Annotated in this window: 914 protein-coding genes, 14 tRNA genes, 2 other RNA genes, 3 pseudogenes and 3 riboswitches (1 of these 936 only partly in view); of the genes and pseudogenes, 528 read left to right on the top strand and 405 right to left on the bottom strand. The window is 53.7% G+C overall.

Going from position 1 to position 922,746, the window contains the following annotated elements; translation table 11 throughout:
• Positions 1-113: 113 nt before the first annotated feature.
• Positions 114-458 carry a rhodanese-like domain-containing protein gene (locus QY332_21035; protein WKZ36098.1) on the top strand — a complete coding sequence of 115 codons (345 nt, stop codon included), beginning with the start codon at positions 114-116 and terminating at the stop codon, positions 456-458.
• 386 nt (positions 459-844) lie between these two features.
• On the top strand, positions 845-2,434 hold the full coding sequence (locus tag QY332_21030) for a DUF4173 domain-containing protein (protein ID WKZ36097.1): 1,590 nt from the start codon (positions 845-847) through the stop codon (positions 2,432-2,434).
• A 200-nt stretch (positions 2,435-2,634) separates the two neighbouring features.
• On the opposite strand, the gene QY332_21025 is transcribed toward QY332_21030, so the two are convergent.
• The 3 genes from QY332_21025 to QY332_21015 form a co-directional block, all read right to left on the bottom strand.
• Positions 2,635-3,513, bottom strand: a complete 879-nt coding sequence (locus tag QY332_21025) for an FRG domain-containing protein (protein ID WKZ36096.1) — start codon at positions 3,511-3,513, stop codon at positions 2,635-2,637.
• A 465-nt stretch (positions 3,514-3,978) separates the two neighbouring features.
• Positions 3,979-4,794 carry an exonuclease domain-containing protein gene (locus tag QY332_21020; protein WKZ36095.1) on the bottom strand — a complete coding sequence of 272 codons (816 nt, stop codon included), beginning with the start codon at positions 4,792-4,794 and terminating at the stop codon, positions 3,979-3,981.
• A 115-nt stretch (positions 4,795-4,909) separates the two neighbouring features.
• The gene (locus QY332_21015; GenBank protein WKZ36094.1) at positions 4,910-5,665 is read right to left on the bottom strand and encodes a hypothetical protein; all 756 of its coding nucleotides are present in this window, start codon (positions 5,663-5,665) and stop codon (positions 4,910-4,912) included.
• A 251-nt stretch (positions 5,666-5,916) separates the two neighbouring features.
• On the opposite strand from QY332_21015, the gene QY332_21010 reads away from it, so the two are divergent.
• Complete coding sequence (locus QY332_21010) at positions 5,917-6,885, top strand: fasciclin domain-containing protein (GenBank protein ID WKZ36093.1); 969 nt, start codon at positions 5,917-5,919, stop codon at positions 6,883-6,885.
• 132 nt (positions 6,886-7,017) lie between these two features.
• On the opposite strand, the gene QY332_21005 is transcribed toward QY332_21010, so the two are convergent.
• Positions 7,018-7,803: an ABC transporter substrate-binding protein gene (locus QY332_21005; protein ID WKZ36092.1), complete on the bottom strand. Its 786-nt coding sequence runs from the start codon at positions 7,801-7,803 to the stop codon at positions 7,018-7,020.
• 480 nt (positions 7,804-8,283) lie between these two features.
• Here QY332_21005 and QY332_21000 point away from each other — a divergent pair, with 480 nt between their 5' ends.
• The gene (locus QY332_21000) at positions 8,284-12,456 is read left to right on the top strand and encodes a DPP IV N-terminal domain-containing protein (GenBank protein WKZ36091.1); all 4,173 of its coding nucleotides are present in this window, start codon (positions 8,284-8,286) and stop codon (positions 12,454-12,456) included.
• A 90-nt stretch (positions 12,457-12,546) separates the two neighbouring features.
• On the opposite strand, the gene QY332_20995 is transcribed toward QY332_21000, so the two are convergent.
• The 4 genes from QY332_20995 to QY332_20980 form a co-directional block, all read right to left on the bottom strand.
• Positions 12,547-12,963 (bottom strand): hypothetical protein, encoded by a 417-nt coding sequence (locus tag QY332_20995; GenBank protein ID WKZ36090.1) that lies wholly within the window; start codon positions 12,961-12,963, stop codon positions 12,547-12,549.
• 177 nt (positions 12,964-13,140) lie between these two features.
• Complete coding sequence (locus tag QY332_20990; protein WKZ36089.1) at positions 13,141-13,422, bottom strand: XRE family transcriptional regulator; 282 nt, start codon at positions 13,420-13,422, stop codon at positions 13,141-13,143.
• A 3-nt stretch (positions 13,423-13,425) separates the two neighbouring features.
• Positions 13,426-13,812 (bottom strand): type II toxin-antitoxin system RelE/ParE family toxin, encoded by a 387-nt coding sequence (locus QY332_20985; GenBank protein WKZ36088.1) that lies wholly within the window; start codon positions 13,810-13,812, stop codon positions 13,426-13,428.
• A gap of 361 nt (positions 13,813-14,173) precedes the next feature.
• Positions 14,174-15,067 (bottom strand): hypothetical protein, encoded by an 894-nt coding sequence (locus QY332_20980; protein WKZ36087.1) that lies wholly within the window; start codon positions 15,065-15,067, stop codon positions 14,174-14,176.
• Positions 15,068-15,275: 208 nt separating this feature from the next.
• Here QY332_20980 and QY332_20975 point away from each other — a divergent pair, with 208 nt between their 5' ends.
• Together QY332_20975 and QY332_20970 are read left to right on the top strand one after the other, a co-directional pair.
• Positions 15,276-15,881: a hypothetical protein gene (locus QY332_20975; protein WKZ36086.1), complete on the top strand. Its 606-nt coding sequence runs from the start codon at positions 15,276-15,278 to the stop codon at positions 15,879-15,881.
• Positions 15,878-16,801, top strand: a complete 924-nt coding sequence (locus tag QY332_20970; protein WKZ36085.1) for a nucleotidyl transferase AbiEii/AbiGii toxin family protein — start codon at positions 15,878-15,880, stop codon at positions 16,799-16,801. The genes QY332_20975 and QY332_20970 overlap by 4 nt, the downstream gene beginning before the upstream one ends.
• 107 nt (positions 16,802-16,908) lie before the next feature.
• Here the strand turns inward: QY332_20970 and QY332_20965 are convergent, their stop codons facing one another.
• Positions 16,909-17,136, bottom strand: coding sequence for a hypothetical protein (locus tag QY332_20965; GenBank protein ID WKZ36084.1), 228 nt, complete (start codon positions 17,134-17,136; stop codon positions 16,909-16,911).
• A gap of 68 nt (positions 17,137-17,204) precedes the next feature.
• The gene (locus QY332_20960; protein ID WKZ36083.1) at positions 17,205-20,393 is read right to left on the bottom strand and encodes a serine hydroxymethyltransferase; all 3,189 of its coding nucleotides are present in this window, start codon (positions 20,391-20,393) and stop codon (positions 17,205-17,207) included.
• 504 nt (positions 20,394-20,897) lie between these two features.
• On the opposite strand from QY332_20960, the gene aroH reads away from it, so the two are divergent.
• The 12 genes from aroH to QY332_20900 all read left to right on the top strand — a co-directional run bounded on the left by aroH (position 20,898) and on the right by QY332_20900 (position 32,202).
• Complete coding sequence (gene aroH / locus QY332_20955) at positions 20,898-21,269, top strand: chorismate mutase (protein ID WKZ36082.1); 372 nt, start codon at positions 20,898-20,900, stop codon at positions 21,267-21,269.
• Positions 21,270-21,344: 75 nt separating this feature from the next.
• Complete coding sequence (aroF, locus tag QY332_20950) at positions 21,345-22,391, top strand: 3-deoxy-7-phosphoheptulonate synthase (protein WKZ36081.1); 1,047 nt, start codon at positions 21,345-21,347, stop codon at positions 22,389-22,391.
• Between the two features lie 2 nt (positions 22,392-22,393).
• A complete protein-coding gene (locus QY332_20945) occupies positions 22,394-23,257 on the top strand; it encodes a prephenate dehydrogenase (protein WKZ36080.1) in 864 nt (287 codons plus the stop codon).
• 29 nt (positions 23,258-23,286) lie between these two features.
• Positions 23,287-24,579: a 3-phosphoshikimate 1-carboxyvinyltransferase gene (gene aroA / locus QY332_20940; protein ID WKZ36079.1), complete on the top strand. Its 1,293-nt coding sequence runs from the start codon at positions 23,287-23,289 to the stop codon at positions 24,577-24,579.
• A 6-nt stretch (positions 24,580-24,585) separates the two neighbouring features.
• Complete coding sequence (gene aroE / locus QY332_20935; GenBank protein WKZ36078.1) at positions 24,586-25,425, top strand: shikimate dehydrogenase; 840 nt, start codon at positions 24,586-24,588, stop codon at positions 25,423-25,425.
• 54 nt (positions 25,426-25,479) lie between these two features.
• The gene (gene aroC / locus QY332_20930; GenBank protein WKZ36077.1) at positions 25,480-26,652 is read left to right on the top strand and encodes a chorismate synthase; all 1,173 of its coding nucleotides are present in this window, start codon (positions 25,480-25,482) and stop codon (positions 26,650-26,652) included.
• A gap of 14 nt (positions 26,653-26,666) precedes the next feature.
• Positions 26,667-28,232 carry a 3-dehydroquinate synthase gene (gene aroB, locus QY332_20925; protein ID WKZ36076.1) on the top strand — a complete coding sequence of 522 codons (1,566 nt, stop codon included), beginning with the start codon at positions 26,667-26,669 and terminating at the stop codon, positions 28,230-28,232.
• The gene (aroQ, locus tag QY332_20920; protein WKZ36075.1) at positions 28,229-28,663 is read left to right on the top strand and encodes a type II 3-dehydroquinate dehydratase; all 435 of its coding nucleotides are present in this window, start codon (positions 28,229-28,231) and stop codon (positions 28,661-28,663) included. The genes aroB and aroQ overlap by 4 nt, the downstream gene beginning before the upstream one ends.
• Positions 28,660-29,460, top strand: a complete 801-nt coding sequence (locus QY332_20915) for an alpha/beta fold hydrolase (protein ID WKZ36074.1) — start codon at positions 28,660-28,662, stop codon at positions 29,458-29,460. Before aroQ ends, QY332_20915 begins: the two co-directional genes overlap by 4 nt.
• Positions 29,461-29,523: 63 nt before the next feature.
• Positions 29,524-30,663, top strand: a complete 1,140-nt coding sequence (locus tag QY332_20910; protein WKZ36073.1) for an MFS transporter — start codon at positions 29,524-29,526, stop codon at positions 30,661-30,663.
• Between the two features lie 12 nt (positions 30,664-30,675).
• Entirely contained in the window at positions 30,676-31,311 is a 636-nt protein-coding gene (locus tag QY332_20905; protein WKZ36072.1) for an MBL fold metallo-hydrolase, read from the top strand.
• On the top strand, positions 31,312-32,202 hold the full coding sequence (locus QY332_20900) for a hypothetical protein (protein WKZ36071.1): 891 nt from the start codon (positions 31,312-31,314) through the stop codon (positions 32,200-32,202). It begins immediately after the preceding gene.
• Between the two features lie 50 nt (positions 32,203-32,252).
• Here QY332_20900 and QY332_20895 read toward each other — a convergent pair whose 3' ends face one another.
• Genes QY332_20895 through QY332_20885 form a run of 3 tightly spaced genes read right to left on the bottom strand, consistent with a single transcriptional unit; the run spans position 32,253 to position 35,665 of the window.
• Positions 32,253-33,431, bottom strand: a complete 1,179-nt coding sequence (locus tag QY332_20895) for a threonine synthase (protein ID WKZ36070.1) — start codon at positions 33,429-33,431, stop codon at positions 32,253-32,255.
• 60 nt (positions 33,432-33,491) lie between these two features.
• The gene (gene rny / locus QY332_20890) at positions 33,492-35,018 is read right to left on the bottom strand and encodes a ribonuclease Y (GenBank protein WKZ36069.1); all 1,527 of its coding nucleotides are present in this window, start codon (positions 35,016-35,018) and stop codon (positions 33,492-33,494) included.
• Positions 35,015-35,665, bottom strand: coding sequence for a RecX family transcriptional regulator (locus QY332_20885; GenBank protein WKZ36068.1), 651 nt, complete (start codon positions 35,663-35,665; stop codon positions 35,015-35,017). Before QY332_20885 ends, rny begins: the two co-directional genes overlap by 4 nt.
• Before the next feature lie 507 nt (positions 35,666-36,172).
• Between QY332_20885 and QY332_20880 the strand changes: the two genes are divergently transcribed.
• From QY332_20880 to QY332_20840, 9 genes are all read left to right on the top strand, one after another.
• Positions 36,173-38,143, top strand: coding sequence for a glycosyltransferase family 39 protein (locus QY332_20880; GenBank protein WKZ36067.1), 1,971 nt, complete (start codon positions 36,173-36,175; stop codon positions 38,141-38,143).
• A 33-nt stretch (positions 38,144-38,176) separates the two neighbouring features.
• Complete coding sequence (locus QY332_20875; protein ID WKZ36066.1) at positions 38,177-38,890, top strand: class I SAM-dependent methyltransferase; 714 nt, start codon at positions 38,177-38,179, stop codon at positions 38,888-38,890.
• A gap of 8 nt (positions 38,891-38,898) precedes the next feature.
• Positions 38,899-39,651, top strand: a complete 753-nt coding sequence (locus QY332_20870) for a glycosyltransferase family 2 protein (protein WKZ36065.1) — start codon at positions 38,899-38,901, stop codon at positions 39,649-39,651.
• Positions 39,641-40,630, top strand: a complete 990-nt coding sequence (locus QY332_20865; GenBank protein ID WKZ36064.1) for an NAD-dependent epimerase/dehydratase family protein — start codon at positions 39,641-39,643, stop codon at positions 40,628-40,630. The genes QY332_20870 and QY332_20865 overlap by 11 nt, the downstream gene beginning before the upstream one ends.
• A complete protein-coding gene (locus QY332_20860) occupies positions 40,627-41,733 on the top strand; it encodes a DegT/DnrJ/EryC1/StrS family aminotransferase (protein WKZ36063.1) in 1,107 nt (368 codons plus the stop codon). Before QY332_20865 ends, QY332_20860 begins: the two co-directional genes overlap by 4 nt.
• A 182-nt stretch (positions 41,734-41,915) precedes the next feature.
• The gene (locus QY332_20855) at positions 41,916-44,207 is read left to right on the top strand and encodes an NADP-dependent malic enzyme (GenBank protein WKZ36062.1); all 2,292 of its coding nucleotides are present in this window, start codon (positions 41,916-41,918) and stop codon (positions 44,205-44,207) included.
• A gap of 111 nt (positions 44,208-44,318) precedes the next feature.
• Positions 44,319-45,539 (top strand): MFS transporter, encoded by a 1,221-nt coding sequence (locus QY332_20850; GenBank protein ID WKZ36061.1) that lies wholly within the window; start codon positions 44,319-44,321, stop codon positions 45,537-45,539.
• A 24-nt stretch (positions 45,540-45,563) separates the two neighbouring features.
• Positions 45,564-47,117, top strand: coding sequence for a hypothetical protein (locus tag QY332_20845; protein ID WKZ36060.1), 1,554 nt, complete (start codon positions 45,564-45,566; stop codon positions 47,115-47,117).
• Positions 47,118-47,125: 8 nt separating this feature from the next.
• Entirely contained in the window at positions 47,126-48,649 is a 1,524-nt protein-coding gene (locus QY332_20840; protein ID WKZ36059.1) for a glycosyltransferase family 39 protein, read from the top strand.
• Between the two features lie 69 nt (positions 48,650-48,718).
• On the opposite strand, the gene QY332_20835 is transcribed toward QY332_20840, so the two are convergent.
• Together QY332_20835 and QY332_20830 are read right to left on the bottom strand one after the other, a co-directional pair.
• Positions 48,719-49,393, bottom strand: a complete 675-nt coding sequence (locus QY332_20835) for a hypothetical protein (protein ID WKZ36058.1) — start codon at positions 49,391-49,393, stop codon at positions 48,719-48,721.
• 62 nt (positions 49,394-49,455) lie between these two features.
• On the bottom strand, positions 49,456-49,728 hold the full coding sequence (locus tag QY332_20830; protein WKZ36057.1) for a zinc ribbon domain-containing protein: 273 nt from the start codon (positions 49,726-49,728) through the stop codon (positions 49,456-49,458).
• Positions 49,729-49,895: 167 nt separating this feature from the next.
• Here QY332_20830 and QY332_20825 point away from each other — a divergent pair.
• From QY332_20825 to QY332_20805, 5 genes and pseudogenes are all read left to right on the top strand, one after another.
• Positions 49,896-50,084 (top strand): annotated as a pseudogene (locus tag QY332_20825) (Rdx family protein).
• Positions 50,085-50,095: 11 nt separating this feature from the next.
• A complete protein-coding gene (trpS, locus tag QY332_20820) occupies positions 50,096-51,082 on the top strand; it encodes a tryptophan--tRNA ligase (GenBank protein WKZ36056.1) in 987 nt (328 codons plus the stop codon).
• Positions 51,083-51,146: 64 nt separating this feature from the next.
• On the top strand, positions 51,147-51,587 hold the full coding sequence (dtd, locus tag QY332_20815; GenBank protein WKZ36055.1) for a D-aminoacyl-tRNA deacylase: 441 nt from the start codon (positions 51,147-51,149) through the stop codon (positions 51,585-51,587).
• Positions 51,584-52,069 (top strand): nitroreductase family deazaflavin-dependent oxidoreductase, encoded by a 486-nt coding sequence (locus QY332_20810; GenBank protein ID WKZ36054.1) that lies wholly within the window; start codon positions 51,584-51,586, stop codon positions 52,067-52,069. The genes dtd and QY332_20810 overlap by 4 nt, the downstream gene beginning before the upstream one ends.
• 169 nt (positions 52,070-52,238) lie before the next feature.
• On the top strand, positions 52,239-52,448 hold the full coding sequence (locus tag QY332_20805; protein ID WKZ36053.1) for a cold-shock protein: 210 nt from the start codon (positions 52,239-52,241) through the stop codon (positions 52,446-52,448).
• A 46-nt stretch (positions 52,449-52,494) separates the two neighbouring features.
• Here the strand turns inward: QY332_20805 and QY332_20800 are convergent, their stop codons facing one another.
• Complete coding sequence (locus tag QY332_20800) at positions 52,495-53,244, bottom strand: hypothetical protein (GenBank protein ID WKZ36052.1); 750 nt, start codon at positions 53,242-53,244, stop codon at positions 52,495-52,497.
• An 11-nt stretch (positions 53,245-53,255) separates the two neighbouring features.
• Here QY332_20800 and QY332_20795 point away from each other — a divergent pair, with 11 nt between their 5' ends.
• Positions 53,256-54,440: a CoA transferase gene (locus QY332_20795; protein ID WKZ36051.1), complete on the top strand. Its 1,185-nt coding sequence runs from the start codon at positions 53,256-53,258 to the stop codon at positions 54,438-54,440.
• Between the two features lie 18 nt (positions 54,441-54,458).
• Entirely contained in the window at positions 54,459-54,971 is a 513-nt protein-coding gene (locus tag QY332_20790; protein ID WKZ36050.1) for a hypothetical protein, read from the top strand.
• Between the two features lie 162 nt (positions 54,972-55,133).
• Here the strand turns inward: QY332_20790 and QY332_20785 are convergent, their stop codons facing one another.
• Positions 55,134-56,444: an FAD-dependent oxidoreductase gene (locus QY332_20785; GenBank protein WKZ36049.1), complete on the bottom strand. Its 1,311-nt coding sequence runs from the start codon at positions 56,442-56,444 to the stop codon at positions 55,134-55,136.
• Between the two features lie 149 nt (positions 56,445-56,593).
• On the opposite strand from QY332_20785, the gene QY332_20780 reads away from it, so the two are divergent.
• The 4 genes from QY332_20780 to acpS are packed head-to-tail and all read left to right on the top strand — an operon-like array spanning position 56,594 to position 60,352.
• Positions 56,594-57,406, top strand: coding sequence for a hypothetical protein (locus QY332_20780; protein ID WKZ36048.1), 813 nt, complete (start codon positions 56,594-56,596; stop codon positions 57,404-57,406).
• Positions 57,407-57,425: 19 nt separating this feature from the next.
• Positions 57,426-58,688 (top strand): pitrilysin family protein, encoded by a 1,263-nt coding sequence (locus tag QY332_20775; GenBank protein WKZ36047.1) that lies wholly within the window; start codon positions 57,426-57,428, stop codon positions 58,686-58,688.
• Positions 58,689-59,975 carry a pitrilysin family protein gene (locus tag QY332_20770; protein ID WKZ36046.1) on the top strand — a complete coding sequence of 429 codons (1,287 nt, stop codon included), beginning with the start codon at positions 58,689-58,691 and terminating at the stop codon, positions 59,973-59,975.
• Positions 59,976-59,986: 11 nt separating this feature from the next.
• Positions 59,987-60,352 (top strand): holo-ACP synthase, encoded by a 366-nt coding sequence (gene acpS, locus QY332_20765; GenBank protein WKZ36045.1) that lies wholly within the window; start codon positions 59,987-59,989, stop codon positions 60,350-60,352.
• 79 nt (positions 60,353-60,431) lie between these two features.
• On the opposite strand, the gene QY332_20760 is transcribed toward acpS, so the two are convergent.
• Positions 60,432-60,668 (bottom strand): hypothetical protein, encoded by a 237-nt coding sequence (locus QY332_20760; GenBank protein ID WKZ36044.1) that lies wholly within the window; start codon positions 60,666-60,668, stop codon positions 60,432-60,434.
• 15 nt (positions 60,669-60,683) lie between these two features.
• Entirely contained in the window at positions 60,684-61,469 is a 786-nt protein-coding gene (locus tag QY332_20755) for a hypothetical protein (protein ID WKZ36043.1), read from the bottom strand.
• 153 nt (positions 61,470-61,622) lie between these two features.
• Between QY332_20755 and QY332_20750 the strand changes: the two genes are divergently transcribed.
• The 19 genes from QY332_20750 to QY332_20660 all read left to right on the top strand — a co-directional run bounded on the left by QY332_20750 (position 61,623) and on the right by QY332_20660 (position 73,610).
• A tRNA-Thr gene (locus QY332_20750) sits at positions 61,623-61,695 on the top strand.
• A 51-nt stretch (positions 61,696-61,746) separates the two neighbouring features.
• Positions 61,747-61,829 (top strand) — tRNA-Tyr (locus QY332_20745).
• Positions 61,830-61,879: 50 nt separating this feature from the next.
• Positions 61,880-61,952 (top strand) — tRNA-Thr (locus QY332_20740).
• A 46-nt stretch (positions 61,953-61,998) separates the two neighbouring features.
• Positions 61,999-63,198 (top strand): elongation factor Tu, encoded by a 1,200-nt coding sequence (gene tuf / locus QY332_20735; protein WKZ36042.1) that lies wholly within the window; start codon positions 61,999-62,001, stop codon positions 63,196-63,198.
• 20 nt (positions 63,199-63,218) lie between these two features.
• Positions 63,219-63,389, top strand: coding sequence for a 50S ribosomal protein L33 (gene rpmG / locus QY332_20730; protein ID WKZ36041.1), 171 nt, complete (start codon positions 63,219-63,221; stop codon positions 63,387-63,389).
• Positions 63,390-63,424: 35 nt separating this feature from the next.
• Positions 63,425-63,497 (top strand) — tRNA-Trp (locus QY332_20725).
• A gap of 69 nt (positions 63,498-63,566) precedes the next feature.
• On the top strand, positions 63,567-63,785 hold the full coding sequence (secE, locus tag QY332_20720) for a preprotein translocase subunit SecE (protein ID WKZ36040.1): 219 nt from the start codon (positions 63,567-63,569) through the stop codon (positions 63,783-63,785).
• A gap of 18 nt (positions 63,786-63,803) precedes the next feature.
• Positions 63,804-64,496: a transcription termination/antitermination protein NusG gene (nusG, locus tag QY332_20715; GenBank protein WKZ36039.1), complete on the top strand. Its 693-nt coding sequence runs from the start codon at positions 63,804-63,806 to the stop codon at positions 64,494-64,496.
• 120 nt (positions 64,497-64,616) lie between these two features.
• Positions 64,617-65,042 carry a 50S ribosomal protein L11 gene (gene rplK / locus QY332_20710; GenBank protein WKZ36038.1) on the top strand — a complete coding sequence of 142 codons (426 nt, stop codon included), beginning with the start codon at positions 64,617-64,619 and terminating at the stop codon, positions 65,040-65,042.
• A gap of 50 nt (positions 65,043-65,092) precedes the next feature.
• Complete coding sequence (rplA, locus tag QY332_20705) at positions 65,093-65,806, top strand: 50S ribosomal protein L1 (protein ID WKZ36037.1); 714 nt, start codon at positions 65,093-65,095, stop codon at positions 65,804-65,806.
• 196 nt (positions 65,807-66,002) lie between these two features.
• Positions 66,003-66,536 carry a 50S ribosomal protein L10 gene (gene rplJ / locus QY332_20700; protein WKZ36036.1) on the top strand — a complete coding sequence of 178 codons (534 nt, stop codon included), beginning with the start codon at positions 66,003-66,005 and terminating at the stop codon, positions 66,534-66,536.
• A gap of 73 nt (positions 66,537-66,609) precedes the next feature.
• Positions 66,610-66,990, top strand: coding sequence for a 50S ribosomal protein L7/L12 (gene rplL, locus QY332_20695; GenBank protein ID WKZ36035.1), 381 nt, complete (start codon positions 66,610-66,612; stop codon positions 66,988-66,990).
• Positions 66,991-67,152: 162 nt separating this feature from the next.
• Positions 67,153-68,799 carry a ThiF family adenylyltransferase gene (locus QY332_20690; protein WKZ36034.1) on the top strand — a complete coding sequence of 549 codons (1,647 nt, stop codon included), beginning with the start codon at positions 67,153-67,155 and terminating at the stop codon, positions 68,797-68,799.
• An 11-nt stretch (positions 68,800-68,810) separates the two neighbouring features.
• Positions 68,811-69,695: a hypothetical protein gene (locus tag QY332_20685; GenBank protein WKZ36033.1), complete on the top strand. Its 885-nt coding sequence runs from the start codon at positions 68,811-68,813 to the stop codon at positions 69,693-69,695.
• 20 nt (positions 69,696-69,715) lie between these two features.
• Entirely contained in the window at positions 69,716-70,564 is an 849-nt protein-coding gene (locus tag QY332_20680) for a ubiquitin-conjugating enzyme E2 (protein WKZ36032.1), read from the top strand.
• A 64-nt stretch (positions 70,565-70,628) separates the two neighbouring features.
• Entirely contained in the window at positions 70,629-70,895 is a 267-nt protein-coding gene (locus QY332_20675; GenBank protein WKZ36031.1) for an EsaB/YukD family protein, read from the top strand.
• Between the two features lie 67 nt (positions 70,896-70,962).
• Complete coding sequence (locus tag QY332_20670; GenBank protein WKZ36030.1) at positions 70,963-71,613, top strand: Mov34/MPN/PAD-1 family protein; 651 nt, start codon at positions 70,963-70,965, stop codon at positions 71,611-71,613.
• Positions 71,614-71,616: 3 nt separating this feature from the next.
• Positions 71,617-72,474, top strand: a complete 858-nt coding sequence (locus QY332_20665) for an FHA domain-containing protein (GenBank protein WKZ36029.1) — start codon at positions 71,617-71,619, stop codon at positions 72,472-72,474.
• 2 nt (positions 72,475-72,476) lie between these two features.
• Positions 72,477-73,610 carry a VWA domain-containing protein gene (locus tag QY332_20660; GenBank protein ID WKZ36028.1) on the top strand — a complete coding sequence of 378 codons (1,134 nt, stop codon included), beginning with the start codon at positions 72,477-72,479 and terminating at the stop codon, positions 73,608-73,610.
• A gap of 160 nt (positions 73,611-73,770) precedes the next feature.
• On the opposite strand, the gene lexA is transcribed toward QY332_20660, so the two are convergent.
• The gene (lexA, locus tag QY332_20655) at positions 73,771-74,448 is read right to left on the bottom strand and encodes a transcriptional repressor LexA (protein WKZ36027.1); all 678 of its coding nucleotides are present in this window, start codon (positions 74,446-74,448) and stop codon (positions 73,771-73,773) included.
• A 117-nt stretch (positions 74,449-74,565) separates the two neighbouring features.
• The gene (gene corA / locus QY332_20650; protein WKZ36026.1) at positions 74,566-75,552 is read right to left on the bottom strand and encodes a magnesium/cobalt transporter CorA; all 987 of its coding nucleotides are present in this window, start codon (positions 75,550-75,552) and stop codon (positions 74,566-74,568) included.
• A gap of 195 nt (positions 75,553-75,747) precedes the next feature.
• Here corA and QY332_20645 point away from each other — a divergent pair, with 195 nt between their 5' ends.
• The 7 genes from QY332_20645 (at position 75,748) to QY332_20615 (ending at position 81,428) form a co-directional block, all read left to right on the top strand.
• Positions 75,748-75,984 carry a hypothetical protein gene (locus QY332_20645; GenBank protein ID WKZ36025.1) on the top strand — a complete coding sequence of 79 codons (237 nt, stop codon included), beginning with the start codon at positions 75,748-75,750 and terminating at the stop codon, positions 75,982-75,984.
• Positions 75,985-76,039: 55 nt separating this feature from the next.
• Complete coding sequence (locus tag QY332_20640; protein WKZ36024.1) at positions 76,040-76,423, top strand: DUF2089 domain-containing protein; 384 nt, start codon at positions 76,040-76,042, stop codon at positions 76,421-76,423.
• A gap of 3 nt (positions 76,424-76,426) precedes the next feature.
• The gene (locus QY332_20635; protein ID WKZ36023.1) at positions 76,427-77,527 is read left to right on the top strand and encodes a hypothetical protein; all 1,101 of its coding nucleotides are present in this window, start codon (positions 76,427-76,429) and stop codon (positions 77,525-77,527) included.
• The gene (locus tag QY332_20630; protein ID WKZ36022.1) at positions 77,527-78,156 is read left to right on the top strand and encodes a hypothetical protein; all 630 of its coding nucleotides are present in this window, start codon (positions 77,527-77,529) and stop codon (positions 78,154-78,156) included. Before QY332_20635 ends, QY332_20630 begins: the two co-directional genes overlap by 1 nt.
• A gap of 2 nt (positions 78,157-78,158) precedes the next feature.
• Positions 78,159-79,421: an MFS transporter gene (locus QY332_20625; protein WKZ36021.1), complete on the top strand. Its 1,263-nt coding sequence runs from the start codon at positions 78,159-78,161 to the stop codon at positions 79,419-79,421.
• A gap of 123 nt (positions 79,422-79,544) precedes the next feature.
• Entirely contained in the window at positions 79,545-79,931 is a 387-nt protein-coding gene (locus QY332_20620; GenBank protein WKZ36020.1) for a hypothetical protein, read from the top strand.
• A gap of 147 nt (positions 79,932-80,078) precedes the next feature.
• Positions 80,079-81,428, top strand: a complete 1,350-nt coding sequence (locus QY332_20615; protein ID WKZ36019.1) for an MFS transporter — start codon at positions 80,079-80,081, stop codon at positions 81,426-81,428.
• Between the two features lie 57 nt (positions 81,429-81,485).
• On the opposite strand, the gene QY332_20610 is transcribed toward QY332_20615, so the two are convergent.
• Entirely contained in the window at positions 81,486-83,627 is a 2,142-nt protein-coding gene (locus QY332_20610; protein ID WKZ36018.1) for a glycosyltransferase family 39 protein, read from the bottom strand.
• Between the two features lie 259 nt (positions 83,628-83,886).
• Here QY332_20610 and QY332_20605 point away from each other — a divergent pair, with 259 nt between their 5' ends.
• The 4 genes from QY332_20605 to QY332_20590 all read left to right on the top strand — a co-directional run bounded on the left by QY332_20605 (position 83,887) and on the right by QY332_20590 (position 87,439).
• Positions 83,887-85,197, top strand: coding sequence for a sensor histidine kinase (locus QY332_20605; protein ID WKZ36017.1), 1,311 nt, complete (start codon positions 83,887-83,889; stop codon positions 85,195-85,197).
• 7 nt (positions 85,198-85,204) lie between these two features.
• On the top strand, positions 85,205-85,837 hold the full coding sequence (locus QY332_20600) for a response regulator transcription factor (GenBank protein WKZ36016.1): 633 nt from the start codon (positions 85,205-85,207) through the stop codon (positions 85,835-85,837).
• 93 nt (positions 85,838-85,930) lie between these two features.
• Positions 85,931-86,830 carry a trypsin-like peptidase domain-containing protein gene (locus tag QY332_20595; GenBank protein WKZ36015.1) on the top strand — a complete coding sequence of 300 codons (900 nt, stop codon included), beginning with the start codon at positions 85,931-85,933 and terminating at the stop codon, positions 86,828-86,830.
• Positions 86,831-87,439, top strand: a complete 609-nt coding sequence (locus tag QY332_20590) for a response regulator transcription factor (GenBank protein ID WKZ36014.1) — start codon at positions 86,831-86,833, stop codon at positions 87,437-87,439.
• A gap of 154 nt (positions 87,440-87,593) precedes the next feature.
• On the opposite strand, the gene QY332_20585 is transcribed toward QY332_20590, so the two are convergent.
• Positions 87,594-87,851: a hypothetical protein gene (locus QY332_20585; GenBank protein WKZ36013.1), complete on the bottom strand. Its 258-nt coding sequence runs from the start codon at positions 87,849-87,851 to the stop codon at positions 87,594-87,596.
• Positions 87,852-88,186: 335 nt separating this feature from the next.
• Here QY332_20585 and QY332_20580 point away from each other — a divergent pair, with 335 nt between their 5' ends.
• From QY332_20580 to QY332_20550, 7 genes are read left to right on the top strand one after another with little or no spacing between them, the layout of a single operon-like run.
• Positions 88,187-88,741, top strand: a complete 555-nt coding sequence (locus tag QY332_20580) for a cytochrome c3 family protein (protein ID WKZ36012.1) — start codon at positions 88,187-88,189, stop codon at positions 88,739-88,741.
• 20 nt (positions 88,742-88,761) lie between these two features.
• A complete protein-coding gene (locus QY332_20575) occupies positions 88,762-90,936 on the top strand; it encodes a molybdopterin-dependent oxidoreductase (GenBank protein WKZ36011.1) in 2,175 nt (724 codons plus the stop codon).
• 2 nt (positions 90,937-90,938) lie between these two features.
• Complete coding sequence (locus QY332_20570) at positions 90,939-91,679, top strand: 4Fe-4S dicluster domain-containing protein (GenBank protein ID WKZ36010.1); 741 nt, start codon at positions 90,939-90,941, stop codon at positions 91,677-91,679.
• Positions 91,680-91,682: 3 nt separating this feature from the next.
• Positions 91,683-93,128: a polysulfide reductase NrfD gene (gene nrfD, locus QY332_20565; protein WKZ36009.1), complete on the top strand. Its 1,446-nt coding sequence runs from the start codon at positions 91,683-91,685 to the stop codon at positions 93,126-93,128.
• Positions 93,129-93,137: 9 nt separating this feature from the next.
• Positions 93,138-93,671, top strand: coding sequence for a DUF3341 domain-containing protein (locus QY332_20560; GenBank protein ID WKZ36008.1), 534 nt, complete (start codon positions 93,138-93,140; stop codon positions 93,669-93,671).
• Positions 93,668-94,183, top strand: coding sequence for a cytochrome c (locus QY332_20555; protein WKZ36007.1), 516 nt, complete (start codon positions 93,668-93,670; stop codon positions 94,181-94,183). The genes QY332_20560 and QY332_20555 overlap by 4 nt, the downstream gene beginning before the upstream one ends.
• A 12-nt stretch (positions 94,184-94,195) precedes the next feature.
• On the top strand, positions 94,196-94,864 hold the full coding sequence (locus QY332_20550; protein WKZ36006.1) for a hypothetical protein: 669 nt from the start codon (positions 94,196-94,198) through the stop codon (positions 94,862-94,864).
• A 117-nt stretch (positions 94,865-94,981) separates the two neighbouring features.
• Here the strand turns inward: QY332_20550 and QY332_20545 are convergent.
• The 14 genes from QY332_20545 to QY332_20480 form a co-directional block, all read right to left on the bottom strand.
• Positions 94,982-95,071 (bottom strand) — tRNA-Ser (locus tag QY332_20545).
• 61 nt (positions 95,072-95,132) lie between these two features.
• On the bottom strand, positions 95,133-97,025 hold the full coding sequence (locus tag QY332_20540; GenBank protein ID WKZ36005.1) for a hypothetical protein: 1,893 nt from the start codon (positions 97,023-97,025) through the stop codon (positions 95,133-95,135).
• A 662-nt stretch (positions 97,026-97,687) separates the two neighbouring features.
• Complete coding sequence (locus tag QY332_20535) at positions 97,688-98,782, bottom strand: hypothetical protein (protein WKZ36004.1); 1,095 nt, start codon at positions 98,780-98,782, stop codon at positions 97,688-97,690.
• 165 nt (positions 98,783-98,947) lie between these two features.
• Positions 98,948-100,567, bottom strand: a complete 1,620-nt coding sequence (locus QY332_20530) for a hypothetical protein (GenBank protein WKZ36003.1) — start codon at positions 100,565-100,567, stop codon at positions 98,948-98,950.
• Between the two features lie 50 nt (positions 100,568-100,617).
• Positions 100,618-100,782, bottom strand: coding sequence for a hypothetical protein (locus QY332_20525; GenBank protein WKZ36002.1), 165 nt, complete (start codon positions 100,780-100,782; stop codon positions 100,618-100,620).
• A gap of 12 nt (positions 100,783-100,794) precedes the next feature.
• Complete coding sequence (gene ccsA / locus QY332_20520) at positions 100,795-101,493, bottom strand: cytochrome c biogenesis protein CcsA (GenBank protein ID WKZ36001.1); 699 nt, start codon at positions 101,491-101,493, stop codon at positions 100,795-100,797.
• Positions 101,494-101,665: 172 nt separating this feature from the next.
• Complete coding sequence (locus QY332_20515; GenBank protein ID WKZ36000.1) at positions 101,666-102,385, bottom strand: heme exporter protein CcmB; 720 nt, start codon at positions 102,383-102,385, stop codon at positions 101,666-101,668.
• Positions 102,386-102,388: 3 nt separating this feature from the next.
• The gene (gene ccmA, locus QY332_20510) at positions 102,389-103,087 is read right to left on the bottom strand and encodes a heme ABC exporter ATP-binding protein CcmA (protein WKZ35999.1); all 699 of its coding nucleotides are present in this window, start codon (positions 103,085-103,087) and stop codon (positions 102,389-102,391) included.
• A complete protein-coding gene (locus tag QY332_20505; GenBank protein WKZ35998.1) occupies positions 103,087-104,970 on the bottom strand; it encodes a cytochrome c in 1,884 nt (627 codons plus the stop codon). The genes ccmA and QY332_20505 overlap by 1 nt, the downstream gene beginning before the upstream one ends.
• Positions 104,971-105,023: 53 nt before the next feature.
• A complete protein-coding gene (locus QY332_20500) occupies positions 105,024-105,536 on the bottom strand; it encodes a zinc ribbon domain-containing protein (GenBank protein WKZ35997.1) in 513 nt (170 codons plus the stop codon).
• Between the two features lie 9 nt (positions 105,537-105,545).
• A complete protein-coding gene (locus tag QY332_20495; GenBank protein WKZ35996.1) occupies positions 105,546-106,112 on the bottom strand; it encodes a TlpA disulfide reductase family protein in 567 nt (188 codons plus the stop codon).
• 78 nt (positions 106,113-106,190) lie between these two features.
• Positions 106,191-106,676, bottom strand: a complete 486-nt coding sequence (locus QY332_20490) for a cytochrome c-type biogenesis protein CcmH (GenBank protein WKZ35995.1) — start codon at positions 106,674-106,676, stop codon at positions 106,191-106,193.
• Between the two features lie 43 nt (positions 106,677-106,719).
• Positions 106,720-108,789, bottom strand: coding sequence for a heme lyase CcmF/NrfE family subunit (locus QY332_20485; protein WKZ35994.1), 2,070 nt, complete (start codon positions 108,787-108,789; stop codon positions 106,720-106,722).
• A 106-nt stretch (positions 108,790-108,895) separates the two neighbouring features.
• Positions 108,896-109,372, bottom strand: a complete 477-nt coding sequence (locus tag QY332_20480) for a cytochrome c maturation protein CcmE (GenBank protein WKZ35993.1) — start codon at positions 109,370-109,372, stop codon at positions 108,896-108,898.
• Between the two features lie 189 nt (positions 109,373-109,561).
• On the opposite strand from QY332_20480, the gene QY332_20475 reads away from it, so the two are divergent.
• Both QY332_20475 and QY332_20470 read left to right on the top strand, forming a co-directional pair.
• Positions 109,562-110,926 carry a peptidase MA family metallohydrolase gene (locus QY332_20475; GenBank protein WKZ35992.1) on the top strand — a complete coding sequence of 455 codons (1,365 nt, stop codon included), beginning with the start codon at positions 109,562-109,564 and terminating at the stop codon, positions 110,924-110,926.
• On the top strand, positions 110,919-112,523 hold the full coding sequence (locus tag QY332_20470; GenBank protein ID WKZ35991.1) for a peptide ABC transporter substrate-binding protein: 1,605 nt from the start codon (positions 110,919-110,921) through the stop codon (positions 112,521-112,523). The genes QY332_20475 and QY332_20470 overlap by 8 nt, the downstream gene beginning before the upstream one ends.
• 93 nt (positions 112,524-112,616) lie before the next feature.
• Here the strand turns inward: QY332_20470 and QY332_20465 are convergent, their stop codons facing one another.
• Positions 112,617-113,531: a LysM domain-containing protein gene (locus QY332_20465; protein ID WKZ35990.1), complete on the bottom strand. Its 915-nt coding sequence runs from the start codon at positions 113,529-113,531 to the stop codon at positions 112,617-112,619.
• 76 nt (positions 113,532-113,607) lie between these two features.
• On the opposite strand from QY332_20465, the gene QY332_20460 reads away from it, so the two are divergent.
• The gene (locus tag QY332_20460) at positions 113,608-114,783 is read left to right on the top strand and encodes a transposase (protein WKZ35989.1); all 1,176 of its coding nucleotides are present in this window, start codon (positions 113,608-113,610) and stop codon (positions 114,781-114,783) included.
• Positions 114,784-114,851: 68 nt separating this feature from the next.
• A complete protein-coding gene (locus tag QY332_20455; protein ID WKZ35988.1) occupies positions 114,852-115,838 on the top strand; it encodes an aldo/keto reductase in 987 nt (328 codons plus the stop codon).
• A 38-nt stretch (positions 115,839-115,876) separates the two neighbouring features.
• Here the strand turns inward: QY332_20455 and QY332_20450 are convergent, their stop codons facing one another.
• The 5 genes from QY332_20450 to QY332_20430 form a co-directional block, all read right to left on the bottom strand.
• On the bottom strand, positions 115,877-117,286 hold the full coding sequence (locus QY332_20450; protein WKZ35987.1) for an FAD-dependent thymidylate synthase: 1,410 nt from the start codon (positions 117,284-117,286) through the stop codon (positions 115,877-115,879).
• Between the two features lie 7 nt (positions 117,287-117,293).
• Positions 117,294-117,638 carry a histidine triad nucleotide-binding protein gene (locus QY332_20445; protein WKZ35986.1) on the bottom strand — a complete coding sequence of 115 codons (345 nt, stop codon included), beginning with the start codon at positions 117,636-117,638 and terminating at the stop codon, positions 117,294-117,296.
• A gap of 21 nt (positions 117,639-117,659) precedes the next feature.
• Positions 117,660-118,799 (bottom strand): hypothetical protein, encoded by a 1,140-nt coding sequence (locus QY332_20440; GenBank protein ID WKZ35985.1) that lies wholly within the window; start codon positions 118,797-118,799, stop codon positions 117,660-117,662.
• A 94-nt stretch (positions 118,800-118,893) separates the two neighbouring features.
• Entirely contained in the window at positions 118,894-120,042 is a 1,149-nt protein-coding gene (locus QY332_20435; GenBank protein ID WKZ35984.1) for a polysaccharide deacetylase family protein, read from the bottom strand.
• Between the two features lie 55 nt (positions 120,043-120,097).
• Positions 120,098-121,183 carry an inositol-3-phosphate synthase gene (locus tag QY332_20430; protein ID WKZ35983.1) on the bottom strand — a complete coding sequence of 362 codons (1,086 nt, stop codon included), beginning with the start codon at positions 121,181-121,183 and terminating at the stop codon, positions 120,098-120,100.
• A gap of 99 nt (positions 121,184-121,282) precedes the next feature.
• Between QY332_20430 and QY332_20425 the strand changes: the two genes are divergently transcribed.
• From QY332_20425 to QY332_20345, 17 genes are all read left to right on the top strand, one after another.
• A complete protein-coding gene (locus QY332_20425; protein WKZ35982.1) occupies positions 121,283-122,536 on the top strand; it encodes a GAF domain-containing sensor histidine kinase in 1,254 nt (417 codons plus the stop codon).
• Between the two features lie 58 nt (positions 122,537-122,594).
• Complete coding sequence (locus QY332_20420) at positions 122,595-123,776, top strand: pyridoxal phosphate-dependent aminotransferase (GenBank protein ID WKZ35981.1); 1,182 nt, start codon at positions 122,595-122,597, stop codon at positions 123,774-123,776.
• Between the two features lie 45 nt (positions 123,777-123,821).
• Positions 123,822-124,634 carry a prephenate dehydratase gene (gene pheA, locus QY332_20415; GenBank protein WKZ35980.1) on the top strand — a complete coding sequence of 271 codons (813 nt, stop codon included), beginning with the start codon at positions 123,822-123,824 and terminating at the stop codon, positions 124,632-124,634.
• 78 nt (positions 124,635-124,712) lie between these two features.
• On the top strand, positions 124,713-125,024 hold the full coding sequence (locus QY332_20410; GenBank protein ID WKZ35979.1) for a metalloregulator ArsR/SmtB family transcription factor: 312 nt from the start codon (positions 124,713-124,715) through the stop codon (positions 125,022-125,024).
• Positions 125,025-125,032: 8 nt separating this feature from the next.
• Positions 125,033-125,524, top strand: a complete 492-nt coding sequence (locus tag QY332_20405) for an SRPBCC family protein (GenBank protein ID WKZ35978.1) — start codon at positions 125,033-125,035, stop codon at positions 125,522-125,524.
• 5 nt (positions 125,525-125,529) lie between these two features.
• Positions 125,530-126,081: a DUF1697 domain-containing protein gene (locus QY332_20400; GenBank protein WKZ35977.1), complete on the top strand. Its 552-nt coding sequence runs from the start codon at positions 125,530-125,532 to the stop codon at positions 126,079-126,081.
• 3 nt (positions 126,082-126,084) lie between these two features.
• A complete protein-coding gene (locus tag QY332_20395) occupies positions 126,085-126,465 on the top strand; it encodes a DUF1801 domain-containing protein (GenBank protein WKZ35976.1) in 381 nt (126 codons plus the stop codon).
• Positions 126,466-126,481: 16 nt separating this feature from the next.
• Entirely contained in the window at positions 126,482-126,946 is a 465-nt protein-coding gene (locus QY332_20390; protein ID WKZ35975.1) for a VOC family protein, read from the top strand.
• Positions 126,943-127,536 (top strand): dihydrofolate reductase family protein, encoded by a 594-nt coding sequence (locus QY332_20385; protein ID WKZ35974.1) that lies wholly within the window; start codon positions 126,943-126,945, stop codon positions 127,534-127,536. Before QY332_20390 ends, QY332_20385 begins: the two co-directional genes overlap by 4 nt.
• Before the next feature lie 177 nt (positions 127,537-127,713).
• Positions 127,714-128,163 (top strand): DUF1801 domain-containing protein, encoded by a 450-nt coding sequence (locus QY332_20380; GenBank protein WKZ35973.1) that lies wholly within the window; start codon positions 127,714-127,716, stop codon positions 128,161-128,163.
• A gap of 111 nt (positions 128,164-128,274) precedes the next feature.
• Entirely contained in the window at positions 128,275-130,524 is a 2,250-nt protein-coding gene (locus tag QY332_20375; protein ID WKZ35972.1) for an excinuclease ABC subunit UvrA, read from the top strand.
• Positions 130,525-130,662: 138 nt separating this feature from the next.
• Positions 130,663-132,039, top strand: coding sequence for an FAD-binding oxidoreductase (locus QY332_20370; protein ID WKZ35971.1), 1,377 nt, complete (start codon positions 130,663-130,665; stop codon positions 132,037-132,039).
• Positions 132,040-132,050: 11 nt separating this feature from the next.
• Entirely contained in the window at positions 132,051-132,611 is a 561-nt protein-coding gene (locus QY332_20365) for a dihydrofolate reductase family protein (protein ID WKZ35970.1), read from the top strand.
• 182 nt (positions 132,612-132,793) lie between these two features.
• Complete coding sequence (locus tag QY332_20360) at positions 132,794-134,119, top strand: MFS transporter (protein WKZ35969.1); 1,326 nt, start codon at positions 132,794-132,796, stop codon at positions 134,117-134,119.
• 9 nt (positions 134,120-134,128) lie between these two features.
• Positions 134,129-134,722 carry a DUF1801 domain-containing protein gene (locus QY332_20355; protein WKZ35968.1) on the top strand — a complete coding sequence of 198 codons (594 nt, stop codon included), beginning with the start codon at positions 134,129-134,131 and terminating at the stop codon, positions 134,720-134,722.
• Positions 134,723-134,783: 61 nt separating this feature from the next.
• A complete protein-coding gene (locus tag QY332_20350; GenBank protein WKZ35967.1) occupies positions 134,784-135,143 on the top strand; it encodes a DUF2200 domain-containing protein in 360 nt (119 codons plus the stop codon).
• A 68-nt stretch (positions 135,144-135,211) separates the two neighbouring features.
• Entirely contained in the window at positions 135,212-136,081 is an 870-nt protein-coding gene (locus QY332_20345; GenBank protein ID WKZ35966.1) for a 5'-3' exonuclease H3TH domain-containing protein, read from the top strand.
• Positions 136,082-136,085: 4 nt separating this feature from the next.
• Here QY332_20345 and QY332_20340 read toward each other — a convergent pair whose 3' ends face one another.
• Positions 136,086-136,523: a GNAT family N-acetyltransferase gene (locus QY332_20340; GenBank protein WKZ35965.1), complete on the bottom strand. Its 438-nt coding sequence runs from the start codon at positions 136,521-136,523 to the stop codon at positions 136,086-136,088.
• A 9-nt stretch (positions 136,524-136,532) separates the two neighbouring features.
• Positions 136,533-137,084, bottom strand: coding sequence for a homoserine O-succinyltransferase (locus QY332_20335; GenBank protein ID WKZ38480.1), 552 nt, complete (start codon positions 137,082-137,084; stop codon positions 136,533-136,535).
• A 66-nt stretch (positions 137,085-137,150) separates the two neighbouring features.
• Between QY332_20335 and QY332_20330 the strand changes: the two genes are divergently transcribed.
• Positions 137,151-137,630 carry a winged helix-turn-helix domain-containing protein gene (locus tag QY332_20330; GenBank protein WKZ35964.1) on the top strand — a complete coding sequence of 160 codons (480 nt, stop codon included), beginning with the start codon at positions 137,151-137,153 and terminating at the stop codon, positions 137,628-137,630.
• Positions 137,631-137,655: 25 nt separating this feature from the next.
• Positions 137,656-138,144 (top strand): transposase, encoded by a 489-nt coding sequence (locus tag QY332_20325; GenBank protein WKZ35963.1) that lies wholly within the window; start codon positions 137,656-137,658, stop codon positions 138,142-138,144.
• Here QY332_20325 and QY332_20320 read toward each other — a convergent pair.
• The 4 genes from QY332_20320 to QY332_20305 form a co-directional block, all read right to left on the bottom strand.
• Positions 138,132-138,545, bottom strand: a complete 414-nt coding sequence (locus QY332_20320) for a homoserine O-succinyltransferase (protein ID WKZ35962.1) — start codon at positions 138,543-138,545, stop codon at positions 138,132-138,134. The two genes, QY332_20325 and QY332_20320, sit on opposite strands and share 13 nt — an antisense overlap.
• Positions 138,546-138,618: 73 nt before the next feature.
• On the bottom strand, positions 138,619-139,902 hold the full coding sequence (locus QY332_20315) for an O-acetylhomoserine aminocarboxypropyltransferase/cysteine synthase (GenBank protein WKZ35961.1): 1,284 nt from the start codon (positions 139,900-139,902) through the stop codon (positions 138,619-138,621).
• 101 nt (positions 139,903-140,003) lie between these two features.
• A riboswitch (SAM riboswitch) is annotated at positions 140,004-140,119 on the bottom strand.
• 75 nt (positions 140,120-140,194) lie between these two features.
• Complete coding sequence (asd, locus tag QY332_20310; protein WKZ35960.1) at positions 140,195-141,256, bottom strand: aspartate-semialdehyde dehydrogenase; 1,062 nt, start codon at positions 141,254-141,256, stop codon at positions 140,195-140,197.
• Between the two features lie 81 nt (positions 141,257-141,337).
• A complete protein-coding gene (locus tag QY332_20305; GenBank protein ID WKZ35959.1) occupies positions 141,338-142,756 on the bottom strand; it encodes an aspartate kinase in 1,419 nt (472 codons plus the stop codon).
• A 575-nt stretch (positions 142,757-143,331) separates the two neighbouring features.
• Here QY332_20305 and ilvD point away from each other — a divergent pair.
• The 20 genes from ilvD to QY332_20205 all read left to right on the top strand — a co-directional run bounded on the left by ilvD (position 143,332) and on the right by QY332_20205 (position 162,949).
• Positions 143,332-144,999 (top strand): dihydroxy-acid dehydratase, encoded by a 1,668-nt coding sequence (gene ilvD, locus QY332_20300; protein WKZ35958.1) that lies wholly within the window; start codon positions 143,332-143,334, stop codon positions 144,997-144,999.
• Positions 145,000-145,075: 76 nt separating this feature from the next.
• Entirely contained in the window at positions 145,076-146,773 is a 1,698-nt protein-coding gene (gene ilvB / locus QY332_20295; protein WKZ35957.1) for a biosynthetic-type acetolactate synthase large subunit, read from the top strand.
• A gap of 65 nt (positions 146,774-146,838) precedes the next feature.
• Positions 146,839-147,396: an acetolactate synthase small subunit gene (ilvN, locus tag QY332_20290; protein ID WKZ35956.1), complete on the top strand. Its 558-nt coding sequence runs from the start codon at positions 146,839-146,841 to the stop codon at positions 147,394-147,396.
• 128 nt (positions 147,397-147,524) lie between these two features.
• Complete coding sequence (gene ilvC / locus QY332_20285) at positions 147,525-148,577, top strand: ketol-acid reductoisomerase (GenBank protein WKZ35955.1); 1,053 nt, start codon at positions 147,525-147,527, stop codon at positions 148,575-148,577.
• Positions 148,578-148,707: 130 nt separating this feature from the next.
• Complete coding sequence (locus QY332_20280) at positions 148,708-150,372, top strand: 2-isopropylmalate synthase (protein WKZ35954.1); 1,665 nt, start codon at positions 148,708-148,710, stop codon at positions 150,370-150,372.
• Between the two features lie 56 nt (positions 150,373-150,428).
• The gene (locus QY332_20275; protein WKZ35953.1) at positions 150,429-150,593 is read left to right on the top strand and encodes a hypothetical protein; all 165 of its coding nucleotides are present in this window, start codon (positions 150,429-150,431) and stop codon (positions 150,591-150,593) included.
• 85 nt (positions 150,594-150,678) lie between these two features.
• Positions 150,679-152,088, top strand: a complete 1,410-nt coding sequence (gene leuC / locus QY332_20270; GenBank protein ID WKZ35952.1) for a 3-isopropylmalate dehydratase large subunit — start codon at positions 150,679-150,681, stop codon at positions 152,086-152,088.
• Between the two features lie 77 nt (positions 152,089-152,165).
• On the top strand, positions 152,166-152,747 hold the full coding sequence (gene leuD / locus QY332_20265) for a 3-isopropylmalate dehydratase small subunit (GenBank protein WKZ35951.1): 582 nt from the start codon (positions 152,166-152,168) through the stop codon (positions 152,745-152,747).
• A 15-nt stretch (positions 152,748-152,762) separates the two neighbouring features.
• Positions 152,763-154,325 (top strand): citramalate synthase, encoded by a 1,563-nt coding sequence (cimA, locus tag QY332_20260; protein ID WKZ35950.1) that lies wholly within the window; start codon positions 152,763-152,765, stop codon positions 154,323-154,325.
• 81 nt (positions 154,326-154,406) lie between these two features.
• On the top strand, positions 154,407-155,465 hold the full coding sequence (gene leuB, locus QY332_20255) for a 3-isopropylmalate dehydrogenase (protein ID WKZ35949.1): 1,059 nt from the start codon (positions 154,407-154,409) through the stop codon (positions 155,463-155,465).
• An 18-nt stretch (positions 155,466-155,483) separates the two neighbouring features.
• Positions 155,484-156,398 carry a branched-chain amino acid transaminase gene (locus QY332_20250; GenBank protein ID WKZ35948.1) on the top strand — a complete coding sequence of 305 codons (915 nt, stop codon included), beginning with the start codon at positions 155,484-155,486 and terminating at the stop codon, positions 156,396-156,398.
• Between the two features lie 231 nt (positions 156,399-156,629).
• A complete protein-coding gene (rpsB, locus tag QY332_20245; GenBank protein WKZ35947.1) occupies positions 156,630-157,601 on the top strand; it encodes a 30S ribosomal protein S2 in 972 nt (323 codons plus the stop codon).
• Positions 157,601-158,248 (top strand): translation elongation factor Ts, encoded by a 648-nt coding sequence (gene tsf / locus QY332_20240; protein ID WKZ38479.1) that lies wholly within the window; start codon positions 157,601-157,603, stop codon positions 158,246-158,248. The genes rpsB and tsf overlap by 1 nt, the downstream gene beginning before the upstream one ends.
• 70 nt (positions 158,249-158,318) lie before the next feature.
• Complete coding sequence (pyrH, locus tag QY332_20235; protein WKZ35946.1) at positions 158,319-159,035, top strand: UMP kinase; 717 nt, start codon at positions 158,319-158,321, stop codon at positions 159,033-159,035.
• Positions 159,036-159,226: 191 nt separating this feature from the next.
• Positions 159,227-159,796 carry a ribosome recycling factor gene (frr, locus tag QY332_20230; GenBank protein ID WKZ35945.1) on the top strand — a complete coding sequence of 190 codons (570 nt, stop codon included), beginning with the start codon at positions 159,227-159,229 and terminating at the stop codon, positions 159,794-159,796.
• A gap of 51 nt (positions 159,797-159,847) precedes the next feature.
• The gene (locus tag QY332_20225; protein WKZ35944.1) at positions 159,848-160,594 is read left to right on the top strand and encodes an isoprenyl transferase; all 747 of its coding nucleotides are present in this window, start codon (positions 159,848-159,850) and stop codon (positions 160,592-160,594) included.
• Entirely contained in the window at positions 160,587-161,399 is an 813-nt protein-coding gene (locus QY332_20220; protein WKZ35943.1) for a phosphatidate cytidylyltransferase, read from the top strand. Before QY332_20225 ends, QY332_20220 begins: the two co-directional genes overlap by 8 nt.
• 13 nt (positions 161,400-161,412) lie before the next feature.
• On the top strand, positions 161,413-162,405 hold the full coding sequence (gene glpX / locus QY332_20215) for a class II fructose-bisphosphatase (protein WKZ35942.1): 993 nt from the start codon (positions 161,413-161,415) through the stop codon (positions 162,403-162,405).
• Positions 162,406-162,441: 36 nt separating this feature from the next.
• Positions 162,442-162,514 (top strand) — tRNA-Asn (locus QY332_20210).
• A 123-nt stretch (positions 162,515-162,637) separates the two neighbouring features.
• Positions 162,638-162,949 (top strand): PH domain-containing protein, encoded by a 312-nt coding sequence (locus tag QY332_20205; protein ID WKZ35941.1) that lies wholly within the window; start codon positions 162,638-162,640, stop codon positions 162,947-162,949.
• 178 nt (positions 162,950-163,127) lie between these two features.
• Here the strand turns inward: QY332_20205 and QY332_20200 are convergent, their stop codons facing one another.
• The 5 genes from QY332_20200 to QY332_20180 all read right to left on the bottom strand — a co-directional run bounded on the left by QY332_20200 (position 163,128) and on the right by QY332_20180 (position 167,368).
• Positions 163,128-164,450, bottom strand: a complete 1,323-nt coding sequence (locus QY332_20200; GenBank protein ID WKZ35940.1) for a sulfatase — start codon at positions 164,448-164,450, stop codon at positions 163,128-163,130.
• A gap of 76 nt (positions 164,451-164,526) precedes the next feature.
• Positions 164,527-165,282, bottom strand: a complete 756-nt coding sequence (locus QY332_20195) for a hypothetical protein (protein ID WKZ35939.1) — start codon at positions 165,280-165,282, stop codon at positions 164,527-164,529.
• Positions 165,283-165,855: a hypothetical protein gene (locus QY332_20190; GenBank protein ID WKZ35938.1), complete on the bottom strand. Its 573-nt coding sequence runs from the start codon at positions 165,853-165,855 to the stop codon at positions 165,283-165,285.
• Positions 165,812-166,615 carry a DNA methyltransferase gene (locus QY332_20185; GenBank protein WKZ35937.1) on the bottom strand — a complete coding sequence of 268 codons (804 nt, stop codon included), beginning with the start codon at positions 166,613-166,615 and terminating at the stop codon, positions 165,812-165,814. Before QY332_20185 ends, QY332_20190 begins: the two co-directional genes overlap by 44 nt.
• A gap of 18 nt (positions 166,616-166,633) precedes the next feature.
• A complete protein-coding gene (locus QY332_20180) occupies positions 166,634-167,368 on the bottom strand; it encodes a thioredoxin domain-containing protein (protein ID WKZ35936.1) in 735 nt (244 codons plus the stop codon).
• Between the two features lie 153 nt (positions 167,369-167,521).
• Here QY332_20180 and QY332_20175 point away from each other — a divergent pair, with 153 nt between their 5' ends.
• The 4 genes from QY332_20175 to QY332_20160 are packed head-to-tail and all read left to right on the top strand — an operon-like array spanning position 167,522 to position 171,690.
• Entirely contained in the window at positions 167,522-169,387 is a 1,866-nt protein-coding gene (locus tag QY332_20175) for a VanW family protein (GenBank protein WKZ35935.1), read from the top strand.
• Between the two features lie 54 nt (positions 169,388-169,441).
• On the top strand, positions 169,442-169,660 hold the full coding sequence (locus QY332_20170; protein ID WKZ35934.1) for a hypothetical protein: 219 nt from the start codon (positions 169,442-169,444) through the stop codon (positions 169,658-169,660).
• Position 169,661: 1 nt separating this feature from the next.
• The gene (locus tag QY332_20165; protein ID WKZ35933.1) at positions 169,662-170,225 is read left to right on the top strand and encodes a HEAT repeat domain-containing protein; all 564 of its coding nucleotides are present in this window, start codon (positions 169,662-169,664) and stop codon (positions 170,223-170,225) included.
• Positions 170,226-170,238: 13 nt separating this feature from the next.
• The gene (locus tag QY332_20160) at positions 170,239-171,690 is read left to right on the top strand and encodes an LCP family protein (protein ID WKZ35932.1); all 1,452 of its coding nucleotides are present in this window, start codon (positions 170,239-170,241) and stop codon (positions 171,688-171,690) included.
• A gap of 54 nt (positions 171,691-171,744) precedes the next feature.
• On the opposite strand, the gene QY332_20155 is transcribed toward QY332_20160, so the two are convergent.
• Both QY332_20155 and QY332_20150 read right to left on the bottom strand, forming a co-directional pair.
• Positions 171,745-172,182 (bottom strand): DUF4870 domain-containing protein, encoded by a 438-nt coding sequence (locus QY332_20155; protein WKZ35931.1) that lies wholly within the window; start codon positions 172,180-172,182, stop codon positions 171,745-171,747.
• An 86-nt stretch (positions 172,183-172,268) separates the two neighbouring features.
• Positions 172,269-172,580 (bottom strand): DUF4870 domain-containing protein, encoded by a 312-nt coding sequence (locus tag QY332_20150; GenBank protein ID WKZ35930.1) that lies wholly within the window; start codon positions 172,578-172,580, stop codon positions 172,269-172,271.
• 122 nt (positions 172,581-172,702) lie between these two features.
• Here QY332_20150 and fmt point away from each other — a divergent pair, with 122 nt between their 5' ends.
• From fmt to QY332_20085, 13 genes are all read left to right on the top strand, one after another.
• Positions 172,703-173,614 carry a methionyl-tRNA formyltransferase gene (gene fmt, locus QY332_20145; GenBank protein ID WKZ35929.1) on the top strand — a complete coding sequence of 304 codons (912 nt, stop codon included), beginning with the start codon at positions 172,703-172,705 and terminating at the stop codon, positions 173,612-173,614.
• Positions 173,615-173,739: 125 nt separating this feature from the next.
• A complete protein-coding gene (gene katG, locus QY332_20140; GenBank protein ID WKZ35928.1) occupies positions 173,740-176,007 on the top strand; it encodes a catalase/peroxidase HPI in 2,268 nt (755 codons plus the stop codon).
• A 282-nt stretch (positions 176,008-176,289) separates the two neighbouring features.
• On the top strand, positions 176,290-177,063 hold the full coding sequence (locus tag QY332_20135; GenBank protein ID WKZ35927.1) for an aquaporin: 774 nt from the start codon (positions 176,290-176,292) through the stop codon (positions 177,061-177,063).
• 74 nt (positions 177,064-177,137) lie between these two features.
• Positions 177,138-178,643 carry a glycerol kinase GlpK gene (gene glpK, locus QY332_20130; protein ID WKZ35926.1) on the top strand — a complete coding sequence of 502 codons (1,506 nt, stop codon included), beginning with the start codon at positions 177,138-177,140 and terminating at the stop codon, positions 178,641-178,643.
• Between the two features lie 53 nt (positions 178,644-178,696).
• Complete coding sequence (locus QY332_20125) at positions 178,697-180,391, top strand: glycerol-3-phosphate dehydrogenase/oxidase (protein WKZ35925.1); 1,695 nt, start codon at positions 178,697-178,699, stop codon at positions 180,389-180,391.
• A gap of 17 nt (positions 180,392-180,408) precedes the next feature.
• Positions 180,409-181,329, top strand: a complete 921-nt coding sequence (locus tag QY332_20120) for a glycosyltransferase family 2 protein (GenBank protein WKZ35924.1) — start codon at positions 180,409-180,411, stop codon at positions 181,327-181,329.
• The gene (locus QY332_20115; GenBank protein WKZ35923.1) at positions 181,326-182,018 is read left to right on the top strand and encodes a WbqC family protein; all 693 of its coding nucleotides are present in this window, start codon (positions 181,326-181,328) and stop codon (positions 182,016-182,018) included. The genes QY332_20120 and QY332_20115 overlap by 4 nt, the downstream gene beginning before the upstream one ends.
• 10 nt (positions 182,019-182,028) lie before the next feature.
• Complete coding sequence (locus QY332_20110; protein WKZ35922.1) at positions 182,029-182,652, top strand: class I SAM-dependent methyltransferase; 624 nt, start codon at positions 182,029-182,031, stop codon at positions 182,650-182,652.
• Positions 182,649-183,797: a dTDP-4-amino-4,6-dideoxygalactose transaminase gene (rffA, locus tag QY332_20105; GenBank protein WKZ35921.1), complete on the top strand. Its 1,149-nt coding sequence runs from the start codon at positions 182,649-182,651 to the stop codon at positions 183,795-183,797. The genes QY332_20110 and rffA overlap by 4 nt, the downstream gene beginning before the upstream one ends.
• A gap of 65 nt (positions 183,798-183,862) precedes the next feature.
• A complete protein-coding gene (locus tag QY332_20100) occupies positions 183,863-184,816 on the top strand; it encodes a glycosyltransferase family 2 protein (GenBank protein ID WKZ35920.1) in 954 nt (317 codons plus the stop codon).
• Positions 184,806-185,447 carry a histidine phosphatase family protein gene (locus QY332_20095; GenBank protein WKZ35919.1) on the top strand — a complete coding sequence of 214 codons (642 nt, stop codon included), beginning with the start codon at positions 184,806-184,808 and terminating at the stop codon, positions 185,445-185,447. Before QY332_20100 ends, QY332_20095 begins: the two co-directional genes overlap by 11 nt.
• Positions 185,448-185,459: 12 nt before the next feature.
• A complete protein-coding gene (locus tag QY332_20090; GenBank protein WKZ35918.1) occupies positions 185,460-186,542 on the top strand; it encodes a 2-dehydropantoate 2-reductase in 1,083 nt (360 codons plus the stop codon).
• Positions 186,543-186,594: 52 nt separating this feature from the next.
• On the top strand, positions 186,595-188,289 hold the full coding sequence (locus QY332_20085) for a nucleoside kinase (protein WKZ35917.1): 1,695 nt from the start codon (positions 186,595-186,597) through the stop codon (positions 188,287-188,289).
• A gap of 42 nt (positions 188,290-188,331) precedes the next feature.
• Here QY332_20085 and mgrA read toward each other — a convergent pair whose 3' ends face one another.
• From mgrA to QY332_20030, 11 genes are all read right to left on the bottom strand, one after another.
• Positions 188,332-189,321, bottom strand: coding sequence for an L-glyceraldehyde 3-phosphate reductase (gene mgrA / locus QY332_20080; GenBank protein WKZ35916.1), 990 nt, complete (start codon positions 189,319-189,321; stop codon positions 188,332-188,334).
• A 62-nt stretch (positions 189,322-189,383) separates the two neighbouring features.
• Positions 189,384-190,409, bottom strand: coding sequence for an aldehyde reductase (locus QY332_20075; GenBank protein WKZ35915.1), 1,026 nt, complete (start codon positions 190,407-190,409; stop codon positions 189,384-189,386).
• Between the two features lie 20 nt (positions 190,410-190,429).
• The gene (locus QY332_20070) at positions 190,430-191,218 is read right to left on the bottom strand and encodes a DUF92 domain-containing protein (protein ID WKZ35914.1); all 789 of its coding nucleotides are present in this window, start codon (positions 191,216-191,218) and stop codon (positions 190,430-190,432) included.
• Positions 191,219-191,263: 45 nt separating this feature from the next.
• Entirely contained in the window at positions 191,264-192,172 is a 909-nt protein-coding gene (locus QY332_20065) for a PH domain-containing protein (protein WKZ35913.1), read from the bottom strand.
• On the bottom strand, positions 192,169-192,639 hold the full coding sequence (locus tag QY332_20060) for a hypothetical protein (GenBank protein WKZ35912.1): 471 nt from the start codon (positions 192,637-192,639) through the stop codon (positions 192,169-192,171). The genes QY332_20065 and QY332_20060 overlap by 4 nt, the downstream gene beginning before the upstream one ends.
• 39 nt (positions 192,640-192,678) lie before the next feature.
• Positions 192,679-193,878, bottom strand: coding sequence for a YbaK/EbsC family protein (locus QY332_20055; protein ID WKZ35911.1), 1,200 nt, complete (start codon positions 193,876-193,878; stop codon positions 192,679-192,681).
• A 51-nt stretch (positions 193,879-193,929) separates the two neighbouring features.
• Positions 193,930-194,451 (bottom strand): polymer-forming cytoskeletal protein, encoded by a 522-nt coding sequence (locus QY332_20050; protein WKZ35910.1) that lies wholly within the window; start codon positions 194,449-194,451, stop codon positions 193,930-193,932.
• A gap of 80 nt (positions 194,452-194,531) precedes the next feature.
• Positions 194,532-195,329, bottom strand: a complete 798-nt coding sequence (locus tag QY332_20045; GenBank protein ID WKZ35909.1) for an enoyl-ACP reductase — start codon at positions 195,327-195,329, stop codon at positions 194,532-194,534.
• Between the two features lie 22 nt (positions 195,330-195,351).
• Positions 195,352-195,945, bottom strand: coding sequence for a DNA-3-methyladenine glycosylase (locus QY332_20040; GenBank protein ID WKZ35908.1), 594 nt, complete (start codon positions 195,943-195,945; stop codon positions 195,352-195,354).
• A 71-nt stretch (positions 195,946-196,016) separates the two neighbouring features.
• Positions 196,017-196,940 (bottom strand): NAD-dependent epimerase/dehydratase family protein, encoded by a 924-nt coding sequence (locus tag QY332_20035; GenBank protein WKZ35907.1) that lies wholly within the window; start codon positions 196,938-196,940, stop codon positions 196,017-196,019.
• 27 nt (positions 196,941-196,967) lie between these two features.
• On the bottom strand, positions 196,968-198,545 hold the full coding sequence (locus QY332_20030; protein ID WKZ35906.1) for a hypothetical protein: 1,578 nt from the start codon (positions 198,543-198,545) through the stop codon (positions 196,968-196,970).
• A gap of 215 nt (positions 198,546-198,760) precedes the next feature.
• On the opposite strand from QY332_20030, the gene QY332_20025 reads away from it, so the two are divergent.
• Positions 198,761-198,973 (top strand): cold-shock protein, encoded by a 213-nt coding sequence (locus tag QY332_20025; GenBank protein WKZ35905.1) that lies wholly within the window; start codon positions 198,761-198,763, stop codon positions 198,971-198,973.
• Between the two features lie 71 nt (positions 198,974-199,044).
• Here QY332_20025 and QY332_20020 read toward each other — a convergent pair whose 3' ends face one another.
• The 11 genes from QY332_20020 to QY332_19970 all read right to left on the bottom strand — a co-directional run bounded on the left by QY332_20020 (position 199,045) and on the right by QY332_19970 (position 208,906).
• Positions 199,045-199,890, bottom strand: a complete 846-nt coding sequence (locus QY332_20020) for a hypothetical protein (protein WKZ35904.1) — start codon at positions 199,888-199,890, stop codon at positions 199,045-199,047.
• Between the two features lie 11 nt (positions 199,891-199,901).
• Positions 199,902-200,702, bottom strand: a complete 801-nt coding sequence (locus QY332_20015) for a hypothetical protein (protein ID WKZ35903.1) — start codon at positions 200,700-200,702, stop codon at positions 199,902-199,904.
• Between the two features lie 107 nt (positions 200,703-200,809).
• Positions 200,810-202,063, bottom strand: a complete 1,254-nt coding sequence (locus tag QY332_20010; protein WKZ35902.1) for a DEAD/DEAH box helicase — start codon at positions 202,061-202,063, stop codon at positions 200,810-200,812.
• A 203-nt stretch (positions 202,064-202,266) separates the two neighbouring features.
• Positions 202,267-203,151: a DMT family transporter gene (locus QY332_20005; protein WKZ35901.1), complete on the bottom strand. Its 885-nt coding sequence runs from the start codon at positions 203,149-203,151 to the stop codon at positions 202,267-202,269.
• Positions 203,152-203,194: 43 nt separating this feature from the next.
• Positions 203,195-203,794, bottom strand: a complete 600-nt coding sequence (locus tag QY332_20000; GenBank protein WKZ35900.1) for a YiiX/YebB-like N1pC/P60 family cysteine hydrolase — start codon at positions 203,792-203,794, stop codon at positions 203,195-203,197.
• A 36-nt stretch (positions 203,795-203,830) separates the two neighbouring features.
• Positions 203,831-204,877, bottom strand: coding sequence for a glycosyltransferase family 4 protein (locus QY332_19995; protein ID WKZ35899.1), 1,047 nt, complete (start codon positions 204,875-204,877; stop codon positions 203,831-203,833).
• Between the two features lie 65 nt (positions 204,878-204,942).
• Positions 204,943-205,320 (bottom strand): 6-carboxytetrahydropterin synthase, encoded by a 378-nt coding sequence (locus tag QY332_19990; GenBank protein ID WKZ35898.1) that lies wholly within the window; start codon positions 205,318-205,320, stop codon positions 204,943-204,945.
• 9 nt (positions 205,321-205,329) lie between these two features.
• Positions 205,330-206,796 (bottom strand): potassium/proton antiporter, encoded by a 1,467-nt coding sequence (locus QY332_19985; protein ID WKZ35897.1) that lies wholly within the window; start codon positions 206,794-206,796, stop codon positions 205,330-205,332.
• Positions 206,783-207,469 (bottom strand): 2-phosphosulfolactate phosphatase, encoded by a 687-nt coding sequence (locus tag QY332_19980; protein ID WKZ35896.1) that lies wholly within the window; start codon positions 207,467-207,469, stop codon positions 206,783-206,785. Before QY332_19980 ends, QY332_19985 begins: the two co-directional genes overlap by 14 nt.
• On the bottom strand, positions 207,459-208,460 hold the full coding sequence (locus QY332_19975) for a zinc-binding alcohol dehydrogenase (protein ID WKZ35895.1): 1,002 nt from the start codon (positions 208,458-208,460) through the stop codon (positions 207,459-207,461). The genes QY332_19980 and QY332_19975 overlap by 11 nt, the downstream gene beginning before the upstream one ends.
• Before the next feature lie 86 nt (positions 208,461-208,546).
• On the bottom strand, positions 208,547-208,906 hold the full coding sequence (locus QY332_19970) for a PilZ domain-containing protein (protein WKZ35894.1): 360 nt from the start codon (positions 208,904-208,906) through the stop codon (positions 208,547-208,549).
• A 72-nt stretch (positions 208,907-208,978) separates the two neighbouring features.
• Between QY332_19970 and QY332_19965 the strand changes: the two genes are divergently transcribed.
• The 8 genes from QY332_19965 to QY332_19930 all read left to right on the top strand — a co-directional run bounded on the left by QY332_19965 (position 208,979) and on the right by QY332_19930 (position 216,547).
• A complete protein-coding gene (locus QY332_19965; GenBank protein ID WKZ35893.1) occupies positions 208,979-209,704 on the top strand; it encodes a PIG-L family deacetylase in 726 nt (241 codons plus the stop codon).
• 145 nt (positions 209,705-209,849) lie between these two features.
• Entirely contained in the window at positions 209,850-210,320 is a 471-nt protein-coding gene (greA, locus tag QY332_19960; GenBank protein ID WKZ35892.1) for a transcription elongation factor GreA, read from the top strand.
• 129 nt (positions 210,321-210,449) lie between these two features.
• A complete protein-coding gene (lysS, locus tag QY332_19955) occupies positions 210,450-211,967 on the top strand; it encodes a lysine--tRNA ligase (GenBank protein WKZ35891.1) in 1,518 nt (505 codons plus the stop codon).
• Between the two features lie 60 nt (positions 211,968-212,027).
• Entirely contained in the window at positions 212,028-213,362 is a 1,335-nt protein-coding gene (gene kynU, locus QY332_19950) for a kynureninase (GenBank protein WKZ35890.1), read from the top strand.
• Between the two features lie 91 nt (positions 213,363-213,453).
• Complete coding sequence (locus QY332_19945; GenBank protein ID WKZ35889.1) at positions 213,454-213,855, top strand: SIMPL domain-containing protein; 402 nt, start codon at positions 213,454-213,456, stop codon at positions 213,853-213,855.
• Between the two features lie 59 nt (positions 213,856-213,914).
• A complete protein-coding gene (locus QY332_19940) occupies positions 213,915-214,892 on the top strand; it encodes an ATP-binding cassette domain-containing protein (GenBank protein WKZ35888.1) in 978 nt (325 codons plus the stop codon).
• Positions 214,893-214,960: 68 nt separating this feature from the next.
• Positions 214,961-215,758, top strand: coding sequence for an ABC-2 family transporter protein (locus tag QY332_19935; protein WKZ35887.1), 798 nt, complete (start codon positions 214,961-214,963; stop codon positions 215,756-215,758).
• A gap of 3 nt (positions 215,759-215,761) precedes the next feature.
• Positions 215,762-216,547, top strand: coding sequence for an ABC-2 family transporter protein (locus QY332_19930; GenBank protein ID WKZ35886.1), 786 nt, complete (start codon positions 215,762-215,764; stop codon positions 216,545-216,547).
• 56 nt (positions 216,548-216,603) lie between these two features.
• Here QY332_19930 and QY332_19925 read toward each other — a convergent pair whose 3' ends face one another.
• Complete coding sequence (locus QY332_19925; protein WKZ35885.1) at positions 216,604-217,026, bottom strand: META domain-containing protein; 423 nt, start codon at positions 217,024-217,026, stop codon at positions 216,604-216,606.
• Between the two features lie 158 nt (positions 217,027-217,184).
• Positions 217,185-218,021, bottom strand: a complete 837-nt coding sequence (locus tag QY332_19920; GenBank protein ID WKZ35884.1) for a TrmH family RNA methyltransferase — start codon at positions 218,019-218,021, stop codon at positions 217,185-217,187.
• 59 nt (positions 218,022-218,080) lie between these two features.
• Between QY332_19920 and QY332_19915 the strand changes: the two genes are divergently transcribed.
• The 3 genes from QY332_19915 (at position 218,081) to QY332_19905 (ending at position 220,898) form a co-directional block, all read left to right on the top strand.
• Positions 218,081-218,731 (top strand): RluA family pseudouridine synthase, encoded by a 651-nt coding sequence (locus QY332_19915; protein WKZ35883.1) that lies wholly within the window; start codon positions 218,081-218,083, stop codon positions 218,729-218,731.
• Positions 218,732-218,773: 42 nt separating this feature from the next.
• A complete protein-coding gene (locus tag QY332_19910) occupies positions 218,774-219,451 on the top strand; it encodes a response regulator transcription factor (protein ID WKZ35882.1) in 678 nt (225 codons plus the stop codon).
• Between the two features lie 79 nt (positions 219,452-219,530).
• Positions 219,531-220,898, top strand: a complete 1,368-nt coding sequence (locus QY332_19905) for a HAMP domain-containing sensor histidine kinase (protein WKZ35881.1) — start codon at positions 219,531-219,533, stop codon at positions 220,896-220,898.
• A 17-nt stretch (positions 220,899-220,915) separates the two neighbouring features.
• Here the strand turns inward: QY332_19905 and QY332_19900 are convergent, their stop codons facing one another.
• Positions 220,916-221,632 carry a transglycosylase SLT domain-containing protein gene (locus QY332_19900; GenBank protein WKZ35880.1) on the bottom strand — a complete coding sequence of 239 codons (717 nt, stop codon included), beginning with the start codon at positions 221,630-221,632 and terminating at the stop codon, positions 220,916-220,918.
• A 97-nt stretch (positions 221,633-221,729) separates the two neighbouring features.
• Positions 221,730-222,542, bottom strand: coding sequence for a hypothetical protein (locus tag QY332_19895; GenBank protein WKZ35879.1), 813 nt, complete (start codon positions 222,540-222,542; stop codon positions 221,730-221,732).
• A 184-nt stretch (positions 222,543-222,726) separates the two neighbouring features.
• On the opposite strand from QY332_19895, the gene QY332_19890 reads away from it, so the two are divergent.
• Positions 222,727-224,148, top strand: a complete 1,422-nt coding sequence (locus QY332_19890) for an FAD-binding oxidoreductase (GenBank protein WKZ35878.1) — start codon at positions 222,727-222,729, stop codon at positions 224,146-224,148.
• Positions 224,149-224,275: 127 nt separating this feature from the next.
• Here the strand turns inward: QY332_19890 and QY332_19885 are convergent, their stop codons facing one another.
• Together QY332_19885 and QY332_19880 are read right to left on the bottom strand one after the other, a co-directional pair.
• Complete coding sequence (locus QY332_19885; protein ID WKZ35877.1) at positions 224,276-225,187, bottom strand: VWA domain-containing protein; 912 nt, start codon at positions 225,185-225,187, stop codon at positions 224,276-224,278.
• A gap of 50 nt (positions 225,188-225,237) precedes the next feature.
• Positions 225,238-226,338 carry an ATP-binding protein gene (locus QY332_19880; protein ID WKZ35876.1) on the bottom strand — a complete coding sequence of 367 codons (1,101 nt, stop codon included), beginning with the start codon at positions 226,336-226,338 and terminating at the stop codon, positions 225,238-225,240.
• 130 nt (positions 226,339-226,468) lie between these two features.
• Here QY332_19880 and QY332_19875 point away from each other — a divergent pair, with 130 nt between their 5' ends.
• Genes QY332_19875 through QY332_19865 form a run of 3 tightly spaced genes read left to right on the top strand, consistent with a single transcriptional unit; the run spans position 226,469 to position 229,400 of the window.
• Positions 226,469-227,758, top strand: a complete 1,290-nt coding sequence (locus QY332_19875) for a S1 RNA-binding domain-containing protein (GenBank protein ID WKZ35875.1) — start codon at positions 226,469-226,471, stop codon at positions 227,756-227,758.
• Between the two features lie 41 nt (positions 227,759-227,799).
• Positions 227,800-228,888 (top strand): membrane dipeptidase, encoded by a 1,089-nt coding sequence (locus tag QY332_19870; protein WKZ35874.1) that lies wholly within the window; start codon positions 227,800-227,802, stop codon positions 228,886-228,888.
• A gap of 29 nt (positions 228,889-228,917) precedes the next feature.
• The gene (locus QY332_19865) at positions 228,918-229,400 is read left to right on the top strand and encodes a hypothetical protein (GenBank protein WKZ35873.1); all 483 of its coding nucleotides are present in this window, start codon (positions 228,918-228,920) and stop codon (positions 229,398-229,400) included.
• 32 nt (positions 229,401-229,432) lie between these two features.
• Here the strand turns inward: QY332_19865 and QY332_19860 are convergent, their stop codons facing one another.
• Positions 229,433-230,752: a DUF1015 domain-containing protein gene (locus QY332_19860; protein WKZ35872.1), complete on the bottom strand. Its 1,320-nt coding sequence runs from the start codon at positions 230,750-230,752 to the stop codon at positions 229,433-229,435.
• Between the two features lie 42 nt (positions 230,753-230,794).
• The gene (locus tag QY332_19855; GenBank protein ID WKZ35871.1) at positions 230,795-231,700 is read right to left on the bottom strand and encodes a hydroxyacid dehydrogenase; all 906 of its coding nucleotides are present in this window, start codon (positions 231,698-231,700) and stop codon (positions 230,795-230,797) included.
• Between the two features lie 331 nt (positions 231,701-232,031).
• On the opposite strand from QY332_19855, the gene serC reads away from it, so the two are divergent.
• On the top strand, positions 232,032-233,123 hold the full coding sequence (gene serC / locus QY332_19850) for a 3-phosphoserine/phosphohydroxythreonine transaminase (GenBank protein ID WKZ35870.1): 1,092 nt from the start codon (positions 232,032-232,034) through the stop codon (positions 233,121-233,123).
• A 73-nt stretch (positions 233,124-233,196) separates the two neighbouring features.
• Here serC and QY332_19845 read toward each other — a convergent pair whose 3' ends face one another.
• The 3 genes from QY332_19845 to QY332_19835 form a co-directional block, all read right to left on the bottom strand.
• Positions 233,197-233,817, bottom strand: coding sequence for an alpha/beta hydrolase (locus QY332_19845; GenBank protein WKZ35869.1), 621 nt, complete (start codon positions 233,815-233,817; stop codon positions 233,197-233,199).
• 14 nt (positions 233,818-233,831) lie between these two features.
• Positions 233,832-235,310 carry an MDR family MFS transporter gene (locus tag QY332_19840; GenBank protein WKZ35868.1) on the bottom strand — a complete coding sequence of 493 codons (1,479 nt, stop codon included), beginning with the start codon at positions 235,308-235,310 and terminating at the stop codon, positions 233,832-233,834.
• A 721-nt stretch (positions 235,311-236,031) separates the two neighbouring features.
• Positions 236,032-236,613 carry a hypothetical protein gene (locus QY332_19835; protein ID WKZ35867.1) on the bottom strand — a complete coding sequence of 194 codons (582 nt, stop codon included), beginning with the start codon at positions 236,611-236,613 and terminating at the stop codon, positions 236,032-236,034.
• 207 nt (positions 236,614-236,820) lie between these two features.
• Here QY332_19835 and QY332_19830 point away from each other — a divergent pair, with 207 nt between their 5' ends.
• The 7 genes from QY332_19830 (at position 236,821) to QY332_19800 (ending at position 244,314) form a co-directional block, all read left to right on the top strand.
• Entirely contained in the window at positions 236,821-237,198 is a 378-nt protein-coding gene (locus tag QY332_19830; GenBank protein ID WKZ35866.1) for a hypothetical protein, read from the top strand.
• A gap of 12 nt (positions 237,199-237,210) precedes the next feature.
• Positions 237,211-239,073: a hypothetical protein gene (locus tag QY332_19825; GenBank protein ID WKZ35865.1), complete on the top strand. Its 1,863-nt coding sequence runs from the start codon at positions 237,211-237,213 to the stop codon at positions 239,071-239,073.
• Positions 239,070-240,137, top strand: a complete 1,068-nt coding sequence (locus tag QY332_19820) for a M23 family metallopeptidase (protein ID WKZ35864.1) — start codon at positions 239,070-239,072, stop codon at positions 240,135-240,137. Before QY332_19825 ends, QY332_19820 begins: the two co-directional genes overlap by 4 nt.
• 216 nt (positions 240,138-240,353) lie before the next feature.
• Positions 240,354-241,460: a recombinase RecA gene (gene recA / locus QY332_19815; GenBank protein ID WKZ35863.1), complete on the top strand. Its 1,107-nt coding sequence runs from the start codon at positions 240,354-240,356 to the stop codon at positions 241,458-241,460.
• A 33-nt stretch (positions 241,461-241,493) separates the two neighbouring features.
• The gene (locus QY332_19810; protein ID WKZ35862.1) at positions 241,494-242,066 is read left to right on the top strand and encodes an NBR1-Ig-like domain-containing protein; all 573 of its coding nucleotides are present in this window, start codon (positions 241,494-241,496) and stop codon (positions 242,064-242,066) included.
• Between the two features lie 88 nt (positions 242,067-242,154).
• Positions 242,155-242,523 carry a hypothetical protein gene (locus QY332_19805; protein WKZ35861.1) on the top strand — a complete coding sequence of 123 codons (369 nt, stop codon included), beginning with the start codon at positions 242,155-242,157 and terminating at the stop codon, positions 242,521-242,523.
• Positions 242,524-242,535: 12 nt separating this feature from the next.
• Positions 242,536-244,314, top strand: coding sequence for an SLC13 family permease (locus QY332_19800; GenBank protein ID WKZ35860.1), 1,779 nt, complete (start codon positions 242,536-242,538; stop codon positions 244,312-244,314).
• Between the two features lie 67 nt (positions 244,315-244,381).
• Here the strand turns inward: QY332_19800 and QY332_19795 are convergent, their stop codons facing one another.
• Complete coding sequence (locus tag QY332_19795; GenBank protein WKZ35859.1) at positions 244,382-244,873, bottom strand: CoA-binding protein; 492 nt, start codon at positions 244,871-244,873, stop codon at positions 244,382-244,384.
• A 153-nt stretch (positions 244,874-245,026) separates the two neighbouring features.
• Positions 245,027-245,116: riboswitch (cyclic di-GMP riboswitch) on the top strand.
• A 145-nt stretch (positions 245,117-245,261) separates the two neighbouring features.
• Here QY332_19795 and QY332_19790 point away from each other — a divergent pair.
• The 13 genes from QY332_19790 to QY332_19730 all read left to right on the top strand — a co-directional run bounded on the left by QY332_19790 (position 245,262) and on the right by QY332_19730 (position 259,829).
• Complete coding sequence (locus QY332_19790; GenBank protein WKZ35858.1) at positions 245,262-245,723, top strand: hypothetical protein; 462 nt, start codon at positions 245,262-245,264, stop codon at positions 245,721-245,723.
• Positions 245,704-246,183, top strand: a complete 480-nt coding sequence (locus tag QY332_19785; GenBank protein ID WKZ35857.1) for a winged helix-turn-helix domain-containing protein — start codon at positions 245,704-245,706, stop codon at positions 246,181-246,183. The genes QY332_19790 and QY332_19785 overlap by 20 nt, the downstream gene beginning before the upstream one ends.
• Positions 246,184-246,208: 25 nt before the next feature.
• Positions 246,209-246,697: a transposase gene (locus QY332_19780; protein ID WKZ35856.1), complete on the top strand. Its 489-nt coding sequence runs from the start codon at positions 246,209-246,211 to the stop codon at positions 246,695-246,697.
• A 112-nt stretch (positions 246,698-246,809) separates the two neighbouring features.
• A complete protein-coding gene (locus tag QY332_19775; GenBank protein ID WKZ35855.1) occupies positions 246,810-248,642 on the top strand; it encodes a signal peptidase I in 1,833 nt (610 codons plus the stop codon).
• Entirely contained in the window at positions 248,639-249,040 is a 402-nt protein-coding gene (locus QY332_19770) for a hypothetical protein (GenBank protein ID WKZ35854.1), read from the top strand. Before QY332_19775 ends, QY332_19770 begins: the two co-directional genes overlap by 4 nt.
• Before the next feature lie 289 nt (positions 249,041-249,329).
• Complete coding sequence (locus QY332_19765) at positions 249,330-249,812, top strand: Rrf2 family transcriptional regulator (protein ID WKZ35853.1); 483 nt, start codon at positions 249,330-249,332, stop codon at positions 249,810-249,812.
• A gap of 76 nt (positions 249,813-249,888) precedes the next feature.
• Positions 249,889-251,289, top strand: a complete 1,401-nt coding sequence (locus QY332_19760; GenBank protein WKZ35852.1) for a cytochrome ubiquinol oxidase subunit I — start codon at positions 249,889-249,891, stop codon at positions 251,287-251,289.
• A 10-nt stretch (positions 251,290-251,299) separates the two neighbouring features.
• On the top strand, positions 251,300-252,325 hold the full coding sequence (cydB, locus tag QY332_19755; protein WKZ35851.1) for a cytochrome d ubiquinol oxidase subunit II: 1,026 nt from the start codon (positions 251,300-251,302) through the stop codon (positions 252,323-252,325).
• A 172-nt stretch (positions 252,326-252,497) separates the two neighbouring features.
• Positions 252,498-256,040, top strand: coding sequence for a thiol reductant ABC exporter subunit CydD (gene cydD, locus QY332_19750; GenBank protein ID WKZ35850.1), 3,543 nt, complete (start codon positions 252,498-252,500; stop codon positions 256,038-256,040).
• 237 nt (positions 256,041-256,277) lie between these two features.
• Positions 256,278-257,555: a transcription termination factor Rho gene (gene rho, locus QY332_19745; GenBank protein ID WKZ35849.1), complete on the top strand. Its 1,278-nt coding sequence runs from the start codon at positions 256,278-256,280 to the stop codon at positions 257,553-257,555.
• Positions 257,556-257,579: 24 nt separating this feature from the next.
• On the top strand, positions 257,580-258,740 hold the full coding sequence (locus tag QY332_19740) for a peptidoglycan DD-metalloendopeptidase family protein (protein ID WKZ35848.1): 1,161 nt from the start codon (positions 257,580-257,582) through the stop codon (positions 258,738-258,740).
• Between the two features lie 43 nt (positions 258,741-258,783).
• On the top strand, positions 258,784-259,584 hold the full coding sequence (locus QY332_19735; GenBank protein ID WKZ35847.1) for a biotin--[acetyl-CoA-carboxylase] ligase: 801 nt from the start codon (positions 258,784-258,786) through the stop codon (positions 259,582-259,584).
• A gap of 26 nt (positions 259,585-259,610) precedes the next feature.
• Positions 259,611-259,829 carry a hypothetical protein gene (locus QY332_19730; GenBank protein WKZ35846.1) on the top strand — a complete coding sequence of 73 codons (219 nt, stop codon included), beginning with the start codon at positions 259,611-259,613 and terminating at the stop codon, positions 259,827-259,829.
• A gap of 54 nt (positions 259,830-259,883) precedes the next feature.
• Here the strand turns inward: QY332_19730 and gyrA are convergent, their stop codons facing one another.
• Positions 259,884-262,403: a DNA gyrase subunit A gene (gene gyrA / locus QY332_19725; protein WKZ35845.1), complete on the bottom strand. Its 2,520-nt coding sequence runs from the start codon at positions 262,401-262,403 to the stop codon at positions 259,884-259,886.
• Positions 262,404-262,544: 141 nt separating this feature from the next.
• Between gyrA and QY332_19720 the strand changes: the two genes are divergently transcribed.
• Positions 262,545-263,362, top strand: a protein-coding gene (locus QY332_19720) for an IS5 family transposase (protein WKZ35844.1) whose coding sequence is annotated in 2 segments (ribosomal slippage) — positions 262,545-262,926 and positions 262,926-263,362 — 819 coding nt in all. Because the reading frame shifts where the segments join, the coding sequence is not laid out codon by codon here.
• Positions 263,363-263,471: 109 nt separating this feature from the next.
• Here the strand turns inward: QY332_19720 and QY332_19715 are convergent.
• A tRNA-Leu gene (locus tag QY332_19715) sits at positions 263,472-263,558 on the bottom strand.
• Positions 263,559-264,068: 510 nt separating this feature from the next.
• Here QY332_19715 and QY332_19710 point away from each other — a divergent pair.
• The 6 genes from QY332_19710 (at position 264,069) to QY332_19685 (ending at position 272,922) form a co-directional block, all read left to right on the top strand.
• On the top strand, positions 264,069-264,356 hold the full coding sequence (locus QY332_19710) for a hypothetical protein (protein WKZ35843.1): 288 nt from the start codon (positions 264,069-264,071) through the stop codon (positions 264,354-264,356).
• Between the two features lie 295 nt (positions 264,357-264,651).
• Complete coding sequence (locus tag QY332_19705) at positions 264,652-265,422, top strand: electron transfer flavoprotein subunit beta/FixA family protein (protein WKZ35842.1); 771 nt, start codon at positions 264,652-264,654, stop codon at positions 265,420-265,422.
• Positions 265,419-266,432, top strand: a complete 1,014-nt coding sequence (locus tag QY332_19700; GenBank protein WKZ35841.1) for an electron transfer flavoprotein subunit alpha/FixB family protein — start codon at positions 265,419-265,421, stop codon at positions 266,430-266,432. The genes QY332_19705 and QY332_19700 overlap by 4 nt, the downstream gene beginning before the upstream one ends.
• A gap of 267 nt (positions 266,433-266,699) precedes the next feature.
• A complete protein-coding gene (locus QY332_19695) occupies positions 266,700-269,804 on the top strand; it encodes a class F sortase (protein WKZ35840.1) in 3,105 nt (1,034 codons plus the stop codon).
• Positions 269,805-269,915: 111 nt separating this feature from the next.
• The gene (locus QY332_19690; protein WKZ35839.1) at positions 269,916-270,824 is read left to right on the top strand and encodes an SUMF1/EgtB/PvdO family nonheme iron enzyme; all 909 of its coding nucleotides are present in this window, start codon (positions 269,916-269,918) and stop codon (positions 270,822-270,824) included.
• Between the two features lie 112 nt (positions 270,825-270,936).
• Positions 270,937-272,922 (top strand): heterodisulfide reductase-related iron-sulfur binding cluster, encoded by a 1,986-nt coding sequence (locus QY332_19685; protein ID WKZ35838.1) that lies wholly within the window; start codon positions 270,937-270,939, stop codon positions 272,920-272,922.
• 43 nt (positions 272,923-272,965) lie between these two features.
• Here the strand turns inward: QY332_19685 and QY332_19680 are convergent, their stop codons facing one another.
• Positions 272,966-274,096 (bottom strand): PLP-dependent aminotransferase family protein, encoded by a 1,131-nt coding sequence (locus QY332_19680; protein ID WKZ35837.1) that lies wholly within the window; start codon positions 274,094-274,096, stop codon positions 272,966-272,968.
• A 70-nt stretch (positions 274,097-274,166) separates the two neighbouring features.
• Between QY332_19680 and amrB the strand changes: the two genes are divergently transcribed.
• Positions 274,167-274,997, top strand: coding sequence for an AmmeMemoRadiSam system protein B (amrB, locus tag QY332_19675; protein WKZ35836.1), 831 nt, complete (start codon positions 274,167-274,169; stop codon positions 274,995-274,997).
• A 36-nt stretch (positions 274,998-275,033) separates the two neighbouring features.
• Here amrB and QY332_19670 read toward each other — a convergent pair whose 3' ends face one another.
• Entirely contained in the window at positions 275,034-275,471 is a 438-nt protein-coding gene (locus QY332_19670) for a hypothetical protein (GenBank protein WKZ35835.1), read from the bottom strand.
• 41 nt (positions 275,472-275,512) lie between these two features.
• Here QY332_19670 and priA point away from each other — a divergent pair, with 41 nt between their 5' ends.
• A complete protein-coding gene (gene priA / locus QY332_19665) occupies positions 275,513-277,945 on the top strand; it encodes a primosomal protein N' (GenBank protein ID WKZ35834.1) in 2,433 nt (810 codons plus the stop codon).
• A 13-nt stretch (positions 277,946-277,958) separates the two neighbouring features.
• Here priA and QY332_19660 read toward each other — a convergent pair whose 3' ends face one another.
• The gene (locus QY332_19660) at positions 277,959-278,981 is read right to left on the bottom strand and encodes a methyl-accepting chemotaxis protein (GenBank protein ID WKZ35833.1); all 1,023 of its coding nucleotides are present in this window, start codon (positions 278,979-278,981) and stop codon (positions 277,959-277,961) included.
• Between the two features lie 143 nt (positions 278,982-279,124).
• On the opposite strand from QY332_19660, the gene QY332_19655 reads away from it, so the two are divergent.
• The 3 genes from QY332_19655 to QY332_19645 are packed head-to-tail and all read left to right on the top strand — an operon-like array spanning position 279,125 to position 281,275.
• Positions 279,125-280,021, top strand: coding sequence for a hypothetical protein (locus QY332_19655; protein WKZ35832.1), 897 nt, complete (start codon positions 279,125-279,127; stop codon positions 280,019-280,021).
• A 46-nt stretch (positions 280,022-280,067) separates the two neighbouring features.
• Positions 280,068-280,580 carry a phosphoribosyltransferase family protein gene (locus QY332_19650; protein ID WKZ35831.1) on the top strand — a complete coding sequence of 171 codons (513 nt, stop codon included), beginning with the start codon at positions 280,068-280,070 and terminating at the stop codon, positions 280,578-280,580.
• Positions 280,581-280,588: 8 nt separating this feature from the next.
• Complete coding sequence (locus QY332_19645; protein ID WKZ35830.1) at positions 280,589-281,275, top strand: Crp/Fnr family transcriptional regulator; 687 nt, start codon at positions 280,589-280,591, stop codon at positions 281,273-281,275.
• A 44-nt stretch (positions 281,276-281,319) separates the two neighbouring features.
• On the opposite strand, the gene QY332_19640 is transcribed toward QY332_19645, so the two are convergent.
• From QY332_19640 to QY332_19615, 6 genes are all read right to left on the bottom strand, one after another.
• Positions 281,320-281,769: a DUF6174 domain-containing protein gene (locus QY332_19640; protein WKZ35829.1), complete on the bottom strand. Its 450-nt coding sequence runs from the start codon at positions 281,767-281,769 to the stop codon at positions 281,320-281,322.
• A gap of 102 nt (positions 281,770-281,871) precedes the next feature.
• Complete coding sequence (locus QY332_19635) at positions 281,872-283,203, bottom strand: ammonia-forming cytochrome c nitrite reductase subunit c552 (GenBank protein ID WKZ35828.1); 1,332 nt, start codon at positions 283,201-283,203, stop codon at positions 281,872-281,874.
• Between the two features lie 11 nt (positions 283,204-283,214).
• Complete coding sequence (gene nrfH / locus QY332_19630; GenBank protein WKZ35827.1) at positions 283,215-283,700, bottom strand: cytochrome c nitrite reductase small subunit; 486 nt, start codon at positions 283,698-283,700, stop codon at positions 283,215-283,217.
• Positions 283,701-284,009: 309 nt separating this feature from the next.
• Positions 284,010-284,483, bottom strand: coding sequence for a copper chaperone PCu(A)C (locus tag QY332_19625; protein ID WKZ35826.1), 474 nt, complete (start codon positions 284,481-284,483; stop codon positions 284,010-284,012).
• Positions 284,484-284,578: 95 nt separating this feature from the next.
• On the bottom strand, positions 284,579-285,745 hold the full coding sequence (locus QY332_19620; protein WKZ35825.1) for a glycosyltransferase: 1,167 nt from the start codon (positions 285,743-285,745) through the stop codon (positions 284,579-284,581).
• On the bottom strand, positions 285,745-288,306 hold the full coding sequence (locus tag QY332_19615; GenBank protein ID WKZ35824.1) for an SMC family ATPase: 2,562 nt from the start codon (positions 288,304-288,306) through the stop codon (positions 285,745-285,747). Before QY332_19615 ends, QY332_19620 begins: the two co-directional genes overlap by 1 nt.
• 23 nt (positions 288,307-288,329) lie before the next feature.
• Between QY332_19615 and QY332_19610 the strand changes: the two genes are divergently transcribed.
• The 6 genes from QY332_19610 to QY332_19585 all read left to right on the top strand — a co-directional run bounded on the left by QY332_19610 (position 288,330) and on the right by QY332_19585 (position 293,209).
• Positions 288,330-288,776 (top strand): hypothetical protein, encoded by a 447-nt coding sequence (locus tag QY332_19610; GenBank protein ID WKZ35823.1) that lies wholly within the window; start codon positions 288,330-288,332, stop codon positions 288,774-288,776.
• 67 nt (positions 288,777-288,843) lie between these two features.
• Positions 288,844-289,932, top strand: a complete 1,089-nt coding sequence (locus QY332_19605; GenBank protein ID WKZ35822.1) for a hypothetical protein — start codon at positions 288,844-288,846, stop codon at positions 289,930-289,932.
• 2 nt (positions 289,933-289,934) lie between these two features.
• On the top strand, positions 289,935-290,987 hold the full coding sequence (locus QY332_19600) for a hypothetical protein (protein WKZ35821.1): 1,053 nt from the start codon (positions 289,935-289,937) through the stop codon (positions 290,985-290,987).
• Positions 290,984-291,700 carry a Type 1 glutamine amidotransferase-like domain-containing protein gene (locus QY332_19595; GenBank protein ID WKZ35820.1) on the top strand — a complete coding sequence of 239 codons (717 nt, stop codon included), beginning with the start codon at positions 290,984-290,986 and terminating at the stop codon, positions 291,698-291,700. Before QY332_19600 ends, QY332_19595 begins: the two co-directional genes overlap by 4 nt.
• Positions 291,701-291,706: 6 nt before the next feature.
• The gene (locus QY332_19590) at positions 291,707-292,708 is read left to right on the top strand and encodes a M42 family metallopeptidase (protein ID WKZ35819.1); all 1,002 of its coding nucleotides are present in this window, start codon (positions 291,707-291,709) and stop codon (positions 292,706-292,708) included.
• Positions 292,709-292,738: 30 nt separating this feature from the next.
• Positions 292,739-293,209, top strand: a complete 471-nt coding sequence (locus QY332_19585; protein ID WKZ35818.1) for a hypothetical protein — start codon at positions 292,739-292,741, stop codon at positions 293,207-293,209.
• A gap of 40 nt (positions 293,210-293,249) precedes the next feature.
• Here QY332_19585 and QY332_19580 read toward each other — a convergent pair whose 3' ends face one another.
• From QY332_19580 to QY332_19510, 15 genes are all read right to left on the bottom strand, one after another.
• Entirely contained in the window at positions 293,250-293,534 is a 285-nt protein-coding gene (locus tag QY332_19580) for a hypothetical protein (GenBank protein ID WKZ35817.1), read from the bottom strand.
• A 25-nt stretch (positions 293,535-293,559) separates the two neighbouring features.
• Positions 293,560-294,081 carry a DUF456 domain-containing protein gene (locus QY332_19575; GenBank protein ID WKZ35816.1) on the bottom strand — a complete coding sequence of 174 codons (522 nt, stop codon included), beginning with the start codon at positions 294,079-294,081 and terminating at the stop codon, positions 293,560-293,562.
• 92 nt (positions 294,082-294,173) lie between these two features.
• Positions 294,174-295,451, bottom strand: coding sequence for a serine--tRNA ligase (serS, locus tag QY332_19570; GenBank protein WKZ35815.1), 1,278 nt, complete (start codon positions 295,449-295,451; stop codon positions 294,174-294,176).
• A 516-nt stretch (positions 295,452-295,967) separates the two neighbouring features.
• A tRNA-Glu gene (locus QY332_19565) sits at positions 295,968-296,040 on the bottom strand.
• 61 nt (positions 296,041-296,101) lie between these two features.
• The gene (locus QY332_19560) at positions 296,102-296,650 is read right to left on the bottom strand and encodes a hypothetical protein (GenBank protein WKZ35814.1); all 549 of its coding nucleotides are present in this window, start codon (positions 296,648-296,650) and stop codon (positions 296,102-296,104) included.
• 18 nt (positions 296,651-296,668) lie between these two features.
• The gene (locus tag QY332_19555; GenBank protein ID WKZ35813.1) at positions 296,669-296,968 is read right to left on the bottom strand and encodes a YgiT-type zinc finger protein; all 300 of its coding nucleotides are present in this window, start codon (positions 296,966-296,968) and stop codon (positions 296,669-296,671) included.
• 8 nt (positions 296,969-296,976) lie between these two features.
• Complete coding sequence (gene lepB, locus QY332_19550) at positions 296,977-297,564, bottom strand: signal peptidase I (protein WKZ35812.1); 588 nt, start codon at positions 297,562-297,564, stop codon at positions 296,977-296,979.
• A 58-nt stretch (positions 297,565-297,622) separates the two neighbouring features.
• On the bottom strand, positions 297,623-298,342 hold the full coding sequence (locus QY332_19545) for a class I SAM-dependent methyltransferase (GenBank protein ID WKZ35811.1): 720 nt from the start codon (positions 298,340-298,342) through the stop codon (positions 297,623-297,625).
• The gene (locus tag QY332_19540; protein WKZ35810.1) at positions 298,339-298,902 is read right to left on the bottom strand and encodes a protein-tyrosine phosphatase family protein; all 564 of its coding nucleotides are present in this window, start codon (positions 298,900-298,902) and stop codon (positions 298,339-298,341) included. Before QY332_19540 ends, QY332_19545 begins: the two co-directional genes overlap by 4 nt.
• A gap of 14 nt (positions 298,903-298,916) precedes the next feature.
• Positions 298,917-299,954 (bottom strand): hypothetical protein, encoded by a 1,038-nt coding sequence (locus QY332_19535; protein WKZ35809.1) that lies wholly within the window; start codon positions 299,952-299,954, stop codon positions 298,917-298,919.
• Positions 299,955-300,048: 94 nt separating this feature from the next.
• Entirely contained in the window at positions 300,049-301,191 is a 1,143-nt protein-coding gene (locus tag QY332_19530) for a radical SAM protein (GenBank protein WKZ35808.1), read from the bottom strand.
• 9 nt (positions 301,192-301,200) lie between these two features.
• Positions 301,201-302,205: a hypothetical protein gene (locus QY332_19525; protein WKZ35807.1), complete on the bottom strand. Its 1,005-nt coding sequence runs from the start codon at positions 302,203-302,205 to the stop codon at positions 301,201-301,203.
• 33 nt (positions 302,206-302,238) lie between these two features.
• A complete protein-coding gene (locus QY332_19520; protein WKZ35806.1) occupies positions 302,239-303,612 on the bottom strand; it encodes a PqqD family peptide modification chaperone in 1,374 nt (457 codons plus the stop codon).
• A 53-nt stretch (positions 303,613-303,665) separates the two neighbouring features.
• Entirely contained in the window at positions 303,666-305,330 is a 1,665-nt protein-coding gene (locus QY332_19515; GenBank protein WKZ35805.1) for a hypothetical protein, read from the bottom strand.
• 10 nt (positions 305,331-305,340) lie between these two features.
• Positions 305,341-305,739, bottom strand: a complete 399-nt coding sequence (locus tag QY332_19510; GenBank protein WKZ35804.1) for a hypothetical protein — start codon at positions 305,737-305,739, stop codon at positions 305,341-305,343.
• Positions 305,740-305,960: 221 nt separating this feature from the next.
• Between QY332_19510 and QY332_19505 the strand changes: the two genes are divergently transcribed.
• The 10 genes from QY332_19505 (at position 305,961) to QY332_19460 (ending at position 315,483) form a co-directional block, all read left to right on the top strand.
• Positions 305,961-307,628: a methylmalonyl-CoA mutase family protein gene (locus QY332_19505; protein WKZ35803.1), complete on the top strand. Its 1,668-nt coding sequence runs from the start codon at positions 305,961-305,963 to the stop codon at positions 307,626-307,628.
• A gap of 196 nt (positions 307,629-307,824) precedes the next feature.
• A complete protein-coding gene (locus QY332_19500) occupies positions 307,825-308,046 on the top strand; it encodes a DUF2281 domain-containing protein (GenBank protein ID WKZ35802.1) in 222 nt (73 codons plus the stop codon).
• Positions 308,046-308,408, top strand: coding sequence for a type II toxin-antitoxin system VapC family toxin (locus QY332_19495; GenBank protein ID WKZ35801.1), 363 nt, complete (start codon positions 308,046-308,048; stop codon positions 308,406-308,408). The genes QY332_19500 and QY332_19495 overlap by 1 nt, the downstream gene beginning before the upstream one ends.
• 366 nt (positions 308,409-308,774) lie before the next feature.
• Complete coding sequence (locus QY332_19490) at positions 308,775-309,089, top strand: transposase (GenBank protein ID WKZ35800.1); 315 nt, start codon at positions 308,775-308,777, stop codon at positions 309,087-309,089.
• The gene (locus QY332_19485) at positions 309,086-309,946 is read left to right on the top strand and encodes an IS3 family transposase (GenBank protein ID WKZ35799.1); all 861 of its coding nucleotides are present in this window, start codon (positions 309,086-309,088) and stop codon (positions 309,944-309,946) included. Before QY332_19490 ends, QY332_19485 begins: the two co-directional genes overlap by 4 nt.
• A gap of 195 nt (positions 309,947-310,141) precedes the next feature.
• Positions 310,142-311,323 carry a hypothetical protein gene (locus QY332_19480; GenBank protein WKZ35798.1) on the top strand — a complete coding sequence of 394 codons (1,182 nt, stop codon included), beginning with the start codon at positions 310,142-310,144 and terminating at the stop codon, positions 311,321-311,323.
• The gene (locus tag QY332_19475; GenBank protein WKZ35797.1) at positions 311,324-311,818 is read left to right on the top strand and encodes a DUF6521 family protein; all 495 of its coding nucleotides are present in this window, start codon (positions 311,324-311,326) and stop codon (positions 311,816-311,818) included.
• Positions 311,815-313,761, top strand: coding sequence for a DUF3732 domain-containing protein (locus QY332_19470; protein ID WKZ35796.1), 1,947 nt, complete (start codon positions 311,815-311,817; stop codon positions 313,759-313,761). The genes QY332_19475 and QY332_19470 overlap by 4 nt, the downstream gene beginning before the upstream one ends.
• Positions 313,762-313,794: 33 nt before the next feature.
• Positions 313,795-314,634 (top strand): hypothetical protein, encoded by an 840-nt coding sequence (locus QY332_19465; protein WKZ35795.1) that lies wholly within the window; start codon positions 313,795-313,797, stop codon positions 314,632-314,634.
• 30 nt (positions 314,635-314,664) lie between these two features.
• Complete coding sequence (locus QY332_19460) at positions 314,665-315,483, top strand: nucleotide-binding protein (protein WKZ35794.1); 819 nt, start codon at positions 314,665-314,667, stop codon at positions 315,481-315,483.
• Between the two features lie 195 nt (positions 315,484-315,678).
• On the opposite strand, the gene QY332_19455 is transcribed toward QY332_19460, so the two are convergent.
• Entirely contained in the window at positions 315,679-315,876 is a 198-nt protein-coding gene (locus QY332_19455; GenBank protein ID WKZ35793.1) for a hypothetical protein, read from the bottom strand.
• Between the two features lie 317 nt (positions 315,877-316,193).
• Here QY332_19455 and QY332_19450 point away from each other — a divergent pair, with 317 nt between their 5' ends.
• On the top strand, positions 316,194-316,505 hold the full coding sequence (locus QY332_19450; GenBank protein ID WKZ35792.1) for a hypothetical protein: 312 nt from the start codon (positions 316,194-316,196) through the stop codon (positions 316,503-316,505).
• 119 nt (positions 316,506-316,624) lie between these two features.
• On the opposite strand, the gene QY332_19445 is transcribed toward QY332_19450, so the two are convergent.
• From QY332_19445 to QY332_19435, 3 genes are all read right to left on the bottom strand, one after another.
• Entirely contained in the window at positions 316,625-316,984 is a 360-nt protein-coding gene (locus QY332_19445) for a PilZ domain-containing protein (GenBank protein ID WKZ35791.1), read from the bottom strand.
• 66 nt (positions 316,985-317,050) lie between these two features.
• Positions 317,051-317,677: a class I SAM-dependent methyltransferase gene (locus QY332_19440; GenBank protein ID WKZ35790.1), complete on the bottom strand. Its 627-nt coding sequence runs from the start codon at positions 317,675-317,677 to the stop codon at positions 317,051-317,053.
• Positions 317,678-317,690: 13 nt separating this feature from the next.
• On the bottom strand, positions 317,691-318,608 hold the full coding sequence (locus QY332_19435; protein WKZ35789.1) for an EamA family transporter: 918 nt from the start codon (positions 318,606-318,608) through the stop codon (positions 317,691-317,693).
• A gap of 313 nt (positions 318,609-318,921) precedes the next feature.
• Here QY332_19435 and lgt (QY332_19430) point away from each other — a divergent pair, with 313 nt between their 5' ends.
• Positions 318,922-320,013, top strand: coding sequence for a prolipoprotein diacylglyceryl transferase (gene lgt, locus QY332_19430; GenBank protein WKZ35788.1), 1,092 nt, complete (start codon positions 318,922-318,924; stop codon positions 320,011-320,013).
• A 48-nt stretch (positions 320,014-320,061) separates the two neighbouring features.
• Here lgt (QY332_19430) and QY332_19425 read toward each other — a convergent pair whose 3' ends face one another.
• On the bottom strand, positions 320,062-321,249 hold the full coding sequence (locus QY332_19425) for a sulfotransferase (protein ID WKZ35787.1): 1,188 nt from the start codon (positions 321,247-321,249) through the stop codon (positions 320,062-320,064).
• Positions 321,250-321,456: 207 nt separating this feature from the next.
• Between QY332_19425 and QY332_19420 the strand changes: the two genes are divergently transcribed.
• On the top strand, positions 321,457-322,101 hold the full coding sequence (locus tag QY332_19420) for an O-methyltransferase (GenBank protein WKZ35786.1): 645 nt from the start codon (positions 321,457-321,459) through the stop codon (positions 322,099-322,101).
• 32 nt (positions 322,102-322,133) lie between these two features.
• Positions 322,134-323,291: a PatB family C-S lyase gene (locus tag QY332_19415; GenBank protein ID WKZ35785.1), complete on the top strand. Its 1,158-nt coding sequence runs from the start codon at positions 322,134-322,136 to the stop codon at positions 323,289-323,291.
• A 263-nt stretch (positions 323,292-323,554) separates the two neighbouring features.
• Here the strand turns inward: QY332_19415 and QY332_19410 are convergent, their stop codons facing one another.
• Positions 323,555-324,067: a hypothetical protein gene (locus QY332_19410; GenBank protein WKZ35784.1), complete on the bottom strand. Its 513-nt coding sequence runs from the start codon at positions 324,065-324,067 to the stop codon at positions 323,555-323,557.
• A 119-nt stretch (positions 324,068-324,186) separates the two neighbouring features.
• Between QY332_19410 and QY332_19405 the strand changes: the two genes are divergently transcribed.
• From QY332_19405 to QY332_19390, 4 genes are all read left to right on the top strand, one after another.
• The gene (locus tag QY332_19405) at positions 324,187-325,338 is read left to right on the top strand and encodes a thiolase domain-containing protein (GenBank protein WKZ35783.1); all 1,152 of its coding nucleotides are present in this window, start codon (positions 324,187-324,189) and stop codon (positions 325,336-325,338) included.
• Between the two features lie 107 nt (positions 325,339-325,445).
• Positions 325,446-325,838 carry a PilZ domain-containing protein gene (locus QY332_19400; GenBank protein WKZ35782.1) on the top strand — a complete coding sequence of 131 codons (393 nt, stop codon included), beginning with the start codon at positions 325,446-325,448 and terminating at the stop codon, positions 325,836-325,838.
• A gap of 113 nt (positions 325,839-325,951) precedes the next feature.
• On the top strand, positions 325,952-326,620 hold the full coding sequence (locus tag QY332_19395; GenBank protein WKZ35781.1) for a lysophospholipid acyltransferase family protein: 669 nt from the start codon (positions 325,952-325,954) through the stop codon (positions 326,618-326,620).
• A complete protein-coding gene (locus QY332_19390; GenBank protein ID WKZ35780.1) occupies positions 326,617-327,294 on the top strand; it encodes a lysophospholipid acyltransferase family protein in 678 nt (225 codons plus the stop codon). Before QY332_19395 ends, QY332_19390 begins: the two co-directional genes overlap by 4 nt.
• On the opposite strand, the gene QY332_19385 is transcribed toward QY332_19390, so the two are convergent.
• The 5 genes from QY332_19385 to QY332_19365 all read right to left on the bottom strand — a co-directional run bounded on the left by QY332_19385 (position 327,282) and on the right by QY332_19365 (position 334,042).
• Positions 327,282-328,946 carry a SulP family inorganic anion transporter gene (locus tag QY332_19385; protein WKZ35779.1) on the bottom strand — a complete coding sequence of 555 codons (1,665 nt, stop codon included), beginning with the start codon at positions 328,944-328,946 and terminating at the stop codon, positions 327,282-327,284. The genes QY332_19390 and QY332_19385 overlap by 13 nt on opposite strands.
• 116 nt (positions 328,947-329,062) lie before the next feature.
• Complete coding sequence (locus QY332_19380) at positions 329,063-329,440, bottom strand: hypothetical protein (GenBank protein WKZ35778.1); 378 nt, start codon at positions 329,438-329,440, stop codon at positions 329,063-329,065.
• Positions 329,440-330,852 carry a dihydropyrimidinase gene (gene hydA / locus QY332_19375; GenBank protein WKZ35777.1) on the bottom strand — a complete coding sequence of 471 codons (1,413 nt, stop codon included), beginning with the start codon at positions 330,850-330,852 and terminating at the stop codon, positions 329,440-329,442. The genes QY332_19380 and hydA overlap by 1 nt, the downstream gene beginning before the upstream one ends.
• On the bottom strand, positions 330,849-333,095 hold the full coding sequence (locus QY332_19370) for a PQQ-binding-like beta-propeller repeat protein (GenBank protein ID WKZ35776.1): 2,247 nt from the start codon (positions 333,093-333,095) through the stop codon (positions 330,849-330,851). The genes hydA and QY332_19370 overlap by 4 nt, the downstream gene beginning before the upstream one ends.
• Entirely contained in the window at positions 333,092-334,042 is a 951-nt protein-coding gene (locus QY332_19365; GenBank protein WKZ35775.1) for an ABC transporter permease, read from the bottom strand. Before QY332_19365 ends, QY332_19370 begins: the two co-directional genes overlap by 4 nt.
• Before the next feature lie 230 nt (positions 334,043-334,272).
• On the opposite strand from QY332_19365, the gene QY332_19360 reads away from it, so the two are divergent.
• Together QY332_19360 and QY332_19355 are read left to right on the top strand one after the other, a co-directional pair.
• Positions 334,273-335,094, top strand: a complete 822-nt coding sequence (locus QY332_19360) for an IS5 family transposase (protein WKZ35774.1) — start codon at positions 334,273-334,275, stop codon at positions 335,092-335,094.
• A gap of 100 nt (positions 335,095-335,194) precedes the next feature.
• Positions 335,195-336,025, top strand: coding sequence for a LysM peptidoglycan-binding domain-containing protein (locus QY332_19355; GenBank protein ID WKZ35773.1), 831 nt, complete (start codon positions 335,195-335,197; stop codon positions 336,023-336,025).
• Positions 336,026-336,052: 27 nt separating this feature from the next.
• Here the strand turns inward: QY332_19355 and QY332_19350 are convergent, their stop codons facing one another.
• The 5 genes from QY332_19350 to QY332_19330 all read right to left on the bottom strand — a co-directional run bounded on the left by QY332_19350 (position 336,053) and on the right by QY332_19330 (position 338,857).
• Positions 336,053-336,670 (bottom strand): ribonuclease HII, encoded by a 618-nt coding sequence (locus tag QY332_19350; protein ID WKZ35772.1) that lies wholly within the window; start codon positions 336,668-336,670, stop codon positions 336,053-336,055.
• Entirely contained in the window at positions 336,654-337,385 is a 732-nt protein-coding gene (locus tag QY332_19345) for a glycosyltransferase family 2 protein (GenBank protein WKZ35771.1), read from the bottom strand. The genes QY332_19350 and QY332_19345 overlap by 17 nt, the downstream gene beginning before the upstream one ends.
• Before the next feature lie 6 nt (positions 337,386-337,391).
• Complete coding sequence (locus tag QY332_19340; GenBank protein WKZ35770.1) at positions 337,392-338,315, bottom strand: hypothetical protein; 924 nt, start codon at positions 338,313-338,315, stop codon at positions 337,392-337,394.
• Between the two features lie 12 nt (positions 338,316-338,327).
• On the bottom strand, positions 338,328-338,630 hold the full coding sequence (locus QY332_19335; protein ID WKZ35769.1) for a hypothetical protein: 303 nt from the start codon (positions 338,628-338,630) through the stop codon (positions 338,328-338,330).
• A gap of 152 nt (positions 338,631-338,782) precedes the next feature.
• Positions 338,783-338,857, bottom strand: a tRNA-Pro gene (locus QY332_19330).
• 34 nt (positions 338,858-338,891) lie between these two features.
• Between QY332_19330 and QY332_19325 the strand changes: the two genes are divergently transcribed.
• The 4 genes from QY332_19325 to QY332_19310 are packed head-to-tail and all read left to right on the top strand — an operon-like array spanning position 338,892 to position 342,122.
• Complete coding sequence (locus QY332_19325) at positions 338,892-339,788, top strand: alpha/beta hydrolase-fold protein (GenBank protein ID WKZ35768.1); 897 nt, start codon at positions 338,892-338,894, stop codon at positions 339,786-339,788.
• Positions 339,789-339,826: 38 nt separating this feature from the next.
• Positions 339,827-340,804: a UDP-glucose 4-epimerase GalE gene (gene galE / locus QY332_19320; GenBank protein WKZ35767.1), complete on the top strand. Its 978-nt coding sequence runs from the start codon at positions 339,827-339,829 to the stop codon at positions 340,802-340,804.
• Positions 340,801-341,484 (top strand): MBL fold metallo-hydrolase, encoded by a 684-nt coding sequence (locus QY332_19315; protein WKZ35766.1) that lies wholly within the window; start codon positions 340,801-340,803, stop codon positions 341,482-341,484. Before galE ends, QY332_19315 begins: the two co-directional genes overlap by 4 nt.
• Positions 341,481-342,122 carry a site-2 protease family protein gene (locus QY332_19310; GenBank protein WKZ35765.1) on the top strand — a complete coding sequence of 214 codons (642 nt, stop codon included), beginning with the start codon at positions 341,481-341,483 and terminating at the stop codon, positions 342,120-342,122. Before QY332_19315 ends, QY332_19310 begins: the two co-directional genes overlap by 4 nt.
• A gap of 14 nt (positions 342,123-342,136) precedes the next feature.
• On the opposite strand, the gene QY332_19305 is transcribed toward QY332_19310, so the two are convergent.
• Positions 342,137-342,388 (bottom strand): hypothetical protein, encoded by a 252-nt coding sequence (locus QY332_19305; GenBank protein ID WKZ35764.1) that lies wholly within the window; start codon positions 342,386-342,388, stop codon positions 342,137-342,139.
• Between the two features lie 22 nt (positions 342,389-342,410).
• Positions 342,411-343,085 carry a hypothetical protein gene (locus QY332_19300; protein ID WKZ35763.1) on the bottom strand — a complete coding sequence of 225 codons (675 nt, stop codon included), beginning with the start codon at positions 343,083-343,085 and terminating at the stop codon, positions 342,411-342,413.
• 112 nt (positions 343,086-343,197) lie between these two features.
• Here QY332_19300 and QY332_19295 point away from each other — a divergent pair, with 112 nt between their 5' ends.
• From QY332_19295 to QY332_19220, 16 genes are all read left to right on the top strand, one after another.
• Positions 343,198-343,467: a metal-sensitive transcriptional regulator gene (locus QY332_19295; GenBank protein WKZ35762.1), complete on the top strand. Its 270-nt coding sequence runs from the start codon at positions 343,198-343,200 to the stop codon at positions 343,465-343,467.
• Between the two features lie 100 nt (positions 343,468-343,567).
• A complete protein-coding gene (locus tag QY332_19290; protein ID WKZ35761.1) occupies positions 343,568-343,786 on the top strand; it encodes a cation transporter in 219 nt (72 codons plus the stop codon).
• Positions 343,787-343,841: 55 nt separating this feature from the next.
• Entirely contained in the window at positions 343,842-346,316 is a 2,475-nt protein-coding gene (locus tag QY332_19285; GenBank protein ID WKZ35760.1) for a heavy metal translocating P-type ATPase, read from the top strand.
• Positions 346,317-346,333: 17 nt separating this feature from the next.
• Complete coding sequence (locus QY332_19280; protein ID WKZ35759.1) at positions 346,334-346,573, top strand: hypothetical protein; 240 nt, start codon at positions 346,334-346,336, stop codon at positions 346,571-346,573.
• A gap of 23 nt (positions 346,574-346,596) precedes the next feature.
• Positions 346,597-347,106, top strand: a complete 510-nt coding sequence (locus tag QY332_19275; GenBank protein ID WKZ35758.1) for a hypothetical protein — start codon at positions 346,597-346,599, stop codon at positions 347,104-347,106.
• A gap of 100 nt (positions 347,107-347,206) precedes the next feature.
• Positions 347,207-348,412 (top strand): sulfite exporter TauE/SafE family protein, encoded by a 1,206-nt coding sequence (locus QY332_19270; GenBank protein WKZ35757.1) that lies wholly within the window; start codon positions 347,207-347,209, stop codon positions 348,410-348,412.
• Positions 348,413-348,414: 2 nt separating this feature from the next.
• Complete coding sequence (locus QY332_19265; GenBank protein WKZ35756.1) at positions 348,415-348,627, top strand: cation transporter; 213 nt, start codon at positions 348,415-348,417, stop codon at positions 348,625-348,627.
• Positions 348,628-348,676: 49 nt separating this feature from the next.
• Positions 348,677-349,060, top strand: a complete 384-nt coding sequence (locus QY332_19260) for a DUF2203 domain-containing protein (GenBank protein ID WKZ35755.1) — start codon at positions 348,677-348,679, stop codon at positions 349,058-349,060.
• Positions 349,061-349,120: 60 nt separating this feature from the next.
• On the top strand, positions 349,121-349,954 hold the full coding sequence (locus tag QY332_19255) for a serine/threonine-protein kinase (GenBank protein WKZ35754.1): 834 nt from the start codon (positions 349,121-349,123) through the stop codon (positions 349,952-349,954).
• A gap of 89 nt (positions 349,955-350,043) precedes the next feature.
• Positions 350,044-350,943, top strand: coding sequence for an EamA family transporter RarD (gene rarD, locus QY332_19250; protein ID WKZ35753.1), 900 nt, complete (start codon positions 350,044-350,046; stop codon positions 350,941-350,943).
• Positions 350,943-351,953, top strand: coding sequence for an NAD-dependent epimerase/dehydratase family protein (locus QY332_19245; protein WKZ35752.1), 1,011 nt, complete (start codon positions 350,943-350,945; stop codon positions 351,951-351,953). The genes rarD and QY332_19245 overlap by 1 nt, the downstream gene beginning before the upstream one ends.
• 39 nt (positions 351,954-351,992) lie before the next feature.
• Complete coding sequence (locus QY332_19240) at positions 351,993-353,192, top strand: 6-phosphofructokinase (protein ID WKZ35751.1); 1,200 nt, start codon at positions 351,993-351,995, stop codon at positions 353,190-353,192.
• A gap of 138 nt (positions 353,193-353,330) precedes the next feature.
• The gene (locus QY332_19235) at positions 353,331-354,362 is read left to right on the top strand and encodes a prenyltransferase (protein ID WKZ35750.1); all 1,032 of its coding nucleotides are present in this window, start codon (positions 353,331-353,333) and stop codon (positions 354,360-354,362) included.
• Positions 354,363-354,445: 83 nt separating this feature from the next.
• A complete protein-coding gene (locus tag QY332_19230) occupies positions 354,446-354,766 on the top strand; it encodes a nucleotidyltransferase domain-containing protein (protein WKZ35749.1) in 321 nt (106 codons plus the stop codon).
• A gap of 138 nt (positions 354,767-354,904) precedes the next feature.
• Entirely contained in the window at positions 354,905-355,144 is a 240-nt protein-coding gene (locus tag QY332_19225; protein WKZ35748.1) for a hypothetical protein, read from the top strand.
• Between the two features lie 160 nt (positions 355,145-355,304).
• Positions 355,305-356,555 carry an NAD(P)/FAD-dependent oxidoreductase gene (locus QY332_19220; GenBank protein WKZ35747.1) on the top strand — a complete coding sequence of 417 codons (1,251 nt, stop codon included), beginning with the start codon at positions 355,305-355,307 and terminating at the stop codon, positions 356,553-356,555.
• A gap of 61 nt (positions 356,556-356,616) precedes the next feature.
• Here the strand turns inward: QY332_19220 and QY332_19215 are convergent, their stop codons facing one another.
• Positions 356,617-357,090, bottom strand: a complete 474-nt coding sequence (locus tag QY332_19215; protein ID WKZ35746.1) for a DUF3592 domain-containing protein — start codon at positions 357,088-357,090, stop codon at positions 356,617-356,619.
• An 87-nt stretch (positions 357,091-357,177) separates the two neighbouring features.
• On the opposite strand from QY332_19215, the gene QY332_19210 reads away from it, so the two are divergent.
• Positions 357,178-357,459, top strand: a complete 282-nt coding sequence (locus QY332_19210; protein WKZ35745.1) for a hypothetical protein — start codon at positions 357,178-357,180, stop codon at positions 357,457-357,459.
• Positions 357,460-357,514: 55 nt separating this feature from the next.
• Here the strand turns inward: QY332_19210 and QY332_19205 are convergent, their stop codons facing one another.
• The 13 genes from QY332_19205 to lpdA all read right to left on the bottom strand — a co-directional run bounded on the left by QY332_19205 (position 357,515) and on the right by lpdA (position 368,964).
• Entirely contained in the window at positions 357,515-358,600 is a 1,086-nt protein-coding gene (locus QY332_19205; protein ID WKZ35744.1) for a hypothetical protein, read from the bottom strand.
• Between the two features lie 76 nt (positions 358,601-358,676).
• On the bottom strand, positions 358,677-359,066 hold the full coding sequence (locus tag QY332_19200; protein WKZ35743.1) for a nitroreductase family deazaflavin-dependent oxidoreductase: 390 nt from the start codon (positions 359,064-359,066) through the stop codon (positions 358,677-358,679).
• A gap of 8 nt (positions 359,067-359,074) precedes the next feature.
• The gene (locus QY332_19195) at positions 359,075-359,653 is read right to left on the bottom strand and encodes a hypothetical protein (protein ID WKZ35742.1); all 579 of its coding nucleotides are present in this window, start codon (positions 359,651-359,653) and stop codon (positions 359,075-359,077) included.
• A gap of 148 nt (positions 359,654-359,801) precedes the next feature.
• Positions 359,802-360,725, bottom strand: a complete 924-nt coding sequence (locus QY332_19190; GenBank protein WKZ35741.1) for a calcium/sodium antiporter — start codon at positions 360,723-360,725, stop codon at positions 359,802-359,804.
• Complete coding sequence (mnhG, locus tag QY332_19185; GenBank protein ID WKZ35740.1) at positions 360,722-361,123, bottom strand: monovalent cation/H(+) antiporter subunit G; 402 nt, start codon at positions 361,121-361,123, stop codon at positions 360,722-360,724. Before mnhG ends, QY332_19190 begins: the two co-directional genes overlap by 4 nt.
• A gap of 4 nt (positions 361,124-361,127) precedes the next feature.
• On the bottom strand, positions 361,128-361,400 hold the full coding sequence (locus QY332_19180; GenBank protein WKZ35739.1) for a monovalent cation/H+ antiporter complex subunit F: 273 nt from the start codon (positions 361,398-361,400) through the stop codon (positions 361,128-361,130).
• Between the two features lie 7 nt (positions 361,401-361,407).
• The gene (locus QY332_19175) at positions 361,408-361,896 is read right to left on the bottom strand and encodes a Na+/H+ antiporter subunit E (GenBank protein ID WKZ35738.1); all 489 of its coding nucleotides are present in this window, start codon (positions 361,894-361,896) and stop codon (positions 361,408-361,410) included.
• On the bottom strand, positions 361,893-363,410 hold the full coding sequence (locus QY332_19170) for a Na+/H+ antiporter subunit D (GenBank protein ID WKZ35737.1): 1,518 nt from the start codon (positions 363,408-363,410) through the stop codon (positions 361,893-361,895). Before QY332_19170 ends, QY332_19175 begins: the two co-directional genes overlap by 4 nt.
• A complete protein-coding gene (locus tag QY332_19165; GenBank protein ID WKZ35736.1) occupies positions 363,407-363,754 on the bottom strand; it encodes a Na+/H+ antiporter subunit C in 348 nt (115 codons plus the stop codon). Before QY332_19165 ends, QY332_19170 begins: the two co-directional genes overlap by 4 nt.
• 1 nt (position 363,755) lies before the next feature.
• Positions 363,756-364,178: a Na+/H+ antiporter subunit B gene (locus tag QY332_19160; protein WKZ35735.1), complete on the bottom strand. Its 423-nt coding sequence runs from the start codon at positions 364,176-364,178 to the stop codon at positions 363,756-363,758.
• Positions 364,175-366,463 (bottom strand): putative monovalent cation/H+ antiporter subunit A, encoded by a 2,289-nt coding sequence (locus QY332_19155; protein ID WKZ35734.1) that lies wholly within the window; start codon positions 366,461-366,463, stop codon positions 364,175-364,177. The genes QY332_19160 and QY332_19155 overlap by 4 nt, the downstream gene beginning before the upstream one ends.
• Before the next feature lie 126 nt (positions 366,464-366,589).
• Positions 366,590-367,420: an MBL fold metallo-hydrolase gene (locus QY332_19150; GenBank protein ID WKZ35733.1), complete on the bottom strand. Its 831-nt coding sequence runs from the start codon at positions 367,418-367,420 to the stop codon at positions 366,590-366,592.
• A gap of 143 nt (positions 367,421-367,563) precedes the next feature.
• A complete protein-coding gene (lpdA, locus tag QY332_19145; protein WKZ35732.1) occupies positions 367,564-368,964 on the bottom strand; it encodes a dihydrolipoyl dehydrogenase in 1,401 nt (466 codons plus the stop codon).
• 121 nt (positions 368,965-369,085) lie between these two features.
• Here lpdA and QY332_19140 point away from each other — a divergent pair, with 121 nt between their 5' ends.
• Positions 369,086-369,880: a hypothetical protein gene (locus tag QY332_19140; GenBank protein ID WKZ35731.1), complete on the top strand. Its 795-nt coding sequence runs from the start codon at positions 369,086-369,088 to the stop codon at positions 369,878-369,880.
• Positions 369,881-369,889: 9 nt separating this feature from the next.
• Positions 369,890-370,792: a hypothetical protein gene (locus QY332_19135; protein WKZ35730.1), complete on the top strand. Its 903-nt coding sequence runs from the start codon at positions 369,890-369,892 to the stop codon at positions 370,790-370,792.
• On the opposite strand, the gene QY332_19130 is transcribed toward QY332_19135, so the two are convergent.
• A complete protein-coding gene (locus QY332_19130) occupies positions 370,787-371,449 on the bottom strand; it encodes a dienelactone hydrolase family protein (GenBank protein WKZ35729.1) in 663 nt (220 codons plus the stop codon). The two genes, QY332_19135 and QY332_19130, sit on opposite strands and share 6 nt — an antisense overlap.
• A 159-nt stretch (positions 371,450-371,608) precedes the next feature.
• On the opposite strand from QY332_19130, the gene QY332_19125 reads away from it, so the two are divergent.
• From QY332_19125 to trpA, 8 genes are all read left to right on the top strand, one after another.
• Positions 371,609-371,950, top strand: a complete 342-nt coding sequence (locus tag QY332_19125) for an STAS domain-containing protein (protein WKZ35728.1) — start codon at positions 371,609-371,611, stop codon at positions 371,948-371,950.
• Positions 371,951-372,979: 1,029 nt separating this feature from the next.
• Entirely contained in the window at positions 372,980-374,440 is a 1,461-nt protein-coding gene (gene trpE / locus QY332_19120) for an anthranilate synthase component I (GenBank protein WKZ35727.1), read from the top strand.
• A gap of 127 nt (positions 374,441-374,567) precedes the next feature.
• A complete protein-coding gene (gene trpS, locus QY332_19115) occupies positions 374,568-375,617 on the top strand; it encodes a tryptophan--tRNA ligase (protein ID WKZ35726.1) in 1,050 nt (349 codons plus the stop codon).
• 158 nt (positions 375,618-375,775) lie between these two features.
• The gene (gene trpD, locus QY332_19110; GenBank protein ID WKZ35725.1) at positions 375,776-377,395 is read left to right on the top strand and encodes an anthranilate phosphoribosyltransferase; all 1,620 of its coding nucleotides are present in this window, start codon (positions 375,776-375,778) and stop codon (positions 377,393-377,395) included.
• Between the two features lie 28 nt (positions 377,396-377,423).
• The gene (gene trpC, locus QY332_19105) at positions 377,424-378,290 is read left to right on the top strand and encodes an indole-3-glycerol phosphate synthase TrpC (protein ID WKZ35724.1); all 867 of its coding nucleotides are present in this window, start codon (positions 377,424-377,426) and stop codon (positions 378,288-378,290) included.
• A gap of 13 nt (positions 378,291-378,303) precedes the next feature.
• Entirely contained in the window at positions 378,304-378,933 is a 630-nt protein-coding gene (locus QY332_19100; protein WKZ35723.1) for a phosphoribosylanthranilate isomerase, read from the top strand.
• Between the two features lie 34 nt (positions 378,934-378,967).
• Positions 378,968-380,164: a tryptophan synthase subunit beta gene (trpB, locus tag QY332_19095; protein WKZ35722.1), complete on the top strand. Its 1,197-nt coding sequence runs from the start codon at positions 378,968-378,970 to the stop codon at positions 380,162-380,164.
• Between the two features lie 105 nt (positions 380,165-380,269).
• Positions 380,270-381,049, top strand: a complete 780-nt coding sequence (gene trpA, locus QY332_19090) for a tryptophan synthase subunit alpha (protein ID WKZ35721.1) — start codon at positions 380,270-380,272, stop codon at positions 381,047-381,049.
• A gap of 3 nt (positions 381,050-381,052) precedes the next feature.
• On the opposite strand, the gene QY332_19085 is transcribed toward trpA, so the two are convergent.
• The 5 genes from QY332_19085 to QY332_19065 form a co-directional block, all read right to left on the bottom strand.
• Positions 381,053-382,105, bottom strand: a complete 1,053-nt coding sequence (locus QY332_19085; protein ID WKZ35720.1) for a saccharopine dehydrogenase NADP-binding domain-containing protein — start codon at positions 382,103-382,105, stop codon at positions 381,053-381,055.
• Positions 382,102-382,941, bottom strand: coding sequence for a lipoate--protein ligase family protein (locus tag QY332_19080; protein ID WKZ35719.1), 840 nt, complete (start codon positions 382,939-382,941; stop codon positions 382,102-382,104). Before QY332_19080 ends, QY332_19085 begins: the two co-directional genes overlap by 4 nt.
• A gap of 59 nt (positions 382,942-383,000) precedes the next feature.
• Entirely contained in the window at positions 383,001-383,912 is a 912-nt protein-coding gene (locus QY332_19075; GenBank protein ID WKZ35718.1) for a dihydrodipicolinate synthase family protein, read from the bottom strand.
• A gap of 2 nt (positions 383,913-383,914) precedes the next feature.
• On the bottom strand, positions 383,915-384,769 hold the full coding sequence (locus QY332_19070) for a hypothetical protein (protein ID WKZ35717.1): 855 nt from the start codon (positions 384,767-384,769) through the stop codon (positions 383,915-383,917).
• Between the two features lie 94 nt (positions 384,770-384,863).
• Positions 384,864-385,484 carry a metallophosphoesterase gene (locus QY332_19065; GenBank protein ID WKZ35716.1) on the bottom strand — a complete coding sequence of 207 codons (621 nt, stop codon included), beginning with the start codon at positions 385,482-385,484 and terminating at the stop codon, positions 384,864-384,866.
• 209 nt (positions 385,485-385,693) lie between these two features.
• Here QY332_19065 and QY332_19060 point away from each other — a divergent pair, with 209 nt between their 5' ends.
• From QY332_19060 to QY332_18910, 31 genes are all read left to right on the top strand, one after another.
• Positions 385,694-387,499, top strand: coding sequence for a serine/threonine-protein kinase (locus tag QY332_19060; protein ID WKZ35715.1), 1,806 nt, complete (start codon positions 385,694-385,696; stop codon positions 387,497-387,499).
• Between the two features lie 11 nt (positions 387,500-387,510).
• Complete coding sequence (locus QY332_19055) at positions 387,511-388,449, top strand: protein phosphatase 2C domain-containing protein (protein WKZ35714.1); 939 nt, start codon at positions 387,511-387,513, stop codon at positions 388,447-388,449.
• Positions 388,450-388,451: 2 nt separating this feature from the next.
• A complete protein-coding gene (locus tag QY332_19050; protein ID WKZ35713.1) occupies positions 388,452-389,936 on the top strand; it encodes a DnaJ domain-containing protein in 1,485 nt (494 codons plus the stop codon).
• Positions 389,933-390,439, top strand: coding sequence for an FHA domain-containing protein (locus QY332_19045; GenBank protein WKZ35712.1), 507 nt, complete (start codon positions 389,933-389,935; stop codon positions 390,437-390,439). The genes QY332_19050 and QY332_19045 overlap by 4 nt, the downstream gene beginning before the upstream one ends.
• A gap of 15 nt (positions 390,440-390,454) precedes the next feature.
• Entirely contained in the window at positions 390,455-390,697 is a 243-nt protein-coding gene (locus QY332_19040) for a hypothetical protein (GenBank protein ID WKZ35711.1), read from the top strand.
• A 1-nt stretch (position 390,698) separates the two neighbouring features.
• Entirely contained in the window at positions 390,699-391,418 is a 720-nt protein-coding gene (locus QY332_19035; protein ID WKZ35710.1) for a response regulator transcription factor, read from the top strand.
• Positions 391,419-391,641: 223 nt separating this feature from the next.
• Positions 391,642-392,085, top strand: coding sequence for an Hsp20/alpha crystallin family protein (locus QY332_19030; protein ID WKZ35709.1), 444 nt, complete (start codon positions 391,642-391,644; stop codon positions 392,083-392,085).
• 80 nt (positions 392,086-392,165) lie between these two features.
• Positions 392,166-393,413, top strand: coding sequence for a Zn-dependent hydrolase (locus QY332_19025; GenBank protein WKZ35708.1), 1,248 nt, complete (start codon positions 392,166-392,168; stop codon positions 393,411-393,413).
• A gap of 79 nt (positions 393,414-393,492) precedes the next feature.
• A complete protein-coding gene (gene add / locus QY332_19020; GenBank protein ID WKZ35707.1) occupies positions 393,493-394,515 on the top strand; it encodes an adenosine deaminase in 1,023 nt (340 codons plus the stop codon).
• A 138-nt stretch (positions 394,516-394,653) separates the two neighbouring features.
• Positions 394,654-394,824 carry a 50S ribosomal protein L34 gene (rpmH, locus tag QY332_19015; GenBank protein ID WKZ35706.1) on the top strand — a complete coding sequence of 57 codons (171 nt, stop codon included), beginning with the start codon at positions 394,654-394,656 and terminating at the stop codon, positions 394,822-394,824.
• Between the two features lie 41 nt (positions 394,825-394,865).
• A complete protein-coding gene (gene rnpA, locus QY332_19010; GenBank protein ID WKZ35705.1) occupies positions 394,866-395,216 on the top strand; it encodes a ribonuclease P protein component in 351 nt (116 codons plus the stop codon).
• Positions 395,206-395,502 (top strand): membrane protein insertion efficiency factor YidD, encoded by a 297-nt coding sequence (gene yidD, locus QY332_19005; GenBank protein WKZ35704.1) that lies wholly within the window; start codon positions 395,206-395,208, stop codon positions 395,500-395,502. The genes rnpA and yidD overlap by 11 nt, the downstream gene beginning before the upstream one ends.
• A 54-nt stretch (positions 395,503-395,556) precedes the next feature.
• On the top strand, positions 395,557-396,630 hold the full coding sequence (locus QY332_19000; GenBank protein ID WKZ35703.1) for a PQQ-binding-like beta-propeller repeat protein: 1,074 nt from the start codon (positions 395,557-395,559) through the stop codon (positions 396,628-396,630).
• A gap of 12 nt (positions 396,631-396,642) precedes the next feature.
• Positions 396,643-397,413 carry a YidC/Oxa1 family membrane protein insertase gene (locus QY332_18995; GenBank protein WKZ35702.1) on the top strand — a complete coding sequence of 257 codons (771 nt, stop codon included), beginning with the start codon at positions 396,643-396,645 and terminating at the stop codon, positions 397,411-397,413.
• A 9-nt stretch (positions 397,414-397,422) separates the two neighbouring features.
• Positions 397,423-398,229, top strand: coding sequence for an RNA-binding cell elongation regulator Jag/EloR (gene jag, locus QY332_18990; protein WKZ35701.1), 807 nt, complete (start codon positions 397,423-397,425; stop codon positions 398,227-398,229).
• Between the two features lie 98 nt (positions 398,230-398,327).
• Positions 398,328-399,179 carry a PfkB family carbohydrate kinase gene (locus QY332_18985; protein ID WKZ35700.1) on the top strand — a complete coding sequence of 284 codons (852 nt, stop codon included), beginning with the start codon at positions 398,328-398,330 and terminating at the stop codon, positions 399,177-399,179.
• The gene (locus tag QY332_18980) at positions 399,176-399,958 is read left to right on the top strand and encodes a ParA family protein (GenBank protein WKZ35699.1); all 783 of its coding nucleotides are present in this window, start codon (positions 399,176-399,178) and stop codon (positions 399,956-399,958) included. Before QY332_18985 ends, QY332_18980 begins: the two co-directional genes overlap by 4 nt.
• A gap of 25 nt (positions 399,959-399,983) precedes the next feature.
• Positions 399,984-400,835 carry a ParB/RepB/Spo0J family partition protein gene (locus tag QY332_18975; protein WKZ35698.1) on the top strand — a complete coding sequence of 284 codons (852 nt, stop codon included), beginning with the start codon at positions 399,984-399,986 and terminating at the stop codon, positions 400,833-400,835.
• On the top strand, positions 400,832-402,412 hold the full coding sequence (locus QY332_18970) for an amidohydrolase (protein WKZ35697.1): 1,581 nt from the start codon (positions 400,832-400,834) through the stop codon (positions 402,410-402,412). The genes QY332_18975 and QY332_18970 overlap by 4 nt, the downstream gene beginning before the upstream one ends.
• Before the next feature lie 19 nt (positions 402,413-402,431).
• Positions 402,432-403,454: an ATP-binding protein gene (locus QY332_18965; GenBank protein WKZ35696.1), complete on the top strand. Its 1,023-nt coding sequence runs from the start codon at positions 402,432-402,434 to the stop codon at positions 403,452-403,454.
• Positions 403,455-403,457: 3 nt separating this feature from the next.
• A complete protein-coding gene (locus QY332_18960) occupies positions 403,458-404,645 on the top strand; it encodes a HAMP domain-containing sensor histidine kinase (protein ID WKZ35695.1) in 1,188 nt (395 codons plus the stop codon).
• Positions 404,646-404,679: 34 nt separating this feature from the next.
• The gene (locus tag QY332_18955) at positions 404,680-405,375 is read left to right on the top strand and encodes a response regulator transcription factor (protein ID WKZ35694.1); all 696 of its coding nucleotides are present in this window, start codon (positions 404,680-404,682) and stop codon (positions 405,373-405,375) included.
• Positions 405,376-405,411: 36 nt separating this feature from the next.
• Positions 405,412-406,563 carry a response regulator gene (locus QY332_18950; protein ID WKZ35693.1) on the top strand — a complete coding sequence of 384 codons (1,152 nt, stop codon included), beginning with the start codon at positions 405,412-405,414 and terminating at the stop codon, positions 406,561-406,563.
• Positions 406,564-406,597: 34 nt separating this feature from the next.
• Positions 406,598-406,897, top strand: a complete 300-nt coding sequence (locus tag QY332_18945) for a hypothetical protein (GenBank protein ID WKZ35692.1) — start codon at positions 406,598-406,600, stop codon at positions 406,895-406,897.
• Positions 406,894-408,213, top strand: a complete 1,320-nt coding sequence (locus QY332_18940; GenBank protein WKZ35691.1) for a CpaF family protein — start codon at positions 406,894-406,896, stop codon at positions 408,211-408,213. Before QY332_18945 ends, QY332_18940 begins: the two co-directional genes overlap by 4 nt.
• A 45-nt stretch (positions 408,214-408,258) precedes the next feature.
• Positions 408,259-408,933, top strand: a complete 675-nt coding sequence (locus QY332_18935; GenBank protein ID WKZ35690.1) for a helix-turn-helix transcriptional regulator — start codon at positions 408,259-408,261, stop codon at positions 408,931-408,933.
• Positions 408,934-408,968: 35 nt separating this feature from the next.
• Positions 408,969-409,490, top strand: coding sequence for a hypothetical protein (locus QY332_18930; protein WKZ35689.1), 522 nt, complete (start codon positions 408,969-408,971; stop codon positions 409,488-409,490).
• Complete coding sequence (locus tag QY332_18925; protein ID WKZ35688.1) at positions 409,487-410,350, top strand: GNAT family N-acetyltransferase; 864 nt, start codon at positions 409,487-409,489, stop codon at positions 410,348-410,350. Before QY332_18930 ends, QY332_18925 begins: the two co-directional genes overlap by 4 nt.
• A complete protein-coding gene (locus tag QY332_18920; protein ID WKZ35687.1) occupies positions 410,347-410,607 on the top strand; it encodes a hypothetical protein in 261 nt (86 codons plus the stop codon). Before QY332_18925 ends, QY332_18920 begins: the two co-directional genes overlap by 4 nt.
• A 1-nt stretch (position 410,608) precedes the next feature.
• The gene (locus tag QY332_18915) at positions 410,609-411,448 is read left to right on the top strand and encodes a lysophospholipase (GenBank protein ID WKZ35686.1); all 840 of its coding nucleotides are present in this window, start codon (positions 410,609-410,611) and stop codon (positions 411,446-411,448) included.
• An 86-nt stretch (positions 411,449-411,534) separates the two neighbouring features.
• On the top strand, positions 411,535-412,281 hold the full coding sequence (locus tag QY332_18910) for a thioredoxin domain-containing protein (GenBank protein ID WKZ35685.1): 747 nt from the start codon (positions 411,535-411,537) through the stop codon (positions 412,279-412,281).
• 72 nt (positions 412,282-412,353) lie between these two features.
• On the opposite strand, the gene QY332_18905 is transcribed toward QY332_18910, so the two are convergent.
• Entirely contained in the window at positions 412,354-413,022 is a 669-nt protein-coding gene (locus QY332_18905; protein WKZ35684.1) for a response regulator transcription factor, read from the bottom strand.
• A 17-nt stretch (positions 413,023-413,039) separates the two neighbouring features.
• Positions 413,040-416,747, bottom strand: a complete 3,708-nt coding sequence (locus QY332_18900; GenBank protein ID WKZ35683.1) for a two-component regulator propeller domain-containing protein — start codon at positions 416,745-416,747, stop codon at positions 413,040-413,042.
• A gap of 389 nt (positions 416,748-417,136) precedes the next feature.
• Here QY332_18900 and QY332_18895 point away from each other — a divergent pair, with 389 nt between their 5' ends.
• The 7 genes from QY332_18895 (at position 417,137) to QY332_18865 (ending at position 425,099) form a co-directional block, all read left to right on the top strand.
• Complete coding sequence (locus QY332_18895; GenBank protein WKZ35682.1) at positions 417,137-419,698, top strand: ABC transporter substrate-binding protein; 2,562 nt, start codon at positions 417,137-417,139, stop codon at positions 419,696-419,698.
• Positions 419,699-419,760: 62 nt separating this feature from the next.
• Complete coding sequence (locus QY332_18890; GenBank protein ID WKZ35681.1) at positions 419,761-420,891, top strand: ABC transporter permease; 1,131 nt, start codon at positions 419,761-419,763, stop codon at positions 420,889-420,891.
• Complete coding sequence (locus tag QY332_18885) at positions 420,888-422,231, top strand: ABC transporter permease (protein WKZ35680.1); 1,344 nt, start codon at positions 420,888-420,890, stop codon at positions 422,229-422,231. The genes QY332_18890 and QY332_18885 overlap by 4 nt, the downstream gene beginning before the upstream one ends.
• The gene (locus QY332_18880; GenBank protein ID WKZ35679.1) at positions 422,231-423,190 is read left to right on the top strand and encodes an ABC transporter ATP-binding protein; all 960 of its coding nucleotides are present in this window, start codon (positions 422,231-422,233) and stop codon (positions 423,188-423,190) included. The genes QY332_18885 and QY332_18880 overlap by 1 nt, the downstream gene beginning before the upstream one ends.
• 51 nt (positions 423,191-423,241) lie before the next feature.
• Positions 423,242-423,820, top strand: coding sequence for a DinB family protein (locus QY332_18875; protein ID WKZ35678.1), 579 nt, complete (start codon positions 423,242-423,244; stop codon positions 423,818-423,820).
• Between the two features lie 59 nt (positions 423,821-423,879).
• The gene (locus QY332_18870) at positions 423,880-424,914 is read left to right on the top strand and encodes an ABC transporter ATP-binding protein (GenBank protein WKZ35677.1); all 1,035 of its coding nucleotides are present in this window, start codon (positions 423,880-423,882) and stop codon (positions 424,912-424,914) included.
• Complete coding sequence (locus tag QY332_18865; protein ID WKZ35676.1) at positions 424,911-425,099, top strand: hypothetical protein; 189 nt, start codon at positions 424,911-424,913, stop codon at positions 425,097-425,099. Before QY332_18870 ends, QY332_18865 begins: the two co-directional genes overlap by 4 nt.
• Positions 425,100-425,131: 32 nt before the next feature.
• Here the strand turns inward: QY332_18865 and QY332_18860 are convergent, their stop codons facing one another.
• From QY332_18860 to QY332_18830, 7 genes are all read right to left on the bottom strand, one after another.
• Complete coding sequence (locus tag QY332_18860) at positions 425,132-426,160, bottom strand: COX15/CtaA family protein (protein WKZ35675.1); 1,029 nt, start codon at positions 426,158-426,160, stop codon at positions 425,132-425,134.
• Between the two features lie 156 nt (positions 426,161-426,316).
• Complete coding sequence (locus QY332_18855) at positions 426,317-428,623, bottom strand: tetratricopeptide repeat protein (GenBank protein ID WKZ35674.1); 2,307 nt, start codon at positions 428,621-428,623, stop codon at positions 426,317-426,319.
• A 175-nt stretch (positions 428,624-428,798) separates the two neighbouring features.
• Positions 428,799-431,594 (bottom strand): DNA polymerase I, encoded by a 2,796-nt coding sequence (polA, locus tag QY332_18850; protein WKZ35673.1) that lies wholly within the window; start codon positions 431,592-431,594, stop codon positions 428,799-428,801.
• Between the two features lie 72 nt (positions 431,595-431,666).
• Entirely contained in the window at positions 431,667-433,307 is a 1,641-nt protein-coding gene (locus tag QY332_18845) for a transposase (protein WKZ35672.1), read from the bottom strand.
• 51 nt (positions 433,308-433,358) lie between these two features.
• Entirely contained in the window at positions 433,359-433,919 is a 561-nt protein-coding gene (locus tag QY332_18840; GenBank protein ID WKZ35671.1) for a hypothetical protein, read from the bottom strand.
• A gap of 176 nt (positions 433,920-434,095) precedes the next feature.
• Positions 434,096-434,929, bottom strand: coding sequence for a hypothetical protein (locus QY332_18835; GenBank protein ID WKZ35670.1), 834 nt, complete (start codon positions 434,927-434,929; stop codon positions 434,096-434,098).
• Between the two features lie 90 nt (positions 434,930-435,019).
• Positions 435,020-436,486, bottom strand: a complete 1,467-nt coding sequence (locus QY332_18830; GenBank protein WKZ35669.1) for a pyridoxal-phosphate dependent enzyme — start codon at positions 436,484-436,486, stop codon at positions 435,020-435,022.
• 120 nt (positions 436,487-436,606) lie between these two features.
• Between QY332_18830 and QY332_18825 the strand changes: the two genes are divergently transcribed.
• Positions 436,607-437,044 carry a hypothetical protein gene (locus QY332_18825; protein WKZ35668.1) on the top strand — a complete coding sequence of 146 codons (438 nt, stop codon included), beginning with the start codon at positions 436,607-436,609 and terminating at the stop codon, positions 437,042-437,044.
• 48 nt (positions 437,045-437,092) lie between these two features.
• Here the strand turns inward: QY332_18825 and QY332_18820 are convergent, their stop codons facing one another.
• From QY332_18820 to QY332_18795, 6 genes are all read right to left on the bottom strand, one after another.
• Positions 437,093-438,226, bottom strand: coding sequence for a sodium ion-translocating decarboxylase subunit beta (locus QY332_18820; protein WKZ35667.1), 1,134 nt, complete (start codon positions 438,224-438,226; stop codon positions 437,093-437,095).
• On the bottom strand, positions 438,217-438,678 hold the full coding sequence (locus tag QY332_18815) for a biotin/lipoyl-containing protein (GenBank protein WKZ35666.1): 462 nt from the start codon (positions 438,676-438,678) through the stop codon (positions 438,217-438,219). The genes QY332_18820 and QY332_18815 overlap by 10 nt, the downstream gene beginning before the upstream one ends.
• Before the next feature lie 69 nt (positions 438,679-438,747).
• Complete coding sequence (locus QY332_18810) at positions 438,748-439,113, bottom strand: OadG family protein (GenBank protein WKZ35665.1); 366 nt, start codon at positions 439,111-439,113, stop codon at positions 438,748-438,750.
• On the bottom strand, positions 439,110-440,663 hold the full coding sequence (locus tag QY332_18805) for an acyl-CoA carboxylase subunit beta (protein ID WKZ35664.1): 1,554 nt from the start codon (positions 440,661-440,663) through the stop codon (positions 439,110-439,112). The genes QY332_18810 and QY332_18805 overlap by 4 nt, the downstream gene beginning before the upstream one ends.
• A gap of 267 nt (positions 440,664-440,930) precedes the next feature.
• The gene (locus tag QY332_18800; protein ID WKZ35663.1) at positions 440,931-441,395 is read right to left on the bottom strand and encodes a hypothetical protein; all 465 of its coding nucleotides are present in this window, start codon (positions 441,393-441,395) and stop codon (positions 440,931-440,933) included.
• 31 nt (positions 441,396-441,426) lie between these two features.
• Positions 441,427-442,698 (bottom strand): MFS transporter, encoded by a 1,272-nt coding sequence (locus tag QY332_18795; protein WKZ35662.1) that lies wholly within the window; start codon positions 442,696-442,698, stop codon positions 441,427-441,429.
• A gap of 102 nt (positions 442,699-442,800) precedes the next feature.
• Between QY332_18795 and QY332_18790 the strand changes: the two genes are divergently transcribed.
• The 6 genes from QY332_18790 (at position 442,801) to QY332_18765 (ending at position 448,387) form a co-directional block, all read left to right on the top strand.
• Entirely contained in the window at positions 442,801-443,412 is a 612-nt protein-coding gene (locus QY332_18790; protein WKZ35661.1) for a TetR/AcrR family transcriptional regulator, read from the top strand.
• 67 nt (positions 443,413-443,479) lie between these two features.
• Entirely contained in the window at positions 443,480-444,607 is a 1,128-nt protein-coding gene (locus QY332_18785) for an ABC transporter permease (GenBank protein WKZ35660.1), read from the top strand.
• Positions 444,608-444,678: 71 nt separating this feature from the next.
• Positions 444,679-445,983: an efflux RND transporter periplasmic adaptor subunit gene (locus tag QY332_18780; GenBank protein WKZ35659.1), complete on the top strand. Its 1,305-nt coding sequence runs from the start codon at positions 444,679-444,681 to the stop codon at positions 445,981-445,983.
• 41 nt (positions 445,984-446,024) lie between these two features.
• Complete coding sequence (locus tag QY332_18775; GenBank protein WKZ35658.1) at positions 446,025-446,435, top strand: four helix bundle protein; 411 nt, start codon at positions 446,025-446,027, stop codon at positions 446,433-446,435.
• Entirely contained in the window at positions 446,425-447,489 is a 1,065-nt protein-coding gene (locus tag QY332_18770) for an ABC transporter ATP-binding protein (GenBank protein WKZ35657.1), read from the top strand. Before QY332_18775 ends, QY332_18770 begins: the two co-directional genes overlap by 11 nt.
• Positions 447,482-448,387, top strand: a complete 906-nt coding sequence (locus QY332_18765; GenBank protein ID WKZ35656.1) for an ABC transporter ATP-binding protein — start codon at positions 447,482-447,484, stop codon at positions 448,385-448,387. The genes QY332_18770 and QY332_18765 overlap by 8 nt, the downstream gene beginning before the upstream one ends.
• Before the next feature lie 30 nt (positions 448,388-448,417).
• Here QY332_18765 and QY332_18760 read toward each other — a convergent pair whose 3' ends face one another.
• The 8 genes from QY332_18760 to dinB all read right to left on the bottom strand — a co-directional run bounded on the left by QY332_18760 (position 448,418) and on the right by dinB (position 454,188).
• Complete coding sequence (locus QY332_18760) at positions 448,418-448,609, bottom strand: PspC domain-containing protein (protein ID WKZ35655.1); 192 nt, start codon at positions 448,607-448,609, stop codon at positions 448,418-448,420.
• Between the two features lie 57 nt (positions 448,610-448,666).
• Positions 448,667-449,422 carry a hypothetical protein gene (locus QY332_18755; protein ID WKZ35654.1) on the bottom strand — a complete coding sequence of 252 codons (756 nt, stop codon included), beginning with the start codon at positions 449,420-449,422 and terminating at the stop codon, positions 448,667-448,669.
• Entirely contained in the window at positions 449,422-449,781 is a 360-nt protein-coding gene (locus QY332_18750) for a hypothetical protein (GenBank protein ID WKZ35653.1), read from the bottom strand. The genes QY332_18755 and QY332_18750 overlap by 1 nt, the downstream gene beginning before the upstream one ends.
• A 59-nt stretch (positions 449,782-449,840) precedes the next feature.
• Positions 449,841-450,488, bottom strand: coding sequence for a GyrI-like domain-containing protein (locus tag QY332_18745; GenBank protein WKZ35652.1), 648 nt, complete (start codon positions 450,486-450,488; stop codon positions 449,841-449,843).
• A 32-nt stretch (positions 450,489-450,520) separates the two neighbouring features.
• Positions 450,521-451,015 carry a ClbS/DfsB family four-helix bundle protein gene (locus QY332_18740; protein ID WKZ35651.1) on the bottom strand — a complete coding sequence of 165 codons (495 nt, stop codon included), beginning with the start codon at positions 451,013-451,015 and terminating at the stop codon, positions 450,521-450,523.
• 10 nt (positions 451,016-451,025) lie between these two features.
• Positions 451,026-451,997, bottom strand: a complete 972-nt coding sequence (locus QY332_18735) for a hypothetical protein (protein WKZ35650.1) — start codon at positions 451,995-451,997, stop codon at positions 451,026-451,028.
• On the bottom strand, positions 451,994-452,950 hold the full coding sequence (locus QY332_18730) for a YafY family protein (protein WKZ35649.1): 957 nt from the start codon (positions 452,948-452,950) through the stop codon (positions 451,994-451,996). The genes QY332_18735 and QY332_18730 overlap by 4 nt, the downstream gene beginning before the upstream one ends.
• 74 nt (positions 452,951-453,024) lie before the next feature.
• The gene (gene dinB, locus QY332_18725; GenBank protein ID WKZ35648.1) at positions 453,025-454,188 is read right to left on the bottom strand and encodes a DNA polymerase IV; all 1,164 of its coding nucleotides are present in this window, start codon (positions 454,186-454,188) and stop codon (positions 453,025-453,027) included.
• A 193-nt stretch (positions 454,189-454,381) separates the two neighbouring features.
• Between dinB and QY332_18720 the strand changes: the two genes are divergently transcribed.
• Positions 454,382-456,892 carry an NBR1-Ig-like domain-containing protein gene (locus QY332_18720; protein ID WKZ35647.1) on the top strand — a complete coding sequence of 837 codons (2,511 nt, stop codon included), beginning with the start codon at positions 454,382-454,384 and terminating at the stop codon, positions 456,890-456,892.
• 87 nt (positions 456,893-456,979) lie between these two features.
• Positions 456,980-458,833 carry a hypothetical protein gene (locus QY332_18715; protein WKZ35646.1) on the top strand — a complete coding sequence of 618 codons (1,854 nt, stop codon included), beginning with the start codon at positions 456,980-456,982 and terminating at the stop codon, positions 458,831-458,833.
• A 264-nt stretch (positions 458,834-459,097) separates the two neighbouring features.
• Here the strand turns inward: QY332_18715 and QY332_18710 are convergent, their stop codons facing one another.
• The 8 genes from QY332_18710 to QY332_18675 form a co-directional block, all read right to left on the bottom strand.
• A complete protein-coding gene (locus QY332_18710) occupies positions 459,098-460,084 on the bottom strand; it encodes a class I SAM-dependent methyltransferase (GenBank protein WKZ35645.1) in 987 nt (328 codons plus the stop codon).
• Positions 460,081-460,299 (bottom strand): hypothetical protein, encoded by a 219-nt coding sequence (locus tag QY332_18705; protein WKZ35644.1) that lies wholly within the window; start codon positions 460,297-460,299, stop codon positions 460,081-460,083. The genes QY332_18710 and QY332_18705 overlap by 4 nt, the downstream gene beginning before the upstream one ends.
• Positions 460,300-460,302: 3 nt before the next feature.
• The gene (locus QY332_18700; GenBank protein WKZ35643.1) at positions 460,303-460,485 is read right to left on the bottom strand and encodes a hypothetical protein; all 183 of its coding nucleotides are present in this window, start codon (positions 460,483-460,485) and stop codon (positions 460,303-460,305) included.
• A gap of 87 nt (positions 460,486-460,572) precedes the next feature.
• Positions 460,573-461,736, bottom strand: a complete 1,164-nt coding sequence (locus QY332_18695) for a LysM peptidoglycan-binding domain-containing protein (protein WKZ35642.1) — start codon at positions 461,734-461,736, stop codon at positions 460,573-460,575.
• Positions 461,737-461,778: 42 nt separating this feature from the next.
• The gene (locus tag QY332_18690) at positions 461,779-463,071 is read right to left on the bottom strand and encodes a hemolysin family protein (protein ID WKZ35641.1); all 1,293 of its coding nucleotides are present in this window, start codon (positions 463,069-463,071) and stop codon (positions 461,779-461,781) included.
• A gap of 195 nt (positions 463,072-463,266) precedes the next feature.
• Positions 463,267-463,413, bottom strand: coding sequence for a hypothetical protein (locus tag QY332_18685; protein ID WKZ35640.1), 147 nt, complete (start codon positions 463,411-463,413; stop codon positions 463,267-463,269).
• A 2-nt stretch (positions 463,414-463,415) separates the two neighbouring features.
• Positions 463,416-464,474 carry a selenide, water dikinase SelD gene (gene selD / locus QY332_18680; GenBank protein ID WKZ35639.1) on the bottom strand — a complete coding sequence of 353 codons (1,059 nt, stop codon included), beginning with the start codon at positions 464,472-464,474 and terminating at the stop codon, positions 463,416-463,418.
• 61 nt (positions 464,475-464,535) lie between these two features.
• Positions 464,536-465,546 carry a prohibitin family protein gene (locus QY332_18675; protein WKZ35638.1) on the bottom strand — a complete coding sequence of 337 codons (1,011 nt, stop codon included), beginning with the start codon at positions 465,544-465,546 and terminating at the stop codon, positions 464,536-464,538.
• 70 nt (positions 465,547-465,616) lie between these two features.
• Between QY332_18675 and QY332_18670 the strand changes: the two genes are divergently transcribed.
• Complete coding sequence (locus tag QY332_18670; GenBank protein WKZ35637.1) at positions 465,617-466,288, top strand: hypothetical protein; 672 nt, start codon at positions 465,617-465,619, stop codon at positions 466,286-466,288.
• Between the two features lie 24 nt (positions 466,289-466,312).
• On the opposite strand, the gene QY332_18665 is transcribed toward QY332_18670, so the two are convergent.
• From QY332_18665 to QY332_18655, 3 genes are all read right to left on the bottom strand, one after another.
• The gene (locus QY332_18665) at positions 466,313-467,254 is read right to left on the bottom strand and encodes a hypothetical protein (GenBank protein ID WKZ35636.1); all 942 of its coding nucleotides are present in this window, start codon (positions 467,252-467,254) and stop codon (positions 466,313-466,315) included.
• A gap of 96 nt (positions 467,255-467,350) precedes the next feature.
• Entirely contained in the window at positions 467,351-468,454 is a 1,104-nt protein-coding gene (gene wecB / locus QY332_18660) for a UDP-N-acetylglucosamine 2-epimerase (non-hydrolyzing) (protein ID WKZ35635.1), read from the bottom strand.
• A 30-nt stretch (positions 468,455-468,484) separates the two neighbouring features.
• The gene (locus QY332_18655; GenBank protein ID WKZ35634.1) at positions 468,485-469,789 is read right to left on the bottom strand and encodes a nucleotide sugar dehydrogenase; all 1,305 of its coding nucleotides are present in this window, start codon (positions 469,787-469,789) and stop codon (positions 468,485-468,487) included.
• Positions 469,790-469,924: 135 nt separating this feature from the next.
• Between QY332_18655 and QY332_18650 the strand changes: the two genes are divergently transcribed.
• The 9 genes from QY332_18650 (at position 469,925) to QY332_18610 (ending at position 477,774) form a co-directional block, all read left to right on the top strand.
• Positions 469,925-470,524 (top strand): NfeD family protein, encoded by a 600-nt coding sequence (locus QY332_18650; protein ID WKZ35633.1) that lies wholly within the window; start codon positions 469,925-469,927, stop codon positions 470,522-470,524.
• 18 nt (positions 470,525-470,542) lie between these two features.
• Positions 470,543-471,448: an SPFH domain-containing protein gene (locus QY332_18645; protein ID WKZ35632.1), complete on the top strand. Its 906-nt coding sequence runs from the start codon at positions 470,543-470,545 to the stop codon at positions 471,446-471,448.
• Between the two features lie 63 nt (positions 471,449-471,511).
• A complete protein-coding gene (locus tag QY332_18640) occupies positions 471,512-471,934 on the top strand; it encodes a GNAT family N-acetyltransferase (GenBank protein WKZ35631.1) in 423 nt (140 codons plus the stop codon).
• Positions 471,935-471,970: 36 nt separating this feature from the next.
• Positions 471,971-473,107, top strand: coding sequence for a ribonuclease D (locus tag QY332_18635; protein WKZ35630.1), 1,137 nt, complete (start codon positions 471,971-471,973; stop codon positions 473,105-473,107).
• Positions 473,097-474,491, top strand: a complete 1,395-nt coding sequence (locus QY332_18630; protein ID WKZ35629.1) for an MBL fold metallo-hydrolase — start codon at positions 473,097-473,099, stop codon at positions 474,489-474,491. The genes QY332_18635 and QY332_18630 overlap by 11 nt, the downstream gene beginning before the upstream one ends.
• A 37-nt stretch (positions 474,492-474,528) precedes the next feature.
• Positions 474,529-474,615 (top strand) — tRNA-Ser (locus QY332_18625).
• Between the two features lie 151 nt (positions 474,616-474,766).
• Positions 474,767-475,618, top strand: coding sequence for a nitrilase-related carbon-nitrogen hydrolase (locus tag QY332_18620; GenBank protein WKZ35628.1), 852 nt, complete (start codon positions 474,767-474,769; stop codon positions 475,616-475,618).
• Positions 475,611-476,438: an NAD+ synthase gene (locus QY332_18615; protein WKZ35627.1), complete on the top strand. Its 828-nt coding sequence runs from the start codon at positions 475,611-475,613 to the stop codon at positions 476,436-476,438. The genes QY332_18620 and QY332_18615 overlap by 8 nt, the downstream gene beginning before the upstream one ends.
• 79 nt (positions 476,439-476,517) lie before the next feature.
• Positions 476,518-477,774, top strand: coding sequence for an MFS transporter (locus QY332_18610; GenBank protein WKZ35626.1), 1,257 nt, complete (start codon positions 476,518-476,520; stop codon positions 477,772-477,774).
• Between the two features lie 42 nt (positions 477,775-477,816).
• Here the strand turns inward: QY332_18610 and QY332_18605 are convergent, their stop codons facing one another.
• The 9 genes from QY332_18605 to QY332_18565 form a co-directional block, all read right to left on the bottom strand.
• Positions 477,817-478,722 carry a hypothetical protein gene (locus QY332_18605; protein ID WKZ35625.1) on the bottom strand — a complete coding sequence of 302 codons (906 nt, stop codon included), beginning with the start codon at positions 478,720-478,722 and terminating at the stop codon, positions 477,817-477,819.
• A 7-nt stretch (positions 478,723-478,729) separates the two neighbouring features.
• Positions 478,730-479,626, bottom strand: coding sequence for a 1-acyl-sn-glycerol-3-phosphate acyltransferase (locus tag QY332_18600; GenBank protein ID WKZ35624.1), 897 nt, complete (start codon positions 479,624-479,626; stop codon positions 478,730-478,732).
• A complete protein-coding gene (locus tag QY332_18595) occupies positions 479,623-479,928 on the bottom strand; it encodes an ATP-dependent Clp protease adaptor ClpS (protein ID WKZ35623.1) in 306 nt (101 codons plus the stop codon). Before QY332_18595 ends, QY332_18600 begins: the two co-directional genes overlap by 4 nt.
• Before the next feature lie 40 nt (positions 479,929-479,968).
• Entirely contained in the window at positions 479,969-480,784 is an 816-nt protein-coding gene (locus tag QY332_18590) for an aldo/keto reductase (GenBank protein WKZ35622.1), read from the bottom strand.
• Between the two features lie 126 nt (positions 480,785-480,910).
• Positions 480,911-481,471, bottom strand: coding sequence for a 2-oxoacid:acceptor oxidoreductase family protein (locus QY332_18585; GenBank protein WKZ35621.1), 561 nt, complete (start codon positions 481,469-481,471; stop codon positions 480,911-480,913).
• 93 nt (positions 481,472-481,564) lie between these two features.
• Positions 481,565-482,335, bottom strand: coding sequence for a thiamine pyrophosphate-dependent enzyme (locus tag QY332_18580; protein ID WKZ35620.1), 771 nt, complete (start codon positions 482,333-482,335; stop codon positions 481,565-481,567).
• Between the two features lie 7 nt (positions 482,336-482,342).
• Positions 482,343-483,455: a 3-methyl-2-oxobutanoate dehydrogenase subunit VorB gene (gene vorB, locus QY332_18575; protein WKZ35619.1), complete on the bottom strand. Its 1,113-nt coding sequence runs from the start codon at positions 483,453-483,455 to the stop codon at positions 482,343-482,345.
• A gap of 70 nt (positions 483,456-483,525) precedes the next feature.
• The gene (locus QY332_18570) at positions 483,526-483,774 is read right to left on the bottom strand and encodes a 4Fe-4S dicluster domain-containing protein (GenBank protein WKZ35618.1); all 249 of its coding nucleotides are present in this window, start codon (positions 483,772-483,774) and stop codon (positions 483,526-483,528) included.
• A 230-nt stretch (positions 483,775-484,004) separates the two neighbouring features.
• Positions 484,005-484,814 (bottom strand): CPBP family intramembrane metalloprotease, encoded by an 810-nt coding sequence (locus tag QY332_18565; protein ID WKZ35617.1) that lies wholly within the window; start codon positions 484,812-484,814, stop codon positions 484,005-484,007.
• Positions 484,815-485,217: 403 nt separating this feature from the next.
• Here QY332_18565 and QY332_18560 point away from each other — a divergent pair, with 403 nt between their 5' ends.
• The 5 genes from QY332_18560 (at position 485,218) to QY332_18540 (ending at position 491,346) form a co-directional block, all read left to right on the top strand.
• Positions 485,218-487,374: a response regulator gene (locus QY332_18560; protein ID WKZ38478.1), complete on the top strand. Its 2,157-nt coding sequence runs from the start codon at positions 485,218-485,220 to the stop codon at positions 487,372-487,374.
• 161 nt (positions 487,375-487,535) lie between these two features.
• The gene (locus tag QY332_18555) at positions 487,536-488,747 is read left to right on the top strand and encodes an acetyl-CoA C-acetyltransferase (GenBank protein ID WKZ35616.1); all 1,212 of its coding nucleotides are present in this window, start codon (positions 487,536-487,538) and stop codon (positions 488,745-488,747) included.
• Positions 488,748-488,759: 12 nt separating this feature from the next.
• Complete coding sequence (locus QY332_18550) at positions 488,760-489,959, top strand: hypothetical protein (protein ID WKZ35615.1); 1,200 nt, start codon at positions 488,760-488,762, stop codon at positions 489,957-489,959.
• Positions 489,938-490,855 carry a Gmad2 immunoglobulin-like domain-containing protein gene (locus QY332_18545; GenBank protein ID WKZ35614.1) on the top strand — a complete coding sequence of 306 codons (918 nt, stop codon included), beginning with the start codon at positions 489,938-489,940 and terminating at the stop codon, positions 490,853-490,855. The genes QY332_18550 and QY332_18545 overlap by 22 nt, the downstream gene beginning before the upstream one ends.
• 83 nt (positions 490,856-490,938) lie before the next feature.
• Complete coding sequence (locus QY332_18540) at positions 490,939-491,346, top strand: CBS domain-containing protein (GenBank protein ID WKZ35613.1); 408 nt, start codon at positions 490,939-490,941, stop codon at positions 491,344-491,346.
• Positions 491,347-491,395: 49 nt separating this feature from the next.
• Here the strand turns inward: QY332_18540 and QY332_18535 are convergent, their stop codons facing one another.
• Together QY332_18535 and QY332_18530 are read right to left on the bottom strand one after the other, a co-directional pair.
• A complete protein-coding gene (locus QY332_18535) occupies positions 491,396-491,827 on the bottom strand; it encodes a SufE family protein (GenBank protein WKZ35612.1) in 432 nt (143 codons plus the stop codon).
• Positions 491,828-491,874: 47 nt separating this feature from the next.
• Positions 491,875-492,714, bottom strand: coding sequence for a sulfurtransferase (locus tag QY332_18530; GenBank protein ID WKZ35611.1), 840 nt, complete (start codon positions 492,712-492,714; stop codon positions 491,875-491,877).
• A gap of 321 nt (positions 492,715-493,035) precedes the next feature.
• On the opposite strand from QY332_18530, the gene QY332_18525 reads away from it, so the two are divergent.
• Both QY332_18525 and QY332_18520 read left to right on the top strand, forming a co-directional pair.
• The gene (locus tag QY332_18525) at positions 493,036-493,659 is read left to right on the top strand and encodes a ribonuclease H family protein (GenBank protein WKZ35610.1); all 624 of its coding nucleotides are present in this window, start codon (positions 493,036-493,038) and stop codon (positions 493,657-493,659) included.
• On the top strand, positions 493,660-494,229 hold the full coding sequence (locus QY332_18520) for a cysteine hydrolase family protein (GenBank protein WKZ35609.1): 570 nt from the start codon (positions 493,660-493,662) through the stop codon (positions 494,227-494,229).
• A gap of 68 nt (positions 494,230-494,297) precedes the next feature.
• Here the strand turns inward: QY332_18520 and QY332_18515 are convergent, their stop codons facing one another.
• Entirely contained in the window at positions 494,298-495,245 is a 948-nt protein-coding gene (locus QY332_18515; GenBank protein ID WKZ35608.1) for a GNAT family N-acetyltransferase, read from the bottom strand.
• Between the two features lie 63 nt (positions 495,246-495,308).
• Between QY332_18515 and QY332_18510 the strand changes: the two genes are divergently transcribed.
• Complete coding sequence (locus QY332_18510; protein ID WKZ35607.1) at positions 495,309-496,436, top strand: M48 family metallopeptidase; 1,128 nt, start codon at positions 495,309-495,311, stop codon at positions 496,434-496,436.
• Positions 496,437-496,472: 36 nt separating this feature from the next.
• Here the strand turns inward: QY332_18510 and QY332_18505 are convergent, their stop codons facing one another.
• The 6 genes from QY332_18505 to pepF all read right to left on the bottom strand — a co-directional run bounded on the left by QY332_18505 (position 496,473) and on the right by pepF (position 502,400).
• Positions 496,473-497,333 carry a DegV family protein gene (locus tag QY332_18505; GenBank protein ID WKZ35606.1) on the bottom strand — a complete coding sequence of 287 codons (861 nt, stop codon included), beginning with the start codon at positions 497,331-497,333 and terminating at the stop codon, positions 496,473-496,475.
• 13 nt (positions 497,334-497,346) lie between these two features.
• The gene (locus QY332_18500) at positions 497,347-498,318 is read right to left on the bottom strand and encodes an SDR family oxidoreductase (GenBank protein ID WKZ35605.1); all 972 of its coding nucleotides are present in this window, start codon (positions 498,316-498,318) and stop codon (positions 497,347-497,349) included.
• 3 nt (positions 498,319-498,321) lie between these two features.
• On the bottom strand, positions 498,322-498,915 hold the full coding sequence (locus QY332_18495; GenBank protein WKZ35604.1) for a TetR/AcrR family transcriptional regulator: 594 nt from the start codon (positions 498,913-498,915) through the stop codon (positions 498,322-498,324).
• A gap of 175 nt (positions 498,916-499,090) precedes the next feature.
• Positions 499,091-499,882 (bottom strand): arsenite methyltransferase, encoded by a 792-nt coding sequence (arsM, locus tag QY332_18490; GenBank protein WKZ35603.1) that lies wholly within the window; start codon positions 499,880-499,882, stop codon positions 499,091-499,093.
• Positions 499,883-500,186: 304 nt separating this feature from the next.
• A complete protein-coding gene (locus QY332_18485) occupies positions 500,187-500,498 on the bottom strand; it encodes a metalloregulator ArsR/SmtB family transcription factor (protein WKZ35602.1) in 312 nt (103 codons plus the stop codon).
• Positions 500,499-500,591: 93 nt separating this feature from the next.
• Complete coding sequence (gene pepF / locus QY332_18480; protein WKZ35601.1) at positions 500,592-502,400, bottom strand: oligoendopeptidase F; 1,809 nt, start codon at positions 502,398-502,400, stop codon at positions 500,592-500,594.
• 370 nt (positions 502,401-502,770) lie between these two features.
• On the opposite strand from pepF, the gene QY332_18475 reads away from it, so the two are divergent.
• Positions 502,771-503,169, top strand: a complete 399-nt coding sequence (locus QY332_18475) for an HU family DNA-binding protein (protein ID WKZ35600.1) — start codon at positions 502,771-502,773, stop codon at positions 503,167-503,169.
• A gap of 209 nt (positions 503,170-503,378) precedes the next feature.
• Here QY332_18475 and QY332_18470 read toward each other — a convergent pair whose 3' ends face one another.
• From QY332_18470 to QY332_18360, 23 genes are all read right to left on the bottom strand, one after another.
• Positions 503,379-503,594 (bottom strand): DUF4926 domain-containing protein, encoded by a 216-nt coding sequence (locus QY332_18470; GenBank protein WKZ35599.1) that lies wholly within the window; start codon positions 503,592-503,594, stop codon positions 503,379-503,381.
• A 9-nt stretch (positions 503,595-503,603) separates the two neighbouring features.
• Entirely contained in the window at positions 503,604-503,936 is a 333-nt protein-coding gene (locus tag QY332_18465) for a hypothetical protein (protein WKZ35598.1), read from the bottom strand.
• 70 nt (positions 503,937-504,006) lie between these two features.
• The gene (glmS, locus tag QY332_18460) at positions 504,007-505,794 is read right to left on the bottom strand and encodes a glutamine--fructose-6-phosphate transaminase (isomerizing) (protein ID WKZ35597.1); all 1,788 of its coding nucleotides are present in this window, start codon (positions 505,792-505,794) and stop codon (positions 504,007-504,009) included.
• 50 nt (positions 505,795-505,844) lie between these two features.
• On the bottom strand, positions 505,845-506,270 hold the full coding sequence (locus tag QY332_18455; GenBank protein WKZ35596.1) for a VOC family protein: 426 nt from the start codon (positions 506,268-506,270) through the stop codon (positions 505,845-505,847).
• 70 nt (positions 506,271-506,340) lie between these two features.
• Positions 506,341-506,772 carry a hypothetical protein gene (locus QY332_18450; protein ID WKZ35595.1) on the bottom strand — a complete coding sequence of 144 codons (432 nt, stop codon included), beginning with the start codon at positions 506,770-506,772 and terminating at the stop codon, positions 506,341-506,343.
• Positions 506,773-506,836: 64 nt separating this feature from the next.
• A complete protein-coding gene (locus QY332_18445; GenBank protein WKZ35594.1) occupies positions 506,837-508,027 on the bottom strand; it encodes a DUF1786 family protein in 1,191 nt (396 codons plus the stop codon).
• An 81-nt stretch (positions 508,028-508,108) separates the two neighbouring features.
• Complete coding sequence (locus QY332_18440; GenBank protein ID WKZ35593.1) at positions 508,109-508,984, bottom strand: VIT1/CCC1 transporter family protein; 876 nt, start codon at positions 508,982-508,984, stop codon at positions 508,109-508,111.
• Positions 508,985-509,162: 178 nt separating this feature from the next.
• Positions 509,163-509,978, bottom strand: coding sequence for a class I SAM-dependent methyltransferase (locus tag QY332_18435; GenBank protein ID WKZ35592.1), 816 nt, complete (start codon positions 509,976-509,978; stop codon positions 509,163-509,165).
• Between the two features lie 118 nt (positions 509,979-510,096).
• Positions 510,097-510,897, bottom strand: coding sequence for a hypothetical protein (locus QY332_18430; protein WKZ35591.1), 801 nt, complete (start codon positions 510,895-510,897; stop codon positions 510,097-510,099).
• 109 nt (positions 510,898-511,006) lie between these two features.
• The gene (gcvPB, locus tag QY332_18425; protein ID WKZ35590.1) at positions 511,007-512,494 is read right to left on the bottom strand and encodes an aminomethyl-transferring glycine dehydrogenase subunit GcvPB; all 1,488 of its coding nucleotides are present in this window, start codon (positions 512,492-512,494) and stop codon (positions 511,007-511,009) included.
• A gap of 2 nt (positions 512,495-512,496) precedes the next feature.
• Positions 512,497-513,843, bottom strand: a complete 1,347-nt coding sequence (gene gcvPA / locus QY332_18420; protein ID WKZ35589.1) for an aminomethyl-transferring glycine dehydrogenase subunit GcvPA — start codon at positions 513,841-513,843, stop codon at positions 512,497-512,499.
• Positions 513,844-513,968: 125 nt separating this feature from the next.
• The gene (gene gcvH / locus QY332_18415) at positions 513,969-514,346 is read right to left on the bottom strand and encodes a glycine cleavage system protein GcvH (protein ID WKZ35588.1); all 378 of its coding nucleotides are present in this window, start codon (positions 514,344-514,346) and stop codon (positions 513,969-513,971) included.
• 184 nt (positions 514,347-514,530) lie between these two features.
• A riboswitch (glycine riboswitch) is annotated at positions 514,531-514,629 on the bottom strand.
• 82 nt (positions 514,630-514,711) lie between these two features.
• On the bottom strand, positions 514,712-515,185 hold the full coding sequence (locus QY332_18410; GenBank protein ID WKZ35587.1) for an isoprenylcysteine carboxylmethyltransferase family protein: 474 nt from the start codon (positions 515,183-515,185) through the stop codon (positions 514,712-514,714).
• Between the two features lie 8 nt (positions 515,186-515,193).
• Positions 515,194-516,402: a dihydrolipoamide acetyltransferase family protein gene (locus tag QY332_18405; GenBank protein WKZ35586.1), complete on the bottom strand. Its 1,209-nt coding sequence runs from the start codon at positions 516,400-516,402 to the stop codon at positions 515,194-515,196.
• A 47-nt stretch (positions 516,403-516,449) separates the two neighbouring features.
• The gene (locus QY332_18400; protein ID WKZ35585.1) at positions 516,450-516,860 is read right to left on the bottom strand and encodes a GxxExxY protein; all 411 of its coding nucleotides are present in this window, start codon (positions 516,858-516,860) and stop codon (positions 516,450-516,452) included.
• A gap of 24 nt (positions 516,861-516,884) precedes the next feature.
• Entirely contained in the window at positions 516,885-519,299 is a 2,415-nt protein-coding gene (locus QY332_18395) for a transketolase C-terminal domain-containing protein (protein ID WKZ35584.1), read from the bottom strand.
• 193 nt (positions 519,300-519,492) lie between these two features.
• On the bottom strand, positions 519,493-520,161 hold the full coding sequence (locus QY332_18390) for a hypothetical protein (protein ID WKZ35583.1): 669 nt from the start codon (positions 520,159-520,161) through the stop codon (positions 519,493-519,495).
• Positions 520,162-520,325: 164 nt separating this feature from the next.
• Positions 520,326-520,820, bottom strand: a complete 495-nt coding sequence (locus tag QY332_18385) for a hypothetical protein (GenBank protein ID WKZ35582.1) — start codon at positions 520,818-520,820, stop codon at positions 520,326-520,328.
• 63 nt (positions 520,821-520,883) lie between these two features.
• Positions 520,884-521,780: a hypothetical protein gene (locus QY332_18380; protein ID WKZ35581.1), complete on the bottom strand. Its 897-nt coding sequence runs from the start codon at positions 521,778-521,780 to the stop codon at positions 520,884-520,886.
• Positions 521,777-522,136: a hypothetical protein gene (locus QY332_18375; protein ID WKZ35580.1), complete on the bottom strand. Its 360-nt coding sequence runs from the start codon at positions 522,134-522,136 to the stop codon at positions 521,777-521,779. The genes QY332_18380 and QY332_18375 overlap by 4 nt, the downstream gene beginning before the upstream one ends.
• Positions 522,137-522,203: 67 nt before the next feature.
• Positions 522,204-522,302, bottom strand: an RNA gene (ffs, locus tag QY332_18370) — signal recognition particle sRNA small type.
• 61 nt (positions 522,303-522,363) lie between these two features.
• Positions 522,364-523,746 (bottom strand): PAS domain S-box protein, encoded by a 1,383-nt coding sequence (locus QY332_18365; protein ID WKZ35579.1) that lies wholly within the window; start codon positions 523,744-523,746, stop codon positions 522,364-522,366.
• Positions 523,747-523,766: 20 nt separating this feature from the next.
• The gene (locus QY332_18360; GenBank protein WKZ35578.1) at positions 523,767-524,210 is read right to left on the bottom strand and encodes a response regulator; all 444 of its coding nucleotides are present in this window, start codon (positions 524,208-524,210) and stop codon (positions 523,767-523,769) included.
• Between the two features lie 174 nt (positions 524,211-524,384).
• On the opposite strand from QY332_18360, the gene QY332_18355 reads away from it, so the two are divergent.
• The 3 genes from QY332_18355 (at position 524,385) to QY332_18345 (ending at position 528,481) form a co-directional block, all read left to right on the top strand.
• Positions 524,385-524,720, top strand: a complete 336-nt coding sequence (locus QY332_18355) for an STAS domain-containing protein (protein WKZ35577.1) — start codon at positions 524,385-524,387, stop codon at positions 524,718-524,720.
• Positions 524,721-524,798: 78 nt separating this feature from the next.
• Positions 524,799-525,209, top strand: coding sequence for an ATP-binding protein (locus tag QY332_18350; protein WKZ35576.1), 411 nt, complete (start codon positions 524,799-524,801; stop codon positions 525,207-525,209).
• Between the two features lie 5 nt (positions 525,210-525,214).
• Positions 525,215-528,481: a GAF domain-containing protein gene (locus QY332_18345; GenBank protein WKZ35575.1), complete on the top strand. Its 3,267-nt coding sequence runs from the start codon at positions 525,215-525,217 to the stop codon at positions 528,479-528,481.
• Positions 528,482-528,487: 6 nt separating this feature from the next.
• Here QY332_18345 and fabL read toward each other — a convergent pair whose 3' ends face one another.
• Positions 528,488-529,267, bottom strand: coding sequence for an enoyl-[acyl-carrier-protein] reductase FabL (gene fabL, locus QY332_18340; protein WKZ35574.1), 780 nt, complete (start codon positions 529,265-529,267; stop codon positions 528,488-528,490).
• Positions 529,268-529,346: 79 nt separating this feature from the next.
• Between fabL and QY332_18335 the strand changes: the two genes are divergently transcribed.
• Genes QY332_18335 through QY332_18315 form a run of 5 tightly spaced genes read left to right on the top strand, consistent with a single transcriptional unit; the run spans position 529,347 to position 533,517 of the window.
• Positions 529,347-530,210 (top strand): DUF4129 domain-containing protein, encoded by an 864-nt coding sequence (locus tag QY332_18335; protein WKZ35573.1) that lies wholly within the window; start codon positions 529,347-529,349, stop codon positions 530,208-530,210.
• A complete protein-coding gene (locus tag QY332_18330; protein WKZ35572.1) occupies positions 530,192-530,782 on the top strand; it encodes a hypothetical protein in 591 nt (196 codons plus the stop codon). Before QY332_18335 ends, QY332_18330 begins: the two co-directional genes overlap by 19 nt.
• Positions 530,772-531,734, top strand: coding sequence for a MoxR family ATPase (locus QY332_18325; protein WKZ35571.1), 963 nt, complete (start codon positions 530,772-530,774; stop codon positions 531,732-531,734). The genes QY332_18330 and QY332_18325 overlap by 11 nt, the downstream gene beginning before the upstream one ends.
• Complete coding sequence (locus QY332_18320) at positions 531,734-533,026, top strand: DUF58 domain-containing protein (GenBank protein ID WKZ35570.1); 1,293 nt, start codon at positions 531,734-531,736, stop codon at positions 533,024-533,026. Before QY332_18325 ends, QY332_18320 begins: the two co-directional genes overlap by 1 nt.
• Positions 533,023-533,517, top strand: a complete 495-nt coding sequence (locus QY332_18315) for a hypothetical protein (protein ID WKZ35569.1) — start codon at positions 533,023-533,025, stop codon at positions 533,515-533,517. Before QY332_18320 ends, QY332_18315 begins: the two co-directional genes overlap by 4 nt.
• Before the next feature lie 96 nt (positions 533,518-533,613).
• Here the strand turns inward: QY332_18315 and QY332_18310 are convergent, their stop codons facing one another.
• Positions 533,614-534,120, bottom strand: coding sequence for a DUF309 domain-containing protein (locus QY332_18310; protein ID WKZ35568.1), 507 nt, complete (start codon positions 534,118-534,120; stop codon positions 533,614-533,616).
• 266 nt (positions 534,121-534,386) lie between these two features.
• Here QY332_18310 and QY332_18305 point away from each other — a divergent pair, with 266 nt between their 5' ends.
• The 4 genes from QY332_18305 to mltG are packed head-to-tail and all read left to right on the top strand — an operon-like array spanning position 534,387 to position 538,611.
• Entirely contained in the window at positions 534,387-535,541 is a 1,155-nt protein-coding gene (locus QY332_18305; GenBank protein WKZ35567.1) for a cysteine desulfurase family protein, read from the top strand.
• 31 nt (positions 535,542-535,572) lie between these two features.
• Positions 535,573-537,057 carry a baseplate J/gp47 family protein gene (locus QY332_18300; protein ID WKZ35566.1) on the top strand — a complete coding sequence of 495 codons (1,485 nt, stop codon included), beginning with the start codon at positions 535,573-535,575 and terminating at the stop codon, positions 537,055-537,057.
• 20 nt (positions 537,058-537,077) lie between these two features.
• Positions 537,078-537,491: a Holliday junction resolvase RuvX gene (gene ruvX, locus QY332_18295; GenBank protein ID WKZ35565.1), complete on the top strand. Its 414-nt coding sequence runs from the start codon at positions 537,078-537,080 to the stop codon at positions 537,489-537,491.
• A 7-nt stretch (positions 537,492-537,498) separates the two neighbouring features.
• A complete protein-coding gene (gene mltG, locus QY332_18290; protein WKZ35564.1) occupies positions 537,499-538,611 on the top strand; it encodes an endolytic transglycosylase MltG in 1,113 nt (370 codons plus the stop codon).
• 5 nt (positions 538,612-538,616) lie between these two features.
• On the opposite strand, the gene QY332_18285 is transcribed toward mltG, so the two are convergent.
• From QY332_18285 to QY332_18210, 16 genes are all read right to left on the bottom strand, one after another.
• The gene (locus QY332_18285) at positions 538,617-539,726 is read right to left on the bottom strand and encodes a hypothetical protein (GenBank protein WKZ35563.1); all 1,110 of its coding nucleotides are present in this window, start codon (positions 539,724-539,726) and stop codon (positions 538,617-538,619) included.
• 58 nt (positions 539,727-539,784) lie between these two features.
• Positions 539,785-540,789: a hypothetical protein gene (locus QY332_18280; GenBank protein ID WKZ35562.1), complete on the bottom strand. Its 1,005-nt coding sequence runs from the start codon at positions 540,787-540,789 to the stop codon at positions 539,785-539,787.
• A 114-nt stretch (positions 540,790-540,903) separates the two neighbouring features.
• Complete coding sequence (locus tag QY332_18275) at positions 540,904-542,883, bottom strand: amidohydrolase family protein (GenBank protein ID WKZ35561.1); 1,980 nt, start codon at positions 542,881-542,883, stop codon at positions 540,904-540,906.
• A gap of 90 nt (positions 542,884-542,973) precedes the next feature.
• The gene (locus QY332_18270) at positions 542,974-543,948 is read right to left on the bottom strand and encodes a M14 family metallopeptidase (GenBank protein WKZ35560.1); all 975 of its coding nucleotides are present in this window, start codon (positions 543,946-543,948) and stop codon (positions 542,974-542,976) included.
• Positions 543,948-545,075: a molybdopterin-binding protein gene (locus QY332_18265; protein WKZ35559.1), complete on the bottom strand. Its 1,128-nt coding sequence runs from the start codon at positions 545,073-545,075 to the stop codon at positions 543,948-543,950. Before QY332_18265 ends, QY332_18270 begins: the two co-directional genes overlap by 1 nt.
• Before the next feature lie 117 nt (positions 545,076-545,192).
• Positions 545,193-546,347 carry an FAD-dependent oxidoreductase gene (locus tag QY332_18260; protein ID WKZ35558.1) on the bottom strand — a complete coding sequence of 385 codons (1,155 nt, stop codon included), beginning with the start codon at positions 546,345-546,347 and terminating at the stop codon, positions 545,193-545,195.
• Positions 546,348-546,365: 18 nt separating this feature from the next.
• On the bottom strand, positions 546,366-547,355 hold the full coding sequence (locus QY332_18255; GenBank protein ID WKZ35557.1) for a hypothetical protein: 990 nt from the start codon (positions 547,353-547,355) through the stop codon (positions 546,366-546,368).
• Positions 547,356-547,507: 152 nt separating this feature from the next.
• Positions 547,508-548,221: an ABC transporter ATP-binding protein gene (locus QY332_18250; GenBank protein WKZ35556.1), complete on the bottom strand. Its 714-nt coding sequence runs from the start codon at positions 548,219-548,221 to the stop codon at positions 547,508-547,510.
• 16 nt (positions 548,222-548,237) lie between these two features.
• Positions 548,238-549,062, bottom strand: a complete 825-nt coding sequence (locus tag QY332_18245) for an ABC transporter ATP-binding protein (GenBank protein WKZ35555.1) — start codon at positions 549,060-549,062, stop codon at positions 548,238-548,240.
• 6 nt (positions 549,063-549,068) lie between these two features.
• Positions 549,069-550,805 (bottom strand): hypothetical protein, encoded by a 1,737-nt coding sequence (locus QY332_18240; protein WKZ35554.1) that lies wholly within the window; start codon positions 550,803-550,805, stop codon positions 549,069-549,071.
• Positions 550,806-550,818: 13 nt separating this feature from the next.
• A complete protein-coding gene (locus QY332_18235; protein ID WKZ35553.1) occupies positions 550,819-551,886 on the bottom strand; it encodes a branched-chain amino acid ABC transporter permease in 1,068 nt (355 codons plus the stop codon).
• 84 nt (positions 551,887-551,970) lie between these two features.
• Entirely contained in the window at positions 551,971-553,257 is a 1,287-nt protein-coding gene (locus QY332_18230) for a branched-chain amino acid ABC transporter substrate-binding protein (GenBank protein ID WKZ35552.1), read from the bottom strand.
• A gap of 283 nt (positions 553,258-553,540) precedes the next feature.
• Positions 553,541-554,032 carry a cyclic nucleotide-binding domain-containing protein gene (locus tag QY332_18225; GenBank protein WKZ35551.1) on the bottom strand — a complete coding sequence of 164 codons (492 nt, stop codon included), beginning with the start codon at positions 554,030-554,032 and terminating at the stop codon, positions 553,541-553,543.
• A 58-nt stretch (positions 554,033-554,090) separates the two neighbouring features.
• The gene (locus tag QY332_18220) at positions 554,091-555,494 is read right to left on the bottom strand and encodes a peptidoglycan DD-metalloendopeptidase family protein (GenBank protein ID WKZ35550.1); all 1,404 of its coding nucleotides are present in this window, start codon (positions 555,492-555,494) and stop codon (positions 554,091-554,093) included.
• Positions 555,487-555,858, bottom strand: a complete 372-nt coding sequence (locus tag QY332_18215; GenBank protein ID WKZ35549.1) for a DUF192 domain-containing protein — start codon at positions 555,856-555,858, stop codon at positions 555,487-555,489. Before QY332_18215 ends, QY332_18220 begins: the two co-directional genes overlap by 8 nt.
• A 56-nt stretch (positions 555,859-555,914) precedes the next feature.
• Positions 555,915-556,310: a response regulator gene (locus QY332_18210; GenBank protein ID WKZ35548.1), complete on the bottom strand. Its 396-nt coding sequence runs from the start codon at positions 556,308-556,310 to the stop codon at positions 555,915-555,917.
• Positions 556,311-556,364: 54 nt separating this feature from the next.
• Here QY332_18210 and QY332_18205 point away from each other — a divergent pair, with 54 nt between their 5' ends.
• On the top strand, positions 556,365-557,126 hold the full coding sequence (locus tag QY332_18205) for an exodeoxyribonuclease III (protein WKZ35547.1): 762 nt from the start codon (positions 556,365-556,367) through the stop codon (positions 557,124-557,126).
• Positions 557,127-557,136: 10 nt separating this feature from the next.
• Here QY332_18205 and QY332_18200 read toward each other — a convergent pair whose 3' ends face one another.
• Positions 557,137-558,066, bottom strand: coding sequence for a cation diffusion facilitator family transporter (locus QY332_18200; protein WKZ35546.1), 930 nt, complete (start codon positions 558,064-558,066; stop codon positions 557,137-557,139).
• A gap of 217 nt (positions 558,067-558,283) precedes the next feature.
• Between QY332_18200 and ftsH the strand changes: the two genes are divergently transcribed.
• The gene (gene ftsH / locus QY332_18195) at positions 558,284-560,143 is read left to right on the top strand and encodes an ATP-dependent zinc metalloprotease FtsH (GenBank protein WKZ35545.1); all 1,860 of its coding nucleotides are present in this window, start codon (positions 558,284-558,286) and stop codon (positions 560,141-560,143) included.
• 119 nt (positions 560,144-560,262) lie between these two features.
• Here ftsH and QY332_18190 read toward each other — a convergent pair whose 3' ends face one another.
• The 3 genes from QY332_18190 to QY332_18180 form a co-directional block, all read right to left on the bottom strand.
• Complete coding sequence (locus QY332_18190; protein WKZ35544.1) at positions 560,263-561,969, bottom strand: long-chain fatty acid--CoA ligase; 1,707 nt, start codon at positions 561,967-561,969, stop codon at positions 560,263-560,265.
• An 88-nt stretch (positions 561,970-562,057) separates the two neighbouring features.
• Positions 562,058-562,981, bottom strand: coding sequence for a tRNA (adenosine(37)-N6)-dimethylallyltransferase MiaA (gene miaA / locus QY332_18185; protein ID WKZ35543.1), 924 nt, complete (start codon positions 562,979-562,981; stop codon positions 562,058-562,060).
• Entirely contained in the window at positions 562,982-563,401 is a 420-nt protein-coding gene (locus tag QY332_18180) for a DUF3592 domain-containing protein (protein ID WKZ35542.1), read from the bottom strand. It lies immediately after the preceding gene.
• 108 nt (positions 563,402-563,509) lie between these two features.
• Here QY332_18180 and QY332_18175 point away from each other — a divergent pair, with 108 nt between their 5' ends.
• Positions 563,510-564,358 (top strand): hypothetical protein, encoded by an 849-nt coding sequence (locus QY332_18175; GenBank protein WKZ35541.1) that lies wholly within the window; start codon positions 563,510-563,512, stop codon positions 564,356-564,358.
• A 40-nt stretch (positions 564,359-564,398) separates the two neighbouring features.
• Here the strand turns inward: QY332_18175 and QY332_18170 are convergent, their stop codons facing one another.
• The gene (locus tag QY332_18170; protein ID WKZ35540.1) at positions 564,399-565,349 is read right to left on the bottom strand and encodes an aldo/keto reductase; all 951 of its coding nucleotides are present in this window, start codon (positions 565,347-565,349) and stop codon (positions 564,399-564,401) included.
• A 161-nt stretch (positions 565,350-565,510) separates the two neighbouring features.
• Here QY332_18170 and rnc point away from each other — a divergent pair, with 161 nt between their 5' ends.
• The 11 genes from rnc to QY332_18115 all read left to right on the top strand — a co-directional run bounded on the left by rnc (position 565,511) and on the right by QY332_18115 (position 578,061).
• A complete protein-coding gene (gene rnc / locus QY332_18165) occupies positions 565,511-566,218 on the top strand; it encodes a ribonuclease III (protein WKZ35539.1) in 708 nt (235 codons plus the stop codon).
• Between the two features lie 17 nt (positions 566,219-566,235).
• Positions 566,236-569,841, top strand: coding sequence for a chromosome segregation protein SMC (gene smc / locus QY332_18160; protein ID WKZ35538.1), 3,606 nt, complete (start codon positions 566,236-566,238; stop codon positions 569,839-569,841).
• Positions 569,842-569,927: 86 nt separating this feature from the next.
• Positions 569,928-573,200, top strand: coding sequence for a hypothetical protein (locus QY332_18155; protein WKZ35537.1), 3,273 nt, complete (start codon positions 569,928-569,930; stop codon positions 573,198-573,200).
• A 26-nt stretch (positions 573,201-573,226) separates the two neighbouring features.
• Positions 573,227-573,691 (top strand): hypothetical protein, encoded by a 465-nt coding sequence (locus QY332_18150; GenBank protein WKZ35536.1) that lies wholly within the window; start codon positions 573,227-573,229, stop codon positions 573,689-573,691.
• 93 nt (positions 573,692-573,784) lie between these two features.
• A complete protein-coding gene (locus QY332_18145) occupies positions 573,785-574,129 on the top strand; it encodes a hypothetical protein (GenBank protein ID WKZ35535.1) in 345 nt (114 codons plus the stop codon).
• A 59-nt stretch (positions 574,130-574,188) separates the two neighbouring features.
• Positions 574,189-574,482, top strand: coding sequence for a hypothetical protein (locus QY332_18140; GenBank protein WKZ35534.1), 294 nt, complete (start codon positions 574,189-574,191; stop codon positions 574,480-574,482).
• 140 nt (positions 574,483-574,622) lie between these two features.
• On the top strand, positions 574,623-575,633 hold the full coding sequence (locus QY332_18135; GenBank protein WKZ35533.1) for a hypothetical protein: 1,011 nt from the start codon (positions 574,623-574,625) through the stop codon (positions 575,631-575,633).
• A 51-nt stretch (positions 575,634-575,684) separates the two neighbouring features.
• On the top strand, positions 575,685-576,164 hold the full coding sequence (locus QY332_18130) for a winged helix-turn-helix domain-containing protein (GenBank protein ID WKZ35532.1): 480 nt from the start codon (positions 575,685-575,687) through the stop codon (positions 576,162-576,164).
• A gap of 25 nt (positions 576,165-576,189) precedes the next feature.
• On the top strand, positions 576,190-576,678 hold the full coding sequence (locus QY332_18125; protein WKZ35531.1) for a transposase: 489 nt from the start codon (positions 576,190-576,192) through the stop codon (positions 576,676-576,678).
• Positions 576,679-576,781: 103 nt separating this feature from the next.
• Positions 576,782-577,363, top strand: a complete 582-nt coding sequence (locus tag QY332_18120; protein WKZ35530.1) for a hypothetical protein — start codon at positions 576,782-576,784, stop codon at positions 577,361-577,363.
• Between the two features lie 233 nt (positions 577,364-577,596).
• Positions 577,597-578,061 (top strand): hypothetical protein, encoded by a 465-nt coding sequence (locus QY332_18115; protein WKZ35529.1) that lies wholly within the window; start codon positions 577,597-577,599, stop codon positions 578,059-578,061.
• Between the two features lie 87 nt (positions 578,062-578,148).
• Here the strand turns inward: QY332_18115 and QY332_18110 are convergent, their stop codons facing one another.
• The 8 genes and pseudogenes from QY332_18110 to QY332_18075 all read right to left on the bottom strand — a co-directional run bounded on the left by QY332_18110 (position 578,149) and on the right by QY332_18075 (position 585,409).
• Positions 578,149-578,451: a hypothetical protein gene (locus tag QY332_18110; GenBank protein WKZ35528.1), complete on the bottom strand. Its 303-nt coding sequence runs from the start codon at positions 578,449-578,451 to the stop codon at positions 578,149-578,151.
• Between the two features lie 143 nt (positions 578,452-578,594).
• Positions 578,595-579,020 carry a hypothetical protein gene (locus tag QY332_18105; protein ID WKZ35527.1) on the bottom strand — a complete coding sequence of 142 codons (426 nt, stop codon included), beginning with the start codon at positions 579,018-579,020 and terminating at the stop codon, positions 578,595-578,597.
• Between the two features lie 241 nt (positions 579,021-579,261).
• A complete protein-coding gene (locus tag QY332_18100) occupies positions 579,262-580,707 on the bottom strand; it encodes a protein kinase (GenBank protein ID WKZ35526.1) in 1,446 nt (481 codons plus the stop codon).
• 760 nt (positions 580,708-581,467) lie between these two features.
• Positions 581,468-582,895, bottom strand: coding sequence for a peptidylprolyl isomerase (locus QY332_18095; GenBank protein WKZ35525.1), 1,428 nt, complete (start codon positions 582,893-582,895; stop codon positions 581,468-581,470).
• 158 nt (positions 582,896-583,053) lie between these two features.
• Positions 583,054-583,290, bottom strand: a pseudogene (rpsR, locus tag QY332_18090) (30S ribosomal protein S18).
• Positions 583,291-583,413: 123 nt separating this feature from the next.
• Positions 583,414-583,833, bottom strand: a complete 420-nt coding sequence (locus QY332_18085) for a single-stranded DNA-binding protein (GenBank protein ID WKZ35524.1) — start codon at positions 583,831-583,833, stop codon at positions 583,414-583,416.
• 42 nt (positions 583,834-583,875) lie between these two features.
• Positions 583,876-584,160, bottom strand: coding sequence for a 30S ribosomal protein S6 (gene rpsF / locus QY332_18080; GenBank protein WKZ35523.1), 285 nt, complete (start codon positions 584,158-584,160; stop codon positions 583,876-583,878).
• A 184-nt stretch (positions 584,161-584,344) separates the two neighbouring features.
• Positions 584,345-585,409, bottom strand: coding sequence for a CehA/McbA family metallohydrolase (locus QY332_18075; protein WKZ35522.1), 1,065 nt, complete (start codon positions 585,407-585,409; stop codon positions 584,345-584,347).
• A gap of 172 nt (positions 585,410-585,581) precedes the next feature.
• Between QY332_18075 and secG the strand changes: the two genes are divergently transcribed.
• The 8 genes from secG (at position 585,582) to QY332_18035 (ending at position 595,593) form a co-directional block, all read left to right on the top strand.
• Positions 585,582-585,806, top strand: a complete 225-nt coding sequence (gene secG, locus QY332_18070; protein WKZ35521.1) for a preprotein translocase subunit SecG — start codon at positions 585,582-585,584, stop codon at positions 585,804-585,806.
• Between the two features lie 79 nt (positions 585,807-585,885).
• The gene (locus QY332_18065) at positions 585,886-587,574 is read left to right on the top strand and encodes a peptide ABC transporter substrate-binding protein (protein WKZ35520.1); all 1,689 of its coding nucleotides are present in this window, start codon (positions 585,886-585,888) and stop codon (positions 587,572-587,574) included.
• Between the two features lie 26 nt (positions 587,575-587,600).
• On the top strand, positions 587,601-588,686 hold the full coding sequence (locus QY332_18060; GenBank protein ID WKZ35519.1) for a dipeptidase: 1,086 nt from the start codon (positions 587,601-587,603) through the stop codon (positions 588,684-588,686).
• 341 nt (positions 588,687-589,027) lie between these two features.
• Positions 589,028-589,915 carry a DUF1385 domain-containing protein gene (locus QY332_18055; GenBank protein WKZ35518.1) on the top strand — a complete coding sequence of 296 codons (888 nt, stop codon included), beginning with the start codon at positions 589,028-589,030 and terminating at the stop codon, positions 589,913-589,915.
• A gap of 85 nt (positions 589,916-590,000) precedes the next feature.
• Positions 590,001-590,879: a phosphodiester glycosidase family protein gene (locus tag QY332_18050; GenBank protein WKZ35517.1), complete on the top strand. Its 879-nt coding sequence runs from the start codon at positions 590,001-590,003 to the stop codon at positions 590,877-590,879.
• A gap of 337 nt (positions 590,880-591,216) precedes the next feature.
• Positions 591,217-592,473: a carboxypeptidase regulatory-like domain-containing protein gene (locus QY332_18045; GenBank protein ID WKZ35516.1), complete on the top strand. Its 1,257-nt coding sequence runs from the start codon at positions 591,217-591,219 to the stop codon at positions 592,471-592,473.
• Between the two features lie 68 nt (positions 592,474-592,541).
• Entirely contained in the window at positions 592,542-593,201 is a 660-nt protein-coding gene (locus QY332_18040) for a cohesin domain-containing protein (protein ID WKZ35515.1), read from the top strand.
• A gap of 58 nt (positions 593,202-593,259) precedes the next feature.
• Positions 593,260-595,593 (top strand): peptidoglycan DD-metalloendopeptidase family protein, encoded by a 2,334-nt coding sequence (locus tag QY332_18035; GenBank protein ID WKZ35514.1) that lies wholly within the window; start codon positions 593,260-593,262, stop codon positions 595,591-595,593.
• Between the two features lie 100 nt (positions 595,594-595,693).
• Here the strand turns inward: QY332_18035 and QY332_18030 are convergent, their stop codons facing one another.
• On the bottom strand, positions 595,694-596,515 hold the full coding sequence (locus QY332_18030) for a PD-(D/E)XK nuclease family protein (protein ID WKZ35513.1): 822 nt from the start codon (positions 596,513-596,515) through the stop codon (positions 595,694-595,696).
• A gap of 138 nt (positions 596,516-596,653) precedes the next feature.
• On the opposite strand from QY332_18030, the gene QY332_18025 reads away from it, so the two are divergent.
• From QY332_18025 to QY332_18005, 5 genes are all read left to right on the top strand, one after another.
• Positions 596,654-597,736, top strand: coding sequence for an NYN domain-containing protein (locus QY332_18025; protein WKZ35512.1), 1,083 nt, complete (start codon positions 596,654-596,656; stop codon positions 597,734-597,736).
• A gap of 168 nt (positions 597,737-597,904) precedes the next feature.
• Positions 597,905-599,539, top strand: a complete 1,635-nt coding sequence (locus QY332_18020; protein WKZ35511.1) for an ABC-F family ATP-binding cassette domain-containing protein — start codon at positions 597,905-597,907, stop codon at positions 599,537-599,539.
• A gap of 245 nt (positions 599,540-599,784) precedes the next feature.
• Positions 599,785-600,213 (top strand): hypothetical protein, encoded by a 429-nt coding sequence (locus QY332_18015; GenBank protein WKZ35510.1) that lies wholly within the window; start codon positions 599,785-599,787, stop codon positions 600,211-600,213.
• A 35-nt stretch (positions 600,214-600,248) separates the two neighbouring features.
• On the top strand, positions 600,249-600,485 hold the full coding sequence (locus QY332_18010; protein WKZ35509.1) for a hypothetical protein: 237 nt from the start codon (positions 600,249-600,251) through the stop codon (positions 600,483-600,485).
• 156 nt (positions 600,486-600,641) lie between these two features.
• Positions 600,642-601,250, top strand: coding sequence for a hypothetical protein (locus tag QY332_18005; protein WKZ35508.1), 609 nt, complete (start codon positions 600,642-600,644; stop codon positions 601,248-601,250).
• Between the two features lie 123 nt (positions 601,251-601,373).
• On the opposite strand, the gene QY332_18000 is transcribed toward QY332_18005, so the two are convergent.
• From QY332_18000 to QY332_17980, 5 genes are all read right to left on the bottom strand, one after another.
• Positions 601,374-602,570 carry an ABC transporter permease gene (locus QY332_18000; protein WKZ35507.1) on the bottom strand — a complete coding sequence of 399 codons (1,197 nt, stop codon included), beginning with the start codon at positions 602,568-602,570 and terminating at the stop codon, positions 601,374-601,376.
• A gap of 105 nt (positions 602,571-602,675) precedes the next feature.
• The gene (locus tag QY332_17995; protein WKZ35506.1) at positions 602,676-603,932 is read right to left on the bottom strand and encodes an ABC transporter permease; all 1,257 of its coding nucleotides are present in this window, start codon (positions 603,930-603,932) and stop codon (positions 602,676-602,678) included.
• Between the two features lie 61 nt (positions 603,933-603,993).
• The gene (locus tag QY332_17990; protein WKZ35505.1) at positions 603,994-604,938 is read right to left on the bottom strand and encodes an ATP-binding cassette domain-containing protein; all 945 of its coding nucleotides are present in this window, start codon (positions 604,936-604,938) and stop codon (positions 603,994-603,996) included.
• Positions 604,939-604,998: 60 nt separating this feature from the next.
• On the bottom strand, positions 604,999-606,075 hold the full coding sequence (locus QY332_17985) for a P1 family peptidase (protein ID WKZ35504.1): 1,077 nt from the start codon (positions 606,073-606,075) through the stop codon (positions 604,999-605,001).
• Positions 606,072-606,953, bottom strand: coding sequence for a hypothetical protein (locus tag QY332_17980; GenBank protein ID WKZ35503.1), 882 nt, complete (start codon positions 606,951-606,953; stop codon positions 606,072-606,074). Before QY332_17980 ends, QY332_17985 begins: the two co-directional genes overlap by 4 nt.
• Before the next feature lie 138 nt (positions 606,954-607,091).
• Here QY332_17980 and QY332_17975 point away from each other — a divergent pair, with 138 nt between their 5' ends.
• Positions 607,092-607,580: a peptidylprolyl isomerase gene (locus QY332_17975; GenBank protein WKZ35502.1), complete on the top strand. Its 489-nt coding sequence runs from the start codon at positions 607,092-607,094 to the stop codon at positions 607,578-607,580.
• A 64-nt stretch (positions 607,581-607,644) separates the two neighbouring features.
• Here the strand turns inward: QY332_17975 and QY332_17970 are convergent, their stop codons facing one another.
• The 3 genes from QY332_17970 to obgE are packed head-to-tail and all read right to left on the bottom strand — an operon-like array spanning position 607,645 to position 609,924.
• Positions 607,645-608,238: a DedA family protein gene (locus QY332_17970; protein WKZ35501.1), complete on the bottom strand. Its 594-nt coding sequence runs from the start codon at positions 608,236-608,238 to the stop codon at positions 607,645-607,647.
• A gap of 9 nt (positions 608,239-608,247) precedes the next feature.
• A complete protein-coding gene (locus QY332_17965; GenBank protein ID WKZ35500.1) occupies positions 608,248-608,655 on the bottom strand; it encodes a hypothetical protein in 408 nt (135 codons plus the stop codon).
• Positions 608,656-608,658: 3 nt separating this feature from the next.
• Positions 608,659-609,924 carry a GTPase ObgE gene (obgE, locus tag QY332_17960; protein WKZ35499.1) on the bottom strand — a complete coding sequence of 422 codons (1,266 nt, stop codon included), beginning with the start codon at positions 609,922-609,924 and terminating at the stop codon, positions 608,659-608,661.
• A gap of 167 nt (positions 609,925-610,091) precedes the next feature.
• On the opposite strand from obgE, the gene QY332_17955 reads away from it, so the two are divergent.
• From QY332_17955 to QY332_17945, 3 genes are read left to right on the top strand one after another with little or no spacing between them, the layout of a single operon-like run.
• Positions 610,092-610,463: an FHA domain-containing protein gene (locus tag QY332_17955; GenBank protein WKZ35498.1), complete on the top strand. Its 372-nt coding sequence runs from the start codon at positions 610,092-610,094 to the stop codon at positions 610,461-610,463.
• 8 nt (positions 610,464-610,471) lie between these two features.
• Positions 610,472-611,614, top strand: a complete 1,143-nt coding sequence (locus QY332_17950; GenBank protein WKZ35497.1) for a hybrid sensor histidine kinase/response regulator — start codon at positions 610,472-610,474, stop codon at positions 611,612-611,614.
• Positions 611,607-613,541 carry a PAS domain-containing sensor histidine kinase gene (locus tag QY332_17945; GenBank protein ID WKZ35496.1) on the top strand — a complete coding sequence of 645 codons (1,935 nt, stop codon included), beginning with the start codon at positions 611,607-611,609 and terminating at the stop codon, positions 613,539-613,541. Before QY332_17950 ends, QY332_17945 begins: the two co-directional genes overlap by 8 nt.
• Before the next feature lie 36 nt (positions 613,542-613,577).
• Here QY332_17945 and QY332_17940 read toward each other — a convergent pair whose 3' ends face one another.
• Positions 613,578-614,144, bottom strand: a complete 567-nt coding sequence (locus QY332_17940; protein WKZ35495.1) for a biotin transporter BioY — start codon at positions 614,142-614,144, stop codon at positions 613,578-613,580.
• Positions 614,145-614,224: 80 nt separating this feature from the next.
• On the opposite strand from QY332_17940, the gene QY332_17935 reads away from it, so the two are divergent.
• Complete coding sequence (locus QY332_17935; protein ID WKZ35494.1) at positions 614,225-614,656, top strand: secondary thiamine-phosphate synthase enzyme YjbQ; 432 nt, start codon at positions 614,225-614,227, stop codon at positions 614,654-614,656.
• A gap of 4 nt (positions 614,657-614,660) precedes the next feature.
• Here the strand turns inward: QY332_17935 and QY332_17930 are convergent, their stop codons facing one another.
• The 8 genes and pseudogenes from QY332_17930 to uvrA all read right to left on the bottom strand — a co-directional run bounded on the left by QY332_17930 (position 614,661) and on the right by uvrA (position 625,147).
• Positions 614,661-615,515 (bottom strand): hypothetical protein, encoded by an 855-nt coding sequence (locus tag QY332_17930; GenBank protein WKZ35493.1) that lies wholly within the window; start codon positions 615,513-615,515, stop codon positions 614,661-614,663.
• Positions 615,516-615,592: 77 nt separating this feature from the next.
• The gene (locus QY332_17925; GenBank protein WKZ35492.1) at positions 615,593-616,915 is read right to left on the bottom strand and encodes a cyclic 2,3-diphosphoglycerate synthase; all 1,323 of its coding nucleotides are present in this window, start codon (positions 616,913-616,915) and stop codon (positions 615,593-615,595) included.
• A gap of 143 nt (positions 616,916-617,058) precedes the next feature.
• Positions 617,059-618,327 carry an arginine deiminase family protein gene (locus tag QY332_17920; GenBank protein WKZ35491.1) on the bottom strand — a complete coding sequence of 423 codons (1,269 nt, stop codon included), beginning with the start codon at positions 618,325-618,327 and terminating at the stop codon, positions 617,059-617,061.
• Between the two features lie 78 nt (positions 618,328-618,405).
• The gene (gene argS / locus QY332_17915) at positions 618,406-620,208 is read right to left on the bottom strand and encodes an arginine--tRNA ligase (GenBank protein ID WKZ35490.1); all 1,803 of its coding nucleotides are present in this window, start codon (positions 620,206-620,208) and stop codon (positions 618,406-618,408) included.
• 34 nt (positions 620,209-620,242) lie between these two features.
• Positions 620,243-620,796, bottom strand: a pseudogene (locus tag QY332_17910) (hypothetical protein).
• A gap of 50 nt (positions 620,797-620,846) precedes the next feature.
• Positions 620,847-621,206 carry a 30S ribosomal protein S20 gene (rpsT, locus tag QY332_17905; GenBank protein ID WKZ35489.1) on the bottom strand — a complete coding sequence of 120 codons (360 nt, stop codon included), beginning with the start codon at positions 621,204-621,206 and terminating at the stop codon, positions 620,847-620,849.
• Positions 621,207-621,335: 129 nt separating this feature from the next.
• Positions 621,336-622,115 (bottom strand): LysM peptidoglycan-binding domain-containing protein, encoded by a 780-nt coding sequence (locus QY332_17900; GenBank protein ID WKZ35488.1) that lies wholly within the window; start codon positions 622,113-622,115, stop codon positions 621,336-621,338.
• A 143-nt stretch (positions 622,116-622,258) separates the two neighbouring features.
• The gene (gene uvrA / locus QY332_17895) at positions 622,259-625,147 is read right to left on the bottom strand and encodes an excinuclease ABC subunit UvrA (GenBank protein ID WKZ35487.1); all 2,889 of its coding nucleotides are present in this window, start codon (positions 625,145-625,147) and stop codon (positions 622,259-622,261) included.
• A 215-nt stretch (positions 625,148-625,362) separates the two neighbouring features.
• Between uvrA and QY332_17890 the strand changes: the two genes are divergently transcribed.
• From QY332_17890 to QY332_17880, 3 genes are read left to right on the top strand one after another with little or no spacing between them, the layout of a single operon-like run.
• Positions 625,363-625,935: a sigma-70 family RNA polymerase sigma factor gene (locus QY332_17890; GenBank protein ID WKZ35486.1), complete on the top strand. Its 573-nt coding sequence runs from the start codon at positions 625,363-625,365 to the stop codon at positions 625,933-625,935.
• Between the two features lie 3 nt (positions 625,936-625,938).
• Entirely contained in the window at positions 625,939-626,781 is an 843-nt protein-coding gene (locus QY332_17885; GenBank protein ID WKZ35485.1) for a DegV family protein, read from the top strand.
• A 19-nt stretch (positions 626,782-626,800) separates the two neighbouring features.
• Positions 626,801-627,076, top strand: a complete 276-nt coding sequence (locus QY332_17880) for a hypothetical protein (GenBank protein WKZ35484.1) — start codon at positions 626,801-626,803, stop codon at positions 627,074-627,076.
• 20 nt (positions 627,077-627,096) lie between these two features.
• Here QY332_17880 and QY332_17875 read toward each other — a convergent pair whose 3' ends face one another.
• Together QY332_17875 and QY332_17870 are read right to left on the bottom strand one after the other, a co-directional pair.
• On the bottom strand, positions 627,097-627,450 hold the full coding sequence (locus tag QY332_17875) for a hypothetical protein (GenBank protein ID WKZ35483.1): 354 nt from the start codon (positions 627,448-627,450) through the stop codon (positions 627,097-627,099).
• 81 nt (positions 627,451-627,531) lie between these two features.
• Positions 627,532-628,215, bottom strand: coding sequence for a glycosyltransferase family 2 protein (locus QY332_17870; protein WKZ35482.1), 684 nt, complete (start codon positions 628,213-628,215; stop codon positions 627,532-627,534).
• A gap of 76 nt (positions 628,216-628,291) precedes the next feature.
• Here QY332_17870 and QY332_17865 point away from each other — a divergent pair, with 76 nt between their 5' ends.
• From QY332_17865 to QY332_17835, 7 genes are all read left to right on the top strand, one after another.
• A complete protein-coding gene (locus QY332_17865) occupies positions 628,292-629,623 on the top strand; it encodes an AAA family ATPase (GenBank protein WKZ35481.1) in 1,332 nt (443 codons plus the stop codon).
• Between the two features lie 35 nt (positions 629,624-629,658).
• A complete protein-coding gene (locus QY332_17860; protein WKZ35480.1) occupies positions 629,659-630,411 on the top strand; it encodes a glycerophosphodiester phosphodiesterase family protein in 753 nt (250 codons plus the stop codon).
• A gap of 118 nt (positions 630,412-630,529) precedes the next feature.
• Positions 630,530-633,262: a glycoside hydrolase family 3 N-terminal domain-containing protein gene (locus QY332_17855; protein ID WKZ35479.1), complete on the top strand. Its 2,733-nt coding sequence runs from the start codon at positions 630,530-630,532 to the stop codon at positions 633,260-633,262.
• 76 nt (positions 633,263-633,338) lie between these two features.
• On the top strand, positions 633,339-634,355 hold the full coding sequence (locus tag QY332_17850) for an ATP-dependent Clp protease proteolytic subunit (protein WKZ35478.1): 1,017 nt from the start codon (positions 633,339-633,341) through the stop codon (positions 634,353-634,355).
• A 175-nt stretch (positions 634,356-634,530) separates the two neighbouring features.
• Complete coding sequence (locus QY332_17845) at positions 634,531-635,130, top strand: peroxiredoxin-like family protein (protein WKZ35477.1); 600 nt, start codon at positions 634,531-634,533, stop codon at positions 635,128-635,130.
• A 3-nt stretch (positions 635,131-635,133) separates the two neighbouring features.
• A complete protein-coding gene (locus QY332_17840) occupies positions 635,134-636,294 on the top strand; it encodes an ABC transporter permease (GenBank protein ID WKZ35476.1) in 1,161 nt (386 codons plus the stop codon).
• A 4-nt stretch (positions 636,295-636,298) separates the two neighbouring features.
• Positions 636,299-637,027, top strand: a complete 729-nt coding sequence (locus QY332_17835; GenBank protein ID WKZ35475.1) for an ABC transporter ATP-binding protein — start codon at positions 636,299-636,301, stop codon at positions 637,025-637,027.
• A gap of 29 nt (positions 637,028-637,056) precedes the next feature.
• Here QY332_17835 and QY332_17830 read toward each other — a convergent pair whose 3' ends face one another.
• The 4 genes from QY332_17830 to QY332_17815 form a co-directional block, all read right to left on the bottom strand.
• Positions 637,057-641,181 (bottom strand): adenylate/guanylate cyclase domain-containing protein, encoded by a 4,125-nt coding sequence (locus QY332_17830; protein WKZ35474.1) that lies wholly within the window; start codon positions 641,179-641,181, stop codon positions 637,057-637,059.
• A 134-nt stretch (positions 641,182-641,315) separates the two neighbouring features.
• Positions 641,316-642,656: a glutamine synthetase family protein gene (locus QY332_17825; protein WKZ35473.1), complete on the bottom strand. Its 1,341-nt coding sequence runs from the start codon at positions 642,654-642,656 to the stop codon at positions 641,316-641,318.
• Between the two features lie 58 nt (positions 642,657-642,714).
• Positions 642,715-643,638: an EamA family transporter gene (locus QY332_17820; protein WKZ35472.1), complete on the bottom strand. Its 924-nt coding sequence runs from the start codon at positions 643,636-643,638 to the stop codon at positions 642,715-642,717.
• Between the two features lie 54 nt (positions 643,639-643,692).
• Positions 643,693-644,529, bottom strand: coding sequence for a methylated-DNA--[protein]-cysteine S-methyltransferase (locus QY332_17815; protein ID WKZ35471.1), 837 nt, complete (start codon positions 644,527-644,529; stop codon positions 643,693-643,695).
• 700 nt (positions 644,530-645,229) lie between these two features.
• Between QY332_17815 and QY332_17810 the strand changes: the two genes are divergently transcribed.
• Positions 645,230-646,660, top strand: a complete 1,431-nt coding sequence (locus QY332_17810) for a flavin monoamine oxidase family protein (GenBank protein ID WKZ35470.1) — start codon at positions 645,230-645,232, stop codon at positions 646,658-646,660.
• Between the two features lie 42 nt (positions 646,661-646,702).
• Here the strand turns inward: QY332_17810 and ssrS are convergent.
• Positions 646,703-646,877, bottom strand: a non-coding RNA gene (ssrS, locus tag QY332_17805) — 6S RNA.
• 204 nt (positions 646,878-647,081) lie between these two features.
• Positions 647,082-648,425, bottom strand: a complete 1,344-nt coding sequence (gene asnS, locus QY332_17800; protein ID WKZ35469.1) for an asparagine--tRNA ligase — start codon at positions 648,423-648,425, stop codon at positions 647,082-647,084.
• Between the two features lie 104 nt (positions 648,426-648,529).
• Between asnS and QY332_17795 the strand changes: the two genes are divergently transcribed.
• A complete protein-coding gene (locus QY332_17795; GenBank protein WKZ35468.1) occupies positions 648,530-649,093 on the top strand; it encodes a hypothetical protein in 564 nt (187 codons plus the stop codon).
• Between the two features lie 298 nt (positions 649,094-649,391).
• Here QY332_17795 and gatB read toward each other — a convergent pair whose 3' ends face one another.
• The gene (gene gatB, locus QY332_17790; GenBank protein WKZ35467.1) at positions 649,392-650,849 is read right to left on the bottom strand and encodes an Asp-tRNA(Asn)/Glu-tRNA(Gln) amidotransferase subunit GatB; all 1,458 of its coding nucleotides are present in this window, start codon (positions 650,847-650,849) and stop codon (positions 649,392-649,394) included.
• Positions 650,850-650,871: 22 nt separating this feature from the next.
• The gene (locus tag QY332_17785; protein WKZ35466.1) at positions 650,872-651,534 is read right to left on the bottom strand and encodes a hypothetical protein; all 663 of its coding nucleotides are present in this window, start codon (positions 651,532-651,534) and stop codon (positions 650,872-650,874) included.
• A 57-nt stretch (positions 651,535-651,591) separates the two neighbouring features.
• Between QY332_17785 and QY332_17780 the strand changes: the two genes are divergently transcribed.
• Complete coding sequence (locus tag QY332_17780) at positions 651,592-652,086, top strand: DinB family protein (protein WKZ35465.1); 495 nt, start codon at positions 651,592-651,594, stop codon at positions 652,084-652,086.
• Positions 652,087-652,095: 9 nt separating this feature from the next.
• Here the strand turns inward: QY332_17780 and QY332_17775 are convergent, their stop codons facing one another.
• From QY332_17775 to QY332_17750, 6 genes are all read right to left on the bottom strand, one after another.
• Complete coding sequence (locus QY332_17775) at positions 652,096-652,965, bottom strand: DMT family transporter (protein ID WKZ35464.1); 870 nt, start codon at positions 652,963-652,965, stop codon at positions 652,096-652,098.
• A complete protein-coding gene (gatA, locus tag QY332_17770; protein ID WKZ35463.1) occupies positions 652,962-654,422 on the bottom strand; it encodes an Asp-tRNA(Asn)/Glu-tRNA(Gln) amidotransferase subunit GatA in 1,461 nt (486 codons plus the stop codon). Before gatA ends, QY332_17775 begins: the two co-directional genes overlap by 4 nt.
• Positions 654,423-654,507: 85 nt before the next feature.
• Positions 654,508-654,807, bottom strand: a complete 300-nt coding sequence (gene gatC, locus QY332_17765) for an Asp-tRNA(Asn)/Glu-tRNA(Gln) amidotransferase subunit GatC (protein ID WKZ35462.1) — start codon at positions 654,805-654,807, stop codon at positions 654,508-654,510.
• 188 nt (positions 654,808-654,995) lie between these two features.
• Positions 654,996-656,759 carry an aspartate--tRNA ligase gene (gene aspS, locus QY332_17760; protein ID WKZ35461.1) on the bottom strand — a complete coding sequence of 588 codons (1,764 nt, stop codon included), beginning with the start codon at positions 656,757-656,759 and terminating at the stop codon, positions 654,996-654,998.
• Positions 656,760-657,063: 304 nt separating this feature from the next.
• Positions 657,064-657,729 carry a TIGR01906 family membrane protein gene (locus tag QY332_17755; GenBank protein WKZ35460.1) on the bottom strand — a complete coding sequence of 222 codons (666 nt, stop codon included), beginning with the start codon at positions 657,727-657,729 and terminating at the stop codon, positions 657,064-657,066.
• 134 nt (positions 657,730-657,863) lie between these two features.
• Positions 657,864-659,417 carry a fused MFS/spermidine synthase gene (locus tag QY332_17750; protein WKZ35459.1) on the bottom strand — a complete coding sequence of 518 codons (1,554 nt, stop codon included), beginning with the start codon at positions 659,415-659,417 and terminating at the stop codon, positions 657,864-657,866.
• Positions 659,418-659,499: 82 nt separating this feature from the next.
• On the opposite strand from QY332_17750, the gene QY332_17745 reads away from it, so the two are divergent.
• Together QY332_17745 and QY332_17740 are read left to right on the top strand one after the other, a co-directional pair.
• Positions 659,500-660,117 carry an FMN-binding negative transcriptional regulator gene (locus tag QY332_17745; protein ID WKZ35458.1) on the top strand — a complete coding sequence of 206 codons (618 nt, stop codon included), beginning with the start codon at positions 659,500-659,502 and terminating at the stop codon, positions 660,115-660,117.
• Between the two features lie 104 nt (positions 660,118-660,221).
• Positions 660,222-660,434 (top strand): cold-shock protein, encoded by a 213-nt coding sequence (locus QY332_17740; protein WKZ35457.1) that lies wholly within the window; start codon positions 660,222-660,224, stop codon positions 660,432-660,434.
• A 53-nt stretch (positions 660,435-660,487) separates the two neighbouring features.
• Here QY332_17740 and QY332_17735 read toward each other — a convergent pair whose 3' ends face one another.
• Positions 660,488-661,603, bottom strand: coding sequence for a hypothetical protein (locus tag QY332_17735; GenBank protein ID WKZ35456.1), 1,116 nt, complete (start codon positions 661,601-661,603; stop codon positions 660,488-660,490).
• Positions 661,604-661,859: 256 nt separating this feature from the next.
• Between QY332_17735 and atpA the strand changes: the two genes are divergently transcribed.
• From atpA to QY332_17710, 5 genes are read left to right on the top strand one after another with little or no spacing between them, the layout of a single operon-like run.
• The gene (gene atpA / locus QY332_17730; protein WKZ35455.1) at positions 661,860-663,518 is read left to right on the top strand and encodes a F0F1 ATP synthase subunit alpha; all 1,659 of its coding nucleotides are present in this window, start codon (positions 661,860-661,862) and stop codon (positions 663,516-663,518) included.
• Between the two features lie 29 nt (positions 663,519-663,547).
• Positions 663,548-664,441, top strand: coding sequence for an ATP synthase F1 subunit gamma (gene atpG / locus QY332_17725; protein ID WKZ35454.1), 894 nt, complete (start codon positions 663,548-663,550; stop codon positions 664,439-664,441).
• Between the two features lie 12 nt (positions 664,442-664,453).
• Complete coding sequence (atpD, locus tag QY332_17720) at positions 664,454-665,854, top strand: F0F1 ATP synthase subunit beta (GenBank protein WKZ35453.1); 1,401 nt, start codon at positions 664,454-664,456, stop codon at positions 665,852-665,854.
• A gap of 49 nt (positions 665,855-665,903) precedes the next feature.
• A complete protein-coding gene (gene atpC / locus QY332_17715; GenBank protein WKZ35452.1) occupies positions 665,904-666,347 on the top strand; it encodes an ATP synthase F1 subunit epsilon in 444 nt (147 codons plus the stop codon).
• 6 nt (positions 666,348-666,353) lie between these two features.
• Positions 666,354-667,361: a rod shape-determining protein gene (locus QY332_17710; protein ID WKZ35451.1), complete on the top strand. Its 1,008-nt coding sequence runs from the start codon at positions 666,354-666,356 to the stop codon at positions 667,359-667,361.
• An 83-nt stretch (positions 667,362-667,444) separates the two neighbouring features.
• On the opposite strand, the gene QY332_17705 is transcribed toward QY332_17710, so the two are convergent.
• The 10 genes from QY332_17705 to QY332_17660 all read right to left on the bottom strand — a co-directional run bounded on the left by QY332_17705 (position 667,445) and on the right by QY332_17660 (position 677,458).
• A complete protein-coding gene (locus tag QY332_17705) occupies positions 667,445-667,999 on the bottom strand; it encodes a GNAT family protein (GenBank protein ID WKZ35450.1) in 555 nt (184 codons plus the stop codon).
• Between the two features lie 141 nt (positions 668,000-668,140).
• Positions 668,141-668,758 (bottom strand): redox-sensing transcriptional repressor Rex, encoded by a 618-nt coding sequence (locus QY332_17700; GenBank protein ID WKZ35449.1) that lies wholly within the window; start codon positions 668,756-668,758, stop codon positions 668,141-668,143.
• A 138-nt stretch (positions 668,759-668,896) separates the two neighbouring features.
• The gene (locus QY332_17695; GenBank protein ID WKZ35448.1) at positions 668,897-670,774 is read right to left on the bottom strand and encodes an adenylate/guanylate cyclase domain-containing protein; all 1,878 of its coding nucleotides are present in this window, start codon (positions 670,772-670,774) and stop codon (positions 668,897-668,899) included.
• A complete protein-coding gene (locus QY332_17690) occupies positions 670,774-671,961 on the bottom strand; it encodes a FecR family protein (protein WKZ35447.1) in 1,188 nt (395 codons plus the stop codon). The genes QY332_17695 and QY332_17690 overlap by 1 nt, the downstream gene beginning before the upstream one ends.
• An 82-nt stretch (positions 671,962-672,043) precedes the next feature.
• Positions 672,044-673,117, bottom strand: coding sequence for an SH3 domain-containing protein (locus tag QY332_17685; GenBank protein WKZ35446.1), 1,074 nt, complete (start codon positions 673,115-673,117; stop codon positions 672,044-672,046).
• Positions 673,118-673,200: 83 nt separating this feature from the next.
• Positions 673,201-673,272: transfer RNA gene (locus tag QY332_17680), tRNA-Arg, on the bottom strand.
• A 79-nt stretch (positions 673,273-673,351) separates the two neighbouring features.
• Positions 673,352-674,320: a PrsW family intramembrane metalloprotease gene (locus tag QY332_17675; GenBank protein WKZ35445.1), complete on the bottom strand. Its 969-nt coding sequence runs from the start codon at positions 674,318-674,320 to the stop codon at positions 673,352-673,354.
• A 46-nt stretch (positions 674,321-674,366) separates the two neighbouring features.
• Entirely contained in the window at positions 674,367-675,011 is a 645-nt protein-coding gene (locus QY332_17670) for a TIGR03936 family radical SAM-associated protein (protein ID WKZ35444.1), read from the bottom strand.
• 2 nt (positions 675,012-675,013) lie between these two features.
• Positions 675,014-675,535 (bottom strand): hypothetical protein, encoded by a 522-nt coding sequence (locus QY332_17665; GenBank protein WKZ35443.1) that lies wholly within the window; start codon positions 675,533-675,535, stop codon positions 675,014-675,016.
• A 6-nt stretch (positions 675,536-675,541) separates the two neighbouring features.
• Complete coding sequence (locus QY332_17660) at positions 675,542-677,458, bottom strand: TIGR03960 family B12-binding radical SAM protein (GenBank protein ID WKZ35442.1); 1,917 nt, start codon at positions 677,456-677,458, stop codon at positions 675,542-675,544.
• 172 nt (positions 677,459-677,630) lie between these two features.
• Between QY332_17660 and QY332_17655 the strand changes: the two genes are divergently transcribed.
• Entirely contained in the window at positions 677,631-678,281 is a 651-nt protein-coding gene (locus QY332_17655; protein WKZ35441.1) for a hypothetical protein, read from the top strand.
• A 93-nt stretch (positions 678,282-678,374) separates the two neighbouring features.
• Here the strand turns inward: QY332_17655 and QY332_17650 are convergent, their stop codons facing one another.
• From QY332_17650 to QY332_17615, 8 genes are all read right to left on the bottom strand, one after another.
• On the bottom strand, positions 678,375-678,902 hold the full coding sequence (locus tag QY332_17650) for an NUDIX domain-containing protein (protein ID WKZ35440.1): 528 nt from the start codon (positions 678,900-678,902) through the stop codon (positions 678,375-678,377).
• Between the two features lie 84 nt (positions 678,903-678,986).
• Complete coding sequence (locus tag QY332_17645) at positions 678,987-679,745, bottom strand: HAD-IA family hydrolase (GenBank protein WKZ35439.1); 759 nt, start codon at positions 679,743-679,745, stop codon at positions 678,987-678,989.
• Positions 679,746-679,818: 73 nt separating this feature from the next.
• A complete protein-coding gene (locus QY332_17640) occupies positions 679,819-680,925 on the bottom strand; it encodes a histidinol-phosphate transaminase (protein ID WKZ35438.1) in 1,107 nt (368 codons plus the stop codon).
• Between the two features lie 30 nt (positions 680,926-680,955).
• Positions 680,956-681,831, bottom strand: coding sequence for a class II fructose-bisphosphate aldolase (locus QY332_17635; protein WKZ35437.1), 876 nt, complete (start codon positions 681,829-681,831; stop codon positions 680,956-680,958).
• A 43-nt stretch (positions 681,832-681,874) separates the two neighbouring features.
• Positions 681,875-682,813, bottom strand: coding sequence for a choline/ethanolamine kinase family protein (locus QY332_17630; protein WKZ35436.1), 939 nt, complete (start codon positions 682,811-682,813; stop codon positions 681,875-681,877).
• A 60-nt stretch (positions 682,814-682,873) separates the two neighbouring features.
• Positions 682,874-685,306, bottom strand: a complete 2,433-nt coding sequence (locus QY332_17625) for an FAD-dependent oxidoreductase (GenBank protein WKZ35435.1) — start codon at positions 685,304-685,306, stop codon at positions 682,874-682,876.
• 59 nt (positions 685,307-685,365) lie between these two features.
• The gene (locus QY332_17620; protein ID WKZ35434.1) at positions 685,366-686,175 is read right to left on the bottom strand and encodes a CBS domain-containing protein; all 810 of its coding nucleotides are present in this window, start codon (positions 686,173-686,175) and stop codon (positions 685,366-685,368) included.
• Positions 686,176-686,184: 9 nt separating this feature from the next.
• A complete protein-coding gene (locus QY332_17615; GenBank protein WKZ35433.1) occupies positions 686,185-686,973 on the bottom strand; it encodes a hypothetical protein in 789 nt (262 codons plus the stop codon).
• 159 nt (positions 686,974-687,132) lie between these two features.
• On the opposite strand from QY332_17615, the gene QY332_17610 reads away from it, so the two are divergent.
• The 14 genes from QY332_17610 (at position 687,133) to QY332_17545 (ending at position 703,539) form a co-directional block, all read left to right on the top strand.
• The gene (locus QY332_17610; protein ID WKZ35432.1) at positions 687,133-687,927 is read left to right on the top strand and encodes a DeoR/GlpR family DNA-binding transcription regulator; all 795 of its coding nucleotides are present in this window, start codon (positions 687,133-687,135) and stop codon (positions 687,925-687,927) included.
• A gap of 39 nt (positions 687,928-687,966) precedes the next feature.
• A complete protein-coding gene (locus QY332_17605) occupies positions 687,967-688,962 on the top strand; it encodes a hypothetical protein (GenBank protein WKZ35431.1) in 996 nt (331 codons plus the stop codon).
• Positions 688,963-689,066: 104 nt separating this feature from the next.
• On the top strand, positions 689,067-690,695 hold the full coding sequence (locus QY332_17600) for an APC family permease (GenBank protein ID WKZ35430.1): 1,629 nt from the start codon (positions 689,067-689,069) through the stop codon (positions 690,693-690,695).
• Positions 690,696-690,785: 90 nt separating this feature from the next.
• Positions 690,786-691,679, top strand: coding sequence for a choline/ethanolamine kinase family protein (locus QY332_17595; protein ID WKZ35429.1), 894 nt, complete (start codon positions 690,786-690,788; stop codon positions 691,677-691,679).
• Positions 691,680-691,747: 68 nt separating this feature from the next.
• Positions 691,748-694,177 carry an FAD-dependent oxidoreductase gene (locus tag QY332_17590; GenBank protein ID WKZ35428.1) on the top strand — a complete coding sequence of 810 codons (2,430 nt, stop codon included), beginning with the start codon at positions 691,748-691,750 and terminating at the stop codon, positions 694,175-694,177.
• Positions 694,178-694,273: 96 nt separating this feature from the next.
• Entirely contained in the window at positions 694,274-695,368 is a 1,095-nt protein-coding gene (locus QY332_17585; protein WKZ35427.1) for a carbohydrate kinase family protein, read from the top strand.
• A 22-nt stretch (positions 695,369-695,390) separates the two neighbouring features.
• Positions 695,391-696,827: a trimethylamine methyltransferase family protein gene (locus tag QY332_17580; GenBank protein WKZ35426.1), complete on the top strand. Its 1,437-nt coding sequence runs from the start codon at positions 695,391-695,393 to the stop codon at positions 696,825-696,827.
• Positions 696,828-696,853: 26 nt separating this feature from the next.
• Positions 696,854-697,474: a DUF47 family protein gene (locus QY332_17575; protein ID WKZ35425.1), complete on the top strand. Its 621-nt coding sequence runs from the start codon at positions 696,854-696,856 to the stop codon at positions 697,472-697,474.
• Position 697,475: 1 nt separating this feature from the next.
• Positions 697,476-698,477 carry an inorganic phosphate transporter gene (locus tag QY332_17570; protein ID WKZ35424.1) on the top strand — a complete coding sequence of 334 codons (1,002 nt, stop codon included), beginning with the start codon at positions 697,476-697,478 and terminating at the stop codon, positions 698,475-698,477.
• Positions 698,478-698,644: 167 nt separating this feature from the next.
• Positions 698,645-699,802 carry an extracellular solute-binding protein gene (locus tag QY332_17565; GenBank protein WKZ35423.1) on the top strand — a complete coding sequence of 386 codons (1,158 nt, stop codon included), beginning with the start codon at positions 698,645-698,647 and terminating at the stop codon, positions 699,800-699,802.
• Between the two features lie 82 nt (positions 699,803-699,884).
• Positions 699,885-700,769: an ABC transporter permease subunit gene (locus tag QY332_17560; GenBank protein ID WKZ35422.1), complete on the top strand. Its 885-nt coding sequence runs from the start codon at positions 699,885-699,887 to the stop codon at positions 700,767-700,769.
• On the top strand, positions 700,766-701,596 hold the full coding sequence (locus QY332_17555; protein ID WKZ35421.1) for an ABC transporter permease subunit: 831 nt from the start codon (positions 700,766-700,768) through the stop codon (positions 701,594-701,596). Before QY332_17560 ends, QY332_17555 begins: the two co-directional genes overlap by 4 nt.
• Before the next feature lie 20 nt (positions 701,597-701,616).
• Positions 701,617-702,678: an ABC transporter ATP-binding protein gene (locus QY332_17550; GenBank protein ID WKZ35420.1), complete on the top strand. Its 1,062-nt coding sequence runs from the start codon at positions 701,617-701,619 to the stop codon at positions 702,676-702,678.
• A 45-nt stretch (positions 702,679-702,723) separates the two neighbouring features.
• Positions 702,724-703,539, top strand: coding sequence for an alkaline phosphatase family protein (locus QY332_17545; protein WKZ35419.1), 816 nt, complete (start codon positions 702,724-702,726; stop codon positions 703,537-703,539).
• On the opposite strand, the gene QY332_17540 is transcribed toward QY332_17545, so the two are convergent.
• The 26 genes from QY332_17540 to QY332_17415 all read right to left on the bottom strand — a co-directional run bounded on the left by QY332_17540 (position 703,525) and on the right by QY332_17415 (position 727,284).
• Positions 703,525-704,049, bottom strand: coding sequence for a type 1 glutamine amidotransferase domain-containing protein (locus tag QY332_17540; protein WKZ35418.1), 525 nt, complete (start codon positions 704,047-704,049; stop codon positions 703,525-703,527). The two genes, QY332_17545 and QY332_17540, sit on opposite strands and share 15 nt — an antisense overlap.
• An 11-nt stretch (positions 704,050-704,060) precedes the next feature.
• Positions 704,061-704,480 carry a secondary thiamine-phosphate synthase enzyme YjbQ gene (locus QY332_17535; protein WKZ35417.1) on the bottom strand — a complete coding sequence of 140 codons (420 nt, stop codon included), beginning with the start codon at positions 704,478-704,480 and terminating at the stop codon, positions 704,061-704,063.
• Positions 704,481-704,493: 13 nt separating this feature from the next.
• Positions 704,494-704,742: a DUF4342 domain-containing protein gene (locus QY332_17530; protein WKZ35416.1), complete on the bottom strand. Its 249-nt coding sequence runs from the start codon at positions 704,740-704,742 to the stop codon at positions 704,494-704,496.
• Between the two features lie 10 nt (positions 704,743-704,752).
• Positions 704,753-705,325: a pyridoxamine 5'-phosphate oxidase family protein gene (locus QY332_17525; protein ID WKZ35415.1), complete on the bottom strand. Its 573-nt coding sequence runs from the start codon at positions 705,323-705,325 to the stop codon at positions 704,753-704,755.
• A gap of 10 nt (positions 705,326-705,335) precedes the next feature.
• Positions 705,336-705,914, bottom strand: a complete 579-nt coding sequence (locus tag QY332_17520) for a hypothetical protein (GenBank protein WKZ35414.1) — start codon at positions 705,912-705,914, stop codon at positions 705,336-705,338.
• Between the two features lie 50 nt (positions 705,915-705,964).
• Positions 705,965-707,248, bottom strand: a complete 1,284-nt coding sequence (locus tag QY332_17515) for an aminopeptidase (GenBank protein WKZ35413.1) — start codon at positions 707,246-707,248, stop codon at positions 705,965-705,967.
• A gap of 7 nt (positions 707,249-707,255) precedes the next feature.
• Positions 707,256-707,513, bottom strand: coding sequence for a hypothetical protein (locus tag QY332_17510; protein WKZ35412.1), 258 nt, complete (start codon positions 707,511-707,513; stop codon positions 707,256-707,258).
• 610 nt (positions 707,514-708,123) lie between these two features.
• The gene (locus QY332_17505) at positions 708,124-708,357 is read right to left on the bottom strand and encodes a hypothetical protein (protein ID WKZ35411.1); all 234 of its coding nucleotides are present in this window, start codon (positions 708,355-708,357) and stop codon (positions 708,124-708,126) included.
• 352 nt (positions 708,358-708,709) lie between these two features.
• Complete coding sequence (locus QY332_17500) at positions 708,710-708,931, bottom strand: hypothetical protein (protein WKZ35410.1); 222 nt, start codon at positions 708,929-708,931, stop codon at positions 708,710-708,712.
• 2 nt (positions 708,932-708,933) lie between these two features.
• Positions 708,934-709,170, bottom strand: coding sequence for a hypothetical protein (locus QY332_17495; GenBank protein WKZ35409.1), 237 nt, complete (start codon positions 709,168-709,170; stop codon positions 708,934-708,936).
• A 57-nt stretch (positions 709,171-709,227) separates the two neighbouring features.
• The gene (locus tag QY332_17490) at positions 709,228-710,040 is read right to left on the bottom strand and encodes a class I SAM-dependent methyltransferase (GenBank protein WKZ35408.1); all 813 of its coding nucleotides are present in this window, start codon (positions 710,038-710,040) and stop codon (positions 709,228-709,230) included.
• A 163-nt stretch (positions 710,041-710,203) separates the two neighbouring features.
• Positions 710,204-710,656: a PIN domain-containing protein gene (locus tag QY332_17485; GenBank protein WKZ35407.1), complete on the bottom strand. Its 453-nt coding sequence runs from the start codon at positions 710,654-710,656 to the stop codon at positions 710,204-710,206.
• Positions 710,632-710,886 (bottom strand): AbrB/MazE/SpoVT family DNA-binding domain-containing protein, encoded by a 255-nt coding sequence (locus QY332_17480; protein ID WKZ35406.1) that lies wholly within the window; start codon positions 710,884-710,886, stop codon positions 710,632-710,634. The genes QY332_17485 and QY332_17480 overlap by 25 nt, the downstream gene beginning before the upstream one ends.
• 147 nt (positions 710,887-711,033) lie before the next feature.
• Positions 711,034-711,615 carry a hypothetical protein gene (locus QY332_17475; protein WKZ35405.1) on the bottom strand — a complete coding sequence of 194 codons (582 nt, stop codon included), beginning with the start codon at positions 711,613-711,615 and terminating at the stop codon, positions 711,034-711,036.
• Between the two features lie 37 nt (positions 711,616-711,652).
• Positions 711,653-712,470 (bottom strand): IS5 family transposase gene (locus QY332_17470; protein WKZ35404.1). Its coding sequence is split into 2 segments (ribosomal slippage): positions 711,653-712,089 and positions 712,089-712,470, totalling 819 coding nucleotides; the frame shifts between segments, so codons are not numbered across the junction.
• A gap of 18 nt (positions 712,471-712,488) precedes the next feature.
• On the bottom strand, positions 712,489-712,917 hold the full coding sequence (locus tag QY332_17465; GenBank protein WKZ35403.1) for a hypothetical protein: 429 nt from the start codon (positions 712,915-712,917) through the stop codon (positions 712,489-712,491).
• Positions 712,918-712,958: 41 nt separating this feature from the next.
• Complete coding sequence (locus QY332_17460; protein ID WKZ35402.1) at positions 712,959-715,298, bottom strand: ATP-dependent helicase; 2,340 nt, start codon at positions 715,296-715,298, stop codon at positions 712,959-712,961.
• Between the two features lie 343 nt (positions 715,299-715,641).
• A complete protein-coding gene (tnpA, locus tag QY332_17455; GenBank protein ID WKZ35401.1) occupies positions 715,642-716,052 on the bottom strand; it encodes an IS200/IS605 family transposase in 411 nt (136 codons plus the stop codon).
• A 150-nt stretch (positions 716,053-716,202) separates the two neighbouring features.
• Positions 716,203-716,427 carry a hypothetical protein gene (locus QY332_17450; GenBank protein ID WKZ35400.1) on the bottom strand — a complete coding sequence of 75 codons (225 nt, stop codon included), beginning with the start codon at positions 716,425-716,427 and terminating at the stop codon, positions 716,203-716,205.
• Between the two features lie 7 nt (positions 716,428-716,434).
• Positions 716,435-718,222, bottom strand: coding sequence for a copper-containing nitrite reductase (nirK, locus tag QY332_17445; protein WKZ35399.1), 1,788 nt, complete (start codon positions 718,220-718,222; stop codon positions 716,435-716,437).
• Positions 718,223-718,429: 207 nt separating this feature from the next.
• Positions 718,430-719,131 carry a Crp/Fnr family transcriptional regulator gene (locus QY332_17440; GenBank protein ID WKZ35398.1) on the bottom strand — a complete coding sequence of 234 codons (702 nt, stop codon included), beginning with the start codon at positions 719,129-719,131 and terminating at the stop codon, positions 718,430-718,432.
• A 77-nt stretch (positions 719,132-719,208) separates the two neighbouring features.
• Positions 719,209-721,545 (bottom strand): fused MFS/spermidine synthase, encoded by a 2,337-nt coding sequence (locus QY332_17435; GenBank protein WKZ35397.1) that lies wholly within the window; start codon positions 721,543-721,545, stop codon positions 719,209-719,211.
• Between the two features lie 21 nt (positions 721,546-721,566).
• Positions 721,567-723,264 carry an NAD-binding protein gene (locus QY332_17430; GenBank protein ID WKZ35396.1) on the bottom strand — a complete coding sequence of 566 codons (1,698 nt, stop codon included), beginning with the start codon at positions 723,262-723,264 and terminating at the stop codon, positions 721,567-721,569.
• On the bottom strand, positions 723,261-724,436 hold the full coding sequence (locus tag QY332_17425; GenBank protein WKZ35395.1) for a glycosyltransferase 87 family protein: 1,176 nt from the start codon (positions 724,434-724,436) through the stop codon (positions 723,261-723,263). Before QY332_17425 ends, QY332_17430 begins: the two co-directional genes overlap by 4 nt.
• The gene (locus QY332_17420; protein ID WKZ35394.1) at positions 724,436-726,475 is read right to left on the bottom strand and encodes a hypothetical protein; all 2,040 of its coding nucleotides are present in this window, start codon (positions 726,473-726,475) and stop codon (positions 724,436-724,438) included. The genes QY332_17425 and QY332_17420 overlap by 1 nt, the downstream gene beginning before the upstream one ends.
• Positions 726,476-726,612: 137 nt before the next feature.
• Positions 726,613-727,284, bottom strand: a complete 672-nt coding sequence (locus QY332_17415; protein ID WKZ35393.1) for a dienelactone hydrolase family protein — start codon at positions 727,282-727,284, stop codon at positions 726,613-726,615.
• 143 nt (positions 727,285-727,427) lie between these two features.
• Here QY332_17415 and QY332_17410 point away from each other — a divergent pair, with 143 nt between their 5' ends.
• The 8 genes from QY332_17410 (at position 727,428) to QY332_17375 (ending at position 733,232) form a co-directional block, all read left to right on the top strand.
• Positions 727,428-727,868, top strand: a complete 441-nt coding sequence (locus QY332_17410) for a hypothetical protein (GenBank protein ID WKZ35392.1) — start codon at positions 727,428-727,430, stop codon at positions 727,866-727,868.
• A gap of 224 nt (positions 727,869-728,092) precedes the next feature.
• Complete coding sequence (rplU, locus tag QY332_17405; GenBank protein WKZ35391.1) at positions 728,093-728,641, top strand: 50S ribosomal protein L21; 549 nt, start codon at positions 728,093-728,095, stop codon at positions 728,639-728,641.
• 12 nt (positions 728,642-728,653) lie between these two features.
• Positions 728,654-728,914, top strand: coding sequence for a 50S ribosomal protein L27 (gene rpmA / locus QY332_17400; protein WKZ35390.1), 261 nt, complete (start codon positions 728,654-728,656; stop codon positions 728,912-728,914).
• 1 nt (position 728,915) lies between these two features.
• On the top strand, positions 728,916-729,452 hold the full coding sequence (rpmE, locus tag QY332_17395) for a 50S ribosomal protein L31 (GenBank protein ID WKZ35389.1): 537 nt from the start codon (positions 728,916-728,918) through the stop codon (positions 729,450-729,452).
• A 151-nt stretch (positions 729,453-729,603) separates the two neighbouring features.
• Positions 729,604-730,176, top strand: a complete 573-nt coding sequence (locus QY332_17390; GenBank protein ID WKZ35388.1) for a thymidine kinase — start codon at positions 729,604-729,606, stop codon at positions 730,174-730,176.
• Positions 730,177-730,208: 32 nt separating this feature from the next.
• Positions 730,209-730,766 (top strand): hypoxanthine phosphoribosyltransferase, encoded by a 558-nt coding sequence (gene hpt, locus QY332_17385; GenBank protein WKZ35387.1) that lies wholly within the window; start codon positions 730,209-730,211, stop codon positions 730,764-730,766.
• Between the two features lie 23 nt (positions 730,767-730,789).
• Positions 730,790-732,481 (top strand): HD domain-containing protein, encoded by a 1,692-nt coding sequence (locus tag QY332_17380; GenBank protein ID WKZ35386.1) that lies wholly within the window; start codon positions 730,790-730,792, stop codon positions 732,479-732,481.
• Entirely contained in the window at positions 732,462-733,232 is a 771-nt protein-coding gene (locus tag QY332_17375; protein ID WKZ35385.1) for an alpha/beta hydrolase, read from the top strand. Before QY332_17380 ends, QY332_17375 begins: the two co-directional genes overlap by 20 nt.
• 57 nt (positions 733,233-733,289) lie before the next feature.
• Here QY332_17375 and QY332_17370 read toward each other — a convergent pair whose 3' ends face one another.
• Positions 733,290-733,730, bottom strand: a complete 441-nt coding sequence (locus QY332_17370; protein WKZ35384.1) for a response regulator — start codon at positions 733,728-733,730, stop codon at positions 733,290-733,292.
• A 299-nt stretch (positions 733,731-734,029) separates the two neighbouring features.
• Between QY332_17370 and ppdK the strand changes: the two genes are divergently transcribed.
• The 3 genes from ppdK to QY332_17355 all read left to right on the top strand — a co-directional run bounded on the left by ppdK (position 734,030) and on the right by QY332_17355 (position 739,276).
• The gene (gene ppdK / locus QY332_17365; GenBank protein ID WKZ35383.1) at positions 734,030-736,855 is read left to right on the top strand and encodes a pyruvate, phosphate dikinase; all 2,826 of its coding nucleotides are present in this window, start codon (positions 734,030-734,032) and stop codon (positions 736,853-736,855) included.
• 104 nt (positions 736,856-736,959) lie between these two features.
• Entirely contained in the window at positions 736,960-738,000 is a 1,041-nt protein-coding gene (locus QY332_17360) for a hypothetical protein (protein ID WKZ35382.1), read from the top strand.
• A gap of 199 nt (positions 738,001-738,199) precedes the next feature.
• The gene (locus QY332_17355; protein WKZ35381.1) at positions 738,200-739,276 is read left to right on the top strand and encodes a hypothetical protein; all 1,077 of its coding nucleotides are present in this window, start codon (positions 738,200-738,202) and stop codon (positions 739,274-739,276) included.
• A 3-nt stretch (positions 739,277-739,279) separates the two neighbouring features.
• Here QY332_17355 and hemW read toward each other — a convergent pair whose 3' ends face one another.
• The gene (hemW, locus tag QY332_17350; GenBank protein WKZ35380.1) at positions 739,280-740,503 is read right to left on the bottom strand and encodes a radical SAM family heme chaperone HemW; all 1,224 of its coding nucleotides are present in this window, start codon (positions 740,501-740,503) and stop codon (positions 739,280-739,282) included.
• 387 nt (positions 740,504-740,890) lie between these two features.
• Between hemW and speD the strand changes: the two genes are divergently transcribed.
• From speD to QY332_17330, 4 genes are all read left to right on the top strand, one after another.
• On the top strand, positions 740,891-741,274 hold the full coding sequence (gene speD / locus QY332_17345) for an adenosylmethionine decarboxylase (protein ID WKZ35379.1): 384 nt from the start codon (positions 740,891-740,893) through the stop codon (positions 741,272-741,274).
• Between the two features lie 9 nt (positions 741,275-741,283).
• Positions 741,284-742,114 carry a polyamine aminopropyltransferase gene (gene speE, locus QY332_17340; protein WKZ35378.1) on the top strand — a complete coding sequence of 277 codons (831 nt, stop codon included), beginning with the start codon at positions 741,284-741,286 and terminating at the stop codon, positions 742,112-742,114.
• 171 nt (positions 742,115-742,285) lie between these two features.
• Positions 742,286-745,207 (top strand): hypothetical protein, encoded by a 2,922-nt coding sequence (locus QY332_17335; GenBank protein ID WKZ35377.1) that lies wholly within the window; start codon positions 742,286-742,288, stop codon positions 745,205-745,207.
• A gap of 43 nt (positions 745,208-745,250) precedes the next feature.
• Entirely contained in the window at positions 745,251-748,493 is a 3,243-nt protein-coding gene (locus tag QY332_17330) for a right-handed parallel beta-helix repeat-containing protein (GenBank protein WKZ35376.1), read from the top strand.
• Here the strand turns inward: QY332_17330 and QY332_17325 are convergent.
• The 4 genes from QY332_17325 to pdhA form a co-directional block, all read right to left on the bottom strand.
• The gene (locus tag QY332_17325; protein WKZ35375.1) at positions 748,441-749,268 is read right to left on the bottom strand and encodes an MBL fold metallo-hydrolase; all 828 of its coding nucleotides are present in this window, start codon (positions 749,266-749,268) and stop codon (positions 748,441-748,443) included. The genes QY332_17330 and QY332_17325 overlap by 53 nt on opposite strands.
• A 15-nt stretch (positions 749,269-749,283) precedes the next feature.
• Positions 749,284-750,549: a dihydrolipoamide acetyltransferase family protein gene (locus tag QY332_17320; GenBank protein ID WKZ35374.1), complete on the bottom strand. Its 1,266-nt coding sequence runs from the start codon at positions 750,547-750,549 to the stop codon at positions 749,284-749,286.
• The gene (locus QY332_17315) at positions 750,549-751,523 is read right to left on the bottom strand and encodes an alpha-ketoacid dehydrogenase subunit beta (protein ID WKZ35373.1); all 975 of its coding nucleotides are present in this window, start codon (positions 751,521-751,523) and stop codon (positions 750,549-750,551) included. Before QY332_17315 ends, QY332_17320 begins: the two co-directional genes overlap by 1 nt.
• 76 nt (positions 751,524-751,599) lie before the next feature.
• On the bottom strand, positions 751,600-752,559 hold the full coding sequence (pdhA, locus tag QY332_17310) for a pyruvate dehydrogenase (acetyl-transferring) E1 component subunit alpha (GenBank protein ID WKZ35372.1): 960 nt from the start codon (positions 752,557-752,559) through the stop codon (positions 751,600-751,602).
• Between the two features lie 651 nt (positions 752,560-753,210).
• On the opposite strand from pdhA, the gene QY332_17305 reads away from it, so the two are divergent.
• Positions 753,211-753,387, top strand: a complete 177-nt coding sequence (locus QY332_17305) for a hypothetical protein (GenBank protein WKZ35371.1) — start codon at positions 753,211-753,213, stop codon at positions 753,385-753,387.
• A 75-nt stretch (positions 753,388-753,462) separates the two neighbouring features.
• Here QY332_17305 and QY332_17300 read toward each other — a convergent pair whose 3' ends face one another.
• The gene (locus QY332_17300; GenBank protein WKZ35370.1) at positions 753,463-754,158 is read right to left on the bottom strand and encodes an SH3 domain-containing protein; all 696 of its coding nucleotides are present in this window, start codon (positions 754,156-754,158) and stop codon (positions 753,463-753,465) included.
• A gap of 89 nt (positions 754,159-754,247) precedes the next feature.
• Here QY332_17300 and QY332_17295 point away from each other — a divergent pair, with 89 nt between their 5' ends.
• Positions 754,248-755,387 carry a HEAT repeat domain-containing protein gene (locus QY332_17295; protein ID WKZ35369.1) on the top strand — a complete coding sequence of 380 codons (1,140 nt, stop codon included), beginning with the start codon at positions 754,248-754,250 and terminating at the stop codon, positions 755,385-755,387.
• Between the two features lie 8 nt (positions 755,388-755,395).
• Here the strand turns inward: QY332_17295 and QY332_17290 are convergent, their stop codons facing one another.
• The 4 genes from QY332_17290 to QY332_17275 are packed head-to-tail and all read right to left on the bottom strand — an operon-like array spanning position 755,396 to position 757,373.
• Positions 755,396-756,313 carry an alkaline phosphatase family protein gene (locus QY332_17290; protein ID WKZ35368.1) on the bottom strand — a complete coding sequence of 306 codons (918 nt, stop codon included), beginning with the start codon at positions 756,311-756,313 and terminating at the stop codon, positions 755,396-755,398.
• Entirely contained in the window at positions 756,310-756,876 is a 567-nt protein-coding gene (locus QY332_17285; protein WKZ35367.1) for a class I SAM-dependent methyltransferase, read from the bottom strand. Before QY332_17285 ends, QY332_17290 begins: the two co-directional genes overlap by 4 nt.
• Positions 756,873-757,106, bottom strand: a complete 234-nt coding sequence (locus QY332_17280) for a thioredoxin family protein (GenBank protein WKZ35366.1) — start codon at positions 757,104-757,106, stop codon at positions 756,873-756,875. The genes QY332_17285 and QY332_17280 overlap by 4 nt, the downstream gene beginning before the upstream one ends.
• Positions 757,107-757,118: 12 nt before the next feature.
• Positions 757,119-757,373, bottom strand: coding sequence for a hypothetical protein (locus tag QY332_17275; protein WKZ35365.1), 255 nt, complete (start codon positions 757,371-757,373; stop codon positions 757,119-757,121).
• Between the two features lie 221 nt (positions 757,374-757,594).
• Here QY332_17275 and fusA (QY332_17270) point away from each other — a divergent pair, with 221 nt between their 5' ends.
• The 8 genes from fusA (QY332_17270) (at position 757,595) to moeB (ending at position 764,412) form a co-directional block, all read left to right on the top strand.
• Entirely contained in the window at positions 757,595-759,676 is a 2,082-nt protein-coding gene (gene fusA, locus QY332_17270) for an elongation factor G (protein ID WKZ35364.1), read from the top strand.
• A gap of 109 nt (positions 759,677-759,785) precedes the next feature.
• Positions 759,786-760,064, top strand: coding sequence for a MoaD/ThiS family protein (locus QY332_17265; GenBank protein WKZ35363.1), 279 nt, complete (start codon positions 759,786-759,788; stop codon positions 760,062-760,064).
• Between the two features lie 246 nt (positions 760,065-760,310).
• Positions 760,311-761,258 (top strand): cysteine synthase family protein, encoded by a 948-nt coding sequence (locus tag QY332_17260; protein WKZ35362.1) that lies wholly within the window; start codon positions 760,311-760,313, stop codon positions 761,256-761,258.
• On the top strand, positions 761,246-761,686 hold the full coding sequence (locus QY332_17255; GenBank protein ID WKZ35361.1) for a M67 family metallopeptidase: 441 nt from the start codon (positions 761,246-761,248) through the stop codon (positions 761,684-761,686). The genes QY332_17260 and QY332_17255 overlap by 13 nt, the downstream gene beginning before the upstream one ends.
• A 122-nt stretch (positions 761,687-761,808) precedes the next feature.
• Positions 761,809-762,303 carry a DUF4395 domain-containing protein gene (locus tag QY332_17250; protein WKZ35360.1) on the top strand — a complete coding sequence of 165 codons (495 nt, stop codon included), beginning with the start codon at positions 761,809-761,811 and terminating at the stop codon, positions 762,301-762,303.
• On the top strand, positions 762,300-762,707 hold the full coding sequence (locus QY332_17245) for a thioredoxin family protein (GenBank protein ID WKZ35359.1): 408 nt from the start codon (positions 762,300-762,302) through the stop codon (positions 762,705-762,707). Before QY332_17250 ends, QY332_17245 begins: the two co-directional genes overlap by 4 nt.
• Before the next feature lie 132 nt (positions 762,708-762,839).
• The gene (locus tag QY332_17240; GenBank protein ID WKZ35358.1) at positions 762,840-763,247 is read left to right on the top strand and encodes a MoaD/ThiS family protein; all 408 of its coding nucleotides are present in this window, start codon (positions 762,840-762,842) and stop codon (positions 763,245-763,247) included.
• A 10-nt stretch (positions 763,248-763,257) separates the two neighbouring features.
• Complete coding sequence (gene moeB, locus QY332_17235; GenBank protein WKZ35357.1) at positions 763,258-764,412, top strand: molybdopterin-synthase adenylyltransferase MoeB; 1,155 nt, start codon at positions 763,258-763,260, stop codon at positions 764,410-764,412.
• Between the two features lie 110 nt (positions 764,413-764,522).
• Here moeB and QY332_17230 read toward each other — a convergent pair whose 3' ends face one another.
• The 3 genes from QY332_17230 to QY332_17220 are packed head-to-tail and all read right to left on the bottom strand — an operon-like array spanning position 764,523 to position 765,297.
• Positions 764,523-764,924, bottom strand: a complete 402-nt coding sequence (locus QY332_17230; protein ID WKZ35356.1) for a type II toxin-antitoxin system VapC family toxin — start codon at positions 764,922-764,924, stop codon at positions 764,523-764,525.
• Positions 764,921-765,163 carry an Arc family DNA-binding protein gene (locus QY332_17225; protein ID WKZ35355.1) on the bottom strand — a complete coding sequence of 81 codons (243 nt, stop codon included), beginning with the start codon at positions 765,161-765,163 and terminating at the stop codon, positions 764,921-764,923. Before QY332_17225 ends, QY332_17230 begins: the two co-directional genes overlap by 4 nt.
• A complete protein-coding gene (locus QY332_17220; GenBank protein WKZ35354.1) occupies positions 765,145-765,297 on the bottom strand; it encodes a hypothetical protein in 153 nt (50 codons plus the stop codon). Before QY332_17220 ends, QY332_17225 begins: the two co-directional genes overlap by 19 nt.
• A gap of 21 nt (positions 765,298-765,318) precedes the next feature.
• On the opposite strand from QY332_17220, the gene QY332_17215 reads away from it, so the two are divergent.
• From QY332_17215 to ltaE, 9 genes are all read left to right on the top strand, one after another.
• Positions 765,319-766,881, top strand: coding sequence for an SUMF1/EgtB/PvdO family nonheme iron enzyme (locus tag QY332_17215; GenBank protein WKZ35353.1), 1,563 nt, complete (start codon positions 765,319-765,321; stop codon positions 766,879-766,881).
• A gap of 348 nt (positions 766,882-767,229) precedes the next feature.
• Complete coding sequence (locus tag QY332_17210; GenBank protein WKZ35352.1) at positions 767,230-768,642, top strand: pyridoxal-phosphate dependent enzyme; 1,413 nt, start codon at positions 767,230-767,232, stop codon at positions 768,640-768,642.
• A 132-nt stretch (positions 768,643-768,774) separates the two neighbouring features.
• The gene (locus QY332_17205; GenBank protein ID WKZ35351.1) at positions 768,775-769,182 is read left to right on the top strand and encodes a DUF1761 domain-containing protein; all 408 of its coding nucleotides are present in this window, start codon (positions 768,775-768,777) and stop codon (positions 769,180-769,182) included.
• A 50-nt stretch (positions 769,183-769,232) separates the two neighbouring features.
• Positions 769,233-770,050 (top strand): IS5 family transposase gene (locus tag QY332_17200; GenBank protein ID WKZ35350.1). Its coding sequence is split into 2 segments (ribosomal slippage): positions 769,233-769,614 and positions 769,614-770,050, totalling 819 coding nucleotides; the frame shifts between segments, so codons are not numbered across the junction.
• A 213-nt stretch (positions 770,051-770,263) separates the two neighbouring features.
• The gene (locus tag QY332_17195) at positions 770,264-770,707 is read left to right on the top strand and encodes a GNAT family N-acetyltransferase (GenBank protein ID WKZ35349.1); all 444 of its coding nucleotides are present in this window, start codon (positions 770,264-770,266) and stop codon (positions 770,705-770,707) included.
• Positions 770,704-771,879 carry an alanine racemase gene (alr, locus tag QY332_17190; protein ID WKZ35348.1) on the top strand — a complete coding sequence of 392 codons (1,176 nt, stop codon included), beginning with the start codon at positions 770,704-770,706 and terminating at the stop codon, positions 771,877-771,879. The genes QY332_17195 and alr overlap by 4 nt, the downstream gene beginning before the upstream one ends.
• Before the next feature lie 54 nt (positions 771,880-771,933).
• Positions 771,934-772,461: a signal peptidase II gene (gene lspA / locus QY332_17185; GenBank protein WKZ35347.1), complete on the top strand. Its 528-nt coding sequence runs from the start codon at positions 771,934-771,936 to the stop codon at positions 772,459-772,461.
• A gap of 2 nt (positions 772,462-772,463) precedes the next feature.
• The gene (locus QY332_17180; GenBank protein WKZ35346.1) at positions 772,464-773,390 is read left to right on the top strand and encodes an RluA family pseudouridine synthase; all 927 of its coding nucleotides are present in this window, start codon (positions 772,464-772,466) and stop codon (positions 773,388-773,390) included.
• On the top strand, positions 773,383-774,429 hold the full coding sequence (ltaE, locus tag QY332_17175) for a low-specificity L-threonine aldolase (GenBank protein ID WKZ35345.1): 1,047 nt from the start codon (positions 773,383-773,385) through the stop codon (positions 774,427-774,429). Before QY332_17180 ends, ltaE begins: the two co-directional genes overlap by 8 nt.
• 4 nt (positions 774,430-774,433) lie before the next feature.
• On the opposite strand, the gene QY332_17170 is transcribed toward ltaE, so the two are convergent.
• Positions 774,434-775,984, bottom strand: a complete 1,551-nt coding sequence (locus tag QY332_17170) for a diguanylate cyclase (protein ID WKZ35344.1) — start codon at positions 775,982-775,984, stop codon at positions 774,434-774,436.
• A gap of 446 nt (positions 775,985-776,430) precedes the next feature.
• Between QY332_17170 and QY332_17165 the strand changes: the two genes are divergently transcribed.
• From QY332_17165 to QY332_17115, 11 genes are all read left to right on the top strand, one after another.
• Positions 776,431-777,267 carry a purine-nucleoside phosphorylase gene (locus QY332_17165; GenBank protein WKZ35343.1) on the top strand — a complete coding sequence of 279 codons (837 nt, stop codon included), beginning with the start codon at positions 776,431-776,433 and terminating at the stop codon, positions 777,265-777,267.
• A gap of 11 nt (positions 777,268-777,278) precedes the next feature.
• A complete protein-coding gene (locus tag QY332_17160) occupies positions 777,279-777,959 on the top strand; it encodes a hypothetical protein (protein ID WKZ35342.1) in 681 nt (226 codons plus the stop codon).
• Between the two features lie 19 nt (positions 777,960-777,978).
• Positions 777,979-778,518, top strand: a complete 540-nt coding sequence (locus QY332_17155; protein WKZ35341.1) for a GNAT family N-acetyltransferase — start codon at positions 777,979-777,981, stop codon at positions 778,516-778,518.
• 49 nt (positions 778,519-778,567) lie between these two features.
• Positions 778,568-780,478, top strand: a complete 1,911-nt coding sequence (locus QY332_17150; GenBank protein ID WKZ35340.1) for a hypothetical protein — start codon at positions 778,568-778,570, stop codon at positions 780,476-780,478.
• A gap of 31 nt (positions 780,479-780,509) precedes the next feature.
• Positions 780,510-781,478 carry a S1 RNA-binding domain-containing protein gene (locus QY332_17145; protein WKZ35339.1) on the top strand — a complete coding sequence of 323 codons (969 nt, stop codon included), beginning with the start codon at positions 780,510-780,512 and terminating at the stop codon, positions 781,476-781,478.
• A 5-nt stretch (positions 781,479-781,483) separates the two neighbouring features.
• On the top strand, positions 781,484-783,688 hold the full coding sequence (locus tag QY332_17140) for a DNA translocase FtsK (GenBank protein ID WKZ35338.1): 2,205 nt from the start codon (positions 781,484-781,486) through the stop codon (positions 783,686-783,688).
• A gap of 38 nt (positions 783,689-783,726) precedes the next feature.
• Entirely contained in the window at positions 783,727-784,359 is a 633-nt protein-coding gene (locus QY332_17135; protein ID WKZ35337.1) for a CDP-alcohol phosphatidyltransferase family protein, read from the top strand.
• Positions 784,360-784,364: 5 nt separating this feature from the next.
• A complete protein-coding gene (lgt, locus tag QY332_17130; GenBank protein WKZ35336.1) occupies positions 784,365-785,165 on the top strand; it encodes a prolipoprotein diacylglyceryl transferase in 801 nt (266 codons plus the stop codon).
• Positions 785,166-785,240: 75 nt separating this feature from the next.
• Positions 785,241-786,176, top strand: a complete 936-nt coding sequence (locus QY332_17125; GenBank protein WKZ35335.1) for an ABC transporter ATP-binding protein — start codon at positions 785,241-785,243, stop codon at positions 786,174-786,176.
• On the top strand, positions 786,166-787,596 hold the full coding sequence (locus tag QY332_17120) for a stage II sporulation protein M (GenBank protein ID WKZ35334.1): 1,431 nt from the start codon (positions 786,166-786,168) through the stop codon (positions 787,594-787,596). The genes QY332_17125 and QY332_17120 overlap by 11 nt, the downstream gene beginning before the upstream one ends.
• A gap of 52 nt (positions 787,597-787,648) precedes the next feature.
• A complete protein-coding gene (locus tag QY332_17115; GenBank protein WKZ35333.1) occupies positions 787,649-788,410 on the top strand; it encodes an MBL fold metallo-hydrolase in 762 nt (253 codons plus the stop codon).
• A gap of 62 nt (positions 788,411-788,472) precedes the next feature.
• Here the strand turns inward: QY332_17115 and QY332_17110 are convergent, their stop codons facing one another.
• Positions 788,473-788,976: an HNH endonuclease gene (locus QY332_17110; GenBank protein WKZ35332.1), complete on the bottom strand. Its 504-nt coding sequence runs from the start codon at positions 788,974-788,976 to the stop codon at positions 788,473-788,475.
• An 88-nt stretch (positions 788,977-789,064) separates the two neighbouring features.
• On the opposite strand from QY332_17110, the gene QY332_17105 reads away from it, so the two are divergent.
• The 3 genes from QY332_17105 (at position 789,065) to tyrS (ending at position 792,050) form a co-directional block, all read left to right on the top strand.
• Positions 789,065-789,958, top strand: a complete 894-nt coding sequence (locus tag QY332_17105) for a TIGR01777 family oxidoreductase (GenBank protein ID WKZ35331.1) — start codon at positions 789,065-789,067, stop codon at positions 789,956-789,958.
• Between the two features lie 22 nt (positions 789,959-789,980).
• Positions 789,981-790,652: a hypothetical protein gene (locus tag QY332_17100; protein ID WKZ35330.1), complete on the top strand. Its 672-nt coding sequence runs from the start codon at positions 789,981-789,983 to the stop codon at positions 790,650-790,652.
• Positions 790,653-790,838: 186 nt separating this feature from the next.
• Complete coding sequence (gene tyrS, locus QY332_17095) at positions 790,839-792,050, top strand: tyrosine--tRNA ligase (GenBank protein WKZ35329.1); 1,212 nt, start codon at positions 790,839-790,841, stop codon at positions 792,048-792,050.
• A 26-nt stretch (positions 792,051-792,076) separates the two neighbouring features.
• Here tyrS and QY332_17090 read toward each other — a convergent pair whose 3' ends face one another.
• From QY332_17090 to QY332_17075, 4 genes are all read right to left on the bottom strand, one after another.
• Complete coding sequence (locus tag QY332_17090; protein ID WKZ35328.1) at positions 792,077-796,966, bottom strand: PAS domain S-box protein; 4,890 nt, start codon at positions 796,964-796,966, stop codon at positions 792,077-792,079.
• A gap of 144 nt (positions 796,967-797,110) precedes the next feature.
• A tRNA-Cys gene (locus QY332_17085) sits at positions 797,111-797,181 on the bottom strand.
• A gap of 63 nt (positions 797,182-797,244) precedes the next feature.
• A tRNA-Gly gene (locus QY332_17080) sits at positions 797,245-797,316 on the bottom strand.
• A gap of 29 nt (positions 797,317-797,345) precedes the next feature.
• Positions 797,346-797,418 (bottom strand) — tRNA-Phe (locus QY332_17075).
• 207 nt (positions 797,419-797,625) lie between these two features.
• On the opposite strand from QY332_17075, the gene QY332_17070 reads away from it, so the two are divergent.
• The 40 genes from QY332_17070 to QY332_16875 all read left to right on the top strand — a co-directional run bounded on the left by QY332_17070 (position 797,626) and on the right by QY332_16875 (position 825,444).
• Positions 797,626-801,525, top strand: a complete 3,900-nt coding sequence (locus tag QY332_17070) for a DNA-directed RNA polymerase subunit beta (GenBank protein WKZ35327.1) — start codon at positions 797,626-797,628, stop codon at positions 801,523-801,525.
• A 190-nt stretch (positions 801,526-801,715) separates the two neighbouring features.
• Complete coding sequence (gene rpsL / locus QY332_17065; protein ID WKZ35326.1) at positions 801,716-802,132, top strand: 30S ribosomal protein S12; 417 nt, start codon at positions 801,716-801,718, stop codon at positions 802,130-802,132.
• Between the two features lie 22 nt (positions 802,133-802,154).
• Entirely contained in the window at positions 802,155-802,622 is a 468-nt protein-coding gene (rpsG, locus tag QY332_17060; GenBank protein ID WKZ35325.1) for a 30S ribosomal protein S7, read from the top strand.
• 41 nt (positions 802,623-802,663) lie between these two features.
• Positions 802,664-804,736, top strand: coding sequence for an elongation factor G (fusA, locus tag QY332_17055; protein WKZ35324.1), 2,073 nt, complete (start codon positions 802,664-802,666; stop codon positions 804,734-804,736).
• Positions 804,737-804,767: 31 nt separating this feature from the next.
• On the top strand, positions 804,768-805,967 hold the full coding sequence (gene tuf / locus QY332_17050) for an elongation factor Tu (GenBank protein ID WKZ35323.1): 1,200 nt from the start codon (positions 804,768-804,770) through the stop codon (positions 805,965-805,967).
• A gap of 11 nt (positions 805,968-805,978) precedes the next feature.
• Complete coding sequence (gene rpsJ / locus QY332_17045; protein WKZ38477.1) at positions 805,979-806,287, top strand: 30S ribosomal protein S10; 309 nt, start codon at positions 805,979-805,981, stop codon at positions 806,285-806,287.
• A gap of 177 nt (positions 806,288-806,464) precedes the next feature.
• Positions 806,465-807,097, top strand: a complete 633-nt coding sequence (gene rplC / locus QY332_17040) for a 50S ribosomal protein L3 (GenBank protein ID WKZ35322.1) — start codon at positions 806,465-806,467, stop codon at positions 807,095-807,097.
• A gap of 29 nt (positions 807,098-807,126) precedes the next feature.
• Positions 807,127-807,756 carry a 50S ribosomal protein L4 gene (gene rplD / locus QY332_17035; GenBank protein ID WKZ35321.1) on the top strand — a complete coding sequence of 210 codons (630 nt, stop codon included), beginning with the start codon at positions 807,127-807,129 and terminating at the stop codon, positions 807,754-807,756.
• Between the two features lie 9 nt (positions 807,757-807,765).
• Positions 807,766-808,071, top strand: coding sequence for a 50S ribosomal protein L23 (rplW, locus tag QY332_17030; GenBank protein ID WKZ35320.1), 306 nt, complete (start codon positions 807,766-807,768; stop codon positions 808,069-808,071).
• Positions 808,071-808,907 carry a 50S ribosomal protein L2 gene (rplB, locus tag QY332_17025; protein WKZ35319.1) on the top strand — a complete coding sequence of 279 codons (837 nt, stop codon included), beginning with the start codon at positions 808,071-808,073 and terminating at the stop codon, positions 808,905-808,907. The genes rplW and rplB overlap by 1 nt, the downstream gene beginning before the upstream one ends.
• A gap of 17 nt (positions 808,908-808,924) precedes the next feature.
• The gene (gene rpsS, locus QY332_17020; protein ID WKZ35318.1) at positions 808,925-809,197 is read left to right on the top strand and encodes a 30S ribosomal protein S19; all 273 of its coding nucleotides are present in this window, start codon (positions 808,925-808,927) and stop codon (positions 809,195-809,197) included.
• 11 nt (positions 809,198-809,208) lie between these two features.
• On the top strand, positions 809,209-809,550 hold the full coding sequence (gene rplV, locus QY332_17015; GenBank protein ID WKZ35317.1) for a 50S ribosomal protein L22: 342 nt from the start codon (positions 809,209-809,211) through the stop codon (positions 809,548-809,550).
• A gap of 10 nt (positions 809,551-809,560) precedes the next feature.
• Entirely contained in the window at positions 809,561-810,310 is a 750-nt protein-coding gene (gene rpsC / locus QY332_17010; GenBank protein WKZ35316.1) for a 30S ribosomal protein S3, read from the top strand.
• Positions 810,311-810,342: 32 nt separating this feature from the next.
• Positions 810,343-810,762, top strand: a complete 420-nt coding sequence (rplP, locus tag QY332_17005; GenBank protein WKZ35315.1) for a 50S ribosomal protein L16 — start codon at positions 810,343-810,345, stop codon at positions 810,760-810,762.
• Position 810,763: 1 nt separating this feature from the next.
• Positions 810,764-810,979, top strand: a complete 216-nt coding sequence (gene rpmC / locus QY332_17000; GenBank protein WKZ35314.1) for a 50S ribosomal protein L29 — start codon at positions 810,764-810,766, stop codon at positions 810,977-810,979.
• On the top strand, positions 810,979-811,251 hold the full coding sequence (gene rpsQ, locus QY332_16995) for a 30S ribosomal protein S17 (GenBank protein WKZ35313.1): 273 nt from the start codon (positions 810,979-810,981) through the stop codon (positions 811,249-811,251). The genes rpmC and rpsQ overlap by 1 nt, the downstream gene beginning before the upstream one ends.
• Positions 811,252-811,255: 4 nt before the next feature.
• Positions 811,256-811,627, top strand: coding sequence for a 50S ribosomal protein L14 (gene rplN, locus QY332_16990; protein ID WKZ35312.1), 372 nt, complete (start codon positions 811,256-811,258; stop codon positions 811,625-811,627).
• 9 nt (positions 811,628-811,636) lie between these two features.
• Positions 811,637-811,969 carry a 50S ribosomal protein L24 gene (gene rplX / locus QY332_16985; GenBank protein WKZ35311.1) on the top strand — a complete coding sequence of 111 codons (333 nt, stop codon included), beginning with the start codon at positions 811,637-811,639 and terminating at the stop codon, positions 811,967-811,969.
• 18 nt (positions 811,970-811,987) lie between these two features.
• Positions 811,988-812,539 carry a 50S ribosomal protein L5 gene (rplE, locus tag QY332_16980; protein ID WKZ35310.1) on the top strand — a complete coding sequence of 184 codons (552 nt, stop codon included), beginning with the start codon at positions 811,988-811,990 and terminating at the stop codon, positions 812,537-812,539.
• Between the two features lie 3 nt (positions 812,540-812,542).
• Positions 812,543-812,725: a type Z 30S ribosomal protein S14 gene (locus tag QY332_16975; protein ID WKZ35309.1), complete on the top strand. Its 183-nt coding sequence runs from the start codon at positions 812,543-812,545 to the stop codon at positions 812,723-812,725.
• Positions 812,726-812,744: 19 nt separating this feature from the next.
• Complete coding sequence (gene rpsH, locus QY332_16970; GenBank protein WKZ35308.1) at positions 812,745-813,158, top strand: 30S ribosomal protein S8; 414 nt, start codon at positions 812,745-812,747, stop codon at positions 813,156-813,158.
• A gap of 10 nt (positions 813,159-813,168) precedes the next feature.
• On the top strand, positions 813,169-813,717 hold the full coding sequence (rplF, locus tag QY332_16965) for a 50S ribosomal protein L6 (protein WKZ35307.1): 549 nt from the start codon (positions 813,169-813,171) through the stop codon (positions 813,715-813,717).
• Positions 813,718-813,720: 3 nt separating this feature from the next.
• Complete coding sequence (rplR, locus tag QY332_16960) at positions 813,721-814,089, top strand: 50S ribosomal protein L18 (protein WKZ35306.1); 369 nt, start codon at positions 813,721-813,723, stop codon at positions 814,087-814,089.
• Between the two features lie 44 nt (positions 814,090-814,133).
• Positions 814,134-814,682 carry a 30S ribosomal protein S5 gene (rpsE, locus tag QY332_16955; protein WKZ35305.1) on the top strand — a complete coding sequence of 183 codons (549 nt, stop codon included), beginning with the start codon at positions 814,134-814,136 and terminating at the stop codon, positions 814,680-814,682.
• The gene (gene rpmD / locus QY332_16950) at positions 814,675-814,872 is read left to right on the top strand and encodes a 50S ribosomal protein L30 (protein WKZ35304.1); all 198 of its coding nucleotides are present in this window, start codon (positions 814,675-814,677) and stop codon (positions 814,870-814,872) included. The genes rpsE and rpmD overlap by 8 nt, the downstream gene beginning before the upstream one ends.
• A 14-nt stretch (positions 814,873-814,886) precedes the next feature.
• Positions 814,887-815,342: a 50S ribosomal protein L15 gene (gene rplO / locus QY332_16945; GenBank protein ID WKZ35303.1), complete on the top strand. Its 456-nt coding sequence runs from the start codon at positions 814,887-814,889 to the stop codon at positions 815,340-815,342.
• 22 nt (positions 815,343-815,364) lie between these two features.
• Positions 815,365-816,747 carry a preprotein translocase subunit SecY gene (gene secY, locus QY332_16940; GenBank protein ID WKZ35302.1) on the top strand — a complete coding sequence of 461 codons (1,383 nt, stop codon included), beginning with the start codon at positions 815,365-815,367 and terminating at the stop codon, positions 816,745-816,747.
• Between the two features lie 5 nt (positions 816,748-816,752).
• A complete protein-coding gene (locus tag QY332_16935; GenBank protein WKZ35301.1) occupies positions 816,753-817,406 on the top strand; it encodes an adenylate kinase in 654 nt (217 codons plus the stop codon).
• A 59-nt stretch (positions 817,407-817,465) separates the two neighbouring features.
• Positions 817,466-818,236, top strand: a complete 771-nt coding sequence (gene map / locus QY332_16930; GenBank protein ID WKZ35300.1) for a type I methionyl aminopeptidase — start codon at positions 817,466-817,468, stop codon at positions 818,234-818,236.
• A gap of 99 nt (positions 818,237-818,335) precedes the next feature.
• Positions 818,336-818,449 carry a 50S ribosomal protein L36 gene (rpmJ, locus tag QY332_16925; protein WKZ35299.1) on the top strand — a complete coding sequence of 38 codons (114 nt, stop codon included), beginning with the start codon at positions 818,336-818,338 and terminating at the stop codon, positions 818,447-818,449.
• Between the two features lie 11 nt (positions 818,450-818,460).
• Complete coding sequence (gene rpsM / locus QY332_16920) at positions 818,461-818,847, top strand: 30S ribosomal protein S13 (GenBank protein ID WKZ35298.1); 387 nt, start codon at positions 818,461-818,463, stop codon at positions 818,845-818,847.
• 26 nt (positions 818,848-818,873) lie between these two features.
• On the top strand, positions 818,874-819,278 hold the full coding sequence (gene rpsK / locus QY332_16915) for a 30S ribosomal protein S11 (protein WKZ35297.1): 405 nt from the start codon (positions 818,874-818,876) through the stop codon (positions 819,276-819,278).
• Positions 819,279-819,297: 19 nt separating this feature from the next.
• Entirely contained in the window at positions 819,298-819,957 is a 660-nt protein-coding gene (rpsD, locus tag QY332_16910; protein ID WKZ35296.1) for a 30S ribosomal protein S4, read from the top strand.
• A gap of 76 nt (positions 819,958-820,033) precedes the next feature.
• The gene (locus tag QY332_16905; protein WKZ35295.1) at positions 820,034-821,005 is read left to right on the top strand and encodes a DNA-directed RNA polymerase subunit alpha; all 972 of its coding nucleotides are present in this window, start codon (positions 820,034-820,036) and stop codon (positions 821,003-821,005) included.
• A 3-nt stretch (positions 821,006-821,008) separates the two neighbouring features.
• Positions 821,009-821,386, top strand: a complete 378-nt coding sequence (gene rplQ / locus QY332_16900) for a 50S ribosomal protein L17 (GenBank protein ID WKZ35294.1) — start codon at positions 821,009-821,011, stop codon at positions 821,384-821,386.
• Between the two features lie 95 nt (positions 821,387-821,481).
• On the top strand, positions 821,482-822,225 hold the full coding sequence (gene truA, locus QY332_16895; protein ID WKZ35293.1) for a tRNA pseudouridine(38-40) synthase TruA: 744 nt from the start codon (positions 821,482-821,484) through the stop codon (positions 822,223-822,225).
• 29 nt (positions 822,226-822,254) lie between these two features.
• Entirely contained in the window at positions 822,255-822,698 is a 444-nt protein-coding gene (rplM, locus tag QY332_16890) for a 50S ribosomal protein L13 (GenBank protein ID WKZ35292.1), read from the top strand.
• 14 nt (positions 822,699-822,712) lie between these two features.
• Positions 822,713-823,105, top strand: coding sequence for a 30S ribosomal protein S9 (gene rpsI / locus QY332_16885; GenBank protein WKZ35291.1), 393 nt, complete (start codon positions 822,713-822,715; stop codon positions 823,103-823,105).
• A gap of 85 nt (positions 823,106-823,190) precedes the next feature.
• Entirely contained in the window at positions 823,191-824,276 is a 1,086-nt protein-coding gene (gene mazG, locus QY332_16880) for a nucleoside triphosphate pyrophosphohydrolase (GenBank protein ID WKZ35290.1), read from the top strand.
• Between the two features lie 139 nt (positions 824,277-824,415).
• Positions 824,416-825,444 carry a prenyltransferase gene (locus tag QY332_16875; protein ID WKZ35289.1) on the top strand — a complete coding sequence of 343 codons (1,029 nt, stop codon included), beginning with the start codon at positions 824,416-824,418 and terminating at the stop codon, positions 825,442-825,444.
• Here the strand turns inward: QY332_16875 and QY332_16870 are convergent.
• Both QY332_16870 and QY332_16865 read right to left on the bottom strand, forming a co-directional pair.
• Positions 825,441-826,163, bottom strand: a complete 723-nt coding sequence (locus tag QY332_16870; GenBank protein ID WKZ35288.1) for a hypothetical protein — start codon at positions 826,161-826,163, stop codon at positions 825,441-825,443. The two genes, QY332_16875 and QY332_16870, sit on opposite strands and share 4 nt — an antisense overlap.
• Positions 826,160-827,047, bottom strand: a complete 888-nt coding sequence (locus QY332_16865; GenBank protein WKZ35287.1) for a DMT family transporter — start codon at positions 827,045-827,047, stop codon at positions 826,160-826,162. The genes QY332_16870 and QY332_16865 overlap by 4 nt, the downstream gene beginning before the upstream one ends.
• A gap of 57 nt (positions 827,048-827,104) precedes the next feature.
• On the opposite strand from QY332_16865, the gene QY332_16860 reads away from it, so the two are divergent.
• Genes QY332_16860 through mutY form a run of 4 tightly spaced genes read left to right on the top strand, consistent with a single transcriptional unit; the run spans position 827,105 to position 831,520 of the window.
• Positions 827,105-827,755: an MBL fold metallo-hydrolase gene (locus QY332_16860; protein WKZ35286.1), complete on the top strand. Its 651-nt coding sequence runs from the start codon at positions 827,105-827,107 to the stop codon at positions 827,753-827,755.
• A gap of 17 nt (positions 827,756-827,772) precedes the next feature.
• Entirely contained in the window at positions 827,773-828,075 is a 303-nt protein-coding gene (locus QY332_16855) for a hypothetical protein (protein ID WKZ35285.1), read from the top strand.
• Positions 828,056-830,488 carry a glycosyltransferase family 39 protein gene (locus tag QY332_16850; GenBank protein ID WKZ35284.1) on the top strand — a complete coding sequence of 811 codons (2,433 nt, stop codon included), beginning with the start codon at positions 828,056-828,058 and terminating at the stop codon, positions 830,486-830,488. Before QY332_16855 ends, QY332_16850 begins: the two co-directional genes overlap by 20 nt.
• Positions 830,489-831,520, top strand: coding sequence for an A/G-specific adenine glycosylase (gene mutY, locus QY332_16845; protein ID WKZ35283.1), 1,032 nt, complete (start codon positions 830,489-830,491; stop codon positions 831,518-831,520). It abuts the gene before it with no gap.
• 24 nt (positions 831,521-831,544) lie between these two features.
• Here the strand turns inward: mutY and QY332_16840 are convergent, their stop codons facing one another.
• Positions 831,545-833,188 carry a ribonuclease J gene (locus QY332_16840; protein ID WKZ35282.1) on the bottom strand — a complete coding sequence of 548 codons (1,644 nt, stop codon included), beginning with the start codon at positions 833,186-833,188 and terminating at the stop codon, positions 831,545-831,547.
• Positions 833,189-833,501: 313 nt separating this feature from the next.
• Between QY332_16840 and QY332_16835 the strand changes: the two genes are divergently transcribed.
• The 17 genes from QY332_16835 (at position 833,502) to QY332_16755 (ending at position 853,541) form a co-directional block, all read left to right on the top strand.
• Positions 833,502-835,973: an alpha/beta fold hydrolase gene (locus QY332_16835; protein WKZ35281.1), complete on the top strand. Its 2,472-nt coding sequence runs from the start codon at positions 833,502-833,504 to the stop codon at positions 835,971-835,973.
• Positions 835,974-835,991: 18 nt separating this feature from the next.
• Positions 835,992-837,251 (top strand): glycosyltransferase, encoded by a 1,260-nt coding sequence (locus tag QY332_16830; GenBank protein ID WKZ35280.1) that lies wholly within the window; start codon positions 835,992-835,994, stop codon positions 837,249-837,251.
• A gap of 347 nt (positions 837,252-837,598) precedes the next feature.
• Positions 837,599-838,645: a cytochrome c peroxidase gene (locus QY332_16825; protein ID WKZ35279.1), complete on the top strand. Its 1,047-nt coding sequence runs from the start codon at positions 837,599-837,601 to the stop codon at positions 838,643-838,645.
• 228 nt (positions 838,646-838,873) lie between these two features.
• Positions 838,874-839,731 (top strand): alpha/beta hydrolase, encoded by an 858-nt coding sequence (locus QY332_16820; protein ID WKZ35278.1) that lies wholly within the window; start codon positions 838,874-838,876, stop codon positions 839,729-839,731.
• A gap of 311 nt (positions 839,732-840,042) precedes the next feature.
• On the top strand, positions 840,043-840,492 hold the full coding sequence (gene nrdR, locus QY332_16815) for a transcriptional regulator NrdR (GenBank protein WKZ35277.1): 450 nt from the start codon (positions 840,043-840,045) through the stop codon (positions 840,490-840,492).
• 158 nt (positions 840,493-840,650) lie between these two features.
• Complete coding sequence (locus QY332_16810; GenBank protein WKZ35276.1) at positions 840,651-844,358, top strand: LAGLIDADG family homing endonuclease; 3,708 nt, start codon at positions 840,651-840,653, stop codon at positions 844,356-844,358.
• Positions 844,359-844,416: 58 nt separating this feature from the next.
• Entirely contained in the window at positions 844,417-845,025 is a 609-nt protein-coding gene (locus tag QY332_16805) for a hypothetical protein (GenBank protein ID WKZ35275.1), read from the top strand.
• Positions 845,026-845,105: 80 nt separating this feature from the next.
• The gene (locus tag QY332_16800) at positions 845,106-845,243 is read left to right on the top strand and encodes a hypothetical protein (GenBank protein ID WKZ35274.1); all 138 of its coding nucleotides are present in this window, start codon (positions 845,106-845,108) and stop codon (positions 845,241-845,243) included.
• Between the two features lie 86 nt (positions 845,244-845,329).
• A complete protein-coding gene (locus QY332_16795) occupies positions 845,330-847,897 on the top strand; it encodes a hypothetical protein (GenBank protein ID WKZ35273.1) in 2,568 nt (855 codons plus the stop codon).
• Positions 847,898-847,919: 22 nt separating this feature from the next.
• Positions 847,920-848,897 (top strand): hypothetical protein, encoded by a 978-nt coding sequence (locus tag QY332_16790; GenBank protein ID WKZ35272.1) that lies wholly within the window; start codon positions 847,920-847,922, stop codon positions 848,895-848,897.
• 10 nt (positions 848,898-848,907) lie between these two features.
• A complete protein-coding gene (locus QY332_16785) occupies positions 848,908-850,092 on the top strand; it encodes a hypothetical protein (protein WKZ35271.1) in 1,185 nt (394 codons plus the stop codon).
• Between the two features lie 20 nt (positions 850,093-850,112).
• Positions 850,113-850,871: a hypothetical protein gene (locus QY332_16780; protein ID WKZ35270.1), complete on the top strand. Its 759-nt coding sequence runs from the start codon at positions 850,113-850,115 to the stop codon at positions 850,869-850,871.
• A 1-nt stretch (position 850,872) separates the two neighbouring features.
• On the top strand, positions 850,873-851,190 hold the full coding sequence (locus tag QY332_16775; protein ID WKZ35269.1) for a hypothetical protein: 318 nt from the start codon (positions 850,873-850,875) through the stop codon (positions 851,188-851,190).
• Between the two features lie 653 nt (positions 851,191-851,843).
• On the top strand, positions 851,844-852,254 hold the full coding sequence (locus QY332_16770; GenBank protein ID WKZ35268.1) for a hypothetical protein: 411 nt from the start codon (positions 851,844-851,846) through the stop codon (positions 852,252-852,254).
• 131 nt (positions 852,255-852,385) lie between these two features.
• Positions 852,386-852,748, top strand: coding sequence for a hypothetical protein (locus QY332_16765; protein WKZ35267.1), 363 nt, complete (start codon positions 852,386-852,388; stop codon positions 852,746-852,748).
• A 76-nt stretch (positions 852,749-852,824) separates the two neighbouring features.
• Positions 852,825-853,241, top strand: a complete 417-nt coding sequence (locus tag QY332_16760; GenBank protein ID WKZ35266.1) for a hypothetical protein — start codon at positions 852,825-852,827, stop codon at positions 853,239-853,241.
• 42 nt (positions 853,242-853,283) lie between these two features.
• On the top strand, positions 853,284-853,541 hold the full coding sequence (locus tag QY332_16755) for a hypothetical protein (GenBank protein ID WKZ35265.1): 258 nt from the start codon (positions 853,284-853,286) through the stop codon (positions 853,539-853,541).
• Positions 853,542-853,561: 20 nt separating this feature from the next.
• On the opposite strand, the gene QY332_16750 is transcribed toward QY332_16755, so the two are convergent.
• Positions 853,562-853,921 carry a response regulator transcription factor gene (locus tag QY332_16750; GenBank protein WKZ35264.1) on the bottom strand — a complete coding sequence of 120 codons (360 nt, stop codon included), beginning with the start codon at positions 853,919-853,921 and terminating at the stop codon, positions 853,562-853,564.
• A 157-nt stretch (positions 853,922-854,078) separates the two neighbouring features.
• Here QY332_16750 and QY332_16745 point away from each other — a divergent pair, with 157 nt between their 5' ends.
• Complete coding sequence (locus QY332_16745) at positions 854,079-854,435, top strand: PilZ domain-containing protein (protein ID WKZ35263.1); 357 nt, start codon at positions 854,079-854,081, stop codon at positions 854,433-854,435.
• 31 nt (positions 854,436-854,466) lie between these two features.
• Here the strand turns inward: QY332_16745 and QY332_16740 are convergent, their stop codons facing one another.
• The 10 genes from QY332_16740 to QY332_16695 all read right to left on the bottom strand — a co-directional run bounded on the left by QY332_16740 (position 854,467) and on the right by QY332_16695 (position 864,181).
• Positions 854,467-854,832 carry a response regulator gene (locus QY332_16740; GenBank protein WKZ35262.1) on the bottom strand — a complete coding sequence of 122 codons (366 nt, stop codon included), beginning with the start codon at positions 854,830-854,832 and terminating at the stop codon, positions 854,467-854,469.
• On the bottom strand, positions 854,825-855,232 hold the full coding sequence (locus QY332_16735; GenBank protein ID WKZ35261.1) for a response regulator: 408 nt from the start codon (positions 855,230-855,232) through the stop codon (positions 854,825-854,827). The genes QY332_16740 and QY332_16735 overlap by 8 nt, the downstream gene beginning before the upstream one ends.
• Complete coding sequence (locus tag QY332_16730) at positions 855,229-857,400, bottom strand: histidine kinase N-terminal 7TM domain-containing protein (GenBank protein ID WKZ35260.1); 2,172 nt, start codon at positions 857,398-857,400, stop codon at positions 855,229-855,231. The genes QY332_16735 and QY332_16730 overlap by 4 nt, the downstream gene beginning before the upstream one ends.
• A gap of 141 nt (positions 857,401-857,541) precedes the next feature.
• Positions 857,542-857,832 (bottom strand): antibiotic biosynthesis monooxygenase, encoded by a 291-nt coding sequence (locus QY332_16725; protein WKZ35259.1) that lies wholly within the window; start codon positions 857,830-857,832, stop codon positions 857,542-857,544.
• A gap of 81 nt (positions 857,833-857,913) precedes the next feature.
• Positions 857,914-859,377: an NAD(P)/FAD-dependent oxidoreductase gene (locus QY332_16720; GenBank protein ID WKZ35258.1), complete on the bottom strand. Its 1,464-nt coding sequence runs from the start codon at positions 859,375-859,377 to the stop codon at positions 857,914-857,916.
• A gap of 5 nt (positions 859,378-859,382) precedes the next feature.
• The gene (locus QY332_16715; protein WKZ35257.1) at positions 859,383-860,759 is read right to left on the bottom strand and encodes a VWA domain-containing protein; all 1,377 of its coding nucleotides are present in this window, start codon (positions 860,757-860,759) and stop codon (positions 859,383-859,385) included.
• A 133-nt stretch (positions 860,760-860,892) separates the two neighbouring features.
• Entirely contained in the window at positions 860,893-861,483 is a 591-nt protein-coding gene (locus QY332_16710; protein WKZ35256.1) for a deoxynucleoside kinase, read from the bottom strand.
• Between the two features lie 34 nt (positions 861,484-861,517).
• Entirely contained in the window at positions 861,518-862,789 is a 1,272-nt protein-coding gene (locus QY332_16705; protein WKZ35255.1) for an amidohydrolase family protein, read from the bottom strand.
• 85 nt (positions 862,790-862,874) lie between these two features.
• Positions 862,875-863,609 (bottom strand): metallophosphoesterase family protein, encoded by a 735-nt coding sequence (locus tag QY332_16700; GenBank protein ID WKZ35254.1) that lies wholly within the window; start codon positions 863,607-863,609, stop codon positions 862,875-862,877.
• 122 nt (positions 863,610-863,731) lie between these two features.
• Positions 863,732-864,181, bottom strand: a complete 450-nt coding sequence (locus QY332_16695; protein WKZ35253.1) for a hypothetical protein — start codon at positions 864,179-864,181, stop codon at positions 863,732-863,734.
• Between the two features lie 147 nt (positions 864,182-864,328).
• Here QY332_16695 and QY332_16690 point away from each other — a divergent pair, with 147 nt between their 5' ends.
• Positions 864,329-864,601 carry a hypothetical protein gene (locus tag QY332_16690; GenBank protein WKZ35252.1) on the top strand — a complete coding sequence of 91 codons (273 nt, stop codon included), beginning with the start codon at positions 864,329-864,331 and terminating at the stop codon, positions 864,599-864,601.
• Between the two features lie 171 nt (positions 864,602-864,772).
• Here the strand turns inward: QY332_16690 and QY332_16685 are convergent, their stop codons facing one another.
• The 19 genes from QY332_16685 to QY332_16595 all read right to left on the bottom strand — a co-directional run bounded on the left by QY332_16685 (position 864,773) and on the right by QY332_16595 (position 881,110).
• Positions 864,773-865,279, bottom strand: coding sequence for a hypothetical protein (locus tag QY332_16685; protein WKZ35251.1), 507 nt, complete (start codon positions 865,277-865,279; stop codon positions 864,773-864,775).
• Positions 865,280-865,425: 146 nt separating this feature from the next.
• Positions 865,426-865,869, bottom strand: coding sequence for a hypothetical protein (locus QY332_16680; GenBank protein ID WKZ35250.1), 444 nt, complete (start codon positions 865,867-865,869; stop codon positions 865,426-865,428).
• A gap of 1 nt (position 865,870) precedes the next feature.
• Positions 865,871-866,461 (bottom strand): hypothetical protein, encoded by a 591-nt coding sequence (locus QY332_16675; protein WKZ35249.1) that lies wholly within the window; start codon positions 866,459-866,461, stop codon positions 865,871-865,873.
• Positions 866,462-866,580: 119 nt separating this feature from the next.
• The gene (locus QY332_16670; protein WKZ35248.1) at positions 866,581-867,219 is read right to left on the bottom strand and encodes a corrinoid protein; all 639 of its coding nucleotides are present in this window, start codon (positions 867,217-867,219) and stop codon (positions 866,581-866,583) included.
• Complete coding sequence (locus QY332_16665; protein ID WKZ35247.1) at positions 867,204-867,878, bottom strand: transaldolase family protein; 675 nt, start codon at positions 867,876-867,878, stop codon at positions 867,204-867,206. The genes QY332_16670 and QY332_16665 overlap by 16 nt, the downstream gene beginning before the upstream one ends.
• Before the next feature lies 1 nt (position 867,879).
• Positions 867,880-869,604 carry a phosphoenolpyruvate--protein phosphotransferase gene (ptsP, locus tag QY332_16660; GenBank protein WKZ35246.1) on the bottom strand — a complete coding sequence of 575 codons (1,725 nt, stop codon included), beginning with the start codon at positions 869,602-869,604 and terminating at the stop codon, positions 867,880-867,882.
• Positions 869,605-869,629: 25 nt separating this feature from the next.
• Complete coding sequence (locus QY332_16655; GenBank protein WKZ35245.1) at positions 869,630-869,905, bottom strand: HPr family phosphocarrier protein; 276 nt, start codon at positions 869,903-869,905, stop codon at positions 869,630-869,632.
• Positions 869,906-869,971: 66 nt separating this feature from the next.
• On the bottom strand, positions 869,972-871,330 hold the full coding sequence (locus tag QY332_16650; GenBank protein WKZ35244.1) for a 2-oxo acid dehydrogenase subunit E2: 1,359 nt from the start codon (positions 871,328-871,330) through the stop codon (positions 869,972-869,974).
• Position 871,331: 1 nt separating this feature from the next.
• Entirely contained in the window at positions 871,332-872,318 is a 987-nt protein-coding gene (locus QY332_16645; GenBank protein ID WKZ35243.1) for an alpha-ketoacid dehydrogenase subunit beta, read from the bottom strand.
• A complete protein-coding gene (locus QY332_16640; GenBank protein ID WKZ35242.1) occupies positions 872,296-873,348 on the bottom strand; it encodes a thiamine pyrophosphate-dependent dehydrogenase E1 component subunit alpha in 1,053 nt (350 codons plus the stop codon). The genes QY332_16645 and QY332_16640 overlap by 23 nt, the downstream gene beginning before the upstream one ends.
• Before the next feature lie 12 nt (positions 873,349-873,360).
• A complete protein-coding gene (locus tag QY332_16635) occupies positions 873,361-874,329 on the bottom strand; it encodes a sugar-binding transcriptional regulator (protein WKZ35241.1) in 969 nt (322 codons plus the stop codon).
• 20 nt (positions 874,330-874,349) lie between these two features.
• Positions 874,350-875,495, bottom strand: coding sequence for a cysteine desulfurase family protein (locus tag QY332_16630; GenBank protein ID WKZ35240.1), 1,146 nt, complete (start codon positions 875,493-875,495; stop codon positions 874,350-874,352).
• Between the two features lie 39 nt (positions 875,496-875,534).
• Positions 875,535-875,837 carry a hypothetical protein gene (locus QY332_16625; protein ID WKZ35239.1) on the bottom strand — a complete coding sequence of 101 codons (303 nt, stop codon included), beginning with the start codon at positions 875,835-875,837 and terminating at the stop codon, positions 875,535-875,537.
• Between the two features lie 87 nt (positions 875,838-875,924).
• Positions 875,925-877,211, bottom strand: a complete 1,287-nt coding sequence (locus QY332_16620) for a PTS transporter subunit IIC (protein WKZ35238.1) — start codon at positions 877,209-877,211, stop codon at positions 875,925-875,927.
• Between the two features lie 47 nt (positions 877,212-877,258).
• Positions 877,259-877,558 carry a hypothetical protein gene (locus tag QY332_16615; GenBank protein ID WKZ35237.1) on the bottom strand — a complete coding sequence of 100 codons (300 nt, stop codon included), beginning with the start codon at positions 877,556-877,558 and terminating at the stop codon, positions 877,259-877,261.
• A 108-nt stretch (positions 877,559-877,666) separates the two neighbouring features.
• On the bottom strand, positions 877,667-878,128 hold the full coding sequence (locus QY332_16610) for a PTS sugar transporter subunit IIA (GenBank protein ID WKZ35236.1): 462 nt from the start codon (positions 878,126-878,128) through the stop codon (positions 877,667-877,669).
• A gap of 10 nt (positions 878,129-878,138) precedes the next feature.
• Positions 878,139-878,792, bottom strand: a complete 654-nt coding sequence (locus tag QY332_16605; GenBank protein ID WKZ35235.1) for a class II aldolase/adducin family protein — start codon at positions 878,790-878,792, stop codon at positions 878,139-878,141.
• Positions 878,789-879,946, bottom strand: a complete 1,158-nt coding sequence (locus QY332_16600) for a uroporphyrinogen decarboxylase family protein (GenBank protein ID WKZ35234.1) — start codon at positions 879,944-879,946, stop codon at positions 878,789-878,791. The genes QY332_16605 and QY332_16600 overlap by 4 nt, the downstream gene beginning before the upstream one ends.
• A gap of 123 nt (positions 879,947-880,069) precedes the next feature.
• Positions 880,070-881,110 carry an alcohol dehydrogenase catalytic domain-containing protein gene (locus tag QY332_16595; GenBank protein WKZ35233.1) on the bottom strand — a complete coding sequence of 347 codons (1,041 nt, stop codon included), beginning with the start codon at positions 881,108-881,110 and terminating at the stop codon, positions 880,070-880,072.
• A gap of 93 nt (positions 881,111-881,203) precedes the next feature.
• Here QY332_16595 and QY332_16590 point away from each other — a divergent pair, with 93 nt between their 5' ends.
• Positions 881,204-881,857 carry an orotidine 5'-phosphate decarboxylase / HUMPS family protein gene (locus tag QY332_16590; protein WKZ35232.1) on the top strand — a complete coding sequence of 218 codons (654 nt, stop codon included), beginning with the start codon at positions 881,204-881,206 and terminating at the stop codon, positions 881,855-881,857.
• A complete protein-coding gene (locus QY332_16585; GenBank protein WKZ35231.1) occupies positions 881,838-882,527 on the top strand; it encodes a ribulose-phosphate 3-epimerase in 690 nt (229 codons plus the stop codon). Before QY332_16590 ends, QY332_16585 begins: the two co-directional genes overlap by 20 nt.
• On the opposite strand, the gene QY332_16580 is transcribed toward QY332_16585, so the two are convergent.
• The 4 genes from QY332_16580 to QY332_16565 all read right to left on the bottom strand — a co-directional run bounded on the left by QY332_16580 (position 882,493) and on the right by QY332_16565 (position 885,795).
• On the bottom strand, positions 882,493-883,314 hold the full coding sequence (locus tag QY332_16580; protein ID WKZ35230.1) for a DUF4097 family beta strand repeat-containing protein: 822 nt from the start codon (positions 883,312-883,314) through the stop codon (positions 882,493-882,495). The genes QY332_16585 and QY332_16580 overlap by 35 nt on opposite strands.
• A gap of 157 nt (positions 883,315-883,471) precedes the next feature.
• On the bottom strand, positions 883,472-884,278 hold the full coding sequence (locus tag QY332_16575; GenBank protein ID WKZ35229.1) for an AAA family ATPase: 807 nt from the start codon (positions 884,276-884,278) through the stop codon (positions 883,472-883,474).
• Complete coding sequence (locus QY332_16570; protein WKZ35228.1) at positions 884,275-885,066, bottom strand: AAA family ATPase; 792 nt, start codon at positions 885,064-885,066, stop codon at positions 884,275-884,277. The genes QY332_16575 and QY332_16570 overlap by 4 nt, the downstream gene beginning before the upstream one ends.
• A 75-nt stretch (positions 885,067-885,141) precedes the next feature.
• The gene (locus QY332_16565; protein ID WKZ35227.1) at positions 885,142-885,795 is read right to left on the bottom strand and encodes a DUF3786 domain-containing protein; all 654 of its coding nucleotides are present in this window, start codon (positions 885,793-885,795) and stop codon (positions 885,142-885,144) included.
• A gap of 194 nt (positions 885,796-885,989) precedes the next feature.
• On the opposite strand from QY332_16565, the gene QY332_16560 reads away from it, so the two are divergent.
• The 16 genes from QY332_16560 to QY332_16485 all read left to right on the top strand — a co-directional run bounded on the left by QY332_16560 (position 885,990) and on the right by QY332_16485 (position 902,367).
• A complete protein-coding gene (locus tag QY332_16560; protein WKZ35226.1) occupies positions 885,990-886,391 on the top strand; it encodes a heavy-metal-associated domain-containing protein in 402 nt (133 codons plus the stop codon).
• Positions 886,384-888,402: an anaerobic carbon-monoxide dehydrogenase catalytic subunit gene (gene cooS / locus QY332_16555; protein ID WKZ35225.1), complete on the top strand. Its 2,019-nt coding sequence runs from the start codon at positions 886,384-886,386 to the stop codon at positions 888,400-888,402. Before QY332_16560 ends, cooS begins: the two co-directional genes overlap by 8 nt.
• Before the next feature lie 9 nt (positions 888,403-888,411).
• Positions 888,412-890,694 (top strand): acetyl-CoA decarbonylase/synthase complex subunit alpha/beta, encoded by a 2,283-nt coding sequence (gene acsB, locus QY332_16550; GenBank protein WKZ35224.1) that lies wholly within the window; start codon positions 888,412-888,414, stop codon positions 890,692-890,694.
• Between the two features lie 27 nt (positions 890,695-890,721).
• On the top strand, positions 890,722-890,898 hold the full coding sequence (locus QY332_16545; GenBank protein ID WKZ35223.1) for a hypothetical protein: 177 nt from the start codon (positions 890,722-890,724) through the stop codon (positions 890,896-890,898).
• Between the two features lie 17 nt (positions 890,899-890,915).
• The gene (gene bfr / locus QY332_16540) at positions 890,916-891,392 is read left to right on the top strand and encodes a bacterioferritin (GenBank protein WKZ35222.1); all 477 of its coding nucleotides are present in this window, start codon (positions 890,916-890,918) and stop codon (positions 891,390-891,392) included.
• A gap of 56 nt (positions 891,393-891,448) precedes the next feature.
• Entirely contained in the window at positions 891,449-891,946 is a 498-nt protein-coding gene (locus QY332_16535; protein WKZ35221.1) for a CBS domain-containing protein, read from the top strand.
• Complete coding sequence (locus QY332_16530) at positions 891,947-892,327, top strand: nitroreductase family deazaflavin-dependent oxidoreductase (protein ID WKZ35220.1); 381 nt, start codon at positions 891,947-891,949, stop codon at positions 892,325-892,327.
• Between the two features lie 34 nt (positions 892,328-892,361).
• Positions 892,362-893,309 (top strand): acetyl-CoA decarbonylase/synthase complex subunit delta, encoded by a 948-nt coding sequence (locus tag QY332_16525; protein WKZ35219.1) that lies wholly within the window; start codon positions 892,362-892,364, stop codon positions 893,307-893,309.
• A gap of 9 nt (positions 893,310-893,318) precedes the next feature.
• Positions 893,319-894,638, top strand: a complete 1,320-nt coding sequence (gene acsC / locus QY332_16520) for an acetyl-CoA decarbonylase/synthase complex subunit gamma (GenBank protein ID WKZ35218.1) — start codon at positions 893,319-893,321, stop codon at positions 894,636-894,638.
• Positions 894,639-894,693: 55 nt separating this feature from the next.
• Positions 894,694-896,628: an ASKHA domain-containing protein gene (locus QY332_16515; protein WKZ35217.1), complete on the top strand. Its 1,935-nt coding sequence runs from the start codon at positions 894,694-894,696 to the stop codon at positions 896,626-896,628.
• A 41-nt stretch (positions 896,629-896,669) separates the two neighbouring features.
• Positions 896,670-897,236: a GNAT family N-acetyltransferase gene (locus tag QY332_16510; protein WKZ35216.1), complete on the top strand. Its 567-nt coding sequence runs from the start codon at positions 896,670-896,672 to the stop codon at positions 897,234-897,236.
• Between the two features lie 34 nt (positions 897,237-897,270).
• Entirely contained in the window at positions 897,271-898,194 is a 924-nt protein-coding gene (locus QY332_16505; GenBank protein WKZ35215.1) for a dihydropteroate synthase, read from the top strand.
• Between the two features lie 66 nt (positions 898,195-898,260).
• Complete coding sequence (locus tag QY332_16500) at positions 898,261-899,754, top strand: methylenetetrahydrofolate reductase C-terminal domain-containing protein (GenBank protein WKZ35214.1); 1,494 nt, start codon at positions 898,261-898,263, stop codon at positions 899,752-899,754.
• 6 nt (positions 899,755-899,760) lie between these two features.
• Positions 899,761-900,039 (top strand): hypothetical protein, encoded by a 279-nt coding sequence (locus QY332_16495; GenBank protein ID WKZ35213.1) that lies wholly within the window; start codon positions 899,761-899,763, stop codon positions 900,037-900,039.
• 16 nt (positions 900,040-900,055) lie between these two features.
• A complete protein-coding gene (locus tag QY332_16490; GenBank protein WKZ35212.1) occupies positions 900,056-901,444 on the top strand; it encodes an NADP-dependent malic enzyme in 1,389 nt (462 codons plus the stop codon).
• Between the two features lie 17 nt (positions 901,445-901,461).
• A complete protein-coding gene (locus tag QY332_16485) occupies positions 901,462-902,367 on the top strand; it encodes an FAD-dependent oxidoreductase (GenBank protein ID WKZ35211.1) in 906 nt (301 codons plus the stop codon).
• Between the two features lie 429 nt (positions 902,368-902,796).
• Here QY332_16485 and QY332_16480 read toward each other — a convergent pair whose 3' ends face one another.
• The 5 genes from QY332_16480 to QY332_16460 all read right to left on the bottom strand — a co-directional run bounded on the left by QY332_16480 (position 902,797) and on the right by QY332_16460 (position 904,627).
• On the bottom strand, positions 902,797-903,240 hold the full coding sequence (locus QY332_16480; GenBank protein WKZ35210.1) for a hypothetical protein: 444 nt from the start codon (positions 903,238-903,240) through the stop codon (positions 902,797-902,799).
• 65 nt (positions 903,241-903,305) lie between these two features.
• Complete coding sequence (locus QY332_16475) at positions 903,306-903,833, bottom strand: cytochrome b/b6 domain-containing protein (protein WKZ35209.1); 528 nt, start codon at positions 903,831-903,833, stop codon at positions 903,306-903,308.
• Positions 903,833-904,153 carry a cupin domain-containing protein gene (locus QY332_16470; GenBank protein ID WKZ35208.1) on the bottom strand — a complete coding sequence of 107 codons (321 nt, stop codon included), beginning with the start codon at positions 904,151-904,153 and terminating at the stop codon, positions 903,833-903,835. Before QY332_16470 ends, QY332_16475 begins: the two co-directional genes overlap by 1 nt.
• An 81-nt stretch (positions 904,154-904,234) precedes the next feature.
• Entirely contained in the window at positions 904,235-904,420 is a 186-nt protein-coding gene (locus QY332_16465; GenBank protein ID WKZ35207.1) for a hypothetical protein, read from the bottom strand.
• 42 nt (positions 904,421-904,462) lie between these two features.
• Entirely contained in the window at positions 904,463-904,627 is a 165-nt protein-coding gene (locus QY332_16460) for a hypothetical protein (protein ID WKZ35206.1), read from the bottom strand.
• Between the two features lie 516 nt (positions 904,628-905,143).
• Here QY332_16460 and QY332_16455 point away from each other — a divergent pair.
• Genes QY332_16455 through QY332_16440 form a run of 4 tightly spaced genes read left to right on the top strand, consistent with a single transcriptional unit; the run spans position 905,144 to position 909,099 of the window.
• Positions 905,144-906,568: an efflux RND transporter periplasmic adaptor subunit gene (locus QY332_16455; protein ID WKZ35205.1), complete on the top strand. Its 1,425-nt coding sequence runs from the start codon at positions 905,144-905,146 to the stop codon at positions 906,566-906,568.
• Positions 906,565-907,275 carry an ABC transporter ATP-binding protein gene (locus tag QY332_16450; protein WKZ35204.1) on the top strand — a complete coding sequence of 237 codons (711 nt, stop codon included), beginning with the start codon at positions 906,565-906,567 and terminating at the stop codon, positions 907,273-907,275. The genes QY332_16455 and QY332_16450 overlap by 4 nt, the downstream gene beginning before the upstream one ends.
• Positions 907,272-908,486 carry an ABC transporter permease gene (locus tag QY332_16445; GenBank protein WKZ35203.1) on the top strand — a complete coding sequence of 405 codons (1,215 nt, stop codon included), beginning with the start codon at positions 907,272-907,274 and terminating at the stop codon, positions 908,484-908,486. Before QY332_16450 ends, QY332_16445 begins: the two co-directional genes overlap by 4 nt.
• Positions 908,487-908,508: 22 nt before the next feature.
• The gene (locus QY332_16440) at positions 908,509-909,099 is read left to right on the top strand and encodes a hypothetical protein (protein WKZ35202.1); all 591 of its coding nucleotides are present in this window, start codon (positions 908,509-908,511) and stop codon (positions 909,097-909,099) included.
• Between the two features lie 94 nt (positions 909,100-909,193).
• On the opposite strand, the gene QY332_16435 is transcribed toward QY332_16440, so the two are convergent.
• Positions 909,194-910,339, bottom strand: a complete 1,146-nt coding sequence (locus QY332_16435) for an ATP-binding protein (protein WKZ35201.1) — start codon at positions 910,337-910,339, stop codon at positions 909,194-909,196.
• Entirely contained in the window at positions 910,336-911,019 is a 684-nt protein-coding gene (locus QY332_16430; GenBank protein ID WKZ35200.1) for a response regulator transcription factor, read from the bottom strand. The genes QY332_16435 and QY332_16430 overlap by 4 nt, the downstream gene beginning before the upstream one ends.
• 208 nt (positions 911,020-911,227) lie before the next feature.
• Here QY332_16430 and QY332_16425 point away from each other — a divergent pair, with 208 nt between their 5' ends.
• Positions 911,228-911,731, top strand: a complete 504-nt coding sequence (locus QY332_16425; GenBank protein ID WKZ35199.1) for a FixH family protein — start codon at positions 911,228-911,230, stop codon at positions 911,729-911,731.
• A gap of 59 nt (positions 911,732-911,790) precedes the next feature.
• Positions 911,791-913,023 (top strand): cytochrome c peroxidase, encoded by a 1,233-nt coding sequence (locus QY332_16420; GenBank protein WKZ35198.1) that lies wholly within the window; start codon positions 911,791-911,793, stop codon positions 913,021-913,023.
• A 291-nt stretch (positions 913,024-913,314) separates the two neighbouring features.
• On the opposite strand, the gene QY332_16415 is transcribed toward QY332_16420, so the two are convergent.
• Positions 913,315-914,520 (bottom strand): DUF3179 domain-containing protein, encoded by a 1,206-nt coding sequence (locus tag QY332_16415; GenBank protein ID WKZ35197.1) that lies wholly within the window; start codon positions 914,518-914,520, stop codon positions 913,315-913,317.
• Between the two features lie 100 nt (positions 914,521-914,620).
• Here QY332_16415 and QY332_16410 point away from each other — a divergent pair, with 100 nt between their 5' ends.
• Positions 914,621-915,853, top strand: coding sequence for an FAD-dependent oxidoreductase (locus tag QY332_16410; GenBank protein WKZ35196.1), 1,233 nt, complete (start codon positions 914,621-914,623; stop codon positions 915,851-915,853).
• Positions 915,854-915,888: 35 nt separating this feature from the next.
• Here the strand turns inward: QY332_16410 and QY332_16405 are convergent, their stop codons facing one another.
• On the bottom strand, positions 915,889-916,719 hold the full coding sequence (locus tag QY332_16405) for an HD domain-containing protein (protein WKZ35195.1): 831 nt from the start codon (positions 916,717-916,719) through the stop codon (positions 915,889-915,891).
• 110 nt (positions 916,720-916,829) lie between these two features.
• On the opposite strand from QY332_16405, the gene QY332_16400 reads away from it, so the two are divergent.
• From QY332_16400 to QY332_16375, 6 genes are all read left to right on the top strand, one after another.
• Positions 916,830-917,549, top strand: coding sequence for a TVP38/TMEM64 family protein (locus QY332_16400; protein WKZ35194.1), 720 nt, complete (start codon positions 916,830-916,832; stop codon positions 917,547-917,549).
• A gap of 151 nt (positions 917,550-917,700) precedes the next feature.
• A complete protein-coding gene (locus QY332_16395) occupies positions 917,701-919,119 on the top strand; it encodes an NAD(P)/FAD-dependent oxidoreductase (GenBank protein WKZ35193.1) in 1,419 nt (472 codons plus the stop codon).
• 82 nt (positions 919,120-919,201) lie between these two features.
• Entirely contained in the window at positions 919,202-920,446 is a 1,245-nt protein-coding gene (locus tag QY332_16390; protein ID WKZ35192.1) for an ABC transporter substrate-binding protein, read from the top strand.
• A 107-nt stretch (positions 920,447-920,553) separates the two neighbouring features.
• The gene (locus QY332_16385) at positions 920,554-921,135 is read left to right on the top strand and encodes a DM13 domain-containing protein (protein ID WKZ35191.1); all 582 of its coding nucleotides are present in this window, start codon (positions 920,554-920,556) and stop codon (positions 921,133-921,135) included.
• Between the two features lie 30 nt (positions 921,136-921,165).
• Complete coding sequence (locus QY332_16380) at positions 921,166-922,014, top strand: ABC transporter permease subunit (GenBank protein WKZ35190.1); 849 nt, start codon at positions 921,166-921,168, stop codon at positions 922,012-922,014.
• On the top strand, positions 922,014-922,746 hold the 5' portion of the coding sequence (locus QY332_16375; GenBank protein ID WKZ35189.1) for an ABC transporter permease. It continues 56 nt past the right edge of the window; 733 of the gene's 789 nt are visible here — the first part of the coding sequence; the start codon lies at positions 922,014-922,016; its stop codon lies beyond the right edge, outside the window. The genes QY332_16380 and QY332_16375 overlap by 1 nt, the downstream gene beginning before the upstream one ends.

The raw sequence follows: 922,746 nt of genomic DNA, 5'->3' as shown, positions 1-922,746 counted from the left end.
GCGAAGCCCACGAAGACCGCGAAGAAACCCACCTGAAGGATCAAAGAAGAATCAAAAAACCTTTGTGAACTTCGCCCCTTCGCGGTGAAAGAATTCATCACTCGGAGCCCATTATGTTCCCCGAAATCACCGTCACCGAACTATCCGAAAAACTCAAATCCCAAGAGAAATTCGTCCTGTTGGACGTGCGCGAACTGTCCGAGTTGGAATTTGCAAAAATCGAAGACAGCAGGCTGAAGGTCACGCCTGTGAGCCGCCTCGCAAGCGAAGGCGCGGAGGCACTGCCCGAGTCGGTCAGGTCACAGGATGTTCCCGTCTATGTCCTCTGCCATCACGGAAACCGAAGTATGCAGGTGACTGCATGGCTGGCACAGCAGGGCTATAAAAACACCCTCAACGTGCGCGGGGGCATCGCCGAATACGCGCGCAGTGTTGATTCCTCGGTTGGTTTGTATTAATTGCCGCAGGGCACAGCAGCGCTGTGCCCCTACATTTTTAAATCCAGAATGCCGCCCTTGCGGACGGCATTCGTGGGGCGCTGTGGCTCCTTCTTACTTCTTGAGGAGGGATGCCACAGCGCTGGGTTTAATGCTACTATCCATGTTAGACATCACCTCCTCCTTTCATAAGGATTGCGGTTCGATTTGTTTGCCCCCAGTACTGCGATGACGGGAGTATGTCACAGAACATTTCGGATGTCAATAGCCCGAATTCAGTTCTCACAAATTTGTAATATTCCCAGCCTGAAATTTTCTGATACCTTTTGAGAGGCTCCGCAAGTCCCGCGGGACTATCCTTTCGAAAATTCCCATTCCCCCTTTGCGGGAAAATTCAGGAGATGTATATGAAAAGCAACCCAAATAAACTCTGGATCCTTGTGATCGCGCTCGGCTGGCTCTTTGACTTCCTTTTTTGGAAGAAAGCCCCCGGCGTCAATTTTGTCGTCTTTTGGACGGCCTGCCTGATCGCGGCATTCTACCTCCTGCTGAGCGATGGGCTGCGCCCGCAGCGTGCCAGCCTGATCCTGCTTCCGCTCTTCGGCTTTTTCGCTGCTGTGACCTTCATCCGCGCCGAGCCGATGACCACCTTCTTCGCCTATACCTTCACCCTGCTGACGTTGACCCTCTTGGCCGTCACCTACCTCGGCGGACGCTGGATTCAATACGCTCTTTCAGATTATTTTATGAAGTTCCTTGCATTGATGGGAAGCCTGATCGCGCGCCCGATCACCTTTTCGGCCGATGCCCGAAAAAAACAGGCAGACACAGGCGTGCAAACCTCGAAATATAACCTCTGGCCCCTCGTGCGCGGCATCGTCATCGCCCTGCCGGTCGTGGCGATCTTTGCCGCCCTGCTTGCCTCGGCGGACGTGGTCTTCGGCCAGCGGCTGGACGATTTCATCGAGATGTTCAAACTCGAAGACCTGCCCGAATACATCTTCCGCCTGATCTACATCCTCCTCATCGGTTATGCGCTCGCAGGGATCGTCCTGCATGCCGCTTCCGAGTCGAAGGATGAAAGGCTGATCGGCGAGGAAAAACCCATGGTTCCCCCCTTCCTTGGTTTCACTGAATCGAGCATTGTGCTGGGAAGCGTGGTCCTGCTGTTTACCATTTTTGTGGTCATCCAGTTCCAATACTTCTTCGGCGGGAATGCCAACATCACCATCGAAGGCTATACCTACGCCGAGTACGCCCGCCGCGGATTTGGCGAACTGGTCACGGTGGCGTTCTTCGCTTTGCTGATGCTGCTTACCCTGAGCGGGGTCACCAAACGCGAGACCGAACTACAGCGAAAAATATATTCAGGCTTGGGTATCGCGCTCGTCGCCCTTCTGTTGGTCATGCTCGTTTCGGCGTACCAGCGTCTCGTCCTGTATGAAGCGGCGTATGGCTTCTCGCGCCTGCGCACCTACACCCACGTCTTCCTCGTCTGGATCGGCCTGCTGCTCATCGCCACCATCGTTTTGGAGATCCTGCGCAAGGAGCGCGCCTTCGCCTTTGCCATGCTGATCGCTTCCTTTGGGTTTGCCGTCTCGCTTCCCATCCTGAATGTGGATACCTTTATCGTGAAGCAGAACATCCAGCGTGAGATCAATGGACAAGCCGCAGAAGACCTGGACTCGCAGTATTTCATCGAACTGTCCGATGATGCCGTCCCCACTCTTGTCGATTCGCTTCGCTCCCCGACCCTGCCGGATTCCGTCGATGAGAAGGTGGGCGCGGCTCTGGCATGTATCCGCCACCAGCGCGGAGGGGACGAAGGCGGGCGGACCTGGCAATCCTTCCACTTCGCCCGCCTCCATGCGGATAACGCGCTGGCTTCCGTCAAGGATGAACTCGATGCATACGAGATCGTGGACAGGGACTGGCCTGTCAAGGCCATCGCCCCCTCCGGCGAAGAGTATTTCTGCTCGCGTTACTATCTCGATTAATGTCGTTGCGAGCCCACGAAGTGGGCGAAGCAATCTCCAACGAACAAGGAGATTGCTTCGTCATCGCCGGCGCACAGCCGTATGAGGTGTTCAAGTGGGCGTTGGGGGAGATATTGAAGGAAAAGTAACTGACTTGAAACAATATAGACAACCGTTTGCTTTTCGTTGATCTAAATTCGGAATATGTTTATTACATACAACTACCACCATAGGCTGTTTATATCATTGGCATCAATATTATCGTGGCCTGGAAATTTACGAGCACGATTTTCAATAGCCATTTTATTTAATAATGCGTTTCTATATCTTTCAAAGAACAAACTTTCCAGCAGGCTTTCTTCCGTTCCAAACAAAGAGTAAGGATTTATATTATAAGTTTGCAGAGCGCAAAATGCATTCAAACGTTCACTCGCAGGAAGAATAAATTTTGTAACAAACGGAATGCGGTGTTCGTCTTTCACGCCTCCCTCTTCATGATCAGAAAAATAAATCCTTTCGTTTTCCTCTTTAAGGCAAATTGTATAAACACCTTGTTGAAGTTCGTGTCTTTTATTGTTTCGAGGTGATTTGTCTATAAGGGAAACATAGGGACACTGATCAACTCGCACCCCAGCATCAGACATGCTTATTGAATACATGTATACTGCTACTTTCTCTGCAGAACTTGATGCATCTCTAAACGCAAAATATGCAGCTACAAAAGGTGATCTCGTCCAGTCAAGTAATGGAGATGGAAACCCAAAGTGTCTCAGGTACGTCATGTAAAAAAAGGTCTGCTCATCTATTTTGTGATGGTCGGTGAGGTTTTTTTGGAAATCTTCATAATCTGGCAATTCCCACCTTTGATTTATGAAGGTTTCAATTTGTGTTTGAATACTCTCAATTAATCTAAAATAATTTTCGGCTTGCATATTTCCCCCAACCATTCTTTCCAATGTAGTTCTTAAGTGCCATTTGGCGTCAGGTTGTCCTCTGAAAATAGTGTATCTAGGCGTATCGTAGTCTCTATCCTCAATTATTGTATGTCTTACAGCACGTTCAAATTCATCCCAATGATTAAGTTCTCTTATTTCTAGCATTGGTTATTCTCCGATTATTTTATTAATTAAGCAAAGTAATTAACAAAGAAATTGTGCGAGTCAGACCCTTTGATACCTTATCCACCATGGCTTAAGGCATTATAAAACAAAAATGCCCTAGATTGCTTCGCGTCTTTTGCGCTAGTGGTCTGTTGGATAAATACTACAACGAATTGAAAATCATGCACCCGCTCATGGCGTTAAAACCGGGCTTGATATCATGCCTAAGGAACCAATGGCGCGTTTCGAATTTATTGCAAAACTTAGACAACAAACCACTAGAAATGGAACTATTCCTTCCCATCCTCCACCTTAAACTCAACAACTCGATCCAGCCGAAACGTCCGCTCGGCTTCGTGAGTGTATAAAATGTCATTGCGAGGAGGGCTCTTGTTCTTTTCGACGAAGCAATCCCTGTTATGGGGAGACTGCTTCGGCTAAAAACAAGTACGCCTCGCAGCGACATTACTCCTTCCCCTCTTCCACTGCAAACTCAACAACCCGATCCAGCCGGAAGGTCCGCTCGGCGTTGCGGGTGTGGCAGTAGGCTTGCAGGTAAATGTAATCTGCCAGGCCGACCACGTCCCTGGGGGTGATCCAACGTTCGGAGGTCTCGCCGTCCTTGTCCATATATTTGATGAACAGGCGCTTTCCGCTGTGGATGGCTTCGCTCAATTCGGTGGGCAGGTACACGCCTTCGGGGGGCCAGGCGGGCGAGTTGTAAATGCCGATGAAATCATCCAGTGACTTGTCGATGGACTTGAGCGAATCGGTCATGGCGAAGAACAGGTTCTTCATCGTCAACGCATCCGCGAGGGCCTGCGAACCGCTCACGTTGGCCGCCACGCTGAAATCCTGCGCGAGATGTTTCAGGCTGTACGACGGCAGTTCATAGAACTGGCGCGACATCAACAATGTGTCGATCAAATTCGGGAATTCGATGGTCCGATGCAGTTTGCGGTATTCGTTATCGAGGAATTGGATGTCGAACCTGGCATTGTGGCAGACGACCACCGCATCTTCGAACGACGCGTCGAGCCGGCCGGTGACCTCCCTGAACTTCGGCGCCGCTGACAGTTTTGACTCATCCAGTCCATTGACGTGCGCTGCCGAGGGCGAAAGAGTCCGCTCGGGGTTGATGAGCAGGTCCAGGGTCCCTTTGATGCGCTTGCCTTCGGTCAGCACGACGGCGACCTGGCAGATGCGGTCCCCGAACCAGGGGGAAAGTCCCGTGGTTTCGATATCCAAAAAAGCGAAGCGGGCATTGGAGATGTTAAACATAATCGGCGCACCTTTTGAGTGCGCCAATCTTACCATTTTAAAATTATGGAGTCAGGGAGCTACGTGCCCCGAAGGGGTATGCTCCCGATATGCCAGCGAACTGGCTGACTCCAAATTATGCCCGTCTGCGTTGGATGATGCTGTAGACTGCCAGCCCAAGCGCGACGACGGCCGCAACCCAGGCGCTGTTTGCGACCAGCGGCTCGGCGGCTTGTTTCAGGGCGATGCCGATGAACGACCAGACGAATACAGAGGTGTACGCCGAGTCGCGGCGGGTGAGGGTCATCAACAGCCCGACCACGCTGGCGACGGCCAGCATGATGACCGCCCAGACCTGCGGCGCGATGCCGAAGCCGTCCCAGTTGATGGAATAGAGATAGGAAGTGACGTTGGCAATGGTGGCGACGCTGACCCAGCCGAGGTAGATGCTGAAGGGGATGTCCACGCTCCATTTTTCGGCATTGCCCACAGGCGTAAGACCGACGTTCAAACGCAGGTAACTGACGATGAGTGCCGCCAGCAGGGCGAGCATGACGACCACGCTCAAGCCGAAGGCATTGTAATGCCAGCAAAACAGCCATGCGGCGTTGAAGACGCCGCTCAGGGCAAAGGCATAACCCAACTTGCGCAGGCGCGGACTTTCCTTTTGTGCGGGGGAATACTGAAAGAAGGCGAAGGCGAGCCAGCCAATGTAGATGATGCCCCAAATGGCGAAGACATAGCCCGCAGGGACGAAGTACACGAGGAAGCGGTCCGAGATCTCGCCCGTGTTCTGTCCGTTGAGCGGCAGGGTGCTGGCAAGGATGTTGACGGCAAGCGCGAGCAAGACCGAAAGAGCATTGGCGAGTTGACGTACTGAATCTTTTGACATGAGATCCTCCAATTTGAAATATGTACCGCACGGACAAGTCCATCATACAGCTTCTTACTGTCAATTGCCATTGGCAAAAAATATTGAGATGTTGTGAATGGGAAGGTAAAAGATCTGAATTTGCCAAAAACTAAGCGTTTTATGAGAACCTAGTCCTGAACATTGACAACCTTTGCAAAACCTTTATAATATCGAAATAACCTGTACAAAACATGAACAGGAATTAGACCAAGGAAATAGGAGAAACAAACATGAAACGCACTTCAATCTTTTTATCGGTGGTTATGATCGCTGCCTTCGCGCTCGCCGCGTGCGGTCCGCAAGCCACCCCCGCCCCCACGGCGGTCCCCCCGACCCCGGTGCCTCCCACAGAAGCCCCGGTGCCTCTGGGTGATATTGTTGACATCGCAGTTGCGGACGGTCGCTTCACGACCCTCGCCGCCGCTCTCGGTGCCGCTGAGTTGGTTGACACGCTCAAAGGCGAAGGTCCCTTCACTGTTTTCGCCCCGACCGATGACGCCTTTGCTGCTCTTCCGGAAGGCACCGTCGAAAGCCTGCTCCTGCCCGAGAACAAGCAAGCCCTGACCGACATCCTGCTTTACCATGTCGTCTCCGGCAAGGTCATGGCTGCGGATGTGACCGCCCTCACCAGCGCCACCACGGTGCTCGGCAAAGATGTTGCCATCAAGGTTGACATGGGCAATGTGTACATCAACGAAGCCAAGGTCATCATTACCGACATCGAGGCCTCCAACGGCGTGATCCATGTCATCGACGCGGTCATCCTGCCCTCCGATGAGGAAGCACAGACCATCGTGGACATCGCCGTCGCTGACGAACGCTTCAGCACCCTCGTGGCTGCCCTGACCGCCGCGGAACTGGTCGAAACCCTGAGCGGAGAAGGTCCCTTCACGGTCTTCGCCCCCACCAATGACGCCTTTGCCGCCCTGCCCGCAGGCACGCTTGACAGCCTGCTGCTGCCCGAGAACAAGCAAGCCCTGACCGACATCCTGCTCTACCATGTGGTGTCCGGTAAGGTCATGGCTGCGGATGTGGTCGGTCTGACCGCCGCGCCCACCGTGCTCGGCAAGGACATCACCATCACCGTCCGTGACGGCAAGGTCTTCCTGAACGACACCGTTGAAGTCATCATCACCGATATCGAAGCCTCCAACGGTGTGATCCATGTGATTGACGCGGTTCTGCTCCCGCCTCAATAAAAGCATCTTCTTCTCCATAGTATGTGCAAGTAGAAAGGACGGGCGCCATGCCCGTCCTTTCGATTCCATGTCAGCGCAGGATGAAATTCCCCTCCTGCGTATTTTCGACTTATATACGCACGGCCTGCCGTGTTAGCGCCAGGTGAAGGTCAGATCGCTGTTGGGTTTGTCCCCCCAATAGTTTGGGTTGGGACTGAGGGTTAATCCTGCATCCGTCCAGGAGGAAACCGTGTAGGGTCCACTGGAGATGATGGTGCTTTCCTGCCCGCCATAGTTGCCGGATGCCAGGGCATCCGTATTAAGAATGGCAAAGGCGGGGTCCGCCAGATAGGTGAGCATCTCCGGCACAGGGCGGTTGAGATGGATCAATACCGTATTGATGTCGACCTTCTGAATGCCGTCGACGGTGGATTTGGCGCGGTTTTCAGAATCCCTCTCGCCGTTGAACCCGAGGAAAATGCGTCCCCAGGCGGCATACTCCCCGCTTCCGCGCAGGGGGCTATTTGGGTCGAACCAGCGGTAGAAATTATCCACCACCACATCCGGGGTGATGGGTGTGCCGTCACTAAATACGGCGTTCGAACGCAGCGTAAAGATGTAGTCCAGCTGATCGTCGGAAACCACCCACGATTGTGCGATTCCAGGTTGCGGATTACCGTTTGCGTCCAAATGCAGGAGGCCTTCATATAGGTATTGGGATACCATTAATGAATCAGCATCCTGTGTCAGGGCGGGATCGAGGTTGATGTTTGCGCTGATGGCGGCGGGCGACCCTGACTGGGCGGGGGATGTACCAGCGGTTGTTACATCCGATGGCGGCGTGTCTGTGGCGTCGCTCTTTGGCTGGCAGCCGGTCAGTACGATCATAACGACCAGTAAAAAGGCGATCAAGCGGCGGGGGGAAGGCTGGGTTTTCATAATTTTTGTAAGACTCCTTATCGTCATGGGATAAACTGTTCCGTATTCTAGCGCATATTATTTAATTAGGGAACCGAATGGAACCATTCATTAATATCAATCCAGGCAAAATAATACCATTGCCGGTCTGATCGGAGAAGAGGCGATCGGAAACCGGGCGGGGAATTCTCCCTCCCTAAAATCCAATAAGCTGCCTCGACCCTTTTTTGTCCGGGCGGGCGACTAAGACTATGGATTTATAAAAGGACCAATTGTACTTTGCTTCACATAAAACGGCTAACGTGAAACCCATTAATATAATAAACAGGATGACAGCAGGTGACAATCGCCGTTCTTTTCGATATAATAAAAGGATGCATCCTCCATGCCGGCTTGCGGGTTGAGCCGTTGACGAAGCAGGGGGTTATCCCGTTCACCGAAATAGCGGCATTGGTTTTTATTTTTTAGTTTATTTAATACTTACAGTAAAGCAGAGGCCATATGAGAGAGAGAAAGTATTCCATCATCTTGAAGTTCATATCAGTAGCCGTCATATTATCGCTCATCCTGGCGGCATGCGCTCCCGCTGATTTCCTTTCCGGAACCGGCGGCGGTGAAGGCGGTGAGGAGCCGCCACCTCCAGAAGATCCGCCTCCTCCAGAAGATCCGCCGCCTGCGGAAGATCCGCCGCCTCCGCCACCTGCGGAAGATCCGCCGACTGCAGAGGGCGGTGATGGTGGAAACCCAACCGCCACATATACTCCTTCTCCCACCGTGGAAGCCCCTGTGGAACCTGCGGCGGGCGGAGACGTTCCAACGGAGACCCCGACAGCCACAGTGGATCCCGCACTCCCGATTGTGGATACTCCCACACCGACGGAGACGGTTGATCCCAGTCTCCCTGTGGTCGATACCCCCACGCCGACTGAGACAGTCACTTCCACTCCAACCGAAACGAGCACCCCCACCCCAGAGGCCGCCGCAGCCTTGTCGTTGGTTAACGAGCCTTATATCGGTTTGGGTGTGCAATGTAATAATAATCTTTCCGCCACGTTTACCATTACCAATGCCGGCGGTGACTTAAGCGGCGGCAGTTATTCGGTCGAAGAGCCCGGACAGCCGACGCAAAATTTCTCGCTGGACCTGGCTGCAGGCCAGAAGATCTCCTTCGTCACTGCAGGGAATGCCACGGTCAAAGTCAATTACACGACCTCCACGCTCGAGCAGGTGAATCTTTCCGCCACCGGGACGTGCCTGCCGTTACCGTCACTCACACCCACCCGCACACCCACCCCTTCACGGACACCGACAGTGACCCGCACGCCCACGCTGACCCGCACCCCAACTGCCACGCGGACACCCACGAACACCATTACCCCGGGTCCGTCACCGACACAGACGGAGACGCGCACACCAACTGCCACGCGGACGCCGACGAACACGAATACTCCCGGTCCATCACCGACACGGACTCCGACCAATACACGCACTCCCACCCGCACGCCTACTCCTTCGCGGACTCCCACGAACACAAATACCCCCGGTCCATCACCAACGGTGACGCCTTCCCGCACACCCACTGTCACACGGACACCCACGATAACAAGGACACCTTCCTTAACGCCAACGATCACGTTGACACCAACGATCACGTTGACGCCAACGGCGAGTCTGACGCCAACCTTCACCCCGCTCCCTGTGGATGGGCAATTGGATCTGTCCGTGTTCTGCAACCCTGACCTAAGCGCCACGTTTGTGATCAGCAATATCTCCGGTGCTGTCAGTAACGGTTCCTACAGCCTGTCGGTACCGGCTCAGAGCGGCCCGATCAATTTGGGGCCGGGTCAGTCCCAGTCAATCAATGGCGCCGGTTATGCGACCATGACAGTTACCTATTCGACATCCTTCCTGTCCTCTGTGACGTTGAAGGCGGACGGCAATTGTCTTGCGCGACCAACGAGCACGCCGACCTTCACACCGACCAGCACAGCCACGCCGACTTTCACACCGACCATGACGGTGACCCCGACGATTGTCTGGGATAAATCCAGCCTGAATATCACCGGAGTGTGTTCGGCGCAGGGCAAGGCGACCTTCACGGTGACCAACACCGGGGAGGCCGGCGGCGGCGACATGAAGACCGCAGTCAACTGGTATATGTATGTCGACGGTGTCCTGACGGAAACCGGCACGCTGCAGTTGAACGGTGGACAGAGCCAGACCTTTGAGTTTGGACCGTATTCAGGCCAGAAGGTCATGATGCAGGTGGATCCTCCTCCGGGCCACCCCGGCAACCCGCAGATCCGCGCGGACGTGACCTGTTCGGTGCCGACGGCCACCTTTACACGCACCCCAACGGCGACCGCCACACGCACTCCAACGCCGAGCAACACACCAACCAATACGCCGACGGTGACGCCGAGCAATACACCAACCAACACGCCGACAAATACGCCGACCAACACGCCCACGGCGACACCGAGCAATACGCCCACCAATACACCGACCAATACCCCGACGGTGACACCGAGCAACACGCCAACCAACACGCCAACCAATACGCCAAATCCGCCGGCCTTGACGGCCTCCGGCGTATGCACCGGCATAAATACCGGCCTTGCGACCTTCGTCATTTCGAATAGCGGCGGCGATATGCCGGGTGCGTATACCTATGAGATCAGGGACGATACCAACACCTTGGTCGACAGCGGTTCGTTCCAGCTGGCTTCCGGTCAAAGCAAATCCATCAATGTCAGCGGTTCGTCCAGTTCGTTTACGCTCTCCAGCCCGAATGACGCCAGCCTGACCGCCCAGGCGGACATGACCCCCTGTACCATTCCTCCTCCTCCGCCCCCGGTTCTGGCTGTGACCAGCGCCTGTACCGCCAATGTGAGCGAGGCAACCTTTGTCATCACCAATACCGGCGGTGATATGCAGAGCGCATATGCCTATGAGATCAAGGATGATGCCAATAGCGTGGTTACCAGCGGCAGCTTCCAACTGGCGGCGGGTCAAAGTATGAATATTTTAATCAGCGGTTCGTCCAGTAATTACACGTTCACCAGCGTGGATGACGCCAGCCTGACCACCCAGGCGGACATGACGACCTGTGTCCAACCGCCGCCCCCGCCGGCGCTGGCCGCAACGGGTGTATGTACCTCCTCCAATGCAGGTGAAGCCAGCTTTGTGATCACCAACAACGGCGGTGACATGCCCGCGGCCTATACCTATGAGATCAAGGATGCCAACGGCACTGTTGTGGATACCGCCACCTTCCAGTTGAGCGCGGGTCAGAGCATCACCCTCAAGGTGAACGGTTCCTCCAGCTCGTATTCGCTCTCCAGCCCGGATGACGCGGCCTTGAACGCTCAGGCGGATATGAGCGCCTGTGTGCCGCCCCCGCCCCCGCCCGCACTGACGGCAACCGGGTTGTGCATCATGGACACAGTTGCGTCAAGGTTCACGATCACCAACAACGGCGGCGGCATGCCCGTGGCGTATATCTATGTCATCACGGATGATAATGGCAACGTGGTGCAGAGCGCCACCTTCCAACTCGGCGCGGGCCAGAGTACGACCATCAACATCAACGGAAGCTACACGGGCCTGATCCTGTCCATTACCGACGACAAGAACGTGACCGCCCAGGCGGCAAGCGCCTACTGCGATGAGCCCATTCCGCCCATTGGTGCGGCGGCTCCCAGCATCTGTATCGAGTGCCTGGTCTTCCATACCTTCCGCGATGACAACCTCGAGATCTACCGCCTGGACGGCATCGAAGGACAGCCCGGCTTCGTGCTGTACAACCTGTCCAAGCACGAGGCGATCGACAGCCGCCCGAGCCGCGCCCCGAACGACTCGAGCGTGGTCTTCCAAAGCAACCGCGACGGCAACGTGGAACTGTACTATACCGACCTGACCGGCAGTTCTGAACCTGTCCGATTGACGAACACCCAATCGAACAACACCAACCCGATGTACGGTCCGGATGCGCGCACCATCGTCTATCAAAGCGACAGGAACGGTACCAGCGACCTGTTCATCGTCGACCAGAACAGCGGCGAGGAGATCCAGATCACCAGTGACCCGGCCGACGACGTCAACCCGTTCTACTCGCCGGACCTGGAGTGGCTGGTCTTCCAGAGCAACCGCAACAACAAATGGGACCTGTTCATCCTCAACGTGGAAACAGGTAACGAATTCCAGTTGACCGACAGCGCGGCGGATGAGACCTTCCCCAGCTGGTCGCCCAACGGCAAACAGATCGCCTACCTGTCCAACGAGGACGGCGCGACCGACCTGTATGTGGTCGACGTGAACGGCGGGAACCTGAAGCGCATCACCATTGACGGGCGCACGAACAACCCCGTCTGGTCGCCGGAAGGCAACCGCATCGCCTATCAATCCGAACGCAACGGCAACCTGGATGTCTACAGCTACGACCTGCTGACCGACACGGAATACCGGGTGACGGATTACGAAGGCGCCGATTCAGGCCCGACCTGGGACTGCGGCGGCACGAACCTGGCCTTCACCTCCACCCGCGACAACGACCCGAACATCTTCCAGGTGTTCTGGCAGGGCGGCGGCGCCAGCAACATGACCATCGATCCCGCCACGGACAAGTGGTCGCAATGGAGACCCTCCAACGACGTTTCGAGCGCCGGTTACTAAGCCGCTGTTCGAGACCGGAATATGACCATAAGAAAGGACGGGCGTCACGCCCGTCCTTTCGATTCTATTTGGCTGAAGCCTGTTGCGCCTTCAGGCGCGGACTCCCGCCTGCGCAAAATAGCTGCGCACCTTCGCCGCGAACTGGCGGTCGGTCATCTTGTCGGCGGGGAAAATGCCCGAAACCGGCGGACAGGCCTTCTCACGTTCGAGGCGTTTCTTCAATTCCTTCTTCGCCTCGCCGGGACCGAGGATCAGGACCTCGTCCGCGCCGCGCAGGCGGGCAATCAGGCTTTCATAGTACTTGTTGAGATGGCCGTCATATTGCTTGTCGAGCTGGTCGTCCCCTTTTTGATATTGGGCGCTGTACGGCGCGCGGGAACGGGACACCCCGCGCAGGCGGAGATGCTCGAGGCCCGATTCGATTTTGTGCATCACTTCGCCATCTTTGCCCACCGTCAGGATCACCGCCCGTTTGTGGTCAATCCAAATGCCGATCTGCTTCGCCATGGATTCATCCTTTCTGTGTGTGCCACTTTCAGTATACGCCGTTTGCAGGGCGCGCACAAACCGAAACCTGCATTGCGGGATGCTTCACGATCCCCGACGAGCGGGGAGGGAGTGGACTCCCGCAAAAAGACACTCCTCTCCATGATCCGGATAGGGGGATGGATATTCATTTGAGCGTCACGCCAACTGAATCTTTAATTTCTTCCCCAACGCGGACGCGGCGCGTTCGAGCGTGACCAATGTGATCGAGACATTGTCAGGGTCAAGCAGGCGTTCCAATGCGGCGCGGCTGGTCTTCATGCGGCTTGCCATTTCGGTCTTGCTGAGATTTTTCTTTTTCATTTCTTCGGCGATCTGATAGGCAATCACACGCTTGATGGCGACTGCCTGCACTTGTTCGTAAATGCCATCTTCCTTGAGGAAGTCGTCAAAGTCGCTTCCAATATGCTTTTTGTTCATTTCTCAATCCTTCTCTATATTCTTCAGACGGCGATGGGCGGTATCCAAGTCGTCCTGAGGTGTCTTTTGTGATTTCTTGACAAAACCATGCAAGAGAATCATCGTTTTGTCGATCACAGTGAACAGAACTCTGGCAATTCCTGAACTGATATGTGAGCGGACCTCCCACAGTCTGCGTCCCAATTTTCGTATCAATGGCATCCCAAGGGGCCAGCCATACTGGGCTGTCTTGATATCTTCACCGATGGCTTGACGGTCTGCCTTGGGCAATTCCTTCAACCACTCGCGGACAGGTTCTTTGCCTGATTCGCTTTTATAGAATTTTACGTTTAGGATTGGCTCCCGATCCTTGTTTTCATCCACGCGTAGAGTGTACCAAAATTGATACATTTGTCAAGGAGGTGGGGCTGGAAATAAAACCCCTCCACAACCCTTCCTCCGCTTCGCTACGGAATGCTTCGCGATCCCCGACGAGCGGGGAGGGAGCAAATACCCGCTTGAAACCAAGCATGGACTTGAAAGCTCAGACCACAATTTCATTGAAAAGAAACCATGCCCATACCCTCCCCTTTAGGGGAGGGACAAACGGACCCGGCGATCACGGCGCTCATCAGGGAGAGGTCCAACCGCTATGCCGATTATGACTTCAATCAGGGTGAAGAAAATTTCCCAGCTCAAAAATTATCTTAATTAGGGAGGACTCCATATATACCAGCAGGGCTTCGCCATAGAATATTTATTACTCTTTTACTTAAACCAAACTTCTCGGATAATACAATTTCCACTTTTGGGAGTAAGCAGGGCCTTGCATTTCATAATCCAGATAAAAATCGTATTGAATTGGCGCAAAAGCAAGAAATTCTTTAATGGCTTTAGTACCATAGGTACCTGCCCTGTCAATATAAAATCCTATGCTTTGATGGTAAGGGTAAACATAGTTCAGCGAACGAAGTGTTTTGCTTAGTTTGGTAATTGATACATTTGGTTGCGCGATTTTATACGCTCGAAGCACCGAATTTACTCCCCCTGCATATGCAGGCCGCACAGCAATATCTATAAGTGTTCTCTCAAGATTAGTCACCGCCACATCAGCGCCACTTGGCATCTTAATATGAACTACGCCATAGTTACCTGATTGTTTTCCGCTGAGTAGCCAATAGACTTTCCCTTCATGATTTGTCTGAGCCGTAGTAATACGTTGCTTCTTTTTGAAAGCATTGTCTATTCTGCTTTGTTCTAAATTTCCGCCAGCCAGCCTAGCGGATTGCTCATTATTGAAGAATATGCTTTCAGGCTCGTAATCTATAAGCCCATGTAAATGCATCGCAGTTAAATGTGAATAATAACCGTTTGGTCTTAGGGCACTTAATAGCGTGTATTTGTCAATCGAATCCCAGATATAAAGCGTTTCAGTTCTGGGTGTTTGAAATGCTATCTTGTGGAGTCGGCTTTCTTCAACCAGGAACGTCTTGAGGTCATCAATGCCTATGTTACCTTCATAGAACTTGAGATTGATAATATTTTGAAGGATTTTTTTCAGTTCACGATTCACAAGTGGGTAACCATTGACTGATGCTTTTACAATGGCTTCGACCTCTTTTTTATGACTTTCCAGCACAAGTTTCTTGTTTTTTGAAATTGGCATTGATCTAATTCCTTTTCATGTCCTGGTTTTACAGTATATATACTGTAAAACCAGGACATGAATTTGTCAATATATCCAATCTCAGGTTGTATTGCAGTATATATACTGCAATACAACCTCTGTAATAAGGCATTGGGCACAACGAAATTACTGTAGTTCTGTTGAAACTACAGTAATTTCGTTGTAAAATAGTGTATAGGTGCTTACAATGAAAAAAGATAAATTCGAAAAACATATAAAAATTTTCCAAAAAAACCATGGTATTCTACGAGCAATTACAGCAATAAAATTGGGAATACCAAAACATATAATCTACGAGATGCTACATGACGGCGAATTGATACAAGAATCTCGCGGATTGTATCGCTTGGCGCAATCGCAGCCCTTGGGAAACCCTGATCTGGTTCAAGTAGGACTCCAAATACCAAAAGGTGTTATTTTTCTTATATCTGCACTTTTTTTTCATAATTTGACAACTCAAATTCCTGATAAGGTATATGTCGCATTGCCACAATATATAAAGAAACCCAGAATTGATTATCCCCCACTAAAATTCTTTTACCTTTCAGAAAAAACTTTTGGGGCAGGTATAGAAGAGCATACAATCGATGGAGTAATGGTAAAAATATACAGCAAGGAAAAAACGGTTACTGATTGTTTTAAATATCGCCAACAAATAGGTAAAGACATAGCGCTGGAAGCTCTAAAAGATTACATGCGTCAATCTTCTCCAGATATAAATCTTCTGATCGAATACGCAAAAATCAACAGGGTTGAAAAGATTCTACGACCATATATCGAGACGCTATTGTGAAAACATACCCTAAAAATATCCCCGCCTCCATACACGCACGACTTGCCAATGAAGCAAGAAGGTTACGAAAACCTTTTGGCGACATTCTTCAGCATTATGGCATGGAACGTTTTCTTTATCGGCTATTCAGGACCAAATATGCAAACAATTTTATTCTCAAAGGCGGTTTGATATTTACGGTTTGGGAAATACCACTTCGTAGGCCAACAAAAGACATAGATTTCCTGGGGTCTTTCGGTAATCGAAAAGAGACCATGCTTGAGGCAGTGAAAGCTGCAATTGCTGTAGAAGTCCCAGAAGACGGGGTTGAGTTTGACATCAACACAATCATGATTGAAGAGAGACAGGTTGATGCTGACCGTTTTGGCATTCACGCCAGTTTTCTAGGATATTTGGGAAGAGCGGAAATTCCCATGCAAATCGACATTGGTTTTTCTGATGAGATAACCTCCCCGAGTAAAGAAATAAGATATCCGACTCTGTTGAGTAATATGGGCGCACCGATATTAAGAGGATATCCACCTGAGGCAGTTGTGGCCGAAAAATTTCATGCCATGGAACGGTTTTCAGCATCACCTAGTCGGTGGAAGGATTATTATGATGTTTGGTTAATTTCCGAATATTTTGAGCTTGATAGCCAATCTTTACACAAGGCAATAGACACCACATTTAGGAATCGCAACACAAGAATTCCATACAAAAGGCCCACGTCCCTAACAGCCGAATTCGCTTCTATATATAAAGATGGCTGGAAAAGTTTTGTAAGAAAAAACGACCTGGAGTCCAGTGAGGTTGGGGATTTAGCTTTGATGGTTGAGAAGATATGGAAGTTCTTGGAATACCCACTGAAAATATTGGCAATTCAAAGTGGTGAAAAAGATCATCGAAACTGGAAACCTCATGAGGGAAAGTGGAAATAATTATAAATAAATGGGACGGTCTCTCTTTATACCGTCCCATTTCCAATTACTACAACTTCGCATCCCGCCTCACCACTTTCGCCGCCGAGGCGGGATGGTGACAGCCTTTATTCTTCCTTCTTCCGCTCTTCCTGCTGGCGCTGTTTCCGTTTCTCTTCCTGCTCCTGTTCGAGCTGCAGTTGATCCTGTTGGCGCACTTTTTGTTTCTCTTTCTGTTCCTGTTCGAGCTTCAGTTGATCCTGCTGGTGCTGTTTTCGTTTTTCCTCCTGTTCGTGCTCCAGTTTCTGCCGTTCCTGCTGCCGTTTTGCCTGCTCGTCTGCCTGCTGTTGTTGCATGATATTTTCCTTCTAGCTAGAATTCGGGTCACGACCTGCAATTCTAGGTCGTGACCCGAATTGACTGATTACAACTTCGCGAACCTGCTGACCACCTTCGCCGCCGAGGCGGGACGATCCATCACGCCGCCCTGGTGGATCAGGATGGGTGTGTCCAGTTTCGCGTACGCCAAATCCACGTAGGCTTGACCCGTCAGGAAGCGCTCCGAGTCGATCGCGCAGGAAGTCACGAAGCCGATGCGTTCGCCGTTCGCGTTGACCACAGGGTCGCCATTGTGTGCCATGCGCACGCGCTGGTCGTCGAAGCGGAAGCGGATGACCACGCCCTTGCGCTCCTGCTCGCGCGCCACGAAGGCATCCCGACCGATGAACCACGGCTTGTAGGTCTTCACGTACGAACCAAATCCGCCTTCGGCAACGCCCAAGTCCCTGCCGCCGCTGAGGGACGAGTAGTCCAACGCGCTGGCAGTGGATGTATCGAGTCCTGCGGGCAGGGAACCAAGTCCCATCTCGTGACCGTACAACGGAAGTCCCGCTTCGGTTCTCAAAGAGTCACGCGCGCCCAAGCCGATGGGCTTCACGCCGAACGCTTCGCCTGCTTTCATCACCGCCAGCCAAAAGTCCACGGCGCGCTCCGGGTGGACGAACAACTCGAACGCCATCTTCTCGCCTGTGTAGCCCGTGCGTGAGACGATGAGATCAAATCCACCAGCAACGGCATCGCATAACTCGGTTCTCTTCAACTTGGCAACGCGCGCCTTGGCCTTGTCATCCATGCCCATCGCAAACAAAATGTCGCGGCTCTTCGGTCCTTGCAGCGCAATATCAACTCTCATTGCGGAACCAGCTTTCGGGTCCCGTAAGTTGCGGATCTCGGCGTTGTAGCCGTAGGTCCGCGCCCACGGGCGGGCTCCGTCAATGCGCACTGCACCGTCACGCACCGCTTCCAGCCATGTGCGGTCCTTGTCATCGTTCGATGCATTCACCACCACGAGGAAATCATTCCAGCCGCGGCGATACACCAGCGTGTCGTCGATCACGTCCGCTTCGGGCGTGAGGAAATGCGTGTACAAACTTTCACCGGGCAGCAGTCCACCGCAGTCATTGCCGCAAACCGTGTCGAGGAACGAAGCCGCATCCGCGCCGCGTACGTCATACGCGCCCATGTGCGAAACATCGAACAGTCCCGCCGCCTGACGTGTGGCAAGATGCTCTTCAAAAATGGAGGTATACACCACGGGCATTTCCCAGCCTGCAAACGGAACCATGCGTCCGCCCAGATCGCGATGCGTTTGATTCAGCGCCGTTTTCTTCAATTCCCCTTCCACTTCATTCCATACAAAGGAAGGCTTCGCCGCTTCATTGCCTGCGGGAGAGTTGATTCCGATATGGAAAGGTTTCTCCACGCTGACGTTTGGTTTCTGCACCACCAACACACTCGGCTTTACATTTTTCTTCTTCACATCCGAAACAAGGAACGGACCAGGCAAACGCTTGGTACTGAAATCTTTTTCGCCATTCAAGTTGAATGACATGTACCCATCGGAGAGATCGCGCAGCCAGGTGGCAACGATGCCTGTCTTGGCGGCTGGCACTTCAATTTGATAGGTGTTCTGGTCTACGCAGGTCAGCACGACTTTGATCATGCCTCCTGTCCCCTTTAGGGGATGAGGTGTCGTGATCGTCGTCACCGCCGATTTGCCCTTCTTCAACGCGGACATATCGCACGCCGCCGCATAATCCAACACCTGACGAATGCGCCGCCCGCTCAGTTCAAAGACGCCGCTCTTGCTTTTATCGTCGATGTAATAGAAGTGCGGGTATCCGCTCTTCTCCACTTTGAAATCAATGCCCACAGATTCAGAAAGCTTGCGGATCTTCAACCTGGCATCGTTCAACACACCGAAATCCAATTTCGCCCTGCGCTGTTTGCCCTTGCGGACAGTATCCACCGCATGCGGCGCGCACGCCAGCAAAACATCCGCGATGACATCGGCAAGTTGGCGCGATTGCTTCTCGTTGAATCCGCGCTGGGTGAGCCATGGTGTGCCGAGGCGAATGCCTGAAGGAGCCGCCGCGCTCTTATCCCCAGGGATGGTGTTGCGATTGACAACAATGCCGACGATATCGAGAATCCGCGCCGCCTGGTCACCGCTGAGTTTCGTGCCATCTTCTCCGATGACAGAGGAACAATCCACATTCAGCATGTGACAATTCGTGCCGCCGAAGGGCACGCGCAGTCCGCGTTTGACGAACTGATCTGCCATTGCCTGCGCATTCTTGACGGTCTGCGACTGTAATTTTTTGAATTCCTTGGTCTGCGCCAGTTTGAAGGTCAGCGCCAGGCCAGCGAAGACGTTGACATGCGGTCCACCCTGCTCACCGGGGAAGACGGCTTTGTCGAGTTTCCTGGCGATTGCGCCGTCAGTGGTCAGCAATACCGCGCCGCGCGGTCCATTCAACGATTTGTGCGTAGTGGACATAACCACATGCGCATGTCCAATTGGCGAGGGGACAACTCCCGCCGCGACCATGCCGCCGATGTGGGAAATATCCGCGAGCAGGTACGCGCCGACTTCATCAGCGATCTCACGGAATTTCTTCCAATCGGGAACCCATGAATAGGATGAGTAGCCCGCGATAAGCAATTTCGGTTTGGCTTCGTTCGCCAGTTTGCGGATGGCATCGTAGTCAAGTTTTTCGTTCACATCCACCGAGTAATGAACAGCATTGAACCATTTGCCGCTGCGGTTGACGGGTGAGCCGTGCGAGAGATGTCCGCCGTGCAGCAGGTCAAGTCCCATCACTGTGTCACCGATACTGAGCAAGGCTTGATACACGGCATTATTGGCAGGTCCGCCCGAAAGCGCCTGCACGTTGACGTAAATTTGATCGGCAGTAAAACCGTTGGCGGCAAAGGCTTGCGCGGCGCGTCGGCGGGCGAGCGCTTCGACCACGTTGGCATACTCCACGCCCTTGTAGTAGCGCGGGTCACCGTTGCGGCGATAGTTGGCAAGGCTGGCAGGGTAATCGAGGATCTCGTCCTCGCTCATCCAGCGCGTCTCTTCATCGGGGTAGCCTTCGGCGTAGATATTTTGGAAGGCAGACATCAAGGTCTCACGCACAGCCATCGGGGCAGTCGATTCGCTTGGAATCAGGATCAGCTTGCGGTATTGCCTCTCCGCCTCCAGTTGGGTCAGAGCGAAAACGTCGGGGTCGAGTTTGGCGAGGTTTCCGCGGAATAAATAATCAGCCATTATGTTCTCCTTTTGAGAGTTATTTTAATTTGTCAGACCATTTGATTGTAGACCCACAAAAGAAGGGGGTCAAGTGAGAAATAAAACATCCCACGTCCTGATTTTTATGACAATTCTGATGAGATGGAATTGAGGAAGAGGCGCATCTGCACCCGTCTTCGCTTTTTCGCCCGCCATGTTTGAAATAAAGTGTACCGCAGCCTGTTTGTGTGCGGCCGCAGCTCTCAAAATTCCCCCTTGACGCATCCGCCCGTCAGGCATAGAATAGCGCACAATATGCTTAAGTCCGCCCGCTGGTTTGCATTTTATTTTTATTACGGTTTCCGAGGTTCGGCTGCCGTTGGTGGCGCTTAAGTAAACAGGATATAACTCTGTTCACGTAAAAGAGCGAGACCACACGGTCTCGCTCTTTTTATTTATCTTTTGCAGGGGCGACCCGACAAGGTTGTCAAGGATCTTGCTCAATCTGGGTGGGTCGCCCCTGCATCGCAATGAGGAGCAATTATGCCAATCCGTGGAATTCGCGGCGCGACCACTGTCACTGCAGACGAACCAGATTTGATCCTGCACGCCACGCGCGAACTGCTGGAGGAAATCCTGGCAGAGAATGAAAGCATGCAGCCCGAGGACATTGCCAGCGCTGTTTTCACGGTCACCGACGACCTCGCCGCCACCTTTCCCGCGCAGGCGGCGAGACAAATGGGCTGGGGACCCGTCCCCATGCTGTGTGCACGCGAGATTCCCGTGCCCGGCAGTTTGCCGCGCGTCATTCGCGTGCTGGTGCATTGGAACACGGACACCCCGCAGGACGGGATCACCCACGTCTATTTGCGTGAGGCTGTAAAACTGAGGCCCGATCTGGTCTCGGCGCAGTAAAATCAAAGTATGTTGGTCGAGTAGACGCGAGCGTGGCGAGTGTCGTATCGAGACCACTGAAAAGAGGAGAACCGAATGATCATCGTCATGAAACCCAACTACACGCCCCAGCAGCTCGAGACAGTGGTTGCCGCCGTCACAGCGCATGGGCTGACCCCGCACATCACCTACGGGGTGGAGACCGCCATCGTCGCCGCGGTGGGCGAGTTCAATATTTCGTCTCTGGACCCGTTCGAAGTGTTGGAAGGAGTCGAAAGCGTGAAGCGGATATCCCAGCCGTTCAAACTCGGTTCGCGACAGGTACATCCCGAAAATTCCGTCTTCCCCATTGACGGTTTCACCGTTGGCGGGAATGACATTGTCCTCATCGCAGGACCCTGCGCAGTGGAATCCAAAAGCCAGATCCTTGAAACAGCCCACGCCGTGAGAGAGGCGGGCGCGAATGCGCTGCGCGGCGGAGTCTTCAAGCCGCGCACGTCGCCGTATTCCTTCCAGGGACTTGGCGAGCAAGGTCTTGAATTCCTTGCCGAAGCGCGCGAGCAGACGGGCATGCCCATCGTGGTCGAGATCATGTCGCAGATGCAGCTCGATATGATGCTCAACTATGTGGACGTGTTTCAGGTCGGCGCGCGCAACATGCAGAACTTCAACCTTCTGCGCGCGCTGGGTGAAACGCGCAAGACGATCCTGCTCAAGCGCGGCCTGAGTGCCACCATCGAGGAACTGTTGATGTCCGCCGAGTATCTTCTCGCGGGCGGCAACAAGCAGGTCATCCTGTGCGAGCGCGGCATCCGCACCTTTGAAACAACCACGCGCAACACCACCGACATCAACGCCATTCCTGTGTTGAAAAATCTTACGCATCTGCCCGTCATTCTCGATCCGTCGCATTCAACGGGTCATGTGGATTATGTCGCGGCGATCGCGCGCGCCGCCGTCGCCGCAGGCGCGGATGGTCTCATCGTCGAAGTGCATCCCGATCCCGCGCAGGCGGTTTCCGACGGCAAGCAATCGCTCAGGCCTGAAAAATTTGCCGAGATGGTCAAACAGGTCAAAGCCATTGCCGAGATCATGGAACGCCGTGTTGCCCCCGTCAAAAAGCCCGCCGCTGCCGGGTGGTAACCATGCAGGACGGCTTTTCGCTGGAACATTCGACCGTTGGGATCATTGGATTGGGGCTGATGGGCGGCTCGCTTGCCATGAACCTAAAAGGAAAGTGCGCCTGCCTGATCGGATGCGACCCGCAGCCTGCCACGCTCGAACTTGCTCTTTCCAAAGGGATCATTGACCGCGCTGAAAGCGACCCTGCAAATTTCCATACCCAAGTCGATATCTTGATTCTCGCAACACCTGTTCCATCCATCTTGAACTTTCTTGAACAATTGCCGGCCATCATTTCCCATCCCTGCATCCTCATGGACATCGGCTCGACCAAGCGCGTTATTTCTCAAGCCATGTCCGCCCTGCCCGAAAACTTCGACCCCATCGGCGGGCATCCCATCTGCGGAAAAGAAACGCTTGGCTTGGAAAACGCAGATGTGAGTTTGTACCGGAATGCAGCGTTCATCCTCACTCCGCTGGAACGCACCACACAACGCGCAACATCCGCCGTGAAAGAAATCATCTCAACCATCGGCGCAACTCCCATCGAAATGTCCCCCACCGACCATGACCGCATCCTGGCGTCCACAAGTCATTTTCCATTTTTGCTCGCTTCCGCCCTTGCTCATTCCACTTCACATGACTTTTCCCCCTTTATCGGACCAGGTTTCCGCTCCACTACCCGCCTCGCAGGGACCCCATCCCACATGATGCTGGGAATCCTCCAATCCAATCGAGACAATGTTCTGGACGCCATTCAAACCTTCCGCAATTCGCTCGACGAGATCGAATCCGCTTTGCAGGATGAAGAGTACACAGAACTCGAAGTTATTTTGAATCAATCGAGAGACTCTCACACTGCTTTGACCGAGGGCGGTAGACCGTAGCCCTCGTATTCTGCCTTTCGCCTGTTGAAATGAAGATCACCCCCATCCCCCACCCCCTCGACGCAACTATTTGCGTGCCTGGCTCCAAGTCGCTGACCAACCGCGCTTTGTTGATTGCCGCGCTCGCCAATGGGACCACGTGCTTAACCAATGCCTTGTTTTCCGACGACTCACTTTTTTTTGCCAACGCATTGCAAACTTTGGGGTTTGATGTTCAACTCGATGAGGCCAATCATGAAATGGCGGTCATAGGCTTGGGCGGGAAAATCCCTGCCGCCAATGCTGAACTCTTCATCGGTAATGCAGGAACCGCGGCGCGGTTTCTCTCCGCGTTTCTGACGCTCGGAAACGGTGAATATATTTTGGACGGCGAGCCGCGCATGCGCGAACGTCCGATGGGCGATCTGGCTGAGGCGTTGGGGCAGTTGGGTGCAAAATTGGAAACTGTGAACAATTGTCCGCCGGTGAAAATTTCCGCATCGGGTTTGCCAGGCGGTAAAACGAATATTGCGGGGAACATTTCGTCTCAATTTCTGTCCGCTCTATTGATGGTTGCTCCATACGCGCGATCCCCTGTTGAAATCGAACTCGCCACCGACCTCAACTCCAAACCCTATGTGGATATGACCATCGCCGTCATGCGCGATTTCGGTGTGGAAGTGCAGCGTGATGGTTACAAGTCGTTCCGCCTTCCCCTTACGGGTTACGCATCATGCATCACGTATGCCGTCGAATCCGACGCCTCCGCCGCCTCCTACTTTTTCGCCGCCCCTGCCATCTGTGGCGGGACGGTGCGCGTGGAAAATATCTCGCGCAGATCGGTGCAGGGGGATGTTGCTTTCCTTGGTATCCTCGCGAAAATGGGCTGCACGGTGGAAGAGACTGATACCTGTATACTGGTCACTGGTCGCTCCGAACTCCACGGCATTGACGTGGACATGCGCGACATCCCCGACACCGCCCAAACGCTCGCCGCCATCGCCCCCTTTGCTGATTCGCCAACGCGTATTCGCGGCATCGCCTCGGCTCGCGTGAAGGAGACCGACCGCATCCACGCCACCTGCTCCGAACTGGCGCGCCTCGGCGTCCGCGTGGAAGAGGCTGAGGATGGAATGACCATCTATCCCGTAGAAAAGATGCGCCCTGCCGTCATCCAGACCTACAACGATCATCGCATGGCGATGGCGTTCTCCCTCATCGGCTTGCGCTTCGACGGCGTCACCATCGAAAATCCAGCCTGTGTATCCAAAACGTTCCCAAATTTTTTTGAAGTATTGGACACGTTGCGCGGTCCCGCTCCCCATGGGAAAGGGCCGGGGTGAGGTGGCATGCACTTTCAATTTGGACTCGTTGGTTATCCGCTTGAGCATAGTCTTTCGCCAAAAATCCACAATGCAGCATTCAAGGCTTGTGGCTTACAGGGTGGCTATTCCCTGTTCCCCATTCACAAGGATGACAAACACGGATTGAAAGATTTGCTCACCCGAGTCCGTTCCGGCGAAATTCACGGACTCAACGTCACCATCCCCCACAAACAAAACATAATTGAATATATGGATGAACTTACACCCGTCGCCAATGCCATCAGCGCAGTCAATACGATTTATTTGCGTGAAGGCAAACTCGTCGGCGATAACACCGACGCCTCAGGCTTCTTGTCTGATTTGAAGAGGCATATAGGGAATTGGGAATTGGGAGCTGGAAAATCGGTATTGATATTAGGTGCAGGCGGTTCGGCGAGAGCGGTGGTGTATGCATTGGCCGATCATGGTTGGATTATTACCATCACCTCCCGCCGACTCGAACAAGCCCAGGAACTTGCCGCGCAATTTAAGAATGCCAAAACCATCGAACTTAACTTTCAAACCTTCCAACCTTCCAACGTTCAACTCATAGTCAACACCACTCCCGTCGGCATGGCTCCAAATGTAGACCGATCCCCCCTGCCTGGAAATCTGTCATTACCTTCCAATGCATTTGTGTACGATCTTGTTTACAATCCAGGTGAGACCAAACTGGTCCGCGATGCCCGCACACAGGGACTGTCCGCCACCACAGGCTTGGGTATGCTCATCGAACAGGCCGCATTGTCTTTTGAGATTTGGACTGGCTGCATCCCACCGCGTGATGTTTTGTTTGAAGCCGTAAGGGCGACCCGCCCTGATTGATCGAAACCTCGGACGACTGTGAAGGGTCGCCCCTGCTTTATGAATGGAGAACGAATGCTTCGATTTTTAACCGCAGGGGAATCCCACGGACCATCCCTTACCGCCATCCTCGATGGCATCCCCGCGGGACTTTCCCTCACGCCCGAAATCATCAATGAGGAACTTGCCCGCCGTCAGCAAGGCTACGGCTCGGGCGGACGCATGCAGATCGAAAAGGACACCGTGCAAATTCTCGGCGGTGTGATGGGCGGCGAGACTACAGGTGCGCCCATCGCCGTGTTCGTCCAAAACGCCGACCACGTCAAATGGAAGGGTAAGGCCATCGAGCCGATGACCGCCCCGCGCCCGGGTCACGCGGACTTAACCGGCGCGGTCAAATACGGCTACAAGGACCTGCGCCCCGCTCTTGAACGGGCATCCGCCCGCGAGACCGCCATGCGCGTAGCAGTGGGCGCGGTGTGCAAACATTTTCTTGCGCAGTTCGGCATCATCGTTGGCGGATATGTTTCATCCATCGGTGAAATCCAAACGGACTTTGGCGACATGCCCTACGAAGAGCGCATCATCCGCGCCGAAGAATCGGATGTGCGCTGTCCCATCGAAACCTCTGCGCAAAAAATACGCGCTGAAATCGAAAAGACCATCCACGGCAAAAATACCCTCGGCGGCGTGCTTGAAATTGTTGCGCTCAACCTGCCCGTCGGCTTGGGCAGCTTCGTCCAATGGGATCGCCGTCTCGAAGCCAAACTTGCCCATGCCATCATGTCTGTGCAAGCCATCAAAGGCGTGGAGGTTGGTGATGCGTTTGAGAATGCAAAACGCATCGGCACCCAGGCTCACGACCCTATCAACCTTCAACCTTCGACCTTTAACTTGCATCGCGCCACCAACCGCGCTGGCGGAACTGAAGGCGGAGTCAGCAACGGACAGCCGATCATCATCCGTGCTGCGATGAAACCGATCGCCACCACGCTTCTTCCCCAGCCGACGGTTGACCTTGCTGCGGGGACAGAATCTCCCACCAGGTACGAGCGCTCCGACTTCTGCCCCGTCCCGCGCGCCGTTCCCATCCTCGAAGCGATGGTTGCCTTCGTCCTCGCCGATGCCCTGCTCGAAAAACTCGGCGGTGATTCAATGGATGAAATGAAACCGCGTTTTGAAACCCTGCGCAAAGCCACGCTTGAAGACTTGCCAATGGATAACATCCCGCATGTATTTTGGGAATGACATAAAGGAATTTTATGACTCACATCTTCCTCTACGGTCCCCCAGGGACAGGCAAATCCACCATCGGAAAACTACTTGCACAGAGTCTCAAACTGCCCTTTATTGACCTTGACTGCGTCATCGAAACGAACGCGGGTATGTCCATTTCACAGATCATGGAATCACAGGGTGAACCCGCATTTCGTGATATGGAAACAATGGTGCTTAAGGAAACCGTAGGTCACGCTTTCCCCAAAGGGGACGCTGCCAGCGTGACAAATTCACAAGCCAAAGTCATCGCCCTCGGCGGCGGCGCATTGCTCCGTGACGAAAACCGCGCGTTCGCAGGATCCAATGGCAAAATCCTTCTGCTCATGGCGGAACTGCCGACCTTGCTTGAACGCATGAAAATAGAATCGGGAAAACGTCCATTGCTGGCAGGTGATTTGAGGGAAAAACTCACCGCCCTGTTGGAAAAACGCAGCGAACATTACAACTCTTTTCCCCTTAAACTGCACGTCGATGGAAAGACTGCCGAACAAAACGCACACCACGCGCAGGTTGCGCTGGGCAGGTATCACCTTTCCGCGATGGGGGAGTATGACGTCATTGTCGGAGATGTAGGTCGCGCTTTCCCCAAAGGGGACGCTGGTTGCGTGACAACCCTGCAAAACCCCATCATCGTCACCGACGAAAACGTGGCGAAATTCCATCTCGAAAAGATCCAGACCCTCTTCAATGCAAAATCCGTGATCGTACCCGCGGGCGAGGAGCATAAAAATCTCGCAACCGTCTCGCGTTTATGGGACGCTTTTCTCGAAAATGGACTTGACCGCAAAAGCACGGTCATTGCCCTCGGCGGCGGCGTGATCGGTGACATGGTGGGTTTTGCCGCATCCACCTATCTGCGCGGCATTGATTGGATCGCAGTCCCGACCACATTACTTGCGATGGTGGATGCGTCACTGGGCGGAAAGACGGGCTTTGACCTGCCCGAAGGAAAGAACCTCATCGGCTCGTTCCATCCCCCGAAGCTGGTCATTGCAGACCCAAGCCTTTTGCGTACACTGCCAGAACGCGAATTACGCTCAGGCATGGCGGAGGTCGTCAAGCACGGCATCATCTCAGACCCTGACTTGTTTGCCATGTGCAATCGCGGCATGGACTGGGTGAAAGCCAATCTCGAAGAAGTGGTCAAACGCGCGATGGCGGTGAAGATACAGGTCATCGAAGCAGACCCGTATGAGAGGAGCTTCCGCGCGGCGTTGAATTTGGGGCACACCGTGGGGCATGCGGTGGAACTGGTCAGCAAGTTTGAACTTCGGCATGGCGAGGCGATTGCCATCGGCATGGCGGCTGAGGCGAGGTACTCTGCCCGGGCCGGGCTGGCCGCTATGGGGTTGGTCGAGGCGATTGAGTCTACGTTGTCCAGTTTGGGATTGCCCATCCAAATGCCTGCTGACATGCCGCGAGAGGACATCCTCCGCGCGATGCGGGTGGATAAAAAGAAGAATGCGAAGTCCATCCGTTTTGCGCTGCCGATTGAAGTTGGCAAAGTTGAGTTGGTGGATGTACGTGATTTGGAGGATGTGTTGAAATGAAAATACTAATTCTGCACGGACCGAATTTGAATTTGTTGGGCACGCGCGAACCCGAAGTGTACGGCTCGGTGACATTGGATGGCATCAACGAAAAAATGATCACGTTGGGCAAAGAGTTGGGCGTGGAAGTGACCTGCCTGCAATCGAACCACGAAGGCGCGTTGATCGATGCCCTGCACGATGCGCGGACGTGGGCGGCGGGCGTGGTCTTCAACCCGGGCGGGTACACTCACACGTCGGTGGCGCTGCGTGATGCGATCTCGGCGATTCAGATTCCTGTCATCGAAGTGCATCTTTCGAATGTATATGCGCGCGAGGAGTTTCGGCACAAGTCTTTGGTCTCCGCGGTGTGCAAAGGCAAGGTGACGGGCTTTGGCTGGGGTTCGTATGAGTTGGGTTTGCGCGGGCTCGTTGATATAATGAAGGTGTGAACACCCAAATCATTCCTACAACTGAACCTTTTCTTCTTTCCGGCAATCGCACAGGCGTTTTGCTCGTCCACGGCTTTACAGGCGCGCCCAAGGAAATGCGCTGGATGGGGGAGTATCTTAACGAACAGGGATATACCTGTTTGGGGATTCGACTCGCGGGACATGCCACCGACCCCGAGGACATGATCCGCTCGCGCTGGACGGATTGGACGGCTTCAGTGGAGGACGGCTACCACCTGCTGCGCGATTCGACCGACCGCATCTTTCTTGCGGGACTTTCGATGGGCGGCGTGTTGTCGCTGTTGATGTCCACGCGATTGGATGCGGCGGGTGTGATCGCAATGTCCACGCCGTATTCATTGCCGCAGGACCATCATTATCCCGTGTGGCTCATCAAACTGTATAGCGTCCTCGTCAGATACCGCGGAAAGTCCAATGAAGCGCCTGGCGCAACATGGTTCGACAAGGAAGCCTTCAAGAGCCATGTGTCGTATCCTGAAAATCCGATCCGCTCGATTGCGGAGTTGAAACTGCTGACGCTTGAAATGCAGAAGGCGCTGCCGGATGTGCGCAAGCCCGTGTTGCTGATCCACTCGAAGAATGACAACTATGTGCCGCATGAAAATCTCGAGCAAATCTATGCGGCGCTGGTCAATGCTCCAGTGAAGGAAAAAGCATACGTCACCGAATCAGGCCACGTCGTCACGCGCGACGCGGCGCGTCAGCGGGTGTTTGAGTTGGCGCGCGATTTTATAAACCATGTCGCTGCGAGCGCGGAGCGCGAAGCAGCCTCCTAAACTGGGGGATTGCGTCGTCGGGCTTCGCCCTCCGCGCAATGACATAGTTTCCAAAGAGGAACTTTGAATCGAAACCTGTTTTTCATTGCAATTGCCCTTCTGCTGTGGGGGTTCGGCGAAGGGATGTTCTTTAATTTCGTGCCGATTCGTTTGGAGAACGAATTCCTGCTCGATAAACAGCAGATCGGATTCGCGTTGGGCGTGTTCGGATTTTTCATGGCGGTCACGCACATCCCCGGCGGATATTTCGCGGATAGGATTGGCAGACGCCCGTTGCTGGTCGCCGCGTGGATGGTCGGCACCACCGCCACGCTGACAATGGGACTTGCCAACTCCCTGCCGCTCTATCTGGCGGGATTATTTTTGTACGGCGTGACGGCGTTCGTCGCTTCGCCCCTCGGGAGTTATGTCACTGCCGCCCGTGGAAAATGGTCGGTCGGGACGGCGCTTTCGCTCACGACCGCAACCTTCAGCCTCGGCATGGCGCTCGGACCCGTCACCGGCGGCTGGATTGCCGAGCAATACGGCATGGATGTCAGTTACCTCATCGCGTTCGGCATCTTTGTGTTCTCCACCTTGTGCATCCTGTTCATCCGACCTCAGCCGATTGACAGGCACGATCCCGAAACGCCGCCCGCCCGCCTTCGGACGAATAAACGTTTTGTCGGTTTTGTGATGATCTACGCCATTGCGGTCTTTGCCATGTACCTTGCCCAGCCGCTCACCCCGAATTTCTTGAAAGGTGTGCGCGAACTTTCCTTCAGTGAAACGGGTTGGGTGTTTTCAGCAGGCGCGTTGGGAAATTCCCTGCTGGCACTGGTGATCAGCCGCTTCAATCCGCGCAACGGATTTTTGTACGCGCAGGCTCTGGTTGCCTTGTTCGCTGTGTTAATGTGGCAGGGAACAGGCTTGCCGATGTTCATGCTCGGCTTCTTTTTGATGGGCGGTTTCCGCGCCGCGCGCCCGATGGCGATGGCACAGGCGCGCGACCTTGTCCACGACTCGCAGATGGGCATCACTTATGGCACAATGGAGACGGTCAGCGCGATTATTTTCATCATCGCCCCGCCGATTGCGGGCTTTATCTTTGAGCGCGACCCGTTTGTCGTCTATCCAATTGCCATTGGATTGATTGCGGTTTCGATTGTTATCGGTTATTTATTTTCACCACGTAAATCGTCAATCGAAAATCTGAAATCGTAAATCGAGGAAGCCATGCTCGAAATCATCTCCTTCACCCTTGGTCCCGCACAGACCAACGCCTATTTTGTGGCGGACCCGGAAACAAAAGAAGCCGTCGTGATTGACCCGTCCTGGGATGGGCACCTCATTCTGGCGGAGGCGCAAAAACGCGGCTGGCGCATCGGTCACCTGTGGTACACGCACGCGCACTTCGATCACATCGGCGGCGCGGCGGCCATTGCGGACGCGCTCAATCCATTGCCGCATGTGGCACTTCATCCCGATGACCACGTCCTCTGGCGGGCGGGCGGCGGCGGTGCGTCATTTGGGTTGGATATCGATCCCGGTCCCGAACCGACCATTGACTTCGTTCACGGCATGAAGATGAACCTTGGCTCGAACGAATTTGAAGTCCGTTTTACGCCGGGGCATACAAAGGGTCACTGTGTGTTGTATGTGCCAAAGGAAAACATCTGTTTTTGCGGCGATATAATTTTTAACGGCAGTGTCGGGCGCACCGACCTGCCTGGTGGTGATTGGGATACACTGGAGCACAGCATCCGCACGCAGATATACACCCTGCCCGATGAAACAAGATTGCTTTCGGGGCACGGTCCTGAAACGACGGTGGGTCATGAGAAAAAATTCAATCCTTTCGTGAGCGAATAAATGAAACGTGCGGTCAGTGTCAGCCTCGGCAGTTCCAAACGCAATAAAAGCGTGACGGTCAACCTCAACGGCGTCGAAATTCTCGTCGAGCGCATCGGCACGGACGGAGACATCGAAAAGGCCCGCCGGATGTACTTGGATTTGGACGGGAAGGTGGATGCCTTCGGCGTGGGCGGTGTGGACTTATATCTCCGCCTCGATGACAGGGAATATCCGCTTCATGCCGCGCTCAAGCTCGTCTCTGGCGTCCGGCAGACCCCACTGTGTGACGGCCGCGGACTTAAGCACACCCTCGAGCGGCGCGTCTTTGAACTGGCAAAGCCCCAGCTTGGAGATGTCCGCTTTAAGCAGGCGTTCATCCCAGTCGCGGCGGATCGGATCGGTTTGGCGGAAGCAGTTGCGGAGGTCAGCGAAAGAAGCGTGTTCGGGGATCTGATGGTCGCTCTCGGTGTGCCTGTTCCCATTTATGGAATTCGTGCGTTCAAGCGGGTTGCAAGAGTCATGCTGCCGATTGTCAGCCACTTCCCAATGGGCATGATCTTCTACGGCAGTGACGGTGCGGAACATAAGCCCAAGTATACAAAATATTTTGAGGAGTCCGATCTGATTGCGGGCGATTTTCTATTCATGCGCAAATACATGCCGAGGGATCTATCCGCCAAGACGATTGTCACCAATACAACCACGGAGGATAACATCGCCCTGTTGAAAGAACGCGGCGTGAAACGGGTCATCACCACCACGCCGCGCTTTGACGGACGCTCGTTCGGCACGAACATGAATGAAGCCATGCTCACCGCCCATGCAGGCAGGGGACGCAGGTTGAGCGATGCCGAATTGAATGCGTTGATCGATGAACTGGGGATAAGACCGGCGGCGATCGATTTTTGAAGTGTCAATTGGAATCAAAAACGGGATGAACAAGTTCATCCCGTTTTTGTTTACTTCACAACCTGGTCGAGATACTTCAATCCCGAGCCCGTGTTGAAAATAACGATGCGTTCGTCTGGTTTTACCCATTTTTGTCTAACGAGTTCCTCCAGCGCGGCGAGGCAGGCGGCCCCTTCCGGCGCCGCGAAGATGCCTTCCATGGCGGCCAGTTTTTTCTGGGCATGGATGAGCGCTTCGTCGCTGACGGCAATTGCGGTCCCGTTGCTTTCACGGATGTTGGCGAGGATGATGCGGTCGGCGAAGCTTTTCGGCACCCGCAAGCCGGATGCCACGGTCTGCGCGCCCGGCCAAAAGTCACAGAAGGAGGCGCCTGCATGAAATGCCCTGGGAATCGGAGCGCATCCATCCGCCTGCACGGAAACCATGCGTGGACGTTTTGTGTCCGCCAGCCAGCCGAGGGCTTCCATTTCAGCAAATGCTTTCCACATGCCGACCAGGCCGGTACCGCCGCCAGTGGGGTAGAGGATCACGTCGGGCAGTGTCCAATTGAAAGCTTCGGCAAGTTCGTAGCCCATGATCTTTTTGCCTTCGGCGCGGTACGGTTCCTTGAAGGTGGAGACATCGAACCAGCCCTCTTCACGCGCTTTGACACCAGCCATGCCGGCCGCATCGCTGATCAGCCCTTCCACGAGGATCACCTCCGCGCCTGCGATGCGGCTTTCCTGAATGTTCGCGGTGGGCGTGTCATTCGGCATGTAGATCAACGCCCGCAAACCGGCGCGTGCCGCATACGCCGCCATGGCTCCGCCTGCGTTACCTGCGGTGGGGATGATCACTTTTTTTACACCGAGTTCCTTTGCTCTGGAAATTGCGGCGCAAAGTCCGCGCGCCTTGAAGGAGCCGGTGGGATTGCTGCTTTCATCCTTGACCAAAAGGTTTGCAAGCCCAAGTTCCTTCCCGACGCGGGGGATGCTTAATAATGGAGTGTCGCCTTCCCCGAGGGACACGATATTTTCAGGGTTTTGCACGGGAAGCATTTCGTGCCAGCGCCACATTCCTTTCGGGCGCGCATGGATCCCGTCGCGGTCCACTTCCCTGCGGACGGCGTTCAGGTCATAGTTCGAGATCAGTGTGGCCTGGCAGTCCGGGCAAAAGGTATGCACTTCGTTAATGAAAAAATGCTTTCCGCAATTCGAACAGGTCAAGTCGACGAGATAGGATGTTTTCATGATGATTTCCTTCTAAAAAGAAAATCCCCGCAGGCGTTCTTGTCTGCGGGGATTGACATGCTACTTCGCGTATTCCGTTGATCTTGTTTCGCGGATGACCGTCACACGGATCTGACCGGGATATTGCATGGTCTCTTCGATCTTCTTGGCAATATCGCGCGCCAGCCGTGCGGAGGCGAGGTCGTCGATTGCATCCGGCTTGACGAGGATGCGCACTTCGCGTCCCGCCTGGATGGCGAAGGCTTGCTGCACGCCCTCGAAGGACATGGACATTTCCTCCAGCGAGCGGATGCGCTTGATGTACGCTTCCAAATCTTCGCGGCGTGCGCCCGGGCGCGCGCCGGAGATCGCATCCGCCGCTTCAGCGATGACCGCTTCAACGGTTTCCTGGTCCACTTCATGGTGGTGTGAAGCGATGGCATTCACGACAATGGGATTCACACCATAGCGTTTGCAATATTCCGCGCCCAGGCCCGCGTGTGTCCCGTCCTGGTTGTGGTCCATGGCCTTGCCGATATCATGCAGGAAGCCGCCCTGCTTCGAAAGTTCCACGTTTGCACCGAGTTCCGCCGCAAGGATACCGGCAAGTTTGGAGACTTCCACGGCGTGGGCAAGCTGGTTCTGTCCATACGAGGTGCGGAATTTCAGGCGTCCCATCATGCGCAGTACTTCGGGGTGCAGGCCGGTGACGTTGGCGTCGAAGGCGGCTTGTTCGCCGGCTTCGTTGATGATCTTCTCCACGGCTTTGGTTTCGTCCTCCACGATCTTTTCGATGTGGGCGGGATGAATGCGTCCGTCCAGAATTAATTTGGCGAGGGCGCGGCGCCCGATCTCGCGACGGACCGAGTCGAAGCAGGAGACGGTGACGGAATCAGGCGTATCGTCCACGATCACATCCACCCCGGCGGCCTGTTCAAAGGCTTTGATATTGCGCCCGTTGCGCCCGACAATGCGTCCCTTCATTTCCTCGCTGGGCAGGGTGACCACGGCGCGGGTGACTTCCGCCACATGTTCCGATGCCACACGCTGGATCGCATCGGCAATTAACTTGCGGGCGCGCTTCTCGCCTTCCTCCCGCGCTTCCGCCTCGATCTGGCGGATGATGCGTGCCATGTCGCCACGGGCCTCTTTTTCCACAGCGGCAAACAGGTCTTTGCGTGCATCGTCCTGTGTCATTTGCGCGATCTGCTCGAGTTTCTTGACCTGTTCCTCGTGCAGTTTTTCGATCTCGTTAAAGCGTTTATCAACCTGGGACTGACGCTTGTTCAATGTCTGTTCGCGTTGTTCCATTTTGTCAAAGCGGCTGTCAAGTTCAACACGGCGCTTGTCCAAACGGTCGGTTTCGCGGTTCAGTTCGATGCGCCGTTCCTTGATCTCCGCCTCGGCGGCCTGGATGATCTTGGTCGCGTTGTCGCGCGCACCGCTTTCGATCATGCGCGCCTGCGTATTTGCGGCTTTTAGAATATCGTCAGCCTTTTCCTGTTTTCCCTTGGCAGCGCGGTCGGCTTGATAACGGTGAAAAAAATATCCGATCAAAACGCCGACGATAAGAGCAAGGATATCTATGGATAGATTTACCGGGTTCATATTGGTTCCTCATCTTCAAAATGTTTTTCTTCCGCGTGCGCCTCGTTCCAGACCTGGGTGACGACCGGCGCAATGACGGAATATGGAAAGCCGCGCCTTGCGAGATACTCGGACAGTTTTTTGCGGAACTCGCCCCATTCCTGACCTTTGAGTCTGCCTGCTCGTTTCCGGGCAGATTCATAGGCGAGGGCATCTTCGTCCACATTCGAAACTGCGGCTTGCACAGTCTCATCGTCGAGCCCTTTTTGACGGAGTTCCATCGTCAATGCACGGCGGCTGCGCGGGCGAAAGGTGCTGCGATTTTCCACCCAGACGCGGGCAAATTGATTGTCATTGGCAAGCCCGCTCTCGCGAAGTTTTTCAAGCGTCTGCCCGATCACATCCTCGGGGATCTCGTGCTTGAGCAGGTTTTGCCGTATTTCCTTTTCTGAACGGGCGCGGTAGCTTAAAAACAGCATGGCCTGCTGGTATGCCCGTTCACGTGCGTCGTCGGCTTGCAGGCTGGCGATCTTCTCATCGCTGAGCATATCGCCGGGCTTCAGCCATGCGGCTGTGATGCGCGCCAGCCCGAAGGCGAACTCCCCATCGAGGTGAATGTTCACCCGATTGCGGTTCTTTTGCGGTTGCATGGCGGTTATCTTTTTCATGTTAAATACACACAGCCGAGACTTCCGTCTAAACGGCCTCGGCTGTGAAAATGTCTGGGTTGGTTGACCAGTTCCGTGTCGCGCAGGAGGCGGGTTGGGGTAGGTCAAAATAGCGCGACGGGTATTATGTCACGTTCGGCACTTTGATGTCAGGTGAAGCCGGATGTTTTCTCAAATTGTTTCCTAAATGAGACTTCACAAAATAACTCCCAAAGTTGGGGGAGGATCGTGCGCGAATTTTCCAGTCAGTTTCAAGCAAAGCCCGCAGGAGCGGCGGAAGTTTTCAATGTTTCCGCAATTATACATGGAATTTTAAGATTTGTTAACATTTGGTTGTATTCCAGAAATGGTGCGGGGTGCGGGTCTGGCGCGGCGGTTATCGAAACTTAATGGCCCCTAAGAATCTGAAGCTTGTGTAAAACAAACTTTATTTTTGAGTATAATCTTAATGTTTCTTAATAAATCAGGCAGAATTTGATTAAGTACGAAGGATGGAATGGAGATATCATGACTGAACACCAACCTGAAGAAGGAGGGGGAGTTGGGAATATCCGGCGGCTTGTTGCGTTTTTTGGTATTTTTCTGCTGCTGGCGAGCCAATTTCTAACTTTTTCAAAGCCAGCTGATGAGAGCGGGGCATTGCCTCCTTATACCTGGCTGGCGCTCATCGGGGTGGTCATTTTGATGTTGAGCCAGGTGATCAGGCCCACACCGTTGTTACAGAGATTATCAGTTCACTTCTATTTTCAAGAGCGGGCCTTTTGGATTTTTACGGCAGTGCTTTTATCGGGTTTGGCTGCGGCGGCAATGGCGTTTTTCATGGTGTATACCCGTGTCAACTATATTCCCATCGTCACCATTTGGCTGTTGAGTGCCGCGTGCTACTTATATGCGTTCTTGAATTCAAATACGGCGATGAATTCCAAAACCAGCCTGGCCTGGTTGAAGGCCAATCGAGCGGAGGTTCTTTCCGTTGTGGCGGTGATGCTCCTTGCGGCTGCAGTCCGTTTTTACAGGCTGGGCGAGATCCCCCGCGTTCTGGATGGTGATGAGGGGAATGTCGGACTTTTCGCGCAAATGACAAGCCACGGGATGCTGAGCAACCCGTTTGCCTTGTGGGAAAATTTTGGCGCCCTGTATCTGCAGCTCATCAATTTAGCCATGAAGCTTTTTGGGGTCAATCCTTTTGGCTTAAGGTTGCTGCCGGCGCTTGGCGGAGTACTGGCTGTCCCGGCTGTTTACCTGCTTGCCCGTTGGATCGGGGGGCGCAGGATCGCCTTGATCACAGCGGTCATCCTGGCGTTTTCACATTCCCACATCCATTTCAGCCGCATTGCGTCCGTTGCCTATATTCAGGACGCCTGGCTGGCGCCCCTGGAATTGTATTTGTTTATCAGCGGCCTTCAGAAGCGCGAATCATGGCGAACCGCACTGGGCGGAATTATTTTGGCAGGGCATTTTTCCGTATATCTGACTTCGCAGGTGATTTTGGGCCTTGTGATCATTTACATGCTGATCGCTTATCTGTTTTACCGGCCATGGTTCAAGCCTCGCATTACCCAGGCAATGGTTTTCCTGGGTGGTTTTCTTATCGTCATTTTGCCATCCGCCATGTACGCCATCAGGCATCCCGAGGAATTTCTGCATAGACTTAATCTAAGCGGGACTTTCCAATCTGGATACCTGGCGGGCATCATGGATACAACAGGGCAAAGTGCTGCTCAAATTCTGCTTGGACGCGTCACCCATGCTTTTCTGTCCCTGATCTATTATCCGGCGCTTGATTTTTATGGTTCACAGGCGCCGATGATGAGCATGATCTCAAGCACCATGTTCCTGGCAGGCCTGGGAATCTCCTTGTGGCGGCTTCGCGATCCGGCCTACCTGCTTTTGAACGGCTACTTTTGGGGTGCCACAGTTTCAATCGGTGTATTTGCAACGCCTCCATCGGCGGATTCCTACCGCATGTTGATGGCGCTGCCCGCCGCAGTCATCATGGCATCCCTGGGGTTGGATCAAATCCTCGACCTGATGGGCCTGGGCTGGAAGAACATGCGTACTGCCTATGCGTTTTCTGTAACCGCCGTCCTCGCAAGCCTGCTTGCGTTTAATTTATGGACCTATTACGCCGAGTTTGCGGGTCAATGTCGTTTTGCAGAAAACCTTGTCGGCCGCTTTGCGTCCTATCTTGGCAGGGAGGTCGCAAGTGTTGATAACGAACAGCGTGTGTATCTGCTGAGCGACGCTGAATATTTCCATGGCAGTCATCCATCGGCGTTTTTCCTGAGCCGCAGCAGGCCTGTCATCAATTTCCCCGAACCGCTGGATGCGTTTAATCCTGTTTCCGGCGAAACCGTTATCGCCCCGCCGAGTCGAATTCCCGACCTTGAAAACTGGGCGGACGCACATCCCGGCGGCCAGCTTCACTATGCATATGATTGTGATACGACCATCCTGTTGTCGTATCGCGTGCCATAATGAGGCCGCTTGGATCCGCGTGAGTATGAAATCATGTATCATGTCGAGGACCGCCATTGGTGGTACCGGGGCATGGCATCCATCACGCGGGCGCTCCTGGATCGCCGGGTATCCCTTCCTCCAAACCCCAAAATTTTGGATGCTGGCTGTGGAACAGGCGCGGCAATGACGACCTATCTGGCGGAGCATGGACAGGTAAGCGGTGTGGATTTGTATCCACAGGCGCTGGAATTTTGTCGTAAACGAAATGCCCGCCGCCTCGCCCGCGCTTCCGTTCTGGACCTGCCGTTTGCCTCCGCTTCATTTGACCTTGTCACCAGCTTTGACGTTCTATACGAGCGGGCTGTTCCCAGCGACATTACTGCCCTGCGCGAATTTTTCCGCATTTTACTCCCCGGCGGATTTGTTCTTCTGCGTTTGCCGGCCTATGACTGGTTGCGCGGCCAGCACGATACACTCGTCCATACCCACCGCCGCTACACAAAAAAACGTGTCAAGGAATTGCTTGAACAAGGCGGTTTTTCCGTGCTGCATCTGTCCTATGCCAATGCGCTGCTCTTTCCTCTGGCTGTGATAAAAAGACTCGGCGAACGGATGTTTCCGGCAAAGGAGGCGCAGTCCGACCTCGCATTGGATGTGGGAATATTCAATGACCTGCTGGTGCGCATTCTTGCATGTGAAGCGCCTTTCGTGGCACACGCCGGATTGCCCTACGGGCTGAGCGTGTTCGCAATCGGCAGAAAATGACTGGTGTAATGGCGAAAGAAAAGGATCAAAAACATATTTCCAGTATCAGTGCCGTTTTCCCGGCCTATAATGACGGGGGCACAATTGCCAGCATGGTTAGCGCGGCATCGATCGCCGCGCGCAAGGTTACAGATGAGTACGAGATCATCGTCGTCAATGACGGGAGTACTGATTACACCGGCTGTGTGCTGGAGGAACTGACCGTGCGTTATCCGGAATTGCGTGTGGTTCAGCATCCATCCAACCAGGGATACGGCGCGGCCTTGCGCACGGGGTTTTCCGCCGCAACAAAGGACTGGGTCTTTTACACCGACGGCGATTCCCAATACAATCCCCTGGAACTGGCTGGATTGGTTAATGCGCTTGAAGATGGTGTGGATGTCGTCAATGGATACAAGCTGACCCGCAATGACTCGTTTATGCGCGCCCTGGTCGGGCGCGCATATCATTATTTTGTACGGTTTCTGTTCGGTATCCGCATTCGCGATGTGGATTGCGATTTTCGCCTGATCCCAAGGCGGATTCTCGGCGAGATCCAATTGAAGAGCGCCAGCGGCGCGATCTGCCTCGAACTGGTCAAGAAAGTGGAGGATGCCGGTTATGTCTTTGCCGAGGTGCCGGTCACTCACTATTCCCGAAAATATGGCGTGTCGCAATTCTTTGTACCCTGGCGCATCGCCCGCACTTTGGTTCAGCTTGCAGAGCTTTACTGGGCACTTGTGATCAAAAAGGAACATCTGCGTAAGCATCATGGATATTGAGTCTGTATTTTCCCGTCAAAACGTGCTGATCAGCGGTGGGCTGGGGTTTATTGGAAGCAACCTTGCGCACAAACTGGTTGAGCTGGGAGCCGTTGTAACCATTGTTGACAACCTTGACCCTGACTCGGGCGCCAATCCTTTCAATGTTGAAAACATAAAGGAGCGTATTCACATTGTTCAGGCGGATATTGGTGATGAAACCCAAGTGAAGCGCGCGGTACAGGGACAGGGGTTTTTATTCAACCTGGCAGGCCAGGTAAGTCACATGGGAAGTATGCAGGATCCGTTCAAGGATTTGAATGTGAATGGCTTTGGGCAGTTACGGCTTTTGGAAGTGTGCAGGCAAATTAACCCTGAAATTAATATTGTCTTTGCGGGCACGCGCCAGGTCTATGGGCGCGCACAATACCTGCCGGTTGACGAGAGCCATTTATTAACCCCGCTTGATAACAACGGCGTCAGCAAGCGTACGGGCGAAATGTATCACATTGTCTATAACCGCGTGCATGGCATGTCAACCTGTGTCCTGCGGATGACGAATGTCTATGGCCCGCGCATGAGGATCAAGGATGATCTCCTGACGTTTATCGGCTCATGGTTCCGCCGGCTTTTGGAGGGCGAAGAGATACAGGTATTCGGCGACGGCAGCCAGATACGCGACCTTAATTACGTGGATGATGTCGTGAACGCCCTGCTCCAGTGCGCTGTCAATCCATCCACGCGTGGAAAAATCTACAACTTGGGCGGTTCACCGATCACTCTGCTTGAGCTTGTCCGCCGCATGGTCCAGATGCATGGCAGCGGGAACTATACACTTATTCCATATCCCGGAAACCGCAAGCGGATTGACATTGGGGATTATCACGGCGATTACAGTCTTATTCAAAATGATGTGGGTTGGAAACCGCAGGTTCCGCTCAATGACGGCATTACAAGGGTGTTGGAGTACTACCGCGCGAACAAGGAACATTATTTATGATCCCTGTCATCGACTTGAAACAACAATATCAATGCATTCGCCCGGAGTTGGATGATGTCTTCGCGCGCATATTTGACCAGGGCTCATTTATTTTGGGGGAGGAAGTCGCGGCATTTGAAACCGAATTTGCCGAATATTGCGGCGTTTCCCGCGCACTGGGGGTTGCCTCTGGAACCGAAGCCTTGCAGCTGGCTTTATTGGCCTGCGGGGTCGGGGCAAATGATGAGGTGATTGCTCCAGCTCATACCGCCGTGGCAACCGTCGCCGCCATAGAAGCGACTGGCGCCCGCCCCGTCCTGGTGGATATAGAACTCTCACGCTTCGGTCTTGACCCTGAGCGGGTTGCCCAAACCCTGACAGCGCGCACGCGCGCGATCATTCCTGTCCATCTTTACGGCTGTCCGGCAGACCTTGAGCCCATTCTGCAGTTGGCGCGCCTCAAAGGCCTGTTTGTTGTGGAAGATTGTTCCCAGGCGCACGGCGCGTTGTACCGTGGACGCAAGGTTGGCTCATGGGGTGATATCGCTGCCTTCAGTTTTTATCCGACCAAGAACCTCGGTGCGTATGGGGACGGCGGGGCGGTGGTTACGGACAATCGGACTTTATATGAAAGGGTCAGGCTCTTGCGGCAGTATGGTTGGAAGGAACGCTACGTCAGCTCGGTCAGGGGGATGAACAGCCGCCTGGATGAATTGCAGGCGGGTATATTACGGGTAAAACTGAGGCATGTAGAGGCGTGGAACAAGCGCCGTCGGGTACTTGCGGCGATTTACTTTGACCGGTTGTCGAATACGGAATTGGTTTTGCCCGTTCCGCCTGTGGATTCGGAGCACGTCTTTCACCAATTTGTCATTCGTCATCCTCGCAGGGATGTATTGAGGAGCGATCTTAAAACACGTGAGATTCACACATTAATTCACTATCCGCTTCCTATTCATCTCCAACCCGCCTATGCCGATCTGGGATATCCCATTGGGAGTTTTCCAAATACAGAACTTGCCTCGCGTGAGGTTTTATCCCTGCCAATGTATCCAGAATTAACGGAAGAACAGGTACACCTGGTTTCCCAGGCAGTTTCCGATTGTATTTCCGAAACAGCATAAAACTCAAATAATAAAACAGCACACAACTTTTGGCCCGCTTGGGGTATGAATATATGGGTTTCCACAGTTATCATCCAAAATTGTGACAAAAGGAACTATTCCATTCGGTCGAGTCGTGCGATAATAAAAAAATGACAGGGTTTGAATAAAATCGAGGCTGTCATCTAATCAATGGAGGCACTATGGCTAAGATCACTCGTGAAGATGCGCTTGAATATCATCGTCTGAAAGGCAAACCCGGCAAGATCTCGATCATGCCGACCAAGCCAATGGACACCCAGCGGGATTTGAGTTTGGCATATTCGCCCGGCGTGGCGGAACCTGTGCTGGAGATCGAAAAAAACCCCGATGACGCCTACGAGTATACGTCCAAGGGAAATTTGGTGGCGGTGGTTTCCAACGGCACGGCAATTTTGGGATTGGGCGACCGCGGCGCGCTGGCAAGCAAACCCGTCATGGAAGGCAAAGGCGTGCTGTTCAAGAAGTTTGCGGATATCGATGTTTTTGACATCGAACTGGATTCCCATGACCCGGATGAGATCATTAAGGTGGTCGCGGCCATCTCGCCCACGTTTGGTGGGATCAATCTCGAAGACATTAAAGCCCCTGAATGTTTTTACATCGAAGAAGAACTAAAGAAGATGCTTAACATTCCCGTCTTCCACGATGATCAGCATGGCACGGCGATCATCTCCTCGGCCGGGCTGGCGAATGCGCTGGAGATCGTCGGCAAGAGGCATGAGGAGATCCGCCTGGTGATTTCAGGTGCGGGCGCTTCGGCGATTTCGTGCGCGGAACTGGCGATCAAGTGGGGCGTGAAGCGTGAGAATATTATGCTGTGCGACAGCAGGGGTGTGGTGTACAAAGGCCGCAAGGAAGGCATGAACAAGTACAAGGAACGCTTCCTGGTAGAGACCGAGGCACGAACCCTGACTGATGCATTGCGCGGCGCGGACGTGTTCTACGGCTTGTCTGTGGCGAATGTGATGACACCGCAGATGGTCAAGTCCATGGCGAAGGACCCGATCATCTTTGCAATGGCGAACCCGGACCCGGAGATTAAGCCCGAACTTGCGAGGGAGGCGCGCAAGGACGTCATCATTGCGACCGGGCGTTCGGATTATGCGAATCAGGTCAATAACGTATTGGGTTTCCCGTTCATATTCCGCGGCGCGCTGGATGTGCGCGCGAAGCAGATCAATGAAGAGATGAAGTTCGCCGCATCCAAGGCGCTGGCAGCGTTGGCAAAGGAGGACGTACCAGATTCCGTCATCCGTGCGTATGGTGGCGAGAGCATCAAGTTTGGACGTGAGTACATCATTCCCAAGCCTCTGGACCCGCGTGTGCTGTTGTGGGAAGCGCCCGCCGTCGCTGAAATGGGGATGAAAACGGGCATGGCGCGCAAGACGATTGACATTGACGAGTACAAGGAACAACTGGCGTACCGTCAGGGCAAGGGCGAGCGGATTCGCTACTTTTTCCAGAACAAGGCGCGTTCGTCGGGCGGCAGGAAGCGCCTGGTCTTTGCCGAGGGCGAGGAGCAGAAGATCATCCGCGCGGCGTATCAAATCCAGGAGGAAGGGATTGCCACTCCCGTGTTGATCGGGCGCGAGAGTGTCGTTACGGAACAACTCAAAACACTCGGGCTGGAGTACAAGCCCGAGGTTATTGATCCCGGCAAGTTCAAGAAACTGGCAGCGTATTCAAAATCCTTCTATGAATTGCGCCAGCGCAAGGGTGTCATGGCGGGCGATGCGCATAAGAAGGTGCTCGACCCGAATGTGCTTGGTCCCATGATGGTGAAGATGGGCGATGCGGATGCGTTTATTTCGGGCCTGACCCATGATTATCCCGAAGTGATCCGTCCCGCATTGCAGATCCACCACACAGCCCCCGGCGCAGCACGCGCGGCGGGCGTGTACATCATGATCGTGGACGACAAGGTGTTCCTCTTCACGGATGCGACTGTCAATATCGATCCAACCAGCGAAGACCTGGCGGAGATCGCCTGCCTCGCGGCGGATTATGCGCTGAAACTGGAAATTGAGCCGCATGTGGCATTCCTTTCGTTCTCCAACTTCGGTTCCACGCCTCATCCCCTCTCGGACAAGGTTCGCAAGGCGGTGGCATTGGTCAAGGAGCGCTGCCCGGACCTGCCCGTAGACGGAGAAATGCAGGCGGATACGGCAGTTATGCCTGAGATCATTGACGAGCGTTATCCGTTCAGTGCGGTGAAGGATGCGAATGTTCTGGTCTTCCCTTCGCTTGAATCTGCGAATATCGCGTATAAACTGCTTTCACGTCTTGGCAATGCGAAGGCAATTGGACCGATCCTGCTTGGCATGGGAGCGCCTGTACATGTCCTGCAAACGGGTGATGATGTGAACGCCATCGTGCAAATTGCGTCTGTGGCTGTGATGGATGCGATGGGACGTGGCGAGAAGGCAGTGGAAAAGAAGGGGAGGAGGAAGTAGGGTGGTTTGGTAGGTTGGCAGGCAGGTGGTGACGACCCTGGGTTTTGGCTCAGGGTCGTTTTTTGTTAAAGTGTATAATTCCTGCTTGATTTCATCCAAAGGATACTGCTTGTGAACAACCTCGAAGCCACTGCCCGAAAAATTACAGGTATTTTGTTTGCGCAACAATCCCTTGCCTCGGCGGGATTTATTGCCGCGGCGACGCTCAACTCCATTGTTGGCAAGGAACTCAGCCAGAACGCAAGCTGGGCGGGTGTGCCGACGGCAGTGTATTTGCTGGCAGGTGCGTTCTCGGCATTGATGTGGGGATACGTTTTTGACGCAATCGGACGGCGTGGCGGCCTGGTAACCGGTCTAGGCATGGGCATGACCGGCTCTGGCGTGACGTTTTATGCGATTGCGATTCACTCCTTCCCGCTGTTTCTGGCAGGCATGGTGTTGATGGGGATTGCAAACGCGGCAGTGCAGTTGGGTCGCTTTGCGGCGGCGGAGGTCAACAAGCCCGAGCATCGGGGACGCGCAATCTCAAACGTGGTCATCGGCGGGACGGTTGGCTCGGTGATCGGTCCGTTCGTGGCGGGACCTGCAGGCGCACTTATCGGTCCGTGGGGCATTGACGAACTGGCCGGCGCATATCTGGTCAGCTTGTTTTTGTTTGCGATTGCGGCAGTGGTTGTGTTTATCGGTCTGCGCCCCGATCCGCGTGAGATCGGCAAGCAGGTGGCGGAGCAATTCCCTCAAACTGTGACAGGCACTGGCAGGGTACGAAACGTGCTTGCGATTCTTCGTCAGCCCGCTGCGCTGGTTGCCGTCACCAGCATGGTATTGGGGCAGATGGTGATGGTGCTGGTCATGGTGATTACGTCATTGCACATGCGTGGACATAACCATGGCCTGCCCGATATTTCGCTGGTAATTTCCTCGCATACGTTTGGCATGTATGCATTTTCGATCATTTCCGGCCGGCTTGCAGATCGTTGGGGACGCGCGGTTGTGATTCTGATCGGTTCTGCAACGCTCGTGGTTTCATGCATTGCAGCCACGATCTCGCCCGATGTCCTGCCCTTGAGCGTTGCCTTGTTTTTGCTTGGGCTGGGTTGGAATTTTTGTTTTGTAGGTGGTTCCACCTTGCTTGCCGATCAACTCTCACCGCTGGAACGCTCACGCACGCAAGGCTTCAATGACCTGCTTGTTGGGCTTGCCTCCGCGTTTGGCAGCCTGGAAAGCGGGTTTATATTTGCCGCACTCGGGTATAACATGATGGCATATCTCAGTGCAGGTGTTGCGCTGGTCCCGCTGGTGGTGGTGGCGGTATGGATGAGCAGAAAATAGAAGGTATATCTGTAGAGTATGGTGATGAAAAAAATACTGGGCATTCACTTTAAATGGTTCTGGCTGTTCTTTGCCTTTGGTGCGGGGTTGACCTTTGCAGTCGGATGGTATATTGAGTTTCACGTCCTGAGCAACGACTATTGGAACATCCTTTACTATGGACGCCGCATGACTCTCTCGGAGCCCGAGTCGCTTTACAATGGGTTTTATCCATTTGGATATCCCTTCCTCGTCGGTCAGATGCCGTTCACGTACGTGTTGCCGCTTTCATACCTTCTCAATGCGCTTCTCGCCGGACTTTTTACCGCCTCTGTTTCGACGCTGATTCTTTCCACCCGTTCCATTCCCGCCACGATCCTTGCGTTCTTTTCCTCCATTGCCGCGCCGTTCGTCTTTCAAAATGCGAATACCCTCAGCCCTGATATTGGCAGCGCCGCTTTCACAGCCTTTGCCGTGTATTTGTTGTGCCGTCAATGGTTTGACGAAGATCAAACTGAACTGGAAGCTCCTCAAGCGGTTATGATCGGCGTTTCGCTCGGTCTATCCTTTCTATGGCGCACCCATGCGGCAGTTTCCTTCCTTGCGATTTTGGCTGGCTGGCTCCTGTTGTTCGGCATTCGCCCTTTTCGTCTGCGCCTTTTCCTGCTCGGTGCGCTGGCGCTTGTGGCTGGAATGCAGGTGGCCGTGAATCTCATCTCAGGTCATGGCGTGTTTGAGACGGCACAGGCATTTAATCTTTACAAATTCTTTTACGGCGTTGATTGGACCCATCCGCCCGGACCCGAAGAGATCGCTGGGTTTTCACTGATTAACACGATTGCTGAAAACCCTGTCCGTGCTTTTGATTTATATAAACCTTTCTTTCTCTATTTCATTTCCCATGCGTGGGCGGCGGTCCTTGCGTACCTGCTCTCTCCAAAGGGACGTTTCGCACATTTTTCATTATTCTCCCTGATTTTCATCGTGTTGTACGCCATCCCAATTTCCTTGAGTGACAGTGCCCGTTCCCCTGTGATTTTGATGAGCATCTATTTGCCTTCTGTCGCGGTGCTGTTGGCAGCGTTTGTTGAACTGGCGCAGAAATATATTGGTGTGAAAAACTGGGTGCAGTGGGTGGTCACAGCCCTGTTTGTTGCAGTCGGATTTCAAACGTTTTATGGCTGGGTCATCTATGATATCGGTTTGATCCGCACAGCTCGCTCTGAATACAGGGTATTCACAACCATTGAATACACCTTGCGCGCCAGCGGCATGACTTCTCCCAATGAAGTGTTTGCAGATCGCTATGATTTTTATACACCCAATACCATGCCCTATCATCCCCGCCAGATAGGCGAGTGGTCTGAAGATTGGTTTTGGGGATTAAGGGATGAATATCCATCCCTGCCCAATGATTCATGGGATGCTTTTGCAAAAGCCTGCAGGGAACAGGGCGTCCGTTTCCTTGTCCTAGGTCCCAATAGTCATTATCGTGGAGATATTTTTCCGCAGATCTATAATGATGGGGTGAATCTTCAGGAGCTTGGTCTTCAATTTATTGGACAGCGAGGAAATATGAGAATATATGGGATTCAATGAGACCCAAAATGAAAAAATATCTCCGCTTTTCCACTGATCAGATCTTGCTCCTCGTTTCAATCGTTGCCACCCTTCCTTTGATTTTCCGAAATGCCATCCTTTATCAATTTCCCATGGGCTATGCCGGTTTGTTCACCCAGATGGGGCAACAAATTGCGGACGCAAACTTCCTATTGCCCATCGAATCTCCTTATTATGGGCCGGGCGGGATACCATTTGCCTATCCGCCTTTTGGTTTATATTTGCTCGCTTTCTTAATCAAGCTTACGGGCAAATACTATTTTTTTCTTCGCTGGCTGCCGCATCTTTTTAGCCTGGTTTCCTGTGTTTTGACATTCTTTTTGTCTCTGAAATTGTTCAAGTCGCCGTTTATTGCGGCATTCACTGCGATTATTGCCGCCACATCATCCGAACTGTATATCGCTCATGCCTGGTCTGCAGGGATTGTCCGTGCTCCCGCTTTTATTTTTACCATCCTGACGATTTACTTTTATTCCAGAAACCTTGAAGATCGTTCTGTGAAGAATATTATCTTGACGGGCTTATTCCTTGGTTTGTCGTTCTTAAGCCATCTGGCTTACGCCCTGTTCTGTTTTGCATGGATTGCTTTCCATTCCTTGGTTAGCCATAATTGGTTGAAGCGCATTGGCGATTCAATCTTGTCTTCGCTGGTTGGATCATTGGTGGCATCTATTTGGATTATCCCTGTTGTATCTCGTCATGGTTGGGACGTGTTTTTTGGCGCTTTTAATTCTCATGGAGGGGAAAATATATCTTCGGTTCTCGTTAATATCAAAGACATCCTGCGATTGCTCCAAATTAACTTTTCTCCAATTTCAACAAGCCCTGTGCTGGTAGTTTTGTTTTTATTCGGCGTTTATTTTCTTCTTAAGCAAAAAATGTACAATTTTATCTTATTCTTCCTGCTGATTACATCAGTGTTTCCTGAAAATGCGCGGTTTGTTTTCTGGCTGGGGTCCTTTTTTGCCGGATGTGGACTTTGGATTTTATCCAACAGGCTGTATGGCTTTATTAGAAGAGGAAACAAAAACCATGGCGATTTCGGAACACTGTTTTTTTCGGTCCCAATCATTGCAACTATTTGGTGGATTGGAATTAATGCAATTTCAAAGCACTCGCCGTTCCTCAATGAATCTGCGCTGGAGCTTGGGGATCGTGCGCAGGAGATTTTTCCAGTCAATACAAAATATCTTGCTTTGCTGGCGCAAGATGAAGCAGAATGGTTGCCGTTTCTGCTTGAACGCGAGCCACTTGTCGCGCAGTGGGGCAGCGAATGGCTGGGTGAATACAGCCGGCAGACGGGTTTAATGTCACTTTTTCAGAGTTGCAGAAAGGAAAAGGACTGGCTTTGTGTGCAAACTACAATGGACCTTGTTGGAGAAATTCCACAATTTATCATTACATATCGTATAGAAAAAAAATTGAACGATCAGATCTTTATCACAGGTCAATGGGTGGATGTCTTTTCAAATAATCGTTACATTGTTTGGCAGGCAGTTCAACCGCCATAATCTAATAAATAAAGGCAACGCAATGACGCGTTGCCTTTATTTCCATTGACCTGATTCAAGCCAGATGGATTACCTGTTACCTTTTGCACCCCTTTTTACGCGGGTGGATTTCAAGCTGCCTCTGACAGGAGCTTTGCGCGTTGTTGTGGGCGGGGTTTTGCCTGTCTGCATCTGTTTGCTGAACATGCCAAATGCCGCATTCAGGGTTTTGGTGGCGGTGGCTTCATCCAAGCCTGTTGATTTGGAAATCTCCATTACCATGCCGCTGTTCTGAAAGATGCTCTGGTCTATTTTCCCGGAGTTCATTTGGTTCAGCATTTCATCGAGATTGAATGAATTCGAATCCCGCCCGGAGCTGGGATGATGGGCAAGCAGTTTGTAGGCAACGTAAGAGACCACCATCATCGCGATTTGAGGCGGGATGTTCATTTTCTTGGCAAGTTTTTCAACATAAGGCTGTAGCAGCATCATGATCGGGTTATTTGCCATTGACGGTTGCGATGTGACGCCTGCCTGATTGCCACCCATGACCATTTCCAGAAAGCCCATCATGCTGCCGAGGCCGCCGGTTTGCTGCTGTTGTGGTTGGTAGGTGGATGGTGCCATGGGCGTATGTGACTGACTCTGCGTTTGCGTGTTCGCCAGCAGATTGCCAATCAGATCAGTCATTGGGTCTGCAGATTGCGGCGAGCTTTCCTGCTGTCGGGAGTTGACAAGGACTTTGAGGATATCTTCCAATGACATGATGCTGTTTTCTCCTGATAACAAAGAAGCGCGACGATACGTCGCGCTTCGGAAAATCTGGTTTATTCCGATTTTTCGCTTGGTGCGGGTTTATTTTCGGTGGATGTACCTTCCTTGGAAGGGCTTTTCTTCGATTTTGATGAATCGCCGGACGGTGATTTGTGGTCCGTGGCATAGAACCCTGATCCCTTGAAGACGATCTTGGTGGGGGTGATGACCTTCTTGAGCGCCTTTTTACGGCATTCGGGACAGGTCTTCAGGGGTGACTCTGTGAACGACTGGTGGCGTTCAAATTGAATTCCACATGCCTCACAACGATAGGTATAAACTGGCATTTTTTCTCCTTGCTTCCTTCCGGAACTACCGTGGCATTATAGCGCGCCTGACAGGGTGTGACAAGCCTTTGGACGCGGCATGTTATAATTTTCTAACATTTTTTCTGGAGGGCTTTATGCTCAAGATCGAGGTTGTTTATTGCGCGGTTTGACATTACACCAGCCGGGCCGTGAGTCTGGTGGATGAATTGCTCAAGGATTTTGAACATGTCATCGAATCGGTGGCGGTGATTCCCTCGGACGGGGGCAAGTTCGAGGTCAGTGTGAACGGGGAGTTGGTCTATTCCAAATTGGAGACAAAGCGCCACGCCGAAGCGGGCGAAATTCTAACCACCATCTCAAAGATGGTTGATTAAGAGGTCAGCGAATGGTGAAAAAGGGAAGAGTATTTTCAGGTGCCCGCCCAACAGGGCGCCAGCATTTGGGGAATTACCTTGGTGCAATCAAGAATTATGTTGCGTTGCAGGATGAGTACGATTGTGTGTACTGCATCGTGGATGTCCACGCCCTGACGACGGTGGAGACCACACAGGATTTGAAATTAAACACCTTTGAAATGGCGTTGGACTGGCTCGCCGCAGGCATCCGCCCAGACGATTCAATTTTGTTCGTACAATCGCATGTTCCTGAAGTGATGGAGCTGCACACCTACCTTTCAATGGTGACCCAGTTCGGCAAATTGACCGATCTGCCGACCTTTAAGGAGAAGGTACGCCAGCAGCCTGAGAATGTGAATTATGGCCTGGTCGGTTATCCTGTGTTGATGACCGCGGATATTGTGCTGTACAAAACGGAGGTGGTTCCCGTCGGTATTGATCAGGCCCCGCACATCGAATTTGCGCGTGAGATCGTGCGTTCCTTCAACTATCGTTACAAGACCAAGGCGTTGATCGAGCCGCAGGTGAAGCATACCGAGGTTTTGAAGGTTGTCGGCATTGATGGTCAGGACAAGATGAGCAAGAGCTTGAACAACCATATTGAACTTGCATCCACGCCCGAAGAGACAGTCAAGCGGGTGCGCGAAATGGTAACGGACCCTGCGCGCCAGAGAAAGACAGACCCCGGCAACCCCGATGTGTGTAACGTGTTCACGATGCATAAAATTTTCTCCCCGCAGGAGGAAGTGGACATGATCAACACCGAATGCCGCCGGGCTGGAATCGGTTGTGTGGATTGCAAACTTCGCTTTGCGAACAATTTGAACAAGCATCTTGAGACGTTCCGTGCCAGACGCGCTGAATTGGAAATCAGGCCGGATTATGTCAAGGATGTGCTCATCAACGGCGGCAAACGCGCCCGCGCCATCGCGCAGAAAACGATGGAAGAAGTCCGCGAGGCGATGCAACTCCCGTAAATTTCCTGTAGGGGCGCTCTCTCCGTGCCTTTGGGCAGGTTAACCCCGCCCCTGCATTTATCTCATGCGCGCATTAATTCAGCGAGTTTCCCAAGCCGGCGTTACCGTAAACGAACAAACCATTTCCAGCATTGGAAAAGGCCTGTTGATTCTATTGGGGGTGGGTCATGGAGATGGGGATGAACAGGCAAAATTCCTTGCCGAGAAGGCGGCGAACCTGCGTATCTTCGAAGATGAACATGGCAAGACGAATCTCTCCGTGCTGGACGTCAAGGGCGAAGCCATTGTCGTTTCACAATTCACGCTTTATGCCGACACCCGCAAGGGACGCCGCCCATCGTTCATTGATGCCGCTTTGCCCGATGTTGCCAAGCCCTTGGTCAATCGTTTCATCGAATTCTTGCGTGGACACGGCGTCCCGACGCAGGCCGGTCAATTTGGCGCGCATATGGAAGTGGAAATACACAATGACGGACCTGTCACCATCTGGCTGGAGAAGGAATGAAACGACCAAATTTCCTTCAGCGGTTTCTGCATCGTTTATTTATGCTGCGTCCTGTTACTGCATTTTTTGCCCCCCGCGCTCATCGCATGGACGGTGTGGTTCTAAAATTGACGAATGGAAAACATACCATCACCGAACTTTTGGGTTGGAATATTGTACAGCTCAAGACCATGGGGGCAAAGACTGGAAAGCCATATACAACCCTGCTCATCGGTATGCTGGATGGCGAAAAGATCGGGTTGATCGCCTCGAATTTTGGGCGCCAGCATAACCCCGCCTGGTATTACAACCTCAGGAACAACCCCGATTGTGAGGTTCAATTCGGTGAACGGTCAGGAAAATACCGGGCGTGTGAAACCGTAGGCGATGAACGCGAAAAATACTGGCGGATGGCGGTCTCTTATTACGAGGGATATGAAAAATACAGGCAACGTGCCGCGCATCGTCGAATACCCGTGCTCGTTTTGGAGCCGGTCAAATAATTGCCAAGATGAGAATTTCATGATAAAGTTGCGCTTGTAGGATGCAAGTACGTTTTCGTTGTGGAAGTATTAAGAAGATCGCTCAAAGCACAACATTTGAGTTGTTCCATTTACCACCCGATGAAAGACATACTGCGTCACCTTATTATCTTTTGCTTAGGAGGCAAAAATGTCTGAACGTGTCATCGGTACGGTAAAATGGTTCAACGGAACCAAGGGCTTTGGTTTCATTGAGCGCGAGGGCGGTCCTGACGTCTTCGTCCACTTCTCCGCCATTCGTGGCGACGGCTTCAAGAACCTGCAAGAGGGTCAAAAGGTGGAATTCACCATCGAACAGGGACCCAAGGGTTTGCAAGCCGCCGACGTAGTGGTTCTTTAATCCGAACCTGGCCGGAAGAGTCCCGTCGCAAGACGGGACTCTTCTTTTATTTAGCCGCATCTTTCGGGATCCATAAGCGGACATCTGTTTCGACAGCCACTGCCCCCGCCTTGAGCATGAACTCCGCATCCATATCCGTCCACACTCCGCCAGCCCCGATGATGGGAATCCCGATCATCGCTGCCGAGCGAACCACGTCCAGTGCGCGCGGGAATAAGGATGGCCCGTACAACCGTCCGCTGATTAATCCTCCATCCGTATCATATAAAGCCCCGCGAGGGGAAGCCAGGCTGATCGCATCTGCGCCATGTTGAACCAAACGCGGACCCAAGGTCAGCACCTGCTCGTGGGGCAATGCAAAGATCAGGGGTATTTCTCCAAGGCACATTTCCAAATTCAATAGAATAATGTCATTTGAAAGCAACGGTGCAAAACCAAGCTGGACTGCCATCACGTTCTCGACCGTCTCAAGATCTCGCACCATGTTCTGTGTCTCTTCAGGGCGGTCTGCCATCAGGTGGACGATGATGGGCAGATCGGCGCGGTTCCACTTTGTGGAATATTTTTTAAGCACGCCCCTTAACCCGGGATTCGGCAGTCCGTTGTTGAGCAGAAATCCGCCGGGGAACTGGATCAGGGCCGGTCGGGCAGCTGGCAGGCGCGGGCGCAGTGAGATCGGATTTGTCACGAACGCGCCGAATGAATCCAAGGCAATGCCGTTGCGTTGGTCAGGTGCGAATCCAAGTGATCCCGCCGCGTTGATCAATGGTTTGCTAAAATATAAGTCGCGTTTCATAAGGAGCTGCTATGCAACCTTTGCAGGGAATTCGAGTGCTGGACTTAAGCCGTGTGCTTGCCGGCCCATATTGTACGCTGGTTCTTGGCGACCTGGGAGCGGATGTGATAAAGGTGGAGCCGCCCGAAGGCGATGAGACGCGCGGCTGGGGACCGCCGTTTGCGGGCGGCGAGAGTGCATATTATTTATGTGTGAACCGTAACAAACGCGGCATGGTGGTGAATTTAAAGACGAAGGATGGGGAAAATCTCCTGCGCGATCTTGCCATGCAAAGCGATGTGCTGGTCGAAAACTTTCGCCCCGGCACCCTGAAAAAATTTAATCTGGATTTCGAGACCATACATGAACTGAACCCGCGTTTGGTCTATTGTTCGATTTCAGGCTTTGGGCAGACAGGTCCCCTGCGCGATAAACCCGGCTATGATTTTATGATCCAGGCAATGGGTGGAATCATGAGCATCACCGGCGAACCTGACGGCGGGCCGATGAAAGTTGGTGTTGCCGTTGCCGATCTGTTTGCGGGCCAGAATGCGGCCATTGCTATTCTGGCCGCGCTGCAGGCGCGGAGCCTAACGGGCGAAGGCCAGCATTTGGATATTTCGTTATTTGACTCACAACTCGGGTGGCTGGCAAATGTGGCGAGCAATTATTTAATTTCTGGAAACCTGCCAAAGCGATATGGGAATGCCCATGCGAACATCGTGCCGTATCAAAGTTTCCGTGCGCATGACGGATGGTTTGTCATTACGGTTGGGAATGATAAACAGTTTGAAGGTTTATGCAGCGCCATCGATAAGCCTGAATTAACCGCCGATCCGCGCTTTTCTACAAACTCTGCAAGAGTTGAAAATCGGGAGGCATTAATTTCCATGCTCATGCCCATCTTTGAAACCAGAACGGTAAACGAGTGGCTGGGGTTGATGGAGGACAAATTCCCCTGTGGCCCCATCAATAATTTTGAACAGGTCTTTTCGATGCCGCATGTCAAAGAGCGGAAGATGGTGGTGGAAATGGAGCATCCCACCATTGGGGTGTTGCCTCTGGTCGGTTCTCCGCTTAAGATGGGACGAACACCTGTCCAGTATCAGCTGCCACCACCGTTGATGGGCGAGCATACTCGTTCAGTATTGAAAGATGTGCTTGGCTATTCTGATGAACAGGTACAAGGATTGCTGGAACGCGAGTGCATCAAATAACGTTATTGGAGTTTAACCATGGATGCCCTGATCTATTCCGCTTCTCCCCTGAAGACCTTTTCCGGGAGTCTGTTTATGATCGTCTTTTCAGTTTTGCTCGGGCTGGTGACTTTAGTGCCTTCGTTTTTTGCCCGCAGGGAACAGCCCATTAAGCGGATCGCAACAGGATGTATTGGGTTCATTTTATTATTGGTTGGGGTCGGCGTATCGGTTTCGGCGTATAACACCTATCACAATGGGGATAAAACCGTGCTTGTGCAGGCTTTGGAGAAGAACGAGATTACAACAAAATGTAACAAAAGCTATTGTACTGACTATGTGGTGGAAACAAGCGATGGTGAGCGGAATTATGTTTTTGGGCTGTCAAAGGAAACCTGGGACAGGATTGAAATCAATGCATGTTATCAATTCACTTATTTCCCCTTGAAGCCTTTGCTGGGTGAATATTTACAGGAAGAGAGCGAATATCCAAGTTTGTACGAGCCCACGGGGGATATCAGGCTTATTGAGCGGGTTCACTGCTCGACCTAGGCTTGCAGATGTGATACATCGTCAACAGCGGAGTCTACTGCTTGCTTTGGGTGACCAAGCCGGCCCGATTCAGGTGCGCATGGACTGCACGGCGCGGTGTCCAGGATTTGAAAGCCGTATAAATAAAAAAATCCCCCTTCCTCATGAAAGGAAGGGGGAAACTTACGCGGTTTCGATGAGACCCATCGCCTGCAGCATCTCTTCGTTGCTCGCGAATTTGAATTCCTCCAATCCGCGCTTTTTGGCCTCCTCTGCCTCAACCACTTCAAGCCGCTTGAGGTCGTCCTTTGTGATGACGGATTTGTGAAGGGATTTCATTTTTTCCACCACCATATCCGCATCGAGGCCGGCAGGCAATTTGGTTTGTAAATATTGCAGGACGGATTTGCCTGCGTTCACGCCGTCCTTGCGGGCATAGCCGACGAGTCCATCACTCGCCTTGCGCGACCAGCCGCCGACGAATACCCCTTCAACGGTAGATTCATAGGATAGACCATCCACAGGGAAGCGCGGGCTCTCGCTCTTAACAAACTCATTCCATTCCACCGGCAGGCCGAAGGCATCGTCCACCCTGTCGCCGATTGCGAAGATGACAGTATCCACGTTAATCAGGCGTTTGGTGCCGGTACCTTTGGCGCTCGTCCTGCCATCCTTCTCGGTCAGGATGTTGTCTTCAACTTCCAGCTTGGTCAACAAGCCGTTCTCACCGTGCATGGCGGTGGGCGAGGCGAGGAAGTCAAAATGGAATTTTGCGTTCTCGATCTTTGGGTCTGCCTTCGTGAGGGAATCTAAAATTTTATGGCGGCCAATTTCAAGGTCCTGATGGATCGCTTCAAGAGCCGGCTTAACACGCTCCATTTCCCTGTCAAATTCATCCAAATCCAGGTAGGAGATCAGGTGCTTCATTTCGTCCTTGGTGAAGTTCACCTCGGCCGGACCGCGACGTACGACGGCGGTCACTTCCTCGGCTTTTTGCACAGAGATAAGATGACGCGCAATATCCACCATCACATTGCCTGCACCAATGATGGCGCAGCGTTTTCCAAAACGGAAATTCTTGCGGCTGAATGGAGGCAGTTTATTGTAGAAATAGACAACGTCCTTGGCGTGATATACGCCCCCCAGTTCCTCGCCCGGCAAACCAAGCGACTTGGTCCCTTGGGCGCCAGCCGTAACAAGCACGGCATCAAAACCGAGCGCGCGTATATCGTCAAGCGTCAGGTCGCCGTTCGTGCCGACAGAGATATTTCCATAGTAATCAATGTTCGCAAGGTCGAGTATTTGTCGGAACTGCCTGCGCAGCCCATCCTTCATTGCATGTTTTTCAGGGTAAATGCCGTATTCTGCGAGACCGCCGGCTTTTATGTCACGATTAAACATCGCCACACGCACATCCTGGTTTGCAAGTTCGCGTGCGCCAAACAGGCCGGCCGGCCCTGCGCCGATCACGGCGACAAAGAATTTATTTTCCACGTTCCAAGAGCCTCCTCGATGTAGACCAAAACTGTCTCATTATATTTGAAAAGTACCCCCATCACAAGACGTTTTATTACCGTAATCATCTTAAAACAAATCTGTTATAACTATGCTAATATTAAGCCTTGTTTCATACAGGAGTCACCATGACCGACGAACCCAGGGACGATCCCGCCAGCAGATTGCGAAAATTACTGGGAAGCACGCCTCCCATCACCCGCCTGCCAAAAAAGAACAGCCATCCTGCATCTTTCCTGCCAAAAATGGACGGAAAAAAAAAGGATGCGCCTCCCGTGCAGGATGTGACGGTTTCGAAAGCCATCCCAAAACTTCCGCCCGCTTCGCAACCTAAACTGAAGCCTGCTGCTTCTGCGAAGACCGGCGACTCCATCTTTGGTCCCCGCTTCTGGACGACTGCAAGCATCATCTCTCTTACCGTCAACGGGATTCTTGTGATTGTCTTGATTGCCCTGCTGATCGGCGTACATAGATACGGCATGACCGCATCCTATTTGCTGGACTTTGGAAATCATTTATTGGGCGGGTTGTACGGGAACTTTGAAAAAATGGACCGCGCGCATATTCAGACGAATATTGAGGTGAATACGACCATCCCCGTGCAGTTTGACCTGGAGCTTAACCAGCAGACGAATGTTGTCCTCAGCCAGGATGTGACGATCAACAATGCGCTCGTCACCGTCAACACCGGCGGATTGAACATCACACGGGCAGCCACCACCATCGTCCTGCCGCAAGGAACCACCCTGCCTGTTTTTCTACGTTTAACCGTCCCGGTGGACACCACCGTCCCGGTTGTTTTGAATGTACCTGTGGATATTCCGTTAAGTCAAACACAACTGCACGAGCCTTTCGCCGGCTTACAGGAAGTCATAAAACCTCTTTATTGCATTGTGAACGGAAATGCGGTTAATTTAGATGGGGAACCGATCTGCAAGTAACAGCGGTTTATGGAGGTACATGTCAAATCCCATCTCGCAAGTCACCCTTAAGAACGGCATGAAGGTCATGCTCAAAGAGATCCACACCGCGCCGATCATATCCTCGTGGATCTGGTACCGTGTTGGCTCGCGTGACGAACCGACCGGTAAAACCGGCATCTCGCATTGGACCGAGCACATGATGTTCAAGGGGACGAAAAAATTTCCCGCAAACATTCTGGATAAAGCCATTTCGCGCGAAGGCGGGCACTGGAATGCGTCCACGTCCCATGACTCAACGCGCTATTATGAAACCATGCCGGCCGGTAAAATTGATCTCGCCCTGCGCCTCGAAGCAGACCGCATGAAGAACAGCATCTTTACTGAAAAAGAAGTCGCCTCCGAGCGAACGGTCATTATTTCCGAGCGGGAAGGCCATGAGAATGAGCCGATGTTCAGGTTGAGCGAGGCCATCCAGAACCATGCATTTCGTGTGCATCCATATCACCATGAGATCATCGGTGATATGGCGGACCTGCTTGCCATCACCCGCGATGACCTGTACGCGCATTACCGCACTTATTATGTCCCCAATAACGCAGTGCTTTCAGTAGCCGGTGATTTTGAAACAAGGCCGCTCTTGAAGCGCATCAGGCAATTATTCGAACGCATCCCCAAAGGACCAAATCCGCCTCGGCTCGCGCGTCCGGAACCGCAGCAAAAGGGGGAGATACGTTTTTCCATTGAGGGTCCCGGTGAGACAACCTTCATTCAACTTGCCTATCATTTTCCCAGCGCCACGGACCCGGACTATTTCCCTCTTCAGGTGCTGGACAGTCTGCTCAATGGGGCGAGCGGCCTTTCCTATAAAACATCCCGTCTCTATCGAGCACTCGTGGACAAAGGCCATGCAGTGGATGTCTCCGGCTGGTCACAAGCCAGCATAGATCCCCACCTTTATCGCATCACGATCACTGGTCATCCCAAACGGAAACCCGAAGATGCATTGGCGGTTCTGGATAAAGAAATCAATACGTTGCAGGATGAACTGGTCTCCAGCGCTGAGATCAGGCGGGCGGTGAAACAGGCACGCGCTGTCTTTGCCTATGGAAGCGAGAATGTTACCCATCAGGCGTTTTGGATGGGATACACCGCCATGTTCTCAACGTATGACTGGTTCACGACCTACTTGGATAAACTTGGCAAGGTCACCCCGCGGGACGTGCAGCGCGTGGCACGTACCTATTTCCAACCCGCCAACCGCGTCATCGGCACATATATTCCGAAAGGTTTGGAGGGGTAATTGGCAAAGCCTACCACAAAACTCATGAGTATATCCCTGCCAAACCCCAGGGATATTTATCGGGCTGTGCTTTCAAACGGCATTACCGTCCTTGCGCGTTCGAACTTTAACAGTCCATCCATCAGCATGGGAGGATACCTGCCCGCCGGCGCGATCTTCGAGCGTGATGAAAAATTGGGGCTTTCAGGTTTTGTTGCATCCGCCCTGATGCGGGGCACACAAATGCGAAGTTTTGATGCGATCTACAACGAGCTTGAATCTGTAGGCGCTGGCATGGGATTCGATTCGGGTGTCCATAACTTAAGCTTTGGCGGACGTTCGCTCGTGGAGGACCTTCCGCTTTTGCTCAAACTGCTTTCCGAATCCCTGCAATCGCCGACCTTTCCGAAGGATGAGATGGAACGCCTGCGTGCGCAATTGCTCACGGGGCTTGCCATCCGCACGCAGGATACGGCGGATATGGCTGAGATGGCATTCGATCAAATGCTGTTTGACGGGCATCCATATGGCAGACCAAGCGAAGGGTTTCCGGAGACGATCCAATCCATTACGCGAAAGGATCTGAAGGATTTCCATCGCCTCCATTTTGGACCGAGGGGCATGGTCATTGCCATTGTGGGTGCCATCCGCCCGAATAGAGCGGTCGAAGCGGTGGAGCATGTCCTCGGCAGCTGGCAGGTTCCAGGTCAGGCGGATGCGCCGATCCTTCCTCCGCACAAGCCTGTTCGCAGAACAGTGAAACGACATTGCAAGCTTGCCGGCAAAGCCCAGTCTGATCTTATTGTTGGCATGTTCGGACCGAGCCGCAAAGATCCGGACTATATGGCCGCATCGTTGGCGAATTCGGTGTTGGGACAGTTTGGCATGATGGGGCGCATCGGCGATGTGGTGCGTGAAAGATCAGGTCTGGCATATTATGCTTATTCATCCCTGAACTCAGGGACCGGTCCTGGGAGTTGGGAGGTGAGCGCGGGTGTGAACCCGTCGAATTTAAAGAGAGCGATTGATTTGATAGAGAAGGAATTGCGCCGTTTCGTAAGGCATGGCGTGACGAAGGATGAACTGGCGGACAATCAGGCGAATTACATTGGGCGCCTGCCACTTTCGTTCGAATCGAACAGCGGTGTGGTTAATGCTATTTTGAATATTCATCGCTACGATCTGGGCATGGATTACTATCAACGTTATGAAGGCATGGTGCGGGGCGTCACGCGCGCAGATGTGGTGGATACTGCCCGGAAGTATATTGATCCTGAACGTTTGGTAATTGCAACGGCGGGACCATAACTATTCGCACGATGAACTTATCCACAGGTGTTGACCTCATTGATATTGACCGCATCCGTGAAGCGATGGAACGTTACGGTGAGAAGTTCCTTGCGCGGGTTTTTACAGAAGCGGAACGACGTGAATGCGGCGGACGTGTTCCCTCGCTTGCAGCGCGGTTTGCGGCGAAGGAGGCAACGGCCAAGGCGTTAGGCTGCGGCATTGGGAATGTCAGCTGGTTGGATATTGAGGTCAGGTCGGACGAAAACAAGGCGCCTTATTTGGTTTTGCATGGGGAGGGGGAGCGGATGGCGATGCAATTGGGGCTGACGAGCTGGTCCCTCAGTTTGAGCCATACGGAAAACCAGGCAATTGCCTTTGTGGTTGCGACTGGATAAAAAAACACCTCCTGCATTGCCAGTTATGCAGGAGGTTCGCAAGGAGATATAGTTATGACGGAGGGATCTATATCTCAACCTACTTCTGATCTTCGACGCCGATCCAAAAGTGGCCGGGCATCACGGGGCGATAGGGGCGGATGATGAGTTTCCCCAACTCGAATTGTTTTTGACCGCTTTCCAACATGCTGGGGTGAATGAGACAAAGGTCTGGAGTGCGCCCGAATTTTTTGTTGTAATGATCGATCGCTTTCTGGATCTTTACACTTAATGTGGTGCGCGGGTCATTATCAAACCATAACATTCCAGTGTGCATGACGTCGTCCTTTCTTTACTCAATGGATGGAGCATAAAAACCAAGCAGTTTATCATTCTCACGCAGGGCGAATTGTTTGCCTGCGAGTAGATGGTCGAGGGTTTGTTCACGGGTTCCGGTCAGCAGATATGCATCGTTTGAATTTTCAATATGGCCGAAAAGGCGCGTGCGGAAGAAATCCAGCCAGTCTTTTAGATCCCGTGCGCGGCTGGCATTCAAGGTGATGAAGGACCATACCCGGCGGCTGGGTCCGCGCAGCAGCAACCAGCGCAGATTTTGTAGGGTTTGTTCCCCCAGCTTGACGATGTCTTCCAGGCCATCGATCAACAGCAGGATGGATTGTTCCCCTCCTTTGTTGTTATGCGCCCAGGTAACGAGCGACTGCAGGAGTTCCTGCGCGTTGTCATCCGGTGTGCAGTAGATGCCGGCATTGTTTTGGTTGCCATGGAATCGCCTCCATTCATCCGGGTGGGGGGTGATGACACCATATTGCACTTCAGACGGGGAATGGGTTAAACCTGCGGCGTGGGCGATGGCTTGCAGGAGTGTTGTCTTGCCGCTGGATTTGTCGCCGCTGATGAGGATGGGGCCTGGGATGGGGTCATACAGGTTGAGCAGGACGGGCAGGCCGTCTTCAGCCAGGCCAAGGAAGAGCGCCTCACGCGGAAGCGGAGACGCGTCAGCGAGGACGGATTTCAGGTTCGGCAGACCCACGACGGGCGCAGGTTGGGGCGCCTGTTCCTCCTGAACAAGTTCAGTCAACGTTTCCATCATCATGGCGAATTGGGTTGATTTATTCATAGGATCTATCCTTATTAGAACAAGTGTTCTAATAATAACGGCATTGGGTTTGGGTGTCAAGAGGCAGTTTTTGCCTTTATATTGAATTCATTGCCGTGCAGTTTGGCTTGACGCTGTGAGTTGTTTTGGTATAATCGCTCTGCTTAATCCCTCGCCGACGTAGCTCAATCGGCAGAGCACCCGCCTTGTAAGCGGGCGGTTACGAGTTCGATTCTCGTCGTCGGCTCAAGGTCGCTGATTGAACAAGTTGGTTGGTGATCAAGTAAAAATTTAACATGGGCAGTTACCCAAGTGGCCAAAGGGGACTGACTGTAAATCAGTTGTCAGAAGACTTCGGAGGTTCGAATCCTTCACTGCCCACCTGTACCGGCGATTTGCTGGTACCCCCGCAAGGGAAAACAGCACGTCAAGCCCTCATAGCTCAGTTGGCAGAGCACACCCTTGGTAAGGGTGAGGTCACGAGTTCAAATCTCGTTGAGGGCTCAGTTGCTGAAAAGCATTCTTGTAACTATTAAAAGGAGATTGGAAAATGGCGAAGGAAAAATTTGACAGGAGCAAACCGCATCTGAACGTGGGGACGATGGGGCACATCGACCATGGGAAGACCACGCTGACGGCGGCGATCACCAAGGTGGCGGGACTGGCCGGGCAGGCGGATTTCAAGGCCTACGACCAGATCGACAATGCGCCGGAGGAAAAAGCGCGCGGGATCACGATCAACATTGCGCACGTGGAATACCAGACGGACAAGCGCCACTATGCGCACGTGGATATGCCGGGTCACCGCGACTACATCAAGAACATGATCACCGGTGCGGCGCAGGTGGACGGTGCCATTCTGGTGGTGGCGGCCCCGGATGGACCGATGCCGCAGACGCGCGAACACGTGTTGCTGGCGCGACAGGTGGAAGTGCCATCGATCGTGGTCTTCCTCAACAAGGTGGACATGATGGACGATCCCGAGCTGCTCGAGCTGGTGGAACTCGAACTGCGTGAACTGCTGACCAACCAGGGTTTTCCCGGCGACACGACCCCGATCGTACGCGGATCGGCGAAGCTGGCGTTGGAAAGCACGAGTACCGACCCGAATGCCCCCGAGTATGCACCGATCAAGGAGTTGCTGCGCGTGGTGGACGAGTACATTCCCGAGCCGAAGCGAGAAACGGACAAGCCGTTCATGATGTCGGTGGAGGATGTCTTCTCGATCAAGGGACGCGGGACAGTGGTGACGGGTCGTATCGACCGTGGTATTATCAAGATCGGAGAGCCGATCGAGATCATCGGTCTGCGCGAGACGAAGAGCACGGTTTGCACGGGGGTGGAAATGTTCCACAAGCAGCTGGATGAAGGCATGGCGGGAGACAACGTTGGATTGCTGCTGCGCGGCATCGAGCGGGAAGATGTGGAGCGCGGCCAGGTGCTGGCCAAACCGAAATCGATCACCCCGCACAAGAAGTTTCTGGCGGAGGTATACGTGTTGAAGAAGGAGGAGGGCGGGCGTCACAAGGCCTTCTTCAGCGGGTATCGACCGCAGTTCTATGTGCGTACGATGGATGTGACGGGCGACATCACGCTGCCGGAAGGTGTGGAGATGGTCATGCCGGGCGACAACGTCAACCTGACGGTGGAGTTGATCGTGCCGGTGGCCCTCGAGCAGGGCTCCAAGTTCGCCATCCGTGAAGGCGGTCTGACCGTCGGTGCGGGTGTCGTTACCAAGATCATCGAGTAAGTAGAAAGTAAGGGTTTAAGATGGCTTCGAAGAAGAAGGATGTCCGCCCGGTCGTTACGCTTCAATGTAATGACTGCAAGGAGCGGAATTACACCACCGAAAAGAATCGCCGCAACGATCCCAATCGGCTGGAGTTCAACAAGTATTGCTCACGTTGCAGGAAACACACCCTGCACCGCGAAACGAAGTAGTTTACAGGGGTGGGGCTTTGCCCTGCCCCCGATTTAGGCCAGTGGCTCAATTGGCAGAGCACTCGTCTCCAAAACGAGCGGTTGTGGGTTCAAGTCCTACCTGGCCTGCCTGAGGCAACGCCGTCCTCGCAAGAGCAGGCGGCGTTTTAGCCGTAAAATGAAAGAAGGAGTATTGCCTTGGCTGAGAAAGCAAAGAGAGTCAAGAAAAGCGAAAACGCCATCCAGCGTTACTTCCGCGAAACCTCCGGGGAACTTCGCAAGGTAAGCTGGCCCACGTGGCCCGAAGCAAAGCGCCTCACAGGGCTTGTGCTTCTGGTGATGGTCATCGTTGGGATTTTCCTCGCCAGCGTGGATTACTTCGCTGGCGAACTGCTGGGTTTGGTGCTCGGTTTCTAAGTTTGAATTGAGGATCTGATGGATTTACCGGAACCGCAAGAGCAGAATGGACAGGAACCGATGGAGGAAAAAGCCGAGGAGCAAACAGCTCCTGCGGATGATTCCGCTTCCAGCCCGGACCCGACGCCTGCTCCTGCCCCCGAGACGCAGATTCCCGCTGATCTGCCTCCGGTTGAGGCAACCGTTGAGGGTCCCGCCTGGTATGTGATTCACTGTTATTCGGGCTACGAGAACAAGGTCCGTCATAACCTTGAACAACGTATTGAAACGATGGGCATGAAGGACAAGATCTTTGACGTGGTGATTCCCACACAGGAGGAGATTGAGGTCAAGGACGGAAAGCGCCGCACCGTGGAACGTCATATTTTCCCGGGTTATGTGCTGGTGAACCTGGCTCTTTCAGAGGAATCCTGGTATGTGGTTCGCAATACCCCCGGCGTGACAGGTTTCGTCGGCATGGGGAACAATCCCACGCCTTTGCGTCCCGAAGAAGTTGCGCAGATCGTTAAACGCATGGAAGCCGAGGCGCCCACGGTGAAGGTCACGTTTAAGGTGGGGGAGCGTGTCCGTATTGTGGATGGGCCATTCAACGACTTTCGCGGCATGGTCTCCGAGATCGATATGGAGCGCACCAAGGTGCGCGTGATGGTAAGTTTTTTCGGGCGCGAAACGCCCGTGGAGCTGGATTTCCTGCAGGTTGAGAAGGCGTAAGGAAGGTGAGGTCGAAGCGGCCTCTAAAATAAATTCGACAGTAGCAGGCTTCCGTTAAGCCTGATGCGGTGGGAGGGTCTCCCAAATGACCCGCTAAAACCACGAAGGAGTCAAGTCAAAATGGCAAAGAAGTTAAAAGCAATCGTTCGTCTTCAGCTCGAGGCCGGCAAGGCAAATCCTGCGCCTCCCGTTGGTCCCGCGCTGGCAAGCCATGGCATCAATATCATGGCGTTCTGCAAGGAATACAATGCCCGTACGTCCAACCGCCCGGGTGAGGTGCTTCCGGCGGAAATCACCATCTACTCCGATGGGTCGTTCACCTTTGTACTTCGCACCCCGCCCGCCGCGGTTCTGCTTCGCAAGGCTGCCAAGGTGGAAAAGGGTTCCGGTGTGCCGAACAAGGAAAAAGTTGGCAAGGTGACCCGCGCCCAGGTAAGGGAAATCGCCGAGTTGAAGATGAAGGACCTGAATGCGATCACGCTCGAAGGCGCGATGAAGCAGGTGGAAGGCACAGCCCGCTCGATGGGCATTACGATCACCGACTAGTTTTGTGGGAGGATGGCTTTTTGCCGTCCGCTTGCACCACGGAGGATAAAATGGCTAAACACGGAAAGAAATATACGGCGGCTGCCGCCAAAGTTGATGTCGACAAGGTGTATTCCGCCCGCGAGGCGGTTGCGCTTGCAAAAGAAACATCCATCACCAAATTCGATGCGACCGTTGAAGTTCATATGCGAACCACGCTTGACTCCCGTCAGGCGGACCAGCAGTTGCGTGATGTGGTCGTGCTCCCTCACGGTCTCGGTAAGACCGTTCGCGTGCTTGTCTTTGCCCAGGGCGAAGGCGCGGCGGCGGCTCGTGCAGGCGGCGCAGATCTTGTTGCCGATGACGATGAGACCTTGAAGAAGATCGAAGGCGGCGCGCTGGATTTCGATGTCGCGATTGCCACGCCCGATGCGATGGGTAAGGTGGGTCGTTTGGGACGTGTGCTTGGTCCGCGCGGGCTGATGCCGAACCCGAAGGCCGGCACGGTGGTTGCCCCGCAGGATATGGAGCGTGCCATCAAGGAAGCCAAGGCCGGGCGTGTGGAATTCCGCCTGGACAAGACCAATAATATTCACGTTTCGATCGGCAAGGTTTCGTTTGATGCCGATAAATTGTACGAGAATTACATGGCTTTGGTGGATGCGGTTAATAAATCCCGCCCGACGGGTGCGAAGGGAAACTTCGTGAAACGCATTACCGTTACCACCACAATGGGGCCCGGCATAAAGGCCGATCCCAACGAACACATGCAAGGAGCCGAGTAACCGATACTCGTTTATCCCTAAAACCACTTCGCCGATGAAGGCGGGTGTCCGTGTGAAACCACGGACTTAATTTCCTGCTCAGGTGGAGACTGACTGCAAAATTCAGCGCCACGCGCTGATTTCCCTCCCGGGAATGCGAAAAGTCTTTGCCTGCGTAAGTGGCAAAGACTTTTATATTGAAAGGAGGTGATACCCTTTGGCAATTTCCAAACAACGCAAGGAGGAGGTCCAGGCTCAGTATGCAGACTGGATCAAGCGCAGCGAAGCCGTGATCCTTGTGGAATATACCGGCGCGACGATGAAATCCATTGATGCAATCCGCGCAAAGATCCGTGATGCGGGCGGTGAATTCCATATCGTGAAGAATACACTTGTCCGCCGCGTGTTTGCGGAGAGCGGCCTGGATGTTCCAGCGGATTATCTTGTGAAGTCCACTGCGATATCGTTCGCATTCACAGATCCGGCTTCCACGGCGAAGGCATTGACCGATGCAACAAAAGGCAATGAGTTCGTCAAGGTGAAAGGCGCTTTGATGGGCGGCAAGACCCTGAATGCCGCACAAGTGAAGGCGCTTTCCGACCTGCCGCCGCTGCCTGTTATGCGCGCAACATTGCTGGGCGTTTTGCAGGCTCCTGCCGGCCAGCTCGTCCGCACGCTTGCAGAACCCGCTCGTGGTCTCGCGGCTGTTATCAAAGCCCGCTCCGAGAGTGCGCAGGCTGCAGCAGCCTAGTTATCAATTTTCAGGCGAGGCCACCTCGCACCAAATATACAAATTTCAATAATATAGCAAGGAGTGCTAAACAATGTCTGACAAGCTCGAAAAACTCGTGGAAGAACTCTCCACCCTTTCCGTCCTCGAAGCGGCTGATCTCGTAAAGAAACTTGAAGAGAAGTGGGGCGTTTCCGCCGCAGCCCCCGTGGCGGTTGCCGCTGTAGGTGGCGCCGGTGCTGCCGCTGAACCTGTTGAAGAGAAGACCGAGTTCGACGTGGTCATCAAAGATCCCGGCGCGAAGAAGATCGACGTTATCAAGGTCATCCGCCAGTTAACCAGCCTCGGTCTCGGCGAAGCGAAGACCCTCGCCGAGACTTCCGGTTCCAAGGTCCTCGCCGCTGTCGGCAAGGATGCAGCGATGGACGCCAAGAAGAAGCTTGAAGAAGCCGGCGCGAACGTCGTCGTCGAGTAATTTCTTTCAAAAATGCAAACAAAAGATGGCTTGTAAGAGCCATCTTTTCATTTTAAGAATAAGGGATTAGTACTGATGTCCTATAGCGGGGCGGTTGACTTTGGCTATACCTCTCGCTATAATCGTACAAATTGGTCTGACCACCATACCACAAGAAGGTTTATGAAAATCGAACGAATTTCCCACAAAACGTTGGCTGAGGCTGTTGCAGGGAAGCTGGTTGCGTCATTAGTAGATGGCAGTCTCAAGCCGGGCACACAACTTCCTCCTGAACGCGAGTTGATTATTAAATTTGGGATCAGCCGTGCAACATTGCGGGAGGCGCTCAAAACGCTGGAGAAGCATAACTTCGTCGAGTCGCGCCCGAATGTCGGCTGGTTTGCCCTTCAGGTTGATCAGTCGAACCTGACTCGGGCCAAGGAAATGGCTGGCAGGAATGGTGAGCAGGCTGACCGCCCGGCGGGAAGCGAGCCGCCGACTGGACCGATTCGCGTGCCGATCGCGCCCGATAAGCCGATTCGTATTCCGAATTTGCAGAAGGATCGTCTGGGTACGTTCGATTTTATTTCGTGGTGGGATCGTGAAAAGGTTCAGAATGCGAAGGTGATGGTGGTTGGCGCAGGAGCGCTTGGGAATGAAGTCATCAAAAACCTTGCATTGATGGGCATCGGCCATATATTCATTGTGGATTTTGACAAGATCGAACTTGCCAACTTAAGTCGTTCGGTGCTTTTCCGCGAAACAGATAGCAATCGCAGCAAGGCGGAGATCGCCGCGGCACGTGCAAAAGCTGTAAATCCGCAGGTGCATATTCAATACCTGAATGGCGACATTACGACAAAAATGGGCTTGGGAGTTTTTCGCCGCATGGATGTGGTGATCGGATGCCTTGATAACCGCGAAGCCAGGCTGGCTGTAAACCGATTCTGCTACTGGGTGAACAAACCCTGGGTGGATGGGGCGATCCAGGAGCTTCTCGGATTGGTGCGCGTCTTTATTCCGGGACAGGGAGCCTGTTACGAATGCACGCTCACTGAGCAGGCACTGAGGGACCTATCGCTTCGTTATTCGTGTCCACTATTGGCACGCCAGAATATTTTACTGGGCAAGGTACCCACAACCCCGACAATTGCCTCGATTATTGGTGCAATGCAATCGCAGGAAGCGTTGAAGCTGATCAACAACATGCCGGTCCAACCCGGAAAAGTAACTCACTTTAACGGCATGGTCAATGAAATGCATACAACGGCATATGTACCGCGTGACGATTGCGAATCACACTGGGCCTATGGCACGATCACGGAACTGCCGGCGCGCGTGGAGCGGACAACGCTCGACGACCTGCTCCGCATCGCCTGTGCAGATCTTGGTCTGAATGCCGTTATTGAGCTGGATCAGGAGCTTGTCACGAAATTTGAATGTTCGAACTGTCATACGGTTGAGGAAGTCTTACGTCCTCTCAGTGAAGTGACTGTGGAGGCAGGCAATTGCCCGACCTGTGGCGTTCTGCGTGAAGCTTCCCTGACACACGTCATCACAGGTGAAGAGACATTCCTTCACCGTACTCTGGCAAGTGTTGGTGTGCCTCCGCTTCATGTGATCCGCGCTCATAATGGAGAAGAATATCGGTTCTACGAATTGACTGGCGATCTGGCGGATGCATTGCATTTCCGTGACTTCGAGTCCACGATAAAAATAGAGGACAAGAAGGGGAACCACATTCGGCTTAAAGACAAATCCCAGATAAAAAACGGAAAAGAACCGTCTGTCCTAAAGATACGTTCAAGCCGTGTGCGGCTTCGTGATTGAACAAGACGTTGATGGAACCTGAAATGTCACTTCACACCACCATGCTGAGTAGCTCCCAATCCTCCTCCCGCCATCCCGGTTTTCTTCGAAAGCTGGCAGGGTGTGTACTGTTCGTGCCGGGAATTGCCGGCTTCATGGCGTTGATCAATGTTTATCAGGTTAATCTTTCGCCATTCTTAATGATGGTCTTTGCGGTCCTTGCCGTAGGTTTGGCGGCAGGCGCCGTACCGCGTGCAAGTTTTTACGAATGGTCGGTATTGATCCGTTTTCTGGTGGCGCTGATTACCCTGCCGTTGGGGCTGTATACGCTCGGCTTTTTTACAAACTGGCAAATGGGAATCGGTCCGTTGGAACCCTGGCTGGATGGTGTGGTCGATCCGTACCAGCTTGCTCAATTGTGCGGCGCGTTTCTTGTTGCGGTGATCGCATTGGAGGCGTGGAGAAAACCTGTTGCAAAATCAGGCAATACGGAATCTCAGCATCCCCGGGGGCGCAGGCAGCCAGACATCCCACCGGTGATGGGATCGGCTGGAATTCCCAGATCCCTGAATACCCTTATTTCGGAAAGTGTGAAATCCCCACCTAAAACAGGATCGTTTTTGAAGTTTATGAAAATCCCCAAATTGCATAGGCGGATGGAATCAGGATCAGGAAATGGAAGACTGGTCCTGCCTCAGACCCCCCGAAATACATATTCCGGTTTAAGGCGCTTGTTCAAACGCAAACCAAGTGTGCACGTTTCGCTTTATGAAGTGCACCGCTGCCCTTTCTGTCTGGAGGAGGTCAGGCACCATGATCCCCGTGGCGTGAAAAAATGTGAGGTCTGCAACACCTTGCATCACGCGGATTGCTGGGAAATTACCGGGGCTTGCCAGGTCCCGCATTTGAATACCTGACGAATGGAGGAGAAATTATCATGCCGGATGTAAACGTTACGATTGTTCTTCCCAGCGGGGGCGCGCGCGCGGCGGAAATCCCCGATGATGTGGCGCTGCACGAATTGATGCCTGAGTTGACATCCTTGTTGGAACTCCCGACAGTTGGACCGGATGGACGCCCAATGGGTTACCGGCTTGACAGCAAGGCGCTGGGACGGGAATTGAAAGAAAACGAGACCTTGGCATCCGCCGGTATTCCGGAAAATGACCGCCTCATGCTTACCGCGGATATTACGGCAGGTGGCGTGGTCTCCGTTGCCGGCAGCCCGCGGATGCGGCGGCTGCGCGCAGATTTTGAGCTTATGCAGGAACTCACCGCACGCAGTGACCTGATCGGCTTCAAGGCTGTGGGAGCCCGTGTAGGGGTTCCCCCGGAGAGATACGTTGTGACTTTTGCCTGCAAGAGCATCATAGGCGTGGATCGTCTGGGCAAACCGAAATACGCAGTCCATCATCAAGTGGAAATTTACCTGCATAATCAATACCCGCAGCGCTGGCCCGGCATGAAATGGCTGACTCCCATCTGGCACCCGAATATCAATCATTTGAATGGAAGTGTATGTATTGACGCCGCCTGGTGGACAGCCAGCCGCTCCTTGGACCGATTGGTGCTTATGCTGGGCGAAATGCTGCAGTGGAAAAATTTCCATGACGATCCGACGAAACCACCATTCCCGTGGGATGCGGAAGCGGCTGGGTGGTCACGTGAGTATCGAATAAAGCATCCAAATGAATTTCCGGTGGATCGCCGCGAGCTATTAAGGCCGGAACGAGTGAAGATCAAGCCGGTTGAGAAGAAAAATAAGCCTGTAATTCGGTTGAAATAGTCATTGCTGCGAGCGCATGAGCCGGTGTCAAAAAATTTACCCAATTAGAGAAAAGGAGAAAACCATGTCTGATATACCTGTTACCCTTGTACTGCCTTCCGGGGGCACCCGCAATGCTGAAGTCCCGGATGATGTGGCTGTGAGGGATTTGCTTCCGGAACTGACCACTTCCCTGGAACTTCCGACGACGGGACCGGATGGACGCCCAATGTCCTATCGGTTGGACAGCAAGGCGCTGGGTCGTGAATTGAAAGAGGATGAAACCCTCTCCCAGGCTGGTATTCCGCAAGACGACCGGTTGATGATGACAGCCGACGTTACTGCGGGGTAGTTCCCGATACGGGTCGCTTCATTACGAATGGAGCGACCCGCCAACTCAATTCTTTAGGTTTATTAAAATGGCTGGGAACGGAATTCGCATCTCACCCCCAGTGAGCACCAGACCAAAAAGGGCTTGCATGCCTCTTATGCGGTCGAAACGCTGGGTATCAATTCATGAGCACGATGAGGCACAACCGCTTGTGAAAGTTTTTCTTTCACAAGCGGCTTACACCCGCATTGCCGTCCATTCAACCAGTGAGTTGGACGATGAAATTGGCGGAGCACTGGTTGGCATGTGGTGCGTTGATCGCGATTCCGGCGAGCAATTTGTCGTGGTGCAGCACATGCTCCCCGCCCGCTATACCCGGCAGGGAAGTGTGTACCTGACCTTTACACAGAACACCATTGTGGATTTTCATGAGCAGATTGAAATGCGTTATGCGAGAAAAAAAATTGTTGGTTGGTATCACACTCACCCGCGCATGGGAATTTTTCTCTCTCATTATGACACCTTTCTGCACAATAATTTCTTTCCAGATCCGTGGCAGGTTGCGTTGGTTGTAGAACCGCATAGTTCTGTTGCCGGTTTTTTTATCCGCCGCGCAGGTGGGGTTCTCGACCCAACCCGTTACTTTGGATTTTATGAATTAAACGGCAATTTGGGACGCAGCATGATGAATTGGCGAAACCTCCGCGGTGGCGGGGATGAAAGTGATGAAGGAGAGTGATTTATGAGCAGGCGAATGCGTACATATTTCTACGCCGTCCTTGGCGCGATCGGCGGACTGGTCGGCTGGCAGGTAAGTGATTATCTTGGACTTTCATTCACAACAAATCTTTATCTGAGCGAAGTGGTGGCGGGTGCGCTGATTGGCTTGGTCATCGGCTTGTTTATCGGGCTCACGGAAGGCTTGTTAACCCGCAATCTTGTTCAGGCGCTCAAGTCTGGCTTGTTCGGTGCTATTCTGGGCACTCTGGCTGGAGGCGTTGGCCTGCCGCTTGGAGAATTCCTTTTTCAGGCAGTTGGCGCAGGACTCACTGGCAGAGTGCTTGGCTGGGCGGTTTTTGGTCTCATGCTCGGATTTGCGGAGGGGGGTGTGGCCAGGAGCCAGGCTTGGAAGGGAATGCTTGGCGGGCTGATCGGCGGTGGTCTTGGCGGTGTCCTCCTTGAAAGCGCGCATAACTGGCTGGAGGATCCCCTCACCGGCAAGGCGGCAGGACTCGTTTTGCTTGGCGCTTCCGTCGGGGCGTTCATTTCACTCATTGTCGTATTGCTTTCCCGAGCCTGGCTGGAAGTCACCTCCGGAAAACTCAAAGGGACAGAATTTATCCTTGACAAATTCATGCGCGCAGGCGGTCCAGCTGTGGCCATCGGAAGTTCCGCGCTTAAATCGGAAATTGCCCTGCCGGATCCTGATATTGCACCTCAACATGCGATGCTCACCGGTGATGGGACGCGTTTCTCCCTGAAGGATATGAGCCTTGCGGGCACGTACGTAAACGGAAAAAAGATCCAGGTTGTCCAGCTTGCCAACGGGCAAAAGATACGCATGGGCAATACCGAGATGATTTACCACGAAAGGAGATAGCCATGCAGACGAAAAAACACCGCCTCCTGCCGTCCCTTGTCCTGCTCATGTCGCTCATGATTTTTTTGCCGGTGACAGTTTTTGCGCAGAGCGACTTGCAGGTCCGAATAACACAGGTGGACAAGTCCAATTTTCCGAACGTAACCGTATACGTTTCAGTGACGGACTCCGCAGGTGAACCGGCCGGTGTGGATCCTGCTGCTATCCAGATTTACGAGAATGGCATATTGATGGAGCCCGCGGATATTCGCGGCGGCGGCGAAGGCCTGGCAGAACCGCTGACGTCGATGCTCGTGATCGATATCTCTGGAAGCATGCAGAAAAATAACAAGCTCGAAGCCGCCAGGGAAGCGGCAAAGACGTACATCACGCAAATGCGCGCCGGCGACCAGGCCGGCCTGATCGCCTTCGATACGCAAACTTATCTTGTTCAACCGGTTACAGCGGATACTGCAATGCTGCTTGATGCCATTGACGGACTCCGTACGGGAAGTGACACCGCCATGTTTAACGCCTTGATTGAGGCGGAAAAAGCCCTGGACGGGATATCCGGTCGCAAGGCGATTATCGTTTTGGCTGATGGCATGGATAACCGCAGCCAATACACAATCGAAAATGTGTTCGAACAGATTGGGCCTAGCGGACTAACGATTTCCGCCATCGGTTTTGGCGACTCGAACCTTTCCTCGCAGGAGGGTCTTGACGAACCGACATTAAAATCCCTGGCTAAAGGATCCGGCGGACTCTATAGCTTTGCGGCTGATTCACAGGCATTGAACGATCTTTATCAACAATATGGACGTACACTGCAAAGCGAATATGCAATTACCTATGTTTCCCCCTCCACTTTGCGCGACGGTATTAATCGCAGTCTGACAGTCTCGCTATCAAGTATGGGGGGTTCGGCGGAAACAAATTACAACCCGGGCGGCGTCCTGCCGGAAGTATCACAGAGTTCTTGGCAGCTGTTTGGCATAATTCTGGGTCTACTGCTTCTCCTCCTGGTGATTCCGATGCTTGTTTCCCGTGGAAAAGAGGTGTTCGCTGGATTTAAAGGCGGGTTTAAGCATAAGGGAAGAATCAGATTGAATCAGCCCGCAACGACAGCGAAGAAACCAAATATCAAGATAAAATAAGTATAAAAAAGACGGAATACTGTAAATAAGTATTCCGTCTTTTTTGATGTACAGTCGCTTCCTTATCCGATCCCCGGAGCTGTTGCCGACGAGTTAATAGCTCCGTCATCCATATTAAATAAATACAACCTGTCGAAGGATACAGGTTGTATTTTAAATTTTAGTTGTAACGGTCGACTTTGCGGATGACCATGACCACTTTGCCTTTTATCTCCAATGCCTCTGTCTTTTTGAGCATGATCGGCTTCATGGTCGGGTTGGCCGGCTGAAGACGGTAGCCGTCCTTTTCCTTGTAATAATACTTCAGGGTGGTTTCGTTGCGGTCTGAAAGCCAGACAGCCACCATTTCGCCATTGCGTGCATCCTGTGTGGGTTTGAGGATGACAATATCGCCGTCATTGATCATGGCGTCGATCATTGATTCGCCCTGCACTTCAAGGGCGAATAGTTCCTTCCCTTTTTCCTTCGCAGGCATAAGCGATGTGGCGATCTCCACCGAGTCCTCCGCATTGAAGAGGTTGAAATCAGTGGATGGGACGGGGATGGGTTCACCTGCAACGATCCGACCGAGAACTGGTACGCGGAGCATGTCCCCGAGCGGGGTGTTGCCGGTCAGCCTCATGCCGCGCGATATTTTTCTATCCCGCTCGATGTGACCTGATTTTTCTAGCTGATCCAGATAGTAATTAACCACAGACGTGGATGAAATACTGCAGTGCTCGCCTATCTCGCGGATTGAAGGGGGGTGCTTGTGTTCGCGTTGATAGGATGCAATAAATTCCAGGATTTTCTGGTGGCGTTCGCCCAAACCCTTGCTTTTTCGAACCATCATCATCATTTTAAGCCTCCTGCCAGATACCTGGCGCGGGTGAGCATTCTTCGCTCATTTGTGCTAGGAATAATACTCGAACGCTTGTTCTGTGTCAAGGCTTAAATTGAGGTTCTGCCGGGCAGTTTATAGCCACGTCCTGCGGCGCATCCAGATATACATGAAGAGGGGGAGACCCAGCATAATTCCCAGGGTGGTGCGGAAGGTTTGTTCGCCTGTCCAGCCGATGAACCGAGCGACCGGCTCGAAAAAATTCATGCCGAAGAAACCGGTGACAAAGGTGATCGGCATGAAGAGGGTGGTGATGATGGTGAGGGTTTTCATTACCTCGTTCATGCGGTTGTTGACCACGGACAGGTAGGTATCCAGCGCACCGCTGACCAGGTCGCGCAGACTTTCGTTCAGATCATGCAGGCGGACGAGGTGGTCGTAAATATCACGGAAGAAGATGCGGTCCTTCGGGTCGATCATGCGGTAGTCGTCCCGTGCAAGCTTGTTGAGGACTTCGCGCTGGGGCAGGATAATCCTTCTCATGGCGAGGAGCAGGCGCTTTAAGGCGAATATCTGCTCCAGCGTGGCAGGATGCGGGCGGTCAAAGACCTGATCCTCGATCAGGTCAATCTGTTCGTCAATCTGCTCAACGAGGGGCATGTACCCCATCACAAGCGAATCCACGATTCGGTACAGCAGGTGATCGGGGCCATCCTGGACATGCCTGATATCCCGTTGACAGGCGGACCAGGTGTCTTCCACAGCGGAGATGACCTTGTCATGGTGGGTAATGACGTAGTTGTGCCCGAGGAAGACATCCAGTTCATCTATTTCAGAATCGAAGACGCCATTTTCCTGTTTGTAATTCATCACATTGAATACCATATAGATGTAATCTCCCCAGTCATCGATCTTGGGAGTGTGGGTCTCCTGCAACGCATCATCAATGGCAAGGGGATGAAAGCCGAAGCCACGCAGGATCGGCTCCGCCTGTTCGGCTGGTTCGCCAATGAAATCCACCCAAAGCACACCTTTTCGATCCCGCAGAAGGCGCGGGAATTCAGAGGGGGAAATGTCGGTGTGAATGGGTTTTCCAGGTGTGTAAAAAAGGGATCGGATCAAAATGACCTCCAAAATGGTGGATTTTACGTAATTTCCGACCGTTGAATTGATTATATTGAACTAGATATTGATATTATTTATTTTATACTTGACAAAATTGAAAAAATGAATATAATTTATTAGAAAAAAGGTAGAATAATTGAGTTTTTGAATTTGGCTGTTGTTTTCCTTCTGATTTGCCAAAGGAGAGGCACCATGAATAATTTTCAAACTGACGACTTGCTGGATATGGCTAAAAAGAAAAACCGGGATGATGTGAATTCGCGGATATCCCTAAAAGCCGGGAAAAACTCATCCAGTGATCGTAACCGCTGGCTGGTTGCCCTTGGAATCTGGATGGTTGTGAAAGGTGAAAGGCTGCAGACTCGTTATGCTACATCCTTGCCAACAAACCAGTTGGAGTTGGGAAACTCCAAAAAAGCGGGAGCCTGAACCTTTCAAACTATAACCCGGAAAGCTGCCACATCATAGGAGAATTAATAAAATAATGCGACCCGCCCCCAACCTTTGTCCGATCTGCCAGTCCGAACTGGAAGTTGCCCGCCTGCATTGTAATTCCTGCGACACTTCCATTGAAGGGCATTTTGCCCTCGGGCAGTTTTCCAATTTATCGCCCGAACAGTTGGAATTTATTTTCACTTTTGTGCGCTGTGAAGGCAAGATCAACCGCATGGAGGTGGAACTTGGTCTGTCGTATCCAACGATACGCAACCGTCTGCATGAGGTGATCCGTGCCATGGGGTATGAACCCGGCAAGGATGAATCCCCTGAGATTGAAGCCGAAAAAAGAAGCAGTACCATTGCCGACCTTGAGGCCGGCAGGATCACTGCGGAACAAGCCATGCGTATTCTGCGTGGCGAGGAGGAGTAACCCATGTCCAAAACCATTTCTGCAGGCCGTACCCCGAAAATCATTCTCGAGTCCATTGGCGGTGACCTTAGCCTCGTTGGCTGGGAGGGGGATGACATTCTCATGAAAGCCGATGATGAAGAGATGCGCACCAGCCAGGACGGCGATCAGGTCACCATCTCCTGTGATGACGATCTTTCCTTGCGCCTGCCAAAGGGTGCGGCTGTCTTCATTAATAACATTGGCGGCGATGCATCCATCCGTGGCGTGATGGGCGAAATTGAATTGAAGGAAATTGGCGGTGATCTTTCGGTCCGTGATGTGAATTCGGTTGCGATCGAATCAATCCGCGCGGATTTCAGCCTGCGCGGCGCAAAAGGCAACCTGTATATCAAAAAGGCGGACAGCGATGTATCCATCCGCGAGGTGGACGGGAACGTCACCCTTGATTCCGTTGCGGACGACCTCGCCCTGCGCGATGTGCGCGGCAATGTCAGCGCGAACGTGGCGGAGGATGTTGTGCTGTACCTCAATCCGCAGGCAGGCAATACTTATTCGGTCACTGCGGGCGACGATATTCTGCTGGTCATGCCGCCGAAGGCAAACGTTACCCTGACCCTCAATGCCGATCAAATCGATGTGGACTGGCAGGGCGTTGAAGCGGATGAGGATGCCACCAGCCGTGTGATCACACTCGGCGACGGTTCCGCTGCCGTCACATTGAAAGCCGGCGGCGACATTCGCGTTTCCAACCGCGCGGATGCTGGTGAATCTGCCGAAGACTTTGGCAACTTTGCAGGCATGGGCATGGATTGGTCCGGCTTTGGCGAGCGGATTTCCCGCCGTGTGGAGCAGGCAACCGAACGTGCCCAGCGAAAAATCGAGGCGGCCGCACGCCGCATTGAGCAAAAGACCCGCGAAGGAGATCGGCGCTCACGCCGCTTCAAAGGCGGCATGGAGATCGGACGCTGGGGATGGGATTTCTCACCAAAAGGTGTGCCGATGCCGCCCAGGTCTCCCGTTTCTGAAGAGGAACGCCTCGCCATCCTGAAGATGTTGCAGGAAAAGAAGATCACTGCCGATGAAGCGGAGAAATTATTATCCGCCCTTGAAGGAGGCTCGTAATGTCATCGGAAGAACGCAAAAAGATTTTGCAAATGGTTGCTGATGGAAGGATCAGTGCGGAGGAAGCCGCCACATTGATGCGCGTGTTGGATGATGACCCTGCGGAGGCGGATGTTGAAGTTTTGGGTGTAGCATCCGGCATGGGCGGGGAGAGAAGCGATGCCCCGGAGTTCGACGAAGTCCGCCGGCGCGCCGGTCTCTTTTCGGGCGCCTTCCTTTGGATCGGAATCTTTTTTACAGTATTCAGTGCGTGGGGTATGTTTGCGGTACAGCAAAATTCCGGAATGAACTTCTGGTTTTATTGTTTGGGGATGCCGCTGATCCTTGGTATTGTGCTGACTGTTCTCGGCGCAGGAAGCCGCACATCACGCTGGCTGTATGTGAACGTGGATCGTACCCGTTCCAGGGATTCGGATGGACCCCGCAATATTTCGATTGCGCTTCCTCTTCCGCTCGGGCTGGCCGGCTGGTTCCTGAGGAATTTCGGCAGCCGAATCAGCGGACTCAGGAATACCAATGTGGATGAGGTCGTGGAAGCCATCTCGATGGCGAAGAATATTTCTGAACCGTTGATCGTACACGTGGATGATGACGACGACGGGGAAAGAGTACAGGTCTTTATAGGATAAGAATGGAAACTGTTAAAAAGAAACCTTTATTGAGCGGATTGCTCATCCTGTTTTTAGCAGCGATGGTGTTTGCCAATATCGGCGGAAACATGTACGGTCCGCTGATGCCGCTCTACCTTAAAGATTTGGATGCTTCGATCACGCAGATTGGTCTGTTCTTTACGCTTTCACAGATCGTGCCTTTGGCGTTGCAGATCCTGGGCGGTTGGGTCTCCGATACGCTGGGACGCCTGCGTGCGATCGCAATTGGCAGTGTGTTCGGCGTGATCGGATTCATCCCGCTTGTTCTGGCGGATACATGGGAATGGCTTTTACTGGCGGTGGCAATTGGAGCTGTCGCGCGTTCGCTGGTGGGGCCGAGTTTCGACGCTTTCATCGCCGAGCATTCCAGCGAGGAGAATCGCGGCAGGGTATTCGGCATTTCACAGGCCATCTTCATGATCGTTTCTGTGCTGGGTCCGCCCCTGGGCGGCTGGCTGGCTGGTGTGTATGGTTTTAAGTTGATGCTATTGGTGGCGGGTATTTTCTACTTTATTGCCACCGTGATGCGTTTGGGCATGGCACGTGAAGCGGCAAAGAACGCCGCCACAACAACGGAAAAACTGACCTTTGGCGGATTGAAGACGAACATGGCTGCAATGATCGGGCTGGTCTTTTCAGGCGGGCTGCTCACCTGGATGCTGGTAATCGACGGTCTGCGCGATATTTCCTTCCAGTTTTCCGAGAACCTTTTCCCTGTTTATATGCAGGAGATCGGCGGACTTTCGCTCCAGCAGATCGGCTGGGTGATGTCGTTCTTTGGTCTGGCGATGATGCTGAGCACCATCCCCGGCGGGTGGCTTTCCGATAAGGCGGGCGAGCGGGTTGGGATTGCAACGGGCATGATATTTTTATCGAGTTCCCTGTTCCTGTTGGTGAGTATTCCCGCTGGATCCCAATATCAATGGCTGTTTTATGTTGGTTGGGCTATTGCGGGGGTGGGGGCGGGGATTTCCTCCCCTGCCTACCAATCGCTGATCAGCAAGGCTGTCCCGCAGAAGAACCGCGGCATGGCGTTTGGATTGTTCAGCACGAGTCTGGGTTTGATATCCCTGCCTGCCCCGTGGATCGGGGCGCAGATGTGGGCGCGCGTCAACCCGACATTCCCATTTACAGTAACCGCGATAGTCTTATTACTCTCCGTGATACCGATCTGGTTTAAATTCAAAATTCCCAGGTCGGAGGAACCGGTGACGGAGGAGATCGTCCCTGCGGCGGTTGGGTAAGTACGGCCAGGCTTGAAGTCTGACAGGAAGACAAATAATAGAGTTGGCTGGTTGCGCCTGGCATATACACTGGCGCAGGCAAGCCCGCCTACAGAAGAAAACCATCCGAAAGGAGATGACAACATGGCAAATACTGAAGAAAGAATGAAAATCCTGAAATTGATCGAAGAGGGCAAGATCAGTGCGGAGGAGGGCGCAAAATTGCTGTCGGCTTTGAGCGATTCGCGCCGCGGCATTCCCATGCCGCCTCGTCCACCCGGGGCGGGTGGACCGGCACGCTGGCTTCGCATCCGTGTCACGGACACGCGCACGGGACGCTCGAAAGCCTCGGTCCAAATTCCTCTGGCGCTTGTGGACGCCGGCATGAAGATCGGAGCGCATTTTGCCCCGGAAGTGCAGGGTGTGGACATGAGCAACGTGATGGAAGCCCTGCGCATGGGCGTCACCGGCAAGATCATTGATGTGACCGATGAAGAAGACGGCGAACACGTCGAGATTTTCGTAGAATAGATAAAAAGGCGAATATCATATGTTGTTGTATTTCTTTAAACTGCTGCAATAACCTGCTCCCTCGATGTTATTTGGCTGCCATCCGCCTCAGTCCCGGGCTTCTTTTGTGCCTGTTCTTTATATGTAACGTGATATAGGATCATAACCATGCAAGAGCCTTCTACAAAACGTCCCAGCGGTATGTTCGGTTTTACCCTCGTGTGGATCGGTCAGATCGTGTCCGTGCTTGCCAGTGCCATGAGCCAGTTCGGCCTGACCATCTGGATGTTCCAGAAGACCGAGAGCGCCACTGCGCTCGGTCTGATGCAGGTCTTTTTTATTACCCCGTTCCTGCTGATCTCCCCGATTGCCGGCGTGCTGGTGGACCGTCACAACCGCAAAATGATGATGATGGTCAGCGACCTTGTCGCTGGCATCGCCACGATCCTTATCCTCATCTTCCAGTGGCAGGGGATTCTTGAATTCTGGCATCTGTACTTTGCTTCGGTGATCTACGGCCTGGGGATGGCGTTCCAGTGGCCCGCCTATTCTGCGGCGATCACTACCATGGTTCCCAAAGAACAATACGGGCGTGCCAACGGCATGATGTCGTTGGTCGAGGCCGGACCAGGCGTGATTGCCCCCCTGCTTGCCGGCGCATTGCTTCCGTTGATCGGTCTGACCGGCATCCTGCTTTTCGATGTAGTCACATTTTTATTTGCCATCGGCGTGTTGATGTTCGTCCATGTCCCGCAGCCACCCCGTACCGAGGAAGGTGCAAAGGGACAGGGCAGTATCTGGCGGGAAGCTGCCTACGGATTCAAGTACATCTTTGCCCGCCGCAGTCTGCTCGGCTTGCAGTTGATCTTCTTTGCTGGAAACCTTTTCGCCGGCATCGGGTTCACCCTGCTTGCTCCCATGGTCTTATCCCGCACGGGGAATGACAGCCTTATGCTTGGTTCCGTGCAGACGGCTGGCGCGATCGGTGCGGTGATCGGCGGCATTCTAATGAGCACTTGGGGCGGGTTCAAACGCCGTGTGCATGGCGTCCTGCTCGGGTGGATGATCTCCGGGATCGGTATGTCAATTGTCGGTCTAGTCGGAGGCTTGCCCATCTGGATCCTGGGGCTTGTCATTGGCGCCCTGGTCGGGCCATTGGTCAACGCCTCCAATCAAGCCATCTGGCAGGCGAAGGTTGCGCCGGATGTGCAGGGGCGTGTTTTCTCCGCACGTCGTTTGATCGCGTGGTTCACTAACCCCATCTCGCCCATTATTGCCGGCACACTGGCAGACTTTGTCCTTGAGCCGCAGATGCGCACCACCAGCGCGCTTTCTGAAACCTTTGGCTGGCTGGTCGGCACGGGTTCGGGGGCCGGCATGGGATTGATCATCTTCTTCTGCGGTTTGCTCGTTGTGCTTGTTGGCCTGGCTGGGTATTTCATTCCTGCCATTCACAACGCAGAGACTATTTTGCCCGACCACGACGAATTGGCGAAAGTGGAAGCAGTTCCCGCTTGATGGATTTTGACTCGAAGCCGGGCAAGCACTGCCCGGCTTTTTGATTCACTTTTTGTATCAATATGGCATCGGAATTTGGCATCTGCACTCGTACAACGCCATGCCTTGCATGCGCGGACCCTGTCCCTGTACGGCATTTCCGAACCCCGGCACCACCGAGCAAGAGGAGGAAAGCCAATTCGCAATTTCCTGCCTATCTCCACGCTCGCCGCCGTAGAGGATGTAGCGCAGATCGCCGTTCGCAACCATCTCTGCCAGGTCTTGTAAGTCCACCACTTGGTCGCCGCCGGCGAAACCGCCCATGTACAGCACGGGGCGCCCGCTGGCGATCACATAGTCCGCGCCCTGCTGGGAGGAAGGAACCGCCATGAGGTAGTTCACATCCTGCGTGTTGGCTTCCAGAAACGCAAGCAGTTCCGCATCCACGCTGCGGTTATTGCCGCGCATCGGGCTGGCAAGGAAGCCGTCCTGCCCGCCAACATTCTGCCCTTCATACGCAGTCGGTAGGTGGTTGTTCGCCCCAGCCGTGACGGTCAGCACGCTCCAATAGGTTGGGATGACCAGCGCTGCTGTGAGAATGGTGACATACGCCGCCCGCCTCGAAACGGACATGAACAAGATTCCCAACCCAAGCAGGATTCCAGTCCCGAGCATCCACCATGAGAACTCGTTGTATTGTGCGGCGGCGAAGATCTGAAACCCGAAAGTGATCAGCACGGAAACGATCAGCAAAACGATGGATAAATGGTTTCGCGCGCCCCAATTCCATAGCAGTGCAAACCCGATCCCGACCATCCCGCCGAGCGCAGGAGCGAGCATGATGGCATAGTAGGCGTGGAAGATGCCGGAAATCATGCTGAAAAAGGCCACGCAAGTCAACAGCCAGCCGCCCCACAGGATTAGCGCCTTGTGGATGCCGGATTCAATCGGCAATTGGATTCGTGATCCGAACAAGGCAAGCAGAATGCTGATGAGCGCGAAGGGCAGCAGCCAGGACATCTGCTTGGAAAGCGGTGAGGTGAATAAACGCAGTGCTCCCGGTGTTCCCGTTTCCTGGCTAAAAGGTGTGCCGCCATTTGGTCCGTTCGGTACGCCATTGGGTATCCGACCATTCTGCGGAATGGTCCCTTGCGGTGCACAGGCTAGTTCAGTTTGGTTGGGCGGTGTGATGCATGAACCGTCAATCATGTTTCCATTCGGTAGAGAGAATGAACAGGATGCACCTTGTATCTGTGCTTCACAAGCGATGAGGGCAGCGGGGGGCGGTCCCTGTCGCTGGTCTTGACCGGGATTCTGCTCAGTCGGAATCCCGGCATTGGAAGGCTGACCCGGCTGAGGTCCAGATGGAGACGCGTTGTTATCCCGTTGATTGTCGAGGCGTGAGATCCCATTGTGACCGAAGATCAATCCCATCACGGTGTTGTCGTCACTGGAACCAATGTAGGGACGCTTCTCGGCGGGGACCAAATCCACGACGATAGCCCACGAAAGCGAGACAGCGATGAGCAGGATGGTGGCGATGCCGAGGTTGAGAATCTTTTTGAGCCAGCCTTCTTTTGAGCCGAAAAAATAAAGCACATAGAATGCGGGCAGCGGCAGGAAGGCTTGCAGCATTTTGATGTTGAAACCCATACCGACCAGGATCGCGCCAAGCAGCAGCCAGCGCAGTTTGCTTGTTTCTGTAGCGCGAATGAATGCCCATGCCGCCAGCAGGAGCATGAAGACCAGCATGCCATCCATGGTGTTGTTGCGGTTGGTGGCGATGAAGACGGGAGTGACCGCCATGACGAATGCGGCGATGATGCCTGCCAGTTCGCCCATGTGTTTTTTCAACATGCCGTACAGCAGACCGATGCCGAACACGCCCGCAAGGATGTTGGGAAGTGTCACGCTGAAACCGCTCACACCGAGGAAGTAGGCGAAGATGGTTTGTATCCACAACCCCAGCGGGGGCTTATCCACGGTGACCGAGCCGCCCGGTTCGGCGGCAACGAAGAAGAAGTTGCTCCACGATTTGAGCATGGACACTACTGCGGCAGTGTAATATTCGTTGGCGTTGCCAATGGCGTCGATGTTGACCATGTGCAGGATGAACGAGAAGACCATGATGGCGACGACAATAAGCGTGCCAATGGTCATGCCGGGCAGAAGTTTCCTGCCCAGCATGGATGATTGTGCGGGAAGGGTTGCTGTTGTCATCGGGCTGTTCCTTTTTCAATGTGAACGAATCGAATAGATAAATGGCTTGAGCGATAATTGCGCATGCGTGCCAGTCGCCATTATTTACATACGCCTAGTGTACGCTTCCCACTCAAAAACCAGAAGTGAGCCCCGTCACGGCTTTTGATGAAAAGGCATGCATCACACACGAAAACCCATGACTCCTGTCATGGATGGGAACCGCGGGACATGACAGGGGACATGCCTGCTCAAAACCCCTTCGTGATAAGATGCGGGTATGCATCCCAGCGATGACTCCACCCGCATTCTGCGCATTGCCGCCTGGATCTGGCCCGGCTTTCTACTGGGCATGGCACTGATGGATTTCATGCTTTACATGCCGCAAATCCAACGATTGCTTGGCGGGGCCGCATACTTCGACCCCGGTCCACAAAACCAGCCCCTGCTTCCAAATCAAACGCTTCCGCCACGTCCTTTGCTGTTGCCCGTTTATCTTTTTTACCTTGCGAACGGCCTGGTGGCATTGCTCTTTCTTTTACTTGCCCACTGGGATGAGTTCAAAGATAGACTTGCAGGCAATTATTATCTGCTGATGGTGCTCATTATTTCCGCGGCGCCCATCCTCATCAACGTGCTGGTCGTGCCGCGCTTCCCGCAAGGTCCGCTCTCCAATGCGGAGGGGATGGCGCTTCGTCAACTGCCGGTCTTATTCGTTGCGCTCGCGCTGGTGGCGTGGGAATATGAACTTGCACACGTCATCTTTTTCAGTCTCGCCACCACCACACTCGAACTCGGTCTGATCGTTTTCAATACCTTTGAATATCGTAATCTTTTTGTCTTTCTTTTTATCGCCATCATTCGCACGATCAGTTTCATTGCTGTCGGGGTTTTTATCATTGCGTTGGTTACACGTTTGCGAAATCAGCAAGAATCGCTTCGCGAGGCAAATGCAAACCTCACGCACTATGCGTCCACGCTGGAACAGCTTGCCGTGAGCCGCGAGCGCAACCGTCTCGCCCGCGAACTGCATGACACCCTTGCCCATTCGCTCACAGCATTGTCCGTTTCACTCGAAACTGCCAAGGCCTACTTTGACATTGATTCCGAAAAGACCCGTGAATTGATCGACACATCCCTTCACGCCACTCGCAAAGGCGTGGAGGATACCCGCCGCGCCCTGCGGGCACTGCGTTCATCAGATTTGGAAGACTTGGGCCTCCGTCTCGCCATCAAAAAAATGGCCGAATCCACCGCTGCCCGCCTCCTCCTGGACCTGGAACTGGCTTTGCAGGATCCCATGCCTTCGCTCAGCCCGGATGTAGAGCAGACTATCTTCCGCATTGCCCAGGAAGCCATCGAGAACATTGCCAAACATTCACACGCAAAAAAGTTCAGCATCCACTTGTCAAACGACGGGCAGACCACCCTTGTCATTAAGGATGACGGCGCCGGCTTTAATCTGAAATCAAAAGGGCCCACAGGTCACTTTGGGCTGGTCGGTATGCGCGAACGCGCCGATCTCGCCGGCGGACGTTTGAAGATTGAAAGTGAAAAAGACAAAGGGACACGAGTTGTGTTGACGATATAATCCGCCTATGAAAATCATCCTCTGTGACGACCAGGCAGTCATCCGCGATGGATTGGAAATGCTTCTTCAGTTGGAGAACGATTTTCAGGTCGTCGGTTCCGCCCAGGACGGATTTGAAGCGCTCGAGCTCGCCGCCGCAAAACAGCCCGATCTGATCCTGATGGATTTGAAAATGCCGGGCATGAACGGCATCGAAGCCACTCGCGAGATCCGTAAAAAATTTCCCCATATCAAAATTCTCGTCCTCACCACCTACGATGACGATGAATGGGTCTTCGACGCCATCCGCGCCGGGGCATCGGGGTATTTGCTCAAAGACACGCCGCGCCAGAAAATCGTCGAAGCCATTCGTGGCACAATGGAAGGCAAATCCTTCGTCGATCCCGCCGTCGCGGGCAAACTGCTCCATCAAGTTGCCAGCCATCAGACCCAACCCGCATCCACCCTGATGGAGAAACTCACCGGGCGGGAATTGGATGTGCTGCACCTGCTCGCGAAAGGACTGACCAACATCGATATTGCCGCCCAACTGCATCTTTCCGAGGGGACCGTCAGAAACCACGTCAGCGCGATTTTGGATAAATTGGGGGTATCTGACAGGACCCAGGCGGCAGTCCTTGCCATTCAACACGGTTTGTAGCTCCCTGCCCAAACGTCCAGTACCGTTCCATCCCTTTAGGCGATGCATTCCAGCCAGGTACTCGCTACAATACGGTACATAAGGAGTAACCTAATGAGCAAAAACATTTTTACTGAACTTTCAGATGCGATGGCTAACGCCGCAGAGCAAGCAGGCAAATCCACCATGCTGGTGGATGCGCGCCGCCGCATGCCCGCCAGCGGAACTGCCATTGCAGAAGACCTGATCCTGACCGCCGACCATGTGGTGGAACGTGACGAAGACATCAAAATTCTTCTCGGTGACGGGACGGAACTCTCTGCCCGCGTCGCTGGTCGGGACCCTGGAACTGACCTCGCTGTCCTGAAATTGGACTCCGCCTCAGCCACTCCTGCCGACGTTGCAAAGACACCTGCACGCGTGGGACAGTTCGTACTGGCAATCGGACGCCCCTCCAAAGAGGGAATCGAATCCAGTTTTGGCACGGTCAATGCGGTTGGCGGTCCGGTCCGCACCGGGCGCGGCGGGATGCTCGAAAAATACATCAAAACCGACGTGGTCTCCTACCCCGGATTTTCGGGTGGACCGCTGATCAACACCGAGGGACAGGTGTATGGCATCAATACCTCCGGCTTCCGCAGCGGTGGCGCGGTTACCATCCCTGCCGATGTGGCGTGGAAGACAGCTGAAACCCTCGCCAAACACGGCAGGATCAAACGCGGCTACCTCGGCATCCGCAGTCAGACGGTCAACATCCCTGCCGATGTGCAATCGGAATTGAAGCGGGAGCAGGAGACGGGCCTCTTAATTGTTGGTTTGGAAGCGGATAGCCCTGCAGGCAGAGCCGGATTAATCGTTGGCGATATCCTGGTAGGGATTGCCGGGGAAGCCATCGAGCATCATGATGAGTTGTTCACCCGCCTGAGTGGTGACGTGATTGGAAAATCCACAGTCATGGATGTCCTGCGCGGCGGCATATTACAGGTTGTGAGTGTGGTCGTTGGAGAAAGATAATTGATACGGGTTTCCATTGTCTCGCCGAACCATGCTTTGCGGGTTGGCTTGCATGAAATGCTGGCCGGTCAGCCTGGGATCAGCGTGGTGGGCGAGGCGGTGAATCTTGAACGTGTAAATGAAAACGAGACTGATGTGGTGGTGTTTGCCCCGCTCTCTTCTGTTCCGTTGGGGAACGGCAATAAGGGGTACGCGATATTGTTTTTGACAGATGATATAGATTCAGTCCGGTCTTTGTTGAATTCCAAGGCGCGTATCTGGGGTGTGCTTCCTGCGGATGCTACGGAAGATGAACTGTCAGCGGCAGTCCGTGCAGTGGGGGAGGGGCTTTGGGTCGGCGCACCAGGCCTGGTCGAACGGTTGATGCGATTGCTTCGAGCAGGGGAATCTACGGGCAAAGAGTCCCTGATTGAGCCGTTGACTGCGCGGGAGAAGGAAGTCCTGCAATTGATGGCGCAAGGGTTGGCGAATAAGCAGATCGCGCTTGCGCTGGGCATCAGCGAGCATACGGTCAAGTTTCATCTTTCGGCTTTGTATGCCAAGTTGGGGATTTCGAGTCGCACGGAGGCAGTCAAGCGCGGTATCGAACTTGGGTTGATATCATTGTAAAACATGATTAACCCCGAATTTAATATGGTACGCTGATGTACGCTGATTGACGCTGATAAAGACAAACAAATCAGCGTTTTCTGCGTACATCAGCGTCCCTTTTGTTTTTAAAAACGAACTCACCCGCGAAACCTTAATTTCGGGGTGAGTCATGTTATCTTCTACTTTTATGGAACAGGAGCGGAAGGGTGACGATCAGCACGATTACCACGCCCATGAAAAGGATGCCGTCGGTGGAGCCTATCTCCGATACGCCGTCCGCTGGCGGGGTGGGTGTGGTTTGCACGAGGACGGATGTCACTCCGGGGCTTTGCGCTGACACGGCGGGCGGGTTGAAATTGGTGAGCGCCAGCGTAATGAACAGGACGATGGACAAAGGAACAAGGGTCCCGAGAATAGGAGTTGCTTTCATTGTTTTATTAGTATAATTGTAACATGTATCGAAAGTGTATAATTTTGCCCTTATATGTACTTTTCTGCACTTTCGATGTATAATGCGCCGGGTTATTTGCTGGCGGGGTTCAGCGAGTGATGCGATATGGAGAGAGTATGGAAGTCCTCATGAAGGTTTTATTCCCTTTTCTCGTCCTGATTTCGGTCGGGACGGGTTTTGTGTATATGTATTCCGTGATGCGTATATCTTCATTTTTGGAAAGCTGTTTTCGGGTTTTGGAGTAGGTTAATTCAGCCTTTGCCGCCGTGGTATGTACGGCGGCATCGCGCTTAACGTTCATTTCAGGAGCATCCATGATCAAAAGAACCTTTGACTGGCTGATACAGCCTCTCGGCTTGATTGCGGTGGGGATCGCGTTCCTGGCGTTGTTCAGCCTTGCGGCGTATGGTATTTACGAAACCCAGCAGACGCCTGAACAGCCCATTCAATTCCCTCACCGCACGCATGTTGCCTTTGGCATCCAGTGCCTGTACTGCCATCCTGGCGCGGCGCGCGGTCCAGCCGCCGGTATCCCTTCCCAATCCACGTGCTGGGGCTGCCATGAGCAAATTGCAAAAACACAGACAAGCCTGTTACTTAAACCATTGAAGGATGCCGTGGAAAGCGGCACGCCCATCGAATGGGTGCCGGTCGCCATCGTGCCGGATTTCGTCCAGTTCAACCACCGCGCCCACGTTGCGGCGGGCCAGAATTGCGAGAATTGTCACGGCGACATGACCAAGGTGACCATTGCTGAAAACCCCCAGGTCATGAACATGGGCTGGTGTCTGACCTGTCATGTCGAATCCGCGGGAGACGACCATGAAAAACTGATCAAACTTGCCGATTGCGGCACGTGTCATTATTAAACCGGGCGAAAGGAATCATTATGAGCGAACAATTTTCCCGGCGTGATTTTCTGAAACTGGCTGGTTTGGGCGCGGCGACGACTGCGATCCTTACCGGGTGTGGTCCTGCTTCGCGGTACGTTAAACGCGAGCCGTACATGCAGATGCCCGAGTACAACTACAACGGTCAGAGCACATATTACGCCACTACATGCCGCGAATGTGCGGCAGGCTGCGGACTCATCGTCCGCACCATGCAAGGGCGCGCGATCAAGACCGAAGGCAATGCGAACCATCCGCTCAACCTCGGAAAGACCTGCGCGCGCGGACAGGCAACCCTGCACGGTTTGTACAATCCGGACCGTGTCACCGACCCGATCAAGGCAGGCTCTCCCACCCCCATGGGTTGGGACACTGCCATTCAGGTGGTTGCTGACGCCCTCAAGAATAACAATCCCGAGGAGATCGCCTTCCTGATGGGCATGACTCCCGACCATCTATTTGATCTCGTCTCCGACCTGGCGGATGCAACAGGCATGAACGCCCCGATCCGTTTTGGCGCGTTGGGCATGTTCGAATCCCGCGTCACCCTCAGCAAAGCTGCCGAGAATCTTTTTGGCGTAGCCGGCCTGCCCTTCTTTGATGTGGGCGGGGCGCAGGTTGTCTTTTCCTTTGGGGCGAACTTCCTCGAGACCTGGCTCTCACCCGTTTCTTACACGCGCGGATTTGCCGGCCTGCGCGAAGGCGTGACGAAACAACGCGGCAAACTGGTCCAATTTGAAGCGCGGATGTCCGCGACGGGCGGCAAGGCGGACGAATGGATTCCGCTTCGCCCCGGGACCGAGGCGCTGGTTGTCCTTGCCATCGGCAGACTCGCCGCTGAATTAAAAGGCGGATCGATGCCGCGCGCGTTCTCAGGTGTGGATGTGTTGGATGCAGCCTCCAGATCCGGCGTGAAACTTGAAACCCTCGAACACCTTGCCACGATGTTTGCGAATTCAACAGGTGCGCTTGCCATCCCCGGCGGCGCGGCGCTCGGTCAGAGCAATGGACTTGCGGTTGCCGAAGCTGTGCTTGCCCTGAACGCCCTCGTGGATAATTTCGGGCGACCCGGCGGCTTGTATCTCTCAGCGCTGGCTCCCAACGAGACTGACGATCACCGTCCCGCCTCCGCGAAGGAAATGCAGGAATTTGTGCAGAAGATGACGGATGGCAAATTCAAGGTGCTGTTCGTGCATGGCGTCAACCCTTTCTTTGAACTGCCCAACTCCCTTGGTTTTCGCAGTGCGAGTAAAAATGTACCGCTGTTGATCTCTTTCTCCACCTTCCCCGATGAAACGGCACGCGAAGCGAATTACATCTTCCCCGATCATCACGGGCTTGAATCCTGGGGTTACCAGCGTGTAGCCACCGGTGCGGATCAACCTGTGCTTTCGGGCGCTCAGCCTGTGGTTTCGCCCTTCTACAATACCCGCGCCACTGCGGATGTGTTGATCGCCGCCGCGCAACTGGCTGGCGGAAAATTTTCCCAAGCCCTGCCTTTCAAGGATGAGGTTGAATTCCTGCAGGGCAAGGCAGCCTCTTTGATGAACGAGGCAAATGGCTCCTTCTCTGCGCCTGATATTCTCACGTTCATGGCATATTTCCAACAGCATGGCGGCTGGTGGAAAACCTCCGAAGGGCGCGGAATCCCGGATGCAGCAGGTGTGCTTAATCGCAATCTCAGCGGTGATGCGGCAGAGTTTGCCGGCGAAGGCGAGTTCTTCTTTGTCCCGTTCGTCTCACCGACACTGGCGGAGGCGGGCGCTAACAAGCCCTGGCTCCAGGAGCTTCCCGACCCGACCACCACCGTGATGTGGAACACCTGGCTGGAGATGAATCCCAAGACCGCCCGCGACCTGCACATCGAGAACGACGATGTCGTGCGCGTGGTGAGCGCTGCCGGGGCTGTGGAACTGCCCGTGTATCTATACCCAGCCATTCGTCCCGATACCGTGGCGATGCCCTTCGGTCAGGGTCACACTGCCTACGGACGGTATGCCGAGGGGCGGGGCATCAATCCCAATGATTTGCTGGGTCAGCATTTCAATGAAGCGGGCGACCTTGCCTTTGCGGGCATGAAAGTCAGTATCGAAAAGACTGGAAGGAAACAACATCTTTCACGCCTTGAGAGCATGATAGGCGTTTATGGCGAAGGCATGGGAGAGGAGCACTAATTATGGCGACTTTGAGCGATTTGAAGATTTCTGAAGTAAAACTAAGCACGGAGGAATCCGGCAAGTGGGGGATGGTCATCGACCAGGATATTTGCACGGGCTGTCAGGCCTGTGTGGCCGCGTGCGCGATGGAGAATAATCTTTCCTTCGTCGGCGAGGAGGATGCGGGCTACGGACGTTCCATGCACTGGATCCGCATCGAACGTTTCTGGGAGGGTGAATATCCCGAAGTGAAGATGACACCCAACCAGCCGATGATGTGCCAGCAGTGCGGAAGCGCACCCTGTGAACCTGTCTGCCCGGCGTTTGCCACCGTGCACTCACAGGCGGAACAGTTGAACCTGCAGGTGTATAACCGCTGTGTCGGCACGCGTTATTGCGCGAACAACTGCCCGTACCAGGTGCGTTCGTTCAACTGGCGCGACTACGAACGTCCCGAACCGCTGCCGAATCAACTGAACCCGGATGTGACCGTGCGGCGGCGCGGCATCATGGAAAAATGCACCTTCTGCATCCAGCGCATCCACCACGCGCAGGACCAGGCAAAGGCGGAGGGACGCGAAGTGATGGATGGCGAATTCACCACCGCCTGTGCGCAAGCCTGCCCGGCAAACGCCATCACCTTTGGTCGCATGGATGATCCCAAGTCGCTTGTTTCCCAACTGGCGAAGCGACAGGGCGGCGGGAAACATCTTGAAGAACTCGGCACGCTTCCAAACGTGACCTACTTCAAGGGAGAGTAAACCATGGCCTACGCTAAAAAAGAAATGGAAAATGCTCGCGTTGAGCATTCTGCTCACAGTGAAGAGCATTTCCGCGAAAAACATTTGATGCTTGACCCGCTTCCGCGCGGGAAAATGAACGAAATGGTGATGGAGTCCATGCACCATACCACCTGGAAATTCTGGGTGGTGTTTGGGGTACTCTCTGCCGTGACGGTGTATACGCTCTTCTATTCATGGGGTGTCATGATCGCGGAGGGCCTTGGTGTGGCCGGCGTCAATCGCCCGGTTTATTGGGGTATCTTTCTCGTCAACACCGTGTTTTGGATCGGCATCAGCCATGCAGGCACGTTCATCTCAGCGATCTTGCGTGTGTTCAAGGCGGAGTTTCGCCGCCCGTTCACACGTGCCGCAGAATTGATGACCACCTTCGGCCTGGTGCAGGCTGGGTTCAGCATCTTCATGCACATGGGCCGCATTTGGCTTGCCTACTGGCTCATGCCCTATCCGAACCAGCGCATGTTGTGGCCCAACTTCCACTCCCCGCTTTCCTGGGATTTGCTTGCCATCACAACCTACCTGCTTTCCTCCACCATGTACCTCTTCCTGCCGCTCATCCCGGATGTGGCCATGGCGCGCGATCGTTCGACCGGCTGGCGCAAGACCCTCTACAAGGTGCTTGCGCTCGGGTTCCGCGGAACGGAGGGCGAGTGGACCCATCTCCGCAACGCCATGAACATCTTTGCATTTGCCATCATCCCGGTCATGTTCTCGGTACATACCATCGTTTCCTGGGACTTTGCCGTTGCTACGCGGCCCGGCTGGTCATCCACCATCTTCGGTCCCTACTTCGTGATCGGCGCTTTGCACTCCGGCATGGGCGCCGTGGTCGTGGTGCTGGCCATCGTTCGCAGCACGATGAAACACATGAAATATTTCATCCGGGCCGAACATTTCGACGCCATCGGCAAGCTCATGCTCATCATCTCGATGAGCTGGGCATATTTCTTCTTCAATGACTACATGATCCAATGGTACGGCGGCGACAAGTGGACGAAGCAGTTGCTTCACTTCCACGAAGCCGGTCCGCTCGGTTGGATGTGGTTCGCGATGCTGATCCTTAACATTGCAATCCCTTGGGCGATCCTTTGGAACGCGAAATGGCGTTCCATCCCCTGGTTGATCTCCGTCGTCGGCATCGCCATCAATGTGGGCATGTGGTTCGAGCGGTACATCATCATTCCGATCTCGCTTTCCATTAACCGCATGCCCTTCACCTGGCGTATGTACGAGCCCGGCATCGAAATTCCGCTCGGCATCGGTACGCTGACCTTTTTCATCCTGCTTTACATGGCGGCATCCAAACTGATACCGCTCATCCCCGTCTGGGAAGTGCAGGAAGGTCAGATGGCTCACGAACTCAAGAAATTTGGACGCGAGACCGTTGTCACGGTCAGCGAATTGGAATAGGAGGACGCGATGGCTGAATCCAAAGTTGATATTTTGGCGGTCTTTCCGGACCTCGAACCTGCCGCCGACGCCATTGAGCATCTCCGCTCCATGGGCGTCCATGACGAGTGCATGAACGTCATCTCCGGCGTTCCCGTCACCGAAGCCATGCTCGGACGTCCCAATCAATGGACGAACGTGCCGCGCATTGCACTTGGCGGGGCGATCCTTGGGTTTTTGGGCGGGGCGTTCCTGATGTTTGTCTCCCCATACCTGTACCCGTATCCCATTCAAGTCAGTTCGCAGTACCCTGTTCCTGGTCCCCCAACCGTTGTGGTTCTCTTCGAACTGACCATGCTCGGCATGCTGCTTTCCACCTTCCTCGGCGTATTTTTGGACAGCTTCTTTCCCAACTACCGCCCGATGAAATACGTGCCCGAGGTGAGCGACGGGAAGATCGCCATCCTGGTCGAATGTTCGCATGTGGAAGAAAAGAAGGTTACGGATGCCTTGAGAAAATTGGGCGCTGAATCCGTGAGACCTGCGGAGGCCCAACACCTATGAGACTTTTCAAACAACTCGTTTTCGTATTTTTCGCGCTTGGCATCCTTGTCAGCGTATTGATGATCTTCACCTACGATGTGATCAAGATTGACTGGGTCGTCTTCATGGAGATCCAGGATTCGTATGGCACGCAGGAGAAACCATTGCAGGTGCCGGCGCGGTCCATTCCCATCGAGGGTCCCGCCTACGTGCCCGGTGCGGGGGCGCCTGCCAACCCTGTCCCTGCGGATGAAGCCTCCCTCGCGCGTGGTGTGCAACTCTTCGGCATCCATTGTCAGATGTGTCACGGCGAGGCAGGGCAGGGCAATGGTCCGATTGCCGCCTTCCTGGTACAGAAAAAACCCGCCGACCTTTCCGGTGCCCTTGTTCAAGACAAGGACGACGGCACGCTTTTTCTCACGATCAGCAACGGCTTTGGCCTGATGCCGCCCCTGAATGGAAACCTCACGGTTCGCGAACGCTGGGACGTGGTCAATTACATCCGCACGCTCAAAGCGGCGGAAGGACAATAGGGAGTCATCAGAATGAATGATGATGTTAGAAAATATATCTATGGCGCGTTGGTTGTCTTTCTGGTCGGTGTGCTTGTTTGGATCGGCTTTATCTATATCAGCGCCTGCGGCTTTACATTGACTTGCACGCGTGGCGCAATGCCTGTCGAGCGCACCCCCATCCCCACCCTGTTGCCGGCCACGATGCCTGCCATGGAAATGAGCGGCGCCGAAACCATTCCCTTTGACAGTGATGTGTGCCGTGTCGTTGCAGTGGACCTGATCGGAGCATGGGTCGAGGCGGGTTCATCCGAAACAGCTGCATTCCAATTCACCGATGTCAATGGTAAAAATTGCGAATCCAGTTTTGAAGAGGTAAGACCCCTCTTTGTGGAAGCCAATCTCTGGTACTCCGGGTCGCTTTCCTGTGTTTCCTGTCATTCGGTGGATCTGGAGATCTCCCTCGCGCAATTGGACTTGAGCAGTTATGCAGGCATCACATCCGGTTCCCGCCGTGCGGACGCCGAATCCAGGGGAACGGACATTCTCGGCGCTGGAAATTGGGAATCATCCCTGTTATATAAATTTATTGTCACCAGCAATGAGGACATCCCCGGTCATACCGAATCGATCTCCGGGCTTTTGATTTTCGCCGGGAAGCCCGCTCCAGTGGAGGAGGCAACGGCCACCCCATCGCCCTAAAAAGCCATATAGCAAAAAGTCCTGGTCCGGGCGATCAGGTCTTTTTATGCCATATTGAACACGGAAAATTTTCTCTGGTAAAAATAACAACGTCCCTCGGAGAGGGACGTTGCTCTCTGGCGGAGAGGGCGGGATTCGAACCCGCGAACCTTTGTGGGTTACACGCTTTCCAAGCGTGCGCGCTAAGCCAGACTACGCGACCTCTCCAGTTTTCCAACGAGCGGGCGAATTATACCATGTGTTTTTATATGGGCAATGTTTCCTGTTGTCAGGGTGCATCAACTTGGAATAATCTGTAATTGACCAAATTTGGGCTGTCTTCCCAGCGACCGCATAAATTTAACAGACTTCCCGGTTCAGGTAAGAGATCGGTTTTGATGATGACAAGCGCCTCACGGTTTGATCTAAAATCAAGCGTATAAAAGAGAGAGGCTGGGGGGGTAATTGATTTTATCTTTTCGATCAAACGGGAATCTGCAAGGTCATGTGCATTACGTCGAAACGTGCTTATGTGGAAGTTGGGCATCCAATCCATGAAGATGATATTCTCGCGAAGGACATTGATGGAGGTGCCTTCATCAAATTGTACGACGATGTTGTCCATTCCGGACGGACATGTATTTGCCGCAATGATGGGGGATTTCGCTGTTGCCTTTATAATTAAAGGTGCAGCGATCAGGATTGTGACCAGCGCGATGGAAAATGCAGAAGTTGGGAATTCAGCTTGTATGTCCTGCGTGGTTTTGAATGCAAAACGAACACGGAGCTGGTCGCACAAATAGGATACTCCCATTGCGGGGAGCAGACAAAAAAATGGTATGGTCGCTGCGTACAGGCGGACACGGTAAGCATCCGTTGGAGGAACAAATGGGACGGAAGCCAGCACTCCCAGTGCTGTAAAGAGTGCCAGACTAGTATACGGATCCTTGCGATTTTTTAACCACTTGATGATTCCCATTCCACCAAGAAAATACATTCCCCATCTCGCTGCCTCGTTCATAAAATAATTCTCCCCGGCCACGAAGGAATATGCATTGTACCAAGTGCTTGAAAAGAATTGGTTCCAGTAGTGCAAGGCACCTTTCATCAAGAGTGATGGTTCCTGGAAAAACAGTTCAATGGCAAGCCGGTAAATGGTGGGTGTTGCTTCCGCCCCGGGAAGTAAATTCAATTCCGGGTGTGCTTCAAAGATATACGTCCAGGAGTTTCCGCCGGACACCAGGCCGTACAAGGCCCATGAAAAATTTGAAAAAGCAATTCCTCCCGGCCCGGCAAGGGCTTTGATCATGATGTTGTTTAGATAAAACACAACGAGAATCAGGATTGCTCCTGTAATAAAAAAAACTGCGGGGAAGTTTTTCCTTCCCCGAAACGCAAATCCTCCCCAAAGAAGAAGGGCTGGCAGCACAAACATGGCTCCAGGGCGAATATTCAATGCCAGTGCGATCAACATGATCCCAAATAATGCATTCAGTTCCTTCTTGGCGGATATGCCCCGCCAGATCAGCGCAGTCCCCAGCAGACCAATGCTTAAGCCAAGTGACTCAGACATGGTTGTGCCGCTGTGATGGCGAAAATACAAAAAAATCCATAGAAGAAAACAGACAGCTGCCCCGGCTCCGTGTGTTTTCTGTATCTCCCTTGAAGCCAGATAGGATGAAATTCCAGCGACCGCAGTAAGGATGCCAAGCGCAACCATAAGGTTCCGGTCGCTCAGCCATAGTAAAAACGAGAGAAATCCAGGGAAGAAAGGACGCATTCCTGAAAAACTTGAAATGTTCATTCCATGCAGAATGCGTAGTGCGTCAATATAATAATTTGTTGCATCGCTGACAGGAATCAGCCCATTTAAAAGGATGGAGTGGGTCTTCCCGGAAGCCCACAGACCTGCGAGCCCCAATGCGAACAGTGACATGGTGGTTATGAATGCCAGCAATGTGCCAAACCGTCCCGAAATGCGGTAGACCGTATACATAAGTAATGCGGCAAGCGGAATAACGATCCCAAACCCCAATCGTAGTGCCATGCTGACAGGTCTTAATATATTTGGTGAGCGATTCGTCAGGATCAAACTAAAAACAATGATTGATGCTGTCATGCAAATGATCTGCCATGCAAATGGGTGGATTTTGTTGATAAAAGCAGTGATTTTTGTATTCATGGTTACACCGGGGTATTATTTCTTTATTATAAGGTGATTTCTAGCCACGGATAATTCGGAGAAAAGGGAGTGATCAATATCCAAGATATTCCATGTCGTTGCGAGCCCATGAAGTGGATGAAGCAATCCCCAAATTAGAAGGAGATTGTTTACCACTGCGTGGCAGGCGTCGTCGGGCTCCGCCCTCCTTGCAGCGACATTGCATCTTGATTTTGATGTTAGACACTTCCCGGATAAATGTTAGATTTTATCGGCATTAATTTTTTATCCACGAAGTTCACGAAGAATCACGAATTTCTTTTCTTTCTTCGTGAAAATTCGTGTCCTTCGTGGAAGAATCATCTTCTTTCCGATAATGTCTATTAAAGGCCTGGATATTATCGAATAAAATACATTGTAAATCGTACTTCAAGCGCGACCCGCAACAAAAGTCCTGGAGAATGAAAAACAGCTGAACAATCTGTGCTAACCATGGATGCCTTTTTTGCCGCGCAAGTCAACTGCTGGGTGAGGTTTGCTCAGGCACCAGGCGTCCCGCCGGCTGATTTTGAAAATAGAACAATTCCTCCACCTGGAAGGATGCTTTTTCCAGGTGGAGGAAAATATTAATTTAGTAAGAAATTATGGTTGTTTATATTCTCTGCAATGCCTCATATTCCAACTTAAGGAACTGGCGGAATCGGAGTCGGAAATTCAATAATGAATATTGGGAAACAGAAACAAACACCGTTGTTGCAGAATAAGAAGGTGCCGGGCGGACATGAAGTTCCAGGCGGAACAGGAGCACCCTGCTGTTCTTTTTGTGGAACCGGACAAATACCAGCTTCGTTTCCAGTAGGCTGGAAGCCGACCGCCATGCGGCAGGAGTTGTCAATTTCGGCAACCTCCTTGATGGGGTAGAAGAACTCCAGTCCTTTATCCGCCGCGCCTGCCTGTTCGTGGGTGAAGCGGTCATTGATATCGAACAAGGCGGGATCGAGCAGGGAGGTGCCAGCCCACATATTGATCATGAACTTGGCGGGGTTCCCCAGCACTGATTTTTTGACGGCAAACTCAATTGTATTGGGGTCATTTGGCGAAATGCGAACCCAGGCAGTATCCGGATCGTCACCCTGTCCTTGATCGAAGATCAGGGTTTCAAATCCATCCCCTTGCACGGGGTTTTTGTCTGTGAGAGCGGGAAGTTCACCACCGACATCGCGGTTTGCATCCTGATACACTTTGACGCCTGTAACGGTCCATTCGGTGGATTCAGGCTTGTTTGTAAGGATGAACCAATCGCCTTTGCCGTTCACTGTTACATCCAATTCAAGGGCATATTTTTCATTCTGGGAACTGCTTGCCCCCAATTCCTTGAGGGTGAGTTTCCCGTAAACCCAGGTATCGTCCTGATATACCTGTGTGTTTACGATGTCCAGCTGCGAAAAATACACGTCCATTGTGTTTGCATTGAACGGTCGTTCAAAACGATTAAAGGTGAACCGGTCTCCGCCGATGAGCGAATTGTTCTCCAAAACCTTGGAGGAATCAAAGTCACCGGCCTGGCCGCTCTGGCTGGAAGGAAAATCAACGGGGATGACTTCATGCTGAATCGATGGGGCATCCGGGGGGGCGCCACCCCCCTCGTCGCTGATTTCCTGTAGGTCGTCGATTGGGGCTTCGGCCGGGCCTGGTTCCGTCGATGGGATGCCGCAAGCGAGGATGGCTGCGCCCAGTACCATCAGGGATAGCATTGTCTTAATATTTCCATGTTTCATTTTGTATTACTCCTTATTAATAAAATGAAAATTGACATACTGTTATTTTAACCAGATGTATGCAAAATAGTTATGGGAAGAAAGTACCTCCAGTACTAATGGTCGATTAAAGCAGAAAGCCCCAAAGAGAGTTTTGGGGCTTTCTGAAAATATCTGTGAACCGTATTATTGGCTTATATCTTGGACGTAATCCACTGCGCCGGAACAGGCTCCGGTCAGCTGCGGCGACACGCTTTCCCAGGTTAATGGCAAGCCGTTGACCCCCTGGGCAAAGGTGATTGCCTCTGCCAGGCATCCCCCCCCTGCGTTGTAATTGACCAGAGTGAACTTCCACAAGTCTTCATAGGTGGCGGCTTCGCCGGGCGATTCGCCGGTGTAATTATAGATTACCTGCCCTGCCTGTTCGCAATTGGCGAGCAGGGTGTGGGCAAATACGCCGACTGAAAAGTCCGCCTGTGTAAGGTCAAGACCAAGCGGGCATTCCTTGCAGGTGGCGTTGACACTTCCCACCAATGCGCGGCGTAGGGCGGTTTTCGCTTCTTCGTCAAGGTGCATGTATCCCAGGCTGCATACGTGGGAGTCCATGACCAACGGGCAGAACTGATTGAAGAACGAGCGATTCCAAAAGAGGGTGGTGTCCGCACCGTTCTCTGTCAGTTGGCCCAGCCCCACGTCTCCGACTGCCTGATAGATGCCCGGCCAGAACTGGCTCTCGCGCGCGAAAAGATTTTTCAGCAGACGCGCCGGCACGCCTGTTTCTTTTGCAGTCTTGAGAATCAGCTCATCGAACTGGTTTTGCCATGCGTTGACGGCGGGTCTCGCCTTTTCCAGGCCGCATTGATTGACAACATTACCCGCCGCCAGGCCGCCATCCGGACAGGAACTCGCATCCACTGCGCCTTGCAGGATGAGGTTGGCGGCAAGATAGGTATAGGGAATGTCGCTGCTGAGCTCTTCGCTTTGTTTTGGCGTGCTGAGCCATTTTGGCGCGCCGCCCACGGGAGGAAATACTCCCCAAGCGTCGGAGCAGGTGGCAACGGCATGTCCCTGCCATTGTGCGGATAGTACATCCACATACCAGTAGAATTGGTCCGGGTCGCCTTCGTCTGCCAGTTTTACGCGGACTTGCGCTTTATGGACGGGACTGCTGTCTCCGTAACTGGAATATGACCAGAATTCAACTGTGACGCCGTCATCGTCCGTTTCGGGGATTCGGAATTTGCATTTGATATCATCGCACCAGAACGCCTCGCCGTCGTATGTCCCTTCGATGCGGATGATGGATTCGTTTGGAAGAGGCTCAAGTCCGCTGATGACCAGGGTCGGTTTGGTCTCACAGATGTTGGTGCCTGTGCTGAACACCGGTTCGCAGTCCTCGAGCGAAATCCAGGCGCTGGCAGCAGGGAGTTGCATGGCGATCTCTTTTTCTTTTGGCTGACTTTTAGTCAGCCGCGCGTAATATCCGTCGCAGTTTTTTACATCGTGAATATTACAGGCAGGCTGGGTCATCCATTTCTGATAAACCGTTTGCCCGCAGTCTTTATATATTTCCCCCGGTACTGGCATGCCGTCATGGTCAATGATGATGGAGCATACCGGTTTTTTCCCTTTCCAGGTTAATAGCTGCCATTCGTAGACAGTGTAATCCACGGCGATGATGGTAAAGCGGTCCGGGCCGGGCGGCGGATTGGAGGCAGAGGCAGGCGTAACGGCAGGCGTGAACGCCATGTTCGAGATGGCAATCACCAATAGGATGAATCCAAGCGTCCAGCGGCGCCTTTGCATGAGAATCAAAGAGTCCGCCCGGATTATAAGCGGACTCTTTTTCAAACGGGCTATTTCTTTTTCGGCTTTTCAGTTTCCAGTGATTTGAGGATTTCGAGGTCTCGATTGAGGTTCCTGTTTCTCAGGTAAATGCTGAGGACATAGATGCCCATGGTGAGGAAGGAAATGATGTAGCCTGCGATCATGTAGCCTGAGGTGTCGGGGTAGGATTCCATTTTGTTCTCCAATTACATTGATGCTTTGAGTTTGAGTTGTTCGACCTTTTCCTGCAGGCCGCTAATGCGGATGCGGTGCCACATCAGGTCTATGAAGATGATGGTGAAGGCGGCAAAGGAGACGAGCATGGCGGTGACCATGTCCCCACTCATGCTGAAGCCGCCTTGTGCAGCGGCGCTCTCGTTACCGATGACAACCGGATGAATGGTGCGGAAGAGGCGGATGACCATGAAAGTGATGGGGACGCTGATACCGCCCAACAGGGTGTATACCGCGCCAAAGCGGGCACGTTTTTCAGGGTCTTCGATGCCTGCACGCAGCATAAAATAGGCGATGTAGATGAGTTCGGTGATGGCGGCTGTGGTGAGGCGCGGATCCCAGGTCCACCAGGTGTTCCAGGCGGGACGTGCCCAAATGGAGCCGAGCACGATGGTGATGAAGAAGAACATGGTGCTGATTTCCACGGCCGCAACCTCGAAGCGGTCCCAGCGCATGTCCTTGGTAATGAGGTACACGACGCCGGCGATTGCCGCGAGGATAAACCCGAGCATGCCGACCCATGCCGTGCCGACATGGAAGTAGAAGACGCGCTGCACCTGTCCCATGAACAGTTCGGTGGGCGCAAAGATGAGGGCAAAGTAGGTGGCGGTGCCAAGGGCAATAATGGAGATGATATCAAGAATGGTAAGAGCAATTGGTCTGGATTGCATTGGGCGAACTCCTTTGTGATGTACGATTTTAGATTTGCGATCAACCGTTGTCTGATTAAAACGCAGTTGATATAGTGTCTGCTGAGAATGTCGTTTCAGGTTTTGTAGATTTAGAAGGTTTTTATGAAATACGTCCTTTGTCTTTGTTTACTCCCTTGTCAACGGGGTCTGCCTACTCCTCCACTACAAAATCAAAAACCATGAATGAAATGGCGATGAAGACCACGTCATAGACGATGAGCAGGTTGAGCGGAGAGAGGATCTCCTCGAAGGGTGCGCCCATTAATATTCCGCCGCTGGCTTTTACCGAGGCAAGCAGGACGGGAATTGCAACAGGAAAAAGAAGGATGGGGAGCAGTACATCTCTTGTGCGGGTTTGTACGGACATGGCGGAGAGCAGGGTGCCGACAGCGATATACCCGATGGAACCAAGCAGGATCACGCCGAGAAAACTGGGTTGAAAAATGCGGGTTTCGTTGTAAAGCAGGGCATAGAGCGGGAGCACGATTGCCTCGACGATCAACATGAAAGCCAGGTTGCTGATGGCTTTGCCAAAGAAGATGGCAGAGCGGTCGACTGGCGCGAGCAGGAGTCCATCCATACAGCCGCGGTCTTTTTCCACAGCCATCGAGCGGTTCAAGCCGAGTGTGCCGGCGAAGGCAAAGGTCGTCCACAGCACACCAGCAGTGACGGACTGGCGCACTTTAATGTCCAATTCCAGTGCAAAGTTGAAGATGAGAATAACGAGCATGGAAAAGACCAGCATGGCGGACAACAGTTCGCGCGAACGGAATTCCGCGGAAAGGTCTTTTCGTACGATTGCCATGGTGGCTTTGAAGAAGGATGGACGATATTCCATTGCCTGCTTATCGATGATTACGGTTTCCGTCATGGATTAATCCACCAGTGCCTGTTTGTAGAATGCGAGAAGATTCGTGTTTTTTAATTCATTCTGCGTTGCCGAGGCCGCGATCACGCCATGCGAGAGGATATCGAACCTTGTGGCGAGATCTTCAGCACGGACAAGATCATGGGAGGTCATGACGACGGTGCGTCCCTTCGCGGCGACAGAACGCAGGACATCGTCCAGCATTTCAGACGCATCCTGATCGAGACCTGTATAGGGTTCGTCGAATAACATGACCTCGGGGTCGTGGATGACCGCCCTGCCGATGGCAAGGCGCTGCTGCATTCCGCGTGAAAAAGTGCGGACGAGGTCTTTTCGGCGATTTTCCAGCCCGACCATCTCCAAAACTTCCGTGACGCGCATTGCAAAATTCATAATCCCATACATGCGCGCATAGAATTGCAGATTCTCTTCGGCGGTCAGGTCGGGATAGAGCAGGGGCAGATGCGAGACCACACCCAGCTTTGCGCGGACTTGTGCGGATTCGCCCGGAAGGGAGTAGCCTGCCACTGTGACACTTCCCAGGCTTGGGCGCGAGAGCGAAGCGAGAATTCGCAGAAAGGTGGTTTTTCCCGCGCCATTCGGTCCGAGCAATGCCACGAATTCACCCGCTTCAACGGAAAAATCCACACCGCGCAGGATGGCTTTAAGCCCAAAGCGTTTGACGAGTTTTTTTGTTTCGATCATTAAGAGTTTCTCTTCAACGCATCCTTCAAATCCGTACGCCGTTGCTTGTAGGCCTGGTCAGGCAGCTTGCCGGCGCGGTGCAGTTCGTCGAGGGCGATGATGGCGTCCATGATGGATTCGGCATCGTCAAATTCCTGCTCTTGCTCCTCCTCGAATTCCTCCTCTTTTTTGCTGTCACGCCTATACATCCATACGCCGGCGAGGATGAGTGCCACACCGAGTGCGCCGATCCCGATCAACAGGGTCTGGTTCTGGGTGATATTCGGGGCAACAGCGGTCTGGGTTGGTTTGCCGCTGAGTGTGAACTCAATGCTCCCGCCTTTTTCCACCGCGCTGCCATCATAGACATGGAAGTTGGTGTTCTGGATGGGTTGAATGCCGGTATCTGTCAACGTGGAGCCTTTTGCCTCCACGCCTTCGGGCAGGAACAGGGTCAACTTGCTGATGGACAGGAGGGCGGGCTGTGAGATGGTAATCTCTTTTTCCTTGGGAATGGATGCGAACGCGATCAGGCCGTAGGAAACATCACTGGGAGGCATGGCGAAGCCATCGGCTGTGGGTACGAAGGCCGCGCTATCCTGTGTGGCTTCATAGCCAAGTCCGCTTGCGCCTTCTGGAAAGGCAATGAATGGCACGGTTTGTCCGTCGCCTATTTTGACAAGGATGGTTTTATCGCTTATGTTGGAGATGGTATAGACGGCGAAGATCTGCGCCGTGTTTTCACCTGCGAGATCGAAGAAGATTTGCAGCGATTCGATTTTCAATTCGCTGTAATCCTCCGTTGTTGCATACACAACAATGGAGGGCAGGGTCAATTCGGTTGTGCCGGCCGGCACAACGCCGAATTCAGATTGATACTTCAAGCCGTTCAATTCAAGTTCTGCAATGTAGATCTGTCTTTCGACGATTTCACCGATTTCGAAAACATACGTTCCATCCGGACTGACGGTCACTTCAATATTGATGAACTCCTGCGGACCGGCGCTTGGATCGGTTCCGTGGTCAAAACCGCGCAGGGTGACCTTTAACTCGGATGGCAGATCTGCGCCGGTTTGATTGTCAATTACGCCTCTGATTCTGCCTGCGCTTGCCGCTCCCGGTTCTTCACTGGTTGCCCCTGCATCCGCCGCTTCCGGCGTGACTTCAGCCTGTCCGCCAGCCTCAGGCGTTTCCTCCGCTGACGGGGTTGCTTCAGCCGGGACAGGCGTCTCGGTCACAGAAACAGCTGCCAGCGCGGCGGGAGGCGCAAAGGTCAATGTGCGGACGTATGCGGCGAGTTCGGTAAACCCGCCCTCGGTCATTTTGGATTCAAGTGCAGGGAAGTTGGGAGTCCCATCCTGGAGTAATTGTGCGAGTTCCATGTTGGAGAGCGATGCCATCCATTCCTGGTTGCGGAAAATTTCGGTGGGACAATTACCACAAAAAGTCTCGTACAACTCCTTGCCTCTCTGCAAATCCTTTTCCGTAACATGCAATGTGAGCGCATACCCCACAACATCCCAGCGTTCCTGCTCGCTCAAACTGAGGAAGGGCGGCATAAAGCGGTCAATGTTGCCTTGTGTGACGATGGTATACCATTTGACGGGTGAGGCCTTGCTCGCGGTTTCGGGTAATGCAAACGCGGCAACCGTGACGGGAAGTTGCTTGCCCTGTTCGCCGTCGCCAAAGCCCGTATCCCCATGACAGGGCGCGCACTTCTCCGCATAGATGACCGCGCCGTTTTCGATATCCGGTGCACTGGCGGGATAGAGCGCTCCCAGGGTTGGGACGGGCGTGGGCGGCACATAATTGGGTGGGGGGGTGACATCCGCCGCAAGGGTCATATTGCAGGCGGCGAGCAGAATTGCTGTGACCGAAATAATAAATAGGTGGCGTAGTTTCATGAAATTCCTCAATGTCAGCTTTTAGCCGGCAGCCAACCGCTAAAAGCTGATTGCTAACTGCTTAATGCCTTCCCGCAAGACGGGCAGAATTTATCCGTAACCAGCACGGGCTTGCCGCATTTCGGGCAGAATCCGGCAGACCTGGTTTTATGTTCCCTGCGCCGTGAAGCGATCATGGCCTCGAGGTCTTCATCGCTTGGTTCGGCAACTTTTGCCGCTGAGTCCGCGCGTTTTGCGGCGGCGGCTTTCTCGATGCGCGTTTCAGCATCCCTGGCTGAGGATGATACCGGCGCGATCTCATCGAGCTTGCGAAGGATGTCCGCGCCTTTTTGCAGGAGCAGCGCGCGTTGTTCGGGATAATCTTCCGAGGGGATCTTGCCGAGTTTGAAATCGAAATCGAGTTCCTGCAGGGCATTAATGACACGGTCGCGCTCCGCTTTCAATGCAGAGACCTCGTGCGACTCGCTGACCCGCGCGCGCCGCGCGCGGGTTGTGAAGGGCGCATATAAATAGACGCCGACGATCACAAGTACTGCCAGTACCAAAAATAATGAGCCCAATTCCATGTGTCCGCCTTATTGCAATTTTTGTTCGATGATGGATTTTATCTCATTGACCGAAAGGAAGGGTCCAACCTTTACATAATAAAGTACGCCGCTGCGGTCAATAAAGTATGTTTCGGGCACGCCGCGGATACGGAACATTTGCGAGATCTTTGTGCCCATATCGGGTCCGTTGGGATACGAAATTCCAAACTTCCTCAAATACGCGCGCGCCTCGGGTTCGGTATCCACATAATCCACGCCGAGGAACATCACCTGTCCCGTTGGTTCGTAAAACTGCCAGGTTTCCTCCAGTTCGGCGGCTTCCTGTTCGCAGGGCTTGCACCACGAAGCCCAGAAGTTCAACACCACCACCTTGCCTTGAAAGTCGGAAAGTTTTACTTCGCCTCTGCCTTCATATTCGTACCCGCTGAATAACGGCAATGTGAAATCAGGGATTTTATCGCCCGGCTGAACCGTCCCCTGCTGGCGTTTGCTGAGCGTCACCCCCACCAGCACAAGCAAACCCACAATGAATACCCAGATGGCAATCTGCGCCCAGAGCGGCACGCCGCGTTTTTGGGTGTTTGTTTCAGTCATAAAATTCTCCGTAATAAAGTAGAGGGGCCCGCCAGAGTTAATCGGCTTTCATGAAAAACAGACGGGTCGCCCTTACAGCTATTTTCTTTTCTTCAACTCTTCCTCGAAACGGGCGACATAATCGTCTTTTTCAAGCGACGCTTCACGTTCCTCGTCCGTGCCTGCTTCAACGGACTTGGGCTTTGTCCATTCGCGGAAGGAGCTTAAAAGAATGAACGCACCGGCCAAGATCATCACCGGCGGCAGGATGTAGATCAGCCAGTTCAATCCCGTGCGCGGAGGTTCAGCCAGCACACGAGCGCCGTAGTTATCCACGAAATATTGCTTTATTTCCTGTTCTGTCATACCCTCGGACAGCTGCAGGCGGATCAGCTCACGCCATTGACGGCAGGCTTCCGTCGGGCAGACATCCAGCGGTGTATTCTCACAGACCGGGCAATACAATTCCCTGGCGATCGCATTTACTTCGTCATCGGTGGGAAGGTTCTCCTGCGCGAGCACAACGCCGGTGAAGAGCGCGCCTAGAATAAGAACAAGGGGTAAAACGAGAATATTTTTTCTCATGTATATCTCCAGCGAAGTCGAAGGATAAACGACTTTCGGCTTGTTAATCCGCCGCACTCGTTTGCTGGCTGTTCCGGGCCGCATTCCGTCGGGCGGGCTCCTCGGCTGGATCATGGTCGGGCCATGCCGCAAAAATGATGCCAGCAAGGAAGAGCAGGCTTCCGATCCAAAGCCAGTTGACGAGCGGGTTGACGTAGATCTTGAAAGTCGCGCCCATCGTGGATACAGGCTGCCAGTCGAGCAGCAGGATATAGAGGTCATCCCTCAGGGTGGAGCGCTGTCCGGGGATGGTCATGTTTTGCTCGGCATCGTAGTAAAAGTCAATGCGCGGGGCAAGTTGACCGAGATAAATACCGTTTTCGTAAATATCCACGACCGAACGGGTGTAGTTCACGCCTTCGCCGGGGCTATTCCATGAAGCGAGTTCGCGGTAGGTCACGGTGTAATTGGCAATGTTCAACGACTCGCCCTGCCCCAGCGTGCCTTGCGTCTCTTTCTGGAAGAGTTCAATGCCGAGAATGCCAATCGCCATCAATGCCATGCTGATGTGGATGATGTATCCGCCATAGCGGCGGCGATTGCGCCCCATCAGGCTTGTGAGAGCGGTAAAGAAATTCTCCTTTTGCGATTTTTGTCTGGCGCGCGTGCCGCGCCAGAACTCATACAGGGTGGCGGATAAGACCAGCGTTACAAGGAAGAACCCGACCAGGGCATAAATATTCTGCGTGTACGTGAAGGTCAGCAGGATGGTTACGACGGCGGCGAGCGCAAATGATTTCCACAGCGCGCGTCCGAGCGTTTGGATGGTGGAGTGTCCCCATGCGGAGAGCGGTGCGATTGCCATCAGGAAGAGCAGACCGGCAAAGAGCGGACCCGTCGCGCGTTCATAATAAGGCGGACCGACGGTCACTTTTTGACCGGTGAAGAGTTCGGAGATCAGCGGATAGATTACCCCCCAGAAGCAAACCACAAGAATGCCCATGAAAAGCAGGTTATTCAGTAGGAACAACGCCTCGCGCGAAAGCATGGACTTCATCTCTGTTTCGCTTTGCAGCAGGGGCCAGCGCCAGATGAGCAGGGCGACCGAGGTCACCAGTGTGAGTGTCACAAAGCCCATGAAGAACGGACCAATGGGGCTGTTCGCAAACGAATGCACGGAGGAGAGCACGCCTGAGCGCGTCAGGAACGTGCCGAAAATGACCAGTGCATACGTCAGAATGATGAGGATCATATTCCATTGCTTGAGCATGCCGCGCTTTTCCTGAATCATGACGGAATGCAGGAAAGCGGTGCCGGTCAGCCAGGGCATGAAGGACGCGATCTCGACCGGGTCCCAGCCCCAGTAGCCGCCCCAGCCCAGCACGTCGTACGCCCAGCGTCCGCCAAGGACGATGCCAAACGACAGGAACAACCACGCCCACAATGACCAGCGGCGGGTGATGCGCGTCCAGCGGTCATCGGTGCGCCCGGTGACCAGCGCCGCAATCGCAAAAGCGAAGGGGACGACGTAGGCGACAAAACCAAGGTACAGCATGGGGGGATGGATGACCATGCCCGGGTGGCGCAGAAGCGGGTTCAGTCCCTGCCCGTCCTGCGGTGTGAAGACGGTCGCCACCGCGGAGGGGGAGAACATGCTCGGCATCACATTCCCGTTCACCAGCCAGAAGCGGGTAAATGGGTTTTCGTAGAAAACGATCATGCCGAGAAAGAACGCCAGCGTAACGGAGGAGACTACAATGACCCATGGCAGGAACTCGGCGTCGCGGTCCCATTTGCGCAAGGTCACTGCAGAGGTGAACACCGCCAGCAGCCACGACCAAAACAGAAGCGAACCCGCCTGCCCGCCCCACCAGGCGGTTACTTTCAGGTAGGTGGGCATGCTGCGGCTGGTCACTTCGTAGACAAAGGCGACCTCATAGTGGTTGTTTACCAGCAGGTAGATCAAGATTAAGGATGAGAGTGTGATTAGGGGAAAAGTGAGCAGTTGAGCCCGCCGCGCGCTTTCCACGAGGGCTGCGGATTTGTGTGTTACGCCGTACACCGCTGCAACTCCGCTATAGATCGTGACAATAAAACCAACCAGTAAAACGCCATATCCAAATTCTGCAAACATGATTTCTTCCTTATCGTTCCTGTCTCTCTCTTAAGGGAGGAGCACAGGGGGGAGATGGAGTGGGGAAACAAAACCTGACAAGCAAGGAGCCTGTCAGGTTATTTTTTTAACCGTTTTCGGCCTGTTCGGGGACCGCCTCTTCATAGCGGGTGGGACATTTGAGCAGCAGCTCCTCGGCATAGAAAATACCGTCCTCGCCAAGCTTGCCGGTCATAATGGCTTGTGCCTCGTTGCGGAGCAGGTCTGGTTTGACGCCGATATAAACGACGGTCACTCTCTGGCGGGCGGGATCGTTCACCGCCACATACAGGACTTCCGCCAACCCGCCCTGTGCCTCGATTTCCTTGTTGTTGCCAGTGACGTGCGCGATCTCAAAGGTAAGGGTGAGGGTTTGCGGGTCGTATTGGATCGTGTCCCCGATCACAGCGCCTGAAAGACGCAGGCTCTTGCCATATGCCGAATCGCCGTCCTCCTTCAATTCGTCCACGGTCATGAAATATTCTGCGCTTGCCTGTGTGGATGAAGCAATAAGATAAACCACAGCCGCCAGGATAAGCAGCCCGCCCAGAAAAAATTTATTCATCTTCATACGTATTCCTCCAAATTATTAACTGCAAAATCGAACAACCTATGTCCATTTTACATGTTGACATTAAACCACGCTGAGATTTGGATTGGATGGATGTCACCAAAGTTTCCTGACTTTGTCCTAATTACGTGTGACCTCTTTCTTTTGATGATATAGTTGGCAAAATCCACGGAGGAGTTGTTGATGCAGACCAGACCTGCCGCCATTATCTTTTTGTTGGTGGCGATGATTTTCGCCCCCGCGCATGCCGCCGCCGCACCTCGCGCTGATGTGGAAAATGACCGGGTTACACTGGCATTTCCCGAAACTGCCACGTTTTCAGCCACCCTGCACTCGAGTGCGGTCATCACATCCGTTGTTTTGGAATACGGCAACGAGCAGCAGACTTGTGGCGAGGTCATTGCGAAAGCCTACCCTCAATTTACGCCGTCGAACTCCGTCGATGCTGCATGGACGTGGGACATGCGCCAAAGCGGCTCGCTCCCGCCCGGTGCGCAATTATGGTGGCGCTGGCGTTTTACAGATGAAACAGGCGCACAATATACAAGCGAAACACAGTCAGCCGTCTGGCTGGACAATACTCACAACTGGCAGACTCTCACAAGTGGAGACCTGCGCCTGCATTGGTACGGGCTGGACCAATCCTTTGTGCAAACCATGCTCGACGCCGGGCTGGAGAGTCTGCGCCGCAATAAAGAGCAGGCGGGACTCGAAACAAATGACCCGATCAATGTGTATGTGTATCCCAACTATTTCGACATGCGCGATGCCATCCTTTACGAGCCTTCATGGACGGGAGGCCTGGCGTTCTCTGATTTCAGCATTGTCATCATGGGCGTCTCAGGCTCCAATTCCGTCTGGGATAAAAATACGATCATCCACGAAATCACTCATGTGCTGGTCGGTCACTTCACCTTCTCCTGCATCGGCACTGTCCCTGCGTGGTTGAATGAAGGCCTGGCCATGTTCAGCGAAGGCGGCCTGGATGCGAGCATGCAATTCCAGCTGGACCAGGCGATTCGCAATGACTCCCTGCTTTCCGTCCGCTCGTTGAATGGCGGCTTCTCCGAACTCCCCGATAAGGCGAACCTCTCCTACAGTCAATCCTACAGCATTACAAAATTCCTGATCGATTCATACGGTCAGGAGAAGATGACAAAAATGCTTGTCGCCCTGCGTGATGCCAAGCCCGTGGATACGGCACTACTGGAAGTCTACGGATTCAACACCGAGGGATTGGAAGACGCCTGGAGACAGTCGCTCGGAGCCGCACCCCGGCCTGTTTCCGCCCAATCGACATCCCAGCCAACCCCGACCTTTGTCCCCACCTACGTTCCGATCGCAGGCATTCCAATTGCAATAACGCCCACACCGTATGCCATTCCCACCTCCTCTTCCGGTGACACTGAAGCCCAGCCCAGCGGACCGCCCCTTTCATTAACCATTGCGCTGCTATGCTTCTGTTTGCTGATCCTGCTCGTGATTGGCGTGTTCGTGCTGGGGTTGATCGTCCGCAGGGGCAACCCGAAAGGAGGCGAACATGTCTAACTTCAGAAAAACATTCCTGCGCAGCGGTTGGGGATGGCTGTCCGTGCTTGCCGTCCTTTCATCCATTTTGCTGAGCGCGAAACTATTTCAATTCGGAGTCCCGCTCAATCAGGCGCTTGTTTACAGTGGAGGCGAATCCACGAACCTGCGCGAATATGACCCGGCCACCACATACAGTGCGGGCAATAAACTCATCTTCAGCGGACTGGTGTCGCTCGATCCGCGCCTGAACCTGACTCCCGACCTCGCGTCAACATGGGAGGTCAGCGGCGATGGAACAGTCTACACCTTCCATATCCGCGAACATGCCGTTTTCCACAACGGGCGCCCGGTCACTGCTCATGACGTGGTCTATTCATGGGAACGAGCCGCCAGTCCGCAGATTAAGTCTGATACGGTGCTGACGTATCTCGGCGATATCGCCGGGGTGCGGGAGATGGTCACAGGGCAGGCCGACCACATCAGCGGCCTGCAGGTCGTTGACGACAAAACGTTGCAAGTCACGATCGATGCGCCCAAGCCCTACTTTCTTTTGAAGTTGACCTATGCCACCGCGTTTGTCGTGGACAAGGAGAATGTCGAGTCTGGTGAAGAGTGGATTCGCAAACCGAACGGCACAGGACCTTATAAGTTAAAGGAATGGAAATCGTTTGAGTACATCATCTATGAAGCCAATAATGATTTTTATCTCGGTGCGCCTTCCATTCCCTATGTGCTGGTAAAGCTATACGCAGGGGATGGTGTGCGTTTGTATGAGACGGGCGAGATAGATCTGACAAGTGTGGGGTTGTATTCCGCCGAGCGCATTCTTGACCCCGGGGAGCCGCTCAACCGCGACCTTGTTACGGGGATCAATCTGTGTACCGGCTACGTGGTCTTCGATACGGTACAGCCGCCGTTTGACGATGTCAATGTCCGCAGGGCATTCTCCATGGCGTTTGACCGTCAACGATATATCGAGGTCGTCCTGCGCGGGCAGGCTTTGCCAGCCATTGGTCCTTTCCCGCCCGGTTTGCCCGGTTTTCATTATGGTCTGCAGGGTTTGCCTTATGACCCTGAGCAGGCGCGTCAATTGCTTGCCCAATCCAAATATGGCAGTGCGGAGGGATTACCTCCCATTACGTATACGGCAAGCGGCATTGGCAGTTACGTTGGCGGGGATGTTGCCGCACTGGCCGAGATGTGGGAGCAGAACCTGGGGGTTACCCTTCAGGTCGAGAATATCGAATACAATTATTATTATCAGCAGATATTCTCGGGCAATCACGGTCAGATCTTTGGCGGCGGATGGTGTGCTGATTATGCCGATCCCGAAAACTTTGCGGATATTCTGTTCCACAGCGGGTCGGTACAGAATCATGGCGGCTATTCCAACTCCGAACTGGATGCACTCCTCGAAAGCGCGCGCGTTGAACGGGATGTGACCAAACGCATCGCCATGTATCAGCAAGCCGAGCAGCTCATTGTGGATGACGCCCCTGTGCTATTTACAACCCATTCATTTTCGTATCGTCTGATAAAACCTTATGTGAAAGGCTATATATTCACCCCGATTTCAATCCCGATTGAACGATATATGTGGCTGGAGGGAAAGTAGATTTATGTCATTATGAAGAGCGGATCGGCGAAGTAATCTTCCCATTCACCATGAGATTGCTTCGTCATCGTTTCACTCCTCCTCGCAACGACGTTACGGCATTGCCTGAACGAAAAACTTCACCGCTTCGATCGCGGACCCGAGGCTTGCCATCCCGAACTGGAAGTTGGTTATCGTCCCAGGCTGGAGCGCTCCAGCCTCCCAGCGTTTGACCCCGACCACTGTCCCGTTTGTATCGTAGGCCACTGCCGCGACCCAGACCTGGGTTGCGGCGGTTGATTCTGCCGGCAGGTGGATCTGCCCGCTGAGTTGGGCGGTTTTGCCGTCCCATGCAATTTGGGCAATGGTGTGGGTCAAGCTTGCAGGCAGATGGCGTGATGTATTCGATTGCAGCGCGCTCAACAATTGGACCTGCGGTTTGACGTTGGCCGGCGAATTCGGGAAATACACATACACTGGCAGGGATGAATTTGGCGCAATAATGTCCAGGGGCGTAAAGGCGGTCTGGCTGGCTATCGCATTATGGTTTTCGTCCAGCAGTGTGATCTGCGCAGAGACGTTTTCGAGAACACCGTCCGTACTATTTTGGATGAGCGCAAAGCACCAGTTGCCCGAGTCCGCTGTGGGGTGGCAAACTGTCTGGGTGACGGGAGCAGGCACGGGCGTGGGCGTTGAAGCGGCGGCGAGAGGGGAGGCTGGGTCAGGGATGAGGATCGTCTGTCCGATGGAAAGAATGTTCGTCTTGAGGTCCGGGTTCGCCGCTCTGAGAGCATCCTGTGAAATCTTGAATTTTTCAGCGATCTGACTAAGCGTATCGCCTTTTTCAATAATGTAAATGAAAGGTGTGCTGGTGGTGACGGGTGTTTCGACGATGAAAAGCACGTCTGGCGTGAAGGTCGGCACGGAGGTGCTGGTAAGGTATGGTTGAGGTGAAACGTCAATGGGCTGCTCGGCGGCGGAAGCGCAGGCGGCAAGGAGCAGGGCACACAGAAGGCATGTTTTTCGCATGGGATGATTATAATCAGTAGTTCACGAAAAGGCTTGAACGTGGTTAACTTGGCTCCGACCAAGGAAACCCATAACCATGTCCAAGCCCACAATCAAGATTACCCGAACAATTCGTTCCGAGCAAGTGCTGAATGCCTTCATGACGGTGGTTCGCAAGAACCTGCCGCTGGAATTGCGAAACACCCGGATCACTGCCGAAGATATCCTGTATGTGTTGGCATACGCCAATGTGCATCGTTTGAGCATTGAATCGGCTTGTCTGGAGTTGCAGAATGCGCCTTCGGGTAATCGTCTGCGAGAAGTATTAGCCCAGTCGCTGCCAGACCGAGCCGGTTTGCAGAACCGATTGAACCGCATCTTTCATCGGCAACTCCATCCCAGTGTATGGAAGTGCAAACGCGATTTCAATGTGGCGATTGACCTGACCCTGATCCCATATCATGGTCAGCCGTATGAAGACAGAAAGGAGATCGTACGCAGTGCACCCAAGTCTGGGACAACCCATTTTCATGGTTACGCCACGGTTTCGATTGTGCGGGACCATCGGCGCTACGTTGTGGCGTTGCGCTTCATCGAACATGGCGAGGATATGGCCGACATCGTCCGCTGGCTGCTGAAACGCCTGAAAACACTCAAATTTCGCATTCGACGGGTGTTTTTGGACAAAGGTTTCTGCTCCAAGCCGGTTTTCAAGGTTCTGGACCAACACAAGGTCAGTTTCGTAACGCCCATTCCCGTGCGTGGCAAGTCGGGCGGTGTGCGGACTTTGTTTCAAGGTAAATCACGTGTCACCACCTACACCTTTAACAGCCCAAAATATGGCATATATACAGTGCAGGCGGTGGTCGTCCAGCGCTATTCCAAAGGACGCTATGGACGACACAAGAGCAAGTGGTTTGCGTACGCCGTCTCCGGATTGCCCTCTGGCATTTTGCCTGCCCAGGTGTTTGAACTTTATCGTCAACGCTTCGGCATTGAGTCGAGCTACCGACAAATGAACCAGGTGCGCGCTCGAACTTCCACCCGTAATCCTGTCATCCGCTTGCTGCTGGTTGGTTTGGCTTTTGTCTTGTTCAATCTGTACATTGCCTTGCGCCAGAATCTGGCCTCCGCGCTTAAAACACCGTTAGAATCTTTCAATCGCTTCTGGCTTTCTTTGCGCCGTGTCGCTTTCCTGCTCAGTCGTGCCATTGAACGCTTCTGGGGTGCGACTGAGGTCATTCAACATCAATCATGTTTTGTGCTTTCGTGATCTACTGATAATGGAGTCGTACATACAGCAACACACGTATTGCTGTATAAAAATCCTTTGGAGGCACAATGAAATATCGTTATTTGGGCAGGACTGGAATTCAGGTTAGCGAGTTGTCCTTTGGCTCGTGGGTTACTTTTCACAACCAGGCGGATGTGAAACTGGCCGTGAACATGATGTCCGCGGCGTATGATGCGGGGGTGAATTTTTTCGATAACGCTGAAGCATATGCGGGCGGCAAGTCGGAAGAGGTGATGGGGGCCGCGCTCAAAGAGTTGAAATGGCGCCGGGGGGGGTATCTGATTTCGACGAAATTCTATTGGGGTTTGCATGACGGCGTCAATGAGAAGAACACCCTAAATCGCAAACGTCTGATCGAGGGCATCAACGGCTCACTCGAACGTCTGCAACTGGATTATGTGGACATCATCTACTGTCATCGCCCGGATAAGACCACCCCCATTGAGGAGACTGTGTGGGCCATGCACAATATTATTGAGTGGGGCAAAGCCTTGTATTGGGGCACATCTGAATGGGCGGCTTCGGAGATCATCGAAGCCATTCAAATTGCGGAACGCCACCACCTGCACAAACCTGTTGTCGAACAGCCGCAGTACAATATGTTCGAGCGCGGGCGTCTTGAGGGCGATTACGTCCGCTTCTACACGGAATACGGCTATGGTACGACCACATGGAGTCCGCTGGCTTCGGGGTTGCTCTCTGGCAAATATCAAAAGGGAATTCCAAAAGACAGCCGCGCCGCGCTGAAGGGCTATGACTGGCTTGAGTCGCGGATGAAGGATAAGGAACGGCTTGCCAAAGTCGGCGCGCTGGAGCCGATTGCGAAGGAACTCGATGCGACCATGTCGCAACTGGCGCTGGCGTGGTGCTTGAAGAATCCGTTCGTGAACACGGTCATCACCGGCGCGAGCCGCGTGGAGCAGGTCCACGAGAACATGAAGGCTGGCGGGATCGCACAGAAGATCACGCCCGAGATCATGGAGCGAATCGATGAGATTTTCGGGGTGAAGAAGAAGGACGAAGACGACGACTAAGGCCTGTAGGGGCACGGCGCCGCTGTGCCTTTACAAGATTACACCTTTGAGAAATAATTTTCCTCCACACTTTGCCAGGTCTCTTCGCGCAGCTTCATGTATTTCGCCAACAGCGGATGCGCGCGCGAAATATCCTCATAAATTTTCTGCGCCACGCGGCGGATTGAAAAATGCGCGTTGGCCGCACTGCGCAACTGGCAAAAGGCGAACGCCTCGCGCAAATTGAACTGCGCCAGTACGCGGCGGTTGAATCCATTGGGAACGGTGTATTGCGCGACATCTGGATTGAAGGCATGGAGTTTCGCGTACATCTGAATTGCGGCTTCCATCGCCGCCTCATATCTGGACGCGAAGCCTGCCTCCGTTATCAGGAGGGGAGTCGTATATCCGAGCCTTGTCGTCAGGCGTTGCGGAGTCTGCGTCATCATGCGGTGACGTTTGAACTCGGCATATGCGCCCTGATCCATGACGAGGTCGAAGGTGTAGGTGGCGTATTCCAATTCACGCAGAGGGACATCATATTTGCCAAGTTTTCCAAGCAAGGCTTCTGCGAGTCCTTCGCGATCCTTTTTCTTCAATGATTTGACATGAGCAAGCGCATCCGCATATGGCATTTCGTTGAAGCGATATAGGGCGGCAGCGAGGATCCTCTTTTCACCATCTTTGTCGTAATCGATCAAAGAGCACCATTCGCGTTGATGATTGTCCATTGACAGCCGGCGGTTGTTTAATTCGTTGGTGGTTTCGACTACGTATGGAACAGCATCCGCGTATTTTACGAGGGTCGGTGTTTCAGCCCGGGAAACTTCCTTCACACTTTCGCCGATCTGGCGGACTTCTGCGAGCGGGTGGGAGAGCATCTTGCGGATGGTCATTTCGATGACGCGCGCGTTGGCGGTCATGCCGAGGTTGGCATTGGCGGCGGCAGGCAGGATGAAACGGCATCTGTCCACGTATTGGGAGCGGATGCGGCGGTCGTAGGCTTCGTCTGATTCATTTTCGCGGCGCGGGGACCTGCTCAGGATGAGATTTTTGACCGGGTCCAGTGATTCAGCATAGGTCGAGAATAGGAGGCGGGCAGTTTGGATGAATTCGTCGCGGAGAGGATGTCCATCCAATTCAGGTGGAATGGTTAAATCGTCCGTGCCCCATTTCTGGTACCGCGTGGATTTTTCAGTGTACGAGGCAAGGCGGTTGCCTTCGATGACTTCGATTGCGACGCGCGAGACGTTTTCAAACGCGATGTGCAGGACGGCATGTTCGGCAACCGATGCATGCCCATAGCCGACAACCCATTTCTCATGAAATTGTGCGGACTTCTCATCACTGAGTTCCGCGGCAATATCACGAAAGGATTCAGGCGAGCGCGAAGTTCTGGCAAAGGCAACAGCGATGGTTTCCGGGCTGAGCGCGCGTGGGGAGAGCAGGTAAATTTCTCGTTCCGGCATTGGGCATCTATCCCATTGGGTGCTTCATGGGCGCGCCGCCCAATAGGTGAAGGTGGACGTGGTTGACGGTTTGTCCGGCATCTGCGCCGGTATTGATGATCAGGCGGAACCCTCCTTCAGCAATGCCCTCCTGTGCAGCGAGAACTTTTGCAATTGTAAAAAGGTGGCCGATGAGCTGCTCGTCGTCGTTGATGAGCACGTTGGTCGAGTCGATGTGCTTGTTCGGTACGATCAAAATATGTGTGGGGGCGGCGGGGTTGATGTCCCGGAAGGCGGTCGCCTGCGCATCTTTGTAGACATTCGTGCTGGGGATTTCGCCTTTGATGATCCTGCAGAAAATGCAATCGGTCATGGGTAGGTCTCCTGAGATTTGTTAAGGGGTCGGCATTCGCCCATAGTCGGCTTCGCATACGATTCGATAGTATTCGTGTTCCACTTCCTTGTTTGCCTCCGCATATGCCGCGGCTTCCTTGCCGGTGGCCCGCACAACGTCAATTGCGTTAAGTACCTGATTGGGCGTGTAGCTCGGCAGGGTCATCAGTGGGTCGTTGATCCTTCCTTCGGGTGCATGGGACGGGCGCTGGGGGTCAAATTCATCTGCAAGCGGAACCCAGTTGTACATGACGGGTCCGCGCGCGTTCGCGGTGAAACCAAGCCTGTAGCCCAACAGGCGGGCTGCTTCTATGGGACGCAGGCCAAACCCGCCATTGGGCCAGATAATGATCTGGGGTTTCTTTTGGTAGCGTTCAAGAAATGTATTTAAAGGACCCTCCAATTCACGGGCGATGACAGCTTTTGCTGAATCGTCGGATAGTTTTGTATCCGGTAATACGCCCTGAGCCTGGTGATCCACCCAGCCTTGACGTTCAAGCGCGATATTTTCCAGCCATAGTTCTTCTGGTGTGTTGGGTTCGCTCACCCAGCCGTTGATAATCGTCCAGCCCCAGTTTTCATAATACCCGCCGAAGTATTTCTCAAAATATTCCGTGTCATAATTTCCGTTTTGGATGATCACCACTGAGCGTGCGGGGATTTTTATGTTGCGTTCCATGAAGGCGATGAGTTGTTTTGTGGCGACCGTTTCAAACCCCTGTGCCTTGAGGTGATCCATGATCTTGATTAGATCAATGATGTTCACACCATCGGGCGATTCGCCGGTGCCTTTGTTGATCTTGTTGATGATCATGACCATCACCACTGTGCCGGGCCCGGCATTCAGTGGATTCCATTTGTTGCGCAGGTAGCGGCAGGTATCCTGTGCGTACGTGCGAGGGACATCCAATGGGTTGAGCAGGGGTGTTTGAAATGGTTCCGGGAGTGCGGGCGGTGTGATGACTTCAGTTTCCAGGGGTTGCGCGAGGGCGGCATCTGTCGATGGGTCAATGGTCGTTTGTGTTGTTTCGGATGCGATTGTCGAGGGCAATATCTCACACGAGACCAGGATGATAACGATCAATACGATCACCGTGAATCGTTGAACTACTAGTTTAAAGGGATATGTCTGTTTATTCATGGGATATACATTGTAAACGAATTTTAGACGGTCAAAACGCAGGGCGTGAAAGTTTCAAATTGCCCCGCCTGATGAATATTATCTTTAATTTGTCCTACGGCGTGGACGGGATCGCCCCATACGTGGGCGCACAGACGATATCGTAATATTCCAGTTCAATGGCTTTGTTCTGTTCGGCATATTGAGCAGCTTCCTGCCCAATCGCACGGACAGCGTCAATATTCCCGCGCGCATCCGTGCTCCAGTAGCGGGGCAGGGTCATGAGCGGGTTGCCCGCCGGGACTTCGGGAATGGCGGATGGATTGGAGTCATTAAATGCATCCGCCTGCGGAACCCAGTTATACATGACCGGCCCGCGCGGGTTGACTGTGAAGCCGAGTTTATAGCCCAGTTGTGTGCCGATTTCCACGGCGCGCGCTGAGAATCCGCCGCCCGGCCAGATATAGCCGAGGGGCGTCTTGTTCATGTATTTTTGCAGGGAGTTGATTGCCCCGCCCATTTCACCGTTGATGAAATCGTCCGTGGAACCGTCGCTAATGGGGATGTTGTGAATGTAGCCGTGTGCCTGGTAATCCACCCAGCCTTCGGCGGAGAGAGAAGCGTTCTCAGCCCACAGGTCAACGCGTTCATCAATGCCTATATAGCCGTTGATGACAGGCCAGGCCCACTGGTCATAATACGGGCGGAAGTGGTCGTTGAAATACGAAGCAAAGTGACGGTCATCCACGATCAACAGGACGGAGCGCTGAGGGATCTTCGCATTGTTGTACATGAAATCTGCCATTTCCTGCATGGTGATGGCTTGAAAGCCCATGTCATGCAGGTCATTCATGAGTTTCTTGTGTTCGGTTACGGTGATGGCGTTCCCCGTCGCTTCCCCTTTGTTAATGCCGTGGAACATGATGACCATCACCACCGTCCCCGGGGCGGCGTTGTTCGGGTCCCATTTGTTCTGCAGATACTGGCAGGTATCCGCCGCGTATGTGCGGGGGATGTCGTGCGATTTCAGCACGGATGTTTGATATGTCCCAGGTAATGTCGGCGGCGTGCGTGGAATAGGTGCGGTTGGTATTGGTGTTTCGGTTGGAACGGAAGTTTCAGTCGGAACATTGATCTGCGCGAAGGCTGTTTCAATTGCCACGGTAAGGGCAATATTTTGATCCACGGAGTTGGGTGCGGGTTGGCAACCTGCCAATAGCAGGGCAGGCAGGATGAGGTTAAGAAGGAAGCGGGGCGTGGTCATGTGCGGAATTGTACCAAAAGCTCGACGGGGGCCAAGCCCCCGTCGAAGTGTTTGTTTATTCGTCTGATTTCCCTGAAATAAAGTCTTCCACTTTTTGGTGTGCGATCTCGTCCTTGAATTGCCTGGGAGGGGTCTTGAAGAAATATGAGGAGGGACCAATAATGGGGCCCGCGAGTTCGCGGTCAAGCGCGATCTTGGCACAGCGCACGGCGTCGATGATCACGCCTGCCGAATTGGGGCTGTCCCACACTTCGAGTTTGAGTTCGAGGTTGAGAGGTACGTTGCCGAAGGTCGTGCCTTCCATGCGGATGTAACACCACTTGCGGTCGGTCAGCCATGGCACATGGTCGCTCGGACCGACATGCACATTGTCCGGATCGATCTGGTATGGGATCATGCTGGTGACGGCGTTGGTTTTGGAGATCTTCTTGCTTTCGAGGCGTTCGCGCTCGAGCATGTTCAGGAAATCGGTATTCCCGCCGAAGTTGAGTTGATAGGTGCGGTCGATCTTGACGCCTCGATCCACGAACAGGCTGGTGAGGACACGATGAACAATTGTCGCCCCGACCTGGCTCTTGATGTCGTCCCCGAGGATGGGCAGACCAGCATCTTCAAAGCGCCTGCCCCAATATTCCGAAGAAGCAATAAAGACGGGAATGCCGTTGACGAAGGCACAGCCCGCTTCGAGGATCTGCTCCACGTACCATTTGGTCGCCATCTCGGAACCGACCGGCAGGTAGTTGATGACCACATCCGTATGGGTTTCACGGAGCAGTTTGACGATGTTTGCGGTGGGGCCGGGCGCCTTTTGGATGATCCCGCTCAGGTATTTGCCCAAGCCGTCATGGGTCATGCCGCGCACCACTGGCGCGTTCAGGTGCGGTACATCCGCAAATTTGTAGGTGTTGTTGGGTTCGGCAAATATGGCTTCCGAAAGGTCTTTTCCGACCTTGGATGCGTTGACGTCAATGGCAAGCGTGAATTCAATGTCCTTTACATGATAATCGCCCAATTGCGTGTGCATGATGCCGGGAATGCTCTCATCCTTTTTTGCATTTTTATAGAACTGCACACCCTGCACCAGGGAGGAAGCGCAATTCCCCACGCCAATAATGGCGACCCGTACCTTTTTGTTAGCCATGAAAATCTCTCCTTGATTTTTGATTACAATTCCTTGCGTCTTTTTGCGGACCAGCTTTTCAGATATACTCTTGAAGTATAATCTTACTGAAGGTTAAATATGGCAATTGATCAGGCAAAAACGCTAGCCCGTCTTTTTGAAATCACCCGCACACTCGGGGCCATGGTGGAGCTTGAGACGTATTTACAGTCGATTCTCTCCGCAGCCGCCGAGCTGACCGGGAGCGAAAGTTCGTCCCTGCTGGAATATGACGAAGTCTCGCAGGAATTTTCATTTAAGTTCGTACCGTGGTTCCATCGTGACGCAATTCGTTTCACCAAGGTCCCGTTGAATGGGAGTGTCGCGGGATGGGTATTCCAGCACGTGAAGCCGCTTGCCATTGACGATGTGGCCAAAGATGACCGTCATTACAACAAGATAGACGACCTGGCCGGGTTTAAAACCCGTTCGATTCTGGGCGTTCCGCTTCTTGTGCATGGAAGCCCCGTCGGCGTACTCGAGGTATTCAACAAGAAGGATAATTATAGCGGGGAAGATACCCTTGTCCTTGAGGCCCTCGCGTCTCTTGCGGCAATTGCCATGCAAAATACCATGCTGGAAAATAACGTTTATTCATCGCAGGATGAAGCCCGTGAACTGGACCGGTTAAAAAACGAGTTCATCGCCATTACATCCCACGAACTCCGTACGCCCCTGGGGCTGATTCTTGGGCATTCCACCTTCCTGAAGGAATTGATCGGCGATGACCATGCGGAACAGGTGGATGCCATCATCCGCAACGCATCCCGGCTAAAAGAGATCATCGAAAGCCTTGCCAGCGTCGATAATTACGAGACCGGTGGCGCGCTTGTCCGTTCGCGCAAGGTGGCTGTTTCGCGGATCATTGAAGATGTTTCCGCCTCCTTTCATGAAATGGTGCAGAGCAAGGGCATTGCCCTGGAGATTAAAAATGAACAAGGTCATGACCTGTGGGTGGATATAGACGGGAGCAAGATTGCAATTGTACTGAGTAATCTCCTGAAGAATGCGATTACGTTTACCAATGAAGGCGGGCATGTTGTCATTCGCGGTGAACAACGACCTGATTTTGTTGAGGTCGCAGTGGAAGATGACGGTGTTGGCATCCCTGCCAAGGATTTGCCGCATGTGTTTGACCGTTTCTATCAGGTTGAATCCCACCTTACGCGCAGGCATGGCGGTATGGGGTTGGGCTTATCCGTTGCAAAGGTGATGATCGAAATGCACGGCGGGCGCATCTGGGCGGAAAGCAAGGAGGGCGCCGGGAGTAAGTTTGTATTTCTTTTGCCGGTTGATAAACAAGGCACCCAACCCCTCCGTCCATTTCCCGAATAAATTCTCATCCCGTCAAGGCAGTTGACGGGATTTTTATTTTCTTGATACACTCACGCCCATGTTAAATCTCAACGTGCAATTCGAACTCATTCGCCAGTCCGCAACCGTGGCCATGACAGACCGCATCCTTGTGCTCAAAGCTAGTGGAAGGAATATTATCGGCTTGCAAGTGGGTGATCCTGATTTTGAGACACCTCCCGCCGTTGTGGATGCGGCCCTCAATGCCATGCAATCGGGGCTGACACACTACGGTCCCTCGCGTGGCTTCCCGGACCTGCGAACTGCTGTTTCAAAAAAATTGCGTCGTGACGAAGGCGTCACCTATAATCCTGACACCGAAATTCTGATCACGCATGGCGGCATTCATGCTTATTATCTTGCCATGCAATCCATCCTTTCACCGGGCGATGATGTTTTGATTCCCGACCCCTCCTGGGCGACTCATTCCAACATGGTGATCATGCTGCGCGGAAATGTGATTCGCGTCCCTGCCCCCGCCGAAAATGGGTTCATCCCCCATTTCGATTCTTGGCTGAAGGCATTGACTCCCAAAACGCGCGTCATCGTCTTGAATTATCCCTCCAACCCGACAGGCGCATTCCCTTCGCGTGAGTATCTGCAAAACCTGCAAGACTTCGCCGCCAAACACAATTTGTGGATCGTCAGTGACGAGGTGTACGGAAGTTTATATTATCAAGAGAAACCAACCTCTGCAGGCGCGCTCGAAGGCGCAAAGGGCAGGACTATCCTAGTTAACAGCCTTTCCAAATCCTATGCCATGACCGGCTGGCGGGTGGGATTTCTCGCCGCGCCGCAACGGGTGATCGAACATGCCTTGAAAGCGGGGCAGAACTCCATTACCTGTGTGGCTCCCTTTATTCAAAAAGCCGCCGCCTTCGCATTAACTGACCCTTCTATCCAAGATGTCACTGCTGGGATGCGCTCTGCCTATGCCCGCCGTCGCGAACTTGTTCTACGCGTAGCCAGAGTGCTGGAGAGTGGGAAGGTTCTAATCATTCCACCGCAAGGTGCGTTTTATTTCTTCCTTGACTTGCGTGCATTGAACAAGTCCTCTGCGGAGATGTGCGAACGGATCTTGGAAGAGGAAGGCGTGGGACTCGTCCCCGGTTCGGCGTTTGGCGAGCAAGGTGAAGGTTTTATCCGCATGGCGATCGCCGCCTCCGATGAAGATGTGGAAGCAGGTTTCAGGAAAATTGTGGCGTGGGCGGAGAGACAGTAGGGGCGGAGTCATCCCGCTCTGTATTGCGAAAACAGTGGAGCTAAAATGAAAGTAGCATTCCAAGGTGAACCCGGTGCGTACAGTGAGCAGGCGGTCTTCAATTATTATGGGGAGGTGGAAACCCTCCCGTGCGAGTCGTTTGATGTGATGTTTGATTCGGTCGTATCGGGCAAAAGCGATTTTGCCTTGGCTCCCATTGAAAATTCGCTCGCTGGGAGCATTCATCAAAACTATGACTTGCTCTTGCGACATGACCTGCATATCGTCGGCGAATATCTTTTGCGCGTGCGCCATTGTCTGATCACCATGCCCGGCGTGAAAAAGGAAGATATTAAAAAAGCGATCAGTCATCCGCAGGCATTGGGACAATGTACGGCATACCTGAGAAATTTGGGTGTCAAGCCTGAAACTGTCTATGATACGGCGGGGAGTGTGAAGATTCTGAAAGAGTTGGGGGCAAAAGATACAGCGGCGATTGCGTCGAAGCGGGCGGCGGAACTGTATGGAATGCAAATTCTGGAGGAAGGTATTGAAGATAACGCGGAAAACTATACTCGTTTTCTCGCTGTGGGACGAGAATCAGTTGTCCCTAAGGGGGAAGCGAAGACATCCATTGTGTTCACGTTGAAGAATATGCCGGGCGCGTTGTTCAAGGCATTGAGCGTGTTTGCCCTCCGTGATATTGATCTCACAAGGATCGAATCGCGCCCGCTGCAGGGCAAACCGTGGGAATATCTCTTTTATATTGATTTTGTCGGTTCGACAAACGATGAAGTTCCAAAACGCGCACTCGGCCAGTTGGGGGAGTATGCGTTGATGCTGCGCGTGCTGGGTTCGTATCCCAGATGTCGCGGATAAATTCAGTCTTGACAAAATAGAAATTGCGTTCTAAAATCGTACGATAATTGGTAACCGAATGGTTACGCGTAGGAGATCATGAGACGAGACGTATTTCAAGCCATTGCTGACCCGAACCGCCGCGCGATCCTTGCGTTGCTGGCAAATCAAAAATTGACGTTGAATGGTATAGCCGAGAATTTTCGCATCAGCCGACCTGCAGTTTCAAGACACATCAGGATTTTGGAGGAATGTGGATTGGTGGTTGTCATCCCGCAGGGACGCGAACGTTATTGCGAAGCCCGTTTCGACAGGTTGAGCGAAGTGTCTGACTGGGTTGAAAAATATCGTCAAATGTGGGAAGCGCGGTTTGACCGTTTGGATGAAGTTTTATTGGAAATGCAAAAATAGGAGGAAAAATGTCAGCCAAAAATAAAACAAGTATCGTTGCTGAACCCGGCAAACAGGAACTCTTTATCACCCGCGAATTTGATGCGCCGCGAGAACTGGTGTTCAAGGCGCACACTGACCCCGCCCTCTTTGCACAGTGGATCGGTCCGCGCGGCCTGACCACTACTCTTGACACCTTCGAACCCGTCAGCGGTGGCAGGTACCGGTTTGTCCAAAAGGATACCGATGGAAATGAATACGGTTTCAATGGAACCTTCCATGAGATTTCGCTGGAGCGAATGATTCAAACCTTCGAATTTGAAGGTTTGCCCGAACGCGGACATGTTTCTATGGATTGCATGACTCTGGATGAATTGCCAGGAAACCGAACAAGGATCACGGTTCAATCCATCTTTCGGTCTGTTTCTGACCGCGACGGTATGATCCAGTCTGGAATGGAGCGCGGAGTGACTGAAGGCTATGAGCGACTTGAAGAGATCCTTGCGGGATCGGGAAGATAAAGGCAATGGCAGTGACTCAATATCTCGCCTTGCTGCGCGGAATCAACGTCGGCGGAAAGAACATCATCAAGATGGCAGACTTGAAGGCTTGTTTCGAGTCTTTGGGATTTTCTGATGTGGTTACCTACATCCAAAGCGGGAATGTGTTGTTCAAGTCTGCTGAAAAGGACAAGGCGAAGTTGACGAACCTCATCGAAATGGAACTCCCCAAACGCTTCAACTATGCCGCCCGTCTGGTGACTGTGACTCACAAGGAACTCAAAAAGACCGTGGATACCGCGCCGCGCGGGTTTGGCAGCGAACTTGAAAGATACCGTTACGACGTGATCTTTCTGAAAGAGCCGCTCACTCCGAAAGAGGCGATGAAAAATGTCAGCACGAAGGAAGGTGTGGATGCTGCACATATGGGTGAGCATGTCCTGTACTTCTCGCGTCTTGTTAGCAGGGCATCGCAAAGCCATTTGACGAAAATCATTTCACTGCCTGTGTATCAATCCATGACCATCCGCAATTGGAATACGACGACCAAATTGCTGGCTTTGATGGAAAAGGAATAATTTATGAAAAACCAAAAATCTGGCTTCACTTCCATTGATGAGTACATTGCTGCTTGTCCGCCGCAGTCACAGGAGCGTTTGCAAACGATACGGGCGACGATCAATAAACTTGTCCCCGAAGCGAAGGAACGAATCAGTTATCAGATCGCGGCGTTTGAGTTGAATGGGAAGAACATCATCCATTTTGCGGGGTGGAAAAAGCATGTGTCGCTGTACCCGGTTCCGGCGGGGGATGAAGCGTTCGAGGAAGAAGTATCCAATTATGTGGACGGCAAAGGCACGGTCAAATTTCCGCTCGATGAACCGATGCCGATGAGACTCGTCACGAAGATCATCAAGTTGCATGTGGCGCAAAATTTGAAAATGATGAAATCCAAAAAGTAAAAGGAGAATTTTAGAAATGAAAAAGATCACCCCATTTTTGTGGTTCGATACGCAGGCGGAAGAGGCGATGAATTTTTATGTCTCGCTCTTCAAGAATTCAAAGGTGAACAGCGTTTCACATGGACCCGATGGCAAGGCGTTCACCGTGTCGTTCGAATTGAACGGGCAGGAATTCATGGGCTTGAATGCGGGTCCGCGATTCAAATTCAATGAATCGATCTCGATGTTCGTCAACTGCGAAAATCAGGCGGAGGTGGATCATTTTTGGAACGCGCTCGTTGCCGATGGGGGAGAAGAGTCGATGTGCGGCTGGTGTAAGGATAAATATGGTTTATGGTGGCAGATCATTCCGCAGCAGTTGGGTGAGTTGATGGGCGACCCCAACCCCGCGAAGGCACAGAGCGTCACACAGGCGATGCTTCAGATGAAGAAAATCATCGTGGCAGATTTACAGAAGGCGTATGATGGAGTCCAATCATGAGAAAAATTATTGTGCTTGAACACATCTCCCTTGATGGTGTCATACAAGCCCCAGGGGGACCAGACGAAGATACCAGTGGCGGCTTCGCACATGGCGGATGGATGGCGCCCTATTCCGACGCGATTCTTGGAACAGCTTTGAGAGGGCAGATGAACCTGCCGTTCGACCTTTTGGTGGGGCGCAAAACCTTTGAAATTTGGGAGCCGTACTGGCCGAAACATGCGGACGTATGGCCTGGCGTCAACACGGCGACCAAGTACGTTGCCTCGAATACCAGAACTTCGAGCGAATGGCAGCCGTCTGTGTTTTTAGATGGAGATATTGCAGAAAAAGTCGCCAAAATCAAGGGACAGCAAGGTCCCGATCTGCATGTTTGGGGGAGCAGTAATCTTATTCAGACGCTTATCAAGCATGATTTGGTCGATGTGTTCTGGCTGATGATCTATCCGATAACATTAGGCAGTGGAAAACGGTTGTTTGCCGATGGCGCGACTCCCGCGGCGTTCAAGGTGACGGAAAGCACAGTCACCTCGAAAGGCGTCATCGTCGTGAATTACGAGCGTGCAGGTGCAATCACAACCGGAAGTTGACGGCCGACCCCGACCCTGAGAAATTCAAACGGGTGATGGATGCCATGTTCAAGATGCAAAAAATCATTGTATCTGACCTGCAAAAGGCGTATGATGGGAAATAATTCGGACAAAAAATGTCTTGACCGATTAGAAAATACGTTCTAAAATATAAAACTCACCTGTGAGGAGGTTTCTATGAGCCCAAAGAAGGATACGCAGAAGTCCGCGGGATTCACGGACGAAGAAAAAGCCGCGATGAAGGCACGCGCCAAAGAACTGAAGGCGGAAGCGCGCGCAAGCAAAGACAGGGCGGCTGGAGAAAGCACCGTACTTGCGGCAATCGCTGCGATGCCAGCGCCAGAGCGAACAATGGCGAAGAGGCTGCATGAGATCGTCACAGCCGCCGCGCCGAGTCTCATGCCGAAGACCTGGTATGGCATGCCCGCCTATGCCGACGCGGATGGCAAGGTCATTTGCTTCTTTCAGGCGGCGAGCAAGTTCGGGGTGCGCTACGCAACCTTCGGCTTCCAGCCCGATGCGAAACTTGACGATGGTAATATGTGGGCGGCATCCTTTGCATTGGTAAAGTTGACCGCCGCCGAGGAAAACAGAATCATTGCGCTCGTGAAGAAAGCGGTGAGTTGAGTGTAATCTCGCCCTGACCGCTTGGAATAAATAGTTCATCCTGGGTGGGTAGAACCTGGCTTTTACCCACCCTTTGCGTTAATGTTCGGCAAAGAGTATAGAGGAGAGACAATGCCACAGGAATACATCGAAATTCACCGCGCGCGTGAAAACAATTTGAAGAACGTCTCGCTGCGCATCCCCAAACGCAAGATCACCATTTTTACGGGCGTATCTGGCTCGGGCAAATCGTCCATTGTGTTCGATACGATCGCGACCGAATCACAGCGACTGCTCAACGAAAATTTCAGCATGTTCGTGCGTAATTTCCTGCCGAAGTATTCCCAACCTGAAGCGGATTCCATCGAGAACTTGAGCATGTCCATTGTTGTGGATCAGAAGCGGATGGGCGGCGGTTCACACTCGACCGTGGGCACGGTCACCGACATCAACACGATTCTACGCCTGATGTTTTCCCGCATCGGTCAACCGCATGTGGGTCCCTCCAATGTCTTCGGTTTCAACGACCCGAAAGGGATGTGCCCGAACTGCAATGGACTTGGGCGCAAGTTAGACGTGGACTTGGATAAGTTTTTGGATGCCTCCAAATCTTTGAACGAAGGCGCAATTTTATTTCCAGATTATGCCGTCGAAGGCTGGTACTGGAGTCAACTCATCAGCACGGGCATGTTCGACCCTGATAAGAAGTTGTCCAAATATTCGAAAAAGGAAATGGACGATCTCTTACACAGTGGACCGATAAAAATCAAGACAAAAGTTGGGGCAAAAGATTTCAACATGACCTTCGAGGGCATTGTTACCCGCTTTACAAACAAATACATCAAAGGTGACCTGAAGACCAAGTCCGAGCGGACTCAAAAGATGGTGGAACCTTTCATGACAATGGGCCCCTGCACCCTGTGTCACGGAGCACGTTTGAGTCAGGAAGTCTTGAAGTGCAAGATCAATGGCTACAACATCGGTGACCTGACGAGTATGGAAATCCCAGTCTTGATCGAGACGTTGAAGAAGTTCAAAGAACCCGCTGCCGAGCCATTGGTCAAAGCGATCCTTGAACGATTGCAGAACCTTGTGGATATTGGCTTGGAATATCTCAGCCTCAGCCGTGAAACGGATACGCTTTCAGGCGGCGAGTCGCAGCGCGTGAAGGTGGTCAAACACCTTGGCAGCAGTCTCACCGATGTCATCTACATCTTCGACGAGCCAAGCGTGGGTTTGCATCCGCGCGATGTGCATCGCATGAACGAGTTGCTGCAAAAATTACGTGACAAAGGCAACACCGTCATCGTTGTGGAGCATGACCCCGATGTCATCAAAGTGGCGGATCATATCGTGGATGTGGGTCCGCATGCGGGTCCGCAGGGTGGCGAGATCGTCTACGAAGGAAGTTATGCCAATTTGCTCAAGTCCAACACGTTGACGGGCAGGCACATGCAGCAATCCGTCCCGTTGAAAGAGTCGTTTCGCGTGTCAACGGGCAAATTGCCGATCAAAAACGCGAAGGTCAACAACTTGAAGAACGTCAGTGTGAGCATCCCCACAGGAGTGTTCACCGTAGTGACGGGCGTGGCGGGTTCTGGCAAGAGTTCGCTCATCAATGATGTTTTTCAATACCAACATCCCGATGCGATTATGATCGACCAATCTGCTGTGGGGGTCAACAGCCGTTCCAACCCCGCCACATACACGGGCATTCTGGACGATGTCCGCAAGGCGTTTGCGTCGGCAAACAAGGTTCAGGCTTCGCTGTTCAGCTTCAACTCGAAGGGCGCTTGTGAAAACTGTCAGGGACTCGGCGTGATCTACACCGATCTGGCATTCCTCAATGAAGCCAAAACTCCCTGCGAAATTTGCGGCGGCAAACGTTTCAAAGATGAAGTGCTGGCATACAAACTCAACGGCAAATCCATCAGCGATGTGCTGGCGCTGAACGTGGGGCAGGCGCTTGAATTTTTTGAGATCAAAGAAGTTGTCAAAAAATTACAAGCCATGAGCGATGTAGGCTTGGATTATCTCGGGCTCGGCCAGCCCTTGAGCACGCTTTCAGGCGGCGAATGTCAGCGCATCAAACTCGCCAGCGAGTTGCATAAAAAGGGCAGCATCTACATCATGGATGAACCGACCACAGGCTTGCACATGTCCGATATTGGACATCTCATGGAAGTCATCAACCGTCTCGTGGACACAGGCAATACCGTTGTGGTCATCGAGCACAATCTGCACGTCATCAAGAACGCTGATTGGATCATCGACATGGGTCCCGAAGGCGGCAGCAAAGGCGGGCAGATCATGTTCGAAGGCACGCCCAAGGAGTTATTGAAAGCAAAGCAATCTCTTACAAGTGCATATCTAAAGAATTAAAAACTCACTTTACACGATTTCATCGTAGGGCTACCCGTCATGGTAGACCTAATAGCTAATTGAGAAGAAAGGGTCGCCCCTGCTGTGTAACACCAATTTAAAAGTAGTTCGACCTTTAGAGAATTTGGAGACTTTAACATGAAGACACAAAAAATACTTCCCCCCTCTGTTTCAGAATTGAGAGCTTTGTTCAATGGCAGAGTCATCGCCCCAGACGACCCCCGCTATGAATCCGCGCGGAAGGTTGTCTCGGGAAATATTGACCGTCGCCCGTCGGCGATCATCCGTGTGGCAGATGCGGGCGATGTCTCGCGCCTTGTCTCGTTGGCGCGTGAGCATGACTTCGAGTTGGCCATTCGCAGCGGCGGTCACAGCGGCGCGGGTCACAGCACAACGGAAGGCGGCATCGTGCTTGATCTTTCTGCGATGAAAGACTTGCAGATCGATCTCGAAGAACGAACTGCCTGGGCAGAGACTGGTTTGACCGCTGGCGAATTTACAGCCGCAGTCGGCGCACATGGGCTCGCTACTGGTTTTGGCGATACCGGCTCGGTCGGTCTTGGCGGCCTCACACTTGGTGGCGGCGTTGGTTTTCTCGTCCGCAAATATGGGCTGACGATTGACTCCCTGCTCGCTGCCGAAGTCGTCACCGCAGATGGTCAACTCCTTTATGTGGACGATAAATCGCACCCCGATCTCTTCTGGGCGATTCGCGGCGGAGGCGGCAACTTCGGCGTTGTCACACGCTTCAAATTCCAATTGCATGAAGTGGATATGGTCCTTGGCGGGATGCTCTTCCTGCCTGCCACAGCGGACACGATCGCTTCTTTCATGGTTGAAGCTGATTCTGCACCCGAGCAGTTATCCACCATTTTGAATGTGATGACCGCCCCGCCGATGCTCTTCCTGCCTGAAGAGGTGCATGGCACGCCAATCATCATGGCAATGATGGTTTATGCGGGCGATCCTGCTGAAGGTGAAAATGTGGTTGCTCCCTTCCGCGCACTTGCCACACCGTACGCCGATATGCTGCGCCCGATGCACTACCCTGAGATGTACCCGCCCGAGGAGGGGGAGTACCATCCCATTGCGGCAGCGCGGACGATGTTCCTTGACCACGTCACCCGCTCCGATGCGGAGTTGATCTTGGAGCGCTTGCAGCGTTCGACTGGCTCCATGGCGGTGACCCAGCTTCGGGTAATGGGAGGCGCGATGGCGCGTGTCCCATCCGATGCGACAGCGTTCGCCCATCGTCGATCCAAGATCATGGCGAATCTTGCCGCGTTGTATGAAAATCTTGAAAAGAAGGAAATCCATGAAGAATGGGTGACCGAATTCTTTTCCTCGTTGCAGCAAAGCGACAAGGGCATGTATGTGAATTTTGTCGGCGATGAGGGCGAGGTGCATGTCCGCGCGGCATACCCGAATGGGACGTGGGAGCGGCTGACTGAGATCAAGAAGAAGTACGATCCGACCAATCTATTCAGATTGAATCAGAACATTCCTCCCAAATAGGATTCTTTGATATGAGTAAAGTTATTTTAGGTACAACCATATCGCTTGACGGCTTCATCAACGACCGCAACGGCAGCGTGAACCCTCTTTACACCGACCTCGTGGGTTGGCTCGAAACTGATCTGGGCATAGAATCCATTCAAAACACGGGCGCCGTGGTGATGGGACGCAATTCATTCGCGATGGCAGAAGACCCCGATTGGTTTGCGGGGAATTATGAGTACCAAGTGCCGATCTTTGTCCTTACCCATCACGCCCCAAAGAAGCACCCAAAAGAGACGAAGCAATTGACCTTCACGTTCGTGACAGACGGTTTGGAAAGCGCAATTCATCAGGCAAAAGCAGTCGCAGGAAATAAAGACGTCAACATCATCGGTGCGGCGAGCACGGCGCAGCAATGCCTGAGAGCCGGTTTCGCCGATGAACTCCATGTGGATATCATGCCCATCCTGCTTGGCGGTGGGCTGCGCTTCTTTGAACATCTTGACGAGAGCCAGACTCACTTGGAACGAATCAAAGTGGTGGAATTGCCCGGCGGTAGGACGCATCTCTGTTTCCGTTTTGTTCGATGAATCATCTAAAGGAATGTTTTAGTAATAGATTCTTTACCATCAAATACGAGGAAAATCCGTCATTGCGAGGGCGCTCTTGGTTTTGCCCGAAGCAATCTCAAATTGTGAGGGGATTGCTTCGCCGCCAAAGGCAAAAGCGGCGGCTCGCAATGACGGGTGTACAGAATAAATAAGGATAATCTGTGAAAACTTTTTATCAAGTTTTAGCGAATACTGTTTTAGCCAACGTCACGAATATGACGGTTTGGTTTGCGATGATATTTTTTATTTACCTTGAAACCAGATCCGTCACTGCCACCTCGATTGTTTCAGGAATTTATCTTGTAATGACGGCTGGCTTGGGTATTTGGTTTGGCAGTTTGGTCGACCATAACAAGAAAAAGAATGCCATGATTCTTTCGGGCGTGATTTCTTTACTCATTTATATAGCTGGTTTTGTGCTTTATGTAAGCACGCCTGCCGAAGAATGGAAAAATCCAACCAGCGTTACGTTGTGGATTCTTAATGTACTCCTTTTAGTTGGTGTGATTGCGGGGAATATCCGCTCGATTGCAGTGCCAACCTTGGTGACGATTTTGATTCCCGAAGATGAGCGTGCCAAAGCCAATGGGCTCACTGGTACCGCTTTTGGTATCGCATTCCTGATCTGTTCTGCCATCAGTGGTTTGTTGGTTGGCGCGGGCGGCATGTATTATGTTTTGATTCTTGGAATCGCGATGATGCTTCTTTCAATTCTTCATATCTGGTTTGTAGAGATTCCAGAAAAAGAGATCGTGCATCTTGAACATCAACCCAAAGTGGATTTGCGCGGCACCTTTGCCGTGGTCGCGGCGATTCCCGGTTTAATGGCGTTGATCCTTTTCTCCACCATTAACAACTTTTTGGGCGGCACATTCATGGGTCTTATGGATGCGTATGGTCTATCGCTTGTTTCTGTAGAAGCCTGGGGGCTGCTCTTTGCGGTGATCAGCTGCGGTTTTATCATTGGCGGGTTGTTTATCGCTAAATATGGTTTGGGCAAAAATCCGCTGGTGGCGATGTTCGCCGCCAACATCATTATATGGATCATCTCGGCGGTCTTTACGATTCAACCGTCCATCAGCTTGCTTGCGGTGGGCATGTTAATTTACATCAGTGTTGTACCGTTTATCGAAGCCGCGGAGCAGACGATTCTTCAAAGAGTTGTCCCGCAAGAAAGACAGGGACGGGTATTCGGTTTCGCTCAAAGCGTGGAGCAATCCGCCGCGCCTTTGACGACGTTTTTGATTGGTCCCATTGCTGAGACCTTTTTCATCCCGTTTATGACCACTGGTGCAGGCGTTGGCTTGATCGGTGCTTGGTTTGGCACAGGTGCAGATCGAGGCATTGCTTTGGTGTTCACGGTTACGGGTATTATTGGTTTAGTCCTAACAGTAATTGCCATGAATACAAAATATTATCAATTGCTGTCCAATAGATATATGGACGATGTGCCTGCTGAGAGCTTGCCGGAAGGCGAGTTGGCGTAAGGAGTATGTATGCCGAATTCTAATTTCCCCAAAATCGGCGCGCCAGCCACCCGCGCCTTGGAAGCGGCGGGATATACGAATCTGAAGCAATTGACCAAAGTCACTGAAGCGGAACTTGCTCAGTTGCATGGGATGGGACCGAAAGCACTTGGCATTCTATGTGAAGCGTTGCAGGCGGAAGGCTTATCGTTCAAACAGGGCAAGGCAGGGGAGAAGTTGAGAAAGAAAGGCTCGCCTGTCAGTCGCACTGATCAGGTGGAGGAATTTCTGCGGGAACTGGGTCACCCGCTCAAAGCGGAGGTGGAAGCGGTGCGTACCATCATCAAGAGTGTTAATAAAGACATCAATGAAGAGATCAAGTGGAAGGCGCCATCCTTCAATTATAAAGGCGAGTATTTGGTGACGTTTAATTTATGGGAGACGAAACGGATATTTTTGGTGTTTCATAATCCGTTGATCCCGCAGGTCAAAAGTAAAATTCTCGAAGGGGATTACAAAGATAGGCGCAAGGCTTATTTTGCGGATATGCAAGATATAAGGGCAAAAAAGCCTCTTCTGGAAAAAGCCTTGAAAGACTTGATCAAGTTGATCGAGTTGGGATAGGCGCGGCGTTTTGATTCAGACGTTGATCGCCAACGACTTAAAATTACGAGGAGTTTTAGTAATGAAAGATAACCCTAATCATCGGCTATTTGGAATGAAATTTGCAGATGTATATCCGTTATATGTTAAAAAAGCGGAACGCAAAAACCGCACGAAAGCGGAAGTTGACCAAATTATCTTTTGGCTGACGGGCTATGACCATGCAGGGCTTCAACAGCAAATTAATAAAGGGAATAGTTTTGAAACCTTTTTTGACCAAGCGCCAGCCTTTAATCCAAATAGTGCGCTGATCAAGGGGGTGGTGTGTGGTGTTCGTGTGGAAGAGATCGGAAATCTGCTGATGAAAAAAATTCGCTATTTAGATAAACTGATCGACGAACTCGCAAAAGGAAAAGCGATGGAGAAGATTTTTCGGCAGTAAGTCGTTCGACCATGAAGAACCGCTGTTTTGTATTGTCTCACCCTGAAAGAGAGTTATAAGGAGTTTGAATGAAGATCCATTTGGTTGACGGTACCTATGAATTATTCCGTGCCCATTTTGGCGCGCCGCCTAAAAAACCCACAAGTGGACAGGAAGTCGGCGCCACTCTTGGATTGCTGCGCAGTATGCTCTTGCTCCTCTCTGACCCCGAAGTGACGCATGTCGCGGTTGCCTTTGACCATGTCATCGAGTCGTTTCGCAACAAGATGTATGCAGGCTACAAATCAAGCGCAGGCGTTGACCCTGTCATCTTGAATCAATTTCCACTGGCGGAAAAGGCAGTATCCGCTTTAGGTCTGGTGGTCTGGCCCATGGTCAAGTTTGAAGCGGACGATGCGATTGCGACAGCGGTTGCGAAGTTCAAAAAGGTCAAATCGGTGGAACAGATCGTCATCTGTTCGGTGGATAAGGATTTGACTCAAATGGTGGACGGCGACCGTGTCATCTGTTGGGACAGACGCCGCGAGATTCTATTGAATGAAAAAGGCGTGACTGAAAAATTTGGTGTGGCTCCAGAGTCCATTCCCGATTTTCTGGCGCTCGTGGGTGACTCTGCCGATGGCTACCCCGGCATTCAAGGCTGGGGTGAGAAGTCCACGGCGACGGTGTTGGCGAAGTACAGGCATATCGAAAATATTCCGAATGACCCAACCAAACTTGGTTTGAGTGTGGGGCGTGCCACGACCTTACTTGAGAATCTGCAGAAGAATTACAAGGATGCCTTGCTGTTTAGAGAGTTGTCCACATTGCGAATGGATATGCCTTTGAAGGAAACATTGGCAGATTTGAAATGGCAGGGAGCAACTCCGCGTTTGAAGAGGGTTTGTAAAGAGTTGGGCAGTGAAAGTATTTTGGAACGTGTCAAGAAGTGGGAGTAGCGGGTTAATCAAGTTTGAATTTTGAAATTTTCGCGCCTTCGTCGTGAATAATGAATCCATTTTTCTCCAACACGCGCTTTGAGGCGACGTTGTGATTTACCACTTCCGCATACAGTGGGCGGATTTTGACTTGTTCTAGAAATTCTATCACCGCCGCGCTGGCGATTCCCCTGCGCCAAAATTCCCTGCCAATCCAATAACCGACTCGCTGCTCGTACTTTCCCTCTTTCCAGCAAAGGATGTGACCCGCAACCTTCTCTTTATAGATAATGGTTCGCGCGGTCAAACTTTTATTTTTCAATATCCCTTCCCAGTGGCGCATGAACTCGCCCCGATCTTTTGATGGGTAGGCGGACATGGCAGCCGCTTCTGGGTCAAGTTGCTGTTGAAAAAGGATGGACAAATCCGCTTCGGTGACGGGACGCAGGGTGATTTTTGCCAAGGGTATTCTCTATTGGGGAATCTTGTTCACGTCATACGGCGTGACTTGATAGACATAATAATTCAACCAGTTGGAATATAACAGGTTCGCATGTCCACGCCAGCGGACAGTGGGTTCTCGTTGTGGGTCATCGTCGGGATAGTAATTCTTGGGGACGTGGATGGGCAACCCTTTATTAACGTCACGGTCATATTCGGCTTTGAGGGTGAGCGGATCATATTCCGAATGACCCATGATGAAGAGGTTACGTCCATCTTTCGACCCGACGATGTACACGCCCGCGTCATCGGATTCGGCAAGGATCTGTAACTCAGGGCGCTTCTCAATGTCTGCGCGGCGGATCTCGGTATGACGGGAGTGGGGAGCGAGAAAAATGTCGTCGAAACCGCGCAGCAGGCTTGGGGCGCTGCCCTGAGCGTGTCGAAGGGTCCGATTGAGAATGCGGTGCTCGAAGACGCCGAACATTTTGTGGGGCAGGTCATATTTTGGGATTTCGTAGCGGTGGTAAAGTCCCGCCTGCGCTCCCCAGCAAATGTGAAAGGTGGATTCGACATTATTCAGGTTTACTTAGATTGATTTACAATAGTCGGTATGACATGGAAACCATCATACCTAACCCGAGAACAAATGGAAGAAAGACGGCTTGAAGGTGGACGGCTGTTGAAAGCTGGAAAAATGTCAAAAGCCGAAATCTCAAGACACCTCGGAGTAAGCCGGGCCACGGTCGGCCAATGGGCCAGAATCATAGAAACAAAAGGTATGCGCGGACTCCAAAAAAGAAAAGCGGCTGGTAGCGAGCCGAAGTTGAGTAATCCACAAAAGCAAAGCTTAAAGAGGAAGCTGGAACGAGGGGCTTTGGCGAATGGATATCCAACTGATCGCTGGACATTGGACCGTGTCCAAAAATTGATCAAAAGAGAATTTGATGTCACTTATCATCCGAATTACCTCAATCGATTGTTGCGCAAACTAGGTTTCAGTCCACAAAAGCCAATGCCACAGGCTATTGAACAGGAAAAAGAGTTAGTGGAAGCTTGGTTGCTAGGAGATTGGCCAAGGATAAAAAAAGTCACATCGTCTCAAAGCAAAAATCGTATTTTGGGATGAATTTGGGTTCTCCTTTCAAGAAATATTGGCTACGACGTGGGCTCGGACTGGCAAGAGACCCGTTTTTCGACGGGTAACCAAAGATCGTCGAGCGCTATCGACAGCCGTAGCGCTGACACTTACAGGCAAGATCTACAAGAAATGTTTTGAAGGTTCGATAAAAAGCGATAACTTGATTGAGGCACTTGAACACCTCCGTAGGCAGGTACCTGGAAAAATCATCTTGATCTGGGATCGAGCCCGTATTCATCTTAGCAAGCTCACCAAAGCTTATCTCTGCCAGCATCCTGAGATCATGATTGAAGAGTTACCTGCTTACGCTCCACAGCTCAATCCGGAAGAGTATTGTCACGGAAATGTTAAACAACATCTCAGAAATGCTCGTCCAACTTCTAAAGAGGAGATTCGCTCAATGCTTGATCGTGGTTTTGCTCGCTTGCGTCGTCGACCAGACTTACTTCTTGGCTTCTTTCATGCCGCCGGTCTTTCTGTTAGGCAACTTCAGTTAACCTGAATAGTCTCTGCCCAATCAAAGATTTGAGTGAGCTCATTCCAATAATCGACTTCTTCGAATGGCATCTGCTCGACGGGCGCGCCCGTGACGATCAGCCCATCGAATTTTTCATGTTTCACATCTTCATAGGTGAGATAGTGATTGAGCAGATGGTCCGCATTAGTATTTTTTGATTCGTGCGTGGCGGTGTGCAGCAGCGTGACCTCGACCTGAAGCGCCGAGTTGGAGAGTAGACGTAAAAGCTGGGTCTCGGTGGTGATCTTGGTTGGCATCAGATTCAGAATCGAAACGCGTAGAGGGCGAATATCTTGATGAAGCGCACGATCTTCATCCATGATGAAGATATTCTCGCGTTCAAGTGTCGCGCGGGCGGGCAGGGTGGCGGGGATTTTTACAGGCATAATGTATTTTCCAACATCGGTAGTTGGGTAGCCTGAGGCTATAGCCGAATGTGTATCGAAACCAGCGGAGTATTTATGATAGCGCCTGGTCGATATCCCAAAGAATATCTTCGATATCTTCAAGACCTATGGAGAGACGAATAAAATCAGGACTGACACCTGCAGCTTTCTGTTCCTCATCCGAAAGCTGGGAGTGTGTGGTGCTGGCGGGATGAATGGCGAGCGACTTGGCATCGCCGAAGTTGGCGACATGGCTGAACAGCCTCAGGCTGTTAATGAACTTTGCGCCCGCTTCGCGTCCGCCTTGGACGCCGAAGCCGATGACTGCGCTTGGACCTTTGGGGACATATTTCTTTGCGCGTTCGTGATCGGGATGATCGGACAAACCTGCATACTTCACCCAACTGACTTTGGGATGGTCTGCCAAAAATTCTGCCACGGCTTGCGCGTTCTGCACGTGACGGTCCATGCGCAGGGACAAAGTTTCGAGTCCCTGAATGAACAGCCATGAATTGAATGGCGATTGACTGGTGCCAAGGTCGCGCAAAATGCCAGCGCGCGCCTTCGAAATCAACGCCAGTGGACCAAAATCTTCTGAATAAACAACATCATGATACGAAGGGTCAGGTGTGTTGAAATTCTTGTGGCGTTTGCTGCCAGCCCATTTGAACTTGCCGCCGTCCACGATCGCACCGCCGATTGAAGTGCCATGTCCGCCGATGTATTTCGATGTGGAGTGGGTGATGATATGCGCTCCCCATTCGAACGGACGGCATAAATACGGTGTGGCAGCCGTGTTGTCGATCATCAAAGGAATTCCAAACTCATCCGCAATTTTCGCCACTTCTTCGATGGGGAAAATACTACCAAAGGGATTGGCGATGGTTTCACCAAAAAACAGTTTTGTATTGGGTTGAATTGCCTTGCGGAAATTTTCAGGGTCGGACGGGTCAACCAACGTCACGCTGATTCCCAAACGTGGAAAGGTGTACTTGAATTGACTGACCGTCCCGCCATATAACGTGGACGAAGATACGATGTGATCGCCCGCTTCGCAAATGGCAAGAATGGCGGTCGTCTGCGCGGCGTGACCCGAACTCACTTCCAATGCCGCGATGCCGCCTTCGAGATCAGCAATACGTTTCTCAACAATGTTCGAGGTCGGGTTGCCGATGCGTGTGTAAATGTTGCCCGCTTCCTGCAGCGCGAACAAACGCGCGGCGCGGTCTGTGCTTTGCAGATCATACGCCGTGGTCTGATAGATCGGCGCGGCGCGGCTGCCCGTCGTCGCTTCGGGGTCATAACCCGAATGCAATTGACGCGTTGAAAAACCGAATTGTCGTTCTTGTGTAGCCATGTGAGTCTCCTCTTGAATATGATGTATCCGCCCGTCAGAAGAGATTGATAAAAAAACAAACCTCTTCTGAAAGTACAAGAAGAGGTACATACGATACCGTCCTCTCATCTTCCAGTGCTTGAATGACATTGCCATTCACTGTCGGAGTTGGCACCATAACTTTCGTTTGGTTGCCGAGACGTCAAAGGGCCGTTCCCTCGGTCTCTCTGGATAAGAGCGAATATTTAATTTCGTGGTTTATATCATAGTGATTTGTTTATTGTCAAGTAGGGGCGAGGCCTCCTCGCCCAGATCATAATAGTCCTTCATTCAACAACAACTCTGCATTATAGATGGATGCACCCGCCGCACCGCGGATCGTATTGTGCGAAAGCACCACAAACTTAAGATCAAGAATGGGATCACGCCGCACACGACCGACGACTGTCATCATGCCTTTGCCTGCCATTCGGTCAAGTCTTGGCTGGGGACGATCCGCTTCATCTCTGACCTCGATCACTGGTCGCGGCGACGAAGGCAGTTCCCTCGCTGACGGCGCCGCCGCATAATCGCGTAATGCTTGAATAGCCATTTCCGGCTCTACGGATTTGTCTAACTGCACGCTCGCACACACGGTATGACCATCAATGACAGCCACCCGATTTGTATGTGCGCTGAACGCAATATCTGCCATGTCGATCTTGCCTTCATAGAATTTCCCGAGCATCTTGCGCGGCTCCCATTCCACTTTTTCTTCTTCGCCGCCATTGCCCACATTTGGGATGATGTTATCCATGATGTCGAGTGATGGCACGCCAGGGTAACCGGCACCAGAAAGCGCCTGTAACGAAACCATGAAAACTTTTTTCACGCCGAAGGCTTCATCCAGGGCTTTGAGCGCGATCGTCAGACCTGTGCTCGTGCAGTTCGGGTTGGTGACAATGCATCCGCTCCAGCCTTTGTTCTTGCGCTGTTGCTTCACCAGTTGAATATGCTCTGCATTGATCTCAGGCAATAACAACGGCACATCCTCACCTCTGCGATAGGATGATGCGTTTGAACAAACTGCTGCACCTGCTTTTGCAAATGCAGGTTCTAGTTCATTTGCAATTTCGGTATGCAACGCCGAAAAGACGATTTTCGCCTGGACCGCATCCGTGCTGGCAGGGACGATGACCATGTCGCGCGCATAATCGGGCATGGGCGTATCCAACACCCAACGTGTTGCCTGTGAATATTTTTGTCCAGCCGAACGGTCCGACGCGGCGAGCGCCACCACCTTGAACCATGGATGATTGTCGAGCAAAGAAATAAATCTTTGACCAACAGAACCTGTCGCGCCGAGCACGGCAACGGAAATTTGAGATTGGGACATGATAATTTCTCCTTTGATTTATACATCGGTGGTTGAGTGGCCCCGAATGTTCTTTGAGGGGCATATCGAAACCGGCGTTTTTTATTGGATAATCAATTCATGCAGTGCTTTCACTGCATTCTCCGTATCTACCGCCTCGACGACGAGGGAAATAGAAACTTCTGAAGACCCTTGCGCGATGGCGAGAACGTTCACACCGTCATCCCCAAGTTTGCTAAAGACCCTGCCTGAAACGCCGGGCGTGTGCCGCATCCCTGCACCGACAACGGTGATGATTGAAACGTCCTCCGTTGCCCAAACGCGGTCAATATCATCGTCTTCGATTTCGCGGGAAAAGGATTTTTCGAGGGCAGATAAAACTGTGAGAGTAAGTTCGGATGGCACGGCAAAACAAATGGACTGTTCGGAAGAAGCCTGCGTGATTAGCGGAACGCTCGTCCCTGTGGATGCTACTGCCCCAAAGGCGCGCGCCGCCACGCCGGGGACGCCCAACATACCGCGCCCCTCAATGGTGATCAGCCTTTGCTTGCGGATGGCAGTCACAGCTTTGATGACCTTGCCATTCACTTTGCCATTGTTTTTGATGGTGGCGGTCAACCGTGTGCCGGGATGGCTGGGATTGAACGTGTTGCAAATCCGCAGGCCAATGCCCGCATCCAACACGGGTCGGATGGTTTTTGGATGCAGGACCTTTGCACCGTAATAGGCCAGTTCCGCGATTTCGTTGTAGCTGATTTCTGGAAGAGTTTGCGCTTCCTTCACAATGCGCGGATCGGTGGTCATCACGCCGTCCACATCGGTCCAGATCCACACATCATCCGCAGGGAGGACTGCGCCGATGATGGCGGCGGAGTAGTCACTGCCGCCGCGCCCGAGCGTGGTAATTGTGCCTTCAGGCGTTGCGCCGATAAAGCCAGTGATAATGGGAATAATGCCAGCATCCATCAATGGATGCAAAATCTCACGCGTTTTTTTGGTCGTGGCTTTGAAGTCCGGATGGGCGTTCTGATAATTTGCATTGGTGACGATGAACTCCGTCGACTCAACCGCTTTGGCGTGGATGTCTGCATCATTCACAACAGCCCCCAATAAACGGATGCTCATCCGTTCTCCGAGTGACACTACCGCATCCATCGCGCGCGGACTGGCTTCGCCAAGCACGGCGATGGCTTTGCACAGATCTACAAGGGATTGGATGAGCGTGTTGATCCCGGCTTTTGTTGCTTCGCACAGTTTCTCATCCCTGATGAGCGTCTCGGCGGCGGTGAAGTGTTTCTCTCTCAGTGTGGATTCGGCCTCTGAAAGCGAATCAACCTTCCCGTGCGAAGCGGAAGCGGCCGAGTCCAATAGCAGGTTCGTCACGCCGGACATGGCAGACGTCACCACGACGATGCGATCCCAATCCTTTTTCGCTTCCCGAATGATCTGCATGGTGGATTGCATCGCATCGGTTGAACCGACAGATGTTCCTCCGAATTTCATCACAAGCGTTTTTTGCATGGCATTCTCCTGTGAGGTGATAAATAAAAACGCCCCGCGTTTCCGTGAGGCGTTGTGTGTTTTGAGATAGCCGTTATTTCGGTTACTTCATTCCAAGCACAATTTCCTCACGGAGAGCCGGGAGGTATTCATGGTCATGGTGAAGTGAGCCGAGTTCAAGCTACTGTTCATATTGGGCGCTATTCTATGGCAGGGAGGAGGATGTGTCAAGTATTCCGACGTATTGGATTTGGGTTTTGTAATTGGAGATTGGTGTTCAATTTTCCTGTACGTGCTTGGGATTCCCCGGATCTGCCTGCATCCAGCCCCTTGACGGATTTATGATTCCGCCTATAATCGGGCGGAAACTACAGCCCATGAATCCATTGTTGTTTGCCCTCTCCCTTATTATTGTCGTCCTTGCGGTCCTTATTATTAAGGATCTAGTTTCGGTTAGGATGGCAATGGTGAGAGTGAGAAAATAATCACACCTTCGCAAGTGCAAAGAGCCGCCCTGACCACGGGCGGCTCTTTTTATTTTGACCTCACCCCCACATCCTCTCCCAAAAGGAGGGGGGAGTCAAAGGAAAAGAGTTATGCGATCAGATACAGTCAAGAAGGGTTTTGATAAAGCGCCGCACCGCGCGTTGTTGCGCGCCACGGGCTTGCAGGACGACGATTTCAACAAGCCGTTCGTTGCCATCGTCAATTCATATGTGGATGTGGTTCCCGGGCATGTGCATTTGCAGGAGTTCGGCAAACTGGTGAAGGATGCCGTCCGTGCGGCGGGCGGCGTGCCGTTCGAGTTCAACACCATCGGCGTGGATGACGGCATCGCGATGGGTCACGCGGGAATGAAGTACTCGCTTCCCTCTCGTGAACTAATTGCTGACTGCGTCGAGACCATGATCGAAGCTCATCGATTCGACGCGATGGTCTGCATTCCGAACTGCGACAAGATCGTGCCTGGCATGCTGCTGGCTGCCATGCGCGTGAACGTGCCGACTATCTTTGTCTCTGGCGGCGCGATGAAAGCGGGGATGACTCCCGATGGCGAGACGATCGATTTGATCTCCGTTTTTGAGGGTGTTGGTGCATTCTCGGCGGGGAAGATCGATGAGGAGCGATTATCCATTTTGGAAAAATTTGCCTGCCCATCCTGCGGCTCGTGCTCCGGGATGTTTACCGCGAACTCAATGAACTGTCTTATGGAAGTTCTCGGTCTGGCTCTACCCTATAACGGTTCTGCCTTGGCGAAGACGCCCGAGCGTGAGGATTTGGCGCGTAGGGCTGCGGCGCAGATCATGACCTTGATCGAGCGTGATATCAAGCCGCGTGACATCGTCACTGCGGATGCCATTGACGATGCGTTTGCGCTGGATATGGCGATGGGCGGTTCGACGAATACCGTGCTGCACACATTGGCCTTGGCGAATGAAGCCGGCGTGGACTATCCGCTGGAGCGCATCAATGCTGTTGCAGACAAGGTGCCGCATATCTGCAAGGTAAGTCCGGCGGGTAAATGGCACATGGAAGATGTGCACCGCGCGGGCGGAATCCCTGCAATATTGAACGAAGTCCAACGAGGGACGGGGATGTTGCATCTTGACCGCATCACGGTCACTGGCAAGATCTTGGGGGAATCAATTCAAGGCTGCGATATCAAAGATGAAGAAGTAATCCGACGTTATGATAACGCTCATTCCAAGCGCGGAGGCTTATCCATTCTGTTTGGCAATCTTGCGCCAAATGGTGCGGTTGTTAAAGTCGGAGGGGTGAGCGAGGCGATGATGAAGTTCGAGGGGCCTGCTGTCATTTTTGAGTCACAAGATGAGGCAATGGCGGGGATTTTGGCTGGCAAGGTCAAAGCCGGTGATTGTGTTGTGGTTCGTTACGAAGGACCGAAAGGTGGACCTGGGATGCAGGAGATGTTATCACCCACGTCCGTGATCATGGGACAGGGGCTCGGCGATAAGGTCGCGCTCATTACAGATGGTCGTTTCAGCGGCGGGACGCGGGGTGCGTGCATCGGTCATGTCTCACCTGAGGCGGCGGCGGGTGGTCCGATTGCGGCGCTCAAAGCCGGGGATCTAGTCCAGATTGATTTGGCGGCACGCAAACTCGACGTTAAGTTGAGCGAGGCGGAGATCCAGAGTCGGCTTAAGGCGCTGCCTCCGTTCGAGTCCAAGGTCACATCGAAGTGGTTGAAGCGGTATTCGTATTTTGTCACCAGCGCGGATACAGGCGCGGTTCTTCAATCGTAGGTCACGCTTTGAGCGTGACAGGTTTAGTAAATTTTGTTCGTCACGTTGCAAACGTGACCTACATCAAGGAGCGAGAATGAAATTAAAAGGTGCAGAGATTATTTGGGAATGCCTGACGCGCGAAGGGGTGGAGGTGGTGTTCGGCTACCCTGGCGGTGCGAATATGCCGATCTATGACGCGATGTTGAATTATCCCGTGCATCATGTGTTGGTACGGCACGAGCAGGGGGGGGCACACATGGCGGATGGATATGCGCGCGTTTCGGGAAAAGTGGGAGTGGCAATGGCAACCTCCGGACCCGGCGCAACGAATTTGGTGACGGGTATTGCAACGGCAATGATGGATTCAGTCCCTGTTGTCTTTATTACTGGACAGGTTGCGGCACATTTGATCGGCGGCGATGCGTTTCAGGAGACCGATGTTACAGGCATTACCCTGCCGATTACGAAACATAATTATCTTGTGACGCGCGCTGACCAGATTGCGGAAACGATCTGTGAGGCGTTTTATATCGCGCGCAGTGGACGACCCGGCCCCGTGTTGGTCGACATTTGCAAGAACGCACAGGTGGAGTCGTGTGAATTTGTTTACCCGGAAGAAGTGAAACTGCCCGGCTACCAGCCTGTGACGCGGTCGCCGCGCAATTTGCTGGAGGATGCTGTTGCGTTGATACAGAAGGCGAAGAAGCCCGTCATTCTATGTGGACATGGCGTGTTGATGTCGGAGGCCGAAGAAGAGTTGATGCAATTTGCTGTGAAGACTCAAACGCCTGTGACCAGCACGTTGCTGGGCTTGGGCGCGTTTCCCGCGTCGCATCCGTTGAGTCTGGGAATGATGGGGATGCACGGCGAAGCGTATGCGAACATGGCGATCCAAAATTCCGATCTGATCCTTGCCTTCGGGATGCGCTTCGATGACCGGGTGACCGGTACATTGAAAACGTACGCGCCGAAGGCAAAGAAAATCCATATCGAAATCGACCCGTCTGAAGTGCATAAAAATGTGTTTGTGGACGTTCCTCTGGTCGGCGATGTGAAAACGGTCGTGAGTGATCTGATTCCCCTGGTGGATGAATACGACCATGATGAATGGCTGGAGGAAATCAATAATTGGAAGAACGAAGCCGATTCCCGCTCGATCATGAATTGGGAAGATGACGGCAAGTTGTACGTGGCACATCTGATCGGTGATATTTGGAAAGCGACAGGTGGCGGTGCGATCGTGACGACGGATGTAGGTCAGCACCAGATGTGGACGGCGCAATATTATCAACTGGATAAGCCGAACCGCTGGATTACTTCGGGCGGCGCGGGGACAATGGGTTTTGGTCTCCCATCAGCCATCGGCGCGTGGTTTGCAGCGAAAGATCAGGAGATATGGGCAATTGCCGGTGATGGCGGATTCCAAATGACCGCTGCCGAGTTGACCACTGCCGTTCAGGAAGGCGCGAATGTGAAAGTCGCCATCATGAATAACAACTTCCTCGGCATGGTGCGTCAATGGCAGGAGTTCTTCTTCGAGAAGCGCTATTCCGCAGTTAATATGCTCACGCCTGATTTTGTCAAACTGGCAGAGGCGCATGGAGTCCCTGCACGGCTTGTAACCAAACGTGAAGAAGTGGGTGAAGCCATCGAATGGGCGCGCAAGACCAGGGGGCCTGTTGTACTGGAGTTCCGTGTGGAACAAGAAGATGCCGTGTATCCAATGGTTCCCGCCGGTTCGGCATTGCATGAAATGATAAGAAGACCAGTCAAACAGGCTGCACAAAAATAAACTCTTTTCTCTTTTCGTTTGAGACACAACGAAAGATGAAAGGCGAAAGACGGATAGGAGTACAAATGAATTACACCTTTATCGCATTAGTAGAAAATAAACCCGGCGTGTTGAACCGCGTGGCATCGCTATTTCGCCGCCGCAATTTCAATATCGAGTCTCTCGCCGTCGGGCGGACGGATAACCCCGATGTGTCGCGTATGACCATCGTGGTGAGTTGCCCGAATGGGGATGTGGATGCACACCGCATCGAAGCGAACCTGTATAAGCTGGTCAACGTGATTGACGTGCAGGACGTCACGCATCAGCCTTCGGTGACCCGTGACCTGGCTCTGATCAAGGTCAAGGTCGCACCCGAACGCCGCGCCGAAGTCAATGGGCTGGCTGAGATCTTCCGTGCCCGCATCGTGGACGTGGCTCCTGATTCGGTCATTGTCGAGATCACCGGCACGGAGGACAAGATAGAAGGCATGATGGAACTGCTCCGTCCGATCGGCATCGTGGAGATGGTGCGCACGGGACAGGTCGCAATGACGCGCGGCGTTAACGATGGCGTGCGCCGTATGCCTGGCATGAGCGATCGTCATTATGAGGACGTGTCCGTCGCGGCGATGGTGCCGTAGAGTGAGTCTGTCATTGCGAGGGCGACAGCCCGAAGAAATCTTGAATTTAATCATCAATACTTTCATTGTAGGTGCGTTGAGATTGCTTGGCTCGGCTCGCAATGACATAAAAAGGAGAATTTGAAATCATGGCAAAGATAAATTTTGGCGGTGTGGAAGAAGAAGTTGTTACACGTGATGAATTTCCACTGGAGAAAGCGCGGGAAGTTCTCAAGGATGAAGTGGTGGCGGTGTTGGGCTACGGCGTGCAGGGACCCGCACAGGCGATGAACATGCGCGACAACGGCATCAAGGTCATCGTTGGTCAGCGTGCAGGGACGAAAAATTGGGATAAGGCTGTGGAGGACGGCTGGGTCCCAGGTGAGACGTTGTTCTCAGTGGAGGAAGCCGCGGAGAAGGGGACTGTTATTCAATATTTATTGTCTGATGCGGGTCAGCGTTCACTGTGGTCAAAGATCGTGGAATGTTTGAACGAAGGCGACATGCTCTACTTCTCGCACGGATTTTCCGTCACCTTCAAGGATGATACGGGCGTGATCCCGCCTCCGCACGTGGACGTGGCGCTTGTCGCGCCGAAGGGATCTGGACGAAGTGTCCGCTTGAATTATCTCGACGGTTCAGGCATCAATGCCAGTTTCGCCGTCCACCAGGATGCGACGGGGAAGGCGAAAGACCGCACGATCGCGTTGGGAATTGCCATTGGCGCGGGCTATTTATTCCCCACCACATTCGAAAAGGAAGTGTATTCCGACCTGACGGGCGAACGCGGCATCCTCATGGGCGCGCTGGCGGGTGTGATGGAAGCACAGTACAACGAACTTCGCAAGCATGGACATTCTCCATCCGAGGCGTTCAATGAAACGGTGGAGGAACTTACACAGTCGTTGATCCGGTTGGTGGGACAGAACGGCATGGACTGGATGTACGCCAACTGTTCCACCACCGCCCAGCGCGGCGCGCTCGATTGGAAGGACAAGTTCCGTGATGCGGTTGCGCCCGTATTCACTGATTTGTATCAAAGCGTGGTTTCAGGCAACGAAGCGCGCATCACGCTCGAAGCCAACAGCCAGCCCGATTACCGTGCAAAACTCGAAGTGGAACTCGCCGCCGTCCGCGATTCGGAGATGTGGCGCGCAGGCGCAGCGGTGCGGTCGTTGAGACCTGAGAATTGGAAGAAGTGATAATCGGTGATTGAGCGCAAGCCGTCGAAACCACCAGTTTGAGTCAAAGTTTAAGTTTTCATGTAAGTGTTGGTTTCGATACGCCCCGACGAACACGGGGCTACTCAACCAACGGTGAAAAGAGGTTTAGATGACAAACACCAATTACGTCAAGATATTCGACACAACATTACGCGATGGTGAGCAATCTCCGGGCGCGACGATGACCTCAGCCGAGAAATTGGAAGTGGCGCATAATCTGGCGCGGCTTGGCGTGGACATCATCGAAGCAGGATTCCCCGCAGCGTCTCCCGACGATCTGGAAGCCGTCCGCAGAATCGCGCTTGAAGTGGGCAACCCAGCCGTCCCCGCCGCCCTGAGCGTGTCGAAGGGTGAGCATGAGGCGAAGATTCCCGTCATCGCAGGGCTGGCGCGGGCGAACAAATCCGATATTGACAAGGCGTGGCAAGCCGTCCAGGGTGCGAAGAAGCCGCGCATTCACACCTTCCTTGCCACGTCGCCGATCCACATGCAGCACAAGTTGAAGATGGATCCCGAAGAGGTGGTGCAGCGCGTGAGCGAGATGGTGGCGTATGCGAAGTCACTGTGTGACGATGTGGAGTTCAGCCCCGAAGATGCGGGACGCTCCGACCCTGAATTTTTGTATGTTGTGTTGGGCGAGGCGATCAAAGCCGGTGCGACCACGTTGAACATTCCCGACACGGTCGGCTACACCACGCCCGATGAATTTTATGCGCTCATCAAAGGCATCATCGAGAACACGCCGGGGATGCACGCAGGCATCACGGTCTCGGTGCATTGCCATGATGACCTGGGCATGGCGACTGCAAATTCGCTTGCAGGTATCCGCGCAGGCGCACGCCAGGCGGAAGTGACGATTAACGGGATCGGTGAGCGCGCTGGGAATACTTCGCTGGAGGAGGTGGTGATGACGTTGAAGACGCGTCATCCTGTCTTTGGGCTTGATACTGGAATTGACACTCGTCAACTCTCGCGCATTTCCAAACTGGTCAGCAATTACACAGGCATTGTCGTCCAGCCGAATAAGGCCATTGTCGGGTCGAACGCGTTCGCGCATGAAGCGGGCATCCATCAGGACGGCATGTTGAAACACCAAACCACCTACGAGATCATGCGTCCCGAAGATGTGGGCGTTAATCAGACGAATCTCGTGCTGGGCAAACACTCGGGACGCCACGCCCTGCGCAACCGGCTCGCGGAAATGGGACACTCGCTCGATGAGGTCGAGCTCGATAAAGCCTTTGCGCGTTTCAAGGAGCTGGCAGACCGCAAGAAGGTCATCACCGATCTCGACCTCGAAGCCCTGATCGCGGACGAGTTCTACAAACCGCGCGATGTGTACCTGTTGAACGGCTTGCAGGTAACCTGCGGGACAATGGGCATGCCGACCGCCACCGTCCGTTTGCGCGGGCCCGACAGCGTCGTCCACACGCACGCGGCGATGGGCACGGGTCCTGTGGACGCGACATACAAGGCGATCAACGCTATTGTCAATGTGCCGTGTACACTGCTGGAATTCAACATCCACGCCATCACCGAAGGCATTGACGCGCTCGGTGAAGTGACCGTGCGCATTCAGGGGAAGAACGGTCACACCACGATGGACGCGCAGGCCGAAGTTGAATATCCGCGCGTCTATGGCGGTCATGGCGCGGATACGGACATCATCGTCGCCAGTGCCAAGGCGTACATCAATGCGCTGAACAAGCTCATCATCGCACAGACGGAAACACATGAGCGTGTGGTGAATGATTTTGGTGTGATGCTTGGATAGTATATCGTTGCGAGGCGCCGCTCCTCGCAATGACATGTTGAATAGGAGAAATTGCCATGAACACACAAGAAGAACGCGACGTCGTTGAGACGCACTGGTTTGACCCGTTCCCCGAACCACAGACCATTCCAGCTGGCTGGGACTTGAGCACGCTTCTCTCCAACCCGCAACCTGCTTCTGCCTCTGAATCTGATGCCTCCCCGGAAAATTCTTCCTGCTAGCCTGCCGCCCTTTGCGGATTACGCATCACACATCACGTATTGCGTAATCTGTAATTCGTAAAAACCAAGCCGAGAATATAACTATATGCCAAAGACACTCTTTCAAAAGATTTGGGACACGCATGTCGTCACCGAACAGGAAAGTGCGCCTGCTGTTCTTTACATTGACCTGCATCTCGTCCATGAAGTGACCTCCCCGCAAGCCTTCACGGGCCTGCGCCAGCGCGGGTTGAAGGTCCGCCGCCCCAATAAAACGCTGGCGACGATGGATCATTCCATTCCCACCACGCCCATTGACGTTCCGATTGCCGATGCAATGGCTGCGGCACAGATCAAACAGATGGAAACCAACGCCGCTGAATTCGGCATCACCCTGCACGGCATGGAGAGTCCGCATCGTGGCATCGTCCACGTCATCGGACCGGAACTCGGGCGCACCCAACCCGGCATGACCATCGTCTGTGGTGACAGTCACACCGCCACACACGGCGCGTTTGGAGCTTTAGCCTTTGGCATCGGCACGTCCGAAGTGGAGCATGTACTCGCGACTCAATGTTTGCTTCAAAAGAAACCCAGGACTTATGAAGTCCGCGTGGATGGCAGGCTCGGTTACGGCGTTTCTGCCAAGGACATCATCCTCGCGCTCATTGCCCGTATCGGCGTTGGTGGGGGAACGGGTCATGTCTTCGAATACACCGGCGAAGCGATCCGCGCGCTGACGATGGAACAGCGCATGACCATCTGCAATATGTCCATTGAAGGCGGCGCGCGCGCAGGCATGATTGCTCCTGATGACAACACCTTTGAATACCTGCACGGACGCGAGTTCGTTCCGCAGGGCGAAGCATGGGATAAAGCCGTCGCCAAGTGGCACACACTTCCCTCCGATGAAGGCGCAACCTACGACAAGTCCATCACGCTCAACGCCGCCGACCTCGAACCGATGATCACGTACGGCACGAATCCCGGCATGGGCATGAGAATCACAGACCGCATTCCCACCGTTGACGCTTTTACCGAAGCCTCACAGAAAGCCGCCTTCGAAAAAGCCATGACCTACATGGGGTTGCAGCCTGGTCAATCCCTGCTCGGTCAAAAAGTGGATGTCGTTTTTATCGGTTCCTGCACCAACTCACGTATCTCCGACCTTCGCCTCGCGGCCGGAATGTTGAAAGGACGCAAGATTGCCCATGGTACGCGAGTGATGGTCGTTCCCGGCTCGCAGGATGTCAAGAAGCAAGCCGAACAGGAAGGTCTCGACAAAGTCTTCAAGGAAGCCGGAGCCGAATGGCGCGAAGCGGGCTGCTCGATGTGTATCGCGATGAATGGCGATCAACTTCAGCCCGGTCAATACGCCGTCTCCACCAGCAACCGCAACTTCGAAGGCCGTCAGGGCAAAGGCGGTCGCACCTTCCTCGCCAGCCCAGTCACTGCCGCAGCCACCGCGCTGAACGGCGTTGTCACCGACCCGCGCACGGTGCTCGATACTCGATAATTCGATACTCGAAGATCTATTATCAAATATCGTTTTCATCGACCTGAAACCTGATACTTGAGACTTGGAACCTAATCATGGCTCAATTCACCTCCCTAACCTCCCGCGCAATTCCACTCCCTGTCAACGACATCGACACGGATCAGATCATCCCTGCGCAGTTCCTCAAAGTCACCGACAAGAACGGTCTCGCCGATGCTCTCTTCTTCAACTGGCGTTATACCGATGATGGATCTCCCAACCAGGATTTCATCATCAACAAACCTGAATCAGCGGGCTGTCAAATTCTCCTCGCGGGCGACAACTTTGGGTGCGGGTCGAGCCGCGAACACGCGCCCTGGGCGCTCACCGCGTACGGCTTCCGCGCCGTCATTTCCACCTCCTTTGCGGATATCTTCCGCAACAACTCGTTGAAGAACGGATTGATTCCCATCATCGTGAACGACGCGACTCACAAGATGCTCTTTGACCTCGTGGAGGAGACGCCTCGTGCCGAGCTGACAGTTGATCTTGCGACCCAGACCTTGTCCCACCCTGGGGGCTCTGTGAACTTCCCGATAGATCCATTCAACAAAGCATGTTTGTTGAATGGCGTGGATGAACTCGGCTATATCATGGGCTTTGAAAAAGAGATAGCGGCGTTTGAAGAAAGGATGTAAGCAAAAGGTATCAACATGGATTTACCCCTTATCCAAATCTACGACACCACCCTGCGCGACGGCACACAATCCGAAGGCTTCAACCTTTCAGCAAATGACAAGGTCCGCATTGCGCAAAAGCTGGATGAACTCGGCGTCGCGTTCATCGAAGGTGGCTGGCCCGGCTCCAACCCTAAAGATGTGGAGTTTTTTGAACACGCCCGTGATATAGAATGGAAGCACGCGCTCATCGCCGCATTCGGTTCCACCTGCCGCGTCAAAGGCGGACCTGAAGACGATGCCAATATCAAAGCCCTGCTCGATTCGCAAACACCTGTCTGCACCCTCTTTGGCAAGACATGGACATTGCACGTCACCGACGTTCTGCTCACCACAAACGATGATAACCTGCGCATCATCGAACAATCGGTGGCATACCTCAAAGCCAATGGAAAGCGCGTCATCTACGATGCCGAACACTTCTTCGATGGTTGCAAAGCGGATGCATCCTATGCGCTCGAAACTTTGCGCGCTGCGATTCGCGGCGGCGCGGAAACGGTTGTCTTGTGCGATACCAATGGCGGGACGCTCCCCTGGGAGGTGGAAAAGATCCTCCGTGAGTTGAAGCCTTTATTAAATCATCCGTTCGGTATTCACACGCATAATGATTCGGAGTGTGCGGTTGTTAACTCACTGATCGGCGTGCGCGAAGGCGCAATTCAAGTGCAGGGGACGATCAACGGGGTGGGGGAGCGCTGCGGGAATGCCAATCTCATTTCCATCATGGCGGATCTCGAACTCAAAATGGGATATCCGTGTCTGCCCAAGGGAAATATTCAATACCTGTACGATTTATCCCATTTTGTGGCGGAGGTGGCAAACGTCGCGCCGGATGAACATCTGCCTTTCGTGGGTAAATCCGCATTTGCGCACAAAGGCGGTGTGCATGTGGCGGCGATGCGCCGCTCATCACGGTCCTATCAACACGTGGAGCCTGAACTCGTCGGCAACAAGATGCGCGTGGTCGTCTCCGATCTTTCCGGTCGTGGGAACCTGCTCAGCAAAGCGGAGGAACACGGCGTGGAAGTGGATGGCAATGAGGTCATGCCAGTCTTGAATGAGATAAAGGAGCTTGAGGCACGCGGATTCTCGTTCGAGGCGGCGGAGGCATCTGTGACAATGATGCTGAAGCGGCAGGAATACGGCTACAAGCCTCCCTTCGAACTCGTGGACTTTTTTGTTAATGTTGAGCATCGGCAGGGACGCGGCATTTTTGCCGAAGCCACGGTCAAAGTGCGTGTGCAGGGTGAATTGTTGCACACCGCTGCGGAAGGCAATGGTCCCGTCAACGCGCTGGACAACGCATTGCGCAAAGCCCTGCTGGGATACTACCCTCAACTTGCGAACTTTCATTTGTCTGATTACAAAGTCCGCATATTGGACTCTGATCATGGCACGGAAGCCATCACCCGCGTATTGATCGACACACGCAACAACTTATCCCGCTGGAGCACCGTTGGCGCAAGCACGAATATCATCGAAGCCTCCTGGCGCGCACTGGCTGATTCGGTGGAATATGGGTTGATGATGGCACATTAATTAAATTGTAGGCGGGGTTTCCCCGCCCAAGATTTTATAAGAACGGGGCGAGATGACCTCGCCCCTACGGAATGGAAATATATGAATTTCAAAATCACCCTCCTGCCCGGTGACGGAATCGGGCCCGAAGTCGTGCATGAAGCCGTGCGTGTGCTGGATGTTATTGCCAGCAAATATGGTCACACCTTTGATTTTCAAGAGCGCCTGATGGGCGGATGCTCCATTGACAAACATGGTTCGTCGCTCACGGACGAAACTCTTGCGGACTGCCGGGCCTCCGATGCAGTTCTGCTAGGCGCGGTGGGCGGTCCGAAATGGGATGACCCGAACGCCAAAGACCGCCCTGAACGCGGTTTGCTTGCCTTGCGAAAAGGACTTGGTGTATTTGCCAATTTACGTCCCGTCAAAGTACACCCTGCGTTGATGGATGCATCCCCGCTCAAACCAGAGAGACTCAAGGATGTGGATATCCTTGTCATCCGCGAATTAACGGGCGGATTGTATTTTGGCCAGCCCAAAATGCGCGAGATAAGGGACGGACACGAACACGCAGTGGATACGCTCGAATATTACGATTACGAAGTGAGGCGTGTTGTTGCATTGGCGTTCAACCTTGCAAAAGGAAGAAGGAAAAAAGTAACATCCGTTGATAAGGCCAATGTGTTGGAATCGTCTCGGATGTGGCGGCAGATTGCGACTCAAATCGAAAAAGAGAATCCAGACATCCAGCTCGAGCACATGCTCGTGGATACCGCCTCAATGAAACTGATCACTGCTCCAGCCTCGATGGATGTGGTCGTCACCGAGAATATGTTCGGTGATATTCTCACGGACGAAGCGTCCGTGCTGGCAGGATCGATGGGGATGCTGCCGTCTGCCAGTTTGGGTGAATCAGGTGTCGGGTTGTTCGAACCGATCCACGGATCTGCGCCAGACATCGCAGGCAGGGGCATTGCAAATCCGATTGGCACCATCCTTTCAGCGGGATTGATGCTGCGTCATTCATTTAAGTTAGAATCCGAAGCTTGTGCAGTTGAGCATGCAGTGGATAAAGTCATTGCGAGCGGCGCACGAACGGCAGACATCGGCGGTACGTTAACGACCCGCCAGATGACGGATGAAATCATCAAAAAATTATAAGGAGAATGAGTTATGGGTATGGAGTCGAAGTTTATCTGGTCGGACGGAAAACTGGTGGAGTTCGAGAAAGCCACTGTTCATATGTTGACTGCGGCACTGCATTATGGTGCGGCGGTCTTTGAGGGAATCCGCGCATATAAGACGGACAAGGGCTCCGCGGTTTTTCGTCTGCAGGAACATTCGGAACGCTTGCTCAAATCAGCCGGGATTTTTGGTTTCCGCGATCTTCCATATACTGCGGATGAAGTCACCAAGGCAATCAAGGAGACTGTGAACGCGAATGGGTTCGAGGAATGTTATATCCGCCCGCTGTTGTACTTGACGGGTGGTGCATGGAATTTGAACGTGGATGCGGGCAAACCCGCCCTGATGATCGCCGTCTGGGAATGGTCGAATTATCTCGGGGAGGAGGCGCTGGCGAAGGGAATCCGCGCGAACATTTCATCGTTCACGCGCCATCATCCGAATGTAATGATGACCAAGGCGAAGATCGCGGGTAATTACGTCAATAGCATACTTGCCAAGACCGAGTCCGTGCGGCTGGGATTTGAGGAAGCCATCATGCTCGACCCCCAGGGATACATTGCCGAGTGCACGGGTGAAAATCTGTTCATTGTTAAACGCGGCAAGATATTCACCCCGTCCACCGCGCCGGTTTTGGAGGGAATTACACGTCATTCCATTCATACGATCGCAAAGGATTTAGGCTACACTGTGGGTGAGATCCCCATTTCGCGCGACCAGTTGTACAATGCTGATGAGGTCTTTGTGTGTGGTACGGCGGCAGAGGTGATCGGCTTGAGCGAAATCGACTTCCGCAAGATCGGTGATGGCAAATCAGGCAGAATTACGCGCGAAATCCAGAACGTGTATCACGATGCCATTCGCGGCAAGGTGGCAAGGTACGCGGCGTGGTGCGATTACGTGGGATGAGCAGGACACTGCTGACCGCAGGCGCAGTCAGCAGTGTTTTTATTTCGCATCAAAAATTGTGTTATAATCCCGCCGCTTTGAATCCTTTGACAATGTTCAGGATAAAGGCATATTTTGCCTGGGACGGGCAACAAGCGTCCCTGAGCGGGTTCGCATCCCCGCTAAACTCATCCCGTTCCGCGCCATTCATTGAACTGCGCGCTGGAGAACGGAAAAGGTTAAGGAGTAAGAATGGCTGTCATTTCTATGAAAGCCCTGCTTGAGAGCGGCGTCCACTTTGGACACCGCACAAACAAGTGGGACCCCCGTATGAAACCGTATATCTTCACTGAGCGTAACGGTATTCATATTATTGACCTGCAACAGACCGTGAAACTGTTGAACCAGGGGTATACCATGATCCGCGATGCGGTTGCAAACGGCGGGACTGTGCTGTTTGTCGGCACCAAACGCCAGGCACAGGAAACTGTGGCGGAGGAAGCCGCCCGCTGTGGAATGCCCTATGTTACCGAGCGCTGGATGGGCGGCATGCTCACGAACTGGGCTACGATGTACAAGCGCATCCAGGAACTGGAACGCCTCGAAAAAGTGCGTGATACAGACGAGATCAATCGCCTGACCAAGAAGGAAGGCTTATTGGTCGAGCGCGATATCCTCCGCTTGCAGACTCGTTTGTCCGGTGCCCGCACCATGAAGCGCCGCCCCGACCTGCTTTTTATTATAGACGTGGGACGTGAAGAAGCGGCCGTCCGTGAAGCGAACCTGCTCAAGATCCCGATTGTCGCTTTGGTGGATACGAACTGCAATCCCCAGAATGTTGATTATGTGATCCCTTCCAATGATGACGCCATCCGTGCCATCAAACTCCTGGTTGCCAAAATGGCGGATGCCGTGCTGGAAGGCAAAGCCATGCGCAAGGAAGATGAACCGGAACAGCCCGAAGAGGTTAAAGCGGACGGCAAGTCGAAATCCCGCCCGTCCCGCAAGCCTGTTGTTGAAACGGAACAGGATGATATGGGAGATGAAGTGTTGCTCGGGGAAGCCACACTCGCGAAGCTGAATGCCACCCGTCCGGTGGATGATGCTGCGACTGCGGATGCTCCTGTTGAAAAGGCTGACGTTCCCGCCGAAACGGCGGTGGAGGAAAAAACGCTAGATGAAGCAAAAACAAAAGATGATTCCGCTGAAATAAAAGCAGGGTAATTAATGAGAACTGGAAAGCCGGATACAAGGATTGTGAAATGCAAATAACAACTGAGATGATCAAGCAGCTGCGAGCCGCAACCAATGCCCCCATGTTGGATTGCCGCAAGGCTTTGCAGGAGGCGGATGGAGATTACCAGAAGGCTGTGGATTGGCTGCGCGAAAAAGGCATGGCAACTGCCGCCAAGCGCGCGGACCGTGACGCCTCCAACGGCGTGGTGGAACTGTATTCCCACGGCGGCGGACGTGTGGGTGTGATGGTTGAGATTAACTGCGAGACGGATTTTGTCGCCCGCGCTGAACAATTCCGGACCCTGGCGCACGAAATTGCATTGCAGATCGCCGCCAGCGCTCCGAAATATATAACAGCGGAAGAAATCCCTGCGGCGGAGCTAGAGCATGAGGCGGATATCGCCCGTGCGCGCGCCAGGGATGAAGGCAAGCCCGATAAGGTTCTTGCAAAGATCGTGGAAGGCCGCGTTGAAAAATATAAGGATGAAGTCTGCCTGATGCGGCAGTCCTACATCCGGGATGAGTCGCTGACCATTGAAAAACTCATTTTGCAGAACGTAGCTGCCATCGGCGAAAATGTGATTATTCGCCGCTTCCAGCGCTGGGAGTTGGGCGAAAGCACGAGTCAGGAATAAGTATTAAAAAGCCAGCCTTCGGGTTGGCTTTTTTCTAAAATGGTCAGATCAAGGAATGTTGGAGGTATGAATGGCTGAATTGAAATATAAAAGGATCCTGCTCAAGTTAAGCGGGGAGGCGCTGGGCGGCGCGTCAGGTTTTGGCATTGACGTGGATGAAGCCGAGTCAATAGCCAGCCGCATTAAGGAAGTCCGCGAGATGGGCGTGGATGTGGCTGTGGTCATCGGCGCGGGCAACCTGTGGCGCGGTAAGCAGGGTTTGGAGCGCGGCATGGATCGTTCCACTGCGGATTACATGGGCATGCTTGCCACCGTCATGAATGCAATGGTGTTGATGGATGCGCTTGAACGGCAGGGAGTTTTTACGCGCGTTATGTCTGCCATTGAGATGCGCGCCATTGCCGAGCCGTACATCCGCCGGCGTGCCATCCGCCACCTTGAAAAGGGACGTGTGGTCATCTTTGGCGCAGGGACGGGCAACCCGTTCTTCTCCACAGATACGGCCGCTGCCTTGCGCGCCACGGAAATAGATGCGCAAGTCGTCATCAAAGCCACCAAGGTGGACGGTGTCTATGATGACGACCCGAAGAAGAACACGAATGCAAAAAAGTTCGACAAACTGAGTTATATCGAAGTCCTCAACCGCCGTCTGGAGGTGATGGACAGCACCGCCATAACCCTCTGCATGGAAAATAACCTTCCGATCCTTGTGCTTAACCTGTGGGACAAAAAAGCCCTGGTCGGGGCTTTGCGTGGCGAACATGTGGGAACCCTGGTTGCATCCTAATTCGCCGTGCTAGGTTTTTCCTGAAATAGGAGACCGCCACTTTTATTGCCAGATCAGGGTGACTGCTTTTTCTGTTCATGCATTGAGGGACTCTCAAGTTTTGGCATAAACTCTCATATTTTTGCATTCCCATAGCCTAAATTCTCGTTTTAAGGTATCCTTGCATTGTTATCATTTTCAGGAGGAAGATCGTGAGCACCGACGAAATTAAAGACCTGTTGAAAGATGCTGAAACCCGCATGAAAGGTGCAATCCAAGTCCTTGCCGACGACCTCGCCGGCATCCGCACCGGGCGCGCCAGCCCTGCATTGATCGAAAAGCTGCCCGTCGAATACTATGGCACGTCAACACCCTTGATGCAGCTTGCGACCATCAGCGTTCCTGAACCGCGCTCTTTGATGGTCAAACCTTTTGATGCTTCGTCCATTAAGGATATCGAAAAGGCGATTCGTGCCTCGAATATCGGCCTGAATCCCAATTCTGACGGAAAGATCATTCACCTGAACCTGCCTCCGCTCGATGAAGAGCGCCGCCGCGAACTGGTCAAACACATGAACCACCGTCTTGAAGAAGCGCGGATCGCAGTACGCAACATCCGCCGCGACCTGCATAACGACCTACGTGACTACGAAAAGGAAAAACTCATCACCGAGGATGACCTTAAGCGCGGCGAGGATGATCTGCAAAAACTGACCGATAAATTTGTGGAAGAGGTTGCCAGGCTTGGCCAGCATAAAGAAAAAGAAATCATGGAAGTCTAATTTGGAACGATTTTCGATGCCGGAGCCGGCATCGAAATGAGCGTTTAACATATGGCTGAAACCCCCTTGAATGTTCCTCTTGAAAAAGTTCCTCAACATGTTGCCATGATCATGGATGGCAATGGACGTTGGGCGCTTCAACGTGGCTTGCCGCGTCTGGCAGGACACAAGGCAGGGACGGAGAACCTGCGCCGCGTCATCCGCTCCACGGTTGAGTTTGGCGTCAAGTATCTGACGATCTATGCGTTTTCCACCGAAAACTGGGGGCGTCCGCCTGAGGAGGTGCAGGGGTTGATGCTCATCCTTCAGAATGTCATTGACCGTGAATTAAATGAGCTTCACAAGGAAGGCGTACAGCTGCGTCATATAGGACGACTGGAACGACTTGATCCCGGCATCCAGAAAAAAGTCTTACATGCCATTGAACTGACAAAGAACAATGACCGCCTTGTCTTGAATGTGGCGTTCAATTATGGTGGACGGGATGAGATCGTCTGCGCGATCCAGAAGATTATCAAGGACGGCATTCCTGCCGATGAAGTGACCGACGACATGGTGAACAAATATTTGTTCACAGCCGGTGTGCCAGACCCCGACCTCATCATCCGCACGTCGGGCGAATTACGTGTGAGTAATTTTCTCATCTGGCAAGCCGCCTACTCGGAATGGTATATCACCCCCACCTTCTGGCCTGATTTTGACAAGGAAGAATATCGCCGCGCACTGGAGACATTTGCCCACCGCGACAGGCGTTATGGAAAGGTATCCTCGGGAGAATTACAGGAATCCAATGCGTAGAAGACTTATCACTGCTCTTGGATTGGCTTTGATTGGAATGCCCGCCATACTGCTTGGCGGCATCTTTTATTTTCTATTAATGGGCACCTTCATCATTGGTGCGGCATGGGAATTTGTGCATCTGTTCCGCGCGGCGAGCGTTGAGCCGCACATGCACATCACAGTCGGCGGCGTGGCTTTGATTCTGATGGCCCGCATGTTTTTTCCGCAATATGCCATGCCCCTTTTTGCGGGGGCCATCCTGATTGCGCTGACATATCATCTTTACGCCTATGAGCGCGGGCGGGACCAGGCCGCGCTTGATTTTGGTATCACCCTGACAGGGCTGGCTTATCTCGGCTGGATCGGCGCGTATCTTCTTGACTTGCGCAACCTTCCCAATGGCGGCTGGTGGTTTATGCTGGTGATGTTCTGTGTTTGGTCGGGAGACTCGGGTGCATACTCGATTGGCAGGGCATACGGAAAACATAAAATGGCGCCGCGCCTCAGCCCCAGGAAAAGCTGGGAGGGCTATGCGGCGAGTGTCTTCACGGGGGCGATTACCGGCGGTTTTTATGTATATGTATTTACCACGTTTGGAAGCCTGGCGAGCGACATTGCCATCTGGCAGGGTGCGATGATGGGGTTATTGCTCGGAGCCTTGCCGCCGCTGGGCGATCTCGGGGAAAGCATGATTAAACGCCAGTCGGGCATCAAGGATTCGAGTGACATCATCCCCGGTCACGGCGGCTTCTTTGACCGTATTGATTCATGGTTATGGGGCGCGGTCATCGGGTACTACTTTCTTGTTTGGTTCATTCTATAAGGTAGGAGACATCATGGATGTTCTTGGCGCAACCCCCACACGCAACCTCGCGCTTGAACTTGCGCGTGTCACCGAAGCCGCGGCGATGATGGCGGGTCGCTTTATGGGTCGAAGCGATAAGGAAGGAGCGGATCAGGCTGCGGTCAATGCGATGCGTTTAATCCTCAGTACAGTGGATATGAACGGGGTCATTGTCATTGGGGAAGGGGAAAAGGATAAGGCTCCGATGTTGTTCAACGGCGAGATCGTGGGCAACGGTTCAAAACCGGACGTGGATGTTGCCGTAGACCCTATTGACGGGACACGCCCCCTGGCATTTGGCCGCTCGAATTCGCTGGCGATGGTTGCGGTTGCCCCGCGCGGGACAATGTTCGACCCGGGTCCTTTTGTTTATATGAACAAGATCGCAGTGGGACCGGAGGCGAAAGGGAAGATCGATATTGAAAAATCCATCACTGAAAACATGAAGGCAATTGCAAAGGCAAAAGGCAAGGCGATTGAAGATTTGACCACCATCATCCTGGACCGTCCGCGTCATGTGGACATGATCGCTGAGATCCGCAGGGCGGGCGCTCGCATCCGCCAGATCCCGGATGGCGATGTGGCGGCGGCTTTGATGACTGCGAGTTCTGATTCAGGCGTGGATGTCCTGTTCGGCGTCGGCGGTACGCCCGAGGGTGTCATCACGGCTTGCGCCCTGCGCGCCATGGGCGGCGAGATTCAGGGCAAGTTATATGCGCGTGATGAGGACGAATTGCGCCGTGGCCGCGATGCAGGTTTTGACTTCGACAAGGTGCTGACCATGAACGACCTGGTTTCTTCCGAAGATGTGTTCTTCGCAACCACCGGCATCACGGACGGCGAACTGCTCAAGGGTGTGCGCTATTACGGTGACCACATCACCACCGATACACTCGTGGTGCGCGGCTTGACCGGCACTGTCCGCCAGATCACCGCCACACACACGACGGATAAACTGGAGAACCTGAGCGCGATAAGGTATTGACATCCCCTGCGCTTATACATATAATGTCGTTCGCTTTCCTTGCTAGCTCAATTGGCAGAGCGAGCGGCTGTTAACCGCTAGGTTCTAGGTTCAAGTCCTAGGCAAGGAGCTATGTACGAAACGAATTTGCCCTCAGCTTTTTGGTTGGGGGCAAATTCGTTTCGTAAAACAAAAGCTATGTATAATATGCCGATATATACAAGTAGAACGGCAATTCGAAAGGATAGAATCAATGCAATCTTTCAAACCCGCCATACGCTGGTGGTCTGTGGTGAACCCGCGCATCATTGCTCATTTTTCGGAAACATTGGACGTGTATGAGGATCGACTGATGTATCGAAAGGGGATTCTGGGCAAGAACGAGGTCATCATTCCCTTTTCGCGGATCACCAACTATGCCGCCGACCAGAACCTCTTTGACCGTATTTTTGGGATCGGCAATTTCAGGATCGAAACCGCTGGTTCGGTTGCCCCGGAACTTGAGCTGATAGGATATTCCTACAAGCTCAGGGATATTCTGATTCACTCGCTTAAAGCCGATTAATCAAATACCAGCATCAATAATGTCCTTGAAAAAATCAAAGGCTTATTGCTTTTACATCTGTGCCATCTATGCAATTTGTGGATTTACCTCTCGGGCCATGGAATCTCAATGAGACCCGCATGGCTGTGCTTCTCCTGGTTGTACCTGCACCTGCGCGAGGTCATTCATATCTGCATCTCTATCTGGTGAGTTCCAGGAGTAATTTGCGGTGTTCCTCAACGATGTCATGATATTGGGGATCGTTAACGATGTTTTGTAACTGATAAGGATCTTTTTCCAGGTCGTAGAATTCGGAAATATCGCCGAGTGTTTCTGCGTATACATAATTGCCGGTATGGACAGCACTGTAAATGCCCCGCGGGGGCCAGCCTTCGATTAGTACCCCCTCCCGCCAATTGCCGTTACCTGAGAGAAGTTTTAAAATGGACATGCCATCCATGTCCTTTGGAATGGGGATTCCTGCAATGTCTAGCGATGTGGGGGCAATGTCTATATTGGCAACGACATGTTGTCGGTCAATGTAGGGTCTAGGCACAAGCGAAGGATAGCGAAGTGCGAATGGGACTCGATTGGTTTCATCATAAATGGTGCTTTTTGAAAACAACCTATGCTCTCCCCAATGGATGCCATTGTCTGAGATGAAAATAATAACGGTATTATCGAGCATATTTAGTTCAGCAAGTTCTGTCATAATGCTGCCAATGGTACGGTCTAGCGATACAAGCGTGCGGATTTGATTCAAACGGAAATCATCAATCATTTTAATGATATCCGGGTGTAATGGCCCATCTCTTAACATCCATTCAGGTTTGTCTGCAATATCAGGTTCATCGAAGCTTGGAGGGCGGTGGGGAGGTAGGTCTGCGAAAGTATTTAAGTCTTCATCAGCAGGTGTGGCGGGATTATGAGGGGCATTGGGTGTGTAAATAAGAATAAAAGGCTTATTTTTCTTTTCTGCTTTTCGAAGAAAGTCGATCACATAATTCCCTAAAGAATATGTGACATACTCTCCTTGATGACGTATCCATTCCCCGTTTACATTCAGGCGTGGATTGTAGTATCTTGTTTCTCCAAATTGGAATGAAATCCAGTAATCATATTCTGGGCGCGGCTCTCCCTTCCACGAATTGAGGTATTTTCCGACTAACCCAGTGTAATATCCGTTTTTCTTCATTAGTTCGATAAAGGTTGGATACTCCAATTCCGCGTTGTTATTTGTGACGCCATGTTTGTGGGCGTACATTCCGGTGAATATGCTTGCCCGGCTTGGGCAGCAGAGTGGGGTTGTGACAAAACCATGCTGGAAGGTTACCCCCTGATCGAAGATGGCGGCCTGTGTTTGTGGCATGAACTCCATGGTATCGTACCGCTGGTCGTCTGTAACAATGATCAGTATGTTCGGGCGCCCATCTTTTTGGAAATGCGTTACGCATCCACTGAGGGTCAATAGAAACGTTGCGATGAGAAATGTCCACAAGCGGACGGATGTTTTTACTCTCATTGATTGAATTCCTTCATATGTTTGGTTTTGTGCTGCAATGGCTTAAATTATATCCTGACCACAATGTTGTTGGGGGTTACCTCTCAGGCCACGGAATCTCAGCGGGACCGGCGTAGCCGTGCTTTTCCTGAATGTACACGCGCCCGCGGGAGGGTTCATCACAGCCGACTTCGTCCATGAATGAGATAAAGGCGAGTCTCGAGCCGAGAGTATCGAAGACAATCTGCCCGTCTTTGCAATACCAGACTTCGACAATGTAGGGGAACATATATTCATTTTCATATTTGCCCGGGCTGACGATGATCTCGATCCACGATACAATGACTTTGTCTCCTTCGCGGGTGGATTTGAGGACGGTAGTCGGTCCGTAATAGGGTGAGACGGGGATTTTATATCCATCGGGGTAGACGGAGCGGAGTTGTTTCATGTCGCCCGACGCCTCCACGAATTGCGAGTTTACCCAGCAATCCTGCTGACCGTTTTCCACCAATACCCAATGGTTCCCTTTCGCCTGCCCGATAATGGTGATGGGCGTCCCCTTGTTGAACGAGAAAAGATACAGGTAGTTTGCGCCCGGTCCATAGCGGCAAACGAGTTTGTCCGCAGTCACCGTGGCTTTCAGTTCGTCTACGATCGGGATGGGCGTGCTGGTTTGGGTGGGCAGGGGTGTGGATGTTTCGGTTGGCGGTGCAAGCGTTGGGGATGCGGTTTCCGATGCGGGGATAAATCTCTCGGTCACAGCAACAGGCTCAGAGTTCGGAGGGGAGGCGTTGAGACTGCAGGAGGTCAGGAGAAATATTAAAGTCAATAATGTCGGTGATTTTTTCATCATCTATCTTTTCCATTCCATAAAAATGACCGGCTCAATGTCGCGGACGGGGAGCAGGGTGAGTTTGTCCTTGCGCCCGCTGCGGGTGTATATCTTGTAGAGTGCCTCTTTCGCGGACCTGACCTTTGCTACCAGGTTCACTTTTTGATTCACCACCCCGAGAAGGTCGAGCCGTTTGACGAAGACGAAGGATGTTCCTTTTTCGAGCGCAATCAAATCCGCCCTGCCAAACAGCCAGCCGATTTCGCCGCGCACGTTGCGGAGCTCGACCCAGATGAAGTCGGCTTGTGAGTTGTCGTCGTTCCGCTTGATGCGCTTTTCGCTTTTGACTTCGACCTTATAGGGTTGACCCTCTTTTTCGATCCGGAAGTCCCAATGTTCGTCGATGTTCTGCTCTTTTGTGGCAGCGGAGATCTTCCAGCCGCGCGCCTTCGCCATCTCTGTGAAGGCCACTTCGGCGTTCTCACCCAACTCAAGCGAATCTTTTTTATCGAAGCGATTTCTAAAATTGACGGTTGGCATAATGGATGGATTATTTTTTTCCAGCTTTTGGAAGTTCAAGTTTCGATGCGGCATGGTCAAGCACGCGCTTGCGTGCAAGTTCGCAGTATTTTTTATCCACGTCAATACCGATGCCTTTTCGGTTGCTGGACACCGCCGCGATCACGGTTGTGCCGCTTCCGCAAAATGGATCGAGCACCACATCATCCACATAGCTGAATAGTTTCAAGCATCTGCGCGGCAATTCGATGGGGAACGGTGCGGGATGCCCGATCTTCTTTTTGCTCTCGCCGTTGAACGTCCACAAGCCGTTCGTCCATGCCATGAAGTCGTCGCGTTCGACATCCGAGATCTTGCTTCCGCTGGTCTTCTTCCAGTTCTTTTTGTACAAGACCACGATCAATTCCACGGGCGCGATCACATACGGCGCAGAGGCGCTTTTCCACGAACCCCATGCTGTTCGGCGTGAAATATTGCCTTCATTCCAAACGATGGTGGAGTGATATTGAAAGCCGATTTCCTTCGCTAGCGTTGTCAGATCTGCGCCGACGCTTTGCTGTCCGCCCTTGTTCTTGTCGAGCGGGATGTTTAGACAGAATCGCCCGTCATCCTTCAGCCAGTCGAGACAGCGTGTCATCCATTTTTTGCTGAACTCCAGATACTCCGCGTATGTGACATCGTCCTTGTGGGAGTTGTATTGGATGTCCACGTTGTAGGGCGGCGATGTGACGATCAAATCCACGCTGGAATCGTCCACATGTGGCGTAGTCAATACATCCCCTTGAATGAGCGTGAACTTGTCGTTTTGGAAAAATATCTTGGATGATTTCATCATGGCGATTATAGCGCATGGCTATAAACTTGGCTTTTGCCTCAACGCCTCTTCAATGTATTCCTTCAGGATTTGAAACGGCTGTGCGCCTTCGACTTTGAACCCGTTGATGAAGAACGTCGGCGTGGCGCGGACCCCCGCCGCCTGCGCCTGCGCCGCATCCTGTTCCACCGTCTTTTTGTGTTTCCCCTCGCTTAGGCAGGCTTCGAACTCCTGCAAATTCAAATTGAGCGCCCCGGCATACTTCACAAGTTTATCCTGTGTGTAATCGCCCACGTTCTCGCCTGTCCAATTGACAAACAGCGTGTCATGATATTCCCAGAAGTTTCCCTGGTCGCCCGCGCAGTATGCCCCCTCCGATGCCCACGCGGATTCCGGTCCTAGAAACGCGCCCATGGACCGATATTCGAAATACACCCTGCCTGTGTTCACGTATTCCTCGATCAACTGAGGCTCAGTCTCCCTCCAAAATTTCAGGCAGTATGGACACTGAAAATCGCCGTACTCTATGATGTGGACCGGCGCGTTCGGGTCGCCCATGGTATTGCTTTGTGTCATCGTGCGCGGAATTTCCTCCGCAACCCGAACGCTCGCTGGAACAAACTGCCTGATGTAATCTCCGCCGAAAAGGACAAGTGCACCGCTGAAGATGCCGGCGCATATCAATACCGAGCATCCGCCGGCGGCAAGCCATATCCTCCAATGCGGTTTTGACCTTTCCTGCGCGGGTTCATCTGGAATCTGTTCTTCGATCATTTTGCTCCTCTGGGATTTTCAGATTGTACCGTGAAAAGATGGGATGCTTCCTATGTATTATGGCTTGTACATCCGCGTTCCTAATCTAAAACTTATATAAACACTGCAAATGCGGGGGATTTTTTCGTTATAATCATTCGCATGGATACACTCATGTCTCGCCGTAATCTGATGAATCATATCCTTGCCGCGTTCATTGCAGGATTTGTACTGTTCATTGCCATTGTCCTTTTTTGGATGATCGGATATCAACTGGTTTACGCGGGACGTATTTTCCCCGGCGTCTCCGTCGCGGGCGTGGACCTCTCCGGTCTCTCACCAAACGCCGCCGCGTTGAAATTGAATCAGACCCTGTCCTATCCCATCACCGGGAAGGTATTATTCCGCGACGCAGAAAAAGTGTGGGTCGCCTCTCCCGTGGAACTGGGCATGGTCTTCGACCCTACAGCAAGCGCCCTTGCCGCCTATGGGCATGGACGTAAGGGCGGGCTGTTCGCCGCCCTTGCAAACCAGATCCGCGCGCGCGGACTTGGCTCTGACGTTTCTCCTGTTGTCATATTTGACCAGCGTGTGGCGTACACCTATCTGCAAAATATTGCAGCGCAGGTGGATCAGTCCGTTGTGGAGGCAAGTCTTCGCGTGGAGGGAACGAACGTGGTTTCAGAGCCTGGTCGCCTGGGTCGTTCGTTAAATCTGGACGCCACCTTGATCTATCTCGGCTCCCAATTGCAGTCCTTCCGCGACGGGGAAGTGCCTCTCGTCATTCGGGAGACTTCGCCAAAACTGCTGGATGTCTCTTCGCAGGCGGATGCGGCGCGCCGTATCCTCAGCCGGCCGCTGACGATCACCGTGCCGAATTATCGCCAGGGTGATCCCGGTCCATGGACCTTTGACATCCCCGTCGTTGCGAACATGCTCGCGGTGGAAGTCCTGGATCATGGCGGGTCGGTGGAAATGCAAGTCGGGCTGAGTCCCGTTGCCTTGCGCAGCTCGTTGAATGACTTGAAGGTTTTGGTGGATCGCAAACCCGAAAATGCGCGCTTCGTTTTCAATGATGAAACGGGTCAGATCGAACCGATAGATGTATCTGCCATTGGCCGCGTGATGGATGTGGAAGCCAGCATCCTTGCGATCAATGATTCGTTATTGCGCGGTGAACATGCCGTTGTGTTGAGCGTTGCCGAGCAACAGCCTGCCGTTGCTGATACAGCCACCGGCACAGAATTGGGCATCACCCAGTTGGTGTCGGAACAGACGACGTATTTCTACGGTTCCAGTGCCGCGCGTATTCAAAACATCGAAGCCGCCGCAAGCCAGTTCCATGGCGTACTGATCGCCCCTGGCCAGGTCTTTTCCATGGCGACCATTCTCAGCGATATCAGCCTCGAGAACGGGTTTGCAGAAGCGCTCATCATTTACGGCGGGCGTACCATCAAGGGCGTTGGCGGTGGTGTCTGCCAGGTCAGCACCACGCTCTTTCGTACGGTGTTCTTTGGCGGGTACCCGGTCATCGAACGTTATTCGCATGCCTACCGCGTATCCTATTACGAGATGGACCGCAGCGGCGCAACGGATACCCGGCTGGCGGGTTTGGATGCCGCCGTCTTCTTCCCGCTTGTGGATTTCAAATTCCAGAACGACACCCCCTACTGGCTCTTGATGGAAACCTATGTTAATGCTGCCGCACGCACCATCACGTGGAAGTTTTATTCCACCTCCGATGGACGCAGTGTGACCTGGGAGACAAGCGGTCCCACCAACGTTGTCCCGGCGCCTTCGCCGGTCTTCGAGGAAAACCCCGAATTGAAAGTGAACCAGATCTCGCAGGTGGATTACGCCGCGCAGGGCGCGGATGTGACCGTCAACCGCAGCGTTTGGCGTGGTGGACAGGTCTATTTCTCGGATAAATTCTTCACCCACTACGAACCCTGGCGTGCAGTCTGTCAGTATGGTGCTGGAACCGAGGAACCTGAAAGGTTGGCCAAAAAGAACAAGATTTGCCTCTCTCCAAATACCTGAATTAATCACGGTATTTCCGCATGGTACAATCCCTGCCTGAAAAAGGAGAACTACATGGTCAGTTCAGAACTACTTGAAATATTGCGTTGTCCGCATTGCGTGCGTGAAAAAGACGGCATGTTGGTATTGCACAAGGACACGTGGCTTATCTGCCAGGATTGCGGACGCAAATACCCAATCGTGGATGACATCCCCGTCATGCTGATTGACGAAGGGGATAAGTGGATCGGCACCGCACAGGACGCGCTCCCCATCCCCCCGCCTGCCAGATAAAATGGAAGACCTTCTCGCTGAATTGACCAGTGGGGATGACGAACGCGCTGAAAATTCCATTCCCGCGCTCACAGCCCTGGGGTTGGCGGCGCTTCCCGCCCTGCTGGATTTAACTCGCGCAGAAGAAGCAGATACCCGCTGGTGGGGGGTGCGTGCCCTTGCCGCCTCGCCTCACGCACGGACCGTTGACCTGCTTCCGCTCTTGAGCGACTCATCCCCTGAGGTGCGTGCCGCCACTACCCTCGCCTTGTGCAGTCATCCGCATGCAGATGCGGTGGAGGCGTTGACCCGCTCCCTTACAGATGATGATCCGCTTACGGCGGGGCTGGCAGGCAATGCCCTCGTGAAAATTGGAAGCCCCTCGGTGTCGAGCCTGCTCGAGCTCATGAACGAGGCGCCGACAGGCATCCGCATTCTGGCGTTGCGTGCATTGTGCGAGATCGGTGATCATCGTGCCATCCCAGTGATGATGAAATGTATGGGCGAAGAGTCCGCCGTGCTGCAGTACTGGGCACAGGAAGGCTTGGAACGGCTTGGGCTGAATATGGTATATATTAAGCCCTGAGGTTTTTGAAAAAATGAATAGACTTGAAATCCTGAAAAACATAAAAATTGGAAAGCCCACTATAAAACAAATGATCTTCTGGGGGGTGACTGCGGTGTTAGGTATTACTGCGTTCATCTTTATAAAGGGGCTTGCCACTTGTTGGAACCTGACCGACCTGCCGGGCATACCCCCTGCCAGTTGCGGGGAGGTTTCAGGCGGTTCCGGGTTTGCGGTGGATGAACAGGGCACGCCGGTTGCCGACCTTCCGCCTGCGCCGATTGCCCCTGGTGCTGACTTGCCTCCCGCGTGGGATGGCGCCAGCCGCATCAACATCCTTTTTATTGGTCTTGATGCCCGTGATCTGGAGGAAAATAACGGTCCGCCCCGAACCGACTCCATGATCCTGTTTACCGTGGACCCCATTAGTAAGACGGCGGGTATGCTTTCCATCCCGCGCGATATGTGGGTAAACATCCCCGGGTTTGGCTACAGCCGCATCAACACGGCCTATCCCAGTGGAGAGGGCGCCCTCCTGCCTGGCGGCGGCCCCGGGCTTGCCATGAAGACGGTTTCCCAATTTATTGGCGTGCCCGTGGATTATTACGTGCAGGTGGATTTCAATGTATTTGTAATCATGGTTGATGAGCTTGTCTCCATAGGTGGATGTCTTGATGTCCACCCCACTGAAACAATGGTCCTGGACCCCATTGGTCCTGGATTGGATAAAGTGCGCCTGACCGCCGGGAATCGTCAATTGTGCGAAGGGTGGAAGGTGCTGGCGTACGCCCGCCACCGCAAAACATCCGGCGGTGATGCAGATCGTGCCCGCCGACAGCAGGAAGTGATTCTCGCCCTGCAAAAAATAATTTTTGAACCGCACAACTTCCCTGAATTCATTCGGCGTTCTACCACCCTGTATAAACGGCTGGGCAGCGGGATAAAGACCAACATGTCGTTCGATGACGCCATCGAACTGGCTGTGTTGGGCAGGGATGTTTCCAGGGAAAATATCAAGACAGGGGTGATCGACCCTCAACAGGGCATGGCAACTTTTGATAATACGATTCTTGGCGGGGAGGATGCCAGCGTTCTAAAACCCATTACAGACAAGATCCGCATCCTGCGCGATGAGATATTCACCTCGGGCGGCGCGCTCAGCCCAATTGCGCAGGGTGATCCTGCAACCCTGATGCGCGAGGAGGAAGCGCGCGTGCGCATCCTGGACGGCACCTATTCGGGTCTGGATCAACGCGCTGGTGCGCTCTTCCAAACCTATGGCATGAACATCACCGAAGTGGCCGGATCTCCGGAAGGCTACAGCCAGACGATTGTGATCGTGTATGGTCCAAAACTGTATACGATTAAATGGCTGCAAAGCACCTTCGGGATTTCAGACAGGCAGATTCGTTTCAGCCCCGATCCGAGTGCAACAGTGGATATTGAAATACGGCTTGGCACGGACATTTCGGGAAGTATTCCGTAACCCCATTTCAAAATTTTAAAAATCATCCCCTTCATAAGAAGGGGATGATTTTCATTAACCGGTCAATGTGCTCCTCACCCAGTCGCCGACAAGCCAGTATTTGAAATCCTGTCCCTGGCTGGCTTGGATGCCGCCGTACACTCCGTATCCCAAAGCCACCAGGGGCATGGCGCTGATGATGCAGGCAAAAGGAATGCACAGCAGGCCGATCAGCACTGCGCTCAACGTGCCGGTGATCGCCCATGCAACGCCGGTTAGGATGCCCCCGCCAACCCACCAGATGAGCTGGAAGATCAATCCCTGCAGGGATTGATACGCCACATACCGCGAACGGTCCTTATAGATCATGTAAACTGCCAGCGGCACAACGGGCCCCAGAAAACCTGAGACCAAATTCACCAGCACGCCCAGATGAGCGATCATCGCCCATTGACGTTCTTCCTCGGGGCTGAGAGGGGCGGGAGGGGTTGCAGGTATTTGTTCGTTCATCATTTTCTCCTTTTATGATGGGACGAGTTTATCATGGAAACAAAAAGGACTCGCAGAATTTCTGCGAGTCCTTTTTGTAGGCGGATGGGTTATGCCCAGCCCTGGTTGCGAATGAAATCGCTGATCATCGGGATGCGCACATCCTGACCCTGATATGCCTGATAAGCCCAGTAGAGTATGACAAGGAACAGCACGGCGCCAAAGCCGCAGGTTACCGTTGAAATGATGGAAAGCACGACCGTGGCGACCAGGGACTGAACCGCATTGAATTTTACGTACGGCCGGCTCTTCTTGTCTTCCATGAACAATACAATGAGAGCGATCAGGGGGATCAAATAACCGAGCGCAGCCCACAGCTTGTCATCACTGCTGATTTCAGGATTCATTGATTCTTGAGACATATTTTATTCCTCCGAATAAGTTGGGTTTGGATTTACAGTATTTTACAACCTTTCAAGTCAAAACGCAAATCAAAACCTTCGTACTTTAGTACCATGCCTTGGCAGTGTGTTAAAATTTGCACATGTCCATCAAAGTTGCTTTCATGGGCTCGCCCGATTTCGCACTGCCGGCCCTGCGCCTGCTTGCACAGAACTATGATGTGGTTGGCGTCGTCACCCAGCCGGACCGCGCCTCCGGGCGCGGCCGTGAACACAAAGCACCACCTGTGAAAACCCTTGCCCTGGAATTGAACCTTCCCGTTATCCAGCCCGAAAAACTACGCGAGCCCGAAGCCCTGAAACGACTTCAGTCATGGAACCCTGATCTCATCGTTGTTGCGGCATTTGGTCAAATCTTGAAGAAGACCATCCTCGATCTTCCGAAATATGGATGCGTCAACGTCCATGCTTCGCTCCTGCCGCGCTGGCGCGGCGCGGCGCCCATCAATGCCGCCCTCCTCGCCGGAGATGAAGAGACGGGTGTGACCATCATGAAAATGGATGTGGGCTTGGATACAGGACCCATGCTGGCAAAGCGATCCATCCGCCTCATGCCTGACCATACGGCTGGTTCGGTCACCCAAACATTATCCACGCTGGGAGCGGATTTGCTGATCGAAACACTGCCCGATTATTTATCCGGCAAAATTCAGCCTGTGCCTCAGCCCGAAGAAGCCGCAACCTATGCGCCTCTGTTGAAAAAGGAGGACGGCAGGCTCGATTTCACACGTCCCGTTAACGATTTGGAGCGAAGAGTCCGTGCAATGAACCCGTGGCCGGGGGCGTTCCTGGATTTTGATGGGACGATTCTCAAGGTCCATCGCGTGCATGTGGAAGCGGGGCATGAATCAGCGGGGAAGAAGTTGGTTGTTCAGGATCAGCCTGCGGTCGGGGCAGGAGGCGGGATTCTCATCCTGGATGAAGTGCAGCCGGCTGGGAAGAAGTCCATGAGCGGAAAGTCGTTTTTGGCGGGCGCGAGAACTTGGGCCGAATGACCATCCAAATAATGACGAATGCAACGTTACATATTCATGGCTGGGTATATGATTAAAATGATGTTGTGCTTTTTTGCGTAGTGATTTATCACTGCCTTTACTTATATATCATAAGGAGAATAAAAATGAGCGAAGAAAGCAAGTGCCCGATCACAGGCAAAGCTGGCAGCACGACTGCCAGCCGGGGAACATCCAACCGCGAATGGTGGCCTAATCAACTGAACCTGAATATTTTGCACCAGCACGCACCCGCTTCCAACCCGATGGATGCTGATTTCAATTACGCCAAGGAATTCAAGAAGCTCGACCTGGCGGCGGTCAAGAAAGACTTAGCCGACCTGATGACCAATTCGCAGGAATGGTGGCCCGCCGACTGGGGTCACTACGGCGGACTGATGATCCGTATGGCCTGGCACAGCGCCGGCACCTACCGCACAGCCGATGGACGCGGCGGTGGCGGCACCGGCAGTCAGCGTTTTGCGCCGCTGAACAGCTGGCCCGACAACGTCAACCTCGACAAGGCGCGCCGTCTGCTCTGGCCCATCAAACGCAAATACGGCAACAAACTCTCTTGGGCTGACCTGATGATTCTGGCGGGCAATGTGGCGCTCGAAAGCATGGGCTTCAAGACCTTCGGTTTTGGCGGGGGACGCGCCGACATCTGGCAGCCTGAGGAAGATGTCTATTGGGGTAGTGAAGACAAATGGCTGGGCGGCGACATTCGCTACGCCCACGGTTCCGAGGGCGTCGAAAAAGAGGGCGCGGTGCTCGTGTCCGACGACACGGCGGATGGGAAGATGCATGGGCGCAACCTGGAGAACCCGCTGGCCGCAGTGCAGATGGGCTTGATCTATGTCAACCCCGAAGGCCCGGATGGCAACCCCGACCCGGTCGCTTCGGGCATTGATGTGCGTGAGACTTTCGCCCGCATGGCGATGAACGATGAAGAAACCGTCGCGCTCGTCGCTGGTGGACACACTTTCGGCAAGGCGCACGGCGCCGGCGACCCGAAACTGGTCGGACGCGAACCCGAAGCTGCCCCGCTCGAAGAAATGGGCTTGGGCTGGAAGAACAGCCTCGGCAGCGGCGTGGGCGTCCACACCACATCCAGCGGCATCGAAGGTGCCTGGAAACCCAACCCCACCCAGTGGGACATGGGCTACTTCGACGTGCTCTTTGGCTATGAATGGGAATTGGTCAAAAGCCCGGCAGGCGCGCAGCAGTGGACTCCCAAAAACTGCAAGCCCGAGCACATGATTCCCGACGCGCACGACCCGTCGAAGAAACATCCGCCGATGATGACCACGGCTGACCTGTCGCTGCGCTTTGACCCGATCTACGAACCGATCTCGCGCCGCTTCCACCAGAATCCCGAAGCGTTTGCCGATGCCTTCGCCCGCGCCTGGTTCAAACTGACCCATCGCGACATGGGACCCAAAGTCCGCTACCTTGGGGCGGAAGTGCCAACCGAAGATTTGATCTGGCAGGATCCGCTCCCCGTTGTGGATCATCCGCTGGTGACGAAGAAGGATATTTCGACTCTCAAAGCCAAAATTCTGGATGCGGGTCTTTCTACGCCTGAGCTTGTTTCTACAGCCTGGGCTTCTGCCTCCACCTTCCGCGGCTCGGACAAGCGCGGCGGCGCCAATGGCGCGCGCATCCGCCTGGCTCCGCAGAAGGACTGGGACGTGAATCAGCCTGCCCAATTGGCAAAGGTTCTTTCCGCACTCGAAGGCATTCAGCAGGAATTCAACAGCGCCCAGAAGAAGGGCAAGAAAATTTCGCTGGCAGACCTGATCGTGCTGGGCGGCTGCGCGGCGGTCGAAGCTGCGGCGAAGGCGGCTGGCTACGAAGTGGAAGTTCCCTTCACCCCGGGCCGCGCCGACGCCACGCAAGACCAGACCGACGCCGAATCCTTCGCCGTGCTCGAACCCGAAGCGGACGGCTTCCGCAACTACCAGAAGACGACCTACACCGTATCCGCTGAAGAAATGCTGGTGGACAAGGCGCAACTGCTGACCCTCAGCGCGCCCGAAATGACCGTGCTGGTCGGCGGTCTGCGTGTGCTCGGCGCAAACGTCGGCGGGACACAGCATGGCGTGTTCACCAAACAGGCTGGCAAGCTGACCAACGATTTCTTCGTCAACCTGACCGACATGGGCGTTGTCTGGCACCCCACTTCGGAAGCCGCCGACATCTTCAACGCCCACGACCGCAAGACTGGCGAAGTCAAGTGGACTGGAACGCGCGTGGACCTCGTATTCGGCTCGAACTCGCAGTTGCGCGCCTTGGCCGAGGTCTATGCTCAGGACGATGCGAAGGAAAAGTTCGTGCGCGACTTCGTGGCGGCGTGGAACAAAGTCATGAACCTCGACCGCTTTGACCTCACTTAAGCAAGTGAAGGAACGGGTGATTACGCCAGAATAGCATGAGGCATTACAAACAAGCAGCTATCTGATAAAAATAGATAGCCGCTTGTTTCGTTAGACTTTATCGGCAATGGCATTCGTTTCGATCTTATCCGCAGAGGGTGCAGATTTTTGTCGGTTTTTCTCTTGAAAATTTCAAATCTGCATCATCGGTGAAATCTGCGTATCAAATTAGGAATTTATGCATCGTATCGTATCGAGAGTTAGAGGGTTATATTCTGTATCAAATTACATCCTGGAGTGGTCATGTTTAATTCAAAAACGTTTCTGGTCGAATTCATCGGCACCTTCGCGATCGTGTTCATTGGTGCTGGCGCGGCTGTGGTTGGCGCTGGGATTGTGGGTGTTGCCCTTGCGTGCGGCTTTACGCTGGCGGTCTTTACCTATTCTTATGGACATATTTCCGGCGCACACCTCAACCCGGCGGTGACGTTCGGGTTGGCGCTAAACGGCACGGTCAAGTGGTTACAGACGGTTGTCTATTGGGTGGCGCAATTTGCAGGCGCGGCGGCTGCGGCGGCTTTGCTACATTATGCGGTAACCCCGGTGGGCGGTTCACTCAACCCCGCAGCGACCGTTGGCGTGCTGACGGAATCCCAGCCCATCTGGGCAATGGTGATCGAGATCGTTCTTACATTCTTCCTTGTAAATACAATTTTACAGACAGCTGTGGCGGGCAGGGGCGGGGATATGGCAGGATGGGCAATTGGTACGACGTTCGCCTTCTCGATCCTTGCGGGCAGTGCGCTGACGGGTGCATCGCTCAACCCTGCGCGGACGTTTGGTCCCGCCATTTTTGCCGGGCCGAATTTGGCAAATGTGTACACCTATGTCATTTATTTGTTCGGTCCGTTGATCGGCGCAACTCTGGCAGTGATGGCGTTCAATTTCTTCAATGGGATGGATGAAGAAGATGAAGTGGAACACCCCGCGTCCGCTGTGGAGAAGGTTCCCGTGAAGGCGGTCCGCAAACCCATTGCGCGCAAGACGACGAAAGCTGTGAAAACAGCCAGAAAGTGACCCGCAACGACGAAAGTCATGTCCCCGTCTGCAGACGGGGACTTTTTGTTTTACAATTAACCTGTGAGGTGAAGATGTCCAACTATGTTGCTGCAATTGACCAGGGTACGACCAGCACGCGTTTTATTATTTTCGATCATGGCGGGAATATCGTTGCTGTTGAGCAGAAGGAACATCAGCAGATGTACCCGAAACCAGGCTGGGTGGAGCATGATCCATTGGAGATTTGGGAGCGTACCCAGGAGGTAATGCGCGGTGCCCTGCAGAAGGCAAGTGATCGGTATGGGGTCACCCATGAACAGATCACAGCAATCGGTGTGACGAACCAACGTGAGACGACAGTGGTGTGGGATAAGAAGACGGGCAAGCCTGTTTACAATGCCATTGTCTGGCAGGATACACGAACAGATGTAATTTGCGCCAAACTTGCAAAGCAGGGTGGACAGAACAGGTTTAGAAGAAAGACCGGGCTGCCTCTGGCCACTTATTTTTCAGGCCCCAAGATCAAATGGATTTTGGATAATGTCAAAGGTGCGCAGGCAAAAGCGAAAAAGGGGGATCTGCTGTTTGGCAATATTGATGCATGGCTGATTTGGAATCTGACAGGCGAGCATGTCACCGATGTCACCAACGCCTCCCGTACGATGCTGATGAATCTCAAGACGCTGGATTGGGATCCCGGGATTTTGAAGGTGATGGGCATCCCGCGCGCGATGTTGCCAAGCATAAAATCATCTTCCGAGGTGTATGGTTCCGTAAAGGAGGCGGGTCAATCTCCCCTGCGGGGCATCCTCGTCGCGGGCGATCTTGGGGACCAGCAGGCGGCATTGTTTGGTCAGACCTGTTTCAAAGCGGGCGAAGCGAAGAATACATACGGCACAGGCTGTTTTATGTTAATGAACACAGGCGAGAAACCTGTGCGAAGCAGGGCAGGCCTGTTGACCACCCTCGGATACAAAATCGGGAGCAGGAAGGCCGTGTATGCGTTGGAGGGGTCCATTGCGATTACGGGCGCATTGATTCAGTGGCTGAGGGACAATCTGGGGCTGATCCAATCGTCAGCGGAGGTGGAGGCGCTGGCAAAGTCAGTCGAAGATAACGGCGGGATATATTTTGTCCCGGCATTTTCCGGCCTGTATGCGCCGTATTGGAAATCTGACGCGCGCGGTGTGATCGTTGGGATGACGCGCTACGTCAACAAGGGGCATATCGCGCGGGCGGCGCTGGAGGCAACTGCGTATCAGACCCGCGAAGTATTGGATGCCATGGAAAAGGATTCCGGTGTGCGGCTCCGCTCATTAAAGGTGGATGGCGGCATGGTCTTCAACGAATTGCTGATGCAGTTCCAGTCTGATATTTTAAATGTGCCTGTAGTGCGCCCGCAGGTTGCTGAAACAACCGCACTCGGCGCGGCATACGCGGCGGGGCTGGCAGTTGGTTTTTGGGAAAACCTTGACGAGTTAAAAGCCAACTGGGGGCGTGATAAGGAATGGATGCCGGACATGAATGCGAAAGCCCGCAAGTCGCTTTATGCGGGCTGGAAGAAGGCGGTCAGGCGTACGTTCGATTGGGTTGACTAAAGGTGTGAAACATGAAACGGGCGTAAAATAAATGCGGCTTTGTGAAAGGGCTGATGATGAACCGTAACGAGATTTTCAATTCGATAAAAAACAACTCTGATATTTCTGTTCTGATTGTTGGTGCGGGAATTAATGGCATCGGCACATTCCGTGACCTGGCGCTCAATGGCGTGGATGTGCTGATGATTGACCGCGCCGATTTTTGTTCGGGCGCGAGCGCGGCCTCCTCGCATATGGCTCATGGGGGAATCCGCTATTTGGAGAATGGCGAGTTCCGCTTGGTGCGTGAAGCGGTGCAGGAACGCAATCGAATGATCCGGAATGCACCGCATATGGTCAGTCCGCTGCCGACGACGATCCCGGTCTTCAAGTATTTTTCCGGCATTCTCAATGCGCCGCTCAAGTTTTTTGGCTTGCTGGATAAACCCTCCGAACGCGGTTCCATCATTATTAAACTTGGTTTGATCATGTACGATGCCTATACGGGGAAAAACCGCACGGTTCCGCGCCATCGGTTTTTGTCGCGCGCCTCTTCGCTGAAATTATGGAATAAACTCCATCCACGGGTGGTTAATACCGCCACCTATTACGACGGCTTGATCTCGAACCCTGAACGGCTTGCACTTGAAATTTTACTGGATGCCGAAGTGGACAATCCTAATGCGCGTGCTTTGAATTACGTGAGCATGGTCAAGGGTGAGAAGGATGCGGTCATTCTGCGCGATGAGTTGAGCGATGAAACCTATGAAGTGCGGCCGAAGCTGGTCATCAACGCCGCGGGTCCATGGATCGATTTTGCCAATCACAATCTGGGTTTGTCCACGCGGTATATTGGTGGCACGAAAGGCTCGCATCTTGTTTTGGATCATCCTGAACTGCGCGTTGCGATCGGTGATAATGAATTTTTCTTTGAAAACAGGGATGGGCGCATTGTACTCATCTTCCCGTTATATGACCGTGTGCTGGTCGGCACATCGGATATCAAGATCGAGAATCCTGATGAGGCACGCTGTACGGATGAAGAGGTGGATTATTTCATCGGCATGATCGAGCGCGTGTTCCCGTCCATCAAAGTGACGCGGGAACAGGTTGTGTTCCGCTTTACCGGCGTGCGTCCATTGCCCAGTAGCGGTGCAAAGACCACGGGGCAGGTCAGTCGCGACCATCATATCGAAGTGTTGAGCGGGGATTGGACAGATTTGGACTTCCCCGTTTACTCTCTCGTGGGCGGCAAGTGGACGTCCTTCCGTGCCTTTGCCGAGCAGGTGACGGATAAGACACTGGCGTACCTTGGACAAACGCGTCAAAAGGATACGCGCGATCTTCCCATCGGCGGCGGGCGTGGGTATCCGCAAGGCGAGGAAGAGCGCAGGAAGCATATTGAAGGTCTTGCTGCATGGACCGGCTTGAGCAGGGATCGCCTCGAAGTATTGTTCGACCGTTATGGCACACGCACGGAAGCGGTCGCGAGCTTTATCAAACGGGCGATGGATGTGCCGCTCAAATCCCTGCCGGATTACACCCGGCGGGAGATCATGTTCCTTGCACAGTATGAAAAAGCCGTACACCTCGATGACATTTTCCTGCGGCGTACCATGCTTGCGATGCTGGGCCAGTTGACAAAGGAATCCGTGGATGAACTTGCGGATGGTATGGGCGAATCCCTTGGGTGGAGCAGGGAACAGAAAAATGCCGAGGTGGCGCGCGCGCGTCGTTTGCTGGCTGACAGGCACGGGGTCCAATTGTGAGGCAGGTATAATTTCCCATGCCAAATATTTCAGTCGTTATCCCGGTATATGGCGGCAGTCAGACCATTCCAGTGCTCGTTGAGCGTTTGGGAAGGACTTTGCCAGAGATCGCAGATTCATATGAAGTCCTGCTTGTCAATGACGGCAGCCCCGATAAAAGCTGGGCGGTCATTGAGAAACTTGTAAAGGAACATGCCTGGGTGCGGGGTGTCAACTTGATGCGCAATTATGGTCAGCATAATGCGACTTTGTGTGGCGTGCGCACAGCCCGCTATGAGATTGCCGTAACGATGGATCAGGATTTACAGCATCCACCCGAGGAAATCGCGGCATTGCTTGCAGAATTGAATGAGGGGTTTGATGTTGTGTATGGTGCGCCTCGCAAACTGCCGCAAGGCTTTCTGCGAAATTTATTGACGGCGAACATCAAGCGTTTGCTTGCGCGTGTAATGGGCGTGCCCTCGGTGCGTAATATTTCCGCGTTTCGCATGTTTCGCACAAAATTGAGGGATTCATTTGCGAATTTCCAAAGCCCTTCGATGACCCTGGATGTCCTGCTTTCATGGGGAACGATACGGTTCACGTCCATCTATGTGGATATCCCCCCGGCGGAAACTTCAAATTATGACTTTTTTGCGCTGGTTCGTGCGACAATGCTTATCCTGACGGGGTATAGCACGTTGCCGTTGCGCCTGGCAAGCTGGGTCGGTTTTATCATGACCGTGTTTGGTGTTGGTGTTTTTATCTACGTATTGGGGGTCTATTTTATTCACGGGAGTTTGCCGGGCTTCCCGTTCCTGGCCTCGATCATTTCGCTTTTCAGCGGTGCACAGTTGTTTACCCTGGGTATCTTTGGCGAATACCTGGCGCGGATTTTCGACCGCAGCATGGACAGACCGCCGTATGTCGTTGATACATTCATAGGAAGCGGGCAATGAATGTTGTCATCCTGCAGCCTTCCTATATTCCCTGGCGCGGCTATTTCGATCAGATTCGCCGCGCCGACCTTTTTATTTTTTATGATGATGTTCAATATGATAAACATGGCTGGCGCAACCGTAACCAGATCAAAACGGCTCAAGGTAAACAATGGCTGACCATTCCAGTACACAGCAAGGGCGTGACAGACGGAACGCCGATCAAGGATGTGCGGATTGACTGGTCAAAGCCCTGGGCGAAGAATCATCTTAAGGCATTGACCTTTGCCTATGTCAAGACACCCCGTTTCGCATCCTACGTCCCCTGGCTCGAATCTGTCTTCGAGCGCCGCGATGAACATCTGGCTGATTTCACCATCTGGCTGACGATTGAAATTGCACGCTTGATCGGGTTCTCCCATACACGCTTTATGCGTTCTTCTGAAATCTCAGGGGTTGACGGCCAAAAAACAAACCGCTTGATACAGATATTGAAACAGGTGGGAGCCACGCACTATATCAGCGGGCCCTCCGCGCGTGATTATGTCGAAAAGCCAAAATTTGACGAGGCGGGCATTACCCTCGAATTTATGGAATATAATTACCCGGATTATCCCCAGCTCCATCCGCCTTTCGACCCCTACGTTACAATCCTTGATTTGCTGTTCATGGTGGGAAATGAAGCCGGGCGCTATATGAATCCGCTTTGAAAAGGAAACGATGTCCAAGTCTTTTGAATTGAACAAGGTTAAAAGTTATTTTACAGAAAAATTGAAATTGCACGGTGCAACCCACCGCGGCGTGGACTATAATTCGACCGAATCCCAGGAAGCCCGTTTCCAGCAACTGATCAAAGTAATCGATCCGAGCGTTCAATACTCCCTGTTGGATTACGGGAGCGGTTATGGCGGGATGTATGATTATTTGCTGGGACTGGGTCATGATCTGCATTATGTCGGCTACGATATCGCAGAGTCAATGATATCAAAAGGACGCAGCCTGCATCCCGACAACCCACATTGTATGTTCACGAGCAGGATCGAGGAAGTCCCTGTGCTGGACTACGCTGTTGTGAGCGGTACTTTCAACATGAAACTGGATGCCAGCCCTGATGCCTGGACGCAAATTGTCATCGAATCCCTTGGGCAAATGAATATACATTCGGCGAAAGGCATGGCCTTTAATATGCTTACCAAATATTCCGATGCGGATAGAATGCGTCCGGATCTGTATTATGCTGATCCATGCTTCTTTTTTGACCATTGCAAACGCAATTTCTCACGCAATGTGGCGTTGCTTCACGATTACGATTTGTACGATTTCACCATCATAATCCGCAAATGAAAACACCCGACATCCGCGTAGATTTCAATCGTCCTGTTCCTGTGGGGAATGAACTTGAATATATCCGGCAGGCTGTTGCCGCTGGTCACTTATCCGGTGATGGACCGTTCTCCAAAAAATGCCACGCTTTTCTGGAGAACGAGCTGGGTGTCAGGAAGGCGTTACTCACCACTTCATGTACGCACGCATTGGAGATGTCCGCCATCCTGCTGGATATTCAACCCGGCGATGAAGTCATCATTCCAGACTTTACTTTTGTTTCGACCGTGAATGCCTTTGTGCTGAGGGGCGCGACTCCGCTCTTTCTGGACGTCCGGCCTGATACCCTGAATTTGGATGAATCCAAACTGGAGGATGCCATTACCCCTCGGACGAAGGCAATCGTTCCTGTGCATTATGCAGGCGTCGGTTGTGAAATGGATTCGATTATGGAGATCGCAGCCCGCCGCAATCTCCATGTGGTGGAAGACAATGCGCACGGCTTGTTCGGAAAATACAAGGGGAAATACCTTGGCACATTTGGTTCGATGACAACGCAATCTTTTCATGAAACGAAAAATTTTTCATGCGGAGAGGGCGGCGCATTATTGATCAATGATTCGGAACTGGCGGATCGTGCCGAGATCATCCGTGAAAAGGGGACGAATCGCTCGCGCTTCTTCCGCGGACAGGTCGACAAATACACCTGGGTGGACATCGGTTCCTCCTACCTTCCTTCCGACATGCTTGCCGCGTTCTTGTTGGCCCAGTTTGAAGAACGCGAGCGTATCCAATCCCACCGCAAGCACGTGTGGGACATGTATCATGCGGGGCTGAAAGAGTGGGCCAACTTGCATGATGTTCGCCTGCCGATCATCCCTGAAGGATGCGAACAGGCGTATCACATGTTTTATTTGCTGATGCCCAGCCTTGACGTGCGCCAGAAGTTCATCGCGTATTTGCGCGAGCGCGGAATTTACAGTGTTTTCCATTATCTTCCGCTTCATCTCTCTGATATGGGACAGTCCTTTGGCGGAAAAACGGGGGATTGTCCTGTGACGGAAAGAATCTCGGATCAATTGGTGCGCCTGCCTTTTCACAATGCTTTGACTGGAAGCGAACAGGAACTGGTGATGGAACTAATTCTGGAGTTCAGGTTCGAGTGATGGCCCTGCGTGTTGGGGCAATCAGGCAGGAGGTCCGATTGAGAAGCGCGTGGTAGAATCTTCATATGCCAAAGAAAAAGATGGATGTGGATATTGTCATCCCCGTCTTTAATGAAGCCGAAGCAATTGAACGAACCTATGCGGATATTCGCCGCGTGGTAGCGTCCCTCCCATACAGGTTTCGATTCATTTATGTGGACGACGGCTCAAACGATGGGACGGTGGATACACTCCGAAAAATAGCGGACAAAGACCCGCGCGTTTCCCTGCTCCAACTCAGCCGCAACTTCGGGCATCAAGCCGCGCTGACCGCCGGCATGGACGCGTCACGCGGCGATGTGATGATTTCCATGGACGGGGATGGGCAGCACCCGCCGGAGATGATCCCCCAAATGATACGCCTCATCCGGCAGGGTTTTGACATCGTGCAGGCGCAACGCATGGAGGACGACGGCTCGCTTTCGTTCAAAAAAATTACATCCAATCTATTTTACTGGCTGATCAATAAAATCAGCGGCACGCAGGTCCTGCAAGGCGCGGCGGACTTCCGCGCGCTTTCGCGTAATGCACTGGACGGACTGCGCTCGATGAAGGAGTATCACCGCTTCCTGCGCGGCATGATCTCATGGATGGGATATAACAGCGTCATCCTCCCCTACCACGAGCCTGCCCGCGTGGCGGGAAAATCGAAATATTCCATCGGCAAAATGATCCGCCTTGCATCGGATGCGATCTTTTCATTTTCACTTGCGCCTTTGTATATTGGATTAAGTACGGGCTTGATGTTCTTTGTACTCGCTGTCACGCAGCTGGTGTATGTGTTGACATTGTGGCTCACCGGCCACACGGAACGGGTGGTTGCGGGCTGGAGTTCTTTAATGGGGGTGCTTTTGATTGCCAGTGGAATTATCATGATCCTGCTGGGATTTATCGGTGTTTATGTTGGCTATATTTTTCAGGAAGTCAAACGCCGCCCAGTGTACTTGTTGAAGGGGAAGATAGCGGACGATGGAGAGTAAATCGAGGTCATTTCATATTACCCTGCTGCGTCACGGAGAATCGGTCGGGAATGCGGAAGCCCGCTGGCAGGGGCAGGCGGATTTTCCGCTGACGGAAAAGGGGCGCGCGCAGGCGCAGGCCCTGGCGGAGCGTTGGAAAAGGGAGAACCTGAAATTCGACCACCTGATTTCCAGTCCGCTCCTGCGTACGAAGGAGACGGCGGAGGTCATTGCCTCTGCGCTGGACCTGAAAATCGAGTTTGAGCCTTTATGGCTGGAACGTGACAACGGCGAGTTTGCCGGGCTTACCGCCCATGAAGTCCGCCAGAATTTTTCACATCCGGAATTCATCACGCCGTATGATCCCGTCGGTTTTGATGGGGAGGGTGACTGGGAATTGTTCCTGCGTGCGGGACAGGCATTGCACAATCTGTTGAAGCGCGAGCCCGCCAGGTATTTGATCGTCTCACACGGCGGATTGTTGAACCAGGTCATGCATGCGGTTGTGGGAGTCGCTCCGCAAGCCAATAACACGGGCACACGTTTCCGTTTTGGGAATACCGCATTTGCACAGCTGATCTATTCCCCGCATCAACATCGCTGGGCAATTGACAAACTCAATGACCACATTCACTGGCAGGATGCGGACTAATATCGGAGTCTCATGGTACAACCTCGTTCTCAATCTTCCGGTCTGAAATGCCTCTTCTTTGGTGCGGGCGCCATAGGGACCTACGTTGGCGGGTCACTGGCGCTGGCCGGGAACCAGGTCGTCTTCGTGGAACAGCCAAAGATGGTGACCGAATTGCGCGCGAAAGGTATGCGGTTGGATCTGACGGTTGATGAAAGGCGAAAGACGAAGGATGCCTATATCGTTCCGCCGCGCTCCTTTGTGATCGAGCCTTCACTTGAAGGAGCCTTGCAATTCGGTCCGTTCGATGCCGCAATTTTCGCTTTGAAATCCTTCGATACCGCCTCCGCGCTGGAAGGGTTGAAGCCCTTTGCGGAAAAACTTCCGCCAATCCTGTGCCTGTCCAATGGCGTGGACAATGAACCGATCATCGCGCAAACCCTTGGCACGGACAAGGTCATCTACGGCACAGTCACAACCGCCATCGGCCGCCGTGGACCCGGTGACATCGTTCTTGAAAAATTGCGCGGTGTAGGCGTCGCGGCAGGGCAGCCGCTGTCGGAAAAACTCGTGGCCGCCTTGAATGCCGCATATCTCAAATGCCGCCTGTATCCCGAAGCGCACAGCATGAAATGGTCGAAGATGCTCACCAATCTCATTGCCAATCCCACCTCGGCGATCCTGGATCTGACCGCGGCACAGGTTTTTGCGAATAAGGATTTGTACAAACTTGAAATTGACATGCTCCGCGAATGCCTCGCGGTGATGAAGGCGATGAACCTCGAAGTGGTGGATTTGCCCGGCACGCCCGTTGCGGCATTGGCATTTGCCACAAAATTACCTCTCTGGCTTTCGAAGCCCCTGCTCTCCCGCGCCGCGGGCAGTGGACGAGGCGCAAAAATGCCCTCCTTTCATATTGACCTGTATTCCGGGCGCGGTAAAAGCGAGGTGGAATACCTGCATGGCGCCGTTGTGCGTGAGGGCAAGACCCACGGGATCCCCACCCCGGTCAATGCAGCGCTCACAAACACCCTGCTGGCGCTGACGAACGGGGAAATTCCGCTGGACGAATTCGCCGGCAAGCCGGAAAAACTATTGTCAAAGTTAAAAAGTTGAAAGGATCAGGCTGGAAGGCCGCAGGAAAAATCACCTTCCAACCTTCCAACTCATGTCCATTAAAATCACAAAGCCCAATCCGAATATCGAAGTTCATTTGCCGGACGGCAGGACGCTGAGCGGCCCTCGCGGCACGCCGGTGGGGGCATTCCTTGCGCAGGTGAGGGACGATTTTTCCGCGCCGATCGTCGCCGCGATCATCAACAACCAGATCCATGAACTGACCTACCCGGTCCATTTTGAATCCCATTGCCTGCCCGTCACCATGGATACCGCCGACGGCGCGCGCATCTACCGCCGCTCGCTGGTCTTTTTGCTTGAAATGGTCTTTGCCCAGCTTTTCCCCGCCGGAAGGCTGAACATCGACCATTCTGTTTCCTCCGGCGGATATTACTGCGAAGTGACAAACCGCGAACCGCTCTCGCAAAACGAGATCGATTCCATCAAGGCGCAAATGCAGAAACTGATCCGCGAGGATCACCCTTTCATGCGTAGGGAAGTACCCATTCGGGAGGCGGTCGAATATTTTGAACAGCGCGGATATGAAGACAAACTGCGCCTGCTCAAACACCGCAGCAAGGACTATCTCACGCTGTACAGCCTGAACGGTCAGATGGATTACATGCACGGCTACATGGTCCCGTCCACCGCCTATTTGAAATGGTTCGACCTGAAAATGATCAACGGCGGCTTCACCATCCAGTTCCCGCGCCGCCATGCGCCCACGCAGCTCGAACCGATAGACGATTATCCGAAACTGTTGAAAACATTCCGCCAATACGGCGACTGGCTGAAAACCCTCAATATCGACAACGTCGGCGCGCTCAATGACGCCATCGAAGCGGGCCGCGCAGATGAGATCGTGCTGGTCTCGGAGGCGCTGCACGAACAATATGTCGCCGATATTGCCCAGCAGATCGTGCAGAAACAGGCCCGCATCATTTTGATCGCGGGCCCCTCCTCATCGGGCAAGACCACCTCCTCGCGCCGTCTTGCGATCCAGCTGCTGGCACGCGGCATCTCGCCCTATCCGCTCGAATTGGATAATTACTTCATCGACCGTGATGAAAGCCCGCTGGATGAAAACGGCGAACTCGATTTCGAAACGATCGATGCGCTGGATCTCGCGCGGCTCACGCAGGATATGGAAAAACTTCTCAGCGGGGAAAAGGTTCAATTGCCGCGATTCAACTTCAAGGAAGGACGAAGCGAAGCGGGCGATATCATCCAATTGACGCATGGACAGCCGATTATCCTCGAAGGCATCCATGGGATGAACCCGCGCCTCATCCCGGACCGTTGGGCTGATTCGGCCTTTCGGGTGTATGTCTCCGCCCTGACCCAGCTCAACCTCGACCGCCACAACCGTGTTTCGACGACCGACACGCGCCTCATCCGCCGCATTGTGCGCGACGCGCGCGAGCGCGGATACTCGGCGCAGGCCACGATCTCGCGCTGGGAATCGGTGCGGCGCGGCGAGAAGCGGCATATCTTCCCCTACCAGGAGAACGCGGACGTGATGTTCAACTCTGCATTGGTGTTCGAACTTGCGGCGCTCAAGCCGCTGGCCGAGCCGCTTCTGCGCCAGGTTCCGCACACCGTGGCGGAGCACATCGAAGCGCGCCGTCTGCTGGCATTCCTCGAATGGTTCCTGCCCCTGGATGCGGGCCTTGTGCCCGCCAATTCCATCGTGCGCGAATTTTTAGGCGGTTCGAGCTTGAAGGATTTCAAGATCTGGAGGGGATAATAAAAGCAAGACATCCGAGGGTTTTCCCGGATGTCATTTTGTTTACTTCAAAATATTTTCGATCTCTCCTAATTCTTCTTCTAAGAATTTCGAGTTATTTAGCATCCCCACCGCATCTTCGATCTGGCTGACCCTGCTCGCCCCGATCAGCACGGAGGTCATCGTCTCGTGGCGCAGAACCCAAGCCAGCGCCATTTGCGCGAGGGATTGTCCGCGCGTTTTTGCCAGCTCATTCAATTTTTGTGCCTTTCCAATTTTGTCAGCGGTGATCTGGTCGGGCTTAAGAAAGCCATGCGCCTTGGACGCTCGTGAACCTTCGGGAATGCCGCCGAGATATTTATCGGTCAGCAAGCCCTGCTCCAGCGGCGAAAAGGCAATACAGCCGATACCCTCCTCTTTCAGCGTACCCAGCAAGCCATCCTCCACCCAGCGGTTGAACATGCTGTATACAGGCTGGTGGATCAAACAAGGCGTGCCGAGTGATTTCAATATCGTTGAAGCCTCGCGGGTCCTATCGGCGGGGTAATTCGAGATGCCCGCGTACAACGCCCGCCCGCTGCGGACGATGAAATCCAGCGCCTGCATGGTCTCTTCGAGCGGGGTTTCGGGGTCGGGGCGGTGATGGTAGAAGATGTCCACGTACTCCAGGCCCATGCGCTCGAGGCTTTGGTCGAGGCTGGAGACCAGGTACTTGCGCGAACCCCAATCGCCGTAGGGACCGTCCCACATGGTGTAGCCCGCTTTCGATGAGATGAGTAGTTCATCGCGGCAGCTTCGCAGATCCTTCGCCAGAATCCGGCCGAAGGTTTCCTCCGCCGATCCCGGCGGCGGACCGTAATTGTTGGCAAGGTCAAAATGTGTGATGCCGAGGTCGAAGGCGCGCAGGACCATGTCGCGGCTGTTGGAGAAGGTGTCCACGCCGCCGAAGTTATGCCACAAGCCAAGCGAAACGACAGGCAGTTTCAGTCCGCTGCGCCCGCAGCGGCGGTATTGCATGGATTGATAACGGGTGTCGGAGGGTAAATAATTCATGATTTCTCCAATCATTGAACGGGAGATTGCCGCGCCGCCAAAAGCGCGGCTCGCAATGACATCTATGCAAAGCCCTGCTCGATCAAACTTTTTGCCATGGAAATAATGGCTTCCTCCTTCGGGCGCGGTGTCCACTTGAGGATGCGCCTGGCTTTTTCGTTCGAGAGCTCATAATCCCAATCCAAACCGCTGACGACCAGCGCGATCTTTTTATCGAACAGGGCAAGCACGCGGACGAGAAAATTTGGAAAGACGATGCGCGGAATTTTTTTATACTCCGCATTTGCAAACCCTCTGCGCAAAATATCCGCGATATCCTTGTACCACATCGTGGCGGCGGGACAGGCAAAGCGCTGTCCCGCCGCTTCAGGCGTCTGCATGGCAAGGATGATCGCGGAGGCCACATCGCGCACATCCACAATTCCCATTTTCAAGCGTGCCACGCCGGGTACTTCGCCGCGCATGAACACGCGGATCATCTCCGCGGAGGTGGGCAGGTTCTTGTTTGGGATGGGTCCAAGGATCAACGGGGGGTTTATGACAGCCAATTCCATTTTTTCTGTATTTTCCGCGCCGTTGATAAACTCCCAGGCGGCACGTTCGGCCAGCGTTTTACTTTTTGCGTATGCGCCTACCTTGTCAGGATTTGTCCAATCTGCTTCTGTAAACGTTTTATTCTCACCCTCATGTCCTGATGAAATTGCCGCATTGGACGAAACCTGCACCACGCGTCTGACCTTCGCCTTGTGCGCGGCGCGCAGCACTCGCAGCGTCCCCTGCACGGCGGGGATGATGAGTTCGTCTTCGTGTTTTGGTTCAAATAACGGAAACGGAGACGCGACATGCAAAACATGTCCAACGTTTTTCATCGCTTCATCCCAGCCTGCATCCTGCCTCAAGTCTGCGGGCGTGAACTCCAGCCGGTCATTTGCCTGTACGTACTTTGAGATCGTCCCGCGGACTTCCGACTCTTTGGACAAAGACCGAATCGTTCCGCGGACGTTATAGCCCTGCTCGAGCAGTTGGAGGATGGTGTGAATGGCGACGAATCCGCTGGCGCCGGTGACGAGGATGGGGGAGGCTGGCATGAAATACCTTTCGGGTCAGTCTACATTAAGGTGAATAGCATTGCTACACTGACCCCAAATGCGCCGCATGCAAAGTTGACCCAGTCATTGTCCAGCCACTTCCAGCCGCGCAGGTGAACAGTCTCCGTGCCGCAGGCATGGATGGGATGTTTCTCGGTCTCTTTTTTATCGGTGGGGCAGTAGTACATGGCTTGGATGGTTCCGCCGAGGAGCGAGTCGAAAAGGGAGCCGCCCAACCCTGAGAAAGTAATAAGCAGGAACAATGACCATGTATCCGTTAAGAAAGAAGCGAGGAATGCAATTAACGCGGAGCCTGCCAAGGCGGCGAGAGTACCCATTAAGGAGATCCCGCCCGAGGTGCCTTTTTCCACAGCCTTCTTCAAGTTGGTGATCATGCGCGGGGGATTTGGATCCAACACGCCGAGTTCAGTCGCCCAGGTGTCGGCGTTGACGGCGGCGAGGGCAGCGGCAAACCCGACCCAGGGGATGATTGATTCGGGAAAAAAGAAATGAAGCACGGCAAAGAAGGTTGCGATGCCGCCGTTGCCGAGAACCTGGCCTGCGTCGCGTTCGTGTCCTTTTGAAAATTTTTCATCGAGACCCTGTTTGCGTTTTTTGAATGCGCGGCTCAATGCGGATGATGTAATGAAGAATGTGAGCAGGAGGATTGCCCAGTCCCAGCCGCCAATGCCGAAGATGACCGTGCCGGTGAATGCGGCCGCCAGCGCTCCGCTCATGGTTAGACTGCGGGCTTTGTAGGCGAGGATGGAAATGAGGATGGCGAGGAGAAAACCGAGGGACAGCTGCATGTTGGGTTTGAAAGTTGAAAGGTTGGAAGGTGTTTAACTTTGGAACTACACCGGCGTGGTGATGATGAATAGAACCGCCAGCAAAAACAGCAGGCTGCTGAACGTGCCCGAACCCCAGACGATGAACGAAAGCACGCGCTCGCGTTCCCAGCGGTAGAAGTACAAGCCCGCGATCCACCCAGTGACGGCGAGCAGAAGGCTTGCCACCGGGAAGATGATGAGCTGCGAGGACGGCACGGTTTCGAGTTCGCTTCCAATAAACTGCGGACCGAGTGCAACGCGCGGCGCAGCCGGGATGATAAGGCTTGCCCAGATGAACAGACCTAAATTCAGGAATAAGGCCGTGAGCCACAGATAACGCGCAAGTCCGCTGCGCCATGCCTGGGTGACGACAAAGGACGGGTACACGGATTTCGCTTCGACGGGAGTCAGGCTTCCCAGCTCGGTTGCGCGTGCAAAGGTCTGTGCGAGCGCGGCGGGGTCTTCGGGGGAAATGACAAAAATACGTTTGGCCGTTGCGATCAGCAGAAGCTTTTTCGCATCGGATGCGAGGAATTCCACCGTGCCGAGATCGGGGTGACGGCGCGTGCCCAGCAATCCACCGGGCAGTGGCAGCGACGGCAGGGTAAGCGGGTGGGTCAGGTCTTCAACAGAGCGCATCCATTCGATGTCTGAAAGCGGGATGTTTTCCACGCGCAGGCCCCAGTTGATGGCAAGGCTGTCGCGGTCCATGTAATAGCCGGCACGCCAGAGGGAGTAGGCGCGGTACCCAAAGAAGGGGATCGGCACAAAGGAAGCCAGCGAAACCAAAAGCGATATCAGGAATATGGGACCCACCTCCGCGTTCGAGAGATTCACGAATCCGGTCACGGCGATGACCGTCAGCACCAGGATGATGAGGCTATGAATGATCAAGCCGCGCTGCTTGGGTGGGGGGAAGTGTCCGGGGTTCATGGGGTAGAGGGTTTCCAAATACACATCCTTGATGAATGCGATGTGCGTTTTTTTTCATGTGCCGGCAGTGTCACCGGCTGGCCTGCCTTCAAGCTGCGGGCGTAGGTGTTTTTCTTGACACGGTTCCTGTATTGGCAGGTTTGGCCGTTGACATTGTACTCGTAATGAAGGATGCGGTCTTCCCGCTGTTTGCCTGAGGCGATGATTTCGATCTCGGTGATATGGCCTGTGGTCTCCATCCCATTGACGATGGTGGAGACGATCAGGTGGCATCGCCAGTGGAACGCCAGCAGCCCGATCGGTGTGAGGACCAGGGCGAGGACCAAAAGAAAAGAAGTGGCCTTTCCTTCAAATGCAGTGTCAATAAAATAGAATACCCATCCCGCAAAGATCATCACAAAGAAGTTCTGTCCAAGGTAGTCGGTGGAGATGATCTGAAACAGCGTTGGCGTTGTATCTTTGCTCATTTCGTTAATAACGATTGAGACGGTTGCTAAGGAAGATCCTTACAGGAGTTCCGATATGGATTTCAGGTTCAGGATTTTCTCCAACGGCAGGGCGCTTCCGCCCGCCGCTGTGCGGAGTTTCAATTCTATCAGTCCGTCCTTTAGCCCCTTTTCCCCAACCGTGATCCGCAGCGGACAGCCGATCAAATCCGCGTCGTTGAATTTGACCCCTGCGCGTTCGTCGCGTTCATCGAACAGGGCGGAAATTCCCGCATTCTGCAGGGCAATATAGATCTCCTCCGCTTTTTCCAACGTGTTGACCGTCTTGCCCGTCAGGTGCATCAGGTACACGTCGAAGGGCGAAGCGGAAAGGGGCAGGCTCAAGCCCTTGTCATCGTGATGCGTCTCCGCGAGGGCAAGCAGAATGTTTTCGAAATCCACCCCCCCGCCGCCAGCCAGGTTGATGGCAGGCAGGATGGAAAGTGGTTTGCCGCATTTCACGCACTTGTCGCCTTCCTGCGCCTGCACCAGATCCGCAACGATCCCGGCTGTGTAATCGCGTCCGTGGTTTGTGTTTTTGAGGTGGTATTCCGCCTCGTTTGCACCTGCGACGAGGTTGGGCGAGTGCGGGATGAGAGTATCCACAACGATCAGTATATCTTTCAACCCGATTGGGGATGCGAAGCCCGCCTCCGCGCCCGACCTTCGAATTGATACTTCATCCGCAAGTTTTACATCCCCGACGGCCTTGCGCAGCTTCGCCTCGCTCAGGGTCATATCTCCGCGCACCACAACGAAGACGAATTTGTTGTCAGCCGCGCGGGTATACATCAATGCCTTGGCGGTTTTCTCTTTTGGGATATCCAGAAAATTCGCAAGCGCTTCGATGGTATGACAATCGGGAGTCAGCACCTTTTCGAGTGGAAGTTCACCTTCCTTTGAAAAGGGAGTCTTTTTGAATTGGGCAAGTTCGAGTCGTTCGGTGTATTTGCAGGAATCGCAATGAGCGATTTGCATGTTCCCGCTGGAGAGCGGAAAGTAGATGTCGGTTTCATTGTACATGACCGGCAGGGAAAGGTGAAAGAGGAAGGCCGGGTCGATGGAAAGTTCCCGCACTTTTGCAAGGGCCTGTTCGCCAAGCGGCAGGAGTTCGTTTTCGCGGGTCAAATATCCCGCGCGGACAAGCCAGCCGAAGCCTGCAGTCCGCGCATTGTTGGGGAATTCACGCTGGGTTTGAATTTTCAGGTCTGTATATTTCATGGGAAATAATATCGTAGGGACACAGCGGCGCTGTGTCCCTACGAAGGGCATTCAGGATTCGGCTTTCTTCTTCCGCACAACCTTCGTCTTCTTGACTGTTGGGGCAGGCTCAGGCACCTGGATCGGCACCTGCGCAATGGACTCTGCCTGGGCGGCTTCCGAAGGCGTGGATTCAGGAGCCGGCTCGAGGTCCAGCTCGACCGTTTCCTCCATACGGATCTGTCCGCGCAGGAAGGCGCCTTCCTCGGTCACAAAGGCGGTGGTGACCACGTCACCCCATACGCGCCCGGAAGCGCGGATTTCCAGTTTTTGGGTGGTGATGTTGCCGCGCACCGCGCCGGCGACGATGACGGCATTGGCGCGCACGTTCTGGCAGGTGACGCGCCCGGTCTCGCCGACGACCAACATCCCGCGCAGGGCGATCTCACCCTCGAACGCACCTTCGATGCGGACACCGCCCGAGCCGTTAATACTGCCGTGCCAGATGACACCTGAGCCAAGCACCGAGGTGATGCGTTCCACGGCCTGGACGGGCTGCGGGGAATCCGTGGGAGTTGCGCTGCGTTTGAACATGTTGGGTCAATTTTACCTTAAAAGAAAAGGACGCTGATTTTGTAAACCAACGCCCTTCATTTCTCACTTTTCGTTCCAATTTACCCGGATTTTTCTTCCTTCCCGCTCATCTGCACACCGACGGTATTGAAGCCCGAGTCCACATACAGTACTTCGCCTGTGATGCGCCTGGAAAGGTCGGAGGCAAGGAATACGGCCGAGTTGCCCACATCCTCAATCGTCACGTTCTCGCGCATGGGGGACATGTCTGCAAAGTGCTTGTACATGTCACGAAAGCCGCCCACGCCGGCCGCGGCCAGCGTGCGGATCGGTCCTGCCGAGATGGCGTTTACGCGAATCTTCCGTGGCCCCAGGTCATACGCCAGATATCTTGTGGATGATTCCAACGCGGCTTTTGCCACACCCATCACGTTGTAATGCGGCGCGACCTTCACCGAGCCGTAATAGGTCAGGCACATCACCGAAGCATTGGGGTTCAGGATCGGCAAAAACGCATTCGTCAAAGCGATAAAGGAAAACACGCTGATATCCATCGCGGTCTTGAATCCCTCGCGGCTGGTTTCGTGATAGGGTTTGCTCAATTCGTCGCGTCCTGCGAAGGCGATCGAATGCACCAAAACATCGATCTTCCCAAAATGTTTGGCGGCTTTTTCCGCCACCGACGCTATCTGGTCATCCCTGGTCACGTCACATTCTTCGACCCATTTGCAGTCCACCTGCGCGGCGAGCGGCTTCACACGCTTTTCAAGCATCTCGCCCGCGTAACTGATTCCCAGATTTGCACCTTCGCGTTTAAACGCCTGCGTGATTCCCCACGCGATCGAACGTTCGTTTGCCAGACCAAAAATTAAAGCATTCTTGCCATCAAGTAAACCCATCGTTCCTCCAAGTTGTATTTCGTCATTGCGAGCCACGAAGCGGTGAAGCAATGACATGGTCTTTGACCAAAAAACGCCACGGCTTGGACAGCCACGGCTCTGGCGTATTGTTTAAACCCACGCGTGTGTCAATCGTCACGCTTGAATCCGGCGTGAAAATTCCCGTCTCGATTCTTAACAGGGAGGTTGGTTCTGTCAGATCGACATTATTCTCGTTTTTAGTGATCCCCATGGCCTGTGTCAGTTTGCCCGGTCCGAACGTATCCCGCCCCTGACGGCGTTCCGCCATTACGTCAATTCCTTCCACCGGTTGTATCGCACGGATCAGCACTGCTGCAGGGAAACCCTCACGCTCCGTGACCGCGTTCAGCATCCAATGATGCCCGTACGTGAAATAGATGTAGGCGTGCCCGGGCAGGCCATACATGGGGGCGGTGCGCCTGGTCAAGCCCGCTTTTGCATGGCAGGCGAGGTCTTCTTCGCCGATGTAGGCCTCGGTTTCGGTGATTAATCCCGTCAATTTTACGTTATCCAAAATCCGCACCAGCCGCGCACCGATCAGTTCGCGGGCGACGGTCAACGTGGGGCGGTTGTAGAAGGAGCGGGGTAAAGTCATTATCGTTGGCAAGTGGAAAGGTTGGAACATTCAATTTGTGAACTTGAAAACCTTCCAACTTTCAAATGTTTTCATTTGAATCTGGGATCCCGCTGAAGGGTCAATCTCAATCCTTCTTCGAGCTTAATTGAAGGCGTAAACCGCAGTTTTTCCTTTGCAAGATTCGGATCCGCCCTCATGTGGGAGACACCGCCGGAGGTCTGGGAATTGTAGACCACGTTGGCTTTACTGCCCGTCACTTCCAACACGATACGGATTAAATCCTTGATGGATGTCTCCACTCCCGAGCCGACATTGATGACCAAACCGTTCACGTTGGGTGCCGTGGACGCCGCCACCATTGCGCTGACCACGTCATCCACATAGACGTAATCGCGGGTCTGGGCTCCATCTCCGTGAGCGACCAGTGTCCCGCCGCGCAGGGACTGGCGAAGGTAATGCGGGACTACGGGCGGATGGGATGGCGGCAGGTGTTGACCGGGTCCATAGGCGTTGAAGATGCGCAGGCTGACGGTTTCAATATTCCACAAATTGCCGATCGTACGGACGTAATACTCCGCCGAAAGTTTGGAGACGGCATAGGGGGAGCGCGGATTTGGTGTGGCAGATTCTATCAGTGTAGAGTCGCCCAGGTCGCCGTATACAGCTCCGGACGAGGCCAGAACGACGCGTTTGACTCCCACGTCACGCATGGCTTCCATCAGGGCAACCGTCCCGCCGACGTTGACATCGTTATAGTCCCGCGGATACAAAATGGATTCCTGCACCGAAACGCGGGCCGCAAGGTGATAGACCACATCCACATCCTGGAGCAGAGTCCACAGTTTGGGGCGGTCGCTGACATCCCCGCGCGTAAAGTGGACATCCGGCGCGAGCACCTTGGGGTCGCCGGTGGAGAGGTCGTCCAGTCCGCGGACTTGATGTCCCTCGCGGGCGAGGTGGTTGGCAAGAGAAGAGCCGAGGAATCCCGCGGCTCCGGTGATCAGAAAGTTCATGGTGTGATTATACTGCCTGAAAGGAGGTCATTCGCGCGAGCGGACATAATAGATGCTTCCGCTTTCACTCTGGTGGATCAATTCCAAATGCGCGAATTGTCCGAGCTCCTGCGGGGAAAGGTAATGCTTGAATTCATTGGGTTCGAACCAGATGATATACCCGGGTTTATCGTGGGGCCAGCCTTTATCCGTATTGTTGATGAATGGCAGGAGGGAGACCGGGTTGCGGGTATAAAACCAGGCGGCATCCACATAATTGCTGTAGATCAACGCGTGCGGGTGATCCTTTGCCAGTTTGATCATTTCAGCAACGACGGGTGTATCACGGAATTCACTGGAATTATAGTAGTTGTAGTTGCTGGGCTCCCCGATCTCGAGGGATCTTTGCAAATATTTTCCCATGCCAAGCAAAGGATATATTGACAACAGGGTAAAGATGGCGACCAGTGCAACTTCCGCCCGTCGGGTGGATAATTTCAAGTGCGGCAGGATGAGAGTGTCAACTGTGATCAGAAAAAGCACTGCGGCCGGCACAAGCATAATAGTGTAATAACGGTCGGAGGTCAGATCGAGGTGGTCTTTTGTGACGATGGTCAATGCAACGGCAGTGAAATATACCGCGCCGTGGAGCAGGGTTGGATACGTGGACGGCTCGATGGATTTTTGCAGCCAGGCGCGCCAATTTTCCTTTTTGTTTATCAGGAAAAGGATGAATAGTAGAATTCCCAAGGGTATCCACGGGCGTGTCAGAATCGGCATGAGCAGGGGATGATAAGGCACAAACCAGTGCAGCATCTTGGTCAGTGCGAGCATGATGTTTTTTACCACATCCGTCGCTGGGCTGCCCGTGCCGAATAATGTCCCGTAGGTCATGATATTGCGCAGGATCAGCCACCAGCCGATGGGAAGCGCGGAGAGGAATCCCAGCACAAAACTGTCACGCAGGAGGATACGGTGGGACTTCCGATTCTCGGTGAAGATCACGATCACCGCAGTGACCGCCAGCGCCATGCCGATGTAACGTTGCATGGGGGCAAGTGCGCTGAAAACGACCATCCATGCGAAGGCGCGGGTTGACCTTGTTTTGATGTATGGATGGATGGCCAGCAGAAAGCCGAGGGTCAACGTCAGGTACAGTGGGTCGGAACTGATGGTGGCGTGGATGCGCAGGGACGAGAGTGCGGTCAGCACAAAAAGACTGGCAAGGCTGGCATACAACAATTTTTTCTGAAAGATGCGGAAGAAGATCAGCCCGCTCATGAAAAGGTTCAGCCCGATCAGGAAGACGTTCAAATACCAGCCGGCGACGAATACATCCCAGCCTGTCGACAGGCTGAGACCTGCCAGGGTCATGGAATACAGCGGAGGCCAGGAAAGAAGCGGCGCGCCGAGGTGATTGACGAATCCCCTTCCATCCAGCAGGCTTTGCGCCACCGCCAGATATTTAACCGAATCGGATGCAACGCCCGCGCCATACTTGGAGGTGGTCACTCCCGCAGTGACCCATGCCATCAGGACAAGGACGGAGAGGAACATCCAATATGCGCGGGGACCGGCAAGAGAAGAGCCGGGGTCTCCCGCGGCTCGAATGGTCGAGAAGTTCATAGACCGAATATTATAATCTTAATTTTGATGCCCATTTTTGATTGACGCCCCTACTTTGGTGTGTTATAGTGACTGCCAGATAGGAAAACGGTACGTTACGTTGGTTTGAAGAACATCAACAGCTTACAGTTTGACTGTAGGCTGTTTTGTTTTGCCCTCCGATGGAACAAACAGATTTACCTACAAACTTTTTTCACTTGCCAAAGGAGGCAAAAATGTCTGATCGTATAACTGGTACAGTCAAGTGGTTCAATGGTGACAAGGGCTTCGGCTTCATCGAGCGCGAAGGCGGCGCGGACGTGTTCGTCCATTTCTCCGCCATTCAGGGTGACGGTTTCCGTAACCTGCAAGAAGGCCAGAAGGTCGAATTCACCGTCGAAAAGGGACCGAAGGGTCCACAAGCCACGAACGTAACTGTTCTGAGCTAGTCAACGAAAAAAGGAGCCCGACGCGAAAGCGTCGGGCTCCTTTTTTGATTTAAGTCTTAAATGGTCAGGAGTCAAATCGCATTCTTTGATCTTGCCTGTCTGTAAAGTCCGACAGCCACGAACAGGTAAAATGCGGCATACAATACGTTGATCGTAGCACTGCCAAAATTCGTACCCCCCGCCGGGTTTACCTCAAAGGTACCCTGCCAGACGGCCCATGTATAAAGCAGGTCTGATACGGCTGCGCAAAAAAAGCCCAGTGCGACCAGCCCCCAGGAACGGAACAGTGTGCCGTCGATCAATACCATCAGCAGGACCGCCGCAAGAAAGCCGACAATCAGATCGCCGATCGGATACAGCAGGTTGACGGTCTTTTCGAAGACCCTGGTGGTATCCGCGTCGGTATAGATGGGCAGGAGGATCATCCAGACTGCAAGGCCGAAAAGCCCCAAATACACCGCCAGACTGGCGATCTGCCAGCCTTTATTTGGGATGACCCCCAGCATGTAATATCGCAGGCCCAGGGCGAAAATCAGCGGGAAATACCCCAGGATCCAGAAGACATCCGCCATCGAGGGATAGGGCAGGGAGTTTCCTCCCCAAAGCTGGTCTGAAGACCAGATGATCTCACCCAACGCCCATAGAATCAATCCCGTTGCGATATATCCCCAGACCAGGCTTAATTTTTCGCCTCGCTCGTGTGCGCGCCACAGATGGGTGGCAAGGAAGGCTGCATAGATGGCAGCGCCGGCAACGATCAGGTCATAGATGACAAGGGCCCATAAGGGTCCGAGCAAACGGGATATCCCGGGAACATGGATCAACAGGACGATGACCGCCAGGCTGATCGCAAGGATGGCCGGCTGAAAAGGCCGATGCCTTGGGGGAATATCAACGTTGTGTTTTTGTGACATCATTTCACCTCGTTTTATTCGTCCGAAAATATCCGCAGGTCCATTTGCGAGATCAGCTCGAGCGTCCCATGCCCAATAAACTTATCGATCAGCAGCATTTCCCGTTTGACGATGCCCTTTCCGATCACATTCACCGCATAGTCCACGGCGGCACGCAACAGGCTGCGGTAGCCTTGAATATCGATATTCCTATTCGTGAATTTCAGATATCCGTTTTCCATATGGATCGGAAGAGCCATCGAATGTGCCGTATTATTGGCAACTTTTTCGAAGGCCGCTCTCGAAGCCGTACCTCCAATGCGGGCGAGCATGACTTGAAGCGCATTGAACTGGGCAACCAGATAGGATTGGGTGAAGGTCCTTGGCTCCAATGCGTTCCGCGGATTCATCTCCATTTCGACGTATGCTTTTATCACGTCCGAATGCGAGGTAATTCGTATCGCCTCATCCGGGACCGTGTTGCTCTGTGAGCCGGACTTGAGGACGAGGTCCACCCCCATGAAATCCCCGCCTTCGTCGAGGGCGGCAACCAAGGTGCTGTCATACCGGATCACATCACCCGCCCTGAAATGACGGGTGACCAGAAGATCCTCGACGATCAGTTTTTTCCTGATGGCCTCGAGCAGCTGTCTGGCAGCCGCGGCATCCATCATAAAAATTGCGTTTAAAGGCACGCCGGAGAGGATGCCGGCAGCCATATCTCCCATGCTGCGTGCAAACAGGTGATCGGAGAAAATCACATCACCGCTCGAATTGGAGAATACAAAAGATAATACAGGGTCTGGCTGGGTTTGTGAAGCGGGGTTTTGATCCATGGAGTCCATCGTGTGCAGGTCCTGTCGTGCAATATATCATAAAAATACCGGCTGGATCGCCCGGTTTTTATAATGAACAGGACAGGCAATCAGCCTGTCCTGCGAACTTACTTCTTCCTCGGCGCGAGCCTGTTCCTGCCATAACTCTTTGGGGTGTGGGCGGGCTTGGGCGGGCGGCGGGAGTCCTCGCGGGGGGCGCCTCTGCCTCGTCCGCCGGAAGCAAACCTCGGCGGGGCGGGACGCGTGTAATCGAAGTCTGCGAGTGTCTCGCGTTTGATCGGTCCTCCCATGATGCGTTCGAGAATTCGGATGATGTCATTATCTTCGGGCGTGACCAATGTGAACGCATCGCCGGTACGTTCGGCGCGGCCCGTCCTGCCGATGCGGTGGATGTAGGCGTCGGCCGTGTCCGGCATGTCGTAGTTGATAACGTGCGAAATGCTTTCGATATCCAACCCGCGCGCGGCGATGTCGGTGGCGACCATGATGGGATGCGTGCGGTCCTTGAAACCTTTGAGCGCGGCCTGGCGCTGACCCTGCGAACGGTCGCCGTGCAGACTGGTCACTTTGAAGCCCGCGCGTAAAATTTGCTGCGAAACTTTTTGCGCGCGATATTTTGTGCGCGTGAAGATCAACACCGAATTAGTGGATGTGCGTTTGAGCAGTTCGATCAGCAGTGCGGATTTCAAATGCGGCGATACGGGATACAGCGCGTGCGACACCGTGTATGCGGGGCGGCTGATTCCCATCGCGATCTTCTGCGGTTCCTTCAGGGCCTGCTTTGCAAGCAGTTCCACATCGGCGGGGAAGGTGGCGGAGAACAACATCGTCTGCCGTTTCTCCGGCACGGCTTTCACAATGCGGCGCACGTCGGGCAGAAAACCCATGTCGAACATCCTGTCGGCTTCATCGAGAACAAGGATCTCGATATTCGCCATCTTCGCATGTCCCTGCTGGATGAGGTCGAGCAGACGGCCCGGGCAGGCGACGAGGATTTCAACCCCGTTGCGCAACGCCTGGATTTGGGGATTCGCTCCGACTCCGCCGTAAATGGTTGCGCTGCGGATCTTTGTCCCCGCGGATAGAGTCTTCACCACGTCATTAATCTGCTCGGCGAGTTCGCGCGTCGGCGTAACGATGAGCGCACGCGCGACATTGCGTTGACCGGAGAGCAATTTATTTAAGATGGGCAGGACGAAGGCGGCAGTCTTGCCTGTCCCGGTCTGTGCCGTGCCGATGATATCCCGTCCGCGCAGGGCGGCGGGCATGGCGGCTTCCTGAATGGGCGTGGCCGTTTCATAGCCTGCCTTTTTGATCCCCTGCATCAGGCGGGGATCGAGTTGAAATTGATTGAAGTCCATAGATTCCTTATTCGTTTAAAACCACGAGGGATCCTAGGTATACTAGGGGGGTGTGGGATAGCGTCGCACCTCATTTGATGAGAAAGATCAACCTCATCAACAAGAATCCGCCCGTAGGGTGCGACGCAGGATTCGCGTGAAATAGCGGGTAGGCGCTACAAATTTATTATATCCCTGATATGGCTGGGGGGTAAGGCGAGTTTTCACGCGCTCGGAATTGCTTGACCATCAGGGTTTCGCAATTCGGACCGCGTCAGGATCACGACTGCCGTCAGGATCAATCCGCCGCCAAGCAGGACGATGGGCAGCAGAGTTTCTCCGAACAGCCACCCGGCGAGCAGGACGGTGACGACGGGTTCCAGTGTGGAGAGCATGGCTGCATTGGTCGGACCGATGCGCTCCAGACCTGCGAGGAAGGTGACGACAGGGATGATGGTGGCAATCACGGTGATTCCCAAAATGGCGGACCAGCCATCGTTGCTGGCAGGGAAGGTTGCGCCATTGATGAGTGTCAGTACTCCATACACCGCGCCCGCCGAGGCAAAGATCACCATGGAGGATTGCACCGCCGAGACATGCTTCATCACATTTGTGCCGACGATGATGTAGATGGAGTAGATCATCGCGGCGGCGAGGGCGAGCAGGATGCCGGTGATCTGCCCGCCACCAGGACCCACAGTGAACAATGTCCCTGCAAATGCAATGACCAGCGCGATGATCTTCACGCGGGTCAATTTTTCATGCAGGAAGATGGCGGAAAGAATTGCAACGAAGATGGGATAAAGATAGAGCAGAAGCGCAACCAGTCCAGCCGAGGCATGCTGGATGGCGGTCAGATATGAAAACGATTGCCCGACATACCCCAGGGCACCCATGCCGACGAGCTGTGCGAGAATCCGTCCGCGTGGGAAAGGCTCTCTGCGCAGGAGCAGGATCACGGTCATGAATGCGGCGGAGAATCCGAAGCGCAGAAAGAGGACGGTGAAGATGTCCATGCCGTCTGCGTAGGCGAACCTGCCGAAGATGGCGAGCGTCCCGAACGAGGCGGCGGAGATGGCGATGAACAGGATGCCGGTGAGTCGTCTCATAACGGGCGAATATATCACAATAAAAAATCCCCCCGCAGGGGAATTATGCCGGTGCCGCAATAAGTTGTACGAGGCTTTGTCTGTGTGAGAAGCCCTCCCAGATCTCCTGCGGATAAATGATGTAGTTCGTGCCTGGCAAGTGCTCCATGGCGAGACCTGTGTTGAGGTTGATGCCAACGCTTTGATAGGCCTTGTAGGCAAGCTGGCTGCAATAGAACGCATCCTCTCTTTCGGCGTTCAAGAAGTTGAGGTTATACGGCTTGCCGATCTGCGCGAGCGCATATGTTGCGATTGCTGTGCGCATGTGGATCTCTTCGTCATTCGAAATTCCCAATGCGTCCAGCGGAGAAGCGACGCCGTAAAAAGTATCGAACAAAAGTCCGCGCTGGCGCGCCATGAGTTCCGTGTTCCAATGCCCGTTCGGCATATCGAATGCGATCACGCCGCGCGCGCCCGCCTCCACACAGCGGCCATCGGGACCAATGTAAATTGCCACATGGTCAACGTCGCCCGGCACGAGCCGTCCGACCAGCCGCCAGAATTCTCCGGGCAGAATATCGGGCTTGCCGTTCATCGTGCAAATAAGATCGCCTGTTTGCACAGGCATGCCATTGATCTGATACGTGTGAATCATCGTATCCATTATACGGAAAACCCCCCCTACCGTTTCAGTCATTCATCACAAAAACGAACGCAGAAATTCACGGATCTGTCCTGCCGTCTGATCCCATTTTGGTTGACCTAGATAACGGTTCCGCGCCGCGAGACTTAACTGGATGAGAAGGTCGCGCCTCTCATTCATAATCTGGAGCTTGCCTGCCAACGAGTGAGCATCCCCCGGCTGGATGAGGAATCCAGTCGCCCCGTCCTCGATGATCTCTCCCGCCGCGCCGGCCGTCGTGCCGATGGCGGGCAGGCCAAACCCCATCCCTTCGAGGTAGACGATCCCAAAGCCTTCATAACTAGATGGGACGACGAGGACATGGGCGTTGCGCAGCTTTTCGATGAGGGGTTGGTTGCTGAGCACCCGATGAAAATGGACGATGGACGATAGATCCCTGGCTGTGACAAAATCCTGCATTTGTTTGGCATAGGCCGGATCCATATTGAGGGAGCCGACAATATCAACCTGAACAGTTGCCGGTTGATCGCTGACCGCTTTCAAAAGTGTGTGGAGTCCCTTTCGCTTGATTATGTTGCCCAGAAACAAAATCCGCAGTTCTGTTGTTTTACTTCTTTCCTCTATTTCCTCTTCCGAAATCGCTTCTCCAAACCTATCGGTAGGCGGGTACGCCACCAAGGACGGTTTTCCCCGATCCATTAATCCATTAACCATGCCCTTCGTCGTCTGTGAGTTGAAGATGAACCCATCGACGCTTTGCAGGTATTTTTTCTCAAGGATGCGATAAAGCGCATTCTTCCATTTTGGGCGGAGTTCGGAGCAGCGCAGGTGATGGACAAGGCTGACGATGGGGCAGGGATGCGGTCTGCGATTGGCGGCAATGAGCGAGGGGTGGTTGAGTTCGTCTTGAATCAGGATATCTAAATTGGAGGGAAGTTTGAATGTGAAATTATCGGTCAAATGCGCGGCGTAATTCCGCCAGGGGAGCGAGATGATCTCCACGGTGTCGCCCTGGGATCGGAGATACTCCACCAGCCTGCGGTCATACATGTACCCGCCGCTGAGCGTGTCGAGCGAGCCGTAGATAAGGAAGCCCAGTTTCATAGTTACCTGGTTTTGTAGTGGCGTAGTTTGATGGACTTCAACTGCCTGACTATAAAACTATCCAACTATCGAACTACCCGATACGCCGCCCATGCATGTTCATGCTCCCACAGCACCACTTTCAAACAAGTGGTATGTTCCGCTTTGATTCTTTCATTCAGCATGGTTGCCAAAATTCGCGCGAAATGTTCGATGGAGGGGTTCAACCCGGCGAACTCGGGCTTTTCATTGAGCATTTGCTCCTTGTAGTAGCCGACCACTTCATCGAGATGCTTTTCCACATCCACGATGTCCACAAGGTAGCCGTGCTGGTCGAGGTTTCTTCCTTCGAGTTGCAGTTCCAAAATGTAACGATGCGAGTTGGGGAAGTTTTCAGGTCCCCAGTCCCCGCCGATCAAAAAGTGACGGGCGATGAATTCCCGCCGGACTCCGAGTGTGTACATGATGCACCTCTACCTTGAGATTTTTAAATTCAATTGATGTTCCACCGATGCGAATGTTTCCTTATCCGCCAGTACGATCAACGTGTCGCCTGCATACAGGGTAACCCCGCCGCTGGGCATGATGAACTCATGCGCGCGCGCGATCAGGATGATAAGGAATTCTTGTGGGAGATACAACTCTACAATAGTCCTGCCATCAGCAGGCGAGCCTGCCGGGATGGCGAGTTCTTTTAACTCGCTCTTGAATCCGCTGATGGGGGTGAACTCTATTGGGTAGATCGGCTTTTTTACCACGGGCACATCCACGCCCAGCCATTTGGCAACGTACGGTATCGAAGCGCCCTGTACCATGGATGATGTCAGCACAACAAAGAAAATAATATTAAATATAATCTCTGCCTGCTCAAGTCCTGCAATGAGCGGATAGGTGGCAAGGATGATCGGTACCGCTCCACGAAGTCCCACCCAGGAGATGAAGAGCTTTTCCTTGAAGGTGTAGCTGGTTGGCAAAAGGGTGAGGAAGATACTGATCGGACGGGCGAGAAAGATCAGGGAGGCGGCGACCAGTAGTCCCGTAGTGATGACCGGAGGGATTTCCGATGGAAAGACCAACAGTCCGAGTGTCAGAAACATTGTGATCTGCATCAACCATGCCACACCGTCATGAAAGCGGATGACGCTGCGGCGATGCAAAAAGTCCTGATGTCCCGCGACAATCCCTGCAAGATAGACCGCGAGAAACCCGTTCCCATATAACAAATTCGTGGCGCCGTATGCAAGAAACACGATCGAAAGAGTTAAGACGGGATATAGACCATCGAAGCCGAGTTGAATGCGGTTGGCGAGAAAGACCAGGAGTTTGCCAAAGAAAAACCCGCATAGAACGCCGACGGCCATTTGTAAAACGAACACGCCGAACAGATCCGTGACCTGCAAGTTGGGTTGGGTTAACAACTGGATCATGCCAACCGTCAGGAAGACCGCCATCGGATCGTTGCTGCCTGATTCAAGTTCAAGCAGCGGGCGCAATCTGCCTTTCAACCCCAAACTTTTGGAACGCAAAATCGAAAAAACCGCCGCCGCATCGGTGGATGAAACGATCGCGCCGAGCAACAATCCCTGATAAAGAGTGAAGCCCAACAGGTATTGCGCTGTAATCCCCACGATCAGCGCTGTAATCAAAACCCCAAGGGTGGAAAGCACAACCCCGTGCTTCACCACAAAGCGCACGTCCTTCCATTCGGTATCCAGCCCGCCTGCAAAAAGAATGAGGTTCAACGCGACAATGCCGATGAATTGCGTCAGCGATGGGTCGTCGAAATAAATCCCGCCGAGTCCATCCGAACCAGCCAGCATCCCGATGGCCAAAAACAACAGAAGCGCAGGGATGCCCGAACGGTCGGACACCTTGCTAATCAACACACTGATGAGCAAAAGACCCGCGGCGATGATCAGGATCATCTCAAACGACATCATTTTCCTTCACCGCCTGCATGATGAGATGGCCATTTTCGCGTCGAATCGGCATGGCAAAATAAAAGGCATTGATGCGTGAGCAATAATCCAGATCGGATTTGGGAAATTGCGGATGGTCAGGCATGTGCTGCAACGCGTCTCGTGAGGCATATACCCGCTGGGTGAAGCTCTGCGCCTCTGTTTCCTGACCTGTGAACTGCTTCTCCAAAAATTCGGCACATGCCACATCCTCATCATTTCCCATCCCGCCTGTGATGACAAAGGTGATCTCCTCAGGTTTTCGTCGCAGGACATAATCCATCGTTGCCTGTGCGACGACAAAACTCGTCGCCAGCATCATCTCTGCGTTGACGCAACGCACAGCACCCTGTGTCCCCGCCCCTGTGCGTTGGACAAGTGTGATGCCCGTCAAGTCATGTTCAAGGATGCGGGTGGGGGAATTGCCGAAGTCGAAGCCTGCGGGCGGAAGCCCGCCCACTTCACCCATGGCTTTTGCGTTCGGAAGTTTGGATGTCAAGTCAAGTGCTTCCTGCACTCCGCTGACAAGGTGAATCTTCTTCGCACCGCGCGAGAAGGCATAGGCGGCAGTGGAGAATGCGCGCAGCACGTCGATGATGAGGACGATGCCTCCTGCGGTATGGCAGGTATCGAGGGTGGAGTAATTATATTTCATACGTAAAAATTACCTGTATCGTCTCCTGTGGACGTTCATCCAGCAGTTGATATGCCTTCCCGGCGTCATTGAGCGAAAAACGATGCGTGATCCACTTCTCAGGCTGGATGCGTTCCAGGGCCCTCCACGCCACGTCGAATCGACGAGACTTGTCCCAGCGCCCGCTCAGTTCTGGTGAGATCGTGCTGACCTGCGAAGCGACCAACCTGATGCGCGAGCGGTGGAATGCGCCGCCGAGGTCGATCTCTGCGCGCTTCTGCCCATACCACGAGCCGATGACGATCCGTCCGCTGAAGGCAGTATGTTCGATGGCATCGTTCAGCGCGGAGGGGGAACCGCTCAATTCAAATGTCAAGTCGTTTGGGTCGCAAGTCGCAAGTCGCAAGTCGGCTGGTGGCATCCTTTTGACTTGTGACCCGAAACCTGTGTCATCCAGCGCATTCATCCGCAGCTCAAATTGATCCACGACCATCAACCTTTCCAGCGGGAACTCGCCCAATAATGAAGCCGTCAGCAAGCCCACCACTCCCTGTCCTAAAACCAAAACGCGTTCCCCTAAAATGGGAGCACCGTCCTGCACGAGATTGACCCCTGTTTCCATGTTGTGAAGGAAACAGGCATTTTCGGGAGATACTTTATCGGGAATAGGGAATAAAGATCCGGTCTTTGCAACAAAATGTGACGTATGCGGCTGGAATGCAAATACCAATCTATTTTTCCATTCTCTATGAATCGACCTGCCAATTTCCATCACTTTCCCCACACACGCATACCCATATGCCAGCGGATACATCAACTCACTGCTGACCGCATCATGCACGTCGGTCAACTGCGGAAACTGACCGCGATAGACCAGCATCTCCGTCCCCGCGCTGATGGCGGAGCAGATGGTTTCCACCAGCACTTCGTCATCTTTCAGTGCAGGCAGAATCGTCTTGCGAACCTCCACTTTTTGAGGCGCGATAAAAAAAAGCGTTTTCGCATTTTGCATGGACGAAGTTTAACATAAAAGTGACAGTCATTTTTCGGCTGTCACCCTGGTTTTGATGGGAGCTGCTTCTGTCCCGGAGTTGGCGGCTACTGCCGCAACTCGCGGTGGAACTCGTAATTATGAATGACGGATTCGATCATCGTCTTTTGCGCCTCGGTCACTTCCTTGAATTCAAAGCCAACATTGTAAAACTGCGGACTCAGATCATGCTCACACCACACCACGCGCGCTGGCAGGGTTAGGCGCCGGGTTTTTACATGGGGCAGTTCGGGCAATTCGATGGCAAGCGTGATATCGGTATTCACCTGCATGGTATCCTCGGAAATCGCCATTGCCCCTTTCAATGTCAAATCCCCAAGATATCCGATTCGGGAACCTCCATACAAGTCATAGACCTGTGTGTAGGCAGCCAGACCCTTGCGTTCCTGTTTGCGCCGTTCCTTCATTACACCTCGTTATCCATAGTGTACACGGACTGATCATTAAAATTCATTGCCTTTTTATGGTAAAACTGCCTGATGCGCTGGATATACATTTCCCCCCATCTCGATGATGCCGTGCTTTCCGCCGGTGGATTGATATACGAGCAGACCCGCGCAGGGGACCAGGTTGAAATCTGGACACTCTTGTGCGGCTCTCCGACAGACCAAGAACTGTCCTCTTTTGCCCAGGTGCTTCATTACAGTTGGGGCATTTCAGACACGGCCGAACTCATCCGCGCGCGCCGCGCCGAGGACTCCCAGGCCTGCAAGCTTGTTGGCGCAACTCCCGTCCACTTTGATTTTCTTGACTGTATTTACCGCCGCGGAAAAAATGGCGAATGGCTGTATGGGGATATCTACGCCGCGGTACATGAGGACGAGGCGGATTTTCCTGCCCGAATCGCAGAAGCCGTATCCACGCGTCTCCAACCGACCGACCAACTGGCCTGCCAGCTTGGGCTGGGTTCACACGTGGACCATGTTCTTGTCCGGCGTGCCGTGGATTTGCTCCAGCGTCCCACGCTGTATTATGCTGATATTCCCTATTTTTTCAAATCACCCGAGACACTCGGTCTGCACACGGCTGGGATGAAGGAAAATGCCTATGCGGTGGGCGAGGCAGGTCTATGGTCCTGGCAGGAGGCGGTTGCTGCATATACATCCCAGATCGAAAGTCTGTTTGATAGTCCAGAGGCGATGCGCGGGCAAATCCAGCAATATTGTTCGGAAAATGGCGGAATCCGTCTCTGGTCTTCTGACTAGACAAATTTCTCATGCTTTTGGGGCTTGAATCTCGTTTTGAATCATGATATAGTAAGCGCACCTTTCCGGCCATGCCACCGGAAATTTTTAATCGCTTGCATCTCTGAATCAGAGATGCAAAATTCTATTAGTGCAGGACAATACTATGCCAACCAATTTCCTTACCAAAGAGGGCTTTCAGAAGCTTCAAGAGGAACTGGATCATCTACGTACGACCAAACGCATGGAGGTGGCCGCAAGGCTGCATGAGGCGATGGAAGGCGGGGAATTGATCGAAAACGCAGAATATGAGGCCGCCAAGAATGAGCAGGCTTTTGTGGAGGGTCGCATTCAGGAACTGGAGCTTTTGCTTGCCACAGCCCAGATTATCGAAGAGAACGGCAAAGGCAAGAAGAGCGATGTCATTCAGGTCGGTTCCAAGGTAACCATCAAAGAAGGCAACTTTGAGGCTGAAACCTTCGCCATCGTGGGCGCGGCGGAAGCCAACCCGCGCGAAGGTAAAATTTCAAACGAGTCGCCGATCGGCAAATCCATTTTGGGTCACAAGGTAGGTGATATCGTGAAAGTGGAAACCCCCGGCGGCACCTACAATGTGAAGATCCTCAAAGTCGGCTAGGAACAGGACGCGCAACCATTCGCCCCGCGTCCAATTTGCATTGGAGGCGGGGCTTTTTTTATTTTGTTACCCTCACCACCCCCATCCCCTACCCTTCCCCCAAGTGGGGGAAGGGAGTTAAGGAAGACCATGGCAGAATACAATTCCCTTGAAAAAATCCGTTTGCAGAAGATCGAAGAACTGCGAGCCGAAGGCATCAACCCATATCCCACTCGCGCCACCCGCACACATACCAGTGTCCAGGCGATTGTGGAATTTGAAACAGGCGAAGCCAGTAATGTCGAAGTAAAAGCCGCGCTGGCGGGGCGTATCCGCTCTATGCGCCCCAAGGGAAAGCTGACTTTCGCGCATATCGAGGATGGTGACGGTAAACTGCAGTTATTCCTGCGTGTGAACGAGCTGGGTGCGGATCGCCTTGAGTTTTTCAACAGGATGTTCGACCTTGGCGATTTCATGGAAGCAACAGGCGTGATGTTCCGCACCAAGGCGGGGGAGGTCTCGCTTCATGTCCACGACTTCAAACTGCTCGCCAAATCCATCACCCCTCTCCCCGCGGACAAGGACGTAACCAAGGAGGACGGCACGGTCGTCCGCTATGCCACGCTGGAAGATCCTGAAATCCGCGCCCGCCAGCGTTATGCGGACCTGGCGGTCAACCCTGATGTGCGTGAGACCTTCCGCAAACGCGCTTCTTTGATCAAATCCCTGCGGACCTTCCTCGATGACCATGGTTTTTTGGAAGTCGAAACACCCATCCTGCAGCCGTTGTACGGCGGCGCGGCGGCGCGTCCGTTCACGACCCATCACAACGAACTCGACCAGGATATGTACCTGCGCATCTCGTTCGAGTTATATCTCAAACGGCTGCTCGTGGGCAATCTGGAAAAGGTCTATGAGATCGGGCGTGACTTTCGCAATGAGGGTGTTTCGTTCAAGCACAACCCCGAGTTCACGCAATTGGAATTCTATTGGGCATACGCGGATTATTTGCAGGTGATGGAACTCACCGAGCAGATGGTCTCGTATGCCGCCGAGCAGGTGACCGGCTCCACCAGGGTCAAATATGGCGAGCATGAACTGGAGTTCAAGCCGCCGTGGAAACGCCTCGAGATGCGGCAGGGCATTCTTGAAACCAGCGGCATCGACATTGCCGAGCACAAAACAGCCGAGGCGTTATTTAAAGCCATTAAGGAGAAACAGCCCAAGGCGGCGCCTGACCCGAAGTCCACGCGCGGCAAGTTGATCGATTTCCTACTGAGCGAGTTCCTCGAACCGACACTCATCCAGCCGACTTTCCTGTTTAACTACCCGCGCGATATTTCACCGCTGGCAAAATCCCTGCCCGGCGACCCGCTCACCGTGGAAAGGTTCGAAGGATACGTGGCGGGATTTGAGTTGTGCAACGCCTTTACCGAGTTGAACGACCCGCTCGACCAGGAACAGCGCTTTCTCGAAATGGGACGCGACTACGAAGCTGATGATGCAGAGAAACATCCGCTGGATGAGGATTACCTGCGCGCCATGCGCTACGGCATGCCGCCCAACGGCGGCTTCGGCATGGGCGTGGATCGCCTGACGATGGTTTTTACGAACAAACATTCCATCCGTGAGGTTTTGTTATTTCCCGCCCTGCGCAAGGAGGAGTAGAATCACTGGCACAGCCTCAAGCTGTGCCAGTTTCATAATTTCTTGAAAAGGAAACACCCGATGCCCTTCTCCGCCTCCCGCGACTTCGCCCTTCAGCTTGATGCCCAAGATAACCTCGCCTCTTTCAAAGAGGCGTTTGTGATACCAGACCCCACCCTGGTCTACTTTGACGGCAATTCGCTCGGCATGATGCCCAAAGCCGCGCAGGAAAAGTCCCGCCAAATTGTGGATGAACAATGGGGCGTAGACCTCATCCGCGGCTGGAACAAAGGCTGGTGGGAAGCTCCCGCCCGCATCGGTGACAAGATCGGCAGAATCATCGGCGCAGCAGCAGGTCAAACTCTTGTCGGCGATACCGTCTCGCTCAATCTTTTCAAACTCGCCACCTCCGCGCTCACGTTTCAGCCAAACAAAACCCGCATCATCACCGACACCTTCAACTTCCCGTCTGATCTTTATATTCTTCAAGGAATTACTAATTTACTTGGTGGTCGAGTAGACGGCAGTGGGTTTCGATACGCAACGAACGCTACTCAACCACCGCCGTCGTATCGAGACCACGAAATCATCCGTATTGGCGCCAGCGACAACGACATCACCCCCGACCTCGCCGCGCTCGAAGCTGCCATCGACGAAAACACCGCGCTCGTCACACTCTCGCATGTCGTCTTCAAAAGCGGCTACATGTACGACATGCGCCGTATCACCGAACTCGCCCATGCCAAAGGCGCGCTCGTGCTCTGGGATCTCAGCCACTCCGTCGGCTCTGTCCCCGTCCACCTCGACGCTTGCAAGGCAGACTTCGCCATCGGCTGCACCTACAAATACCTCAACGGCGGTCCCGGCGCGCCCGCCTTCCTCTACGTCAACAAAGCCATTCAGGAGAAACTCACCTCGCCCATCTGGGGTTGGTGGGGGCAAAAGAATCCCTTCGACTTCGATCTTGACCATCAACCCGCCCCCGGCGCACAACGTTTCATGGTCGGCACACAGCCGATGATCTCCATGCTGATCATGGAAGCCGCCCTCGAACCGACTCTGCAAGCTGGTATGGATGCACTCCGAGAAAAATCCATCCTGATGACGGACTACGCTTCTTTCTTAACCGAAGGCTGGCTCGTCCCCTTCGGCTTTTCGCTCGGCTCCCCAGCGGATTCTGCCATGCGCGGCTCGCACATCTCGATTCGTCATCCCGAAGGCTACCGCATCAACCGCGCCCTGATCGAAGAGATGAACGTCATCCCCGACTTCCGCGCGCCCGATAACATCCGTTTGGGATTTGCGCCGTTGTATATTTCCTTTGCGGATATATGGGAAGGTTTTGATAGAATCAGGCGTGTGATGGAAGAGAAACGTTACGAGAAATATCCAAAACAAAAATTGGCGGTGACGTAAAATATGGAGTCAGGCAGCTTGCTGCCGTTTTCTCGAACAGCGAGCTGTTCGAATCCAAAAAGAAGAAACCTGCAACACAAACCCGACTACCATGAAAATCTCCGCATCCTACAGAGAGGAAATCTTTGCCACACACGCCGACCTGCATGTGACGGTCAAAGGCGCATCCATCCTCAGCGGAGCGGAGGCGATGAAAAAAGCCAAAGAGGTGAACCAACTCGTCGAAGCGCGGGAGCGGATGTTGACGATGGTCATCGAGAAGGCGAAAGCCAAGGCGAAAAAGGCGGCGGCGTCGCTGGGTGTGAAGTTGCTCGGCGTGTATGATTTCATCGAGAATGCGTATGACGAGGAAGCACCGATGCCATATCTCGCGCAGTCGATGCCCAGGGCTCGCGCGGCTGCGGCCCCCGAACCGAGTTTGGGGATGGATGTTCAGCACAACAAGACCATCCATGTGAGTGTGGATGTCTGGTATCGTGTTTCGGCGTTTTAAGCTCTGGAAAATTTGTTCTATTAATGATAAAATCTCTCCTTCGCAAGGAGAGATTTTTTATGTCCCCTACAATTACCGTCCAACAATTGAGCAAGACCTATCAAGTGCCTGAGCGCGAAGGCGGGTTTGGCGCGGCGGTTCGCGGATTTTTCAACCGCAAATACAAGGATGTGAAGGCGGTCCAACAGGTGGATTTCACCATCGAACGCGGCGAGGTCGTCGGCTTTCTCGGTCCGAACGGCGCGGGCAAGACCACCACGCTCAAAATGCTTTCCGGTTTGCTGCATCCAACAGGCGGCAAAGCGGAGGTGCTTGGCTTCACACCGTGGGACCTTAAGCCCGAGTATTTGTGTTCAATGACGCTTGTCATGGGGCAGCGCAACCGCCTTTCGTGGGACATCCCTGCGGCGGATTCGTTTCTGCTGAATCAGGCGATTTACCGCATTCCCGACGACGAATACAAAAAAACCTACAAGGAACTGGACGAATTGCTCGAACTGGAACCGCTAATGAAAAAACCTGTCCGCAATCTTTCCCTGGGCGAGCGGATGAAGTGTGAGATCGCGGCGGGACTCCTGCACCGTCCCCGTGTTTTGTTTTTGGACGAGCCGACCATCGGTCTCGACCTCACGGGGCAGGCGCGCATCCGCGAATTCATCCAGGAATACAACCAACGCACGGGCGCGACCGTCCTGCTCACCAGCCATTACATGGCGGATGTGACCGCGCTGTGCGAGCGCATTATCATCATCCATCACGGTCAGCTTAAATATGACGGCGGCATCAATACGCTTTCGAAGAAGATCGCGCCGTTCAAATTGATCGGCATTGCGCTTGCCGAGGCAGATTCGCATGATCTCTCCTGGTATGGCGAACCCGTTCAACACGAAGAGGACTGGGAGAAGCGCTACATACAGGTCAAGGCGGAGGATGTGACGCGCGTCACTTCCCGACTTTTGGCTGACCTGCCCATCCACGACATCACTATCACCGATCCGCCCATCGAGGATGTCATCAAGCAGGCGTTCAATCAATGATTATCCGTCGTTGCGAGGAGGAGCGGGGCGACGACGAAGCAATCTCCAAATGAGACTGGGAGACCTTTATGTTCCTTATCATTAAACGACTCTGGCATGTGAATTGGGCTGAGCAGTGGCAGTACCGCGCCAACCTCATCATGTATCTGCTGTACTGGCTGGTCTCGCCCATCATCTATCTGGCTGTGTGGACGAGCATTGCAAACGTCAAAGGCGAGGTCAACGGGTTTACCGCCAACGATTTCATCACCTATTACATGCTACTTTTGGTCGTGGACCAGATCACCAGCAACATTGTCATCCATACCTTTGGGTACAAGATCCAGGACGGCTCGCTTTCGGGTGAATTGATCAAGCCCATCCATCCCATGCTGACCAACGCGCTGGTCAATAATGTGGCGTTCAAAATGCTGACCATCATGGGCTTGGTTCCCATCTGGATCATCCTGTTCTTTCTTTACAAACCCGATTTTAGCAGTGCGTCGTTGGCCGGCATCCTGCTGGCCATTCCCGCCATGCTGCTGGCGTTCTTCATCGGGTACCTGCTTTCCGCCGCCATTACCGCGCTCGCTTTTTGGACGACGCGTGTATACTCGATCCACGAGTTTTACTTCGCGCTGATCCTGCTGTTCTCGGGGCAGTTCGTGCCGCTCACGCTCATGCCGCAGGTCATTCAGGATATCGCTCAATATCTCCCGTTCCAACTGCTCATCTATTATCCCATTCAGTTGATCCTCGGCAGGTTATCCATCGAACAGATCATCCACGGCTACGTGATGTCATTCGTCTGGCTGGGTATCGCGCTGCTCTTCTTCAATTGGGTCTGGCGCAATGGCGTGAAGCGCTATTCCGCGGTGGGAGCGTAATCCATGCATACACTAAAACTGCTATCCGCGTTCTTCAAGGTCAATGTGCAAATGGCGCTTGCTTATCGCGCCGATACGGTCGTCAACATCCTGCTCAACCTGATGTGGCTCGGCTGGGAATTGCTCAGCCTGAGCATCATCTTCAGCAATACCGAAACCCTCGGCGGCTGGGGCATCGGCGAACTGATCGCCCTGCTGGGCGTCTTCCGCCTCGTCAACACATTGATGATCGCGCTCGTCTGGCCCAACACCGAAAAATTCAACCAATCCATCCGTGACGGCTCGATGGACTACACCATCCTCCAGCCTGTCAACAGCATGTTCCTCGTCACCTTCTCGCGCATCACAGTCTGGCGGATCTGGGACCTGGTGCTCGCCGTGATCTTGATCGTGGTCGGTATTCACATGGCGGGCGACGTGACCTCCCCGATTCAAATCCTGACCTTTGTTCTGCTCGCCATCACAGGCACGATCATCATCTACAGCCTTTGGATCGTCCTCATTGCGCTCACTTTCTGGTTCACAAAGTTCGACAACAACGTCACCATCCTCCAGGCGTTGATGGATGCGGGGCGTTATCCCGTCACGGTGTATCCCGTCTGGCTGAGAGTGATCGTGACCTTCATCATCCCCATCGCCGTGGCGACGACCATTCCGCTCCAGGCTTTGCGCGGCGAATTGCTCTCAGGGCAGGTTTTTATGTACATCGCCATCAGCATTGCCAGTTTTTGGGTGGCTTCCATCGTCTGGAAGGCGGGGCTGAAACGATACAGCGGAGCTAGCAGTTAAAAAAAACAAAATCCAGAGACATCGTTCTCTGGTTTTTGTTTTCAGTGAAATTCAAGTTACTTGCGGGCAAGCACAACAACCGAGGCGCCGTCTGCCGAGGTGAGCGTCAAAGTGTCGCCGTCGAGTTGGAATGTGACGGGATTCCCGGACAGCGCACCGATCACAGCGCTTTCCTGGTCGGCAACGGCTTCGCAGTACATCATGGTGGAAACGATCGCGTCGAAGGTAACTTCATCGCTGCTGACTTTGTAGTCCGCGCCGAAGCCATTGCAACCTACATTTCCGCCGAATTGACCGTCTTCGCCGAAGGAAATGTTGGTCTCCACTTCGGTGAGGGCGGGGGTTAGACTGGCTGGGTTGCCGTAGGAAACCAGTTCCCATTCGCCGACAATGGATGCGGGACTTGTGCCTCCGCCAGTGCAGGCGGCTAGTAATGCCCCGACAAGGGTTACAACGAAAAGCAGGGTGGTTTTCTTCATATTTTCTCCGTATCGATGTTTACTATTAAAACGAAAATCCTGAGCATTTGTTCCCTGTTCTTATTATTACAGGGCAAAGTCTTTGTGAGAAAACTCCCGCGCCGGGGATGTATGCCCAGATATGGGTACGGCGCAGGGAGCAATCTTGCGCTATGAGGTTATGCAGTACTCCCATCTTGATTGAAACCAATGCGGCAGTAAAGCGTGATCCCCGCCGATGCCGAGACATTAAGCGACTCAACCTTGTTGCTGATGGGGATGCGTGCCTTCAATGTGGCGGCATTCTCGACTTCGGGTGAGCATCCCTCCTTTTCACTGCCGAAGACGATCAGCAGGCGTTCGGGAATGGATGCGATGTCTGACACGGTCTTTTCCGCATCCATGGCGGTGACGAGCAGGGTTTCGTTGTTCGTTTTGCAGTATTCCAAAAAGTCACTGGTCGAGGCTGTGATCATCGGCAGGGAGAAGAGGTAGCCTCTGCTGGCGCGGATCAGGCGGCGGTCGTACAGGTCGATCGGGTCCATGTTGAGCAAAAGGATGCCGCCCACGCCCAGCGCAAGCGATGTGCGCGTGATATTGCCGATGTTGCCTGAAATGCCCAGGTCTTCCAACACAACCACGTCTCTTTTGATGGTTTTCAACGCAGCCAGGCCGACTGGTATCGGTGTTTTTGCAATGGCGAAGGTTCGCGAGATCTTGTCGTTCTCGAAGAGTTTTTTGGTGGTGCGTTTCGCCACCTCATGGACGGTTGCATCTGCGGGTAATCTTTTCCTCAATTCATCCGAGATGACTTCCTCCCCCGCAAAGTACACAGATTCCACTTTCAGGCCCGCTCCGAGCGCCTGGAGGATGTTGTCTTCGTCGTCGATAAGGATCCTGCCCAACTCCTGCCTGCCAGTGCGGGAGAGCAGTTTGCGGATCGGCCCTGCCAGCGGGTGATTCAGCGAGTCGATCAGGTTGGGGTGGCTGGGTTCATTTGTGGGCTGCTGGTTCATGGAAAACATCATACGCCGGTTGGTGATTGGATGTCAAGCTGCTGGTGTACAATGGATGTATGGAAGTTGTTTTTTCGGATGATGCCATCCTTGTCGTCAACAAACCTGCGGGGCTTTCTGTGCTGCCGGAAGGCTGGGACAAGGATGCGTCTCACCTTGTAAAGATACTGGAGGAGCAATATGGAAAGCTCTGGGTTGTACATCGCATCGACAAGACCACGAGCGGGGTTCTGGTCTTTGCATTGACGGCGGATGCACATCGTTCGCTGAATATTCAATTCGAGAAGCATCAGGTGGAGAAGAAATATCACGCCATTATGACCGGTATCCCGAAATGGGATGAGAAAGTGACCAAATTCCCGTTGCGGGTGAACGTGGGGCATAAACATCGCACGATGGTGGACAACAGGAATGGAGTCCGCTCGGAGACGAGATTCAAGATTCTGGAACGCTATCAAGCCGCAGCGTTGGTGGAGGCGATGCCCATGACCGGCAGGACGCATCAGATTCGAGTCCATGCCTATGCGTTGGGGCATCCACTTGTGGGGGATGTCCTGTACAGCGCGCCCGAAACGGATGTGATCTCACGTCCTGCCTTGCACGCCTATTCGCTGGCGTTCACGCATCCTGTGGCGGGCAGGCTGATGCTCTTTCAGGCAGACTATCCTGGTGATTTTCAAAAGGCTGTGAACTCAATAAGAGGCAAATAAGTAAATGGAATTTATGGTATATTTTTGGCAAGGAGCAATGCCATGAACGAGCGAATCCTGATTATCGAAGACGACCAGGCGATCCTGAAACTATTGCAGCGCGGGCTGGCTTATGAAGGCTACACGGTGGATACCGCCACGGATGGGCGCATGGGGTTGATCGCAGCGCGCGACCATACACCTGACCTTGTTGTACTGGATTGGATGTTGCCGGGCATGGATGGCCTGGAAGTCTGCCATCGTTTGCGTCAGGGCGGTTCGATCCCGATATTGATGTTGACCGCGAAGGATACCGTGCAGGATCGCATTCAGGGGCTGGATGCCGGTGCGGATGATTACATGGTCAAGCCGTTTAATCTGGATGAGCTGCTCGCGCGTGTGCGCGCCTTGCTGCGCCGCACCCAACCCGAGCGCATTCCTGTTTTAAAATTCGCGGACCTTTCACTCGATACCGGGTCGCGCCAGGCGGCGCGCGCGAGTCGGGTTGTAGCCTTGACCGCAAAAGAGTATGAATTGCTTGAGTTGTTCCTGCGCCATCCCAAGCAGGTCTTGACGCGTGAAGTCATCTTTGACCGTGTTTGGGGGTATGACTTTGGCGGCGAGAGCAATGTGCTGGAAGTGTACATCCGCTATTTGCGCCAAAAGCTGGAAGCGGAAAATGAGCCGCGCCTGATCCATACGGTGCGCGGGGTTGGGTATGTTCTGCGTGAAAATCCATAGCTGAGAGCGGCAGTTGTTGAACTGCCGCTTTTCTTTTGACTCTCAGGTTGTCTTAAACTCATCCCATTAAACTGCTGTCATGTCCCTGCGCCTGCGCCTGACCCTGCTGTACTCAACGTTCATGGGCGGAATTTTGTTGATCTTTGGCGCGGCAGCCTATGTTCTCGTCAATGTCATTTTGCTCAACCAGGTGGATACCATGCTGGCTGGCGTGGCGCGTGAGATCATGCTGGTTGCCAGGGTCAACACGGTGGGCGAGGTCAGCCTGCTCAGCATGCCTCCGCTGGACATGACCTCCAATGCCTATGTACAGGTTTGGGCAAAGGATGGAACCCTGATTACAGCCTCTCCCAGCATTGGGACATTAAACCAGCCCCTCGATCCCATCGGACTGCGATCTGGCCTGACCATCTATGAAGACTCCTACCTGGACGGAGCGCATCTGCGGGTGTTGAGCGTTCCTCTGATGTCGGGTCAACGGGTCATTGGTACGCTGCAGGTCGGTGCGAGTTTAAGCGTTGTGGATGCGACGCGCAGTAACCTGCTTTCCACCATGGCGGTCATTGCGGTGGTGGCGGTTTTTCTGGCGGCGCTTGGTTCCTGGGCGGTGCTGGGGCGCGCGCTTTCACCCCTCGAGTCCATCACCGAAACGGTGGATCAGATCAACCGTGCTGATGATCTCTCCCGCCGCATCCCATACCGGGAACAGGTGGAGGATGAGATCGGCGACCTGGTGGTTTCGTTCAATCAAACGCTGGAACGCCTGGAATCCCTATTCACTTCCCAACAGCGCTTTCTCGCGGATGTCAGCCACGAATTGCGCACGCCGTTGACCGTCATCAAGGGCAATGTGGATTTGATCCGCCGTATGAAAAAAGCGGATGAGGAATCATTGAACAGCATTGACCAGGAGGCGGGCAGGCTCACACGCCTGGTGGGCGGCTTGCTTATGCTCGCGCAGGCTGAGTCAGGCAAGCTTACCCTCAACTTTGCGCGGGTTGAATTGGACCTTTTATTGACTGAGGTTTTTACTGAAATGCGCGTTCTGGCTGGCAGCAAGGTGCATGTCCATCTCAATGAGATCGACCAGGTGATGGTCAATGGAGACCGTGACCGTTTGAAACAGGTTTTATATAACCTGATCGCGAACGCCATTCAATACACGCCGCCGGACGGGGATGTGTTCCTCAGCCTGTCAAAACTGGGTGATCAGGCGCGCCTCATTGTGCGGGACACGGGGCCGGGCATCCCTGCCGAAGACCTGCCTCACATCTTCGACCGTTTCTACCGCGCGGAAAAAGCACGCACACGCTCAAAGACCAGCGGCTTTGGGCTGGGACTGTCCATTGCGCACTGGATCATCGAACACCATGGCGGACAGATCAAGGTTGAGTCAAAAAATGGGAGAGGTACGACGTTTGTAATTTGGTTGAATGTATTGACGTGAGCCGCTGACGGATTTTTTTACGGCAAGCCCAATCTTTTACTGGCTTCCTTGCATAAACTCACCCCGTATCTAGAATACCAATCATTTAATGCGTTACTTGATTCAAGTCCGCTGGTGGCATCGTTGTAAATTGGCGCGCCAAATTGCACGTATCTCTTCGTTTGGGCAGACCACGTCGATTCGCCGCGCTGAATGATGCTGATGCCGCCGTTATAACCCGCCATTGCAAGGCGGGCATTGCCGTTTGCGGCTTCGAGCGAGCGGACGAGATAGGCCAGACCGCGGGCGGCGTTGGTGTCGGGGTTGTAGGGGTTGTCAGTTGTGCTAAAGTGATATGGCATGACCTGGAACAGTCCCATGGCGCCGGCGCTGGAGATGGCGCGCGGGTTGCCGCAGGATTCGATCTGCATGATGGTGGCGACCAGGTTCGGGTTAAGATTCGAAGTGGCCGCCCATCCGGAGATGGAATCCGCCCAATAGAGCACCTCCACTCTAAAGATGGAGGAAATGCCGGCTGGGATGGGATCGGGCGGAGAATCCATCAGGATCGGTGAATCCAGAGCTGGTGGATTGGCTGGAAGGGGTGTTGTTTTCCAGGCGAAGGATGCCAGCAGGGCGCTGATAAAAATGACGGCCAGCGGGACGAGGGCAAAACCGGACAAACAGCCGCTTCCTTCGTCGTGCAAGGTTGCGGCTGTTTGCCGATATGTTTTTGTGGAGCGAGCGCGGGGCATGTGTATATTCTCTTTCCGGGTCTGGGGGACCCGGGCTCGAAATGAGTTTTTGGTTGTTCAGTGTAGTGTAACGGACCACCCTAACGCGAAGCGATTGCTATGCGTCGTAGCGGCGGTCTCCGTTTTCTGAACTGCGTGCTTCGTAAGAGACGGGGTGATAGGTTGGCTCAGGTGCGATGAATGAAGATTGCGATGAAACCGGCTTGGGTGCAGGCTGGAAGGATGAAGTATTAACCGGGCGGTTGATCTGTGAAGCAGGCCGCAGGATAGGCTCGTTGACGGGCTTGTTCACAGCGCGATGAGCCTGGGTCTGATAGGATGTGCGCGGTTGGGGGGTGCTGTTATACGGACGTTGATACTGGTTTTGAGGGGCATTTGCAGTGGTGAAGATGCGGTCACCGGCGAGGGATATCGTGCCAATGATGAGCACACGTATCAGCCAAACCATGCACGCCACAAAGATCGGCACACTCTGGTTGAGCGTTTGTGAACTTATGGATGCCGTGGCTTGCAGACCGCCATTATTGGCAATCGCAACGGACACGCTCCACCAGACCAGCATGGCGTTAAAACCTGCGGCGAGCAGCCATGCCCCAAAGAGATAGTAGACCTCGGCGGGTTCGTCGCGCCCCTGTTCGGGGGTGAAGATACGCGCGATGCCGGCAAAGTCTATGCCGCAGAATGCAATGGCGAGGATGCTTGCCCAGCGGAAGCCTGCAAACTCCAGGTTGCCGAGCATATCCAGCAGGGCGTGTCGTGTGGCGCTGAAGTTAAAGATCTCGAATGCCAGCAGGGCGGCGATGATCATCATGCCCCAGGCGGCACCGCGATTGAACTGGCGGTTGTGGACGATGCTGTTCCACAGGTTTCTTAAGCCGGTTCCCAGCGGATTACGACGGTATGTGTTCATTTCGACCTCCTTGTCGAATGATATAGAACTTGTGTTCTAAATGTATGCAGTATTTTAGAATATTTGTTCTAAAATGTCAAGAGGGGAATTTGACACTTTCTTCCATCCCCCGTTACACTTGCAGAAAATCAATGACCTTGCGCCCCTCTGCCTTCCGGGCAGGATGGGGAAAATCGGAGCTCCCATGTTTTTCTCGAACACGCCGCGCCCTGAAAGCCTTAAAGCGGTCGCGGATGTGAATTTGATCCCCTTCTGGCTGGATAACCCCGACAAGCCGGAAAACGCCCCGTCTCTGACAGCTAAAATCCAAACCGACCTTGCCGTCATCGGCGGGGGCTTTACCGGTCTGTGGACGGCTTTGCAGGCCAAGCAAGCCGACCCGGACCGTGATGTCGTCCTGCTCGAAGCGGGGGAAGTGGCGATCGGTGCGAGCGGACGCAACGGCGGGTTCTGTGCCGCATCGCTGACGCATTCTTTTCAGAACGGCAGGAATCGCTGGGAAAAGGAACTTGCCAAACTGATTCAACTCGGCGACCAAAATCTCGACGGTATCGAAGCGACCATCAAAGAGTTCAACATCGAGTGCGATTTCATCCGTTCGGGCGAGATCAATATCGCCAACGAGGAATATCAGATTGAAGAACTGCGCGAGGAAGCCGAAGAGTCCGCGCAGTACGGGTTGCAGATTCGATTTCTCGAACAGAGTGAGGCTCGCAAGCGCATCCATTCCCCTTCATTTCTCGCCGCCATTCATGACCCGTCCATTGCGATGATCGATCCCGCCAAACTTGCGTGGGGTTTGAGGCGGGCATGCCTGAGCCTTGGAGTCCGCTTGTATGAGAGCACGCAGGTTAGGGCGTTGGAAGAGAAGCGTGTCGCGAAGCACGTCCTCCTTAAAACCCCGCGTGGCGAAGTCGAAGCCAAACGGGTTGCGCTTGCAACCAATGCCTTCCCGCCTTTGCTTAAACGGCTATCGTTTTATGTCGTGCCTGTTTACGATTATGTGCTGATGACCGAGCCGCTTTCAAAGTCGCAGCGCGACTCCATCGGCTGGCACGGGCGCGAAGGGCTGAGCGACAACGGCAATCAATTCCATTATTCGCAGATGACGGCGGATGGGCGCATTCTGTGGGGCGGATACGACGCCATCTACTATCGGAATAACGGTGTCGCACCGCACCTCGAAAACCGCCCCGCCTCCTTCGGACTTTTGGCGGAGCACTTCTTCCAGACCTTTCCCCAGCTCGAAGGACTCCGTTTCACGCACGCCTGGGGCGGCGTGATCGATACCTGTTCGCGTTACACAGCCTTTTGGGGCAAAACGTACGGCGGTAACGTTGCGTATGCAATGGGTTACACAGGGTTGGGTGTGGGCGCATCCCGCTTTGGCGCACAAGTGATGCTTGATTTGCTTGATGATAAAAAGACCGAACGCACTGACTTGCAAATGGTGAAAACCAAACCGTTTCTCTTTCCGCCCGAACCCTTCCGTTCGCCAATTATCAACTTCACGCGCTGGTCGCTCGATCAGGCCGACAAAAACGGCGGGCGCAGAAATCTCTGGTTGAAAACTCTGGATGCCTTGGGGCTGGGGTTTGATTCGTAAAAAATATCATTGCGAGCGGCCGTTGGTTGAGTAGGACGAAGTCCGTATCGAAATCAGGCGGCGAAGCAATCCCAACAATAGGATGAGATTGCTGTGGGGCTGGCGCCCCTCGCAATGACATGGTATTTTATTTCTTCGCCGGCTTGGACATCTCATCCACCACCGCATTGTACAAACTTTCCGCCTTCAATTCACTGAGCGAATAGCACGGCGCTTCGAGATGATCCGCCAGTTGCTGGGCGAGACCCTGGTCGAAGGCGGCGTGCTCCATGTTGATGACCACGGAACGCGTCTTTTCGTTCGCGATGAGTTCCGCAAATTTGAAGGATTCCTCCTGCGGCGGCAGGGTGCCAATGGATACATTCCCCGCCCCGTCGGTCAACACGATCAGAAGCGGTTCCACGTCCGGATGGATGTGTTTCTCATGGGTCAGCACATCATGTGCCATGAACAACCCCGCGGAGAGCGGCGTCTTGCCGCCGACGGGGATGTCCATCAAGGCGCGCTGCGCAAGTTGGATGGAATTGGTTGGGGACAAGACCAATGTGGCGCGGTCCTTCTGAAAGACGATGAGCCCGACGCGGTCGCGGCGTTGATAGGCGTCCGTCAGCAGCGAAAGGATCGCGCCCTTCGTGGCATTCATGCGTTCGGCAACCGCCATGGACCACGAAGCATCCACAAGGAAAAGGACAAGGTTTGCCACGCGCTTTATGCGGACCTTGCGTTGTAAATCACCTTTCTTGATCGAAAAGGCTAATTTTTTTCTTTCTTCGGTTCGTTGTTTTTGGAAAGGGGCCGCCGCGCGAAAGGTGGCATCGAAGGCGATGTCTGTGAGGTTTTCGCCCGCGGGGCGCGCTTTGATATAGCGGCCATGCTTGCGCTCGGTTTTGGTCAGTGACCGCCTGCCGGCCTTTTTTCTGGTCAATTTATCGAGCGGGGTATTCAATCTGCGCGGCTGGAAGGTCTCGCCTGCCTTCACTTTTTGTCCGCCGTCCCACCAATTCGCATTGGAACTCGCAAAGACTTCCTGCTGCTGCATGGGCTCGGGATTGCCCTGCTGCGGACCTTCCTCCTGCTCATCTTCGAGTTTTAAGTTTTTTTTTCCTCGGTTTCGCCGTCCTGTTCGCTTTCGGATTCATCATCCGCTTCGCTTGGCATGGACTGACCGGCCAGCTGCTCGATGCGTTCCTGCAATTGTTCGGTGGTCATTTCAGCCTGCTGGAAGGGTGTGCGTTTGATACGGTGTGGCAGCGCCAGTTCGGCGGCGAGAGCGATGTCGTGATCATTGATCTTCGTCCTGCCTTCAAAGGCGGCTTCGGCGCGCGCGGCTTTGAGGATGACGAGGTCGGCGCGGTGGCCGTCCACATTGAGCGAAGCGGTCAATGCGGCGATGGAGAGCAGGTCGCGGCTGGTGTAGGTGACCTGTTCCACGAGTTCACGCGCGCGGGCGATCTTCTTCGAGAGTTCTTCTTCCTTGGGAAGCCAGTGCTTGCGGAAGGCTTCCGCATCCTTTTCAAAGGCGATATTGCGTTCCATGATGGTCATGCGTTCGCGTGCGTCGCGGATGCCGACAATGTCCATCGAGAGGGCGAAGCGGTCCAGCAATTGAGGGCGCAGATCTCCCTCTTCAGGATTCATCGTCCCGACAAGAATGAAGCGCGCCGGATGGGCAAAGGAAATGCCCTCGCGTTCGACCGTGTTTACGCCCATGGCGGCTGAGTCGAGCAGGATGTCCACCACATGGTCGTCGAGCAGGTTGACTTCGTCGATGTAAAGCAGGCCGCGGTTGGCGGAAGCGAGCACGCCCGGCTCGAAATGGCGTTCGCCCTTTTGAATGGCTTTTTCGATATCCAGCGTGCCGACCACGCGGTCTTCGGTGGCGGAGACGGGCAGGTTGATAAAGGGTGTGGTGCGCTCGGCAGTGGGAAGTTTTTTATTGGACGAGGCGCGTTCCTTGCATTCAGTACACCAGGTGGCGGGCTTGTCGGGATCACACCCGAAGCGGCACTCCTGCACGATCTGCACTTTGGGAAGCAACGCGGCTAATGCTCTTGCCGCAGTGGATTTGGCTGTGCCGCGTTCGCCGCGGATCAGTACGCCGCCTATGCGGGTATCAACGGCATTCAGAATAAGAGCGCGTTTCATGCGCTCCTGTCCAACGATGGCAGTGAAGGGAAAAATGGCGGGCATTGATTTACTCCAGCCCGTGATTATAACGCGTGTTTCATCTTAAATCAAAATGCGATATGGCAGGGTTGCCAACTTGACCATTCACTTGTATAATCCAGCTTACATTTCAGTTAATTGGAGTTCACGAGTGATGGATCAAAATGAAGCCCTGAGCGGGGCAGCAGGCGCGCAGGGAGACCAGAATCATCAAACCATGGAGTCACTGCTTGAATCAGAATCCTTAAGTGTTGAATTGCCCCAGACGGGCGAAATCCGCAAGGGTACGATTGCGAGCATTGGCTCTAATCAGATTCTGATCAGCATCGGTGCAAAGTCGGAAGGTGTGGTTGCGGGACGCGAGTTGGAACAACTCACCGAGGAGGAGCGCGCCGAACTTACAGTGGGACAGGAAGTTAATGTTTTTGTGGTTCACCCCGAAGACCAGAATGGCAATGTTGTCCTGTCCTTTAAACGCGCCCAGGAGCAGATGTCCTGGGAAAATGTTGAGAAGATGATCGCCGATGAGACCGTGATCGATACCAAGATCATCGGTTTCAACAAGGGCGGTTTGATCGTTGCCGTCGGCAATTTGCGCGGCTTTGTTCCCTCCTCGCAGATCAGCGCCACGCGCCGTACACAATCCTCGGGCGATACGCCTGAACAACGCTGGCAGAAAATGGTCGGACAGCCGATCTCCGTGCGCATCATCGAGGTGGACCGCGAACGCCGCCGCCTGATCCTTTCTGAACGCGCCGCCAGCAGCGAATCGCGCGCTTCGATGAAAGACCGCGTCATCGGTGAATTGGAAGAGGGCCAGACCTACACCGGGCGCGTCACCAGCCTCGCCGACTTTGGCGCATTCGTCAACGTCAATGGCGCGGACGGTCTCGTGCATCTCTCCGAGCTTTCATGGGACCGCCTCGCGCATCCCAGGGAAATCCTGGAAGTGGGGCAGGATGTGCAGGTCAAGGTGATCAACATTGACCGTGAGAAGAAGCGCATCGGTCTCTCGATCCGTGCGTTGCAGGATGACCCGTGGAAGGACCGCGTGGAAAAATTCAGCGTCGGGCAGCTTGTGGAGGGTGTCATCACCCGCCTGACCAAATTCGGCGCATTTGCCCGTCTCGAAGGCGATATCGAAGGTCTCATCCACATCTCCGAGTTAAGCGAGAACCGCGTCGAACATCCCAAGGAAGTCCTCAAGGAGGGTGACGTCAAAACCCTGCGCGTCATCCGCATCGATACGGACCAGCACCGCATCGGCTTGAGCCTTCGCAAAGTGGACTCGGCCGCCTTTGCCGACAAGGACTTCAAAATGCTCACGCAGGAACTGAACGAGCAGGACGAGAAAGCCCAGCCTGAGGCAGGCCAGGCCGCGGAAAGCCGGCCGGCAGAAAGTCAAGCCGAAGAAAGCCCGGACAACGAAGAAAACAAGGAATAAAACAGAGCGCACCGCAAGGTGCGCTTTTCATAATCCATCCCATGCATCCCATCCTTGTTGACGCCCACGCAGACATTGCCTATAACATGCTGCGGTTCGAACGCGATTATACGCGTCCCGCCGCGGAAACGCGCCGCCTCGAAGCAGGCACGCAAACCGTGCTGGATAACGAAGATACCCTGCTCGGCTGGGATGATTACCAGCGCGGGCGTGTCGCAGTTGTTTTTTCCACGCTCTTTGCAACCCCGCTTCGTTTTCGCAAATCTCAAAACGAAAAATTGGTCTATAAAAATTTTGACGAAGCGCATGACCTGTATCGCGAACAACTGCTGGCGTATCACCGCATGACCGATTCCACTCCACATAAATTCCGCCTCGTCGCCTCCTCCTCCGACCTGAACCTGATTTTGAACCATTGGCAGACTCCCGGCGAAAGCGGACATCCCGTCGGCATGGTCGTCCTCATGGAAGGCGCGGAGGGTGTGCGTCATCCGTCCGAATTGGGGGAGTGGTACGAACTGGGCGTGCGGCTGATCGGTCCCGCCTGGGTGGGGACTCGCTACTGCGGCGGCTGGCGTGAACCCGGTCCGCTCACCGGGGATGGACGCGAATTGCTGGCCGCCATGGCCGATACCAATTTCATCCTCGATCTCAGCCACATGGACGAACGCGCCGCGGTCGAAGCGCTGGATATCTACGAAGGTCCCATCGTTGCCACGCACGCCAATTGCGCGGCGCTCCTACCCAATTCGAACAGCAACCGTCATTTATCAGACCGCATCCTCGAAGGCATCATCGGGCGTGACGGTGCCGTGGGGGTTGTCCCGTTCAACACCTATCTCAAAGTCGGCTGGCTGTCGGGAAAAAATCCCCGCACAGAAGTTCCGCTGGAGTACGTCGCCAATCATATTGACCACATCTGCCAGCTGGCCGGGGATTCGCTGCATGCCGGCATCGGCACGGATTTCGACGGCGGGTTTGGCGTGCAATCCGTGCCGCCCGAGATCGATACGATTGCCGATCTGCAAAATCTGGTATCCTTGTTGCAGGCGCGCGGCTATTCAAAAACGGATATTGAAAACATCTTTAGCGCCAACTGGCTGTCGCGCCTGAAAAAAAAACTGCCTTAAAATCTCGTCGACCTTTTTGGAAAAAACGAATGACCAACAAAAAGCCTCGCCCCGCATCCGCCCCTGTTGAAACCACCTCTCGCGTGGATGATGCGATGACGCCCCGCATCCGTGTCAGCATGGCGGTCACTCTTTTCGGATTGTTCATTTTCACTGTCGGCGCCAAACCCGATCTCTTCGGCTGGGACCGCAGTCCGGTGGTGGGCTTCGTGCAGATCGCGGTCTTTCTCCTTGGGCTTGCCTTTATCTGCCTCGGCGGATATATCGGCTTGCTCACCTTATGGTGGGGACTTGAACGTACGATCACATCGGACATTGGTTCGAGGCTGGTCAGTACCGGTTATGTCTTCGCCGTCTTCGCCGGCCTGGCGGATATCTTTGGGATGGGTTCACACTCCTTTCCACAGGTCCCGTATTTCGGACCGTGGCAGGCAACGGGGGTATTGATCGGTCAGGGCATCATTGCTCTGGGCTTTCTGTTCATGGTCCCATTCCACGCCCCACGCAAATAAAAAAGGGTCGCTCGCGAGGAGCGACCCTTTTTCTATGAGATCTTTCTCCCTTCCATGTAAAACCGCTTCTCATGCGCTTCGCCCAGCGAGAACGTCTTGCGCGGCAGCGCCCCGTCAAGTATCACTGTCTTGAACAGTTCATCCTTGTGCATGCCGGCCAGATAAAAGCCCGCATTGCCGTTCTGCAAAGCCAGCCGTTCCACTACGTCCTCGCCATGCACGTAATCGATCTTCTCCGCGCCGCCGTCTTTCAGGAAGCCGTCGAGGAAGGGTTGGATCGTGCCGACCGCCAGATTGGATGATGGATTCGCGATCTCGACCACGCCGAACTGCTTCCCGCCTCCTACCAGACCGATAGCCTGCTGCTTCTGACCATCGGCATTATCCACCCGCTGGATCATATCCGCTCCGCTGGCGGCAGGGGTGTAACTGAAATTCCTGCCAAAGAACGCCTGCATCCCGGCGAAGATATCCTTCTTTAAGCCGAACAGCACGCGGTGAATTGGCTCGAATTCCAACGCTTCATCGTGGACATTCTCGATCTCCACCAGCGCATAGCGCGAGGGATGATCCGGGCCGACCTGGGATTTGTTCTTCTCCCAAATGGCTTTGGCGGTGGCAAGCGAATGATTGCCGTCGCCCATTGCGAAGAGCAATACGGGCTCATCCTTGCTGACATCATATTTCGCAGCGAAGGTTTCGGGGTTGGCAAGTCCGCGCAGGGCTTCGACGATTCCATGCTCAAATTCGGCATTCACCGCGTACCCAGCCAAGTGACCGCTGTCCAGCATCAGGTCAAAATCGTACAACTTCTCGAAATTTTGTTTTGCCGTCGTCAACGGTTCGATGACGGTGTGGTTCGGGTCGTCGATCAACACCAATATGTGGGGAAATTCCAGCGCCGCACCTTCGCGGATCTTGATGCGGGGAGGCAGGCGGTCCACGATCGTCCCTTCGGTGGCGCGGATCAGGCTGGAGGAGCCTTTGTTGTAGTCATAACGTTCAAGGTCGAGGCAGAGCATCACGCCATTGCGCGTTTTTCCATTGATCGTGCGTTCCACATAGACAAATCCATCGTGCGGTTGAAGGATGCCCTCCTCCAGGTAGCTGCGCATCGCCAGTTGGATGCTTTGAATACGTGCCTCCTCGCCTGGTTTTTCCAGATGCACTTCGGGGAAGGTCAGGTTCAGGGTCGAAGGCGCATCCCCCACGATCTTCTCCACGTCATGCCAGTACTCCGGCTCGGATGTGAACTGGTCACACGCGATGACCGCCCATTTCTTCAGGTCAACACCTGCCTTGGGTAAATACACCTGCGGAATTTGAATACCGATATCGCTGATGATCTTCATAATAAAGTCTCTTCTCCGGTAGGGACACAGCGGCGCTGTGCCCTACTTGCCGTTCTTCGAGAACGCGATCAACTTCTCCGCCACTTCCGCGCCGACGCGGGCCTGGGCTTCCCTGGTGGCTGCGCCGATGTGCGGGGAGGCAATGACGTTATCCAGCCTGGCGAGTTTCCAGTCGGTGGGCGGCTCCTCGGCGAAGACATCCAGCGCCGCGCCGGCGACCTTGCCGCTGGTCAGTGCTTCGTAGAGGGCGTTCTCATCGATGATGCCGCCGCGCGCGCAGTTGACGATGCGGACGCCGTCCTTCATTTTAGCGAATTGTTCTTTACCGATCATGCCCGTGGACTCCTTGGTCTTGGGCAGGTGCAGGCTGATGTAATCGGACTGGGCGAGTAGTTTATCCAACGCCACCAGTTTGATGCCGTCGGCCTCATTGACGTACGGATCGTAGGCAAGCACAGTCATGCCCATGGCGATGGCGCGTTTGGCGGTTTCCCTGCCGATGTTGCCGATGCCGATCAAGCCCAGCGTCTTGCTGCCGATTTCGTCGCCGGTGAAGGCTTTCTTTTCCCATTTTTCAGCTTTCATGGTTTCTGATGCTTTGTAGAGCGAGCGCGCCAGCATGAGCATGTAGCCGATGGCCAGTTCCGCCACGGATGCGGAGTTGGCCAGCGGGGTGTTCATGACCGCAATGCCTTTTGATTTGGCGTATTCGTGGTCGATGGTGTCGAGTCCCGCGCCGCCGCGCACGATGACCTTGAGGTTGGGGCAGGCGTCGATCAGGTCTTTGCGGACATTGGTACGCGAACGCACGACCATGCCGTCGTAGGCGGGGAGGGTGGTCATCAGGTCTTCGGGGGTGATGTCATCGCGGACATCCACGCTGAGACCCGCAGCGCGCATCCGTTCGATATATTCCTTTTCGGTCTTGTCGCAGATCAGTACTTTCATTGAGTTTCTCCTTAAATTGGGGCTGAAATTAATAACAGGAACCCAACCGACGAATCGGCTGAATTCCTGTTTGTGAAGGCAGTTTCAAACACTGGGTCATTCTAACAATGGCAAAAACCTTTGTCAACGATAAGAATCAGGATGGAAACGTGTCATTTGTTCTTGTGAATTTGTCAGACAAATTATATAATACCCAAGCTGGGTATATAATGATTTGGATCGCATTGTCTGATTTGGAATACAATGCAGCCGTGTAGACAACTGTCGTTCGAAGCAGAATCAATTTCAAGTCTCGAAATGAGGCGTAGTTAATCCAAAAATAGGAGTCCCAATGTCTGATGTAAAGCGTGTCTATAATTTCAATCCCGGTCCCGGTGTTTTGCCGTTGGAAGTGTTGCAGGAAGCCCAGGCGGAGTTGCTCGATTTTAAGGGGACGGGCATGTCGGTGATGGAGATCAGCCACCGCTCGAAGGAGTTCGAGACGGTCATCCAGACTGCAGAAGCGGATCTGCGCGAACTGCTCGGCATTCCCGCCAACTATAAGGTGATGTTTTTGCAGGGCGGCGCGACGCTGCAATTTGCGATGCTGCCGATGAACCTGCGCACGGCGGGTGCTTCCGCCGATTACATTGTGACGGGTTCGTGGAGCAAGACGGCGGTGAAGGAAGCCAGGAAACTCGGCGCGGTGCATGTCGCCGCCACCACCGAAGCGGACGGATTCAACGGTTTCCCCGCCTCGCTCGACCTCAAGCCTGATGCCGCGTACTTGCATTTCACGTCCAACGAGACGATTCACGGCGTGGAATATTTCACGGAGCCGACGCCTCCCGCCGGCGTGCCGCTGGTCTGTGACATGTCATCCGATTTCATCAGCCGCCCGATCGATGTTTCCAAGTATGCGTTGATCTACGCAGGCGCGCAGAAGAACGCGGGTCCATCGGGGACGACGGTGGTCATCATCCGCGACGATATGCTGGAGCGCGTGCCCGAGAACCTGCCCGTGATGCTGGATTACAAGACTCTTGCCGCGAGCGGTTCGCTGCATAATACGCCGCCTTCGTTCGCCATCTACATGGTGGGACTGGTCTTCAAGTGGGCGAAGAAGCAAGGCGGTCTCGCCGCCGTTGAGAAGACCAACCGCACCAAGGCGGACCTGGTCTACAAAGCCATTGACGGGAGCGGCGGTTTCTACCGCGGGCATGCCAGGCCCGCAGCGCGTTCGTTGATGAACATCCCCTTCCGTTTGCCGAGCGAGGAGTTGGAAGATGCCTTCGCGAAGCAGGCCAAGAGCGCGGGGCTGATCGGCCTTAAGGGACATCGCTCCGTGGGCGGGATGCGCGCTTCGATCTACAATGCCATGACGGTGGAAGGCACGCAGGCGCTGGTGAAATTCATGAAGGAATTTCAGAAGAAGAACGGGTGAGGGTAGTTTGATGGTTGAATAGTTGATGAGTCAAGTAGTGAAGACCTCCGAATTCAAAATCGGAGGTCTTTATTTATTCTTCATGAAATTGAGCGGGACCTGCAAGCCTCACAATATCTTCGGCAACCATCTTTGAGTTCATGATAAAGGTATGGATCGCAGGGACGGTTTGCACGGGAACACTTGGTAAAAGAGTCTCTTTGACTGCCAGCAGGCCATCATTCGGCTCCTCCCCAAACGGTGAGTAACGCCCGCGCGGACCTGAGATCCCGGCGTATATCTTGGTTGGCACGTCCGGCAACGGTAATGTGTCCATGAATTGTTTGTCGGCAAGGACCTGTCCGATTTCGCCGATCAACAATTTAACCATGCGACGGTGGACAAAGGTACGCGCCGCCTTGCAGACTTGCGCCGGGGGAGCCAGGAAGAAGCAGGCTACCGGTTTGTGAGACAGCCGGGGTACTACGGCGCGTGTCAGCACCGTTCCAAGGGAATGACCGACAATAATAAAGTCGTTTGTTTTGACGCGTTTCTCGATGAAATTTTCGAACCTTTGGACGCAGGTATCCCAGCGTTCAAAGGTGACCGAGTAGCCGAAGAGGTGGGTTCGAATATTCGAGGCGCGCAGCCGTACCGCCAAAATCGACATGGCCAGCGGAGTTCTTCCCATTCCGTGAATAAGGATCGCATCCATATAAAAAGGCGGGTTTAATCCGCGCTGACGGGGGCTGCGGCAGGTTTATCCTTCAGCTCGATGCGCGGGGTGAAGAAGACCGTGACGAACGCCAGCACGGCGGAGATCAACGCGATCACGAACACGAGATGGATGGCGTTCGCCAGCGCGAGGCGCAGGCCTTCGTCGAGGACGGTTTGGATGCCGAACGAAGGTTCGAGGAGTTGCGAGACCAGTTCCGGGTTAAGTCCCGAGGCGTTCAGGTTCGAGGCGAGGCGCATGGTCAAGGCCGCGCCCATCACACTGACTCCGATCGTTCCGCCGATGGAACGGCTGAATTGCATCGTGGAGGTGGCGGTGCCGAGCAGACGCCGCTCCACGGTCGTCTGCACAGCGATCAGGAACGGGGGAATGGAAAAGCCCATGCCGATGCCCATCAATGCAACGAAGACCATCAGCAGGGTGTAACTCGTATGCGCGCCGACCTGCGACATGAGAAATGCGCCGATCACCAACAGGGACGTGCCGACGATGGTCAGCCTGCGATAGCCGACCTTCAATAAAATGCGCGCGCCGATGATGCTCGCCAGCACCCAGCCCATCAACAGCGGCGTGATGGTGATGCCGGCCTGCGTCGCGCTCGTGCCAAGCACCGATTGAACGAACAATGGGATGAACGAAATACTGCCGAACAGCGCCCAGCCCGAAAACACGCCGTGCAGGATGGCGGTCGAGAACAGGCGGTCGCGGCGGAAGAGCGCGATCGGCAGGATCGGGTCGGCTGCGCGGCTTTCCACCCAGGTCAAGGCGGCGAACAAAATGATGGAAACGCCGATCAGGATCAGGCTGGCGGATGAGCCGAACTCCACGCCGGTGAGACCGAGTAACAGCGCGACGACGGATGCGGAGAGCAGCGCCGCCCCGGCATAATCCACCACGGCTCTGCCCTGACGTTGGATCTGGTCTTTCCACCCAAAACCGACCAGCCCCGCGGCGATCAAGCCCGGCACGATGTTGACGTAGAACACCCAGTGCCATGAGAGGTTGTCCACGATAAAACCGCCAAGCAGTGGACCCGCCACGGACGAAACGCCCCACACGCCGGAGAACAATCCCTGCATGCGGGCGCGTTGTTCAAGCGAGAACATCTCGCCAATCAGAATGAACGCCAGCGGCATGATGCCGCCTGCGCCGAGTCCCTGCAGGGCGCGGGCGAGGACGAGCTGCGTCATCGTACCGGCCTGCCCGCACAGGATGGAGCCGGCGAGGAAAAGCACCATCGCAACGAGATATAACTTCCGCCGCCCGTAGACATCGGACAGTTTGCCGTACAGCGGAACGGTGGTGGTCGAAGCCAGCATATACGCGGAGAAGACCCAGGCATACTGTTCCAATCCCCCCAGTTGACCGACGATGGTCGGCATGGCGGTGGCAACGACGGTCGCTTCCATCGAAGCGAGGAACAGGCTGAGCATGATGCCGATGGTGACGAGGATGATGCGGTTGCGTGACATGCGGTCAATCATACACCCGAAATAAAAAGGCCCCCGAAGCGGGGTCTTTTGTGCGGGCAGGCCTGGAGGGGAAACCTTCCAAATGTATCCCTGAAAATATCATGACATGTTTCCAAAGATGTCATGATATTTTTCAAAAGATGTCATGATATGTTTACAAGCCCACTCTTTTGCGTGTAGGCAAACGAATGTGCCTGCAAAGCGAACCCCAATTAAGCCAACAAACCTGCGTGTTAAGCCAACAAACATTGAAATTAAGCCAACAAACTTACGAGTTAAGCCAGGAAACGTTTGCGCGCAGCCGCCCAGCCGTCCGCTCTGCGAGACAGCGTGCATTATCCTGCCGTCTCGCACCGTCGTGCTCGCGGCACGAACGGTGGCGCCCGTCCAGGACGCCTTGGTGGGAGGAACTGCGCTCTGCCTCAATCATTAGCGCCTTAATCAAATCCGAAAACGACTGTAGACTGAGTCCTTCATACAGCAGGCGGTTCCAGAGCCCTTCCTGAACTTCACCTGGGTAAGGATTGGAATCAACAACAATTCTTGTTTCTTTCCCATGTCCTTCAAAATGGAGGGGGACGCCTTTGCTGCGACAAAAAGTTTCAACACAATCAAAATTTACGAAGGACATGACCGCGATACGGCCGAAGAGCATGTCAAGTATATCGCGCGCAGATAGGTGCATCGCAGTGATGGGCACCTATGGAAGCACCAGCGGTGTTCAGATTCTATTCTTCCCCATTGTCGAGCCTGTCTTGTCCAATTTTTTAATCTGTATTTGATGACTCGCCCATAAACCGACATTGGCGGAAAAACTGATTGTAAACCAGGCAATAAATCCCATCCAGAATTCAATGCGTAGAATCCCAGCTTGTTTTGCGCTTTGTTGGGCATAGATATACACAGCCGCGGAAATGGTGATAATGAGCGTGAAAAGTGTTGTCGCTACATGAGCCAGTTTATCTCGATATTGGGCGGAAAAACGTTCCCAAGCCCTTTCACTTTCTGCGGTTTTTGCTTTTGGATCGGAACGAAGAAACGCCCCCATTTTTTTAATGCTCAAATCCTCTGCGCGAATATATAGATCGTAGCCTAATGCCACCCAGGGGATGAGGTATAAAAGCCAGTGAAAATCCACCATGCCAATCTTTAAAGCGCCCAAACCAAAAAGCCCTGTAATGAAGGCGAATTTGCTGGAAGTATATGCGGCGCGTGTTCCTTGCGCCTTTGTTTTTTCATCATGTAATGCCTTGAGAAATTCCAAATGCAATTCTTGCTGAAAACTTTTGTCTTTTGCGCCCATTGCTTGTTCCCTTGGCTGAATGACCAATCATAAGGAGCTGCCAACCAGGCTTTATGCAACACGCTGTATAAAGCCCCGGTACCCATGTACCCGAATTATACCCTTCCACACCAATGAAACTGTACTCTACCTCTCACGGACGCCCTATTTCTTTTGTGGGTACAGCGTGCCCGCAGGGTAAAATACCCTTAAGGGTATAATCCCCGCATGGATTTTTTCTTCCCCGAAGACAATCTAACCCGCGCGGTGCCGGAAGAGACCCGAATCACCTCGCTCAGCGCCGTTCCTTACCCCGATGGCTATCGGGTGCGCGTCAATATCGAAGTCACCCCCTTTCAGAAACGCCCCTACATCGAGGTCGCCCTCCACGATGCGGACGGGGGGGAGGTCGCCTCCACGAACATCGTCGAACCGCTCAGCTGGAAACTCGAATTCACCCTGCACATCCGCGGCGACCTGCGCAATCCCTACACGTTGAATGCGCGCCTGTATTATCCCGAGGACGGACCTTCGGATGAGCCGCGTCAGTTCTCCTTTGATGTGGAACCCGCGCCTGCAGACTCCCCCGCACCTGATCCCAATTAATTGACAGCCTCCATGCCATTGCATTTTTCATCCCGCCGTGCGAAAAGCGTATGCCTCTTAATCGTCATCAGTCTTGTGCTGCTCGGCTGTACCCAGTCTGCGGAGTCTGTCGCCCCGACGCAGCTGTCCGCATTTGAAATACAGGTCGAGGATATGCCCGAGCCCGTCCCGGCCGGCGGCGAGCGTGACCTGATCTTCCTCTCCATCGAAGAGAACGGCTATGCCCATCTTTTCATTTTCCATCCACAGAACCAGCCGCTGACGCGCATCACAACAGGGGAGTGGAACGACATCGCCCCCGCGCTCAGCCCCGACCGAACCAAACTCGCCTTTGCCTCCGACCGTACAGGCTATTGGGATCTGTATGTCATGGATTTGACAAGCGGCGGACTCACGCAGGTGACCAACTCGCCTCAATATGACTCCGCCCCATCCTGGTCGCCCGATGGTCAGTGGCTCGCCTTCGAAACCTACGTCAACGACAACCTCGAGGTCGCGGTGGTCAATGTCACCTCGGGGGAGATCGTCCCGTTGACCCAGCATCCCGCCTCGGACCATTCCCCCGCCTGGGCTCCCGATGGACGCAACGTGGCGTTCATCTCCACCCGCGGCGGTGACAGTGACGCCTGGCTCGCCAACCTCGACCTCGCCGGCGAGGAACGCTATCAAAACCTGAGCAACACTCCCTTTGCCTCCGAAAGTTCCCCCGTCTGGAGCAGGGACGGCTCGCAATTGTTATGGGCGTCCGTTTCACAGACCATCGGCTTCAGCGGTTTGTATCTCTGGGATGCAACCGACCCGGGCCGCGCCGCGCATTGGATCGGCGACGGCATCCTGGGCACGTGGGATGAATCCGCAGGAAGGATCCTTGCCGTAACGAACGTGCCCAACCGGTATTTCATCACCGCTCATGATCTGCAAGGCAATCAATTGCTGGCCCCCACTCCGCTGGGCGGACGGGTGCGCGGCATGACCTGGGGCTTCGCCGCGTTGCCGAATCCCCTGCCGGTTTCATTTACCCAAGCCTCGGCAGTGACAGCCACTCCCTTGTGGTCGCCCGTCATTACCCCGGGACCCGAGATCCCCAACCGTCGCTGGTATGTTGTTCCGATAGAAAATGTGCAGGCTCCGTACCCGCAATTGCATGAACTTGTGGACGAGTCCTTTATTGCATTACGCCGGCGCGTCATTCTTGAAACAGGCTGGGATGCGCTTGCCAGCCTGGAAAACGCCTTTGTCCCGCTCACGACCAGTCTCGAACCCGGCCTGGAGGAGGATTGGCTGTATACAGGGCGCGCCTTTGCAATCAACTCCCTGATGGCAAACGCCGGCTGGATGGTCACCCTGCGCGAAGACATCGGCGCGCAGACCTATTGGCGTGTGTACATCCGCTGTTGGATTCAGGACGGCTCGCTGGGTGAGCCGATCCATAACGCACCGTGGAATTTAAGCGCGCGCTATGAGCTCGATCCACGCACCTATGAGCAGGGCGGAGAATACGCCCCTGTCCCTGCGGGCTATTGGGTGGATATCACCGCGCTCGCCTCAACCTATGACTGGGAACGCCTGCCCTCCCTGCCAAACTGGCGCACCTATTACAACGGCGCGCGTTTCTCCACTTTTGCCCTCTCCAGCGGATTGAGCTGGTACGCCGCCATGCAGGAACTGTACCCTGTGGAAGCGCTCATCACCCCGACCCGCGTGCTGGCTCCCACCCTCACACCGACCAACACTGCGACGTATACCCCAAGCCCGCGTCCCACGCGTACGCCGCGCATCACCTTCACCCCGTCCTCGACGCCAACGCCCACATTTACGCCGTCGCTGACCAGCACCCCATCCTCCACGCCCACCCCGCCGACGATCATTCCATGAATGTCAATCGAACGCTCCCCATCATCTTCCTGCTGATTCTCACCGCCTGCTCGTCCGGGATCAGTGAACCCACACCTCCCATACTGGCTATGGCCGAAGCGGAGGGTCAGCCCGAGGTCCCGTTTGAAGCGCATGTGACTCCTTCGCCGCAGCCGTTCCAGTTCAGCCTGCCCACCCCGGGCGCGGAACCCGTCACGAATTGGCGTCCGCCTCTGTACCCTGTCCCCTGGGCGATCTCTCCCTACGATCATTTCTTCTTCGTCCGTCCCATCGCCGCAGACCAGACCAACTGGCCGGTTGCGGATTATCGGTACGGCGGCGTGTTCTTCGGGCGTACCATCGTGCACACCGGTGTAGACATCCCCTCGCCGGAAGGCACACCCATCATGGCGGCCGGACCGGGCACAGTGGTATGGACGGGTTGGGGGCTGTTCAGGGAAACGCCGGGGGATGAGACCGACCCCTACGGACTGGCGGTTGCCATCCGCCATGATTTTGGATACAACGACCAGCAGCTTTATACGATCTATGCCCACATGAGCGAGATGAACGTGATCGTGGGGCAGCATGTGGAAACGAGGGAGGTCATCGGCTTTGTCGGTTCGACCGGCGCAACCACCGGGCCGCACGTCCATTTTGAAGTGCGCTTCCCGGGTAATTCCTTCTTTTACACGTATAACCCGGAGTTGTGGATCGCTCCGCCGCAGGGCTGGGGCGTGCTGGCTGGGCGCGTGATGGATGCAAAAGGAAATACGCTCAATCAAACGGATGTATCTGTCATCGCGGAACGACCCAAAAGGACGCTTGTAGCCCGCACCTATGGCAACGGCGGCGCGATCAACCCGGACCCGTATTACAACGAAAACCTTGTGCTGGGTGACCTGCCGGCGGGTATTTACAAGATCACGCTGAAGTATGAAGATAAGAACTACCAGACCTGGGTGGAAGTCTTTCCCGGGCAGGTGGCTTTCTTTACCTTCCGGGGCGAAAAGGGATTCAGCACGGAACGTCCGCCTGTCCCGACCCTGGATTTTTTGCCCCCCACCGCCGTACCTCAACCCTGACACTTGACAATCAGAACATCTGTGCTATACTCTCGAACACACGTACACCGAGAGTGACTAAAAGGATGGGCTTTCTTCATAGACCACGAAACCACAAAGGCTCGAAGCCACAAAGGTTTCTTGGTGGCTTTGTGGGTAGCCCACGAATTTAGCCGCTTCCCGTACACCTTGACCCATCGCGGTTAAATTTTAACACCCATACTGGAGAATTGACTCATGGCTAGAAAACGTTCCGCATCCGCAGAAGCTGCACAGACTCAAAACGTGGATAATGCCAGGCAGGCCGTGCTCGACAAGGCTGTCGGCGATATTTTGAAACGCTACGGAGACGGCTCGATCATGCGCCTCGGCGAAGCCCACGGAATGGTGACCGAGGTGATTCCCACCGGTTCGCTCTCCCTCGACATTGCCCTCGGCGTCGGCGGCATTCCGCGCGGGCGCGTCATCGAAATCTACGGGCCTGAGTCTTCCGGCAAAACGACCCTTTGTCAGCACATTGTGGCGGAAGCGCAGAGACTGGGTGGCACCGCTGCATTTATAGACATGGAACATGCGCTTGACCCGTCCTATGCCGCCAAAGTCGGCGTGGATATTGATAACCTGCTTGTCTCCCAGCCGGATACGGGTGAACAGGCGCTCGAGATCGCAGAGACCCTCGTGCGCTCCGGGGCAGTGGATGTCGTTGTGGTTGATTCCGTTGCCGCGCTTGTGCCGCGTTCCGAGATCGAAGGCGATATGGGCGATGCCACCATGGGTGTGCAGGCGCGCCTTATGTCACAGGCGCTCCGCAAATTGAGCGGCGCGATCAACCAGACCAAGACCGCCGTCATCTTCACCAATCAATTGCGCCAGAAGATCGGTGTGATGTTCGGCAACCCCGAAACCACCACAGGCGGCCAGGCGCTCAAGTTCTACGCCTCCGTGCGTCTTGATGTGCGCCGCATCCAGTCCATCAAGGTGGGCGAGGAGGTCATCGGCAACCGCACACGCGTCAAGGTGGTTAAGAACAAGATGGCGCCTCCCTTCCGCACGGCCGAATTTGACATCATGTTCAACGAAGGCATCTCGAAGGCCGGTGATGTCCTCGATCTGGCAACCAAGTTTGAGGTCATAACCAAGCGCGGCGCGTTCTTCTCCTACGGTGACCTGCGTCTCGGTCAGGGGCGCGAGAATGCAAAGGATTTCCTGCGTTCCAATCCCAACATGATGGCGGAGATCGAAGGTGTCATCCGTCAGAAATCGATGGCGGGCGAGATCGTCCTGCCGCTTGATATGGGCGCGGAGGTGGCCGAACCTGCTGGCGGAAATGAAGAAGAAGCGTAAAATAGATGGACACGGAAACGTGTCCATTTTCTTATGAAGACGACCCGCTTCTTCCTTATACCCATCCCTTCGATCAAACTCAGGGCAGGCCTGCTTCTCCTCCCGATCCTTTTCTACACGGCGGCATGCGCGCCTCGATCTACACCCGCGCCTTTCCGCCCGCCGACACAGCCGCCGCCCACGCAACCGCCCGCCACCACCACGCCTGTGCCAGCCTTGTTTACAGCAGCTCCCGCCCCGAGCCTCATCCCAACCCCTACAACAGGACCCTGCACGAACGGCCTTTCTTTTGTGGATGACATTACCATTCAGGACGGCTCATCCTTTTTCGCGGGTGCATCCATTGACAAGCAATGGCTGGTGCAAAACAGCGGAACCTGCAACTGGGATGCATCCTATCGCCTTAAATGGGTGGGCGGCAGCCCACTCGGCGCAGCCGAGGAACAGCCGCTCTTCCCCGCCCGCGCAGGGACGCAAGCCACCATCCGCATAGTGTTCACCGCCCCCGCTGAAACGGGGACGTATGAATCTGCGTGGCAGGCGCTTGATCCCGATGGAAATGTGTTCGGAGATCTGATCTTTATGCAGATCGTTGTATCGCCATAATTCCTGCACGGGGATGAACCCCCCGTGCTATTGTTACGAAGCCGCCCAGACGTTTACGTCAGGGCGGATAAAATTTTTAGGAGCACCCATGCCCGCCCAAACCGAATTCCTCCTCGTCTTTGAATCCCTCAAAGACATTCTCAAGCCTTACGCCGAAAAACTGACCGTCAAAACCGATTCAGGCGATACCTTCTATCTCGACGCCGCCTACAGCGAAAAATGGCAGAAGGAGATCTTCTTCGGCTCGGCGCAGATCAAGAAGAACTATGTTTCTTTCTATCTGATGCCTGTTTACATGTATCCAGACCTGCTGAAAACCATCTCTCCCGAACTCAAGAAACACATGCAGGGAAAATCCTGCTTCAATTTTAAGAAGATCGAAAGACCATTGTTCGAAGAGTTAAGTCAACTCACGAAGCGGGGATTTGAACGATTGATGAAAGAGGAGTATTCCTGATAAGATTGCGCCATGACACTTGATCAATGGACCATCTTCGGAACACTTCTATTAACGCTTGTCCTGTTCATCACCGGGCGCTGGCGCTATGATATGGTCGCCCTGCTGGCGCTGCTCATCGTCACATTGACGGGGTTGATTCCCGTCGGGCAGGCGTTTATCGGGTTCAGCAACCCTGCCATCATCACGGTGGCGGCGGTGCTCGTCCTCAGCCGCGGACTGCAAAACTCGGGCATCGTCGGCATCATCGGCGACTGGCTCGCCCAACTCAAGGGCGGGGTCGTCATCCAGCTCGCCGCGCTGACCAGTTTCGTCGCACTGCTCTCCGCGTTCATGAACAACGTCGGCGCGCTGGCGTTAATGCTTCCCGTTGTGCTTCAGATCGCGCGCAGCAGAAAGATTCCCGCTTCGTACCTGCTCATGCCATTGGCGTTCGCCTCCCTGCTCGGCGGCATGACCACGTTGATCGGCACGCCGCCCAACATCATTGCCTCCTCCTTCCGTGAAAGTACGGGCGCGCCGCCGTTTGGCATGTTCGATTTTTCCCCCGTTGGTGTCGGCGTGGCGGTGGCGGGGATTCTCTTCATCACCTTCTTCGGCTGGCGGCTGATTCCCGTCCGCAAGAGCAAGTCATCCAACGATGGTCTCTTCGATGTCGAAAACTACATCACTGAAGTACGCATCCCCGAAAAATCGCCATTAAGCGGAAAACGTTTGTATGAAGTGACCGAATTTTCCAAAACGCAGGCGCTGGTCATCGGTTTGATCCGTGGAAGTGAACGCCGCATGGAACCGTCGGCGCACACAAAGCTGTTGGAGAACGACATCCTCATCGTCAGCGCCGAGGCGGAGAACATCAAAAAACTGGTTCAAACCACGGGGCTTGACCTCGTCGCCGACAAGAAGATCCAACAGGCGGATTTGGATTCCGACGATGTCACCCTGATCGAAGCGGTGATCATGCCGAACTCGATCATGATCGGCGGCACGCCCCGCACGCTCAACCTGCGCGGCAGTTACGGTGTCAACCTGCTGGCGATTTCGCGCCAGGGCAAACTCATGCGCCAGCGACTGGACAGCGTCCGCTTTCAGAACGGCGACGTCCTGCTTCTGCAAAGCCATGTGGAGACGATCAAGGAAGTGGTGGAACGACTCGGATGCCTGCCGCTCGCCCAACGGGACCTGCGCCTCGCCACCCCAAAGGGACAGATGTTCCTCGCCCTCGGAATTTTCGCCGCCGCATTGATAGCCTCCGCCGCCGGACTCATCCCCGTGCAGGTCGCTTTTACTGCCGCTGTCCTGCTCATGGTCGTGACGCGCATCGTCAACCTGCGCGAAGCATACGAAAGCGTGGACTGGCCCATCATCATCCTGCTTGGCGCGATGATCCCCGTTGGCGCTGCGCTTGAAACAACGGGCGGCGCCCAACTCATCGCGGACGGCATTTTGCGCATCTCCAGCCAATTCCCGCCCGCCTTCGCGCTAGTCGTGTTGCTGGTTGCCACCATGTTCCTCTCGGATTTGGTCAACAACGCCGCGGCGGTCGTGTTGATGGCTCCCATCGCCATCCGCACGGCGCAGGGGTTGGACGCCTCCATCGACCCGTTCCTGATGGCGATCACCATCGGCGCGTCATGCGCCTTCCTCACGCCGATCGGGCACCAGTCCAATACGCTGGTGATGGGACCCGGCGGCTATAAATTCGGTGATTACTGGCGCATGGGGCTGCTTCTGGAAATGATCGTTTTGCTGGTGGCGATTCCCTTGATATTGGTCTTTTGGGCTCCGTGACGTTGAGGGGGCGGCAATAAAAAAATCGGGATGACAGGTCAATGTCATCCCGATTTGCGTTTGGCTCTCAATCGATTTTCATATACCCGAACATGCGCCACAATCCGCGCATCATCTTGTGACCAAAATCCGGTTGCAAGAATTGATTCGGACACGCCCCGGGGATGACGGCAATCCCATTGGCTTTGCACACATCCACCGCCTCCTGTGAGACGCTGGTCATGCTTGCTGCAAGTCCGGGCTTGGTGCCCATCATGCAATGCATCCAGACGTGTTTTACTCCGAGATCCACGCACTGGTTGACGATCTGGTCGGTCACTTTTGGGCTGGCAAGGATGAAGACCGCATCCACTTTTTCGGGGATGGATTTCAGGTCGGCGTAGCAGGCGTCGCCCTGGAAGGATGCGATGCGCGGGTTGACCGCGAACACCTGGTACCCGTTTTCCTTGAATTTTGTGTAGGCCAGGTTGCAGCCTGTGTCACGCTTATCCGAAACGCCGACGACGGCGATCTTCTTCTGCGCAAGAAAGCCCTGAACCATGGTATCGAGTTTTGTCATACGCTTCTCCTTGTGTCGCATTTATTGTATTTGGAATGATTTCACATGCAAGATGACGAATGTCATCACCTTGCATATGCCTTTCACAAGCGGTTGTTGTAACTGTTCTGTAAGGTGATGACTGCGGGGTTCCATGCTATAGTTTGTGCAGACATCCGATAAAGGCAAACCCGGCGAAAGCCGGCGACGCAAAGCCATGGGTCTACCGTCACCGCAAGTGACCATGACTGCCAGGCCGCCGAAGATCATAAATTGATTTTGTGTTTTTTGGTCTGGCTTATCAAAAGTCAGGCTTTTTTTATCAGGATGGCTGATTACTCTTCGAAACATTTTGTTTCACTAGCGCAGCCCCGACATAGATCGGATTTGCAAAACAAGGAGAAAAGCCATGTCAGGCAATTTCAAAGTTTTGTTTGTCCTCTTTGCCGTCCTCGCCATCTCGGTCGCCTCATATGCATTTGCCGCCGCGAACACTGTCCCTGCCACCAAGGCGGGTGATGGCCTGGGCGTGGTCAGTGGTTACACAATTACCAGTGTTGTGTACACGTTGAATGGGACCAATCCATCCACCCTGGATAGCGTCGAATTTGATCTTGGCGCTCCTGCTGCCACCGGTAAAGTAAAAGCCCAGCTTGTAGCCACTACCGGTACTTGGTATGCCTGCACCCAGGTCGGGGTGACTACAGTCTGGACCTGCACCACCACCGGTTTGATTGCTTCATCCATTGACCAGCTGCGTGTGGTCGCCGCCAGCAACTATTCAGGTTTACTTAGATTGATTTACAATAGTCGGTATGACATGGAAACCATCATACCTAACCCGAGAACAAATGGAAGAAAGACGGCTTGAAGGTGGACGGCTGTTGAAAGCTGGAAAAATGTCAAAAGCCGAAATCTCAAGACACCTCGGAGTAAGCCGGGCCACGGTCGGCCAATGGGCCAGAATCATAGAAACAAAAGGTATGCGCGGACTCCAAAAAAGAAAAGCGGCTGGTAGCGAGCCGAAGTTGAGTAATCCACAAAAGCAAAGCTTAAAGAGGAAGCTGGAACGAGGGGCTTTGGCGAATGGATATCCAACTGATCGCTGGACATTGGACCGTGTCCAAAAATTGATCAAAAGAGAATTTGATGTCACTTATCATCCGAATTACCTCAATCGATTGTTGCGCAAACTAGGTTTCAGTCCACAAAAGCCAATGCCACAGGCTATTGAACAGGAAAAAGAGTTAGTGGAAGCTTGGTTGCTAGGAGATTGGCCAAGGATAAAAAAAGTCACATCGTCTCAAAGCAAAAATCGTATTTTGGGATGAATTTGGGTTCTCCTTTCAAGAAATATTGGCTACGACGTGGGCTCGGACTGGCAAGAGACCCGTTTTTCGACGGGTAACCAAAGATCGTCGAGCGCTATCGACAGCCGTAGCGCTGACACTTACAGGCAAGATCTACAAGAAATGTTTTGAAGGTTCGATAAAAAGCGATAACTTGATTGAGGCACTTGAACACCTCCGTAGGCAGGTACCTGGAAAAATCATCTTGATCTGGGATCGAGCCCGTATTCATCTTAGCAAGCTCACCAAAGCTTATCTCTGCCAGCATCCTGAGATCATGATTGAAGAGTTACCTGCTTACGCTCCACAGCTCAATCCGGAAGAGTATTGTCACGGAAATGTTAAACAACATCTCAGAAATGCTCGTCCAACTTCTAAAGAGGAGATTCGCTCAATGCTTGATCGTGGTTTTGCTCGCTTGCGTCGTCGACCAGACTTACTTCTTGGCTTCTTTCATGCCGCCGGTCTTTCTGTTAGGCAACTTCAGTTAACCTGAATAGTTTGCGGGTTTCTTTATAACGTAAAGTGACAGGTCTGCTTGTATGGGCGATCCCGCTTTGAAGGTTGACGGGGGACAACCCGCGAGCAGACCTGTCCTTGGAAATGAAATGAAAGATACCAGCAGCCGTTTCTCCACAATCACTAACTTATCAGCCTTATTATTTACGTTCATCTTCTTCCTTGCGTTCGCACCAACCCAGTTGGGCGGTGCAGTGACCAATGTCATTGTGGACGGCAATAGCATGGAGCCGGACTTTTTTCTCGGCGATCTGGTGCTTGTTCGGGAGGAACCAGCATACCGGGTGGGGGATGCGGTCGTTTATAAAGACCCAAACATGGGCAGCTTTGTCTTTCATCGTATTGCGGATACGGAACTTGACCGCTTTGTACTTAAAGGTGACAATAACCCATGGCTGGATTCCTATCAACCAAAACAGGATGAGATTGTCGGTACATTATGGGTGCATGTTCCAAAATTGGGAAAGGTAATCGAATGGACGCGTGTGCCATTGCATATGTCGCTCATCGTTGCTGTCCTGGGAGGTGTTTTGATGTTTGACATGTTCAAAACGCCGTCTCGTCGCAAAAAGGGAAAAAACATGCCGTTGGGCAGCTTCGGGCGTTCCCCCGAAGTTGTCTTATATGGATTTGGTTTTCTTGTCCTGCTATTCCTTGTATCGGGAATTTATTCCTTCACCCGCCCCCTGAATCAGCCCGCAGAGAATATTCCCTACGAACAGGAAGGGCAGTTTGTTTATTCCGCGACAGGAACGCCCGGTGTGTACGATACCGAGGTGGTGCGCGCGGGGGAGCCCGTCTTCCCAAAGCTGGCTTGTTTCCTAAATGTCGGCTACACCCATAACATCATCAGTGCGGAGCGCTTGCAGGGAATATCGGGCAGTCATAGAATGTATGCTCGCATCATGGACCAACAAAGCGGATGGTTCCGTACAATTCCCCTGATCCCGGATACGGCATTTTCAGGCAACTCGTATTTCACCACGACGACCCTTGATCTGTGCCAGGTTGAATCCTTGGTTAACCTTGTGGAAGAGCAGGCCGGTCTACAACAAACTTCCTACACGTTGGAGATCATCACAGATACGGCTTTTACAGCCAATGTGGATGGGAAGCCGGTCAGCGATTCTTTTTCGCCCGTGCTTATCTTCAAATATAACAAAGTGCACTTTTACCTTGCATCAGATCCATCCCAGGCGGATCCGCTGTATTCATCCAAGCAGGGATTGGTGGGAAGCGCCACCCAGAAGGCGAACACCATTTCACTGTTTGGATTTCTGTTTCCTGTGTGGATGATCCGTTTCATTTCCTTTGTTGGTTTTGGGCTTTCATTGCTGGGCTTGATCGTTGCTGGCATGAACATGTATCGCACTGCCAGCCAGAGTCAGGAGGCGCTGATCCGTTTGAAGTATGGAGCCATACTGGTGGATGTCTATGAGCAGAACATCGCGCCAGCATCCTCGATCATTGACGTCGCATCGATGGACGGCCTTGCCAGACTCGCCGAGCGGCAGGGTACGATGATTCTGCACATGACCCGCAATTTTTTGAACTATTATTTTGTTCAGGGTGAAGGCACAACATATCGGTACGTGATCACCAGCGGCCGGCTCGGTGTCCCTGATGACACCGAGCCGGCAGATTACGAACCTGTGTATGACAGTAAAACGATCGGCAGGGTATCTGTGGCGGCTCTAGCTCCCGAATCCATTTTTAACGAGACGGCGGAAAATGCGGACATGCAGGAAAAAAGGGTGGTTTATGTCTATGTGCCGCAAACGGAGAATACACAGCCCGTCATTAAACGCGAACTTGAAAGTCGTCCCTCCGGGGAGCCGGTTGAGTATGTCATCAGCAATGGTGAACTTGAATTTACACTGCCCGAAATTGAAACGACTGTGTTGGGAAGCATAAAATTATGAGAACAAGATTTATATTTCCGTTCCGCATTCTGTTCTTTGGGATGACTGCGCTGATCATCATAACCTCCATGACGGCGGTTGCCACCACCAACACTGTCCCTGCCACACGCGTTGACAGCGAGTCGCTTTCATACAATATAAATCACATCAAGCCGTCCGCCTGCGCGGGCATCACGGTCACGACCCTCGTCACCGGCTCAGGGACGATCACCGGCACCGAAGGCAACGACCTCATTCTCGGTGGTCCTGGTGCGGACGATATCAATGGCTTGGGCGGAAACGACTGCATCCTCGGGGGTGGGGGAGATGACATCATTAATGGCGGCGACGGAAACGATGTCTGCATCGGCGGTCCTGGAACAGACACATTCACAAATTGCGAGGGGGAGATTCAGTAGCATGCGAATGGGCTTGAATAGGATGGATGAATCGGAGCCACCTGGCTCCGATTTTGTTGTGGTTTTGCCCCGCAAATTGTTTATCCCTTGGATATACGTCATTTGTACTGTCGAATATTAATGGCCAAAGCTTGTAATAAATATCGAACACCTCAACGAAAAATAAAATACAATCATCCTTTAAGAATGTGACATTTGTCACATGAAAAATTCGGGGGAAATTCTTACAATGTCCGTAAACGTTGACTCCTGTGCTCAACATTTTCCCGTCACTTGATTGGACAACCCCATGTTTAGAATTAACCGTCAAACCGATTACGCTGTCCGTGTGATACTGGCGCTTTCCAAAAAACCCAAGGGCACGCGCCTGCCCACCTCCGAGATTGGGCGCGAAATGCTCATCCCCCCGGCGCTGCTCCAGCGCATCGTTGCGGAATTGGCGGCTGGCGGCTTCATCGAAACTCAGGTGGGACGCGACGGCGGCATCTCCCTTGCGCATGATCCAAGCCAGATCACCTTCCTGCAGGTCGTCGAGCAGTTCGAAGGCGAACTCTATCTCTCCGATTGCATCATCAAGCCCGACGAGTGTCCGTTCCAGCGCAAATGTCCCGTCCACTGCCAGTGGATTCGGCTGAAGAATCTCCTGCGCGACGAAATGTCCAGCATCACCTTTCAACAACTGGTGGAGGAGGGGCAACTGATCGCCTCACCCAAACTGACGCCTGATCCTGTTACAAACGGCATTCCCCTCGCCGTAAACATCCCAACATAAAAGGAGAATGAGCATCACAAATCCAACTCTTCAAATTCCCCACCATAATCAATAACATTTTTTGGAGAATACATATATGGATCCCATCACTCTCTCAAGGTGGCAGTTTGGTCTTACCACCGTCTATCACTTCCTCTTCGTCCCGCTCACGTTGGGGCTTTCCTGGTACGTGGCATATTTCCAAACGCGCTTCTACCAGACCAGGGATGAAACCTACCGCAAATCGGCAAAGTTCTGGGGCAAGCTTTTCCTCATCAACTTTGCCATCGGCGTCGTCACCGGCATCGTGCAGGAGTTCCAGTTCGGTATGAACTGGTCGGAATACTCCCGCTACGTTGGCGACATCTTCGGTGCGCCGCTTGCAATTGAAGCCCTGATGGCATTCTTCCTCGAATCAACCTTCCTCGGCGTGTGGATTTTTGGCGAAGGGAAAATTCCCGAGAAGGCCCACCTCGCCTCCATCTGGCTGGTAGTCATCGGATCGAATTTATCCGCGCTGTGGATTTTGCTAGCCAACGGCTGGATGCAGCACCCGGTCGGCTACGTCATCAACGAAGTCAACGGGCGCGCCGAACTGGTGGATTTCTTCGCGCTCATCGCCAATCCCAAAGGCTGGCTGTTCTTCTGGCACACCGTCGCTGCGGGCCTTGCCACCGCCAGTTTCTTCGTCATCGGCATCAGCGCCTATCACATCGCCCGCAAGCAGAACGTGGAACTGTTCAAACGCTCCTTCCTGACCGCCACCATCGTCGGTTTGATCGCCAGCACGCTGGTTTTCTTCGGCGGTCACACCAATGGACAGTTCATGTTCGAGACCCAGCCGATGAAATTCTCCGCCATCGAAGCGCACTGGGAAACTTCCGCGCCCGCCGATTTCTCCATTCTTACCATCGGCGACTTGAGCGGTAAACGTGAAGTGTGGTCGTTCCGCACGAGTCAGATCGGCATCCCCGGAGTCTTAAGCTTCCTGGCGTGTAACAACTTCGATTGTGAGGTCCGAGGCGTGTATGACATCCAGGATGAGTACGCGGCGACCTACGGTCCCGGCGATTACATCCCGTTGATGGTCGTCACCTACTGGACCTTCCGCTTCATGATGACCATCGGTTTAGCGATGATGCTGCTTGCCTTCCTGTTCCTACTTGCCACGCGCGGAAAATACGAGAACGCGAAATGGATGAAGTGGGTGCCATGGGTGATCGTCCTGCCGTATATCGCCAACGCTAGCGGATGGATCCTGACCGAAATGGGGCGCCAGCCGTGGATCGTGCAGGGCTTGCTCAAGGTGCAGGATGCGGTTTCGCCGAACCTGACTACTGTTGACCTGCTGATCTCGTTGATCGGCTATACGGCTGTGTACGGCGTGCTTGCCGCCGCCATGTACTACCTGATGAAAAAATATGCCATTGCCGGACCCGACGCCGCCATGCACGAATCGGTGGATGTTGCCACTACCGCCGTCGGCGCGGACGACTAGGAGAAACGCCATGTCTTACGAATTCCTGCAAACACTCTGGTTCATTTTGATCGCCGTCCTTTGGATCGGGTTCTTCTTCCTAGAAGGTTTCGATTTCGGCGTCGGCATGTTGCTGCCCTTCCTTGGCAAGAAAGATGAGGAACGCCGCGCCATTATCAACACGATCGGGCCAACCTGGGACGGCAACGAAGTCTGGTTGTTGACGGCTGGCGGCGCCATATTCGCGGCATTCCCGCACTGGTACGCCACCATGTTCAGCGGCTTCTATCTTGCGCTCTTCCTATTGCTGGTCGGGTTGATCATTCGCGGTATCTCGTTCGAATACCGCTCGAAGGACTCCAACCCCAAATGGCGTCACACCTTCGATTGGATGATCGCGGTCGGCTCGTTCCTCGCTGCGCTGCTGCTTGGCACTGCTTTTGCAAATCTTGCTCGCGGCGTGCCGATCGATGCGAATATGATGTACACGGGCAACCTGTTCACCCTCCTAAATCCCTATGGCTTGCTCGGCGGTTTGACCATGGTCACGGTCTTCCTGCTCTATGGCGCGACCTTCCTGACCCTCAAGCTCGAAGGCGGCCTGCGCGAACGTGCCCGCGAACTTTCGAAGAAACTATATGTGGTTGCGGCTGTGGTGGTCGTCCTATTGGCAGTCTTCACTTACAGCGCCACTGACATCACCTCCAAGATTGGCATTGACCCGGGCTTCACTCCCATTGCCTCCGTCGTTGCAATCGTGGTTGCCATCTTCTTCATCAACCGCAAGATGGAAGGCTGGGCGTTCATTACCGTTGCGCTTCACATCGTGCTGACACAGGTCGCGTTCTTCACCCTGATGTTCCCGCGCGTGATGATCTCCAGCACCAACCCTGCCTTCTCGCTGACCATCTACAACGCCTCATCCTCGCAATACACACTGACGGTCATGTCCATCGTCGCGCTCATTTTCGTCCCCATCGTGCTTGTCTATCAAGGCTGGTCGTACTACCAGTTCCGCAAGCGCATCAGCACCGATAAGAAGAGCCTCGTATATTAATGTCATTGCGAGCGGCTGGTGGTTGGGTAGGACGAAGTCCGTATCGAAACCCAGCCGCGAAGCAATCTCAAACTTTGAACCAACCAGTTTGAAGGTTGACGAGAGGTATACTTCGCTCAACCTTCAAACTTTTTAACTGGACACCCCGCACCTGACACTTGACACTTTACAAATGCATCATAGACTTTTGACTCTCACCCGCGACTCCCGCCTCGCACTGACCTTAACGATTCTCTCCGGACTTCTGGCTGGATTCCTGACCATCTGGCAGGCTTGGAATCTCGCAACCGTCGTGGACGGGGTTTTTTTACAGAAGTTATCGCTCGAGCAGGTTACAACTCCGCTTCTCTTCATCCTCCTCGCCATCAGCGGGCGGACATTTCTCACCTGGGTCAACGAAGTCGCCGCCAACGCCGTCGCCGTCCGCATCAAAACAGATTTACGTGAACGACTCTTCGCCCACATCCTCAAACTCGGTCCCGCCTACGCCCGCGGACAACGCACAGGCGAACTGACCACTGCGGCTGTCGAAGGCATCGAAGCGCTGGATGCGTATTTCAGCCAGTATCTTCCACAATTAGTTATTACAGCACTTGTTCCTATCTCCATCCTCGTTTTCGTCTTTCCCATTGACCTGCTCACTGGCTTCGTTTTCCTCATCACCGCGCCATTGATTCCGTTCTTCATGATCTTGATCGGCAAGGGCGCGGAGGTGGTTACCAAACGCCAGTATGAAACCTTGCGCCTGCTCAGCGCCCACTTCCTCGACAGCCTGCAAGGATTGACCACGCTCAAACTCTTCGGTCAATCGAAGGGACAGGCGAAGAACATAGCCAAGATCTCCGAACAATACCGCGACAGGACACTGAGCGTCCTGCGCATCACCTTCCTCTCTGCGCTTGCGCTCGAAATGCTCGCCACCATCAGCACCGCCCTCGTCGCCGTTGAGATCGGTTTTCGCCTGCTCTACGGCTTCATGGATTTTCGCCCCGCGCTCTTCCTGCTCGTCCTTGCCCCCGAGTTCTACATGCCTCTGCGCGCCCTCGGAGTGAGATTCCATGCGGGGATGAACGGTACAACGGCGGCAAAAAGAATCTATGAAATACTTGATACCCCGACACCCGATATGAGATACTCGAACGTCGATACTCGAATATCGAATATCGAATCTCCAAATATCGAATTATCGAATATCTCCTTCACCTACCCTAACGAAAACACCCCCGCCCTGCAAAATATCAACCTGAAAATCAAGCAAGGTCAACATATCGCCCTCGTCGGAAAAACAGGCGCGGGCAAATCCACCCTTGTTCAGTTATTGCTCGCCTTCATCCACCCAACCGAAGGGAGCCTTCTGCCTTCCGCCTTCCGCCTTCAGAATGCCATCGCCTGGATTCCACAAAAACCACACCTCTTCCACACCACCCTCGCGGAAAACATCCGCCTCGGCAAAGCGGACGCGATGCACGAAGAAGTTCTCCAAGCCTCTAAAGCCGCGCGCTTGCACGAGTTCATCGAATCGTTGCCCGAAAAATACGAGACCATCGTCGGCGAAAACGGCGCCCGCCTCTCCAGCGGACAAGCCCAACGCCTCGCCCTCGCCCGCGCCTTCCTCAAAGATGCACCCATTCTGATTCTCGACGAACCAACCTCCGCGCTCGACCCAGAAACTGAGTCCCTGCTCGAAGAATCCACCCGTGAGTTGATGCAGGGACGCACCACCATCACCATCGCCCACCGCCTCAACACCATCTTCCAAGCCGATACTATCATCGTCCTCGACGAAGGCAAAATCATCGAACAAGGCACGCATCGCGAACTCATCACAAAGAACGGCATGTATGCGGCTATGGTACAGTCGCAAGTCACAAGTCACAAGTCGCAAGTCAAAACCCAACCATCCGAGACACCCGACCTTCGACCATCGACCTTTGACCAAATCGTCAATCGTCAATCTGAAATCGTAAATCAAAAATCGATCCTTCCCCGCCTGCTCCAATTCCTGCGCGGCAATTGGCATCGGGTCACCCTCTCCGTTTTGATGAGTTCCATCACCATTGGCGCGAGCGTGGCGCTCATGGGCACATCCGCATGGCTCATCTCCACCGCCGCCATCGCCACCTCCGTCGCAGACCTCGGCGTCTCCACCGTCGGCACGCGCTTCTTCGGCATCACCCGCGCCGTCTTCCGCTACCTCGAACGCCTCGTCTCGCACGACGTTACCTTCCGCCTGCTCGCCAAACTCCGCATCTGGTTTTACGAAAAACTCGAGCCCCTCGCCCCCGCCCGCCTGATGAACTTCCGCGCTGGTGACTTGCTTGCCCGCATCATCGGTGATGTGGAAACGCTGGAAAATTTCTACGTCCGCGTCGTTTCACCCCCGTTGACCGCCATCGTCGTTGGGACGTTCACTGCCATCTTTCTCGCTTCCTTCTACCCACTGCTTGCTCCTGTCTTCCTGATCTTTTATCTCAGCCTCGGCTTGTTCCTCCCGATCCTCGCGCAGACGACCAGCCGCACATCCGCCGAACAGACCATCTCCCTGCGCGCCGACTTGCAAACCTGCCTTGTGGACGGCATTCAAGGCATGGCAGACCTGATCGCCTATGGTCGCGCCGACGAACGCCTCAAGCAAATTGCATCGAACGGAAACGACTACGGGGACGCCCAACGCCGCATGGCGCATGTGACAGGCATCCACTCCGCTCTGGGGACTTTGCTCACCAACCTCGGCATATGGGCGGTACTCTTCCTGACCATTCCGCAGATCATCAACGGGAATCTCCCCGGTCCCATGCTTGCCTCATTGACCTTGCTGACTCTTGCTTCCTTTGAAGCCGTCATTCCGCTGCCGCTCGCCGCCCAAATGTGGAATTCCTCCCGCGAAGCGGCAAAACGTCTATTTGAAGTGGTGGATACAGAGCCCGAAATAAAAGACGATATTCGAAATTCGAAACTCGATAACCGACTATCGAATATCGAATTCTCGAACCTCACCTTCAACTACCCCACCCAAACGGCACCCGCTCTGCACAACCTGACTTTTGACCTTAGACCTTCGACGTCAGTTGCCATCGTCGGTCCGAGCGGAGCGGGGAAGAGTACCATTGCCAATCTCCTGCTGCGATTCTGGGAGTACGAAGTCGGAGATATCCGCTTGGGCGGAGAGTCGCTCAAAGCGCTGAATCAGGATGAAGTCAGGGCAAGATGCGGGTACGTCTCCCAGAATACCTATTTCTTCAACACATCCATCTATGAGAATTTGCGTTTCGCCCGCAAAAAGGTCACACGTGAAGAAGTGGAAGTAGCGTGCAAATCCGCACAAATTCATAACTTCATTATGGGTCTGCCAAAAGGTTACGACACGATGATCGGGGAACAAGGCCTGCGTTTGTCAGGCGGAGAACGCCAGCGCCTTGCCATCGCCCGCGCATTGATAAAAGATGCGCCAATTTTGATCCTCGACGAACCTACCGCCAACCTCGACCCGCTGACCGAGAAGCAGGTGCTTGATACTTTATTTGATGTGATGAAACATAAGACATCGCTGCTTATAACGCACCGGTTAATCGGACTTGAAAACGTGGATGATATCCTTGTCATGAACCATGGCAGTATCGTGGAGCGCGGCACACATATCGAACTAAAAAACAGGGATGGGCTGTACCGCCGTTTGTCGGATTTGCAGAATCGTATACTGGACAATGGAATTTGATGATCAAGCGCCTTGCGTCAGGCACACGTGCGTGCTATAATACTGTCAATTCCCCTGATATTTTGTAAATTTGAGTATGTGAGGAATCGCAGGTTAGTCTTTGCCTGCGCAGATAATCTAACGAGAACCTTGAGCGAACTCCCAATTTCACCGACATCATAAGGAAAATCGCCGGCCCGCCGAAGGGGGCTGGTTAGTTTTGCATTCCATCCCAATTCCCCACCAAGAGAACATAACATGAAAATACTTGAACTTGAGAACGAACCGCTGTCGAAACTGCGCGGCATGGCGAAAAGCCTCAATATTCCAAATTACAATCGCATGAAGAAGGAAGCCCTGGCAATGACGATCCGCGAGGCGGAGGCGCAAAAGGAGGGCATTGAACTGCGCGGCGGCATTCTCGAAATCATGAGCGAAGGCATTGGCTTTCTGCGGGCAACGAATTACCGCATCAGTGATCAGGATGTATATGTGTCACAGGCGCAGTTACGAAAATACGACCTGCGCGCCGGCGACCTCGTCATTGGGCAGGTACGCCCGCCCCGCGAAAGCGAAAGACATTTTGGATTGCTTAAAGTGGAATCCATTAATGGGCTGGAACCGGAGCCAGGCTTGCGCAGGGTTGTCTTTGAAAACCTGACCCCCATTTTCCCGGAGGTTCGCTTTGACCTGGAAACAGACCACGATACACTTGCCCCGCGCCTGATTAACCTGATCGCTCCCATTGGACGCGGACAGCGCGGGTTGATCGTTTCTCCTCCCAAGGCGGGTAAGACCACCATTCTCAAACAGATTGCAAATTCCATTTCAACCAAATATCCTGATGTGCATCTAATCATTGCACTCATCGGCGAACGCCCCGAGGAAGTGACGGACATGGACCGTTCTGTGGATGCCGAGGTGGTGGCTTCCACCTTTGATGAACCCGTCACAGCGCACGTCCGCACGGCGGAACTGGCATTAGAGCGCGCTAAGCGATTGGTGGAGATCGGACGCCATGTGGTAATCTTAATGGACTCGATCACCCGCCTCGCCCGCGCCTATAACCTGGTCGTCAACCCCTCAGGGCGCACACTCTCCGGCGGTATGGATCCCTCCGCGTTGTACCCGCCCAAGCGCTTCTTTGGTGCGGCGCGCAACGTCGAGGATGGCGGCTCGCTGACCATCATCGCCACCTGTCTCGTGGATACCGGCTCGCGCCTCGACGACGTGGTGTACGAAGAATTCAAAGGCACCGGCAACATGGAGTTAATTCTCTCCCGTAAATTACAGGAACGCCGCATCTTCCCCGCCGTGGACATCGAACGCTCGTCCACGCGCCGCGAAGACCTGCTTCTTGGTCCCGACCTGTTGCAGCGAGTCTGGCTCATGCGCCGTATGTTCATCCAGATGATCTCGTCGCCTCCGCAGGGTGCCGGCATGGACAATTCCGTGGCGACCGAAGCCATCATCACCCGCATGGAGCGCGCCAAAAACAACATGGAATTTCTTGAGAATCTCACCAAGGATGCATAACGGCAGGTTTGCCTGCATAATAGAATGAAATACGTACCGGAAAAAATTCGATCCATCTTTTCCTTCCTTGCTCAAAAGTTCAAGCGCAAGCCAAAGGAAGTCCCGGCAGTCAATGAACCGCCCACCTCTTCGCGCACGAAAATCAGGGCGGATCGTTTTTCGGTCCTCAGTTGGGTTTTAACCATCATCCTGGTCGTCGGTTTGCTGGGGTCGACACTGTACTATAAAAGCACACTTCCGCCGGCCCAGGCACCTGTCGTGATGGAGCCGACCAGCGAATCAGTCGCCGGTCAGCCTCAGGCGGGTATCCCCCTGGCCGGCCTGGAGGGAGACGGTCTTTCGTCCATCCTGCGCGAACTGCAGTTGAAAACGAACATCCCTGAACGACCACGATATGAATCCATTATTTATCGCGTCTCGCGCGGCGACGCCATGCTGAGGATCGCGGATGAGTTCAAACTCAAAACCGAATCCATTTTGTATGTCAATACCCAGTTGGAGGATAATCCGCATAACCTCAAGCCCGGCATGGAATTGACCATCCCGCCTGTGGATGGTTTGTATTATGAATGGAAGGACGGCGATACCTTTGAATCCGTTGCGGATACATTCGATGTGAGCGCCGAAGATATCATGGACTTCCCCGGCAATGATATAGACCTGACCGATCCAAAGGTGGAGCCGGGCACGCTGGTGATGATTCCCGGGGGCTCACGTGAACTGCGTAACTGGGCGGCAGACCTGCCCACTACCGGCAGAGGGGCAGGGACGGGTACGTCTGAAGTCGGTGGAAATGCCTGCGGAGGCGGACCTGTTGCAAGCGGCTTTGGATGGCCTGCGGATGCGCATTCCATTTCCGGCAATGGCTACGGACCCGGTCACCTTGGCATTGACATCACCGCGGATGTCGGTGCGAATGTGTATGCAGCCGGCACGGGCATTGTCACCATGGCGCAGGGCGGCTGGAATTACGGCTACGGCAATGTGGTGCAGATCGATCACGGCAACGGGTATGTGACCATTTATGCCCACTTAAGCCAGATCAATGTGGGCGTATGCCAGGCTGTGGGGCAGGGTACTGTGATCGGCTATGCTGGCAATACGGGTAATTCATTTGGCGCGCACCTGCACTTCGAAATCCGCGTTGGCGGAACAAATATAAATCCGTACGATATTGTTCAATAAGACAAATCCCAAGGGCTTTCAAGACCCTTGGGATTTTATTTATATGAACCAATACGCCCTCCAAAAAGTACTTTCCAAATCGAACATTGGTGAGCTGCGTTATTTTGATTCGATTGGCTCCACGAACGATGAGGCTCTGGCTTGGGCGGCTGGCGGGGCCAAAGACCTGTCCATTGTGATTGCGGACGAACAGACGCAGGGACGCGGCAGGCTCAACCGAAAGTGGTTCACGCCAAAGGGAAGCGCGCTCGCCTTCAGCATCATCCTGCGCCCATCCGCCTCCCTGCGCCCGCATCTCTCGCGGACGGTTGGGCTGGCAGCGCTTTCCATTGCAGGTGCCTGTCTGACGCATGGTCTTGCCCCGCGCATCAAATGGCCCAACGATATTCTGTTGAACGGCAAAAAGACGGCAGGCATCCTCATTGAAACGGTCTGGTCCGGTGCTGACGTGGATTCGCTTGTCATTGGCGTGGGGGTAAACGTGTATAAACCCTCCGTGCCGCCGCCGGACCTGCTGCACTTCCCTGCAACGAGTCTCGAAGATGAGCTTGGGGGGGAGCCGCCCGCCCGTGAGGAGATTCTGCGTGAAATCTTAAGCGCATTCATTTCCTGGCGCGAACGTATGGACACGAATGAGTTGATCAAAGCCTGGGAGCAGATTCTTGCTTTTCGCGGCGAGCAGGTTCAGGTCCAGGCTGGAGGCGGCAGTGTCCTTGAAGGGGAAGCTCCGATCAGCGGCAGGCTGCTCGGACTTGAAACAGATGGCAGTTTGCGTCTGCGGGACATGCACGACAAATCCGTTATCGTCCGTTTTGGAGATGTCAGCCTGCGCCCGACGGCGTGATATACTTTTGAGAAGTTGAGGTCACCATGTTTGATAATCTCCGTGAAGATGCCGACGCACAACCGTTTTATGCGGAAGAGGAAGTCACTTTCCAGCCCACTGAGGGCATGTCGCCCGGCGGAGGTTCAAGCCGCTTTTTGGGCATGACATCCATCCAGCGCTTTGTGATCGCCGTGCTTTTGTTGTTTGCCGTGTGTGTGATCGGCGCGTTGTGCTTGCTGGTGACCGCTAGGATCGGGTTTTAATTTTATCCGCATGGGTATAAAAAAGAAGGATGAGGTTTTCCTCATCCTTCTTTTTTATACCAACTTCGGCTGTTCTTCCACCTGCACGTTCTCATTCACCTGTGCGCCCGCCTTTTTGAGATCATCCGCCGAGATGCGTGCCATGGAGGCCACCTCATCGCCCGCCTGCGGCTTGATCAGGTGCACGCCTCTGGTTGCGCGCCCTGATTGTTTTACATCCTTCACTTTGAGGCGCAGGGTCACGCCGTTGGCTGTCATCATCGTCAGGTCATCATCTTTTTGCACCACGCGCGCGGCGGCGATCCTGCCGATCTCCTTGATTGCCTTTTGATCAATGGTGGAGATGCCGCCCGTTGCGCGTCCCTTGGAGGTGTATTCGGTCAGCGGGGTTTGTTTCCCAAAGCCCTTGCTGGTGACGACCAGTAAAGCGCCATCCTTTTCGACCACATCCATGCTGGTGACCGAGTCGCCTTTCTTCAGGCGGATACCCACCACCCCTGCGGCCTGACGTCCCATGGCGCGGACTTTCGTTTCATTGAAGCGCAGCGCCTGTCCATTCTCAGTGACGATGATGATGTCATCTTTGCCTGATGTCAGGCGTGCCCAGCCCAGCTGGTCGCCCTCTTCCAGAGACATGGCGATCAAGCCCGAGGGGCGAACGGATGCGAATTCCTCCATGGAAACGCGTTTGATCCTGGCGCGCCCGGTCATCATCATACAAAACGTGTTCGGCGAGAATTCACCCACGGCCATTGCCGCTGTCACCTTTTCACTGGGATCGAGCGACAGCACGTTGACCAGCGGAATGCCTTTCGTGGCACGGTCCGAGTCAGGGATTTGATACACCTTCTCGGAATACACCTTGCCTTTATCCGAGAAGAACAACATCGTGTTCAACGTGCGGGCCGGGATGAGCATGACCACTTCGTCCTCTTCCTTGGTCGTGTGCCCCATCACGCCGCGTCCGCCGCGGCTTTGTGAGCGGAATGCAGACGCGGCAACGCGTTTGATGTATCCGCGCTCGGTAATGCTGATCAGCACGGATTCATCCGCCACCAGGTCTTCATCGTGGATATCCTCCTTTGCCTCGGCGGCAATGCGTGTGCGGCGGTCATCTCCGTATTTTTCGGCCAGTTCGAGCAGGTCTGATTTTATGAGCGCAAGGATCTTCTTTGGATGAGCGAGCAGGTCTTCAAGATGTTCGATCGTTTCACGCACCTGCTTGTGTTCCTGCTCGATCTTCCAGCGTTCCAGTGCGGCCAGGCGGCGCAGCTGCATATCCAAAATCGCCTGCGCCTGCAACTCGCTCAGTTTGAAACGTTTCATCAAGTTGACCTTGGCGACGTCCACGTCCTCCGCCTCGCGGATGGTCTTGATGACCGCATCGATATTGTTCAACGCGATCAAATAGCCGTCCAAAATATGCTGGCGGGCGCGCGCCTTTGCCAGTTCGAAATTGGAGCGGCGAACAATGACCGTCTGGCGATGCTCGATGAAGATCTGCAGCATGCGTTTAAGCGGCAGGGTGCGCGGCTCGCCATCCACAAGCGCAAGCATCTGCACGCCAAAGGTGGATTGCAGCGCCGTATATTTATAAAGCTGGTTCAAAACCTTTTTGGGCTGCGCGCTGCGTTTCAACTCGATGACAATGCTCATGCCGCGCTGGTCGGATTCATCCCGCAGGTCCGAGATTTGATCGATCTTGTCCTCACGGACGAGTTCCGCGATGCGTTCGATCAGTGTGGATTTATTGACCTGATACGGGATTTCCGTGATGTTGATCTGATAACGCCCGGCCTTGGTCTCTTCGATGTGAGCGACACCGCGCATCACGATCCGGCCTCTGCCTGTTCCATAGGCCGAGAGAATTCCCTCCGTCCCGACGATCATGCCGCCGGTGGGGAAATCCGGACCGAGCACGAATTTCATCAAATCGTCAACCGTGACATCCTCGATTTTGTGGTAATTGTCGATCAGGTGATTGATGGCACCGACCAGTTCGCGTAAATTCTGCGGCGGGATGTTGGTGGCCATCCCCACAGCGATGCCGGAAGCGCCGTTCAGCAAAAGGTTTGGCAAACGCGCGGGCAGGACGAGCGGCTCTTCGAGCGATTCATCGAAGTTTGGACCGAAATCCACGGTGTCTTTTTCGAGGTCCGCCAGCAATTCCTCCGCCATTTTTTGCAGGCGTGCCTCGGTGTACCGCATCGCGGCTGGAGCGTCGCCATCCACCGACCCGAAGTTACCCTGACCGTCCACCAGCAGGTAGCGCAGGGAAAAATCCTGTGCCATGCGTGCCATCGATTCATACACGGCCGAGTCTCCGTGCGGGTGGTATTTACCCAGCACTTCACCCACAATACGCGCGGACTTCTTGTAGGACGAGTTCGAGCGGATGCCCAACTCGTGCATGGCGTATAAAATGCGGCGGTGGACGGGTTTCAAGCCGTCGCGGGCATCGGGCAGGGCGCGCGCGACGATCACGCTCATGGCGTAATCCAGGTAGGCGGAACGCATCTGGGCGTCGATATCAACGGATTCGATGTTGCCTGCGATCATGGTTTCTTCAGCCATAGAATTTCCTTAAAAAATGGGAAAACCTCATTAAATGGGCACAAAAAGACACGAAGATGGGAGGAAACTTCGTGTCCGCATTAGATGAAAGAAGCGATATTTTATAGTAGACCTCTTGCATAAGTGTGCCATAATAGGCACATGAACTATAAGACAATCGCACATCTCAAAGGTAGTGACTTCAAACGGCTAACTGGCGTCCAGCGCGAAACCTTCGAGCAGATGCTCACAGTCATTGAGAAAGGGCTGCGAGACTTCGGGAGACCGCCAAAACTGAGCCGAGCCGATCAGTTGTTGATGACCTTGATGTACTGGCGAGAATATCGCACAGAATTTCATATTGCGCAATCCTATGGTGTCAGTGAAGCAACCGTTTGCCGCACCATTCGCAAGGTAGAGGAGGCCTTAGTCCGTTCAAAAAAGTTTCGTTTGCCTGGCAAAAAGGCACTCCAAGCCAGTGACACGGTGTTCGAGGTAGTGCTGGTTGATGTCAGCGAACAGCCAGTGGAACGTCCAAAAAAAGCCAAAAACGGCATTACAGTGGCAAAAAGAAGCGTCACACCCAAAAAGCGCAGGTGATGGCTGATCGAAAAAGTACCCAAATCATAACCACCGCCTTTAGTCATGGAAGCAAACACGACTTCCAACTGTTCAAAGACGATGCCTGTGAGTTCTCTGAACATCTGCGTATTCTGGCAGATGCGGGCTATCAAGGATTGATGGAGTTTCATCAGAACAGTCAAACACCCTTCAAGAAATCCAAATACCATGCTCTGACGAAACGAGAGAAACAGAGCAATCGAAGCTTGGCACGGAAACGGATTGTGATTGAGCATATATTCCGTAAGTTGAAAGTGTTTCGCATTTTGAGCGAGAGGTATCGCAATCGTAGAAAGAGATTTGCTTTGCGCTTCAACCTGATTGCTGCTATTTACAACCTTGAACTCAACTCAATTTGACTTTTGCAAGAGGTCTAGTGTAATTATACCACCCCCCGTCCATTTACTGTGGCGGGTTGCCGAATTTGGCTGGAAAATAAAAGAGACCTGCTTATGCAGGTCCTTTTTGTGGTGCCGAAGGAGGGACTTGAACCCTCATGAGCGTAAGCTCACTACGCCCTGAACGTAGCGCGTCTGCCAATTCCGCCACTTCGGCATGTACTTTTGTTGGCGGGTTGTATTTTATCTCAAATAAGTGGAATGTCAATAAGGAGCAGGGACCCCGCCCGCTGGAACAAAATTAGGCCCCCGCTCGTTAACTCCACAGCCCTTTCGAAATTGTATTGTTCTTCCATTACAGTACTGATAGGGGATGTATCTTTTCGCCGCCAAAAACGTTATATTGTTCATGAAGAAAGGAGTTGCGCCATGTTCGTCCTTGCAGTAGTGGTTACCATGCTATTGCTCGTCCTGGCTGGCTCGGACCTGTTCGTTGCCCAGTACAGCCCGGATGAACTCAGCAACATGGGAGTTCAAGAGCCATGATGGATGCCCCCCATCCCCCCAGCCCGATGCGGAATCCAAGTACGCGCCGGGCTTTTTTTATTTAACCCAGCGGGTATAATTAGAGAAAATCTTCACACAGTGGAGTAAAATGGTGCACAAGGACAGGTCTTTGTGCGGCGAAGCGCCTCTTTCTCATAATCAATTCCGGCACAGGAAAAATATGGCAATCCAACCACTTTTTACACAAATCGAAAAGACGATCCAGCTTGCGGACGGAAATATCGTCCTTGAACATTACAGCGGATTCCCCTTTAACGAATCCAACCTGTATATGCTTGGCGCAAGCGGAGAGTTCCTGTGGAAGGCGGAGAAAACCGACCTGCGGTCCTTATACACACGTATCAAACTGAACGAAGATTTCACGCTTTCCACCTTCACCACCGATGGTTTTTTCTGTGAGATCGACCTGAAGACCGGAAAGATCATCAGCAAGTCAAGTTTCAAATAATGATCCTGACCGAAAACCATCCCTCGGCTTCGTGCTCGTCTTCCTGCTCTTTAGTGTGCTGTTTCTCTCGAATTGAACAGGCTGGAGAACCACAAACGCTGGGAGCTGGAGCAGAGGGTGTTCAGTCTCCTTGGACTTGCTGCGGTCATTGCGGCGGATGTAATGGTTGTAATGGCGTATTTGGGATAAGAATCAAACCACAAAGGGGCACAAAGGAACACGAAGGAAAATCTCCATCTTTCGTGACGCTTTGTGATACTTCGTGGTGAAAAAGAATTTCTACAAGGAGTACAACTTGAAAATCATCGCATGTATCAAGCAGGTCCCCGACTCGGAGGCGAAAGTCAAAGCCGAGGACGGGCAGGTCACGTGGGGGGACGCGCCGCTGGTCATCAACCCGTTCGACGAGTACGCGGTCGAAGGCGCGCTTCAGCAAAAGGAAGCTCTGGGCGGAACGGTCACTGCCTTGTGTGTCGGACCCGAATCCGCGAAGGAGGCGCTCAAACACGCCCTCGCCATGGGCGCGGATGAAGCCATCCTTGTCTCCGACCCCGCGCTCGAAAACATCGACACCGTTGGCGCGGCGAAGGTGCTGGCGGCGGCGATCCAGAAGATTGGCGAAGCGGATATGGTCATGTTTGGCCGGCAGACCCTCGACAATGGCGCGGGTCTCACCCCGGCTCAAACGGCCAGAGTCCTTGGATATCCAATGCTTGGGTGGGTGGGGCAGATCAAGGTCGAGGGTGGAAGCGTGCAAGTCGAACGAGTCCTCGAAGAGGGCAGGCAGATCGTCAAGGCGAACCTCCCGGCCGTCTTGAGTCTGGTCCAAAGCATCGGCGAGCCGCGCTACCCGTCGTTCATGGGTATCCGCAAAGCGTCGAAGGCGACCATCCCTGTGTGGTCATTGAGCGACCTCGGAATTTCCGCGCCTGCGCCTGTCGTCACACGGGCAGAGTTGATGAACCCGCCCATGCAGGAAACCGCCATCGAAATGATCACGGGCGAAACCCCCGCCGAGATCGCCGAAAAACTTGCCGATAAAATCATCGCGGAGAAAGTGCTATGAAAACGTTTGTCTATGTTGACCACTTCAAAGGCGAAGTGCAGCCCTCCTCGTGGGAGGCGCTGGGTCTCGCAAAAAGTTTCGGCACGGCGGTTGCGCTGGTCTTCGGTTCTGGCGTGGATGATGTCGCGAAAGCGGCGCTGGAATTTGGCGCGGATGAAGTCCTCGTCGCGGAGGAGGCCTCGCTGACAGATTACCGCGCTGAGACGTATGCCTCCACCCTTTCCGCGCTCGCTTCATCTCATAACCCTGACTTGATCCTGTTCCCGACAACCGCCCGCACCCGTGAAATGGCTGCGATGGCGGCTGTGGATTTGAATACAGGTGTTTTGACGGATCTCATGGGGCTTGAAGTAAGTGGCGAATCCTTCGTCGCGACTCGTCCCATTTACGAAGGTAAAGTGTTGGAAAAGACCACCTGCTCTGCCAAGCCTGTAATGGCAACCATCCGCGGACGCGCCTTCCCGAAACCGAACCAGGAAGCAGGCAGGAGCGGAACGATCACCAAAGTCGAAGCCAAGGGCGAAGCGAAATCCACCGTGGAAGGTTACTCCGCATCGGAAAGCGCAGTTAACCTCGGCGATGCGGGTGTCATCGTCTCCGGCGGACGCGGCGTCTCGAACAACCCGTCCCTCACCCCGCCCGATGGCATGGATGAAAAACAAGCCGAAGTCTGGCGCGCACAGCAGGGCTTTGCGCTCATCACTGGACTTGCGCAATTGCTCGGCGGCGCTGTCGGCGCATCCCGTGCAGCGGTGGATGGCGGGTACGTCACCTACGCCCACCAGGTTGGTCAGACGGGCAAAGTTGTCGCCCCGGACCTGTACATTGCGGCGGGCATCTCCGGCGCGATCCAGCATCTGGTCGGCATGCGCAATGCCAAGGTGATTGTGGCAATCAATAAAGATGCCGATGCACCCATCTTCAAACAAGCCCGCTACGGCGTGGTCGGTGACCTGTTCCAGATATTGCCTGCGTTGACAGAAGCGATGAAGAAGAAACTTGGCAAGTAAATTGGTAACTGGTAATCAGTAATTGAGACCTTCGAAGTCAAAACGACTTCAAAGGTCTTTTATTTGCCAATTCAACCTTGTGGCATCCATTTTTCAAGGGTAAAATTGAAAAATTAACTTTATTTCTAGGAAACCTTTTGCCCCCACTTTAATAGGTACGCTTCATGCGTGCGCCTGCACACCCAGGTCGAATTCCAAACGACACCAAACCCACAAAAGTGCGGGCGGGTGTCGTTATTTATTGAAACCGCCAGCAGGAGAGTGTTCATGAATGCCCGTTCCAAACCATTTATTAATATTTTCCCCCTTTTGGCTTTGTTAATTTCCCTGGTAGGGGGTGCCATTTCCGTCACGCCCGCCCGCGCAGCGACGTTTACCGTCACCAAGACGGCGGATACCAATGACGGAATCTGTGATGTCGACTGCTCCCTGCGGGAAGCCATCGCCGCCGCCAATGCCGCCGCCGGAGCAGATATCATCACCCTGCCTGCCGGGACATACACGCTGACTCTGGGTGGTGAACTGCTGATCACAAGCGATATCACCATTAACGGCGCGGGGGCGGGGACTACGATCATTGAGGCTAACGCAGCATCTGGTGCAGCCACTTACCGTGTGTTGCACAACAACGGCGGGGTAGTGACGATCAATGGTGTCACAATCCGACATGGAAATTGCGCCGGAAGCTGTAATGGTCTGGTCAGCAACGGCGGCGGCATCTACAATCAAGCCGGAAGCCTGACCCTCGATGCCAGCACGGTCTCCAGAAACCTTGCAACCGTGTGTGGCGGCGGCATCTATAACGCAGCGACCCTGATCATCCAGAACGGAAGTGTTATCGGCGGGGCATACCCAGCCAATGGCGCCGGCAACTGTGGCGGCGGCATCTATAACCACACAGGCGGCTCAACAACGATCAATGCCAGCACAGTCAGCGGCAACTATGCAGGGGCCACAGGCACAGGCGGCGGCGGCATCTATAATGCAAGTACCCTGAACATCGAGAATGGCAGTACGATCGGTGGAGTGGGCGCAGGCAATCAGTCCTTCGCGCCTGGCAGAGGCGGCGGCATCTATAACGCGGCGGGTACAACGACGATCAATTCCAGCACGGTCAGCGCCAACACCACCGGCGTCGAAGGCGGCGGAATCTATAACGTAGCTACTCTGAACATCCAGAATGGCAGTGTCATAGGCGGGGCGGGTGCAGGCAATACGGCAACCAGTAACGGCGGCGGCATCTACAATGGAACCGGCGGTACAGTTACGATTGACGCCAGCACGGTAAGCGCGAATAGAAGTAACACTGTTGCCAGCGGCGGTGGCGGCGGTATTTATAATATAGCTACCCTGACCATACAGAATGGCAGTACGATCGGCGGGGCAGCAGGCAATACCGCCCCCAATGGCGGTGACGGCGGCGGCATCTACAACGGGGTTGGCGGCACAACGACGATTGACTCCAGTACCGTCAGCGCCAACACAGCCAATATCGCAGGCGGCGGCATCTACAACAGTTACAACCTTGCGATAACGAACAGCACCATTGCCTCCAACGGGGGAGTGATCAATGGCGGCGGCATCTACAACCAGGGCACGATCAGCGAGATCACGAACAGCACCATTAGCGGGAACGCGGTATTTTTTAGTGGCGGCGGTATCTACAACTTCGGCACAATCACCAGCATCCGTAACAGCACATTTAGCGGAAATTCGGCACCCTTCGGCGGTGGCGGCATCTACAACTGGACTAGCGGAACAGTGACAGGCATAACCAATACTTTCATCGCAAACAGCCCGGCAGGCAGTAACTGCACAGGAACCATTCCGGCAGGCAGCGGCAATCTGGCTAGTGATGCCACCTGTAACGCGGCATGGGGCACGATCACCCCCGGAACGCATTACAACACCACCCTGGCAGGCAACGGCGGACTGACTCAAACCCACGCTTTGGTCGTCGTCGCGGGCAACCCGGCAATTGACACGGGCGGGGCATGTGGTTTGGCGACCGATCAGCGCGGGGTGACCCGTCCACAAGGCGCCGCCTGCGATATTGGCGCCTACGAAGTGGATGCTCCACCCACCGTGACCGTCGAGCAGGCATCCGGTCAGACCGACCCGACATCTGCCTCCCCCATCAACTTCACCGCCATCTTCAGCGAGCCGATCAACATCGCTTCCTTCACCGACAGCGACATCACCCTTGACGGAACCGCGGGCGCAACCACTGCCGTCATTACGGAGATCGCGCCAAACAATGGCACCACTTTCAACATCACCGTCAGCGGCATGACCGGCTCCGGCACTGTCACAGCTTCCATCGCGGCAAACCTCGTGGAAGATAGCACAGGCAACCTCAACACCGCCAGCACCAGCACGGATAACACCGTCACGTACGATATTGGTTCTCCCACTGTTGTCGCTACAACATTGCAAACCTCCTACACCAACACCGGTCCTTCAAATTTCACCATTACTTTCAGTGAAGATGTCAGCAATGCAGGCGGCGGCGCGGGGGCTGATGATGTTACCAACGTCAACAACTACAAGATCATCAACAAGGGCACGAATGGAACGCTCGATACCGCTTCGTGTGCCTCCGCTCTCGGCGGCGATGACTCACTCATCCTGCCAGCCAGTATTACCTATATCAACCCCACAGCTGTCGTCAATCTTTCGGCTCCATTACCTGTTGGCAGTTACCGTCTCTTCGTGTGTGGCACCACTTCCATCACAGATTTGATTGGCAATCGCCTTAATGACGGATTATCCGACTACACCCTCGACTTCATCGTTACCGCCGGATCATCCTCCGGCGCAACGGAAGAAGAGGAGAATGTCACCGCCTCCTCCCTACCCGCAACTGGATTCTCGCCGAACCGCACCACCTCCCTGCCATCCCAGCCTGCTGATCTCTCTTATGCCAACCTCGGCGATATCTGGCTGGAGATCCCCTCCTTGAATGTGAAATCACCCATCGTCGGCGTGCCGCAAGCGGACGACAACACCTGGGATGTGACCTGGCTGGGCAATGCCACCGGCTGGCTGCACGGCACCGCCTTCCCCACCTGGAAGGGCAACTCCGTCCTCACCGCCCACGTCTACAACGCCAGCGGGCTTGAAGGTCCCTTTGCGGTGTTGAAGTCACTCAGACATGGCGACCAGATCATCGTCCACCTGTTTGGCGGGCAGTATGTGTACGAAGTGCGCGACTCACGCCTGGCGCGTCCCTATTCCACCAGTTATGCCTTCCAGTCCCTGCAGGATCATTCCCACCTGACGTTGATCACCTGCCAGTTCTATAATCCGTTCAACGAAACATACCTCTTCCGCCGCGTCGTCCGCGCCGTGCTGGTGGATGTGAAGTATTGACCAGCACCGTACCATAAAAAAGCCCGCCGGGATATTCAATATCCCGGCGGGCTTTTTGAATCCCGTGTAAAATCAGGCAGGATTATCAAAAAAACGAAGGCAAATTTGGAAATGAAGTTATTCAAGAACAAAAAATTCTATACAGCCCTGTCATTTTTCATTGTTGTATTAATTACCGTCACTTCCATTTGGAATTTAGATGTATTGATTCGTTTCTACAACGTCTACCAAAACGGCACATTGAGCATGGAAAGAATCCGTTTGGATATTGCCTCCTTCAACATCGGGCGTAAATCATCCGTCATCCCGGTGGATGTGAAAACTTCGCAAGCAGATGGGATGGTGCAGGTTCTGGTACCTGAGGGAGAGTTTCTCATGGGCAGGGGGAACGAGAGCAGCGGTGCTGATTCCCCCCAGCACACCGTCCATCTGGATGCGTTTTGGATCGATAAATATGAAGTCAGCAATGCCATGTATCGAACATGCATGCGGGCTGGAGGCTGCATGGGGCTTGTCTCAGACAATGTCTATTACGAAAATTGGATGTATCGGGATCATCCCGTGACCTACGTCACCTGGGAGCAGGCGCAGGTCTATTGTCAATGGGCAGGCAGGCGCCTGCCCACGGAGGCAGAGTGGGAAAAAGCCGCGCGCGGTATAGACGGGCGCTTGTATCCCTGGGGGAACGAGCCGCCGAATCCGCGCCTGGCGAATTTCCGCGAGAGCCTGATTCACGAGGCGGTTTCGGTCCACCGCTATCCGCTGGGGGCAAGCCCGTATGGCGCTCTGAACATGTCCGGTAATGCGCGCGAATGGGTGGCAGACTGGTATGACCCGCACTACTATCTCTCGACCCCTTACAACAATCCGCAGGGGCCCGCAGACGGGCAGGAACGGTCCTTGCGCAGTGGCTCCTACAACGAGGACGGGCGTGAAATTTCAATAACCCGCCGTTACCGTCATCAACCGTATTCCGCCGGGTTAAGCCGCGGGTTCCGCTGCGCGCAGGATGGCAATTAAAAAGCGTGACCTGTTCAAACTTGTGCTAAACTTAACAAATCAAATGGATGTCATTGCGAGGATGGCGCTTTTCATCCGAAGCAATCCCCACATCGCTGAAGTCGGAGGTATCATGCTCACACTTGTTGAAAAAATCCTCTTTGCAATTGCCGTACTCGTTTCACTTTTTTTCACATACCGCGGTATGATGCGCATCGTCGCTCATATCGCCAGCGGGCAGGGGAGTATCACCTGGTCGCTCATCTGGAAACGGATTGGAGAACTCATCGTCAAGGTGGGGCTGTTCCAACCCGTTTTTCGTTTTCGTCTGGGATCCAGCATTCTGCATGCCCTGATCGGCTGGGGTTTTCTTTCATTCCTTTTAATCAACCTCGCGGACCTGATCTACGCCTACACAGGATTTCGCCTGCTGGATGACAGCGGCAGGTTTGGCGACATCTACCGCCTGATTGCGGACGTGGCAAATGTGGCCATTATCCTCGGCATCCTCGCGATGGCATTCCGCCGCTTCCTCCTGCGACCTGCGACTCTGTCCACGCGCGAGACGACACTGCTTCACCCGAAGGCACGCTTTGGAATCCTGCGTGATTCAGCGATCGTTGCCACGTTCATCCTTGTCCACAATGCGGCACGGTTTTTGGGAGAGTCGTTCAATCTGGCGCTGGCGGGTCATACAGACAGCTGGCAGCCAAGCATCTCAGCCGTATCAGGCTTATGGTCAAATGTGGATGCGCAGATTCTAGTTGCGGGGGAACACATTGCGTTCTGGCTGTCCATTGGCGCGGTGGTTGCTTTTCTTCCGTATTTCCCCTATTCAAAACATATCCATTTATTTTTTGCGCCGATCAATTTTGCGTTGAAACCCGAAAGAAAATCCATCGGCGAACTGAGTTACATCAATCTTGAGGACCAGTCCATCGAACAATTCGGCGCGGCGAAAATGAAGGATTTGGGCTGGGAGCAGATCCTGGACAGCTACGCGTGTATCATGTGCTTCCGCTGTCAGGAGGTTTGTCCCGCGTACACCACTGGAAAGCTGTTATCGCCCGCCGCACTGGAAATTAACAAGCGCTATCACTTGAACGATGGCGGCACAACCGATGTCGCCCTGACGGAGTTGATTTCGGATGAAGCCGTTTGGGCATGCACCGCCTGCGGCGCGTGTGTGGACATCTGCCCTGTTGGAAATGAACCCATGCGCGATATTTTGGACATCCGCAGAAATCTATCCATGATGGAAAGCGCGTTCCCCAAACAATTGGAAAGCGCGTTCAAAGGCATGGAACGCAATCAAAATCCGTGGAATGTTTCGCAGGCTGACCGCATGAAGTGGGCGGAAGACATGTCCGTTCCGACGATTGAGCAAAATGCTGAACCGGAGATTTTATGGTGGGTGGGCTGCGCTCCCGCAACCGACTCGCGTGCGCAAAAGACCGCACAGGCCTTTGCGAAGATCCTGAACGCGGCCGGTGTCAATTATGCGGTGCTTGGAAATAACGAAGCCTGCACAGGCGATTCAGCCCGCCGTGCGGGACGTGAAGACATTTTCTTTGGCCTGGCTTCACAGAATGTGGAAATTCTGAATGAAGTCGCACCAAAACGGATCGTGACGACCTGTCCGCATTGTCTGCATACCATCAAGAATGAATATCCCGCCTTCGGTGGGAATTATCAGGTCATCCATCATACCCAACTTATTAATGAATTGGTCGGTGCTGGGAAGATCTCCATGAATTTGGAAGGCGACAATATGAAGGTCACCTTCCATGACCCGTGCTATCTGGGCAGGCATAACAAGGTCACCGATGCGCCGCGTGATTCGTTGAAGTCCGCTGGTGTGGAGACGGTGGAGATGCCGCGCAATGGAGCCAAGTCGTTTTGCTGCGGCGCGGGCGGCGCGCAAATGTGGAAGGAGGAGGAGGAAGGCACGGCGCGCGTGAATATGGCCCGCTTTGATGAAGCCAAATCCACGGGCGCGGATACGGTGGCGGTGGGCTGTCCCTTCTGTTTGACGATGATGACCGATGCCGCAAAAGACAAGGGCAGCGGGATGCAGATCAAGGATGTGGCAGAGATCGTGGCGGAGCGGTTGAAGTAGACGATTTTAGTGATTTGTTTGGGCGGGCAGAGATGCCCGCCTTTTAATTTCCCTCCATGCAATTCTTTAATCGCAAGATGCCTTCGCTGATTTGCTCATCTTCGTAGAACGAAATGCTTAATCGCATATAATCCCGCAGACCATTCCGGCTGGAGAAGCGGATACCGGGGCGCAAACCCATTTGATGGGCTTGCGCCTTTTTTTGGATTTCCTGTGTGTCATTGTTTGGCAGGCGCAGCCAGAAGAAGTATCCGCCGTGCGGTGTGGTGAATTGTGCCTGCGGTACATGTCTTCGCAGGGATTCAGCCATGGTTTTTACACGTTTGCTGAATACTTTCACAAGTTTTGCAATATTTTTTTCAAGTCCGCCGCTTTCGATCACAGTGCGCAGAATGGCAGAAGTGAATGGATTCATTCCGCCGCCGCTGTCCAGCAGGCCGCAGGTGTTGAGCCTGTGCATAATGGCTGGGTGGGTATGCATCCATCCCAGCCGCAGACCGGGCGCAAGGATTTTTGAAAATGAACTTAAGGCGATCACATGTTCCGAGTCAATGTATGCGCCGAAAGGTTTTGGCGGGGCCTGCGTGTAGCAAAGGAATTGATAGACCTCGTCTGCGAAGATCAGGAAATCATGCTTTTGCGCGAGGGATACGATCTGCTCGCGGCGTTCGGGCGGCAGGGTATGTCCGCTGGGGTTTTGAAAGGTGGGGATGATGTAGAAGAATTTTGGCCGGTGTGTTTTCAAGGCGTCGGATAAAGCGTCCATGTCGAGACCCGCCTCATCGGTCCGAATGGAGACGACGTTAAGGTCATGGTCTGCAAAGATGCGCAATGCGAGAAAATAGGTCGGCTCCTCCACTAAGATGGTGTCACCGGGTTTTGTGTAAAGTGTGCAGAGCAGGTCGAGCGCCGCGGAGATGCCCGTGGTGACGAAAAGTCCGTCATGAGAAACAGGAAAGCCGTACCGCGGCGTTAAAAAGTTTGCGAGGGCATCGCGGAAATATCCATCGCCCTGCTCGGCGCCGTATTGCAAAAAGGCATGGTCGTTTTGACCGAGCCGCTCCTGCGCGGCAGTGCGAAGCAATTGCAGGGGGAGGAGTTCAAGTTGAGGGTCGCCGGCGCCCAGGTCAATAAAGCCGGGCGGGATGAGGGTTTGAAAGGTTTGAAGGGTCATGCAGGTCTTATAATCCAAATGGGAGGAAAATTCAATATTTGCACTGATTGTTTAATGCTACAATAGATTCATGAACGTGCTTGACCTCCGTCCCTCTCCCATCGCGGGGACGTGGTACGAAGGCAATCCAAAATCCCTCGCCGCCCGCGTGGATAAGTATCTTGCGGAAGCAAGCGTGCCTGAAATCAAAGGGGAAATCATCGCCGTCATCGCCCCCCACGCAGGTCATACATATTCAGGCGCAGTTGCCGCGTACGCCTTCGCCGCGCTGCGCGGACTCAGCCCCGAACTGGTTGTAATCCTTTCGCCGTTTCATAACTACGCACCGTATCCGCTCATTACCACCAGCCATCAAGCCTATGCCACGCCTCTTGGCAGCATCGAAGTGGATGAATCCGTTCTGGAAGAGCTGCAAAAAAATCTCGACATCCCCATCACCCCCATTCCAAATGACAACGAACATTCACTCGAAATTGAGCTCCCGTTTTTACAGCGCGTTTTCCAAAATGGCTTCAAGCTTTTGCCGGTGATGATCTGCGCACAGGAGCAGGGCGTGGCCCAAAAATTGGGGCTGGCGTTGGCGCACATACTCAAAAACAAAAACTCCGTCATCGTCGCCTCCACCGACCTCTCCCATTTCTACGATCAAGGGACTGCAAATCTCCTGGACCACGAAATGTTGCGGCGTTTTGAGTCATTCGATCCCCCTTCCATCTTCGAAGCCGAACATACAGGCAAAGGCTTCGCCTGCGGACACGCTGCGGTTGCCGCAACACTTTGGGCCACCCAGAGCCTCGGTGCGGATAAAGTCCAAATCCTGCACTACGCCACATCGGGCGACGTTACAAAAGATTATTCGTCCGTGGTGGGGTACGGCGCGGCTGTTGTCATTAAATCATGAGCGCAGGGCTTGTCCCCTGCGCCATGCCTTGTTGGCTCACTTCCTGCTGTCCCACTCATCCACCGCTTCACGGAACACACTCTTTAATTTTTCGGACGGCAGTTCATCGATGGATGTGTACTTGCTGCCGTTCACCCATATTTCCAGTTCATAGCCTTTACCCGTTGCAAGGTCAATCGTAAAATCCTTCAGTGTCGGATCCGCCGCCAATCTGGCTTTTAGAATATCCTCCAGTTGCTCGGCAAACGGGGATGCCAGCCGCTCCCCCTCCTCCTGGTGATACAGCCCCACGCCGCCCTGGCTGGCAGTGGTTGCTTCAACCGTTTCCGGCGGCGGAGTGGAGCGCATCCATTCCGGTTTGTCCTCCGTTTTTTTCGTCAGGTTGACCTGATTGGATTTGATGAACATGAACGCAAGCAGGACCACCGAAATTACGATGACAGCTGCTCCAATGCCGATGATGGTTATAGTCATGGGGGCTCCTTTTTCAACCTTTGTACCATTATAATCATTCCATGTATGCGCGCATCGCTGTTAACGTTTCTGCAATCTCCGGGCTTTTTGATTATTCCATTCCTGCGGAATTTGCCCCGCACATTCAGGCGGGCTGTCTCATTGTTGCGCCGTTTGGGGAGCGGACGGTGCAGGGCATTGTCATCGAATTAACGGATGCCTCCCCCATCCAGAATCCCAAGCCGATAACCGACCTGCTCGATCCTGCCCCTGTTCTGACTCCGCCGCAAATTGCACTTGCCATTCGTATGGCAGAGTCCACGCTGAATCCGCTGGCTGCCATCGTGGGGTTGATGATTCCAACTGGCTTGTCCCAACAAGCAGATATATCCTTCGAATTGCGCATAAAAGATTACGAAGACGAAACATCGAAGATCGCAACACGTCTCGTCAACCTTCTTCGTGATCGCGGCACCCTGCGCGGACGCCAGATCGACTCCCATTTCGCCAAAGTGGACTGGCGCAAGACGGCGAACATTTTGGTAAAGAAAGGCGTGCTGTCCACGAGGAACGTTCTGCCGCCTGCCCGGGTGAGACCCAAGCATATTCGCGTCGCTCAACTGTCGGTTAAGCCCGAAGCGGCTGAAGCGGTGATGGAATCGCTCGGTTCCACGAAACAGACTCTGGCGAGGCGTCAGGCCGCACTGCGATTTCTTATTCAACAGCCGGATGCGATCAACCTGTCATGGATCTATGCCGAAGCAGGCTGTAATCTCGCGGACCTGCAGGAACTCGAAGAGCGCGGTTTGATCCGACTGTTTGAAAACGAGATTTTTCGAGACCCGTTGGGGAAGATCGGGAATCAGGAAAAAAACAATGAGTTGGCGCTCACGCCTGATCAAATCATTGCGCTCCAACAAATTCTGGAACGTGTTTCAACCTTTGACGAAAACCAGGACAAACCCTCGGTCTTTCTTCTTCATGGCGTAACGGGTTCAGGCAAAACGGAAATTTATGTACGCGCTGCGGAGGAGGTTGTCAGGCGCGGCAAACAGGCGATCATTCTGGTCCCTGAAATTGCGCTCACCCCGCAGGCGGTCCGTCGGTTTCTATCGCGTTTCCCCGGGCAGGTTGGATTGGTGCATTCGAAACTTTCGGAAGGCGAACGATACGATACCTGGCGGCGTGCTCGTGACGGGAAATTAAACGTCATCATTGGCGCACGCTCGGCATTGTTTTCACCCCTGCCGAAGATTGGTTTGATCGTTGTGGATGAGTGCCACGATGCTTCGTATTATCAAAGCGAGCCGCCATATTACAGCGCAGTAACCGCCGCGCAGGAGTATGCGCATTTATGCGGCGCAGTCTGTGTGATGGGTTCCGCCACGCCAACCGTGGAACAAAGATACCAGTCGGAAAACAGGAGGATCGAAATACTGGATTTGCCAAAGCGTGTCACTGATTCTGTTCTGCCTCCGGTGCAGGTGGTGGATATGCGCGAGGAATTGAAGAACGGCAATCGCGGAATCTTCTCGCGCAGCCTGGCTGAGTCGCTTGCGGAGACGGTCTCACGCAATGAGCAGGCCATCATCTTCCTCAACCGCCGGGGCACCGCCACGTACATCTTTTGCCGGGGCTGCGGGTATGTGTTGAAGTGTCCCAATTGCGAAACGCCGCTGACCTTGCATTTGGAAAATAAGGAACAGCTGCTTTGCCACCACTGCGGATATTCACGCAAACGACCTGGCAAATGTCCGCAATGCAACAGCGACCAGATCCGCGAGTATGGTTTGGGCAGCGAAAAGGTGGAGGCGGACATCAAATCCATGTTCCCGCAGGTGCGGACGTTACGCTGGGATTGGGATACGACCCGTCAAAAGGGCGCGCATGAGATTATCCTGACGCACTTCGTCAATCACCAGGCGGATGTGCTGGTCGGCACGCAGATGCTTGCGAAGGGACTCGATCTGCCATTGGTGACCCTGGTTGGCATCGTGCTTGCCGATGTAGGGTTAAACCTGCCTGACCCGTTTGCAAGTGAAAAGGTCTTTCAAACACTTACCCAGGTGGCGGGCAGGGCGGGACGCTCCTCGCGCGGCGGCAAGGTCATTTTGCAGACCTTCATGCCCGAGCATTACGCGATCCGATTTGCGGCGGGACACGATGTGAACGGTTTCTATCAACGCGAGTTGGAGTACCGCAAACAATTAGGTTATCCGCCATTCGCAAAACTGGCGCGGCTGGAGTATCGCCATGCGGATAATCTCAAGGCGGAGGCGGACGCCGCCAAACTGGCGGACAGGCTCAAGGTCAGGATCGAAGCGGAGGACCGTCATCAAACAGAATTGATCGGACCCGTGCCGTGCTTTTATGCAAAGCAGAACGGTGAGTATCGCTGGCAGATCGTCCTGCGCGGACCGGATCCTGTTTCGCTGTTGCGTGACATCCGGCCCGGCGATTGGCGGATTGAAATTGATCCAATCAGTTTGTTGTAGGGGCATATCCCGTCTATTCCATGCCTTTGTTTTTTCGCTTGCGCAGGTCTGTGGCGCGTTGTTTTAGATCCTGGAAGAATTCCGTATCCACAATTTCCTTTACATCCTTGCTGCGTTTTTCAATGTCAATTTGAATTTTTAATTCAACGACCTGTTTTTGCAGAGTTTCTTCACGCACGCGGACCTTATCAAGCATGATGTTAAATAACCGCGCAAGTGTGGATACTTCGTCATCCAGCGTATGAGGTTTTATGGCAATGGGGGTGTAGTCCCCATTGGCAACGCGCTGGGAGGTGGCCTGCAAGGCGCTGAGTTCGGACATGGTAGTTCTGGTAATTGCCAGCAGAAGGATGGTGATCACGGCAAAAATACCCATAAAAATGATCAGGAGGTTTGTGGAAAGTTGCTGAAGGTTCTCGACCGCCCAGCCTGCATCCAGAAAAATGGACAAACCGCCCACAACATTGCCGCTTGAATTGAAGAGCGGTGTGGCGGCGGCAAAATAATAGAGATCCAGTTCTTCATCATATTCAAGCTCGGGATAAATATAGGTATCATCCAGCCCGAACCACAGGTCTTCCACATTGTTATCCACCTCGCTGATCAAATCGCCGAGGGGAAAGCTGTCTTCCGGGAATAACGTCGTCCATTGGTCAAGCCCGTACGCGAGTGTCTTTTCGTCCACCACATAATAGGTGTACATTTCAGCGCGGGAGGTATAGTCATGGACGGCATCGAGACAGGCTTGCTGCTCCCAGTAGCGCGGGTCGGTCATGCCTGCAGGCCACCCTGCGGAAGCATCGTACTGTGCGCTTCCTGAAGTCAGTGCTTGCAGCACATCTTCGTCCATACAGGCGGCGACGAAGTCCCTGATGGAAATGATATCCTCCTCCATTACATTGTAGATCGTGGCTCTCAGGTAATTTCGCGCGCCAAAATAACTCAGGATAAAGATGACAATGCCGAGGGTCATCAAGGGGATTAATAATTTATAGCGCAGGCTCAGGTAGGGTTTCGCTCGCGTTGTTGCGGACATGGCAATCTCCTAAAATATAAAATATGCGGGTGATTATACAGTAATAGAGGATGCATACGTTCCATCGCGTCCCTGCAATTCCATTACATCCGAATGCGGGGTTTTTGCTATAATCAGCCTATCTTTTAACAGGAGAGTGAGATATGGAAAGTTTTTCACGCGGCTGGTCCTTCCTAAAACAGGCCTGGAGCATGGCCTTCAAGGACAAGGATTTGCTTAAACCGTCCGTTTATGCATTGATCGTGGGAATGATCATCTCGGTCATCGGGATCATCCCGATCATCCTGACAGCCGTCCTGTTGGGCGATGGTCAAATTGGACAGATCATCATGGGTGTGTTGGGTGCCATCCTGATGTTCATTCAATTCACAGTGACCTATGTTTTCTCGGCCATGACCATCCGTTTGATTTATGGCTATCTCACCACGGGGGATGGCCGCATGGATGAGGCCTGGGTAATCGTGCGCCGCGACTTCTTCGACATCCTTACTCTTGCGGCGGTTTCCACGTTGGTGGGTGTCCTTCGCAATATGACCCAAAACAATAAAAAGAACAATGTCCTTGCCGGCATCCTGCGCAGTGCCATGCGGGCCGTCGAAGCGTTATGGACCGAAGCCGCCCTCCTGGTTCTGCCCGCCATGGTGATCGACGATCTAAATCTCAAGGACGGTCTGGCACGCATTGTGAAGATCACCAGGGAAAACCTTTTGCTGATCGGTATCAGCACGGTGGGCGTGCGCTTTGTCACTGGTTTGATCAGCTTTGTGGTCGTCATGATCGGCCTTGTGCTCGGTCTTGCCGTCGGCGGTGGGATCGCCTATGTGGCCGGGGGCAGCACCGTCATTATAATTGCGGGCATTGCCATTGGGGCATTGATCTTCTTCTCGATCGTGATGCTCTCGAGCCTGTTCAGCTCCTATACCAGAACAGCGTACAGCACCTGCCTTTATATTTGGGCGCGTGACGTGGAAAAAGCCACGGCAGAAGGGAAGTCCGTGCAGGTGGCGGCTCCCGCGCCGCTCGCAGCTGCTCTGGCGTAATAAAAACTTGCCTCGCTGAATTCGTATCTCACAAGGAATTAACGATATGCCGTCTGAACCCCGCCGTGAAGTGGTCTCCTGGGAGGAGGTGGATAAATTAATTGACCACCTGATTCCCCAGCTCCGCCGCGAGTTTACCGCGATGGTGTTGATCACGCGCGGCGGGATCATTCCCGGCGGGCTGCTGGCCGAGGCGATGGACATTACCCACATCCTCACCGCCGCCGTGGACTTTCCCGCGCAGATGCAGAGCCAGGAATCATCGGCTTTCATGGCCTGGCCCCAGTTCATTCAATTCCCTGCAGAGGATAAATTGCGCGGACGCCCCACCCTGATTGTGGACGATGTCTGGGGGTCGGGACGCACGATCACGGCGGTGAAGAACCGCGTCTCTGCGGCAGGCGGTTTCCCGGAGACCTGCGTCCTGCATTTCAACCCGTATCGCAATTTATTTGGAAGTGTCCGCCCTGATTACTATGCGGCGACCACCGATGCGTTCATTGTCTATCCATGGGAGATCGATCGTGGCGCGGACCATGTTTTGCTGGGTGAGATATAATCCCAGACATGAAATCCATGGAAGCGAACCTTGCCCAAAGAGTGAAGGTCCTGCGGGGTAATGAATACTTTGACGATCTTGCGGAAGACATGCTGGGAGATATTGCTGGATACATGCACCTGCGCGAATACCAGCGCGGGGATGTGTTGTTCTGGGAAGGCGACCCTTGCGATGGTCTGTATATTATTGAACAGGGAAGCGCCAAGATATTCCGCCTTTCCCCGCAGGGGCGGCAGTATATTGTCCGTATTTTGCAGGAGGGGGATACGTTTGCGGAGGTCCCTGCATTTGATGAAGGGACGAATCCCGCCAACGTCGAGGCGCTGGAGGCATGCCGTGTCTGGGTGATCAATAGCGGGAAATTACGCGAACTCGTCAAAGCGCACCCTGTATTTGCTCAAAAGGTATTGGTGAACTTCGGCAGGATGCTGCGCGGCATGGTGCGGATGGTGAGCGAAATGGCCTTCTATCAGGTTACCCACCGCCTCGCGCGTTTGATCGCGGAGATGCCTCAGGAACGGTCCGCGCCGTACTGGACGCAGGAACAGCTTGCCGCGAGACTGGGAACGGTACGGGAGGTGGTGGCCCGTTCCATGAAGGAACTGGAACGCAGCGGCGCGATCAAGGTGGAGGACCGGCGCATCCAGATCATGGACAGGGAAATCTTTGACCAGTGGGCACAGCCTTATAATTGATAAGAGCAAGTGACGGACACTTCCGAAAGTGACGTCACTTTGTGCTATTCCAACACCTCAAAACTCGAGATTTGAAACGACAATTCATCGTCAATGGCTTCCTTGATGTAGTCAATGGCGATGTTGGCGGGGAATCCGTACACCGAGTCATACGCCACAATGACGTCATCCGCCTCACCTGAAAGAGCAGTTTCCAGCTTAAGAAAGATGCGGTCAATCGTCGCATAGGATACGTACGTATCGTAGGCGGGATCCGTCGTTTCAATCGGTGTGCCGTCGAAACGGGTTATCGAAACCATCCCGCCGTCCTTTACTTCGATGATGAGGGGCATGTCCTGCGCGAACGGGCAGAAACAGCCGATAAAGAGGGTGTAACGATAGTGGGTGATATCGGCGTCATCCCATTTCTTGAGGCTTTGATCGTATTCCGACCGCGTGGCAGCGGAACAGGCAGCGAGGATAAGTACCAGCATTAATAAAATTATCTTTTTCATTTTTTTCTCTCCTTGTCACCTTTGACGATGTTATCCTGCAAAATGTTCCTGTAATAAAAAAAACTCCCCGCCATTGCTGACGGGGAGTTGGCTGTGTTGTGTCTATTCCGAAGGATAGTATGTGCCGGTGGCAAGCAGGGAGGTATCACCCACGGACTGCGCAGCGAACATCTGTGCCTGCCGCGCAAGGTTTGTAGCTTTCGCGAGCACTTCGAGCGCGTATTCGGGATTGTGGAAGCCGGTGCTGTTCTCAGCGGAGATAAAGTCCCACATGAAATGCGCTTCGCGGTGAAGTGTACGCGCCTGATCAAGCAGGTCCTTGTCTGCACCGGGGTTGGCAGCAGCAAGTTTGATGGCGTTGATCGCGTCGATGATGGCGTCTTCGGTGGCGATCTTGGTGCTGGCGACCTGCTGCTGGATCTGGTTGACGCGGTTCACCACGTACTCGACGTTGGTGTGACATTGTCCGCAGGCTGGCTCCGGGTTGAGCAGGGGGCTTTTGACATCGTGCGTGGAATACTTGCTTGCGCCATCACGGACATAGGGCATGTGACAATCTGAGCAGGAGACACCAGCATTGTAGTGCGTGCTTCCTGCAGTGAAGAATTCATACTCAGGATGCTGGGCCTTGAGCATGGGGGTATCGGTTTCGGGATATGTCCAATCCTTGAATCCTGCCGCTTCGTAATACGTGATCATATCTTCGACTTTTGTGCCTTTATCCCAGGGGAAGGTGAGATATTTTCCGTCACCCTTGAAGTAATACTCGACGTGACAATTCGCGCAGACCACCGTTCGCATCTCCTGACGGGTGAAGGTGCGCCAATCCTTGCCTTGGCGCTGGAGGGCTTCGTCCAGCGCAGGGTTGGTGACGATCAAACGCATTGTCCCTGCTTCATGACAATTGGCACAACCGATCGGCTCGGTAATATGATCGCCAAGTTCCACAAAGGACATGGCATCGTATGCCTCCATGCCGAGACGGTCCCACAGGCCGGGATTGTCGGAGGATTTACAGGAGTAGCATGTGCCCGGGGTGCGGGCGGGATTGCTCACGTCGAGGTTGAGGCGTTTGGTCTCGCGTACATCCTGCAAAGCGTTGGCATGACCGCGGTCATCGTTGTAATCCACGCTGAACGGGTATCCGGCAAACAGGATGACCTGACGCGGGTCACGTTCCAGCCATGAGAACGCCGAAGAACCACCGTATGTCGTATCCAGATTGTTGGTCTTGGTCTTCAGGAAGGTGTCATATTGATTGGGGAAATTCACGCCCCATACCGAAGAATCGGGTTCCATCGCCGCAATCTCCACCAGCGGCTGGATGGCGCGTTCCTGTACAGGATGACTCCGTACATAAGTTAGAACGCCGATCAAAACGGCGGCAAGGACGATCACCAAACCAGCCAGAATGAGAGTGGTGTATTGTTTCATGAACATTCTCCTTATTTGGTCGGATAAAGATGTGAATCTTGATAGGGCGCGCCGGAACCGCCTCGTGCGCCATGCGCGGTATAGCGGTGGCAGTCCCAGCAGTAGCGGTCAAATTCCTGTTCCCCCATTACAATCTCCTCCACCGTGTTTTCATGGCAGTGGATGCAGTTCTCCTGCACGATCTCCTTCGTTTTGTCCTCCGCACGCATTAACTCAGGGATGTTCCCCGTTACAAAGGCATAGGTATCCTTCGCGCCCTGCCGCCCCTTCTCGGCATAATACACAATGAAATTGCTGTGGGGGAGGTGGCAGTCGGTGCATTTTGCCCAGTTGGAATGTCCCCCGTGGTACCAGTTCTCGTACTGCGAATCCATCGCATGGCAGTTCGCACAGGTCTCCGGCGCGCTCCCACCGTAGGCGGCGGCATCGGACACCAGCGCAAAATATCCCAGAGCAAGGACCGCAACCAGGATGGCAATGATGGGAAGTTTGGACATAGGCTGACCTCGCATAAACTTAACGTGCACTTAGTATAAAAGAGTATTCAAATTTTGATTGTAACTTTTATCACAATTTTGGCCGTAAACTGAATCTTTGATAAGCAGAATTTAAACTAATTCTATCTTAATTTGAATGCGAGAAATGGCATCGCTTGGATAAAATCATGTTTCACCATTAACCCTGTCCTGATTCCACAAAAAAGTCATTTCCGACCTTTGAGGGCTACACTAAGGAAATCGAAGCCCCGCCACTGTGGGGAAGCGGCGGGGCGAATGGACAATCCACAGCGCTGGAAGCGCAGATTTTTATGGCATGTTCTGTCCATCCATGCCGGAACCGCCCATATCGGCTGCGTCCCGGATTGGGACCGTCAGGATAACATCCGCGTGATTTCTGAAATGTAGCGTGATCTCGATGCTCTCGCCCGCCGCCAAATCCTGCTTGAGATCGATCAACATGACGTGATAACTGCCCGGTTTTAATTCCAGCATCGCGTTCGATGGGAGTGTTATCGCCTCCTGCCGGGTCATCTGCATCACGCCGTCCGTACTCATCTGGCTTAAATGGATCTCAACCGCTGAAGCGGCATCCGACGAAGCGCCGATCAGTTGATCCGTCTGCCCTGTTTGATTGAACAGCAGCATGTAGGCCGCACTGTTCCCATCCTTCGACCCGGAACGTGCCCAGGTACCACTCACTTCAATGGAAACACTGCCCGGCGCGGCGCACGCGTTCAACAACAGCATCCCCGTCAAGACGAACATCACAATCTTTTTCATTTCTTTTTTCCTTCGTTTTGAATATGTTTGAATGATACAGTTACGTGTACTTATGCATCATTCCACGCAAACAACGAATTCATCAAGGACTTATGTCACAAACTTGAAAGATACTTCCTGCCCCGCCAGGTAACCCCCTGCCCGGATATCACCTTCCATGCGGAAGTCAACATCATGGCGGCAAACACGCCTGCACCCAGCGGGGTTGTCCACGCATACCAGCGGGAGATGCCCATCCCGTGTGCCACGTTTGCCCGCGCATAAATCAACGCGCCCCAAACCAGCAGGGATTGAAAGATAACGCCAATCGCCATCCAGCCGTCTCCGTTGAAATACCAGAAAACTCCAAGAAGAGGCCAGACAGGTAAAAATAGCGCCGCGATCAGGGCGAGCGTTGCGCCGAAGGCTCCCAGCAACAGCATGGATGGATGATCCCGCAAGCCGAGGTAGATATTCTTCGTCCAGCCTTCCCACATCTCCGCGAGGGATGTGTACATGCGCGTGCTGACCACGTGCGAGCCGTCCGCCACGACGAGCCGATAACCGTTCCATTTCACCTGCTCGGAGATGGCTTTATCTTCCACGATCTGGTCTTTGACGCTTTCATGCCCGCCGATGGCATCATAGACCGAACGCTTGATGAAGATGAACTGTCCGTTGGCGATGGCATCACGTCGGGATGGGTCGTTCACTTTACGCGGGGAAAATCCAACGGAGAGCGCGGTCATCACCAGCGGCATGACGACCTTCTCCCAAAACGAGCCGAGGATCTGGCGTGTCATAACCGTGAACATATCTGCTTCTGTTTCCCAAGCCTTTGCCAACACGGACGACAATGCCTGCGGCGCAAGCAAGGTATCCGCGTCCACGAAGCACAGCCACTCGCCGCGGGCGACGGCTGAGGCTTGGTACAAGGCATGGGGTTTGCCCGCCCAGCCTGGGGGTAGGTCCGAGCCGTGGATTGGCATGAGGCGAGAATCGCGGGAAGCAATTTCCTCCAATTGAGCCGGCGTCGCATCCATGGAGCGGTCATCCAGAACAATGACTTCGAGATTTTGATAATCCTGTACCAATGCGGCTTCGACACATCTGCGAATATTTTTTTCTTCATTGCGTGCAGGGATGCAGATGGAGACAAGCGGCGCACGGCTGGGCGGCGTTTTGGGTGTGACGATGATATCAAGATGATACTGGTTGTGCACCCAATGAATGATGACAAGCCCTGCAATAAATAGAAAAGTTGAAATAAAGAGAAAGGCCATTAAATTACCTTGACCGAACTGCCGCGTTCCGTTTTTTCAACCTCGATACGGTTCGGGAAGGCATCCTTGAGTTCTTCGAGATGGGTGATGATAAGGATCTTTGCAAAATCATTTTTGACGGTATTGATGGCTTCGATCAGTCTTTGCCGTCCCTGCACATCCTGCGAGCCGAAGCCTTCGTCGATGACGAGGGTTTGCAGGCGCGCGCCTTTGCGCTGGGCAAGGATTTCAGAGAGCGCGAGGCGGATGGCAAAGTTCACGCGAAATGCCTCGCCGCCTGAGTACATTTCATAATCGCGCGTGCCGGCCGAATCGCTGATCTGGATATCGAGCGTTTCCTTCAAGTCATCACGCTTTTTATCCTTATAGGCCTCCTGCGTGACAAAGCGGATCGACATGTGCCCGTCACTCAAGCGATCGAGCAGGTCATTGGCTTTCTGTTCGATCTGTGGCAACGCCTGTTCGATCAGCAGGGCAGGCACACCGTCCCTGCCGAAGGCGCGCTCAAGCGTCTTGTGGCGAATTATCTTTTGATTGAGTTCCTCGCGCTGGCTTTCGAACTCCGCCCTGCGCACGCTCAGGGTGGCAAGCACCTCCACGCGCTGGCGCGCTGCACCGGCTTCATCGCGGGTGCGGTTTTCATCCTCGCGCAGTGCAAAGAGTTTACCCTCCGCCTCCTGAATATCCGGTGCGCCAGCCTCCGATCGCGCCAGTACCTGGGCGGCATTGTGGTGGGCTTTTTCGTTCTCTTCAACCTCGTCCTGCTTCCTGCCCCTCTCATCTTGGATACGTTTCATTTCCTTTTCGACCTGCTTCATAAGATCGCGGGCTTTATCAAGTTTATGGAAATCCTCCTCCACCGCGCGCAGTTCGAGCACCTGCCTTCGTTTGGCGTCATGCGCGGCGGTGTCATAGCCGAGTTTGGCAAGATCCCGGTCCAGTTTGGCGAGCCCTTTTTGTGTTTCGATTGCATACTTTCCGCTTTCCAACGATTTTGTCGCTTCTGCAAGGCGCTTCCTGCCCGTCTTATCCCAGTCCTTTGCGAGGGCTTGCAGGGTTTGCATGCGTTCGGTTAATTGTGAAATGCTGTTTGAAAACCGTACGCGCTCGTTTTCCAAATCGGTGAACTGCATAATCCGCAATTCGCAATTTGCAATTTGCTTTTCAGTGCCTTCAATTTCCTTTTTGTTGGCACGGAAGCGGTCGCCTTTTTCCCTGCCGCTTTCTTCAAGCTGCTTCAAAGTGGATTTGCGATGTTCCCTGCTCAATGGCTGACCGCACAGGGGGCAATCCGCGCCTTCGGCAGTTTTCAAAGTGTCAATACGCTCCTTGAGTTCATCCATCTCCCTGCGCAGTGACTCGTTTTCAACTTTCAAGGCCGCGTTCTTTTCACGCGCACTGTTCCTTTTATTCTCCAGGTCAATGCGTTCTTTGATCCTGCCCTCTGCTTCGTCAAGCAGCGCACGTGATTTCTCGATCTCATTTTTCAAATCATCAATGGCGGATTTCTGCCCGCCAACCGCCTGCTCTTCGCTTAATAAAGAGCGCCTTTCCTCCTCCAGCCTTGCCTTTTCCGCTGCAATTTTCTCGAGCAAGGGGGCGCGGTCCTTTTCATGTTCGCGGAATTGAGCGGCGGTTTTATCCCACTCTTCCAGGTCCGCCCGTGCTTTTTGCCAGGTTTTGTATGCCCCTTCGATCTCCTTTGCCCGCGCCACCAGATCCGCGTACCCGGCGCGTTCGGTTTCTTTTTCGGCGAGGCGGCTCTCCAAAGTGGATAAGTCCTTGCGCGACCTTTCAAGCGAAGCGGATAGGGCCATCGCAAATTTTCGCTGTTCATCAAGCAGCGCTGCATTCTTTTTGATGTTTTCCAAAGCGGATTCCTGCGCTTCCCTCGCCGCCGATAGGTGCTTCAATGCGCTTTCAAGTTCCGCCAGCCGATTCCTTCTCACATCCTCCTCCGAGAGTTCCGCATCGATTTCCGCCGTGCGCCCGTCAATGGAGTTGATTTCATCCTCGAGCGCCTTGCGTTTGTCTGCGGTGCGCTCCTTGTAGGTGTCCCAGATCTCCAATCCCAGAATGGTGCTCAACACACTTTTGCGTTCACTGGCTTTCTTTTGCGTGAACTCATCCGCCTTGCCCTGTAGAAAGAAGGAGGCGTTGATGAAAGTATCGTAATCGAGGCGTAAGGTTTGTTCAATACGCGCCTGTGTATCCCGGGTGGTCTTTTCAGTTAATGGGTTCCAGGTATTTTCATTCTTCACCTGAAATTCGAGCACTGTGGACTTTCCGCGCGGCAGTGTCCTCTGTACGCGATAAATATTGCCTTCGTACTTGAAAGTCAAAGCCACCTCAGCCGCTTTGACATCCTGATTCAGATTGATCACATCCATGCTCCTGCCGCGTGCTTCGCCGAACAATACCCACGTGATCGAATCCAGCAGGGACGATTTGCCCGCGCCGTTCTGGCCTGAGATGCAGGCCAGTTCAAATGAATCGAAGTCCAGGTCAATCGGGTCGCGGTAGGATAAGAAGCCTGAAATGTGGAGATGAAGGGGAATCATATGTGTGGCGTTTCCTAAGGTTAATGATGGATTATAATCGAAGCGTTATGCTGGATTCGGAGACACCCCGCGCACGCCGCCGCATGAGAATCCTTGCGGTCATCATCGCCACCATCCCCTGCTATTGCGCGGGATTTATCGCGCTTTCATTTGCCCCGGATACACGTGCAACCCCCACGGCTACCATCACCCAGACGGAAACGCCGACTCCCACGCTTACGGAAACCCCGCTCATTTTCACGGAAACCACCACGCCGACGGCCACTGAAACCCCCACGCCAACTGAAACGGAAACTCCAACCATTACAAACACACCTTTCCAGCCGGCTACGGATACGCCAACATTCACGCTGACACCCTCCCTGACGCCGACTTTCACGCCATCCCTTACCCCCAGCGTCACACTGACCTTCACTCCCACGCTGACTCCTCCCTTTACCGCCTCCCCTTCCATAACCGCCCTGCCCTAGCGGCTGCTCTCGAGAGACCTGCGTGGTTTCTCATCCTGTAGCGCATGAAAAACTTTCAGGTTAGAACATGAGCGATATTCTCCCATTTCTAAAATCAATAATCTCCGTCTCCGGTTTATCTGGATATGAAACCCCGGTTGCCGACCTGATCGAAAAGAAGTGGTCTCCGCTGGTGGATGAACTCACGCGAAGCAGACTCGGTTCGATTCATGGACTGAGAAAGGGGTCGCCAAAGAAAAACATTCACTCTGCTGACAAGTCCCCGCGCCCGTCCGTGCTTATTGCGACGCACATGGATGCGATCGGTTTAATGGTCTCGCGTATTGTGGACGGATTCCTATATGTCACAGCCATCGGCGCCGTGGATTCGCGCGTCCTGCCCGGCACGCCTGTTCTTGTCCATGCTTCGGGGAGCAGGGAGGATCTATATGGTGTGGTCGTCATGCCGCCTGCCAACCTCCTGCCCGATGGCGAGGGGCAGGGCGCGATGCCCCTGAAATACCTTATGGTGGATACGGGACTCACTCCCAGCCAGGTTTCGAAGCGGGTCAGGGTTGGGGACAGAGTCGCCTTTAACACAGAACCAGTTGAAATGTCTGCTGGATGCGTCAGCGGTCACACGCTGGATAACCGCGCATCCGTCGCTGCGCTGACGATCTGTCTTGAGGAATTGCAGGCCAAGTCGCATATCTGGGATGTATGGGCGCTGGCATCCGTCCAGGAGGAGGTCACGCTTGGCGGCGCACAAACATCCGCGTTTCAAATCAGACCCACCATTGCCGTTGCAGTGGACATGACCTTTGGCAAGGGGACGGGGTCGAGCGGGTATCAAACATTTGCGATTGGCAAGGGTGTGACACTGGGCATCAGCCCGATCATCCACCCGTTCCTATATCGGCGTTTTAAAGAAGTGGCCGAACGAATTGAAATACCCATGGCGGATGATTTGATGCCCGAGTATTCATCCACGGATGCGGACGCAATGCAGTTGGTTGCCGAAGGCATCCCGACGATGGTGATGGGCATTCCGCAGCGCTACATGCACACTCCCGTGGAGCTGGTGGCGATCAAGGACATTCAACGCGCAGGGCGCCTGCTGGCGGAATTTGTCGCTTCGCTCGAAGCGGATTTTATTGAAAAGATCGTTTGGGAATAACCATGTTATCCATTGGCAAACCACAGATCAACCTGCTTGAAAAATTATGCAATGCCATGGCCGTTTCCGGGGAGGAAGGGGAAGTGCGGCGGATTGTATTGGAGGAAGTGAAGCCGCACGCGGATGAAGTAAAGGTGGATGCGCTCGGAAGTGTGTTGGTGCGAAAAAAAGGTGCAGGTAAAAAACCCTTGCGCGTTTTGCTGGATGCCCACATGGACGAGGTTGGTTTCATGATCGTGGCGGATGACGGTGAAGGCTTCTTCCAGTTTGAAACCGTCGGCGGCATTGACCCGCGTCATTTGGCCGGCAAGCAGGTCATTGTCGGGAAGGACCATGTCGTCGGTGTGATCGGCGCGAAACCCATTCACATGACCACTGCGGAAGAGCGCGCAAGCGCCATTGAAGTGGACGCGATGCGCATTGACCTGGGTCCCGAGGGAAAAGCAAGCGTGGGCGACCGTGCCACCTTTGCAACAAAGTTCAGGATTTCGGGGCCATCCATCCTGTCCAAATCCATTGATGACCGCATTGGCGTGGCGATTCTGATCGAGCTGCTGAAGAATGCTCCGGGGAATATTGAATTATGCATGTCCTTCAGCGTGCAGGAGGAGATTGGATTACGCGGCGCAAAAGTGGCGGGATATTATTTCGACCCCGATCTTGCCATTGCGGTTGATTCGACCCCTTCACGCGACCTGCCGGATTTCGAAGGCAGGGAAAACTATACCTACAATACAAAGCTTGGGCTGGGCCCGGCCATTTACATGGCGAACTCATCCACCATTGACGATCCGCGGCTTGTCAAATTCCTTGAAGCCACAGCGCTTAAAAATAAAATTCCATATCAATTCCGTCAGCCGGGCGGGGGCGGGACAAACGCGGGCGCAATTCAACAATCCCGCGCAGGCGTGCCGGTCGTCTCGGTTTCCGTGCCGCACCGCTACACCCATTCGCCCATCAGTGTATCGCGCCTGGAGGATTGGAAGAATACGTTGAATTTATTGCACACGGCCTTGAAGAATATGACGCCGGATCTGTTAAAAAGAAAAACATGAACGGATTGATCGCTTTAGTAGGATCCGGTGAATATTTACCCGTGATGAATGACGTGGATGGTCACCTGCTTGCAAACAGCGGGGCGGATGGACGCAGGCCGCGCGTGGTCTGTCTGCCGACCGCGGCGGGGCGCGAAGGTGATGCAAGTATCACCCGCTGGTCCAACATGGGTGTGGATCATTTCACCCGCCTCGGCGCGGACGTTCGGGCTGTTCCTGTCATCGATGCAGAATCCGCCAACGATGCGGAGCATGCTGCGGCGGTGGAGGAGGCGGATGTCGTCTATTTTTCGGGCGGCGATCCTGCCTATCTCCATCAAACCATGCAGGATAGCCTGGTGTGGCGATCCGCGCAAAAAGTGTGGGGGCGCGGCGGCGTGTATGCGGGCTGTTCGGCAGGCGCAATGATCCTGGCCAGGGAAATCCCTGATTTTCGCGCGCTGGGCCTGCGTTCCATACCCGTTTTCGGGATCATGCCGGTTGCAATCATCATCCCGCATTTTGACGCATTTCCGGTGCTATGGAAACCGCTCCTGTTCGCCTTGCGCAAACGACTGCAGGTCGGTGAGGCGCTGCTGGGGATTGACGAAGACACTGCGGTGGTTGGAACGCTTGGCGGCGGATGGACCGTGATTGGAAAATCGAAGGCGCATCTATTTACAAAAGACGGCGATACAAGTTATGTTGCCGGCGAAATTTTTTCATTAGGATGATATTCAATGAAGCAATTGCTCAAAACGCTTGCTGAAACATTTGGCCCCTCGGGCTATGAAGATGAAATCCGTAAGGTGGTGATGAAGGAGGTTAAGCCGCTTGCCGATGAAGTGCGCGTGGATGCGCTGGGTAATTTGATCGTGCGCAGGAAACCTGTGAAGAATTCCAAAAATCCGAAGCGGATCATGCTTGCTGCGCACATGGACGAGATCGGTGTCATTGCCAGTCATATTGACCGGAAAGGATTTGTGCGTTTTACCAGCGTGGGCGGGACATTCGGCAGGTACACACTCGGTGCACGTGTCCGCTTTATGAATGGAGTGACGGGCGTGGTTGGGTATGACCGTCTTGAAAAGGCAGACAATGCCGTGCCGATCAATAAAATGTATATCGATGTGGGTGCAACCAAAAAGGAGGATTGCCCCATCAAGGTCGGTGACTTTGCCGCCTTTGAAAGATCGTACATGGAAATGGGGGACCGCCTGGTCGCCAAATCGATGGATGACCGCACAGGTGTGGCGGTATTGATTGAGACGCTGCGCCGAATTGTATCCACACCGAACGACCTGTATTTTGTCTTTACCACGCAGGAGGAGGTCGGTGTGCGCGGTGCAGGCGCGGCAGCGTATGGCATTGATCCCGAGATCGGAATTGCGGTCGATGTGACCGCCACAGGTGACACGCCCGCCTCCCTCAAGGTGGCGATGGAGCTTGGCAGGGGTCCCTGCGTGAAATTCCGCGACCCTGGCATGTTGTCCGACCCGCGCGTTGTGGATTGGATGATAACCACAGCGGAGAAAGCGAGGATCCCCTACCAGCGCGAGGTACTGTTGGTCGGCAGCACCGATGCGCGCGAGATTCAAATTTCCCGCGCAGGCGTGATTACCGGCGCACTATCAATCCCATGCCGCTACGTTCACTCGGCTTCTGAGATGGTGGATTACAATGATCTGAAGAATTCGGTGAAACTTCTTACAGCCATGCTGGGCAAGGCTGTTCCTTTTTAATTGACCGTAAAGATTTACGAAGGAGTAACCATGGGAGATTACAACCGTGCCACCATGGAAATAACCCTCCAAGGGATGTCGCCCGAAATGAAAGCGGCAGCTGACAAGCACATCGAGCAATATGAGCTTGGGTCAATCCTGGACGATGCAATCATGTGCGTGGAAGCCGCTTCGGTGAAGATCAAAAAGGGAGTATTTGCGGGGCCGGGTGCAAAAACCGTGAACATGGTGCTCATCCTTACCCAGCGCTGGCTGGTACAGATCATCAAATCGGACAACGAGCCTGCATTGGCCCGCTCGGCTCAATTGACGGATATCACTGTGGAAGATTATGAGAATAGCCAGTTTTACTCGATGATCCCCGATACGGGCGTTAACGTCTCGGGCAGGTTTACGGATGCACCCGAAAACTCCATGTCATTTATTGGGTTGGGGAAGGATGCGGCGGGAGAGAGGTTCAAATCCGCGCTGATCGAGGCGGCGCGGAATGTAAAGAAATGATAAAAAACGGAAGTCGTTTGACCGACTTCCGTTTTTTATCCTACTTCTTCGCCTCTTCCCCATCCCCTTCCTTCTTTGTGGAAAAAGCCATGAGCAAAGCCGCGCCCGCGCCGAGGGCGAACATACCCATCGAGCCTGCGCTCGAATAATTTGTCAGCCCGACGAGCAGGCCGAAGAAACCGACCGCCAGTGCGATCTGCACCTGCCAGGCGGCTTTTTTGTAGGCATCCATGGTGAAGCGCCCCACGCCGAATCCCAGCAGGGCAAAGCCCAGCGCGCGGACCACAAAACCGATCACGGAAAGAACTTCAGTAAAGGTACCCATTTTCATCTCCTGTTTGTCGTTATATTTACAGCCATGCCCAAAGCATCCAGAGCACGGTCATGATAACACCGATTCCCATTCTAGCTGCAATGGCCCAGCCCCAGCCCGTCATCCACGCCCGCGTATTGGCAAGCGCGGCCGGCCTGTCCCTTAAACGCCGCCACTCTGCAAGGAACAACCCGGCCGGCGCGGCCACCATCCCGCCCAGCGGGGTGAAGATGATGCTGACGATGATGCCGGCCGCGAAGGCCCACAGGATCGAACTCCAGGGCACATCCTTGTCGCGCACATGCTTGGCAATGATGATGTTGTCTATGATGTTGCCGCCGATCATTAACAGGGTGATGACCGTGAAAAGCACCCAGTCGACCCAGGTCATTTTGTCGTTTGCCGCCTGCACAACCGCATAGACCAGCGTCCCGAGCCACATGATGGTCAGACCGGGGAAGATCGGGATCAACAAACCGGCCAGGCCCGCCAATAACACGAACAGGGTCAGTGCTTCCAAAGCCACCTGCCCCAAAAACTCCCAAGAAATGGGATCCATTGTTATCAGATCTCCTTGTTTAAATACGACATCGGAAGCAAGTATAACTCCCGATATCATGTACGGATAAGAATCCCGAAAGTTTTACAGGGTCAGGGTTTGATAACCTCGATGCCGCCCATCCACGGGCGCAGGATTTCGGGAACGATGATCGAACCGTCGGCCTGCTGATAGTTTTCCATCACAGCGATAAGCGTGCGCGGCAGACCCAGACCTGAGCCGTTCAGGGTGTGCAGGAATTTTACCCTGCCGCCGTCCGCGGGACGATATTTGATATTCGCGCGGCGTGCCTGAAAATCGGTGACGTTGGAAACGGACGAAACCTCAAGCCACTCGTCACAACCGGGTGCCCAGAGTTCAAGGTCGTAGGTCATTGCAGCGCCGAAGCCGAGATCGCCGCTGCAAAGCTGCTTGACGCGATAGGGAATGCCAAGCACGGCGCAGGTTTCCTCCGCATCCTTCAGCATCTTTTGGTGCATGGCTTCCGAATCTTCGGGCCTGCAATAAATATACATTTCTACTTTGTCGAATTGATGTCCGCGTTTGATGCCGCGCACATCGCGTCCCGCGCTCATCTTTTCACGGCGGAAACAGGGCGTGTAGGCCGTATACAGTTTCGGCAGTGCGGCTTCTTCGATGATCTCGTCCATATGCAAACCCGTCAGCGGGATTTCCGCCGTCGGCACAAAATACAGGTCCTCTTCGTGGTCCTTGTATAGATTATCCGCAAACTTGGGCAATTGACCCGCGCCATATACAGCCGCCGTCTTCACCATGAACGGCAGATATTCCTCCTGATAGCCCTGTCCCTGGCTGGTATGCAGGTCGAGCATCCATGCGATCAAGGCGCGCTGCAGACGTGCGCCTGCTCCCTGCAAGACGTAAAAGCGGGAGCCGGTCAATTTTGAGCCGCGTTCAAAATCAATGATGCCAAGAGCAGGCCCGAGGTCCCAGTGAGGAAGCGGGGTGAAATCGAATTTGCGTGGTTCGCCGATCGTGCGCAATACCACGTTTTCGTCTTCACTTTTTCCGTATGGAGTCCGTTTGTCGGGAATATTTGGCAGCGTGGATGTCAGCCCGTTCAGTTCGGATTCGACTTCCGCGACCTGGCTGTCCAACTCTGCAATTTTGTCGCCGACGACGCGCATCGCCTCGATCTTCGCCCCGCGGGCTGCCGCCTCTTTCATTTGCCCGATCTCCCTTGAGACGGCGTTCCGTTCGGCTTTGAGCGTCTCCACCTGACCGAGCAGGGTACGTCGTTTTTCGTCCAACTGCAGGATCGAATCCACAGGGGAGGCGTCCATCTGGCGGTCTTTCAGCGCCTTGCGGACAACCTCAGGTGTCTCACGAATTAAATTGATATCCAGCATATTGCACCTCCGTGTGCAGGGATAAAAATACGCCCCGGTCCATTTGCAGGACGAAGGGGCGTTTCGTGGTGCCACCTGCTTTTACCCCCAGCGCTCCTTCGGAGCACCTGCCTCATGTTCGCGAAAATGGGGCAGGCCGGGCGGGGGCCTCGGAGTGTACTGTAACGGGTACTGCCCGATTCTCTTATGGCATGTGCCTGTGCGAGAATGACCTTGTCCTTGATGCCGCACGCGCTGTAAGGACGAACGAAGGGGATTTCATCATCTGGCTGATCGTCTCGCACTGGCCGACGACTCTCTGAACAGGTGCATGAGTACTTGTCTTCGCGCGGGTCTACTTATGTGCGATTATACGCAACATGGTTATTATGTCAATGTTATCTTATGAAAGAAGAAAGAGCCACCCATTGATGACTCTTTTTGCCTGGTGCCCCCACGGAGATTCGAATAGCATCCCCTTGTGGGGACTCTGGTTTTAAAAAATATAAAGAGCCACCTATCGTGACTTCTTTTTTGTGCCCCCACGGAGATTCGAACTCCGGTTTTATCCTTGAAAGGGATGCGTCCTGGTCCTCTAGACGATGGGGGCTCTATTTTTAGAGCGGGCGAATTCTATCATCCCCTCCCATGTCAGTCAAGCGATTTACCTGTTAATTTTCTGGTTTTAAGCGCTGGTTCAGCAATGCCATCAGGTCAACCCTCCTGCGGTTGACCAGAATGCCGGCACTTTCGACGCGCAGGTTTGGGATGAGGATGGCCGTCAGTTTGGCATTGAACAACGGGATAAAATCACGCGAGCCGTCCGTCATCAATGCGGTGAAGTCAAAGCGCCCCGGCAGTTCCATGGTGCCTTCCACTTCGAAGATCTGCGTGGCGATTCGCACAGGGTATTCCACGATGTTTGCATACCCGCCGCGCACCAGGGCGTGGGGTCCGAGGTCCTCGCGGCGCGCCATGCAGACTGCGTGCATCTGCCTCTTCATCATCTGCACAAGTTCAAAATGGTCGACAAGTTTTGTGGGCATATGCAGGCGCGCCGTGCGCGCATCGTTCACGTCCACAGTGGAGTGCGTGGGGTCATTTAACATCCCCATGGCGCCCTGGCTGGTGACCATGATCTTGCCAACCACACGATAGCCGGAGGTTAAAATATCGGCTGGAAGGAAGCGGTGGGTGCGCGGGGATGAATCGAGGGACACGTGTGGAATCCTGTTCGATTAAGAGTCAAGCAGGGGCCGGCTTGCCCCGCTGTGGGGTCTGGGGGGAGGCGGCCTGCGACGCTGGTTCGTGGTCGGTTTGCCGGCGTTCGGGTCCAGGATCATGTTCAGCCACTGGACCGCTTTTTCGTCATATTCGCGCCTGCCGCACAGGTCACAGATCCAGGCGGGGAAGTGCGGCACCGTGATCAACTCCTCACCGAGCCAGGTGAAGTATGTGATGCGGCGCGGCAGCATTACGCCTGCATGACATTCATTGCATGGGATGTCGGATGGGTTTAAGTGTTCCATATTGCTCATATAAATTCCTAATGCGAGGCAAGCGCTTCCGTATGTTCGAGCAGACTCCACATGGGCGGAGGCCAGTAGATCAATACCGCCTTGCCGACCATGTTTTCGCGGGGCAGAAATCCCCAATCCTTCGAGTCGTTCGAGTTGTTGCGATTATCGCCCAAAACAAAAAGAGTACCTTCCTCAACCGTCCATTGACCGGAGTACAAGGGCGCCTGCGCGATGTACGCTTCGTTGAGCATTTGCCCGTTCACGAACACCTGGTTATTTTCCACCAGCACGCGGTCACCGGGCAGGCCGATCACGCGTTTGATCAACTCCTCGCTCGGGTTCAATGGAAAGTGGAACACAATAATATCACCGCGTTCCACCTCGCCGAAACGATAGCTCATTTTATTTACCAGCACGAACTCGCCATCTTCCAGCGTGGGGCGCATGCTAAACCCGTCCACGCGGACACGGGCAGAGACCAGGTTGATGCCTACAAATAGAACAACAGCCAAAACAAGCGTTTCGATAATATCCAGCACAAACCGCCCCCAGTTCGTTTTTTCCTCTGTAGCTTCACCTTTTTCAATTCCAGCTTCCTGTTCCAACGTTTCCAAACGGCCTCCAAATCACTGTGTAAAATTATACTTCCATTTCTTCGAAGTTCGCCGGCAATTAACTCCTGCCCCACGCAAAAAAAGTGGGGACGTGCAGCACGCGTTCGCCGCTCTTGCGGGCCTGTTCATCCAATCTCTTCATTCTTTGGATTTCCCCGCCCGGGACGGAATCAGCCAGATCAGCTTCGATCACCGCCCATTCATTTTCCCACTCCGCGGCGGAACGCTTCTCATCCGCGCTTTGAATGGGTCCTGTTTCAATTAACCTGATTCCCGCCCGATGAAAGGTCTCTGCGAGCCGTGCGCCGAAGGCCGGGTCCGCTCCCTGCCGTATCAATGACTCGGCCTGCCACCTGCCGAGCGGCTTGAGTGCGGCGGGTTCGTCCACGCGCCGGCTGTAATCGGGTTCTGCCAGGGCCAACACGGTCTTCCCAACCCGCGCCATTTCGCGCAGAACCTGCAATGGATCGTTCACCCAAAGCAGGAGGAAGTGGCAATAGACGATGTCGAAGGAGCGGCCTGGGTATGGCAGGGAGTGCGCGTCGCCGTGTGTCAGCAAGGCCGCCGGGGCGTGGATTCTGCATTCAGCGAGCGAGGCAGGTTCAATGTCCAGACCGTGAAGCGGAGCGGAGGAATGGATCCCGCGCAGGATTGCGCCGGTGCCGCATCCCACTTCGAGTACACGGTTCGCGTTTGAAAGCCCCGCCTTTTCAAAGAGATAGGCACACAGGTCCTGCGTCCATGCAGCTTGCTGGAGGTAACGCGCGTGCCAGTTCATCCTTCGCAATAACGGGATTTGTGGACGGAGGGTGGCTCCTCCCACCAGTTGCGGACGAAATCGAATTGCGCTGGAGTTTCAGGGGAGGTCATATGAAAATAACCTGGCGGGCGTGTGCTGAACAATTCGGCCACGCGTGAAAGGGCTTCATCCGCCTGATGGCCGTGCCGAATTAGATAGCATGCCACCGTGATCCCCGTGCGCCCAATTCCACCCCAGCAGTGTACATAAACGGGGCTGTCATAATGGATCGCATCGTCAATCAGATTGAGAATATCCGTCATCGTTTTCGATGAGGGAATGCCGTGATCACGGATGGCGAAGCGATGATAGGAGAATTTGAGATCGTGGATGCGCGCCTGTTCCTTCAGGATGGGTTCGTAGGGGACGAGTTCATGCGGATGGGTCAGGTCAATGAAGGTGCGGATGCCTGCTTCGAGAAAAGATTCGATGCGGCGGCGCGCGGTTTCAGGATCCTGGCTTCCGGGATATTCTCCCGCGAGGAAACGATTTTCTTCAACCCAGTAGGATTCGGGAATGGGCAGGTTCGTTGTCGGCATTCTATTGCGGTCAATTATTGCGGAAAGGATGCGCACATATTGTTCAGGATGGTTGCACGCAAGGCAACGAGTTCAGGGTATTGATGGAAAAACAGGATTTTCTCCTCGGCAATGGTATCGCCGGCAGGTTTGGGGCTGAAGACAAAGAAGGTAAAGGCTTCCGCGATGTCCTCCTCAGGGTTGGTGGCTGCGTAGCTGGTGACAAAGCGGTCTTCGTACCGGCTGTAGAACTCATCCACTAATTCGGTGCGGGAATCCTCATCCTCTTCGAGGTTGATCGGATCCCATTCTTCGCGGAGTTCATCCCAGAATTCATAATAAAAATCGTCAATGTAGGAATCTGCATTTGCACAACCTTCACCGGGGAAGTAGTCCGGGCATGCGGATACTTCTTTAAGGTAAATATTGTTGTCATCCGGGTTGTTGAATACAGCCAGGCTGGGCGTGACCTGATCAGGTCCGAGAGTGAGCAGATGGGCAAATTCGTGTACGAGGGTATAGGTCAGTTCATGGTAGTCGGCCGTGTCGGCAATATCCACGTGCAGAACCCACAGGCTGGGGTCGTAGGTAGTTTGGGATACCGAGGCTAATGTGCCGCCCTGTCCATCGGTGGTGATGGCGTATTCGGCGATGCTTACACGCTGTTCCATGGGGATAAGAGCCAGGAAATATTCCCAGAGTTGTTGATGGGTTTCGGCATCCTCCTGCGCGTCCTGCAGATCGGCGGGGACGTCTTCATATACGGGTTCGAAGATCTCCTCACCTTCCACGGTATAGATGACAATAACCAGTTCTTCATCCCGCAGGTCTTCGACACCCTCACCGCCTGAAACAGCGAGCTCGATGATCTGGCCTGTAATGACGGGGCAGGAAGCCTGCTGCATGGCCCCTTCAGAAGACGGTTCTATATTGATGGCATCTTCGGGATCTTCAGCCTCGATGCTTTCGTAGTATTCGGCTTCGGGAAATTCATCCTCAAAAAATATGTCACATCCCGCTGTTATTACTGCGAGAACAAGACTTGCAAGTATTATTCTTAAGATCGGTTTCATTCGGCATCCTTGTTAAATTTTTCGGCAAGGATACCATAGAGTTGTTGGCTGAAAGGCGGGCGCCGGTCGGTTGTAGACGGGGTGTAAACTCAGCCTACCCGTTTCTCGAAATCTCCTCCCAGCCATCTCTCAGGAAGTTGCCGAGGATCTTGTCCGCTTCCCCCTGCGCGGGGAGGACGTCGCCGTCGGGTTCGATGTACATCCACGTTTTGCCGGCGCCTGCGGGAACTTCGTCGTCCACGGTTTCGAGGGTGATGGGGTTGGCGGCGGAATACGGCACGGGCAGGTCCCAGCGGAGGGTGAGCCCCAGTCTTTGGGCGGCGCCTTGTAATTCGAGCAGTTCATCCACCAGGCTGTTTTCCGCGGCGCTGAGGGAGATGTTTTCCACGCCGAGGCCGGAAAGCTTTTCCAGAATGGCCTCGGCCTGTTTTAGGTTCCCTTTCTCGATGGTGAGATGGACGGTGATGAAAATATCCTGCGGGACGATGGTCTCGACGGCTTTCCATGAAAGCGGTTCGTCGGGTTGCAGGACGAGCAGGATGTGGTCGAGCCCGGTTTGCAGGAGCGTTTCGAGGTATTCCTTTTCGGCAAGTTTCAAGCCATCGGTCAATAAGCCGCAGACCTGTCCATTCTTTTCGGCGTGCGCGATGAGCTGCGGCAGGTCTGCACGCAGGGTCGCTTCGCCGCCGGTGAAGATGAGGTGCGGGATGCCCGCCTGCCAGGCTTTGTCTATGATGGCCTGCCATTCAGCGGTGGTCAATTCACGGTCCACGCGTTTGACGGGGGCGTGCTTGGTATGATCCCCTTCGGGCAGGCGGTAGGTGAGGGCGCAGTCCAGCCGCAGCGTGGAATCCGCTGTGTGGGGCTGGGCCCGCTCAAAGTCCAGGTAGGAGGCGGGGTCCAGGTCAGGAGTGGAGATCAGAGTGTGAATCTGTTCCGCAAAATTGGTGAAGTCTATGAGGGCCTCCTTCCATTTGATGTTATAGCGGGAGGCAACCTCTTTGGCGGCGTCTTCGGGCGGCGTGCCTTTGATGAAGTGAAAGGCATATTCGGCGGCGGTGGGATTGAGCTGCAGGACGGTGGAGGCATTGAGGATGAGAATGCCGGAGCCGTCGTGCCGCAGGCGCAGGTGCAGGCGGTAGGGTTTTTCATCTTCAAGAGCCTGCATGTGATGCGTGCCGGCCGGCAGCGGCGTGACCTTTGCAAACCGGTTGGTGATGCGTTGGAGCATGTTCATGTGATTCTCCTATTGGCTGAGCCAGCCCATATCGGCAAGGAAAAGATAGAGATAGCCAAACAGCATGATCATATACATTGCCATTTCGACACGTCCCCAAATTCTTTCGAGGGAGAGCGAAAAATTATCCTTGATGGTGCCAACAATGCCTTCCAGATTGTCGAGCTTGCTGCGCAGGTTATCCTTCCAGTCCTTGAGATACAGTTCGCTTTGGATGGCTTCATATAATTTTGCCGAGTACCAATCACCGATGAGCAGCAGGTTCTGTTCGACACGCTCGAAGTCGATCATCACTTCCAGTTTGTGCTCGGCGATCTTGCGGACGACGCTGGTTGTCAGGCGCGGGCGTCCTTTATCCTTGAAAAACGTCTCGCTGATCGAGTCGAGCATGGCTTCGATGGACTGGTCCAACATGCGGTAGCGCAGGAGTTGGTAATTGCCAATTTTCAGCAGGGCGATATCCGAGTCGTAATCATCGTTGGGCGCGATGATGACTGCGCCCTCCCAGTCCACCACGGTCATATCGCCGGCGGAATATTGTGTGCGCGAGACCAGGATATCGGTGATCTCGGCCGGGTCGAGCGTTTCGCGCTGCGAGCGGATGAACTTGGCAAGCGCAGCAGCGTTCTTCCCGACCCATTTTTCGGGTGCAGGTTTCACCCTGGACGCCAGCAGGATGGTGTAGTCTTCGAACAGTCCGCTGGCACGGATCGATTCGGGCACATATTTGCTCTGCAGCGCGGCCTGGATTTTCATCCGCAACTGCAGGACGGACGATGCGAACGGGTCGTCCAGGTCGAAGCGGCATTCGATCATCTGCGCGCACCTGTCGTACCGTTGCCGGCTGACGGCCACCGCATAGCCTTCGATGACCACCGTTTCCTCGCCGAGGCTGACGAGGTCGATATCAACGGGCTGGAAGTAAGGCGCATCCTTTGAGACTTTGAGCTGTTCGGGCGCGGGCGCCCTGCCTTCGTCTGAATCAGGGAACGCGATCAGGTAGCAGATTTGCATAAGATGATTCCTAAAGCACGGATTGGGTATGCTTTAGTGTAGCACAGGTAGATTGACTCCAAAACTTTCGCGGTGATTCTCGAATTGCAATGGACAGCCTCCGCCGCATTCCACAACGACGGGGCAGGTCTCGCATTTGAAGGGCAGATTCTGCCGCTCGCGCAATTGCACGGACAGTTTGTGATCCCAGATGGTATCCCATGAATCCGTGAGGAAGTTGCCAAGCGGGTGATAGTAGGACTGGCACGGCAGGACATTGCCGTTCGATTCGATGCACATGCTGTAAAGCGCGGCAGTACAGCCCTTGACACCGAGGTTGTGGGCGGTCGGGTCGAACTCGCAGTATTGGGTCGGTGTGTACCAGATGAGTTTCTGTCCGCGCGCGGCGGTCTTTTGCGTGGCAATATCGAGGATGGGCTGCAACTCGCTCTCACGAAGACCCGTCCCGACGGTCAAGCCCTGCCCGGAGTAGATCAACGCGTTCAAGCCGATGGTCGGCACGCCGAGGTCCGCCAGAAAATCGAGCGTGGCGGGGATGGTGTGGACATTCGTCCGCAGCATGGTGGTGTTGGTCATCACATACAGCTTTGAGGCAAGCACATTCTTCAAGCCTGCAACGGTCTGCTTGAAGGCGCCTTTGGCGCGCATCATTTCATCGTGGATTTGTTCATCGCAGGATTCAACCGTGATCTGCACATGGTCGAGTCCCGCCCCCACGAGGCGGTCCACATAGTTCATATCCATCAGGCGGCGCGCATTGGTGTTGAGACCCGTGATCTGCCCGTTGGATTCCGCGTGTTTGATGAGTTCGGGCAGGTCGTTTCGCAACGTGGCCTCGCCGCCGGTGAAGACGATGTGCGGCACACCCAGCCCCCAGAGTTTGTCGAGGATGCGTTTCCATGAATCCGTATCCAGTTCGGGGAAGTCCCGTTCGCGGGCGTTGTAACAGTGGGCGCAGTCGTTGTTACAGCGGTAGGTGAGCGCCAGGTCCATGCGGTAGGGCGCGGAGGGACGCGCGCTGAATGGCATGTTCATCTCCAATTCGAGGTCGTGGATGGCGCAGGCGCCGTCGGGACGGAGTAACTCGGAGAGCTGAAAGCGGAAGGCGGAGAGATCTTCGCCCGCCTGCGATTTTGAAACCCGGAAGGTTTTCGTCAGCGCGGAAACGATATCCTGCTCCTGTTTTTCCTCCAGGATCAGCCATGCCATGAATGCCGCTGTGGGATTCAAGTGCATGACACTGCTGGCATTGACGATGAGCGTGCCTGTGCCGTCCGCGTCGAGCCGCAAATGGATGCGGGATTTTTCGTCCGCAGTTTCGCGGGTGTAGTGGTAAAGGCCCGACGCCGGGCCGAAGACCTTGGATGTTGGCTGAAAGATGTTTTTTACCGAGTCAAGTAGCGCCATGCTTCACCTCTAATCGTAAATCTAAAATCATCAATCCTAAATCGTCAATCGAATTACCGTCCTCCACCCGCGCAGGCACAGGCACAGCCCGCACAGGCGCACGCGCAGGCACAGGAGCGTCCGCCGCCCCCGCCGCTTCGTCCACTGCGGGAGGCGGATGGCTTGGGAGGCGGATTCGTGGTTTTCGTGACGCCCTCCGTAAAGGTGTTGATATTACCGACCACTTTTTGCGAGAAAGTCTGCACGCCGGTCACCATTTGCGCGGCAAAGTCTGCGCCGGGCAGGGCGTTGCCTTTCGAAGCGGGAGCAGCCAAAGGTTTGGCAGAGGCGGGCGCGGACGCAGCGGGACGATAGGCCGGGTTATACCCTCCCCACCAGCGCGGAAGAATGACGGGTCCGGTGAAGGTGCGCCGCGTGCGATCATCGTACTCCTTGTCGAGCATCGTCCATTCAAGGGCTTCGTCGAATTTCCGGCTTTTTACTTCGGGTGTATTCTCCGCCTCGACCAGCGCCCAGGCTTTTTCCGTAATGGACTTGTAGTAATCCACCGTTTCCTTGCGGCTGAACCCGCGCATTTTTTCAGCCACGGATTTGACCAGCCCCACCGTCATCTCCTGCAATCTTTTTTGGCGTTTCCTTGCCTCGGTTTCCTTGAATGCCTTGATAAATTCAAATTCATACTCGTGAAGTTTTTCAGGGAGCGGCTCCACAGCCTCCACCTTGAGCGGATCGCGGGTGACGACCTGCGCGGCGTTCTTCTTGAGCAGGCCGAACAGGATCATGGTCATCACCTTGTCGAGCGGCTGTTCGAGCAGGATGGCGGCTTCGACGGCGGTCAGGCCGCGTTTGATGCCGTGGCCTTCGATGGCGATGCGCGGCGGCAGGTATTGCATTTTGCGCCGGCGGTCAGCAATTGCGGTCAGGATGGGAGCGCCGCCGAACATGAACGCAAAGAAACCACAGCACAGAAACGGGGTCAGGTTCTCAAGGATGGAAGCGAATAACCCGCCAAAGTCGAACGCCGGGGCGGTGACAATGGCGGTCTCGGGGATGTAGGTTTTCGGGAAGGATGCGCCGAACTTGTACTGCGTCGACCCGCTGGCGGAGGGATTGCGCCACGTGTAGGTGATGCGCCCTTCGCTATCGAATCCCGTTTGCGGTTCGCTGGGGAAACCGGACGGCGCTCCGTGCCAGCGCGGCTCTTCGGGCTGGACGCCGGGCGGCAGGTGGTAGATCACACTCAGGTCTGTCACGCCGACAACATATTGCGAGCCGAACCAGGTCGGCGAGAAGACCGCGGAGGCGTAGGCATCATCGTTGTCATCGGGGTATACCACGCGTTCGATGCGCCCGATATATACATGCACCATGCCCGTCTGCCCGGGCTGGATGGATTGCGAACCCAGCTCCACCGCCACGCCTGTGCCCGACCCTTGATAATCCGTGGATACGGAGACCGGGGCTCCGTTCACATCCGCTGTGATGGAACTGTAGTTGTAATTGGAGTTCGGCAGGCCCACATCCACAAAATCGATGGGATGCGCGCCGGGCCGGTTGGTGAATGTGAACTGATAATCCAGCGACAGCGAGCCGTCGGCGTTCCAATAGACGTTCACCACCTCCTTATCGAGGCTGAACGAATAGCTTTGCGCCAGAACGGGAAGCGCAAAACCCGCCGCCAGCAAAAGCGCAAGAAGAATGGCAATATATTTTTTCATGGGACCTCTTTCACCATTTCGGTTCTTCCGTCAGCTGATAGACCGTGCCGCAGAACGGACATTCCACCGTTGGCGCGCCCGCGATCATTTTGACGTTATCCGCCTTCAGCGCACCCCCGCAGGAACGGCATTTCAACTGCTCGACCTTTGTCTGACCGGGCAGGTCGATCTTGTAGGTGACGTCCCCGCCTCCACCCTCCTGACGTTTGGTCGCCGTGGCGATAAGCCAGATTCCCCCTCCGAGAAAGAGCGCGCCCACAAAAGCGAAGCCGATCCCAAAGGTCAACCAGGATGTGCTGCCCTGTGAGGAGGTGGAGCCGATCACGCTCAGGATCCCGTATCCAAACAGACAAACGCCGATGAGCAGCAGAATGCCTGCGCCGATATAGAGTAAGGTTTTGTTTCCCATGGCTGATGAGTCTCCTCGTTAAATTATACGAAAAGTGTAGCATTTTCATTTCATTTTCACATGTGACTTTTGTCTATTAATCATCCTGTTTTTATCCAATTCCCGAAACACATGGAAGGCTATATACTTGCAGGCAGGTTCGTACAAGCGGCACATGTCGGCGCACGGAGTGCTGGAATTCCAAAGGTTGACGATTTCTCACGGTCCAAAAGGAACTGAACATGACCATTCAAGAACAATACAAAAAGTGGCAGGAAAATACGCTCAAGAAATCATTGGATAAGTTCAAGGAGAGGCGGGAGCGCTTCGAGACCAGCGCGGGGATCGAGGTCCCGCGGGTGGCGCTGCCCGGGCGGGAGGACCCCGCTCCTGCGGATGAAATCTATTTGGAAAAACTTGGTTTTCCGGGCGAGTATCCCTTCACGCGCGGAGTCCAGCCGACGATGTACCGCTCGCGCTTCTGGACGATGCGGCAGTATGCGGGCTTTTCCACGGCGGAAGAATCGAACAAGCGCTACCGCTATTTGCTGGGGCAGGGCCAGACGGGGCTGTCGGTCGCGTTCGACCTGCCAACTCAAATCGGGTACGATGCGGACGATCCGATCGCGCAGGGAGAGGTCGGCAAGGTGGGCGTGTCGATCTCGTCCATCAGGGACATGGAGCAGTTGTTCGACCAAATCCCGTTGGACAAGGTTTCCACATCCATGACGATCAACGCGCCTGCAGGTGTGCTGCTGGCGATGTACATTGCGGTGGCGAAGCGCCAGGGTGCGGATATGCGCGGACTGCGCGGGACTATCCAGAACGATATTCTCAAGGAATACGTGGCGCGCGGGACGTACATCTTCCCGCCCGCGCCTTCGATGCGGCTCATCACCGATATCTTCTCGTTCTGCGCGAAGGACGTGCCGTATTGGAATACGATCTCGATCTCGGGCTATCACATCCGTGAGGCGGGTTCGACCTCGGTGCAGGAGGTGGCCTTCACACTGGCGAACGGCATCGCGTATGTGGATGCCGCACTGAAGGCCGGCTTGAACGTGGACGATTTCGCGGGGCAGTTGTCGTTCTTCTTCAACGCGCACAATAACTTCCTTGAGGAAGTGGCCAAGTTCCGCGCAGCGCGCAGGTTGTGGGCAAGGATCATGCGCGAACGTTTCAAGGCGGGGAAACCGTCCTCGTGGCAGCTGCGTTTCCACACGCAGACGGCAGGCTCGACGCTCACCGCGCAGCAGCCTGAGAATAACGTGGTGCGCGTGACCGTGCAGGCTCTTTCCGCGGTGCTCGGCGGGACGCAGAGTTTGCACACCAACTCGATGGATGAAGCGCTCTGGCTTCCGACGGAGAAAGCGGTACGGATCGCATTGCGCACCCAGCAGATCCTTGCGCATGAGTCGGGCGCGGCGGATTCGGTCGATCCGCTGGCGGGTTCGTATCTGATCGAATATCTCACGGACGAGATCGAAAAAGGCGCGCAGGAGTACATCGCTAAAATTGACGAAATGGGCGGGGCAATGACCGCCATCGAGCGCGGATTCATGCAAAATGAAATCCAGAATGCCGCCTACGCCGCCCAGCAAGCCATCGAACGGAAGGAACAGATCGTGGTGGGCGTCAATCAATTCGCTGTGGATGAAGAAATGACGCTGGAACGCCTGAAGGTGGACCCAGCCATCGAAACAGGGCAGCGGGAACGTCTCGCCGCCTTGCGCGCCGGCAGGGACGCGGCAAAGGTCTCGGTGTTATTGAGCCAATTGGAAAACCTGGCACGTGGAACCTCGAACCTGATACCCCTATTCATCGAGTGCGTGGAGAATGACATCACGCTTGGAGAGATCTGCAATACCTTACGCGGAGTATGGGGAGAATATGTGGCGCAGGGGTTTTGAGCCCCTCCCTGCCTCCCCCAAATACAATATGAACACTTTTTATGCGACCAGAATTAAACTGTCGTATTTGGGGGACAGCGTGCCCTTTGGGTAGATGTCCGCTAGGACAGAGGGGGCGGGCGGTGGGGCGACGCGAAGCGTGTGGCGGAGGGTTTTTGAAATTAGATTTATAATTGGGTGAGATTTGGAGGCTGTCATGACCCTTTTAGAACAAATTGAAAAGCAATTAACGGCCCTGCCCCCTGAAAAACAGAGCGAGGTGCTGGATTTCATTGCATTCCTGCAACAGCGGGTGAACGCTTCGCAACCTGTAAAGCGACGTTCACTCAAAAAACATGCCGCTTTCGGCTCGTGGAAGAACCGCAAGATTGATGCTGTCAAGTATCAGCAAAGTCTGCGGGCCGAATGGGGAATTTGATGATCGCGGTCTTTGACACGAACATCGTAATTGATGCGCTCAACGGAGTTGCAAAAGCAGACGAAGAGTATGGTCGTTACGAACGCGTACTTGTCAGCCGCATTACATGGATGGAAGTATTGGTCGGTGCAGAAGGCGACGTCTCTGAAATTCGTGATTTTCTTGAATCGCATTTTGAGATCATTCCACTTGATGCCGCAGTGGCGGAAACTGCCATCCAATTGCGCCGTGAACATCACCTTCGCCTGCCCGATGCGATCATTTGGGCGACTGCGAAGGTGAATGAAGCAGTGCTGGTCACTCGGAATACCAAAGATTTCAATCCTGATTGGGACGGAATTCATTTGCCCTATACCTTGTAATCAATTGACAATCACCTTTGCGAAGCACTCCCAAAGCGGAGCGTAGGGCGCGAAGGGACTGTCGATTTGTTTGTGGGGAGAACCTGATACCCCTTTTCATCGAGTGCGTGGAGAATGACGTCACGCTTGGGGAGATTTGTAATACGCTGAGGGGGGTCTGGGGTGACGCGAAGCGTGTTGCGCAGGGGTTTTGACCCCCTCCCTGCCTTTGCGAAGCATACCTTTAGGTACCCCCAAATACGACAGAAAGCGCATTTATAATGATTCAGAGTTTATATTGTCGTATTTGGGGGACTGATCTTGTCCTAAAAAAGTGGACACAAAAAATGTCTGGATCCAGTAGACTTGGAAAACAGGAGCAGGATCATGGACGAAAAGAAAACAAGGTATCGGAAGTACACCGAAGAGTTCAAATTAGAGGCTCTGGAACTTTTGAAGAGCAGCGGAAAGAGTGCCGGGCAAATTGAACGCGATTTGGGGATCACGCCCGGACTGCTGGTGAAATGGCGCGATCGATACCAAGTGATATCCCAAGGGACAAACCCAATGCACTTGGAAGTTAGTGACTTTGAAGCTGCCAAGCGTGAGATCAAACGCTTGCAACGACGGTTGGCAGAAGTGGAAGAAGAGCGCGAGATCCTAAAAAAAACAATCAACATTTTCTCCCGGGAAAACCAATGAGATACAAATTCATTCGGGAGCATTGCCAGGAGTATAGCGTCAAGCGGATGTGCCAGGTATTGGGTGTGACGCGAAGTGGGTACTATGCCTGGCAGCCAGAAGCAGTCGGTCCGCGAGAGGTGGAGAATCGGATTCTGGTGGAGCAGATCCGGGCAGAATACAAACTGAGTCGCGAGACCTATGGCAGTCCGCGCATCCAGGCGGGTCTACAACGCAGAGGGTTCGCCTGTGGACGACATCGAGTCGCACGTTTGATGCGGAGAGAAGGAATTCGCCCTCAAAAACGAAGGCGCTGGCGTCCCATAACTACGCAGCGCCAGCCAGGTGTGATCCCAGCACCGAATTATCTGAACCAGGATTTTTCTGCCAGCGCGGCAAACCAGAAATGGGTGAGCGATTTCACCTACATTGATACCGCGGAAGGTTGGTTATATTTAGCAGTGGTTCTGGATTTGTTTTCACGAAAAGTAGTAGGCTGGGCGATGGCTGCACAAATGGATGCAACCCTTGTCGAGGCAGCCCTGGACATGGCTTTACAAGGACGACAACCGCAGGCAAGCCTGTTACATCATTCCGATCAAGGCAGTCAATATACCAGTGCCGCTTATCAAAGCAGTTTAGCAGATGCACATATTCAGGCGAGTATGTGCCGAGTTGGAAATTGTTATGACAATGCGGTGGCAGAAAGTTTCTTTGCTACCCTCAAGGTGGAGTGTGTGACCTCTCAATTTGCAACGCAAGCAGTAGCTCGAACAACGATTTTTGAATACATTGAGGTTTGGTACAATCGCCAACGCTTGCACTCTTCACTTGGCTACCTCAGCCCGGTTGAGTTTGAGCAACAATCTGGACTTTAATTGTGTCTATTAAACCGGGGCAAGATCAGACAGCGTGCCCTTTGGGTAGGTGTCCGCCAGGACAGAGGGGGCGGGCGGTGGGGGCAGGCGACGCGAAGCGTGTGGCGGAGGAGTTTTAGGGGAAAGAACTAGAATCTGTTGACTAGATAATATTAATCTTGTATATTGGTAACAGTCTTTTGGGTTCTGCTTATTATGACTACGCCTTCATCTTTTTCCGCAGCTGAATCCCTAACTGGATATTTATATCAAGTTAGATATGCCTTATTGGACGCATTAAGAAGAGTCAAGGATGATATTCGCTTCACAGTGTCTATAGAGACTTTGGATGATATTGTATTTGAAACAGAGGGACAACCCATAGAATTGTTGCAAGCAAAGCATCATAGTAAACCAGCGAATTTGACTGACACTTCAAATGACTTGTGGAAAACTATAAGAATTTGGGTTGACCAATACAAAACAAATTTAGGATTCAGATTTTATCTAGTAACAACAGCAAAAGTTGCCAATGGTTCTGCGGCATATTATTTACAAGCCAATCAGAATAGAGATGTGTCTAAGGCAATTTCGCGCCTAGATGCTATATCTCAATCATCAACCAACAAAGGAAATCTGGCTGGATATGATGCCTACCGTTCTTTAAACTCTGAGGAAAAAGAAGATTTAATAGATCGTGTAACTGTCCTAGATGCGACGCCTACGATTTTGGATTTAGAAAAAGAGTTGCGCCGAGAAGTTTTTCATGCCGTCGATATAAAGTATCTTGATTCATTCATAATACGACTGGAAGGTTGGTGGTATCGACGAGCTTTACAGCATCTAAATAGGGATAATCAAAAACCTATTTTGGCTGAAGAGATTATTGCCGAAGAAGCGAATCTTCGAGAGCAATTCAAACAAGACAACTTAGTAGTAGACGAGGATATTCTGTCTGCCACAATTGACGAAAGCGGTTATCAAGATCGCCTTTTTGTACAACAACTCAAGTTAATCGATCTTAAAGATAAGAGAATATTTATTGCTATCAGAGATTATTTTCGTGCATTCGAACAGCGTTCGAGATGGGTCAGAGAAGAATTGTTGCAAGTTGGGGAGTTGGATAAATATGAGGCTCGCTTGATGGAGGATTGGGAAATTCGTTTTGAGCAATTACGCGATCAAATAGGCGATCAGACAGCAGAAAACGAAAAACGTCGTCTTGCACAAGAACTATATTCTTGGATTGAAACAGGCAATCTTCAACAGGTGCGTCCTCAGGTAAACGAACCATCAATGGCCAGAGGTTCTTACCATATACTTTCGGACAATCAGGTTGTTGGATGGCATCCAGAGTTTAAGCAAAGGCTAATTCAATTAATAGGCGTGGGTGGATAAATGAGATCATGGCCAACTCGTTCAAAAGAAGCGGCATATTTATTCAATCCAGCTTTTTGTTGTGCCGTATTAAGTGCAACAGTGAGTAATTATTCTCAACAAGACAATCTTGGAATGCCATTTCCTTTCGCTTTTATTGTCTTACCAGTAATACTTCATAAGCAAACGAGAAATACCTTACCTTACAATACTCGTACTTCTCTAGCTGCCTGGCTGGAAGAAAAGCCTTATGCGCGAATTCAATTTTATGAGCGCGCAATCTCTCTTAAATCCTTTGTTCGTGAGGCTATTCTATTTGGGATCGTTAATGATTGGTTACTTATCGAATCTGGCCGATTAAAAAGCAAATTGGTAGATTCGAAATTCAAGAATTTTCTCCAGCAGATGGACGGAGAAGCAAGAGAATGTGTTTTGCGCGCTAGACTTGTAGGCAAATGGTTTGCAGTTGCTGGCTCTGCCGAAACAGTATTGTCATTATGGGAGGTAAATCCATGAGCTTTCAAATACTGAATATTGTTCTGTACAGCAATAAGGGTGAAAAACGGGTTCTTAATTTGAAACCTGGTGAGTTAAATATCATTACCGGCGATTCAAAAACTGGTAAAACCGCACTAATAGAAATTATAGATTATTGTCTCGGGAGTTCCGAATGCAATATTCCTGAAGGGATTATTCGCCGAACAGTTTCTTGGGCAGGATTGCGCTTACAAGTTCGGGATGGTGAAGTTTTTGTTGCGAGAAAGTTGCCATCTCGTGGTGAAAGCAAATCGTCCCCTATAGTCTATTACGATGTCAAAAAAACAATTGACATTCCTGATCATTCTATTCTGCGACAAACAACGAACACTGAAACTTTAGAGTTATTGCTTTCTAAACATGCAGGAATTGGGGAAAATATTCACGAACCCATGGTAGGGCAAACACGTTTAGCACTTTCAGCAAACATCCGACATGCATTGTTTTTTACCTTTCAACAACAAAGCGAAGTTATTAGCAATAAATATTTGTTCCATAAACAAAGCGATCCATATATTCCTCAAGCAATAAAGGATACATTGCCATACTTTTTGGGATCTGTAGATGAAGAATATGTCAAGAAATTGGATCACCTACGACGAATGAAAGCAAGCTTGCGAACATTAGAACACAAATTGTCAGAATTTGAATCTATAAAGGGAATAGGTGTTACAAAAGCTCATACCTTGTTGTCAGAGGCACAAGATTTAGGAATTTATTCTGCCGAAAAACTTCCAGAAGCTTGGGAAGAATGCGTTTTGAGTTTGCAGGAAGTTCAGAGAAGACCTGTAAAACCAGAAGAAGAGATAACTTCCGAAGATCAGGCATTTGAAAATCTTCAAAAGGAGCGCCTGGAATTAATTGAGGAACTCAAGAAAACTAAAGGCCAATTAGACTCGGCTAAATCACTTGATACAGATAGACGTGGTTATTCAGGTGAAGCTCAAGAACAACTTGCCCGATTAAAAAGTTTGAATCTTTTCGAATCGATTGATTCGTATGACCGAATTTGCCCAATATGTCAAACGCCTTTAAATAGCGATCACGTACCTTCGTATGACGATTTGAGAACCTCGGTGAATCAATTGGAAAATCAAGTTAGAGGTGTATCTGAGCCTTCCGCAAAAATGCAACAGGCAATAAGGGCGCTTGATGAAAAAATTGACAGTCTGAAAAATAAATTATCTGCGAATAGAGAATCTTTGGAGGCCATTCAAGCGTCCAACCAAAAATTGCAAGAGGTTCGCGATAGAGGTGCGCGCAGAGCCTATATTCTGGGAAGAATTGGGCTTTACCTAGAAAGCTTACCTCAACTTGAGAATACAAGTAATTTACATATCGAAATTCAACAATTGCATGAAAAAATAAAGTTGCTTGAAGAAGAAATTAGTGAAGAAACCATTCAGGATAAAACTTCGTCAATTTTATCTATCATAAGTCAAGATATGAGTGTTTGGGCAAGAGAATTAAGGCTCGAACATTCCGAATACCCATTGAGACTTGACCTAAAGAAGCTGCAATTAGTTGCTGATACCTTAGATGGACCAGTTTCCATGGACAAGATGGGTAGTGGGGAAAATTGGGTTGGATACCATCTCATAGCTCATTTTGCACTACACAAGTGGTTTACAACCAAAAACCGTCCTGCTCCAAGATTTCTTTTCGTCGACCAACCTTCACAAGTATACTTCTCACCCGATAAAGGATTAGATTGGCAATCTGGTGACGTGAGAGATGAAGATCGTGAAGCCGTTGGACGTATGTTTTATTTAGCATATACTGTTGCTAAAGAATTAAGTCCTAAAATGCAAATAATAATTACCGATCATGCTGATATAAATGAGAAATGGTTCCAAGACTCTGTAATTGAAAGATGGCGTACAGGCGAAAAACTTGTCCCCCTTGAGTGGGATAATAAATAAAACCTAAGATGTTCATTCTGAAAGCGAGGGATTATGCGTGCATTAATTAGAGCAGACCTACAACCGTCGGACCATTTTTCGTTTTTATGGAAAGAAAGAGAAGAATATGATTCTCAAGTAATCCAAATGTTTTTGGACATGGGCTATGCGCCTATAAAGGTAGGACAAGAAGCTCTTTTAAATCACCCTTTTGTAAATGAAATATTGGAGGATATGCCTCCAGATATCAAAGAACAAGAAACTGAACACCTGATATTGATAGGATATGTAGGTGAAGGACAATCTCATTTTATTGTGACAGGTGTAAATCCGACCGAAATCCATATACGAATTAAAGGTCGGCTTTTTGGTAGATTGCGAAGAGCTTGTACTGACTTAATAAAAAATGCCCGAAAACTAAAGGATAAACGACAAATTAGGATTCTCGGCGGTAGGCTACGAATTGCAAAATCAAAAGCTGCTGAGAAAGACATTATTTCATCAGCTCCGTACATTGAAATAAGGCGTACTGTTGAAGTTATGGAACCTAAGCGTGATCACCCAACGATGCTTGGCGAAATCATTGATTCGGCATCTGTAGAAGGCCTGCGCCAGAGTAAATATGATATTGTCATAATTCTATTCACATTACTTGGCTCTATAGGTTTATTTTTCGGTTCCCCATATCTTGCTCCCGTATTGCATGATTTCTTGAATTGGCTAGGAGTATCGGGATATGACACTAAATATATACAAGAGGCTTTAGAGAGAACTTATTCCGCTTTTCTAGTAAGTTTCTTTATTGCTGGTTTAGGGGTGTTGACAAGAATATTTGATTTGCGCCAGTCGAAACCAATTAAATGGGATATGGATCTTGAATCTAAACGCGATTAACAATATAGAATAAATCAAAAGGTAACAACAATGTCAGAAAATAACTCCACTTATGCTTCTCCGTTATCTCCAATAAAAGGAATGGAATTACTTCGGCGTCAATATAAAAAGGGAAAAACTTTACTTTCTAGGCGCCCTATTCGCGAAGATGAGTATAAGGCTTGGGAAAAAGCAACACAGAATGTGCTTGTGCGAGTATTCGGTGTAGATTCTGTAAATGTGAATACGGTAATGGATATTGGTAGACACGATATTTTCCCGCCAAGTACAACTGAGCGGTATTGGGAAGAACATAGATATTCTAGTCTTGACAGGAAATTGGTTGCTGTTGATAGTCTTATTGAACTTTTACAAACAGAACAAGATGCGAAATCCAGCACAGATAAAAGAAATTCTTTGCACGATAATACTGTCTTTCTTGTACATGGTCATAGCGACGGCGTAAAAGAAGGTGTTGCAAGATATTTAGAGCGACTCAATTTAAAAGTAATAATTCTTCATGAACAACCTAATGAAGGTAGAACAATAATTGAAAAATTTGTTGACTACTCTAATGTTGGTTTTGCAATTGTTCTTCTGACAGGTGATGATAGGGGCGGAAAACTCGATCTGCCATATGAAAAACAAGTACTTCGAGCAAGACAAAATGTAATCTTGGAGCTTGGTTACTTTCTTGGTAAGTTGGGCAGGAAGCAGGTATGTGCTTTATATCAGCCCGGTGTTGAAATACCATCAGATTATCAAGGTGTTCTATTTTTGATATTAGATGATGCAAGTGCATGGAAACTTCAGTTAGCGAGGGAGTTAAAAGCAGCAGGTTTGCCAGTCAATATGAATAAGGCTGTTTAATTGTAGCGGCAGGAATGGCTGGGAGTGAGGGTGAATGCCCCCTCCTGCCTACCACTTCGCTACGCTTCGGGTACGATGTCCCCCAAATGCGATATGAACACTTTTTATGCGACCAGAATTAAACTGTCGCATTTGGGGCAGATGTCCGCCAGGACAGAGGGGGCGGGCTATAATGCAATCATGCCAGTTAAGAGATCAAACCCCAAAACCATGCATCGCGCAGGCGAATTGCGCCGAGAGCCTGCACCCGCGGAAAGAAAACTTTGGGCCGTTTTGCGGGGAAACAAACTCAACGGCGTAAGCTTTCGCAGACAGCACGCCATCGGCAACCATATTGTCGATTTCGTCTCGATCAAAAGGAAACTCATCATCGAGCTGGATGGCAGTCAGCATTTGGAACAAACCGAATACGATGCAGAACGAACCCGATATTGAGATTCGCAGGGGTATAAAGTACTTCGGTTTTGGAATAACCAGGTCATGAACGAAATGGATGGGGTTATCAGAGTCATTGAGTTCGCTCTCACACCGGAAAGGTAGCGATACTTCCCAACCAAGAACGAAACCAGCCCGGCGGCTTGCCCGCATCCTCCGCGTGCTATAATCGAACCAAATACATCAGGATGGTACAGGCATAGTACAGGAACAGTACAGGAATAGTACAGAAAATACGGCCGGTCCGTAGTGGGCCGCCGCAGGAGGAGCGAAGCATGCCAAAGGTTGTACTCAACCCGCTCGTGCGGAGCATCCGGGGCAGGCTGGGGGAGGTGGTCTTTCGCCTCACCCATACTGGCGGACTGATCGCCGCCAAACTCCCCGATATGTCAAAGGTGAAGTGGAGCAGGGCGCAGAAGGAGCACCGTCAGCGCTTCAAACGGGCGGTGGCATACGCCAAAGCCGCCATGGCAGACCCGCACGCGCGCGCCGTCTACGAAAAGATGGCGGCAAAAAAACATAAACGTCCCTTCGATACCGCGGTCTCGGATTATTTCAAGGGGAATGATCTGCTAACCAAACGATGAGAGCGGATGCGTCTGTCGTCAGGTTTTGGGAAAGACGCCGTCCCTGATTTGCATCTCAAGCACAAACGAAACCAACTTCGGAGGCTTGCCCGCATCCTCCGACTGGTATTGTGTCCGTGTTATTCGGGCCGTTTCCTGCTGAATTTATATCTTGCAACGAGCGCTTCGATGACCTGCCGGTTCTGTTCCGTCATCTCCAGGAACTCGAACCCGCTATGGAAGGTAGTGCCTCCCGCCTCCTGCCTGCTCCATGCCACATGGACGGGCAGGGCCAGCCGTCCGCCGGGCACCTCGGCGGCGCCGGGAAATTCGATCTCGAGGGTGGTATCCCGTCCTGTTTCCACCGCTTTTTCGCCCACGACCATCGCGCCCTGCAGGGTGAGGTCGCCGAGAAACCCCAAAAGGACGCGGCCCTTTTGTTCGTATACGGCTGTGAAGGTCATGGCTTTTACGCGTTCGGTCTTGCGCTGGTTCGTCATGAGTGCCTCCTGTTCCCGTGCATAGTGTAACGGACACCCGCAATAAAATCAAACAACGGGGTCGTCTCAGCCCTTTACAAAAATGAAAGAGGCGAGCCTCGGCGGCTTGCCCGCGTCTTCCGCGTGCCAGTATTCGTCCAATTTCACCAGCGTCAAGCCGTGGCGTTGCGCGGCGTGGATGAACTCCGAGATGTGGTGGACGAAGACACCCACTTCCACAACGTCCGCGCCGCGTTCGAAACGCGCTTTGCTGCCGCCGTATTGTTTGAAGGGATGCAGTTCGTTGATGAGAATTTTTCCGCCGGGGGTTAACGTCCGCGTGGCTTCGGAGAAAATGTGGGACAGGTCTGCGATATGCTCCAGCACGAGATTGCAGGTGATCAAATCATAGGCGGCATCGTCACAGCGCCAGCGTTGGGTCAGGACCGCAATTTCGAAGCGGACATTATCCGACTTCACTTTCTCTTTGGCTTTCTGGATCATCCCCTTTGAAAAATCGAAGGCATGCACCCGCTCCCCGATCTCGGCGAGGAAGACTGTGTTCTTGCCCGTGCCGCATCCCAACTCAAGGATGGATTGGAAACGCTGGCCCGCCAGAGTCGCGCGGGTCACCTGCGCATCGAGGTCGCGCGTGAGGTTTTGGTTCGAATCGTAGATGCCCGACCATTCATCGTAGGCATTTTGAATGTTCATATCGCTGTTTATATCAGGATTTTGGCGAAGAAGCCCCGGACAACGCCCCGATCCATACGCCAAGCAGGGTCAACATGCCGCCGAGGATGAAAGCGGCGTTCACAGTTTCATCCGCCAGCAGTCCCGCCACGATCACGGTCACAAAGGGCATCAACACAAATGAAAACGAAGCCGCGGATGCCGTCCAGCGCCTGATAACAAAGAGGAACAGGTAGAACATGATCACGGAACCGAACACGATCAAGTAGATGGCTGCGATCCACGTGACGGTCTGGGTCGGTAAACTCCAGGGCTCGCCCGCAAACAGGGACAGGATGACCAGGGTTATCGAGCCGACGGTCATCGCCAGCGCATTGGTGATAAACGGATCACTGCGGGGAATCATTTTAATGACCACCGTGGATTCGGCAACGCACGCGACACCCACGACGATTCCCAGCACTGGGAGGATGGGCAGGTCTCCGCCCGGCTGTTCGAAGAAGGCATACGCGATGCCTGCCATGGCAAGGATCCCGCCGATCAGTCCGCGCCAGCGAAACGGCTCGATCCGATGCAGGAAGGCAAAAAAGAAGGTCATCAGAGGGGCAAGCGCGATGAAGACCGACGTCAGGCTGGCAGGAATGCTCTGCAAGCCCCAATAGAGGAACGCATAACTTGCGCCGATGCTCAGGAAGCCATACAGGAGTACCCCAAGCAGGGAACGCCCATCGGGGAATGGACTTTTGCGATACCAGACGATGATCCAGAAAATGATCGCTGCCGCCATAAAACGGCTTGCCGCGCCCCAAAACGGCGGCAATTCCATCACCGTAAAGCGGACCGCAACAAAGTTCGAACCTGCAAACAGTACGGCGAATCCATACGCCAGCAGGGTCAGTTTGTCGGGGCTGGGAATACCCAATCCGTGCCGGTCGGCGTTTCTGCTGTTCATCTTTAAATCCTTTCTCTACCATTAAAATAAAAACCGCGTCATCTCATATGTTGTAACACAATCCGGCTGGTTTCGATTTTATGTGAAAACAGCGTACGCCTCGGTTGAGATGCCGGTATGAAAAAATGCCTGGAACTATTCGAGGCGTTTTCGATCTTCGTAAGAGTAATTTTCCATTCGTTTTAAGCGTCTTGGATGTCCATGCCTGCCAGTGTAATGCCGCAGGTACGATCTGTCATCCTGCAGGCGGATTAAATTCGAACGCCCTTTGGATGATATAATCACCAAAACTTTTACTCAGAGGTAATGCATAATGGATCCTGTAATTTTTTCATTCAAATTGTTCGAGTGGCAGGTCACTCTGCGCTGGTACGGCGTGCTGGTGATGCTTGGCGCGGTCGTGGGCGCCCTGTGGGCGGAAAGGGAGATCCGGCGGCGCGGCGAGAACGGCGAATCGATCTGGGACGCAATGATCTGGGTCCTGCCCGCCGGTATTCTCGGCGCGCGCCTGTGGTACGTGGTGAACAACATCCTGGGTGGCAGCACGTATTATCTGGATAACCCCGCAAAAATCCTGAACATCCCCGAAGGCGGCCTGCATTTCTTTGGCGGTTTGCTCTTTGGCGTGCTCGCGCTCGCGGTCTTCTTAAAGCGAAACGGCAAGGATATGTGGCTCTTCCTCGATGCGCTTGCCCCCGCCACCCTGCTGGGTCAGGCCATCGCCCGCCCTGCGAATTTCATCAATCAGGAATTGTATGGCCCGCCGACCGGGCTGATGTGGGGGATTCCCATTGAGGCAAGCCACCGCCTCGCTCAATTCCCCGCCAGCCTGTTCCCGGTCGAGACGACCCGCTTCCACCCGACCTTTGCCTACGAGATGATCCTGAACCTGCTGATCGTCCTGTTCCTGTGGTGGCTTTCGCGCAGTTATCTCCAGCAGTTGAAACCGGGCGCGATTTTCAGCGCCTGGCTGCTGCTGGCAGGGCTTTCGCGCACCTTCATTGAATTTTTCCGCCCGGACCAGCCGCGCATCGGCAATTCATTTGTCAGTTACACGATGCTCGTCTCGTTCTTGATGGCGGTCGTCGGCGCGATCATGCTCCTGGCGCGTTATGGGAAGATCCAGCTTGCGATTGCGGAGGGATGGGAGCGGGAGTATCAGATCAAAAAGGCGGTGAAGACGCCCCGTCCCCGCCAGAAGGTATATGCGGAAGACGTATCTGATATGGATAATTCACGGGTGATTTCCGCACCTGTAAAAAAGAAAAAGACGGTTGCAAAGGCTAAAGCAACTGCAACGAAAGCGGCGCTGAAAGCTCCTGCGAAGAAACCAAGCGCAAAGAAGCCAGCCGCTAGAAAACCCGCTGAAAAGAAGACGACTACAAAACGAAAAACGAACAAGTAGAGAATCAAAAGAGAGCGCCGCGAAGGCGCTCTCTTTTTGGTTTTCCTTTTACATATCCAGTTCGATGCGCTTTACAGGCACCAGGTCCTCGCGGGTTTCGAATTCGAAGCGCTTGAAAATGTCCGCATACAGGCCCACGATCTGTTCGCGGGTGAAGCCCATCTCCTCCAGCGAATAGGTATGGTCGCTTTTGAAGGTGAGCGTTTCCTTGACGGCCTGGTCGATGATGACCGGCAGCCCGGGTTGATCGGGGTAGCCGAACTGCTCGTAGAACTTGCGGATGACCTGTTCCGGGCGCTGGATCAGATCGTCATAGTTCAGGATCAGGTTGCGGGGCGAGGGATGCGCATCCAGGTATTGGAGCGGATGACGGTACCAGTGCTGGGTCATGTCCAGGATCTCGTCGATGTAAAAGTATCCAGCGCCGGGGTCGGTGAATTGACGGCGTGCATAGTTGATCCATGAAATGGTGGAGGGCAGCATGTCCAGCGGGTTGCGCGCCAGGTAGATGATGCGCGCGTCGGGAAAGAATTCCGCCAGTGTTTCGATCTTCGCGCTGAAGGCCGGGTTCTTGGCCACAAAATATTTTTTGCCGGTTGCATACATGTGCCGCTGCAATATGGACTTGTAAAAGGTCATGATGCGTTTTTTATGCGCGGGGGCAAGCGCCTCATCGAAGTGCTGGTAATTCGGCATCTCGTCCATGAACGGGAAGAGGAAGGTGACGAAATACCCGTCCCAGATATGCAGGTGGATGTTTTCATCCTCCTCCGGCTGGAAGAACGAAATGGGGTGGATCTTTATCTTGCCGAGCGTGGCGCGGTCGAAGGCATACAGCATGCGGTGCAGGATGCCGTTGAAATATTTTTTATCGAGCCGCGAAACGAATTGGGTGATCTTCTTTTGCGTGACGGAGGGCGTCAGGTAGATATCCCAGGTCGTCAGGCTGGTGAAGGTCTCCGAATCGCGCGAGAGCAGGCGGTGCAGAAAGGTGGAACCGCTGCGCAGGTTGCCGAGGATGAACAACGGTTTTTCGATGGATTGATCTTTATATGCGGGGAAGAAAATGTCATCCAGCCAGAAACAAAACCAGTGGACGAGCATTCCGAGCGGCCAGACCGTATAGAAGAGGAGCAGGAAGAACAGGCGTTTTCTTGTAAGTGTTGCGGTGGTATTTTTTGAGTTGAAGAACGAACGGTAAAATGTGCGCCAGAATAGATGGAAATTATATTTCATTCAGGGCGGGATCCTTGAAGTGTGATGCTTGCTATCGGCTATTCTATCAGCAAACAGGAATTTCAGATTAACGATTTTCACGGGAATCTGGACGAGGAAACCGCCTCGTTCCACCCCAGGGCCTGATGCGGTTTTCTGCTGGTGTTTCCTGCGCCCGGGGGAGTACAATTCCACCCGCATATTTATCCGGATTTCATTGGAGATGCCATGAGCAACGATCTATTGACCTACGCAGCAACCCAGGATTATCTTGCCGCCCTCGTCCCGCCGCGGGAGGAGGAATTGCAAAAGATGGAGGCATTCGCGGCTGAGAATGATTTTCCCATCATCGGCCCCGTCTGCGGATATTACTGTTACCAGCTGGCGCGCATGCTTCAGGCCAAGTCCGTTTTTGAATTGGGCTCGGGGTATGGGTATTCCACGGCCTGGTTTGCCAGGGCGCTGCGGGAAAATGGGGGAGGAGTGGTGCATCATACCGTCTGGGATGAGAAACTGTCTGAAAAGGCGCGCAGGCATCTGGTCGAATTGGGAAGCGCCGACCTGGTCCAGTTCCACATCTCCGAAGCAGTGGAGGCGCTCAGGCGCACGGACGGTCCGTTCGACATCATCTTCAACGATATCGACAAGCAGGCCTATCCCGCATCCCTGCCGGTGATCAAGGGGAAATTGCGCAGCGGCGGGTTATTGATCATTGACAACATGCTCTGGCATGGACGCATCTTCGATAAAACGGACCTTTCTCCCGCGACGAAGGGCGTGCATGAATTTACAAAGCAGATCGCATCCGACCCCGATTGGATCGTTTCGCTTGCGCCGATCCGCGATGGAATGATCGTCGCGTATAAAAAATAATTTCCGTCATTGCAACGACATGAAGAGGATACATGGCCAGTTTCAACGTACTTCCCGACCGACGCAGGAATATCAACCTCACAAAATGGACGTTTGTCCCCAGGGATGTCCTGCCCATGTGGGTGGCGGATATGGATTTTCCCGCGCCCAAACTGATTTTGGAGGCCTTGCGCAAGCGGCTGGATCACGGCGTGCTGGGATACGAGATCCCCGGCAGGGTGCTGCAGGAGAGGGTCTCCGCGCGCATGGAGCATTTGTATGACTGGAAGGTAAAACCGGAGTCGGTGTTGACGGTCCCCGGCGTGGTCAGCGGCTTTAGCGTTGCGGCGCGCGCGTTCTGCACGCCGAAAAAAGGACTGGCCATCCAAACGCCGGTGTATAACGCGTTCCATGACGTGAAGAAGGATGTCGGCATTCCGCAGGTGGACATCCCGCTGGTGAAGAATGTGAAGGGAAACGTCATTTCGTATGAAATTGACTGGGATGCATTCGAGAAAAAAGTAAGGAAAGCGCGGATGTTCCTGCTGTGCAATCCGCATAATCCGCTGGGGATCATCTTCTCCCGCAGGGAATTGACCCGCATGGCGGAGATCTGCATCAGGCACAAGGTGCTGATCGTTTCCGATGAGATCCATGCCGAGTTATTGCTTAGCAATAACAAATTCACACCGATGGCAAAACTCTCGCGTGAGATCGAGAAGCACGTCATCACATTGATCGCGCCGTCCAAGACCTTCAATGTGCCCGGGCTGTTCTGCGCATTTGCCGTCATCCCAAACAGGGAATTGCGCGAGCCCTTTGAAAAGGAAATGAACCGCCTGCGCCTGCACGTTGCCAGCCCGGGACTGCATGCCGCGCACACCGCGTATTCGGGCAGGTGTGACAGTTGGCTTGATCAACTGCTCGGTTATCTCACGTCCAACCGCGATTTTCTCGTGGACTATGTCACCAAACACATGCCGGACGTCCGCACGACGATTCCGGACGCGACCTACCTCGGCTGGCTGGATTTCACACAGGCGGGCATCCAGGGTTCCCCGTTCGATTTCTTTCACAAAAATGCGAAAGTATATTTAAGCGATGGGAAGATCTTCGGCAGGGAAGGCGAAGGTCACCTGCGGATCAATTTCGGCACCTCGCGCGTGGTTTTGAAGGACGGGCTGGAACGGATGCGCAGGGCGCTAGCTTAACAAAAAGACGGATGGGAGTTTACCCATCCGTCAGGTAGTTATATCGGGAAGGAGCGAATTGCAGCCTTCGTTTCGTTTGGAGAACGTCTGTTGCTAAAGCTGGGCTTCAGCCAGTCTGGGGCTCTTCGGCCCTCCCGTCATGAGGTCTTCAGGTGGTATCTCTATTGCAGCCTCCTTTCTTATTCCTGACATCATCATACAACAAAAAAAAATTGATTACATTAAAAATTCCTGTTAGTTTTGCAAATAAGCGTATAGATTAATCATCTTCGTGTAACCCAATACTTGATCTCTTTATGGATCGGATAAAGCGGCAGCCAGTTTGCGCCATAGCCCTTTCCCGCGAATTGCATCATTAATGCGCGGGCGCGGCGTAGGTTGTTCCGCTCCATGTTAAGCGGCAGGGATAACAGTTCCTCCAAAACCGCATGCAATGGTTTCCCCGTCAATCTCTTATACAAATTGAATTCAACCAGCCACGCCTCCAACTCGCCATAAATGGACAGGGCGGTGAACGGTCCCTGCTGTAAATGACGGACTTCATGCACGAACAATGTCCACGCGCGCGGATTTTCCAATGCCGTTTCCCGTGTGTAATGGCGCGAGTTCAAATAAAAATTGCGGGCCAAGGTCCAGAATGCGCCGACGCTTTTCCTTGCGCGGGTGATGCCCACCCTGGTTTTATGCGCGCGGACATAGTCCACCGCCTGCCTCCCCTCGGGGGATGACTGCGCCACTTTCTCAAAATATTTTTCAAGCCATTCTGAATTCTGCATGATACTTTCAACTCCATGCAAGCATAGCAAGAAAAGCACGAACGTGCAACGGTTTTATCCCTCCAATTTATATGATAGTTCCTGATAGCGGGATGCGGTAGAATTTAGCCGAGGTATTTATGCGACAGGTTGCCATTCTTGGAATTGGCCAGACAAAGGTGGATGAGCATTGGAATCAGTCCCTGCGCGAGATCGGCGGGCAGGCCGCCTTTGCCGCCCTGCAGGATGCGGGCCTGGAGAAGGTGGATGCGCTCTTTGTCGGCAACATGCTTTCCTCCATGGTCAGCGGGCAGAATCAGCTGGGGACCTTTTTTGCCGATTGGATCGGGCTGTGGAAACAGGAGGCGGTTAAGATCGAAGCGGCATGTGGATCCGGAGCCGCCGCGTTTCGTTCCGCGCTGATGGCGGTTGCTTCCGGCGACGTAGAGTCAGCGCTGGTAGTGGGTGTCGAAAAGATGACGGACAAGCCGGGGCGCGATGTCACCGCCGCACTGGCCACCGCCGCCGACGCGGATTACGAGGTGGAGCAGGGGATTTCGTTCGTGGGAATCAATGCGCTGGTCATGCGCAGATACCTGCATGAGTTCGGCTGGAAACACGAGGACTTCGCGCCGTTTTCGATCAATGCCCATGCCAACGCCATGCATAATCCGTTTGCGCGTCTGCATGAAAAGATCACGGTCGAAACGTTCGAGCGATCTTCGATGGTGGCAACCCCGATCAACCTGCTGGATGCATCCCCGACAGGCGACGGCGCGGCGGCGGCCATCATCGTCCCTGCCGAGAAAGTGGCGCGCAGGCCGAAAATCGTCGTTGCGGCTTCGGCGGCTGCGACGGATACGATCGGCGTCCACTCCCGCAGGGATCCGCTCTTTTTGCAGGCGGCATATTTATCCTCCAAACACGCGTATGACATGGCGGGGGTTACTCCCGAAGCGATCGACTTTTTTGAGTTGCATGATGCCTTCTCGATCATGGCGGTGCTTTCCCTGGAGGCAAGCGGATTTGTGGAAAGAGGCAAAGGCGTACGGCTTGGTCTCGATAACGAGATCAGCCCGCAGGGCAGAGTGCCCGTCTGTACAAGGGGCGGATTAAAAGCCCGCGGCCACCCGGTCGGTGCGACGGGCATGTATCAGATCGTGGAGGTCGTCCAGCAGCTGCGGGGGGAGTGCGGGGAAACGCAGGTGGATGATGCAAAGATCGGCATGGCACAAAATATTGGCGGCTCGGGTGCAACGATCCTGACCCATATTTTGAGAAAATGGGATTGATCAAATCCGCTGATTTTCCCCTGAAAATCACATAAAAACCTTGCACAAAGCCGGCTCCTGCTATATACTGAACACACCTTGCATTTTTGTTAGGAAAGGATGTTCCCATGGCAAACGAGCGGCGAAAACTGTCACGGAAGAATTTTTCCTATTACATGCGGGTGCTCAATGAAGTAACCGGTACACTGGTCGGGCAGCTTTCGGATATCAGCACGGGTGGGTTTAAGGTGGAGAGCAGTCAGCCTATCCCGCTGGGTACCAATTTTAAACTCCGCATTGATCATACAGGCGAAATATCGAATAAAAGCCACCTGACCTTCACTGCCCGCGCAAGGTGGTGCCAGGTCGATCCGTATGACCCAACCATCTATAATGTTGGTTTTCAATTGATCAACATGACTCCCGCCGATTATGATATTTTCGTCAAAATGTTCAACACCTATGGGATGCAGAGACAACCGCATCATAAAAGCAACACCGATTACTTGTGGGGAAAATGAGCGAGCTGCAGACGATCCGCACCCTGTTCGATGGAGCAGGGTGTTCTTATTATTCAACCTGGGTTCACCATGAAAAGGCAGGGTATGGATGTAAAACCGTGTAAAATTAAAACATGAAAAAATTCCTGCGCTGGCTCATCCATGCGGTTCTAAAGTTGATCACAAAAATAGAGGTAAGCGGTTATGAAAACCTGCCCGAAAAAGGCGGGTTTGTTATTGCCACGAACCACCTCGGTTTTCTGGATGCGCCGATGGCGTATTACGGATTGGATAACTGGAACCTGTTCATCCCTGTTGCTGAGAAGTGGCAGGAGAATCCGCTGCTCAAGTGGCTGGGAAAACACCTCAACTTCATTTTCGTTGACCGCTTCAATGCAGACTTGAAATCCATGCGCGAGATGATAAAACGCATGGAGCAGGGTCAGACCCTTGTGATTGCACCCGAGGGTACGCGTGCCCGCGATGAAAAAATGGCGCAGGGCAAACCCGGCGTGGCCTATCTGGCATCCAAAATGGGCTGGCAGATCGTGCCTGTGGCGATCTCCGGCACTGAAGACCGCATTTTCAAGGGAAATCTCAAGCGCCTTAGACGCACTCATATCAAATTGACCGCCGGGAAAACGTTCATCCTTCCGCCTTTTCCAAAGGAAAACCGCGACGAAGCTTTACAGCAATACACAGACGAGATCATGTGCCGTATTGCGGCGATGCTGCCTGAACACAATCGCGGATTTTACGCCGGGCATCCGCGCTTGAAGGAAATCCTTGCAGAGAAAGCATGAGCGCATCGGTCCGCTTTTTTGCGCGAAGAATCCTGCCGCTCTTCGCAGATATCGAAGTGCACGGCGATGTCAGTAAACTGCCCAAAGGCGGATACATGCTGGCATCGAATCATCTCGGCCGCCTGGATTCGCTGGTGGTGTATTACGTCATTGATAACGATGATCTCATCCATCCTCTGACTGACAAGTATAAAAAACATTTCCTTGCGCGGATCATCGCCCGCTGGCTGCGGGTGACGTGGCTGACACGCGGGCAGGCCGATATGAATGCCATGCGTGAGTTCATTGCGCGTTTGAAGAATGGCGGCGTGATGGTCATTGCACCCGAAGGCACACGCTCGAAAACAGCGCGCCTGCTTAAGGCGGAGCCCGGTGCGATTTACATTGCAAGTACGGCAAAGGTGGGCATCATTCCCGTCGCGTTGACCGGCACGGAGGATGCCGATGTGGTCGCACGTTTGAAGAAATTTCAGAAATTAAAGATCACCATCACGGCCGGGGATGAACTGTACCACCCGCCCGACATTAAATCCGTCAAAGGCGCGAAACGGGATGCACTGTTGCAGTCTGCGATGGATGAGGTGATGTGCCGTATAGCGGCGATGCTGCCGGAGAAATATCGCGGATACTATGGGGACTTTCCACGAACAAAGGAATTGCTTCAAAAAAGCTGATTGCAGAATTGACATCCCCGCTTCTCCGCTTCGACGATGGCCTGATCGCTGGACCAGAAATAGTTTTCCTCCCCGACGGTTTGCACGAGTCCGCCGCGCTTCATCATCTTATATGCATTGTCATGGACGCCTGCAAACATCAATGTGCCGCCTTGTTTGTGGAGTTTCTCATGCAAACGGTGGATGGCTTCGATGCCCGCCGTGTCAATCAGCGATACGCCGCGCATGGATAGGATCAGCGCGTGGGTATCTTTAAGGTTTGAGAATGCCTCGTTGAACGGACCCGTCGCCGCAAAGAAGAGCGGACCCGTGAGAAATGCAACTTTCACATGCTGACATGTGCCCGTGGTTTCGATTCCCTTTTGCTTGAGCCGTTCCGTATCCACCTCCTGCACGTTGATGTCAATGCTGGCGATCTTGTTGAGGAAGACCGCGCCAGCAAGGAAGGAACCGATCAGGATGGCCTGCGTCAGGTCAAGCACGATGGTGGCGAGCATGGTGATGATGAAGGCGATCATGTCGGTTTTGAAGCGTTTGCCAAAGATGAACTTGATCGCGTCCCACTCGTTCATGCGCACGGCGGTGACCATCAGCACGCCCGCCAATGCCGCCAATGGGATTCGTCCCATTAATGGCGCCAGCAAAACCATGGACAACAGCATTCCAACCGCATGGACGATGCTCACGAGGCGAGTCTGCCCGCCCGATTTGATTCCCACACTCGAACGGGCGATGGCGGCGGTGGCAGGCACTCCGCCGAAGAAGGGGATGACCATGTTGCCGATGCCTTGTGCAATGAGCTCCTGATTGGCCTGCATGCGAATGCCCGTCATGTTCGAGCCGACCGCGCCGGCCAATAACGATTCCACGGCGCCCAGTGCGGTGATGGTCAGGACGGGGGCAATGAAATCGGAGAGATTATTCCGTGGTATGTTGGCGAGGCTCAGTCGATCTTCCAAAAGCAGAGTTTGGGGGATGGCTCCGATGGCTGGGGCAGACCAGTTCAAGGTCCACGAAAGAAGCGTGGCAAGGATAAGTCCGAGCAGGGAGGCGGGGAATTTCGCACTCCATTTCTTCGGCATGAAGATCATTGTCCCGATCACAACCAGTCCGAGAGTCAATGTCTGGGGTTCGGGGGTAAATCTGCCGTTGAAATATCCCAAAAATTTTTGCGCGGCGGTTTCGACGGCGGGAGTCTTGATGCCGAGGAAGTTATCGATCTGGCCGATGAAGATGATGAGGGCGATGCCCGATGTGAAGCCACTGATGACGGGGGCGGGGATGAAGGCGATGAAGCGGCCGAGACGCATGATGCCGATGAACAGAAGCAGGGCGCCTGAAAACAAACCTGCGACCCAGATGCCTTCAAGGCCGTAACGTTGGACAAGTACGATCAACACCGCGGACATAGCGCCCGTGGGTCCGCTGATCTGGAACGGCGCGCCGGTGAGGGCGCCCATGATAAATCCCGCAAGGATGGCAGTGACCAACCCCGCCGCGGCGGACGCGCCGGAAGCGACCCCGAAGGCAAGCGCCAGCGGCAATGCAACTGCAGCGACGGTGAGACCTGCCAGCAGATCCTGCTGGCATTTGGCAGGTGAATAGTTTACGAACTCGTCCTTGTACAGGTGAGTCAGGGAACGCCTTGGCATATTAGGTTCTCCGAAAATAATAGATATTCCCAAAGGCTCGGTGCTCCCCCAAGGCGTCCTTTGGTTAGATCGGGTGGAATTTTATCATTATTAATGCTTATTGGGACAAATTCCGGCTATAAGATCATCTCAAACGTCCCATCCAAGTGCAGATAGAAAGCTTCCACATTTAATTGTGGGAACAGGCCTTTGATCTTGGTGCGGGCGTCGATCAGATCGCGCTTGTGACGTTTGTACGTTCCGTCGCGACCGTAGGCGCGGCAATCTTCGTGGTTGATCAGGCACACTGTCTCAATGGTGTGGATTTTTACCGCAAACGAGACATATTTCAGGACCATCTCGTAGTCGTGTACGCCGCCTGCCAGCGAGATGATATCGAAATTATCATAACCGAAGCGCACCGTGATCCATGGTTGCAGGAACTTTTGCAGGCGATAGTCCATGCAGTGAACTACAAGCGTGTCACAATGAATGATGGGTTTTTTCTTGGGCATTACAAGATCTCCCCTTCGCCGCGTTTCAGGAATTGCCCTTCGCCGCGTTTGCCTTTCCATTCGCCGCCATCCACGATCAATTTTCCGCGCAGAAAAACTTTTTCGGGGTAACCCGTCAACTCCCAGCCTTCATACAAACTGTAGTCTGTACGTTGATGCGACATCGCCGTGCCATAGGTCACTTTTTTCTGCGGATCCCAAATCACAATGTCCGCGTCCGCGCCGGGCAGCAATGAGCCCTTGCGCGGATATAGCCCAAAGATCCTTGCGGGATTTGTACTGGTCAGTGCAACAAACTGGTTCATGCTGATCCTGCCGCCGCCCACGCCCTGGGTCCATAGGATGGGCAGGCGGTCTTGAATGCCGGGCAGGCCGTTTGGGATTTTGGTGAAATCATTTTTGCCAAGTTCCTTGCCGGGGATGGCAATCTGTTCGCCTTCATACATGATCGGCTTTGTGCCGTCAAAGAAAAAGGGACAGTGGTCCGTACCGACGGTTTGCAGGATGCCCTCGTGCAGACCGTCCCACAGCCGTGCATTGTCCTGTTCCGTTCGCATAGGCGGGGAGCAGATCCACTTTGCGGCATCCGGCCGGCGCAAATGATCCATGGTGAAGAACAAATATTGCGGACAGGTCTCGCCCATTACTCGGACGCCGCGTTCACGCGCGTACTGGAGCATGTCCACTTCACCGCCCATGTTCATGTGGACGATGTACACCGCCGCATCCGCCCCGGCCGCCATGCCTGCCACCCGCAAGGTGGCGTCTACGGCGCCCCAGCCGGGTCTGGTCAATGCGTGCCATTCCGGGGAGGTATGTCCCGCCGCAAGGGCCTGTTCGACAAGCGTTTCGATGACATCTCCGTTCTCGCAATGCGCCATCACCAGCATGCCGTTGTCCCTGGCGATTTGCAAGGCTCTGAAGATGCTGCCATCGTCAATGCGCAGCCGTCCATTATAGGCGGTGAAGACTTTGAGCGTTTGGATCCCCATTTTCATCAGGGATGGTATGTCTTTTGCGATCCGGTCATTGAAGCGGGTCAGGTTCATGTGGAAGGAATAATCGATGGCGGCTTTTTCCGACTTCTTCATCCACACGTCCATGGAATGCTCAAAGCCTTTCTCTTCAAGGACGACAAAGTCCATCACGGTGGTCGTTCCGCCGAATGCGGCAGCCTTGTGACCGCTGTAATGGTCGTCGGAGGAGACCGTGTCGAACATGGGCAGATCCAAATGGACATGCGGGTCCACGCCGCCGGGCAGGATCAGCTTGTTGAGCGCGTCTATCACATGGTCGGGATCAACTTCCAGATTGAGTCCGTTGCGGACAATGGTTTCGTCCTCGATCAAGATGTCTGATTGGATTGTATCTGCTGCGGTGACGAGTGTTCCGTTTTTTATCAGGGTTTTCATGGCATTCCTTCTTGATTTGTTCCAAAGGCATGGATACCGTCTGCCTTGATTGCGATGTAAATGCGGCCGGGGACAAGCACGCCGCCAATGGCTGGTGTGTGGCTGTCAATGCCTATTGTCCATGTTGGGGCTTCGGCGCCGGGGGGTATGCGGATACAAAGGACCTTGACATCTATTGAACCGCATAGGTAGGCTTCCTCTTTTTCACCCATGGCGATGAATTTTCCGTTGGGGTAGGAGAAACGGTAATTCCCGATGACGCGTTTTTGAATATCGATCCAAACCATGCGGGAGTCTGTCCAGGAAGTGGAGTAGAACATCCAATGCAGTTTGTTTGGGGTGACGCCCTGCTCGAAGGGTGTATATAAAACCGAGGCGCCGTGATTCCAGGTATACCCGGGGTCGGTGATGATGTCCCTGCCGTCCAGACGCCAGCCCATGATCTCGTGGCCGAGTCGATAATAGTTTTGTCCATCGGCACCGCTGAAATAGGTTGGGTCTGAAAATAGATATTGATCTGGTGAACCGATGGGAATTTCAATGTGCCTGCCCGTCTGTGCTTGAATGACGGTGTTTTTGAGAAAGAGCATGGTTTGGTCGAGGCTGAGGCGTGGAGGTTCTTCCAGGTAGGCGTCTGCAGCGAAGGCCTTCCAGAGAATTTCACCTTGCGGATTGAGCGCATAGACGTCTTCCACAACGGTGAAATAAATATTACCATTTGCATCGACGATCGGGCCTGAGGTGGCAATGCGTCCAGCGGTTACTTGTTTACGCCAGAGTATCGTCCCATCCGCGGCAAGCGCGGTCATACCGCCTTTCATATCCGAAATGAAAATATACCCGTTCGCATCCAGTGCGGGTGTCCCGATGGGTATTTCCTCCAGTTGGGTTTGCCATAGGACCTTTCCATGCGGGTCAACAGCAATAGCATGTTTTTCCAACCCTGTGATGATGAGGGTGCCATCGCTAGTCACAGCGGGTTTCCCCGATGGTCCACCGGGGATGGAGATCTTCCAAAGAAATTGAGGCTCCGTGTCAATACTGGCGGCGACATGGAATGTGCCGAATGGATCGCCCCTTTCACCTGCCCATAAATGTCCACCGGGGACCTCGAACTGTATTGCTTTGGTAGTGACCGGGGGAATGTAAACTGTCCTGTAAATGATCCATCCGCCGGCAATGAAAGAGAACAGTCCGCCGATAACCCAAATGCGGCGGTGATTTTCCTCCATCCAGATCGCTGTGGGGCGGAATATTCGTTCCTCCAACCATTCTTCGGTGGCCGGGGTCAGGAATCCGGAGCGGCTGACGCTGCGCATGTTTTCCTGACTCATTTGTCTGCGCAGGCCCTCACCGAGCAGGTTGAAGCCAAGCACGCCGATGCAGATGATACTCCCGACAATCAGTAGTATGGTCGGGTCTGTAATTTTTACCAGGGAGGAGGCGAGCATCTGCCCCAACTCGGGCAGGCTTTCGACATTCACTGTCACGAAATCCAATATCTCGATCCAGATTCCACCGCCGATGTAATATCCGAGAAAACCCAGTTCCGCCGAGACGAGCAACGTGGCGCTGATCTCAAACGCCAGGAGGATCCAAAGCATGGACATGATCTGGCCCAGAACGTGGATGTATAGGATGCGGGGGTTGGATGCCCCAAGCGCGCGTGCCGCTTCGACGAAGGTTTGGTGTTTGATCGCACGCGTCTGTTCGCTGACCATCCGGGCTGATTCTGCCCAACCTGTTAATCCCAATCCGATGATGAATGCAGACAGGCCCTTATCAATGCCGACCATGTAAATGCCAAAGATGGCAGCGATCAATACCGGTATGGATAGGGCAGTGGAAAGCAGGGATTCCAAAATGCGTCCTTTGCGGCCTTCCAGCCAACCTGTTGCCATGCCAAGGATAATCCCAAGCAGCAGGCGTACACCTGCCACCGTCAGCACCATTATAAATGTTGGGCGCACGCCCCATAGGATGCGGCTTAACAGGTCCCGCCCGAAGCGGTCCGTGCCGAGCGGGTAACCTTCCACTTGAAACATTTTATACGGCGGTGTGCGGATTTTCCCATCCACGGCCAAGGAGTAGTTTTCCTGCATCGGGTCTTGTGGTGCGATGCTTGGACCGAAGATGGCCATGAAAGTGATCAGAGCGACCAGTATCGCGCCAATAATCAAATACCAATTGCGTTTCCTCGCCTGTTTTTGCTGCTGGGCGGATGATTTTGATGATATGTTCATTGGGATGGCAACGCTTCCGATTCCACGCGCAGGCGCGGATCCATGATTCGGGAGATGGATGTGGCAAGCAGGTCAATGAACAGGAATAGCGCAACCAGTACGGTCAGCAATGCAGCAATCAGTGGTGGTGATAATATGTCCTGCGAACGTGCCCCGATACTTAATGTGGATGCGATCAGACGACCTATGCCCGGCCAGTTAAACAACCTTTCAATGATGATCAGCTCTGCGATCATCATTCGCAGGGACGCGGCGATTGTCAGCAAAATTGGGGCGAGAACACTGCGGAATGCGAATTTGCTTTTAAGTGTTTTGAACGAATGTCCGAAACTTAAGGATGCGGTGATGTAAGGTTTTTCCATTTCCTCAGAGAGCAGGCTCCCGGTCACCTGCGCGATCTTCGCAGCCGGTTGGATTGTCAACGCAAGAACCGGGAGGATCAGATGGGCATCCCAGCCAAAGCCCTGGAATGGGATGATCGTCGTTCCTCCGGGGATGGCGTAGAGGAGTATCAATAGAAGGAAAGTGATCAAAAGCATGGCGATATAAAAACTTGGCAATGCCAGACCAATGGTGGATAAAAATGTAAGCCAGGTGGATACACCAACGCGGTTACGGCGGACCGCCAGCCTGCCAAGCATGATGCCAATGACAATGCTAAGAGCAAGCGCTATTCCGATTAACCCTAGGCTTGCGATTCCCACACGGGAAATCGCGGTGAGCACTCCTTCGCCTGTAAAAGTAGTGCCAAAATTTCCCTGTACCGTGCCTTTTAGATAATTTAGATATTCAGGCAATACAGGCGGCACTTCCAGATTTCCGCGCGAATATGGATTGTTCGTTAAGACAACAGGAGCGTTTAAAAAGGCAAACAGATACCCGAAAAGATTTGCAAACAATAAAATAAAGGGAAACAAAACCAGACGGCGTGTCAGAAAACGCAGCATTTAAGTCTCCTTTGGATGGAGATGGTTAAGCATTGGCTTCCTTGTCAAATTCATTCTGCTCTTATTTTATACCAGAATAAAAGCCAATTGATATTCTCTATCCATGCCTTGTGCTCCATCCATTGTGTTTTCACTTAGACCCTATCCGTAAATAGGGTTGGACATTAACAAAAAGACACTCCTGATGCAGAATTGCAGGTACTACCCAAACAACCTGCAAGGAGTGTCGCATGAGTTATACCACGCTGTGGGAAGTTCCCGATGGATTGTGGGAACGGATCGAACGAGTTTTGCCACGTGAAAAGAAGCAAGGCAGCATTGGGCGTCCAGCCTTGCCCAATCGGCAAGTCGTGAATGGTATCCTGTTCGTATTGCGGAGCGGTTGCCAGTGGAAAGGCCTGAAAAAGGAATGGTTTGGAGCCAGCAGCAGTTTGCATAAGCGCTTTCAAGAGTGGAGCGAGACTGGTTTGTGGAAGAAGATTTATCGTTTGGCGGTGATGTATTACCAAAAGAAGCGACGGATCCGATGGAAATGGCAAGCGGTCGACAGCAAAATGGTGCCTGCTCCGTTAGGCGGTGACCTGACGGGACCCAACCCTACGGATCGAACGAAATCTGGCTCAAAAAGGCATATCTGGGTGGACCAGCGCGGTGCGCCGCTTTCCATTCAGATCACGGCGGCCAACACGCACGATGTGACCGAGATCCTCCACTTACTCAATCAACCGATTGTGCGGAGGCCAAAAACCAAATACAAGGTTCAGCACTTGTGTGCCGATAAAGCCTACGATTCAGAAGAAGTACGAACAAAACTACGCAAGCGAAAGATTACACCGCATATTCGCAAACGTGAGTATGGCTCAAATCCGCCTCCACCGCCTTTAGAATCTGAGAAGCATCCTGCCAGACGTTGGGTGGTGGAACGCACTCTTTCTTGGCAAAACGATTTCCGCTCATTGCGCATACGGTGGGCCAAGAAATCGAGTAATTGGTTGGCCCTGATCTATTTTGCTTGCACCTTGATCCTCTGGAGAATGTGCTCCCATGACTAATTTACGGATAGGCTCTTATATACATTAAAATCTTTTCACCCCATTGGCCGGCAATGCCAGGTTCCAAATCGAATCTGATATAATTTTACGGATGAAATCAATGCGTTTTCTAGTTCTCACTGCTCTGGCCAGCCTGCTTCTGTTTGGATTGTGGCTGCCGGTACATGCCGCGCCGTCGGGTCAGCAACCCGCTCCCACGCCAACCCCGGGCGCAGACGGGCGCATCATTTACATTGTCCAGCCCGGCGATGGTTGTTTTCGTGTTGCGGCGCTGCATAACATCAGTGTGGAACAACTCCGCCAGTTGAATTCCAGACTGGATGGGAATTGCACGCTTGTGGTGGGGCAGGAATTGTTGATCGGAATTGTCTCTCTGGAAGGGACGCCGACCCTGGATGTTCTGCCCACGCCCGGAGAGCCGACGGTCACCCCCACGCCGTTATCCGGCACGACGGAGGTGTGTGTTTTGCTCTTTGACGATATCAACGGCAATGCCCTTCGCGAGGAGACGGAACCGGCTGTGGCGGGCGGCGCGGTGAGCGTGACCGAAACGAATGGAAAGTATTCCGCCTCCCAGAATACGCTTATCCCGGCCGATCCTGAGGCATATCAGGGAATTTGCTTTACCAACATCCCCGAAGGGAATTACAACATAACAGTCGGTATTCCCGATAATTACAACCCGACCATGGAATTGAGTTATGCGCTGGATGTGAACGCCGGTGACCGTGCTTTTGTGGATTTTGGAATTCAATCCAGAGATGTGGTCGTTGATCCGGGTGCATCGCCTGGCAGCGGCGGGGGCACATCTCCAGTTCTTGGTATTTTGGGCGCCTTGTTCCTGCTGGGCGGCGCGGCCTTGGGATATTACGCCTGGCGCTCTGGAAAGCCGGAAAGCAAACTTTCCGGCGGCGGCTTCCTGCGGAAGTAAACGAAGTAGAGCAGGATCAATCCTGCTCTACTTTTTTAATTTAAAGGTTTTACGGTGGAGGGGGGAGTAACCGAGCCGCTCGATTCTCCCGATGTGTAACCGGGTACCGTATCCTTTGTGACGGGAGAATCCGTATTCGGGGTATTGTGTATCCAGTTCACACATCAATTTATCACGCGCGGTCTTTGCAAGGATGGATGCGCTGGCAATGCTCAGCGAGCACTGGTCTCCTTTGACGAGCGCGGTTTGCGCAAGACCGAGTTCGGGCAGTTCGAGACGAAAATCTGTCAGCAAAAAGTGTGGAACGGGGGAGAGCAATTCCAGTGTGCGGCTCGCGGCGAGACGTGTCGCTGGGACGATGCCGAGCAGGTCAATTTCCTCGGCGGATGCGAATCCGACACCCCACGCGAGGGCGGTCTCTTTGATGCGCGGGATAAGCTGGAGGCGTTTGCGGGGAGTCAACTGTTTGGAATCACGTACGCCGCTCAAGGTTTTGGAAAGAAGCGCCTTCCTTGGGGGCAGGATGACCGCACCTACGCATACCGGCCCAGCCAGCGCGCCGCGTCCTGCTTCATCCAATCCTGCTATATATTTATATGCCGGCCAGAGCGCCTGTTCGTGGAAGAGGTCAGGGGTTGAGATCATACCTGCCGCGGATCGCGTTGAGATGGATGCGGAAGATGTCGCTGATCATGCGCAGGGCGTCGCGCACGGCGTTGACTTTGCTGTCTGAATAGAAATACCATTGGATTGGGATTTCTTTGATGCGTTTTTTTTTTCGGCGGGCGAGATAAAGGAGTTCGATGTCGAAAGACCAGCCTGTCAGTGTTTGTTGACGGAAAACATCATCGGCTGTTTCGGCATGGAAACATTTGAATCCACATTGGGTATCGTTCATGCCCGGCAGGATGGATGCTTGAATGATCAGGTTGATGGCGCGCCCGCCTATGTGGCGGTAGGATGGTTCGTTATAGCGGATCGCGCCGGGAGCTTCGCGCGAGGCGATGGCAATATCAAAATCTTTGAGTGCGGGGGGGATGAATTTTTGAAGTTCCTCGATGGGCATGGAAAGATCGGCGTCGCAGATAAAACGATATTCACCGTGTGCCGCCAGCATGCCGCGCCGCACCGCGTTGCCTTTTCCGCGCCGTTCTTCGCAGATGACGATCAGGTGGGGATGGCTTTGGGCGTATTCCTGCACAATTTCCAGCGTGTGGTCTGAACTGCCGTTCTCGACGACAATGACTTCATAGGAATAGGTTTGGTTTTCAAGGAATGCAAAAACCTGCTCCAATGTACGAGGCAGGCGGCTCTCTTCATTATGAGCCGGTATAACAATGGACAGGAATGGTATTGTCAATTTAAGTTAGAGGTTCAGATAAAGGATGCCAAGCCCCATAAAGATGCAGCATTGAATGACAAGCATGACTGCCAGCAGGGTGATTTGGGTATTGGTCATGCCGAGGAATTTCTTTTTTGCGGGGGCGGCAGTGGCTCGGCGGTGCAATGGACGGGCCGGGTTCGGCTCGCGTAAATTTTGCGGAACATCCTGTGCATTGTCCCCTTGCTCAAAGGCAGGGCCGAGATCGTTGGGATCGAGGGCTTTGGACGGATCGGAAGCGTTGAAAATGGCCTGCGCGCGTGAGACGGGATTTTCCCCGCTTTGCGGTGGGGCGATGTTGGTCTCCTCGTGCGGACGCGGGTCAATGATGCGATCGGCAAGGTCGATGATCATATCCGTGCGCATGACCGCACGAGCCTGCAGAAGCGAACCTGCAAATTGTTTGATTGCGTCACTTCGTACCACGCGCGCGATCGGCCGCAGGGATTCGATCTGCGCACCTGGGTCGCTTGCGATCAGCACAGGCTCCACGGGAATGGGGGTGTTGATCTTTTTTATATCCAGGTACTTTTGGAAGGCGCGCGTCAGTTTCGCAACCAGGTCCACGAGGTTTCTTTTGGCCGGCACGGAAATTCCATTGCTGGTGATCGTGTTCCATTGATCGCCCTTTGCCTCGAAATGACCTTTTGCCTGTGTTACAAAGATCACCGAAATACTGCCGGAACCGATCAAAATGAGCGGGATCACGATCTCGCTGTTTGGCAGGGTAAAGTTGCGGATCAGCACAAAACTTTTTTCAAGCGAGCGATGTAACTGCGCGATCACCATTTTTTGGGCTTCCAGCTCGGGGTACCAGTTAAAGCCATAGGTCAGGGTCCCCTGAATACGGGCGATAATACTGATCTGGCCGTTTTCATCCTGCAATGGGGTCTTGTCAATTATTTTCATGATCGTTTCACCTTAAAAAACCGGCACATTCTCCAGTTCATCACAGGTGGCGTTTTCACGCGTGGCGAGCAGGCCGCCTTTGTTTTCCTGAACCAGCATGACTGGTTTCCCGAGCGTGAATGTGCTGGCAAGTAATTTTTCACGCGCACCGGTCACGAACTGGCCGCCTTTTTGTACACACTCCAGCAGCGTTTTGCGGTCCAATAGGACAAGGTCTGAAAATGTGGCGCCGCGCCGTTCATACGCGCGCACCATGGTGATCTGCCCGTTTTTATATCGTACCGCTTCGATGACACCGTCAATCCTTTTTGCCATATCTATCCTCGTGATAATTTTAACACACACGGCTTAAATTGCAGAGACACCAGCCAGAGAGAAAAACTCCGTGAATGGTGTCCCTGTGTATTGTTGATGTGAGATGGTTTGCATTGCCCCCAAGAGGGGAAACCTGCCTCTCGGTAATCCTGTCGGGGCGATAGGATTCGAACCTACGACCTCTTGCTCCCAAAGCAAGCGCGCTAGCCGGACTGCGCCACGCCCCGATACCATCCAAGCCTGCCGAGTATAATGCGAAGGATGAACACCCGTCAAGCAATTCTCGTTATTGCCTTTTCCACGCTTCTTCCTGTACTTTCAGCCTGCTTCTCCTCAAATGAAATGATCCCAACCCAGACAGTCACCTCACCCCCACCGACTATGACAGTCACATATACTCCAAGCCCTGTTCCGCCGACATCTACACCCACCCCGTTGACCTGTCTCACCCAGCCCGGCACAATTGAACAGGATGCGATCGCCTACACAAATCCGCCGCAGGAATTTCTTGTCTATCTGCCCCCTTGCTATTCCGAGTTGACAGATCAACGCTTTCCCGTCCTTTATCTGCTGCATGGGCAAACCTATACCCAGGACCAGTGGGTGCGGCTGGGCGTACCGCGGGTTGCAGACCAGCTTGTCCACTCCGGCGAGACCGTCCCTTTCATCATTGTCTTCCCCGATGATCAGTATTGGTATGCCCAGCCGGGTGCAGGTTTTGGAGACCGCGTTATCCTTGACATCATCCCGCACATGGATGGGAACTACCGCACACTCGCAGACCGTGAACACCGCTCACTCGGGGGCCTCTCGCGCGGCGGCGGCTGGGTCATCCGGCTTGGCTTTCAATACCCCGATCTATTTGGTTCGCTGGGCTTACATTCCCCCGCCATTTTCAAGGAGAATGCCCCGGCTGTGGAGAAAAAGATAAGAACCATTCCAGAAGAGGACCGTCCGCGTTTGTGGCTGGATGTCGGCGATGCGGACAGTGAACTGACGAGCATCCTTTTGTTTGAAGAGATGCTGGCGCGCAATAATTACATCCATGAATATCATTTTTATGCAGGGGACCATTCCGAAATCTATTGGGGCGCGCATGTGGATGAATATCTGCGCTGGTATGCGCAGGCCTGGCGGGATGAACCGGCAGGGCAATAAGATATAATCGTGCGGATACATATGTTTTAGGAGAATGAATGAATATTTTTGTCACAGGCGGCGCGGGTTATATTGGCTCTGCCACCGCCGCCGCGTTGATCAATGCAGGACATGCCGTTACAGTATATGATTCGCTGGTTACCGGGCATCGTGCCGCAGTGCCGGCGGAGGCGGGCTTCATTCATGCCTCCCTGGATGACAGCCATGCACTTGCCGAAGCGCTGACCTTAAAAAAGCATGATGCCGTTATGCATTTTGCGGCATTCATCGAGGCCGGTGAGAGCATGAAGGATCCCGGCAAATACTTTCGCAATAACTTTGCCAATTCCCTGCAATTGATGGAAATTGCCGCGCAGGCGGGTGTAAAAAGGTTCGTCTTCTCATCCACTGCGGCGGTATATCGATCCAGTGACGAGCCGCTCACCGAGCAGTCTCCGCTCGGACCGTCCAATGTCTATGGTCACACCAAGCTGATGACTGAACAGGCGCTGGAATGGTATCGCAGGATTCACGGTTTGCATGTCGCCGCATTGAGATATTTCAATGCCTGCGGTGCATTACCCGGACGCGGCGAGGCGCATCAACCCGAATCACATCTGATCCCGCGTGTTTTGCAGATCGCATTGGGACAGTCTGACTCCGCGACCATTTACGGCACGGACTATCCCACGCCGGATGGGACCTGCATCCGCGATTACATTCATATTGCTGATCTGGTCTCTGCACATATTCTGGCATTGGATGCGCTTGAGAAACGCGATATGTTGGTCTACAATGTGGGCAGCGGAAACGGCTTCTCCGTCCGCGAGGTGATTGAGACGGCACGCAAAGTGACAGGCCATGCAATTCCGGCGGTTGAATCCCCGCGGCGCCCCGGAGACTCCGCCCGTCTGGTCGCCTCTCCCCAAAGAATCATTAACGAATTGGGCTGGAAGCCCATCCATACCAACATGCAGGAAATCCTCTCCAGCGCATGGGAGTGGCACAGGTCTCATCCATATGGATATAAACAATGAAATTCACCTTTCACCGAATCCCCGTTGGCATTGATAATTGTTTCATCCTGTGCGGCGAGCGCACCATTTTCATTGACGGCGGCGCATGGGGCGGATTGTCCTCTTTCAAAAGTGGTTTGGAGAGATTAAATGTCGATCCAACTGAAATTGAACTTATCCTGCTCACGCACGGGCACTGGGATCACATCACCTGCCTGGGCGATATCCAGAAAATGACCGGGGCGAAAGTCGCTGTTCATGGCCGGGACCAGTTCATGGTCGAGACAGGCGAACCGCCTTTCCCGGATGGGGTCAATGCCTGGGGCAGGTTCATGTCCTGGTCTGCGAAAAAAACATTGCGCCGAAAGCTTCCAAAAGTAAAAGTGGATGTCGTGATTGGTGATAACGGAATGTCCTTGAAGGAATATGGAATTCCCGGCAAGGTCATTTACACGCCCGGGCATTCAATGGGGCATGTCAGCATCATCCTTGACTCGGGCGATGCCTTTGTTGGCGATATGGCCATGAACGACTGGTATTTGCGGCGTACGCCGGGGTTGCCCGTACTTGCAGATGATATTAACATGGTTGTCGAAAGCTGGAGGAAAATCCTGCCAATGGGCATCAAGCGTGTATATCCTGCGCACGGCATGGACTTCCCTGTTGCGATCATGAAAAGCGAAATCGAGAAGTTCAAATGACGTTTTTGATTGTCATCATCGGCTGGGTGTTCTCGCTTTGCCTGCATGAATTTTCACATGCCATCGTTGCCTATCATGGCGGCGACTACACGGTTAAAGACAAGGGTTATCTCACCTTCAACCCGCTTAAATATACCCACCCCGTATTCTCATTGCTTTTGCCCATGCTGTTTTTGTTGATGGGCGGAATCGGGTTACCCGGCGGCGCAGTTTATATTGAACGATGGAGATTGCGAAGCAGGCAGTGGGAGACGGCCGTCTCCCTCGCCGGACCTTTCTCGAATGCGCTTCTTGCCTTGATCATCGGTTCGATCCTGCAACTGACACCGGTTGCCACTACGAGCTTTGGTCCCGCCGTTGCCTTCCTTGGTTTTTTGCAGATCTCGGCAGTTGTGTTGAACTTGATCCCGCTCCCGCCGTTCGACGGCTTCGGCGCGCTTGAACCATATCTGCCGATGGACATTCGGGTGAAACTTGCCGAGACACGCGGCATGTTGTCGTGGGTGGTGATCATCCTGCTATGGCAGGTTCCGTTCATCGGCAATGCATTTTGGGGATTTGTCGGTCTGCTGGCACAGCTTGCCGGAGTTCCGCTACAGCTTGCGGGAATAGGGTTTTCCCAGTTCAAGTTCTGGTAAACCGGGCATTTTTCTTATAAACCAAGTTTTACTTCAAGAGCGTCGACTGCATTCTTGGCTTCAGCCAGCCCCGTGTTGAATAACTCGCGATAGATTTTGACGGCCTCGATCTTATTGCCTTTTTTGAGCAATTCTTCGACCTTGAGGGTTGCCATTCTGGGGTTTTCGATGTAATCAACCCCGAGTTTTTTATACAGGAATTCGATGCGGTCTTCCAATTCCGCTATGTGGACGCGGAGCCGGGTGATCTCTTCCTCTGCCGACATATTATTCCTCCTTCTTTAAGAATTATTTTCCGCAGGTAAAGCGGGCTAACGCCTCGTCAAAAAGCGGACGGGCGTTTTCGGTGCCCGGCGTGTAGACCTTCCACGCAAAGACGCGATCACCGCAGACCCAGGCGCCTGCCCCGCCATGAGGCAGGACAGGTGTGGCAGCGGACGTAAGTTTAATGTACATAACATTCATGTTGCGGACGAGCATGACGTCCATCGTGCCGTCGCGGGTGTCAATCTGCGGGTCAATGATGGTATCGAGCAGGAATTTCGGGTCGGAAGCGCCGGGCGCGGTCTGCCACATGACTTGAATGAAGAGGTTGGCATTGAAGGCGGCGAGCAGGCCCTGACTGTAGGTGCTCGGCGCGGCGGGGTTTTGCTGGGCGCTCACGTCGAAGAATGCCATCTCAACGGGATGCCCGATGCAGAATTGATACTCGCAGAACAGGCCTGCGAGACTGAATGGCGTGGGGGAGGGATACGGTGTTGACAGGGGAGGCGCGGTGGGGCTGGGGATTGCCGCCAACGTTGCAGCGACCGCCTGTTTGACTTGTGTATTTTCGTCGGGGGTGGTGGTTCGGGCGCAACCTGCCAGGAGAGACAAGAGCAGGCTCAGCATCAGACAAAGAGGCGTGCGTTTTTTCATCCCAAGATTATAAACGGAAACGATGTCATCCAAATCCGATGACATTTGTCCGCTTGACGGTCGAAGGATGGATGGTTTATATTTGGAGCATCATCCCCACCCCCCCGGGGGGGGTAAGGATTTCGAGGAGCGCCGTATCTGGAAGGAAGAGGTCAACATGGAAAATGAAAATGCCATCCGCAGATTGAAGACGGTGGAAGGTCATCTGCGCGGCGTCATCCGCATGGTGGAGGAGGACGCGTACTGCATTGATGTCATCCGCCAGATACAGGCGATCGAAGCGGCGCTCAACAAGGTCAGTTCGCGCATTTTGGAAGATCATTTGAATTCGTGTGTCATCACGGCCATTCAGGGCAATGACAAAAAGGAACGCGAGCGTGTGCTGAAGGAAATTACGGAAGTGTTCGAGATGTCTACGAAAGTTTGATAGTTTGATAGTTTCGTAGTTTGGTAGTTCGATGGTCGAGTCGCCGAAGGCATATCGAGACCATTTCTAAACTCACATACAACCCAAGGAGAATTAAATTATGACCACAGTGACTTATACCGTTCCCGCGATTTCCTGCGGCCATTGCACCCACACCATCGAGACCGAAGTGGGTGAGTTGCAGGGCGTCCAGTCCGTGAAGGCGGATGAGGCGACCAAGAAAGTGGAGATCACCTTCGATGCTCCCGCAAGCGAAGAGACGATCAAAGCCCTGCTGGCTGAAATCAATTACCCCGCCGAAGGTTTGATTACTTTGTAGATAATGAGGCCTGACAGGTTTCAGTAACCTGTCAGGCCTTTTGCAAGGACATGAAATGACCGACACAAAACAACTCACTCTCCCCATCACAGGCATGACCTGCGCCAACTGCGTCGCCACGGTGGAACGTAATTTGAAGAAACTGGACGGCGTGCAAAGCGCGGTAGTGAATCTTTCCTCCGAACGCGCCACCGTGGATTTCGACTCCGCGAAACTCGGTCTGACCGAAGTGATTGCCCGTGTCAATCGTGCAGGCTACGGCGTCGCCACGGGTGAAGCGGATCTTGTCATCAAGCGTTTATCCGATGACAACGATGCCCGCCGCCTGGAAAAATCGCTCACAAAACTCGAAGGTGTGTTGGAAGCGCAAGTCAATTTCACCACGGAAAAGGCGCGCGTCAAATATATTCCAACCATTGTTACACAGGCAGAATTACGCCGTGCCGTATCCACTGCGGGATTTGAAGCAATGGAACTCGGCGGCGAAGCGGAAGATGCCGAAGCCAAGGCGCGCGAACATGAGATCAACGAACAATGGCGTTTACTCATCATTGGGTTGATCTTTACTGTTCCGCTGTTTGTGCTCTCCATGAGCAAGGACTTTAGTCTGTTGCCCGATTTTGTTTACTCCAACACCACCATGGCAGGCATGCGTGACACCCAGCCGTGGTTCGGCTGGCTGATGCTGGCACTGGCGTTGCCTGTGCAATTCTATGTGGGCTGGCAATATTACATCGGAGCGTTCAAGGCCATCCGCAACAAATCCGCAAACATGGACGTGCTGATCGCAATGGGTACATCCGCCGCATTTTTCTACTCCCTGCCGATCACGTTCGGCTGGCTGATGGGACACGTCTATTATGAGACGGCGGCGGTGATCATCACGCTCATCAAACTTGGAAAATACCTGGAGGCGCGCGCCAAGGGACGCACTTCAGAAGCGATCAAAAAACTGATGGGACTCCGCGCCAAGACCGCCCGCATCATCCGCGACGGGGAAGAGGCGGAGGTCCCAGTGGACGATGTGCGCGTCGGGGATATTGTCCTCGTCAAGCCGGGCGAAAAGATTCCCGTGGATGGCGTGGTCGTCGAAGGACGCAGCGCCATTGACGAATCCATGCTGACGGGTGAATCCCTGCCTGTCGAGAAGAAACCCGGTGACCCTGTCATCGGTGCGACGTTGAACAAGCTCGGTATGTTGAAGTTCGAAGCCACCAGGGTCGGACGTGAAACTGCACTGGCTCAGATCATCAAATTGGTTGAAGATGCGCAGGGCAGCAAGGCTCCCATCCAAAAGATGGCGGATCAGGTCTCTTCGGTCTTCGTGCCCATCGTGATTGTCATTGCCGCGCTGACCTTTGCTGGCTGGTATTTCTTCGGTCCGCCGCTGGCCATCAACGCGGATGTGGACAATTTCACCCGCGCACTAATCAACATGGTCGCTGTACTGGTGATCGCCTGCCCGTGCGCGATGGGGCTTGCCACACCAACTGCCATCATGGTTGGAACGGGCAAAGGCGCAGAGGCGGGTATCCTCTTCCGCAGCAGTGAAGCTTTGGAACGCGCAGGCAAGGTCAATGTGGTAGTTCTGGATAAGACTGGGACGATCACGAAAGGTCAGCCTGCAGTGACGGACATTGTGACCGTGGATGGTGGACGATTGACCGCAGACGAACTTCTCCGCCTTGCCGCATCTGTTGAAAAGGGAAGTGAGCATCCGCTTGGGGAAGCGATCTGGGCGGAAGCGACGACTCGCGGGCTGACATTGGTGGAACCTGCCGGGTTCAAGGCAGAGGCTGGGCATGGCGTGCAGGCTGAGGTTGAGGGAAGAAGCGTCATGGTCGGTAACAAGCGCATGTTCGAGTCGCGTGGCATCCAGTTGGGGAGTCTCGAATCCGAAGTGTTCCGTCTCCAATCCGAAGCGAAGACGGCAATGTTGGTTGCGATCGATGATGTTGCTGCGGGAATTATCGCGGTGGCAGACACCATCAAGGATAGCTCGAAGGACGCGATTGCTGACTTGCATAAGATGGGCTTGCAGGTTGCGATGATCACGGGTGACAACCAGAAAACTGCCGAAGCGATTGCGAAGCAGGTGGGGATCGATGTAGTTTTGGCGGAGGTTTTGCCTGAAGGTAAATCTGCTGAAGTGAAGAAACTTCAATCGTCCACGGTCAATGGTCCATCGTCCATTGTCGCGATGGTCGGTGACGGCGTGAACGATGCGCCCGCGCTCGCGCAAGCGGATGTGGGGTTGGCAATTGGGACTGGAACGGATGTGGCAATGGCTGCCGCGCCTGTGACGTTGATGAGCGGTGACCTGCGCGGCGTTGCTCGTGCGATCAACCTCTCCCGCAAGACGCTGACTACGATCAAGCAGAATCTGTTCTGGGCGTTCATCTATAACGTGATTTTGATCCCTGCTGCAATGCTGGGATATTTGAACCCGATGCTCGCCGCTGGTGCGATGGCGTTCAGCAGCGTCTTTGTGGTGACGAACAGCCTGCGCCTGCGCGGTGTGAAGATTTAGACGATAGACGATGGACGATGGACGATCGTCAACAGCATATGAATACTTTACCTCTTAACTCCGAACAGCAAGAAATAAAATCCGCTTGTGGAGGGGTTTTGCAAAACCCAACACAATATCCGAGTGCCATGTTTAATGGTGAGAGAGTCTACTTTTGTAATACCGCTTGTCTGAATGCCTTCTTGGGCGCGCCGGAAGCCTTCATGGCAGGCGAGATCGAGCATCCTCTTGAGGATGATGAACCCATTAACTCATAATTACAGAATTGGAAACCCATAATATGAAAAAAACATCCCTCCTTCTCGTTACAGCATTGGCATTGCTGATCGCTGCATGCGCCCCGCAAGCTGCCGAAATGCCGAAAGCCGAATTGCCCGCTGGTAAAGCCTGGGCAGACGGCAAGGAAATCTACTTCATCCACACCGAAGCCTCGGACGCGGCTGTTGCAGAAAAATTGACGGACATGATGGCATCACCTGTCATGCTCGTGCCCTCGCTTGCAAATGTCCCTGATGAATCGTTGGCGAACGTGTATGTCTTTACCAACGGCATCGAAGGCATGGGACCCTTTGGTTTTCAGTCCGATGTCTTCGACAACCCGCCTGGCACGGATGGTTATACTCCCCTGCGCCGCCTCAACGTGGTGACATGGACAGACCAAGCCAACGCTCGCGAACTCACCCACGTGGATGATGTCCTCGCTGCCGAAGCCGCTGGCGAAATGACCATCGAACAGCCCGGTGTTGTCATCAACATGCCGTTCGTGGTGTGGAATGGCGGTCAACGCTAAGTTTTGAGTAACAGGGTGCGAGGATATCCCTTGCACCCTGTCCAACTTTCTCACTGCTCGTTAATCATCATTATTTATCATCTGAACTTATTGAGGTCGAATGAACAAGAATACAAAACCTTCCGTTGATCCAGTCATTGTCGTGATGCTCGGTGTGGTGTTCCTTGCCATTGCCGTTGCCATGACCGCCTTTCAATCTGATTCAAATTCCATCAACATCGCTGCTGATTCAGGGCTGGTGAGCCAGTTGGTCGTTGCTTTTGTCACAGGCATCACCACTGGCGGCTTGAGTTGCCTTGCCGTGCAGGGTGGCCTGCTTGCCAGCTCACTCGCGCATCAGATCGAGCAGGATTATGCGTCACAGGTGGGGCAGAAAAAAGGAAGTAAAAAGATCGAAGTCCAGCGCACCAACAGTGCCTTTCCCATTTTCCTTTTTCTCGTTTCAAAATTAGTTACCTACACACTGCTTGGCGCATTGCTCGGCTGGCTGGGTTCGTATCTCACGCTCAGCCCCATCTCGCGCGCGGTGTTGATGATCGCCATCGGCATCTTCATGATCGGCAACGCGCTGCGCATGTTCAATGTGCATCCGATCTTTCGTTATTTTTCCATTGAGCCGCCCAAGTTCATCACGCGCTATATCCGCCGCACAGCAAAAGGGACTGACACCGCCACACCCGTATTTCTCGGTTTCCTGACAGTCTTTATTCCTTGCGGCGTGACGCAAGCCATGATGGCAACCGCACTCGGCACAGGCAGCATCGCCATGGGCGCGGCGCTCATGTTCGCGTTCACGCTCGGCACCAGCCCCGTCTTTTTCATCGTCGCCTATCTGACCACCGAGCTCGGCGCGCGCCTCGAAAAATTCTTCATGCGATTTGTGGCCGTTGCAATTCTGATCCTTGGATTTGTGACCCTCGACAGCGGACTCAACCTGATGGGCTCGCCCTTCTCGCTTCAGAACCTAACGCGAGCCTGGTCCTCCTCCCCGGCAGAATCTGCCCCCGTAGCTGATTCAGGTCAACCCGTGGAAGGAGGCGAGATCTACCTCAACGTCGAAAACAGCGGATATTCTCCCGCCGTCATGACTGCGCCCGCGAATACAGAACTCACGCTCAACCTCGTCACCAACGAGACCTATTCCTGTGCGCGCGATTTTGTCATTCCGAAATTGAATTTTTACATGCTGCTCCCCGCGACGGGTGTGATGCAAACGACCATCCCGCCGCAAAAGGCAGGGACCACGCTGTTCTACACGTGTTCGATGGGCATGTACACGGGGCAGATCGTATTCGAGGAACAATAGCCATGCTCAAGAAAACGTTCAAAATTCCCGATATGACCTGCACCAACTGCGCGATGAAGATCGAGTCGTTGGAAGATGACCTCGACGGCGTGAAAGAGATCAACGCCAGCTATCACAAACTGGAGATGGTCATCGAATACGACAATTCGCGGTTAACTGAAGATCAGATCGTCGCAGCGGTGAAGAAAAAGGGATATACCGCAATATCAGCATGATACAAAGGCGGTGGAAAAACCGCCTTTTTTGTTGGTGTATACTTCCGCCATGCCAAAGTACTATACGCCCCGCGAAGCCAACCAAGCATTGACCGTCGTCCGTCCGCTGGTGGAGGAAATGATGGCGATCGGTGAGAGGATCCGTGCGCACCAGCCGCAGATCTGGTCTGTGGTGCAAAAATCCGCGGGCAATGGCGGGAATCCCGAACTCAGCAAAATGCTCCCCGAATTCGACAGGCTTGATTCTTTGTTGCATCACATGCAGGAGATGGGAATTGAGATCAAGGATCTAACGATTGGCTTGATAGACTTCGTCGCTTTGCGGGATGGCAGGGAAGTGTATCTGTGTTGGAAGTACGGCGAGGAACAGATCCAGTTCTGGCACGAGATCGAAGCGGGCTTTCAAGGCCGTCGGTTGATCGACTGGGAATAATCGTTGTCATATCACCCGAATTGCTCTATACTAGCGCCCATCCCGCATAGTGGTTAAGAGATGATGAGCATATCACAAATTGGACGTTACGAAGTTGAAACTGAATTGACACAGGGCGGCATGGGCGTCATTTTTCTGGCGCGTGATCCATACATCCAGCGTCAGGTGGTGGTTAAAGTATTGATGTACAGCCGTACGCTGGACGAGATCTATCGGGAGTTTTTTCAGCGCGAAGCCGAGGTGATCGCTGCGCTGGAACATCCGTGTATTGTTCCCATCTATGATTTCGGCTGGCATGGCGAACAGCCCTATATCGTCATGCGGTATATGTCCGCGGGGAGTCTGGATGACAGGCTTGCCAAAGGCGAGTTGAAACTCACCGAAATGGCGCACATCCTCAAGCGCATATCCGAGGCGCTGGATGCGGCTCATGCGCAGAATATCATCCACCGCGATGTCAAGCCGTCCAACATTTTGTTCGATTCAACCGACGAAGCCTTCCTTTCCGATTTTGGGATCGCAAAGTCCAAAACGATCACCGATGATGACGGTGAGTGGCTTGTGGGGACGCCCGCATATATGAGTCCCGAGCAGGTGAAGGGCGACCAGGTGGACGGCCGTTCGGATGTATATGCCTTGGGTGTCGTGTTGTACCGCCTGCTGACGGGACAACTCCCTTTTTCAAGTGACTCGACCACCGCCTTGATCAATGCGCATGTGGAGATGCCGATTCCGGACATTCGCAAGGTGAAAGCCAGCATTCCCGCCGTGTGGCAGGAGGTGGTGGCGAAAGCCATGGCAAAGGACCCGCACGAACGGTACGCCACGGCGGGGGATTTTGCCCGCGATGTGAATGAAGTGGTTTCAGGCAAGTGGTATTTACGAAAGTTGTAAGAGCCTGCACAATACACTCAGTAATGACCTTGCCGCTGGACTGGCAGGGTCATTTTTCGACACGCGTACGATAGGTATAAAGGAGCAAAATGAGCAAAGGCATTTGGAGCGGCATTGCCGCGTATTCCATGTGGGGATTCTTCCCCATCTACTGGAAATTGCTGCAACAGGTCCCTGCACTGCAATTGCTGGGGCATCGCATCGGCTGGTCGTTCATCCTGCTGGCCGCCTACATCATGCTTGCAGGTCAGTGGAATGCATTTCGTTCGTCGGCATTCAAGCCAAAGACACTTGGGGTGTACGCGATCGCGGGCATTTTGCTGTCGGTCAACTGGCTGATCTATGTCTGGGGTGTCAACGCGGGCTTTATCATCGAAACAAGCCTGGGATATTTCATCAATCCGTTGTTCAGCGTGCTGTTGGGCGTGGTCTTTTTGCGCGAACGCCTGCGTCCCACACAATGGATTCCCATTGCGCTTGCCGGAGTCGGCGTGATCTATCTCACGGTCACCTATGGGCGCCTGCCCTGGATCGCCCTCTCGCTGGCATTCTCCTTCGGTATTTATGGATTTGTGAAGAAGCTCTCGTCTCTCGGCTCCGTCCATGGCCTGGCTCTCGAAACGGGTATTGTCTTTCCCGTTGCCCTGATCTATCTCGCCTATATCCAATCCAGCGGAGTGGGCTCATTCCTGCACGAGGGGCTGCGGGTGGACCTGCTCCTGATCGGCGCAGGCATCGTAACCACCATCCCGCTGCTTATGTTCGCCTCGGCCGCAAAACAGATTCCTTTAAACATGGTCGGCATCCTGCAATATCTTGCCCCCACCATTCAATTCCTCATCGGCGTTTTCATCTACAAGGAAGTCTTCGATCACACGCGCCTGATCGGTTTCAGCATCATCTGGCTGGCACTCATCATCTTCTGGGTCGAAAATATCAGGGCGCATCGTGCATCCGTGCAGCCCCTCCCCGAACCAGGAGAAGGATAATGAAACTACTTTTCATCGGCGGTACCGGATTGATCAGCTCTGCGTGTTCCGACCTTGCCGTGGAACACCATCACGAGCTTTTCCTTTTGAATCGCTCCGCCTCGGCGAAGTATCCTGCACCGAAGGGTGCGACTGTCCTCCAGGCAGATATCCACGCTGCTTCGACGCATCTCTCCGCGCTCCTGGCGGGTCATCGCTTTGACGCAGTGGTGGACTTCATTGCCTTTTCCCCCCAGGCCATCGAACGGGACCTGTCCCTGTTCCGCGATAAGACCGGCCAGTTCGTGTTCATCTCCTCTGCCAGTGCCTATCAAAAGCCGGTGAAAAATTACCTGATCACCGAAGAGACGCCGCTGGAAAATCCGTTTTGGGAGTATTCGCGGGACAAGATCGCCTGCGAAGACTTGCTGATGAGGGAGTATCGTGAAAACGGATTCCCCGTTACCATCATCCGCCCTTCGCATACCTACGGACCTTCGCAAATCCCGTTCATCTATGGCAGCTGGCTTCATCCATGGACGTTGATCCAGCGCATGAAGCGGGGACAGCCCGTCATTGTCCCCGGGGATGGTACCTCCCTTTGGGTGCTGACCTGGAACGCGGATTTTGCCAAAGGTCTGCTCGGGTTGCTGGGCAATCAAAACGCGACAGGCGAGGCATTCCACATCACGTCCGATGAAGTTCTCAGCTGGGGTCAGATCTATCTCGAAGCGTATCAAGCTCTCGGTCTGGAGCCGAACGTGATCCACATCCCGAGCGATTTTATTGCACGCTTCGATGAACATGCCGTTGGGAGTTTAATTGGCGATAAATCCAACAGCGTGGTGTTCGATAACGGCAAGATCAAACGGTTTGTGCCCGATTATCATTGCGAAGTGAAATGGAACGAAGGCGTGCGCCGCTCGCTGGCCTGGTTTGAAGCACATCCGGAATTCCAGACCATTGACCATGACGCCGTCCAAAAATGGGAGGATATCATCCAGGCCTATCGCAGGGCATTTTCCGCCTGATGGTTGGCGGGTATAATCATCGAAATCAAAGAGGTGACCATGGCAGGCAAAAAGAAAGGCGTTATTGGAATCTTGACCGGGGGCGGCGATGTGCCGGGGTTGAATCCCGCCATCCGCGCAGTGACGATCCGGGCTTTGCGCGAGGGCTACCAGGTGATCGGGCTTCGCCGCGGCTGGGGCGGGCTGGTGGATGTCATCCGCGATAAAAACGCAGACAACAGCAATAATTATCAAATATTGACCGAAGAGATCGTGAACCGCGCCGGGCGTACAGGCGGCACGTTCCTGCACACGTCACGCACCAATCCCAGTTCAATTAAAAAATCCAGCATGCCTGAACATCTTCGCGAAAAATATGTGGATGAGAAGAACGACCTGACTCCCGAGGTGATTAAGAACCTGGATTTTTTGGGCATTGATTATTTGATCCCCATCGGCGGCGACGATACACTGAGTTATGGTGTGCGCATGTTTCGGGAGGGTGTAAAAGTCATCGCCATTCCCAAGACCATGGACAATGACGTGCCCGGCACGGATTATTGCATCGGCTTCAGCACCTGTGTCACCCGCACGATCTCGCTAACCAACAGCCTGCGCACCATCGCGGGGTCGCATGAGCGTTTCATGGTTCTTGAAGTGTTCGGGCGCTATGCGGGTTTCACCGCCATGCTGCCGACCATGGCTGGAGCGGCAAACCGCTGCGTCATACCGGAATATAAATTCAATATCGAGCATCTGACCGAGTTGATGTCGAAGGACCGCGAGGCCAACCCCAGCCGCTATTCGGTATTGTTGATCTCGGAAGGCGCCATGTACCAGGGCGGCGAGATGATATTTGAAGACCGTACCACCGACGCGTATGGACATGCAAAACTGGGCGGTATCGGCGATCTGGTCTCCTCGCAGATCAAGGAAATTTCGCCGAAGTTCAACAAAGGCAAAACGGTGGATGTGATCAATCAAAAACTTGGCTACATGGTGCGCGGCGGCGACCCCGACGCGATCGATTCCATTGTCCCGATGGCGTTTGGAAACCTTGCGCTGGATTTGTTTCTGAAGGGCATTCACGGGCGTCTGGTCGTGCTGAAAAATGGACGCTACGATAATGTGCCGCTCGATGTGGTGACCGCCACAAAGAAGGTCGTGGATGTGCAGCATTTCTACGACACCGACCGCTACCGACCCATCTACGAAAACTTCGAGATGAAGCCGCTCTTCATCATGACCAGCGAGCTGTAGCACTGTCCAGAGAACAGATCCGAAGTGGAATGGATCCGCACCTCCATTCCACTTTTTACTTCCACGAACGCACCCAACTCCGCCCGAAGTGGATAAATTGGATATAATTTATAAAAATCCTCAAGGAGTGTACCAGAAATGAATTTTGCAATGTGGAAAAAGGCGTTGAACGTCATTCCCGAAGTCTCGAAGGATGAATGGGATCGCCTCGATGTGATCTCCAAATGGCTGATCTCCACCCGCGCAGCCGTCCTCATCATGACCTTCATCTCCGCAGCGCTGGCGGGACTGTTCGCGTGGCGCGATGGCGCATTCAGTTTCGTGCCGTGGTTCGCGCTGGTCTTCGGTCTCATCATGGCACATGCCGCCAATAACATCTTCAACGACTACACGGACTTCGTGCGCGGCGTGGACAAGGACAACTACTACCGCACGATGTACGGCGCCCAGCCCGTCGCTTCCGGCCTGATGACCCAGCGCCAGCACCTGACCTATTTTGCGGTGACCGGTTTTCTTGCCGTGATTGCAGGCTTGTATCTCATCTGGCATACCGGGTTTAGTAGTACCACCTGGACCCTGCTCGCGCTCGGCTCATTCTTTGTTCTTTTCTATACCTGGCCCCTCAAGGGACTGGGTCTCGGTGAAGTTGCCGTGTTATTGGTGTGGGGCCCGCTCATGATCGGCGGCGGATATTATGTGCTGGCAGAGCACTGGAACTGGTCGGTTGTGATCGCCAGCCTCCCGTATGTGCTTGGCGTGACCACGGTCATCTTCGGCAAGCATATCGACAAGATCCAGGTGGATAAAGACAAGAAGATCCACACCCTGCCTGTCATGATCGGTGAAAAAGCCGCGCGTTATGCCGTCATCGCCATGATGGTGCTACCGTATCTCTTCACTGTATATTTGATCGCGACAAAATTCTTCACCCCCCTCATGCTGATCGTACTCTTCGCCATCCCTGCCCTGCGGCAGAGCATCCCGCCGCTGACCCAGCCCAAGCCTGATACCCGTCCCGAAGGCTTCCCCGACGGACAGGGCGGCTGGCCGCTCTTCTTCGCACCCATTGCTTTTCGCAATAACCGTTCCTTTGGCTCGCTCTTTATGCTTGGCATCCTGCTTGACGTTGCCCTGCGCTTGATTCCCTTCACCCAATATTTCTGGCGGTAATATCCACCCAATATGTAGAACCAAGCCTCCCGTAGTCAGAAGCGGGGGGCTTTTCCATTCGTTAATCGGTTTATAATTGCCATATGGCGATAGACACCAAATCCCTGCTGGCAGAACTGAAGTCGGGATTATCCCGCTTGTACGGCGACCGTTTGAAGGCGGTCCTCCTGTTCGGCTCGTATGCGCGCGGGGATTACAACCAGAACTCCGACTTGGACGTGATGATCGTATTGGACGATTACCGGCGTGCCTGGGATGAACTTGTCTGTTCGGCGGAACTGGCGAGCGACCTTTCGTTGAAATACAACGTAACCATCAGCCGCACGTTCATGAAGGAAAAGCAGTGGAAGACGGGAGGCCTGCCCGTATTGCATAACATCCGCGCGGAGGGGATTCCCGCATGAAGGAGACCACCCGTCAGTTATTCGCCCGCGCAGTGGACGCGATCGAAGCGGCGGAAATTCTGGCAACCAACGGAAAAATTGATTTTGCCGCTGGACGCGCCTATTACGCCATGTTTTATACTGCCGAAGCCCTGCTGAATGAGAAAGGCTCCCAGTTCGGCAAACAATGGAAATGTCATTGCCGCCTACGGACAGCAATTTGCAAAAACGAGCGAATTGGATCCAAAGTTTCACTGCTGGCTGCTCACGTCGTTCGACCAAAGGCAGATCGGGGATTACGCCTTTGACCCTGATATCGAGATCGGCATTGTGACGACAATGATCCATCAGGCGCAGGAATTCCTGGAAGCCGCGCAGCGGTATCTTGGCGCGGAATAGCCTCCTGCAATCTAAAACGGGAGGCTTTTTTGTTCGGAGGGGCGACCCGTATCTACGGGGTAGTACCAACATCCTATCGTGAAAATATTTACAAATACGACCAATTTGGCTATAATTGTAGTGATAAAATTCACAATTTAATTAATGCAAAGTGGTCACCATGAACACAAAAAACCATCCCCACATCGTCATCATCGGCGCAGGGTTTGCGGGCATCGAAACCGCCCGCGGATTGGCGAACGCCCCCGTGCGCATCACGCTGATCGATAAAAACAATCACCACCTCTTCCAGCCCCTGCTGTATCAGGTTGCGATCGCGGGCTTGCTGCCTTCGCAGATCGCCCAGCCTGTCCGCACCATTTTCCGGGGGCAGAAAAATTTCACCTTCCAAATGGGCGAAGTGACCGGGATTGATTTCACAAAAAAATTCGTCAAACTCTATGGCTCTGCCATCGCCTATGATTACCTCGTCATTTCGGCGGGCGCGCGCACCAATTTCTTCGGCTTCGACGCGCTCGAAAAACACGGCTTGCAGCTCAAAGATCTCGATACCGCTGTAAAGACTCGCAACCACCTGCTGACCATGTTCGAGCATGCGAGTCATGAAGGCGACCCCGAAAAACGCAAAGCCGTGCTCACCTTCGTCATCGTCGGCGGCGGACCGACGGGCGTGGAAACGGCGGGCGCGCTCAGCGAACTCATCATGCATGTCATGCGCAAGGATTATCCCAGCCTGGATCTCAAAGAGGCGCGTGTTATTTTGCTCGAAGCGGGCTCACACCTCATTGGCGCGTATCCCGATGAACTGCGCAATGCCACGCTCAAACTTTTACAGCGCAAACAAGTGGATGTACGCCTGAATACCAAAATGCAGGATTTCAACGGTCAACGCGTGGTGCTGGGCGACGGCTCGCGCATCGAAACACAGACGTTGATCTGGACGGCCGGCGCGAAAGCCGCGGAGATCGTTGACTCAATGGATGTGGAAAAAGCCGCCATGGGACGCGTGCGCGTCACCCCGACCTTGAACCTGCCTCGGTTTCCCGACGCCTTTGTCCTCGGAGACGCCGCTTTCCTGCTCGATGAACATGGTCAACCCCTGCCGATGCTGTCCACCGTCGCCATCCAACAGGGACATGCCACTGCGAAGAACCTGCGCCGCATGGCCTCAGGGAGCGAACCGCTCCCGTTCCATTACAAGGATCCCGGCCTGCTCGCGACGATTGGGCGCAATGCAGCCGTCGCCCGCATCTTCGGCATCTCCTTCAGCGGATTCATCGCCTGGGTCATCTGGGTCTTCCTGCACATCTACCGCATCATCGGTTTCCGCAACCGCATCATTGTGATGTTCAACTGGGCATGGGATTATCTCTTCTACGATAACCAGGTCAGGTTGATCACGAAAGAGTGAATCAAAAATCCCGCAGGATCAAAAACCTGCGGGATTTTTTACAAGGGAGTAATGCGGACGTCTATTGTGGCATGGCGCGCACGAACATTGGGATCACAATGGAGAGCATGAGCATCATAATGGAAGCTGGGCAAAGGATGATGGGCATGAGCCAGAGTTCCCAGAAGGAATTTTCGCGCGCCTTGGCGGGGTTGTTGGGGTTATACAGCAGAGTGGAGACTTCACCGACCTCGTGGGTGGGTGGGCTGGATGAATTGACGCTCTCGTATTCATAGTCGACACCATCCACCGTGTAGCGGAAAACGGGGGAGTAGGTGATGCCTGAATCAGCGGAGCTCGAGGATTCCAGCCGCACCACTGCCGCTTCCACTTTCACGCCGTTGCTGACGAATTGATAACTTGAGTAACCGTACCAAATGCTGACTGCCAATAGAATCACAGCACCGATGGGCAGCAGGGCGAAGGCACATCCTAATTTTTTGCGGGGAGGTTTTGTGATGTTGCCGTCTGGGAAAGCCTGGTCTACTGTTTGCATGGTTCACCTCTAAAGTTTGGATTGGATGGATCGTTGTTTGTGAATTTCAAACGAATTCATTGAGTATAATCTGTAAATGAGGTTTGGATGATCATTCTGTATCGCGAATTAAAAAGTGACGAAGCGGATGCCATCGAAGCGGAGTTCCGCGAGATGGTGCTGGGCTATGACCGCGTCGTCGTAGAGCCTGCACAGGTGCGCAAGATGTTCGGTGATGGACATGCCCTGCCCGTGATTAAGAACAACGAGCGAGTGGTCAGCGGCACGGATATCCAGCCGTATTTAAAAGAGTTGGAAAAAATCATGCACGACTGGCAGTTGTTTCAGGGCGACTATTGTTATGTGGGTGAGGATGGGGAGAGTTGTTGAGTTAAAAAAACAGACCTCCGAGGTTTTTGAGACCTCGGAGGTCTGTTTTTGGCGATTAATACCGCAATACAAGCGCGATGCGCCCGTGATCGCTCAATTGTCCGTTTTGCAGGAAAACGACCTTCCCTTTTTTATTCAACACTTCTTCGATGATCTCGTCCACGGCGTCGTCAATGACATCGGGCGCGGTTGTATCTTCGGTTGGGATGATATTCTTCCCGCTTTCATCGAGGCGGGCGGGGTAGTGGAAATCGTCTTCGACGAGCAGGAGGTCGCCGCGTCCTTCATGGGCGAGCACCCAAACGTCCCCGATGGTCGAGGCGAGTTTCTTCTCACTGGTTGCCTTGTCCAGTTGGGCGAGCGCATCCTTGCGTTTGTCGTCCAAATACGTTTCCAGCAGAGGCGCAACCAGTTTGCCGAGTTCGTGCGGCGATGTCTTGTCATGACTGCCCGTCACCGAGCCGATGACGGAATTCCCGTGAGCGGTCAGTTCGTTGAAGAAGGCAAGGTGGCGGTCCACGCCGACGAGGATGACGGGCAGGTTGTCCTCTGCGAGGACATTCTTCAGCGCGGCATCCACCTTGCGAAGGAATTTTTCAAAATATTCATCGCGGTACGCGGATTTCTGCACACCGAATCCGCCGGGCAGGGGGGCTTCTCCGCCGGGACCTTCATGCACCATCGGAAAGCCTTTTTCCTGAATTTCCTCCAGTGTGTCATTCGTCCCTTCGAACAGACGGGTGGGCTTCTCACTCAGCGCCAGCACCCAATATCTCACGGAATGGTTGAGCGCATAGACCAGATCGCGCGTGGCAAAGGTCTTATCGACTACAACCCTTTCCTTGACCGTGAACGGCAGGATGGATGCACGCGCAAAATCCTGATTGACGAACAGCGCCAGCCCGTCCAGCGTACGGGCGAAGTCGATTCCGCTGGTCAGGTCTTCGAGACGCTTCAACAGCGCCTCGGCCTCCCGTTTGCTGAACTCGCTTAGCAGGCGGTTGGTGGCTTCGCCGATGAGGTTTTTCAACCGCAGGGGATCCTGGCGGTTATCGGGTGAAGTCCTGTGCGTGGGCAGGATGATCGTCAGGCACGGATAGCCTTTGACCTGTTGCAATAAACGGACATCAAGTAGATTCATATGTCTCTCCCTTCAATTTCATAATACCATGGGTTTGAAACAAGGGAGAAAAAAATGTTAAGGTCTAATGGAAGGCTTAATCTTTGACGATGGAAATCAAATCGATCCCCACTGCCAATGCATCCCGCGCCCATTCGCTAAGTTCGTGTCCCTCCTGCCAGCCCTGATATTTGGCCGCCAACATCGGGCGGGCTGTTGACTCTTCCCTGATGTTCCGAACAATACGTGCCGTGCCTGTGAAGTTGTATTGTGCGATCCGCACGGTCACATTTGGGTCCGCGCGCAGATTCTTCACCCAGTCTGATTTTCCCGCGCCGCCGGAGAGCAGGTAGAGCGAATTCCCCTCAACCCCAAACCAGATCTCGATCTCATGCGACCTGCCCGTTTTACGCCCCCTGGTGGTGAGATAGCAGTATTCCTCCTTTGATAGTTTGGAAAGAAGTATTTCAAGGTTTTCATTTTTCATCGATACCTCTAATAATCATACTGGCTGATGTCCAGCACTTCATTGGAGAGGTAATACGTCTGCGCAGGATAGAGCAGGTGTTTGCGCTTCCACGTGGCGTAGACAGTCGTGCATTCGGCGCGTGGCAGGCGTTTGATCAGCGACGAATCGTAGAGCAGAATGGAGCGATTTGTGATCTTTTCGATCACCGTCCAATGATCATGATAGCCCTGCAGGCCGAGGATGATGGAACGCCCGGGTGTGCCGTCCAGGAAATACTGCATGGATTTCCAGAATGTCGTCAGGTCCGGGTTGGGCACGCCACGAAAGGGGATCCGCACGTTCGAGATGCGCCTCTTCCCCACCACTTTTCTTAATATCACCAGCATCTCCCTGTGAATGATCCCGCCGATCAGGAATTTGCTCAACAACTTGCGACGCGAGAGATAATGGATCAGGTCGTCGAACAACTGCTGGGTTTCTTCATCCGACGAACGATTGATGATCCTTTCGGCATTGATGATGCTGTACAGACCGCAAAGCGAATCCAAGCCGCCTTGCTGGAATGGGGGAAGTCCTGAAAATGCCTTTGAGTAGTAATTTGCCATATTAAGTATTCGATGTGATAAAGCGCAAGAGGTGACAGATCAAATGGAAAATGACCGTCACCTCATGGCATGCTGCCGGGGATTTGGAGCTCTCTATTTATTGGCGGTGACGGCAGTCTCCGACGACCTATTTGTATTGAATTTAATCCTACCGCTGGAAATCCACGACCCAGCGGATGATGTTGATCAGGACCAGCAGTCCGCCCTCCCAGCGGGAGATCTTCCAGCCAGTGCGCATCATGATCACCACCAGAATAACCATGCCCGAGAGCATGTACAGGCTTGAGTAGGCGCTCGGGTCAATGCTCATGGGCCTTAAGATCGCAGCCAGCCCCAGCACACCCAGCAGGTTGAAGATGTCACTGCCGATCAGGTTGCCCGCGGAGATGCCATAATGTCCGCGCAGGACGGCGATGAGGGATGTCACCAGTTCAGGTGCGGATGTGCCGGCGGCGACGATGGTCACGCCGATCACCCATTCCGATACGCCGAAAGCACGTGCCAGACTGGAGGCTGATTCGACCAAATAGTGTCCGCTTGTCACGATCAGCGTCAGCCCCGCCAGCAGGCGGGGGATGTCCATCCATTGGAAGTCACCCTCGGGCAGTTCCTCTCCTGCCGGTTCGCGGCTGTAGATCAAATACCCGATATATATAAAGAGGAGCAGAAACAGGACAACTCCCTCCCAGCGTTCCAATGTCAGGTCCCTTAGGAAGAATAACAGCAGGAAGGTAATGCCGATCATCACGATGCCGTCACGATAGACAAGCGAGCGGGTGGTGGTGATGGCGCGCACCAGCGCCACGCCGCCAAGGATAAAACCGAGGTTGAAGATGTTGGATCCAACCACATTCCCGATGGAAATATCACCCTGTCCCTTCAAGGCGGCCCCCACAGTGACGGCGAACTCCGGGGCGGAGGTCCCCATGGCGACCACCGTCAAGCCGATGATTAATTCGGAAACCCCCAGACGCTTGGCGATGCGGGAGGCGGCTTCCACCACCCAGACCGCGCCCCACCATAGCCCCAAAATTGTAGCGATGATGATGATCGAGTCGATGACGTAACTCATTTGGTTCGTTTATCTCCATGTTTTTTTGTTTTAGATTTTTGGAGCTCCGCCTGTGCGGCCAGTTCGTGAGTTTTAGGGTCGTATTGTTCCTTCAAATCGTCGCTCAATGTCCCCTCCCAGAGAGGCGCTTTTGCAATGTACGCTGCACGCCCGATCATATGTGCGGCAACCGGCGCTGTGGCAAAGAGGAAGAGCATGATCGCCAGTGCGCGTGCGCTGATGCTGATGCCAAAATCCGAAAAATGGGTGGCGGCGCCGAGCAGTAAAAAACCCACTCCAAAGGTTGCGGATTTCGTATTCGCGTGCAGGCGCATGTACAGGTCCGGCATACGGTACACCCCCAAAGCCGCCACAAACATGAAAAAGGCGCCGATTAACGTCAGGATTTGCGAAAGCATGTTTCTACCTTCCCTTTTCAAGATAGCGCGCAAATGCCACCGTGCCGAGGAAGGCGATCAACGCCAGCACCATGGCCACATCCAGGAAGAGGGTTTTCCCGGTTTCAATGGCGTATAAAGTCATGAAACCAATGGACAGGGTTGCCATCAGGTCGAGCGCCACAACGCGGTCCAGCGCCATGATGCGGTGGTTTCGGTTGGGGTCTCGGATCATCCTGAGGAAGGCGAGCAGGAAGGCGAGGATCAACAAACCGTATGACACCATGTTCAGGTTCATAGGCAAATCATTCCTTTTCCTTCGAGGACAGGTCCCGAACCCAGCGTTCCATCCCGTTTTTTATTTCGCGCCGTGCGGTGTCTGCGTCTTCCGCATACATGAAGTGTATGTAAAGCACCCGCCTGTCTGATGACACATCCAGGCTGAGGGTACCCGGGGTCAGCGAGATAAGATTTGCAAGTGCTGTGATTTGGGCATCGGTGGTCACATCGAGCGGTACGGAGATGATGCGCGGTTTCATAAGATTCATGTGCGGTGTCAGCACATCATATGCCAGTTTGAAATTGGCGCGAAAGAGTTCCCCAAAAAAGTAGATTGCGAAACGGATCGCCTTCCATACCCTGCCGAAATACGGCGATGGCCCGAGCGCGCGGCGGGCGGTGAAGAGAATGAGATAGCCGATTACAAATCCGACGATTAAATTGACCGGATTAATTTCACCGTTAAGCATTGCCCAGGTCAGCGCCAGGACAATATTCAATAGGGTGTAATTCATTTTACAGCCTCCATGACAGCCTGAATATAGGCGGTGGGATTCATCAATTGCTCACCCGCCCTTAACGCCAGGGCAAATATCGGGGATGCGCCCAGACCCATGATCAGTGTAACCGCTGCCAGCATCGCGATGGAAGCGATGAGAATCGTCCATGTTCCACCGCCGGCAAGTCTGGCAGGTTCGGTGATCTCGTCGCTTTTCGCCAAGGGCTTCCAAAATGCCTCATTCCATATTTTGATCATGGAAAAGAGGGTCAGGATGCTGACGCCGAGCGCGGTCGCAACGATTCCATAGCTCTCCTGTGCAAGGCCGGCCTGTATCAGGCCGAGTTTTGCAAAGAAGCCGGAGAGGGGCGGCAGGCCAGCCAATGCGAGAGATGAGATCAGAAAGAGTGTTGCCAGCACCGGCAGATTTTGATATGCGCCGCCCAGCTTTTTCAGGTCGAAAGTTCCATACAGGTGGTGTAATGCGCCGCTGACAAAAAATAGCGCGGTCTTGGCAATCGAGACGTGGAATGTAAAAAACACAGCCGAAGCCAGCCCCGACACTGTGAATAATCCCAACCCCATCAAGAGATAACCGATCTGGCTGATAATGTGGAAGGAAAGCAGGCGGCGCATGTCGTATTGCGCGACCGCGCCCAGCACGCCGGTAATCATTGTCAGGCCTGCAATGAACAGGATCAGGGTGTGCGTGAAGCCGGTCTCCTGGATGAAGATCAAGGTGAATACGCGGATGATCGCGTACACACCAACCTTGGTTAAGAGTCCGGAGAATAGGGCAGAAACAGCCACCGGCGGGGTGTGATACGAGGCGGGCAGCCAGAAAAACAACGGAAAGATGGCGGCTTTAATCCCAAATGCGACCAGAAACAGGATCGCCAGGGTGGTGATCAACCCCGATTCATCCTTGCTGAGTTCATTCGAAAATTTATCCGCCAGGTCTGCCATGTTCAGGGTGCCAGCCAGACCATATAATAAACCGATGGCGGCAAGGAAGATGGCGGAAGCCACGAGGTTCAACGTGACATATTTGATCGCGCCCTCCAATTGACCGCGTTCACCGCCCAGCGCGAGCAGGACAAAGGACGCCATTAGCATGACCTCGAACCAGACGTACAGGTTGAACAGGTCGCCGGTTAGGAATGCGCCGCACACGCCCATGAGCAGGAAGTGATATAACGGATGGAAGCCATGGGTTTCGTGCGCAGGATCGGTGGTTGCCAGCGAGAAGACTGCCACAGTGAAGCCGATGACCCCCGTCAGCACCAGCATGATGGCGCTGAAAAGATCCGCCACCAGTGTGATGCCGTACGGAGCAGGCCAGCCCCCGATCTGCGTGGCGCGGATGCCGTTCCGTTCCACTTCAACCAACAGCCAGATTGTCGAACCCAGCAGAGCGGCAGAGCCGATCACGCTTAACCAGCGCTGCGCCGTCCGTGATCGATATGTGAGCAGCGCAGTGATGCCCGTAAGCATGGAAATGATGATGGGAAATGGCAGGAGCAGATTCATGTATCGGTGCCCTTCATTTTGTCCAGATCATCCGTCCCAACGGATTTATACGCCCGGTATGAAAGTGCCAGCGCAAACGCCGTAACACCGAAACCGATCACAATGGCTGTCAGGATCAACGCCTGCGGAAGTGGGTCGGCGTAGGGCAGCGCCAGAGCAGTTTCGCCTTCAGAGATGACCGGGGAATTGGCGCGCGTCAATCTTGCAGCGGTAAAGATCAACAGGTTTGCCGCATAGCTGAGCAGGCCCAGCCCGATCAGAAGTTTAACGAGACTGCGGCGAAGCATCATGTAAATTCCAGCAGCGTATAACCCGCCGATGACGATGGCAAGAACGATCTCCATGCTACTCCACCTCTTCCAGCGCGAAGATAATGGTCAGTGTCACTCCCACCACCGCCAGGAACACGCCAGTATCGAAGAGCAGGGGTGTGCCGATTTCGATCTTGACGCCCGGAATGGGCAGATACGTCCACATCCCGCGCAGAAATGGCTGGCCCGCCAGAACGCCGATCAACCCGCTGAGCAGGGCGATCAACAGCCCGACGCCGATCAGCAGGCGCGTGTCAACTCCCAGCACCTCACGAGATTCTCTTGAACTGCAGGCAATCGAAAAAAGCGCGAACGCGGCGGATGCCACGAGACCGGCGATAAAACCACCGCCCGGTTCGTTGTGTCCACGCAGGAAAATAAAGATCGAAAACAGGAGCAGAAGCGGGAAGAGATATCGAACCATCGTGCGCAGGATCAGGGAGTCAGTTTTCATCATTCATGCCCTTTCCCTTTGCGAAGTTTGAGCAGGGCGTATACCCCGATGCCGGCCACCCCCAATACGGTGATCTCTCCCATCGTATCCAGACCGCGGAAATCCACCAGGATCACGTTGACGATATTGCGCCCATGCGCCAACGGCACTGAGTTTTCCACGAAATAGCGGGAGATGGACGGCGAAATCTCAACACTTACCGCAAACAACACCAGGGCTGTCATTAATCCGCCGGCCAGCAGGGCTATGACAGCATCACGCAGCCGCGATGACTTCGGGCTGAGTTTTTGGAATTTTGGCAAATGATAGAAGGCCAGCACAAAGAGAATGACGGTTAAGGATTCGATGGCGAACTGTGTCATTGCCAGGTCCGGCGCGCCGAATAGCAAAAAGATCAGCGCTACACCGTACCCTGCCGCGCCCAACGCCGCAATTGCGCCCAGACGCGATGGCGATACAACAGCCGCCAGCGCTGCCCCAAGAATCAGGAGCGCCAAAGCCAGTTCATAAAAGCGAATATCCAATGTGGCTGCCGGCAGGCGCAGTCCATTCGTGCGAAAGAGCGCATATCCAGCGCCTGCCACTACAGTGGACACAATAATAAGCAGGTAATAACGCAGGTAGCCGCTTTGGAAAAAACGCGTTTGGGACAGGGCCAGGGAATTCATTCCATCGAGCGCGCGTGTATAGAAATATGCAGGACCCCATTTCCATTTTATTTTACTCAATGCACTGCGCAGGGGATCTCTGACAGCAAACAACCCGATGCCCGCAATGACCGTGCCAATGCTCAACAGAAACGCTGGATTGATCCCATGCCACAGCGCCAGTTTGACCTTGACCGCTTCACCTGCGACGCTGGAAACTGCCGAGGAGATCAAGGCACTGCCTACCGCACCGGGGAAGACGCCCGCGAGCAGGCTCAGGCCTGCCAGCAGCACGGGTCCGATCCACATACTGAACGGCGCCTCATGCGGCTTCTTCGGTGTATCCGTCTGTTTTCCAAGGAATGGACCCGCTCCCACAACCCAGGCGACGAATACTGTGAACAATCCCATCCACAGGATCGCAGCCATCAGCCACCAGTTGAATTCGAGACCCACTTCGTAGACAAGTTCCTTTGAGATAAAACCGAATAAAGGCGGTAGGCCCGCCATGGACAAGGCCGTCACTCCCGCCGCTGCTCCGGTAACGGGCATTGCGCGCAACAGTCCGCCGAGTTTGGTCACATCGCGTGTGCCGGTTTCGTGGTCCAAAATGCCGGCAACGAGGAACATTGCACCTTTATATAATGCATGTGCCAGCAGCAGGACCATGGCCGCTTTGAGAGCCAGTGGCGTACCCAGGCCGATCAGCATGGTCAATGTCCCCAGCGCGCTGAGTGTGGAGTAGGCCAGTAATCGTTTCAGGTCGGTTTGCAGGATCGAGAGATACCCACCGACGAGCATGGTGGTCATTCCAATGCCGCCAACGGCGTACATCCATACGTCGCTTCCGCCCAGTACAGGGTTCAAGCGTGCCAGCAAATAGATGCCCGCCTTGACCATGGTTGCGGAATGCAGGTATGCGCTGACCGGGGTCGGCGCCTCCATGGCATTGGGCAGCCAGAAGTGGAAGGGGAATTGCGCGGACTTGGTGAATGCGCCCAGCAAAATTAGAATCAGCGCCGATAAATATAGCGGGCTGGCTTGAACCTCAGTCCCCTGGGAGAGAAGCGCGGAAAGTTCGAATGTGCCGCCTGCCTGTCCCAGCAGTAGGAAGCCGGCCAGCATTGCCAGTCCGCCGCCACCGGTCACCAGCAGGGCTTGCAAAGCAGATGCACGCGCGGTTTCCTTTTCATGCTCGAAGCCGATCAGAATGAAGGAGCTGAAACTTGTTAATTCCCAAAATATGAACAGGAGCAGCAGGTTATCTGAAAGTGCCACACCGAGCATGGCTCCCATGAAGATCAACAGCCAGGCATAGAATCTTCCCAGATTTTTATTTTTCTTTAGATAACTGCCTGCGTAGATGACAACCAGCGTGCCGATGCCGCTGATTAACAGGGCAAATAACAGGCTCAATCCGTCTGCGCGAAACGAGAAACGGGCGCCGAACTCGGAAGCCCAGTCATAAGCAAAGGATTCAGGCCCGTCAGACGCGGTGCGCGGTAACAGGCTTGTGTAGTACACGGTCAGGCTGAATGGGAGCAGCGCGATTAGCCATCCCGCCAGGCTATGTCCTCGACGGAAAAATAACGAGACAGCCAGGGCTGCTCCAAAGACGGAAAGAACGGATAAGGCAATCATTGGTTTCCTGTTTGCGTCCGGATAACATGGATACGGAGAAGGGTCCCTCGGAAAATGACATCATGTAAGATGGGACTTGTATGATGCGGTGTTTTGTCATGAAGCAAATCTGGCGTGCAACTGATCTTACTTTTCGTTCATCCGGCGGTGCAATGCCCGCAGGTTGCGGCGGTGCAGAGTCTCTGCCAGGCCCCCAAGATAAACGCGGCTTTTGCCGCAGTCCTCAATGGTGATCGCTTCCAGATACTCATCCACGTTCTTGCGTTTTCCCGCGGATTTTACGGCTTTTTTGATATTGTTCAAATAGCTCATGTTTTCTTTGACAGCCGCGTCTATTTCGCCGCGCAGGATGATATCGCCGTGTCCCTGGATGATGTTTTCCAGCCCCATGCGCCCGATACGTTTGATCGAGGCGAGCATGTCGTCCGCATCACCGTCCACGATGTAGGGAAGAGGCATAAAGACGTCGCCTGCGAATAACACACGGTCCTCCTCCACCAGCACCGAAATGCCGTCATTGCTGTGACCGAAGGACTGGGAGATGACGAGATTCTTCTTCCCGACTCGCATTGCCATTTCACCGGAAGCAAATGTCAGGTGGGGAGGAACGATCTTTACCTGTCGCAGGTTTGGGTCCTGTTTGCGGGAACTTTCCAAGGAGGGAATGCCGTTTTCCATCAGATATTCACGGCACTTCGCATGACCGATGACGGTTGCGCCGGGAAAGAAACAGTTGCCCCAGGTGTGGTCGGCATGGTAATGGGTATTGATCACATAGCGGACTTGTACCCCCAATTCCTGTTCGATGAATTCCCGCATACCAAGGGTCTCTTCGGGGAGGGCGAGGGTATCAATCACCACTGCCCATTGCGGACCCACAATCACGCCCGCCGTCACCTGGGCATAGACTTCACTTTGGAACCAAAATACATTTTCAGACACTCGTTCGCGGTGCATACTGTACAACCTTCTTATGGATTTATTCTTCCATTGTTAATAGCACACTCCAACTTTAATTTCAAGTTGACTAGACAAATATGGGGAGGAAATTAATAAAACAAAAAAGAACCGCTGTTTTGCATCCGCTCTTTTTTATTTCGCTAGATATGGATTGGACTTCCGCCTGCCCCGTGGGCCGCTTCCATGATCGCCTCGGAAAGCGTGGGGTGGGCGTGGACGTTGCGCGCGATCTCGTGTGCTGTGAGTTCCATCATGCGGGCAAGGGTCAGTTCTGGGAGCAATTCGGTCACTTCGGGACCGATCATATGCGCGCCCAAAATCTCGCCGTATTTTGCATCCACCACGATCTTGACGAAGCCCATGTAATCGCCGAGCCCGAGTGCCTTGCCGTTCGGCTGGAAGGGGAAGCGCCCGACCTTGATCTCATGGCCGCGTTCCTTTGCCTGTGCTTCCGTCAGGCCAAACGACGCGACCTGCGGATAGGAATAGGTCGCGCGCGGCATCATTTCGTAATCGAGTGTGACGGTTTCATGTCCGCCGATGTGTTCGGCGGCGACAATACCCATCGTTGAGCCGACGTGCGCGAGCATGAGTTTGCCTGTCACATCGCCAACCGCCCAAATGCCGGGCACATTGGTCCGCATCTTTTCGTCGATTTCGACAAAGCCGCGCTCGTTGATCTTCACGCCGACTTCTTCGAGGCCCAACCCCTTTGAATTGGGACGGAAACCGATCGCGACCAACGCCTGGGCTGCTTCCAGGACCGTTTCCTTTCCCTCCGCCGACACCTTGACCCGCACACCCGTCTTCGCGGCTTCCACGGATTCGACCTTATGCCCCGTCATAATGGTGATCTTGCGCTTCTTGAATTCCTTTTCAAGTTCCTTCGAAACTTCCTCGTCTTCCAGTGGGACAATACGCGGCAGCATTTCGACGATGGTCACCTCCACACCGTAGGCGCTCCAGATCGTGGAAAATTCCACACCGATCGCGCCGGAGCCAATGACCACGACAGACTTGGGAAGGGTATCCTGAAGGATCGCCTCCCAGTAGGTGACGACCTTTTTGCCGTCCACCTTCCACGCAGGCGGAACCATCGCGCTCGCGCCGGTGGCGACGATGATGTTCTTCGCCTTGAGCTCGGTGACCTTGCCGTCCTGATCGGTCACATTGAGCGTGTCTTTTGCCTTGAACTTCGCCTCGCCCATGAAGACCGCGATATTGTTCTTCTTCATCAGAAAACCAACGCCCTTGGTCAGGCGGTCTGAATTCTGGCGCGAACGTTTGACCGCCACGCTGTAATCCAGTTTTAGATTCTCGAACGAAAAGCCAAAATCCTTGCCGCGTTCGCGCAGGGTATGCGCCACTTCCGCGTTCTTCAGCAGGGACTTGGACGGGATGCAGCCGATATTCAAACAAACGCCGCCCATCCATTGCTTGTCCACGATCGCGACTTTCTGCTTCAGTTGCGCGGCGCGGATCGCGGCAACGTAGCCCGCAGGTCCCGCGCCGATGACAACGACATCAAAATTTTCTGCCATAGTTTAACTCCTGTGACTTGTAATATTCACATATTGTACTACGCATCCATTGCACCACCTTGAAAATTGGCCTTGTTGCGTGCTCCATTTGGTACTCTTCTCTTATGGTATATTTTGCCCTATGAAAAAAACGATAATCGCGCCGGTGATATTATTCTCTATTGGCTTGTTTTTTGTGAGCGTGGCAGTTTTTGCTGAGGCAATTGGTCTGGATAGAAATCCAGGCAATTGGAGCAGGGTACGGATGGCTGTACTGATTATTGGTATCTTCTTGACGATGAGTGCTTTACTATTCTATCGTTATCTTGATCAATTTAATGATTTTTTGTTGTGGCTGGAAAAATACCAAAGTTCAGCTTTTATATTGCGTTTCTTGCGCGAATATGGGTTTATATTTCCAATTATTCCGCTGATCATCGTGATCTACATCTGGTTTGTAAGTTCAGGCACGTGGGTGGAATGGGTCTCGCCGACTCGTTATTATGCTAATCTGGCGAGAGGTTTTCAACTCGGACAATTGCACATTCCAACCCAGCCGGACCCGTTATTGGCTGAACTTATGAACCCGTATGACCCATCTTCTCGGGTAGGGATAGATGTATTGCCCGACATGTCTTATTACAATGGAAGATATTATTTATACTGGGGACCCGTCCCGGCTTTGATCCTTCTTGTTATTGGATCTGTTCATGGCGGCAGGGTGGGCGATTTGCAACTTGTGTTTGGTTTTATGAGCGGAATATTTCTGGCGCAATTTTTCATCCTTGTTTACATTTGGGATCGTTTTTTCTTCGAACATCCAAAATGGATATTGGGTCTCTCAATTTTTTTAACGGGAGTTGTTGGTCCTGTTGCATTTATGCTTAATAATTATAGAGGTGCTAGGATTTATGAGGCGGCCATATCCGGAGGGTAATTCTTTTTCATGGGCGGGCTTTTTATTGTGTTTACACTATTAAGCCGTGAGACCTCAAGGCTGCATCTCTTGCTCGCCGGAACTTTTTTTGCTCTGGCTATTGGTACAAGGTTTCTTCTTCTGATCCCAATCAGCGTAGTGACAGCCATGGTCGGATGTTGGATATTAAGATCTTATGATAATCCGTTTCAAAAAGGACTAAGCCTGCTTTCCTTCGCTTCGCCCTTGTTATTCTGTGCGGCCAGTTTGGGTTGGTATAATTGGGCCCGATTTGGTTCCATCACCGAATTCGGTTTGTATTACCAAATGGCCGGATTTTACATTCAAGAAGTCCATCAAGACTTATTCAAACCGATATATATTATGCAGAATGTATATAATTACCTGCTCAACCCATTTCGATTCGAAGCGCAATTCCCATTCTTTATTGTGGAGAATGGAAGTAACGAAGCGGTATTCCATACTTACCCATTGCCTGAATTGTATACATCCCAGCAGATTACAGGATTGCTCTATACGGCCCCCTTTATTGTTTTTTCCATAATTCCAATGTTGACTCTGTTTTCAACCCGCCTTGAAAAATTCTCCTCGCTTGCGCACACAAACATGGAAGATGGACATTTTTATAGCCGGATATCCATTACTTTAAGTGCTGTGTTCCTATCAGCTTTTGGATTCCTTATGACGTTTTTTTGGGCCGCAATGCGGTATATGGAAGATTTTGTGCCATCTTTAATGATCCTTAGTGTGATCGGCTTTTGGCAGGGGTATCAAATACTGGCAAATAGGCCAGCCCTGCGAAAAAGTTTTATTTTCGTTGGGCTGGCCCTTGCGATCGTGTCGATTGTGGTGAGTAATTTGGTGGCAATATCGATCAATGACCTGCGCTTTTTGTTTGCTGGGAAGCTATAGATTTTTCTTCAGGAACTCAATCGTCCGTTCCCACGCCAGTTGCGCGGCAGCGGGATCATATTCGGGGCGATCATCTTCCATGAACCAATGGGCAACTCCGGGGTAGATGTGAAGCGTGTGATCTACTCCGGCAGTTTTCATCTCCCCGAATTTTTTATGCACCCATTCATTTGACTCCCATTCATCATTATCGCTGTAATGTCCCATCACCTTCGATGTGATCTTGTTGACATCCACATCCTCATTACCATAAAAGAGCACCGTCGCGCCGACCTGATCTGGCGTGGTGGAGGCAATTGTCAACGCCCAGGCTCCGCCCATCGAGAAACCGATCACGCCGATCCTGCCTTTCGTAAGTTTGCGCAGATGATCCTTTGCTGCCATGACAGCGCCGCCAACAAGTTGACCATCGCTTTTTTCCATCAACTCCTTGGCGTCTTCGATGGTCTCGGCAATTTGGCCGTTGCGAAGGTCGGGCGCGAGCGCGGTACATCCCTGTTCTGCGAGGCGGTCGCATGTCTGCTTGAAGAACGGATTCAGCCCCCACCAGGCATGCAGGACCAGAACGCCTGGTCCGCCGCTCGCGGGGGAGGCGAGATAGGCATTGACCTTTTGGCTGTTCACATTCAATTGAATGTCAGATGTTTGAATGGGCATTGGCTTTTCCTTGTCCCAGCTATTTTACTTGAACAAATGTTCTACTGTCAATGACTGTTGCATGGATTTCCCCCCGTCCCAGAACCATAACCTGTTGTTAACAAAGAATTGGGCCGGGTTTAATATAATAGTGTCACTCTCAGATGACAGGTAACAACCATGGACCTTCAATACGGTGAACTGGATAATAACATCCGATTGATCAGATTGACCGGCAGGCTGGATGTCATGGGCGTCAACGAGGTTGACCTCAGGTTTGCAGTCTATTGCTCCGGGCAGAATGTGCGCGTGCTTGTCGACCTGTCGGAGGTGGAGTACCTTGCGTCCATCGGCATCCGCATGCTGACCACGAACGCCAAATCCCTTGCCAGCCGCGGTGGAAAAATGGTCCTCCTCAATCCGACTTCGGATGTGAAAGGTGTTTTGGAAATGACCGGTATCCCCGGCATTATCCCGATCTATGAACAGCTTGAATCCGCCCAGGCGGTTTTGCTGGCATAGTTTCTTTAAGAACATATGAAACGGCCTGGTTGACCTTGCGTGTAGAGTTGTATTGCATCTGAATCAAAATCGGGACGTGATGTCCCGATTTTGATTCAATCCATTGTCTGATGCTATGCAGGACGTTTACCTTTTTTCACTGCCATCCCCAGGACACTGTTCTTGCGAGCCTCCTGTTTTACCCTGCGATTATGTTTTGCCATTCCTGATCTGCGGCGCGGTGAGCGAGTCGTTGAGTTGCTCCTTCCAGCAGGTCGAACGCCTGTTTTTTGTCGAAATCATCCCGGTAAAAAAAACCGCCAGGACGCTTCGTACCTCGATCCGAGGAGACCAGCGCCACATGGTACATTTGACGTATGGGGATCGATTCACGTTCGATCTGCCTATTTTCTTTTCGTCCATGATCCTGCTCCTGTTCTTTCAAGCCCGCTAGATATTGACATTTTTCATGTCTACTGTATCGGGGCAAGCTCAAGTCTTCTACTTTTCTCTGGTCCTATTTTAGGGGAGGTTTATCTCATCTTATGCGACTGAACATTTTTTTTGAATCAAAAAGCTCATAGTCATTTTCCTCTTGACACATCCACCCCTCCGTCATACAATCCCGCCCAACATAAACCAAAAACGCTGACGAGGACGAGTACGTTTCAAAGCGGTTACCAGAGAGCCAGGCAACGTGGTCTAAAGACCATACTTCTGAAAGCAAGGCGAAAGCGCAGAGACCGAATGGACCTCCGAGTTGAGCGGGCGAACATGTAAGGGCGGGGTTTCCCCGACCAAAACCAGTAACCCAATTCGGGCGCTCCCGTTATAGAGCAAGGGTATAATCGCAAATTCGCGACGTACCTGAAAAGAGTGACGCTGGCTTCCCTTCCCTGTTGCATCACAGGGAAGTTTTTGTTAAAGGCAGGCGTTAAACTTGGGTGGCACCACGAGACTCCCCTCTCGTCCCAATGGACAGGAGGGGAGTGCGTTTTAACGTTTCAACGTTCAAACGTTTTCAATAAGTCTGTACCTTTCGGAGAGACTATGTTGCTCGAAACAACAACTACTCAAACAATAATTCGCGAGATTTCCGCAGACCTCGAGACACCCATTAGCGTGTACATGAAACTGCGCGGGGATGGCACGTCATTCCTGCTCGAGTCCGTGGAAGGCGGGGAGCGGATCGCGCGTTACTCGTTTATCGGTGTCCAGCCGCGGGCGCAATATATTTTGCGTGATGGACAGATCGAAATCAAAGATGCTAACGGAACCTGTACGGTTCAATACGACAATGATCCGACCTATTTCTTGCAAGAGGAAATGAGTCGCTTCAACTTCAAGGCGCAAGCTGGTGTGCCGCGTTTCATCGGTGGGTTGGTGGGCTATCTCGGGTACGAGTCGATTCGGTTTTTTGAGCCAACTCTAAAGGTGAAAATGACGCGCGCTTCGTCTACGGCTCCGCTCAGCGCGAGAATACCCGACGGTATTTTCCTCCTCGCCGATACCGTCATCGCCTTCGACCATGCGCGCCGCAGTCTGTCCCTCATTGCGAACATCCTCGGTGATGATGTCGAATCCGCAAATCGCAAACTCGACGAGATCGTGTCGCGCATCCATGCGCCGCTTCCGCCGTCACAGCCGCGTGAAATCAAATCGTCGCAGACGCGCTCCAACATGACGCAGGGGAGTTACGAAGACATGGTGCGCGATGCCAAGGAGCACATTGCGGCGGGCGACATTTTTCAGGTGGTGCTTTCACAGCGCTTCACGCGCGAAACGGGCGTCGGGCCGTTCGACGTCTATCGCGCCGTGCGCCGCCTCAACCCGTCGCCGTACATGTTCTTTTTCGATTTCGGGATGGTGGACGACGAGCCGCTCTTTTTGGTTGGATCGTCGCCTGAGATGTTCGTGCGGCTGGAGGGACGAATCGCCTCGCTCCGACCGATCGCTGGGACGCGCCCCCGAGGAGCCGACTCCACCGCTGACGCCGCTCTCGCGCAAGAACTGCTCGCCGACCCTAAGGAGCGCGCCGAGCATGTGATGTTGGTTGACCTCGGACGCAACGACCTGGGGCGCGTCTGCGAATATGGTACAGTGAAGGTCTCCGACTTCTTCACCGTTGAAAAATATTCACACGTCATGCACATCGTCTCGCATGTGGAAGGAAAACTCAAAGCTGACTTGACCGCATTCGATCTGGTGCGAGCCGCCTTCCCCGCAGGGACAGTCAGCGGCGCGCCGAAAGTGCGCGCCCTCGAAATCATCGCCGACCTTGAAGCCGACCCGCGCGGCGCATACGCAGGCATGGTCGGCTACTTCGGCTTCGACGGCAACATGGACGCCTGCCTCGCCATCCGCACCATGGTTGGGCGCGGGAATACCTTCAGCGTGCAGGCAGGCGCAGGCATCGTCGCGGATTCGAATCCGACGACCGAATTTCAAGAGACCGTCAATAAAGCCTCCGCGATGTTGAAAGCCATTGAGATTGCTGAAACCAATAGTTGACATGTCGTTGCGAGGAGGATGTTCTTCCCGACGAAGCAATCTCCTCGAAACAAGAACATGAATGTTATTGGGAGATTGCTTCGCTTTGCTCGCAACGACATATGAAATGTAACGAAAGGAAAAACCCATGACAACCAAACCCCGCCTCCTCACAGGTGACCGCCCAACGGGACGCCTCCACCTCGGTCACTACGTCGGCTCGCTGGAAAACCGTGTGCGCCTGCAGCATCAATACGAATCCTTCTTCATCATCGCAGACCTGCACACGCTCACCACCAAGCCTGAGCCGCAATATATCAAAGAGATTCCAACCTTCATCCGCGAAACCGTGTTGGACTATCTCGCTGTTGGCATTGACCCCGATGTCAGCACGATCTTTGTCCAATCGGCGATCCCTGAAACCTATCAGTTGAATCTGCTCTTTGAAATGCTCGTTACCGTGCCGCGTCTCGAACGGATGCCCACCCTCAAGGACATGGCGCGCGACGCCAACATTGACTCCATGCCGTTTGGCTTGCTCGGGTATCCCGTCCTTCAAGCTGTGGACATTCTGCTCCCCCGCGCGCAAGTCGTCCCCGTGGGACGTGACAACCAATCCCACGTGGAACTCGCCCGCGAGATGGCGCGCCGCTTCAACAACCTCTACGGCGAAGTTTTCCCTGAGCCTGACGCCATCATCGGCGATGTTCCCCTGCTCATCGGCACAGACGGACAAAGCAAAATGAGCAAGTCACTTGGTAACGCGATTTATCTCTCCGATGACGCCGAGACAGTCAAACAAAAAGTGATGAACATGTACACCGATCCCAAACGCCTGCGCGCCACCGACCCTGGGACAGTTGAAGGCAATCCCGTCTTCATCTACCACGACGCGTTCAACCCATCCAAAGCCGAAGTGGACGATCTCAAGGAACGTTATCGCGTCGGCAAAGTGGGCGACGTGGAAGTCAAACAGAAACTCGCGGTCGCCATCAACAACTTCCTCGAGCCGATCCGCGAGAAGCGCGCCTACTTCCTGTCACATCCGCTGATCCCGAATGACGTGCTTGCCAGTGGCATCAACCGCATGCAAGCCGAAGCCAAAGCCACGATGGAACTCGTCCGCGAACGAACGGGATTGTCCTACTCGCTTGATTTGTTTGTCGATAACGTTGATATTTTTGGAAACGAAGGCTAACTCGATGGTTGAGTAGCGAGCGCTATTTGCGAGCGTATCGAAACCACCACTAGCCAATGCAACTCTTGTTACAAGATTACTCTTGAACATCGTTGGTCTCGATACGGTTCTTCGCCTTCGCTCAGAACCACTCGACCAACGGAGTAAGGATAATTATTATGCTCGTCCTCATAGACAACTACGACTCCTTCACCTACAACCTCGTCCAATACTTCGGCGAACTCGGCGCGGATATCAAGGTCTTCCGCAACGACCAGGTGACGATGAATCAGCTCATCGCGCTCAACCCGAGTCACCTCGTCATCTCGCCAGGACCCGGCGAACCGCTCAAAGACGACGGCATCTCCTCCGACGCCATCAAATACTTCGATGGAAAAATTCCCGTGCTGGGCGTTTGCCTCGGGCATCAAGCCCTCGGAGCAGTCTTCGGCGGCAAAGTGGACCGTGCCCAGCGTCTCATGCACGGCAAAACCTCCAAAGTGACACATAACGGGCAGGGTATCTTTAAGGGTATCCCCTCACCGTTTGAAGCCATGCGCTATCACTCGCTCGTGGTCTATGACCCCATCCCCGCCGAACTCGAAGTGACCGCCGTCACGCCTGAAGAAGAGATCATGGGACTCAAACATCGCGAGCATCATACCTACGGTGTGCAGTTCCATCCCGAATCCATCCTCACCGAACACGGCAAGCAACTTCTCAAGAACTTTCTCGATCTGAACCCTGCTCCCGCCGCGAAAGGAGAACTCTCCATGCTCAAGCCATTCATTGCCAAAACCATCAACCGCACCGACCTCACCGCCGACGAAGCCGAGCAGGCGATGAACATCATCATGACGGGGCAAGCCACGCCCGCGCAGATCGGGGCATATCTCGTTGCCCTCCGCATGAAAGGCGAGACCATCCCTGAGATCACAGGCTCTGTCCGCGCGATGCGAGCCAACGCGGTCAAGGTCAAACTCAACACGGACGAATCCGTGTACGACATCGTTGGCACGGGCGGCGACGGCGCGCACACCTTCAACATCTCCACTGCCGCCGCCTTTGTCCTCGCAGGCACGGGGTGCAAAGTTGCCAAGCACGGCAACCGCGCCGCCTCCTCACAATGCGGCTCTGCCGATGTCCTCTCCGCCCTCGGCGTCAACCTCGACCTCACCGCCGAACAGGTCGCGGGTGCCATCGAACAGGTCGGCATCGGCTTCATGTTCGCACCCAAGTTTCATCCTGCCATGAAACATGCCGTCGGTCCGCGCAAGGAGATCGGTCAGCGCACCATCTTCAACATCCTCGGTCCGCTCACCAACCCTGCGGGCGCGCACATCCAACTCACGGGCGTCTTCGATCCCAAACTCACCGAGCCGCTCGCGCACGTCCTCAACGAACTCGGTTCCAAAGCCGCCCTCGTCATTCACGGCGCGAACGGTCTCGATGAACTCAACACCACGGGCACCAATCGCGTCAGCCATCTCAAGAACGGCGCGGTCGAAACCTACGACCTCCATCCCGCCGATCTCGGTCTCGCACAATCCACCGTTGCCGATCTCCGCGGTGGCACGCCCGACGAATCCGCGGTGATGATGCGTGACCTCCTCTCGAATAAACTCAACGGCGCGCGCCACGACGCGGTCCTCCTCAACGCCGCCGCCGCCCTCGCCGCTGAAACAGGCGATTTCAAATCCGCCCTCGATGAAGCCCAAGCCTCGCTCGAAAGCGGCAACGCCCTCGCCAAACTCAATGCGCTCGTCGAGTTTACACAACAGTTTCAAACAATCTCGTAGGGACACAGCGTTGCTGTGTCCAACTGCCATGACAAATATCCTCGCCCAAATCATCGAACAGAAAAAATTGGAAATTGCGGCGCTCGACGCCCAAGCCTTGAGACTCTCCTCCGAACAGAGCCCAACGTCCCGAGATTTTCTTGCGTCACTGAAGCGCCGCCGCTTCGGACTCCGCCCGAGCCTGATCGCTGAACTCAAGCGCGCCTCTCCCTCCAAAGGGATTCTCGCCCCGCACCTTGACCTCTTCCAAGTGGCAGACATCTATACCCAAAACGGCGCCTCCGCCATCTCTGTCCTCACCGATGAGAAATTCTTCATGGGTAATCTTTCAACTCTGCGAGAACTCCGCGCTCGCAACTTGACACCTGACACCTCGCACGTGACACCTCTTTTACGAAAGGACTTCATCATCCACGAGACTCAAATCTACGAATCCCGCGCCAACGGAGCGGATGCCATCCTCCTCATCGCCGCCGCGTTAACCGATGATACGCTGTTCGCTGATTTACATGCCTGTGCCTTGAGCCTGGGATTGACTGCCCTGGTTGAAGTCCACGACGAGGCTGAAACCGAACGAGCTTTAAAATTGCAAGATGTAAAACTCATCGGCATCAACAACCGCAATCTCGCCACGTTTGAAGTCTCACTTGAAACGACGGAAAAACTCCGCCCGATGATTCCATCTGAGATTGCCGTCGTCGCCGAAAGTGGAATATTCACTTTTAGCGATGTGGAACGATTGGCAAAAGCGAACGTGGATGCAATCCTTGTCGGCGAAGCGTTGGTAACAGCTGAAGATATTCCCGCGAAAGTGAGAGAGCTTAGTAATGTCACCCTGAGCGAAGCGAAGGGTCTCTTCCCCGACGAGCGAGATGCTTCGCTTCGCTCAGCATAACATGGGTGAAGCGATGACCAAAATCAAATTCTGCGGGATTAAAACATTGAACGATGCTCGTGTTGCCATAGACGCTGGTGCGGATTATCTGGGATTCAATTTTTATTCTAAGAGCGTGCGCTTCATTGAGAAGCCAGTGTGTGCTGAAATTACATCCGTTTTGAAGAAGGAACATCCACAAATCAAATTAGTTGGTGTGTTTGTGAATTCATCAGTTGAAGAAGTGAAAAATATCATGGAAACCTGTTCATTGGATTTGGCGCAATTACATGGAGACGAAACACCTGAAATATTGAATGCACTCGATGGCAAAGCGTTCAAGGCGTTTCGTGGAATACCTGAAAGTGTAGATGGTTTTGTCAGGAGTGAGTCGCCTGCATTTTTGCTGGATGCTTCTGTCAAAGGTGTCTATGGCGGAAGCGGAGTCACTGGCGATTGGGATGGCGCGGCGGAGTTGGCGAAGAGGTATCCGCTGCTGCTGGCAGGCGGGTTGACGCCCGAGAATGTCGCGGAGGCGATTGGCAGGGTCAAGCCCTGGGGCGTGGATGTGGCTTCGGGGGTGGAGTCAGCCCCAGGGAAGAAAGATCCGAGCAGGATGAAGGCGTTCGTGCAGGCGGTGCGTGATGGTCAGAGTCAGGCTTGAGTGTAGATAAAGGCTTCAATCCAAAAGAGGAATTATGACGACATTGTTACCAGCAAAATTTGGAAATTACGGCGGACAGTTCGTGCCAGAGACGTTGATGCCCGCGTTGATCGAGTTGGAAGAGGCGTTCGTATCGGCGAGGGGGGATGTCGCGTTTCAACAGGAGTTTAATCAGTTGATGGTGTCGTTCGTGGGGCGACCGACACCGTTGACGTACGCAAAACGGCTGTCGGAAAAATTGGGCGGCGCGCAGATCTATTTGAAGCGTGAAGATTTAGCGCACACGGGCGCGCACAAAATAAATAATGCGTTGGGGCAGGCATTGCTCGTGAAGCGGATGGGGAAGCGGCGCATCGTGGCAGAGACGGGCGCGGGGCAGCATGGAGTCGCGTCGGCAACGGTTGCGGCGTTGCTGGGACTCGAATGTGTGGTGTACATGGGCGTGGTGGATATTGCGCGGCAGGAGCCGAACGTCTTCCGCATGAAGCTGCTCGGCGCGGAAGTGCGACCCGTGGCGTCGGGCACGCAGACGTTGAAGGACGCGATCAACGAAGCGATCCGTGATTGGGTGACGCATGTGCGCGAGACGCATTATCTGCTCGGCTCGGCGCTGGGACCTCATCCATACCCGACGATGGTGCGTGAGTTTCAGTCAGTGATCGGGACGGAAGCGCGTGAACAGATGATGATGGAAGTGGGACGCCTGCCTGATACGGTTATCGCGTGTGTCGGCGGCGGGTCGAACGCGATTGGGGTCTTCAGCGGATTTGTAGATGACACTGACGTGGAGTTGATCGGCGTCGAAGCGGGCGGAAGCGGAATCGAAACGGGCAAACATGCAGCGCGTTTCGGTGATCCCGTGAGAGGACGAATTGGTGTGATTCATGGCACACGGACGTACGTCTTGCAGGATGAAGATGGACAAATTGCGAAGACACATTCGGTCTCGGCGGGGTTGGATTACGCGGCGGTCGGCCCTGAACACGCGCTGATGCGGGATACTGAACGGGCGTTTTATACATCCGCAACGGATGATGAAGCATTGAACGCCTTCCAGACCTTATGCCACACCGAAGGGATCATCCCTGCGCTGGAGTCGTCCCATGCAGTGGCGGAGGTCATCAAGCGCGCACCGAGGATGAGGAAAGACCAGGTGATTTTGGTGAATTTGTCGGGTAGAGGCGATAAGGATTTGAATACGGTGATTAAAGAGTTGGGAGAAAATCTGTAACCACAAAGGACACTAAGGTCACGAAGGTATAAAGCCTTAAGGCTCATTGCCTTTCCCCTTTGTGTGCTTTGTGCCCTTCGTGGTTAAGTTCTTTTCAGAGGTATCATGAACCGAATCGAAAACGCTTTCAAGAACAAACCAATCTTCATGCCCTACTTCCCGTTGGGCTACCCTGACTTGGACACGTCCATTGACGTGATCGAAGCCTTAGCAAACAGCGGTGCGGACTTGATCGAAGTGGGACTGTCCTTCTCCGATCCGCTCGCGGATGGACCTGTGATTCAGCACGCGACACAAATTGCCTTGGAGCAGGGAATCACGGTCAAGAAGTCGCTCGAAGCCGTGAAGGAATTGCGCAAGCGCGGCGTGGACATCCCGTTGATCCTGATGGGTTACTACAACCCCATGCTGGCGTATGGCTTGGAGAAATTCGTCCGTGATGCGGAAGAGGCCGGTGCGGACGGATTCATCATCCCTGATCTGCCGATGGAAGAGTCGGATGAATTCGTAGGGGCGACGCATGCGTCGCCCCTACAATTACCGTTAATTCAAATGCTCGCGCCCACCACGCCTCCCGACCGCATGGAAATGATCGCCCGCAACGCCAAGGGATTTATCTATCTTGTTTCAGTGACAGGTGTGACCGGGGAACGCAAATCCATTTCAGAAGGTTTGGGTGAGTTAATTTCTCGCGTACGGGAACACACATCTGTGCCTGTGTGTGTGGGATTTGGAATCGGCACGCCCGAACAAGCCAGGCAAGTCGGTAAATTGGCGGATGGAGTCATTGTCGGTTCGGCGTGTGTGAAAACGATTGGGGGGAGTGAAAAGCCGATAGAAACAGCGAAACAGTTTGCAGCGGAGTTTCGAGGCGCGTTGCAGTGACGGTTAAAAATCCTCACGCTGGACTCCATCGAATCCCAGAATAAAATCTGCGCCGTAGGCTGTGCTTGGGGTTTGGAATCCCGCCTTATAGTCCGATGCAAGAATCCGCTTCATGATCTCGACCGACGTCAGCGCCGTCAGATAATACGCTTCGGGCGTCCGTAGCTTGGCGCGGACGGTCTGCTTCCCATCCGATACTTCGGCGATGAGCAGGGCAAATCCGTTTTCGTTTTTATATTTCGACGGTCCTGTGGGATTCAACACGCCGATCAGCCATTTGAGAAAATTCTTCATTCGGCGCGTGTACAACAACGGACCGATGACTCGCGTGAGATACAACCCGTCTATCATCGCGTTGGGGAAACCCATGTACGCTGTAATGTTTGGGATGCCCGTGCTGTGATATGCCGTGCTGACGTCGCCCCAGCCAATGGAAACTACACGACTTGCGCCGCGTCCGAAGTCCACGCGCTTCACGTGCCATGCGCCTGGAACTGTCTGGATTCTTCCATCACGGCGAATGCGTCCCTGCCTGTGCATGTTCTCGATGCCAGAGCGCGCCGTCCCACGCGAGACTCCGCTCCCGATGCTTTTGATGTACAAATTCAAATGCGTCGCGTTCGGAAGTTTCCCCGCAACATGCGCGCTCAAACAATCGGACGGCACCACATCGAAGCCGCCGCCCGGCAGCAGCATCACGCCCGCGCGTTTCGCGTCCGAATCCATCTGCGCCAGCGCTTCAAAGCCTTCAATCTCGCCGCTGATATCCACGTAATGTTTTTTGTTTCGAATGCACGCCTCCGCCACCTGACGAAACGTCAACACGAACGGACCCGCGCAATGCAAGACCGCGTCCGTTTCCTGCAGCGCCGCGTCTAACGCGGCGGTGTCATCCAATGAAAACGCGCGGTATTCCAATCCATATCGCTCGGCTTGCGCCCGCACTTTACTTTCATCGCGCCCCGCCAGCAGCAGCCCAAGTCCCTGCTTCACCGCCTGCTCCACGATCAACTCCCCCGTGTACCCATACGAGCCGTACACCAAAACTTTTTTCATAACCGCTCCGTCCATGATGCGTGCGCGTATTTTTCTTTGACCAATTCTTCCGCTCTTTGGATTTCGGATTGGGACATTTCCCCGCGCCCGAACTGGATTCCCAATTCCGCCTCAAACCCGCGGACGAAAGCCTGGGCTGCTGTTTCCCAATCTTTTTCTACACCCAAAACCGACTCAACCGTCGTCGCCCGCGCAAGCAGTCTTTCCTTTGCATCCTCCCGCGCGGATTCGCTATCAAAAACCAGCGCGTCGCAAATGCGGGTCAGGTCGCCCCTCAACGGGAGTGAGCCGTGTTGAAGCACTCCTTCCTTCTTGCGCGCCTGCGCCGAGCCGATGAGTTTCTTTCCATTGACGGTGATCTCGTAAGTCGAAGGCACTTCAAAGCAAACGGGGTTTACCTTGCTCCCGGCGGCGTCCCCGCCGCCGAGGACGGCGGCTTGAGCGACTTGCTCTTTTACCTCAACCTGCAATCCCAACTCGCGCACCGCGAACAGCAGCGCTTGCGACAAACGGTTATATGATTCCAGTACACCGCCTGCCAGCACGGGTTCATCCGCGGAGCCTGTCACCGAGTAGGTCAATTCGTCCGTGTGCAGGATCGCCCGTCCCCCCGTCACGCGGCGCACCACGTCCCAGCCCCGGGATTTGAGCCGCTCCACATCTACATCCCTAAACGGCTGCGCGTAGCCAAGTGAGAGGCACGGCGGCTGCCAGGCATACAATCTCAAAGTCGGTTTCGATTCTCCGCGATGGATATGCTCGAGTATGGCTTCATCCACCGCCATATTCCATGCGCCCGTGGATGGGGGAGTGTGAAGTAAGCGCCAGATTCTCATGGATGAATTTTACCTGATGAAAAAAAGTAGGGACACAGCGTCGCTGTGTCCCTACTGAATTACGAGATTTTTGAAAACTTCTCCGCCGCATCTACCAGCGTTTTCTCGTCCGCATCTTCCAGCGGCGCGCGCACCGACCAGCGCGGAAGTCCGTGTATCTTATGAAGCAGTCCCTTCAAGATAGGGGCGATGGGGGCGTAACTTTCAAGAAAATGCCGCTGTTCGCTGACCTTCGCCTGCGCTTCGGACGGGTCTTCTCCTTCCTGAAACAGATCCCAAACCTTGCGCAGGTTATCCGAGATCAGATTTGCGGGTGCGGTGATCGCGCCTTGTGCGTTGTTCTTCAGCGCATGATGCAAATAAGCGTCCGTGCCGTTCAGGACGAGCAGGTCTTTGCCAAAATGTTGACCAACTGCGGTTGCATAGGATTCATCATGTGATGAATCCTTGATGCCTGCGAATTGATTCGGGAATTTTTCCTTCAATCGTTCAAGCAGTTCCAGCGAAAAGCCGATGCCTGTCATGGGCGGGATATGATAGCCGAGCAGATATTTTCCTTCTGGCACGGCTTTCTCGATCAATTCGCTGAACCATTGGAACAAGCCGTCATCTGTCACTTTGCGGAAGTAATATGGCGGCAGGACGACCGTCCCATCGTAGCCGAGTTGGTAGGCGAGTTTGGTCAATTCGATGGTTTCGGTCAGGCTGGGTGTGCCTGTGCCTGCCAGTAGTTTGAATCCGCGAATTTGCTGGCGCACAACGCGCACGGAGCGCAGGAATATCTCACGTTCCTTGGGCGAGAAGGACGGTCCCTCGCCAGTTGTGCCGAAGAGCAAGGCACCGTGGCAGCCTCTACCAGCGAGGAAATGCAAAAAGGCGAGAACCGACTCAAGGTCGAAGGAAGAGGCGTCTGTTTTTAGTGGAGTTACGGCTGCGGCGTAGACTCCTGCCAGTGGATGAAGGTCAGTCATGGTTACTCGTTTTCTTCGATGAACGTTTTTGCGGCTGTCTCCGGCGGCTGCAGGGGTTGCCCCTGTTCCTTGTATAAATAATGCTGATGGTCCAGGGTCCAAAGATACAGATCGCCCTCCGTTTTGCCGGGAAATTCCTTTAAGATACCGCTCTTGCGGATGATCTCAATGATCGGCAGGTACACCGTATCGTACCAATGTGCGACAGCTTCCTCATCCGAGACGTCACGCTGGAGGTCAAGCCCCATAAAGTAGCCGTGAACGGCAATGTGTTCAAGCATGCGTTCAAAACCATCGGGGATGGTGAGCTTTATATTCGCATGCGGGCGGATCTTATCCAGGGAGGAGCGCTCAAGGAAGTGCACCTTTGTGTGAAGCACCTCAAGGTCTTCGGGTTTGATGTTGGGCGTGATGTTCACGCGGGTGGCGCATTCGCGCACTTCGGCTTCGATGTACAGTTGTCCCTTCTCGCGCGCGACGGATACGCGGTGATGACCATCCACGACAAAATAGACCTCGCCCACTTTGTACAGGACAACGGGCGGCAGGTGGATATCTTCGTAAAAGGCGCGATCCACTTTTTGCCAGCGGCTGGCGAGTTGATCTTCCTTTGGAAGGAAGGCGCGGTCGAATTCGTGATAACGGTTCAGACTCCCTGCGATCTGGTCCACGCGAATGGTTTTTACGCCCCGATAAATGGGACCGCCGATGTGCAGCTTTTCCTTGATCTCGTCGTAGGAGAGCAGGGTGGTGGTGTGTTTGTTTCCCGCAATCACGGAGAAGACCTGGTTGATGAAGGATTTGAAGCGTGCCTTGCTAAAGTCGGCGCGCGTGCGTTCGTTCAATGGGTTTGACATCTTCTTCACTCACTTTTGGAGACAGGCGGCTTGCCGCCGAAACCACGGGAGCATACCACTTCGTGGCACTTAACTCCCTGACTCCATATGGTTTTTAGATTTCCAATATTTTGTAAGGATATACGTTGATAATTCTGGTCTGATTAAACAGGGTTTCCTGATCTTCAAGGTTGTTCCTGTAAAAGTGTGTGTGTCCGTGAAGATGATAACGCGGTTTTGCAATGCGGTTGAGCCAGTTTAGGGCTTTCAATCCCTGATGTGCGAGGTCCGAGTCATCGTGGATGTGGAAGGGCGGTGAGTGGCTGATCAGGATGTCCATGGCGCGGCCGTGTTTAATGCGGTTTATCAGCAGCTGCGGGAGCAGTCGAAAAGCCCGCCGGTAGGCTTCCGATTGTGTGTATTGGTTGACACCATCGGGACGGTAGCGGATGCATCCGCCAAACCCGCCGATCAGGATATTATTGTGGCGGGCGGTTTTCAAGTCCAGGTTGGAGCCGCCCTCGGCTCTTGAGCGTTTATCCATCAGGTCGAATTGCGGGTCATGGTTGCCCGGTATGTAATACATGGGCACATTCAACATGGTGACGATATATTCCAGGTAGGTGTACGGCAGGTCGCCGCAGCCGAGGATGAGTTCTACACCCTGAAAATGTCCGCTGGGGACGAGGGTGTAGATGCGCTCCACAACCTGGTCGCTTACTGCTAGAATCCTCACAATAATGTATTGTGCCGTAGAAATCGGTTCCCCGCAAGCCGTCCCTCAACAAAATTGCAACGCCGGGCAGTTGCAATTCCTGCAACTGCACACTATAATTCATTAATCCGTTTGTGGAGAAGAGGAGCCCCCTTCTGGAAACAAAAAACATCACATCTTCCTTTTCAGGGCCTGGAGATCAATCTTCCCGCCAGCAGTTGCAGGCGGGAGTGACGCTCGTTAACCGTTACAATATTCAGGATGTGATCGGCGTGGGCGGCATGGGGTCGGTTTATCGCGCCCGCGATCTGCACTTTCCCAATGTGGTGAAACTGGTGGCTGTCAAGGAAATGATCAACCTGGCGCCCGACCCGCTTGTGCGCCAGACGATCGTTGAAAATTTTGAGCGCGAGGCGAACATGCTTGCCACGCTCAACCATCCGTCCATCCCGCGGATTTATGATTATTTTACCCATAACGATCATTCGTACCTTGTTCTGGAATTTATCCATGGCAAGGACCTTGAAACTGTAATCAGTGATTCGACTGGTTTTTTGCCGGAAGACCAGGTGATCAGTTGGGCGATCCAGCTTTGTGATGTGCTGGCTTATCTGCATGGGCATAAACCCGACCCGATTATCTTCCGCGATATGAAGCCTTCCAATGTGATGATCAACCATAACGGGGATGTGGTGCTTGTGGATTTTGGCATTGCCAAGAGATTCCAAACCGGACAGAAGGGGACGATGATCGGTACTGAGGGATATTCCCCACCCGAGCAGTATCGCGGGGAAGCCACGCCGATCGCGGATATTTATTCGATGGGCGCAACATTGCATCACACCATTACGCGCCGCGATCCGCGCCTTGAGCCGCCCTTTTCCTTTGCAGAACGTCCTGTGCGGAGGATTAATTCCAATGTTTCCACTGAATTTGAAGCGGTAATCAACACGGCCCTAGAATACAACCCGGCAGACCGTTTCCCCAGCGCTGACGCGATGAAGGATGCGCTGATGGGTGTGGCGCGCAAGACGGGTGCGCTTTCCAAGATCACCTCCGCCCTGCCGGCTGGCACTGGCGGGATTAAACCACTCTGGTCATTTAAATGTGAGGACGAAATCCGCGGCACGCCATTTTTGAATCAGGGCGTTTTATATATCGGCTGTTACGACAATAACCTGTATACCTTGAATGCGGCGGACGGGCAATTCCAATGGAAGTACCCGGCGGAGGGAGGAATCGTTTCCCGCCCGCTGGTTTATGATAATAATGTATTTTTCTGTTCTGAAGACCAGCGTTTGCATGTGGTCAGCGCACGCACCGGCAAAGTGGTGTGGACGTACTTCACGGAAGGGAAAATCTATTCCTCACCGCGAATTGCAGAGGGACACATTTTTTTTGGTTCGGACGACCAGGACCTTCATGCAGTAAACGTCAATACGGGGCGCGCAGTCTGGAAGTTTTCCACGGATGCACCGATCCATTCCACACCGTTGGTTTCAAATGAAATGGTTTATTTTGGCACGGAAGCCGGTTCCTTTTACGCCCTCGATTTCCGCGGTGAACTGAAATGGCGTTTTCAAGCCAAGCGTTCCGTCACGTCCTCCCCGATCGATAAGGGGCAGGCAATTTATTTTACTTCCCTGGATAGCACCCTATATTCATTGGATTTAATGAACGGCTGGGCAATCTGGAAGTACCGCCTTGGAAAAGGTTCCGTTTCGTCCCCGGCGATTGCGGATGATTTCATATTTGTCGGCGCGGCGGATGGGTTTCTTTATTGCGTGAATATACGGACCTCCAAGGAAGTCTGGCGTTTCCGCACCGAGAACCAGGTAAGCAGTTCGCCGGCCGTTTACAAGGATTCAGTGTATTGCGGCTCTGTGGATGGCACTATGTATTGTCTGGAATATCGCACGGGCCGTCTGCGCTGGAAGTTCGAAACACAAAGTGCAATCACCGGTTCCCCGGTGGTGTTTGACGATATTGTTTATTTTGGTTCAACAGACCATCACGTCTATGCTCTGTTCGCCTAAAAGGAGTTCTTGTGGCTGATTTTTTTCGAAAACTATTTGGTGAAAAGAAAGACCCCGAAAAGCACAAACAACCGCAACCGCAAACCCAACAGAAACAGGTGGATTCGGCCACGACTGCTCCTCTTACGGATCAGCAGATTAATTCCATTATCGCCAGTCAGAGTTTGAAATATGAAATGAGGCAGCTTATTGCCGGGGTTGGGCAATCGGTTGGAAAGCAGCGTGATCACAATGAAGACAGCGTACTTGCGCTGACCTCCACGATCTCCGGTAGCGTGGAGAATGTCCCCTTTGGGTTGTATATTGTCGCTGATGGAATGGGCGGACATCAATTTGGCGAAGTGGCGAGCAATGCCGCCATCCGCATTATGGGCGGCAACATCACCAAAAAGTTTCATTCCTACCTATATAAGCTGCCCACCCAGCCTCTTGAAGACTCATTGCAGGAGGTGATCGAAACATCCATTATGGAGGCGCATCAATACGTCCAGCGCGAGGCGCCGGGCAGCGGCACAACGGTCACTGCCGCGCTGGTGTTGGGGCAGCAGGTGACGATCGCGCATGTTGGCGACAGCCGGGCCTATTCCATCTATCCTGATGGAAGGGTTCAGCCGCTTACCCGCGACCATTCGCTGGTCAAACGCCTTGAAGAATTGGGGCACCTCAACAAGGATGAGGTTGATAATTTTCCCCATCGCAATGTCTTGATCCGTGCCCTGGGTCAGGGTGAATCACTCGAAGCCGATATCTTTACCATCCCATTCCCGCAGGGGGGATATCTGATGATATGCAGTGACGGTCTGTGGGGGGTTGTCAACGAAAAGGATATTTTCCGGATTGTGACGGAAGCGCCAAACCTTCACCGTGCCTGCCAGGGCCTGGTCGAAGCGGCCAATGCGGCCGGCGGTCCGGATAACATAACCGTCATTCTCACACAATTGATTGGGTAAAAATGTCATCCAGCAAGCCGGATTATTACGCGATCCTGGGTGTCTTCCGTGATGCATCACAGGAGGAGATTAAGCGTGCCTATTTTGAAGCCGCCCAGCGCCTGCATCCGGATAAAAACGTTGCCGCGGGTGAAACCGAGCTGTTTCTGGAGACACAGCAGGCCTATGAGGTGCTTTCAAATCCCAAGCGGCGCAGTATGTATGATGCGACACTACCCCCCGATGTTGAAGGCAACACGGTCATCAAACATGAGGTTTTTTTCAGCCGCCCGAACCTTGTGAAGCTGGGTGAACCCCAATTGATTTATGTATTGCTGGAAGTCGGCCCTCGCGAGGAAAAAACAACCATCCCATCCCCGCCCTTGAATATTTGCCTTGTCCTGGACCGCTCCACATCCATGCAGGGCGAAAAATTGGATATTGTAAAAGCCACCGCCATCCAATTGTTGCGCAGTCTGCGCCCTGAGGATGTGCTGAGCATGGTTGCGTTTAGCGACCGCGCTGAAGTGATTATCCCCGCCTCGATCAAACTGGATAAAAAGATGCAGGAGGGGCGCATTCAAATGATGCAGGCATCCGGTGCCACGGAGATTTACACCGGGCTGGAGGCGGGACTGAAGGAAATCCGCCGCACCCTGGATCCCTCACGTGTCAACCATGTTATTTTGCTGACCGACGGGCAAACCTATGGAGATGAACAGGCATGCCTCAAGCTGGCCGAGGAGGCCGCCGCTCAAAACGTGGGCATCACCGGCATGGGCATTGGACATGAATGGAACGATATCTTTCTTGATGCACTTGCCAGCAAAACGGGCGGCTCCTCCGCCTACATCTCAAAACCAAAGGATATTGAGCATCTGCTTGTCGAGAAATTTAAAGCCCTGATCAGCACATATGCAGATGAAGTCCTGCTGGAATTCACGGAGCAGGAAAACGTCAAGATAAATTACGCGTTTCGCCTGCAGCCCGAAGGCGGTTCCGTCGAGATTGAAATGCCCATGCATCTGGGCCCGATTTTGCGGGACGCGCCGCTGCAAGTCTTGTTTGAGTTTCTCGTCAGCCCGGGCGCCTTGGGCGACGATGATATTGCGACGTTATTAAGCGGCACATTGAAGACTTCCATTACGGCCCGGCCCACACCGGTTCCGCCGATTCGTTTGCACCTCACCCGTGCGGTGCAGCAAAACCCTTCAGCGGATCCACCGCCGACCCGGATTTTGAGCGCGCTCGCGCGCCTTACCTTGTATCGGATGCAGGAACGCGCACGCGAGGCGGCGGATGCGGGTCAATTTGATACGGCAGTCCGCCATCTAAAAAACCTTGCCACACACCTGTTATCACAGGGGGAACATTCCCTTGCGAAGACGGCCTTGTTCGAAGCCGAGAACCTCGAGAAAATGCATGCCTGGAGCGCGGGTGGCAACAAGGATATAAAATATAGTACACGGGCGCTTTTGTTGAGCGGTGTAAAGGAGAAGGCAGGATGATCGTCTGTTCGAGTTGTAAGCATGCAAACATGGACGGGGCAATGTTTTGTGCCGAGTGCGGGGCTCAATTGGTTGGCAAGGATTCCTTTACCACCCAAACGATTTCCGATGACAAATTCAGGGATAGCAAGGTATCCACAGGAGATCTGTATCAATCGTTCGACGGGGGGGAGGCGTGGGGAAGTCTCCACCTGCTGGATACCGGGCAGGTGCTTCCACTTTCCTCGGGCAACGAATTTACCATTGGGCGCATCAGCGAGGGTCAGCCGATCATGCCTGATATCGACCTTTCACCATATAAAGCCTATGCTGCGGGAGTATCGCGTTTGCATGCGGTTATCAAAAGGGATGGCGCCCGCCTCATTTTCATGGACCTCGGTTCCGCCAACGGCACGTACATCAACGGGAAGAAGCTCTCTCCCAATGTGGAACAGAATCTAAATAATGGAGATATCATTGCGCTTGGAAAGATGAAAATACAAATATTGCTTGAGGATAAATAGGAAAGAGAGCATCATATGGCGTATTCAATTATATTACATATTGCCGGGGAAGGCGCTATTGCCGGAGAGATTGAAGAGCTTCCCAAACCCGCCGATACGAATATCGTGGTCATGAACCCGCGCCAGAGGGACGGCAAGGACCTGCACTATATTGACAATAATGTCGTCAGGGTCATCTGGCCGCTTTCCTCGTTAAGTTTCATTGAGATCCTGGAAAGCGCGGAGGAAGAGAAGATCATCGGTTTCGTAAGGGACTAGCATGCCGGATTCAATGGAACGCCGCCGCATATTGGTTGTGGATGATGAAGAACGCATGGTGCGTTTCATCCGCATGAACCTGGAACATGATGGCTTTCAGGTGAGTGAAGCTTTTAATGGCAAGCAGGCCATTCAAAGGATACGGGACGTTACGCCGGACATCATCCTGTTGGATGTGATGATGCCGGACCTTGATGGGTTTGAGGTTTTGGAGACCATCCGCGAATTCAGCAATGTGCCGGTCATCATGTTGACTGCCAAGGGGGAGGAGGATGATCGTGTGCGCGGACTTGAAAACGGCGCAGACGATTACATTACCAAACCGTTCAGTCCGCGTGAATTGGTCAGCCGTATTAAAGCCGTCCTGCGCCGCACGGAGGGAGCCACCGGTTCCATGCACGGTTTGCTCGAGATCGACAAACGCCTCAAAATTGACTTCGACCGCCGCGAGATCTGGCTGGAAGGCAAACTCGTCAAATTGCGCCCGACGGAATATCGTCTGCTCTTCCACCTTGTGCAAAATGCGGGTTGGGTCGTTTCACACGACCAACTGCTTCAGAAGGTGTGGGGATATGAATACCGGGACGAGCCGCATTACGTGCGCCTTTACATTAACTACCTGCGCCAGAAGCTGGAGAAGGACCCCGCCAACCCGCAGTACATCCTTACCGAGCGCGGCGTGGGCTACCGCTTTGTGGACTTCAAACGCGGCAGGGAATGATCCATGTCCGAACAAAAGCCTGAAAATGAGCCTGCGGCCATCAGAAAATTGATTGCCATTTGCATAATCTGCCTTGGACTGGTGTATGGGATCGTCGCGCTGGTCAAATTTCTAATTACCTGAAATTTTAACGAAACGCAGACAAAACGCTTGTGTCTTTCTAACACAGGCGTTTTAAATTAAGAGCGTAGGTTCAAACCAACCAAATCAAAAGGAGGTAGCTATGTCTAATTTAATTCGTTGGGAACCCGCCCGTGATATGATGACGTTGCGCGAAGCCATGGATCGCCTCTTCGACGACGCCTTCACCCGTCCGCTCAGCCTGGCCGGCAATCCCTGGACAGTGCCGGCGGTGGATATGTACCAGACCGATAATGAGGTCGTGGTGAAAGCCGCCCTGCCCGGCATCAAAGCGGATGAAGTCCAGATCAACATCACCGGCGAAGTACTCACCCTTAAGGGTGAAGTCAGCCAGAAGGAAGAAGTGAAGGAAAAGGCATACCATATCCGCGAACAGCGCTGGGGCGCGTTTGAACGTGCCGTCGCCCTGCCGACCAATGTCGTCGCCGATAAAGCCAAAGCCGATTTCGAGAACGGCATTCTCACCATAACGCTTCCCAAGGCCGAAGAAGCCAAACCCAAGACCATTACCATCAAGACCAAATAACGCGTGATGCACACGAAATTGGAGCCGGGTCCGCCCGGCTCCAATTTTTGTTATATGATTGTGGGGACAGGAGGCTTCCCATGACGCAAACCTATTCAAGTCTTCGCATCAATTCGGACCGTTTGTTTGATTCATTTACCCAGCTGGCATCCATCGGCGCTACAGCAGACGGCGGCGTGCATCGGCCTGCATTGAACGATGCGCATCTTGCGGCACGTGCCTGGTTCCGCGAGCAGATCGAAGCCTGCGGCCTGGAATTTTGCGTGGATGGGGCGGGGAATCATTCCGCTGTCCTTGCAAACGATGTGGAGCATTCTCCCACGTTGCTCATCGGCTCGCACCTGGACTCCGTCCCGAATGGAGGGCGTTACGACGGCGCTCTCGGCGTGACGTCCGCTCTCGAGGTGTTGAGAACCATCCAGGAAAACGGGATCAGGCTCAAGGTCAATTTGGAGGCGATTGACTTTACCGATGAAGAAGGCACGTTGGTCGGTCTGCTTGGGAGCGCAGCGCTGGCGGGTCATCTCAGTCAAAAGGATCTGGATTCCCCGCGTGGCGGACGCGAAAATCTGGTCGCGGGAATGGAACGGGCGGGACTGTCCGATGCCAGCATGTTGAGCGCCGCACGGATGAAAGAGTCGCTGGCGGGATATCTTGAAGTCCATATTGAACAGGGGAAAAGACTCGAACGCGCGGGGATCGATGTGGGCATTGTCACGGCAATTGTTGGAATTTGGTCCCATCGTTTGTCCTTCATCGGCAGGGCGGACCATGCAGGCTCAACCACAATGGAGGATAGGCTCGACGCGTCCCTGAGTGCGAGTGCGTTCACGCTTGCCGCACGCGAACTGGTCATGAGGGACTTTCCGAATTGTGTTGTGAATGTGGGCAATATGGACTTTACGCCCGGCGTATTTAATATTGTGCCGGAACGCGTGGATTTGGCATTGGAATTTCGGTCACCCGATGTGGGGCAATTTAAACGCCTGGATGCTGCATTGCTGGAGCTGGCGCAAAACGAGGCGGAGCATTTTGGCCTGGAATTGAGCATTGAATTTCTCGGCAGGCATTCGCCGAGTTCGATGAGCGCTGCGGTTCAAAATGCATTTGCAGAAGCCTGTGACAGTTTGGAACTGACCCACTTGTCCATGCCGTCCGGCGCGGGACACGACGGGCAGTCGTTTGCGGATTTGTGTCCTGTGGGCATGATCTTCGTTCCATCTGTGGACGGTGCAAGCCACTCGCCGCGCGAATTCACCAAATGGAAGGACTGCATCAACGGCGCGAATGTGCTGTTGCAAACGGTTTTGAGATTAACAAGCGGGTAAAATAAACCACAGACGAACCCGCGTGGACGCGGATTTGATTTACCTGTTTATCTGTGGTCAATAAAATCAGGATGCACCCATGAAAAATTTCGACCCGAAATACAACGACATTCCCAAGACCGAGATCCATTGCCATCTCGAGGGCGCGATCCGCACGCAGACCATCATTGACGTTGCGTGCGAATACAACATTTCCCTGCCCGCCTACGAAGCGGAAGAGCTGGACAAACACGTCAAAGTCCTTGATCAGATGCGCGACCTGCAAGCCGTCCTGGAAGCGTTCGATATTTTTCAACGCAGCATCACCTCCCCCGCCGTCTTCGAGCGGATTGCCTGGGAATTGTTCGAGGACTGTGCCCGGCAGAATATCAAACTATTTGAAGTGCGCTTCTCGCCCGATTGGGCGTTTCATGGACATGGCCTGGATTGGGACGCCTGCCTCGATGGTCTGCTCCGCGCTCAGGAACGGGCGGAAAAGGAATTCGACATGGCAATCGGCATCATTGCCATCACCTCCCGCAGCATGGGTGCGGAGTCGTGCGTCAAAACCGTGGATTGGGCGATCCGCCACCGCAGGCATATCAATGCCGTGGACCTTGCCGACGGCGAAATGCTCTATCCGATGAAGGACTTTGTCAAACCCATCTTGAAGGCGAAGGAGGCCGGCTTGAAGGTGACCATCCACTCCGGCGAGGATACGCCTGCCTCCTATGTGATCGAATCCATCCGCAACTTTCAGCCCGACCGCATTGGACACGGCATACACAGCATTGAGGACGTGCAGGCGGTGGAGTTGATCAAGGAAAGGGGCATCACGCTTGAGGTGAATCCGTGGTCGAATTACCTGACCAATTCCGTCCCGACGATCGAGGCGCATCCGCTCAAGAAGCTGTTCGATCTCGGCGTGCGCGTCACGATAAATTCGGATGATCCCGAAGTCCTTGAGACGAATGTCAATAACGAATACCGCATCGCGCACGAAGTCCTCGGTATGAGCATGGCGGATGTCCACGTTTGCAATCGTTTTGCCTTTCAAGCCTCATTTATCGAGGAGTCCGCCAAACAACGAATTTGGGATACATACTTTAATGCCCGGGCTTGAAACCCTCAAACTGCCCAAAACTCAAATTGACCGATTCGCAACCCTCTTGGTATAATAACACGCTAGTCTACCCCAGAATACCCTGTCCCATTGGGGATTGTGTAATCATCTTTTCAGTAATAAAGGAAGAAAATTAGAATGCCCAAGCGAACATATCAACCCAAGATCCGCCGCCGCGTGCGCGTGCACGGTTTCCGCAAACGCATGTCCACGGCTGATGGCCGCGCAGTGCTCAAGCGCCGCCGCCTCAAGGGCCGTTACAGACTCGCAGTCAAGTCCAACGAACACGTCAAGCGGACTCGTTGGTAGGCCTCCTCGCGTTTTGACGCGGAGACCACGATGAGGTGCGGGTGCAGAGAAAATTCCGACTGTCCCGGTCCGAAGATTTCAAGCGGGTGCGGCGATCAGGCAAGTCCTATGCCCATCCGCTTGTTGTGTTAGTGGCGCAGGCCAGCGAAACAGCAACCCATGTCCGTGTGGGTGTTGCCGCAGGCAAGACGACAGGGACAGCCGTCCACCGCAACCGAGCCAAACGACTTTTACGCGAAGCCATGCGCCCCCTGCTTTCCTCACTCGCCTCCGGCTGGGACCTGATCCTGATCGCCCGACCCGCGCTGGTAACCGCCACCCTGGCAGATACCCGCTCCGCGCTGACGAACCTTCTCCAGCGAGCCAAAATCCTCCCTGCGGATGAATCCTGAAAACCAGTTCCATCTCCATGATTATTCCCATGAACCGCGTCTGCGCGATCTGCCGCGCACGCTGGTTAATTTGCCGCGCATCCCCGTGCTGGCGTTGATCCGTTTATATCAAATGGTGGTTTCGCCGGGCCTGCCTGCAAATACCTGCCGCTTTTACCCGTCCTGTTCCCATTATGGGTATCAGGCGGTCTATAAACACGGTGCCTTGAAAGGCTCGCTCATGGCGGGCTGGCGCGTATTGCGCTGCAACCCCTTCAACCCCGGTGGATACGACCCTGTTCCATAGAAAAATCATCGCCCCATCGAGGGACGATTGCAACGAGTTAGGAGTATTACGAATTTGAAAACAAAACGATTGCTTTTATTTTCCCTGCTGGCCCTTGGCGTCATTCTTCTCAGCGCGTGTAGTGGACAGCCCCTGTCAAACAACTGGCCTGGTCTCGCCGCGGATGCCGAACGCGCATACATCTCCAGCGGTTCCTACATCTACGCAGTGGACGTGACAAATGGACGCGAAGTCTGGCGTTACCCCTCCGATGCGGACAGCAAATTACTATTCTATGCAAACCCTGTCCTTACGCCGGATGGTCAACTTTTGATCGGGAGCGCCGGTTCAGCCCACTCCTTCACAAGCATTGACCCTGAAACGGGCAAAGAGAACTGGACTGAACCTTTTACGAAGTCAATCGGAAAATGGGTGGCTTCGCCGCTTGTCCTCAATGATGTGATCTATGCGCCCAACACGGATGGTTTTCTGTATATCCTTAATATGAGAGGCAGGGAAATTGCGGACCCCATTGAATTGGGCGGCGCATTGTGGTCCACCCCGGCAACCGACGGCACGCTTCTTTATGTCACCTCGCTTGACCATCGCTTCTACGTCGTTGACCCCCTTGGACGCGTTTTGAACGATCCAATTGACCTCGGCGGCGCAGCCCCCGGCAGCCCCGCAATGGGAAATGATGGGGTGTATGTGGGTTCGTTTGCATCCAGGATTGAGTTCATTCAACCCGACGGCAGGCATGAAGTGATTGCCACTGCCAGAAATTGGATCTGGGGAACCCCCGCTCTGGATGGCGAAACCCTGTATTACGCCGACCTGGATGGAATGCTCTATTCGTTTGACCTGACCAGCGGACGCCAGAACTGGGATAACGTTCAGCCGGATGGTCCCATCGTGGCGAGTCTGCTTGTAGTGGGCGACCAGATTTACGTTGCGACTGAATCGGGCTCCTTCTACGCTTTGGACCGCGACGGGAAAATCGTCTGGGAAAAGACACCCGGCGGCAGTATTTATACCACCCCTGTCATTTCAGGTGATTTGATCCTCGTGGCGCCGTATCAGGCTGAGTTTGCCCTTGCCGCTTATGACGCGGATGGCAAACAAGCCTGGACGTTCCAGCCCGGGAAATAAGGAAACCGACTCATGTGGCATACTATTATCATCCAACCCATGACCAATCTTTTGCTGTGGATCTATGACGTACTTGGGCATGGCCCGCATACGTTTGGTCTTGCGATCATATTATTTACCATTGTGATCAAACTGATTACCTGGCCCTTGAACGCCGCGCAGGTGAAGGGTGCGCAGGCCATGCAGGAATTACAGAATGACAAGGAATGGCAGGACATTCAAAAGAAATATGCGAAGGATAAGGAAAAGCTCGCGCAGGAACAAATGCGTATTTACAAGGACCGCGGCATCAATCCCTTCGCATCCTGTCTGCCGACGCTTGTGCAGTTCCCCATCATCATTGGTTTGTACCAGAGCATCACGACCGCGCTTTCAGCGACCCCGCTCGACATGCTCAAACTCGCCCGCACGGTCTATCCATTCCAAAACGTGGAGAACATCATCCCGCTCAACAGCAAATTCCTGTGGATGGATCTGGGACAACCCGAGCCCTACTATATCCTTGCTGTTGTTGTTGCAGTCACCACATGGATTCAGTCCAAACTGACCATGCCCGCTTCGAGCAATCCCAACGATCAGAGCGCCCAGATGACAAAAATGATGAGCATCTACATGCCCCTGTTGCTGGGCTGGTTCGCGCTCACTTTCCCTTCCGGCATTTCCGTCTATTTCATCATCAGCAACGTCTTGGGCGTGGCTCAATATGCGTCCACCGGGCGCGCCAACTGGAGCAATATTTTGCCGGGCGGCGCCAAGCGACAACCACCCTCAAAAAAGAAATAGGCAGGCAACATGAACGAGCGAACCACGCTTGAGATCATCGCCGGGACAGTTGAAGAAGCCCTCGCACAGGGCTTGTCCCAACTCGGGTTGACGGCAGAAGCCGTCTCCATTGAGGTTTTGGATTCGGGCTCAAAAGGATTATTCGGACTCGGCGGCCGTCAGGTTCGCGTGCGCCTGACGGTAAATCCTCCTCCCGGTCAGGAAATGCCCGCTTCAAATGCGGTCCCGCTGCCTGCTCCCGCCAAAAAAACACAGTCAACACCGAAAGAGACAAAACCTCGCCGCGTTGATAAGAAGCCTGCGGACGAGAAACCTGCACCTGCCCCAAAAGTGGAGCACCATGACGACGACCATCTTTTGGAAACCGCCGAACAGGTGGTCTCCAAGTTGATCAATTACCTTGGCATGAAGGCGCAGGTCTCTGCCAATTATGACGAGTCCAGCTCGGATGACCACCGCACCATTCAGGTGGATGTGCGCGGGGATGACCTGACTGCGCTGATTGGACGCCATGCAGAGACCCTCAATGCTTTTCAACATATTGCATCCCTCATGGTTGGGAAGGATACCCAGCAGTGGGTGCAATTGACCATTGACGTGGAGGGCTATCGCGCACGGCGCGAAAAGCAGATCCGTCAACTGGCAAACCGCATGGCAGACCAGGTGACAAAAACGGGGCGCAAAGTGACGATGGAACCGATGACGTCCAGTGAACGCCGTGTGGTGCATATCGAGCTGCGGGGTCATCCCGCGGTGATCACGGAGAGTACAGGCGAAGACCCGTATCGCAAAGTTGTCATTTTACCCAAGGAATAAATTCCAAAAAGACCGCCTTCACGGCGGTCTTTTCTTATATTGCGGCCATCGGGGCGGGGAAATGTTTTGGGCGCAACCCCTACGGTATAATTCGTTTTATGTTGGAACTTGCATCCCTTACGCCTGTGGATTATCTTGCCATCGGTCATGTGGCTGTGGATTTAACACCCGCTGGCAAACAACTTGGCGGGACGGTTTCTTACGCCGCCTTGACAGCGCGCACGCTGGGTCTGCGGGTGGGAATTGTCACCTCAACGGGGCAGGACGCGCCATTGCAACTCATGAATGGGATTCAGATTGTCAATGTCCCAAGCGGGCACAGCACGACTTTCGAGAATATAAAGACTGAAAACGGACGCAGACAAACACTGCATCATCAAGCCGCGCCGATCCTGTTCGAGCATATTCCGCAGGCATGGCGGGGTGCGCCGATCATCCACCTTGCGCCCATTGCGCATGAATTGGATGTTTCCCTGACGGAGCAATTATCTGCTTCCCTGCTGGGAGTTACGCCGCAAGGCTGGATGCGCACCTGGGATGAAAATGGACGGGTGGAGGCTTGTGTGTGGGGAAACAGCGAACAGGTTCTCGGTCGGGCGGGAAGCGTGGTGATGAGCGTGGAGGATGTGAACCGCGACCTCGAGCAGGTCGAGTGGATGGCACACCACACACGCATCCTATGTCTCACGGAAGGGGAGGCAGGCGCAGTCCTGTATTGGAACGGGGACCGCCGCCGTTTCCGCGCGCCTGTTATGGATGAAGTGGATGCGACTGGCGCCGGCGATATTTTCGCGGCGGCATTTTTTGTACGTTTGTCCGCCACGCGTGACCCGTGGGAGGCGGCGCGTTTTGCGACCAACCTTGCAGCGCATTCGGTGACGCGTACGGGATTGAATGGCATCCCCACCCGGCCGGAAATCGAAAGTTGTTTAATGGAGGTTTTGTCTTGACTAAGATCTATACGTTGGTGAATCAAAAGGGCGGTGTGGGCAAGACCACCTCCGCGATCAACCTGGCCGCCTATCTGGCACAGATGGGTCAGCGCGTCCTGGTGGTGGATTTGGATCCGCAAGCCAATGCGACCTCCTGTCTGGGCGTGGATAAACTGGGTGTGCAGGGCGGCACCTATGAGGCCTTGTTCGGCGAGACCAATATTTTTCCGTATGTGTTGTTGAACGAACGCCTGCAATTATCCCTGCTGCCCGCCTCGCCGGCGCTGGCCGGCGCGGAGGTGGAACTGGTGGATGAACTGGCGCGCGAGTCACGTTTGCGAAAGGCGATTTTGACGATTGCCGAGCGCTACGATTATATTCTGGTGGACTGTCCGCCTTCGCTTGGATTATTGACTGTCAATGGCCTGATGGCGGCAATGGACGGCGTGATCGTGCCCGTGCAATGCGAGTATCTTGCGCTGGAAGGGCTCAGCCAGCTGACGCAAACCATCGAGCGCGTACGCTCAGCGCTCTTCCCCGAACTCTATGTACGTGGCGTGGTGTTGACCATGTTCGATAACCGCACAAATCTGTCCACCGATGTGGTCACGGAGGTGAACAGGCATTTTCCCAATCAGGTCTTCAAGAGCATCATTCCGCGCAATGTTCGTCTGGCGGAGGCTCCCTCTTATGGCTTGCCGATCTCCCAGTACGCGCCGACCTCAGTCGGTGCGCTGGCATACGAGGCGCTGGCAAGGGAATTATTGAAAGGCGATGGCAAACGCCCCTCCTCCTGATTTTCGGATGAGGAAAAGGAGAAGTATGGCTCAACGAAAAGGTCTGGGGAAAGGGCTGGATGCGCTCATTCCGGGCGGCAAGCCTGCCCCCACATCTGGAGGCGGAGGTGTACAACAGGTGGCGGTGGATGCCATCAAGATGAATCCGCGCCAGCCGCGCATCAATTTCGAGCAGGATGAATTGAACGAACTGGCTGCGTCGATACGGACGCACGGGGTCATCCAGCCGTTGATCGTTTCGCCGAACGGCGATGGGACCTTTGTCCTGATTGCAGGGGAGCGGCGCTGGCACGCCTCCCAGCGCGCGGGCTTGCGGACGGTTCCCGTTATCACACGGCAGGCGAACAACCAGGAACTGCTGGAGATCGCGCTGATCGAAAACGTCCAACGCGCAGACTTGAACGCGATGGAGGAAGCCGAGGCCTATCGTCAACTGGTGGAGGACTTCGGTCTTTCGCACGAAGCGGTTGCGAAGCGTGTCGGAAAAAGCCGCGTCGCTGTGACAAACACCCTGCGCCTGCTCGGTCTGGCGGATGCCGGCAAACAGGCCCTGGTGGACGGGAAGATCACCGAAGGGCACGCCCGTGCCCTGTTGATGCTTTCCACACAGAAGGCTCAGACAGCTGCATTGCAAACGATCATGAATCTGTCGTTGAATGTCCGTCAGGCGGAGGAACTGGTGCGGAAACTGACAGGCGCCAAGCCCATCAAGGCAAAGAAGCCGCGCCGCAACGCCGATGTCGCGGATGTGGAAAAACGCCTCCAGCGCAGTTTGGGAACCAAGGTTGCGCTCAAACATGGCAAAAAAGGCGGCACGGTGACGATCTACTACTATTCCGATGAAGAACTGGATGCGCTGCTGGATAAATTGATATGAAACTTCTTTTCAATGCCAACATCCACACGCTTGATCCATCCGATCCGCGCGCCAATGCGATTCTCATCGCGGGCGGATGGATTATTGCAATCGGTGACAAAAGCAAACTCGAAAGCATTGCGCATGGCAAAGTGGATAAGCAGGACATGAAAGGGGCGACCATTCTACCAGGGCTGACCGATGCGCACATCCACATCCAGCATTACGCGCTGGGATTGTCCAAAGTGGATTGTGAAACTAAAACAAAGGAAGAATGTCTGTGCCGCGTGGAGGAGCGGGCGAAAAACTCCAAACCCGGCGAGTGGGTGCTCGGTCACGGCTGGAATCAAAATGAATGGGACGGCGTCTTTCCGACAGCCGCTGAACTCGATGCCATTTCCCCAAATAACCCCGTGTATCTCACGGCCAAATCACTCCATGCGGCGTGGGTGAATACGTCCGCGATGAAGTTGGCAAATATCACAAACGACACACCGAATCCAAAAGACGGCGCAATCCAGCGCGATGCGCACGGTCACACCACGGGCATTTTGCTCGAAACCGCCATGGGACTTGTATCCAGTGTCGTGCCGGAATCGAGCATCAGCGAGATTGCCGAGGCGATTGAAAAGGCGCAGCCTGTCCTCTGGCGCATGGGTATCACAGGGATTCACGATTTTGACCGTCGTGAATCCTTTATGGCATTGCAATCCTTGCATGCGGCAGACAAGCTAAAATTGCGCGTGTGCAAGAACATCCCCGTCGAAAGCGTGGGGCAGGCGAACGACCTTGGTCTGCGCACAGGCTTTGGCGATGAGTGGTTGTGGATCGGTTCGGTCAAGGCATTCATGGATGGCGCGCTCGGTCCACGCACGGCGGCGATGTTCCAGCCGTATGAAGGCGAACCGCACAACCGCGGCATCCTCAACATGGACGGCGAGGAACTTTTCGAGCACTGCCGCAAAGCCGCGGATGTCGGCTTGAGCATGACCGTTCATGCCATTGGTGACCGCGCCAATCACGAGGTGTTGAATGCCTTCGAGCAGCTGCGCCGCTACGAAAAGGAAAACGGATTGCCGCATCTGCGTCACCGCATCGAGCATGTGCAGGTCATCCACCCCGACGACGCGCCTCGCCTCGCAAAGCTGAACGTCATTGCATCCATGCAGCCGATCCATGCCACGTCGGACATGTACGCCGCCGACCGCTTCTGGGGCGACCGCGCCAAATTCTCCTACGCCTGGCGCGACCAGTTGAACTTCGGCGCGACCCTTGCCTTTGGGTCGGATGCGCCTGTCGAGTCGCCCAATCCGTTTTTGGGATTGCACGCCGCCGTCACCCGCCAGCGTGCTGACGCTTCGCTCTCCGCCGCAGGTTGGTATCCCGAACAAGCCTTGACGTTGACTGAGGCATTGTCCGCTTTTACGTTGGGCGCTGCTTACACTGCCAATGCAGAGGACCGCCTCGGCAAACTCGCCGAAAATTATCATGCTGACCTGATCGTGCTGGATCAAGACCCCTTCCAAATTGACCCCAAGGGCCTGTTGACTTTAAGTGCAAATGCGACGATGATTAATGGAGAATGGGTCCTGCAATAATGGAGTGATTGGATAGCGCATGGCACAAAACCTTCCAAAACTTACCCCGGAACTGCTGATTCCCCGCCTCGGCGAATACATCGTCCAGAAGGGCTTGATCAGTGATACTGACCTGCAGAAGGCGCTTGCCCTTCAGCAGGAGCAGGTCTCAAAAGGCAGGCAATACCTGCTTGGTCAGGCCTTGATGGATTTGAACATGCTGGACCGGGATACGCTCGATGAGGCGGTCACTGAACAGCTCATCCAACTGCGCTCCGCCTTGCAGGCATCGCACCGCAACCTCGAACAGCGTGTAAAAGACCGCACTGCCGACCTGAATGAGGCGCTCAACAAGCTATCGGAACTCAGCCAGATGAAAGCCAATTTTGTGGCAAACATCTCGCATGAACTGCGTACACCGCTTACCCACATCAAAGGCTACCTTGAACTGCTGGTCACAGAATCACTGGGGAGTATTTCTGATGACCAGCGTCATGCCTTGCAGGTCAGCCAGCGTTCTGCTGCAAAACTTGAAAGCATGATCGAAGATCTGATCATGTTCTCGCTGGCTTCGCGCGGTGAAATGAGCATGAAACTTGATAAAGTGGATATTCACCGTCTGGTCTCGTTGGCCGTAAAATCCGCCTCGAACAAGGCGGATGAACGCGGTGTGATACTCCAGATGGCCGCCGCTGAAAATCTTTCCGCGGTGCAGGCGGACCCGGAGAAGATTGCCTGGGCGCTGAACCAATTGCTTGATAACGCGATCAAGTTCACCCCCTCCGGTGGAAGCGTGATGATCCATCTCCAGGAGGAAGGGGTTAATCTTGTACAGGTTTCCGTCATTGATACGGGCATTGGCTTCCCACAGAGTCGCTTGAAGGAAATTTTCGAGCCTTTCCACCAGTTGGATGGTTCATCCACCCGCCATTTTGGCGGGACGGGGCTTGGGCTTTCGCTTGTCCGCCAGATCATTGAAGCGCACGGCTCATTGTTGGATGTGCAATCGGTGGAGGGAAAGGGCTCCACGTTCAAATTCCCGCTGCTGGCTGTTCGTGATTGAAACATGGATATCTCTACCCTCTCCCTTTTGCATAAGATTTTTCAGGACGTCCAGCAAAAACAGGATTGGAAGACCGCGCTGGATACGTTGTTCATGTCTTTACGCGCCTCTTTTGTTTTCGATAATGTTGCCATTTATCTTGAAGATCCGCGGACGAAAGGGTTGGACGTCGTTTATGCGCGCGCAATGGGACGCGGGAAGCGTGCCGAAGCCGATGCAGCCTGGGGTGAGGGGGCCGCCAGCGAAGTTCTGGTAAACAGGCAGATGGTTATGCATGAGCCTGCGCATGAAACCGATGGTGCAAACCGCATGATGCTCGCCCATTTGCTGGGCATTCCCATGTACATTGGATCAAAATTGAACGGTGCGCTGGTATTCATTCGTTTTGGCGGACCGGAGTTTTCCGAACTGCATATTCAAATTGCGTCCCTGCAGGCATTTTGGTCCGCGGCGCTGATCGAGCGCAGGGATCTGGAGGAGGCGCGTGCGGAGCTGGATTCCGTGCAACGACAAATGCGCCTGCAGGATGATTTTGTCTCCACCATATCTCATGAATTGCGCACTCCGCTCGGTTTTATTAAGGGCTACAGCACCAGCCTCCTGCGGCAGGATACCACCTGGGACGATGCCACCCAGTACGAATTCCTCACCATTATTGATGAAGAAGCGGACCGTTTGACACGCCTGATCGAGGATATGCTCGAGTCGGCGCGTTTGCAGAGCAAGACGCTGCAATTTAAATTCTCTCCCGTCCGCATGGATGCGCTGGTGCGCGATGTGGCAATGCGTGTCAATGCTCACCGCCCCAACGTAAAGATTTCCTATGATATCAAGCCCATTCCGCCGATCCGCGGCGACGGATTTCGCCTCTCACAGGTCTTTGAGAATCTATTCAGCAACGCCATAAAATATGCGCCCAACTCGGATATTCATATTGCGATGCGCGCCAATGGAAAAAAGATCCGCATCAGCTTTGCCGACAACGGGGATGGCATCCCGGAGGATTATCTTCCCTTCCTCTTTGAGCGCTTCTACCGCGTGCCGGGCGAGCGTACGGTGACCGGGACAGGTCTGGGATTATATATTTGCAGGCAAATTATCATGGCACATCATGGTAAGATTTGGGTAGAGTCGGTGTTGGATGAGGGCACAACCTTCTTTATTGAACTGCCCGCAGACTCAACCCTTTGACCGTTCATAATCATGTTGCCTTAAGGAGATCGTTATGGCCAAGCGTATTTTGATCGTGGACGATGAACCTCGTTACCTTCGCCTTTTGGAAGCAAACCTGAAGACGGAAGGGTATGAGGTGGCAACCGCACAGGACGGCATTCAGGCGCTGGAGGTGTTTTCGGCACAGCCCATTGACCTGGTGCTGTTGGATGTGATGATGCCGCGCCTCGATGGTTTTGGGACATGCCAGCGCCTGCGCGAGTTCTCCAATGTGCCGATTGTCATCCTGACGGCCCGCGGCGAGGAACAGGACCGTGTGCGCGGGCTCGACCTGGGTGCAGACGACTATCTGGTAAAGCCGTTCTCCGCCACGGAACTACTGGCTCGTGTGCGGGCTGTGTTGCGCCGTGCCCAGCCTCCCGCTGAAGTCGGTCAGGCACGTTTCTTTACCCATGACGATCTGAAGATTGATTTCGCCCGCGCCGAAGTGTGGCGCGGCGGGGATGCCATTTCACTCTCCGCCACGGAATATCGCCTCTTGCTGCAGTTTGCGCATAATATTGGCAAGATCCTCACCTCGGAGGAATTGCTTACGAGTGTATGGGGCGCAGAGTACAAAAGTGACAAGGAAATTTTGTGGGTGAGCATTGCCCGTCTGAGACAAAAACTGGAGGAGGATGCCCACAACCCCAGACATATCGTCACGCGCTCAGGGTTGGGCTACCTTATGCCGCCGGTTGAAGCGTGACCAGAGCGCATGGTTTGACGTGCGCAGGGATGCACCATGCCTGAAAAGAAAATCCTTATTATCGATGCAGATGTTGCCAGTCGTAACTTCATAGCCCGTAAACTATACGAACAAAAATATGAAGTGATTCAGGCTGGCTCCGGCAAGGAGGGCTTGATTTTCGCCTGGCGTGACCATCCCGACCTTGTGATCGTTGACCCCAATATTACCGATATTAGCGGGGAGGAGATCGCCTCCAAATTGCGGAATGATGCGCGCACATCGCAGACCCCTTTGATTGCCCTGAGCGGCGACTCCCGGGTGACACGCATCAAGTCCTGCCTGGATGCGGGCTTTAATGAATATATAACAAAGTCCGGGCAGGCCGTATCCATTCTTAATGAGACCATCAATCGTCTGCTGGGGTTCACTGATGAAACCATGAAGCAGGGCGGCCTGTTGATTATCTTTCTAAGCGCAAAAGGCGGGACGGGTACTTCATCCATGTGCGCGAATCTTGCCATGAATATTTCTCAATATCAACCGGAGGCGCGCCTGGTTGTTGCAGATTTGGTCCTGCCGATCGGGTCCATTGCGCCAATTGTCGGCTATGCCGGGCCGCAGAATATCGTCACGATCACGGATATGCCTCCTGCGGAAACCACCCCCGCATTTTTCAGCCGCGAACTGCCGGAGATGGGCGTTTGGCGCTTTCATTTGCTGGCTGGTTCACCCGACCCTGAGAGCAGTAATCAACTCAAGGTCGGGCGCATTTGGGATGTGGTCACTGCCCTGAAGGCGTCCTATGATTATGTGTTTGTTGACATTGGGCGCTCGCTTTCCAAGATCACCCTGCCGCTGATCCAGCACGCTGATCTTGTCAGCTTGATCATAAGCACGGATACCAGCACCGTGTCTTTGACAAAGACCCTGTGTATGTATTTGAATAACAAGGGAGTCCGCTCGGATTCGATCTACCCGATCCTGAACCGCGCGGTGGGGCTGGAAGGTTTGAGCAAGACGGACGCCGAGGAGATGATCGGCATAAAGATTATGGCGACAATGCCATACCTTGGCAGTAACTTCGCTTTTGCAAACACCCATCACCAGCCCTTTACATTGAAGTTCCCCAAGGACACCGCCTCGATTGTTTTTCAGGATACGGCGAAGGAAATGGCGGCTCTGGCGCAAAAGATGCGGGCGGAATAACCCTGCAGGTCTTTGAATATATGGGAGTTATGACATGACAATTGAATATGATGAAAAGGGAAAGTTTTATACCAATGTGGTGTCGAAGGTGGCTGTGCATTCGATACTGCAGACAACGACCCACCTTATCAAGGGGCTTGTTCATGTACGGCAGGGGGAGCGGTTTAAGGATGAGTTGGAACATGTCGAGCATTATGTGGCTGTTACGAACGCCAGTGTTTATGACGCGGATGGAAAAGTTATTTTTAGCGGTCCGTTTCTTGCCGTTCAAAGTGGGCAGATCGTATGGATCATGCCTGTGGATGAGGATGGAGACAGGGGAGAGGGTGGATGAACACCCCGGCCGGCGACGCCCCCAAACGACTCACAGGCGAGGACTTAATTCGGCTGAAGAAATACCTTGCCGACAGTTTTTCACGCGCGCTTGAAACGGAGGGTGTCCCGGCGGCGCAGCGCATTACGTTTATACAGCAGAATATTTCCCGGGCATATGAACAGACGAAATTAAAGCTCCCTGAAGACCTGAAAAACGAAATATTTAAACAAGTGCTCGCTGAACTGCTTGGTTATGGACCGATTCAGGAATTACTTGATGACCCTGATGTTTCGGAGATCATGGTGAATGGTCCAAGGAAGGTCTTCATTGAGAAGGATGGAAAACTAACCAAAAGCAATGTCGTTTTTGATGATGATGACCACATCCAGCGCATCATTGACCGGATCATTTTACCGCTTGGCCGCCGTGTGGATGCGGATTCCCCCACAGTGGATGCGCGTTTGCCTGACGGGTCGCGTGTCAATGCGGTTGTCCGTCCCGTTGCAATCGATGGTCCATCCATGACGATCCGTAAATTCCGCAAGGATAAACTGCAGGTGGAGGACTTGATCAACTTTGGTTCCTTTACAAAACAAATGGTTGATTTTTTGGAAGCCTGTGTAAAAGCGCGTTTTAATATTGTTATTTCGGGCGGTACGGGTTCGGGAAAGACGACCCTGTTGAACGTCATGTCCGGCTTTATTCCCGAGAGTGAGCGTATCATTACAATTGAGGATGCCGCTGAGTTGCAACTCCAGCAGGACCATGTCATGCGAATGGAAACAAAAGTTGCCAATGCGGACGGGCTTCACGCCGTGTCCATTCGCGAGCTTGTAAAAAACTCCCTGCGCATGCGTCCGGACCGCATCATTGTGGGGGAGGTGCGCGGTGGCGAAGCACTGGATATGCTGCAAGCCATGAACACCGGCCATGATGGCTCATTGACCACGGTCCATGCAAATACACCGCGCGATGCCATCTCCCGCATCGAAACGCTTGTGCTAATGGCGGGCATGGATCTGCCTCTCAAGGTGGTGCGCCAGCAAATTTCATCAGCGGTGGATGTAATCGTTCAACAAACGCGTTTGAAGGACGGCCAGCGTAAAATAACCGCTGTAACCGAAGTGGCAGGCATGGAAGGGGATATTATCGTCCTGACCGATATATTCAAATTTGTTCCGGCAGGTTTTTCGCCCGACGGACAGGTGTTGGGCGATGTGAATGCCACGGGAATTCGTCCCAACTTCATGCCGCGCCTTGAAGCGGCTGGATTTAAACTCAGTGCCGATGTTTTTGCACCAAAAGCATCCCCCAATCCGTCCACGCGTCGTTGAAACACTCTGCTATAATTCAAGCATTCAACCTTATGACGAGGAAATATGAGTAACGCGCAGATCACAATACGTGAAAAGAAACTTGGTTTGTTGATTCGGGATGCCCGCATGGCGGAACGCCGCAGTATCAAGGAATGTGCCGACGCGATTGGCGTCAAGCCGGGGTTGTTCCGCGCCTACGAGGAGGGACGCCGTTCCCCTTCACTGCCCGAGCTTGAAGCGCTTGTGTTTTTCTTGAAACTTTCCATCGCGCAGTTTTGGGGCAATGAAACGAAATCGGACGCCTCCTCTCCGCTGGAGGCTGCGGATGTGACACGCTTGATCGCTTTGCGCCAGCGTATGATCGGCGCGCTTTTGCGCCAGGAGCGCACCAAGGCGAATACGTCGCTTCGCCAGCTCGCCACGGAGACCGGTATTTCTCAAGCGAAACTAAAGAGCTACGAACTGGGCGAACGCGCCATCTCTGTGCCGGAACTTGAAAGTATTCTTGTTCTGATGGGAAGCCGGATTGAGGATTTCTTCGATCAAAGCGGTCCCATAGGGCAGTGGATGACCAGCCAGCGGGCCATGCAAAAGTTTCTGGAACTGCCCGAGGAAATGCAGGATTTTGTCTGCCAGCCTGTCAACCGTCCCTATCTGGAACTGGCCATGAAACTTAGTGATATGTCCCGCGAAAAATTGCGGTCTGTTGCGGAAGGTCTGCTCGATATTACGTTGTAAACTTCCATGTTTGGAAATCGAATCGGCAAACAATCATGACATCTGAACCGTCCCAACTTGAAGCGCAGGGCAGGCAGGCCTTTGGAAATAATAAATTCGATGAGGCTGCCGAGTACTTCCGTCAGGCGGCGGAGGGCTATACGCTGGGGCGCGCGGGACTAAACGCAGCTGAAATGATGAACAATGTTAGCGTTGCTTTGCTGCAGGCGGGCAAACCACAGAAAGCATTGGATGCCGCACTTGGTACCGATCAAATATTTGAAAACGCAAAAGATATTAAACGCCAGGCAAGGGCCCTTGGAAATCAGGCTGCTGCGCTTGAGGGGCTTAACCGCTTTGATGAAGCCATCGAAAAATATGAACGTTCCGCTGACCTGTTCCGCCAGGCCGGTGAAGGCGACTTGCGCGCCATGGTCATGAAATCGGCCGCCGCCATTAAACTGAAAACGGGCAGGGTGACCGAATCGGCCTTCAAAATGATGGGTTCGCTGGACGCAAAGGAAACACCGGGATTATTTGAGCGTATTTTAAAATTTCTTCTTAAATTTATTAAATGATTAACACCCACCTGCAAGTTCGCCGCGCGGTCGCACAGGATCATCAGCAGATCGCCAACCTAATTTATTATGAAGCCAACAGCCACCGCCATCTCGACTGGCGGTCTGCTCTTGATTGGATCGGTTCGCAGAATTACTGGGTACTGGAAGAAGGTGGGCGCATCACCGCCGCGCTGGCATGCCCGGAAGACCCGCCGGATGTCGCGTGGATACGCCTTTTCGCATACCATCCGCATCTTTCCGGATCGGAAGCCTGGTTCACCTTGTGGGACGTTGCGGCACGCGAGATCCGATACGGCAATCGGCAGGCGCAGGTTGCCGCGATTGTCGTCAAGCAATGGTTTCAAAACATCCTGCTTTCCCATGGTTTTGAACTGAAGCAAAACATCGTTCTATTGCAGTCGGGCAGTGAAAATACTAAGTTATTTTCCCCGCCGCATGGGCTTCGGATACGCCCAATGCGGGATGATGATTTGCCCGAGGTGACCAGCATGGACCTTGCCGCCTTCGGCCGTTTTTGGCACAACACAGTTGACTCACTTCAACGGGCGTATTCGCAGGCCGTATGTGCGACGGTTGCTGAAAGCGATTTGGGCATGGTGGGATACCAGATCAGTACGGGCAGTCTGCTTGGGGCGCACCTCGCCAGGCTTGGGGTCCGGCCGGAGGCGCAGGGGAGGGGAACGGGTACGGCGCTGGTGAGCGATTTGATCGAGCGGCTGGGAATCCATCAAAATGGCAAACTTTCCGTCAATACACAAGGGGATAATTTTGCGTCCTTGTCCCTATATAAAAAATTGGGGTTCGTTCGCACGGGAGAACATTTCCCCGTACTTGTCCACACAAGCCGGATTTCATGACGCAGATCAAGTTTCCATCACGCATCATGCCGGGGTTTGTTGAAACGCTTTCGTTAGAAATTGGCTGTGAAACATTGTCAGTTGTGCTTTCCACAACCCCGGCTCAATCCAACGACGCCCCGATCTGCTTTGTGACGCTTGGGTTGATCCGTGAATGTATATTCCGGGCGGATGGAGAAGAACACGATATTGAAGAACGCACCTGCCGCTCCATGGGTGCGCCGCAATGTGAATTTCAAATTATCATTGGAGGATGAAATGAACCGCTATGAGACGAATTGGAAAGCACGTGATGGGGTGGATATTTTCACGCAAGTATGGGAGCCGACAGTATTACAGCCCAAGGCGGTTGCCTGTCTGGTACATGGACTGGGCGAGCATGGTTCGCGGTATGCTCATGTGGCCGAGGCATTCTTAAAAGCAGGCTTTATCCTGTTTGCCTCAGACCTGCGCGGACATGGGCGCTCGGGTGGCGCGCGCGGGCATATTTCTTCCATTGAAGATTTTATGCAGGATATTGACGTTTTGCTGGGACAGGCACGCACGCGTTACCCAGATTTACCGCTCTTTTTATATGGGCACAGCCTCGGCGGAATTCTGGTCTTGCATTATGGTTTGATCCGCAGGCCGAACCTCAAGGGGGTGGTTGCCACAGGTTCAGGACTGCACACCGCGCTTGAAAACCAGCCGCTGAAAGTTATCATGGCAAAGGTGCTGGGGGCTGTCATGCCCGGTGTTGCCATCCCCAGCGGCTTGAATCCGAATAGCATTTCACGCGATGAAGGTGTGGTGCAGGCCTATATCAACGACCCGCTTGTGCATGATAGGGTCTCCCTTGGATTTGGGAAGATCATGCTCGGCGTGACAAAATGGACCCTTGAGCATGCCGCAGAGTTTCCGCTTCCGCTCCTGCTTTTGCATGGTAAAGGTGATGTGCTTGCCTTCCCCTCCGGAAGTACTGAATTTGCCGAGCCCTTAAAGGAGAAATGCACGCTGGTTTTATGGGAGGATGCCTATCATGAACTCCACAATGAACCGGTACAGACCGATGTGTTCAAAACGATGACACTTTGGATGGATGCGCGTTTGCTCGAATAGATAAGAGCATTTTAACGCTTTAATTGACAAATCCATTTTCACATGGGAAAATCCATGGTTATTAATATTAATATAGAGGAGTTAGCATGAACAGCAATAAAGAAATTAGTAAGCGGCAGGTGCGCCGCGAGCAAATCCGCCGAAAGGAGATGCGTTCACGCTTCTTAAGTATAGGGCTTATTTCAATTGGGGCGCTTTTTCTCGCCTTTTTGTTCATATACCCGAATTTCAAGCCTGTTGGGGAGGTAACCTCTCCGAGGGAGATCGCCCGTACCAATGTGGATTTTAATGCGATTGGAAACCCTGATGCCCCGATCATGATCGAGGAATATTCGGATTTTCAATGTCCTTACTGTCGCGTATTCTTCGAGAACACGGAAGAGGCGTTGACAGCGGGCTATGTTGCTGACGGCACAGTCTACTTTGTCTATAAATCCTTTGGCGACTTTCTTGGCACTGAATCCGGCCGGGCTGCGGAGGCGGCCTATTGTGCAGGTGATCAGGGCAGGTTCTGGGAAATGCACGACACTATTTTTGCAAACCAGACCGGTGAGAATGTCGGCGCTTATACAGATCGCCGCCTGCTTGTCTTTGCTGAAAACATTGAATTGAATATGGAGGAGTTCCGCTCCTGCTTTAATAGCGGCAAGTATAAAGACAGGATCGACCAGGATATGAAGGACGGTGTTCTGGCCGGCATCAAGGCAACCCCCTCCTTCGTGATGACGTATACCGTGGCAGGAGAGACAAGGACCAGGATTATCGAAGGGGCACAGCCGTATAGTGTCTTCCAGCAGGAAATCCAGGCGGCTCTTGCGGAAATGGGTCAATAGGTATTCATGTAATCATAAAAGGACACTGCTTATCACGGCAGTGTCCTTTTATGATTCGTAAAATTTCATCTTCTAATCCTTTCCAGTGTTGTTCCTGTTGACAATGCCCTGTTGCCAGGCATAGACAGCCACTTGCGTACGGTCAGCAAGATGCAGTTTGCTGAGGATATTGCTGACGTGCCCCTTCACTGTGTTTTCACTGATGACAAGCTTTTCAGCGATCTGACTGTTGGTCAGGCCGCTTGCGATCAGTTTCAGCACATCTGTTTCGCGTTCGGTCAGTTCGGTGAATAACGGCTGTTCACTGCCTTCACCGCGAATATTTTGCAAAACGCGCGCGGCCACAAGCGGGTGCAGGGTCACCTCGCCCTGAACGGCGCGGTGCAAGGCCTCCACTAATTTTTCCATTTTCATGTCTTTTAAGATGTATGAGATCGCGCCTGCTTTAAGTGCCGGAAAAATATGGACGTCTTCATGATAGGAAGTAAGCACCACCACTTGTGAGCGCGGGCTGACCTGTTTTACGCGGCGTGTGGTCTCGATACCGTCCATGCCGGGCATGATCAAGTCAAGCAGGACAATATCGGGGATCAGTTCAGCAACCATGCTCAGCGTTTCCTCCCCGGAACATGCCTCCCCCACCACCTGAAAATCTGGAATAGTTTCAAGATAGGAACGGATTCCATTGCGTACCACTTCGTGGTCATCTGCGATCAAGATGCTTGTACGGTGATGTTTCATATACGGGTTCTCCTGCGTTAACCTTTGAGAGGAATTTGTACGATCAAGCGTGTTCCCTGTCCGGGTGCGCTTTGAATTTGAACCGTTCCGCGAATGCTGCTGATCCGCTCGCGCATGGAGCGGAATCCCATGCCTTTTGCTTTTACCTCAATATCAAATCCGTGACCATCATCGGCGATCACCACTTGCAGAGAGTCTGGATTATAAACCAGGGAGATATCCACCTGGCTGGCTTTGCTGTGACGTGAGACATTGGCAAGCCCTTCCTGGACAAAACGATAAACAGCCTGCTCCACGTCGAGCGGAAGTTTGTGTTCATTCTGGACCGTGATCTTGACCGTTGCGTCGTTGCGATTTTCCCACTCGAAGATATATTCCCGCAAGGTGGCAGGCAGTCCCTTTTCCTGCAGGGCAATCGGGTAAATCTCCTGGATGAGAAAGGTCAGTTCCTGTATCACTTCGTAGATAAGCGTCTCAGCTTCGCTTAGATGAGGTTTGACCTCCTCTGGTTTTGTCGTGATGATCCCGTTTGCCGTTCCCAACTGTGCGAGTGCGGCGAATGCTTTTTGTTTGGCACTGTCATGCAGGTCCCGTGCGAGGCGGTTGCGTTCCGCCATCACAGCCAGGTCCTTTGTCTGTTCGAATAGTCCCATGTTTGCAATGGATAGGGAAGCGCGATTGACCAGTGCAGTGAAAAGCCGGACCGAATCCTCGTTCAACTCATTGGGGCTGATGTAGGCGACGTTGAATATCGCCACTACTTTTCCATCCACAACAATGGGGAAGTGGGCAAAGGATTGTATGCCTTCGTTGCGAATTACGGTTTGAACATCACTGCGCAGGGTGCTCACTTTCAGATTTGACACGATCACGGCTGTGCCGGTTTTCATGGCCTGGCCAACTCTCCCCTCGCCATAATCAAAAATGAGGGCTTTCAATGTGTCCGGTTGAAAGCCGCGGCTGACGTGCGGCAATATTTTCTGCCGTTCTTCATTCCAGATAAAGATCACACTCCGGTCTGCCTTGAGCATGGAGATGGATACATCCACAAGCGTTTGGAATACCTGATTTAACGTGATGCTCCTCAGGATTTTCTCGTCCGCCTGGTAGAGGGCCTCTATTTCACTTGTACGTTTTTCCAGATCCGCTGTGCGGTTTTGCACAAGGCCTTCGAGTTGGCGGGTACGGTGTTCAATACTTTTAACCCGCCAGCGATATCCTGCCGCGATGATGGCACCAAACAGCAGCACTGATAAAATACGGAACCACCAGGTTTGCCAAAGCGGCGGGGTGACAGTTATTTTTATGGAAAGCCCCTCTTCATTCCAGATACCATCGCTGTTTGAACCGCGTAGTTTCAATGTATAAACACCGCCGGGAAGATTGGTGTATCGGCTGCTGTGTTTTGTGCCGATATTGTTCCAGCTGTTGTCAAAATTTTCCAGCATATAGGCATATTGGTTCTTGCCGGGCTGGCTGTAGGAAAGTGCGGCAAATTCAAACTCAAATGAATTGTTAGGCCATTGCAACGTAAGCTCTTCCAGGGCTTCCACCCGTACCTTGATGGGGATGGGATCCCCGTTCTGTGTGAGGGATGTCAATACGATGGGCGGGATGTAGGAATCGGTTGAAATGGCAAGCGGGTCGAATATGTTTATTCCATTAATCCCTCCAAAGTACATTTCACCATAGGGCGACAGTGCATACGCATTGGAATTGAACTCGTTGCTTTGCAGTCCGTCGTTGACCGTGTAGTTGCGGAATTCGCCTGTATAAGGATTGAAACGTGACAGTCCATAATTGGTGCTCAGCCATAGATTGTTTTCACGGTCTTCTAGGATCCCGTTAATGACGTTATTGGGAAGGCCGTCCTTCTCGGTGAAAGATGTAAATGAGTCGCTCATAAAATCGTATCGGCTCAATCCGCCGCCTGCTGTGCCGACCCATACGATGCCGTTTTTGCTTTCATAGATGGAGAGGACGGAGTCATTGCTGATGCTTTTGGGGTCGCCGCGGCGGCTTTGATAGCGGGTAAAGGTTTTGGTCTCGATGTTAAAGCGGTTCAAACCGCCATCCATCGTGCCGATCCACAGATTGCCCTGCAGGTCTTCTTCAATGGCGACAACATGTGAGCCGCCCAAACTGTTTGGGTCTTGAGGATTATGCCGATAGTGGGTGAAGGTCTCTGTACGCGGGTTGAATTTACCCATCCCGTCGCTTGACCCAATCCAGAGGTCTCCTCTGCGGTCTTCATAAATGGCATATATTGGCAATCCGGGTGGGCCGGCATTCTCATCGTTTGGAACATAGTGTTGGGCTATTCCCGTAGCGGGATTGAATAAATTTAACGCATTGTCCGTGCCGACCCAAAGTACGCCATGACGATCCACAAGGATGGAATGGATCTGGTCGCTGCTCAGGCTTTCAGGGTTCAGAGGATCGTGGCGGAATTGTTTGAATTCGCCGGATGAGGGGGTAAAGCGGTTGAGGCCACTGTCAAGAGTGCCAATCCACACGGTGCTGTTGGGTTCTGTGAAAATTGCGGAGATCAGGTTTCCGCTTAAACTGGTTGGATTGGACGGGTCGCCGCGATAGTATGCAAATGCATCCTGCCGGCGGTTGTATTTGTTCAAGCCGCCGCCATTCGTGCCTATCCACATCACATTGCCAAAATCTTCAAACACAGACAGGATGAGGTTATTGCTGACACTGTTCGGGTTGGCGGGCTCATGACGATAGTGAATAAATTGATCGAGCAGTGCGTTGTAAACATCCAGTCCATTGTTTGTGGCGACCCATAGAACGCCGTTATGATCCATGTGCAGATGGGTAATGGTATTGCTTGAAATACTTGCAGGGCTGTCGGTGCTCTGCATATACCGGGCAAATGTTTGTGTGGTTGGTTTAAAGCGGTTTAGTCCATTTTGGGTGGCGATCCACAGGTTTCCGTCCAGATCTTCCTCTATAGCCGTTACGTTATTGTCACTCAGGCTGTTTGGGTTTTTACTTGCGATGAATGCCCTGATCGAGTTGGTGTTTTCATCGAACTGATATAAGCCGTTATCACGGATACCGAACCAGAGAAAGCCCGTTGACGCCTGGTAGATGGCGGTGACAGGGTTTCTTAATCCGTCTTCGTTGCCAAGGTAATGGACGAAGTTTTCATTTGCGGGGTCAAAGTGATCGAGGTCTGAGTCTGTGCCAACCCAGAGGGTGTTGGTACTGTCCACGAGGAGGGCATTGATGCGGTTGTTGCTCAGGGAGTTTTTATCGGCGGGGTCATGCTTGAAGATGGTGAACAGGCCCGAGCGCGGGTCGAAGCGATTAAGTCCGCCCTGACGGGTTCCAATCCAGAGGAATCCATCCTGATCCTCCGCGATGGAGGTGATCCAGCGGTTGCTGAGACTGTTGTCATTATCCGTTTCAGGTTTATAGACCTTGAAATTGTATCCGTCATACCGGTTTAAACCGTCTTCTGTACCGACCCACAGGAACCCCTTGCTGTCTTGAAAGATGACATTGACCACACTTTGCGATAGTCCCTGTTCGAGACTGATATGTTCGAAGCGAATGGAGCGGTTGAAATTGGGGGGGGATGATGGTTGGGAAGGGTTGGAGGCGGGGATTGAAGGAGCGGGGGGAGGGTCTTGATGTGATCTGGCCGTGCAGGTGGCAAGCACATATGCAAAGAGAATTAGGAGTAATTTTGGACTCGGCTTTTTCATTTTGGTTAAGTATAGTGTAAGTTGGCCGAACTTTGCCAAATTTGAGTTAAATTTTTACCCCCTCTATGGAGGGGTTTTTTTGTTCTCAATAAACCGTGTGGATGCTGGGAATAGGCTATTCCCGTGGTATTCAAACGTGGGGGGAAAGACACTCACACAGGCGCATGACACTTATACAAAAGATTTGTATGATGCAGCCAATGTTTGCGGAAAAAAAATTCTCCTCCGAAGAAGATGAACCGCATTTGTTTGGTGAGGCGGAATGTCAGGGTTGCAGGCTGGCTTTCCGCCTCCCGCTGTTGAGGCTGGGTAGCAAGGAGGTGACTGCCGCCGGAGCTTAAATACGCTTCTGTTTTTTTGTACCTGATTTCAAAAAAGGAGATAAGAGAATGAAACAAAACAAGCTTTATGTCATTTTAAGTCTGCTCGTAATGGTGAGTATGATCCTGTCGGCGTGTGCGCCGGCCTCCCCCGAAGCGGTGGATGTTGAAACCCCTGCAACCGAAGTCCCAACGGCTGATGCGCCTGCCGCCCCCATGGAAGAACCGATGACAGACCGTACCGGCGCTTGGGTGGATGAAGTCGTCTTCACCGAGGAAAATTCGGCGGAGGCTGCCATTTCGCAGTTGAATGCAGGGCAGTTGGATCTATACGCCTATACGGTTGCCGAAGCGCCTGCGTATGAGACGGTGAAAAACAGCCCGAATCTGGGGACTACCCAGATGGTTGGCTCAAGTAACACCATGATGATGAATCCGGCGGAATTCTCCAGCGGGGAGTTCAATCCTTTCTCGAACCGCAGGATTCGCGAGGCGATGCACTGGTTGATCAACCGCGACTACATTGTGCAGGAAATCTACAAAGGTCTTGCTCGTCCACGCTATACGGTGTTGACCACGGTCTTCCCTGATTATGCGCGCTATGCCGACATCCTGCGCGGACTGGAAGCGAAATATGCATATGACCTCGATAAAGCGCGGGATGCGGTTTCCGTCGAAATGGAAGCGATGGGCGCTGAATTGGTGGATGGCAAATGGTCATATAACGGCAAGCCCATCACCTTGATCTTCGTCATCCGTACGGAGGATAACCGCCGCCCGATCGGCGACTATCTTGCCACCCAGCTGGAGAATATTGGGTTTACAGTGGACCGCCAGTTCAAGACCCGCTCTGAGGCTTCGCCGATCTGGTTCCAGAGCAATCCCGCGGATGGTTTGTGGCATTTATATACCGGCGGCTGGATTTCACCCTCGATTGACCGCGATGAAGGCGATACATTCAGCGCCTATTTTACTTCGGCAGGCACTTCCAGTGCGTTATGGCAGGCGTATAAACCTGTCCCGCGGCTGGAGGAAGTTGCGCTGGCGCTGTTGAACAATGATTTCAAAAACCTTGAGGAACGCCGGGCCCTGTTTGAAGAAGCCCTAACGCTTTCGATGGAGGAAAACTATCAAGCCTGGGTGGTGGATGAAGCCAGCTTTGCTCCATTCGTTGGTGACTTGAGCGTTGCCGCCGACCTCGCCGGTGGGCCGCAAGGTTCGCAGATCTGGGGCCAGACCCTGCGTTTCGCCGGGCAGGAAGGCGGCAACGTCCGTATTGCCCAGCCCGGTATCATGGTGGAGCCGTGGAATCCCATCGCAGGCACCAACTGGATCTATGACTCCTTCCCGCAGCGCGGCACGAGTGACAATGCGGTCGTATCCGATCCGTTCACCGGGCTTGCCCTGCCTCAGCGCCTCGAACGCGCTGAGATAACTGTTCAAGAAGGCCTGCCTGTATTCAAGACGCTTGACTGGGTCACACTGGATACGACGGGCGAGATCGAAGTCCCTGCGGATGCATGGGTGGATTGGGATGCCGCGAATCAGACCTTCATTACAGCGGGTGATAAATTTCCAGACGGGCTCTCCGCCCTCACAAAGACCACCGTGTATTATCCCGGCGGCATGTTCGATGATGTGCAATGGCACGACGGCAGCCAGCTCTCCGCCGCCGATTTCGTGATGAACATGATCATGGTCTTCGACCCGTCCTATACTGAAAGCCCGATCTACGACGAAGCCACCGTTTCCGCGCTGGAGAGTTTCCTCGCATCCTTCCGCGGTGTCCGCATTGTTTCCACCGACCCGCTGGTGATCGAAACCTATAGCGACGCCTACAACATCGATGCCGAGATCATGATCTCGAACAACCAGGTCTATCCCAACCCGACCTGGTGGCCCCAGTATGCGTACGGTGAAGGCGCCTGGCACACGCTTTCGTTGGGCATCCTTGCGGAAACCAACAGGGAACTTGCCTTCACGCCTGACAAAGCGGATGCACTTTCCGTGGAGTGGATGTCCTTCATTAGCGGACCCAGCCTTGAAGTTTTGAAAAAATATCTCGGCCAGGCTTCTGTCGAGATGTTCATTCCGTATGCTGCCACGCTGGGCGATTTCATCTCGGCCGATGAAGCAATGGATCGGTATGAAAACCTTGGCGCGTTCTATGCAGAGCGTGGTCACTTCTGGGTAAACACAGGTCCCTTCATTTTGAGTGGCGTCTTCCCTGTGGAAGGCACACTCAGCCTCAGCCGCAATCCTGATTACGCTGACAATGCGGCCAAGTGGTCCCGCTTCGATGCCGCCAAGATCGCCGTGGCGGAAGTGGATGGTCCCGGACAAGTTGTAGCGGGCAGTGAAGCTGTCTTCGATGCCTTTGTCACTTTTGAGGGCGAACCCTATCCCAATGCCGAGATCAGCGAAGTGAAGTATCTGCTCTTCAACTCGGCTGGCGAACTGGTTGCTTCGGGTGAGGCAGAAGCCATGGGTGAGGGCCAGTTCCAGGTTGCGTTGAATGCGGGCACGACATCCAAACTGGATACCGGCGCGAGCCGTCTCGAGGTGATCGTCGTTCCCTCGGTGGTGAGCATCGCCTCATTCGCCCCGTATGAGTTTGTTGTTACGAAGTAGTTAGTTTGAAAGAAAGGTAGCAGTCACCTGAAAGGGTGGCTGCTACCTGCACAGGAGAAGCCATGACAATCACTGCAGAGACCATCACACCCGTTCAAAAATCAAAGAAATCAAACAGCGCCATTTTGCGGCTGTTGAAATTCACAGGCGTACGATTGTTGTCGCTTGTGGTTACGGTTGTCATTGGGATTTTCCTGACCATCATTATTGCCAACATGGGCGGCTATGTGGATACCATCCGCAAGGCGGAAATTCGCGAGTCTGTGTTCGTACGTGTGAACAGCAATAATATGCTCAACAACCTTTCGGCGGAGGAACGCACGCAACGCATTGATGACATGATCCGTCTTGAAGAAAAACGGCTGGGTTTGGACCAGCCATTCATGGTGCGTACGGTGAAGTACATGTCCAACGCACTGACGTTGAGCCTCGGGCGTGCGCAAAAGATGACCAGTGATAGCGGCTCGCGCACCGTGCGTCTTATCATTCTTGAACGCCTCGCTCCGACCCTGATGCTGTTCGGTGCTTCGAACATCCTGCTCTTTGCTGCCAGCATTTTCGTTGCCCTCAACCTTTCGCGCAAGTATGGCAGCTTTTTGGACCGCATCATTGTTGGACTTGCGCCGACTTCATCTGCGCCGGGCTGGTTCTATGGACTTTTTCTCATCGTGATCTTTGCAGGCATCCTGCGGATGCTGCCTTTCGGCGGCATGGTGGATACACCACCACCGCCAAACCGATTTGATTATTTCCTCAGTTTGTTGAAGCATCTTATCCTGCCAACAGCGGCCATTTCACTCAGTACGTTGTTCTTGAGCGCATACAACTGGCGCACGTTCTTCCTGATCTTTTCCAGTGAGGATTATGTGGAAATGGCAAAAGCCAAGGGATTGACATCCCGCGATATCGAACGGCGGTACATCCTGCGCCCCACGCTTCCCACCATCATCACCAACTTCGCCTTGATCCTCATCTTTTTATGGACGGGTGCGCCCATCCTTGAAACGGTCTTCAACTGGCCCGGGTTGGGGCGCACGCTCTTTCAGGCGGTCGGCTTGTTCGATATCCCCGTCATTGTCGGTTCCACTGTAATTTTTGCCTATATGCTTGCCATCACTGTTTTTATCCTTGATTTTGTCTTTGCCCTGGTTGACCCGCGCGTCAAGATTGGCTCGGAAGGGAGCAGGCAGTGAGCGCCTTTCGAAATTCCATGCGCGACCTTGCGCGATATCCATCCGCCATTGCCGGCATTGTGCTGATTATTTTCTTTGTGGTCGTTTCCATATATGCGATGGTTGCCATTCCATACCCCGAAGCCATCCGCTTGTGGCGCGGCGGCGAAGGCGTCTGGTACATGAATCCCGTTGCCGTGCCGCCCGCATGGACGAATCTGTTTCGCTCTGAAAAACTCCCTGCCACACTTGTATTCGACTCGCAAGCCGATGAGATTACAAAAACGGTCACGGACAAGGGAGATGGTCTGACCGAAAGCGTCATGACCTACACCTTCGATTATCCCTACGATAGTTTCCCGAAGGAACTGGCGTTGTATTTCAAATCCAATTATTTGCAGAAACAGCCGTATGTATCCGTGCTATGGGTCACGCCTGATGGACGCGAACTCCGTGTGACGGATACGACTGTGGGCGCATCCACTGTCTATTACTTCTCGCAAGACTCCAAACTTGAGCGGCGTTTGGGTGGGGAAAAACCTGCGGAGGGACTCTTCCTCCTCTCAGAAAGTGATCTGCGTTCCGCACAGCGCGGTCTCTATGAACTGCGCCTCACTGTCCTGACCTTTGAGCCTGATGCCACCGTGGACGCAGAATTCGTCCTGTATGGGCAGGTGCATGGCTGGGCAGGGACGGATCACCAACGGCGCGACCTATCCATTGCCTTGTTGTGGGGTATGCCCGTTGCGCTGGCGTTCGGTCTGCTTGCCGCCCTGGGTACAACCGTGCTGACGATGATCATCTCTGCTGTCGGCACATGGTTTGGCGGCTGGCTGGATGAACTCATCCAACGGTTGACGGAAGTCAATCTTGTATTGCCCTTCCTGCCGATCCTCATCATGGTGGGCACGTTCTACTCACGGAGTATTTGGGTCATCCTCGGCGTGACCATCCTGCTCAGTATCTTCAGTGCACAGGTCAAATCGTATCGCGCCATCTTTTTACAAGTCAAGGAGGCGCCGTATATCGAGGCAGCTCGTTCGTATGGTGCGAGCCAGTGGCGCATTATTTTCCGCTACTTGATTCCGCGCATCATCCCCGTCCTCATCCCGCAATTGGTGACCATTATCCCGACCTTCGTGTTTCTTGAAGCGTCACTTGCAGTACTGGGACTCGGCGACCCCGTCCTGCCGACCTGGGGAAAGGTGATTGACGATGCCCGCACAAACGGCGCGCTCTTCCGTGGTCAATATTACTGGGTGCTGGAACCCTCCGCTTTGCTCATGCTCACAGGCCTGGCATTTGCCATGCTCGGCTTTTCATTGGATCGCATCTTCAACCCGCGCCTGCGAGGCCTTTAATGAACACACCAATGCAGCTCCTCCACATCGAAAACCTTATCCTGCACTTCCGCACGCAGACGGGAAGTGTGCAAGCCGTGGACGATGTCAATTTTGACCTCGACTTCAACCGCGCTGTGGTCATCCTCGGCGAATCGGGTTGTGGAAAAACGTCCCTTTCAAAGGCATTGCTGCGCCTTCTGCCGCGCAACGTGGAGGAATACTCTGGAAAGATCATGCTTCATGGCACGGATATCATGTCCCTAAACGATGAGGAATACCGCCAAAACGTCCGCTGGATGGGCGTGTCGCTTGTTCCGCAGGCGGCGATGAATGCTTTGAACCCCGTGCTCAAGGTTGGAGATCAAGTAGCAGAACCTGCCATCCTCCATCTTGGAATCAGCCAAGCCGAAGCGCTTGGCTTGGTGTACAAAATGTTCCAGCATGTCGGCGTCCCCGCCGATTTTGTGGGCCGTTATCCCTTTGAATTGAGCGGCGGGATGCGCCAGCGTGTGGCATTAGCAATGGCATTGGTCACATCGCCCAGCCTCATCGTTCTGGATGAGCCGACCTCCGCCCTGGACCTGCTCACGCAGGCAAATATCATGAACGTCCTCAAGCGCATCAAACATGAATTGGGGACATCCTTCATCCTCATCACGCACGACATTGCCACATCCAGCGAACTCGCGGATGAAGTCGCCATCATGTATGCGGGTCAGATCGTGGAGTCGGGTGATGCGAAGGACTTCTTTCCCGCGCCGCTTCATCCCTACTCGCAGATGCTCATGGCAAGCGTCCCGCGCCTGCGCAGTGACTCCGACCCGATGTTCATCACGGGGCAGCCGCCCAGCCTGATGAATCCCCCCACTGGATGCCGTTTCGCAGCGCGCTGTCCCTTCCAATTTGAGAAGTGCGGGGATGCGCCGCCGGTGTTTCAGAAGGGAAAGCGCAGGGTCAAATGCTGGCTGCATGAATAACGCATCTGTTGGCGGCTGCCTGTAGCCTATTTATCAAATAAGGAACACTCCATGTCACCCCAGGCACTCTATGATGTTCTGTATTTGTTCAAGGATATTCATAAGGTTATTTTTGAATTTGCTGAGGAATTGGACGAAACTCAACTGCATTGGAAACCAAGAGGTTATAGCACCTCGATAGGATTTCACCTCTGGCATCTTGCGCGCGAATCGGATTTCCTCAAGGCTATTATTCTCGAACGCACCCCGCAGCTTGGCGGTGACTTTGGCAAACCAAGGGAAATATGGGCAATCGAAAACCTCGCAGAAAGGTGGGGGTTCCCCACTGAATTGAATGCGACGGTTGGCACGGGGCTGAGCGACGAAGTTGCCGCAACCCTGCCCATCCCGCCGAAAGACGAGCTGGTCGATTACCTGAAACGGTCGTATGAAACATTGGAAGCATTTGTGGAATTATTGGATGAACGATATGCCACATTCGATGATGTGGATGAAGATTTGAGAAAGAAGCTGCAGAAAATCCGTTTGAACCTGCTCACCTTTCTTTCACATGACTGCCGCCATCTCGGTATGATGGAATGTTTGCAGGGCTTGCAGACGGGTTTCGGCTCTGCAACAGAGAAACGCTAGACCGCGCTTGCGAAATCACTGGCACGGGGGAAGCGCAACTGAAAAGAGGAGTAAGACGCATGATTACCGACCTGCATGAGGCAAAGCCAATGGCATTAAAAATTCAAGACCCAAGGAATGTTCTGTTATCCATTCGTGATTTGCACGTATGGTATGAATTGCGCCGATTTGGTTTTGGTCATGCGGGCTATGTCAAGGCTGTGGACGGCGTCAGCTTTGAGCTGGTTGAGGGGGAAACCGTGGCAGTCGTCGGTGAGAGCGGATGCGGCAAGTCCAGCCTGATGAAGACGATTCTTGCGCTCAACATCCCCACACACGGTGAACTTATCTTTGAGGGAAAAAATCTTTCCAAACTCAAAGGCAATGCTTTGCGTGATTACCGTTTTGGAATTGGCTATGTTCAACAGGATCCTTATGGCGCGCTCCCGCCGTTCATGACCGTGCAGCAAATTTTGGAAGAACCACTCCTTATCAGCAATGTGAAGGATGGGAATGAAAGGTTTGAGCGAATTCACAAGGCGATGGACGAAGTCAAACTCCATCCTGCCGATGATTTTCTTGCGAAGTTCCCGCACATGCTGAGCGGCGGGCAACAACAGCGCATCGTGATCGCACGCGCGCTGATCCTCGAACCAAAGTTGATTGTGGCGGATGAACCCGTCTCCATGCTGGATGCGTCGGTGCGCGTGGAGATATTGAAACTGCTGCGCGCCTTGCAGGAACAGCACCACCTTTCGGTCATTTATATTACACATGATCTTTCAACTGTGAAATATTTTTCCATGCGTATTTTTGTGATGTATGCAGGCAACCTGGTTGAGAAGGCTGAAACGCGCTGTCTGCTTGAAAACCCTCTGCATCCGTATACCATGGCTTTGATTGCCGCAACGTCCGACCCCGATGCGCGCAATGCCGACACCTTCAAGGATGTTCCACCTGGCGAACCGCCAAGCTTGGTTAACCCGCCTGCAGGCTGTCGTTTCCATCCACGTTGTGCGAAAGCAATTGCAGGATTATGTGACGAAACAGAACCGTTGGATTTTGAACCCGAGCCCGGGCATTTTGTCGCCTGTTGGCTGTATCAACCGAAATGAGATCACCGCGCTTCCTGCTTGTCCTCGGCTTGATCCTGATGCTGTTGGGTTTTTTTCTCCCGCTGCTGATGGTCATGCGCATTTTGCCACTTGGGTTTCTTCTAAGTTTCCTTTCGTGGGCATTCTCTGTTGCAGGTATGTTTCTCGGCGTTGTCGCCGTGGCAACGATGACACGTGCAGGATGAAGTGATTATCGCATTAATACATCATCCCTTTTTTATTTCTCGTCCAATGACCTGAACCTGTGGATGAAATAGACGGCCAGTCCAAGCAGGAGGATGGCATTGGCTTGATGGATCAGCGCGATGACAATATTGACGTATGAGAGGACGGTCCATATGCCGAGCGCGATCTGCAGGGCAACCACGCCAATGAGCCACTTGAGTCCGTTTTGGATATCGGCCGGGTAATTTTGTTTCCTGACGAGGTGATAGACAAACGGTACGAGAATGAGCCCCAGCCAGGCAAGCCAGCGGTGAATAAAAACAATCGTCTGCGGGGTTTCAAACAGGTCAATCCAGGAATTGAAAAGATTGGGTGGGATTAATTTCCCGAACATGAGAGGCCATGAATCTGAAACATGACCCGCTTTGAGTCCGGCCGTCATGCCGCCGTAGGTGATTTGGATGATAAGGGCAGCTGTTGCCCATAATGCCAGTTTGGAGGGCAGGGACCATTTGATTTTTCTTGTTGGATCCTGGAAACCATATTTATGACCGAGAGCAGTCCACAGGGCAATTCCATAGAGCGTAAGCGCGAATAGCAGGTGGGTGGTGAGGCGGAAGTGACTGACAGAGGGACGATCTACCAGTCCGCTGGCGACCATGTACCAGCCCATGAATGCCTGCCCGATGAAGAGCATTCCCATTACAAAGTAGACACCGAATTCCCTGAATGGGATGGTTCTCTTGAAAAGGAAATAGAAAACAGGGACGGCGTAATACAGACCTGCCAGGCGGGCGATGATACGGTGCACCCATTCCATATAGAAGATGAATTGATATTCTTCCAGAGTCATGCCTGTGTTGACCAGTTTGTATTCGGGGGTTTCCTGGTATTTGGCGAATTCGTCCTCCCAGGCTTGTAGTCCGGTGGGTGGAAATATACCGCTGATGGGATTCCACTCCACAATGGACAGTCCGGAGCGGGTGAGGCGGACAAATCCCCCGAAGGTGACGAGAAACGCGACGATGAAAGAGAAGACAAAAAGCCATTTCATCACGGCCATATTTTGGGTTTTCGGCATGTTGTTCTCCAGATTTGAAATCGCTGGGATTATAGCATGTGAGGCGTTTCCCATCTGGAACATTTGTCACAGGCTGAAGGCCGGGAGGAAGGCGCTGCAAGAAAAATGCCCATCGTTGAATTGATGGGCATCCGTTATTTTGTCCATTTTAACTTGTCAGTTTCGCATTTGATCCAGCAGCTGGCGGTATTCCTCGACATTGGGCGGGTTCATCAAAACGATCTGGTTGATGACTTCCATTGCGATTTGTTTGTCTCCGTTTTTCATCAGGGCTTCGCCCAGTGCATCCAGTATGGTAATGGCATCACCGGTGCGGCCTGCGCGGTGATGTTGTGCCGCAAGCGTGCGTTTGAAGATGGGCTGATCGTCGTGTTCGTTTACGAGGTCTTCGAGGAAGATGATGGTCAGGTCATTCTTTTTCTGGCTTTCGAGATGGTTAATATAATTTTCAAGTTCGCTTATGGCTTTGTCGGGCTGTGCCATCCGCAGGTTGAGTTCGATGAGTTGTTTTCGCGTGCCGTCATCATCCGGGTTGAGCGTTCGTATCTGTTCATAGACGCGCAGGGCCTGTTTCCAATCCAGCCGCTGCAGGTCGATATCCGCCATGCGTTGAAGGATGTGAGTGTTCCAATCTCGGCTGGCTTTGCCTTGTTGTATCATGCGCAGGGCGGTGGTGTACGTTTTGCGCGCCATATCGAGTTCGGCGAGGCGGTAGTAGATTCCGGCAAGCTCCAGGTATTCATGAATTGCATCGTCAATTTGTCCGCGTGCCACGAACTGGTCAATCAGGCGGGTGCGCGCGCCGAGATCCATGGGTGAGATCTGGATGATGCGGCGCAATAATTTTGTGGCTTGCACCACCTCGCCCCGCGCGCTGTATGCCTGGGCAACGACGCCAAATTTGGTGATCGCATCTGTTGTGCGCCCCTCCTTGACGAGCAGGTCGCCCATGATTGTGTGGAGTGGCAGGTAAGTGGGCGCGTGCTGAACGGCATCGTAGGCTTCGTCCATGGCGGAACGCAGGTTACCCAAGCGGGCCAGTTGATTGATGCGGTTCATGGATTCGATTACCGAAGAGGACTGCGCCTGCAGGATGACGTCCGCAAGTGGGAAGGGCGTATCACCCTCCTGCTTTGACATTTGTTCACGTGTTTTTTGGAGTTGCTCGCGCCAGTCAGGACGCATGAGCAGGTTGTCGACGTTCCCGCATACTTTCTGCAGGGCGGTTTCATCCTCTTGGTTCTGATACGCTTCAATGATGGGTTCGTATTGCTGGCGGATATCATCAGATTGTTCCTCGGGAACGGTCATGGCATCTGCGAGCTTCAACGCTTCCAAGTATTCCAATGCGGCTTCGTGGAAATTGGATTTTTTTACGAGCATCTGTCCAAGCAGCAGGCGCGTGCCAAGTGCGTAATCGCTGTGTTTGACCGCGTTTTGCAAAAAGCGTTGTGCGCTTTCGATGCGTTCGCCCTTGAAGCGCAAAACACCAAGGTTGAAATACAAGGCAGGATGTTTAAAGCCTGCCTCGGATGCGTGTTCCAGTTCCTCAGCGGCTTGTACGTCCTTGCCCTTGGTTTGCGCGTCAATGGCCTGGCCGAGATGCAGGACGACCTTGGTCTGCTCGGCTTGATACATGGAGAGATTGCCAGTCCCTTTCATGATGGCGGAAAGTCCACGGCGTTCCTGTGCGGCAGGGCTTTCATCGGAGTATTCGAAAAGCAACTCCGCCAGCCGGGTCAATGCCTTTTGGCGCGCCTCAGCAATCGGGTCCAGACCGGAGGCGGCTTTTTCAGGTTCCTGCAATTGCTTCACCTGTGCCATGCGGATGGGCCCCGTCCCGCCTTTGCCTCGTATCGGCTTGGGGAGCAGTTGTCCGGTTTTGAGCAGGGTCAGCGCTTGTTTTACTTCGGGGCTGTTGGGCGAAATGGACTGGGCTTTATCGACCATCTCTTGCGCCCTTTTAGCGTTGCCCGCGCGCTGGAGGACGCTGGCAATGCCGAGATATTCGACCACCGCCTGTTGTTTATGCCCAAGTTTTTCGTGCACCTGGGCGAGGCGTGAATGTGCGACGGCATGTTCGGGGTTCAGGCTTGTAACACGTAACCAGTTCTCAAGCGCCTTTTCAGTGTCGCGTTGCTGTAAAAAGAGGTCGCCAGCGCGGAGTGCCGCATCGATGGCATTTTTCAGGTTGCCGACTCTTTCAGAGAGTTGTGCCACCTTTTCCATCGGGACCGGGTCGTCGGGCGAGATCTTTGCAACGCTCATGTAAATTTGCAGAGCTTCCTCGATATTGCCGGATTGATAGAGGGCAAGCCCAAGGCTGTTGAGCGCCTTTGGGTGCTGCGGGGATGCCTGCAAGGCGCGGCGGTACGCGTTGATGGCCTTGCTCCATTCCTGGTCCCAAGCGGCGGAATGGCCTTCATTCATTGCTTTTTGAAAGACATCATCTTGAGCGGGCATGTGGTTATTTTACTTTCGCTTGCGCAGATTTGAGCTGACAGTTATGCAATTATAACCTTATCCATCGTCCATACAACGCAAGGCGGTCATTTGTCCGCCGACTTTCACAAGCCCAGACAGACTGGTGCAGGCATTGTGCTCGCACAATATGAGCGGATTCATGGTTAGGTTCACTTCACTTCAATACGGACATCTCGCCCCAGTTCGCACCCGCTCTTGCTTCTGTTTCGAGCGGGATGTTCATCGGGTAGGCGTTCGCCATTGTTTCCTGAACAACCTGTGCGGTCTTTTGCAATTCGCTTCCTGGACATTCGAGCACAAGTTCATCATGCACCTGCAAAAGCATTTTCCCCTTCAAGCCGCAGGCTTGAAGAGCAGGCGGAATCTTGATCATGGCGATCTTCATGATATCCGCCGCGGTGCCTTGAATCGGTGCGTTGATGGCTTCGCGTTCCTCGCGGTTCTTCATTTGGACATTGACCTTGCCCTGCAGGGCGGGGAAGTAGCGCCTGCGCCCCAGCAGGGTTTCCACGTAGCCGATCTCGGCGGCCTGCCTTCTCATCCCGTCCAGGTATTTTTTTACGCCGGGAAATTTCCTGAAATAGGCTTTGACAAAATCCTCGGCTTCGGCAAGTGTCAATTCCGTGGAGCGGGTGAGACCGAATGCCGACATGCCGTATATCAGCCCAAAGTTAATGGCTTTTGCATGGCGGCGCATATCCTTGGTCACTTTATCCAGTTCGATGTCGTAGATTGCGGCGGCGGTCGTCGCGTGGATGTCTTCCCCAGCGCGGAAGGCGGCGAGCATGGCGTCGTCCCCAGCCATGTGTGCGACGATGCGCAATTCAATTTGGGAGTAATCCACAGACAGCAAGGCATTGCCTTTGTCGGCGATGAATCCATTTCGCACACGGCGTCCTGTATCCGTGCGGATGGGAATATTCTGTAAATTCGGATTGTTGGATGAAAGCCGTCCCGTCACGGCGCCGATCTGGCTGTAGGAGGTATGCACACGGCCGGTGTTTTTGTCCACGGCATTGGGCAGGGCATCCACGTAGGTTGATTTTAGTTTGGAGAGCTCGCGCTGTTCGAGGATCCATTCCAAAATGGGATGCTTGCCGCGCAGCGCCTCGAGCACATCGGCTGAGGTGGAGTAAAAGCCTGTGGCTGTTTTGCGTCCTTTGTCTGGTGGTTCGAGGCGCAGATGATTGAAGAGAATATCCGAGAGCTGCTGCGGTGAGTTGATGTTGAAGGTTTTGCCGGCCAGTCCGAAAATTTCCTTTTCGATCTCTGCCAGACGCTTCGCCAGGTCCACCGACATGTTGCCGAAAAAATCAGTATCAATTAATGCGCCCGCCATCTCCATGTCTGCCAGCACGGCGGTGAGGGGCATATCTATTTCATCCAGTATCCTTGTGCCGCTCACACGCTCAAGTTCCTTCTGCATGATGGGCATCAGACGCAGGGTGGTCTCTGCATCGGCGGCGGCATAGTTTGCGGCGGTTTCGATTGGCACATCCGCCATGCTGATCTGCTTTTTTCCCTTGCCGATCAAATCTTCAATATGGGTCATTTCTTCGCCCAGACGGAAAGCCGCAAGGTTCTTCAACCCCAAATTGCGCGAAGATGGGTCAACAATGAATTCTGCCAGCATGGTATCGAACGTGATGGGCGTCGTGACCAACCCATACCGTGCGAGCAGGATGTGGTCGTATTTTGCGTTGTGCGCGACCTTTCCGATCCTGACATTCGTCATGGAGGGAGTGAGCGCGGAAATCACCTTTTCAACGGGGAGGTTGCTGCCCGACGTATGCCCGATGGGGATGTAATATCCCTGACCCTCCTTTAACGCCAGAGAAATGCCGACCAGTTCCGCCTGCATCTCTTCCGTGGATGTGGTTTCCGTGTCAAAAGAGATTGCCCCGGCTTTTGCGAGGTCCTTGACAAGGCTGTTTAATTTCTCGTCCGAATCCACAATCACAACCTCGATATTCGATGCCTGGGGTATGGGAACAATTTGCGGCTGGTTCACGAACATGGCCATCTGTCCGCTTTTGGTCTTTGCAGTCTTCGGCGCGGATTCGGTTTCCGTCACACCGCCGCTGATGGCAGGGATCTTGCTCAACAGGGTGCGAAATTCCATCTCCTTGAAGAAGGCCTCCAATTTGGATGGATCGAATGGTTTAACCGCGGCATACTCAAGGTCAAACTTGATATCGAGATTAACTTCGATGCGCGCAAGGTCACGGCTCATGTACGCTGTTTCCCGACTCGCCTCGAATTTTCCCTTCCAGCGGTTTTCCACCTGGTCGAGGCTGGCATAGATCGTGTCCAGTGTTTGGAATTTTTCGAGCAGGGAGATCGCTGTTTTTTCACCCACGCCTTTTATGCCGGGAATATTGTCGGATGTGTCACCCACAATGGCCTTGTAGTCCACGACTTGATCGGGACGCACGCCTAATTTCCTGATGACATCCGCATCGGTGATGTAGGTCTGGTCGTCGCCGGCGAGATAGACGGCTGTGCGCTCATTGACCAACTGGAGCAGGTCCCTGTCACCGGTGATGATCTTTACGCCCAAGCCTTGTCCGGCGGCGATCCTTGCAACGGAGCCGAGCACATCATCGGCTTCATATCCCTCCATTTCCAGGCGCGGGATATTGAAGGCATCCACCATTTCGCGGATGCGTTCGATCTGCACACGCAGGTCATCAGGCATTTTTTCGCGCGTGGCCTTGTATTCCGGGAAGATGTCGTCACGGAAGGTCTTGCCCACGTCAAATGCAACTGCAAGATATTCGGGTTTTTCCTGCTCCATGACGCGCACCAGTTCGCGCGCGAAGCCGTACACTCCCGCGGTTGGTTCACCTTTGGATGTCTGCCAGCGTTGACTGCCTCCGCCTGCGGTCAGCGCAAAATACATACGGTAGGCGAGGGCATGTCCATCAATTAGATAAAGGGTAGGGGGCATTGTTCTCTTCAGGTTGTAATTTGGATTTAAATATAAAAAGCGCAGAGTTTATTATACTCTGCGCTTCATTTTTCAGTTGCGTTTGCGCGGTTGTTGCGGAATGGATTCCTGCCCCTGGCGCAGACGGCTCTGGTGCAGGTAATCGCGCACGAGTTGCGGCGGATGCGGCTGGGTTCCCCCCATAATGAGATAGCCGGGTGCCCAGAAATCGCCGGACGGATTCTCTTTTTTGAACCGCGTAAATTCAGTAAAGATCTTTTCCGATGTTTGCTTGCGCACGATCCGCATCACATAACCGGGCGATGTGTTCGGCTGGACATTCACCACCCATTGCAAATATTCAGGACGCACAGCCAGATATTCCAACCGCCAGCCAAAGGCAATGCAGATGGTTGGAAGCCATTCGCCGACATGATCTGCAACGTCGCCTGTGAGATAGTGGGATGAAAACCTTGGCACAAGCAGGCAGGCATAGGTAAGATGGTACAAACCTGCCGAGGATGGTTCCACAACCAGTTTGCGCGCCACCTCTGTGGATGGATTTTCGCGGGTGACATCGGTTTCGCCCGGTTCAGGTCTGGCGATCGGGGTTTCGGGTCTTTTTTTCGGGCGGGCCGGCGCGGTGACCTCCACTTCGTCAAATGCTGTCTGAGAGGGGGGGCCCAGACTGGGATCTTCCGCCGGGTCCTTCATAACGAATTTATTCAACTGGATCGGGGTGTAGGTCTCGCGGTTGAAGACCGATGCGTTTGAAAGCGGTTCGGAGACGCGTGTCTGGTTTGGGTCAAAATTCTCTTTTTTACGGGGCGGGCTGCCGTCATGCTGAGCGGAGGCAGGTTTGGGATTGGGCGCCGGAATGTTGGTCAGGATGTTCGTAATCGGTGCGATGTCCATGCCATCATCTTCATCCAGATCATCGGGGAGTTCAAAATCATGTCCGGAGGGTACGGCTGTTTTTTGCGATTCAGACCGGTCACTCCCGAAATCATTGACCAGCAGGCTTGCTTGGGAGCGGATGGTGCTGAAGGGAGTTTCTGCGTCAAAAACGAAGGCAAGCACGGTGTCTGCTGTGAGGCGGGTGGCGTACAGCATGTGTTCGGCTTTTGTGCTTTCGAGGCGGATGAAGCGCAGGAGGTCCGAACCTTTTTGTCCGTCCCAGTTGCGGGTGACGGTTTGGGCTACTTCATTTGCCGCATTCTGCGAAAGACCGCCGGCATACGCCCACAGATTGTTCTTGAGGGTAATCAATGCAGCTTGTGCGGATGATTCCAGCGTCAGGCGGGTGAGATGCTGCGCGGCTTTGCTCACGTCGCTGAGCCAGGGCAGGGAGGTGCTGGCGCCGGTGGTTGGGCTGGCTTCGGGTTTGGGTTTGCTAATGGCGGTCATAAATTTCGACATTCTGAAAGGTTTGCGGATCAGGATCCATGGACGCAGTGTATCAAAAAGAGGCGGATTGAGGTTTTCATCAAAAAGGATGATGAGGTTGATGCTTGGCTGGATGGTGCGCAACGCCTCGCCCACTTCGATGACCCGTTCCTCGCCAAGGGAGAAATCAAGCAGGGCAAGAGGAGCGCCGATTTCATCTGCTTTTACTATGGCAGACGCCTTGTTGTTAACAACATGGATTCGGTACAGTTTTGTCTCGTCCAGCGAGCTGCGTATCGATTCTCCGAGGCTGGATGAGGGCGTAACAACGAGGAGATCCGCGGGCATTTGAAGGAAGTTTATCACTTAGTTCAAACAGAATCAAGTGATACTTGATGGTTATTTCTGACCATCCTCCTCCTGCAGGTCTTTGATGCCGAGAAGAGCCATGAGAACGTTGGGGGGGATATCTGCTTCGGGCAGGTCGGTTTTGTAAAGCTGTTCGTTTTCGGCGCGTTCGCGCAGGCTTTTCCAGAGAAGTTGGCGTTCTTCTCCTTCCACCACGAGGTCGTTGAGCGTTTTTGCATTGAGCAGGTACTCGCCGGTCGAGTAAAGGAAGGTCAGCCGTTTCCACTTGTCAGTTTTGATAGTCTCCCTGAGCTTCTCCAGCGCGCCAAGTTGGATTTTGTAGTATTCCTCTTTGGCATGCGGATGGTTTGCTTCATCTTTCAGCAGCTCACCGCGGGTAGTGAGTTCGTGTCCGCGGACTTTGGCGATGAACTCGATCTGCCCGCTTCTTTCTCCGAACGAGGCTGGTTGGTAGAACGCGAGATAGTCCACGGCAACGACTTTGGGCGCGGTGCGAAGCGGGATGCGGTACCAGCCAAGCAGCCGCGCGATTTCGAGGTCGCGGGGGGTGGGCAGGAGGCAGACGAGGATCAAATCCGTTGGCTTGAGCATTTATCTATTATAAAACGAAGTGACAGTCACCTTGGAAAGTGACTGTCACCTCGTAGACCACCTGAAAAGAAGCTGCAAATCAGCAAAATAGCATCCAATCGCTTCATAAATCCTGCGTAGCATATTTATTTCAAGAGGGTAATGTGTTTGTTAGGGCGACTTTAAATTGTGAGTAATCAATATTTAATGATTGCACCCCACAGTGTATTGATTTCGTCCTGGGACAAGAATTTTCCTTCACCCGCAAGGGTATGGGCTTTCTCAAGCAGTGCGCGTGCTGCTTGATCATTCATTGCGCTTTCTATCAGCGCTGAAATAACAGGATTTATCGGCTGCGGAAAATTACTGCGCGTAGACGTTATGATTCTGAGAAAATCAATGACGCCGCCGCTCGAATCATCCGACTTCTGAAGCAGCTGCAGCAGGTATTCCGTTTCTCTGTCAGGGTCCTGCGTCGGATCAGACCCTTTTTGATCGATAATAATAGGCACAACCACCGGACCCTGCGTTCCGTCTTCGAATGTCACAAAATACTCCATCAGAACATAGTGCGCCGGTTTCTCGCCCTGCGGCGTCTGAATCATCATCTGAAACGTATCACGGATGAGACACGATTTATCCAGTGCGCAGGTAATCCGTACAGTGTCTGCTATATCGCTGTTTAATGTATCGTCACGATAGGCCACTTGTGACACCTGGGTAATCCATATCCCCGCTGTTTCCTGCGTCAGAGACGTGGAGTCGATTGCCAGTTGTATCGCAGCCTGCCGCTGCTCCGCAGTATACGTAGGTATATTTTCAAGCTCGGTAATCAGTCCGTGTAATTGTGTCTCCGGTGTAGGTGAGACAGTGTTCGTTGCGGTTGATCTTGGGGTTGGCGTTTGAGGTGGAACAGGCGTTGCAGTGGGTGTGAGGGTGGAAGGTGGTGTTGGGGAGGTATTGGTGCAAGATATCAATTGTAAGGCAACCAAAATAATCAACAAACAGGATGAAGGTATTTTGAGATTCATAATGAATTACTCCCAGACTTCCGAGTTCTTCAAGAAATCGGAAGTCTTATTCAATAATCAAAGGGCGGAGCATCGCTCCGCCCTTACTGTTTAATTCAATCCAACTTCCTTGTTGAACTCGACGATCAACTCGTCAATTTCATCTGCCTGTTTTTGGACGCTGGTCCAGTAATCATGTTCATACCACTGCGCCTGAATTTCTTCGTAGGTTTTGCCCTGCTGTTCGACCCAAGTATAGTATTTCAAGTTATGGACTCTGCGGCGTTCGGGGTAGGTCAGCTCGAGCATATTATCGATGGATTGCCCGTGCAGGTAGCGGGCGAAGTCGGCAGCCGCATCTTTTTCGCTGTATTGACCAAACTCCTCGTGCATTTCGTGCAGGCGCGAGCGATAGAGTTCCATTGAGTCGGTCAGGACGGTGAGCATGATGTCGTTCTCGTCCATTTCGTAGTACTTTGCGGCTTTGATGCAGGAGAGTACGTTCGAGATGCCGGAGAAACCCAGCAAATCAAGTTGACCGACAAGCGCTTCGGGAACGCCCTTTTCAACCAGGTAGGCGCGTCCGTTTTCTTCATTGAACAGGCGCGAGATGTTGACCACGGCGTTGTCGTCAATGGCGGTGACCACGTCGGTATTCTTGGCGTTGTGAACCCAGGGTACGTGCTTATCGCCGATGCCTTCGATGCGATGGGAACCGAAGCCGTTTTCGAGCAGGGTGGGACATTGAAGCGCTTCGCTGGCGACGATCTTGCTTTCGGGGAAGAGCTGCTTCATGTAGTCGCCGCTGGCGATCGTGCCTGCCGAGCCCGTAGCGGATGCCATGCCGCGATAGCGGTCATTCGACCCCATGACCTGTTTCAACACTTCTTCCATCGCATGACCTGTCACTTCGTAATGCCAGAGATAATTGCCGAATTCCTGGAATTGGTCGAAGATCATCAAGTCCTGACCTGAGTTGCGGAGTTCCCAGCACTTGTCAAAAATTTCTTTTACGTTGGATTCGGAGCCAGGGGTCTTGATGGTTTCACCTGCAACTTTTTCCAGCCATTCGAAGCGTTCCTTTGACATGCCCTCGGGCAAAATGGCAATGGATTCACAGGCGAGCAAAGCGGAATCATACGCGCCGCCGCGGCAGTAATTGCCTGTGGAGGGCCAGACGGCTTTTTGAGTGGTCGGGTCGAACTGACCTGTGACCAGTCTCGGCACGAGGCAGGAAAACGCCGCCCCGACTTTGTGCGCCCCGGTCGGGAACCATTTGCCGACGATGGCAATGATGCGGGCTTTGACTCCTGTCAGCGAAGAGGGAAGTTCGAGAAAATTGACTCCGCCAAATGTCCCGCCGGAAGCGATGGGTTGATTCTTCCAGGTGATGCGGAAGAGATTGCGTGGGTGAATATCCCAGAGTCCGATCTTTGTCAATTCCTCCTTGACTTTGGCTGGGATTTTTGAAGGGTCTTTCATTTGGGCATAGGTGGGGATGATGATGTTGCGTTCCTTGGCGCGTTGGATGGCGCGGGCGCGGCGGTCTTTGTGGATGGTCAGGTCAATTGTGGTCATGGAGAACTCCTTTATATTTGTCAGACAACTTGGATTATAGCGCACAAGTTCCCCCACATAAAGATGATATTGGTCATCGTTTTGGGGACTATAATCATATATGCATTAAGGAGAAAATCGATGAGCAAAGCAAAAACGACTGCGTTCTCCGGCTGTTTGATCTGGTTCCTGTTGATCGCGTTGATCGGAAGTTGTGTGATGCCGGTTGCCTTTGTGGCGGGCGGCATCTCTTCCGCCAGTGAGGTTGCGATCAAAACCATGGGAGGGTTTATCTGCCCTGAAGATACAACACCAAAAAGTTATTCGTATCAGTCCACATCAATAGATGAATTTGGCAATTCACAGCCGTCCACCGCCTATGAATTGCACTGCATTGATGCGGGCGGGGAAGTGGTGAAGGAAGACCCCATTGTTTTCGCCTTCGGCTGGATCGGCATTGTGGCGTTGATCGGATTGCTTATCACTGTGATATTGGCGTTCGTGTTTGCCGTTCCAGGCGGGATGCTGGTGACACGTTTGCTGGAAAAGATTCGCCGCCCGAAGTCCATCATTGGTTGATATGAGAGGAAAGATGTTTTAATGGCATCTTTCCTCTTTTTATCCTTCCTATATCCCCATCATCTTGCTGACAACTGAAAGCAAGATTCCGCCCGCAATGACGCTGCCCAGTTGACCTGCGGTATTCGCGCCCATCGCGTGCATGAGGATGAAGTTGTCCGGGTCTTCGTCGTTTGCCATTTTTGCGGCAATCCGTCCCGCCATCGGGAAGGCGGAGATTCCCGCTGCGCCGATCAGCGGATTGATCTTTCCGCCGCTCATCACGGACATTAACTTACCGAAGAGCAGCCCTGCAACCGTATCCAATGCAAAGGCGAACAGACCCAGTACCATGATCTTGCCGGTGTCCAAATTCAGGAAAGATGCCGCGCTCATGGTTGAGCCGATGGCGAGCCCCAGAAACAGCGTGGCGATGTTGATGATCTCATTCTGCGCCGCGTTGCTCAGACGGTCCACCACGCCAGAGACTTTGAGTAAATTCCCAAGCATGAGCATGGAGATCAGCGGCGTGGCTTCGGGGACAAGCAAGCCGACGACAAGCGTTATCACAACGGGGAAGAAGATGAGAGTCCGTTTGGAGATGGGCTTGGGCGTGTACTCCATTTTGATCAGGCGTTCTTTTTTCGTGGTCAGCGCCCGCATCAATGGCGGCTGGATGATCGGAATCAAACTCATGTAGGAATACGCCGCCACCGCAATCGGGGCAAGCAATTCAGGCGCGAGTTTTGAGGCGACAAAAATGGAGGTCGGTCCATCGATCGCGCCGATGACCCCAATGGACGCAGCTTGGTTGAGCGGAAATCCCAATGCAATTGCGAGAATCAACGTGCCGAAGATCCCGAATTGCCCCGCCGCACCGAGCAATACCATTTTGGGCTGTGCCAGCAGCGGCGAGAAATCTATCATCGCGCCGACACCGATAAAGATCAATAACGGGAATAATTCCGTTTTGATGCCTGCGTTGTATAGAACGCCCATCATGCCTTCGGCGGCGGTCATGCCCGCCAGCGGAATATTTGCCAGCAGACATCCGAAGCCGATCGGCAAAAGCAACACGGGCTCGATCTCTTTGAACACCGCGAGATAGATCAATATCAGGGATGCAGTGATCATCACGCCGTTGCCGAGTGTGAAATTCGAGAAACCCTTCAAGAGTTCAGGTAGCAGCGCGCCTACATCCATGACGCCTCACCCAAATCCGCGAACTTGATTAACGCCTGCTTGTGCGCGACGATTTGCCCTTCGCTCACCAGTACATCGCTGACCGTGCCGCTGTACGTCGAGCGGATGCTGTTCTTCATCTTCATCGCTTCGATCACCAGCACCACCTGTCCCGACTCCACTTTCTCGCCAGCCTTCACAAACACATTGACAATGGTTCCAGGCAGGGGAGCGGTCAACGCATTACCGCTCATGGCAAGGTTGGGAGACGGTGCGGCGACGGGTGCAGGATTCGGATTAAAGGATTGACTCTCCGTTGTCCCGCCCGCGTCTTTTCTTGTTTCAACCTGATCCTGTTTCTCCGGCACGACCTCGAACCGCTGCCCATCCACGTGCACGATGACGGGTCTCGCGTTGATGTCTTCGATCTCCACTTCGTAGGTTTGGTTGTTGATGGTGAGTTTTTGTTTCATAAAATTCCTCGGACTGCGGACTTTAGTCCGCCATTATGTATCAGCGGACTGAAGTCCGCACTCCGGAATCTAGCGCCGTTTCATATTCCCTTTTTCCGCCATCTGCCGTGTGCGCATGCCCAATTGCCAGGCGGAGACCAGCGCGGTGGGCGGTTCTGCCAGCGGGTGCACGGAGGTTTGTCCCTGCTCCGCGCGCGCCATCGCCACAGCGAGCAAAGCAACTTGAAGTTTGGAGTCTGCCTGGGTGGTGGAAGCAGGCTCAGGGGAGTCTGAGGCGGATTTTGTGAGCGAAGACGAAGCATCTTCTTCAGGCGATTCTTTCTCCGCAGTGACAGCCGTCAGAATTACCATCGTCAGCCATAGCAAAAGAATCGCGCCAAAGACCAGTCCCATGCCGAGGGCGGTGATTTCAAGGGAAAGGAGGATATTGTTCATACAGGCATATTCCCATGCTTGCGCGGCGGGGCGGGGGCGTATTTGTCGCGCAGTGCCGAAAGCGACGCGATGATCTTCGGGCGCGACTCGCGCGGCTCGATGATGTCATCCACATAGCCCGTGGAGGCGGCGTAATATGGGTTATTGAATTTCTCGCGATATTCGCTGGCAAGTTTCTGGCGTTCTTCGGTGGGGTCGTTTGCAGTTTCAATCTGTTTCTTGAACAAAATATTTGCCGCGCCTTCCGCGCCGAGCACGGCGATCTCCGCGCTGGGCCACGCGTAGGTGACATCGGTGCCGAGATACTTGCTGGACATGACGACATACGCACCGCCATATGCCTTGCGGGTGATGACGCATATCTTCGGCACGGTGGCTTCGGAATACGCGTAGAGCAGTTTCGCGCCGTGGCGGATGATGCCGCCATGTTCCTGAGCGATGCCCGGCAGGAAGCCGGGCGAATCAACGAACGTGACGAGCGGGATGTTGAAACAATCACACATGCGCACGAAGCGCGTCATTTTATCCGCGGCATCGATGTCAATCACACCCGCCATGATGGACGGCTCCTGCGCCACGATACCCACGCTGTGTCCGCCGATGCGCGCCAGCCCGACAATGGCATTCCGTGCCCAATCGGGCTGGATTTCAAGGAAGGAGTCTGTATCCACGATCTTTTGAATGACCTGATGCATGATATACGGCTCATTCGCTTCGAGTGGGACGATGCTGTTAAGGGATTCATCCATGCGGGAAAGGTCATCCGCCGGCTGCACATATGGCGGGTTCTCGACATTATTCGACGGTAAATACGAAAGGAAATGCCGTGCCATATCCAGCGCGGCTTTTTCGCTTGGCACGCTCAAATGTGCCACGCCGCTGACCGAGTTATGCACCACCGCGCCGCCCAATGATTCGGCGTCAATGACTTCACCCGTCACGGCTTTGATGACATCGGGTCCCGTCAGGAACATGAACGATGATTTTTCCACCATGATGACCAGGTCCGTCAGGGCAGGGGAGTATGCCGCGCCGCCCGCGCACGGTCCGAGCATGATGCTGACCTGCGGAACCACGCCCGAATACTGCGCGTTGCGCCTGAAAATTTCCGCATAGCCGCCCATTGAGCGCACGCCTTCCTGAATGCGCGCGCCGCCTGAATCGATCAGCGAAATGAACGGCACACCGTTGCGCACTGCCAGATCCATCACGCGGCAAATCTTGTGCGACTGCATCTCGCTCAATGTGCCGCCGTAAATTGTAAAATCCTGTGAATATAAATAAATCGTCCGCCCGTTGATCTGCCCGTAGCCTGTGATGACCCCGTCGCCGTAAAATTTTTCCTTCAACAATCCAAGTTCATCGCCTTGGTGCGTAATGAATGGTTCAATCTCATTGAACGTGCCCGGGTCGAGCAATAACTCCACCCGCTCCCGCGCCGTCAATTTGCCTTTGGCTTTTTGCTTGGCAATGCGTTCCGCGCCGCCGCCTTCCAACGCCTTGGCGCGCATCTTGCGCAGTTCCAAAATTCTGGGATCTTCTTGTGTCATGTTCTTTCCTCAGGTTTTCGTAAGGGCGACCCTTCATGATTAATCAAGTGACCTAACCGTTATGGGCGGGTCGCCCCTACGATAGGTGATAAATTTCACAATAAGAAGTATATCATCGGATGTCAGACAAGTCAGTGATGGAGGTCATGCCCGAAATAGGACAATCCGCCTCGTGTTTTAACCGATACCTGCTTCCGTTTCAAGAGGCGTTTGACCACGCTGTGAAAAAGATCATTCCGCAAGTTAACCCTGCGGGATGATTAAAACCTACGGCACATACGGCGGCATGGACAGGACTTGATAACTCCCATTTCCATCGCGTTGCACGCCGATCTCGTATTCAGTGATCGGTTCTGGTAACGTCTCGCCGCAACAGCCCGTGAACTCGAACAACCCGCCATCCTTCGTCTTGAACGTGACCGTGAAATCGAAACCGCCCTCTGTTTCAATTGCATTGACGATATCCAGCACCTCCATGCAGACGAGTCCATTCTGCTCACAGCCGCGCTGCCACAGGGAAGCATAGTCCGTGGGGGAGAGGTCGGGATTCCAGCCCGCAAGAACTTCATACTCCCCGCCGTACAACGTAACTGACTCGGAATATTGACCATTCGCCAGCGCCTTGAAGAATGTTCGCATGGCGGTTTCGGCGTTGGCTGTTTCAGGTTCCTGCCCGGCAGGCGAACATGCCGCCAAAATAAGCACAAGTAGAACAAGGAACACCTTTTTCATATTCTATCCTTCCTTAACCCGGTGATACGGTCTATGGTCTGCTGTTCGCGGTTTTCTGTTTTCTTGGGTCTTTCACCAAAAATATAAGAATTCCGATCATCACTCCGGAAAGGATGGTGGAGATCGAAAAGGTTGGGATGAAGCCCGCTGCGTCTACGATAAGGCCGCCGATGATGGGCGCAAAGATGGTGGCAGGCGCGGTCAGTGTTTGCGAAAGACCGATGTAAATGGGGCGTTCTGCTTCGGTGCCGAAGCCGACGGTCATCGCCATGCCGATGGTCCAGATGGAAACGTTGGCAAGACCCGTCAGAATGAAAATGGGGTAGAACCATGTGATCGATGCCGCATTCCATGCAAGGATGGCGCTGAGCATGGCGGCGAATGCGCCGAGGACGAGCATGGCGCGATGACCTATTTTATCCCCAAGCCAGCCCATGCCCGCATTGGCAATGGTCTGCGAGATGGTCAGCGTGGCGGTGAGATAGCCCGCAGTGACCGTGTCCATGTTGAACTGGCGCAGGGCATAAATGATGTAGAACGAGAATCCCATCGTGGCGAACTGTGCAAGGAAGCGTGCGCTCAGGAACCAGTTGAAATTTGAATCTTTCTTTAATATCTTTTTTGAATCCTCCCAGAAGTGAGTTCTCTCTTCAGGGATGATCTTTTCCATATCTTCAGGTTCGCGTGTTAACGCGAGGGCGAACCAGGATACAGTGAAGAAAAAACTTGCGAGAAAGAAGCAGACTGCAAAGTCCCAGGGAGAATCGAGGAAGTCAAGCAAATATCCTGCCGCGACGGCTGAACCGCTCAGGAAGAGATTTGCAAGCGCGGCTTGAAACCCGAAGAATGTGCCGCGCGAGTCGGGCGGGATGATCTTGGAGATCATGGAGGTCCAGGCGTTGGCGGTGAATCCGCCGCCAAGTCCCTGCCACGTCAGTAAAAGGAAGGTCATGACGAGGCCCGCGTTCAAACCGATGAATGGGATCGATAATGCGACGATGGCAAGTCCCAAAAATGGTACGCGCTCGTGGATGGTCATCAGCAGCACGGTGCGTTTGTATTGGCGCAGGCGTGAGACATGGCTGGCGGTGAAAAGCTGCGGCAATTGCCACCCGACCGAGTGAATAGCGGGGACCAGCCCGATCAGCAGGGCGGAGTCGGTCATGGTGGCGACGAAGAGCGGCAGGATGGTACTGAAGGAGGCAAAGCCGAGCGCCGCACCAAAAAGACCGCCATCCGAGAGGTTGGCGGCAACGTTATGTTTCAGGTTTTTACGGACATCTTTTTCAAGGGTGGTGAGCATGGCTTGGATTGTAATCCATCCGTTGTTTTTCCTGCCCCTTGACAAACCATCGCTTTTCAGTAAAATAAAAAACGAACGTTCGTTCATATTTTTGGAGAAGCCATGCCCCAAAAAGAGAAACTAAAAAAAGGCGGAGTAACCCGCCTCGCCATCGAGGATGCCGCCATCGAGTTGTTCATGGAACACGGCTATCATGCCACGTCCATGCGGCAGATCGCGGAGCGGGCGAATCTCGCCTTGGGCGGAATCTACAATCATTTTTCGAGCAAGGAAGAGATCTTCAAAGCCATCATTGTGGATAAACACCCCTACAAGAAAGTTCTGCCGATCATCCTTGAAGCGGATGGGAGCAGTGTGGAGGATTTTCTCGGCAATGCGGTCAGGGTGGTGATGAAGGAACTGGCTTCAGAGCCGTTCTACATCAAGTTGATGTTCATTGAGATCGTGGAATTCAACGGCAAGCATGGTGCGGCGATGTTAAAAGAGATCGCGCCGAAAATCCTGCCTGTGTTTGAAAAACTGGTGAAATCGAGAAAAGACTTGCGTGTGACAAACCCTGCTGTGTTGATGCGTTCCTTCTTCGGCATGATCATGTCCTATTTCATTACGGATATGCTGATCTCGAATTCGGTTGTGAGCAAGATGCTTCCCAAAAATCAAGTGGATGCGTATGTGGATATTTATCTGCATGGCATTTTGAAGGAGTCCGCATGAACAATATTGCTCGAGCCGCTGTCCTCGGCGGCGGGGACGCCGCCATGAGCGCGGATAAGGAGCCTGCATGAACTCACGTCTCGCTTCCATCATCCGCAAGGAATTTATTCAAATATTCCGTGATGTGCGCACGCTGGCGATGATCCTTGTCATCCCCATCATGCAGTTGTTCCTGCTTGGTTATTCCGCCACGAATGACGTGCGCAACATTCCGCTCGCTGTGCTGGACCAAAGCCGCAGCGCCGAATCGCGCGCCTTGCTGGATGCCTACCGCGCGGCGGACTACTTCCGAGTCGCCTATAGGGTGGATTCAGAATCCGAAATAGAAGCCCTCATCATGTCGGGTGAGGCGCGCGCAGCGATGATCATCCCGCCCGACTATGCCCAGCGTCTCAATGACGGCAACGCACAAGTCGCCTTCATCCTCGATGGTTCTGACCCGACCAGCGCATCCACGGCGCTTTCGGCTTCGCAGTTGATCGGACAATCCCATGCCACCAACATCCTCGCGCAGAAATTCGAGCGCAGCGGCATGACCTTGCGCGTCCAGCCGCCTGTGGAAGTCCGCACACGGGTGTGGTTCAACCCCGACCTGATCAGTGCGCACTTCATGATTCCCGGCGTGATCGGCATGATCCTGTATGCCATTGCCGCCATTCTCACTGCCACGTCCGTGGTGCGTGAACGCGAGCGTGGAACGATCGAGCAGCTCATTGTCACACCCATACGTTCGTGGGAATTGATCGTTGGCAAACTTATGCCGTATGTCATCCTCGGTTTCTTTAACACGATCGAAGTTCTGGCAGTGGGGCATTGGTGGTTCGGCATGCCCATTCGCGGCGACCTCGGACTGATTCTTATCTTGTCCGTAGTATTTCTCACCACGGGCTTGGGCATCGGTTTGTTCGCCTCCACCATCGCCAACACCCAGCAGGAAGCCATGCTCACTGTGTGGATGACGCTCCTGCCGAGCATTTTTCTTTCAGGCTTTTTCTTTCCGCTTGAAGCCATGCCCGCATTTCTGCAATGGCTTTCGTACCTCATGCCGTTGCGCTATTACCTCGTCATCATCCGCGCGTTGCTGCTTAAAGGCGTCGGGCTTGAAATGATCCAATTCGACGTCATCGCCATGACACTCTTCGCCATCGGCATCATGACCGCCGCCGCACTGCGCTTTCGTAAGCGTCTCGATTAACCATCACCCCCAACCCCTCTACTACTTTGTGGCACACGACCCAAAGGGAGAGGGGGCAAAAGGAGATTCCCATGAATCACAAACGACCCCCGCTTCCCGCAATTTTCATCCTCGTCCTGATCATCGGTTTCAGCATTTACTTCATTGCCACTCAAACGACCGATGACCAAAACGAAACTCTCACCGCATCAGGCGTCATCGAAGCCGCGCAAGTGGATATTGCCCCCGAACTCGCAGGCAAAGTGACCGAAGTCTTTGTGGAAGAAGGTCAACCCGTGACGAAGAACTCTGCGCTTCTTCGCCTCGACCCAAGCCTGTTGACTGCCCAACGAGCCGTTGCCTCCGCCCACGTGGATTCTGCCAACGCCGCCCTCGCATCTGCCCAAACCAAATATGACCAAACGCTCGAAGCGGCCATTGCCGCGCAGGTCGGGCAGCGTGCCGCAGATTGGCGCGCCTCATCGCCCAGTGAATTTGACCAGCCCAACTGGTATATCGAACAGTCCGTGCAGATAGATGCTGCCCACGCCGAATTGGATTCCGCGCAAACCGAAATTGCTGACGCGCAGAATTATCTCGAAACAGTTCTCAATAGTATGGGCAATGCCGAATTCGTTAAAGCTGAGCAGCGACTCGCTGAAGCCCGCATCGCTTTTCTTGTCGCCAAGGATGTCAAAGCACAAGCGGATGTTGCATCGCAGGCTGGGGGATTGCGTGATGCGGCATCCGATTATTACGATGTCGCCGTGGACGAACTCGAAGATGCACAGGAAGCCTACGACGACCTGCTCGATACTGACGCCGCCGAAGATATCGAATACGCCCGCGGACGAGTCTTCGTCGCCGAGCAGCGCTACGATGCGGCGTATGCCCGTCTGCTTGCCTTGCAAACGGGCGGAAATTCTCCCGCGGTGATCGCCGCCAAAAACGCAGTCGATCAGGCGCAGAAAAATGTCGCACAGGCAGAAGCAAGCCTGGCGTTGATCGATGCGCAGATCGCCAAACTCACGATCAACGCGCCGATGGACGGCGTCGTCCTCACCCGCAAAGTCGAGCCTGGTGAATTCGTCCAGCCTGGCGCAGTTGCCCTCAAACTCGCGGACTTGAATAACCTGACCATCACGGTCTATGTTCCCGAAGACCGCTACGGCGAGATCACTCTCGGACAAACCGCCCAAGTTACTGTGGATTCCTTCCCTAATGTAGTGTTCATCGCCACTGTCATTCACATCTCCGATAAAGCCGAGTTCACCCCGCGCAACGTCCAAACCGTGGAAGGACGCAGCTCGACGGTGTATGCGATCAAGTTAAAAGTGGAAAACGCGGACGGCAAGTTGAAGATCGGCATGCCCGCTGATGTAACGTTCTCACGTTAAAACGTTGGCATGTTTGAACGTCGTTTTGCAAAGGAGAGACTATGCCTACGATTACTCGGTTTGAAGAGATTGAAGCATGGAAGACGGCTCGGGAATTGACCAGAATGATTTATGCGCTTACAGAGCACGGTCGGTTTTCAAAAGATTTTGGTTTGAGAAGCCAGATCCAACGGGCGGCTGTTTCGGTAATGAGCAATATTGCGGAAGGTTTCGAGAGCCGAACACAGGCACAATTCCTTGAGTATCTTGGACGCTCAAAGGCTTCAGCTGGTGAAGTTCGTTGTCAGTTGTACATTGCTCTTGACTTGAAATACTTGACTCAGGAACAATTCACCCATGTGTTTGATCTGGCTGATAAGTCATCTCATCAGATCGCTCGTTTCATGGATTATTTGGAGATGCATCCCCAGTCCCGCCGTGTCCGTGAAGAAGGCTCAGGGTATGAAGTCTAACGTTTTGACGTTTGAACGTTCCAACGTTCAAACGCTTGTCCACGCAGAAAATTTATATAAATCCTTCGGCGACATACACGCCGTGAATGGGGTTTCCCTGCAAATAAGATCAGGCGAGATCTACGGACTCGTCGGCTCGGATGGTGCGGGAAAAACGACGACCATACGATTACTGGTTGGCGCATTGCTGCCGAATCAAGGCGAAATTCAAGTGTGCGGATACGATGTCCGCAAGCAGACGGAACTCGCCCGTTCGCAGATCGGTTACCTTTCACAGCGTTTCTCGATGTACGAAGATTTGAGTGTGCTCGAAAACATCCGCTTCTTCGCCGAAGTGCGCGGACTTTCGCAAACCGAGTGGCTGCCACGCTCGATGGAGATTCTCGAATTCGTCGGTCTCGCCGAGTTTAAAGACCGCCGCGCAGGTCTTTTATCAGGCGGCATGAAACAAAAACTCGGGCTAGCCTCCGCGCTTGTCACTCGTCCGCGCCTGCTTTTGCTCGATGAACCCACCACAGGCGTCGACCCCGTCACCCGCCAGGATTTTTGGCAACTTGTCATCAAACTTGTATCACAACCTCTTCTTCACCGCGAAGGAACGAAGTACACGAAGGATGAAAAGAAAAATCAAGAATCTTCGCGCTCTTCGCCTCTTCGCGGTGAAGAATCGAACGGCGTCTCCGTCCTCATCTCCACCCCCTACATGGATGAAGCCTCGCGCTGTCACCGCGTGGGATTTATGAAATCAGGTCGCATCATCGCCGAAGATACCCCGTCCAACTTGCGCAAACGCCTCAACGGACGTGTACTCGAACTACGCGGAAATCCCATCAACACCCTGCGCCATATCGCGCATCAAGATGAAGATGTCGAAGATGTTGCCGCCTTTGGCGATAAATTGCACCTGCGCGTGAAAGAGAATTCTGAAAAAAATGTCATGGCGCGTTTGCCAAAACTGATTGTAAAACAAAACGCAACTCTCATCGAACTCCGCTCTGTTCCGCCCACTCTCGAAGATGTCTTCATTGACCTCTCGGAGACCAACCATGACTGAACCCGTCATCTCCGTCCAAAACCTCACGCGCAAGTTCGGTGATTTCACCGCTGTCGATCACATCAATTTCGAGGTTCACAAAGGCGAGATCGTCGGTTATCTCGGTCCCAATGGCTCGGGCAAAACCACCACCATCCGCATGTTGCTTGGCTTGCTCAAACCCACCAACGGCAGCGCGAACGTCCTCGGTTACGATGTCTTCAAACAAAGCGAAGACGTCCGTGCGCGCGTGGGCTACATGAGCCAGAAATTTGCAATTTACGATGACCTGACCACACTGGAAAATCTGACATTCTACGGCGGCGTGTATGGGATCACGGACAAAGACCGCATCACCCATACCCTTGAGTTGGTCGGCCTCAAGGGGCATGAATCCACGCTGACACGGGATCTGTCCACAGGCTGGCGGCAGAGACTTTCGCTCGGCATCGCGCTTGTCCATGAGCCGAAATTGCTCTTCCTCGACGAGCCGACCTCAGGTGTTGACCCCACCGCCCGCCGCGCTTTCTGGGACTTGATCTACGAGCTCGCCGAAAACGGCGTGACCATCCTCGTCACCACGCATTACATGGACGAAGCCGAATACTGCGAACGCGTTGGCGTGATGCGCGAAGGCAAATTGCTGGCGATGGATACGCCCACGAATCTAAAACGAACGGTCATCAAAGGAAATGTCTGGGAAGTTTTTGCGCATCCGCTGGAGCAGGGGCTGGAAGTGCTGCACGAAATGGATGGCGTGGAACGCGTCGGGTTGGCGGGTGATCATGTACGAGTCATCAGCCAAAAGGTGGGCAAAGAGGCGTTGCAAAGCCTCTTAAGCAGGAACGAGATTCAGGTTGAAAAAATCGAGAGGGGAGAACCAACGCTGGAGGATGTCTTTTTAGCGCTTGCAAGGTAGGGACACGGCGCGCCGTGTCCCTACGGAAATTTATTGCTCTGGGGTGACAATTGCCATGATGAGATACACCAACAGCATGGCGCCGTTGAAGGTGAAGAATCCCAGCACGAACAACAGACGGACAACTGTGGGGTCAATGTTGAGATAATCGCCTAAGCCTGCGCACACACCTGCGATCATACGGTTGGATTTGCTCCGTGTGAGGGTTTTGTAGTCGGTCATTTTTGCTCCTTTCGTTTTGTCTATTTGCTTTACGCAGGCAGGCGAAAAGAGTTGCAGTTATTCATCCCCGAGCGGCATTTTATAGGGGTACATGGTTTCCAGCGGGAGAATTTGGGTGGAACTTTGCAGGTTCTTGAGATCGGTCTCTTTGACGTTTTCAAGGATGAACAGGATTGCCTTGACGGTATCATCCACGATGCGGTTCATGGTGCTTTCGTTGAGATAGGGATATTTTCTTTCCTCGAACCAGTGGGGATCATATTCGCCGTAGAATTTTCGGATGTAATCATATTGCCGGTACAGGGCATGTTCCTGAACGAACGGCAAATAGGACGGCGGGTTCGGCATTATGTGAACCACCTGCCAGAACAGCCCTTCTTTATGTGCGTGGTTATAGATCTGATCCAACCCGTACCAGTCTTGTTTGATCAATTTCCAGGCTTTTCTAATGTCAACATCGATCATCGCATGGAAAGTGTCGACGGTTGTGTGGTGAATATATTTTGACCACATGATGTCACTAAAGAGATGGATAAAATATCCCAGACGGAAACTGTATTTTGGGATGTCATCTTGTGGATTTAGTTCAGCGAGATATTCACGGTAAAAGTCCAGGTCGCGGATCATCCACTCACCCGCACCTTTATGCAAATAGTGTGTGACTTCCTTGGGCGGGTCGAATTCCGTCCAGGTTTCATTGGGGATGCCAGAATCAGGCGCGAGATTCCCATAGGTGAATGTACCTTTATCCACATTGGAGAAGTGGGGGAGAGGTTTTTCTGCAATGCGCAGGTGACAGATCCAGGTTCCCATTACCTGTGTTTCCTGCCTTCAAAATAATTTGCCCCCGCCGCATAGAGCAGAAATATTCCCAGTAGAATAAAAACAACAGCCTGCAAGCCTAAAAAATTCAAAGTCCATATTCCAAAGCCTGCAAATACGACACCGACCGAGCCGTAAAAAAATGCATTGCGCATATACCCTGAAGCCACACGTTTGGACTGGAACAAATTACGGGCCATCAATTGCTCCAGCGAGCGGACTTCGTTCTCGTGGCGGTTTTTGCACGCCAGCACATCGTCCACGACGGCGGCGCACTCGGAGCATAGTCCGCGCTGGCAATATTTGCACACGCCAACGGCGGGGTGGGCAGGGTGGTAGTAGCAGTTCATAAATACCTCATTTGAATATTCGAAGGCTTGAACGTTCAAACGTTTTAACCTTCCAACCTTTAAATTTCGACAACTGGATGACGTAAAACCGTCTTCATTTTATCAGGCGCCGACTTGCGCGGGTCGCTCATGTAGATTTCGTGGTGTTTTCCGCCAATCGGTCCAACGCTATCTTTCAGTCCATTTTCTGCCATGAATTCCTTCATGCGCTCGAGGGTGGCGGGTTCTGCCGCGTACGGTCCGATGTGCATGGTTTGTACACACAAGCCTTCTTCAAAGTGTTCCAGCCGCGCCTTGTTGAGCATTTCGCTATCGCCCTTCTTCTTGCGGACTTGCTCGCGTGCTTCCTCGAAGATTTCCTGAGTAACGATGTCGGGTTGCAGGATCATCAGCGTGTAAAACCAATTGTCTTTTACCGTGATATCGAAGAAACCGTCTTCCACCCACCACAATCCTTCCAGCGCCATGACGGGGTAATCGATGGCATTGGTCTTGCGCTTCTTGAACATGAACTTGAGCGTGTACGAAATGCTGTACAACGCCTGTGTTGCTTCAGCAAAACCGGGGGATTTTCCCGGCTCGGAGCCTTTTTCGATGGCGCCATCGATCATGGCGAATTGCAGATTTGGAACCTGCACCGTTTCGATCTTCTTCGCAGAGGGTTGATACAAATTCTTGAATTGTTTTTTGAGATCAAGCGTTTTCATTTTGAATTTCTCCATTTCACTTGTTTACCTGTCTACTTCTTCACCTTCTTCCGAATCTCCCCCCGTGCCCAGCGATAATGTGCCGCTGTTGCCGAGTTAAAATACGCCGCCAGCAGGTTGTTCCTCGTCCACGAGTATTGACCGCGGGTGAAGAGTTCCTTTTCGGGAATGGACTCGATGACCTTCATGATCTTCTTGTAGGAAGACTTGAACTCCTTTTGAATCTCCGCCAGCGACCTGTTGCGGTGCTTGAGATAGATGGCGTGGTTGAGTTGCGGCAGTTGTCCCCAGTTGTATTCATCTGAAGGCACGGCTGGAATTTTGCCCTTCGCTCCCGTCTCGTACCATTTCAATACCATCCCTTCCCACTCGATGAGATGCGCCAGCACGTCCTTGGCAGACCAGTCGTCAGCGGCTGTGGATTGGGTCATTTGCTCAGGTGTCAGTGTGGCAAGTAGTTTTTCCAGCGCAGCGCGTTCGGTCTGCGCAGCCTCGATCAGTTGTTGTTTCGTCGTTGCTTTTGGCATGAGGTTCTCCTTAACTTTTAATTCTCTTTTCGATTCGCTCCACGAACAACGTCATTCCTCTCGATGGGACTTTCTTCTGGCTGAAATCCCAGTCCTTCCACGCCGTCCAGATGGATTCGGGTGTGTAGCGACCTTCGCCATCCGCTTTGGCTTCGACGACGCCGAGCAACTCTTTGAAGCGTTTATCCTTCCGCGCCAACTCGAACTGACTCAAAACATCCACCACATGCAAAATGTCGTACCAGAACATCGGCGCTTTCAACTTGCGGAAGTCTGTTCCCATGAAGAACATGTATGGATGGCGTTCCTTGCTGTTTTCCCAAAGCGTGAGCAAAGTCTCCACGCCGATTTTTGCGGAATCGCTTTCCCGCAGTTCTGGCACACGCGAAATTACTTTCAACATTGCCAGCGTCGCAAACGGACAGGGGTCTTCCTTGCGACCAGGTCCGCGGAACTTGCCAAGTTCAGGCGAGGCAGCGCAGGGAAAACCGTTATCGCGGACCAGCCCATCAAGATATTGAACAGCAATCTGCACTCGCTTGTCATCGCCCAATCCCATCTTGACCAGCGCGGAGACCAAAATCGGGGCGTCGCACAACGCCCATGCCCATTCGTCCTTGCCGCTGCCGCCGAAATGTGTGGGGATGCTCATGGTCAATTGGAAAGGTCCCTGCGCGGATTGATGTTCCATCACCTTTTTGGCAATCTGCTTCATAGGCGCATCGCTGAGGTTCAGTCCCAAGTCCGCGATGAACGCCAGTTTGTGAAAAGGCTGGCTGGCAGATTTATGGCTGTTCAACACCGCGCCCGGCCAATCGTTTAACTCCATCAGCAGGGATTGGATTTTCGCATCAGCCATCATCGCCTTGCGTGCGGCGCGGACTTGCGGGTCAGTCTCTGCCTGCCCAAGCAGGTCAACCCGCGTTCGATACTGAATCCACGCGTCGCCTTCCAGCAACCATTCGATGGTTTGTGAGTTCATGATCTGTATTTCCCTACAGTTGCTTCGATCCACTCTGTGACCATTGACCTCAACTCGGCAGGCTCCAATACCTCCACGGCGGGACCATACGCCAGCGTGCTGCTGGCCGCCCATTCCAGCGCGGGTGCGGAAAACGTTACGATCAACGAACCATCCGCCTGCTCTTCGATGCTTTCCCAATACGACTGATTGCCCTTGAAGAGCCATGTCGCGTCGGCATCCACTTTCAGCCTGGCTTTGATCTGCGGCTGTGCTTGCAACTCTTTCTTCAGATGGGCTTGCAGATCGAATTCGGCTGGAACATTGAATGTGGAGTCGGACAAACGGATCTCCAAGATGCGATCCACCCGAAAGGTGCGGACTTCGTCCCGAAGCTGGCAGAATCCGACGACGTACCACCAGCCCCAACGATGGACAAGCGCATACGGGTCGAGTTCGCGCTGGGTGGGCTGGGGAACCTGATTACTCTGGTAGTTGATGCTCACGCTGCGGTGTTCGCGGATGGCGCGGCGCAATTTCTCCAGCGTCGGCGTCAACGCTTTGAGGTCTGAGCGATTCATGCCCGTGGCGAGCAACGAGTTCCGCGCCCAAGCTACCTCGCGGACTTGCTCGTCGGGCAGCAGATTTTCCAATTTTGCCAACGCGCCCCGCGCGGGATCGCGGTACAGATCGCCCCACAATTCCTGCACCAAGCCGGTTCCCAATACCACCGCAACGGCTTCTTCCAGCGTGAAGACCAGCGGCGGCATTTTGTATCCGCGCACGAGCGAGAAGCCGCCGTACGGTCCGCGCTCGGAGTAAAGCGGGATGCCCATCTCGTCCAGCATCTCGAAATAGCGGTGGACGGTTCGCAGCGAGACGCCGAGTTTCTCTGCCAATTCCGAAGCCTTTTGGTTTGGTTGGTTTTGCAGAAGGAAGATAAGCGTGATAAGGCGGGTGGCAGTGTTTGCCATGTGTCACATCCTTGATAAATATAAAGCGGGTATATGTCAAATTATGACATATACCCGCATGGAAAACTACTGCTTTACTCCCCTTTTCGGATGACACTCTTCCCGTACTTTTCCTGTAACTGATCCACAACCTCTTGCAACTTGCGGGATTTTTCGCTTCCTGCGTCCCACAGGCTGAGTTGACGCACCGGGCTTCCGATTCCACCGACGCCGACTCCGATCAGCCGAACGGCTTGATTCTGCGCCCGCACGGTTTTCATCAACCTGACTGCCGTGCGGAAGATCTCATCTTCGTTGTCGGTGGATGTGGGCAGGGTGACTTGCCGTGTCAACGTGGTGAAATCGCTCCAGCGAATCTTTAATTTGACGGTTTTTCCAACAAGGTCGCTCTTTCGTAATTGATGCGCCACATCTCTGGCCTGTTCGCGCAGGGTTTTCTCGAGCGTTTTTTCATCGCGAATATCCACGCTAAAGGTGGTTTCCTGACTCACCGATTTGGTCTCGTATTCCGTCACGATGGGACGGTTGTCGATGCCATTGGCGTGCCGCCACAGGTCGCGTCCGTTTTCGCCGAACAAGCGAATCAATTCTTTTTGGGGCCAGCCGGCGATGTCGCCAATGGTGTGGATGCCAAGTTCGGATAGCCGCGTGGATGTTTTCGGTCCCACACCCCAAAGCATGTCCGCGGGAAGGGGCGCAAGGAATTTGGCTTCGTCACCTGCGGGCACGATGGTTAGACCGAACGGTGGCTCATCCTTCTTTTTGTTCGACTTTTTCCCAACCTCGGTGGCTATCTTTGCCACGAGTTTGTTGGACGCGATGCCGATGGATGAGGGGAGATGCAGCCCGGTTCGGATGGCAGTTTGCAAGTCGAGGGCGAGCCGGGCGGGGGCTTGGGAAATATCCGAGATGTCAAGAAAGGCTTCATCTATGGAAATCTGCTCCACGAGCGGGGTCAGATCCCGCAGTTTTCCCATCACTTTTTCCGAGTACTCACCGTACAATTTGTGCCGCCCCGCTACAATAATAAGATTCCTGCAAAGTAGCAATGCGCGGGACATGGGCATTGCACTGCGGACGCCAAGTGCGCGCGCGGCGTACGAACACGAGGCAACAACGCCGCGTTCGTCGGGCCTGCCTCCCACGGCAAAAGGCTTGCCGCGTAATGCAGGGTTTTGGATTTCTTCCACCGAGCAGTAAAAGGCGTCCAGGTCAAGGTGCAGGATGGTGCGTGGCATGTTTGTAATTATAGTGTAACGGTTTATGAGGCGGGCTTCCAGTGTAATAGGGGAAAAAGACCATGAAATTGACCAACTTGTATATATTGAATATTCCCTCAAGTAAAGATATACTTAGGGTGGCGTATAGCCATATGGAACTTATTTAATTATTTTTACGTCCTTGTTTTGTATTAAGTTGATGGAGGAAGAAATGAAACTTGTATCACGATGTATGTCGGTATTGCTCCTGCTCGCGCTGATGTTCACCCTTGCGCCGGGCGGGACATCCACCGTGAGTGCTGCGACCTGTTACTGGGCGCAGTTCATCGCGGATGTGACGATTCCAGACGGTACCAACTTCGCGCCCGGCACGGCTTTTAAGAAGACTTGGCGCTTGAAGAACATCGGCACCTGCGCATGGAACAGCAACGATGTTTCACTGATCTTTGACAGCGGTGAAAGGATGGGCGCACCCGCTTCCGTTGCCCTGCCGACGATGGTCAACCCGGGCCAGACCGTGGATATTACCGTGGATATGACCGCGCCAAGTTCCGCCGGGCATTATTTTGGATACTATAAATTCAAGAGCAACTCCGGCGGTGTCTTTGGGATTGGCAGCACTGCGAACAGATCCTTCTGGGTCGAGATCAGAGTTTCGTCCTCCTCCGGCACGGGGTATGACTTTACCGCAAACGCCGCATCTGCCTCATGGTCGAGCGGTGCAGGCGCATTGTCCTTCCCCGGAACGGACGGAAGCGCCAGTGGCTTTGTGTTAAAGCAGGATAACCCCAAACTTGAAAGCGGTGTGACATCCGCCCAGGCAGGGTTGTTGTTTGCTCCGAATAATGTAAACAATGGTTATGTTCAGGGCGTCTATCCCGCTTTCCGGGTCCAAAACGGTGACCGCTTTCAGGCGACCATAGGTTGTGAACATGGCGCCACAAATTGTTACGTTGCCTATCGCCTCGATTATCAGATCGGCAGCGGCGCAGTCAGGACCTTCTGGACCTTCCGTGAAAAATACGAAGGCTGGACCTACAATGTCAACCTTAACTTGAATTCCCTTGCAGGGCAGGATGTTAAGTTCATCCTTGTCACTTCTGCATATGGTTCACCGGTCGGGGATCGCGCGTTATGGGTTAATCCCATCATCTCCCGCGCCGGCGCCACGCCCCCAACAGCCATTCCACCGACAGTAACGGGCACACCTCCGACGCCAACCCCGACCAAGTCCATTACCCCATTCCCCGCCGCCTGTGACCGCGCACAGTTCATTGCAGATGTCACTGTGAAGGATGGTACGGCTTTTGCGCCGGGCATCAGTTTCAGCAAGACCTGGCGCTTGAAGAACATCGGCACCTGTACATGGTCGAACTACAGCCTGATCTTCGACAGCGGCGAAAAGATGGGCGGACCCGATTCCGCACTCATCCCGACATCGGTGGCACCCGGTCAAACTGTGGATATCACTATCCAGTTGACTTCACCGACCACGGCGGGAACCTATCGCGGCTACTGGAAACTAAAGAACAACAACGGCATCCCGTTTGGCATTGGTGCCGGCGGCACAAAATCCTTCTGGGTCGAGATCAAAGTTACAGGTACCGGCATCAATCCCGGAACGGCTACGCATACGACCACACCCGGCACACCCGTCACTCCCGCCACGCCCGTTGCAGGCACAAGCTATGACTTTGTTGCAAACGTCTGCGCGGCGACTTGGTTCACTGGCGCGGGCCAGCAGCCATGCCCCGGCACGGAGGGCGACGCGAAAGGTTTCGTACTCATCAGGAATCCATCCAAATTGGAGAACGGGACAAACGACAGTCGTACCGGTCTGCTCACCCATCCGCAGAATATCAACAACGGTTACATCCAAGGCATTTACCCGGTCTATACCGTCAAGGCTGGCGATAAATTCCGCGCCACTGTCAACTGTGAACATAACGCCACCAGCTGTTATGTTGTCTTCCGCCTGGATTACGCATTGGACGGCAGTTCGACCATCCAGACCTTTTGGGCCTTCGTCGAACGGTATGAAGGCCAAGTCTATAATGCCGATATTGACCTCACCCCGCTTGTCGGAAAGAATGTGAAATTTATACTTACCGTGCTGGCTACCGGTTCACCGGTGGGGGATCGCGCTCTCTGGGTGGCACCGATCATCCATAACGCCGGGTCCGTTGCCCCGACAGCAACCCCAACGATGACCGCCACACCCACGGTGACTGCCACACCCACGGTGACACCTACCATCCCTTCTGCAACCTACAAGTTTGATTTTGGCACTGCATCGTCTCCTCTCGCCGCAGGATTCACCCGAATCCATGGGATGTCGGTTTACTCTTCCGGTATCGCTGGATGGGTGGATGCGGCCGGACTCGAATCAAGGGATAGAACTGCTCCAGCAGATGATCTGACTCGCGATTTCGTCACACATGCGTCTGCGGCGCGAACATTCAAGGTGGACCTGCCCAACGGCACCTATTCCGTCAGTGTTACGATGGGCGACAATGACTATGCCCACGATAACATGGTGGTAAAGGCAAACGGCACGACCGTGCTGGCTGATGTGAACAATGCCGCCGGAGGTTTTTCTGTCAGCAACTTTGTTGTGACAGTCACCGCTGGCTCCCTGTCTCTTGAATTTTCGGATGCCGGAGGGGCCGACCCATCCTGGGTTGTAAACGGTCTGACCATAACGACTCCACCCACCCCATAATAGGGATGAGAATAATTCGTTCCCGTTGTCGCATGATGACGGGAACTTTTCATTTCCGCCACCGTTCTCTTCATTATGGAGACTCCTGTGAAAAGAATTTTGATTCTGACCCTCATCATTCTGACCGCCTGTTCATCCGCCCCTTCCTCAACCCAGCCTGCCACCTCTTTTTTTAATCTGACACCTGCTCCGTTCGATCTCAACCTTGATACCACGCCTGATCAGATTCAACGTGCCATGTGGGAGAGCGCATCCCGCTGGTCAACCCTGCAAATGGACGGAAGGGTCACCTGGTATCTGCCGGATGGATCAACACAGGAATTTCAGGAAAAAGTCTGGCTTGACCCGCTCAACAACCGTTATAGAGTTGAATTGAAGGGCGTTGTCAACAGCGCGGATAATTTTTTGAAATTCAGCGACGGCGTGAATATCCACAATGTCAATTTGAATTCAGGGCTGGTTGAAACTTATGCCTATCCCGATTTTGCCCGTGTGGGACAGTACGTCCCTCCGCTTGTGGAGGGCGAGGCATATCCAAACCCGATCTGGGGACAGATCGGCTCGCCGCTTTCCCAGCTCGCCTTTTCATCGGACTTTTCCCAAAACAAGGGCATCTTCACACCGCTTGGCATGGAGTCCGTTTCCGGGCGCGAAGCCCTGATTGTCGAATGGAAGTTCAGCGAAAACAGCACGCCCTCCTGGAGGATGTGGCTGGATGCGCAAACTGCCGTCATTTTGAAATTGCAGGAGTTCGGGAAGGATGGCAGCGGAACATTGGAAGGCGAGCGGGTGGTTGAAAGCATCGCTTTTCATCAGGCAATGGACCCATCCATCTTCACCCTTCCTTCAGATTTGCCGCAGGTTGAGAGTCCGCCCCAGGATGGCTCAGTGCCGGTTGTGACAGAATCAGGTACGACGTCCGAAAAGGAGGCGGGTGAGATCTATTTCTTTTACCAGCCGCGCAAGCAGGGCGAATCCATTCGGCTGGTAAAAGTTTCCGGCGTCTGTGTGTTTGATCCTGCGCAATGCCCGCCGCTTGAAACGATCCCGATTCCCTTCCCGTTCAACTTCACCATCAATGCACTGGCATGGTCGCCGGACGGGAGGTTTGCCGCGTTTTCGTATTCGGATCATCCAAATGGCACGCCGACCAAACTATGGCTGTTCGATGCAGATGCAAGGAATTGGAGGTCGGTTGCAGAATTCCCGTACATTGATCCGCCGTTCTGGTCACCGAATGGCGCGTGGATTGCATTCCGCACGCAGGACGGGTTGGGCGGCGAAGATGTGTATGTGGTGTACCCGGACGGATCGGAATTGAAAAGCATTTCAGCTGACCTGCCCCTTGAGGGACGCCCTTATATCATGGACGGCTGGTATGCGGAACATGTCATCATGCGTTCGGCGCTGCCCGGCAGTTCCGGAAGTATTTATCTTGTACGCGTCGCAAACGGGCAGGCGCGACCCATGTTCGAGACGTTGTTGACGAAGGCGCAATTTGTCGCTTCGCCGGACGCAGGCTTTTTCGCTTATGATGAATTTGACCAAAGCACAAATGTACATTCATTGAAAGTGATGGAACCGGATGGGGCGAACGCGGTCACGATTACGCAATTTACAGGCGGCTCAATTTATCCGTTGATATGGTCGCCGGACGGCAGTTTGCTGGCGTTTAATTATTATGGTCTGACGAATGAACCGACTGCCGAAGTATATGTAATTACCAGAACCGGTGAAAATTTATCTTTGGTGTATAAAGGCACAACGATTGGTCGTTTGTTATTTTCACCGAATGGAAAATATTTGTTAGTAGAAGAAACCACATCTATTTCAGGCGGTCATTTGTTTTTGATAAATTTAGCCACACTGGAACAAAAGATTTTACAAGCGCCGGGTTTATCCACAGATTATGATTGGTACGCACCTTCGTGGAGACCGTGAGAAGGAAAGAAGAAGATGAAAGAAAAGACTCATCAAGCGATGAGTCTTTTCTTACTTACGGTAAATTTAGTTTAAATATTGGGCTTGGCACATAAAAAATTGAACTAGTGGCGGGAAAGGTAAGCAAATAGCAACCTGCTCCCTGCACAACGATTGCACTATCATCGTAATACCAACCTCTGAAATAATTGTACATTCCGCTTGTAATTCTTTGATTCGTTCTTGTGAGATAAATCCCATTAAAGCAGGTCAAACCCTCCCTTATTATTTTCTTTTCACATCTAAAATACCAATCTTCGTTGAATGATTAAATGGGCTTGGGTTTGTAATAGGATTACCAGCTTTTTGATAACCAATGAAATCTTCTGGCACAGGGATTAATTCTCGAATTTTCAAGTAACCGTCTTTGCATAATTCTTCAAGAGTCCGCATGTACTCTTTCCCGCTGACGTATATGCCGTTATTAATTGAAATGAGATAGCCACCATCATTAATCAACGGGCGGACTTTGTTAATCAAGCGCACGCTTTCATTTTCCAAATCCACTTTGCCTTTGGAGGTGGATGAAAAAATTGGAGGGTCTACGATGACGCAGTCAAAAGTTTGTTTGCCTGTTTTGAATCTCGAAATGGCAGGGAAAAAGTCTTGAGCAATAAAATCTTGTTTGTGAACAGGAAAACCATTTAATGAATAAGAATCTTTTGCAAGATTCAAGAATTGACGATTAAGATCTGTTTGAATGACATGGCTCGCACCGCCAGCCAGCGCGGCGACTCCTAAACTGCCCGTGTATGCAAAGGTGTTCAGGACGGATCTATCCTTTAGATTTTCGATGATCCATTTGCGCAGGTTGCGGGTATCGAGATAAAAACTTGCATCACGATTCATAGTCAAGTCAATTGCATACCAGACGTTATGTTCTTTGATTTTTCTATCCGGCATTTCACCGAAGATGAGTTGTCCGCGTTTTTGTTCTTGCGTTTCCCCATTTCTTGTTTTGAGAACGCCTGCGCGTAGCCAAACTAATTTGTCTTTTATATAATTACCAACTTGATTGATAAATTCTTGATTCGGTTCATCACTGTAATCATGAATCAGGAATGTGCTTGCATAAATATCCAATGCAAGTGATGGATAAGCCTCGCTAAATCCGTTGAAGAGACGGAAGGCATTCTCGTGGTGAGAGTCCATCAATGTCAGGCGGGATGCGATGGCCTGGTCCAGCAGTTGGATTGCAGTGGAGGCGGTCATGCCGGTTTTTTGATATTCTTCAGGTTGAACACCGAGATTTGTTTCAGGCCCAGTATGGCCTGCGCCGCCGGGCTCAATTCAACCCAATAGAAACAGCGGTGTTCGGAGTACGGGTCGATTTTAAAGACCGTGCCTTCATGCCAGCCCTCGTGTTCCCCGAACTTGGCATCGAGATAAATTTTGACGCGGTCACCAATCTGAATGTCATCGCCCATGCTTTATGTCCGATTGGTGGACCAGAACAACCCTGTTCCAATCACCGCCGCAACTGCACCGTTGATTGTCCAGTGCGGGTTGGCGGTCATGATACTGCCGGGCAGCAGGTTGACGCCTTGCAGGATCCAGATGCGGTTGAAAAGCACGATCAAGACGACGATGAGCTTTATGATTGTTTGTCGCATGACCTCTCCATTCGGCATTGTTTTGAAAACACCCCGTCAACTTTTTAGACAGGGTGTTGGATGGAAAACTTTCGCCTCGATCTGGACCTAGGGATTGGGTGTGCCTTGAACGGCAACGCCCACCCAGGTGAAGACCCGCTTGTCACTGAAGGCACCGGAGGCGACCCAGATCGGCTGGCCTTGATCATCCACACCGGCCTGACGTACGGGTGTGATCCACCAGCGCATGACGTGCGCCACATTGTCCCTCGGGCGGAAGGAGGTGGGCACAATGTATTTTGTGTCGGTCACATAATCTGTGATGCGGCGGGTTTGGGCGGCAGTGATATCTTCCACTGTGATCTGGTAGGCTTCGGCATCCCGCAGTGCGCCGACGGATGCCCATTGCAGGGTGACGACGTCATTGGCGAGGGTGAAGGCGGCTCCGTCCGCAGGCAGAAGCAGGTTCGGGGCGGGGTAGGGAGGCGGAATCGTCGCCGTGGGGGTGGGTCCGGGGGTGGCGGCACGCATACATAACGGTACGTTCAATCTTTGCCCCAGGAAGACGTTATCGGTTGTGAGGCCGTTGAATTCCTTGATGGCATCCATGGACACGGCGTAGTTTAGGGAAATGCTGGAGAGTGTGTCGTTTTCCTGCACCGTGATTGGGACAGTTTCGCAGGCCTGCCGGGTGGCGTCCACGGGCAGCGGGGTGTTGGTGGCGGGCGGTGGGACCGTGGGTGTGGGATATGGAATCTTGAGCGACTGCCCCTGACTGATTGGGCAGGTGGAGGGCAGGTTGTTCTCGATAATGATGCTCTGGATCGAGATATTAAAGTTAAATGCAATCAGCGAACAGGTCTCGCCGGGACCAACCGTATAGTCAAACGGAGGTTGGAGCGTTGCAGTTGGGATGTCCGTTGCAGGCAGGGTGGCAGTTGCTGACGGGCTTGCCGTGGGAGTTTCAGTGGGTGTGGGTGTGTCGGCAGTATTAAAAGTACCGGGAGGTGCGCTGGCCCGCAGGGAGAAGAAAACACTCACCGCGGCGATAATGATGACAATGGCAAGGATCCCGACCGCCGCCGGCAGGCTCAATGTGATCACCGGCATACGGCTGGCCTGTACGGATTTTTCACTTTTCCTGGCAGCCTTCGGTTGGGGCTGTTCGCTAAATTCCGTCCCGCAAACGAGACAACGCACGGCGTTCTCACTCAGGCGGGTTCCGCAGGTGGGACAGACTTTTGTTTTGCTGGAAGTGGGTTCTGGAGTCATACGGGCGAAGATTATACCATTGAACAACCATGCCTTTTCAACTTACACGGATTGCTGCTTTGGCAGTGCGGTGACCAGTACCTTGTCCACGCGGCGCCCATCCATGTCCATCACTTCGAAACGCAGGTCGTTCCATTCAAAGTGATCGGTGGTTTTGGGGACGCGCCCGAGGGAGGTCATTACGAATCCGCTCAACGTCTCGTATTCGTCCTCGTGCGGAAGGTCGCCGAGGTTGAATATTTCCTTGAATTCGTCCACCTCCAACATGCCGTCCAAAAGCCAGGAACCATCCTGCCGCTGGGTGGCCTGCGGCTCCTGCCCCTCCATCTCGCCGACGATCTCTTCGAGGATGTCGTTGATGGTCAACAGTCCCTGCACGCCGCCGAATTCGTCAATTACCAGCAGGATTTCGGTATTCTTCTCCTTTAGGATTTCCAGTGCGCGCGAAGCCAGCATGGTCTCGGGGATGTACGTGACGGGCTTTGCCAGTTCCTTGAGTTTGATTTCCTTTGCAGATAAGCTGGTTACGAGCAGGTCGCGTGATTTGACAATGCCAATGATTGATTCGAGCGAATCCTGCCGCACAGGAAATCGAGAGTAGGGGCAATTGGCGACCTTTTCCAGGATCTCCTCCTTGGTATCATTGATATCCAGCCAGACGATCTCCGTGCGCGGCGTCATCAATGAATAAACTCGCTGGTCGGCAAGGCTGAACACACCTTCGACCATGTCATGTTCGGATTCTTCAAAAACGCCAGCCTGCGTGCCTTGGTCGATCAGCATTTGCAGCTCCTCCTCCGTAATGGGGGGCTCATCAGACGGGTTCACCCCCATCAGCCGCAGGGCGAAATTTGTCGCATTACTCATCAATTTGATGAACGGGGAAAAAAGGCGCGATATGAAAAGCATCGGACCTGCAACGAGCTGCGCGATTCGCTCCGGGGAATTAATGCCAAGTCGCTTGGGAACCAGTTCGCCAAGCCAGATGGTCAAAATGGTAATGACCACCACAACAATGACCAATGCAATCGAAGTGCTGTATGGTCCAATATAGGGCACTTTGCTAAGGGCTCCTGCCATTGCGGTGGCTATGGTTGCGCCGCCTACCGCTCCGGAAAGCACACCGATCAGGGTGATGCCGATCTGGACGGTGGATAGAAAAATGTTGGGGTCTTCATGCAGTTTCAAAACCGTTGCGGCGGCTTTGTTGCCCTCGCCCGCCTGTTGCTGCAGGCGGGCTTTTCGCGACGCGATCATTGCGGCTTCCGACATCGAAAGAATGCCATTAATCAAAACCAACAGCAAAATAAAAATGACCTCAGTACCTATATTCATGGATTCCTTTTTTCTTAAGGGTTTTCGACCGTTTCTGTTTCGGGTTAAATACCCCCTCGCCGCGCACGGACGCTCGCGGCGAGGGATAACTTGCCAGTTGAAATGGACAGCGTGTGGGGATGCTAGGGTCTGGTTCTAATGAAGGTTCAGGCATGGTGATTCGTGCGAAAAATTCACCCCTATTGTACTCGAAAGTTAAGGTTCTTTTTTGAATTTTTCTTCCAGGTTTTTCAGCCGCCTGTTGACCGCGGCATACCCGCGCGTGACGATCAGCGGGACGAGGATCGCCAGTGCCACCAGCCCGCAGGTGATACCGAGTTCGATGATGCCGATGCGGAACATTTCTAGCCTACCTCGATTCCCTTTCCCTCACGCGCCTCGCCGACCAGCCAGTAAGGCTGGTTCAGTTCTCTTGCGCGGGATTCGAACGCTGATAATTTTTCGTGCACCAGTCCAAACAATAGTCCACCGCTGGTCTGCGGATCGAAGAGGAGCAGTTGGGCGGGTTCATCCAGTTTTTCGTTAAACTTTACATTCTTCTCAAAATATCCCTTGTTATCAAACGCGCCGCCGGGGAAGATGCCCTTTTCAGCATATCCGCGCGCGCCGCTCAGGAAGGGAAGTTTTGAATATTCGATCTGCAATGAAACGCCGGAAGCCTTCGCCATTTCCGCGGCATGACCAAGGAGGCCGAAGCCGGTAATATCCGTGCCGCCCCGCACATCGAACTCACCTGCAACCTGCGATGCAGTCTTGTTCAAACGGGACATCCACCCGATGGCTTCATGGACATGCGCCTCCTCGGCTTTCTCTTGTTTTAAAGCGGTCGTGGTCACACCGCCGCCAAGCGGTTTTGTCAGCACGAGGATGTCACCAACTCTGAGTCCGCCCTTGCTGATCATCCTATGCGGATCGACGAAACCGATCGCCACCAGCCCGTATTTTGGTTCCTTGTCCTTGACCGTATGCCCGCCGGCAATGACCACGCCCGCCTCGTGTGCTTTCTCTGCCCCGCCACGGATTATTTCGCTGGAGATTTCAGGGGGTAAATTATCCGGCAATGCGGCAATGTTCAACGCAAGGAAAGGTTGCCCGCCCATCGCATACACATCCGAGAGACTGTTTGCCGCGGCAATCGCGCCGTATTCATAAGGCGTATCCACAACAGGGGTGAAGAAATCCGTGGTGACCACAAGTGCTTTGTCATCACTTAAACGCCAAACAGCCGCGTCATCCGGGCTGGTCAGACCAACCAGCAGGTCCGGATAGGAGGCGGAGTCAAAGACGCCTTGGATGGGACGCAGAACCTGCGTCAGCGCTTCCGCATCAAGTTTGGATGCTCAACCCGCGCAGGCGGAAAGAGTCGTCAGGCGGATTTCGCGTCCAGTTTGTGGGATCGGCATTCAGTCTCCTGAAATTAGCGTCCCGCAGGCTTGGACTCCCAAGCCTGCGGGACGTTCCAAACTACGGTGAAGTTGTATCCGGCAGGGGCAAAATGAATTGGTTGCCGCTTGGGATGAAGATCGTATTCACCCCCGGCGCGAGCTTCAAGACATATTGATATTCGATCAATGTGGGGGTTAGGGATTGCGCCAGCAAACGATTGGCTTCCGCCTCGGCTTGCGCTTCGATCAAGCGCGCTTCCGCCGCGCCTGACGCTGCGATCACCGCCGCATCCGCCTGGCCCTGTGCGATCTGGCGCGCCTGCTCGGCTTCCTGCTTCTTTGATTCGACCACAAAACGCGCCTGTTCCGCCTGTTGTTCGGCAATCTGCTTCTGTTCCACTGCCGCTGCATATTCATCGCTGAAGCGGATGTTGCGCAGCACGAAATCCCTCAATACCAGGTTGTTGGCAGCGAAGACTTCGCGGAGTCTATCGGTGATGATAATCTGCATTTCAGCACGTTTGGAACTGACGATTTCCTCCACGCCGTATTGCGAAGCCGCATCGCGAATGATACCGCGTGCCTGCGGGCGTACGAGCCCGTCCTGGTACGTGAAGCGCCAGGTACGATACAGGTCAACGGACTTGACAGGGTCGATGGCATAAATGACGGATGCGTCAACGTACACCTGCTGGCCATCCTTGGTGCGCACCTGGATCGAATCCTCTGATATGTAGGCGCCTTCATCTTGGGCAGAAGCCATTGTGTATGTCTGATTCAGGATCGAATACCGCTCGACACGTTCCACAAATGGGATCACCCAGTGGAGGCCGGAGTTCAATGGCTCGGGGCGGATGCCCTTTCCGCCGATGGCTGTCACGACCACGCCCAGCTGGTCCGGCTCGATGAACACCAACCCGGCACCCACCGAAGTCAACAAAATGGCGGCCACCAAAAGCACGACCACCACGGTGCTTAATCCTTTGACGGGCTGGTTGCGGCTGGCGCGGATAAAAATGGCGACGATCACGCCAAACAAACCAATCCATGCAAAGGATGCAATTCCCTGAAGCAAGTTTGAAATGTTCATGGTTCCTCCAATTTTTTCGATGATTATAACCCGCTTGCCCCCGCTACCAAAGCATGTTAACATTTCTCCAATGAGAATTGACAAAGGGCAACTGGATGAGATTTTTTTGGACGGCTCCGCCCGTGTCACCTGCCCGCCCGAGCTGATTCCCGCGCCCGGACAATATTTGCTCGCCCACGCGGACGCTTCGGACTCCCCCTTGGGGGATGTGATTTTCTACAGCGACTCAACCCCGAAGGGATTCCGCTCCGCGCCCCCCTTGCCTTCCTCTTGGCGGCCCGGTGATTCCCTGACCCTGCGCGGTCCGCTGGGGCATGGATTTGCCATCCCCGCGCCTGCGCGGAAAGTTGCCCTGATCGCCTTTGATGATTCTCCCGCACGGTTGCGCGGATTAATACCCATGGCACTTAAACAAAATGCCGAAGTAGTCCTGGTTTGTGAATGCGGTGGGATCGATTTTCCGGAAGTCGTGGAAGTCCAGCCGCTGCAAGCCATGCTGGATATTTATCACTGGGCGGATTACACCGCCATGGACGTGGGGCGGGAGAGCCTGAATCAGTTGAGAGGAAAGTTTGGGAAACCAAATCAATTGTCCGCGCGGGGCGAGGCGCAGGTCCTGGTCCGCGCTCCCATGCCTTGCGGTGCACTCGCAGACTGCGGCGTCTGTGCGTTGACGTTTCATCACGAGTGGAAAATGATTTGCAAGCAGGGACCCGTGTTTTCGATGAAGGACTTCTACTAAAAAACTCCTGAATTTCAGGAGTTTTTAGTACCAGATTCTGAAGGATGTTGTGGTGGTTGCGCCCAGCCCGTTATAGGTGCAGGAGACATCGGCATGGATGAGATGGCCATAAGGCTGGCCGGTAAAGGAGATCGGGATGATGCCGACGCCGTTCGCATTGGTGTTTATGGACATGGCTTCAGTGCGCCTGTCGGGCCAATGTGTGAAGGCAGTGCATCTTGCGTTGCTGACAGGTTGGAGGTTTTGGTCCTGCACAATGATGTATATCAGCTGGTCATCGCTTGCACGGGTGACCGCCTTCCACGCAAATGCACGGACTTGCAGGTTGACGATGGAGGATACCGTGTTGTCCATGGGTTTGACCGCGGGAAGGAGCGCTGGGTCTTCGCCGAACTGGTCGAAATATATCCGCCCAAGATCTGAAACAACGACGCGCTGCCCCTCCGTCCTCCAGGGTTGCCATTCCAGCCGTGTTTTTTCAAAATACTGCACGAGTTTGTTTTCGTGATATTCAAACCCGGAGATCGGATGGCCGAACTGTGTCACGCCGCCATACCGGTCGAAGAATTCAAGAAAGGCAAAACAAACAGCAAAGCCCGTCTCGGCATACGTGCGACACGCAAAGGCATTACTGACATTCACGGGTCCCGTTGAGACGTAGGTCTCCCGCCCCAGCTGGGTAAGTTGCACGCGCTGTCCCTCGGGCAGGTCGCTGTGGAATTCAAAACGGGCGCGTTGGAAATACTGCACGGTTTTTCCCTCCCTGCCGATAAATTCCTCGGTAATGGGATAGCCGTAAATAAACGTCGCATCAGGATTGCTGTTATAAAACTTAAGAAAATCCCCTCCAACAGTATGTCCGGTTTCGCTGAAATACCTCGTATCGTGAATCTGCGCGCGGACAGACGTCCAGCCTGCACTGAAGATACAAAGTATGAGGAATACGGCGGGAATTTTTCTTGCCATATTTTCCCCTTATTATACTCATGATTTTTTATCAGGTAGTTGGAAACATTATTCTGTAACTGGCGGAACTGCGCTCATGAATTCATTCATATTCTGTTACTCATATGCCAGAAGCGCCTCGACGATTTTTTCCGAGGCGTGACCATCACCATAGGGATTGGCCGCTCTGGCCATCTCTGCATACGCTGATTCATCATCCAAAAGCCGCTTCGCCTCCTCGACGATGCGGCTGGTTTCCGTTCCAACCAGTTTGAGTGTCCCCGCTGCGACTCCCTCCGGACGTTCAGTCACATCGCGCAGGACAAGTGTGGGAATGCCGAAAGCAGGCGCCTCCTCCTGAATCCCGCCTGAGTCGGTGAGGATAAGCGCGGCGCGTTTCATCAAATGGACGAGCGGCAAATAATCCAGCGGCGGGAGCAGGGTAATGTGTTTCATGCCTTTAAGCAGTCTGTTGACAGGTTCCTGCACATTCGGGTTCAAATGGACGGGATATACGATCTCCACATTCCCGCGTCTTGCCAGTTCGATCAACGCATGACAAATATCTTCCATAGGCTTGCCGAAGTTTTCGCGGCGGTGGGCAGTAACGAGGATTAGCTTGTTGCTTTTTAGTTTTCCACGTAGCAGTTCAGTGATTTCCTGCGGCTGCGGCTGTTCGCTGACGAATTGCAGCGCGTCAATGACGGTATTGCCCGTCACTTTGATGATGTTTTCATCGATCCCTTCACGCAAAAGGTTTTGTTTGGACCACTCCGTTGGCGCGAAATGCAGGTCTGCCGTAACTCCGGCCACCCGGCGGTTGATCTCCTCGGGGAAGGGCTGCCATTTGTTGTGCGTCCGTAAACCGGCCTCGACATGACCGAATTTGATGCGCTGGAAATAGGCCAGCAGGGAGGTGATGGCAACCGTGGTTGTATCCCCCTGCGCCAGCACCCAGTCGGGTTTGAACTCTGAAAGAACAGGGTCAAGATGGGTGAAGATCGCGGCGCTCAGCTGCGCGAGGGATTGGTCTTCGCGCATCAGGTCCAGGTCGTAATCAGGTTTGATCTCGAATAAATCCACAACCTGGTCGAGCATCTGGCGGTGTTGTGCAGTCACACAGACGACCGATTCCACGCCGGCTGTATGAGCAAGCAGTTTTACAATGGGAGCCATTTTCACGGCTTCCGGGCGTGTGCCAAAGACAGAGAGAATTTTCAATAGTTTTCTCGTAATTCTTTAAGATGCGGGTTACTTCCCTGCCCCCAATTTTAAGAGGTTAAATCCAGCGTCTTGCCACTGGCTTGAGTCCCAGCCGTTGACGGCGTCAATCAGAATTCTGGCTTTTGTTTTCCGTGCGATCTCCTTGGGGTTGAGTTTTGTGAATTCAGTATGTCTTACGAGCAATAGAATTGCATCTGCATCCTTCAAGGCTGATTCAAGCGAATCTGCCATCTGGATGCCCTGCATTTGCGCATCTGGCTTGAAGGGCTCCCAGGCAAGAACCTGCGCGCCCTGTTCTTGAAGGATATGAACCACGTCATTGGCGGGGCTTTCGCGCAGGTCATCCACATCGGGTTTGTACGCCAGGCCGAGCGCGGCAATCCTTTTTCCATTAAGGGAACCAAGTGCGTGTTTGACCGTCTCCGCAACGAAGTGCGGCTGGGAATCGTTTACATGCCTTGCATGATAAATGAGCGGTGTGAGTTCCGGGGCAGCTTCCACGAAGAACCAGGGATCCACACTGATGCAATGCCCGCCGACACCAGGACCGGGGCTGAGGATTTTTACACGTGGATGTAAATTGGCAATCGAGATCGCCTCCCACACGTCCACTCCAAATTTGTCGGCGAGGCGCGAGAATTCATTGGCAATGGCGATGTTGACATCGCGGTAGGTATTCTCCATCAGTTTGACCATTTCCGCGGTGGTCGCGTCGGTTTTGATGATCTGTCCCCTGACGAAGGTCGCGTACAGGTCTTTGCCCGCCTCGGCGGATTCGGGGGTCACGCCGCCGATGACGCGGGCGTTCTCGATGAGTTCGCGCAGGATCTGCCCGGGCAAAACCCGTTCAGGGGAATATGCCAAATGGAAGTCGCGCCCGGCTGCAAGTCCGGAACGAGCGAGAATGGGAGCGACCAGGTCCACAGTGGTGCGCGGAGGGGAAGTCGACTCAAGGACGACCAAATTCCCTCTCTTCAAAAATGGGAGGATCGATTCAGCGGCGGAGATCACTGCGCGCATATCCGCCAGCTTGTAGGTCAGGCCGTTGTATTCACCAAATTTATTATCCTGAAACGGGGTGGGGACGGCAATAATGAAGGCATCTGCCTCTTCGGGCTGAACGGCAGCTTTGAAATTGCCGGTTTGAACGGCTTTTGTTACTGCATCACGCAGGCCCGGCTCGTGGATGTGTATTTTTCCTTGATTGAGGGTCTCAATGACGTGTGGGTTGACATCCACGCCAAGTGTGTGGATGCCATGAGCGGCAAAGGTGGCCGCAGTAGGCAGGCCGATATAGCCGAGGCCGATGACGCAAATTTTTTGAAATTTCACAATGACTCCCAAGGATGGATTTCGCCTGAGTATTATACAACCAGCATTCGTGTTTCCAAAAGGCAACTTTTTACGGTGCTGCACGTATGTCGGGTAAATGCAAGTTTCTTGTTGTATAATGAAGCGGAGGAACAAATGGACTTTTTACTCGATCCAAACGTTGCGTACCTGATTCTGCTGGGCGGCATTCTGCTCGGAATGATGGCACTGGTGACACCGGGGACCGGCTTGTTCGAAATCGGTGCGTTCTTTTGCATTGTGCTGGCGGGGTATGCGGTTGCAAACCTGTCCTTTAACTGGTGGGCAATCCTCATTCTTATCCTGAGCATTGTGCCGTTCATCTATTCCATTCAAAGGCCAAAGCGCGAGCTGTTCCTTGGGTTATCCATCCTGTTGCTGGTGGTCGGCTCCGTCTTCCTTTTTTCTGTGGATGGATGGAGACCGGCGGTCAATCCTTTGCTTGCCCTGGTTGCATCTGGCGCTGTGGCAGGATTTCTGTGGATTGCAGTCCGTAAATCCATGCAAGCTGTCGGCGCGCGTCCCTCCCACGATATGGATATTTTGGTCGGCATGGCCGGTGAAGCCCGAACAAAAGTCCATGCGGAAGGCAGCGTGTATGTGGGCGGAGAGTTATGGTCCGCCAAGAGCGATAAAGCCATCCCGGCTGGGAGCGTGATTCGAGTAATACGCCGCGAGGGGTTTGTGCTTGTTGTTGAAAAGTCGATCAATTCATAATTAACGAAAGGATGAGATATGTTTAATGAAACATTTGGTTTTCTAACCTGCCTGATCGGCGCGATTGTTGTCATTGGTTTTGTCTTCCTTGCCAATGCCATCCGCATCGTACCCGAGTATCAGCGTCTGGTTGTGTTCCGCCTTGGTCGTTGTGTGGGCGCGCGCGGGCCTGGGATCGTGATCCTTATCCCGGTGATTGACCGCGGTGTCAAAGCGGATTTGCGCGAGCAGGTGCGCGAAATCCCACAGCAAACCTCGATCACCATGGACAATGCGCCGATTTCAATTGATTTTCTATGGTACTTTAAGGTTTTGGACCCGGCTCAGTCCGTCCTGCAGGTGGGCAACTTTGAATCTGCCGCCGCGGGTATTGCAGCAACAACCTTGCGCGCTGTGATCGGCGGTATCGCCCTGGATGATGTGCTGTCTCAACGTGAGCACATCAACAACCAGCTTCGCACGCGTTTGGATGAAGTGACGGAGCGCTGGGGTGTGAAGGTAACGAACGTGGAAATCCGCGAGATCGTCCCGCCGCGCGATGTTCAGGATGCGATGAACCGCCAGATGACGGCGGAACGTGTCCGCCGTGCGTTGGTGACCGAATCCATGGGCGACCAGCAGGCGGCCATCAACCGAGCGGAAGGTACCAAGCAGGCTGCGATCCTTTCGGCTCAAGGCGAGCGGGAATCCAACATCCTGCGTGCGGAAGGCGAACGCCAGGCTCAGCTGTTACGTGCCGAGGGTTTTGCCCAGGCGCTTGAAGCGATCTTCAATGCGGCGAAGTCCATTGACCAGAAGACCATGACGCTTCAATATTTTGAAACGCTCAAGTCCATCGGCACAAGCCCGTCCACGAAATACATTTTCCCGATGGAATTCACCAGCATGCTGGATAACTTCCTTGGCAAAGACAGCAAGAAGTAAGGCGTAGTTTTGTAATACAATAGGACTTCCCGTTTTGGGAGGTCCTATTTTTTTATGGAAATTATGAAGGCATCCATCCTCGATCTTAACGCGCTCCGCAAATTGGAAAAGGAAAGCTTCGCCAAGGATGCGTGGCCCCTCTTCGACTTGATCGCTGTTTTGACATTTCCGGACGTGATCCGACTCAAGGCTGTGGAAAATTCTCAAATGGTGGGATTTATCGCAGGAGACCCGCGTCCGCGCGACGGGTGGGGCTGGGTTGCCACCATTGCGGTTGATCCACGCTATCAGCGGCGCGGCATCGGTCGCGCGCTCCTGCATGAATGTGAACGTCAGCTTGGCGTGCCTCGCTCACGCTTGACAGTGCGCCTGTCCAACCAGGCCGCCATCTCCATGTACCAAAAGGAAGGCTACGCAACGGCAGACGTCTGGAAGGCGTATTACAATGACGGAGAAGATGCGTTGGTAATGGAAAAGAATTTATGATTTTTGAAATTGGTATCGGGTATATAATCAGTCAATATGTTTGAAACTCTGCCGCCGCCCGTTTGGGTGAATACAAAGCAATTATTAAAGCACATGGTGGATGATCTTGCTGCGCAGCCCCGCGTGGCAGTGGACACCGAGTCCAATAGCCTGCATGCTTTCCGCGAACAGGTTTGTCTATTACAGTTCTCGTCCGTGAAAACAGATTATCTTCTGGACCCTCTTGTTCTAAAAGATCTGAGTTCACTTGCTCCCATCTTTGCGAACCCAGAGATCGAAAAGGTCTTCCATGCGGCTGAATACGACCTGATCTGTCTGCGGCGTGATTTCGGTTTCTCTTTCGCGAACCTGTTCGATACAATGCAGGCTGCGCGGGTGCTGGGGTATCCTGCTGTTGGCCTGGACAGACTGCTGGGTGATAAATTTGGCATAAAAATGGACAAGCGGCATCAAAAGGCAAACTGGGCGGCACGTCCGTTGACCCGCGAACAGATCCACTATGCAAGTCTCGATACGCATTACCTCTTTGACTTGCGTGACGCGCTCGAACGGGAGTTGCATGAAACGGAACGACTGGAGTTCGCGCTGGAGGATTTCAAGCGTGCCTGTTTACTGGAAGAGCAGAAACAAAAAGCGAATGGCGAATCGTGGGAACGCTTTTCGGGCCGCAAGGACCTTTCCATGCGTGAGTTGACCATCCTCTCCCAGCTGTGCAAATGGAGGGATCAGGAAGCTGAAAATCTGAACCGTCCGCCTTACAAGGTGGTGATGGATGAGGTTCTTGTGGCCCTGGCGAAGAACCCGCCTGAGGAAAAGGTTGATCTTTCCGCAGCCGGGATGAGTGAAAAGCAGATCCGCTTGTGGGGGGGGGCGCTCCTGGTCGCAATCAGACATGGGGTGAACGCTCCGCTTGTTCATCGGAAACCGGCGGAACGCAAGAACGATGCGGTCCTGCGTCGGCTGGAGAAATTGAAGGTGTGGCGAAAAAATATCGGGTTGGAAATGAAGGTCGAGTCCGACATCATTCTTCCCAAACCATATTTGGGACTGCTGTCTGAAAACCCGCCAGGGAATTTGGATGAACTAAGGGTGCTGATGAAGGATACGCCTTCACGTGTGGAAAAATTTGGGTTGCAGATCTTGAAGGTGCTTGGAGTGAAACATGCGAATTAATTTTCATGGCGCGGCGCATACGGTGACGGGGAGCCAGCATTTGCTGGAGATCAATGGAAAAAAACTGCTTTTGGAGTGCGGTTTATATCAGGGCAGGCGCGCGGATACGTATGAGCGAAATTTGAATTTCCGTTACACTCCGCGCGATGTGGATGCGGTAATTCTTTCGCATGCTCATATTGACCATTCGGGGAACCTGCCCAATCTTGTAAAACAGGGATATGAGGGACATATCTTTGCGACCCGTGCAACAGCGGACCTATCGACTTTGATGCTTGCCGATTCCGGCCACATTCAAGAGTCGGATGCAGAATATGTAAACAAGAAACGCGTCAAACGCGGTGAGCCGTCCATCGAGCCTTTGTATACAAAAGAAGATGCTGAAGCCGCTGCCACGATGTTCAAGGGCGTGGATTACGAAGCGGTGTTTGAACCCATTCCCGGTGTGGCTGCGCGTTTTTACGAGGCAGGACACATCCTTGGCTCGGCCAGTGTTTCATTGGAGATCGAAGAAAAAGGCAGGAAGATTCGCTTCTGGTTCTCGGGTGATATTGGCAGATATAAACTGCCGTTGCTCCGTGACCCTGTCTTGCCGCATGAAGCGGATTATATGATCATGGAATGCACATATGGAGATAAACCGCATCGCGACCCTGATGTCGCCTTTGTTGAATTCCGTGATGTTGTCAAATGGACCGTGGAACGCAGCGGCAAGGTGATCGTCCCCGCTTTCTCAGTGGGACGAACCCAGGAGTTGGTTTACAACCTGAACCGCATGATGCACAACGGTGACGTGCCGCGCGTGCCGGTATATGTGGATAGTCCGCTGGCGGTGAATGCGACGGATGTGTTTAAACGTCATTTGGAATGTTTTGATAAAGAAACGGCCAAATTTGTGGCGGAGGCGCGTCATCCTGCGCTGGATTCCAAGATGTTGACATATGTCAGGTCAGTGGATGAGTCGAAAGCCTTGAATGAACGGACCGACCCAATGGTGATCATTTCCGCTTCCGGCATGGCGGAAGCGGGGCGTATCCTCCACCATTTAAAAAACAATATCGAGAATCCCAAAAACACGGTTTGTATTGTCTCCTGGCAGGCGCCGCATACGCTGGGACGCAGACTGGCGGATCGGGAAGAAGAAGTCCGCATCTATGGCGAGACATATAAGCGAAAATGCGACATTGCCACCATTGGCGGGCTTTCCGCGCATGCCGGGCAGGATTTGCTGGTCGATTATGCGCTGGGTGTGAAGGGCAGCGTGAAGCGCATCTTTTTGGTGCATGGCGAAGAACGCCAGGCTCGAACGCTGAAGGATTTGTTAAAAGAGAAGAAAATGGACCAGGTGCATTATCCCGCTTTGCATGAGAGCGTGAATTTATAGGCTTTTTCCGGTTATAATTTTGCCCGCCTTATTATTCGGGGAGGTGCCAGAGTGGTTGAATGGGACAGTCTCGAAAACTGTTGTGGGCTCCGGTCCACCGAGGGTTCGAATCCCTCCCTCCCCGCAGAAGAGTCTGACGTAAATCATCAGGCTCTTTTCTTTTCCACCGTGCGCCCTCATTGAGAGGATGATATTCGAATCCCTCCCTCTCCGCTGCGTAACCCTACAGGTTTTCAAAACCTGTAGGGTCTTTGTTTAGTGGTAAGATTCTTGAGATGAGACTAAAACTTGCCCTCGCGCAGATCAACACCAACCTTGGCGATGTCGAAGCCAACCTTGCGAAACATCTTGAATACATCCGACAGGCAAAAGCCCAAAAAGCTGATCTGCTTGTTTTCCCCGAACTCTCATTAACAGGATATGTCTTGCAGGACCTGGTCGCCTCCGTGGCCCACAAGCCAACGGAGGAAGACCCGCTTTTCAAGCCGCTCCTCGCCGCCTCCCGCGATCTGGACCTGATGGTTGGCTTCGTGGACGAGGACTCCCGTCACCGCTTTTACATCGCCTCCGCCTATCTTTCGGGCGGAAAATTGATTCATGTCCACCACAAGGTCTACCTGCCGACTTATGGACTTTTCGACGAAGGCCGCTTCTTTGCCTGGGGTGACACCGTCCGCGCTTTCGACACGCGCTTCGGACGCGTCGGCATGCTGATCTGTGAAGACTTTTGGCACGCTTCGCCTCCGTACCTGCTCTGGCTGGATGGCGCGGACATTTTGCTCTTCGCCTCTGCCTCGCCCGGGCGCGGACTGAACGACCACGAAAAACTCGAATCCGCGCGCTGGGTGGAGCGGGTCAACAAAGCCTACGCCAGCATGTTCACGTCCTTTGTGGCGCACGCCAACCGCGTCGGCTACGAAGACGGGCTTCACTTCTGGGGCGGCGCGACGATCTTCGACCCAAATGGGGAGGAACTGGCGCATGGTCCCTACAACGAAGAAGCCATCACCTACGCCGAACTGGACTTGAATCAACTCCGCCGCACGCGTACCCGCCTGCCCCTCCTGCGCGATGAGCGGACCGCACTTGTCCAAAAGGAATTGGATAGGATTTTGTCCCGTGGCTGAGATCAACCTCTCCATCAACACCGAACTTGCCCGCAACATTCTCACGGGCTTTATCAAGTCCGAGATTACACGTGTGGGCATGTCCCGCGCGGTGATCGGACTTTCGGGTGGTTTGGATTCTGCACTTTCCTGCGCCCTCACTGTCGAAGCCCTCGGGGCAGAAAATGTCCTTGCCGTGCGGATGCCGTACAAAGCATCCAGCAGGGACTCGCTCGAACATGCCCAAATGCTGATCGATCAGTTTGGCGTGCAAAGCAAGACCATCGAGATCACGGACATGGTCGAGCCGTTGTTCAAACTCGATCCTGAAATGTCGAAAGTCCGCAAGGGCAACGTCATGGCGCGTGAGCGCATGATCGTGTTGTTCGACCAGAGCGAAGTCTTCAAGGGACTGGTGATCGGCACGAGTAATAAAACCGAAATATTGCTTGGCTACAGCACCATCTACGGCGACTCTGCCAGCGCGATGAATCCCATCGGCGATCTGTACAAAACACAGGTTCGTCAACTCTCGCGTGCAATGAACATCCCCGCGCCGATCATTGACAAGCCGCCCTCCGCCGATCTGTGGGAAGATCAGACTGATGAAGGGGAATTGGGTTTCAGCTATGATGAAGCGGATAAACTTCTTTATCTTTTGGTGGACCAGCGTTACAGTCCACAGGAAGCCGTGGAAGCAGGATTTGATGAAGCGTTCGTCACCACCGTCATTACGCGCATCCGCCGCAATCAGTTCAAGCGCATGCTTCCGCCCATCGCCAAGGTCAGCAACCGCACCATCGGGTATGATTTTCTCTATCTCCGCGATTGGGGAACGTAAAACCATCCCGTAGAAAAAATTCAAAGAACAGGAATCAGCCATCCCGTAGTGTGAGGCGTTTGTTTCCATCTGGAAAAGTATGCTGCATATCCCACCGTCCCTGAAACATAAAAAATTCTTCTATCTCTGGCTCGGTCAACTCATCTCCGTCACTGGCGCGCAGATGCAGCTCTGGGCGATCTTTTGGCACATCAACCAGTTGAACCCGAACCCGATCGCGCTCGGCGGGATTGGCGTCGCGCGGATCCTGCCCATCATCATTTTTTCGTTGATCGGCGGCGCGCTCGCGGATTCGGTGGACAGGCGCAAGGTGTTGTTCGTGACGCAGTCCACGGCTGCGCTTCTCGCACTGACCTTGGGCTTGCTGACCCAATTTGGCAGTATCACCATCTGGCACATTTACGTCCTCACTGCCCTGCAAGCAGTGACGCTGGCGTTCGACGCGCCGTCGCGTCAGGCATTGGTTCCCAACCTGCTGCCGAAAAAGGACCTGCCCAACGCGTTCAGCATGACGTTCACGGCGGCGCAGGTCGGCTCGGTGCTGGGACCTGCGCTGAGCGGTGTGGTGATCGCCGCCTTTGGGCAGCAAGCGGTGTACTACATCAATAGCATGTCGTTCGTTGCGGTCATTGCGGCGTTGGTGATGATCGGGAACGTGCCGCAAGCCTTCGCGGAGAAGGCGGCGGGTGTGAGCATCGCAGCCATCCGTGAGGGATTTAAGTTCATCTTCAGCAAGCCGATCATCTTTTCGACCATGCTGTTGGATTTTGTCGCCACGTTCTTTGCGTCGGCGCACACGCTCATGCCCATCATCGCCAGGGAGGTGTTGAACGTGAGCGTGGTGGAATACGGTTATCTCTCCGCCGCGCCTGCCGTGGGGGCGGTGTTGATCGCGCTCGTCATTTCGCAGGTGAAGGAGATCCGCAGCCAGGGACAGATCTTTCTCGGCTCGGTGATCGTCTTTGGGCTGGCAACTGTCATCTTCGGCGCGACACGCTCTTTCATCATTGCGTGGCTGGCGATTGCGGTCACAGGCGCGGCGGACGGGGTCAGCACGATCATCCGCAACACGATTCGACAGTTGCAAACCCCCGATCATGTCCGCGGACGGATGACCAGCGTGAACCAGATCTTCTTCCAGGGTGGACCGCAACTCGGCGAGATCCGCGCTGGCGTTCTCGCGCAGTTGTTTGGTTCGCCGTACGCCATCATCAGCGGCGGGATCGGCTGTATCATTGGCACGATTGCCATCGCCTGGAAATGGCCCCACCTGACCAAATACAACGGCGACGAACCCATGCTGGCTGGCGCACCTGCCTCCGCCCCTGCGGATTAGAATTTTCCACCACAGAGCACACAGAGATCACAGAGAAAAACTCTATGAATCTCTGTGTGCTTTGTGCTCTCCGTGGTGTATCAAAAAATCCAACTGATGCGCGACGTAGGTCAACTCGCCGCGCTCGATTTGCTGATGCCGCTTTTTTAGCCAATCGGCAAAAACGTTTTCGTTCAACTCTGTATTCCCCCTTAACGACTCTTCAAAAAAATGCAGGATGAAATACAAAAAATATGCTTCATCCTGCGGGTATTTTCCATTCGTGCCATGCACCACCCAGTCCGACGCGCCGGCCGCTAGAATCTCCGCACCTGCGGGTTGAACATGTGAAAACAAATATCGCCCGCTTTTACTGCTCCCGCCCGACGGACGCATGTCCATCGTACCGTGATACAGCCGCTCGATGGTTTCATCCAACGCCGCATCGATCGTTGGCTCGAAGGTTGTCATGCCATCGAAGTTCAATGTCAGCCAAGCCAGTCCGTTCGTGAGCGTGAGAAGTTTCTCTAAACTTTCTGGCATCGGCAGTAAATCTAAAAACGCATGCGCGATCAACAAGTCCGCAGGTGTTTTATTTTTTTGAATAAAATCAAAGACGTCTGCCCGCTCCAGGCGGATGCGGATATCGCGAGACGCATCCAAGAGTCGCAGTTGATTCTCCGCGCTTCCTTCCACACTCAAGCCTGCTCCCTCCGCCCATTGCGGAATCCACGCTGATGCATATTCCACGTTCTCCGCCATTTCATCCACCAGCACATATTCCGCCTTGCAGATGACATCCCAACTCGCCAACCGCTTCACCATCGTCCCGATCCCCGCGCCGACTTCGATGATACGAATTGGTGTCTGCGGTAATTGTGCTTTCAATGTGTTGAATACATCTTTATTCAGCGCGCGGTCATCCACGCTTTGTTTGGAGAGCAGGTAACGGGGAAAGGAATATTCCATTTGTCCCTCATTCATAAATCACCGAAACCCCGTCATCATCGCGACTGCTTTGGATCAAGTCTTTCATCCGCCGAATGACAGCTTGATGAATGGCTTGTGTTTCAGTGGAGCCGATCTCTTCAAGTGTGATCGGTTTTGCAAAGCGGACGTGTACTGTGGTCGGCTTTGCGTTGCGCGCCACCATCGCGAGCAATTGCAGGGCGGCGGCGAGTTTCTCACGCTCCATGCGAGTGCGCTTGAGCCACATCAGCGGATGGCGGGCAGTCCTCTCCCAGATGACTCCGCTCACGAGAACAGGGACAATTTTCGTGTCCCGTACGAAGCGCATGAACACCCCGGCGGAATCCGTCCAGTTGTCGAGCGAGTCCAGCGCGCCGTCATATACATCGGGGTCGGGTTCGATCTCACCAGCAGGGAAGGTCAACGCCGCCCGGCCGTTTTTTAGATGTGCCGAAACCTGCCTCACGGCGTTCATGCGTTTGACGGGGTCGTCGTCAATGAAAAAAAGCTGGCTGGTTGTGTTTTTCAATGCGGCCAGAAACGGGCGTTGAATGGCAATGATCTTCAGATCGGGGCGGTTGATGGCGGCGAAGAGACTGATGGTATCTGCCATGCCAGGGTGATTCGAAAGAAACAGCACGGGCCCATTGGCGGGGACATGCTCGCGCCCATGTCTGCGGACATCGCGCACATAATTCGTCCGCATGATTCGGCGCGCGGCTTCCGCCAGATCGCTCTCCCCAACGGAGGCATCGAAGTTCACCATTTGCTTCGCAAACTTGCGCGCAGGACTGGCGAAGATACGTCGCAACATGGACGCTGGCTGGGGATAATCCTGCCAGCCAAAGGAGGAGACAAGGTCATCAAGATTGATTTGCGTCAGCAATTCCAGTTGTGATGTCATTCAGGTTCCATTGTAAACCGCAGGGGATAGCCTTCGATCCGGGCAGTGGAATGTGCATTATCAAGGCGTTTTTCCGCTTCGGGTTTCGGAAGCGTTTGCACATAGGCGGAACCCTTGATGTGCGCGGTCAGCATGATCTCCGCAGCCCTGTTGTTGGCGAGGAAAAAGATGACCTTGAGCACTTCGACCACAAAATCCATCGGTGTCACAACGTCGTTGTGAATGATGACGCGGTAGAGCGGCTCGAGTTGCGTGTCGGCTTCTTCGATGATCTCGATTTCGGGGAGGATTGATAGTTTCATCTTTTATAATACAAAGGGCGCGAAGGGTACAAAGGAAATGTCAAACCGCTGTAAGTTGTTCGATCTCGGTTGAAGTCAGCTCGATTTCCGCTGCTTTGAAATTTTCACGGATGTGCTGCGGATTGGCAGACATGGGAATGGTGATGACACGCGGCTGTGAAATGACCCAGGCCAGCGCGATCTGAAAAACATTTGCGTTATGCGCTTTTGCAATGGCTTCCAGAGTCGTATTCTTTTTCAGGTTGCCTTCATCAATGGGGGAATAGGCGGTAAGAAAAATTTCGTTTTTCCGGCAATAATCCAACATCCCGTTCTTGACATAGGAACGGTCAGATAAACTGTAGGGTACTTGATTGGTGATGATGGGTGTTTCGGAACGTTCCTGCGATTCTTTAAGTTGCTTCAGGCTGAAATTGCTTACACCAAGATGTTTCACCCTGCCATCATGCACCAGTTTATTCAACGCGCGGAACGTCTCTTCGAGTTTCATCCCCGCGGAGGGCCAATGGATGAGATACAGGTCGATATATTCCATATGCAGGCGGCGCAGGCTGTTTTCGCAGGCAGACATCACGGAATCATATTGCAGATGAGACGGGGTGACCTTGGTGGTGATGAACAACGCCTCCCGCCTGACCTGTGACTCGCGTACCGCCCGCCCAAGCAATTCCTCACTGTGACCGTTCGCATACATCTCGGCAGTGTCGAAATGGGTGTAGCCGATCTCCAGTGCGGTGTGCAGGGCGGTCATTGAAACGGAATCTTTGCTTGAGTCGGCGAAAGAGCCGCCGCCAATCTTCCAGGTGCCGAATCCGATCTTGGGCAGGGCAAGATGGGGGAGGGAGTCGTATTTCATATCCTTATTCTATCGCTGATCTGATGAATCATTAAACTGGTTATTAAAAATTGCGGACAATCAATGCGACTCCGTAACAAAAAGCCCGCTTTCGTATAGAAGCGGGCTTTTTGTTACTTTTACTCGCTACGCAGGAACTTTGTCCCACTCTTTCTGCGCGCGCTCATGACCTTTTTTTAGAGCTTCGTAGTTTTTCGGAAGCAAATGTTTGTGACGGGCCGGCAGGTGACCTTCCAGCGCCTTCTCCACGTCTTCGATCTTGATCTCAGGCAACGCAGTGAGCAGTGCCCCGACCGCCACCATGTTCATCAATTTCTTGTCACCGATCTCTTCGGCGATCTCATTGCATGGGACCATGATGACATGGATGTCGTCGCGTTTCGCGGGGCGGTCCACCATGGACTGGTTGACGATGAGCGTGCCGCCCGGGGCGAGCACGGCTTCGTATTTGTCAAATGACGGCAGGTTCAAGGCAACTGCCAGCGGCGGATTCTTGACCAGCGGCGAGCCGATTTCCTGGTCTGCAATGACCACCGTGCAGTTCGCCGTACCGCCGCGCATTTCGGGTCCATAGGATGGAATCCAGGTCACTTCCTTGCCGGTGTCCATGGCCGCGTATGCCAGGACCTGCCCGCCGAAGAGGACGCCCTGTCCGCCAAACCCTGCGATGATGATTTCCTTTTGCATAGTTATTCTCCATGTCGTTGCGAGGAGCGGGGTGACGAAGCAATCATCTTATTGAACGGGAGATTGCTTCGGGCAAACGCCCTCGTAATGACATTACACTTTGATCTGCTTGATCGCTTCGCTGATCTTGTGATCGCCCAGTGGGTACGCGGGGATCATGTGCTCTTCCACGAACTTCAACGAATTGACGGGTGTCATGCCCCAGTTGGTCGGGCAGGTGGAGAGCAGTTCGACCATCGAGAAGCCCAGTCCGCGTACCTGCGTTTCAAACGCCATCCGAATGGCTTTCTTCGCGAGGCGGATGTTCTTTGGGTCATGTAACGAGCGGCGCACACAATAGCCCACGCCTTCGAGCGTGGAAAGCATCTCGGCTACCTTGATCGGATAGCCTTGGGTTTCCACATCGCGTCCACTTTGCGATGACGAGGTCTTCATGCCGGGCAGGGTGGTTGGAGCCATCTGTCCGCCGGTCATACCAAAGTTGGCGTTGTTGATGAAGATCACGGTCAGGTTTTCGCCTCGCGCGGCGGCGTGGACAATTTCGCCCATGCCGATCGAGGCCAGGTCGCCGTCGCCCTGATAGGTAAACACCACGCGGTCGGGCAAAACTCGTTTGATGCCGGTTGCCATCGCCGGCGCGCGTCCGTGCGGTGCTTCGACGAAATCGGTATTGAAATAATTGTAGGCGAACACTGCGCATCCCACCGGTGCAACGCCGATGGTCTTATGGATCAAGCCCATTTCCTCCAGCACCTCCGCCACGAGCCTGTGCGCCACGCCGTGCGTACAGCCCGGGCAATAGTGCGTGGGCATGTCGGTAAATGCTTCGGGTCGTTCGTACACAAGATTGTTTGCAGTCATCATTACCTCATTAAGCCTGGGCGGTCATCCGCGTCAGCCAGGAAACCCTTGGGTCAGAGTGAGTTTGCACAGGTCCAGCCGCGAGGCGTTTGATCTCATCGATGATTTCATCGTGGAACGGGACCACGCCGCCGGGACGTCCATAAAATTCGACGGGCACCCGTCCGCGCACGTTCAGCATGACGTCATCCAGCATCTGTCCCATGTTCATCTCGGTGACAAGGAACGCCTCCGCCTGACCTGTGAGTTGGTCCAGCACTTGATGTGGAAACGGGCTGACGGTGACCGGCCTTAAGAGCCCGACCTTGATGCCCTGTGCACGCGCCTCGCGGACTGCCGAAAGTGCCACGCGTCCTGCCGTGCCAAAGCCGACCACAATATATTTTGCATCTTCAAGGAAATATTCCTTGTAACGTACTTCGTTCGCTTGCACTTCCTGCCAGCGGGTGAGCAGGCGCAGGTTGGTCTTCTCTTCATCCAGTGGATTGAGATAGATCGAAGAGAGGATTCTTCGTTCGCGGTTCATTGCGCCATTTGTTGCCCACTCGAAGTCCTTGCGTTTGACCTCCTGCATGGCAGGCATTATGGCGGGCTCCATCATCTGACCGACAGAGCCGTCGAGAATGACCATGGTGATCATGCGATATTTTTCTGCAAGATCAAAGGACAATGCAGTCAGGTCGATCGCTTCCTGCACAGAGGCGGGTGCAAGCACGATGCGTGGATAATCGCCATGTCCGCCGCCGCGCACGGCCTGATAGTAATCTCCCTGCGAGGGGGCAATATTGCCAAGACCCGGTCCGCCGCGCATGACGTTCACTAAAACGGCGGGGATCTCCGTGCCGGCAATGTAGGACAATCCCTCCATCATCAGGCTCACGCCCGGTGAGGAGGAGGAGGACATCACGCGCACGCCCGTGCATGCCGCGCCATACACCATGTTGATCGCGCCCAATTCAGACTCGGCCTGTACGAAGGCACGGCCGAGTTCCGGCATTCGGCGCGAGAGATATTCGAGCACCTCTGTCTGCGGGGTGATGGGGTAGCCGAAATACGCCTCCAGCCCCGCTCGGACGGCGGCTTCCGCAATGGCTTCATTGCCTTTCCATAATTCTTTTGGCATTCTTTTATCTCCATAATGGGGCAGGGGCACGCCATACTTCTATGTGGCACTTTGTCGTGCCCTGCGGAAATTATGCGGTTGCAGGTACAGGTGCGGCTTTGGTCATTTCACGGTAGACCGTGATCGCTGCATCCGGGCAGACCACGGCACAGATGGCACACCCCGTGCAACCGTCCTTGAACGTGTGCGCGGGGTGGTAGCCCTTCGGGGTGAGACGTGACATATCCAGTTCCATCACGCCCTGCGGACAGGCGCTGAGGCAGAGTTCACATCCTTTGCAGTAGGTGTCGCTGACTTCGATCCAGCCTTTTGCTGCCATTGAGGCTCCTTTTACTTATTCGAGAAGTTTGACATTATTAGGCGAAATTTACCGCCACCCTGATTATGTCTTCTTTATACACGAGCGAATAGTGCCAAGCGTCACATGCAGATGCTTACAAAGGTCATCCCTTTTGGGGCTGGAATCAGCACTGAAAATGTGAGGAAAATTCAAAAAAGTGACGGGTATTTTCATGAAAAGATGACCATCACTTTTTTGCTCGAATGAGGCTAATTTCTTCTTAGCATCCACAAGCCAATCGCCCAGAACAGGGCGATCATAATGACACCATCCGTGTTGGGGGAGAAGATGAATTCCATGCCGGGCTTGAATTTGATGAAACCTTCGAGGATCAAAGGTGCACTGAGGGCATTGGTGATATTGTGTGCGATAAACGAGGGCCAGAGCGAATCGGTTTTGAGGCGCAGTTCCCCAAGCACAAGTGCGGTCGGAAATATCCCAACCAGCCCAAGAACAATGAAACCGGTCATGCCAATGGATGTGTAACTTCCAATAATGTCGCTGCCCAGGAGAAAAATCCAGTAGGGGATGTGCCACACTCCCCAAATCAAACCCGTAAGCATGTGGTTGTTAAAATCGCTCAGGCCGATGGCTTTGAAGCGCGGAGTCAGATATCCGCGCCAGGCGAATTCCTCGCCAATATTTTTGACCAGGGAGGCTGCGATACCGAAGAGAAAGATCGGGAGCAGGTCGGAAAGGGAGCGTTCGGGAATGGATGCTCCGGATAGCAGGGACAGGCTGAAGGTCAGGATGATCGTGACGGGGTAGATCAAAACTGCAAGGGCGTACCATCCCCAATTCCCTTTAAGGTTGAGGCGCAGACCGAAATCCGCCCAGCCGTCTCCGCCAAATCCGCGCAAAAGGAACACCGTGAGCAGGGGTGCGAGAATAAAAATCAGCAGCCCCAGACTTTCCTGCGGGCTTGGGCTGGGGATCTGGGTGTTGAGCCACACCCCGATCCAGCCGCACAGGATGACAACCATGATGAAGATTATCAGATTGCGAATACTATGGTTCATGTTCCTCCGGTTAAATTTGCTGATCGCGGAACATGATAACATATCAGGATGCGCTTTATTACCAATTCGTAAAGATCCCGTCGTTGTTCGTTTTGTGGGTGGTAGAATCGATATGGTTGCATCCGCTGGATTCCAGGATGGATGTGGTAATCATGACCGTCGTCTGCATGCCGGTCATGGCGTTTGGTGTTCTTCTCTTATTTGTAGGCTCTACTGATATGATGGCGTTGCCGGCTTGTCTGGTGTATTTGGGTGGAGAATAGATCCGCTGTAAGGATAACTTTCATTATTGCATTCCCTCTTGTGCGGCAGGCTGAAAGATGGATGATCATCAAAAGGAGTCGGACATGATGCAACCTTATAACATTCTTGTTGTCGAAGACGATGCGTCTATGCAAAAATCATTGTCACGATGTTAAGCCGCTCCGGTTATCAAGTCACCGTAGCGTCCAACGGGCATGAAGCATTGACGCGTATCTCGGAATATTTCCCGGACCTGATCATTTCCGATATTATGATGCCCGATATGGACGGAATCAGCTTGTTGGATAATTTACGCTCCCACGATTCCACCCGTTCGATTCCGCTGATTCTGGTGACGGCAAAAGCAACCACTGCGAACATTATTGAGGGGATGCAGCTTGGGGCGGATGATTATCTGGTGAAACCCTTTGTCATGTCTGAATTGCTTGCACGTGTTCGTTCGAAACTCGAACGGCCGCCTGTCCCAAGCGACCTCCTGCCCCGTGACCGTCAAACGGGTTTACTTACGGAGCGTTTGTTTCAGGATGAACTGGATCGTGAATTTCAGCGCTCAAAACGAAGCGGTGTGGATGGGTGTCTTGTTTATTTGTCGCTGGTGGAGTGGGGCAGCCTCAGGGAAAAGGTCGGACCCCATGCCGAAGTGCAGGTTGCGAAACAACTTGCCAGCCTGCTGACTGTTGATTTGCGTTCGTTGGATCTTGTTGGAAGGAGCGGCGCATCAAATTTTTGCATTCTTTTGCCTGAAACCTCCCCTAAAGCCGCACAAAAACATCTTGAAGCGCTCTCACAACGGATCGTTCGACATGACTTTATCGCGGCTGGTGAACATTTGCGTCTCACGCCTGCCTTTGGTTTCTCCACATTCGCCGATGGACAGACGGTTAAGGAATTGAAGGATCATGCCCTTTCCGCGCTTGAGGTTGCCGCATCCCATATTGATCTTTACCCCAAACGCTATACGCTTGAAATGGCGGAAAAATCAAAAGCAAGACCAGCCGCGCACCAAATCACCTGGCGGAGTCGACTTCGATATTTGCAAAGCCAATTAAATCTACCGTGGCAGATCGCCTTGACCGTCATGATCGGGATGGTCGTCCCCTATTTTATCTATACCTGGTTTGATTCCATCGGATGTGACATCAGCCAGGCCGTCTATATCATTATCGTTGTTTCCCTGTCCCTTACTGCTCTTTTGATCTGGGTCGAAGGTTTTTTATCCTTAAAAAAGACCAATCCTTCTGATGAGCCTAAAATCCCATATCCGCCCGCGAGTGCGATCATTGCGGCGTATTTGCCCAATGAAGCCTTGACGGTCGTTGAGACCGTTGAAGCATTTCTCCGCATTGAGTATCCCGCCGATTTTCAAATCATATTGGCGTATAACACGCCAGCCGATCTGCCCGTCGAATCCACATTGCGGGAGATTGCCCGTCGTGACCCGCGTTTTACTCCGTTGCGGATCCAAAATTCGACTTCAAAGGCACAGAATGTGAACGCTGCACTTGCCGAAGTGCGCGGCGAATTCGTTGGTGTTTTCGACGCGGACCATCATCCCATGCGGGAAAGTTTTACCCGCGCATGGCGCTGGCTGGCTCAGGGATTCGGTGTCGTTCAGGGTCATTGTGTCGTGCGAAATGGTGGCATCAGTCGGATCTCTCAGACCGTTGCGATTGAATTCGAACTCATTTATGGCAGCAGCCATCCCGGCCGCATGAGACTGTATCAGTTTGGAATCTTTGGCGGTTCAAATGGATACTGGCGCACCGATCTTTTGCGGGAGACGCGTATGCGCAGTTTTATGCTTACCGAAGATATCGATTCATCCATCCGGGTCATCGAAAAAGGGGCGCGAATTTTATCCGACCCGCAACTACTTTCCCGCGAGCTGGCGCCCGCCACTCTCTCCGCGCTTTGGAATCAACGCATGCGCTGGGCGCAAGGCTGGCACCAGGTTTCCATCAGGCATTTTTGGAAAGCCATTCGTTCAAGAAGATTTTCACTTCGTCAAAAAATTGGTTTTTTCTGGCTTTTGGCGTGGCGTGAATTTTACCCATGGATTTCCATTCAAATCTTCCCGCTGGTTGCCTATTGGGTCGTGAAATACGGCGGTTTGGATAAACTGGACTGGCTCATTCCCATTTTTGTGCTGACCACGCTCTTTACCTTAAGTGTTGGTCCCGGACAGGCCGTATTTTCATATCTCGTCAGTGTGCCTGAAATAAAAAAGCATAAGAGCTGGTTCTTTTTTTTTACTTTGTTGTCACCTCGCTGGTATATTCCGAATTCAAAAACCTGATCTCAAGGGTGGCGCAGATAAAGGAAATTCTGCATGAACGGGAATGGCGTGTTACGCCGCGTGTAAAATAATACAACGCGGCGGTTGGTTGCGTAGCCGTTTTTCTTTGCGGTGGTAGAATCGCCTTAATCACCGGGCCATATTAAATAAATGGAGTCTTTATGTCCACACCTGTAATCATTGATGCCATCCGAACGCCGATCGGGGCCTTGGGCGGGGTTCTCTCGTCTGTGCGCCCAGATGACATGGCGGCGCATGTCATCAAAACCATTCTCGAACGCAATCAAATTGACCCTGCGCTCATCGAGGAAGTTTTCATGGGATGTGCGAATCAGGCGGGCGAAGATAACCGCGACGTGGCGCGCATGGCTGCCCTGTTGGCGGGTCTGCCCGTGGAGGTGGGGGGCGTCACTGTGAATAGGCTGTGTGCTTCAGGCTTGAACGCTGTCAACATGGCGGCGCGGGCCATCAAGGCAGGGGAGGGAGACGTGTACATCGCAGGCGGAGTCGAATCGATGAGCCGCGCACCCTACTCACTTCCAAAGGCGGAAGCCGGTTTTTCCTTTGGTAATCTCACTGCCTATGACACATCGCTCGGCTGGCGATATCCAAATCCTGCAATGAAGGAAATGTACGGCACAGATTCGATGGGTGAGACTGCTGAGAATATTGCAGCCGAGCGTCCGCACATCACGCGCGGGAAGCAGGATGAATTCGCTGTGCGTAGTCATCAACGCGCCGTCGCCGCAATCGACTCCGGACGTTTTACGCGGGAGATCATGCCCCTTTCCATTCCGCAGAAAAAAGGCGACCCGAAGATCGTGGATACGGACGAACGTCCACGCCGCGATACGACGATGGACAGCCTTTCCAAATTGAGACCCGCCTTCAAAAAGGATGGGGGAACCGTCACCGCTGGTAATTCGTCTGGATTAAATGACGGAGCCGCCGCACTTTTGATGATGAGCGAGGAACGCGCCAAAGCCCTGAACCTCAAACCGCTGGCGAGGATCATCGCATCCGCCTCGGCGGGCGTGCCGCCGCGCGTGATGGGATATGGTCCCATTCCTGCGACGAGGAAGGCACTGAAACGAGCTGGATTGAAGATGGGTGACATCGGCTTGATCGAGATCAACGAAGCCTTTGCCGTGCAGGCATTGTCGGTGATGGAAGATTTGGAACTTGACCCTGAGATTGTCAACGTCAACGGCGGTGCCATCGCCATCGGGCATCCACTCGGCTGTTCGGGCGCGCGTTTGATGACCACGCTCGTGCATGAAATGAATGATCGTGGAAATGTCAAATATGGTGTCGCGACTCTGTGCGTGGGGGTGGGCCAGGGCGAAGCGACAATTATTGAATATACAGGTTAAGTCATGAGCATTATGAATCGAGTTCTTTTTTCCTTGTTGATTGCACTTCTCATCGCCGCCTGTGCGCCCATAGAACAGCTGGTATTGACGGATGCCCATGAGCCTGCCGCAACCCAGACCCTGACAGCTTCTCAAGCCGCGCCGCAATCCATTCCTGCGCCCGAAAATACACCCCTGCCGGATGAGATCAATGCGCCGCTTGTGGACGCGCCATCCATCATCAATATCGAAATGGTGGACGAAATTTATGGCTGGGGCACGACCGAGCAGAACCTTATCCGTACCAATGACGGCGGCGTGACGTGGTACCACGTCACGCCGCCAGGTATGAGTGAGGTTGGTTATTCTGTAACAACCGAATTCCTGGACGTCTCTCACGCATGGGTACAGGCCGTTGACCCGGATCATTATCCGCGCGGCGGTACTTTATACCGAACATCGGACGGCGGCATTACTTGGGAGGCATTTGCCACGCCGTTCAGCGACGGCGATATGGAATTTGTGGATACAAACAACGGCTGGATGATGGCGGGTCTGGGCGTGGGGGCCGGCTCGATGGCTGTCTCCATCTTTCAAACGAACGATGGCGGCGAAACATGGGATCAGGTATATACGAACGACCCTAACCTGAAGGGCGCGGGTGAGACGCTTCCGTTGGGCGGGCTTAAGGGAATGCTCGTGCCGCTCAATATGCAAACTGCCTGGGTCGGCGGCGTAATCTATTCTTCCGGCAGCGTCTACCTGTTCCGCACAGATGACGCGGGGGAAACATGGTTCAAAATAAGCCTGGCTCTTCCGGGCGAAGCGCAGGCAAGCGAACTCTCCATCGAAGAACTGGTATTTGTCTCACCGACACAAGGGTTCCTCGCCATCCGCATGTCGTCTGTAAAAATGCAGACCATCTTTTATGCAACGAACGATGGCGGCGATACCTGGTCGCTTGCCCCCGTGACCCTTCCGGGCGCGGGGAGGCTGGAGATTCTGTCAGCGCAGGAAATCATCTTTTATTCCGACGACCGGTTTTACGTCACAAAGGATGCGGGCAGTACGTTCAGTATCATCCCACCGGACATTGCATTCGGTGAACTCGTCACCGACATGAGTTTCGCGAATTCCTCCACCGGATGGGTTGTGACGACCGATCTGATAAACAACCGCACGCTTTATAAAACAATCGATGGAGGTTTGACGTGGTACCCAATCATCCCTTAAAACTTTTATGGGCCTTGACCCTTGCAACGCTTGCATGTGGAGTCGCTTTCCCCGCTTCGGACCCGCCGACGCCTGCCCCCGTTGAAGCGACGGTTCCTGCGCCGCAGGGACTCACCCTTGAGCAGATCAAGAACGTGCAATATCCCCTGCTTATCCCCGAGGATGGACGCGTGGTGGAAATGCTGGACGGAAAATTTCAACGCGGTGCCGATGCGACCGACATGGATTTTGCCTACATTGCACTGACGCAATTCGTTGCCTTCGGTGATCTCACTGGCGACGGCCTTGAGGATGCCGCCGTGATCTTTTTGGAAAACTATGGCGGCACGGGCAACTTTGGCGTGCTTGCGGTTTATGCCAATGTGGCCGGTGAACCCGTATTTTTACACTCCACTTTGATCGATGACCGTCCAATGATCAACAGCATTGCCGTGGAAAATGACGAAGTGTTCATTGATGCCGTTGTGCATGGCTTTGAAGACGGTGGCTGCTGTCCCACGCTCCCGACCACGCGCCGCTATGCGCTGGTGAAGAATAAACTGCGGCTGGTCAATTTCACGACCGATGCCCCCAACGGTACGCGCCGTATCATTGAAATCACATCCCCCGCAAATGGCACAGAAGCGACAGGCAGTCTGGCGGTGATCGGCTCGGTCAGCATTGCACCGTTCGAGAATAACCTATCCTGGTTTATCTATGATGAAAATGGCAATCAATACGCGGCTGGGCCTGTCATGGTCGCCGCGCCGGATTTCGGTGCGCCCGGTACATTTGACGAAACCATTCCGCTTGCAGGGATTCCCGCCGGTACGATCATTTATCTTGAAATCCAGGATCAAAGCGCCGCGGATGGTTCGCTGCTCGCGCTGGATGTTGTAAAATTATCCGTCAAATAGTATTCCGTCATTGCGAGGAGTGGCGCGCCGTGCAAGGATGAAGCAATCCCATCGCAATGACAAAAGCCCGAGAGGAGAGTTTTATGCCGCACCTGGTCCGTGATTGGATGTCCAGCCCTATTGTCGTCGTTGACCCAGATTCAAGCGTCTCGTATGCCGCCACGCTCATGCGCCGACGCAAGATAAACAGCGTGATCGTAACCATCAGCGTGCAGAAGCGCGAGTACGGGATTGTCACCACCACCGATATTCGCGACAAGATCGTCGCGGTGGAGCGCAACCCTGCCGAGACCACCGTACGCGAGATCATGTCCGGTCCCATCATCACCGGACGTGCCGATTGGACCTTGATGGAATGTTCGAAGATCATGCAAGAGCATAAGTTCCACCACCTGCCGATCACAGATGAAAATGGCACGTTGATCGGCATGATCTCCGCGACGGATATTTTTATGTCAGTGGAAGAACAGGGCTGGGCAGGGGAGAAGTAAGCGGAAAATGAAAGGGAGACAGGCGCCCTGTCTCCCTTCGTTTATGGTCCTATCCGCTCATTGCATTCACTGCCGACTGTTTCATGTGTGCCAGTACGCCGCGAAACCCATTTAGCCGCTGACCGGAGATGGCTTCCTCCAGATTCATCGGTGCATAGAAATCTGCGGGGATGGCGATGATTTCTTCAGGTTTGCAGCCGTTCAGTCCCGCGGCAAGGATTGCGGCGAGTCCGCGCACGGTGGGAGATTGCGGGGGAATGTCAAAGTGGAATAGCATGCTGCCGTCATCCTGCTTTTCAACGAATAGATACACGGGCGTCATGCATTCGGGGATCGGTTCCATTTTGGAACGTTCATCCTTGAACCGTTCGGGCAATTCGGGGAACGACTCGGCGTATCCGATCAGCGTTTCGATCTTTTCTTCGCGGGGCATGTTCGCGAAGTCATCCACGATCTCTTGAAGTTTGGCAGGCAGGGTCATAATTTATATTTGGGTTGGGACACAGCAGCGCTGTGTCCCAACGGTTTTTATTTTTCGATCGGCGCATCCACCAGGTTGCCCCACTCGGTCCACGAACCATCATAGTTCCGGACCTTTTCATATCCCAGCAGATACTTCAACACGAACCACGTCAACGAAGAACGTTCGCCGATGCGGCAATAGGCGATCACATCTCCGTCAGCGTTGACATTTTTCCCTGCGTAGAGCGCACGCAGCTCCTCGGGTGTCTTGAACGTTGCATCCGCTTCGTTGACCGCCTGCGACCAGGGAATGCTGACCGCGCCGGGGATATGTCCGCCGCGTGTCGCACCTTCCTGCGGATAGTTTGGCATGTGGGTCAACTCGCCCGAATATTCCTTCGGCGAGCGGACATCCACCAATGGTTGTTTCGTTTCCAGATGTTTGAAGACGTCATCACGGAAGGCGCGAATCGACTTGTCCGCTTCTTTCGCGCTGTACGTTGTTCGGGCATAGGTGGGCACTTCCTTCACGAGCGGGCGTTTCTCCTGCTCCCATTTGGTGCGTCCGCCGTTCATAATACGGACGTTTTGATGCCCGTAGTATTGGAAGAGCCAGAGCGCGTAGCAGGCAAACCAATTGGACTTGTCACCATAGAAAACGACGGTGGTGTCGTTGGTGATGCCAAGCCTGGAGGCAACTTCTTCGAATTGCTCCTTCGTCAGGAAATCACGGCGCAGTGGATGCTGGAGCGTGCTGAACCAGTCCACCTGCACCGCGCCGGGGATGTGTCCCATTGGGTAGAGCAGCGGGTCTTCGTCCGATTCAATGATGCGGACGTTTGGGTCTTCCAGATGCTGAGCGACCCATTCGGTATCAACAAGGTATTCGGGGCGTGCGTACGACATGGCTAAGGTTTCCTTTTCGCAACAGGATATTTTCAAAATAAAAGACAGTCAACGAAAAACAAAAGGACGGCGAACCATCCTGCGCATGAATACTTCAGCGCGGGGGGCGCACCACTGTCCCAAGTCGTTGACTGCCGGTTTGGCGGATGAATGTCCCGGGCGGTGGTTACGATCCCCGCCGCAGACACAAGCAATGGTTGTTTCGTTTCATATCGAGTTTGCGTATTTTACGTGAATACATGTTTTTGTCAAGACAAAAACCATCACAGGCTGGAAAAACGGAGGCGAATATGGAAATATGATTTGATGTAAAATTGACGCATGCCAAAGCAGAAATATTATGTGGTATGGAAGGGACGCAAAACAGGCATCTTCACATCATGGGCGGAGTGTGAAAAACAGGTGAAGGGATTTGTCGGCGCGCAGTACAAGGCCTTTGGGAGCGCAGCCGAAGCGGAAACCGCCTACCTTGCGAACTACGACAACTACAAGGGCAGGGCGTCCTCCAGTGGAAAATGGAGGATGGCAAGCATCCAACCCCTGCTCCCATCCATTTGCGTGGATGCGGCGTGCAATGGCTCGCCCGGCAAGCTGGAATATCGCGGCCTGAACACGGAAACAGGTGACGAGATCTTCCGCGCGGGTCCCTATCCCAACGGCACGAATAACATCGGGGAATTTCTGGCAATCGTCCACGCGCTCACATGGCAGGCAAAACATCACATGCGTGTCCCGGTCTATTCCGATTCGCAGAATGCCATCTCATGGGTGTATAACGGTGAGTGCAAGACCCGCCTGAAGCATTCATCCAAAAACGCGCTTCTGTTTGCGCTTATCCGCAGCGCGGAGAATTGGCTGGCGGAGAACGAACTTCCTGAAGATAAGATATTGAAGTGGAACACAGATCTGTGGGGCGAAAACCCCGCCGATTTTGGGAGAAAATAGATGAAGACTGCCTTGCTCGTCATTGACATCCAAAAGGACTATTTCCCCGGCGGGAAATTCCCGCTTGTGAATCCTCTTGAAGCAGCGAAGAATGCCTACATGCTCCTGCAGTGCTTCCGTGAGCATGGCGGGCATCACGTCCACATTCAGCATATCTCACTCAAGCCCGACGCGAAGTTCTTCATCCGCGGCGATGAAGGCTCCGACATACACGATTTGGTCGCTCATTTCGAAGGAGAGCCCATCGTCTACAAGCATTATCCCAACTCCTTCCGCGAAACGAACTTGTTGGAGTTGCTCAAGGGTTGGGGAGTGGAGCGCGTCGTTATCACAGGCATGATGACCCACATGTGTGTGGACGCCACCGCCCGCGCCGCCGCCGATTTTGGCTTCAAAGTCATCATCGCCGAAGATGCCTGTGCCACCCGTGACCTGGAATATGATGGCACAACCATCCCTGCGGAGCATGTCCACAAGGCGTTTGTAGCGGCGTTGAAATCGTATGGTCAGGTGATGAAATCGGAGGAAGTGCTTGTGCTGTTGGCGGGAGAGCAGGCGAAGGCTGCTTAAACAGGATCAACTTCGAGCGGAGAAAGAGGCGCGATGAGAGTCACTTCAAAAGTGACTCTCATCTTTTTTTATCTGTCCACTTTTTCCCACGGTTGAAGAATATCATGCTCCTTCCCGAAGACGGAGAAATACAATCCATTTGCCGCATCTGAATAACCGCCGACAGTGGCTAATTTTGCGCCCATCCTTTTGAGACGGTGCAGCCCTTCGGTGAGGACAGCTTTGCCAAGGCCGTGCCGTTGGTGGGCGGGGACGGTGGCAACAGGCTCGAAGTACGCGGTGCGGGTGACATCGTCGAACCAAACCGTGCAGAAGGCGGCGATGGCACCATCGCTGGTAACGGCGACGATGTCGAGGTCGCGGCGGTAAAGCGGCGCGCTTTGGATGTGGTGATACCAGCCTGGGTCGTCGCGATTTTCGCGGGCGGTGTGGATGTCGTCATTGTGGAAGCCAAGCCCCGAAGCGTAACAGCGTTCGAGCAACTCCAATCCCTGACCAAGGGAGCGGATGGTGCAGCCTTCAGGTGCTTTGACCTCGGGAATTTTGTTGTCGAGTGAAAAGAAATGGATGACCTCACTCGTTTCCGGACGTTCCACTTTTTGAAAACCACGCTTTCTTAGAATGTCATGACGCAGCATGTCTTTTGAGTCGGCGAAGATTTGAATTCTTTGCCTGCCTTCCCGGTTGGGATGCTTGAGATGCTTTTCCGCCGTGACGATCATTTCCTCTTCGAGTTCAGGCGTGCGATATTTTGGGTGGATTTGCAGATAGGCCTGCCCTTTGCCTTCCGGGTGTAGAACGGCGGCAATATCACCTGTTTCATTTTCCCAAAAGAACATGACTTGGGCGAGCTCGAACTTTTCAAGGTCTGGGTTGGCGAACCACCACCAATAGTCAAGGCGGGCGATGTGCCAACTATATTGGCGCAGCTTATTCGCGAGCATCACGTCACGCAGGAACTGACGGGTTCGCCAGTAATCTTCCTCGTTGCGATAGGGGCGTTTAGTAAATTTCATCTTATATCCATTACGTGTATTATTTCACGAACACATTATAAATCCAGATGCTATAATTTTTCCATGCAAACCACCCTCGACCCCGAACGTCAGACACAAGCCAAACAATATGCCCGCATCCGCCGCAGATTGTGGCTGGCGGATACCGTCCTCAGCGCGATCTTCCTGCTTGCATGGATTCTCTTCGGCTGGAGCATCGCCCTGCGCGAATGGATCGCCTCATTCGCCGCCGACGACTGGCTGCTGGTCGCGATCTTTGTCATTGTCTTCGGCGGGATATTCTCCTTCGTCACCCTGCCGCTCGGCTACTACAGCGGATTTGTCCTGCCGCACCGCTTCGGTCAATCCAACCAGTCGCTCAAGGATTGGATCGTGGACCGCCTCAAGGGGCTTGCCATCGGCGCGCCGCTGGGACTTCTCCTGCTCGAATTGCTCTATCTTGCCCTGCGGGCCACGGGCGGACTATGGTGGCTGTGGGCGGCAGGCGGGATGCTGGTCTTCAGCGTGCTGCTTTCGAACCTCGCGCCCATCCTGATCATGCCTTTGTTCAACAAGTACGTTCCTCTTGGCGAAGAACACAAGGATCTGGAAGACCGCCTGCTTGCGCTTGCAGAACGTGCGAACACCAGGGTCAAAGGCGTGTTCAAGTTCGACATGTCCAGGCGGACGAAATCCGCCAATGCCGCGTTGACCGGCATCGGCAACACCCGCCGCATCGTGCTGGGTGATACGCTTATCAACGAGTTCAACGCGGATGAGATCGAGACGGTGCTGGCACACGAACTCGGACATCACGTCAACCGCGATATCCCGCTGTTCATTGCCTTCGGAACGGTCAGCACCACACTGGGTCTGTATCTCGCATCCGTGGCGTTGAATTGGGCGGTGGGATATTTCGGCTTCAGCGGTCCCGCTGACATCGCCGCCTTCCCAGCCCTTGCGTTGATCTTGAGTATCTATGGTCTCATCACCCAGCCGCTGGATAACGCCGTATCCCGTTGGAGGGAGAGAAAGGCTGACGAATACGCGTTACAGGCGACAGGTAAGAATGAAGCGTTCGCTTCCGCGTTTACGCGGCTGGCAAATCAAAACCTCGGGGAGGTCGATCCAGAGAAGTGGGTGGTCTTCATGTTCCATTCCCATCCGCCGCTGGGGGAGCGGATTGAGAACGCGGGCAGGTTTGCCGCTTAAAAATGCAGGTCACGCCTCAAGCGTGACCTGCTCGTTTTAGACCAGATCTTCCATCAAGGCCATCGGCAGGACCGCTGCGCCGACGATGCCCGGCCCTGTGTGCACGCCCAGCACAGGCGAGATGCGCTGTACTTCCATTTTTGCCACGTTGAGTTTGGATCGAAATTCCTGCGAGAGCTCCTCCGCTTTTTCGGCGAAACGCCCGTGCAAAACGGTTGTCCATAACGGAGTATTTCCATACTTATCATGCAGATACTCCGTAAGGATGGTCATGGCCTTGCCGATGGAGCGTCCCTTTGCCACGGTGCTGTACTTGCCGTCCGTATCCACGCGGATGACGGGTTTGAGATTCAACAGCGCGCCCGCCATGGCCTGTACGCGCCCGATGCGCCCGCCGCGCGCCAGGTATTCCAGCGTGTCGAGCGTGTAGATCACCTCGGTCTTCTCGCGGATGGCAGTCAGGCGTTCCTTGATCTTATCCATGGTCCAGCCCGCCTTATGTCCCAGAGCGGCCGCCATTACCTGAAAGCGCTCGCCGCCGGAGAGGGTGAGGGTGTCCCAGAAACTGACCTTTGCCTCATCCTGAACCAGACTCCCGCCGTCCTGTGCCGAGTTGAGCGTGCCGCTCAGCCCCGATGAAATGTGAATGGACAGGATGTTCTTCTCCGTCTTAGCCAGTTTGCGGTACAACTCCGCAAAGATCCCGGCCGAGGGCTGGGCGGTTGTTGGAATGGCGGGGCGCATGGCTTCAAGACGGTTGTAGAAATCATCGGCAGAAATATCCGCCGAGTTCACCTCGCCTTCCGGGAATTGAATGAATAGGGGGGCTTGTGTCACTCCCAGTTTTTTCAGTTCCTCGTTGGACATATCCGCTGCGCAGTCTGTTACGATTCTCATGTTTGGACTCCTTTTATTTTTTCTTTTCCAAAAACCACTTCACTGTGTCTCTTATTGATTCGTGCAGTGAACGCGGTGTATAACCCAGTTCTCTTGCCGCCTTGGCATGGCTGATGTTCGAATTGCTTTGCAGCACCTCCAGGGCATACGGCGTGAAACGCGGCGTTGCGTGTGCAAGGCGATAATACAAGGGCGTGAACATGGCCGCGAACTTCGCCAGGTCCAAGGGGATCTTCATCTGGAAGAAGGGTTTGCCTGTGATCTCCCTGACGGTTTCGAGCAGGTAACGCACCGATATCTTTTGCCCGGAAAGAATATAGCTCTCGCCGCGCCTGCCGTTCTCCGCGGCGGAGATCAAACCGTCCGCCACATCGCGCACGTCCACGAAATCGTAGGCGCCGTCGACATACAATGTCGGTTTCGCCGCCGCCGCGTCGTGGATGACCGCGCCCATCATCGATCCCTGAAAATCATAGGGGCCGATCACGCCGGTCGGGCAGGTCACCACGGCTTCCAGTCCGGCCTGAGCCGCGTTCAACACCTCGAGCGTCGCCTCCGCCTTCGAACGGTCATATGCGCCGTAGGGGTTGTTCATGTCGTAGGGGATGTTTTCGTCGATCGGACCGTCCTCCACGCGCTGAACGGCGTGAATGGAGGAGGTGTAGATCATTTTGATCCCGCGTTCCAGCGCCGCGCGCAGGACATTTCTCGTCCCCTCCACGTTGACCTTGCGCACCATCGGATTAGGACCCGGCATGATCGAAATAACGCCGGCCAGATGGAAGACGCCCTTCACGCCGCGCATGGACGTGAACAGCGAATCGAGGTCCAGCACATCCCCCTCCACCGCCTCGACGCTTAATCCCGAAATGGATGCGCGGCTTTCGCCCGGCAGGACCAGCGCCCGAACCGTTTCCCCGCGTTCCAAAAGTGTTCGCACAAGGACATTCCCCACATGCCCGCTTGCGCCGGTGACCAGCCACATTTCCTAGGCCTCGCTTTTCCGAAGGAGTGTATCCATCATCATGGTCGTGATCTCGCGCGCCGTCTTATCCCATGCTGCGCCTTTGGGGTCGAGCAGGCTTTGCAGCAGCAGCCCCATCGCCATCGAGACGATCATGCGCGCGGTCAATTCCGGATCGACCTCCACGAACGAGCCCTCGTCCACGCCCTTTTTGATGAGGGAGGTGAAGTGCTTGTGATAGCGGCGGTAGGGGACGATGCTTGCCTGCCAGATCTTTTCATCGCGGCTGGCTTGCAGCCAGAACTCGAGGAACATCGGCAGGCCTTCGCCAGCGGTGGCGAAGATGTATGGGAATGCCTCGGTGATCTGCGTAAAGGTTTCGGGGACGGTCTTGTCTTTCGAGGCTTCAATGGCATTGTCAATGGTTTTCAGCCAGCCATCGAGCAGGGCGAGGAAGAGCGCCTGCTTGCTTTCGAAATGATGATAGAACGCGCCCTTGCTGATGCCCGCCTCGGCGCAAATATCATCCACGCTCGCGGCATTGAACCCGTACGTGGAAAATAATTTGATGGCCGACTCGATGATCCGGGAGCGGGTCTCTTCACTGCGATGCTGCATGTTCTTCTCAACTCTCCTCTCCTACAGGAGAGGGGTGGGGGGTGATGTCAAATAAAACCGACTGGTCGGTTTGTTTTTACCCCCAAACGATTGCACTGTCAATGTGATGGAAATCACAAATAATTAAAATCAAAACAGGACGGGCACCGTCCTGTTTTGATTTTGCATGACGTTTTTACGCAGGTTTATGGGCGGTGATCTTCGCGCTGTACACCGTTTTGTAAACGGCTTCCCTCGGATACTCCTTCACATCCAGTTTCATGTCATCCAGCGCGCTGTCCACGGTTTCCTTGTCGAAGAAGACCGGCGTGATGGAAATATTCGTAAAGCCAACGGACCCCATCATACGGATGTACTCCTCCGCTTCGACTGCTCCCGCCACACATCCAGCCCATGCGCTCAAACTTTGCTTGATGGATTCAGGGAGTGGACCCTCGGTGACGATATCGGAGACTGCCAGCTTGCCGCCGGGCGCCAGCACGCGGAAGGCTTCGCTGAACACCTTTTCCTTATCGGGCGAGAGGTTGATGACACAGTTCGAGATGATGACATCCACGGTATTACTTTCAACGGGCAGGTCTTCGAGATAGCCCTGACGGAATTCGACGTTGGCCGCGTCGACGCGCTGCGCGTTCTTTTGGGCGCGTTCGATCATCTCGGGGGTCATATCCACGCCGATCACGCGTCCAGTGGGACCGACTTTTTGGGCGGCCAGCAGACAATCGAGTCCTGCGCCCGAACCGAGGTCGAGCACGGTTTGACCGGGTGTCAGTGAGGCGAGCGTGATCGGGTCGCCGCAGCCGTAGCTGGTGCCGGATACGTCGCTTGGGAGGGTGGTGAGCAGATCTGCAGGGTAGAGTTTGCTTTCGGTTGAGCAGCAGTCACTCGGTCCGCAACAGGAGGCGGAGTTCTTGATCCGCTCGGCGTAATGCTCGCGGACCGTCTCGTGGATGGGGGATTGGGTCATTTGTTTCTCCTTTTGGCATGTCATTGCGGGCAATCTTGTTGTTTCATGGTGCAAATGGTAAAAAGATTCACCAATAAATTCAATCTGTTCACCCTGCGATGAACAGGATGAACAGATTTCTCACTTAAAACTAGCAGCAACCGCTGTAACCGCCGCAGCAATCGGAGCTCTCGCATCCGCCTCCACAACAGTCATCGTTAACGACCAGTAGTTCGTTCATGGCTTTCACCTCCTTTCAAATAGACGCTTGTCTATAGATGTTGCCAAAAAAACGGGATACATCCCAGCTGAAGACATATCCCGCTCAGGCCTGGATGGTTTTCAACAGGTTTTCAGTTGAAACGGATTCGGGCGCGAACTTGATCATGAGCTGTCCGCAGCAATAGGCGACCCGTTCCTGGTTGAGGCTGTAGAAGGTCTGCTTGCCGTCTTCGCGCACGGTGACCAGCCCCGCCTCGCGCAGAATGGCGAGGTGATGCGAAACCGTGGGTTGGGAGACATCCAACTGCTCGACGATCTCGTTGACCGGGAGCGAACTGCAGCAGCAGATGTTCATGATCTTCTGACGGGTTTCGTCGGAGATGGCTTTGGCGAACAGGACGGGGTCGAATTTCATATCGATGACTCTCTATGGGTTATTATATAGACAAACATCTATTTGTCAAGGGTAAAAAACTCCGTGGTTTTGCAGGCCTCGGAGTTTTTGCACTTATTTGCCTGTCAGCACACCCAGACGATCCACGTATTCCTCCAGCACGGAGAAGGCGTCTTCGATGGGCTGGGTGCTGGTCATATCCACGCCGGCGACCTTGTACACGTCCAGCGGCGGTTTGGATGAACCCGCCTTCAGGAATTCGATGTGATCCTGCGCGGCATTGGGAACGCCGTCGAGGATGCGCCTGGCGATGGCGTTCGCGGCGGAGATGCCGATGGCGTATTGGAACGTGTAATAGTCGATGTAAAGGTGCGTGGTGAAGGTCGCCCAGGTGATGCCGACCCGCTGACGGTCCACATTCATTTCGCCGCCGTAGCCTTCGCTGAACAGGTCGGCCATCAACTCGATCATCGCGTCGGCGGTGAGCGGCCCTCCCTTTTCGACGCGCTGGTGCGTTTCCAGTTCGAAGCGCGCGAGGGTGGGCATGATGAAGAAGTAGCGGTGGAAGTTGTCCATTGCCTCTTCGAGCAGGGAGGTCTGGAAGGCTTTGTCGGGGTTGGACCTGAGCAGATGGGCGCGCGTCATGGCCTGGTGGAAGTTCGAGGCGGTCTCGGCGATGATGGAGGGGTAGGTGTAGTAGATCATCGGCTGGGCGCGGCTGGAATAATAGGCATGCATCGAGTGACCGAGTTCGTGCGAGAGCGTGCTCATGCTGCCCACGTCATCGGTGTAGCTCATCAAAATGAAGGGATGCGTGTCGCCGGGCACGCGCGTCGAGAATGCGCCCTGGCGTTTGCCGGCATTGGGCGACCAATCCACCCAGCGCTCTTCGAGACAGCCCTTGCGCATGACATTCACGTATTCGCCGCCCATCGGCTCCAGGCCGTCGCTGATCCAGTCCACGGCTTTTTCGAATGGAACCCTGGGCGCTTTCTTCGTCAGCGGCGCCCAAATGTCATACGGATGCAGAACTTTCACGCCCAATGCCTTGCGGCGGATGCGCCAGTACTTGTGCCAGAGCGGCAGGTTCTTTTTGAAGATATCCAGCAGGTTGTGGAACATCTCCACGGGCACATCCCCGTTGAAGAGCGTGGCTTCGAGCGAGGAGTTGAACTTGCGCGCCTTCATGTTGAAGACATTCTGCTTGATGGAGGCGGCGAGATTACTGCCCAGCGTGTTCTTGAATTCGAGATATTTATCGGTGTAATTTTCAAATGCGGTCTGGCGCGCCTTGCGGTCGGACGTGTTGAGGATCGCGTCGTAGGTGCTTTGGGTCAGCGCCGCCTTTTTGCCTTTGCCGTCCTTCGCGGGCGTAAACTTAAAATCGGCGTTGGCGAGCAGGTGCGCGGTCGTGCGGACCGTCATGAACGAATCGCGCGCCATGCCGATCACTTCCTCCACTTCCGCACTGCGGACATGCGCCTGCCTGCGGAACAGGTCAGCGATGTAATGCCCGTACATGCCCATGAATTCATTTTCCGCCAGCCATTGATTCAACTTCGCCTCGCCAATGGACAACAGTTCCGGGTCCACGAAAGAGGCGGCAGTTCTCATTTGAGCCAGCGCGGACATGGCTGTGCCGCTCATCGCCGCGCCCGCCTGATCCGCCGTGTCCACCGCGCTGGAGAGGGTGGCGTACACTTGGATTTTCATCGCGCGCTGGGCGAGCGCATCCATGACCTGCATGGCTTCGATGAACACATCAGGACCATCGCCAAGATGTCCCTGATATTTCTTTACCTGCTCAAGACTGTCCAGCAGGCTTGCAACGGCGGCATCGAACTCTTCCACCGAAGAGAAGACGCTTTCCGAATTCCAGGTTTGGTTCTTTTTTACTTTGGAGCGGGGGAGGGGTGCCGGCATGTGAGGTTCCTTTGCAAGTGGTTTTCAGGCACAATGATACTCCCTCCCGGGTTCCCGGGGTACGTTGGGCGGGAACGACCTGCATTTGTAGATCATGGACGTTTCCATCCACTTCGACAATCGCCCCCGCCTGCCTCCCCTACAATCTCTTTCCATCTTTACCGCTCACCTGTGGATGTCCTCTGTGATCCTCCCAAACACAGCCAATAAAACAGAAAATTAGACCCCCAAATTGTAAATATCTCGGCAGGAAAATTATTTTTCCTGCCGAGATATTTATTTTTGTTGCCGAGAAAATAATAATATTTGCCGAGATTTTGTTATAATCAGGGTGTAAACCAATCATTTCAAGCTGGAATTGGGAGAGATCATGGCTAGAAAAATCACGGCAATCCGTACGTACCGGCCTGAGATCAGGCGGCAGCCCACGCGGCAGACGAAGCACATTGTGGAGGATATTGCCCAGCGCACCGGACTGAACGAAGGCGAGATCCGGTTTGTGGTTTATGAATTAAGGGATGCCATCCTGGCGGCGCACAGCCACGGGCAGGCCGTCAAAATCGAGGGATTGGGCACGTTCACTCCCAGCCTGCGCATGGGCGGGGACCTCGATATTCTTTTTCGCCCCGATGTGGACATGCTGCGACAGTTGAATAACCCCACCAGGTTGTATGCAAAAATATTGAACAAGGCGAATATCGGCAAATCCGCCGCGGACTTGGTGGCGCAGTGGAACGCCGAGCATCCCGATGATTTGGTGGAGGAGTAGGGGAACCCCTCTCCCGTCTACCACTCCGCTACGCTTCGGGTACGATGTCCCCCAAGGGGGAGAAGCCTTTGCTCCTCGAACCAAAGTTTGCATGAATTCAGGCTGTGAAGCAAAAGATGACAGTGTGTTGCTGTCATCTTGTTTGGTTATTCATGTAGTCGTAACCTGGCGCAAGTCCGCAATGACAGGCAGGGAGAACAATTCCCTTCTCAGGCAAGCGCCGGCTCGTAGTGTAAAACCAGCAACTTATCTGCCTTTAGCGCGAGTTCTGCATACGCGCGCCCGTCGTTATCGGCAAATTCCACTTCGTAGACGTCTGGCGCAAGGACTTCTACCACCGTCCCAACCTGCCCGCGTTGCAAATCATGTTCAGGTAAATCGTCGGTCAATGCGACAACATCGAGTAATTTAACTTTGTTTTTCAAGTCTACCTCCTACAAAACATAACAACTTGTAAGTCGTGGATGGTCTTCTCCGATACGAACAATCCACGATGTGCGGACATCAGCCTGTCTGCCTTGTATTTTCATTCTGAAGTCAACCACGTAACGTTGACCGTACTCATCACGTTCTGTTGGTGTGGCTTTTTCAGTAACAACAGCGGACATGATCGCCTGGCGAAGTTCTTCTGCGTCGTTTGCTGTGATACCCAGGGCAGTGGCAAAGACTCGAGCCTTGTGCCTGCCGCGTGGATGATTGGCACTCAGGCAATAATCCCGTAATTTCTCGATCTCAACAACTGCGTGGTTGGCATTTGGCAGTTTCATCTTTTGGAATTATACCTCTTCCTGTTTGGCATATTCTTCCTCGAAATCTGTCAGGTTTTAGCAATCGTGATTAATCCACCGTCAGCGTCTTGGATAAATTCCGCGGGAAATCGGGATCGAACCCGCGCATCACGCTCATGTGATACGACAACAACTGCAACGGCAACACTCCCAACAGCGTGCTGATCTGCGGGTCAGACTTGGGAAGCACGATCACATCGTCCGCGTTGGCGCGCAGGCGGGCGTCCTCTTCGGCGATGACGATGGTCCGCGCGCCGCGCACCTTCACTTCGTTGATGCCGCTGATGAGGAGCGGCACCGCGCTGTTATCCGAGACGAAGATGATGGGGAAGCCCTTGCTCACCGCCGAGAGCGGTCCGTGTTTGAACTCGGTCGAAAGCATCCCTTCGCAGTGGGCGTAGGTAATCTCCTTCAACTTCAACGCGCCTTCGAGCGCGATGGGATAGGTCGCTCCATAACCGAGACAGTACAGGTCATTCCATTCGTTGATGTCTTTGGCGATGGCTTCCACCTGCGGCGCGACCATCTCAAGCGTCTCCTCCATCAGGTCAGGGATGACATCCAACTCACGAACATCCTTTCCCGCCAGCTTATACGCCAGATACAGGAACGTCACGACCTGGTTGGTAAAGGTCTTCGTGGCGGGTACGCTGATCTCGTAGCCGCAGCACAAGGGCAGGGAGAACGAGGTCGTTTTGGTCAGCGTCGAACCGACCACGTTCGCCAATCCAAAACAAGACATGCCGCGTGCCTCCGCCGCTTCCAGCGCGTTGAGCACGTCCTTGGTCTCGCCGGACTGGCTGACGAAAATGCCCACGTCTTCGTGATCCACCGTCGGCGCATATTGCGGGATGAACTGCGGCGCCAGCACGGGGATGACGGCGCGTCCCGCCAGCTGCGCAAAATAGACCGCGCCAACCGAAGCCGCGTGATAACTCGTGCCGCATCCGATGAAATACAGATGACGCGCGTTCTTCATCTTCTCGACCAGCACATCCACTTCGCGGTTGCCGTTGAGCACATGCGATAACTCACGGGCGACCTGCCCCTGCTCGTGGATCTCCTTCAACATGAAATGCGGATACCCGCCCTTTTGCACCGCATCCATCGACTCCGTAACGGTTTCCTGTTTTCTGTCGATGAGTTTTCCATCCTTGACAGAGCGCACCTCGACCTTGTCCGCCCAGAGTGTGACGATCTCCCCGTCCTGCGGGCGGATGACTTCGCGCGTCAACGGCAGGATCGAAGGCAGGTCGGACGAAACGCAGGTGAAGCCTTCGCCGAGTCCCACCACCATGCCTGAACCCTTCTTGAACGCGTATAACTTGTCGTCATTTGCGCGCCCGATGACAAAGGCATAATCGCCTTCGAGGTCGCCGTATGCCAAACGGATTGCATCGATGAATTCATAGCCGCGATGGATATACCGCTCCACCGCATGGACACACGTCTCGCCGTCATTCTGCGAGCGGACGGTCATGCCCTCGGCGATGAACTGTTCGCGCAATTCGACGTTGTTCACCACGTTGCCGTTGTGCGCTCCGACCATGTCGCCATCCGAGTCGATGTGCGGTTGTGAATTGACCTGTGACGGCTCGCCGAAGGTCGCCCAGCGCAACTGCGTCATGCCGCGCTGTCCGCGCATTTCGGCGATGTTATATTTCACCGCGACCGCATCCACCTTGCCGACATCTTTGCGTAGATCGATCTTGCCATTGTTCAACGTCGCCGCCCCGACGGAGTCGTACCCGCGGTAGGTCAGTCTCTCCGCCGCCGCGATCAGGATCGGTCCGAGCGCTTCTTCTTTATTGGTCACGTACCCGAAAATTCCGCACATGTATTTTGTTCTCCTTGATTTGCAGGAGCGGGGTTACCCCGCTCCTGCAATTAATCCAACTTCAAATTCCCATTCTCATCGAACGGAAAGAACGGATTGTACGCCACTTCCCAGCGATAATCATCAGGGTCGGCGAAATAGGAACTGTATCCGCCCCAGAAAACCTTTTGCGGTTCCTTGATGATCTTCACGCCTTTTGATCTCAGATCAGCGATGATCTCATCAACTTCCGCTTCGCTTCGCGCGTTATAGGCCAGCGTGAAGCCGGCGAAGCCGCTTCCTTCCGGCGAAACCACCGCATCCTCCGCCAGCTTCTCGCGCGGATACACTGCCAGCACCAGGCCGCCTGCCTGAAAGAATACGATATCGTCATTGCTGTTACTGGACGGTTTCCAGCCAAGGATCTTTGAATAAAACTCAAAGGATGTTTCCAAATCTCTCACGCCCAGCGTAATGATATGCAGATGTTGGTTCATGGTCACTCCTGGTTGGTGTGATTATATTCCACCCTTCCTGCCGAACGAAATGATATTGCTCACTTTCTTGTCATGGATTCCTGAACATCTTCATGGCCCAATGACCCGTCACCGCGCTCACGGTCAACAGCATCATGTAGGGGATGCCGTAAAAGATGGCGTACAACAACACATATCCCATGCACATACCGAAGCCGTTGTTTCCATCGCCGTTATCCTGTCCCACACACAGGGGTGTGGCATTCAAAACTGCCGTTACAACTAACGCGCATACCATCCCCGCGAATCCCGCCGCCATGATCCAAAACCACTTCGGGCGGAATCTTGTCGGCAGGCAAAACCCAAAGAACACACTGCCCGCCAGAAGAACCGATACCCCCGTCAGGATCGATATCCAATAATATTCCTGGCGCATCCCCTTGCTGCTGACGACTAATGCAAAGAACAACGCGCCAGGCAATGCCGTGAAGAACGATGTTGAAATACGGGTGATGATGGACATGCCGTTACTATACAGGAATGGCGCTGTCAGACTCTGCCAATGTTTCTCAATCGCTCTCAGAGCCTTAAGCCGTATCCCAAGGCGCGACTCCCCGTCCGCGCCCGCCGCTTAACGACCCGGTAATTGATTTCGCCAACTCAGGCACTACCTCCGCCGTCGCCGCCAGCAGACCGAAACAACCCGCGATCATCATGTCACCGAAGGGGACGGCGAAGTAGGGGCGCAAATTTTGGAGTGAGGGAGCTCGCTCCCGTTTTTTCGCCAGCAAGCCGGCTGACTCCATAAACATCGAACGCCTCGGTCCCGTCACCACCAGGTCGAACTCGTCCTTGCCGAACTCAAACACCTCATCGGTATACATCAACGCGCCATGCCCCATGTCGTCGAACACATCCTGGTGCTTCAGGGACCCGTCCGCCAGCTTGCGGATCAATCCCTCCAGTTTCGACAGGTCGATCTCACCCGTGTGATGCTCAAAGACTCCCTCGATTCCATGTTCACCCAAACGGAATGCCAGCGTGTGGAAGTTTCCCACATTGCAGATGATCTTCGTTTTGCGGGTAGCCACTTGAGGATCAAAGTTTGCACCCAGCACCGCGGCAGGAGCTGTGTCCATCACCACCAGCGGACAGGGCAGCTGGCCCGCCGAGTCCGCCACGGCTCCCAGACGGGTCATGATCTTTGGAATGTCGGAAGAAAGAAAGGCGAAAGAGGAAAGAGAGTTCTTGAGGCGGATGCGTTCATCAAGATAATCGAAACGGAACTGTCTGTCCGATACCCCTGCTGGCGCATTGCCATGGTCGAATACGGCGACAGCAATCGCGGAAAGATCATCCAATGAAACGCCGTAATCCGCGAAGGTTTTGGAGATCAACTCGAAATCAAAATCCTTCAACTCCAGACTGTCAACCTTTGAGCTGAGACCTGCAACTTCATCTTCCGAAACGATCTTTATCCCCAACGCCTGCACCTTGTCCAGTTCGTCATTCAACGTCGTCGCAGCCGAGGGTGTCATGTAGACGGGGATCCCTGCGCGCGCAACTTCTTCGATGGCCCAGGCCGAGGGTCCGCCTCCCATTTGATGGCCAGTCAGCAGGGTTGGGCGGCGGGAAAGAAGCGCCTGCTTGAGACGACGATGAACCATCATCGTAGGCGAAGGCAGGACAAGTTTGAACCCGTTCTCGATGTCGAGGTTCGAATCGTACAGAAAAATATCCTGCGTGCCTGTGCCGATGTCCACCGTTAAGATTTTCATGTCATTTTCTCCCCTCTCCCGCTGGTTGAGCAGCCGCCTGAAGCGGTGTATCGAAACCAGGGAGAGGGGCAGGGGGGAGTCTTAGATCTCGACTCCCAGCCAGATGCGGATGAAATAGCCGATCACGAACGAAAACGCCGCCACGCCAAGACTCAAGCCTGCCATTTCCAAAAACCTTGTGCGGAAGGATTCACCCTTGGCAATCGAGATGTAGTAATTGAAAACGGCGATGATGATGACGCCAGTGGTCAGCGAAATGGCGAGATCGAGATAATAATTTTCAAACAGAAGATAGGGAAGGATAAGCAGTGCAACCGTGCTGATGTAGGCAATGCCCGTGTAGACCGCGGCACGGACGGGATGCTTGTTCGTATCCTCCGAGCGCGTGGAGAGGTACTCGCTTGCCGCCATCGAAAGCGAAGCGGCAATGCCGGTGATGAGGCCCGAAAGGGCGATCAACTTTGTGTTTTGCAGGGCAAGCGTCAGACCGGCCAGGGCGCCGGTCAGTTCCACAAGCGCGTCGTTCAATCCGAGTACGACGGAGCCCGCGTACTGCAGGCGCTCCTCATCCAGCATCTCGATGAGCTTCTGTTCGTGCTCCTCCTCCTCCTCCTGATATTTTACGGCTTCAGGGATTTCCCTTGAAACCGCCTCATAATTTGCCTGCGCCTTTTCCTCGCCCATTTCCATGAGCTTGACGCCGAAGGTGAATCCGAAAAGCATGCTGACAGTGTAATAGAACCAGACGTTGAACCAGCGCGGTTTGACCTCCTCGCCGCTGTATTTTTTCCAGCCGTTGTAATGCCGCAGTTCGTCCTCGGCGATCTGGTCGAGGATCCTGGCGTTCTCCTGCGATTTGATGCGCTTTGCCAGCCGCCTGTAAATGTGATATTCGGTGATCTCGGTCTCCTGGAACAGGATCACTTTTTTGCGAATGTCTTCGCTTAGTTGCTGCATGTCGGTCTCCTTGTATGGAATTTCTGCGGCAATTGTAAGCGATTTTAATAATAGACCTCTTGCATATGTGCTCCCGCCGCAGTCCTCGGCGGCGGGGACGCCGCCTTGAGCAGGGTAAAAACCTGACTTTTGCAAGAAGTCTAATGAAAAAGATGCGCTGTACGGCGCATCTTTTTTGTCATGATGTTTGTTCTGCCTTTTGCAGGACAAAATACCAGTACCTGCGGTTATCGAGGTGGGGGGTGGAATCCGGCGCATCGGGCGACAGCCCGGCAAAGTGCAGGAACTGTTTGCGCAGGATGGCGGGGATGTAGGTATTGACGAGGTGAATGCGCCGCTCGCGGTCCAGTTCCATGGCCTTCAGCACATTAACGGTGATGTCCTCTTTTTTGATGAGTTTCAATCCCATGGCTTCGATCTGCGCGTGCCAGATCGCAATTTTTTCCTCATAGCGCAGGTCGGTGTAAAGGAAGTACCCGTTGGGCTTGAGGATGCGTTTGACATGCTCGAAGAATTTCGTGATGTTCGGATAATACAACGAAGCCTCCACATTGAGCACCACATCGAACGAATTATCCGGGAAGGGCAGGGCTTCGGCGTTCCCGTGCAAAAACTTGAGTCCGTCCATGGCGAATTGCTTGCGGCTGAAATCGATGGCGCGGGAGGAAAAGTCCACGCCGGTGTAGGTGCTGGGCTGGAAGTGGCGCATGATGAAGTGCGCGCCTCCGCCCCGCCCGGAGCTGACCTCGAGCGCTTCGGCATTTTTCCAATCTATATGTCTGGCGACGTGATGATAGAGCTGCAGCGGATAGCGGTGGATCTCGTCATCCGCCTCCAGCGGCACCGGCTCGCCCCCCTGATGATGGGCGGTGTACCCAAAGTTCATGAAGAGCACATCCTTTTTCAGGTTCAGGGTGGAGAGGAACTCATATTGCAGGCGGGTGAGCAGACTCTTGATGTTCGGGAATCGATGGAATAACAGCTTGTTAAGCATTCTCTCTCCTCAATGAAGTTGGGTTTTCCGCGGCGGATGCCCTGCGGGTTTTTGGTGCCGCGTATTATAACCCTGCGAGGCTTGTCAAGATACCACGAATTTGAAAGTTGACGGGAATTCAGGCCAGAGGCAATTTGATGCCCGCACCTGTGATCTCATCGTGAAGCCGAACCGCTTCAAATGTCCCCGAGTCTGATCCTATCTGCCCGATGAATTTGCATACACTGAAGCTGCGGCTCCTGTTTTCATAATTCTGAAGCCAATGGTCGAACTGAATATCCACCGATTCGCGCGGATATTTGACCTTGTATGCCTTCATCCCCATTCTGTAGGGCTTCGGTGTGAGCCTTGCCCGAAAACATCCCTGTTTTTTGCAAATGGCTGTGTACAATACATCACAATTGAACTCGTTCATCATGTCACGTGTGGCGTGGTCCTGCGTGTGGAAGTTCCTGCCCTGAACGATCACCCGTGCGCCTTGATACGTCTCATAAAGCCGGAATGATTGGCCCTGGTACTTTGAGCGGGCCGCCAGTTTCCTGACCATGTCAAATATCAATTCCTTCTGCTGTGCGGGGGAGCCTTTCTTGAAGAAACTCCCGAACGTGGTTTTTGGGTGGTCGATGTCGAGAAACATCAAATGTTCCGAATTCATCACCTGGGCGCCGTAGCGGTTTCGGGTGATGATCGTATCCTCATCCACCGTATGCAAAATCTCCTCGCGGATCTCCACTTCGTAGTCATCGAAGATGCCGGTTTCCCCATTGATCTTGCGGATGACCTTCTCCATTTTCCCTTTTGCACTTTGCGCGGCATCTTCCATGGAGGTGTTTGATCCTCCATAGGTTGTAATCTCTTTTATCTCCCCCTGAATATTTACCCTGCGTTTCTCAGCCGTCCAATGCTTGAAAATTTTCATGGACTCTCCTTGCTCCAAGGAAATATGAATTTGCTGATTATAATGTCAATAATTAAAAACAACACCCTCCAAAAATACGTTTTTGGAGGGTGTATTCCAGACAGGGCTGTTATGTCATCGATTCGTAATTCTCCGGCAGCCAGCAGCACAGGACCAGTTCCCTGGCCGCCTTGACCTCATCCATTCTGCCGAATTTCGTGGTGCTGGGCGCGTTGTGGAGCAGGTCGGGCTGGGATTTGGCTTCCTCAGCGATCTTGATCAGCGCATCCGCGAAACGGTCAAGGGTATCCTTGTTCTCGGTCTCGGTCGGCTCGATCATCAGGGCTTCATGAACGATGAGCGGGAAATAGTTAGTGGGTGGATGGAAGCCGTAATCCATCAGGCGCTTGGAGATATCCAGTGCGCGGATGTCGCTGCCTTCAAAACGTCCTTCCGCCACGAACTCATGCATGCAGATGCGGTCAAAGGGGATCTTGTAGGTGTCACGCAATTTTGCCTGCAGGTAGTTTGCGTTGAGCACCGCGTATTGCGCAATGTCCTTCAAGCCGTCGGGTCCGTGCATGGCGATATAGGTGTACGAACGGACAAGTCCGCCGCCGAAGTGACCGTGGAAGGCTTTCATGCGTCCGATGCTTTGTTTGGGAGTAACGAAGCCGTACAGCGGAGCCATCTCCTCGTCTCCCTCTTCGATGATGCCGACGAGCGGGGCAGGCAGGAAGTCCTCAAGGACAGGACCGACTCCGACGGGACCGGAACCCGGTCCGCCGCCGCCGTGCGGCACGGAAAAGGTCTTGTGCAGGTTGAAGTGCATGACATCGAAGCCGAGGTCGCCGGGGCGCACGATGCCGAGCAGGGCGTTGAGGTTCGCACCGTCGCCGTACATCAAGCCGCCGCATTTGTGCACCAGTTGAATGACTTTCTCGATGTTTTCATCGAACATGCCGAGCGTGTTCGGGTTGGTGAGCATCATGCCAACGACGGTGTCGTCGCAGGCGGCTTCGAGGGCTTTCAGGTCCACATTGCCGCGTGAGTCGGATGGGATGGTGATGACGGTAAACCCCAGCATGCCAACAGAGGCGGGGTTCGTCCCATGTGCGGCATCGGGGATGAGCATTTTGGTGCGTTTTGTGTCGCCGCGCGATTTGTGATACGCCGCCATCATCAGCACACCGGTGAATTCGCCGTGTGCGCCCGCCGCGGGCTGCAGGGTCATGCCGGCAAAGCCGCTGATCTCCTTCAGCCATTCCTGCATCTCGAACATCAAGGCGAGGTTGCCTTGCACGGTTTCGATCGGTTGCAACGGATGCGTGAAGAGATAGCCTGGCAGACGGCAGGTATCTTCGTTGATCTTCGGGTTGTATTTCATCGTGCACGAACCCAATGGATAGAAGCCGTCGTCCACGCTGTAGTTGAATTTACTGAGCTTCATGTAGTGGCGGACAACATCCACTTCGGCGAGTTCGGGCAGGGGCAGTTCCGAGCGGAGCAGTTCTTTGGGAGGCAGGGCAGTTTCGGGCACGTCGGAGGCGGGCATGGTCACGCCGCGCCGCCCCGGGGAGGAGAGTTCAAAAACGGTGGGTTCGACTATGGTTGCCATGCCTACATCTCCTTCAACACTTCCACGAGCGTATCGATCTCATCCTTGCTGTTCATTTCAGTCACAGCGACGAGGATGTGATTTTGCAATGCGGGATAATCCCTGCCAAGGTCGTAGCCGCCAAGGATGCCGTTATCGAGCAGGTATTGATTGACCTCGCCCGCGGGCCTGGGTGTGCACAAAACGAACTCATGGAAGAATGGTTCCATGAAACACAGACCAAAACCTTCTATCTTGCTGAGTTCGCCCGCAGCGTAATGCGCCTTTTGATAACAAAGATTTGCCACCTGTTCCAGGCCTGTTTTGCCAAGCGTGGACATGTACACCGCGGCGGCCAGCGCAAGCAACCCTTGGTTGGTGCAGATATTTGAAGTGGCGCGCTCGCGTTTGATATGTTGTTCGCGCGAGGTAAGGGTCAGCACATAGGAACGTTGTCCGCGATTGTCAATGGTTTCGCCGACGAGGCGTCCCGCCATTTTATGCACATAGGATTTTTTGGTGGTGAAGAAACCGAGATACGGTCCGCCATACCAGAGCGGGATGCCGAACGGCTGGGCTTCGCCGACCACAATATCTGCGCCCATGTCACCGGGCGTTTTGAGCATGAGTAAGGCGGTGGGGTTTGCGACGATGCAAACGAGTGAACCCTTCGCATGAGCGTCTTCGATGAGTTTGGTGTAATCGTGGATGCGTCCGAAGAAATCGGGATACTGCACGATGACCAGCATTGTCGATTCGTCGATCAGGGAGGTCAGCGCCTCTGGACCCGCTTCCAGGTCTGCGTTGGGGTCATCCCCGGCAGTTTCAAGGCCCATGGCTTGTGTATACGTGCGGATGACTTCGCGGTACTGCGGATGCACGGTGGGAGAGATGACGATCTTTTTGCGTTTCCCGCGGAATTGGGCGTAGGCCAGGTTGACCGCCTCGGCGGTGGCAGTTGCGCCATCGTAGTGCGAAGCGTTGGAGACATCCATGCCGGTCAGGTTGGTCATCAGCGATTGATATTCAAAGATCGCCTGCAACGTACCTTGCGAGATCTCAGGCTGGTAGGGCGTGTAGGCTGTGTAGAATTCACCGCGCCTGAGCATGTGATCCACTACCGAAGGAACGTAGTGGTTGTAGGCGCCTGCACCCAGGAAGGAGATGAGATGTTCACGCACATTCTCGTTGCTGGATGCCATGTCCGCAAGATGCGCGGCGGCTTCCATTTCAGTCAGCGCGGGCGGGAGATCAAGTTTGGGGAAGCGATGTTTCTTGGGGACGGCGTCGAAGAGATCGTCGAGTGATTTCACTCCGACGGTCTTCAGCATCGCATCCCGTTCGTTGGGGGAAATCGGAATATAGGTCATGTTTAGCTCCACGTCACACCGCACTTGCGCGCGGTGCAAGTGTTGTGAGGGGGTAGCCCGAAGCCATCTCCAAATTGATGGGGGGATTGCTTTGTCGGGAAGAACGCCCTCCTCGCAACGACATATTAATGGGAACGCCCCTCGCAATATTTTTCGTATGCGGCGGCATCCATCACCTCGCCGGCGGAGCCGCCCTCGATCTTGATCATCCAGCCTTCGCCGAATGGATCGGAGTTAAGCGTTTCGGGCTTGTCAGAGAGTCCCTTGTTGACCGCGCTGACTTTCCCGGCGGCGGGCGCATAGATTTCAGCCGAGGCTTTCACCGATTCAACGGAAGCGATCGCCTTGCCCACTTCAACATCCTCGCCTTCATCTACAAGAATTTCAATGAAGACAATATCGGAAAGCTGGCTTTGGGCGTAATCTGTAATTCCAGCCGCGCCATTGGCCGGGTCGAACCATTCATCAGATTTGGTGTACTTGAGGTTGGAAGGTACGTTCATGTTTTGTCTCCTTAGCGAACTGGATATTGGCGAATCAAAAGAGGACGCATGATTCTAGGATCGCGCGTCCTCTGTAATGGAACCTGAGAGATTATCCGCTGGTTGGGTACGAAGATTACGAAGATATCGAAACCACAGGGATTTACACCGTCGGTGTCTCATGAAATGAGACTTTCCAGAGTTTTGCGGCTGCAGGGTCCTTTTGCCTGAGAGTTTCATCTGGGTTCGCCTGTTCCAGATTTGCACCTTCGGCGCTCTTGCGAGTCTCTTCCCTGACATCCGTTTGGTTGTTGTTTGATTCTAAGGTTGAGAGAGGTGTGAGTCAAGAGGTAAAACGTCCTAAAATTATATTCACTTTTCGAAGTTTACAGCCAGCGCCTCACGCTGGACCTGTAGCCTGTATACGTCTCTCCGAACTTTTTCTCCAGATAGGCTTCTTCCTTCTCAATGACCAGCCGATTCAAGGTGACCATGAAGAACGGCGCAACCACAATCCCCGAATAAAGACCTGAATTTAACGGGAAGCCGATTACCATCAGTAGAAAGCCCAGATAAATGGGATTCCGCGTAATCTGATATACACCCTTTGTGACCAGCGTTTTCACCGAACCATGCGGGTCAAGTGTGGTGTGCGCCTTCCTGAACTCCCAAAACGCCCCGACAGCAAACAAAAAACCGATGGTAATTAACGCAAACCCAATGGTTTCAATCCCATCCGGCACGCCAAATGGGATGCGCACAAACCATCCGAGCAGATGCGCTGTTACGATGAATGTCAAAGCTACTAGCGGAGGGTGAATATTACGGTTAATGTTCGGATGATCTTGCGCTTGTTCCATTAAATTCTTCAACCCCAATTTTCCAGCGTCTCTTTGACTTTCGCCAGGAACCAGTCCGCCGAAGCGCCATCGAGAATGCGATGATCGAATACGAACGAAAGATATACCATCGGGCGGATGGCGATCGCATCGTCAATGACAACGACGCGCTTTTGCATCGCCCCCACGCCCAGGATGCCGCATTGCGGCTGGTTGATGACGGGGAATGCGAACAAGGATCCGCTCACACCGTGATTGGTCAGTGTGAACGTCCCGCCTTTGACTTCATCCGGCTGTAGTTTTTTGTTTCGCGAACGATTGGCAAGATCATTCACCGTGCGGGCCATTGCCAGCAGGGACAAATTATCCGCTCCCTTGATCACCGGCACGATCAAGCCTTCCTCTCCGAGCGAAGTTGCCATGCCAAGGTTGATGTTCTTATGGATTATGACTCCTTCATCGCTCCATGAAGAGTTGACCAGTGGATGGGCTTTCAATCCTGCGACGATCGCCGTCATAAAATATGCCGTAAATGTGAGATTGACCCCATCCCGTTCGAAAGCCGCTTTATTCGCGGCGCGGTGTTTTGCAACTCGTGACATGTCCGCCTCCATCACAGTCAACACATGTGGCGAGGTATGTTTGGACTCGACCATGTGCTGGGCAATGGATTTCCGCATGGCGGTGTGTTTGATTAAAGTGTCATGTGTCCCCGTGACAGGTGTCAGGTTGGAAGGTTGACCTGTGACCTTTGACTTGTGACCTTCAACGAATGCGAGCACATCATTCTTTGTAATGCGACCATTCAACCCCGTGCCGTTGACCTGTGACAAATCCACGCCATGCTGGGCGGCGATGTTCGCAACGACGGGGGAAATGAAGCCTACATCGGTCGAAGACCGCAAGCCCGGAGGCGCAGGTTTTTCATCCGACTTTTGACTTGCGACCTTTGACTCAGGCGCACCTGCCACCGAAGCGCCAGACATGTCCACCGATTCCCCAGGCAGACCTATAATGGCAAGCAACTCCCCGACTTTTGCGGCAATTCCTTCCTGTGCGATAATTTTCAAAACCGTTCCTGTCGCTGGTGCGGGGATCTCGGTGTCCACCTTGTCGGTGTTGACCTCGAGCAGCGGCTCCAATTCCGTGATGGAATCGCCCTCCTGCTTGAGCCATTTCGTGACGGTGACTTCGTCCACGCCTTCGCCGAGCCGGGGTACAAGTACTTTAGTTGCCATAATTTCTCCAGTTTTTCTCACCGCAGAGACGCGGAGAGCGCAGAGTTTTATTCTTTGAGCCCCAATACGAGTCTCTTTACACCTTTTACAAGTATGGGGACGTTGAAATTAAGAATTAAGCCGACCTTCCAGTTACCCAAACGCATGTAAGTTAATGTTTGTGCTTCATGAATTGGGGATATGCTTTCCACTGACTTTAATTCGACAATTACTTCATCGTTTACAAGCAGGTCGATGCGATAACTGCAATCTGCATTTGTGCCTTTATAGTTTATCGGCAAAGGCATCTGTCTTTTGAATGGGATATTACGCAGGTTCAGCTCATGGCATAGGCATTCTTCGTAAGCAGACTCAAGCAAACCAGGTCCCAAATGTTTATGAACTTCGATGGCGGCACCAATAACCGCCTCTGTTGTTTTATTAATCTCTTGAACAAGTTTCAAACCATTTCCGCTCATTGCTCGTCTCCGCGAACTCTGCGGTTAATCAAATTTTGGATATTCCAACGGGTCCACTTCATTCATCATCTCATACACAGCATCGAACACCGTCTCTGCATTCGGCTTTGACCAGTAATCTCCGTCACTTCCATAGGCAGGGCGATGGGCTTTGGCCGATAATGTCCGGGCAGGGGAGTCTAGATAAAAATAACCGCCTTGTTTCTCGATGACTGCCTGCAGCATGTATGCTGTCGCACCGCCTGGGACATCTTCATCGACAAACAGAATGCGATTTGTTTTCTTTAATGACTCGACGATCATGCCGTGAATATCAAACGGTAAAAGCGACTGCACGTCAATGACTTCGATTTCGATGCCGGCTTTTGATAATTTTCCGGCGGCGTCCATCACCATGCGGCAACATGCGCCATAGGTGACGATGGTGACATCCTTCCCTGCGCGGACGGTTTCTGGGACGCCCAATGGCACAGTGAGTTCACTAATGTTTTCCGGCAGGCGTTCCTTCACGCGATAGCCATTCAACACTTCGACGACGATGGCAGGCTCGTCAGATTTCAAGAGGGTGTTGTAAAAGCCAGCAGCGCGGGTCATGTCGCGCGGCACCAAGACATACATGCCTCTCACCAAATTCAAAATACTGGACATCGGTGAACCCGCGTGCCATACGCCTTCGAGGCGATGTCCACGGGTGCGTACGATGACGGGTGCCTTTTGTCCGCCGGCGGTGCGCCAGTGCAGGGTTGCCAGATCGTCCGACATAATTTGCAATGCGTACAAAACATAATCAAGATATTGAATTTCAGCGATGGGGCGTAGTCCGCGCATTGCCATGCCGATGGCCTGCCCCAGGATCGTCGCTTCGCGGATGCCCGTATCGGTCACGCGATATTCGCCGTATTTTTCCTGCATGCCCTTGAAACCCTGGTTCACGTCGCCGAGCATGCCCACATCTTCCCCAAACGCGATCAGGCGCGGTTCCCGTGCCAGCGCGGCGTCGAACGCGGCATTGACCACTTCAAAACCAAACAGGGTCGGCGACGTATCCGAATACACCGGCTTGACCTCCTCCACCTTCAGTGCCGTGCCTGAATATAAATGTGAGCCATATCTTTCAATATTGACCCTGTCGTATTCGTGTTTCCATGCCACCAAAACCTGCCTGGTGGGATTCGATTCATCGTGCAGGATTCGCAGCGCTTCATGCGCCGCGCTGTGGATGTCACGCCTCGTCACCGACGGGATGTTTGCCAGCCGTTCTTTGAGCCTTCCCAACTCGGATGCATGCTTCGACGACCCTGCGAGCTCATCGAGCATGTCCAGCACCTGGGTGCGTTCTTCGGTGATGGGGCAGAGATAGGCATCCCATGCGGCTTTGCGGAATCCCTCCACAGCTTCGTAGTCTTTTTTTTCAAGGGAATCAAGCTCGGGCGCGGACAGGATGCGGCTGGTCATCATCCATGCGCGCATCTTCTTGATCCCGTCGAATTCCTCCTCCCATTTGAGTCGCTCTGCAGATTTATATCGCTCGTGACTGCCCGAGGTGGAGTGACCCTGCGGCTGGGTCACGTCAATGACATGCACCAGCGCCGGGATGTGATATTCGCGCGCGATCTCGGCTGCGCTGAGATAGGTCTCGATGAGCGCGGGATAATCCCATGCGCGGACGGTGTAATGATCGTATCCGTTTTGAACCTGGTCAGGCGTTGCGCGCGGGTCACGTTCAAATCCTTTGAGCAATGAGCCAATGTTTTCCTTGACCATTTGAAATTGGTTGGGGACGGAAATGCCGTAGCCGTCATCGTAGATGGTGACGATGGCGGGCGCCTTCAGCACGCCAATGGCGTTGACTGATTCCCAGAATAACCCCTCGGCTGTGGATGCGTTGCCAATGGTTGCAAATGTAACTTCATTTCCGTTGCTTGAAAAATCCTTGAACTCGTGCAGCTCCTTTAATTTGCGATACAGAACGGATGCATAGGCAAGTCCCACAGCGCGCGGCATTTGCGCTCCGGTTGGGGAAATATCCGCCGCCGTGTTGTACATCTGTGTCTGCGGGCGCCAGGAGCCGTTGGGATATAAATTGCGCGAGGCAAAATGCGCGTTCATCTGGCGTCCTGCGCTGGCGGGGTCGTAGGTAACGTCGGCATGCGCATACAGTTGCGCAAAAAATTCCTGGATGCTCATCACGCCAAGCATGAACATCCAGGTTTGATCGCGGTAATATCCGGAACGCCAGTCCCCTGTGCGGAAGGCGCGGGCGATGGCGAGCTGGGCGATTTCCTTGCCGTCGCCGAAAATCCCGAACTTTGCCTTGCCGCTCAGAACTTCACGCCTGCCGATAAGCGAAGCCTGCCTGCTTTGATAGGCAAGGCGGTAATCTTTTATGATCTCATCTTTCTCGAGGGGCAGTGGAATAGAACCCTTCTTTTTGGGCATGAACTCTCTCCTGGGATTTGGTCAGGGGGGATTATAACAAAAGGCTTGCCCTCCCGGGAGAACATCGGGACGATGTGAGCAAAGTCGCAGGGATGAAGAATGAATAGTTTTCTTTCGAAGGGAGGGATCAAATGAAAAAACCCGGTCCATCACTATGCGGGGCCGGGTTTTTTCATTGTTTGGTTCAATCTGTTTATGGAACGTAATAGGTGTTGATCGTGTTATCGAGCGTGTCTAAAATGGATTGATCCGCATAGTCCGAATATTTGAGTGTGAATAGCAGGAATGTCTTGCGGTCCGCGCCACGGACTTCAAAGAAGGTGATGCCGGAGAATTCGCCGCCCTTTGATTTCCAGACCAGACGCTCGGAACCATCGTTCATTTTTTGGTGACTGGATACCCGAATATCGCCCTCCTTGCCGGTATAACTGTAGTATTGATTCAGCAGGTTCAATGCAAATGCAGTGCTTACCGAGTTGTTGATGGCTTTGCCGTCGTTGTACACCAGGCTTTCAATCAATGCGGAAACTCCGTCGGGGGACGTGAACGTATCCACATACAGGTAGTCGCCAACTGTGTGCTCGTAATACCAATCACCGGGCAGTTCGAAGGCCAGCAGATTGTTTTCATCCACAAAAACGACCGGGTCTGAGCTGACGGTCTGTTGAGGGGTGTTCTGTGGGAGTTGCGGCGCACTCGCGGTAGGAAGAGGCGGGTTGGTTGGCGGCGGCGGATTTGTTGGGAGTGGTGTATTGGTTGGGACGGGAGTGGCGGTTGGCGGCGTGCCGAGAGCGCCACAAGCCAGGCTGACGGCCATTAAAAAGGCAACAAATGCAAATAACACTCCATATTGCGATTTCATACGAACTCTCCTTTTGGCTATTCTGAAAAATGTAGCGCAAGCATACTCCAAAACGATTTAAAGTGGAAGGTACTTTGGTCACAGTGTATGTTAAGGTTTTGTTTGGGTCCTTATAAAAACCGCCGTCATGGGAAGTGACGGCGGTACGGTTCGTGCGGGTTGAACTATTCTAATTTCCGTGTAGATGATTTCCTGCCGGCTTTCGGTTCAGGCAGTTCTTCAGGGGGCAGGCTGGCCGGCTCCGCTAAAACCGGCGGATTGGAAGGGGAAGATGCGGGAGAGGTTATCGTTACCCCATTGAGGCGCGCGAAATAGTCTTTTACCGTCAAGTCGTTATAGAAAATAAGCGCAAGGATGCCGACCACCATGGAGAAGATATTGCCCATCACGAAGGTCAATATCTCAAAGACCGCAATGGAGGGCGATGGCTGCACCGCTTGGGGTTGTGCGCTCAGGAGTTTTCCCGCATAAATGATCTCGAAGATGCCGAGAATTGTGGGCAGGATGGTGATCGGCAGGCAGACCACACCGATGATCGTGCCAAGGGCTGTGGCAGACGCTACAAACCCCCAAAAGAGGTTGATGATGCCGCTGGCAAGGGTCATTACGGCAATGCCGATGACCAGGCCGGGTTTTTGTTCTGGATAGGATGTGTTCATTCGTTGCTCCTTGTTCTTTTCATGCAGGATATAACGAATGATGCACGGTTTGGTTGCAGGAGTTCAAGGCTGCTGGAAAGTGAGCAGAACGCTGCCGGGATAATTTGTGCCATTTGGGTCCGTACAGGTGGGGCTGGTGATATTAGGCACGAATGACCCGCCCGTTACCACACGGATGCTGTACAGGGTTTCCGCTTGCATGACGAAATCTGCGTATCCATTCCCAAGCTCGGGCTTGAATCCGCTGAAGAAGCGGTCTTCCCCCTGATTCCACGTGGCGACGACCTCAACGCCGGCTACTTGTTTGCGGCGCGAGTCCATGAAGATGAATTGCAGCAGCCCCGCCTGCAGGCCGGGTTCGCAGATCGTATCCTGCCCGACAAGGGTGAATGGCGGGCCAAAGGCGGGAGCGGATGTGAAGGTTGGGCGCGGTGTATTGATCTCCGCGGTAACCGGAATGAGAGGAGTTTGTTCAAAGGAAATTGTTGGAAGTGCCGTGGCGGTTGTTTCGTCTGTGTCTTCCTCCGCTGCTGGTTCAGTCGCGGATGGGGTGGAAACGATGTCTGGTGTGTTAAAGGATGGGAGCGGCGTGTTTGTAGGAGGAACGCTGGCGACACTCTGGGTTAGGTCAGTGGCGAGTTGCGCCAGCGGACGCACTTTTTCAAAGAGCTCGCCCGCGGCCAACATGCGCTGCGCCTGTGCGCTGAGGGCGCCGGTGGGGTCGGCGTCACCAAGCAGTTCGAGACGGGCGCGGGCGCGGGGGAGGTCATGTGTGGAGGTGTAGGAGGCGGCAATCACGATGCGATACTGGTCCTTGAAATCGGCACGCAGGATGGCAGGGTTTGCATCCACGTAGGTGACGGGGGAGAGAAACCATGAGTACACCAGACCAAGCCCAAGTCCGATGAGAAGCGCGAGGGTCAGGTGCAGCGTCGTACTGCGCAGGTTGAGTCTGCTCATGGGTTGGTATTCCCCTGCGGCTGGTAGGTATGCATGGCGGTTAACAGGGTTTGCAGTGCTGTGATTTCATTTTGCGTGAAGTCGTTGCGGCTGGCGTATTCCAATGCGGAGGTTGTGATCAGCGCGGGGGCTTCACTTCCGAGGATGGCAAGGCGGCGCGCTGCGGTTTCGGAGTTGAAGTCGGTCTGGTATGCCTCCGCCACCATAAGCACGTAATCCACGCGGTAATCCTCCCTGAGGAGGTTCGGGGGGACATCGCTATATTCAATGGGGTCGATGACCCAGCCATACACAAGGCCCAAGGCAATGCCAATGACGCCAGCAATGGCGATCCTTATGAACTTCGAAGATTTCATGTAAGGGATTATACCCAGCTTGTGACCGTGGGCAATATGTAAACACAAACCGTACTTTGCATGAATATCCAGGCAGGACACCGGCGGCACCCGAGGACTCTTCCTTACCGTTGCTATCTTTCGATCCTGGCGGGGTTCGAAAGGCTTCGCCGCGCCGGGCCTGCCCGGACAGGGGGAGGATACTCGAAGTAGGAGAGGGTGTCAAATAAAAGGAATTAGGATGCAGGTTATGTTTCGTGTGCATCGATGACGGACATAAAGACATCCACCAGTTTGGGGTCGAATAGGATGCCTGATTTTTCACGCAGGTATGCAATGACTTCCTCACGCGGTAACTTCTTTCGATAGGGACGGTCACTACTTAATGCATCCCAGACGTCAATGATAGCAAACAGCCGTGCCGCAAGGGGGATTTCTTCGCCTTTCATGCCGCGCGGGTACCCGCTTCCATCCCAGCGTTCATGATGATAAAAGGGAATCTCAAGCGCGGGGTGCAGGTATGCGATGGGTGAGAGCATCTCATAGGCATAGATGGGATGATGCCGCATCTTTTCCCATTCCGCTTCGCTCAAAGGGCCGGGTTTTTGCAGGATCTCATCCGGGATTGCCATTTTTCCCATGTCGTGCAACAGTGCACCCCGACGGAGGTGGATAAGTTCTTCTTCGTTGAATCCAAGTGTTCTGGCCACTTTAAGGGTCAACTCAGAGACGCGCTGGGTGTGTCCCTCTGTTTCGCGGTCCCGCAAGTCCAGTGCGCGCACCCATCCTTCGATTGTCCTTTCATATGCCTCCTGCAGGTTGTCGTGTGCATCCTGCAGGGCTTGCTCGGTGTTTTTTCGTTCGGTGATGTCGCGGGACGCAGTCTGCACCTCGATGATGCCGCCAGTTTTACGGTCTAGGATGGCGCGGGCGGATGATTCCAGCCAGATATAGTATCCATCCTTGTGCCGGGCCCGATGCGCTATCGTATAGGTTGCGTCGTAAGGATTTCCTTTGAACAGTTCCTTTACACTTCTACGGTCATCCTCGTGAATGAAGTCAAAACTGATCGTGCCTGTCATTTCTTCCGGGGTATATCCCAGGATCGTCTCGCAGGCCGGGGAGACGTATAACATGCTGCCGTCGATCGAGAGGCGCGAGATCATGTCGCTGGCGTTTTCGGCAAGCAGGCGGAATTGTGCCTCGCTTTCGAGCAGGGCTTTTTGCATCCGTACGCGTTCGGCGCGTGCGGCCCATTGTTCGATAGCGCGTTCCGCCAAATGAGGCATATCCAGCATGGACTCGGGCGATTTGACCACATAATCCAGGGCGCCTGATTTGAGGGCTTCCACTGCGATGCGTTCGTTTCCATAGCTTGTCATCAGGATGATGGGAGTGGCAAGCGGGTCGTGGTGGTTCGGGAGTAGTTCCATGCTCTCGCCGTCCGGCAAACGCCAGTCTGCGATGATCAGCGCGGGTTCCTGAAGCAACATATGTGCTCGCGCTTCCGCAAGCGACTGGACGCGGTGGATGTGGATGCGGGCATCCTGGTCTTCAAAGGCGCGTTGGATTAATTCTGCGTGTGGATCTTCGTCTTCAATAAGCAGGATGTTGATCGTGTCGTACGACATATATTGCTTTCAGATAATTGTTATAGGCGCGGGTGTATATTCCAGCCCAGCCAGTAGAAACCAAGGTCGTTCATGAGATTGCTGAATTCTTCATATCCCACAGGTTTTACTAGATAGCTGTTGACGTGGTTTTCATAGGCGCGTGTCACATCCCTTTCCGCTTCCGAGGTGGTAAGGATGATGACAGGTATGTTTTTGAGTTCTTCATTTTCCTTGATCATGCGAAGGACTTCAAGCCCGTCCACGCGCGGCAGGCGCAGGTCCAAAAGGATCATATGCGGGCGGGGATTTGTTTCAGGGTTTTGATATTCACCCCGTCTGAGAAGGTAGTCCAACGCGGTTTGTCCATCTGAAAAATGCTGGATCTTGTTGGCAATGCGGTGATCCTCCAGTGTCCTGATTACCAATTCGGCATGGTCCGCATTATCCTCCACGAGCATCACGAAAACGGGTTCGCCCATCATTCTGTTCTCCTTCGTGTCAAATCGTATTGTAAACGATTTGACCACATCCAGCATAGCGCTTACTGCCGCGATTCCGGATAAAACCCCGATTTTTTTCAAAATTTGCCTGTGAGAACGTGATATAATTTCGCAATTCGGTACAAAGGAAGCCATCTTTTTGACGAAGGAGAAAGTATGGAAATCACAACCCAGGAATTCAAGCATTGCGATTTGTTTAAAGTTAATGGACGCGTAGACAGCGCCACCGCCCCCGGGTTTTCGAAGGCGCTTGAGAATGCCACGAATAACGGACGTTTCAAGCTTGTCGTTGACATGAGTGCGCTTGAGTACATGTCCAGCGCCGGCTTCCGCGCCCTGCTCGCTACGCAGAGAAATTGCAAACGCTATAACCGCGGGGAGCTGGTGCTTGTGAGTGTTCCCGCCCGCATCCGTGAGGCGCTTGAACTGGCTGGTTTCACTGAACTCTTTAAGACCTTCGACGATCCTCTTGAAGCAGTGGGCAGTTTCTAGGACACCCGGCGCGTTCTTGAATTAACAGGAAACGCCGCCTCATCCGGACGATGAAGGCGGCGTTTAATTTCTTACTTTATGCCATATTCAACATTTCCTGCAAGGTTTGAATTTTTGGACGAAATCCGTGACTTCGTTGCACAGGCTGCCCGCGCGGGCGGTTTCTCCGAGAAGGTAATCTACTCCCTGCAACTTGCTGCAGATGAAGCCGCATCCAATATTATTGAACACGCCTATGCGGGTGTCGCGGATGCGTCCCTGAGGGTTTCGTGCGATATGCAGGATGATGAAATTGTGATTACCATGCACGATACAGGCATATCCTTTGACCCGTCCAGAGTCAAACAGCCAAATTTGCAAGCAGATCTTTCCGAACGCCAGATCGGAGGGCTTGGCGTATATCTCATGCGGAAACTGATGGACGATGTCCGTTACGAATCAGACTCAAAGACAGGCAATGTATTGACGATGACCAAGCGGAGGGGATAATCCGCATGACCGCAGCAACACGAGCAGAACATCCGGAATCCTGGGATTGGCTTCAACTGGCCAGCCTTGGGGAACAGCTGCGCAGTGAAAATTCGCTCAGTGCACAGCGCGACCAAATCATATCCATGACACAGAACCTGCTCAAGGGATCTGTGGATGTTTGGCTGCAGGAGAATATTTTCCGCCTGCCGGATTGGGGTGAGGGCCGTACCTTTCCTCCCCAGCCTGCGCTTGATGGAATGAAACTTGCCATCAAGGCTGGAAAACTCCTCACAAAAAACGGCAGGGCAAAAAATGCCGCATCACGCTCGACTTTTGCCGCCATCCCGCTTGAGGATCGGGGGATTACCCTCGGTGTTCTCCAGATCACCCGCCCCAGGGGACCTGCCTTTTCCAACGAAGAACTGATTCTTATTCAAGGCCTCGCCCAGATCATTTCCGTCAGTTTGTTCGCATCCCACCGCGCCGAGGTTGAGCAGTTCCGGATCCGGCAGTTGAACCTCGTGCGGGAGGTCAGCACGCAGATTGCGAATGTCCTTAATCTGGACGAACTTGCCGCGCGTGTCACTGGATTGATCCAAAAGACCTTTAATTTTTATTATGTGGCCATCTTTACGTTGGAACCGAATTCCAACGCGCTTCGATTCCGTTCCAGTGCCGTTGCATCGCGCAAAGGCAGGCGGAAAGCCTCCATCGCGCTTGAAGTTGAAGTAGGCCAGGGGTTGATCGGGGAGGCGGTACAGCATGGAAACCAGATCGTTTGCGACGATGTCCAGGCCGATTCCCGTTACCGTTTCATTGACAGTTTGCCCGAGACGAAATCCGAGGTCGTTATCCCGCTGAAAATTGAGGATCGTGTACTGGGCGTGTTGGATGTGCAAAGCAACCAGCACGGCGCTTTTCACCCCAATGATCTGTTGATCCTGCACGCGCTTGCGGATAACATTGCCCGCGCAGTGGATGGCGCGCGGTTATACGGCGATCTGCGCCGCCGCGCCGACCAGCTCACACTGGTCTCTGAAGTAAGCAAAAGCGTAACATCCACGCTTGACCTCTCACAGTTGATGCGCGACGCCGCATCCTTGATCCATGAAAAGTTTGGCTATCCATATGTCTCATTGTTCACGGTGCATCCCAACCGCCGCCTGATCGTGTACGAGGCGGGGAGCGGGATGCGCAGTAAAGGCTTGGAGGATTTCTCTATTTCCCTGGATGATGCACAGGGCATCATGCCCTGGGTGGCACGGAATGGGCGGACCGTGCTAGCGAATGACATTACAAAGGATGATCGTTTTGTCCCCTCGCCTCTGCCTCCCAAAAACACCCAATCCGAACTTTGCGTGCCCTTAATCTTTAACGATACTGTGGTCGGTTTGCTGGATATTCAATCCGACAGGTTGAATTCATTTACAGAGCACGACCGCGTCATGTTCGAGGCGGTGGCAGATACGATCGCGGCAGCGATCCGTAACGCGGACTTGTATCGCTCCGAGCAGTGGCGGCGGCAGATATCCGATAGTCTGCGGGAAGTGGCTGGTTTGGTCTCCAGTAATGTAGGCGTTGATGAGGTACTGGAGACGATCCTCTCTGAATTGGACCGCAATCTTCCGATTGATATATCGGCAATCTGGTTATTGCAGGATGGCGAACTCTGTTTATCCGCGGCACATGGCGTGGATGCCGGCCGGCTGGAAAGTGCGTGCATTGTCAATCCGGATGCGACCTATGCCATGGCGGAAGCCTTGATGTCCGATCTTCCCATTATCCGCCGCGCTGACGAACCGATCTGGCCCAGCGGGCTGACGGCGGGATATGAAAGTAATTACTCATCCATTGCCGCGCCTTTGCGTGTGGGAGACCGTCCGCTGGGTGTGTTGACGCTCGCGCACCACACTTCCGGGCGATATGGCCATGAAGCACAGGCCATCACCACCACCTTTGCCAGTTACGCCGCCGTGGCGATTGAGAATGCCCGTCTGTATGATGCCGCGCAGGAACAGGCGTATGCGTCTGCGGCGCTGTTGCAGGTGGCGCAGGCTGTCGTCAGTTTAAGCGATCTCGACGAAATCCTTGCCTCCATTACGCGTATCATGCCGATCCTTGTGGGCGTGAAACGTATTGCCCTGTATCGCTGGGATTCTGAGCGCATGTCCTTTACCGCTTCGCAGGAATACGGTTTTTCGGAGGACGAGGAAGCGCTCATGACCGAAAGAGAATTTCGTGCAGGCGTGTTCCCCCTGCTGGATTTTGTGAGCGAACAAAACCTGTTAATTACGCATCCGCTCAAGCCGAATGCCGCACCAAAGTCCTGGTTGAAGATCAAACCTCAGGTCCAGCTTGATGCGGAGATCGTGAACGCCGACCGTCTCCTGATGGCGGTGCCGTTGTCCATCAAGAATGACCTGTTCGGCGTCATGTTGATCGAAGAGACCGAGAACGGGCGCCGCTTCCGCTCGCGCCGCATCGAGATCATCAACGGCATCGCACAGCAAGCCGCGCTGGCCATTCAGAACGACCTTTTGCAGCAGGAGATGGTGGTGCGCGAACGCCTTGAAACGGAGGTTCAACTTGCCCGCCAAATTCAACAGACCTTCATCCCGGAAACATTGCCGACCCACCCCAAATGGGAGATTGCGGCACGCTGGCGCACGGCCCGTCAGGTGGGCGGGGATTTTTATGATGTGATCGAACTGCCGAATCGCAGGTTTGGAATCTTCATTGCCGATGTTGCGGATAAGGGCATGCCCGCCGCCCTGTTCATGGCGCTCACACGGACGCTGGTGCGCGCTGCTGTCCTTGAAATGGATTCACCCGCCGAGGTAGTACGCCGTGTGAACGACCTGCTTTTGCCCGATACGCAGCAAGGCATGTTCGTGACCGTTGTTTATGGGGAACTGGATTTGGAACAGGGAACCTTTACCTTTGTGAATGCCGGGCACAACCCGCCCTTCTGGGTGAAGTCGAACGGTGAGATCGAAAAACTGACCCGCACAGCGGTTGCACTTGGCGTGATGGAACAACCATATATAAAGGAACGTACGATCTCCCTTGTACAGGGTGAGACACTCCTGCTGTATACCGACGGTCTCACCGAGGCGTTTTCCGCCGAGGGTGAAATGTTCGGCGATGAACGCGTGATGGATGCGCTGAAATCGTCACAGACGGGTTCGATGGAGGACATAATCCGCAGCGTTGAGGAACATCTAAATAAGTTCATCGATGTTGTACCTCTCGGTGATGACTTAACCATGCTGGCCGTACGGATGCTTTGACGACTTCTATTTCGGGATTGGCAGGCTGTAGCCGCCGTCCACCACAAGCGTTTGTCCGACGATCATCGCCGCGGACGGGGAGCATAGGAACGCGACGACCTCTGCCACTTCCTGCGGCGTGATCAGCCGTCCAGCGGGGACTTCCTTGACGAACTTATGGATGACATTTTCCTGCCCACCCATGGATGCAAAATGATTCAGCGCCTCGGTCTCCACGACGCCGGGTGACACGGCGTTGACATTGATCCCCTTTGCAATCAACTCCACGCCCAGATAGCGCGTCAATGACTCCAGTGCCGCCTTGCTCGCACCGACCACGATGTAATCCGGCAGCACGCGCACCGACCCCGTGCTCGAGATGCTGACAATTTTCCCGCCCCCGCGTTTCTCCATGAGCGGGACGGCCCGCTGCGCGGCGAACAGCAGGGCGCGGGCGTTGATGTTCATCGTCCAATCCCAGCCTTTGGGTTTCTGTTCCATTGCGGGACGGTTGTACCCTGAAGCCGCGTTGTGGACGAGAATATCCAGCCCGCCGAATTCCTTTTCAATTTCATCAAACAGACGGTTCAGGTCATCGAGGTCGCCAACATCCGCCTTGACAAGCAATGCGCGGCGGCCGAGTTTTTCCACTTCACGTGCGGTTTCCTCGGCCGGCGCGCGGTTGCGGAAAAAATTGATCACCACATCCGCACCGTGTGCTGCGAAATGCAGGGCAATGGATTTGCCGATGCCGCGTCCCGAACCTGTGACGAGTGCGGTCTTATTTGAGAACAATTGGGTGGACATAAGATACGTCTGGATTCCTTTGATGACGGCAGTATATCATTGGATATTTCCAAATGGTACAATTACTTCAGGCAGCCAAATGAAATCACTTATTAATGGAAAAGTCTGGATCATCCTATTGGCATGTGCCGCCCTGATCGGACTGGTTGTCCTCGCTTCGGGGTTAAATGGAGTGAAATTTGATCAGCCGAACATGGTGGGATTTGACAACCTGTTCAGGCTTTCCAGTACCGCCAATCCAGAGGATGTGCCTCAATTTTCCTGGTTTCGATATTTTATTATCGGCATGTTCATTGTATTGTTTCTGGTCATGCTCGGTCCCATCCGCCCGCAGACCAGCAAGGGATTGCTCACCCTCCTGCTCCGCTTCTTTGCTTTCGCATTTGTGGTGATGTTGATCATGGGCCGCATGGCTCAAAACAACCCCGCCCTGTTTGATGGGGGGCAATCCCTCACGACCGTACCGGACGGAAACGTGCAGCCACAGCAGTTCATTCCACCGCATGTAACCCCGCAGTGGGAGTTTTGGATCACGTCCTTGATCGTCGTTACAATTGCTGCGTTTGCCTCGGTTATATTTAACCGATTCATTGATAAATGGTTGCAGCCAAAAAAGGGGTTGGATGAGATCGCTGAAATTGCCCGTTCCACGTTGAACGATCTTTCAAAAAATCAACAGTCCAGAAATGTCATTATCCGAAGTTATACACGCATGCATGCTGCGGTACATGAATATCGCGGCATTATCCGCGAAGCTGCCATGACGCCTGCTGAATTTGCAGAACAACTCGAAAAGGCGGGCTTGCCCAGTGCAGCGGTTCAGGAGCTGACGCGGGTGTTCGAAAAAGTCCGCTATGGAGGCCAGCGCGTCACTCCCGAAGAGATCAAGGAGGCAAGGAATTGTCTGACCAGCATTCTGAAGGCATGCGTAGCAGAACAGTAAAATTCTGGAAACCGCTTCTCTTCATCGCATTATTAATTCTTGTTGCAGCCTTGATATTTCCCCTGGGCCGGCTGGCAGCCGGTGCTGCGGTTCGATTTGCGGCGTTCCTGGCCTGGTCCCTGAATGTTATGGGCAGGGCGATCCCACAGCAGGTGTTGTGGTTGTTTTTATTGCTCCTGATCCTTTACGTTGCGGTGGGGAGTTTTTACGGAAAACGCTACAGGGAAGAATCAAGCCCGGAGAGTACATCCCCAGTGGTCGGTCCGGTGGAGGTGATGGCGGGGTACATCGAGCAAAGATATCGCGGGATCTATTTCAAGTGGCAGATCGCACATCTGCTTGGGAAGGTCCAGCAGGCGATTCAACAAAACGCTTCAAACAAGACCTCGGAGCGAATCCCGTTGCCGTCGGAAAGAGTCCAGGCTTTCCTGGAGGCGGGGGTACATACATCTTATGCAGATTATGCGCCTGAGGGGTTGATGTTAAAGAATGCATCCACTCCGCTCGACATCGAGCTGGAACAAGTGGTGGATTATCTCGAGGCACAAATGGATATCAGACATGATCAGTAAGGCAAATGGTGTTGCGCTGACATCACAAAAGGTGATGGATGAGGTGGAACGCGCGGTCGTGGGCAAGCGCAGTGTGTTGGAGTTGATCATGTCCGCTGTGCTTGCGGGTGGCCATGTGCTCCTGGAGGATTTTCCCGGGCTTGGCAAAACATTGATCGCACGTTCATTTGCGGCTGTGCTGGGACTCGATTTTAAACGCATTCAATTCACCCCGGATCTTTTGCCCGGCGACATCACCGGCGGCTATGTATTGGACCGCGCGCACAATCGTTTTCTCCTTCGGCGGGGACCGATCTTCTCGAATATCGTGCTTGCGGATGAAATCAACCGCGCATCCCCAAAGACCCAATCCGCTTTGCTTGAAGCCATGCAGGAGGGACAGGTTACGCTGGAAGGTGAAAGCATGCCTCTGCCCGAACCATTTCTTGTGATGGCAACCCAAAATCCGATTGAATACGAGGGCACATTCCCTCTGCCCGAAGCGCAATTGGATCGCTTCATGCTTAAACTGTCCATTGGGTATCCTGATGTGGCGGAGGAAAAAGAAATCCTGAATCGCCGTCACACACGCCGTCAGGAGGATGTGGAATTGAAGCCCGTCACCTCGGCTGCAAAGTTAATGAAACTGCGTGCAATGGTTGAATCGGTGCATGTGGATTCTGATCTGGAAGGATATATCGCCCGCCTGGTGCACGAGACTCGCAATGATCGCCGCGTGGCGGTGGGGGCCAGTCCGCGTGCCTCGCTGGCTTTCCTGAAAATGGCCCGCGCCCACGCTGCGTTGAATGGACGGGATTATATTTTGCCCGACGACATCAAACGTTTTGCCGCGCCAATCCTTTCACATCGCATTATGCTTCTGCCTGAATATTGGGTGGCGCGTGACATTACCGCTGAAGTCATACATGATGTGTTTAGAAAGGTCGCTGTGCCGGTGGTTGCTGGAGCATAATGAGCCGCATTGCACTGCTGGCGGCTCTGATCTATCTCATCATCCTGGCCGGCATAGGCACGTTGAACGGGGGGATGGTGTCGCTGGCGCTGCCTTTGGTTTTGTATTTGCTTGCAAGCCTTTGGCGCGGACCGGAGGAACTGCATCTCTCCGCCGAGCGAGCCATCAGCGCGGAAAGAGTCGCGCCCGGTGACACTGTCACAGTTGAATTGAAAGTCATAAATCATGGCGAGGCGTTGGAGCAGGTTTTGCTCCATGATCCGCTGCCCGCTTTCCTCACCGTTGTGGAAGGCGCTTCGAGCCGGCTGGTGAACCTGCCAGCGTATGGAAGCATTTCATGGGCGTATACCTTGCAGGGAAAACGCGGCAGTCACTACTTTGACCACATCACGGTGATCGCTGAAGACCGGTTGGGATTGGTGGTCAAACGCGCGGCTCTTCCCACACGCGGGCAGTTGCTTGTGCTGCCCTCAGTTTCCCGCGTCCGACACATTGTCATACAGCCCCGTCAGACTCGCGTGTACTCAGGCGTGGTACCCGCCCATCAAGGCGGAACGGGAATTGAGTTCTTTGGCTTGCGCGAATATCAAATTGGGGATTCGCCGCATCACATCAACTGGCGCGTTTCCGCGAGACAGGACGGCGTAATCTATTCCAATGAATATGAACAGGAACGCGTTGCGGATGTTGGCATCGTGCTGGACGGCAGGCGCAAGGTCAACGAATTTGGCGGCGGACGTTCGATCTTCGAAGATTCTGTCCTCGCCTCGGTGGCTGTGGCTTCATCCCTGCTTTCTGAGGGAAACCGGGTTGGCTTGTTCATTTACGGCAAGCGCAACAAATGGACATCCCCCGGCTATGGCAAACATCAACGCGAGCGCATTATGCAAGACCTCGCGCTGGCGGAAACAGGCGAATCCCGGAATTTTAATTCCTTGATCATCCCGCGCAAAGTATTTCCGCCCAATTCGCAGATCATTCTCATCAGCCCATTGAGCGGGGGAGATGTCCCCCTGCTGACTCAATTGCGCGCGCGCGGCTATCAGCTCCTGGTCATCAGCCCAGACCCTGTTTCCTTCGAGTCCCGCGGACTTGGCGATAGTCCTTCGATAAAGCTCGCTGCACGCATTGCCAGACTCCAGCGCGAGGTTCTCCTGCGGGAATTGCGCCACGTGGGAATTTATGTTGTCAATTGGGACGTGGCGCATCCATTTGAACAAGCGGTACGCGCTTCATTGAGCCGTCCGACCGCATTTTTACATGCAATTCAGCGGGGAGTGGGAAACAGATGACCCGCAATTTTGTTTACATTTCCGTTATCGCCAGTACTGCCGCATTGACGTATGGTCTTGCTGCAAATGATTACATTCCCGTTTCGATAACTGTTGCGCTCCTGGGGATTGCATGGATCGTCCTTTTCATGCGCGGCTTGCATCGCTTCTCTGGCTTTGCATTTGCGGTCATCATCGTCATTTCCCTCGCTTCCCTCTGGGCGGATGTATCCCCCGGGCCGGCTTTGGCTGGCGTGATCTTTTCCCTGCTTGCATGGGATTTGACGAAATTTTTCCAACGTCTGCAAATGACGGATAGTCCGCAGGATGCGGGCAAAACGGAACGAGCCCATTTTGTGCGCCTCGCCCTGGTGATCGGTTTGAGTTTGGCGGGATATTTTGCCGCCACCCGCATCCACGTCACTCTAACATTTGGTGCGGCGGCCTTGCTTGCTCTTCTTGGAATTTGGGGAATTAGCGCACTGGTCTATCGCCTGCGCAGCCGCGAATAATCTGAAATTTGCATGGCCGGGGCGACCCGCCCGGCGAAAGCAAATCGCCTTGCTAATAATCATTGAAGGGTCGCCCCGGCCTTTTCATCAGTACAATTAATCAACATAAATATTCAAGTCCGAACAATCAAATCGATTCCCGCAATTGGGACAGCTGATTTTGCAATTCTTTTCATGCATCTCGCTGCCGCAGCGGTCGCAGATCCATTTTCTCTTTTCATCCCATACGATTTGCTTAAAAAGGGATTTATTAAACCTGCCGATATTCTTCCTCCCCAGCATTTCCAGTTCATGCACCACCGCTTGAGCATCATCCCGAAATTTCTTAATCTGAATTCCCCTGCAAACATCCGGCCAATCTGTCAGCCACTTTAAACTCCTCCCATGGACTTTGATGGCACCTTCATAATTTCCGCGCATGATGAGCAGATAGGTCACTGCAATTTGTAAAATTCCTCGATACAGGTTGCGGATTTCTCCGATCTCATCCCTCCAGGCTGTTTCCAGCTCCTCGTGGGCGTCGAAGAATTTTCCCTCGTTAAATAATTTCATTCCCTCGATTGCTTTGGGATGCAAATCTCCATGACAACTCAATTCATTCATCGTTCTTCCGCCTTCATTATCTGTTGCATTCGCGTATTTTTGCAGTATATCATGCAGAGTATGTGCAAAATGGCAGGGAGTGGCTAAAAGGATGGGCTGAAAATCCCATACCACAGAGATCACGGAGTCCACAGAGGTTTTTTGAGAGGTTTTCCCTGTGATCTCTGTGCGCTCTGTGGTTAAATCTTTTGGCAAGTCCACGAGATCAGCCACTCTGAAATGGCAAACTTTTTATTTCGATGCCAATTGTTTGCTATAATCCATCCATGATTTACCTTGATTATGCCGCCACCACCCCGGTCCACCCGCGGGTTTTGGATGCGATGACACCATATTTCAGCGAGTTATTTGGGAATCCATCATCCACTCATCGTTTCGGGCAAAAAGCTGAAGCCGTGGTGGATGAAGCCCGTGAGAAAGTCGCTGCTATTTTGAATTGCAAACCGGATGAGATCGTCTTCACATCGGGCGGTTCCGAAGCGGATAATCTTGCTCTGCGCGGCGCGGCGATGGGCAGACGCAGCGCTTCCGGCGCGAGCTGGATCCTGACCGCCAAAACCGAGCACCCGGCCGTGAGCAAGACTGCGATCCAATTGGAGAAAGAATACGGCTTCCTGCTCGAATGGCTGGATGTGGACGAATTTGGCGGGGTGACGCCTGAATCATTGCACAGGGCGGTTTGCAATAACACAGCCCTGGCTTCGGTGATGGCTGCCAATAATGAGATCGGCACGATCAACCCGATTCAAGAACTGGCTGAAATTGCAAGGAAAAATAATATTCTTTTTCATACAGATGCCGTGCAGGCCGTCGCGTATCTGGATGTGAATGTGGAAAAACTCGGCGTGGACCTGCTGTCACTGGGTGGACATAAATTCTACGGACCGAAAGGCGTGGGTGCGTTGTACGTCCGCAAGGGGACGAAACTGGTTCCTCAGCTCACAGGCGGCGGACAGGAATTCAGTCTGCGGGCAGGAACGCATAATGTGCCGTATATCGTCGGCTTTGCGGAAGCCCTGCAACTCGCCGTGGATGAGCGCGAATCCCGCACGGCGCATGTCAAACCCCTGCGGGATCATATGATTGGTACCGTCCTTGAAACGATCCCCGATGTGCGTCTCACGGGTCACCCTGAACAGCGTCTCCCCAATCATGCCTCATTTGTCTTCAGGGATGTGGACGGCAACCTGCTCCTGCAAATGCTTGATTCGGCCGGCTTTGCTTGTTCCTCCGGCTCTGCGTGCAAGACGGGCAACCCCGAACCAAGCGAAGTCATCACCGCGCTCGGCTATTCCCGCGATTGGTCGCTGGGTTCGCTGAGAATTACCCTCGGCATTGACTCGACGCCGGAACAAATCGAATCATTATTGAAAACACTTCCCGGCCTTGTTGAAAAGACGAGAAAATTAAACCCAAGATAATTGACTCTATGTTCATTCGTGGCATATTCCTTTGAAAACCAAGATCATCACCCTCGAATCTCACGATGACCTGATTTCCGTCCGCGACAGGCTTTCGTGGGCGAAAACGCCGCGCATTCTGCTGGTCTGGCCCAAGTATGAAAAAGTCACCCTGCGATTGCTGGATTTGAAAGTCCTGCAGCGTCATGCCGATTCACTCGGGGCGCAGTTGGGATTGGTCACCCGCCGCGCGAAGGTGAGGCGGGATGCGGAGTCGCTTGGCATCCCTGTTTTTAAATCATCCGCCTCGGCTCAAAAGGATCTGTGGCCTGCCTCCCCGCCCCGCACTCAGCACATGCCTGCGCCTCCCCGCCGGGGACTGCGTCAGATGCGGGAGGCTGTGTACGTTAAAGAGCCTGCCTGGAGAACAGCCCTTCTTGGAAGAGTAATCACATTCACGCTGGGGGTGACTGCCGTTTTGGTGCTGGCAGGCCTGTTCGTCCCGCGTGCGGCGCTGACGTTGTATCCCGTATCGCAGACTCAATCCATCCTTATTCCAGTGAATGCCAGCTTGTCCATTGGATCCGTATCCATTACCGGCAGTGTTCCCGCCCGCAGCATATCCGTCGTTGTGGATGCGGAGCAATCCATGGATGTGACCGGCCAGGTCGTGCTGCCGAAATCAAAATCGAAAGGCATCGCACGCTTTACGAACCTGACCACGGATCAAATCGAAATTCCCGCAGGGACGGTGGTTGCCACGCAGTCGCTGATGCGCTTCGTCACCTTGAAGGATACGCTTCTGGCTGCCGGGGTTGATGAGTTTGTGGAAATCCAAATCGAGGCGTTGGATGCAGGCTCGCAGGGAAATGTTGAAGCGGACTCGGTTTTGATCGTGGAGGGGCCGCTCGGGCTTTCCATCTCAGTGACAAATCCGGAAGAAACATCCGGCGGCACGGATACCAAGGCGATCGGCGCGACGGATGACGACCGCGCCAAATTACGCGACAGGCTGTTCGAAACCTTACGCCGCTCTGCTGAAATGCAAATGCGCGCACAAATCGGCGCGGATGATCTTTTATTGACGGATACTTTTGAAATCACTGAAACCCTGCTGGATGAATTTTCCCCGCCCGAAGGGCAGGCAGGCAAAACGCTCACGTTGAACATGAAGGTGGACTTTTTTGCCAGGTACATTTCATACGATGATTTGAATCAACTGGTTGTCTCTACATTGAACGGGTCCATTCCGCAGGGATTTTCCCCACTCGGCGGGGCGACCTTCAAGCCGCTGGCCGACCCGCTAACCGATTCCTCCGGTGTCACCCACTTTGAATTGGAGGCCGCACAGATCACGTTTCGCAGGATCGATGAACTCAGGGTGTTCTCGATCATTCGCGGACAGGATCCCATGCGCGCGCAGGCTGAATTGATGAGGGCGTTTCAATTGCGCGAACCTCCGCAAATTACACTGCTCCCCGCATGGTGGAAGTGGCTGCCCCTGATTCCATTTAACATTTCCGTGGAGGTCGGGTAGGGGCAACCCTGCCTTTTGTCATGAGGATCCTGGCAGTGGACCACGGCGAAAAACGCATCGGACTCGCCCTCAGTGACCCGACCGCCACCATCGCCAGCCCGTTGAGAGTCGTGCGGCATGTCTCGCGCATCGTGGATGCCGCGCAGGTCGCCGAAATCGCCGCGCAGAATGAAGCGAGCCTGATCGTCGTCGGTCAGTCGTTCGATGAGGACGGGGAGCCCAATCCCGCCGGACGCCGCGCGGCGCGCTTCGCCGATGAACTCCGCAACCAGACCGATACCCCCATCGAAATGTGGGACGAATCTTTCAGCACCCAAATAGCCCGCGCTGCCCGCATCGAACTCGGCATCTCAAGAAGGAAACGCGCGGGCCATCAGGATGCCTACGCGGCAGTGGTAATATTGCAGTCCTATCTTGAAGCCCATCGTACCTAAAACAACCATGCGTCGATATCAATATTATTTCATCCTTGCTTTACTTGTCCTTGCCAGCCTTGCCTGCGTATTTGCCTTCCTGTATTACATTCCTGCACAGGCCTCGCTTCTCTACGGTCCGCCCGCAAGCCATCTTTCGATTTCAAACCGCATCGAATATTCCGCGCGCCTGCTCATGCATGGAGACAGGCTCATCACACCGCGCGACCCGAATGGGATTGAACAGCCCTTCCATATCGAAGGCGGCGAACCCGTGAGTTCCATTGCAAACAGGCTCGAGGAGCTGGGCTTCATTTCCAGCGCCGATGCATTCTTTGATTACGTGGTCTACAGCGGCATCGACCTGACCATCCAGGCGGGTGACTTCACCCTCAGCCCCGCGCTGTCCATTGTAAAGGTCGCACAGACATTGCAGAAATTTTCTCCCGGAGATGCATCGCTCGTGATCCTGCCCGGCTGGCGGATGGAGGAGATCGCCGCCTCGCTTCCGACCTCGGGCTTGTCCATTGACCCCCAAACATTTCTTGCCGCCGCACAGACCCCATCCCAGGTGCTTGCGTTTGCATCTCCCGCCACCATGGAGGGATTCTTCTATCCGGATACCTATACCCTGCCGCGGGAGACAACCGTTGACCAGCTGCTGGATGCCGTCGCGCGTAACTTTGTTGTCCATATCTCGGGCGACCTACAGGAGGGGTTTGCCAGCCAGGGACTGAGCCTGTATCAAGCCGTCATCCTCGCTTCCATCGTGGAGCGCGAAGCCATTCGCGCGGAGGAATCCGCGCTGATCGCCTCCGTGTATTTGAACCGCCTCGCCATCGGCATGAAACTGGATGCCGACCCGACCGTCCAATACGCGCTTGGGTATCGTCCGGATACGAATTCATGGTGGAAGAGCCCGCTCTTTTTGAATGACCTGCAAGTCAGTTCGTCGTTTAACACCTATCAGATCGGTGGATTGCCGCCCGCGCCCATCTCCAACCCCGGTTTGGAAGCCTTGCAGGCGGTGGCATTCCCGCAAGCCTCCCCGTATTACTACTTCCGTGCCGCATGTGACGGCTCCGGCTATCACGTATTCGCGGTCACATTGGAAGAACAGATCGCCAATGCCTGCCCCTAATATTATTATTTCCTGAACGAATCCCACACCTCCAGCGCGGATTTGGGCGTGCCGTCGAATTCACGCAGCCCCACCGAACCGAACATGGACAGTGTCTCGATATCCGCATCGCTTTGACCCTGTTCGCGCATGAACTTCGCGTAGGACTCCATGTCGAAATCGCTGAGCAGGAGATAGATCCAAAAGGCAAGGCGTTCGCCGCCAAGTTGTGAATGGATGGCGTTGAGATAATCCACCTGGTCCTGGTCGTCGCCGTGGAACGGATCAAAGTCGCGGCTGATGAATCCGCCTTCGGCAATGGCAACAGGTTTATCGGTCCGCGTGAGAAGCGGGGTATAGTAATCGGATGGAATGTCCGCCCCGTTTTCCATCACCGCAAAGGGATACGATGAGATCACCCAAAGATCCAGGCTGGGTTCAAAGGCTTCGACCAGCTCCCATTTCGTGTCGTAGGGTGTGCCGCCGGTCGGGTCGGTCAAAAAGAGATTGTTCAGATCCTCCCATTGGAAGGTGACGAAGACCTGCGTCTCCGGCGCTTCGGCTTTGACCCTGCCATACACTTCGCGATACAAGCTGACGAAGTGGGGCGCGTCTTCGGGATGAAAATCCATGTAGGTGTTGATCTCGGAGGCGAGGCCGAGATGGCGCGGATGGAACTCGCGCACGATGCGCAGGGTGTAATTTGTGAACGCTGCGCGGACATCCGGGTTGGCAAAGCTGGCCTCCCAGCCGGCCGGCAGGCCGAAGAACTCGCGGCGGTTCAAGCCGTTGAGCGGGTCCACGACGTAGATGATCTCGAGGTTGTTCTGCGAGGCGAGGATGTATTGATTTGTGACATCGGTAATGCGCTCGGATTGGACATTCGCGCCGTTTACGAACTCCTCCCACGGCGGGTTTTGTTGCAGCAGTACCACGTCGGCATGTTCGCCGAAATCCAGGTACATTTGCAGGACGCTTTCAAGCGTCGCTTCGGGCGGGGAGGGGAAAAAACCGTAGGCGGTTTTGCCCGAGTCGAAAATGGATGTTTCCGCTGCGGGCGGGGGGGTTGGCGCCCCGCCGCCGCAGGCGATGGACATGATAAACAGGATGAAAGTGAAAATGGTAATCCGCCGCATGATCTACCTCTATGGAGTATTACAAGGATTGGCTGGGAAATGTTGCGGCAAGCTGCCATTACTTTTGTTTTTTCAATAAATATCCAGCGCCCTGCATCCCAGCCCCAAGCAAGACCAGCGCCAGTCCCTGCCATATGACCGGGCTGAACAGCGTCTGCACCATCGCGGAGGCAAGGTCGCCGGCGTAGTCTGAAAGAATGGGGGGCAGGTAATTTGGCATTTGGGCAAGCAGGAGGCGCTGGAGGATCCCGCCGAAGACGGGTCCGCCCAGCAAGGCGGTCACAAAGGCGATGACACCCGTGAGTGCAAGCGGGATTCCCCACCAGTTCAGCCAGCCCCTCAATGACCGCACCCCGAAGATCAGGATCCCCAGCAAAAATGAAACCGGCAGCAGCGGACTGATCCGCATGTACGCGCGGGCGGTTTTCAGCCTTTGCCGCGGGTCATTCTGAAGCGGCGCACTGACGATGACTAACTGGTCGGGAATCGCCGCCGCCGTAAATTGCAATTGTCCCTGAATGACAGGGATGAGCATCGGTTGCAAGTCGGCGGGCGGGTTGCAAAACTCGATCTGTCCGCCTGAAAACAGGTCGAGAGTCATCTGCCCGATCTGAAGCAGGTCACAGGTGGGCAATGTGCCCAGCAGGGAAAAAACCGCCTGCACACCCCTGTCACTCGTCAGGCTCGCTTTGAGCGGGGCGAGGTTGAGCAGAACCGTATCTGTTTGCAGGTTGAAGTAGGCGAAGGTCGAGTTAAGCGCGTCGTTTCCCATCACCTGCAGCATCTCAGGCGGGAGCAACGTGCGGAAGAACGCCTCCCATGCATCCCTGTCCATGCCTTGCACCATGCTGGGGAACCGGCTTTGGTCTGCACCCGAGGATGTCATTGCCTCCGCCATCACAGCGGGCAGTTTATTGTAGAAATCATCCCGCGCGAAGGCACGCTGATAGGTTTCGGCGGTAAAGGCTCTGCGGTCGAAATTGAAGAGAAAAAGCGAGGCGACCGCTGTGAAAACAAAGGAGAGCGCGCAAAATGCGGCGATGCTTTTTCGTAAGGTTTCCATAAAGTAATCCTGTCATTATGAGCGCCGAAGGCGCGGAGCAATCTCCTGGTTACATGGGGTTGCTTACCACTTCGTGGCACACGTCGTCGGACTAAAGTCCTCCTCGCAATGACATTAATTCGCGGTCAATATCTCGATCAGGTCCTGGGTCACGGTTTCCGCGTTGCCTGCGCCGAGCAGGTCCAGCAATTCGCCGGTAAGTTCCGCCTTGCGGTCGGCGTCCGTGCGGCTCCACGTGCGGCTCTTGATCTCGAGGAAATGTCCCATGCCCGGTTCCTTTACTTCATCGATGTTGATGAAGAACTCCGTGTCCTTATAGCGGATGTGCCAGCGCAGGCGGTCCTTCTCGATGGAAATTTCCTGCACGGGTTTGAAGTACTCGCGGTAGAAACGCAGGGTGTGAACCGCGGGGGCGAGGAAGCGGCTGCGCGAGAGCAGCACATCATGCCCGATCTCGTCCTCGCGTTTTTGGCCGAGCAATGTCAAACGCGAGCGTACATTTTCCACGTCGCCTTTTTCGTTGATGAGATTGTCCTCGCGGAAGCGCAGGCGTCCCTGGGCCGGATCGTCGAAGAGGAAGTAATTGTCATATTGGTGATAGTGTTTATGTGCGGTGACTTCGATCTCCGGTCGCTTCATTTTTCGGACCAGTGAGTCTGGTTCCGTTACCTTGACCTTCACCTGCACCTCGAACGACTCCTGCTCCATCGAACCGCCCAGCGCGATCAACTTGGAAAGCACAGACTGTTCGCGTTCGATCAGGAAGGCGTCGATCCTTTGCGCCAGTTCGCGTGCCTGTTGAAGAAGCTCCGCCTCTTTCAGCGTCAGCAGTTCATGGTCACGCATCAACCATTTTCCATTCACCATCACATCGGTCACATCGGTGGATTTGGAGGCGAATACCAGCTGGGCGTAGGCATTGTGAGGGTCCCGTTTGAAGCGCGGGGAGTTATGGACGGGGGAAGTGTCCACCAGGATCAGGTCAGCACGTTTGCCCGCTTCCAGCGACCCGGTCAAATGTCCGATATGAAGCGCTTGCGCGCCCATGCGGGTGGCCATCAGGAGGGCGGTCGCCGCCGGGACGACGGTCGGGTCATTCGATGAAGCCTTCGCAACGAACGAGGCAAGGCGCACTTCCTCGAACATGTCGAGGTCGTTGTTCGAAGCGGGGCCATCCGTGCCGATGCCGACATTCAGTCCGTTTTCGAGCATTTTTTGCACGGGCGCAAAACCAGAGGCGAGCTTGAGATTGGACGAGGGGTTGTGCGAAATGCCTGCGTTCGCATGCTGCATGGTTCGCATCTCGCCGACGTCGATGTGGACGCAGTGCGCCGCGATCACCTTGGCTTCGAAGATGCCCTGCTTTTTCACGTACGGCACAACGGGCATGCCCTGTTCGTTGCGCATGGTCTCCACTTCGAACGCGGTTTCTGAAATGTGAATGTGAAGCGGCACATCGAATTCTTTTGCGATATCGGCGCAGGCGCGCAATATTTCCGGCGTGGTGGAGTAGGGCGCGTGCGGCGCAATCGCGGGGATGATGAGCGGATGGTCTTTCCACTTTTTGATGAACCCGCGCGCATAGGCGAGCGAGTCTTCGAAGGCATCCGCATCCGGCGCGGGATATTTCATGATGGACTGTCCGCAGACCGCGCGCATGCCCGCATCGGCGGCCGCCTGGGCGATGTCGTCTTCAAAGAAATACATGTCGTTGAAGGTGGTCACTCCGCTGCGGATCTGTTCCGCGCAGGCGAGGGATGTGCCCAGCCGCACGAATTCAGGCGAGACGAACTCCCGCTCCACCGGCAGCATGTAGCCCATCAGCCAGACGTCCAGGCGCAGGTCATCGGCAAGGCCGCGCAGCAGGGTCATGGGTACATGCGTATGCGCGTTGACCAGTCCCGGCATCAGCACCTTGCCGCCGCAATCGACGGTTTCATTTGCCGAATATTTCTTTTTTATATCCACTTCGGGACCCACTGCGATGATCGCATCCCCTTTGACGGCGACTGCGCCGGGATCGTATTGGTTCAGTTTTTCATCCATCGTCAGGACGATGGCGTTGAGGAAGAGCGTATCTGCTTTTTGTGTCATTCGGTCTCCTTGTTTGTTGCAGTGTAAGGCGGGTGGCAAACCCGCCAGGTATGTGGTTTATGAAAAATATCAGGCTGAATGCCTGACTTGCTATCTCCAATTCAACAGCACTTCCAATGCTCTTAGATTCTGTTTGAAATCCGTGTATCGGTGCGTGGATAGTTCCATGTCCACTGCCACTGCGCCGAGTTCAACCGCGTAATCGGCGAGGGTGCCTGTGAAGACGCACCCCGTATCGATGGGCGGGAAGCGGTAGCCCGTCACGTTGGCAAGCGCTTGTGCAAATTCTATCGAATTTTTTTCCCAGGGCTCGCCGCCGGGGAAAACGCCCAGCGCGGCGCTATGATAACTGATAAGAGCCTCCACCTTGTGGCTTTGCAAAAAATACATCAGTGCGCGCGTCTCCGGTTCGGAGCCGGGCCCTGTGCCGCCCGTGGTCGGACCGTAATTCCAACAGCCGCTGCGGTCCCATGTTGAAGACCAGTTTGTGGGGAAGTTGCGGTTCAAGTCCACGCCGTGGTCGTTGACGCGCCCGTCAATGCCGTGGTCGCGCGCATCACCGTCCGGGTTCAAGTTGCGCAGGATGTAGAGCGTCACGTCGCCGGGGATGATCTCGGGGTTCTCGTAGATATGGGTGATCAATTCATCGGCAAGCGCGATCGTGTTCCACTCATAGCCGCCGTGGATGCCCGCCACGATCATCCTTTGTTTTCCGCCGTTCCCAAAGGTATACACTTCGATCGGGCGTCCTGATACCGAATAGCCAATGACCGTGCGGCGTTTGTCGCCTTCGGGCAGTACGAAGGGTGTGGCTGTCTCCACCACGATCATGGTGGAGAGCGGATTGGGTGTGACCGTCGGAAGGTATAACGACGACAGGTCCGGCGTGTAGGTGGCCGGCAGGGCGGCAGGATACACTGGTTTTTGTTCCTGGGGCGCTGCCAAAGCGGGTTGCAGCGCCCAGTACGCCACCAGGACAAGCGCAATCCCTCCCAGCCCGATGATGTTCAACGCCCATGCAAGGATGACCCAGGGATTGTCTTTGCGTCGCTTCGGCGCAGGCATTAATTCATTTCCTCCATGGTCGTCCGCAGCCAGTTGAGGGCGAGGTTCACGCTCCAGCGCGGCAGGCTCTTGGGTGGTCCGCCGAAGGGGATGCGGTGAGTCTTCTCGCCTTTTGGCGTGATCATTGCCATCTCAGCGGCGCGTTCGTCCATGTAAACGGAAACGCCCAAGGCGATATCTGCCTTGGAAGCGGCTCGGGCGGCACGCAAGGCGTCCATCAGGGAGGCAGGATTCAGATTGGGGATGGAGGTGGTCTGCGGGATCTTTCGCGCCAACATTCCATCCAATCCCGACTCGATCGCGGTCAGACTCAAGCCGCGGCTTGCCACTGTATCCAGCGTGACTTTATCCAGCCTGTCATCATCCGCGCCGAAGACGATATTCCCAAGCCGCTCGCGTACTTGCGCCTCAACCTGTGCGATCATTCCATCGGCTTCATGTTCAGTCTTTGCTTTTGCCGCAATGCGGACATCCACCACGCCTGTGTGCGCGGCAAGCCCAACAGTGGGATTGCTGAGCGTTTCGAGATCGGCGATCTTTTCATCGATCACGCCCTCGCCAAGGCCCGCACAATGCAGGACGCGGATCTTGAGAATTTCATCGAGAGGAAAACGCTTTTGCAGGTACGGGATGATGGATTCATGCAGGACGTGTTCCATTTCATTGGGCACGCCAGGCAGGGAGATAACCGCGTTGCGCGGCGTTTCAACGATAAAACAAGGTGCCGTGCCAACGGGATTGCGAATACCGATGGCTCCCTTTGGCACATACGCCTGTCGCTTTTGGTTTTCAGACGGTTTGCGGCCATATCTTGAAATCGTTTCAACAACTTGTTGCCATAGGTCTTCGCGGAATTCGGTTTCCGCGCCGATAGCTTTGGCAACCGCTTCGCGCGTGGGATCGTCAATGGTGGGACCCAATCCGCCCGTGGTGATGACAATATCGGCGCGTTCCATGGAATTATGAATTGCACTTGCAATGCGATCCACATTATCGCCGATGGTGATGGTGCGGTATAAATCCACGCCCAACCCGCGCAGGCTGCGCGCAATGTGGCGCGTGTTCGTATCCACGATCTCGCCGAGTAATATTTCCGTGCCGATGGTGATGATTTCTGCTGAGGTCATAAGGTTGGTCTGGTGGTTGAGTAGCCCGACCGAAGTGAGGGCGTGTCGAAACCACAAATTTCAATCAACTGTTGGTTTCGGTACGGCGGACGAACGCCGCCTGCTCAACCAACGAATTTACACCACATTGTACTCTTTTATCAAACGCCCTTCTTCAAAGCGTTTTAAATCGAGCATCGAAACATCCAACGTGGAATATGTACCATCGAGAATATACTCGCTCATTAACTTTCCGGAGACAGGTCCGTGCATGAAGCCGTGCCCCGAAAAGCCCGTGCAGACTGTAAAGCCTTTTACATCCGTCGCGCCATAGATCGGGTGCGCGTCGGGCGTCACTTCGTACAAGCCCGCCCAATGAGATGCGCGGCTGGCTTTTTCCACGATCGGCATGCGCTCGATCGCGGCTTCAAGATTCACCAACTCGAAATCTTCGTCCACATTTTGGTCGAAGCCAGGTATTTCGTTTTGATTGCTCATGCCGATCAGCAAACCCTCGCCCTCGCGGTGAAAGTACAACGACTTTGCAAAGTCAATGACAAACGGAAAATCCATGGGAACTTCCTTCAGCGGATTTGTGGTGAACATCTGCCTGCGGAGGGGGACGATGGGGAGTTCGACTCCCGCCATCTGACCGATCAGCCCTGCCCATGGACCTGCCGCATTCAACACCATGCGCGTCTGGACGTCGCCGAGGCTTGTCTGCACTCCCCGGATTTCTCCCCCGCCGACGGTGATGCCCGTCACCTCGGCGTGCGTGACGGCTTGCACGCCCATCTTCTGCGCCGCGCTGACGTATCCCATCACCACGCCGTTCGGGTCCACGATGCCGTCTTTGGAATTGAACGTGCCCGCAAGCGCGTCTTCGAATCTCATCAGCGGCAGCCGTGCGCGGACTTCGTCCCCGCTCAACAGTTGGGTTTGCACGCCGAGGTTGTTTTGCAATTCCACGTTGTGTTTAAAGGTTTCGGCATCTTGTTCGTTGGTCGCCACGAGCAAATAGCCGCATTGGACGTAGTTCACATCCTGCCCCGTTTCCTCTTTGAAGCGTTCGATCATCGGCAGGCTTTCCTGCGAAAGCTTGACGTTGATCTCGGTCGAGAACTGGTAGCGTACCCCGCCCGCGCACCTGCCCGTTGCGCCGGTTCCAAAAAACTCCTCCTTTTCGAGCAGGACGATGTTTTTCATGCCGTGTTTTGCTAGGTGATACGCGGCGCTTGCCCCCATCACGCCCCCGCCGATGATGACGATGTCTGTTGTGGTTGGTAGGTTCATGGTGTCATTTTCCTTTTCCTAAAACTTTATCTCCTGCCCCAATCCCAATGCCTTGGCGTTCTTCAAGGCCAGTTGAGCGGCGATGGCATCCTGTACCGCCACGCCGACCGATTTGAAATAGGTGATCTCGGTTTCCGATTGCCTGCCCGCTTTTTTGCCAAGGATGATCTCGCCCAACTCCGCGCGGACATGTGCTTCGGTGATCAATCCAATTTGCATCGCCTGGATCAAGTCTCCAGCTTCGGCAAGGACTGCCAGACGCGAGTCCACGAAGACTTTGGCGCGCTGGATGGTTTCCGCTGGCACCTCCACCATCTCCGGCGTGTACGAGCCGATGGCGGAGATGTGTGCGCCGGGTTTGACACCGGCATCCGTGAAAACGGGTGTGGTGGAGGTGGTGGCGGTGCAGATAATGTCCGCATCTTCGATGGCGGCTTGGGCTGTAGGAGCAGGCTCGAGCGTGGAAGGAATCGCGCCCTGCCCTGCCATTGCCTTTGCAAAGGCAATGGCGCGTTCGGTATCCGAGTCGAATACCCATGCTTTTTCGATGTTTCTCACGGTACATGCCGCTTCGAGTTGGGTGCGTCCCTGCGCGCCGGCGCCGAAGATGGCGACGACCTTGCTGTCCCTGCGGGCGAGCAGGTCAATCGCAGCGCCGCTGCCGGCGCCCGTGCGGATGGCGGTGAGAGAGCTGCCCTCGAGCATGGCAGAGACGATCCCTGTGGCCGCTTCAAATGCGACGACTGTTGCTTGAATGTAGGGTAGTCCGCGCGCGGGGTTGTCCGGGAAGATGGAGACGATCTTGACGGCAAGCGCATCCGCTTCCTCGGTGTGGACGAAGGCGGGCATGAAGATGGCTAGCGCGTCATGGTTGGGGATGGGCAAACGCGTCCGTAAGGGGACTTCAGCCTGCCCGTCCGAAAGGGAGGCGTAGGCTTGTTTCATGGCTTCGATGACGTCGCGCATCGGTAGTGCTTTGCGGACATCCTGTGCGTTAAGTATCAACATATATACCTCGCTGATTATGGGATTGCTTCGGGCTTGGTTTCGATATGGACTTCGTCCTACTCAACCACCAACCCTTGCAATGACATATATTCAGGTAACAAAAACGCAGAGGACATGATAGTACCTCTGCGTTTGCGTGCATTGCAGGCTTTCTATTCCATGCCCAGATAGGCTTTTTGAACTGTTGGGTTACTCTTCAGGTTCTTGGCTGTGTCGCTGATGACGATCTCGCCCGTCTGTAGAACGTAACCGCGGTGGGCAATGGACAGTGCCATGAGGGCGTTTTGTTCCACCAGCAGGATGGTAGTGCCCTGCTGGTTGATCCGCTGGATGGTATCGAAAATCAATTCCACCAGCACGGGCGCAAGGCCCATGGATGGTTCATCCATGAGCAGGATGTCCGGTCTCGACATGAGCGCCCGCCCGGTGGCAAGCATTTGTTGTTCGCCGCCGGAAAGAGTGCCTGCCACTTGAGAGCGGCGTTCCTTGAGGCGCGGAAAAAGCGCGAAGACTTTTTCCATGTCCTCCTTCATTTCCTGTTTGCTGGTGCGGCTGTATGCGCCCATCTCGAGGTTTTCGGTGATGGTCAGGCGGGTGAAGATGCCGCGCCCTTCCGGCACCATGGAAATCCCCTTGTAGACAATTTCATGCGCCTTGTATTTGAGCAGGTCCTCGCCCTCCAGTGTGACTGTGCCAATGCGGGGTTTGAGCAGACCAGAGATGGTCCTGAGGGTGGTGGTTTTTCCAGCGCCGTTCCCGCCGATCAATGTTACGATCTCGCCACTTTTGACCTCGAGCGTGACCCCTTTTAGGGCCTGGATATTGCCATAGTAGGTGTGAACATTATTGATGTTGAGTGTTGACATTTTAACCTACTGTTCCCTAGGATTTCTTTTTGCTTGAATGTTTTTCATGGGCGTTTTCCATGCCGTCTGTTGCGGCGCCGCGTCCAAGGTAGGCTTCAATCACCCTCGGGTTGGTCTGGATCTCCTTCGGCGTACCTTCCGCGATCTTTTCGCCGTAATCAAGCACGGTAATTTTCTCGGATATGCCCATCACCACGCGCATGTGGTGTTCGATGAGCAGGATGGTGATGCCAAGTTCGTCGCGCAGGCGGCGTATGAATGCGGTCAGGTCTTCGGTTTCACGCGGGTTCATGCCGGCGCTGGGCTCATCCAGCAGGAGCAGTTTTGGGCGTGTGGCGAGCGCGCGTGCGATTTCAAGGCGTCGTTGTTCACCATAGGGAAGGTTGCGGGCCAGCATGTCGCCTTTGCCTTTGAGGCCCACATAGTTAAGCAATCTTTGTGCTTCTGCGAGTGCCCCTTTTTCTTCGGCACGATTTCCAGGTGTGCTCAACACTGCGCTGAACCAGGGAGAGTGCAGGAAGGCATGTTGACCGACCAGGATATTTTCCAGCGTGGTCATATCAGCAAAAAGGCGGATATTTTGGTAGGTGCGCGCAATGCCGAGGCGGCTGATCTGGTCCGGGCGGAGATGGTGGATCTCGGTCTCTTCAAATGTGATTGTGCCTTCGTCAATTTTTCCAAAACCGGTGATGCAGTTGAAAAACGTCGTTTTGCCTGCGCCGTTCGGCCCGATGATGCTGACGATGGATTTTTCCGGGATTTCAAAATCCACGGTATTAACAGCCACGAGTCCGCCGAAACGTTTGGTCACTCTTTGTGCGGTTAGGATGTGTGCCATCATGATCCTCTATGGGTGGGGTTCAGATGCAAGATTGGTTGCATCATCGTGGTGTAATTCCCGCAGGGCTGTCTGGGAAGGCCACAGTCCCTCCGGTTTGACGAGCATGACAGTGATCAATGCGACGCCATAGAGCAGGAAGCGGAATTCCGACACCTCACGCAGAAGTTCTGGCAGGCCTATCAAGGCGATTGCACCAACGATGACGCCGGGGATGCTGCCCATGCCGCCGACGATGATCAGCGCGACGACGTTGATCGAAACGATCAACTGCATGCTGGTGGCGAATATGGATCCGACGAGCGTGGCGAAGATGGCTCCGCCCAATCCGGCGAAGGCAGCGCCGAGCATGTAGGCAAGGATTTTGGATTGGATCAGGTTGACGCCGAGCGCTTCCGCCACATCTTCATCCTCACGGATCGCCATCCAGGCGCGTCCCAGGCGGGATTCTCGCAGCCGCCATGAGATGAATGCGATCAGGATGGCGCTGAATATGGCGATGTAGTATATATTTTCCGGTTTTCCAAGTTCGATGCCGTTGCATATTCGGGGAACATCCACCCTGATGAACGGTTCCAAAAAGCCGATACAGGGTTTTTGAATGCCGATTATGCCACGCGGGCCGCCGAGATATTTCGCCATATAATCCGAGCCGGCCAATAGACGGATGATCTCGCCAAATCCGAGGGTGGCGATGGCGAGATAGTCACCCCGCACGCCCAGCACAGGGAGACCGAGCAATCCGCCGAAAAACATGGAGACTAGAACGGCGATGGGTACCGCCACCCAGAAGGAGACATGCTGCAGGCCGTATTCGCCGTATGAGGTAAGCAAACCGACCGTATATGCGCCGATGGCATAAAATGCCACGAAACCCAGGTCCAGCAGGCCGGCAAATCCGATCTCAATATTCAGCCCAAGTCCCATCAGGATGTACAGGCTGATGATGACAATCACCTGGGCGATGAATGGACCCGATACCTGGGGCAGGATCAGGACGATATAAGCCAGCACGATAAAGCCCAGAACGCGCAGTGAAATCTTTCCGGTTCTTGGCAATCCGTCAACTTTTTCTTGAATGACGCCGCCCCGGGATGACCAGAACATGGAGGCAGCGATGATGCCGAAGAAGAAAATTAGCGCGCCGTTAATCGTCATGCCGGTCTGGCTGAAGAGGAATTTTGCAATCCTCTCAACGCCATCACCCTGGTTGATCAGGATGACGCGGAACAAGCCGGAGAAGAGCGCCAAAAAGATCATAAAGAATATCGCGCGCGTGACCGGGCGGCGGAAAATCTGCGGGATGAGCAGGAATCCACCTCCGAGCAGGCCTAAAATTGCTCCGTAGACGGTCAGCAGCCACGCCCCGCCTGCGCCGCGCCCAAATGTGAGCAGTTGGAATAATGGGGGGGTGGCGTTGATGAACACTGTGCGCAGGTTGACCACGTTGGATGAGAGAACGAAGAGTGTCAGTACAAGCCCGGTGGATAAGCCCGCAATCAATCCTGCCAGCAGGTTGGACACAGCCTTGTTTTCGCCGAGCAGGTCAGAGGTCCGCCGCGAAGCGATGTAGCCCGCCAAAAAGCCTGAGGCAACGAGAAGGAACATCCCAAGCGTGATCACTTTTTCGATGACATCGCGCTTGTTGAAGATCTCCACCATTCCGATCAAGGAAAGGAAGATGCCAACTGCACCTGCCAGCAGCCCAACCTTGGTCGAACTCCAGATAAAGTTTTCTTTTTTCATAGAATTCACCTTGTCAGGCTTTCTTGGTAGTGATGCGTTCGCCCAGAATACCGGATGGGCGGAACAAAAGGATCATGACCAGCATCGTGTATGCAATTGCGTCCTTGAGCTGATAGGGTCGTGGGATGCCGAGACCATCGAGAAAGAGGGCGGGGCCAACGGATTCGAAGATGCCAAGAACAAGCCCTCCCAGCATGGCGCCGGGGATATTTCCGATGCCGCCCAGGACCGCGGCAGTGAAGGCTTTAATGCCCGGGGTAAAGCCCATGAAGAAGCCGACCTGCCGGAAAATAAGCGCATAGAGAACGCCTGCAGCACCAGCCATTGCCGCGCCAATCGCAAAGGTGGAGACGATGATGCGGTTGACGTCTATGCCCATCAGGGCGGCAGTGTCCTTGTTTTCCGAAACGGCGCGCATGGCTTTGCCGACTTTTGACAGCATCACAATGCCGTATAGAATTGCCATCATAATGGCGGCGGCGACCGCAACGATGACCTGTACTTTGAGAATTCCAATGCCAAAGAACACCCATTCGCCTTCAAGTGCCTTGACCGGTGGATATGCATACACACCCGGACCGAAGAAACCGCGGAATGTATATTGCAAGAAAAAAGAAGCGCCGATCGCACTGATGAGAGGCACAAGGCGGGGCGCTCCACGCAGGGGGCGATAGGCAATACGTTCCACAAGCATTGCGATACTCGCAGACATGAACATTGCAAATAAAATCGGGATCAAAAGACCGAGGAAGGGGTTTTTATCAGTGAAGCCGGCGTCGGTCAGCCAGGTTGCCAGGAAGTATGAGCAGAATGCCCCGCTCATAAAGATTTCCCCATGGGCAAAGTTGATCATACGCAGGATGCCATATACCATGGTATAGCCCAGGGCGATCATGGCGTAGATGCTTCCCTGGGAAACGCCAAACACGACAAAATCAATCCATTGTTCGCCGGTGTATTTGCCGCTGCTGAGTGTAAAGTATGTGCCCACTACAACGATCAGAATAATGAAGATACGGAACCCCCACATGAAACTACTTACGGCCCAGTCTGTAAATCGTTCTCCAAAGGTTGCGCGCATGAGTTATCTCCAAACACTGAGAAGTGTTAGTGGTGAGGCAAATGTACATTTGCCTCACCACTAGTACGTACATTAATCTACAGACTACGGATAGATTTTCTTGGGGTTGGGGTTGGTTTCGTTCTGGGGATCCCAAGCATCCGGGTCTGCACTGGTGATTTCGTAGATCGCGATCACCGGAGCGCCGCAGTCACCGGAGGGGCTGCAGGAGAGTGAGCCGGTCACACCCTGGAAGTTCTGGGTGGCGTAGATGGCGTCACGGAGAGCCTGGCGCGGAACATAGATGGTTCCATCGGCTTCCACAACGGCAACCTGTTCGAGCGCAGTGAAGAGGATATTGGTCGCATCATAGGCGTGGGCATGGAACACAGAGAGGGGTGCGCCGCCGTACTTGGCGTTGTGCTTCTCGATGAATTCAGGATACCCGCCGGGGAAGGCGCCGAAGTCCGGGCTGGAGAGATACATGCCTACGGTGTTTTCGCCGCCAGCCTTGAGGAAGTCGGCGGTGAAGATGCCGTCTGAACCGGCGACCTTGACATCTTCGAGACCGGCCACGTCACGGATCTGGTTGACGATAAAACCGCCAGCAGCTACGAACACTGGGAAGTAAACAAACTCAGGGCCGGCAGCGGCAACCGTGGTCAACACAGGGCGCATGTCGGTGGCATCCTTGGCAACTGCTTCCTGGGCGACAATCTCACCACCAAGGGCGGTGAATTCATCGGCAAAGACCTGCTGGAGTGCTTCGGCATAGGCGGAGCCATCATGGATGGTCGCGGCTTTACGGATGCCGAGTTCATTATATGCAAACTCAGCCACAGCCTTGCCCTGGAATGCATCGCTGTGGGCGGTGCGCAGGTAACCAGCGTAGTCAGGACCGCGGTTCGGGTCGCTCAGGACCGGGCGGGTGTTGGACGGGGAGATGGTGGTCAAACCGGCGTTGGAAAGGGTGGCGATACCGCCGACGGTCTCATCCGAGCAGCTGGAACCAATCAGGCCGACGATCGAGGTGTCGGTTGCGAGTTTGGTCGCTGCAGTTGCACCACCTTCAGGGGTGCATAGAGCGTCTTCGGTGGTCAACAGGATGTCATGTCCCTGGAATGTACCGCCGAGGTCGTCAATGGCGATTTCGACGCCGCGCTTGGAGTCTTCACCGAGGCTGCCATCAGCACCGGAGAGGACACCCCAATAGGCAATGTGGACGGGTTCACCTGGGCCGATAGTGACGCAGCCGAGCGCATCCATGCACTCATAACCGACGGCAGGACTTCCACTGTCCCCACCACCGGCGGGGGCAGAACCACCACAGGCGGCAAGCACCATGCTGGCAAGAACCAGCACGGATAGTAAAGCGAGCAAACGCTTATTCATTTTCTGTACTCCTCCAAAATCTAGTTAGGTGAAATCAATTCCCGCGCATGCGGGTGAATCAAGTAGTAGACAAGACTGGCGTTGTCGGCCTCACCTCCTCATTGGTTGAATTTTGAGATACAAGGAAAGCCTTAAAAAAAACCCTTAAATCCTGGATTTTTTCAGGCTTAACTCCTTCATCACCTCTAAAGAGCCTTTCATTTTTATTAAGGCGTAATAATAAGTCGGTTTTTGTTTTAGGTCAAGTGTTTGTGTATAGACGTATGGATTTTTCTGTTAAACCCTATTTCTTGTCGTACGGCTTATACAAAAGCTGTTCGCGGATGCGCAGGTCGGTGTTGCGGATTTTCATCGCCAGGTCGGCAGCGAGGTTGTTCATCAGACGATACCCCAACTGCGGATACGTTTCACACAGCATGATAATCTTTTCCCTCTGGATGACCAGCAGGTGGGTATCCTTTTGTGCCACGCGCGCAGAAGCAGAGCGTACGCCCTCATCCACCAAGGCCACTTCCCCAAACGACTGCCCCCTGCGAAGCCGTGCCACTGCAGTCTCTTTTTTTTCCGTCTCGCCTGCCGCGCCGCGATTGATCACGATATCCACCTCGCCCTGCATGATCACATACAATTCCTTGCTGTCGCTATTCTCCTGAAAGATAAGTTCGCCTGATTGAAAAACAACCTCCCGGCACAAATTCCCCACCAATTCAAGCTGGGTTGGAGTGAACTGGTAAAAAATATCACTTTGTTTTAGAAAATTGACAAGGTTGCTCATCTGAAAAAATCCATTTCAAAAGTGTAGCATATTGATGGATGAAGTGCAACGCCTCGCCTTATGGGTAGGTTTGAATCAGCCAATCGAGCGGATCCACCTGGATGCCGTTTACCCACAATTCCCAATGCAGGTGCGCGCCAGTCACACGCCCTGTTCCGCCCACAAGACCGATGACCTGGTTTTTCTCCACCATGTCACCCGCCTGCACCTGTATGGCAGACTGGTGCCAGAAGCCGCTGTACACCCCCCAGCCGTGGTCAATGACGGTGGCGTTGCCGCGCACCGTCCAGGGCCCTGCGAAGACCACCCGTCCCGCCGCGGGTGCTGTGATTGCCAGCCCATCTCCGCCGCCGAAATCCAGACCGGTATGAAACCCCTGAACTTGTAGTTCAGTTCCCTGCCCAATGTAGGTGCGCCGGTTCCCATAGCGCGAGGTAAAGTATGTGGATTCGGCGTAGGCGATGGCAGGGGAAATAAAGTCGCCAGACCAAAGTTTTGTGGGAGTCGCCGGAGTTGTCAGATCGATTAATTGCTGTAATTCAGGTTCCGTCGAGGCCGGGTCTATGGTGGCGACGTCCACATAAAGGAGCGGGTCGTCGGGATAAAAGCCCGAGGTGATCAAAATGAACTGCTCGTAGGATTGTTTGCTTCCATCGGGAAGCGTGGCATCCAGCCGCAGAGGGTAGACGCCCGGCTCGAGCAAGGCATGGACTCCCTGTAATGCGATCTGCAGGCCGTCCTGATCTGGAAAGAAATTCAATGGGTGGTCAACAAGCAAGCCGCCCAGGGTAACCTCCGGGAGGGTTTGTACCTTGATGACGCCGGTACCGCCCTGTTTGATGGGCAGGTCGCGTATCTCGGCGCTGATGAATGCCGAGGGCAGACCGGTTGTGTTCGCGCTGCTGTTTTCACCAGGGGCAAAAAGCGTATCACCCGGCAGGCCGTCCCATGAGCCTTGCAGGTCGTTGATATCTGCCAGAGTCCACACGTCTGTATTGTTTTTTACAGCGACCTCAAGCATGGATTCACCCGCGTTCGGCGAAATGCGTGTGTTGTTGCGGTTTTCCGTCTGTACCGGGACGATCATGCTCACGCCCACATAGAATTCGCCCGGGCTGACGATGCGGTTAAGTTTCCTGAACAGGTCCTTGGGGATCTGAGTCTGCCGCATAAGACTGCGATAGGAATCTCCGAAGTTGATGACTTCGGTGCGCAGCGTTCCTGTTACACCCTCAAGCCCCGGTATGACAAGCTGCTGCCCCGCTGCGAGCTGGTTTGGGTCTGTAATCCCATTTGCAGACATGAGTTCATTCATGCTCACATTGAAGCGCGCGGCAATGGACGACAGGCTGTCCCCGGGCTGGATAATATATACGGGTCCTGTTCCATCCTGTGCATGGACTGGGTGGAAGGACACCGCCATCGCTAGCAGCAGAAAGGAAATGAGTGTGTGGTTACGCATCCTTGAATTCAACCTTGTCGCCGACCTCGTAATCCCCCCAGCGGACGGGGTGTATTTCCAGGGTGTAGCGCGCATCCGCTTTGGGAATGTAGGCTGGACGCCACGCTTTTGCGATGATCTTGTCCACCACGGTCATGTCGGAGTTGATCCAGAAGACAGCCAGGTCGAACTGCACGAAGATCATGTGGATGGACGTTTCGAGGCGTGAATCACGCGTTTCGACGAGGAGCAGGCCATCGTCAGGTGCGAGGCGCGTTCGGAACATGAGTCCGCGCAACTTGCAGAGGAATGAGTCGCAGAATCCCACACGCGCAGGCTGTTCGAGTGTTTTGTTCAGGTTGTTTACATAGATGGGACGCTGCATGGCGGTATCACAAAACAGGGCGGCTTGTTCGCCGCCCTGCGGAAAGGAATATGGTTTCAGGCTGATGATTTCTGCTGGAGAACTTTTTCCACACTGTTCATTAACTCTTGCGGACTAAAGGGCTTGGCAATATAGTCATCCACTTTTGCGACGTGCAATCCGAGTACCTTGTCAATGTTCTGTGCTTTTGCGGTAACGACGATGACGGGAATATCGCGCGTGGCTGGTTCGGTTTTCATTTGTTGGTATACTTCCCAGCCGTCCATATCGGGCATCATCAGGTCGAGCAGTACCAGGTCCGGGAGGATTTCACGAATTAATTTGATTCCTTCCATGCCGCCCGCCGCGCCATGCACCTCGAACCCGCGGCGTCCCAGGATGAGCCGGATCAAATCGATCATGCCCGGTTCATCTTCGATGCAAAGAATCCGTTTGACAGTTGTGTTATCCATGGTTCTCCTGCCTTCAAAAAGCAAGTGTACCATAAAACGACCACAGGCTTAATCATGAAGATCATCACTTGGAACGTGAACGGCCTTCGGGCCGTGCTGGGCCGGCGGGCATTGGATTGGGCGTTTGCCCAAGGGGCGGACGCACTGTGCCTGCAGGAGGTGAAGGCGCGCGAAGAGCAATTGAATGAAGAACAGCGTGCCATGTTGAAACTCCCGTTTGTGTGGAATTCGGCGCAGCGCCCCGGTTACAGCGGGGTGACAACTTTCTTTAGGGAACAGCCTGACGAGATCGTGGCAGGCATGGGCGAACCGAAATTTGATATGGAGGGACGCGTCATTCAGACCGTTTGGGCTGGTCTGCGTCTCTTCAACATCTACTTCCCGAACGGCCAGCGCGGTCATGACCGCGTGGAGTATAAACTTGAGTTCTACGCCTGCCTGCTTGAGTTATGCAATGCGCTTCATAAGAAAGGGGAGAATATTATCATCTGCGGTGATTTAAACACCGCCCACATGCCCATTGATTTGAAGAATCCGAAGGCGAATGAAAAGACTTCGGGCTTCCTGCTGGAGGAACGCGAATGGGTGCAAAAATTTCTGGGTCATGGGTTTGTGGATGCGTACCGTCATTTGTATCCTGAGCGGGTCCAATACACCTGGTGGACGTACCGCCTAAATGCACGGGAGCGGGGCATCGGCTGGCGCCTGGATTATTTTCTGGTCTCGGAGAATCTCCTGCCGCGCGTGAAGGACGTGATCATCCACGATGGAGTGATGGGTTCAGATCATTGCCCCGTGGAATTGGTGTTGGAGTAGCCTGCCCTCGTTATGGCGGCGGATCGGTGCGGTCCAGGTCTGTGTCATCCCAGGATGCGGGATCGTTGAGCGACTCTAAATGGGTGAACACGGTCACGCTGGGCAGTGCGCGGCGGATGTCCGCCTCGATGCTTTCCAGCATCTGGTGGCCGCGCTGGACCGTCCAACGGCCGGGGACGAGCACATGCAGCGAAACGAACTGTCTGGCTCCTGACTGGCGGGTGCGCAATGCATGATACTGCACTCCGTTTTTTATATGCGGCTCCAGTGCGTTTTTTACGCGGTTTTGCTCCTCGGCGGATAAGGCGGTGTCCATTAATCCCAACGCGGATGTTCGCACGATGCGAATCCCCGACCAGATGATATTGACCGCAACAATGAATGCCACAATCGGATCCAACCGCTGCCACCCGGTCAGTGCGACTGCGCCAACCCCGATCAACACACCCACCGAGGTCCATACATCCGTAAGCAGGTGGTGCGCATTGGCCTCCAGCGTAACCGAATTGTATCGTTTAGCGGCCTGCAACAGGATAAGTGCGACGATCAGGTTAATCAGCGAAGCGGCGACCGAGACCCCCAGCCCCAGGCCGATTTGTTCGAGCGGTCTGGGTGTAATTAATCTGGGGACTGCCGCAACAATAATACTGACCGCTGCGATCAGGATCAACGTCCCTTCGACGCCGCTGGAAAAGTATTCGGCTTTGCCATGCCCATACGCGTGGTCTTCATCCGCCGGGCGGGCGGCGATGGTCAGCATGGCCAGTGCCATGAGCGCACCCATTAGATTGACCACGGATTCAAGCGCATCTGAAAGCAGGCCCACCGAACCCGTCAAAAGATAGGCTATGGTCTTCAGGGTTATTGTGAGAACTGCTGCGCCGATCGAAAGCCAGGCAAAGCGTGTAAGGAATGAGCGATCTGTCGAGGTAGTCGTCATGGTTTGGTCTTTTATTATACAAAAGCTCCCTGTGCAGGTAGTGATATTTGTCCTTGTTATGCCGCTCTTTTGTCTTGAATATAGGCTGGTTGTTTTTGCGGGCAGGTTTCGGGTGAAAGAGAGCCGTGTTAGAGAATCGTATAATAAAATGCCGTGTCACCGCGTCTAAGCGGCGGACTTGGTATAATCCAGTCGCAAGTCAAATTTGGAGGATTCCGTGAATTCCCGTAGTCAATCGTTTTTTGTGTATTTCCTTCTGCTCATTGCCATAGGCACCATGCTGTATATGGGCTTTCGTGACAATTCAAAGGCCGCAGAACCGCTTACCATTAGCAAGGTGGCGCAGCAGGTGCAGAATGGCGAAATTGCCCGGATTATCGTTCAGAGCAATGATACCATCCGCGTGGTGAGACAAAACGGCACTGAAGAAACTGCCGCTGAATCCCGTAAGGAGTCGGATACCACCCTGGTGGACCAACTCCGCAGTTTTGGCGTGACCACTGAACAGCTTGCCCAGCTGGATGTCGAAGTCAGTGCGCCTTCCGCCTGGGGCGGCGTGTTAAGCGGTGCGTTGTATCTTCTGCCGATTATCTTTATGGGTGGTCTGTTGTGGTTCATCTTCCGCCAGGCGCAGGGCAGCAACAATGCCGCCATGTCGTTTGGGAAGAGCCGCGCGCGCATGTTCAGCGGCGAGCATCCCACGGTGACCTTTGCCGATGTGGCCGGTGCGGAGGAATCAAAGCAGGAACTTGCCGAAGTGGTGGAGTTCCTGAAGGAACCGCAGAAGTTCATTCAACTCGGCGCACGCATCCCGAAGGGTGTGCTGCTGGTGGGTCCTCCGGGAACAGGCAAGACGCTTCTGGCGAAAGCCGTTTCGGGCGAAGCGGGTGTGCCGTTCTTCTCGATCTCAGGTTCCGAGTTCGTTGAAATGTTCGTGGGCGTGGGTGCAAGCCGTGTGCGTGACCTATTCGAACAGGCCAAACGACACTCGCCCTGCATCATCTTTGTGGATGAAATTGATGCCGTCGGCCGTCAGCGTGGCGCAGGGCTCGGCGGTTCGCATGACGAACGCGAACAGACCCTAAATCAAATGCTCGTTGAAATGGACGGCTTTGACACGGATACCAACGTCATCATCATTGCCGCAACCAACCGTCCCGACATTCTTGACCCGGCTCTGATGCGTCCCGGCCGCTTTGATCGCCGAGTCACCCTGGACCGTCCCGATGTGAAGGGGCGCGAAGCCATCCTCAGGGTCCATGCCAAGGGAAAGCCCTTGGATCCGCAGGCTGACCTCGCCACCATTGCGCGTGGTACACCCGGTTTTGCCGGCGCCGACCTTGAAAACCTCGTTAATGAAGCTGCAATTCTTTCCGCCCGTCGCAACAAGAAAGCCATTGGTCAGCCTGAACTGGAAGAGGCGATTGAACGTGTGGTCATGGGACCTGAACGCAAGTCCCGTTTGATCTCCGAGGAGGAAAAACGCATCATTGCCTACCATGAAGCTGGTCATGCCATTGTGGCGAACGCCATCGCTGAAGCAGACCCCGTGCAAAAAGTGACCATCGTGGGACGCGGGCAGGCCGGCGGCGTAACCTGGTTCCGCCCCGATGAAGACCGCATTCTCATGTCCCGCAAGAAAATGTTCGCCACGCTTGCCATGGCTCTGGGCGGGCGCGCCGCCGAGGAGTTGATCTTCGATGACATCACGTCGGGCGCATCCAACGACATCGAGCAGGTCACTCGCATGGCGCGCGCCATGGTTACCCGTTTGGGGATGAGCGCAGAACTCGGTACCATGACCTACGGGCAAAAGGAGGAGATGATCTTCCTTGGACGTGAGATCTCCGAACAGCGCGATTACTCCGAAGCCGTTGCCGAACAGATAGACCGCGAAGTCCGCAAGATCGTGGAGGATGCATACAAACGGGCCAAGTCCCTGGTCAAGAAATATCGCAAACAATTGGATCTGATTGCCAAAAAGCTGCTCGAAGTTGAATCTCTCAACCGCGAGGAATTCGAGAAGCTCTTCCCGTCCCCTTTGGGCAAGAAGAGCGGGACGCCGCAAGTGATTTAGTCCGCCATGATGTAGAACGGAAAAAGAGCCTCCCGGTCAACCGGGAGGCTCTTTTTAGTACCAGCGATTACGGGTCTCGATACGCCCCTTCCTTGTGGTTCAGGCTACCTGATCGCCAGTTATGAGGGATTTGTTTCCTTATGCTGCCGTACCAGTTCGCGGCGCAGGATCTTGCCGACGGTGGTCTTCGGCAGTTCATCCCTGAACTCGTAATGAGTGGGGACTTTGTACGCGGCGAGTCTTTCCTTGCAGAAGGCTTTGAGTTCCTCCTCCGTCAACGTTTCGCCTGGTTTGACCACCACCCAGGCTTTGACCGTCTCACCGCGATATGCATCGGGGATGCCTGCCACGCCCACGTCCATAACCTTGGGATGCGCGGCGACAACCTCCTCCACCTCGCGCGGCCAGACCTGGTAGCCGCCGGGTTTGATGAGTTCCTTCTTGCGGTCAACGATGTAGAAGTAGCCGTCCTCGTCCACGCGGGCAATGTCGCCGGTGAACAGCCAGACTTTGCCATCGCTCAAGGTTCTGAGTGTGTTGGCTGTTTCGGTGGGCATATTGTGATAGCCCTTCATCACCTGCGGACCGTGAATGACGATCTCGCCGATCTCGCCCTGCGGCATTTCGGTTTCGCCGTCATCGAGGCTGATGATCTTTACTTCAACGTCGGGCAAGGGGATGCCGATGGAACCGGTCTTGTTCTCGCCTTCCAGGGGATTGCAGTGCGTGGCGGTCGGGGTTTCGGAGAGTCCATACCCTTCGACTAATTTGCCGCCCGTTAATTTTTCGAATCGTTCCTTGGTCTCGCGCAGAAGCGGGGCAGAGCCTGAGATGCAGGCTTTGATGGACGAAAGGTCATACTTGCCCGCCTTCACCGCTGGGAAGTTATTGATGCCATTGTACAGGGCTGGCACACCGGGGAAAATGGTTGCTTTGAATTTGGAGAGATTATCCAATACATCCTTTAAATCGCGCGGATTGGGAACCATCACCATGCTGGAACCCGTCGCCATCGCAAAGTTCATGCCTGCCACCATGCCATAGACATGGAAGAGCGGAATGGCCATCAGCACCACCTCGTTGCCAATCTCAAGGTTCGGCATAAATGATTTGATCTGGAGCGTATTTGCCACTACATTGCGGTGCATGGCAACGGCGCCCTTCGAGATGCCCGTGGTGCCGCCCGAATATTGGAACAATGCCGTATCCTCAGGACCCACCTCCACGTTGGGTTTTGAAGCGTCCTTGTATTTTGCAAGCAGATCCTGGAACCAGATGTCGCCGTCGCGCAGGCCGCCCTCGATCCTGAATCCGCCTTTCTTTTCACGCGCCAGTGTGAATAGGAGGCGCAGAACAGGCGGCAGGGTCTCTTTCAGGTTGGTCACGATCAGTTTTTTGATCTTGGTCTTCGGTTGGGCTTTTTTGATGGTCTCGTAGAAATTCGTCATCACGAACATGTACTCGATGCCTGCGTCACTGGCCTGATGCTCGATCTCGGGCGGCGTATACAGCGGATTGGTGGCGACCACTGCGCCGCCGGCCTTGAGGATGCCGTAATACACCATCACGAATTGCGGCGTGTTCGGCATGAAGATGCCCACGCGGTCGCCCTTCTTCAAACCCATATCCACCAGCGCAGCAGCGACACGATCGGAAATTTCATTCATTTCCTTATAAGTAACGACCGCGCCCTTAAAGATCGTGCAGGCGCGGTCGGGATACTTGCGCGCGGCTTCCTCCAAAAAGTAGAAGAGCGGCGCTTTCGGATATTCGATTGTGAATGGAACCCCCCTGTCGTAATTCTTTTGCCATACCTTGCTGTCCATGCTTCCTCCTCCGTTGGTTGTTGAGTGAAGATGTTTCTGGTGCAAGTATATACGTGAAAATATTAAAAGTCAATTACAACACCCGAATTCACAGCGAGTTACGAATGCAAACCTCGATGGTCTTGCGTACATGTTCACTTGCTGGATGAAACCATTGCACTTGCGGATCGGACTCCTTGAACCAATTCGCCTGTCTGCGGACAAAGACCCTGGTCATGCGCTTCATCTCCGCCTTTGCCTGCTCGATGGTCAATTCACCTTTAATAACTCTGACGCATTCGCGATACCCGATTGCAGACATGCTTGGCAAAGTGGAAGGGTAGCCTTTATCAAGCAGACCTTTTACTTCATCGAGCAATCCATGCCCAAACATTTTCTCGATCCGTTCATCCACGCGCTGATAAAGTTCCACGCGCGGACGGTGCAGCCCAATCATGATCAAGTGATATGGCGAGTCGCTCTGTCCGCGCTGCTCGGAGAATTTTCTCCCCGTGGTAAAAATAACCTCCAACGCGCGGATCGTGCGGCGGACATTTCGCAAGTCAATATCGTTGGCGGCTTCATGGTCGAGAAGGGTAAGTTTTTCGTGTAACCACTCTTTGCCTCTCTCCACTGTTATCTGTTCAAGAGCATTTCTTAATCCATCGTTTGGCACAACCTCGGGCGGGCTCCATCCCTCCGTTACCGCACGGATGTATTGTCCGGTTCCGCCGACCAAAAACGGCAGTTTGCCGCGCGCGTGAATGTCGGCGATAGCGGCCCGTGCTTTTTGCTGAAAGACCGCCAGGCTCAAGGTCTCGTCCGGATTGACGATGTCGATCAAATGGTGCGGCATGCGCGCCATCTCCGCGGGGGACGGTTTGGCGGTGCCAAGGTCCATGCCGCGGTAAAAGAGGCGCGAATCCGCGGAGACGATCTCCCCATTTAAGGATTCCGCCAACTGAATGGCAAGTTCCGTTTTACCGACGGCGGTTGGCCCGACGATGAGAATGAGCGGCGGTTTTTGGGGCAACTATCTCTCCAGCGCGGACTCGGCAGGGTTGTCGGGATTGTAATAAACCGTGACTGTCGCCCCGATCGGATAACGGTTGACGGTCTCCTGTGCCTGTCCCGCCAAGCGAATATTCAGGTATTGCTCGCCCGCCTTGATGATCTGGCTTTGATGGGGTTTTCCGTTCACTTCGTATTGATAAACGACCACTGGATGGACCGATCCTCTGTACCCCATTTGCACGCTTGACATCAGCACCGTTCCCCTCGTGCTGGGCCATGTCTGCGCCGCCTCACGGAACGCCTTGCCCTGCTGATTGCGCTTATGGATGAGGTATCCGACCCCGCCGAGAATCAAGAGAGGCAGGGCGATACTGCATATCGTGCCCGCTATTCCCATGAGGATACCCAACCCGGTCATGATCCATCCAAATTCATCCATGTCATCTCTCCTTGTTTCAAAACGATTTCCGAATGTTTTGCCGACGGTCTTTCTGGTAAACTCTAAAAAATTATACCCACCTTTTATTTCAGCACTGAGGGAGTTTTCATGATTGACTGGCAGGAATTGACGATTGACAGGTTTGTCGAGCAATTGAAGACGGCATATCAACGAACGTATGGGGATATCAACCCCGATTTCGGACGTCTCGTTGCCTGGTGTGGACGCTTGTCCCTGGAAAATATTTCGAACTCCGATGCTCTGTATCACGACATTGATCATACGATCATGGTCTCCCTGGCCGGGTTGTCCATTATAGAGGGCCGGCACCTGCGTGAAGGCGGCGTGACGCCGCATGATTGGATGCACTTTATGATCGCAGTCCTGTGCCATGATATCGGTTATGTCAAGGGTGTGTGCAGGAACGACACAGGGGAAATGTTTGCCACCGGCCTGGGGGACGAGTTGATAAACATCCCGCCGGACGGCACGGACGTCTCGCTCACTCCCTATCATGTCGACCGCAGCAAGTTATTCGTCCGTGAGCGTTTTGGAGCCGGCCTGCTCGATGATATGACCAAACAACTGGATGCGGAGTTGATCGCATCGTATATCGAGTTTACCCGCTTCCCCTCGCCGAAGGACGAAATGTATCAGAATACGCGGGGATACGGCGGGTTGGTGCGTGCGGCGGACTTTATTGGACAATTAGGCGACCCCGATTATTTTCGAAAATCCCCGGCCCTGTTCTACGAATTTCAGGAATTGGGGTTGAATGAAAAACTTGGCTATCGATCCCCAAATGATATGAGAAGGAATTACGCCAGCTTTTATTGGGAGCAGGTCAACCCATATATCCAGGATGCCCTCGGATATTTGCGCCTGACGGAGGACGGCAAACGCTGGATTGCCAACATGCACTCGCATGTCTTTGATTCGGAACATTCAGCAGGCTGAAGAATCGCTTGGAAGAACCTTTACTGGAACGTGAGACTCTTCAGGGCCGCTTCTTTGAATATTCGCGGATGTCGTCGGTGGCTTCGTCCAGTTTTGCCACCTGCTCCTCGGTCAGCTGCCAGCCTGCACCGCCTGCATTCATCTCCGCCTGTTTCAGATTTTTCGCGCCGGGGATGGGAAGCGCACCCTTGCAGATCACCCAATTCAGCGCAACTTGTGAAACGGTCTTATCTCCGTGATTCAAACCGATCTCCTGTAGAAGTTTAAGGACAGGCGGAAGTTTTTTGAGCAGCTCGGCATACTGGGAGGCGCGCATGCCGGGAGGGGGATTCTCGGTGGAGTATTTTCCGGTCAACAGGCCTTTTTCGAGCGGGGAGTAGGCGATCAAACGGATGCCAAGTTCCTTGCAGCGCGCCAGTGTGCCGTTCTTTTCCACTTCGCGGCTCAAGAGACTGTAATGAACCTGGTTGGATGCCAGTGGAATGCCATGCTGCGCCAGCGTGGAATACGCCCGTAACATCCGCTGTTGTCCGAAATTCGAGACACCCACCGTGCGCGCCAGCCCCCGCTCGACACATTCCACCATGCCCTCCATCATGGTCTCAGGGGTCATGATGGGCGAGGGCCAATGGATTTGATACAAGTCGACCGACTCCAAACCCAGCCTCTCCAAACTTCCCTTCAATGCACGCGGCAGGAAGCCCTTTGCCAGCCTCCAGGGCCAGGGGAAAAATTTCGTCGCCACCAGGATCGGTTGGTCCGTTTCCTTTAAAAAGCCGCCGAGCAGCCTCTCCGACAGACCGGAGCCGTAGATCTCCGCCGTGTCCACAAAGCGGATGCCGTTGCTCAGCGAAACGTCAAACGCCTCTCGGATGTCCTTGTCAGTGTGCGTTTGCCCATATCCCCAAACAACACGGTCTCCCCATTGCCATGCCCCCAGCCCCAATTGGACGGCGTGTAAAAAACGCGTCTCGCTGCTCACTTCGGTCATGATGACTCCTTGGATCAATTCCCCGATTCTATCTTAAAAAATCGCCTTCCCAAAAAATTCAGGTTACAATTCAGCCCGCTCAAATATTAGTGGAACTACTGGACCGATATTCCCCAACTACAGGTGGGGGCATATCGCTCCCGGAGTTCCGGGAGGTTCCCGTGATATCCAATCCATCAAAGCGGGATATGGAGCCCGCCTCCAGCCTTGACGAAAGGCTGGGTCTGTCCTTTTCAGACATCCCCCTGCTGACGCGTGCCCTCACACACCGTTCCTATGCCAACGAACATTCCGATGCGGTGGAGGATAACGAACGCCTTGAATTCCTCGGCGACGCCGTGCTCGATTTCATTGTAGGGGAGTGGGCATTCAACCGCTTTCCCGAGATGCAGGAGGGCGACCTGACCAAGATCCGTTCCTCCCTCGTGCGGAACGAACGACTGGCAGTCTTTGCGCGCCGCCTGGATTTGGGCGGCGCCCTTCGCCTGGGACGCGGGGAGAAATCCTCGGGCGGCCATCTTCGCGACAGTTTGCTGGGTTCCGCCTTCGAGGCGCTGACCGGCGCCCTGTACATGGACTCGGGTATCGGGAGCGTGAAGCGATTTGTCTACCCCCTGCTCGAGTGGATGAAGGATACCGTCCTCGACGAGATCCATGATCCCAAAAGCGAGCTGCAGGAGATCACGCAATCGCTGAAACTGGGAATGCCGCATTACCGCGTCATAGCCACCAGCGGACCGGACCACGCCCGCATCTTTGAAGTGGAGGTGGAGGTAGCCGGCGAAGTCAAGGGACGCGGCACGGGTTCGAGCAAGAACGCCGCCGAACAGGCCGCCGCCAGGGATGCGCTGAAACATTTCAAAAGTTAACCTCGAAAACTGGGAATATGCCTCTTCGTCTGAAATCACTTGAACTGCAAGGATATAAAACCTTCGCTTCGCGCACGCTGTTTGAGTTCGCGGGCGGAATTACAGCCATTGTCGGTCCCAACGGTTCGGGCAAATCGAATATCGCTGATTCCCTGCGCTGGGTGTTGGGCGAGCAATCCTACCTGCTCCTGCGCGGCAAGAAGACCGAAGACATGATCTTCTCCGGTTCCGAACAGCGCGCGCGGGCAGGCATGGCGCATGCCACCATCACCTTTGACAATACCGAGCAATGGCTGCCGCTCGACTTTTCGGAAGTTGCCATGGCGCGTTACGCACATCGTGACGGGCGCAACGAGTACCTGATCAATGGACAGCACGTCCGCCTGCGTGAGATGAACGAACTGCTCGCGCAGGCAGGCTTGAGCGAGCGCACCTACACCATCCTCGGGCAGGGACTCGTGGACGCCTCGCTGGCGCTGAAAGCCGATGACCGCCGCCGCCTATTTGAAGAAGCCGCAGGCGTCGGCTTGTACCGCGCCCGCCGTGACGACGCCTTGAAACGCCTCGATAACACCAGGCGGAATCTTGAGCGCGTGCTGGATATCATGGCGGAACTCGAACCGCGCATCAAGAGCCTGGAACGCCAGGCAAAACGTGCGATCGATTTCTCCCGCGCCCAGGCCGATATGAAGATGGTCCTGCGCGAATGGTATGGATTTCATTGGCACCGCGCCCAGCGCGATCTGACCGATATCCGTGAAACGGTGCGCACGCAGGAAAAGCGCGTGCACGAGGCGCGTGAGGCTCACGAGAAGGCGCAGGCGGCATATGCATCCTTCCGCGAACGCCTGTCTGATCTGCGCGCGCGGTTAAATGGATGGCATCGCCAGTCCGCCGAACTGCATACCCGGCGTGAATCCATCAGCCGCGAACTGGCTGTGCTCGAGGAACGCCGCCGCGCACTGACCGCCGCGCAGGCTTCCATCCTTTCCGACCAGGAACTGGTCATGGATGAACTGCACCTCGCCAATGAACGCTACGACGAGGCCGGGCAGGAACTCGCCCGCATACAAGCCGGGTATGAAGAGGCAAAGACACACTATGAAAATGCGCAAAACGCCCTGCAGGCGCGCGTGGGTGAACGCACCAGCCTCGAAGAAGAACTGGCTGCCGCCAGGGACCAGATCGAATCGCTCAGCCGGCAGCGCGCCGAAAACAATGCGCGTCTGGACGAGTTGAAATCGCGCATTGAATCACAGACCCAGAAGATCGAACAAACCAAACATTCCATCGCCAATGCGGAGAATCTCACGGAAAAGGCAAAGGCGCAGTATGAATCCGCGGGCAGGGCGCGCGAGCAGGCGGTGCTTGCCCTGCAGGATGCCGAAGAAAAAGTTTCTGCCAAAAGAAATGAAGCAGATTCCATGGAAGGCGCCCGCCGGGATGCGTTGGAACGCCGCGCACATGAGGAAGCCAGTCATTCGCGCCTGAAAGCCCAGATCGAGGTGCTCGAACAATCCGAGCAATCGCTGGCGGGTTATGCGGAAGGTGCGCGTTACTTGTTGGATGCCGCCCGCCAGTCCAAACTATCCGGCGCGCGCGGAGCGCTGAGCGCCGCGCTGGATGTGCCGGCCGAGCTTGAAGTTGCCATCGCCGCCGCTCTGGGCGATACCCTCGATGCGGTGCTGCTGGATGCGGATCAACTTGAGGAGGCGTTAAGCCTGCTTGAGTCCGATGACGCGGGCCGCGCGGCGTTGCTGCCGCTGGACGAACGAAATTCCATGCTGCTACACAAGCCGGACGATGAAAACTGCCTCGGCGTGGCCTCCGAACTTGTCAGGGTGCCTGACGAGGTGCGCGGCGCAGTGAAGTTGATGCTGGGCCAGACCCTGATTGTGCGGGATCGTTCGACAGCCCGCAGGCTCGTCAGGGATCTGCCGGCTCACGCGCGCGCGGTGACCCTGCGCGGGGAGGTCTTCCGCGGCGACGGCCTGGTCATCGCCGGCAAGACCGCCTCCTCCTCGACCCTGGGCAGGTCGCGCCAAAAACGGGAATTTGAATCCACGCTGAGCGGACTGCTTGCCCGCCTTGCCGATTCCAATGATTCTGTCGAACGGTTATCCAATCAACTGGCGGCGGCGCAGCGTGGACTGGCGCAAGCCGAGATGGATGCGCGCGAAGCCCGCGTCAGGTTGGGTGAAGTTCAGGAGACCGAACAGCAGGCCGGGCTTGAGTATGAATCGATGGCGCGTCAGTTGGAGTGGCAGAAAAACCAGTTGATACAGCTGGAAGCCGAGGCGTCTGAATCTGCCTCCATCCAGAATAAATTGAATGAATCACAAATGGAAGTGGAAGCGCGTTCCTCCGTGGCGCAGGACCGCTTGAAGGAGGTCAGCGCGAGGTTGAAGCAGGTTTCCGCGGACGAATTGCAGGAACAGGCTTCGTATTGGAGCACGCGCGCGGCGGTGGCGGAGCAGAGCGTGGGCGCGGCACTGGCGAAGAAGGAGGAACGCGGGAAGGAGATCACGCGTTTGGACGTGCGCCGCGTGGAACTGGCTTCGCGTTTGCAGGAAGCCGAGGGATCCCTGACCCAGCTGGACCGGGAAAAAGCGGATTTGCGCGGGCGTGAATCCGGCCTGCATGCGCAGATCGAAGCCATGCGGGTTCAGATCGAACCGGCCGAAAAAGACCTCGAAATGGCAGAGCAGGAGGAGTTGCGTTTACAGGAGGCGGAAAATAACGTGCAAAGGATCTTTGCCAATACCGAGCGCTCGCATGGACAGTTGCAGCTGGAGCAGACGCGCAAGCACGAAGCATTGGATAACCTGCGCCAGAAGATCACCGATGACTTTGGTCTGGTGATGTTCGACTACGCGGCGGAGGTTTCGGGTCCTGTGCCCCTGCCATTGGACGGCATGGTGGAGCAGCTGCCCGTTGTGACCGAACTTGCGCCTGAGATCGAAGAGCAATTGACCCATTTCCGCGCACAATTGCGCCGCATGGGTCCGATCAACCCGGATGCAAAACAGGAATACGACCAGGAAAAGGAACGCTACGAGTTCATGAAGACCCAGGTGGATGACCTGCACAAAGCCGAAGCGGACTTGAAGCAGGTGGTCGCCGAGCTGGATGAGGTGACCAAACGGGAATTCGTGCGCACCTTCGATGCCGTGGACAAACAGTTCCGCGAGACCTTCGTGCGGCTGTTTGGCGGCGGCTCGGCGCGCCTGGCATTGACCGACCCCGAGAACCTTGTGGAGACGGGCATCGAGATCGAAGCGCGCCTGCCCGGCCGCCGCGAGCAGGGACTGGCCCTGCTCTCCGGCGGGGAACGGAGCCTGACTGCGATTGCATTGGTGTTTGCCTTGCTAAAAGTTTCACCAACGCCTGTGTGTGTGATGGACGAAGTGGATGCAATGTTGGATGAAGCCAATGTAGGTCGTTTTAGAGATTTGCTTGTGGATTTAAGCAAGGATACGCAGTTCATCATCATCACCCACAACCGCAATACCGTGCAGGCCGCGGACGTGATCTACGGCGTGACGATGGGACGCGACTCGGTCAGCCAGATCATCAGCCTGCGCCTCGACCAGGTGACCGACGATATGTTGAAGCGCGGGTAAAACCTGCGGAATTCCCAACCTTAAAAAATCGTATCCTACTTGAATTGCCGTGGTCTTGTCTGTACAATGGAACCAACAGGTGCGGCATGCTGCGGTTCAGGAAAAGCCATCTTCTTGTCATACTGATCATTCTATTACTTGGATTTTCCACGCCTGTCCTCGCGGACTACCTGGGACCGGATAGAACCGTCACCACCGCTGTGGAGGAGTGCAAGGTGGTCTTGTGGGAATGCATGTATGTGGCGGCCAAGGGGGATTACCGCTACCACCGCGTGGACGACTGGTCATGCAGTAACGAGAGCAAGCCCTGGCAGGCGTATGCAAACTACCCGGGAGATTGCGAGTCATGGAATGACGGCCGCACCCAATGGGGACAGGAATACAGCGTACGCTACACGACCCTCACGCATCCCGAAGCGACGATTACCGGCACATTACAAAACTGCACCCTGCAAAACGGCTGGTGCGTGACAGCTCCTCAACTTGAACTAACAGCCAACGAGCCGCTATCAGGGCATCAGATTTTATTGATCGAAGGCGCACGCAATACCGAAATCTTTGCTTGCCCAGAATTTCAAACCAGTTGTCAAGTTCCACTGCTGGAAGGCGAAAACAACTTTGAATATTGGGCGCTCTCCTCCTGGGGCGACAGCTCGCGGATGGGAAGCCTCAGCGCCCAAGTGGACACGATATCTCCGGATATCGATCTGCAAATCAACGGCTCGAGCGGGACGAATGGCTGGCACACGACCCGAACCAGCCTCACCGCTGCGGCCACGGATGCGACCTCCGGGCTGGCATCCTTTGAAGTGAGCGCCGACGGCGGCGCATGGACGACATACAGCGCGCCGTTATCCTTCACCGACGGCGTGTATAGGTATCAATTCAAAGCCGTGGACAACGCCGGCAATATCAATGAAACACCAGTGCTGGCGCTGAAGGTGGACAGCATTCCGCCGGCCATTGCGCTGACGGATGAACTGGACCTGGGCGAACCGTTCAACTACAGCCTGCAGGATGACGGCAGCGGGTTGTACCTGGTGCGCATCGTGATCGAGGACGAGAAGGAACGCTTCCCGAAGGTGGTCTGGGAGGAGCGCGTTACAGGGAACAAGTTCAAGGAGGAATTCATATGGGATGGCAGGTGGAAGGACGGCAGTTCTGCGCCGGTAGGCGAGTACCTGATCACGGTCAAGGCGGGAGACGCGGCGGGCAACGAAAGCATCCGCAGCGGGATCGTAACGGTCAACCCGCTGAGTTATTTTCAACCCATCCCCGCGTTTACTCCTCCCCTTTCTCAGGGGGAAGGGCTGGAGGGGAGCGCTGGAGAAGAGGGCAATTCCGAGCCGTCCGTTGGCGGGGGTGTCGCTTCAAGTACCAGCACCCAAAGCCTTAGTTTCGCCGGCCATGCGGGGGCTGGCGCTGTCGCGGCCGCGGCCAGCACAAACGTCCTGTGGGGCGCGATGGCGGCGGCGGTGATCGGTTATGCAACCGCATTGGCATTGGAACAGCAGAAGAAACGCAAGGATGAAGAAGCGGCACAGATCGCGCAGGTGAGGGCGGAAGTAGAGGCCAAGAACGCAGCCATTGAAGCCAACCGCATTGCGATGCGCGAGCAGTGGAAGATCCGCAGCTGGCTGGAGGGACAGGCGATCTTGAAGGCGCAGCTGGAAGCCTTGAAGGAAGAAGGCGCACAGGACGACGACCTGCGTATCCAAGCGCTTAAGGAGAAAGCCGCGGCGCAAGGGTTTGGAGCGGTGCAAGAGGATGTGGAAACCCTGTATAACACACTCGTGATGGAGAAGGCAGAGCAGGCAGTGAAAGAGCAGGTCATGCAGGACTTCCTGTCCAAGGAACGGGACACGTCTGCGGCGGATGTGTGGCTGGCGCAGCAGCAGGCGCAGGAACTGCAGACCGGTCTGATGGCGCTGGGGATGAAGGCGGGCGAGGAGGTAAGCGTACTCCCACAAGATGAGACTTGGTCAACAAATGCCTGGAATTGGGCATTCAACTACCAGCGCGAATTATCCCTGGGTACCGGAATTATAGCTGGACTTGCGGCAGTTGCAATTGTGGCGACAGCAACAGTCACTGCTCCGGCATGGCTGATTGTTGGTGGTGCAATCCTGGCAACCGCTGTAATTGTCACCGCAGGTACGTTGGCAATAAACAGTCACTTTGGTTTGGATTTGGGTAATAACCTGATTGCCAACCTGGTAGTTGGCACGGCCGCGACCCTCATCACAGCGGGAATAGGCTTGTTGGTGACCAGTCTTGCACCCGTAATAAGCACAACCATAGCAAGTACATGCACCCACTATGCGACAGCATGCAGCCAGATCGGGACGATAATCGACGTGGGAGAGGAGGCGCTGCTCAGCGCTCAAATCGCCTACTACACGTGGACGGGGAATCAGGATGGCGCAGCGCAGGCGGCCATCGAGTTGCAGTTGGAGAAAATGGATGGAGGCGCGCCGGGTAATACGGTGGTAGCCGAGTTGAGCGAGCAGCTTGCAAGATTGGGACCGGATGCTGTCGAATTGATCGGCAAACACGGAAGTGATATCGTTCCGCTTTTGCTTAGATATGGTGACGATGCAGTGGATATTATCCGAGCTTATGGGGATGAGGGCATCTCCCTGCTTGTACTGTATGGCGATGATGCGGTGAAGCTGATTGACGATTATGGTACGCCTGCGGTTAACCTGATGCTGTCGCATGGTGGTGATGCAATCGATCTCGTTGGTCAATATGATGATGATGTATTTCGCGCACTGGATGGAAGAGTTGTCAGTGTCGGTGCAAAAAATGTGAATGAATTCGCCAACGCCCTGGAAGATGCGACTGGGTATAAGGTATGGTCGTCACCCACTACCGGCATGGTGTATGTGTCGAAATCCACCGATGAGGCGTTGGATGCCAGTAAAATGTTGAAGGATGCGCTTGCCAGAGGCGACAAGGACGAAGTCGCGGCGTTGATCCAGATGATTGCAGCAGGTTCGACCAGAGGCTCCGGCAATCGCGTAGTTTTGGGCACCTTTGCGGAAGGCGGTGGATATATTGGAAATGCTGTTGACAATGGCGGTATCTTCTTCGATACAGGTGATGATGTTTGGGATCAGTTGAAAGCCAGCGGGATCGATCCGTGGCTGGTCAATGAGCAATTCCTGCAAAGCCAGTTAGGAGCGGGAATGGAGCGAATTGATTTTGTGGGGGAAGATGTGTCTAGCGAATTGGCAAAATACGATGGAGTCGCTCTACCGCCCTATCGCGTAAGAGAAATTAACTGGCTTTTGGAAAACGCTAAAGATTATGACTATGTTAGAGTGGGCAATAGTTGGGTAAAAAATATTCCTTAATACGTATTATCAAAAGGAGCGATTTAATGTCCATTCAAGAATATTTATTGAAGATAAAAGAAAAATTCCCTTATTTATTTGATGTTTATGGCTTTAGAATAGCTTATACTAAAGAATTTCGTTTTGATCATTATTCCATTGGACTTGAATCCGATATGCTAAGACTTTTGTTTGAGCAGGAGCGGGGGGGATGGGGTATATTTGTTGGTAAATTAGACGCATCATTTGATCATAAAAAAAATAACTGGGTGAATATATACAGTTTGTTGCCCTATCTTCTAAAAAGAGAAGTGGATTGGAGTACACTGAGTAAATACCCATATTTAGAACAAGTCGATGTAATGTTATCTTTAACAGCAAGAGAATTAGCGCCTCTTTTTTCGCAGATTGTTGAAATGTTTCGTTCACCCGATACTATAGCCCAATGGAAGCCGGCATACGACCAATATGTAAAAGATAAAATAGAAAACCGCATTGGTAAAAAACGGTAATTCCCAGACAGCCTATGTTTTAAAGCTTGGTAAAGATGGTGGGTATGATATGCTTGTTCCGATTGAGCTATTTACACCTTAGGATGATACTCTATGGATAAGACATTTGTAGAAATGGTTAAAGTGTATTTTGAGTTCCTGATGAGGGATTATGGTTTTGAAATACTGAGTGTGGTCGAGTCTCCTAGGAATTATTTATGGGAGGGCAGGGTGGTTTATGCTACAAAAGCGACATATGTGTTTATTGAATGTACACGAGGCGAGTTTCCGTCATTTGACATTGGGCGAACAAAAGATGTTGGTGTTGTTGTAAACAGTAAAAGAAAATATTTATTACCCTTCCATTTGGTTTATGAATACATGGTGACTACGGATGATGAAAAAAAAGGAATTATGTCTTTCGTTGACCGCGAACATACAAAAAAAATATTTACCTAGAAAAAAATATAAGTCGTGAAATTCCGTTTGTTGATAATCCTGAAAAGAAAAGAGAGCTGATGTTGGAGACTTACGCTAGGTTAATCCGAAAATATGCAGAGCCACTCTTGCTGGGAGATTTTTCCCAATGGATGGCAATATGGGAATATTCTGTAAATAGAAGTGTATCAGATTGGATTCAACCAGGTCGTTCAGAATTTCCCAGGTTTTCTGTTGCTGACAAAAATGGAAAGCATAAAATATATGGCAAAGAACAATTTGATGAAGATCCATCAGATTATATTAAGCAATTAAGGGATGCTGTTTTTAAGGACAGATTAGAATATATTAAATTATTAAAAATGGGAAGGTAATATATTTATAAATTTGTCATTGAGAAGTTTCTATTTCAAGTGCTCAGCAAGAAGGAACATAACCTGACGGCGGCAGCATTGGAACAGCAGAAGAAACGCAAGGATGAGGAAGCCGCGCAGATCGCGCAGTGAGGGCGGAGGTGGCCACCAAGAACGAAGCGGTTGAAGCCAACCGCATTGTGATGATGGAGCAGTGGAAGATCCGCAGCTGGCTGGAGGGACAGGCGATCTTGAAGGCGCAGCTGGAAGCCTTGAAGGAAGAAGGCGCACAGGACGACGACCTGCGTATCCAAGCGCTTAAGGAGAAAGCCGCGGCGCAAGGGTTTGGAGCGGTGCAAGAGGATGTGGAAACCCTGTATAACACACTCGTGATGGAGAAGGCAGAGCAGGCAGTGAAAGAGCAGGTCATGCAGGACTTCCTGTCCAAGGAACGGGACACGTCTGCGGCGGATGCGTGGCTGGCGCAGCAGCAGGCGCAGGAACTGCAGACCGGTCTGATGGCGTATTATCTGGGCAGGAAGGCGGGCGAGGAGGTAAGCGTACTCCCACAAGATGAGACTTGGTCAACAAATGCCTGGAATTGGGCATTCAACTACCAGCGCGAATTATCCCTGGGTACCGGAATTATAGCTGGGCTTGCGGCAGTTGCAATTGTGGCGACAGCAACAGTCACTGCTCCGGCATGGCTGATTGTTGGTGGTGCAATCCTGGCAACCGCTGTAATTGTCACCGCAGGTACGTTGGCAATAAACAGTCACTTTGGTTTGGATTTGGGTAATAACCTGATTGCCAACCTGGTAGTTGGCACGGCCGCGACCCTCATCACAGCGGGAATAGGCTTGTTGGTGACCAGTCTTGCACCCGTAATAAGCACAACCATAGCAAGTACATGCACCCACTATGCGACAGCATGCAGCCAGATCGGGACGATAATCGACGTGGGAGAGGAGGCGCTGCTCAGCGCTCAAATCGCCTATTACACGTGGACGGGGAATCAGGATGGCGCAGCGCAGGCGGCCATCGAGTTGCAGTTGGAGAAAATGGATGGAGGCGCGCCGGGCAACACGGTGACTGTGGAGTTAGGTGAACAGATTGTTAAATTGGGATCCGATACAGCTAAATTAATTACTATTCAGGTTTACTTAGATTGATTTACAATAGTCGGTATGACATGGAAACCATCATACCTAACCCGAGAACAAATGGAAGAAAGACGGCTTGAAGGTGGACGGCTGTTGAAAGCTGGAAAAATGTCAAAAGCCGAAATCTCAAGACACCTCGGAGTAAGCCGGGCCACGGTCGGCCAATGGGCCAGAATCATAGAAACAAAAGGTATGCGCGGACTCCAAAAAAGAAAAGCGGCTGGTAGCGAGCCGAAGTTGAGTAATCCACAAAAGCAAAGCTTAAAGAGGAAGCTGGAACGAGGGGCTTTGGCGAATGGATATCCAACTGATCGCTGGACATTGGACCGTGTCCAAAAATTGATCAAAAGAGAATTTGATGTCACTTATCATCCGAATTACCTCAATCGATTGTTGCGCAAACTAGGTTTCAGTCCACAAAAGCCAATGCCACAGGCTATTGAACAGGAAAAAGAGTTAGTGGAAGCTTGGTTGCTAGGAGATTGGCCAAGGATAAAAAAAGTCACATCGTCTCAAAGCAAAAATCGTATTTTGGGATGAATTTGGGTTCTCCTTTCAAGAAATATTGGCTACGACGTGGGCTCGGACTGGCAAGAGACCCGTTTTTCGACGGGTAACCAAAGATCGTCGAGCGCTATCGACAGCCGTAGCGCTGACACTTACAGGCAAGATCTACAAGAAATGTTTTGAAGGTTCGATAAAAAGCGATAACTTGATTGAGGCACTTGAACACCTCCGTAGGCAGGTACCTGGAAAAATCATCTTGATCTGGGATCGAGCCCGTATTCATCTTAGCAAGCTCACCAAAGCTTATCTCTGCCAGCATCCTGAGATCATGATTGAAGAGTTACCTGCTTACGCTCCACAGCTCAATCCGGAAGAGTATTGTCACGGAAATGTTAAACAACATCTCAGAAATGCTCGTCCAACTTCTAAAGAGGAGATTCGCTCAATGCTTGATCGTGGTTTTGCTCGCTTGCGTCGTCGACCAGACTTACTTCTTGGCTTCTTTCATGCCGCCGGTCTTTCTGTTAGGCAACTTCAGTTAACCTGAATAATGAAATTTAGATTAGAACTTCGTAAATTTGCATCAAGGTTGCAAGATATTAATAAGCCTGAAAATTAACTAGCGACCTGACACTTTAACAAAAGAATAGTTGATCGGCAAACATGGAAGCGATATCCTCCCGCTTTTACTTGAATACGGTGACGATGCAGTGGATATTATCCGAGCTTATGGGGATGAGGGCATCTCCCTGCTTGTACTGTATGGCGATGATGCGGTGAAGCTGATTGACGATTATGGTACGCCTGCGGTTAACCTGATGCTGTCGCATGGTGGTGATGCAATCGATCTCGTTGGTCAATATGATGATGATGTATTTCGCGCACTGGATGGAAGAGTTGTCAGTGTCGGTGCAAAAAATGTGAATGAATTCGCCAACGCCCTGGAAGATGCGACTGGGTATAAGGTATGGTCGTCACCCACTACCGGCATGGTGTATGTGTCGAAATCCACCGATGAGGCGTTGGATGCCAGTAAAATGTTGAAGGATGCGCTTGCCAGAGGCGACCAAGACGAAGTCACAGCGTTGATCCAGATGATTGCAGCAGGTCCGACCAGAGGCTCCGGCAATCGCGTAATTTTGGGCACCTTCGCGGAAGGCGGTGGATATATTGGAAATGCTGTTGACAATGGCGGTATCTTTTTCGATACCGGCGATGATGTTTGGGGCTAGGTGAAAGCCAGCGGGACCGATCCGTGGCTGGTCAATGAGCAATTCTTAAAAAACCAATTAGACTCAGGCGTAGAAAGGATTGATTTCGTGGGAGAGGATATATTTGGTGTGATAAATAATCTGGACAAGAAAGTTTCCGAATCTTTCCGGGCTCAGGAAATCAACTGGCTGCTTGAACACGCGAAGGATGTGGTGGATAAGAGTCTTTAGAGTTGAAAAAGGGGTAGTTTAAGGTGGTGCTATTTGTTAAGGTTAATATATCACAGGTTGGAGCAGGTTTTGCAGACTGGCGCTGCAGCACCAGTCTGCAAAACGATGGGCGCCATGACCGCTATACCATTGGTTACGAATCGTCAACATGCAGGTTAGGATTTTTTTATGAGTTTGGAGGAGGGGTTGGCGTGCAACTTGGTCCAATTCCTGCCGACACAACGTCTTGGGAAACAATGACATGGATTGGTATAGACTATATTGAGGCATACTTGCTTAATAAACCCATAGCAAAAGGGCACAGGAAAGCCTCCTTTTCTCGTACGGAAAATATCGAAATAGATATATCTGCGGCGGCTACAAGTTTCGTGTCGATAGGTACACAAGCAATAGCCATGTTCAAGGATGATGAAACGATTGCTCTATGGAAACCGAAACTTGAAGAATACATTAAAGAGGATACGCGACGCAGATATGGTTTGGAGTAAGCGAGTTACGGTAGTTGCTTTTCTTGTCTGAACCCCTTGTGGGGCTCCCGCAGCGGGTTGACCTTCGCCATAGCGCATGGGCGTTTCTTATAATACAGTTGTTTCCATTGCACGTTGTACTTCGGCAACCAAATCTTTTACTTTGTCGAGCGCCTCACCATCAATTTCGTCGTTGGAGAATGTAGCGTTGAATTTGGTTGTGAGCAATAGCGCAGGCTTTCCTTTTTTGTTGGTCGTGATCTCAATCGACTTAATATGGCCGACGTGAATTCTCCCGCTGGCGCTTGTACTCGTCCTGACGTTTGTCACCGAGAAATAATTGACCACATTCGCATCGAATGTGACGATTATCTTTTCCTGGCTATTCTTGGAAAGTTGAACTTCAATCATTGGTTTCTCCTTCTATGGTCACGAAATGGACTCTTGCTTGGGCTGGCTCCTCTCCAAATTCAGCGCGGACAACTCCTCCCCCGTAGTGGACTGTACCTCCCGCAGCGCCACCAGCCGACCGCAAAGCGGGCGACGGGGGATTTTCAGTCCACAACAATCGTATATTCCTTTTCAGCACTCTGCCCGATGACCATGGTTGAGAAACATGATACAGAGACTGTGAACGTGAATGTCCCTGTTTCCTTTGGGATACCGCTGATTTTTGCGCCATCGACATGATCCACGAAAACAAGTTCAAGCCCCGCAGGAAGAGTTCCACTTGAAATGGACACATTATTCACAGGTGTGACGTTCTCACTGACGCGGATCTCAACCTCGTACCCCACGCCTGTTTGCCCATTAGGGAGGGACGCAGGCTCGATCTTGAGCGGAGTGGTTACAGGCGTAAAAATATAGTTAGGCGTGGGCGTCTCTTCCGCACGGGTGAACAGGGAACAGGCAAAAGATACCATCGAGACCAGTAACACCACCACCAAAAGGGTTGATTTATTGGCTTTATTACTTTTCATAACTCTCCCTTAAACGCCCCTCCCGATGGTCGCAGCATGGATGGCATCCTCTTTGGGGACGGCAACAACACATCCAATTCGCTTCCATTTTGTCATCCCCTTGTGGGACAACAGCCGCGCCTGCCGAAGGCCGGCACAAGTCGGTGAACAGATGCTCGTGCGGCAGGATCAGCCCGAGGGAATCGACTTCGAACACTCCCCGTATGGTTGGTATGTATTTCGAGGACATGACATGATGTTCCTATGGAAGGAGGCTGGGCGGGATGGGGGCAAGGTTTGTGGGCCGATCCGGGACCCGCGTTCTGATCACCGGGGGAAGGACCGAGGTCGGTTTGGGTTGCTCGGTGGCGGAAGGCGGAGCGGAGGTTGCCTCAGGTCGCGAGGTGGACGTTGCCTGCATGGGGGTAGGGGTTGGGCTAAGCGTAGGCCCGGCGGTGAAGGAGGCCACGGCGATCTGCGTCTGCAATTGCGCCAGTGTGGCCTGCGCATTCGGGCCGCCGGCAGCCATGGCCGTCTGCGCCTCCGCGAACTGCATGACCAGCGCCTGCACGGCGGTAGCCGTGCCGGCAGCGGAGGCGCGCGAATCTCCCGAGCCGCGCACGACTGCCGGGAGCGTAACCGCCAGGATGACCATCAGCAGCCCGGCCACCGCCCACGGTGCGAGCGCCAGCAGGCGCCGACGCCGGCTGGCCCCCTGCATGCGCTTCAATGCACGGCGGATTTCAGGCGTGATCTCGTCCGGGCTCTTGGCCTCGGCCACTTTGGCTGCGAGTTCGATCAGATGCAGCGTCGAACCCTGCGGCACGAGGGTGACCTGCTCAAATCGGTCGGCGACATGTTCGCCAGGGGCCGCGGTATGCGGCATCCCGTCCACAACCTCGGCCAGCGCGCGGGCCATCTCGCCGGCTGTCGCGAACCGGCCGACGGGATCCTTAAGCATGGCGCGCACAATGACCGCTTCGACGGCGGGCGGGAGCGTTGGGTTGACCTGCCGCGGCGGACGCATTTCCTCATGCAAATGCATCATCACCACTGCCATGGGAGAATCGGAGACGTAGGGCAGCACGCCGGTGACCATCTCGTACAGCATGACGCCGAGGGAGTAGACGTCGGTGCGCGGCGAGACTGTCCCGCCGGTTGCGTGTTCCGGGGCCATATAGGCCGGGGTGCCTATTGTCGCTCCGGAACGGGTGAGGTCGAGGCTCTCGCCCAGCACCTTGGCCAGGCCAAAATCGGTGAGATTGGCGCGCCCTCCGGCGTCCACCAGGATGTTATTCGGTTTGACGTCCCGATGGATGACGCCCCGCTCGTGAGCGTAGTCCAGCGCGGCGGCCACGTCGCTCAGGATGCTGGCCGCGTCGCGTGGAGTGAGCGGTCCGCGCTTCAGCAGGTCGTTGACCGTGCCGGCACGCATGTAGCGCATGACCAGATACAGCAACCCGCCCTCGCGGCCAAAATCGTACACGGGCACGATATTTGTATGTTCGAGGGCGGTGATCACCCGGGCTTCGCGCTCGAAGCGATCGACGATCTGCGGGTCTTCGGCGCGGTGATCGAGCAGCACCTTGACCGCCACTAGGCGGTCAGTGGAGGGCTGATGGGCCTTGTAGATCGCCGCCATTCCCCCGCGGCCGATCAATTCGAGGATGCGATACGGGCCAAGATTGGAACCGATCAACTCGGACATGATTCGCGCCGGTAATGGGCCTCACCCGGAATCTTATCATATCGGCCGGGGAGTGAACGGACCGGTCCGACAGGCCTGCCGTCTGCGCAGACCCAACCGGTCGAACGACGTATACATCCATGAAAATCGACGATCATCATCCATTCGAAAATTCGTGGTTTTCTTCGTGGACGGTTTCTCTCCATCACAACTCTCCCTTGAACGCCCCTCCCGATAATCGCAGCACGGATAGCATCATCTTTGGGGACGGCAACAACTTCCGCCTCGGCTCGCTTCCGCTTGCTGACAAATCCTGCGGGGTGAGGGGCATTGGCTTGTCCCTTTTATTGATTTTACTATACACCCCGCCTGCGTCCCTGCCTGTTGGGGGCTGGTTTTTGAGGGAAAAGCCCTGCTCGAAGGAATTAAAACCCCCTTTTCCGCCCCAAAAAAACTTCCAAATCTTTTTCCCAAAACTTCTAAATGTCTTTGGAAAAACTTCTAAATGTTTTCCGGAAAACTTCTAAATGTTTTTTAAAAGACTTCTATATGTTTTTCCGAGGGGCTTTCCGAGCATTTTTCGCATAGTCAATGAGGGTTTTGAATAAAGCGCTTGCCCTGGAACAAGCGCGACCACTTCATCCGCCGCATATCCCCATATCCTGCCCTGTCACTCGAAAGACAACAGTACCATGTGAGCTGAAGTTCTCAACGGGATAAAGGCACATACAAATCAAAGCGCCCGCTGTAAAAGCGGGCGCTTTGATTTAATGGTTGGTCCTTACGGTGTCGCCGTGGCTTTCAGGCCTTCCAGCACTTCCGCCTGGGCGGTCAACTGGGCGCCGGCCGCCTCGGTGGCTTGTGTGATGAAGTTCGGCTCGCTGGGCACGCGCTGTTTCCACACGTCATAGGTCTCCACGCCGTAGGCTTCCTTTGCATCCGCCAGCCAGCCGGCAAAGGCGAGCTCCCTTTCGGAGGCATACTGCTCTGCGCTCAGCGGGCGGTCCTGTTTGGCGATCAACTGGATGATGTGAAAGCCGAAATTGCTTTGCACGGGTTCCGTGGTGAAGTCACCGGAATTTTCCAATGCGAAGGCGGCGGCTTCGAACTCAGGCACCATCACACCGCTTCCGAACCAGCCGAGGTCGCCGCCGTTAACAGCCGAACCCGTGTCGGAGGAAAGTTCCAGCGCGAGCGCGGCGAAATCCTCGCCGTTCTGCAGACGCTCGATCACGGTCTGCGCAGTCGCCGCGTCGCTGACGAGGATGTGGCGCGCCCAGACCTGCGGACTCGTGCGCGGCACGTCGAGGGCGAGCTCGTCCCTCAGTTTTCGTTCGAGGATCTGCACTTCGAACAGCCTGCGGTACACGTCATGGGTGAAGCCCAGTTTGGCGAGGTCTTCATTCACCTCCTGGTAGTTCTGTTGGAAACTTTCGAAGGTATAGGGCGTGGCGGTCGGCGCCGGAGTGGAGGTCGGTCCTTCCGTCGGGGTGGCGCTCGGCTCGCTGGTTGCAGTGGGCGTGAGGGATGGTTCCGCGGTGACTTCCGCCTCGGGGGTTGTTTCGCCCTCGGCAGGTGTGGTCTCCGCCTCCGCGGCTGCGGGGGTGGAGGTCATTTCAGGCGTGGCGCTCGGCACGGGCGTGACCGTCACCACGTTGAACGCTTCCGCCGGGATCTCGGGCATGTCCACCGCAGTGGGGGTTGCCGACGGCGTGGGCGTGCCGTTCGGGAAGAAACCAAAGGCGCTCTGAAGCGCTTCATCCAACTCGGCTTCACTGACGGTAATGCCGAGTTTGGCCGCCTCCTGGCGGATGACCTCTTCATTGACCATCTGGTCGAGCACGGTCTGGCCGATGAGCTGGGGCGAGTCTAAATTGGAGGCGATCTGTTGCAGCTGCGCCTCCACGTCCAGGCCGAAAACCTGCGCGTACTGTGCGTACTGGCTGTATTGGGACAATAACTGCTGGCGCTGCAGGCGCACACGCGGCTCAAAATCCCGCACAAGGATCTTCGTCTCTCCGACCTTTGCCACCGGGCGCTGGAGTTTGAAATATCTTTCGTCCAGCAGCCCGTATATCAGCAGCAGCACGACCGCGGCAAGGATGCCGAAGAACGTGTATAGGATCAGGCGTGCCTGTTGTCGTTCGCGCTGCTGGCGGGCAACATGTTTCTTGTATGCAACAGCCTTCTTCTCCTGCTCATTGGGCATGGGGATACTCCTTCAAGTGGTACAGGGTGCGTTAATATAGAATGCCCGCGGGCAACCATTGTGCATTCCTGCTTCCAAAAAGGCACACGTTGTGACCGCGCCGGGCATAAATTCGGGGCATGGAATTGGTTTCCCATGCCCCGCGTACATCGTTTCGATCAGGAACGGGTGTCGTCCAGCGACCTGCCGCTGAACGGCAGAAGCGCCACATGGCGGGACTGTTTGACCGCCGCCGCCACCACGCGCTGATGTTTGGCGCAGGCCCCGGTCTGGCGGCGCGGACGGATTTTGCCGTCCTCGGTGATGTATTTGCGCAGCAGGTCGACCTTTTTATAATCAATGGTCAATGTCTTGTCGGCGCAAAACTGGCAGAATTTCGGCTTGGCAAAGAACCTGCGGTCCCCGCCGCCTTCCCCACCGCCTGAAAAATTGCGTTCGCCTGAGAAATTGCGTTCGTCACTCATGGTTTACTCCAAAACTGTTTGTGTCACAGCTGCCTGCCCGGCAAGCTGTGACGATTAGAACGGGAATTCGTCATCCGCCGCGCCGTTGGCCGGCTCGCTGGATGCATTATCCGCTTCCTGGGATTGGTTATTTGCCTCGCGCCGCTCGCCCAGCATCATCATCTCACCCGCAACGATCTCCACGCTGGTGTGCTTTACGCCTTCCTTGTCGTCCCAGCGGCGGGTCTGCAGGCGTCCTTCAATATAGACCTGCTGTCCCTTGACGAGATACTGCTTGCAGATTTCAGCCAGGTTTCCCCAGGCAACCACGTTGAACCACTCGGTCTCACTGTGGCGCTCGCCGTCCGCGCTGTTCCACGAACGGCTGACCGCCACCGAAAAGGTGGTGACCGGTTTGCCCGAAGGGGTGTAACGCATCTCGGGGTCCTTCCCAAGATGCCCAATGATCTGTACTTTATTAAGGCCTCGGCTCATGTCAATCTCCTTGGTAGGCAGCGGGCGGGTACGAATAAAAAATTAACCGACAACGGAAAGCATATGACGCATGATCGCTTCCTGATAGCGCAGGTTGCGTTCAAGTTCAGAGGTGGCAGTGGGCGCCATGGTCACGTTCAAAAGAACATATTGACCTTCGCGCTGTTTGTTGATGAGATAAGCCAGCTTGCGGCGTCCCCACACCTCGGCCTTATCCACACTGCCGCCGGATTCGCTGACCCAGCCCTTGACCTTGTCGAGCACGCCGTTAAAAGCGGTCTCATCCAGGTCGGGTTGGATGATGCAAACCAATTCATATTTTCGCATTGGGAAAACCTCCTTTCCATGGGTTTGCTCCTGTTCAAGCCGTGGGCCTGCCGGGAGCGGAAAGGCACGTAGACTAGACGCACCTATTTGATTAGCGGGCGAAGTGTACCACAGAATCCCCGCTTCGGATGAAGAATAACGCCTCGTTCTTAACGGATGCCTGATCCCCTGTGAAGGGCCTTTCCTACTCCCTGACGTAGATCGGGTTGCTGTAGATCCATCCGCGCCGCCTGCCCAAATAGCGCCGGTAGGCTTCGATGCGGTACACACCCGGCTCGGTGGTGATATGCGTGCAGGAGAGTTGGTTCTTCCAGGTCTGGATGACCTGTCCATCTTTCAGCAAACAGATTTCCGCCTGGGAGGGTAGTTTTGCCTGTAACGTCACGCCGAATTTTGAGGGGATCTCATCGCCCATCGAAACCGAAACATCCCGTCCCTGGGCCGTGAAGCGGAATCCGCGGGTGGGGGCGGGCAGGTCATAGCCGACGAAGCAATGTCCCCCGCGCAGGGCTTTGTAGATGAGGGCTTTGTCCCGGTTCACCTCGCCACTCAACGGTGCGGAGAGAAGCGTGTGTGTGTTCACCGTCCGAAAGTGGAATTCATAGGGAAAGATCACGCGATGGATGGGTCCCATGCTCATGTGCAGGGCATGCGCGTCCGATCCTCCGATGGCGACCACACGGCGTCCTTGCGAAAGCAGTTCATCCCATCTTGCCAGCGTGTCCGGAATGGGCTGGCGCGCGACGAAGGCGGGCAGGAAGGCATAAAAGGCGCCGTGCAATTTTGTGGGGACGACGGTCTTCAACTCGCTGAGGGCATTCCATAATTCGATCCCCGTATAATTTTGGACAGACCAATCCACCCAGGAGATGTCGGTTTCATGGAAGGCTTTTGCCTCGGGGTCGTGCGGGTGGGCAAGAAAGCAAAGCCCGCCCGCATCGCGCACCTGGTTGATCAGGTTCTGGGGATTCTCCGCGAATGTCGCCAGTTCGCGGTTCACGCCGAAAACAAGCAGGTGATTCTTTTGCGGGTCGCGCGCCTGGTCATGCACTTCCTCGCCGATCAGCATGAGGATCCTTTTGTTCTTGTCCTTGTAATACCCCTCGAACCCCTGCACCAGCACGTTATGGTCGGTGACGATGACCACATCCACAGCGGCGTTGATCGCGGCGGCCGCAACATCCCTGTGGAGTCCGCTTCCATCCGAGTATCTTGTGTGCATGTGCAGGTTGATGACGACTTCGTGCATGAATTCCTCGTGTCACAGTCTGCCTCCCTTCGAGAACCCCGGGGGTTCGCTTTCTTCCTGAAATTTGCGAAGCGGGAATACGCGCAGGATTTCCGCCCGCCATAATCCCTTGTTGACGATTCACTTCTTGAACAGGTATAATTTGTCCGCTAATTTCAAGGAGGCATATTGTATGGTTAGGTTTCTGGATATTGCGCTGATTATAACCTCGCTTGGTTTGATCCTCAGTGTCATCCTGCAAAGCAAGGGAGCGGGCCTGGGTGGTTTGACCGGCGCGGATACCGGCGGCGTTTTCACCGCCCGCCGCGGTATTGAACGCATCCTCTTCTGGGTGACGATTATTCTGTGTGTGATTTTTTTCGGCCTTGTGATCACCATTATCATCCTCGGACGCTAAGAATCCCAAGGTTGCGGAGTGCCGCCGGGCCATTGCCCTGAAACGGGGTGGCGGCGGCATTTCTTTATTTACTCACCCTATGAAAAAACTACGATGGCAGATCCTGGTTGTGTCGGTCACGGTTGTGATCGTTGCCCTGCTGCTGCTCAGCCAGCAGCCGGTGTCGATTCCCATATTGCCGGAAGCCGCGGCGGGCGGGGTGTACACGGAGGCGCTGGTCGGCTCGCTGGGGCGGCTCAACCCCATGCTGGATTGGAACAACCCGGCCGACCGCGACATCAACCGCCTTCTTTTCAGCGGTTTGATCAAATTTGATTCGCACGGTTTGCCGCAGCCCGACCTGGTCGATTCCTGGGCAGCTTCCGCCGACGGCATGGTCTATAACTTCTCGCTCAGACCCAATGCGGTCTGGCATGATGGGGAACCCGTGACAAGCGATGATGTGATCTACACCATCGAATTGATCAAGAGCAGCGGCTCGCTTTTCCCGCAGGATATCAAGGACCTGTGGTCCCAAATCGACGTCAGGCGCCTCGATGACAAGACCTTTCAATTCAAATTACCCGAACCCTTTGCCCCATTTTTGGATTACGCCACCTTTGGCGTTTTACCAAAACACCTGCTCGAAAGCGTGCCTGCCGACCAGCTTTCCAATGCAGAATTCAACCTGAGCCCCGTCGGCTCCGGTCCATATAAGTTTGACCGCCTGTTGGCCGGTGGCGGACAGATCACAGGCGTTGTGCTTTCTGCGAATGCGGACTATTACCTGCAGCCCCCGTTCATCGAGCAGGTTGTCTTTCGCTTTTATCCAACCTCCGCCTCTGCGCTCGACGCGTATGAGCAGGGCGAAGTGCTTGGCGTAAGCCAGTTGACGAACGATGTTCTTCAGCAGGCGCTTATGGAACCGAATCTATCCGTTTATACCAGCCGCCTGCCGCAGATGGGGCTGGTCTTCCTTAATAACAATGATCCTGCGGTTCCATTTCTGCAAAGCGACAAGGTCCGCCGCGCACTTCTGCTCGGCCTGAACCGCAATGTGATCGTCTCGCACATCTTGAACGGACAGGCCATCCTTGCGAATGGGCCCATCCTGACCGGCTCGTGGGCATATTATGAAGACATCGAAAAATTTGAGTATGACCCTGAAGCCGCCGCGAGGTTGCTCAAGGACGAGGGATATGTGATTCCCGCCGGCGGCGGGGATGTGCGTGCAAAGGACGGTCAATTTCTGACCTTTACCCTGCTTCATCCCGATGACATTATCCACACCCAGATTGCCCAGGCCATCCAATCGGACTGGACATTGATCGGTGTGCGCATTGACCTGCAGGCTGTGCCGTACGACTCGCTCCTGAACGATTATCTTGTCCCGCGCAATTACCAGGCCGCCCTGGCGGACTTGAACACCTCGCGCACCCCGGACCCGGACCCGTACCTGTTCTGGCATCAATCCGAAGCCACCGGCGGACAGAACTACTCCCAATGGGATAACCGCACGGCAAGCGAATTCCTTGAATCAGCACGCACCGCCGCAGATTTTGCCGAGCGCGCGCGCTTGTATCGCAATTTCCAGGTGATCTTCACCAAGGATATGCCCTCGCTGCCCTTGTATTATCCCGTCTATTCCTATGGTGTGGACGCACAGGTGCAGGGTGTGCAGGTTGCCCCGATGTATGATGTCAATGACCGCCTTGCGTTGATCACGCAGTGGTATCTCATAACCCGCCGCACGCTTGAGCAAACCCCCGAGCCGACGGCTGCGCCATAGTGAATTCTTAAGAAGGAGAAACAGCCATGTCTGACGCGCAACAAGCATTGAATTACGTCCGCGGAAACAGCGAACGTTACTTAAGTGAGTTAAAGGAGTTCCTTGTCATCCCGTCCATTTCGACGCTCGATGAAAACAAGGGCGATGTCCAGCGTGCGGCGGAGTGGGTTGCCGCACAATTGCGTTCCATTAATATGGATCATGTGCAGACCATGCCAACCGGTGGACATCCCGTCGTTTATGGCGAGTGGTTGGGCGCGGGGAAATCCGCTCCGACGATCATGATCTATGGGCATTATGATGTCCAGCCAGTTGACCCGCTGGAGTTGTGGACATCGGATCCATTCACCGCAGTCGTGCGCGGTGATTATCTTTTTGCGCGCGGTTCCTCGGACATGAAGGGCCAGGTGATGGCATCTCTCAAAGCGGTCGAAGCAATCGTCCGCACGACAGGCTCGCCGGTCAACATCAAATGGCTGATCGAAGGGGAGGAGGAGATCGGTTCCGAGCATCTCGGCGAATTCATCAAAAAGAACAAGGAGCTGCTTGCCTGCGATTTTTGTTTGAACCCGGATGCAGGCATGATGGGACCGGACAAGCCGACCATCACCACGGGTTTGCGCGGCCTGGCCTATTTCGAATTGCGAGTGCATGGCCCCGATAAAGACCTGCACTCCGGTTTGTTTGGCGGGACGATACACAACCCTGCCCAGGCATTGATCGAGCTGGTTGCGGGCATGCACGACAAAAATGGAAAGGTCACCCTGCCCGGTTATTATGACAAGGTCCGCAAGTTGAGCAAGAAGGAGCGCGAAGACTTCAAGCGACTGCCGGTCAGTAACAGGGAATTGATCGCAATGACGGGTGTGCCTGCCTTGTGGGGCGAGCCGCAATTTATCCCATCCGAACGTGTGGGCGCGCGACCCACGTTGGAGGTAAACGGTTTGCTTTCGGGGTTTACGGGGCAGGGCTCCAAGACCGTCCTGCCCGCATGGGCGATGGCGAAAATATCCTGCCGTCTTGTGCCGGACCAGACTCCCGAGGAAGTCACCAAACAGATGAAGGCATATCTAAAGAAGAATGCGCCCCAGGGACCATCAAATGGGAATTGATTAATCTGCACAACGCCGGCGCGGCATTGGTCCGAAACGGACTCCGCCGGCGTGCAGGCCCTTGCGCAGGCACTCGAAACGGTTTGGGGCAAACGTCCCTACTTCAAGCGCGAAGGCGGGCTCGATTGGCTCCGTGGTTCTGTTGCAGCAATATGTCGGCGCCGATTCTTTGCTGACAGGTTTCGGCCTGCCGGATGACAATGTCCCACTCGCCGAATGAACGCATGCATTTGCCGACATGGTATAAAGGCATCGAAGCGCTCACACCCACTTTTTCTATAATTTCAAATAAAGGATGTAAGGCCTGACAGGTCGAAGATCCGTCAGGTTTATAAAATAATATGGATGATCGAATAATAACTTATGGCGGGCAGGCCGTCATCGAAGGCGTCATGATGCGCGGCCAAAAAGCCTTTGCTGTTGCGATGCGTGCGCCGGATGGAAACATCGTTGTCCACACCGAAAAGCTGGCGAACCTCTATCGCTCGGGGATTACAAAAGTCCCTTTTTTGCGCGGCGGCATTTTGCTGTGGGATGCGCTTGGGTTGGGGATGCGGGCGCTCACGCTTTCAGCGAATACCCAAACCGGCGAGGACGAAAAACTGGAGGGCCCGGCTCTTTATCTGACCATGGGCCTGTCTCTCGCCTTCAGCATTGCGCTCTTCTTTTTGCTTCCGGCCGGGATCGGCGGCTGGGTGGAGCATTTGCTTTCCCAGACCACGGCTGCCTTGTGGGCGGGGAATTTGTTGGAAGGCCTGCTTCGTCTGCTGCTCCTGATCGGCTACATATGGGGGATCGGCTTCATGCCCGATGTCAAGCGCGTGTTCATGTATCACGGTGCGGAGCATAAGACCATTAATGCCTACGAGGCGGGCGCGGAATTGACCCCTGAAACCGTGGCGAAATACCCCATCGAACATCCGCGCTGTGGGACGGCTTTTCTGCTTACGCTGGTTTTATTGTCCATCCTGATCTTCACCGCCCTGGGTCCCATGCCGATTTTATGGCGCTTTGCCACCCGTATTTTTTTCATCCCCATCCTGGCTGGGATCGCCGTCGAATACATCCGCTGGACAGCCAACAACTTGAGTAATCCCATCGTCCAATTCTTGATCAAACCCAACCTGGCTTTACAGCACCTCACGACCCGCACGCCTGATTTATCCATGCTGGAGGTGGCGATTGAATCGTTTCAGTCCATGCGCAAGGCGGAAGCGGAAACCGCGTAACCGTTTGGTGATCGTATCGGAGGAGACAGGCTAGCGGCTGTCTCTTTTTATTTTCCGCTCATATTGTTTTGTTACCCTCCGCACCATGGAAAAGAGACGGGTTGTTCGTTGGTTATGGTTTGTCCTTGCGGGCTTTTTGACCGGTATCGGCGTGTATTTTGTGTTTACCATCGGGCGCCCCGCGCCTGTACCGTTGAAACAGGAAATCCACGATGGCGTTACCTATCGCCGTATCGTCCGCTACCTGCCTCATGCGATGATCGCGCATGTGCTGGTGATTGATACGAAAACAAAAGGGATGAGTTTCCTTGTCACCCCGCCCAGTGAAGTGGAGGGGGGAGCCATGACCGCGCGGACGACCTCCGAATTTCTGGAAGAGTTTGGCGTGCAGATTGCCATCAATGGGGATGGCTTCTTTCCGTGGTGGTCGCGCAGTCCTGTGGATTATTATCCGCATAGCGGGGATGTTGTCACACCGAACGGCTTAGCTGCCTATCAGGGCACTCTCTATGCGGACGGTCTGCAGAACGATACACCCGAACCAACGATGTACATCAGCCGCAGAAATGATATGACCTTTAACAGGCAGCCGGGCAGGGTATTCCATGCGATTTCCGGAGACCGCATGTTGATATTGGGCGGCGAGATCGTTCCAGAGTTGGATGCTGTGGTGATTCATCCGCGCACGGCGATTGGAATCAATAAAAATGGACGCTGGCTGTACCTGGTCGTGGTGGATGGTCGCCAGCCGTTTTACAGCAGCGGTGCAACCTTTTTGGAGCTGGCGGAATTGCTTAAGGATTTGGGCGCACACTTTGCCCTGGCTTTGGATGGCGGCGGTTCGTCCACGATGGTGATCGAGGGGGGGAACGGCGGTGCTGTAGTTCTGAATTCGCCGATTGACAGCTATATCCCCGGGCGGGAGCGACCGGTCGCGAATCATTTTGGAATTTTTGTAAAATAAAAGAGTCCTGTGTGTGAAGCGGGGATCGGGATGATTGCGGGTTGATAAGTCCGAGATCTGGCGCTTGCATCGAATCCCCGGCCTTTTATTATTTTTTTCCTGTCCACAGCCAATACCGCAATATTTCTGTAACATCGCCGCAATTGAGCTGTAACGCGTTTTTGTCCGTCATGAATATACAATATAGGGGCATTACAGATATGCAAACCTGCAATTTTGCCGAAACTCGGCCGTTGCAGGAATTGTCGGCCTGAAAACAAAATGACCGTTCATCATAACTGCCAACTATTTTTCCCAATCTTTTCACCCCATCGGGTCTCATCAAGGAGCATGTTCAATGAAAACTAATATTTTGGTTCGCATCACTCTTTTTCTTGTAATGCTGGCTGGTGTTTTCGGTAACGGCACGCAGGCTCAGGCGCAGGGTGAGGCGGTCCCTTACCTCCCTGCACAGATCATCATTCGCAATACAACCTTCTGGGATGCCACCTTCAGCGGAACGGTGAATTCAGACCGCTTCGAACGGTGGTCGCTCCAACTTGATGAAACCAGCAGTTTCTCGGTAACTGTCACCACGTTGACCGGCGACTTGATCCCCTCAATTTATTTGCTGGATGCAAGTGAGAATGAAATTTCCAGCATTGTCGGCACTCAGACTGAGGTCATTCTGACGACGGATCAGCCGGCAGGGGCATATTTTATTCAGGTCCAGCCCGTCTCTGGCGGCGGCACCTATAGCATGGTGATTCGCAGAACGGACGCACCGGACGAAGATTCTGATGCGGTCATTGTGTTCGACCCGCCAAGCGTTTTTGTGGATGACTCGTCCACAGCCACTGTCAGTTTGGATAATGTGCCGCCTACAGGATATGCCAGCGCGGAATTCACGTGCACGTTTGACCCGGCTTTTGTCGAGATCAGCAACATTGCGGGGGCAGGCCTCTTTGGCACAGACCCTGCAACGGTCGTTAATGAACCTGAAAACGGGAGTTTCATTTTTGCCATTGCCGGCAGTAACGGCCAGCGGGCTGCCACCAGTGGCGCGGTCTTTACCTTTTCCGTAAAAGGGTTACAAGAGGGAGAAGCCACAATCTCATGCGAGGTGCGTGTCTCCACGGGAAATGCTCTTTCAACCCTGCCTGCCACCTCGGAGACCCTGACGATTGTCGAACCCCTGGGAACGCTGACAGGAACTGTCATTGCGGACAAGCCGGTAACGGTCACGCTCTACAATCTGGATTCAACTGTAGCTGCGACAACGACCACGGATGAAAGTGGAAGTTTCAGCATGACCGTGTTGCGGGGGGACTATACGGTTGTTGCTTCTGCGGCAGGGTATCTTAATGCCCAGGGATCCCCAACCATTGTTGGAGGCGCCACGACCACCATGCAAACCATCACCCTGCCCGCAGGTGACATTGACGGCAACGGCGTGGTCGATCAATTTGATGCATTGACCATTGGTATTAACTACAACCTAACCGTCCCCAGTGTGGCGGACTTGAACAATGACGGCATAATTAACATTCTTGACCTGGAGCTCCTGGCGGCGTACTATCGTCAATCTGGCGCGCTTAACTGGCAGGTTAACTGATAATCACACAAACATTGCAGGGACGCGCTGACCATGCTCAGCGCGTCCTCCTTCGGAGTTGTCAATTAATGAAAAAGGTTGTCCCGCTTTTCATCGTGATCTTCAGTTTATTTATTATTGTACCTGTAAGGGCGCAATCCCCTGAGACCATCTGGATCACTGCCAGCACCGACAGCTTCAAAACGGGGGAAACGCTTGTTGTAACGGTTCACGCTGTTTCCGCCACGCCGATTCAGGGATTTACGGTACAACTCAGTTATGATCCGGCCTGTCTCAAGCCTCTCAATGCGGCAAGTTCGATCCCCACGATGAATGGATTACTCCTTCCCCAGACGGCGGGGCTGGCGGATGCAACCTTTGCCAGCTCAACGCCCCAAATGGCAAATGGTGTTTTGGGGGAGGTCCGCTTTGTCACTCTGGGGGCCTGCCAGACAAATGTCACGCTTGCGAGTGCGGCGCTCGCCATTAAGAACGAAGCAGGCATTGCCGCGCCTCTTGGAGGAATGACAGTTGAAGCGAAAGAGATTCCACTTTCAATAAGCGGCGAACAGGCCAATCCGCAGGATTTACCTTTATTGGGGACCCCACTTCCTCTGGACGTGGCGTCTGCTTCACCTGCATTCTTCTCGCTCTCAAGGGAAATGGTCATTGTGCTGGTCATTCTTGGCGTTTTTATCTTCATCGGGCTTTTCATATTCATTCGAATACTGAGAGGTAGCCATAAGTAAAGTCGAAGTGTATGTTGATGACTGTTTCCGCTGTGCGTTCCAAGGATAGGTGGTAGCCATGCATCTTAAATCGCCTGTGCGAATTTTTGTTTTCCTTTTCATATTGTTTTCAGCGATACCCGTGGGTGCACTGGCGCTTGCCGCTGCCCCGCCGGATGACATGTTTCAGCTTCCCTGGGAGCAGGGGCGTGCATGGGTGGCCTATGATGGTTTGGATAACGGCACCAAAAGACCGAAGACCAGCCCGCATTATTACGGTCTGGGTGGAGCAATTGATTTTGCTCCGCGGGTTACGATGCGGGTCGGGGAGGACACATCGAACGACTGGGTGACCGCGGCGGCGGCGGGAACGGTTTCACAGGCGGGTTATTGCTGGGTCAAGATCGATCATGGCAACGGCTGGACGACCGAGTACTGGCATCTGGGCAATATTCAGGTAACGCAGGGAGACAAGGTCAGCAGGAACCAGCGTTTGGCAGTCATTCACAATAATTCCGGTGAACAGGTGTGTTTGGGAAATGAGCACCCCGGCCCGCATCTGCATTTTGTCGTCCGCCCCAGTGTCATGGGTACGCTTTTTGCAGGGTGGAAGGTTAATTTCAATTCGTTTACAAACATCACCACCTATTCAAAGGGCGGCCAGACAGTGGGGCGTCTCCAACCACTTATGAATATCCCAAATTTGCAAATCGCTTTCCGCGGTCCCATCACCTGGGATACCCAGTATTCCGGCAGTGTGGATGCCTATCGCCATGAACGATGGTCGCTGATACTAAACGAGCAAACAACGTTCACCATCACGGTAGCTCCTGCGGGTGCCGGGCTTGTCCCGGTGATCCTATTACTCAACGGAGATGGTGCCGAGATTTCTCGTGGACATGGAACGCTCCATTCAACCCGGCCGGCAGGCTCATATTTCGTCCAAGTCCAATCGGAATTAGGAACAGGATACTACAATCTGATCGCTACAAGAGAGAGTGCTCCGGGGGCAACCCCCACACCCGGTATGACGGAGACTCCTGTAATAACTGCCCCACCAAGCATTACTTCCACGTCAATTGTCACCCCCACAGATGGAACCGAAACGCCGCTTGTTTCCGAGACGCCCTCCGGCAGTGAGACGCCTGTCGTAACCGTTTCGCCCGGCACGCCGGATGGAACCGAAACGCCGCTTGTTTCCGAGACGCCCTCCGGCAGCGAGACGCCCGTCGTGACCGTTTCGCCTGGCACACCGGATGGAACCGAAACGCCGCTTGTTTCCGAGACGCCCTCCGGCAGCGAGACGCCCATCGTGACCGTTTCGCCCGGCACGCCGGATGGAACCGAAACGCCGCTTGTTTCCGAGACGCCTTCCGGCAGCGAGACGCCAATCGTGACTCTTACTCCGACAGGTACGATAATTGCAACCTCAACATCCGTAACCGCCATTGTGACAGAAACCTCTGTGGCCACGGGAACGCCCGTGATAACCGATACGCTTGAATTGACCAGCACGGTAACTGCTACTCCCATATTCACCCCGACTGCAATCACGACCCCCAGCGGTCCTTACGTGTGGACGGATGTCCTTCAATCAATCCTTTCGATCGGCGAATCCAGTTCTGTCACTGTTGGTTTGTTCAATGTGCCAGCGGAAGGTTACACAAGTGCGGAATTCATATGCACATACGACCCGGCCGTGGTTGAAGTCAGCAATATCCTGGTTACAAGCCTTTTTGGGACGGATCCGGTGTCCGCGTTGAACGGTCCCCAGTTTGGTCAGTTTATCCTTGCGGTTGCGGGAAGTGACGGCAAAAGGGCGACCACCAGCGGCACGGTCTTTACCTTCATGGTCCAGGGCCTGCAGGCGGGGCAGACTCCCGTTCAATGTACGGCGCGCGTGTCTGAAGGCCAGGGTACTCTGGAATCCATCGAGTACATTCCAGATAACGTAACCGTTATTGGAGTTGGGGCTTCGCCGACCGGCGTCGTCCCCACCACCGCCATCGTCAATGGACAGGTGTTTGCAAGCAAGCCCATCACCATTGAACTATTTGACTCGGGTAATCAGCTTGTCCTGTCAGAAACCGCCAATCTTGATGGCACTTTCAGCCTGCCTGTTTCCGCCGGGACATATGCCATCATTGCCTCCGCACCGGGTTTTCTCAACGCCCAAGGCTCCATTACCCTCATGAATGGAGTTGTCACCACCATGCCAACGGTGAGTCTGCCCGCTGGTGATATTGACGGCAACGGCGTCATTGACCAGTTCGATGCCCTTACCATTGGGATGAGTTACAACGCCTCCCTCCCCGCCGAGGCGGATTTGAACAACGACGGCGTGATCGACTTCCTCGACCTTGAACTGCTTGCCTTCAACTATAATGCGTCAGGCGCGCTTGCATGGCAGTAAACATATAGCCAGGATCATCAAAACGAAAAGAGAGCCGCAATCTTGTGTGGCTCTCTTTTTATCGAGGTATTTAACACCGGACCACAAAGGTAAAATATTTTTAGAACTCGATCTCCCCGATCTGCTCGAAGTTGATATCGAACAATTCCTCCGCCTCGGTTTCGAGTTCAGCATCGAGCGCCTCCCCGGCGCGGATGCCGCGATTGCAGTACGACCTGTAGGGGCAGTAACTGCACTTCGTGACATCGTCCGTTTTCGGGAAGCTCGAAGCGGATGCGATTTCGCCGGCAAGTTTTTCGAGGGCATCCCAATCCCGTTTAAATTGATCCGCTTGGTAGGGGAACATCGCAGGCTCGTTCGGGAAATCCGCGAACCAGTAGACCATTTCGATCTGGCCGGGTTGGATGGGTCTGCCGCCGTTAAGCTGTGCCCCGGCCTGTACGAGCAGGGCGCGATAGACCCGCGTTTGCCAGCGGATGCCGAGCCATTCATTCTTTGGACGCTTGCGGTAGGTCTTCCAGTCATAGATGCTGATTTTTTCGTTGTCCACTGCAATGAGGTCGTATTTTGCGACGAGACGGAATCTTCCCAACGGCGCGGACAGGGTGATTTCCGATTTCAGGCCATGTAGTCCTGTAAGACCAGTCAGACCCTCCGACTGGATAAAATTCTGCCACCATCTTTGCAGGTTGTCCGTGTTGGCCAGTTTTGAAATTTGTTCCGCGGTAATGCCGACGAAATATTGCTGCACGAGGCGGTGAAAATATTCACCCTCTGTTTGATGTTTTTCATTTTCCAGTGCAGGCTCGGTTTCGATGGCGGGATAGGAAAGCTCCTGGAGATAGCGAAGTTCGAACCTGCGCGGGCAGTCGTTGTAATCCTGCAGGGAGGACTGGCTGAGGGTGGTCAGTGGAAAGGCCATGGCTCTATTTTGCCACAGAATTTTGCGCCCATGAGACGGGCATTAAACACGAAGGAAAAGCTCTGGATCTCATCATTTTGTGTTTGAGGACTTTTTTTGTAGAGTCGTGCTATACTTTGGAAAAATTTGGAGTTCCGCATGGGACAGGATACACAGGTAGCCGTTTTCATTGATTATGACAACATCGAAATAAGTGTGGAGGAAGCCTTTGGCAAGGCCGCCGATGTGGATTGGAGCCGCATTTTCCAATATGCGGGTCAAATGGGTCGCGTGGTTTTGCGCCGTGCCTATGCGGATTGGGCGGAAGCCGCCAGCAAACAACGCCAGCTGCTCAGCCTTGGCGTGGAGTTGATCCATGTCAACAGCAAACGCGGCAAGAACGCGGCGGACATCCGCATTGTGATCGATGCGCTGGAATTATTTTACGGCGAGAAGACTGCATTTACGCATGTCCTGCTTGTCTCCGGAGACGGCGATTTCACCGAATTGGTGCACCGCCTGCGTGCGCACGGCAAGACCGTGGTCGGCATGGGCATCAGCGGTACAAGCGCCGATTATCTTGTCAATGCCTGCGATAAATTCGTCTTTTACGACAAGTGGCAGGGCGTCAATAAATTCAGGAAGACGTATCAGAATAACGGTGGTACGAACCAATCTGCGCAGAGACAGAATAACAACCCGCCTGCGTCAAAACTAAATAATAACCAGCCTGCGCGTTCCAGCGCGCCTATTTCGCCCGGAAAGAAACTTGAACGTTACTTGAACATCCTTGCGTCGAATAAGATCCGCATGGTTCCCACTGTGCATCGTCCGTTGATCATTTATAAGATCTACGAGATTGTCAAGGCAAATCCCGATTTCACCTTCAATCAATTAAAGGAATTTGCCGAGGCTTTCTTTTTGAACGCAACACCAAAGATCGAGCCGCAGCTCGTGCTGGATACCGCACATGAACTCTTCCACACCTTTTGTTTCGAGTTCGATACCGACACGGGCGAGCGTATTTGGAACCGCAGGATGTGGCTGCCCGAGGATGTGACCAGTGCCGCGGACCTGCTTAACAAGTGTGACCAGAACCTTCTGCGGATGATCGTCAACGACCTCGGCGCGAGCGAAAAACTCGATGCGGAGATCGCGGCGCAAATTTTGTATGGCGGTGTTCGCAACCCCAAAGTGCTCGACCATATTCAAGATCTACTCACAACGGAAAGTCAGGTATAATCGCGGCCATGATCTATAAATTCCAGGCAGGCAGGTCGGCGCTCATCATTGGTGTCCGCGGCTTTATCAACAACGAGCCTCCTCGAATCGCGCCTGTACGCTGAACGTCGTATTAACTTTCACATGCCGCAGGTTGCCTGCGGCATTTTTGTTTAAAAGGTATTTATCATGATCCAAATTCAACTCTCCAATATCACCCTCGTCCTCGGTGCAAAACGAATCTTCGAGAATCTCGACTGGGAGATCCAGCGCGGACAGAGAATCGGTCTGATCGGCGCGAACGGCGCGGGGAAGTCCTCCCTGTTCAAGATGATCGAAGGCGAATATTCCCCCGAACTGGGCGGGAGCATCACCCGCGCCCGCCTCGTTACCACGGGATACCTGCCTCAACAACCCGAGCTCGACCTTACGCTGACGGCGCTCGACTCCGCGATGGATGGCAACCCGCGCGTGGCGGAAGTCCATGCAGAATTGGAGCGCGTCGAGCAAAGCTTGGGCGATCCTGAAGTCTATGGCGATGAAAAGAAATTGCAGCGTGTGCTCGAACGTCAGCACGAACTTATTGAGGAGTATCACTCCCTCGGCGGTGACTCGTATCCCGCGCGCGTGCGCGACCTCCTGCTCGGGCTGGGACTCGCTGAAAGTGAACTGACCAAGCCCCTGTCCGTGTTGAGCGGCGGGCAGAAGAAACTGGTCGGGTTGGCGCGCCTGCTGCTGGTCAAGCCCGATGTCCTGCTATTGGACGAGCCTGACAATCACCTCGACCTGCCAGGCAAAGTCTATCTCGAAAAACTCATCCGTGAATACGAAGGGACGGTGGTCATCGTCTCGCATGACCGCTACCTGCTGGATGCAATTGTCACGCACATCGCCGAATTGGAAGACGGCAGGATGACCGTCTTTGAAGGCGATTATTCATCTTACATTGCGGATAAAGAGATGCGGTTGGCGCGGCAGGAGGAGTTGTTTCGCACCCAGCAGCACGAGATCACGCGTATGGAAATCGCCATCAAACGTTTTGCGGTCTGGGCCAAGGTTTATGACAGCGAAAAATTTGCCATTAAAGCCAGATCTATGCAAAAACGGCTGGACAAGATGGAGAAGGTCGAGAAGCCCGTTACCGAACGCCGCCGCATGGAACTGCAACTCAACGGCTGGCGCGGCTCGAACAAGGTGCTGGAACTGGCGAATATCTCAAAAGCGTTTGGCAAAAAAGTGGTGTTCTCGAATCTCAACGAGACCATCTGGCAGGGCGAGCGAGTCGGCTTGATCGGCGCGAACGGCTCAGGGAAGTCCGTGCTGCTGCGAATGATCCTCGGACAGGAAACGCCTGACGCGGGCGAAATAAAGATCGGTCCCAGCGTCTCCATTGGACATTACGCGCAGGAGCATGAGACACTCGATTTCAATCAAACCTTGCTGGACGCAGTCCGCTATGCAGGTGAGATGAGCGAATCCAGAGCGACGGCGTTTTTGCTGCGCTATCTTTTCACATACAAGCAAGTCTCGCAGAAAATCGGTGAACTCTCAGGCGGCGAACGGAGCAGGCTCCAACTCGCGCTGGTCGTGCTCTCTGGCGCGAACTTCCTTCTCTTGGACGAACCCACCAACAACCTCGACATCGCCTCTGCCGAAGTGCTCGAAAACGCGCTCGAGGACTTCCTTGGCACTGCCCTGATCATCTCTCACGACCGCTATTTTCTGGATCGGACGGTGGAACGTTTGCTGGTGATCGAAGATAAAGGTTTAAAGGAGTATCAGGGCGCGTATAGCGATTATTTGGAGAAGGTGGGGAATGGGTAAAAAGCAGAAAATAAAGTGGGGAAACCCCACCGTGTTTGTGGGTTATGAAAACGTGACAAATGTCAGGTGAAATCAAAACATGAAATTCATAAAATATAGATGTCAACTGGTCTAGCCTGATGTTTGACTGCCTAATATCCCAATAAAATTCGGCGATTGTACAAAACTGTTCGTCCATAGGCAGTTATATGGAATTGGTTGCCTGAATCATAGTTAGGCACTTAAACATAACACAAGGAGACAAAATGGAAAACCAAATCTGTGCTTTTTGTGGAAAAGAAAGTGCTAATACTATACTGGCATATTATTTTAAAGCCGAATATGGATGGAATACAGGAACCAGAATGGGGAAAATGGACCGATCTAAGAATCTCGATATCCCCCTCTGCAATACATGTTTGACCCAAAGAAAAAAACGGGAGAAAAGAAATTTCATCATATGGGGAATAAGTTTTGTTGTTGGAATTGCCCTATGCATACTCTTGGGGCCGCGTAACGATGTTCCTAGTTGGGCCGTAACACTCTTTATCCTAATTTTGGTATTTTTAGTGTTTGGAATTCCCCTTATTCTATTTCGAACAAAATCGGAAGAGAAAAAAATCCTGCACTGGCTAGAAAAAAATGATAATGAAACTTGGCGGCATATCACATTTCAAGATATAAAAGGAAATTAAAATCGCCAGAACCACAGCAAAGCGAAGGAGACAATATGTATACTTTTGGTTGTTTCTTTCTATTTGGGCTTGGATCTACCATTGGAGCAGTCAGGGCACTTGCAAAAGCCAAGCAAGGTTTGTGGAAGGCATTAATTCCATTGCCACTTGGGACATTCGTCTATCTTGTGTTGCTTATGGATTCAACGTCAATGCCATATACGCTTACCAGCCCTGAAGGACTTCCCTGCTTAGCCACAGGGATAGGATTGGCTATTCCCGTGGCTCTTTAGAAACGCCACAAAAAATGCACCCGCCCAAAAAGAATGAATAATCATCCGACGTGCCAATATTGATTATTGCAATTCAGCAAAGGAAATGTCTCACCTGAATTGTTCATATCCAAGAATCTGGATGGCGGACGGTTATAAAGAATAGGAGATTTTCTCATGGCAAAGCAAATTGTATTTATGGGATTAGTCTTCCTGGTTATCCTGAGCGTGTCAGCATGCAGTTCCAACCCTACACCTGAAGGTTGGTGGTGGGTAGAAATGGCATTCCAGTGTGGAAATGGTTCGTCTATCAACGCCAGCGTCCCATTTGAAATTACCCAGGATGGAACTCTGACTGGCAGAGGAACCATACAAGGTACAGTGAAACTGCGTCCACCCCTACCATGTCCCGAACTTGAAACTGTCAGCATTGAGGGTGCTCTAAACTTAGTAGGATTTTACACGGATTCGGGAGAAGGCGGGTTTATCTTTGATCAGGTTGACTTCGAGACTTCCACTAAACAAATCCCTGCGACAACCTGCTCGGAAAAAGACCTGAGTGCGATTGATATAAGCATGATAGTTATGGATGTTTCAATGTTTATAACGTCTTTGGAGACCAGTTGGGATAAAAAGATAAATTTCAGTGTAACTGGAGAACGCAGTCGAAATGATGCGCCTGACGTCGTCGCCCAGGATGGTTCAGAAGCAATTATGCAAGTGGGATTTTGCAACTTAAATATCGTTCTGCATCAAGGTGAGTTTCAGGGCGCTAGCAGCCCATAAACAGTCGTTCAACAGAACTGCCCCAAATGTCCCAAAAAGCGGAATCTGTGCTCAGAATTTTCCTGCCACTACTCCACCTTCTGCTAACACCTGTCATTACTTCGCAAATAAAGTCTCTTGCTCTTATTCATACCGAAACCGCATCACCCCCACCCCAAAGAACACCGCCGCGAAACCGAGCAACACGCCTGCCTCGGGTAGAATCTCCACCAAGCCGCCGTTGCGGAGAACCAAGTCCAATAATCCCTGCATCGCCCAGGTAGTGGGGAGGATCTTTACGATGTTCTGCACTGCCGCAGGGAACAACTCCAGCGGATACCAACAGCCGCCTAAGAGTGCCATCACCATGCCCGCCATGATGCTCAATCCGCTGGCTTGACCTTCGGTCTTGACGAAGGTTCCCATCGCCGTGCCAATCGCTCCCGCCGCTAGTGCTGCGCATAGCAAAATGACGAATAACGCAAGCAGGTCACGCCCCCAGCCAAGCCCCATCACGAAAACGCCAAATAAAACCAACAGCGACATCTGCACCAGTGCCATGAACACCTGACCTGCAATCGTGCCGAGCAGGTAGGTGGCTTTGCTGGTCGGCGTGGTCAGGATGCGGCGTAGGGTTCCCTGCTGGCGTTCGTACGCAAACAGCGCGGAGATGCCAAACAGCGGAATGAACACCCAGGTGATGAGTTGTCCCGCCGATGAATTGGCGCGCGGGTCATACTCCACTTGGTCGGGCGTGCTGCCTTCGATCACGGTCACGCGCTCGGGCGCATCCGCCTGTAATGTTTGCGCCAGTTCGAGCGACTCGTTGAAATAGGCTTGCTCTGCCTCCGCAGATTCGAATGTGCCCTGCGCCTTCGCTTCTTCCAACGCTATGGTTGCCGCGCCCATCGAACTACTCACACGCCGAATGGCGGTCTCCACAGCACGTTCTGCGACTGTGGCATTGAGGTTATTCGGCTGCTTGCGGAATTCCAATGCCGCGCTGCCATTCTGGATGGATTCCATGTCCAAGCCTGCAGGGATGATCAACAGCGACGAGGCGCGGCGGGCTTCGAACATCTCTTCCGCTTCTTCCAACGGGAAGTATTCGGGTCGCACCGCAGTGGATTTTTCCAACTCTGTGAAGATCTCGCGCGAAATGGACGTATCCGCCAGATCGACAACGACCAATCGAATGCGGTTATCTTCCTCTCCCGAAGGTGTCCCGCCTGCAAGCAGGAAGGTGAAAAATATCGGCAGGATGATGAAGAACAGCAACTCCGACGAACTCGCAAATCGGACAATCGCGTCCTTCCATGCAATGGCAAATAATTTTTTCATAATAACTCCGTGCATGTCATTGCGAGAAGGAGCGGAGCGACGACGAAGCAATCTCCAAATAAGTGGGGGTTGCTTCGTTGGGCTATCGCCCTCCTCGCAACGACATTAATTCTGCACCAAATTCTTCTTCCCGAACAAAATCACTGCTGCCACAAACAGGACCATGCCCATCGTCAGCAGGGCAGTGATCGGCGTGGAAAGATGCGGCAGCGTCCCGCCGAGAGCGAGAGTCGTAAATCCATCCAACGCCCAGGCATTTGGCGTGATCTTGCTGACCATCTGCACGGCGGGCGGCATCATTTCAAGGCTGATGAAACTTCCGCCGAGAATGCCGAAGATCAACATGATCGCCGAGCCGACACTTGCAACCTGTGCGGGTGTGCGCGCCAGCGCGGTGATGAACATGCCCCAACCCGATGCGCCGAATACGGCGGCGAGCACCAGCACCAGCACGCCGAGCGGGTCGCCCCATTTCAATTGAAAGAGCAGGGTGGTCGCGCCGATCAGGATGAGCATTTGCGCCACGCCCGTCAGGTAAATGCCGAAGACCTTGCCGCCCAAAATTTGCGCAGACACTGTCGGCGAAACGAGCAGGCGCGGCAGGGTGCCTTGTGCTTTTTCGGCAAGGATCGAACGCCCGCCATAGCTCACTGTGAACATCAGGAACATCAGCGCCATGCCAGGCGCGAGATACGCCAGCACATCGAACTGCACCGCTTCGACTTCGTTCGTGTCGGTGTTGAGTTTGATCGCCAGTGCCTCATCGAGCGGCTCGTTTTCCAAGCGTTGCGCCATGTCCATGCCCGCCTGCTCGCCTTGCTGCGGCGTGATGCGCCCGCTGATGATCATCTGAAAGATCGAGGTCTGCCCGCTGATGCGCCCCTCTTCGATGCGGCTGATGAATTCATCCACGATGGATTTGACAATGCCTGCGCCTGTTGGCCTCGCGGGGTTGGCATACACTTCGATTTGCAGCGCTTCGGGTTCTTCGTCGAATGTCCCCTGCTGCGGGATGACGCTGCGCGTGAAGCCTGCCGGGATGATGATCGCCGCCGCGGCGGTATCTTCGTCAATCGCTTGGCGCGCCGCCTCTGGACTTTTGCCCAAAGTTGGCTCGACCAACCCAGCCAGTTCCTCGCCCGTGAAGGCTTCCTCGAGCGCGTTCCCCAATTGTTCCTGATCCAGGTTGACAATGATGACGGGGATGTCGGATATCCCTGTGGAACTTCCGCTGAACCGCCCTGTGACCAGTCCCATGCCGAGCGTGAGCAGGAACGGCGCCAGCAGCATCATGATCAATGCCGCGCGGTCACGGAAGATGATTTTCAAGTCTTTGATGCCGATGAGAATGAGTTTAATCATCTATTACTCTTTTTGTGGAAAGTGGCGAGTGGAAAGTCGATTGCTTTCTGCTTTCCACTTTCTAATCTCTCAGTGCCCTTCCCGTTAAGTGAAGGAACACCGCTTCCAAATTCGGCTCGCGGATGTCAATGGAGTGGATTTTTATCCCGCGCTCATTGGCTGTGGAGACGACAGGCGCAAGCACGTCCTTTGCAGATGGCGTGATGACCGAAATCTCGTGGTTGATGGCGTTGGCTTCCAGAATGCCGTCCACGCTTTTCAGGGACGACACCAAGACGTCAGGATCTTCGTTCTTGCCGATGTGTAGAACCAGCGTTTCGGTCTGCCCGACCTGCCTGGTGAGTTCCTTCTGTGTGCCGAGCGCGATCAACTCGCCGTGGTCAATGATGCCCACGCGGTCGGAGAGTTCTTCGGCTTCTTCCATGTAATGCGTGGTGTAGAGGACGGTCATGCCCTGCTTGTTGAGGTCTTTGACCGTGTCCAAAATCGCGCGGCGGGATTGCGGGTCGATGCCGACGGTGGGTTCGTCCATGAAGAGCAGTTTGGGTTTGTGGAGCAAGCCCACCCCAATGTTGACGCGGCGCTTCATCCCGCCTGAGTAGGTCTTCACGCGGTCTTTGGCTTTGTCCACCAAGCCGATCTGTTCCAGCACTTCATCCACGCGCGCAGTGAGCGACTTGCCGCTCAAGCCGTACATCTGCCCCCAAAAGATGAGATTTTCCTTCGCGGTCAGGTCTTCGTAGAGCGCAATATCCTGTGGCACAACGCCAATGGCATTGCGCACCGCCATCGGATTTTTGGTGACGGAATGTCCTGAAATCATCGCATCACCCAACGTGGGCGCATACAGCGTGGAGAGCATCGAGATGGTGGTCGTCTTCCCCGCACCATTCGGACCCAGCAGGCTGAAGATCTCGCCTTCCTGGATGTCAAATGAAATGCCTTTTACAGCGGTAACATCCCCGTATTTTTTCACAAGCTCTTTAACTTCGAGAATATTGGACATGAAAACTCCTTGATCGGTCTAGAAAAATCTACGCACGTGGGCTGATGTGGTTGCTGAAAATCACACTCTTTTATATTTTCTCAACAAGTTCACCAACTCCTCGTGCGGCAATGCCTTGATGCTGACGCCCTGATGCCCGTCCATGTCCTCTGCCGCGATCATGGCATTGATGATCGCCTCTTCTGTGGTGTACGCCGCTGAGGAAAAGATCGGGTCAATATGGTCATTGGACAAAGTTTGAATGTTCGATAATCCCATCTTATCGCCATGCGCCGTTTGCGGATTGGCAGTGGAGAACGCGAGGAAAATATCCCCGGAGCCGTTGCCGCCCATGCTCCCAGTCCTCGCCATGCCGATCGTGGCGCGTTTTGCCACCCGTTTAAGTTGATGGGGCAGCAGGGGCGCGTCAGTGGCGATGATGACGATCAATGAACCGTCATCCTGCCTGAACGGATTTTCTCCGCTTGTGAACGGCGCATCATGTTTAAAATGTCGACCCAGCGGCGCGCCTGCGATCGTCAATTGATACCGTCTGCCGAAATTGGCTTGTACCAGCGCGCCCACTGTCCAGCCGCCGAGTTTTTTCGGCAGCTTGCGCGAAGCCGTTCCTGTGCCGCCCTTGAATTCATAACACAACATCCCCGTCCCGCCGCCGATATTGCCCTCCTTGATCGCGCCGCTCTTCGCAGATTCCAACGCCTGCAACACATGTTGTTCGTTGACGTGAAATCCGTTCATGTCATTCAGCCAGGCGTCAGCGGTTTCGGCCACCACAGGGCAGGACCATCTTTGATATACCGCATCATTTTTTACCTGCCAGGCAATGATCGCATCACGCACAATGCCGACGCTGTGCGTGTTCGTAATCCCGATCGGACCTTCCAACAGGCCGCCCTCCTCGACCCATGCAGCACCTGTCATTTCACCATTGCCATTAAATGAATGTACGCCCGCATAAACTGGCGTATGGTTTTTGTTTCCCCGCGGATGGAGGATTGTCACGCCTGTCCGTGCCGACTTGCCCTGGATCACAGTGGCATACCCAACCGTTACCCCCTTGACATCCGTAATTGCATTATATGATCCTGTATCTCCCTCGAATGGAATTCCCAGATCCCGTGCGCGTGATTTCTTCATACCTGTTCCTTTGCGATCTTCACCAACTGCCTTGCGATATTTTCCATGATCTCGTCAGGTACACCGTCCATGGCCTGGCTTTGCACGCGCGTATCGATCTCATCGTTGACATAATCCACGGCGACGAATTCGTCAGCGAGGGCGATCTCCGTGGAAAACCAATCCAGTTTGCAGATGGAGGCGATGCGCATCGTAACGTTCCGTAAACCGCCCAGCCCGGCCCGGGCCTCTTCCGCCGCTGTGACCGTTGCGTAGATGTGTGTATCAGGGTTCCACCAGCACGGATATGCATTACCGTTCGCATAAAAGACGCGGAACCAGGCAGGCTCATCGTCAATGACTTGCGGCGTGACGTGTGCCTGGATCAGATATTTCTGTTCGGGGAATTGCATGCGTGCCTGCAGGATTTCTTCGATGGAATTCGCTCCGAGAATGACCCCCTCGCCCCCGCCGCCATTTGACGGCTTGATGACAAAATTTTCGCCGAGCGGGGCAAGGTCCATGTGCGGGATGACAGGCTGTTCGAGAAAAGGGGCAAGCAAAATGGTGTGCGGCGTGTGCAGTCCCGCGTTGATCAGTTCGAGATGCATGGTCGCTTTATCTTCCGACCAGGCCGAAACCTCGGCAGGATTGATGCGCCGCGCACCGAATTCCTTTGCCCAGCGTTGAATCGGGTCGAAGGTCGCTTCGCCCTGTCCGCGATGCAGAAGCGTTTTGAAAGTGGTCACTCCCTTGTACAGGACCGTTATGGATTCGAGCAGGGTATCCGGCTTGATCTGCCAGAGGGAGATTCCCTCTTCAAGGCAGGAACGTTCCACCATGCCTGCGAAGACATCGTCATATTCCCAGTACCAGGGCAGGCATAGATCGTAGCGCATGGGGCGATTATATAATACCCACGGTCACAAATCGCACTTTTCCCCTTTTGATGAAGTGTAATTTGTGGCCAGCGCTGGGCATACCGTAGGGAGGAGGCTGGTACAATGGACGCAATTAATTTGAGAAAGGACAAAACAATGAATAAGGATACAGTGCAGGACGGCCTGGTTGTTTCGATGGACTATACATTAACCGTGGATGGAGAAGTACTTGATACATCGGACGAAGCAGGTCCTTTGCAGTTCCTGGCAGGTTATGGGAACATCATTCCCGGCCTGGAAAATGAAATGATGGGCATGAAGATCGGCGACAGCAAGGCTGTGGTCGTCAAACCCGAGGACGGCTACGGCGAATTCGACGATGAAGCCTTCATGGATGTGCCGCGCAGTGAATTCCCCATAGATATGAAACTGGAAGAAGGCTTGGAGTTACACGTCACCGATGAGGACGGCGAGCATCAGGCTGCCTACGTTGCCAGCTTTGACGACAAAACAGTCCAACTTGATTTCAACCATCCCCTGGCAGGCGCGGAATTGCATTTCTCGGTCAAAGTGATTGCCCTGCGTGAACCGACCGAGGAGGAACTTGACCACGGTCATGTTCATGAGGATGGGCATCACCATTAAGAATTTCCTTTGTTGACTCTCCCTGCTGCGGGGATGGAACAGGGAGAAAAGGATGAGACAACTCTCAATTCGAGAGTTGATGTCTTTTTAATTGCCAGCTCCAGGCTTGTTTTATGCCGATGACAAAAATGAGCACACCCAACACGACACCGCCAAAATTGCCCAGGAATTCGCTGACCAGTTCCCATTGACTGCCGAAGAGATAGCCCAGCCCGCCGTAGCCGAGAATCCACACGATCTCACCCGCGGCATCATAGGTTAGCCATTTTTTAAATGGAAACCGTGTCGTGCCAGACATCAGGTTGACCGGCAGGGCGATGGCTGTGACCAAAAAGCGCGAGAAGAAGATGGAGAGCGGTCCCCATTTGCGGAAGGATTCCCCCGCTTCCCTCCAGCGCGGTGTTTTGCTAAAACGGGTTAACACCTTTTCACGGGCATAATATCCAAACGAATAACTGATGGCATCGCCAGTGACCACGCTAATGATGCTGATGAGGGCGGTGGTGTGCCAGGGCAGGATCCCCTGACGGGCGAATGCGCCAGCCGCAATGACCAGCACTGTGCATGGCAAAGGGACGCCAAGTCCGCCGATAAAGACGATGACCCAAAGCAGAGGCGCGCCGTAGTTTATGACCTGGGTCAGAAGATACTCAGACATGAGCGCGATTTATGGCCTTGCAGGGACAGGCGTCAGCGGCGGAATAGGAGTCGGCGGAGATTGATGCGCGAGGACAGCCGCTTTGACGATCTGCATAACAAGTCCATCCGCTTGCGGAAAAAATCTATCATTCAATTCTTCGAGGCTTTTGCTGCGGTTGCCCTGCCCAGGGATCTCCAGCGCGTCAAAGAGAATTTCCTCGGAAATCCCGTACATACGCGAAACGAAAGGAACAGTCATCCAGTCGCGGATGCGTTCCGCGTCGGTTTCGATTTGCCCGGGCGCGGGAGGCGGATGGCGGTTGAATTTTTTAAAGGCGTGAAAGGCACGCAAACCAAAGAAAAGAATCAATAGACATCCGAAGATGGTCAGGATGATGATCAGGACGCGTTGTTTTGAATTGGTGTGCATGGACATGGGTTATTCCTGCCATTCCAATTCAAAGTCACCGACGAAAACGGTATGACCATCCTGTACGCCCGCCTCGCGCAGGGCCTTATCCAGGCCGAGTTTGATCATTAACTTTTGGAACCTGCGGACGGAGCCATCATGTTCCCAGTAGGTCATTTTTGCGGCGCGTTCGATGGCTATGCCGGTCACGCGCCATTTATCACCGTCTTCGCGTTTTATTTCGAATTGTTTCGGGTCCACATCAGGCTTGTAGACGGGGAGCGCCTCTTCTTCCAATTCCCCGGCGGGGATTTCCTGCAATAGTTTGTAGGCGGAGACCAGGATGTCGCGTGTGTTCGTGCGTGTCATCGCAGAGGCGGTGATCAGGTCCATTTTTTTCTTTTTAAAGCTGGCTTTGATCTCCTTGAGCCGTTCCTGCACGTCGGGCTGGTCTATTTTGTTGAGTACAACGATTTGCGGCTTTTTGCCTAGCTTGGGATCGAATAAGGACAACTCCGTATTGATCTGACTGAAATCGGCGAGCGGGTCTTCGGAGAGGCCGTCGATCATATGGATGATGACCCGCGTGCGCTGGATGTGACGCAAAAAGTCATGACCCAGGCCTGCGCCTTCATTTGCGCCTTCGATCAATCCGGGGATGTCGGCAAGGACGACGGTCGTGTCATCGTCAACATGAGCTACGCCGAGATTCGGCTCCAGGGTGGTGAACGGGTAGTCGCCGATCTTGGGCTTGGCATTCGTCAGCGCGGTGAGCAGCGTGGATTTCCCAGCGTTGGGCAAGCCGATGATGCCGATATCCGCTATCAGCTTAAGTTCGAGGCGCAGTAATTTTTCCTGATGCGGTTCGCCTCGTTCCGCCATGCGTGGAGCCTGGTTACGGGATGTGGCATAGTGCTGGTTGCCTTTTCCGCCGCGCCCGCCCTTGCAGACCATCAATTGTTGACCGGGTTCGGTGAGATCGCCGAGCAGGTCGCCCGTTTCTGAATCGTAAATGACCGTGCCGGGCGGGACATAAATGATAATGTCCTTGCCCCCGCGGCCGGTCATTTGCGCGCCGCCGCCGCCTTTCCCGGGTTGTGCCGCGAATTTCTCATTTTGTCGGAATGCAGAAAGCGTATTGAGCGTGGCTTTTACCTCGAAAATGACATCGCCGCCCTTGCCGCCATCGCCGCCATCCGGTCCGCCGCGCGGTTCGTATTTTTCTCGGCGGAAATGCACCATGCCGTCGCCGCCTTTACCTGATTTTACATGGATGTTAACCTGATCTATGAACATAGGAGCCTTATTCTACTTTACTTCATTCTGTCCGTCCGGACGGGTTTTGAGACGAAAGATGGGGGGAAGTACTTATTGTCATTAAAGGATGATGATATAGAATTATATTGTTTGTACAGGAATGTTTATTTAATACTTGCATTCAAGTGTCGAAATTTTGAGGTGATATGAACAAAATCGATTCCTTTGAAAATGGGGCTGACTCCCAGCAGGGTGTTTTCCTGATCGTTCACCGCCAGATGATCCCTTTGGTAAAGCCGGTTACCACGCTCGGAAGACACCTGGGGAATGATATTGTTTTTCATGAGGATTTTCTATCCCGTTATCATGCGCAACTGGTTAATGAAGACGGGAAATATGTGCTGTGTGACAGGAATTCGACAAGCGGCACGTTTGTGAACGGCAAAAAGATCGAACGCTGTGTGTTAAACTCGGGGGATTTGATCTCCCTTGCAAATATTAATATCATGTTCGTGAACAATAATCACAGGATTGCTGTGAAGTCCAGCGGAACCACGCAGAGCTTGCAAAAGCCTTAAGGTGATCCATGGTCGAGCCCCGCATACCGCTAATCCTTGTCATCGATGATGAACCCGCCATCCGCCTGGGACTGGTTTCTGCGATTAAGCGGCATGGCTACACTGTGGTTGCGGCGGAGGATGGGCGCGATGGACTCGAGAAGGCCGGGGAGTTTCTGCCTGATCTGATCATATCCGATGTCATGATGCCGCCCCCGGATGGTTTTGAGATGAAACGCATCATGAGCGCCGACCCGAGGCTGGCTTCCATTCCGTTCATTTTTCTGACGGCGCGCTCTGATGTGAATGAGAAGGTTTCCGCAATTCAAAACGGGGCGGATGATTATGTTTCAAAACCATTTTCCATTGAAGAACTGCTCGCTCGTGTGGATGGGCTGTTAAGGCGGGTCCGGGATTCGCATGAACGCGGGCGCGACGAGATGAAGGAAATTGCGCAGCAGGATATGGAGATACTAAAGACCGAGATCCTTCAGAATTTCCACCACGAATTACGCACCCCATTGACAAATATCATGATGCCATTGCAGCTGGCGTTCAGTAACAAATTTGAGGACCCCGTAGAGCAAAGTAAATTCATCCACATTGCGCTTTCCAATGCCGACAGGCTGGATTCCCTGGTCTCCGATATTGTGATCCTTTCAAATATTGATCATGGCAACCTGAATGCGGTCAGGCAGCCGATCGATTTGAAGTTTCACATTCTTGATCAGATATCCAAGCGGCTGGAGAGATACCGCTCCAAGGAATTGAAATTTGTTCATTCCGTCGAAAACCGCGGCGAGATCAAGGCTCCGCGGCGGGAGTTTACGCAGGCCGTGATGCATCTGGTGGACAACGCCTTCAAGTTCAGCCCATCTCACGGAGATGTGATTTTGGAAATACATGCAGGACCCAATGGCGCGGCGCAGATTGCGGTTTCGGATGATGGTGCGGGCATCCCTGCGGACCAGCGCGATAAAGTATTTGACAGGTTCTATCAAATAAGCCGTGGAGACGATCGCGAATATGAAGGACTTGGCGTAGGGCTTACGATAGCACGAGCGATTTTCCAAAGCCTGGGCGGATCCGTCAAGATTGCGGACGTTGACAAGGGCTGTCTGGTAGTGGCATCCCTGCCCGAGGTGCGCGCGGATGACGTTGTGTATGGATGAAAAGACCGTCCCGATCAAGAAGGCCTTGATCAAAAAAGGCTTGCAGCTTGAGAAAAAGAAAAAAAGATGGCGGGGGGATCTTTTTGGGCACGCCTTATATGAGCAGATGGGGGAATGTGTTTTTATCATTGGTTTGGACCTGCAGTACCTTGCGGCAAACCGGCAGGCGCTGGACCTGCTGGGATATACAGAGGATGAGATCCTGACCCTTTCTGTCAGTGATGTCATGTCCTTGGGGGATGCGCTCGATCAGAAGGACCAGACCAATATTTACGAACGCACCTTCAAGAGGAAGGATGGCACATTAATTCCGGTGGAGCTTAGCACAGCCATCGTTGCGGATGAGGATGGCAGCCCAGCCTACATCCAGAGCATTGTCCGTGATATTTCGGAAAGAAAACGGTCCGAAAAGGCTTTGAAGCGGAGCGCCCGCATCCTCTCGGTCATTAGCGAGGCGAGCGCTCGTTTGTTTCGTTCCCCGGATATCGAATTGGGAATATCCGAGATGCTGGAATTACTGGGAATTGCGCTGGATACGTTCGCCTGTGTGATCTTCGAACTGGATAATTTTCAGGGAACCCGCGGTCTCAACGTCCGTTACAGTTGGGTAGATGGTGATGCAGCCGGCTTTGACATCCCGTCCGCCATTCAACCGCATTTCCAATCCCTCCTTTCCGCGCAGGGAAATGTGGTGGTTGAGATCAAAGCCAGCGCGAATGAAGTCGTTCCTGAATTCTCCTTTCTTGCGGTTCCTGTGCAGGGGACGGGCGGTTTGGGAGGATTTCTCGGCTTGTTTGACCGGGAGAACAAACTTTCCTGGCTTGCCTCCGATTTTGATGCCGTGCAAACCTCAGCCAATGTGATCAGCGCCGCCTTGCAGCGCATCCACTACGAGGAGACGATCCGTCTCAATCAGGCGCGCAACCGTGCCATCGTGGATGCATTGCCCGACCTTGTGATTCGCATCAACGCCGAAACAATCATTCTGGATTACAGCTGTAACCCGGACCACCCCCTGTACATCCATCGCGATCTGATCGCGGGCAAGAAATTCAATGAGACCTGGCCTGAGGAGATTGTTGCCAGTATTGTCGGCGCTGAAAACGGGGAGACCTACAAGGTCTCAAACTGGGTGGAGGGCTTCAACCTGCCGTTTAGCAGCAGCTTGTATGAAGCGCGCCTGAACCCGATCAATGATCATGAAGCGTTGATCATTATCCGTGATATTGGCGACAAGATGCGTCTCAACGATATGAAAACCGATTTTATCAATCGCGCCTCCCATGAATTGCGCACGCCTCTCACCTCTGCCATCCTGATGGCAGACCTCATCGATCAGGGCGGCACAGCGGAGGAATTGGATGAATACTGGCAGACTCTCAGGAAGGAATTGGATCGCCAGAAGAATTTGATAGACCGTCTGCTCATGGCCGGGCGCCTGGAAAGCGGCATGATGAAACTGGAGAAGGCTTCCCTTGAACTTTTCTCCGTGCTGGAGGAATCTGTTCAGGCTGCCAGGCCGCTTGCAAACAAAAAGAGGGTGAGCTTTGTGCTGGATACGTCGCTAAAACCAGTGCAGGTGCTGGCGGACCGCGGCGCCCTCGAGCAGGTATTCATTAACTTGATCAGCAATGCAGTGAAGTTCTCGCCTGAAAACTCAAGTGTCGAAATTGTGGCCAATGATGTGGGTGAGCATGCCGAAGTGCGAATTCAGGATCATGGGATGGGCATCTCAAAGGATGCCATTCCACACCTCTTCCAAAAATTCTATCGCGCCAAAAACGTGACCATTGCGGAGATCCCCGGCAGCGGCATTGGCTTGTATATCGTCAAAACCATTGTGGAGGAATTGGGCGGCACGATTCGTGTGGAAAGCGAATTGAATAAAGGGACCGTGTTCATTGTCTCCCTGCAAAAAAGTGAATAAAAAACAGACCGCATCATGCGGTCTGTTTTTTATGATTTACCTGACAAACTTCCAGGCCGCAGGCAGTACCAGCGCAGCCGCAATTAATTTGATAAGGTCGCCAGCTAAAAACGGGAGCAAGCCCAACTGGGCAGCTTTTCCCACACTTCCCAATACGTTGGACAGCCACACGACGCCGAAGAAGTAAATGATAAGCGTGCCGGTCAAAAACGGCAGGATGGACGTACGCACGCTTCGCTCCAGGCCGCGTTCTGCCAGCCAGCCCACGACATACGCCGCCCCGACGAATCCCAGCAGATAGCCCGCCGATGCCCCAGTGAGGATTCCAATTCCGGATGCGCCGCCTGCGAAGAAGGGTAGTCCCACCACGCCTTGGGTGATGTAGGCAGTCATTGCTGCCGCCCCGCGTTTGGAGCCGAGCAATGCCCCGACGAGTAAAACAGCAAATGTTTGGCCGGTAATCGGCACAGGTTGAAGCGGAATTTCGATCTGCGCGAACAGGGCGACCAGCCATGAGCCTGCAAGGACAAGAAGTATATCGCGTAGCCAAATGGATGTGTTCGGAAAGTAACGGGTGGACAAAGTGGGTGCAAGTGCGGTCATGTTAAGAAAATTTCCTTTGTATGTTTTTTTGATACAACCCAAAATAGTCGAAAGAGTTAGCCTGCTATAATCCCGTCATAATGAACTGGCAAAAAACCACACTCGAAACTTCCACCTCTGGCAAGGGACTTCTCGACATTACCGCATCCATCCGTGCGCAGTTGAAGGAGTGGGGCGTGCGCGAAGGCATGTGCTTCCTCTTTTTACAGCACACCAGTGCATCCCTAGTCATTAGCGAGAACTGGGACCCAACCGCCCGCGCGGACTTGGAGACCTTCATGGAACGCCTCGTCCCCGAACGGGACAGTTGGTACACGCACGATCTCGAAGGACCCGACGACGCCACCTCCCACATCCGCGCAATGTTGACCGATACCAGCCTCATCATCCCCATTGATGACGGTGATCTATCACTCGGCACCTGGCAGGGAATTTACATCTTTGAGCACCGCACCCGCGGCAAAGCCGGTCACAGACGAAAGGTGTTGATGCGGGTATTGTCGGTGGAATAAGTGATCAGGGTTCGAGGATTTGGCATCCCTCTACATAGCAGCGGGGATTTTCACCGTAAGTGAAGATAAGAATTCTTTCTAGATTGTAATCGTAATCATCATAAAGCCTAATTTCATTGGAAATTTTATCTGCCTCCAACACTAATATGTCAGCAGAAGTATCTGTATAAGAAATAAGTAACGGATCGCAAGATTTGTATTCAAGGGTACATTCATGCAACGTGTAAGTTTCTAAGTCACAGGTATTAATTCCCCATTCATCACATTGCCATGCTAAAAAGTATCTGTTCTGCCCTAACTGTGTGCCAGCCCAATCATAGTATGAAACTTTTTTCATCCCATGTGAATAAGTCAAGACGCCGTTTATGGTTCGGATAATATTTGCAGCACCTCTTTCGTCATCACAAATAATTTCAAATGGATCTTGTAAATAACCAAAAAACTGAGACTCGTACTGTAAGCCATCCCATACTGTTAATGGATCAAATGTCCATTGATAATCACCCAATGGATGCATCCACGTGATGTAATAAGTTCTTCCGTCACATATGACGCGATTCTCAATTTTGGGAAAGAAAGCGACAATATGCCAAATATTGATAAGACTTAACAAAGCTATCAAAGTCAAGGTTGCGAATTTCAAGGAAAGATCCTTTACGCACCGATAAATTGCTATAAATATGAGAAGGGCAATAAATAGAACAATTCCCACCAAAAAACCTGCGTTTGGATCGTTGTAATATTTGAAGACCAATGGCGTTAGCCAGAACCATCGCAGATAAATGAGGACAGTAAATGCGATGATTAATAAGAGTAAGTTTTTATGAATCCATGCATAAATTTTTCTTGCCGATCCCATGTTTTCTACCTTATTACATTACATAAAGAAATCGGATGAATTTTATCATCCGATTTCTATTACTAGTCTCTAATCTCCTACTTCTTCTTCCCAAACTTCTTCATCAACACATCCGTCAACGTCGGCTGACCGATCTCCTGCAACTCGTAGCGCACACGTTGGGTCGGCTTGTTGATCTTCATCACGCGCGAAAGGTCGATCGGCGTGCCGATGATGACCATGTCCACATCTGCCTTGTTGATCGTCTCTTCGAGTTCCCTGGTCTGCTTGTCGCCGTAGCCCATGGCGGGCAAAATCGCGCCCGTGGTCGGGTACTTCTCGAAGGTCTTGGCAATGGAACCCACCGCGAACGGACGCGGGTCCACGATCTCTTTTGCGCCGAAGCGGCGGGCGGCGACGTATCCAGCGCCGTATGCCATCTCACCGTGCGTGAGCGTCGGACCATCTTCCACCACCAGCACGCGCTTGCCGAAGATGGCATCGGGGTCATCCACGAAGAGCGGAGAAGCGCCTTCGATCTGCACGGCATTCGGATTCAACTTGCGCAGGTTCTCGCGCAGTTTGATGACATTTTCCGCATCCGCCGTATCCACTTTGTTGATGACGAAACAATCCGCCATGCGCACGTTGGTCTCGCCGGGGTAATACGTGGATTCATGTCCGGTGCGGTGCGGGTCTGCAACCACGATCTGATAGTCGGGCACATAGAACGGGAAGTCGTTGTTGCCGCCATCCCACAGAATAATATCCGCTTCGGCTTCGGCTTTGCGGATGATCTTTTCGTAATCCACGCCAGCATAGATGATCACGCCGTTGTCGATGTGTGGTTCATATTCCTCGCGCTCTTCGATGGTGCATTCATATTCATCGAGATCGTCATAGCTTGCGTAACGCTGCACTTCCTGCGCGACGAGATTTCCATACGGCATCGGGTGACGTATGGCAGCGACTTTATATCCCATCTCCTGCAGGATCAGGGACACGCGTCTCGTTGTCTGACTTTTGCCTGAGCCCGTCCGAACGGCACTGATCCCAACCACTGGCTTGTTTGACTTGATCTGGGTATTCTTTGTGCCCATGATGCGGAAGTCTGCGCCGGCGGCGTTGACCATGCTGGCTTTGTGCATCACATATTCATGCGGCACGTCGCTGTAGGAAAAGACGACCTGTTCTGCATTGTATTTCTTGATCAGGTCGAGCAGTTCCTCTTCTGCGCGGATGGGAATCCCTTTCGGGTACTGCGCCCCAGCCAGTTCGGTCGGGTAGACGCGGCCCTCAATGTCGGGGATCTGGGTGGCTGTGAAAGCGACGACTTCGTAATCCTTGTTGCCGCGGAAGAAGGTATTGAAGTTGTGAAAATCGCGCCCTGCGGCGCCCATGATGATGGTTTTGATCGGCATAGGAAACTCCTGTGCATGTCACAATGAGGACAGTGTCCGGAGATGCTCGGGGTGGGATTTGAGACCTCCGTTTTTACCCACAGTGACATTTTCGATAGTTATTGTCTAATCTAATGGAAATCGATACGAACGTATAGTAACGTTTAGCCTGTTTTTGATGTGACTGATTTCAAAGTCCGCCTGACCGGTGCCGTTAAACAATGCACCGCCCCATAGCCATTGACCAGTTTGTTCAACTCCGCGCTGAGTACGCGGAAGCCGCGTTTCTGCAATTCCTGAATTACTCGTTGGTTTGTGGAGAGTGCCATGATGACGGTTTTGTTTCCAAGGTTGAGCAGGTTGGTGGCAAAATTCTTCTGCTCGGCTTCATCCACTTCCAAAATTTCGATTCCTTTTGCTGACAGGAATTCCCGAAAGCCGCCAAGTTCCTCGATGATGAAACTATGCATGTTGCGCGAAATGCGGATGACCTCACGCCGGTCGAGTTCGTGGCCGTATGCCATGACCAGATTCGGCGCCAGCGGGATCCAGAACATGTCCAAATGCATGATGCGCATGTGTTCCTCGGTGGGGGCACCGTAAAGGGCGGCTTCTTCCACATGCCGCTTGTTGATCACTGCCACGATTTGAATTCCCTGGCGCTCCATGTCCGTGCCGATCTTTTTGGATAGGTTCTTGACCGCACTCAAAGTTGTCCGTGCACCGATGCCGATGTAGCAGGTGTCGCCGAGAATGGCAATGTCCCCACCCTCGATGGTTCCGTGATTCACTTCGACAAAACCATTCTCGTATCCAAGTTCGCGCAAGGCGTGCTTAAAAACTTCCACTTCGGGCTTACGGATGTCCCACTTTAACGCGGAAAGCACGATGCGGTCCGTCAATGACTGTGACTGATCCCTGCCGTAGAAAATATTGGCAAGCGGAAGCTCATGCGAAAGGCTGAGCATATGATTGAGACGGATCGCTCCCGCCTCCCCATAGGCTTGAACATCCTCCCTCAATATTTGTTTGATTTCCTGTTGTACCTGAAAATAAACTTCATCAATATCCCCATGAATGCCCTCGTTTGAAAAGTCCGCAATTTTGTGCTCGCGGTACGTCTCGTAATATTCCCCCGCCCGTTGAAGCAGTTTTTGTTCCGCTTCCGCAAGGCTTTTCGGTTCGCCTGGAATTTCCGTTGTGGAGAGTGTCTTTACCAGTGCATCCTTTGCGCGCGTGACCTTGATTTCCTCTCCCTCGATCAATTCCTGCATGTGGCGGAATTCCCGCCGCGCCTCCTGTACATCGTAATAACTGAAAAAGAGGCTTTTTGACTTGGGAAGCAATTGCCCCAGCAAAACCTCGATGCCCGGCTCGCCCCAGACCAAAACTTCCTCCAATGGATGTATCTCGTCAAATAGTTGTATCTTCATTTTCACCGATAAAATAACAGGCCCAATACCCTGTGCATCCAGCCTGTTTGCGTGTCCGCGTTTTGGTTGTATGCCTCACTACATCACATCAGGTGCTTGAATATCAAGCAGACGAAGTGCATTGGCGATGGTTTGCTTCGCGGCCGCCACCAGTCGCAGACGGGCCTTCTTGATTTTTTCGTCCTCGGTTTGCAGAACGGGTACGGCATGATAGAACGAGTGGAAGGCGTTCGCCAGGTCATAGGCGTAGGTAGCCATCACGAGCGGACGATACTCTTCTGCCACCTGCTGCACCTTCTGCGGGAACTGTGACATTTGCTCAATGAGTTCGATTTCCTGCTTGGTCAGTTCGTAGTCAAACGTCGCGTCTGTTACTTTGCCGGCTTTCTTCAAAATCGAATTTGCCCGCACATGCGCATTCTGAATATACGGACCCGTGCGCCCATCGAAGGATAGCGCTTCGTTGATATCGAAGACGATGTCTTTGTTGTTATCCACGGAAAGCATGGAGTACACCAGCGCGCCCAATCCGATCTGTGAAGCGATCTTCTGACGCTCTTCGGCGGGGATGTCCACGCTCTTTTCGGCTTCCACCGAAAGCACGCGCTTGATGGCTTCATCGTAGACTTCCTTGAAAATTGCCACGCGTCCCTTTCGGGAGGACATGGCGCCTTCGGGCAGGCTCACAAAACCATATCCCAGGTGAAAACATTTCTCAGCCTGTGGGAAGCCCCACAATTTCAAGATCGCAAAAGCCTGCTGTAAGTGAAGTGACTGGCGCACATCCACCACGTAGATCGAGCGGTCCACATGATATTGCTCGAATTTGACTTTTGCCAGCGCCAGGTCTTTTGTCAGATACAACGTTGTGCCGTCGCTGCGCAGGATCACATTTGTGCGGTATTTTTCCTTCTTGAGTCCCAGCTTTTCGTCGATTTTCACGATCACTGCGCCGCCCTGCGGACGTTCGTCATCAGCGATGTTCTTTGCGATCAATTCTTCGACGATTGCCTTTGAAGGCTCGTCCACATCACTTTCATAGAACCATACGTCTATCTTCACATCAAGCATGTGGAGGATTTCGCGCAGTTCCTCCAGACTCCATTCGCGGGTCACGCGCCATAACTCGCGTACATATTCATCGCCCACGTCCCATTTGCGATACATTTTACGGCGCTCGGCTTCATAGGCTTCGCGTTGTGCGGTCTGTTCGGGTGTTTCATTTTCCTTCTTTTCCAACAACAGATTGGCTTCCACGTACAATTTCAAAAGCCACTGTCCGCGCTCATGCACGCCTGCGGGTTCCTGTCCTTTGTAGAACTTGTCATACATCCACATCACGGTGATGACGCTGAGCCCTAGGTCGCCGGGATAGGATGCGCGGATGGTCTTGTATCCTGCAAATTCCACCAGCCTAGCCAGCACCTCACCCAAAATCGTGTTGCGCGCATGTCCAATATGGAACGAGTGATGTGTGTTCGGCTGGGCATATTCGACCATGACCGTTTCGGACTTCTTTTCGCCTCGTCCAAATTCCATCCCTGAACTGAGAACTTCATCCACCACGCGGCGGGCATAACCGGAAGTCTTGAAATAGATATTGAGATAGCCCTTCACCGCCTCGATGTGACTGATGCCTTCCACGCTTCCCAACTGACCTTTGACTTGTTCGGCGATCTCCTGGGCTTTTTGCGGCACCGGGGCTTTGTTCCCCCTGCCAAGTTTCGCTTCATTGGCAGCGGTCTGGAAAAAGGATGTGGAGAATCCCCACTCCCCGGCAAAGGGGATGGATTGCCATTTGAGCTCGGCCAGCGCAATGTCATTGGCTTTGCAGAACTTTTTAATTTTTTCTTCGATGAGCTGTTGTTCTTTTTGAAACATGGTTTTCGGATTATACCCCTTCGGGCATGATATATCAGCGTAATAGTTTGAAGGCCACAGGCGGCGTCTTTGATCGTTCGATCACTTTTTCAGCGCAATTTTCAGGGTTTAATAAGGATGTATCCACTTCAAGGTCATATTTCACGAATTTGTGGATGGCGTCGAATTGCAAACGCGCCTGACCGAGTGTGCGGTCTTTTCGACCTTTTTCACGCTGCTCCAGCACGTCCAGCGGACAGAATAAACCGATGAGATAGGCATTCATCTTCGCAAAGAGCCGCCGCACTCGTCCACCCAAACTTTTTCCACGAAGACATGGTCTGCGAGGATGTTGTTTCCGCGCAGGGCAGTGGCGGCGATAGCGTGGTGCATGCCTGAAAAAAGAGTCAGCCCCAAAGGTCCGGGATGATGCGCTTTTCCGAGCACATCATCCCAAAGCGGCCGGTCAAGATGCCGGCTGGGTAACATCCAGATGAACCTATCGATTCCCATGTCCAAATACGGCGCCTGCAACCGGTTTTGCAGGGCTTTGAGCAGGGTGGATTTGCCCGAGGAGGATGTGCCGTTCAGAAAAATGATCGTGGACAAATAATGAAAGCGGGAGCCTTCCGACTCCCGCTTTTGTATTCGATGAATGATTATTCTTTTTCCGCAGGCTTCTTCGGCGCGGCTTTCTTTGTCGCGGTCTTCTTTGCCGCTGTCTTCCTCGTCTTTTTCTCTTCAGCGGGTTTGTCGCTGGGCGTGAACGAAGCAAGGCGCTTCATCAGACGGCCTTTGCGGCGCGCGGCATTGTTCTTATGAATCACGCCTTTTTCAGCCGCTTTATCCAACTGGCTGATTGCCTTCAAAACTGCTTCCCTGGTTTCAGGGCTGCCTTCTGTAAAGGCTTTGCGTGCGGTGTTAATAGCGGTGCGGGCGGCGCCGCGGACGTTTCGGTTGCGCAGGCGGCGCTTTTCGTTCTGACGATTGCGTTTGATTTGTGACTGAATATTAGCCAAGGTCTTCCTCCAAAAATACTTACCTTTCTTTACGACAGCGCTGTATTTTACATGAGGCGGGTATATTTGTCCAGTGGAAATGCGAAAATTCCGCAGACATTTCTGCCTGCGGAATTTGGTGTACGCGGGTTAATTGATTGGTGTGAATGTGACGGTGGGCAGCACGGTGCCGGGTCCCGGCGTGATGGGTGTGCTCGTGGGCGGGCGCGTCGGCGTCACGGTGACGAGGTTTGCCGGAATAATGAGCAGCTGCCCGACCTGGATGGCATTGGGGTCGGTTATATTGTTTTCGGCAATAATGGCGTCTATGGTGCTGTTGAAGAGTGCGGCAATGCCAGCCAGCGAATCGCCGGCCAGGATGGTATATTGGAGTTTCGTGCCTCGCGGCAGGTCGGCTGGAATGGAGGTGGCGGTGGGCAGTTGCATGCCCGGGTTGGGGAGCAGGATGATCTGGCCGGGGATGATGTATTGTGTGGCCGGGTTAATGCCGATCCCATTTTCTGCGTTATAGGGATTTAGCAGCAGGATCAGGCCGATGCCGTCATCTCCGAGATTATATTTTTCGACAATCAGCGCAAGATAATCCCCGTCCTGCACTGTGTAATTAAAGGGTGTCGAGAAAGTTGGAGTGGGGGTGATTGTAGCGGTCGGGGTTTCCGTCGGTGTTGAGCTTGGCGGGGGTGGGGGGGTCGGTGTGAACGTCAGGGTTGGGGTGGGGGTTTCCGTGGCAAAGAGCGCGCCGAGCGGCTTGCTGGGACCCGTCAGCCAGTAGACCAGCAAACCGATACCACCCAACACGAAAGCGCCGGCAAGAATGGTGATCACATTGAAGCCGCCGCGATTTCGGCGTTTGCGGTACGAACTGATCACATCGGACGAGATGGGTGAAATGGGCGGTCTATTATTCATGGAAGGTTCCTTTTCACAAAGCGCTTCTTGGGATGCGGTTTCCCATCCAACGCTATGTAAAATAATTCTACCTGAAAAATGAATGTGTGTGTTGTCGGGAAACGGAACATGATACAGGACCAAGCCGGCTTGGTCCTGTGCAGCTATTTACTTGCCCGCCTCATGTGCGCCTTTAAGTATTTGCCTGTATAAGACTCTTTCACTTTCATGACCTGCTCAGGCGTGCCTTCTGCGATCAACTCTCCGCCCCGATCGCCGCCTTCGGGGCCGAGGTCGATCACCCAGTCTGCGATCTTGATAATATCGAGATTGTGCTCGATGATCAAAACCGAATTGCCCGAATCGACTAGCCTCTGCAGCACTTCAATCAATTTGTGCACATCCGCCGCATGCAATCCGACGCTTGGTTCATCCAACACATACATTGTCCTCCCCGTTGCGCGGCGTGATAATTCCTTCGAGAGCTTCACGCGCTGGGCTTCACCGCCGGAGAGGGTCGTCGCCGCCTGACCGATCCGCACATAGCCAAGTCCAACCTCCTGCAGCAGTTTCAGCTTATTTTGCATTTGAGGATAGTTCTGGAACTCGCTCAGTGCATGGTCAACGGTCATGTCTAAAATGTCAGAGATGGAATATTTTTCCCTGAAAAGAACCTGCAAGGTCTCACGGTTAAAGCGTTTGCCGTGGCACACGTCACATGGTACGTACACGTCAGGCAGGAACTGCATTTCGATTCGCAGCTCGCCCTGTCCCTGGCAGGCTTCGCAGCGCCCGCCATGCACGTTGAATGAGAAGCGTCCGGGCTTGTATCCGCGAATTTTGCTTTCGGGCAGCTCCGCGTATAATTTTCTGATCTCATCGAACAGGCCCGTATACGTTCCAGGGTTCGAGCGCGGCGTGCGTCCAATCGGCGACTGGTCAATGTTGATGATCTTATCAAGATGCTGGATGCCCTCGATCTTTTCATGCTCGCCGGCAGACGTGCGCGCACCCATCAACTTTGCCGCAAGCGCGTTATACATAACGTCGCTCATTAATGTGGATTTGCCCGATCCTGAAACGCCGGTGATGCAAACCAGTTTTCCAAGCGGGATCGCGACATGAATACCCTTCAAGTTGTTTGCGGAAGCCCCGATTATTTTTAATGCCCTGCCGTTTCCTTCCCGCCTCTTTTTGGGGACATCAACCTGTTTGCGCCCCGAAAGATATTGTCCCGTCAACGACTTTGGGTGTGCCAGGATCTGTCTCGGGGTGCCCTCCGCGATGACCTGCCCGCCATGCTCGCCTGCGGCGGGACCGAGATCGATCACCCAATCCGCCTCGCGGATGGTCTCATCGTCATGTTCAACGACCAGGACTGTATTGCCAAGGTCGCGCAACCCTTTCAACGTTTCCAGCAGCCTCGCATTGTCGCGTGGATGCAGCCCAATGGATGGCTCGTCCAATACATACAGCACGCCAACAAGACGGGAGCCAACCTGCGTTGCCAAACGGATCCGCTGTGCCTCTCCGCCGGAAAGCGTCACGGCGGAACGGTTCAAGGTTAAATAATCCAGACCGACATTGACCAGAAAGGATAATCTCTCGCTGATTTCCTTGATCACTCTTTCTGCAATTGTCCTTTGCTTGGAGGTGAGCGGGGAGTTTTTTCCTGCGATCTTCCTGACCCAGTCCAACGTCTGCAGAACGGGCCATGAGTTGGCTTCCACGATGTTCACGTCATCCACTGTGACTGCCAGCGCGGCGGGATTCAGCCTTTTCCCCCCGCAGCTTGGGCAGGGACGGTCTGACATGAACTCGGAGATCTTCTCGCGGATGTATTCCGAGTTTGTCTCGCGGTAGCGGCGTTCCATGTTGGTAATCACACCTTCAAACGCGCGCGTGAACTTGAACTCGTTTCCGTTCGCGCCCTGATAGGTCATCTGGATTTGTTTGTCGCCTGTGCCGTACAGGACGATTTTCATTGCATCCTTGGTCAGCTCTTTTACAGGTTTATCCAGATCGATCTTAAATGCTTTCGCGGCGTTGATGAGACTCTGCCAGTAGTAACCGCCTTCGACCTTCGGTCCACTCCACTCCATGCTGATGATCGCTCCATCGTTCAGGGACAAGCTGTCGTCAGGGATGATGCGTTGCGGGTCAATTTCCAGTTTTGAGCCAAGTCCCTGACAGTCCGGGCAGGCGCCTTGCGGTGTGTTGAACGAGAAGGTGCGCGGTTCCACTTCCTGAATGCTGACGCCATGCTCCGGGCAGGCGAGGTGCTCGGAGAATTGCATATCCTCCTTTTTGTCCACCAGGTTGATGGTGACGTAGCCTTCGCCAAACTTGAGCGAGGTCTCAACCGAATCGGTCAGCCGTGTACGCGCGGCTTTCTTTTCCTCCCTATCCCCGTTTTTGGAAATGACGAGACGGTCCACGACCGCTTCAATCGTATGCTGCTTGTAACGATCCAATTCAATTTCATCGTCCAGGGAGGATACGGTTCCATCCACACGGACGCGGGTGAAGCCAGCCTTGCGGATTTCCTCGAAGACAGCTTGATATGTACCCTTGCGGGCGCGCACGAGGGGAGACAGGATCAGCACGCGTGAGCCGTCGGGCAGTTTTTCGATCTTGTCCACGATCTCCTGCGCCGACTGCTTGACCACCTCACGTCCACACACGGGGCAATGCGGAATACCTGCACGCGCAAACAGCAAACGCATGTAATCATAGATCTCCGTTACCGTACCAACCGTCGAACGGGGATTGTGCGAGGTGGATTTCTGATCGATCGAAACAGCGGGGGAGAGACCGTCAATGTAGTCCACATCCGGCTTGTCCATCTGCCCGATGAACTGGCGCGCATACGCGGAAAGCGATTCAACATAACGCCTCTGACCTTCGGCGAAGATGGTATCGAACGCCAGCGACGACTTGCCTGACCCCGATAAGCCTGTAATGACCACGAACTTGTCACGGGGAATTTCAACCGTAATATTTTTCAAATTATGGACGCGCGCGCCCACCACACGGATTTTATTGGATGACATGAATATAGCCTTCTTTGAGGAATGGAAAAGCCAATCAATTATAGCACAAGTGTTCTGAAAACGCCTGTGCTCTTCAAACAGCAAACCAACCTTTAATTATACCAATCCGCTTTTGCGCCTCAAATTTATGACCCGCAATTGGCCATGTTATACTGGGTGCAACTTCTCAAATCCGGCGGTGTTATTTAATCAAGGTCCGCCGGTAAGGTTTTCATTTGTCGGAACAGGAATACAACGAAGAGGAAGTTCTTGCGCTTGCTTCAAAAGGCGACCGTGATGCCTTCGGTCAACTTTATGAGCGTTATGTGGAACGCATCTTCAATTATGTATACTACCGCACCGGAAATCCTCATGATGCGGAGGATCTCACTGCCCGTGTCTTTCAGCGGGCGATGAATCACATCAGGAATTACACCGACCGCGGCGTTCCGTTTTCGGCATGGTTGTATCGCATAGCCCATAACCTAGTTGCGAACTGGCATCGTGACCGCAGCCGCAAGCAGGAAATTCCGCTGGATGACCTGCCCATTTTGCCGACCAAGGGCGATCATCCTGAAAAGAACCTGGTCCGTTCCCAAGAGCAGGAGGCGTTGTTGCGAATGATCCGCAAACTGCCCCCCGAGCGGCAGAATCTTTTGATCTTGAAATTTGTGGAAAACCTGTCAAACGCTGAGATCGGCGCGATCATGAGAAGAAGTGAGGGAGCCGTGAAAAGCCTGTACCATCGTACGTTACTGGCTCTTCGCGATCAATTGGAAGACCAAAACTTTAACCTTGAAGGAGAGTAAACCATGTTGAGAATTGTGACCGACGGCGCAGCCGACCTCCTCCCCCAATGGGAGAAGGAATACGGCATTGATACGATCCCGGTAAATATTTTGTTCGGGGAAAAGTCGTATCTTCAGGGGGTGGAATTGGATAATGAGGGTTTTTACAAACTGGTGGACGAGAGCAAGCGCGTTCCCAAAACCTCCCAACCCTCCCCGCATCAATTTGTTGAGTTCTACCGCAAGATCGCTCAAAAGGGCGATACGATCCTTTCCATTCATATCACCGCCAAACTTTCGGGCACCTACGCCTCCGCGGTTACCGCTGCCGAGGAATTAAAGGGCGAGTTCAATGTCATTCCGATCGACTCGGCGTGTGGTTCGCTGGGTATTGGGATGATGTGCCGTGAAGCCCGCAAGATGGAGCGCGCCGGTAAAAGTGTCGATGAGATCGTCAAGTATGTGGAGGACATCAAATCCAAGGTGCGCGTTATCTTAACGCTGGATACACTTGAATATGCAAAAATGTCCGGACGCGTGGGTACGCTTCAAGCCGCACTCGCATCTGTACTTAATGTAAAGCCAATCGCGGTCCTGCGCGACGGCGTATTGAACATGACGGAAAAAGTCCGCACACGCAAAGCAGCCCTGGATCGTGTCATTGAAATGGCGAAGGAGGAGTACGGTAAACAATCTGTATATCTTGCGGTGGTGCATGCGCGTGATTTAAAATCAGGCCAGGCGCTGTTGGATGAGGCGAAGACTCATTTCACCTGCAAGGAAACCATGATCAACGACCTGTCCATTTCAATCGCGGCAAACCTCGGCCCCGGTACGGTTGGGTTGATCCTCTACCCTGCGGATTAAATGATGAATAGGGAATAGCATGGCGAAGCGTACGACAGACCTGACCCGTAAAGAAAATCTGGATGCAATCGAGGCACATCTTGCCGGGGCCTTGAAGCTTGTACCGCCTCCGAAGGATATTGTCCAACGCCTGCAGGACCGCATCCGGGTACCCAACCGTCAGGAAATTAAGGTACGCCTGGGGGATTGGCGCAGATTGTTTTTCGTCTTTGGCGGTGTCATGTCTGGGATGCTTCTGATTGTTACGCTTGCGCGCACTTTCTATTATCTGGTTGGGCGTAAAAGCGGATTGTAAGCCTTTTTTGGCAGTAGACCCTACTGATCCTGAAGATCAGTAGGGTCTACTGTTTTATTTAACCAATCGCACAATACACGCGCTTCTGCAACAAGATCCGCTTCAACGGGCAGTTTGAATTCCTCGGTGACGCGCAAGGTCAAATGGTCAGCGACCAGTTTCAGGTCGGGGGGGAGAAGCGGTTCATCCTTGATGAGATGTAGGAGATCGTACGAACTCGTGCTTGGGGGACGAATCCCTTTGCGGGTGAGGTAGTCCCGAATGGCGATACCCGCCGCGCGCCGAGCGCAGACCCGCGCCTGCCCCTCATTGCCGCGTGCACGGGCCTTCTCCGCATTATCAAATTCGTTTTGGAGTTTCTGTTTCCATTCCATATTCTAAATTATACATGGATGTTATCGACCAGAAATGAGGATGACAACATCCATGGGCAAGCGGGGGGCCGCTTTTTTTGATTAATCCACAAACCTGTATTTGAGCAATGTCCAAACCGCTGCAAAGGCGTCGTGTAATTTTATCTTCTTGCCTTGTGTATAATCGCGGGGATTGAAGGTGATCGGCACTTCGAAAATCCGATACCTGCGCTTAAGCATTTTTGCCGTGAATTCAGGCTCAAAGTCAAAGCTGTTGGCACGGAAGGTAACCCCCTCAATGACCTCGCGTTTAAATACCTTGTACCCTGTTTCCATGTCGGTCAGAATGGTATCGTACAGGACGTTGGTCATCAGGGTCAGGGATTTATTGGCAATCATGTGCCAGAACATCGTTACCCGATGGGCGCGCCCCAGAAAGCGAGAACCGTAGACCACTTCCGCAAGTCCTTCCTCAATGGGTTTCAATAGTTCGGGATAGTCGCGCGGATCGTACTCCAAGTCAGCATCCTGGATTAGAAGCACGTCGCCCTTTGCCGCAGACATGCCGGTCCGCACTGCCGCACCTTTGCCTTTGTTTTGCTCATGCAGGATGACGCGCACTCGCTTTTTCTTTCCCAATTTTTTCAGGATGTCGCGCGTGCCGTCTTGCGAACCGTCGTCAACGACAATGATTTCATGGACGAGTTTTGTGGCCTGTACGCGCTTTAAAATGGTTTCAATGCTTTCAACTTCGTTGTAAACCGGGATTATGACGGATAGTTTCATATGAACTGGATTATAAACGAAAAGAAGTATAATCAACCTGATATTTTAAATTTTCCGTTTTGGATTGGTGACCATTATGACGAGACAAACAGGACAACTCTCCGTCCCTGCAGGTGGGTTTTCGCCTCCGCAGATCAACAGCCTGGAAGACACGGGTCTTTCGCCCCTCTGGCTTCAAGACCTGATCCTTAAAGTACTCTATTTTCGCGGTTATTTGACAGGTTTCAAAATTGCCGAAGAGATCACCCTGCCTCTTGCAGGGGTGACAGACCATTTACTCACCATATTGAAGCAGGAAAAGTTTATTGAAGTGAAGTCTTCCCAGGGCGGTCTGGGCGAAGGCGCGTATACCTATGGCATTACAAGCCAGGGCGTGCTGCGTGCGCGCGAAGCCATGGAACGCAGTCAATATGCGGGTCCGGCACCTGTGCCGTTTGAAGTGTATAACGAGGCCATCCGCCGCCAGAAAAGCGGACGGTTAACTGTTACCACGCGCACCATGCGGCAGATCCTCTCCCAGTTGGTGATTTCTGAATCAACCTTCCAGAGGCTGGGACCCGCCCTTAATTCAGGTTCATCCATTTTTATGTATGGTCCGCCCGGCAATGGGAAAACCAGTATTGCGCGTGCATTTGGCAATCTTGTCCTCAGCCAGAATATGTACATTCCCTACGCCTTGTATCTGGATGGACAGGTAATCAAGGTGTATGACGCGGTCAGCCACAGCATTGCGCCCGATGCCGAAGCAGGCGTTGCGGCAAGCTCCACAGGTGGCCTGCGGACCAGCCCACGCCGCGATCCGCGCTGGGTAAAAATCCGCAGGCCGTTCATCGTCGTCGGCGGCGAACTGACCCTTGAAGGCCTCGACCTTGTATTTGACGACACGACCAAATTCTATGAAGCGCCGTTTCAGGTGAAAGCCAACGGAGGCATCCTCTTGATCGACGACTTCGGACGCCAGCAGGTACGGCCGCGCGATTTGCTCAACCGCTGGATCGTGCCGCTTGAGAACCGGGTTGATTACCTGCGCCTGCATACCGGGCGCAAGGTGGAAGTCCCCTTCGATGTCTTGATTGTCTTCTCAACCAACCTCCCGCCAAAAGACCTGGTGGACGAAGCCTTCCTGCGCCGCCTGCGTCACAAGATTGAAATTGGCGACCCATCCTTTGAGGAGTACCGCGAGATCTTCAAACGCGTGGCACAGGATCGGCATATCGAATATAACGATCAAGGCCTGGCATATCTTTTACAGGAATGGTATATCAAACGCAACCGTAAACTGCGCGCCTCGCATCCGCGCGATTTGTGCGACCAGCTGATCGATATTGCATCCTACCTCGCTGTTACGCCCGTCATGAGTCGCGAAATGATCGACCATGCCGCCAAGGCGTACTTTGTGGATATTTAAAAACCGCCTCGCACTTGACCCGAGCCCGAATTATCATGTTTGAAAATTTTCCCCATCCCATCCTTCTCGCCCACCGGGGTGACCTGGCGCACGCGCCGGAGAATACCCTGCCGTCATTTTCGCAGGCCATCCGGAAAGGCGCGGACGGTGTCGAGTTGGATGCGAAGCTAACCGCCGACGGTCAGGTTGTCGTCATTCATGACGCCGCCGTGGACCGCACAACAGACGGCAGCGGAAAGGTTTCGTCATTATCCCTTCAAGAGATCCGCACATTGGATGCCGGTGCGTGGTTCAATGAAAAATTTGCGGGCACTAGGGTTCCTTTGCTTGAAGAGGTGTTTGAAACGGTCGGCAGGGAGAAATTGATCAACATCGAATTGACCAATTACAATTCCCCGCGCGATGGATTGACCCAAAGAGTCTGTGAACTGATCAAGCGTCACAACAATCAAAAACAGATCATCTTTTCATCCTTCTTCGCGTCCAATTTGAAAATTGCCGTACAAACCCTGCCCGAAATCCCGCGCGGTTTGCTTGCCATGCCGGGGTTGCTTGGTTTGTGGGCGCGCTCTTTTGGGTTCATGTTTGGCGATTACCAGGCTTTGCACCCGCATATTTCAAGCGTGAGCAGGGAGCAGGTTCAGCGCGCACACCGCATCAGGCGGCGCGTACATGTGTGGACGGCGAACACGCCCGAGGAAGTGACGCGGCTCAAAGAGTGGGGTGTGGATGGTATCTTCAGCGATGATCCCGAGATTGCCCTGCAGTCGCTTGGGAGGAGCATGTGAGTCTGTCCGAATGCCGGAAGCAGGCTCGGGCGGGGAGTGAAGCGAGTATTCTCATGACGCCGTTCCTCGAGCGGCGTCCGTTTTGTCTTAAAGCCAGATCGTGTTATAAGAGCAGTCCATGCGGTTAACTCGAATTATTTTCCTGCTTGTTTTCCTTGTGACGCTTGCACCTGTTTCGGCGCATGCGCAAACTTCCACGCCGCCTCCCAGGGTTCGATCCATTTTGAATTCGATGACCCCGGAGGAACGGATTGGGCAATTGTTCCTGGTCTCGATCAATGGAATGGATGCCACGACCGCCTCGCAAATTCATACCCTGATCACCCGCTATCATGTGGGCGGTGTGGTTTTGCAGGCAGGGAATGATAATTTTTCAGCGACGGATACACTTGTGCAAACCCATGCGCTGGTTGATGAGTTGCAACGCCTGGAATGGGATACCTCCATTAATGCAGAAGCAAATCCCGTGACCGGGGAGAAAAATTCCCTGGCCTATGTTCCGCTCTTTATTGGGATTGCGCAGGAGGGCGATGGCCCGCCGACCGATCAAATCTTGAACGGTTTGACACCCCTGCCGAGCGAGATGGCGATTGGTGCAACCTGGAATGCGGACCTTGCTCAAGAGGTGGGCGAAGTGCGCGGGCGCGAACTCGCCGCGCTGGGCTTTAACGTTTTCTTCGGTCCCTCCCTGGATGTGCTGGAAACCCCATCAAGTTCAGGCAGCGACTTGGGCACGCGTGTTTTTGGTGGAGATCCATTTTGGGTGGGTGAAATGGGCCGTGCGTTTGTCAACGGCTTGCACAAGGGCAGTGACAAACAATTGCTTGTGATCGCGAAGCATTTCCCGGGTGTGGGCGGCGCGGACAGGCTTCCCGAAGATGAAGTTTCCACGGTCCGAAAATCGCTGGAGCAGTTAAAGCAGATCGAACTCGCGCCGTTCTTTGCGGTGACCGGCAATGCGGTTTCACAGGATACCACCGTGGACGGACTGCTTGTTTCGCACATCCGTTATCAGGGATTTCAGGGAAACATCCGCGCAACCACTAAGCCGATCAGTTTTGACCCGCAGGCACTAAGCCAGATCATGGCGCTGCCTCAATTTTCGGATTGGTATTCCGCTGGCGGTTTATTGATCAGCGATAATCTCGGCACGAGTTCAGTGCGGGAATTCTATGCGTCTGGCGGCGGACAATTTTTTGCGCGGGTTGTCGCGCGGGATGCCTTTCTGGCCGGGAACGATATTTTATATCTTGGAAATATAAAGTCCAATGACGCACCGGACACATACACCACCACCATTCGCATTCTCGATTTCTTTGCCCAAAAATACCGCGAGGATCCCGCCTTTGCACAGCGTGTCGACGCATCCGTGGCGCGTATTCTTGCAGCAAAACTCGATCTGTACGGAAATTTCACCCTCTCCAATGTGCTGGTGCCGGATGCTGGATTGGACGAAATCGGCACAGGTACCGACATCACTTTTGCCGTGGGGCGCAACTCTGCGACGCTCATCAGCCCGGACCTGCAGGACCTTGCCTCCGTGCTTCCGCTTCCACCTCAGCCGAACGAGAGACTGGTATTTATTACCGATGTGTTCACAATACGACAATGCACAGACTGTGCTTCTCAAACCCTGTTGGCCATGGATGCGCTGGAAAATGCCGTCCTTCAGCTTTACGGACCTCAAAGTGGAAATCAAGTGGAAGGATTCAGGCTGACATCCTACTCGTTCCAGAATTTACAATCCCTGCTGGATACCCCCGCTGACACCACGCTCATGGATGAAGACCTCGACCGCACCCAGTGGATTGTCATCTCGCTGACCGACTCGTCGCAGGGACAACCTGCACTCATCAGCCGCTTTTTACGCGAACGCCCCGACCTTTTTCGCGATGTGCGTCTGGTCTTGTTTTCCTTCGGTGCGCCCTATTATTTTGATACGACCACTATTTCCAAGTTCAGCGCCTATTATGCGCTGTATAGCAAACAGCCGCAATTTGTGGATGTCGCCGCGCGTTTGCTCTTTCAGGAGTTGACGCCCATCGGCGCCTCGCCGGTATCTGTCTCGGCAGTTGGATATGACCTCATCTCTGTGATGGCGCCGGACGCCGGGCAGATCATTCCGCTCTTTATAGACCTGCCGCCTGTTCCGATACCCCCCGGCTCTTTGCTTACACCTGAGCCGACCCCAATCCCGCTCTTCCGCATTGGGGATACCATCGCCATCCGCACCGGCCAGATCAAGGACAGCAATGGGCACCCTGTCCCGGATGGGACCGTGGTGCAATTCTCCATGCTGCTGACCGGGGAGGGGGGCGGCATCCTGCAGCAAGTGGATGCGGTTACCATACAGGGGATTGCGCGTGCGTCTTTCGGTTTGGATAAGCCCGGCCTGCTCGAGATCCGTGTTGCCAGCGAACCTGCCACCATCTCGGAGGTCCTGCAGTTGGACGTTTCACAATCCGGTGCAGTCGCGGTGACAGTGGTCGTCCCTGAGCTGACCCAGTCCATCGTGCAGACTCCCGAACCGCAAATTGTCGCAGAAGTGAATCCCTATATTTCCGAAGATGGGTATCCGCACTTCCCGGCCTGGGTTGTTGCCATGCTTGTCATCCTTGCCAGCGCAGGGCTTTCCTACTTTGTCGCCATCCGTGTCACGAACCGCCGCTCTGCCTATCGGTGGACACTGGGAATCCTGCTGGGCGGCTTGTTTTCATATAACCTGCTTGTATTTGGTTTGTTTGGAATAACGAACTGGCTGATGAATGCGGGACTTTCGGGAGTGATCGCCTTTGTGTTCCTGGGGGAATTACTCGGCTTTGTGGGCGGCTGGCTGTGGTCGCACAGGTAGATGGAACTTTCGTACAATCATGATTTTTGAAAATGGTGTTACCATCCGGCCTATCTTAAGGTTAGGAGATTAATGCATGGCAAAAAACAACAAGAATAATGATCACGGGGAAAAACAACCCCCCATCCTGTTCGCGAAGACACAGGCCATTATCAAACAGGCCAACAAAATGTTGGGCGGCACTCTGGTGACATATTTCAATAATCCGCGCGGAAGCGTCTGTCACGATGACGTGCTGGCTTTATTTGAATTGCTTGAAAAGATCGGGCATCAGGAAAAGATTTATCTCTTCATCAAATCCAGCGGCGGCAACGGACAGGCATCCCTGCGGATCGTGAATCTCCTGCGTCAGTATTGCAAGGAGGTCGTGGCGGTTATTCCGCTGGAATGTGCTTCCGCCGCGACCATGATCACGCTCGGTGCGAACGAAATCCATATGGGACCGATGGCCTACCTGACCTCGGTGGATACGTCCCTGACCCATGCGCTCTCCCCGATCGACCGCGACAATGACCGTGTGAGTGTCAGCCTGGATGAATTGAACCGCGTCGTGAAATTGTGGCAGGCTCAAGGGTCCGATACGAGCGAGAATCCATATCAGCAATTGTTCGCGCATGTGCATCCGTTGGTCATCGGCGCAGTGGACCGCGCTGAATCCCTATCCATCATGCTTTGCAAGGAATTGCTGGCCTATCATATCAAGGAGGAGCAGGTCGCCGAGAAGATCGCCGCCACGCTAAATTCGAAATACCCTTCGCACGGATACCCGATCCTGTTCGAGGAAGCCAGGCGCATCGGGCTCAAGGTCAGCCATCTTTCTCCTGAGATCAATACACGCTTACTGGAATTGAATGAGTTGTACAGCGAGATGGGCCAGAGGGCTACAACGGACTTCGACGACACCCATGCGCACGGAAATGAAATCCTGAATATTTGGGAATCCACGGGCGTGCTGGTGTATTACCAGCAGGACAAGGATTGGTTCTATCGCACTGAGGAGCGCCGCTGGATCTCACTTAATGATAACAGCAGCTGGCGGCGCATGGCAAAGATGGGGAATAAGGTGGAGAAATCCATCCTGCACATCGCGTAGTTTTTTATGGAGCATACACGATTTGTATGCTCCATGTTTTTTGTTTGGGATATACAAATAATTACCCTTTGCAAAACATTGACAAAACATGAACAATCTGATATAGTCAATCTATTCGATTTTGAAGAATCCGTGTTTTGCAGTGCGGATTTTATTTTGTGAGATGAAGGAAGATATGGCAGTAAAAATCCAACTAAAATTCAATGACCCTGCGCCAGACGTGGAATTGCTCGACGCAGAAGGCAAACCTGTGCAGCTTTCCTCCTTGTGGAAGAAGGAAGTATTGGTACTTGCCTTCACGCGCCATTATGGTTGTCCGCAATGCAAGGAGATGGTGGATCAGCTATTTGACGCGCACCAAGCCCTGACTGAGAGGGGATTGCGCCTTGTGGTCATTTCCCATGCCTCGGCAGAATCGGCCAAGGCATTCTGCGAAGAGCGTGCGCCAAATGCGGTCTGCCTTGCAGACCCAAACCGGGCTGCATACCGCGCCTATGGTCTGTATCGCGGCAATATATGGCAGACCCTGCTTTCTCCGCGCATCTGGCTTTCCAACCGCAAGCTGGCGCGCCGCAAAGGCTACAAACCTGAATTTCCTCAACAGGGACAGGACGCCTATCAAAGGTCCGGTACGTTCATCATCGGCAGGGACGGACGCATCCGCCTGCCCTACTATTATGAAGATATCGCCGATCATCCACCCGTTGACCTGATCCTGCACGGCATCATGGGCGCGGATTGGAAGAAACCGTTTGATGCGAAGCCGGTGGTGTAAACCATGAAAAACTTGTTTCTTGCAAACTATCTTGCCGTCAAGGAAATCATCCGGAACCGCGGACGTTTCCTGCTTGTGGCTTTTGTGATCGCGCTCATTACCCTGCTGGTGTTGTTCATTGCCGCGCTGGGTGAAGGGCTTGCCAATGGCAACCGTCAATATGTGTCAAATCTGGACGCTCAGTTGATCGTCTTTTTGGATAAATCGGATTACATCATTTCCGCCAGCCGGCTGGACACGAAAACGATCAAATCTGTCCGCCGTGTGGAGGGGGTGGCGGATGCAGGCGCAATCTACACGTCCAGTACGGAGATCGTCTCCCTGGAGGAGCCTTTGAAGGTATCCATGCTGGGCGCTGAGCCCGGCAGGCCGGGCATGCCGCCCATCATCCAGGGACGTGAGTTCCGCATTGGAGAAGCCCGCGAAGCGGTCATTGACCGCAACGTGGCCTTGCGCTCTGATATTCAGGTTGGGGATGTGATCGAGATCCGTTCCACGCAGGGGACGGAGGATACATTCTTCGAGTTGACAGTCGTCGGTCTGGTGGATGGACAATCGTATTTCTTCCAGCCCACCATATTTGTCCCGCCTGCCACATGGGAAAAGATCCGCCCACAATCCGAATCGGAGTTGACCAGCGACACCCCGTATCCGAACATCATCGCAGTGAAGCTGGTTGATCCTTCACAGGCGGATGACATGTCGTCGCACCTGGTTGACAAAGTTTCAAATATCGAAGTTGCGGATATTCCGACAACCATTAATAACATTCCCGGTTATTCCGCACAACAGGGTACTGTCCAAACACAGGGCGTATTCACGCTGTTGATCGGCATCCTGGTTATCGGCGGTTTTTTTCAAATCCAGATCCTTCAAAAAGTCCCGCAGATCGGCGTGTTGAAAGCGATCGGCTCGTCCAATGGAGTGGTCGGGCTGTCAGCGGTGATCCAGATCATTGTAGTGACCGCCCTCGGGGTTGGGATTGGAGGCGGATTGACATTTTTATTTTCACTTGGATTCCCTCCGACGATCCCGCTGGTTTTTAACGGGGCACGTTCATTGATTGCGGTCCTCCTGCTTTTGGCAATTGGTCCGCTTGGCGGGATGGTGTCCATTATTTATGCAGTACGCATCGAGCCGTTGAAAGCGCTCAGATTGGGATAATCGCATGTCAAATATCGCACTTGAAGTTTGTGATTTGGTTAAATCGTTTTCGCTGGATGGCGCAACCATCAACGCGGTGGATGGCGTTTCGTTTCAGGTAAGGTCGGGCGAATTTGTAGCTCTGGTGGGACCCAGTGGTTCCGGCAAGACCACCATGCTGTCCATGCTTGCGGCTTTGCTCACACCCACCAGCGGACGGGTTTTGATTGATGGGCAGGACCTCGCCTCAATGGACGAGAAGAAGCGTGTAAAACTGCGCCGCGAGAAGATCGGTTTTACATTCCAGTCTAATAACCTAATCCCGTTCTTGTCCGCGCGTGAGAATGTGGAATTCATGCTCCGTTTGAACGGCAGGCTGGATCATGCAAGCCGTTTGCGTTCGGATGAATTGCTGGCGCGTCTGGGATTGGCGGAGAGGCTGCATAACCTGCCTGCGCAAATGTCCGGCGGACAGCAACAGCGTGTGGCGATTGCGCGTGCGCTGATCCATAGTCCGGCCGTGGTGCTGGCAGATGAGCCGACCGCATCCCTCGATACCGAACGTGCCTTTCAGGTGGTGGAAACCTTTGCCAACCTTATCCACGAGAATGGGCGCGCAGGCATTGTTGTGACGCATGACCTGCGGATGTGCCAGTTCGTGGACCGCGTCCTGCAAATGCAGGACGGAAAACTGGTACGTGTGTACGAGGATAAGGATGAGATCATGGAGCTTGCACGCGGCACGATCCATTGAGCACAAGTGATAAAAAGGCTCCCGAGTGATCATTCGGAAGCCTTTTTATATTCCTCCAACAGCTTTTTTGTATTCAGCATGTCATATTGTGCCCGCGACGATGTGAACAAGTCAAGCGCTTTTTGCAGGTATTCCCTGCGGATTTCGCCCTCAGAGTGTTTGCCGATCTCGCGCAGGGCATTGGCTTCGTCCCAGGGCATGGAAAGACGACGCGCGGCTTCTGCACTGGAATGCCAGTGTTTGAAGGCTATGGTATGTCTCTTATCCATCCATGCCTGCGCGCCCTGGTAGTAGAGCAGCGCGGGTTCTCCAATCAGGAAGGCGGGTCTGTATTTCTTAAGTAGTTTGATGATCGTTTTGAATGACTTCCTGATTTCACTGTTTGTGCGCAAACCGCGAACATCAAATGTCTTTCCCTGCTCGTGGATTTCAGACACCACCTGCGCCATGGTGCGGTACGCCATCAACAGCGAATAGACCTGTGGAGGCAGGGACTGCCCGATCTGCCAGGCATTTGAAAAATGACTGATCGCTTCAGCCTCCCTGCCCAGCCGCCAGTTGGCAATCCCTCGGATACAGTTCAAATGGACAAGGTTGATCGGGGTGGGATCGAGACTCTCGCCGTCCTTGACGTTCTCAAGGGCCTGCTCGAATTCCCCGCGGACGATGTGCAGGAAGGAAAACCCGTACGTTAACCAGGTCAGGTGCAGATGATTTCCAGATTGTTTTGTTTGGACCAGCAGGTTGTCGTAATACCTCTGGCTTAGTTCAAAATCGCCGCCGCGATAATATTCCATGCCTGCCAGCACGACTTCGGCATTGCCCTCGATCTGTCTGTCGGATGTGCTTAACGCAAGTTCCTTCGCTTTTAGCAGGGACGTACGTGATGCTTCCCACTCCGCCACACCGAGTTTGTATGTGCCCACTGCAAGATGTGTCCACATTTGCGAGCGTGGATTGTCGACCTGCGCCGAAGCATGTAATGCCTTCTCGGCATACTGCTTAGCCAGCGAATGGTAGGGGATAAACCCCAGGATCGCGCTTGTGGTCCCCAATGCCCATACCCTCGCAGGAGACATGCTGCCACCATCCTCGGAAATGTTTAAACTCCGCAGCACGTGATACAGCATTGGCAGAGTTTCCAGTTTGATGTAATTAACATAGCCGAGATGGGTAAAGGTCTGCGCGGCCTCCTGGAGTTCCTTGTCCTTCCTTTTCAACCGCCCGATAAAAAATCCGGGGAAACGGCGGTGCAGGCTTTGGATGAGCCACTGCCACAGTACGCCAAAGATGATCCCGGTGGTTGTCGTTGGACCGGGATGGTTGAGAAGCAGGGTGGCTTTGCGGAAGGAGCCGCGTGCGGAGTCCATCTCGCCGAGGCCCATCTGCGCTTCACCTATGGACCTCAACCAGTATGCCTGTTTAACGAGAGACAGATTGGCATCTCCGGCAGTCTTCGCTTTTTCCAATGCCTGCGAGAAGAATTGGATGGCTTCACGATATGCGCCGTTTCGAAAAGCCATCTCACCCGCTTTTTCAAGATACTCGATTGCTTTTTGAGGCACATCCGCCTGTTTCCAATGATGGGCAAGCACAGGATAGTAGGTGACGATATCGCGCACGAATGAACCCTCGTACCATTCTGCGATGGCGCGGTGCAGGGAGCGTCTCTGCGAGAAGAGCAGCAGGTTGTATGCCACTTCCTGGGTGATGATGTGCTTGAATAAATAGGAGGTTTGAGGGTCGGGAGTGTCCAGGATGGTCAGCTCCTGTCTCTCGAGATGGGAGAGATATTCAGGCAGGTGGGTCACTTCCGATTTAATCGGATAGATCGCAGATAATTCCTGGAGGGCAAACACGCGACCGATGACAGATGCAACTTTCAGCGTGAGTTGATGCGGGGGCGGCATCCTGTCTATGCGGCTGGTGATGACCCCCTCCAGCGAGCCGGGCAGGTTCAGATCATCCAATTTCCCGGCCCTGGGCGTGATAGTGCATTGGTTGTTTTTTATTTCGATAAAACCGCTGTCCCGTAATGCGTAGGCGAGTTCTTCGCTGTAAAAGGGATGACCCTCCGCCTTGTCGCGGATGAAGGATACGAGTTCATCGGGCAACATCTTTACTTCCAGGCGCTGGCATAACAGTGTTTCAATGTGTATATTACCGAGCGGTGCCAGCGGAAGGAGGCGCGTGGATGGCATTTCGCGTATTTGCACAAATTCAATCGGCGCGGCATTTCCCAACGGGCGCATCGTAATGATGATGAGTAACGGATGGACGCGTCGTGCTGCAAGACTCAACAATGCCCATGAACCCGAATCCAGCCAGTGCACATCCTCGATCACCAAAACAATGGGAGATGTGCCGGCAACCTTCTCAAGCCTCTCTATGATCAGCTTGTGCATTGCGCTGGCGCGTGCATCGCCGATCACATTCCTGGTGCTTTCATTGTCAGGGATCATAAAGGGCAAAACCGCACTGAGCAGGGGAGCGCGTTCCTTTAGGTCTTCATCGTCCTCGATCATTTTCTCGAAGAAGAGCTTTTGTTCCGTCACGCTTTCCTTTTCATCGAGGTTGAATATTTTTCCAGCAATATTATTCCATACATGGTAGGGCGTGCTTTGTTCGATGGCTTCGGCAAGCCCCAGCAGGACGTTTACATTCATCGCATCCGCCTGGCGAAGCAGTTCCTCCACCAGCCGTGACTTTCCAAGCCCCGCCTCGCCTTCAATGACGACAAGCCTGCTTTCTTTTGTGACTAGCGCGCGCAGGGCCTCCGCCAGCGCAAAGCGTTCGTTCTCCCGCCCGATCATATCCGTCAATGCGATCTGGCCCATGTCTTTTGCGTGGCGCGCCTGCGGTACAAAAACAGGTACGGGGTGTGATTTTCCGCGCACGCTGATCGGTGGCAGGGTAATGAAGTCCACACGATTTTTTGTACTTTCGTGTGTGCTTGAGTCGCATAAAATAGGCACTTCACTTCCATCCGGCGCATTCATCCCCGCGGTAAGCGCGTGCATTAGCCGCGCCGCCAAATTTACCGAATCGCCGTTGATCGTATATTCCCTGCGGGTCGTGTTTCCGATCACGCCGCAAAAGATTCGTCCGCTGGTGACGCCGATGTAGGAACTCAAGCCGAGTTCCATGATCGCGGTGTGGATGTCCTGTGCGGCGAGCACGCCGCGCAACGGGTCGTCTTCGTGGGAAAAGGGGGGCAGGCCGAATGCCGCCAAAAGGGATACGCCCTTTTCGTCCACTGCGATCTTGTTCACGCTGCCTTCGTACCGGTAAATGACACTTTGTAATATTTCCGATATTCTTTGCGCGGTATCTGTATCCGTCCCGTGGGTCATTTCGGGAATGTTGATAAAAAGGCTGGTGACACGCCGTAGTTCTGCCAGCCAGTCGGACTGTCCCGCGTCAATGCGTTTTGCGATCGCGCCGGGGATGTAGGATCTTAATGCCGGGATGCTGTTTTCCTGCAGGTCAAAGACGCGTTCCGCCTCCCCTGCGACCTTTGTGCTGATCCCGTCCAGCAAGACATGCCCATCCTGGACATGACCTCCCCATGCATGCTCCTTGAGCTTTTCCCATGCCTGCGGAGAGGTAATGATCTGCCCGGGTTCAAGCGATAGTTGCGCCCTGGCCACTTGGTCAATGGCATCCCCCGTGATGACAACCTCCCAGCGGTTGAACACCCCGCCAAGCCCCGTCAAATCGACCTGCCCGGCGCAGATCGCGATTCTTGTGGAGAGGGTACGGTCTCCGGCGCGGAAATTCTCCAGCTTTTTGCGTGCTTCCAGCGCGGTTTGGGCCGCGTGTAGGGTGGCTTCTTCCAGATTGTCGTTTTGCCAGATAACCAGCAGCCCGTCCCCGGCAAACTTGATGATATCCCCGCCATAGGCCTTGATGATCTTGATCCACTGCCCGTAAAAATCATTCAATACCGCGGAAATATCCTCCGCGCCGGAGGGTCCCTTTGCCGCGAATTGTTCTGTCAGCGCGGTGAAGCCTGAAATATCCACGAATAGAACTGCCGTTGAATAATTTTCCGCAAAAGGTTTATTGGGCGGAGTTGGGTTGCTTAAAATACGGCTCTGTAAAATGTCGGGGATATAACTCTTCAGGGTGTCAATCAGGGATGCGGAGGTCATTCACTTGGTACCTTGTTCAAATTATATCGCAGGATGTCGGTGCAGCCTCCCCCCGCAACAAACGAAGAGAAGCATCCAGAGCCATTGACTCTGGATGCTTCTCCTACTTGCTTATCGCTAAAAGCTAATCGTTGTTATGCTGTTTCCAAGTAACGTTCGATCTCATAATCCGACACGCGCAGGCGGTACTCATCCCATTCCTCCAATTTCGCGCGCATATACGCTTCGTACGTGGTGGGCTCCATCGCCGCCTTCAAGACTTCGTCCTTTTCCAACTCCGCCAACGCCTGTCCCAGTGAGCCGGGCAGTTCGGTCACGCCGAGTTTGGCGCGCTCCTCCTTGTCCAGATGGTACAGGTTGATGTTGTTAAGCGCTTTTGGAGCGATGAGATTGCGGTCAATGCCGTCAAGCGCAGCGGCGAGCATCACGGTGAATGCCAGATACGGGTTTGATGATGGATCGGGGAAGCGCAGTTCGGCCCGGACGGATTTGTCACGTCCCTCTGTGTAGCGCGGAATGCGGATCAATGCCGAACGGTTCTGCTGTGCCCAGCCGATATACACAGGTGCTTCATAGCCGGGCACCAGGCGCTTGTATGAGTTTACGGTTGGAGCGACCACCGCAGCGAGCGCACGGGCATGTTCCAGCTGTCCTGCAATGAAGGAGTACGCCAGTTTGGAAAGCTTGGCTTCGTCCTTTGCATCGAAGAAAAGATTTTCGCCCGACTTTATGTCAAAGAGAGACTGGTGACAGTGCATACCGGAACCATTGATGCCGTACACAGGCTTCGGCATAAAAGAGGCGACCAATCCATGCTGGGCGGCGATGGCCTTCACGGTGTACTTAAGGGTCAACACATTGTCGGCAGCTTTGAGCGCGTCCGCGTAGCGGAAGTCAATTTCATGCTGTCCCAATGCAACTTCATGGTGACCCACTTCCACGTCCAGTCCCATGCTGTCAAGCGCATCCATCAGCGCGGTGCGGACGACAACCGCTTCATCGAAGGATGAAAAATCAAAGTAGCCGCCCGTATCGTGGGGGACAGGATGAATGCCGTGTCCGTTCGCTCCCTTGAATAGGAAGAACTCGGGCTCAGGACCAATGTTGAACTTCCAGCCGCGGTCGGCGATCTTTTTCAACATGCGTTTTAGCGTGCCGCGCGGGTCGCCCTCGAAAGGTTTCCCATCTGGCATAAAGATGTCGCAAAACACGCGCGCGCGGCGGGATTCAGGCGAAGACCACGGCAGTACTGCATAGGTATCAACGTCGATCTTCAAGCGCATGTCGCTTTCCTGAATGCGCGCAAACCCTTCCACGGATGAACCGTCGAACCACGCGCCGTCCTCCAGCACACCTTCAAGGTGGCGGATCGGCATGTCCACGCTTTTTACCGAGCCCATCACATCCGTAAATTGCAGTGATAGGAACTTGACATTGTCTTCCTTCACCCGCTTGATTAATTCTTTACCGTCCATCGTTTTTTCTCCTTTTGGATTATTGTTTTCGACGATTTATCTGACAATTAATTGCTGGTCACTCTCCATGGACAACCTCCTCCGCCTCTTTTCGGACCCGAGGCTTGCTTCTGCTATTAATGAACATGACCGACCCGATGATGATCGCTGTCGCCAGCCAGATGCGCGGCTCGAGCGGTTCATTTCCAAACCAATTGCCGAGCAGTACCGCCACGATCGGGTTGACATAGGCGTATGTTGCCACCAGCGAGATCGGTGCATTCTGCAACAGCCAGCCGTATGAAACGAAACCGATCAACGAACCGATGAAGATCAGGTATAGCACCCCGTAGATCGAGCGTGCCGACACGGCAGTTACATCCCAACCGCTCAATTCGCCCGTCAAACCTGAAACGATGAACAAGCCAACACTGCCCATCAGCATCTGCGCGCCCGTGGACATTAAGACGGACTTTGGCAGGTCGGCGTTTTTGCTGTAAATGGAGCCAAATGTCCATAACACGCAGGCGGAGAGCAGGGCGACCACGCCAAAGACGTTAAGTACCATGCCGTCCGTGTCCTTTGACGGACCGACCAGCACGTAGATGCCTGCAAAGCCGATCAGGATGCCCAGAATGGCTTGCCAGTTCGGCTTCACACCGCCCGGGCGAAGGGCTTCCCCGATCACGAGGAATATCGGTACAGAACTAATGACCAGTGCCGCAATTCCGGAGGGGATGAATTGTTCTGCCCAGGAGACCAACCCATTGCCGCCAAGCAGGAGCAGATTGCCGATGATGGCAGTGGAAATCCACTGGCTGCGTGTAGGCATTTGAATACCTGAAGAACGCTGCCAAATCACCAAAATCATGCCCGAGATGAGAAACCGAATCCCCGCATGAAAGAACGGCGGGATGGTTTCAATGGCAACCTTGATTCCCAGGTAGGTCGAACCCCAAACAATGTAGAGCGCCAGTAGTGCAATCCAGATTTTAGTTTTCATTCATTTCCTTTTTCTTTTGCCGGTTACGCTGCGGCCGTGACCGGCATTTTTATCTCACACACCAAGTTCCCTGGCCAGAATCGCCTTCTTCCGTGCTGACCCATATAGATAATTTCCGAAGTCGCCGTTCTTTCGTATCACGCGGTGACATGGGATCAGATAGGCGATCGGGTTGTGTCCAACAGCGGTGCCGACGGCGCGCACTGCCAGCGGTTTTCCGATTTGCGCAGCGATTTGCTCGTAGGTGGTCACTGCGCCCGTGGGGATGTTGAGCAACGCCTCCCAGACCTTGATCTGGAAATTCGTCCCGCGTAGATGAAGGCTGAGCGCTGAATCAGGCCTGGGGTCCGAAAAGATGCGGGTGACGAGCGGGGCGGTGGATTTGTAATCTTCGACCATGTTCGCCTGTTCCCAATCCGCAACCAGATTGTCGATGGCTTTGCCTTCGCTCCTGTCCACGAAACCCAGGTGATTGATGCCCCGTTCAGTGGTGGCGATCAGGCATTTGCCGAAAGGGGTGGGATGCACGCCATACCGGATGGTCAGCCCGGCGCCGCGGGATTTGTACTCACCCGGTGTCACTGCCTCCGTGTTGACGAATAGATCGTGCAGGCGTCCCAGGCTCGAAAGTCCGACTTGATGCGTGGTCTCGAGCAGGTTTTCAGAATGGTTGAGCAGTTCCTTTGCGTGTTCCTTGGTCAGGAATTGCAGGAAGCGCTTGGGGCTGATACCTGCCCATTGTGTGAACATGCGCTGGAAGTGATATCCGCTCACACCGACCGCGGAGGCGATCTCTTCCAGTTCCGGCTGGCGCTGTGCATTGGCTTCGATGTACTGAATGGCCTGTTCGATCAATCTATAATGTTGTGAGGGTTCTAGTTTGTTTTCCATATCAATCTCCTTTTGGTTGCGGAGATTGTATTTTGTGATTTGTCCACGCGCGACCCGTTTCTTGCTCATTTTCGTTCCTTTTGATTCTGGAAGGGGAAATAAAAAACAGATATGCCTGGGCATACCTGTTTCAATGCACGCTGGTATGAAAAAGAAACGCCCTTCCAAACGCTGCAGGCAATCGGCTCATGCGATTGATTCAATCGGCCTGTTCACTGCGGCCACCTTGTCCCACACGTCGCCGCATGGTTTTCGGTGCCGGGCAATAGAGTTTTTTTAAACTCCTTTGCCCAAATCCGCTTGCTTTGGAAGGGAGAAGGAAGCCAGTGAATCTGGCTCCAGAGGCATCCGCTGATCTATCCGATTTTTTCCGCTTCACCCCTCTCCCTTTGGGGGAGGATGGGTGAGGGATTAGCGTCCCGTTCGCACGGGAGAACCTCCACCTCGTGATCTTTCTGTCATTGCAAGGGCGCAAGCCCAAAGCAATTCTCCTGTTATACGGGGACTGCTTCGCAACGTTCGCTCGCAGTGACATCAAAGACCCAGCCGCTATATCTCCGTTATTTAATTGTCATGTCGCCCCGTCTATACAATGGCGGCGATTTTACCCGCTGGCGGCAAGTACGTCAAGTGCCAAATTGGTGATTGCAATTTATGTGGCTTGTTGCTAAGATGAGCGCAAATATTTATTGGAGGCGGCATGAAATCAGAACATACCTTAAAAGAATATGTTGACGTTGTCAGGCGCGGGATAGCAAAGAGCTATAAATCTGAAAAGCCGAAAAAAGTGGTGATTGTTGGCGCCGGGCTGGCCGGCCTCTCCGCGGGCTATGAGCTGTTACAGGCCGGGCATGAAGTGCACATCCTCGAGGCGCAGCACCGCATTGGAGGCAGGATCTACACCCTGCGCGAACCCTTTGCACAGGGGTTATACGGGGAGGCCGGTGCCATGCGGATTCCCCGCTCGCACGAATTGGCGATGGCGTATATCGAAAAATTCGGATTGAAGACCATCGATTTCGTGATGGGAAATCCCCAGGCTTATGTGTTCATAGGCGGGATCAAACGCCGCATGGCGGAAGTACAGGCGAACCCGGAAGCGCTTGGATTTGATACATCCGCCACGGAAAAGGGGAAGATCTCAGGCGACTATTGGGAGCAGGCCATCCGACCGTTGGTGGAAAAGGTGGAGAAGGAGGGCGAGGCGGGCTGGGAACAGATCTATGCGGAATACGACCAGTATTCCGTGCGCGAATTCCTCGAACTGAATCGCTGGTCTGAAGGAATGATCGAGATGTTCGGGCTGTTGAACAATCAGGAGGCGGTCATGAACTCGTCCTTCCTTGAATTGTTCCGCGAGGACGGCGGCAATTATTACACGAACATGTGCCAGATTGCCGGCGGGATGGATAACCTGTCCCATGCGTTTTTGCCCGCGCTATCCCCGCATATCCGATACGGCGCAAGGATGGTTGCCATCGATCAGACTCCCGAGGAGGCTGTCATCCATTACCGGACCGCCTCCGGCCGCTTTGAGATGCGCGCGGATTATGCGATCATCACGGTGCCGTTCCCGGTCCTGCGCCATATTGAAGTGCTCAAACCGTTCTCGCGCGCCAAACAGCGCGCCATCCGCCAGCTGCATTATGATGCCTCCGCCAAAATATTCTTCCAGACGCGCCGCCGATTCTGGGAGACGGACGAAGGCATTTTCGGCGGCGGCACGGTCACAGACCTTGCCATCCGCAACCTGTTTTATACGAATTATGGTCAGGAAACCGGCCGTGGAATTCTGCTTGCCAGCTACACCTGGTCTGAGGACGCCCAGCGCTGGGGCTCGCTTCCGCCGCACGAGCGGATCGAACAGGCGCTGGAAAATGTCGCAGAGATCCATCCCCAGATCGTCGCGGAGTTTGAAGCGGGCGCCTCGCATATGTGGCACGATGATCCATTTGCGGGGGGCGCGTTCGCCCTTTTCGACCCGGGCCAGCAGACGCTGCTCCACGATGAAATTGTCAGGCCGGAGGGGCGCATCCATTTTGCAGGTGAGCATGCCTCGCTTTCTCACGCCTGGATCCAGGGCGCATTTGAATCCGGGTTGTGCGCCGCGATCGCGGTACACCAGAGTTAATGGAAGGACGGAATGTTCATGGAACATTCCGTCCGTGTTGGCGAGACCCCGCTTATGCCGTGTACTGCTGGGTTTTGAACCTGCTTGCGCAGGTGGTCTCGTATTGGGAAACGCCGCCTTGGCTCGGGCCTATCGCGTTATTTCTTCAAAATAAGAGACCTTTTAAAAGGTGTTGGCTCAAAACGTGAAGGCAATATCACGCGCACAGCAGGGATGCATTTTTTATACCATAAAGGTTGGTGCAATGGTAGACAAAAATTAAATATCACTATTAATAAAGCCATTGATTTTCTGAAAGATTTATGCTACCCTTGCTTGGTTGTCGTTTTCAGAAAATCACCCTGATGAAAAAAACCGCGACGGATTTCCGTCGCGGTTTTTTTACGCCTCTTTCTGTACTGGTGCCTGATCCTGTTTCCTGTTATGGATACACCCTCTTGATCGTCCTTGGAAAGGGAATTGCCTCGCGGATGTGCTCGATGCCGCACAGCCACGCCGTGACCCGTTCCACGCCCATGCCGAACCCCGAGTGAGGGACCGAGCCGAATTTCCGCAGTTCCAAATACCATTTGAAGGCTTCCTCTGGCAGACCCTCTTTTTTGATTCTCGCCAGCAGGGCATCATGGTCGGAAATGCGCTCGGAGCCGCCGCAGATCTCGCCGTAGCCTTCCGGCGCAAGCAGATCCACAGACTTGCAGACTTCGGGGCGATCCGGCCAGGGCTCCATGTAGAAAGCCTTCACCGCAGATGGATAGCCGTACACGAAAACAGGCTTGTCGTGCAGTTTCGTCAGCTCGGCCTCGTGCGGAGCGCCGAAGTCCATGCCCCATTCGAATTTGAGCAGTTCCTTGCGTTCGGGGTCGGCCTCTTTTTCGTAGAGTTCGATCAGGTGTTTTACCGCATCGTCATACGACATGCGCGGGAAGGGGCCGGCGACATTCTCCAATTTGGTCACATCGCGCTCGAGGAATTTCAACTCGGTGGCACAGTCCTTCAGCACGGTTTGGACGATGTAGGTGATGAGTCCTTCTTCCACTTCCATCAGCCCGTCCAGGTCGCAGAAAGCAATTTCGGGTTCGAGCATCCAGAACTCGGTCAGGTGGCGGCGCGTCTTGGACTTCTCCGCGCGGAAGGTGGGACCGAAACAGTAGACTTTTCCAAACGCGAAGATATTGGCTTCGTTGTAAAGTTGACCCGTCTGCGCGAGGAAAGCAGAACCTTCGTCGAAATATTCGGTTTCGAAGAGGGTGGTTGTCCCTTCGGCGGCGGCGGGGGTCAGGATGGGGGTGTCGAGGTTGAAGAAGCCGTGACCGTCCAAATACTCGCGCACCGCGGACATGACGCGCACGCGTACTTTCAAAATCGCCCATTGGCTTTGCATCCGAATCCACAGGTGACGATGGTCGAGCGCAAAATCGGGACCGTGGTCTTTGAGCGCCATCGGATAATCAATATCCGCGGCTTGGACAACCTGCAAATCCTTGATGCCGACTTCGTAGCCGCCGGGGATGCCGGGCGCGCGCTTATCTTCACGCACCGCGCCCGTGATAATCACGGACGATTCTTGCGGCAGTTTGGAGATGGTCTCGAAGAGTTCGGACTCCAGGTCACCTTTGAAGGCGACGCACTGCACAAAGCCCGAACCGTCGCGGACGAGCAAAAAGCACAGCTTGCCTTTGTCCGTGCGGTTGTAGACCCAGCCCTTGAGGATGACGTCCTGCCCGATATGGTTTGAAATTTTTGAAACGCTGACGTGTTCAGCCATGAGAGAAAGTTCCTTTAATAGATAATTTTTTTAATTATAGCAGATGACAATCCCTTAGTTTTGTATAGAATTGTTGTACAAGTATAGTGTAAAATTATTTTCCTATGGGCATATTTCCAAGTTCGCCTGAATTAATACTTATAGCCTTCACGGCGCTACTATCTTTTGTCTCTTCTTTTTTTCTATTAAAGATTAAGAATCCTACCGAAAAGGCGGTTAAAAAACTAGAAGAAGACCGAAAGATATTGATTGCCGGACAAGAAGAAGTCAAGAAATTACTTCATGGCAAACTTATTTCTTCAGAAGAAACTCAAGATGCTAAAAAGTTCATGGAGAAGGAAGCTGTTCTTTACCTTGCAGAAACTCGTAAAAAAATTACAGAATTTGGTAACCGAGATAATAAGCCTTTGTATTTCGGGATAGGACTAATAGGATTTGTTGTTGGTTCTGCTGCTGTACTATGCTACGCTATTATTAGTGATAGTGCGAAAATCAATACTGGATATATTGTAGTAGGTAGTGGTATTATTTTTTCTCTAATTTATTTTTGGTTAATTCGTAAATCTATAAAAAAATACAGATATGAAATATTGGAAATTGAAAATCGATTGGATTATTTTGACCGTGAAATAAATAGGGCTTCTGATATCTTGAAACAAAATAGATAATTTGCATAAGACCCTTATTTCCTTATGATAAAAATAAATCTTTAGATTTGTTTGAAAAAACACTTCTTCTGCTCTTCCTATCCTTTATCCATCAACTCCTTCGCCACGTTTGTGTTGGCTTACAAAAGGTGACAGTCATCTCCAAGATGACTGTCACCTAATCTTTCCCTACTTCAAATACTTATCCATCCACCTCAAAATATGATTCAACCTCGCAATGCGTCGGTCCGTTCTCCCGATGCGCGAGAGTCCATGCGGTTCTTCGGGGCTTTGGCTCAGGGTGACATGAATTGAGCGGTTACTTCTTCCTCTCCTCCAACCCTTTCACCATCAACTCCTTCGCCACGTTCGGGTCGGCTTTGCCTTTCGTTGCTCGTGCAACCTGCCCCATAAGCCACTGGAACAAGGTCTCTTTGCCTGCGTTGTACTCGTCCACTTCTTTGGGGTTGTCGTTCAAGATCTTCGTCACGATCTCTTGAATGGCGTTGACGTCGGTCAACTGCAATAGATTTTTTTCCTTGACGATCTGCGCCGGGTCGCCGCCGCGCTTCGCGTTGAAGAGTTCGGTCAGCACGGTCTTGCCTGCGCTGGCGCCGATGGTCTTGTCGGTCACCATGTCGATCAGTTTGGCGAGCGTTTCGGGGGCGAGGGTCACATCGTCAATGCTCAAACCTGAGTCGTTCAGGTAACGCATGAACTCACCCGCGATCCACGAGTGGATTGTTTTCGCAGGGCTTTTCGATTTCGCAACCACGCTCTCGAAGTAGTCCGCGAGAGCAAGGTCAGAGGTGAGAAAACGTGCCTCGGACGGAGTCAAGCCAAATTCTGAAATGAAGCGGGCGGTCTTTGCTTCGGGCAGTTCAGGCAGTCGAGTCCGAATCGACTCGATCCATGCATCCGATAATTGAAGGGGAGGAAGGTCGGGCTCGGGGAAGTAGCGATAATCGTGCGCCTCTTCCTTCGACCGTTGGCTGGTCGTCACGCCCCGAACATCGTCCCAGCCGAGAGTTTCCTGCACGACCGTGCCGCCCGATTCGTAAATTTGAATCTGGCGTTCGATCTCATATTGCGAAGCGCGGACGAGCGCGCGGAAACTGTTGAGATTTTTTATTTCGGTTCTCGTTCTAAATTCATCACTGCCAATGGGGCGCACAGAAATGTTCGCCTCGAAACGCAGCACGCCTTTTTCCATGTCGCCCGAGTTCACGCCGAGGTAACGCAAAATGGCGCGGACCTTCGTGGCGTAATCGAGCGCGGCTTCGACTGCCCGCATATCAGGCTCGGAAACGATCTCAAGCAGGGGGACGCCTGCGCGATTGAAATCGACCAACGCATAATTTTTTTCGTGGCTCAATTTCGCTGTATCTTCTTCGATGTGAACCCGCCTCACTCTCACTTTGAGTTGACTCTCACCATCGGCATTGACTTCGAGCCAGCCTTTTTCTGCAATCGGCAATTCGTATTGCGAGATTTGATAGCCCTTGGGCAGGTCGGGGTAATAATAATTTTTGCGCGCAAAGGTGTTGTGCTTGTTGATGGAACAGTTCAACGCGAGGCCGACCAGCGCGGCAAGTTCCGTCGCCTTCTTGTTGACGACGGGCATGGCACCCGGCAACCCCGTGCAGGTTGGGCAGATGTTGGTGTTCGGTTCCGGCGCGGAGCCATAATCTGCGGAACAGCCGCAGAACATTTTGGAGTTCGTGAGCAGTTCGCCGTGAATTTCAAGTCCGATGACGGGTTCGTAGGTTAGTTTCATAGTTGAATAGTCTCGTAGTTGATTAGTTTGAAATAATGGCAGGGTTCATAAAATCGTTGTTGTCGATGACAATATCTGCTTTTTCTTGCGGATGTTCTGCTTCCAAGTATATCTTTTGCCCAGGGATGTAGCGTTCGTTATAGCGTTTTTCGATCTCTCCCTTGCTCCCGAATAGATACTGGTCACGTTCAAGGGCGCGGTTGAGACTGGTTTCAAAGCCGATCTCGACGAAAAATTTCACATCCCAATAACGAATGAGTTCAGGGCGGAATAAGAACACGCCTTCAAAAATAAGGATGTGATCGTTTGTGGCGGTCTGTTCTTCTGCGGCGGTTTCCTGCTCGGTCTTGAAGTCGAAGGCGCTCAGGCGAATTCGGCGATTCCCTTGCGGTTCAAGCGGCTGAAGCAGGTGTGTGGTCAGCAAGTTGTAATTGAACGAGTCATAATAATAGCCTTCAGGCGAGAGGCTTCCACGTTGGCGGCGGATTTCCTTTGGGTTATGGAATCCATCAATAGATGCGCGTAGAACGGGGTGTCCAAGATTTTTGAGTTCATCCGCAAGTTCATTTGCCAGTGAGGTCTTGCCTGCCGCGTCGATGCCGTCAATGCCGACGCGTAGAGGTACAGTTCTTTTGGAAGAAATGATGGTTTGGGTCAGTTCGTGAATGGTTTGCTGGCAAGTCATGTTTTTGTAGAACGTCTGTGCTATAATGTTCCAAGTTCAGCCAAAGGAGTGCTTACCATGAATGCAGAAGCCTTTCGTCATTTTTATAACTATCACTTCGCCGAGAACCGCAAGGTCTTAGATCATATTACATCATTGACCTTTGAGCAGTTCACCCAGAAAGCGGATTACTCGCGCGGGTCAATTCGGGAGCAACTTATCCACCTCATCGATGCGGAGGATGTGTGGATCAGCGAGTTGCGCGGCGCTCAACCTGGCGATCCATTGCCTGAGATTGTCACTGCTGATGACCGCGATGCCATCCGCGCTCACTGGGATAAGGTGGAGGACAAAGTCCGCGCTTATCTTGCTGCCTTAAAGGACGAACAATTATTTTCCAAGCCGATCACCGATCCCGAAGAGGACAAGGACTTGATCGTTTGGCAGGTTCTTCTACATGTTGCCAATCATGCCACCGATCATCGCGCTCAACTTTTGCGTGCCTTGCACGATCTGGGTGTGGACACGAAGTATCAGGATTACATTTTTTACGTGTACGAAAATCCAATGTAATCTGGCAATTTAGAAGCCTGTAATGACGATACCAGCGACTGCTGTTGCAATTCCAAGTCCTTGTGGCTTGGTGATTTTATCTTTAAGAAAAATGATCGCCAATACAATGGTCACAATCGACAAAGCGGAGGCGATGGGGGTGATCAGTATCGCATCTCCGATCGTCAATCCATAATTGACAACGGCAACCGCACCTGCCTCAATCATACCCATGATGAAGATGGCGGATCTGGTTTTTGTAGTGGTGCCTGCCAGCCCCATCCCGCGTTTGGAAAAGATGGAAAAGAGGAGCATAAAAACAACGATACCAAGTTTGATCAATACTGTGCTGACCAGCCATCCGACCTCTTCGACGATGAGCTCGCTGACATTCCAGTAAATGCCGAAGAAAAAGGCTCCCATCATGGCTTCCCTGACCCCTGAAGAAAGTTGAAACCTGCGCTGTTGGATCTCACTCCAGTTCAGGGATGCGAGCGTCACCCCTGCAAGGATCATCAGGACGCCGATGGTTTGGCTGGGGGAGAGGCGCTGTCCCATGAAGGTGAAGGCGAACAGCATGGTGAACACTGCCCACAGGTTCATGGTGGCGGCAACGATGGACATGTTGCCAATCTCAAAGCCTTTGAAGAAGAACAAATAACCAGCCGAGTAAAGAAGTGCCGCAACGGAAAACAAGAACATCACACCTGAAGGGACATCCATACTGGGGATCATTAGAATGGCGAGTAAAAGCATCGATGCCAACCCAGCCAACTGTGACCAAAAAAACGATTTGTAAGGTCCGATCTGTTTGGCGAAGACGCCGCCCAGAAAATCATACAGTCCCCACCCGAACATGCCTGTTATTCCCGACAAGATACTGATGATCGTGACGCTCATAAATTTGGTTGCTGCTTATGCCAATCGGTCACTTGCTGGTAGGCATGCGCGACTTGGAATAGGGTTGACTCATCCAAATGCTTGCCGATGAGTTGCATCCCGACGGGCATGTTGTTGGAGAAGCCAGCGGGGAGTGCAATGGCAGGGACGCCCGCAGGATTTGTCGCAACAACGTAAATATCGGAGAGGTACATTTCGAGCGGATCACTGGTCTTTTCGCCGAGTTTGAAGGCGGTGGTGGGACAGGTTGGGGCGAGGAGAAGGTCCACGGAGGCAAAAGCAGTTTCAAAGTCCCGACGAAGAAGCGTGCGCACTTTTTGCGCCTTCAAATAATACGCGTCATAGTATCCCGCTGAGAGGGCGTACGCGCCAAGCATGATCCTGCGCTTGACCTCATCGCCGAATCCTTCCTGGCGGGTCTTGAGATAGATGTCGATGACATCCTTCGCGCCATCCGAAACAGAGAGACCGAAACGCGTGCCGTCCATGCGGGCGAGGTTGGCGCTGGCTTCAGCAAAAAGCAAAAGATAATAAACGGGCAGACCGTACTTGGTGTGGGGGAGCGAGACTTCGTGAATCTCCATGCCGAGTTTTTCAAACTGACAAATCGATTCTTGCAGCGCGGACTCAACACCTGCTTCCATACCTGCGACGAAATATTCTTTCGGGATGCCGAGCTTCATCCCTTTGACGGGCTTGTTGATGTTCGCGGTGTAATTCGGGACGGGCGAGTTGTAGGTGGTGCTGTCGTGTGGGTCGTGACCTGCGATGTGTTCAAGGACAGTCGCGCAGTCGTAGGCATCGCGGGACATGGGTCCGATGGAGTCAAAAGAAGAAACGAGAGCAATAAGACCATAGCGTGAGACACGTCCATAAGTTGGCTTGATGCCTGTGACGTTGCAAAAACCCGCGGGCATGCGGACGGAGCCGCCTGTGTCTTCACCGATGGTGAACGTGGCGAGACTCGCCGACATCGCCGCGGCAGAACCTCCGCTCGAACCGCCAGGGACGTGATCCAAATCCCACGGGTTGTGGGTGTTGAAGAACGCTGAGTTTTCACAGGAGGAGCCCATGCCGAACTCGTCCATGTTGGTCTTGCCGACGAGAACAGCGCCCGCGTCCGCGAGTTTTTTTGTGACGGTGGCGTTGTACTGCGGAACGTAGTTCTCAAGGATTTTCGATGAACACGTAGTGCGGACATCCCGCGTGGAGATGCAATCCTTCATCGAGAAGGGGATGCCTGTCAGCGGGGTGACGTTCTCGTCTTTGGCGATGCGCTCATCGGCTTGCTTTGCTTGTTCCAGCGCAAGGTCGTCCGTGACCGTGACATAAGACTTGACCTTTTTATCCACTTCGTGGATGCGGTCGAGTATGGCTTGCGTCAGCTCGACGGATGAAATTTTTTTGGTGGTGAGAAGTTCGTGGGCTTCTCGGATGGTGAGGTTGGTTAGTTGCATAGTTTTTTTTTTACCGCAGAGGCGTGGAGTTCGCGGAGAGGAGCAAACAAAAAACTCTGCGCTCTCTGCGTCTCCGCGGTGAGATTTATTCGTCGCCTAGAACAGTAGGCACTTTGACATATCCGCGCTCAGATTGCGGCGCGTTCTTGAGAAATTCTTCGCGGCTCATGGATGGTTTGACCACGTCCTCGCGCAGCACGTTCTCGGCGTTGGCAATGTCCGACGCAGGCGGGACGTTCTCCGTGTCCACTTCGTTGAGCATGTTGAAGTAGTCAATGATGGAGGAGAACTGTCCGCTGAATTTTTGTGCTTCCTCTTCGGAGATTCCGAGACGGACGAGGTAAGCGATGTGTTGAACTGTTTTGGTGTCGATGATATTTGTCATTTTATAAACACTCCGTTGGTCGAGTAGGGCGGGTGCTTGTCCCGCCCGTATCGAGACCAACAATGGAAGGCAAGTATAAAATTACAGGTTTCCTTGAAATTTGTGGTTTCGATTCGTGGCGCTCACGCTTCGACTTCGCTGTCTCTCCGTTCAGCGTGGCGCCACTACTCAACCACCGATGGCACTTGTTATTCAAACTTAATATGCAATTCTTTTAACTGCTTCGGTTCAACTTCCGACGGCGCATCCGCCATCACATCGCGCCCGTTCTGGTTCTTGGGGAAGGCGATCACTTCGCGGATGTTGGGCTCGTCCGCCAACAGCATGACCAAACGGTCAATGCCAGGCGCCATGCCGCCGTGCGGGGGAGCGCCGTACTCGAACGCCTCGAGCATGTGACCGAACTTCGCCTGAATTTCCTCGTCGCTCAAACCGAGCATTTGGAACATCTTCATCTGAATGTCGCGGCGGTGAATACGGATCGAGCCTGAAGCGGTTTCGTATCCGTTACAAACCATGTCGTACGCATCGGACATCACCGCGCCCGGGTCCGTTTCGAACTTGGGCAGGTCGTCCATTTTCGGCATGGTGAAGGGGTGATGTTCCGATTCCCATTTCTGTTCCTCCTCGTTCCACGCAAAGAACGGGAAGTCCACAACCCATGCAAACGCCATCATGTCCTTATCCGCCAGATCCAATGTATCGCGGAACCAAAGACGTAATCCGCCGAGAACTTTGTTGGCAACCGCGCGCGCGTCGGATGCGAAGACGATCAGATCGCCGACTCCTGCTCCCGTTTTGGATTTCAACGCTTCGGCTTCTTCCGGCGTCACAAACTTTGCCGCGCTTCCTTTCACACCCTCGGCTGTGAAGCCCAACGTGGGCATTCCCTTCGCCCCGAAAGACTTCGCCACTTCCGTGAGCGCATCGATTTCTTTGCGAGACATGTCCGCAGATTTCGGCGCGACGATGCACTTGATGACTCCGCCAGCCGCTAAAGCAGACTGGAACACTTTGAACTCACTTTTGGCGAAAACTTCGCTGACGTCGACCAACTCCATGCCGAAGCGCAGATCGGGTTTGTCGGTGCCATAATTTTCCATAACTTCTTTGTAGGAGAACTTGGGCCATGGTGTCGAATACAACTTCTTGTGCGGTGCAACGGCGGGGATCATTTTGGTGAAGAGGTCTTCCACCAGCCCCAAGACATCATCGCGATGAACATAGGACATTTCAAGGTCGAGCTGCGTGAACTCAGGCTGACGGTCGCCGCGCAGGTCTTCGTCGCGGAAACAGCGTGCGATCTGGAAGTACTTATCCATGCCTGCCACCATGAGCAACTGCTTCAATTGCTGGGGTGATTGGGGCAGGGCGTAGAACTGTCCCGGATAGATACGGGAAGGCACAAGGTAGTCGCGTGCACCTTCGGGAGTCGCCTTGAACATGATCGGTGTCTCGATTTCGATGAAGCCTTGTTCATCAAGATAGTCGCGCATGAACTTGATGACCTTGTGGCGCAGCACCATGTTCTTCGTCAGGCGTTCGCGGCGCAGGTCGATGTAACGGTATTTGAGGCGCATGTTCTCGTCGGGCAGATCGTTGTCCGTGTTGACCATGAACGGCGGAGTCTTCGAAGCGTTGAGAACCGTCACATTTTTAGCAATGACCTCGATTTCGCCTGTCGTCATTTTGGGATTTGCCATCCCTTCCGGGCGCTTTTGCACCACGCCTTCGATCTGTAACACCCATTCATTGCGGATATCTGCAACAAGGTCAAGCATTTCTTTGGGAAGGTCGGGATTGATGGTAATTTGGACGATGCCTGCACGGTCACGCAGGTCAAAGAAAGCCACCCCGCCGTGATCGCGGCGTCGATTCACCCAGCCCGAGAGCGTGATGGTCTGTCCCGCGTGGCCGGCTCGTAATTCTCCGCATAAATGAGTTCTATACATAACTTGCGCCTCCGAATTCTATTTACCACGAAGGGCACGAAGGGACACGAAGAAAATCATCGGAGAATCTTCACTACGAGCGCTCGTCCCACCTTTGTGTCCTTTGTGGTTAAGAATGTAGATAAAATAAATCGCCCTTCGCATTCGCGTCGGGCGATTTGGTTTGACTTCAATTTTTGTCAACCAGCAAGGCTTCGCCCAACGATACAGGGATCGTCATTATCGTTATTATTGTTGTTGGCGAAATGGATTTGCTTTAACATCATGGCGCGGATTATAGCACAAAGTTGGTTAATTGGGTCGTTCACGGTCTCTTTATTCCCAGTGCCAGCCCCAAGCCGCCACCCAGGGCGATGACCGCCGCCCAAAGGACCGCATCCTGCCAGAAGCGGATGGGGAAGAGACGGATGAGGGTGTCCGAATAATAGAAGAGCCAGGAGTCGCCTTCGAAGAAGAGGGTGTGGAAGGCGGTAAAGAAGGACCAGAAAATATCGGGATTAAGCAGGATGCCCGTGCCCGCAATCGCGGCAAGCGCGAGTGCCAGCCCGATCATCCACCAGCCGCCGCGGCGCAGACCGTTGCGATATTCGGGAAGCCAGTTCCCCTTCCATGCCAGAGCGGCGAACAGGGCAAGAAGCGCAAGAGTGACATACCAGATGTGCAATGCGCCCCGCGCCACGTCCTTGACATCCTCCATGTGCCTGAGTTCGCGTTCGTTGTACAGCGGACTGCCGTCCTCGAATTGCAGGCTGCCAAGGTAGGAAATTTCTTCGTCATTGACCAGATATTCCACGGCGTAGGGTGCCCATTGAAGGCGGTCTTCCTTTGTGAAGCCGTATTCGTCTGCGGGGAAGTAGGGCATGCTGTATTCCACGGTGTAATACAGCGGTGTGAGCAGGATACGCAGGGCAAGTCCGGTCAATGCGAGGGGAGTGAGCAGGGAGGTGAGGTGGGAAAGGGTGGGTTTCATAATTTCTTAATTTCTTATCAATATGTCGTTGCGAGTCTTCAAGAGGCAATCTCAAAATATGTGAGGATTGCTTACCACTTCGTGGCACACGTCGCCGTAAAATGCAAACGCGCGGCTCGCAATGACATGTGCCGTTACTGTAAAAACTCCAGGCCGCCCTCGAGGACGAAGTTGACAACCATGTTATTGACGATCCATTCGATGGGGGCGAGGTCGTCGGTGAAGACGGTGGTGGTTTCGTAGCCGGGTTGGAGATGGGTAAAGGTGGACGCCATCGTTATCACCAGCACGGGGTCGAGGCTGGAATCCTGCGCGAGGCGGATCATGTTATCCGAGAAGGCTTCGCGTGTGGTGGGCTGTTTGGTGGCGAAGATCATGGTGTTGAGCGTGGCGGGGATGTCCATGATGTGGATGGTGGGGAAGAGCTGGGCCATGGTGGTGGCGAGACCATCGATGAGGCGGCGGTCGCCGGGGGTGGAGCCAACGTTGAGGGTCAGCACCCCGTCGTCGGCGAGGTGCGAGGCGCAGATCTCGAAGAATTCGAGGGTGGTCATGTGCGGGGGGATGTACGGCGGACGATACGCATCGATGGCGATGATATCATATGTGACCGGACTGCGATCCAGGCCCAGCCTGCCGTCGCCGACAATGACATTCAGGTTTGGCAGGTTCATATCGAAATATGTTCGCCCAACTTCGATAATTTTGCCGTCGATCTCGAACCCGTCAATTTGGATGTCATCGCCATAAACAGCGGTCGCCTGACGCGCCGCCGTACCCGCAGCGAGACCGACGATTGCCATGCTGGTTATTTCATCCGGTGAGCGGTCTGCGTAGAAATAGGGTCCGACCAAAAATTGCTCCCACGGACCGTTGAAATACAAAACGTCGGGATGATAAATGGAATGCACGCCCTGCCCATCGTTGAGGCGCAGAAGCGTATAGCCGTTGACCTCCTGCACTTGAATGTAGTTGTAGGCCGACTCGGCTTCGTAGACCTGCCCGGTATTTTGCTTAAGCGCGGAACTGGAAAACAGGACCGCGATCAGCGCGAGCAGGATGGGCATCCAGATGAGTTTGAGCATTTCACGCCGGCTTGCAAAACGGGCAAGCCCGACCAGTGCAACGATCAAGAGAGTCATGCCGAGCAATACGAAGGTCAGGCGCGTGCCGATGGTGGGGATAAAGATGAGCGTGGGCAGGAAGGTGCCGATGAACGAGCCGAGCGTGGAGATGGCGTAGATCTGCCCGGAGATCTGCCCCGACCTGGCGGTGTCGTCCATGGAGAGGCGGATGGCGTAGGGAGAGATGGTGCCAAGCAGGGTGATGGGAACGATGAAGAGCACGAGCACGGCGACGAAGGAGCCGGCCATGATGCCGACACTCAAGGCCTCGAACGCATCCGCAGCGGACCTGAGGACTGGTACGGCGGCATACGGCACGAGCCCGATGGTAAAGGCTGCCCAGGCGAGGATACGGTACATGGCGAGCGGAGTCGGGTCTTTATCCGCCCATTTGCCGCCGAGGAAGTAGCCGAAGGCCAGGTAGATGAGGATGAGGCCGATAATGCTGGCCCAGACGAGGTTGCTGGTGCCGAAGACGTTGCCAATCAGGCGACCTGCGGTGAGTTCCGCGCCGAGGGTGGTCATGCCGGAGATGAAGACGGTAAAAAGAAGGTATTTTTTCATTGTTATTCCTGAAGTAGAATGGTGGGATTATACCCGTAGAGGTCGATTGATTTTTGTACTAACCACCATGGAGAATTGATTTATGTACATCCCCAAACTTTATCGCGAAGAAAATCATGCGAAAATTGTCGATTTCCTGAAAGGGAACGGTTTCCCCGTGCTCGTTTCACATGACGGGGAGAAATTGATCGGGACGCACCTGCCGACGGAAGTGATTGAAAATGCGGACGGGTCGCTGACGATATTGGGGCATATGTCCCGTGCGAACCCGCAGTGGAAGAGTTTTGGCGAGCAGGAAGTACTGCTTATTTTTCAAGGCGCGCATACGTATATTTCGCCGAGGTGGTACAACCACGTCAACGTACCGACCTGGAATTACATGAACGTCCATGTCTACGGCAAGGTTCGCATGCTGGAGGGGGATGATCTCAGAGCCCTGCTCAGCAAACTGGTCAAGAAACACGAAGTTGGCACGGGCTACAGTATGGAAGCTCTGCCCACGGATTTCGTGGAGAAGGAGATGCACGGCGTGGCGGGATTTGCCATCGACGTGACAGGCCTCGAGGCCGCTTCGAAACTGAGTCAAAACCGCGACGATGAGTCCTACGCGGGCATTGTCCACGAGTTGGAGATGCGCGGCGATGACGCTTCGGTGGAGGTGGCACGGGAGATGAAGAGAAAGCGGATGTTAAAATCTTGACACACATTATCAGGCATGATAATCTTGCGCCCAGCGTGCCCGATTCGCCTTTGAAAGCGTGAAGGTGGACGGGCATAAATTTTTTTCAGCAGGAGAAATATAATATGTCAGAACGTTTAGTTGGAACCGTCAAGTGGTTTAATGCGACCAAGGGGTACGGGTTTATCGGACGCGAGAGCGGCGAGGATGTGTTCGTGCATTTCAGCGCCATTCAGTCCGACGGCTACCGCAAGCTGGAAGCCGAACAGAGGGTGGAGTTTTCCGTGGAGGAAGGTCCCAAAGGGCTGCAGGCTGCCAACGTGGTGCCGATCTCGTAGGACGGGTTCGTTTTACGAAATGGACAGGGTTGTCGTGAGATAACCCTGTTTTCTTATTTTTTCCTGGGTGTCTCTGGCAGATCCTCGCGTGGTGCGAGCATGCCCCAGCGGCTGGCGCCGAGATAAAGGATCTCCAGCACCAAATCCTCATAGCGTATGCCTTCGGCGGCGGCTTGCAGGCACAGGTCGCTGTAATCGGGGGTCAGCCCTGGCAGGGTGTTGATTTCGATCAGGCGCGGATTGCCTTCATCATCCAGGCGGATATCTGTGCGGGAGACATCCAGCGCGTTGAGAATCAGGTGCGCCCGCAAGGCGAGGTGTTTCAGTTTCTTTTCCAGTTCGGGTTCGATCTCGGCGGGACAGAAGTAGCCGGGAGAGCCGTCTGCGCCGACCTCCTTGGATTTGGCTTCATTGGTATAGACCCAGGGCTCATCGGTACGGGTGGTGTCCAGTTCAAGAATGGGGAAGCGGTGAAAGCCGTCCTTTTCATACCATTCGGGATGACGGGAGAATTTCTTTGCATCGGCGCGCCCCAGTATGCCGACGGTGAATTCTCGCCCCGGCAGGAAGGTCTCCACGAGGGCGGGCTGCTGGTAAATATCGATGATGTATTGAGCGCGTTCGCGCAATTCCTTCTCGTCCTTGACGATGGCTTTCATGTCCACGCCCATGCCGGTGCCTTCACGGGCCGGCTTGACAAAGAGCGGGAATTTCAATTCGGGGCGCAGGGAGTCGTCTGCGGCGCTGAATTCCTGGAACGGCGCAACGGGCAGGCGCCGGTCGCGCCAGATGCGTTTGGTCAGGGTTTTATCGAGAGAAATGCCGTTTGTTAAAACACGCGAACCGGTATAGGGAATGCGGAGCATTTCCAACAGGGCAGGCACCTGCGCCTCGCGCGCATCCCCGCCGAGGCCCTCGGCAATGTTGAAACAAATATCCGGTTTTGCCGTGCGGAGCGCATAGGGCAGGTCTCTGTCAGCCTGGATGAAAGTTGTTTTATGGCCATCCGTTTCGAGCGCGGCGCGAAGCGAGTCTACGGTTTCGATGTGGTCGAAATCGGCATAGGCGTCCGGCGGGACGCCTTCCGGCTTGGGCTGGGTATCGTCCTTTATATTGGCGAGCACCGCGATCTTCCAATATCGCTTAATACGGCTTTTTTCTTCAGGCATTTTTCTCCTCTTTGGCGAAGGATGGCCGCTTGCACATGCAATCATAGCGCAGATGGGGCGGAAGACATGATTTCTTAAGGTAAAAAATGTTCATAACTAGACAATCATTCGCCTTTCAGGTATCATTGGCTCGCTTGTACCCCTGCTCACGAAGGTATACTTTGAGATGGTTGCACGCGAAAAATAACACATATACCCGGATAAGCCCCTTATCCGGGTTCTTGTACGTAAAAAGAATTTTGGCGGAGGCTACTGAATGTCAGACCTGATCAAGCAGATCACCGGTGATCTGCAGAAACAAATCGAAGGCTTTAAGCCCGAACCAAGCGTCAGCGATTTTGGCGCAGTGACGGAAGCGGGGGATGGGATCGCCCGCGTGGAAGGACTTGCCAATGTAAGTTCGCAGGAACTTGTGCAGTTTTCCAATGGCGTGATGGGCACCGCCTTCAATCTTGAAAAAGAGAGCGTCGGTGTGATCGTGATGGGCGAGTACGACGGTATTGTGGAAGGCATGACCGTGCGCGGTACCGGACGCATAGCCTCCGTGCCTGTGGGGGATGCAATGATCGGACGCGTGGTCAATGCGTTGGGCGAGCCGATCGACGGAAAGGGCCCCATTGCGACAACCGGTTTCCGTCCGCTCGAGCGCATTGCCCCGGGCGTGGTGGAGCGTCAGGATGTGGATACGCCGGTGCAGACCGGCATCAAGTCGATCGACTCGATGATTCCTGTTGGGCGCGGTCAGCGTCAGTTGATCATCGGCGACCGCCAGACCGGCAAGACCGCCATTGCGATCGATACGATCATCAATCAAAAGGGCAAGGATTTGATCTGTATTTACGTGGCCATCGGCCAGAAGAAGGCCGCCGTTGCCCGCACGGTGGGTATTCTCGAAAAGAGCGGTGCGATGGATCACACCATCATCGTGGTTGCCGCTGCGGATGAATCTGCAACCCTGCAGTATATTGCTCCATACGCGGGATGCGCCATCGGCGAGGAATTCATGGAGACCGGGCGCGATGCGTTGATCATCTATGATGACCTTTCCAAGCATGCGTGGGCGTACCGTCAGGTTTCGCTCCTGCTCCGCCGTCCGCCCGGACGTGAGGCCTACCCTGGTGATGTGTTTTATCTGCACTCCCGCCTGCTCGAACGTGCCGCCCGCCTTGCAAACAGCTATGTGATCACGAAGAGTGATTTCAAAGGCGAACTTGCGGATGTGAAAGATGCCGTGAATGGTACAGTGTATGAAGGGCCGCTTTCCACGCATGAAGCCGAAGAAGCCGCCAAGGCGCTCGGAGAGGGCCACAGGGCGGTCAAGGTGAAAGGCACGGGCGGTTCACTGACTTCATTACCGATCATTGAAACCCTGCTCAGCGACGTTTCCGCCTATATTCCCACGAACGTGATCTCAATTACAGACGGTCAGATCTACCTGGAAGGCAGCCTGTTCAATGCGGGCATCCGCCCGGCGGTGAATGTGGGTATCTCGGTCTCGCGTGTGGGCGGTGATGCCCAGACCAAGGCGATGAAGCAGGTGGCGGGGCGTCTGCGCCTTGACATGGCAGCATACCGCGAGTTGGCGGCGTTCGCGTTGATGGCATCCGACCTGGATAAGTCCACGCAGCAGCAATTGGGCCGCGGTCAGCGCATGCAGGAAATCCTCAAACAGCCGCAATACCAGCCCATGGAAATGGAGGAGCAGGTCATTGTCATTTATGCCGGCACGAACGGGTATGCGGATGCGGTGCCGCTTGAAAAAATGGCGCAATGGCAGGCGGACCTGGTGCGCTATATGTCAACTTCCCATCCCGAGATCGGTAAGGATATTCTGACCCGCAAAGCCATCACCGATGATAATCGCGCCGCTTTGACGAAAGCCCTGGATGGCTTCCGCGCGGGCTGGACAGCTTAGGGTTGATCAAGGAATAGAGGAAAAATCTTATGGCTTCCGCTCGTGAAATGCGGCTCCGAATCAAGAGCGTAAAGAATATTTCGCAGGTCACGCGCGCCCTGGAGACGGTCAGCGCCAGCAAGGTCCGCAAGGCAATCAATGCGGTTACGGCGACCCGCGCGTATGCGACAAAAGCGTGGCAGGTTTTGAAACACGTTGCCGAACAACCCGGACGGGATGCGCTGCATCCACTGCTTGCAACGCGCGATTCGGTGAACAACACCCTCGTGGTGGTGGTTACCGGTGACCGTGGACTGGCAGGCGCATACAATTCCAATGCGATCCGTTTTACGGCCCAGCGCTTTGACCCGAACCCTGCTCCGGTTAACTATATTGCCGTTGGCAGAAAAGGCAGGGACCTGCTTATCCGCCGCCGTAAACGTGTGATCGCAGATTTTAGCAATCTGCCCCCCGCACCCACCTTCGTGGACGTTTCCGCAATTGGCCGCCTCGCCGTGGATGAATTTCTCAAAGGCAATGTGGATGAGGTCTATCTCGTTTACACCGACTTCATCAACATGGGACGTCAGGTTGCCACGGTGAAGAAACTTCTGCCGCTCGAACTTGGCGGGGAGGGGCGTGTGGAGGAATATGAACACAAATCCGCAAATGGACCCGCTGCCGCGTATGAATATGAACCCGACCAGCGCGAGATTCTGGATGAGATCATCCCGCGTTTCACCGCCCTGCAGGTCTATCAGGCGATTCTCGAATCACAAGCCAGCGAACATGCCGCGCGCATGATCGCCATGCGTAATGCCACCGACAATGCCAAGGAACTTGTCGGCGCCTTGCAGCTGGCATATAACAAGGTTCGCCAGCAGGCGATCACAAACGATATTTTGGATATTGTCGGCGGCGCGGAAGCGCTTGCCGCAAAATAACTGGAGGAAATCATGGCAAATGCAAACGGCCGTGTCGTACAAGTTCTTGGCGGTGTGGTGGATGTTGAATTCCCCGCAGGCGGCATCCCTGGAATTTATGAAGCCATCGAGGTGGAGCGCGCAGATAAAGAGCCGCTTATCCTGGAAGTACAGAAACACCTTGGACATGGATGGGTCCGTACTGTTTCAATGGATTCAACCGATGGTCTGCAGCGCGGTGTTCCCGCCAGGGCAACAGGCGCCCCTATTTCGGTTCCTGTCGGGCTCGCAACTCTGGGACGTATTTTCAACGTGCTCGGCAAACCGATCGATAAAAAGGGTGAGGTCAATGCCGCCACCCGTTATCCGATCCACCGCCCGGCGCCTCCGTTCTCCGAGCAATCCACCCGGGTGGAAGTGTTCGAGACGGGTGTAAAGGTGGTTGACTTGATCGCCCCGTTCACCAAAGGCGGCAAGACGGGCATCTTCGGCGGCGCCGGCACAGGCAAGACCGTGATTATTATGGAATTGATCCGTTCCGTGGCGACCGAGCACGAAGGCAACTCCGTGTTTGCCGGTGTGGGTGAGCGTACCCGCGAAGGTACCCAGCTCTATCGCGAAATGATCGAGTCGGGCGTTATGAAAGACACCGTCATGGTCTACGGACAGATGAATGAACCCTCGGGCGTGCGCCTGCGTGTGGCGCTTTCAGCGCTCTCGATGGCGGAATACTTCCGCGATCAGGGCAAGGACGTTCTGCTCTTCGTGGATAACATCTTCCGCTTCTCGATGTCCGGTTCGGAGGTGTCCGCTCTGCTCGGGCGTATGCCCTCTGCAGTGGGCTACCAGCCGACCCTTGCCACCGAAATGGGCGAGTTGCAGGAGCGCATCACCTCCACCCGTACCGGTTCCATCACCTCCATGCAGGCAGTGTACGTCCCTGCGGATGACTACTCCGATCCCGCGCCTGTTGCGACCTTTACCCACCTCGATGCGACCATTGCCCTCGAGCGCTCCATCGTGGAAAAGGGCATTTACCCCGCCGTGGACCCGCTTGGTTCGACCTCCCGAATTCTTGATCCCAACATCGTTGGAGAGGAACACTACCGAACCGCGCGCGAAGTTCAGCGCGTTCTTCAGCGTTATAAGGACTTGCAGGATATCATTGCCATCCTCGGTATCGACGAACTTTCCGAAGACGATAAATTGATCGTTTCCCGCGCCCGCAAGATCGAGCGTTTCTTTTCCCAGCCCTTCTATGTTGCCGAGCGCTTCACCGGCATCCCCGGCAGGTATGTTCCGCTTAAGGATACCGTCCGAGGTTTCCGCGAGGTCCTTGACGGAAAATGTGACGATCTGCCGGAACAGGCATTTATGATGGCTGGCACCATTGAAGACGTCCGCGAACGCGCGGAAAAACTGGCGAAGTCTTAAAATTGTCGTTACAAGGGCGAAGCCCGAAATGACGACATGGAATGAACTCATGACCATTCGATGTGAAATTGTTTCCCAGGACCGCACTGTATTCGCAGGGGATGTGGATATGGTTGTCCTGCCCGGCGCGGATGGCGAGATGGGCATCCTGCCCAAACATGCGCCCATCCTTACCACCTTGAAGTACGGAATCATCAAAGTCCGTACGGGCGGCATGGAGGAACTCTATACCGTTGCCGGCGGCATTGCGGAAGTACAACCTGATACCATTACCGTCCTTGCCGATGCAGCCGAGAATGTGCAGGAGATCGACGAATCCCGGGCAGAAGCCGCCCGCAAGCGTGCGGAGGATGTGTTGGCAAAAGGACTGCCTGCGGATACCGATGCCTATCTGGCGATGGAAGCTGCTTTACGCAAATCCAACCTGCGTCTGGATGCTGTCCGTCGTTATCGCAACAAGGGTGGCATGCGCATGCCACCTTCGGAGAATTAGACCCGCGTGGCATTCTTTTCGAAAGACCTCGGTGTAGACCTCGGAACCATGTTCACCCGTCTCGCTGACAGCGCCCAGGTGCTGTTGGAGGAACCGACCATTGTCGCCATCGAAGTGGAAGATCAGAAGATGGTGGCGGCTGGCGCGGAAGCGCGTGACATGTACGGGAAAGTCCCGGACACAATTGAAGTGGCGCGTCCGCTCCGGCATGGGGTCATCGCTGATTACGAGATTACCGAAACCCTGCTGGCATATTTGCTGCAGCGTGTCAGTGGTTCGATGCGTATTTTTCGTCCGCGTGTAATGATCACGGTCCCCTTTGGGGTGACCAGTGTGGAGCGTCGGGCGGTGTATGAGGCCATTATGGAGGCGGGAAGCCGCGAGGCGTACCTCATCCAACAACCGCTGGCTGCCGCAATCGGCATTGACCTTCCGATCAATTCCCCGTCTGGGAATATGATCATTTGTCTGGGCGGCGGATGCACGGAAGCCGCTGTGATTGCCATGTATGGTATTGTTGCCGCGGACACACTGCGCGCGGGCGGCCTGGATTTGGATGAAGCCATTGTTAACTATGTACGCCGTAAATATGGTGTGATCATCGGGCAGTTGACCGCGGAGCAATTGAAGATCCGTATTGGCGCGGCTGTCCCGCAGGACATTGAAAACAGCATGGAAGTGCAGGGGCAGGACCAGGTCACTGGTTTACCGCGTCCGGTCACGTTGACCACCGGCGAAATCGTGGAGGCCCTTCAAGAGCCGTTGCGACAGATCGTTGAAACGGGGCGAAAGGTGCTGGAAAAGACCCCGCCTGAACTGGTCTCCGATATTATCGACCGCGGTGTGGCCTTATGCGGCGGCGGTGCATTGCTGCGCGGCATCGATAAACTGCTGACGAAATCACTGGGCATCCCCGCATATCTTGTGGATAACCCGCTGACCTGTGTGGTGCAGGGCTCCGTCAAAAGCTTTGGCATGTTGAATGTGATCCGCAGGAATTTGCCGCAGGTATAAATAACAAGCGGTATGGGAACAGACGGCCATCCTTAAATGGGCCGTCTGTTTTTATTAAACTGAGGCAGCGTCTCGATGTGTTCTTATTTCCAATCCCTTTTCAGCAGGGACAGGATATAGTGGCTGTGGAAACTTCCATTTGAGTGGTGATAGTCACGCAGCAAGCCTTCCTTTTGAAAACCCAGTTTGTGTAACAGGTGCAGGGAACCTTGATTCTGCGGATGGACCATCGCTTCGATCCGATTTAATCCCATTCCCTCCAACCCATTTTGAAGTGCCGCACGAAGCGCTTCCGTCATAATTCCCTTTCCCCAAAACTCAGGACCCAAATCGTAGCCGATCTCCGCGCGGAGATCGCGTTTGTTCCATTTGTGGTATCCGCATGTGCCGATGATCTGATGATTGTTTTTCAGTACGATACCCCAACGGTTCCAGGATTTGGTTTCAGACTCCTGATAAGACTCGATCATCTCCCGTGCCTGGGCGATATCCGAAATGGGCGCTTCGTCCAACAGGAATTCCGTGACGAGAGGTTCGCTGAAATGCCTGAAAACGAAATCAAGATCGTTCATTGTTAAGGGACGAAGCAGGAGACGCTCAGTTTCAAGTTTTGGAAAGAATTGGAGTGGGGTCATCATTGGATTGGAGCACCGGAAACCGGCTCAGATTTTTTCCTGTTCGTTGAAAAAAGAACAGGCATCGGCGGGGAAGCGAAGCGGTTTTTTCCAAATAAAAAACTCGCCGCGAATGGCTTCGGGCGAGTCGCGTTCGGTCTGCGGTTACAAATAATACGTCATCCTTTGCAGGTGGGTGGACGGGTCGATATATTGTACTTTTACGTTATTGGGAACATTTAAACTGATGGGGGCATAGTTGAGAATTGCCTTCACGCCCGCCTGAACAAGTTTCTCGGCAATGCTTTGTGCCGCGGCGGCTGGGGCGGTGATCATGGCGATTTTTATGCCCCCGGCTTTGATCCTTTCGATCATCTTGTCGGCATCTTCGATGCTGAAATCACCGATCTTTTGACCGACCTTTTCCTTGTTGTTATCAAAGATGGTCACAATGCGAAAGCCGCGATCTTTGAAGCCCTGATAATTGGCAAGCGCATGACCCATGTCGCCGGCGCCGACCAGCGCCACATCCCAGATACGGTCCACTTTCAAAATTTCGCGCAGTTTATCGAGCAGGTAGGCGATTGAGTATCCGGTGCCTTGTTTGCCAAACTCGCCAAACTGCGAGATGTCCTTGCGGATCTGTGCGGCCGAGATGCCCACATGCTCGCCCAATTCCTGTGAAGAAGTGGTTTTCAGCCCGCTGTCTGCCATGCGCTGCAATGCGCGCAGATAAACGGGAAGACGCCCGATGATAATATCCGGTATTTTTTCAGCGTTCATGTGCCCTCGCCTCGGTAAAATATATGCATAAATGTATCATAAAACCTGATTTTGTACAATTCCACACAAGTACTTCACAATCAAAAAAGGCGGCAAATCATTGGATGACCTGCCGCCTCACTTCCAGGCTCGAGCCTGCTAGCTATGCCAGGGCTTGATCTGCTCTGACTCTGGTGCGCCCTTCCGCCCGATGAGCTTGTATACGTTAACGGCCTGGGTCTTGCCTTTGACTGCTACGGTGTCGACAAGTTCCACGTCAAATTCATCCTTAACCTGTTGATAGGTGCTCTCGCTGATCAGAATGGGCCAGGCATACGTCTTGGTCAAGTCCTGCAGGCGGGAGGCAAGGTTGGCATTATCGCCTATGACGGTATAGTTGATGCGCTGTTCCGAGCCAAGCAGCCCCACGAACACCTCGCCTGAGTTGATGCCTATGCCCATGTCGATCTCGTTCGGGCGCCCCTCTTTTTTCCATTGCCCGCGGAGCTCCTCAAGGGCACTTCGCATATCCAGGGATGCGTGCAACGCGCGTGCGGCATGGTCCTTATATGGGACGGGCTCGCCGAAAAATGCAATAATCGCATCGCCTTCGTATTTGTCCACCGTGCCGCCGTGTTTGTAGATCACCTTGGACATGGCTTCCAGATAGGGGTTGAGAAAGGCAACCACGTCCTCCGGGGCAAGCCTTTCGGACAGGGTGGTGAAACCGCGAATATCAGAAAAGATGATACTCAGGTCGGCACGCTTGTTCAGGGAATTCAAATCCTGCGTGGATATAATCTGGTCGACCATTTCAGGCGAGATGAAGCGGCTGAACAGACTGCGGACACGCCGCTTTTCGATTTCCTGCGAAACCGCCTGCTCCAGCGTCGGGAGGATCACTCCCAAAAAGAGCATGATCTGCGGTGAAACAATTGGCAGGACGTATCGCTGGCGGATGTAAAACATAAAGGCCGCGCTCAAATAACCGGCCATGCTGATGAGCAGCAGTGTGACGGTCAGTGTCGGGCGTTTTGAGTAAGAAATCAAATACGCGATAACCGCCGCCGCCAGCGTGATCAGGAGCATCATCCAGGGCGGGGCGAGGGCAATGTATTTTCCCTGCAGGATCGTGTCTATGGTGTTGGCAACGATCTCCACGCCGGCTGTCGGAATGGAGGCCGAGAAGGGGGTGGGGTAGATATCCTGAAGGGTGATCGTGGTTGCGCCGATCAGGACGATCTTGCCGCGAAATGCATCCGGATTTCGTTCCAGTGCAATACCGTCATGAACATCCGATGCCGAATAGGTGGGGTAGGTGCCGCCGGGTCCCGCAAAATTAACAAGAAGCCTGCCCTTGGACAGGGGAACGGTTTCGCCATTGAAGGTCAACCTGTTCCTTGTGCTACTGGACGGTGGCTGGGTTTCCAGATGGATATTGGCGATCTCGAACGCCCAATGATAATAGGGCAGGTTGTTGAACGTTTCCATTACCTGCACGCTGCGCACAATGGCATCCTCATCGCGTTTGACATTTGTGATGCCGATCCCGTCGAGGACTTCACGGTAGACGGGTATGGGTTGTTTGAAGCTCGGGTAGCTGATCCCGTCCACCGTGGTTTCAAAGACCTGGACAATGGAAACGGCATGCGGTGACCGGGCAAGCGCAGCCGCTAAGGCCTCATCATTGGCAGGATCTGCATCCTGTTCGAAGAACAGGATGTCCACGCCGACGATCTTGCCGCCGCCTTTGTTGATCTGCTCCACAATTTCCGCAAAATAGGAACGCGGCCAGGGCCATTGAGTCCCTGTCCACTGGAATGAAAAATCATCAATGGCCACGATGACAATATCATCGGATGGTTCTTCAACCCCGCGCAGGCGCATGAATGAGTCCCGCGCAGAGTATTCGAAGAGCTCGAGCGGCGTTGTGATTCTCGCAGACAGCCCGGCAAGCTGAAGGAGAAGCAGGAGAATTGCCGTGCCTGCCACCAGGGTTAGGCGCAGGTTAAGCTGGCTTTTATTGTTTTCTGCCATTATTCACCTTGTTCAGGGAAACATTCATAATATAGTTCCTCATCATAGCAACTGGCTTCTACATCGCAAGGATCGCAGGTGGGCACAGGCTCAGGCTCCGGATCTTGTTCCACGGCCGGTTTCGGCGTGGGCTCGCCCTGCGGTTTGGTAAAGGTGGAAGATGTGGTCGAGCAGATCTCGCTGCCATCCGCGCCAAAGGAGGTCACAAACCAGCTGAACTCCCCGCCGGCCGGGAAGATTTCAATGTACCATGTGGCGTTTGTGCCCGTAGTCGGGATGGTGACCCGGTACCCATTTTTATCGATGAAGGTTACAACATATTGCTGCGCGCCGGGCTGGGCCTCCCATTCAAAGTTGACCGCTCCCTGTTTTGGCAGACCCGCTCCTCCCGCCGGTTGAATGATCCCAAAACAGCCGTTACTGGAGTCAGCCGGAGGGGCTGCCTGCTGCAGGGTGGCTGTCGGCTCGGGAGTTTGGGTTGGGATGGAGGTTGCCGTCGGCTGCGCCAGAGCGGTCACGGTTGCCATGGCCTGTTCGAAGAGTTCCTTCGCTTCTGGGTTTTCGTCCAGCCATTCCTGAAATTCCTCGGGTGTCATGGGCTCCACGTTGGGCACAGTCCAATTGCCAGTGACCGGGTCGCGATGGAAGAGGATGACTTTTTGTCCGTCCGTGAAATTCACTGCGCCGGCCGGGTTGTTTGCCGAGCAATTGCCCTCCAAACAGGTAACGTAAATGTCCAGGGTCTCAGGGTCAACCTCGACCTTCATGTAGGAGCCGCGCACGGACGCCACGCCGGAAGGCGTTTCCACATCCGCGCTGCCGCCGTCGAGGATGATGAATAATTTGCCAATATCCAATTTAAGTCTCGTGGCGAGTCCGCCCTCCACTTCATCGTTGGCAATCAGGGTGAACAGAGAGGAGGGCGCCACTCGGATGATCGTTCCGGAAGACAGGTCAAGACGCACACGTCCATCGTCGCCGGTTTGGACCTGCCCATTCACCTCGAGCACGGTATCCCCACTTGCAGGACTAAAGGTTTCCTCGCCCGCTTTTTTTGTGTCCACCGTGCCCGATAGTTCGCTGAGCGCGGCAGAGAGCGGCGATGCCGGACCAGCCTTGGGTTTGCAGCTTGCAATAACCAGGATGGTCATTATAAAGATAAACAAAAACAGTGATTTCCTTTTCATGTGTTCCTCCAGTTTTCAATTAATAATGCTTTCCAAATCAGACGGCGGAATGGATTGACCTATCAGCGCAGTGTGGTTTTGTTCAACGGAGAGCCTCCACGCTCAGAACATACTTTGTGTAAAATGCCTCGTTTGAGCCCGGGGCGAATACACGCAAATGATAACTGATATTTTGGGATAGTTTCAACAATTGCCTGCCTCCACATGCCAGGGAAAAATTGTCAACAGGCGTTCCATTATTCCATAATTCCACCCGCAGAGCAACGCCTGTGCAGGACACCTGAATTGCGATGGATCCGTTTTCGGAAGTGAACTCGACCCAATCTTCGGCATCACCCTCTGGTGCAGAGACCTCGCCGCTTATTTGAAAGGCACGCGCACCGGACGGCGAGAGCAGTACCTTTGCCAGGGGGGATCCCATTGAATCTCCATCCTGCGCGGCTGTCAACGGCGCCCCGCTTTGGGGTTCAGGGTCCGTCTGTGTTTCGGTTTGTGCTGCATCTTCGATTACCGGGATGGAATCAAGGTTGTCGACCTGTAAAAATTCCAAAGCCGCCCAGCCCTTTCCATCCGCTGCAGCGGCAAACTCGATCTGTATCCATGCGCCGCCGGGATCTCTGCCTGTGATGAATACCACGTCATTTTGATTCAAAATGCCGAGTGTCTCATAGCTCGCACCGGGACCACTGCGGATATTTATTCTTTGGACGACTAGCCCGCTCCAGCCGGTCCCGTCTCCTGCGGCTGCGCCGATGACAGGAATCTGTGCCGACTCATCCACCCGCACATATTCTGCGCGTACCCAGCCAATTCCCGTGGATGAGGTTGGATAAACGATCTGAATCCAACTTCCGCTGGCGTCCTGTGCGCTGACCTGTACTTTTTCGAACGGCGCGAGCGTGCCCAGATTCTCGCTCGCAGTGGATGGTTCGGCGCGCACATTCAGCTGTGTGGTGGTGATCCCCTCGACGGGCGGGATGGTTGGCATGGGGGTTGGCGGAATGGGCGTTTGTGTGGCTGCGGGAATGGATGTGGGCGGCAGGGTGGCGGTGATGAAATTCGGGGTTGCTGTTATACGTTCCATATCCACATCACAGGCGCTGAGCGTGATGGTCAGGAGGATCAAGATGGCAAGGTTTTTTTGATGCACAGACACAATTGTATCCAAGAATTAAGTTGTGCGTAATGAAACAAAAGGGTCGAAACAAAAAACCGCCATGAAAGCGGTTCAGGGGAAGGTACCCCCGCGCAGACTCGAACTGCGCTCTTCAGCTCCGGAGGCTGACGCTCTGTCCACTGAGCTACGGGGGCGTGCGGACGGAATTTTACCATAGGCGAGGATGAGGTTGGTGAAAGTGTCACCAGCCTCCAGACCAGGGAAGAAGCTGCGTTATTTTGCCTGCGGCGCGAGAGCTGCCAGTTCCCGCCGGAGCGATTCGATGATGGCGGAATTCCCCTTTTCATCACCGTGTCGGTTGAACTGTTCCTTCTTGTGAGCCAGTTCGCCCAGTGCATGATAAAAACGGGAGGTTGCCCTGCCGCTCAGCCCCGCGGTGGTCAACGTCCACGGCGACAACGCTTTTTGGTACTGCGCCTGCGAGATCAGCCCTGTGGAGACCTCCCCGGCCAGCTGCCTTTTGACAACATTACGTTCGTGGAAGATCATCCAGATGATGAAGCCGAACATCAGTATATAACCAATACTGTCGACAAAGACGGTTGCCGCAAGGCCCTCGAGATCGCCGAAGAAATTGCCAAGGGTGTTGTGGAAGGCGTGCGTGAAGATCGCCACCCCCAGGCCGGCGACCGGCGCGATAATCTTAATACTTATGTTTTTGTTCAGACGTGCAACGGCAAAACCGATGCCGGTGAATGCGGTGAAGAAGGCGTGCATCCAGCCGACCAGGATCACGCGGATGATGGCCAGTACGAACAAACCCTCCCAGCCGCCTTCAAGGTAGCCGTTGCGGTAAATGTAGAGGGTATTTTCAGTGGCGGCGAAACCAAGCCCGGCGATACCGCCGTAAATGATCCCATCCAGAATGGAATCAAATTCCCTGCGGAACATGAAAAACACAATTGCCACCGCAAGACCCTTGAGGATCTCCTCGACGACAGGCGCGACCAGGGAGGTGGTGCCGAGGTTCGTCAGCGCTTCCGAGCCGGTGAAAATATAAATGCCAATGCCGAAGACCGTATTGATGATGAAGGCCCCGCCTGCGGCGATGACCACACCCCACATGAACGCGGCGCCGAGCAGGGCCTTGGGTTCCTTTTCGTAGCGATCCAGCCAGTAAATGAAAGCGGCGTAGATGAACATGGGAACGAAGCCCAAAAAGACCGAAACGAGCAGTGCCATAACTCTTTCCTCCAAAGGAAAAAAAATTTGTCCGGGGCAGCGGACTTTATTGTTGAACGGTGTAGTCCTGAAAAATCAAGCGAGTTCTTTCAATGCGCGTACACTCCGGCGCAATATCGAGCGCATTCAACACCTCTTCAGGACGCCCGGTTGCACCGTCACGCGCGGCAAGCATCATCTTCAGCCATACTTTCCCATTTGCCTCGGTTATCACACTGAGCATTTCGATCAGCGGACGCAGGTCGTAGGATTTTCCGCGCCGTTCGCGGAGGATGGATTCGGAGGCCATCAGCGCCTGTACGTTGCGCGTCAGTTCCGCGCTGTCAACTGCTTCCGTCAAATGGACATCATAGGCCGCCGACAATACCTGCGTTTGCAGGGCGGGCGCGCGCTCGTCCACGTTTTCGATGTGGATGACCTGGATGTCCGGGGGCAGGCTGTCCTTGAGCCGTTTGGAAATGTCTGCAAGGCTCATTTCCTCCTTCAGGCGGACATCCAGGACTTCACCGCGTGATGAGAATCCCAGCGGCAGGGCGGCGGCAAGGCTTATTTTCGGCTGGGGATGGAATCCCTGTGAGTAGGCGATGGGCAGTTCCGCGCGGCGCATGGCGCGTTCCCATAATCTGTGCAGATCGAGGTGGCCGGTGTATCGCAGCGCACCTTGTTTTGTGAAGGTGATCCTGGCTCGCATGACTATTTCGACTCTGCAATCCTTTTGAGCCAGTGATGGATCAGCGCACGGGTGCGGCGGCAGGGTTTATAGGTATGCTCGGCAATGCGCTGGAAAAGATCATGGTCGAGACATTGGCTGTAGGTCAGTTTTTGAAATGCTGACACGATATTGGCAAACGCCGCAAGTTCCTGTTCGACAATATCGTCCAGGGCGATGTTCTTATATTTATCCACAACCAGATAGGAGTGCGTTTCCTTTTCCATTAACGGAGATTCGTAGTCCGGATACCCGTACCTGGCCTGGAAATTTACCAATGCAGTGTGGGATGTGCATGGAGAGTACGATTCGCCATGTACGATCTCGGTCAAGCGGTCCGAGATGAATTGCTCGCGTGAAAGAACATCTGCCAGTAGGTCCTTGACGGAGAGGTGCTCCGAAACGCCTTTCATCGTCAACTGGCGCGCAAACCCGATACGGTTTAGCAGGTTTTCAAATTGATCGCGCTCATTTTGCAGACGCTCGAGGAGAAGGGTTTTATCCATCGTCTATTAATCGCCGACCACGGGCAATTCAACATCAATTTTGCGTGCGGGGGTTTTCACGTCCGGGCATTTCCAACCCTCACCCGGGTTGTCGCGCCGCAGATTTGCAAAGGTCGGCAGGATGCCGCAGGCAAAGCAGTTCAAGCGACAGTCCACGCGAATCTGCCCTTCGAGAGACATGCGGAAATCCTGGAAGAGAAAGTTCTTGCGGACAGCGGCAGTAATGTGTTCCCACGGGAAGACCTCGTCGGTACGGCGCTGGCGGTGGGTGTAGAAGGCGGGGTCAAGACCATGCTCTTCAAATGCGGGCAGCCAGGCATCCTGTTTTTTGCCTTCATCCCATGCATCGAACTTGGCGCCATTTTTCCAGGCACTATAAATGACCTCTGCCATTTTACGGTCGCCGCGTGAAAGCCAGGCCTCCAGCAGCGTATCCTCGGGTTTGGTCCAACTTAGCTTAATATTTTTGTCCTTTAAAAGCTGGCGTTTTAAGAGAGCCTGCTTTTCAAGAACACTGTCTCTTGTATCGCATGCGACCCATTGGAAGGGGGTCTGTGGTTTTGGTACAAAGGTGCTCACGCCCGCGTGTAATTTCACCTTCCAGCCCGCCACTTTTCGCCCCTCTTCGATCACGCGTTTGCATAGATCCACAATGGCCTGCACATCTTCGAGCGTTTCACTGGGATGCCCGATCATGAAATACAGTTTTACGGTTGTCCAACCGTGGCTGTAAATATCACGGGTGGTGTTGAGGATGTCTTCATCGGGAATGAACTTGTTGATGATGCGGCGCATGCGTTCGCTGGCTGCTTCGGGTGCCAGGGTGAAACCGCCGGAGCGGTGTTGTTTGAGCTTTTCCATCAAATCCACGGAAACCGATTCAATCCGCAGGGAGGGCAGCGAGACGGTGAGTTTGCGGCCCTCAAAACGTCTGCTGATCGCGTCCACCAGATCGTTGATATAGGTGTAATCGGAGGATGACAGGGACATCAAGGCCAGTTCTTCAAACCCCGTGGCGCGGACTGCCTCATCGGCGGCGTCCACCACCTCCTGCACGCTTCGTTCCCGCACGGGACGCGTGATCATGCCCGCCTGACAGAATCTACATCCACGGGTGCATCCGCGCATGATCTCCACCGAAACACGGTTGTGGACAATTTCAATGTTTGGGACGATAAACCTCGTCGGCGGGGGAGGCAGTTTTGCGACAATACGCTTATTGACTGTTTTGGGTACATCGGGGATGACCGGTTCGGTATAGGCAATCGTCCCATCCTCCATGTAGGTTGTTTCATAAAAGCGGGGGACATATACGCCGGGGATCCTGGCAAGGTCGCGCAGGGTTTCTTCGCGCTTCGCGCCTTTTGTTTTCTGAATTACATTAATTATGTCGTGAATGATTTCTTCGCCCTCGCCGATTGCAAAGGCGTCAATGAAGGCGTGCATGGGTTCAGGGTTGGTGGTGGCGTGCCCCCCGGCGATGATAAGGGGATGCGTCTCATCCCGGTCTGCCGAGCGGACAGGGATGCCTGCGAGGTCAAGAATGTTGAGAGTGTTGGTATAGAGGGTCTCGTAGGGCAGGCTAAAGCCGATCAAGTCGAAGCAGGCCAGAGGGTGTTTCGATTCGAGCGAGTAGAGCGGGATCCCGTGCTCACGCATGAGTTCTTCCATGTCCAGCCACGGGGCGTAGGCGCGTTCGGCAAGCGAGTCGTCTCGCTGATTGATCTGGTCGTACAGGATTTTCAAACCCACGTTTGAAACGCCGATATCGTAAATATCGGGAAATACGAATGCCACCCGGGTTTGCGCCTTATCCCAATCTTTGCGGATGGAGTAAAGTTCCCCGCCCACATAGCGGCCCGGTTTTTGTACCTTTAAGAGAATGCGGTCAAGCTTAAATTCGATTTGCCCAGGGGTTAACATGGCGGACATTATACCTGATAAGAATTATCTAAATAGATTAGAGTTTGCAAGCGGTAAATCCGGTTAATCTTTACAGATATGAAAAGAATGCCGCAATAAATAGCCCGAACGGGGCAACGGTTGTTACATGGGTTTGACGTAGAATCTCAAGCAAATACAAAAGGAGTATGATATGAAAAAAGTCTTATTGATTTCGCTGGCTTTGGTGCTCACGGCTTGCGGAGTGGTTCAGCCCGTTCAGCAGGAGCAGCCAACGCCCGTCATTGCAACCGTTCTGGTGACGGTTGTCCCGCCAACTGAAGCACTCCCGCCAACTGCGATCCAATTGCCGACGCAGGAGCCTACCGCACTCCCGACAGAGGCGCTGGCACCGACCGATGTTCCCCAGCCGACCGAGGTGGCTGGAATTCAACCTGCCTCCTTAGCAAACCTGAACCCGGTGGCAGTGGACTTTGCGCTGGGTAAGGGTGTGTTTGGGGATATTAATTTTTCCAGTGATACACTTTCGCTGCGATGTTTCCCCCGCGAGATGGAGATCAGCATGACTGCCATTTTGCCGGATATTGTCCGTGCAGAAATGTTCTACCGCATTGTGGACCCCATGCAGCGTACATCGGAGTGGTTTCTTGTGGGCAGTATGACGCCGGACATCAAAGGCAATTTTTCCATCACCTTCAAGGCAACCGACATTAACCCGGATTATCGTGTCTTGCAGACGGCCTGGATCGATTTCCAGTTTGCCGGTGTCAACAGGGGTGGCGGTGTGGTGGACCGAACCCAGAAGATCGAGAAATTGGTCACCTACTACAAGGAATGCCCGTAGGTTGAATTGAAAAAGTGCGGGACGGAAACGTTCCGCACTTTTTCTTTTACTGTTTTATGCTCAACAAGCGCTATCTTCCTCTCCATTGTTCTGTTACCCCATCACCTGCATGTTTCCCTTTCCGTTCCAATACAAATTCAGCAATTCAATGAACCAGCCGCAGAATTTTTGGTTCTCGTTCTGTACCATCTTCTTTAGTTCGTCCATGCTTAAATAAGATATTGCTTCAATCTCACCGGGGTCAAATCGTACCTGTCCGGGGTCAACCATGCCCTGGAATAATTCGCTGATCTCGTTATCGTTCCAACCGTACTTCATGCGGAATTTTGTCAGCCGTTCAAGCTGGATTCCCTCCAAACCCAATTCCTCCCTCATTCCCCGCAGCGCAGCTTTGAGGTATTCCTCCCCCGCCAGCACATGCTCCGAGACCGAGCAATCAAGCAGGGATGGGGATGAGGCGCGGTCTGCGCTGCGTTTTTGCACGAGCATTTTTCCGTCCGCCGTGAATAAAAACACATGCACGCCGCGGTGCTGGCAGCCAAGTCGATGGATGGCTGAGCGCTTTTCGCGCCCGATGACATTATCCTCGTCATTCACAATATCCAATACTTCGTCAGCCATTTTACAATTCTACCTCACATGTAAAAAGGACGCGGATCACTCCACGTCCTTCGTCTCTATTTTCAACCTGCAAATTGCAGGTTCCTACCCAAACAACTCGATCAATTGCCGGGCGTGGACAACCCCGTCGAAATTCTGGAGGCCGCCTTTGTGCATGATCGCTTTTTCTCCGTCGGGGTCGCCGAGGCAGGAGACGATGACATCCCCCGCTTCAAGATCTTCCTTCTCAGTATATCCATTCGTGGTGACGATGGTTTTCAATCCCGCTGCTTTGGATGCCGTCAATCCGTTCCTGGAATCCTCCACGACAAAAGCTTCATCGGGCTGCAACCCCAATTTGGAAAGGGCGAGGTTGTAAATTTCAGGATCGGGTTTCTTGTTCTTGACCACATCACCCGCGAGAACGATCTCGAATTTGATATCCGCAAGGACCTTCCCGGTGATGGCTTTCGCAGCTTTTTCATTGGATGTGGTGCATACGCCGATCTTGATGCCCGCTTCCATGAGTTCCTTCATGAAGCGCTGAATGCCAGGACGCAGGGGGAGTTTGCCGGATTCGATCAATTCCACGAAGAGGGCGGTCTTGCGCTTGTGCATTTCCTTGACGAGCTCGTCGATCTCCTGCTCGCTCATCGGTTTGGAAAACCCTTGGGCCTTCCAGTGATGCTTCATGCGCTCCTTGCCGCCTGCGATCTGAAGCAGTTCGTGGTAATACTCCACGCTCCACTCATCGGTGAAACCGAATTCCTTAAAGGTCATATTGAACGATACGCGGTGTCCATCACGCTCGGTGTCGATGATGACACCGTCCTGGTCAAACAAGACTGCCTTGATTTTAGACATGTGTTCCTCTTTTCAACCACAAAGGTTCACAAAGGTTTTTCCTTCGTGAGCCTTTGTGTTCTTCGTGGTTAATTCATTTTTTTATCCCAAAGAATTCCAACACGGTATTCACGAACAACTCGTTCTCTTCCTTCGTGCCGACGGTCACGCGGAACCAGCCCTCGCTGCCGTACTTCTTGCTCTCGCCGCGCAGGATGATGCCCTTGGTCTCGGCGAAGGCAAGCACTTCCTTGCCGGTTTTGCCGGTTTCACCGCAATCAAAGAGAATATAATTTGCCTTCGACGGCATCACATAAAAGCCGGGAATGACGCTCAGGGACTCGGTGATGAAATCGACCGCGTTGTTGTTGAATTTGACGCGTTCCGCGAGACCTTCCATATCTTCGAAAGCTGCCAGCGCCGCCCACATGGGGATTGTCCCCACATTCCATGGCAGAAGCGAGCCGGCAATCTGGTCGATCACCTCCTTATCTGCGATGGTATACCCGAAGCGCATCCCCGCGAGTCCGTAGGCCTTTGAAAGAGTGCGTGTAATTAATACATTCTTGTATTTCCTGGTCAACTGCACCTGGGACATGCCGAGCCCTGCGTATTCCACATAGGCTTCATCGATCACGAACGGAATGCCTGTCTCCGCAATGGTAATAAAGTGCTTCGCATCCATGAAGTTGCCCGTCGGGTTGTTCGGATTTGCGACCACGATGATCTTGGTCTTGTCGGTAATCGCCTTGATGATCGCGTCGGGATCGTAGTGCATGAGATGATCCTTGTAGATCATCGGAACGGAGACCATTTTTGCACCGAGCAATGTCCCGCGCAGGCCGTAAATTCCGAAGCAGGGGGTGTGCTGAATGACTTCATCTCCGGGGACAATGAACATGCGGAAGATGTTATCGTACACTTCGCTGGACCCGTTGCCGATCATCACATTCCCCGGGCCATCCACATTGTTCATTTCTGCGATCTTGCCCCGGACGACCAATCCCTGATCCGGATAGCGGTTTGCCAGCTTCGCATATTTGACCATCGCTTCCAGCACCTTATCGGATGGGGGAAGCGGATTTTCATTCGACATCATGCGGTGCAGGGACGGGTCCCGCCAGGCCTTTTCAATATGCTCCGAGATATACATCGGGATGCCTTTTACCCATGGGGCGTAGTATTCTTCAACCTTCTTCATTATGCTGTCTCCTATTTTTGGGGGTTGCTCTTAAGCCTTGCCGGCAGAACCTAATTTGTCGATCCAGTGCATGACCGCCTTGCGGGTTGCATCGCGGACAAAAACATCCAGTTTACCGGGATCGTATTCGTCGCGATGGGCATTGATATATTCCCATTTTGCGTCGATTAACGTATGCTTCAATTCGGTGGACACGTTGAACTTTGCACCGCCAGCTTGCAGCAATTTGACGATGTAATCATCTGGCAGCCCGGTTCCGCCGTGAACAACCACCGGAGTTTTGATCCCATTGCCATTCAACATCTTGTTGATGATCGCCATGCGCTCAAAGTCGATCTTCGGATTCTTCGTCTTGTACACGCCATGCGCCGTGCCGATGGCAGGAGCGAAGATGTCCACACCTGTGCGCTCGACGAATTCAATGGATTGTTCGGGATTTGCCAGCTGTGCCTCATCTTCTGCGACCTTGATCTGGTCCTCCACGCCGCCGACCGTTCCCAACTCGCCCTCGACCGAGATGTTGCCGACGCTGTGGCAGTAATCCACCACTTCCTTCGTCTGGCGGATGTTCTCCTCGAAGGATTGTTTGGATGCGTCGATCATAATGTTGGTATAGCCCGCATCCGCGCACTTTTTGCAGTAGTCGATGGCGGTGCAATGATCAAGGTGCAGGCAGATCGGCACGGGAGCTGCTTCCGCAATGGTGCGATACACCGCCACCATCACATCAGGGCCAAAAAACTGGGAGGGCTTGACGGAAGTCTGAATAATGAGAGGCGCCTTCTTTTCGACAGCCGCCTCCACCACGCCCTTGAATTGATTGAAATCCGTTATGTTGAACGCCCCGACTGCATATCCGTTCTTTGCCGCTTCCACCATGATCTCTTTTGCATTTACGATAGACATTTTTTTGCTCCTTATATTTATGTTCTTTTTCAATTTTTGTTTGTCACTTGTTACTTTTCTTCGCTACATCCTTCAACCATTGCTCCCAATGGAAATCAGTCACATGCTGGCGGAAGCGCCCAAACCACAGGTCCGCATATCCCTGGAAATCCTCCTCCAGTTTCGAGATACCCGTTTGGGTTGTGCCCCACATGGCTTCGTGCAACTCGGACATGGGCCACATCAGCCTCAAGCGGGCATACTGCTTCGGGGTCACCTCACCAAAATATTCGTTAAGGACGAAGCGCACCTGTTCATCGTTCAAGCGGTGATGATGCGAAAAATTGGCAAGATCAAAAAAGATATCACCCATGCCCGCATATTCCCAATCCATCAGGCGAATCTCACCGATGTCACCGGGTACATCCTCTTCAAGCCAGTTCAAATTCAACAGATCGTCATGGCAGGGTGTTGGCGTGTACGGATCTTTTTCGAGTGCCTTTTTTGTCTCGTTCATCTTTTGCATGATCCAGTCCCAGTCGGATGGGAACTTTGAACCGTTGCTCTTTGAAATCTTCGTCAACATTTTCACGCGATCAAAGACATTGAACTCACCGTTTAGTTTTGGACCGCGCCGATGAAAGAGACGGATTTTTTTCATCACACGCGCAAGGTAATCCGGTTGCTTGATGACATCGGGTGGAATCGTTTTGCCGTTGATGAAGCGCGTCACAATATACCCTTCGGGTTCGATGAAGTACATGATCTCGGGCGCAATCCCCAGTTCGCCGGCAGCTTTGTTTGCCATGTGTTCCACGTCCCGTTTGATTCCCAGTTGATCGGTGCCCTCGCCCGCAAGGCGGATCACGTACGACCTGCCATCCGCCTCAATCTTAAAATTCAAATTGGTAATCCCGCCGCTCAGCGGGGTCCGTTTGATGTTCTTTGAGTCCGCGAGAAACGGTACTTTTGCGATGGCTTTATCAATGGCAAGTGTGGACATGGATTCCTTCCAAAATAAAATTGACGGCTCGCTTCCTTCCGGAGGTGAACCTGCTCGTGTTTACTGTTTGATCCTCTTGCCCTTCGGGTCCCACAATATGGCCTGCGCCACCTCCGCGCTGACCTGTTCGCCGAAACATTCCACGCTCAATTTTGTTCCAGCTTTCGCATGTTTCAGCGGCAGATAGGCATACGCGATGGACTTCCCGACCGAATATCCGAATCCGCCGGAAGCCACCCAGCCCACGAGGTCATCGCCCGCACGGATCGGTTCCTTGCCAATGACAATCGTTCGGTCATCGTCGAGGGTGATCGTACAAAGTTTATGGGCGGGTCCTTCCGCTTTCTGTTTGGCCAGGGCATCCCTGCCGATGAAATCCGCCTTGTCCAGTTTGACTGCGAAACCGAGACCCGCCTCGTACGGAGTGTAATCGGGCGAAATCTCACCGCTCCAATAGCGGTAGCCTTTTTCAAGACGCAAGGTGTCGATGGCTTTATATCCGCCTGCGACCATGCCCTCGGGTTGACCGGCCTCCCAGAGCGTATCCCATAAGCGCAGACCATATTCAGAGGGACAGTAAAACTCCCAGCCGAGCTCGCCCACATAGGTCACGCGTGAAGCCAGAACGGGCACATCGCCCACATTAATCCGTTTCGCAGTCATGTACGGGAAGCCTGCATTGGAGGCATCGTCGGAAGTAACTTTTTCCAAAATCGTGCGCGCTTTTGGTCCCCACAGGCCGATGCAAACCAGTGACGAGCTGACATCTTCAATGGTCACACTGCCATCTTCCGGCATTTGCAGCGAGAGCCACGACATATCGTGCTGGCCGAATGCCGTGCCGGTCACGATGAAAAAGAGCTCTTCCGCAAGGCGCGTAACGGTGAAATCACATTCGATGCCGCCGCGTTTATTCAGGCATTGCGTATAGACCATGCTGCCGATTGGCACATCAATTTGATTGGCGCAAACGTAATTCAGGAATTTCAACGCACCGCTTCCGCTCACTTCAAACTTATTGAACGACGTTTCATCGAAGAGGCCGGCATTCTCGCGCGTCATCAAGTGCTCATGACCGATCGCGCGGGACCAGTTGTGGCGCATCCAGCCTTTTGGTTCGTGTCCATGCGTGGCTTTCTCTTCATAAATTCTGAACCAGTTCGGGCGCTCCCAGCCCATCTTCTCGCCAAAGTGACAGCCGAGATCGCGCAGTCTGAAGTACGTGGGGGAGGTGCGCAGATTGCGGCGCGAGATCCTTTCTTCGCCGGGATAATGAATATCATAGTACTGCGTATACGTCTCAAGCGTGCGCGCCGCAACATAATCGAGATTGTTATAGTTCGGACCAAAGCGGCGGACATCCAGGCGCCACATATCCCATTCGGGGTTTCCATCGATGATCCATTCCGCCATCACCTTGCCGATGCCGCCCGCGCCTGCGAGCCCGTGCGCGCAGAATGCACACGCAACCCAGAAACCCTTTACCGAAGTTGGGCCTAATAAAAACTCACCATCCGGTGTGAAACCCTCGGGTCCGTTCAAAAGTTTTATAACCTCCGCGTCTTCAATCGCGGGTACGCGCCGAATTGAATTTTCCATCAACGGCGTGAAGCGGTCCCAATCGGGCGGGAGCAGCTGGAATTTAAAATCATCCGGAATGCCATTCACGCCAAAGTATGCAGGCTGACGTTCGTATCCACCTGTGACCAGGCCGCCGACCTCTTCACGCCAATACACAAGCAGGTCAGGATCGCGCAGGTTGGGAAATGTATTCGTCACGCCTTCAATGGGTTTGGTCATGATGTAAAGATGCGCCATCGGGATGACGGGTAGATTCAGCCCGACCATTTTTCCGATCTCGCGTCCCCACATGCCGGAGGCGTTGACCACAACCTCGGTCTTGATCGTGCCTTTGGTCGTGACGACTTCATGCACGCGGCCATTCTTGACGTTGACCGCCGTCACGGCGGTGTCGGTGAAAATTTTTGCCCCGCGCTGCTTTGCGCCGATGGCAAGCGCGTTGGTTAGTCCTGTCGGGTCAATGCTGCCGTCGTTGGGCGTGTAGGCTGCGCCGACCACGCCTGTGATATCCATCAACGGGAACATATCCTGCGCCTCTTTTGCGCCGATCAATTCCATCGGCACGCCAAAGGAACGCGCCATGCCGACCAGGCGTTTGTTTTCCTCCATGCGTTCGGCGGAGGAGGCGAGACGAAGCCCGCCCACTTCACGCCAGGAGGTGTCCTGGCCCGTCTCGGCTTTGAGGCTGCGGTACAAGTCCGTGCTGTAGTGCATCATACGCGTCAGGTTTGCATCCGAACGCATTTGCCCGACCAATCCCGCCGAATGCCAGGTTGAACCTGATGTCAATTCATGCTTCTCAATCAGGAGCACATCCTTCCATCCCAATTTCGTGAGGTGGTAGGCGATACTTGCACCGCCCACGCCTCCGCCGATGATGACGACCTGTGCTTGTGTTGGAAATTTGGACATGAATGTTGTCTCCTTAAATTGCCACCTTCCCCGGCACGGGGGAAGGGTGGGGATGGAAGTTATTTTTGCCAGACGGAATCAGGCCTTGCCATTTCTGCCACAATGTCAAACGTGGAGATGGCACCGAGCGGAAACGCATCGGGATCCTCCTTGTCAATGACCACCAGCCTGTGATAATGGTTCTGGATCATCATATCCGCCGCTTCGCGCAGGCTGGCATGGATGTCAATGGTCAGTGCAGGGTGCATCACATCCCGGACGATCAGTGTTTCATCCACCCCGTCCTTGATCAAGCGCATCAAGTCATGTCCACTGACCACACCGAGGATCTTGCCTTTTGCATCCACGACCAATACTGAACGCCAGCCTGAGGATGTCATGGCGCGCGCCGCAGAGACCACCGGGGTCTTTCCGCGGCAGACCAGGATGGCATCCGACATGACATCGCCGACGGTGTCCCGCTTTGACTTCATTTCACCTGCAATGCTCGCAATGAAATCGGACAGGGAAATAATGCCGACGGATTTTCCGTTCTCGGTGACCAGCAGGCGGCTGACCATTTTCTCCATGATCATTTTCGCTGCGTCCGGCAGGGGAGTGTTTGCCTCGACAGTATCAACCGGCTGGGACATAAGATCCGCAGCGGTCAGCTTTCGCATCACTGCGAGGCTCTGCTCATCGGATGAGAGCCATTCACCCGCCATCAAGTCAAAATCAGAAATCAGACCCAGCGTACGCCCATCGCGATCTGTTACCACAAGGGCATGAACGTGATGTTGATTGAGCAGCACCGCCACCTGTCCGAGTGTGGCGGTTGGTTTGCAGGTGATCAATCCTGCGTGCATCAAGTCCTTGACAAGTTTTGCCATGGTGACTCCTTATACTTCATCCACTTCTTTATACCATTTGACACGATCGCCCACGCGGTCACGGATGCGCCAGGCGAGCGGTTTGGGTTCGTCGTTTAAGCGTGCAAGAATATTGTCCACCTGCGCGGCCACTTTTTCCTTTTCTTCAGCGGAGAGTTGTGTGTACTGCTGGGCAAGTTGTTTCACTTTTTCAAGATTCATGGTGGTCGTGCGCCAAAGCCCCCACTCATTCGCACATAACTGCGCGGCAAGTTTTATGTTGATGGTCTCCTTGTCCACGTCCCCCAAAGGATGTTCAAGTAATAACATGATGGTGTCAATAATGTCTTTTTCATTGATCTGTACGATCTGCATTTTTTCGAGCAGCAGCTCCGTTAGCGGGATGGTGGGAGAGTCCACTTCAAGGCGGTCTTTCCAGTAAATGGTGTGGCAGAAATCCAGTTTTTCGTAGAAGATATCGACATGCAGGCCTGTGCCGGGTTTATCAAAGATCGCGCGTTCGCCCTCGGACGCGATGTACACTTCGCGGTTTTCCATATAGCCCATTTTCGCCATCAGTTCACTGATTTGTTTGCTCTGTCGGCTGTACGCGGCAAAGTCAATGTCCGTGTATGCGCGTCCCAAGGCGGCTTGCAGATACCCAAACCGGGGACAATGCATTTGAAAAGCCAGCGAGCCGATCACCCTCAATAGGATGGTCGCTTCATCGCTGGCTTTCAGTATTACCTTTAACTCGTTCTCGAATTTCTCCCGTTCAGAACGATCCTGTTCACCCATTCCAATGAAACTGTTTGACATGCAATTCTCCGTATGCACATGGAAGTCCTGCTTTTCTTTGTTGTTGGAACTTTTCGTTATTATAATGAAAAAATCAAAAACTTGCAAATTTTATCATATTCTTATATAATGGCGCATCAAAAACAAGCAATTTCCTTCACCCTAATCCAAGACCAGTTGATGAGCAAACCACTCATTCCAGCACAAAGGCGAGAGAGAATTCAGGAGTATCTGTCGATTCACCAGATTGTCCGTACGGCCGATCTGTGTGAATTGTTGGAAACTTCCGAGGCGACTGTCCGCCGCGACTTGGAATGGCTGGAAGGCAGGGGGGTTCTCGAACGAACCCATGGGGGCGCGATCCTCAATCAGCGCATGATCCTTGAACAGGAATATCAACACCGTGCACAGCATCACCCCGACGAAAAACGTCAGATCGGCGAACTTGCCGCCTCGCTAATCGAAGCGGGTGATATTGTTTTCATCAACAGCGGTACCACCGTTACGCAGGTGTTGCAACACATCCGCCGCGACCCCAGCATCACCGTCATTACGAATAACGTCAGTGCGGTACTGGATCTCGGCGACCCGGGCTTTCATTACTTTATGACAGGCGGGGAGTTCCAGTCCCGTTCAAACTCCCTGGCTGGCCGCTTCGCGCTGGACAATTTAGGTCTGGTCTATGCAAATAAAACGATTCTCGGCGTGGACGGAATCTCCCTCAAACACGGCTGCACCGTCCCGACAAATGCCGAAGCGGAAGTCGTTCGGCGGATGATCGAACGCACCAAGGGGCAGGTCATTGTGGTTGCAGACCACAGCAAATGGGGCGTGGTTTCCAATTTTCAAGTGGCCAATATTGAGGAAATAGATAAGCTGGTATCAGACGAACGCCTTGATTCATCGGCAGTGGACTCGCTTGCGGCTCAAAAAATCTCATGTCTGCTTGCCAGTTCCGCGCCCATCCCCGCCTGACGCATTTACCCGCGTGCCGGATTTTGTTTGGAGGAACCAATGTCCTTCTTTTCGAGGAAGCCAAAGAAAGAACCAACCCGCCTTTTCTTCGCCACCGATATTCATGGCTCGGAGCGCACCTTCCGCAAGTTCATCAATGCGGGCAAGTTCTACGATGTGAATGTCATTGTCATGGGCGGAGATATTCAAGGGAAGTTGATGATCCCCATCATCAAGGAACGCAACGGGCATCACCGCGCCACCGTGCAGGGACGCACTGAACATCTCGGGACCGAAGAGGAATTGAAAGCCCTTTTGGGCAAACTCGATATCCTCGGCTTTTATCACAAGGTGATGGAGGAGGACGAATTCAAAAGCCTGCAAGCCGACCCGCACGCCGTGGAGGCGTTGTTCAACGAACTCGCCAAAAAGAAAATGTCCGATTGGGTCAACCTGGCCGAGGAGCGGCTGAACGGCACGGGCATCAAATGTTTCGTCACGGGCGGCAACGACGATGAATGGGAAGTGCTGAACGTAATGAAGCAGGAGCCAACCCAGTCCTTCTTTGCCTGCGAGAATGAAATGGTCCATGTGGACGACGACCACACGATGATCTCCGTCGGTATCAGCACGCCGACGCCGTGGAAGACGCCGCGCGAGGTTTCGGAGGAGGAACTCGGAAAAATGATCGAAGAGATGGCGGCGCTCGTCCCGGACATGGACAAAGCCATCTTCAACTTCCACGACCCGCCTAAGGACTCGACCCTCGATACCTGCCCCATGCTGGATTGGGACAAGGACCCGCCGGAGCAGATCGTCAGGGGTGGTCAGGTTGTGTTATTTGGAGCAGGCTCGAGCGCGGTCCGTGAGGCGATTGAAAAGTACAAGCCCATGCTTGGGTTGCATGGTCACATCCATGAATCCCAATCGGTTGCGCGGCTTGGGCGGACCACTTGTATCAATCCCGGCAGTGAATATGCCGAAGGCATCCTGCGCGGCTGCCTGGTGACCTTTGCGGACGGCGAAGTGCAGGGCTACCAGATGACCAGCGGATGATTTTTTTCAGGGGTAGTGAAAGGAGGCGATGGTTCAGATTGAAGGAACGGTTTCGTGTAAGGAGAATTGGAACGGCTTGAAATATTTCAACCAAAGGAGAAGAAATGGCTACAGCAACTGCAAAACCAGAAGTATTCACCCGAAAAGCCTCCGGGCTTGTGCGGGTGATGTCTCCGTTCTCCGCCTTCGTCTACAACATTTTGACGATGGGCTTAATTTTCCCGTGGACGTATCTTTGGGCGCCGGGTGCGCTGCCCGGCGGCAAACTGGTCTGGGGTATTTTGCTCGCAATGGTGATCGAGATCCCGATTGCCTTGGTGTATGTGTGGCTTTCCACTGCCTTGCCGCGCTCTGGCGGCGACTATGTGTTCCAGAGCCGCGTGTTTGGCGGCGGCTTGGCCTTTACTGTGGTCATGTCCGGTTATGTGATCTGGATCCTTCAATGGGTGGCGCTTTCGGGATGGCTGCTTTCCTATCTTGGGTTCGCGCCTTTGTTCCTTGGGCTTGGGGCAACCATGGGGAGCGCGGCATTGTCCAACGTGGGCATCTGGTTTACAGGCTCGACCGGGGTCATCATCACCAGCATCCTGAACGCATTTGTGTCCATGATGATTCTCATCAGCGGATTCAAAAATTATGTGCGTTTCCAGGCTGTCATGATCAGCGGCACATTGCTCGCTTTTACGACCATGCTGGTCGTTCTCTTCCTGGGCGACCCGGCTTCATCCATGACAAAGATTGACGCATTCGCTCTGGCTGTGGGCGGAACGCAGAATTTTGTCCAGACCGCCAAGGACGCTTCCATCGCCGCCGGCGTGAATTTGAATCCGTCTTTCAGTTTGCTGGCTACCATCCTGATCGCCCCGATTGCGTGGACATCGCTGCAATGGGCAACCTATAGCGCCCAGCAAAACGGCGAAATCAAGAATGCGCGTTCCTTCAATAGCCAGATGTTCATTATTATCGGCTCGTTGATTTTTACAGGCGTATTGCTTGCCGTTCTCGCTTTTGCGTTGGAAAAAGCGGTTGGCACGGAATTCCTGTATGTGGCCGGTGCAGGCTATTGGTCCGGCGTTGGCGAATCAACCATCGCCGGGTTCTGGCTCTGGCCCAACATCATTGCGGTTGCGCTGACAGCCAGCCCTCTGGTCGTCATCATCATAGGCCTGGGTTACATTCTCAACTCGCATCAGATCGTGCATAACTGCTATATCGGCATGACGCGCGTCATGGTCGCCATGTCGCTGGATCGTTTGCTGCCCGAGTGGCTCAGCAAAGTGGACGAGAAACGCCACACCCCGGTCAACGCCCATTTGGCGTATTTCCTCGCCAGCATTCCCGTCATTCTGCTGTATAACCTCCATGGCGGCTGGGTCGCGCTGACGCTTGGCGTGACGTTCGCCTGCGGTTATGTATTTGTAATCACTTGCCTGGCAGGCGCGTTATTGCCTTACCGCGCAAAAGAAGTGTACGAATCGTCGCCTGGCGCAAAATATAAAATCGGGAATATTCCGCTGGTAACCATCCTCGGCGTGCTTGGTTTCATCCTTGGCGGCGCGATGATCTTAATGTTCATGTTCTATGCGCAACTTGGGCTTACCAGCACGTTGGCTTACAGCGTTGTTTTTGGAGTGTTGATCTTCTCAGCCATTTGGTATTTCATTGCCAAGAATGCGCAAAAATCCAAGGGCATCAACGTGGATTACGCCTTTAAGGAAATCCCGCCCGAGTAGGATTATTTCTCCAGTATCATGTGGGTGGTCAGTGTTTGTTTTCAAACACTGACCACCGTTCGATTTATGTTTTCGGGAGGCTGACCACTTATGATACAAGAAGTTGTTTCCAAAGTCGCGGATTGGCGAGGAAGGGATATTGTCATCACCCCGCTTTCAGGCGGTTTGACCAATACCAATTACAGGGTGGATGTGGACGGAGTGCCGCACTTTGTCCGCGTTCCGGGCGCGAGTACCGAATTGCTTGCCATCGACCGGGAGAATGAACACCAAAATGCCAGGGCTGCCTCGTATGCAGGGGTTGCGCCAAAGGTTTTGCATCATGTCCCTGAGTACAGTTCGATGGTAATCGAATTCCTGGACGGCAGGACCATGTCCAAGGAATCATTGAATCAGGCGGGCATGCCGACTCGCATGGCGCAGACGATCAAAAAATTGAATCAAGGTCCGCGCTTCAAACTGGACTTCAACATGTTCCGTCTCACAGAGTATTATCTACGCCTGTGCAGCGAGCGTAATATCAAAACCCCCAAGGGATACACTGAACGCATGGATACGGTCAAACGCATCGAACAGGCGATGAATGCCAAACCGTTGCCGACCGTCCCGTGTAATAATGATTTGTTGGCTGAAAATTACATTGACGACGGCAGGCAATTGTGGTTGATCGATTACGAATACAGCGGGAATAACGACCCGACCTTTGAATTGGGCAATACCTGCCAGGAAATGGAATTCAATGACGGGCAGATTGCCGAAGTTTGCACCGCGTACTTTGGAGATGCACGGGAGGACATGATCGCACGCATGAAGCTGAATATGATCATGTCGGATGTGGGCTGGGGATTATGGGCGGCGATACAGGCGAACATCTCCAAGATTGACTTTGATTTCTGGGGCTGGGCCGAGGAACGCTGGGGCAGGGCGGTGGAGAAGATGGACTCGAACGAATTTGGGAAGTGGCTGGATGAAGTGAAAATGTAAACAACGGTGTGGGAAGGCGTGTATCCATTACGCGGCTCATTCTGTTTATATCATTTGGAGTGAAGAAGATGAAAAGTCAAGCAGAGATTGTTGTCATCGGCGGTGGGATTTTCGGGGCGCAGGTTGCCTATCACCTTGCAAAATATGGGCGCAAGGATGTCGTCATTATTGAAAAAGGCGAGATTGCCGGCGGCGAGTCGTCGCACGCGGCAGGGTTGGTGACGCAGTTCGCCACGTCGCAGGCCATGCTGAAATTCCGCATGTACAGCGTGGAATTGTACAGTGAGTTGGGGTTGTTCGATCATGTCGGCAGTTTGCGCGTGGCTTCGAGCAAGGAGCAACTGCTTGAGCTGGAGCGCAGTGTCAGCCGCGCAAAAGCGTTGGGCTTGGATTGCGAAGTAATTTCGCCTGATGAAGCCGCGAAGGTCATGCCGCAGATTTCCAAAAAGGATTTGTACGGCGGCATTTATCTTCCCCGCGACGGTCAACTGGACCCGTACACTGCCACCACATCCACGGTGAATTTTGCAAAAGAGATGGGCGTGGAAGTGTATACCAACACACGTGTCACGGGAATCAAATTGTCAGCGAAGGGAGAGGTTCAGGCGGTTGTAACAGACAAGGGCGAGATAAGATGCGAGATCATCGTCAATGCAGCGGGGATGTGGGCACCGCGCATCGCCGCCATGGCAGGACTTGACATCCCGACCACTCCCGTGGACCATCAGCACATTGCGCTTCACGCCGTGCCGGGGCATGAGTTTTCATCCGAGACACCTTGTTTGCGTGACCCTGATAACCTGGTTTACATGCGGCAGGAACAGGGCGGGTTGGTCATTGGTGGTTATGAGCCGAAGCCGCTGCCGCGCTGGATCGATGGTACGCCGTGGGAACATGGAAGTAAAAGTTTCCCAGGGGATTTTGACCAGTTTGAGATGTTGCTCGAAGGTGCGATCCGTCGTCTGCCGTTCTTGGATCAGGCGGGCATCATCACGCTGGTGCGCCATCCCGGCGCCTACACACCGGATTGCCAGCCATTGCTTGGACCCATGATGGGTGTGCGCGGATTCTGGATGATGGCGGGCATGTCGTTGAACGGATACGGCGGTGCGGGCGGCATGGGCAAGTTGATGGCGGAATGGATCATCGAAGGTGAAGCACCGATGGATGTGTATGGTTATCGCGCCACGCGTTTTGGAAATTATTATTCTGATTTCAAATACGCGGCAGAGCGCACAGTGGAAAGCGTGAAATATTATTATCGCCTGCGCTTTCCGCATGACGAGCATGAGACCGCGAGACCTCATCGCGTGAGTCCGCTGCATTATCGCATGTTGGAAAACGGTGCGGTTTTTGGCGAAAAGTTTGGCTGGGAGCGCGTCAATTATTTTGAACCAGGCAGGGAATCGCGCCGCATGGGCGAAGACCAGCGCCAGTGGGGCTGGTCTAAACCTCCGTTCTTCGAGCGCATGCGACAGGAGCATAGTGCCACCCGCGAGCGCGTCACTCTCTTCGATTTGACCTCCTTTGGGAAAATTGAGGTCAAAGGCAGGGGCGCGTTACCGCTCTTGCAAAGACTGACCTCCAGCAATATGGACAAGCCCGTTGGCAGCGCGATCTACACCCAATTCCTGAACACACGCGGCGGGATTGAATCGGACTTGACCGTTACACGTTTGGGTGAGGATTATTTCTGGGCCATCACAGGTTCCGGTTTCATCGCTAATGATTTGGCGCGCATCCAGATGCATGTGGATGAGAAGGATGGTGATGTCTCCATCCGGGATATTACGCAGGAATATGCCTGTCTTGCGTTGTGGGGGCCGAAGTCGCGCGATGTGTTGAGGAAGATCACGGGTGACGATGTTACCAACGAAGCGCATCCATATTTGATGACCAGGCCGATCACGGTCAACGGGGTGAAGGTTCTGGCGCAGCGCGTCAGTTATGCGGGTGAGTTGGGCTGGGAGTTGTACATCCCGAACAACCGTGCCACGATGGTCTGGGACATGCTCATCGAGGCAGGCAGGGAGTTTGGCATGGGACTCGGCGGGTACAAGGTGCTTGATCCGCTACGGCTGGAGAAGGGCTTCCGCTACTTCACAGTGGATATCACGCCGTCTGAAACGCCGTACGAAGCCGGGCTTGGATTCTGCGTACATCTCGATAAAGGTGACTTTATCGGGCGTGAGGCGCTGGTCAAGCAGAAGGCGGAGGGGGTGAAGCGCAAACTCTGCACGCTGGTATTGACCGATACAGACGAATTCACCCAAATCTATGGCGGCGAGGCGGTTTATCATGAAGGCAATGTATTGACCCGTGTCCGCAGCGGCGGCTATGGCTTCAGCGTGAAGAAAAATATTTTCTTTGCGTATTTACCGATTGAAGTAGCGAGGCAGGGAAATCGTTTCACTGTGGAATTGATCGAAGGCATGCGTGAAGCGGAAGTGACCGCATCTGTATTGTACGATCCAAAAAGCGAAAGGCTGCGTGCTTGAACATGTTCTCTGATCACGAAGGATACAAAGGCGACGACGGAAGTGCGGTTAAAGGGTTTCCCCTTTGCGCATTTTATGTCCTTTGTGTGTAACGATATGTCCCGAACCAAACTGGCACCTCCTGAGTACGTTGGCTTCGGCATGTTGACCCCTGTCTACATCATGGCCCTGGACAAACTGCCGAAGCATAATACCGGCGCGATTGTGCATGAAGTCAGCGAGTACGTCTATGATGACGCCGCAATCATTGCATGTAACCTGCGTCAGTGGAATGTGCCGACCGCGATGATAGGCACAGCCGTCGGCAATGACCTGCTCGGCCATCACGTGGCGGATACCTTGAAGGCGGCGGGCGTGCAGGGAGCAGTCCGCTTTACGAAAAAATATAAGACGCCGCTCGAGGTGAATATCTCTGACAAAAAGGGGGCGCGGACGTATTTCTGGCAAAGGTCGCCGGAAATATTAAGCACGCTGGATACGGCTGACCTGTCACTGATCAAAAAATCAAAATTATTATATGTGGATTGGTATGACGGCGACCATATTGTCCGTGCGATGGAGGCGGCAAAGCGCCACAACATCCCCGTCTTCCTGAACTTTGAGCATGGACATAAACACCCTGATTTGCTTCGGACATATTCGGGCCTTGTCACCATCTGCCAGGCAGTAACGGATGCCGCGCAGATCGGAAAAAAGCAGTCCATGCTTTCCGTGGCGCGCAAACTGTTCAATTCTGGTATAAAGGTCGCACTGATTACTATGGCAAGCCAGGGATGCATGGTTGTACACGGCGAGGAGATCATTCGTGTGCATGCGCCCAAGGTCAAGGTTGTGGACGGCTCCGGCGCGGGTGCAACGTTTTCATCGGGTTTTATTTATGGGTACCTGAATGAATTCAACCTAGAGGACTCCGTCCGCTTTGCGATTGCGGCAGCCTCCCTGAAGGTTACCCATTCAGGTTTGCGAATGTCACCTGTCAGGGAGATCAAAGCACTGGCAAAGACACTGCGGGTTGAGCGCATGATCTATCGCGGTGATCAGTTCCACACGATACGGAAGTTCCTTACGCTGCCGAAAAGCGGCCCGCTGGTTGACAACGTACTTGTCACCGAAGGACGCAAATTCGCCGAAAAGTTTCTGCCCAAGAAAAAGATGGACCGCAAGAAGATCAAAAAATCGCTGGTCGAATAATTTATTGATTAGGATGTGTCCCATGTCATTTGCCGCTTTACTCACGCAGGAACAGGTTGAACGTATCCATGACTCTTCGCTGGAAATTCTCGAGGATGTCGGCCTGAAAGTGCGTCATGCGCCTGCACGTGACGTCTTCAAACAGCACGGCTGCATGGTTGAGGATGAACGCGTTAAGTTTCCGCGCAGCGTGGTCGAAAAATATCGCAGGATGGTCCCGCCGTCCTTCACCTTTTACGGGCGTGATCCGAAATTCGATAAAACGATTCCGCGGGACAGCCCGGTCATTGTTACGGCCAGCTCGGCACCCGATATTATTGACCCGCTGACAGGCGAGGAGAGACGCGCTGAGTCCAGGGATATTGCCCAGATCGCACATCTCATCAATGAACTGCCCGGCTACGACATCTTCTCCATCTCAACCCTGGCGGAAGACGCGCCTGCAGATCAATTCACAATCTCGAGGCTGTATCCGTCCATCAAGTATTGTCTCAAACCGATCCGTGTCACCACCACCGATCACAAGGATACGCTCAGTATCATGGAAATGACATACACGGTGGCGGGCGGCAGGGAGGCGTATAAGGAGCATCCCTTTCTTACACATCATTATTGCCCTGTGGTCTCGCCGCTGACGATGGATAACCTTTCAACTGAAAATATAATCTACTTTGCGGGCGAGGGTCTGCCCGTTTACCCAACCATCGTTCCGAACGCAGGGCTGACTTCGCCCATGTCCATGGCTGGGACGCTGGCACAGGGCAATGCTGAATTTTTATCCGCTCTGGTCTTGATGCAAATGGTGAAGGAGGGAACGCCGACCATCTATGCCACGCTTGCCACGGTGGCTGATATGCGGACGGGCGCCTACACCTCCGGTGCGATGGAGTGCGGCATGCTGCACATGGCTTTTGCGCAGATGTCCCGTTATTATGATCTGCCCTGCGGTGGTTATATTGGTTTAACCAACTCCAAAGTCAATGATGCACAGGCGGGATATGAAACCGGCATGTCGGCAATCGGCGGCCTGCTGGCGGGCATGGACATGTTCAATATTGGCGGTTTGATCGATGCGTTGAAGACCTTTGACTTTGCAAAAGCTGTCATTGACGACGAAATCGCGCAGATGATGAAGCGCACCAAGCGCGGCATCAATTTCAGTGGCGATGAACTTGCGGTCGACTTGATCAAGGAAATTGGTCCCGGTGGCTCCTATATTGTGGCCAAGCACACGATCGGCCGCATGAAGACGGAGGCCGTGATGACAAAAATGGCGGACCGGGATCCGCGCACCATTTGGGAGAAGAGGGGTGCGACAGATATACAAACCCGCGCGATGAAGCGCGTCCGGGAAATCATGGCAAGTAATACCGCGCCGTTGATCCCGCCTGAGTTGGATGAAAAGCTTCACGCACAATTCCCGGGCATGGTGTCCGGGAATTTGGAACCGATGGAGTAGATTTTTGAGACGAATTTGGAGATGCTATGTTCAGATGGTTTAAGCGCCGAGAGGATGTTTTTCAAAAACTGATTGAGGAACAGGCTTCCGTTACCTACGAGGCATTGAGATTGCTCGTAAAATATCTTGAAACGCTGGATGCGGATGTTGCCGAACAGCTTTCCATTAAGGAAAAGGAGGCGGATGAAGTCCGCCGCATCCTGATCGATGAGTTGAACCGCACCTTTGTCACCCCGTTCGACCGTGAGGATATTTTTGCCTTATCCCGCTCGATCGATGATGTTGTGGATTATGCCGACAGCACAGTGATCGAAATGGTGATCCTCAATGTGGAGTCCACGCCATATATGCTCAGGATCGCATCCCTTTTGAAGGACGCAGCATATGAAATATGGCATGCCGTCCAGCGCCTGCCCAAGCATCCGAATGTTGCCATTGACCATGCGCAGCGCGCAAAGGCGTTGGAGAACCGCGTGGAGGCGGTTTATCGGGAGGCGGTTGCGGATCTGTTCAGCGGACCCGAGGATGTCCACCATGTTGTGGAAATGTTAAAGATGCGCGAGGTATATCGTCATCTGTCCAACGCGGCGGACCGCGGTGATGAAGCCGCGAATATCATAGCTGACATCGTGGTCAAGAAAACTTAACATGCTGTTAATCCCGAATGGGCTGATCCTTGTTATCATCCTGGCGCTTGTTTATGGCTTCCTAAACGGCATGCGGGATTCCAGTAATATTGTGGCGACGATGATCTCCTCACGGGCATTCCATCCGAGGACGGCGCTAGGGATGACGGCGGTTGCCGAATTCCTGGGGCCCTTCCTGTTTGGTGTGACCGTGGCAAAGACGGTTGGTAGTGATATTGTCAAATCCAGTCTATTATCTCTTGATGCCATCCTTGCCTGCCTGCTGGCGGCAATTCTTTGGAATTTGACCACCTGGTTCTTTGGGATCCCCAGTAGTTCATCCCATGCGTTGATCGGTGGATTGATCGGTGTGACAGTATTTGCCGCTGGCACAGGTGGTGTCAATGTTCAGGGAATTACAAAAGTCTTGTTGGGGCTGTTGCTTTCTCCGCTGGCCGGGTTTCTGGTCGGATTTGCAATGCTGAGGCTGATTTATTTTCTGGTACGCGCCGCCTCTCCGCGGATCAATGAATTTTTCAAACGCGCCCAGTTTTTTACAGCTGTCGGGCTGGCGCTCAGCCACGGGACGAACGATGCGCAAAAGACGATGGGTATGATCACGCTCAGTCTGTTGATCGCCGGTGTGTTGAACGAGTTTGTTGTCCCGTTTTGGGTGGTCGCCGCGAGTGCAGGGATGATGGCGTTGGGCGCTGCAGTGGGCGGCTGGAGGTTGATCCGCACCCTGGGGGGGAAGTTCTATAAGATCCGCCCGGTGCACAGCTTTGCCACACAGCTGACTTCCGCATTTGTCATCTTTGCAGCATCGTTCGGAGGCGCACCGATCAGCACCACCCAGATCGTCAGTTCCTCAATAGTCGGCGTGGGCTCCTCGGAACGATTGAGCAAGGTGCGCTGGAATGTTGTCGGTGATATTCTGACAACATGGGTCATCACGATCCCGGTCAGCGGGTTGATTGCAGCAGGTATTTACTGGATATTGGTGAATGTGAAAGGGGTTTTGTAGGCGGATAATCATCTTTGTTCAATTTATTCAAAGTGCCCTTTGACTTTGAATATTGATAATGCTAAAATGTTAACAATTTGTTAATAGATCGGAGGTGATCGGAAGAGAAGCGTCGCATGTGTTCTAATCGTCCAATCAATCAAAAACCATATAGGAGATAGAGAGAAATGCGTACTAATAAGAATCTTGCTTACCATGTACTTGCCTTGTTCGTCATTGCTGCGACCATGTTGGCCGCCTGTGGTGGCGGCGGCGGCGCTGGTTCCTCCAGCGATTTTGACTGGAGCACTGCCACATCGGCCGCCGATGGCGGCGGGATGGATGCCCTGATTGCCGCGGCACAGGCGGAAGGCATGCTCACCACCATCGCCCTGCCGCACGACTGGTGCAATTACGGTGAGGTTATTGAAGCCTTCAAGGCCAAGTATGGACTTGAAGTCAACGAATTGAATCCGGATGCCGGTTCTGCCGATGAGATCGAAGCCGTCAAAGCCAACAAGGACAACAAGGGTCCGCAGGCTCCCGATGTGCTTGATGTTGGTTTCTCGTGGGGCGAATCATCCAAGGCTGAAGGTTTGCTTTCACCTTACAAGGTTTCAACTTGGGACACCATCCCCGCTGATGCCAAGGACGCCGAAGGCTTCTGGTATGGCGACTACTACGGCGTATTGGCGTTCCTTGTGAACACCGACGTCCAGCCCGATGTGCCGCAGGATTGGGCAGACTTGCTCGATCCGAAGTATGCGGGTCAGATCGCCCTTTCTGGTGACCCGCGTGTTTCCAACCAGGCGATTCAGTCTGTGTACGCGGCTGCGCTTGCCAATGGCGGTTCTTTGGATGATGCCCAAGCCGGTCTGGATTACTTTTCCGAATTGAACGCGACTGGCAACCTGATCCCCTTGATCGCCAACAACGGTTTGGTCGCCACCGGTGAGATCCCTGTCCGCATCACCTGGGACTATAACGCCCTCGCCGCGATCGACACCTTCGAAGGCAACCCGAACGCCACGGTTGTGATTCCCGCCACCGGTCGTTTCGCGGGTGTATACGTCCAGGCGATCAGCGCCTACTCCCCGCAGCCTGCCGCCGCCCGCCTGTGGCAGGAATTCCTGTACTCGGATGAAGGCCAACTCTTGTGGATGAAAGGTTACTGTCACCCGATCCGCGAACCCGACCTGCGCGCGCGCGGAGTCATCCCCCAGGAATTGCTCGACAAACTTCCTGACGTTACCGGCGCGGTCTTCCCCACGCTCGACCAGTTGACGGCTGCCAACGAGTTGATCACCAGGAATTGGGACACCGCGGTTGGTTCCGACATTAAGTAATTTCTGTTGTGCTTGAGATATGCGAGACCCTGCCGTTTGGCGGGGTCTCGCTACAGCAAGGCGACTTGCTAAGGAATTCATTATGGCGCGAGTTTCCCCTACAAACGGTTTCAAGCCATCCGCAAGCTGGAAGGTCTGGCTTGGTGTTGTTCCCTTTTTTTTGTTTGCGATCCTTTTTTTGCTACTGCCGTCGTTTCGGCTGCTCACAGCGAGCTTTTCGACGCCGGAGGGGGCATTTACCCTGGATAATATCCGCCAGTTGTTCACCGAGCCGTTGATCGTCAACTCCTATCGCTTGAGCATCCAGATCAGCGCGGTGACGGCGCTGGGCGGCGGTATTTTTGGTTTTCTGCTCGCCTACTCCGTAACGGTGGGCGGACTTCCGAAGCAGCTCCGTTCGGTCTTGATCACATTTTCCGGCGTGGCTTCCAATTTTGCAGGTGTTCCGCTTGCATTTGCTTTTGTTGCCACACTTGGCAGGCAGGGATTTATCACCGCGGTTTTGAAAAATATTTTTAATCTGGATGTATATGCATCAGGCTTTAATCTGTATAGTTTTGCAGGGTTGAGCCTGGTTTATATGTATTTTCAATTCCCCCTGATGGTCTTGATCATGGCGCCGGCGCTGGACGGATTGAAGAAGGAATGGCGTGAAGCTGCTGAAAACCTTGGCGCGAATACCACCCAATATTGGCTTAAAGTTGCCATGCCGGTCCTGCTGCCGTCCATTCTTGGCTCGATGATCCTGTTATTCGGGAACGCGTTTGGTGCATATGCCACCGCCTATGCCCTGACGGGCGGAAGAATTGGGCTAGTCACGATCCAGATCGGGGCGCAGATTCGAGGCGATGTGTTGTACAATCCCGGGCTGGGCTATGCCATGGCGGTCGGGATGGTCTTCATCATGGCGGTTTCATTGACTGGTTATTCCCTGCTCCAGGCAAAGACCGAAAGGTGGTTGAAATGAGTTTCCTTTCACGACTTCGCAGGTTTCCCTTTTGGGGCTGGTTTTGGTTCATTCTGGGCGTCTTGTATTTCGTCCTGCCGTTATACGCGACCGTTGCATTCTCATTAAGTTGGGACCCCGCCGACCCGTTCAAAGCCTACGAAAGGTCATTTGGCGACGGACGGTTTTGGGATAGTTTTCTTCTCTCGAACACACTGGCATTGACCACCATTTTCGCTTCCATTGCGCTGGTTGTGCCGACCGCCTATTGGATCCGTCTCAAACTGCCGCAGGCGCGCCGCATCGTGGAATTCCTGACCCTGATGCCGTTCGTGGTTCCCGCCATTATTTTGGTCTTTGGCATGATCCGCATCTACAGCCAGCCGTTCACAATCCCCTTCACTGATATTGTATTCATGCAGCCCCTGACGCAATTCAAGGCAGGCACAAATATCATGATCGTTGCGGGTTACATGGTGCTTTCCATGCCCTACATGTACCGCTCGGTGGATACCGGCATGAGGACGGTGGACATCCGCACCCTGACCGAGGCGGCTCAAAGCCTCGGCGCGAGCTGGTTCACCATCATCACCCACATCATCCTCCCGAACATCCGCTCGGCGCTTTTAAGCGGAGCCTTGCTGACCTTTGCCATCGTGGTGGGAGAAGTGGTGCTGGCTTCGTTCCTTGGCGTCCAGGCCTTTGGACCGTATCTCTTCCTGCTCGGACAGCACCGCGCTTATGAACCTGCCGCGCTTTCGTTTGTCAGTTTCCTGCTGACCTGGGTGGCAATGGGCTTGATTCAACTCGTCACTGGCGGTCAGGAACAGACTGTCGGCGCGCACTAAATCCTTGACGGAGAACCGATATGACACATCTTGCATTAACGAACATTTCAAAACACTTTGGGGATTTTGTTGCCGTCCACGATTTTAATCTCGACGTCAAAAAAGGCGAGTTCGTCTCATTTCTTGGACCGTCAGGCTGTGGAAAAACAACCACCCTGCGCATGATCGCCGGGTTTGAGATTCCTTCAACAGGCACGATCTCGCTCGAAGGCGTTGACATTACTGACAAAGCCCCGAACCAGCGTAATGTTGGCATGGTCTTCCAGTCGTATGCGCTTTTTCCCAATCTCACTGTTGCCCAGAATATCGGTTTTGGCTTGCAGGTGCGAAAAGAGCAGGAATCAGCCATAAAAGACCGTGTGGCGGAAATGCTCTCGATCATCCACATGGAGGAAAAGGCGAAAAGCTACCCCTACCAACTCTCCGGGGGACAGATGCAGCGCGTCGCCCTCGCCCGTGCCCTGGCGATCCGCCCCGAGGTTTTGCTTCTCGATGAGCCGCTCTCCGCGCTGGATGCAAAGATCCGCGTCGCCTTGCGCGCTGAGATTCGCAGCATCCAGCAGAAATTAGGCATCACGGCTATTTACGTCACCCACGATCAGGAAGAGGCGTTGTCACTTTCGGACCGCATTGTGGTGATGAATACCGGCGAGATGGAACAGGTCGGCACGCCGTTCGAGATATATAACTTCCCGACCACCGTCTTCACGGCAAATTTCGTTGGAACACTCAATACAGCCGATGGCGAAGTAGTGGACCCTGCCAGGGGGCTGGTTGCAATCGATGGCGTGCAATTCGATTCCGCATCGGATATCAAAGCCAGAAGGAAAGGCGACAAGGTCCGTGTTGCCATCCGCCCGGAGCGGTTCAGTTTTGTCGCGGAAGGCAAAAAGGCCAATGTCGTGGACTGCGCCATTGAAAACATCAACTTCCTCGGCTCCATTGTCCGTATCCAGGTGATGATCGGCAAATCCCTGTTTTATGTGGATACATTCAATAACCCGTTCCTAGACCTTCCAAACGTTGGTGATAAGGATCAAGTCACCTGCTCGCGCGAAGCGGTGTTGGTGTTGGACGAATGAAAATGGATTTCGGAAGTCTCCAAAAGACTTCCGAAATTTTTTATTATGAACAAAGTCATCCTCGTCCTTTCCGATGCCCTGCGGTATGATATTGCGAAAGCCAACATGGGCTTTCTTGGCCATCTGGTGGAAACGAAGCAGGCCAGTCTGTACAAGATTGTCGGTGAACTGCCGAGCATGTCCCGACCGATGTATGAGACCATCCACAGCGGCGTCCCCTCCAGCGAGAGCGGCATTGTGGCAAATTCCATGGTACGGCTTTCGAACAAACCGAATGTCTTTAGGGCAGTGAAAGATGCAGGCAAGGTTACAGCGGCGGCGGCCTATTACTGGTATTCCGAGTTGTATAATCGCGCACCTTTCAACCCCATCGATGACAGGGAGGTGGATGATGAAAGCCTTGTCATCCAGCACGGGCGTTTTTACACCCAGGATGAATATCCCGATATTGAACTCTTCCACAGCGCGGCGCACCTTGTCCGCAAATTTTTACCCGATTATCTTTTGCTCCACCCAATGGGCATGGATTATTACGGAGAGACCTTCGGTTCCGACTCAAAGGAATATCGCAACCACGCCATTTATCAGGATGCAAAACTCGCGCCGCTTCTCATGGAATGGCGCGAGTTGGGATACACGATTTTTGTCACAGGCGATCACGGCATCAATGCTGATGGGGGGCACGGCGGCACCACGCCGGAACAGAGGGAAGTGCCCTTTTACGTGATCCAGTCCAACGGTCGGGGAAGAGGCGAGGTGGATGCAATCGTCTCACATTTGCAGATCGCGCCGACTGTTTTGCGTTTGTTAAACATCCCGATTCCCGAGTCGATGAAAAAGAAACCTTTATCCTTCGACTAGTGCCTTGACCAGTTCGCGGTTGAAATCGGGGATATCCGCCACGACCCGCCCCCAAACCTGGTTGCGCTCACGAAAGGCGGGTTCATCCGCCCAGACGCCGCCGACATTGACAAGATCGTCCTTGATGCCCATGGAGCCCGTCACGCGCTGTCCCTGCTTGATAATGCCCGCGGAAATCGCAATCGAGCCGCCGTGGCAAATGATGCCGATGACTTTTCCAGCATCATCCATTTCCTTGACAAGGTTTTTGACGGCCTCATAGCGGCGCAGTTTATCTGGAGCCCAGCCGCCGGGGATGACGATCGAAAAAAGTTCATCGGCGTTGAGTGATTCGATCAATGTATCGGGCGTGATCGTCAACCCGTTTTTTCCTTTTACGGGTTTTAATTCCAACGCGGCAGTGAGCACCTGCGCGCCTTCCTCCTGCAATCGCATCATGGGCACAAAGTATTCATAATCTTCAACGCCTTCCGCAGCCAGCATGGCGATTTTTTTGCCCTGTAAACGCATAGTATTCTCTCCTATTCACCGATGATCTTTACCAGCACGCGTTTTCTTCTGCGTCCGTCGAACTCGCCGTAGAAGATCTGTTCCCATGTGCCGAAATCCAATTCGCCGTTCGTCACCGCCACCACCACTTCACGTCCCATGATCTGGCGTTTCATGTGCGCATCGGCGTTGTCCTCTCCCGTGTCGTTATGACGGTATTGATTTACAGGCTCGTGCGGAGCGAGTCTCTCCAGCCATTTGTCGTAATCATGGTGCAGCCCGCTTTCATCATCGTTAATGAAAACGGAGGCTGTAATGTGCATGGCGTTAACCAAAAGGAAGCCCTCTTTAGTTCCGCTTTCACGTAAACACTCCTCTATCTGCGGGGTGATGTTGACAAACGCGCGGCGGGTTGGGATGTTGAACCACAGTTCCTTACGGTAGGATTTCATGAGTATATTCTTTTTACTCTGATTTTTCGACGACCAATGTTGCTTCCGTTAATAACGCGGCAATCGCTCCGATGGCTGCCAGTTGGGGAGCCATCAGGACGCCCACCACGCCGAAGGTCATTGGGATTTCCATCAAAACCTTTCCATCCCTGTCCTTGATGATGATCCTGCGGATGTTGCCTTCGTGAATCAGTTCTTTGATCTTGGCAATCAATTTCTCCCCTTCCAGTTTAAACTCCTCAGTACGGGTTCGTTCTGACATTGCGTCTCCTTTATTCAAACCACTTGTCATCGAGCGGCGTCCACTCATCGCTTTGCTCGGCGCGCTCATCCCAGTTTTCCTTGCCGCTCCATTCTTCGACCTGGATCGTGTAAACGGATGTTGCGCGCAATTCCTTGTCCGTGATCTCGCGGTATTCCTTCCCGGCGGTCATGTCGGGAAAGTATTTGCCGATCAGCCCATACAATAACCTGCGGGCTTCATCGGGATCGCTTACAATGCTCGCCGTCCCAAAGACGAGCACACTGCGATACTGCAGCGAAAACTCAAGCGCCACATTGGATGGGAGCAATTTCCCCAATTCACTCGCCTCAAGGCTGACCTTTGGATTGATCTCGATATTCGAGCGGACTCGCCCTGCAATGTTCGAATGAAAGACAATTTGGTGATTTTCCTCGTCGTACCAAAAAGTGCTCGGGTTGATGAACGGCTGCCCATCCACGGAGGTGGCGATATGCCCTACCTTTGCTTCTTTTAAGAAAGCGCGGACCCAGGCATCGTCTCTGGTCAGATGTGGTCTGCGTTGGAAGGCTGTGGGGGGGTGGTTTTGATACTTGCGCGGCATGGGATGTGTCCTAGCGGTCGTCCACGAGCAGACGTTTGTACAATCTCCATTGGGCGATCCAGCCGAGCAGGAAACTTGCGCCGACGATCAACCAGCTGACCAGGCCGGTCTCACCGAGGGAAGACAGGAGAAAATAAACCGCCGCGCCGGTTGTTAGCGAACTGAGCATTGCAACTTCGATGGCGATCAGGTTTGCGATGCTGCGCGGTTTGTCCGTCGGCGGGATGGTGCTTCTTCGCCACTTGAAGGCGGGTTCGATCTCGCGGTTGTGTTTGATGTAAAAATCCTTGATCCTGTTCATGGCTTCCACTGATTCGTGCCACGCGGCGCGCAGCCTTGCAAGCTGGGAGATGGTCAGGGCGCCCATCAAGGTCAACACCGTGAACAGGATGAAGAATGCGATGGAGATGTTTTTTTGCTGCGGCTCGAACTGCGTGCCCAGGATTGCGGCCACAAAGGAGCCCACTGTGACGAAGTAAAAGGAGGTAAAGCGCGAGCGGTCTTCATTGGCCTGGAACGCGGTTTCTGCGATGTAATTGAATTCCGCCTTGAGAATTTCATCCTTGTTCGGTTTTGGTTTGGAGGGCATGCTGTTCTCCTTTCAAAAAAGGTCCTGCGTTCAGCAAGACCTTGATTTGTTTAGGCTTCAAACGCCCATTCGCCATGACGCATGACGGGTTCGCGGCTGCCGTCTTTGGTGATGCCGTCTATGTCCATTTGCGGGGAGCCGATCATGAAATCCACATGGTTGAGGCTGACGTTGCCTCCAGCGGCGGTGAATTCCTCGTCGTTCAACTCAGTTCCACCCGTAAGAGTGAAGCGGTAGGCGCGTCCGATGGCGATGTGGCAGGAGGCGTTCTCGTCGAAGAGCGTGTTGTAGAAGAGATGTCCGCGTTGACCGATGGGGGAGGAGGCAGGCACCAGCGCGACTTCGCCGAGGCGCTGCGAGCCTTCGTCGGTATCCACCAGTTTTTGCAGGGCGGCTTCGCCTTTCCTTGCGGTGACCCTAGTGATGCGCCCGTTTTCAAAATGGACCTGAAAATCTTCGATCAATGTGCCGCCATAACTCAATGGGAAGGTGGCGGAGATTACGCCGTCGGCGCGGTCCCGGTCGGGCAGGGTGAAGACTTCTTCGGTGGGCATGTTGGCGGTGAAGGCGATGCCGTTCTGCGCCAGGGACTGCGCGCTGATCCACAGATGACCGCTGGGCAAGCCGAGCGTGAAGTCGGTGCCAGATTCCTTGCCCGCAAGGGGTGCCGTGCGATAATGCAAGCCGGTATATTGTTTGGATTGCAAATAAAGAGCGCGTTTGCGCAGGTTGACGATGTGTGTCTCCCACGCGGCGATGGGATCGGGCTGGTCGATTCTCGTTGTTTCAAAGATGGCTTGCCAGAGTTTTTCCTGTGCTTTTTCGACGGGGAGATCGGGGAAGATTTTCTGCGCCCAGGCTTCGCCTGCGGCGGCGACCACACACCAGTTGACCGCGTTGGTGGTTACTTTCTCGCTGATGGGACTCCAATTTTTCAAATGTGTATTTTGCATCCTGCCGACGATTTCCGGGTCCAGACCACCGAGCAGGTCGGGGTTGGAACCTGCGATGGAGAGCAGGGCGTCGCCGTTCTCGATCATCTCGGTAATGGCCTGGATCTGCCATTTTGGATAAACGTCAAAGGAATCTGCAGGTGCGTTTTGCACACGAATGCGAAGCATTTCTTCGTCCGCGAAAATGGCATCCACATATTTCGCGCCGACGGCATACGCCGCTTTGGCGATCTCGCGCACCAGCGGCGCGAATTGATGCGGCACGCCGCGCGTGGCTCCCAGCGTGATGATAAGCCGCTGTCCGGCGCGGATATTCAAACCGACTTTGACGATGGCTTCGGCGTATTTTGCCAGCATTGCCTGATGCGTGTTCCCGGTCATGTTGTCCTCAATTGTTTGGAATGTGCCAAGTATAGCATGGATGCCGGTATGAATTGGCATCCTTCGGGCTGCTGTCCTCAAAGGTTAAGCGGCCATCGACAAAGACGGCCAGCTGTTGGCCGCTGCCAGGTTGGAAGCCCCGACTTTTATCAATGCTGATGCTGACATTGAATTTGATATCGTTGATTTCGTCAGGTTGCCACCAAGCGCTGCCCGTCCAATTGCCCAGCAGCGGTTCGAGATCTTCGCCATTACCAACTTCCATGAGTTCAGTTTCGGCCGGTTTGTAGAAGTAATCATAAGCCAGGCAGCCAATACCCTCCTGAAATTAAACATCGCGTTTGAAATTTAACAACCATCGCACAGAAAAGAAATCAACTCCATGCGCTCTTCCTTGGGAGCCCCACAGGGGTGCTGCGCGAAGGGGCAAACCGACATGCCGATCAATCGTCACCATCGGGGCGAGGTTCCATATAACGGTCGATGACGCCCGTCAGCGTCACAGGCAGGTGGAAGTGACCGCTTACATGCCCGCGTAAGAAACAAAACTCGGAGATTGTGAAGTCTCCAAGTTTTCAATATTCGTGGCTTTTTCTCATGCGGTGACCAATGCCCGCTCAACTTCGACAGGCAATTCTAAAACCCCCTTGCAGAATTTGGGAAGGGCGGGGGAAAGGTCGCATTCCCCATCCGATCCGAGACCGTTTATCGTTTTCCACTTATGCTATGCGGGGCGTTTTCCTTTTTTCACTACCGTCCCCGGGACGCTGTTCTTGCGGGCTTCCTGTTTCACCCTGCGATTGTGTTTTGCGATCCCTTTGGAGGGGCGCTTTGGTTTTTTCTTATCCGGTATTGCATTCATGGGTACTGCTCCTTTACCTGCTGTTATTGTTTTTTGATTCGTATTCCGCCCAGAGATTTCCGATCTCCTCCCTGGCTTTCTGGCGGGTGTATCCGTATTTGACCTGGAGCATGGTGACGAATTTATCGAACTTAACCTCGGCTTTGTCCACTTTGACAAGGTCGTACTCGACCATCAGGTCCCATCTGGCGTTGATCTCGCCGCGGAGCAAGCTCCATTTTTCCTCGAACATGGCTTTATTCATCATGTGGTTCTCCTTGGGACAGCGCTGTTTATGAAAGGGAGTTATCGTGATTTCGTTTTCAAGCGGCGCGGTCCGTTTCCCCGGGACATGCAAAACAAAATTTTCAAACTCAACGTCAGGTTTCATTGTACTACGTACTGCGGATAATGGTGGAGTTCGCCCCGACGATCTCGATTTTGGTGGGAAAACGGTCTCGCGGACCGTACGGCCTGAGACCGTTTGTCACACCTGCCCTGGCGGGTTTTGCCAGGGTTTGACCCCTCCCTAACCCTCCCCGAACGGGGAGGGAACAAAGCCTTCACGCAACAAGCCCCCTTCCCATCCCGAGACCGTTTGTCAGCGTGTCAAACTATGTTTACGCAGTGACCAATGCCCGCTCAACTTCGACAGGCAATTCTAAAAAGACGAAATGACTATTGTGATATAGATAATCTTCGCCGCTTTCGTCAACCACGCGCACAAAATCATCCTTTTCTGCGCGTTCATCGGGAATGATTTCATAGATTTTGCGCGGAATCAGAGAGGCTTCGTAATCCGTATTGTTTACGCAAAGTGCATATCTTTTTTTTGTGTTCATTGTCATTCATCCAGATATTGCTTGATCTTCATGTCTTTTCGACCAATTCCGTGTGCTTCATACCAGTGAAGCTCCACGCGGCGGATCTCTCCATTCGGGATTTTGACGCTGGCAATGCCTTTCAACTTACGCCATCTCCCGCGTCCATGGACTTTTTGCAAATAAGCAAGAACGCGGATACTCGAGCCAACAGCAATGGTTTCAATGGCTTCAATGTTCCCGATGATCTCGAAATCCATAGACACAGTTTAACACGATGAGAAATTGACCGCAATGCCGTTTTACATTTCAACAATTCATCGCACACCCCGCGCCGCCCACGCGCGTGCTGTCAGAGAAATCGAACCATCGGGATTGTGAGGCAGCCCCGCGCGGATTCGTTCGCGCAGTGCGACATGGCCTTCTTCGCTTAACGACATCGCATAACCTGGCGCCGGTCCCTGCCCCGCGAGAAACGGTGACCAGTAATCGTCAAAGTCGCGGAAAATCGTAGGGACTTCAATCGGGCGGACTTCCACATTGCGCAGTCCAGTCGATTCAAAGAGCCGCTTCAATGCGTCGGGATGGCAGATGGGAAAACGCGGACCTTCATCATGTTCAGTCGCCTTGGGATCCAATGCAATCGCCGCGTCGAAGAAGTGACGGATAAACTGCATCCCCTCTGCATAATCCCAAACATAGACCGCGGCAACGCCACCCACTCGTGTAACTCGAGTCATTTCAGCAAGTGCGCGCTCAGGGTGAGGAATGAAATTGAGAACGAGACCTGAGACAACAGCGTCGAACGTCCCGTCGCCATCCGTCAGCGCTTCGGCATCACCGACCTCAAACTGGACATAGTCATCCCGCACATGTTCCCTCGCAAAGTTGACAAAGCCCTCCGAGCGGTCGATTCCTTTGATCCGAGCAGGTTCAGTAAATTGAAGAACCGTTTGGCTGAGCGCGCCTGTGCCGCAGCCCACATCCAGCCATCCACCGCCCGCAGGGACAGCCAGCCACTTGATAAACTCACGCGCTACGCGGCGGCTCCAGCGCCCCATGTACTCTTCATACAAGTCCCCGTTCGCCCAGTTATCTTTTGGTTTCTTTGAATTCGCCTTGTCATCCATACGATACTCCTAAAGTAAAGGACTCAACGACACTTGAAATGATTTTACACCACCATAAAATAAAACGGTCTCGCGGACAGTACATCCCGAGACCGTTTTGTCATCTGAAGGGAAGAAGCCAAATTCATCGCGCAAGAAGCTCCCTGCCGAGACCGTTTTTCATTTATTCAAGAAAATCATTCATCACAATGACATCAATCACGTCCTCAAGTTTTGACAAACGCTTGTCATTTGTCAAAAACGCGTTTGCGCCATAAGAGATACTTGCCGCCACCTGTAACGCATCGGGCGGAGAGGCTTTGTATTTTGCCCGAAGTTGCGCCGCGGCACGCGCTACATTTCGATCCACATCCACAATGGACAGGTTTGGAAAATGAACGAGCACCGCTTCATATTCACGCGCCACCATTTCATTCTCTAACTGCCACGGGCGGACAGTGATTTCCATTAACGTGATCGTGGATGTCACGCCCTGCCATTTGCCTTTCTCAATTCCATTGATGGTGATTTGAGCAAGCGGAGCATAACGCGGATTGTTCTCAAGAAAATAAATGAAAACGGGCGTATCCAGCCCGATGACTTTTGCTTTGGTTAGCCGTTTGCTGAATTCGTCCATGCGTCACGCTCCCCGTCAAGATACTTCTGGAGGTCAACACCCTTCCAGATTTCACTGTGCAAACCTTGAAGGTAATTGGTGTAGCGTTTGGGTTCGGGAATCAAAACGATGACACCATCCTGCACATCCACAAGCAGACGGTCGCCTTTTTTGATGTTCAATTTTTTTCGCGCAATTTGCGGAACGGCGATCTGATACTTCGCACTAACTTTGACAGAGGTGGTAGCCATAAAATCTCCTTGCTAAGCAAATTTCTGTTTCTGCTAAGCATTTTACCACAACAAAAACGGTCTCGTGGACAGTACATCCCGAGACCGTTTTGTCATTTTCCAGAAAAATACCCCTCGCCAAGAAATCCCAAAAATCCCATAGTAATGCTATTCTTCGTCAAGCTTGTCCGAATATCTTTGAGCATCATCCTCTAAATCTTCATACATCTCCTTACTCATGGGGTGGACTGTTTTGATATTGGGTTTGGAAATGTGAGATACAACTATTTGATCATCTTGTTTTATTGGCAAGTAATATAGAATACCATACTTAATATTGGACGCTTGCATAAGCGCCTCAAGTTGAGATATGGCAACATCATGATCGCGAATTTCTAAATCAGGATATATGCTCACCCGCTTTAACTCAAGTATTATTTTATTTTTGTCTAATTCTAAAACGAGATCAGGCCTGACAATTGTTGAACCAATTGAAATTGATGGCTCGATTGTTATGTGAAAATTGGGCTCGACAGCTGATAGGAAGGCTGTTATAGACCCAGTCAACTCTGCCCCTGATGATGCATCAAACTTTTTGATATTGGATTGTATTTCTCTTGAATATTGTTGTAGGATTGAGATGAGTTTTTCAACAGGCTTAAGTTTGTCAAAGTCAACGATGGCACCTCGAATGTCCTTGACCTTATTTAACATCTTATGCTTTTCGATATCAAAAGTTAATTTCTCCACAATTTGATCAATTAATATACTAGACCTCTTGCAAAAGTCAAATTGAGTTGAGTTCAAGGTTGTAAATAGCAGCAATCAGGTTGAAGCGCAAAGCAAATCTCTTTCTACGATTGCGATACCTCTCGCTCAAAATGCGAAACACTTTCAACTTACGGAATATATGCTCAATCACAATCCGTTTCCGTGCCAAGCTTCGATTGCTCTGTTTCTCTCGTTTCGTCAGAGCATGGTATTTGGATTTCTTGAAGGGTGTTTGACTGTTCTGATGAAACTCCATCAATCCTTGATAGCCCGCATCTGCCAGAATACGCAGATGTTCAGAGAACTCACAGGCATCGTCTTTGAACAGTTGGAAGTCGTGTTTGCTTCCATGACTAAAGGCGGTGGTTATGATTTGGGTACTTTTTCGATCAGCCATCACCTGCGCTTTTTGGGTGTGACGCTTCTTTTTGCCACTGTAATGCCGTTTTTGGCTTTTTTTGGACGTTCCACTGGCTGTTCGCTGACATCAACCAGCACTACCTCGAACACCGTGTCACTGGCTTGGAGTGCCTTTTTGCCAGGCAAACGAAACTTTTTTGAACGGACTAAGGCCTCCTCTACCTTGCGAATGGTGCGGCAAACGGTTGCTTCACTGACACCATAGGATTGCGCAATATGAAATTCTGTGCGATATTCTCGCCAGTACATCAAGGTCATCAACAACTGATCGGCTCGGCTCAGTTTTGGCGGTCTCCCGAAGTCTCGCAGCCCTTTCTCAATGACTGTGAGCATCTGCTCGAAGGTTTCGCGCTGGACGCCAGTTAGCCGTTTGAAGTCACTACCTTTGAGATGTGCGATTGTCTTATAGTTCATGTGCCTATTATGGCACACTTATGCAAGAGGTCTACTTACAAAAGCAGAAACGGAGATAATGGCAAGGAATGCCTCCTGTTCAGTGAAAAATAAGTTGTAATCGTGCGTTGACGGGTTTCTCCAACTTGCTCGGTAGTTAGTAAAAAGCTCCATGACTCTTTCTTTAAATACCTTATTTTTTGATAGATATTCCTCAATCTCAAATGGGGTTAATTTTTCGGGGTTCTTATTTTCAAGTATTTTATAAGCTTCTTTGAGAATCCCCTCGAAAGCATGGTTTGTCCTATAAATCACGTCTGTAAAAAGAAAGGTGTCTTTTTCTAATTTACCACGCAACAAATGCTTTTCAGCAGTTTCAATATGAAAAATAACTGACATAATCCCATCTGGTATTAACTCTTTTGGTAAAGCTTTTACTTTTTCAATGATATTCTTTAATATGTCCATATTTCCTCAAATCATATTATTTATCATAAACATAAATTGCTTTACTTTTTTGATTCCCACCACCCCATCAACTCACTCAACGCTAAACTTGGCGTCGCGTCGCCCTTGCGGCCTGAATTCCAGGTCACGATCAAATCGCGCTTCGCGCGCGTGATGCCGACGTACAGCAGGCGCAGGCGTTCGCGCGAGTAGTCTTCGCGCGAGGCGTGTGTGGCGGCGCCTTCCTCGTACCAGTCAAATTCGCCCGTCGAGAGCGAGGCCTTCAACTGCGCCAGCGCCTCGGCTTCGAGATTTAACCCGCTGCGAATAAACCACTTCTCCGAGATGTAACGGTCATACGGCTGGAGCGACGGGAAGTCATAGTTGTTCACGCTCAGCATGTACACGCGGTCCCATTCCAGTCCCTTGGCTTTGTGCATCGTCGTCACCACCACCTTGCCCTTGTGCGCGCCGGGGTCGAAGCCCGAATCGTCCGACGAGAAGCCGATGAAGCGGCGTTCGTTGCGGGCGATGACGCCGAGTTCGGCGGTCAGCTCGGGCAGGCGCCAGTCGGGATGGTCGTCCGCGGCTTGACGCAGCACGAGCGCGAGTTTGTGCGCCAGCGCCAAATCCGCCGCGTCGGTGAACAGTTCCTGCGCGAGGGTCAGGATCAACTGGTCGATGGGAAGCGTGACCGCATTCAGCCAACGGTTGACGATTACGCGGAACTCGCTCAATTCGCTGACGACCGCTTGCGCGTCCGCTTCGGACTCACTCAGAGTTGCCAACCAGTCATTATCTGGACTCGGCGCTACGAATTTTTCCGCTTCGCCGACCTTGCGCAACAAGGTGGATGCCGTGGCGAGGAGGGCTTTTCGTTCTGTCATTGCGAGACGATGCTCTTCCGTCGAAGCAATCTCTCCCTCGTCTGTTGGGGATTGCTTCGTCGGGTCTCGATACGCTTCGCTACTCGACCCTCCTCGCAACGACGTATCGTCACGCCAATCCCGTCTCCAGACCTGATAGGCGAGAGATAACTTCCTCGGCGAGGCGGGGTCTGCCAGATAGGCGATGACGTTGGCAATTGCACCCGCGGCGACGCGCGTCTTGTTGGTGCTGGCGAGGATGTCCACGTAGTCGATTTTGTGCTTCTTCAACGCCTCGATGACTTCAAATCCGCGTGTGTTGCGGGGGACCAGGATCGCAGCGGTGGCATTCTGATTATCTGGCAGCCACTTCTTCAACGAATTGACGACGGCTTCGATCTCCTCTTCGGGCGTGAACTTTTTGTCAATCAGGCGGATTCCCTCGGGGCCGGCGGGCGGATTTGGCTGGGGATCGTCGGGAGATGTCGGTTGGATGTGGGGAATGCTCAGGGCATCGCGGCAGGCGCGGGCGGGGTGGGAGGCGTTCGTCCAATCGATCAGATGATTCGCAAGATCGATGATCCCCTGTTGCGAGCGTCCGCTGACGGGCAGTTCATTGCGTGAATCCGCTTCGCTGGCGATGAAGTTCTTGAGCAGTTTTGGGTTGGCGGTGGTGAAGGTCTCGAAGATGGCCTGGTTGGGGTCGCCGACGCGCACCCAGTTTGTGGCAAGCAGGCGCAAAATGTTCTCCTGAATTTCGCTCGAGTCCTGCGCCTCATCTTCGAGGATGTAGGGGAAGCGGTATTGCAGGCGTGCGAGGTAATCGGGGTCCATTTGCAAAATTTTATACGCGAGCGCGATGAGGTCGTCGAAGTCCACTGCGCCGCGATAGCGCAATGCCTGCTGATATTTGTCGTAGATCCACGCGCCCATTTCCGCGAGGGGAAGAGGCGCGGGACTTGAATCGAGTTTGCGGCGCAGTTCTTCAGGTGTGAGCGTGAGATTTTTGCACGAACGAATGGACGCCAGCGCGAGGCTGTGGACGAGGTCGGGCAGCTGCTGGCGGCGCACCCAGTCGCGTTTCGAGTCGTCGAGGTCGGGGCTGAGATATTCGTCGAGTTGATTTTGGAAGGACGCCAGCCATGCATTCGCGGCTTCCCTGCGGATGAATTCGGATTCGCGTTCGTCCACGATCTGAAAGCGTTCCTCCAGCCCCGCCAAGGCGGGCTTCTCACGGACGATGTCATGCGCCAGCCCGTGCAGTGTGCGCACGCGATAGCCGAGGTGGGGGATCAGTCCGCGCTGTTCGACCATCCTGCCGATGCGCGCGGAGAAGTTGTCCACTGCCGAGTTGACGAGCGTGACGATCAGCACGTCCTGGTCGGGTTCGATCATGCCGCCGGTGATGATCTGCGCCGCCAGCGCGGAGAGGGTGAAGGTCTTCCCCGAACCCGGCACGGCGGAAATACCGAGTTTGCCCCCGCGATAGCGGAGGATGTCGGTTTGGGAGGGGCGGAGGGTGAAATTAGGTGTCATGTGTGGTGGTGTCAGGTTCCAACAAATTGATTGTACCTGTGAACCCGCACGGTGATTAACCACCGTGCTATTCGTACGAAGCCCGCTTCAGCGGGCTTTGTATGGGTAAGCGGGGACGTTTACGTCCGTGTGGGGGTGAGGCGCGGTGAATGTCCAGTGGACGGGATGTGTTCGGGCGGAGGTGTCGTGTGGTTTGACATTGTCCTGTTTCGATAGTCATCGCACGGTGATTAACCACCGTGCTATTCGTACGAAGCCCGTTTCAGCGGGCTAGGCGGCTTGAGCCGCCTTCGTAGGTGTAGCCCGACGGTTTATCGCCGGGCGGGCACACCATACCATGCAACTACGATTCATCCATCCACTCCATGGCTGCGATCAGCGTTCCGTCCGCGTGGTGCCCTTTCTGGTCATGGATATATCGTACCACCGCAGGCAGGTTTTTCTCTCCGAAAGACAGGACACCATATTCATCCTGCCAGTAAAACTCGAAATCAGGCTTGATGACATGGTTGACGAAGTGGGATGAATTCCCTTTTACGTCGCCGATGAATTTCGCAGGCGCGAGTTTCGGCGGAATGGACACGGCGAGATGCACATGGTCTTCGACACCGCCAAGGCCATGGACAAACCCGCCCATGTCCTTTGCTTTTGCGGCAATGGCGCGATACAACTCAGGCTCAAGAATGGGGGTGATCAAAGGCAGTCTGTTCTTGGTGCCCCAAACGAAGTGGTAGTAGAGCTTCCAATACGGCATACGCAATTATATAATACCCACGGTCACAAATTCCGCTTTCAAGCGGAATTTGTGACCGCGCTGGGTATAGCCCTGCGAAACCAAAACAGCCGCATTTTCCGCGGCTGTTTTGGTTTCGCATTATGTGTAGGGGCGACCCTTCAAAGAAGGTCAAGGCGTCTGGTTCCCGCTTGGCGGGTCGCCCTTGCTTAATTTCTTCACCACCATCTCGATTTCAAGCCCATAGTGCCGGCAAATTTCTTCGAGCGTGCAGAACTTGTTCATGGAACACCCGATGCAGTCCACCCGCAGGTCGAGCAGGGCGCGCGCTGTCAGCGGGGAGTAGGCTAACAGGTCAGCGACCAGCGTCGAGGGAGAAAGAGGCGGGCGTTCCATGGCGGGATTAGTGTCCACTGCCTTCGGTGATGGTGCCTTCGAAGATGTCCGGGTTGTCATCGCCTTCGACCATCAGGAAACCAGCCAGGCCGCGTTCGAGCCGTGAGAGGGCATGGTCAACCAGAATGTAGCGGCCGGGTACTTCGAGTTTGAATTCGACCATCGTCGCGCCTCCGGGCGGGACCAGTGTGGTCTGCACATCGGTCAACGGGTTGGAAGTCAGGGATGCCTGATCGTACACGCGGTCGAAAATTTCGCCGATGACGTGGAAGGACGATGTGAAGTTGGGTCCGCCGACGCCGAAGAAGATACGCACGGTCTCACCGACGTTGGCGTGCAGCATGTGCTCTTCGCTGGTCAGTCCCATGGACGCACCGTTGAAGATGAAGTATTCGGGGTTTTCATTGAGCAGTTTGTCAATGTCGTCGGTCAACATGCCGCTGGTGCCGAAGGGCTGGGCGGTGTACAGTTCGCCCTGCATCACGTAGAACTCGCGGTCAACGGGAGCGAGTCCGCCTTCGGGTTCGACCAGGATCAAGCCATACATGCCGTTGGCAATGTGGTGCGCGACCATCGGGGTGGCGCAGTGATAGACGTACAAGCCGGGGTTGAGCGCCTTGAAGGTGAACATGGTTTCCCCGCCGGGCATGGTCTGGGTGGCGACTGCGCCTCCGCCGGGACCCGTGGTTGCGTGGAAGTCAACCGAGTGCGCCATCATGCTGTCGGGCAGGTTCTTGAGGTGCACTTCCACCGTGTCGCCCACGCGCACGCGCAGGAACGGACCGGGGACCGTGCCGTTGAAGGTCCAGTAATTGAAGGTGGTGCCGTCCGCAAGGTTACCGACCACTTCCACGGTTTCCAGTTCGACGATCACTTTTTCAGGAGCGCGATTCCCGATGGGGGCGGGGATGTCGCTCGGGTCGCGGACGATGTCCACGGCATTTGCATCGGCTGGACCGGCGCTGACGGTTACCGTCTGCGGGCTGAGGCTGGCGTACCCACCACCGCTTGAGGGTTGTGCGATGGATATACCTGAACCGACGATGAATTTTCCAACCATGCCTGCCTGGATGTGGCCGGGAACGGCGCAGTAGTAATCGAATGTGCCTTCCTCGCTGGCGATAAATTCCACGGTGATGCTGTCGCCTCCCATGAAGTCCTTCGATTTGACGTTGAGTTCGTCAAGGTAGAAGTTGTGCATCGCGCCTTCGCCGCTGATCAGGTGGATTTTGACGGTATCGCCGAGACCGGCTTTCAAGTCGGGATTGACCTGTCCGTCAATTTCGCCGCCCTTGCCGACGAATACCATTTTGCCGTCCGCCAGATTGCTTTCAAGTGTGTATTCCGCGACCACACCCGTGGCTTGGACGTTGGCGGTTACAGACGCCGAAGCATCGCCCACCAGCAGGACGCCATTCATTCCAAGTTTCTTGTGGCGCGAGTCATGATATTCCAGCGCAACATCCTTTGCAGGGACGGTGAACGTGACAGAGGTGGTCTCGCCTTGCTTTGAGACCTTGCTGGAACTGACCCTCAAGTCAGGGAAGACGATGTCGTGGGTCCCCCAGCCGCTGTTGACCAGCATGATGGTGATGCGCTCGCCTTGTCTGGCACGCAGAACGGGGTTGACCACTCCGTTGATATCACCGTTCACGCCGACATAGACAAATTCACCGTCGCGCAGTTCCGTGGTCAGCACGTATTCGGTGTTTACGGGGACCTCCGATGACGGGATGCAGGCAGCCAGAACAGCGAGGATCAGGACTGCAATGGAAAGTGATTTTAAGGCTTTCATGGATATTCTCCTTGGTTTTTTATAAATACGGCTAAATTCGGATAAAGCGCCGCTGATTTATCCCAATAGTACACGGTATGCCCGCGGCTGTCTTTGCGCTGGCGCAAATAGAAAACGGCGGGATATTTCCCGCCGTTCAGATAATTGTCATACTCCCGAAGAACATCGGGACGATGTGAGTGACTGCAGGGAACGAGGAATCTCCTGCTATTTCGCCAGATCGTCCGCGATTTTCACCAGCCCATGCGGTTCACGGATGATGACCTGCTCCCGACCAATTTTGAGCAAGCCATTGCGTTCCCACTCGCTCATCGTGCGGCTGACCGTGAACAGCGTCGTCCCGCTCATCTCTGCCACATCCTGCCGCGTGAGCGGCATGTCGATCAAGACTCCCTCCTCGACCTTTTTTCCAGAGTCGGCTGCCAGCTTAAGCAGGATGCGTGCGATACGTTGCTCCACCCGCCCGGTCACCAGGGCCTGCTGGCGTTCCTGTAATTCGGTGATATATCCGTGCATCAATTGCATCGCATTCATGGCGATAGATGGTTCGGTCTTTGCCAGTTCGCGCAAATGTGCCGTGTCCCATGCCATTGCGGTGCTGTCCTCCTCTGCATGGGATGTGGCTGGGTAGCCCGCATGCGGTTTCAGGATCGCGATTCCCCCGAACGTCTGACCAGGGGGCATGATGCGCAATATGATCTGCTGTCCGTTGGGAGCGATCTGGACCATCTTGACGCGTCCGCTCACCAACACATAGGCATGGGCGGCTGGGTCGCCCTGCATGAAGAAGAACCCGCCTCCCTCCACCGAGCGCAGGATTCCGTTTTCCAATACTTGTTCAAACCCCTGTGGGCTGACATCCTGAAACAGAACCGATTCGCGGATGATTTTTTGTGTCTCTTGATCCATGTTGTGATTGTAATCCAAAGTGGACAAGATTCATCGGGAATAAAACCACGAGCTGTGAATGTTGTTGCTCAAAGACACTATCTCTGAATTCTGTTCTTGAAATTTTCGACCTGATCAGGGTTTGTTGGTATATTTTGCGGGACCGGCTTCACAAGGAAATAATATTCCAGCCGCGGGTGCAGGTCCCTGAGGATGGGCATTCCCTTTTCATCCTCTAGGATTTGCTCGCGGCTGCGCAGGAAGGTATCCAGGGTGGAATCAATGGACAGGGTGATCCCCCCGCCCGGACCGTAGAGTTCCCCGGTCAGCACCTTGTAGCTTTCCGCGGCCTGTTCCATATAGCCGGCGTGATAGACGATCGGGTTGTTGCCGGCGATCATGAACTCGGATCGGAACTGGTCCACAAATGGAAAGACCGTCGCCGTGGTGTGAGGGACGATATGCTTTTCCTGCATCCACGCGCACAGGATGCCGTTCGATGTCAGGTGGTTCTGGTAGATGCGCAGCGCCTCCTCGGAATACAAATTATTATGCCCCGCCGTGTGTTCGCGCAGGGGGTCTATCGAAATCAGGTCGAATTTTTCGTCCGGGTACGCATTCAAATAGCGGCGTCCATCGTCCACGATATAGGTGATGCGCGGGTCATCCAGCGTACGGCGCGCGGATTCAAGATTGCCGTACAGGAAGGGCTCGATATCCCCCAGCAGTTCCACGATGACGATCTCCTTTACGTCGGGAAGGGCGGTGTAGAACAGCGCGGAATATCCGCCGCCGAAACCGATGATCAGGATGCGCTCAGGTTTGGATGTGCCTGCGCAGGCAAGCGCCCTGCCTTCATAAATCCCCTTCGGCGGGAAGAAGCTGTTGACCTCGCCGCCGATCCAGAACAGACCTGTTTGCCGGCTGCTGCCAGGTTCATAGGTCAAGACGAGCACGCTGTCCCCGGATTCGGAGATCACGGTCTCCTGGCCGGTGCCGGAGAAGTACAGGCGAGTGTAAAATTCCCCGCTGCGCGGCAGGAGAAGCACTCCAACGAGGGCGATCAGGCTGATGCCGGCCAACGAATATTCGCTCCGTCGCGGACTTTTTATGGTTTTGCCGAGAAAATAAAAGAGCGGGAATAAAAACGTGGAGAGGATGAGCAGTTTCAAGGCCCATTCGGTGCCGACGCTTGGGAGCAGGACAAAGCTGATGACGAGGATCCCCACCACCGAGCCGATGATGTTTGCGAGATGAATGTCTCCCACGCGCCGGCCTGACAGGGACGGGTTGTTGATGGAAAGCCTGTCCAATACGGGCAGGCCGCCTCCCAGCACAAAACTGGTTGGAAGGACAATAATGAGCAGGGGCAGGAAGTACTGCCAGAGCATTGCCAAGAGGGCTCTTCGGGAAAAAATCCACTCGTGGTCAATTCGGACAAAGGGCAGGCCGGGTTTTTGCGTTTCGAGAAAGTGGTGGATCCAGGGCGGGTTGTATTTGAGCGACCACCAGAATGCCAGGAAGGTGAAGGCGGCGAGAACTGCACCGCTCAATTCGATTTTACAAAACAGCAGGACGGGATCCTTCGACTTGTCCGCCCTGCGCCCCCATACCGCGCCGCCAAGCGCCAGCCCAAGCAGATAAATGAATAGAATGGAAGGGAAGCCGTAGGCGGTGCTTTTGTTGACGATCATCAGCACGCGCACCCATAACATCTCGAAGCCCAGGCCGATAAAGCCCACTAAAAAAGACGATAACAAGATCTTTCCGTATCCCCATGCGATGGGCGCAGGGACCACATCCTGTTTGGATTCGGTTTCAACCGTTTGTGTCCGATCCCAACGGACCAGCGCGAAGGCGCACAATCCGACGAAGGCATTCAGGAAGGCGGCAATGTACACAGAGCCGTTCAATCCGTACATGCCGACCAGCAGGAATCCTGACAGCGCGGCTCCAAATGCAGCGCCCAGGGTGTTGATGCCGTACAGGATGCCGATCACCTGTCCGGATGTTTCGACGCGCTTGACAAAGGATTGGGTCAACAGCGGCAGGGTCATTCCCATCATTGTGGTGGGAATGAGCAGTACGATGAAGCTGATCAGGAAGACCAGCGCATAGTGACTGCCTGCCATGCCTTGCCCGATCTGCACGATGACCGCTGGGCTGAAGATGCCAAAAACGGCAATTCCCACCTCCAGGATGCCGTAGAGCAATAAGGCATTCCTGAGGTTGCGGGCGACCCGTCCGCCGATCAGCGAACCGATGCCAAGCCCCGCCATGTATGCGGCGACGATCAGCGTAATGGAGACCATTGTGACACCGAAGTGCAGTCCAAGCAGTCTTTCCCAGGCGATCTGGTAGATGAGTCCTGCGGCCCCGGAGACCAGGAAAAGTGCGGCAAAGAGGTAGAGTGTGATGGATGATTTGTTTTTCATGGGATGGAGGGTTGATACTTTTTATGACTTTCTTTTGAACATCTTAATAAACTGTTTTTCAGCGGTAATCGTGCCGATCATGATCAGCTCATGCCCGGACTGCAAAGGCGCATGGGGATCGAGCTTGAAGTTCATATCCCCGCCGTTCTGGATGGCGATAACCGTGCATCCCGTCCGTTCGCGGATCTGGGCTTCCGCGAGGCTGCGCCCGGCAAGCAAGGGGGGAACTTTCATGCGGAATACATCCAGACCTTCGGCCACCATCAGGACGCTTCTTTTATCCAGCAGGTTCAGAATGGCGTTCGACCCCAGTGACGCATAGGACATGACGAAGTCCGCCCCGGCGCGCTGCAGGGTGGGTACGTTGCGTTCGCGTGTGGCGCGGCTGATGATCTGGATGTCCGGGCGCAGGCGGCGGCAATAGATGGTCAGGTAGATGTTGGTGTCGTCGTCATGGGTGGTGACGATCACCGATGGCGCATCCTGGATGCCCGCCTGGCGCAGGACCTCCAGGTCGGCGGCGTTGCCAATGATGTATTTTTCCGGGTTTCGGTTGCGTTCCGCCTGCTGCTCCACAATGCGGTAGTCCAATCCGCGCTCTCCCACCCCGCGCCCGGCAGCCCTGCCCACGCGTCCACCGCCGATGATGATGACCGGCGCATGCGGTGTGCGGTCTTCGTGGTAATAGGTCTGGTTGAACTGCTGGATGCTTTCCCCGGTGCCTGCCATGACAAGCACCATGCCCGGCGTGATACGCGTATCGGCTCCGGCCAGTTTGAACTCGCCTCGTTCCCAGACGCCCAGCACGGTAATCCCAAGGTTTTCACGCAGGCGGTTTTCGCGCAGGGTCTTTCCATCGATGCCGGTATTTTTTACGGTGGATTCAACAATAAACAATCTGTCAAAGTTGCCGATCACATGGGTCAGGCGGTCGTGTCCATGCACCCGCCGCGCCAGCGCCAACCCCAGCATGTCGGCGATCTGCAGGACCTGGTTACAGCCCGCCAGCTCGAGAATGTCAACCGAGGCGGGCGAGTTGGCGGTGGCGATGACCGGCACCTGCTGGGTGAATTCCCTCACAGTAAAGGCAACGTTCGTGTTGATCATGTCATTACGTGTGGTCACGACCATCTGGGCGTTTTGCGCGCGCGCCCTTTCATAAGTTGCCGGCGAGTCGAGGTCACCGACCATGACCTGATACCCCTGGTCGTTCAGGGTCAGCGCTTCATTGATGTCGGACATTAACAGTACATAGTCATATTCATATTGTTCCAGTTTTTTGATGAGCGAGCGGGCGATGGGGTCAAGCGCAGTCAGGATGATGTGGTTGCGGGTTTCCGGCGGCAGTTTGCCTGGCGCCCGTGATTCGGCTTGCGCCTTGGTCCACGGTACGTAGAAAAATTCGATGAACGTGAACGGGAGCAGGATCAGCAAAAAGACCACGCCGCTCAGCAGGACAATGCTGGAAAAAATCCGCCCCAGGTCCGATTCGAAGGTGATATCGCCAAACCCCAGCGTGGACATGACCGTCAACGTCCAATAGAAGCCGGTGATCCAACTGTATGCGCGTCCTTCGAATGCCATGATGTAATGGAAGACGATGCTGTACAGCGTGACGAGTCCAGCCAGGATGGCAAAGAAGCGGATCAGGTTGGCGACATTTCTCCGCGCCGGACGGTTGCGTAAAAAGAAATATAGATGGGATGGGAAGGATTTCATTTTAGGGAGACGGCATCTCTTGTGTTGAGCGGTGCTGTTGGGTCCTGGGTGTCTTCGCCTAGCGATTCCATTTGTTTAAGGACAATGAAAACAACGAGCGCCGTGTTAATGATTGCTGCAATATATACAAGAACGGGTGAATAACCAAAAAGAAATATGGTGTATGCGAATGCAGAACTGATTTGGAAAAGGGCTGGCAGGAACCATAATTTGGGAATAAGGAGCGCTGTGGCCGAGGAGATTACATCGGCGGGATAGAAATACCGATCGTGCATTTTGGGAAGGAGAAAGGGAACCAATGCAACGCTCGCCAGCGCGGTTAATGCCAGTTGCCGTTCGCAATGAATGGATCCAGCCCTCCAGTTGATCCACGCCCATGCCAGCATACATATTGCAAAAACACTCATTCCAATTTTCAAGACGGAATGGTAATACATGTTCGGAATGAAGATGTACAAATTTGGCGCGGTTTTTGCCAGTTCCTCGTATTGCCCCGCCTGTCCCGCATAAAGCATAATGACGCTTTCCCAGCTTCTCCCAGCCCCTACGGCGGGAAGCGCGAGCGTTAAATAGGCGACGGGAACGACCAGGAAATGATACCAGTGGACACGCCTTCTCAAGAGCAGTATGCCGAGAAACGGCAAAAGGAATATGGCTTGCGCCTTGAACGAAAACGCGACTCCGAAAGCGAGAAATGCCTGCCAGGGTTTCTTCTTCAACAGGAAATAAAAGCAAAGGAGCAGGAGGGACGTGTACAGACTGTCAATCTGTCCCCATCCCGTGCTGTTGAGTATCACAGTCGGCAATAATAGAAAAACCGCGCCGAAAAGATATGGCAGGTCTCCCCTGTATTTTGTCCGCGCGATGAGGCAGACGGCATAGGCTGAAAGAAAATCAAACGCGGTCGGAATGATCTTGATCGAGACGAGTGCTCCGATCCAATTTGAGAACAGCGTGGTGAACCAGAGCAGGTACAAGTATGCCGGGGGATAATTTGAGAAGGTTTCATTCGACAATCCTGTAAAACCGTTGTCGTATAAAAATCCGTACCAGCCATCAAGGATGTTGGTATCAATGTTCGTCAAGCCGCGGATGCGGTAACGGATGAATATTGACAGCAAAACCAGGAACACGCTCAAAAAGAGCAGCCAGCGTTTTTTTATGAAACCCATTAATTCTCCTGGTTTTGCAAAACCTTCTGAAATGCGCGGAGCAATGTCCCGCGCTGTTCGAAGCCCGCCTCGCCAAGATAGGACAGCGCGAGATAGATTTTTTCACGGCATCTGTAAAGCAAGCCGCCAGCCAGCCGCGCAAGGGACTCGGTTTCTGCCTGTACTTCATCTGCATCCATCCACAGGCGCCCCGGCTCCCAGTGACGGGATAGGATGTAGGGCTGGGTGAGTGGCTGGGACAGGCGCTGTACCCAGCCGCTGGAACCGGGGTCGATCCAGAATTGCACATTCACGGCACGGTTCATCATGAGAAAGGTATGTGCAGGTGCAACCAATATGGCATCCTGCTCTTCGCTGCGCCATGATTCCAAATACTGCGCCGCGATCACGCCGTCTTTCAGCATGGCGAGGTATTCGCGCCCAAGATCAAAGGAGGGACTGTCCATATGTACATACGACGGCTCCATGGCATTGCGGAATTTCTTGATCGATTCGATCAAACTTGCCGCCACGCGCACTGCGTCCAGGTTTGTGTGGAAGCCATGCGCGGGTTGCGAGAGCACCTCCCCGAATATTCTCCGCATAAAGAAATCAAGCGGCAGCGGGGAACCGCTGCGGTACGCATTGATCCAGTTCATCAGGTTGGCGTACTTTTCGCCGAGCGCATAGGTGATGCGTTCCTGCATGTCCGCCTTGATCTGTTCAAAACCTGAAAGCTGCAGGTCTTTTTGACGGTAGATGATTTCAGTCAATAACTGGGCGCGGATCAAATCCGTATCCAATGCGAACATCAGGGCATGTGCCACATCGAAGTTTGCGGGGCGCACATTCCAGTGCGGGTGCGCCAGCGTGGATAATGTCAACAGTGTTTTGCTGGCAGCTTCATCCCGCAGTGAACGCGACGGGCGGTGTGTGCGCCAGGGAAGCCCGGCCTGCTCCAAACGATTGGTGATCGAGAAACGCAGTGCATCCGAAAGATACGGCGCGATGATGACGATCTCCGCAGGCGGCAGGCCGGCTTCTTCAACCAATGATCTGACTGTTCCCACAACCCTGTCCAGCATTTCAGGGTAGAAATCCGCGAGGATGAATTCCATGGCTGGGGCTGCCTGACCCACCGGCAGGGTTTCGCTTTTAATTGCCGAGACAAGCGAGTTGGATAAGTGGATGATGTTTTCAGAGGAGACGAATGACTCTTCAAGCGGAATGGTCTCGTCACAGGTTTCGCTCAGCGCCGCGCCGCTGCCTGCATCGCCTCCGAGGAAACTGCGATATCCCGCATCCTCGTCGTAGAGCAGAAGTGCCGAGTCGAAATTCGCAAGCCACTCATGGATAATGTCATGTGCGCGGGGGCTATCTTCCTCCACATTGTCATAAATGAGATGACGATAGGTCTGCGATAGATATGAACGCACTTGTTCGTCCCGCCATAAATTATTGGTAAAAACTTCAAACTGCAGTGAAAAATCCAGAAGGTTGTGATTCAGGCAGTATTCACGAAAGAGTGCAGCACATTCCTGCGCCTCCGCGTAGATGCGGCGTTGGGCAGGATCGCCGAACCAGGCGGAGTCCAGCCGTGAGCCGATCTCTGTATATGGAAAGCCGGCCACCGCGGCTTTGTTCAAGTTATCAATGATCTGGGAATACAAACGGTTGCGGTTGATGGTCAGGGATTGAAAATATCCGTTTTCCTCCATTAAAGGGCGCACAAGGTGTGCCATATAATATTGCGCGGTTTCAAGCGTGAGAAAAATGGGGGGCAGTTGAGGATTTTTAAAGCCGGCGGCTTCTGCGGCGAGGGGCCAGAACAAAATACACATGCGTTTGGCGATGCCACCGATCGTCGCAGAGGTGACATCGCCTCCCGCACTTCTTTCGGGGCTGTAAAGCAATTCCAGATACGGCTCCTGCAACGTCCTCTGCGGAGTGAGCATCAGAATCGAATCCGCTGGAACGCCTTGCGCAAGCAAGTAACGCATCCGCTCGACTCCCGCGGTGGTTTTCCCCGTCCCTGCTTTTCCAGAGACAAAGAGTTTCATATCGAGGGGGGATTCAATGATCCGACGCTGGGTCAGGCTGGGGGGAGGCATGCAGCGAGGGTAAAGTATCGCAGGGGTTTTGTCAATAAATGGAGGCTTGCTACAGGTTCAAAACAGTCCATCTCAACCGTCGAATCTTAATGCAAATGCTTCGCAAAAAATTTCTTCGCGCGCTCCCATGCGTCTTTCGATGCCTCGGGGATGTAGACCTGCGGGTCGCTGTCGCGGAAGAAGGCGTGCCCTGAATTGGGATACATGATGACCTCGTGCTCCACGCCAACGTCCTGGAGGAGTTTCTTGAATTCCTCCACGGTCCCGGCAGGGATGGACACATCCGCGTCGCCAAAAAAACCAAGCACGGGCGCCTTGAGGTGCGCGCGCAGGTGATTGAAAACCGTCTGCATCCCGCCGCCGTAGAACGTACAAACCGCATCCAGCGGACGGGTTGTGCCCAGGAGGAGCGACATGCGCCCGCCAAAACAAAACCCCACACTGCCGATCTTTCCATTGCAATCGGGATGGGTCTGCAATGCATCAAAAAGCGCCTCCAAATCCTTTGGCGCATTTGGCCCGTATTTTTGCACGAGTTTCGAGGCAGTTTCACCGTCGCCAGGCTGGGCGAGCTCGCCGTGATACAGATCGGGTGCAAAGGCGAGATAGCCCTCCTTTGCAAAACGGTCTGCAATGGATTTCGTTTGCGCGTCCAGGCCCCACCATTCCTGGATGACGATGACAGCCGCCAAAGGACCCGTCCTTGCCGGTTTGGCAAGATGTCCATGTAGGCTGCCGAGTTGAGAGAGTTCGCTCATCTGGGGTTCTCCTTGGTTTGTGTGATCATGGTTCAGCATATACGAGAAAAGGGGCTTTGTCAACAAGGTTGTTTTGGGAAAGAAACTACAGTATAGTTGGTTAAAAAAATCATAATCCATTCCATGTCTCAGGAGATCATCCCATGCCCGTCCCTTCAAAAGCCACCGTTTCCTATGTTAAGTTTTCCGATAAAATGACCGGCTCCATCAATGACATTGTCAAGATCATTGAAAGCAACAAGCAAATGATCGACTCCATTCAGGAGCTTGCGCTTGAGCTGACCTCCTCCATGGGGTCGCTGCATGCGCTCACCTTGAAATACGCAAAGACCGCCAATAAGATATTGGATGCGCTTTTGCCGATCGTCAAAAATCTGCCGATCATCCCGAACAACGTGAAACAGATGCTTGTCAACCTGGAAGCCATCACGCAGAAGATCATAGATAATGAAGCCGCCACGACAAAGACCATCGCCGACGTGCAGACCGGCCTTCGGACAGGCGATGCAAACAAACTCAAGGCGCACGCCGGGCAGCTCCAGGCTGTGACGAAGACCATCACAGCCATGATCCCGAAGCAATAACCGCCTCCTCCCCGACCGGCTGGCGGGTCTGCCGGGCGGGGCATTTTTCTCGCCGAGACCGTTGACAGGTCTGCCGTCTCGCATGTATAATATTGTCCGCTTCAGCCCCGGAGGTTCGAACCGGGGCGGTTGTCTGTAAATACCCCAGCTTCCCCGAAAGTCGGCGAAGGGTGCAAGATCCCCGCGGACTGCGCGGCGAAGTGAATGACTGGAGATCATACATAATGAGAACTGCTATTGTTGAAAGCGGCGGCAAACAGTACCGCGCCGTGGAAGGCTCCGCCATTGATGTGGACCGCCTCGCCTATGATGTAGGGAAAAAGTTTGACTTTGAGCGTGTGCTCCTGATGGTTGACGAGGACACCGTCCTGGTCGGCACTCCGCTTGTCGGTGAGATCAAGGTCTCCGCCACGGTTGTGGAGCATTTAAAAGGCCCCAAGCTTGTCTCTTTCAAATACCGCCCGAAGAAACGCATCCGTGTGAAGAGCGGGCATCGCCAGCACTATACCCGTTTGATGATCGATTTCATCGGCAAGGCCGGCGAGGAACGCAAGGCTGCTGCAAAGAAAGAGACCCCAGCCGCGGTGAAAAAAGCCGAAGTGAAGGAAGAAGCCAGGGTCGAGAAGCAGGCCGGAGCGCCGAAGGAAGCGGAAGGCCCGTCGAAGAAGACCGAGAAGAAAGCGCCCGCGACGAAGAAGCCTGCGGCGACAAAGCCGACAGCAAAGAAATCAACTTCAAAGTCATCCACGACCAAGAAGACTGATAAGAAGTAGAGTGAGGTAGAAATGGCACATAAAACAGGTGGCGGCTCAACCCGCAACGGACGTGACAGCAACTCCCAGCGCCTGGGTGTAAAGCGGTATGCCGGTCAGTTTGTTCTGTCCGGCAATATCCTTGTCCGCCAGCGTGGAACCAGGATCAAGCCGGGCAAGAATGTTTTGGTTGGCAAGGACGATACCCTGTTCGCGATTGCGGATGGGATCGTCATGTTCGATGTTGTGCATGGCCGCAAGCGTGTCAACATTATTCCCGCCGAGGTGGAGTAACATGAAGCCGGAAATCCATCCCACAGTGTATGAAGCCAAGGTGTCCTGCGCCTCCTGCGGTAAAACGTGGGTGACCACTTCCACCAAAAAGGAATTGCGCATTGATGTTTGTTCGAATTGCCACCCCTTCTTTACCGGCGAGTCTGCGAAACTGCTTGATGTCGAAGGTCAGGTGGACCGCTTCTACAAGAAGCTTTCCGCACGCCAGACGTATGTGGAAACCCAGAAGGCCAAGGAAGACTCTTTGAACTCTCCCGACCGCTCAATCGATGATCTGGCTCTTGCGCCCCGCGCCTCCGATGCACTCAAGAAGGCCGGCGTTTTGACCATCGGGCAGATTCTTGAAAGACTTGCCGGTGGTGATGAGGCTCTCTTGCAGGTCCCGGGGTTTGGCCAGGCGGCGCTTACTTCAACCAAAAAGAAAGTGCGCGCGTTGGGGTTTGAGATTCCTGAAGTTGTCAAACCTCCCAAGGCTGCTAAACCGGCTAAAGCGGAAAAACCAGCCCAACCAACGGAAACACCGCCGGCGGTCGAATAGATTTTACACACCCTGCAGGCTTTGTCAGAGACCGGTTTCTCAGGTAAACTAGACAGGCAGATGCGCGAAGCGTCTGCCTGTCTTATATTTTTTGAGTCAGTGTGGGGAGCGCCGCCGGGAGAACGTTCTCCCGGCTCTGGCGAGAGGTGATATGCGTCATACACATGGTTCCATTGAAGTTGTCTGCGGTTCGATGTTCAGCGGCAAGACGGATGAGTTGATCCGCAGGCTTGTGCGTGCGACGATTGCAAGGCAAAAAGTGCAGGTATTCAAACCCGCCATTGATGTGCGCTACGCAGCCGAAAAAGTGGCTTCCCATACCGGTTCCACCTTTGACGCGATCCCCGTCCAAAAAGCCGCCGATATTCGTTCCAGGCTTGATAAGGATACAACCGTGGTTGGCATTGATGAGGCGCAATTCTTCGATCCCGAAGTGGTGGGTGTCGTCAGGGAATTAGCCTCGCGGGGTGTGCGGGTGATCGTTGCAGGTTTGGATACGGATTTCCGCGGTGATCCGTTTGGCTCCATCCCTGTGTTGATGGCTGAAGCGGAGGATGTCTTGAAACTCCACGCCATTTGCATGGTCTGCGGTGAGAATGCCTCGCGGACGCAAAGACTGGTCAATGGCAAGCCGGCCCGCTATGACGACCCGGTCGTGATTGTGGGCGCGTCCGAGTTATATGAAGCGCGCTGCCGTCAGCATCATGAGGTCCCGCGTTCGTAAGGTGAAACAGCCTCGCGGGTAATGAATGAATTATGCAAAACTACGAAGATGTGCTTGCTGAAATTTTGATCGATGCGGAAACCCTGCAGGCGCGGGTCAGGGAACTCGGCCTTCAGATCAGCGCGGATTATTCGACGGATGAACTGCTGCTGATCTGCATCCTGCGCGGCGGTGTGCCCTTCATGGTGGATCTCAGCAGGCATATCACCATACCGCACATGATGGACTTCATGGCCGTCTCGTCCTATGGCGTCGGAAAACGCGAGTCCGCCGGTTCCGCCCGTGTCACGCTCGATCTGCAGACGGATATTCGCGGCAGGAATGTACTGCTCGTTGAAGATATTGTGGACAGCGGACATACCATCTCCGCTGTCCTGCACATGCTCGAAACCCGCCAGCCGAAAAGCCTCAAAGTCTGCGCCCTGCTCGATAAACCCGAACGCCGGGAAGCGCATGTCCCCATCCATTATCTCGGTTTTACCATTCCAAATAAATTTGTTTTCGGCTACGGGCTTGACCTGGACGAATATCATCGCAATCTGCCCTTTGTCGGCGTGGTCGATCTGGACAAATATAAACCTTCGTCTTAATCTGTAAAGTGCCGGGGCTGTCCATGAATGATGAGACTGCAAATTCCGCACAACCTCATTCAGCATACACAGGCCGCTGGGTGGCTCTCGTCCGCGGACGAGTCGTTGCGCAGGGCGGCACGCCTGAACAGGCTCTCCGCGCCTCGCAGTCCAGCCGGTATAAAGAAAAACCGGAGATCGTTTTCATGCCCGTCACGTTTACGCTTCCACCTTTAATGGACAAAATCAAAGCCGCCCTGCCCCCCGATCAGGAGATCTACCTCGTCGGCGGCGCAGTGCGTGACCTGTTCATCTCCCGCATCTCACCTGACTTTGATTTTGCCCTGCCATCGAACGGGATTTCCCTCGCTCGAAAGGTTGCCAATTCCCTGCATGCAGACTTCGTGGCACTGGATGATGAACGTGACACCGGCAGAGTCGTCATCACCAATCCGGACGGTTCGCGCATCTTTCTTGATTTCGCCACCTATCGCGGCGCAAACCTTGAAGAGGATTTGCGTGCCCGCGATTTCACCATCAATGCCATCGCCTACGACCTGCGGGATGGTACGGTGATCGACCCGCTGGACGGTGCAAACGACCTGCGCGCCAGGATCATCCGTGCCTGCTCTCCAGCCACTTTTTCAGATGACCCCGTCCGTATTTTGCGGGCGGTGCGTCAGGCTGCCGCTTTTGGATTCGGCATCGAGAGGAACACGCGCGAGTCGATGAAGCAGGCCGCGGGCGGAATCGGACGCGTGTCCGTTGAACGCCTGCGCGATGAAACCTTCAAGATGCTCGGCGGATCCAAAGCCAGTGCATCCATCCGCGCACTGGACATGCTCGGCGTGCTGGCCCAGCTCATGCCGGAATTGCTCAAAATGAAAGGCGTGCAACAGTCCGCGCCGCATGTCCATGATGTGTGGACCCATACCCTTGCGGTGTTGGATCACCTCGATCAAATCATCTCCGCCTTGCGCGTCGGCTACGATGCCGAAAAAACCAATGACATGTTCACAGGCCTGCTCGGCTTGCGGCTGGGAAGATACCGCGGACAATTCGCAGAGCACCTTGCCGCCTCGCTTAATGTGGACCGTCCACACCGTTCCCTGCTTTTCTTTGCCGCACTTTATCATGATGCCTGCAAGCCTGAAACAAAAACCGTTGACGAATCGGGGCGTATTCGCTTTTTTGGACATGATGAGAAGGGCGCTGCTCTTGCCGCACACCGCGCGCGCGCTTTTAACCTCAGCAATACCGAGGTGGAGCGATTGCACGCCATCATCCAGCACCATATGCGGATTCATAACTTTGCCACCCGTCTGGAATCCGATAAACAGACCCCGTCGCGCAAGGCCGTCTATCGTTTCTTTCGCGACGGCGGAAAGGCCGGCATCGACCTCGTTTTGCTGGCGCTTGCAGACGTCCGCGGGACATACGCCAACGAACTTGCCACAGAAACATGGGCGGTTTATCTCGATGTGGCCCGCATCCTGCTCGAGAATTATTGGGAGCGCCCCGGGGAAGTTGTTGCCCCTGCGCGTTTGCTTGACGGGCGTGATCTAATGCATGAACTGAACCTCAGGCCGGGACCCGTCGTTGGTCAACTGCTGGAGGCGATCCGCGAGAATCAGGCCGCGGGAAAAATCGAAAACCGCGAGCAGGCTTTGTCGTTTGCGCGCGAGGAAATGATGAAAGGAATTAATGGTGAATCAGATGAAAGTGAACACAGTTAATGTAAACGGGATCGATGTAGCCTATGTCCGTCGGGGGGCTGGAAAACCGCTCGTGTTAATTCATGGCTTTCCACTGGAGCATACTTTATGGAATGAAACCGCCTCCTTGCTGGTCAATGATTTTGACCTGATCTTGCCCGATCTGCGCGGGTTTGGGGAGTCTGCAACGGTGGAAAGTCCATACGGAATGTCCGATATGGCGGATGATCTTGCCGGTTTATTGGACCATTTGGAGATTGAGAAAACATCCATAGCCGGTCACTCGATGGGCGGGTATGTGGCACTGGCTTTTGCCCAAAAATTTCAACAGCGCATAAGCGGGTTGGGATTGGTCTCTTCGCAAGCCGCCGCTGATGCTCCCGAGGGCAGGGCGAAACGTTATCAAACCGCGCAGGATGTTGGAGAAAAAGGTGTTGGTGTAGTGGCGGACGCCATGACTGCAAAACTTTCCGCAGATGCGGGTGTGCAGGCGTTTGTGCGCCGTATGATGGAAAGACAAAAACCGTCCGCAGTCATTGGCGCTCTCAAGGCAATGGCTGAAAGAGATGACTCGACGCCTCTTCTTTCAACCTTCGAGCTTCCCCTTGTGCTGCTGCATGGGGATGCGGATGCACTCATCCCCGTTGGGCGGGCAAGGGATATTAAGTCCATCTTGCCGACGGCCCGCCTGGTTGAGCTGCATGGCGCAGGACACCTGCCGATGATCGAATTCCCGCAGAAAACCGCCGAAGCGTTGAAACTGTTGAAGTGAAATAGAACATGCCCGCCGCTGGTACAGCGGCGGGCATGTTGGTTAAGCATAAGCAGGCTATAGGTGGGATGGCTGCGGCTGTGTATGGGGGAGCGCCTCAGTTTTTTTTAAGCTTGATTTGTCCAGCAGGGAGCCGGTGGTCTGCCGCACCATTTTTCTGATGTGGGCGATGAGTACGCTGCTCGGCACAGGTTTGACGAGGAAATCGTCTGCGCCTGCGTCCAAAACACCGGCAACCATGCGCGGATCGTTGATGGCCGAGAGGATGAGGATGGGCGCATTGCTGAATTGGCGTATGGATTTGCAGACCTGCCACCCGTCCACGTCGGGCATCATGAGGTCAAGCAGTATGACATTTGGATGCTTTTCCCTGGCAAACTGGATGCCTTCCGAACCGCTGTTGGTTGGGATCACATCAAATCCATGGGTTTTGAGCAACATGCTCATCAACTCGGTGATGGCGGGGTCATCGTCGATTACAAGAATTTTTGTCGTCATATGTTTTTACCGTGGTGCTATTATCTCTTATTTGTATCCCGCCGTACTTTGCAATGTATTTACAGCTTAAACCCGGGTGGTATGACCCATGTTGCCTGGAATGGTTCGCACTTGATTGGAGCTGAACCCTGCCCCGGGAAGCCTCTGGAACGGGTGGGCGCATTGGGTAATTTAAGGATTGGATTGATATCTGATTATCTGGTGATATTTGTCATGTGTAAAGTGGACTGTTTTTGGTAAAATATTTCACAATCAAATTATGAAACTACCAAACAATTTATTCCTTGTAGGAGGCTGAAATGATCAAGTGGGTCTATCTCTTTAATGAAGTGAAAGAGGCTGAAAAGGTTTCTCGCGGTTCATGGGACGCTGTCAAGGCACTCGTGGGCGGCAAGGGGTCGGGTTTGCTGGATATGACGCGGGCAGGGGTTCCAGTTCCGCCGTTTTTTACCGTGACGACCGAAGCATGTAACGCGTATCAGAAATTGGGGAAATTTCCCACAGGGTTGTGGGATCAGGAATTAAAGGCATTAAAAGCAATTGAAAAGAAAACAGGCAAAAAATTTGGCGACCCCAAAAACCCGTTGCTGTTATCGTGCCGTTCCGGCGCAAAATTTTCGATGCCCGGCATGATGGATACGGTATTGAACATCGGATTGACGGATGAAACGGCGGCGGGCATGGTGGCGTTGACGGGGAATCCGCGTTTTGTGTATGACTTGTACCGCCGTCTGGTTGAGATGTTCGGTTCCGTTGTATTGGGAATTCCCGATGAAGCATTTGAACATCCCCTCGAGGCATACAAGCAGCGTAAAGGCTATACACTGGATACTGACATGAATGCCGAAGACTGGCAGGAATTGGCCGGAGTGTTCAAGGCTGTGGTCAGGAAGGAAAAGGGGTTTGATTTTCCGCAGGATCCATTCAGGCAATTGGAACTGGCGACGGAGGCGGTTTTCAAATCCTGGAACGGCAAACGCGCCATTGACTATCGCAATGCCACCGGCATTTCCCACGATCTTGGGACGGCGGTCAATATCCAGACGATGGCATTCGGCAACATGGGGGAGGGCTCTGCAACAGGCGTGGCATTTACCCGCAATCCATCCACCGGCGAGAAAAAGATGATGGGCGATTTCCTCTTCAATGCCCAGGGTGAGGATGTGGTCGCGGGCATCCGCAATACGCTTCCGATCGAAGCGTTGAAGGCGGACATGCCCAGGGCGTACGACGAGTTCATGAAGATCACCGCGCGTTTGGAAAAGCATTACAAGGATATGCAGGATGTCGAATTCACGATCGAAAACGGCAAACTGTGGATGCTGCAAACCCGCAACGGCAAACGCACCGCAAAAGCCGCAGTCAAGATGGCTGTCGACATGGCGAACGAGGGCCTGCTCACGAAGGAGCAGGCCGTGGAGCGCATCACCCCTGAAAATGTGGATACGCTTTTACATCCGCAGTTTGACGAGCAAGCCAGGGATGCCGCAAAAAAGTCCGGTGCGCTGATCGCCAAAGGCGTGAACGCATCGCCCGGCGCTGCCGTTGGGCAGATCTATTTCGATGCGGACACCGCCGAAAGATTCGCGAAGGAAAACAAGCAGGACACCATCATGGTGCGTCCCTTCACCAAGCCGGATGACGTGCATGGCATGATCGCCTCCAGGGGCGTATTGACCAGCGAAGGTGGTGCAACTTCTCATGCAGCGGTTGTCGCACGTCAGTTCGGTATTCCATGCGTGGTGGGCGCATCCGCGATCAAGATCGATCTGGATAAACGTCTTATGACCGTCGGTGAAACCATTGTGCGGGAGGGCGAATGGATTTCGGTGGACGGCACATCGGGGCAGGTCTTTGTTGGAAAAATTCCCATGTCTACCCCTTCGATTGAAGAACAGGTTGAGCTGATGACCTTGCTCAAATGGGCGGATGCGGTTTGCGCGCGCAGGGATGTCCGGGTTGCCCCCAAGGGCTGGCCCACACGCGGCTTGCAGGTTTGGGCAAATGCCGATTACCCCAAGGACGCCCGCCGCGCCCGCTCGTATGGTGCCGTGGGTATCGGTCTCTGCCGCACCGAGCACATGTTCTTTGAGCCTGAGCGCCTGCCCATCGTACAGGAGATGATCCTCTCTGAAACTGGCGCAGGACGCACGTCCGCGCTTGACAAGCTTCTGCCGTATCAGCGCAAGGATTTTGACGGTCTCTTCGAAGCGATGGATGGCTGCCCGGTCATCATCCGCCTGATCGACCCGCCTCTTCATGAATTCATGCCGGATGAGGAAAAACTATTTGAAGAAGTCATCACGTTGAGAGTGAAGGGTGAAACCGAGGGCTTGAAAGCCAAGGAGGATCTGCTCGCCGCGATCAAAGGCATGCATGAATCCAACCCGATGATGGGCATGCGCGGCGTTCGCCTTTCGATTGCCATGCCTGAAATCGTCGAGATGCAGGTGCGCGCCATCTTCGAAGCCGCGGCAGATTGCACAAAACGCGGCGTCGTTGTCAGGCCCGAGATCATGATCCCGCTGACGGGGACGGTCAAGGAATTGGAATGGATCCAGCCGCGCCTTGAAAGAATCGGTTCAACCGTGATGAAGGAAAAGGGCGTCCGGTTCGAGTATAAATTCGGCACGATGATCGAGATCCCGCGCGCGGCGGTCACCGCAAGGGAAGTTGCCAGACAGGCACAGTTCTTCTCCTTTGGAACGAATGACCTGACCCAAATGACCTACGGGTATTCCCGTGATGATGCCGAGCGCAATTTCCTGATCACCTATCAGGAACAGGGCATTTTGGAAAAGAATCCCTTCCAGACGATAGACCGCGACGGCGTAGGCAAGCTGATGGAATGGGCCATCAAGGATGGGCGTGAAACGCGGCCGGATCTCGAAGTGGGCATCTGCGGCGAACATGGCGGCGACCCCGACTCCATCGAGTGGTGCCATATGATCGGCAACAACTATGTCTCCTGCTCGCCGTTCCGCGTGCCGATCGCGCGCCTCGCATCGGCTCATGCGGCCTTGAAACACCGGCCGGGGAAGGTTGCGAAAAAGAAATCCCCGCAGGGGAAGAAGCCGGTCAGGCAGGCCGCGCAGAAGGTTGTGAAGAAGAAATCGAAGAAATAGAATAAACATCCCCGTCGAAAGGCGGGGATGTTTTATAGCCCTTTGGTAATATTGCTTTTCAGCAGATAACTGGCATAATAAGGCAAAGGAGATGAGTTATGTACATGAAATCCCGTTTAATTTTCATATTTGCCGCCTTGATGTTGATCATGCAGGCATGCAATATGCCGGGTTCAGGCCAGCCTGCTGAAACGCCAGTGCCGCCGACATCGGAACCGCCGCCTGTCGAAGCACCCGCATCCCAGCATCAAATGATCCCGATTTCCGCACCGGATGCAAAACCCTACCCGGATGTTGTTTCCTCTGAGACCGCCCCCGAAAAACGTGCCCCCTATGGCGATTCATACGACCTCAACCGTCTCGAACGCCCTTTCACACAGGATATGACCTATGTCCCCGATCTGGATATCACCGCTTTTAGCATCAGCGAGGATGGGGACTGGTACTATGTATCCATTGGGCTGGTCGGGAAAGACCCCAATAATCCCCTTGGTATACAGTACGCCGTGGAATTGGATACCAACCGCGACAGTTTCGGTGATTTTCTCATCCTTGCCGGGCCGCCTTATGCAGAGGAATGGACGGCGGCAAACATCAAGGTTTATGCCGATACCAACCGCGACACGGCCGGGCTCTCGGCGTCCAAGTCTGATGCGCCCTTCGACGGCGACGGGTACGATGAATTGATCCATGACATTGCAGCGGGAATAGGTGATGACCCGGACCTGGCCTGGGTGCGCATCAACGCAGGTACTTATGCCACCGTCCAGTTTGCCTTCAAGAAATCCTTTGCCGGCAGCGCCTTTCTGTACGGCGTACTGGCGGATGGTGGATTGAAAGACGTCACCCGGCTTGATTATGTGGATTACTTCACTGAAAAAGAGGCTGGTTCGTCAGTTCGACGTAATACCAACTATCCGTTGAAGGAGCTATATGCGGTGGACAACACCTGTTTCCAAGCGTTTGGATTCAGCCCGACCGGCTTTGAACCGAAGATTTGCCCGGTGATTATCATCGAAGCACCAACAAGTGAACCCGGTCAGCCAACCCCACAAGGCTGCCAGTTGAATGATGCCATTTGTGCGTCGCAGGGCGCGGGTTACTATTTTGATCCGGCAGATTGTTCATGTAAATATTTTGGTTAGCGGGCTTCATGGGGAATTGCCCGGCTATATAAAACGAACAAAAACTCTATTTCCCAATAGCCCGCCAAGTTTGTTAAACCTGAAGACCTCCGGAACCTCGGAGGTCTTTACAGGAAGCACACCGGCATGCATGGGTCATCGATACTAAACCTTGCGTTTCAGATTGCAATGGTGGTACTCTTATCGCGAGGAGATAGAGATGAAAAACAAAACCCGTTTTTTCTCGTTTTTTGCGCCATTGCTCATACTTGCCCTGGCGTGCAACCTGCCAGGCTCCAACTCGCCGGACGCCGATGCAGCGGTCATCCCTGTTGATGTGTCCCCGGAATCCGAACAACCGCCGGAAGGATCAGAAGCAACGACCGTCACGCATGTGGAATTCCCCGCCTCCGCCCCGGGGGCAAAGCTGTTCTATGACGCCGAGTCATCCGGCACTGCGCCTGAGAAGCGCGCTCCCTATGGCGATTCCTATGATATCAACCGCCTTGAACGCCCGTTCCTGCAGGATATGACCTATCTCCCCGACCTGGATATCGAAACCTTCAGCATCAGCAGGGATGCGGATTGGTATTACGTGTCCATCCGCCTGATGGGCAACGACCCCAATAATCCGCTCGGCATTCACTATGCCGTTGAGCTGGATAAAAACCGCGATGGCTTTGGTGACTTTATCATCCTTGCCAAACCGCCCTATACGACGGATTGGAGCGCAGGCAACGTGCAGGTGTTTGCCGACACAAACCGCGACACCAGTGCTATCTCCCCGGACCGTTCCGATGCGCCCATCAAAACCGATGGATATGATTCATTGATCTTCGACGGCGGGCATGGGGATGATCCCGACCTGGCTTGGGTGCGCATTAACGCAGCCCCCAATGCAACGGTCCAGTTTGCATTCAAGCGCTCCTGGGCAGGCAGCTCCTTTATGTTCGGTGTGCTGGCGGATGCCGGGATAAAGGATGTATCCCAACTGGATTATGTGGACCGTTTTACCGAGGAGGAAGCCGGGTCGCCCATCCGAAATAAGAAGGATTACCCGTTGAAGGCGCTCCATTCAATTGATAATACCTGCCGCGAGGCGCATGGATTTGAAGCAACGGGCTTCGAGCCAATGCTCTGCCCCAGGGAAATTCCCCCCACTCCCGCCCCCGGCTCCACCGGATGCACCAACCCCGGCCAGTATTCAGATCAGTCAAGTTGTGAAGCGGCTGCGTGCCTGTGGACGATCAACCCCAGTGTACTTATACTCGTTGCCTATTACTGCACGAATCCATAAGGATCATACGAACTTCACGAACACCTGATTCCCCACTAACCGTCCACGCCGGGTAAGCCTGAAGACCTCCGAAACCTCGGAGGTCTTTTTTTCAAGCAGGCCTGACTGGATCAATTCCTCAATTTCCCTTGGATGGATATCCAAAAGCCCGCTTCCGAATCTCAATCTGAAATCTGATTCAACAACCCCGGCCTGTACCAGCCTGAGGTTGTTGATCATGTAATCGGAAATGTCATCCTGTCGCGTCTGTTTATGCTGGTTGACAGTGGCGGGGGTGAGGGGATAAGTACCATGTAGCGGTTGGCTGTTAGCCTTTAGTCTGTCAATATAGGTTTTGATTCTTAATACATTGGAATAGCGGTATCCGCCCGCATATCCGTGCGCGCCGGCGCCGAGGCCGAGGTAGGGAAGTGAGCGCCAGTATTGGAGGTTGTGTTTGCTGGCCAGAGACGGAAAGCCGCGATCTGCGTACTGCTGACCATTGCCCAAGGCCCAATTCGAGATCTCGTACTGCGCGTAGCCGCTTTGGGTAAGAAAATCCATCGTCCATTCGTACATATCGGCGGCGAGGTCTGGGTCTGGGAGCGGTAGTAACCCTTTATCTGCCCATTTGCCAAAGGGAGTGCCATGTTCCAGCGTGAGCGCGTACGCGGAGATATGCTCCGGCTGTAATTCCAGCACGCGTTTGACGGTGGTCTGCCATGATTTCAAAGTCTGTTCAGGCAGGGCGTAGATCAGGTCGAGATTAAGATTTCCAAATCCTGCCTTCCGTGCAGTGGATACGGCTTCGATAACGGTAAAGAAATCATGTTCGCGTTCGAGCATGCGCAGTTCTTCAGTGTTCGCAGACTGCACGCCGAAACTGATGCGGTTGATGCCCGCCTTGCGGATGGCGTCCAATTTGGCGGGGGAGATCGTGCCGGGGTTGGCTTCGATGTTCACTTCCGCGTCAGCGGACAGGGCAAAGGCGGAGGACAATGCCGACATGACGGAATCAAATTGAGGTCCGCAAAGAAGCGAGGGAGTTCCGCCGCCGAAAAACACAGTTGGAACGTTGAAGATTGTAAAGTTGGAATGTTGACGTCCGATGAATTCGATTTCTTTGAGTAGGGCATCCACATAGGCGGGGATCATCGCATTCTGGCCGGCGTAGGTATTGAAGTCGCAGTAGGCGCAGCGATGTTTGCAGAAGGGGATGTGGAGGTAAATGGATGTATCAGGTGTCATGTGCGGGGTTTCAGGTTCTTTATTTTGAATTTAACCACACTTCCAGATTTTCTCGCTGTTTTTCGGCCTGCATTAAATCATTTGTGTGAAGCGGTTTTGCATCATCTTTATGACCTGCAGAAACCCTGCCATGACGATTTGGATTTCAAACGGGGATTGCAGTAAAAAATATTCACTGGCTGAAAAGATTGACACTGCGCCAGCGCGTAGTATAACTGCGCCCGTTGAGTCTGCTTGAGGACCGTTTCACTCGCACCCAAACAACAGTTGAAAATTCAGTGGTTGTTTGGGTGCTCGTTACGCCGGGAAGACATCCTGCGGATCGTTTTGAAATGAAAAGACGGTGTCTTCAGGCGGGTTCTTTACTCTTTAACACCGGAGGTGTGAGTGAATGCCACTTTGAAACTGGGAGAGCATTATATTTTCGATCTCTCCGACTGCAACCCTGAGATCCTGATGGACAGCGAACGGGCGTATTCGCTCTTTGCACAAGCCGTACGCGACAGCGGGTTGACGGTTGTGGATGAAGGCTTTTATAAATTCAGCCCGCACGGCTTTACCTGCTTCTTTTTGCTGGCAGAGTCGCATGCGAGTTTACATGCCTGGCCCGAGTATAATTACTGTGCCATAGATTTATTTACCTGCGCCATCGGTCAGGATTTCATGCCTGTGTTGATGCGTCTCAAACAGGCGTTCGGCGCGGACGATTTCGCTCTGCGCAAACTGGACCGCGAAGCATCCGTTGAAACCAAACTTCCCTTTGCCGCATAAGGACATTGAATGAGCATCTGGTTCACCGAAGAGCTGCACCCCTATTATCGCAAGGGCATCCGTATCAAACGCATCCTTGCCGATGAGCAGACGCAGTATCAGCACCTGCAATTTGTCGAGACGGAGTTCTTCGGCAATGCGATGATCCTCGACGGCATCATCCAGCTCACCGAGCGCGACAACATGGGCTATCACGAAATGATCGTCCATGTGCCCATGCTTGCGGTTGGAGAACCAAAGCGTGTGTTGATTGTCGGCGGCGGGGATGGCGGCTCATTACAGCAGGTGCTGCGATATCCTTCTGTGCAAGAGGCTGTCGTCTGTGAATTGGATCAGCGCGTAGTGGACCTCTCTCGTGAACACTTTGCCGCTTCCTTCGGGGACCCGTGGGCTGACCCTCGCGCCAACCTGCTCGTTCGGGACGCCTTCGGCTACCTCGAAGAGAACCCCGCTCAGTTCGATGTGATCATCTCCGACACCACCGATCCCATCGGCATGGCGGAGCGTCTGTTCTCGGACGAATTCCAAAAGTTGATGGTGCGCGCCCTCGTCCCCGGCGGCGCGGCGGCGACCCAATGTGAACAACCCTTCTTCGACACCGAATTGATCAAGACCATGTACCAATCTGCCAAAGCGTTGACGAAGACCCCCGCGTATTACTACGCCAACATCCCCACCTACCCGGGCGGCGGAATTGGATTTATGTACGTATCCAATGCGCCATGGGAGAACGGTTTGAAAACGCCCTACCCGCCCGGGGAGAATAAATACATCAACCCTGATATCCATAAGGCAGCCTTTGCCCTGCCCGAGTTCTTCAGGAAGGAATTGTACGGATAAGAAAGACGAGTCTTCAAGTGTCATGTTTGGAGACTTTTTTTGTGATCTTTGTTCGGTATAAAGGGTTGAAAAATGGAATGAATTTGAAATAATTAAATACTCCGTTGCGTATGTATGATGGAAGTGTGGAGGAAAACAGCGGGTTATTTCCACCTGTGTAAGGAGTGAACCATGAACCTCAACCATATCAACAAATTCCGGGGCGATGCATGTGCAGTTCTCATGGCACTGCTGCTTGCATTTCCCAATTCCACAGGCTTTGTCCATGCCGCGCCGGGGGATGTGACGCGGGTTTCGGTTTCCTCGAGCGGCGTGGAAGGAAATGCATTTTCCTATTCCGGGCAGATCTCTGCAGATGGGCGCATTGTTGTTTTCTATTCGGACGCGAACAATCTTGTGGCGGACGATACGAACGGTCACACCGATGTTTTTTTGCGAAATCTGCTTTTGGGCACAACGGTGCGCGTTTCGCTGAATACGAACGGCGAGCAGGGCAACAGCGGCTCGGGCGGTCCATCCGTTTCGGCGGACGGGCGTTTTGTGGCATTTGAATCAGACGCCAGCAATTTGGTGGAAGGGGATACAAACGGTTTCGTTGACATCTTTGTCAAGGATATGCAGACGGGGAGCGTGGCCAGGGCGTCTGTTGATTCAAGCGGCGGACAGGCAAATGGCAATTGTTCGTATCCGTCCATTTCCGGCGACGGGCGCTACGTGGTGTTTGCATCCGAAGCGAGTAATCTCGTCGTCAATGATACGAACGGCGCGGCGGATATCTTCATCCATGACTTGCAGACAGGCATTACAAGCGGGGTATCCACCGCAGGGAATGCCGGCTCATCCGATGCGGATATTTCACTGGATGGGCGCTTTGTGGTCTTCGCGTCGGGCGCAAGCAATTTGGTTGGCGGCGATACCAACGGCAGGACGGATGTCTTCGCCTACTCAGTGCAGACGGGGCAGATCACCAGAGCCTCGGTCAACTCGAGCGGAGAGCAGGCGGATAAGGGCGCGAATGAGCCCTCGATCTCCGGTGACGGACGCTACGTGACGTTTTCCTCTGAATCCGAGAATTTAATGAGTACGCCGACCGAGGGATTTACATATGTGTATGTCCGCGATCAGGTGACAGGTGAGGTTTCCGTGGTCTCGTTCAAAGATGGCTATCCCATGTATGGCACGGCGGATAGCTCGGTCATTTCGGCGGGCGGGCGGTATATTGTCTTCTCATATGACGACAGGGGCGACAGCATGCCGACCCGCTGGCTGTACATCCATGACCGTGTGGCAGGCATGACACTTTCCTCTATAGTGGGTGGTGGCAGCGACGGCGCAGATAACCCCATTCTCCCATCCATTTCCGGCGATGGGCGTTTCCTTGCGTTTGCGTCTGGTTCTAATTCCCTGATGCCGGGGGATACAAACGGGGTACGGGACATCTTCGTGAAGGAGATCGCATATTCGGCCGACCTCAACCCGACCGTCCTTTCGACGATGCATGGATGTCCGAACGGGTGTAATTCACCGGCAGATCAACTGGTTGATTTTTTGGTCAAGTTTTCAGAACCAGTGACGGGTGTGGATGTGACCGACTTCGCGCTCACCGTCGGCGGGGGAATCAGCGGGGCAGTCGTGACAACTGTCAGCGGGGAGGGCAGCGATTACATCGTCCGCGTGGATACCGGGCTCGGTAATGGCACGCTTCGGCTGGATGTCATCGATGATGACAGCATCAAAGACCTTGCTCTTAATCCGCTTGGCGGCCTGGGAGCCGGCAATGGAAATTTTACGGCGGGTCTTGAGTACATGGTCGATAAAAGTATTCCGACTGTTGCAAGCATCCTGCGCGTTGACCCGAACCCAACCGCGGCGGCAAGTGTTCGTTTTACCGTGAATTTCTCAGAACCTGTCAGCGGTGTGGATGCCGGTGATTTCTCGTTAACAGCGGACGGGATCACGGGTGCATCTGTGACCGATGTAAGCGGTTCAGAAAGTGCCTATACGGCCACAGTGAACACAGGTACTGGTAATGGAACGCTGCGGCTTGATGTGATCGACAATGACAGCATCCTCAATTCCGCCGGTGTTCCGTTGGGCGGTGTGGGGATCGGTAATGGAGATTTTACAAGCGGGGAGACGTATATCATTGACAGGAGCGCTCCCACAGTGATCAGCATTCTGCGCATGGATTCGAATCCGACCCCCGCCTCAGTTGTTCGTTTCAGCGTTATATTTTCAAAACCTGTGAGCGGGGTGGACAGCGGCGACTTCCTGTTGGCCACGAGCGGTGTCAGCGGCGCTGCGATGACCGAAATCCTTGTTTCAGGCAATGCTTATTATGTGACGGTCAATACCGGCACGGGTAACGGATCCATCCGTCTCGATGTGGTGGATGATGACAGCATCACGGACTCTGCCGGTCATCCGCTGGGTGGGGTGGGGGCAGGCAACGGCAGCTTCAATTCCGGTGAAGCCTATACGATCAATAAAATAGCGTATACCACGCGTACTGAAAAATTCCGGTCCAATGGAAAAAATGACGGCTGGGTGCTTGAATCGAGTGAAGACAGCAACCTGGGCGGCTCCAAAAATTCAACCGCGGCGACGTTCAATCTTGGCGACGATGCTCAGAACCGGCAATTCCGCGCAATCCTGCATTTTCCCACTCATTATCTGCCCGATAATGCCGTGATTACGCAGGCGATCCTGATGCTAAAAGGTCATGACCTGGTTGGGACGGACCCCTTCACCACGCACGGCAATATCTCGATAGACATCCGCTACGGTCCATTTGGCACGTTTGGTCCCTTTGGAATTAAGGCATTGCAGGTGTCGGATTTTCAGGCACCTGCAAGCGGGACTTCAATGGGTCTGATCCAGAACAACCCCGTTGGCGGCTGGTATTGGGCAATGCTGGATAGGTCCGCACTCCCCTATATTAATTTAACCGGCACAACCCAACTCCGCCTTGCATTCGAGTTGGATGACAATAACGATCTTGGGGCAGATTATCTGGTATTCTTTAGCGGTGACTATGACGATCAACGAGACCGCCCGCATTTATTGATCGAGTATTACATCCCGCGATGGTAGGGACAATACCTGTATTGACCCGGCGGTTAATTAAGGAGTGCGGATGAAGGCTTCCGGTTATTTAAAAGGACCCCCGCGATTCATTTCCATATTTATTCTGTTGATCCTGCTGGCAGGTACCGCGCCTCCAGTGGCTGCGGATTCAAACGGGATTGGGAAGGCCGCCTTCACACAGATCAACCTGGTGGCCAATATCGAGACCGTTGGTGTGGTGGTGAGCGGTTCAAGCCTGCCGAAGAAGGCGGATTTGATGTATCGCCGCGCCGGCGAGTCGACCTGGCGAACAGGACATCCGCTCATGCGGATCGATGACGGGCGGCTGGTGGGCAGTTTGTTCGGGCTTTTGCCGTCCACCGCATATGAAGTTAAAGTTGTGGATGGGGGATTGGAAATCAACGGTTCGGTCACCACCCAGCCGGATGAGCTTCAGTTCACGCCATCCTCGATCATCCATGTTAATAAGAACGCCCAGCCCGGCGGGGACGGATCCCTTGCTGCGCCGTTTCAAACCATACAGGAGGGTGTGAACCGCGCTGTGGCGGGGACGCAGGTGCTGGTTGCAGACGGTATCTATCGTGAGAATGTCACATTCCCAGCCTCGGGAACTGCCGGGAATTGGATTCAGATCAAGGCGGAGGGTGGAGGCGCAATTCTGGACGGCGCGGAAACCCTTGCAAAGGATTTCTGGAATCCACATGAGTCCAGACCCAACATATGGTTTACGAAGATCGGACCCGGCATCGCATATCTGGCGCGCGACCAAAAGCGATTTTACAATTACGATGATCTTGCCGGGTTGATGAATGCGCGTGGTCATAACGGAGTGGATATGAAGGAGGGCTGGTATTACGAGCAAGGCACATCCAGACTCTTTATCCGCATCCTGGATGATCCTGCAAATCATACCTGGCAGGTCCCGCGCCTCAACCATGCCTTCGATGTGGACGGGCGTGACTGGATCTGGATCGAAGGCTTTGAGATGAGGTTCTACGGTACGAATACGAATGGCTGCGGTGTGTGTACATTGAATGCATCTCACGTGGTGATCCGTAGAAACAGAATCCACAACCTGCAGTTGGGAATTTTCATCAACTGGACCGGCGGCGATGACCGCGGGAACAACACGCGTATCGAATACAACGAGATATATGATCCGCCGGTGAACGAATGGCCCTGGAAGGCGGTCAAGAGCTCCTCGATGGAGGGGACTGCCATTGTCCTGCGGGGACATATCGGCGCGATCGTGCGCGGCAATGAGATACATCATTTTTTCAACGGCATCTACACCGGCTCATCCGGCGCGCTGGAGAATCCCGCGGTTGCGTTCGATGCCGATATATACAATAACCGCATCCATCATGTCAGCGATGACGGCCTGGAGCCCGAGGGCGCATGTATCAATCAGCGTTTCAGGAACAATACAGTGGACACAATGCTGGTCGGCATTTCGCTGGCTCCCGTCACGTATGGTCCTGTTTGGGTGATGCGCTCGACCTTCACGAACTTCAGCGGCACCAGCATCAAATGGGATTTGAACTCCGACGGCGTCGTGTTGATCTACCACAACACAAGTTGGACCAATGCCGGTGGACTGAATGCGATGAGCATGATTCGTCCTGTGCATAATGCGGTGATGCGCAACAATATCTTTCAAGGCAATGGCTATGCCTTCGAAGGGGCGTTTACTGGCTCGACTGGTCATGATTGGGATTACGATAATTGGAACACCACGCGTGCCAGCCCGCATTTCAAGTGGGAGAATGTCAATCATGCAACCATCGCAGATTTATGCAAAGCCACGAGGCTCGAATGTAACGGCCATGAAAGCCCGCCCGGGTTGAGCAGCCCAGGCAGCGGTAATTTCACGCTGCTTGCCACAAGCCCCAATATAGATCGCGGGGTTCCCATTCCCGGCATCAACGATAATTTTTCAGGCAGTGCACCGGATCTTGGTGCGTTTGAATCGGGGTTTGGCTCGCCACCCCCAGCCACGGACACGCCTCCTCCTCAGGCGGATGTGCCCGTTGTAAAAAGCATCCTTCGCGCAGATACCGATCCGACTTCTGAGGATGTTATCCGCTTTAACGTGAGTTTTTCAAGGAATGTCAGCGGTGTGGATACGGGTGATTTCACGTTCGCCACGACGGGAAATATTTCAAACGCGTATGTGGTGGAGATCAATGGTTCCGGTGATATGTATTCGGTGGTGGTCAACAGCGGTTCAGGGGAAGGCACACTGCGGCTTGACCTTTTGGATAATGACAGCATTCTGGATGACTCAAATAATCCGCTTGGCGGTGCTGGTGCAGGAAATGGAAATTTTACGGCAGGCGAGACCTACATGATCGCCAAAACCGCCCCATTCGTGACCTCCAGTCTGCGTGCCGACCCAAGCCCCACCTCCGCTGACACGATCCGCTTTACAGTGGGATTCTCGAAACCCGTCAGCGGTGTGGATCCTGCCGATTTCGTGCTGACAGTTTCCGGCCTGAGCGAGGCGGTCATCACCGATGTCAAAGGCGTTGACAGCCTCTTTATGGTCACGGTTAAAACGGGGAAGGGCAGCGGTTCGATCCGTTTGGATGTGATCGACAACGATACCATCGTGGATGCTTTCGGCATTCCACTGGGAGGCACAGGGGTGGGCAATGGTGATTTCATCGCGGGGGAGGCGTACATCATGGACCGCAGCATTCCCACCCGCGTAACGTCGATTTTCTTTTCGAACGGGAACAATGATGGCTGGGTGCTTGAGTCACAGGAGAACAGCAATCGCGGCGGAAGCATGAATGCCAATATGCAGACCTTTCGGCTTGGAGACGACGCGAAGAACAATCAGTACCGTGCGATTTTGGATTTCCCCACCGCTTCCCTGCCGGATAACGCGGTGATCACCCAGGCGATTCTGATGATTCAGCTTCAGGGTATGGTTGGAACCAATCCATTCAATACCCACCACTATATCTGGATCGATGTTCGTCAGGGTGCCTTTGGGAGTTTTGGTCCCTTTGCGATTGGCGCCTTGCAGAACTCGGACTTTCAGGCGCCAGCCAGTGCGTATTCGGTTGGGACGATCCAGAACAACCCGGTGGGGAATTGGTACTGGTCCCTGCTGGACGCGAAGGCGCATCCGCACATCAACCTGAAAGGCTCAACGCAATTCCGTCTCGGCTTCCTGCTCGATGATAATAACAATAAAAAGGAGGATTATCTGTCCTTCTTTAGCGGGAATTTCAGCGGGATGATAGACCGTCCGACGCTGCTGGTGGAATATTACGTGCCGTAGGTTGACTATCAAAATAATCTAAAAACATGTGACTGGCGGTCATCCTGACTTCGGGGTAATCGGCTGCAAACTTTCGCAGGCGCGGCATGTAAGATCCCAAAGCAAAGCGGATCAACCAGCCGGGAATTTCATCATGGCGGAAATCCGCCGCCGCGTCCGCGCAGTGGAAATGCCAGCCGTCACCAGTTTTGACCACGATCCCGCACATCCCAACCGAATGATACGGCATGGGGACGAAATACATCTCCGGCTTGAACCCTGTGATGCAAATTGCGTTGAAGTCGAACCATTTTTCCCCAGTCTCTTCATAAAATACAAGGTCTGGTTTGTGTGCAAGGTGACGCGGAACATACGCCGCACTGAAGAACCCCTTCCTGTGGATGAAGGCATCATATTCCTTTTTGTAGACGTGAACCTGCGAATGGGGAAAGTCCGCCAGTCCGCCGCAGTGGTCGAAGTGCATGTGGGATAAGATGATGTGCTTTATATCTTCGGGTTTGTATCCAAATTTCTGAACTTGATTGACCGCTGCTTCATTCCGGTCAAAGGGCATGGAAGTCAGGATGCGGAAAATTTTTGTGATCCAGGTGGGATTGGAATAGTCCTGTAATCCCAAACCTGTATCCACGAGCGCAAGTCCACGATTTGTTTCGATCAACAGGCAGACCAAGCCTGTTTTCCAGCTACTCGGAAACCGCGCATTGCAGGTGAATCCATTGAAGATGCGGATGGACATATGGACAGTGTAGCACGAAAAAGACAGGCCACGTTTCAAACGTGACCTGCTTAGCTAGACTAACATCCGAATGGGGTTTTCTAAAAACTCAGCCAGTTTCTGCATGAACTGGGCGGCTTCTGCCCCGTCGCTGACGCGGTGGTCAACGGAGATGGTGGCTTTCATGCGCCAGCCGGGTTTAATCTTGCCGTTTTCGATGACCGGCACTTCCCGCGCGGAGCCGACAGCCAAAATGGAGGCCTCGGGCGGGTTGACAATGGCGATGAAATTCTCCACATCATACATGCCGAGGTTGGAGATGGAGAAGGTCGAGCCTTCGATATCATCGGGTTTGACCTTGCCATCGCGCGCGCGCGCCACCATCGCTTTGATCTCGTTGGAGATCTGACGCATCGGTTTCTGGTCCGTGTCCTTGTGTGCGATGGTCAGGAGACCGTTTTCGACTGCGACGGCAATGCCCACGTTCACCGCGCCGTGGCGGATGACTTTGTCACCGGCAAAAGATGCATTCAAGTTGGGAAATTCGCGCAGGGTCAATGCCACGGCTTTGACGATGAAATCATTGACCGAGAGTTTCTCGTCATCGGGCAGAAATTGGTTGACTTCCTTGCGCAGCGTCATGGCCGCGTTCATCTTATATTCGTGGGTGACGTAAAAATGCGGAACGCTGGTCTTGGATTCGGTCATGCGGCGCGCAATTGCCTGACGCAGTTTCGTCAGTTGGACGGTTTCATCATCATGCGAAACAACGACGGAAGATGGAGCGCCAGCCTGCCGGCTGACTGTTGACGGCTGTCCGCTGGAAAGCGCGGCTTCCACATCCTTGCGGACGACACGTCCGCCGGGACCCGTTCCTTGAATGGATGCGAGATTTACACCATTATCTTTCGCGACTTTTCGTGCAAGCGGACTTGCCTTCACGGGACCATCGTCAGCGGGGGCAGAGGCTTGGGTTGTTGAGGCAGGTTTCTCCTGAGTCTGCATCGTCCCCGAAGGGGGAGCCGCAGGCTTTTCATCCGACTTTTGACCTTCGACGTTCGACTGATCACTGGTCACTGGCTTCTGTTCACTGACAACTTCACCAGCTTGTCCCACCACCGCGATCGGGGCGTTGACGGGCACCATGGAGCCTTGTTCGGCGATCAATTGCAGAACGACACCGCTGGCGGAAGACTCAACTTCAACGGTGGCTTTGTCGGTTTCGATCTCGGCGAGCACGTCGCCCTTGTTGATGGTTTCGCCCACCTGCTTGACCCAGCGGACGAGCAGACCTTCCGCCATGTCGAAGCCGAGTTTGGGCATATTGATGGTTTCAGCCATTATTTCAAGACCTCCTTTGCCGCGGTGACGATGTCATGGACTTGCGGGAGGGCGGCTTGTTCGAGTGTGCGGTTGTAGGGCAGCGGTACTTCCTTTTGCGCAACGCGGATGATGGGTGCGTCCACATAATCGAAGGCTTCTTCGTAGATGCGGCTGACGATCTCGGCGCCGACACCGTACGACTTCCAGCCTTCTTCAACGACGATGGCGCGGTTGGTCTTCTTGAACGATTCGAGCACGGGTTCCATATCGAGCGGGCGCAGGGTGCGCAGGTCCACGATCTCGGCTTGGATGCCTTCCTTCGCGAGTTCATCCGCCGCTTTCATGGATAGCTCAAGTCCCTTGCAGTAGGTGACGATGGTGAGATCGCTTCCTTCGCGCTGGATCTTGGATTTTCCAATTGGAATGGTGTACTCACCTTCGGGCACTTCACCGCGGACTTGATACATGGTGGCGTGTTCGATGAAAAGGATCGGGTCATTCGAGCGAATGGCGGATTTGAGCAACCCCTTGGCGTCTTCTGGCGTGCCGGGGCTGACCACTTTCAAACCCGGAAAGTGCGCGAAGACCGCGTCGGGAGTCTGTGAGTGGGTGGCGCCGAGTTGGCGTCCGCCGCCGCCGACAGCACGGATGACGAGCGGCAACATGAACTGTCCGCCGAACATGTAGCGCAGTTTCGGCGCCTGATTGACGATGTAGTCCATCGCCGAGAAAGCGAAATTGATCGTCATCAATTCGGCCACAGGGCGCTGCCCGACCATCGCCGCGCCGATCGCGCCGCCGATGATGGCGTTTTCCGCGATGGGGGTGTCTTTGATTCGGTCAGGTCCGTACTTGTCATAAAAACCTTTGGTGACGGCGTACGTACCGCCCCAAACACCGACTTCCTCACCCATGATAAAGACGGCGGGGTCGCGGTCCATTTCTTCCATTAAGGCTTGCGAGATCGCCTCGCGCATTGTGATTTTTGCCATTGCGTGATTCCTTCAGCACGAAGGGTCACAAAGGGTCACTAAGGTTTTCCTTTGTGTGCCTTCGTGTCCTTTGTGGTTAATTATCCGCGTATACATCCTCGAACAACGCCTCTATCGCGGGTTCGGGGGAGGCTTCGGCAAATTCGACCGCTTTGACTACCTCCTCTTCCACGCGGGCTTCGATTTCATCCAACGCCTTGCGGGAGGCGACTTTCTTATCCAGCAGGTACTTGTTGAAAATACCGATGGGGTCGTTTTCCTGCCACTTCTTTACTTCTTCGGCTTTGCGGTAGCGTTCGGGGTCGCCCATCGAATGCCCACGGAAGCGGTAGGTGTCGATCTCAAGGAAGTATGGCTGACCTTCCTTGCGGACGAAGTCCATGGCTTCCTTCGCGGCTTCGTAAACTTTCATCACGTCCATGCCGTCGACTTGGCTGTTCTTCATGCCATAGCCTTCCGCTTTCTGGCGGATCTCGTTCACAGCGGAGGCGCGTTCCACGGAGGTGCCCATGCCGTACTGGTTGTTTTCACAAACCCACAGCACGCGCAGACCCCAGGTCTTGGCGAGGTTGAGCGCTTCATGGAAGTAACCGATATTGGTCGCGCCATCACCGAACATACAGATGGTGATGTTATCGTTCTTGGCGTATTGATCACCGATGGCGAATCCAGCTGCCACAGGCAGATGCCCGCCGACGATGGCATGTCCGCCCCACATGTTCTTGGACACATCCGCCATGTGCATCGAGCCGCCCTTGCCCTTGGACATGCCCGTCGCCTTGCCGAGCAGTTCCGCCATCACTTCATTGGCAGACATGCCGCAGTTCAACGCCACACCGTGGTCGCGGTAGGCGGTGATCACCCGGTCGCGAGGCTCGCGCGCCGCGATCAAACCCGTCGAAACAGCTTCCTGCCCGATGTACAGGTGCATGAAACCGCCGATCTTGCCAGCCTGGTACAGTTCCGCGCCGCGTTCTTCCACACGGCGGATCAGCACCATCTGGTAATAGAGATCTAACAATTGTTCTTTCTTCATTATGTGGAAACTCCAGTAAGAGGGTTGCAGGCCCGAGGGCGCGATGCGCAATTTAAATGGGTGCTTAGGAAAACAACACCAAAGACCTGCCAGCGTTATGATTCCTGTAAACCGAATCGGGGATTATATCAGAGAAAAATTGCCCGAATTTGAGTTTGATGGTTTTTGAAAGCCCGGAAAATCATCTGCACGGAAATATTGAAATTTCATCCACATGTGCGATAAAAAATTGTCCGACAGAACGCCTTTTCTTTTTTCAAAGGAGAGTGAGATGAGACTTCCCCCCCCCTAAAAACATTATGTTTGTGATTTCCATAGTGCTTGGTTTGCTCAGCCAACCTGGTATTTTGACGATACTCCCCATATCCGCCTTCTGGCTTCTATTCCTCGGTTTTCTTCCCCTCGTACTCGGCCTGTTGGTTAAGGGTCTCTAATTTTATTCACTGGCGGACGGAATTGCTCCCTGCGCGATGCAGGGAGTTTTTTACTATCGGGGCAAGGAAGGTGTCATATCTCCCCCAAATGGCGTAGATACAAATCAACCAGTTGGGGGGTGTGACCGGAGGGTGTATACAATAGAATAAAATAGGACTTTCGCCCAAAGGCAGAAATTGCCAACGATAACCATCTATTATCTCAAGGAGAATGATCATGAATCTTAAACTCTCAGCACCCAAAGAAATTACTTTCTGGATCGCCGTCGTTTTAGGTCTGCTCGGTTTATTCAGCTTCCTCGGTGTTTTTTCGCTGCTCCCGATTGAGGCTTTTTGGCTTTTATTCATCGGTTTTGCTTTACTCGTGTGCGCGGTTGTATTTAAGAATCTCTAACAAGAAGCCACTGGTGGATTCATAACTCCCCGCGCGACCGCGGGGAGTTATTTTTGTTAATGCCATGACGTGTTTTTATTTGCAGGCGGTGACGATCTGAACCGCCCGTTCCGAGATGCCGTTCCCGTTGACGGCCTCGATCTCATACGTGATATTTTTATTCAGGGGGGCTTTGGTGTCCTTGTAGTTGTATTTGCCCGCTTTTACTTCAATGAGCTGTTTGCCGTCCCGGAACAGGCGGAAACTGGTTTCTCCGCCGCCGCCCGACCAGCCAAACGATACGGTAAATATTTTCGGACCGGGCTGGCAGAGTTGATCGGTCACACGAAAATTTTGAGGGCGGTAGGGTAAAGGCGGTGCATCGCCAATGGGGACGGTACTGAAATCGGAGTTCGCTGAGGCGTTCTCATGGAATATCCAGCACTGCCTCCCGGTGGGATTCACCACCTGCCACCAGGTATCCCCATCATTGCGCCCGATCACCGGCAGCACCTTATTTTCAGTGATCTGGTCAATGATCACATAATAGGTGCTGGGCCCCAGGCGGCAGTTGGAATTTTTCGTGAGCGTGATCTCCGGCGGCAGGGACGGAGTGGAAGTTGGAGGAATCACCGTATCAGTCGGCGTGACGGCTGGCGCCTCCTGCAGGGCGGGCAAAGTGGGTGTATTTCCGGCGGGTGGATTTGCATTCCCCGCACCCGGCAGATTACAGGCAAGCATCGAAACGATCAGAACAGCAACCAATAAGGTTAATCTTCCAGCTGTTTTCATGGCGGACTCCTACTGTCTGAATGGGCACTTCCAAATCATAGAACACCCCCACCGACGTTTCGATATGAGTTTCAAAGTAAAATAAACCCATGGACTGGTTCACCAACCCCGGACAAAACGAAGCCAAAAGGTTGATTTCAAAGCTTGGCGATTCCAGCAAACGCGAACGCGTTGCAGGCGACTTGATCCTACTGGGCGCGGAGGCTGTCCCGCTCCTCATTGATGCGCTTCAGACTCAAGACTTGAACCTGCTCCCAGTCTATCAGCATATCCTCGCCCGAATCCCCTCCGCCCTGCCCGCACTGACAAGGACCCTTGCTAGTGCGCATCCGCTCGTCCGCGGGCGCACCGCCGAAATTTTTTCCATCACCAGGGATAAAAATGCCATCCCCGCCCTGCTCGAAGCGTTGAAAGGGGAGTACTTCACTGTCCGCTCGCGCGCCGCGCTGGCATTGGGAAACATCGGTGACGCCGGTGTCATCCCCGCATTGTTTACCCTGCTCAAAGACAGGGAGGACGAGGTCCGTATTGCGGCCTGTACAGCGATCGGCCAATTCCGCGATCCCTCCACATTTGACGAAATCACGAATATCCTGCTGGACGATATGAAGATCGAAGTACGCCAGGCAGCAGCGAAAGCTCTGGGTGAAACGAAACACCCCGCCGCCATTCCTTTTTTGATGGAAGCCTTGCGCGATTCCTACTGGTGGTACGAGAAGGAGGAGGCTGCGCTTGTTTTGTTAAGCGCCATTGAAAATATGGGCGCTGCCGTCGTCGAGCCGTTGATCGATGCGCTGGGAGACAAGGAAGTCACGGTCCGCAAATTTGCGGCGATGGTTTTGGGAAATCTGCGGGACATTCGCGCCCTTGAAGAACTGGGGATGACAGTCTACGATTTGCATCACGAGGTCAGTCAGGCTGCAGCGGAGTCGCTCGCCAAATTTGGCGCACCAGCTGTCGAGGTATTGGGTCAAGCGTTGACTCATCCGGAGGCGGCCGTGCGCGCGCACGCGGTCATCGGCTTGGGGAAAATCCAGGATATGCGCGTGGCACCGCTATTAATTGAAATGCTGCGCGACCCGGAGCGGGCTGTGCAAAAACAAGCCATGCAATCGCTTGGGGGATTAAATGACGAGCATGCCCTGCATGCCCTTAAGGAAATTGCTGCCGACCGTTCAGACCGCGAAATTTCAACGTTTGCAAAACAACTGCTTGAATCAATGAAGTGACAGTCCCTTTATATTCCCAGAAATAAATTGATCGCGGGGGCGATGCCTGTCAGGTCGTGAATATCCTTCTGAAATTCAGTTCTTTTGTTTTTATCCCCAAATAACAAAAGCGGAACATGCGCAGCCGTGTGCTTGCGCGTGGACAGATCTTCCATGTTGCCGTGATCGGAGCTGAGTACGATCAGATTTTCCTTTGCCTGCCACGCTTCGATCAGCCCTTTCAACACCCCATCCAGGGTCTTGAGCTGGCGGACAGCCCAATCCATGTCCTGTTTGTGACCGGCATAATCACTTGCCCAATATTCGAAGAACGAAAAATCATATTGGTCGGCAAGGCTGGCTAGTTTTATGCCTGCCGCCTGCGGTTTGAATAAGGGTGCATCGGAAAAGCCGAGAAATTCATGCCATCCAGCGCCTGTGAAATCCGCGGAGAGGGCCTTGCCTGCGTAATAATCCCTGTCTGTAAAGAGGGGAATGCCTGCATTTGTCAGCGCGAGGGGGATGGAGGAATACAGCCGCCTGCCCGAATCGATCCCGTCAAAGTAGCGCGGGGGATAGGCGTTGAGCAGGGAAGTCTTTTTGCCGGCTTTAATGGTTTTGGAAAAAATGGTTTTGCCATCCAAATATTCTGCCACTTGTGGATTCGGTTTTGGACCGTAGTGATAACCGAGTTTGGCGGGGATGTTGATGCCGGTCAGCAATACAGCCTGTCCCGTTGCGGATTGGGGCAGGCCTTTTACGCCGAGGCTTGCATCCACCGCAAGTACGGAGGCCAGTTCGCTTTCGTATGGCGCAGCACTCTTCGTCAGTTTTTGTCCGCCAAGCAGGGATTGCAGATATGGCATGTCTGCACGCGCGAAGGGATTGGTTTCAGGGTTGTCTTCGCCAAGTCCAATGCCGTCGAGGAATAGGAAGAGGATTTTCATGCGATTTGATAAAGGAACCAGGCAGAGGGACGTTCGCGTTTGTCAAAGCCGTCCTTGCGGGAGAGCAGGGTCAAACCGCGGGCTGAGATCAGGTTAAGGTCTGTGTCAACAAGCCCGGGACCGGGCAGCTGCGAAGCGGGCTTGAAGAATCCGTACATCAGCCAGTATCCGCCCGGGGCGAGGATGCGGGTCAGCTGAATCAGATAATCCGCCTTGTTTTCTATTCCGTGAAAACAGCCCATATCGAGGGCGAGGTCAAATTGACCGTACACTTTTTTCATTTGGGTTGCATCGTCAATGAAGAGGTCTGCCTGAAGGCCGGCTTTTTTCAGTTTGCGTTTTGCAATCTGGATGGCGCGCAGGGCAAAGTCGAAGCCTGTCACCTGCCAGCCTGCATGAGCCAGCGCGATGAGGTTCGTGCCTGTGCCGCAGCCAATGTCAATGGCGCGCCCGGCCTTGTAGTGCGTAATGAAATCGTAGAGTTCGGGGGGTGAGACGCCGCTATCCCAGGGCGCCCTGCCGAAATAGGAAAGATTGAATTTCAGGCGGCGAAGAAGGTTCATTTGAGGGAGTCGCGTACTTTTTGCGGATCGAATTCGCCGACCGTGCGCCAGACTTCATTGCCCTGTGCGTCGAAGAAAATAAAGGTGGGGGTAAATTCAAAGCCGTATACGGGCGCGAGTTCCCTGCCGACCGTTTCCTGGATGTTCACGCGGATGATGTGGATTCTTTTGCCGATGCTGATCTCGTTATCGAGTTCCTTTTCAAGCTCGTCAACGACGGGCTTAATCATGGTACAGCCAATTCAATACGGCGATTGGAATTCGAGCAGGACGGGCGTGCCGGCGCCGATCATGGCCTGCACCATTTTGGCATCCTCCATGAGCGGGGTCTGGCGTGGATGTAAAACGACCCAGGCTGTCACAAGCCCTGCAACAATGACCCCAAAAGCGAGGTAGTCATTCCACTTTGGCTTGTGCGTCAGCAGGATAAGTCCGGCGATCAGGGTAAACCCGGCAGCTATGGAAAGAAAGGAATATTGATTGGCGATTAAATTCACAGTGCCCTCGGCATCCAGATGCTCCCGCCGCCTGCTGCCCGGCGCCCCGATCTTTCGACAGTGGTACGGGAAACCAGCATGCTTTCCGTTTGATGGTTCGTGGGGTGCTCGGTAAATGTCATGTTTTATCTGTGACGCTCCACACTTTGACAATTCATTTGAGTTCTTTTACAATCGTGCAACGCTTTGCATCCAACAACTTATAGGAAGGGCTTTTTTCGATGAAAGAGTATACCACCGAGTTTCTTCGCAACGTTGCGCTGGTTTCGCACGGGGGCGCAGGCAAAACGATGTTAGCGGAGGCATTTCTTCATGTAACCGGGGCAACGACCCGCCTGGGCAAGGTCGAGGACGGGACAACGGTCTCGGACTATGATGATGAGGAGCACCGTCGAAATATTTCCATCTATTCAAGCGTAATTCCCATAGAACACCGTGATCATAAGATCAACGTAATAGACGCGCCCGGTTACACCGATTTTGTCGGCGAGATGATTTCCGCCCTGAGTGTTTCCGATGGCGCGATATTTTTAGTAGATGCGGTCGCGGGCATCGAGGTCGGTACGGAAACCGCGTGGCGTCATGCGAATGAATTGAACCTGCCGCGTTTCATCGTGATCAACAAGATGGACCGCGAGAACGCCAGTTTTGAACAGGCCTATGCCGCGATAGAGGAATTTGTCCGCGCACACGGCAAACGGGCAATTAAAGTTCATTTGCCCATTGGCGAAAAGCAAAATTTCAAAGGTGTGGTGGATATTATAGGCATGAAGGCCTATCCCGGCGATGGAAAGACACTGGGAGAGGTCCCTGCCGAATTAAAGGATGAAGCGGAAAAAGCCCACTTTGCGCTTGTGGAAGCCGCGGCGGAGGGGGAGGACGAACTGATGGAAAAATACCTGGAGGTCGGTTCCCTCACAGACGAAGAGATGGTGCGCGGCCTGAAAGATGTCATCTTCGCTGGAGAATTTGTCCCGGTATTCTGCGCTGCCGGCGTACACGAGATCGGTGCCATCGCCCTGCTCAACGACATCATTGATCTGCTGCCTTCCCCCTTACATGCCTCCAAACGTATGGCGCAGGGCAAGGACGGCGAAGAGGAATTGAAACCATCCGATACGGAGCCGTTAGCCGCGTATGTGTGGAAGACCACTGCCGATCCGTTTGTCGGAAAGGTGACCTATTTCCGCGTGTTCTCCGGCAGCATTCAAGCCGATGCCCACGTGTGGAACCAGAATAAAAATGCGGATGAGCGCATGTCCGGTTTGCACTTTCAGCGCGGCAAGGAGGCGCTCCCCGTAAAACTGGTTCACGCCGGCGATATCGCGGCTGTATCCAAATTAAATGCCACCTCCACAGGCGATACTTTCTGTGAAAAGGGGCATCCGCTTACCATTGCGCCGCCGAAATTCCCCGCCGCGTTGTATCGTGTGGCGATCAGTCCCAAAACACAAGCCGATGCCGCGAAAATATCCCCAACCTTAACCCGCCTGTGTGAAGAGGATATGACCCTCAGCTGGCAGAACGACCCCATCACGCACGAGACGGTATTGCAGGGGATGGGTGACCAGCACATTGATGTGTCTCTCCATCGTGCACAGAACAAGTTTCAGGTGGGTTTGTCCATTCACGAGCCGAAAATCCCATATCGCGAAGGCATCACACGCAAGGCGAGCGGACAATATCGTCACAAAAAGCAATCAGGCGGTGCGGGTCAATTTGGTGAAGTGTATCTTCGCGTTGAACCCTACCATGAAGGCGACTTTGAATTTACGGATGAACTTGTGGGTATGAACCTGTCAAAGTCCTATTTGCCTCCCATTGAAAAGGCGATCAGGGCCACCATGGAACGCGGTGCGTTCGCAGGGTATCCCATGAATAACGTAAAGGTCATTGTGTATGACGGCAAGGAACATGAGGTGGATTCCAAACCCATGGCGTTTGAAATTGCGGGACGTGAAGCCTTTAAACTTGCCGTGCTGGAAGCCGGACCTGTTTTGTTCGAACCGATCATGAACGTCCGCGTGACCATCCCTGACACGAACATGGGCGATGTCATGAGCGATCTCAACACCCGCCGCGGACGCGTGCAAGGCACTGACTCTGAACATGGCAACACCGTCATTGTGGCACATGTGCCGATGGCGGAAATGCTGCGTTACACCACCCAGCTCCGCTCGATCACAGGCGGGCGCGGTTATTTCACGATGGAATTCGACCACTATGAAACCGTCCCCGCCCACATTGCAGGCCCCATCATTGAGGCGCACAGGAAGGAAATGGAAGCCAAAAAGGACGAGTAGGGAGTGTTAAGCAGAGTGATACAAAAAAGTTCCGAGGTTTGTTACCTCGGAACTTTTCTTCCATATTCTGAAAAAACATTCTTCAGTTACAGCCAACTTGCATTAAAATATGGCCGTGCCCATTGTCCGTTTTCCCGCCCTGATGAAATTCTATGTGGATGGCCAGAGCGAGCTTGAAGCCAGCGGAGCGACCGCTGCCGAACTGCTTGAAAACATCCTTGCGCGTTATCCTGCGCTCAAACCGCATTTAATTGATTCCAATGGAGAACTTCGCCGCCACTTCAACATTTTTGTCAACGGCGTCCACTTGCGCGACCTGAACGGGATGGATACGATATTGAAGAAGGATGACAGGATTATCCTCATGGCTTCCGCGGCGGGTGGGTAATTTTTATATTGACAAATTCGGTAAGATAGGTAAAATAGCGGACATCTAAATGGAAAATCATGAAAACACTTAACTATTGCTTGTGTCTGTTGCGGGGCTCGTAACCACCGCCTGAGACAGACCCCTCCGCAGTCAACGGAACCATCAGACGGTTGGACGACCCCCGCTTGCAAAATTTTGCAGCGTGTGGCGTTTGTTCGCCGTCTTTTTGTTTACCCGTTGACTGCTTTTGATTTAAGAGACCTTATGACATTACTGGACTTGAAACTGCTCGAAACAAATTCGATCCCTTTGGATGGACTCGCCTCCCACGTTGGCAATACGCCTTTGCTTCCGCTTCGCCGCGTGACCCGGGACCTGTCTCCACGTGTGAAAATATTCGCCAAGGCTGAATGGTTCAACCCCGGCGGTTCCGTCAAGGACAGGCCTGCGCTGAACATCATCCAGAATGCCATCCTCAGCGGGGCTTGGGGCAATGGCAAACGCCTGCTCGACTCTACATCAGGAAACATGGGTATTTCGTATGCCACCTTTGGAGCGGCGCTGGGGATCCCCGTTACGTTGGCTGTGCCGGCCAGCGCCAGTGCGGAGCGCATCTCCATTCTCAAAGCCTTGGGCGCGGAGGTGATTCTCACCGATCCGCTCGAAGGTTCGGACGGTGCCATCCTCAAGGCACGTGAACTGGCGGCACAAAGACCGGATTTGTACTGGTACGCAAACCAATACAACAACCCTGCAAACTGGCAGGCGCATTACCTCTCCACGGGACCTGAGATCCTTTGCCAGACCAACGAGCAGGTGACTCATTTCATTGCCGGGCTTGGCACGTCCGGAACGCTGATGGGCACGGGACGCTATCTGCGCGAGCAGCTGCCGCATGTGAAAATAATGGCCTTCCAACCGGATGCGCCCTTCCATGGACTGGAAGGGCTCAAGCACATGCCGAGCGCGATCAAGCCGGGCATTTATGATGAGTCCCTCGCGGGTACTCCGCTTGCGGTCAAGACCGAGGCGGCGCATGCGATGGTGATCCGCCTGGCGCGCGAGGAAGGTCTGTTCGTGGGAATCTCCTCCGCTGCGGCGATCGTCGCTGCGCTTCAGGCCGCGGGTGAACTGGAGGAGGGCCTGGTCGTGACCATTCTGCCCGACGCAGGTTACAAATATTTGAGCGATGGCGCGCTGTGGCAGAAATAATGTTGAAGGTGCCGCAGCAATTCATCGAGCGCATCACAGCGCATTTGGAGAGCGCCTATCCCGAAGAAGGCGCGGGCTTTCTGCTCGGTGTGGATGGCGAAGTGCGCGAAATTTTATCGTTGCCGAATGCGCGCGAGGACGAGGCGCGTCATAACCGCTATTTGATCACGCCCGAGGAGTATCTCAAAGCCGAATTGAAAGCAGACTTGCTCGGCCTGGGTTTGATCGGCGTTTTTCATTCGCATCCCGATTGTCCAAATGTGCCGTCGGAATTCGACCGCGAATGGGCGCAGCCGTTCTTCTCGTATCTCATCACGCGCGTGGATGCGGGCAGAGCGGTCAGCCATCGCTCGTGGGTGTTGACGGAAGACCGCTCGAAGTATGTAGAAGAGGAATTGAAGATTGTAAAGACGCCGGTGGTCGAGTAGGCGGCGTTCTTCCGCCATATCGAAACCACCAATTGATGGAGCGAATATTGTTAACTGGTGGCTTCGGTACGCCGCTCCGCGGCACTCAACCACCGGAAAGAAAATAAATCCAGGATTTTAATATGTCAACCCAAACCCTGCAAAAAGTGGATCACTCTGCATTCAAGACCAACCAGATTGTTATCATTGTACTCAACATTCTGGCGTTCATTTTTTACCAGCCCGTCCTTGCCGCCATTGTCGCGCTGGCAATGGGACTCGGCACGCTCCTCAAAAAACCCGGCTTCGGTTTTTTGTACACATCCCTGCTTAAGCCGCGCGGATGGATGAAGCCGGATGTGTTGGATGACAATCCCGAACCACATCGCTTTGCCCAATTTGTCGGCTTTCTTTTTATGACGGCGGGCTCGCTGGCGCTATTCCTTGGTTTCCCGCTTCCCGGCTGGACGCTGGTGTGGACCGTGGTCGCTCTTGCCGCGCTCAACGCCTTTGCCGGGTTCTGCGTCGGTTGCGCCATGTATTACTGGCTGGTGAGACTCAATGTTCCAGGCTTTGCCAAACAACCGCCCGCAGGGACGTTCCCCGGCATGAAACCGAAAGCGGGAGCGCCGGCATGAACACCGACATCCTGTTGCGTTTTGGGCTTGCGCTTGGTATCATATTTTCAGGCGTGGTCATTTACTGGTACTCGAACCAACGTTTGCTGGCGCGCGCGCGAGGCGGATTCCATGCCTTATTTGACGCGCAGCCCGATAGACCTACCATCGTCTATTTCACCACGCCGGACTGCGCCCCGTGCAAGACCGTCCAGCGCCCCGCATTGGAGGCGTTGACGGATCTGTTCGGTGAGCGGCTGCAAGTGATCGAGATTGATGCCGTCGAACGCCCCGACCTCGCGATGACCTGGGGTGTGATGAGCGTCCCGACCACATTCCTGCTTGATTCTCGCGGACAGGTGCGATATGTCAACAATGGCGTGGCTCGCGTCGAGAAGTTGATGGAGCAATTGCAGACTTTATAACCCGGTGGTTGAGACTTCGTCGAAACCACCAAGTAACGAAAAGTTTTAAATTTACAGGTGATTTCGATACGTGGCGCAAGGCGCCAGGTATCAACCGCCGAATATATAAAAAGAAAAATTAGGAGACCCTCTATGCCCGTTTTACGAATCCCAACCCCGTTGCGTGCCTACACGGGCGGACAATCCGAAGTACATGTGAGCGGCGCAAACATCGCCGAAGCGCTCGCCGACCTGTCAAGTCAATACCCGGCCATCAAACCGCACCTTTTCAATGAAAGCGGCGACCTGAGGCCCTTCGTCAACCTGTTCGTGGGCGAGAGGAACATCCGTGATCTGCAGGGGATGGATACGCCTGTCCACGAGGGCGACAGGGTGATGTTGATCCCGTCCATTGCCGGAGGCGCTATGTCATTGCGAGGTCGGCGGGTTTCGATACGGTCTTCGACCTACTCAACCATCGCCGACCGAAGCATTCTCCTTATGGATGTTGAGATTGCTTCGTCGCTCACGTTGTTCGCTCCTCGCAACGACATGAAATAAAGAGGTAACCATGCTTCCCGAATTAAACCACGAAGAGATCCTGCGTTACTCGCGCCACCTGCTCATCCCCGAAGTGGGCTTGGAGGGTCAGCGCAAACTGAAGAATTCGTCCGCGTTGGTCGTGGGGACTGGCGGGTTGGGCTCGCCTGTTTCCCTGTATCTGGCTGCGGCGGGGGTGGGACGCATCGGCTTGGTGGACTATGACGTTGTCGATTCGTCCAATCTCCAGCGTCAGGTCATTCACGGCACGTCCAGCGTCGGCAAGTTGAAAGTGGAAAGCGCCAGAGCCAAACTGCTGGATCTGAATCCAGACATTCAAATCGACGTGTACAACGAACCGTACACCTCCGAAAATGCACTGCGCATCGCGCGGGACTATGACATCATCCTCGACGGCACGGATAATTTCCCCACCCGCTACCTGACCAACGATGTGGCGGTCTTCCTCGGCAAGCCGAACGTGTACGCTTCCATCTTCCGTTTTGACGGGCAGGTGAGCGTGTTCTACGCCAAGGAGGGACCGTGCTATCGCTGTCTCTTCCCCGAACCGCCCCCGCCAGGCCTCGTCCCTTCGTGTGCGGAAGGCGGCGTGCTGGGCGTCCTGCCCGGCACGATCGGCACATTGCAAGCCACCGAGGCGTTGAAGGTTTTGCTTGGCATCGGCGATCCGTTGATCGGCAAACTCCTGCTCTACAACGCGCTGGATATGTCCTTCGATTTCGTCACGCTGAAGAAGAATCCCAAATGCCGCGTGTGCGGACCGAACGCCGACATCAAGGAATTGATCGACTACGAGGAATTCTGCGGCGTGCCCGGTCACGACCACGGCGAGGAGGGTTCGGCCGGCGAAGGCTTGGACATCTCCGCCCCCGAACTTGCCGAGCGCGTGAAGACCAATCACTTAAAGCTGCTGGATGTGCGTGAACCGCACGAGCTGGAGATCTCCGCCCTGCCGAATGCGGTCAACATTCCATTAGGTCAACTGGCGGCGCGTCTTGCCGAGTTGAACTCTGCCGATGACATGGTGGTCTTCTGCAAAGGCGGCACCCGCTCCGCGCGCGCGTTGGAACTGCTTGCCAGCGCGGGATTCAAGAAAGTGAAGAACCTCAAAGGCGGCATTAATTCCTGGGCGAAGGAAGTGGATACGAGTCTGCCGGTCTATTAACCATGTCATTGCGAGCCCGGGTGAAACGAGCGGCGAAGCAATCTCCTCGTTTGATGAAAGAAGAAAGAGGAAAGAAGACCCTCCCGCGAATGTTCGGCGGGAGGGTTTGGTTATTTTATGAATTCTTCGAGCAATATGGCTGTGTCTGGAAAATTTCTTACGATCTGTTTGTCTGCCGTGACCAGCTTACAGCCAATTTCCCGAGCGAGCGCCACGAACTCACAATCGTAGGATGAAGAAGCGCTTTGGGATGCCAGTGTAAGCACAAGTGCATTCGTCGGGGCTAATTCTCTGTTTTGCATGGTGTTCAGCCCGTTTTCAAGGAGTCGTATCGCTTCTTCCAGGTCGATCACCTTGTGCTTTATGTAACTTGTCAGGACGTTTCGGTATTCGCTTTGCCATAATGGAGGCGCAACCCAGTGCGAGTCTTTTTCTAAAACTTGCAGGGCAAGCGGAGTTGATTCTCCTGCGATATGCAGGTAGGCGATGATATTGGTATCAACGACGATCATTCGCGGCCTTCATTTTTCCATTTGGTCAACTCTTCGTTCGTAATTACATAATGCGCGGTCAGTTCACGCAGTTTTCTGGTGCGCTCCAGCGTGGCTTTGACATCAATAGGCGGTATGGACAGCGCGTGTTCAAGGATAGAAATCACTTCACCATTGATACTACGGTGATTATTTTTTGCTTGGATTTTGATGCGCTCATAAATTTCTGGCGGCACATTTTTTATTGTGAGCGTGACCATATTTCACCTGCTTCCATTTTGGAACCATTATGCAACCATTGATTTATTTTGTCAAGCCTTGCTTTTAATATTTGCCTTATCTCTTCACATACTTTATAGTTTTCAGATTGGGATGTAAATTCTTCTGTTTTCATCCTTCCTAATTCATCCTTTCAATGACCAGACCACTTCGTGTTTTTCTCTGCCACGCTTCACAGGACAAACCCTCTGTTTGGAAACTGCACCGTTACCTCAAACTACACGGTGTGCAACCATGGCTTGATCAGGCGGATCTCTTGCCCGGCGAAGATTGGGAAGTTGAAATTCCCAAAGCATTATATGCTTCAGACGTAATTTTGGTTTGCCTTTCTAAAAATTCGGTCAACAAAGAGGGATATGTTCAAAAAGAAATCGCCTTTGCCTTAGATAAAGCGCTTGAAAAACCCGAAGGCACAATTTTCATTATCCCCGTCAAGTTGGAGGATTGCGAACTTCCAAAAAGATTATCTCGCTATCAAGCCGTGGATTTATTCCGCACAGATGGACGTAAACGTTTGTTAATGGGCTTGAATAAACGCGTAAATGATTTAGGCGGGGAAGTTGTGCCTTTGAAAATTGATGATATAAAGCAAAGAACACCAAAGCCTATAAAGGCTGAAATAGAGCAAGAAAGGAACTTGACTTCTATTTCTCACGGTGAGAATAAAATTGAAGAGAAAAAAGAAGTCGCGAAGCCTTTTACAAGAGTTCTTAATCCTGCTTTACTTAATTCACAAAAGCTAAAACAAATAAAAGAAGATAAGCAAAGTAATATCTTCCCTCGAATTTTTTTAGGGGCAGTTATATTTCTTGGTTTGCTTACTATTTTTATGGCGGGAAACTTAATTTTCGAGAACTTTTTATTAGCACAAACATCTACCCCGACAACTCCAAGTGTTACTCCCAAGCCTCTAACCTTAACCATGACTGCTACAAAATCACCAGCTATTTCTACTACGACCAGACTTGATATTGGCTCTACAACACTTGGTAATGATGGGATGTTGCTGATGTATATACCTGCTGGTGAATTTACAATGGGAAGCAATAATAGCGAACCTGACGAACATCCAGCTCATCAAGTGAATTTAGATGCTTACTGGATAGATCAAACAGAAGTGACCAATGAAATGTATGCTAAGTGTGTTCAGGCAACTAGATGCCCTTCTCTTTATACAACGCGATTTTATAATCCAATTTATATAGATCACCCAGTTGTTGATATTACTTGGTACGTTGCTAATAGCTACTGCTTATGGGCTGAGCGAAGACTTCCAACTGAAGCAGAATGGGAAAAAGCAGCGCGTGGCACTGATGGGCGAATCTATCCTTGGGGTGATGAAACTCCAATCTCAGATTTTCTAAATTTTAATTCAAATGATTCGATGAAAGTGGGCAGCTATCATAATGGTCAGAGTGTTTATGGTGTATTTGATATAGCTGGTAATGTTTGGGAATGGGTTGCTGATTGGTATGATAGTTCGTATTATTCAATTTCACCTAAATCAAACCCTATGCAAAACCAAAGGGTATATTTACCTAGCGGTGATGGAGGATGGGTTAAGGTAATACGAGGAGGCTCATGGCAGAGCAACCGCACTGATCTTAGTGGAATTCCCTCTTCTGATCGTGGCAAGAAAAACCCTGATGGCTCAAATTATCTTATTGGTTTCCGTTGTGCAATGGACGCTGACCAATAAAACAAAACTCCCGCCAAAATGACGGGAGTTTTACTATTCACTATCAACTATTTGCTATTCCCTCATCAAGACAAAATCACCTGACCACAATACTCGCATTTATCCATACCGAGTTCCAATGTGCGCCACAGTTGGGGCAATTGAATTTTTCGGCTTTGATATTGTAACCTGCGGTTTTGAAGGCGGCTTCGTTATCTGCTAAATCTCCGCGCAGGCGTTTCAGGCGCGCGAGGTATGAGTCAACAATCCTCTCGTACAGGAGATGGGAGTATGAGACCTCCGAGTTCTTCAAGAACTCGGAGGTCGTACTTAAAAGGCGGTAAAATATCCCCCAACCAAGGAGAGAGAATGGTCGGATTACCCGAATCAAAAGAGAGAAGGGTCTTCAATAACGTGCTTGGCGCGATGGGAAACACGCCGCTGGTCAAGCTGGAGCGCATCGGCAAGGACCTGCCCGTCCCGCTGTACGCCAAACTGGAGTTCATGAACCCCGGCGGTTCGGTCAAGGACCGGGTCGGGGCGAACATCGTCGAGCAGGCCGAGAAGCGCGGCGAGATTCAACCCGGCGGAACCATCGTCGAGGCGACCTCCGGCAACACGGGCGTCGGTCTCGCCATCGCGGCCGCCCTGAAGGGCTACAAGACCATCTTCGTCATGCCGGACAAGATGAGCAATGAAAAGATTCTTTTATTGCGCGCTTATGGCGCGAAGGTGGTCATCACTCCCACGGCTGTCGGCCCCGACGATCCGCGCTCGTATTATGAGGTGGCAAAGAAGTTTGCGCGTGAAACCCCCAACGCCATTTTGGCAAACCAGTATCACAATCCCGACAACCCAAAAACCCATGAGCTGAGCACCGGCCCGGAACTGTGGGAGCAGACCGAGGGAAAGTTGACCGATGTCATCATCGGCATCGGCACGGGCGGGACCATCACCGGCGTGGGGCGTTATCTCAAAGCGAAGAACCCGAAGATCACCATCGTCGGTGTGGACATCGAAGGCTCGATCCTGACCGAGATCTGGCAGAACAAAGGCGTCATCCCTGCGGGCGCATATCCCAAGACCTATAAAGTGGAGGGCATCGGTGAGGACTTTTTACCGTCCACGATGGACATCAAGTATGTGGATGCCATCGAGCGCGCGGGCGACCGCGAGTCATTTTTGTGGGCGCGTCAATTGGTGCGGCAGGAGGGCATTTTCGCGGGCGGTTCGTCCGGGTCCGCGATCGCGGGCGCGCTCAAGTATTGCCGCAAACTTCCCGCGGGACGCATCCCTGTCGTCATCCTGCCCGATTCGGGCTCGCGCTATCTCTCCAAATTCTATGACGACAAGTGGATGCGCGAGTTCGGTTTCCTCTCGATGGAATTCGGCGAAACGGCTCTGGGCGACCTGTTGCTTGCCAAGCCGAACAAGCAGTTGATCACCGCCAAACTGGGCGACTCGCTCCGCAAGGTGGTGTCCGTCATGCACCAGCATGCGGTCTCGCAGATGCCCGTCGTCGGAGAGGACGGTTCGCTCGTCGGTCTCATCGAAGAGGTGGACCTGCTCAATCACATGCTCGAAGAGCACGATCACAGCCACGATGAGAAGATCGACTCGCTCGTACAGAATGCGGGAGCGGTCTTCCCGCCCGAAACATCCCTGGACGAAGCCATGCCGTCCCTCACCGCGGGGCTTGCTCTCATTGTGGTGGAACACAGCAAACCCATCGGCATCCTGACCAAGATAGACGTTTTGGATTATCTAGCAGGGAAGATATAAGTCAAAACCCAGCCCTGCCAATTGGCGGGGCTTTAAGAAAATATACCCTGGAACCATTGATTAGAACAAATTTTCTGTTATAATCCTGAAAAGATCGGCATGCGCCGATCAAACTTGGAAATGGAGGTTGAGATGGATTTTAGTTCTGTTAACTGGCTGGCTGTCGTTGTCTGTGTTGTCGTAAGCATGGTCAGTGGGGCTGTCTGGTATAGCCCAAAGGTCTTTTTCGATATCTGGTGGAAAACTGTGGGCAAGACTGAGAAGCCCGGCATGGAAAACATGGGTATGACATGGGCTCTGACCCTGCTTTCCTCGTTTGTGCAGGCGGTCGCTTTGGCGATCATGATCAACTTCATGGGCGGCACGGACGCGGCTTCAGGTGCGAGGATCGGCTTCATGCTCTGGCTTGGTTTCATTGCACCCACATATCTTGTCAATAAATTGTTCGCGGGTCACGGCTTGAAGATCTGGGCGATCGAGATCGGCAACCATCTTGTCAACTTCCTGCTCTTCGGTGCCATTTTGGGCGCATGGCATTAAGAGACGGTTTCTTAAATAGACCTCTTGCATAAGTGTGCCATAATAGGCACATGAACTATAAGACAATCGCACATCTCAAAGGTAGTGACTTCAAACGGCTAACTGGCGTCCCGCGCGAAACCTTCGAGCAGATGCTCACAGTCATTGAGAAAGGGCTGCGAGACTTCGGGAGACCGCCAAAACTGAGCCGAGCCGATCAGTTGTTGATGACCTTGATGTACTGGCGAGAATATCGCACAGAATTTCATATTGCGCAATCCTATGGTGTCAGTGAAGCAACCGTTTGCCGCACCATTCGCAAGGTAGAGGAGGCCTTAGTCCGTTCAAAAAAGTTTCGTTTGCCTGGCAAAAAGGCACTCCAAGCCAGTGACACGGTGTTCGAGGTAGTGCTGGTTGATGTCAGCGAACAGCCAGTGGAACGTCCAAAAAAAGCCAAAAACGGCATTACAGTGGCAAAAAGAAGCGTCACACCCAAAAAGCGCAGGTGATGGCTGATCGAAAAAGTACCCAAATCATAACCACCGCCTTTAGTCATGGAAGCAAACACGACTTCCAACTGTTCAAAGACGATGCCTGTGAGTTCTCTGAACATCTGCGTATTCTGGCAGATGCGGGCTATCAAGGATTGATGGAGTTTCATCAGAACAGTCAAACACCCTTCAAGAAATCCAAATACCATGCTCTGACGAAACGAGAGAAACAGAGCAATCGAAGCTTGGCACGGAAACGGATTGTGATTGAGCATATATTCCGTAAGTTGAAAGTGTTTCGCATTTTGAGCGAGAGGTATCGCAATCGTAGAAAGAGATTTGCTTTGCGCTTCAACCTGATTGCTGCTATTTACAACCTTGAACTCAACTCAATTTGACTTTTGCAAGAGGTCTAATGCTTTTTTACCACAGAGACCACAAAGAACACGGAGAAAAATCTCTTAAAACCTCTGTGCGCCCCGTGTCCTCTGTGGTGAAATCTTTTGATTTTTGACTTAAGAAACGCTCTTTAATGCCCTCTTCATGGAGGGTATTTACAAGTAAAATAAGCGGACGGTGAAAGCCGTCCGCTTATTTTTTTCAGGAGAGCAATGATCCGTCCGTATCGTGATGATGATTTTGAGATTGTTACCGCACTTTGGTTCGACGCCATGCATGCTGCCATGCCGAAAATGATGAAGCGCATGGGGTTTGAATTGGAAGGCGCACGCGAATATTTTCGCAATGCTGTGATTCCCGAAAACCAGTTATGGGTGTACGAACTGGACCACATGCCCGTTGCGTTTCTCGGCATGCAGGATGATTTTATCGACCGTTTATATGTTGACCCCAAATATCATCGGCGCGGGATTGGCCTGGCACTCCTCGATCATGCGCGAATATATTCCCCAGATCATCTTTGGCTGTATACGCATGTGGCCAACAGGATGGCGCGTGCCTTCTTCGAAAAGAACGGCTTTGTCGCCGAAAAATTCGGATCCAGCCCTGCACCCGAATCCGAACCCGATGTTGAATATCACTGGCGAAACGCATGAGACCCACCCATCTTGAAGTCGATCTTCATCGCTTAAAACAAAATCTCGAAACCATCCGCGCCCATGTTGCGCCTGCACAGGTCATGCCGATGGTCAAGGCCAATGCCTACGGTCACGGAATGGATGGCGTCGCGCCGTTCATCGAACCGTATGTGGATTATCTCGGCGTTGCGCTTGTGGAGGAGGGAATTCACCTTCGCAACCTTGGGATTAAGAAACCGATCCTCGTTGCAGGCGGGACATTGATCGAGCAGCTGCCCTTGTTCCTCGAACACGACCTGATCCTGACCGCCTCTTCCGTGGACCTGTTGCTGGCCGCTGAACAATTGGCAGAGTCAACCCACAAGCGGCTCAAAGTCCACTTGAAGATCGACACAGGCATGGAGCGGGTGGGCGTCCATGAATATGAAGCGGAGGACTTCCTCCAGAAATCAGCCGCGTGCAGCCACTTGGAGGTGGAGGGGATTTATACTCATTTGGCAAATTCTGAAGTCATGTCGTTGCGAGGACAAAATCCGAAGCAACCTTCTGCCAAGGAGGAGATTGCTTCGACGGAGGCAGGCCGCCTCGCAAGGACTTCCTCCAAACTTCAACTGGAACGCTTTCAGGAAGTCCTCCGTTTTTACGAAAAGAACAGCCTGCCGGCCCCCATGCGCCACGTCTGCAATTCGGGAGGGATTTTGAACCTGCCCGAGGCGCATTTGGACTTGGTACGGCCCGGCGTGTTGTTTTATGGTATTTACCCCGCGCGGAATATTGAAAGAAAGATCGATGTGAAACCTGTGCTTGCCTGGAAGTCGAAAGTGGCATTTAGCAAGGTCAGCCAGCCGGGGCGGAGCGTCAGCTATGGGTCGTTGTGGCAGGTGGAGGGGAGTCCGAAGCGCATCCTCACCATCCCGTGCGGCTACGCGGATGGGTACTTCCGCCGCATGACGAATCAGGCACGGGTCATCATCAATGGAAAGGAATATCCACAAGTGGGTCGAATCTGCATGGACCAGTTCATGGTCAATGGTGGCGATAATGATGTGAAGGTGGGGGACGAGGTGGTATTGTTGGGCGGCGGAATTACCGTGGAGGATCTCGCAGATTGGACAGGCACGAATGAATATGAAGTGATGACGAACATCAGCACACGTGTGCCAAGGGTATATCTGGGTGCGGTACAATAGGCACACTATTTGAAGTTGAGGTGAGAGTTGAATTCCAGAGTTAAAGAATATTTAATGTTGTTTAGTGCGGCAGGTGTGTTGGTCGCGCTGGATCAATGGACGAAGTGGCTGGTACGTGAGAACATCGGGTTTGGCGGACAGTGGCTCCCTGACTCATTGGCGTGGCTCAGTCCGTATGCACGGATCGTGCATTGGTATAACAGCGGCGCGGCATTTGGCATGTTCCAGAATGGAAACATGGTTTTCACCGTGCTTGCCTTTATTGTGATCGCCGCGATCATTTATTATTATCCGCATGTGGAAAATGAAGACTGGACGTTGAAGCTGGCGATGGGCCTGCAGCTTGCAGGCGCATCTGGAAATTTAATAGACCGTCTGATGATGGGCAAGGTCACTGACTTTATCTCGGTCGGCGTTTTCCCGGTCTTCAATATCGCCGATGCAAGTATTACCGTCGGCGTGATCATTCTGTTGTTTGGCGTGTGGCTGAAGGAAAGAAAAGAAAAAAAGAGCATGGCTGAAAAAACCTCCGGCGAAGCGGGTTTGGAAAATAAAGACCGTTATTCCGTGAGCAGCGAGTAAATGTGAGCGAGCGGCTTGAAAAGCTTGTATTCGATGGGGAAAAGGCGGAACGTCTCGATAAATTTCTTGTAACGCGTTTGCCTGAATTTTCCCGCGCGCGGTTGCAGGGATTGATTGCGGATGGCTTTGTTCTTATTAACGGGGCAGCCGCAAGGAAATCCGGTCAAACGCTCGAGGCAGGCGCAGAGGTGGAGGTGCGCGTCCCTCCGCCAGTAGCGGGGGTGTTGACGGGCGAGGATATTCCGCTGGACATTATTTTCGAGAACGACGACCTGATCGTGGTCAACAAGCCTGCGGGGATGGTGGTGCATCCAGCGGCGGGCCATGCTTCCGGCACATTGGTCAATGCCGTGTTGGGCTATGACCCGCATATGGAAGGCATCGGCGGCGAGGAACGCCCCGGGCTTGTGCATCGGCTCGATAAGGAAACATCGGGTTTGATCGTGCTTGCCAAAAACGAACGCGCGCACAACTGGCTGCAGGACCAATTCCGTTCGCGGACGGTTGAGAAGACCTATCTTGCATTGGTGGATGGAAAGCCGCCCACCCCAGCCGGACGCGTGGAAGCAGCCATTGGGCGTGACCCAAAACAACGCAAGAAGATGACGGTCCTTCCGCCGGGCAAGGGGCGCGAAGCGGTCAGTGAATATAAAACGCTTGAATCCTTCAAGGAGCATACCCTTTTGGAGTTCCATCCGTTGACGGGGCGTACGCATCAGATCAGATTGCATTGTGCGTTTTTGGGCTGCCCGATTGTGGGTGATTCGGTGTATGGAAAACGATCTGTCACCGCGACGATCGAACGGCATTTCCTGCATGCGTATCGCTTGAAGATCCTTTTGCCGAACGAAAAACAACCACGCACATTTGAAGCAGGTTTGCCGGACGAATTAAAGAATGTGCTGGAGGAGGTGAAACGATATGAATGAAATGGATTATGTGGACCTTCGTTCCGATACTGTCACGAAGCCCACGCCTGAAATGCGCGAGGCCATGGCGGAGGCGGAGGTGGGGGATGATGTCTATATGGATGATCCCACGGTAAATAAACTTCAAGAGCAGGCTGCCGCAATGCTCGGCAAGCAGGATTCGCTTTTTGTCCCATCCGGCACGATGGGTAATTTACTTGCACTGCTTGTCCATTGCCAGCGCGGGGACGAGGTGATCGTTGGGGAGAAATCCCATGTGTATATGAACGAAGCGGGCGGGATGTCTGCATTGGGCGGGATCCATCCGCGCCCGCTGATGAATCAACGCGATGGCACGCTTCTGCTCGAGGACATCCGCGCCTCCATCCAGACCGAGGATGTGCATCACACCATTACGCGGCTCATTTGCCTCGAGAACACACAGAATGTTTGCGGCGGCATCCCGTTGACCGCCGAGTACACAGCGCTGGTCGGGGAGCTTGCGAAGGAGAATGGACTGTCTCTTCACATTGACGGCGCGCGCATCTTCAATGCGGCGGCGGCACTGGGCGAGGATGTGAAGAAGTTGGTCGCGCCTGCGGATTCGGTCATGTTCTGTTTGAGCAAGGGACTGGTCGCGCCAGTCGGTTCGATGCTGGTTGGGACGAGGAAGTTCATTGTTCGGGCGCGTCATTTGAGGAAGATGCTGGGCGGTGGGATGCGTCAGGCGGGCGTGCTGGCGGCGGCCGGCATGATCTCATTGGAGAAAATGACGAGGCGGCTTGGGCAGGACCATGCACGGGCGAAGAATCTATACGAAGGGCTGAAGCAGGTCACGGGATTAAAACTGGATGCGGCTGCGGGTTCATCCAATATGGTTTATTTTGATCTCGCGCATCACGTTACGTTGACCGAGATTCAAATCGTCGAAAAAGTGAAGAAGTATGGCGTGCTGGTGGACTGGTCCGGTCCGCGCCGTTTCCGTCTGGTCACACATTATTGGGTGGATGATGCCGGGGTGGAGAAAACGATAGAGGCGTTTGCCGCAGTGTTGCGATAAACCATTAATTCGATTTTATGTTTTCGTGAGACGCGGGCGCGGGTTCGATCTGATTGCGCCCGCGTTCTTTTGCGATATATAGGCGGCTGTCGGCAAGGTCAATGAGTTTTGTTATGTCGCTGGTTTCAGTGGGGTACACGGCAATGCCCATGCTGACGGTGGGGCTTGGAGCATCGGCAAGTTTGTTGGTCTTCACTTTGATGGATGCCAGTGTTTCACGAATGCGCTCCGCCACTTGAAGGGCTTGTTCCCCGTCGGAGTTTGGAAGTGAGATGGCGAATTCCTCCCCGCCCCAGCGTCCGACGGCATCCGTCTGTTTAATATGACTGCGAATGGTAGTACAGAGGTTGATCAGCATTTCATCTCCGACGAGATGTCCATGGATGTCGTTATACTGTTTGAAGTAATCAATATCCAGCATGATCAAACTGAGAGGCTGGGCCTGTGCCCGGCAGTCTTCGGCTTGTTCCCTCAGTCTTTGAATAAAGTAGCCGTGGTTGTAAACGCGGGTAAGGCTGTCCAACCGTGCCTGTTCCTCCACAAGTGCGTGGCGATACGTGTTGTCGAGGGCGAGCGTGGCGCGCTGGGCAATGTTGGAAAGCAGTTCATGGTCGCTTCTGTTAAATGCGTTGGGGCGGTAGGATGCGATGGCCATGACGCCGTTTACATGTGAGCCTTTCATGGGCACCCCCATCCAGGAGAGGGACCCTTTTGGTTTACCCAGGAGTACGAAATTTACGCCCTCCAGTTTTACGGTGGTGCGCAAATCAGGCAGGAAAAGTGGTTTTTGGTTCTTGATGACCCAGCTCGATAGCGTCCCTTCCATCTTGACACGGACATCGCTGAAATATTCCCCATCGTCGTAGAAGAGCTCCATATGCAATTCATCGCCTTTTTGAATGCCGATGTAGTAGGTATCTGCATCCAGTGCATTTTGGAACGCCGCATTGAGCAGCGAAAGGAGTTGTTTTGTTTCGATTGTTGAAACGATATTTTCGCTGATTCTGTTAATGACCTCGAGGCGGTTCATCTGATTTTGCGAAAGTTTTTTGAGTTGTTGAATGGTTTCGGCTGTGATGATGGTGGCAACGACCAGTCCGCCGTGTATCACCAGTTCATTCAAGGGCATGGCCGCTTCGATAAGATGGGCGACATGGAACGCGGTGATCGTCATGATCAATAAATAGGCGGGTCCGCGCCTCGAAATGACGGATATGGACAGGACCGCTATAAATACCAGGGTATATATCAGGTAGTGAAGTTCTTGCGGGATTAAGTACGTGAGCACGCCCAATCCGAGGCCGACAATCGCGGCATTTATCCAGGCATGCAATGTTTTGTTGGGGGAAATGGTATAGAGCCAGTAGTAGCACGCAAGATAAACACATCCGACAATGGCGTATCCAATCAGTATGACAGAATCTGCAGCAGGGTATAACAGGATGGTTGTGATAACTGTCAGGGACAGGGTGCTCATGCCTGCCAGCAAGGCAGGCATGAGCGATACCAGGTTTTCCTGCGGGTCGTGGCCAAATCTATTCGATTTTTTGCTCATGGATTATGCTGCAAAGGAATTTCCCCTGTACAAGCCGGCTGGACAGCCGCCGTCCCATCTCGCCTGGTGGTGACGGATAAGATGGATGGAATCTTGCTGGGGTGGGATGCCCTCCAAGATTTTGCGCCAATCGCGCGGTGCAAACTCATGGTTTTATGCTCGTATTCGCCCAATTGACCGGGCTCATGCAGGATTGTACCACCGATGCATTGGCGGGTGGGCATTTCGTTGTGGTCGGAGATAGCATCAGAGTTCCTTTTTTTCTGCGTCCCGGGATAAATTTGATGCCATGCAGCCAATTTGAATCTCAACTTTGACGCGTCTAATAAACCATGAGTGCAATTCGCCCGCAAGTATCCATGGTGATTTCTGATATAATCCCAACGTAAATCGGTCTTTCGGTGGGGATGTGACCGTTTCAATAATACTGATACAGGGTATCAAAAATGCAAACTTATATTTCCCTTTCCCAAATTGACGAAATTGTGCAAACGATTAAAAGACGGATATCAATCCAGCCTGTTGTGGGGATCATCCTCGGGTCTGGACTTAACGGTCTGGCTGATTCTGTTCAAGGAGCCGTTCACATCCCTTATAGTGACCTGGCCAACTTCCCCGTCTCCACCGTTCACGGACATGTCGGGCGTTTTGTGATTGGCGAGCTGGAAGGCAGGCCCGTGCTGGTTATGCAGGGGCGCATCCATTATTACGAAGGGTACACCATGGGAGAGATTACCCTGCCCGTGCGTGTCATGCAGCGCCTTGGAATTTCCTCTATGATTGTCACAAATGCCGCAGGCGGGGTGCATCCTGATTTCAATCCCGGCGATGTTATGTTGATTACCGACCAGCTTAACCTTATGGGCATGTCTGGTCTCAACCCGCTCATGGGACCAAACTTGGATGAGATCGGTCCGCGCTTTCCGGATATGAGCCAGCCGTATGACCGTGATTACTGCAATCTTGCACGCAAAATTGCAAAGGAAGGTAAGATCACCCTGCGCGAGGGAGTCTACGCAGGCTTGAGTGGACCATCGTTTGAGTCACCCGCTGATTTGCGCTTTTTGCGGCTTGCGGGTGCGGATGCAGTGGGGATGTCCACGGTGCCGGAAGTGATTATTGCGCGTCATGGAAACATGCGCGTGCTTGGACTTTCAGGCATCAGCAACAAGGCCAACCTGGACGGTTCCACGATCACAACTCATGAAGAGGTCATTGAGGCAGGAAAAGTAATCACCCCCAAAGTCGAAAAGATAATCCGCGGTGTCTTGCGCGGATTGTAAAAATCTCACGAATGGCAGAATTTTACAGGTTCCTCGCCTCTTATGAGGTGCTGATCTATATCCTGCTGGCAATTGCCGGCATGTTCTCCTTTCGATGGGCATGGCGTTCGTGGCAGGAGTGGCGGATTGCTGTTTTCAGCCTGGAACGTGAATTCTCCGCCCGCCGGCTTGGACGGTCGATTGCAATTTCTTCCATCATCACCATGCTGTTCTGTGTCGAGTTTTTTATGGCATCCTTTATCATCCCCGGACTCCCCTCGGATTTTTTTCTCACCACACCCACGCTTGACTTTATCTCTAGGCCGACAGGCACGCTATCTGCGGAAATGATGACCCAATTCTCCAGCCTGCCTCCACAGGCGGAAACGGTGGACAATACAGGCTGCATTCCAAATCAGATCATGATCACTTTCCCTCAGGCGGGGGATGAAATAAAAGGTGCCATCGAATTGGCCGGTACGGTCAATATTCCGAATTTTGGATTCTATAAATATGAGGTTGCGCCTCTTGGAAGCGATACCTGGGTGACCATTTCCGCCGGACGTGCAATCGTCAATGACAGTTCCCTGGGGCGTTGGGACACCACTGCTTTAACCCCCGGTGATTATCAATTGCGGCTTGTGGTAATCGATAATCAGGGGCAGATATTGCCCGCCTGCATTGTGCAGCTGCGGGTTGTACCATTACAATAAAGGAACGGAATTATTATTCATGTCTGAAATTCAACTTCGCCCCACCATTGCGCCTGATCTTTCCCGCTTAATGGCCATCGATCATTCCATTATCAGCGAGGCGGTCTGGCAATTGGAATTGCGCCGCGACGCAGGACAGGTGACAACCACCTTCCGCGAGGTGCGCTTGCCGCGTTCCATCACTGTGGAATATCCGCATAATCAGTTCGCGCTTGCCGATGACTGGGTGCGGAAGTCCATGATGTACACTGCTTTTATTGATCGTGACCCTGTGGGGTACATTAGCCTGCTTGAACGGGGAACCGCCTCAGTGGTTTGGATCACGGATATTGTGGTGGATGCGGCACGCCGTCGCCAGGGCGTGGGCAGCGCTTTATTGGCGGCCGGGCAGGAGTGGGCGGAGTCCAGATCGCATCGTCGCCTCATCCTGGAGATGCAGTCGAAGAATGTCCCTGTCATCCGTCTTGCGCAAAAGTTCGGGTATGAGTTCTGCGGGTATAATGACCATTATTACATCAATCAGGATGTGGCTTTATTTTTTGCAAAGGCATTAAAGTAGACCGGCTGCGGTGATGTCCGCGCTGTAAAAATTTATTGGAAGGGTTTCCATGATTAACGGTTGGTCGGATACGTTTCTGGCGGGGATCCAGACGCTCAACCAGATACTGACGGCGGGGATCGCCATCACAGCGTTTTCGCTTTTTCTCTATGCGCTTTCGTTCAATTTGCGCGATAGGGTGGCGCGTTCGTTTGCGATCATTTTGCTTTGCGTGGTGGTGGTTTTCACCTCCGAAGGCCTGCAGGATAAATCGTTGTCGAGCGGGGCGATCGATCTGTTGCTGCGTTTGCAGTGGTTTGGAATTGTTTTTCTCCCGGCGGCATATCTTCATCTCTCTGATGCGCTGCTTGTGACGGCCGGGCGTCCTTCGCGTGGACGCCGTCGGGTGGCCGTGCGCGGCATGTATGTTGTTTCAGCTGGTTTCCTCCTGTTGCTTGCATTTGGACATTTGGTCGGCGATTTCATCCCGGATGGGAAGCCGGCTCCGTTTCTCGTGCGCACGGCATGGACGGAAGTCTTCACGCTTTTTTACGTCTCGGCGATGGTGTGGGCGGGGGTGAATTTTGCGCGCGCTTACAGTCTCATGCTGACACGTTCGGGACGCCGCCGCATGTTGTATTTGATGGCGGGCGCCACAGCCCCCGCGCTCGGTTCGTATCCCTATTTATTATTTGGGTATGGACTTGCTGCGCAGCATCAATATCTCTTTTGGGGCGCGGCAACTGTCATTAATTTGCTGGTTGGCGCATTGGTGATCGTGATGGCGTATGCAGTGGCCTTCTTTGGAGTTTCATGGCCGGACCGCGTAATAAAAAGCCGTCTGGTCAAGTGGATCATGCGCGGACCGGTAACCGCCTCTGCCGCCCTTGGCTTGATGACGGTTGTCCGGCGCGGCGGGGAGGTACTCGGCACGCCTTATAACGCCTTTGTCCCGTTTACTGTGGTGGCAACCATCCTGCTGCTCGAACATGCCATCACATTTGCCGCGCCTCTCTGGGAGCGCTGGTTGTTTTTCGGGGGCGACCGCAGTGAATTGGAATTGCTCCAAAACATCGAGGAGCGTTTGCTCACAGAGGGCGATCTACAGCAATTCCTTGAGGCAGTCCTTGCGGCTGTGCGCGACCATTTGCAATCTCCATCTGCTTTTGTTGCCGCGCTGGACGATGAGATCTTATCTCCCATTGTTGTGGCGGGAAACCGTGCCTTGCTCGACCAGGAGGGTTTAACCGAAGCCCTTGAACAGGTCAACGGCGACACGCGGCGCGAGTTCCAATGGGGCAGCTTTTTTGTCTTGCCATTGCATCGCCGCAGACATCCGGAAATGGACCGCGATGAACTGCCTCCACTGCTCGGCTTGCTCGGTGTTGCAAAAGGGGAGAGGCAGACATTGGAACACGATCAGCGCGATGCCTTGTGGCTGCTGGCAGACCGTGCCGCGATAGCGCTGGAAGACCGTCAACTCCAATTGCGCGTGTTCCGTTCCCTGGCAGATCTACAACCGCAGGTGGAAATGATCCAGCGGCTGCGTGCGGCAGGACGTTATGATACGCGCGCGAGTCTGCTGGCGGAGCCGCTGCCGCAGGAGGCAGACCTTGCCAATTGGGTCAAGGATGCGCTGACGCATTATTGGGGCGGACCCAAATTTACGAATAACCCCTTGACGAAACTTCAAGTTGTGCGTGAACTTGCCGAAAAAGATGACGGCAATACCGCAAATGCATTGCGGGCTTTATTGCGCCGTGCTGTGGATCAGGTTAAACCGCGGGGTGATCGAAAGTTTACAACGGAGTGGATACTGTACAATATCCTTGAAATGAAATTTATCGAGGGGCGCAAGGTGCGGGATGTCGCCGCCAGATTGGCGATGTCTGAAGCCGACCTGTACCGAAAACAGCGCGTCGCCGTGGAGGCTGTTGCGAAAGCGATCCTCGAGATGGAAGTGAACCTTCAAGATCAATGAACGTATTTTGAAGTATGAGAAGGAGCCGATCATGGCTGACACAAAAAGAAGGTATGAAAATCCGATGCCAGTGATAGATGATGGCTGGTGGTCGTCGGTTCTGGCGGAGGAGAATCGCTCGTCGGCGTTTCCCCCGGCTCATTTTGCCGGGAGCAAGCCCGATGTCGGTGGGGAGCCGAAAGGTGCGTTCTCAGAGAAAAAACCTGCCGACTGGACGCAGGTCAAGGACTTGTATCTGCGCGACCAGATCGTTGACCTGATGGTCACCGGCCATAATCGCGGCGGCTTGCTCGTCGAGGGCGATGGCATGTATGGCTTTGTGCCATTTTCGCATTTGGTGGCCTTATCCGGAAAAGTGGAATATCCTGACCGCGAGCATGACCTGGAAGCATACGTCGGACGTTCGCTTCGTTTGAAGGTGATCGAATGTGTGCCGGAGGATGGGCGCGTGGTTTTTTCGGAACGCGCGGCGCAATCGGAGCCGGGCAAACGTGCAGAGATATTCGAGGCATTGCGGGCTGGACAGAATGTTCAGGGCAAGGTTACCAATATCACGGACTTCGGTGTGTTCATTGACCTCGGCGGCGTGGAAGGGTTGATTCACATTTCGGAATTATCGTGGGGACGCGTTTCCCATCCCTCTCAAATCGTCAATCTGGGCAGTACGATAGACGTGCAAGTGCTGGACCTTGCACCCGAACGTTGCCGCGTGGCGCTGAGCCTGAAACGGCTCCTGCCCAATCCCTGGCAGAACGCGTCGGTTGAGTTTCCGGATGGCAGCATACAATCTGCAATCATCACCAGCGTACTTTCCTTTGGCGCATTCGCCCGTCTGGAGGCAGGGGTGGAAGGTCTCATTCATATCTCCGAAATTCCACAGGCCGAGGGCAGGCCGCTCAAGGAATTCCTTTCCGAGGGGCAGCAGGTTCAAGTGCGTATCCTGCATTTGGATGCGGCCCATCAGCGCATGGGCTTGAGCATGAGGCTTCGCGGAGCGTAACCCCCATGCCGCAATCCTCGGACACCCGCAAAAGACAATACCCTCAGACCGAATCGCCAAACGATTGGCTGGAGCGTCTTGCCGGTTTTTACATGCAGTTTGGCCGTTTTCTGCGCGACGCCATTGGCGTGGTGTTGATCGCGTTCGCATTGATGTCACTGCTGGCCGTGTGGGAATTTACAGACGGCATCATCCTTACGCCTTTTGCCAGCCTGCTTCGTCTCTGGTTTGGCTGGGGAAGTTTGCTGGTCATCTTTGGCATTGGATATTTTGGATACTCGCTTCTCAAACGGGATCGGGATGAGGTGCGTTGGGGGCGGCTTATTTCCCTTGAGCTCGCCTCTCTCCTGACCCTGGGCTTGCTTGCCGTTATTGGAGGCAACAACCTCTTCCGGGCAGAGTCCGGCATGGACGGCGGACGCCTTGGCTGGGGGCTTGCCACCTTTGCATGGCGTTCCCTCGGAGGGTTGGGCGGCACGCTTGTACTCTTTCTCCTTTGGCTTCTCACGGCGGCAACGGGCCTTGGCTTCTGGTCCAAACTCGAAGCCTGGTTGTTGCAAATTGCCGGCGAAGCTCCGCCTGTGGTTTTGTCCACGCCTGTGCCTGTGGATGAAAACCAAAAAGGTGAAAAATCGGCAAAGTCTGGCGTGCAAAGAAAGAAGACCCAGCCGCTGCCGCCGGAATTCCGCACCTCTTTGAAATCGGGCAACAAAAAGGAGGAGAGATCAAATAAGCTGCCGCCGCGCGGAGAGGACCTGCCGCCTTTGGGCATCCTGTTGGCTGAATCTGCCACGCATGCCGATGAACGTACGATCAACCAGACGGCGGGTTTGATCATGAAAACCCTCGCTGAGTTTGGCATCCCTGCCACTGTCATTGGGTATCGTGTCGGCCCCGCAGTCACACAATTTGCCGTACAACCGGGCTTTATCAAAAAGCCCGGCTCCGATGAAGAAGATGCCCAACAAATGAAAGTGCGTGTCGCGCAGATCGCCTCCCTGGAAAAGGATATTGCCCTCGCATTATCCGCCCAGCGTTTGCGTATCGAAGCTCCGGTACCCGGTAAACCATACGTCGGTATCGAAGTGCCGAATACACACAGTTCCGTTGTCCGTATGAAAACCCTGCTTGAGTCAGATGTGTTCTATAAGGTAGGTGCGCCCCTCACCATTGCCCTGGGACGCGATGTCTCCGGTCAACCGTTGATCGCGGATCTGGCGCGTATGCCGCATTTGTTAATAGCCGGTTCAACGGGTTCCGGTAAATCGGTCTGCATTACATCCATTGCAGCATGTCTTGCCATGAACAATGCGCCTGAAGACCTGCGCCTCGTCATGATCGACTCGAAGATGGTCGAGTTGATCCGCTTCAATGGACTGCCTCATTTATATGGAAAAGTGGAGACCAATCTCGAGCGCATCATGGGTGTTTTGCGCTGGGTGGTGGTCGAAATGGAACATCGGTACCGGCTGCTCGAATCCGCTCATGCACGCGACCTGGATGCCTACAACCGCAAGATCTCACGCAAGGCGGATGTCAAACCTTTGGCGCGCATTGTTGTGTTGATTGACGAGCTGGCTGACCTAATGATGTCGGCGCCGGAACATACCGAACATAACCTCGTCCGCCTCGCCCAAATGGCGCGCGCGACGGGCATTCATCTTGTGGTTGCCACGCAGCGTCCTTCAACAGATGTCGTGACAGGCCTGATCAAGGCCAATTTCCCGGCACGTTTGGCATTTGCAGTCGCATCCGGAATAGACAGCCGCGTTATTTTGGATTACACGGGTGCGGAAACCCTGCTTGGGCGTGGTGATATGCTCTTCCTCAACCCTGAGGTTGGCAATCCCGTTCGCGCGCAGGGCGCGATGATCACTGATATGGAGATCGAACGCATTATTTCACACTGGCAGAAGACCGGCGAAACTCCAGCGGATGATTCCCCGCCTTGGGAAAAACTCTTGCAGGAGCCCGGTGAAGGTGAGGATGACGGCTTGATCGAACAAGCCATTTCCATTGTCCGCAAGGGCCAGCGTGCCTCGGCTTCCCTGCTCCAACGCCGCCTGCGGATTGGGTATCCGCGCGCCGCGCGACTGCTCGATCAGCTGGAGGAAATGGGAGTTGTTGGACCCTCCCAGGGCGGCGGCAAGGAACGAGATGTGCTGGTCAGTGAAGACGATCTGTCTGGCGAAGAAAAATCTGAAGAGTAAAATTATTAATTTTCGAAAGGATTTCTGCGGACTGCTTGATGAATCATAAACCAACCTTCACAGACAGATTGCGAATTATATTTAAAGGCATATTGGATGCCATTGGCGCGTTTTTGAATCGCCTCGGATTAACTCCAAACTCGATCACATTGCTGGGGCTGGTCGGGACAACCGTCGGGGCATACTTTATTTCGCAGGGCAAAATGACGACGGGGGCTTTTATCCTGCTGGCTTTTGTCCTTGTCGATGCGTTTGATGGAACCATGGCGCGCCTGCGCGGTGAACCCAGCGATTTCGGCGCATTTGTTGATTCGGTCAGCGACCGTTATGCCGAACTCGTCACGTTTGGCGGGCTTTTGTATTACTTTCTTTCGCTGGATGATTATTACGGTGTCATGATCACTTTTACTGCGGCTGCGGGCTCGGTGATCGTTTCTTATGTCAAAGCGCGCGCTGAGGGATTGGGCTTTATTGCAAAGGTGGGGATTCTCACTCGTGTCGAAAGGTATCTTGTGTTAATTCCGCTGCTCGTGTTTAATCTGCCCTTCATTGCAGTTTGTGCCATCGCCCTGCTCGCCAACATTACCGCACTTCAGCGAATTCTTCACGTCCGTGTGCAGGGACATGAGCGCATGAGAAAAGCCAGGGAAGACAAGGAGTATTTGCATTAACTCCCATGAGTGAAGGATTTTTTATCGGCCCCTGGCTGTTGCGTTGGAATGGATTCCTGATTGCCATTGGCATAGCAGCGGGGGCGTTGCTTGCCGCCTGTGAAGCAAAACGCCGTGGTCATGACGCGGCGATCGTCTATTATCTTTTTCTGCCCTTGATATTTTGGGGGACGCTTGGCGCGCGGCTTTGGCATGTCTTTACTCCGCCTCTTTCCTCGGTTCGGCTTGGCCTGACCACGGCGCATTATCTCACCCATCCCCTGGACATGCTGGCGTTGTGGAATGGCGGATTTGGAATCCCCGGCGCGCTGCTGGGCGGTGTGTTTGCCGTGTTCCTTTTTTCGCGCAAATACGAACTGCCCTTTTTGGAATTGGCCGACCTGCTCGCACCAGGACTAGCCCTTGCCCAGGCGGTTGGACGTATGGGAAATTATTTCAATCAGGAACTCTACGGGTTACCCGCCCGCCTGCCTTGGGCAATATTCATTGATCCGACCAGCCGCCTGGCCGGGTATGAAACAGTCCACTTTTACCACCCGCTGTTTGCATATGAAGCCATCCTGAACCTGGGGAACATGGTTTTGTTATTATGGGTTGCGCGCAATTTTTCGGACAGGCTCAAGTCTGGCGACCTTTTTCTCGCCTATCTCCTTGTGTATTCCGTCATCCGTTTTTTGCTTGAATTCCTTCGCCTCGATGTCTCCTTGGCGGGTGGATTGAACATAAATCAGTTGTTTTTTGCGCTTTTGCTCATTTTTGCGGGGGTTGGCTTGCATGGGAGGCATCGGCTTGCACAGATATTGTAAGGTCTCTGTGAAGGCGGCTTTGCATGGCGGGTAATAAAATAGGGATTGTTTGTTTCTTAAATAGAAGGAAGAAGAATGATAGAGACTCATGATCTAAGCAAGCAGTTTAATGATTTTGTCGCGGTGGATGGCGTTGACCTTTCCGTTCAGTCCGGGCAGATCCTCGCGTTGTTGGGGCAGAACGGTGCAGGTAAAACCACCACTGTGCGCATGTTAACGGCGTTGTTGCATCCGTCACGCGGATGGGCGCGGGTGGCCGGGTATGACGTGGTCAAAAACGGACATGATGTCCGCGCTTCGGTCGGGGTGTTGACGGAACAACACGGCCTCTATATGCGGATGACCGCAGTTGAATATCTGGATTTCTTTGGCCAGGTGTACAGCCTTTCACCGTCTGCACGGAAGACGCGCAGTGAAAATTTGCTGGAATACTTTGGGCTGGCAGAAGCCGCACGCCGCAGGATCGGCGAGTACTCCAAGGGGATGCGTCAGAAGCTGGCATTGGCCCGCGCCATGATGCACGACCCCGGTGTGCTTTTGCTGGATGAACCCACCTCCGCCATGGACCCTGAATCCGCGCGGTTGGTGAGGGATGAGATTGCGCGTCTGAAATCATCCAGGCGTACGATTGTGATTTGCTCGCATAACCTCACCGAGGTGGAGGCGCTGGCAGACCAGATCGCCATCATTTATCGTGGGCGAATTTTGCTGCAAGGCACACTGGAAGAGTTGAAACGTCAGGTGCTTGGCGCGCCGGAGTATGAGATCATCTTCAGCGACGCATGGGATTCCAACGGGTTTGAACTACCCAAGGATGTGGAAATGCTCTCGCAAACGCCGACCAGTTTGAAGGTCCGCGTGAAGCGCCCGCAGGAATCAAACCCCCGCATCCTGAGGTCGTTGTCATCCAGTTCTGCGTCTGTCATGGCGTTCCAGGAGCAGGCGCGCACGCTGGAGCAGGTGTATCTCAAGGTGATGGCGGAAGCAAAGGGACGTGAGCATGTTCAATAAACTTAGACTTGTCTGGCTGGTGGCTGGACGTGAATTACGCGATCAGTTCCGTGACTGGCGGGTGCTGATGCCGATGACGATCCTTGTTTTGTGTTTCCCGTTTTTGATGAACCAGTTCGCAAAACAAACGGTCGATTTTTTGAATCAATACAATGCGGATCTGATCCTTGAAAGACTTGTGCCGTTCTCGATCATGATCATCGGTTTTTTTCCGATCACGGTTTCACTGGTGGTTGCGCTGGAGTCTTTTGTGGGGGAGAAGGAACGCGGCACGATCGAGCCCCTGTTGAGTGCCCCCCTGGATGACTGGCAGTTGTATTTTGGCAAACTGCTGGTGGGTGTGGCGACGCCGCTGGTTGCCAGTTATATTTCGATTGCCATCTATATGGTGATGATCTCGCGCCAGGGGCTTGCCATGCCCCCCTTGTCCGTCATGGTGCAGTTAATATTGCTTACAACGGCGCATGCCACGCTGATGGTGAGTGCCGCGATTGTGATCTCGGTACAATCCACCTCTGTGAAGGCGGCGAATCTGCTGGCTTCCTTCATTGTGATCCCTGTCGCCATTTTGATGCAGGGCGAGGCGGTGATGTTGTTCTGGGGTAATGAGCAGGTGCTCTGGCTGGCCATTGCGGGCGTGATGATCATTGCCTTGTTGTTGATCCGCGTTGGCATTGCCCATTTCCAGCGCGAATATTTGCTCGGGCGTGAAATCGATGCGATCAACCTGCACTGGATGTGGCGCACCTTCTGGTCCAATTTTTTTGGCGGCGCGCGGTCGTTGGGAGGATGGTACCGTAATGTGCTTGGCCTGGCGTTTCGGCGGATATTGCCCGCGGTATTTTTTGTTTTTCTGATCGCCGGCGTCAGCCTGTGGATGGGCTACGACTGGATCATGGTCAATGTTTCGGAGACCATTGCCCTGGCATCGCCGGAGGATTTGGAACTGGTTGAAGAACGCGTCCGCGAGCTGCCGGAGCTGGCAAACCTGAGCCAGGGTATTAGTGCACCCTTTTTGTTCGTCAACAATACACGTGCCATGGTTGTCATTTTTCTGGCGGGATTGTTCTCTTTCAGCGTTCTGGGCGTTTTGTTTTACATGCTGAATATCGGTTTGATCGGCGGGCTGTATGCCCTGTTCGAATTACTGGATCTTCAAGCCCTGCCGCTGTTTCTGGCAGGCGTCCTTCCGCATGGAATTTTTGAACTTCCTGCATTAATGATCGGAAGCGCAGCGGTGCTTCACATGGGCGTTGCCATCGTAACACCGCAGACGGGGAAGTCCATGGGGGAGGTGATCCTTGAGTTGTTCGCGGATTGGACAAAGATATTCATTGGACTGGTGATTCCCCTGCTGGCGATTGCGGCGGTGATCGAGGCCCATGTTACGCCCGGTATTTTACTGAATGCGCTGAGGTAAATGGGATGTAATTGCGATTTTCAACAGCGGGAAATTCGGTTAAGATAAGACCATGTCCAAGGTGATCATCCTCGGTGCCTCGAACGCCATTCCTACAAGGGAGAGCGAGAACACGCACATGGTCATTGTGGGGAAGGACCGCATGCTGCTGGTCGATTCGGTCAGCAACTCTATTCTCCGTTTGGAGGAAGCGGGGCTGGACTTCAATGATCTGACCGATATGATCGTGACCCACTTTCACCCGGACCATGCCTCGGGGATCCCCCTCCTGCTGATGGATATGTGGTTGATGGGCAGGCGGAAACCGCTCAATATTTACGGCTTGCATTACACCCTGGATCGCGTCGAAGGGCTGATGGGATTTTACAACTGGTCGGAATGGCCCAATTTTTTCCCCGTTGTGTTTTATCGCCTGCCGGCCAGTGAGATGACCCCGGTGCTGGAATGTCCGGACTTCAAGGTCCACGCTTCACCTGTTCATCACATGATCCCCAATATCGGCCTGCGGATCGAATTTCCGCACAGCCAAAAAGTGATGGTGTATTCGTGTGACACGGAACCCTGCGACGAAGTGCTGCGCCTCAGCGCGGGTGCGGACGTATTGATCCACGAAGCAACAGGGGAGGCGCCCGGACATTCCTCCGCGAAGCAGGCGGGCGAGATCGCCAAAAAGGCGGAAGTGGGCAGGTTGTATCTCATCCATTACCCAACGGGGAAATTTGCCAACGGCGACCTGGTTGCGGAAGCGCAGACCACTTTCCCTGGAGAAATTACCCTCGCAAAGGATTTTATGACGTTGGATTTCAGTAAATGAATTCCCCTCTCGCAGCATGGGAGAGGGGTTGGAAAAAACGGAAGCGGAGAATAGGGCGGTTTTTACCAGCCTGAAATATAAGGCTCCCATTCGCCATTCTCGTTCATGAGCTTGCCAAAGATGTAGGCTGCGTTTGCCGGCGGTTCCTTGGGAATGTGCATGAGGCGCATGTGCGCTTCCTCCACCCTGCGCCCGCCCTTGCGGTGATTACAGTAGGAACAAGCCGCCACCAGGTTGGTCCAGACATGCTGTCCACCCATATGGCGCGGGACGACATGGTCCACTGTTAAACTTCCCTCATGTTTGCCGCAGTACTGGCAGGTATAATTATCGCGGCGGAATATTTCGCGGCGCGATAATTTGACGCGCGGCCGCGGCCGGTGAACCTGGCTTTCCAGCCGAATGACGGAAGGGCGCGGAAGCAACTGCGATACTGTACGGATATGCCCGCGGCCGTTCACGATCATGCCAGCTTTGCCTGCAAGGATCAGACCGACAGCCCGCCTTGTTGAGCATATGTGGATCGGCTCAAAATTAGCATTGAGTACCAATACGGGTTCATGCATGGTTGCTCGGCAATCTGCGTGATTATACATCCACTTGATTAAATACGTAAAAGCATCAAAAGTGCGAATCGATGCAGGAGCATTTGAAATGAATATCATGATTGCAGGCGGCTCGGGTTTTCTGGGGCGGGCGCTGACAAGATCCTTTCTTGCCGGCGGGCACGAGGTTTTCATCCTCACACGCGGTTCCCGCGTCATGGATGGCGTACAGGTTGTGAAATGGGATGCGAAAACAACGGATGGCTGGGGAGACCTCGTCACTGAAATGGATGTGGTCATTCACCTCGCAGGGAGGACGCTTGCCTCCTGGCCTTGGACTGCCGCCACAAAACGTGACTTCCACGACTCCCGCGTCCTGCCCGGCCTCGCGCTTGCTGAGGCAATCGAAAAAGCGACCCGCCGCCCGGGCATTTTCATCCAGCAATCCGGAATAAACTACTACGGCTTGCGCGGCGACCTCGCCGACGAATCAACCCAGCCTGCAGATGACTTCCTCGCCCAGCTCGCGGTCAAGGAGGAAATGGCAACAAAATCGGTCGAGGGCCTGGGCGTACGCCGTATCGTTCTGCGCTCTGCGGTTGTACTTTCCAAAGACGGCGGATTGCTTGGGTTAATGGCGCTTCCGATCAGATTATTTGTTGGGGGACCGTTCGGCTCAGGCCAGCATTCCATGCCATGGATACACATCACGGATTGGGTGGAGGCAGTTCGTCATTTGACCGAAGATGAAAACGCACGTGGAGCGCATAATCTCATTGCACCCGTGCCCACATCCAATGCGGAATTCAACCGCATGCTTGCAAGTGTGATCCGTCGCCCATATTGGTTTCCAACCCCAGCCTTCCTGTTGAGGGCCTTTTTAGGGGAAATGAGCGTCTTGATCTTGGAAGGCAGGTTTTCCCAGCCGAAACGGCTGACCGAGTCTGGGTACCACTTTCGGTTCCCAGGTCCGCGTGAGGCGCTGACCGATTTGCTAGCTTAATGTCAAAGGAGAAAAGATACCCATGAAGAAATTCATCCCAATGTTGTTGGTCTTTATCGCTGCATGTGCGCCTGCCGCGCAGGAGCAGGTTGTCCTGCCGCAGTTCCTTCCCACTGCCACCGCCTATATTGACCCGTCATATCCAAGCGCACAAGTGGAGTTGGCTGCACCGAATCAATCAGCAAGCGGAATCGAAGTCCGCATGGAGCGCGCCTCAGTGGAGGGAAAAAGTGTAAACGCAGATGTTTGTTTCACCCTGCCCGACACATCTGACTGGTCCATCTGGTCTGCGAGTTTGACATATGGTGAGACGGTGCTGCAGGAATATGGTACGACACTGGTGAGTCTGCAGGAGCCGTCCGAGGGTCAAACAGGATTGCGTTGTGACACCTTGACCTTTGTGGTCCCGCCCGATGCCGATCTTTCCAACGCAACCATAGTGATTTATTCGATCGCAACAACACCGCGCGAGGGCGAATATTGCTCCGTCTACATGCCCAAGATACAGCAGTCCATGCTGGACCGAGGCATTGGCATTGTGCTGGATTGTGTGGATGTGAATGGCGTGCTCACGCTCCAGATCATCAGCATCCCGCCCGAGATGACCCAGGAGCAGGCGGAGCAGGTTGTGTATAGCGATGAGTTCTATACCGTGAATGGCCCCTGGAGTTTTTCGTTCGATTTGTCGCAGTAATCATCCTGTTGTATAATAGCGGCATGTCCGGCGAGTTCCGATCCTGCAAATACTATTTTGACACTGCCCCTTAATATTCTGCGGTAGTGTGCTATCAACGCGCCCTTCACTATCGCGGGCGCGTTTTTATTTGTGATTTTATGCAAAAACCCCGGTTATTAAATCGGTTGGGTATCAGGAGAAGGTATGAACATCCAAGAGCAGGTTGAATTATTAATGCAAGGCACGGAATATGGCGATGATGAACTCAAGAAAGCCATGACGGCTGAATTGCGCGAGCGTTTAATACTTGCCCAAAAAGAGAATCGTCCCTTGCGGGTCTATTGCGGATACGACCCCACCTCCACGGATTTGCATCTGGGACATACCATTTCTATGCGTAAGCTGCGCCAGTTTCAGGATTTGGGGCATGAGGTGACCTTCCTTATTGGAAGTTATACCGCGCTGGTGGGCGATCCGTCGGATAAAAACAAGGCGCGCCCGATCCTGACCGAGGAACAGGTTATTGAAAATTCCAGGACCTACGCCGACCAGGCATTCCGTGTGCTGGCTCCTGAGAAGACGAAGGTCCGTTACAACGGCGAGTGGCTCTCCGAGCTATCGCTTGTAGATTTGATCCGTCTCGGCCAGAACTTTACCGTGCAGCAATTTTTGGCGCGGGATAACTTTTCCAACCGCCTGGAGAAAGGCGAACCGATCTATCTGCATGAAACGTTCTACGCGTTGATGCAGGGCTATGATGCGGTTGCCATGCAGACGGATGTTCAGGTGGGCGGTTCGGACCAGTTGTTCAATATCATCGTTGCCGGTCGCAAATTGCAGGAATCACAGGGACAAAAACCGCTGGTCGGAATCATCACAGGAATTTTGCCCGGCACGGACGGCGTGCAGCGGATGTCCAAATCCACAGGCAACATAGTGCCGATCAATACAGGTGCGCAGGACATGTTCGGCAAGTTGATGTCTGTGCCGGATTCTGCAATGGGTATTTACATGCGCCTCGTCACGCGCTGGAGTCCGCATGAGATCGAACAGATTGAGAAGGATGTTGCTTCCGGTGTGTTCCATCCCCGGGATGCGAAGATGAAGATGGCGGACGAGATCACCAGCATCTTTTATGGTGATGACGCGGCGAAAGTCGCCCGGGAAAATTTCATTAAGACCTTCCAGCAGAAGGAGATTCCTGATGAAATGCCGGAGTTTGATCTGCAGCCCGGCCAGACCGTGCTGGACGTCATTTTGGCGGCGAAACTTGCGGAGAGTAAGAGTAAAGCCCGCGCTTTAATTGACCAGAAAGGTGTTCGTCTTGATGGCAACGTGCTGGAGCGCGGCGATGCGGTCTTTCCCCATCCCGGGGTTTTACAGGTTGGCAAGAGGCGTTTCCTGCGGGTCAAATAGTTGGACAAAAAAATGCGCTGAAAAGTTCAGCGCATTTTTTTGTTTTTGGTTGTCGCTTTCCTTGTTTTTTCAGGCTTCTTTTTAATGGTGCCGCGTGTCTTTTGGGGCAGATTGGAATCGATGAATCTCGTTTTGCTGCCGATCATCCCTTTGAATTTCTCCACCACGCGAGGGTCAAATTGCTTGCCTGAAAGATCCGCGATGTATTTCATCACATCCTCGTCCTGCCAGGCGGGGCGATATGGCCGGTCTGAGAGCAGGGCATCCCAAACATCCACAACGGCGAAGATGCGTGCAGAGAGTGGGATCTCCTCTCCTTTTATTCCGCGCGGGTATCCGTTTCCATCCCACCATTCGTGGTGGCAATAGGCGATATCCAGCGTGGAACGCAGGTAGGTGATGGGGGAGAGCAGGTCGTAGGCGTATTGCGGATGCTTTCTCATTTCCTCGGTTTCCTCTTTTGTGAGGGGACCCGGTTTATGCAGAATACTATCTGGTACGCCCATTTTTCCAATGTCATGGAGCAATGCCCCGCGGCGGATATGGGGTAATTCAGATGAAGGAATGCCCATTTGGCGGGCTAGTTCCAGGGTCAGATTGGTGACGCGGCGGGTATGTCCCTGTGTTTCCTTGTCGCGCAATTCAAGGGCTTTACCCCATCCCTCGAGGGTTGTATCGTAGGCGAGGGAAAGCTCCTGGTTGGTGCGCTGCAGGTTTTCGAATAGCTGGGCGTTGTCAATGGCGATGGTGGCCTGGCCCGCAAGTGTTTTCAGAAAGTCCACCCAGTCCATTGTGGGGGTAAAGGTGTATCGAAAATAGATTTCGATGATGCCTCTTGTAGCACCCTTGCTGAAAAGCGGCTTGGCGTAATAGCTCTTGAACCCTTCCGCGGATAAAGTCTGCGGATTGAGGTCGGAGTTATCCTGTTGGATATCCTTTATATACAACTCTTTGCGGTTTAATAGTATCTGACTGGCCCGGCCCTCGCCAATGCCAATCGAATTACGCGGTGTTGTTTGATTATTGAAACCGTTCGCGGAATAACAATCCAGCATTTGGCTGTGGGGATTGAATACGAGGATGCGTGCGGCGCTGGCGCCCATTTTTGACAACAGATGGTCTGTCAGAATGTCCAGCGTGACATGCAGGTCTAGGCTGGATGTGATGGCCGTGTCCATTTCCCGCAATGTCGTCAGGCGGCGGATTTGTTCCTCATTTTGTTCAAAAAGATTGGAGCGATGGATCGCGTTTCCGGCAATTTCGGCCAGCGTGATAATGAGGCGCACAAGATGCTCTTCTATTTTTCCCGGTTTTTGTACGGCGACCATGATCACGCCAATCGTTTCTTTTGCGGTGCGAATCGGAACGGCGATGGTTCCCCAGCCCTTCCCAAAGAATTTTGCATATTCGGGGATGGTGAGCGGGTCCTCGATGAATTCGAGGCTGATGTGGGGGGTTCCGCTGGAAAATACCGTTCCAATGATTCCCTCACCGGGTTTGAATGTTTTTTTAGGCAGGTTATTCTCCAGCCGTCCGCTTGTGGCGTGGGCTGTGATTTCGTCTTTTTCAGTGTCATGCAGGAATATGGTGGCAGCATCAGTGTCCATTCTTGTTTTGAGTTCATGGATGAGTATCGGCAGCATTTCAGTGGTATCTTTTGCCGCGCGCAAGGCAAAGGATACGCGGTTGACCATTTCCAGTTCTTCGAGTCTTTGCCGGGTTTCCGTGTATAACCTCGTGTTTTCCAGCGATGTGGCGGCTTGGTGGGCGAAGGTCTGCGCGGCAATCGCTTCGCTTTGGGTGAAGGCGCTGGGTGTGCGGCTGTCTACTGTCAGATAACCAATCACCTCTCCGCGGGCGATCAGTGGAACTCCCATCCAGCCTCGGACGTGCAGTGAATCCCCCCAGTTTTCAAAACGCGCATCATTTCTACAGTCATCAATAATCAGTGTCTGCCTGGTTTCATTGATGATTCTGCATAAAAGGTTGTCTGCTGAAAATACCCGGTTCAACGCCTTTTGAGGATTTGGGAGTCCCTTGGTGGCTGTGATGCGTACGTTGTCTCTCTCCTCAATTTCCAGAATGGAGGCGCTGTCGTACGGTGCAATCTTATACAGCCATTCCAAAATGGCGTTATGCAGGGCTGATAGATCGAGCAAATTGGTCAGCGCGGTTCCCGCCTGTCGGATGGTTTCGGCGGTTTCCCGTCGTTTTTTCTCCAATTCAAAGAGGTGTGCTTTATCAATGGCAGTTGCGGCCTGATTGGCGAAAGTCTGTACTCGGGTCGCATGCTCTTCGGTGTATGTCCCGGCTTCACGGCTGTCTAGATTGATAAAACCTATCAATGTATCCTGTGCAAACATGGCAACTGCCATCCAGCCGTGGATGTATTCACTGCCCGCCCATTTTTCAAAAACATCATCCCGTTGAGCGTCTTCGATGATGAGCGGTTTTCGTGTTGCGGCAACCCGGCTCCATTTTTCGGTCATCGGGAATTCATGGCCGATTTTAAAATTCTCAGGAAGTCCCCGGCTCGCGACAAACCGGACCGTATCATCCTGTTTCAGCATGATGGATGCACTGTCATATGGTGCCAGTTGCTTCAGCCAGTCCAGGATTTTTTCCAACAGATCGTCAATATCCGTAGCATTCGCAAGCGACGCAGTGGCAAGGCTTAGATCTTCTGTTTGCATGCGGCGCCTCTTTTCCAGCTCGAAGAGTTGGATGCGCTCCAGGGCATTTGCCACCCCCCCGGCGATGGTATTGAGCAGCTTTTCGTCCCTTTCTGTGAATGCGTTGACCTTTTTGCTCTCCACATTCAGCACCCCAAAAAGCTTGTGCCCGCTCATGATTGGCACACAAAGCTCCGAGCGCGTGCTGTTGGAGACCTTGAAGTAGCCGGGTTCTTGGGAAACATCATCAATCCGCATCGAACGCTTTATGGATGCCACCCTGCCGCATATACCTTCGGTAGTGGGAAGCCTGTCGCCGATGATTTCCATATCGGTGCCGCGGTAGGAATAATGGGGAACGAGCATGTCCCGCGCATCGTTAAGCAGAAGAACCCCGCAATTATCAGAGTACAGGGTGTCGCTGATAATATCTGTGATCTGTTGGATGAGCGTGTCGGCATCTTTTGCATTGGTCTCTGCCAGTGTTGCAGAATGCAGGACGGTTAATTCCCTTAATTGCTTTTGGCGGGCTTGCTCTGCTTGTTTTTGCTCGGTAATGTCTGATAGGATGCCATGCCAGTAAAGGGGGATGCCGTCTTCACCGGTTATGATGGATGCGTCTTCTTTTATCCAGACATAATATCCATCACGGTGGCGCATTCTATATTCCATGCGGAATGGCTCTCTTGTTTTATCGGTTCGGATATCTTCAGCGAGTACGCCTTCCCTGTCATCTGGATGAAGAGAGTTTTCCCATATGTTTTCAGTTGCGTTCCATTCATCCGGTGTATATCCAAGCAAATCTTTTATGCGCGGACTGATGTATTGCGTCAATTGCGCATCTCCAAAAGTATCCATGAAAACCACGGCGGGTAACTTCTCAACCAGCAGGCGATATTGCTCCTCTGTTTCGCGCATTGCGTTTTCCAGGCTTTTTCTCCCTGTGATATCCCTGTAGTTTGCTACGATAGCCTCGATTCCCGCATCGTTTAAATGATTTTTGCCATTAACTTCGACCCATTTAAGGCTTCCATCCTTGCAGATACATCGAATTTCAAGCGCGATATTTTCCCTTGGATTCGCTATGATTTTTTGGAATGCCGTCTCTGCTTTTTCCCTGTCCTCCTCGGCTATAAACTCAAATACGTTTTTGCCAATCATTTCATCCAAGGTGAATCCCAAGATGCGCTGGGCGGCAGGGCTTTGAAAAACAATCTTCCCTTCAGCGGAATACAAGGCAATGGCGTCTGTGCTATTTTCGATCAGCGCCCTGAATTTTTGTTCACTGCGTGCAAGAGACTCCTCCACCAGCTTGCGGTTGGATACATTTCTCACGATCGCTATCAACAGGTTGTTTGGCAGGGATCTCATGCTCAGCTCTGTAAGAAGCAAGGTCCCATCTTTTCGTTTCAATGCCATTTCAGCGACAACGGTGCGTCCGCGTGTAAATTCATTTGATGTCCACGGAAGTACACGGTCATTTGCAAGCAGTTTATCCAGCGACAGGTTTAATATCTCGTTGCGTGTGTATCCGAGCAGGCTGCAGAGTTGTTGGTTTGCCTCAAAAATCACACCGCTCAACTCCGCAACAATAATTCCGTCTGACGCCTGTTCCACCACCATGCGGTATTGTGCTTCGCTTTCCCGCAGGGTGATTTCGGCATCCTTCTGTTTGGTAATATCTGTAACGAATCCCTCGTAATACAGCGTATTCCCGTTTTTATCCCGTACGATACGGGCGTTTGTTGATGTCCAGATAAAGCTGCCATCTTTTTTTATATTTTTTGCCTGGAATTTTTCCACCAAACCGTCTTTGTTCAACAAGGCCGTGAAGTTCCTGCGGCTTTCAGGGGATGCGTGGATCTGCATGCCTATGTCGTTGATTTTTCCGAGCATCTCATCAGGTGATTCGTACCCATAAATGGATGCCATCGCCGTGTTGATTTTTATGTACCGTCCGTCTGGAGATGACCGGAAAATCCCCGCAGTTGTTGATTCAAAGAGATCGGAAAAGTTTTGTTCCGATCTCTTTTGAGCGTTCTGATTCTTAACGATAAGAATATGCAGAATCCCCGCTGTAACCATAATGAAAAACCACCCTTTATAGGTTTGGGCAACGGAGAGACTTTGAGGATCTTCAAACAGGAGCGCGGCGGCCTGGTCTGAAAGAAGAATCCATATCGCTCCCATCACGAGGTAGGCCAGCGAGATTCGGAATGTGGAGGTAGGCGACCATTTTTTCATGGAATCAGAATGTGACCTTTAAAATTTATTATAGGCTTTTTTATGAAAAATTCCATGCCAAATAAATTGTAAAAGAAATGAAGGGAAGCTGGGTGCATTCTTGGAAATATAAAATCGAACCCGCAATCGCGGGTTCGATTTTAGAGGCGTCGACGGGATTTGAACCCGTGATGAGGGTTTTGCAGACCCTTGCCTTACCACTTGGCCACGACGCCGTATATAGTACACAACGAGGATTGCCGACTGAATGATTTCCAATCTGCAATCCTCCATGTTTGAGCGGGCGATGGGATTCGAACCCACGACCTTCTCCTTGGCAAGGAGACGTTCTACCACTGAACCACGCCCGCAGATTACGACCTGTGTAACTGGCCGAGAGTGCCGAGACCCAGGATCGAACTGGGGACACCGCGATTTTCAGTCGCGTGCTCTACCAACTGAGCTATCTCGGCCAACGTATATTTTATTGTTGAGCGTCGGTGATTTTACACGCACTTATATGGATTGTCAAGAAAAGCACCGGGCAATCGCTGTTTTCATATCACCCCTCACTCTGCTTCTTGACTTTTTGTATTCATTTCGATATAATCTCAGGTCGCTGTCCAAAGGGGCAGTTAAACCTTTTTATCAGCCAGCCAAAATAAAGTCAGGAGAGAAGAATGGCATCTTCTTCGCCCCAAAAAAGTTACGCGCGTATCCCGGTAAAACTCGATCTGCCCAATTTGATAGAAGTACAACTTGATTCATTTGAACGGCTCAAGAAGGAAGGCTTGGGGGACCTCTTCCACGAGATTTCACCCATTGAGTCGTATAACAAGGGGATGAAGTTATTTTTCCCGAGCCGTGGACCCGAGTCCCAGCAATGGGGGCTTAAGTATTGGTTTGGAGACCCCAAACACAACATTGAAGAATGTGTTGAGCGTGATCTTACCTATGCCAGCCCATTATATGTTTCAGTTCTCCTGGCAGGGCCGGATGTCCCGGAGCCGATCAAACAGGATATCTTCCTCGGTGATTTTCCGGAGATGACCGATAAGGGCACGTTCATCGTTAATGGCACCGAACGTGTAGTGGTGTCCCAATTAATCCGCTCCCCCGGCGTTTATTTTGAAGCTCCGGCAGACCGCGCTACAGGCCGCCCGCTCGCGATGGCAAAATTGATACCGGATCGCGGCGCGTGGATGGAATTCGAAACGCGTAAATCCGATTACATCATTTTAAAGTTCAACCGCAAACGCACGGTTCCCATTACGGTTTTCCTGCGGGCGCTTGCCGCCGTGAGCGACGGGATTAAGGATTCGCCCATCAAGCACGGCACGGATGAAGAGATTCTGTCCATTTTGAAGGACGTGGACAACAATCCCGACCGAATGTTCATCGCATCCACGATTAAACAGGAACCCGATTGGGATTTAACCAATCACACGATTGCCGAAGCCGCCTTGATCGAGTTCTTTAAAAAGATGCGACCCGGCGATCCCGCCACGCTTGATAATGCCCGCCAGTTCCTTGAGGAGCAGTTGTTCGATCAGAGGCATTACGATCTGGAGCGCGTTGGACGCTATAAGTTAAATCAAAAACTTGACCTGAATATTCCCATTCCTCATCGCAATATCACCAAGAATGACATCATCCGGTTGATCCGCCGCATGATTCAGATCAATAACGGCGCTGAACGCCCGGACGATATTGACCACCTCGGCAACCGCCGCGTCAAGACGGTGGGTGAGTTGATCCAGAACAAACTGCGCATCGGCCTCCGACGCATGGAACGCGTTATTAAGGAACGCATGTCCATCCGAGACCAGGAACAGCTCTCGCCTGTGACGCTGGTGAATATCCGCCCCGTGGTGGCTGCCTTGCGGGAGTTCTTTGGTTCATCCCAGCTCTCGCAATTCATGGACCAGACCAACCCTCTGGCTGAATTGCGCCACAAACGGACACTTTCCGCGTTGGGACCCGGCGGCCTGCGCCGTGAGCGCGCTGGCTTTGATGTGCGTGACGTTCACCATTCCCATTATGGACGCATCTGCCCGATTGAAACTCCTGAAGGGCCAAATATCGGTCTGATTGGGCGCCTGGCTTCCTTCGCGCGTGTCAATGAATACGGCTTTATCGAAACGCCCTATCGCAAGGTCTATAAGTCGCTACCTTCCGATGACGAACGCCTGGAAGGACTCACCCTGCGTGAAGATGTGTACGACCCCAAATCCGAGGAGCTTCTCTTCAAATCCGGAACCATGATCGACTCCAAGATGTTGAAGAAGCTCTCGAAATTTGACACAGAGATAGGCATCGTTCCCTTTGTCTCAGAGGAGGTCGTCTATCTTTCTGCGGATGCGGAAGACAAGTACACCATCGCCCAGGCGAATGCCTATTTGACGGCGAATAAGGAATTTTCCCGCGAACGCATTTCCTGCCGCTACCATTCGGGTTTCATGTTCTCCACTGCTGAATCCATTGATTACATGGACGTGGCTCCTCATCAGGTGGTCGGTATCAGCGCCGCGCTGATACCCTTCCTCGAACACGATGATGCCAACCGCGCGCTCATGGGTTCGAACATGATGGCGCAGGCTGTTCCTTTGGTGCGTCCTGAAATCCCGCTTGTATCAACCGGGATGGAGGGTCACGCCGCACTTGACTCGGGCCAGGTTGTGGTCGCCGAGGTGGACGGTGAGGTTGTCTCGGTAACCGGATCAAGCATCACGGTCAAAGAGAAACGCAGCGGAAACCGCGTCTATCAACTTCGTAAATACCAACGGTCCAATCAAAGCACGTGTATCGACCAGCGTCCGTCCGTTGTCAAGGGACAGGTGATCAAGGCTGGAGATATCATTGCTGATTCTTCATCCACAGAGAACGGCCAGCTTGCGCTCGGACAAAATGTGGTGGTTGCCTTCCTTTCTTGGGAGGGCGGGAACTTTGAAGATGCGATCCTGCTTTCTGAACGACTTGTTCAGGAGGATCGCTTTACCTCAGTCCACATTGAAAAGCATGAGGTGGAAGCGCGTGACACGAAACTTGGTCCTGAGGAAATCACCCGTGATATTCCCAATGTGGGAGATGACGCGATCAAGGATCTGGATGAGAATGGCATCATTCGCATCGGTGCGGAAGTTGGGCCGAACGATATTCTTGTCGGCAAGATCACTCCGAAGGGTGAAAAAGAACTTACCCCGGAAGAACGCCTGTTGCGTGCCATCTTTGGCGAGAAATCCCGTGACGTTAAAGATACATCGCTGCGGATGCCTCACGGCGAGCGCGGCAAGGTTGTTGATGTAAAGGTATTTACCCGCGAGGATAACTCGGACCTTTCCGCCGGCGTCGACATGATGGTGCGCGTGTCTGTGGCTCAACGCCGCAAGATTACTGCAGGCGACAAGATGGCGGGACGTCATGGGAACAAGGGCGTCGTGTCCAAGGTGGTTCCCATTGAAGACATGCCGTTCCTTGAAGACGGTACGCCGGTTGACCTTATCTTAAATCCCCTTGGCGTGCCCGGCCGTATGAATATCGGTCAGGTGCTTGAAGTACATCTTGGCTGGGCGGCAAAACGAATGGGCTTCCGTGCGATTACGCCTGTGTTTGATGGTGCGACCGAAGAACAGATCGAAGCCGAACTCGCCCGCGCCTGGATCATGGATCAGGCCTGGAAGGAAGCGGCGGAACGTGCCTGGGAATGGATCAAGGAACAGGAATATGACGCCGAGGCCATTGAAGATGATGATGAAGTCCGACGGTTGTATCTTGAGCACTGGCTCGATAAACGCCGATACGATGTTTACAGCTTGAATGACCCCGAATATGCGCATCGCGCCACCGCCCGTGAATGGTTGCGCGAAAAAGGCCATAGCGACCCTGACGAAATCCTGCTTGAGGGACAGGACATGGCAAATCATGATCCTGAAAAGGATATTATGACCATCCATGCCTGCCTGCGTTTATGGATGGAGGTCAATGGACATACACGCCGTGTCGCCGAGGATAAGGTGTATGACACCGCCCAGGAATTGGCCAAGGAAAAGGGCATCCCCTTGCCAACCCTAGGAAAACAGCTTCTGCGCGATGGAAAAACCGGCATCCCCTATGATCAGCCTGTTACCGTTGGCGTGATGACCATCCTCAAGCTGCATCACCTGGTTGAGGATAAGGTCCATGCCCGTTCCACCGGTCCATACAGCCTCGTGACTCAACAGCCGCTCGGCGGCAAGGCACAGTTTGGCGGCCAGCGCTTTGGTGAAATGGAAGTGTGGGCGCTCGAAGCGTATGGCGCGGCGCACACTCTTCAGGAAATGCTCACCGTGAAATCGGATGATGTCCAGGGCCGCGTGAACACGTATGAAGCGATCGTGAAGGGGGAGCCGATTGAAGAGCCCAGCATTCCCGCATCGTTCCGCGTTCTTGTGAAGGAACTGCAATCCCTTGGGCTTGCAGTCGAAGCGATCAATGAAGGCGGTGACGTGGTCAAGTTCGGCAAGGATGAGGAGAAGACGCATCCGCCAAAACACGACACCGGCTTGTTGAGCCTGGGAGAAAGTTCAGGCAGAAAGAAGTAGTATTTTCTATTGACTTGACAGATGCGGCATGATAGAATAATTAGCCGTTGCCTGTAAAGCAAGAGTGGCTTTACCCCCGCTCGACTCGATTGGCAGCTACAAATGAGGCCATCAGGGATTGTTGTTGATGGTCTCATTTCTTGCGAATACTGACATGTAATTTTGAAAGAATTTGAAATCGGAGGCGAAAGTGCCGACAGTAAATCAAATGGTCCGCAAGGGCCGCAAAAATAAGAGCGCAAAAAGCAAGTCGCCGGCTCTGCAGTTCACATTGAACAGCTTCAAACAGCGCCGGTTTCGCCAGGATAAGGGTGCACCGCAGAAACGCGGTGTTTGTACCGTTGTCCGTACAATGACCCCCAAAAAGCCGAATTCGGCACTTCGTAAAATTGCACGTGTGCGTCTGACCAACGGCATTGAAGTCACTGCGTACATTCCCGGCGAAGGTCATCAATTGCAGGAACACTCTGTTGTGCTGGTGCGCGGTGGACGTGTGAAGGACCTGCCGGGTGTGCGTTACCACATTGTCCGTGGTTCCCTCGATACCACCGGCGTGGCCAATCGCAAGCAAGCACGCTCAAAGTATGGCGCGAAGCGTCCGAAGTAATCAATAGATGGAGAAGTAAAGCATGCGAAGAGCAAAACCAGAGAAACGGGAAATCCTTCCCGACATCCGTTTTAAAAGCGTCAACCTTCAGACCATGGTTCAGCATGTGCTTAAGAAAGGCAAGAAAAGCACCGCTGTCCGGTTGATCTATGATGCGATGGATTTGATCAAAGAACGAACTGAAAAAGATCCGATGGAAGTCTTTGACGGCGCACTCAAGAATGTGGGGCCCGCCATGGAGGTCCGCCCGCGCCGCGTGGGTGGCGCAACCTATCAGGTCCCCATGGAAGTCTCCACAGACCGCCGCACCACCCTCGCGATCCGCTGGCTCCTTGCCGCTGCCCGCGATCGTTCCGGCAAGTCATTTTCAGACAAACTCGCTTCCGAATTGATCGACGCCTTTAATGATACTGGTTCAGCGATTCGCAAGCGTGATGAAACCCACAAGATGGCGGAAGCCAACCGTGCCTTCTCCCATTACCGTGTTTAATTCTTTTTTGAGACATCTTAAGGAAACAGGAAGCAGTTAGAATGGCGCGTGTTCATCCGTTGGAAAAATACCGAAATATAGGCATCATTGCCCACATTGACGCTGGGAAGACAACAACCACTGAGCGTATCATGTTCTATACGGGCATGACCCACCGCATCGGTTCTGTTGACGATGGTACGACAGTGACCGACTGGATGGTGCAGGAGCGCGAACGTGGCATCACCATTGTTTCGGCGGCTGTGTCAGCGGAATGGAAAGGCTATCAGATCAACATCATTGATACGCCCGGTCATATTGATTTTACAGCCGAGGTGCAGCGTTCCCTGCGCGTGCTGGACGGTGGCGTGGTAGTCTTTGATGCAGTACAGGGTGTGGAACCGCAATCGGAGACTGTCTGGCGACAGGCGGATCGGTATGCCGTGCCGCGCATTTGTTTTGTCAATAAGATGGACCGTGTCGGGGCTTCCTACGAGCGGACGATCGAATCGATCATCGACAGGCTGGGTGCCAACCCGATCCCAATGCAAATCCCGATCGGTTTTGAAGCCGGCTTCAAGGGCCTGGTTGATCTTCTTTCCTTGAAAGCGATCATTTGGGAGGATGATCTTGGCAAGGAACCGAAGATTGTTGAAATCCCGGATGATCTGAAACAACAGGCGGTAGAATCCCGTGCGAAGATGGTGGAAAAGATCGCTGAACTCGACGATGAGTTAACAATGAAATTCCTCGAAGCCCAGGAGATCAGCTTGGATGAGCTTAAGGCGGCTTTACGCAAAGGAGTTATCGCGAATAAGGCAGCGCCCGTATTTTGCGGTTCTTCCTTAAAGAACAAGGGTGTGCAGGTCCTTCTCGATGCTGTGATCGATTACCTGCCCTCCCCGGCCGACATTCCCTTCGTAAAAGTTAGTGAACCCGGCAATCCTGAGAACGAATTTGAGCTTCCCACACAGGATGATGCCCCCTTGAGCGCTCTTGTGTTTAAGATCGTAACCGATCCTTATGTGGGCCGTCTTGCCTATGTCCGTATTTACTCCGGTGTATTGAGTCAGGGACAGACGGTGCAGAACAGCACCAAAGGCAGGAAGGAACGCATTGGACGTTTGATCCGTATGCATGCCGATCACCGGGAGGATGTAACCGAAATTCGTTCTGGCGACATCGGCGCAGTACTTGGCTTCAAGGATAGCTTTACAGGCGATACCCTTTGCGATAACAAATCACTGGCGCTTGAGAATATTTCATTCCCTGAACCGGTTATTTCCATTGCCATTGAGCCGAAGAGTACCGCAGACCAGGAAAAGATGGGTGAGGCTCTTCGCAAACTTGCAGAAGAAGACCCCACATTCCGTGTTAATTCCGATGAAAATACCGGTCAGACCGTTATTCGCGGCATGGGCGAACTCCACCTCGATATCATCGTAGACCGCCTCCTGCGGGAGTTCAAAGTGCAGGCCAATATCGGCACCCCGCGCGTGGCATATCGCGAATCGATTACCAAGCCTGTCAAGGAAGTCAACTACAAGTACGCGAAACAGTCTGGTGGTAAAGGCCAGTACGGTCATGTTGTGTTCTCCATGGATCCGGGCGAGCGCGGCAGCGGCATTGTATTTGAAAACAAGATCGTTGGGGGTGCCATTCCGAAGGAATATATTTCCCCGATTGAAAAAGGTGTCAAGGAAGCGGCTGAAGGCGGTGTGCTTGCAGGGTATCCTGTTGTGGACTTGAAAGTTACACTTTTTGACGGTTCTTTCCATGAAGTTGACTCGAGTGAAATGGCGTTCAAACTGGCCGCATCCATGGGCTTCAAGGAAGGCGTTCATAAAGGGAACCCCATTTTGCTTGAGCCGATGATGAAAGTGGAAGTCGTTGTCCCTGAGGAATATCTTGGTGATGTGATGGGACAGATCAACAGCCGCCGCGGCTTGATCCAGGGCATGGATGTTCGCCCCGGTAATGCCCAGGCGATCCGCGCCATGGTGCCTTTGGCGGAGATGTTCGGGTATGCAACCCAGCTCCGTTCTGCCACGCAGGGACGCGGCGTATTTAGCATGGAATTTGACCACTACGCGCCAGTTGCGCAGTCGGTGGCGGAAGAAATTTTGAAGGCGTAACCGGTTTTTTCATAATTCAAGGAGTTTCATTATGGCGAAGGAAAAATTTGACAGGAGCAAACCGCATCTGAACGTGGGGACGATGGGGCACATCGACCATGGGAAGACCACGCTGACGGCGGCGATCACCAAGGTGGCGGGACTGGCCGGGCAGGCGGATTTCAAGGCCTACGACCAGATCGACAATGCGCCGGAGGAAAAAGCGCGCGGGATCACGATCAACATTGCGCACGTGGAATACCAGACGGACAAGCGCCACTATGCGCACGTGGATATGCCGGGTCACCGCGACTACATCAAGAACATGATCACCGGTGCGGCGCAGGTGGACGGTGCCATTCTGGTGGTGGCGGCCCCGGATGGACCGATGCCGCAGACGCGCGAACACGTGTTGCTGGCGCGACAGGTGGAAGTGCCATCGATCGTGGTCTTCCTCAACAAGGTGGACATGATGGACGATCCCGAGCTGCTCGAGCTGGTGGAACTCGAACTGCGTGAACTGCTGACCAACCAGGGTTTTCCCGGCGACACGACCCCGATCGTACGCGGATCGGCGAAGCTGGCGTTGGAAAGCACGAGTACCGACCCGAATGCCCCCGAGTATGCACCGATCAAGGAGTTGCTGCGCGTGGTGGACGAGTACATTCCCGAGCCGAAGCGAGAAACGGACAAGCCGTTCATGATGTCGGTGGAGGATGTCTTCTCGATCAAGGGACGCGGGACAGTGGTGACGGGTCGTATCGACCGTGGTATTATCAAGATCGGAGAGCCGATCGAGATCATCGGTCTGCGCGAGACGAAGAGCACGGTTTGCACGGGGGTGGAAATGTTCCACAAGCAGCTGGATGAAGGCATGGCGGGAGACAACGTTGGATTGCTGCTGCGCGGCATCGAGCGGGAAGATGTGGAGCGCGGCCAGGTGCTGGCCAAACCGAAATCGATCACCCCGCACAAGAAGTTTCTGGCGGAGGTATACGTGTTGAAGAAGGAGGAGGGCGGGCGTCACAAGGCCTTCTTCAGCGGGTATCGACCGCAGTTCTATGTGCGTACGATGGATGTGACGGGCGACATCACGCTGCCGGAAGGTGTGGAGATGGTCATGCCGGGCGACAACGTCAACCTGACGGTGGAGTTGATCGTGCCGGTGGCCCTCGAGCAGGGCTCCAAGTTCGCCATCCGTGAAGGCGGTCTGACCGTCGGTGCGGGTGTCGTTACCAAGATCATCGAGTAAGGTGAGATATGATGGCAAAACAAAAAATCCGTATCCGCCTCAAAGCATATGATCATCGTGTTCTTGACCAGTCTGCAAAGCGCATTGTCGAAACTGCAGAACGTACGGGTGCCCATGTTGTGGGTCCCGTGCCCTTGCCAAGCAAGAAGGAACGCTTTACAATACGTCGCTCTGCATTCATTGACAAGGACTCTCACGAGCATTTTGAGATCCGCACACATAACCGTTTGATAGACGTTTTGGACCCGGACTCAAAGACCATTGACATGTTGATGCGTTTGAACCTGCCTGCAGGTGTTGATATCGAGATCAAAATTTAAGTAGTGAATAACCGCGGTGTTTCGCGGATTATTTGAGACAGCGCAAGAGCAGGTCTGTGTTGTGGAACCGACACAAACCGCTTCGCACCAGATCTTCTGACTGCGCTGCACGGAGATGATGCGGCCGATGCCCCGGCTGGCAGTCTCGTCAATATCTTCTGAAGGAGAAAATTGAGCATGTTGAAAGGGCTAATAGGAAAGAAGATCGGCATGACCCAGATCTTCGATGAGCAAGGTGTTGCCTATACGGTGACACTCATCGAAGCTGGGCCATGTTATGTTACCCAGGTTCGTGTGCCCGAGAAGGAAGGATATTCATCGGTGCAGCTGGGTTTTGGCGAAGCAAATCCCAAACGCCTTACTGGCGGTCAGTTGGGCCATTTGAAAGCCAGTGAGATTCCCCCCATGCGTTTCCTGCGCGAATTCCGCGCCAAGGATCACGGATTAAAGATCGGCGACAAGTTAACCGTCGCGGATGCGTTTGCCGTTGGCGAACGCGTGGATGTGATCGGTGTCAGTAAAGGTAAGGGCTTTGCCGGTGCTGTAAAACGCTACCACTTCCACGGTATGAACGCCACGCACGGTACATCCGACCGTAACCGGGCCCCAGGTTCGCGCGGATCGGGCACAACGCCGGGCCGTGTTTACAAGGGCGCGCGCGGAGCGGGTCACATGGGCATGGACCGCGTCACCAGCCAGAACATCAAGGTCGTCATGGTGGACCCGGAACGCAACCTGATTGCCATTAATGGTGCTGTTCCCGGTGGCAAGGGTAGTCTCGTCATGATCAAGGAATCGCGCAAGCAGTAGGCGCGCAGGAAACGGGAGCCAGATTAACCATGAAAGTAGATGTTCTTGATTTGAAGGGAAAGAAGGTTCGCGAGGTGGAATTGCCTGCGAATGTCTTCGAAGCCCCTGTCAATGTGGACTTGATGCACCAGGCCTATGTCCGCCAGATGGCGAATGCCCGCTTGGGTACGCATGAAACGAAAGTCCGCTCTGAGGTTGCCGGCGGAGGCCGAAAGCCGTGGAAACAAAAGGGGACCGGCCGGGCCCGCCAAGGGTCCAGACGGGCGGCGCAGTGGGTCGGCGGGGGCCGTATCCATACGCCGCATCCCCGCAGTTATGAACAACGGATGCCAAAGAAAATGCGTCAAGCCGCGCTTCGTTCCGCATTGTCTATCAAAGCTGCGGAAGCCTCGATTGTGGTTGTGGACGAACTCGACCTCAAGGAAACCAAGACCCGCCTGATGGCTGAAACCCTGGGAAATTTGGTTGGCACATCCACCGTGTTGGTGCTGATGCCTGTCAAAGACCAGAATTATGATACTGTCATGCGCTCCTCCGATAATATCGAGAGTGCCAAGGTATTGCTCGCGAGCTATTTGAATGTGCGCGACATACTCAATTTTGACAAGGTTGTCTTGCCGCTCAAGACAATTGATGCGCTTGTGGCGCACCTCGGATAGGAGAGAGACATGACCAATTTATACAATGTCCTCATCCGCCCATTGGTGACTGAAAAATCCAGTTATCAATCCGGCAAACTGAGCCAGTATGTTTTTGTGGTTGCAAATGAAGCGACCCGCACCATGGTAAAGGATGCCGTGGAAACCCTGTTCGATGTCACAGTGGCTCGCGTAAATGTTCTCAATGCGCCGGCGAAACGCGGACGCCGCACACGTGCCCGCCGCATGCTGGTGCGCCGCCCCGCCTTTAAAAAGGCGATTGTGACCCTGGCCGAGGGAAGCAAGCCCCTCGAGATCTTTGAAGGGGTGCAGTAATGGCAGTTAAAAAATATAAACCGGTAACGCCCGGCACACGCGGCATGACCGGTTATAGCTTTGAAGAAATCACAAAGAGCACGCCTGAACGTTCTCTGCTGGTTCCCAAACAGAACCGCGGCGGACGAAATGTCCACGGGCGTGTAACCGTTCGTCATCGTGGCGGAGGCGCACGCCGCTTCATCCGACTGGTGGATTTCCGACGCGACAAGCTGGGTATCCCCGCCAGGGTTGCCGCGATTGAATACGATCCGAATCGCACCGCGCGGCTTGCCCTGCTCTTTTATGCAGACGGCGAAAAGCGATACATTCTTTCACCCCTGGATCTGAAAGTCGGCGACAATATCCTGTCAGGTCCCACTGCTGAAATTCGTCCCGGCAATGCACTCCCGATCAGCAACATCCCGGTCGGTACGATGATCCATAATATCGAGGTCAAGCAGGGCAAGGGCGGACAGCTTGTCCGTTCAGCAGGCGGTGCGGCGCAATTACTCGCCAAGGAAGGCGATTTTGCCCAAGTGCGCATGCCGTCCGGAGAAGTTCGCCTCATTCATCAGGTCTGCTATGCAACGATTGGCCAAGTTGGAAATCTTGACCACGGTAACATCAAGCTTGGCAAGGCTGGACGCAAACGCCACATGGGTATCCGCCCGGCTGTCCGTGGTACGGCAATGAGTCCGCGCGACCATCCTCACGGTGGTGGTGAAGGTCGCCAGCCAATCGGTCTCCCCGGTCCCAAGAGTCCGTGGGGCAAGCCCACGCTCGGCAAAAAGACCCGCCGCAACAAGAAGACCGATCAGTACATTGTGCGTCGTCGCAGCAAGACGAACCGCTAATTATGAGGTAAGCAGATATGTCACGATCATTGAAAAAAGGCCCTTTCATTGAGCCGAAATTGCTCAAGCGAATTGAAGCCATGAATCAAAAAAAAGAGAAGAAAGTCATCCGCACCTGGAGCCGCGCCTCTGTGATCTTTCCCCAGATGGTGGGACATACCATAGCAGTTCACGATGGACGCCGCCATGTGCCGATCTACATTACCGAGAACATGGTCGGCCACCGTTTAGGGGAGTTCGCCCCGACGCGTACCTTCCGCGGCCACCAGACCAGCGAAAAGGCTGCGTAGGAGATTGAGCGATGCAAGATATTCAAGCAAAAACCCGACACCTTTCGCTCTCCGCTCAAAAAGTACGCATGGTAATTGACCTGGTACGCGGCAAGAGTGCCAACGAAGCCATGGAAATCCTGCGCTTTGTCAACAAACGCGCTGCCTTGCCCGTGCAAAAACTGGTTGCGTCTGCGGTGGCAAATGCTGAAGAGAATTTCGGTGTCAGCCGCGATGACCTGTACGTAGCCAAGATCACGGCAGACGAAGCCCCGACACGCAAGTGGAGACGCTTTGGCGCCCGTGGCCGTTTCAAACCGATATTGCGCCGCAGTTCACACGTCACAATCATATTGCGCGAGCGCGGAGCATAAGGAGAATTTTATGGGTCGTAAAGTACATCCCGTTGGTTTTCGCCTGGGAATCAACCAGCCCTGGGGCGGACGCTGGTTTGCTGAAGGAAGCACCTATCGCCAGCAGTTGCATCAGGATTTTGCCATCCGCAACCTGTTGATTGGAAAATTGTCAAAAGGCGGAGCCGCCGCCAATGAAAAAGTCCGCGTGCTTCGCAGGCAGATGCCGGATGCTGTGAAAGACGGCAAGGCTGGCATCTCCCGAATTGATGTGGAACGCACGCCCGGTAAGATCCGTATTGCCATCCATACCGCCAAGCCCGGTATTTTGATCGGGCGCAAGGGCGAAGGCGTGAAGAAAATCCGCCAGGCGCTTGAGACATTGGTCGGCAAAAAGGTTGAATTGGACATCAAGGAAATCTCATCGCCTGATATCGATGCGATGCTGGTTGCCAGGAATATAGCAGACCAACTTGAACGCCGTATTGCCTACCGCCGTGCAATGAAGCGGGCAATTCAGCAGGCCATGAAACAGGGTGCCGAAGGAATAAAGATCCTGGTTGGCGGACGCCTGGGCGGCGCGGAAATGTCCCGTGATGTGTGGTTGCGTGAGGGACGCGTTCCTTTGCAGACGTTGCGCGCGAACCTGGATTTTGCCACCACCGAAGCCCTGACCACCTACGGTCAGATCGGTATCAAGGTATGGATCTACAAGGGTGAAGTCACACCTGAAGTTGAAGAAAAAGCTGAAGCGACGGAAGGCGTGTACGTCAGCGAGTAATCGCGATGTCGCTTTGAGATGAGGTATTTGATATGTTGATGCCGAAACGTGTAAAGTGGCGCAAGCAGATGCGCGGCCGCATGAGGGGCAAGGCTCTGCGTGGAGCAGAAGTTGCCTTTGGTGATTATGGACTGCAGGCGCTGGAACCGGGCTGGGTGACCGCCCGTCAAATTGAAGCGGCGCGCCGCTCCATCGTCCGAGAAATGAAGCGCCGCGGCAAGGTCTGGATCCGTATTTTCCCATCCAAGCCGTTTACGCACAAACCGCCGGAAACCCGCATGGGTTCCGGTAAAGGCAATGTGGAATATTATGTTGCCGTTGTCAAACCCGGCCGTATTATGTTCGAGGTCAGTGGTTTGTCTGCGGAGATTGCGGTTGCGGCTTTGAAGAGTGCCCAGTACAAGTTCTCCATCAAGACCAAGGTTGTGGGCCGCCTGGCGGGAGGAGAATAGCATGAAGGAAATGAAAGTGGTAGATATCCGCAAATTGGCGGCGGAGGAGATCCGTACAAAGATCACGGATGCTCGTGACGAGATGATGAAACTGCGCTTTCAACAGGTGACGGGTCAGTTAACCGACAGCAGCCGCCTGAAAATCCTGCGCCGCGATATCGCTCGCATGGAAACAATTCTGCGCGAAACCGAGCGCGCCGCTGTGGAAGGTGCTTAATGAATAATCGTCGTCGTATGACCGGTGTGGTTACCAGCAATAAAATGACCAAGACGGTAGTGGTGGAAATCACCCGCAAGTATCGTCACCCTCTTTACAAGAAGGTGGTCTATTCGAGCATGCGGGTAAAGGCGCATGATGAGATCGGCTGTCAGATGGGTGACGAGGTTCAGATCGTGGAATCCCGCCCGCTGTCCCGTGAGAAGCGCTGGGCTGTCGAGTCCGTTATCAAGCGCGAGACACGCACTGCAGATCAGGGTGTAGGAGAATAAAGCCATGATCCAGCAGGAATCCCGATTGAAGGTTGCCGATAATACCGGCGCGCGTGAAATACTTGTCATCCAGGTGCTGGGTGGTTCGCGCCGTAAGTATGGAGCCATTGGCGATGTGGTGGTTGCGACGGTGAAAGCCGCCACTCCGCAGGGCTCCGTGAAAAAAAGTGAAGTTGTGAAAGCCGTTATTGTGCGTTGCACGAAGGAATGGCGCCGCGAAGATGGTTCGTACATCCGCTTTGACGATAACGCCGCGGTCATCCTGGATGCGGACGGCGAAAACCCGAGGGGCACTCGTATCTTCGGACCGGTGGCGCGTGAACTGCGCGACAAGGGTTATATGAAGATCGTGTCGCTGGCCCCGGAAGTGCTGTAGGAGCAAAGAATGAAAGTTAAGATTCGAAAAGGCGATACAGTCGAAGTGATCAGCGGAAGACTCGAAGATAAAGGCAAGCGCGGCGAGGTCATCAATGTGAATCTTGCCGACCGCCGCGTGTTCGTGCAGGGTGTGAATATCCGCGTCAAGCATCAGAAGCAGGTGCAGACCAAGGCGGGTAAAAATATTAACCCGGGCAGGATCCAGTTCGAGGGACCGGTCGACATCTCGAACGTGATGCTGGTCTGCCCGAAATGCAGTGAACCCACACGCGTTGGCGTCCAACGGGATGATGAAGGTGCTCACCGCGTTTGCAAGAATTGTGAGGCCACGATTGACTAGGCCGTGGAGCGAATACAGATGAACAGAATGAAAGAACTCTATACCCAGGAAGTTGCCCCCGCCCTGTTCAAATCATTCGGTTTCAAGAACGTGATGCAGGTGCCGCGTTTGGAGAAGATCGTTGTGAACATCGGTGTTGGAGAGGCGTTGGATAACCCCAAGGCGTTGGATGCTGCCACAGCGGATCTGATGCAGATCACCACCCAGAAACCGGTGCAGACCAAGGCCCGCAACAGCATTGCGAACTTTAAACTGCGTGAGGGACGTTTGATCGGCACCAAGGTGACCCTGCGTGGTCCCCGCATGTGGGCTTTCTTTGACCGTCTTGTGAACATTGCCCTGCCCCGCGTTCGCGATTTCCGCGGCATTTCGGCTAATGCGTTTGATGGTCGCGGAAATTACACGCTCGGTCTTAAGGATCAGCTGGTTTTTCCTGAGATCGAGTATGACAAAATTGATAAATTGCGCGGCATGGAGGTCACGATTGTAACCTCTGCGAAAAACGATGATGAAGCTCGTGCACTATTGCAGTTGCTCGGAATGCCGTTCAGCAACAAGAAGGAAGCTTAATCTATGGCAAAGAAATGTATGCAATATCGTGAATTGCGCCGCCGCCATGCCGTGCAGGTGCGCAATCGTTGTCAGCGATGCGGACGCCCGCGCGGGTATATTCGCCGTTTTGCTTTGTGCCGTATTTGTTTCCGTGAACTGGCGTTGACGGGCAAAATCCCTGGCGTTGTAAAGGCGTCCTGGTAACCCCAGGTGGAGGTAGATCATGTCATTTACTGATCCGATCGCTGATATGTTGACCCGCATTCGTAATGCTGTCATGGCAGGCCATGCCCAGGTTGCGATGCCCAACTCAAAGATTAAATTGGAGATCGCCAGAATCCTGAAGGATGAAGGCTTTCTCGAAAGTTATGAAATGGTGGATGGTGAACACGAGGAACAAAAAATTCTGCGCGTGAAAATTAAGTACGTTGGCGAACGCCGCCAGCGCCGCGCAGTGCTCTCCGGCGTGGAGCGTGTCAGCAAGCCAGGCCGCCGCATCTACACCAAGAAGACGGATATTCCGTGGGTGCTTTCGGGGATTGGCGTTGCCATTCTCTCGACTCCCAAGGGTGTCATGACCGGCGTGCGTGCCCGACAATTGGGCGTGGGCGGCGAGATCATCTGCAAGGTGTGGTAGGAGGTTTATTGTGTCTCGCATTGGTCGTTTGCCAATAGATATTCCCAGTGGCGTGCAGGTGGAACTGAATGGTTCCCATGTTCGCGTGAAGGGCCCGAAAGGTGAAATGCAACGGGAGTTTTCCAACTTGGTTGGTATCAAGATGGAGGATAATCAGTTGAACATTACCCGCAATTCGGATGTTCCCGCTGAACGTGCCATGCATGGCACGACACGTGCCGTGCTTGCGAATATGATCCACGGTGTTAGCAAGGGTTTTGAAGTGGTTCTGGAAGTGGAAGGCGTGGGCTACCGCGCTGAAATGGAAGGAACCAAGCTTGCCCTGTTTGTCGGTTATTCACACCCGGTAAAAATGGACCCTCCGACGGGTGTGTCATTCGAAACAGATGCGAAGACCCGCCAGATCAAGGTGCTGGGCTTCGATAAGGAACTGGTTGGCCAGGTGGCGGCTAACGTCCGCAAGGTACGCCCGCCGGAACCGTATCACGGTAAGGGCTTGCGTTATCTTGGCGAGCGCATCCGCCGTAAAGCCGGCAAGGCCGGGAAAGGAGCCAAGTAGGTCATGGCGAAGAATAAGAGTCGTTCCCTCGCTCGCGAGCGCCGTCATGTGCGTGTTCGCAAGCATGTTTCCGGTACAGATGCCCGCCCCCGCTTGAACGTGTTCAAGAGCCTCAGCGGTATTTATGCCCAGGTCATTGACGATGTTCAGGGAAATACCCTGATCTCCGCTTCCACCGTGGATAAGGAACTGCGGGAGCAGATGAAAGGGTTGAAGAAGACCGAACAGGCGAAAGCCATTGGAAAAGCGGTCGCTGAACGCGCCAAATCCAAAGGGATTTCCTCCGTTGTGTTTGATCGCGGCGGCTTCCGCTACGTGGGCCGGGTGAAGGCATTGGCCGATGGCGCGCGTGAAGGCGGTTTGCAATTCTAAGGTGTGCTGCAGCAGACTAGGTCTGCTGTTACATGGAGAAAGATATGGCAGAAAAAAAATTTGAAAAGCAACAGCAGTATGAGACGCAGGATGCCTACGAAGAGCGTGTGATCGAAATTGCCCGCGTGGCAAAAGTCGTCAAAGGTGGACGCCGCTTTCAGTTCCGTGTGACCGTTGTTGTCGGCGACAAGAAAGGCACCGTTGGCATGGGCATCGGCAAGGCGAATGCCGTTCCGGATGCGATGCGCAAGGCGTCGGAGCGTGCCCGCAGGGACTTGCGTGCGGTCAATCTCTCCGGCACGACCATTCCTCATGAAGCGCTGGGCAAAGTGGCTGGCGCCAGAGTGTTCCTCAAGCCCGCTTCCGCTGGTACCGGTGTAATCGCCGCAGGTGGGGTCCGTGCTGTGTTGGAACTGGCTGGCGTGCGCGATATTCTCACCAAATCCATGGGAAGTGCGAACGTCCTCAACGTTGTGATGGCAACTTTTGATGCACTCGACGGTCTTCGTTCGCCTGCCATTGAAGCGGCACGCCGCGGCAAGCGGGTGGAGGAATTGATGCCGTTCTGGGAGCGGAGGAAGCAGCATGCCTAAGAAAGAAACTTCAGGGAAGACCCTGCGTGTGACCTTGGTCCGCAGTGCCATTGGGTATACCAAGGACCAGAAAGCCACCGTCAAAGCGCTTGGTCTGCGCCGTTTACACCAAACTGTTGAGCACAAGGATTCACCCGCATTGCGCGGCATGTTGAACAAGGTCGTCCATTTGCTCAAGATCGAAGAGTAGGTTAATTAACAGCTATGAAACTACACGATCTCGTACCCAATGTTGGGTCTAAAAAGAATAAAAAACGCGTGGGCCGCGGCATTTCAGCGGGTCAGGGCAAAACTGCTGGGCGCGGTACCAAGGGACAGGGCTCGCGCTCCGGCGAAGGCGGGAATCTCTATCGCCAGGGCGGCAACCTGCCTTTCTACCGCCGCCTTCCCTTTATGCGCGGTGAAGGCTTCACTCCGCCAAACCAGGTTACCTTCAATGAAGTGAACCTGGACCAGCTGTCGCAGGTATTTAAAACCGATACGGAAGTGAACCCTGAGACGCTTGAGAAAGCGCACCTGCTGCGCGATTCACGCAACCCGATAGTTGTTCTGGGTCGTGGAGAGATGACCGTCGCCCTCAAGGTGCGTGTGCACCGTGTCAGCGCTGGCGCCAAAGCCAAGATCGAAAAGGCCGGCGGCACTGTTGAATTGATTGCCTAGACCGAGATAAAGGACACTTTGCATGAAGACCACCTTTTCAGGATGGCGTTACCTTTGGAAGTCGGAAGATATCCGCCGCAAACTGGTCATTACTTTTATCATTCTTTCGATTTACAGGCTTGCGGCAAACGTGCCCGCTCCGGGCGTGGATTTTGAGATCCTCGCCGCTTTCATGTCCTCATCCAGCGGTCAGGGGAATTTCCTCGGCTTCCTGGACATGCTCTCCGGCGGCACGGTATCCAATTTCTCGCTGCTGTCCATGGGCGTGTATCCGTACATTACCGCGCAGATCATCCTGCAGTTATTGATCCCGATCATCCCCTCCCTCCAGCGCCGCATGCAGGAAGACCCGCGCGAAGCCCGCCGCTGGCAGGAAAAATGGACGTACTATCTTGCCGTGCCGATGGCGGCACTTTCGGCGATCGGGCAGATCAATATCTTCAATTCCCTGTCCATTCAGGCGATTGGACAGCCAATTCTTCCGTTCAGTTTATTGGACGCCGACAGGGCGCTTTCCTCATGGACGGTTTTGATCGCCATGACGGCGGGTACCATGTTCGCCATCTGGCTGGGTGAGTTGATTTCCGAATACGGCATCCGCGGACAGGGTCTGTCCCTTGTCATTTTTGCGGGCATCGTCTCGCAAATGCCGGCAAACCTCGTATCGCTTCTGTCGGATGAAGCAACCCGCTGGTTTATGTTGGCGTTTGCCCTCATTGTTATTGCGCTGATCGTGTTTGCCATCGTTTTTGTCCAGCAGGGACGCCGCAATGTGCCGGTCATGTACCCCGGACGCCGTGTGGGCAACCGCATGTCGATGCCCGTTAAAGGAAAGTTGCCCCTGATGGTCAACCTTGCCGGCATGATCCCGTTGATCTTCGCCAGCGCCATTCTGCAATTCCCGACCATCCTCTCCAGCTACTTCACGCAAAGTGAAAACTCCGGTGTGCGCGAATTCTTCCTCGGCGTCCAGAATTTCTTTGGTGCCACCGGTACCAGCAACTGGGGGTACTGGACGATCTACTTCCTGATGGTGGTCATTTTCACCTTCTTCTATACTTCCGTGCTGTTCGACCAGCAGAATTATGGCGAGAACCTCAGGAAGGTTGGGGCAACCGTCCCCGGCGTGCACACCGGCGCGCCCACTCAAAAATATTTGAGTACGGTGCAAAGGCGCATTACCCTGGTGGGTGCGGTATTCCTCGGCATTGTTGCCATCATGCCGTTCCTGCTTGGGTTGTTGCTCAGTTCGCTTGGTCTTGCTGCCGCCAGTTCGCAAACCGGTATATTCCTCCTGACTTCATCCGGATTGCTCATCGTTGTCGGTGTGGTTCGTGACACCTTCCAAAACATTGATGCTGAACTGAAACTGCACGGCTATCAGGATTCATTGCTCGTCCGCTAAGGAGTATGATGGCTACCTTTATCGTCCTGCTCGGTCCCCCCGGTGTTGGTAAAGGAACCCAGGCCAAAATTCTGGCGGATACGACCAAACTCGCGCACGTCTCTTCGGGAGACCTCTTCCGCGAGAACCTTAAAAATAAAACCGAACTTGGCAGACTTGCCAAATCCTTCATGGACAAGGGTGAACTGGTTCCCGATGACGTGACCATCAGCATGATCCGCGACCGCCTCGCTCGTGCGGACTGTGAGGCTGGGGCGATCCTCGACGGGTTTCCCCGCACCCCGGCACAGGCAGAGGCACTGGAGAAGATGCTCGCTGGATTTGGCGGCGCGGTGAATGCGGTCCCATACATCACCGCCGCAGAGTCCATCCTCGTCGAACGCGCCAGTGGACGCTGGACCTGCCGCGAACAGGGACATATTTATCACCAAAAATTCAGCCCCCCCCAGAAGACGGGTGTTTGTGATGTGGATGGTTCCGAGTTGTACCAACGCGATGATGACAAGGTTGAAACGGTCACGAATCGCATCCGTGTCTACCTTGAACAGACCATGCCCCTAGTGGAGTATTTCCGCGCGGGCGGAAAGCTGATCGAGATCGACGGAACACAGGCCGTGGAGCAGGTAACCCAAAAACTGCTCGCCGCCCTGGGTAGATAATATATTGTGAGTATACAGAGCCTGCCTCGAATGCTCTGTTGAAAAGCAGGTCGAACAGAATGAGTCGGGATCGCCAGATCAATATAAAGACCCCCGCGCAGATCAGAACCATGCGCGAAGCGGGACGCATCAATGCAACCGTTCTGGCAGCAATAAAAGAACGTTTACAACCAGGTGTGATGACAGCGGACCTCAACGCGGCTGCTGAGGAAGTGCTGAAGTCATACGGATGTGTCTCGCCATTCAAAGGCTATGGGCGTCCGCCGTTCCCTGCCTCCATCACCGTCTGCATCAACGACGAGATGGTGCATGGCATTCCCCACCCGAAACGCAGGTTGAAGGAGGGGGATATCGTCTCGATAGACTGCGGCACCATCTTTGAGGGCTTCGTCGCGGACTCCGCTTTCACTGCCGGGGTCGGGGAGATCTCTCCCGCAGCGGCGAACCTGCTCGAGGTCACCGAAGGCGCGTTGTATGCCGGCATTGAAAACATGCGCAAAGGCAAACGCACAGGTGACATCTCGGCGGCGATACAGAATTATGTGGAAAGCCGTGGTCTCCATGTCACCCGTGAATATACGGGACATGGCGTCGGGAAGGACATGCATGAAGGTCCGCAGGTGCCAAATATCGGCGCGGCCGGAAGCGGCATCTTGCTCCGCCCCGGGGTGACCATCGCGCTCGAGCCCATGGTGCTCGTTGGGACGTATGAAACCCGCGTCCTGCCGGATAATTGGACGGTTGTCTCTGCAGATGGTTCGTTGACGGCGCATTTTGAACATACGATTGCCGTCACCGAAGGAGAACCTCTCATCCTGACTGTCTTGTGAACCTCGCAGACAACCGTTAAAAGATGGACGATTTGGTAATCAAACAGTATAATCAGACCTTTGGCTGTCGAGTTAACAGCCGTGAGCAAGGAGTTTTTCATGAAAGTTTCACCATCCATTCGCAAGCGTTGTGCCAAGTGCCGGATTGTCCGGCGCAAGGGCGTGATTTTTATCATTTGCGAAAATCCAAAACATAAACAAAGACAGGGGTAGTGTGGTGACCTATGGCGAGAATTGAAGGTGTTGATCTGCCCCGCAACAAGCGGGTTGAAGTTGGCCTGACCTACCTTTTTGGCATTGGGCCGACGCGTGCTCAGAAGATTTTGGCTCAGACCAAGGTTAATCCTGATACGCGCATCAAGGATTTGAGCGAAGCGGAGGTTTCCGCAATTCGCGAAGTGATCTCCAAAAATTTCAAGGTCGAAGGCGATCTGCGCCGCGAAGTTCAAATGAACGTCAAGCGCCTGATCGAAATCGGCTCGTATCGCGGTTTGCGCCACCGCCGCAACCTGCCCGTCCGCGGTCAGCGTACCAAGACAAATGGCCGCACCCGCAAGGGCACCAAGAAAACGGTTGCAGGCCGAGGCCGCCGCAAGGGCGCCAAGAAATAATCCTGTCCGAAAGGTAAACAAGAAACATGGCTCAGAGTGTTCGTTCCACCCGCCGCGCCGCTGGCGCGAAAAAAGGGAAGCGTACCCTGTCCTCCGGACAGGTGCATATTTTTGCCTCCTTTAACAATACCATTGTGACTGTCACAGATACGGAAGGCAACACGGTTGCCTGGGGTTCAGCAGGTTCTGCGGGCTTTAAAGGCTCGCGCAAAAGCACCCCCTTCGCCGCACGTCTTGCTGCCGAACAGGCTTTGAAAGCCGCCCAGCAGCTGGGCCTGCAGGAAGTGGATCTTTTTGTCAAGGGACCCGGTCCGGGCCGCGAGAATGCCATCCGTGCCGTTCAGTCCATCGGTTTGAAAGTTCGCTCCATTTCAGATATTACCCCGGTGCCGCACAACGGCTGCCGCCCTCCGAAAAAGCGACGCGTGTAATTGAAGAGGTTCTTGATATATGGCTAAATTATTAAGTCCGGTTTGTAAACTTTGCCGTCGCGAGGGCGAAAAGCTCTTCCTCAAAGGCGAGCGTTGTTTTACGCCAAAATGCTCCTTTGACAAGCGCAGTTTTGCGCCGGGTCAACACGGCCGCACCGCGGGACGCGGCGGCGGTAAAGGCATGGGCACGGGGCGCGCCTCCGACTTTGCCCGCCAGTTGCGCGCCAAGCAGAAGGCCCGCCGCATCTACGGCGTGCTGGAACGCCAGTTCCGCCGCTATTACGATACAGCGATCACACGCCGCGGTCTCACGGGTTTGGAATTGCTGCAAATTCTTGAGTCCCGCCTCGATAACGTGGTGTTTCGCCTTGGATTCGCCTCCAGCCGCTCACAGGCTCGTTTGCTTGTGACGCACGGTCATTTCACTGTAAATGGCCGCCGCACCGATGTCCCTTCCATGCTCCTGAGCGAAGGCGATATCATCACCGTGCGCGAAGGCTCCAGCAAATTGACCTATTTCAAGGAGCTGGACGCATACGCCGAAAAGCGTAATACGCCATCCTGGCTCAGTCGTGATGTTAAATCCATGACGGGTTCAGTGGCGCGTATGCCGGAACGTGCTGAAATTGACGGAAGTCTCGACGAACAATTGATCGTCGAATACTACTCCAGACGCTAATCCTCCAGTTGCGCTTCGGGTCAGACCGTACGTCTGGTACCCGGCCCGAAGCATTATTATAAGGGACAGGTGAACCGTGACGGGAATCATCACGAACATGGTCATGCCGAAAATCGAGCGTGAAGCAGAAGCTCGAAACTACGGCAAATTCACAATCAGCCCGCTGGAAGGCGGCTACGGCGTGACGTTGGGCAATGCCCTGCGCCGCGTCCTGCTCTCCTCTCTGGAGGGAACAGCCATTACCTCCGTGCGCTTTGCGGATGTTCTGCATGAATTCAGCGACATCCCTGGCGTGCGTGAAGACGTCATTCAGGTTATGCTGCAGGTCAAGCAGATTCGCATCAAAATGGACGGCGTGGACAGCGCCCGCATGCAGTTGGAAGTGCGCGGTGAAGGAACGGTCACTGCGGCGGATATCATCGCCCCCGCTGAGATCGAGATCGTCAACCCGGATACCTACCTCTTCACTGTTGATGGCGCAAAGACCAAGCACGATATTGAATTCGTAGTGGAACGCGGACGCGGCTACTCCCCGTCCAATGAACGCGCCGGGCATATGCCCATCGGCGAGTTGCCGGTGGACGCCATCTTCAGCCCGGTCAAGCGCGTCAATTGGGAGGTGGCCTCCGCGCGCGTGGGCCAGAGCACCAACTACGATAAATTGATTTTGGAAATTTGGACGGACGGCACCATTTCCCCGGAACGCGCCCTCAGTTCCTCCGCCCGCATTCTGATCGATCACCTGCGTTACATTGCGGGCGTCAACGAAGAGATGCTGGCTGTGGCTGTGGAACGTGAAACACCCGGAAGCCGTTTGAGCAGTGAACTGGCGGAAACACCGGTGGAAGCCCTGGATCTTTCCGTGCGCGTCTTCAATTCATTGAAGCGCACCGGCATCACCACGGTGGGTGACGTGCTCGACCTGCTGGAAAAAGGCGAGACCGCGGTCATGTCCATCCGCAATTTTGGCGAGAAGAGCCTTGATGAACTTCGCGACAAGATGCGTGAAAAGGGCTTCATGAAAGACGAATCATCCTCGGAGAGTTAAGAGATGCGACATTCGATAGCAGGTTACAGATTGGGACGCACAAAGGGCGCACGGATCGCCCTGCGCCGCAACCTGATCAAACAATTTTTTACGCACGAGCGGATCAAGACCACCAAGGCCAAAGCCGCCGCGATCCGCGGCGATGCCGAGCGCCTGATCACGCTTGCCAAGAACAGCGAAAACGGTACGGCCGAGCAGAAAGTCCATGCCCGCCGCCTGGCCGTTTCCAGGCTGGGTGACAATCAGATCATCAAGCGCCTGTTTGACGAGATCGCCCCCCGCTTTGCAACCCGCAACGGCGGTTACACCCGCGTCACAAAACTCGGACCCCGCTTCGGCGATTCAGCTGAGATGGTTGTTCTTGAACTGGTTGAAGAATAGTTTGTTTCCATTCATTCTGAGCGAAGCGCAGAATCTCCACGACAAGCAAGGAGACTCTTCGGCCGCAGGGAACGCTCCCTCAGAGTGACATTGTCATGGCACGTTACCAAGTGATCCTTGCGTATGATGGCGCCGGGTTTAGCGGCAGTCAGCGGCAGGCGAACTCCCGAACGGTGCAGGGCGAATTTGAAAAAGCCCTTCGTAAACGGGGATGGTCTGATGGATCGGTCATTATGGCCGGCAGAACAGACACGGGAGTTCACGCAAGCGGCCAGGTTGCGGCATTCGACTTCGAATGGACGCACCCGCACGGGAAATTGCTCAAAGCGCTCAATGCCGATCTTCCGCCGGACCTTGCAGTTAGAAGTCTGCGTCCCGTGCCGGCGGATTTTCATCCACGCTTTGATGCGGCCTCGCGGACCTACCGCTACGGGCTGTTTTGCGAACCCATCCGCAACCCGTTACGTGAGAGGTTTGCATGGCGGATAGCCACCCCTCTGGATGGAAACGCCCTCAAGCGGAATGCAGGCTTCTTCCTCGGCAGACATGATTTTGCCGCCTTTGGCTCACCGACAACCCCAAAAGGGACGACGGTGCGCACCGTGACAAAATCCGAGTGGAGAAAAAAACAGGATGGTGAGTGGCAGTTTGAAGTCTGCGCAGATGCGTTTTTATATCGCATGGTAAGAAGACTTGTATTTGTGCAGGTATCAATCGCCCAGGGAAAATGTTCGGTTGAGAAAGTCCAACATGCCCTGGCGAGGCAGGGCAATCTCGTCCCCGGGCTGGCTCCCGCGCACGGGCTGACACTGATGGAAGTAACGTATGGATCATTTTGAAATGACGTTAAAGAAACGGAGAGACGAAAGTGCAACAGAAGACATATTATCCGAAAGCCGCTGAAATTCAGCGCGACTGGGTTGTCATCAATGCAGAAGGGCAGAACCTTGGGCGTCTTGCCGCGCGCATCGCGCATATTCTGCTTGGAAAGCACAAACCAACCTTCACGCCCGGCGTGGAGATGGGTGATTTTGTGGTGGTGGTTAATTGTGAGCGTGTCACCGTGACCGGTACGAAGACACACTCCAAACTTGAATCAAAGATCTACTACAGCCACTCAGGATACCCCGGCGGCTTGAAGAGCATTTCCTTGCGCGACCAGCTTGCCACTCATCCCGACCGCGCCCTGCGCGATGCCGTGTGGGGCATGCTGCCGCACAACCGTATGGGACGCGCCGTGCTCAAGCGTTTGAAGATCTATGCCGGCCCCGATCATCCGCATGCGGTGCAAAATCCGCAAGAATTGAAATAAAGAGGTAAGTGAATATGGCTCAATATTATGAAGGCATTGGCCGCCGCAAGGCAAGCACCGCCCGCGTGCGCCTAGTGACCGGCTCCGGCAAGTTCACCGTCAACGAAAAAGACGGCGCGGCGTTCTTCACCCGCCTCGGTGACCTTGAAGACATCCTGCGCCCGTTCGGTGCAGTGGGTCAGGAATCCAACAAATACGATGTTTCCGTCCTGGTCAGCGGCGGCGGCACCACCGGCCAGACCGAAGCGGTGCGCCTCGGTGTTGCCCGCGCGCTCCAGATCATCAATGCAGACTGGACCTCCGCCCTGCGCAAAAAAGGTTTGCTCACCCGCGATGCGCGCGTGAAGGAACGTAAGAAGCCGGGTCTCAAGAAAGCCCGCAAGGCTCCCACCTACACCAAACGTTAGAATCATTTCTCTCCACAACGTTACCGCGTAATGCGTGATACACTTTTGTGCACGCATTACGTTTTGTTTTAAGGATATGGAAATCATGGACTTCTCCCTTGTTGCCTCCGCATTTGACACGCTCCGCCTCACACCGCCCTCAAAACTGACCCTGCTCGATGCGCAGGTGTTTGCATCCGCACATTATCCTCCCACCCCGCCCGATGTAGATATTTTGATCCTCGGAATTGAATCGCGCGAACTGGCATTTCATGTGAAGGCGGTGTTGTTAGCGGTTTATCCTGAAGAGCATGGGGTTTTTGTTGCGGATGGAGGCAAGAAAAAAGAAGAAAGATTAGGTGCCTTTGGTGAAGGCGGCTTTTCCCCGTTCACCAGCCTTTACATCCCCTCCCTGGGGCAGGGGACATCCATCGAATCATTCGCTGAGGTCGTGGCACACCTGCGTGCCCCGGACGGCTGTCCGTGGGACAGAGAGCAGACCCACCAGACCCTGCGCAAGCATCTGCTCGAAGAATCCTACGAAGCGCTCTCCGCCATGGATGCAGATGACAAGGCGGGCATGCGGGAGGAATTCGGTGACCTGCTTTTGCAAGTGCTGTTGAACGCCCAGATCGCCAGCGAGACAGGGGATTTCTCGATGACGGATGTTGTCAGGCATATTTACGACAAGATCGTCCGCCGCCACCCGCACGTGTTCGGCGACATCAAACTCGACGGCGTGGAAGGTGTGCTCGCGAACTGGGAGAAGTTGAAAGAAAAGGAAAGATGGAAGAAGAAAGAGGATAAGGGGATTTTGGATGGTGTGCCAGCCTCGTTACCGGCCTTGAGCCAGGCGCAGGAATATCAGGACCGCGCCGCGCGCGTCGGTTTTGACTGGCCTGAAATTGACGGGGTACTCGAGAAGATTCGCGAGGAAATTGACGAGATCAAAAAGGCTGACAACCTTGAACAGGTGACGGGTGAACTGGGCGACCTGTTCTTTGTGCTGGTTAACTTCACCCGCTGGCGGGGTGTGGATGCCGAATCCGCATTGCGTGAAACGAATCTGAAATTCAAGAAGCGTTTTGCCTACGTGGAAACGGACGCAAAAAGGCAGGGACGGAATTTATCCGACATGACGTTGCAGGAGATGGATGCCCTCTGGAATAAAGCAAAGGCATCGGGAATGTAAAGCCTGGTGACCCGCAACTTTTCGGGGTCTTTTTTGTTATAATCTGAAAGTTCCACATTTCACAAAACAGTTGTATAATCCCGCTTCGATATAATAGTGCGGCGCAAGCTATTTAATTTATACTCAAGGAGAGAGTAGGATGCACATCAATTTCGCTATGTGGCGCAAAGCCTCCTGGCAGCTAATCAAGATGGACGACAAAAAAGAGTGGGAAGCCCTCGATGTCGTCTCCAAATGGCTGATCGCCACCCGCTCGGCGGTGACCCTCGTCACCGTTTATTCCTGTGTGATTGCAGGCATTCTGGCCGCCCGTGACGGATATTTCTCGTGGACTCCGTTTCTCATCGTCACCCTCGGCCTCTTTATTGCACACGGCACGAACAATATCCTCAACGATTACACCGACTACAACCGCGGTGTGGATGAGGATAACTACTTCCGCACGCAATATGGTGTGCATCCGCTCGTGCAGAAATTCTGGGATAACAAAACCTCGATCCGCTGGTTCGTCGTCAGCGGAGTGCTGGCGACTCTGGCGGGCGTATACGCGCTGTTCTACACCGACTTCTCAACGACCACCATCGCTCTGTTCGCTTTTGGTGCTGTTGTCCTGCTCGCTTACACCTATCCTTTCAAATATTGGGGCTTGGGCGAGTTTGCCATCTTCCTGATCTGGGGACCGATCATGATCGCGGGCGTGTATTTTGTGCTTTCGGGCATCTGGAACTGGAACGTGGTCATCGCGGGCATTCCGTTCGGATTGAGCGTCGCCAGCATCAACGTCGCCAAGCATATTGACAAGCACGACGACGACAAAGCCAAGGGTGTCGGCACCTTCCCCGTCCGTGTTGGCGAAGCCGCCGCGCGCCGCGTGGATCAAATTGCCATCGCATCGATCTACCTAGTCATTGCCTATCTGGTCTTCGTGCCGCGCTACTTCACCCCCGCCATGCTGATCGTTTTCCTTGCCTACAAAGAAGCGCTCACCGTCCTCGGTGTGATGAACAAGCCCAAACCCGCCGAAGCGCCCGCAGGCTGGCCCGCCTGGCCTGTCTGGTTCTCAGGCTTTGCCTTCCAGCACAATCGCAGGTTTGGCGGCTTCCTCATCCTTGGTCTCATCATCGATGCACTGTTGCGCGCCTTCCTGCCGGCGTTCTGGGCGTTCTAATCCAAATCCAGACCAGCGATTTCCAACCATGCGGGTTCGGGGTTTTCCAAGACTCCGAACCCGATTTTTCCATTGGGGGTAAACGATGCAAATTGATTATCGATCCAGATGACCAGTCCCAGCGGCGGATTCGGACGTACAGGCGACTCGAACACCCGCGCATCATCCACATACCAGGCAACGCCTCTTTGACTCCACTCCAGCCTGTATGCGTGCCATCGGGTTGGGTCTAGGCTGAGAACGGATGCATCTTCGTCAACCACTTTGCTCAGAAACTTTCTCGTTGCTTTTCTTGAAAACGGAAAAACCAACCCTGTTGGAACCAGCAGTGGATGAAATTTTGGCGAGTGGAATGATTGTGTCAAAAATCCATTGGCTGGTTTGTCGCTGAACGACAGATGATTCTCTTTTGATGCACCAAAGAACCACGCCGCGTTCGGCAGGGCGGGGAGTTGCCAGCGCCTGCCGCCGAACCCGAGCGACATGCCGAAGGGATCGTTCCACAGCCCGAAGCCCCATGTTCCGGGCAGGGGAAATGCCGAGGTGCGCGCACGCAGGCTGAGGGTCAAGGAATGATGCGGAAACTTCCTGCGGGAGAGTCCGAAATAATCGTCCATCTGGGAAAAGCGGTAGGCGGAAGAATCCCCGGCGGGAATCTTCAAAAGATAGCCGCCATCCGTTTTTTCAACACTTGCGTTGGGCGTGGTTCGTGATTTCATGTCTTCCTGTTCACCAGCCAAATGCCGAGCAGGATCACCGCACCGCCGAGAAGAGATGCCCATGTGACCTGCTCGTTCAGTACGATTGCCGCGACGATCATGCTGGAGGGCGGCTCGAGAAAGAGGAACGCGCCAGTTTGCGCGGCGGGCAGTTGGCTGAGCGCGTCGAACCAGGCAATGTAGGCGAGACCCGTGGTGAAGATGCCGAGGAAGATCATCGCCCACCAGCCGCGCGCATCGAGCATCATAATCTCGGCGGTTTTGCCCTGCGCGAAGAACGCCACGGACGTGATCAGCCAGCCGATAGTCATCACCCAGAACGTCATGCGCGTGGATGGATGGTTTTTCAAGCCATGCCGCGAGAGAATGGAAAATACCGCCCAATTGACCGAACTGATGAGAATAAGCACGTCTCCTGTTGTGCCGAATTGCCCGACAGCCAGACCTGTGAAATCCCCCTTGCTGACCACTACCAGCACGCCCAGCGTTGCCAGTGCAATGCCTGAGGATTGTACGATTGTGAGTTTCTCTTTGAGCGCCAGCCATCCGAGGACGGCGATGAACATGGGCGTCGTTGCGACGATCCACGCGGTGGTGGTGGCTTGCGCGGTGATCAATCCGTTCGATTGCAGCCACTGGTGGAAGGAAATGCCCAGAAAACCGAGCAGGGCAAAGTACAGCCATTCGTTCCCTTTTGGGAAGGCGAATTGTTTGCGCACGGCGACGGCAAGAAAAATGATGGGGATCCCCATCGCAAAGCGAATCCACACCACCGAGATGGGGGAGATCTGTCCGACGGCGATCTTGGTGGCGATGAACGATGCGCCCCACACGACCACAGCGAACAGGGCTTCGAGATAGACGATGATCTTTGTTTTTGGCATGGCAGGATTATATCAATTCACATCGGGTATAATATCTTCTTTGGAGGCTTACTTTATATGGAAATCACCTGGTACGGGCATTCCTGTTTTCGTCTCACCGAACGCAATTACGCAACCGTCGTCACCGACCCGTTCGACCATAAGGTCGTCGGCTATGACCCGCTTAAACTCAAGGCGGAGATCGTCACCATCAGCCACGATGCGCCCGGTCATAACAACAGTGACGCCGTGAAGGGCACGACCCATGTCCTGACCGGCGCAGGCGAATTCGAGATCGGGGATGTCTTCATCACCGCCGTGCAGACCGCAGGTCCGGGCGGCAAAAAGGGCAGGGATATTGTCCGCAATACGCTCTATGTGTTCGACTACGACGGCATCACCGTCGCCCACCTCGGCGACATGCAGGACATTCCCCCGCAAAGCGAGGTGGAGGCGCTCGGAACGGTCAACGTGCTGCTCGTCCCGGTGGGAGGCGGAAGCGGTTTGAATGCCGCCAAAGCTGCGGAGGTCGTCAGCCTGCTCGAGCCGAACCTGGTCGTCCCGATGCACTATTCCACGGCGGATACGAAACTGAAACTGGATGCGCTCAACAAATTCATCAAGGAAATGGGGCTCGGCAAGATCGACGCCCAGCCTGCGCTGAAGGTCACCCGTTCGGGCCTGCCCGACGAAACCAAAGTGGTTGTGCTGGAATACCAAAAAGGATAATGCCCGAAGGACAGAACATGCCAGTCAAAGTGATCATGACCTGGGATATTGCCGCCGAACGAGATCAGGAATACTTCGAGTTCATCATCGGCGAATTTGTGCCCGGCGTGCAACGGCTTGGTCTGCAGCCCGCGGAAGCGTGGGCGACCATCTATGGTTCCTATCCGCAAATCCAGGTGGGCTTGATCGCCAGCGATGAGCCTGTGGCGCGCCGCATCCTTGCCTCCACGGACTGGGTGCTCCTGCAGGAACGCCTCTTTGGGTATGTAAAGAACTATTCACACAAGGTTGTACCTGTTCGTGGCGGCTTCCAGTTCTAACCCAGTTTCACAAAAATTCTCGAGACTCTGGCCGTGGTTCTTCTTTGCCGCGGCTTTCGAGTCTTTAATTGCCGTGCTTTCGCTTTTGCTGATCCCGTCCGAAGGCGGACTTTCACTGGCGCGCACAGGCTTGCTCGGCGTCCTGCTCGTCTTCCTTTTCGGGGGGATTTATCTGGGATTTTCTGCCCGCCGCGACCCAACCCGCTTCAGCCGCTTTGCCAGCGCCCCCGTCATTCTCGCCTCCGCGCTTGTGGCCCTGACCTCGAGCCTGCTCCTCTTCCTTCTGCGTTATCTTAACCCCGAGGGACTCCTGCCATACTACGAACGGCTGGGTCCATTGCTTTGGTATTTTTTCATACTTGGGGTTCAAGCTGTCATCTTCCTTCTGCTCCTCAAAAATGGATTTCAGGCGCAGGAGTTTTCCAAACGCAAACCGGTTTATCTTTCCGCCCTGATCGCCTTTTTCATTCTGCTTTCCATATTCCTGTTCACTGCCGTCACGAAGATCGGCCTCACGGCGGATACAGCATACTGGGGGGAGCCGGGCGTCGCCATCCAAGGCTGGCAGTTCATCCTCTCCATTCTGTTGGGTTTCATCGTACTGCTTGTTTCCACCTCCGATTCCCGCATCACGAATATCATCCTTCCGCCCGCGTTGTACGTCACCGCCTCCGTCCTCTGGCTCAGCGTCCCTGTGGATGTCCTGCGTAATAGTTTCTATGCGCCGAGTTCTCCGCCTTTGGATACCCCGCTCCCGTATTCCGATGCGGGCTACTATGACTTTGCCTCCCAGAGCCTGCTCATCGGCACGGATTATTTCGGGGGTATCCCGCCGCGTCCCTTGTATGTGGTCTTTCTGGCCTTCCTGCACCTGCTCTTCGGGCAGGATTATCCCGCCATTATCGCCGCGCAGACCCTTGTGCTCGCGCTCTTTCCGGTTGCGCTTTACTTCCTTGCGAAGAAATTGCATTCTCCCGCCGCCGGCCTAACCGTCGCGCTCTTTGCCATTTTCCGCGAACTGGTCGGCTTGTGGATCTCGTCGAATACCCGCGTCGCCAATTCCAAGATCTTTACCACCGATTTCCCGACCGCCATGGCCATTGCGTTGATGTGCCTGGTTGCCATTTGGTGGCTGGAGCGGCGTGACGTGAAGTCCACGCTGGTGGCAGGCGGGGCATTCGGCCTGTTCCTGTTGTTCCGCACACAGTCCATGCTCACTTTGCCGGTCCTGTTCGTCCTGGCGTGGTTTGTCTTTCAACGGAAAACGGGGGAGTGGCTCAAGACAGGCGCGGCCTTTGCTTTGACCATGCTGCTGGTGGTCCTGCCCTGGCTGACGCACAATTACACCCTCTCGGGTAAATTTTCCTTTGACGACCCCAACCAGGTTGCCATCATCTACAGCCAGTATTCCTTCAGCGGGAACCTGGACCTCAGCCAGTTCGACCCTGAAACAGACAGTGTCGGTCGGCGTATCATCTCGTTTACGCTGGAAAACCCCGCTTATGTTGCCAATTTCATCACCACCCACTTTTTGAACACCGAGATCGGCGGCCTGCTCGCGCTTCCGCTCATCAAGCCGTTTTACGGATTGCAGGCCCCCGTCCATTTATATTGGATGGAATGGGACGGCTCTCTGGAATGGTACAACCTTGGCTTGATGCTGATGTATCTCTCGATCATCGCCATTGGATTTGGCGCGACGTGGCGGCGGGCCGGCTGGCTTGGGCTCGTCCCGCTGGCGTTCAATCTCGGATACGCCCTTTCGAACGGCATTGCCCGTTTCTCCAGCTGGCGCTACAACCTGCCTGTGGACTGGGTGATCTATTTTTATTTTGCAATTGGAGCCATTGAGCTTTTAGGCGGAATGGCATTGTTGTTCGGTGCGAAATCAAGGATCCTGGAGTCTGCAGGCGGGCCAGTGCGCATGGTTCCGCAAAAATTCCAGGTGCGGTACGCATTTGTGCTCTCTTTATTTATTTTGATAGGTGCGCTTCCCTGGCTTGCCAAGGGATTCGCCCAGCCGCGTTATACCTCCTCGCGGGAGGAATTGATCGTAAGACTTGTGCGGAATGGGATCGACCGCGCCGAGCTGGAGGCTTTCCTTTCCCAGCCGGAGGCCGTCCTTTTGGAGGGACGCATGCTGTATCCCCGTATGTATCGTCGGGGCGAAGGGCTTTCCTCCACAAATCCTTGGCCTGCTTATGTGGAAAGGGATTTTGCGCGCATCGGTTTCATCCTGATCAATGAAAATCCCCATAACCTGATCTTCGCCACCAGGGAGCGCTTGGATTTTCGGCAGGGTGCGGATGTGATCGTGCTGGCCTGCCGGGTGGATGATTATTTGGATGCCCGCGTGGTTGACTTCGGCGCTGGATCCTTTCAAAGCGCACCGCTCCCGCAAACCTGTCCATAGATGAAGCTCTCCTCCCTGATTCTAAAATGGTATGCAAGGCATGGACGCAGCCTGCCCTGGCGTGGTCATCCCGACCCGTACGCGGTCTGGGTCTCCGAGATCATGCTCCAGCAAACGCGGGTGGAAACGGCCATCCCTTATTTTGAGAGATGGATGAAGTTGTTTCCCGATGTGAAGAAATTGGCTGCTGCCAAAGAGCAGGATATTTTGAACGCCTGGGAGGGACTCGGCTATTACAGCCGCGCACGCAACCTGCACAAAGCCGCGAAAATTGTCGCCTCGAAGTTTAACGGAGAGCTGCCTCGTGATCTTGAAGCCTTGCGCTCCCTGCCGGGGGTGGGCCGCTATACGGTTGGTGCGATCGCGTCGATTGCCTTCCAAATGGACGCGCCGACCCTGGACGGCAACCTGCGCCGCATCTTTGCGCGGTTGTACGATGTAACGGAACGCGCCGATTCGCCCGCTGGTGAAAAAAAATTGTGGGAATATGCTGCGCAGAATGTACCCAGGGGAAACGCGGGGGATTTCAACCAGGGGCTTATGGATGTAGGCGCGACCATTTGCCTCCCAAAGAATCCGCGCTGTTTGCTATGTCCATTAAAGAAAATGTGCAAGGCGCGTAAAAACGGCACACAGGAATTGCGCCCCGTGTTGAAGCCGAAGAAGCAGGTTCCCCAATTTGTCCATGCGGCGGCGGTGATCGTGGAACGCGGGCGGGTGCTGTTGAGTCGACGCCCGTCAACCGGATTGCTGGGCGGGATGTGGGAATTCCCGAACACCAGGGTGGAGGAGAATCCTGCTGGGGAGTTGGAAAAAGCTTTGAAAGCAGCGCGCAAGCTTCACGTCAAGAAAGAGGCGGACTTGGTCACTGTATATCATGCGTATAGTCACTTTCGGGTTGTGGTTCATGCCTTCCGCTGTACAGCCGTCTCACTCCCCAAAACCAATACTTTGAAGTGGGTCAAGATCGATACGTTGGATGAGTACCCGATGGGCAAGGTGGATCGGCAGATCGCCCGGAAAATAAAATGACCGCCTTGCGACGGTCACAGGTGTTTATGATTTGCTGAGCGTGACGAAGACCATCGGTCTTCGTTTTGTTTGCTGGTGCAGATAGCTCTTGACTGCGTTGACGATGTCCTTTTCATCATCCAGTTTTCCATCATGGATGACGCTCATCACGCGTTTCCGAACCTCGGGCAGAAGCTCCTCGGCATCATCCGGTGAGACGAATCCGCGCGTGATGATCTCTGGTTCCTGCAGTAATTTTCCGGTGAGTTTGTCCAGGCTGATGTCAATCAGCAGGATGCCGTTGCGGGCAAGCTGGCTGCGTTCACGCATCACATCGTGGTCGATGTCACCGATGGATTCGCCGGTCACGAATATGTAATCGCCGGGGATGCGCTCGCCCAGCTGGATTTTATTGCCGACGAGTTCAACGATCTGCCCATTCTCAACAACGATTGTATTCTTTTCATCCATGCCCACCTCCTGTGCCAGTTGCGCATGGCGTTTTAACATGCGCAGTTCACCGTGAATGGACATGAAGTGTTTCGGGCGCACCAGGTTGATGAGCAGTTTTTGTTCCTCCTGCGCGGCGTGGCCGGAGACATGGATGGGGGCAACTCCGTCATCCACGACTTTTACACCGCGGCGCAGCAGGCGATTGATCGTCTTGCTGATGGTCTCCTCGTTGCCGGGGATGGGGTGTGAGGAAAGCACGATCGTATCATTCGGTTTGAGGTCGAACTGGCGGTTCGTGCCAGCGGATAAGCGCCCGACGATGGACGACGGTTCGCCTTGTGAACCGGTGCACATCAGAACCACCTTGTGGTCCTGCATTTGAAGAGCCTGGTCCAGTGGAACGATCATTTCATCCGGGATCTCCAGATAACCCAATTTGCGCGCAACCTTGACGTTATCCACCATGCTTGGACCGGCAATCGCCATTTTGCGCCCGTGCTTTGCGGCGGCATCTGCCACCTGCTGCACGCGTGAGATCAGGGATGCAAATGTCGCCACGATCACACGCCCCTTGGCCTCGCCAAAGACCTTGTCGAAGGCGGGGCCAATAACCGACTCGGAGGGAGTCCAGCCTGGGCGTTCGGCGTTGGTGGAGTCGGAAAGAAGCAGATCCACGCCGCGGGTGGAGAACTCGGCGAGTTTGGCGAAATCAGTGGGCCAGCCATCCACGGGAGTGTGGTCGAATTTGAAGTCGCTCATGTGAATGACCAACCCCGCAGGGGTGGTGATGGCCAGCCCCACGGCATCCGGTATCGAATGACTCACATGGAAATATTCAATGGTGAAGGGACCGATTTTTGTCGTTTCACCCGCCTGGATCGTTTTGAACTGCGCTTTGTGCTGCGAGTTGTTTCGCAGCAATTTACCCTCGATCAAACCGCGGGTAAGCGGGGTGGCGTGGATGGGCGCGGGAATATCCGCGACCACATGCTGGATCGCGCCGATATGGTCCTCATGCCCATGCGTGATGAAAATTCCCAGCACGCGGTTGGCGCGTTTCTTTAAATATTCAAAGTCCGGGATGATGTAATCCACGCCGAGCATGTCGTTCCTGGGGAACATGATGCCGGCATCCACCACGATAATGTCGCCGCCGAATTCGTAGGCCATCATGTTCTTTCCCACTTCGCCCAGCCCCCCGAGTGGGATAATTCTTAACTTGTTTTTCTTGCTCATATAGTTTATATACCTCTTGTTTTAATTAATGTATCATACCGCCTGCGGCGGATAAGGTCAAAAGAAAAAGACCTCCGCTGACTTGCCCGCGTGAGGTCCCTGTGTAAATTTCGAACACAAAACGCCTTGCCAAACAAAACTGCCTCAGGGCAGTAAAAAGTCAACTTAAACTGCGGTGATTATAGCAGATTGGAGGGGATTCGTCAAAGCGGGTTTTCTCTTTGTCTTGAAATTGACATTCACCCCCGTCTCATGTAAACTTCTCCAATGGACATGGAGGAATAAGAGTTTTCATGTAAAGTATAATCAGACGATGGATATAGACCTCGACCTCTACCGCCACGAAATCCGCATTTCGTCCGATCCCCTCATCCGTCTTTCTGCAATTGATGTTTCGCCTGAACGCCCCCAGCGCACCATCGTTTTCATTCATGGATTCGGCGGCAAGGCGGAACAATGGAAGTACCAGATGCAAAAATTCGCGCTGGATAACCGCGTCGTTGCATTGGACTTGCGCGGACACGGTCTTTCCGATAAACCGACCAGCGGCTACGACATGCAGCGTCTCCAGCTGGACCTGGAAACTGCCCTGACCCAGTTGAACGTATCCACGCCGTTTGTTTTGGTCGGCCACTCCTTCGGCGGAGCCGTTGTCACAGACTATGCCCTTAATCATCCCGATCACATCGAAAAATTGATCCTGATCGCAACGGCGGGTGAATTCAGATTGAATCCAATGTTCAGACTGGGTTTGAGTCTGCCGATGTCTGTCCTGCGTGTGATCGGCCCGTTCACGCGTTCATGGCTTCACGCCCCGCCTCATGCACTCAAGGAATGTTACGACCGCAACATGTCCAAATGGGTGGGCTGGGAAAAACTCGCCAATTTGCAGGTTCCCACCATGGTCATCCGCGGACACCGCGATTATGTCTTCGACCGTCCGCTGTTCGAGAAGGTGGCACAGTCCATTCCGGGGGCGGAGGATGTCGATGTGCGTGTATCGGGCCACATGGTCATGCTGGAGAGGCGCGCGGCAGTGGACCGGGCGATCGACGGCTTCCTTAAAGGTGAATCCAAAAAAACGTGGCGTGATTCCTCCTTTGCCGCACCGAAATCCCTGCGTGAGGAAATTAAGCGTGAGCGCGTCTGGCTCAACCAATATGATGACGGCGTGCCGTTCACCGTGGACGTACCGCGCATTCCCGCACATCTTTTATTGCGCTCATCCGTCAGGCGCTTTCCGAACCGTCCCGCCGTTTATTTCGAAGGCGCCAAATTTACGTATCGACGGTTGAACCACGAAGCCAACCGTTTTGCGAATGCCCTGCTTGCACAGGGACTTGGCAAAGGCGCGCGCGTGGTTCTGCTTTTACCGAACATTCCCCAAATGGTTGTGGCCTATTACGGTGCGTTGAAGGCGGGTGCGACGGTTGTGATGATGCCGCCCATGACCGAGCCTGAGGAGTTGGCACGCCAGGTCAGGGATGCGGATGCGAGCATGCTGGTCACCCTTTCGACATGGTCCGGCCTGGCAAGGCAGATCCGCCAGGAGACAGGGGTGCCGCATGTGGTGCTGACCGATCCCGCGGATTATCTCGTCCTGCCCAAATACCTGATCTCACGCTGGCGCAATCGCGGCCTGGATGTATCGAATGCGCTGCATTGGAAGCGCTGGCTCGCCCAGCACGGCAAAAAATCCCCCAGCGTGGATGTTTCCCCCGAAGACTTGGCTGTGATCATGTTTACGGGCGGTACGACGGCGCAATCCAAGGGTGTGATGTTGTCGCATCGTAACCTTGTTGCGAACGCCTTGCAGACCCGCCACTGGCTGCCCGACGCGGATGCGGGCAGGGAACGCTTCCTGTGCGTTGTGCCGTTCTTCCATAGTTATGGCATGACCGCCGCCTTGAATGTGCCCGTCTCGATTGGTGCGGCGATGATCCTCAAGCCGCAATTCCAGATTTTGGATGTGTTGAAGACCATAAAAAAATACAAGCCGACCATCTTCCCCGGCTCGCCAAGCATGTATGTGGCCATCAACAATTTCCGCGGTGTGCGCAAGTATGGCATCCATTCCATCAAAGCCTGCATCAGCGGCTCCGCGCCCCTGCCTGTGGAAGTGCAGGAAGCCTTCGAGAAACTCACCAAGGGGAAGCTTGTCGAAGGCTATGGCTTGACTGAAGCCTCGCCCGTCACGCACGCCAACCCAATGAACAAGAACCGCCGCATCGGCACGATCGGCGTGCCGCTTCCGTCCACGCAGGCGGCGGTCGTGGATTTGAAAACCTCGCGCAAGGAAGTGGAGCCCGGGCAGATCGGCGAACTGGCGATCCGCGGTCCGCAGGTAATGATGGGCTACTGGAAGAATGAAGCCGCCACCAATGAAGTGCTGACCAAGGACGGCTGGCTGCTGACCGGCGATGTGGCTCAAATGGACGAAGACGGTTTCTGCCGCATCATCGCCCGTAAAGCGGATATGTGGTACCCTGAAAAGGCGGGCCGGGAACCCGCCTTCCCGCGGGATGTGGAAGAGGTCATCTACGAGATCCCGCAGATCAAGGAAGTGGCGGTGGTGGCCGTGGCAGGCCATCCCTTCGCGTTTGTCATTGCGGGCCGGGAAAAGCCCAGCGCCGAGTCCATCCTGGCCTACTGCAAGCGCAGGCTTCCGCCGCATCTTGTCCCGCGCTTCGTCATCTTCATGGACGAGTTCCCGCGCACGTTCATCGGCAAGGTTTTGCGCCGTGAACTGGCCAAACGCTACGGGAAACAGATTGCAAGCGAATAGAAAGCGGGCACTTCTTTTGTGAATATTACAATTCTCAGCACAGGCACGCGTGGGGATACTCAGCCGTATATTGCATTGGGCATCGAATTAAAAAAAGCAGGGCATGCTGTGCGTTTTGCCGCGTTCCAGAATTATGAATCCTTTGTAAGATCATATGGGCTGGATTACTTCCCGATTCGCGGTGATGTTTCCCTGGTCGCCGGCGGGGAGAGCGGGAAGAAAGCCATGCAGGTGGATAATCCGCTGAAACTTATGCTCAGTTTTAACGAACTTAAGGTTCATTTGTTCGACCTTCAGCAGGATTTATTCAATGCCTGCAGGGATTCGGATGTCGTTGTCTATCACCCCGGCGCAGCCATCGGATATTTTGCGGCACGGCATTTCAATATTCCTAGCGTGCTTGCGACACCATTTCCCATGACCGCGACACGCGAGTATCCTGCGCTGATCTTTTACGATATGCCCCGTTTTGGAGAGGCTTTCAATTTCCTGAGTCATAAGATCTTCGAACAGATCATGTGGATGGCATCTTCATCGCCGCTGAAAGCATACTGGAAACAGGAGTTTGGGACATCGCCACAGGGATATTCCAGCCCGTTCAGCGGGCAGACCACAAGACGTTTGCCTACGATCATTTCGTGCAGCAACTATGTTTTTCATACACCAAAAGACAGACCCTCCAATGTCCATACGACAGGATACTGGTTTCTGGATGAAACAGCGGACTGGTCTCCCATGCCTGAGTTGATTGAATTTCTGCAAAACGGAAGCAAACCCATATACATCGGCTTCGGGAGCATGGCCGGTTTTGACGGGGCAGAACGGACCACGGCCTTGGTCATCGAAGCGTTGCGAATGTCCGGCCAGCGCGGGGTCTTGGCAACGGGCTGGAAGGGGATGTCCAAATTGGAGCGCCTGCCTGAAAACATCTTCATGCTCGAGAGCGTGCCGCATGCATGGCTCTTCCCGCGCATGGCTGCCGTGGTACACCATGGAGGGGCCGGGACAACCGCCGAAGGTTTGCGCGCTGGTGTGCCAAGTGTGATTGTCCCGCATGCCAACGACCAATACGCATGGGGGCGGCGCGTGTACGAACTGGGTGCCGGCGCAAAACCGATACCCCGTAAAAAACTGACCGCGGAAAATCTTGCAAAGGGAATTCAGTCTGCGTTGATTGATGACATTAATTCTGCCGCGCGGGATTTGGGTGAAAAGATTCGCGCCGAAAAAGGAACAGAGAATGCGGCAGGCGTCATCCTCGCGTGTGTGGAAGAATAGCGCCGACTTGCGAAACTGAAAATCCGCGTTTGGAAAAATCGTTGGTTGATTGGCAAAAGCCCCCATCACGGGGCTCGTTTTTTTATTATCGGGGATCATACATCAGGTAAAAAATCATCCTAGTGGGCGATGGACATGCCACTCTCATGTAGCCTAAAATAATGAGAACCTGTCTCAAAATATCCTCCTAAGCATGGCGATGAATCCGTGTGCCTGTTTTCATGACGCTCTTTGGCCGCTTCGCTCCCTCAGAATGGCATGCCGGTGTTTGTGAGATGAGTTCCAGTACATAATGAAAAGCTAAGATTTGGGTATGCCGGCTTTCTACAATTAAAAGGAGAATGAACATGAATAGAAAAACCCTCTTTTCCATCACTGCCCTTGCTCTGGCTTTGGTATTATTTTCTGCGTGTAGCTCTGCGACTGGGGAGGAAGCCGCGTCTGAAATCACGGATGGTATGCTTGGAATCTTTGGGACCCTGCCCGAGGAGGTGACACCCAGCGAATATGAGATGAGCGAACCTTTGGTTGATCTTGGACGGATGCTGTATTATGAGCAGCGCATTTCCATCAATGGGCAGATGTCCTGCAATACCTGTCATGGGCTCAACAATTACGGCATGGACGGTCTGCGTTTCTCATTCGGCCACTCCGGGAATCCGGTCGGTCGTAACTCACCGACCGTATACAATGCAGCACTTCATGTTGCCCAATTCTGGGATGGACGCGTCCCCACTGTGGAGGAGCAAGCCAAGGGTCCGATTCTGGCTGGTGGCGAAATGGGCATGCCCAGCGGTGATTATGTTGTCGATGTGCTTAAGTCAATCCCTGGGTACCTGCCTTACTTCCAGGCCGCATTTCCCGGCGATTCGGATCCCATCACCTATGATCATGTTGGACAGGCAATCGGCGCGTTTGAGCGACGATTGCTGACCCCCGGACGGTTTGATGATTTCCTGGCAGGCAACATGGATGCCCTCACAGAACAGGAAAAACGCGGGTTTGTGCTTTTCATCGAAACCGGCTGTGCCAGTTGTCATAGCGGCCCTGCCCTGGGTGGCCGCATGTACACCACCCTGGGTACAAAGGAACCTTACACGACCAATGATCTTGGCCGATACAATGTCACCCAGAACGAAGCCGACAAGTACTCTTTCAAAGTTCCCGGCCTGCGCAATATCGCCGTGACCGGCCCCTACCTTCATGATGGCAGCATCCCGACCCTGGAATCCATGGTGCAGTTGATGGCTCGTCATCAGTTGGGCAATAAACTGCCGGACAGTCAGGTTGACGACATGGTTACCTTCATGCGGGCGCTGACCGGCGTGCTGCCTTCGGAATATACCGCCGAACCTATCCTTCCCCCCAATCCTGAGCCTGTTGAAGCTCCGTAGCTAATGGACAGGCAGAAAGTTATCTCATCCCTCGCGCGGTTTTTGGGATGAAGCTACATGGAAAGACCTGCGAGAGCTGTATGCTCCAGCAGGTCTTTCCATGTGAGGGATGTACCCTTTCCAGATCGCAGACTGCGAAAGTAGAATTACCCAAATTGGAAGATTCCGTTTATGATTACGAACCCCCCGGACTCGGGATGGGAATTCCACTTATGGTTGCAGGAGTATATGACAGCAGTTGATCTAAAAGGCAGCGTGTACCGCGCAAGGTTGCTTGGGAATGAACAAAAAGTAAATTACGTTGGACAAGGCACGGGAACGCCGGTCATTCTCGCGCATGGGCTGGCTGCCTCGCTTCACGATTGGGACGACCTGCTCCCCGAACTTGCCGCTTCGGGCTATGCGGGCCATGCGCTTGACCTGCTCGGGCACGGCGAGAGTGAAAAGCCCGCGCATCCCTCTGCCTATACGGTGGAAAACACCTTCGCACATTTTTCCAAGTGGATCGATACGCTCCAGCGTCATGAGCCCATGGTCCTCATCGGTCATTCCCTCGGCGGCGGATTGTCGTTGTTGTATGCGCTGCGTCATCCCGAACGGGTACGCGCGCTGGTGCTGGTCAATCCGTTCTATGACATCAAGCAGCTGCCGCCGATGATGCAGAGGGTCTTCCGCCATCAACTCGTCAACACCCATCTGATTGAGCGCACGCCGTACCGCCTCTTCCGCTTTCTGGTGGACGTGAGCAATTTCAACTTCTACATCGGGAACCGCGAGACGCATATCCTGCCCGAACATATCCGTTACCAGACTGCGCTGGACTACAAACGCGCCTCCTCGGGGATTTACAACATCCCGCGCACGCTTCCCTCCCTGACGTTTGACCTGTCCCGCCTGCACCATCCGACTCTGCTCTTATGGGGCGGACGCGACCAGACCATCGCCCCGGCATCCTTCCTGCAGCTGGCGAAATCGCTCCCCAACCTGAAAGGGATGCACACCTTCCCGGTTTGCGGGCACGTCCCGCATCAATGCCACCCTGAGAGATTCAATCCGCATGTGATGAAGTTTTTGAAGGATCTATAAAGCTGAGGCCATGTCATTGCGAGCCGCATTTGTTGCGGGGAAGCAATCCCCAATTTTGCGGTTGGATTGCTTCGGATCAAAAAACTCCATCCTGGTGATGACGATTAACTCGAAACAGAATCAACCGTCCGTTGCGCAGGAAGCGGGGCGATGTCCGCAATATTTTAAGATTCACGTATACCAATCACCCCTTGTCAATGCATTGGGGAGGGGGTAAAATCCCCCACACTATGACCATATGTACGGGGATGTAGTGCGCATATGCCCATATATGGCTGTGACATTTGTTCTAATAATGGAGCACATTTCGGATGCGTTGTCCGTATTGCAAACATCACGATTCTAAAGTTCTCGACACCTCGCATGACAGCCACGGAGGCATTCGCCGCCGCCGCGAGTGCCTGAAGTGCAGACAGCGTTTCAGCAGTTACGAACGCCCCATCCTTGCCACACCGCTCATCATCAAGCAGGACGGCGCGCGTGAGGAGTTCGACCGCGAGAAACTGGCGCGCGGCATCCGTATTTCGTGCGCCAAACGCCCCGTCTCCGCGGCGGATATCGAGCGCATGATCGGACAGGTTGAAACTCAATTGACCAAACTGGGCAAGGCCGAGGTCTCCTCCCGCGTGGTGGGGGATCTGGTCATGGCCACCCTGAAGGAAACGGACCAGATCGCATACATCCGCTATGCGATCGTGTATTTGGGGCTGGATGATCTCCAGTCCATCCGCACGGAAATCGATCAGCTGCTGGAAGACTAATCCAAGGCACAGACACCCCCTCGCAAGGGGGGAGTGTCTTTGCCTTTTTGAATCTGTGAAATTCTGTAGGGTGACCCGCCCTGGATGAGAAAGTCGTTGTCGAAAACATGAAGGGTCGCCCCTGCGCTAAAACGAAAATATTTACAGGAGAGTGTCACATGGCAACAAAATCCACCGAACCCAAGGTAAAGAACGGACTCCTGCCCACGCCCCCCCTGCCCAGGGGACTGCCGAAGGCGCAGTTGACCGATAACGCCCGCCAGGTGTTGATGAAACGCTACGTCCGCCGCGGCGACGACGGCAAGCCCGCCGAGAACGTCGAGGAGATGTTCTGGCGCGTGGCCTATCACGTTGCGAAGGTGGAGGCGCAGTGGGGCGCGGATGTTCCGGAGCGCACGGTTGAGTATTACCACCTGCTGTCCGGCAGGAAGTTTTTCCCGAACTCTCCCACCTTTACCGGTGCGGGAACTCCGCTGGGACAGCTGGCCGCCTGTTTCGTACTGCCCATCACCGATGACATGGGGCGCGATTCGGCCGGCATCTTTCAAACCCTGCGCGATGCGGCGTTGATCCAGCAGACCGGCGGCGGCAACGGCTTCTCCTTCTCTCGTTTGCGCCCCAAAGGCGGATTTGTGCAAAGCTCGGCCGGGCAGGCAACGGGACCCGTCGGCTTCCTGCGCGTGTACGACCATGCCTTTGGCGAGATCGCGCAGGGCGGCACAAGGCGCGGCGCGAACATGGCTGTCCTGCGCGTGGACCATCCCGACGTGGAGGATTTCATCACCTGCAAGACCAACGAGAACCACATCACCAACTTCAACATTTCCGTCGGCATCACGGATGCGTTCATGCAGGCTGTGAAGAAGGACAGGGAATGGGAACTGCGCTTCCCCGACCTTGCCGAAATGAAGCAAAAAGGATTTAAAGGCACGCTCGAGCAGGCCGAAGCCGCGGGCATCAAGATCAACACCTACAAGAAGGTCAAGGCGCGTGAACTGTTCAACAGGATCGTCAAACAGGCGCATCATAACGGGGAACCCGGCATGTTGTTTTTGGATGCGGCCAACCGCGGCAATCCCGTCCCGCATTTGTATCCGCTCGAGGCGACCAATCCGTGCGTGACAGGTGATACCTTGATTTTTACAGATCAAGGCTTACGTCGTGTGGATGAATTGGCTGCTGATGGACATGATATCAATATTACATCTGACGCTCGCTTCGGCACCGATACCTTCCTGCCTGCTACTCATGTTTTCCAGACTGGAACAAAACCTGTTTATCGCCTGATGACTCGCGAAGGTTATGAATTACGCCTGACGGAAGATCATCGTGTCATGACCTCCCGTGGCTGGGTGGAAGCGGGGAAACTGCAATCAGGGGATCGTGTTCACATCTTAAATCGAAAAGGCGGATTTGGTCAAAGCGGTACTCTTGAAGAAGGACACGTACTTGGCTGGCTGGTGGGAGATGGTACGGTGAATGTTGTCCGTGCCGTGCTTTCGTTCTTTGGAGATGAAAAACAGGAATTAGCTCCCGCATTTGCTGAGATGGTGACAAACCTTGTTGAAAAATCTGATCAACACCGCTCTTATCCTGTTGGAATTGTGAGTGTCGACGGGCGCAACGAAGCGCGAGTTGCTTCTGACCGCTTGCGCGACTGGGCGGCGCAATTTGGGATTACAGAAAATAAAAAACACTTTGTTCCTTCGGCGGTTTTTTCTGGTAGTGAATTGATTCAGCGTGGTTTTCTACAAGCCTTATTTACTGCGGATGGACAGGTGAGCGATGGCCGTGAAAAGGGATGCACTGTGCGACTTTCCTCCAGCCATCTTTCCCTCTTGAAAGATACGCAACGATTGCTTTTAAATTTTGGCATTGCAAGCCGTATTTACGAAAATCGCCGTTTAAGCGGATACCGCCCCATGCCCGATGGAAAAGGCGGCGCAAAAGAATATTTCCATCAAGCACAGCACGATCTGGCAATCGGTAAAACCAACTTGATCCGCTTTGCGAATGAGATCGGTTTCCTGACTGAAGCCAAACAATCCAAGCTGGCTGATTATCTCAGCCGAATGATCCGCGGACCTTATGAAGAAACATTCCTTGCGACAGTGCAGGCGGTTGAGCCCGATGGTGTTGAGGCTGTGTACGATTTACATCAGCCTGATACACATGCATTTGTTGCAAATGGTCTGGTGGTTCATAACTGCGGCGAGCAGTGGCTGGGACCGTACGAGAACTGCTGTCTTGGCTCTGTCAACCTCAACGAGCACTGCGGACCGGCCGACAAAGAGGGACGCGGCACAGTCGATTGGGAGACCTTGCGGCAGAGCGTGGTCACCGCCACGCGCTTCCTCGATGATGTGGTGGAGGCGAATGCCTATGTGCCGGCCGTGCCCCAACTCGTCGAAGCCGCGCACAAGGCGCGCCGCATCGGGCTGGGCATCATGGGCCTCGCGGATTTGATGTATCACGCCGGCGTGCGCTACGGTTCGCAGGAGGGACAGGAGTTCGGCGCGCAGGTGATGGAATTTGTGCGCTATCACGCCATGCTGACCAGCATCGATCTGGCCGAGGAGCGCGGACCGTTCCCCGCCATCCAGGGTTCGATCTACGACATGGACGACATGAAATGGCAGGCGCCCAAGCCGCTGGCCGGCTATCAGCATAACTGGAACAGGCCCGAGGTTAAGTGGGAGGCGGTGGTCAAGGGCATCAAAAAGCACGGCATCCGCAATGCCGCGCAGACCACCGTCGCGCCGACCGGCACCATCGCCACCGTCGCAGGTTGTGAAGGCTATGGCTGTGAACCCGTCTTTGCGCTGGCCTATATCCGCCACGTCAACGACAACGGCAAGGACCTCAGGTTGACCTATGCCAGCCCGCGCTTCGATGAGACCTTGAAGAAACTCGGGCTCGGCGAGGAGAAGCGCCAGGAGATCGTGGAACAGGTGATGAACGAGGGCACCTGCCAGAACATCGCCGAGATCCCGCAGGCTGTGCGCGATACCTTCGTGGTCTCCGCGGATATTTCCGCCGAGGAGCATGTGCTCATGCAGGGCGCGCTGCAAGCCTTCGTGGACAACTCGCTCTCGAAGACCGTCAACTTCCATGAGAACGCCAGCGAGCAGGACGTTGCCAAAGCCTACCTGATGGCGTGGGAACTCGGCTGCAAGGGCATCACCGTGTATGTGACCGGCTCGCGCGAGACCGTGGTGCTGGAGACCAAAGCCACGGCGGATAAGAAGTCGCCGGGTCTCGATGCGGGCGGGAAGAGCGCCCGCTCCACTCAACCGGCGTCTGAAACATTGATGTGGCATGGGACGAAGAAGGCGCGCCCCAGGGCGTTGACCGGCCGCACGTATAACATCGAAACGCCGGTCGGCAAAGCCTTCATCACCATCAACGAGAATGGCGGCGACCAGCCCTTCGAGGCTTTCGTCAACACCGCCAAGGCCGGCTCCGAGATTGCGGCGGTCTCCGAAGCCATCGGACGCCTGATCTCCTATATTTTGCGCATGGCTTCGCCCGTTGCCCCGCTGGACAGGATGCGCGAGATCGTCATCCAGTTGATCGGCATCGGCGGCGGACGCTCGCTGGGCTTCGGTCCCAACCGCGTGCGTTCCCTGCCGGACGGCATCGGTCAGGTGCTCGACCAGTATTTGAATGAGAAGAATGGCATCGTTACGGAAGAGGTCAAGTCGAACGGCGGCAGCTCCCTTTCGGGAGCGAAGGGCGGCAAACATAACGAACCTTCCGCACCCGCCATGAAGATCGGCGACCTGTGCCCCGAGTGCGGGGAAGCGGCGGTGGTCAATGAAGAAGGCTGCCGTAAGTGCTATGCCTGCGGGTATTCGGAGTGCTAGAATAAAACAAATATCCAAGGTCTCGAAGACCTCGGATATTTGCATATAAAGGTATGATATGAAAAATTTCAATAATGTATCGATGATTGTTCTGTTTGTATTGGTTATGCTGTTATCCGCCTGTGGACCGGCTCAGCCATCGGATGAAGTGCAGGTGGCGGTGATCGTCGCTCTGACTCAAACCGCCGCCGCGCTCGAGAACCCCGCGCCTCCCGTAGAAATCGTTGAAACTCCACAACCTTCAGGCGACTTTCAGCCGTTGGCGGCGGACGAATGTACGAACCTGAAGGACACGCTGTCGCAAATGGTCGGGCTGCCCGGAGAAGTCGTCAGTTCGGTCCCCTTTAATGATTTCGTCAATGAAAAGAGCGGATTCGGCTGTCAGATCGCGTATTCCGTATCGGGTGAGAACGAACCGCCCGACGTGCGGGCAATCCTGCCCAGCCTTGGCTGGCAGGAGAATGATGCCTATGCCGCGGGTGGCATTGGCGGAATGGCGACCGCCTACCAAAATGGAGAGGCGCTCTGCCTGTACTTTTCCGAAGTGAAACCGGCGGATGAGAATGCCTGCCCGACGGGTGAAGGCTACATTCTATGCGCGATGGAACTGCCGCCCGAGCAACTGCTCCGCACTGTGTCGCTCAATTGCGCCCGCCCGGTACCGTAGCGATATAACAAAAAAGACCTGACAGGTTTCCAAAACCTGTCAGGTCTAATTTTTCGGTACACTCAAACCATCAATTTCCCATGAGGCGTCTTCTTTTACTGCTCACGGTCATCGACATGCTACTGCTGGTGCTGGGCGGATATGCCTGCTCGCGCAAACTGAAGTTTCTCAGCCTGCGCCTCGACCAGGTGACCGACGATATGTTGAAGCGCGGGTAAAACCTGCGGAATTCCCAACCTTAAAAAATCGTATCCTACTTGAATTGCCGTGGTCTTGTCTGTACAATGGAACCAACAGGTGCGGCATGCTGCGGTTCCGGAAAAGCCATCTTCTTGTCATACTGATCATTCTATTACTTGGATTTTCCACGCCTGTCCTCGCGGACTACCTGGGACCGGATAGAACCGTCACCACCGCTGTGGAGGAGTGCAAGGTGGTCTTGTGGGAATGCATGTATGTGGCGGCCAGGGGGGATTACCGCTACCACCGCGTGGACGACTGGTCATGCAGTAACGAGAGCAAGCCCTGGCAGGCGTATGCAAACTACCCGGGAGATTGCGAGTCATGGAATGACGGCCGCACCCAATGGGGACAGGAATACAGCGTACGCTACACGACCCTCACGCATCCCGAAGCGACGATTACCGGCACATTACAAAACTGCACCCTGCAAAACGGCTGGTGCGTGACAGCTCCTCAACTTGAACTAACAGCCAACGAGCCGCTATCAGGGCATCAGATTTTATTGATCGAAGGCGCACGCAATACCGAAATCTTTGCTTGCCCAGAATTTCAAACCAGTTGTCAAGTTCCACTGCTGGAAGGCGAAAACAACTTTGAATATTGGGCGCTCTCCTCCTGGGGTGACAGTTCGCGGATGGGAAGCCTCAGCGCCCAAGTGGACACGATATCTCCGGATATCGATCTGCAAATCAACGGCTCGAGCGGGACGAATGGCTGGCACACGACCCGAACCAGCCTCACCGCTGCGGCCACGGATGCGACCTCCGGGCTGGCATCCTTTGAAGTGAGCGCCGACGGCGGCGCATGGACGGCATACAGCGCGCCGTTATCCTTCACCGACGGCGTGTATAGGTATCAATTCAAAGCCGTGGACAACGCCGGCAATATCAATGAAACACCAGTGCTGGCGCTGAAGGTGGACAGCATTCCGCCGGCCATTGCGCTGACGGATGAACTGGACCTGGGCGAACCGTTCAACTACAGCCTGCAGGATGACGGCAGCGGATTGTACCTGGTGCGCATCGTGATCGAGGACGAGAAGGAACGCTTCCCGAAGGTGGTCTGGGAGGAGCGCGTTACAGGGAACAAGTTCAAGGAGGAATTCATATGGGATGGCAGGTGGAAGGACGGCAGTTCTGCGCCGGTAGGCGAGTACCTGATCACGGTCAAGGCGGGAGACGCGGCGGGCAACGAAAGCATCCGCAGCGGGATCGTAACGGTCAACCCGCTGAGTTATTTTCAACCCATCCCCGCGTTTACTCCTCCCCTTTCTCAGGGGGAAGGGCTGGAGGGGAGCGCTGGAGGAGAGGGCAATTCCGAGCCGTCCGTTGGCGGGGGTGTCGCTTCAAGTACCAGCACCCAAAGCCTTAGTTTCGCCGGCCATGCGGGGGCTGGCGCTGTCGCGGCCGCGGCCAGCACAAACGTGCTGTGGGGCGCAATGGCGGCGGCGGTGATCGGTTATGCAACCGCATTGGCATTGGAACAGCAGAAGAAACGCAAGGATGAAGAAGCGGCACAGATCGCGCAGGTGAGGGCGGAAGTAGAGGCCAGGAACGCAGCCATTGAAGCCAACCGCATTGCGATGCGCGAGCAGTGGAAGATCCGCAGCTGGCTGGAGGGACAGGCGATCTTGAAGGCGCAGCTGGAATATTTGCAGGACCAGAAAGCGTCGCCTGATGAGATCGAGGAGTTGCAGAAAACGGCCGCCACACAGGGCTTTGGTGCGGCGATAGCAAACGCGATCACGTTGGGACAACAATTGGCGGCGCAGCAGCAGGCGGAACAGGCCAAACAAGATGCGCTGCAGGACTTCCTGTCCAAGGAACGGGACACGTCCGCGGCGGAGGCCTGGCAGGCGCAGCAGCAGGCGCAGGAACAGCAGGCCGGTCTGATGGCGTATTATTTGGGGAGGAAGGCGGGCGAGGAGGGGGCGCAAAGTCAGGCTGATAAGCCATGGTGGGAGAAGACAAAAGATTGGGTTGAAGATAAAGTAAAGCAATTTGTGTTGCATCCCCCTTCGTGGTTGAGTGTTTCATTTCAGCCTGGAAAGCCATTTTCTTTGGGCAATTCCACAATAGACGAATGGGTTTCTTATCAACCTTGGGCAAGAAATATCCTCCAAAGTGTGGTATTTCAGAGGATGTCCATCGGTATAAATGAGTCGTTAAAACTGACGTCAAACCCTGCTGGGTACCTAGATATTAATTTCTCCAATGGCCGTTTTACCCTGAAAGGGGAGGAAAGACCTGATGGCTCCCGCGTAGATTATTTTATCCAACCATTTGCTCTAAGTTTCGGGCAGACAATATCAACTTCTACAGATAGACCTGATATTAGAGGAGTAAACGTAAGCACAATCGACATGGATATTCTTGGAAAAAACTGGGCAACCATTAAAGTATCGCAGGCTACTGGACGGGTAATATCCCCTATGCCAGTGACATTGTCCACTGGAGAAACGATTGCCACATCCACCACCACTTTGCTCAAAACAGAAGTTAGCATTCACCGTTGGCCGCGTTTGTTATTGGCGGCTGGAGTTCTTATTTTTGCATGGGAAGCGGGAGGGTTTGCAGCTCTTGGTAAGTTAATACCAGCAATACCTGCCTTGGAGAGAGTTTTCAACTGATATGCCCTTAATAGGAGACTTTATGAATAGGAAGCAAACATGGCAGGTTTTCGTATTGCTCTTTTTTCTAACCGGGTGTATCACACCTGTAAAAAACATAGTCTTGGAGCCTGCGGCACGCGAATTATCTTCGCCTGAAGAACTGCCTGAGGTATTGGTACATGAGCAAATCTACTGGCAAGATCGTTTTGTTTATCTTGATGGTGTTTCAGTGGAAGACGTCCCCGATGCAAAATTGCTGGAAGATATCAGAGTATATTCATCGCCCAAGTTTTCTCATAATGGAAGATATGTAGCCTATGTATATGGAAGTTTTTTCAATAAAATTGGCTTGTGGAATTCTGTCTCCAATGAACATACAGAATTAGTTGATACATCTCGAGATTTACCGTACGATGCGAGGATTGGAAGTTTCGCCTTCACGCCGGAGGACGACAAGGTGCTCTTTTCTTTTACTTGGCATGGGAATGACGGGAATGTGTACGCCGACTTGGCAACCATAGATATTACAACCAGACAGGTTGAGCAACTGAACATCAATGGTTTTCAGGTGGCATTTTATGGGCTTGACACTTCGCTTGATGGCAAATGGGTTGTGACGGATATGGTTACTTTGGACAGCCAGATTTGCCTTCTTGTCAACCTGGAACAACGAAATACTAAATGTCTGGTGTATGAAAAAGGCTGGTATGATTCCGTAAATTTTACTCCCGACAACAATCATATTGTGTATAGCCACAACAAGGAAATCGGCTCTCCTTCCAGTATTTTGTTTTCAAAGATTGATGGAACAGAAAATCGAATACTGGTTTCTGGTCTGGCAAAATCTGCGTGGATTCAGTTAGCTGCCGACAACGAAGTTGTATTTATTGGTACGGCATATGATAACTTGACTTGTTCCCACGTTTACATCATCAACCAAGACGGCAGCGATTTGCGCAAGTTGGCTTACCTTGGCGAAGAATGCATAACCGATGAAGGGGCACCCGTCGTTCCATAACTCGCTTCAAATGACCATACCAACCCCTTCAACAGGGTTTGGACAAGCTCAACCTGCCAGCTCAGGGCACGGCGTCTTTTGGGGCGTGATGGCGGCGGTGATCGGCTATGCAACCGCATTGGCATTGGAACAGCAGAAGAAACGCCAGGATGAGGAAGCGGCGCAGATCGCGCAGGTGAGGGCGGAAGTAGAGGCCAGGAACGCAGCGGTTGAAGCCAACCGCATTGCGATGCGCGAGCAGTGGAAGATCCGCAGCTGGCTGCAGGGACAGGCGATCTTGAAGGCGCAGCTGGAAGCCTTGAAGGAAGAAGGCGCACAGGACGACGACCTGCGTATCCAAGCGCTTAAGGAGAAAGCCGCGGCGCAAGGGTTTGGAGCGGTGCAAGAGGATGTGGAAACCCTGTATAACACACTCGTGATGGAGAAGGCAGAGCAGGCAGTGAAAGAGCAGGTCTTGCAGGATTTCCTGGCGCAGGAGCGGGACACGTCCGCAGCGGAGGCCTGGCTGGCGGAGCAGCAGGCGCAGGAACTGCAGGCCGGATTGATGGCGTATTATCTGGGCCGGAAGGAGGGCGAGGAGGGGGCGCAAAGTCAGGCTGATAAGCCATGGTGGGTGCCAATTTTTACGATGGAAAAAGCCAATCAATTGCTAAGTATCATTCCCTCCTTGGGACTAGGCTCTCCGAAAAGAAATGAAATTCCCATTTTTACTATTTCTTTACCCGGTAAGCTGTTTTCGGTCGGAACAGTTTCAACTTGGAGTCCAGCAACAGATGGGAATCCGAATGTGCGAGTAAACCCAAACAGCACTAGCGTGAGTAGTGCTTATCAAAACATATCCACATCCATCTCTTGGGATTCTGTAAATAATGTGCTTGTAGCAGGTGTTCGAGTAGCGTCACCTGTTAATGTTAATGAAGGTGATATAAATGCTGGATTGGGTTATTCAGTCAGCGCAAGGTTAGAAGTAAATCAACTATACAACACATCAATCGGTATGGATATAAATTATGTAGATTTGAGTATTAAAGGAGACGGCGGCAAAGGAAATCTCACTGACGGTGCATATGTTAAAATTAATGTATGGATTGTCCCGGTCGCAATCTTGGCGTTTGTTTTGTGGCCTAAGTTGATTCCATTTGCACCTGGGATAGCACCAGTTTTGGAAAAGCTTAAACTGCAACCATCCTATTGATATTACGGATTATTGATATTATGGAAAACATCTACAACAATATTTTTCTGAGGAACAGAAATGAAATTAAACAGTTTATTCAATCCGGCGACAATGATTGTGAGCATTATTATTGTTTGGTTTCGCTTGCCTATGCGTCAGAAGCACAAAGCGGTGATGCTAACGCGGCATTAAATAAAATTGGAAAAAACTTCACGGATCATAAATGCTCATTTCTTTTTGAAACAAAAATGTTGCTTGCTTATGAAAGCGGCAACATTCAGGATGCAATGAAATTTGGAGATGAAGCTGTAAAGATGAATCCCAAATCCTTTATTGCCCATGCAGTACTTGCTAGGATAAAATTAATTAAAAGGAATTACGAGGAAGCGGTAAGGCATTACGAGATTATTTGCAATGAATTCCCTAGTCATGAACAAACCTTGTTTAACATTGCAGAAGCGTACAGTTTAATTCAAGAATATAAATTGGCAAGCAAATATTTGGGACGAACAAATCCATCCCTGCGTAGAGAATTACACAGGCTGATGCTGGTTCTTGTTAGTGCGCCATTGCGATTAATTTTTGTTGTATTTTCTCTGATTGTTCTGGCGTTGCCTTCTATAGGATTTTGGTATTATTTGATTGCGTCGAGTGGGATAGCCGTTTTGATAGTATGGAGCTATAAAAAAGGATATATATTTATATATGGGAGTCTTGTAACCTTTCAGATAATCAATACTATTTTGGGCGCAATGGTTCTTGTATTTGTATGGTTGGATTCAATCTTTATTAAATAATGTGCAGATCGCGCAGGTAAGGGCGGAGGTGGCCGTCAGGAACGCGGCGATCGAAGCCCAGCGGGAGGCCATGCAGGAGCAGTGGAAGATCCGCAGCTGGCTGGAGGGACAGGCGATCTTGAAGGCGCAGCTGGAATATTTGCAGGACAAGAAAGCATCCCCCGAGGAGATCGAGGAGTTGCAGAAAACGGCTGCCACACAGGGCTTTGGTGCGGCGATAGCGAAGGCAATCACGTTAGGACAAGAGCTGGCGGCACAGAATTCTTCAATAGATCAAGGAAATGGAAAGCCTTTGTTTACCCCTGTTGACCTGCTTTAGTTTTTGTGTCCAGTAGAAATGTAGAAAACAACACCATTCCATTGTTATTTTCAGCGTGATTTAACAACCTTACTGGCTTGTGTTTCAACCTGAACGGGATCGATTAACTACAAGCGGGATAAATACTCGCTTTGTCCTTCTTGAAGTACTGGAAGAAAACAGCATTAATAGGTACGCCATAATTCGAAGACAGGTAATTAACAATTCTTTCAGTGTGATTGTCCAGCTTGGCTGCAACAATTAAGATCTTATGATCTTCGTTCAAGGTTTCTGGTGGAGGTGTGCCAAATGTTTTTTAAAAGACTTCTACATGTTTTTCCGATGGGTTTTCCGAGTATTTTTCGCATAGCCAATGCGTTTTTCGAACCGCATCGGAGCAGACTTTGAGAGGTTGACGGGAACGCGCCTCGGGTTATGATTGCGAAAGATCATCTTGGAGGTATCTATCCATGCAAAGCGAGGCGAAAGATGTAACAACGTATTTGGAGGAAGTCCCCGCCCTGTCCGCCCGACGTTGCCTGCCGGCTGCGGTGGGAAATATGGGGGAATCCGCAAAAGGTGACAATCTCCCCGGATTCTGGTTTAATGTATTTAAGATATGGGTGCCGTTTTTCCTATAGGTAATGTCGAGCAAGTGAAAGGAGAATTTAGAAATGAAGAAGATCCTTATTCCCTCTCTCATCGCAGCCCTGTTGCTGGTATCCGTCCTCTTTGTGTCCCCGGCGGGCGCAAAACGCGATCCCTTCGTCGGTGTTTGGACCTCCATCGACATAGACGGGAGCAGTCAAAGACTGACGATCGGCGGGGGCGGCGGTGTCCGTCACGTGCGCTATTATGACGACGGCGCAACCATCTGCGGGCTGGATCCCGATACGGGTGATTTCCTGTCCGCCGCATCGGCCCGCGGTTCGCTCTCGGTCTCAGGCTTTACCCTTTCGGGCAACCTGCCTGTCTACTGCCAGACAGCCCCGCCCGCCCTCGCGGGAAATTTCCCCTTTACATACGTCTACGATCCTTCCACCAATACATTGACGGACTGGCTGGGAGTGGTTTGGTCCCGCTGATCCGTGTTCGAAAGGCACCCTGTCTGTAACCGGAAGTGACAGCCACGCAGGTATGGCTGTCACGTTTTCAAGGCTGGCTGCCGTGCCATGCTTTTCCTGCATTCACAAACCGCAGCGAAAGGAAACCTCCCATGAAAACTTTATCGGTATATTGGATCCTTCTAACAGGAGCGCTCTCGGCGCTCTGGCAGGTGGCTACGTATTACCTGCGCTTCGGGCAGTTGAATCCGCATGCCCTGCTTACCGATTACCTCTTGTTCTTCCTCGCAGGCGCATTGGGCGGATGGATCCTGCTCTTCTTCTTCAACCGTCAAACCACGAACAAGGCGCGTTGGAGCGTGCTGATCGCCTTCCTGCTGGCGTTCCCTGTGGCGATGTTCTTCATGCTCGGCGGCGGCCTGCTCGGCTGGGTCGGGACCCTGCTCTTCCCCCAGATCCCCTTCGCGCTCTTCACGTGGATCGGGTCGCTCGTGGGGAAGTCCATTTCACGATAAGGCTTTCCCTCGGCTGGATATGATCGGGATGGCGCTTTGGCGTTCCTGTATTATGATTGCGGATAAGGAAACCGCCATGCCCGCCAGTATCGATCCCCCGCCTGCTGAGAACGAGTTCGAATGCGCGAACTGCGGCGCCTATTTCCACTACGAACTGACCCGTTGTCCCAACTGCGGGATCAACCTGTACGAGCCTGAGGAGGATGCCGACGGCGTCAAGGAAAAGGATCCGCAGGGCGGCGGGGTGTTCGGTCCGCTTAAGGACGCCTTTCATCGAGTCTTCCACAAACCGTATCCCGCCGCGGATGTCTTTGGCGATGCGCTCGACGCGTCCATTTTATATAACGACCTGCTCCAAAAGACGGGCGGAGACCGCGCCGCGGCGGAGCGGTTGATCGAATTCGAACGGGGGCAGGCACCCGCGTCCACGCGGAAAGGGTGGATCCGGAACGCCATCCGCCGCTGGGAGCAGGATAACCAGCAGGGCGGTTAGGCAAACCATCCTGTGCGAACGAAATGTGATGGAGGTATCACCATGGCAAAACTCATCCCCGCCGCAGAGCGCCTCGTCCGCGCCCGCAGGCTGATCCAGCAGGCCCGCGAGCTGCCCGTCCCTGAGACGATGGGCCGCCGCGATTTTTCCTATATTGCCAACGTCAAGGACCTGCTACGGCAGGCAAGGGACATGGTCAAATTCATTTCCATGACGCCCTCCGCCACGGTGGAGGTGAAGGAGGAGGTTGCGAGGATCTATCAGGAGATCGGGCAGGCGGACGAAGAGATCTTGAGATGAAACCCCGCCGGCGAATACCCCTATCCGTGCAGGATGGCTTCGATGTTTGAAATAAGTTCGTCGAGGTCGAAGGGTTTGGTCAGGTAGGCGTTTGCGCCGAAGGTGGCGGCGGAGCTGTTGCTGTTGTCCAGGGCGGTGATGATCAGGATCGGGGTCTGTGAAAAATTCGGGTCGGCGCGCAGGGATTTGCACAGGGCATAGCCGTCCGGGTGCGGCATCATGATGTCAAGGATGAACAGGTCGGGATGCATCAAATTTGCGGTCTGAATGGCTCTGGAGCTGTGGTTGATCGCGGTCACCTCGTAGTGGTGCGCTGTCAGGTATTTTTCCAGCAGGCTGGTCACTCGTTTATCGTCGTCCACGATCAGGATCTTGGTCATTCTACGGTTCCCTGCACTCCCATGAATTTTGCAAAACAATGGAATATTCCACCATTATACCCTTCCAAATTAATGTAATGTCCGGAATTTTTGCTATAATGAACCAGTTGTCGCATGAATGCGGTTTCGCCTGGCTGGATTGGAAAGGAGCATTCTGATGGATAAAGAGCGGCGCAAGGATGCAAGACGCAAGTTCACCTATTACATGCGTGTGCTGGACGCCGGCACGCAGCAGGTAATAGGCTATTTAACGGATATCAGTGCGGTGGGGATCAAGGTGGACAGCGACAAACCCCTTCCGCTGGATGTAAAATATGCACTGCGCATGGACCTGACCGCGGATGTCGCGAACAAAACATCCATGGTCTTTAATGCCGTCAGTAAATGGTGCCAGGCCGACAGTTTCGAACCGAATACCTATAACATCGGTTTTGAGGTCACGTTAGCCTCCCACGATGACACCCAGATCTTTAACCGCATGATCGAAAAATACGGGTTGAATAAAAGGGCCTGAACGCCGGCCGCATAAGATTCCACCACTTGTCTTACGCATCCCTGGAGCGGAGACGCGATGCCAGTTCCCGCAGCTGGATCGGGCTGATGGGTTTTACCAGGACGAGGTCCGCATCCTCCCTCAGGCTGGCCGCCTGTATCGTATCCGCCGTTGCCAGCATCACGGGTATTTTTGCCAGCCGTTCATCCGCCCGTATCTTGTGCAGGATCTCGCTGCCCGATATGTTGGGCATGTTCAGGTCGAGGATAATGAGGCTGGGGATCACTTGCGCAAGGCGGGCAAGCGCCTGATAGCCGTCCTGGAATACCTCGAGCTCAAACTCGGCCTGCAGAACGATCGTGTAGATTTTGCTGATTTCGATATCGTCTTCGATGATGAGCGCCAGGGGTTTATCCATATCGTGCCTCTTTATTTTCGGGAAGACCGGCGGCTGACAGCGCAGGCCAGCGGGTGGAAACAATGTTCATGATGCGCCTGACACTGACGGGTTTGACCAACACATGATCCGCCCTGCCTTCGAGGGATTTGGACAGCAGCAGGTCGGCGGTGGCAACGATCACCACGGCTTTTGCCCAGTTCTCACTGGACTTGATCTGTTTAAAAATGTCGATTCCCGAGGCGAAGGGCAGGTGAATATCGAGAATGATGAGGGCTGGCGGGGGATTGGCAAGCCTTTCCGCAAAGAGTTTTCCATCCTGATCGACGTCAGCGTCGAAACCCGCCTGTTGCAGCGCTACTTGAAAAATGACGCCCTGTTTCGGATCATCTTCGATGATCAGGGCGGATGGCCTGGTCATGAGGGTTCCCCGGACGGTTTTTGCATGGGCAGCAGGATGGTGAAGGTGCTGCCAGTACCGACTTCACTTTCAAGCATGATGCGCCCGTTCATCAGTTCGACCAGTTGTTTTGTGATCGATAGTCCCAGCCCCGTGCCCGGGTTTTCCTGCGTGTTGGATGGGTCGATCTGGCGAAAGGGTTCGAAGATGTATTCATGGGCATCCCTGGGAATGCCCCGGCCGGTATCGGATACCTGCATCGCCCAATAATCCGCGCTGGGGCTGTATAACCTGACGGTCACTTTTCCGTTCGTTGTGAATTTGATGGCATTGCCGACCAGGTTGACAAGGATCTGCTGCAGGCGCTGTTCATCCCCATACAGCATTTTGGGAAGGTCTGGATCTATGCTCGTGACGAGTTCCAGCTCCTTTTTCTGCAGCAGGACCGCCGCGCCGGCCTCCACAGCGCGCAGCAGTTCAGCCGGGGAAAAGTGATCGATATACAGTTTGATGGTTTTTGCCTCGATCTGGGCCTCGTCCAGCAGTTCGTTGACCAGTTTTGTCAGGTAATTCGTGCTCTCGATGATTTGAGAGACCGCATGGCTTTGTTTCTCCTCCAGTTGTCCGAACGCATGGATTTGCAGCAGTTCGGCGTAGCCCAGGATGCCTCCCAATGGGGTTCTTAATTCGTGACTGACCTTGGTGAGCAGCTGGCTTTTCATGCGGCTGGCTTCAAGCGCCTTGTCGCGCGCCAGTGCCAGGGCTTCCTGGGTGTGCTTTAGTTCTGTGATATTGCGGGCAACCGCCTGAAACCCGACGACGCGGTTGTCTTCCTCGATGATTTGCACATTTTGTCCCAGCCAGATTTCGCTTCCGTCCGTTGTAATGGCGGCAAATTCATAATAGGTATTTTTCTCCCGGGCGGCAAATTGGCGCATATAAAATTCTTTTAGATCGCTGCGCAGGTGGGGAGCCGCCAATTCCAGGTAGTGTTTCCCCAATACATCCGCTTCGGAATTAAAGCCCATCAACCGCAAGGCGGTCGGATTGGCATAGGTAAAGTTCCCGTTTGCATCCGTGCGGTAAATGAGATCACTGGCAGATTCCACGATCTGGCGGTAGCGGGACTGGCTTTCGATCAGCAGGCGCTCGGCGCGCTTGCGGCCCGTGATGTCGGTGATGGTTATGGCTCTGCCAACGCTTCCCCTTCGGTGGTCACGCAGGCGGGAGAGCTGAAGTTCGTACCAACGTTGACCCAGCCCCTCCCCAAGCGTGATTTCGTCTGTGGCTTCCATGACCTGGGCATATTTTTCGACCAACTCGGGCCAGTCGGTCAGGACGTCGATTGCCTTCCTGCCCAATACATTCGAACTCGTTTGACCGATCGTCTGCAGCGCGGATGGATTGATATCCACGATTCGATTTTCCAGGTCCAGCACGATCATGCCCGCATCCATCTCATCGATCACGGTTGTGCGCGCAATGGGAGAGAGGTCAACCAGTTGGAACCCGAAAATGCCCCAGGTGAAGGCGGCCACGGTAATGGTAAATGCGAAGGGGGTCAGGTCCAGTTTTGGGATCGGGCTTAAGCCCGAAAGGTACAGTGCGTTGCCGATCCAGGGCGCCGTCACGGCCAGCAGCAGGGTGGCAGCCTGCCTGCGGTAGATTCCCGTCATCCGCCCAATGGAACGGATCACGATCACTGTGCCGGTCAGGAGCATAAGGTAGGAATAAGCCGTATGTACCCAGAACCAGAATCCGTAGGATACGTCCAGGGCGGAGAAACCGCCCGTTGTTGTGATGCCGATCTTATTCCATATCAACCCGTGGGATTCGGTGTTCAGCACCAGCGAGAAGGTGATCGCCGGAATGATGACCAGGAGCACCATGCTGCGAAGGGTTAACCATTTTGCCTGGTTGGCATGGTGGAACGCGAAGCCGACCCACATCACGGGGACAAGCACGATGCCGATGTACTGGCTTTTGCCCCAGAACAATTTGGTCGGCAGGTCCGCTCCGGCAAGCTCCAGTGCATAGCCGATCGACCATTGTGTGACCGCGGCCGCAAGCAGCGTAAGCGCGATGGCGCCTGTGTTCGCGCGCCTCGACCATGAATAAAATGCCACCCAGCCCGAGATCAAAGCGGCGGCGATCAGCGGAAGAACGTACGGCGTATATTGAAATTGCATCGGCGGTCCTTTGAGTGGAAACGGCGGCTTCCCTTGTTGCTAATTGTAATTCCATCGCGGGATTTGTGCGAAACCTGACCTGCTAAATTTGATAGGTTCGAACTGGAAGTCCAGGCAACAGGGCCGCAGAGGCGGGCCGTGTCACCCGCTTGCCAGCAGGGACTCGCGTTCTGTCAGCCCTGCGCCCTGCGCATCCAACTCCCCGTATGCCTGTTCCCACATGGACAGAAACACCTTGTAGGCTGATTTGGATTCCCAGCGGTCAATCGTGATGTAGAGTAATGAATTCGTTTCATCGCGCAGGAGTTCCGTCCCCAAATACCCCGCGCCCTTTTGGAACAACGCCACCCACGCGCCGCTGGGGGAGTAGATTTGCTCGAATTCCGCCTGCTTTTCGGCTTTGACGTGGTATTCCCAGAGGATGATGTACATGGTTTTCTACTCCTGAAAGGACAAGCGTTTGTACTTTCCTTTTTCGTATAGGCAAATTAGGGTTTTTCCCCGGTTGGATGTTTACTTGATACCCTGCAGCAAGGCATTGCCTGCATGAATACCCGATAGCGCCGCTGTAGCGACCCCCAATCCGGGATACGTGGTTTGACCCGCGAGATACAAACCTTCGATGGGAGTCTTGTGCGGGAAGAGTCCTGTCAGCCCTTTCGCTGCGGAAACGCCATAGAGCGCGCCGTGATACAGATTTAATTGATTTTGAAATTCGCGTGGACTTCGAATCCGCCTTGCTTCAATGTTTATGGCATGGCGCGCTTGAAGCCATGCGATGGATTGATCTGCCAGTTGGCTGCTCCTTTTATCGTTCCATGCTTCGATGGGTTCGTTTTGTCGAATGATTGGGACATACTCGAGCACACTTCCGCCTGCGGGAGCAAGTTCGGGCGCAATGACGGTGGGGATGGAATAGTATCCCCACTCCGCCATATCCTGGGCTGGCTGGATGTATTGGTTTAAATCCTCCATCATCGGGGTGATATGATGTATGTGGCTTCCCACATCCAATTGGTTCGACAGCCCCAGTTGAATGCAGAATGCCGTCGTGGAAAGAGGCGTCTTTTTTGCTTTATGGACGAGACGTTTGGGCTGGTCCGGTTCATCGAGCAAAAATTGATAGGTTGCCATCGCGTTGGCAGTCGAGATTACAAAATCGCCTTCGATAAAACCCCGCCCCTCCGTTTGCACTCCACGAACCCGCCCGTTCCCGACGCGAATATTGTTGACTCTTGCATCGAGCAGGATTTCCCCTCCGTGTTGTTCCAACGTCTGCGCAAGCGCTGCGGGGATCCTGCCCATGCCGCCTTCGGGCAATGCCATGCCATCCTTCAGCGCGTTGACAAGTGCAATGATGGAAATGGAGGGAAGACGATTGAGCGGCGCGCCCGCGTACAACAACTGCGCTGCCAGCGCGGACCTGAAAACCGGTTCACTCACAGCAGCTTTGAGTTCCCCTTCGAGCGTCCGTCCGAATTTTGGCAGATGCTTCCACGCTTTTGAAAGAAGCCTGCCTACCGAAAATGGATTGAGCATGATCTCTTCGCCGGTCAGGATTTCGTCCAGGGGCGACCATTTCTCGATCAGATGCGCGAGTTCGCGCTGGGCGGTGGGAATGTCGAGTTCGCCGTGTTCAACTGTAATATCAAGGCCGGCGCCGATGGAAACGGACGTCCCATTGGGAAGATGCGTGGTTTGCGGGGTGGTCACGCGTCTTAACGGGAGAATCCTTGAGCGGTCGGATCCCAGTTGTGAGAAAACCAAATCCAAAAGTTTTGGATAGATAAGGTATTGTGCGCCGTCGTTGAAGGTATAGCCGTTGATCTCTGTCGAACCACAACAGCCCCCGATCTTCGGATTGGCTTCCAAAACTTTGACACGGAAGCCTTGTCGCGCCAGATAACTTCCCGCTGTTAATCCGGAAACGCCTGCGCCAATGATGATGACTGTGTGTTTTTTGCTGGTAAATGGCATATGCTTTACCCCGTCAGCAATGTATCCACCGCATTTACCAACTCCCTCAAATTACCGGCCTTCAATACATGATCGCACAGCGGCGCGTATTTATGCATATCGCTGTCGCCGTGCCAGAGGTGTTCGGGTTCTGGGTTCAGCCAGATGGTGCGCGCGGCGCGGCGCGCCATCGTGGAGAAGATATCGAGGCGCGGGTCGTTATAATTGTTGCGCCCATCCCCGACGATCAGCAGGGTCGTGCCGCTGTTGAGCCTGTCCATGTATTCGCTTTGGAAGTCATTGAGCGACCAGCCGAGGTCTGTGTTGTAGTGTCCGTTGGGCATGCGCCACAGCACGGATTGGATCGCCTCGTCCGCGTTCGTGCCGCTGAAATCCTCCGAGATCGATTCGAGATGATCGATGAACGCGAAGGCATGCGTCTTGCGGACTTGTCCCTGCAACGCGAACAGGAAACTCAACATCAACTCCGAGCAAAACCGCATGGATGTGCTCACATCGCAGATGACCACGACCTTCGGCTTTCGCACTTTGTCACGGTGTTTGATCTCCACCGGCACGCCGTGATATTTCAAATTTGCGCGGATGGTCGCCTTCGGGTCCATCTGTCCGCTTTTCATGCGCTTTTGTCGCAGGGCAATCCGTGTGCGCAATGCGGAAGCGAGACGTTTCACTTCGCGCTGCAATACTTTTTTGTCCGCATCCGATAGCATTTGGAACGGGCGGTTCATCAGGTTGTCAATGTTCTCCCCGCGTGGACGCTCGCTCATGTTCTCGGCGATGCGCTCGCCCGCGAACTGCTGCATCTGCTCCTGCATCCCCTGCATGTTCTGCTGGATCATCCGCCGGATCTGCTCGACGCGCTCGCGTTCCATGCCCATCTGCTGGAGTTGCTCCATCAGCCCGCGCAGCGCCTCGCGCACTTCGGGGAACGCCAGCGCGCGCAGCATGCGCTGCGCCATCCAGTTTTGATGGTTGAGATCATCCGCCTGGTTCAACCCGACCAGTTGACCCAACGCCTCCAGTTCCGCACGGGACAGTTGCTCGCCATTCATCAGCCTTTCCATGCGCTGACGGAGATTTTCGGCAAAGTTCTTCAACGCCTCCGCCAGCATTTGGATCTCTTCGGGCGTCAGATCATCGGACGGATTGCCGCCCATCATCGGCGGAGTCCCTGAGCCGAAGAAGAGCGGGAATAATGTATCGAAGGTGGGCAGGTCTTTTACATCCTTGATGAGCGTGGCGCGCAGCGACAACCGAAACGACTCGCGGTCCTGGATCCCCATCAAATCCACCGCCGAGAAGGCTTCGGCGGACTCGGCCAGGGACACGCGCACCCCGCCCGCGCGCAAGGCTGCAATTAATTGTAAGATGCGGGATTCCATGATTTAATACCTGTGTCGTTTCGAGGAGGCGCGCCTCCCGATGAAGCAATCCTCAAGTTGTGGGTGATGGGATCGTTGAACGGGAACCCCTCCGCCTCGCGGATCTCCCTTTTTTGCACAAAACGCAAATGGATCATGCTCCAATTCTATCAAGGATGATTGGGATGCTGTGTGTGTAGCCCGGGTTTTCGTCCGAGACGTTCAGCTTAAGGATTGCCCTCTCGGGAATGGATTCCAGCCATTCGTTGACATATCCCTCCAGCAGTTCCGCATCCTCACTGGACGCAATGTTGATCCGGCTTCGGGAAGCCAGTCTCTCGCGGATGGTTTGCGCGTCCGCGCTCAGGGCGATGACCAGGTCTGGCGGCGGGAGCAGGTTGCGGGTTAAGGAGTAGAAGCGGCGGCACAGGTCGAATTCTGCGTCGTTGAGCAATCCGCGCGCGTGGAAGAGACGTGTGAATCCATGGAAATCCAGGTCAAGGCCGCCATCCATTAATGCCGGAACATTGCTGGAACGGAGCTGGCGCTCCTCGTCGGCGCGGTGGATCAGGTAGTCCATTTGATTCGCCAGCGCGTATTTTACATCCTGCTTGAAGAGCGCCTGAAAGGGTCTTTCATTGTGCTGTTCGTATGCAAGCGCAAAAGCATGTCTGCTGGAAAGGGCGCGTGCAAGCGTGGTCTTCCCAACGCCGCTCGCGCCGACAATGACGATCAGTTTATTCATGGGGCCTGCTTTTCCTTCTCCCTGCATCATGGATTTACCCGCAGCAGACCCATGCGCCCGACATCAATTCCTCAGGGATGCCCGAATCGCCGGCGAACTGGCGTGCGACGAATTTCCCGCCCTGCATTACGTATTCGATATTCCTCCTGTCTGCAAGCGAACGCAGATCTTCCAACGGATTCTTTTTCACCACGATCAAATCCGCCAGTTTGCCTGCTTCGAGCGTGCCGAGTTTTTTCTCCCAACCAAGCGCGCGCGCTGCATTCTTCGTGGATGCGATAATACAGTCCATGGGTGGGATGCCCGCCTCCGCCATGTAGGCCAGTTCCATGGCATTCTCGCCGTGGAAGTTGTATGGGGTGGCGGCATCCGTTCCCATGGCGATGGGTACGCCCATTTCGTGCGCGCGGCGGAGTGAGAACAATGCGTCCTCCTGGGTCTCCTTGCTTTTCTCCACGATCCAATCCGGAATACCGGGTTTGTCCCCATAAATCACGTCAAAGCCCGCCTTCAAGGTCGGCACAAGGAAGATCTCCTCCTGTGCCATGCGTTCCATCACGCGCGGGTCTTGATTGAGATACGTACCGTGTTCGATGGTCTTCGCACCCGCTTCCACTGCATTACGGATGCCTTCGATGCCATGCGCGTGTGCAGCGACGATCTTGCCGGCTTTTGCGGCTTCCACCACTGCGGCACGGATCTCTTCCATTTCAAATTGCGCCGCACCGGGTTTTTCGCCGGGCGCAAGGACGGCTCCCGTTGCGAGCACCTTGATCAAATCAGCGCCTGCTTTCAACTGCTCCCTGGCTGCCTTGCGGACCTCGTCCACGCCGTCCGCTTCGCGGTACATCCCGTCATACCATTCGCTTCCCGCGGAGGTGATCGAAAGTAATTTTCCCGCCAGCGCCATGCGCGGCGCGGCAAACATGCCCGCTGCCACCGCTTTTCGGAGCGAGAATTCAAGGTGATGCCGGCCGCCCACGTCACGGATGGTGGTGATGCCGGCCGCCAGTGTATTCTGTGCGTGCTTCAGCATAACCAGTGACGTCCAGCCGAGCGGACCGTTCATGGTGCTGTCCGGCAAACATTCCGCGGCAATATGCACGTGGCAGTCAATTAACCCCGGTAGCACAAAACGACCTGCCAGGTCAATCTCGTTGATTGATTTCCCCCCGGGTTGTGTCCATTTCCCTGAAATACCCGCATATACGATCTTGTCATCTTCGATAACGATACAGCCGCGTTCGACCGGCCTGCCGCCTCTGCCGTCGATCAATGTTGCGTTATTAAATACAGTGATGTTCATGACTTCTGCATCCATATTGCGCGAGTATAGCATTGAATCAAAAAGCGGCAGAGCGCCGCATTATTTTCCCGGAAACGACTTGATTTTACGTCTGATACTGGCTGAGCCACCATGCGGTGCCTGGCAGCCCGCTGTCCTTTACGATCTTCAATAACGCCTCGATATCAAAAGCGATGCGCCGCAAGTCCACTTTTAAGGAATCGCCCGATTGTTCAATAAGCACATATTCGGCCCAGGGCAGCAGGCGGGGAGTGTTGCCGGGCGAATACGCGAATTCGAAGGCATTACCGACACTGCCGGAGTTGATGACCAGTTTTTTCCCATGGCGGCGGTGCATTTGAATATGCGAGTGTCCGCCGATGAGAATGGTCGCTGTGTGTCCCTCGAAATATTCATCCAGCATCCCGGGCGGGGTGGTGGACTGGATGATGTCCGTGGTCGAGATCGGCGATCCGTGAAACGCCAATAGTTGGACCCCGTTGGGGAAGGTTAGTTCGTGCGTGTTTTTAAACGACCTTAAAAACTCAAAATCATCTGATCTGAGTTGTTCGCGGCACCAATGCAAATCAGGGATCAGATGCTCCGTAATCTCGAAGTGTGCGGCTTTTTCAGGTTCCAGGATGGCCGCATCATGATTTCCGCGGATGTAAATACCGTTCAAGCCTCTGAGCGCGTCCACGACCTCCCTCGGTTGAGGACCAAGGGTGACCGTGTCGCCCAGGCTGACCACCTGGTCGGTCTCCTGGTTTTTAATATCTGCAATGACAGCCTGCAAAGCTGTCAGGTTGCCATGCATATCCGAGATAAAGGCAATGCGCATATATTTTCCTTTTTTTCCATGATTGTACACGACGCTGGGGGATTTTGTCTTCGTACTAGAACTTTTGGGTGATACGGAACGCGTCTATTCCGACCTTTTGCCCGTCCGCTGTTTCCCGTGCATTACCCGGCGCTGACGCGGATTTCGTTGGTGTTGATCTCAACCTCCAGCGCATCGCCGTATTGGATGGCCGGGATTTCGGATGTAACGACCTCGATCAGCGACGGGTTTTGGAAATGTGTTTTCTTCGTCTGCGGGTGTGGATGATACACCCAGCCCGCATGGTTCCCGCCTTTGAAGATGACATTGCAACGCGAGAACGAAAATGTCTCCGGCGGATGCAGGTCCGTCCATTCTACCCGTTCGAACGTCAGCTCCGGCGCGTACATTATAAAAGTCAGCGGCGCGATGGAGATATTCAATGTGCCGTTGAAGTATTCGTACAGATCCAGGCCGAGGGCTTTAAAGAACGGCTTTTGCTTTTCGAGTGTGCTGTACGGATATTCCCTGGAAGGGCGCGATGCCACCTGGTGTCCACGTACGAGCAGGCCGTGCAGGCGTTTGTCCAGCATGCAGGCAAGTATATCAGCGCTGGGAAGACTGCCACGGGGCTGTCAAACTTGGGTTAAGGATGAGGCGAAAAGGGGTGGAAATCAAGCCACAATTTGTGCTACAGTATAGATGCCTGATGTTTGATCCCACCGGGCAGGAGCAGGACAATGGAAGTTGAAATCGGAAAAGTGACGCATTACTACAGTCATCTGAACGTGGCGGTGCTGTCGTTAACCGACAGCCTGAAATTAGGTGACAAGATCCATATTGTTGGGCATGCAACGGATTTTACCCAGCGGGTTTCCTCCATGGAAGTTGAGCATCACAGCATCGTTTGGGTAAAACCCGGGGACAACGTAGCCCTCAAGGTTGAACAGCCTGTCCACGTGCATGACCTGGTCTTTCGGATCGTTGAAGAAGCACTGGAGCCTGTTCGTTAAACGATGATGGATATTGTCTGCCAGAGCAGGCATTCAAGGATTGCCTTGCTCTGGTTTTGCGCGCCTTGTATTTGGGAAGATGGGCTGCAGCGGCCGATCCCCTCCTGCCCACGCTGACGGTACTGGTGCAAGATTGTTCATGCTGCGCCGGGTTTTGCAGATTGCCCGGATTCAGCCGCCCTGAACAAGGGTCATTTTTTTCAACACGGCTAGATACTGTTCGGCCTCCTGCCGTGATCCGAAACCGCCAAATTCCATCGCGCGTTTGCCGCGAATCTTCATGCTGATATCGTATGTGTCCGGGCGGCTGTCCCACTCGTTCACCTTGATCTGGAGCAATTCGATTTGGTCGAACGCATGGGTCTCTTCACCAAAGGGATTTATTGCCGTTTTGAACCGGTATTCAACAATCCGCCTGGGGGCATCAAATCGAAACTGGTGGCTCCTTCCAAACAGGGCGGCTGAAAACAAAAATGTGCTGATGCCTACGGCCGCGATGGAAAACAGAAGAGAGACCAGCATGCTGAAGTTGATGCCTCCGTGCCAGGACGGCTTGATGAGCAACTCATACGGCGCCAGGAAAGGGATCAATCCGAAGAGCGCCAAAAGCATCCTGGCCATTGGAGAAAGCGTATGGATGAATTCAAGCCTGTCCGAGGTTTGTTTGATCGTGTCCATCACTCACCTGTAATGCTGACCATACATCGAATTTAAACCATTTGGTTCGATTTTCCAACCTTCCAGCATGGCTGGAGGGGAATCCGGTCGCGGATCATGGACAGCAGCCGGAAGATTGGAAAGAGTTGAACGGATTATATTCCACATCATCGCATGGGGCGGAATATCGACCGGACCCATGCGATCAGCGTGGAGATAAAAATGGAATCCACAATCAATGCCGCAATACCAAAAACGATCCGACCTCCAATCTTTGACTCTCCGCTAAATTGCACAGGTCCGATGGAGGTTGAAGAATAATACACAACTTGGGGGGCGAAGGCGGTCCAATTGCACACAACTGCAACCAGAGCCAGGGTCACAAGAAAGAGGAATGTTCGCAGCAGGGGAGGAGTCCAATCAGGGATCCAGAGCAGGAACGCCCCCAGTATGAATCCAAGACCGAGCGCCGCAATGATCATGGGCGGGGCAAGAAATGCGCCGTCTTCATCTGTTGGGACAATCCCAAAGAGCGCTCCCAGAATGAGCGCCCCCATGAGAAGCATCACACTGCCGAAAAGAACAGGTATCCATTTTGGGGTGTCGTCCATGTCATGAACCTTTATCATCGCCTGGTGAGAAGCCCTTTGGCCCGTCGTTGGGGAGCCTGGTTGCCGCGCCAGCGCCGGCCATCATCCAAAGAAATCCTCTTGTATACTCAACCGCGACTGGACGCTTCAGTTCGGGATGGAAATAAACATTGCACTCGAATTGCCGTCCCATATGATCTCGCACGCACGGTGGATGAACCCAAATTTGAACCCGCCATCCCGGGGATCCTTCGGTATTCGTGCCCTCCTTGGTTATGACTGCAAAATATGCAGTGCTGTCACTGTCCTCCTCGACTTCCAGCTTCAATTTCATTTTCACGGGCGGGGTGTTCCATGCAATTTTCTTTATTTGAAAAGCCCAATGGGTGGATGTATAAAGAAAAACCGAACCAGCGAGGGCCAGGGCAGCCCCTGTCGCCAGCCATACAGGTCCGCCCTTGTAGTCCCCGTGCAATTCCGGGGATATGCCCATCAGCGCAGGATGGATATAGAGCGTGAGAAAGATCAGCCCAAATAACAATACACCGCAGGATGCCAGTGTGGAAAGCCGAACATGGCGATTTAATCGAGCCAGATCTTCAGGTTTCGGCATTTCAACTCCTTTCACAAAGGGCGGCAACACCTAGGGTACCTTTCATACCATTTTAACTTAAGAACCGCAGATAGCCGTCATCAAAGGATCGGCACGCGGAGAATGTTCCGTACTCGTACTTATGCACTGATCAATGACTTCGCTACATTGACTGCACGGCTCGCATCAGAGGAGAAACCATCCGCGCCGATCTGGGTTGCATATGTTTCCGTTACAGGCGCGCCGCCAATAATGAACTTAACCTTATCGCGCAAGCCGGCGGCTTCAAAGGCCTCGATGGTCTGCTCCATCATTTGCATGGTGGTGGTCAGCAGGGCAGACATCGCTACAATATCGGGCTTCTCCTCCTGTACCACGCGAATGAATTCCTCGATTGGGACATCCACACCCAGGTCCCTGACCTCAAAACCCGCACCCTCCAGCATCAATCCAACCAGATTCTTTCCAATGTCATGCAAGTCCCCTTTGACCGTGCCGATCACAACCTTGCCGCTCGATTTATTGTCCGTTTTCTGCAAATGAGGCTTTAAGATTGCCATCCCGCTTTGCATGGCGCGCGCCGCGATCAACATCTCGGGCACATAATACTCACCCGCCTCGAACCGGCATCCCACCTCGCGCATCGCTGCAACCATGCCGTCATTCAAAATGACCGTTGGGTCCAGTTTGGCGTCCAACGCGGCCTGCAAATTCGACGTGACACCTTCAAAATCCCCCTCCAAAACCGCGTCAAATAGTTTCTTCAATACTTCTTCCATTTTTTTTCATCTCCTTGTGAGTTCAAACGAATTCCAACCCCGTCTGCATCGAATTGTCCGACGATCTGCGTGGAGAGGGGGTGTCTGGACAGCCCTGCCAATACATTAAATGGGACGGTGATATGCTGTGCGCCTGCCATGCAGGCATCCACCACTTCTTTCGTGGACTTCAAACTGGCTGCAAGAATTTCGGTCTGACTGCCGGCAAGGACTTTCGCCAGTTCCCCCACCAGGGCAAGCCCATCACCCTGTTGTTTTGTCGCACGATTGACATATACCGCGACATATCTTGCGCCCGCCTCCCGCGCGACCAAGGCCTGGGCAGGGTCGAAAACAGCGGTCACACAACAGGGAAATTCATGCGCATGTTTCGCCACAAAACGGAATCCATTCTCCGTCGGTGCGACCTTGAAGACCAACCCATCCTTGACGATCCCGGCCGCTGTACGCGCCTCGCCCAGCATGTCCTCCAGGTTGTCTGAAACAAGCTGATAGTACACCTGGCGAAACCCAAGTTCAGCCAGTTCCTTCAGAACGGCTTCGGGTTCCATGCCCGTTTTCGCCATCAGGGATGGATTGGTCGTGACACCATATACCCAGCCAAGGTCTTTCGCCTGGCGCGCTTCATCCGCTTTCGCTGAATCGAGACAAATTGCCATGTTATAACGAAGCCAGGATTCCCTTCATGTAGTTCTCGGTATCCGCCGCCGTGCCGAAGGACATGGCTTGAGAGGCGATCCCGCGCGCTTTCTCATCCGTCAATTTGCTGATCAGGTGTTTGGCTTCAGGGATGGCGCGCGGGCTCATGCTAAACTCGTCCAGGCCAAAGCCAAGCAGGATCGGGATGGCTCTCGTCATCCCAGCCAACTCGCCGCACATGCCGACCCATTTTCCCTTTGCGTGCCCCGCATCAATGGTTTGTTTGATAAGACGTAATACAGCAGGATGCAAGGGCTGGAACAGCCCGGATACCTTTACATTGCCGCGGTCGACCGCCAGCGTATATTGGGTCAGATCATTGGTGCCGAGGCTGAAAAAGTCGGAGGCTTCGGCAAGCACATCCACCAGCACTGCCGCGGCGGGGGTTTCGACCATGATCCCCACAGGGATATCCGATGCAAATTCAATGGAGGCAAGTGCGAGGTCCCGTTTGACCGTTTCAACGGTATCGCGCGCACGACGCAGTTCGTCCAGGTCCGAGACCATGGGGAACATGATGCGGGCTTGATATCCCACCGCCGCGCGCAATATGGCGCGCAACTGGGTCTTGAAAAGCTGCGGTTCATCCAGGCTGATGCGGATTGCGCGCCAGCCCAAAAATGGATTCATCTCATCGGGAAAGGGCAAATAGGATGGCGGCTTATCCCCGCCGATATCGAGCGTGCGGACGATCACGGGACGACCGGACATCACGCTGAATATCCCGCGATAGATGTGATATTGCTTTTCCTCGCTGGGAGGTTGTGCATCTTCGAGATACAGGAATTCCGTGCGCAGCAGGCCGATGCCCTCGGCGCCATGTTCCACGGCATCGCGTGCGGAGGTGGCCTCGCCGACGTTCGCGGCAACTTCCACACGGCGACCATTTGCGGTGTGGGCATCCTTTTCTGCGGCCGATTTGAGGATCTGCAAATGGGAATCGCGTTGCATTTTGATCTGTTTGTAGCGCGTAATGGTTTCCTGATCGGGCTTAAGGATCATTTCGCCCGTACGCCCGTCCATCACAATGAATGTGTCATTGGAAACGTTGTCAAGCAGGCCATTTCCCATCCCCACAATCGCAGGCAGGCCAAGGGTTCGCGCAAGGATGGCGCTGTGCGAAGTGAGTCCGCCCTGGGCGGTGATAAAGCCAAGCGTAAGATCAGGGTCCAGGCTGGCGGTGTCGGAGGGAGACAGGTCTTCAGCGATGATGATGGATGGTTTTGTGACCGCGCTCAAGGCTGTATCCGGCAGTCCCAGCAGGATGCGCAGGATGCGGCGCCCGACATCTTTTACATCCAACGCGCGCGCAGCGAAGAGTTCATCCTCCATGCCTGCCAGTAAACTGGCGAGTTCTTCAGTGGCGTTAACCAGGGCCTGTTCGGCAGTTTGACCGATTTCCACAAATTCACGGATCTTCCCTTCAAGGGCCGGGTCAGACAACATCTCCTGGTGGGCTTTGAAAATGAATGCTTCCTCCTTGCCCGCCCTTTTCTCGATGGCATCATGCATGCCTTGCAATTCAGCATGGGCGTGCTGGCGGGCTGCATCCAAGCGGACCATCTCTTCCTTCACACTGCCGGCGGCGCAAACCGGAATGGTCAATTCGGCTGGAATGTAGCAAAAGGCCGGCCCAATCGCAATTCCATCACTTGCCGCAATACCTTTAAATTTTATTTTCGGCATGTTTTTCTCGTTTCCTTGCAGTGGACTAGGCCTCGCCGAAATTGGTTTCGATAAGCGATCTGAGTGCATCCAGGGCAGCCTCGGCATCTGCGCCCTCCGTTTGAATGATCACTTCATGATCCTTCATCACACCCAGTGTCAGGACCATGATGATGCTTTTTGCGTCCACAAATTTGCCTTCTGCGGTTAAATTCCTGACCAGGATCTTTGATTGAAATTTATTTGCAGCCTGGACAAACAATGCGGCGGGACGTGCGTGTAAACCGGATTGATGTCTTACTTGTATCGTTGCTTCAGCCATGATTGTTTATTTACTCCTTGATGAAGTTCCGGGCAGGGTTTAACACGTGCATGTACAAACAGCCTTCTAAAATAAAAGCAGACCAGGTGATTCGATGCCTGCCAGGAGATCCGAGAGGAAACGCGCGGCCACCACCCCATCGATCACACGATGGTCGGCGGAAAGGGTCAGGGAAACCATCGGGCGAACTTCAACGCGGTCCTTGTCATCCACAACCACCGGCTTCCGAACCAGACTCCCAACTGCAAGGATCGCGCTTTCCGGCGGGTTGATCACCGCGCGAAACTGGCGAATGCCGAACATTCCCAGGTTGGAGATGGTGAACGTGCCACCCTGCACATCCTCCAGTTTCAATTTATTGTCGCGTGCCCTGTTCGCCAGTTCGATCAAACGCATATTGATCTCACTGACGCCCAGATGATCAGCGCCTTTAAGAACAGGAACGACCAATCCATGAGGGGCCGCTGTGGCAACGCCAATGTTCACATCCTGCCATAGCGAAATTGCGTCGTCATCGAAGGATGCATTGATATATGGATTGCGCACCAGTGCCCAGGCCACCATCTTGATCATCAGGGCGGTCACCGTAATTCTTGGCTGCCCCAATTTCTCGGTTTGCAGATTGAACCGTTTGCGCGTGGCTTCCATTTCCGTCATATCAACATCGATGGTCAGGGCGATATGGGGTGCCTCCTGAAAACTTTGTTGCATCCGCTCGGCGATCGTACGGCGGATGCCTGTCAGCGGGACCACCTGCGCCTCACGACCATGGATCTCTGTTGTGGAGGCCGGGCGCGAATTGACAGTTGCCAATATATCAGCAGACTGAACGCGTCCACGCGGGCCGGAACCTGTTACCGTTTCGAGAGGGATGCCCGTCTCTGCCGATATTCGTCGCGCGGCGGGCGTCGCCGGGACCGCAACACGGCTGGCCGGCTTCTGTTGTTCCTTCATATAATGTTGTACATCATCACGCGTGATCTTGTTCCCCCCCAACGCACGGACCTTGGACAGGTCAATGCCTTCCTCTTTTGCTATTCGTATGGCAACAGGGGTGGCGTTCACAGAGGCGTTTTGAGGAGCAATAATGGGTTTTGAAAGCGGAGCCTCTTGCGGGGATGATACAACCTCAGGCTGGGTGGGAAGCGCTTGTGAATCCGTTTTGGGCAGATCGGCAAGCGATTCGCCCTCCTTCAATACATAGGCAATCACTTCCGTAACAGGGACCACATCGCCATCTTTATATTGAATTCCCGCAAGAATCCCAGTGGCAGGCGCGGGAACATCGATGGCAACTTTTTCAGTTTCAACAGTCAGAACAGTTTCATCGAACTGTACCGGGTCGCCTTCCTTTTTGGACCATGAAATAATGGTGGCTTTTTCCTGATCCATATCGAACTTGGGCATGATGAAGGGAACGGGCATGCTACACCTTGCCCTGCACGAGTGCGCGGATTTCCCGTTCGATATCGATTTCCTGCGGGATGGCAAATTTTTCCAGTCCACGGTTGTACGGAATGGGAACGTCCTTTCCGCCCAGCCGCCGCACGGGCGCATCAAGAAAATCGAAAGCGGGGCTGCCAACGACAGATGCGATCACCTCTCCAGCCCAGCCGCCTGTTTGACAGGCTTCATGCACGACCAGCAGGCGGCCTGTACGGGTGACAGACTGGATGATGGTGTTCGTATCGAGCGGCAGCAGGGTGCGCGGGTCGATCACTTCCACTTCGATGCCATCCCTGGAAAGCTTTTCTGCGACACCCAGGGTCTTCATGACCATGATGTTGTTGGCAACCACGGTAATATCGCGACCGGCACGTTTGATCTCGGCCACGCCGATCGGGATGATGTAATCATCTTCGGGCACTTCGCCCTTGGTTTTATAGAGCACCTTGTGTTCCACAAAACAAACCGGGTTCGGATCCCGAAGGGAGGCGAGCATCAATCCCTTTGCATCGTAGGGTGTCGATGGATTGACGACTATTAAACCCGGGAAATGCATCAGGATGCTTTCCAGTGATTGGGAATGCTGGGAGGCCGCACCGGAACCGGAACCACCCGGCATACGGACGACAATCGGAACGGTTGTACGCCCACCGAACATGAAGTGCATTTTCGCCGCCTGATTGGCAATTTGGTCCAGTGCCAGCATGACAAAATCCATGAACATGATCTCGGCCACTGGGCGCATTCCGAGCAAAGAAGCACCAATCGCTGTGGCGACAATCGTGGCCTCCGAGATGGGGGTTTCGCGCACACGCTCCGGCCCGAACTCGTCGAGCATCCCGTGCGTCAGACCGAATGCACCACCATAGCGGCCAATGTCTTCACCCAGCAGAAAGACACGCTCGTCCCGCTTCATTTCCTGCCATAGTGCCTGTCGAATGGCTTCAAGATAGGATATTTCTGGCATACACATACTCCATCAGGGTGGATACATCCGGTTCGGGGGAGGCTTCAGCGAATTCCACGGCTTTGAGGATGACCTGTTCGGACTGACCGTCGATTTCCTGCGCCAGGTTTTCATCCAAAATTTCGGATTGCAACAAATGCTTGGTAAAGCGCATGATGGGATCGCGGTTCTGCTTCCAATCCTCGATCTCCTCCTTTGAGCGATACAGATTGCGATCGCTCTTGGAGTGGCCGAAATAACGATAGGTGATTGTCTCAACAAAATAAGGTCCCTGGCCGGAACGGATATGCTCAACAGCGATTTTCATTGAATCATAAACTTCAACCACGTCATTGCCGTCCACACATGCCCAGGGAATTCCATATCCTTCCGCACGTTGCGCAATTGGCAGCTTCGCAGTCGCCCGTTCCACATCCATGGACATTCCGTACTTGTTGTTCTCGCAGACATACAGGATGGGAAGTTTCCATAGTGCCGCCATGTTCATGGCTTCATGAAAGACACCTTCATTGGCTGCCCCGTCACCGAAGATGCAAATGCAGATCTCCTTGCGTCTTTGCATTTGAAGTGCAAGTCCAACACCGACCGCCTGGGGGATGCCCCCGCCCACAATACCATTTGCACCCAGGTTATTGGATTGAAAATCGGCGATGTGCATCGAACCGCCGCGCCCGTGGTTGTAGCCGGTATCCTTGCCGAGGAACTCAGCCATCATCAGGTTGATGTCCGCGCCCTTGGCGATGAAATGTCCATGCCCGCGGTGATGGTTGATCAGGTAATCATCCGGCTGGACCGCCAGGCTGATGCCTGCCGCAACCGCCTCCTGCCCGGCCGAAAGATGCATCGTTCCATGGACCTTTCCCGCTGCATACAGCTTGTCCGCCATGTATTCGAAATGACGGACGGTGCACATCGTCCGATATAAACCAATCAGATCCTCATCGGATACACCCAGGCGCTGTACGCGCTCTCCAAACTGCCCGTGCAAATTGCTCTGTTTCTCTTTTGTCCTGGCTTTGTCTTTGGGCATCGAGTTCCTCGTTTATTTGGTTTTTGCCAGTTCAAGAACCTTCCTGGCAGTTTTGCTATCACAGACCAATACATTTACATACTTGCTTCTTAAGGCTCCGAGAATGGCGTCCGCCTTTCCTTCGCCGCCGGCCACTGCAAGACGCACCGGAATGCCGAGCAGATCCTGGCTGCGGATGGAAACCAGACGCTCACAAAAATCATTACAGGCGGCTTGACCATTCACATCAAAATGCAGCCCGCACACATCACCGATGGCCCCCGCTTTCCGCAGTTCATCGAGTTCACGGCGGGTTACGTAGCCTGCAAGATAGAAACTTGAAAAATCGGGTGACGTGGTGCCGATTCCCAATAATGCAAGATCTGTTTTCTTGCCCATCGCAATGGTTTCCCGAATGCTCTTTGTCTCCAACAGCGATTTTGCTATTTCGGGACTCTGGCAGAGATAAGGGGCATTGAGATAATACGCCTCACCGCCAAGTTTCTCCGTGATGCGCGTTACTAGGTCATGCCCATCGTATTCCATGATGCGGGCACCCATGGCTCCCACCAATTGCACCACTTTGACCGGCATGGTCTCCCTGGCCTCGAATGCATCCACCGTCGCGCTGATGGATGTCCCCCACGCCAACCCCAGAATTTTTTTGGGTCCAAGATAACGTGCAAGCATTTGCGCACCCGCATTTCCAAGGATACGGGTGAGTCTCTCGCCACTGCGGTGGTGGGTGACCACCACAAAAGCATCTTTCAGGCCAAATTTCTCCTTCAGCATACTTTCAAGCTCGGGATCGAATTGAAGCGGACGCTGGATGCGAATTTCCACAATGCCGTTTTCACGCGCCTCTGTCAGCATGCGTGAAACCATGGAGCGCGTTAAACCAATGGTTTTGGCGATCTTCGCCTGGTTCTGTTCTTCAAGATAGTACATCTCCGCCACATCGGCTAAAAAACTTGAACGATCCCGCAAGGTTTTCTTCTCCATTTTCATCTCCAACGATAAAATTATTGAACTTTCACACGCGGTAAAATGCGCGCAATTGCATTGAGCAGCATGTTGATCTGTTCCTGCGTGGTGGGCATGCCCAGCGAGATCCGCAGCGTCGACTCGATCTGCTCCCGCGGTACTCCCATCGCGGTGAGTACATGCGACGGCTCGATGGATGTTGAAGTACAGGCAGAGCCCAACGAAACTGCGATCCCTTCGGCATTCAGGCGGATCAGCATCATTTCCGCGTCCACGCCGGTAAAACTGACGGAAAGAATATGGGGTGCGGTCTTTTCCTCCAGGCCGTTCACAAGGACGGCGGCGCTGATGGCTCTCAAGCCGTTCACCAAATTCCTCCTTAACTCGAGCATATGGGCGCGCTCATCCAATCGATGCCGGCGGACCAGATTCATGGCTGCGCCCAGGCCGACAATGGCGGGAACATTCTCGGTCCCTGCGCGCAGCGAGTTTTCCTGTGTGCCCCCCAGAATCATCGGGGTCAGCTGAAGACCCGACCGTATATAAAGTGCACCGCTTCCCTTGGGTCCATAGATCTTGTGCGCGGAGAGGGAGAGCAGGTCAACATTTAAATCATTCACCCTTACATCGTACAGGCTCAGCGCCTGTACGGCGTCTGTGTGAAAACGGATGTTGTGCTCGCGGGCGATCCCGCCAATTTCAGCAATCGGTTGAATCGAGCCAACCTCATTGTTGACCGACATGATGGAAATCAATTTTGTCTCGGGGCGAATTGCATGACGGACAGCCTGCGGGTTTACAAGGCCATGTTGATCCACCGGCAGGTAGGTTACCGGGTACCCTTCCTGTTCCAGCTGTGCCGCCGCATGCAGGATGGCATGATGTTCAATGGACGATGTGATCAGATGAGCCTTGCCGGGCTGAAACTTGCGCAGGTTTCCGAAAAGGGCAAGGTTGTCCGCCTCCGTTGCTCCGCTGGTAAATGTGATCTCGTCCGGGCGGCACCCGATCCCCTCGGCCACATCCACGCGTGCCTGACTCATGAGCTGCTTCGAATCCCGGCCCGCCCAGTGCAGGCTGGATGGATTGCCAAAGTCCTCATCGAGAGCACGCAAGATCTGTTCGCGTACATCGGGATGGACCGGTGTTGTTGCGCAATAATCGAGATAAATTCTAGAACTCACTATAAAGCTCCACTAAATACTGAAGTACGTGCAAGCCGTTTACGCAATGTAGTCAGCTTGCACCTGCTTCAGTATTTTTTCGATCGTAGCCGGGTGCATGGGGTCGCCGATCAAAGGTTTGATATTAATGACCGGGCATCCGGAATCCTCTTCTGTGAAGGCGGGGAGCAATTGCAGGATGAGATTCGAGCGCGGAGGAAAACCATATTCGCTCGCTGCGAGGTGCGTGAAGACCTGACAAGAAATGCCTTTCTTCTCAAAGAACTCGGTAAGCTGCTCGGCCACGATCATGACCCGGTTGCTGCAATGCCCGCCAACAACGCAAACCTTGAATGTAGACATGAAAACCTCTCGATCATTCACTGATGGGGGGTGGCTTCCACCCCAACATGGAGCGGAAGCCACCCTTTGTATTTGGTTTTTAGCAGGCTAGCTGAACAATCCGAAGATCTGTCGGATGAAGAAGCCAAGGATGTCACCGCCCATGTCCCAGCTTCCCAGTTTCAGACCCTGTTCAATCTGTTCGCTAAACTGGCCCATCATTCTATAGGCTTCCGTTTGAGAATCCACCATCAGTGTTGAGAAGTACATAAAGGGGATCGCATAGAGCAGAAGCACGATGACGGTCTTGATCACGTTGCCTTTGGTGTACGGTACGACCGCGCCGGCCCAGAAAGGAACAACAGCCAGGGATGCAATGGGCAACATATTCACGCCCGGCAGGCCCGCTGCAAGCAGCACAAGCAGCGGGAACAGGATGATCGTGGAGGCCATCACAGCCGGGTGGCCCAAGAGCACCGCACAATCAACGGCCACATAGATCTCGCGGTCCTTGAAGCGTTCGCGCATATATTGGACAATGGACATTGTGATCGGTACGATGCCTTCGGCAATGATCGAGACCATGCGGGGCAGGATCATCATCATGACCGCAACGTTCATGCCCAACCCCAGGATCTTGGTCGAGCCCAGATCACCTGTGGTGGTGCCGTATGCGAAAATGCCGATGATGACACCCAACAGGAAGCCCAAAACACCGGGCTCGCCGACCAGGCCGAAGCGTTTCTTGATGCCTTCGGGGGATGCATCCCAATCCTTGATTCCAGGAATGCGGTCCAATAGCCAGACGACCGGCATCGCAAACAAACTCGCCTGTACGGTCGTTCCGCAGGGAACACCGATACCGGGCATGTCATTGAATTCCTGATACTTCTTGGCGGTCATATCGCTCATCAGGCCGCCTGCCACAAGGTACAAGACGCCCGCCAGGATGCCAAGAAAAACGTTGCCGCCTGTCGCCGCCCAGACAAAGCCAGCCAGAGCAGAACCATGCCAGTAGGACCAGACATCGGTCCAGAGGGTCTTGGTCAGCTTGAGCACGACCATCAGGATATTGACCACCAGGAGCGATACGATCAAGCCGGCCACACCAGGCCAGCCCCAGGCAATGCCCGCATCGGCCCAGTTAACATCGACGATTGTCTTGGTCAGCCCAAACCGAGTCGCCATTTCAGCCACCGCCGGCTGCAAGGCGCCAATGATCACATTGACCACCAGGAACAAACCAGCCAACCCAACGCCCGTGGTGATGCCACCGCGGACCGCTTTTTGCCAGCCCACCCGAAAGACCAGACCAAGGATGATCAGAACGATCATCACGATCACGGACGAGCCGAGGCCAAGCAACCAACCAACAGCAGTAGATAGGAATCCCATTTTACATTCTCCTTTTGTGAATACGATTATGGATCAAACGATCCGAATTAAACGTTCTTGATGACTTCAACGATTTTATCCAGGAGCACATTTTTCTCATCCTGTGAGCCAATCAGGAATGGCATGCCCTGGATCACCGGTACATCAAATGTACGGAAGATCTTCATCATCGAAACGACCATGACAAGATCATCGCGCGTCAGATAGCCCTCAATATCAGCCATCAGTATGCGCTTGACCTCCACATCCGCAAAGCCTTCCTGCGCCATGCGCTCACGGATCGAATCCTCCGCGATCGTGGATGTGTTGATGCCGGCGCCACATGCAACTACAATCAATTTACCCATATAGTATTCTTCCTCCTTCCACACAAGATAGTCGACTATCGGGGTGAACACGTAGAAAAATATTTAGCAGTCTTCCTCCTTCTCGAAACCAGTCCGGCATCTGCATCCTCAACTCAGGCGGAGCTCACGCCTCAGCCAGGATTCCACCCCCTGCAGACTGGCCTGGTCCCGCAGTTCCACTAATTTTTCAGGCTGACCAAATAAGACAGCCAGGTTTCTCAATGTCTGGACCTGTTCCTGTGGATCGCGATTGGCAAGCATAAAGACCAGCATCACATCCAGACCTTCGTCCGGGTCCGCCATATTTTGAAATTTCACGGGCTGACGCATTGCAGCCACTCCCAATGCAGACCGCTTGACTCCCTCGGCGTCCGCATGCGGGAAGGCAATGCAGAAAGGTTTGGTCGGCAGTCCTGTTGGATGGATCATTTCACGTGCCCAGGTCTGCGCCCCGTAGTCTGCGCTGACAAGCTCCTGCATATGCATCCTCCCCGCCAAAAGGTCGATGACTTCCCTGGCATCCTTTGCCTGCAGGTCAAACGCGATTAACGACTGATTGAATTCCAGCACAAATCATCTCCTATGACTTCTTCTGACCGTAGCGGTTGTGGTAATAGTCAAACGAGGCGCGCGCCTGTTCTTCCGTTAATACAACAGGCTCGCTGATGTTTCGCGCGATCATATACGTCCGCGCGGCTTCCTCCAGTGTCACGGCACGTTCAAGGGCATGGTTAAGCGTTGTACCAACCGTGATCGGTCCATGATTGCCCAGCAGTACGGCATACCCGTCCCCCATCACTTCGACCGGCAAGGTGGGGAATTCGGGATCCTCGACACTTAAGTAACGAGTCACCGGTACAGGCCGACCAAACCAATCCGCCATGGTCTCGGTAATGACTGGGATCGATTGGTATACAAGGGAAAACGCGGTCGCATAGGGTGAGTGGGTATGGACGACAGCGTACAGTTCGGGCCTGGCACGCATGAAGCCGGTCCAAAGGTTGAGCGCCACAGACGGGCGATATCTGCCTTCGATCCGATTCATATCCATATCGGTGACGATCATGTCGTCCGCTGTGAGGCGTTCGTAGTCCAGCCCGCTGGGCGTGACGACAACATGCCCGCTTTGCGGATCACGGGCACAGACTGTCCCGCCAGCCATCCAGACCAGGTTGTATTTTGGCAGGCGCAGGGCCGTTTGCAGGACGTGGGTGCGTAATTCTTCGAGGATCATGGTTTTAATGGGTACTTTCCAAGGTCGTGCCCGGCTTCAAAAAAGGCGAGCATGTTTTCAAGGGGAATGTCATTGCTGAAATTATGGGCCGGCGCAAGAATGTAGCCGCCTCCTTCGCCCATCTGTTCGATTCGCAGGCGGACTTCACGGCGCACATCCTCCATGCTGCCGTTATTGAGAACGGTCTTCACGTCCACACCGCCCTGGAAGGTAAGATCCCTGCCAAAATCGCGTTTCAATTCAACAGGATCCATCCCGCGCAGATGCCCCTCAATGGGATTGAGAATATCAAATCCGGTCTCGATCAGATCAGGGATAAACTTGCGGATCGCGCCGTCATTGTGCAGGAGCACCTTCGCCTGGGGTGCCTTCCTCTTGATCAATTCGATCGATTTTTTATAGCGAGGTTTGAGGAATTTTGTGTAGACAGAGGGATTGAACATGGGTCCGGCGTTCGTGCCGTAATCATCAGCCATTTCCACAACCTGTACGTAGGGACCGACAACACTGAGAAATGCATCGTAGAAACCATCCAGCACTTCGGCCAGTTTGCCCAGCAGATGATCAAAGATGTGGGTATCCGAGATTGTCAGGAGCAGGGCGTTCTCCATCCCGACCAATGCCCGCGTCATTTCCCACAGGTTTCCATAGACCGGGCGGTGGGCCACGATCGCATAATCCGTATTGTTGTATAGATGCTCGATTTCCTCCTTCACCCCCTGCAGCCGAACCGGATCGTATGGATCCGGCCACGGATATTTCTCTATTTTTTCGATGGTGAGATCCCTGCCCAGCGGTGCGCCGTGCAGGTCATAATACCCGGAGACCAGGCGGTGGGTGATGCCCCACTCGTCCACGAACTCCTTGAATTCCCCGAGCATTGAATTCGCCACAAAATTCGCTGGTGGGCGGATGTGAATAAAGCGGAAGTCCGTGCCAAGCTTGTCGAGGATCGGGTTGTAGTCCGGGGTGGTGTAAAAGCCAACCAGGGTTCTGCGCGGCAGGTCTTCCACCCCAAAGTGGTCGCGCAGTAAAACATATCTTTGTTCCGTCAAATGATTTGCAGACCCTCCCAGCGAGATCGGGACCCGGTCGGGTTCCTTATGGCTCAAAGTGGCTGCGACACGTTCACGAGGCGTCATGGCTTCTGGCATCGATCTACTCCCGAAAAGCTTGTATTCACATAGGTGAATTGAATTTCACATGAGTGAATTATAGGCCATGTGGAGACCACTTGTCAACAGGTTTTGGAAAGTTGTGACAAACGTCATGCAAGGCTACAAGAGCGGGTTGATGACCATTTTGACCACCCGCCCGGCGATCATCTTTTTCAAAGCCAGCTCCACCTGCTCAAGAGGGAGCTCTCCATTTAACATTGGCTCAACCTTTACTTCACCCGATTCAATAAGATGGAAGGCCTCCCGCGCGTCCGCGGCTGTCCCTCCGTGCATGTTGAGCAGTGCGATCTCTCCATAATGGACGCGTGCCGGGTCGATCTCCACGTTCGTGCCTGCGGGTAATCCGCCGAACCATAGGACCCGCCCTCCCCGTCGAACGACATCGATGGAGGCTTCCCAGGTCTGTTTTGTGCCCGCGCATTCAATGACGAGGTCTGCACCGTATCCATCGGTCAGCTCATGTACGGCAGTGACCGGATCGGCATCTTTGGCATGCACCAGATGGGTTGCGCCGAGTTGTCCGGCCACATCCAGTCTCGTTGCGCTGTGGCCAATGGCGATTATCCGGCCTGCCCCAGAGCGCAAGACCAGCTGTGTGAACAGGAGACTGATCGGTCCGCCCGCGCCGATGATTGCGACGGTTTCCCCCGGCTGGATCGCTGCCTTATGCCAGCCATGCACCACTGTGACGAGTGGCTCAAGAAACGCGGCATGCGCATAAGGGATCTGGTTGGGAATCTCAAATGTCGTCCGGCGCACGATGGAGGCCGGAATGATCATGTATTCCGCGAAAGCCCCAAAATTGTAAACAAGGTTTTCGCAAATATTGCCCTGCCCGCGGTTGCAGTAAAAACATTCCCCGCACTCGGCAAACACATTGGCTGTGACCCGCATCCCTTCGCGGAAGCGCTCCACACCCGCGCCGGCTTGTACGACATCCCCCCCAAATTCATGGCCGAAAATGAAGGGCGGCGGAAATTTGGGATGTCCACGGCGGTAGGTTTTTACATCCGTGCCGCAGGTGGTCGCCGCTCGAACCTTCACCAGAAGCTCGCCCGCTTTCGGCTCGGGAATTGGCATGTTGCGCAATTCAATTGTTTCCGGACCCAGGTAAACCACCGCGCGCATGGTTCTGTTCATCCTGCCTCCACAACTGGTTGACAAAATCCATCCCGGCCATATATAATTCACAATTGTGATATTATACTCACAATTGTGAGTTGGAGCAACCATATGGTCAAACTGCAGCTGGCAATGGATACCCTTGATGGTGATGAGGCTTTGAAGCTTGCGGCATCCGTTGCGCCATTTGTGGATATTCTTGAAGCAGGTACACCGCTTATCAAATCCGCGGGGATAGGCATCGTCAAACAATTGAAATCAGCACACCCGCATACGATCGTTCTTGCCGACTTGAAATCAAGCGATGTCGGTGCCTACGAAGCCAACATGGCATTCATGGCAGGCGCAGACATCGTCACCACCCAGGGCATCACCACGCTGGCAACCATTTGCGAAGTCCAGCGTGAAGCGGACAGGTGGAAGCGCCGCGCCGAAGTGGATATGACAGGCGTCAAGGATCCGGTTGCGCGGGCCAAGGAAGTCAAGGCTGTGGGCGTCAGCCTTGTGCTGTACCATCGCAGTATTGATGAGGAACGTACCCAGGGTGCCTTGTGGGATGAGAAGGCTGTGAACACCGTTCACGAAATGTGTGACCTGGGTCTGGATGTCGCCATTGCAGGCGGCATGAACTATGACCTTCTCCCGCTCCTGCGCGGCGTGCCCATTTATGGGATTGTGATTGGCCGCGGGATCACCGCGCAATCACAGCCTGCACAAGCCGCACAAAACATCGCGCAGCGTGTTCGTGAGATCTGGACTGCCTGATTTGGTCCATATCAGTGCCTCGCTGCTGGCTGCCGATTTCGCCTGCCTGGGTGAGGAAGTGCGGCGGGCTGAGCAGGCAGGCGTGGATTCCTTCCACTTCGACATGATGGATGGGCATTATGTTCCAAACCTCGCATTTGCCCCCGCTCATTTGGAAGCTCTGCGCCCATATGCGCAGCTGCCATTTCACACGCATCTTGAACTTGATAACCCGGACCATGTCCTGTCCAAATTCAACCCGGTCCAGGCGGATGTGATCATCGTCCAATGGAACACACTTCCAGACCCGCCTCGAACCTTTGCCAGGATCCGTTCCCAAAATATAAAAGTTGGATTGGGATTGAATCTTGACGACCCGCTGGATGAGGTGCAGCGCTTCTTGCGGGACATTGATCTGCTCCTGCTTCTGGGAGTGCATCCAGGCTTCGGCGGTCAGGCCATGCGGCCAGGCATGCAGGAAAAAATCGATGCTGCGCGGCGGCTGACAGATCGATTGGATCCGCGCATTCCCATCGCGGTGGATGGCGGGGTCAAACCTGAGAATGCCGCCGGCCTTGTGGAAGCAGGTGCAGACTGCCTCATTATGGGGACAGCCTTATTTCACTCGCCGGATATGGCCGCGACAATCGGATCGATCAGGGCGTCAATTTCACAGTCACCGCGCCGCTGACTGTTCGGATCGAGAGTGCACCGCCAGCGGATTGAAAATCCCCATCACAGGTGCGGGTGGTTGTTGTAAGACCCGCTACCATGCAAATCACATCCCCGCTCGTGGAACGCACCTGAATGCCCAGGGCTGAGTTTTGATTTAAATTGACGGAAACAGACCCATGGTCCGTTTCGAGGCGGATGGTGTCCCCCTGCTGGATTAGACCGCCAAACACGATGTTCCCCATGATCGTTGAGACGCCGGTTTCTCCATGGACGTTCTTTAAATTCAGCAGACCATAATTCCCAACCACGCTGATGGTTCCAATGCTCTCCAGAACGGTTATGTTCCCTCGATTGGAGCGCAGGGTTATCCTTCCAATTGTATGTTCGACCGTTAAATTCCCGGCGGTGGAGGCCACCTCCAGGTCTCCCCGGTAGTTCGAGACAAACACGGAGGCGCTGTTTGTCTCAACCTTCACCTGCGTTCCCTGCGGAACACGCACCTCCACGCGAAGATGTGCATTTGAAAGACGGAATCTTTGTGCATTTACCTTTATCGAAATTTGATCTTCTGTTGCACTGACCTGGTACTCCAATTCATCAGGGTGCAATACCTGTCCGCCAACCTGCACCTGTTGCTCCTGCGTGCCTACAATAACCACTTCGCCATGATCGACTTGAACATGGATGGATTGCGGGTTGAGCACATCCATGACGCGGGATTCCAACAGGGTATATTGTTGCGGCATGCAGGCTGGAATAAAACAAACCAGCAGAAGAAGGGTCAATCTACATGCTCGGTTCATTGGCGTTGTCCTGTGATGGTACCAATTTCGGCTTCGAAACGGGATGGAAGCGGCTGATGATTTGTTATATTCGATTTATGCTGCAGCGGTTTGCTGCAGCATGTTCTGAGCGGATGTGTGCCCTGGGTTGAAATTCCCTGAACCTTTTGAAGTCCCATCAGGCGGCGGATGGTACCTGTTTGAGGATTTTCCGCATCATCTTTTCAACGGATTGATAGACGGGCGACTCATCCCCCAATTCCACCAGCGGTTTGCCCGAGAATTCGAATTCAGAGAGTGCCTCATCTGCAGGGATCGTGCCGAGCAAGGGCACATCCATTTTGGCGGTGAAGGCGTTGAGCGCATCGGGCATCCCGCCGCGCAGGCGGTTGATGATGAGATACGCGTTCCCGATGTTGATGTCGAGTTCTTTGCGCATGTCGGCAATGCGCTGCGCCGCAACCAATCCGCGCTGGGTCGGGTCGCTGACGATGAACAGATGCTGGACATCTCGCGTGGTGCGGCGCGAGAGATGTTCCATGCCCGCTTCGTTATCGATCACGACGTAGGCGTAATGTCTGCTCATGCCGTCGATCACTTCCCGCAGGTTATGATTGACAGCGCAATAACATCCCGCCCCTTCGCCTCTGCCCATTGCGATCAGGTCAAAGCGGGAGCCTTCGGATAACGAAGAGCGGATCTGATAATCAAGATAATCGCGTTTGCTGACGCCGCCGGGCATGGTACCCATTGCCGCGCCGCCTGTGGTCAGTGACGATTTGACCTGTTCCAGCATGTCCTCGCGGATCTCGCCGACCGTCCATTCAAGATCGAGTCCCAGCACCATGTTCAGGTTGGAGGAGGGGTCGGCGTCAATGGCGAGAATGCTGCCGGTTTGATTCTGGGCAAGATATTTGACCATCATGCCTGCAACGGTGGTTTTGCCCACACCGCCCTTGCCTGCGAGTGCGATGGTGGTCGTCATTTCAGCACCTCGTCGCTTGTGAGTTCATTGATCATTTTTACAATTTGGCCCGCCGCAATCTTCAGGCTTTCCACATAATCATACACGGGGATGCCCAATCTATCCGCCTCCTGCACTTTCAAGTCAGCCGGCAAACAACCGAGCAGGGGCAAGTCAGGGGTTTCAGTTTCAAGGAATTTGGCTTCATCTTCATTTCGAACTTTGTTTCCCACCAAATACAAACGTTGTAAACCAATATCATTTGCGAGTTTTTTGATTTGCGCGGCAGTACCGAGACTGCGGCGCGTTGGCTCGACGACGACCAGCATGGCATCCACGAAATCAACGGTGGCGCGACCGAGATGTTCGACACCTGCGTACATATCGAGCAGGAGAATGTCATCCTGGCGGAAGAGCAGATGGGTGAAGAGCGTCTTCAACATCGCTGACTCAGGACAAATACAGCCCGAACCGCCCAAATCCACACTCCCCATTTCGAGCAGGCGCACACCACGCTGTAAAATACTGAAGCGTTCGGGGATGTCGTCCACGCGCGGGTTGAGGGTGAAGAATCCGCCCACCGTGCCCGGCTTTGCGCCCGTGCGTTCCTCGATGAGCGCGTCCATTTCGGCGATGGGCTTGAGTTCTTCGCGAAGTTCGGCGGGGAACCCCAGCGCACCTGCCAGACAGGGCGATGGGTCGGCATCCACTGCCAGCACCTGACGTCCCGCGTCCGCGTAGGATTGGGCGAGTAATGCTGTGAGCGTGGTCTTGCCCACGCCGCCTTTACCTGTGATTGCAAGTTTCATGCAACACTCCTGTTACAACATTCTACATTCCACCCACCCGCAGGAATAGTGACAGAATTCCTCTTTTTAGCCGTATTAAGAACGGATCAATTTGCGTGTCAACATGCTTCCCAGAATAGCGCAGGCATCGATCGGCAGGTAATGGCTGGCAGACTCATCGAACAGGATCTTGCACGACGACGGGAAATCCTCATCACCAAGCCAGTAGGTCGCCATCAACGGCACGCGCGGCAGGGCCTGGAATATAAAGGACCCTGAGCCGATTTCAACCGCGTTCCCGCCAGCCTGCGCACAAGCCGATTTGAATGCTTCCAGATCCAGGCCGAATTTTTTCGCGATCTCGTCACCGCTGTATCCCTGAAACGCAGCGTTATACATGCGCCCGCCAGGCAGGTCGGCGAACGAAACCCATCTCCCGGTCAACGGCGCACCGTCGGCGGTGACCAGATAATACAACAACAATGCCTGCTGAAAATCGGGTAGCGGTTCGCCGTGGCTTTTGCAGCCCGTCAACTCGGGGAAGGGCAGGTTGAAAACATCACCCCAAACAGGGATATGCAACTCGACGCGCTCAGGACCAACCGTCGGATGGGAAATGCCGCTTCGCGCGGCGACCAAACCCGGGTCCTGGTCCCGAAGCGTTTCCCTCAGCCGGGTCAGGCGATCGCTCAATTGCGAGGGCATTGATTCAGGCAGGCGGGGTCTCCAGCCCTTTCCAAAACCGGACATTCTCCCATTGTACTGCCTGGGTGGAGCAGGTATTCAAATCCAGTCCATGATAGGTACATTTATCCAATTTTATGATGACAATCTGCACAACTTTGGAGAATATCAAGATGCTAAAATGAAGACTGGGAAAAGTCTACACTTTTATAGGTTCTCGTTCAACGTCCTCACCCATTTTCATAATAGGAGGTGTCTTGATGGAGACCAAAACGTTCGAAACGCCCGCGCTTTATGCAGATCATCATGTGACCGAAGTGCGGCGCATTTTACTGGAATTGGAGGGGGTCGTTGACGTGTATGCCAGCAGTGCATTTCAGACCATTGAAGTAACCTACGATAAAGCCAAGATCAATGACCTGCAAATCGCCGTCAAACTGGATGAAGCGGGGTATCTCGGCGAATGGACAATACCGATTGAGATGGGGGAAGCGGCTCAACAAGGCGATGGCAGCAAACCATTCTTCCGTCATACTGCCACATACGAGACCATCAAACATACGGTCAGTTTTGGGCAGAAGGTGAGCTATCAGGGACGACCGCTTTGGCATTGTCCAGGAATTGGGGTGGTGAAGATGGACGAGGAGGAGAATCATGGCTAAGAAACGTGAGATCAAAGAATATTCGACCGACCCTGCCGCCCGGCAGATGCTGATCCGCGCGGAGGAGTTGGGTATCGGGACGGCTTTCACCCGCGCCGATAATATGGTCCCATGCAATATTGGTGGCGCAGGGATGTGCTGTAAACAATGCGGCATGGGTCCGTGCCGATTGACAAAGAGCGGCGACGTGGGGGTGTGCGGCGCGACATTGGACACCATCCAGGCGCGCAACCTGACGCGCGCGATTGCGGCGGGTGGCGCGGCGCACTCCGATCACGGGCGTGACATGGCGTTCCTGCTTAAGGCAACCGCCAACGGTGAAGCGGAGGGCTATTCCATCCGCGATGTCGCCAAGTTGCGGATGGTCGCTTCGTATTACGACATCAAGATCGAAGGGCGCTCGCCTGAAGAGATTGCCAACGATCTGGCGGATTTGTACATCGCGCAATTCGGGCAGCAGCGCGGGGAGGTTGTCCCTGCGCTGCGCGCGCCAAAGAAGCGACAACAGATCTGGCGAGAACAGGATGTCTGGCCGCGCGGCGTGGATCGCGAGGTGGTGGAGGCGTTGCACCGCACCCACATCGGCGATGACCAGGACCCTGAGCATATTTTGAATCACGCCATCCGCACGGCATTGGCGGACGGCTGGGCTGGCTCGATGATCGCCACCGACATCTCGGACATCCTATTCGGCACGCCTGCGCCGATTTTGGGGCAAGCGAATCTTGGCGTGATCAAAGAAGATATGGTCAACGTGGTCGTGCATGGACACGAACCGTCCATGAGCGAGATGCTGGTTGCAGCGTCGCAGGATCCCGAGATCATTGCGTACGCCAAGGCGGCTGGCGCGCATGGGGTGAACCTTTCTGGGATTTGTTGTACAGCCAATGAAATCCTCATGCGGCAGGGCATCCCAGCGGCAGGCAACTTCTTGCATCAGGAACTGGCCATTCTGACAGGCGCAGTCGAAGCGATGGTCGTGGATGTGCAGTGCATCATGCAGGCGCTGGTCGGCCTGGCGCAGAACTTCCATACCGCCATCATCACGACTTCGCCAAAAGTGAAAATCAAGGGAGCAACTCACATCGAGTTCGATGAACATAGGGCAATGACCATCGCCAAGCAGATCCTGAAAGTGGCGATTGATAACTTCAAGAACCGCGAATCTGCCAAGGTGCGCATCCCGCAGGTCAAAGAGGACGTCGTGCCTGGCTTCTCGCATGAGTACATCAACTACATGCTCGGCGGTTCATATCGCGCGTCGTTCCGTCCGCTGAATGACGCGATCATGACGGGACGCATCCGCGGTGTGGCGGCGATTGTGGGGTGCAACAATCCGCGTTCATCTCAGGATTACCTCCACAATCTGGTCGTAAAGGAATTGCTCAAGCAGGATGTGCTCGTCGTGCAGACGGGTTGCGGCGCGATTGCCGCGGGGAAGTTGGGGCTGATGTTGGGCGAAGCAGGCCTCACCGAGGTTGGAAGCGGCTTGCGGGAAGTCTGCGAAACGATCGGCATCCCGCCCGTCCTCCACATGGGCTCGTGCGTGGACAATACGCGCATCCTGACCGTGCTGACGCAAATGGTCGAAGAGGGCGGTTTGGGCGATGATATTGACCAGATCCCAGCCGTGGGTCTTGCGCCCGAATGGATGAGCGAAAAGGCGCTGGCGATCGCCACCTATTGTGTGGCGTCGGGCGCGTATGTCATCTTCGGCGGCGCGTCGCCCGTCAGCGGCATGCCAGACCGGGTGTCCGACAGCGATATTGTGTTGAAGTACATCAGCGAGGGCTGGGAGAAACTGTACGGCGGCAAACTGGAGTTCATCCCCGACCCGCAAAAGATGATCGAAGCCACGCTCGCGCACATTGATAAGAAACGTGCCGCGCTAGGTCTGCCCGAATACGATCCGAACAAATTCGGTCGCAGCGGCGATGCAAAGATGAACGAGTTGGAGGCTTTGCCGTTGGAGAAAAAACGCGAAGCCATTTACGGCATGGCGGCGGATTAGGAGGCTGATATGTCAAAATACATTGCTACTCGTGCGATGCGCGGCGCGAACGGGCTGGTCACAGAAGCCGAGTTGATGCTCAACAGGGCAGTCCATGAGAAAGGCGCAGGTACGCCCGTTTCATTCCCCAACACGGCATATTACCTTCCGACCATCCTCGGCATGACGGGAATGACCATTGAAAAACTTGGCGATCTCAAGCCTGTCATGAACTATGCACGCGATTTGCTCCACCCGATCCCTGCATTCTCAAAATGGACTCCCTATCTCGGCGAGACTTTGGACTCAGGAATGGCAACGCTTCTTGCCGCCGAGACGATTGAAGCGGTGCGCTTCGCGTATGGGCTTCAACCTGAGCCGATGCCTGGATTCAAACTCGCGGGCGGCACGTCCTTTACCAGCCCAGAAAATGGCGGCGAGAATCTGGATGGACACTTGAACGGTCCGATTGACGACATCCAACTCCGCTCGTGGGGCATTCAACTGGTGGATGGGCGCATGCCGGGCTTTGCCGCGATCGTCGGTTGTGCAAAGTCGAATGAAGTCGCGGTCAAGATCGTACGTGAGTTACAACGCCGCAACATCCTGACGTTCCTTTGCGGCAACGTGAATGGACGCAGTATCATTCATCAACTGCAAGAAGAAGGCGTGGAACTTGGCTACAATACGTTTACCGTTCCCTTTGGTACGGACACCATCAGCGCCATCTACGCGCTGGGATTTGCCACCCGCTCCGCCCTGACCTTTGGCGGACTCAAGCCAGGTCAATCGCGCGAGATCCTGCTCTACAACAAGGAGCGCGTCTTCGCCTTCGTGCTTGCGCTCGGCGAAGTGGACGATCTGAAATACGCCGCCGCGGCAGGCGCGATCAACTTCGGATTCCCCGTCATTGCAGATACGGTCATCCCCGAGATTTTGCCGACAGGCGTCACCACCTACGAGCATGTCGTTTCCATGCCGTTCAACCAGATCGAAGGCAGGGACGATCTCGAGCGCGCCGAACAACTCGTTCAAAAGTGCATCGAGGTGCGCGGCGTGAAAGTCAAAGTCTCGAACGTGGATGTGCCTGTTCCCTACGGCTCCGCCTTTGAAGGGGAAGTCGTCCGCAAGGCAGATCTGCGCGTCGAATTCGGCGGCAAGCACTCGCGCGCCTTTGAATACCTGCACATGGCGAAACTGGATGAAGTCACCGACGGCAAGATCGAAGTCATCGGTCCCGATTTCTCGCAAGTTCCTGCGCAAGGCTCCACGGACCTGGGCATCCTCATCAAGGTCGCCGGGCGGCAGATGCAGCAGGATTTCGAACCTGTGCTCGAGCGACAGGTTCACTACTTCGTCAACGGCGCAAGCGGGATCCAGCATGTCGGTCAACGCGACATTGCCTGGATCCGCATCTCGAATGCCGCGGCAGATAAAGGGTTCAGTCTTGAATCGTTCGGCAAGATCCTGCATGCAAGATTCCACGAAGACTTCGGCGCCATCGTGGATAAGGTACAAGTGACCATCGTCACCGACCCAACGCTCCATGCCGAATGGCTGGAGAAGGCGCGCGCTGCATACGACTTCCGCAACAAGCGCCTTGCCGACCTGACCGACAACAAAGTGGAGGAGTTCTACTCCTGCACGTTATGCCAATCCTTCGCGCCGAACCATGTCTGTGTGGTCTCACCTGAAAGACTGGGTCTGTGCGGCGCGTACAACTGGCTGGACTGCAAAGCATCGTTCAGCATCAATCCGACGGGACCGAACCAGCCGATCAAACTGGGCAAACTGGTTGACGAAAATAAAGGCTATTGGGAAGGCACGAACGATTACGCCAAGATTGGTTCGCATGGTGTGGTGCAGGAGGTCTCGATGTATTCCATCATGGAGAACCCGATGACGGCGTGCGGTTGTTTCGAGTGCATCGTGATGCTCATCCCCGAAGCCAACGGCGTTATGGTGGTCTCGCGCGAAGATACCTCCATGACCCCCGCAGGCATGACCTTCTCCACGCTGGCGGGCATCGCGGGCGGCGGAATGCAAACTCCGGGTGTGATGGGCGTCGGTAAGTTCTATCTCATCAGCCCCAAGTTCATCTCCGCGGACGGCGGGTTCAAACGGGTGATATGGATGTCCTCTGTATTGAAAGATACCATGTCCGATGAGTTCAAAGCCGTCTGCGAACGCGAGGGCGACCCTGATCTGCTGGACAAGATCGCAGACGAGAGAAATGTCACTTCGGTGGATGAGCTATTGGCGTGGCTGGAGGCGCACAACCATCCCGCCATGGCAATGGAGCCGATGTTTTAGGCAAAAAACAAATAAAAGGAGATACCAATGGATACAAATAGTTTTGCTTCCCTCGGGATGGTCTTTTACCTTTTCGGGATTTTTTGTGCCTATTGGGCGCAAAACACAGGCCGCAATGCCTGGCTGTGGTTCTTCTTGGGATGGTTCTTTGCTCCAGTTACAGGCATAGTGCTGTTGTACATGAATAGTCAGACAAAATCTTAAGTCAAAAAGGAGCAAATATGAAAGGCGACGAAAAACTTCTAAAAAACCTCAACGACCTTCTGGCGGACGAATTGACCGCCATCAGCCAGTTAATGGTGCATTCCGAAATGTGTGATAACTGGGGATACGAAAAACTTCACAAAAAGATCGAGAAACAGGCAATTGACGAAATGCATCATGCCGAGTGGTTGATCCAGCGCATCCTGTTTTTGGAGGGGACGCCCATGGTCTCCAAGCTAAATGAAATGAAGATCGGCAAGAATGTGCTGGAAATGCTCACCAACGACGAGAACGCTGAACTGGATGCGATCAAAGCCTACAACGCAACGGTCGCGCTGGCTGGCGAAGTGGACGATCAATCCACGGGCGACCTGCTTCTGACCATCCTCAAGATGGAGGAGGGGCATCACGACTGGGCAAAGAAACAGCGTACCCAGATGGAGCAGATGGGGCTGGAGAACTACCTGAGCAATCAGGCGGGTGAGGGCGAGTAAATAGAACGTTAAACAATGGGACATTCCAGTGGGGATGTCCCATTGTATTTTCAACCATGAGTGAGCAAAAACTCGTCCGTGACCTGATGACCGTCGGCGTGCCGACCTGCAAGTGGGACTCTCCCATCATGGACATCGCGCGCTTCCTGCTGGAGAAGAATGTGGAGGCGATGTGCGTGCTGGATGCGGAGGGTCACGGCGTCGGCGTGGTTGGAAGCGATGAACTGGTCTGGGCGTATGCACGGGAAGGCTACGAAACCCTGACCGCCGAGGACATCATGAGCGAAGGTGTCCCCGAACTGCCACCAGATATTTCTCTGCCTGTGGCGGCACAGATGATGAAAGACAGGGACATCCGTGTCGCGTACATGTTGCACAACGCAGCGGGAATTATTTATCCAGCGGCTTATATTTCTTATCAGCATATTTTGCGTCACATGGCCGCGAGGGATGAATCGGAATTGAAGGATTTGGGGATTGCGGCGGCAAGAAAATCGCCGATCGAGATTTTCATTGAAAAGCGGGATGAAGCCCGACGAAAAGCAGGCTTGTAGATGACAAGGAAACACGAAGCTGTCCGCAAGTTCAATCGCGCGGTTTACAACCGCATCGTCCGGTTGTTTGCGGGAAAATTCGTTTACGCACTGGTTCGGCACACTGGCAGAAAATCGGGCAGGGAATATTCCACGCCTGTAGTAGCCGAGGCGAAGAATGATTTTATTTTTATTCCCCTTCCCTACGGAGCAGATACAGACTGGTACTTGAACATCCAAGCCGCAGGCAAATGCAGCGTGAAAATCAAAAGCAAAATCTATTCCGCTGGCTGCCCCGTAGTGGTGGACGCAGACTCCGCTCTGCCCGCTTTTTCGAATTTCCATCAAAAGGCATTCAAGAGATTTAAGATCGAAGAATATCTGCGCTTGAAAGTGAATTGAACCATCTCAAAATCGGAAGAGAAAAGGAGTAACCATGCCAATCGAAATCCCAAAAGATAAATGGCCTGGAAACATCAGGGCGATCACCATCGGCGCAACCAGCGCGGACGGCGGCACGCGCGCGAAAGCCGTTACGGTCGGCGGCGGGACGACGATGCCGTATCTGCAATTCGAAGCACCGACACCGAACAAGCCTGTCATTGCCATCGAGATCAAATCGCGCAAACCCGAAGACTGGTCGCCGCTGCTGGCGGAGTTCTGGGGCGAAGCGCTGGCGGATCCCGCTCAATGGGCGAAAAAGGCTGAAGAGACAGGAGCAGACCTCATCGTCCTGGCATTGACCGTCGAAGATGGTCCCGATGACGCGGTGAAAGCCGTCAAATCCGTCCTGGGCGCGACGGGACTCCCGCTTATCGTCTGGGGTCCAGGACAGGCAGAAAAAGACAACGAACTGCTCGTGCCTGTCTCCGAGGCGACGAAGGGCGAGCGGCTTGTACTCGGCATTTGCGAAGACAAGAACTATCGCACGATCGTCGCGACTGCCATGGCGAACGGACATCTTGTGCAGGCGCGCGCGCCGATGGATGTAAATCTGTCAAAGCAGTTGAATATTCTCATCAGCGATATGGGCATGCCGAAGGATCGCATCATCATGGACCCGACCACAGGCGCACTCGGTTATGGAATTGAGTATGGCTACTCGGTGATGGAGCGCCTGCGACTCGCCGCACTACAAGGCGATGCGATGACGCAGTTCCCGATGCTCGTCACGCCAGGCTTCGAAGCGTGGAAGACGAAGGAGGCAAAGGTCGGTGAAGGTGTGCCCGAAGCGTGGGGCGATTGGAAGGCCCGCGCGATCCATTGGGAAACGCTGACCGCCATGTCATTGGTTGAGTCGGGCGCGGATATCGTTGTGCTTCGCCACCCTGAATCGGTGAAGCGTGTCAAAGAAGCCATCGAAGAATTAATGGTTGCGGCATAGGAGGTCACCATGGCGCTCTCAGGAATTCAAATCTACAAAATGCTCCCGCAGACCAACTGCAAGGAATGCGGCTTTCCCACCTGTCTTGCGTTCGCGATGAAACTCGCGGCAAAGCAGGTTGAACTCGGCACATGTCCCTACGTCAGCGAAGAATCGAAAAAACAACTGGCTGAATCCGCCGCGCCGCCCATCCGCCTCATCACGCTGAAGTCAAACGGCACCGAGGTCAGGGCCGGCAACGAAGTCGTGCTGTTCCGTCACGAAAAGACGTTTTTCAACAAGCCCGGCCTTTTTCTGCGCGTTAAAGCCAGCGACCCCGGCATCGCTAAAAAAGTTGCGACCGCCGATACCTATAAAGTCAATTACGTTGGCATGGATTTAACGATCGACGGCTATGCCATCGAAGCGGATGGGGATTTACCTGCGGCTGTCAAGGCTGTTCGGGAAGTGACAAAACGTCCGCTCATCCTGGTTGGAGGTGACGCATCGCTTCTGGACTCAAGCCTCAGCCTGCTCGCTGGCGAAGGGACATTGATCTACGCCGCAGATTCATCCAACTGCGAAGCCCTGGCAGATGTTGCAAAGAAACACAAAGCCTCACTCGTCGTCAAAGCGGAAACACTCGAGGCCCTTTCCGACTTGACTCAAAAAGTCCAGGCACAGGGCGTGGAGGACATGGTGCTCGACCTCGGCGGGAAGAATCTCGGCGAATGGCTGAAACTTTCCACCCAAGCCCGGCGCTTGGCGCTCAAGAACTTCCGCCCACTGGGGTATCCCACCATTTTCTTCGCCGCGCAAAACGGCACAGACAAGGAAGCCGTCTATGCCGCGCAAGCCATCGCGAAGTATGCGGGCTTTGTCGTTATCGACACCTTCGCGCCTGAGATGATCTATCCCTTGCTGGTCCTGCGCGAGAACATCTACACCGACCCGCAGAAACCAATCCAGGTCCAGCCTGGCGTGTACGAGATCAACTCGCCGAAACCCGAAAGCCCGGTACTCGTTACCACCAACTTCAGCATCACGTACTTTGCGGTTGCGAATGAGGTGGAAGGTTCGGGTCTGCCTGCCTGGCTGGTCGTCACCGACGCGGAAGGCATGTCCGTGTTGACCGCCTGGGCGGCGGGCAAGTTCGATGCGGAGCGAATCGCCAAAGCCATCAAGGGCTTCGACGTGGCAAGCAAGGTCAGCAAAAAACGACTCGTTTTGCCTGGCCATGTCGCGGTGCTTTCCGGCGAAGTGGAGGAGGAACTTCCGGATTGGGAGGTCCGCGTCGGTCCGCGCGAGGCGGTGGATCTGCCCGCGTTTATGAAGCAGGCACTCAATTAAGTTTGAAAGGCTGGCAGGTTGAACACCCCAGCCTTTCAAACCTTTCCACACAAGCATGAAACACGTCATCACCTTTACCGGCGAAAATATCAACGCCACAGTCAAAGTTCCGACAAATACATTGTTGGCAGAGGCCGCGCATATTGCCGGCATTGACATCGGTCAGCCGTGCGGCGGGCAGGGACGCTGTGGGCGTTGTGCGGTGCAGGTGACGCAGGGTGGTGTCCGTCGCAGGAGCACCCTTCGACTTTCAGATGCAGATATTGCCCGGGGCTATGCACTTGCCTGTCAATCCGTTGTTGAAGGTGATGTTGTAATTCATGTCCCGCCGCAGGAGAAGATCGAGCGGCGTCTCACCACCGACCGCGTCGTTGCGGAAGTCACAGTTCCAGAAGGATACGATTATCTACAAGTCCAAACCATTCGCCGCATTCACCTGGAATTGACCCCGCCCAGCATGGACGACCAGACGGATGATTGGTCGCGCCTGCAAACTGCCCTGCGCCTCCAATATACCTTTATGCAGGTATCCTGTTCCCTGAACCTGCTCCAAAATCTGGGCAGGGTCCTTCGCGCAGGCAATTGGAAAGTGACCGTTGTTTTGGATGTGTTCAATGTGATCCAGGGCGGTGAAATTGACCAGGCTGTAAGGCTGATTGACCTGCAGCCCGGCCACCTGGACGAGTATTCGCCGTTGTGGGGGACCGCCATTGATATCGGCACAACAACCATAACAGCCTGGCTTGTTGATTTGGTCAGCGGGCAGGTCAGGGCACAGGTTGCAGAGTACAACGGTCAGATTGCGCGCGGGGAAGATGTGATCTCACGCATTATTTATGCCGACAAGAGCGGCGGTGGACAGGAACTCCGTCAGCGCGTGCTCGAATCCATGAAATCACTGCTTGAAACAGCATGTAAGCGAGTGAAGACAAAGCCGGAGAGTATTGTCAAGGCGACCATTGCGGGCAACAGCACAATGATGCACCTGTTACTGGGCATCTCTGCGGGAAGCATCCGCGTATCGCCATTCATTACCGTCGTAAACCACCCGCCTGTGATGACAGCTCGCGAGGTTGGTTTGAACATACACCCCGATGCCAGTGTAGATTGCCTGCCGGGTGTGGCAAGTTATGTAGGTGCGGACATCACCGCGGGCGTGCTGTCTTCCGGTATGGATACAGCCGAAGACACAACCTTGTTCCTCGATGTCGGAACAAACGGCGAAATTGTTTTGGGTGATCGAGACTGGCTGGTCACCTGTGCGTGCTCAGCAGGACCTGCGTTTGAAGGGGCGGGTGTCGTCAACGGTATGCGGGCGACGCAAGGCGCCATCGAAGAGGTATGGATCAACAGCGAAACGCTCGAACCGACGTACCGCGTCATTGGCGCGGGGAGGCCGAAGGGAATCTGCGGAAGTGGATTGATCTCCCTGCTTTCCGAGGCGTTCTTAACCGGCATCCTGGATAAGGCTGGGAACGTTAATTTAATGGCAAACAGTTCAAGGGTCCGCGAAGGAACGCACGGCGGCGAGTATGTTGTCGCGTGGAGTAAAGAGTCCGAAGCGGGTGAGGATATCGTCCTGTCGAGGGTTGATGTTGATAATTTATTGCGTGCCAAAGCCTCCATCTATGCGGGGTTTTCTGTGCTTGCCGAAACGGTCGGGATTTCGCTGGAGGCTGTTTCCAAAGTATTGGTGGGCGGCTCGTTTGGAAAATACATCAATGTTGAAAAAGCGGTACAGATCGGCCTTTTACCCGATATGGACTGGTCACGCTTTGAGTTTCTTGGCAATACCTCTGTGAAAGGCGCGTATTATGCGCTGCTCGATTGGCACCGGCGCGAACGGATTACCGAGATCGCAAAACGCATGACCTATATTGAACTTTCAGCGGATAATTCCTTTTATGAGGCGTTCACATCCGCATTATTTCTGCCGCATACGGACATGGATAGATTCCCGTCTGTGAAAGCTGCATTGCAAAAGAATTGATGTTCCGCGGTTCAGCCGTGGTAGACAAGGAGAAGACAACCATGCTGCCAGACCAGATCAAAACCTTTCGAGAGATGGTAACACTCAAGGATGGAGTGTACGTGTTACTGAGACCCATGGTTCAAACGGACCGCCCGCATTTGGACGAACTCTTTCTGCCGGTTCGAAAGGAGGATATGCGCTACTTTCGGCACGATGTCAAAGACCCGCAGGTCTTGCAGGAATGGTGTGACAACCTGAACTATGACGAGGCCCTGCCGTTGCTGGCGCTCGTCAAGGAGCATGCCGTGGGTAGCGGCTCTCTGCATTTCTTCAAGGGTCCCAAGCGGCATATTGCGGAAGTGCGCCTGTTCCTTTCAAAGGAGTATCGCAAGCGCGGGCTTGGAATGAAAATGATCCGCGTGCTGGTGGAATTTGCCCGCAAACAGGGACTTTCGACCCTGATCGCAGAGATCATTGCCGACAAGACAAAAGTTGTACGCGCCTTCGAGCAGCTCGGTTTTGTCTCACAGTGCATCCTCGAAGATTATTTCATGTTCCCCGATGGCGATTGCGCGGATGTCGTTTTTATGACAATGCGTCTCAAACCGCGCGCCGACGAGTTCTAAGAACGAGTTGCACTCAACCAAGAAGGAGGTAGGTATGTATATCATTGGCGAAAACATTCACATCATTTCCGAGAAGGTCAAGGAGGCACTGGCCGGCAGGGACCGCGAGTTTTTCATGGATCTGGCAGTCAAGCAGGTGGAGGCCGGTGCGAAGGCGATCGACATCAACCTCGGTCCGCGCAAGAAGGATTGGGCGGAGGTCTTCCCGTGGATCGTGGAAACGGTCGAAACTGTCGTGGACGTACCGCTTTCGATTGACACCACCAACGTCGATGGTATGGAGGCGGCCTTGCAGAAGATCACCAAGGCACAGCCGATCCTAAACTCAACCTCGGCCGAACCTGAACGCCTGGAGAAAATTCCTCTGCTGGCGAAGAAGTACAACGCCAGGGTCATCGCGCTTACGATGCGGAGCGAAGGCATCCCCGTCGAAGCGGATGCACGTGTCACCATCGCGGTGGAGACGCTGATTCCCCGTATGTTGGAGATCGACCTGCCGATGGAGAATCTCATCATCGATCCGCTTGTGCTGACCGTTTCCGGCTGCCAGCAATACTGCCCGCATCTCATCGAAACGGTTCGGACCTTGCAATATGCCTGGGACCCCGCCCCCAACATCTCGGTCGGGTTGTCGAACGTCTCGAACGCCGTCCCGAACGAGAACCGTCCGCTCGTCAACCGCGTCTATCTGGCCATGCTGATGGGCGTCGGCTTGCAGATGATGATCGCCAATCCTTTCGATGAAGAACAGAATAAGGTCATCCACTGGATAGAGACGAAAGACACTAGTAGTCCGCTCGCCAGTGTCTACAATAAGATTGCAGATCGAATCGCGGCAGGCGGAGAACCACAGATCGAGGATTTCGACCTGTCCGACCCCGAACAGTCCGCGATTTGGAAGACCACGCAGATCCTGCTAAACAAGGTCATCTACGCGGATTCGTATTTGATGAACTAGACGGTGGACGCTGGACTGCAGACCGTTGACCGTCTGCGGCCCAGCGTCTCTCCGAAGGAGGCACCCATGCCCGTATTTACCCCCGGTCGCCGCTGGCAGCCGCCGTACCTGCCGTTCAAGCGCGAGCCGTTCAACCGCCGCGCGCTGGCAACAATCGAAAAGGCCATCAAAGGCCCGCTTTTCGGATGCCGCATGTGCGGCAACTGCCTGCTTCAGGAGACAGCCTTCATCTGCCCGATGGAATGCCCCAAAGGCGAACGCAATGGTCCATGCGGAGGTTCGACCAAGGAACATTGTTACGTGGATGAGACCCGTCCGTGCATCTGGTACAAGATCTATGAACGCTCCTTCCGAATGGGACGGGAAGAAAAATTGCTTGAAGTCCTGCCGCCGCTCGATTGGGACAAGGTGGGCACGGAAACATGGGGCGATGTATTCGGCAGGGTGAAGGAGATCGGGGTGGGCAAGGTCGCCAGCGGACTGCTCTTCAAACCTGAGGAAGTCCGCTACAAAATGTGGGACGACATCTTCGAGCCGATCCGCGAACCCGACTGGTGGCAGGGTGATAACCAATACCATGCTCCGAACTATGTCGGGCCTGTCTCCGAACTCGAACGCAGACTCAAGGCTGGAGAATTTGTCGTCACTGCCGAAGTCGCACCGCCCGTCTCCTGCAAGACCGACAAGATGTGCATTCACATCGAGAAGATAAAACCCTACGTCGCCGCCATTAACTTCACCGACAACCCGTCTGCTTCACCGCGTACCGCCTCCTGGGCCTGCTCGAAAATGGCGCTCGATCGCGGCGCGGAACCGGTCATGCAGATCGCGGCGCGTGACCGCACGCGTGTCGGATTGCAATCGGAAGTCATGGGCGCCTATGACCTTGGCATCCGCAACATCCTGTGCATTTCCGGCGACTCGATGAAGATGGCTCCCAGCCCGCGCGGCAGAATGGACGTGATCGACGTCGACTCCATCCAAATGCTGTGGATTTTGCGCCGCATGCGAGACGAAGGCAGATACATGGACGGACGCGAGATCAAGACCCCCCCACAATACTTCCTTGGTGCGGCAGCTTCGCCCTTTGCAAGCGAGCCGAAGTTTCAGGCATTACGCGAGCACAAAAAGATCAACGCGGGCGCGCAGTTCTTCCAGACCAACCTGGTCTACGACGTGGAGCACATGGAAGTCTGGCTGAACGAACTTGCCAAGCGCAACATTCTGGACAAGGTTTATATCCTTGTCGGCATCACGCCACTCAAGACTTTCAAGATGGCAAAATACATGCACGATGAAGTGCCGGGCGTCTCCATCCCATTCAATCTCATGGCACGTATGGAGCGCGCCGGCAAGGATGGCAATGCACAGGAGGAAGGAGTACAGATCGCACTCGAGTTGATCGAAAAGATAAAGAAGTTCGAAGGCCAGGGTGTTCACGGCTTGCACATCATGGCGGTCGGCTGGGAGGACATCGTGCCGCGCATCATCACCGAAGGCGGTGTCCTGCCGAGAGGTTTTGCCGCGCCCGCACCAGCGGATGAAATGGCACCGGCATAAGATGCCATGTCTCTGCGAGGCGTTGTTAAGAAAGCCACGGGACAGGATGTCCATGTTTGTCATGCCTGTAATGACTGTGATATTGAAACACATACAGACATGGATGTCCCGCTGTCGAGCCTGATCCAGCTTGTGATGCTGAATGACGAAGAGGCGCTTCACTGTCGGACCCTTTGGTCTGATCCCGTCATGGAAGCCTCTCGCGGCGCCTGCAAGCGCGGACTCGACTTGTGCGCAGTGATGATCGCCCTCCGCGAAGAGTCATTGCGAAGGAAAGGATTATAAAAGAAGGAGGAAGAACATGAATACAGAGGAACTGCTTGCAAAAGCGAAGAAACCCTCTGCCGATGCAATGAAACTGCATCCGTTCTACCGGGGGAAGATCGAAACCAACCTCAAATGCACCGTCCACAGTTTCGATGATTTTGCCATCTGGTACACGCCCGGTGTCGCCGCGCCCTGCCGGGCCATCCAGGCCGACCCTGAACTGGTTTACGAATTCACCAACAAGTGGAATACCGTTGCCGTGGTCAGCGATGGGACACGTGTGCTTGGTTTGGGTGATATCGGACCAAAGGCAGGCTTGCCCGTCATGGAAGGCAAAGCCCTGTTGTATAAATATCTGGGCGGCGTGGACGGCGTTCCCATCATGCTGGATACCAAAGACCCCGACGCCATTATCAACACCGTGATCATGCTCCAGCCCGGGTTTGGCGGCGTCAACCTCGAAGACATATCCAACCCAAAGTGCTTCTACATCCTCGATACCCTGCGCGAGAAGGCGGAGATTCCCATCTGGCATGACGACCAGCAGGGTACAGCCACAGTGACATTGGCGGGACTCATCAATGCCTTGAAGGTGGTCGGTAAAAAAATGGAAGATGTCAGCATTGCCTTCATCGGCGCTGGGGCATCGAACGTCGCCTGCTCGCGCCTGATCTTCGGCTGGGGCGCCGACCCCGCCAAGTGCTATGTGGTCGACACCAAGGGCATCCTCGGCAAACACCGCAAGGACATCAAGATGCGCAAGGCCGAATACAAGGACAAATGGAAACTGTGCAACATCACCAATGCACAAGGGCGTGAGGGCGACATTCCCGATGCGATGAAAGGCGTGGACGTGGTCATTGGTCTTTCCAAACCCGGGCCTGATGTGCTTCTCCCGGAATGGATAAAGTCGATGGCAAAAGACTCGATCGTCTTTGCCTGCGCAAACCCGGTGCCTGAGATCTGGCCCTGGGTGGCGAAAGAGGCAGGTGCGGCCGTGGTCGCAACCGGGCGTTCCGACTTCCCGAATCAGGTCAACAACTCGCTGGGCTTTCCCGGCATCTTCCGCGGCACGCTGGATGTCCGCGCGCGCACGATCACGGATGAGATGTGCTTTGCCGCCGCGCAGGCCATGGCGAACCACGTCGGTGACCGCCTCGCGCCTGACTTCATCCTGCCGGATATGGACGACTGGGAGGTCTTTCCAAGGGAAGCCGCTGCCGTGGCCATGAAGGCCATCGAGCAGGGACTGGCACGCATGGAGACCACCTACGAGGAGGAATTCCAGCGTGCTTCGAAGATCATCAAACGCTCACGCGACATGACGAAGTGCATGATGGAGGAGGGCTTCATCGCCGAGCCGCCCGCAGATGATGACGATCATACCGAAGTGGATATGGAAACGATCAAGGCCGCTTATTAGGCGAAAGGAGAAAACCCATGTACGACTTGATCATCATCGGAGGCGGACCCGCAGGTCTGACAGCCGCGGTGTATGCCATCCGTAAACGACTGAATGTCCTGCTCGTATCGAAGGACCTCGGTGGCAAGACCAATTATCGCCTCGCCCTGCCTTGGATCGAAGATTACCAGGTCATCAAGGGGCTGGAGGTCGTCAACAAGTTCCGCACCGAGCTGGAATATCAAGATTTTGCCCGCCACATTGAAGCCGTTGAGAAGGTTGAGAAGAAGGGGGAGCACTTTGTGGTCACAACCAAAAACGGCGCGGCATTGGAAGCCAAGGCTGTGATCCTTGCCACGGGAACGCGCCAGGTGCGCATGAATGTGCCCGGCGAAAAAGAGTTTACGATGAAGGGATTATGCTATTCGGCCCTGTCCTATGCGCCGCTCTTCATTGACAAATCCGTGATCGTAATCGGTGAGGAGGAACTGGCCTTGCGCTCGGCGGGCGAACTCTCCACGATTGCCAGGGAAGTGACGATGGTCTGTGCCAATGACAACATGCTGGGATCGGCGCTGGGACGAAAGCTGCAGGAAGCCGGCAATGTGAAAATCATGAAGGATTGCGAGATCGTGGAAGTGCAGGGGGATGAATATGCCCGAACGTTGATCCTCAAGGACAAGGCCGGCAAACTCAGGGAATATCCAGCCGACGGCATGTTTGTGGAAAAAGCGCTCACTCCAAACACGGACATGGTGAAGAAGCTCGTCGAATTGGATAAACAGGGACGCATCATCGTTGACAATGAATGCCGCACGAACATCCCCGGTCTCTTCGCGGCGGGTGACGTAACGAACTGCTACGCCGAGCAGGTACTCATTGCGGTTGGCGAAGGTGCCAAGGCTGCGTTGAGCGCTTATGATTATCTGCTGCCGAAGCTTTAGCGGGTAGTTCCACCGTAGTAAATCAGGCAACGCCTGCCCAGCCTGATTTACTACAGTGTTTCTTAAGCAACGAGGATATGCAGATTTACAGGTGGGTGTAATTCTCCCAACCCATGTACGTGGAAAAGCTTCATCCAGGGCCGCGGCTACATGTCCCATTGTCATTGCAACGTGATGTTCGAATCCATTTTTGCATAGATATGCCAGTAGTTACTGCAATTCCGCTGTGTGGACAACGGCGCGATTCCCGAAGGTGTCCACACAGCGGGGTGTTGGTCAGTTCACATCGGTGTAGTCCCGGATCATACCGTTGACATCACCTGTGCAGACACGGGCGTAGGTCATCGGTCCGGCTACGGCTCGGCCCGCCATTGCTCCATATGTATTTTCTTCGCCGAGGGTGGTTCCAAAAATCGAGGTGGTCTTTATTTAAATATCCGGGATAAAGGTTTTGGCCCGGTTACCGCAATGAAACAAGACACAACTGCCAGGATCATCATTATAGTTTTTGTTCCAATCTACGAGCGCGCCGGGGGAGTCGGATGCCAATTGCAGAGCATACATTGAGACCACGCCGGTGATGTCTGTTTCGCAGGCGGAGGGCATGAGTTGGTTGCTCATCAGGGTGCAGGCATTGACACCGTAACTTTTCTGTAGAGACGTCCAGCATTGGAGCGCGGTCGCCTGAATGTCATTGGCTTGCATCCAATCTGATATGACGACCCCCCAGCTTTCCTGATCACATTTTGGACAGGTCCCCTGAACCACCGTGCTCTCTAGGGTGAGACAGAGTTCGTGTTCCTCGGTTTGAATTTCCTCGATGATAAATAGGCGGGTATTCAGCAGCAGATAAGGCAGATTGATGGTGTCCATACAAATATAACCCCGCACTACACGTTCGATTCACATAAATTGGGGAAGAGCTCTTTTTAATCCGATTATTTTTCGTACCACATGCGGGCGAGCAGGTTATCTTTCAACAGGAACTGATGATAGAGCGCCGCGCCGACGTGTAACAAGACGAGCAGCAATAAAGCAGGCGCAATGAAGCCGTGCAGCATCCGCGCTGTGAAATCGAAGAAATCCGCAGGGAGCGGCGCGCTTGAACCGCCAAAGACAATTGGCACCAGACCCGCCTGCATCGAAAGCGACATGCCGCTGACCGCTGTCAGAAAGACCAGCAGATACAAGGCGTAATGCACCACTTTACCGATCCAATCGAAGAAGGCATTGCCTGCGGTGACATGTGCAGGTTTGGGGAGTTTCATGCGTGTGATGAACCGAGTCACGATCACCACCAGCGTCAAAAAACCCACACCCATGTGCGATGCCAGCGGCATAAGTTTGTTCGCATCGTTTGGCAGCCCGCTCATGGATTTGCCCATCACAAATGCGGCAACCACCAGAAACACAACCAGCCAATGCAAGGTAACTTGAACGGGATGATAGCGTTTGGGTGCATTCATTATTGCTCTCCCTTCGCGCCCAGAAACACCATGCGCGTCTTTGCATTCATGCCGCGTTTTGCGCCACTCGGCACCACTACCGTCACACCGGGTTTGATGGCAAAGGTTTCATCGTCCACCGTCATCAAGCCTTCGCCTTCGAGAAAGTGATACATCGCCGCCTCACTCGGGTGAACGGGAATTTGCCCGCCTGCCTCCAGCCCCACCACCAGCGACTTGAACTTTGGCGTGTCGATCAAGAACTGCGGCTTGGGTCCATCTGCCGCAAAGACCGCTTTTGATTTGGTTTCAACAAAATAGATTTGACTTGTCTCAGACATATCGTCTCCTTTGATATGCCTGACTTTAATGGAAGTCCCCGCTTCATACCCCGACTTTTGTCGGGTTTTTCAACCCAATCTTTATTCTCCCCGAAGCATGGCTCGCTCCGCCACGCCCGTGTGGTTCAGAATGCGGATGTACTGCTTATCCATTTCTATCAGCCCAGCCTTTGTCAGTTCGCGGAGGACGTGGCTGAGCACATCGGGCACAGTGCCCAAATGTGTGGTACGTTCGGTTTGATTTCTCCAACGGCGGCGTTCGATCACATCCCCTTCGGCTGAATCCAGCAGAAGTTTGGCAAAGGGTGCTTACACGGTTTTCAACGACAAGTCCACCGCAAGCGTGACTAGGCTGATGATCTTATCTGCCATGTTGCCAATGATCTGCAACGCCGTCTGCGGATACTTCATTACCACCTCTTCCAACGCACCGCGTTCCAGGGTTGGGATGTTTCGCCAGCACGCCGATCTCATTGAATACCTCGCCTGCATCCCAAAAACGCAACACCTGTTTCCGTCCATCAGACGCGGTTCGCAGGGCTTTCAATGAACCATATTGCAGATAATATAAAATGGATTCGGTATCCCCTTCCCAAAACACTACCGCATTGGGTGGAAACACTTTCCATACCGCGCTCTTCGACAGAGCCGCAAGAGTCGCGTGATCCAGTCCGCGCAGGAATTCAAAGTCTTGTAAACCTTTGATGGGAAAAGAAGAATCAGTCATGTCAGGAAGCGTAGCCTGTATCTTTATGTTGGTTGAGTACTAATCTTGTTTTTGTAACATCATAACACCCATCGAAATCAGCGTAAAGATAATAGACAGGATCGCCTCACACCCAACAGGATTCTCCGATCGATCGTTGCGCGCAGTCTCCGATCTGAACTCAGGTCGGAGACCTTTTTTCTTGACACACCCTTCTATCATTCTTTACACAACCTTTACATGCGTTTGCTATCCTTCAGAAAATATAACGTCTGGAGAAACTCATGCGCAACCTGCTAAAAAAACGCTGGAGCCTGCCGCTCCTTTTTGTCCTTCTTGCCGCCCTCGGTGTTTTGGGATACAGCCTGCAAACGACTTCGCAAACCGCAGCTGCCACTGAGGCGCCCCTGCAAACGGCAAAAGTCCGCACGGGGGATCTTTCCATTACTGTGAATGGGTCTGGAAATTTGGTCGCCGCCGCGCGCGTGGAGTTGGGATTTCGCACAGGCGGCACGGTCGTCCGTGTGCCAGTGGAGGTCGGCGCGGAAGTGGAGCAGGGAGCGGAATTGGTCGCCCTCGATGACAGCGCCGCCCGCCTGACCCTTGCCGAGAAGGAACTCGTCCTGCAAGCTTTGATCTCGCCCGATGCGTTTGCCAATGCGGAGATCGCCCGCATAAACGCCCAAGCCAGCCTCGATAAAGCCGCCACCGAACTGCAATATCTCATCAGCCCGTGGGCCTATAACGAAGAAGTTCGCCTGCTCGAAGCCCAGCACACATTGGACGAGAAGAAATCGGGCAATGCATCTGCCGAAGAGATCACTCTTGCAGAAGATGCCGTAACCCGCGCCGAAACCAATTTGAACAGTGCGCGTTCCGCATACGTCAACGAATATGCTCCCGCTACTTTTTCATTGACGTACCGAGACGCTGTGACAGGCGAAATTGTGAAAACGGTCAATCTTCCCACCGATGATATGGTCAACCTCGCGCGCGCCAAAGTGCGCTCTGCTCAACTGGCACTGGAAGATGCCCGCATCTACTACTCGCGCTTGAGCGGAAATACCGACCCGTGTGCCGACCTGACCTCTTACGGTACATTAACCTCGAAATTGACTTCCGCCTGCCTCGCCGTGCAATCGGCTCAATACTCGCTGGATAATACGCATCTGACCGCCCCGACAGCGGGTACGGTGACCAGTGTCAATGCTTCCGTTGGTCAGGCGGTCGGGACTGCGCCCGTGGTTGCGATTGCCTCCGATGAGTTTTTCATCCACTTTTATGTGGAAGAAACCGACCTCGCGTTTGTGCAGTCAGGCTTGCCCGTGCGCATTGTATTTGACGCCTACCCTGAGCAAACCTTTGAAGGCATCGTCACACGTGTGGACCCCGAACTGGCAGTCGTCAGCAGCACACCCTATGTCAGCGTATGGGCGGAGGTAAACCTCCCAGCGGGGCAAAACTTCCTCGGCGGTATGACAGCCGAAATTGAGGTGGTGGCGGGCGAAGCCCAATCCACTTTGCTGATCCCTGTGCAAGCCTTGCGCGAACTCGCCCCAGATTCGTATGCTGTCTTCGTCCTGCAAGCAGATGGCACGCTCAAAATGACGCCTGTGAAGATCGGCTTGCGCGATTTTGCCAATGTGCAAATTTTGGAAGGATTACAAAAAGGGGATGTTGTGAGCACGGGTGTGGTGGAGACCGAATGAATCCGCTCATCGAATTGCAACGCCTGACGAAAGTGTACGGCGACGACCCCGAAGCACAGGTGTTCGCGCTGAACGATCTGAGCGCGTCCATTCAATACGGTGAGTTCGTTGCCATTATGGGACCCAGCGGATCGGGTAAATCCACTCTGATGAACATCATCGGCTGTCTCGATCGCCCGAACTCAGGCACATACCTGCTCGATGGGCGTGATGTAAGCGGGCTGGATAAGAACGAACTGGCGGATGTCCGCAATCAGAAGATCGGGTTTGTCTTTCAATCGTTTAACCTCCTGCCGCGCCTCTCCGCATTGGACAATGTGCTTCTGCCAATGCTCTACGACATCAACGTGGATTTGAGCAGTGAAGAACAGAGAACCCGCGCCGCTGACGTGTTGACTTCCGTAGGCTTGGAAAAACGGATGCATCACCACCCCAACCAGCTCTCTGGCGGGCAGCAGCAGCGCGTCGCCATTGCCCGCGCACTTATCAACCGCCCGCCGTTGATCCTTGCCGATGAGCCGACAGGAAACCTTGATTCAAAATCCAGCGTGGAGATCATGGATTTACTACACACCCTGCACAAAAGCGGCGTGACCATCGTCATGGTGACGCATGAACCTGATATTGCCAAACACGCAGGGCGCATCATCTGCGTCCGCGATGGGCAGACGGTGGATGACGGTCACTGTGCGGAGAAACAATCATGAAATTTCAAAAAATCCTACGCATCGCCTGGGAAGGGTTGATGCTCAACAAAGTCCGATCCTTCCTGACCACATTGGGAGTCATCATTGGCGTTGCTTCAGTCATTGTGATGATGTCCATCAGCGCGGGCGCAGAAGCCGCCATTGCGGAGCAGATCAACTCACTGGGTGCCAACCTGCTCATCGTCTCGCCCATGCGCGGCGTGCCAGGGGCGGCGCGTACACTCTTATATGAAGATGCCCTCGCCATCTCTGAGCAAGTCATCGGCATCAGTGGTGTTTCCGCCGAACAAGCGCCTGCCCCGCAGACGGTCAAAGCCAATGGCATCACACTCGAATCGATTGCCATTGTCGGCACCACAGCAGACTTCCCCGCTGTACGTGATTACTCCGTTGCCGAAGGCGTGTATTTCACCGAAGCGGAAAATGACCGAAAACTCAAAGTGGCTGTATTAGGCGCAGGGTTGGCAAAAGATTTGTTTGGCGAAGAAAGCCCACTGGGGCAATCCATCACCGTTGACAGCACCAAACTGACCGTCATTGGTGTGATGCAAACCAAAGGCGTCGTCGCGGATATTGACTACGACGGACGCGTGTACCTGCCGATCAGTGTGGTCTTCCAAAAATATATGACCACAGGCTCGGTCATGCGTGCCGACGCCGTCCGAACGATTTACGTCAAAGTGGAGAGCCAGGAAAAGATCGACAGTGTCACCACCCAGATCACCAGTCTGCTTGCGACGCGGCATGATGTAGACCCCGCCAAGCCCGATTTCACCATCCAAACCCAGCAAGACATCATCGCCACACAAGAAGCCGCCACCGCCGCATTCCGCGACCTGCTGGCATGGGTGGCGGGCGTTTCGCTCGTCGTTGGCGGTATCGGCATCATGAACATCATGCTGGTCAGCGTCACCGAGCGCACCCGTGAGATCGGTTTGCGCATGGCGCTCGGTGCGCGCCCGAACGACGTGCAAACCCAATTCCTGCTCGAAGCCATCATCCTCAGCCTCGTTGGTGGGTTGGCGGGCGTCCTTCTCGGTGTGGGCGGCTCACTGCTCTTTGGCGCGTTCGGCGAAATGCGCACCGCCCTCGTCCCGCTCTCCATTCCGCTCGCATTTGGCGCGGCGGCAGCCATCGGCATCTTCTTCGGATACTACCCCGCCACCCAAGCCGCCATACTCGATCCCATCGTGGCATTGCGTCACGAATAATCATTGAAAAAAGGAAACTGACATGACTCGCAAACTTTTTATCCTCCCCATCTTGATCATTTTGCTGGCAATCTCCGCCTGCGCTTCTGACTCACCCGAGGCTGTTTCGCCATCCAATGAGCCATATGCCAGCCCCAATCTGGATACGACCTACCCCGAAGCCCTGCCCGTGCGCCTGCAACTCACCCTCGGTTCGCTCATGCTTGCAGAGACGCCCAACGCCATCACTCCCGCACAAGCCGCCCAATTGCTCCCATTATGGCAGGCGCTCCAAAGCCTGACCAGCTCTGGCGCCAGCGCCACTGCTGAAACCAATGCCGTGCTCGCCCAGATCGAAGCGACCATGACGTCAGAACAAATCGCTGCCATCCGCGCCCTGCAATTGACCTCCACCACCATGCAAGAGTGGACAGCCGCCAACGGCATCACCCTCGGCTCGGGTGAAGGAACAGGTATGGGCGGCGGGCAGGGACAGAGTCTTTCACCTGAAGCGCGCGCCACCCGTCAGGCAGAGGAAGGCAAAACGCCTAGTGAAACTGGTAACAGCAACGGCGCATCTGCCGCGTTGACGCAGGCATTGATCGCGTATCTTGATGGGATTGCTGCCAAATAGCCAAATCCCTGCTGAGATCTGGCACACAAAAAGGAACCTGGTGGATTATTTCCATCAGGTTCCTTTTTGTTGTTGGTCGGTTTTTGCTTTGAAATTATCCCCCCAAAGGCAGGGTAAAGATAAATTCGCTGCCTTTATTTTCACCCTCACTCTCCACCCAAATTTTTCCGCCTTGCGTTTCTACGAGATGTTTCGCTATCGTCAGCCCGATGCCCGAACCGCCATGCGTGCGCGAACGGGATTTGTCCACGCGGTAGAAACGGTCGAAGATGTGCGCGAGATGTTCGGCAGGGATTCCAATACCCGTATCACGGATAGAGAATTTCGCCACAGATTTTTCGTGGACGACGGTCACGGTCACCGTGCCGTTTTGGGGGGTGTATTGCAAGGCGTTGCCAAGCAAATTGGTGAGGATCTGCAGCGCGCGGTCTTCGTCCGCGAGGACAAGGATCGGGTCGCGTGGCAGGCTGAGGCTAAGAGCGACGCGTTTTTCATCGAACTGGAATTGCATCCGTTTGAGGGTCGTCTCAATGAGGCGGGAAACATCCACAGGGTGGATATCCAATGAAATGGCTTTCGACTCGACACGGCTGAGTTCCTGCAGATCGCTGACAAGTTTATTGAGGCGTTCGGCTTCGTTGTGGATTTGCTGGAAGGTTTCATCGTTCGCGGGCAGCACGCCATCCATGAGCCCTTCGGCAGAACCTTTGATGGCGGTGAGCGGCGTGCGGAGTTCATGCGCCACATCGCCGATGAGACGACGGCGCATCGTTTCCACCTGTTCGAGCTGCTCGGCCATTTGATTGAAACTTGCCGCAAGCTGACTCAATTCATCCGTGCCGTGCGAACCTACGCGTTCGTCATAGTGACCTTCGGCAATGCGCTGGCTGGCGCTCTTCATGCTTTGCACAGGCGCGATTATATTACGGCTCAACACATAACTCGCGACCAACCCAACCAATGAAGCGGCAATGAACGCAATCAGTAGAGACTCATTGAACGACGCCTGAAAGTTCTGGTAAAAATCAGCCATCATGCCGCCCTGCGGTCTGCGCCCCTGCCCTTGCCCCATCATCATCTCACTGCCCGTAAATTGCGATTCCATAAATTGTAAATGGCGTTGGAATGCGGTGGGTGTTGTGAAGCGGGTTGTGATCCAAATTGCCGCCATGCCGATCAGGATCACCAATAAATATGATGCAAATAATTTAGCGGTTAAGTGCGAACGAAAATAGTTCATAACACCTCATCATCAAACCGATAACCGACACCGCGCACGGTGGCAATATACTCGGGGTTGCCCAACTTCGAGCGCACGTGCCCGAGGTGCACATCCACCACGCGGATTTCGCCAAAATATTCGCCACCCCACACTTTCTCGAGCAATTGCTCGCGCGACATCACCCGTCCGCGATTTTCCGCGAGTGCGCGCAGCAGATCAAATTCGATGGCAGTCAATTCGATGGATTCATCTTCCACCGTGACCTGGCGCGCACCAATGTCAATGCGTACATGACGAAAGGACAACACACCTCCTTCTCCGCCCGCGCTTGTTCCTGCTCCGAGACGCCGCAGCGCCGCCTTGACTCGCGCCACCAGTTCGCGCGGACTGAATGGCTTGGTCACGTAATCATCCGCGCCGACGGAGAGACCGACGATTCTATCCGTTTCTTCGGTGCGAGCTGTGAGCATGATGACGTACACATCGGACTCGCGGCGCAGTTTGGTGAGCAGTTCCAATCCGTCCATGCCGGGGAGCATGACATCGAGAATGACAAGGTCAGGCTTGAACGTGCGGGCAGCTTTAAGACCTGCCACACCATCTGCGGCAGTGAAAACTTCGTATCCTTCGGGTTTTAGGTAGGCTTGCACAAGATTTATGATGGAGGGTTCGTCGTCAATGACAAGAATTTTGGTCATATGGAAATTGTACCTTTTATACGCTTAAATGTATCGAAATCAGGTAAATCGCAAATAAAGTCTTTATAAAGATTCTGTAAAGAACCCCAAAATCGAATTGACTGGGGGATATAGGACGATTAATATCCGCAATCATTCTGTCCGTCAGAAACAGCAGACTGAAGTCTGCACTCCGTTTTAGAGATACCACACCAAAGGAAGGTTCTTCATGAATTCCCAGAACAAAACGATTATTGTCACTGCTGTTGTAACGGCGGTATTGGTACTTATTGGCTTCTTTGTATTGATGCCCGTCCTCGGTCCGCGCTTTATGCACCCGATGGTGGAGCGAATGCATGGCGGTGGGTCAGGCACTTCCACCAGTGACCTGAACACCGACACCACACGCACCACGAACAATGGCGCGTTCGTGGTTTCATTCAAAAGCGAACTAGACCCGATCGCTGTCGGCTCGATGCACTCGTGGATTTTGCACGTCGAAACGGCTGACGGCAAGCCTGTGGAAGGCGCGACCATTTTGGTAGATGGCGGGATGCCTGACCACGGTCACGGTCTGCCCACGTCACCGCAGGTGACACAGGACATGGGCGGCGGCGATTATCTCGTCGAAGGTCTGCGTTTTCAGATGGGCGGCTGGTGGGAGGTGAAGTTCAACATCAGCGCCGATGGCGTGGAAGATAACGTCACGTTCAACATTATTTTGGGCGGGTAGTTCCCCCCATCCCCAGCCCTTCCCCCAATTTGGGGGAAGGGAGTTTGTTGGAGTATTGCATGAAAAAGAAAGTGCTTCTTGCTGGCGTACTGCTCATGCTTTCGGCGGGGATTTTGCTTGGGTGCGCGAATCAAACCTCCCCGTGGTCTGAGGCGGAGGAGGAGTTGATGCGCACATTGTGGATCGAGTCCCTGCCTGCGTTGCCGCCTGATCCAACCAATCAATATGCCGATGATCCGCGTGCGGTGGCATTCGGCGCGAAATTATTTTCCGATACCCGTTTCAGTTCGAACAATGAAGTTTCGTGCGCCACCTGTCACATCGCATCGAAAGATTTTCAGGATGGTTTGCAACTCGCGCAGGGCGTCGGCACGACAGACCGCCGCACCATGCCGATTGCGGGCACAGCCTACAGCCCGTGGCTGTTTTGGGATGGGCGCAAGGATAGCCAATGGGCACAGGCGTTGGGTCCATTGGAAAACCCCGTGGAGCACGGCGGCACGCGCACCTTCTATGTGAAGTTGATTCAGGCGCACTACAAAGATGAGTACGAAGTGTTGTTCGGCGCATTGCCTGATTTTTCAGATGAGAGCCACTTCCCCATCCCCGCCGCGCCGATTGATGATGAAGTTGCCGCCGCGAATTGGACAGGCATGAGCGAGGCAGACCGCGAAGCCGTGACGCTCGTGTATGTCAACATGGGCAAGGCGATTGCCGCTTTTGAGCGCACCATCATGCCTGGGACTTCGCGCTTCGATCTCTACGTGGAAGCGGTTCTGGCAAATGACATCGCTGCCGCCCGCGACATTTTCACTCCCGATGAAGGAGCAGGCTTGAAATTATTTTTGAACGAAGCGAACTGCACGCGTTGCCATAACGGTCCGTTGCTGACGGATAACGACTTCCACAACACAGGCGTGCCTGCGTTGGCAGGCCTGCCCGAAGACACAGGGCGCACACGCGGCGCCCTGCAGGTGCTTGCGGATGAATTCAACTGTCTGAGCAGATACAGTGACGCCGCCCCCGAAGATTGTAAGGAATTGCGCTTTATGCTTACGGAGGGCGAAGAACTGGAACGCGCCTTCAAAACCCCGTCGTTGCGGGATGTGGCAAACCGCGCGCCGTTCATGCATGCAGGTCAATTTGCCACGCTCGAAGAGGTGCTAAATCATTATCACTTCGCGCCTGCCTCACCCAGCGGACATAGTGAATTGGAAATGATTCACATTGGTCCCAATGGACAAGCTCAACTTGTGGCGTTCTTAAAAACGTTGACGACGATGGGAAGGTAGTGAGGGAGGATTTTTCGATTTCAGTATAAAGCAAAATGATTTTTGGACTGGAAGGACTGCCGGTTGCTCCCAAAGTGATGTGATTGTTTACGGGAATGGCTTATAACGAAAACACCCCTACGTACAGGGGTATTTTGTCATTTCTTGATAATTTATTCTTTATTTGGTGGGTATACTCCAGGAGGGGCGAAACTTATACCTGTATATCAGATATGTATGTACCCCGTTGGGCAGATCCGATTGCGGTTGTGAATTCCATTTTATCGGGTTTATCCTTTTATATCCTCCAAATTATGGCTGATAAACCTTCGTCTCTGGCTTGAACGCCGCCCAGGAGAACCAAAAGTGATTGATGGCAACCACAAGCTCGAGCTGCCTGCCTTTCAATTCGCCTGCAATCGCCTGACCGAAAATGTTCCATTCACTGCCTGTTTGTGTGTCGAGAATCTTTCCATCTTTGAATTCAAAATCGAGAGTTGTTCGATCCAAGACTCTTGAGTATGCAACTGCCGCGCCGACTTCGCGTCCTTCAGGGATTTTGGTCGTGTCCAGCGCGGAGGCGGTCCCTTCAGCCCAGAAAACGACGATGGCTTCCCCGCCGACGGTATCAATGACCACGCTGGCTTCGCTCAACACATCGTAGGGATAGGCGGTCGCTTCGCCGTTCAAGTCCACGGTCAGCACGCGCGCCATCGGGGGCAATTGACCGGGTGTTTCGCCGCGAAACAAAAATGGGACCTGGTTGATATCGTCGTAGCCGAAATAGGGATTCCTGCCGTAGTCGCGCGGGCGCCCTGTATCACGCGAAAGTACTTTGCCATCGGGGTGCAATTCCTTGAAATCCGCCCAGGAAATCATCGAGGCGGGATAAAACTCCAATTGCGCGCCGGTGTATTGCCCTGCAATGGCGTCGCCTGTGGCTTGCTGCCACCAGGTTTCGGTCTGGCGGTCGTACATGATCAGGTTGCTGAAGCGCAATCGTCCCGTCGTGCCGAAGTCCAGAACCTGACCATCGAATGTGCTCTTGAACGCAATCGCCGTGTTGCACAGCGGGCAGAACGAAACCATCAGCGGTTCGCCGCCGACCACATCATTGACGATTTCATGCCACATCAAAATCTGGATGGGATAGGCGCGCGCGTCGTCACCGACCTGGACGAAGACGACGGGTTCGCGATCGTTCAACCATTCGTCCGCTTCGCTCGTGGACCGGAACTTGGGATCGTCAATCGAGGGAATCCCATCCTTGGGCGGACCTCCCGACAGGATCTCGCTGTACGGCACGGAATGTTTGCTGAAGTCGGTGGTGAATTCGCGCTCGGCGCCGAAGGGAGGCGGCTCGGCTGGCAGGAGAGTCTCCCCGCCCGAGGAGGGAGGAGATGTCTCGGTAGCAGGATCAGGCGCGGGGGAGTCCGAGGCGGGTTGTGTCGGCTGCGCGGGCGTGCCGCAGGCGGTCAATAAAATTCCGAGAACGAGAATCCAGATGTGTGTTTTCATGGTGGCTCCTTTTTGAGTTTGAAAGTGATGAGATTCGAGTCCTTACATAAGTAAGACTTTTCTAATTTTTTGTATCAAACATTCACAAGGAGACGAAACCATGGATATAACCGTGTATGGCGCGTATTGGTGCCCCGATTGCAGGCGCAGCAAACAGTTTTTGGGCGAGCATCAGATCCCCTACAAATGGGTGGACATCGAGCAGGATAAGGAGGGCGAGGCGTATGTTTTGCAGAAGAACAACGGCAAGCGCATCATCCCGACGATTGAGTTTGGGGACGACTCGATTTTGGTCGAACCGTCGAACGCGGAACTGGCGGCGAAACTGGGATTGAAGACCACGGCTTCGCGCAGTCATTATGACCTGATCGTGGTTGGCGGTGGACCTGCGGGGTTAACTGCTGCGCTGTATACTGCCCGCGAGGGAATTGATACGCTGGTGATCGAACGCGCCGCGCTGGGCGGACAGGCGGCGGCAACCGAGCGGCTGGACAATGTGCCGGGGTTCGCCGAAGGCGTGCTGGGCTCGGAGTTTGCCTTGCAGTTGCGCAAGCAGACGGAGCGCTTTAGCGTGGAGATGTTGCAGGCGCAGGATGTGGTGCGCATTCACAGCCACGACAATTATCATTGCGTGCAGACCGCCGATGGCAGTGAGTATTCTGCATGTGCATTGCTGATTGCCACAGGGAGTCAATACAAGCTCTTGGGCGCGCCCGGCGAGGACGATTTCATCGGCGCGGGAATCCATTTTTGCGCCACGTGCGACGGTCCGTTTTATAAGGGCATGTCCGTTGCCGTGATCGGCGGCGGGAACAGTGCGGCGGAAGAGAGTCTGTTTTTGGTGAAGTTCGTCGAGAAGGTCACACTGCTCGTGCGCGGCGACAAATTATCCGCCAGCCAGGTGATTCAGGAGAAGGTGTTGAACCATCCGCAGATCGAAGTGCGTTTCAACACCGAAGTGACGAAATTCAGCGGCAAGGGCGGCAAATTGAAGGAAGTGGAGATCAAAGATCGAAACTCCGGCACAGCAGAAACGATCCACCCGGCCGGGGTGTTCGTGTTCATTGGCTTGACCCCCAACACAAGCATTTTGAACGACACGGGTGTGGAATTGGACAAATGGGGATTTGTATTGACCGGGCATGATCTGGTGCATGACGGGCGGCAGATCCCCGCGTTTGGTGGGCGCGAGCCGATGTTTTTGGAGACGAGCCTGCCGGGCATCTTTACGGCGGGGGATGTGCGTCAGGGCAGTACCAAGCAGGTTGCATCGGCGGCAGGCGAAGGGGCGACGGTGGCGCTGCTCATCCGCGAATATTTGAAGAGTGTATAGGAAAAAGAGACGGTCACGCCAGATGACCGTCTCTTTTAGTTTGCGAGGCTTTTCAAAACATCGTTCACAGCATCTTCATTGGCGCGGGGTTCGAGCAGGTGCGGGTTGTCCGTCATGCCGGTCATTTCCGCCTCAAAGGTATCGCCGCTTTGGCGCAACTTCAATTGGCCATGACAGGCGCGGCAGTAGATCACATCGCCGTCTTTTGTACTGCGTGGAACGGCGATCACGGGTCCGCATTGCGGGCAGGTGACGGCGGGAATCCCTTCGGCGGTATGCCCGACGATGTGATCCAGGTCGCCAGTCAACCCAAGGTCGCACATGTGACGGACGAGTTCCATATCGAACTGGGACCCTGCGCCGTTTTTCAACGCATCCAAGGCGGAGGCAATGCTCATGCCCCTGCGGTACGGACGGACGCTGGTCATGGCGTCGAAGGCGTCGGCGATGCTGACGATGCGGGCGGGCAGTGAAATCTCTTCGCAGCGCAGCCCGGCGGGATAGCCTTTCCCATCCATGCGCTCGTGGTGCTGGTTGGCAACTTCAAACACAATCCCTGCCAGCGGGTGCGCTTCGAGCAGTTTGCCGCCAATGGATGGGTGCGTTTTGATGACCGCATATTCGGCATCCGTAAGAGCTTCCGGTTTGTTGAGGATGTCGTCGGGAATGCCCACCTTTCCCATGTCGTGCAGGTAGGCGGCGATGCTGGTTTTTATGATTTCACCGTGGGGCAGCCCCGCCTTGACCGCCAGCAGTTTTGAAAACTGTGACACCCGCCAGACATGCCCGCCGGTGTACGGGTCGCGCGCCTCGATGATATCCGCCATGATGAGCAGGGATTTGAGTAAAAGCGGGTCGATATCCATGTTAATACTTGAGATGGTTATCGATTTGGGTTTCTTACGCAGGTAAATTTCCGCCTCGAATTTGGTAAGAATGGCAGGCGCCTTGCTTTCCAATAGGGAAAGGAATTTTTATGGAAACGACAGCCGATAAAACTTTTATTCGACGGAACGGACAGAAGATCACTGCGCTTCTTTTTTGGGTTGGGCTGGTTGCCCTCTACCAGTGGTATGCCGCCTCGAACGGACTCTCCCCCCTGCAGGTCGTCCAGCAGTTGCTTGATTTCATGAAGAACGGTATGTGGGGCGTGTTGATCTATGTGATCCTCTACGCGGTGCGCCCGTTGATTTTGTTCCCCTCCACCGTTTTAACCCTGGCGGGCGGTTTTGTTTTTGGACCCGTTCTCGGCGTGCTGTACACCATCGTCGCCAGCAATATCTCATCCACAATTGCGTTCTATGTGGGGCGCTTCTTCGGTGAAGGCTTGTTGAAGGATGACGGCTCGGATGGCTGGATTCAACGTTATGCGCGGAGGATGCGCGAGAATAGTTTCGAGACGGTGATGGTGATGCGCTTCATCTTCCTGCCGTATGACGCAGTAAGTTATCTGGCGGGCTTCTTAAAAATAAAATATTGGGCGTTCATCCTGGCGACCGCGCTCGGCTCCATCCCAGGGACGATTGCCTTTGTCGGCTTTGGCGCTTCGGTGGAAAGTTTCGATGGGGCATTGCCTAAATTTAACCCTGTGACGCTGGGCTTCTCGGTGGCGATTTTTATTGTGAGTATTGCGCTTTCGCGGATGTTTAAGAAGAAAGAAGCGAAAACTATTCAACCCAATTCGGTGGTTGAGTAGTGGCGCCGCTCTTTGGCGCCACTACTCAACCACCAGTTTTTGAGAGAATATTCGTAACAGGAATTACTTTGCTTAGCGGTGGTTTCGATACGAGCGGGACGAACACCCGCTCTACTCAACCACCAGAGTTTCATACATAGGATTACACATCATGACAAATCATTTTCATACCATCGTTATCGGCGCGGGGTCGGGCGGGATGACGGCTGCGATTGGGCTGGCGGGATTGGGCAAGCAGGTCGCATTTATTGAAGGCAATCAGGTCGGCGGGGATTGCACGAACGTGGGTTGTGTGCCGTCGAAGACGTTGATCCATTTGGCGAAGACCTTCAAGCCTGGGATGAACCCCGATGAAGCCTTGCGCGAAGTGACCCGCAAACGTGACGCCCTGCGCGACAAAGAGACCGAAGAAGTGCGGCATCTGAAGAACGTCACCTTCATCGAAGGCATGGCAAAGTTCACCGCACCGAAGGAAATCGAAGTGGCGTTGAAAGCAGGCAGGACGCAAAAACTTACCGCGGAGAATATCGTCATCTCCACGGGAGCGCGCCCGCGCGTGATCGAAATCCCCGGGCTGCCCAGGGAACGGACATTGACGAATGAGACCCTGTTCGACTTGAGCGATATGCCGAAGCATTTGGTGGTTATGGGTGCGGGGATCATTGCGTTGGAGATGGCGTTTGCCTTCTGTAAACTGGGCGCAAAAGTAACCATGTTTGCACTCGATAAACGCCCGCTGATGACATACATCCCTGAGGTGGCGGATGCAATGGAGCCTGAGATCGAGAGGAAGGGTATTGTCGTGCATTATGGCGCGACGGCGAAATCATTCGATGAAGCGACGAAAACATTGATGTTGAATCAAGGCGACAAGGAAATCCAAATCCCTGACGTGGACAAGGTTTTGGTGGCAGTCGGCCGGGTGCGGAATCTCGAGTCGCTTGAGCTGGAGCAGGCTGGGGTTAAGGTCGATGCGCGGACGGGGGTGCAGGTCAACTCATATGGCGAGACCAATGTCAAGGGTGTGTATGCGATCGGGGATGTGACTCCCACGTCCGCTTTTACGCATTCGGCAAATGCTCAGGGACGGCGTGTCGTCCAGCGAATCGCGTTTCCGTTTTTGCCGCTGGCGAAGAAGGAACCGATCTTTCCGAACGCCACGTTCAGCGACCCTGAAGTGGCGAACGTGGGGCTGACGCAGAAACAGATCGCGGAGAAATATCATCCGCAACTCATCAAGCGCATTCGCGTCAATTTCAAAGACCACACTGACAGAGGCTACACCGACGGCGTGGAGCATGGATTCATCATTGCCGATGTGATTCGCCTGACGGGGCAGATTCTGCATGTGACGATTGTCGGTCCGCTGGCTTCGGAAATGATTTCATTTTTCACGCTTGCCATCAGCCAGAAGATTTCACTGCACAAAATTTATCGCTTGGTGTACCCGTATCCCACATTTTCGAGCGCCATTTTGAAAGTGGCGGATTTCTTCATGCGTGAGACGTTGCCGAATATCGGGAAAGAGTTGGGTGCGTTTTTGAAGTATCGCTTTGCGAAAGGCAATTAAACACGAAGGACACAAAGTACACCAAGGTTTTTCCTTTGTGACCGTGGTGTACTTGTGTTTAAAAAAATAAAGGAGAAAAGAAATGAAGAAAATAATCTTTTTGATGACCATCCTTGCTCTGTTGCTCGCCGCTTGTGCTTCACCTGCACCATCGTCATCAGAATTCGACCTCAACGATTGGGATAGCGTGCTCGCCGCCGCCAAAGGGCAGACCGTCAACTGGTACATCTGGGGCGGGTCGGACAGCATCAACGCCTACGTGGATAACTTCTACGGCAAAGCCTTGAAGAAACGCTACGACATCACACTCAACCGTGTCCCGCTCGCCGATACGGCGGATGCGGTCAATCAGGTCTTGAGCGAAAAGCAGGCTGGCATCGACCCTGGCTCAGTGGACTTGATCTGGATCAACGGCGAGAACTTCTTCACGCTCAAACAAGCCGACATGCTCTACAAGGATTGGGCGCAGAAAATTCCCAACGCGGCACTGGTGGACTGGGAAAACCCCGCCATCAATCTTGACTTCGGTAATCCTGTGGATAATCAGGAAAGCCCGTGGTCTTCGGCGCAGTTGCAATTCGTTTACGATTCTGCCCGCACGAATGAACAAGACCTGCCGCGTTCGTACGCCGAACTCAAAGAGTGGGCGTGCGCCAATCCTGGTCGCTTCACCTATATCGCGCCCGGACCTGGCGGGTTCCTTGGTACCCGTTTTGCCAAAGGCGCGCTCTATGAACTCAGTGGCGATGCGAAGCAATGGCTCACGTTCGATCAAGCCCTGTGGGATCGACACTCCCCCGCGTTGTGGGATTACTTCAATGAGATGAAGCCCTGTTTGTGGCGGGGCGGTGAGACCTACCCCAAAGACGAATCCGAACTCGTCAACCTTTTCGCCAACAACGAAGTGGATCTCAGCCTGACTCAAGATATCACGGGCGCAGGTCGCTGGATCGCCGATGGTCGCATGCCTGAAACCGCGCGCGCCTTCGTCTTCGATAACTACATGATCGGCGATTTCAACTATGTCGCCATTCCGCTCAACGCGCCCAACAAAGCCGCCGCGCTCGTGTTGGCAAATCTCCTGCTCGAACCCGAATTCCAAGCCGCGCAGATTCTCCCCGAAAATGGATTCGGACTCGGCTACGCCATTGACGTGACCCGCGTGACGGACCCTGCGGCTCTTTCCGCGCTCGAAACTGCCGCTTCCAAATTGGGCGACGCCGCCACCCCAGCCTCAGACCTTGCCAAATCACTCGTCGGTGACTCTGCCGCCGAATACCAGGGCTTGCTCGAGCAGGATTGGCTGACGTTTGTTTTGCAGAAATAATGTCATTGCGAGCGCACTTTGTGAAGCAATCTCCCGGCGAACCATGAGATTGCTTCAACGCAACGAGCGCGTCTCGCAATGATGGAAATCTACTAAAGGAACACATCATGCGCCGAAAAAATAGTTCACCCTGGGGTTATCTTGGTATCGTTATTGTCCTGGGGATTGTAGTTGCGTTTGGTTGGTGGTTCTTCTCTCCAGCTTTTATTGATAAAGCGGTCAGCGAACCGTTGCCTACTTCTGTCGTCGAAGTCAGTGGGACGCCATCCGAAGCAGAGACCAACCCCACCGTCGAGGCTGTCGAGCCGCAAGCGCCCGTTGAAAATCCGCCTGTGGTTGTGGCGGATCAGGTCTTGTCGCGTGGTTCCTTCTATAACCTTGCGCACTTAAGTTCAGGTGAAGCGGCTGTCTATCAACTGGCAGATAGTACCCGAATTTTGCGTTTGCAAAACTTCTCCGTTGATAACGGACCCGATCTGTACGTCTACCTCGTACCCGTTGACCCCGTGCCCAATGCTTCGGGCAGTGAAATCCCAGGCTATTACAGCCTGGGCAGGTTGAAAGGCAACATCGGCGACCAAAATTATGAACTCCCCGCCGACCTTGACCTGAGTCAATACAAGTCTGTGGTGATCTGGTGTCAGGCGTTTGCTGTCCCCTTTGCCGCTGCGCCATTGAATCCCCCGTGAAATTCGAATCCATACTTTGAGCTCCAAGCCGTGCTTAACAAGATTCAAAAAAATCCCTACACCGCCCTCGCCCCAGCATTGACACTCATCCTCGTCATGCTGGGCGCGAGTCTTTTGTATGCTATTGCAGAAAGTCTCGGCTTTATCAGCGTCATCGGTCAAAGCGACGTTTCCTTCCGCGCTTATCGCGCCGCCCTCGCCGCCGACTCGGAGTTTTGGGTGTCGCTCGCATTTTCGTTGTGGGTCAGCATCACAGCAACCCTGCTTGCATCGGCATTTGCATTGCTCGTCGCCGTCTGGCTCAACAATCACCGCACGCAATCAGACACCCTCGCCCTCAACTGGAATCTCGCTTTCCCTCATCTCGTCTTTGCCACCGCGCTCCTGCTCTTCCTCTCTCAAAGCGGGCTTCTTGCCCGTTGGGCGGCGGCGCTCAGTCTCATTACCGCCACGGACCAGTTTCCCGTCCTCGTGCGTGACCGTTACGGCATTGGCATTATCCTGCATTACATCGGCAAAGAGATTCCCTTCCTTGCGCTCATCGTCCTTGCCGTTCTGCGCTCCCAGCCCATCGGTTACGATGTCGTCGCGCAAAATCTCGGCGCGAACTTTTGGCAGCGACTGCGCCACATCACCATTCCACAAGTGGCGCCTGCCTTGCTCTCTGGCTCCCTGCTTGTTTTTGGATTTATCTTCAGCAGTTACGAAGTTCCAGCCATTTTGGGAGTCGGCTACCCGCGAGCGTTACCTGTCCTCGCCCTGCGCTTCTTCCTTGACCCAGACCTGCGTGCCCGCTCCGAAGGCATGGTCCTCAGCCTGATTATTACCGTCATCGTCATGCTCGTGGCAGTGGTGAGTTTGAGGTTGGAGAAGAAATAATGACCTCGAAACACCTCACCCGATTCCTTCTCTACCTCATCCTCATCGCGCCTCTCCTCCTCTTCATCGCCTATGGATTCTCCACCCGTTGGTTCTTCCCTGCACCCTTTCCCACCGAGTGGACAACCTCCACTTATGACCGCGCCTTGAACGACTCGCGCACGTTGACAGGTCTGCGTGATGGGTTGACGATCGCAATTATTGTTTCTGTGCTTTCCTTATTGTTTGCCTTTCCCGCCGCCCGTGTGATGGGATTGCGTCAATTCAAAGGCAGGCAGTTGGCTTGGCTGTTGTTCTTCCTGCCGACGGTCGTCCCGCCGCTGGCAATCGGCATGGGACTCAACATCCTCTTCCTGCAACTCGGCTTGGCAGGGACGATCTTCGGCGTGGTGCTGGCGCATTTGATTCCGACATTGCCGTACACCATCTTCACCCTTTCCAGCGCCTTTGCCCGTTACGACGAGAACTTTGAACATCAAGCCCTGGCGCTTGGCGCAAGCCCCCTGCAAATCTTCTTCAACGTCACTCTACGGATGATGACTCCCAGTTTGGTGGTCGCAACATTATTTGCCTTCCTTATCTCATGGAGTCAATACCTGCTTACCCTGCTCATCGGCGGCGGGAAAATTATTACCCTGCCCATTTTGTTATTCGCCGCCGCCTCGGGCGGTAATCCATCCACGATCGGGATTCAATCCCTGTTATTCGTCCTGCCGCCTGTGCTGGTCATTG

The organism is Anaerolineales bacterium (assembly GCA_030583885.1).
In the GTDB taxonomy this organism is placed as follows: Bacteria; Chloroflexota; Anaerolineae; order Anaerolineales; family Villigracilaceae; genus Villigracilis.
This window is presented reverse-complemented; position numbering and strand designations above follow the sequence as displayed.

Excerpts from the sequence above, each read along its gene's own strand:
- QY332_21035 (WKZ36098.1), top strand. The coding sequence starts at position 114 with ATGTTCCCCGAAATCACCGTCACCGAACTATCCGAAAAACTCAAATCC.
- QY332_21030 (WKZ36097.1), top strand. The coding sequence starts at position 845 with ATGAAAAGCAACCCAAATAAACTCTGGATCCTTGTGATCGCGCTCGGC.
- QY332_21025 (WKZ36096.1), bottom strand. The coding sequence starts at position 3,513 with ATGCTAGAAATAAGAGAACTTAATCATTGGGATGAATTTGAACGTGCT.
- QY332_21020 (WKZ36095.1), bottom strand. The coding sequence starts at position 4,794 with ATGTTTAACATCTCCAATGCCCGCTTCGCTTTTTTGGATATCGAAACC.
- QY332_21015 (WKZ36094.1), bottom strand. The coding sequence starts at position 5,665 with ATGTCAAAAGATTCAGTACGTCAACTCGCCAATGCTCTTTCGGTCTTG.
- QY332_21010 (WKZ36093.1), top strand. The coding sequence starts at position 5,917 with ATGAAACGCACTTCAATCTTTTTATCGGTGGTTATGATCGCTGCCTTC.
- QY332_21005 (WKZ36092.1), bottom strand. The coding sequence starts at position 7,803 with ATGAAAACCCAGCCTTCCCCCCGCCGCTTGATCGCCTTTTTACTGGTC.
- QY332_21000 (WKZ36091.1), top strand. The coding sequence starts at position 8,284 with ATGAGAGAGAGAAAGTATTCCATCATCTTGAAGTTCATATCAGTAGCC.
- QY332_20995 (WKZ36090.1), bottom strand. The coding sequence starts at position 12,963 with ATGGCGAAGCAGATCGGCATTTGGATTGACCACAAACGGGCGGTGATC.
- QY332_20990 (WKZ36089.1), bottom strand. The coding sequence starts at position 13,422 with ATGAACAAAAAGCATATTGGAAGCGACTTTGACGACTTCCTCAAGGAA.
- QY332_20985 (WKZ36088.1), bottom strand. The coding sequence starts at position 13,812 with ATGTATCAATTTTGGTACACTCTACGCGTGGATGAAAACAAGGATCGG.
- QY332_20980 (WKZ36087.1), bottom strand. The coding sequence starts at position 15,067 with ATGCCAATTTCAAAAAACAAGAAACTTGTGCTGGAAAGTCATAAAAAA.
- QY332_20975 (WKZ36086.1), top strand. The coding sequence starts at position 15,276 with ATGAAAAAAGATAAATTCGAAAAACATATAAAAATTTTCCAAAAAAAC.
- QY332_20965 (WKZ36084.1), bottom strand. The coding sequence starts at position 17,136 with ATGCAACAACAGCAGGCAGACGAGCAGGCAAAACGGCAGCAGGAACGG.
- QY332_20960 (WKZ36083.1), bottom strand. The coding sequence starts at position 20,393 with ATGGCTGATTATTTATTCCGCGGAAACCTCGCCAAACTCGACCCCGAC.
- aroH (WKZ36082.1), top strand. The coding sequence starts at position 20,898 with ATGCCAATCCGTGGAATTCGCGGCGCGACCACTGTCACTGCAGACGAA.
- aroF (WKZ36081.1), top strand. The coding sequence starts at position 21,345 with ATGATCATCGTCATGAAACCCAACTACACGCCCCAGCAGCTCGAGACA.
- QY332_20945 (WKZ36080.1), top strand. The coding sequence starts at position 22,394 with ATGCAGGACGGCTTTTCGCTGGAACATTCGACCGTTGGGATCATTGGA.
- aroA (WKZ36079.1), top strand. The coding sequence starts at position 23,287 with ATGAAGATCACCCCCATCCCCCACCCCCTCGACGCAACTATTTGCGTG.
- aroE (WKZ36078.1), top strand. The coding sequence starts at position 24,586 with ATGCACTTTCAATTTGGACTCGTTGGTTATCCGCTTGAGCATAGTCTT.
- aroC (WKZ36077.1), top strand. The coding sequence starts at position 25,480 with ATGCTTCGATTTTTAACCGCAGGGGAATCCCACGGACCATCCCTTACC.
- aroB (WKZ36076.1), top strand. The coding sequence starts at position 26,667 with ATGACTCACATCTTCCTCTACGGTCCCCCAGGGACAGGCAAATCCACC.
- aroQ (WKZ36075.1), top strand. The coding sequence starts at position 28,229 with ATGAAAATACTAATTCTGCACGGACCGAATTTGAATTTGTTGGGCACG.
- QY332_20905 (WKZ36072.1), top strand. The coding sequence starts at position 30,676 with ATGCTCGAAATCATCTCCTTCACCCTTGGTCCCGCACAGACCAACGCC.
- QY332_20900 (WKZ36071.1), top strand. The coding sequence starts at position 31,312 with ATGAAACGTGCGGTCAGTGTCAGCCTCGGCAGTTCCAAACGCAATAAA.
- QY332_20895 (WKZ36070.1), bottom strand. The coding sequence starts at position 33,431 with ATGAAAACATCCTATCTCGTCGACTTGACCTGTTCGAATTGCGGAAAG.
- rny (WKZ36069.1), bottom strand. The coding sequence starts at position 35,018 with ATGAACCCGGTAAATCTATCCATAGATATCCTTGCTCTTATCGTCGGC.
- QY332_20885 (WKZ36068.1), bottom strand. The coding sequence starts at position 35,665 with ATGAAAAAGATAACCGCCATGCAACCGCAAAAGAACCGCAATCGGGTG.
- QY332_20880 (WKZ36067.1), top strand. The coding sequence starts at position 36,173 with ATGACTGAACACCAACCTGAAGAAGGAGGGGGAGTTGGGAATATCCGG.
- QY332_20875 (WKZ36066.1), top strand. The coding sequence starts at position 38,177 with ATGTATCATGTCGAGGACCGCCATTGGTGGTACCGGGGCATGGCATCC.
- QY332_20870 (WKZ36065.1), top strand. The coding sequence starts at position 38,899 with ATGGCGAAAGAAAAGGATCAAAAACATATTTCCAGTATCAGTGCCGTT.
- QY332_20865 (WKZ36064.1), top strand. The coding sequence starts at position 39,641 with ATGGATATTGAGTCTGTATTTTCCCGTCAAAACGTGCTGATCAGCGGT.
- QY332_20860 (WKZ36063.1), top strand. The coding sequence starts at position 40,627 with ATGATCCCTGTCATCGACTTGAAACAACAATATCAATGCATTCGCCCG.
- QY332_20855 (WKZ36062.1), top strand. The coding sequence starts at position 41,916 with ATGGCTAAGATCACTCGTGAAGATGCGCTTGAATATCATCGTCTGAAA.
- QY332_20845 (WKZ36060.1), top strand. The coding sequence starts at position 45,564 with ATGAAAAAAATACTGGGCATTCACTTTAAATGGTTCTGGCTGTTCTTT.
- QY332_20840 (WKZ36059.1), top strand. The coding sequence starts at position 47,126 with ATGAAAAAATATCTCCGCTTTTCCACTGATCAGATCTTGCTCCTCGTT.
- QY332_20835 (WKZ36058.1), bottom strand. The coding sequence starts at position 49,393 with ATGTCATTGGAAGATATCCTCAAAGTCCTTGTCAACTCCCGACAGCAG.
- QY332_20830 (WKZ36057.1), bottom strand. The coding sequence starts at position 49,728 with ATGCCAGTTTATACCTATCGTTGTGAGGCATGTGGAATTCAATTTGAA.
- trpS (WKZ36056.1), top strand. The coding sequence starts at position 50,096 with ATGGTGAAAAAGGGAAGAGTATTTTCAGGTGCCCGCCCAACAGGGCGC.
- dtd (WKZ36055.1), top strand. The coding sequence starts at position 51,147 with ATGCGCGCATTAATTCAGCGAGTTTCCCAAGCCGGCGTTACCGTAAAC.
- QY332_20810 (WKZ36054.1), top strand. The coding sequence starts at position 51,584 with ATGAAACGACCAAATTTCCTTCAGCGGTTTCTGCATCGTTTATTTATG.
- QY332_20805 (WKZ36053.1), top strand. The coding sequence starts at position 52,239 with ATGTCTGAACGTGTCATCGGTACGGTAAAATGGTTCAACGGAACCAAG.
- QY332_20800 (WKZ36052.1), bottom strand. The coding sequence starts at position 53,244 with ATGAAACGCGACTTATATTTTAGCAAACCATTGATCAACGCGGCGGGA.
- QY332_20795 (WKZ36051.1), top strand. The coding sequence starts at position 53,256 with ATGCAACCTTTGCAGGGAATTCGAGTGCTGGACTTAAGCCGTGTGCTT.
- QY332_20790 (WKZ36050.1), top strand. The coding sequence starts at position 54,459 with ATGGATGCCCTGATCTATTCCGCTTCTCCCCTGAAGACCTTTTCCGGG.
- QY332_20780 (WKZ36048.1), top strand. The coding sequence starts at position 56,594 with ATGACCGACGAACCCAGGGACGATCCCGCCAGCAGATTGCGAAAATTA.
- QY332_20775 (WKZ36047.1), top strand. The coding sequence starts at position 57,426 with ATGTCAAATCCCATCTCGCAAGTCACCCTTAAGAACGGCATGAAGGTC.
- acpS (WKZ36045.1), top strand. The coding sequence starts at position 59,987 with ATGAACTTATCCACAGGTGTTGACCTCATTGATATTGACCGCATCCGT.
- QY332_20760 (WKZ36044.1), bottom strand. The coding sequence starts at position 60,668 with ATGCACACTGGAATGTTATGGTTTGATAATGACCCGCGCACCACATTA.
- QY332_20755 (WKZ36043.1), bottom strand. The coding sequence starts at position 61,469 with ATGAATAAATCAACCCAATTCGCCATGATGATGGAAACGTTGACTGAA.
- tuf (WKZ36042.1), top strand. The coding sequence starts at position 61,999 with ATGGCGAAGGAAAAATTTGACAGGAGCAAACCGCATCTGAACGTGGGG.
- rpmG (WKZ36041.1), top strand. The coding sequence starts at position 63,219 with ATGGCTTCGAAGAAGAAGGATGTCCGCCCGGTCGTTACGCTTCAATGT.
- nusG (WKZ36039.1), top strand. The coding sequence starts at position 63,804 with ATGGATTTACCGGAACCGCAAGAGCAGAATGGACAGGAACCGATGGAG.
- rplK (WKZ36038.1), top strand. The coding sequence starts at position 64,617 with ATGGCAAAGAAGTTAAAAGCAATCGTTCGTCTTCAGCTCGAGGCCGGC.
- rplA (WKZ36037.1), top strand. The coding sequence starts at position 65,093 with ATGGCTAAACACGGAAAGAAATATACGGCGGCTGCCGCCAAAGTTGAT.
- rplL (WKZ36035.1), top strand. The coding sequence starts at position 66,610 with ATGTCTGACAAGCTCGAAAAACTCGTGGAAGAACTCTCCACCCTTTCC.
- QY332_20690 (WKZ36034.1), top strand. The coding sequence starts at position 67,153 with ATGAAAATCGAACGAATTTCCCACAAAACGTTGGCTGAGGCTGTTGCA.
- QY332_20685 (WKZ36033.1), top strand. The coding sequence starts at position 68,811 with ATGGAACCTGAAATGTCACTTCACACCACCATGCTGAGTAGCTCCCAA.
- QY332_20680 (WKZ36032.1), top strand. The coding sequence starts at position 69,716 with ATGCCGGATGTAAACGTTACGATTGTTCTTCCCAGCGGGGGCGCGCGC.
- QY332_20675 (WKZ36031.1), top strand. The coding sequence starts at position 70,629 with ATGTCTGATATACCTGTTACCCTTGTACTGCCTTCCGGGGGCACCCGC.
- QY332_20670 (WKZ36030.1), top strand. The coding sequence starts at position 70,963 with ATGGCTGGGAACGGAATTCGCATCTCACCCCCAGTGAGCACCAGACCA.
- QY332_20665 (WKZ36029.1), top strand. The coding sequence starts at position 71,617 with ATGAGCAGGCGAATGCGTACATATTTCTACGCCGTCCTTGGCGCGATC.
- QY332_20660 (WKZ36028.1), top strand. The coding sequence starts at position 72,477 with ATGCAGACGAAAAAACACCGCCTCCTGCCGTCCCTTGTCCTGCTCATG.
- lexA (WKZ36027.1), bottom strand. The coding sequence starts at position 74,448 with ATGATGATGATGGTTCGAAAAAGCAAGGGTTTGGGCGAACGCCACCAG.
- QY332_20645 (WKZ36025.1), top strand. The coding sequence starts at position 75,748 with ATGAATAATTTTCAAACTGACGACTTGCTGGATATGGCTAAAAAGAAA.
- QY332_20640 (WKZ36024.1), top strand. The coding sequence starts at position 76,040 with ATGCGACCCGCCCCCAACCTTTGTCCGATCTGCCAGTCCGAACTGGAA.
- QY332_20635 (WKZ36023.1), top strand. The coding sequence starts at position 76,427 with ATGTCCAAAACCATTTCTGCAGGCCGTACCCCGAAAATCATTCTCGAG.
- QY332_20630 (WKZ36022.1), top strand. The coding sequence starts at position 77,527 with ATGTCATCGGAAGAACGCAAAAAGATTTTGCAAATGGTTGCTGATGGA.
- QY332_20625 (WKZ36021.1), top strand. The coding sequence starts at position 78,159 with ATGGAAACTGTTAAAAAGAAACCTTTATTGAGCGGATTGCTCATCCTG.
- QY332_20620 (WKZ36020.1), top strand. The coding sequence starts at position 79,545 with ATGGCAAATACTGAAGAAAGAATGAAAATCCTGAAATTGATCGAAGAG.
- QY332_20615 (WKZ36019.1), top strand. The coding sequence starts at position 80,079 with ATGCAAGAGCCTTCTACAAAACGTCCCAGCGGTATGTTCGGTTTTACC.
- QY332_20610 (WKZ36018.1), bottom strand. The coding sequence starts at position 83,627 with ATGACAACAGCAACCCTTCCCGCACAATCATCCATGCTGGGCAGGAAA.
- QY332_20605 (WKZ36017.1), top strand. The coding sequence starts at position 83,887 with ATGCATCCCAGCGATGACTCCACCCGCATTCTGCGCATTGCCGCCTGG.
- QY332_20600 (WKZ36016.1), top strand. The coding sequence starts at position 85,205 with ATGAAAATCATCCTCTGTGACGACCAGGCAGTCATCCGCGATGGATTG.
- QY332_20595 (WKZ36015.1), top strand. The coding sequence starts at position 85,931 with ATGAGCAAAAACATTTTTACTGAACTTTCAGATGCGATGGCTAACGCC.
- QY332_20585 (WKZ36013.1), bottom strand. The coding sequence starts at position 87,851 with ATGAAAGCAACTCCTATTCTCGGGACCCTTGTTCCTTTGTCCATCGTC.
- QY332_20580 (WKZ36012.1), top strand. The coding sequence starts at position 88,187 with ATGATCAAAAGAACCTTTGACTGGCTGATACAGCCTCTCGGCTTGATT.
- QY332_20575 (WKZ36011.1), top strand. The coding sequence starts at position 88,762 with ATGAGCGAACAATTTTCCCGGCGTGATTTTCTGAAACTGGCTGGTTTG.
- QY332_20570 (WKZ36010.1), top strand. The coding sequence starts at position 90,939 with ATGGCGACTTTGAGCGATTTGAAGATTTCTGAAGTAAAACTAAGCACG.
- nrfD (WKZ36009.1), top strand. The coding sequence starts at position 91,683 with ATGGCCTACGCTAAAAAAGAAATGGAAAATGCTCGCGTTGAGCATTCT.
- QY332_20560 (WKZ36008.1), top strand. The coding sequence starts at position 93,138 with ATGGCTGAATCCAAAGTTGATATTTTGGCGGTCTTTCCGGACCTCGAA.
- QY332_20555 (WKZ36007.1), top strand. The coding sequence starts at position 93,668 with ATGAGACTTTTCAAACAACTCGTTTTCGTATTTTTCGCGCTTGGCATC.
- QY332_20550 (WKZ36006.1), top strand. The coding sequence starts at position 94,196 with ATGAATGATGATGTTAGAAAATATATCTATGGCGCGTTGGTTGTCTTT.
- QY332_20540 (WKZ36005.1), bottom strand. The coding sequence starts at position 97,025 with ATGAATACAAAAATCACTGCTTTTATCAACAAAATCCACCCATTTGCA.
- QY332_20535 (WKZ36004.1), bottom strand. The coding sequence starts at position 98,782 with ATGAAACATGGAAATATTAAGACAATGCTATCCCTGATGGTACTGGGC.
- QY332_20530 (WKZ36003.1), bottom strand. The coding sequence starts at position 100,567 with ATGCAAAGGCGCCGCTGGACGCTTGGATTCATCCTATTGGTGATTGCC.
- QY332_20525 (WKZ36002.1), bottom strand. The coding sequence starts at position 100,782 with ATGGAATCCTACCCCGACACCTCAGGCTACATGATCGCAGGCTACATC.
- ccsA (WKZ36001.1), bottom strand. The coding sequence starts at position 101,493 with ATGCAATCCAGACCAATTGCTCTTACCATTCTTGATATCATCTCCATT.
- QY332_20515 (WKZ36000.1), bottom strand. The coding sequence starts at position 102,385 with ATGACGGAAACCGTAATCATCGATAAGCAGGCAATGGAATATCGTCCA.
- ccmA (WKZ35999.1), bottom strand. The coding sequence starts at position 103,087 with ATGATCGAAACAAAAAAACTCGTCAAACGCTTTGGGCTTAAAGCCATC.
- QY332_20505 (WKZ35998.1), bottom strand. The coding sequence starts at position 104,970 with ATGAAACTACGCCACCTATTTATTATTTCGGTCACAGCAATTCTGCTC.
- QY332_20500 (WKZ35997.1), bottom strand. The coding sequence starts at position 105,536 with ATGGAATTGGGCTCATTATTTTTGGTACTGGCAGTACTTGTGATCGTC.
- QY332_20495 (WKZ35996.1), bottom strand. The coding sequence starts at position 106,112 with ATGACTGAAACAAACACCCAAAAACGCGGCGTGCCGCTCTGGGCGCAG.
- QY332_20490 (WKZ35995.1), bottom strand. The coding sequence starts at position 106,676 with ATGAGAAAAAATATTCTCGTTTTACCCCTTGTTCTTATTCTAGGCGCG.
- QY332_20485 (WKZ35994.1), bottom strand. The coding sequence starts at position 108,789 with ATGTTTGCAGAATTTGGATATGGCGTTTTACTGGTTGGTTTTATTGTC.
- QY332_20480 (WKZ35993.1), bottom strand. The coding sequence starts at position 109,372 with ATGAATAAATTTTTTCTGGGCGGGCTGCTTATCCTGGCGGCTGTGGTT.
- QY332_20475 (WKZ35992.1), top strand. The coding sequence starts at position 109,562 with ATGCAGACCAGACCTGCCGCCATTATCTTTTTGTTGGTGGCGATGATT.
- QY332_20470 (WKZ35991.1), top strand. The coding sequence starts at position 110,919 with ATGTCTAACTTCAGAAAAACATTCCTGCGCAGCGGTTGGGGATGGCTG.
- QY332_20465 (WKZ35990.1), bottom strand. The coding sequence starts at position 113,531 with ATGCGAAAAACATGCCTTCTGTGTGCCCTGCTCCTTGCCGCCTGCGCT.
- QY332_20460 (WKZ35989.1), top strand. The coding sequence starts at position 113,608 with ATGTCCAAGCCCACAATCAAGATTACCCGAACAATTCGTTCCGAGCAA.
- QY332_20455 (WKZ35988.1), top strand. The coding sequence starts at position 114,852 with ATGAAATATCGTTATTTGGGCAGGACTGGAATTCAGGTTAGCGAGTTG.
- QY332_20450 (WKZ35987.1), bottom strand. The coding sequence starts at position 117,286 with ATGCCGGAACGAGAAATTTACCTGCTCTCCCCACGCGCGCTCAGCCCG.
- QY332_20445 (WKZ35986.1), bottom strand. The coding sequence starts at position 117,638 with ATGACCGATTGCATTTTCTGCAGGATCATCAAAGGCGAAATCCCCAGC.
- QY332_20440 (WKZ35985.1), bottom strand. The coding sequence starts at position 118,799 with ATGAATAAACAGACATATCCCTTTAAACTAGTAGTTCAACGATTCACG.
- QY332_20435 (WKZ35984.1), bottom strand. The coding sequence starts at position 120,042 with ATGACCACGCCCCGCTTCCTTCTTAACCTCATCCTGCCTGCCCTGCTA.
- QY332_20430 (WKZ35983.1), bottom strand. The coding sequence starts at position 121,183 with ATGGCTAACAAAAAGGTACGGGTCGCCATTATTGGCGTGGGGAATTGC.
- QY332_20425 (WKZ35982.1), top strand. The coding sequence starts at position 121,283 with ATGGCAATTGATCAGGCAAAAACGCTAGCCCGTCTTTTTGAAATCACC.
- QY332_20420 (WKZ35981.1), top strand. The coding sequence starts at position 122,595 with ATGTTAAATCTCAACGTGCAATTCGAACTCATTCGCCAGTCCGCAACC.
- pheA (WKZ35980.1), top strand. The coding sequence starts at position 123,822 with ATGAAAGTAGCATTCCAAGGTGAACCCGGTGCGTACAGTGAGCAGGCG.
- QY332_20410 (WKZ35979.1), top strand. The coding sequence starts at position 124,713 with ATGAGACGAGACGTATTTCAAGCCATTGCTGACCCGAACCGCCGCGCG.
- QY332_20405 (WKZ35978.1), top strand. The coding sequence starts at position 125,033 with ATGTCAGCCAAAAATAAAACAAGTATCGTTGCTGAACCCGGCAAACAG.
- QY332_20400 (WKZ35977.1), top strand. The coding sequence starts at position 125,530 with ATGGCAGTGACTCAATATCTCGCCTTGCTGCGCGGAATCAACGTCGGC.
- QY332_20395 (WKZ35976.1), top strand. The coding sequence starts at position 126,085 with ATGAAAAACCAAAAATCTGGCTTCACTTCCATTGATGAGTACATTGCT.
- QY332_20390 (WKZ35975.1), top strand. The coding sequence starts at position 126,482 with ATGAAAAAGATCACCCCATTTTTGTGGTTCGATACGCAGGCGGAAGAG.
- QY332_20385 (WKZ35974.1), top strand. The coding sequence starts at position 126,943 with ATGAGAAAAATTATTGTGCTTGAACACATCTCCCTTGATGGTGTCATA.
- QY332_20380 (WKZ35973.1), top strand. The coding sequence starts at position 127,714 with ATGAGCCCAAAGAAGGATACGCAGAAGTCCGCGGGATTCACGGACGAA.
- QY332_20375 (WKZ35972.1), top strand. The coding sequence starts at position 128,275 with ATGCCACAGGAATACATCGAAATTCACCGCGCGCGTGAAAACAATTTG.
- QY332_20370 (WKZ35971.1), top strand. The coding sequence starts at position 130,663 with ATGAAGACACAAAAAATACTTCCCCCCTCTGTTTCAGAATTGAGAGCT.
- QY332_20365 (WKZ35970.1), top strand. The coding sequence starts at position 132,051 with ATGAGTAAAGTTATTTTAGGTACAACCATATCGCTTGACGGCTTCATC.
- QY332_20355 (WKZ35968.1), top strand. The coding sequence starts at position 134,129 with ATGCCGAATTCTAATTTCCCCAAAATCGGCGCGCCAGCCACCCGCGCC.
- QY332_20350 (WKZ35967.1), top strand. The coding sequence starts at position 134,784 with ATGAAAGATAACCCTAATCATCGGCTATTTGGAATGAAATTTGCAGAT.
- QY332_20345 (WKZ35966.1), top strand. The coding sequence starts at position 135,212 with ATGAAGATCCATTTGGTTGACGGTACCTATGAATTATTCCGTGCCCAT.
- QY332_20330 (WKZ35964.1), top strand. The coding sequence starts at position 137,151 with ATGGAAGAAAGACGGCTTGAAGGTGGACGGCTGTTGAAAGCTGGAAAA.
- QY332_20320 (WKZ35962.1), bottom strand. The coding sequence starts at position 138,545 with ATGCCTGTAAAAATCCCCGCCACCCTGCCCGCCCGCGCGACACTTGAA.
- QY332_20315 (WKZ35961.1), bottom strand. The coding sequence starts at position 139,902 with ATGGCTACACAAGAACGACAATTCGGTTTTTCAACGCGTCAATTGCAT.
- asd (WKZ35960.1), bottom strand. The coding sequence starts at position 141,256 with ATGTCCCAATCTCAAATTTCCGTTGCCGTGCTCGGCGCGACAGGTTCT.
- QY332_20305 (WKZ35959.1), bottom strand. The coding sequence starts at position 142,756 with ATGCAAAAAACGCTTGTGATGAAATTCGGAGGAACATCTGTCGGTTCA.
- ilvD (WKZ35958.1), top strand. The coding sequence starts at position 143,332 with ATGCGATCAGATACAGTCAAGAAGGGTTTTGATAAAGCGCCGCACCGC.
- ilvB (WKZ35957.1), top strand. The coding sequence starts at position 145,076 with ATGAAATTAAAAGGTGCAGAGATTATTTGGGAATGCCTGACGCGCGAA.
- ilvN (WKZ35956.1), top strand. The coding sequence starts at position 146,839 with ATGAATTACACCTTTATCGCATTAGTAGAAAATAAACCCGGCGTGTTG.
- ilvC (WKZ35955.1), top strand. The coding sequence starts at position 147,525 with ATGGCAAAGATAAATTTTGGCGGTGTGGAAGAAGAAGTTGTTACACGT.
- QY332_20280 (WKZ35954.1), top strand. The coding sequence starts at position 148,708 with ATGACAAACACCAATTACGTCAAGATATTCGACACAACATTACGCGAT.
- QY332_20275 (WKZ35953.1), top strand. The coding sequence starts at position 150,429 with ATGAACACACAAGAAGAACGCGACGTCGTTGAGACGCACTGGTTTGAC.
- leuC (WKZ35952.1), top strand. The coding sequence starts at position 150,679 with ATGCCAAAGACACTCTTTCAAAAGATTTGGGACACGCATGTCGTCACC.
- leuD (WKZ35951.1), top strand. The coding sequence starts at position 152,166 with ATGGCTCAATTCACCTCCCTAACCTCCCGCGCAATTCCACTCCCTGTC.
- cimA (WKZ35950.1), top strand. The coding sequence starts at position 152,763 with ATGGATTTACCCCTTATCCAAATCTACGACACCACCCTGCGCGACGGC.
- leuB (WKZ35949.1), top strand. The coding sequence starts at position 154,407 with ATGAATTTCAAAATCACCCTCCTGCCCGGTGACGGAATCGGGCCCGAA.
- QY332_20250 (WKZ35948.1), top strand. The coding sequence starts at position 155,484 with ATGGAGTCGAAGTTTATCTGGTCGGACGGAAAACTGGTGGAGTTCGAG.
- rpsB (WKZ35947.1), top strand. The coding sequence starts at position 156,630 with ATGGCTGTCATTTCTATGAAAGCCCTGCTTGAGAGCGGCGTCCACTTT.
- pyrH (WKZ35946.1), top strand. The coding sequence starts at position 158,319 with ATGGCTGAATTGAAATATAAAAGGATCCTGCTCAAGTTAAGCGGGGAG.
- QY332_20225 (WKZ35944.1), top strand. The coding sequence starts at position 159,848 with ATGGCTGAAACCCCCTTGAATGTTCCTCTTGAAAAAGTTCCTCAACAT.
- QY332_20220 (WKZ35943.1), top strand. The coding sequence starts at position 160,587 with ATGCGTAGAAGACTTATCACTGCTCTTGGATTGGCTTTGATTGGAATG.
- glpX (WKZ35942.1), top strand. The coding sequence starts at position 161,413 with ATGGATGTTCTTGGCGCAACCCCCACACGCAACCTCGCGCTTGAACTT.
- QY332_20205 (WKZ35941.1), top strand. The coding sequence starts at position 162,638 with ATGCAATCTTTCAAACCCGCCATACGCTGGTGGTCTGTGGTGAACCCG.
- QY332_20200 (WKZ35940.1), bottom strand. The coding sequence starts at position 164,450 with ATGAGAGTAAAAACATCCGTCCGCTTGTGGACATTTCTCATCGCAACG.
- QY332_20195 (WKZ35939.1), bottom strand. The coding sequence starts at position 165,282 with ATGATGAAAAAATCACCGACATTATTGACTTTAATATTTCTCCTGACC.
- QY332_20190 (WKZ35938.1), bottom strand. The coding sequence starts at position 165,855 with ATGCCGCATCGAAACTTGAACTTCCAAAAGCTGGAAAAAAATAATCCA.
- QY332_20185 (WKZ35937.1), bottom strand. The coding sequence starts at position 166,615 with ATGATGAAATCATCCAAGATATTTTTCCAAAACGACAAGTTCACGCTC.
- QY332_20180 (WKZ35936.1), bottom strand. The coding sequence starts at position 167,368 with ATGATCGAAGAACAGATTCCAGATGAACCCGCGCAGGAAAGGTCAAAA.
- QY332_20175 (WKZ35935.1), top strand. The coding sequence starts at position 167,522 with ATGTCTCGCCGTAATCTGATGAATCATATCCTTGCCGCGTTCATTGCA.
- QY332_20170 (WKZ35934.1), top strand. The coding sequence starts at position 169,442 with ATGGTCAGTTCAGAACTACTTGAAATATTGCGTTGTCCGCATTGCGTG.
- QY332_20165 (WKZ35933.1), top strand. The coding sequence starts at position 169,662 with ATGGAAGACCTTCTCGCTGAATTGACCAGTGGGGATGACGAACGCGCT.
- QY332_20160 (WKZ35932.1), top strand. The coding sequence starts at position 170,239 with ATGAATAGACTTGAAATCCTGAAAAACATAAAAATTGGAAAGCCCACT.
- QY332_20155 (WKZ35931.1), bottom strand. The coding sequence starts at position 172,182 with ATGATGAACGAACAAATACCTGCAACCCCTCCCGCCCCTCTCAGCCCC.
- QY332_20150 (WKZ35930.1), bottom strand. The coding sequence starts at position 172,580 with ATGTCTCAAGAATCAATGAATCCTGAAATCAGCAGTGATGACAAGCTG.
- fmt (WKZ35929.1), top strand. The coding sequence starts at position 172,703 with ATGTCCATCAAAGTTGCTTTCATGGGCTCGCCCGATTTCGCACTGCCG.
- katG (WKZ35928.1), top strand. The coding sequence starts at position 173,740 with ATGAGCGAAGAAAGCAAGTGCCCGATCACAGGCAAAGCTGGCAGCACG.
- QY332_20135 (WKZ35927.1), top strand. The coding sequence starts at position 176,290 with ATGTTTAATTCAAAAACGTTTCTGGTCGAATTCATCGGCACCTTCGCG.
- glpK (WKZ35926.1), top strand. The coding sequence starts at position 177,138 with ATGTCCAACTATGTTGCTGCAATTGACCAGGGTACGACCAGCACGCGT.
- QY332_20125 (WKZ35925.1), top strand. The coding sequence starts at position 178,697 with ATGATGAACCGTAACGAGATTTTCAATTCGATAAAAAACAACTCTGAT.
- QY332_20120 (WKZ35924.1), top strand. The coding sequence starts at position 180,409 with ATGCCAAATATTTCAGTCGTTATCCCGGTATATGGCGGCAGTCAGACC.
- QY332_20115 (WKZ35923.1), top strand. The coding sequence starts at position 181,326 with ATGAATGTTGTCATCCTGCAGCCTTCCTATATTCCCTGGCGCGGCTAT.
- QY332_20110 (WKZ35922.1), top strand. The coding sequence starts at position 182,029 with ATGTCCAAGTCTTTTGAATTGAACAAGGTTAAAAGTTATTTTACAGAA.
- rffA (WKZ35921.1), top strand. The coding sequence starts at position 182,649 with ATGAAAACACCCGACATCCGCGTAGATTTCAATCGTCCTGTTCCTGTG.
- QY332_20100 (WKZ35920.1), top strand. The coding sequence starts at position 183,863 with ATGCCAAAGAAAAAGATGGATGTGGATATTGTCATCCCCGTCTTTAAT.
- QY332_20095 (WKZ35919.1), top strand. The coding sequence starts at position 184,806 with ATGGAGAGTAAATCGAGGTCATTTCATATTACCCTGCTGCGTCACGGA.
- QY332_20090 (WKZ35918.1), top strand. The coding sequence starts at position 185,460 with ATGGTACAACCTCGTTCTCAATCTTCCGGTCTGAAATGCCTCTTCTTT.
- QY332_20085 (WKZ35917.1), top strand. The coding sequence starts at position 186,595 with ATGTCCATTAAAATCACAAAGCCCAATCCGAATATCGAAGTTCATTTG.
- mgrA (WKZ35916.1), bottom strand. The coding sequence starts at position 189,321 with ATGAATTATTTACCCTCCGACACCCGTTATCAATCCATGCAATACCGC.
- QY332_20075 (WKZ35915.1), bottom strand. The coding sequence starts at position 190,409 with ATGCCAGCCTCCCCCATCCTCGTCACCGGCGCCAGCGGATTCGTCGCC.
- QY332_20070 (WKZ35914.1), bottom strand. The coding sequence starts at position 191,218 with ATGCAGCTGTCCCTCGGTTTTCTCCTCGCCATCCTCATTTCCATCCTC.
- QY332_20065 (WKZ35913.1), bottom strand. The coding sequence starts at position 192,172 with ATGAACCCCGGACACTTCCCCCCACCCAAGCAGCGCGGCTTGATCATT.
- QY332_20060 (WKZ35912.1), bottom strand. The coding sequence starts at position 192,639 with ATGAGCAAAGATACAACGCCAACGCTGTTTCAGATCATCTCCACCGAC.
- QY332_20055 (WKZ35911.1), bottom strand. The coding sequence starts at position 193,878 with ATGAAATATACAGACCTGAAAATTCAAACCCAGCGTGAATTCCCCAAC.
- QY332_20050 (WKZ35910.1), bottom strand. The coding sequence starts at position 194,451 with ATGTTCAAACGCAGCGCAACTCCCACGGATTCCCCGCAGCCCGTCCAG.
- QY332_20045 (WKZ35909.1), bottom strand. The coding sequence starts at position 195,329 with ATGGGTTTACTTGATGGCAAGAATGCTTTAATTTTTGGTCTGGCAAAC.
- QY332_20040 (WKZ35908.1), bottom strand. The coding sequence starts at position 195,945 with ATGACTTTACCCCGCTCCTTCTACAACCGCCCCACGTTGACCGTCGCC.
- QY332_20035 (WKZ35907.1), bottom strand. The coding sequence starts at position 196,940 with ATGAACTTTCTGATCACCGGAGCCGCGGGATTCCTCGGCTCTTCTCTT.
- QY332_20030 (WKZ35906.1), bottom strand. The coding sequence starts at position 198,545 with ATGAACTTCTCGACCATTCGAGCCGCGGGAGACCCCGGCTCTTCTCTT.
- QY332_20025 (WKZ35905.1), top strand. The coding sequence starts at position 198,761 with ATGTCTGATCGTATAACTGGTACAGTCAAGTGGTTCAATGGTGACAAG.
- QY332_20020 (WKZ35904.1), bottom strand. The coding sequence starts at position 199,890 with ATGATGTCACAAAAACACAACGTTGATATTCCCCCAAGGCATCGGCCT.
- QY332_20015 (WKZ35903.1), bottom strand. The coding sequence starts at position 200,702 with ATGGATCAAAACCCCGCTTCACAAACCCAGCCAGACCCTGTATTATCT.
- QY332_20010 (WKZ35902.1), bottom strand. The coding sequence starts at position 202,063 with ATGGACTTCAATCAATTTCAACTCGATCCCCGCCTGATGCAGGGGATC.
- QY332_20005 (WKZ35901.1), bottom strand. The coding sequence starts at position 203,151 with ATGAGACGACTCACCGGCATCCTGTTCATCGCCATCTCCGCCGCCTCG.
- QY332_20000 (WKZ35900.1), bottom strand. The coding sequence starts at position 203,794 with ATGGATACGATGATTCACACGTATCAGATCAATGGCATGCCTGTGCAA.
- QY332_19995 (WKZ35899.1), bottom strand. The coding sequence starts at position 204,877 with ATGAAACTGGGCTTCCTTATCTACGGCTCGCTCGACACGCTCAGCGGC.
- QY332_19990 (WKZ35898.1), bottom strand. The coding sequence starts at position 205,320 with ATGTACACACTCGGAGTCCGGCGGGAATTCATCGCCCGTCACTTTTTG.
- QY332_19985 (WKZ35897.1), bottom strand. The coding sequence starts at position 206,796 with ATGATGTCGTTTGAGATGATCCTGATCATCGCCGCGGGTCTTTTGCTC.
- QY332_19980 (WKZ35896.1), bottom strand. The coding sequence starts at position 207,469 with ATGAAATATAATTACTCCACCCTCGATACCTGCCATACCGCAGGAGGC.
- QY332_19975 (WKZ35895.1), bottom strand. The coding sequence starts at position 208,460 with ATGCAAAATGCGAAAACGCTTTTTTTTATCGCGCCTCAAAAAGTGGAG.
- QY332_19970 (WKZ35894.1), bottom strand. The coding sequence starts at position 208,906 with ATGAAGGAACGGCGCAAACAGGAACGCAAGGGTCTGGCTGCCTACACA.
- QY332_19965 (WKZ35893.1), top strand. The coding sequence starts at position 208,979 with ATGCGCTGGATATACATTTCCCCCCATCTCGATGATGCCGTGCTTTCC.
- greA (WKZ35892.1), top strand. The coding sequence starts at position 209,850 with ATGCCAACCAATTTCCTTACCAAAGAGGGCTTTCAGAAGCTTCAAGAG.
- lysS (WKZ35891.1), top strand. The coding sequence starts at position 210,450 with ATGGCAGAATACAATTCCCTTGAAAAAATCCGTTTGCAGAAGATCGAA.
- kynU (WKZ35890.1), top strand. The coding sequence starts at position 212,028 with ATGCCCTTCTCCGCCTCCCGCGACTTCGCCCTTCAGCTTGATGCCCAA.
- QY332_19945 (WKZ35889.1), top strand. The coding sequence starts at position 213,454 with ATGAAAATCTCCGCATCCTACAGAGAGGAAATCTTTGCCACACACGCC.
- QY332_19940 (WKZ35888.1), top strand. The coding sequence starts at position 213,915 with ATGTCCCCTACAATTACCGTCCAACAATTGAGCAAGACCTATCAAGTG.
- QY332_19935 (WKZ35887.1), top strand. The coding sequence starts at position 214,961 with ATGTTCCTTATCATTAAACGACTCTGGCATGTGAATTGGGCTGAGCAG.
- QY332_19930 (WKZ35886.1), top strand. The coding sequence starts at position 215,762 with ATGCATACACTAAAACTGCTATCCGCGTTCTTCAAGGTCAATGTGCAA.
- QY332_19925 (WKZ35885.1), bottom strand. The coding sequence starts at position 217,026 with ATGAAGAAAACCACCCTGCTTTTCGTTGTAACCCTTGTCGGGGCATTA.
- QY332_19920 (WKZ35884.1), bottom strand. The coding sequence starts at position 218,021 with ATGAACCAGCAGCCCACAAATGAACCCAGCCACCCCAACCTGATCGAC.
- QY332_19915 (WKZ35883.1), top strand. The coding sequence starts at position 218,081 with ATGGAAGTTGTTTTTTCGGATGATGCCATCCTTGTCGTCAACAAACCT.
- QY332_19910 (WKZ35882.1), top strand. The coding sequence starts at position 218,774 with ATGAACGAGCGAATCCTGATTATCGAAGACGACCAGGCGATCCTGAAA.
- QY332_19905 (WKZ35881.1), top strand. The coding sequence starts at position 219,531 with ATGTCCCTGCGCCTGCGCCTGACCCTGCTGTACTCAACGTTCATGGGC.
- QY332_19900 (WKZ35880.1), bottom strand. The coding sequence starts at position 221,632 with ATGCCCCGCGCTCGCTCCACAAAAACATATCGGCAAACAGCCGCAACC.
- QY332_19895 (WKZ35879.1), bottom strand. The coding sequence starts at position 222,542 with ATGAACACATACCGTCGTAATCCGCTGGGAACCGGCTTAAGAAACCTG.
- QY332_19890 (WKZ35878.1), top strand. The coding sequence starts at position 222,727 with ATGTTTTTCTCGAACACGCCGCGCCCTGAAAGCCTTAAAGCGGTCGCG.
- QY332_19885 (WKZ35877.1), bottom strand. The coding sequence starts at position 225,187 with ATGCAGCAGCAGGAAGTCTTTGCGAGTTCCAATGCGAATTGGTGGGAC.
- QY332_19880 (WKZ35876.1), bottom strand. The coding sequence starts at position 226,338 with ATGCCCGCCATTTTTCCCTTCACTGCCATCGTTGGACAGGAGCGCATG.
- QY332_19875 (WKZ35875.1), top strand. The coding sequence starts at position 226,469 with ATGGATCAAAATGAAGCCCTGAGCGGGGCAGCAGGCGCGCAGGGAGAC.
- QY332_19870 (WKZ35874.1), top strand. The coding sequence starts at position 227,800 with ATGCATCCCATCCTTGTTGACGCCCACGCAGACATTGCCTATAACATG.
- QY332_19865 (WKZ35873.1), top strand. The coding sequence starts at position 228,918 with ATGACCAACAAAAAGCCTCGCCCCGCATCCGCCCCTGTTGAAACCACC.
- QY332_19860 (WKZ35872.1), bottom strand. The coding sequence starts at position 230,752 with ATGAAGATCATCAGCGATATCGGTATTCAAATTCCGCAGGTGTATTTA.
- QY332_19855 (WKZ35871.1), bottom strand. The coding sequence starts at position 231,700 with ATGAAAGTACTGATCTGCGACAAGACCGAAAAGGAATATATCGAACGG.
- serC (WKZ35870.1), top strand. The coding sequence starts at position 232,032 with ATGTCTGATGTAAAGCGTGTCTATAATTTCAATCCCGGTCCCGGTGTT.
- QY332_19845 (WKZ35869.1), bottom strand. The coding sequence starts at position 233,817 with ATGGATGCGATCCTTATTCACGGAATGGGAAGAACTCCGCTGGCCATG.
- QY332_19840 (WKZ35868.1), bottom strand. The coding sequence starts at position 235,310 with ATGTCACGCAACCGCATCATCCTCGTCACCATCGGCATCATGCTCAGC.
- QY332_19835 (WKZ35867.1), bottom strand. The coding sequence starts at position 236,613 with ATGGGCGCAAAAGACAAAAGTTTTCAGCAAGAATTGCATTTGGAATTT.
- QY332_19830 (WKZ35866.1), top strand. The coding sequence starts at position 236,821 with ATGGATTTTTTCTTCCCCGAAGACAATCTAACCCGCGCGGTGCCGGAA.
- QY332_19825 (WKZ35865.1), top strand. The coding sequence starts at position 237,211 with ATGCCATTGCATTTTTCATCCCGCCGTGCGAAAAGCGTATGCCTCTTA.
- QY332_19820 (WKZ35864.1), top strand. The coding sequence starts at position 239,070 with ATGAATGTCAATCGAACGCTCCCCATCATCTTCCTGCTGATTCTCACC.
- recA (WKZ35863.1), top strand. The coding sequence starts at position 240,354 with ATGGCTAGAAAACGTTCCGCATCCGCAGAAGCTGCACAGACTCAAAAC.
- QY332_19810 (WKZ35862.1), top strand. The coding sequence starts at position 241,494 with ATGAAGACGACCCGCTTCTTCCTTATACCCATCCCTTCGATCAAACTC.
- QY332_19805 (WKZ35861.1), top strand. The coding sequence starts at position 242,155 with ATGCCCGCCCAAACCGAATTCCTCCTCGTCTTTGAATCCCTCAAAGAC.
- QY332_19800 (WKZ35860.1), top strand. The coding sequence starts at position 242,536 with ATGACACTTGATCAATGGACCATCTTCGGAACACTTCTATTAACGCTT.
- QY332_19795 (WKZ35859.1), bottom strand. The coding sequence starts at position 244,873 with ATGACAAAACTCGATACCATGGTTCAGGGCTTTCTTGCGCAGAAGAAG.
- QY332_19790 (WKZ35858.1), top strand. The coding sequence starts at position 245,262 with ATGTCAGGCAATTTCAAAGTTTTGTTTGTCCTCTTTGCCGTCCTCGCC.
- QY332_19785 (WKZ35857.1), top strand. The coding sequence starts at position 245,704 with ATGGAAGAAAGACGGCTTGAAGGTGGACGGCTGTTGAAAGCTGGAAAA.
- QY332_19775 (WKZ35855.1), top strand. The coding sequence starts at position 246,810 with ATGAAAGATACCAGCAGCCGTTTCTCCACAATCACTAACTTATCAGCC.
- QY332_19770 (WKZ35854.1), top strand. The coding sequence starts at position 248,639 with ATGAGAACAAGATTTATATTTCCGTTCCGCATTCTGTTCTTTGGGATG.
- QY332_19765 (WKZ35853.1), top strand. The coding sequence starts at position 249,330 with ATGTTTAGAATTAACCGTCAAACCGATTACGCTGTCCGTGTGATACTG.
- QY332_19760 (WKZ35852.1), top strand. The coding sequence starts at position 249,889 with ATGGATCCCATCACTCTCTCAAGGTGGCAGTTTGGTCTTACCACCGTC.
- cydB (WKZ35851.1), top strand. The coding sequence starts at position 251,300 with ATGTCTTACGAATTCCTGCAAACACTCTGGTTCATTTTGATCGCCGTC.
- cydD (WKZ35850.1), top strand. The coding sequence starts at position 252,498 with ATGCATCATAGACTTTTGACTCTCACCCGCGACTCCCGCCTCGCACTG.
- rho (WKZ35849.1), top strand. The coding sequence starts at position 256,278 with ATGAAAATACTTGAACTTGAGAACGAACCGCTGTCGAAACTGCGCGGC.
- QY332_19740 (WKZ35848.1), top strand. The coding sequence starts at position 257,580 with ATGAAATACGTACCGGAAAAAATTCGATCCATCTTTTCCTTCCTTGCT.
- QY332_19735 (WKZ35847.1), top strand. The coding sequence starts at position 258,784 with ATGAACCAATACGCCCTCCAAAAAGTACTTTCCAAATCGAACATTGGT.
- QY332_19730 (WKZ35846.1), top strand. The coding sequence starts at position 259,611 with ATGTTTGATAATCTCCGTGAAGATGCCGACGCACAACCGTTTTATGCG.
- gyrA (WKZ35845.1), bottom strand. The coding sequence starts at position 262,403 with ATGGCTGAAGAAACCATGATCGCAGGCAACATCGAATCCGTTGATATC.
- QY332_19710 (WKZ35843.1), top strand. The coding sequence starts at position 264,069 with ATGGCAATCCAACCACTTTTTACACAAATCGAAAAGACGATCCAGCTT.
- QY332_19700 (WKZ35841.1), top strand. The coding sequence starts at position 265,419 with ATGAAAACGTTTGTCTATGTTGACCACTTCAAAGGCGAAGTGCAGCCC.
- QY332_19695 (WKZ35840.1), top strand. The coding sequence starts at position 266,700 with ATGAATGCCCGTTCCAAACCATTTATTAATATTTTCCCCCTTTTGGCT.
- QY332_19690 (WKZ35839.1), top strand. The coding sequence starts at position 269,916 with ATGAAGTTATTCAAGAACAAAAAATTCTATACAGCCCTGTCATTTTTC.
- QY332_19685 (WKZ35838.1), top strand. The coding sequence starts at position 270,937 with ATGCTCACACTTGTTGAAAAAATCCTCTTTGCAATTGCCGTACTCGTT.
- QY332_19680 (WKZ35837.1), bottom strand. The coding sequence starts at position 274,096 with ATGACCCTTCAAACCTTTCAAACCCTCATCCCGCCCGGCTTTATTGAC.
- amrB (WKZ35836.1), top strand. The coding sequence starts at position 274,167 with ATGAACGTGCTTGACCTCCGTCCCTCTCCCATCGCGGGGACGTGGTAC.
- QY332_19670 (WKZ35835.1), bottom strand. The coding sequence starts at position 275,471 with ATGACTATAACCATCATCGGCATTGGAGCAGCTGTCATCGTAATTTCG.
- priA (WKZ35834.1), top strand. The coding sequence starts at position 275,513 with ATGTATGCGCGCATCGCTGTTAACGTTTCTGCAATCTCCGGGCTTTTT.
- QY332_19660 (WKZ35833.1), bottom strand. The coding sequence starts at position 278,981 with ATGTCCGCAACAACGCGAGCGAAACCCTACCTGAGCCTGCGCTATAAA.
- QY332_19655 (WKZ35832.1), top strand. The coding sequence starts at position 279,125 with ATGGAAAGTTTTTCACGCGGCTGGTCCTTCCTAAAACAGGCCTGGAGC.
- QY332_19650 (WKZ35831.1), top strand. The coding sequence starts at position 280,068 with ATGCCGTCTGAACCCCGCCGTGAAGTGGTCTCCTGGGAGGAGGTGGAT.
- QY332_19645 (WKZ35830.1), top strand. The coding sequence starts at position 280,589 with ATGAAATCCATGGAAGCGAACCTTGCCCAAAGAGTGAAGGTCCTGCGG.
- QY332_19640 (WKZ35829.1), bottom strand. The coding sequence starts at position 281,769 with ATGAAAAAGATAATTTTATTAATGCTGGTACTTATCCTCGCTGCCTGT.
- QY332_19635 (WKZ35828.1), bottom strand. The coding sequence starts at position 283,203 with ATGAAACAATACACCACTCTCATTCTGGCTGGTTTGGTGATCGTCCTT.
- nrfH (WKZ35827.1), bottom strand. The coding sequence starts at position 283,700 with ATGTCCAAACTTCCCATCATTGCCATCCTGGTTGCGGTCCTTGCTCTG.
- QY332_19625 (WKZ35826.1), bottom strand. The coding sequence starts at position 284,483 with ATGAAAAAGATTGTGATGTTCGTCTTGACGGGGATGCTGTTGTTGAAC.
- QY332_19620 (WKZ35825.1), bottom strand. The coding sequence starts at position 285,745 with ATGGCCTTTCTCTTTATTTCAACTTTTCTATTTATTGCAGGGCTTGTC.
- QY332_19615 (WKZ35824.1), bottom strand. The coding sequence starts at position 288,306 with ATGATTCCCCTTCATCTCCACATTTCAGGCTTCTTATCCTACCGCGAC.
- QY332_19610 (WKZ35823.1), top strand. The coding sequence starts at position 288,330 with ATGATGGATTATAATCGAAGCGTTATGCTGGATTCGGAGACACCCCGC.
- QY332_19605 (WKZ35822.1), top strand. The coding sequence starts at position 288,844 with ATGAGCGATATTCTCCCATTTCTAAAATCAATAATCTCCGTCTCCGGT.
- QY332_19600 (WKZ35821.1), top strand. The coding sequence starts at position 289,935 with ATGTTATCCATTGGCAAACCACAGATCAACCTGCTTGAAAAATTATGC.
- QY332_19595 (WKZ35820.1), top strand. The coding sequence starts at position 290,984 with ATGAACGGATTGATCGCTTTAGTAGGATCCGGTGAATATTTACCCGTG.
- QY332_19590 (WKZ35819.1), top strand. The coding sequence starts at position 291,707 with ATGAAGCAATTGCTCAAAACGCTTGCTGAAACATTTGGCCCCTCGGGC.
- QY332_19585 (WKZ35818.1), top strand. The coding sequence starts at position 292,739 with ATGGGAGATTACAACCGTGCCACCATGGAAATAACCCTCCAAGGGATG.
- QY332_19580 (WKZ35817.1), bottom strand. The coding sequence starts at position 293,534 with ATGGGTACCTTTACTGAAGTTCTTTCCGTGATCGGTTTTGTGGTCCGC.
- QY332_19575 (WKZ35816.1), bottom strand. The coding sequence starts at position 294,081 with ATGGATCCCATTTCTTGGGAGTTTTTGGGGCAGGTGGCTTTGGAAGCA.
- serS (WKZ35815.1), bottom strand. The coding sequence starts at position 295,451 with ATGCTGGATATCAATTTAATTCGTGAGACACCTGAGGTTGTCCGCAAG.
- QY332_19555 (WKZ35813.1), bottom strand. The coding sequence starts at position 296,968 with ATGAGCAATATGGAACACTTAAACCCATCCGACATCCCATGCAATGAA.
- QY332_19545 (WKZ35811.1), bottom strand. The coding sequence starts at position 298,342 with ATGAACTGGCACGCGCGTTACCTCCAGCAAGCTGCATGGACGCAGGAC.
- QY332_19540 (WKZ35810.1), bottom strand. The coding sequence starts at position 298,902 with ATGCCGACAACGAACCTGCCCATTCCCGAATCCTACTGGGTTGAAGAA.
- QY332_19535 (WKZ35809.1), bottom strand. The coding sequence starts at position 299,954 with ATGAAACCGATCTTAAGAATAATACTTGCAAGTCTTGTTCTCGCAGTA.
- QY332_19530 (WKZ35808.1), bottom strand. The coding sequence starts at position 301,191 with ATGAACATGCTCCAACGCATCACCAACCGGTTTGCAAAGGTCACGCCG.
- QY332_19525 (WKZ35807.1), bottom strand. The coding sequence starts at position 302,205 with ATGCAAATCTGCTACCTGATCGCGTTCCCTGATTCAGACGAAGGCAGG.
- QY332_19520 (WKZ35806.1), bottom strand. The coding sequence starts at position 303,612 with ATGGCGCTACTTGACTCGGTAAAAAACATCTTTCAGCCAACATCCAAG.
- QY332_19515 (WKZ35805.1), bottom strand. The coding sequence starts at position 305,330 with ATGAAAAAATATATTGCCATTCTTCTTGCGCTTTTGCTGGCGGCGGGT.
- QY332_19510 (WKZ35804.1), bottom strand. The coding sequence starts at position 305,739 with ATGGGAAACAAAACCTTACTCTATATCGGCGCAGGCATTCTGCTGCTC.
- QY332_19505 (WKZ35803.1), top strand. The coding sequence starts at position 305,961 with ATGACCATTCAAGAACAATACAAAAAGTGGCAGGAAAATACGCTCAAG.
- QY332_19500 (WKZ35802.1), top strand. The coding sequence starts at position 307,825 with ATGACCCTTTTAGAACAAATTGAAAAGCAATTAACGGCCCTGCCCCCT.
- QY332_19495 (WKZ35801.1), top strand. The coding sequence starts at position 308,046 with ATGATCGCGGTCTTTGACACGAACATCGTAATTGATGCGCTCAACGGA.
- QY332_19490 (WKZ35800.1), top strand. The coding sequence starts at position 308,775 with ATGGACGAAAAGAAAACAAGGTATCGGAAGTACACCGAAGAGTTCAAA.
- QY332_19485 (WKZ35799.1), top strand. The coding sequence starts at position 309,086 with ATGAGATACAAATTCATTCGGGAGCATTGCCAGGAGTATAGCGTCAAG.
- QY332_19480 (WKZ35798.1), top strand. The coding sequence starts at position 310,142 with ATGACTACGCCTTCATCTTTTTCCGCAGCTGAATCCCTAACTGGATAT.
- QY332_19475 (WKZ35797.1), top strand. The coding sequence starts at position 311,324 with ATGAGATCATGGCCAACTCGTTCAAAAGAAGCGGCATATTTATTCAAT.
- QY332_19470 (WKZ35796.1), top strand. The coding sequence starts at position 311,815 with ATGAGCTTTCAAATACTGAATATTGTTCTGTACAGCAATAAGGGTGAA.
- QY332_19465 (WKZ35795.1), top strand. The coding sequence starts at position 313,795 with ATGCGTGCATTAATTAGAGCAGACCTACAACCGTCGGACCATTTTTCG.
- QY332_19460 (WKZ35794.1), top strand. The coding sequence starts at position 314,665 with ATGTCAGAAAATAACTCCACTTATGCTTCTCCGTTATCTCCAATAAAA.
- QY332_19455 (WKZ35793.1), bottom strand. The coding sequence starts at position 315,876 with ATGCTGACTGCCATCCAGCTCGATGATGAGTTTCCTTTTGATCGAGAC.
- QY332_19450 (WKZ35792.1), top strand. The coding sequence starts at position 316,194 with ATGCCAAAGGTTGTACTCAACCCGCTCGTGCGGAGCATCCGGGGCAGG.
- QY332_19445 (WKZ35791.1), bottom strand. The coding sequence starts at position 316,984 with ATGACGAACCAGCGCAAGACCGAACGCGTAAAAGCCATGACCTTCACA.
- QY332_19440 (WKZ35790.1), bottom strand. The coding sequence starts at position 317,677 with ATGAACATTCAAAATGCCTACGATGAATGGTCGGGCATCTACGATTCG.
- QY332_19435 (WKZ35789.1), bottom strand. The coding sequence starts at position 318,608 with ATGAACAGCAGAAACGCCGACCGGCACGGATTGGGTATTCCCAGCCCC.
- lgt (WKZ35788.1), top strand. The coding sequence starts at position 318,922 with ATGGATCCTGTAATTTTTTCATTCAAATTGTTCGAGTGGCAGGTCACT.
- QY332_19425 (WKZ35787.1), bottom strand. The coding sequence starts at position 321,249 with ATGAAATATAATTTCCATCTATTCTGGCGCACATTTTACCGTTCGTTC.
- QY332_19420 (WKZ35786.1), top strand. The coding sequence starts at position 321,457 with ATGAGCAACGATCTATTGACCTACGCAGCAACCCAGGATTATCTTGCC.
- QY332_19415 (WKZ35785.1), top strand. The coding sequence starts at position 322,134 with ATGGCCAGTTTCAACGTACTTCCCGACCGACGCAGGAATATCAACCTC.
- QY332_19410 (WKZ35784.1), bottom strand. The coding sequence starts at position 324,067 with ATGCAGAATTCAGAATGGCTTGAAAAATATTTTGAGAAAGTGGCGCAG.
- QY332_19405 (WKZ35783.1), top strand. The coding sequence starts at position 324,187 with ATGCGACAGGTTGCCATTCTTGGAATTGGCCAGACAAAGGTGGATGAG.
- QY332_19400 (WKZ35782.1), top strand. The coding sequence starts at position 325,446 with ATGGCAAACGAGCGGCGAAAACTGTCACGGAAGAATTTTTCCTATTAC.
- QY332_19395 (WKZ35781.1), top strand. The coding sequence starts at position 325,952 with ATGAAAAAATTCCTGCGCTGGCTCATCCATGCGGTTCTAAAGTTGATC.
- QY332_19390 (WKZ35780.1), top strand. The coding sequence starts at position 326,617 with ATGAGCGCATCGGTCCGCTTTTTTGCGCGAAGAATCCTGCCGCTCTTC.
- QY332_19385 (WKZ35779.1), bottom strand. The coding sequence starts at position 328,946 with ATGCCAAGGCGTTCCCTGACTCACCTGTACAAGGACGAGTTCGTAAAC.
- QY332_19380 (WKZ35778.1), bottom strand. The coding sequence starts at position 329,440 with ATGCCCAAGAAAAAACCCATCATTCATTGTGACACGCTTGTAGTTCAC.
- hydA (WKZ35777.1), bottom strand. The coding sequence starts at position 330,852 with ATGAAAACCCTGATAAAAAACGGAACACTCGTCACCGCAGCAGATACA.
- QY332_19370 (WKZ35776.1), bottom strand. The coding sequence starts at position 333,095 with ATGAACATATCATCAAAATCATCCGCCCAGCAGCAAAAACAGGCGAGG.
- QY332_19365 (WKZ35775.1), bottom strand. The coding sequence starts at position 334,042 with ATGCTGCGTTTTCTGACACGCCGTCTGGTTTTGTTTCCCTTTATTTTA.
- QY332_19360 (WKZ35774.1), top strand. The coding sequence starts at position 334,273 with ATGAGTTATACCACGCTGTGGGAAGTTCCCGATGGATTGTGGGAACGG.
- QY332_19355 (WKZ35773.1), top strand. The coding sequence starts at position 335,195 with ATGCGTTTTCTAGTTCTCACTGCTCTGGCCAGCCTGCTTCTGTTTGGA.
- QY332_19350 (WKZ35772.1), bottom strand. The coding sequence starts at position 336,670 with ATGATCTCAACCCCTGACCTCTTCCACGAACAGGCGCTCTGGCCGGCA.
- QY332_19340 (WKZ35770.1), bottom strand. The coding sequence starts at position 338,315 with ATGAAAATAATTGACAAGACCCCATTGCAGGATGAAAACGGCCAGATC.
- QY332_19335 (WKZ35769.1), bottom strand. The coding sequence starts at position 338,630 with ATGGCAAAAAGGATTGACGGTGTCATCGAAGCGGTACGATATAAAAAC.
- QY332_19325 (WKZ35768.1), top strand. The coding sequence starts at position 338,892 with ATGAACACCCGTCAAGCAATTCTCGTTATTGCCTTTTCCACGCTTCTT.
- galE (WKZ35767.1), top strand. The coding sequence starts at position 339,827 with ATGAATATTTTTGTCACAGGCGGCGCGGGTTATATTGGCTCTGCCACC.
- QY332_19315 (WKZ35766.1), top strand. The coding sequence starts at position 340,801 with ATGAAATTCACCTTTCACCGAATCCCCGTTGGCATTGATAATTGTTTC.
- QY332_19310 (WKZ35765.1), top strand. The coding sequence starts at position 341,481 with ATGACGTTTTTGATTGTCATCATCGGCTGGGTGTTCTCGCTTTGCCTG.
- QY332_19305 (WKZ35764.1), bottom strand. The coding sequence starts at position 342,388 with ATGTCGGCAGAGGAAGAGATCACCCGGCTCCGCGTCCACATAGCGGAA.
- QY332_19300 (WKZ35763.1), bottom strand. The coding sequence starts at position 343,085 with ATGTCATCGGATTTGGATGACATCGTTTCCGTTTATAATCTTGGGATG.
- QY332_19295 (WKZ35762.1), top strand. The coding sequence starts at position 343,198 with ATGGAAAATGAAAATGCCATCCGCAGATTGAAGACGGTGGAAGGTCAT.
- QY332_19290 (WKZ35761.1), top strand. The coding sequence starts at position 343,568 with ATGACCACAGTGACTTATACCGTTCCCGCGATTTCCTGCGGCCATTGC.
- QY332_19285 (WKZ35760.1), top strand. The coding sequence starts at position 343,842 with ATGACCGACACAAAACAACTCACTCTCCCCATCACAGGCATGACCTGC.
- QY332_19280 (WKZ35759.1), top strand. The coding sequence starts at position 346,334 with ATGGACGATCGTCAACAGCATATGAATACTTTACCTCTTAACTCCGAA.
- QY332_19275 (WKZ35758.1), top strand. The coding sequence starts at position 346,597 with ATGAAAAAAACATCCCTCCTTCTCGTTACAGCATTGGCATTGCTGATC.
- QY332_19270 (WKZ35757.1), top strand. The coding sequence starts at position 347,207 with ATGAACAAGAATACAAAACCTTCCGTTGATCCAGTCATTGTCGTGATG.
- QY332_19265 (WKZ35756.1), top strand. The coding sequence starts at position 348,415 with ATGCTCAAGAAAACGTTCAAAATTCCCGATATGACCTGCACCAACTGC.
- QY332_19260 (WKZ35755.1), top strand. The coding sequence starts at position 348,677 with ATGCCAAAGTACTATACGCCCCGCGAAGCCAACCAAGCATTGACCGTC.
- QY332_19255 (WKZ35754.1), top strand. The coding sequence starts at position 349,121 with ATGATGAGCATATCACAAATTGGACGTTACGAAGTTGAAACTGAATTG.
- rarD (WKZ35753.1), top strand. The coding sequence starts at position 350,044 with ATGAGCAAAGGCATTTGGAGCGGCATTGCCGCGTATTCCATGTGGGGA.
- QY332_19245 (WKZ35752.1), top strand. The coding sequence starts at position 350,943 with ATGAAACTACTTTTCATCGGCGGTACCGGATTGATCAGCTCTGCGTGT.
- QY332_19240 (WKZ35751.1), top strand. The coding sequence starts at position 351,993 with ATGGCAGGCAAAAAGAAAGGCGTTATTGGAATCTTGACCGGGGGCGGC.
- QY332_19235 (WKZ35750.1), top strand. The coding sequence starts at position 353,331 with ATGAATTTTGCAATGTGGAAAAAGGCGTTGAACGTCATTCCCGAAGTC.
- QY332_19230 (WKZ35749.1), top strand. The coding sequence starts at position 354,446 with ATGGCGATAGACACCAAATCCCTGCTGGCAGAACTGAAGTCGGGATTA.
- QY332_19225 (WKZ35748.1), top strand. The coding sequence starts at position 354,905 with ATGAGAAAGGCTCCCAGTTCGGCAAACAATGGAAATGTCATTGCCGCC.
- QY332_19220 (WKZ35747.1), top strand. The coding sequence starts at position 355,305 with ATGAACACAAAAAACCATCCCCACATCGTCATCATCGGCGCAGGGTTT.
- QY332_19215 (WKZ35746.1), bottom strand. The coding sequence starts at position 357,090 with ATGCAAACAGTAGACCAGGCTTTCCCAGACGGCAACATCACAAAACCT.
- QY332_19210 (WKZ35745.1), top strand. The coding sequence starts at position 357,178 with ATGATCATTCTGTATCGCGAATTAAAAAGTGACGAAGCGGATGCCATC.
- QY332_19205 (WKZ35744.1), bottom strand. The coding sequence starts at position 358,600 with ATGAATCTACTTGATGTCCGTTTATTGCAACAGGTCAAAGGCTATCCG.
- QY332_19200 (WKZ35743.1), bottom strand. The coding sequence starts at position 359,066 with ATGAAAAATGAAAACCTTGAAATACTTCTTTCCAAACTATCAAAGGAG.
- QY332_19195 (WKZ35742.1), bottom strand. The coding sequence starts at position 359,653 with ATGGCAAATTACTACTCAAAGGCATTTTCAGGACTTCCCCCATTCCAG.
- QY332_19190 (WKZ35741.1), bottom strand. The coding sequence starts at position 360,725 with ATGAGTTACGTCATCGACTCGATCATCATCATCGCTACAATTTTGGGG.
- mnhG (WKZ35740.1), bottom strand. The coding sequence starts at position 361,123 with ATGCTTTCGCAAATCCTGACGTTAATCGGCGCCTTTTTCATGTTTGTG.
- QY332_19180 (WKZ35739.1), bottom strand. The coding sequence starts at position 361,400 with ATGAACCTGAACATGGTGTCATACGGTTTGTTGATCCTCGCCTTCCTG.
- QY332_19175 (WKZ35738.1), bottom strand. The coding sequence starts at position 361,896 with ATGAATTACACCCTATTGAATATTGTCCTGGCGCTGACCTGGGCAATG.
- QY332_19170 (WKZ35737.1), bottom strand. The coding sequence starts at position 363,410 with ATGAATCTGCTCCTGCCATTTCCCATCATCATTTCCATGCTTACGGGC.
- QY332_19165 (WKZ35736.1), bottom strand. The coding sequence starts at position 363,754 with ATGGAGATCGTTCTTGCCATCGTCATCGGCGGGTTATACGCTGCTGGA.
- QY332_19160 (WKZ35735.1), bottom strand. The coding sequence starts at position 364,178 with ATGATGAAAACTGACTCCCTGATCCTGCGCACGATGGTTCGATATCTC.
- QY332_19155 (WKZ35734.1), bottom strand. The coding sequence starts at position 366,463 with ATGATTGCCTTATCCGTTCTTTCCGTCTTTGGAGCAGCCCTGGCTGTC.
- QY332_19150 (WKZ35733.1), bottom strand. The coding sequence starts at position 367,420 with ATGCACCGCGAACGAGTGTCTGAAAATGTATTTTGGTTCCAAAGTGAA.
- lpdA (WKZ35732.1), bottom strand. The coding sequence starts at position 368,964 with ATGGCAGAAAATTTTGATGTCGTTGTCATCGGCGCGGGACCTGCGGGC.
- QY332_19140 (WKZ35731.1), top strand. The coding sequence starts at position 369,086 with ATGAAAAAAACGATAATCGCGCCGGTGATATTATTCTCTATTGGCTTG.
- QY332_19135 (WKZ35730.1), top strand. The coding sequence starts at position 369,890 with ATGGGCGGGCTTTTTATTGTGTTTACACTATTAAGCCGTGAGACCTCA.
- QY332_19130 (WKZ35729.1), bottom strand. The coding sequence starts at position 371,449 with ATGCCCATTCAAACATCTGACATTCAATTGAATGTGAACAGCCAAAAG.
- QY332_19125 (WKZ35728.1), top strand. The coding sequence starts at position 371,609 with ATGGACCTTCAATACGGTGAACTGGATAATAACATCCGATTGATCAGA.
- trpE (WKZ35727.1), top strand. The coding sequence starts at position 372,980 with ATGTTGCTCGAAACAACAACTACTCAAACAATAATTCGCGAGATTTCC.
- trpS (WKZ35726.1), top strand. The coding sequence starts at position 374,568 with ATGACAACCAAACCCCGCCTCCTCACAGGTGACCGCCCAACGGGACGC.
- trpD (WKZ35725.1), top strand. The coding sequence starts at position 375,776 with ATGCTCGTCCTCATAGACAACTACGACTCCTTCACCTACAACCTCGTC.
- trpC (WKZ35724.1), top strand. The coding sequence starts at position 377,424 with ATGACAAATATCCTCGCCCAAATCATCGAACAGAAAAAATTGGAAATT.
- QY332_19100 (WKZ35723.1), top strand. The coding sequence starts at position 378,304 with ATGACCAAAATCAAATTCTGCGGGATTAAAACATTGAACGATGCTCGT.
- trpB (WKZ35722.1), top strand. The coding sequence starts at position 378,968 with ATGACGACATTGTTACCAGCAAAATTTGGAAATTACGGCGGACAGTTC.
- trpA (WKZ35721.1), top strand. The coding sequence starts at position 380,270 with ATGAACCGAATCGAAAACGCTTTCAAGAACAAACCAATCTTCATGCCC.
- QY332_19085 (WKZ35720.1), bottom strand. The coding sequence starts at position 382,105 with ATGAAAAAAGTTTTGGTGTACGGCTCGTATGGGTACACGGGGGAGTTG.
- QY332_19080 (WKZ35719.1), bottom strand. The coding sequence starts at position 382,941 with ATGAGAATCTGGCGCTTACTTCACACTCCCCCATCCACGGGCGCATGG.
- QY332_19075 (WKZ35718.1), bottom strand. The coding sequence starts at position 383,912 with ATGACTGACCTTCATCCACTGGCAGGAGTCTACGCCGCAGCCGTAACT.
- QY332_19070 (WKZ35717.1), bottom strand. The coding sequence starts at position 384,769 with ATGTCAAACCCATTGAACGAACGCACGCGCGCCGACTTTAGCAAGGCA.
- QY332_19050 (WKZ35713.1), top strand. The coding sequence starts at position 388,452 with ATGTCATCCAGCAAGCCGGATTATTACGCGATCCTGGGTGTCTTCCGT.
- QY332_19045 (WKZ35712.1), top strand. The coding sequence starts at position 389,933 with ATGATCGTCTGTTCGAGTTGTAAGCATGCAAACATGGACGGGGCAATG.
- QY332_19040 (WKZ35711.1), top strand. The coding sequence starts at position 390,455 with ATGGCGTATTCAATTATATTACATATTGCCGGGGAAGGCGCTATTGCC.
- QY332_19035 (WKZ35710.1), top strand. The coding sequence starts at position 390,699 with ATGCCGGATTCAATGGAACGCCGCCGCATATTGGTTGTGGATGATGAA.
- QY332_19030 (WKZ35709.1), top strand. The coding sequence starts at position 391,642 with ATGTCTAATTTAATTCGTTGGGAACCCGCCCGTGATATGATGACGTTG.
- QY332_19025 (WKZ35708.1), top strand. The coding sequence starts at position 392,166 with ATGACGCAAACCTATTCAAGTCTTCGCATCAATTCGGACCGTTTGTTT.
- add (WKZ35707.1), top strand. The coding sequence starts at position 393,493 with ATGAAAAATTTCGACCCGAAATACAACGACATTCCCAAGACCGAGATC.
- rpmH (WKZ35706.1), top strand. The coding sequence starts at position 394,654 with ATGCCCAAGCGAACATATCAACCCAAGATCCGCCGCCGCGTGCGCGTG.
- yidD (WKZ35704.1), top strand. The coding sequence starts at position 395,206 with ATGAATCCTGAAAACCAGTTCCATCTCCATGATTATTCCCATGAACCG.
- QY332_18995 (WKZ35702.1), top strand. The coding sequence starts at position 396,643 with ATGTGGCATACTATTATCATCCAACCCATGACCAATCTTTTGCTGTGG.
- jag (WKZ35701.1), top strand. The coding sequence starts at position 397,423 with ATGAACGAGCGAACCACGCTTGAGATCATCGCCGGGACAGTTGAAGAA.
- QY332_18985 (WKZ35700.1), top strand. The coding sequence starts at position 398,328 with ATGTTGGAACTTGCATCCCTTACGCCTGTGGATTATCTTGCCATCGGT.
- QY332_18975 (WKZ35698.1), top strand. The coding sequence starts at position 399,984 with ATGGCTCAACGAAAAGGTCTGGGGAAAGGGCTGGATGCGCTCATTCCG.
- QY332_18970 (WKZ35697.1), top strand. The coding sequence starts at position 400,832 with ATGAAACTTCTTTTCAATGCCAACATCCACACGCTTGATCCATCCGAT.
- QY332_18965 (WKZ35696.1), top strand. The coding sequence starts at position 402,432 with ATGGCACAAAACCTTCCAAAACTTACCCCGGAACTGCTGATTCCCCGC.
- QY332_18960 (WKZ35695.1), top strand. The coding sequence starts at position 403,458 with ATGGATATCTCTACCCTCTCCCTTTTGCATAAGATTTTTCAGGACGTC.
- QY332_18955 (WKZ35694.1), top strand. The coding sequence starts at position 404,680 with ATGGCCAAGCGTATTTTGATCGTGGACGATGAACCTCGTTACCTTCGC.
- QY332_18950 (WKZ35693.1), top strand. The coding sequence starts at position 405,412 with ATGCCTGAAAAGAAAATCCTTATTATCGATGCAGATGTTGCCAGTCGT.
- QY332_18945 (WKZ35692.1), top strand. The coding sequence starts at position 406,598 with ATGACAATTGAATATGATGAAAAGGGAAAGTTTTATACCAATGTGGTG.
- QY332_18940 (WKZ35691.1), top strand. The coding sequence starts at position 406,894 with ATGAACACCCCGGCCGGCGACGCCCCCAAACGACTCACAGGCGAGGAC.
- QY332_18935 (WKZ35690.1), top strand. The coding sequence starts at position 408,259 with ATGAGTAACGCGCAGATCACAATACGTGAAAAGAAACTTGGTTTGTTG.
- QY332_18930 (WKZ35689.1), top strand. The coding sequence starts at position 408,969 with ATGACATCTGAACCGTCCCAACTTGAAGCGCAGGGCAGGCAGGCCTTT.
- QY332_18925 (WKZ35688.1), top strand. The coding sequence starts at position 409,487 with ATGATTAACACCCACCTGCAAGTTCGCCGCGCGGTCGCACAGGATCAT.
- QY332_18920 (WKZ35687.1), top strand. The coding sequence starts at position 410,347 with ATGACGCAGATCAAGTTTCCATCACGCATCATGCCGGGGTTTGTTGAA.
- QY332_18915 (WKZ35686.1), top strand. The coding sequence starts at position 410,609 with ATGAACCGCTATGAGACGAATTGGAAAGCACGTGATGGGGTGGATATT.
- QY332_18910 (WKZ35685.1), top strand. The coding sequence starts at position 411,535 with ATGAACAGCAATAAAGAAATTAGTAAGCGGCAGGTGCGCCGCGAGCAA.
- QY332_18905 (WKZ35684.1), bottom strand. The coding sequence starts at position 413,022 with ATGAAACATCACCGTACAAGCATCTTGATCGCAGATGACCACGAAGTG.
- QY332_18900 (WKZ35683.1), bottom strand. The coding sequence starts at position 416,747 with ATGAAAAAGCCGAGTCCAAAATTACTCCTAATTCTCTTTGCATATGTG.
- QY332_18895 (WKZ35682.1), top strand. The coding sequence starts at position 417,137 with ATGAAACAAAACAAGCTTTATGTCATTTTAAGTCTGCTCGTAATGGTG.
- QY332_18890 (WKZ35681.1), top strand. The coding sequence starts at position 419,761 with ATGACAATCACTGCAGAGACCATCACACCCGTTCAAAAATCAAAGAAA.
- QY332_18880 (WKZ35679.1), top strand. The coding sequence starts at position 422,231 with ATGAACACACCAATGCAGCTCCTCCACATCGAAAACCTTATCCTGCAC.
- QY332_18875 (WKZ35678.1), top strand. The coding sequence starts at position 423,242 with ATGTCACCCCAGGCACTCTATGATGTTCTGTATTTGTTCAAGGATATT.
- QY332_18870 (WKZ35677.1), top strand. The coding sequence starts at position 423,880 with ATGATTACCGACCTGCATGAGGCAAAGCCAATGGCATTAAAAATTCAA.
- QY332_18865 (WKZ35676.1), top strand. The coding sequence starts at position 424,911 with ATGAGATCACCGCGCTTCCTGCTTGTCCTCGGCTTGATCCTGATGCTG.
- QY332_18860 (WKZ35675.1), bottom strand. The coding sequence starts at position 426,160 with ATGCCGAAAACCCAAAATATGGCCGTGATGAAATGGCTTTTTGTCTTC.
- QY332_18855 (WKZ35674.1), bottom strand. The coding sequence starts at position 428,623 with ATGCCCGCTCAAGATGATGTCTTTCAAAAAGCAATGAATGAAGGCCAT.
- polA (WKZ35673.1), bottom strand. The coding sequence starts at position 431,594 with ATGCCCCCTACCCTTTATCTAATTGATGGACATGCCCTCGCCTACCGT.
- QY332_18845 (WKZ35672.1), bottom strand. The coding sequence starts at position 433,307 with ATGCCCGCGGATCTCCTCGTTGTTACGCCCTCATCCAGCCTCGGAGAA.
- QY332_18840 (WKZ35671.1), bottom strand. The coding sequence starts at position 433,919 with ATGCTCAAGCCAACGGATTTGATCCTCGTCTGCCTCCTGCCCACCCCC.
- QY332_18835 (WKZ35670.1), bottom strand. The coding sequence starts at position 434,929 with ATGAATCTCAAAATACCTTCATCCTGTTTGTTGATTATTTTGGTTGCC.
- QY332_18830 (WKZ35669.1), bottom strand. The coding sequence starts at position 436,486 with ATGACCACAATTGACCTGACCATCCACAAAGACCGCCGCGCCCGCGCC.
- QY332_18825 (WKZ35668.1), top strand. The coding sequence starts at position 436,607 with ATGAGCAAAGCAAAAACGACTGCGTTCTCCGGCTGTTTGATCTGGTTC.
- QY332_18820 (WKZ35667.1), bottom strand. The coding sequence starts at position 438,226 with ATGGATGTAGGCGCGCTGCTACCTGAACTCTTGAAGGGTTTCTCGAAT.
- QY332_18815 (WKZ35666.1), bottom strand. The coding sequence starts at position 438,678 with ATGAAACAAAAACTCACCATCAACAACCAAACCTACGAAGTGGAGATC.
- QY332_18810 (WKZ35665.1), bottom strand. The coding sequence starts at position 439,113 with ATGAACAATATCCTCCTTTCCCTTGAAATCACCGCCCTCGGCATGGGA.
- QY332_18805 (WKZ35664.1), bottom strand. The coding sequence starts at position 440,663 with ATGACACAAGAAGATCCCAGAATTTTGGAACTGCGCAAGATGCGCGCC.
- QY332_18800 (WKZ35663.1), bottom strand. The coding sequence starts at position 441,395 with ATGAAAAAGGTGTTCCTTGTTCTACTTGTGCTTATTTTGGCGGCATGT.
- QY332_18795 (WKZ35662.1), bottom strand. The coding sequence starts at position 442,698 with ATGCTCACCACCCTTGAAAAAGATGTCCGTAAAAACCTGAAACATAAC.
- QY332_18790 (WKZ35661.1), top strand. The coding sequence starts at position 442,801 with ATGCCCCAAAAAGAGAAACTAAAAAAAGGCGGAGTAACCCGCCTCGCC.
- QY332_18785 (WKZ35660.1), top strand. The coding sequence starts at position 443,480 with ATGAACTCACGTCTCGCTTCCATCATCCGCAAGGAATTTATTCAAATA.
- QY332_18780 (WKZ35659.1), top strand. The coding sequence starts at position 444,679 with ATGAATCACAAACGACCCCCGCTTCCCGCAATTTTCATCCTCGTCCTG.
- QY332_18775 (WKZ35658.1), top strand. The coding sequence starts at position 446,025 with ATGCCTACGATTACTCGGTTTGAAGAGATTGAAGCATGGAAGACGGCT.
- QY332_18770 (WKZ35657.1), top strand. The coding sequence starts at position 446,425 with ATGAAGTCTAACGTTTTGACGTTTGAACGTTCCAACGTTCAAACGCTT.
- QY332_18765 (WKZ35656.1), top strand. The coding sequence starts at position 447,482 with ATGACTGAACCCGTCATCTCCGTCCAAAACCTCACGCGCAAGTTCGGT.
- QY332_18760 (WKZ35655.1), bottom strand. The coding sequence starts at position 448,609 with ATGACCGACTACAAAACCCTCACACGGAGCAAATCCAACCGTATGATC.
- QY332_18755 (WKZ35654.1), bottom strand. The coding sequence starts at position 449,422 with ATGGGAACCTGGATCTGTCACCTGCGCATTGCAGAAAAACCTCTCCCC.
- QY332_18750 (WKZ35653.1), bottom strand. The coding sequence starts at position 449,781 with ATGAACTGCTACTACCACCCTGCCCACCCCGCCGTTGGCGTGTGCAAA.
- QY332_18745 (WKZ35652.1), bottom strand. The coding sequence starts at position 450,488 with ATGAAAACGCTTGATCTCAAAAAACAATTCAAGAATTTGTATCAACCC.
- QY332_18740 (WKZ35651.1), bottom strand. The coding sequence starts at position 451,015 with ATGCCAAAAGCAACGACGAAACAACAACTGATCGAGGCTGCGCAGACC.
- QY332_18735 (WKZ35650.1), bottom strand. The coding sequence starts at position 451,997 with ATGAACTCACAAACCATCGAATGGTTGCTGGAAGGCGACGCGTGGATT.
- QY332_18730 (WKZ35649.1), bottom strand. The coding sequence starts at position 452,950 with ATGGCAAACACTGCCACCCGCCTTATCACGCTTATCTTCCTTCTGCAA.
- dinB (WKZ35648.1), bottom strand. The coding sequence starts at position 454,188 with ATGCCACGCACCATCCTGCACCTTGACCTGGACGCCTTTTACTGCTCG.
- QY332_18720 (WKZ35647.1), top strand. The coding sequence starts at position 454,382 with ATGAAACTTGTATCACGATGTATGTCGGTATTGCTCCTGCTCGCGCTG.
- QY332_18710 (WKZ35645.1), bottom strand. The coding sequence starts at position 460,084 with ATGACCGCCTCCACTGCAATCCAACTGCTGGACCAGGCCATCGCATCC.
- QY332_18705 (WKZ35644.1), bottom strand. The coding sequence starts at position 460,299 with ATGGGCGATGACATTCAGATTGGTGACCGCGTCAAAATTTATCTCGAT.
- QY332_18700 (WKZ35643.1), bottom strand. The coding sequence starts at position 460,485 with ATGCGACAAACAATCATAAAGCTCATCGTCGTCTTGATCGTGCTTTTC.
- QY332_18695 (WKZ35642.1), bottom strand. The coding sequence starts at position 461,736 with ATGACTCCAGAACCCACTTCCAGCAAAACAAAAGTCTGTCCCACCTGC.
- QY332_18690 (WKZ35641.1), bottom strand. The coding sequence starts at position 463,071 with ATGAATATAGGTACTGAGGTCATTTTTATTTTGCTGTTGGTTTTGATT.
- QY332_18685 (WKZ35640.1), bottom strand. The coding sequence starts at position 463,413 with ATGTTCCGCATCGGCATCATCGAACTCGGTATCACCTGCGGGCTGGTG.
- QY332_18675 (WKZ35638.1), bottom strand. The coding sequence starts at position 465,546 with ATGAACATTTCAAACTTGCTTCAGGGAATTGCATCCTTTGCATGGATT.
- QY332_18670 (WKZ35637.1), top strand. The coding sequence starts at position 465,617 with ATGAGAATTGACAAAGGGCAACTGGATGAGATTTTTTTGGACGGCTCC.
- QY332_18665 (WKZ35636.1), bottom strand. The coding sequence starts at position 467,254 with ATGGCAAGAAAAATTCCCGCCGTATTCCTCATACTTTGTATCTTCAGT.
- QY332_18650 (WKZ35633.1), top strand. The coding sequence starts at position 469,925 with ATGGACTTTTTACTCGATCCAAACGTTGCGTACCTGATTCTGCTGGGC.
- QY332_18645 (WKZ35632.1), top strand. The coding sequence starts at position 470,543 with ATGTTTAATGAAACATTTGGTTTTCTAACCTGCCTGATCGGCGCGATT.
- QY332_18640 (WKZ35631.1), top strand. The coding sequence starts at position 471,512 with ATGAAGGCATCCATCCTCGATCTTAACGCGCTCCGCAAATTGGAAAAG.
- QY332_18635 (WKZ35630.1), top strand. The coding sequence starts at position 471,971 with ATGTTTGAAACTCTGCCGCCGCCCGTTTGGGTGAATACAAAGCAATTA.
- QY332_18630 (WKZ35629.1), top strand. The coding sequence starts at position 473,097 with ATGCGAATTAATTTTCATGGCGCGGCGCATACGGTGACGGGGAGCCAG.
- QY332_18620 (WKZ35628.1), top strand. The coding sequence starts at position 474,767 with ATGAGACTAAAACTTGCCCTCGCGCAGATCAACACCAACCTTGGCGAT.
- QY332_18610 (WKZ35626.1), top strand. The coding sequence starts at position 476,518 with ATGCTGCATATCCCACCGTCCCTGAAACATAAAAAATTCTTCTATCTC.
- QY332_18605 (WKZ35625.1), bottom strand. The coding sequence starts at position 478,722 with ATGGAATATTCCTTTCCCCGTTACCTGCTCTCCAAACAAAGCGTGGAT.
- QY332_18600 (WKZ35624.1), bottom strand. The coding sequence starts at position 479,626 with ATGACATCACAACTGGAATTGCTGACGCAAATCAATCTTGATGACCTT.
- QY332_18595 (WKZ35623.1), bottom strand. The coding sequence starts at position 479,928 with ATGAAACTATCAATCCTCCCCGAAATCGAGATCATCGAAGAAGCCGAC.
- QY332_18590 (WKZ35622.1), bottom strand. The coding sequence starts at position 480,784 with ATGAAATACGACTCCCTCCCCCATCTTGCCCTGCCCAAGATCGGATTC.
- QY332_18585 (WKZ35621.1), bottom strand. The coding sequence starts at position 481,471 with ATGCAAAAGGAAATCATCATCGCAGGGTTTGGCGGACAGGGCGTCCTC.
- QY332_18580 (WKZ35620.1), bottom strand. The coding sequence starts at position 482,335 with ATGATGACTGCAAACAATCTTGTGTACGAACGACCCGAAGCATTTACC.
- vorB (WKZ35619.1), bottom strand. The coding sequence starts at position 483,455 with ATGCCAAAAGAATTATGGAAAGGCAATGAAGCCATTGCGGAAGCCGCC.
- QY332_18570 (WKZ35618.1), bottom strand. The coding sequence starts at position 483,774 with ATGGCAGCAAAAGGCTGGATCGAAGTCAGCGACACCTACTGCAAAGGA.
- QY332_18565 (WKZ35617.1), bottom strand. The coding sequence starts at position 484,814 with ATGAACCATAGTATTCGCAATCTGATAATCTTCATCATGGTTGTCATC.
- QY332_18555 (WKZ35616.1), top strand. The coding sequence starts at position 487,536 with ATGTCCACACCTGTAATCATTGATGCCATCCGAACGCCGATCGGGGCC.
- QY332_18550 (WKZ35615.1), top strand. The coding sequence starts at position 488,760 with ATGAATCGAGTTCTTTTTTCCTTGTTGATTGCACTTCTCATCGCCGCC.
- QY332_18540 (WKZ35613.1), top strand. The coding sequence starts at position 490,939 with ATGCCGCACCTGGTCCGTGATTGGATGTCCAGCCCTATTGTCGTCGTT.
- QY332_18535 (WKZ35612.1), bottom strand. The coding sequence starts at position 491,827 with ATGACCCTGCCTGCCAAACTTCAAGAGATCGTGGATGACTTCGCGAAC.
- QY332_18530 (WKZ35611.1), bottom strand. The coding sequence starts at position 492,714 with ATGTCGTACGCACGCCCCGAATACCTTGTTGATACCGAATGGGTCGCT.
- QY332_18525 (WKZ35610.1), top strand. The coding sequence starts at position 493,036 with ATGCCAAAGCAGAAATATTATGTGGTATGGAAGGGACGCAAAACAGGC.
- QY332_18520 (WKZ35609.1), top strand. The coding sequence starts at position 493,660 with ATGAAGACTGCCTTGCTCGTCATTGACATCCAAAAGGACTATTTCCCC.
- QY332_18515 (WKZ35608.1), bottom strand. The coding sequence starts at position 495,245 with ATGAAATTTACTAAACGCCCCTATCGCAACGAGGAAGATTACTGGCGA.
- QY332_18510 (WKZ35607.1), top strand. The coding sequence starts at position 495,309 with ATGCAAACCACCCTCGACCCCGAACGTCAGACACAAGCCAAACAATAT.
- QY332_18505 (WKZ35606.1), bottom strand. The coding sequence starts at position 497,333 with ATGAGAATCGTAACAGACTGCGCAGCGGATATGTCCAACGAGGAACTG.
- QY332_18500 (WKZ35605.1), bottom strand. The coding sequence starts at position 498,318 with ATGTGGCTGGTCACCGGCGCAAGCGGGCATGTGGGGAATGTCCTTGTG.
- QY332_18495 (WKZ35604.1), bottom strand. The coding sequence starts at position 498,915 with ATGCAGCATCGCAGTGAAGAGACCCGCTCCCGGATCATCGAGTCGGCC.
- arsM (WKZ35603.1), bottom strand. The coding sequence starts at position 499,882 with ATGACCCAATCCCCCATCCACGAGACGGTCCGCGAGCATTACGCCGAG.
- QY332_18485 (WKZ35602.1), bottom strand. The coding sequence starts at position 500,498 with ATGAAATTCGACCCCGTCCTGTTCGCCAAAGCCATCTCCGACGAAACC.
- pepF (WKZ35601.1), bottom strand. The coding sequence starts at position 502,400 with ATGCCGGCACCCCTCCCCCGCTCCAAAGTAAAAAAGAACCAAACCTGG.
- QY332_18475 (WKZ35600.1), top strand. The coding sequence starts at position 502,771 with ATGGCTAGAAAAATCACGGCAATCCGTACGTACCGGCCTGAGATCAGG.
- QY332_18465 (WKZ35598.1), bottom strand. The coding sequence starts at position 503,936 with ATGAAACTGCCAAATGCCAACCACGCAGTTGTTGAGATCGAGAAATTA.
- glmS (WKZ35597.1), bottom strand. The coding sequence starts at position 505,794 with ATGTGCGGAATTTTCGGGTACGTGACCAATAAAGAAGAAGCGCTCGGA.
- QY332_18455 (WKZ35596.1), bottom strand. The coding sequence starts at position 506,270 with ATGAACCAACATCTGCATATCATTACGCTGGGCGTGAGAGATTTGGAA.
- QY332_18450 (WKZ35595.1), bottom strand. The coding sequence starts at position 506,772 with ATGTCCATCATCACCCGTATTTCAACATCGTTCTTCACGGCATTGCCT.
- QY332_18445 (WKZ35594.1), bottom strand. The coding sequence starts at position 508,027 with ATGAAAATCTTAACGGTGGACATCGGCACAGGCACGCAGGATATTTTT.
- QY332_18440 (WKZ35593.1), bottom strand. The coding sequence starts at position 508,984 with ATGCAGCAACTAAGCGAAGACATTCGCAAAAAAGTGATCCTGTTCCAG.
- QY332_18435 (WKZ35592.1), bottom strand. The coding sequence starts at position 509,978 with ATGCTTAACAAGCTGTTATTCCATCGATTCCCGAACATCAAGAGTCTG.
- QY332_18430 (WKZ35591.1), bottom strand. The coding sequence starts at position 510,897 with ATGAAAATTTTCAAGCATTGGACGGCTGAGAAACGCAGGGTAAATATT.
- gcvPB (WKZ35590.1), bottom strand. The coding sequence starts at position 512,494 with ATGGCAACCATAGTCGAACCCACCGTTTTTGAACTCTCCTCCCCGGGG.
- gcvPA (WKZ35589.1), bottom strand. The coding sequence starts at position 513,843 with ATGACCTATATTCCGATTTCCCCCAACGAACGGGATGCGATGCTGAAG.
- gcvH (WKZ35588.1), bottom strand. The coding sequence starts at position 514,346 with ATGAACGTACCTTCCAACCTCAAGTACACCAAATCTGATGAATGGTTC.
- QY332_18410 (WKZ35587.1), bottom strand. The coding sequence starts at position 515,185 with ATGGAACAAGCGCAAGATCATCCGAACATTAACCGTAATATTCACCCT.
- QY332_18405 (WKZ35586.1), bottom strand. The coding sequence starts at position 516,402 with ATGGCAACTAAAGTACTTGTACCCCGGCTCGGCGAAGGCGTGGACGAA.
- QY332_18400 (WKZ35585.1), bottom strand. The coding sequence starts at position 516,860 with ATGAGCGGAAATGGTTTGAAACTTGTTCAAGAGATTAATAAAACAACA.
- QY332_18395 (WKZ35584.1), bottom strand. The coding sequence starts at position 519,299 with ATGCCCAAAAAGAAGGGTTCTATTCCACTGCCCCTCGAGAAAGATGAG.
- QY332_18390 (WKZ35583.1), bottom strand. The coding sequence starts at position 520,161 with ATGAAATCGCAATATGGAGTGTTATTTGCATTTGTTGCCTTTTTAATG.
- QY332_18385 (WKZ35582.1), bottom strand. The coding sequence starts at position 520,820 with ATGAACACATCCTATCCAGAACAAAAACCCGGCCTGGTCATCGGCATT.
- QY332_18380 (WKZ35581.1), bottom strand. The coding sequence starts at position 521,780 with ATGAGCAGACTCAACCTGCGCAGTACGACGCTGCACCTGACCCTCGCG.
- QY332_18375 (WKZ35580.1), bottom strand. The coding sequence starts at position 522,136 with ATGAAATCTTCGAAGTTCATAAGGATCGCCATTGCTGGCGTCATTGGC.
- QY332_18365 (WKZ35579.1), bottom strand. The coding sequence starts at position 523,746 with ATGTCGTACGACACGATCAACATCCTGCTTATTGAAGACGAAGATCCA.
- QY332_18360 (WKZ35578.1), bottom strand. The coding sequence starts at position 524,210 with ATGATGGGCGAACCCGTTTTCGTGATGCTCGTGGAGGATAATGCGGAC.
- QY332_18355 (WKZ35577.1), top strand. The coding sequence starts at position 524,385 with ATGGAAATCACAACCCAGGAATTCAAGCATTGCGATTTGTTTAAAGTT.
- QY332_18350 (WKZ35576.1), top strand. The coding sequence starts at position 524,799 with ATGCCATATTCAACATTTCCTGCAAGGTTTGAATTTTTGGACGAAATC.
- QY332_18345 (WKZ35575.1), top strand. The coding sequence starts at position 525,215 with ATGACCGCAGCAACACGAGCAGAACATCCGGAATCCTGGGATTGGCTT.
- fabL (WKZ35574.1), bottom strand. The coding sequence starts at position 529,267 with ATGTCCACCCAATTGTTCTCAAATAAGACCGCACTCGTCACAGGTTCG.
- QY332_18335 (WKZ35573.1), top strand. The coding sequence starts at position 529,347 with ATGAAATCACTTATTAATGGAAAAGTCTGGATCATCCTATTGGCATGT.
- QY332_18330 (WKZ35572.1), top strand. The coding sequence starts at position 530,192 with ATGCGTAGCAGAACAGTAAAATTCTGGAAACCGCTTCTCTTCATCGCA.
- QY332_18325 (WKZ35571.1), top strand. The coding sequence starts at position 530,772 with ATGATCAGTAAGGCAAATGGTGTTGCGCTGACATCACAAAAGGTGATG.
- QY332_18320 (WKZ35570.1), top strand. The coding sequence starts at position 531,734 with ATGAGCCGCATTGCACTGCTGGCGGCTCTGATCTATCTCATCATCCTG.
- QY332_18315 (WKZ35569.1), top strand. The coding sequence starts at position 533,023 with ATGACCCGCAATTTTGTTTACATTTCCGTTATCGCCAGTACTGCCGCA.
- QY332_18310 (WKZ35568.1), bottom strand. The coding sequence starts at position 534,120 with ATGAATGAATTGAGTTGTCATGGAGATTTGCATCCCAAAGCAATCGAG.
- QY332_18305 (WKZ35567.1), top strand. The coding sequence starts at position 534,387 with ATGATTTACCTTGATTATGCCGCCACCACCCCGGTCCACCCGCGGGTT.
- ruvX (WKZ35565.1), top strand. The coding sequence starts at position 537,078 with ATGAGGATCCTGGCAGTGGACCACGGCGAAAAACGCATCGGACTCGCC.
- mltG (WKZ35564.1), top strand. The coding sequence starts at position 537,499 with ATGCGTCGATATCAATATTATTTCATCCTTGCTTTACTTGTCCTTGCC.
- QY332_18285 (WKZ35563.1), bottom strand. The coding sequence starts at position 539,726 with ATGCGGCGGATTACCATTTTCACTTTCATCCTGTTTATCATGTCCATC.
- QY332_18280 (WKZ35562.1), bottom strand. The coding sequence starts at position 540,789 with ATGGAAACCTTACGAAAAAGCATCGCCGCATTTTGCGCGCTCTCCTTT.
- QY332_18275 (WKZ35561.1), bottom strand. The coding sequence starts at position 542,883 with ATGACACAAAAAGCAGATACGCTCTTCCTCAACGCCATCGTCCTGACG.
- QY332_18270 (WKZ35560.1), bottom strand. The coding sequence starts at position 543,948 with ATGCCTGCGCCGAAGCGACGCAAAGACAATCCCTGGGTCATCCTTGCA.
- QY332_18265 (WKZ35559.1), bottom strand. The coding sequence starts at position 545,075 with ATGACCTCAGCAGAAATCATCACCATCGGCACGGAAATATTACTCGGC.
- QY332_18260 (WKZ35558.1), bottom strand. The coding sequence starts at position 546,347 with ATGAACCTACCAACCACAACAGACATCGTCATCATCGGCGGGGGCGTG.
- QY332_18255 (WKZ35557.1), bottom strand. The coding sequence starts at position 547,355 with ATGTTGATACTTAACGCACAGGATGTCCGCAAAGCACTACCGATGCGC.
- QY332_18250 (WKZ35556.1), bottom strand. The coding sequence starts at position 548,221 with ATGTCAACACTCAACATCAATAATGTTCACACCTACTATGGCAATATC.
- QY332_18245 (WKZ35555.1), bottom strand. The coding sequence starts at position 549,062 with ATGATGGCACACATCCTAACCGCACAAAGAGTGACCAAACGTTTCGGC.
- QY332_18240 (WKZ35554.1), bottom strand. The coding sequence starts at position 550,805 with ATGAAAAAAGAAAACTTTATCTGGAGTTCGACCAAGGTTGGGCTGCTG.
- QY332_18235 (WKZ35553.1), bottom strand. The coding sequence starts at position 551,886 with ATGCGCGCAACCTTTGGAGAACGATTTACAGACTGGGCCGTAAGTAGT.
- QY332_18230 (WKZ35552.1), bottom strand. The coding sequence starts at position 553,257 with ATGAATAAGCGTTTGCTCGCTTTACTATCCGTGCTGGTTCTTGCCAGC.
- QY332_18225 (WKZ35551.1), bottom strand. The coding sequence starts at position 554,032 with ATGAGCAACCTTGTCAATTTTCTAAAACAAAGTGATATTTTTTACCAG.
- QY332_18220 (WKZ35550.1), bottom strand. The coding sequence starts at position 555,494 with ATGCGTAACCACACACTCATTTCCTTTCTGCTGCTAGCGATGGCGGTG.
- QY332_18215 (WKZ35549.1), bottom strand. The coding sequence starts at position 555,858 with ATGCAGCGTCCCATCTATGTAAACAACCTGAACAAAACACTCGAACAG.
- QY332_18210 (WKZ35548.1), bottom strand. The coding sequence starts at position 556,310 with ATGGATAACACAACTGTCAAACGGATTCTTTGCATCGAAGATGAACCG.
- QY332_18205 (WKZ35547.1), top strand. The coding sequence starts at position 556,365 with ATGAAGATCATCACTTGGAACGTGAACGGCCTTCGGGCCGTGCTGGGC.
- QY332_18200 (WKZ35546.1), bottom strand. The coding sequence starts at position 558,066 with ATGACGACTACCTCGACAGATCGCTCATTCCTTACACGCTTTGCCTGG.
- QY332_18190 (WKZ35544.1), bottom strand. The coding sequence starts at position 561,969 with ATGGACAGCAAGGTATGGCAAAAGAATTACGACAGGGGGGTTCCATTC.
- QY332_18180 (WKZ35542.1), bottom strand. The coding sequence starts at position 563,401 with ATGGATGAATTTGGATGGATCATGACCGGGTTGGGTATCCTCATGGGA.
- QY332_18175 (WKZ35541.1), top strand. The coding sequence starts at position 563,510 with ATGATTGACTGGCAGGAATTGACGATTGACAGGTTTGTCGAGCAATTG.
- QY332_18170 (WKZ35540.1), bottom strand. The coding sequence starts at position 565,349 with ATGACCGAAGTGAGCAGCGAGACGCGTTTTTTACACGCCGTCCAATTG.
- smc (WKZ35538.1), top strand. The coding sequence starts at position 566,236 with ATGCCTCTTCGTCTGAAATCACTTGAACTGCAAGGATATAAAACCTTC.
- QY332_18155 (WKZ35537.1), top strand. The coding sequence starts at position 569,928 with ATGCTGCGGTTCAGGAAAAGCCATCTTCTTGTCATACTGATCATTCTA.
- QY332_18150 (WKZ35536.1), top strand. The coding sequence starts at position 573,227 with ATGTCCATTCAAGAATATTTATTGAAGATAAAAGAAAAATTCCCTTAT.
- QY332_18145 (WKZ35535.1), top strand. The coding sequence starts at position 573,785 with ATGGATAAGACATTTGTAGAAATGGTTAAAGTGTATTTTGAGTTCCTG.
- QY332_18140 (WKZ35534.1), top strand. The coding sequence starts at position 574,189 with ATGTTGGAGACTTACGCTAGGTTAATCCGAAAATATGCAGAGCCACTC.
- QY332_18130 (WKZ35532.1), top strand. The coding sequence starts at position 575,685 with ATGGAAGAAAGACGGCTTGAAGGTGGACGGCTGTTGAAAGCTGGAAAA.
- QY332_18110 (WKZ35528.1), bottom strand. The coding sequence starts at position 578,451 with ATGATTGAAGTTCAACTTTCCAAGAATAGCCAGGAAAAGATAATCGTC.
- QY332_18105 (WKZ35527.1), bottom strand. The coding sequence starts at position 579,020 with ATGAAAAGTAATAAAGCCAATAAATCAACCCTTTTGGTGGTGGTGTTA.
- QY332_18100 (WKZ35526.1), bottom strand. The coding sequence starts at position 580,707 with ATGTCCGAGTTGATCGGTTCCAATCTTGGCCCGTATCGCATCCTCGAA.
- QY332_18095 (WKZ35525.1), bottom strand. The coding sequence starts at position 582,895 with ATGCCCAATGAGCAGGAGAAGAAGGCTGTTGCATACAAGAAACATGTT.
- QY332_18085 (WKZ35524.1), bottom strand. The coding sequence starts at position 583,833 with ATGAGCCGAGGCCTTAATAAAGTACAGATCATTGGGCATCTTGGGAAG.
- rpsF (WKZ35523.1), bottom strand. The coding sequence starts at position 584,160 with ATGCGAAAATATGAATTGGTTTGCATCATCCAACCCGACCTGGATGAG.
- QY332_18075 (WKZ35522.1), bottom strand. The coding sequence starts at position 585,409 with ATGCACGAAGTCGTCATCAACCTGCACATGCACACAAGATACTCGGAT.
- secG (WKZ35521.1), top strand. The coding sequence starts at position 585,582 with ATGGTTAGGTTTCTGGATATTGCGCTGATTATAACCTCGCTTGGTTTG.
- QY332_18065 (WKZ35520.1), top strand. The coding sequence starts at position 585,886 with ATGAAAAAACTACGATGGCAGATCCTGGTTGTGTCGGTCACGGTTGTG.
- QY332_18060 (WKZ35519.1), top strand. The coding sequence starts at position 587,601 with ATGTCTGACGCGCAACAAGCATTGAATTACGTCCGCGGAAACAGCGAA.
- QY332_18055 (WKZ35518.1), top strand. The coding sequence starts at position 589,028 with ATGGATGATCGAATAATAACTTATGGCGGGCAGGCCGTCATCGAAGGC.
- QY332_18050 (WKZ35517.1), top strand. The coding sequence starts at position 590,001 with ATGGAAAAGAGACGGGTTGTTCGTTGGTTATGGTTTGTCCTTGCGGGC.
- QY332_18045 (WKZ35516.1), top strand. The coding sequence starts at position 591,217 with ATGAAAACTAATATTTTGGTTCGCATCACTCTTTTTCTTGTAATGCTG.
- QY332_18040 (WKZ35515.1), top strand. The coding sequence starts at position 592,542 with ATGAAAAAGGTTGTCCCGCTTTTCATCGTGATCTTCAGTTTATTTATT.
- QY332_18035 (WKZ35514.1), top strand. The coding sequence starts at position 593,260 with ATGCATCTTAAATCGCCTGTGCGAATTTTTGTTTTCCTTTTCATATTG.
- QY332_18030 (WKZ35513.1), bottom strand. The coding sequence starts at position 596,515 with ATGGCCTTTCCACTGACCACCCTCAGCCAGTCCTCCCTGCAGGATTAC.
- QY332_18025 (WKZ35512.1), top strand. The coding sequence starts at position 596,654 with ATGGGACAGGATACACAGGTAGCCGTTTTCATTGATTATGACAACATC.
- QY332_18020 (WKZ35511.1), top strand. The coding sequence starts at position 597,905 with ATGATCCAAATTCAACTCTCCAATATCACCCTCGTCCTCGGTGCAAAA.
- QY332_18015 (WKZ35510.1), top strand. The coding sequence starts at position 599,785 with ATGGAAAACCAAATCTGTGCTTTTTGTGGAAAAGAAAGTGCTAATACT.
- QY332_18010 (WKZ35509.1), top strand. The coding sequence starts at position 600,249 with ATGTATACTTTTGGTTGTTTCTTTCTATTTGGGCTTGGATCTACCATT.
- QY332_18005 (WKZ35508.1), top strand. The coding sequence starts at position 600,642 with ATGGCAAAGCAAATTGTATTTATGGGATTAGTCTTCCTGGTTATCCTG.
- QY332_18000 (WKZ35507.1), bottom strand. The coding sequence starts at position 602,570 with ATGAAAAAATTATTTGCCATTGCATGGAAGGACGCGATTGTCCGATTT.
- QY332_17995 (WKZ35506.1), bottom strand. The coding sequence starts at position 603,932 with ATGATTAAACTCATTCTCATCGGCATCAAAGACTTGAAAATCATCTTC.
- QY332_17990 (WKZ35505.1), bottom strand. The coding sequence starts at position 604,938 with ATGTCCAATATTCTCGAAGTTAAAGAGCTTGTGAAAAAATACGGGGAT.
- QY332_17985 (WKZ35504.1), bottom strand. The coding sequence starts at position 606,075 with ATGAAGAAATCACGCGCACGGGATCTGGGAATTCCATTCGAGGGAGAT.
- QY332_17980 (WKZ35503.1), bottom strand. The coding sequence starts at position 606,953 with ATGCGCTACGATCTATGCCTGCCCTGGTACTGGGAATATGACGATGTC.
- QY332_17975 (WKZ35502.1), top strand. The coding sequence starts at position 607,092 with ATGAATAAGGATACAGTGCAGGACGGCCTGGTTGTTTCGATGGACTAT.
- QY332_17970 (WKZ35501.1), bottom strand. The coding sequence starts at position 608,238 with ATGTCTGAGTATCTTCTGACCCAGGTCATAAACTACGGCGCGCCTCTG.
- QY332_17965 (WKZ35500.1), bottom strand. The coding sequence starts at position 608,655 with ATGTCCATGCACACCAATTCAAAACAACGCGTCCTGATCATCATCCTG.
- obgE (WKZ35499.1), bottom strand. The coding sequence starts at position 609,924 with ATGTTCATAGATCAGGTTAACATCCATGTAAAATCAGGTAAAGGCGGC.
- QY332_17955 (WKZ35498.1), top strand. The coding sequence starts at position 610,092 with ATGAACAAAATCGATTCCTTTGAAAATGGGGCTGACTCCCAGCAGGGT.
- QY332_17950 (WKZ35497.1), top strand. The coding sequence starts at position 610,472 with ATGGTCGAGCCCCGCATACCGCTAATCCTTGTCATCGATGATGAACCC.
- QY332_17945 (WKZ35496.1), top strand. The coding sequence starts at position 611,607 with ATGGATGAAAAGACCGTCCCGATCAAGAAGGCCTTGATCAAAAAAGGC.
- QY332_17940 (WKZ35495.1), bottom strand. The coding sequence starts at position 614,144 with ATGACCGCACTTGCACCCACTTTGTCCACCCGTTACTTTCCGAACACA.
- QY332_17935 (WKZ35494.1), top strand. The coding sequence starts at position 614,225 with ATGAACTGGCAAAAAACCACACTCGAAACTTCCACCTCTGGCAAGGGA.
- QY332_17930 (WKZ35493.1), bottom strand. The coding sequence starts at position 615,515 with ATGGGATCGGCAAGAAAAATTTATGCATGGATTCATAAAAACTTACTC.
- QY332_17925 (WKZ35492.1), bottom strand. The coding sequence starts at position 616,915 with ATGCCGATCAAAACCATCATCATGGGCGCCGCAGGGCGCGATTTTCAC.
- QY332_17920 (WKZ35491.1), bottom strand. The coding sequence starts at position 618,327 with ATGAAGATACAACTATTTGACGAGATACATCCATTGGAGGAAGTTTTG.
- argS (WKZ35490.1), bottom strand. The coding sequence starts at position 620,208 with ATGTTTCAAAAAGAACAACAGCTCATCGAAGAAAAAATTAAAAAGTTC.
- QY332_17900 (WKZ35488.1), bottom strand. The coding sequence starts at position 622,115 with ATGAATAATAGACCGCCCATTTCACCCATCTCGTCCGATGTGATCAGT.
- uvrA (WKZ35487.1), bottom strand. The coding sequence starts at position 625,147 with ATGTCATCCAATAAAATCCGTGTGGTGGGCGCGCGCGTCCATAATTTG.
- QY332_17885 (WKZ35485.1), top strand. The coding sequence starts at position 625,939 with ATGTTGAGAATTGTGACCGACGGCGCAGCCGACCTCCTCCCCCAATGG.
- QY332_17880 (WKZ35484.1), top strand. The coding sequence starts at position 626,801 with ATGGCGAAGCGTACGACAGACCTGACCCGTAAAGAAAATCTGGATGCA.
- QY332_17875 (WKZ35483.1), bottom strand. The coding sequence starts at position 627,450 with ATGGAATGGAAACAGAAACTCCAAAACGAATTTGATAATGCGGAGAAG.
- QY332_17870 (WKZ35482.1), bottom strand. The coding sequence starts at position 628,215 with ATGAAACTATCCGTCATAATCCCGGTTTACAACGAAGTTGAAAGCATT.
- QY332_17865 (WKZ35481.1), top strand. The coding sequence starts at position 628,292 with ATGACGAGACAAACAGGACAACTCTCCGTCCCTGCAGGTGGGTTTTCG.
- QY332_17860 (WKZ35480.1), top strand. The coding sequence starts at position 629,659 with ATGTTTGAAAATTTTCCCCATCCCATCCTTCTCGCCCACCGGGGTGAC.
- QY332_17855 (WKZ35479.1), top strand. The coding sequence starts at position 630,530 with ATGCGGTTAACTCGAATTATTTTCCTGCTTGTTTTCCTTGTGACGCTT.
- QY332_17850 (WKZ35478.1), top strand. The coding sequence starts at position 633,339 with ATGGCAAAAAACAACAAGAATAATGATCACGGGGAAAAACAACCCCCC.
- QY332_17845 (WKZ35477.1), top strand. The coding sequence starts at position 634,531 with ATGGCAGTAAAAATCCAACTAAAATTCAATGACCCTGCGCCAGACGTG.
- QY332_17840 (WKZ35476.1), top strand. The coding sequence starts at position 635,134 with ATGAAAAACTTGTTTCTTGCAAACTATCTTGCCGTCAAGGAAATCATC.
- QY332_17835 (WKZ35475.1), top strand. The coding sequence starts at position 636,299 with ATGTCAAATATCGCACTTGAAGTTTGTGATTTGGTTAAATCGTTTTCG.
- QY332_17830 (WKZ35474.1), bottom strand. The coding sequence starts at position 641,181 with ATGACCTCCGCATCCCTGATTGACACCCTGAAGAGTTATATCCCCGAC.
- QY332_17825 (WKZ35473.1), bottom strand. The coding sequence starts at position 642,656 with ATGGACGGTAAAGAATTAATCAAGCGGGTGAAGGAAGACAATGTCAAG.
- QY332_17820 (WKZ35472.1), bottom strand. The coding sequence starts at position 643,638 with ATGAAAACTAAAATCTGGATTGCACTACTGGCGCTCTACATTGTTTGG.
- QY332_17815 (WKZ35471.1), bottom strand. The coding sequence starts at position 644,529 with ATGGAAAACAAACTAGAACCCTCACAACATTATAGATTGATCGAACAG.
- QY332_17810 (WKZ35470.1), top strand. The coding sequence starts at position 645,230 with ATGAAATCAGAACATACCTTAAAAGAATATGTTGACGTTGTCAGGCGC.
- asnS (WKZ35469.1), bottom strand. The coding sequence starts at position 648,425 with ATGGCTGAACACGTCAGCGTTTCAAAAATTTCAAACCATATCGGGCAG.
- QY332_17795 (WKZ35468.1), top strand. The coding sequence starts at position 648,530 with ATGGGCATATTTCCAAGTTCGCCTGAATTAATACTTATAGCCTTCACG.
- gatB (WKZ35467.1), bottom strand. The coding sequence starts at position 650,849 with ATGAAACTAACCTACGAACCCGTCATCGGACTTGAAATTCACGGCGAA.
- QY332_17785 (WKZ35466.1), bottom strand. The coding sequence starts at position 651,534 with ATGACTTGCCAGCAAACCATTCACGAACTGACCCAAACCATCATTTCT.
- QY332_17780 (WKZ35465.1), top strand. The coding sequence starts at position 651,592 with ATGAATGCAGAAGCCTTTCGTCATTTTTATAACTATCACTTCGCCGAG.
- QY332_17775 (WKZ35464.1), bottom strand. The coding sequence starts at position 652,965 with ATGAGCGTCACGATCATCAGTATCTTGTCGGGAATAACAGGCATGTTC.
- gatA (WKZ35463.1), bottom strand. The coding sequence starts at position 654,422 with ATGCAACTAACCAACCTCACCATCCGAGAAGCCCACGAACTTCTCACC.
- gatC (WKZ35462.1), bottom strand. The coding sequence starts at position 654,807 with ATGACAAATATCATCGACACCAAAACAGTTCAACACATCGCTTACCTC.
- aspS (WKZ35461.1), bottom strand. The coding sequence starts at position 656,759 with ATGTATAGAACTCATTTATGCGGAGAATTACGAGCCGGCCACGCGGGA.
- QY332_17755 (WKZ35460.1), bottom strand. The coding sequence starts at position 657,729 with ATGAAACCCACCCTTTCCCACCTCACCTCCCTGCTCACTCCCCTCGCA.
- QY332_17750 (WKZ35459.1), bottom strand. The coding sequence starts at position 659,417 with ATGAAAAAATACCTTCTTTTTACCGTCTTCATCTCCGGCATGACCACC.
- QY332_17745 (WKZ35458.1), top strand. The coding sequence starts at position 659,500 with ATGTACATCCCCAAACTTTATCGCGAAGAAAATCATGCGAAAATTGTC.
- QY332_17740 (WKZ35457.1), top strand. The coding sequence starts at position 660,222 with ATGTCAGAACGTTTAGTTGGAACCGTCAAGTGGTTTAATGCGACCAAG.
- QY332_17735 (WKZ35456.1), bottom strand. The coding sequence starts at position 661,603 with ATGCCTGAAGAAAAAAGCCGTATTAAGCGATATTGGAAGATCGCGGTG.
- atpA (WKZ35455.1), top strand. The coding sequence starts at position 661,860 with ATGTCAGACCTGATCAAGCAGATCACCGGTGATCTGCAGAAACAAATC.
- atpG (WKZ35454.1), top strand. The coding sequence starts at position 663,548 with ATGGCTTCCGCTCGTGAAATGCGGCTCCGAATCAAGAGCGTAAAGAAT.
- atpD (WKZ35453.1), top strand. The coding sequence starts at position 664,454 with ATGGCAAATGCAAACGGCCGTGTCGTACAAGTTCTTGGCGGTGTGGTG.
- atpC (WKZ35452.1), top strand. The coding sequence starts at position 665,904 with ATGACCATTCGATGTGAAATTGTTTCCCAGGACCGCACTGTATTCGCA.
- QY332_17705 (WKZ35450.1), bottom strand. The coding sequence starts at position 667,999 with ATGATGACCCCACTCCAATTCTTTCCAAAACTTGAAACTGAGCGTCTC.
- QY332_17700 (WKZ35449.1), bottom strand. The coding sequence starts at position 668,758 with ATGAACGCTGAAAAAATACCGGATATTATCATCGGGCGTCTTCCCGTT.
- QY332_17695 (WKZ35448.1), bottom strand. The coding sequence starts at position 670,774 with ATGGCAGAAAACAATAAAAGCCAGCTTAACCTGCGCCTAACCCTGGTG.
- QY332_17690 (WKZ35447.1), bottom strand. The coding sequence starts at position 671,961 with ATGAAAAGGAAATCACTGTTTTTGTTTATCTTTATAATGACCATCCTG.
- QY332_17675 (WKZ35445.1), bottom strand. The coding sequence starts at position 674,320 with ATGGCACTGCTCGTTTCGGTCTTTTTGGGCTTCGTTCCCATGTTCATC.
- QY332_17670 (WKZ35444.1), bottom strand. The coding sequence starts at position 675,011 with ATGCGAGCCAGGATCACCTTCACAAAACAAGGTGCGCTGCGATACACC.
- QY332_17665 (WKZ35443.1), bottom strand. The coding sequence starts at position 675,535 with ATGGATAAAACCCTTCTCCTCGAGCGTCTGCAAAATGAGCGCGATCAA.
- QY332_17660 (WKZ35442.1), bottom strand. The coding sequence starts at position 677,458 with ATGTTAACCCCTGGGCAAATCGAATTTAAGCTTGACCGCATTCTCTTA.
- QY332_17655 (WKZ35441.1), top strand. The coding sequence starts at position 677,631 with ATGAAAAAAGTCTTATTGATTTCGCTGGCTTTGGTGCTCACGGCTTGC.
- QY332_17650 (WKZ35440.1), bottom strand. The coding sequence starts at position 678,902 with ATGGCTGACGAAGTATTGGATATTGTGAATGACGAGGATAATGTCATC.
- QY332_17645 (WKZ35439.1), bottom strand. The coding sequence starts at position 679,745 with ATGTCTAAAATCAAGGCAGTCTTGTTTGACCAGGACGGTGTCATCATC.
- QY332_17640 (WKZ35438.1), bottom strand. The coding sequence starts at position 680,925 with ATGAAGAAGGTTGAAGAATACTACGCCCCATGGGTAAAAGGCATCCCG.
- QY332_17635 (WKZ35437.1), bottom strand. The coding sequence starts at position 681,831 with ATGTCTATCGTAAATGCAAAAGAGATCATGGTGGAAGCGGCAAAGAAC.
- QY332_17630 (WKZ35436.1), bottom strand. The coding sequence starts at position 682,813 with ATGTCCACACTTGCCATTGATAAAGCCATCGCAAAAGTACCGTTTCTC.
- QY332_17625 (WKZ35435.1), bottom strand. The coding sequence starts at position 685,306 with ATGTCCAAATTTCCAACACAAGCACAGGTCGTCATCATCGGCGGAGGC.
- QY332_17620 (WKZ35434.1), bottom strand. The coding sequence starts at position 686,175 with ATGGCAAAACTTGTCAAGGACTTGATGCACGCAGGATTGATCACCTGC.
- QY332_17615 (WKZ35433.1), bottom strand. The coding sequence starts at position 686,973 with ATGTCAAACAGTTTCATTGGAATGGGTGAACAGGATCGTTCTGAACGG.
- QY332_17610 (WKZ35432.1), top strand. The coding sequence starts at position 687,133 with ATGAGCAAACCACTCATTCCAGCACAAAGGCGAGAGAGAATTCAGGAG.
- QY332_17605 (WKZ35431.1), top strand. The coding sequence starts at position 687,967 with ATGTCCTTCTTTTCGAGGAAGCCAAAGAAAGAACCAACCCGCCTTTTC.
- QY332_17600 (WKZ35430.1), top strand. The coding sequence starts at position 689,067 with ATGGCTACAGCAACTGCAAAACCAGAAGTATTCACCCGAAAAGCCTCC.
- QY332_17595 (WKZ35429.1), top strand. The coding sequence starts at position 690,786 with ATGATACAAGAAGTTGTTTCCAAAGTCGCGGATTGGCGAGGAAGGGAT.
- QY332_17590 (WKZ35428.1), top strand. The coding sequence starts at position 691,748 with ATGAAAAGTCAAGCAGAGATTGTTGTCATCGGCGGTGGGATTTTCGGG.
- QY332_17585 (WKZ35427.1), top strand. The coding sequence starts at position 694,274 with ATGTCCCGAACCAAACTGGCACCTCCTGAGTACGTTGGCTTCGGCATG.
- QY332_17580 (WKZ35426.1), top strand. The coding sequence starts at position 695,391 with ATGTCATTTGCCGCTTTACTCACGCAGGAACAGGTTGAACGTATCCAT.
- QY332_17575 (WKZ35425.1), top strand. The coding sequence starts at position 696,854 with ATGTTCAGATGGTTTAAGCGCCGAGAGGATGTTTTTCAAAAACTGATT.
- QY332_17570 (WKZ35424.1), top strand. The coding sequence starts at position 697,476 with ATGCTGTTAATCCCGAATGGGCTGATCCTTGTTATCATCCTGGCGCTT.
- QY332_17565 (WKZ35423.1), top strand. The coding sequence starts at position 698,645 with ATGCGTACTAATAAGAATCTTGCTTACCATGTACTTGCCTTGTTCGTC.
- QY332_17560 (WKZ35422.1), top strand. The coding sequence starts at position 699,885 with ATGGCGCGAGTTTCCCCTACAAACGGTTTCAAGCCATCCGCAAGCTGG.
- QY332_17555 (WKZ35421.1), top strand. The coding sequence starts at position 700,766 with ATGAGTTTCCTTTCACGACTTCGCAGGTTTCCCTTTTGGGGCTGGTTT.
- QY332_17550 (WKZ35420.1), top strand. The coding sequence starts at position 701,617 with ATGACACATCTTGCATTAACGAACATTTCAAAACACTTTGGGGATTTT.
- QY332_17545 (WKZ35419.1), top strand. The coding sequence starts at position 702,724 with ATGAACAAAGTCATCCTCGTCCTTTCCGATGCCCTGCGGTATGATATT.
- QY332_17540 (WKZ35418.1), bottom strand. The coding sequence starts at position 704,049 with ATGCGTTTACAGGGCAAAAAAATCGCCATGCTGGCTGCGGAAGGCGTT.
- QY332_17535 (WKZ35417.1), bottom strand. The coding sequence starts at position 704,480 with ATGAAATCCTACCGTAAGGAACTGTGGTTCAACATCCCAACCCGCCGC.
- QY332_17530 (WKZ35416.1), bottom strand. The coding sequence starts at position 704,742 with ATGTCAGAACGAACCCGTACTGAGGAGTTTAAACTGGAAGGGGAGAAA.
- QY332_17525 (WKZ35415.1), bottom strand. The coding sequence starts at position 705,325 with ATGCCGCGCAAGTATCAAAACCACCCCCCCACAGCCTTCCAACGCAGA.
- QY332_17520 (WKZ35414.1), bottom strand. The coding sequence starts at position 705,914 with ATGCCCTCCAAACCAAAACCGAACAAGGATGAAATTCTCAAGGCGGAA.
- QY332_17515 (WKZ35413.1), bottom strand. The coding sequence starts at position 707,248 with ATGACCGGGAACACGCATCAGGCAATGCTGGCAAAATACGCCGAAGCC.
- QY332_17510 (WKZ35412.1), bottom strand. The coding sequence starts at position 707,513 with ATGGAAGTTGGTAATGGCGAAGATCTCGAACCGCTGCTGGGCAATTGG.
- QY332_17505 (WKZ35411.1), bottom strand. The coding sequence starts at position 708,357 with ATGATGAATAAAGCCATGTTCGAGGAAAAATGGAGCTTGCTCCGCGGC.
- QY332_17500 (WKZ35410.1), bottom strand. The coding sequence starts at position 708,931 with ATGAACACAAAAAAAAGATATGCACTTTGCGTAAACAATACGGATTAC.
- QY332_17495 (WKZ35409.1), bottom strand. The coding sequence starts at position 709,170 with ATGGATTTCGAGATCATCGGGAACATTGAAGCCATTGAAACCATTGCT.
- QY332_17490 (WKZ35408.1), bottom strand. The coding sequence starts at position 710,040 with ATGGATGACAAGGCGAATTCAAAGAAACCAAAAGATAACTGGGCGAAC.
- QY332_17485 (WKZ35407.1), bottom strand. The coding sequence starts at position 710,656 with ATGGACGAATTCAGCAAACGGCTAACCAAAGCAAAAGTCATCGGGCTG.
- QY332_17480 (WKZ35406.1), bottom strand. The coding sequence starts at position 710,886 with ATGGCTACCACCTCTGTCAAAGTTAGTGCGAAGTATCAGATCGCCGTT.
- QY332_17465 (WKZ35403.1), bottom strand. The coding sequence starts at position 712,917 with ATGGACATATTAAAGAATATCATTGAAAAAGTAAAAGCTTTACCAAAA.
- QY332_17460 (WKZ35402.1), bottom strand. The coding sequence starts at position 715,298 with ATGACACCTAATTTCACCCTCCGCCCCTCCCAAACCGACATCCTCCGC.
- tnpA (WKZ35401.1), bottom strand. The coding sequence starts at position 716,052 with ATGCCGTATTGGAAGCTCTACTACCACTTCGTTTGGGGCACCAAGAAC.
- QY332_17450 (WKZ35400.1), bottom strand. The coding sequence starts at position 716,427 with ATGGAACGCCCGCCTCTTTCTCCCTCGACGCTGGTCGCTGACCTGTTA.
- nirK (WKZ35399.1), bottom strand. The coding sequence starts at position 718,222 with ATGAAAGCCTTAAAATCACTTTCCATTGCAGTCCTGATCCTCGCTGTT.
- QY332_17440 (WKZ35398.1), bottom strand. The coding sequence starts at position 719,131 with ATGGATCAAGAGACACAAAAAATCATCCGCGAATCGGTTCTGTTTCAG.
- QY332_17435 (WKZ35397.1), bottom strand. The coding sequence starts at position 721,545 with ATGAAAAACAAATCATCCATCACACTCTACCTCTTTGCCGCACTTTTC.
- QY332_17430 (WKZ35396.1), bottom strand. The coding sequence starts at position 723,264 with ATGAAATCCTTCCCATCCCATCTATATTTCTTTTTACGCAACCGTCCG.
- QY332_17425 (WKZ35395.1), bottom strand. The coding sequence starts at position 724,436 with ATGGGTTTCATAAAAAAACGCTGGCTGCTCTTTTTGAGCGTGTTCCTG.
- QY332_17420 (WKZ35394.1), bottom strand. The coding sequence starts at position 726,475 with ATGAAACTCTTTGTCTCTGGAAAAGCAGGGACGGGGAAAACCACCGCG.
- QY332_17415 (WKZ35393.1), bottom strand. The coding sequence starts at position 727,284 with ATGAGCGAACTCTCTCAACTCGGCAGCCTACATGGACATCTTGCCAAA.
- QY332_17410 (WKZ35392.1), top strand. The coding sequence starts at position 727,428 with ATGCCCGTCCCTTCAAAAGCCACCGTTTCCTATGTTAAGTTTTCCGAT.
- rplU (WKZ35391.1), top strand. The coding sequence starts at position 728,093 with ATGAGAACTGCTATTGTTGAAAGCGGCGGCAAACAGTACCGCGCCGTG.
- rpmA (WKZ35390.1), top strand. The coding sequence starts at position 728,654 with ATGGCACATAAAACAGGTGGCGGCTCAACCCGCAACGGACGTGACAGC.
- rpmE (WKZ35389.1), top strand. The coding sequence starts at position 728,916 with ATGAAGCCGGAAATCCATCCCACAGTGTATGAAGCCAAGGTGTCCTGC.
- QY332_17390 (WKZ35388.1), top strand. The coding sequence starts at position 729,604 with ATGCGTCATACACATGGTTCCATTGAAGTTGTCTGCGGTTCGATGTTC.
- hpt (WKZ35387.1), top strand. The coding sequence starts at position 730,209 with ATGCAAAACTACGAAGATGTGCTTGCTGAAATTTTGATCGATGCGGAA.
- QY332_17380 (WKZ35386.1), top strand. The coding sequence starts at position 730,790 with ATGAATGATGAGACTGCAAATTCCGCACAACCTCATTCAGCATACACA.
- QY332_17375 (WKZ35385.1), top strand. The coding sequence starts at position 732,462 with ATGAAAGTGAACACAGTTAATGTAAACGGGATCGATGTAGCCTATGTC.
- QY332_17370 (WKZ35384.1), bottom strand. The coding sequence starts at position 733,730 with ATGACGACAAAAATTCTTGTAATCGACGATGACCCCGCCATCACCGAG.
- ppdK (WKZ35383.1), top strand. The coding sequence starts at position 734,030 with ATGATCAAGTGGGTCTATCTCTTTAATGAAGTGAAAGAGGCTGAAAAG.
- QY332_17360 (WKZ35382.1), top strand. The coding sequence starts at position 736,960 with ATGAAATCCCGTTTAATTTTCATATTTGCCGCCTTGATGTTGATCATG.
- QY332_17355 (WKZ35381.1), top strand. The coding sequence starts at position 738,200 with ATGAAAAACAAAACCCGTTTTTTCTCGTTTTTTGCGCCATTGCTCATA.
- hemW (WKZ35380.1), bottom strand. The coding sequence starts at position 740,503 with ATGACACCTGATACATCCATTTACCTCCACATCCCCTTCTGCAAACAT.
- speE (WKZ35378.1), top strand. The coding sequence starts at position 741,284 with ATGAGCATCTGGTTCACCGAAGAGCTGCACCCCTATTATCGCAAGGGC.
- QY332_17335 (WKZ35377.1), top strand. The coding sequence starts at position 742,286 with ATGAACCTCAACCATATCAACAAATTCCGGGGCGATGCATGTGCAGTT.
- QY332_17330 (WKZ35376.1), top strand. The coding sequence starts at position 745,251 with ATGAAGGCTTCCGGTTATTTAAAAGGACCCCCGCGATTCATTTCCATA.
- QY332_17320 (WKZ35374.1), bottom strand. The coding sequence starts at position 750,549 with ATGGCTGAAACCATCAATATGCCCAAACTCGGCTTCGACATGGCGGAA.
- QY332_17315 (WKZ35373.1), bottom strand. The coding sequence starts at position 751,523 with ATGGCAAAAATCACAATGCGCGAGGCGATCTCGCAAGCCTTAATGGAA.
- pdhA (WKZ35372.1), bottom strand. The coding sequence starts at position 752,559 with ATGAAGAAAGAACAATTGTTAGATCTCTATTACCAGATGGTGCTGATC.
- QY332_17305 (WKZ35371.1), top strand. The coding sequence starts at position 753,211 with ATGAATCTTAAACTCTCAGCACCCAAAGAAATTACTTTCTGGATCGCC.
- QY332_17300 (WKZ35370.1), bottom strand. The coding sequence starts at position 754,158 with ATGAAAACAGCTGGAAGATTAACCTTATTGGTTGCTGTTCTGATCGTT.
- QY332_17295 (WKZ35369.1), top strand. The coding sequence starts at position 754,248 with ATGGACTGGTTCACCAACCCCGGACAAAACGAAGCCAAAAGGTTGATT.
- QY332_17290 (WKZ35368.1), bottom strand. The coding sequence starts at position 756,313 with ATGAAAATCCTCTTCCTATTCCTCGACGGCATTGGACTTGGCGAAGAC.
- QY332_17285 (WKZ35367.1), bottom strand. The coding sequence starts at position 756,876 with ATGAACCTTCTTCGCCGCCTGAAATTCAATCTTTCCTATTTCGGCAGG.
- QY332_17280 (WKZ35366.1), bottom strand. The coding sequence starts at position 757,106 with ATGATTAAGCCCGTCGTTGACGAGCTTGAAAAGGAACTCGATAACGAG.
- fusA (WKZ35364.1), top strand. The coding sequence starts at position 757,595 with ATGAAAGAGTATACCACCGAGTTTCTTCGCAACGTTGCGCTGGTTTCG.
- QY332_17265 (WKZ35363.1), top strand. The coding sequence starts at position 759,786 with ATGGCCGTGCCCATTGTCCGTTTTCCCGCCCTGATGAAATTCTATGTG.
- QY332_17260 (WKZ35362.1), top strand. The coding sequence starts at position 760,311 with ATGACATTACTGGACTTGAAACTGCTCGAAACAAATTCGATCCCTTTG.
- QY332_17250 (WKZ35360.1), top strand. The coding sequence starts at position 761,809 with ATGTCAACCCAAACCCTGCAAAAAGTGGATCACTCTGCATTCAAGACC.
- QY332_17245 (WKZ35359.1), top strand. The coding sequence starts at position 762,300 with ATGAACACCGACATCCTGTTGCGTTTTGGGCTTGCGCTTGGTATCATA.
- QY332_17240 (WKZ35358.1), top strand. The coding sequence starts at position 762,840 with ATGCCCGTTTTACGAATCCCAACCCCGTTGCGTGCCTACACGGGCGGA.
- moeB (WKZ35357.1), top strand. The coding sequence starts at position 763,258 with ATGCTTCCCGAATTAAACCACGAAGAGATCCTGCGTTACTCGCGCCAC.
- QY332_17230 (WKZ35356.1), bottom strand. The coding sequence starts at position 764,924 with ATGATCGTCGTTGATACCAATATCATCGCCTACCTGCATATCGCAGGA.
- QY332_17225 (WKZ35355.1), bottom strand. The coding sequence starts at position 765,163 with ATGGTCACGCTCACAATAAAAAATGTGCCGCCAGAAATTTATGAGCGC.
- QY332_17220 (WKZ35354.1), bottom strand. The coding sequence starts at position 765,297 with ATGAAAACAGAAGAATTTACATCCCAATCTGAAAACTATAAAGTATGT.
- QY332_17215 (WKZ35353.1), top strand. The coding sequence starts at position 765,319 with ATGACCAGACCACTTCGTGTTTTTCTCTGCCACGCTTCACAGGACAAA.
- QY332_17210 (WKZ35352.1), top strand. The coding sequence starts at position 767,230 with ATGGTCGGATTACCCGAATCAAAAGAGAGAAGGGTCTTCAATAACGTG.
- QY332_17205 (WKZ35351.1), top strand. The coding sequence starts at position 768,775 with ATGGATTTTAGTTCTGTTAACTGGCTGGCTGTCGTTGTCTGTGTTGTC.
- QY332_17195 (WKZ35349.1), top strand. The coding sequence starts at position 770,264 with ATGATCCGTCCGTATCGTGATGATGATTTTGAGATTGTTACCGCACTT.
- alr (WKZ35348.1), top strand. The coding sequence starts at position 770,704 with ATGAGACCCACCCATCTTGAAGTCGATCTTCATCGCTTAAAACAAAAT.
- lspA (WKZ35347.1), top strand. The coding sequence starts at position 771,934 with ATGTTGTTTAGTGCGGCAGGTGTGTTGGTCGCGCTGGATCAATGGACG.
- ltaE (WKZ35345.1), top strand. The coding sequence starts at position 773,383 with ATGAATGAAATGGATTATGTGGACCTTCGTTCCGATACTGTCACGAAG.
- QY332_17170 (WKZ35344.1), bottom strand. The coding sequence starts at position 775,984 with ATGAGCAAAAAATCGAATAGATTTGGCCACGACCCGCAGGAAAACCTG.
- QY332_17165 (WKZ35343.1), top strand. The coding sequence starts at position 776,431 with ATGCAAACTTATATTTCCCTTTCCCAAATTGACGAAATTGTGCAAACG.
- QY332_17160 (WKZ35342.1), top strand. The coding sequence starts at position 777,279 with ATGGCAGAATTTTACAGGTTCCTCGCCTCTTATGAGGTGCTGATCTAT.
- QY332_17155 (WKZ35341.1), top strand. The coding sequence starts at position 777,979 with ATGTCTGAAATTCAACTTCGCCCCACCATTGCGCCTGATCTTTCCCGC.
- QY332_17150 (WKZ35340.1), top strand. The coding sequence starts at position 778,568 with ATGATTAACGGTTGGTCGGATACGTTTCTGGCGGGGATCCAGACGCTC.
- QY332_17145 (WKZ35339.1), top strand. The coding sequence starts at position 780,510 with ATGGCTGACACAAAAAGAAGGTATGAAAATCCGATGCCAGTGATAGAT.
- QY332_17140 (WKZ35338.1), top strand. The coding sequence starts at position 781,484 with ATGCCGCAATCCTCGGACACCCGCAAAAGACAATACCCTCAGACCGAA.
- QY332_17135 (WKZ35337.1), top strand. The coding sequence starts at position 783,727 with ATGAATCATAAACCAACCTTCACAGACAGATTGCGAATTATATTTAAA.
- lgt (WKZ35336.1), top strand. The coding sequence starts at position 784,365 with ATGAGTGAAGGATTTTTTATCGGCCCCTGGCTGTTGCGTTGGAATGGA.
- QY332_17125 (WKZ35335.1), top strand. The coding sequence starts at position 785,241 with ATGATAGAGACTCATGATCTAAGCAAGCAGTTTAATGATTTTGTCGCG.
- QY332_17120 (WKZ35334.1), top strand. The coding sequence starts at position 786,166 with ATGTTCAATAAACTTAGACTTGTCTGGCTGGTGGCTGGACGTGAATTA.
- QY332_17115 (WKZ35333.1), top strand. The coding sequence starts at position 787,649 with ATGTCCAAGGTGATCATCCTCGGTGCCTCGAACGCCATTCCTACAAGG.
- QY332_17110 (WKZ35332.1), bottom strand. The coding sequence starts at position 788,976 with ATGCATGAACCCGTATTGGTACTCAATGCTAATTTTGAGCCGATCCAC.
- QY332_17105 (WKZ35331.1), top strand. The coding sequence starts at position 789,065 with ATGAATATCATGATTGCAGGCGGCTCGGGTTTTCTGGGGCGGGCGCTG.
- QY332_17100 (WKZ35330.1), top strand. The coding sequence starts at position 789,981 with ATGAAGAAATTCATCCCAATGTTGTTGGTCTTTATCGCTGCATGTGCG.
- tyrS (WKZ35329.1), top strand. The coding sequence starts at position 790,839 with ATGAACATCCAAGAGCAGGTTGAATTATTAATGCAAGGCACGGAATAT.
- QY332_17090 (WKZ35328.1), bottom strand. The coding sequence starts at position 796,966 with ATGAAAAAATGGTCGCCTACCTCCACATTCCGAATCTCGCTGGCCTAC.
- QY332_17070 (WKZ35327.1), top strand. The coding sequence starts at position 797,626 with ATGGCATCTTCTTCGCCCCAAAAAAGTTACGCGCGTATCCCGGTAAAA.
- rpsG (WKZ35325.1), top strand. The coding sequence starts at position 802,155 with ATGCGAAGAGCAAAACCAGAGAAACGGGAAATCCTTCCCGACATCCGT.
- fusA (WKZ35324.1), top strand. The coding sequence starts at position 802,664 with ATGGCGCGTGTTCATCCGTTGGAAAAATACCGAAATATAGGCATCATT.
- tuf (WKZ35323.1), top strand. The coding sequence starts at position 804,768 with ATGGCGAAGGAAAAATTTGACAGGAGCAAACCGCATCTGAACGTGGGG.
- rpsJ (WKZ38477.1), top strand. The coding sequence starts at position 805,979 with ATGGCAAAACAAAAAATCCGTATCCGCCTCAAAGCATATGATCATCGT.
- rplC (WKZ35322.1), top strand. The coding sequence starts at position 806,465 with ATGTTGAAAGGGCTAATAGGAAAGAAGATCGGCATGACCCAGATCTTC.
- rplD (WKZ35321.1), top strand. The coding sequence starts at position 807,127 with ATGAAAGTAGATGTTCTTGATTTGAAGGGAAAGAAGGTTCGCGAGGTG.
- rplW (WKZ35320.1), top strand. The coding sequence starts at position 807,766 with ATGACCAATTTATACAATGTCCTCATCCGCCCATTGGTGACTGAAAAA.
- rplB (WKZ35319.1), top strand. The coding sequence starts at position 808,071 with ATGGCAGTTAAAAAATATAAACCGGTAACGCCCGGCACACGCGGCATG.
- rpsS (WKZ35318.1), top strand. The coding sequence starts at position 808,925 with ATGTCACGATCATTGAAAAAAGGCCCTTTCATTGAGCCGAAATTGCTC.
- rplV (WKZ35317.1), top strand. The coding sequence starts at position 809,209 with ATGCAAGATATTCAAGCAAAAACCCGACACCTTTCGCTCTCCGCTCAA.
- rpsC (WKZ35316.1), top strand. The coding sequence starts at position 809,561 with ATGGGTCGTAAAGTACATCCCGTTGGTTTTCGCCTGGGAATCAACCAG.
- rplP (WKZ35315.1), top strand. The coding sequence starts at position 810,343 with ATGTTGATGCCGAAACGTGTAAAGTGGCGCAAGCAGATGCGCGGCCGC.
- rpmC (WKZ35314.1), top strand. The coding sequence starts at position 810,764 with ATGAAGGAAATGAAAGTGGTAGATATCCGCAAATTGGCGGCGGAGGAG.
- rpsQ (WKZ35313.1), top strand. The coding sequence starts at position 810,979 with ATGAATAATCGTCGTCGTATGACCGGTGTGGTTACCAGCAATAAAATG.
- rplN (WKZ35312.1), top strand. The coding sequence starts at position 811,256 with ATGATCCAGCAGGAATCCCGATTGAAGGTTGCCGATAATACCGGCGCG.
- rplX (WKZ35311.1), top strand. The coding sequence starts at position 811,637 with ATGAAAGTTAAGATTCGAAAAGGCGATACAGTCGAAGTGATCAGCGGA.
- rplE (WKZ35310.1), top strand. The coding sequence starts at position 811,988 with ATGAACAGAATGAAAGAACTCTATACCCAGGAAGTTGCCCCCGCCCTG.
- QY332_16975 (WKZ35309.1), top strand. The coding sequence starts at position 812,543 with ATGGCAAAGAAATGTATGCAATATCGTGAATTGCGCCGCCGCCATGCC.
- rpsH (WKZ35308.1), top strand. The coding sequence starts at position 812,745 with ATGTCATTTACTGATCCGATCGCTGATATGTTGACCCGCATTCGTAAT.
- rplR (WKZ35306.1), top strand. The coding sequence starts at position 813,721 with ATGGCGAAGAATAAGAGTCGTTCCCTCGCTCGCGAGCGCCGTCATGTG.
- rpsE (WKZ35305.1), top strand. The coding sequence starts at position 814,134 with ATGGCAGAAAAAAAATTTGAAAAGCAACAGCAGTATGAGACGCAGGAT.
- rpmD (WKZ35304.1), top strand. The coding sequence starts at position 814,675 with ATGCCTAAGAAAGAAACTTCAGGGAAGACCCTGCGTGTGACCTTGGTC.
- rplO (WKZ35303.1), top strand. The coding sequence starts at position 814,887 with ATGAAACTACACGATCTCGTACCCAATGTTGGGTCTAAAAAGAATAAA.
- secY (WKZ35302.1), top strand. The coding sequence starts at position 815,365 with ATGAAGACCACCTTTTCAGGATGGCGTTACCTTTGGAAGTCGGAAGAT.
- QY332_16935 (WKZ35301.1), top strand. The coding sequence starts at position 816,753 with ATGATGGCTACCTTTATCGTCCTGCTCGGTCCCCCCGGTGTTGGTAAA.
- map (WKZ35300.1), top strand. The coding sequence starts at position 817,466 with ATGAGTCGGGATCGCCAGATCAATATAAAGACCCCCGCGCAGATCAGA.
- rpmJ (WKZ35299.1), top strand. The coding sequence starts at position 818,336 with ATGAAAGTTTCACCATCCATTCGCAAGCGTTGTGCCAAGTGCCGGATT.
- rpsM (WKZ35298.1), top strand. The coding sequence starts at position 818,461 with ATGGCGAGAATTGAAGGTGTTGATCTGCCCCGCAACAAGCGGGTTGAA.
- rpsK (WKZ35297.1), top strand. The coding sequence starts at position 818,874 with ATGGCTCAGAGTGTTCGTTCCACCCGCCGCGCCGCTGGCGCGAAAAAA.
- rpsD (WKZ35296.1), top strand. The coding sequence starts at position 819,298 with ATGGCTAAATTATTAAGTCCGGTTTGTAAACTTTGCCGTCGCGAGGGC.
- rplQ (WKZ35294.1), top strand. The coding sequence starts at position 821,009 with ATGCGACATTCGATAGCAGGTTACAGATTGGGACGCACAAAGGGCGCA.
- truA (WKZ35293.1), top strand. The coding sequence starts at position 821,482 with ATGGCACGTTACCAAGTGATCCTTGCGTATGATGGCGCCGGGTTTAGC.
- rpsI (WKZ35291.1), top strand. The coding sequence starts at position 822,713 with ATGGCTCAATATTATGAAGGCATTGGCCGCCGCAAGGCAAGCACCGCC.
- mazG (WKZ35290.1), top strand. The coding sequence starts at position 823,191 with ATGGACTTCTCCCTTGTTGCCTCCGCATTTGACACGCTCCGCCTCACA.
- QY332_16875 (WKZ35289.1), top strand. The coding sequence starts at position 824,416 with ATGCACATCAATTTCGCTATGTGGCGCAAAGCCTCCTGGCAGCTAATC.
- QY332_16870 (WKZ35288.1), bottom strand. The coding sequence starts at position 826,163 with ATGAAATCACGAACCACGCCCAACGCAAGTGTTGAAAAAACGGATGGC.
- QY332_16865 (WKZ35287.1), bottom strand. The coding sequence starts at position 827,047 with ATGCCAAAAACAAAGATCATCGTCTATCTCGAAGCCCTGTTCGCTGTG.
- QY332_16860 (WKZ35286.1), top strand. The coding sequence starts at position 827,105 with ATGGAAATCACCTGGTACGGGCATTCCTGTTTTCGTCTCACCGAACGC.
- QY332_16855 (WKZ35285.1), top strand. The coding sequence starts at position 827,773 with ATGCCAGTCAAAGTGATCATGACCTGGGATATTGCCGCCGAACGAGAT.
- mutY (WKZ35283.1), top strand. The coding sequence starts at position 830,489 with ATGAAGCTCTCCTCCCTGATTCTAAAATGGTATGCAAGGCATGGACGC.
- QY332_16840 (WKZ35282.1), bottom strand. The coding sequence starts at position 833,188 with ATGAGCAAGAAAAACAAGTTAAGAATTATCCCACTCGGGGGGCTGGGC.
- QY332_16835 (WKZ35281.1), top strand. The coding sequence starts at position 833,502 with ATGGATATAGACCTCGACCTCTACCGCCACGAAATCCGCATTTCGTCC.
- QY332_16825 (WKZ35279.1), top strand. The coding sequence starts at position 837,599 with ATGAATAGAAAAACCCTCTTTTCCATCACTGCCCTTGCTCTGGCTTTG.
- QY332_16820 (WKZ35278.1), top strand. The coding sequence starts at position 838,874 with ATGACAGCAGTTGATCTAAAAGGCAGCGTGTACCGCGCAAGGTTGCTT.
- nrdR (WKZ35277.1), top strand. The coding sequence starts at position 840,043 with ATGCGTTGTCCGTATTGCAAACATCACGATTCTAAAGTTCTCGACACC.
- QY332_16810 (WKZ35276.1), top strand. The coding sequence starts at position 840,651 with ATGGCAACAAAATCCACCGAACCCAAGGTAAAGAACGGACTCCTGCCC.
- QY332_16805 (WKZ35275.1), top strand. The coding sequence starts at position 844,417 with ATGAAAAATTTCAATAATGTATCGATGATTGTTCTGTTTGTATTGGTT.
- QY332_16800 (WKZ35274.1), top strand. The coding sequence starts at position 845,106 with ATGAGGCGTCTTCTTTTACTGCTCACGGTCATCGACATGCTACTGCTG.
- QY332_16795 (WKZ35273.1), top strand. The coding sequence starts at position 845,330 with ATGCTGCGGTTCCGGAAAAGCCATCTTCTTGTCATACTGATCATTCTA.
- QY332_16790 (WKZ35272.1), top strand. The coding sequence starts at position 847,920 with ATGAATAGGAAGCAAACATGGCAGGTTTTCGTATTGCTCTTTTTTCTA.
- QY332_16785 (WKZ35271.1), top strand. The coding sequence starts at position 848,908 with ATGACCATACCAACCCCTTCAACAGGGTTTGGACAAGCTCAACCTGCC.
- QY332_16780 (WKZ35270.1), top strand. The coding sequence starts at position 850,113 with ATGGAAAACATCTACAACAATATTTTTCTGAGGAACAGAAATGAAATT.
- QY332_16770 (WKZ35268.1), top strand. The coding sequence starts at position 851,844 with ATGAAGAAGATCCTTATTCCCTCTCTCATCGCAGCCCTGTTGCTGGTA.
- QY332_16765 (WKZ35267.1), top strand. The coding sequence starts at position 852,386 with ATGAAAACTTTATCGGTATATTGGATCCTTCTAACAGGAGCGCTCTCG.
- QY332_16760 (WKZ35266.1), top strand. The coding sequence starts at position 852,825 with ATGCCCGCCAGTATCGATCCCCCGCCTGCTGAGAACGAGTTCGAATGC.
- QY332_16755 (WKZ35265.1), top strand. The coding sequence starts at position 853,284 with ATGGCAAAACTCATCCCCGCCGCAGAGCGCCTCGTCCGCGCCCGCAGG.
- QY332_16750 (WKZ35264.1), bottom strand. The coding sequence starts at position 853,921 with ATGACCAAGATCCTGATCGTGGACGACGATAAACGAGTGACCAGCCTG.
- QY332_16745 (WKZ35263.1), top strand. The coding sequence starts at position 854,079 with ATGGATAAAGAGCGGCGCAAGGATGCAAGACGCAAGTTCACCTATTAC.
- QY332_16740 (WKZ35262.1), bottom strand. The coding sequence starts at position 854,832 with ATGGATAAACCCCTGGCGCTCATCATCGAAGACGATATCGAAATCAGC.
- QY332_16735 (WKZ35261.1), bottom strand. The coding sequence starts at position 855,232 with ATGACCAGGCCATCCGCCCTGATCATCGAAGATGATCCGAAACAGGGC.
- QY332_16730 (WKZ35260.1), bottom strand. The coding sequence starts at position 857,400 with ATGCAATTTCAATATACGCCGTACGTTCTTCCGCTGATCGCCGCCGCT.
- QY332_16725 (WKZ35259.1), bottom strand. The coding sequence starts at position 857,832 with ATGTACATCATCCTCTGGGAATACCACGTCAAAGCCGAAAAGCAGGCG.
- QY332_16720 (WKZ35258.1), bottom strand. The coding sequence starts at position 859,377 with ATGCCATTTACCAGCAAAAAACACACAGTCATCATCATTGGCGCAGGC.
- QY332_16715 (WKZ35257.1), bottom strand. The coding sequence starts at position 860,759 with ATGGAATCCCGCATCTTACAATTAATTGCAGCCTTGCGCGCGGGCGGG.
- QY332_16710 (WKZ35256.1), bottom strand. The coding sequence starts at position 861,483 with ATGAATAAACTGATCGTCATTGTCGGCGCGAGCGGCGTTGGGAAGACC.
- QY332_16705 (WKZ35255.1), bottom strand. The coding sequence starts at position 862,789 with ATGAACATCACTGTATTTAATAACGCAACATTGATCGACGGCAGAGGC.
- QY332_16700 (WKZ35254.1), bottom strand. The coding sequence starts at position 863,609 with ATGCGCATTGCCTTTATCTCGGATATGCATGGCAACCTGACAGCTTTG.
- QY332_16695 (WKZ35253.1), bottom strand. The coding sequence starts at position 864,181 with ATGCTGGACAAACGCCTGCACGGCCTGCTCGTACGTGGACACCAGGTG.
- QY332_16690 (WKZ35252.1), top strand. The coding sequence starts at position 864,329 with ATGGAAGTTGAAATCGGAAAAGTGACGCATTACTACAGTCATCTGAAC.
- QY332_16685 (WKZ35251.1), bottom strand. The coding sequence starts at position 865,279 with ATGGACACGATCAAACAAACCTCGGACAGGCTTGAATTCATCCATACG.
- QY332_16680 (WKZ35250.1), bottom strand. The coding sequence starts at position 865,869 with ATGGACGACACCCCAAAATGGATACCTGTTCTTTTCGGCAGTGTGATG.
- QY332_16675 (WKZ35249.1), bottom strand. The coding sequence starts at position 866,461 with ATGCCGAAACCTGAAGATCTGGCTCGATTAAATCGCCATGTTCGGCTT.
- QY332_16670 (WKZ35248.1), bottom strand. The coding sequence starts at position 867,219 with ATGGAAGAAGTATTGAAGAAACTATTTGACGCGGTTTTGGAGGGGGAT.
- QY332_16665 (WKZ35247.1), bottom strand. The coding sequence starts at position 867,878 with ATGGCAATTTGTCTCGATTCAGCGAAAGCGGATGAAGCGCGCCAGGCG.
- ptsP (WKZ35246.1), bottom strand. The coding sequence starts at position 869,604 with ATGCCGAAAATAAAATTTAAAGGTATTGCGGCAAGTGATGGAATTGCG.
- QY332_16655 (WKZ35245.1), bottom strand. The coding sequence starts at position 869,905 with ATGGCTGAAGCAACGATACAAGTAAGACATCAATCCGGTTTACACGCA.
- QY332_16650 (WKZ35244.1), bottom strand. The coding sequence starts at position 871,330 with ATGCCCGTTCCCTTCATCATGCCCAAGTTCGATATGGATCAGGAAAAA.
- QY332_16645 (WKZ35243.1), bottom strand. The coding sequence starts at position 872,318 with ATGCCAGAAATATCCTATCTTGAAGCCATTCGACAGGCACTATGGCAG.
- QY332_16640 (WKZ35242.1), bottom strand. The coding sequence starts at position 873,348 with ATGCCCAAAGACAAAGCCAGGACAAAAGAGAAACAGAGCAATTTGCAC.
- QY332_16635 (WKZ35241.1), bottom strand. The coding sequence starts at position 874,329 with ATGGAGAAGAAAACCTTGCGGGATCGTTCAAGTTTTTTAGCCGATGTG.
- QY332_16625 (WKZ35239.1), bottom strand. The coding sequence starts at position 875,837 with ATGTCTACATTCAAGGTTTGCGTTGTTGGCGGGCATTGCAGCAACCGG.
- QY332_16620 (WKZ35238.1), bottom strand. The coding sequence starts at position 877,211 with ATGGGATTCCTATCTACTGCTGTTGGTTGGTTGCTTGGCCTCGGCTCG.
- QY332_16615 (WKZ35237.1), bottom strand. The coding sequence starts at position 877,558 with ATGGGTAAATTGATTGTAGTTGCATGTGGCGCCGGCATCAACACATCC.
- QY332_16605 (WKZ35235.1), bottom strand. The coding sequence starts at position 878,792 with ATGATCCTCGAAGAATTACGCACCCACGTCCTGCAAACGGCCCTGCGC.
- QY332_16600 (WKZ35234.1), bottom strand. The coding sequence starts at position 879,946 with ATGCCAGAAGCCATGACGCCTCGTGAACGTGTCGCAGCCACTTTGAGC.
- QY332_16595 (WKZ35233.1), bottom strand. The coding sequence starts at position 881,110 with ATGAACAGAACCATGCGCGCGGTGGTTTACCTGGGTCCGGAAACAATT.
- QY332_16590 (WKZ35232.1), top strand. The coding sequence starts at position 881,204 with ATGGTCAAACTGCAGCTGGCAATGGATACCCTTGATGGTGATGAGGCT.
- QY332_16580 (WKZ35230.1), bottom strand. The coding sequence starts at position 883,314 with ATGAACCGAGCATGTAGATTGACCCTTCTTCTGCTGGTTTGTTTTATT.
- QY332_16575 (WKZ35229.1), bottom strand. The coding sequence starts at position 884,278 with ATGACGACCACCATCGCACTCGCAGGCAAGGGCGGTGTGGGCAAAACC.
- QY332_16570 (WKZ35228.1), bottom strand. The coding sequence starts at position 885,066 with ATGAAACTTGCAATCACAGGTAAAGGCGGCGTGGGCAAGACCACGCTC.
- QY332_16565 (WKZ35227.1), bottom strand. The coding sequence starts at position 885,795 with ATGTCCGGTTTTGGAAAGGGCTGGAGACCCCGCCTGCCTGAATCAATG.
- QY332_16560 (WKZ35226.1), top strand. The coding sequence starts at position 885,990 with ATGGAGACCAAAACGTTCGAAACGCCCGCGCTTTATGCAGATCATCAT.
- cooS (WKZ35225.1), top strand. The coding sequence starts at position 886,384 with ATGGCTAAGAAACGTGAGATCAAAGAATATTCGACCGACCCTGCCGCC.
- acsB (WKZ35224.1), top strand. The coding sequence starts at position 888,412 with ATGTCAAAATACATTGCTACTCGTGCGATGCGCGGCGCGAACGGGCTG.
- QY332_16545 (WKZ35223.1), top strand. The coding sequence starts at position 890,722 with ATGGATACAAATAGTTTTGCTTCCCTCGGGATGGTCTTTTACCTTTTC.
- bfr (WKZ35222.1), top strand. The coding sequence starts at position 890,916 with ATGAAAGGCGACGAAAAACTTCTAAAAAACCTCAACGACCTTCTGGCG.
- QY332_16535 (WKZ35221.1), top strand. The coding sequence starts at position 891,449 with ATGAGTGAGCAAAAACTCGTCCGTGACCTGATGACCGTCGGCGTGCCG.
- QY332_16530 (WKZ35220.1), top strand. The coding sequence starts at position 891,947 with ATGACAAGGAAACACGAAGCTGTCCGCAAGTTCAATCGCGCGGTTTAC.
- QY332_16525 (WKZ35219.1), top strand. The coding sequence starts at position 892,362 with ATGCCAATCGAAATCCCAAAAGATAAATGGCCTGGAAACATCAGGGCG.
- acsC (WKZ35218.1), top strand. The coding sequence starts at position 893,319 with ATGGCGCTCTCAGGAATTCAAATCTACAAAATGCTCCCGCAGACCAAC.
- QY332_16515 (WKZ35217.1), top strand. The coding sequence starts at position 894,694 with ATGAAACACGTCATCACCTTTACCGGCGAAAATATCAACGCCACAGTC.
- QY332_16510 (WKZ35216.1), top strand. The coding sequence starts at position 896,670 with ATGCTGCCAGACCAGATCAAAACCTTTCGAGAGATGGTAACACTCAAG.
- QY332_16505 (WKZ35215.1), top strand. The coding sequence starts at position 897,271 with ATGTATATCATTGGCGAAAACATTCACATCATTTCCGAGAAGGTCAAG.
- QY332_16500 (WKZ35214.1), top strand. The coding sequence starts at position 898,261 with ATGCCCGTATTTACCCCCGGTCGCCGCTGGCAGCCGCCGTACCTGCCG.
- QY332_16495 (WKZ35213.1), top strand. The coding sequence starts at position 899,761 with ATGTCTCTGCGAGGCGTTGTTAAGAAAGCCACGGGACAGGATGTCCAT.
- QY332_16490 (WKZ35212.1), top strand. The coding sequence starts at position 900,056 with ATGAATACAGAGGAACTGCTTGCAAAAGCGAAGAAACCCTCTGCCGAT.
- QY332_16485 (WKZ35211.1), top strand. The coding sequence starts at position 901,462 with ATGTACGACTTGATCATCATCGGAGGCGGACCCGCAGGTCTGACAGCC.
- QY332_16480 (WKZ35210.1), bottom strand. The coding sequence starts at position 903,240 with ATGGACACCATCAATCTGCCTTATCTGCTGCTGAATACCCGCCTATTT.
- QY332_16475 (WKZ35209.1), bottom strand. The coding sequence starts at position 903,833 with ATGAATGCACCCAAACGCTATCATCCCGTTCAAGTTACCTTGCATTGG.
- QY332_16470 (WKZ35208.1), bottom strand. The coding sequence starts at position 904,153 with ATGTCTGAGACAAGTCAAATCTATTTTGTTGAAACCAAATCAAAAGCG.
- QY332_16460 (WKZ35206.1), bottom strand. The coding sequence starts at position 904,627 with ATGAGATCGGCGTGCTGGCGAAACATCCCAACCCTGGAACGCGGTGCG.
- QY332_16455 (WKZ35205.1), top strand. The coding sequence starts at position 905,144 with ATGCGCAACCTGCTAAAAAAACGCTGGAGCCTGCCGCTCCTTTTTGTC.
- QY332_16450 (WKZ35204.1), top strand. The coding sequence starts at position 906,565 with ATGAATCCGCTCATCGAATTGCAACGCCTGACGAAAGTGTACGGCGAC.
- QY332_16445 (WKZ35203.1), top strand. The coding sequence starts at position 907,272 with ATGAAATTTCAAAAAATCCTACGCATCGCCTGGGAAGGGTTGATGCTC.
- QY332_16440 (WKZ35202.1), top strand. The coding sequence starts at position 908,509 with ATGACTCGCAAACTTTTTATCCTCCCCATCTTGATCATTTTGCTGGCA.
- QY332_16435 (WKZ35201.1), bottom strand. The coding sequence starts at position 910,339 with ATGAACTATTTTCGTTCGCACTTAACCGCTAAATTATTTGCATCATAT.
- QY332_16430 (WKZ35200.1), bottom strand. The coding sequence starts at position 911,019 with ATGACCAAAATTCTTGTCATTGACGACGAACCCTCCATCATAAATCTT.
- QY332_16425 (WKZ35199.1), top strand. The coding sequence starts at position 911,228 with ATGAATTCCCAGAACAAAACGATTATTGTCACTGCTGTTGTAACGGCG.
- QY332_16420 (WKZ35198.1), top strand. The coding sequence starts at position 911,791 with ATGAAAAAGAAAGTGCTTCTTGCTGGCGTACTGCTCATGCTTTCGGCG.
- QY332_16415 (WKZ35197.1), bottom strand. The coding sequence starts at position 914,520 with ATGAAAACACACATCTGGATTCTCGTTCTCGGAATTTTATTGACCGCC.
- QY332_16410 (WKZ35196.1), top strand. The coding sequence starts at position 914,621 with ATGGATATAACCGTGTATGGCGCGTATTGGTGCCCCGATTGCAGGCGC.
- QY332_16405 (WKZ35195.1), bottom strand. The coding sequence starts at position 916,719 with ATGGATATCGACCCGCTTTTACTCAAATCCCTGCTCATCATGGCGGAT.
- QY332_16400 (WKZ35194.1), top strand. The coding sequence starts at position 916,830 with ATGGAAACGACAGCCGATAAAACTTTTATTCGACGGAACGGACAGAAG.
- QY332_16395 (WKZ35193.1), top strand. The coding sequence starts at position 917,701 with ATGACAAATCATTTTCATACCATCGTTATCGGCGCGGGGTCGGGCGGG.
- QY332_16390 (WKZ35192.1), top strand. The coding sequence starts at position 919,202 with ATGAAGAAAATAATCTTTTTGATGACCATCCTTGCTCTGTTGCTCGCC.
- QY332_16385 (WKZ35191.1), top strand. The coding sequence starts at position 920,554 with ATGCGCCGAAAAAATAGTTCACCCTGGGGTTATCTTGGTATCGTTATT.